The organism is Mucilaginibacter gotjawali, assembly GCF_002355435.1.
Lineage (GTDB): Bacteria > Bacteroidota > Bacteroidia > Sphingobacteriales > Sphingobacteriaceae > Mucilaginibacter > Mucilaginibacter gotjawali.
Window position 1 is genome coordinate 1,148,258 of sequence record NZ_AP017313.1, and the last position, 922,746, is coordinate 2,071,003.

General features: G+C 43.0%; 830 protein-coding genes, 7 tRNA genes and 13 pseudogenes (2 of these 850 only partly in view). 477 read left to right on the forward strand and 373 right to left on the reverse strand.

The features are described 5' to 3' along the window. Positions 1-1,783, reverse strand: partial view of a glycoside hydrolase family 3 C-terminal domain-containing protein gene (locus MgSA37_RS05295; protein ID WP_221199444.1) — the 5' portion only. It extends 371 nt beyond the left edge of the window; 1,783 of the gene's 2,154 nt are visible here — the first part of the coding sequence; its start codon is at positions 1,781-1,783; its stop codon lies off the left edge, out of view. A 190-nt stretch (positions 1,784-1,973) separates the two neighbouring features. Between MgSA37_RS05295 and MgSA37_RS05300 the strand changes: the two genes are divergently transcribed. The 20 genes from MgSA37_RS05300 to MgSA37_RS05395 all read left to right on the forward strand — a co-directional run bounded on the left by MgSA37_RS05300 (position 1,974) and on the right by MgSA37_RS05395 (position 37,986). After that, the gene (locus MgSA37_RS05300; protein ID WP_157750445.1) at positions 1,974-2,120 is read left to right on the forward strand and encodes a hypothetical protein; all 147 of its coding nucleotides are present in this window, start codon (positions 1,974-1,976) and stop codon (positions 2,118-2,120) included. 12 nt (positions 2,121-2,132) lie between these two features. Beyond that, positions 2,133-3,545 carry an SGNH/GDSL hydrolase family protein gene (locus MgSA37_RS05305; protein ID WP_096350190.1) on the forward strand — a complete coding sequence of 471 codons (1,413 nt, stop codon included), beginning with the start codon at positions 2,133-2,135 and terminating at the stop codon, positions 3,543-3,545. Between the two features lie 2 nt (positions 3,546-3,547). After that, entirely contained in the window at positions 3,548-6,160 is a 2,613-nt protein-coding gene (locus MgSA37_RS05310) for a glycoside hydrolase family 38 C-terminal domain-containing protein (RefSeq protein ID WP_096350191.1), read from the forward strand. Between the two features lie 173 nt (positions 6,161-6,333). Continuing rightward, positions 6,334-8,646, forward strand: a complete 2,313-nt coding sequence (locus MgSA37_RS05315) for a GH92 family glycosyl hydrolase (protein ID WP_096350192.1) — start codon at positions 6,334-6,336, stop codon at positions 8,644-8,646. A gap of 4 nt (positions 8,647-8,650) precedes the next feature. Beyond that, positions 8,651-10,036 (forward strand): SGNH/GDSL hydrolase family protein, encoded by a 1,386-nt coding sequence (locus MgSA37_RS05320; protein WP_157750446.1) that lies wholly within the window; start codon positions 8,651-8,653, stop codon positions 10,034-10,036. A 20-nt stretch (positions 10,037-10,056) separates the two neighbouring features. Continuing rightward, entirely contained in the window at positions 10,057-10,887 is an 831-nt protein-coding gene (locus tag MgSA37_RS05325; RefSeq protein WP_096350194.1) for an alpha/beta hydrolase, read from the forward strand. Positions 10,888-11,134: 247 nt separating this feature from the next. After that, the gene (locus MgSA37_RS05330; protein WP_096350195.1) at positions 11,135-12,916 is read left to right on the forward strand and encodes a RagB/SusD family nutrient uptake outer membrane protein; all 1,782 of its coding nucleotides are present in this window, start codon (positions 11,135-11,137) and stop codon (positions 12,914-12,916) included. A gap of 31 nt (positions 12,917-12,947) precedes the next feature. Next, the gene (locus MgSA37_RS05335) at positions 12,948-13,397 is read left to right on the forward strand and encodes a DUF5004 domain-containing protein (protein WP_096350196.1); all 450 of its coding nucleotides are present in this window, start codon (positions 12,948-12,950) and stop codon (positions 13,395-13,397) included. A gap of 23 nt (positions 13,398-13,420) precedes the next feature. After that, the gene (locus tag MgSA37_RS05340; RefSeq protein WP_157750447.1) at positions 13,421-14,455 is read left to right on the forward strand and encodes a DUF4961 domain-containing protein; all 1,035 of its coding nucleotides are present in this window, start codon (positions 13,421-13,423) and stop codon (positions 14,453-14,455) included. A 131-nt stretch (positions 14,456-14,586) separates the two neighbouring features. Further along, positions 14,587-17,736, forward strand: coding sequence for a SusC/RagA family TonB-linked outer membrane protein (locus MgSA37_RS05345; RefSeq protein WP_096350198.1), 3,150 nt, complete (start codon positions 14,587-14,589; stop codon positions 17,734-17,736). A gap of 26 nt (positions 17,737-17,762) precedes the next feature. Further along, complete coding sequence (locus tag MgSA37_RS05350) at positions 17,763-19,511, forward strand: RagB/SusD family nutrient uptake outer membrane protein (protein WP_096350199.1); 1,749 nt, start codon at positions 17,763-17,765, stop codon at positions 19,509-19,511. Positions 19,512-19,546: 35 nt separating this feature from the next. After that, entirely contained in the window at positions 19,547-22,690 is a 3,144-nt protein-coding gene (locus tag MgSA37_RS05355; protein WP_096350200.1) for a SusC/RagA family TonB-linked outer membrane protein, read from the forward strand. 116 nt (positions 22,691-22,806) lie between these two features. Further along, complete coding sequence (locus MgSA37_RS05360) at positions 22,807-23,976, forward strand: prolipoprotein diacylglyceryl transferase (protein WP_096350201.1); 1,170 nt, start codon at positions 22,807-22,809, stop codon at positions 23,974-23,976. Between the two features lie 38 nt (positions 23,977-24,014). Further along, positions 24,015-25,214 (forward strand): DUF4185 domain-containing protein, encoded by a 1,200-nt coding sequence (locus tag MgSA37_RS05365; RefSeq protein WP_096350202.1) that lies wholly within the window; start codon positions 24,015-24,017, stop codon positions 25,212-25,214. Between the two features lie 174 nt (positions 25,215-25,388). After that, a complete protein-coding gene (locus tag MgSA37_RS05370; protein WP_317046627.1) occupies positions 25,389-27,725 on the forward strand; it encodes a GH92 family glycosyl hydrolase in 2,337 nt (778 codons plus the stop codon). Positions 27,726-28,051: 326 nt separating this feature from the next. Continuing rightward, the gene (locus tag MgSA37_RS05375; protein WP_096350203.1) at positions 28,052-30,232 is read left to right on the forward strand and encodes a glycoside hydrolase family 31 protein; all 2,181 of its coding nucleotides are present in this window, start codon (positions 28,052-28,054) and stop codon (positions 30,230-30,232) included. A 67-nt stretch (positions 30,233-30,299) separates the two neighbouring features. Continuing rightward, positions 30,300-32,513, forward strand: a complete 2,214-nt coding sequence (locus MgSA37_RS05380; RefSeq protein ID WP_096350204.1) for a GH92 family glycosyl hydrolase — start codon at positions 30,300-30,302, stop codon at positions 32,511-32,513. 13 nt (positions 32,514-32,526) lie between these two features. After that, the gene (locus MgSA37_RS05385) at positions 32,527-35,487 is read left to right on the forward strand and encodes a discoidin domain-containing protein (RefSeq protein WP_096350205.1); all 2,961 of its coding nucleotides are present in this window, start codon (positions 32,527-32,529) and stop codon (positions 35,485-35,487) included. Between the two features lie 124 nt (positions 35,488-35,611). Continuing rightward, complete coding sequence (fucP, locus tag MgSA37_RS05390) at positions 35,612-36,853, forward strand: L-fucose:H+ symporter permease (protein WP_096350206.1); 1,242 nt, start codon at positions 35,612-35,614, stop codon at positions 36,851-36,853. A gap of 89 nt (positions 36,854-36,942) precedes the next feature. Then, entirely contained in the window at positions 36,943-37,986 is a 1,044-nt protein-coding gene (locus MgSA37_RS05395; protein ID WP_096350207.1) for a LacI family DNA-binding transcriptional regulator, read from the forward strand. Between the two features lie 83 nt (positions 37,987-38,069). On the opposite strand, the gene MgSA37_RS05400 is transcribed toward MgSA37_RS05395, so the two are convergent. Next, positions 38,070-40,511 (reverse strand): alpha-L-rhamnosidase-related protein, encoded by a 2,442-nt coding sequence (locus MgSA37_RS05400; protein ID WP_096350208.1) that lies wholly within the window; start codon positions 40,509-40,511, stop codon positions 38,070-38,072. A gap of 298 nt (positions 40,512-40,809) precedes the next feature. Between MgSA37_RS05400 and MgSA37_RS05405 the strand changes: the two genes are divergently transcribed. Next, positions 40,810-42,621, forward strand: a complete 1,812-nt coding sequence (locus MgSA37_RS05405; protein ID WP_096350209.1) for a DNA topoisomerase 3 — start codon at positions 40,810-40,812, stop codon at positions 42,619-42,621. On the opposite strand, the gene MgSA37_RS05410 is transcribed toward MgSA37_RS05405, so the two are convergent. The 11 genes from MgSA37_RS05410 to MgSA37_RS05450 all read right to left on the reverse strand — a co-directional run bounded on the left by MgSA37_RS05410 (position 42,618) and on the right by MgSA37_RS05450 (position 57,927). Beyond that, entirely contained in the window at positions 42,618-44,612 is a 1,995-nt protein-coding gene (locus MgSA37_RS05410) for an HRDC domain-containing protein (RefSeq protein WP_096350210.1), read from the reverse strand. The genes MgSA37_RS05405 and MgSA37_RS05410 overlap by 4 nt on opposite strands. Before the next feature lie 100 nt (positions 44,613-44,712). Further along, entirely contained in the window at positions 44,713-44,868 is a 156-nt protein-coding gene (locus MgSA37_RS28105) for a hypothetical protein (RefSeq protein ID WP_157750448.1), read from the reverse strand. A 248-nt stretch (positions 44,869-45,116) separates the two neighbouring features. Beyond that, positions 45,117-46,157, reverse strand: a complete 1,041-nt coding sequence (locus MgSA37_RS05415; protein ID WP_232010871.1) for a sugar MFS transporter — start codon at positions 46,155-46,157, stop codon at positions 45,117-45,119. A gap of 28 nt (positions 46,158-46,185) precedes the next feature. Next, entirely contained in the window at positions 46,186-46,365 is a 180-nt protein-coding gene (locus MgSA37_RS28750) for a hypothetical protein (protein WP_197706092.1), read from the reverse strand. A 1-nt stretch (position 46,366) separates the two neighbouring features. Next, a complete protein-coding gene (locus tag MgSA37_RS05420) occupies positions 46,367-47,563 on the reverse strand; it encodes an AGE family epimerase/isomerase (RefSeq protein WP_096350211.1) in 1,197 nt (398 codons plus the stop codon). A gap of 41 nt (positions 47,564-47,604) precedes the next feature. Continuing rightward, positions 47,605-48,996 (reverse strand): DUF4434 domain-containing protein, encoded by a 1,392-nt coding sequence (locus MgSA37_RS05425; RefSeq protein WP_096350212.1) that lies wholly within the window; start codon positions 48,994-48,996, stop codon positions 47,605-47,607. A gap of 68 nt (positions 48,997-49,064) precedes the next feature. Beyond that, positions 49,065-50,660 (reverse strand): RagB/SusD family nutrient uptake outer membrane protein, encoded by a 1,596-nt coding sequence (locus MgSA37_RS05430; RefSeq protein WP_096357293.1) that lies wholly within the window; start codon positions 50,658-50,660, stop codon positions 49,065-49,067. Between the two features lie 10 nt (positions 50,661-50,670). After that, entirely contained in the window at positions 50,671-53,820 is a 3,150-nt protein-coding gene (locus tag MgSA37_RS05435) for a SusC/RagA family TonB-linked outer membrane protein (protein ID WP_096350213.1), read from the reverse strand. Between the two features lie 103 nt (positions 53,821-53,923). Then, on the reverse strand, positions 53,924-55,498 hold the full coding sequence (locus MgSA37_RS05440) for a discoidin domain-containing protein (protein ID WP_096350214.1): 1,575 nt from the start codon (positions 55,496-55,498) through the stop codon (positions 53,924-53,926). 67 nt (positions 55,499-55,565) lie between these two features. Next, positions 55,566-56,717: a hypothetical protein gene (locus tag MgSA37_RS05445; RefSeq protein WP_096350215.1), complete on the reverse strand. Its 1,152-nt coding sequence runs from the start codon at positions 56,715-56,717 to the stop codon at positions 55,566-55,568. 70 nt (positions 56,718-56,787) lie between these two features. Beyond that, entirely contained in the window at positions 56,788-57,927 is a 1,140-nt protein-coding gene (locus tag MgSA37_RS05450; protein WP_096350216.1) for a galactose-binding domain-containing protein, read from the reverse strand. Between the two features lie 326 nt (positions 57,928-58,253). Between MgSA37_RS05450 and MgSA37_RS05455 the strand changes: the two genes are divergently transcribed. After that, positions 58,254-59,486, forward strand: a complete 1,233-nt coding sequence (locus MgSA37_RS05455) for an ROK family protein (RefSeq protein WP_096350217.1) — start codon at positions 58,254-58,256, stop codon at positions 59,484-59,486. 98 nt (positions 59,487-59,584) lie between these two features. On the opposite strand, the gene MgSA37_RS28110 is transcribed toward MgSA37_RS05455, so the two are convergent. The 3 genes from MgSA37_RS28110 to MgSA37_RS05465 form a co-directional block, all read right to left on the reverse strand. Then, entirely contained in the window at positions 59,585-59,725 is a 141-nt protein-coding gene (locus MgSA37_RS28110) for a hypothetical protein (protein WP_157750449.1), read from the reverse strand. Between the two features lie 338 nt (positions 59,726-60,063). Beyond that, positions 60,064-60,136 (reverse strand) — tRNA-Lys (locus tag MgSA37_RS05460). A gap of 111 nt (positions 60,137-60,247) precedes the next feature. Further along, positions 60,248-61,279 (reverse strand): WD40/YVTN/BNR-like repeat-containing protein, encoded by a 1,032-nt coding sequence (locus MgSA37_RS05465; protein ID WP_096350218.1) that lies wholly within the window; start codon positions 61,277-61,279, stop codon positions 60,248-60,250. A gap of 185 nt (positions 61,280-61,464) precedes the next feature. Here MgSA37_RS05465 and MgSA37_RS05470 point away from each other — a divergent pair. Together MgSA37_RS05470 and MgSA37_RS05475 are read left to right on the forward strand one after the other, a co-directional pair. Continuing rightward, positions 61,465-61,548, forward strand: a tRNA-Leu gene (locus tag MgSA37_RS05470). A 97-nt stretch (positions 61,549-61,645) separates the two neighbouring features. Continuing rightward, positions 61,646-61,729, forward strand: a tRNA-Leu gene (locus MgSA37_RS05475). Between the two features lie 158 nt (positions 61,730-61,887). On the opposite strand, the gene MgSA37_RS05480 is transcribed toward MgSA37_RS05475, so the two are convergent. From MgSA37_RS05480 to MgSA37_RS05495, 4 genes are all read right to left on the reverse strand, one after another. Then, positions 61,888-62,340 (reverse strand): hypothetical protein, encoded by a 453-nt coding sequence (locus tag MgSA37_RS05480; RefSeq protein ID WP_096350219.1) that lies wholly within the window; start codon positions 62,338-62,340, stop codon positions 61,888-61,890. Positions 62,341-62,402: 62 nt separating this feature from the next. Continuing rightward, positions 62,403-62,723, reverse strand: a complete 321-nt coding sequence (locus MgSA37_RS05485; RefSeq protein WP_096350220.1) for a hypothetical protein — start codon at positions 62,721-62,723, stop codon at positions 62,403-62,405. Positions 62,724-62,734: 11 nt separating this feature from the next. Continuing rightward, positions 62,735-63,211: a lysozyme gene (locus MgSA37_RS05490; RefSeq protein ID WP_096350221.1), complete on the reverse strand. Its 477-nt coding sequence runs from the start codon at positions 63,209-63,211 to the stop codon at positions 62,735-62,737. A gap of 66 nt (positions 63,212-63,277) precedes the next feature. Then, the gene (locus MgSA37_RS05495) at positions 63,278-63,499 is read right to left on the reverse strand and encodes a hypothetical protein (RefSeq protein ID WP_096350222.1); all 222 of its coding nucleotides are present in this window, start codon (positions 63,497-63,499) and stop codon (positions 63,278-63,280) included. A gap of 83 nt (positions 63,500-63,582) precedes the next feature. Between MgSA37_RS05495 and MgSA37_RS05500 the strand changes: the two genes are divergently transcribed. Further along, positions 63,583-64,569, forward strand: coding sequence for an acyltransferase family protein (locus MgSA37_RS05500; protein WP_096350223.1), 987 nt, complete (start codon positions 63,583-63,585; stop codon positions 64,567-64,569). Here MgSA37_RS05500 and MgSA37_RS05505 read toward each other — a convergent pair. The 12 genes from MgSA37_RS05505 to MgSA37_RS05560 all read right to left on the reverse strand — a co-directional run bounded on the left by MgSA37_RS05505 (position 64,566) and on the right by MgSA37_RS05560 (position 79,420). After that, a complete protein-coding gene (locus MgSA37_RS05505) occupies positions 64,566-66,365 on the reverse strand; it encodes an autotransporter outer membrane beta-barrel domain-containing protein (RefSeq protein ID WP_157750450.1) in 1,800 nt (599 codons plus the stop codon). The genes MgSA37_RS05500 and MgSA37_RS05505 overlap by 4 nt on opposite strands. 77 nt (positions 66,366-66,442) lie before the next feature. Beyond that, on the reverse strand, positions 66,443-66,874 hold the full coding sequence (locus MgSA37_RS05510) for a hypothetical protein (RefSeq protein ID WP_096350225.1): 432 nt from the start codon (positions 66,872-66,874) through the stop codon (positions 66,443-66,445). Further along, positions 66,871-68,217, reverse strand: coding sequence for a hypothetical protein (locus tag MgSA37_RS05515; protein WP_096350226.1), 1,347 nt, complete (start codon positions 68,215-68,217; stop codon positions 66,871-66,873). The genes MgSA37_RS05510 and MgSA37_RS05515 overlap by 4 nt, the downstream gene beginning before the upstream one ends. A gap of 193 nt (positions 68,218-68,410) precedes the next feature. Next, positions 68,411-69,043, reverse strand: coding sequence for a DUF6712 family protein (locus tag MgSA37_RS05520; protein ID WP_096350227.1), 633 nt, complete (start codon positions 69,041-69,043; stop codon positions 68,411-68,413). A gap of 105 nt (positions 69,044-69,148) precedes the next feature. After that, entirely contained in the window at positions 69,149-70,432 is a 1,284-nt protein-coding gene (locus MgSA37_RS05525) for a hypothetical protein (protein ID WP_096350228.1), read from the reverse strand. Positions 70,433-70,473: 41 nt separating this feature from the next. After that, the gene (locus MgSA37_RS05530) at positions 70,474-70,734 is read right to left on the reverse strand and encodes a hypothetical protein (RefSeq protein ID WP_096350229.1); all 261 of its coding nucleotides are present in this window, start codon (positions 70,732-70,734) and stop codon (positions 70,474-70,476) included. Positions 70,735-70,856: 122 nt separating this feature from the next. Continuing rightward, positions 70,857-71,444: a hypothetical protein gene (locus tag MgSA37_RS05535; protein ID WP_096350230.1), complete on the reverse strand. Its 588-nt coding sequence runs from the start codon at positions 71,442-71,444 to the stop codon at positions 70,857-70,859. 127 nt (positions 71,445-71,571) lie between these two features. After that, positions 71,572-72,780: a hypothetical protein gene (locus MgSA37_RS05540; RefSeq protein ID WP_096350231.1), complete on the reverse strand. Its 1,209-nt coding sequence runs from the start codon at positions 72,778-72,780 to the stop codon at positions 71,572-71,574. Between the two features lie 144 nt (positions 72,781-72,924). After that, positions 72,925-74,130 (reverse strand): head maturation protease, ClpP-related, encoded by a 1,206-nt coding sequence (locus tag MgSA37_RS05545; protein WP_096350232.1) that lies wholly within the window; start codon positions 74,128-74,130, stop codon positions 72,925-72,927. 942 nt (positions 74,131-75,072) lie between these two features. Further along, positions 75,073-76,170 carry a signal peptidase I gene (lepB, locus tag MgSA37_RS05550; protein WP_096350233.1) on the reverse strand — a complete coding sequence of 366 codons (1,098 nt, stop codon included), beginning with the start codon at positions 76,168-76,170 and terminating at the stop codon, positions 75,073-75,075. Positions 76,171-76,333: 163 nt separating this feature from the next. Further along, positions 76,334-76,570, reverse strand: a complete 237-nt coding sequence (locus MgSA37_RS05555; protein WP_096350234.1) for a hypothetical protein — start codon at positions 76,568-76,570, stop codon at positions 76,334-76,336. Between the two features lie 84 nt (positions 76,571-76,654). After that, positions 76,655-79,420, reverse strand: coding sequence for a hypothetical protein (locus MgSA37_RS05560; RefSeq protein WP_157750451.1), 2,766 nt, complete (start codon positions 79,418-79,420; stop codon positions 76,655-76,657). Positions 79,421-79,791: 371 nt separating this feature from the next. Between MgSA37_RS05560 and MgSA37_RS05565 the strand changes: the two genes are divergently transcribed. Both MgSA37_RS05565 and MgSA37_RS05570 read left to right on the forward strand, forming a co-directional pair. Then, positions 79,792-80,454 (forward strand): tetratricopeptide repeat protein, encoded by a 663-nt coding sequence (locus tag MgSA37_RS05565; RefSeq protein WP_096350236.1) that lies wholly within the window; start codon positions 79,792-79,794, stop codon positions 80,452-80,454. Positions 80,455-80,506: 52 nt separating this feature from the next. Continuing rightward, positions 80,507-81,160 (forward strand): tetratricopeptide repeat protein, encoded by a 654-nt coding sequence (locus MgSA37_RS05570; protein WP_172885295.1) that lies wholly within the window; start codon positions 80,507-80,509, stop codon positions 81,158-81,160. A gap of 46 nt (positions 81,161-81,206) precedes the next feature. On the opposite strand, the gene MgSA37_RS05575 is transcribed toward MgSA37_RS05570, so the two are convergent. From MgSA37_RS05575 to MgSA37_RS05600, 6 genes are all read right to left on the reverse strand, one after another. After that, positions 81,207-83,267 (reverse strand): hypothetical protein, encoded by a 2,061-nt coding sequence (locus MgSA37_RS05575; RefSeq protein WP_096350238.1) that lies wholly within the window; start codon positions 83,265-83,267, stop codon positions 81,207-81,209. Positions 83,268-83,426: 159 nt separating this feature from the next. Continuing rightward, positions 83,427-85,547, reverse strand: coding sequence for a hypothetical protein (locus tag MgSA37_RS05580; RefSeq protein ID WP_096350239.1), 2,121 nt, complete (start codon positions 85,545-85,547; stop codon positions 83,427-83,429). Between the two features lie 72 nt (positions 85,548-85,619). Beyond that, positions 85,620-86,054: a hypothetical protein gene (locus MgSA37_RS05585; RefSeq protein ID WP_096350240.1), complete on the reverse strand. Its 435-nt coding sequence runs from the start codon at positions 86,052-86,054 to the stop codon at positions 85,620-85,622. A gap of 102 nt (positions 86,055-86,156) precedes the next feature. Then, positions 86,157-86,606: a hypothetical protein gene (locus MgSA37_RS05590; RefSeq protein WP_096350241.1), complete on the reverse strand. Its 450-nt coding sequence runs from the start codon at positions 86,604-86,606 to the stop codon at positions 86,157-86,159. A 471-nt stretch (positions 86,607-87,077) separates the two neighbouring features. Further along, positions 87,078-87,623, reverse strand: a complete 546-nt coding sequence (locus MgSA37_RS05595) for a hypothetical protein (protein WP_096350242.1) — start codon at positions 87,621-87,623, stop codon at positions 87,078-87,080. Between the two features lie 51 nt (positions 87,624-87,674). Further along, positions 87,675-88,895: a PBSX family phage terminase large subunit gene (locus MgSA37_RS05600; RefSeq protein ID WP_096350243.1), complete on the reverse strand. Its 1,221-nt coding sequence runs from the start codon at positions 88,893-88,895 to the stop codon at positions 87,675-87,677. A gap of 90 nt (positions 88,896-88,985) precedes the next feature. On the opposite strand from MgSA37_RS05600, the gene MgSA37_RS05605 reads away from it, so the two are divergent. Then, positions 88,986-89,435, forward strand: a complete 450-nt coding sequence (locus MgSA37_RS05605) for a hypothetical protein (RefSeq protein ID WP_157750453.1) — start codon at positions 88,986-88,988, stop codon at positions 89,433-89,435. 1 nt (position 89,436) lies between these two features. Here MgSA37_RS05605 and MgSA37_RS05610 read toward each other — a convergent pair. Then, positions 89,437-89,742, reverse strand: a pseudogene (locus MgSA37_RS05610) (terminase small subunit); the annotation flags it as partial. Positions 89,743-90,232: 490 nt separating this feature from the next. Between MgSA37_RS05610 and MgSA37_RS05615 the strand changes: the two are divergent. Next, positions 90,233-90,769 (forward strand): hypothetical protein, encoded by a 537-nt coding sequence (locus MgSA37_RS05615; RefSeq protein WP_096350246.1) that lies wholly within the window; start codon positions 90,233-90,235, stop codon positions 90,767-90,769. 252 nt (positions 90,770-91,021) lie between these two features. Here MgSA37_RS05615 and MgSA37_RS05620 read toward each other — a convergent pair whose 3' ends face one another. Further along, positions 91,022-91,864, reverse strand: a complete 843-nt coding sequence (locus tag MgSA37_RS05620) for an AraC family transcriptional regulator (RefSeq protein ID WP_096350247.1) — start codon at positions 91,862-91,864, stop codon at positions 91,022-91,024. Positions 91,865-92,110: 246 nt separating this feature from the next. On the opposite strand from MgSA37_RS05620, the gene MgSA37_RS05625 reads away from it, so the two are divergent. The 4 genes from MgSA37_RS05625 to MgSA37_RS28115 all read left to right on the forward strand — a co-directional run bounded on the left by MgSA37_RS05625 (position 92,111) and on the right by MgSA37_RS28115 (position 95,578). Then, the gene (locus MgSA37_RS05625) at positions 92,111-93,100 is read left to right on the forward strand and encodes a phytanoyl-CoA dioxygenase family protein (RefSeq protein WP_232010786.1); all 990 of its coding nucleotides are present in this window, start codon (positions 92,111-92,113) and stop codon (positions 93,098-93,100) included. Positions 93,101-93,663: 563 nt separating this feature from the next. After that, positions 93,664-93,957 carry an RNA recognition motif domain-containing protein gene (locus tag MgSA37_RS05630; RefSeq protein ID WP_096350248.1) on the forward strand — a complete coding sequence of 98 codons (294 nt, stop codon included), beginning with the start codon at positions 93,664-93,666 and terminating at the stop codon, positions 93,955-93,957. A 363-nt stretch (positions 93,958-94,320) separates the two neighbouring features. Next, a complete protein-coding gene (locus tag MgSA37_RS05635; protein WP_096350249.1) occupies positions 94,321-95,013 on the forward strand; it encodes a CPBP family intramembrane glutamic endopeptidase in 693 nt (230 codons plus the stop codon). A gap of 85 nt (positions 95,014-95,098) precedes the next feature. Further along, on the forward strand, positions 95,099-95,578 hold the full coding sequence (locus MgSA37_RS28115; protein WP_157750454.1) for a hypothetical protein: 480 nt from the start codon (positions 95,099-95,101) through the stop codon (positions 95,576-95,578). Positions 95,579-95,583: 5 nt separating this feature from the next. Here MgSA37_RS28115 and MgSA37_RS05645 read toward each other — a convergent pair whose 3' ends face one another. Continuing rightward, complete coding sequence (locus MgSA37_RS05645) at positions 95,584-96,336, reverse strand: L,D-transpeptidase family protein (protein ID WP_096350250.1); 753 nt, start codon at positions 96,334-96,336, stop codon at positions 95,584-95,586. A gap of 99 nt (positions 96,337-96,435) precedes the next feature. Next, complete coding sequence (locus MgSA37_RS28120; RefSeq protein ID WP_157750455.1) at positions 96,436-96,588, reverse strand: hypothetical protein; 153 nt, start codon at positions 96,586-96,588, stop codon at positions 96,436-96,438. 67 nt (positions 96,589-96,655) lie between these two features. Between MgSA37_RS28120 and MgSA37_RS05650 the strand changes: the two genes are divergently transcribed. Beyond that, complete coding sequence (locus MgSA37_RS05650) at positions 96,656-96,868, forward strand: hypothetical protein (RefSeq protein WP_096350251.1); 213 nt, start codon at positions 96,656-96,658, stop codon at positions 96,866-96,868. Positions 96,869-96,986: 118 nt separating this feature from the next. Here MgSA37_RS05650 and MgSA37_RS05655 read toward each other — a convergent pair whose 3' ends face one another. Both MgSA37_RS05655 and MgSA37_RS28125 read right to left on the reverse strand, forming a co-directional pair. Further along, positions 96,987-97,406: a hypothetical protein gene (locus MgSA37_RS05655; protein WP_096350252.1), complete on the reverse strand. Its 420-nt coding sequence runs from the start codon at positions 97,404-97,406 to the stop codon at positions 96,987-96,989. Positions 97,407-97,519: 113 nt separating this feature from the next. After that, complete coding sequence (locus tag MgSA37_RS28125) at positions 97,520-97,693, reverse strand: hypothetical protein (protein WP_157750456.1); 174 nt, start codon at positions 97,691-97,693, stop codon at positions 97,520-97,522. A 283-nt stretch (positions 97,694-97,976) separates the two neighbouring features. Here MgSA37_RS28125 and MgSA37_RS05660 point away from each other — a divergent pair, with 283 nt between their 5' ends. From MgSA37_RS05660 to MgSA37_RS05670, 4 genes are all read left to right on the forward strand, one after another. Further along, complete coding sequence (locus MgSA37_RS05660) at positions 97,977-98,678, forward strand: S24 family peptidase (RefSeq protein WP_096350253.1); 702 nt, start codon at positions 97,977-97,979, stop codon at positions 98,676-98,678. 826 nt (positions 98,679-99,504) lie between these two features. Beyond that, on the forward strand, positions 99,505-99,966 hold the full coding sequence (locus MgSA37_RS05665) for a hypothetical protein (protein ID WP_096350254.1): 462 nt from the start codon (positions 99,505-99,507) through the stop codon (positions 99,964-99,966). Between the two features lie 172 nt (positions 99,967-100,138). Continuing rightward, positions 100,139-100,291, forward strand: a complete 153-nt coding sequence (locus tag MgSA37_RS28130; protein ID WP_157750457.1) for a hypothetical protein — start codon at positions 100,139-100,141, stop codon at positions 100,289-100,291. 298 nt (positions 100,292-100,589) lie between these two features. Further along, positions 100,590-101,366, forward strand: a complete 777-nt coding sequence (locus MgSA37_RS05670) for a DUF5995 family protein (RefSeq protein ID WP_096350256.1) — start codon at positions 100,590-100,592, stop codon at positions 101,364-101,366. Between the two features lie 3 nt (positions 101,367-101,369). Here MgSA37_RS05670 and MgSA37_RS05675 read toward each other — a convergent pair whose 3' ends face one another. Together MgSA37_RS05675 and MgSA37_RS05680 are read right to left on the reverse strand one after the other, a co-directional pair. Beyond that, positions 101,370-101,894 (reverse strand): hypothetical protein, encoded by a 525-nt coding sequence (locus MgSA37_RS05675; RefSeq protein WP_096350257.1) that lies wholly within the window; start codon positions 101,892-101,894, stop codon positions 101,370-101,372. Between the two features lie 14 nt (positions 101,895-101,908). Continuing rightward, complete coding sequence (locus tag MgSA37_RS05680) at positions 101,909-102,241, reverse strand: carboxypeptidase-like regulatory domain-containing protein (RefSeq protein ID WP_096350259.1); 333 nt, start codon at positions 102,239-102,241, stop codon at positions 101,909-101,911. A gap of 186 nt (positions 102,242-102,427) precedes the next feature. Between MgSA37_RS05680 and MgSA37_RS05685 the strand changes: the two genes are divergently transcribed. The 3 genes from MgSA37_RS05685 (at position 102,428) to MgSA37_RS05695 (ending at position 104,365) form a co-directional block, all read left to right on the forward strand. Further along, on the forward strand, positions 102,428-102,928 hold the full coding sequence (locus tag MgSA37_RS05685) for a GNAT family N-acetyltransferase (protein WP_096350261.1): 501 nt from the start codon (positions 102,428-102,430) through the stop codon (positions 102,926-102,928). Between the two features lie 249 nt (positions 102,929-103,177). Beyond that, positions 103,178-103,576: a hypothetical protein gene (locus tag MgSA37_RS05690; protein WP_096350263.1), complete on the forward strand. Its 399-nt coding sequence runs from the start codon at positions 103,178-103,180 to the stop codon at positions 103,574-103,576. A 426-nt stretch (positions 103,577-104,002) separates the two neighbouring features. After that, complete coding sequence (locus MgSA37_RS05695) at positions 104,003-104,365, forward strand: helix-turn-helix domain-containing protein (protein ID WP_096350265.1); 363 nt, start codon at positions 104,003-104,005, stop codon at positions 104,363-104,365. Between the two features lie 128 nt (positions 104,366-104,493). Here the strand turns inward: MgSA37_RS05695 and MgSA37_RS05700 are convergent, their stop codons facing one another. Continuing rightward, positions 104,494-105,123 (reverse strand): DUF47 domain-containing protein, encoded by a 630-nt coding sequence (locus MgSA37_RS05700; RefSeq protein WP_157750458.1) that lies wholly within the window; start codon positions 105,121-105,123, stop codon positions 104,494-104,496. Positions 105,124-105,421: 298 nt separating this feature from the next. Between MgSA37_RS05700 and MgSA37_RS05705 the strand changes: the two genes are divergently transcribed. From MgSA37_RS05705 to phoU, 9 genes are all read left to right on the forward strand, one after another. Then, a complete protein-coding gene (locus MgSA37_RS05705) occupies positions 105,422-105,808 on the forward strand; it encodes a hypothetical protein (protein ID WP_096350269.1) in 387 nt (128 codons plus the stop codon). A 171-nt stretch (positions 105,809-105,979) separates the two neighbouring features. Continuing rightward, positions 105,980-106,957: a DUF6515 family protein gene (locus MgSA37_RS28135; protein ID WP_157750459.1), complete on the forward strand. Its 978-nt coding sequence runs from the start codon at positions 105,980-105,982 to the stop codon at positions 106,955-106,957. Between the two features lie 619 nt (positions 106,958-107,576). After that, positions 107,577-108,851, forward strand: coding sequence for a group II intron reverse transcriptase/maturase (gene ltrA / locus MgSA37_RS05715; RefSeq protein WP_197706093.1), 1,275 nt, complete (start codon positions 107,577-107,579; stop codon positions 108,849-108,851). Positions 108,852-109,444: 593 nt separating this feature from the next. Beyond that, entirely contained in the window at positions 109,445-110,893 is a 1,449-nt protein-coding gene (locus MgSA37_RS05720; RefSeq protein ID WP_096350271.1) for a hypothetical protein, read from the forward strand. Between the two features lie 43 nt (positions 110,894-110,936). Then, entirely contained in the window at positions 110,937-111,986 is a 1,050-nt protein-coding gene (gene pstS / locus MgSA37_RS05725; protein WP_096357297.1) for a phosphate ABC transporter substrate-binding protein PstS, read from the forward strand. A gap of 231 nt (positions 111,987-112,217) precedes the next feature. Next, positions 112,218-113,135 (forward strand): phosphate ABC transporter permease subunit PstC, encoded by a 918-nt coding sequence (gene pstC / locus MgSA37_RS05730; protein ID WP_096350273.1) that lies wholly within the window; start codon positions 112,218-112,220, stop codon positions 113,133-113,135. A 4-nt stretch (positions 113,136-113,139) separates the two neighbouring features. After that, positions 113,140-113,982, forward strand: a complete 843-nt coding sequence (gene pstA, locus MgSA37_RS05735; protein ID WP_096350275.1) for a phosphate ABC transporter permease PstA — start codon at positions 113,140-113,142, stop codon at positions 113,980-113,982. Beyond that, a complete protein-coding gene (pstB, locus tag MgSA37_RS05740) occupies positions 113,964-114,722 on the forward strand; it encodes a phosphate ABC transporter ATP-binding protein PstB (RefSeq protein ID WP_096350277.1) in 759 nt (252 codons plus the stop codon). The genes pstA and pstB overlap by 19 nt, the downstream gene beginning before the upstream one ends. A gap of 109 nt (positions 114,723-114,831) precedes the next feature. Further along, entirely contained in the window at positions 114,832-115,518 is a 687-nt protein-coding gene (gene phoU / locus MgSA37_RS05745; protein ID WP_096350279.1) for a phosphate signaling complex protein PhoU, read from the forward strand. A 173-nt stretch (positions 115,519-115,691) separates the two neighbouring features. Here the strand turns inward: phoU and MgSA37_RS05750 are convergent, their stop codons facing one another. Then, positions 115,692-116,987, reverse strand: coding sequence for a hypothetical protein (locus MgSA37_RS05750; protein WP_096350281.1), 1,296 nt, complete (start codon positions 116,985-116,987; stop codon positions 115,692-115,694). A gap of 97 nt (positions 116,988-117,084) precedes the next feature. Between MgSA37_RS05750 and MgSA37_RS05755 the strand changes: the two genes are divergently transcribed. The 5 genes from MgSA37_RS05755 to MgSA37_RS05775 all read left to right on the forward strand — a co-directional run bounded on the left by MgSA37_RS05755 (position 117,085) and on the right by MgSA37_RS05775 (position 119,937). Then, on the forward strand, positions 117,085-117,591 hold the full coding sequence (locus MgSA37_RS05755) for a hypothetical protein (protein WP_197706094.1): 507 nt from the start codon (positions 117,085-117,087) through the stop codon (positions 117,589-117,591). 283 nt (positions 117,592-117,874) lie between these two features. Beyond that, a complete protein-coding gene (locus MgSA37_RS05760; RefSeq protein WP_096350283.1) occupies positions 117,875-118,387 on the forward strand; it encodes a hypothetical protein in 513 nt (170 codons plus the stop codon). A 34-nt stretch (positions 118,388-118,421) separates the two neighbouring features. Beyond that, positions 118,422-118,940, forward strand: a complete 519-nt coding sequence (locus tag MgSA37_RS05765) for a hypothetical protein (protein WP_096350285.1) — start codon at positions 118,422-118,424, stop codon at positions 118,938-118,940. Positions 118,941-118,993: 53 nt separating this feature from the next. Further along, the gene (locus MgSA37_RS05770) at positions 118,994-119,464 is read left to right on the forward strand and encodes a hypothetical protein (RefSeq protein ID WP_096350287.1); all 471 of its coding nucleotides are present in this window, start codon (positions 118,994-118,996) and stop codon (positions 119,462-119,464) included. A gap of 62 nt (positions 119,465-119,526) precedes the next feature. Next, positions 119,527-119,937: a hypothetical protein gene (locus tag MgSA37_RS05775; RefSeq protein ID WP_096350289.1), complete on the forward strand. Its 411-nt coding sequence runs from the start codon at positions 119,527-119,529 to the stop codon at positions 119,935-119,937. A gap of 23 nt (positions 119,938-119,960) precedes the next feature. Here MgSA37_RS05775 and MgSA37_RS05780 read toward each other — a convergent pair whose 3' ends face one another. From MgSA37_RS05780 to MgSA37_RS05815, 8 genes are all read right to left on the reverse strand, one after another. Further along, positions 119,961-120,584 (reverse strand): tetratricopeptide repeat protein, encoded by a 624-nt coding sequence (locus MgSA37_RS05780; protein ID WP_157750460.1) that lies wholly within the window; start codon positions 120,582-120,584, stop codon positions 119,961-119,963. A 10-nt stretch (positions 120,585-120,594) separates the two neighbouring features. Continuing rightward, positions 120,595-120,924 carry a hypothetical protein gene (locus MgSA37_RS05785; protein ID WP_096350293.1) on the reverse strand — a complete coding sequence of 110 codons (330 nt, stop codon included), beginning with the start codon at positions 120,922-120,924 and terminating at the stop codon, positions 120,595-120,597. 344 nt (positions 120,925-121,268) lie between these two features. Continuing rightward, positions 121,269-121,688, reverse strand: a complete 420-nt coding sequence (locus MgSA37_RS05790) for an arsenate reductase ArsC (protein WP_096350295.1) — start codon at positions 121,686-121,688, stop codon at positions 121,269-121,271. Between the two features lies 1 nt (position 121,689). Then, positions 121,690-122,769, reverse strand: coding sequence for an ACR3 family arsenite efflux transporter (arsB, locus tag MgSA37_RS05795; RefSeq protein ID WP_096350297.1), 1,080 nt, complete (start codon positions 122,767-122,769; stop codon positions 121,690-121,692). Between the two features lie 27 nt (positions 122,770-122,796). Beyond that, on the reverse strand, positions 122,797-123,264 hold the full coding sequence (locus MgSA37_RS05800) for an arsenate reductase ArsC (protein ID WP_096350299.1): 468 nt from the start codon (positions 123,262-123,264) through the stop codon (positions 122,797-122,799). A 15-nt stretch (positions 123,265-123,279) separates the two neighbouring features. Continuing rightward, complete coding sequence (locus tag MgSA37_RS05805; RefSeq protein WP_096350301.1) at positions 123,280-123,768, reverse strand: GNAT family N-acetyltransferase; 489 nt, start codon at positions 123,766-123,768, stop codon at positions 123,280-123,282. Positions 123,769-123,777: 9 nt separating this feature from the next. Continuing rightward, positions 123,778-124,620, reverse strand: coding sequence for an arsenite methyltransferase (locus MgSA37_RS05810; RefSeq protein ID WP_096350303.1), 843 nt, complete (start codon positions 124,618-124,620; stop codon positions 123,778-123,780). Between the two features lie 253 nt (positions 124,621-124,873). Then, positions 124,874-125,203 (reverse strand): ArsR/SmtB family transcription factor, encoded by a 330-nt coding sequence (locus MgSA37_RS05815; protein WP_096350305.1) that lies wholly within the window; start codon positions 125,201-125,203, stop codon positions 124,874-124,876. Positions 125,204-125,447: 244 nt separating this feature from the next. On the opposite strand from MgSA37_RS05815, the gene MgSA37_RS05820 reads away from it, so the two are divergent. Then, positions 125,448-126,590: a hypothetical protein gene (locus tag MgSA37_RS05820; RefSeq protein ID WP_096350307.1), complete on the forward strand. Its 1,143-nt coding sequence runs from the start codon at positions 125,448-125,450 to the stop codon at positions 126,588-126,590. A 359-nt stretch (positions 126,591-126,949) separates the two neighbouring features. On the opposite strand, the gene MgSA37_RS05825 is transcribed toward MgSA37_RS05820, so the two are convergent. From MgSA37_RS05825 to MgSA37_RS29025, 6 genes are all read right to left on the reverse strand, one after another. Further along, positions 126,950-127,522 carry a dihydrofolate reductase family protein gene (locus MgSA37_RS05825; RefSeq protein WP_096350309.1) on the reverse strand — a complete coding sequence of 191 codons (573 nt, stop codon included), beginning with the start codon at positions 127,520-127,522 and terminating at the stop codon, positions 126,950-126,952. Between the two features lie 81 nt (positions 127,523-127,603). After that, positions 127,604-128,155 (reverse strand): dihydrofolate reductase family protein, encoded by a 552-nt coding sequence (locus tag MgSA37_RS05830; protein ID WP_096350311.1) that lies wholly within the window; start codon positions 128,153-128,155, stop codon positions 127,604-127,606. Positions 128,156-128,344: 189 nt separating this feature from the next. After that, on the reverse strand, positions 128,345-129,058 hold the full coding sequence (locus MgSA37_RS05835) for a DUF4241 domain-containing protein (protein WP_096350313.1): 714 nt from the start codon (positions 129,056-129,058) through the stop codon (positions 128,345-128,347). 103 nt (positions 129,059-129,161) lie between these two features. Further along, a complete protein-coding gene (locus MgSA37_RS05840; protein ID WP_096350315.1) occupies positions 129,162-129,890 on the reverse strand; it encodes a DUF6891 domain-containing protein in 729 nt (242 codons plus the stop codon). A 90-nt stretch (positions 129,891-129,980) separates the two neighbouring features. Continuing rightward, the gene (locus tag MgSA37_RS29020; protein ID WP_232010787.1) at positions 129,981-131,381 is read right to left on the reverse strand and encodes a hypothetical protein; all 1,401 of its coding nucleotides are present in this window, start codon (positions 131,379-131,381) and stop codon (positions 129,981-129,983) included. A gap of 59 nt (positions 131,382-131,440) precedes the next feature. Beyond that, the gene (locus MgSA37_RS29025; RefSeq protein ID WP_232010788.1) at positions 131,441-133,030 is read right to left on the reverse strand and encodes a glycosyltransferase family 117 protein; all 1,590 of its coding nucleotides are present in this window, start codon (positions 133,028-133,030) and stop codon (positions 131,441-131,443) included. 442 nt (positions 133,031-133,472) lie between these two features. On the opposite strand from MgSA37_RS29025, the gene MgSA37_RS29370 reads away from it, so the two are divergent. The 4 genes from MgSA37_RS29370 (at position 133,473) to MgSA37_RS05860 (ending at position 135,205) form a co-directional block, all read left to right on the forward strand. Continuing rightward, a complete protein-coding gene (locus MgSA37_RS29370; RefSeq protein WP_260146886.1) occupies positions 133,473-133,604 on the forward strand; it encodes a hypothetical protein in 132 nt (43 codons plus the stop codon). Positions 133,605-133,942: 338 nt separating this feature from the next. Further along, a complete protein-coding gene (locus tag MgSA37_RS05850; RefSeq protein ID WP_096350317.1) occupies positions 133,943-134,371 on the forward strand; it encodes a hypothetical protein in 429 nt (142 codons plus the stop codon). Between the two features lie 308 nt (positions 134,372-134,679). Next, complete coding sequence (locus tag MgSA37_RS05855; RefSeq protein WP_096350319.1) at positions 134,680-134,883, forward strand: hypothetical protein; 204 nt, start codon at positions 134,680-134,682, stop codon at positions 134,881-134,883. A gap of 40 nt (positions 134,884-134,923) precedes the next feature. Beyond that, positions 134,924-135,205: a hypothetical protein gene (locus MgSA37_RS05860; protein WP_157750461.1), complete on the forward strand. Its 282-nt coding sequence runs from the start codon at positions 134,924-134,926 to the stop codon at positions 135,203-135,205. 173 nt (positions 135,206-135,378) lie between these two features. Here MgSA37_RS05860 and MgSA37_RS05865 read toward each other — a convergent pair whose 3' ends face one another. Both MgSA37_RS05865 and MgSA37_RS05870 read right to left on the reverse strand, forming a co-directional pair. Continuing rightward, positions 135,379-135,939, reverse strand: a complete 561-nt coding sequence (locus MgSA37_RS05865) for an REP-associated tyrosine transposase (protein WP_096350323.1) — start codon at positions 135,937-135,939, stop codon at positions 135,379-135,381. A 121-nt stretch (positions 135,940-136,060) separates the two neighbouring features. After that, entirely contained in the window at positions 136,061-137,065 is a 1,005-nt protein-coding gene (locus MgSA37_RS05870) for an IS110 family RNA-guided transposase (protein WP_096350325.1), read from the reverse strand. A gap of 307 nt (positions 137,066-137,372) precedes the next feature. Between MgSA37_RS05870 and MgSA37_RS05875 the strand changes: the two genes are divergently transcribed. The 3 genes from MgSA37_RS05875 (at position 137,373) to MgSA37_RS05885 (ending at position 141,029) form a co-directional block, all read left to right on the forward strand. Further along, positions 137,373-138,806 carry an RHS repeat-associated core domain-containing protein gene (locus MgSA37_RS05875; RefSeq protein WP_157750462.1) on the forward strand — a complete coding sequence of 478 codons (1,434 nt, stop codon included), beginning with the start codon at positions 137,373-137,375 and terminating at the stop codon, positions 138,804-138,806. Between the two features lie 56 nt (positions 138,807-138,862). Next, positions 138,863-139,225 carry a hypothetical protein gene (locus tag MgSA37_RS05880; RefSeq protein ID WP_157750463.1) on the forward strand — a complete coding sequence of 121 codons (363 nt, stop codon included), beginning with the start codon at positions 138,863-138,865 and terminating at the stop codon, positions 139,223-139,225. 724 nt (positions 139,226-139,949) lie between these two features. Then, complete coding sequence (locus MgSA37_RS05885; protein ID WP_096350128.1) at positions 139,950-141,029, forward strand: IS110 family RNA-guided transposase; 1,080 nt, start codon at positions 139,950-139,952, stop codon at positions 141,027-141,029. Between the two features lie 583 nt (positions 141,030-141,612). Here the strand turns inward: MgSA37_RS05885 and MgSA37_RS05890 are convergent. Continuing rightward, positions 141,613-142,131 (reverse strand): GNAT family N-acetyltransferase, encoded by a 519-nt coding sequence (locus MgSA37_RS05890; protein WP_096350331.1) that lies wholly within the window; start codon positions 142,129-142,131, stop codon positions 141,613-141,615. 306 nt (positions 142,132-142,437) lie between these two features. Between MgSA37_RS05890 and MgSA37_RS05895 the strand changes: the two genes are divergently transcribed. The 9 genes from MgSA37_RS05895 to MgSA37_RS05930 all read left to right on the forward strand — a co-directional run bounded on the left by MgSA37_RS05895 (position 142,438) and on the right by MgSA37_RS05930 (position 148,929). After that, positions 142,438-144,075, forward strand: coding sequence for a gliding motility protein RemB (locus MgSA37_RS05895; RefSeq protein ID WP_232010789.1), 1,638 nt, complete (start codon positions 142,438-142,440; stop codon positions 144,073-144,075). Positions 144,076-144,425: 350 nt separating this feature from the next. Then, complete coding sequence (locus tag MgSA37_RS05900) at positions 144,426-144,785, forward strand: response regulator transcription factor (RefSeq protein ID WP_096350333.1); 360 nt, start codon at positions 144,426-144,428, stop codon at positions 144,783-144,785. A 137-nt stretch (positions 144,786-144,922) separates the two neighbouring features. Next, entirely contained in the window at positions 144,923-145,792 is an 870-nt protein-coding gene (locus MgSA37_RS05905) for a carbon-nitrogen hydrolase (protein WP_096350335.1), read from the forward strand. A gap of 138 nt (positions 145,793-145,930) precedes the next feature. Next, positions 145,931-146,284, forward strand: a complete 354-nt coding sequence (locus tag MgSA37_RS05910; protein WP_096350337.1) for a four helix bundle protein — start codon at positions 145,931-145,933, stop codon at positions 146,282-146,284. Positions 146,285-146,299: 15 nt separating this feature from the next. Then, a complete protein-coding gene (locus MgSA37_RS05915) occupies positions 146,300-147,352 on the forward strand; it encodes an agmatine deiminase family protein (protein ID WP_096350339.1) in 1,053 nt (350 codons plus the stop codon). A 125-nt stretch (positions 147,353-147,477) separates the two neighbouring features. After that, positions 147,478-147,786 (forward strand): type II toxin-antitoxin system HigB family toxin, encoded by a 309-nt coding sequence (locus MgSA37_RS05920; RefSeq protein ID WP_232010791.1) that lies wholly within the window; start codon positions 147,478-147,480, stop codon positions 147,784-147,786. Positions 147,787-147,796: 10 nt separating this feature from the next. Then, the gene (locus MgSA37_RS28140; protein WP_157750464.1) at positions 147,797-148,093 is read left to right on the forward strand and encodes a hypothetical protein; all 297 of its coding nucleotides are present in this window, start codon (positions 147,797-147,799) and stop codon (positions 148,091-148,093) included. Continuing rightward, entirely contained in the window at positions 148,057-148,356 is a 300-nt protein-coding gene (locus MgSA37_RS05925; protein WP_157750465.1) for a helix-turn-helix domain-containing protein, read from the forward strand. Before MgSA37_RS28140 ends, MgSA37_RS05925 begins: the two co-directional genes overlap by 37 nt. 201 nt (positions 148,357-148,557) lie before the next feature. Then, positions 148,558-148,929 (forward strand): LiaF transmembrane domain-containing protein, encoded by a 372-nt coding sequence (locus tag MgSA37_RS05930; protein ID WP_096350345.1) that lies wholly within the window; start codon positions 148,558-148,560, stop codon positions 148,927-148,929. A gap of 64 nt (positions 148,930-148,993) precedes the next feature. On the opposite strand, the gene MgSA37_RS05935 is transcribed toward MgSA37_RS05930, so the two are convergent. Further along, positions 148,994-150,154: a hypothetical protein gene (locus MgSA37_RS05935; RefSeq protein ID WP_096350347.1), complete on the reverse strand. Its 1,161-nt coding sequence runs from the start codon at positions 150,152-150,154 to the stop codon at positions 148,994-148,996. Between the two features lie 64 nt (positions 150,155-150,218). Between MgSA37_RS05935 and MgSA37_RS05940 the strand changes: the two genes are divergently transcribed. The 12 genes from MgSA37_RS05940 (at position 150,219) to MgSA37_RS05995 (ending at position 161,574) form a co-directional block, all read left to right on the forward strand. Beyond that, the gene (locus MgSA37_RS05940) at positions 150,219-151,124 is read left to right on the forward strand and encodes an SAM hydrolase/SAM-dependent halogenase family protein (protein WP_096350349.1); all 906 of its coding nucleotides are present in this window, start codon (positions 150,219-150,221) and stop codon (positions 151,122-151,124) included. A gap of 166 nt (positions 151,125-151,290) precedes the next feature. Continuing rightward, positions 151,291-152,100: a LiaF transmembrane domain-containing protein gene (locus MgSA37_RS05945; RefSeq protein WP_096350351.1), complete on the forward strand. Its 810-nt coding sequence runs from the start codon at positions 151,291-151,293 to the stop codon at positions 152,098-152,100. Positions 152,101-152,196: 96 nt separating this feature from the next. Further along, positions 152,197-152,610, forward strand: coding sequence for a four helix bundle protein (locus tag MgSA37_RS05950; protein WP_096350353.1), 414 nt, complete (start codon positions 152,197-152,199; stop codon positions 152,608-152,610). Between the two features lie 239 nt (positions 152,611-152,849). After that, complete coding sequence (locus tag MgSA37_RS05955) at positions 152,850-153,881, forward strand: sensor histidine kinase (RefSeq protein WP_096350355.1); 1,032 nt, start codon at positions 152,850-152,852, stop codon at positions 153,879-153,881. A 3-nt stretch (positions 153,882-153,884) separates the two neighbouring features. Continuing rightward, complete coding sequence (locus MgSA37_RS05960) at positions 153,885-154,625, forward strand: LytR/AlgR family response regulator transcription factor (protein WP_096350357.1); 741 nt, start codon at positions 153,885-153,887, stop codon at positions 154,623-154,625. 265 nt (positions 154,626-154,890) lie between these two features. Beyond that, positions 154,891-155,595: a L,D-transpeptidase family protein gene (locus tag MgSA37_RS05965; protein ID WP_096350359.1), complete on the forward strand. Its 705-nt coding sequence runs from the start codon at positions 154,891-154,893 to the stop codon at positions 155,593-155,595. 219 nt (positions 155,596-155,814) lie between these two features. Next, the gene (locus MgSA37_RS05970; protein WP_096350361.1) at positions 155,815-156,696 is read left to right on the forward strand and encodes a hypothetical protein; all 882 of its coding nucleotides are present in this window, start codon (positions 155,815-155,817) and stop codon (positions 156,694-156,696) included. A gap of 80 nt (positions 156,697-156,776) precedes the next feature. Continuing rightward, positions 156,777-157,667, forward strand: coding sequence for a hypothetical protein (locus tag MgSA37_RS05975; RefSeq protein ID WP_096350363.1), 891 nt, complete (start codon positions 156,777-156,779; stop codon positions 157,665-157,667). Positions 157,668-157,848: 181 nt separating this feature from the next. Next, the gene (locus tag MgSA37_RS05980) at positions 157,849-158,919 is read left to right on the forward strand and encodes an NADH:flavin oxidoreductase/NADH oxidase (RefSeq protein WP_096350365.1); all 1,071 of its coding nucleotides are present in this window, start codon (positions 157,849-157,851) and stop codon (positions 158,917-158,919) included. Between the two features lie 68 nt (positions 158,920-158,987). After that, complete coding sequence (locus MgSA37_RS05985) at positions 158,988-159,854, forward strand: UbiA-like polyprenyltransferase (RefSeq protein WP_096350367.1); 867 nt, start codon at positions 158,988-158,990, stop codon at positions 159,852-159,854. Positions 159,855-159,864: 10 nt separating this feature from the next. Beyond that, positions 159,865-160,467, forward strand: coding sequence for a Crp/Fnr family transcriptional regulator (locus MgSA37_RS05990; protein WP_096350369.1), 603 nt, complete (start codon positions 159,865-159,867; stop codon positions 160,465-160,467). 177 nt (positions 160,468-160,644) lie between these two features. Continuing rightward, the gene (locus MgSA37_RS05995; RefSeq protein ID WP_096350371.1) at positions 160,645-161,574 is read left to right on the forward strand and encodes an NAD-dependent epimerase/dehydratase family protein; all 930 of its coding nucleotides are present in this window, start codon (positions 160,645-160,647) and stop codon (positions 161,572-161,574) included. A 13-nt stretch (positions 161,575-161,587) separates the two neighbouring features. Here the strand turns inward: MgSA37_RS05995 and MgSA37_RS06000 are convergent, their stop codons facing one another. Both MgSA37_RS06000 and MgSA37_RS06005 read right to left on the reverse strand, forming a co-directional pair. Continuing rightward, entirely contained in the window at positions 161,588-162,040 is a 453-nt protein-coding gene (locus MgSA37_RS06000; RefSeq protein ID WP_096350373.1) for an RES family NAD+ phosphorylase, read from the reverse strand. A gap of 5 nt (positions 162,041-162,045) precedes the next feature. Then, positions 162,046-162,468 carry an antitoxin Xre/MbcA/ParS toxin-binding domain-containing protein gene (locus MgSA37_RS06005; protein ID WP_096350375.1) on the reverse strand — a complete coding sequence of 141 codons (423 nt, stop codon included), beginning with the start codon at positions 162,466-162,468 and terminating at the stop codon, positions 162,046-162,048. Between the two features lie 581 nt (positions 162,469-163,049). Here MgSA37_RS06005 and MgSA37_RS06010 point away from each other — a divergent pair. The 3 genes from MgSA37_RS06010 (at position 163,050) to MgSA37_RS06020 (ending at position 166,058) form a co-directional block, all read left to right on the forward strand. After that, on the forward strand, positions 163,050-164,750 hold the full coding sequence (locus tag MgSA37_RS06010) for a M3 family oligoendopeptidase (RefSeq protein ID WP_096350378.1): 1,701 nt from the start codon (positions 163,050-163,052) through the stop codon (positions 164,748-164,750). Between the two features lie 159 nt (positions 164,751-164,909). Continuing rightward, entirely contained in the window at positions 164,910-165,236 is a 327-nt protein-coding gene (locus MgSA37_RS06015; protein ID WP_197706095.1) for a putative quinol monooxygenase, read from the forward strand. Positions 165,237-165,395: 159 nt separating this feature from the next. Next, positions 165,396-166,058 (forward strand): hypothetical protein, encoded by a 663-nt coding sequence (locus MgSA37_RS06020; RefSeq protein ID WP_096350382.1) that lies wholly within the window; start codon positions 165,396-165,398, stop codon positions 166,056-166,058. A gap of 61 nt (positions 166,059-166,119) precedes the next feature. Here MgSA37_RS06020 and MgSA37_RS06025 read toward each other — a convergent pair whose 3' ends face one another. Next, positions 166,120-166,788, reverse strand: coding sequence for a phosphatase PAP2 family protein (locus MgSA37_RS06025; RefSeq protein WP_096350384.1), 669 nt, complete (start codon positions 166,786-166,788; stop codon positions 166,120-166,122). A gap of 76 nt (positions 166,789-166,864) precedes the next feature. Between MgSA37_RS06025 and MgSA37_RS06030 the strand changes: the two genes are divergently transcribed. Further along, positions 166,865-168,760: an amino acid permease gene (locus tag MgSA37_RS06030; RefSeq protein ID WP_096350386.1), complete on the forward strand. Its 1,896-nt coding sequence runs from the start codon at positions 166,865-166,867 to the stop codon at positions 168,758-168,760. Between the two features lie 97 nt (positions 168,761-168,857). Continuing rightward, the gene (locus MgSA37_RS06035; RefSeq protein ID WP_096350388.1) at positions 168,858-169,112 is read left to right on the forward strand and encodes a SemiSWEET transporter; all 255 of its coding nucleotides are present in this window, start codon (positions 168,858-168,860) and stop codon (positions 169,110-169,112) included. A 174-nt stretch (positions 169,113-169,286) separates the two neighbouring features. On the opposite strand, the gene MgSA37_RS06040 is transcribed toward MgSA37_RS06035, so the two are convergent. After that, on the reverse strand, positions 169,287-170,081 hold the full coding sequence (locus MgSA37_RS06040) for a phosphatase PAP2 family protein (RefSeq protein WP_157750467.1): 795 nt from the start codon (positions 170,079-170,081) through the stop codon (positions 169,287-169,289). A 109-nt stretch (positions 170,082-170,190) separates the two neighbouring features. Beyond that, positions 170,191-172,134, reverse strand: a complete 1,944-nt coding sequence (locus MgSA37_RS06045; RefSeq protein ID WP_096350392.1) for a KUP/HAK/KT family potassium transporter — start codon at positions 172,132-172,134, stop codon at positions 170,191-170,193. Positions 172,135-172,322: 188 nt separating this feature from the next. Here MgSA37_RS06045 and MgSA37_RS06050 point away from each other — a divergent pair, with 188 nt between their 5' ends. Further along, positions 172,323-172,811 (forward strand): T9SS type A sorting domain-containing protein, encoded by a 489-nt coding sequence (locus tag MgSA37_RS06050; protein WP_096350393.1) that lies wholly within the window; start codon positions 172,323-172,325, stop codon positions 172,809-172,811. Between the two features lie 99 nt (positions 172,812-172,910). Here the strand turns inward: MgSA37_RS06050 and MgSA37_RS06055 are convergent, their stop codons facing one another. Continuing rightward, positions 172,911-173,315 (reverse strand): GxxExxY protein, encoded by a 405-nt coding sequence (locus MgSA37_RS06055; protein WP_096350395.1) that lies wholly within the window; start codon positions 173,313-173,315, stop codon positions 172,911-172,913. 172 nt (positions 173,316-173,487) lie between these two features. Between MgSA37_RS06055 and MgSA37_RS06060 the strand changes: the two genes are divergently transcribed. The 9 genes from MgSA37_RS06060 (at position 173,488) to MgSA37_RS06100 (ending at position 183,361) form a co-directional block, all read left to right on the forward strand. Next, positions 173,488-174,099, forward strand: coding sequence for a fumarylacetoacetate hydrolase family protein (locus MgSA37_RS06060; protein ID WP_096350397.1), 612 nt, complete (start codon positions 173,488-173,490; stop codon positions 174,097-174,099). A gap of 2 nt (positions 174,100-174,101) precedes the next feature. Then, positions 174,102-175,817 carry a M23 family metallopeptidase gene (locus tag MgSA37_RS06065; RefSeq protein ID WP_096350399.1) on the forward strand — a complete coding sequence of 572 codons (1,716 nt, stop codon included), beginning with the start codon at positions 174,102-174,104 and terminating at the stop codon, positions 175,815-175,817. A gap of 3 nt (positions 175,818-175,820) precedes the next feature. After that, complete coding sequence (gene bcp, locus MgSA37_RS06070; RefSeq protein ID WP_096350401.1) at positions 175,821-176,282, forward strand: thioredoxin-dependent thiol peroxidase; 462 nt, start codon at positions 175,821-175,823, stop codon at positions 176,280-176,282. 57 nt (positions 176,283-176,339) lie between these two features. Then, entirely contained in the window at positions 176,340-176,894 is a 555-nt protein-coding gene (locus tag MgSA37_RS06075; protein WP_096350403.1) for an RNA polymerase sigma factor, read from the forward strand. A 64-nt stretch (positions 176,895-176,958) separates the two neighbouring features. Beyond that, positions 176,959-177,960 (forward strand): hypothetical protein, encoded by a 1,002-nt coding sequence (locus MgSA37_RS06080; protein WP_157750468.1) that lies wholly within the window; start codon positions 176,959-176,961, stop codon positions 177,958-177,960. Positions 177,961-177,969: 9 nt separating this feature from the next. Continuing rightward, on the forward strand, positions 177,970-178,482 hold the full coding sequence (locus MgSA37_RS06085) for a hypothetical protein (protein WP_096350407.1): 513 nt from the start codon (positions 177,970-177,972) through the stop codon (positions 178,480-178,482). A 165-nt stretch (positions 178,483-178,647) separates the two neighbouring features. Beyond that, complete coding sequence (locus tag MgSA37_RS06090; RefSeq protein WP_096350409.1) at positions 178,648-179,835, forward strand: aspartate aminotransferase family protein; 1,188 nt, start codon at positions 178,648-178,650, stop codon at positions 179,833-179,835. Positions 179,836-180,076: 241 nt separating this feature from the next. Then, positions 180,077-182,353: a glycosyltransferase family 4 protein gene (locus MgSA37_RS06095; protein ID WP_096350411.1), complete on the forward strand. Its 2,277-nt coding sequence runs from the start codon at positions 180,077-180,079 to the stop codon at positions 182,351-182,353. Further along, on the forward strand, positions 182,354-183,361 hold the full coding sequence (locus MgSA37_RS06100) for a glycosyltransferase family 4 protein (RefSeq protein WP_096350413.1): 1,008 nt from the start codon (positions 182,354-182,356) through the stop codon (positions 183,359-183,361). Positions 183,362-183,480: 119 nt separating this feature from the next. Here MgSA37_RS06100 and MgSA37_RS06105 read toward each other — a convergent pair whose 3' ends face one another. From MgSA37_RS06105 to trxA, 3 genes are all read right to left on the reverse strand, one after another. After that, positions 183,481-184,947, reverse strand: coding sequence for a glycoside hydrolase family 130 protein (locus MgSA37_RS06105; RefSeq protein ID WP_096350416.1), 1,467 nt, complete (start codon positions 184,945-184,947; stop codon positions 183,481-183,483). 159 nt (positions 184,948-185,106) lie between these two features. Beyond that, positions 185,107-186,024, reverse strand: coding sequence for a DUF58 domain-containing protein (locus MgSA37_RS06110; RefSeq protein ID WP_096357302.1), 918 nt, complete (start codon positions 186,022-186,024; stop codon positions 185,107-185,109). Positions 186,025-186,581: 557 nt separating this feature from the next. Further along, the gene (gene trxA, locus MgSA37_RS06115; protein ID WP_096350418.1) at positions 186,582-186,899 is read right to left on the reverse strand and encodes a thioredoxin; all 318 of its coding nucleotides are present in this window, start codon (positions 186,897-186,899) and stop codon (positions 186,582-186,584) included. Positions 186,900-187,127: 228 nt separating this feature from the next. Here trxA and MgSA37_RS06120 point away from each other — a divergent pair, with 228 nt between their 5' ends. The 9 genes from MgSA37_RS06120 to MgSA37_RS06160 all read left to right on the forward strand — a co-directional run bounded on the left by MgSA37_RS06120 (position 187,128) and on the right by MgSA37_RS06160 (position 195,137). Beyond that, the gene (locus MgSA37_RS06120; RefSeq protein ID WP_096350419.1) at positions 187,128-187,457 is read left to right on the forward strand and encodes a hypothetical protein; all 330 of its coding nucleotides are present in this window, start codon (positions 187,128-187,130) and stop codon (positions 187,455-187,457) included. A gap of 66 nt (positions 187,458-187,523) precedes the next feature. Continuing rightward, positions 187,524-188,243, forward strand: coding sequence for an ATP-binding cassette domain-containing protein (locus MgSA37_RS06125; protein ID WP_096350421.1), 720 nt, complete (start codon positions 187,524-187,526; stop codon positions 188,241-188,243). Positions 188,244-188,570: 327 nt separating this feature from the next. After that, positions 188,571-189,101 carry a hypothetical protein gene (locus tag MgSA37_RS06130; protein ID WP_096350423.1) on the forward strand — a complete coding sequence of 177 codons (531 nt, stop codon included), beginning with the start codon at positions 188,571-188,573 and terminating at the stop codon, positions 189,099-189,101. Positions 189,102-189,218: 117 nt separating this feature from the next. Next, positions 189,219-190,145 carry a gliding motility-associated ABC transporter permease subunit GldF gene (gene gldF, locus MgSA37_RS06135; RefSeq protein ID WP_096350425.1) on the forward strand — a complete coding sequence of 309 codons (927 nt, stop codon included), beginning with the start codon at positions 189,219-189,221 and terminating at the stop codon, positions 190,143-190,145. Then, positions 190,142-191,623, forward strand: a complete 1,482-nt coding sequence (gene gldG / locus MgSA37_RS06140) for a gliding motility-associated ABC transporter substrate-binding protein GldG (protein ID WP_096350427.1) — start codon at positions 190,142-190,144, stop codon at positions 191,621-191,623. The genes gldF and gldG overlap by 4 nt, the downstream gene beginning before the upstream one ends. A gap of 33 nt (positions 191,624-191,656) precedes the next feature. After that, entirely contained in the window at positions 191,657-192,781 is a 1,125-nt protein-coding gene (gene dnaN, locus MgSA37_RS06145; RefSeq protein ID WP_096350429.1) for a DNA polymerase III subunit beta, read from the forward strand. A gap of 171 nt (positions 192,782-192,952) precedes the next feature. After that, the gene (locus tag MgSA37_RS06150) at positions 192,953-193,633 is read left to right on the forward strand and encodes a DUF4397 domain-containing protein (RefSeq protein WP_096350431.1); all 681 of its coding nucleotides are present in this window, start codon (positions 192,953-192,955) and stop codon (positions 193,631-193,633) included. After that, entirely contained in the window at positions 193,630-194,355 is a 726-nt protein-coding gene (locus tag MgSA37_RS06155) for a DUF4397 domain-containing protein (RefSeq protein ID WP_096350433.1), read from the forward strand. Before MgSA37_RS06150 ends, MgSA37_RS06155 begins: the two co-directional genes overlap by 4 nt. A gap of 128 nt (positions 194,356-194,483) precedes the next feature. Continuing rightward, positions 194,484-195,137: a VTT domain-containing protein gene (locus MgSA37_RS06160; RefSeq protein ID WP_096350434.1), complete on the forward strand. Its 654-nt coding sequence runs from the start codon at positions 194,484-194,486 to the stop codon at positions 195,135-195,137. On the opposite strand, the gene MgSA37_RS06165 is transcribed toward MgSA37_RS06160, so the two are convergent. Both MgSA37_RS06165 and MgSA37_RS06170 read right to left on the reverse strand, forming a co-directional pair. Further along, positions 195,118-195,855, reverse strand: coding sequence for a TMEM175 family protein (locus MgSA37_RS06165; RefSeq protein WP_096350436.1), 738 nt, complete (start codon positions 195,853-195,855; stop codon positions 195,118-195,120). The genes MgSA37_RS06160 and MgSA37_RS06165 overlap by 20 nt on opposite strands. A 1-nt stretch (position 195,856) precedes the next feature. Further along, complete coding sequence (locus tag MgSA37_RS06170) at positions 195,857-196,816, reverse strand: zinc dependent phospholipase C family protein (protein WP_096350439.1); 960 nt, start codon at positions 196,814-196,816, stop codon at positions 195,857-195,859. Positions 196,817-197,014: 198 nt separating this feature from the next. On the opposite strand from MgSA37_RS06170, the gene rpsT reads away from it, so the two are divergent. Next, positions 197,015-197,269 carry a 30S ribosomal protein S20 gene (gene rpsT, locus MgSA37_RS06175; RefSeq protein WP_096350441.1) on the forward strand — a complete coding sequence of 85 codons (255 nt, stop codon included), beginning with the start codon at positions 197,015-197,017 and terminating at the stop codon, positions 197,267-197,269. A gap of 155 nt (positions 197,270-197,424) precedes the next feature. After that, on the forward strand, positions 197,425-199,635 hold the full coding sequence (locus MgSA37_RS06180) for a tetratricopeptide repeat-containing sensor histidine kinase (protein ID WP_172885296.1): 2,211 nt from the start codon (positions 197,425-197,427) through the stop codon (positions 199,633-199,635). 146 nt (positions 199,636-199,781) lie between these two features. Here MgSA37_RS06180 and MgSA37_RS06185 read toward each other — a convergent pair whose 3' ends face one another. Together MgSA37_RS06185 and yihA are read right to left on the reverse strand one after the other, a co-directional pair. Further along, entirely contained in the window at positions 199,782-200,201 is a 420-nt protein-coding gene (locus tag MgSA37_RS06185; RefSeq protein WP_096350445.1) for an OsmC family protein, read from the reverse strand. A 95-nt stretch (positions 200,202-200,296) separates the two neighbouring features. Further along, complete coding sequence (yihA, locus tag MgSA37_RS06190; protein ID WP_096350447.1) at positions 200,297-200,914, reverse strand: ribosome biogenesis GTP-binding protein YihA/YsxC; 618 nt, start codon at positions 200,912-200,914, stop codon at positions 200,297-200,299. 177 nt (positions 200,915-201,091) lie between these two features. Between yihA and MgSA37_RS06195 the strand changes: the two genes are divergently transcribed. Further along, positions 201,092-201,583 carry a VOC family protein gene (locus MgSA37_RS06195; protein ID WP_096350450.1) on the forward strand — a complete coding sequence of 164 codons (492 nt, stop codon included), beginning with the start codon at positions 201,092-201,094 and terminating at the stop codon, positions 201,581-201,583. A gap of 122 nt (positions 201,584-201,705) precedes the next feature. Here the strand turns inward: MgSA37_RS06195 and MgSA37_RS06200 are convergent, their stop codons facing one another. After that, positions 201,706-203,079 carry a Gfo/Idh/MocA family protein gene (locus MgSA37_RS06200; protein WP_096350453.1) on the reverse strand — a complete coding sequence of 458 codons (1,374 nt, stop codon included), beginning with the start codon at positions 203,077-203,079 and terminating at the stop codon, positions 201,706-201,708. A gap of 290 nt (positions 203,080-203,369) precedes the next feature. On the opposite strand from MgSA37_RS06200, the gene ubiE reads away from it, so the two are divergent. The 12 genes from ubiE (at position 203,370) to MgSA37_RS06260 (ending at position 219,522) form a co-directional block, all read left to right on the forward strand. After that, positions 203,370-204,101, forward strand: a complete 732-nt coding sequence (gene ubiE / locus MgSA37_RS06205; RefSeq protein ID WP_172885297.1) for a bifunctional demethylmenaquinone methyltransferase/2-methoxy-6-polyprenyl-1,4-benzoquinol methylase UbiE — start codon at positions 203,370-203,372, stop codon at positions 204,099-204,101. After that, the gene (porT, locus tag MgSA37_RS06210) at positions 204,098-204,829 is read left to right on the forward strand and encodes a type IX secretion/gliding motility protein PorT/SprT (RefSeq protein WP_096350456.1); all 732 of its coding nucleotides are present in this window, start codon (positions 204,098-204,100) and stop codon (positions 204,827-204,829) included. Before ubiE ends, porT begins: the two co-directional genes overlap by 4 nt. Positions 204,830-205,077: 248 nt before the next feature. Further along, entirely contained in the window at positions 205,078-205,836 is a 759-nt protein-coding gene (locus MgSA37_RS06215) for an SDR family oxidoreductase (protein ID WP_096350458.1), read from the forward strand. 309 nt (positions 205,837-206,145) lie between these two features. Continuing rightward, positions 206,146-206,595: a GatB/YqeY domain-containing protein gene (locus MgSA37_RS06220; protein WP_096350460.1), complete on the forward strand. Its 450-nt coding sequence runs from the start codon at positions 206,146-206,148 to the stop codon at positions 206,593-206,595. 218 nt (positions 206,596-206,813) lie between these two features. After that, a complete protein-coding gene (locus MgSA37_RS06225; RefSeq protein WP_096350462.1) occupies positions 206,814-207,581 on the forward strand; it encodes an alpha/beta fold hydrolase in 768 nt (255 codons plus the stop codon). Between the two features lie 2 nt (positions 207,582-207,583). Further along, positions 207,584-208,246 carry a CBS domain-containing protein gene (locus tag MgSA37_RS06230; RefSeq protein ID WP_096350464.1) on the forward strand — a complete coding sequence of 221 codons (663 nt, stop codon included), beginning with the start codon at positions 207,584-207,586 and terminating at the stop codon, positions 208,244-208,246. A gap of 148 nt (positions 208,247-208,394) precedes the next feature. Further along, the gene (locus tag MgSA37_RS06235; RefSeq protein ID WP_096350467.1) at positions 208,395-209,276 is read left to right on the forward strand and encodes an NAD kinase; all 882 of its coding nucleotides are present in this window, start codon (positions 208,395-208,397) and stop codon (positions 209,274-209,276) included. A gap of 9 nt (positions 209,277-209,285) precedes the next feature. Continuing rightward, complete coding sequence (gene porG / locus MgSA37_RS06240; RefSeq protein WP_096350470.1) at positions 209,286-210,068, forward strand: type IX secretion system protein PorG; 783 nt, start codon at positions 209,286-209,288, stop codon at positions 210,066-210,068. A gap of 325 nt (positions 210,069-210,393) precedes the next feature. After that, the gene (locus MgSA37_RS06245) at positions 210,394-210,912 is read left to right on the forward strand and encodes an ExbD/TolR family protein (RefSeq protein ID WP_096350472.1); all 519 of its coding nucleotides are present in this window, start codon (positions 210,394-210,396) and stop codon (positions 210,910-210,912) included. Between the two features lie 320 nt (positions 210,913-211,232). Then, complete coding sequence (locus MgSA37_RS06250; protein WP_096350474.1) at positions 211,233-215,210, forward strand: hypothetical protein; 3,978 nt, start codon at positions 211,233-211,235, stop codon at positions 215,208-215,210. A gap of 31 nt (positions 215,211-215,241) precedes the next feature. Next, on the forward strand, positions 215,242-218,604 hold the full coding sequence (locus MgSA37_RS06255) for a DUF6443 domain-containing protein (RefSeq protein WP_096350476.1): 3,363 nt from the start codon (positions 215,242-215,244) through the stop codon (positions 218,602-218,604). Between the two features lie 60 nt (positions 218,605-218,664). Then, the gene (locus tag MgSA37_RS06260; RefSeq protein ID WP_096350478.1) at positions 218,665-219,522 is read left to right on the forward strand and encodes a leucine-rich repeat domain-containing protein; all 858 of its coding nucleotides are present in this window, start codon (positions 218,665-218,667) and stop codon (positions 219,520-219,522) included. Here the strand turns inward: MgSA37_RS06260 and MgSA37_RS06265 are convergent. Next, positions 219,519-220,127 carry a hypothetical protein gene (locus MgSA37_RS06265; RefSeq protein WP_096350480.1) on the reverse strand — a complete coding sequence of 203 codons (609 nt, stop codon included), beginning with the start codon at positions 220,125-220,127 and terminating at the stop codon, positions 219,519-219,521. The genes MgSA37_RS06260 and MgSA37_RS06265 overlap by 4 nt on opposite strands. Before the next feature lie 221 nt (positions 220,128-220,348). On the opposite strand from MgSA37_RS06265, the gene MgSA37_RS06270 reads away from it, so the two are divergent. From MgSA37_RS06270 to MgSA37_RS06360, 19 genes are all read left to right on the forward strand, one after another. Beyond that, the gene (locus tag MgSA37_RS06270; RefSeq protein ID WP_096350483.1) at positions 220,349-221,692 is read left to right on the forward strand and encodes an RHS repeat-associated core domain-containing protein; all 1,344 of its coding nucleotides are present in this window, start codon (positions 220,349-220,351) and stop codon (positions 221,690-221,692) included. 23 nt (positions 221,693-221,715) lie between these two features. Continuing rightward, entirely contained in the window at positions 221,716-222,141 is a 426-nt protein-coding gene (locus tag MgSA37_RS06275) for a DUF4265 domain-containing protein (RefSeq protein WP_096350485.1), read from the forward strand. Between the two features lie 867 nt (positions 222,142-223,008). Further along, positions 223,009-223,749, forward strand: a complete 741-nt coding sequence (locus MgSA37_RS06280; RefSeq protein ID WP_096350487.1) for an isoprenyl transferase — start codon at positions 223,009-223,011, stop codon at positions 223,747-223,749. A 63-nt stretch (positions 223,750-223,812) separates the two neighbouring features. Beyond that, on the forward strand, positions 223,813-226,368 hold the full coding sequence (gene bamA, locus MgSA37_RS06285; RefSeq protein ID WP_096350489.1) for an outer membrane protein assembly factor BamA: 2,556 nt from the start codon (positions 223,813-223,815) through the stop codon (positions 226,366-226,368). 17 nt (positions 226,369-226,385) lie between these two features. After that, on the forward strand, positions 226,386-226,928 hold the full coding sequence (locus MgSA37_RS06290) for an OmpH family outer membrane protein (protein WP_096350491.1): 543 nt from the start codon (positions 226,386-226,388) through the stop codon (positions 226,926-226,928). Positions 226,929-226,981: 53 nt separating this feature from the next. After that, complete coding sequence (locus MgSA37_RS06295) at positions 226,982-227,497, forward strand: OmpH family outer membrane protein (RefSeq protein WP_096350493.1); 516 nt, start codon at positions 226,982-226,984, stop codon at positions 227,495-227,497. 67 nt (positions 227,498-227,564) lie between these two features. Beyond that, positions 227,565-228,398: a glutamate racemase gene (murI, locus tag MgSA37_RS06300; protein ID WP_096350494.1), complete on the forward strand. Its 834-nt coding sequence runs from the start codon at positions 227,565-227,567 to the stop codon at positions 228,396-228,398. A 181-nt stretch (positions 228,399-228,579) separates the two neighbouring features. Continuing rightward, the gene (gene nuoH, locus MgSA37_RS06305; protein ID WP_096350496.1) at positions 228,580-229,650 is read left to right on the forward strand and encodes an NADH-quinone oxidoreductase subunit NuoH; all 1,071 of its coding nucleotides are present in this window, start codon (positions 228,580-228,582) and stop codon (positions 229,648-229,650) included. A gap of 105 nt (positions 229,651-229,755) precedes the next feature. Beyond that, positions 229,756-230,343 carry a 4Fe-4S binding protein gene (locus MgSA37_RS06310; RefSeq protein ID WP_096350498.1) on the forward strand — a complete coding sequence of 196 codons (588 nt, stop codon included), beginning with the start codon at positions 229,756-229,758 and terminating at the stop codon, positions 230,341-230,343. After that, positions 230,340-230,888 carry an NADH-quinone oxidoreductase subunit J family protein gene (locus tag MgSA37_RS06315; protein ID WP_096350500.1) on the forward strand — a complete coding sequence of 183 codons (549 nt, stop codon included), beginning with the start codon at positions 230,340-230,342 and terminating at the stop codon, positions 230,886-230,888. The genes MgSA37_RS06310 and MgSA37_RS06315 overlap by 4 nt, the downstream gene beginning before the upstream one ends. Continuing rightward, entirely contained in the window at positions 230,885-231,190 is a 306-nt protein-coding gene (nuoK, locus tag MgSA37_RS06320) for an NADH-quinone oxidoreductase subunit NuoK (RefSeq protein WP_096350502.1), read from the forward strand. The genes MgSA37_RS06315 and nuoK overlap by 4 nt, the downstream gene beginning before the upstream one ends. Before the next feature lie 4 nt (positions 231,191-231,194). Continuing rightward, positions 231,195-231,590, forward strand: a complete 396-nt coding sequence (locus MgSA37_RS06325) for a TonB-dependent receptor plug domain-containing protein (RefSeq protein ID WP_096350504.1) — start codon at positions 231,195-231,197, stop codon at positions 231,588-231,590. Positions 231,591-231,754: 164 nt separating this feature from the next. Then, positions 231,755-233,875, forward strand: a complete 2,121-nt coding sequence (locus tag MgSA37_RS06330; protein ID WP_221199413.1) for an NADH-quinone oxidoreductase subunit 5 family protein — start codon at positions 231,755-231,757, stop codon at positions 233,873-233,875. Positions 233,876-233,996: 121 nt separating this feature from the next. Continuing rightward, positions 233,997-235,601, forward strand: coding sequence for a complex I subunit 4 family protein (locus tag MgSA37_RS06335; RefSeq protein WP_096350506.1), 1,605 nt, complete (start codon positions 233,997-233,999; stop codon positions 235,599-235,601). Between the two features lie 226 nt (positions 235,602-235,827). Then, positions 235,828-237,387, forward strand: coding sequence for a mucoidy inhibitor MuiA family protein (locus MgSA37_RS06340; protein ID WP_096350508.1), 1,560 nt, complete (start codon positions 235,828-235,830; stop codon positions 237,385-237,387). Then, positions 237,372-237,731 carry a DUF4139 domain-containing protein gene (locus MgSA37_RS06345; protein WP_157750469.1) on the forward strand — a complete coding sequence of 120 codons (360 nt, stop codon included), beginning with the start codon at positions 237,372-237,374 and terminating at the stop codon, positions 237,729-237,731. The genes MgSA37_RS06340 and MgSA37_RS06345 overlap by 16 nt, the downstream gene beginning before the upstream one ends. Positions 237,732-237,736: 5 nt before the next feature. Next, positions 237,737-238,036 (forward strand): hypothetical protein, encoded by a 300-nt coding sequence (locus tag MgSA37_RS06350; protein WP_096350512.1) that lies wholly within the window; start codon positions 237,737-237,739, stop codon positions 238,034-238,036. Continuing rightward, complete coding sequence (locus MgSA37_RS06355) at positions 237,994-239,247, forward strand: NADH-quinone oxidoreductase subunit N (RefSeq protein ID WP_096350514.1); 1,254 nt, start codon at positions 237,994-237,996, stop codon at positions 239,245-239,247. The genes MgSA37_RS06350 and MgSA37_RS06355 overlap by 43 nt, the downstream gene beginning before the upstream one ends. Before the next feature lie 95 nt (positions 239,248-239,342). Beyond that, positions 239,343-240,650, forward strand: coding sequence for an ammonium transporter (locus MgSA37_RS06360; protein ID WP_375782348.1), 1,308 nt, complete (start codon positions 239,343-239,345; stop codon positions 240,648-240,650). Positions 240,651-240,735: 85 nt separating this feature from the next. Here MgSA37_RS06360 and MgSA37_RS06365 read toward each other — a convergent pair whose 3' ends face one another. After that, positions 240,736-241,461: an endonuclease/exonuclease/phosphatase family protein gene (locus MgSA37_RS06365; protein ID WP_096350518.1), complete on the reverse strand. Its 726-nt coding sequence runs from the start codon at positions 241,459-241,461 to the stop codon at positions 240,736-240,738. A 225-nt stretch (positions 241,462-241,686) separates the two neighbouring features. On the opposite strand from MgSA37_RS06365, the gene MgSA37_RS29030 reads away from it, so the two are divergent. The 3 genes from MgSA37_RS29030 to MgSA37_RS06375 all read left to right on the forward strand — a co-directional run bounded on the left by MgSA37_RS29030 (position 241,687) and on the right by MgSA37_RS06375 (position 243,670). Further along, entirely contained in the window at positions 241,687-241,884 is a 198-nt protein-coding gene (locus MgSA37_RS29030; RefSeq protein WP_232010792.1) for a hypothetical protein, read from the forward strand. Then, positions 241,881-243,017: an L-lysine 6-transaminase gene (gene lat, locus MgSA37_RS06370; protein ID WP_232010793.1), complete on the forward strand. Its 1,137-nt coding sequence runs from the start codon at positions 241,881-241,883 to the stop codon at positions 243,015-243,017. Before MgSA37_RS29030 ends, lat begins: the two co-directional genes overlap by 4 nt. A 209-nt stretch (positions 243,018-243,226) precedes the next feature. After that, positions 243,227-243,670, forward strand: coding sequence for a hypothetical protein (locus tag MgSA37_RS06375; RefSeq protein ID WP_096350520.1), 444 nt, complete (start codon positions 243,227-243,229; stop codon positions 243,668-243,670). A gap of 70 nt (positions 243,671-243,740) precedes the next feature. Here the strand turns inward: MgSA37_RS06375 and bshB1 are convergent, their stop codons facing one another. Genes bshB1 through MgSA37_RS06390 form a run of 3 tightly spaced genes read right to left on the reverse strand, consistent with a single transcriptional unit; the run spans position 243,741 to position 245,603 of the window. After that, on the reverse strand, positions 243,741-244,463 hold the full coding sequence (gene bshB1, locus MgSA37_RS06380) for a bacillithiol biosynthesis deacetylase BshB1 (RefSeq protein WP_096350522.1): 723 nt from the start codon (positions 244,461-244,463) through the stop codon (positions 243,741-243,743). Between the two features lie 9 nt (positions 244,464-244,472). Beyond that, positions 244,473-244,973 carry a glutathione peroxidase gene (locus MgSA37_RS06385; protein ID WP_096350524.1) on the reverse strand — a complete coding sequence of 167 codons (501 nt, stop codon included), beginning with the start codon at positions 244,971-244,973 and terminating at the stop codon, positions 244,473-244,475. 3 nt (positions 244,974-244,976) lie between these two features. Then, positions 244,977-245,603 (reverse strand): DUF4294 domain-containing protein, encoded by a 627-nt coding sequence (locus MgSA37_RS06390; RefSeq protein ID WP_096357306.1) that lies wholly within the window; start codon positions 245,601-245,603, stop codon positions 244,977-244,979. A 105-nt stretch (positions 245,604-245,708) separates the two neighbouring features. Here MgSA37_RS06390 and MgSA37_RS06395 point away from each other — a divergent pair, with 105 nt between their 5' ends. The 5 genes from MgSA37_RS06395 to MgSA37_RS06415 all read left to right on the forward strand — a co-directional run bounded on the left by MgSA37_RS06395 (position 245,709) and on the right by MgSA37_RS06415 (position 251,638). Then, positions 245,709-247,931: a RelA/SpoT family protein gene (locus MgSA37_RS06395; protein WP_096350526.1), complete on the forward strand. Its 2,223-nt coding sequence runs from the start codon at positions 245,709-245,711 to the stop codon at positions 247,929-247,931. Between the two features lie 177 nt (positions 247,932-248,108). After that, positions 248,109-248,576 (forward strand): Fur family transcriptional regulator, encoded by a 468-nt coding sequence (locus MgSA37_RS06400; RefSeq protein WP_096350528.1) that lies wholly within the window; start codon positions 248,109-248,111, stop codon positions 248,574-248,576. A gap of 4 nt (positions 248,577-248,580) precedes the next feature. Beyond that, positions 248,581-248,910 (forward strand): DUF6922 domain-containing protein, encoded by a 330-nt coding sequence (locus MgSA37_RS06405; protein ID WP_096350530.1) that lies wholly within the window; start codon positions 248,581-248,583, stop codon positions 248,908-248,910. 104 nt (positions 248,911-249,014) lie between these two features. Continuing rightward, a complete protein-coding gene (locus MgSA37_RS06410) occupies positions 249,015-250,292 on the forward strand; it encodes an adenylosuccinate synthase (RefSeq protein ID WP_096350532.1) in 1,278 nt (425 codons plus the stop codon). Between the two features lie 62 nt (positions 250,293-250,354). Next, positions 250,355-251,638, forward strand: a complete 1,284-nt coding sequence (locus MgSA37_RS06415) for an anthranilate synthase component I family protein (RefSeq protein WP_232010794.1) — start codon at positions 250,355-250,357, stop codon at positions 251,636-251,638. On the opposite strand, the gene MgSA37_RS06420 is transcribed toward MgSA37_RS06415, so the two are convergent. The 4 genes from MgSA37_RS06420 to MgSA37_RS06435 all read right to left on the reverse strand — a co-directional run bounded on the left by MgSA37_RS06420 (position 251,580) and on the right by MgSA37_RS06435 (position 254,679). After that, positions 251,580-252,332: a YqjF family protein gene (locus MgSA37_RS06420; protein WP_096350534.1), complete on the reverse strand. Its 753-nt coding sequence runs from the start codon at positions 252,330-252,332 to the stop codon at positions 251,580-251,582. The two genes, MgSA37_RS06415 and MgSA37_RS06420, sit on opposite strands and share 59 nt — an antisense overlap. A gap of 27 nt (positions 252,333-252,359) precedes the next feature. Next, complete coding sequence (plsY, locus tag MgSA37_RS06425) at positions 252,360-253,019, reverse strand: glycerol-3-phosphate 1-O-acyltransferase PlsY (protein ID WP_096350536.1); 660 nt, start codon at positions 253,017-253,019, stop codon at positions 252,360-252,362. 202 nt (positions 253,020-253,221) lie between these two features. Then, a complete protein-coding gene (nadC, locus tag MgSA37_RS06430; RefSeq protein ID WP_096350538.1) occupies positions 253,222-254,067 on the reverse strand; it encodes a carboxylating nicotinate-nucleotide diphosphorylase in 846 nt (281 codons plus the stop codon). A gap of 174 nt (positions 254,068-254,241) precedes the next feature. Then, positions 254,242-254,679 carry a DUF4783 domain-containing protein gene (locus MgSA37_RS06435; RefSeq protein ID WP_096350540.1) on the reverse strand — a complete coding sequence of 146 codons (438 nt, stop codon included), beginning with the start codon at positions 254,677-254,679 and terminating at the stop codon, positions 254,242-254,244. Positions 254,680-254,827: 148 nt separating this feature from the next. On the opposite strand from MgSA37_RS06435, the gene gpmI reads away from it, so the two are divergent. Continuing rightward, a complete protein-coding gene (gpmI, locus tag MgSA37_RS06440) occupies positions 254,828-256,351 on the forward strand; it encodes a 2,3-bisphosphoglycerate-independent phosphoglycerate mutase (protein ID WP_096350542.1) in 1,524 nt (507 codons plus the stop codon). After that, on the forward strand, positions 256,338-256,883 hold the full coding sequence (locus tag MgSA37_RS06445; RefSeq protein WP_096350544.1) for a hypothetical protein: 546 nt from the start codon (positions 256,338-256,340) through the stop codon (positions 256,881-256,883). The genes gpmI and MgSA37_RS06445 overlap by 14 nt, the downstream gene beginning before the upstream one ends. Positions 256,884-256,888: 5 nt before the next feature. On the opposite strand, the gene MgSA37_RS06450 is transcribed toward MgSA37_RS06445, so the two are convergent. Further along, positions 256,889-257,521, reverse strand: a complete 633-nt coding sequence (locus tag MgSA37_RS06450) for a tetratricopeptide repeat protein (RefSeq protein ID WP_096350546.1) — start codon at positions 257,519-257,521, stop codon at positions 256,889-256,891. Between the two features lie 369 nt (positions 257,522-257,890). Between MgSA37_RS06450 and lon the strand changes: the two genes are divergently transcribed. From lon to MgSA37_RS06475, 5 genes are all read left to right on the forward strand, one after another. Next, positions 257,891-260,365: an endopeptidase La gene (gene lon / locus MgSA37_RS06455; protein ID WP_096350548.1), complete on the forward strand. Its 2,475-nt coding sequence runs from the start codon at positions 257,891-257,893 to the stop codon at positions 260,363-260,365. Between the two features lie 219 nt (positions 260,366-260,584). Beyond that, positions 260,585-261,136 (forward strand): hypothetical protein, encoded by a 552-nt coding sequence (locus MgSA37_RS06460; RefSeq protein WP_096350550.1) that lies wholly within the window; start codon positions 260,585-260,587, stop codon positions 261,134-261,136. A gap of 68 nt (positions 261,137-261,204) precedes the next feature. After that, a complete protein-coding gene (locus MgSA37_RS06465) occupies positions 261,205-261,756 on the forward strand; it encodes a hypothetical protein (protein WP_096350552.1) in 552 nt (183 codons plus the stop codon). A 67-nt stretch (positions 261,757-261,823) separates the two neighbouring features. After that, positions 261,824-262,354, forward strand: a complete 531-nt coding sequence (locus MgSA37_RS06470; RefSeq protein WP_096350554.1) for a hypothetical protein — start codon at positions 261,824-261,826, stop codon at positions 262,352-262,354. 71 nt (positions 262,355-262,425) lie between these two features. Continuing rightward, positions 262,426-263,391 carry a lipid A deacylase LpxR family protein gene (locus tag MgSA37_RS06475; RefSeq protein WP_157750471.1) on the forward strand — a complete coding sequence of 322 codons (966 nt, stop codon included), beginning with the start codon at positions 262,426-262,428 and terminating at the stop codon, positions 263,389-263,391. 58 nt (positions 263,392-263,449) lie between these two features. Here the strand turns inward: MgSA37_RS06475 and arfB are convergent, their stop codons facing one another. Next, positions 263,450-263,866: an alternative ribosome rescue aminoacyl-tRNA hydrolase ArfB gene (gene arfB, locus MgSA37_RS06480; protein ID WP_096350558.1), complete on the reverse strand. Its 417-nt coding sequence runs from the start codon at positions 263,864-263,866 to the stop codon at positions 263,450-263,452. A gap of 216 nt (positions 263,867-264,082) precedes the next feature. On the opposite strand from arfB, the gene cmk reads away from it, so the two are divergent. Further along, a complete protein-coding gene (cmk, locus tag MgSA37_RS06485) occupies positions 264,083-264,757 on the forward strand; it encodes a (d)CMP kinase (protein ID WP_096350560.1) in 675 nt (224 codons plus the stop codon). Between the two features lie 129 nt (positions 264,758-264,886). Here the strand turns inward: cmk and MgSA37_RS06490 are convergent, their stop codons facing one another. Together MgSA37_RS06490 and MgSA37_RS06495 are read right to left on the reverse strand one after the other, a co-directional pair. After that, positions 264,887-265,342 carry a deoxycytidylate deaminase gene (locus MgSA37_RS06490; protein WP_096350562.1) on the reverse strand — a complete coding sequence of 152 codons (456 nt, stop codon included), beginning with the start codon at positions 265,340-265,342 and terminating at the stop codon, positions 264,887-264,889. A 5-nt stretch (positions 265,343-265,347) separates the two neighbouring features. Then, complete coding sequence (locus tag MgSA37_RS06495) at positions 265,348-267,018, reverse strand: MFS transporter (protein WP_096350564.1); 1,671 nt, start codon at positions 267,016-267,018, stop codon at positions 265,348-265,350. Positions 267,019-267,191: 173 nt separating this feature from the next. Between MgSA37_RS06495 and MgSA37_RS06500 the strand changes: the two genes are divergently transcribed. After that, positions 267,192-267,845 (forward strand): LysE family translocator, encoded by a 654-nt coding sequence (locus tag MgSA37_RS06500; RefSeq protein WP_096350565.1) that lies wholly within the window; start codon positions 267,192-267,194, stop codon positions 267,843-267,845. 140 nt (positions 267,846-267,985) lie between these two features. Beyond that, positions 267,986-268,435: a DUF1569 domain-containing protein gene (locus tag MgSA37_RS06505; protein WP_096350567.1), complete on the forward strand. Its 450-nt coding sequence runs from the start codon at positions 267,986-267,988 to the stop codon at positions 268,433-268,435. A 69-nt stretch (positions 268,436-268,504) separates the two neighbouring features. Here MgSA37_RS06505 and MgSA37_RS06510 read toward each other — a convergent pair whose 3' ends face one another. Continuing rightward, positions 268,505-270,412 (reverse strand): class II glutamine amidotransferase, encoded by a 1,908-nt coding sequence (locus MgSA37_RS06510; RefSeq protein ID WP_096357310.1) that lies wholly within the window; start codon positions 270,410-270,412, stop codon positions 268,505-268,507. A gap of 205 nt (positions 270,413-270,617) precedes the next feature. Here MgSA37_RS06510 and MgSA37_RS06515 point away from each other — a divergent pair, with 205 nt between their 5' ends. From MgSA37_RS06515 to MgSA37_RS06545, 7 genes are all read left to right on the forward strand, one after another. Further along, the gene (locus tag MgSA37_RS06515) at positions 270,618-271,472 is read left to right on the forward strand and encodes a sugar phosphate isomerase/epimerase family protein (RefSeq protein WP_096350568.1); all 855 of its coding nucleotides are present in this window, start codon (positions 270,618-270,620) and stop codon (positions 271,470-271,472) included. Between the two features lie 160 nt (positions 271,473-271,632). Beyond that, positions 271,633-272,250 carry a TetR/AcrR family transcriptional regulator gene (locus tag MgSA37_RS06520; protein ID WP_096350570.1) on the forward strand — a complete coding sequence of 206 codons (618 nt, stop codon included), beginning with the start codon at positions 271,633-271,635 and terminating at the stop codon, positions 272,248-272,250. A 12-nt stretch (positions 272,251-272,262) separates the two neighbouring features. Next, positions 272,263-273,018 carry an outer membrane lipoprotein-sorting protein gene (locus tag MgSA37_RS06525; RefSeq protein WP_096350572.1) on the forward strand — a complete coding sequence of 252 codons (756 nt, stop codon included), beginning with the start codon at positions 272,263-272,265 and terminating at the stop codon, positions 273,016-273,018. Next, the gene (locus MgSA37_RS06530) at positions 273,018-274,235 is read left to right on the forward strand and encodes an ABC transporter permease (RefSeq protein WP_096350574.1); all 1,218 of its coding nucleotides are present in this window, start codon (positions 273,018-273,020) and stop codon (positions 274,233-274,235) included. Before MgSA37_RS06525 ends, MgSA37_RS06530 begins: the two co-directional genes overlap by 1 nt. Positions 274,236-274,237: 2 nt before the next feature. Then, positions 274,238-275,452, forward strand: a complete 1,215-nt coding sequence (locus MgSA37_RS06535) for an ABC transporter permease (protein WP_096350576.1) — start codon at positions 274,238-274,240, stop codon at positions 275,450-275,452. Positions 275,453-275,457: 5 nt separating this feature from the next. Further along, positions 275,458-276,144, forward strand: a complete 687-nt coding sequence (locus MgSA37_RS06540) for an ABC transporter ATP-binding protein (protein ID WP_096350578.1) — start codon at positions 275,458-275,460, stop codon at positions 276,142-276,144. Beyond that, positions 276,141-277,328 carry a hypothetical protein gene (locus tag MgSA37_RS06545; protein ID WP_096350580.1) on the forward strand — a complete coding sequence of 396 codons (1,188 nt, stop codon included), beginning with the start codon at positions 276,141-276,143 and terminating at the stop codon, positions 277,326-277,328. Before MgSA37_RS06540 ends, MgSA37_RS06545 begins: the two co-directional genes overlap by 4 nt. A gap of 377 nt (positions 277,329-277,705) precedes the next feature. Here MgSA37_RS06545 and MgSA37_RS06555 read toward each other — a convergent pair whose 3' ends face one another. Beyond that, a complete protein-coding gene (locus MgSA37_RS06555; protein WP_096350584.1) occupies positions 277,706-279,355 on the reverse strand; it encodes a hypothetical protein in 1,650 nt (549 codons plus the stop codon). Between the two features lie 271 nt (positions 279,356-279,626). Here MgSA37_RS06555 and MgSA37_RS06560 point away from each other — a divergent pair, with 271 nt between their 5' ends. Next, entirely contained in the window at positions 279,627-280,931 is a 1,305-nt protein-coding gene (locus MgSA37_RS06560) for a Gfo/Idh/MocA family protein (RefSeq protein WP_096350586.1), read from the forward strand. A gap of 240 nt (positions 280,932-281,171) precedes the next feature. On the opposite strand, the gene MgSA37_RS06565 is transcribed toward MgSA37_RS06560, so the two are convergent. The 3 genes from MgSA37_RS06565 to MgSA37_RS06575 form a co-directional block, all read right to left on the reverse strand. Then, positions 281,172-283,148: an amidohydrolase family protein gene (locus MgSA37_RS06565; protein ID WP_096350588.1), complete on the reverse strand. Its 1,977-nt coding sequence runs from the start codon at positions 283,146-283,148 to the stop codon at positions 281,172-281,174. Between the two features lie 314 nt (positions 283,149-283,462). Continuing rightward, entirely contained in the window at positions 283,463-284,362 is a 900-nt protein-coding gene (locus MgSA37_RS06570; RefSeq protein ID WP_096350590.1) for a 1-aminocyclopropane-1-carboxylate deaminase/D-cysteine desulfhydrase, read from the reverse strand. Between the two features lie 8 nt (positions 284,363-284,370). Continuing rightward, a complete protein-coding gene (locus MgSA37_RS06575) occupies positions 284,371-285,438 on the reverse strand; it encodes a DUF6588 family protein (RefSeq protein ID WP_096350592.1) in 1,068 nt (355 codons plus the stop codon). Between the two features lie 79 nt (positions 285,439-285,517). On the opposite strand from MgSA37_RS06575, the gene MgSA37_RS06580 reads away from it, so the two are divergent. Together MgSA37_RS06580 and MgSA37_RS06585 are read left to right on the forward strand one after the other, a co-directional pair. Beyond that, positions 285,518-286,555 (forward strand): RluA family pseudouridine synthase, encoded by a 1,038-nt coding sequence (locus MgSA37_RS06580; RefSeq protein ID WP_096350594.1) that lies wholly within the window; start codon positions 285,518-285,520, stop codon positions 286,553-286,555. Between the two features lie 74 nt (positions 286,556-286,629). Next, complete coding sequence (locus tag MgSA37_RS06585) at positions 286,630-287,460, forward strand: aminotransferase class IV (protein WP_096350596.1); 831 nt, start codon at positions 286,630-286,632, stop codon at positions 287,458-287,460. A 10-nt stretch (positions 287,461-287,470) separates the two neighbouring features. On the opposite strand, the gene MgSA37_RS06590 is transcribed toward MgSA37_RS06585, so the two are convergent. Further along, a complete protein-coding gene (locus MgSA37_RS06590; RefSeq protein WP_096350598.1) occupies positions 287,471-287,740 on the reverse strand; it encodes a helix-turn-helix domain-containing protein in 270 nt (89 codons plus the stop codon). Between the two features lie 458 nt (positions 287,741-288,198). Between MgSA37_RS06590 and MgSA37_RS06595 the strand changes: the two genes are divergently transcribed. From MgSA37_RS06595 to MgSA37_RS06640, 10 genes are all read left to right on the forward strand, one after another. Beyond that, positions 288,199-289,362 (forward strand): NHL repeat-containing protein, encoded by a 1,164-nt coding sequence (locus MgSA37_RS06595; RefSeq protein WP_157750472.1) that lies wholly within the window; start codon positions 288,199-288,201, stop codon positions 289,360-289,362. Positions 289,363-289,421: 59 nt separating this feature from the next. After that, positions 289,422-289,616 carry a hypothetical protein gene (locus MgSA37_RS06600; protein WP_096350601.1) on the forward strand — a complete coding sequence of 65 codons (195 nt, stop codon included), beginning with the start codon at positions 289,422-289,424 and terminating at the stop codon, positions 289,614-289,616. A 16-nt stretch (positions 289,617-289,632) separates the two neighbouring features. Beyond that, positions 289,633-290,304 carry a hypothetical protein gene (locus MgSA37_RS06605; RefSeq protein ID WP_157750473.1) on the forward strand — a complete coding sequence of 224 codons (672 nt, stop codon included), beginning with the start codon at positions 289,633-289,635 and terminating at the stop codon, positions 290,302-290,304. A 131-nt stretch (positions 290,305-290,435) separates the two neighbouring features. Beyond that, on the forward strand, positions 290,436-290,888 hold the full coding sequence (locus tag MgSA37_RS06610; RefSeq protein WP_096350604.1) for a hypothetical protein: 453 nt from the start codon (positions 290,436-290,438) through the stop codon (positions 290,886-290,888). A gap of 625 nt (positions 290,889-291,513) precedes the next feature. Beyond that, entirely contained in the window at positions 291,514-293,283 is a 1,770-nt protein-coding gene (locus MgSA37_RS06615) for an FAD-dependent oxidoreductase (RefSeq protein WP_096350606.1), read from the forward strand. A 3-nt stretch (positions 293,284-293,286) separates the two neighbouring features. Then, positions 293,287-295,113, forward strand: coding sequence for a 2-oxoacid:acceptor oxidoreductase subunit alpha (locus tag MgSA37_RS06620; protein WP_096350607.1), 1,827 nt, complete (start codon positions 293,287-293,289; stop codon positions 295,111-295,113). A gap of 9 nt (positions 295,114-295,122) precedes the next feature. Then, entirely contained in the window at positions 295,123-296,175 is a 1,053-nt protein-coding gene (locus MgSA37_RS06625; RefSeq protein WP_096350609.1) for a 2-oxoacid:ferredoxin oxidoreductase subunit beta, read from the forward strand. Between the two features lie 413 nt (positions 296,176-296,588). Then, positions 296,589-297,062, forward strand: coding sequence for a hypothetical protein (locus tag MgSA37_RS06630; RefSeq protein ID WP_096350610.1), 474 nt, complete (start codon positions 296,589-296,591; stop codon positions 297,060-297,062). Between the two features lie 138 nt (positions 297,063-297,200). After that, positions 297,201-297,404, forward strand: a complete 204-nt coding sequence (locus MgSA37_RS06635; protein WP_096350612.1) for a hypothetical protein — start codon at positions 297,201-297,203, stop codon at positions 297,402-297,404. After that, the gene (locus MgSA37_RS06640) at positions 297,404-297,694 is read left to right on the forward strand and encodes a type II toxin-antitoxin system RelE/ParE family toxin (RefSeq protein WP_096350613.1); all 291 of its coding nucleotides are present in this window, start codon (positions 297,404-297,406) and stop codon (positions 297,692-297,694) included. The genes MgSA37_RS06635 and MgSA37_RS06640 overlap by 1 nt, the downstream gene beginning before the upstream one ends. Positions 297,695-298,069: 375 nt before the next feature. On the opposite strand, the gene MgSA37_RS06645 is transcribed toward MgSA37_RS06640, so the two are convergent. Together MgSA37_RS06645 and MgSA37_RS06650 are read right to left on the reverse strand one after the other, a co-directional pair. Beyond that, positions 298,070-298,300, reverse strand: a complete 231-nt coding sequence (locus MgSA37_RS06645) for a hypothetical protein (protein WP_096350615.1) — start codon at positions 298,298-298,300, stop codon at positions 298,070-298,072. After that, positions 298,281-298,643, reverse strand: a complete 363-nt coding sequence (locus MgSA37_RS06650) for a transposase (protein WP_096350617.1) — start codon at positions 298,641-298,643, stop codon at positions 298,281-298,283. The genes MgSA37_RS06645 and MgSA37_RS06650 overlap by 20 nt, the downstream gene beginning before the upstream one ends. A gap of 322 nt (positions 298,644-298,965) precedes the next feature. Between MgSA37_RS06650 and MgSA37_RS28555 the strand changes: the two genes are divergently transcribed. The 3 genes from MgSA37_RS28555 (at position 298,966) to MgSA37_RS06665 (ending at position 300,344) form a co-directional block, all read left to right on the forward strand. Next, the gene (locus tag MgSA37_RS28555; protein ID WP_096350620.1) at positions 298,966-299,529 is read left to right on the forward strand and encodes a hypothetical protein; all 564 of its coding nucleotides are present in this window, start codon (positions 298,966-298,968) and stop codon (positions 299,527-299,529) included. 44 nt (positions 299,530-299,573) lie between these two features. Further along, positions 299,574-299,717 carry a hypothetical protein gene (locus MgSA37_RS28155; RefSeq protein ID WP_157750475.1) on the forward strand — a complete coding sequence of 48 codons (144 nt, stop codon included), beginning with the start codon at positions 299,574-299,576 and terminating at the stop codon, positions 299,715-299,717. A 249-nt stretch (positions 299,718-299,966) separates the two neighbouring features. Continuing rightward, the gene (locus tag MgSA37_RS06665) at positions 299,967-300,344 is read left to right on the forward strand and encodes a response regulator (protein WP_096350622.1); all 378 of its coding nucleotides are present in this window, start codon (positions 299,967-299,969) and stop codon (positions 300,342-300,344) included. A gap of 316 nt (positions 300,345-300,660) precedes the next feature. On the opposite strand, the gene MgSA37_RS06670 is transcribed toward MgSA37_RS06665, so the two are convergent. The 8 genes from MgSA37_RS06670 to MgSA37_RS06705 form a co-directional block, all read right to left on the reverse strand. Next, positions 300,661-303,060, reverse strand: coding sequence for a TonB-dependent receptor (locus MgSA37_RS06670; RefSeq protein WP_197706097.1), 2,400 nt, complete (start codon positions 303,058-303,060; stop codon positions 300,661-300,663). 226 nt (positions 303,061-303,286) lie between these two features. Continuing rightward, positions 303,287-303,949 (reverse strand): LbetaH domain-containing protein, encoded by a 663-nt coding sequence (locus MgSA37_RS06675; protein ID WP_197706098.1) that lies wholly within the window; start codon positions 303,947-303,949, stop codon positions 303,287-303,289. 25 nt (positions 303,950-303,974) lie between these two features. Beyond that, the gene (locus tag MgSA37_RS06680; protein WP_096350626.1) at positions 303,975-304,529 is read right to left on the reverse strand and encodes a DUF6886 family protein; all 555 of its coding nucleotides are present in this window, start codon (positions 304,527-304,529) and stop codon (positions 303,975-303,977) included. Between the two features lie 70 nt (positions 304,530-304,599). Next, complete coding sequence (locus MgSA37_RS06685; RefSeq protein ID WP_157750476.1) at positions 304,600-305,424, reverse strand: tyrosine-protein phosphatase; 825 nt, start codon at positions 305,422-305,424, stop codon at positions 304,600-304,602. 83 nt (positions 305,425-305,507) lie between these two features. Continuing rightward, on the reverse strand, positions 305,508-307,121 hold the full coding sequence (locus MgSA37_RS06690; protein WP_096350629.1) for a SusD/RagB family nutrient-binding outer membrane lipoprotein: 1,614 nt from the start codon (positions 307,119-307,121) through the stop codon (positions 305,508-305,510). 28 nt (positions 307,122-307,149) lie between these two features. Then, complete coding sequence (locus MgSA37_RS06695; RefSeq protein WP_096350630.1) at positions 307,150-310,401, reverse strand: SusC/RagA family TonB-linked outer membrane protein; 3,252 nt, start codon at positions 310,399-310,401, stop codon at positions 307,150-307,152. Positions 310,402-310,785: 384 nt separating this feature from the next. After that, entirely contained in the window at positions 310,786-311,172 is a 387-nt protein-coding gene (locus tag MgSA37_RS06700; RefSeq protein ID WP_096350632.1) for a hypothetical protein, read from the reverse strand. A 104-nt stretch (positions 311,173-311,276) separates the two neighbouring features. Further along, entirely contained in the window at positions 311,277-311,546 is a 270-nt protein-coding gene (locus MgSA37_RS06705) for a hypothetical protein (RefSeq protein ID WP_157750477.1), read from the reverse strand. Positions 311,547-311,863: 317 nt separating this feature from the next. On the opposite strand from MgSA37_RS06705, the gene MgSA37_RS06710 reads away from it, so the two are divergent. Beyond that, a complete protein-coding gene (locus MgSA37_RS06710) occupies positions 311,864-313,240 on the forward strand; it encodes an aspartate kinase (RefSeq protein ID WP_096350636.1) in 1,377 nt (458 codons plus the stop codon). 119 nt (positions 313,241-313,359) lie between these two features. Here MgSA37_RS06710 and araA read toward each other — a convergent pair whose 3' ends face one another. The 4 genes from araA to MgSA37_RS06730 all read right to left on the reverse strand — a co-directional run bounded on the left by araA (position 313,360) and on the right by MgSA37_RS06730 (position 318,139). Beyond that, positions 313,360-314,850, reverse strand: coding sequence for an L-arabinose isomerase (gene araA / locus MgSA37_RS06715; protein WP_096350637.1), 1,491 nt, complete (start codon positions 314,848-314,850; stop codon positions 313,360-313,362). 67 nt (positions 314,851-314,917) lie between these two features. Further along, positions 314,918-315,616: an L-ribulose-5-phosphate 4-epimerase gene (locus tag MgSA37_RS06720; RefSeq protein WP_096350639.1), complete on the reverse strand. Its 699-nt coding sequence runs from the start codon at positions 315,614-315,616 to the stop codon at positions 314,918-314,920. 2 nt (positions 315,617-315,618) lie between these two features. After that, positions 315,619-317,331, reverse strand: coding sequence for a ribulokinase (locus MgSA37_RS06725; RefSeq protein WP_096350640.1), 1,713 nt, complete (start codon positions 317,329-317,331; stop codon positions 315,619-315,621). A gap of 100 nt (positions 317,332-317,431) precedes the next feature. Beyond that, positions 317,432-318,139, reverse strand: a complete 708-nt coding sequence (locus tag MgSA37_RS06730) for an NUDIX hydrolase (protein WP_096350642.1) — start codon at positions 318,137-318,139, stop codon at positions 317,432-317,434. A gap of 322 nt (positions 318,140-318,461) precedes the next feature. On the opposite strand from MgSA37_RS06730, the gene MgSA37_RS06735 reads away from it, so the two are divergent. The 8 genes from MgSA37_RS06735 to MgSA37_RS06770 all read left to right on the forward strand — a co-directional run bounded on the left by MgSA37_RS06735 (position 318,462) and on the right by MgSA37_RS06770 (position 326,101). Then, positions 318,462-319,586: an ABC transporter permease gene (locus MgSA37_RS06735; protein ID WP_096357314.1), complete on the forward strand. Its 1,125-nt coding sequence runs from the start codon at positions 318,462-318,464 to the stop codon at positions 319,584-319,586. Between the two features lie 44 nt (positions 319,587-319,630). Beyond that, positions 319,631-320,866: a PP2C family protein-serine/threonine phosphatase gene (locus MgSA37_RS06740; protein ID WP_232010795.1), complete on the forward strand. Its 1,236-nt coding sequence runs from the start codon at positions 319,631-319,633 to the stop codon at positions 320,864-320,866. A gap of 57 nt (positions 320,867-320,923) precedes the next feature. Next, complete coding sequence (locus MgSA37_RS06745; protein ID WP_157750478.1) at positions 320,924-321,277, forward strand: hypothetical protein; 354 nt, start codon at positions 320,924-320,926, stop codon at positions 321,275-321,277. Positions 321,278-321,518: 241 nt separating this feature from the next. Beyond that, positions 321,519-321,947, forward strand: coding sequence for a hypothetical protein (locus MgSA37_RS06750; protein WP_096350647.1), 429 nt, complete (start codon positions 321,519-321,521; stop codon positions 321,945-321,947). 40 nt (positions 321,948-321,987) lie between these two features. Then, positions 321,988-322,590, forward strand: coding sequence for a ribonuclease HII (locus tag MgSA37_RS06755; RefSeq protein ID WP_096350649.1), 603 nt, complete (start codon positions 321,988-321,990; stop codon positions 322,588-322,590). Between the two features lie 312 nt (positions 322,591-322,902). Then, positions 322,903-324,102, forward strand: coding sequence for a glycosyltransferase family 4 protein (locus MgSA37_RS06760; RefSeq protein WP_172885299.1), 1,200 nt, complete (start codon positions 322,903-322,905; stop codon positions 324,100-324,102). A gap of 116 nt (positions 324,103-324,218) precedes the next feature. Beyond that, positions 324,219-325,298, forward strand: a complete 1,080-nt coding sequence (gene gcvT / locus MgSA37_RS06765; RefSeq protein ID WP_096350653.1) for a glycine cleavage system aminomethyltransferase GcvT — start codon at positions 324,219-324,221, stop codon at positions 325,296-325,298. An 89-nt stretch (positions 325,299-325,387) separates the two neighbouring features. Then, the gene (locus MgSA37_RS06770; RefSeq protein WP_096350655.1) at positions 325,388-326,101 is read left to right on the forward strand and encodes a 2-phosphosulfolactate phosphatase; all 714 of its coding nucleotides are present in this window, start codon (positions 325,388-325,390) and stop codon (positions 326,099-326,101) included. A gap of 69 nt (positions 326,102-326,170) precedes the next feature. Here the strand turns inward: MgSA37_RS06770 and MgSA37_RS06775 are convergent, their stop codons facing one another. Genes MgSA37_RS06775 through dtd form a run of 3 tightly spaced genes read right to left on the reverse strand, consistent with a single transcriptional unit; the run spans position 326,171 to position 327,840 of the window. Then, positions 326,171-327,028 carry a DUF4349 domain-containing protein gene (locus MgSA37_RS06775; protein ID WP_096350657.1) on the reverse strand — a complete coding sequence of 286 codons (858 nt, stop codon included), beginning with the start codon at positions 327,026-327,028 and terminating at the stop codon, positions 326,171-326,173. A gap of 4 nt (positions 327,029-327,032) precedes the next feature. Continuing rightward, the gene (locus tag MgSA37_RS06780) at positions 327,033-327,362 is read right to left on the reverse strand and encodes a nucleotide pyrophosphohydrolase (protein ID WP_096350659.1); all 330 of its coding nucleotides are present in this window, start codon (positions 327,360-327,362) and stop codon (positions 327,033-327,035) included. Between the two features lie 19 nt (positions 327,363-327,381). Then, positions 327,382-327,840, reverse strand: a complete 459-nt coding sequence (gene dtd / locus MgSA37_RS06785) for a D-aminoacyl-tRNA deacylase (protein ID WP_096350661.1) — start codon at positions 327,838-327,840, stop codon at positions 327,382-327,384. A 189-nt stretch (positions 327,841-328,029) separates the two neighbouring features. Here dtd and MgSA37_RS06790 point away from each other — a divergent pair, with 189 nt between their 5' ends. Together MgSA37_RS06790 and MgSA37_RS06795 are read left to right on the forward strand one after the other, a co-directional pair. Then, a complete protein-coding gene (locus tag MgSA37_RS06790; protein ID WP_096350663.1) occupies positions 328,030-329,265 on the forward strand; it encodes a cystathionine gamma-synthase family protein in 1,236 nt (411 codons plus the stop codon). Between the two features lie 313 nt (positions 329,266-329,578). After that, positions 329,579-329,797 (forward strand): hypothetical protein, encoded by a 219-nt coding sequence (locus tag MgSA37_RS06795; protein ID WP_197706099.1) that lies wholly within the window; start codon positions 329,579-329,581, stop codon positions 329,795-329,797. Positions 329,798-329,845: 48 nt separating this feature from the next. On the opposite strand, the gene rsgA is transcribed toward MgSA37_RS06795, so the two are convergent. Continuing rightward, positions 329,846-330,766, reverse strand: a complete 921-nt coding sequence (rsgA, locus tag MgSA37_RS06800; RefSeq protein ID WP_096350667.1) for a ribosome small subunit-dependent GTPase A — start codon at positions 330,764-330,766, stop codon at positions 329,846-329,848. Positions 330,767-330,985: 219 nt separating this feature from the next. On the opposite strand from rsgA, the gene MgSA37_RS06805 reads away from it, so the two are divergent. The 3 genes from MgSA37_RS06805 (at position 330,986) to MgSA37_RS06815 (ending at position 334,097) form a co-directional block, all read left to right on the forward strand. Next, positions 330,986-332,083, forward strand: a complete 1,098-nt coding sequence (locus MgSA37_RS06805) for a hypothetical protein (RefSeq protein WP_096350669.1) — start codon at positions 330,986-330,988, stop codon at positions 332,081-332,083. A 247-nt stretch (positions 332,084-332,330) separates the two neighbouring features. Further along, entirely contained in the window at positions 332,331-333,371 is a 1,041-nt protein-coding gene (locus MgSA37_RS06810; RefSeq protein WP_157750479.1) for a hypothetical protein, read from the forward strand. Between the two features lie 15 nt (positions 333,372-333,386). Then, positions 333,387-334,097 carry a hypothetical protein gene (locus MgSA37_RS06815; protein WP_096350672.1) on the forward strand — a complete coding sequence of 237 codons (711 nt, stop codon included), beginning with the start codon at positions 333,387-333,389 and terminating at the stop codon, positions 334,095-334,097. Positions 334,098-334,180: 83 nt separating this feature from the next. Here MgSA37_RS06815 and MgSA37_RS06820 read toward each other — a convergent pair whose 3' ends face one another. From MgSA37_RS06820 to MgSA37_RS06830, 3 genes are all read right to left on the reverse strand, one after another. Next, the gene (locus tag MgSA37_RS06820; protein WP_096350674.1) at positions 334,181-335,149 is read right to left on the reverse strand and encodes a transglutaminase family protein; all 969 of its coding nucleotides are present in this window, start codon (positions 335,147-335,149) and stop codon (positions 334,181-334,183) included. Between the two features lie 108 nt (positions 335,150-335,257). Further along, positions 335,258-336,193, reverse strand: coding sequence for an alpha-E domain-containing protein (locus MgSA37_RS06825; RefSeq protein WP_096350676.1), 936 nt, complete (start codon positions 336,191-336,193; stop codon positions 335,258-335,260). Positions 336,194-336,312: 119 nt separating this feature from the next. Then, the gene (locus MgSA37_RS06830; RefSeq protein ID WP_096350678.1) at positions 336,313-337,761 is read right to left on the reverse strand and encodes a circularly permuted type 2 ATP-grasp protein; all 1,449 of its coding nucleotides are present in this window, start codon (positions 337,759-337,761) and stop codon (positions 336,313-336,315) included. Positions 337,762-338,205: 444 nt separating this feature from the next. Between MgSA37_RS06830 and MgSA37_RS06835 the strand changes: the two genes are divergently transcribed. From MgSA37_RS06835 to MgSA37_RS06855, 3 genes are all read left to right on the forward strand, one after another. Beyond that, on the forward strand, positions 338,206-339,294 hold the full coding sequence (locus MgSA37_RS06835; protein ID WP_096350679.1) for an alkene reductase: 1,089 nt from the start codon (positions 338,206-338,208) through the stop codon (positions 339,292-339,294). Positions 339,295-340,074: 780 nt separating this feature from the next. After that, entirely contained in the window at positions 340,075-341,415 is a 1,341-nt protein-coding gene (locus MgSA37_RS06850) for an FAD-binding protein (RefSeq protein WP_096350684.1), read from the forward strand. A gap of 149 nt (positions 341,416-341,564) precedes the next feature. After that, positions 341,565-342,170, forward strand: a complete 606-nt coding sequence (locus tag MgSA37_RS06855) for an HAD family hydrolase (RefSeq protein ID WP_096350685.1) — start codon at positions 341,565-341,567, stop codon at positions 342,168-342,170. A gap of 66 nt (positions 342,171-342,236) precedes the next feature. Here MgSA37_RS06855 and MgSA37_RS06860 read toward each other — a convergent pair whose 3' ends face one another. Together MgSA37_RS06860 and MgSA37_RS06865 are read right to left on the reverse strand one after the other, a co-directional pair. Then, on the reverse strand, positions 342,237-343,127 hold the full coding sequence (locus tag MgSA37_RS06860) for a flavin reductase (protein ID WP_096350687.1): 891 nt from the start codon (positions 343,125-343,127) through the stop codon (positions 342,237-342,239). A gap of 167 nt (positions 343,128-343,294) precedes the next feature. Further along, positions 343,295-344,293 (reverse strand): fumarylacetoacetate hydrolase family protein, encoded by a 999-nt coding sequence (locus tag MgSA37_RS06865; protein WP_096350689.1) that lies wholly within the window; start codon positions 344,291-344,293, stop codon positions 343,295-343,297. A 588-nt stretch (positions 344,294-344,881) separates the two neighbouring features. Between MgSA37_RS06865 and MgSA37_RS06870 the strand changes: the two genes are divergently transcribed. From MgSA37_RS06870 to MgSA37_RS06900, 7 genes are all read left to right on the forward strand, one after another. Then, positions 344,882-346,036 (forward strand): homogentisate 1,2-dioxygenase, encoded by a 1,155-nt coding sequence (locus tag MgSA37_RS06870; RefSeq protein ID WP_096350691.1) that lies wholly within the window; start codon positions 344,882-344,884, stop codon positions 346,034-346,036. 111 nt (positions 346,037-346,147) lie between these two features. Further along, the gene (hppD, locus tag MgSA37_RS06875; RefSeq protein WP_096350693.1) at positions 346,148-347,272 is read left to right on the forward strand and encodes a 4-hydroxyphenylpyruvate dioxygenase; all 1,125 of its coding nucleotides are present in this window, start codon (positions 346,148-346,150) and stop codon (positions 347,270-347,272) included. A 340-nt stretch (positions 347,273-347,612) separates the two neighbouring features. Next, positions 347,613-348,278, forward strand: coding sequence for a ligase-associated DNA damage response endonuclease PdeM (pdeM, locus tag MgSA37_RS06880; RefSeq protein WP_096350695.1), 666 nt, complete (start codon positions 347,613-347,615; stop codon positions 348,276-348,278). A gap of 442 nt (positions 348,279-348,720) precedes the next feature. After that, positions 348,721-349,497, forward strand: coding sequence for a succinate dehydrogenase cytochrome b subunit (locus tag MgSA37_RS06885; protein WP_096350697.1), 777 nt, complete (start codon positions 348,721-348,723; stop codon positions 349,495-349,497). Between the two features lie 94 nt (positions 349,498-349,591). Next, positions 349,592-351,529, forward strand: coding sequence for a fumarate reductase/succinate dehydrogenase flavoprotein subunit (locus tag MgSA37_RS06890; protein WP_096350699.1), 1,938 nt, complete (start codon positions 349,592-349,594; stop codon positions 351,527-351,529). A gap of 150 nt (positions 351,530-351,679) precedes the next feature. Next, the gene (locus tag MgSA37_RS06895; RefSeq protein ID WP_096350701.1) at positions 351,680-352,039 is read left to right on the forward strand and encodes a four helix bundle protein; all 360 of its coding nucleotides are present in this window, start codon (positions 351,680-351,682) and stop codon (positions 352,037-352,039) included. 147 nt (positions 352,040-352,186) lie between these two features. Next, entirely contained in the window at positions 352,187-352,981 is a 795-nt protein-coding gene (locus tag MgSA37_RS06900) for a succinate dehydrogenase/fumarate reductase iron-sulfur subunit (RefSeq protein WP_096350702.1), read from the forward strand. A 106-nt stretch (positions 352,982-353,087) separates the two neighbouring features. Here the strand turns inward: MgSA37_RS06900 and MgSA37_RS06905 are convergent, their stop codons facing one another. The 17 genes and pseudogenes from MgSA37_RS06905 to MgSA37_RS07005 all read right to left on the reverse strand — a co-directional run bounded on the left by MgSA37_RS06905 (position 353,088) and on the right by MgSA37_RS07005 (position 371,691). Beyond that, positions 353,088-353,990 carry a PfkB family carbohydrate kinase gene (locus MgSA37_RS06905; RefSeq protein ID WP_096350704.1) on the reverse strand — a complete coding sequence of 301 codons (903 nt, stop codon included), beginning with the start codon at positions 353,988-353,990 and terminating at the stop codon, positions 353,088-353,090. A 92-nt stretch (positions 353,991-354,082) separates the two neighbouring features. After that, entirely contained in the window at positions 354,083-354,514 is a 432-nt protein-coding gene (locus MgSA37_RS06910) for a VOC family protein (protein ID WP_096350706.1), read from the reverse strand. Between the two features lie 767 nt (positions 354,515-355,281). Beyond that, a complete protein-coding gene (locus MgSA37_RS06925; protein WP_096350711.1) occupies positions 355,282-356,370 on the reverse strand; it encodes a COX15/CtaA family protein in 1,089 nt (362 codons plus the stop codon). 369 nt (positions 356,371-356,739) lie between these two features. Next, on the reverse strand, positions 356,740-357,222 hold the full coding sequence (locus MgSA37_RS06935; RefSeq protein ID WP_096350715.1) for a M15 family metallopeptidase: 483 nt from the start codon (positions 357,220-357,222) through the stop codon (positions 356,740-356,742). A gap of 217 nt (positions 357,223-357,439) precedes the next feature. Further along, positions 357,440-357,709 (reverse strand): annotated as a pseudogene (locus MgSA37_RS06940) (type II toxin-antitoxin system RelE/ParE family toxin); the annotation flags it as partial. A gap of 14 nt (positions 357,710-357,723) precedes the next feature. Next, on the reverse strand, positions 357,724-357,939 hold the full coding sequence (locus MgSA37_RS06945; RefSeq protein WP_096350718.1) for a hypothetical protein: 216 nt from the start codon (positions 357,937-357,939) through the stop codon (positions 357,724-357,726). A 161-nt stretch (positions 357,940-358,100) separates the two neighbouring features. Beyond that, positions 358,101-359,774 (reverse strand): hypothetical protein, encoded by a 1,674-nt coding sequence (locus MgSA37_RS06950; protein ID WP_096350720.1) that lies wholly within the window; start codon positions 359,772-359,774, stop codon positions 358,101-358,103. Positions 359,775-359,782: 8 nt separating this feature from the next. Then, on the reverse strand, positions 359,783-360,166 hold the full coding sequence (locus tag MgSA37_RS06955) for a hypothetical protein (RefSeq protein WP_096350722.1): 384 nt from the start codon (positions 360,164-360,166) through the stop codon (positions 359,783-359,785). A 7-nt stretch (positions 360,167-360,173) separates the two neighbouring features. Then, entirely contained in the window at positions 360,174-360,491 is a 318-nt protein-coding gene (locus MgSA37_RS06960; protein WP_183475902.1) for a hypothetical protein, read from the reverse strand. Between the two features lie 686 nt (positions 360,492-361,177). Then, positions 361,178-361,399, reverse strand: a complete 222-nt coding sequence (locus MgSA37_RS06970) for a hypothetical protein (protein WP_096350726.1) — start codon at positions 361,397-361,399, stop codon at positions 361,178-361,180. 32 nt (positions 361,400-361,431) lie between these two features. After that, positions 361,432-362,742, reverse strand: coding sequence for a threonine synthase (gene thrC, locus MgSA37_RS06975; RefSeq protein ID WP_096350728.1), 1,311 nt, complete (start codon positions 362,740-362,742; stop codon positions 361,432-361,434). Between the two features lie 164 nt (positions 362,743-362,906). Then, positions 362,907-363,911, reverse strand: a complete 1,005-nt coding sequence (locus tag MgSA37_RS06980) for a homoserine kinase (protein WP_096350730.1) — start codon at positions 363,909-363,911, stop codon at positions 362,907-362,909. A gap of 237 nt (positions 363,912-364,148) precedes the next feature. Further along, positions 364,149-366,595: pseudogene (gene thrA / locus MgSA37_RS06985) on the reverse strand (bifunctional aspartate kinase/homoserine dehydrogenase I). A gap of 209 nt (positions 366,596-366,804) precedes the next feature. Further along, the gene (locus MgSA37_RS06990; RefSeq protein WP_096350732.1) at positions 366,805-367,602 is read right to left on the reverse strand and encodes a carbon-nitrogen hydrolase family protein; all 798 of its coding nucleotides are present in this window, start codon (positions 367,600-367,602) and stop codon (positions 366,805-366,807) included. 25 nt (positions 367,603-367,627) lie between these two features. Continuing rightward, on the reverse strand, positions 367,628-368,116 hold the full coding sequence (locus MgSA37_RS06995) for a TlpA family protein disulfide reductase (RefSeq protein ID WP_157750480.1): 489 nt from the start codon (positions 368,114-368,116) through the stop codon (positions 367,628-367,630). Between the two features lie 43 nt (positions 368,117-368,159). Further along, positions 368,160-369,176 (reverse strand): Gfo/Idh/MocA family oxidoreductase, encoded by a 1,017-nt coding sequence (locus MgSA37_RS07000; protein ID WP_096350736.1) that lies wholly within the window; start codon positions 369,174-369,176, stop codon positions 368,160-368,162. An 88-nt stretch (positions 369,177-369,264) separates the two neighbouring features. After that, the gene (locus tag MgSA37_RS07005; protein ID WP_096357316.1) at positions 369,265-371,691 is read right to left on the reverse strand and encodes a zinc-dependent metalloprotease; all 2,427 of its coding nucleotides are present in this window, start codon (positions 371,689-371,691) and stop codon (positions 369,265-369,267) included. 183 nt (positions 371,692-371,874) lie between these two features. On the opposite strand from MgSA37_RS07005, the gene MgSA37_RS07010 reads away from it, so the two are divergent. Next, the gene (locus MgSA37_RS07010) at positions 371,875-372,297 is read left to right on the forward strand and encodes a response regulator (protein ID WP_232010797.1); all 423 of its coding nucleotides are present in this window, start codon (positions 371,875-371,877) and stop codon (positions 372,295-372,297) included. On the opposite strand, the gene MgSA37_RS07015 is transcribed toward MgSA37_RS07010, so the two are convergent. After that, complete coding sequence (locus MgSA37_RS07015) at positions 372,294-373,064, reverse strand: MBL fold metallo-hydrolase (RefSeq protein WP_096350738.1); 771 nt, start codon at positions 373,062-373,064, stop codon at positions 372,294-372,296. The genes MgSA37_RS07010 and MgSA37_RS07015 overlap by 4 nt on opposite strands. Before the next feature lie 231 nt (positions 373,065-373,295). On the opposite strand from MgSA37_RS07015, the gene recJ reads away from it, so the two are divergent. The 3 genes and pseudogenes from recJ to MgSA37_RS07030 all read left to right on the forward strand — a co-directional run bounded on the left by recJ (position 373,296) and on the right by MgSA37_RS07030 (position 377,357). After that, the gene (gene recJ, locus MgSA37_RS07020) at positions 373,296-374,999 is read left to right on the forward strand and encodes a single-stranded-DNA-specific exonuclease RecJ (protein ID WP_096350739.1); all 1,704 of its coding nucleotides are present in this window, start codon (positions 373,296-373,298) and stop codon (positions 374,997-374,999) included. An 88-nt stretch (positions 375,000-375,087) separates the two neighbouring features. Further along, positions 375,088-375,834, forward strand: a complete 747-nt coding sequence (lptB, locus tag MgSA37_RS07025) for an LPS export ABC transporter ATP-binding protein (RefSeq protein WP_096350741.1) — start codon at positions 375,088-375,090, stop codon at positions 375,832-375,834. A 3-nt stretch (positions 375,835-375,837) separates the two neighbouring features. Further along, positions 375,838-377,357: pseudogene (locus tag MgSA37_RS07030) on the forward strand (GH3 auxin-responsive promoter family protein). Between the two features lie 107 nt (positions 377,358-377,464). Here MgSA37_RS07030 and MgSA37_RS07035 read toward each other — a convergent pair. Then, complete coding sequence (locus MgSA37_RS07035) at positions 377,465-377,668, reverse strand: hypothetical protein (RefSeq protein WP_096350742.1); 204 nt, start codon at positions 377,666-377,668, stop codon at positions 377,465-377,467. Positions 377,669-377,875: 207 nt separating this feature from the next. Here MgSA37_RS07035 and MgSA37_RS07040 point away from each other — a divergent pair, with 207 nt between their 5' ends. Together MgSA37_RS07040 and MgSA37_RS07045 are read left to right on the forward strand one after the other, a co-directional pair. Further along, positions 377,876-378,286: a hypothetical protein gene (locus MgSA37_RS07040; RefSeq protein WP_096350744.1), complete on the forward strand. Its 411-nt coding sequence runs from the start codon at positions 377,876-377,878 to the stop codon at positions 378,284-378,286. A gap of 32 nt (positions 378,287-378,318) precedes the next feature. Next, positions 378,319-378,720, forward strand: a complete 402-nt coding sequence (locus tag MgSA37_RS07045) for a hypothetical protein (RefSeq protein WP_096350746.1) — start codon at positions 378,319-378,321, stop codon at positions 378,718-378,720. A 3-nt stretch (positions 378,721-378,723) separates the two neighbouring features. On the opposite strand, the gene folP is transcribed toward MgSA37_RS07045, so the two are convergent. After that, positions 378,724-379,578 (reverse strand): dihydropteroate synthase, encoded by an 855-nt coding sequence (folP, locus tag MgSA37_RS07050; protein WP_096350748.1) that lies wholly within the window; start codon positions 379,576-379,578, stop codon positions 378,724-378,726. Between the two features lie 149 nt (positions 379,579-379,727). Between folP and MgSA37_RS07055 the strand changes: the two genes are divergently transcribed. The 5 genes from MgSA37_RS07055 (at position 379,728) to MgSA37_RS07075 (ending at position 384,198) form a co-directional block, all read left to right on the forward strand. Beyond that, positions 379,728-380,891, forward strand: a complete 1,164-nt coding sequence (locus MgSA37_RS07055) for a BT_3928 family protein (RefSeq protein WP_096350750.1) — start codon at positions 379,728-379,730, stop codon at positions 380,889-380,891. 18 nt (positions 380,892-380,909) lie between these two features. Continuing rightward, on the forward strand, positions 380,910-381,152 hold the full coding sequence (locus MgSA37_RS07060) for an AAA family ATPase (protein WP_096350752.1): 243 nt from the start codon (positions 380,910-380,912) through the stop codon (positions 381,150-381,152). A 2-nt stretch (positions 381,153-381,154) separates the two neighbouring features. Beyond that, positions 381,155-382,540, forward strand: coding sequence for an AAA family ATPase (locus tag MgSA37_RS07065; RefSeq protein ID WP_157750481.1), 1,386 nt, complete (start codon positions 381,155-381,157; stop codon positions 382,538-382,540). Next, the gene (locus MgSA37_RS07070; protein ID WP_096350756.1) at positions 382,537-383,595 is read left to right on the forward strand and encodes an ABC transporter permease; all 1,059 of its coding nucleotides are present in this window, start codon (positions 382,537-382,539) and stop codon (positions 383,593-383,595) included. The genes MgSA37_RS07065 and MgSA37_RS07070 overlap by 4 nt, the downstream gene beginning before the upstream one ends. A gap of 63 nt (positions 383,596-383,658) precedes the next feature. Continuing rightward, positions 383,659-384,198, forward strand: coding sequence for a shikimate kinase (locus MgSA37_RS07075; RefSeq protein ID WP_232010798.1), 540 nt, complete (start codon positions 383,659-383,661; stop codon positions 384,196-384,198). Positions 384,199-384,482: 284 nt separating this feature from the next. On the opposite strand, the gene MgSA37_RS07085 is transcribed toward MgSA37_RS07075, so the two are convergent. The 10 genes from MgSA37_RS07085 to MgSA37_RS07135 form a co-directional block, all read right to left on the reverse strand. Beyond that, positions 384,483-384,719 (reverse strand): hypothetical protein, encoded by a 237-nt coding sequence (locus MgSA37_RS07085; RefSeq protein WP_096350760.1) that lies wholly within the window; start codon positions 384,717-384,719, stop codon positions 384,483-384,485. A gap of 32 nt (positions 384,720-384,751) precedes the next feature. Further along, the gene (locus MgSA37_RS07090; protein ID WP_096350762.1) at positions 384,752-385,261 is read right to left on the reverse strand and encodes a phosphoribosyltransferase family protein; all 510 of its coding nucleotides are present in this window, start codon (positions 385,259-385,261) and stop codon (positions 384,752-384,754) included. 139 nt (positions 385,262-385,400) lie between these two features. Then, on the reverse strand, positions 385,401-385,796 hold the full coding sequence (locus tag MgSA37_RS07095) for a hypothetical protein (protein ID WP_096350765.1): 396 nt from the start codon (positions 385,794-385,796) through the stop codon (positions 385,401-385,403). Positions 385,797-385,967: 171 nt separating this feature from the next. Next, positions 385,968-387,374 carry a 23S rRNA (uracil(1939)-C(5))-methyltransferase RlmD gene (gene rlmD, locus MgSA37_RS07100; protein WP_096350767.1) on the reverse strand — a complete coding sequence of 469 codons (1,407 nt, stop codon included), beginning with the start codon at positions 387,372-387,374 and terminating at the stop codon, positions 385,968-385,970. 251 nt (positions 387,375-387,625) lie between these two features. After that, entirely contained in the window at positions 387,626-387,910 is a 285-nt protein-coding gene (locus MgSA37_RS07105) for a hypothetical protein (RefSeq protein ID WP_096350769.1), read from the reverse strand. A gap of 407 nt (positions 387,911-388,317) precedes the next feature. Beyond that, positions 388,318-388,662: a hypothetical protein gene (locus MgSA37_RS07115; RefSeq protein WP_096350773.1), complete on the reverse strand. Its 345-nt coding sequence runs from the start codon at positions 388,660-388,662 to the stop codon at positions 388,318-388,320. Between the two features lie 108 nt (positions 388,663-388,770). Continuing rightward, positions 388,771-390,123 carry a cell envelope integrity protein CreD gene (creD, locus tag MgSA37_RS07120; RefSeq protein ID WP_096350775.1) on the reverse strand — a complete coding sequence of 451 codons (1,353 nt, stop codon included), beginning with the start codon at positions 390,121-390,123 and terminating at the stop codon, positions 388,771-388,773. A gap of 75 nt (positions 390,124-390,198) precedes the next feature. After that, a complete protein-coding gene (locus MgSA37_RS07125; RefSeq protein WP_096350777.1) occupies positions 390,199-390,399 on the reverse strand; it encodes a hypothetical protein in 201 nt (66 codons plus the stop codon). A 1-nt stretch (position 390,400) separates the two neighbouring features. Continuing rightward, a complete protein-coding gene (locus MgSA37_RS07130; RefSeq protein ID WP_096350779.1) occupies positions 390,401-390,706 on the reverse strand; it encodes a winged helix-turn-helix domain-containing protein in 306 nt (101 codons plus the stop codon). Next, positions 390,703-391,338, reverse strand: a complete 636-nt coding sequence (locus MgSA37_RS07135) for a hypothetical protein (protein ID WP_096350781.1) — start codon at positions 391,336-391,338, stop codon at positions 390,703-390,705. Before MgSA37_RS07135 ends, MgSA37_RS07130 begins: the two co-directional genes overlap by 4 nt. Before the next feature lie 161 nt (positions 391,339-391,499). On the opposite strand from MgSA37_RS07135, the gene MgSA37_RS07140 reads away from it, so the two are divergent. Further along, the gene (locus tag MgSA37_RS07140) at positions 391,500-391,790 is read left to right on the forward strand and encodes a hypothetical protein (protein ID WP_096350783.1); all 291 of its coding nucleotides are present in this window, start codon (positions 391,500-391,502) and stop codon (positions 391,788-391,790) included. A gap of 93 nt (positions 391,791-391,883) precedes the next feature. Further along, positions 391,884-392,606, forward strand: coding sequence for a hypothetical protein (locus MgSA37_RS07145; RefSeq protein WP_096350786.1), 723 nt, complete (start codon positions 391,884-391,886; stop codon positions 392,604-392,606). A gap of 84 nt (positions 392,607-392,690) precedes the next feature. Here MgSA37_RS07145 and MgSA37_RS07150 read toward each other — a convergent pair whose 3' ends face one another. The 6 genes from MgSA37_RS07150 to kbl form a co-directional block, all read right to left on the reverse strand. Continuing rightward, complete coding sequence (locus MgSA37_RS07150; RefSeq protein ID WP_096350788.1) at positions 392,691-393,272, reverse strand: TetR/AcrR family transcriptional regulator; 582 nt, start codon at positions 393,270-393,272, stop codon at positions 392,691-392,693. Between the two features lie 203 nt (positions 393,273-393,475). Further along, positions 393,476-393,889 (reverse strand): Rieske (2Fe-2S) protein, encoded by a 414-nt coding sequence (locus tag MgSA37_RS07155; RefSeq protein WP_096350790.1) that lies wholly within the window; start codon positions 393,887-393,889, stop codon positions 393,476-393,478. Continuing rightward, positions 393,886-394,920: a phenylalanine--tRNA ligase subunit alpha gene (gene pheS, locus MgSA37_RS07160; protein ID WP_096350791.1), complete on the reverse strand. Its 1,035-nt coding sequence runs from the start codon at positions 394,918-394,920 to the stop codon at positions 393,886-393,888. Before pheS ends, MgSA37_RS07155 begins: the two co-directional genes overlap by 4 nt. Then, complete coding sequence (locus MgSA37_RS07165; protein WP_096350793.1) at positions 394,921-395,337, reverse strand: PIN domain-containing protein; 417 nt, start codon at positions 395,335-395,337, stop codon at positions 394,921-394,923. It lies immediately after the preceding gene. Beyond that, on the reverse strand, positions 395,327-395,611 hold the full coding sequence (locus tag MgSA37_RS07170; RefSeq protein WP_096350795.1) for a DUF6364 family protein: 285 nt from the start codon (positions 395,609-395,611) through the stop codon (positions 395,327-395,329). The genes MgSA37_RS07165 and MgSA37_RS07170 overlap by 11 nt, the downstream gene beginning before the upstream one ends. 44 nt (positions 395,612-395,655) lie before the next feature. Next, entirely contained in the window at positions 395,656-396,846 is a 1,191-nt protein-coding gene (kbl, locus tag MgSA37_RS07175) for a glycine C-acetyltransferase (RefSeq protein ID WP_096350797.1), read from the reverse strand. A 127-nt stretch (positions 396,847-396,973) separates the two neighbouring features. On the opposite strand from kbl, the gene MgSA37_RS07180 reads away from it, so the two are divergent. The 15 genes from MgSA37_RS07180 (at position 396,974) to MgSA37_RS07250 (ending at position 419,754) form a co-directional block, all read left to right on the forward strand. Next, the gene (locus MgSA37_RS07180) at positions 396,974-397,447 is read left to right on the forward strand and encodes a carboxypeptidase-like regulatory domain-containing protein (RefSeq protein WP_096350798.1); all 474 of its coding nucleotides are present in this window, start codon (positions 396,974-396,976) and stop codon (positions 397,445-397,447) included. Next, positions 397,429-399,447 carry a DUF5686 family protein gene (locus tag MgSA37_RS07185; protein ID WP_157750483.1) on the forward strand — a complete coding sequence of 673 codons (2,019 nt, stop codon included), beginning with the start codon at positions 397,429-397,431 and terminating at the stop codon, positions 399,445-399,447. The genes MgSA37_RS07180 and MgSA37_RS07185 overlap by 19 nt, the downstream gene beginning before the upstream one ends. Positions 399,448-399,592: 145 nt before the next feature. Further along, the gene (gene trhO, locus MgSA37_RS07190) at positions 399,593-400,561 is read left to right on the forward strand and encodes an oxygen-dependent tRNA uridine(34) hydroxylase TrhO (RefSeq protein ID WP_096350802.1); all 969 of its coding nucleotides are present in this window, start codon (positions 399,593-399,595) and stop codon (positions 400,559-400,561) included. Then, positions 400,554-401,159, forward strand: coding sequence for a hypothetical protein (locus MgSA37_RS07195; RefSeq protein ID WP_096350803.1), 606 nt, complete (start codon positions 400,554-400,556; stop codon positions 401,157-401,159). Before trhO ends, MgSA37_RS07195 begins: the two co-directional genes overlap by 8 nt. A gap of 146 nt (positions 401,160-401,305) precedes the next feature. Continuing rightward, positions 401,306-404,155, forward strand: coding sequence for a triple tyrosine motif-containing protein (locus tag MgSA37_RS07200; RefSeq protein WP_232010799.1), 2,850 nt, complete (start codon positions 401,306-401,308; stop codon positions 404,153-404,155). A gap of 28 nt (positions 404,156-404,183) precedes the next feature. Beyond that, the gene (locus tag MgSA37_RS07205; protein WP_096350807.1) at positions 404,184-404,393 is read left to right on the forward strand and encodes a DUF2683 family protein; all 210 of its coding nucleotides are present in this window, start codon (positions 404,184-404,186) and stop codon (positions 404,391-404,393) included. Positions 404,394-404,486: 93 nt separating this feature from the next. Further along, positions 404,487-404,690: a type II toxin-antitoxin system YoeB family toxin gene (locus MgSA37_RS07210; RefSeq protein WP_221199410.1), complete on the forward strand. Its 204-nt coding sequence runs from the start codon at positions 404,487-404,489 to the stop codon at positions 404,688-404,690. 400 nt (positions 404,691-405,090) lie between these two features. Continuing rightward, complete coding sequence (locus tag MgSA37_RS07215; protein WP_096350812.1) at positions 405,091-408,126, forward strand: SusC/RagA family TonB-linked outer membrane protein; 3,036 nt, start codon at positions 405,091-405,093, stop codon at positions 408,124-408,126. A 19-nt stretch (positions 408,127-408,145) separates the two neighbouring features. Further along, positions 408,146-409,618: a RagB/SusD family nutrient uptake outer membrane protein gene (locus MgSA37_RS07220; RefSeq protein WP_232010801.1), complete on the forward strand. Its 1,473-nt coding sequence runs from the start codon at positions 408,146-408,148 to the stop codon at positions 409,616-409,618. Between the two features lie 20 nt (positions 409,619-409,638). Next, positions 409,639-410,502, forward strand: coding sequence for a LamG domain-containing protein (locus tag MgSA37_RS07225; RefSeq protein WP_232010802.1), 864 nt, complete (start codon positions 409,639-409,641; stop codon positions 410,500-410,502). 119 nt (positions 410,503-410,621) lie between these two features. Further along, positions 410,622-412,289 carry a glucoamylase family protein gene (locus tag MgSA37_RS07230; RefSeq protein WP_096357322.1) on the forward strand — a complete coding sequence of 556 codons (1,668 nt, stop codon included), beginning with the start codon at positions 410,622-410,624 and terminating at the stop codon, positions 412,287-412,289. 57 nt (positions 412,290-412,346) lie between these two features. Next, entirely contained in the window at positions 412,347-413,696 is a 1,350-nt protein-coding gene (locus tag MgSA37_RS07235) for a glucoamylase family protein (RefSeq protein WP_096350817.1), read from the forward strand. Positions 413,697-414,109: 413 nt separating this feature from the next. Beyond that, complete coding sequence (locus MgSA37_RS07240) at positions 414,110-415,864, forward strand: family 43 glycosylhydrolase (RefSeq protein WP_096350818.1); 1,755 nt, start codon at positions 414,110-414,112, stop codon at positions 415,862-415,864. 84 nt (positions 415,865-415,948) lie between these two features. Continuing rightward, entirely contained in the window at positions 415,949-418,849 is a 2,901-nt protein-coding gene (locus tag MgSA37_RS07245; RefSeq protein WP_096350820.1) for a gliding motility-associated C-terminal domain-containing protein, read from the forward strand. 107 nt (positions 418,850-418,956) lie between these two features. Beyond that, the gene (locus MgSA37_RS07250) at positions 418,957-419,754 is read left to right on the forward strand and encodes a carboxylesterase family protein (RefSeq protein WP_096350822.1); all 798 of its coding nucleotides are present in this window, start codon (positions 418,957-418,959) and stop codon (positions 419,752-419,754) included. 147 nt (positions 419,755-419,901) lie between these two features. Here the strand turns inward: MgSA37_RS07250 and MgSA37_RS07255 are convergent, their stop codons facing one another. The 4 genes from MgSA37_RS07255 to MgSA37_RS07270 all read right to left on the reverse strand — a co-directional run bounded on the left by MgSA37_RS07255 (position 419,902) and on the right by MgSA37_RS07270 (position 422,859). After that, positions 419,902-420,588 carry a hypothetical protein gene (locus MgSA37_RS07255; RefSeq protein WP_096350823.1) on the reverse strand — a complete coding sequence of 229 codons (687 nt, stop codon included), beginning with the start codon at positions 420,586-420,588 and terminating at the stop codon, positions 419,902-419,904. 113 nt (positions 420,589-420,701) lie between these two features. Then, entirely contained in the window at positions 420,702-420,917 is a 216-nt protein-coding gene (locus MgSA37_RS07260; RefSeq protein WP_096350825.1) for a DUF2442 domain-containing protein, read from the reverse strand. A gap of 91 nt (positions 420,918-421,008) precedes the next feature. Then, complete coding sequence (locus MgSA37_RS07265; protein WP_096350826.1) at positions 421,009-421,734, reverse strand: YebC/PmpR family DNA-binding transcriptional regulator; 726 nt, start codon at positions 421,732-421,734, stop codon at positions 421,009-421,011. Between the two features lie 171 nt (positions 421,735-421,905). Continuing rightward, positions 421,906-422,859, reverse strand: coding sequence for an NAD-dependent epimerase/dehydratase family protein (locus tag MgSA37_RS07270; RefSeq protein ID WP_096350828.1), 954 nt, complete (start codon positions 422,857-422,859; stop codon positions 421,906-421,908). Between the two features lie 275 nt (positions 422,860-423,134). Here MgSA37_RS07270 and MgSA37_RS07280 point away from each other — a divergent pair, with 275 nt between their 5' ends. The 6 genes from MgSA37_RS07280 (at position 423,135) to MgSA37_RS07305 (ending at position 427,546) form a co-directional block, all read left to right on the forward strand. Further along, positions 423,135-424,142: an aspartate-semialdehyde dehydrogenase gene (locus MgSA37_RS07280; RefSeq protein WP_096350831.1), complete on the forward strand. Its 1,008-nt coding sequence runs from the start codon at positions 423,135-423,137 to the stop codon at positions 424,140-424,142. A gap of 144 nt (positions 424,143-424,286) precedes the next feature. Then, positions 424,287-425,072, forward strand: a complete 786-nt coding sequence (locus tag MgSA37_RS07285) for a hypothetical protein (RefSeq protein WP_096350833.1) — start codon at positions 424,287-424,289, stop codon at positions 425,070-425,072. A 161-nt stretch (positions 425,073-425,233) separates the two neighbouring features. Beyond that, positions 425,234-426,151, forward strand: coding sequence for a LysR substrate-binding domain-containing protein (locus MgSA37_RS07290; protein ID WP_232010803.1), 918 nt, complete (start codon positions 425,234-425,236; stop codon positions 426,149-426,151). A gap of 66 nt (positions 426,152-426,217) precedes the next feature. Beyond that, the gene (locus MgSA37_RS07295; protein ID WP_096350836.1) at positions 426,218-426,574 is read left to right on the forward strand and encodes a type II toxin-antitoxin system RelE/ParE family toxin; all 357 of its coding nucleotides are present in this window, start codon (positions 426,218-426,220) and stop codon (positions 426,572-426,574) included. Then, entirely contained in the window at positions 426,546-426,842 is a 297-nt protein-coding gene (locus MgSA37_RS07300) for a helix-turn-helix domain-containing protein (protein WP_096350838.1), read from the forward strand. The genes MgSA37_RS07295 and MgSA37_RS07300 overlap by 29 nt, the downstream gene beginning before the upstream one ends. A 149-nt stretch (positions 426,843-426,991) precedes the next feature. Beyond that, entirely contained in the window at positions 426,992-427,546 is a 555-nt protein-coding gene (locus MgSA37_RS07305) for a type 1 glutamine amidotransferase domain-containing protein (RefSeq protein ID WP_096350839.1), read from the forward strand. An 88-nt stretch (positions 427,547-427,634) separates the two neighbouring features. On the opposite strand, the gene MgSA37_RS07310 is transcribed toward MgSA37_RS07305, so the two are convergent. The 10 genes from MgSA37_RS07310 to MgSA37_RS07355 form a co-directional block, all read right to left on the reverse strand. After that, the gene (locus MgSA37_RS07310; RefSeq protein ID WP_096350841.1) at positions 427,635-429,056 is read right to left on the reverse strand and encodes a serine hydrolase; all 1,422 of its coding nucleotides are present in this window, start codon (positions 429,054-429,056) and stop codon (positions 427,635-427,637) included. Between the two features lie 36 nt (positions 429,057-429,092). After that, positions 429,093-429,485 carry a hypothetical protein gene (locus MgSA37_RS07315; RefSeq protein ID WP_157750484.1) on the reverse strand — a complete coding sequence of 131 codons (393 nt, stop codon included), beginning with the start codon at positions 429,483-429,485 and terminating at the stop codon, positions 429,093-429,095. 135 nt (positions 429,486-429,620) lie between these two features. Further along, positions 429,621-430,547 (reverse strand): aspartate carbamoyltransferase catalytic subunit, encoded by a 927-nt coding sequence (locus MgSA37_RS07320; RefSeq protein ID WP_096350844.1) that lies wholly within the window; start codon positions 430,545-430,547, stop codon positions 429,621-429,623. A gap of 119 nt (positions 430,548-430,666) precedes the next feature. Further along, a complete protein-coding gene (locus tag MgSA37_RS07325) occupies positions 430,667-431,035 on the reverse strand; it encodes a four helix bundle protein (protein ID WP_096350846.1) in 369 nt (122 codons plus the stop codon). An 86-nt stretch (positions 431,036-431,121) separates the two neighbouring features. Beyond that, entirely contained in the window at positions 431,122-431,667 is a 546-nt protein-coding gene (pyrR, locus tag MgSA37_RS07330) for a bifunctional pyr operon transcriptional regulator/uracil phosphoribosyltransferase PyrR (RefSeq protein WP_096350847.1), read from the reverse strand. A 167-nt stretch (positions 431,668-431,834) separates the two neighbouring features. Then, the gene (locus tag MgSA37_RS07335; RefSeq protein ID WP_096350849.1) at positions 431,835-432,281 is read right to left on the reverse strand and encodes a type II toxin-antitoxin system VapC family toxin; all 447 of its coding nucleotides are present in this window, start codon (positions 432,279-432,281) and stop codon (positions 431,835-431,837) included. Beyond that, the gene (locus tag MgSA37_RS07340) at positions 432,278-432,508 is read right to left on the reverse strand and encodes a hypothetical protein (RefSeq protein WP_096350850.1); all 231 of its coding nucleotides are present in this window, start codon (positions 432,506-432,508) and stop codon (positions 432,278-432,280) included. The genes MgSA37_RS07335 and MgSA37_RS07340 overlap by 4 nt, the downstream gene beginning before the upstream one ends. Positions 432,509-432,590: 82 nt before the next feature. Then, positions 432,591-433,013, reverse strand: coding sequence for an ACT domain-containing protein (locus tag MgSA37_RS07345; RefSeq protein ID WP_197706100.1), 423 nt, complete (start codon positions 433,011-433,013; stop codon positions 432,591-432,593). Positions 433,014-433,178: 165 nt separating this feature from the next. Further along, entirely contained in the window at positions 433,179-435,143 is a 1,965-nt protein-coding gene (gene rpsA / locus MgSA37_RS07350; RefSeq protein WP_096350852.1) for a 30S ribosomal protein S1, read from the reverse strand. A 230-nt stretch (positions 435,144-435,373) separates the two neighbouring features. Then, positions 435,374-436,048: a hypothetical protein gene (locus tag MgSA37_RS07355; protein ID WP_096350853.1), complete on the reverse strand. Its 675-nt coding sequence runs from the start codon at positions 436,046-436,048 to the stop codon at positions 435,374-435,376. 341 nt (positions 436,049-436,389) lie between these two features. Between MgSA37_RS07355 and tyrS the strand changes: the two genes are divergently transcribed. The 3 genes from tyrS to MgSA37_RS07370 are packed head-to-tail and all read left to right on the forward strand — an operon-like array spanning position 436,390 to position 438,651. Then, positions 436,390-437,673, forward strand: coding sequence for a tyrosine--tRNA ligase (tyrS, locus tag MgSA37_RS07360; RefSeq protein ID WP_096350855.1), 1,284 nt, complete (start codon positions 436,390-436,392; stop codon positions 437,671-437,673). Between the two features lie 37 nt (positions 437,674-437,710). Continuing rightward, complete coding sequence (parS, locus tag MgSA37_RS07365; RefSeq protein ID WP_096350857.1) at positions 437,711-438,199, forward strand: type II RES/Xre toxin-antitoxin system antitoxin; 489 nt, start codon at positions 437,711-437,713, stop codon at positions 438,197-438,199. Then, the gene (locus MgSA37_RS07370) at positions 438,199-438,651 is read left to right on the forward strand and encodes an RES family NAD+ phosphorylase (protein ID WP_096350858.1); all 453 of its coding nucleotides are present in this window, start codon (positions 438,199-438,201) and stop codon (positions 438,649-438,651) included. The genes parS and MgSA37_RS07370 overlap by 1 nt, the downstream gene beginning before the upstream one ends. A 113-nt stretch (positions 438,652-438,764) precedes the next feature. On the opposite strand, the gene MgSA37_RS07375 is transcribed toward MgSA37_RS07370, so the two are convergent. Both MgSA37_RS07375 and MgSA37_RS07380 read right to left on the reverse strand, forming a co-directional pair. After that, on the reverse strand, positions 438,765-439,427 hold the full coding sequence (locus MgSA37_RS07375; RefSeq protein WP_096350860.1) for a PH domain-containing protein: 663 nt from the start codon (positions 439,425-439,427) through the stop codon (positions 438,765-438,767). A 59-nt stretch (positions 439,428-439,486) separates the two neighbouring features. Then, on the reverse strand, positions 439,487-440,464 hold the full coding sequence (locus MgSA37_RS07380) for a LuxE/PaaK family acyltransferase (protein ID WP_096350862.1): 978 nt from the start codon (positions 440,462-440,464) through the stop codon (positions 439,487-439,489). Between the two features lie 140 nt (positions 440,465-440,604). Between MgSA37_RS07380 and MgSA37_RS07385 the strand changes: the two genes are divergently transcribed. Then, positions 440,605-441,087, forward strand: a complete 483-nt coding sequence (locus MgSA37_RS07385) for a DUF1203 domain-containing protein (protein ID WP_096350863.1) — start codon at positions 440,605-440,607, stop codon at positions 441,085-441,087. Positions 441,088-441,183: 96 nt separating this feature from the next. Beyond that, positions 441,184-441,867, forward strand: coding sequence for a lipid-binding SYLF domain-containing protein (locus MgSA37_RS07390; RefSeq protein ID WP_096350865.1), 684 nt, complete (start codon positions 441,184-441,186; stop codon positions 441,865-441,867). Positions 441,868-441,882: 15 nt separating this feature from the next. On the opposite strand, the gene MgSA37_RS07395 is transcribed toward MgSA37_RS07390, so the two are convergent. The 3 genes from MgSA37_RS07395 to MgSA37_RS07405 form a co-directional block, all read right to left on the reverse strand. Next, positions 441,883-442,755, reverse strand: a complete 873-nt coding sequence (locus MgSA37_RS07395) for a DUF7003 family protein (RefSeq protein ID WP_096350867.1) — start codon at positions 442,753-442,755, stop codon at positions 441,883-441,885. A gap of 14 nt (positions 442,756-442,769) precedes the next feature. After that, positions 442,770-443,117 carry a hypothetical protein gene (locus MgSA37_RS07400; RefSeq protein ID WP_096350868.1) on the reverse strand — a complete coding sequence of 116 codons (348 nt, stop codon included), beginning with the start codon at positions 443,115-443,117 and terminating at the stop codon, positions 442,770-442,772. Positions 443,118-443,296: 179 nt separating this feature from the next. After that, positions 443,297-445,732, reverse strand: a complete 2,436-nt coding sequence (locus MgSA37_RS07405; RefSeq protein WP_096350870.1) for a penicillin acylase family protein — start codon at positions 445,730-445,732, stop codon at positions 443,297-443,299. Between the two features lie 377 nt (positions 445,733-446,109). Here MgSA37_RS07405 and MgSA37_RS07410 point away from each other — a divergent pair, with 377 nt between their 5' ends. The 5 genes from MgSA37_RS07410 to MgSA37_RS07430 all read left to right on the forward strand — a co-directional run bounded on the left by MgSA37_RS07410 (position 446,110) and on the right by MgSA37_RS07430 (position 450,328). Then, entirely contained in the window at positions 446,110-446,463 is a 354-nt protein-coding gene (locus tag MgSA37_RS07410) for a response regulator (protein ID WP_157750485.1), read from the forward strand. 172 nt (positions 446,464-446,635) lie between these two features. After that, the gene (locus tag MgSA37_RS07415) at positions 446,636-446,989 is read left to right on the forward strand and encodes a response regulator (RefSeq protein WP_096350873.1); all 354 of its coding nucleotides are present in this window, start codon (positions 446,636-446,638) and stop codon (positions 446,987-446,989) included. Positions 446,990-447,231: 242 nt separating this feature from the next. After that, entirely contained in the window at positions 447,232-448,131 is a 900-nt protein-coding gene (locus MgSA37_RS07420; protein WP_096350875.1) for an alkaline phosphatase family protein, read from the forward strand. 108 nt (positions 448,132-448,239) lie between these two features. Beyond that, positions 448,240-448,623: a response regulator transcription factor gene (locus MgSA37_RS07425; protein WP_096350877.1), complete on the forward strand. Its 384-nt coding sequence runs from the start codon at positions 448,240-448,242 to the stop codon at positions 448,621-448,623. Positions 448,624-448,717: 94 nt separating this feature from the next. Beyond that, the gene (locus tag MgSA37_RS07430; RefSeq protein ID WP_096350878.1) at positions 448,718-450,328 is read left to right on the forward strand and encodes a serine hydrolase domain-containing protein; all 1,611 of its coding nucleotides are present in this window, start codon (positions 448,718-448,720) and stop codon (positions 450,326-450,328) included. A gap of 15 nt (positions 450,329-450,343) precedes the next feature. On the opposite strand, the gene MgSA37_RS07435 is transcribed toward MgSA37_RS07430, so the two are convergent. From MgSA37_RS07435 to MgSA37_RS07455, 5 genes are all read right to left on the reverse strand, one after another. After that, positions 450,344-450,973, reverse strand: a complete 630-nt coding sequence (locus tag MgSA37_RS07435; protein ID WP_157750486.1) for a hypothetical protein — start codon at positions 450,971-450,973, stop codon at positions 450,344-450,346. 124 nt (positions 450,974-451,097) lie between these two features. Continuing rightward, positions 451,098-451,697, reverse strand: a complete 600-nt coding sequence (locus MgSA37_RS07440; protein WP_096350882.1) for a hypothetical protein — start codon at positions 451,695-451,697, stop codon at positions 451,098-451,100. A gap of 293 nt (positions 451,698-451,990) precedes the next feature. Then, positions 451,991-452,344, reverse strand: a complete 354-nt coding sequence (locus MgSA37_RS07445; protein WP_096350883.1) for a VOC family protein — start codon at positions 452,342-452,344, stop codon at positions 451,991-451,993. Beyond that, positions 452,331-452,663 (reverse strand): ArsR/SmtB family transcription factor, encoded by a 333-nt coding sequence (locus tag MgSA37_RS07450; protein ID WP_096350885.1) that lies wholly within the window; start codon positions 452,661-452,663, stop codon positions 452,331-452,333. Before MgSA37_RS07450 ends, MgSA37_RS07445 begins: the two co-directional genes overlap by 14 nt. Then, the gene (locus MgSA37_RS07455) at positions 452,660-453,097 is read right to left on the reverse strand and encodes an SRPBCC family protein (protein ID WP_096350887.1); all 438 of its coding nucleotides are present in this window, start codon (positions 453,095-453,097) and stop codon (positions 452,660-452,662) included. Before MgSA37_RS07455 ends, MgSA37_RS07450 begins: the two co-directional genes overlap by 4 nt. 144 nt (positions 453,098-453,241) lie before the next feature. Here MgSA37_RS07455 and MgSA37_RS07460 point away from each other — a divergent pair, with 144 nt between their 5' ends. The 16 genes and pseudogenes from MgSA37_RS07460 (at position 453,242) to MgSA37_RS07540 (ending at position 474,144) form a co-directional block, all read left to right on the forward strand. Then, positions 453,242-454,489, forward strand: coding sequence for a peptidase U32 family protein (locus MgSA37_RS07460; RefSeq protein ID WP_096350889.1), 1,248 nt, complete (start codon positions 453,242-453,244; stop codon positions 454,487-454,489). Continuing rightward, positions 454,482-454,703 carry a ferredoxin gene (locus MgSA37_RS07465; protein ID WP_096350891.1) on the forward strand — a complete coding sequence of 74 codons (222 nt, stop codon included), beginning with the start codon at positions 454,482-454,484 and terminating at the stop codon, positions 454,701-454,703. Before MgSA37_RS07460 ends, MgSA37_RS07465 begins: the two co-directional genes overlap by 8 nt. Continuing rightward, positions 454,700-455,146 carry a PNPOx family protein gene (locus MgSA37_RS07470; RefSeq protein ID WP_157750487.1) on the forward strand — a complete coding sequence of 149 codons (447 nt, stop codon included), beginning with the start codon at positions 454,700-454,702 and terminating at the stop codon, positions 455,144-455,146. Before MgSA37_RS07465 ends, MgSA37_RS07470 begins: the two co-directional genes overlap by 4 nt. A gap of 99 nt (positions 455,147-455,245) precedes the next feature. Further along, complete coding sequence (locus MgSA37_RS07475; protein ID WP_197706101.1) at positions 455,246-455,548, forward strand: hypothetical protein; 303 nt, start codon at positions 455,246-455,248, stop codon at positions 455,546-455,548. Further along, on the forward strand, positions 455,538-455,834 hold the full coding sequence (locus tag MgSA37_RS29690; RefSeq protein WP_096350895.1) for a type II toxin-antitoxin system RelE/ParE family toxin: 297 nt from the start codon (positions 455,538-455,540) through the stop codon (positions 455,832-455,834). Before MgSA37_RS07475 ends, MgSA37_RS29690 begins: the two co-directional genes overlap by 11 nt. Before the next feature lie 719 nt (positions 455,835-456,553). Then, positions 456,554-458,404: a glycoside hydrolase family 13 protein gene (locus MgSA37_RS07490; protein ID WP_096350898.1), complete on the forward strand. Its 1,851-nt coding sequence runs from the start codon at positions 456,554-456,556 to the stop codon at positions 458,402-458,404. A gap of 182 nt (positions 458,405-458,586) precedes the next feature. Further along, positions 458,587-459,237 (forward strand): beta-phosphoglucomutase, encoded by a 651-nt coding sequence (pgmB, locus tag MgSA37_RS07495; RefSeq protein ID WP_096350900.1) that lies wholly within the window; start codon positions 458,587-458,589, stop codon positions 459,235-459,237. Between the two features lie 134 nt (positions 459,238-459,371). Next, the gene (locus MgSA37_RS07500) at positions 459,372-461,681 is read left to right on the forward strand and encodes a glycoside hydrolase family 65 protein (RefSeq protein WP_096350901.1); all 2,310 of its coding nucleotides are present in this window, start codon (positions 459,372-459,374) and stop codon (positions 461,679-461,681) included. 50 nt (positions 461,682-461,731) lie between these two features. Beyond that, positions 461,732-463,516 (forward strand): alpha-amylase family glycosyl hydrolase, encoded by a 1,785-nt coding sequence (locus MgSA37_RS07505; RefSeq protein WP_096357326.1) that lies wholly within the window; start codon positions 461,732-461,734, stop codon positions 463,514-463,516. A gap of 135 nt (positions 463,517-463,651) precedes the next feature. Continuing rightward, positions 463,652-465,034: an MFS transporter gene (locus MgSA37_RS07510; RefSeq protein ID WP_197706102.1), complete on the forward strand. Its 1,383-nt coding sequence runs from the start codon at positions 463,652-463,654 to the stop codon at positions 465,032-465,034. A gap of 120 nt (positions 465,035-465,154) precedes the next feature. Beyond that, a pseudogene (locus MgSA37_RS07515) lies at positions 465,155-467,607 on the forward strand (glycoside hydrolase family 31 protein). Positions 467,608-467,844: 237 nt separating this feature from the next. Continuing rightward, on the forward strand, positions 467,845-469,791 hold the full coding sequence (locus MgSA37_RS07520) for an alpha-1,4-glucan--maltose-1-phosphate maltosyltransferase (RefSeq protein WP_096350902.1): 1,947 nt from the start codon (positions 467,845-467,847) through the stop codon (positions 469,789-469,791). A gap of 2 nt (positions 469,792-469,793) precedes the next feature. Beyond that, positions 469,794-471,398 carry a putative maltokinase gene (locus tag MgSA37_RS07525; RefSeq protein ID WP_096350904.1) on the forward strand — a complete coding sequence of 535 codons (1,605 nt, stop codon included), beginning with the start codon at positions 469,794-469,796 and terminating at the stop codon, positions 471,396-471,398. A 21-nt stretch (positions 471,399-471,419) separates the two neighbouring features. Next, positions 471,420-473,525, forward strand: a complete 2,106-nt coding sequence (gene glgB, locus MgSA37_RS07530; RefSeq protein WP_096350906.1) for a 1,4-alpha-glucan branching protein GlgB — start codon at positions 471,420-471,422, stop codon at positions 473,523-473,525. A gap of 94 nt (positions 473,526-473,619) precedes the next feature. Then, positions 473,620-473,811 (forward strand): hypothetical protein, encoded by a 192-nt coding sequence (locus tag MgSA37_RS07535; protein ID WP_096350907.1) that lies wholly within the window; start codon positions 473,620-473,622, stop codon positions 473,809-473,811. Between the two features lie 141 nt (positions 473,812-473,952). Continuing rightward, on the forward strand, positions 473,953-474,144 hold the full coding sequence (locus MgSA37_RS07540; RefSeq protein WP_096350909.1) for a hypothetical protein: 192 nt from the start codon (positions 473,953-473,955) through the stop codon (positions 474,142-474,144). 110 nt (positions 474,145-474,254) lie between these two features. Here the strand turns inward: MgSA37_RS07540 and MgSA37_RS07545 are convergent, their stop codons facing one another. The 6 genes from MgSA37_RS07545 to pfkA all read right to left on the reverse strand — a co-directional run bounded on the left by MgSA37_RS07545 (position 474,255) and on the right by pfkA (position 480,602). Next, on the reverse strand, positions 474,255-475,538 hold the full coding sequence (locus MgSA37_RS07545) for a glycoside hydrolase 5 family protein (protein WP_232010805.1): 1,284 nt from the start codon (positions 475,536-475,538) through the stop codon (positions 474,255-474,257). 307 nt (positions 475,539-475,845) lie between these two features. Beyond that, positions 475,846-476,532, reverse strand: coding sequence for a hypothetical protein (locus tag MgSA37_RS07550; RefSeq protein WP_096350912.1), 687 nt, complete (start codon positions 476,530-476,532; stop codon positions 475,846-475,848). After that, the gene (locus tag MgSA37_RS07555) at positions 476,532-477,647 is read right to left on the reverse strand and encodes an ATP-binding protein (protein WP_157750488.1); all 1,116 of its coding nucleotides are present in this window, start codon (positions 477,645-477,647) and stop codon (positions 476,532-476,534) included. The genes MgSA37_RS07550 and MgSA37_RS07555 overlap by 1 nt, the downstream gene beginning before the upstream one ends. A 112-nt stretch (positions 477,648-477,759) precedes the next feature. After that, the gene (gap, locus tag MgSA37_RS07560) at positions 477,760-478,755 is read right to left on the reverse strand and encodes a type I glyceraldehyde-3-phosphate dehydrogenase (RefSeq protein WP_096350915.1); all 996 of its coding nucleotides are present in this window, start codon (positions 478,753-478,755) and stop codon (positions 477,760-477,762) included. A gap of 6 nt (positions 478,756-478,761) precedes the next feature. Continuing rightward, complete coding sequence (locus tag MgSA37_RS07565; protein ID WP_096350917.1) at positions 478,762-479,610, reverse strand: hypothetical protein; 849 nt, start codon at positions 479,608-479,610, stop codon at positions 478,762-478,764. A 5-nt stretch (positions 479,611-479,615) separates the two neighbouring features. Next, positions 479,616-480,602, reverse strand: a complete 987-nt coding sequence (pfkA, locus tag MgSA37_RS07570; protein ID WP_096350922.1) for a 6-phosphofructokinase — start codon at positions 480,600-480,602, stop codon at positions 479,616-479,618. Positions 480,603-480,729: 127 nt separating this feature from the next. On the opposite strand from pfkA, the gene MgSA37_RS07575 reads away from it, so the two are divergent. Continuing rightward, the gene (locus MgSA37_RS07575) at positions 480,730-481,425 is read left to right on the forward strand and encodes an NUDIX hydrolase (RefSeq protein WP_096350924.1); all 696 of its coding nucleotides are present in this window, start codon (positions 480,730-480,732) and stop codon (positions 481,423-481,425) included. Between the two features lie 148 nt (positions 481,426-481,573). On the opposite strand, the gene MgSA37_RS07580 is transcribed toward MgSA37_RS07575, so the two are convergent. Next, positions 481,574-482,434 carry an N-acetylglucosamine kinase gene (locus MgSA37_RS07580; RefSeq protein ID WP_096350926.1) on the reverse strand — a complete coding sequence of 287 codons (861 nt, stop codon included), beginning with the start codon at positions 482,432-482,434 and terminating at the stop codon, positions 481,574-481,576. Positions 482,435-483,131: 697 nt separating this feature from the next. Here MgSA37_RS07580 and MgSA37_RS07590 point away from each other — a divergent pair. Beyond that, the gene (locus MgSA37_RS07590) at positions 483,132-483,677 is read left to right on the forward strand and encodes a hypothetical protein (RefSeq protein ID WP_096350929.1); all 546 of its coding nucleotides are present in this window, start codon (positions 483,132-483,134) and stop codon (positions 483,675-483,677) included. A 171-nt stretch (positions 483,678-483,848) separates the two neighbouring features. Further along, positions 483,849-483,922 (forward strand) — tRNA-Arg (locus MgSA37_RS07595). Between the two features lie 278 nt (positions 483,923-484,200). On the opposite strand, the gene MgSA37_RS07600 is transcribed toward MgSA37_RS07595, so the two are convergent. Both MgSA37_RS07600 and MgSA37_RS07605 read right to left on the reverse strand, forming a co-directional pair. Then, positions 484,201-484,656, reverse strand: coding sequence for a hypothetical protein (locus MgSA37_RS07600; protein WP_096350930.1), 456 nt, complete (start codon positions 484,654-484,656; stop codon positions 484,201-484,203). A gap of 244 nt (positions 484,657-484,900) precedes the next feature. After that, positions 484,901-486,178, reverse strand: coding sequence for a hypothetical protein (locus MgSA37_RS07605; RefSeq protein WP_096350931.1), 1,278 nt, complete (start codon positions 486,176-486,178; stop codon positions 484,901-484,903). Positions 486,179-486,357: 179 nt separating this feature from the next. Here MgSA37_RS07605 and MgSA37_RS07610 point away from each other — a divergent pair, with 179 nt between their 5' ends. Next, the gene (locus MgSA37_RS07610) at positions 486,358-487,617 is read left to right on the forward strand and encodes a phospholipase D family protein (protein WP_096350933.1); all 1,260 of its coding nucleotides are present in this window, start codon (positions 486,358-486,360) and stop codon (positions 487,615-487,617) included. 377 nt (positions 487,618-487,994) lie between these two features. Here MgSA37_RS07610 and MgSA37_RS07615 read toward each other — a convergent pair whose 3' ends face one another. From MgSA37_RS07615 to MgSA37_RS07635, 5 genes are all read right to left on the reverse strand, one after another. Continuing rightward, positions 487,995-488,648, reverse strand: a complete 654-nt coding sequence (locus MgSA37_RS07615; RefSeq protein WP_096350935.1) for a DUF4276 family protein — start codon at positions 488,646-488,648, stop codon at positions 487,995-487,997. Then, positions 488,645-489,715 carry an AAA family ATPase gene (locus MgSA37_RS07620; protein ID WP_096350936.1) on the reverse strand — a complete coding sequence of 357 codons (1,071 nt, stop codon included), beginning with the start codon at positions 489,713-489,715 and terminating at the stop codon, positions 488,645-488,647. Before MgSA37_RS07620 ends, MgSA37_RS07615 begins: the two co-directional genes overlap by 4 nt. Positions 489,716-490,054: 339 nt before the next feature. Next, positions 490,055-490,597 carry a toxin-antitoxin system YwqK family antitoxin gene (locus MgSA37_RS07625; protein ID WP_096350938.1) on the reverse strand — a complete coding sequence of 181 codons (543 nt, stop codon included), beginning with the start codon at positions 490,595-490,597 and terminating at the stop codon, positions 490,055-490,057. A 128-nt stretch (positions 490,598-490,725) separates the two neighbouring features. Then, positions 490,726-490,923 carry a KTSC domain-containing protein gene (locus tag MgSA37_RS07630; protein ID WP_096350939.1) on the reverse strand — a complete coding sequence of 66 codons (198 nt, stop codon included), beginning with the start codon at positions 490,921-490,923 and terminating at the stop codon, positions 490,726-490,728. 202 nt (positions 490,924-491,125) lie between these two features. Beyond that, positions 491,126-491,347, reverse strand: coding sequence for a hypothetical protein (locus MgSA37_RS07635; RefSeq protein ID WP_096350941.1), 222 nt, complete (start codon positions 491,345-491,347; stop codon positions 491,126-491,128). A 172-nt stretch (positions 491,348-491,519) separates the two neighbouring features. Between MgSA37_RS07635 and MgSA37_RS07640 the strand changes: the two genes are divergently transcribed. Both MgSA37_RS07640 and MgSA37_RS07645 read left to right on the forward strand, forming a co-directional pair. Beyond that, the gene (locus tag MgSA37_RS07640; RefSeq protein WP_096350943.1) at positions 491,520-492,869 is read left to right on the forward strand and encodes a Gfo/Idh/MocA family protein; all 1,350 of its coding nucleotides are present in this window, start codon (positions 491,520-491,522) and stop codon (positions 492,867-492,869) included. Between the two features lie 113 nt (positions 492,870-492,982). Next, on the forward strand, positions 492,983-493,282 hold the full coding sequence (locus MgSA37_RS07645) for a hypothetical protein (RefSeq protein WP_172885300.1): 300 nt from the start codon (positions 492,983-492,985) through the stop codon (positions 493,280-493,282). 11 nt (positions 493,283-493,293) lie between these two features. On the opposite strand, the gene MgSA37_RS07650 is transcribed toward MgSA37_RS07645, so the two are convergent. From MgSA37_RS07650 to MgSA37_RS07700, 12 genes are all read right to left on the reverse strand, one after another. Further along, entirely contained in the window at positions 493,294-494,043 is a 750-nt protein-coding gene (locus MgSA37_RS07650; protein ID WP_096350946.1) for an ABC transporter permease, read from the reverse strand. A 142-nt stretch (positions 494,044-494,185) separates the two neighbouring features. Then, the gene (locus tag MgSA37_RS07655; protein WP_096350948.1) at positions 494,186-494,965 is read right to left on the reverse strand and encodes an ABC transporter ATP-binding protein; all 780 of its coding nucleotides are present in this window, start codon (positions 494,963-494,965) and stop codon (positions 494,186-494,188) included. Positions 494,966-495,259: 294 nt separating this feature from the next. Further along, positions 495,260-496,444, reverse strand: coding sequence for an MFS transporter (locus MgSA37_RS07660; protein ID WP_096350950.1), 1,185 nt, complete (start codon positions 496,442-496,444; stop codon positions 495,260-495,262). 200 nt (positions 496,445-496,644) lie between these two features. Then, positions 496,645-497,259, reverse strand: a complete 615-nt coding sequence (locus tag MgSA37_RS07665) for a GyrI-like domain-containing protein (protein WP_096350951.1) — start codon at positions 497,257-497,259, stop codon at positions 496,645-496,647. A 12-nt stretch (positions 497,260-497,271) separates the two neighbouring features. After that, the gene (locus tag MgSA37_RS28560; protein WP_172885301.1) at positions 497,272-497,439 is read right to left on the reverse strand and encodes a hypothetical protein; all 168 of its coding nucleotides are present in this window, start codon (positions 497,437-497,439) and stop codon (positions 497,272-497,274) included. A 5-nt stretch (positions 497,440-497,444) separates the two neighbouring features. Continuing rightward, positions 497,445-498,056, reverse strand: a complete 612-nt coding sequence (locus tag MgSA37_RS07670; protein WP_096350953.1) for a hypothetical protein — start codon at positions 498,054-498,056, stop codon at positions 497,445-497,447. Next, positions 498,046-498,309, reverse strand: coding sequence for a DUF4342 domain-containing protein (locus MgSA37_RS07675; RefSeq protein WP_096350954.1), 264 nt, complete (start codon positions 498,307-498,309; stop codon positions 498,046-498,048). Before MgSA37_RS07675 ends, MgSA37_RS07670 begins: the two co-directional genes overlap by 11 nt. A gap of 98 nt (positions 498,310-498,407) precedes the next feature. Beyond that, positions 498,408-498,782, reverse strand: a complete 375-nt coding sequence (locus tag MgSA37_RS07680; protein WP_096350956.1) for a GerW family sporulation protein — start codon at positions 498,780-498,782, stop codon at positions 498,408-498,410. Then, the gene (locus tag MgSA37_RS07685) at positions 498,766-499,296 is read right to left on the reverse strand and encodes a hypothetical protein (RefSeq protein WP_096350957.1); all 531 of its coding nucleotides are present in this window, start codon (positions 499,294-499,296) and stop codon (positions 498,766-498,768) included. Before MgSA37_RS07685 ends, MgSA37_RS07680 begins: the two co-directional genes overlap by 17 nt. A 137-nt stretch (positions 499,297-499,433) precedes the next feature. Then, the gene (locus MgSA37_RS07690; protein WP_096350959.1) at positions 499,434-499,910 is read right to left on the reverse strand and encodes a DinB family protein; all 477 of its coding nucleotides are present in this window, start codon (positions 499,908-499,910) and stop codon (positions 499,434-499,436) included. Further along, positions 499,907-500,833 (reverse strand): methionyl-tRNA formyltransferase, encoded by a 927-nt coding sequence (fmt, locus tag MgSA37_RS07695; RefSeq protein WP_197706104.1) that lies wholly within the window; start codon positions 500,831-500,833, stop codon positions 499,907-499,909. Before fmt ends, MgSA37_RS07690 begins: the two co-directional genes overlap by 4 nt. 157 nt (positions 500,834-500,990) lie before the next feature. Next, positions 500,991-502,223, reverse strand: coding sequence for an exo-beta-N-acetylmuramidase NamZ family protein (locus tag MgSA37_RS07700; RefSeq protein WP_096350962.1), 1,233 nt, complete (start codon positions 502,221-502,223; stop codon positions 500,991-500,993). Between the two features lie 84 nt (positions 502,224-502,307). Here MgSA37_RS07700 and MgSA37_RS07705 point away from each other — a divergent pair, with 84 nt between their 5' ends. After that, complete coding sequence (locus MgSA37_RS07705) at positions 502,308-503,528, forward strand: ABC transporter permease (RefSeq protein ID WP_096350963.1); 1,221 nt, start codon at positions 502,308-502,310, stop codon at positions 503,526-503,528. A 200-nt stretch (positions 503,529-503,728) separates the two neighbouring features. Here the strand turns inward: MgSA37_RS07705 and MgSA37_RS07710 are convergent, their stop codons facing one another. The 5 genes from MgSA37_RS07710 to mazG form a co-directional block, all read right to left on the reverse strand. Then, positions 503,729-504,472, reverse strand: coding sequence for a hypothetical protein (locus tag MgSA37_RS07710; RefSeq protein WP_096350965.1), 744 nt, complete (start codon positions 504,470-504,472; stop codon positions 503,729-503,731). Continuing rightward, positions 504,469-505,962, reverse strand: a complete 1,494-nt coding sequence (locus tag MgSA37_RS07715; protein WP_096350966.1) for an outer membrane beta-barrel protein — start codon at positions 505,960-505,962, stop codon at positions 504,469-504,471. Before MgSA37_RS07715 ends, MgSA37_RS07710 begins: the two co-directional genes overlap by 4 nt. Next, positions 505,943-506,506, reverse strand: coding sequence for an RNA polymerase sigma factor (locus tag MgSA37_RS07720; RefSeq protein ID WP_096350968.1), 564 nt, complete (start codon positions 506,504-506,506; stop codon positions 505,943-505,945). The genes MgSA37_RS07715 and MgSA37_RS07720 overlap by 20 nt, the downstream gene beginning before the upstream one ends. A 180-nt stretch (positions 506,507-506,686) precedes the next feature. Then, complete coding sequence (locus MgSA37_RS07725) at positions 506,687-507,133, reverse strand: hypothetical protein (RefSeq protein ID WP_096350970.1); 447 nt, start codon at positions 507,131-507,133, stop codon at positions 506,687-506,689. 61 nt (positions 507,134-507,194) lie between these two features. Beyond that, entirely contained in the window at positions 507,195-507,998 is an 804-nt protein-coding gene (gene mazG, locus MgSA37_RS07730) for a nucleoside triphosphate pyrophosphohydrolase (RefSeq protein ID WP_096350973.1), read from the reverse strand. 324 nt (positions 507,999-508,322) lie between these two features. Between mazG and MgSA37_RS07740 the strand changes: the two genes are divergently transcribed. The 3 genes from MgSA37_RS07740 (at position 508,323) to MgSA37_RS07750 (ending at position 511,471) form a co-directional block, all read left to right on the forward strand. After that, positions 508,323-509,639, forward strand: coding sequence for an IS4 family transposase (locus MgSA37_RS07740; RefSeq protein ID WP_262497475.1), 1,317 nt, complete (start codon positions 508,323-508,325; stop codon positions 509,637-509,639). Between the two features lie 117 nt (positions 509,640-509,756). After that, positions 509,757-510,512 carry an ankyrin repeat domain-containing protein gene (locus MgSA37_RS07745; protein WP_096350976.1) on the forward strand — a complete coding sequence of 252 codons (756 nt, stop codon included), beginning with the start codon at positions 509,757-509,759 and terminating at the stop codon, positions 510,510-510,512. Positions 510,513-510,643: 131 nt separating this feature from the next. After that, a complete protein-coding gene (locus MgSA37_RS07750) occupies positions 510,644-511,471 on the forward strand; it encodes a hypothetical protein (protein ID WP_157750490.1) in 828 nt (275 codons plus the stop codon). On the opposite strand, the gene mnmD is transcribed toward MgSA37_RS07750, so the two are convergent. From mnmD to MgSA37_RS07765, 3 genes are all read right to left on the reverse strand, one after another. Continuing rightward, positions 511,466-512,149 carry a tRNA (5-methylaminomethyl-2-thiouridine)(34)-methyltransferase MnmD gene (mnmD, locus tag MgSA37_RS07755; RefSeq protein WP_096350980.1) on the reverse strand — a complete coding sequence of 228 codons (684 nt, stop codon included), beginning with the start codon at positions 512,147-512,149 and terminating at the stop codon, positions 511,466-511,468. The genes MgSA37_RS07750 and mnmD overlap by 6 nt on opposite strands. Before the next feature lie 61 nt (positions 512,150-512,210). Then, positions 512,211-513,563, reverse strand: a complete 1,353-nt coding sequence (locus MgSA37_RS07760) for a rhodanese-like domain-containing protein (protein WP_096350982.1) — start codon at positions 513,561-513,563, stop codon at positions 512,211-512,213. Between the two features lie 94 nt (positions 513,564-513,657). Beyond that, positions 513,658-514,017: a hypothetical protein gene (locus MgSA37_RS07765; RefSeq protein WP_096350984.1), complete on the reverse strand. Its 360-nt coding sequence runs from the start codon at positions 514,015-514,017 to the stop codon at positions 513,658-513,660. A gap of 146 nt (positions 514,018-514,163) precedes the next feature. Between MgSA37_RS07765 and MgSA37_RS07770 the strand changes: the two genes are divergently transcribed. Beyond that, on the forward strand, positions 514,164-514,502 hold the full coding sequence (locus MgSA37_RS07770) for a single-stranded DNA-binding protein (RefSeq protein ID WP_096350986.1): 339 nt from the start codon (positions 514,164-514,166) through the stop codon (positions 514,500-514,502). A gap of 130 nt (positions 514,503-514,632) precedes the next feature. Continuing rightward, positions 514,633-514,941, forward strand: coding sequence for a hypothetical protein (locus MgSA37_RS07775; protein WP_096350988.1), 309 nt, complete (start codon positions 514,633-514,635; stop codon positions 514,939-514,941). A gap of 653 nt (positions 514,942-515,594) precedes the next feature. Here MgSA37_RS07775 and MgSA37_RS07780 read toward each other — a convergent pair. The 5 genes from MgSA37_RS07780 to MgSA37_RS07800 form a co-directional block, all read right to left on the reverse strand. After that, positions 515,595-517,031: a PAS domain S-box protein gene (locus MgSA37_RS07780; protein ID WP_096350990.1), complete on the reverse strand. Its 1,437-nt coding sequence runs from the start codon at positions 517,029-517,031 to the stop codon at positions 515,595-515,597. Between the two features lie 74 nt (positions 517,032-517,105). After that, complete coding sequence (locus tag MgSA37_RS07785) at positions 517,106-517,810, reverse strand: SDR family NAD(P)-dependent oxidoreductase (RefSeq protein WP_096350992.1); 705 nt, start codon at positions 517,808-517,810, stop codon at positions 517,106-517,108. Between the two features lie 4 nt (positions 517,811-517,814). Further along, positions 517,815-519,593 (reverse strand): aromatic amino acid hydroxylase, encoded by a 1,779-nt coding sequence (locus MgSA37_RS07790; protein ID WP_096350993.1) that lies wholly within the window; start codon positions 519,591-519,593, stop codon positions 517,815-517,817. A gap of 48 nt (positions 519,594-519,641) precedes the next feature. After that, on the reverse strand, positions 519,642-520,592 hold the full coding sequence (locus tag MgSA37_RS07795; protein WP_157750491.1) for a lysylphosphatidylglycerol synthase transmembrane domain-containing protein: 951 nt from the start codon (positions 520,590-520,592) through the stop codon (positions 519,642-519,644). Positions 520,593-520,727: 135 nt separating this feature from the next. Beyond that, on the reverse strand, positions 520,728-521,141 hold the full coding sequence (locus MgSA37_RS07800; RefSeq protein WP_096350996.1) for a DUF1003 domain-containing protein: 414 nt from the start codon (positions 521,139-521,141) through the stop codon (positions 520,728-520,730). Positions 521,142-521,311: 170 nt separating this feature from the next. Here MgSA37_RS07800 and MgSA37_RS07805 point away from each other — a divergent pair, with 170 nt between their 5' ends. Next, positions 521,312-522,358 carry an ABC transporter ATP-binding protein gene (locus MgSA37_RS07805; protein WP_096350997.1) on the forward strand — a complete coding sequence of 349 codons (1,047 nt, stop codon included), beginning with the start codon at positions 521,312-521,314 and terminating at the stop codon, positions 522,356-522,358. A 42-nt stretch (positions 522,359-522,400) separates the two neighbouring features. Here the strand turns inward: MgSA37_RS07805 and MgSA37_RS07810 are convergent, their stop codons facing one another. The 5 genes from MgSA37_RS07810 to MgSA37_RS07830 form a co-directional block, all read right to left on the reverse strand. After that, on the reverse strand, positions 522,401-523,360 hold the full coding sequence (locus tag MgSA37_RS07810; protein ID WP_096350999.1) for an EamA family transporter: 960 nt from the start codon (positions 523,358-523,360) through the stop codon (positions 522,401-522,403). Positions 523,361-523,367: 7 nt separating this feature from the next. After that, entirely contained in the window at positions 523,368-523,847 is a 480-nt protein-coding gene (locus tag MgSA37_RS07815) for an Lrp/AsnC family transcriptional regulator (RefSeq protein WP_096351000.1), read from the reverse strand. A 209-nt stretch (positions 523,848-524,056) separates the two neighbouring features. After that, the gene (locus MgSA37_RS07820; protein WP_096351002.1) at positions 524,057-524,281 is read right to left on the reverse strand and encodes a hypothetical protein; all 225 of its coding nucleotides are present in this window, start codon (positions 524,279-524,281) and stop codon (positions 524,057-524,059) included. A 76-nt stretch (positions 524,282-524,357) separates the two neighbouring features. Then, positions 524,358-525,194 (reverse strand): hypothetical protein, encoded by an 837-nt coding sequence (locus tag MgSA37_RS07825; RefSeq protein ID WP_096351004.1) that lies wholly within the window; start codon positions 525,192-525,194, stop codon positions 524,358-524,360. Positions 525,195-525,258: 64 nt separating this feature from the next. After that, a complete protein-coding gene (locus MgSA37_RS07830) occupies positions 525,259-526,524 on the reverse strand; it encodes a metallophosphoesterase (protein WP_096351006.1) in 1,266 nt (421 codons plus the stop codon). A 188-nt stretch (positions 526,525-526,712) separates the two neighbouring features. Here MgSA37_RS07830 and MgSA37_RS07835 point away from each other — a divergent pair, with 188 nt between their 5' ends. The 3 genes and pseudogenes from MgSA37_RS07835 to MgSA37_RS07840 all read left to right on the forward strand — a co-directional run bounded on the left by MgSA37_RS07835 (position 526,713) and on the right by MgSA37_RS07840 (position 531,301). Next, positions 526,713-527,462, forward strand: coding sequence for an NHL repeat-containing protein (locus MgSA37_RS07835; RefSeq protein ID WP_096351008.1), 750 nt, complete (start codon positions 526,713-526,715; stop codon positions 527,460-527,462). A gap of 137 nt (positions 527,463-527,599) precedes the next feature. Continuing rightward, positions 527,600-527,707: pseudogene (locus tag MgSA37_RS29695) on the forward strand (hypothetical protein); the annotation flags it as partial. Then, a complete protein-coding gene (locus tag MgSA37_RS07840) occupies positions 527,708-531,301 on the forward strand; it encodes a T9SS type B sorting domain-containing protein (protein WP_096351010.1) in 3,594 nt (1,197 codons plus the stop codon). Between the two features lie 60 nt (positions 531,302-531,361). Here MgSA37_RS07840 and MgSA37_RS07845 read toward each other — a convergent pair whose 3' ends face one another. Continuing rightward, the gene (locus MgSA37_RS07845) at positions 531,362-532,093 is read right to left on the reverse strand and encodes an acyl-CoA desaturase (protein ID WP_096351012.1); all 732 of its coding nucleotides are present in this window, start codon (positions 532,091-532,093) and stop codon (positions 531,362-531,364) included. A gap of 334 nt (positions 532,094-532,427) precedes the next feature. On the opposite strand from MgSA37_RS07845, the gene MgSA37_RS07850 reads away from it, so the two are divergent. Both MgSA37_RS07850 and MgSA37_RS07855 read left to right on the forward strand, forming a co-directional pair. Further along, positions 532,428-533,891, forward strand: coding sequence for a rhomboid family intramembrane serine protease (locus tag MgSA37_RS07850; protein WP_096351014.1), 1,464 nt, complete (start codon positions 532,428-532,430; stop codon positions 533,889-533,891). A 108-nt stretch (positions 533,892-533,999) separates the two neighbouring features. Continuing rightward, positions 534,000-534,380, forward strand: coding sequence for a YciI family protein (locus tag MgSA37_RS07855; RefSeq protein ID WP_096351016.1), 381 nt, complete (start codon positions 534,000-534,002; stop codon positions 534,378-534,380). 94 nt (positions 534,381-534,474) lie between these two features. Here MgSA37_RS07855 and MgSA37_RS07860 read toward each other — a convergent pair whose 3' ends face one another. From MgSA37_RS07860 to MgSA37_RS07875, 4 genes are all read right to left on the reverse strand, one after another. Further along, entirely contained in the window at positions 534,475-534,750 is a 276-nt protein-coding gene (locus MgSA37_RS07860) for a c-type cytochrome (protein ID WP_096357330.1), read from the reverse strand. An 11-nt stretch (positions 534,751-534,761) separates the two neighbouring features. Continuing rightward, positions 534,762-535,985 (reverse strand): hypothetical protein, encoded by a 1,224-nt coding sequence (locus MgSA37_RS07865; RefSeq protein WP_096351018.1) that lies wholly within the window; start codon positions 535,983-535,985, stop codon positions 534,762-534,764. A 41-nt stretch (positions 535,986-536,026) separates the two neighbouring features. Further along, positions 536,027-536,449 carry a c-type cytochrome gene (locus MgSA37_RS07870; protein ID WP_096351020.1) on the reverse strand — a complete coding sequence of 141 codons (423 nt, stop codon included), beginning with the start codon at positions 536,447-536,449 and terminating at the stop codon, positions 536,027-536,029. Positions 536,450-536,761: 312 nt separating this feature from the next. Then, complete coding sequence (locus MgSA37_RS07875; RefSeq protein ID WP_096351022.1) at positions 536,762-537,745, reverse strand: GlxA family transcriptional regulator; 984 nt, start codon at positions 537,743-537,745, stop codon at positions 536,762-536,764. A gap of 259 nt (positions 537,746-538,004) precedes the next feature. Between MgSA37_RS07875 and MgSA37_RS07880 the strand changes: the two genes are divergently transcribed. Continuing rightward, positions 538,005-538,388 (forward strand): VOC family protein, encoded by a 384-nt coding sequence (locus MgSA37_RS07880; RefSeq protein WP_096351024.1) that lies wholly within the window; start codon positions 538,005-538,007, stop codon positions 538,386-538,388. Positions 538,389-538,632: 244 nt separating this feature from the next. On the opposite strand, the gene MgSA37_RS07885 is transcribed toward MgSA37_RS07880, so the two are convergent. Continuing rightward, positions 538,633-540,498, reverse strand: a complete 1,866-nt coding sequence (locus MgSA37_RS07885) for a M1 family metallopeptidase (protein ID WP_096357332.1) — start codon at positions 540,496-540,498, stop codon at positions 538,633-538,635. Positions 540,499-540,578: 80 nt separating this feature from the next. Continuing rightward, the gene (locus MgSA37_RS07890; RefSeq protein WP_096351025.1) at positions 540,579-541,340 is read right to left on the reverse strand and encodes an NUDIX hydrolase; all 762 of its coding nucleotides are present in this window, start codon (positions 541,338-541,340) and stop codon (positions 540,579-540,581) included. Between the two features lie 198 nt (positions 541,341-541,538). On the opposite strand from MgSA37_RS07890, the gene bglX reads away from it, so the two are divergent. The 6 genes from bglX (at position 541,539) to MgSA37_RS07920 (ending at position 556,474) form a co-directional block, all read left to right on the forward strand. After that, positions 541,539-543,839 (forward strand): beta-glucosidase BglX, encoded by a 2,301-nt coding sequence (bglX, locus tag MgSA37_RS07895; RefSeq protein WP_096351027.1) that lies wholly within the window; start codon positions 541,539-541,541, stop codon positions 543,837-543,839. Between the two features lie 825 nt (positions 543,840-544,664). Next, positions 544,665-547,910 (forward strand): SusC/RagA family TonB-linked outer membrane protein, encoded by a 3,246-nt coding sequence (locus MgSA37_RS07900; RefSeq protein ID WP_096351028.1) that lies wholly within the window; start codon positions 544,665-544,667, stop codon positions 547,908-547,910. A gap of 27 nt (positions 547,911-547,937) precedes the next feature. After that, positions 547,938-549,800 (forward strand): RagB/SusD family nutrient uptake outer membrane protein, encoded by a 1,863-nt coding sequence (locus MgSA37_RS07905; protein ID WP_096351030.1) that lies wholly within the window; start codon positions 547,938-547,940, stop codon positions 549,798-549,800. Positions 549,801-549,996: 196 nt separating this feature from the next. Next, positions 549,997-553,590 (forward strand): VCBS repeat-containing protein, encoded by a 3,594-nt coding sequence (locus MgSA37_RS07910; protein ID WP_096357334.1) that lies wholly within the window; start codon positions 549,997-549,999, stop codon positions 553,588-553,590. Further along, a complete protein-coding gene (locus tag MgSA37_RS07915; RefSeq protein ID WP_096351032.1) occupies positions 553,587-554,906 on the forward strand; it encodes a vanadium-dependent haloperoxidase in 1,320 nt (439 codons plus the stop codon). The genes MgSA37_RS07910 and MgSA37_RS07915 overlap by 4 nt, the downstream gene beginning before the upstream one ends. Positions 554,907-554,923: 17 nt before the next feature. Next, positions 554,924-556,474: an FG-GAP repeat domain-containing protein gene (locus tag MgSA37_RS07920; protein ID WP_096351033.1), complete on the forward strand. Its 1,551-nt coding sequence runs from the start codon at positions 554,924-554,926 to the stop codon at positions 556,472-556,474. Positions 556,475-556,575: 101 nt separating this feature from the next. On the opposite strand, the gene MgSA37_RS07925 is transcribed toward MgSA37_RS07920, so the two are convergent. After that, a complete protein-coding gene (locus tag MgSA37_RS07925; RefSeq protein ID WP_096351034.1) occupies positions 556,576-557,148 on the reverse strand; it encodes an HD domain-containing protein in 573 nt (190 codons plus the stop codon). A gap of 280 nt (positions 557,149-557,428) precedes the next feature. On the opposite strand from MgSA37_RS07925, the gene MgSA37_RS07930 reads away from it, so the two are divergent. Beyond that, positions 557,429-560,224, forward strand: a complete 2,796-nt coding sequence (locus tag MgSA37_RS07930) for a glycoside hydrolase family 2 protein (RefSeq protein ID WP_096351036.1) — start codon at positions 557,429-557,431, stop codon at positions 560,222-560,224. 61 nt (positions 560,225-560,285) lie between these two features. Here the strand turns inward: MgSA37_RS07930 and MgSA37_RS07935 are convergent, their stop codons facing one another. The 3 genes from MgSA37_RS07935 to MgSA37_RS07945 form a co-directional block, all read right to left on the reverse strand. Then, positions 560,286-561,182 (reverse strand): patatin-like phospholipase family protein, encoded by an 897-nt coding sequence (locus tag MgSA37_RS07935; RefSeq protein WP_096351037.1) that lies wholly within the window; start codon positions 561,180-561,182, stop codon positions 560,286-560,288. 453 nt (positions 561,183-561,635) lie between these two features. Further along, a complete protein-coding gene (locus MgSA37_RS07940) occupies positions 561,636-562,031 on the reverse strand; it encodes a DUF779 domain-containing protein (RefSeq protein WP_096351039.1) in 396 nt (131 codons plus the stop codon). Positions 562,032-562,092: 61 nt separating this feature from the next. Beyond that, positions 562,093-563,619, reverse strand: a complete 1,527-nt coding sequence (locus MgSA37_RS07945; RefSeq protein WP_096351040.1) for an aldehyde dehydrogenase family protein — start codon at positions 563,617-563,619, stop codon at positions 562,093-562,095. Between the two features lie 200 nt (positions 563,620-563,819). Here MgSA37_RS07945 and MgSA37_RS07950 point away from each other — a divergent pair, with 200 nt between their 5' ends. From MgSA37_RS07950 to MgSA37_RS07960, 3 genes are all read left to right on the forward strand, one after another. After that, on the forward strand, positions 563,820-564,740 hold the full coding sequence (locus MgSA37_RS07950) for an AraC family transcriptional regulator (protein ID WP_096351042.1): 921 nt from the start codon (positions 563,820-563,822) through the stop codon (positions 564,738-564,740). Positions 564,741-564,802: 62 nt separating this feature from the next. Then, the gene (locus MgSA37_RS07955) at positions 564,803-565,645 is read left to right on the forward strand and encodes an isocitrate lyase/PEP mutase family protein (protein ID WP_096351044.1); all 843 of its coding nucleotides are present in this window, start codon (positions 564,803-564,805) and stop codon (positions 565,643-565,645) included. Positions 565,646-565,686: 41 nt separating this feature from the next. Beyond that, on the forward strand, positions 565,687-566,988 hold the full coding sequence (locus MgSA37_RS07960; RefSeq protein WP_096351046.1) for a flavin monoamine oxidase family protein: 1,302 nt from the start codon (positions 565,687-565,689) through the stop codon (positions 566,986-566,988). A gap of 33 nt (positions 566,989-567,021) precedes the next feature. Here MgSA37_RS07960 and MgSA37_RS07965 read toward each other — a convergent pair whose 3' ends face one another. The 3 genes and pseudogenes from MgSA37_RS07965 to MgSA37_RS07975 form a co-directional block, all read right to left on the reverse strand. Beyond that, positions 567,022-568,245: a glycosyl hydrolase family 8 gene (locus tag MgSA37_RS07965; RefSeq protein ID WP_157750492.1), complete on the reverse strand. Its 1,224-nt coding sequence runs from the start codon at positions 568,243-568,245 to the stop codon at positions 567,022-567,024. Between the two features lie 62 nt (positions 568,246-568,307). Continuing rightward, positions 568,308-568,481 (reverse strand): annotated as a pseudogene (locus MgSA37_RS29700) (type II toxin-antitoxin system PemK/MazF family toxin); the annotation flags it as partial. Between the two features lie 146 nt (positions 568,482-568,627). Then, positions 568,628-568,852, reverse strand: coding sequence for a hypothetical protein (locus MgSA37_RS07975; RefSeq protein WP_096351049.1), 225 nt, complete (start codon positions 568,850-568,852; stop codon positions 568,628-568,630). A 366-nt stretch (positions 568,853-569,218) separates the two neighbouring features. Between MgSA37_RS07975 and MgSA37_RS07980 the strand changes: the two genes are divergently transcribed. Genes MgSA37_RS07980 through MgSA37_RS07990 form a run of 3 tightly spaced genes read left to right on the forward strand, consistent with a single transcriptional unit; the run spans position 569,219 to position 575,000 of the window. Continuing rightward, positions 569,219-570,622, forward strand: a complete 1,404-nt coding sequence (locus tag MgSA37_RS07980) for a TolC family protein (RefSeq protein ID WP_096351052.1) — start codon at positions 569,219-569,221, stop codon at positions 570,620-570,622. A 15-nt stretch (positions 570,623-570,637) separates the two neighbouring features. Next, positions 570,638-573,895, forward strand: a complete 3,258-nt coding sequence (locus MgSA37_RS07985) for an efflux RND transporter permease subunit (RefSeq protein ID WP_096351054.1) — start codon at positions 570,638-570,640, stop codon at positions 573,893-573,895. Further along, positions 573,876-575,000, forward strand: coding sequence for an efflux RND transporter periplasmic adaptor subunit (locus MgSA37_RS07990; protein ID WP_096351055.1), 1,125 nt, complete (start codon positions 573,876-573,878; stop codon positions 574,998-575,000). Before MgSA37_RS07985 ends, MgSA37_RS07990 begins: the two co-directional genes overlap by 20 nt. Before the next feature lie 121 nt (positions 575,001-575,121). Here the strand turns inward: MgSA37_RS07990 and MgSA37_RS07995 are convergent, their stop codons facing one another. The 3 genes from MgSA37_RS07995 to MgSA37_RS08005 all read right to left on the reverse strand — a co-directional run bounded on the left by MgSA37_RS07995 (position 575,122) and on the right by MgSA37_RS08005 (position 577,318). Then, positions 575,122-575,517, reverse strand: a complete 396-nt coding sequence (locus MgSA37_RS07995; protein WP_096351057.1) for an RNA recognition motif domain-containing protein — start codon at positions 575,515-575,517, stop codon at positions 575,122-575,124. 126 nt (positions 575,518-575,643) lie between these two features. Beyond that, positions 575,644-576,096, reverse strand: a complete 453-nt coding sequence (locus tag MgSA37_RS08000; RefSeq protein ID WP_096351058.1) for a 3-oxoacyl-ACP synthase — start codon at positions 576,094-576,096, stop codon at positions 575,644-575,646. 421 nt (positions 576,097-576,517) lie between these two features. After that, complete coding sequence (locus tag MgSA37_RS08005) at positions 576,518-577,318, reverse strand: alpha/beta hydrolase (RefSeq protein WP_096357336.1); 801 nt, start codon at positions 577,316-577,318, stop codon at positions 576,518-576,520. 519 nt (positions 577,319-577,837) lie between these two features. On the opposite strand from MgSA37_RS08005, the gene MgSA37_RS08010 reads away from it, so the two are divergent. Continuing rightward, the gene (locus MgSA37_RS08010) at positions 577,838-579,418 is read left to right on the forward strand and encodes an alpha-amylase family glycosyl hydrolase (protein WP_096351060.1); all 1,581 of its coding nucleotides are present in this window, start codon (positions 577,838-577,840) and stop codon (positions 579,416-579,418) included. A 302-nt stretch (positions 579,419-579,720) separates the two neighbouring features. Next, complete coding sequence (locus tag MgSA37_RS08015; protein WP_096351061.1) at positions 579,721-580,416, forward strand: CPBP family intramembrane glutamic endopeptidase; 696 nt, start codon at positions 579,721-579,723, stop codon at positions 580,414-580,416. Positions 580,417-580,466: 50 nt separating this feature from the next. Here MgSA37_RS08015 and MgSA37_RS08020 read toward each other — a convergent pair whose 3' ends face one another. Continuing rightward, positions 580,467-581,363: an AraC family transcriptional regulator gene (locus MgSA37_RS08020; RefSeq protein ID WP_096351063.1), complete on the reverse strand. Its 897-nt coding sequence runs from the start codon at positions 581,361-581,363 to the stop codon at positions 580,467-580,469. 124 nt (positions 581,364-581,487) lie between these two features. Here MgSA37_RS08020 and MgSA37_RS08025 point away from each other — a divergent pair, with 124 nt between their 5' ends. Further along, complete coding sequence (locus tag MgSA37_RS08025) at positions 581,488-582,309, forward strand: phytanoyl-CoA dioxygenase family protein (protein WP_096351064.1); 822 nt, start codon at positions 581,488-581,490, stop codon at positions 582,307-582,309. 18 nt (positions 582,310-582,327) lie between these two features. On the opposite strand, the gene MgSA37_RS08030 is transcribed toward MgSA37_RS08025, so the two are convergent. The 3 genes from MgSA37_RS08030 to MgSA37_RS08040 all read right to left on the reverse strand — a co-directional run bounded on the left by MgSA37_RS08030 (position 582,328) and on the right by MgSA37_RS08040 (position 587,474). Then, positions 582,328-583,944: a DUF3943 domain-containing protein gene (locus MgSA37_RS08030; RefSeq protein WP_096351066.1), complete on the reverse strand. Its 1,617-nt coding sequence runs from the start codon at positions 583,942-583,944 to the stop codon at positions 582,328-582,330. Positions 583,945-584,101: 157 nt separating this feature from the next. Beyond that, positions 584,102-584,878, reverse strand: coding sequence for an SDR family oxidoreductase (locus tag MgSA37_RS08035; protein ID WP_096351067.1), 777 nt, complete (start codon positions 584,876-584,878; stop codon positions 584,102-584,104). A gap of 280 nt (positions 584,879-585,158) precedes the next feature. After that, positions 585,159-587,474, reverse strand: a complete 2,316-nt coding sequence (locus MgSA37_RS08040) for an efflux RND transporter permease subunit (protein ID WP_096351069.1) — start codon at positions 587,472-587,474, stop codon at positions 585,159-585,161. 188 nt (positions 587,475-587,662) lie between these two features. Between MgSA37_RS08040 and MgSA37_RS08045 the strand changes: the two genes are divergently transcribed. The 4 genes from MgSA37_RS08045 (at position 587,663) to MgSA37_RS08060 (ending at position 592,638) form a co-directional block, all read left to right on the forward strand. Next, positions 587,663-588,022 (forward strand): diacylglycerol kinase family protein, encoded by a 360-nt coding sequence (locus MgSA37_RS08045; protein ID WP_096351070.1) that lies wholly within the window; start codon positions 587,663-587,665, stop codon positions 588,020-588,022. Next, positions 588,022-588,747 carry a DNA repair protein RecO gene (gene recO, locus MgSA37_RS08050; protein ID WP_096351072.1) on the forward strand — a complete coding sequence of 242 codons (726 nt, stop codon included), beginning with the start codon at positions 588,022-588,024 and terminating at the stop codon, positions 588,745-588,747. The genes MgSA37_RS08045 and recO overlap by 1 nt, the downstream gene beginning before the upstream one ends. A 97-nt stretch (positions 588,748-588,844) precedes the next feature. After that, positions 588,845-590,017 (forward strand): DUF5009 domain-containing protein, encoded by a 1,173-nt coding sequence (locus MgSA37_RS08055; protein ID WP_096351073.1) that lies wholly within the window; start codon positions 588,845-588,847, stop codon positions 590,015-590,017. A 458-nt stretch (positions 590,018-590,475) separates the two neighbouring features. Continuing rightward, a complete protein-coding gene (locus MgSA37_RS08060) occupies positions 590,476-592,638 on the forward strand; it encodes a DUF5916 domain-containing protein (protein ID WP_096351076.1) in 2,163 nt (720 codons plus the stop codon). A 52-nt stretch (positions 592,639-592,690) separates the two neighbouring features. On the opposite strand, the gene MgSA37_RS08065 is transcribed toward MgSA37_RS08060, so the two are convergent. The 3 genes from MgSA37_RS08065 to MgSA37_RS08075 all read right to left on the reverse strand — a co-directional run bounded on the left by MgSA37_RS08065 (position 592,691) and on the right by MgSA37_RS08075 (position 594,880). Next, entirely contained in the window at positions 592,691-593,170 is a 480-nt protein-coding gene (locus MgSA37_RS08065; protein ID WP_096351078.1) for a hypothetical protein, read from the reverse strand. A gap of 29 nt (positions 593,171-593,199) precedes the next feature. Then, a complete protein-coding gene (locus MgSA37_RS08070) occupies positions 593,200-594,072 on the reverse strand; it encodes a ThuA domain-containing protein (RefSeq protein ID WP_096351080.1) in 873 nt (290 codons plus the stop codon). A gap of 115 nt (positions 594,073-594,187) precedes the next feature. Next, a complete protein-coding gene (locus MgSA37_RS08075; protein ID WP_096351082.1) occupies positions 594,188-594,880 on the reverse strand; it encodes an OmpW/AlkL family protein in 693 nt (230 codons plus the stop codon). Between the two features lie 312 nt (positions 594,881-595,192). Between MgSA37_RS08075 and MgSA37_RS08080 the strand changes: the two genes are divergently transcribed. Next, positions 595,193-595,267 (forward strand) — tRNA-Val (locus MgSA37_RS08080). Between the two features lie 100 nt (positions 595,268-595,367). Here MgSA37_RS08080 and MgSA37_RS08085 read toward each other — a convergent pair. From MgSA37_RS08085 to MgSA37_RS08095, 3 genes are all read right to left on the reverse strand, one after another. Beyond that, positions 595,368-596,021: a DUF2461 domain-containing protein gene (locus MgSA37_RS08085; protein WP_096351083.1), complete on the reverse strand. Its 654-nt coding sequence runs from the start codon at positions 596,019-596,021 to the stop codon at positions 595,368-595,370. A gap of 259 nt (positions 596,022-596,280) precedes the next feature. Further along, positions 596,281-596,499: a hypothetical protein gene (locus tag MgSA37_RS28160; RefSeq protein ID WP_157750493.1), complete on the reverse strand. Its 219-nt coding sequence runs from the start codon at positions 596,497-596,499 to the stop codon at positions 596,281-596,283. A gap of 65 nt (positions 596,500-596,564) precedes the next feature. Next, entirely contained in the window at positions 596,565-596,786 is a 222-nt protein-coding gene (locus tag MgSA37_RS08095; RefSeq protein ID WP_096351086.1) for a hypothetical protein, read from the reverse strand. A 375-nt stretch (positions 596,787-597,161) separates the two neighbouring features. Between MgSA37_RS08095 and MgSA37_RS08100 the strand changes: the two genes are divergently transcribed. The 10 genes and pseudogenes from MgSA37_RS08100 (at position 597,162) to MgSA37_RS08145 (ending at position 604,651) form a co-directional block, all read left to right on the forward strand. Continuing rightward, positions 597,162-597,737 carry a TerD family protein gene (locus tag MgSA37_RS08100; protein ID WP_096351088.1) on the forward strand — a complete coding sequence of 192 codons (576 nt, stop codon included), beginning with the start codon at positions 597,162-597,164 and terminating at the stop codon, positions 597,735-597,737. A gap of 12 nt (positions 597,738-597,749) precedes the next feature. Next, complete coding sequence (locus MgSA37_RS08105) at positions 597,750-598,415, forward strand: TerD family protein (protein WP_096351089.1); 666 nt, start codon at positions 597,750-597,752, stop codon at positions 598,413-598,415. After that, on the forward strand, positions 598,387-599,145 hold the full coding sequence (locus tag MgSA37_RS08110) for an HAD family hydrolase (RefSeq protein ID WP_232010806.1): 759 nt from the start codon (positions 598,387-598,389) through the stop codon (positions 599,143-599,145). The genes MgSA37_RS08105 and MgSA37_RS08110 overlap by 29 nt, the downstream gene beginning before the upstream one ends. Then, a complete protein-coding gene (locus MgSA37_RS08115) occupies positions 599,117-599,953 on the forward strand; it encodes a phosphoribosyltransferase family protein (RefSeq protein WP_096351092.1) in 837 nt (278 codons plus the stop codon). The genes MgSA37_RS08110 and MgSA37_RS08115 overlap by 29 nt, the downstream gene beginning before the upstream one ends. A gap of 5 nt (positions 599,954-599,958) precedes the next feature. After that, a pseudogene (locus tag MgSA37_RS08120) lies at positions 599,959-600,512 on the forward strand (TerD family protein). Between the two features lies 1 nt (position 600,513). Then, a complete protein-coding gene (locus tag MgSA37_RS08125; protein WP_096351094.1) occupies positions 600,514-601,128 on the forward strand; it encodes a TerD family protein in 615 nt (204 codons plus the stop codon). A gap of 87 nt (positions 601,129-601,215) precedes the next feature. Continuing rightward, complete coding sequence (locus MgSA37_RS08130; RefSeq protein ID WP_172885302.1) at positions 601,216-602,361, forward strand: toxic anion resistance protein; 1,146 nt, start codon at positions 601,216-601,218, stop codon at positions 602,359-602,361. A 9-nt stretch (positions 602,362-602,370) separates the two neighbouring features. After that, positions 602,371-603,147 carry a hypothetical protein gene (locus MgSA37_RS08135; protein ID WP_232010808.1) on the forward strand — a complete coding sequence of 259 codons (777 nt, stop codon included), beginning with the start codon at positions 602,371-602,373 and terminating at the stop codon, positions 603,145-603,147. A 214-nt stretch (positions 603,148-603,361) separates the two neighbouring features. Then, positions 603,362-604,183, forward strand: coding sequence for a DUF475 domain-containing protein (locus MgSA37_RS08140; RefSeq protein ID WP_096351095.1), 822 nt, complete (start codon positions 603,362-603,364; stop codon positions 604,181-604,183). A gap of 21 nt (positions 604,184-604,204) precedes the next feature. Continuing rightward, complete coding sequence (locus MgSA37_RS08145; RefSeq protein ID WP_096351097.1) at positions 604,205-604,651, forward strand: phosphatidylglycerophosphatase A family protein; 447 nt, start codon at positions 604,205-604,207, stop codon at positions 604,649-604,651. Between the two features lie 419 nt (positions 604,652-605,070). Here the strand turns inward: MgSA37_RS08145 and MgSA37_RS08150 are convergent, their stop codons facing one another. The 3 genes from MgSA37_RS08150 to MgSA37_RS08160 form a co-directional block, all read right to left on the reverse strand. Beyond that, complete coding sequence (locus MgSA37_RS08150) at positions 605,071-605,328, reverse strand: HypC/HybG/HupF family hydrogenase formation chaperone (protein ID WP_096351099.1); 258 nt, start codon at positions 605,326-605,328, stop codon at positions 605,071-605,073. Between the two features lie 147 nt (positions 605,329-605,475). After that, positions 605,476-606,291 carry a hydrogenase nickel incorporation protein HypB gene (hypB, locus tag MgSA37_RS08155; protein WP_096351100.1) on the reverse strand — a complete coding sequence of 272 codons (816 nt, stop codon included), beginning with the start codon at positions 606,289-606,291 and terminating at the stop codon, positions 605,476-605,478. A 36-nt stretch (positions 606,292-606,327) separates the two neighbouring features. After that, complete coding sequence (locus tag MgSA37_RS08160; protein ID WP_096351102.1) at positions 606,328-606,669, reverse strand: hydrogenase maturation nickel metallochaperone HypA/HybF; 342 nt, start codon at positions 606,667-606,669, stop codon at positions 606,328-606,330. 197 nt (positions 606,670-606,866) lie between these two features. Here MgSA37_RS08160 and MgSA37_RS08165 point away from each other — a divergent pair, with 197 nt between their 5' ends. From MgSA37_RS08165 to MgSA37_RS08200, 8 genes are all read left to right on the forward strand, one after another. Then, complete coding sequence (locus MgSA37_RS08165) at positions 606,867-607,994, forward strand: hydrogenase small subunit (protein ID WP_096351103.1); 1,128 nt, start codon at positions 606,867-606,869, stop codon at positions 607,992-607,994. A gap of 28 nt (positions 607,995-608,022) precedes the next feature. Continuing rightward, positions 608,023-609,747: a nickel-dependent hydrogenase large subunit gene (locus tag MgSA37_RS08170; RefSeq protein ID WP_096351105.1), complete on the forward strand. Its 1,725-nt coding sequence runs from the start codon at positions 608,023-608,025 to the stop codon at positions 609,745-609,747. A gap of 15 nt (positions 609,748-609,762) precedes the next feature. Next, positions 609,763-610,509: a Ni/Fe-hydrogenase, b-type cytochrome subunit gene (gene cybH / locus MgSA37_RS08175; RefSeq protein WP_096351106.1), complete on the forward strand. Its 747-nt coding sequence runs from the start codon at positions 609,763-609,765 to the stop codon at positions 610,507-610,509. Continuing rightward, on the forward strand, positions 610,506-611,015 hold the full coding sequence (locus tag MgSA37_RS08180; RefSeq protein ID WP_096351108.1) for a hydrogenase maturation protease: 510 nt from the start codon (positions 610,506-610,508) through the stop codon (positions 611,013-611,015). The genes cybH and MgSA37_RS08180 overlap by 4 nt, the downstream gene beginning before the upstream one ends. A 1-nt stretch (position 611,016) precedes the next feature. Continuing rightward, positions 611,017-613,383, forward strand: coding sequence for a carbamoyltransferase HypF (gene hypF / locus MgSA37_RS08185; RefSeq protein ID WP_157750494.1), 2,367 nt, complete (start codon positions 611,017-611,019; stop codon positions 613,381-613,383). Continuing rightward, entirely contained in the window at positions 613,380-614,480 is a 1,101-nt protein-coding gene (gene hypD, locus MgSA37_RS08190; protein WP_096351111.1) for a hydrogenase formation protein HypD, read from the forward strand. The genes hypF and hypD overlap by 4 nt, the downstream gene beginning before the upstream one ends. Before the next feature lie 61 nt (positions 614,481-614,541). Beyond that, on the forward strand, positions 614,542-615,579 hold the full coding sequence (gene hypE, locus MgSA37_RS08195) for a hydrogenase expression/formation protein HypE (RefSeq protein ID WP_096351112.1): 1,038 nt from the start codon (positions 614,542-614,544) through the stop codon (positions 615,577-615,579). A gap of 48 nt (positions 615,580-615,627) precedes the next feature. Next, positions 615,628-616,359 (forward strand): HoxN/HupN/NixA family nickel/cobalt transporter, encoded by a 732-nt coding sequence (locus MgSA37_RS08200; protein WP_183475978.1) that lies wholly within the window; start codon positions 615,628-615,630, stop codon positions 616,357-616,359. Between the two features lie 100 nt (positions 616,360-616,459). On the opposite strand, the gene MgSA37_RS08205 is transcribed toward MgSA37_RS08200, so the two are convergent. Then, a complete protein-coding gene (locus MgSA37_RS08205) occupies positions 616,460-618,208 on the reverse strand; it encodes an ABC transporter ATP-binding protein (protein WP_232010810.1) in 1,749 nt (582 codons plus the stop codon). Positions 618,209-618,564: 356 nt separating this feature from the next. Here MgSA37_RS08205 and MgSA37_RS08210 point away from each other — a divergent pair, with 356 nt between their 5' ends. Both MgSA37_RS08210 and MgSA37_RS08215 read left to right on the forward strand, forming a co-directional pair. Beyond that, complete coding sequence (locus tag MgSA37_RS08210; RefSeq protein WP_096351114.1) at positions 618,565-619,161, forward strand: outer membrane beta-barrel protein; 597 nt, start codon at positions 618,565-618,567, stop codon at positions 619,159-619,161. Between the two features lie 66 nt (positions 619,162-619,227). Continuing rightward, positions 619,228-619,899, forward strand: coding sequence for an START domain-containing protein (locus MgSA37_RS08215; RefSeq protein ID WP_096351115.1), 672 nt, complete (start codon positions 619,228-619,230; stop codon positions 619,897-619,899). On the opposite strand, the gene MgSA37_RS08220 is transcribed toward MgSA37_RS08215, so the two are convergent. Continuing rightward, entirely contained in the window at positions 619,896-623,441 is a 3,546-nt protein-coding gene (locus MgSA37_RS08220) for a chemotaxis protein CheB (protein WP_096351117.1), read from the reverse strand. The two genes, MgSA37_RS08215 and MgSA37_RS08220, sit on opposite strands and share 4 nt — an antisense overlap. A gap of 332 nt (positions 623,442-623,773) precedes the next feature. Between MgSA37_RS08220 and MgSA37_RS08225 the strand changes: the two genes are divergently transcribed. Continuing rightward, positions 623,774-625,510, forward strand: coding sequence for a phospho-sugar mutase (locus MgSA37_RS08225; RefSeq protein WP_096351118.1), 1,737 nt, complete (start codon positions 623,774-623,776; stop codon positions 625,508-625,510). Positions 625,511-625,590: 80 nt separating this feature from the next. On the opposite strand, the gene MgSA37_RS08230 is transcribed toward MgSA37_RS08225, so the two are convergent. Both MgSA37_RS08230 and MgSA37_RS08235 read right to left on the reverse strand, forming a co-directional pair. Further along, positions 625,591-626,796: a sensor histidine kinase gene (locus MgSA37_RS08230; protein ID WP_096351120.1), complete on the reverse strand. Its 1,206-nt coding sequence runs from the start codon at positions 626,794-626,796 to the stop codon at positions 625,591-625,593. Between the two features lie 145 nt (positions 626,797-626,941). Further along, a complete protein-coding gene (locus tag MgSA37_RS08235; RefSeq protein WP_096351121.1) occupies positions 626,942-627,313 on the reverse strand; it encodes a response regulator in 372 nt (123 codons plus the stop codon). A gap of 226 nt (positions 627,314-627,539) precedes the next feature. Here MgSA37_RS08235 and MgSA37_RS08240 point away from each other — a divergent pair, with 226 nt between their 5' ends. The 3 genes from MgSA37_RS08240 to MgSA37_RS08250 all read left to right on the forward strand — a co-directional run bounded on the left by MgSA37_RS08240 (position 627,540) and on the right by MgSA37_RS08250 (position 629,731). Beyond that, complete coding sequence (locus MgSA37_RS08240) at positions 627,540-628,490, forward strand: sugar phosphate isomerase/epimerase family protein (RefSeq protein WP_096357340.1); 951 nt, start codon at positions 627,540-627,542, stop codon at positions 628,488-628,490. A 38-nt stretch (positions 628,491-628,528) separates the two neighbouring features. Continuing rightward, positions 628,529-629,359: an SGNH/GDSL hydrolase family protein gene (locus MgSA37_RS08245; protein WP_096351123.1), complete on the forward strand. Its 831-nt coding sequence runs from the start codon at positions 628,529-628,531 to the stop codon at positions 629,357-629,359. Positions 629,360-629,533: 174 nt separating this feature from the next. Then, complete coding sequence (locus tag MgSA37_RS08250; RefSeq protein ID WP_096351124.1) at positions 629,534-629,731, forward strand: hypothetical protein; 198 nt, start codon at positions 629,534-629,536, stop codon at positions 629,729-629,731. Between the two features lie 16 nt (positions 629,732-629,747). Here MgSA37_RS08250 and MgSA37_RS29705 read toward each other — a convergent pair. From MgSA37_RS29705 to MgSA37_RS08275, 5 genes and pseudogenes are all read right to left on the reverse strand, one after another. Beyond that, positions 629,748-633,080: pseudogene (locus MgSA37_RS29705) on the reverse strand (efflux RND transporter permease subunit). A gap of 126 nt (positions 633,081-633,206) precedes the next feature. Continuing rightward, positions 633,207-636,458 carry an efflux RND transporter permease subunit gene (locus tag MgSA37_RS08260; protein ID WP_096351126.1) on the reverse strand — a complete coding sequence of 1,084 codons (3,252 nt, stop codon included), beginning with the start codon at positions 636,456-636,458 and terminating at the stop codon, positions 633,207-633,209. A gap of 100 nt (positions 636,459-636,558) precedes the next feature. After that, a complete protein-coding gene (locus MgSA37_RS08265; protein ID WP_096351127.1) occupies positions 636,559-637,755 on the reverse strand; it encodes an efflux RND transporter periplasmic adaptor subunit in 1,197 nt (398 codons plus the stop codon). A 25-nt stretch (positions 637,756-637,780) separates the two neighbouring features. Further along, positions 637,781-639,232, reverse strand: coding sequence for a TolC family protein (locus MgSA37_RS08270; RefSeq protein ID WP_096351129.1), 1,452 nt, complete (start codon positions 639,230-639,232; stop codon positions 637,781-637,783). Positions 639,233-639,540: 308 nt separating this feature from the next. Then, on the reverse strand, positions 639,541-639,852 hold the full coding sequence (locus tag MgSA37_RS08275) for a hypothetical protein (RefSeq protein ID WP_096351131.1): 312 nt from the start codon (positions 639,850-639,852) through the stop codon (positions 639,541-639,543). A 475-nt stretch (positions 639,853-640,327) separates the two neighbouring features. Between MgSA37_RS08275 and MgSA37_RS08280 the strand changes: the two genes are divergently transcribed. The 3 genes from MgSA37_RS08280 (at position 640,328) to MgSA37_RS08290 (ending at position 643,897) form a co-directional block, all read left to right on the forward strand. Beyond that, positions 640,328-641,290, forward strand: a complete 963-nt coding sequence (locus MgSA37_RS08280; protein WP_096351132.1) for an isopenicillin N synthase family dioxygenase — start codon at positions 640,328-640,330, stop codon at positions 641,288-641,290. A 123-nt stretch (positions 641,291-641,413) separates the two neighbouring features. After that, positions 641,414-642,877 (forward strand): cysteine--tRNA ligase, encoded by a 1,464-nt coding sequence (cysS, locus tag MgSA37_RS08285; protein WP_096351134.1) that lies wholly within the window; start codon positions 641,414-641,416, stop codon positions 642,875-642,877. 147 nt (positions 642,878-643,024) lie between these two features. After that, positions 643,025-643,897, forward strand: a complete 873-nt coding sequence (locus MgSA37_RS08290) for a DUF4440 domain-containing protein (protein WP_157750495.1) — start codon at positions 643,025-643,027, stop codon at positions 643,895-643,897. Between the two features lie 413 nt (positions 643,898-644,310). Here MgSA37_RS08290 and MgSA37_RS08295 read toward each other — a convergent pair whose 3' ends face one another. Then, positions 644,311-645,003: a TapB family protein gene (locus MgSA37_RS08295; protein WP_096351137.1), complete on the reverse strand. Its 693-nt coding sequence runs from the start codon at positions 645,001-645,003 to the stop codon at positions 644,311-644,313. Positions 645,004-645,329: 326 nt separating this feature from the next. On the opposite strand from MgSA37_RS08295, the gene MgSA37_RS08300 reads away from it, so the two are divergent. Next, a complete protein-coding gene (locus tag MgSA37_RS08300; RefSeq protein WP_096351138.1) occupies positions 645,330-648,365 on the forward strand; it encodes a DUF2723 domain-containing protein in 3,036 nt (1,011 codons plus the stop codon). Between the two features lie 206 nt (positions 648,366-648,571). On the opposite strand, the gene MgSA37_RS08305 is transcribed toward MgSA37_RS08300, so the two are convergent. Continuing rightward, positions 648,572-650,200, reverse strand: a complete 1,629-nt coding sequence (locus tag MgSA37_RS08305; RefSeq protein WP_096351140.1) for a hypothetical protein — start codon at positions 650,198-650,200, stop codon at positions 648,572-648,574. A 476-nt stretch (positions 650,201-650,676) separates the two neighbouring features. On the opposite strand from MgSA37_RS08305, the gene MgSA37_RS08310 reads away from it, so the two are divergent. Further along, a complete protein-coding gene (locus MgSA37_RS08310; protein WP_096351141.1) occupies positions 650,677-651,141 on the forward strand; it encodes a response regulator in 465 nt (154 codons plus the stop codon). A gap of 5 nt (positions 651,142-651,146) precedes the next feature. Here the strand turns inward: MgSA37_RS08310 and MgSA37_RS08315 are convergent, their stop codons facing one another. The 7 genes from MgSA37_RS08315 to MgSA37_RS08345 form a co-directional block, all read right to left on the reverse strand. After that, complete coding sequence (locus MgSA37_RS08315; RefSeq protein WP_096351143.1) at positions 651,147-651,572, reverse strand: response regulator; 426 nt, start codon at positions 651,570-651,572, stop codon at positions 651,147-651,149. Then, positions 651,572-652,657: a hybrid sensor histidine kinase/response regulator gene (locus tag MgSA37_RS08320; protein ID WP_096351144.1), complete on the reverse strand. Its 1,086-nt coding sequence runs from the start codon at positions 652,655-652,657 to the stop codon at positions 651,572-651,574. The genes MgSA37_RS08315 and MgSA37_RS08320 overlap by 1 nt, the downstream gene beginning before the upstream one ends. 242 nt (positions 652,658-652,899) lie before the next feature. Further along, positions 652,900-654,945 (reverse strand): sensor histidine kinase, encoded by a 2,046-nt coding sequence (locus tag MgSA37_RS08325; RefSeq protein ID WP_096351146.1) that lies wholly within the window; start codon positions 654,943-654,945, stop codon positions 652,900-652,902. A 131-nt stretch (positions 654,946-655,076) separates the two neighbouring features. Further along, positions 655,077-656,204 (reverse strand): Rv1355c family protein, encoded by a 1,128-nt coding sequence (locus tag MgSA37_RS08330; RefSeq protein ID WP_096351147.1) that lies wholly within the window; start codon positions 656,202-656,204, stop codon positions 655,077-655,079. 49 nt (positions 656,205-656,253) lie between these two features. Further along, positions 656,254-657,063: a hypothetical protein gene (locus MgSA37_RS08335; protein WP_096351149.1), complete on the reverse strand. Its 810-nt coding sequence runs from the start codon at positions 657,061-657,063 to the stop codon at positions 656,254-656,256. 268 nt (positions 657,064-657,331) lie between these two features. Then, positions 657,332-657,811: a hypothetical protein gene (locus tag MgSA37_RS08340; protein ID WP_157750496.1), complete on the reverse strand. Its 480-nt coding sequence runs from the start codon at positions 657,809-657,811 to the stop codon at positions 657,332-657,334. A gap of 59 nt (positions 657,812-657,870) precedes the next feature. Next, positions 657,871-658,227: a hypothetical protein gene (locus tag MgSA37_RS08345; RefSeq protein ID WP_096351152.1), complete on the reverse strand. Its 357-nt coding sequence runs from the start codon at positions 658,225-658,227 to the stop codon at positions 657,871-657,873. Between the two features lie 27 nt (positions 658,228-658,254). On the opposite strand from MgSA37_RS08345, the gene MgSA37_RS08350 reads away from it, so the two are divergent. Beyond that, positions 658,255-658,530: a hypothetical protein gene (locus MgSA37_RS08350; protein WP_096351153.1), complete on the forward strand. Its 276-nt coding sequence runs from the start codon at positions 658,255-658,257 to the stop codon at positions 658,528-658,530. 29 nt (positions 658,531-658,559) lie between these two features. Here MgSA37_RS08350 and MgSA37_RS08355 read toward each other — a convergent pair whose 3' ends face one another. The 3 genes from MgSA37_RS08355 to MgSA37_RS08370 all read right to left on the reverse strand — a co-directional run bounded on the left by MgSA37_RS08355 (position 658,560) and on the right by MgSA37_RS08370 (position 662,319). After that, entirely contained in the window at positions 658,560-658,793 is a 234-nt protein-coding gene (locus MgSA37_RS08355) for a hypothetical protein (protein ID WP_096351155.1), read from the reverse strand. A gap of 472 nt (positions 658,794-659,265) precedes the next feature. After that, positions 659,266-660,612, reverse strand: coding sequence for an aminotransferase class III-fold pyridoxal phosphate-dependent enzyme (locus MgSA37_RS08365; RefSeq protein ID WP_096351158.1), 1,347 nt, complete (start codon positions 660,610-660,612; stop codon positions 659,266-659,268). A gap of 249 nt (positions 660,613-660,861) precedes the next feature. Then, positions 660,862-662,319 carry a CoA-acylating methylmalonate-semialdehyde dehydrogenase gene (locus MgSA37_RS08370; protein WP_096351160.1) on the reverse strand — a complete coding sequence of 486 codons (1,458 nt, stop codon included), beginning with the start codon at positions 662,317-662,319 and terminating at the stop codon, positions 660,862-660,864. Positions 662,320-662,423: 104 nt separating this feature from the next. On the opposite strand from MgSA37_RS08370, the gene MgSA37_RS08375 reads away from it, so the two are divergent. The 4 genes from MgSA37_RS08375 to MgSA37_RS08390 all read left to right on the forward strand — a co-directional run bounded on the left by MgSA37_RS08375 (position 662,424) and on the right by MgSA37_RS08390 (position 665,932). Then, positions 662,424-662,918 (forward strand): Lrp/AsnC family transcriptional regulator, encoded by a 495-nt coding sequence (locus tag MgSA37_RS08375; protein ID WP_096351161.1) that lies wholly within the window; start codon positions 662,424-662,426, stop codon positions 662,916-662,918. Between the two features lie 142 nt (positions 662,919-663,060). Then, positions 663,061-664,134, forward strand: coding sequence for a HAMP domain-containing protein (locus MgSA37_RS08380; protein ID WP_096351163.1), 1,074 nt, complete (start codon positions 663,061-663,063; stop codon positions 664,132-664,134). Between the two features lie 126 nt (positions 664,135-664,260). Then, positions 664,261-665,328 carry a type III polyketide synthase gene (locus MgSA37_RS08385; protein WP_096351164.1) on the forward strand — a complete coding sequence of 356 codons (1,068 nt, stop codon included), beginning with the start codon at positions 664,261-664,263 and terminating at the stop codon, positions 665,326-665,328. A gap of 112 nt (positions 665,329-665,440) precedes the next feature. Beyond that, entirely contained in the window at positions 665,441-665,932 is a 492-nt protein-coding gene (locus tag MgSA37_RS08390; RefSeq protein ID WP_096351166.1) for an isoprenylcysteine carboxyl methyltransferase family protein, read from the forward strand. A 75-nt stretch (positions 665,933-666,007) separates the two neighbouring features. On the opposite strand, the gene MgSA37_RS08395 is transcribed toward MgSA37_RS08390, so the two are convergent. From MgSA37_RS08395 to MgSA37_RS08415, 5 genes are all read right to left on the reverse strand, one after another. Beyond that, complete coding sequence (locus MgSA37_RS08395) at positions 666,008-666,691, reverse strand: ATP-dependent Clp protease proteolytic subunit (RefSeq protein WP_096351169.1); 684 nt, start codon at positions 666,689-666,691, stop codon at positions 666,008-666,010. Between the two features lie 71 nt (positions 666,692-666,762). Further along, positions 666,763-667,029 carry a hypothetical protein gene (locus MgSA37_RS08400; RefSeq protein ID WP_157750497.1) on the reverse strand — a complete coding sequence of 89 codons (267 nt, stop codon included), beginning with the start codon at positions 667,027-667,029 and terminating at the stop codon, positions 666,763-666,765. Then, positions 667,010-667,555, reverse strand: coding sequence for an RNA polymerase sigma factor (locus MgSA37_RS08405; protein WP_096351174.1), 546 nt, complete (start codon positions 667,553-667,555; stop codon positions 667,010-667,012). Before MgSA37_RS08405 ends, MgSA37_RS08400 begins: the two co-directional genes overlap by 20 nt. Before the next feature lie 112 nt (positions 667,556-667,667). Then, positions 667,668-668,393: a hypothetical protein gene (locus tag MgSA37_RS08410; RefSeq protein ID WP_096351176.1), complete on the reverse strand. Its 726-nt coding sequence runs from the start codon at positions 668,391-668,393 to the stop codon at positions 667,668-667,670. A gap of 162 nt (positions 668,394-668,555) precedes the next feature. Beyond that, positions 668,556-669,962: an alpha-L-fucosidase gene (locus MgSA37_RS08415; protein WP_096351178.1), complete on the reverse strand. Its 1,407-nt coding sequence runs from the start codon at positions 669,960-669,962 to the stop codon at positions 668,556-668,558. A gap of 90 nt (positions 669,963-670,052) precedes the next feature. Between MgSA37_RS08415 and MgSA37_RS08420 the strand changes: the two genes are divergently transcribed. Next, positions 670,053-670,577 carry a hypothetical protein gene (locus tag MgSA37_RS08420; RefSeq protein WP_096351179.1) on the forward strand — a complete coding sequence of 175 codons (525 nt, stop codon included), beginning with the start codon at positions 670,053-670,055 and terminating at the stop codon, positions 670,575-670,577. Between the two features lie 74 nt (positions 670,578-670,651). Here MgSA37_RS08420 and MgSA37_RS08425 read toward each other — a convergent pair whose 3' ends face one another. Further along, positions 670,652-671,434, reverse strand: a complete 783-nt coding sequence (locus MgSA37_RS08425; protein ID WP_096351181.1) for a polysaccharide deacetylase family protein — start codon at positions 671,432-671,434, stop codon at positions 670,652-670,654. Between the two features lie 234 nt (positions 671,435-671,668). Between MgSA37_RS08425 and MgSA37_RS08430 the strand changes: the two genes are divergently transcribed. From MgSA37_RS08430 to MgSA37_RS08445, 4 genes are all read left to right on the forward strand, one after another. Then, positions 671,669-673,006: a sensor histidine kinase gene (locus MgSA37_RS08430; protein WP_096351183.1), complete on the forward strand. Its 1,338-nt coding sequence runs from the start codon at positions 671,669-671,671 to the stop codon at positions 673,004-673,006. 222 nt (positions 673,007-673,228) lie between these two features. Then, positions 673,229-673,414 carry a hypothetical protein gene (locus MgSA37_RS08435; protein WP_096351185.1) on the forward strand — a complete coding sequence of 62 codons (186 nt, stop codon included), beginning with the start codon at positions 673,229-673,231 and terminating at the stop codon, positions 673,412-673,414. Positions 673,415-673,618: 204 nt separating this feature from the next. After that, positions 673,619-674,887 carry a DUF3472 domain-containing protein gene (locus tag MgSA37_RS08440; protein WP_096351187.1) on the forward strand — a complete coding sequence of 423 codons (1,269 nt, stop codon included), beginning with the start codon at positions 673,619-673,621 and terminating at the stop codon, positions 674,885-674,887. A 131-nt stretch (positions 674,888-675,018) separates the two neighbouring features. Further along, the gene (locus MgSA37_RS08445; RefSeq protein WP_096351189.1) at positions 675,019-676,488 is read left to right on the forward strand and encodes a pyruvate kinase; all 1,470 of its coding nucleotides are present in this window, start codon (positions 675,019-675,021) and stop codon (positions 676,486-676,488) included. 89 nt (positions 676,489-676,577) lie between these two features. Here the strand turns inward: MgSA37_RS08445 and MgSA37_RS08450 are convergent, their stop codons facing one another. Continuing rightward, a complete protein-coding gene (locus tag MgSA37_RS08450) occupies positions 676,578-677,522 on the reverse strand; it encodes a Smr/MutS family protein (RefSeq protein WP_096351190.1) in 945 nt (314 codons plus the stop codon). Positions 677,523-677,917: 395 nt separating this feature from the next. Here MgSA37_RS08450 and MgSA37_RS08455 point away from each other — a divergent pair, with 395 nt between their 5' ends. Beyond that, on the forward strand, positions 677,918-679,795 hold the full coding sequence (locus tag MgSA37_RS08455) for a M1 family metallopeptidase (RefSeq protein ID WP_096351192.1): 1,878 nt from the start codon (positions 677,918-677,920) through the stop codon (positions 679,793-679,795). An 85-nt stretch (positions 679,796-679,880) separates the two neighbouring features. On the opposite strand, the gene MgSA37_RS08460 is transcribed toward MgSA37_RS08455, so the two are convergent. Beyond that, complete coding sequence (locus MgSA37_RS08460) at positions 679,881-680,267, reverse strand: YtxH domain-containing protein (RefSeq protein WP_096351193.1); 387 nt, start codon at positions 680,265-680,267, stop codon at positions 679,881-679,883. A gap of 239 nt (positions 680,268-680,506) precedes the next feature. Then, a complete protein-coding gene (locus MgSA37_RS08465; RefSeq protein WP_096357342.1) occupies positions 680,507-680,701 on the reverse strand; it encodes a cold-shock protein in 195 nt (64 codons plus the stop codon). A gap of 511 nt (positions 680,702-681,212) precedes the next feature. On the opposite strand from MgSA37_RS08465, the gene MgSA37_RS08470 reads away from it, so the two are divergent. Further along, positions 681,213-681,863, forward strand: a complete 651-nt coding sequence (locus MgSA37_RS08470; protein ID WP_096351195.1) for an HAD family hydrolase — start codon at positions 681,213-681,215, stop codon at positions 681,861-681,863. 255 nt (positions 681,864-682,118) lie between these two features. Here MgSA37_RS08470 and lysA read toward each other — a convergent pair whose 3' ends face one another. Beyond that, the gene (gene lysA, locus MgSA37_RS08475; RefSeq protein WP_096351196.1) at positions 682,119-683,297 is read right to left on the reverse strand and encodes a diaminopimelate decarboxylase; all 1,179 of its coding nucleotides are present in this window, start codon (positions 683,295-683,297) and stop codon (positions 682,119-682,121) included. A gap of 161 nt (positions 683,298-683,458) precedes the next feature. After that, positions 683,459-684,769, reverse strand: coding sequence for an aspartate kinase (locus MgSA37_RS08480; RefSeq protein ID WP_096351198.1), 1,311 nt, complete (start codon positions 684,767-684,769; stop codon positions 683,459-683,461). A 247-nt stretch (positions 684,770-685,016) separates the two neighbouring features. On the opposite strand from MgSA37_RS08480, the gene MgSA37_RS08485 reads away from it, so the two are divergent. The 5 genes from MgSA37_RS08485 (at position 685,017) to MgSA37_RS08505 (ending at position 691,164) form a co-directional block, all read left to right on the forward strand. Then, the gene (locus MgSA37_RS08485; RefSeq protein ID WP_096351199.1) at positions 685,017-685,532 is read left to right on the forward strand and encodes a protein-tyrosine phosphatase family protein; all 516 of its coding nucleotides are present in this window, start codon (positions 685,017-685,019) and stop codon (positions 685,530-685,532) included. A gap of 270 nt (positions 685,533-685,802) precedes the next feature. Continuing rightward, positions 685,803-686,873 carry an acyltransferase gene (locus MgSA37_RS08490; protein WP_096351201.1) on the forward strand — a complete coding sequence of 357 codons (1,071 nt, stop codon included), beginning with the start codon at positions 685,803-685,805 and terminating at the stop codon, positions 686,871-686,873. 83 nt (positions 686,874-686,956) lie between these two features. Next, a complete protein-coding gene (locus MgSA37_RS08495) occupies positions 686,957-688,576 on the forward strand; it encodes an ArnT family glycosyltransferase (protein WP_096351202.1) in 1,620 nt (539 codons plus the stop codon). Between the two features lie 264 nt (positions 688,577-688,840). Next, positions 688,841-690,634: a beta-N-acetylhexosaminidase gene (locus MgSA37_RS08500; protein WP_232010812.1), complete on the forward strand. Its 1,794-nt coding sequence runs from the start codon at positions 688,841-688,843 to the stop codon at positions 690,632-690,634. Positions 690,635-690,936: 302 nt separating this feature from the next. Then, entirely contained in the window at positions 690,937-691,164 is a 228-nt protein-coding gene (locus MgSA37_RS08505) for a hypothetical protein (protein WP_096351205.1), read from the forward strand. A 131-nt stretch (positions 691,165-691,295) separates the two neighbouring features. Here the strand turns inward: MgSA37_RS08505 and MgSA37_RS08510 are convergent, their stop codons facing one another. Continuing rightward, positions 691,296-691,847: a ferritin gene (locus tag MgSA37_RS08510; RefSeq protein ID WP_096351207.1), complete on the reverse strand. Its 552-nt coding sequence runs from the start codon at positions 691,845-691,847 to the stop codon at positions 691,296-691,298. Positions 691,848-692,147: 300 nt separating this feature from the next. Continuing rightward, positions 692,148-692,489: a hypothetical protein gene (locus MgSA37_RS08515; protein ID WP_096351209.1), complete on the reverse strand. Its 342-nt coding sequence runs from the start codon at positions 692,487-692,489 to the stop codon at positions 692,148-692,150. Positions 692,490-692,712: 223 nt separating this feature from the next. Here MgSA37_RS08515 and MgSA37_RS08520 point away from each other — a divergent pair, with 223 nt between their 5' ends. Both MgSA37_RS08520 and MgSA37_RS08525 read left to right on the forward strand, forming a co-directional pair. Beyond that, positions 692,713-693,015, forward strand: a complete 303-nt coding sequence (locus MgSA37_RS08520; RefSeq protein WP_096351210.1) for an RNA polymerase alpha subunit C-terminal domain-containing protein — start codon at positions 692,713-692,715, stop codon at positions 693,013-693,015. Between the two features lie 68 nt (positions 693,016-693,083). Continuing rightward, a complete protein-coding gene (locus tag MgSA37_RS08525) occupies positions 693,084-693,467 on the forward strand; it encodes a VOC family protein (protein ID WP_096351212.1) in 384 nt (127 codons plus the stop codon). 2 nt (positions 693,468-693,469) lie between these two features. On the opposite strand, the gene MgSA37_RS08530 is transcribed toward MgSA37_RS08525, so the two are convergent. The 3 genes from MgSA37_RS08530 to MgSA37_RS08540 all read right to left on the reverse strand — a co-directional run bounded on the left by MgSA37_RS08530 (position 693,470) and on the right by MgSA37_RS08540 (position 696,960). Beyond that, the gene (locus MgSA37_RS08530; RefSeq protein WP_096351213.1) at positions 693,470-693,823 is read right to left on the reverse strand and encodes a VOC family protein; all 354 of its coding nucleotides are present in this window, start codon (positions 693,821-693,823) and stop codon (positions 693,470-693,472) included. 501 nt (positions 693,824-694,324) lie between these two features. Next, positions 694,325-695,323: a hypothetical protein gene (locus MgSA37_RS08535; RefSeq protein WP_096351215.1), complete on the reverse strand. Its 999-nt coding sequence runs from the start codon at positions 695,321-695,323 to the stop codon at positions 694,325-694,327. Positions 695,324-695,562: 239 nt separating this feature from the next. After that, entirely contained in the window at positions 695,563-696,960 is a 1,398-nt protein-coding gene (locus tag MgSA37_RS08540; protein WP_096351217.1) for an alpha-amylase, read from the reverse strand. Between the two features lie 752 nt (positions 696,961-697,712). On the opposite strand from MgSA37_RS08540, the gene MgSA37_RS08545 reads away from it, so the two are divergent. From MgSA37_RS08545 to MgSA37_RS08555, 3 genes are read left to right on the forward strand one after another with little or no spacing between them, the layout of a single operon-like run. Continuing rightward, positions 697,713-698,525: a sugar phosphate isomerase/epimerase family protein gene (locus MgSA37_RS08545; RefSeq protein WP_096351218.1), complete on the forward strand. Its 813-nt coding sequence runs from the start codon at positions 697,713-697,715 to the stop codon at positions 698,523-698,525. A gap of 20 nt (positions 698,526-698,545) precedes the next feature. Then, positions 698,546-699,526 (forward strand): 2-dehydro-3-deoxygalactonokinase, encoded by a 981-nt coding sequence (locus tag MgSA37_RS08550; protein WP_096351220.1) that lies wholly within the window; start codon positions 698,546-698,548, stop codon positions 699,524-699,526. Then, positions 699,523-700,176, forward strand: coding sequence for a bifunctional 4-hydroxy-2-oxoglutarate aldolase/2-dehydro-3-deoxy-phosphogluconate aldolase (locus MgSA37_RS08555; RefSeq protein ID WP_096351222.1), 654 nt, complete (start codon positions 699,523-699,525; stop codon positions 700,174-700,176). Before MgSA37_RS08550 ends, MgSA37_RS08555 begins: the two co-directional genes overlap by 4 nt. 208 nt (positions 700,177-700,384) lie before the next feature. Here the strand turns inward: MgSA37_RS08555 and MgSA37_RS08560 are convergent, their stop codons facing one another. From MgSA37_RS08560 to MgSA37_RS08575, 4 genes are all read right to left on the reverse strand, one after another. Further along, positions 700,385-701,425, reverse strand: coding sequence for an IS110 family RNA-guided transposase (locus MgSA37_RS08560; RefSeq protein ID WP_232010813.1), 1,041 nt, complete (start codon positions 701,423-701,425; stop codon positions 700,385-700,387). A 426-nt stretch (positions 701,426-701,851) separates the two neighbouring features. Continuing rightward, the gene (locus MgSA37_RS08565) at positions 701,852-702,604 is read right to left on the reverse strand and encodes a copper homeostasis protein CutC (RefSeq protein ID WP_096351225.1); all 753 of its coding nucleotides are present in this window, start codon (positions 702,602-702,604) and stop codon (positions 701,852-701,854) included. A 119-nt stretch (positions 702,605-702,723) separates the two neighbouring features. Continuing rightward, positions 702,724-703,731, reverse strand: a complete 1,008-nt coding sequence (locus MgSA37_RS08570; RefSeq protein ID WP_096351227.1) for a N(4)-(beta-N-acetylglucosaminyl)-L-asparaginase — start codon at positions 703,729-703,731, stop codon at positions 702,724-702,726. 96 nt (positions 703,732-703,827) lie between these two features. Continuing rightward, positions 703,828-704,253, reverse strand: coding sequence for a putative signal transducing protein (locus tag MgSA37_RS08575; RefSeq protein ID WP_232010814.1), 426 nt, complete (start codon positions 704,251-704,253; stop codon positions 703,828-703,830). Between the two features lie 352 nt (positions 704,254-704,605). Here MgSA37_RS08575 and MgSA37_RS08580 point away from each other — a divergent pair, with 352 nt between their 5' ends. The 4 genes from MgSA37_RS08580 to MgSA37_RS08595 all read left to right on the forward strand — a co-directional run bounded on the left by MgSA37_RS08580 (position 704,606) and on the right by MgSA37_RS08595 (position 707,245). After that, positions 704,606-705,568: a helix-turn-helix transcriptional regulator gene (locus MgSA37_RS08580; protein WP_096351228.1), complete on the forward strand. Its 963-nt coding sequence runs from the start codon at positions 704,606-704,608 to the stop codon at positions 705,566-705,568. Positions 705,569-705,617: 49 nt separating this feature from the next. Then, complete coding sequence (locus MgSA37_RS08585; RefSeq protein WP_096351230.1) at positions 705,618-705,959, forward strand: DoxX family protein; 342 nt, start codon at positions 705,618-705,620, stop codon at positions 705,957-705,959. Positions 705,960-706,076: 117 nt separating this feature from the next. After that, the gene (locus MgSA37_RS08590; RefSeq protein ID WP_096351231.1) at positions 706,077-706,505 is read left to right on the forward strand and encodes an SRPBCC family protein; all 429 of its coding nucleotides are present in this window, start codon (positions 706,077-706,079) and stop codon (positions 706,503-706,505) included. A 278-nt stretch (positions 706,506-706,783) separates the two neighbouring features. Continuing rightward, positions 706,784-707,245 carry a GyrI-like domain-containing protein gene (locus MgSA37_RS08595; protein ID WP_096351233.1) on the forward strand — a complete coding sequence of 154 codons (462 nt, stop codon included), beginning with the start codon at positions 706,784-706,786 and terminating at the stop codon, positions 707,243-707,245. A 3-nt stretch (positions 707,246-707,248) separates the two neighbouring features. On the opposite strand, the gene MgSA37_RS08600 is transcribed toward MgSA37_RS08595, so the two are convergent. After that, positions 707,249-708,583 carry a dihydroorotase gene (locus MgSA37_RS08600; RefSeq protein WP_096351234.1) on the reverse strand — a complete coding sequence of 445 codons (1,335 nt, stop codon included), beginning with the start codon at positions 708,581-708,583 and terminating at the stop codon, positions 707,249-707,251. A 141-nt stretch (positions 708,584-708,724) separates the two neighbouring features. Here MgSA37_RS08600 and MgSA37_RS08605 point away from each other — a divergent pair, with 141 nt between their 5' ends. Beyond that, positions 708,725-710,107 (forward strand): sensor histidine kinase, encoded by a 1,383-nt coding sequence (locus MgSA37_RS08605; RefSeq protein ID WP_096351236.1) that lies wholly within the window; start codon positions 708,725-708,727, stop codon positions 710,105-710,107. Between the two features lie 425 nt (positions 710,108-710,532). Here MgSA37_RS08605 and MgSA37_RS08610 read toward each other — a convergent pair whose 3' ends face one another. Beyond that, positions 710,533-710,988, reverse strand: a complete 456-nt coding sequence (locus tag MgSA37_RS08610; RefSeq protein ID WP_096351237.1) for a hypothetical protein — start codon at positions 710,986-710,988, stop codon at positions 710,533-710,535. A 222-nt stretch (positions 710,989-711,210) separates the two neighbouring features. Between MgSA37_RS08610 and MgSA37_RS08615 the strand changes: the two genes are divergently transcribed. From MgSA37_RS08615 to MgSA37_RS08630, 4 genes are read left to right on the forward strand one after another with little or no spacing between them, the layout of a single operon-like run. Then, on the forward strand, positions 711,211-712,557 hold the full coding sequence (locus MgSA37_RS08615) for a DEAD/DEAH box helicase (protein WP_096351239.1): 1,347 nt from the start codon (positions 711,211-711,213) through the stop codon (positions 712,555-712,557). 6 nt (positions 712,558-712,563) lie between these two features. After that, positions 712,564-712,830, forward strand: a complete 267-nt coding sequence (locus tag MgSA37_RS08620; protein ID WP_096351241.1) for a hypothetical protein — start codon at positions 712,564-712,566, stop codon at positions 712,828-712,830. Positions 712,831-712,834: 4 nt separating this feature from the next. After that, positions 712,835-713,167, forward strand: coding sequence for a gliding motility protein GldC (gldC, locus tag MgSA37_RS08625; RefSeq protein ID WP_096357345.1), 333 nt, complete (start codon positions 712,835-712,837; stop codon positions 713,165-713,167). A 5-nt stretch (positions 713,168-713,172) separates the two neighbouring features. After that, positions 713,173-713,598, forward strand: a complete 426-nt coding sequence (locus MgSA37_RS08630) for a hypothetical protein (protein WP_096351242.1) — start codon at positions 713,173-713,175, stop codon at positions 713,596-713,598. A 7-nt stretch (positions 713,599-713,605) separates the two neighbouring features. Here the strand turns inward: MgSA37_RS08630 and MgSA37_RS08635 are convergent, their stop codons facing one another. Further along, on the reverse strand, positions 713,606-714,091 hold the full coding sequence (locus MgSA37_RS08635; protein WP_096351244.1) for a methylated-DNA--[protein]-cysteine S-methyltransferase: 486 nt from the start codon (positions 714,089-714,091) through the stop codon (positions 713,606-713,608). A gap of 94 nt (positions 714,092-714,185) precedes the next feature. Here MgSA37_RS08635 and MgSA37_RS08640 point away from each other — a divergent pair, with 94 nt between their 5' ends. From MgSA37_RS08640 to MgSA37_RS08680, 10 genes are all read left to right on the forward strand, one after another. Beyond that, positions 714,186-714,869 carry a heme exporter protein CcmB gene (locus MgSA37_RS08640; RefSeq protein WP_096351245.1) on the forward strand — a complete coding sequence of 228 codons (684 nt, stop codon included), beginning with the start codon at positions 714,186-714,188 and terminating at the stop codon, positions 714,867-714,869. Positions 714,870-715,005: 136 nt separating this feature from the next. Next, entirely contained in the window at positions 715,006-716,199 is a 1,194-nt protein-coding gene (locus MgSA37_RS08645; protein ID WP_096351247.1) for a carboxypeptidase-like regulatory domain-containing protein, read from the forward strand. Positions 716,200-716,479: 280 nt separating this feature from the next. After that, positions 716,480-717,361, forward strand: a complete 882-nt coding sequence (locus tag MgSA37_RS08650) for a sulfotransferase (RefSeq protein ID WP_157750498.1) — start codon at positions 716,480-716,482, stop codon at positions 717,359-717,361. 125 nt (positions 717,362-717,486) lie between these two features. Next, on the forward strand, positions 717,487-718,161 hold the full coding sequence (gene ccsA / locus MgSA37_RS08655; protein WP_221199423.1) for a cytochrome c biogenesis protein: 675 nt from the start codon (positions 717,487-717,489) through the stop codon (positions 718,159-718,161). Between the two features lies 1 nt (position 718,162). Further along, positions 718,163-718,372 carry a CcmD family protein gene (locus tag MgSA37_RS08660; RefSeq protein ID WP_096351250.1) on the forward strand — a complete coding sequence of 70 codons (210 nt, stop codon included), beginning with the start codon at positions 718,163-718,165 and terminating at the stop codon, positions 718,370-718,372. After that, positions 718,372-718,506, forward strand: a complete 135-nt coding sequence (locus MgSA37_RS29710; protein ID WP_394365400.1) for a hypothetical protein — start codon at positions 718,372-718,374, stop codon at positions 718,504-718,506. The genes MgSA37_RS08660 and MgSA37_RS29710 overlap by 1 nt, the downstream gene beginning before the upstream one ends. Positions 718,507-718,525: 19 nt before the next feature. Next, positions 718,526-719,962, forward strand: coding sequence for a Glu/Leu/Phe/Val family dehydrogenase (locus tag MgSA37_RS08665; protein WP_096351252.1), 1,437 nt, complete (start codon positions 718,526-718,528; stop codon positions 719,960-719,962). A gap of 236 nt (positions 719,963-720,198) precedes the next feature. Next, complete coding sequence (locus MgSA37_RS08670) at positions 720,199-720,609, forward strand: cytochrome c maturation protein CcmE domain-containing protein (RefSeq protein ID WP_096351254.1); 411 nt, start codon at positions 720,199-720,201, stop codon at positions 720,607-720,609. 13 nt (positions 720,610-720,622) lie between these two features. After that, the gene (gene ccsA / locus MgSA37_RS08675) at positions 720,623-723,091 is read left to right on the forward strand and encodes a cytochrome c biogenesis protein CcsA (protein ID WP_096351255.1); all 2,469 of its coding nucleotides are present in this window, start codon (positions 720,623-720,625) and stop codon (positions 723,089-723,091) included. A 10-nt stretch (positions 723,092-723,101) separates the two neighbouring features. After that, on the forward strand, positions 723,102-723,827 hold the full coding sequence (locus MgSA37_RS08680) for a phytanoyl-CoA dioxygenase family protein (RefSeq protein ID WP_096351257.1): 726 nt from the start codon (positions 723,102-723,104) through the stop codon (positions 723,825-723,827). Between the two features lie 274 nt (positions 723,828-724,101). On the opposite strand, the gene tnpA is transcribed toward MgSA37_RS08680, so the two are convergent. Then, positions 724,102-724,563 (reverse strand): IS200/IS605 family transposase, encoded by a 462-nt coding sequence (tnpA, locus tag MgSA37_RS08685; protein ID WP_096351258.1) that lies wholly within the window; start codon positions 724,561-724,563, stop codon positions 724,102-724,104. A gap of 12 nt (positions 724,564-724,575) precedes the next feature. Continuing rightward, positions 724,576-726,165, reverse strand: coding sequence for an alpha/beta fold hydrolase (locus MgSA37_RS08690; RefSeq protein ID WP_096351260.1), 1,590 nt, complete (start codon positions 726,163-726,165; stop codon positions 724,576-724,578). Positions 726,166-726,253: 88 nt separating this feature from the next. Here MgSA37_RS08690 and MgSA37_RS08695 point away from each other — a divergent pair, with 88 nt between their 5' ends. From MgSA37_RS08695 to MgSA37_RS08725, 7 genes are all read left to right on the forward strand, one after another. Further along, a complete protein-coding gene (locus MgSA37_RS08695; RefSeq protein ID WP_096351261.1) occupies positions 726,254-727,027 on the forward strand; it encodes a Rossmann-like and DUF2520 domain-containing protein in 774 nt (257 codons plus the stop codon). 29 nt (positions 727,028-727,056) lie between these two features. After that, positions 727,057-727,389: a 2Fe-2S iron-sulfur cluster-binding protein gene (locus MgSA37_RS08700; protein ID WP_096351263.1), complete on the forward strand. Its 333-nt coding sequence runs from the start codon at positions 727,057-727,059 to the stop codon at positions 727,387-727,389. 66 nt (positions 727,390-727,455) lie between these two features. Continuing rightward, positions 727,456-727,698, forward strand: coding sequence for a Fe-S cluster assembly protein IscX (gene iscX, locus MgSA37_RS08705; protein WP_096351264.1), 243 nt, complete (start codon positions 727,456-727,458; stop codon positions 727,696-727,698). 108 nt (positions 727,699-727,806) lie between these two features. Further along, positions 727,807-727,998 carry a hypothetical protein gene (locus tag MgSA37_RS08710; protein ID WP_096351266.1) on the forward strand — a complete coding sequence of 64 codons (192 nt, stop codon included), beginning with the start codon at positions 727,807-727,809 and terminating at the stop codon, positions 727,996-727,998. Positions 727,999-728,006: 8 nt separating this feature from the next. Further along, positions 728,007-728,300 (forward strand): hypothetical protein, encoded by a 294-nt coding sequence (locus MgSA37_RS08715; protein ID WP_096351267.1) that lies wholly within the window; start codon positions 728,007-728,009, stop codon positions 728,298-728,300. Between the two features lie 12 nt (positions 728,301-728,312). Then, the gene (locus tag MgSA37_RS08720) at positions 728,313-728,834 is read left to right on the forward strand and encodes a KdsC family phosphatase (RefSeq protein ID WP_096351269.1); all 522 of its coding nucleotides are present in this window, start codon (positions 728,313-728,315) and stop codon (positions 728,832-728,834) included. 161 nt (positions 728,835-728,995) lie between these two features. Then, positions 728,996-729,556: a Maf family nucleotide pyrophosphatase gene (locus MgSA37_RS08725; RefSeq protein WP_096351270.1), complete on the forward strand. Its 561-nt coding sequence runs from the start codon at positions 728,996-728,998 to the stop codon at positions 729,554-729,556. An 86-nt stretch (positions 729,557-729,642) separates the two neighbouring features. Here MgSA37_RS08725 and MgSA37_RS08730 read toward each other — a convergent pair whose 3' ends face one another. Continuing rightward, positions 729,643-731,640 carry a M1 family metallopeptidase gene (locus MgSA37_RS08730; protein WP_096351272.1) on the reverse strand — a complete coding sequence of 666 codons (1,998 nt, stop codon included), beginning with the start codon at positions 731,638-731,640 and terminating at the stop codon, positions 729,643-729,645. Between the two features lie 154 nt (positions 731,641-731,794). Here MgSA37_RS08730 and MgSA37_RS08735 point away from each other — a divergent pair, with 154 nt between their 5' ends. The 5 genes from MgSA37_RS08735 (at position 731,795) to MgSA37_RS08755 (ending at position 735,472) form a co-directional block, all read left to right on the forward strand. Next, complete coding sequence (locus MgSA37_RS08735) at positions 731,795-732,541, forward strand: carboxypeptidase-like regulatory domain-containing protein (RefSeq protein ID WP_096351273.1); 747 nt, start codon at positions 731,795-731,797, stop codon at positions 732,539-732,541. A 69-nt stretch (positions 732,542-732,610) separates the two neighbouring features. Beyond that, the gene (locus tag MgSA37_RS08740) at positions 732,611-733,390 is read left to right on the forward strand and encodes a prolipoprotein diacylglyceryl transferase (RefSeq protein ID WP_096351275.1); all 780 of its coding nucleotides are present in this window, start codon (positions 732,611-732,613) and stop codon (positions 733,388-733,390) included. After that, positions 733,383-734,780 carry a radical SAM protein gene (locus MgSA37_RS08745; protein WP_096351277.1) on the forward strand — a complete coding sequence of 466 codons (1,398 nt, stop codon included), beginning with the start codon at positions 733,383-733,385 and terminating at the stop codon, positions 734,778-734,780. Before MgSA37_RS08740 ends, MgSA37_RS08745 begins: the two co-directional genes overlap by 8 nt. Then, positions 734,777-735,115 carry a hypothetical protein gene (locus tag MgSA37_RS08750; protein WP_096351279.1) on the forward strand — a complete coding sequence of 113 codons (339 nt, stop codon included), beginning with the start codon at positions 734,777-734,779 and terminating at the stop codon, positions 735,113-735,115. Before MgSA37_RS08745 ends, MgSA37_RS08750 begins: the two co-directional genes overlap by 4 nt. Before the next feature lie 54 nt (positions 735,116-735,169). Beyond that, on the forward strand, positions 735,170-735,472 hold the full coding sequence (locus MgSA37_RS08755; protein WP_157750499.1) for a hypothetical protein: 303 nt from the start codon (positions 735,170-735,172) through the stop codon (positions 735,470-735,472). A gap of 269 nt (positions 735,473-735,741) precedes the next feature. Here MgSA37_RS08755 and MgSA37_RS08765 read toward each other — a convergent pair whose 3' ends face one another. The 3 genes from MgSA37_RS08765 to MgSA37_RS08775 form a co-directional block, all read right to left on the reverse strand. Beyond that, a complete protein-coding gene (locus MgSA37_RS08765; protein ID WP_096351284.1) occupies positions 735,742-736,668 on the reverse strand; it encodes a Ppx/GppA phosphatase family protein in 927 nt (308 codons plus the stop codon). Positions 736,669-736,762: 94 nt separating this feature from the next. Then, the gene (locus MgSA37_RS08770) at positions 736,763-738,013 is read right to left on the reverse strand and encodes an ABC transporter permease (protein ID WP_096351286.1); all 1,251 of its coding nucleotides are present in this window, start codon (positions 738,011-738,013) and stop codon (positions 736,763-736,765) included. Between the two features lie 3 nt (positions 738,014-738,016). Beyond that, a complete protein-coding gene (locus MgSA37_RS08775; protein WP_096351287.1) occupies positions 738,017-738,925 on the reverse strand; it encodes an ABC transporter ATP-binding protein in 909 nt (302 codons plus the stop codon). A gap of 201 nt (positions 738,926-739,126) precedes the next feature. Between MgSA37_RS08775 and MgSA37_RS08780 the strand changes: the two genes are divergently transcribed. Next, positions 739,127-740,134: a nucleoside hydrolase gene (locus MgSA37_RS08780; RefSeq protein ID WP_096351289.1), complete on the forward strand. Its 1,008-nt coding sequence runs from the start codon at positions 739,127-739,129 to the stop codon at positions 740,132-740,134. 60 nt (positions 740,135-740,194) lie between these two features. After that, positions 740,195-740,581, forward strand: coding sequence for a hypothetical protein (locus MgSA37_RS08785; RefSeq protein ID WP_096351290.1), 387 nt, complete (start codon positions 740,195-740,197; stop codon positions 740,579-740,581). Between the two features lie 110 nt (positions 740,582-740,691). Here the strand turns inward: MgSA37_RS08785 and dnaJ are convergent, their stop codons facing one another. The 5 genes and pseudogenes from dnaJ to sucC all read right to left on the reverse strand — a co-directional run. After that, positions 740,692-741,861: a molecular chaperone DnaJ gene (dnaJ, locus tag MgSA37_RS08790; RefSeq protein WP_096351292.1), complete on the reverse strand. Its 1,170-nt coding sequence runs from the start codon at positions 741,859-741,861 to the stop codon at positions 740,692-740,694. A 127-nt stretch (positions 741,862-741,988) separates the two neighbouring features. After that, a complete protein-coding gene (locus tag MgSA37_RS08795) occupies positions 741,989-742,552 on the reverse strand; it encodes a nucleotide exchange factor GrpE (RefSeq protein WP_096357349.1) in 564 nt (187 codons plus the stop codon). Between the two features lie 223 nt (positions 742,553-742,775). Beyond that, entirely contained in the window at positions 742,776-743,459 is a 684-nt protein-coding gene (locus tag MgSA37_RS08800; RefSeq protein WP_096351293.1) for a cell division ATP-binding protein FtsE, read from the reverse strand. A gap of 114 nt (positions 743,460-743,573) precedes the next feature. Next, positions 743,574-743,783 carry a fructose-6-phosphate aldolase gene (locus MgSA37_RS08805; protein WP_096351295.1) on the reverse strand — a complete coding sequence of 70 codons (210 nt, stop codon included), beginning with the start codon at positions 743,781-743,783 and terminating at the stop codon, positions 743,574-743,576. 138 nt (positions 743,784-743,921) lie between these two features. After that, positions 743,922-745,118 (reverse strand): annotated as a pseudogene (gene sucC / locus MgSA37_RS08810) (ADP-forming succinate--CoA ligase subunit beta); the annotation flags it as partial. Positions 745,119-745,291: 173 nt separating this feature from the next. Between sucC and MgSA37_RS08815 the strand changes: the two are divergent. From MgSA37_RS08815 to MgSA37_RS08840, 7 genes are all read left to right on the forward strand, one after another. Further along, complete coding sequence (locus tag MgSA37_RS08815; RefSeq protein WP_096351298.1) at positions 745,292-745,945, forward strand: ABC transporter ATP-binding protein; 654 nt, start codon at positions 745,292-745,294, stop codon at positions 745,943-745,945. A 91-nt stretch (positions 745,946-746,036) separates the two neighbouring features. Continuing rightward, complete coding sequence (locus MgSA37_RS08820; RefSeq protein ID WP_096351300.1) at positions 746,037-746,336, forward strand: hypothetical protein; 300 nt, start codon at positions 746,037-746,039, stop codon at positions 746,334-746,336. 92 nt (positions 746,337-746,428) lie between these two features. Further along, positions 746,429-747,268, forward strand: coding sequence for an MBL fold metallo-hydrolase (locus tag MgSA37_RS08825; RefSeq protein WP_096351301.1), 840 nt, complete (start codon positions 746,429-746,431; stop codon positions 747,266-747,268). 158 nt (positions 747,269-747,426) lie between these two features. Next, a complete protein-coding gene (locus MgSA37_RS08830; RefSeq protein ID WP_094570678.1) occupies positions 747,427-748,287 on the forward strand; it encodes a sigma-70 family RNA polymerase sigma factor in 861 nt (286 codons plus the stop codon). An 83-nt stretch (positions 748,288-748,370) separates the two neighbouring features. Then, complete coding sequence (locus MgSA37_RS28165) at positions 748,371-748,730, forward strand: hypothetical protein (RefSeq protein WP_157750500.1); 360 nt, start codon at positions 748,371-748,373, stop codon at positions 748,728-748,730. After that, a complete protein-coding gene (locus MgSA37_RS08835; RefSeq protein WP_157750501.1) occupies positions 748,705-749,370 on the forward strand; it encodes an ATP-binding cassette domain-containing protein in 666 nt (221 codons plus the stop codon). Before MgSA37_RS28165 ends, MgSA37_RS08835 begins: the two co-directional genes overlap by 26 nt. A gap of 4 nt (positions 749,371-749,374) precedes the next feature. Next, positions 749,375-750,160, forward strand: coding sequence for a PhzF family phenazine biosynthesis protein (locus tag MgSA37_RS08840; RefSeq protein WP_096351304.1), 786 nt, complete (start codon positions 749,375-749,377; stop codon positions 750,158-750,160). Positions 750,161-750,261: 101 nt separating this feature from the next. Here the strand turns inward: MgSA37_RS08840 and MgSA37_RS08845 are convergent, their stop codons facing one another. Beyond that, entirely contained in the window at positions 750,262-750,900 is a 639-nt protein-coding gene (locus tag MgSA37_RS08845; protein WP_096351306.1) for an NAD(P)-dependent oxidoreductase, read from the reverse strand. A 661-nt stretch (positions 750,901-751,561) separates the two neighbouring features. On the opposite strand from MgSA37_RS08845, the gene smc reads away from it, so the two are divergent. After that, a complete protein-coding gene (gene smc, locus MgSA37_RS08850; protein WP_096351307.1) occupies positions 751,562-755,158 on the forward strand; it encodes a chromosome segregation protein SMC in 3,597 nt (1,198 codons plus the stop codon). A 179-nt stretch (positions 755,159-755,337) separates the two neighbouring features. Here smc and MgSA37_RS08855 read toward each other — a convergent pair whose 3' ends face one another. Together MgSA37_RS08855 and MgSA37_RS08860 are read right to left on the reverse strand one after the other, a co-directional pair. Continuing rightward, a complete protein-coding gene (locus MgSA37_RS08855; protein ID WP_096351309.1) occupies positions 755,338-756,909 on the reverse strand; it encodes a S41 family peptidase in 1,572 nt (523 codons plus the stop codon). Between the two features lie 66 nt (positions 756,910-756,975). After that, positions 756,976-757,584, reverse strand: coding sequence for an HAD family hydrolase (locus tag MgSA37_RS08860; protein ID WP_096351310.1), 609 nt, complete (start codon positions 757,582-757,584; stop codon positions 756,976-756,978). Positions 757,585-757,743: 159 nt separating this feature from the next. Here MgSA37_RS08860 and MgSA37_RS08865 point away from each other — a divergent pair, with 159 nt between their 5' ends. From MgSA37_RS08865 to MgSA37_RS08885, 5 genes are all read left to right on the forward strand, one after another. Then, positions 757,744-758,403 (forward strand): YdeI/OmpD-associated family protein, encoded by a 660-nt coding sequence (locus MgSA37_RS08865; RefSeq protein ID WP_096351312.1) that lies wholly within the window; start codon positions 757,744-757,746, stop codon positions 758,401-758,403. A 177-nt stretch (positions 758,404-758,580) separates the two neighbouring features. After that, on the forward strand, positions 758,581-758,919 hold the full coding sequence (locus tag MgSA37_RS08870) for an ArsR/SmtB family transcription factor (protein ID WP_096351313.1): 339 nt from the start codon (positions 758,581-758,583) through the stop codon (positions 758,917-758,919). 5 nt (positions 758,920-758,924) lie between these two features. Next, positions 758,925-759,368 carry an SRPBCC family protein gene (locus MgSA37_RS08875; protein ID WP_096351315.1) on the forward strand — a complete coding sequence of 148 codons (444 nt, stop codon included), beginning with the start codon at positions 758,925-758,927 and terminating at the stop codon, positions 759,366-759,368. Between the two features lie 27 nt (positions 759,369-759,395). Then, positions 759,396-759,821 (forward strand): SRPBCC family protein, encoded by a 426-nt coding sequence (locus MgSA37_RS08880; RefSeq protein WP_096357351.1) that lies wholly within the window; start codon positions 759,396-759,398, stop codon positions 759,819-759,821. Positions 759,822-759,927: 106 nt separating this feature from the next. After that, positions 759,928-760,155 carry a VF530 family protein gene (locus MgSA37_RS08885; RefSeq protein ID WP_096351316.1) on the forward strand — a complete coding sequence of 76 codons (228 nt, stop codon included), beginning with the start codon at positions 759,928-759,930 and terminating at the stop codon, positions 760,153-760,155. 35 nt (positions 760,156-760,190) lie between these two features. Here the strand turns inward: MgSA37_RS08885 and MgSA37_RS08890 are convergent, their stop codons facing one another. The 3 genes from MgSA37_RS08890 to MgSA37_RS08900 form a co-directional block, all read right to left on the reverse strand. Beyond that, positions 760,191-761,504 (reverse strand): DEAD/DEAH box helicase, encoded by a 1,314-nt coding sequence (locus tag MgSA37_RS08890; protein WP_096351318.1) that lies wholly within the window; start codon positions 761,502-761,504, stop codon positions 760,191-760,193. Positions 761,505-761,586: 82 nt separating this feature from the next. After that, positions 761,587-762,429 (reverse strand): tRNA pseudouridine synthase A, encoded by an 843-nt coding sequence (locus tag MgSA37_RS08895; RefSeq protein ID WP_232010816.1) that lies wholly within the window; start codon positions 762,427-762,429, stop codon positions 761,587-761,589. Positions 762,430-762,700: 271 nt separating this feature from the next. Then, positions 762,701-763,078: an iron chaperone gene (locus MgSA37_RS08900; protein WP_096351321.1), complete on the reverse strand. Its 378-nt coding sequence runs from the start codon at positions 763,076-763,078 to the stop codon at positions 762,701-762,703. A 296-nt stretch (positions 763,079-763,374) separates the two neighbouring features. Between MgSA37_RS08900 and MgSA37_RS08905 the strand changes: the two genes are divergently transcribed. Continuing rightward, on the forward strand, positions 763,375-764,262 hold the full coding sequence (locus MgSA37_RS08905; protein WP_096351323.1) for a hypothetical protein: 888 nt from the start codon (positions 763,375-763,377) through the stop codon (positions 764,260-764,262). A 211-nt stretch (positions 764,263-764,473) separates the two neighbouring features. On the opposite strand, the gene MgSA37_RS08910 is transcribed toward MgSA37_RS08905, so the two are convergent. After that, entirely contained in the window at positions 764,474-765,517 is a 1,044-nt protein-coding gene (locus MgSA37_RS08910; RefSeq protein WP_096351324.1) for an NAD(P)-dependent alcohol dehydrogenase, read from the reverse strand. Positions 765,518-765,601: 84 nt separating this feature from the next. Between MgSA37_RS08910 and MgSA37_RS28170 the strand changes: the two genes are divergently transcribed. Further along, positions 765,602-765,754 (forward strand): hypothetical protein, encoded by a 153-nt coding sequence (locus MgSA37_RS28170; protein ID WP_157750502.1) that lies wholly within the window; start codon positions 765,602-765,604, stop codon positions 765,752-765,754. Positions 765,755-765,778: 24 nt separating this feature from the next. Here MgSA37_RS28170 and MgSA37_RS08915 read toward each other — a convergent pair whose 3' ends face one another. The 5 genes from MgSA37_RS08915 to gltB all read right to left on the reverse strand — a co-directional run bounded on the left by MgSA37_RS08915 (position 765,779) and on the right by gltB (position 776,403). Then, positions 765,779-766,372, reverse strand: coding sequence for a hypothetical protein (locus MgSA37_RS08915; protein ID WP_096351326.1), 594 nt, complete (start codon positions 766,370-766,372; stop codon positions 765,779-765,781). 320 nt (positions 766,373-766,692) lie between these two features. After that, the gene (locus tag MgSA37_RS08920) at positions 766,693-768,789 is read right to left on the reverse strand and encodes a right-handed parallel beta-helix repeat-containing protein (protein ID WP_157750503.1); all 2,097 of its coding nucleotides are present in this window, start codon (positions 768,787-768,789) and stop codon (positions 766,693-766,695) included. Between the two features lie 166 nt (positions 768,790-768,955). Continuing rightward, complete coding sequence (locus tag MgSA37_RS08925; protein WP_096351330.1) at positions 768,956-770,149, reverse strand: ATP-binding protein; 1,194 nt, start codon at positions 770,147-770,149, stop codon at positions 768,956-768,958. A gap of 255 nt (positions 770,150-770,404) precedes the next feature. Then, complete coding sequence (locus MgSA37_RS08930; RefSeq protein WP_096351331.1) at positions 770,405-771,883, reverse strand: glutamate synthase subunit beta; 1,479 nt, start codon at positions 771,881-771,883, stop codon at positions 770,405-770,407. Then, positions 771,883-776,403: a glutamate synthase large subunit gene (gene gltB / locus MgSA37_RS08935; protein WP_096351333.1), complete on the reverse strand. Its 4,521-nt coding sequence runs from the start codon at positions 776,401-776,403 to the stop codon at positions 771,883-771,885. Before gltB ends, MgSA37_RS08930 begins: the two co-directional genes overlap by 1 nt. A gap of 338 nt (positions 776,404-776,741) precedes the next feature. Here gltB and MgSA37_RS08940 point away from each other — a divergent pair, with 338 nt between their 5' ends. The 5 genes from MgSA37_RS08940 (at position 776,742) to MgSA37_RS08955 (ending at position 781,211) form a co-directional block, all read left to right on the forward strand. Next, on the forward strand, positions 776,742-777,278 hold the full coding sequence (locus MgSA37_RS08940) for a GNAT family N-acetyltransferase (RefSeq protein ID WP_096351334.1): 537 nt from the start codon (positions 776,742-776,744) through the stop codon (positions 777,276-777,278). A 36-nt stretch (positions 777,279-777,314) separates the two neighbouring features. Then, entirely contained in the window at positions 777,315-777,767 is a 453-nt protein-coding gene (locus tag MgSA37_RS28760; protein ID WP_197706105.1) for a glycoside hydrolase N-terminal domain-containing protein, read from the forward strand. Between the two features lie 80 nt (positions 777,768-777,847). Continuing rightward, positions 777,848-779,611 carry a glycosyl hydrolase family 95 catalytic domain-containing protein gene (locus tag MgSA37_RS08945; RefSeq protein WP_197706106.1) on the forward strand — a complete coding sequence of 588 codons (1,764 nt, stop codon included), beginning with the start codon at positions 777,848-777,850 and terminating at the stop codon, positions 779,609-779,611. Positions 779,612-779,703: 92 nt separating this feature from the next. Further along, complete coding sequence (locus MgSA37_RS08950; RefSeq protein ID WP_096351336.1) at positions 779,704-780,594, forward strand: hypothetical protein; 891 nt, start codon at positions 779,704-779,706, stop codon at positions 780,592-780,594. Positions 780,595-780,917: 323 nt separating this feature from the next. Beyond that, positions 780,918-781,211 (forward strand): DUF3892 domain-containing protein, encoded by a 294-nt coding sequence (locus tag MgSA37_RS08955; protein WP_096351337.1) that lies wholly within the window; start codon positions 780,918-780,920, stop codon positions 781,209-781,211. Between the two features lie 7 nt (positions 781,212-781,218). Here the strand turns inward: MgSA37_RS08955 and MgSA37_RS08960 are convergent, their stop codons facing one another. Then, entirely contained in the window at positions 781,219-781,692 is a 474-nt protein-coding gene (locus MgSA37_RS08960) for a CYTH domain-containing protein (protein ID WP_096351339.1), read from the reverse strand. 4 nt (positions 781,693-781,696) lie between these two features. Further along, positions 781,697-782,446, reverse strand: a complete 750-nt coding sequence (locus MgSA37_RS08965; RefSeq protein WP_096351341.1) for a CHAD domain-containing protein — start codon at positions 782,444-782,446, stop codon at positions 781,697-781,699. A 195-nt stretch (positions 782,447-782,641) separates the two neighbouring features. On the opposite strand from MgSA37_RS08965, the gene MgSA37_RS08970 reads away from it, so the two are divergent. From MgSA37_RS08970 to MgSA37_RS08985, 4 genes are all read left to right on the forward strand, one after another. Next, the gene (locus MgSA37_RS08970; RefSeq protein WP_096351342.1) at positions 782,642-783,046 is read left to right on the forward strand and encodes a DUF1761 domain-containing protein; all 405 of its coding nucleotides are present in this window, start codon (positions 782,642-782,644) and stop codon (positions 783,044-783,046) included. Between the two features lie 169 nt (positions 783,047-783,215). Next, positions 783,216-783,389, forward strand: a complete 174-nt coding sequence (locus MgSA37_RS28175) for a hypothetical protein (RefSeq protein WP_157750504.1) — start codon at positions 783,216-783,218, stop codon at positions 783,387-783,389. 17 nt (positions 783,390-783,406) lie between these two features. After that, the gene (locus MgSA37_RS08975) at positions 783,407-784,186 is read left to right on the forward strand and encodes a DUF6600 domain-containing protein (RefSeq protein WP_317046642.1); all 780 of its coding nucleotides are present in this window, start codon (positions 783,407-783,409) and stop codon (positions 784,184-784,186) included. A gap of 197 nt (positions 784,187-784,383) precedes the next feature. Next, positions 784,384-784,836 (forward strand): hypothetical protein, encoded by a 453-nt coding sequence (locus MgSA37_RS08985; RefSeq protein ID WP_096351348.1) that lies wholly within the window; start codon positions 784,384-784,386, stop codon positions 784,834-784,836. 61 nt (positions 784,837-784,897) lie between these two features. On the opposite strand, the gene MgSA37_RS08990 is transcribed toward MgSA37_RS08985, so the two are convergent. Next, positions 784,898-785,332, reverse strand: a complete 435-nt coding sequence (locus MgSA37_RS08990) for a DUF6526 family protein (protein WP_096351350.1) — start codon at positions 785,330-785,332, stop codon at positions 784,898-784,900. Positions 785,333-785,463: 131 nt separating this feature from the next. On the opposite strand from MgSA37_RS08990, the gene MgSA37_RS08995 reads away from it, so the two are divergent. Together MgSA37_RS08995 and MgSA37_RS09000 are read left to right on the forward strand one after the other, a co-directional pair. Further along, a complete protein-coding gene (locus MgSA37_RS08995; protein ID WP_096351351.1) occupies positions 785,464-786,327 on the forward strand; it encodes an aldo/keto reductase in 864 nt (287 codons plus the stop codon). Between the two features lie 89 nt (positions 786,328-786,416). Further along, positions 786,417-787,163 (forward strand): hypothetical protein, encoded by a 747-nt coding sequence (locus MgSA37_RS09000; protein WP_157750505.1) that lies wholly within the window; start codon positions 786,417-786,419, stop codon positions 787,161-787,163. Between the two features lie 67 nt (positions 787,164-787,230). Here MgSA37_RS09000 and MgSA37_RS09005 read toward each other — a convergent pair whose 3' ends face one another. Beyond that, positions 787,231-787,524 (reverse strand): YciI family protein, encoded by a 294-nt coding sequence (locus MgSA37_RS09005; RefSeq protein ID WP_232010818.1) that lies wholly within the window; start codon positions 787,522-787,524, stop codon positions 787,231-787,233. 171 nt (positions 787,525-787,695) lie between these two features. On the opposite strand from MgSA37_RS09005, the gene MgSA37_RS09010 reads away from it, so the two are divergent. Together MgSA37_RS09010 and MgSA37_RS09015 are read left to right on the forward strand one after the other, a co-directional pair. Continuing rightward, the gene (locus MgSA37_RS09010; RefSeq protein WP_096351356.1) at positions 787,696-788,868 is read left to right on the forward strand and encodes a galactokinase; all 1,173 of its coding nucleotides are present in this window, start codon (positions 787,696-787,698) and stop codon (positions 788,866-788,868) included. Between the two features lie 132 nt (positions 788,869-789,000). Then, on the forward strand, positions 789,001-789,528 hold the full coding sequence (locus MgSA37_RS09015; RefSeq protein ID WP_096351358.1) for an RNA methyltransferase: 528 nt from the start codon (positions 789,001-789,003) through the stop codon (positions 789,526-789,528). 86 nt (positions 789,529-789,614) lie between these two features. Here the strand turns inward: MgSA37_RS09015 and lpdA are convergent, their stop codons facing one another. Next, complete coding sequence (gene lpdA / locus MgSA37_RS09020) at positions 789,615-791,003, reverse strand: dihydrolipoyl dehydrogenase (RefSeq protein WP_096351359.1); 1,389 nt, start codon at positions 791,001-791,003, stop codon at positions 789,615-789,617. Between the two features lie 450 nt (positions 791,004-791,453). Here lpdA and MgSA37_RS09025 point away from each other — a divergent pair, with 450 nt between their 5' ends. The 4 genes from MgSA37_RS09025 to MgSA37_RS09035 all read left to right on the forward strand — a co-directional run bounded on the left by MgSA37_RS09025 (position 791,454) and on the right by MgSA37_RS09035 (position 798,115). Then, complete coding sequence (locus tag MgSA37_RS09025) at positions 791,454-794,198, forward strand: TonB-dependent receptor (protein ID WP_197706107.1); 2,745 nt, start codon at positions 791,454-791,456, stop codon at positions 794,196-794,198. Beyond that, the gene (locus MgSA37_RS28765; RefSeq protein ID WP_197706108.1) at positions 794,195-794,782 is read left to right on the forward strand and encodes an SRPBCC family protein; all 588 of its coding nucleotides are present in this window, start codon (positions 794,195-794,197) and stop codon (positions 794,780-794,782) included. Before MgSA37_RS09025 ends, MgSA37_RS28765 begins: the two co-directional genes overlap by 4 nt. A gap of 256 nt (positions 794,783-795,038) precedes the next feature. Then, a complete protein-coding gene (locus tag MgSA37_RS09030; RefSeq protein WP_157750506.1) occupies positions 795,039-797,900 on the forward strand; it encodes a TonB-dependent receptor in 2,862 nt (953 codons plus the stop codon). Positions 797,901-797,902: 2 nt separating this feature from the next. Next, positions 797,903-798,115 carry a hypothetical protein gene (locus MgSA37_RS09035; protein WP_096351362.1) on the forward strand — a complete coding sequence of 71 codons (213 nt, stop codon included), beginning with the start codon at positions 797,903-797,905 and terminating at the stop codon, positions 798,113-798,115. 11 nt (positions 798,116-798,126) lie between these two features. Here MgSA37_RS09035 and MgSA37_RS09040 read toward each other — a convergent pair whose 3' ends face one another. Further along, entirely contained in the window at positions 798,127-799,329 is a 1,203-nt protein-coding gene (locus tag MgSA37_RS09040; protein ID WP_232010819.1) for an AIR synthase related protein, read from the reverse strand. A 90-nt stretch (positions 799,330-799,419) separates the two neighbouring features. Here MgSA37_RS09040 and MgSA37_RS09045 point away from each other — a divergent pair, with 90 nt between their 5' ends. Continuing rightward, positions 799,420-800,844 carry a chloride channel protein gene (locus MgSA37_RS09045; RefSeq protein ID WP_096351364.1) on the forward strand — a complete coding sequence of 475 codons (1,425 nt, stop codon included), beginning with the start codon at positions 799,420-799,422 and terminating at the stop codon, positions 800,842-800,844. A gap of 41 nt (positions 800,845-800,885) precedes the next feature. Here the strand turns inward: MgSA37_RS09045 and MgSA37_RS09050 are convergent. Beyond that, positions 800,886-803,059 (reverse strand): annotated as a pseudogene (locus MgSA37_RS09050) (glutamine synthetase III family protein). Positions 803,060-803,613: 554 nt separating this feature from the next. Between MgSA37_RS09050 and MgSA37_RS09055 the strand changes: the two are divergent. The 8 genes from MgSA37_RS09055 to gloA2 all read left to right on the forward strand — a co-directional run bounded on the left by MgSA37_RS09055 (position 803,614) and on the right by gloA2 (position 811,495). Next, positions 803,614-805,236, forward strand: a complete 1,623-nt coding sequence (locus tag MgSA37_RS09055) for an ammonium transporter (protein ID WP_096351365.1) — start codon at positions 803,614-803,616, stop codon at positions 805,234-805,236. Between the two features lie 224 nt (positions 805,237-805,460). Next, on the forward strand, positions 805,461-806,549 hold the full coding sequence (locus MgSA37_RS09060) for a porin (RefSeq protein ID WP_096357355.1): 1,089 nt from the start codon (positions 805,461-805,463) through the stop codon (positions 806,547-806,549). 68 nt (positions 806,550-806,617) lie between these two features. After that, positions 806,618-807,196: a DUF4468 domain-containing protein gene (locus tag MgSA37_RS09065; protein ID WP_096351367.1), complete on the forward strand. Its 579-nt coding sequence runs from the start codon at positions 806,618-806,620 to the stop codon at positions 807,194-807,196. Between the two features lie 178 nt (positions 807,197-807,374). After that, positions 807,375-808,214 carry an energy transducer TonB gene (locus MgSA37_RS09070; protein ID WP_096351368.1) on the forward strand — a complete coding sequence of 280 codons (840 nt, stop codon included), beginning with the start codon at positions 807,375-807,377 and terminating at the stop codon, positions 808,212-808,214. A 128-nt stretch (positions 808,215-808,342) separates the two neighbouring features. Next, a complete protein-coding gene (gene purL, locus MgSA37_RS09075) occupies positions 808,343-810,595 on the forward strand; it encodes a phosphoribosylformylglycinamidine synthase subunit PurL (protein ID WP_232010820.1) in 2,253 nt (750 codons plus the stop codon). 10 nt (positions 810,596-810,605) lie between these two features. Next, on the forward strand, positions 810,606-810,791 hold the full coding sequence (locus MgSA37_RS09080; RefSeq protein WP_096351370.1) for a type II toxin-antitoxin system HicA family toxin: 186 nt from the start codon (positions 810,606-810,608) through the stop codon (positions 810,789-810,791). A 37-nt stretch (positions 810,792-810,828) separates the two neighbouring features. Further along, on the forward strand, positions 810,829-811,113 hold the full coding sequence (locus MgSA37_RS09085; protein ID WP_096351371.1) for a type II toxin-antitoxin system HicB family antitoxin: 285 nt from the start codon (positions 810,829-810,831) through the stop codon (positions 811,111-811,113). Next, entirely contained in the window at positions 811,106-811,495 is a 390-nt protein-coding gene (gene gloA2, locus MgSA37_RS09090) for an SMU1112c/YaeR family gloxylase I-like metalloprotein (RefSeq protein WP_096351373.1), read from the forward strand. Before MgSA37_RS09085 ends, gloA2 begins: the two co-directional genes overlap by 8 nt. Before the next feature lie 22 nt (positions 811,496-811,517). Here the strand turns inward: gloA2 and MgSA37_RS09095 are convergent, their stop codons facing one another. Further along, complete coding sequence (locus tag MgSA37_RS09095; protein WP_096351374.1) at positions 811,518-812,144, reverse strand: hypothetical protein; 627 nt, start codon at positions 812,142-812,144, stop codon at positions 811,518-811,520. Then, complete coding sequence (locus MgSA37_RS09100; RefSeq protein WP_096351375.1) at positions 812,131-812,640, reverse strand: RNA polymerase sigma factor; 510 nt, start codon at positions 812,638-812,640, stop codon at positions 812,131-812,133. The genes MgSA37_RS09095 and MgSA37_RS09100 overlap by 14 nt, the downstream gene beginning before the upstream one ends. Positions 812,641-812,743: 103 nt before the next feature. Here MgSA37_RS09100 and MgSA37_RS09105 point away from each other — a divergent pair, with 103 nt between their 5' ends. The 3 genes from MgSA37_RS09105 to fbp all read left to right on the forward strand — a co-directional run bounded on the left by MgSA37_RS09105 (position 812,744) and on the right by fbp (position 815,355). Further along, complete coding sequence (locus tag MgSA37_RS09105; protein WP_096351377.1) at positions 812,744-813,448, forward strand: tRNA1(Val) (adenine(37)-N6)-methyltransferase; 705 nt, start codon at positions 812,744-812,746, stop codon at positions 813,446-813,448. A gap of 340 nt (positions 813,449-813,788) precedes the next feature. After that, a complete protein-coding gene (locus tag MgSA37_RS09110) occupies positions 813,789-814,280 on the forward strand; it encodes a metallophosphoesterase family protein (protein ID WP_096351379.1) in 492 nt (163 codons plus the stop codon). Positions 814,281-814,305: 25 nt separating this feature from the next. After that, positions 814,306-815,355 (forward strand): class 1 fructose-bisphosphatase, encoded by a 1,050-nt coding sequence (gene fbp / locus MgSA37_RS09115; RefSeq protein WP_096351380.1) that lies wholly within the window; start codon positions 814,306-814,308, stop codon positions 815,353-815,355. Positions 815,356-815,439: 84 nt separating this feature from the next. Here the strand turns inward: fbp and rnhA are convergent, their stop codons facing one another. Both rnhA and MgSA37_RS09125 read right to left on the reverse strand, forming a co-directional pair. Next, complete coding sequence (rnhA, locus tag MgSA37_RS09120) at positions 815,440-815,910, reverse strand: ribonuclease HI (RefSeq protein WP_096351382.1); 471 nt, start codon at positions 815,908-815,910, stop codon at positions 815,440-815,442. 169 nt (positions 815,911-816,079) lie between these two features. Next, a complete protein-coding gene (locus MgSA37_RS09125; RefSeq protein WP_096351383.1) occupies positions 816,080-818,170 on the reverse strand; it encodes a heavy metal translocating P-type ATPase in 2,091 nt (696 codons plus the stop codon). Positions 818,171-818,447: 277 nt separating this feature from the next. Here MgSA37_RS09125 and MgSA37_RS09130 point away from each other — a divergent pair. Further along, positions 818,448-818,521, forward strand: a tRNA-His gene (locus MgSA37_RS09130). A gap of 200 nt (positions 818,522-818,721) precedes the next feature. Here MgSA37_RS09130 and MgSA37_RS29050 read toward each other — a convergent pair. From MgSA37_RS29050 to MgSA37_RS09155, 4 genes and pseudogenes are all read right to left on the reverse strand, one after another. Then, positions 818,722-819,243, reverse strand: a pseudogene (locus MgSA37_RS29050) (GNAT family N-acetyltransferase). Between the two features lie 16 nt (positions 819,244-819,259). Beyond that, positions 819,260-820,669, reverse strand: coding sequence for an alpha/beta fold hydrolase (locus MgSA37_RS09145; protein ID WP_096351388.1), 1,410 nt, complete (start codon positions 820,667-820,669; stop codon positions 819,260-819,262). Between the two features lie 8 nt (positions 820,670-820,677). Continuing rightward, positions 820,678-821,730, reverse strand: a complete 1,053-nt coding sequence (locus tag MgSA37_RS09150) for a serine hydrolase domain-containing protein (protein WP_096351389.1) — start codon at positions 821,728-821,730, stop codon at positions 820,678-820,680. Between the two features lie 232 nt (positions 821,731-821,962). After that, positions 821,963-822,871 (reverse strand): helix-turn-helix domain-containing protein, encoded by a 909-nt coding sequence (locus MgSA37_RS09155; protein WP_197706109.1) that lies wholly within the window; start codon positions 822,869-822,871, stop codon positions 821,963-821,965. A gap of 514 nt (positions 822,872-823,385) precedes the next feature. On the opposite strand from MgSA37_RS09155, the pseudogene MgSA37_RS09160 reads away from it, so the two are divergent. The 3 genes and pseudogenes from MgSA37_RS09160 to MgSA37_RS09170 all read left to right on the forward strand — a co-directional run. Continuing rightward, positions 823,386-823,685, forward strand: a pseudogene (locus tag MgSA37_RS09160) (DUF4267 domain-containing protein); the annotation flags it as partial. Between the two features lie 105 nt (positions 823,686-823,790). Continuing rightward, the gene (locus tag MgSA37_RS09165; RefSeq protein ID WP_096351392.1) at positions 823,791-824,096 is read left to right on the forward strand and encodes an NIPSNAP family protein; all 306 of its coding nucleotides are present in this window, start codon (positions 823,791-823,793) and stop codon (positions 824,094-824,096) included. Between the two features lie 115 nt (positions 824,097-824,211). Continuing rightward, positions 824,212-824,790 carry a Crp/Fnr family transcriptional regulator gene (locus tag MgSA37_RS09170; protein WP_096357361.1) on the forward strand — a complete coding sequence of 193 codons (579 nt, stop codon included), beginning with the start codon at positions 824,212-824,214 and terminating at the stop codon, positions 824,788-824,790. A gap of 141 nt (positions 824,791-824,931) precedes the next feature. Here MgSA37_RS09170 and MgSA37_RS09175 read toward each other — a convergent pair whose 3' ends face one another. Both MgSA37_RS09175 and MgSA37_RS09180 read right to left on the reverse strand, forming a co-directional pair. After that, a complete protein-coding gene (locus tag MgSA37_RS09175; protein WP_096351395.1) occupies positions 824,932-825,297 on the reverse strand; it encodes a DUF2200 domain-containing protein in 366 nt (121 codons plus the stop codon). 5 nt (positions 825,298-825,302) lie between these two features. After that, complete coding sequence (locus tag MgSA37_RS09180) at positions 825,303-825,803, reverse strand: VOC family protein (RefSeq protein WP_172885303.1); 501 nt, start codon at positions 825,801-825,803, stop codon at positions 825,303-825,305. Positions 825,804-826,002: 199 nt separating this feature from the next. On the opposite strand from MgSA37_RS09180, the gene MgSA37_RS09185 reads away from it, so the two are divergent. The 4 genes from MgSA37_RS09185 to MgSA37_RS09205 all read left to right on the forward strand — a co-directional run bounded on the left by MgSA37_RS09185 (position 826,003) and on the right by MgSA37_RS09205 (position 830,035). Further along, complete coding sequence (locus MgSA37_RS09185; RefSeq protein WP_157750507.1) at positions 826,003-826,782, forward strand: helix-turn-helix transcriptional regulator; 780 nt, start codon at positions 826,003-826,005, stop codon at positions 826,780-826,782. A 66-nt stretch (positions 826,783-826,848) separates the two neighbouring features. Beyond that, the gene (locus MgSA37_RS09190) at positions 826,849-828,309 is read left to right on the forward strand and encodes an alpha/beta hydrolase-fold protein (RefSeq protein WP_096351399.1); all 1,461 of its coding nucleotides are present in this window, start codon (positions 826,849-826,851) and stop codon (positions 828,307-828,309) included. A 492-nt stretch (positions 828,310-828,801) separates the two neighbouring features. Then, a complete protein-coding gene (locus MgSA37_RS09195) occupies positions 828,802-829,299 on the forward strand; it encodes a DUF3347 domain-containing protein (RefSeq protein ID WP_096351401.1) in 498 nt (165 codons plus the stop codon). 319 nt (positions 829,300-829,618) lie between these two features. After that, positions 829,619-830,035, forward strand: a complete 417-nt coding sequence (locus tag MgSA37_RS09205; RefSeq protein ID WP_157750508.1) for a DUF3347 domain-containing protein — start codon at positions 829,619-829,621, stop codon at positions 830,033-830,035. A 77-nt stretch (positions 830,036-830,112) separates the two neighbouring features. Here MgSA37_RS09205 and MgSA37_RS09210 read toward each other — a convergent pair whose 3' ends face one another. Together MgSA37_RS09210 and MgSA37_RS09215 are read right to left on the reverse strand one after the other, a co-directional pair. Next, positions 830,113-830,886 carry an HAD-IIA family hydrolase gene (locus tag MgSA37_RS09210; protein ID WP_096357365.1) on the reverse strand — a complete coding sequence of 258 codons (774 nt, stop codon included), beginning with the start codon at positions 830,884-830,886 and terminating at the stop codon, positions 830,113-830,115. 172 nt (positions 830,887-831,058) lie between these two features. Continuing rightward, complete coding sequence (locus MgSA37_RS09215; protein WP_096351405.1) at positions 831,059-832,474, reverse strand: FAD/NAD(P)-binding protein; 1,416 nt, start codon at positions 832,472-832,474, stop codon at positions 831,059-831,061. Between the two features lie 295 nt (positions 832,475-832,769). Here MgSA37_RS09215 and MgSA37_RS09220 point away from each other — a divergent pair, with 295 nt between their 5' ends. Next, a complete protein-coding gene (locus MgSA37_RS09220) occupies positions 832,770-833,354 on the forward strand; it encodes an LOG family protein (RefSeq protein ID WP_096351407.1) in 585 nt (194 codons plus the stop codon). Positions 833,355-833,412: 58 nt separating this feature from the next. On the opposite strand, the gene MgSA37_RS09225 is transcribed toward MgSA37_RS09220, so the two are convergent. Continuing rightward, complete coding sequence (locus MgSA37_RS09225) at positions 833,413-834,546, reverse strand: MFS transporter (RefSeq protein WP_232010821.1); 1,134 nt, start codon at positions 834,544-834,546, stop codon at positions 833,413-833,415. Positions 834,547-834,789: 243 nt separating this feature from the next. On the opposite strand from MgSA37_RS09225, the gene MgSA37_RS09230 reads away from it, so the two are divergent. Genes MgSA37_RS09230 through MgSA37_RS09290 form a run of 13 tightly spaced genes read left to right on the forward strand, consistent with a single transcriptional unit; the run spans position 834,790 to position 844,476 of the window. Beyond that, positions 834,790-836,310, forward strand: coding sequence for a phytoene desaturase family protein (locus MgSA37_RS09230; RefSeq protein ID WP_096351410.1), 1,521 nt, complete (start codon positions 834,790-834,792; stop codon positions 836,308-836,310). Next, the gene (locus MgSA37_RS09235) at positions 836,307-837,143 is read left to right on the forward strand and encodes a phytoene/squalene synthase family protein (RefSeq protein ID WP_096351412.1); all 837 of its coding nucleotides are present in this window, start codon (positions 836,307-836,309) and stop codon (positions 837,141-837,143) included. The genes MgSA37_RS09230 and MgSA37_RS09235 overlap by 4 nt, the downstream gene beginning before the upstream one ends. Beyond that, positions 837,140-837,625 carry a hypothetical protein gene (locus MgSA37_RS09240; RefSeq protein WP_096351413.1) on the forward strand — a complete coding sequence of 162 codons (486 nt, stop codon included), beginning with the start codon at positions 837,140-837,142 and terminating at the stop codon, positions 837,623-837,625. Before MgSA37_RS09235 ends, MgSA37_RS09240 begins: the two co-directional genes overlap by 4 nt. Before the next feature lie 5 nt (positions 837,626-837,630). Then, complete coding sequence (idi, locus tag MgSA37_RS09245; RefSeq protein ID WP_157750509.1) at positions 837,631-838,152, forward strand: isopentenyl-diphosphate Delta-isomerase; 522 nt, start codon at positions 837,631-837,633, stop codon at positions 838,150-838,152. A 3-nt stretch (positions 838,153-838,155) separates the two neighbouring features. Continuing rightward, positions 838,156-838,626 (forward strand): sterol desaturase family protein, encoded by a 471-nt coding sequence (locus MgSA37_RS09250; RefSeq protein ID WP_096351416.1) that lies wholly within the window; start codon positions 838,156-838,158, stop codon positions 838,624-838,626. After that, entirely contained in the window at positions 838,623-838,955 is a 333-nt protein-coding gene (locus MgSA37_RS09255) for a lycopene cyclase domain-containing protein (protein ID WP_096351418.1), read from the forward strand. The genes MgSA37_RS09250 and MgSA37_RS09255 overlap by 4 nt, the downstream gene beginning before the upstream one ends. Before the next feature lie 17 nt (positions 838,956-838,972). Further along, positions 838,973-839,383: a lycopene cyclase domain-containing protein gene (locus MgSA37_RS09260; protein WP_157750510.1), complete on the forward strand. Its 411-nt coding sequence runs from the start codon at positions 838,973-838,975 to the stop codon at positions 839,381-839,383. After that, positions 839,373-840,056, forward strand: coding sequence for a GTP cyclohydrolase I FolE (gene folE / locus MgSA37_RS09265; RefSeq protein WP_096351421.1), 684 nt, complete (start codon positions 839,373-839,375; stop codon positions 840,054-840,056). Before MgSA37_RS09260 ends, folE begins: the two co-directional genes overlap by 11 nt. Next, positions 840,053-840,769: an SDR family NAD(P)-dependent oxidoreductase gene (locus tag MgSA37_RS09270; protein ID WP_096351422.1), complete on the forward strand. Its 717-nt coding sequence runs from the start codon at positions 840,053-840,055 to the stop codon at positions 840,767-840,769. The genes folE and MgSA37_RS09270 overlap by 4 nt, the downstream gene beginning before the upstream one ends. A gap of 10 nt (positions 840,770-840,779) precedes the next feature. Further along, positions 840,780-841,427, forward strand: a complete 648-nt coding sequence (locus tag MgSA37_RS09275; protein WP_232010822.1) for a flavin reductase family protein — start codon at positions 840,780-840,782, stop codon at positions 841,425-841,427. Positions 841,428-841,430: 3 nt separating this feature from the next. Continuing rightward, entirely contained in the window at positions 841,431-842,678 is a 1,248-nt protein-coding gene (locus MgSA37_RS09280) for an NAD(P)/FAD-dependent oxidoreductase (protein WP_096351425.1), read from the forward strand. Further along, positions 842,678-843,754 (forward strand): oxygenase MpaB family protein, encoded by a 1,077-nt coding sequence (locus tag MgSA37_RS09285; RefSeq protein ID WP_096351426.1) that lies wholly within the window; start codon positions 842,678-842,680, stop codon positions 843,752-843,754. The genes MgSA37_RS09280 and MgSA37_RS09285 overlap by 1 nt, the downstream gene beginning before the upstream one ends. Positions 843,755-843,786: 32 nt before the next feature. Further along, the gene (locus tag MgSA37_RS09290) at positions 843,787-844,476 is read left to right on the forward strand and encodes a MarR family winged helix-turn-helix transcriptional regulator (RefSeq protein WP_096351428.1); all 690 of its coding nucleotides are present in this window, start codon (positions 843,787-843,789) and stop codon (positions 844,474-844,476) included. Between the two features lie 431 nt (positions 844,477-844,907). On the opposite strand, the gene MgSA37_RS09295 is transcribed toward MgSA37_RS09290, so the two are convergent. The 6 genes from MgSA37_RS09295 to MgSA37_RS29375 form a co-directional block, all read right to left on the reverse strand. Beyond that, positions 844,908-847,025, reverse strand: coding sequence for a tetratricopeptide repeat-containing sensor histidine kinase (locus tag MgSA37_RS09295; protein ID WP_096351429.1), 2,118 nt, complete (start codon positions 847,023-847,025; stop codon positions 844,908-844,910). A 52-nt stretch (positions 847,026-847,077) separates the two neighbouring features. Further along, a complete protein-coding gene (locus tag MgSA37_RS09300) occupies positions 847,078-847,794 on the reverse strand; it encodes a LytR/AlgR family response regulator transcription factor (protein ID WP_096351431.1) in 717 nt (238 codons plus the stop codon). A gap of 207 nt (positions 847,795-848,001) precedes the next feature. Continuing rightward, positions 848,002-850,011, reverse strand: a complete 2,010-nt coding sequence (locus MgSA37_RS09305) for a fibronectin type III domain-containing protein (protein ID WP_157750511.1) — start codon at positions 850,009-850,011, stop codon at positions 848,002-848,004. Positions 850,012-850,019: 8 nt separating this feature from the next. Next, positions 850,020-857,357, reverse strand: a complete 7,338-nt coding sequence (locus tag MgSA37_RS09310; protein WP_157750512.1) for a hypothetical protein — start codon at positions 857,355-857,357, stop codon at positions 850,020-850,022. Then, positions 857,317-858,999 (reverse strand): hypothetical protein, encoded by a 1,683-nt coding sequence (locus tag MgSA37_RS09315; RefSeq protein WP_096351435.1) that lies wholly within the window; start codon positions 858,997-858,999, stop codon positions 857,317-857,319. Before MgSA37_RS09315 ends, MgSA37_RS09310 begins: the two co-directional genes overlap by 41 nt. Positions 859,000-859,050: 51 nt before the next feature. Beyond that, the gene (locus MgSA37_RS29375; protein WP_172885304.1) at positions 859,051-860,895 is read right to left on the reverse strand and encodes a collagen-like domain-containing protein; all 1,845 of its coding nucleotides are present in this window, start codon (positions 860,893-860,895) and stop codon (positions 859,051-859,053) included. Positions 860,896-861,142: 247 nt separating this feature from the next. Here MgSA37_RS29375 and MgSA37_RS28185 point away from each other — a divergent pair, with 247 nt between their 5' ends. Beyond that, a complete protein-coding gene (locus tag MgSA37_RS28185) occupies positions 861,143-861,286 on the forward strand; it encodes a hypothetical protein (RefSeq protein ID WP_157750514.1) in 144 nt (47 codons plus the stop codon). Positions 861,287-861,572: 286 nt separating this feature from the next. On the opposite strand, the gene MgSA37_RS09335 is transcribed toward MgSA37_RS28185, so the two are convergent. The 3 genes from MgSA37_RS09335 to MgSA37_RS09345 form a co-directional block, all read right to left on the reverse strand. Beyond that, positions 861,573-862,487: a helix-turn-helix domain-containing protein gene (locus MgSA37_RS09335; RefSeq protein WP_096351441.1), complete on the reverse strand. Its 915-nt coding sequence runs from the start codon at positions 862,485-862,487 to the stop codon at positions 861,573-861,575. A gap of 57 nt (positions 862,488-862,544) precedes the next feature. After that, a complete protein-coding gene (locus MgSA37_RS09340) occupies positions 862,545-863,375 on the reverse strand; it encodes an SDR family NAD(P)-dependent oxidoreductase (protein ID WP_096351443.1) in 831 nt (276 codons plus the stop codon). A 242-nt stretch (positions 863,376-863,617) separates the two neighbouring features. Beyond that, positions 863,618-863,691 (reverse strand) — tRNA-Ile (locus MgSA37_RS09345). Positions 863,692-863,838: 147 nt separating this feature from the next. Between MgSA37_RS09345 and MgSA37_RS09350 the strand changes: the two genes are divergently transcribed. Next, positions 863,839-864,483: an HAD family hydrolase gene (locus MgSA37_RS09350; protein ID WP_232010823.1), complete on the forward strand. Its 645-nt coding sequence runs from the start codon at positions 863,839-863,841 to the stop codon at positions 864,481-864,483. Positions 864,484-864,516: 33 nt separating this feature from the next. Here MgSA37_RS09350 and MgSA37_RS09355 read toward each other — a convergent pair whose 3' ends face one another. Further along, positions 864,517-865,707, reverse strand: coding sequence for a proline dehydrogenase family protein (locus tag MgSA37_RS09355; RefSeq protein ID WP_096351445.1), 1,191 nt, complete (start codon positions 865,705-865,707; stop codon positions 864,517-864,519). A gap of 172 nt (positions 865,708-865,879) precedes the next feature. Between MgSA37_RS09355 and MgSA37_RS09360 the strand changes: the two genes are divergently transcribed. Both MgSA37_RS09360 and aroB read left to right on the forward strand, forming a co-directional pair. Beyond that, positions 865,880-866,086, forward strand: a complete 207-nt coding sequence (locus MgSA37_RS09360) for an RNA-binding S4 domain-containing protein (protein ID WP_096351446.1) — start codon at positions 865,880-865,882, stop codon at positions 866,084-866,086. 3 nt (positions 866,087-866,089) lie between these two features. Further along, positions 866,090-867,148: a 3-dehydroquinate synthase gene (gene aroB / locus MgSA37_RS09365; protein WP_096351448.1), complete on the forward strand. Its 1,059-nt coding sequence runs from the start codon at positions 866,090-866,092 to the stop codon at positions 867,146-867,148. Between the two features lie 194 nt (positions 867,149-867,342). Here the strand turns inward: aroB and MgSA37_RS09370 are convergent, their stop codons facing one another. The 9 genes from MgSA37_RS09370 to MgSA37_RS09410 all read right to left on the reverse strand — a co-directional run bounded on the left by MgSA37_RS09370 (position 867,343) and on the right by MgSA37_RS09410 (position 875,982). Then, positions 867,343-868,251, reverse strand: a complete 909-nt coding sequence (locus MgSA37_RS09370) for an IS3 family transposase (RefSeq protein WP_096351449.1) — start codon at positions 868,249-868,251, stop codon at positions 867,343-867,345. Then, positions 868,248-868,580 (reverse strand): hypothetical protein, encoded by a 333-nt coding sequence (locus MgSA37_RS09375; RefSeq protein WP_096351451.1) that lies wholly within the window; start codon positions 868,578-868,580, stop codon positions 868,248-868,250. The genes MgSA37_RS09370 and MgSA37_RS09375 overlap by 4 nt, the downstream gene beginning before the upstream one ends. Positions 868,581-868,781: 201 nt before the next feature. Continuing rightward, positions 868,782-870,740 carry a helix-hairpin-helix domain-containing protein gene (locus MgSA37_RS09380; protein WP_096351452.1) on the reverse strand — a complete coding sequence of 653 codons (1,959 nt, stop codon included), beginning with the start codon at positions 870,738-870,740 and terminating at the stop codon, positions 868,782-868,784. Then, positions 870,741-871,502: a PP2C family serine/threonine-protein phosphatase gene (locus MgSA37_RS09385; protein WP_096351454.1), complete on the reverse strand. Its 762-nt coding sequence runs from the start codon at positions 871,500-871,502 to the stop codon at positions 870,741-870,743. It abuts the gene before it with no gap. 74 nt (positions 871,503-871,576) lie between these two features. Continuing rightward, on the reverse strand, positions 871,577-872,251 hold the full coding sequence (locus MgSA37_RS09390) for a vWA domain-containing protein (RefSeq protein ID WP_096351456.1): 675 nt from the start codon (positions 872,249-872,251) through the stop codon (positions 871,577-871,579). Positions 872,252-872,399: 148 nt separating this feature from the next. After that, positions 872,400-873,149: a hypothetical protein gene (locus MgSA37_RS09395; protein ID WP_096351458.1), complete on the reverse strand. Its 750-nt coding sequence runs from the start codon at positions 873,147-873,149 to the stop codon at positions 872,400-872,402. A gap of 32 nt (positions 873,150-873,181) precedes the next feature. Continuing rightward, the gene (locus MgSA37_RS09400; RefSeq protein ID WP_232010824.1) at positions 873,182-873,817 is read right to left on the reverse strand and encodes a DUF1684 domain-containing protein; all 636 of its coding nucleotides are present in this window, start codon (positions 873,815-873,817) and stop codon (positions 873,182-873,184) included. A 148-nt stretch (positions 873,818-873,965) separates the two neighbouring features. Beyond that, entirely contained in the window at positions 873,966-874,724 is a 759-nt protein-coding gene (locus tag MgSA37_RS09405) for a TIGR03915 family putative DNA repair protein (RefSeq protein ID WP_096351459.1), read from the reverse strand. Position 874,725: 1 nt separating this feature from the next. Beyond that, positions 874,726-875,982, reverse strand: coding sequence for a putative DNA modification/repair radical SAM protein (locus MgSA37_RS09410; RefSeq protein WP_096351460.1), 1,257 nt, complete (start codon positions 875,980-875,982; stop codon positions 874,726-874,728). A 208-nt stretch (positions 875,983-876,190) separates the two neighbouring features. Between MgSA37_RS09410 and MgSA37_RS09415 the strand changes: the two genes are divergently transcribed. From MgSA37_RS09415 to aroC, 6 genes are all read left to right on the forward strand, one after another. Beyond that, positions 876,191-876,673 (forward strand): hypothetical protein, encoded by a 483-nt coding sequence (locus MgSA37_RS09415; RefSeq protein ID WP_096351461.1) that lies wholly within the window; start codon positions 876,191-876,193, stop codon positions 876,671-876,673. Between the two features lie 163 nt (positions 876,674-876,836). Beyond that, positions 876,837-877,346: an EXPERA domain-containing protein gene (locus tag MgSA37_RS09420; RefSeq protein ID WP_096351462.1), complete on the forward strand. Its 510-nt coding sequence runs from the start codon at positions 876,837-876,839 to the stop codon at positions 877,344-877,346. Between the two features lie 574 nt (positions 877,347-877,920). Further along, positions 877,921-878,829 (forward strand): prephenate dehydratase, encoded by a 909-nt coding sequence (locus tag MgSA37_RS09425; RefSeq protein WP_096351464.1) that lies wholly within the window; start codon positions 877,921-877,923, stop codon positions 878,827-878,829. Positions 878,830-879,054: 225 nt separating this feature from the next. Next, positions 879,055-880,182, forward strand: coding sequence for a chorismate mutase (locus tag MgSA37_RS09430; protein WP_096351465.1), 1,128 nt, complete (start codon positions 879,055-879,057; stop codon positions 880,180-880,182). A gap of 122 nt (positions 880,183-880,304) precedes the next feature. Next, on the forward strand, positions 880,305-881,594 hold the full coding sequence (gene aroA, locus MgSA37_RS09435) for a 3-phosphoshikimate 1-carboxyvinyltransferase (RefSeq protein WP_096351466.1): 1,290 nt from the start codon (positions 880,305-880,307) through the stop codon (positions 881,592-881,594). Between the two features lie 82 nt (positions 881,595-881,676). Beyond that, the gene (aroC, locus tag MgSA37_RS09440; RefSeq protein WP_096351468.1) at positions 881,677-882,774 is read left to right on the forward strand and encodes a chorismate synthase; all 1,098 of its coding nucleotides are present in this window, start codon (positions 881,677-881,679) and stop codon (positions 882,772-882,774) included. Positions 882,775-882,803: 29 nt separating this feature from the next. On the opposite strand, the gene MgSA37_RS09445 is transcribed toward aroC, so the two are convergent. From MgSA37_RS09445 to MgSA37_RS09465, 6 genes are all read right to left on the reverse strand, one after another. Further along, positions 882,804-884,081 carry a DUF3570 domain-containing protein gene (locus MgSA37_RS09445; RefSeq protein WP_096351470.1) on the reverse strand — a complete coding sequence of 426 codons (1,278 nt, stop codon included), beginning with the start codon at positions 884,079-884,081 and terminating at the stop codon, positions 882,804-882,806. Positions 884,082-884,319: 238 nt separating this feature from the next. After that, complete coding sequence (locus MgSA37_RS29065; RefSeq protein ID WP_232010825.1) at positions 884,320-884,580, reverse strand: thioredoxin family protein; 261 nt, start codon at positions 884,578-884,580, stop codon at positions 884,320-884,322. Positions 884,581-884,848: 268 nt separating this feature from the next. Continuing rightward, positions 884,849-885,952, reverse strand: a complete 1,104-nt coding sequence (locus MgSA37_RS29070; protein ID WP_232010826.1) for a helix-hairpin-helix domain-containing protein — start codon at positions 885,950-885,952, stop codon at positions 884,849-884,851. Continuing rightward, entirely contained in the window at positions 885,946-888,030 is a 2,085-nt protein-coding gene (locus MgSA37_RS09455) for a PHP domain-containing protein (RefSeq protein ID WP_232010827.1), read from the reverse strand. Before MgSA37_RS09455 ends, MgSA37_RS29070 begins: the two co-directional genes overlap by 7 nt. Positions 888,031-888,035: 5 nt before the next feature. Further along, positions 888,036-889,532: a Y-family DNA polymerase gene (locus MgSA37_RS09460; RefSeq protein ID WP_096351472.1), complete on the reverse strand. Its 1,497-nt coding sequence runs from the start codon at positions 889,530-889,532 to the stop codon at positions 888,036-888,038. A 3-nt stretch (positions 889,533-889,535) separates the two neighbouring features. Next, a complete protein-coding gene (locus MgSA37_RS09465) occupies positions 889,536-890,261 on the reverse strand; it encodes an ImuA family protein (RefSeq protein WP_096351473.1) in 726 nt (241 codons plus the stop codon). Between the two features lie 339 nt (positions 890,262-890,600). On the opposite strand from MgSA37_RS09465, the gene MgSA37_RS09470 reads away from it, so the two are divergent. The 6 genes from MgSA37_RS09470 (at position 890,601) to MgSA37_RS09495 (ending at position 907,961) form a co-directional block, all read left to right on the forward strand. After that, the gene (locus tag MgSA37_RS09470) at positions 890,601-894,761 is read left to right on the forward strand and encodes a hybrid sensor histidine kinase/response regulator transcription factor (protein WP_096351475.1); all 4,161 of its coding nucleotides are present in this window, start codon (positions 890,601-890,603) and stop codon (positions 894,759-894,761) included. A 439-nt stretch (positions 894,762-895,200) separates the two neighbouring features. Further along, positions 895,201-897,615, forward strand: coding sequence for a glycoside hydrolase family 31 protein (locus MgSA37_RS09475; RefSeq protein ID WP_096351477.1), 2,415 nt, complete (start codon positions 895,201-895,203; stop codon positions 897,613-897,615). Positions 897,616-897,684: 69 nt separating this feature from the next. Then, positions 897,685-898,578, forward strand: a complete 894-nt coding sequence (locus MgSA37_RS09480; protein ID WP_096351478.1) for an AraC family transcriptional regulator — start codon at positions 897,685-897,687, stop codon at positions 898,576-898,578. A 389-nt stretch (positions 898,579-898,967) separates the two neighbouring features. Beyond that, positions 898,968-902,168, forward strand: coding sequence for a SusC/RagA family TonB-linked outer membrane protein (locus MgSA37_RS09485; protein WP_096351480.1), 3,201 nt, complete (start codon positions 898,968-898,970; stop codon positions 902,166-902,168). A 31-nt stretch (positions 902,169-902,199) separates the two neighbouring features. Next, positions 902,200-903,918 carry a RagB/SusD family nutrient uptake outer membrane protein gene (locus MgSA37_RS09490; protein WP_172885305.1) on the forward strand — a complete coding sequence of 573 codons (1,719 nt, stop codon included), beginning with the start codon at positions 902,200-902,202 and terminating at the stop codon, positions 903,916-903,918. Between the two features lie 620 nt (positions 903,919-904,538). Then, the gene (locus MgSA37_RS09495; protein WP_232010828.1) at positions 904,539-907,961 is read left to right on the forward strand and encodes a VCBS repeat-containing protein; all 3,423 of its coding nucleotides are present in this window, start codon (positions 904,539-904,541) and stop codon (positions 907,959-907,961) included. Between the two features lie 79 nt (positions 907,962-908,040). On the opposite strand, the gene MgSA37_RS09500 is transcribed toward MgSA37_RS09495, so the two are convergent. Genes MgSA37_RS09500 through MgSA37_RS29380 form a run of 5 tightly spaced genes read right to left on the reverse strand, consistent with a single transcriptional unit; the run spans position 908,041 to position 915,882 of the window. Beyond that, positions 908,041-910,305, reverse strand: coding sequence for a GH92 family glycosyl hydrolase (locus MgSA37_RS09500; protein ID WP_096351485.1), 2,265 nt, complete (start codon positions 910,303-910,305; stop codon positions 908,041-908,043). A gap of 57 nt (positions 910,306-910,362) precedes the next feature. Beyond that, positions 910,363-911,682 carry a sugar MFS transporter gene (locus MgSA37_RS09505; protein WP_096351486.1) on the reverse strand — a complete coding sequence of 440 codons (1,320 nt, stop codon included), beginning with the start codon at positions 911,680-911,682 and terminating at the stop codon, positions 910,363-910,365. 60 nt (positions 911,683-911,742) lie between these two features. Beyond that, positions 911,743-914,412 (reverse strand): glycoside hydrolase family 2 protein, encoded by a 2,670-nt coding sequence (locus MgSA37_RS09510; protein ID WP_096351488.1) that lies wholly within the window; start codon positions 914,410-914,412, stop codon positions 911,743-911,745. A gap of 34 nt (positions 914,413-914,446) precedes the next feature. Then, positions 914,447-915,709, reverse strand: coding sequence for an alpha-L-fucosidase (locus tag MgSA37_RS09515; protein ID WP_262497469.1), 1,263 nt, complete (start codon positions 915,707-915,709; stop codon positions 914,447-914,449). Next, complete coding sequence (locus MgSA37_RS29380) at positions 915,697-915,882, reverse strand: alpha-L-fucosidase (protein ID WP_262497470.1); 186 nt, start codon at positions 915,880-915,882, stop codon at positions 915,697-915,699. Before MgSA37_RS29380 ends, MgSA37_RS09515 begins: the two co-directional genes overlap by 13 nt. A 384-nt stretch (positions 915,883-916,266) precedes the next feature. Between MgSA37_RS29380 and MgSA37_RS09520 the strand changes: the two genes are divergently transcribed. The 4 genes from MgSA37_RS09520 to MgSA37_RS09535 all read left to right on the forward strand — a co-directional run. Continuing rightward, entirely contained in the window at positions 916,267-916,923 is a 657-nt protein-coding gene (locus MgSA37_RS09520; RefSeq protein ID WP_157750515.1) for an RNA polymerase sigma-70 factor, read from the forward strand. 54 nt (positions 916,924-916,977) lie between these two features. Next, on the forward strand, positions 916,978-918,069 hold the full coding sequence (locus MgSA37_RS09525) for a FecR family protein (RefSeq protein ID WP_096351491.1): 1,092 nt from the start codon (positions 916,978-916,980) through the stop codon (positions 918,067-918,069). Positions 918,070-918,300: 231 nt separating this feature from the next. Next, positions 918,301-921,618, forward strand: a complete 3,318-nt coding sequence (locus MgSA37_RS09530; RefSeq protein WP_172885306.1) for a SusC/RagA family TonB-linked outer membrane protein — start codon at positions 918,301-918,303, stop codon at positions 921,616-921,618. A 4-nt stretch (positions 921,619-921,622) separates the two neighbouring features. After that, positions 921,623-922,746, forward strand: partial view of a SusD/RagB family nutrient-binding outer membrane lipoprotein gene (locus tag MgSA37_RS09535; protein WP_096351494.1) — the 5' portion only. Its footprint extends 475 nt past the window's final position; the window shows 1,124 of its 1,599 coding nt (coding positions 1-1,124); the start codon lies at positions 921,623-921,625; its stop codon lies beyond the right edge, outside the window.

A 922,746-nucleotide genomic window follows, 5' to 3' on the forward strand; every position in this document is an offset into this window, starting at 1 on the left:
CATAGCCGAAGCAATAAAGCGGCTCGATTTTCTTGGTATCAAACCAGCGGTAACCTACCAGGATACCTTCTTTATAGTCAACCTTCAGGTTTTCACCTGGGTAGGCATTCAAAGCATGTGCAGGAGAATCTTTTAGCGAAGCAGGGAAAGTAAAGGGCAATTTGCCTGACGGATTGATTTTACCGGTCAATACATCGGCCAGCGCGTTGCCATTTTCCGATCCGTTATACCAGCTCCAAACAATGGTGTGGTTATTTTCCTTGATCTTACCAATATCATATGGCGCACCGCCTACTACCACCACAATGGTATTGGGGTTGGCCGCGGTAACAGCATCTACCAAAGCCTGTTCCGCAAAGGGTAGCGACAAGTCTTTACGGTCCTGGCTTTCACTTTCGTAATCGCGGTTACCGCCAACAAATAAAATAGCCATATCGGTGCTTTTGGCGGTGGCAACGGCTTGTTGTATCAAAGCGGCGTCCGGTTTAAATTCGGTATGGCTACCGAATTTGTAAGCGCCGGAATATCCTTGTGCAAATTTAATGTCTATGGAATTACCCAGGCGGTTTTTTAATCCCGCCAGGGCAGTAATTTCATATTTAGCTTTAACACCTGCACCAAAGCCACCTAAATGGAAGGTATGGGTAGCGTTATCGCCAATAACTGCCAGGCTTTTAATGGCTGATGTATTTAAAGGCAATAAATGCTTATCATTTTTCAGCAGCACGATTGATTCCGCAGCAATATCGTACGCAGTTTTACTGTGTGCAGGCGTATTGATGCTTCCCTTCGGCAGGTTGGCGCTCATGTCGGTATGGTACAATACCCATAGCATACGATGTACTTTCTCATCTATCACTTTCACGCTTACTTTACCTGCTTTTACTGAATCAAGTAACTTATCGGCAAAATAATAGGTATTGTATGGGGGATTTGAACCCATCTCCAGGTCGAGCCCATTATTGGCGGCAGCAACAGTGCTGTGAGTGCCGCCCCAGTCGCTGATCACGATCCCCTTAAAGCCCCATTCGCCTTTTAAGATCTTTTTCAGCAGGTAATCATTCTCCGAGCAATAAACGCCGCGCAATTTATTGTAAGCCGACATAATGGTCCATGCTTTACCTTCAATAATGGATGCCTTAAAAGCGGGCAGGTATATTTCGCGTAAAGCGCGTTCATCAATATCAACACTAACGCGGCCGCGTTCAATCTCCTGGTTATTTACGGCATAATGTTTTACACAGGCGGCCACATGCTGGCTTTGTATGCCCTGCACCGATTGTACCGCCAAACGGCTGTTCAAAAATGGATCTTCCGAATAATATTCATAGGTACGGCCGCAAAGCGGGGTACGGCAAATGTTAAAGGCAGGGGCAAGCATTACATTTTTACCGCGTACGCGCGCTTCTTCACCCATATCATGCCCGTAACGGTAGGCCAGGTCAGGGTTCCAGGTAGCGGCAAGGGCCGATCCGTTAGGGAAAAATGTAGCCGAATCAGTAGTCAGATTGGCTGGTCCCCATCCTTCCAAAACATCTTCGCGAACGCCCAACGGCCCATCATCCGTCATTATATGCGGGATGCCCAAACGTTTGATACCGCCGGCAGAAAATATGCCGTTGGCGTGTAACAGAGAGATCTTTTCTTCGAGTGTTAATTTTTTGATGATCGAGCTGATCTTATCATCAGTTAACTTGTCGGTTTTCGATTGGGCATGAGTATAGTTTAAAGCAGACAGCAGGAGAATGCAGAACATTAAATACCCGGAAAATTTATTTTTCATGATCGTAACGGTGTTGATTTAAGTAAATCTGGTTTATTCAGGTTGGTGTAATTTAAACACAAAGTACAGTTAAAATATCAAATTGAAAAATAAAATTGAGCCATTAAAAACATTCGTTTAAATAGTATAAGCTTTTAATGCTGCAGGCAAATTGCTGCAAAAAAGAATACCCCTGATACCCCCGGAAATAATGATGATCCCGAAAATCAGCATGCGGATGGGCAGCCATTTGCTATTTAAAAATGCCGAACGGGCTAAAATGGAAGAAGTAATGGTGGAAAAGAAGAAAAACAAAATAGTATTTGCTAAATCGATTTATTTGATTTTTATTTGCTAAATCAATTTAGCCATGAAATTAATTTCATTTTTCTTCCGCCGTTTGTGCTTTGTTTCTATTATCCTGGTTGTCGTTTCCGGTTTAGCCGGCGGACAACAAGTATCGCCGTTTAAAAATGGCGACAAGATTATATTTATGGGCAACAGCATCACCGATGGGGGCCATTACCATTCGTATATCTGGTTGTACTATATGACACATTTTCCCAATATGCGGATCAGTGTCGTGAATGCAGGAATCGGTGGCGATGTTTGCAAACAAATGCTGGAGCGCCTTAACGATGAAGTGTTTGCAAAAAAACCTACCATAATGACGTTTACTTTTGGTATGAATGATACCGGGTACCAATATTATGCGCCCGAAAAAGCCGACTCGGCTTATAACGCAAAGGTGAATGAGTCGTTAAAATATTTTAAATTGGTTGAGGCTGAACTGAACAAACATCCGGAGGTAAAAAAAATAATGCTGGCATCTCCTCCGTATGACGAGACCTCTAAAATAAAATTTGCGCCTTTGGTAAAAAAGAACGCAGCCATATTACGAATTGTAGCCGAACAGCAAAAAGCCGCTAAACGCAATAACTGGGGCTTTATTGATTTTAATACCCCGATGCTCCGGATCAACCAGCGCGGGCAGCAAACCGACAGCACATTTACCATGGAATCGCCAGATCGCATCCACCCAGGCAACGACGGGCAAATGGTAATGGCCTATACTTTTTTGAATGCCCAGGGCCTTGCCGGCAGCAAAGTAGCAGCTATATCCATTAATGCTAAGGATAAAAAGGTGGGCAAAGCGGAAAATTGCAGTTTATTAAATTTAACCGCAGGCGGCAGTCATATTTCTTTTGATTACCTCGCAAAGTCCCTTCCATACCCGCTGGATTCTGTCCCGGGGGGATTTGGTAAGCCTGCACGGTCACAATCGGATGCATTAAAATTGATCCCTTTTACAAATGAATATAACCAGGAGATGTTAGCCATTAAGCAGCTTAACAGCGCAGCAACCTACCAGCTTAAAATTGATCATACAGTAATAGGTAACTGGACAGGCGCAGCGCTTGAAAAAGGCATTAACCTTGCCTTGATCTCCACGACGCCGGAATACCAGCAAGCGCTGGCCGTGATGCATTTGAACGAAGAAAGATGGTCGGTTGAGCGGCGATTGCGCGAATATTACTGGATCCAGTATTCCATTTTGAAACCTAAGGGATTATTGTTTAACGATAGCGAATCAACCGCAGACTCGCTTCAGAAATATGGAAAAAAAGATTTTTTTGTGGCCGTTACTTTTCCAACGTATCAAAAAGCGCGGTTTAAAATAGTGCGCGATGCCTGGCAAAAAGAAATGGACCTGCTTACCGCCGAGATTTACCTGGTTAATAAACCTAAGTTACACCATTTTGAAATTACCTTATCACAATAAAAATGTTACCCGATAGATCAAAAAAGTTTAGATATACCTGTTTTTGGTTTGTTTTGCTGGCTTTACTTCCCTTAAAAAAAGCCGGTGCACAAACCGCGTGGTATATTGACGGTTACCATGGGGGGATTTACGGAGGCTACCCCGAAAATTATACCCGATTCCTGGTAGATATGCTCAATAAGAACCCCGAATGGAGCATTAACCTGGAGGTAGAGCCCGAAACCTGGGATAAGGTGCAGAAGGACGATCCTGAGGCATATGCTCAATTTAAAGCACTCGCTGCCAACCAAAGTGCGGGAGGGCGAATTGAATTCATAAATCCTGCTTATGCACAAAGCTATTTATATAATATATCGGGCGAGAGTATTATCAGGCAATTCAGTTATGGTATGGCTAAGATAAAAGCACATTTCCCCAATGCATCGTTTACCACCTACTCCTCCGAAGAACCTTGTTTTACCAGTGCACTACCACAGATCTTAACTTCTTTTGGGTTTAAATTCGCGTCGCTTAAAAATCCCAATACCTGTTTTGGTGGTTATGCGGCCGCACACGGCGGCGAGTTGGTTACCTGGATTGGCCCTGATGGCACAGGAATTACCACCGCGCCCCGTTACGCCATGGAAAGCCTTTCAAACAAATCAACCTGGCAAACCATAGGCTGGGAAAATTCACCCAATTATGTAAATGCTGCTTACGCGGCCGGGATAAAGCACCCCATAGGCATGACCATACAGGATGCAGGATGGAAAGGCGGCCCCTTTATGGGTACCGGGCCCCGGTTCGGCGTAAAAACCGTTTATACCACCTGGCGCAATTATTTTGAGAATGTAAGCCCAAAAGACACTAAACCAGCCTGGAAAGCAACGCAGGAAGATTTGCTGGTGAACCTGGTTTGGGGATCGCAGGTAACGCAAAAAATAGCCCAGCAAGTTAGGGTCGCCGAAAATAAGATCATCATCGCCGAAAAAATGGCGTCGCTGGCAAGTATTTATGCCGGTGAGGTTTACCCCACAGCAGCGCTCGATTCAGCATGGCGCACACTTTTGTTGGCTCAGCACCACGATAGCTGGATAGTGCCTTATAACGGGAAACCCGGCGCAACCTGGGCCGATAAAGTGCGGGAGTGGACTAATTATACCAATAGGATATGCGACAGTTTGATAAGGGTTTCCTCAACAAGCGCACCTGGTGTAAAATATGATGGGGGCGCTTACGTAAGGGTTTATAATACGGTGGCTGTTAAACGAAATGAATTGGTATCGATGATCATTCCGGCAGCACTTGCCAATAAGCAAATCAATGTAACCGGCAGCAGGGGCGAGCTAATTGCAAGTCAAATATTGAATGCCCCCGGCCTTGCTGCAAAAAAAATAATATTTAATGCGTCGGTGCCATCTTTGGGTTATAATACCTACCATCTGCAGGCGGGCAACCATGTGGCCTTTAAAGGCGCAACAATAAAAAAAACGGGTAACGGGATGTATGATATTGAAACAGATACATACGCTATCTTATTAGATCCTGCTAGAGGCGGGGTAATAAAAAGCCTGGTTGCCAAAAAGTTGAATAATAAAGAGTTTGTAGATAAAGCTAATCCGAGAGGCTTTAACGAATTACGCGGCAATTTTTATAAGGCCGGGGGTTTTAAATCGAGCGAAGACCATCCGGCATCGGTTCAGGTGGTTGAAAACGGGCCCTTGCAGCTCGTGATCGCTATTAAAGGCACTATTGATAACTATCCTTTCACCCAATACCTTACCCTGGGCCAGGGCCAGCAAAGAATTGACCTGAAGGTGGAAATTGATTGGAAAGGTAACCCGGGAATCGGCGCTGATACCCCGCCGGGTACCTATAAATGGCAAAACCCGGTGAAAGCCTTTTATGATGACAGGTATAAATTGCTGACCCTGTTCCCTTTGAATCTAAAAGGGCAAAAGGTTTATAAAAACGCGCCTTTTGACGTAACCGAAAGCCACCTTACCAATACCTTTTATACAACCTGGGACAGTATAAAAAATAATGTGATACTGAATTGGGTAGATGTTACCGACCAGCAGGGAAAATACGGACTGGCTTTGTTTACCGATCATACAACCAGCTACACCCATGGCGGTAAATTCCCATTGGGGCTTGATGTTCAGTACTCGGGCATGGGTTTATGGGGCAGAGATTATACAATTGATGGCCCAACCACAATTAGTTACTCCATATTGCCGCATGCGGGCAAATGGGACAAAAGCCATGTATGGACAGCAGGAACCAAATGGGCAGCACCATTGACGGCAGCTTTTACCGGGCAAAATACCGGGCAAAAAAAACCTTCAGCATCATTCATCTCGATGGATAAACCCGGATTCGAGATCAGTTCGATGACTTGCAAAGGGGACACTCTTTTTGTGCGGTTATTCAACGCGGAGGGCGACGCATTACCCGGAAAAATTATAGTGGATGGTAAAATTGCAAAAGCGCAGTTGGTTAATTTGAACGGTGCGGTGTTGGGCGATCTTAAAACAGAACCGGCTGTAAGCAAAAAGACCGCCATAAACGTGGCTATGCCGAGGTTTGGCATCAGGACTTTAAAATTAACGGGCGTACACGCGTCAAAATATTAAACAGCACGAAAAATATAAATTTTCAATTAATTTAACACCAATTTGCTAAATCGTTTTTTTTATCTAATTTGGCCCATATTTTATAGCCTGATTACTTAGCCAATTGTATTCCTGGTCGTTTGAGCCACTGTGGCTGTCAAAACGACGCGCAACTTTAAAAAGTATTTAAATAAATGAACGTAAAGTTATTTGTTTCCGCCATGTATGTATTACTGACGGTGGGGGTCGCGAAAGCGCAAACGCCGGCGGATGAGGTAAACCCATTTATCGGCGCCAGCACCAGTACTGCCGATGCAGGCGTTTATCATGGCCTTGGCAAAACTTTCCCCGGGGCGGCAACGCCTTATGGCATGGTGCAGCTTAGTCCGAATACCATTACCGGCGGCGACAATGGCTCAGGTTATAGTTACGAGCATACAAGTATCGAGGGGTTTGCTTTTACGCAGATGAGCGGGATAGGCTGGTTTGGAGACCTTGGTAACTTTTTGGTGATGCCCACTACGGGAAAGTTAAAAACTTCTGCCGGAAGCCTGGATCATCCCGAAGAGGGCTACCGGTCTCGTTATACAAAAAGTAGCGAAACAGCAAAGGCAGGGTATTATGCTGCCTATTTGAGTGATTATAAAGTTAAAGCTGAGATGACTGCTGCACCACACAGTGGTATATTAAGGTTTACCTTCGCCCAAAATAAACAAGCCCGGATCCAGATCGACCTGGCCCGCAGGGTTGGCGGTACCTCAACGCTGCAATACGTAAAGGTAGTAAATGACCATACGATTGAAGGCTGGATGAAGTGTACGCCAGACGGGGGCGGATGGGGCGATGGCGCCGGTCACGCCGAATACACTGTATATTTTTATGCTGAATTCAGCAAACCCTTAAATAACTTTGGGGTATGGAGCGCCGATATACCTGACAGCTGGAGCCGGAAACGTGAAGATGTGGAAAGCGCAAAATATCAGCAGCAGATAGCAAATGCAGCCATCCTAAAGGGCGTGAAAGAAAAAGAAGGTAAGCACCTGGGATTTTATACGGAGTTTGCTGCTAACGATAACGAGCAGGTATTGGTAAAATCAGGCATCTCCTTCGTTAGCGTAAGCGGCGCTAAAAATAATCTTGAATCGGAAATACCGGGATGGGACTTTGATGCAGTGCACCGGCAGGCCCGCAATTTGTGGAACAAGGCCCTGTCCAAAGTAAACATACAAGGCGGCACGCCGGAAGAACGCATTGTTTTTTATACCGCCCTTTACCATACCATGATCGATCCGAGGATCATCAGCGATGTTGATGGCCATTATCCCGGTGGTGACGGTAAAGCACATTTTGCGGCCAACTTTAACAAACGCACCATATTTAGCGGATGGGATGTTTTCAGGAGCCAGATGCCTTTACAAACCATCATCAATCCATCATTGGTGAATGACCTCGTCAACTCCCTGGTAAGTCTCGCCCACGAAAAGAAAAAAGATTACCTGGAACGCTGGGAAATGATGAACGCCTACAGTGGTTGCATGATCGGTAACCCCGCCGTGTCGGTAATTGCCGATGCTTATGCCAAAGGCATCCGTAATTATGACGTAGGCCAGGCCTATCGCCTTTGTATCAACTCGGTCAATAAGTTTGGTAACGGCGACAAAGGGTATACACCGGAACCGCTAAGCATCTCGTACACGCTGGAGTATGCCTATGCTGACTGGTGCGCATCGCAGTTTGCAAAGTATCTTCATAAACCGTTGGATGAAAAGAAATATGCCGGTCGCAGTGAAGATTATAAAAATATTTTTGATAAAGACAAAGGCTGGTTCAGGCCGAAAGATAACGAGGGCAACTGGTTGCCATGGCCGGATTCCGGCAGGCTAAAACAATGGTACGGCACTATCGAAAGCAACCCATACCAGCAGGGGTGGTTTGTTCCGCAGGATGTGGATGGCATGGTAAAATTAATGGGCGGCAAAGAAAAAGTTATTGCCGACCTGGATAACATGTTTGAAAAGACACCCGATAACATGATGTGGAACGATTATTTTAACCAGGCCAACGAGCCGGTGCATCATGTTCCGTTTTTATATAACCGCATGGGCGCGCCATGGCTAACCCAAAAGTGGAGCCGGGCCATTTGCCGCAGGGCCTACAAAAACTCGGTAGAGGGGCTGGTGGGTAATGAAGATGTTGGCCAGATGTCGGCCTGGTATGTATTGGCTGCCAGTGGCCTGCACCCGGTTTGCCCCGGAGACCCAAGGCAGGAGATCACCAGCCCGGTATTTAATAAAATAACCCTTAAGCTTGATCCCAAATACGCTACAGGAAAATCATTTACTATCCTGGCGCACAACAACTCGGCCGCCAATATTTATATCCAAAGTGCCAAACTAAATGGCAAACCGTATAATAAATGCCATATCGACTACAAGGATATTGCCAGGGGCGGAATACTTGAATTAACTATGGGTGATACACCAAATAAAAACTGGGGAACAAAATAAAAAAATGAAAAAACTATTTATTATCCTGCTTGGCAGTTTATTTTTAACTAACACTTACGCCCAAAAAGCAGCGCCCTTTCGCGCGGGCGACCGGATTGCTTTCGTGGGTAACAGCATCACCGACGGTGGTCATTACCATTCCTATATCTGGCTGTATTATATGACGCATTTTCCGAATATGCGTATCACCTGTTTTAACGCAGGCATCGGCGGTGATGCCGTGAACCAGATATTTGACCGTTTTGACGATGATGTTTTCGGGAAAAAACCAAATGTTTTAACCCTTACCTGGGGAATGAATGACAGCGGTTACTTTGAATGGTACCGCCCGGATGGCCAGGTTATTATGGATAAGCGGATCGATGGCTCGTACAAGTATTACGGTATGCTGGAAGATAAATTAAAGAACCGCCCGGATATTAAAAAGATCATCATCCTGGGTTCGCCGTATGACGAAACTACCAAAAGCAATCCTAAAAATCTTTACCCTAAAAAAAGCATAGCATTTGGAAAGATCATTGATTTCCAGGCCGCGTCTGCAAAGAAAAACGGCTGGGATATGGTTGATTTCTTTCACCCGATGCTGGCGATTGAGCAACGTGAGCAAGCGAAAGATTCACTATTCAGCTTAACACCCAATGATCGTGTACACCCCGACAATGACGGGCACCTGGTGATGGCCTATTTGTTTTTAAGGGCACAGGGGCTTGATAATAAACCGGTGGCAGATATTAGCCTGGATGCGGCCCGGAAAACATTTTTAAAAGCTTCAAATTGCCGGGTATCAGCACTTTCCGTTACTGCCGATTCAGTAGCATTCAATTACCTGGCAAATTCGCTGCCCTATCCGCTGGATACCATTCCGCGTGGCTGGGGTAACCGCAAAAAGCAATCCGAAGCATTAAAACTGGTGCCGTTTACCAACGAATTTAACCAGGAAATGCTCACAGTAAAGCACCTTAAAAGCAGCAACTACAGCCTGCTGATCGATGGCGAACTGATGGGCAGCTGGAGCAGCCAGCAATTCGCTGACGGCATAAACCTGGCTGAGATCACCTCTACCCCGCAATACCAGCAGGCTATTCAAATAAGGGAGTTGAATGAAGAGCGCTGGGACATTGAGCGGCGGTTAAGGAATTATATGTGGATGGAATACGACTTCCTGAAAGGGAAAAATATGCTTTATAAAGATAATAACGCTGCGATGGACTCTGTAAAAAAATATGCACAGAAAGATCCTTTCGTAAACGGAAACAAGGATAACTACTCAAGGGCCCGGTATAAAAGCCTGCGTGATGCATGGCAAAAAGAAATGAACGCATTAACAGACGAAATTTATGCCATCAACAAGCCCCAAACACACCGTATTACTTTAATACAAGTGAAATAATACTGAAAAGAATAGAAACGATGATTACTTATAAGAGATTTCTTACGCTGTCGCTCATATTTTTGACAGCTGCTTTGCTAAAAGTGCATGCTGCCACGGTAGATACTGTACTTACGCATAGCGCTGCGATGAATAAAGATATTAAGGCAGTGGTTATCAGGCCGGATGATTATTCCACTGCCAAGAAATTCCCGGTGCTTTACCTGTTGCACGGCTTTAGCGGCAATTACTCCGATTGGATTTTAAAGGTTCCTTCCATCAAAAAGTTGTCGGATGTTTACAATATGGTAATTGTTTGCCCGGATGGCGGCTTTGCGAGCTGGTATTTTGATAGCCCTGTTAGCAGGGAATGGCAGTTTGAGACCTATATTTCAAAGGAATTGATCAGTTATATTGATAGTCACTATTCAACAATTACCGATCGTTCCGGGCGGGCCATCACGGGCCTGAGTATGGGTGGTCACGGGGCGTTTTACCTGGCATTTAAACACCTGGAGCTTTATGGCGCCGCAGGCAGCATGAGCGGGGGGGTAGATCTGCGACCATTTCCGGATAGCTTTGGGATTGAGCAGGTGTTGGGTAAATACAGCTTGTTTCCGCAACGCTGGGAGCAAAACAGCGTCATCAATATGGTTTATTTATTAAAACCCAACTCGCTGGCTATTATATTTGACTGTGGTTCATCTGATTTCCTGTTTGAGGCCAACAAAGCTTTGCATGAAAAGTTGCTGGAACGGAATATTCCGCATGATTTTACCGTAAGGCCCGGGGCACATAGCTGGGATTACTGGGGTAATTCAATCAACTACCAGGCGCTTTTTTTTAGCCGGTTTTTTAATAAGGAAAAATAACAGATAGTATGAAGTTATACCGTATTTTATATTGAAAAAATATTTTAAAAAAAATTTGCTAAATCGTTTTTATAATGTAATTTAGCACTCGGAATATTGATATTCTAAAAAACAAAACCAATTATACAGTAACCGCAAAATTTAGTAAAATTTAATTTTTGTGTTTTTTTTAAGATTTGCTAAAACGATTTTTCAATTGTTCGAGCAATAAATAAATAGATGATTAATTGTTTATAAACGCCTTGATATGAAGAAAATTTACTTTCAGTTTTTTGTTCTTTCAGCCTTTTTGAGCTTTATCTTGTTTGCACCATCGTGCAAAAAAAGCGGAAGTTTTCTTGCTCAAACGAACACCACCAATCTTACGCAAGCAAGCGTATTTACTGATAGTTCAAGAACCGAGGGCTTTCTCGCCAATATATATGCAAGCGCGGGAATTAGCAGCAGCCCATCACGGTTTTCTGCCAACAATTTTATTTGCGGCGGGTTGGATGCCGCAAGTGATGAATCTGAGCCCTCGCATACTTACGCTACTGATGCTGCGGGGTTTGCCACAGGTACCATAAACGCAGGTACGGTGAGCAACGAGCCCTATAATACCTGTTATACGCAGATACGGGCAGTAAATCAACTGCTGGCGAATATTCATAGCACTAAAATGATGGCCTCCAATAAGGCCGGAGTGCTGGCTGAAGCGCGCTTCCTGCGGGCATGGTATTACAGTATATTACTTGAACATTACGGCGGGGTGCCAATTGTTGGCGACAGCCTTTTTACTTACGCCACGCCAATTAATGTAAAACGCTCCACCTATGCGGCATGCGTTACGTATATAACTACGGAGTGCGATGCTGCTGCAACGGTGCTTCCGCTTACCCAAAACGGGCTTAACTGGGGCCGTGCATCCGGCGGTGCCTGCCTGGCTTTAAAGGCCCGTGTTTTACTTTATGCGGCAAGTCCTTTGTTTAATGGCACTACTTTGCCTGCCGATGCCGGAAAAAGTTCAAGCGGTACGGTAGATCCATCGCTGGTTGGCTACCCAACGGCAGACCCGGCGCGGTGGCAGCTTGCCGAAAATGCTGCCCAGGCAGTAATTGCGTCAGGGGCATATACTTTAAATACAGTAAATACCTATCAAACAGCTGCACCTGGCTATGGTTTCCAGGGTTTGTTTCCGCAACGCGTAAATACCGAATATATTTTTCAATTAATGCGGGGGCCGAATACCGATCTTGAAGACCTGTTCCTGCCACCATCACGAAGCGGCGGTAATGGTGCTTTCCCTTACCAGGGGCTTGTGGATGCTTTCCCGATGAACAATGGCAAACTCATTACCGACCCGGCTTCAGGATACGACCCTACGAACCCTTATAATAACCGCGACCCGCGTTTAAATTATAGTATTATTCACGACCAAACCATATTAAACGTAAGAACCGGTAACGGCCTGATCAGCGGGCAGGCGCCTGTAAATATTTATCTCGGAAATAATAATGGCCAGAATCCTGATGCTGTTCACCAGGGAACGGTTACCGGCTATTATTGCAATAAGATGCTGGATCCTGCGGCTATTGCGGCAACAATCGCCTTTAAATCAAACCGCTGCCTGCCTTTGATCAGGTACGCCGAAATATTACTGGACTATGCCGAAGCGGCCAATGAATTCGAGGGGCCAACGGCTAATGTATACAATGCCGTTCAGGCTATCAGGCAACGTGCGGGTTTAAACCCTTACCAGTTGCCTGCAGGATTGAGCCAGGCCGATATGCGCAGCTATATCCAAAATGAACGGAGGATAGAGCTTGCGTTTGAAGGGCACCGCTTTTTTGATGTACGACGCTGGAAAATTGCGCCGGTAACCGAAAATATACAGGCAAAAGGCATGGAGGTGGATGAAAATGGCAGTACAATAACCTATAATACATTTAACGCCACCAAGCACAATTTCAGGCCGGCGATGTATTTGTGGCCATTCCCGATAAGCGAAACGGGTAAATCGCCTACACTGATTCAAAACCCGGGCTATTAAAAATATTGATGAATTTAACCAGGAATTAAGTATGAATAATCATTTTATATTGAAAAAGCAGGCATATTTATTTATTGCGGCGATGGCTTTGCTCTGGACATCTTGTAAGATGGAAAGAATAGCCCCTGTTACCGAATCGAAAAAGGACCTCACCGGCACCTGGAAAGTTGTGCAGGCAACGCGCAACGGTACAAATTTGCTTCCTATTTATGATTTCACCCAGTTCAGTATCAAGTTTGATGCTACTACGGGCAATTATAATTTATTAAACCCGGTACCATTTATAGTTGGTGCAGATGGTAAGTTCTCATTGGATGATCCGCAATATCCTTATAAGTTAACATTTACAGCTACTGGCGGGGCGGCGGTTGCAACTGCTTTCAATTACCCCATCATCAACGGAACGCGGCAGATCATCATGACATTTAGCCCGGGATGCTCACAAAATACTTACGTATTTACATTATCAAAAACCAACTGATCCAGACAAAAAATACAAACTATATGAAAGTACGTTTACATATAAAAGGAAAAAATTTATGGCGGCTATGCACACTGATTGTATTGTGTATTGTGCTGAGCTGCTGTTACACGATTATTGATAGTGTAGACCAGCCGGGCAGCGCTGTTGTAGGGTCGACGGTGAAGATTACCGTTAATGTTAAAAACTCATGCAACAGCAGCGGTACCGCGCGTATTATTTTTGGATTTTTAACCCCAAAGGGATGGAAAACAGGAGACAATGCCAAGGTAACTTACTCCAGCAGCAAAGGCGACGGAAATATGGTGCTCCTTCCTGCCAATTCACCTATTATCGCTGCTCATAGCAATGGCGTTAACTGGCCAACTTACATGAAAAACTTTTTTGGCAATGCTGGAAATTTAATAGATGACGTTGAATGGGTTGCTTATCAAAGTGATGTGCCGGTTAATTACAACAACGGAGATAAGATCACCGGTACAATTAACATCACGATCAATAATATTGGCGCCGATGGCAATCCTACCCTGGTTAAACTGGCCTATGTTGTTGCAAACGACCAGAACGGTTTTACATTTGACGGCAACGACGGAGATTCGAGCCCTACCACAGAATATTATAATGAATTTGTGAACCCTAACTGTTTTGAACTTACCGGCGGAACCGGCGACCTTGTTGACTTCTGTAACCCCCAGTTAACTACAATTGATCCGCCGAAATCATTGGACAATGATATTGTTACGCTTACCTACAATAACAATGTGGTAACACCGGCGCTGTTAGCAAACAGTTCTGCGGTTTATTTATGCGCTACCGCTACCATGAGCGATGGTAAAACGGTTACCGTATGCGATCAATCCGCACAAACAATGCTCACGCAAACCTCGGCGACCAGCGGGATCTACCGGCTTACTTTTTGGCCGCGTAAGCTGTTCGGCGCGACGACGGGGCAAACGGTGGTAAGTATGACTTATTTTATTACCGATAAATCGGGATCGACGAAGATAGGTTACGGCGGTACAAGTTCACCATTTACCTATAAATTTAAGTGTACATAAAATACCTAGGTTAAAAGTAATAATCTAATTAACAGTATTTTACAATAATTGCAACAGCCTTTGTACTATAATAATGCAAGGTATGACGGCCCAAATTATGTTCAATAAATTAACAATTTAAATCTGATTCTATGCTTAATTGCTACTCACAGAAATACTTAACGGGAATCATTATGCTGATGCTGTTGGTGTTCAATATCAGTTTCGCCGTTGCACAGCAGGATACTACGGTTAAAGCCACTGTTCATCCTGGCTGGGCCAGCGGCATTGTATTAGATGAATATAGTCAGCCTTTAAAAGGTGTGAACATCCGCATCAAAGGCAACGCTGTTTTTACCACTTCCGATGCGGCCGGTCAGTTTCAAATTGACGCTGCACCCGGTACTACCCTGGTGTTTAGTTACACCGGCCACCTGGTGCGTGAACTGACTATTAAAGATAACAGTAAAATAACGGTAAAGCTTGATGATAACTATCTCAGGAACCCGCAAAATATTGATGTATTATACGGTACGCAAAAAAAAGAAAGTGAGCTGGGCGCAATTTCAACCGTATATACCAACCAACTGACAACAACGCCGGCTTCCCTGTTTGTGTATGCTTTTCCGGGGCAATTAGCCGGAGTATATACACAACAGCAGAGCGGATTTACTTCCTTTCATACGGCATCAATTTCATCACCTTCCGTTATCGGGCAAAACCTGGTGAATACGGCATCAAACAATAACAGCACTTCTGATAATTCCGAGATGATGGTGACCGTTCGTGGCCAAACCCCCATCACGGTGATAGATGGCGTTCAGCGCGAGATCTCGTCTATTGATCCGGAGTCAATCGAATCCATATCGGTATTGAAGGACGGTTTGTCAACTATCCTGATGGGTGTAAACAGCTCAAGGCCGATAGTGCTCGTGACCACCAAGCGTGGCGAGGTAGGCAAGCCGCGTATTACTTTTACCGCTGAGACTGGTTTGCAGAAATCATTGGGCCTGCCAACGCCTTTGCCCGCCTATCAGTATGCATACCTGATCAATGAAACGTTAACCAGCGACAGTAAATTGCCGCAGTATTCCGCAGCTGATTTTAACGCATACCGCGATCATACCGATCCGACGGGACATCCTGATGTAAATTGGTTTAAAACGATTTTAACCGATTACGCGCCGATGACGCAATATAAATTGAATGTAAACGGTGGCTCAAACATCGCCAAATACTCCATTTCGCTGGGTTATTTTGACCAGGCAGGCATCTTTAATACTGCAAGTGAAGTGCCGTATAATACCAATAACGATCTGAGCCGTTATATTATCAATTCGGATGTAGGCGTACAGGTAAATAAGAATTTGAATGTTGACCTGCAATTATTTGGCAGGGTACAAACAACTACCGAGCCTGGCGGAAATAATGGCGGGGGTTACACCAGTGTACTCAACTCACTTTATAATACACCAAATAACGCCTACCCCGTTCGTAACCCTGACGGTTCATTCGGCGGTTCAATTATTGGCGGTAATACAGGGCCATACAGCAATAACCTGCTCTCGCAAACCGAGTATTCCGGCTATATTCAAAACCTTACCGATGATATCCTGGCCAACCTCGACCTGAATTATAATTTAAACAGTGTATTAAAGGGTTTGACCGCAAAACTGAAAGGTAATTTAAGCTATCAATCAATTACGGCGCTTAACCGCAGTTTGCAAAATCCTTCATTTATCCTTAATAAAGATAGTACCTATTCGCAATATGGCGCTATTGTAGCCCAAAGCAATGTTTTTAATACGGTGTATACGTCACGGCAGTCATTTGGCCAGGCGGCTTTAAATTACGAGAGGCAATTTGGTAAAAACCAGGTGAATGCGATCGCGCTTTATGACAGCAAATCATTGGTTACCAATTATGACCTTCCGGAAGTGGTTACTGATATCGCCTTAAAAGGCACCTACAATTACGATGGTAAATATTTTGCAGAAGCAGCTGTAAATCGCAGCGGGAACAACCGGTATCCGCCGGGCCATCAGTTCGGCACCTTTTACGCTGCCGGCCTTGGATGGCAAATGGGCAAAGAAAGCTTTATTAAAGACAATTTCAGCTGGATCGATTCATGGAAATGGCGCGGCACCTATGCCCGTACCGGAAATGGCAATATCGCCCAGCAGGCTTCATTGTACTATGCTTATCAGCAAACTTACAGTAACAACAATTTTAATAAACAATACCAGATAGGCACGGGCTACGTAACCAACTATTACTGGTACGAAGATGCGCTGGCCAATCCTTATATCACCTGGGAAAGCGCTGATAAGATAGATTTCGGGATGGACATCTCTTTGTTTAAGGACAAATTCCTGATCACGGCCGATTATTACCACGACAAGTATTCCAATGTACTTGGCTTGCGCGGCAATTCAATAGCATTACTGGGCGCACCATATCCGCTGGAAAATATCGGCATCAACCTTTACCAGGGAGCGGAACTGAGCCTTACCTACCAGGATCACACCGGTAATTTTAATTACTTCGTTACCGGCAATATCAATTTGCAGGCTTCAAAAATTGTATACCAGGATGAGTTAAATTCACCCTATCCATGGACAAGGCAAACAGGGAACCCTGTTAACGGTGTTATTTATGGCTATACCGCCCAGGGGCTTTATCAAACCGCGCAGGATGCAGCCACAAGCCCGCATATTGCCGGATACGTACCGCAGGCAGGAGATATTAAATACAAAGACCTTAACGGAGACGGCGTAATTAACCAGTTTGACGAATCGGCAATAGGGGGTACAAAGCCAATTGTTTTCTACGGACTTAACCCGGGGTTCAGCTATAAAGGGTTTAGCCTGTCGGTTATTATCCAGGGTGTTACTAACCGCCAGATCTACGTGGGCTACAATAACATAGCTACCCAGTTCGGGCTCGACTATTCAACGATCAACCAGCAGGCTTACACAGGGGCAACCGGGCGCTGGACACCCGAAACGGCTTCAATAGCGACTTTACCGAGGCTGGCTGTTTCGGCCTACAATAATAACGGGTTAACCTCCTCCTTTTACGTACGGTCGGGCAACTATTTGCGAATAAAAAATGCTGAAGTCGGGTACACCTTTCCGGTTAGTGTAACACAAAAACTCAGGCTGGCAGGTTTAAGGGTATTTGTTAACGGCGAAAACCTGGCAACGCTGGCGGGCCTTAAAGGCATTGATCCGGAAGAAACATCAATGACCGCATACCCTGTTCAACGGGTGATTAATGCAGGTATTACAGTTAAACTTTAAGTGGTAATTATTAAATACTAGAGTAAATGAAAAATCATATAAATAAGATACTGCCAGCGATAATACTACTATGTGTTGTTTATGGGTGTAAAAAGTATGAACAATTTCCGGTTGATAAGATCACTGCAAACTATGTGTTCGATCCGCGCGATTCAGCCGGGGCCAATGCGCAGTCGTTCCTCTACGGGATATATGCGATAGTACCCAATGGCAATAACCGGGTAGGCAGTGATTACCTTGACGCAGCTTCGGATGATGCGGTGTCATCCCAAACGGGTACCGCACAGGTGACCTTAATGTCAACCAATGCGGCAACATCACAATCGTTCCCCTCTACCGAGAACCCATGGGAGGGAACAAACCCGACCGGTACGCCCAATTCATTTTGGGCCGGTATACGCTCGGCAAATGAATTTATCAATAATATTGGGGTTGTTCCGGTTAAAGGCACGTTGCCAAACGGCGTGGGTACCCGTTGGGTATGGCAAAGCGAAGCACGTTTTTTAAGGGCGTACTTTTATTTTGAGCTGGTGAAGCGCTATGGCGGGGTACCGCTGCTGGGGAATAAGGTTTATAATGTTAATGATGCGATAACCGTACCACGCAGCAGCTTTTCAGATTGTATCACCTATATAGTGAATGAATTGAACGCTGTAAAGGATAGCCTGATCACTGCCCCGTTGGCTATCTCCAGCGACAATTTCCGGATTACCAAAGGGGCTGCTTTGGCTTTAAAAGCCCGCGTTTTGTTATATGCCGCCAGCCCATTGTTCAATGGTGGAAACATTGATGCAGCCAACCCGCTCACCGGTTATACAAGTTACGATATAAACCGCTGGACACTGGCCGCTAACGCCGCGCGTGACGTAATTAGTTTAGGCACCTACCAGCTGGATACCAGCTACCGCGATATCTTTTTAACGCAGAATAATTTGGAAAGGATAATGATAAGGCCGGGTGGCAATAGCATCAGTGTCGAAACGTACAATGGTCCTGTAGGTTTCCAGGCGGCCTCGGCGGTGGGCAACACAAGCCCTACGCAGGAATTGGTTAATTCATTCCCGATGCAAAACGGACTGGCTATTACTGATCCGTCGTCAGGCTTTAACCCATCCGATCCTTACGCAGTAAATTCAACGCCAAAGCGCGATCCACGATTAGCATGGACTATTCTTTATAATGGGCACACCTGGCTCAATACCTCCGTGCAAACTTACGAAGGGGGCCAGAGCAAACCCGATGTGAATACCCAGCAAACGGTTACAGGTTACTATATGCGTAAATTTATGGGCCTTTTTGAAAATACCACCACTTATAGCAGCCATTCGTCAGACTGGGTTGTATTCAGGTATGCCGAAGTATTATTAACGCTTGCCGAAGCCGAAAACGAAGCTGCAGGTTCGCCGCCGGCTGATTGTTACGCCCAGCTTTATGCCTTACGAAAAAGAGCGGGGATTGACCCGGGGGCAGGGATCACTTACGGCGTGCCGCAAAACATGAGTACTGCCGAGATGCGGGCTTTTATACAAAATGAATGGCGCATTGAATTTGCTTTTGAAGAGCACCGCTACTTTGATATTAAAAGATGGAAACTGGCGCAAACGCTCATGAATCAACCAAGGACAGGGGTGTCTATTGTAAAAACAGGTTCAAACTTAACATTCAACCCGATTAACGTGTTGAGTACAACGTTTACCACCAAGCAATATTTTCACCCTATCCCATACAACGAAATACTAAAAGATCCGAATCTGAAACAAAACCCGGGTTGGTAATAAATCATAGTCATTTAACTATTAAATAAGCAGTTATGAGAAAATTAATACTTTTCTTTCTTGTCATCTTCAGTATCCTTCCGGCATTGCTATATGCGCAAAACAGAGTAGTTTCGGGGGTAGTGAGAGACGACGGAGGAGTTTTGCCCGGGGCGTCGGTTGTTGAAAAAGGTATGCCCGGCAACGGCGTTACCACCAATATAAAAGGCCGGTTTACATTAACCTTAAAAGGCAGTTCAAATATTATTGTAGTACAATTTATTGGCTATGCACGGCAGGAAGTAAATGTTGCCGGCAAAGTTGACAATATCGATATTACCTTAAAATCAAACAGCCAGGATCTTAACGAAGTGATTGTGGTGGGTTTTGGTAAAACAAAGCGTATTACAACCACCGGATCGGTTAGTACAATTTCGGCCCAGGATATCCGGACCGTTCCAACGGCAAACGTGCAAAACACGCTGTCAGGCAAAATACCGGGATTTTTTTCCCAGCAAAGCTCGGGGCAGCCTGGTAAAGATGCTTCTGACTTTTTTATCCGTGGCGTAAGCTCACTTAACCCGGCAGGAAATCAACCATTGATCATTGTTGATGACATTGAATATACCTATGATCAGCTGCAGCAGATCAATGTAAACGAAATAGAAAGTATCAGCGTTTTAAAAGATGCGGCTACTACTGCTATCTATGGTATAAAAGGAGCCAACGGTGTTTTAGTGGTAACCACCCGGCGCGGAAAAGCCGGTAAACCCCAGGTTAACTTCCGGAATGAAGCGGGGGTGCAGGCGCCTACAATTACGCCAAAATTCCTGAATGCCTACCAATCGGCGGTATTGATCAATCAAGCCGAAACAAACGACGGGACATTGCCTGATAAGCTCACTTTCAGCCCGAACGACCTGGTATTATACCAAAATCATTCCGATCCTTATGGGCACCCTGACGTAAACTGGTATGATAAGATCTTCAATAAATACAGCTACCAGGCCAATTCAAACCTGGACATATCCGGCGGTACCGATCAGTTAAAGTATTTTATTTCGGGCGGTATATTGCAGCAAAACGGATTGGTGAAACATTTTACCGATCCTGTGGCAAACATCAATAACAACTACGAATTCAGCCGGTATGATTTCAGGTCGAACCTGGATTTAAAGGCAAATAAAACACTTGATATCAGGCTGGATGTAACCACCCGTTTTTCGAGTACAAATTCGCCAAACGAATCTGCTTCAAGCACCCTTTCCGACGTTTATAATTTTGCACAGGAAACCCCGTTTACAGCGCCATTTTTAAACCCGAACGGCAGCTACGCTTATGCATATTCAAATTTCAACCCCAGCCATTTGCCCACCCTGAATGCGCGGCTGGCTACAGGCGGATATCAAAACGAAAAGCGAACTGATTATAACGTGTTGTTTAACATTAAGCAAAACCTTGATGCAATTACCAATGGCTTATCGGTAACCGGCCGGGTAGCCTATTCAAGCACGGAAGCTTTTACCCGTTCTACCGGAAATTATGGCCCTATTCCAACGTACCATTACGATCCTGCAACTGGTCAAACTATATTAAACCCTGCAGGCAGTTATGTATTTCCGCAGATCTATTATGCAGGTAACGTAAATATCTATACTACCAATGTAAACCTGCAGGCATTTGCCAACTACGACCGTACTTTTAACGGTAAAAACCATGTTACCGGGTTGGTATTGTTAAATCAATCGTCCCAAACCTATGATGCCAATGCGTTTCTTGATGCTACATCGGTAGGCGTTCCCGCTAAATTCAGGGGGATCTCGGCCAGGGGAACATATGATTATGCCGGGAAATATCTGTTCGATATCAATGCCGCGTATAATGGAACAGACCGTTTCGCCGCAAATCACCGGTATGGCTGGTTTCCGGCGGTGAGCGTAGGGTATAACATTACAAAAGAAGATTATTTCAAAAAAATAACCTCAGTTTTCAGTTTGCTCAAAATCAGGGGATCATATGGAATTGTGGGCTCGGATGTGGCCCCGGGTAATACCTACATCTATAGTCAATACTATAATCAAAATTCCAACCAGTATAATTTTGGCACATCGCCCAATTACTATAATCAATATTACGAAGGTGCGCTTTCAAACGCCAACGTAGTGTGGGAGCGGCAAAAAGAACTTGACCTTGGCCTGGATATGAACTTATTTAAAGATCATTTATCTTTTACGGCAGACTATTTCCATAACGTTCGTTACGACCAGTTGATCATACCCAATAATGTGCCGCTTGTTTTAGGCGTAGGTTTGCCGGCTATCAACCTTGGCCGTACCCAAAATAATGGGTTCGACGGGCAGATCGGCTACCATAATAGCATAAGGGACGTTCAGTATGGTGTTAATTTTGTGTTTTCGTATGCAAAGAACAAGATTCTTTTTGAAAGCGAAGCGCAAGCCGCATACCCATGGCTCGCACGCACCGGGCATTCTATTAACCAACCGTTTGGCTATCATTCACTGGGTTATTATACACCTGGCGATGTTGCTGCTATTAACGCGTATAAAGCAGGGCACAGTGGCAGTAATGCAGGTGACCCGATTGCTGTACCAGATAATGGCGAGACAATACAGGCAGGGGATCTGAAATACCAGGATTTGAATCATGATGGCTATATTAATGTTTTTGACCAAAAGGCCATCGGTCATCCTAATTTACCAAATACAACGCTGGGTTTAAATTTAACTGCCGGCTACAAGGGTTTTAGCGCCAGTGTATTGTTGCAGGGAGCGTTTAATTATAGCTTTATGATTACCGGTACCGGAATTGAGCCGTTTCAAAGCCAATTTCAGCCCATTCATTTGACAGCATGGACGCCGGAAAATGCATCAAGCGCGCAATTTCCGCGGTTGACTACCAACCCGCAAACCATCAATAGCCCAACCTACTATCCGTCAGACTATTGGCTTTTAAACGCCTATTATATCCGGCTGAAAACAGTGGATATCGGCTACCAGTTCCCGAGCAAGTCATTGCCGTTTCACCTGGATAACGCAAGGGTTTACCTGAGCGCCTATAACCTGTTTACCTGGGATAACTATAAACGCTACCAGCAGGATCCGGAAATACAGACCAATACTGCCGGCGACGCTTATATCAACCAGCGCGTGATCAACTTTGGTATACAATTAGGATTTTAATGCCGCATAGCGTATAAGAGATAAATAAAGTAAAATAACCTTTCACAGCTTTTTAAATTATGGGGGACTAACCATTCTCCTGATTTAAAAAGCTTTTTTTTGTATAATTTAGAGGTATGTTCCCAACTGTAGGCGATTTGCTGCGCTATCTTTTTCATGTCAACATTACTTTCCCGGTTCAAACCTTTGGTTTTTTTGTCGCCCTGTCTTTCTTTTTAACTTATTTCGTTTTTGTAGCTGAATTTAAAAGGAAAGAAGCAGACGGCCTTATCTCCGCCTACAAAGAAGAAGAAATTATTGGGTTGCCCGCTTCTTTTTTGGAGTTGCTGGTGAATGGTTTGCTGGGGTTTGTGCTGGGGTTCAAGATATCGGGGGCGGTTATTAATTATAAAGTAATTAAAATCGACCCTGTCGCGTACATTTTTTCGGTGCAGGGTAATTTATGGGGCGGGTTACTGTTTGCGGCGGCCTTTGTTTTATGGATTTATACCGACCGGAGAAAGCAGCTGTTGCCAAAGCCCAAAATAGTTGAAACGGTAGTTCACCCTTACCAGTTAATGGGTTACCTGGCGTTTGCTTTAGGTTTTTGGGGATTTATCGGCGCTAAATTATTTAATACCGCAGAAAACCTTCAGCTGTTTATGCGGCATCCTATAGACACCTTGTTTTCAGCCAATGGGTTCACCTATTATGGCGGGCTGATATTCGGCTCGGTTACTTACTTATATATCTGCCATAAAAAGGGGATGAAACTGGTACACCTTGCAGATATTGGTTCGCCGGGGATGATGCTGGCCTATGGTATCGGGCGGATTGGATGCCATTTGGCCGGCGACGGAGACTGGGGGATTGTAAACAACCACCCCAAACCCGCGTTGCTTGCCTGGCTGCCCGATTGGATGTGGTCGTTTAAATATCCGCACAATACCATCGACGCGGGTATAAAAATAGATGGCTGCTTTGGCGACCATTGCGAGCAATTGCGCGGCGGAGTTTACCCGACATCATTTTATGAGGTAGTGATTTGCATTGGTTTATTTGGATTGATGTGGCTGTTACGCAAACGCATCAAAATTCCGGGATTGATGTTTTATTCCTTCCTGGTGTTAAGCGGTATCGAAAGGATCCTGATCGAAATAATTCGCGTTAACGAGCGCTATGCTATTTTAGGCCTGCAGTTAACCCAGGCAGAAATGATCTCGATAGGGATGATCGCAGGCGGCATTGTCGGCATCTCCTCAATTATTTACCGGCAAATAAAAAATGGCGGGCGTCTGCATCTTTAAAAATAGTTAAATTTACAATGTCTCTTTTCCAATAATCAATGAAAAAGCTTTCTTTAATAATTCTTTCCGGGGTGTTTGTTTTCTGTTTTACCGGTGTAAAAGGCCAGGCTGTGAGCGATAAAAAGACGGCGGACCTGGAGCATATCAATTTTACCGTTGAACCTGCGCCGGAATGGTCCGGTCTTCTGAAACGGGATTCGGGTTGGTTTGGCGGTGATGGTATTTATACGATGCGGCTTAATGGTGTGCGTGGCCCTGCCGCGACTCCGAATGATAAAATACTCTTCCTTTTTAGTGACAGTATGATCGGCGAGATCAGGGATCACACCATGCTGCCTGGCTATAAAATGATCCATAATTCTGTAGCGGTGCTAAGCGGAGACAAGCCGGTTGCCCAAAAAATGCTTTTTTCATGGGCAAAGGATACAGCAGGACAGGCGGAATCAATTTTTGTTCCGCATACGCCAAAAACACAAAATGGCGACTATTACTGGCTTGGCGATGGCTTTGTTAACCAGGAGCTCGGTAACGCTATTTACATTTTTGGTTACCGGGTACGCAATGTGAGTGATGGGGCATTCGGATTTAAGGAAGTGGGCAATACGCTGATAAAAATACCGGCAGGCAGCGTGTCGCCCTACTTAAACCAGCAGCAGATGGATACCCCCTTTTTTCTCACGGACAGTGCAGGTGACAGTGGATCTTTTGGCGCGGGAATTTACGTGAACACAAAGAAAGCGGGTGCGCTACACCCCGATGGCTATATTTATGTATATGGCGTAAGAGGTATGGCAAAAAGACTGATGATTGCCAGGGTATTGCCAAAAGATTTTGAACATTTTGAAAAATGGACCTATTGGGATGGCGCCAAATGGGTGACTGAAATAAATAAAGTTGCCGATGTTACGAAAGATGTATCCAACGAGCTGAGCCTGACGGCGCTGCCCGATGGGCGCTATGCGCTGGTTTTCCAGTTGGATGGCATGACTACAACGGTAGGCATGAGGATAGGGGCTACACCGTACGGGCCTTTCGGGCCGGTTATAAAATTATGGGACTGCAAGCCTGATTTGCTTAAAAACACTTATTTAGTTTACAATGCCAAGGCGCACCCTTCCATATCTAATCCGGGTGAATTGCTTATCAGTTATAACATCAATTCCACAGAATTTATAAAAGACTTAACTACGGACCCCAATTTATACCGGCCGCGCTTTATAAGGGTTAGATTTAAATAGTTTTCACAAAAAAATTTGATAATTAAATCTTAAAACATATTTTTGCTAAAACAATTTAGCAAAGCTTATTGATCATTGCAAAGAAGTCGGCTGTGTTGAGTGTGTTTTAAAAAATAGCGTTAGTTGATTAAGAAAGGGGGTGGGAGCACCTCCTTTTTTTAAGGTTCCATTGATGTGAGACCCATTTCCGAAAAACCCGAATTGCATTACCGGCAGTATTATAAACACCCCATGAAGAAAGCCTTATTTTTAATTGTTTTTTTGAGTTGCGCAATCAGCATCTTAAACGCTCAGCAACGCGATCTTGTTAAATATGTAAATACCCGGCAGGGCACAAATTCAAAATATGAATTTTCGTACGGGAACACCTACCCGGCTACCGCGCTGCCATTCGGAATGAATACCTGGACGCCACAAACAGGTAAAAACGGCGACGGCTGGAAATACCAGTATTTCGTACACACTATCCGCGGTTTTCAGCAGTCGCATCAATGCAGCTCGTGGGTGAATGATTACGCCGTTTTTTCGCTGATGCCTGTATCGGGCAAACTGGTTGTAAATGAAGATGAGCGGGCGGCTTCTTTCAGCCATGATAACGAAATTGCGCAGCCAGGCTATTACAAGGTTAAGCTGGATAATAATATCACCACAGAAATAAGCCCTACTGAACGGGGCGCTCATTTGCGTTTTACATTCCCTCATTCAAAATCCACCTATATTGTTTTGGATGGCTATACCAAAATGAGCATGGTGAAGATCGATCCTGATCACAAAAAAATTACCGGTTATGTTAATAACTGCCGTTGGGCGCCATCCAATTTCAAAAACTATTTTGTAATTGTGTTTGATAAGCCATTCAAAGGCTATGGCACCTGGGAGAATAAGCATAATCAAATCACACCCGATAGCCTGTTTGCCGAAGGCGAGGGCAGGGGCGCATATATTAAGTTTAAAGATGGCGAAACCGTGCAAGCCAGAGTTGCCTCATCCTATATCAGCCCGGAACAGGCTGAGCTCACCCTGCAAACGGAGTTGGGCAAATATAAATCCTTTGATGAAACGCATGCGGCAGCCGATAAAGTTTGGAATACACTGCTTGGCAGGATGCTGGCTGAAGGCGGCACGGAAGAGCAGAAGGCGACATTTTACTCGTGCCTGTATCATGCCAACCTGTTTTCGCACCAGTTTTTTGAATATAACAAAGATGGTAAACCCTATTATTTTAGCCCCTACGATGGAAAAGTACATGATGGATACATGTATACTGACAATGGCTTTTGGGATACTTTCAGGGCGCAATTTCCGCTGAATACCATCATACACCCGGCCATGGAGGGCCGTTACGCGCAGGCATTGCTGGATGCGCAGCAACAATGCGGATGGCTGCCTGCATGGTCGTTCCCGGCCGAAACCGGGGGGATGCTGGGGAATCATTCCATCTCCATATTAGCGGATGCCTGGGTAAAAGGGATCCGGACATTTGACCCGAAAAAAGCGCTCGAAGCTTATTACCACGAAGCTACCAATAAGGGCCCCTGGGGCAGCGCTAACGGCAGGCCGGGCTGGAAAGAGTATTTTGCAGATGGCTATGTACCGTACAGCGCCAAAACCCAGGGCGCAACTGCCTGGACGCTGGAGTTTGCTTATGACGATTTTTGCGCTTACCAGTTAGCCAAACAGACCGGCAACAAGTTTTATGAAAATGTATTTGCCCGGCAGATGTACAACTATAAAAACCTGTTCGACCCGAAAACGCGGTTTATGCGTGCCAAAGATGAAGCCGGAAACTGGATTGAGCCGTTTGACCCGATGGACTGGGGCGGCCCTTATACAGAAGGCAACGCCTGGCACTGGACCTGGTCGGTTTTTCATGACACGCAGGGGCTGATAGATTTGATGGGCGGAAACAAAAATTTCACGGCAAAACTCGACTCGGTGTTTACTGAACCGGGAACGATCAAGGTAGGCGGATACGGTACGGTGATCCACGAAATGACAGAAATGGCCGCCTTTAATATGGGCCAGTATGCCCAGGGAAATGAGCCGATCCACCATATGATCTACCTGTACAATTATGCCGGCGAACCCTGGAAAGCACAGCAGCATATCCGGGAGGTGATGGACAAAATGTACAATGCTACGGAAAACGGTTATCCCGGCGATGAAGACGAGGGGCAAATGTCGTCCTGGTATGTTTTAAGCGCTGCCGGTATCTACAGCGTTTGCCCGGGAACGGACCAATACGTAATAGGCAGCCCGGCATTTAATAAAATAACCATCACCCTTGAAAACGGAAATAAGTTTACGATAGAAGCAAATAACAACAGCAAAACGAATGTTTATATCCAATCTGCTACTTTAAACGGGAAGCCATATACCCATCACTGGATAACGCAGGCCGATATTATGAATGGCGGTGTACTCCATTTTGAAATGGGTGACAAGCCCAATTTTCAACGCGGGCTAAATGCAGACGATAAACCATTTTCACTGTCGAAGCGGGTATTATAAAAATGGAACACGTTGATTATCAACCGCTCCATCGATTGCTGTTAAATATAGCATTTGTGTTGGCGTTGATTATCAATTGCTTACATAAATTCAGCTATTTATAAAAAAGTGGAACATGTTGATAATAAGCATGTTTCGCAATGTTCCGCAGTGTTCCGTGTAAAATGGAACGCTTGAAACCGAGAAAATCAATGAGCGTAATCGGAAGCTCATACGAATGATACAACCTCTTTTGATGATACTAAACGGGGCTGGTGCTAATTAAAAACATGAAGCAATTATTTACCAAACAATCTAACAGGCGGTAACGCTAAATTCCCCAAAAAATGAAAAATAAAAAAGTACAACTGATCTTAATGCTGATCGCAATAATACAGGCAGCCACCGTTTTTTTCGCCAATGCCCAAATTACTAAAATACCGCACGGCATATTGGTTAAAGCCGGGGGCAAGCAAATAGGGTTGACGACCGCCAACGACGCTGCATTTTGCTTAAGCTTAAACGACTCGATCGCGCTATCCGCTATTAAAAGCGTTTTTATAGATAACAGCAACAAGGCGGCAGCGCAATTCACCGTGATTTCTGCTGCTCCATCCTACGGGATTAAAACACCGTACGGAAAACTGATGATAAATACCGGGACCGGCACGTGGTCGTTGTATGACGCGGCCGGGCGGGTACTTATCCCGGATGGCGCTTATTCAACTAATGGCAATACCGTACAAATTACTTATTCAACGAAAGGAATGTTATATGGCTCGGGGAACAGAACGTCAAAAGAGCTGGAGAAAAACGAGTCGGCTTCAACGGTATGGAATGGTGCTGCTGATATTCCCTATTTTTGGAACAGTTTGGGCTACAGCGCGTTTGGCGTTTCGGCAAATGATGATAAACCCACAACATGGAACCGTGCAAAGGGAAAAACTGACCTGACCTGGAAATTTACCGGCAAAGAGGCAAATTTATACCTGTGGCCTGCTAAAACTATTTATGATGGCGCCAGTGGCTATGTTAAACTTACCGGGCGCCCCAAACTGCCCCCAAGGTGGGCATTTGGTTACCTGCAAAGCCAATGGGGCTGGGCGGACAGTACTTACGTAGCCAACGTTGCAACTAAATTCCGTACCCATACATTGCCCGTTGATGCTTTTATTTTCGATTTCGAGTGGTATACCACTACCCCGGATTATTCTTTAGGCAGGGATGGCAAAGTTGGATTTACCGATTTTACATTTAATCCCAAAGTGTTTCCGTCGCCAGCCAGGCAGATAGCTGACTTAAAAAGCCAGGGCATTAAATTTATTGGTATCCGTAAGCCAAGGCTGGGCAGCACAACACTGCTGGATACTGCCAGGAAAAACGGCTGGCTGATCAGCCCGAAAACAGATAACCGTGATTTAAATTACAGCAATTCCGGCTTGCGAAAATGGTATGATGAAAAAAACAGGCCTTTGATTAAAGCTGGAGTTGACGCCTGGTGGGATGATGAAGGCGAATCCTATTATACCTGTTATTATTGGTGGAATACCGCACAGTACGATTTGCTGGCATCCGCCAGGCCAAATTATCGTCATTTTACCTTAAACAGGGCTTTTAGCCCGGGTACCCAGCGTTTGGGCTATTGCACCTGGAGCGGTGACATCCCTTCAACCTGGCCATCATTGGCTGAAGTGCCGATGGATCTGCTTAACTTCAGCCTTGCCGGCATGTACTACGGCTCATGTGATATTGGTGGTTTCCAGGGTACGCCGACCAAAGAAATGCTGGTTCGCTGGTTCCAGGCAGGGGTATTTTTGCCGATCATGCGCTCACACTCCAATATTGGCACAACTGCCCGGTTCCCTTATTTATGGGGCACTGATGGGGAAGCCGCTATGCGTAAAGCGCTTGACCTGCGTTACCAATTGCTGCCCTACATTTATAGCCTTGGGCACGAAGCCTATACCACCGGCGCGCCTATTATGCGGCCACTGGTGATGGAGTTTCCGGCAGATACCACCGTGGCCAATATGCGGGATGAATGGCTGGTAGGAAAGGGCCTGTTAGCTGCACCGGTATTGAATGAAGGCGGCAAGCGTACCATATACTTACCAAACGATACCTGGTTTAACTACTATACAGGTGAGGTGATCAGGGGACCCAAAACCATTTCAGTTGATAAGGCGCTTGACGAAATACCTGTATATGTCCGTGCTGGAACCATCCTACCCATTGGCCCTGTTGTTCAATATTCAGAACAAACGTCAGCTACTCCGCTCGAAATCCATATTTATCCGGGTAAAAACGGCACTTTTAAAATGGTTGAAGATGATGGTGTGTCCTATAATTACACTAAAGGCAATACCCGTACAACAACGTATAGCTGGAACGATGCCACCAAAACCTTATCATGGAAAGTGAGTGGCGCCTACGCAGGTAAAAATGTTTATAAAAGTATAAAAGCGGTTTTAGGAAAAGCAGAAAAGACCGCGCTTGTTGGCAATACCGGGAGCCTGGTTTTTAAGTGATAAAATTATATTTCCTAACCACCCATATTTATCGCCGGCTAGGAACAGCTTACTTCTCCACAAAAAAATGAAAATTAAAAAAGGACTACCGATTTTATTACTAAGCGTAGTATTACTGCCGGCCACAATTTTTACCGCCGGTGCACAAACTAAAAACCCGGACCAGATCCGGGTCAATTATGCCGGGAAGGTAAACACGGTTATCGGCACAAAGGGCAAAGGAAAAGGCCCGGAAGAAATGTACCTGGAGGCAGGCTTTACTTTTCCGGGGGCTACTTATCCATTTGGTATGGTACAATTTACCACCACTTTTTTTGATGAAAATAAGGGATTTGTGGTTAACCAGTTAAGTGGTGCCGGTTGTCCGCATATGGGCAATTTTCCCACCCTGCCTTTAAACGGCGATCTGCTGGTCTCGCCAAATGACATGAAGGGATCCAATCCACAGTATCATATCGAAAAGGCGATGGCCGGTTACTATAAAGTGAATTTAGGCAACAGCAATATTGATTGCGGGTTGACTGTAACGAAAAGAACCGGTATGGCGCAATACCGGTTTTCAGATACCGCCAGCCGGGCTACCATCATTATCGGATCGGGTATAAATGCAACAAAAATAAATGATGCGCATATTACCATTACCGGCCCCGGTAAATGTGAAGGCTACGCTGACGGTGGTTCCTTTTGCGGGATCAACACCGCTTATAAAGTTTATTTTGCGGCAGAATTTGATGTTGTGCCAATTGTATCAGGCACATGGAAAGATAACAAGATCAATATTTCCTCCGTTGCTGACAGCGGCGCAAACTCGGGCGCCTACTTTACCTTTAAGGTTCCTTCGAACAAAATCATCCAGTATAAATTTGGATTGTCGTACGTTTCGATAAAAAATGCAAAGGAAAATTTAAAAGCGGAAAACTCCGGTTGGGACTTTGCAATGGTAAAAAATAACGCGGTACGCGCCTGGAACAACAAATTAGGAAAAATTGAAGCCATGGGTGGCAGCAATGACTTGACCACGCAGTTTTATACGCATTTGTACCATGCCTTTATCCATCCCAGCATTTCAAATGATGTAAATGGCGAATATATTGGCGCTGACAATAAGATTAAAAAAGCAAGCGGCTTTAATGACTATACGGAGTTTAGTAACTGGGATACATACCGTACACAAACGCCCCTGATCGCCATGCTGGCCCCAAAGGAGACCGGTGATATGATGGAATCGATCGTAAAATTTGCGCGTCAGTCTGGCGGAGGGTTTCCGCGATGGGTAATGGTAAATAAAGAAACAGGTATTATGCAAGGCGACCCAACCTCGATAGTAGTGGCCAACGCTTATACTTACGGTGCAAAAAACTTTGACACTAAGGCTGCACTTGAAATTATGCGCAGCGGGGCAGAAGTGCCGGGTACCGCATCGCAGGGCCAGCTGACGCGCCCGCAATTGGATCAGTACCTGACCAAGGGCTATGCGCAGGCATCCATGAGTCTTGAATATAATTCAGCAGATTTTGCGATAGGGCAATTTGCTTTGCAAGCCACAAAAAATAAATCAGTATACAGCAAATATTTACAAGGTGCCGGAAAATGGAAGAATATTTATAATCCTGAAAGAAAATGGCTGCAATCGCGCAACCCCGACGGCAGCTGGAAAAATGACAATGATGATATGCGCGAATCCAGCTATACCAACTATTTCTGGATGGTGCCCTTTGACCTGAAAACACTGATTGACACTATCGGCGGGAAGAAATTTGCTGAAGAAAGACTGGATCAGGATTTTTCTAAACTAAATGCAGATTATGGCCAGGACTGGTTTGCCGCAGGCAATGAGCCCGATTTTCAGATGCCATGGACATACAATTGGGCCGGAGCGCCCTATAAAAGCCAGGCGTTGATCCGCCGGATCATGGCGGAATCATACTCAAATCATGATAACGGATTGCCTGGTAACGACGACCTTGGGGCCATGGGCGCCTGGTATGTATTTGCCGGCATTGGCTTGTATCCCATGATACCCGGTTATGCAGGCTTTTCAGTCAACAGCCCGTCGTTCCCGCTCATTAAAATACACCTGGGAACTGGAAAAACGCTGGTGATAAAGGGCGGATCAGGAACCAGACCTTATATAACATCGCTCAAAATAAACGGCAAACTGTGGAACAGCACCTGGATACCTTATAGCGCGATAAAAAATGGGGGGACGCTTACTTACACCTTATCTGATCAGCCTGATTTAACCTGGGGGACAAAAATAGCGCCGCCATCATTTAACTAAACAATTATTCACGATGAAGACTTTGATCCGCCGTTATAACAAATCGTTTTTGTTTGCCATTGCAGGCATATTGCTTTATACATACAGTTCAGCACAACCCGGGGTTGTTTATCTCAACAATACCAATCCTGCCGTTACCTGGAAAGTGGAACCCGCGGATGATGTTAAAGATATCAACGCCATCAATAAAACTGGCTTTGCGGTAAATGCCTGGGTGAAAGCGACTGTACCCGGCACTGTGTTTTCATCTTACGTGGCCGCTGGGTTGGAAAAAGATCCCAATTTTGGCGACAATATTTACAAAGTAGACAAAAAGAAATACGACCGCGATTTTTGGTACCGGACTGAATTTGCAGTTCCGGCCAGTTTTACAAAAAAGACCACCTGGCTGAATTTTAAAGGGATAAACCGAAAAGCAGACATCTTTTTGAATGGTACCAAATTAGGGAGCCTTGACGGTTTTATGCAGCGCGGCCGATACGATATTACCGGTATAGTTAATAAAAGCGGGCCAAATGTACTGGCTGTATTGGTATACTGGCCGCATACGCCCCTTGTAAACTACGCCAGCCCCACTTATATCCCAAGCGCGAGCTGGGATTGGATGCCCTATGTGCCCGGCTTAAATATGGGCATAACCGACGATGTATATTTGACCAATACAGGCAGCCTTACTTTAGATGACCCATGGATCAGAACCGACCTGCCCACCAACGCGCGGGCCGATCTTTCGCTGGAAATGAAGATCAAAAACAGTTCAGGAAATTTTGAACAGGGCGTAATAAGCGGCGTTATCAACCCGGGTAACATTCAATTTTCCGAAAAGGTATTTGTGGGCGCTACTGGATCAGCAAATATCAGGATCGACAAAAAACGCTTTCCCGAACTTGCAATCAATAGCCCCAGGCTTTGGTGGCCCAATGGCTATGGCGACCCTAACCTGTATACCTGCAGGTTGAGTTTGAAAATCGGCGATGAAGTTTCGGATGAAAAGGAGATTAAATTCGGCATTAAAAAATACACTTATGATACTGCCGGGCATGTGCTTCATGTGTACGTAAATGGTACAAAGGTATTTTTAAAAGGCGGTAACTGGGGCATGAGCGAATATATGCTCCGCTGCCGCGGTAATGAGTATGATACCAAAGTGAGGTTTCATAAAGAAATGAACTTTAACATCATCCGTAACTGGATAGGCTCAACCACAGACGAGGAGTTTTACGATGCCTGCGATAAATACGGCATAATGGTTTGGGATGATTTTTGGCTCAATTCAATTCCTAACCTGCCCGATGATATCAATACTTTCAACACAAACGCCGTTGAAAAAATAAAAAAGTTCAGAAACCACCCCTCAATCGCCATCTGGTGCGGTGACAACGAAGGCACGCCTATGGAACCGCTTAATGGGTGGCTGAAAGAGGATATCAGTGCCTTTGACGGTAACGACAGGTATTACCAGCCCAACTCTCATGCCGGCAATTTAACCGGCAGCGGCCCATGGACAAACTCCGACCCGCGCTGGTATTTTAGCCGCTCACCGAACGGGTTTGGTGGTAACCCGGGCTGGGGATTACGAAGTGAGATAGGCACTGCCGTATTTACAAACTTCGACAGCTTTAAAAAATTTATGCCCCGGGATAAATGGTGGCCCCGAAATGAAATGTGGAACCTGCATTTTTTTGGCCCCTCTGCCGGAAATGCAGGGCCCGACCGTTACGACGATGCCATTGCAAAAAGATACGGCACAGCGGCAGGAATAGCAGATTACTGCCGGAAAGCGCAATTGCTGAACATCGAGACCAACAAGGCCATGTACGAGGGTTGGGAAGATAATATTTGGGAAGACGCATCAGGCATTATGACCTGGATGAGCCAGTCGGCGTATCCCTCATTGGTATGGCAAACGTATGATTATTATTACGACCTTACCGGGGCCTATTGGGGCGCAAAAAAAGCATGTGAACCCCTGCATATCCAATGGAACCCCGTTAACAATGCCATAAAAGTGATCAATACTACCAGGAATGATCTGGAGGGACTTACTGCAAAAGCAGAAATTTATAACAGTGATGGTAGCCTGGTTAGTCAATATAGCCAGTCGGAATTAGTAGATGCCCCGGCAAATACGGCAACAACTTGTTTTACGATTAATTTTGCGCAGGAACGCGAGAACCTTGCACTGAACAAACCTGCTTTTGCTTCTTCAACCGCAAGCGGCGAGCCAGCGCTGGTGACTGATGATAACCCGGGCAGCCGCTGGGCCAGCAATCAATCGGATAATGAATGGATCTATGTTGATTTAGGGGCGGAGCAGGTAGTGAACGGCGTAAAACTCAATTGGGAAGAGGCGTACGGGAAAGCCTTTAAAATCCAAGTGTCGGGGGATACTAAAAATTGGAAAGATGTTTATGAAACGGGAGATGGCCATACAGGTATACAGCAAATTACTTTTGACGAAGAGAAAGCAAGATATGTGCGCATGCTCGGGATTCAGCGTGGCTCGGGCTGGGGCTATTCGCTGTGGGATTTTGAAGTTTATGGCGGCCAGCCAAAAAGCAATGGCTTAAGCGAGGTGCATTTTATTAAACTAAAACTTACTGATAAAACCGGTAAACTGGTATCGGATAATTTTTACTGGCGTGGAAACAAAAGGACGGATTTTACCGCATTGAATGCCCTGCCAAAGGTTAATTTGAAAACAACCTATACCATAAAGCACCAGGGCGGTAAATACTTTGCCAGCGTGCGGGTTATTAATCCGGCTTCATCTGCCGCCGCAGCGTTTGCGATCAGGGTACAAGCTGTAAAAGCAAGTTCCGGTGAACAAATTCTACCGGCAATTATGAACGATAATTATTTTTCGCTGATGAGGGGCGAATCAAAGGAAATAAATATTGAGTTTGATGAAAAGGCTTCAGGCAATGATGAGATCAAGTTTTTGGTAGAACCGTATAACAATCCGGTAAAATAAAAGGGATAACCCTTTGATTGAAAGGGACGGCAGGATAAGATTGGAGCCTAATAAAATAATTAAACAGGAATTGTAAAAACTTTTCGATTAATTTACGCACCAATTAAACTGACATACCAAGAAGATGGATGCCAAACCCAATTTTACCGAACGTAAATATTTTGTGATCCTGCTATTTGTAACCTCGCTTTTTTTGCTTTGGGGGATAGCGATGTCATTAGGCGATACGTTGAACAAGCACTTTCAAAATGTATTGCATATAACAAAAGCAAGATCAGCATATGTGCAATTATCGCTGTTTGGCGCTTATGCGGTTATGGGGATTCCTGCCGGCTTGTTTATGAAAAAGTTTGGGTACAAGTGGGGCGTTTTACTGGGCCTGTGTTTGTATGCTGTTGGCGCTTTTCTTTTTGTACCTGCATCAAATGCTGAGTCATTTGGTTTTTTCAGGTTCGCATTATTTGTGCTGGCGTGCGGCCTGGCAACCCTTGAGACCGTAGCGCACCCATTTGTGGCCGCTCTCGGCGATCAGCGCACCAGCGACCAGCGGATTAACTTTTCCCAGTTTTTTAATGGGTTGGGAGGGATTATAGGGCCGGTTGTGGGCGGCTTTTTTATTTTAAAAGCCGACCAGGAACATTCAAATGACCTGGTTGCCGTACGGAATTTATATTTGATTATTGGAACAGTAATTGCCATGGTCGCCGTTTTATTTTCATTTGTAAAAGTACCGGCACTTTCAGATCCGCACGTGGTAGCGCTTGACTCCTATGCCGTTGGTGGGGGCGAACACGTCCCGAAGAAATTATTCCGTCAAAAACACTTTGTGTTTGCGGCCATAGCGCAATTGTTTAATGTGGCAGCGCAAGGGGGCACCTGGGCGTATTTTATTAATTATGGCCACGAAATTATGGGCTTATCGTCCGAAAAGGCAAGCTACTTTTTTAGTTTAAGTATGCTGATGATGGTTTTTGGGCGCTTAATAGGCACATTGCTGATGCGCTACATAATAGCGCCAAATAAGCTGCTTTGGATTTTTGCGGTTTGCAATATCGTGATGTGCCTTATTGTGGCTCAAAATTTAGGACCGGTATCCTTTATTGCATTGATCATGATCAATTTCTTTTTCAGTATCATGTTCCCCACTATTTTCAGCCTTGGTTTAAAAGATTTGGGGAAATCAACCGAGCAGGCATCCTCATTTATTGTTATGGGTGTAGTGGGCGGCGGCCTGTTCCCTTTTTTAATGGGATGGGTGGCCGACTATAATGTTGCTACGGCATATTATTTACCGATAATATGTTATATAGTGATATTTTTATTCGGGTTTTTGTACCCGCGTTTAAACCGCTCAGCAATTAGCTAAATTGATTTATAAATAAATCGGCCTAAAAAGTTTATTTTAAAAAAATATGAGTTATATTACCGCATATATTGGATAAGAACTATTAAAAAGTGAAGAAAAAGTTATCTATTGTTGATATTGCCAACAGCTTAAACGTATCTAAAACTACCATTTCTTTTATCCTGAATGGCAGGGCCCAGGAAAAGAGAATTGGAGCTGAATTAGTGGAACGGGTTTTGAAATTCGTTGAAGAAGTTGGTTATAAACCAAACCCGCTTGCAAAAAGCCTGCGTACGGGTAAATCAAACATCATCGGCCTGATGGTGGAAGATATTGCTAACCCCTTTTTCGCCAGTATTGCAAGGTTGATTGAAGATCGCGCTTATAATAATGGTTATAAAATAATTTATTGCAGTACGGATAATAATACCGAGAAAACCAAAGACCTGATTGAAATGTACCGCGACAGGCATGTTGACGGGTATATTATCGCGCCGCCTGAAGGCATCGAGGACGATATCAATTCATTAATAAAGGCAGGTTTCCCTGTAGTATTATTTGACCGTAACCTGGAGAATGTTAATGCAGATTATGTGGTGGTTGATAATCTTTTTAGTACCTATAATGCTACCCGGCATTTAATAAGCCAGGGGTATAAAAATATAGCCTATGTTTCTTTTTTATCATCGCAGGCGCAGTTAACCCAGCGTCTGCAGGGTTATAAGAATGCTTTAAAAGAGTATAATTTAAAACCAATTGTTAAAGAAGTATTGTTTAACCGGGACAATGATGTCATCATGGAACCGATAAGGACATTTTTGAAGAAACGCAAGGACGATATAGATGCTATATTATTTGGCACCAACCACATTGGTGTTTGTGGTCTCCGCCTGTTTAGTGAATTAGGCATAAAAGTGCCTGACGATATAGCCGTTGTGTCTTTTGACGATTATGAGGTTTTTCAATTGTTTACGCCCCCCATCTCAGCAATTGCACAGCCCATTGTTCAAATAGCCGATAATGTGATCACTACTTTATTGAGTAAGCTGAATTCGCCTGTTAAAGACAAATCTGTTAAAACCATTACACTTTCTACCGAGCTTAACATCCGGAGCTCATCTGCTCCGGCAAAAAGCAATGTTGTGCCTGTATAGAAAGCAGCAGCAGGACTTTAAGTAGCAGAAATGACGGATTTTTGGAATGCCATCATCTCCGCTGATCAAATTATTTTATCGGCTTAAATCAAAAATGAATTCGCACCGGCTTTGAGAACATATATTTTGTTTTTCCAAACCAGTATTCCGGACGTTTTTTCCGGCAAGCTGATGTTTATTTGCCATTTACCGTAATTCAACTCTTTTTTTGCCGAAGCGTTAGTTGCATCTGCTTTCGGACTTTCGGTCCCGGCAGCTATCGGGACTACTGACTTTCCGACTAATTTATAGCTCACAGATACTTTTCCGTTGGGGTGAGGTATGTCGCCGCTTACATTTGTTAAAGTGCCCAAATGCGGCGCTATTTTTACTTTGGCAAATCCTGGTGCATAGCTGTCTACACCCAATACCGTTCTGAAGAATTCAATGTTCGGGCTTGCGCCCCATGCGTGGCAGTCCGAACGGGTGTTTTGCAGGTCAGACACTTCGCCCCAGGTCGTCATCCCCATTTTAATATTGTTGCGCCAAACATCAAGCCAGTTCATGTAATCGTTTCCCTTGCCGGCTTTTACCAGGGCCTGGTGCAGGTAATATTTAAAATAGATTGTACATTGTGTTAAAGTGTTATCAGTCAATAACTTTTTGGCCATTGCTGGCATAGCTGCATTGGGTACCATGCCGGTAAGTATCGCCAGCGAATTAACATGCTGTGAGTACCCGTTTTTTTCTTTGGTATCAGCATAGAGTTGTTTAACCGGGTCCCAGTATTTGCGTTGTATAGTAGCCTTTAACTGTGCTGCTTTTTGATTATAAATGCGTGCGTAATCCTGCAGCCCGATTTTGCCTTCCATTTCAGCAGCCCATTGATATGCCCATAGCAACTGCAGGTCATAAATTGCCGCGCTGCCATCCGCACCTTTAACCTCTCCGGCCAAATTCCCGGCCCAGTCTACAAACGCCCAGTAAGGGGTATCTTTTAATGAGCCGTCCGGCTGCTGGTATTTGCTGAAGAAATCCAGCACCGCCCGTTCGCCGCCCAATTTATTTTTTATAAAATCATTGTCGTTACGGTACATCCAGTAATCATGCAGCATGCAAATGTACCACAACGAAAATGTTGAAATGATCTGTGTGCCTTTTGTAGGGTAGCAGCTCCTGGTAACGCCTTCTGCAATACGTGAATGGTCCATCAGGGTGAGCGCATTACGCGCCAGCCGGTCGTCGTCGGTATTATAGTAGGATATCAGTGCCTGTATGCGGGTATCACCGATGTATTGTAATTGCTCATAATAGGGGCAGTCGGTATAGGTTTCCCAGGCGTTAAGCCTGGCAGTGCGCCAGCCAATATCCAGTATTTGCTTTATTTCGGTATTGTCCGTATTAAATACCGCTGTGCGTTTAAAAGGGTAACCGGTAAAGGTGCCATAAAGATCGTCGATGGTCAGCGGCTCATTTTTGGTTTGAACAACCAGCCTGATGTAACGGAATGTGCGAAAGTTTAAGGTGGTAAACGATTGCCCATTACTGCCGTCGGCGATCAGGCTGTCAATCCGCCCAATAAAGTCCTTGCCATCAACATCATCGCGGTTGCTTTTACGGGTGCCATGGCTGCCTTTGTCAAAAAGCGCTTCGGCATAGCCTAATGAGATGCCCGCACCTTTGCCGCCGCTAAAATTTAAGGTTATATAAGCATTGGTTTCAAAGGTTTGATCCATCAGTAAAGTAGCTGTGGTATTTGCCGGAATTGTTACCTGTGCCTTCTCCCCCGGAAAGTTTTGCGGAACGCTCAGGCCAAAGGAATTGCGCAACTTGAGAATCCGCTGGTAGGTCATTTCCCTGGCCGGGAGTGCGGAGGGTACCAGGGCCCAGTCAATCCCCCAGCTCATGCCTTTAAGCGTCCCGTTCATTACCTTCGCCGCGTGGGGCCAGGTATTGTCATCATAATCAGCAGCGCGCCAATTGCCTTTTACAGCCTGGTTCATATCCACCATTTCTCCTTTACTGGCAGCAAAAAAGAAGCCCGGTACTGGCTGATGGCCTGCATCGCGATAGCATTTCCAGGTATTATTGGTGTTAAGTACTTCTTCGTTAGCCGAATTACCCTGTAGAATGAAGGCGGTGCGGACCGAGATCTGCGCCTCCGGGCGGTACTGGGCCTCATTCCAAACGAGGGCCGCTATCGTGTTTTTCCCAGCCGATAGATATGGCGCCAGGTCAACTGTTTCGTAGTTCCAGAAGTAGGTGTCACCGCGCGCGGGGCCGAGGGACACGAGGGTATTATTAACATATAATTTGTAGCGATTATCCGCAGATAAATGGATAATAAAAGACGCCGGTTTAATATGGAGCTCAATGTTTTTGCGAAAATAGTAAACGCCGTAGGTGTCGCCCGCCTCAAAGGGTGCTGCTATCCAATCGGCGTTCCATGGCCGGCCTTCAGTTGAGGCGGGTTTGGATTTTGCATTGCCGGCTGATGCATAAATAAAACTTGAAATTGCTAAAAGAAATACGAAAAGGTGTTTCATAAATGGTTTATATATTCTTGCTAAATCGATTTGGCAATTTAGTAAAAAAAGTCAAACAAATAAATTATAGACTGCATTTTAACCTGTAGAAATATAAACGGCAATTCGAACTGTAAACCTGTGCTCAAAAGATGGTGTTGCTGCTTTATTGGTGAACGGTATTGGCCCTGTAAAAGTTTATGTCAACAACGCCGTGCCAGGGTAGGTAAATATCAAAAATGCTATTTCTACTCCTTTTATCCATTTATCCACAGCCATTGCAGTGCCCTGGCTAATTGCCTACATTCGCTACCTGTTTATGAAAGTTATTATAGCTGAGAAACCATCCGTGGGGCGGGAAATTGCCAGGGTATTTGGCGCCACTACCAAAAAGGATGGTTATATGGAAGGGAATGGCTATACTTTTACCTGGGCTTTCGGGCATCTACTGCAACTGGCCGCACCGCAGGAATACGGCTATTATGGCTGGAGTGTGCAAAACCTGCCCATGTTACCGGCCAAATTTAAACTAGCTATCCGCAAGGTTAAAACAAAGGATGGCATGGTTGACGATCCGGGTGTAAAAAAGCAACTGGATATCATCAAAAAGCTGTTTGACGAAGCTACCGAGATTATTGTGGCGACGGATGCCGGGCGCGAGGGCGAATTGATCTTTCGCTATATTTACTACTACCTCAAATGTAAAAAGCCGTTCAAACGGCTCTGGATCTCGTCGCAAACTGATGAGGCCATTAAAGATGGTTTCCGGAATTTGAAGCCAGGATCAGAATATGATACCTTATTTAACTCTGCCCATTGCCGCTCCCAGTCTGATTGGCTGGTAGGCATGAATGCTACGCAGGCACTCAGCCTGGCGTCAGGTACACGGGGCGTGTTGTCGCTGGGGCGGGTGCAAACCCCCACGCTGGCCATGATCTGTGCCCGTTATCTCGAGAATAAAAACTTTGTACCGCAATTGTATTACCAGGTAGCCATTTACCCGGATAAAGACGGGCAGGTGTTCAAAGCCATATCCGAAAAAAATTTTAAAACACGTGAAGAGGCGCAGGCCATAATAGATCTGGTTACAGGTGAAGGCCATATTCAAAACGTGGAAGCTAAACCGCGAAAAGAACCGCCACCATTATTGCATGACCTGAGCAGTTTGCAGCAGGAAGCCAATAAACGCAAAGGTTTTACGGCCGACCAGACCCTGGGCCTTTTGCAAAACTTATACGAAGGTAAACTGGTAACCTATCCGCGAACCGGCAGCCGCTATATTGGCGATGATGTATTTGCCGGCGTACCGGACCTTATCGATAAGTTAAACAGTCACCCTGAGTTTGGTAAACAGGCGGCGGCGCTAACCGGCGCTAAACTGAACAAACGCTGTGTTAATGCCAAAAAGGTAACGGATCACCATGCCATCCTGCCAACAGGAGTGGTGCCGCAGCATTTGTCAGCCGATCACCAGGCAATCTATGACCTGGTTGCCGGGCGTATGCTGGAAGCCTTTCACCAGGATTGTATAAAAGAGGTCACCAGGATCACACTTTTATCCGGCTCAAAATTTATAGCCAGTGGTACCGTGATACAAACGGCAGGCTGGCGGGCGGTGTTCAATGACAAGGATGAAGAAAAGAAAGATGAAGAAAATGTCACGTTGCCAAAAGTGACACAGGGCGAAGATCTGCAGATAACCGAAAAGGTTTTGCTTGAAAAACAAACCAAACCCAAAGCGCTGTTTAATGAAGCCAGCTTACTGAAAGCACTGGAAACGGCAGGTAAGGAGATTGAAGACGAAGAGTTGAGGGAGGCTATGAAAGAAGGCGGCCTGGGCACACCGGCGACACGCGCGGCGATCATCGAAACCTTGCTGACCCGGAAATACATCCTGCGCGAAAAGAAAAACCTGGTACCGACCGAAACGGGGTTGGCTGTTTACGAAATAGTAAGGCACCAGCGCATAGCACATGCGGAACTGACTGGCACCTGGGAAAAACGTTTAGAGGAAATTCGCTCAGGAGGCTCGGTCGCAGCTTTCCAGGAAGAGATTAAAACCTATACCCGGGCCATTACGCAGGAATTGCTCCAGGCCGGTAAAAGTTTTAAAGCGCCCGTAGCAATTTAAAATAAACTGGCCTGCTCCGTGCCGGACCCATTGATCTCTTGCTGATAGCTGCGGATCAAGCCGATGAGGTCCGCGCCATATTGCGCTGCTTTGTGCGGGCCAATCCCTTTGATCGCACTTAGCGTTTTTAATGTTGCCGGTAGTTTTTCAGCAATCGCTGCAGCGGTTTTTTCAGAGAGTACCATCGCCGGCATTATCTTTTCTGCCGCCGCTGTTTTTTCACGCCAAAGCAGCAGGTCTTCATAAAGTTTTTCATTTGGCACGGCATTCAGTGCCTTTAAATAGGACCGTTCATGCACTGCGGGCCTGTTTTTAATCTCCGCCAGGTAGGCCCCGGTCGTAAAAGCGTGCAGCGAAAAATATTCCATCAGCCTGATGCGGTTCATTAGCCAATTGATCATTTGATCTGCCTTACCGGCCCTGTCCTTTGATTCACCAATTAACACGGGCAGTTGCAGATGTAATTTTTCAATGGCTGCACGCAGTTTCGCAAGGAAATAAGCTGCTGCTTGCCTGCTTCGTTCGGGATTTGGCTGTTTGATGAATTTTGCGGCGACAATTAATATGTCAGTTTCTAAATCAGGCAGCAGGCTTTTAAAATCTTTTAATTTTGCCTGCATCGGTGTAAAATTAAATAATTCTGTCAGCAGGAACAGCCGGTATTGTTCACGATCGCGTTCCAGGCTTTGTGCATCGGGCCTGGCGCCAGCCCTTTGCTCATTAAAACGGGCCACGGCCGGATCGCCAATAATATTATGCGCGGCAACGGGGTTACGTAATACCATCCCTGTTAAACTCCGGCAACGACTCAGCGCAACGTAAGCCTGTCCGTGGGCAAAAGATTCGGCAATGTCGATGATCGCCCGGTCGAACGTTAACCCCTGGCTTTTATGGATAGTAATGGCCCAGGCCAGTTTTAACGGAAGCTGCACGAAACTGCCTGCATTGGTTTCATTAATGGCTTCCCCGTCAAGCTGGTACTTTACATTGCTCCATTCCAATGGCTCTACCGCAATCTCCCGCTGCCCATCGCCGCATTGAACAAATACGGTCTGCCCTTCAATCCGTGACACTATACCTATCTTACCATTATAAAAAAGCTTTTCTGCCGAGCTGTCATTTTTTACAAACATCACTTGCGCGCCAATTTTCAGCTTCAGGTCGGTTTCGGTAGGGTAAGCATCTTTCGGAAATTCCCCGCGGATGGTTGCGGTAAATACCTGTTCCCCGCCTGTTAATGTATCCAGCCATTCGGTATTGATTTGCTGGGCAATGCTGTTATGAGTTGTAAGGGTGATGTAAGGGTCTTCGGCCGCAGGCTGGAAATTTGGAATATAGCGCGAATTGAGGATTTCCAGGCTGGAAGCGCTGAGGATTTGATGGCGCACTTCGTTCAGGATGTCTACAAAAGCCTGTTCCTTTTGCCGGTAAACATGCTCCAGTTCAATCCGCACATAAGGCGCTTTTTGAAGCACCTGGCTGCTGAAGAAATAAGGAGTGGCGTAATAGGGCCTTAAAATAGACCAGTCATCTTCACGGATAATCGGGCTGAGTTGTGAAAGGTCGCCGATCAGCAGCAGTTGTACGCCGCCGAAGGGATAGGCCGATCCTTTTTCGGTTCGCAGGATCAGGTCGATCTGGTCGAGCACATCCGGTCGTACCATGCTGATCTCATCAATGATCAATAATTCCAGGCTCGCCAGCAGATCTTTTTTCTCCGCACTATAAAAAACTTCAGACCGCTCGTTTCCCGAAGGGATCACCGGTGCAAAGGAAAGCTGGAAAAAAGAATGTATCGTCATGCCTCCGGCATTTATTGCCGCCACACCGGTAGGTGCAACTACTGCCAGCTTCTTTTTGGATGTCTGTCGCAGGTTTTGCAGAAATGTGGTTTTGCCGGTGCCTGCTTTTCCCGTAAGGAAAACCACCGTGTTGGTGCTTTCCAGGTAATCATATGCCAGCTGCATCACCGGATTACTGTGTTCTGCCATTACGATGCAATAATCACTAAAAATATTAGTATTTTATGCGCTGTGGAAAAAAACTTTTGACCTGACCCGTTTTAATCACCTTTAACCGCTGATAAGTAATTTAGCGGATGGCGTTTTGGCTGAAAATGTTGGGGATCGCCTGAAACGGATGTGCAGGCCCCCCTATTTTCGACCGGTAGAAATGGCGGGCATGCGATTTTAAAAAATCGAAAGAGGATGAGCCCGTTACCGAAAGTTTTACCTCCTGATTATGCATATTATTGATAGTCCGCGCCCCCCCGGGGCCTTTTTGAAAATAATAGTACCTTTTAAAATGCGACGAAAATACTATCCTATTGGCACTTTCACCAGGAAGTAAAGTCTTAACTCTGTCAGTATCAGGAGCAAGCCCGTATATAAAAAAGAGTCCCGCGCGGGGACTATTTTCAACTAACCAACTACAACTATATTCTCATGTATAATTGACTTTAAATATTGTCTGATTTGTTCAGACATGTTTTTTGTTTAAATACTATACCTGGATTTATACCCATTCACCGCATAAAACAAAATATACAAATAACATAACAGGGGTAAAATAAAGGCTATTTGCCAGGTAAAATGATCTTTAAGAAATCCCTGGGAAAAAGAAATAATAGCTCCGCCTGCAATAGCTGTTGATAACATACCAGATGCCTTTGTTGTATATTTACCTAACCCGTTAACTGATAATGAAAAGATGACGGCAAACATAACGGAGTTAAATAATCCCACTGATATCATACTCCAGACTGCAATTTGGCCACCCGAGCTAATGGAAACAAGTACAAGCGCCATTGATATTGCAGCGCAGAAACCGAGCACATAGGAGGGCTTGATTGCCTTAAGTGCAGCAGCGCCAATTAACCGCCCAACTACCATGCTTCCCCAGTAAAAGGCAACATAACTATTGGCGCTTTTAACTTCTATATGCAAGGTGTCACTTATATAGTTGGTAAGAAAAGTGCCTATAGACACCTCAGCGCCCACATAAAGAAAAATAGCTACCACCCCAAAATTTAAATTTCTGAAAGATAAAACACTTTTTTTCTCACCGGTAGCTGAAGATGTTGAGTCGGCCTGCGGTTTTATTACAGGCAATTTTAAACGAAAAACCACTAATGCGATAACGATAAGCAGGCCTGCAATACCCCAATAGGGATATCTTACAGCCGCACTTGACGCATGTGATTCGCTTAAACGGGACAAAATAAAATAAGCGCCCAATAACGGGGCTACTGTTGTTCCGACAGACCCGACACCTTGTATTAAAGCCAGGCGGGATGACGCGGTTTTGGCCGGCCCCAGTACCGTTACATAAGGATTGGCGGCAACCTGCAACAAAACAATTCCAACGGCTACAATGAATAATGCTGCCAGGAATAAACCATATTGATGAAATACAGAAGCGGGGAAGAACAACAAAGCGCCCAGGGCCGAGATGGAAAATCCCAGGACCATCCCATTCTTGTACCCTATTTTTCCGACAATGTTACCCGCAGGTATCGACATGATACCATAGGTCAGGAAAAAGTAAAATTGAACTAATGATGATTCAGAATAACTTAAGGTAAATCCTTTTTTTAAAAAACGGCACTAAGGTGTCATTTAAGCAGGTTATTAAACCCATCATAAAGTATAAAACGCCCAATGATACCAACGCCGGGGTATAACTTCTCTTTTCCTGGCCTATGGGTTCATCAAAAACCACGGCTTGTACGGGTGCTATTGCCATCTTATTTTTCTGTTGGGGTTAATACTTCATTTTTAGTTAGAATTGCATCAAGAGTTTTCCAGGCCTGGAACAAGCCGCGCGGTACATGAAAAAATCCTTTCCATTTACCGCCCTTTGCTTTCAGGAGTACTTTTCCGCGCCTGTCAAGATAGCCAAACCATTCGCCATTGGTACTATCACAAAAATGCTCAAATGTATAGGCATGCACTTTCTCAAACCAATGCCAGCACCTTTCGTCACCTGTAAGCTGATAGCCCTTTAATAAACTTACCAGCGATTCAACATGAACCCACCAAAGTTTTTGGTCCCATTCCAGTTGCTGCGGTGGATTGTGTTTGACATCCAGGAAGTAAAAAATACCTCCATATACCTTATCCCAGCCATATTCAAGGGTATTGATGGTTATATCAACAGCTTTTTTAATAAGTTCATTATCTCCAGTTCTTGTGGCCAGATCCATGATGAACCACATGGATTCGATGGCATGGCCCGGGTTGATTAAACGCCCTTCAAAAGAATCTACAAAACTTCCGTCGGGTGCAACGTTTTCAAGGATCAGGCCCAACTCCGGCTTGTAAAATACATCCATTACCGAATGTATGCCTTGCTGGATAATACTTTCAACGATTTCGGGATCCATAATATGCTCCATCTCTAAAACCAGGTTGCAAAGTATCATCGGCAGGGCAAAGCTTTGCAGGTTTCTTGTACCCGGATAGGCCTTGTTATAAATCCCTTTAGTGTTTTCCTTGCGTTTGATGATGTTGTTAAAGGTAGCTAACGCGATGACTTTGTAGTTTTCGTCGCCGCAGGCTTTAAATAGCTGCGCAAATGCCATTGCGGCAAAGCAATCGGAAAATATGTTGTAAGGCTGAACAAGGGGTTCTCCGCTTTGAGTAAGCGAAAAATACCAGTTCCCTTCACTATCCATTCCATGTTTTGTAAGAAACGCTGCCCCTCTAACCGCCATATCCAGCCATTCCTGGTTTTGCTCAACCTGGTTGTAAAGCATACTTAACGTCCATACCTGGCGGCATTGCAGCCAAATAAATTTGTCTGTATCATACACTTCCCCAACTTCATCAAGGCAGGTAAAAAAGCCGCCGTAAGCTTTGTCTTCGGAGTTTTTTACCCAAAAAGGTATCACATCGTCCAATAAATTCGTGCGGTATATTTCTTTATATTTATATAAATCCATAGTTATTTTTGTAAATATTCAGTTCGTACTATTAATTCCGGCTAGCGTTTGTTTGGTGTTGTACTTACTGAATCAAGGTATTTTTTGTAATCGAGGTAAAGTTTTACCGTGTTCTCGCCCCCGGGCTTAATTGACATATCCGGACTGTTAAGCAGGCCGGGATATTGATAACAGATGATCTTTTCGAAATTCGGAAAACGGTGCAGGTCGCTCAGTAAACCACTGATAGGCCTTGGCACCAATGCGTTGTCTTCGGCAAAATTAAAAACTTCCATATCCATCCATAAATGCGAGCCGGCCTGGTTACACAATGCCTGGAGTTTATCTGCGGCTTGCTCGCCGGTTAACTCTCCCTGCGGCATCCTGTGAAAGCCGAACGGGCATAAAATATCCAGGTTGGGTAACAGCTTCCGGTAGGTTTCCTCCGCACCAACCAAATGGTGCGAATTTGTGGCCAGCATAACGGGTTTATCAGGAGCCAGCTTGCGTACATACTTACTAAATTCAGCAAAAAAATGTACTATATCCTTCCTGGCCTGCGCATCGCTAAGTCCGCCATCCTGCTCTTCGCTTACGTACCAGCCATAAAATGACCGGTGATGTCCGTATTTATCCCACAACTCACGTGCAACTTTTTTATGCCATTCAAGCGACCCGTTGGTAAAATCAAACCAGGCGTATGAACCTACCCCTATAAAAACATTCATCCCATCTTTATCGGCTTGTGTCAAAACTGCTTCTACCGGGTCTTTGGCTGCAACAGGCACCCGGCCGGGGAATAAGCGTGAGGGGTAATAAGGTACTCCCTTGTAGCCATCCACCGGGATATTATGCTTACCCGCGTACATGGTTGGGTTACGATAAACCTCCTGTACAACAACAATATTCATGGCCAGGCGATGCTGGGCATGAATCATTTCTCCCCATTGTGCATCCGTTACTTTTTTCAGCTCGGGGTTCCAGTATTTTCCCTCCGCTTCGCTCCAGTGATAAAATCCGAGGAATGCGCCGTCAATCTGTTGGGTCGACCTGTTGGCAGAGGTTATCACCTGCATGGGCCGTTCGGTGGTCCAATGACCACCGGGAGAAGAAACCACAAGGATCACCTTATGAAAGCCTGCCTGATTACGGGTGGGCCAAAGGAACTTCACACAATTGGCTGACCGCGGGGACACTGTAATTTGTTGTTTATATAATACGTTCTGCGCCGATGCCTGATCAAGGTAAAAGGATACACTTAATTTTTTCGCTTTTGAAGTATGGTTCCAGAGACCGGCCCTGACATCCACTGTTATTTGATCAGTAACCGGTGATGGCGGTATCAGCGTAAGGCTGATTTGCGGTTGAACGGGGTCGTGTCGCTGTGCGTATAAACTGCCCGTTAATAGCGTTAAAATTACTGCCGCTGCTAATTTATACCTTGCCTTATCCATTGCACTCATTTTTTTAAGTAAAAGTTTGTTTAAAACCTGCAGCCGCCGGTGCTGCAGGTTAATTTAAATTAATATCCCGGATTTTGTTTGGTTGAGCCGCCTGAACGGTCTATTTCAACCTGTGGTATCGGGAATAACTCATTAACTCCCTTTTTAAAGTTTGCGCCACGGCCATTTGATTTTGGCGTTGTTGCGAAAATATTCATGGTTTCGATATAACTGTTCCAGCGCTGTAGGTCATATAAACGCTGATATTCCATGGCAAACTCCACACGCCGCTCATGCTTAATGGCCTTCACCAGGTCGTCAGAACTTTTTACATCAGCCAGGGGCGTATTTGGTATCACCAAAACCCTGCTTACAGCTTCAGCGTCCGTGCGGCTTGAGTTGCTGGCCCTGTACCTTACCAGGTTAATATTGTCAGCTACCACCTGTTTGTCGCCGCCGCTTTGCAATAATGCTTCCGCGTACATTAGCAAAACGTCTGCATAACGTATAACGTGGAATGTCCAGGCATCATCGCCCCAACCGGCACCGCGCCTTGCTTGTGTAAGGTATGATTTACGGTTATGATATCCTGTACTGGGATACGAGGAAAAATTCAGCACTTCTGTACCGGATGTTTTTGGAAATACATCCCCCGGTTGAATGACAGTGTATAATAGCCTCGGGTCGCCGGGTTCAAATTCGTCGACCAGGTTCTGGGTCGGCTGATCAAAACCATAGGCCCCGGTTGGTCCGCGTGGCGATGTATACAGCGGCGTGAAAGAACCGTATATTCCAAGGGAAGGATTATCACCGTGTATGATAGAGAATACTGGTTCCGGAGATGTATAACTCCCGGGGAGGTATAGTGTTTGAAATTCCGGATCTAACGAATAGGAGTGTGAATCTATTACTTTTTTAGCAGCATCCCTTGCCTTGGCAAAAAGGGTAGCATCGTCCTTAGCAAAATACAGGTACACCCGTGCCTCCAGGGCATATACGGCCTCTTTATTCACTCTCCCTATTTCGCCCGTTGGCATTGTTGCTTTGCCTGGTAAATTGGTTTCCGCGGCCGCGGCATCAAGATCCTGTATAATAAAAGTAAAAATATCCTTGGCCGTTGCCCGGCTAAGCTTGCTGCCATCGTTAACAGTAAGGGTTTTGTCTACCAGCGGTACGCCGCCAAAAACGCGCACCAATTCAAAATAAAGGAAAGCGCGCAGTACTTTAATTTCGGCCACATAACGGCTCTTGGTCGCATCACTTAGTTTATACCCCTGCGCGTCTATCAGGATATTTTTGGGGAAATTATCTAAAGCGTTGTTGCAATTACCTATGCCGAGATAATGGTTGGCCCAAAAATTCTCCAGGCTTACGTTGTTTGCCAGGGTTCTGCCCCAACCAAAATCAGCTACAAATGGGCGGTCGCCGGCATCCGAACCACCTTTTTCTGCATCGTCTGTTGCAATGTCACCTAACTCTGTTCTCGGCCACTCGTAACCATAGGCGTCGTTGAATACCTGGTAACATTTTACAACCGTTTTGAAGCCGGCATCAGGAGATGCGAAAAAATTATTTTCTGTTTGCACACCCAGCGGTGGTCGGTCTAAAAAGCTTTTCTTGCACGATATTGCTCCAAGCAAACACATGCACAATGTTAAATATAAGGTCTTTTTCATTTCTGTGTTATTAAAATTTTGCGTTAATGCCAACCATAAAAGTGCGTGCCTGGGGGTAATATCCCTGGTCGATACCTGTTAATTTTGGATCGGCCGAGCCGATTTCAGGATCAAGTCCCGAATAACCTGTTATTGTTAATAAATTCTCGGCACCCAGGTAAACACGCAAGTGGTTCATTTTTATATTTTTAAGCCATTGGCTTGAAAAACTATAGCCTAACTGCAAGTTTTTGATGCGCATATAGGAGCCATTCTCAACAAAATAATCGGATACGCTGTTATTCAAACCCTGATTTTGCGAAATTTTATGATAACGGTCGGTACTGCCCTCGCCACTCCATGATTTTTGGAGGAAGCCCTGCGGGGCGTTATAATAGCCCGTACCAGACTCTGTATCGTAACGTTCAATATTCATTACGTCATTGCCTTGTGAGCCCTGTATGAATATACTGAAGTCGAAATTTTTATAGGATGCGCCACCGGTTATCCCGTAAACAAATTTCGGCCATGGGTTGCCAATCATCGTACGGTCGTTTGCATCAATCACACCATCGCCGTTTATATCCTTAAATCGAATATCTCCCGGTGTTGATACATCTCTTTGCGGGCTTTGGGCTACCTGCTGGGCATTCTGAAAAATGCCATTGGTAAGGTACCCGTAATAATAACCTACGGGCATGCCAACTTCTGTTTTGGTAACAACTTCGCCTAAATGCGATGTAGCATAAATCGGTTCTCCATTGCCGAGTTTGGTAACCTTGTTCCGGTATGCTGAGATGTTGCCACCAATATTATAATTTAAATCGCCAATTTTGCTTTTGTACGTAAGGGAAAATTCCCAGCCTTTATTTTGCATACTTCCTGCATTGGAATAAGGCGAGTTAGGGAAGCCGAGCGCTGTTGGTAAGGGAACGATCAATAGCATGTTATCGATCTCTTTATCAAAATAATCGCCGGTGAATTCCAGTTTATTGTTAAAGAATGATAAGTCAAGCCCTATATCAAGCTGTTTGGATGTTTCCCATTTTAAAACAGGGTTACCTGTTGATATACGACCTGCTCCAATTTTCGCAGAATTATCAGTACCAAATTCATAGCGGTCATAAATTGAACTTCCATAGGTCGACAGGTATGCGCCGCCGCCAATGTTCTGATTTCCGATTAAACCATAGCTGGCCCTTAATTTGCCATCGGTCAGCAAGTTTCCAAGTGCCGACTTAACAGCATTTTCTTCAGTAAAACGCCATGCAGCAGATACGGAAGGGAAGGTGCCCCAGCGATAACCGTCGGCAAAGCGCGATGAACCATCGCGGCGGATATTGCCGGCAATAATATATTTACCGTCGTAGTCCAGGCCAACACGCCCGAAAAAGGATTCGATGGCATTTGAGTAAGGGTATCCTGAAACGATTGCGTTTGATGTGCCGGCGCTAAGTATCCGCATATCTGCATCATTATTTACCAAGCCTTGTATGGATGCGCTGAACTGTGAAACGTTGGTAACTTCGGAAGAAAGTCCCCCTAATGCACTTACATGATATTTGCCCCAGGTCTTGTCGAAGTTAAGTGTGTTTTCATATACAAAATAATTCGACGTGTAAGAGGAGTTACTTACCGTATTGGTGGTGGCATAATCGTAGGCGTTTAGTGTATATTGCGGTGAAAAGCCATTGGTTAAGGACCGGTTAAGATCCATACCCACGCGGCTTATAACCGTTAAAGGTTTAACAATATTTAGTTCCGCAGTTACGCCGCCTTTTATGGAAAGCGTTTCGTATTTGCTTTGTTCCATCCGGTCAATTTCTCCAACAGGATTGAGTTTGTTTGAATACAGGATGCCTGAATATTGTGAAAACGGGTTATTGGGCTCATATCCATTATAAATGTTTGATAAAAACGACGGCACATCAACAAGGTTGTTGCGATAAACCGGGGTAATAGGGTCAGCCGTCATAGCGCTGAATATGGTGCCGGTAAAGGGATTGTTTTCATCAACCACATGTCTTTTTTCATAAATCACCCCAAAGTTTGAGCTGACTTTCAGCCTTTTGTTTACCTGCGCGCTAATGTTATTGCGCCATGATATGCGTTGGTAATCGGAACCGTTAATTATGCCATCCTGGTTGAAATAACCCAGGCTCGAATTGAAGCTCACTGTTTTGTTGCCGCCGCTGATGCCGAGGTTATGGCTCTGTATGGGTGCATTATAATGTGATATTTGTTTCCACCAGTCAGTACCATTGGGGCCGGTATTGGCCGATACAAATCTTAATACCGAATCGATATTGGCCTGGCTCGAAAAATCAAGCAGTGGCGCCGCGCCTGCATTTTTTGCGGCAAGGTTCTTGTAAGTTATGAAATCTGCAGCGTTAAGCATTTCCGGGCGTTTTGCGGGCGACTGAAAACCAATATAGTTATCATAAGAAAGTGTTATTTTGTCATTTTTAGATCCGCTTTTAGTGGTTACAATAACAACACCGTTTGATGCCCTTGAACCGTAGATAGCTGCTACCGAAGCATCCTTATGAACAGCAATTGATTCAATATCGTTGGGGTTTAAATAATTGATGTCATTTTGCGGCAGGCCATCCACTATATACAATGGGTCGGTGCTGCCGTTGATGGAGCCTATACCACGAATGTGCACTACAGCTGCTGAACCCGGGCTGCCGCTGCTTTGCGAAACAGTAACGCCTGCAGCGTTACCCTGTAAAATGTCAGCGGCACTGCGAACCGGCAGGTCCCTGATCTGACTGGCATTAATTACAGATACGGCTCCTGTTATCTCTTTCCGGGTGGATGAACCATAGCCCACAACGATAACTTCCTTAAGCTGAGCATTTGATTCTTCGAGAGTTATTTTAAGCTCATCCCCTGATGTTACGTTAATTTGAACAGTCTTATAACCTATCATGGCCACAATCAGGGTGTTTTCGCTCAGCTTGCTTTCAATTACAAAATGCCCTTTTGCATCAGCAGCAACCGCAGTTTTTGCACCTTTAAGTGTTATGGTTGCACCTGGCAAAGGTGTTCCGGATGTATTAACTACATTACCGCTTATGTGCTGGCCCTGTGCCATTAAACATTGCCCGCTAAGTAACATCCATAATGTTAAAGCGAAGTACAACAGCGGTTTTCTTCGTGTAAAAGTTTCTTTCATTTCATATTGATTTAAATAGTTTGCATTAAAAAACTGTGGTATTTATAGTTAGTATTTTATAGGTATCTGCTGTGTTTATTTATCTTATTGTTTCGTATTTATGTTAGTAGACGCCGGCTTCCCAGAATGAAGAGCCCCATGCCGTGTTGACGCGGGTGTTACATACGATCCTGATATAGCGGGCATTTATTGGAGAAAATGCGATAGTATCATTGCCGCCGTCGGCTCCTGTTATTTGCGGAACGGCATCAAAAAAGTTAGTATTATCGTTTGAAGTTTGTATCCTGTAAGATGTTGCATAGGCGGCTTCCCAGTTAATAACAATCCTGCTTACCACCTTGCTGGCGCCCAGGTCAACTTCCCACCACTGGTTATCGGCCACATCGCCTGACCATCTCGTCGATAAGCTTCCGTCAACAGCAAGCGCCGGCGAAACCCCGTTTGTTGATGAAGTTGATGTATATGCCCCCCTGCCGGAAGCTAAATTTACAGTTGAAGGATTCATGGTGCTTATTAATTGGGCAGCCAGCATTGTAAACCCTGCTTCGGCAGTAAACCAATTGGCAGGATTGCCCGTGCCAAACGATTGGGTGTAATTCAGGTAGCTGTTTACCCGTGCACTGTCGGACATTTTGGCTGCGGCATAGCATACAAATACATTGGGATAATGAGTTACCGTATCATAAGTATGACCGGCTGACCATAGCGGGTAATAGGTATTAAATGAATTGTAAAGTGATATTGCCCTGGTTGATGCAGATGCGATAACATCATACATTACCGGGAATAATTGCCCGCCGGCATCCGGGCTAAACTTGCTCCACGAAGAATTTGGTGTGGTTGATGACGGATCATACCAGTTATACATTGTGCCATTCCATAGGTAACTCTCTATTGCACTGGTGTGTGCCGTAGTAACACCCTGGTAGTAAGTCGGGCTGCCTCCCGAAATAACATTACTTTCCAGCCAGGTAATGGCCTTAAATCCATCGTTAACTTCAGCATTGTCCATTAAGTACTTAGCGGGATAAACGTAAGATGCAATGGTTAGCCCATCGTTATTGTCAGCCCCGAAATTATTGGGAATAAGGTGTGACGAGTTATCAATGCAAGTAGTAAGCGCATTACCTATCAACGTTAGTTGGTACGAATAACCTGATAACCATGACCTATCGGCCGGAGACGCTTCGGCTAGCCGTTTGGCCAATACCAAAAATGTTGCCGCATAGGAATCGATCGAGTCATAGGTGCCATTGGTAGTTTGGGCGGCGCCAAAATAATCATAAACAGATCCCGGAATTTCAGCGCCGCTGGTCACGGGGTTAGTGGAGCCATTAAGGTGCGCCATATACCATGTCATCCATTTTTTAACTACGGTGATATTTGCTGAGGTGGGGTTTGCCAGCAGGCCCAGGCACGCTATATTTTCGAAATAAGGGCATATCCTATTGTTAGGTTCGGGCACATCCATAATTTCCCCGTCCGCCAGCTGGCATGAAGCTATGTAAGCAGCTTGTTTGATTAAAATAGGACTGTAATCAATCGGATTTAAGTTATTGTGCTTGCCCATTGAAAGAACTGCTTTTGGCGTCGCTTCAGTCTGGATTTGCTTTTTACATGAAAAAAGTAATAACGGGAGTACCCCAAAGAGCAGATACCTTTTTAATGATACATTCATGATTGTGGATTTATAGAATTGAAATTTATTTAAACTGTCAATATGTGTTTTATGCCTTTTGGCATTATTACTGGCTTTTGATTTTACTGGCAGCCATAATTACAAAAGCTGCTTCTGCGTTGTACCAATACGGTTTCTGGGTACCTGCCCGGTTGTATGACAAGATATGATTGATATATGCATCAACTCTCGTCTTGTCCTTAAAAACTGCAGCTGCATAACTTACCACTGCAAACGGGAATTGACCGGAATAAACCGTACCTGCCGACCAGGCCGGATAATTGGAATTAAAAGTATTATAGAGATCATCCGCCCGTGTTGACTGCGGATCGATTACACCTAACATCCCCGGAAATAACTGTCCAACCGCATCTGCATAAAAAGTGCTCCATTTTGAAATGGTTGCGCCTGTGGATCCATTTGCAAACCAATTGTACATGGTAGTCCGCCATAATTGGCTCTCTATCCCGGCTGAATTGGCAGCTAACAGTGTTTGGTAATGAGCCGCATCACCGTTTAAAACATTGCTTTCCAGGTAAACCATTGAACGCAATCCCTCATTTACTTCAGCGTTATCCATCAAATACTTAGCTCCGTGTACATAGGAATCAATTGATAAACCATCATTGTCATCCGCGCCAAAAGTTACCGGTATGGTGTTATTCGAATTATCCAGGCACCGTTCAAGTGCGCCGGCTACTGCATTTAGTTGTGTAGTATAGCCCGCCAGCCACCCTTTATCAGCAGGTGAAGTAACCACAAGGTCCATTGCAAGTGCTAAAAATGTTGCCGCATAGGAATCGACGGAATCATAGGTGCCATTGGTGGTTTCGGCAGCGCCCGCGTAGTCATAGATTGAGCCTGGCACTTCGGCACCGCCGGTTACAGGATTAGTAGCACCATTAAGGTGCTTCATGTACCATTCCATCCATTTTTTTACGGCGGCAATATTAGTTGCGCTGGGCTTTTTTAATAATGCCCGGGCAGAGATGTCGGCAAAATAGGGACTTATGCGGCTGCCGGGTACCGATGTGTCCATAATTGGGCCATCAGGCAACTGTGCTGCCAGGATAAAGTTTACCTGGTCGTCAATAACTTCATCATAAATTGATTTTTGGACTGGCGGCGTGGTGGTATTTACTTTAGCAGGTGTATTTGTTTTCTGGCACGAGCATATCATCAATACCCCAAACACCAAAATGTTATTTACAATTCTCATGATTTTAACAATAAAATTTAGCAACACTTGAAGTAAAGTGCCCGAATGCGGGCGCTTTACTTTTTATTTATTAATTTTTGTAAACCTCGAACTCGAAAATTGAGATAAAGTATGGCGACGAATCTTTATTAAGCAAAATTTTCACATATCGCGCGCTTACCGGTGTAAATACATTCGCATCGCTGCCGCCTGTTCCTGCGGTATTGGTATATACCGTGTTATAGGTTACATCATCGGTTGATACCTGTAATGTATAATCCGTTGCGTATGCGCCTGGATCCCAGAATACTTTTACGCTTCCTACGGTTTGAACACTGCCAAGGTCAACTTTGTACCATTGGTCGGTTAATCCGCCGGCCTGCCATAGTGAACCGTAATCACCGTCCAGCGCTCTGCCGGGGTCATTGATGCTTGCGAAAGCCGAACCTGTTTTATGAAGCGCCAGGTTTACCGGCGGCGGATCGTTATAGACTTCGAGCTCGTGGATGCCTACCGGATATAAACTGGAAACATCTTTATTTAGCAATACCTTAATATACCTGGCGGCAACTGTTTTGAAAGTGTAACCCGCATCTCCACCCGTAGCTGCGGTGTTAGCATATACTGTAGTATAGGTAACGTCGTCGCTTGATACCTGTATCGCAAAATCTGTAGCATAGGCGCCATCCCAGCTGATAAAAACACGGTTCACGTTTTTAACCGCCTGCAGGTCAACTTTAAACCATTGGTTACTTAGCCCTTTAGTTTGCCAGAAGCTACCTGTGTTCCCGTCAACCGCCAATGCCGGATCGTTGAAGTTTGCTGAACCCGAGGCTGGTTTATTAAGGGCCAGATTTGGATTGGCAACAACTACAACAGGTACAATAAACCTGAATCCGGCCAGCGAACGGGTTCCTTTGGCATTTGTTACACTTACGGTACCCGAAGTGCCGGTACCAACAACGGCTTTAATTGTGGTGTCAGATAATATTTTAAACGACGTAGCAGGCATAGAGCCAAATGACACGCCTGACGCGGTATTAAAGTTTATACCTTTTATCAGAATGGTGTCGCCAGTCTTGCCGGTATCCGGTAAAAACGATTTTATTTTCGGATTTACATCAAAAGTGATTTTGGTATTAGGGTCATAAGGTTTGGCCCCTTCTTGTTTTTTGCAGGCCACGGCCATTCCTATTAATATAGTGATGGTGACGAGTAAGTTTCTTTTCATAATTGCGCTATTTTAATTTATTTTAAAAATTTATTTCTGATTTTTAATTTTACTTAAATTGATTTTGGCAGACATTTTGGTTTGTTTATTTGACTTTTGCAATTATAAAGTTGCTTTAATCGCTTAGAAAGCCAATTTATATATAAAAATATGAACGGGACTAAGTAATAAAAAAAATTAATAACATCCAAGCAATTATTAAAATAAATTAATAATTATTAATGTCAATATGATTTTTATTAATTACAATTACTTTTATCAAATAAATTATATAATTTTACAAGCCAGGTAACCTAAACGCTGTGTAACTAAATAAACAAGAAAAAATGGGGAAGACATTTTTTGAAGAATTAAATAACGATAACGTAACAGGGGTCGCGTACAAAAACCTCAATTTAAAAAAGAGTGTACTTGCTTATTTTGCCAACGTGGGCAATGCTACGATTGCTGATCTCGGCAAGGAATTAAATTTAAGTGTACCCAAGATCACTTCGATCCTAAATGACCTGATGCTGGACGGGTTGGTGCAGGATTTCGGTAAGATCTCAGAAACCAAAGGAGGACGAAAGCCAAACACGTTCGGCCTGCTGCCGGAATCTGCGTTTTTCATAGGGGTAGATGTAAATCAAAATCATCTGAAAATTGCCTTGTCTGATCTCCAGAAAAATCTTGTCAGGATTTCCGATAATATCTCCTATCATTTGGAAAACAATATGGCGTCATTGGAAGATCTTTGCCGGCTTATAAATAATTTTATTAGCGACCTGACGATTCCTAAGGAAAAAATATTAGGCATAGGTATTAATTTGTCTGGCAGGGTTAATTATGCTACCGGGTATAGTTATAGCTTTTTTCATTTTAATGAAGAGCCGTTAAGCAAGTTAATCGAGTCGAAGGTGGGTATTCGGGTTTTCCTGGAAAACGATTCACGTTCGATGGCTTTTGGGGAGTTTAATTCCGGCGTGATCAAGGATGAAAAGGATGTTCTATTTGTCAATATGGATTATGGTATTGGCCTGGGAATAATGATAAACGGACAATTATATTATGGCAAGTCGGGCTATTCCGGGGAATTTGGCCACATGCCTTTGTTTGATAATGAACGATTATGCCGTTGCGGAAAAAAGGGGTGTCTTGAAACCGAAGCTGCCGGCTGGGCGCTTTCATGGATGTTGAAGGAAAAGTTCGAGGAAGGATCATCTTCAGTCCTTTTTGAAAATCGCAGTTCTGAAAAGGACATTACGATGGAAGACGTTATCAATGCAGCTAATAATGACGATGTTTTAGCCATAGAGTTAATAGGCAGGATCGGTGAGAATATCGGCCGTGGAATTGCACTGTTGATCAATATTTTTAACCCGGAGTTAGTTGTCCTGGGAGGTAGCCTTGCTCAAACTGGTGAATATATTACCCTGCCCATCAAAAGTGCCATACATAAATACTCACTTAGCCTTGTTAATAACGATACGCAATTGAAAGTATCTGCACTGGGGCATAGAGCAGGGATTATTGGGGCCTGTCTTCTGGTTAGGAAAAGAGTTTTATCATTGGCACAATGAACAACGATTTTTAGCGTAAATTAACTTCAGGCTTTGGTTTTAAAATATTCAAATACATTTAACTGCAACCGTCAGGCAAGATCGAGTGCGCTTAAAAGTCAATTTTTCCAGAAATCGTTGTGTTTGACCCAAAAGCAGCCATGCTGCTTTAAATCGCTCATGAGGTCGCCTTTGATAAGATCAAGCAATTTTTTTATCGCCTCCTTTGCAGATGTGCATTGGTTAAGAATCCTATTCATTCTTTGTGAGGCCTTAGTATGGTAACTTTAATTTCTGATGATTTCTCATTTCAATGAATTTTGGTGAACAATCTGTTTGGCGGGACTCCGAAAAACCTAATTGTTGCCATAAACCGTTGTTGCACAATATTTTAATTGTCAAACTGGTGCCCTAAAGATAAACAGACTGGTGTCCAATCGAATAGGGCACCAGTTAGCTTGATCTGAAATGATTAGAAATGATTTGTTTATTTTTTGGCAGAGTAGCCAAAAATGCGCTAAAAATGCATTTTAAACAGAAAAGGCGCATTTTCATGCGCCTTTTCTGTTTAAAACTTTCGACCTTTTTTCGGTCTCCGTGATCCCGCTGGGATTCGAACCCAGGACCCCAACATTAAAAGTGTTATGCTCTACCAGCTGAGCTACGGAATCTACTTTAACCGTTTCGTTTAAAGTGGTGCAAATATAGGACTATTCAACCGGGTATGCAAGCCTTATTTTAATTTATTTTTTTGCTTTATTAAGGGCTTAATATCCAGTTAACTACGGTTTAAAAATCCCTATTTTGCCTCCGTTTCCGGCTAAAAGCACCAATTTTCCATGTTTAGCCTTGCGGCAAACGTTAAAACTGGTATCATCAATTTTGGCCCATGTTTTACCACCGTCAGTAGTAATATTACTGCCTGGAGTACCGGTGGAAAGGAAAGTTCTTTCTGAAATATATTCCACACAAGATTGAAAACCTGAAGGTGGTTTGTTAGCCAGACTGTATGCCCCGGAATGTTCATCGATTGGATACCAATATTCAGCGACCGAGGTAGATAGTCCGTCTTTTTGATAGTCGCCGCCCACTATAACGGTACCATCTCCGTTCGCAACAGAAAATGCACCTTGACTTGCTTTGCCATGTAAAAGCTCTAGATCGATTTTTACCCATTTGCCTGGCGCTATTTTATCATCAATTAAAATTAAATGGCGACTTCGTTGCCCACCTGTTACTATATCTATTTCGTTAGTGGAATCTACCCTCAGGCATGTCCCGCTTGCTGCAAAGGCGGCTTCTCCGGGTAGCGCATCAGGCAAATATTTAAATGGACTCCATGTTTCACCACCATCTTTTGTTTCCATCAAAACAAACTTATTATTGATCGGGTCGCCTAAAACATAACCGTGCTTTTTATCTGCAAAATCCATCGCATCAAAAAAATAAGCAGTGTCCGCATTGCTGTATTTTACTTTCCAACTGGCGCCGCCATCTGTGGTTTTTAATATTAAGGCCGGGGTGCCTGAGCTCATGATCACGGCTTCCTTATCCGAAAACGCTTCGATATCCCTGAAGTCAGCTTTCTCAAAACTTTTTACCTGTTGCCAGTCCCATGTTTTGCCGCCGTCGGTTGTTTTGGCAACAGTACCTTTGCTGCCGCTTATCCAGGCAACGTGATCGTCCACAACAGATAAGCCACGGATACTGGTAGCATTACCCTGCTGCAGCAGGGTAATGCTTTGGGCGTTTACACCGAGGTTGAATAGTAGACACCCTGCCACTACCGCATATTTGAAAAAGTTTTTCATCATTTTAATACAATAACATTCACCCCAAGACCTACTTTGTACCTTATAACAGATAAATTTAGTTCCTAAATTACCTTATAAATCCCTTTCTGCAAATCGCCGGCGCATTTTTATATTTATTGACAAACAATTTGCCGGAAACGATTATATTTGCAACCTTGTTTACGGCGCAGGCCCGAACAAAAAATGCCCGGATGGCGAAATTGGTAAACGTTGCGGTCTCAGAAGCCGTTGAGAATTGTCTCTTGAGAGTTCGAGTCTCTCTTCGGGCACATCCTTTTTAGATGTTAGATATGAGAATTGAGATATGAGAAGCAGGCAACAGCTTTTGTCTCATATCTCAAATCTAACTTCTCAAATCTTGTAAAAGCCCAGGTGGCGAAATTGGTAGACGCACCACTTTGAGGGGGTGGCATTCGCAAGGATGTGGCAGTTCGAATCTGCTCCTGGGCACACTTCTTTTCAGTCAATAGCCTTAAGCCTAAAGTCCTGAGTCAGGAAAATTACAACAGTAAATTTATTGGCGGGTTGGACGGATAAAGATTAAATCTTATAACCTGTTAAGTATCTTTTGAGCGTTCGAGTCTCTATTTGGCAACGATCCGATCAGCTTAAGCAGCCGGTTTAAATTCATTCTGGTAAAACCATTCCAGGATTTCCACTCCGTCGCTCCAGGTAAGTTTGCCATTGGACGCAATCTGAGCTACGAAAACTGAGAGATTGTGGAGGAAAGCGCCTTTAATATCCCCCTCCAATCCCTGTAACACTTTTACAGCGCATGCTGTAATTTGCCCCGGATCGGTAAGGCCGGAGCAGCTGTCGGCAAGTTTTAATTCTGTTAATATACCCGGTAACTTGGCGCGAAGCCAGGTTTTAATTTCATCGTCGATGTCGCCGGGGATTATAGCCGTCAGAATGTCCGCGGTGGGCGAATCCACAAAGTTTTTAATGTTCTCGGTAACCTCAACGCCAATATGTATGGCGATCTGCATTTCTGCGGGGAAACTGTCGAAGAGGCTCTTGATCTCGCCCCAAATTTTTGTAATAAATGATTTTAAGCTCATTATGATTATTTTATTAAACTGATTATTTGGTGATTACACTGATTGATTTTGTTGAGACTTTTTTAGGGCTTGGTGGCACCAAAAAGCCCTGCACCGGGCGTTTTTATCGTTGAGACTGTTAGTGCAGGCCGGTTTTGACTTCCGGGAAGTTTTATTTCATCCACCTCTTTTTGCAATAAGTTAACCTGATCCTCCAGTACTTTTATGCGGATGTTATTGATCTTCGATTCTGTACTTTGCGAGCTTTTTATTTCCTGTATATCGCTTTTTAAACCGAAGTAGGTAGTCATTACAGAGGCCACAATACTGGCTGTGCTGAAAATGGTGAAAACGAGGTTTTTTATAGTTATGCCCTTTAACTCCTTATGCTCTATTGCTGTCATGATTATAAGTGTTAATGATGTGCATCTGGCTGCATAAACAATTGGCTCTCCTCACGGCGCCGTTGCACCAGTGTGTCGCATACTACTTTTTGGCCGGTTTTGGGATCGGTTATTTTATCCCAGGCTAAAAAATGAGCCGCAGCCTCAGCGTAGTTTTTTTCGTTTAGTTTTACCAGCAGAGTTGATTCTTTAAGTGCTCCGGTTCCCTCGTTATAGGTAAAAGATACCAGGGCATCAAACTGGTTTTGGCTTAATGGCACTTTCACGTAGCGGTTCACCGCATCTTCATATTGCCCCAGGGTGTTGGCAAAAAGGGCATCGGCCTGCAAGTCGTCGGCCAGTTTGTCGCCAGGCTTTACTGCCCTGCCGTCGTGGTAATGGGTTGACCCGTAACCAATAGTCCACATTCCTGCCACATCGCGGTATGCAGTTAAGCGGAGGCCTTCAAAGTTTTTGATAATCCTAAATCCGTTTTTACTTAGATTCATGTTTTTGTATTTTAGTGTTTTTTGTGAAGAAATACTGCAATCGGCAGCCGCTGGAATGACGGGAAATTATTGCGCGGAGGTAACCGTTTTTGCGGGTGTAAAAAAGTTTTTGCCCAGGTAAGCCAGGCCGGCAGCCAAAGCCACACTGCCGATTGATGGCCAGTTAATGGTTAATGAACCCGCTTTTATACTCGTTTCAATAGCGCCAATTACCGCGCCGCCTATGGCAACTAAAAGGCCTTTCCCCAGATCCTTCAGATCAAGGGAGAATAATGATGATGTTTGCATGTGTATTGTTTTTTATTTTTAAAAGTTTGCTGAAGTTTATCAGTCCGTTTTTTCGGCTGGTTTATTATTTGTTTATTTGAAAGATGGCTGATCAGGGTAAAATATTAAGTATTCAATATCTGCGCGGACTTGCAGCCCTGGGTGTTGTTTTATGCCATTATGGGTCCAATCTGGATCAATATCCTGCGTTATCGAGGATTTTTAATTTTGGCCAGGAAGGTGTACACGTATTTTTTTTAATCAGCGGCTTTATTATTGTTTATTCGCTGGATAAAGCGGGATATAAGCCAAAACAATTTTTTACTTTTTTACTCAAAAGGTCCATCCGGATAGATCCGGCCTACTTTGTGGTGATTTTACTGACGCTGGCCTTATTTAAAATTCTGTCATTTGTCCCTGACTTTCACGGACAGAGAACCCCTTTTATCCCTGGTCAATTCATTGCCCATATCTTCTACTTCATCCCATTTACAAAATATCCTTTCTACAATCACGTCTTCTGGACATTATCTGTAGAATTTCAATTTTATTTACTGATAGGGATTTTTTACTTTTTGGCAGAAAGCTATTCGTACAAACTTGTTTTTTTAATAATATTCAGTTTGACCTGCCTAATCCCTTTTGGCAACGCTGATTACCTGGTTTTAAGCTATGCGCCGATATTTGCTTTAGGTATTTCACTTTTTAACTTTTATAAAGATCGGAAATGGACGAATTTGATTTTGCCAGTGGCATTATTAGGGTTGATCGAATACAAGTTTGGTTTAGATGTTGCTGTGTTACTTTCATTTAGCTCTTTGATGATATTTTTAATAAAGTCGCTAATAAAGCCGCTGATTTTTTTTGGAAATATATCGTATTCGCTCTATCTTACTCACAGCCTTTGCTTAATTGTGTTCTTAGGTTTATCAAAAAAAACAAATCTTAGCCTTGGTCAAAATCAACTTTGGTGGCTTTTTATTGAAATTTTAATAGCTGTTTTAGTAGCGTATCTTTTTTATTTTTTAATTGAACGGCCTTCGATGATTTTATCAAAACATGTTTTTTATAAAAGAGCAAGGGATAATTAAGGATTTGTCAAAGCATACCCATTGGAATCAAGAATAGCAGGTGAGCTTAAAATATAAGAATCTAAAACACTGACATTTCCCAATAGTCTTTTTGAGCCATTGGTTGACAATGTTAAATTCAAATATGTTACTGGGTTTATGTCTTGATTTCCACTTCTTCCATATTCAAATGTATTTGATATAGAATTACATATGAGCGTGCCGATTTGCATTGGCTCTTGTTCATTTTCATATTTCGAGTAACATTCATTATTCCAAGTTGATCCAGAAATAGTGCCGTTTACCGTGTTTAGCAAGTCGAAATACCCACCCGACAGCGGCCCAGAAAAAACAACAGTTATAGCGCCAGATATCAGTATTGGGTTTGAAACTATGGTTTGCCCGCTTGTGTAAGCAAAATTTTGATTATTTGTAGTAAAACTGATTACACCTGTCCCTAGTGTATTGCCAGATGCTTTCTGATTAAGCGAAAATCCATTTCTGAACTCAATGTTGGGGTTGCCGGTGAAATCAAACCTTTTGCTATCTCCACCTAAACCAGTTACATTTCCTTCGAATAATAAATAACCACTATTTGAATTCTTAGAGAGTAAAGATGGTTGATTTGCAACAGTTACTCCAGTAACTGAAAGGGAGTATGAGGAACACTCTAAATTTCCCGAATTTTCTAAAGTTAAATTGTTGTTTACCGTTGTATTGGCGCCTAATGTCTTAACCCCAGTTCCTTGTATGTCTAAATTATAAAAAGTATTTAACGGGATTGTTAGATTCCCATTACAACAAAATCCAATGGTACTAGGCGTGGTGTTCATATAATTAAATACTCCACCAGTTGACATAGGTAGCGTATTGTTAAATAAATACAATTGCGAATTATTATTTAGCGTCGAAGAACTGTCTTCACCCGTAATTGTTCCAAAGCTGTTAATGCCATTTCCTGTAATAGTTAAGGTTATCCCCGATCCGATGAAAATATTTGCACCAAAATTGAAAGTGGATGTTCCATTTAAATTCTGGTTGTTTGTTGTGAAACTCATCAATCCAGTACCTAAATTGGATTGCTGACTGTTTTGATTTAAAGACAAGCCTCCTCTAAATTCCATATTAGGATTGCCACTTAAATTAAATCGTTTGTTATCACCTCCATTAGCAGATACAGCGCCGACAAATAAAGTGTTTCCAACGTTTGAGTTTTTGGATAGTAAAGATGGTTGATTAAAGGTTGAAGTTCCGTAAACAGTGAAACTACAATTAGATAATTCCAATATTCCGCCTGCCCCAGTATTGGGATTACCTGATAGTATAAGATTTCCATTGACAATTACATCTCCAATTAATTGAGATGTACCTGTTCCGGAAATGGTCAAATTTTGGTAAGTAGCCGGCATTACCGATTGATAAGCAGATGTGCTGACATAATTAACTGTGCCAGATGTTCCCGGAATAAAAAGAGCAATGTAATTAGAATATCCATATAGGAGCAGCTGATGGGCTGCGTTTGACATGTCTAATGAACCAACCATATTAAGTTCGCCGCTTATGTTGAGAGTCTTGGAAGACGTACCAAATATCAGATCCCCAGCCCCTGACAAGTTGTTGACGGTCAGGTTATTTACGTCTAAAATCACGCTGTTGTTTACGCAAACGTTATCGCCAGGCTGGGGGATACTGTATTTTCGTTTAGCATTACCTACCCAAATATTAGGGTTACTCCAGTTGCCATCGGCAATGGTGTACCATGTGTTTAGCTTACGCAGCATTGATAAATTAATAGGGGAAGTGGAAAGAGCGATCATTGTCGGATTATTATTTCAATAGTTAATTGGTGGGACAACCAGGCGTTTTTAGCAATTGCCGGTATTTTCGAATATTATCAGAAACTTCTCATTTTTACGGTTATGCAAACATCAGCTGTTAAGGCTGCTTTGTTGCGAACATAAATGGATATTCCACTTTCAAGGGTGATCACCCTGTTGCCTGCCAGGTCAAGATCGAATAGTTGAGGGGCAAGGGCTGCAAGTGATGCCAATTGTGTGCTGCCATTGTTACCCGCGCTGGCAGGTATTTGAATTTGTGTACGGTTGTTCGCTTCTGTTGAATTTGAGCCGGTAGCGCAAATTATTATATCAAAATTGATAGTGTTTGACTGGTAATTTCTAAACAGGACGTCTAATGCAATACTAGCATTACTTCCGCCAGTTGCTACCAGGGTATCGGTATTGATTGCCAGACCTGATGCCAATTGCGTTGCGGGGTAGGTGCCAGTCAACGTCGCAAATGAAGTAGTATTTGATGAACTTGTCATAATGTGGTTTGATAAAAGTTGTAAGAGAAATTAGAGGATCCGCCCCCGCTGGTTGGCGGGTTTATCCATTGGGTATCGTAGTTTGTATTTGATGTTTTGGCCAGTATTTGCCCGGTTGTGCCGCCCGACGGGAGTATTTTTCCGGAAATAGAGGTGACTTGCGCCTGCAGCTTTCCGATGGCGGCGAGGACGCTGTCGGTAGCCGTTACCGCCGAAACGGTGCCGAAGCTGATACCTGTAAGTACTACTGCCAATACCCGCGCGGCAGTGAAATAAAGGTGAGTGCTTCCTTCTGGGACAGCATCGGTACTCCCCGGCGAAGCTACTAACTGGATATAAGTTGATCCGCTCCACCGGTATTCGTAATTGGTATCGGTGGCAACGTAAATAATATTAGCTGCTCCCGTGGCCGGGAAGGCGGATAAGCTTGAGAACTCCTGCACTTCATCCACATAAGCCGGTAATTGCGCCGAAGGCACTTTGCCGGTACTGTCTAATGAAGCATATCCGTTTGGCTGGCCCTTAGTGGCAATGTTCTCGGGGGTATATCCCAGGGAGTTTTGTTTTGCAGCAAGGGCCGTTGCCATATTGGGATTGTCGCCGGGCTGACCGGAGAGGTTGGCAAATGAGTTATCCTCCCATGTGGTATTAAAATCTGTACCGTCTGCTTTTACCAATATTTGGCCCGCTGTTCCCCCGGTTTGTATGCCCGTACCAATCAGCGAAATGCCATCGCCCCAAACACCGGCCGTTTTGGGTCCATATAGTACATAGGTGCTGGTATTGATATAAAAATTGCCGTTAATGCCTGTGGTACTGTTCGACGGCACTGTGGTGCCAAATAAAATGGTGTTGCCGTTGGTTCCGTTGGTGCCGTTTGTCCCGGCTGTGCCTTGCGGCCCCTGCGGCCCGGTGGCCATTGAAAATACCTGGGCCCAGGTACCCGATGCTTTTTGATAAAAAATACCGGTTAAGGTATTGATGTAACTATCGGAGTTTTTGCCGGTGGCTGATCCCGGCACACCTGCACCGTAAAGTAAGGTGCCATCGGCGGCATTTGCTGCAGGAAGGGTGTAAACCACCGTCCAGGTGCCGGATACCTTTTGTGCAAAGGAACCCGCTGGCGTATTTACAAATACATCGCCATTATTGCCGCTGGTGTTTTGAGGCAGCACAGTGCCAAAGGAAATTTTAGCACCCGTACTCAGGTTTGCTTCTAAAAACTGAAGCAACAGGGTAAAGGTGTATTGGTAGTCGGTGCCGCCATCTACCAGTACCGAAACGTCGGCCGCGCTGATGGAGGAAGCTACAGGTAATTCGCTTATTTTTTTATCGGTTGGCATAGTATTTTTTATTTAGGATGAAAATGATTTCACCGATTAGATATTTTTATATCCTGTAAAATTCTTTCAATCGTGCACAGTGTTGTGTTATTGTTAAATTGAGAGGTAGTCTTGATTGTCAAGCCTTTATTCTAAAACGGAATGCGAGCAAAAGCTAACTTGGGACTTCCGACTCAAGACTATCGACTTAACTCTAGTTCATGAATGCTGTTATAGGCAGGTAGCTATCGGCGCCAGAAGGATCATATCCTGACGGGAAGTTGAAACTGGTGCGGTCGACACTGCGGATCCGCGGGCCCGACTGGCGGCTGCTTTTGTTTTTGCCATTGTACCGCCATAAAGGGAAATCGTCTTTATTATCCCACAAAAATTTCTCCACCTCGTTAGCATGGGCATTGGCTACACTACGCTGTTGTTGCACCAGTTTTACAATATCCTTCGGTGCAACCGGGTCGCCCATATCGTGGTGTTTTATAACCGGGCCTGTAGCCGTATAATGTACTGCATCAGCTTCAATAAACCTTGCGAAGGTGAAGTAAACCAATGTTGGCAGCAGGCCTTCGTACAAAACAATATGACCGTATTTATCCAGGTATTCGCTGCCGTTTAGCAGGTCTTTGTAAGGCTGTGGCGCAGTATCCTGCAGGGTGCCATCGCTGTTGAAATGCTGGAGGAAGTCGTAATACAAGGCATGACCCAAAAATGGTTTCAGGTCGAGGTCCTGTGCTTTTTTGATGAAAACGTTAAGGCGTTCAGGCTTTATATTGACAGAGATATCCTCGTAATTTTGAAATGTAGTTTGGTTGATGAGATAAATGGTATTCATGGGGATTGGTTGATTAAGTTGATTGAGAGAGTGGTTGATTGAGTTTTTAAAAAGCCGAATGATTAACTCAATCAACCTAATCCAACCCAATCAACTACTCACTAATTAAAGGCACATCGCCTCTGCCTCGGTTTGCTTAAAGCCATAAACATAAACCAGTGTGGCTATTTTGTTTTGGGCCGGTATATCGGCAAGCAGTAGTTGATTAATACTTGCGCCGGCTTTTATACCGGTAATATCATCGGCGACGTTGGCGGGTACCGGTAATATATTCCAATTATCAGCTGGGTTAATATCCAGGTAAAAGTGGCTGAATATTTCGGCAAAGGTTTCCGATAACTCCAGCCTGTCGGGGGCAGTATTGTCATTAAACTCGGTGATAGCCGCTTTCTTTTCGCCGCCGTTGCTTAAGCCTGAAGTGCCTTCGGAATTAATGAGTTCTTTTGGGATAGAAAAGCCTTTAATTATCCGGGCCTCTACCGATTTTTCCGTTGTTTCAAAAAGCTTATCGTTGTTTTGGATGGAGTAAGGTTTAAATTCCGGTTTGGAGGTTTCGTCTTCATACTCAATAACAATGATCTTTTGCGCACTTTTCGCCCCCTGGAACGATCCCAGGTCTTTTTCCAGCTGCGATGGCATGTTGGTGTACGGCAATTCCTCATTATCGGGGGCGCTGTTATCAGCTTCTTCCCTGCGGGCCTGCATAAAAAGCATGGTGCTGGGTAAAAAGCCGGTGGTTACTTCGCGGTTGTTAAAGATCTTTATGCCGGCTTCGGTCTCAAAATCTTCCCAAACAGAATCCGCTTCAATCAGCGGGTAATCGTCCACCTCCGGGTTATAGTAAAAAAGTTGCCCTTTGTATTTATCCCAGCCGCCTGCGGCCAATACCTGGTTTTTAATAGTTTGTTCGTCAGGATTGTATTTATCCAGGAAGGTGATCTTGCTGCGCATGATGTTCTTCCAGGTTTTGCGGCCCCAGTCAGAATATATGGCGTATTTATCTGCAGTGTCAGGAAAATCAGTATCACCCAGGCGGATATCCTCGAACTTAACATAATTTACCGAGGCTATTTTAAAATTGGCATTGTAATTTACATGGATGCCAAAGCCAGTGAACAAAGCCTTATCAGTAGCTACAGCCTTTAACAGTTTGGCCAGCGTCAAACCTTTTGGGTTGATGATCTGCTTGCCCAGGCCGGGTTCTTCAAAACCATTTCCGCCTATAAACTTGGCCCTTTTGGTCCAGCAATCTTTAGCGGTAGGGGAGGCGGCTACCAGTTCGAGCATGCGTTGCGGATAGGCATTATCCAGGTCGTAATTGAGTATGCCGAAGGTTTGATTCGGCCTTACAAATATCCTCCGCTCTATTTGTGGCAGGTATGTTTTCATAGTATGTTGTTGTAATGTTGGAAGGTTGAAAAGTTGGAATGTTATTTTTCCGGTTGATATTCTTGCTGATCGGCTTCGGATGGCGTTGTTTCTGTTTCCTTTTTAATGTTTTCCGAAGAAACGTTTTCAAGCATTTCAACCTTACAACTTTCCAACCTTTCAACAAACAACCCGGCTATGTGCGGATACTTTTCCAGGTACCATTCGGCCTCCTCATCACTCAGGTTATCGTTGTCGTGAATCGCAGGGGATCCAGATGCGAACTGGTGCTTTCCGGGTTTTAGTGTGTATTTCTTTGTCATTGGTTTTGGTTCATAGTTCATTAAGCCCCTCTAAATCTCCTCCGCCGGTTGGCGGAGAGACTTTTGGTTTGCGGTTTTTTTAAAGCCCTCCCAACCGGGGAGGGTTGGGAGGGGCACATTTACTATGCAGCTACCAAAGCTTCAATTGCAGCAAGCGTGCTGGCGTAAGTGGCCGTGCCACTGGGTGGCGCGATGGATACAGCGCGTGGCGGGTAGGGCTCCCTCAGTTTATCGGGATTGGTGAGTTTAAGCTTGTAGCCGCCATCTACGGTTTCGTCGGCCGCGCTGCGCTCTGCATCGGTGAGGATCAAACCATTTACCGCGCCGAACAATTCAATGGCCGAATCGCTGGAGTTGTAGTTGTTAATGACGATGGCGCGGGTACGACCATAGCCCATAGCCATCAGCTGTGTTTTTATGTCGACAGAAAAACCGGCAACGTTAAAGTCTATTTCCTCGGTATAACGTGGTCCTACGGAAGTTTTAGCCAGCTTGGACAGTGTGTTGAAACTGTTATTAGTGCCTTCGAATTTATAGATCTTGGCGGTGCCTACAGCGGTAATTCCGGTTACGATGAGCGGGTTGGTGGTATCATAGGTGAGTGTGAAATCATCCTGGTTAAAGATGTAGATCACATCCTCAATACCTGCAGTTACAGGCGATGCAGTTCCTAAACTGAACCCTGCATTTATTTTATTGTAGATTGACATGTGTTTTGTTGATTAAGTTGGATTGGGTTGATTAAGTTGATTGGGTTGAATAGGTTAATTAAGTTAGCAGGAGGTTGGGCGTCTTTAACTCAATCAACCACTCACTCAATCAACCTAATCAACTGCGCTACGCGCTCAAATAAAATATCTCGTTAGCAAATTTGAAGTTAACGGCCGCTTTCATGCGGGCTTTCATGCGTACCACGTTATCGTTGGTATAAGGCTTCATGTAAACGGTTGAAAGTTCTGAAGCATCGCCCAATAAATCGACCCCCAAAAACAGGTTGGATGAGCGTGCACCTAAAATGGTATTTGCCTGCCAGTGGTTCATGATCTGTAACGGGATACCCAGGTAATCCATCTTTTTCATGTCGGTAAAGGCATTGATAACGTTGAGCGCTTTGTTAGCCTGTGCCTGTGCAAAGGCATAACCAACATGCAAGGGAACCTGCAGGTTAAAATCGTCCTGGATACGGTCGGCCGGATCGAGTTGCGCATAAACGCCACCCAAAACAGATAGCACGTTGCTTACGTTGATGTAGCTGACAGTTGCGGCAGTTGATGTGCCGGTAAAAGTTGCTGCCAGGCGGCTGTTCACTTCGTTGTAGTTACGCACCAGTTTAAAAGTGGTGGCGCTTGCTATCTGGATGAAGTAGGATTGACCCTGGATTGAGATGCCCGGAGCGCCGTTGGTGGTATCTTTGCTCGAACCGGTTACAGCGGTGATGGTTACTACGTCGCCATCAGCTAAGGTTGATGTGTCCGAAACGGTTACCAAACCTGTCGCGTCAATTGATGTTGCGGCCATGGATGTAGCCGGTTTGCCTAAGCCAACTTTGTAAACGCCTGATGCAGCTGCAATAGACGGCAATAAACCCGGGAACGCCGCTGTAAAACTTGCCTCTTTGGTTGAGCCTTTACCCAGCCAGTACAAACGCTCGTTGGCTATTTGTATTTTGGTAAGGTAACGCTGTACCATAAAGTCCGACAGGTCCACAACGCCTTCATAATCTAAAAAGGCGCCAGGCTTAAGGCTTTGTGCTTCCCAGCTTTGTATCAGCTTATCCCATTGTTCCTGTTTCATAAATTCGTACACTACCGGGTCAAGGTAGCTTTCGTTTTGCAGGGCGGTGGTTCCCTGGTCGTGAAATATGCCCGATGGGTCCTGTAAAACCACGTTGTCGTCAACATCAAGTATCACCTTGCGGGCTTTAACGTCGTTAATAACGGTCAGCAATCCTCGCTTAACGGAATCCGCTTCCAAAAGCGTGCTGGCCATAAACCCGGCCAGCGCTTCGCCGGCATAGGTGTTGTTTGTAAATGTAAATTGAGCCATTTGTTTTTTGTTGTAATGTTGGAATGTTTTAAGGTTGTAATGTTTTTGTGGGTGAGTTTGGAATGCTGGAAGGTTGCAATGCTGATTGAGTGAATTTTAAAGATGTTGTTCTTTTAACATTACAACATTTCAACCTTGCAACAGCTATTTCGCTACCGCTTTCCTTACCGCATTTTGCGCCAATGCAGTTTGTGGAGCAAAGAAAGGCACGGGTTCGGTTTTGGCTTTGTTGCTGCGTTTGGAGCCTTCGGGACTGAAATCCGAGCGGATCTCGTTTTTTACCTCTTCGCGTGTTTTTTTAAGGCGAAGGTTTGCAGCTTCAAGCGCATCTTTGGCTTCGTTTAACAGTGCATTTTGCGCATGTAATTTTGCTTTGATGGATTGCAGTTTGTTTTGAACGTCCACCGGTTTTTTAGCAGCTTTAAACTTATCTGATGGTGCGCTGTCATCATCGTCATCCGCGTCAGGAACAGCATCAGGGTCAGCTGTTGGTGGGGTGATCTTTTGCACCTGGCCGCCCTGCACCGCTATTTTGCTGCCGCTTGCAGTGGTGTAACAATCGCTGGCTGCGGGGCTGCTCATGTCTTCGTCGTTGTAAACTTCGGTGCCTTCATCCAGTTCGCCGGCGTGGTGCAGTGTGCCTTTGTCCGTAATGGTTTGTTTGTTTACTACCTTCTTAAAGAAGTTCATAATCTTATCCAAAACCGACGTGGTTTTTTCGATAAGTTCTTTGTTTTCGATGTTCATGTTGCTTTTTTTGGTTAAGATTTTGTTGATATAGCGCTGGTAAAATACCGGTGCCGTGTTTACATAGTTTTTAATGAGTGCGCTGTTTGTAATGTCGGCGCTGTAGTCTTCTACCTGGTCAATAAAACCCAGGTCGAGCGCCTGGTCGGCAGATAACCAGGTGACGGCGTTGATTAAGCTATTGATAGTAACGCCGTCCAACCCGGTTTTGTCCATATAGATCTGCGCCAAACGCGCCTGCACTATATTCAACATCTGCACATCTTTTAAAAGTTCATCGGCATTGCCGCCGGTACCCACCATCGGCTTGTGGATCATCAGCAATGCATATTTGCTCATCACCACCTGTTGGCCGCCCATGGCCACAATAGAAGCCGCCGAAGCAGCCAACGCATCGATATAAGTGATCACATTGCCATTGTATTTTTTAAGCAGATCATAAATGGCGATGGCATCAAAAGCGCTGCCGCCAACCGAGCTGATATGCACTTCCACATCCTGACCGGCTGCCGCTTCCAATTGCGATTGCACGTAGGTTGATGATAAGGTACCGGAGCCGATGCAATCGGTATCTGTGTCGTATAGGTATATTTTGTAGGTCATGTGTTTTATTTTTAGTCGGGAAAGTCCGAAAAGTCGGGAAAGTCCGAAAGACAAAGTAGTTTCGTTTTTGGAGTCCAATGGAAACAATCAGGCTAAATGTTTAATATGCTGATTGGCATAATTTAAAGATCAGAACAATATTTGTCTGAACCTGGATTGAACTGATTTTTATGATGTAGTTGATGATTGATTGATATTATCAACTGATTAAAACAAAGGTCGGAACAATATTTCAAATAAGTGCTGACACTGTTTTGTCAGTACTTTTGTCTGGACATGACTTTTAAGATTTTAACAATTTACATGATTCTGATTTTGAACTGAAGCGTTATGAACCTATAATTGGCTAAATCCTGATAATCCATTCAATCATAAAAATCGTGTTCAGACAACGGATTAAAACAAAGGTCGGAACAATATTTCAAATAAGTGCTGACACTGTTTTGTCAGTACTTTTGTCTGAACATGATTTTTAGGATTTTAACGATTGATATGATTTTGAGTTGAAGCGTCCACTGGCTAAATCTTGATAATCCATTCACTCTTAAAAATCGTGTTCAGGCAACTGATTAAAACAAAGGTCGGAACAATATTTCAAATAAGTGCTGACACTGTTTTGTCAGTACTTTTGTCTGAACATGATTTTTAGGATTTTAACGATTGATATGATTTTGAGTTGAAGCGTCCACTGGCTAAATCTTGATAATCCATTCACTCTTAAAAATCGTGTTCAGACAACTGATTAAAACAAAGGTCAGAACAATATTTCAAATAAGTGCTGACACTGTTTTGTCAGTACTTATTTTGTTCGGAACCGGTAATGCTAAAGCCAGTGTTGCTTAGTTTACACTTCTTCTTAAATCCCTCCCCTGTTGGAGAAGGATCTGAAGAAGCTAACTAAACTAAACTAAAACTATTTTTATATACTATTTGGTTCTTTTGTTAATTGATCGGTTTAAAGATGCGGCTCCAGCGGATCTTGTGGAAGAAATCCTGGGTAGAGTCGATACTCATCACAGTAATGATGGCTTTGCCGATGATATGATCTTCGGGTACATAGCCCCAAAAACGTGAGTCTAAGGAATCGTGGCGGTTGTCGCCCATCATCCAGTAGTAATTCATTTTAAAGGTATAACTGCCGGCTTTTTTACCGTTGATCATAATAGTTTTGCCGGTGGTATCTACCTTATTGTGTTCGTACACTTCAATAGCGCGCCGATAAAGTGCAAGCGTCGAATCATTAAGGGTTACAGTCCAGCCTTTTTTTGGCAATTTCAACGGGCCGAAGTTGTCGATATTCCATTTAAAACGGGCATTATGCGGAAATACCTGCGGATCTGCCTGCCCTGCAGGTTGCAATTCTTTAACCACGCTCTTAACATTCGAAAAGCTTTTGATAGCTGCCACATTTTGCGTAGGAATCAACATTTCGTAAGTGTTAGCTACCAGGCCGTTATTTGCTGTAACACCAAGGTCCTGTAGTGTTTGTGGGTTTATATCGCGCCCGTCGGTAGTAACTGTATAATTGGTTTGTGCCATTGGTGCATTTGGTGCCGCTTTGCCATTGATGAATACTTGCGCATCTACTATGGAAAGGACGTCGCCGGGGGCCGCCTGGCAACGTTTAATCAAAGTTGTTCGTTGGTCTACAGGGATATTTTGATCTGCTTCCTCTGGCTTATTAAACACTACGATATCGCTCTTTTTCGGATCAGTAAAGCCCGGCAAACGCAAATAAGGCAGCTGGATAGCGTCCCAATAGGTTTTAATACCAAACATAATGGGTTCGGTAAAAGGGATGGATAAAAGGGTATTTGGCATACGTGCGCCATAACTGCATTTGCTTACAAAAAGGTAGTCGCCGGTTAATTCTGTACCCTCCATTGATCCGGACGGGATTGCATAGGCTGAAAACAATAAACCACGGATAATAGTAGCTGCTACCACTGCAAAAACAATAGCATCCAGCCATTCGCGGGCTTTGGTCTTTTTGGGTTTTGGCTTGGTTGAATCTTTTTTCTGCAGAAATTTCCAGTTCATGATAAACGGTGTTTATCATTTAGATAGCTGGTGGGTGGTATTTGTTACAGGAAAATAAGCTTTTTTGCCCTTTGTAGATTAAATGGAGCTCACAGTTAAACTGCTTAAAGCTCAATTTATCCTCTTTTTGAGCTTAAAAGTAAAGCTGTTGAGCTCAAATTAGTTATTCCCCCTCCTCAAAACTATTCAACGCCCGCCAGATGGTGCGCTCGTCTTTCCTGAATTTAATTTCAGCCTCCATTACCGCCTGGCGTTTGTTCAAGCCGCGGGTTTTTCGCTGTGCCTCAATCCAAAGGTAAATTTCGCGGTATATGAAAATTTTTGTGGTGATAAACCCAGCCTTGTACATAGCCGAGAATACCCCATCATCAAATAGTGTGTTGGCAATTTTGATGTTCATGTATAGTTGATTGCGTTGGATTAAGTTGATTGGGTGACTAGTTGTTTTTAGAAGATCCGTACCTTTCAGCTTTTGCCTTTCACCTTACAGATTCACCCTGTTAATGGTTTGTGCCAAAATGTTTTGTTGATTGTTGATATCCTTCACGTCTACATAAACAGGCGGGAAGTTGTTGATCATCTGGTAGGCAATGGAGTTGGCCAGGTTCTTCTGATCGTGCACGGGCTGGTTGTAATAACGGTTGGCATCGCCGCCATCGGTAAATATACCGCCTACGGCATAGCCGCGCCCCGGATTTGCCATGGAGAAATCCCTGCCGCCAAAGCCAACGTTTATAGCGCTTACCAAGTTGCGCGCCCAGGGTACCTGCATGGCCTCTGATACAACAATTCCCTCGCCCGACCGCAGATAGGCGTTGGTGTTATCAGTTCTGCTGTATCCTGGCAAAATCCCGCCGCGCCCGTCTGAAGTATAGTGTACGCCACCTGTTGCGTAAGCCGGTGGTTTTTGTGCTGCTATGGTGGCTACCTGTATGGCTGTCTCGGCTATGATGCCGGGTATTACAAACGCACCGAGTACGCCTGTTTGCGAGGTGACCTTTGTAATTGCCAATGCCCCGTTAATAACCGCCTGTGCAATTGATGCTTCCTGCTCTTCTTTAAATGCCTTAACTTTTACCTGGGCCTCTTTTTGTTTGTATTTCTGTTCAATAGCCAGTTTTTGGGTTGATGTTAAACTGGTATTACTCAATTCGGCGGCTTTGTCCTGTTCAAGGCCTGTAATTTTGGCTTCACTGGCGTGTTTTATGGTGCCTTTTATCAAGTTAAAAGCGGCATCGGCGGCTTCTTTTTCTACTTTCTCTTCAAAAGCCTTCAATTCTTCAGCCTGTTTTTTGGCCTTGTCCGCTTTTTCCTTTGCTGCTTTATCGTCTATTTCCTTTAGTGCTTTATTGCGCTCATTTTCTAACTCCTTTATTTTTTCATTGTTTCCTTGTGCCTGTTCAATCTCAAACTGGTATTTATCTGTTATTAGTTTTTTTTCGGCAGTTAGCTTTGCTTCCGGATCCACTGCACCGTCGGCCGATTCCTGATCGGCCTTTACCAGTTTATCCTGTGCTTCCTGGTCGGTAATTTTTTTAAGTGCATCCTTTGTTTGCTGTTCAATGCCTATTTTTTTCTTGCCATTTATCTCCACAAGTTCAGTAACGGCATCCAAGCGGCTTTTTAATACCGAAACATCTGCATAAGGGATTAAAAGTAAAGTATCAGCCAGTTCAGCCGCAAGTTTTTTCTGCTGATCGCTGAGCTCATCAGTGCTTTTTTTGAGCTGCTGCAGTTTTTCGGTCTGTTCAAGGTTCAACTCGGCAATTTGCTTTGCCGATCCTTCCCGCATCCCTTTTATCGTTAATTCGGCCAGTTCATTTTGGGCCTGCTGGGTTTTCTCTTTATCCAGCTCATTATATTTATTGATGATGGCAGCCATGTTGGCCTGGTGCTCGCCCTTTAGCTGTTTGCTTACATCGTCAAATTCCTTTTGTGTTATTTGTTTATTTTTTAAAAAGTTTTTTAGTTTGGTAAGTTCATCCTGGTAATGATTGTTTTCTACGGCAGCCTCACTTCCGTAAGCCTCGAATGTGGTTTGCATCTGGCGCATCAACGAAGCTTTACGCATTTCTTCGGCTTGGGTAAGCAGTGATAGCTGTTTTTTTACTGTTTCACCACTACCCTTAACAAGTTGTTTGTTAGTTGTTGACGCCACCCCCAAAACTTTCGCGCCATTCTGTTCGGTGTCGCCAATTACTTTTTTTGCCAACGCCTCATTTTGCCTGTTTAATAAATTTGAGTCGGTTTTTAAATCGCCAATTGATTTTTTAGTTGCCTTAACCATATCGCGGATCCCTGCGAGTTTTTCAGAAAGACTTGCCTCTTCGGAGTCGACCATTCCAAACCCTCCCGCGCCAATTGCCTGGTTTTTCATATAGTCGTCGTATTCTTTTTGAGCAGCTTTAAGTTGTTTGGTGTATTGAGTAAGGTCTCCGTTTAGTTTTTCAAGATTACTGTCGTTGCCTAACGATCTTACCTGATTTTTGGTAATTATTTCTTCCGCGGCCTTTGCCCGGGCTGTTGCTATAATAGCTTTCGTCAGGTCGTCATAGCTTTTGGTAGCTTTTCCGTTTAATATAGCTTCAGATGACATGTTTCCAAAATAGTCAGGATATTGGCTCTGCAATTCAGATACAATTTTCTTCCGTTCTTCTAATTTAACATTATGGTCCTGGCTTGCCTTGTAAAGCAGGTTTAAGTGTACCAGTTCCTGCTGTGCGTCATTGGTGCCCTGCGCCATTGTCTGATTTACGGCATCCTGTACAATTTTATTGTCTTTTAGTGTTTTATTCAACGCTGTTAATGTCGTATCAGCTTTAAACCACCCGCTAACCACATCTATAATTTCCGGTAAAAAAGTAGTAAGAATTGCCAGGCCGCCGGTTAACGCCGCCATTAGCCCCTCGGCAGCAGCTTCCGCACCCCAAATAGCTGTTTTTACAGTTTTAAGCACACCTTCCCAGTCGCCAAATGAACTGATCAGCTCGGTAACATTACTTTTTACTTTTCCCCAGCCCGAACTCTGCTCCTTGTTCTGGCTGTTTAGTTTGTTGATAGAAGCAGTAAGTTTAGATATGTCTTTATCAAGCGAGGAAATACTTGATGAAATTCCCTGCAGGGGATTTGAAAGTCCATTTACAGAACTCCGCAAGCTATCAAATGCTGCCTTATATTGATTGATTTGCTGCTGCCCATCGGTGTTTACTTCTACATCAATGGTGATTTTTTTGCTGATATCGTCGGCCATAATTTTGTTTGGATAATTTGAATGTGTTTTAAGGAATTTATTTGCGGAAACCGTTGTTGCCAAAGCAATCGAACCAAAAGTTGATGTGGTTTGACATTAGAAATGGCTATGTGATTTCAGCGGTAGTGCAGGCGCGAGGCGGCCCGAATACAAAGATAGGCAATTATGTTTTATATTCCAATTGGCATAATATTTTTTAATCATGCTTCAGCGAAAGTTAATTTCTGTAATAAGCCTGAAGTTTTACCAGTTGTAAACTACAGCAGGTATCCCCGGTAAAAATATTTGCTAATTTTTTTGGCATTTTAAAAATATATTTTCACCTTTAGCTCATTAAATCTTAACAAATGAATAATCCTTATCTAAACATCATGAAAAAATCTTTTACTGTCGTTTTAATCCTTTTCACGCTTTATTCGTGCAAAAACAAGGATGCAGTTAACTACTTTAATGCCGGCGTGGCCAAAGCGCGTGAAAAAACAGATGTTGGTGATAGCACCGCGAATGAAGCCGCACGACAGGCAAAATATAAAGCCGTTTTGCATGATTTTGACCAGGCTATTGAAGCAGATAATAATTATATATTAGCTTATGAAAACAGGGCGATCGTAAAAAGAATACTGGGCGATTACTCAGGATGTATTGCCGATGCGGAAAAAGTCGCTTCCCTTGAACCGGATTCAGCTAACGTTTTTATTTTTATTGCCCGAACCAAATTGGAACAACTTAAAGACATTAAAGGAGCAATAGCCGCATACACCCAGGCGATAAAAATTAACTCCAATAATCCTGAATATTATGCAATGCGCGCGATGGCAGAAGGGCAGTTAAATGATTATACCAGTGCAATAAACGATTATAGTCATGCTATAGCCATTTGCCCTCCGGGCAGTTCAAAAATCAAAAGTTTTTACCGCCGCCGGGGCGATGTAAAGCTTGATATGAATGATAAAACCGGTTGCCTGGATCTTGTAAAAGCATCATCCCTAGGTGACGCCGATGCACAGGAAATGATCAGCCTTCGGTGTAAATAAGGATCTGTATGCCTTTAAATCTTAGCAAATGAATATACCTAATCTAAACATCGTGAAAAAATCTTTAGCTATTCTTTTAATTCTTTTTACCCTTTACTCGTGCAAAAACCATTCTGCTGTTGACTATTGCAATGCCGGCGAGAAAAAAATGCACGAAAAATCTGATGTTGGCGACGACGCCCTAAACAAGGCGAAATATAAAGTTGCCGTGCTGGATTTTGATACGGCGATTAACCTGGACAATAAATACGTTAAAGCGTATGCACTCAGGGCACTTGCAAAAAGTGCACTTGGCGATCACGACGGCGCTATGGCTGATGCAGAAAAAATAACTTCGCTACATCCTGACTCTGCCTCGTCTTATATTTTTGTGGCGAACATCAGGCAAAATGACTTTAAAGATTTTGAAGGCGCCATAAAAGCCTATGACCAGGCTATTAAGCTTCAGTCTGACATTCCAAGCATTTATGCTTTGCGCGGCCATGCTGAAAAGCAAACGAAGGACTATGCTGCCGCAATAAAAGACTACGACCACGCTATATCCATTTGTCCAACTGGGAATTCTTTAATGCCTTATTTATATAGCGGCCGTGGCCAGGTGAAGGTTGATATGAACGACAAAAGTGGTGCTTGCCTTGATTTTTCCAAAGCGGTGTCACTTGGTTATACAGGTGCTCAACAACTTATTGATGACAATTGCAAGTAATATAAGGTGTAACGTTTAGCCTGATCGGAGCAATAGCAATTAGTGCTTACCCCAGTTTCACCAACTCCACCTTTACAGGCTGCCCCTTACGCCAGGCATCTATTTTATTGATATAGTAGTAAGCGCTGTCCTGCTGAATGTAAACCGGTATCAACAGGTCGAGTTCGAGGATGTCACGCGGGGTGAGTAAAATATAACGCACCACTTTTTTGGTTTGGGTCAGGATTTTTTCCAATTCGGGGTAATACTGTTTGCGCAGATCTTCAAACATCAGGCTGGCCTGCCCAAAACCAGGTCCGAGGTCGGGGGCGTCGGGTTTGTAGAAATACGGGGTACTAATAATGTCATTTATCACCCTGGCAGGGTTAATGCCGTCGGTAAATTTTACGGTTTTACCTATTTCGCCAATTTTTAACTTCTGATCTATCAGGATCCGTGGCACCACACTTATCGTGAAATCATTGCCACCGCTGTTTTGATCGATCATGGTTATTTGCGCAACGCTGCCGCCGTAGTAGGGCCTGTTAAAACTCGGCCCGAATGGACTTTGTACCAGGGTAGCGCTTGCCGGCAAAGTTTGGTCGGCAATGCGTATTTGCGACCAGCCGTATTTTAACGGTAAAAGGTTTTCGTCGGTTTGGTATTGCATGTAATTTACCTGCGCATAATTGCCCAACTGGAAAGTAACCTGTTTGCCCTGGTTAAGGCATTTGTTGCTCCAGTCCCTGGCAATTGGGATATTATTTACAATATCTTTAAATGAATTGAAAGAAACTGTTTTATTGGTGTTATCCGTTTGGCAGATGATGCCAAAACGCTGCAGGGTATCTTTTAAAAGGTCTTTTTGTGAGATATCCGGAAAAATACGCTCGCATTGAACGGTTTGGCCATATAATACAATTTGATTAGCTGATTTAATGACCAGTTCGGCCCCGGCTGCCATAGTAAAAATAGATTGCGAGTAACCATTGAACTGATATATTGCCTTTATCATTCCACCCGCCGGTAAATCTGCGGACGCAGAAACTATGGTTTTTGGTGTAACAGTATAACCGTGCCGATAAGGCCCCAGCCTGATGAGTGAAGGATTATTGGACAGGTAATAGTTAGTAGTAGCCAGTGTTACATCGCCATTCGCAGGATCAGTGTAAATAATTTTTATATCAATGTTAGCCGCATAGCTGCCGTTGTAGTTGCCATAAAAGTAAAACGAGGGAATGGTAAGCGTAATGTTTACGCTGTTGCGTATAGTGCTGGTATAAATACCTGTTGATGCATTATAAAACCCATTTGGATTGTAAGTAACCCCGGGAAATACAACCATGCCAACGTTTACACCCGCTTTGCTGTATTTAACTGTTAGCGCCGAAGGCAGGTTTACATCGCATCCACGGCTGTCAACCTGGTTTTGATAATCAGCACCATGCTCAAAACTCCCGTTTGAGAATTGAGCGATCATCAGAGGATAAAGCGGATCGCCCATTAATGACCCTGAAGCTTTATAGCCAGTTGATTTTAATAACAGATCGATGGCTGTTTTGATAAAAAAGCCTGGGCGCAGGTTATGCACGTCAATGGACGTCGTAAAATCATCGGTCATATAGCCGTAATCAATGATGGGATAGATCCAGCCATCGGTTTTGGTTTGCGAATCAGCCGCTGAATTGATATCCCATGTATGGTCATAGGGCTGCCAAACCAGATTTTGCCCGTAATTGCTCCAGATACTGGTGCTATCGCCCATATCATACAACTTGCCGCCAATGCTGTCAAAAAAGTCGGTATTGCCTGATAATATAGTAATGTTAGCCGTATCCTGCTCGATTCCGTTTAATTCGCCAATCCCGTAAGGCACTATTTCAAGGCCGTCCTGGATGATCTTAGCCTCATACTTTTGATAGGGCAAATTAGTGGCAAAAGCCATATCATCCGGAAAGCCCAGTATTTGCCGGTTACGCTGGGTTAAAGGCAGTTTAAACTGGTTGCTGGTATTACCCTGCTGGTTTTGTACTTCGGCCAGGTTATTGATCTGGAAAGTGAGCGCGATAGGGCTGTCATCGCTCAGGTCGACTAATTGGTCATTTATGTAAAGTTGGATTTGGTCCATGTGTTTTGTTGGAAAGTTGTAATGTTGAAAGGTTTTAATGTTGGAAGCCTGTAGCGTCGGAAAATTTTAATGTCGAGATGATTTTATAAAAAGTGCGGGAATTGCGAGAAACAAATGCACAACATTTCAACTTTAAAACCTTCCAACATTTCAACAATATTACTGGCTCTGGATATTAATTGAAGGCATATTAAACGTTACACTGAATGGCGCCTGCCCGTTAATGGTTTCGTACTCGCTGAAGGTGGCGGTGTTTAATACGATGGTTTGCCATTTAACCGGGTTTTTATTTACCAGCATTTGCACTTTGGGCGAATATTTGATGGACTGCAGGCCCTTGATATCGTTTATAGAAAGATCCTCGGCCATTACTTTCATTTTCTGCCCTGCACTTTTACCTATTACTTCTTCAATGCCATCCTGGTTGGCCCAGTCTGATACGTAGTTTTTGATGATCACCGCGTTTTGCACATCAAGCGAAACTTCCTGGTTGTAAACAAAACGATAATAGTTCCAGCATCCGCTTAAACCTATCCAGCGCAGGTAAACCGATTGTTCGTCAACCGCATCATCAACCCTTACGGTTTGGGTTTGGGTAACGACATGCGCAACACCATTGCTATCGTTATACATCAGCGTGAGCTCAAAATAATAAACATCGCTATCGAAAACGGCGTTAACCAGCAGCCGGTTTAAACCCAATTGCGCCGGTAAGTTTGTATTGCCCGATGTTTGCCGGGCAATCACCAGCTTGCCGCCATCCTGGTTCAACAGCCAGGTGCCGTCTTCGTTAAGCAGGTAGCTGTTTGTGGTACCGGACAATGGGTTGCGGTTAATATCAAGCGGAACAAGGTTGCAATACAATTGCAGGCCCAATAGTTCTTCACTATAAATAAAACCAATATCAAATGGGTAACCATTCGAAAAGGCAGGTTCGGCAAAATCTGTTACCCATTTTGCCAGCTGGCTGTTAGTAGTAACCGAAGGGAAAGGCACATAAGCGGCCAGGTTGCCGCCGTAATTATCGCCCAGTTGTTTTGCGGCGTATACAACGTAATAGGGTGTGCTTACGGGCACATAGGTTAAGCTTTGTGTGCCGGTTAGTTTGCCGTCCCAGTATTCGGCATAAGCCACCTGGTAACTTGCGCTTAAGTTGCTGTCGCGATAATTAATTTGGGTAAAGTTACTATCGTCCTTAGCGCGCAACAGGCTTTGCAAAAAGTTACTGATGTCAGCCTTAACCAGGCCGGTATTATCGGGCCTGTTGGTTGAAATAATGGTATTTTGCTGCCCGCTGACAGGGTCCTGGTAAGTAATTTTTGTACGCACCTGGTAAAACGGGCGATTGGTGTTGCTGTTGATGTAACCGGTTGCATTTGAAATGTAAGGCGTGTTGATCACCAGGCTGCCATCATCCTTTACTTCATTTACCTGGTAGGTGCCGGTATAAACGCCGGCATTTATATAAACCAAAACGGGGCTGTTGTTGGTGAGTACTATGTTTTGCTTAACAGCGTTCGCATTGGCATTGTTATAGGCTTTAACTGCAGCAATAAGGGCCGTTTTATCGCAATTGGCCATTATTGCGGCGTTTCCGCTCAGGGTATCCAATGAAACGGAGATCACGTCAAAATCTTTCCGCTGATAGGTAAAAACTACCGGGTTAAATGCCGCATTCCAGCGGGAAACATTGCCTCCTGTTAAACTAACGGACGGATCGCTGACGAGTAAGCCGCTCAATACGGGGATAGTGATGGCCGAAACATTGATGCATCCATTGGCATCGCTTACATAAACATTTTTTAGCCCACCGGTTAAACCCGCAAATATGGGAGATGACTGAAAGGTAATATTATCAAGGCTATAAGTAATTGGCCCGTAGCTTGAAGTTGCCTGCACCGTAATTTGCCCATCGGCGGTGCCGGGTGAAGATTCGGGTTTATCGACGATAATAGTATTGATCACCAGGTCGCAAACATTTACCGGCGGCGGGTTGGCCGGTTCGGTGCTGATGCTGTCGATAGTGAATTTGGTGTAATAGGGGGTAGTGGTACTTGAGTCGCTTAGCTCGCCGTGGTACACCGCATACGTTTGACCGGCGATAATTTGTGAACCCTGGTAAATTACCCCGTTTAAGTTTTGCGTAAAATAAACGGTAACATTGTTTCCGTTAGCCGGCTGGCCGGTGTCGGCGTCAAACAGCGAAATAAGGATTTCACCGTATATTTTGGTCCCTTCTGTACCCGTTGCGCCCGGGCCTATAGTTGCGAATAATGCCATGTTGGTTAAATTGGTTGATTGAGTTGGATTGAGTTAGAATGAGTTAAAACAGGTTGATTAAGGACAATGCCTTCAGACTATCAAATCTGTAATTTGCTTGCTGATCTCGGTGGCAATAGCTTCCAGTATGGGGTTTAGGTGGTTGTTGATATTATCATCCCCCAATGGTTCTGATAGTATGCCCGGTTTACCTTTAAACCCTTTTTTATCGATTGACTTTTTGATGGCCCAGGCCGCCTTATCCGGAATGCCTTTTTCGCGGCACCATTGCTGTATGCGCTGTATCATCGGCGGATCGCCCGGCACGGCATTTGGCCCCGTTGGCCCGCGGCCGGTTTCTAAAAGCCTCATATAGTTGGGCAAGTTCAATTGCACACTATTATCCTGCTGGGTAATAGTTAACTGTTTGGCCGTTTGCCCGGTGGCACTGCTCCCCGCTGCCTGCAGGGAGTTGATAATATCGGTTTTAAGCAGTTGGAGGAGTTGGAGGAGTTGGGTGTTGTTCATTGTTTTGGTCCATAGTCCATAGTCGATGGACCATGGACATTGTTTGTGAAGTGGTGATTACAGCAGAGGTTTTGCCATGGTCTATGGTCCATTGACCATGGTCTAGCTAAAGCTATCAAAATACATTGTAGCTAAAGTGATAGTCAAATTTACCCCGGTAGTATTCACATCAAACTTATTATACACGGGCAGGCATTTGGCTTTGTCGCCGGCTTTTATCCTGAAATAGCGGCCTTCGCCTTCACGGTATTTGGATGCTTTTACAATAAACTCATTGGCCAGCGAGAGCGCCTGTGTTACATAGGTCTCGTTATCCGCCGTGTATTGGTCGAAGTCTGTCTTAAAAAGGAACTCCAAATAAATGGAGAAGGTATTATCCACCGAGCCATTTACCTGAGGCGAAACGTCAATAGGCTGCAAGGGGTACATAAAAACGCAGGGGAAAGACGCATCGTCGGCCAGTTGGTTTAGTTCGTTAGCGGTGCCGTATACAAAGGTTGGGGTATTGGTTAGGGTTTGTACAACGGCTTCAATTTGATTACGGATGGGCATGTTTTAGAGATTAGAGATTAGTTAATTAGAGATTAGTTGTTTTTAAGTCCGGAAACCTGCCTGCCGGTAGGTATGGTCAGTAAAGACCGAAAGTCCTGAAGATGATTTATTGTTGTTTGATAGAAACTCTTTAACTGAAATTCTTTCTTTCGGACTTTCGGACTTTCCTGACTTTCGGACTACGAAGTCAGCAACTCCCCATACCGCTTCTGGTACTCAGCTTCTGTCTTATTTAACAAAAGCTTAGTGAGCACGCGTTCGTAGGGCATGTTTAATATTTCCGTCCATTTGGTAATGTCGCCGCCGGAAAGGGAATTTATGGTGTTGATGTATTTAAACTTTTCAAAAGCCTGGATCCCTGCCTTTTTTTCCAGAACTGACGGAGCCGAAGCGAGTAGCCTGTTTTCGGTTTCGATAAGGAGGGATAACAGGTAAAAAAATGTTTGGCTATGGGCAGCGCCTCCGTTACCCTTAGTTTTTTATTTCGGCACAAAATTCTTCAGCTTCATATTCATTATATTTCTTACCTGTTGCCCTGCAATAAAAATAATGGGCAAGCACCTGGCAACAGGCTTTTAATGATGGCTTAAAGTTTTGTTGCCAATCATCGGGGCCATATTTTTCGATATGTTGGGTTATTTCGTCGCCAATAATTTCGCGGGCGGCCATAAATGCCCCGGCAGGTTCAACCGATAAGTTTTGCATCACGTTTACAGTATGGGCGCCTTCCGTTAAATTAAAAGTTATTTTTTTGGGGATGTCGTCGCTGTTGTACAACCATGCGATCTGGGCAGATAACAGCAGTACCGTTTCGCCAAATTGCTGCAGATCATCAAAGTTTTTAATGTTTTGCAATTGGTCAAGTTCAATGCCCGAAAGGATACTGATGGCTTCCAGGTCGTTTAGCTCGGGCTTATCCTGCATTTCGATCAGTTGGCCGAGCGTGATTTCATTTACTACGGAGGGGATTTTAACGCTGATTTTCCCCGTAATGGTTTTTATGGTTTTTTCTATCATGTTTTAATGGATTTCACCGATTTGGTTTTGATTTCACCGATAACATACTTTTTACTTAAGCAGATGGGCTGCAGCAAAATCAAACCATGGTTGTGCAGATGCAGGCATCCGGCTTTTTATATTCCCTTTTTTACCCGCGCCTAATTTATTAAGGGCCACGTAGCGCAACGGATCTATCAGATGGTTCCATCGGTCAACAGGTTCGTTCAATGTGCGGCCAGAACGATCGGTTTTCCATTTATACCTGCTTAACTCATTGCGCAGGTTAACGCTTCGCCGCGTGATCTTCAATTCATATCTTTTCAAAATATCGATGGAAATTTTAACGCTATCGGGCCCTTTTTTGGCCGGGTTGATGTGCCAGCCCATGCGCCGCAGTTCTTCAATTGATTTGGGTTCCGCACTGTCGGCCACTATTTCATCTTTTTTACTGATGCCGCTTTCAATAAGTTTGCCGGCTATATCGGGGTTGGTTAAACCTGTTTCGTAAAACATTTCATCAACCCAAAGCGCACCGTCGTGTTTATAAACCATAATAAAACCCGTTTCATCATTGGTATAACCAAAATCAAGGCCGGCTGCCAATAATTGTCTGTTTTCGGGCAACTCGTCAACTATTTTCCAGTTGTTTAGTACCAGGCCGCTTATTTTGCCGGTAAGGCCGCGGGCATAAACGCGCCATAGTTCTTCATCCACAACCTTTAACGATTCTATTTTATCCCTTAACTGCTGCGATAAAAATGGGTTGTGCCGGTGGTCTGATATGATGAGCTGTACCCCCGGCCGCCCCAAAAGGTTATCATGTACCCAGAAGGCTATATTGGGGTTAAAATCGATAAAAATCTTTTGGCGCGTACGCAATGCCAGTTCGCAATAAACTTCCCAGGACACGCCGTTGGCCTCGTTTACAAAAAGGTAGTCGCGCTTCCCTGACTTTGCATCCTGGGCATTATCATAGCTTTTAAACTCAATTAAACTGCCGTTGTGGAACTCAAACAGCCTGTCGGTTTTGTTATAGTTTTTTATCGCTGCCCGCAACACTTCGGATGAGCCGTAAATATTTGCAGCATCGCGCAGCGCACCGGCTTTAAGGTTGGGAATGTCCTGCCCAACTACTGTAATTACCAGTTTTTCGGTACTGCCGGCAAGGCAAAACAGCACTTGTTCAATAGCGTAAGTCTTACCGCTGCTGGTGCCGCCCTGGTTAATAACTATATGGGCACTGCTATTATAATTCTGCCTGAAAAGGGCCGTAGCTGTCTGATCTGCCATAAAAAACTGTAATTAATTGATATTTAGCGGCCAAGCTGTTGCATTATTGATAAAACAAATGGTACATTTAACCTGAAAAAGGTTGTGGCCATGAAATTTAAGTGTTTGTTACTGAGTGTTGTTGTTTTAATGTGCTTGTGGTCATGCAAAAAAAACACCGCTACACCTGTACCCACCGTTAGCATTGTAGGTAAATGGCAGTTGGTTAAACAATACTCATTGCTGTTTAATAATGGTACGGTGATAGACAGCATCAAAAAATCGAAATTTACAAACAACGATTTTGTTCAATATTTAAGTGATGGTACCGGCTATTATTCAAAATCCACACCTACGGGGCCAAGCCTGAGCGAATTCACCTATACCATAAAGGGATCGATTATAACCGAATTTATAAGTATTGAAAACAAAGGTGTGCCCGAAACGGTAACCAGTTTAACTGCCAATAGTTTATCGGTGCATATTGAATCATTGGTTCCTGATCCTAATGATCCTTCTGTTTATGATACCGAAAAAGACGATCTGAGCTATACCAAATAGATCAGTTTAAAATTACCTCTTTTTCGTCCCCGGCTGGTTGAAAGCCGGTTTCAATAATCTTGATGGTAAATGTTTTCGGGGCAGCATCTTTCCCTGTTTTATTCTCGCTCCGTTCATCCCATCCAAAACTTTTAAGTGCAAACATGGCCCCTGTTGGCGATTGCTGCAACAGCCTCCGCTCGTAAATAGCCTGCAGGCGCAAACGGGCGCGTTGCAGGGCGGGGGCAAATTCGCCTTTTTGTTCGTAATCTTCAAATGCGGCAAGGCTGTTAAAGCCCAGGTAAAGCGCCAGGCCAGATAAGGTTGCCGGTTCAGCATCCCTGGCCGTTGCTTCACTTAGTTGGGCTGGCTCGGTTTTGCCTTTTGATTTTTTTCATTTTGGGGTGCTTCGTTTGATAAATTAAAGTAAGCATCAATCCGATTGGCTAGCTGTTTAAAGGTGGTAAAGGCAATGGAATCCATTTTTATGATTAAAATGCCATTTGGCATATTGTTAATGTAAAGATACGGCAAATAATTTTAAAATGCAAATATTTTTAGCAAAACGCTATTTTTTTTTACCCGGACCCGCAGATAAAAGATTGTTTCATTTTTTGTTTTAATTTTTGTTTAAACCCTTGTAAATCCTGTAAGTCCAAACCGCAGGGTTAAAAAATGTTAAAATGTTAGTTGTATTAATAATTAAGCAACTTTTTATCATTTATATTCGTAACTAAGTTTGTATATTTATACGTTGGATCTATTAATATGGGGAACAGAGGGTTTACTTATATTTTTCATTGTTTACAGTGTGTTTAATGGCAGCCGCCTCGTCGTGCCAAAAGGATGCTGCTGTGAACAACCCTGACCCAACAACGACCACCGTTAGTGCCGATAGTTCAGCAGTATCTTCACCAAATAATTTTCTGGCTGTTTCCGGTACGCTTAAAATTAAGTTTAACGATTCCACTTACACCTTTAATGCCGCTACTGATTCTATTGCTTTTATCAACGTGCGCAGTGATGATAATACCCGTTATTTTGGCATTACCGCAATAAATAAAGACCATAGTATGAGCTTTGGGATCAGCTCTGCCGGCTTCCCGTACAGCAATATTAACCGCGCCATTGCCGGCAGCCAGTTTATCATGAGCGCAGATGCAAAACAACCTGCGCTGCAGCTTTCACTGAGCCGGTACTCTGAGCCCAAGAGTTTGGGCAACATCAATGTGGTGCAATATAATTCAGCCAAAGAGTTAGCCAAAGGCACGTTCTATACTTTTATGGCCAGGGATGATAAAGCAAATTCACCATACTACAGGGTGGAAGGTACTTTTGATCTGCAGCTGAAGTAGGGGGGGGGCCGAAAGTCGGGAAAGTCAGTAAAGTCCGAAAGAGAAAATCAAGAATTTTATTTTTACCCTCTTTTTTGCCTGCAAAAGAGAGGGTCGGAGAGCCTGCCGGCCGGCAGGCGTAGCGAATCCGGGGTGAGTTAACCCGCCGCTATGCGTTTGCGCCAATGTCCGCAGGGTTGACTCACCCGGTCATCGCTACGCGTGACCAGCCCTCTCTTCCGCAAGCGGTAAAGAGGGCATTTTTTTTATAATTTACAAATGTCTCTTCTTAAACCCGGATGGGTTTTCTCCTGTTAATTTCTTAAACGTTTTATTAAAATAGCTCAATTGCTCAAAGCCTATGGCGTAGCAGGTTTCGGTAATGGTTTTATCCTGCAATAATAAATTTTTTGCCTGGCTTATACGGTATTGGTTTAAAAAATCGGTAAAGGTTTGTTTGGTTTGCTTTTTAAAATAGCGGCAAAAGGCGGGCGTGGTCATGTTTGCCATTTCGGCCAGCTGGTTAACATCGGGTTTTAAATGGTAATTTTCCTCCACGTACCTATAAATAAAGCTCATCCTTTTTTGCTGCTTTTCAAAGGCTTTGTTGCCTGCCGGGTTACTATTTAAAACCTGTACTTCGGTACTGGTTGCCAGTTGCTGAAAAATTTGCAGCAGGCTCAATAACTGATCGAACCGGTTAAGGCTTTGCAGCTTTTTTAGGGACTCTGCAACTTTGGCTTTTGTGTCACCATAAAATGATAACCCGTAGCAGGCGTTTTTAAACAGTTGCTTTATGGCGGCAATCTCGGGGTTATTAAAAAACACTTCGCCCAAAAAATTCTCTTTCATTTGTATCACTACCTGTTTACAGGCTGTATGTACGCCGTAATCAAAATTAAGATGCGGGATGTTGGGGCCGATAAATACCAGGTCGCTGCCTTCGTAGCGCGAGATATGGTCGCCTACATGCCTGGGGCCGCCGGCAGATTCTACATAAACAATTTCATATTCCGGATGCAGGTGCCATAAAAAGGTAGTGCTTAAGCTGGGGTTAAGTATTTTAAAGGAGCTGCCCATATCGGGCTGTACTTCTTCCAGTTGTAGTTTACGCATTTTATTTATCTCCTTTAAACAATTCTCTCTGTCCTTCATGCCTCTCTCCGTTTTCTTAGTGGTATAAATTAACCACAAAGGGCGCTAAGAAGGCACAAAGAGCACAAAGGGATAACTTGATTTACCCTAAATTTATTGAAAAGGTACATAAAATATCAATACAGTGCAAATATTGGTCATTTAAGGATTGGTTTTAAAATCAACCTAAACCTAATTTTGGTATAACCAATTGAAAAAAATTAAACCATGAATACTAAAGAAAACGCAACCATGACTACCATGGCCACCATGGCGCCTGCCAACGCCCATAAAGAGATCCCGGGGAACCCATCAACCGCCAAAAGCAGTTTTATGAAACTGAACGACCGTAGTAACGGCAAGCCGCTAAAGGTTTTAAGCGAAGACGACTGGAAGTTTTGGATAGAGAACGGCTATATCGTCATCAAAAATGCGGTACCGCGCGAACAGGCCGAACGCACTGCCAACTTTTTGTGGGAATTTGAAGAAAAGGACCCCAACAACCCCGAAACCTGGTATGCCCCGCCACGTGCCGAGATCCAGATGAAAGAACTGACTAACACCGGCATGGTAGAGGTATACAACCACCAATACCTGTGGGATAACCGCCAAACCCAGCGCGTGTACGATGCCTTTACCGACATTTGGGGCACCGAAAAACTTTGGGTAACCATTGACCGTGCCAACCTTAACTTTCCGATACGGCCGGGGTTTGAATATAAGGGCTTTATCCATTGGGACTATGACCCGGAAACACGCCCGCAAAATGTACAGGGTGTGCTAGCCCTTGCCGACCAAACCGACGAAAACATGGGGGGCTTTCAATGCATTCCATGGCTGTATCGTAACTACGATACCTGGAAACTAAGCCAGCCGGCCGACCGTGATTATTTTAAACCTGATGTTACAGGGCTGGAGCATGTGAAGGTAAAAATGGAGGCCGGCGACCTGCTGATCTTTAATAGCCTTGAGCCGCATGGCATAAGGGCCAATAACAGCGGTAACAAAGTGCGCATAGCCCAATACATTGCCATGATGCCCGCCCAGGAAGATGACGAAACGCTTCGCCAGTGGCGCATCAACTCGTGGAAAGACCGGATTGCCCCCGAAGGCTACGCCTTTCCCGGCGACCCGCGCAACTGGGAGCGAACCAAATACCCAACCGCCCAGCTAAGCGAACTCGGCGAGAAGCTGCTTGGGTTGAAAGATTGGGAGTAGGGGGAAGTCCGAAAGTCAGTAAAGTCCGAAAGTCCGAAAGTCCGAAAGTCCGAAAGTCCGAAAGCCTGCCTGCCGGCAGGCAGGTCCGGAAGAACAAAGTATTAATTTTTTCACCCTCTTTATCGCTTGCGATAGATAGGGTCGACCAGCGTAGCGCAGTCGGGGTGAGTAAACTCGCCGCCATGCATGGGCGGTAGTGTCCGCAGGGTTGACTCACCCGGTCATCGCTGCGCTCGACCTGCCCTCTCTTCCGCAAGCGGTAAAGAGGGCTTGAAAATTTTAAATATTTTTTGGTTCGATGAAGATGCGTCTGTTGTTTTTATTGGTAATCAGTTGCTTAACAAATAATGAAAAATAAATTTCATTATTTGTTAATTACAAATGTGTATCAATTGATAAAAAGTACTATTGCCACATTTTCGTTAATTCCGACATTGAAAATCCGACATCCCAAATCAAAAAGTAATCCTTAAGCAATAAATGCTTTTACCATTCACCTTTTAGCTTTCATCTCAAAAAAACCGCTATATTATCCGTATCTTTGCATAAATTTAAAAACATTGATGAAAGTATTTATTGCCGGGCTCCCATTAGAAGTGGACGAGAACGAATTAAGTGCCGTTTTTGGTGATTTTGGGCCGGTAAAGTCCCTCAGGATCATTAAAGACCGCGAAACAAAAGAGAGTAAAGGTTTTGGTTTTGTTGAGATGGTGAATGACGCGGAAGCTAAAGAAGCGATCAGGTGCATGAATGGCGCAAGCTATTACGGCCGCCGTATTACGGTAAACATTGCCGAAGATAAGGGCCCCGGTTTTAATGCCGGTGGTGGTGCCAAAGGTGGCTTCAGACGCAACTAATAACAAATAACATTATTCTTTTTTGAAATTGAAAGCTTTCCGGTTTCCCGGGAAGCTTTTTTTGTGCCTACTAAATGGTTGTATCAAAAGTAAAACAATGAAGGATTGTATTAGATATATTTTGCACTGTAAAAACGCGGTGCCTCTCTGTGCCATCTTCGCGCACTTTGTGGCAACATTTAACCACAGAGGCCACGGAGATGAGAACGCAAAGATCACAGAGGCAAATATTATTTTGTGAGCTTTTTATAAACAGACTTTTGAGGCAGCCTCAGCATAAGGCTGGGTATTTATCTGGTAGATATGGTTTAAATGTTTTTTTGGATTACTTTAGCCTGATCAAAAACCCCATCGCCCTGATTAATGGATACCCTTACCGATAACCGCCGGAACATAATTTTAATAGTTGGGATCCTGTTTGCGTTTTTGTATTACCCGTTGCTGGGGCATTTTGTTTTTTACGGCCAAAGCCACACGCTGCAAATGGTGCTTTATTCGCGGTTATTTATCTGGCTGGAGGTAGCGCTGCTATTTTGTTACGCCCGCTGGGGCGAGAAAAGCAGGCTTTTGCTTTGGGCCGAAAAATCCAATGGCTTTTGGTTTTATCCTGCTTCATTCGCTGCACTTTACCTGCTGGCCATAGGGGCCGGTATTGTATCAAAAATTCCCCTGGCATTTGGCCTGCATGATAACCAGCAGGTAGTGCGCGAGATGGCCGTCATTGTTAATAAAAACGTGCCGCTGATGGTGTTTTTTTGCCTTACAGCCGGCTTTACCGAAGAGTTGATCTTCCGTGGCTACCTGGTGCCGCGGCTTGAGGCGTTGTTTAAAAATAAAACCGCTGCTGTTGTGGTTTCTGCGGTGATGTTCTCATTGGCGCATTACCATTATTTCAGCATCAGCGAAACCATATTTACCTTTTGTTTAGGTGTTGTTTTTGCCATTTATTACCAATGGTACCGCAATATTAAAGTGTTGATATTTACCCATGCTTTTATTGATTTTGTATCCTTCGTAATTTTTGGCTACCTGCAGGCGCATCATTTGCAAAGGTAGTGCGCTTTATTGTTATATGTGTTTTTTATAATTAAGGTATTTAATATAGTACCTTGGAATTTGTACTGTAGTTATTATTAAAAACATGAACGAACCTTTTAAGCTTGAAAAAATGCTATGGACTGATGTCGACTTTGATACGATGAGTTGGCACGATAATCCTATTCATGGCTTTTGTTTCGATAAAGATTTTAAATTTTATCTCGACATCGATTATATTTTTAGATGGGTGAAAACAAAGAATGGCAAGCATTTTAAGTTTTGGATTTCTCCATGTACACTTGTTTTTGAAAATGTTTATGATTTTAAAATGGAAGAAGACAATCCTTCAGATTTGGTCATTTTAGCAGTTGAAAGAGACAATGCGAAAGTGCCAAGAAATGTAGAATTTATTAAAAAGGATACAGAATATGATTGGTTGATCGAAACACTTCATGGAGAAATGACTTTTACATCGGTCGGATTTAAACAATATGTCAGGTCGCAACCGGTTTTAATCGGCAATCAAATAATAGAATTATCCAAGCGTGGAGGTGTCTCCTTTGACACTACGATAAGTAAATGAAATGTCTATAACTTCACCGCAGGCAACCCATAAGCTTTTCTTAATTTCTTATAGTCAGCTATCGGGAACTGTACCAGCAATGGATTGTTTTTGGCGTTGATCCAATGCAGTACGCGCAGCATGTTGGCCTCGGTCATGGCGGTGCAGCCGTCGGTGCCTTCGGCGGCATTGCCCCAGATGTGCATAAAGATGCAGGAGCCATCGCCCGGAACTACTTTGCCTGAGTTGTGATTGATGAAAAGGCCCCATTTGTAGTAGTCTTTTTTAAGGTGCATTTCCTCAAAACTGTTATAGGCGGTTTTTGCGGTATCCTTCCGTACCAGGGTATTGTAATAGGCCGATTTTGAATCATCAACACAGATGAGCGTATCACTTGCGCATACATAATGGTCCTTTATCCAGGTGGCATCCTTTTTATTACCATAACCAAAGGCCGTGCCGATGGTAAAAACACCGGCAGGCGAGCGTTTATCACCTTCGCGCTTTACGGGGGCGCCAGGCAGGTTAAACGGAATAATGCCATCGCCAACGGCAAGCCCTGCAGTGCCTACCACAATAGCATTGCTGAATTTTAGCACCCAGTGGTGGTTAACACGGTTAAATACAAATATTTTACCCTGCAGGTTGTTCCAGCCGTCGGTAACTACCACCATTAGCTGCTTTGATTTTGGCAGGCGTGCTGTTATTTCCCGGGCGCTTGCTGTTGCCGCCATGCAAAAACATACAAAAGGCAGCAATAAACGTGTTAACTTTTTCATATATCGAACTAAAATAAAAGTAAACCCCAATAAATTATAATTTACTTTCACTGTTAAAAGTAAACTTAGCAATTTTTAAGTTTACTTAGATAAAGTATCTCACAACGTATCCACAATCTCCGAATGATTATCAATTCTCTGCTGGTAATAAGCATCCGAATGGTAATGATGGAAGATGATCAGCATCACGCTAAAAATTACTGCTAACAGCAGCAGGATGAACCAGGCTTTTGGGTTTTTGGTAATTGTCATAATTGTTAATTTTAATTGTTGGTTAATGGATGGTTGTTGTTAATTTTACAGTGAAAAACACTGCACCATGGAAAAGAAGTTTGTTTTAGGCGACGTAGTTATTTTAATAACCGACGGGCCGCAGATGATAGTTGAAGGCTACCTTGTTACCGAAGATACCCCGGGTAAATTTACCGAAAGCGACGAACTGGTTAACGTAGTTTACTTTGCCGGCGACAGCTTTAAACGCGACACTTTTCACCAGGATATCCTTCTTTTTGCTGACGAAGCGGAAGGGTAGAGGCAAGGGTGAAAGTTCGAAAGATTTAATATCAATCATGCATAATATGCTAAATGGCATATTTTAAGACAAGAAATCGATTTCTTGTCTTTTTAACCTCGCCAGTTTTGTGCTTCTATCAAATCCACTCTTCAATTCCATGCGCTTCTGTTTCTATTAATTGTGTCAGCAATTGTTTTAGTACTGCTTCCCTTGCCCAGCCTTGTTCCGCTATTGTGGCATCGTTGTTATACCAGGCCAGCGCTTCATTGATTTCTATGCGAGCCCGGTAAACGTATTTTTTTGAGGGGTGCATTTTACTTCCGATGAAACTGTTCAAATTATCTTCCTTTATTATTTTGGCAAACTGCTTTGCCGGGATCTCCAGCTGAAGGCAGTCGTCCAGCGAGTTTTTAAAATCCTGCTTGTCCTCCAGCCATAGGGTAAGCGTTTCGCCGTTCATGTCGTGGTCTGCAATGCAGATGCGGCTATAGTCGTAATCAACCGAGATCACGAGCCACCATAGTTTGTCTTTTAGTTTTTGATTGATGCGTATCATAATTTGGGGAGTCCATGGACGATGGTCCATAGACCATGGTTTTAGTTTGTTAATTATTTTTATTTGCGAGATGGCTATGGACCATGGTCCATCGACTATGGTCCATCAGCCCCTTACCTAAACTCAGGCGCCCAGCCGGGCAGGTATTTTTGTATGGCCGCAATTTCGCGGCGGAATTTTTGGCAGGTTACCAGGTAGGCCAGGTAGCGGATCTGTCGCTCGTTCTGGTTGTTTTCCTGGTGCTGCTGTTGTATCGTTGTGTTTATAGATGAATAGGCCAGGTGCATGGGGTTAGTGTTTTATAGTCCGAAAGTCCGGAAACCTGCCTGCCGGCAGGCAGGGTCAGTAAAGACCGGAAGTCCGGAAGAATATTTAACGTTTGTTTTCAGTTTTTGAGCGTTAAGGGCCTCTTTTATGTAGGCACAAAGCTCTCCCCTAAAAAATCTTTAAATTCTTTATCAATCATATTTGTATTTCTAAAAATTTGTTTACTTTAGTGAAATATTACAGAACAAATATAAAGAAAAATCTGTAAATTAATCAAGAAAAAAATTAAAATATTTTATCATTATGGATGAACCGCTGAAACCCAGTAAGATAAAAACCATCAGGCCCGAAACCCTGGAATTTATCATTCTTTATAATCAGCTTAGGGGGAAAGCTTTTTCTGGTAACGCGCAGCTTGCAGAGGCCCTTGGCTACAATTCGGCGAGCTCGATTACAGAAATTATAAAGAGCAGGCAGAATATAGATCCTGAAAAATTCAGAATTTTTAAAGAAAAGTACAGCGATTTCTTAAGTGGTAAAAAAAATACAAATAATTATGAAAACACGGCGGTGAGCCGGCTGTCGGCAGGTATACCTATGTTCGAGATTACGGCTACCGCTACCGGCGTTGAGGTTTATAGTGATATAAATGATAAAGAGCCCGTTGGGCATATGAATTTCCCCGGTATTGAGGATTGCGATTTCGCGCTGCCGGTTTGGGGGCACTCCATGTACCCTTACCTGGAGAACGGCTGCTGGGTAGCGCTAAAGGTGATCCACGATAAAAAGATCTTACCCGGCGAGGTATACTATATTGAGTGGGGCGACTACCGCATGTACAAACGCCTGCTGGCCGGCGACAGCCCCGACGAAGTAATAGCGCACTCAGACAACGTGACAGAACTGGTTGGCGACCGCCTTAAATACGCGCCCTTTGTGGTAAAAATAGCCGACATTAAAAAACTGTGCCTGGTGAAGGATATTCATAAGAAGCATAACCATTAGGAGGAGTCCGAAAGTCCGAAAGTCCGGAAGTAGCTGCGGTGGGAGGGTCTAAAAAGCGAAAGAAGTTTCGGTTGTAGGTTTTGGGGTTTGATTTTGCTGGAATTGTTTGTTTGCAAATAGCTTATTAATACATTTAAATCCTCATCTACCTTGCATTTTTATCTTAAACAAATGAATTTTCATGAAAAAAATTCACAATAAGTTATACCTGTATATCTGGCTTATTATCTCGGCTATTGCAACATATTTGTCTAGCACAAATAAAATAAGCGACATCGGTGTATTTGCAATGGTAGTTGTTGCTTTGCTTTTTTTATTATTGGCTTTTAAAAAGCCCAAAGAAAGTAGAGACGATTAGTTGTAAAGAGTATATTCGAACTATACTCCATACATTTAGCCTATAAAATGACTTTTTTCTATTTTAAACTAAACTTACTTTTATAAAAATATAATCCACATTAATTCCTAAAGCCATGTCAGAAAGTCTCCAGGCAAACGAAATAGCTCAACTAATTTGCATGATTGTAATATTTGTTTTTATAGGAGTCTTTGCCTATATTTTATGGTTGGTAATTCGTGCGTTGAGAAAATATTTAAAAGAATAATAAATTTTCGGTGAGTCCAGGGGCGACCACAAAGGATCGCCCCTACGTAAGACCGACATTTTTTGAAGGTCAAAATTTCATTAAAATCCACTGGTCGTTATCAAAAACTGCCGCAGGGGCCACTCGTGGTCGTCCTTGTACAGCGACTTTCCCGACTTCCCAACTCACCATAAACATTTTTACTTCCGGACTTTCGGACTTTCTTTCCTACATTTATCTCCATGTTCGAATCTACACAATATCAATACAGCTTTAAATTTAGCCTGGGCACGCTTGCGGTGATGGCGATACTGATGTTGCTTTTGCTGCGGAACGTGCTGGCAGTAAATTCGATGCTGATATGGGTGGTGTATGGTTTCTGTGGCACTGTTTTTATCGGGCTATCAGCCATTATCATCGGCAAAAGGCTGATCCCTGCTTTAAAGGGCGATGTTGCCCTGCAGCTGGATGACGAAGGCATCAGCGATTACATCCGCGATATAAGTATCAATTGGGCAGATATTAAAGAGATTACCCTGTTAAGGGGACGCAGCGCCTCGACAATGAAGATAGAACTGAAATTCGAGTCGGACTATGGCAGCGAAGTAGCCATTCCTTTACGGTGGATAAAAGGCAATGACGATGAAATTTACGAAACTACCCTGGCTTATTTCGAACAAATCACCCCGACCGATCCTTCTTGAATAATGGACCCAAAACCCATGTCAGGCATTGGTTTAACATTAAATGTGGTATTGTAAAAAAAATGTTACTTCGTTTTAATTATTTTAATATCAATAAAACTAATTGTGTCTTTGTTGTGTTTAAGTTTCATTCGAGATTGTAACCAATGACCTTTAGCCGAGATTGTAACCAATGACCTTTAGCCAGATTTTCCATTTTATTTTAAAGGAGTTAAGCGCCGGTAACCTGTTGCAAAATATTGGTGTTTATACCTTGTTGGTTTTGCTTGCCTGGATAGTTATCATTCAGTTTAAACAGCAGGATGCCAAATACCGTACCCGTTAATACCCTCCCAGGAGTTCCAGCAGCCGCTAATTGCCAATCTTCTATATTTTATTATAATTTTTAATAAAAATAGGTAGCTTTATCTCACAAATTAGTATTTATGACTTACCCCAATTGCCCTAAATGCGGAAATCCTTTTGTGCAAAAGGTTCACCGGAATTTCTTTTTTAAATTGTTCAGGCCATTTTCAAAAAAACGGCGGTACTATTGTAACAGTTGCGACAAAACGTATTATGTGCTAAAACACAGTAACGACGTGTAATTTGTAACCCATATACCTTAAAACCTAAACGTACCCATGCCCGCCCTTACTATTGATGATGTATTGCAGCAACTGGCAACTATAATTGCCGATAGCATCCGTACAAATAACCGGTTGGGTTATTTTGCCGCCTTATATTATAAGGTAACGGCAGGTGTAAAAGCGGGTATAGCAAAGGGGCAGTTTGAAAATGGCCCCCGGATGGAAAAACTGGATGTGATTTTTGCCAGCCGCTACCTTGATGCTTTAAACGCCTGGAAAACGGGGCAGCCGGTAACCGCTTCGTGGAAAATTGCCTTTGACGCCACCAAAAATTCATCACTATTGGTTTTGCAGCAATTGTTTTTGGGGATGAGCGCCCATATCAACCTCGACCTTGGCATCGCCGCCGTAGAGGTATCAAACGGGCAACTGGACGATATTCACAACGATTTTGATAACATCAATACCATCATCTCGGCTTTAACTTACGAGGTTTTAAACGAAATTGACCGGGTATCGCCGCTGCTTTCGCTTTTGGGCCTTCATGCGGGTAACCAGGCCAATATCCTGATCCAGTTTAGTATTGATAACGCCAGGGATGGCGCCTGGTGCTTTGCAGAAGACCTTGCCACAAAAAAAACGAAAGCTGACTATGATGCCTGCATTGCCGCCCGCGACGAAACTATTTTTAAGCTCGGCGGCAGCCTTATCAATAATAAAGGTTTCATCAGGTTTACCATCTGGCTTATCCATTTGTTTGAATGGAAAAACGCCGCGCTTATTATTAAAACGATGCATGAGGGAGCGAAGGCGAAGATTGTGGTGGAGTAGGTTTCAATCCCGCAGGCTCACATAAGCGCTCAGGTTGCCTTTTACGGTTTTCCATTTGTTCTGGCTGGCCATCCTGTAATAGTTGATGTGCGAAAATGAAATACCTGCAGGTATTAGTACGAGTGGGCTTTTTAGCATATCCTTATTGTAATCAACCCATTGCAGTGTGACGGCACAATCGGCATTAATAACAAAGGCATCAGTGGTAAGGTCTATGGGTGTCCAACCGGTTTTGTAGTTGTTCAAACTCACCAGTATTTCTTTATTAAACAGCAGGGTATCAGGCAAATTATTTTTGAGCGAGTAAATGTTCAGCCTGAATTTGATATACTTAAAATTATTGGCCGATACGTAAAAGTTTACATTGTCGAACATAGCAGGGTAGCTGGGTGCATGTAATTTAAAACCCGTTTCGGCCCCGATGGTTGGCGCGCTGTCGCCTTTGGGTATGATAGATGCCTGTATCATGGTGCCGGTGCTTTGTTTGCCTACAATTACAACATGGCTAAACTGGTTGCTTACTTTCACCTCGTTCAGCTGTGTTATTTTTTGGTTAGGCTGATTACGATGGTTTCGCCACTGTTCTCAAATTCCCTTACGGGCCGCATCAATGGCAAATATCCAACCATACTTATTTGCACGGTGTCAGCCATGTTTTCGGGGCTAAGGGTCAGGGCAAAATGCCCGGACGAATCGGCAATAGTACCCACAGGCTTGTTGAGCAATCCAACGCTGGCATAGGCTAATGATAGTTTGTCGCCGGCTGCAATAATAATTCCCTGTAGCTGAAATGGGCCGTGAGCCTTATTGTTTTGCGAAAAACTGGCAATGGGCACTGCGAAAAGCGCCAGTAGCAGGATAATAATAGGTTTCATACCCAAATGTAAATTATTGTTTTACGGTAATAAATTCATTAACAGTATTTAACCTGGTTTAACAAGTTTTAACACCATTGTTTGTGTTTTTAGAGAGCGGTTTAAAACCAGGGTTGTGAAACTAAATAACCATTTTCGTTTTTTTTCTCCTCCAAATAAAATACTTTCGTTTTTAAAGATCTAAAAATGCACATCCGCCTCGCTACGCTTACCGATATCCCCCCAATAATGCAGCTGATTACTGAAGTGGTGCCCTTAATGATAGCTGCCGGTAATTTTCAATGGGACGACAAGTACCCCAATGCGGAGGTTTTTGAAAAAGATATTGCCCTGCAACAATTATGGGTAGCTGATATTGATGGCGAAATAGGCGGCGTATCGGCTATTACTACTGATCAGGAGGCGGAATACGCCCACGTGGGCTGGGATTTGAACGAAACCGCCATTGTGACCCACCGGCTCGCAGTTAGCCCCAAACACCAGGGCAAGGGCATAGCGGCGGCACTGTTAATTCAAGCCGAAGAAGTAGCAAAAACAAAAGGCATAAAAGTACTCAGGGTTGATACCAATACCGCCAACCAGGCCACGCAACGCCTTTTCCCTAAACTGGGCTATGTTTTTGCCGGCGAAATAGGCCTTGGCTTCCGCGAAGGGCTACGCTTTTACTGCTACGAGAAGAGGGTTTGAATTGAGTCCATAGTCGATGGACGATGGTCCATGGCCGATTGTGGTAATTTTCCTTAAACCATACTAAGAAATGTTTTTTTTGTGGTCTGTGGGAGGTTATTTCCCATAAATTTTGCTTACTCAATTTCTTGCTATGGACCATTGACTATGGCCCCGAAAAAATATTCACAAAAAGCGTAACCATCAAGCAGTTAGTAACGTAAAAATATAACAGAATCAAAAAAATGATTTGATATAATTTTTGCAGCTATGGAATTCTTATTCTTCTTTTCGTTAACAGGTGTAGTAATAGTTACGTTGATATTAAAGTTTGATAAAAAACAAACAGTTAAGGTAAATACCGTATTGAAAGAAACGAGGAATGTGCCGCCGTTATTTATGTTGAAATCAACAGAGCAGAAGATCGGGGTTTTAAAAACAGCGCTTCGTTTTGACGATGTGCCGCAAAATATGGCCGATGCTGCATCTATGAGCAATATCTATAATACGCAGTCGGAAAATAGCAGGCTTTCAAAAGTACAGGAGCTTAAATTGTTATCGTCCAAATACAACAACGGGCAGATCTCTATCGAAGCCTATAATCAAAAGCTGGATGAATTGCTTGAGCAGGTGCAAAGCCAGGGCGGATCGTTTGAGCTGGCGTGTTAGTTGGAATAAGTTGTAGAGGTTGGAATAAGTTGTAAGGGTTTAAAAAAAGAGATTTAGTTTAGTTAATATAGTTTAGGTTTAATAGTTTTAGTTGAAGGGGGTTGTAATATCGGCAGGTATTACAACTTTTTTTTTGGGAAGTCATTGGGTCATTAGGTCATTGTTTGATAGGGAAAGTTAATAGGATCGGATTAATGATCATCTTTACTTGCTTCGTGCGGAATCCCCGGTTAATTTTAACCACGGAGATTAGCGGAGGGATCCACAAAATAACGCAGGATAAATATCCTTCACCCATAAAATCCGCCAAACGTCCCCGTTAACCAATGACTTGATGACTTGATGACCCAATGACTTTCCCGCCCCTTCCAACTTATTACAACTTTTATAACCTAATACAACAAATTGTTTTATTATTGCAGCCAAATGTCTGACGAAGCACTGGTAAAACGGATAAAGGTAATTGTAAAGGAGCATGGCGGCCAGCTTGCTCTTGCCAATGCCATTGGCGTCGACCAGGGTTTTATCAGCAAAGTGATCAATAAAAAGCAGGATGTTAGTTATTACCTCATCCGAAAGCTTTGTTTCCAGTTAAAATACTCGCCGGAGTGGCTGATCCTGGGCACCGGCGAAAAAAAGATCAATAAACCCGAATCGGCCAAGCTGATTACCGAAATTCAGATGATGCGTACGGAACTGGATATTTTACATGCCCGTATGCGCGCTTACGAGCTAGAAATGAACGAACTTAAAAGCCAGTTGCAACCGCAACAGCAAAAAGCAGGCTGAAGGGATTTACGATTTACGAATTCAGAATTACGATTTGTATGATTTGCAAATTTGTGAGCGGTAAGCTATTCTATCGCCTCTTTCCCCCAAAAAATCTAAAATCGTAAACCGTAATTCGTAAATCCGCCTCACCCGTTTATCATAATCGTATTAAGCACATCGGTTACGCCTTTGCATTTATTTACGGATGTTTCAAGCGACAACAGGATTTCGCGGTATTTGATGAGTTTGATGGCATTTTTTTCATCAGCAAACAAATTGGCTACCGCATGGTAGTAAACCTGGTCGGCCATGTTTACATAGTTTTTAATATGGCGGCAAATCATAGGCAGTTCGCCGGTTTTTTTTGTTTTCCTTAGTATTTTTACTGCTTTCTCCACCTCCAGGCTAGCCTTTAATATAATAATAGCTATCTGTTTTATGGCCGGCGAAAATTCATCTATCGCATAAAGGTACATACGGCCCCCGGCTTCGTGTATCGCATCAGCCACATCATCAAGCGCAGATGCCAGCGCGTGGATATTGGGCCGGGTTAACGGCGGGAAAATTATCTTATTGAGGTAAAGGTTAATCTTGTGTGTAATATCGTCGCCCAGGTTTTCTTTTTTATTTATCTTTTCATACATAGCCTCCAGGTCCGAACGGTCGTCCGTTTCTACCACCGTTTGCAGCAGCCTGGCCATTTCAACTACATTATTGGCGGCGAGGTCAAACTGATCAAAAAATAAGGCCCTGTTGGTTAAAAAATTACTTAGCATATTGCCCATTGTTGCGTTTCCACTTCAAATCAAAATTAACTTTGCAATGTTAAGCAGGCATTAAGTTTACCTTTAATATTAAATAAAATTCAGCCGTGATATTGATGGGCCGGGCAATTGCAGGCAATCATGTAATCCTTAATTCATTTTTCGGCTTTTAAATGCTGATGCAAGGTGTAATGCGGTTTATGGCGCAATAAGCAGCCCGTTAAAATCGTTAAAATAAGCAAAGCAGCATAAATGGTTTATTAAACTTTTTTTGCTTTACAGGGTTATAATAATAGTAACTTTAAAGGTAGTGAAACAGGCAGAAGTTAAAATAAAAAAACGTTTGGCTTTATCATTAATGATGATATACCTGGCTGTTTCATTAGCTAACCTGTTCTTGCTGCCTAAATATAACAAGCACCAAACAGGCCGTCAAAACCACCTCAAAGCAGCTACCTACTGGCTGTATAACGGGGCCAATAATTCGGCTATCCTTTTTCACCGAGCCAGTAAAACCATTATCGAAAAAAGGCAAAATCTTACAGCCTTTTTTAAGGCCGCTGCAACTGTTTTTCTGTTGATCCTGTTCAGCAGCGTTGGCCGGTCGGCTTTTACCCAAAGTGATGCCCGCGCCGGCTTGTTATATTTAAGCAGACAGCAGTACACTTACCTCAATTTTTGTTCATTAAGAATTTGATGCTATACAGCAGGCTGCCATTCAATTACACACACCTTATATATAAGGTATATGTAATTGAATTGGCCTGATGGACTCAGGTGTGTTTATTCCTGCATTAAGTATGGTTTTTATTGTGGGGGTTTTAGTTTGATATTTAATAACAATTACGATATTTTAATTTCACGGAAAATGAAAAGCATTGGTAAATATTTGGCGCTAACCTGTATGGGTATGGGTTTGTGCTTATTGATGGCCGGGCCGGCAATGGCCCAGCGCGGAGCAGGTGGCGGTGGCCATTCAGGCGGCGGCGGTGGCTTTTCGGGCGGCGGCCATGCAGGTGGCGGTTTTTCGGGTGGTGGCGCCCGTATGGGCGGCGGCTTTTCGGGGCGGCCGGCAGGCGGCGCTTCGTTTAATACACCGCGCGCAAGTTATGCCCCACGGGCAGGTGTTCAGGCCAGGGGCGTTGCTGGCCAGCGTGGTGGAACAGTAAACGGGCAGCGCGCAGGATTCCGCTCGGGTTATAATGGCACCAGGGTGGGGGTAAACGGCACCCGTTACAGTGTAAACGCCTATCATGGCGGCGGCCTGTACGGGCATGGCGGCGATGAAGGCAGGTACGGATGGGGACGGCATAATGGTTATTTTTATAACCGCGGCTATTATGGCAGCTTGTATTATCCTTACCTGGGGCTTTGGTACTGGAGTTTGCCCTATGGTTGTTATCCATTTTGGTGGGGTAATGCTGAGTACTATTACGGCGACGGGTATTTTTATCAATACAATAATGAGCAGTATACCGTTGTTGAGCCGCCTGTTGGCGCCGAGGTTACCAGTTTACCAAAAGGGGCACAATCAATCGTTATTAATGGCGAGCAGTACTATGAGCTGAACGGCGTTTACTATTTGCCGGTTACCAAAGATGATGGCAGCCTGGTTTACCAGGTAACCGGTAAAGACGGCGAACTTAATACCGGGAACACCGGCGCAGATGCCATAGTGCCAAAAGTGGGCGACGTTGTTACCAAGTTGCCGCCTGATTGCCGCAAGGTGCACCTTAACGGCGCAACCTTTTTTGTTTCGGCAGATGGTATTTACTACCAGGAAACAAAAGATAGTAACAACAATACGGCATACAGGATAGTGGGCCTTGATGACGACGGGCAATAATAGCTGTTGCCTTTATAATACTATAGCGCAGCTAACCGGCTAAGGTTAGCTGCTTTTTTTGTGCGCCAGGCACGTGTGTCATCTATAGGGTGCAAGTCCCGAAGACGCATTACAGTGGGAAGTCTTAGCTTAAGGCAAGGAGCATGTGTGTGAGCACAAATCTGAAGGAAGCCAACGGCAAAAGTTCGAGCCTACGAACAGAAACTGCATATCAGGCGTGATAGTATGGGTGATGCTGCAAAAGAAGCAAAAGCCCGACACTGTACAGGATACTATAACGTAAATGCAGAGGCTACATGAACGGAAAGCGGACACACTTACCCTGGGAGGTCTGCGCAACGACGAGTTCGTATAGCGCAGAAGTCAGCAAAGGTCATATTAGTCCCGAAACGAGCTCCGCAAAAGCGGAGAGGCCTCACAAAGGGATGAAGGACTGCATGTTAGAATAGGCCAAGACGCTGATGGCTCTGTGTTGTCACCGTTAACAACGGAACCCCATAAGCGAACTGCCTGCAGGAGGATAGGCCGGAAGCCGAAAGTAAAATGCAGGAGGAGTTGAGGTGCGACATGCGAACAAGGCGGCCGGAAGCCGGAAACAAATGTTTTTTTTTAAGGAAGTATGCTCGAAGAAATACTTGATTACAGGAACATCAGCAAAGCGCTGAAACAGGTAATGAGCAATAAAGGCGCTGGTGGGGTCGACGGTATGCAGACCGATGAACTTCGCGACTACCTGAACGAACACTGGCGTCCGCTCAAAACAAGTATTTTAGAAGGCAGTTACCAACCAAGCCCGGTACGGAAAGTAGAAATCCCCAAGCCCACAGGCGGTCTCCGGATGTTAGGCATCCCAACGGTAATCGACCGGCTACTGCAACAAGCCATCAGTCAATGGCTAAGTCCACAATACGAGCCGGAGTTTTCCAAGACAAGTTATGGTTTCAGGCCGGGTAGGAACGCCCGTCAGGCGGTCATGCAGGCACAGGAGTACCTCAATGAAGGTAAAATAAGGATAGTAGAGTTGGACTTGGAAAAGTTCTTCGACCGTGTGAACCACGACAAACTCATGGGATCGCTGTCACGAAAGGTAAAAGATAAACGCATCCTTGCGTTGATCGGCAGCTATCTGCGCAGCGGTATTATGGAAGGCGGGGTTTCAAGCGTCCGAATGGAAGGCACTCCACAGGGTTCACCGCTTAGCCCTCTGCTTTCCAACATCATGTTAGATGAACTGGACAAGGAACTGATACGGCGCGGGCACAGCTTTGTGAGGTATGCCGACGATTGCAGTATTTACCTTAAGAACTGGAAATCAGCATATAGGGTAGAATGCAGCATTATCCGGTACATAGAAAAGGAGCTTAAGCTAAAAGTGAACAGGACAAAGACGAAAGTCAGCGCCCCGGCGAAAAGCACGCTTTTAGGCTTCTGTTTCTATCGCAGCAAAGGAAAATGGGAGGTACGGCTATCGAATCTGACGGTAAAACGGATTCAGGATAAGATTCGGCAGCATACGCAGCGGAACCAGCCGAACCCAATAACCGAAAAGATAAGGGAATTGGAGACGGTGATCACGGGCTGGATAAACTATTTTTGGATAGCCACGGCAAAATCGCATATGCGAATGTTGGATGAATTGGTACGAACCCGTTTACGGATATGCCAATGGAAACAATGGAAGCTACCAAAAGCAAGGGTGAAGCGGCTAATAAAGCTTGGCGTTAAGAAATGGAAAGCTTATGAGTGGGGAAACAGCAGTAAGGGATACTGCCGGGTAGCCCATAGCCCCATACTACAAACGACACTTAACAATCTGTACTTTACCAAATTAGGCTACACAGGGTTCGAGAACAGATACTTCTGGAAAACGAAACATCAGTTATCTTTATTCTGACAAACCGCCGTATACCAGACCGGTACGTACGGTGGTGTGAGAGGATGGTAAGGGAGAATTTCGCTCCCTTACTTCCTACTCGATTGATGTTTTTCGGGCCTCTCCAAGGGGCCGTATGGCGCAAGTGTTTTTGTTTGTGAGCTCATTTTACGCGTTTTTAGGCCATTTGGCATCTTTTCCGCCAGCTTTATTTATTAACGCTACCAGTTAAAAGGAGCAAAGCCAGCTTGTTTTCGGACATTTTCAGTATAAAAAGCGCTGCGGGCACATGTTTTGGGAATCGCTATCAGCATCACGAAATCGCACTCAATATTAACAAAAAACACTGCCTGTTAACTTAACCATCCCCAAAATCAGCCCAATGTTAACTTAGTGTTACCAAAATCATTGAGTTTAACTTTTGGTTTAACTTATTGCTATTTAGATATTTATAAAAATAAATTACGCCTGAAACGCCATTTTGTTGCTTTTTTAAGGATTTGGTGTGTGTAGTTAACATTTACATAATATCATCAAAGGGTAATCATTCCTTAACATTAAGATAATGCAGCGTACGCACCTTTGGGGCATAAATTATTTAATCCTCAATCAAAATGAAAAAAACGTTTACAAAACTTTTTAGTGCAGCCTTACTAACAGGTTTAACGATAATAGGCTTTTCGGCTAAAGCCCAGTCTACTTCGTTAGCCGATAATGGCAACACACCAGCTACTGTTGTTAAAAGCACAACTACTGCTTCACATGCTGATTACAAACCCGAAACTATCCCTGCTGCAACAGCTGCTACTACTGAAGTAAAAGCAAAAGCAGCCGATCCTGACACCGCATGGAAACCACAAAGAAGAGTTTGGGGTTATACCTTTGGTGATTTTTATTACACCGCCCACGCAGATAACGATTTCGTTAGTGCTACAGGCGTACCTGAAGGTGGCGCTGGTGCATTGAGCAAAAGAGGTGGAGAAACCAATTATTCAGGCGTACCTACTTACAGGAATGCATTCCAGTTCCGTCGTGTTTATTTAGGATACGATTATGAGATCACCAAGAAATTCAAAGCTGAATTCTTGTTGGCTTCAGAGCCTGGTGCAAATACAAACGCTGCAACAGGTACTACTATCCAAAATGGCGACAACCTGGTTGACGGTAAAATGGCATTGTGGATAAAAAATGCAAACTTAAGGGTAAGAGACCTTTGGACAGGAACTGACTTTGTGATTGGTATGCAAAGCACGCCTGGTTTCGCGTTAAATGAAGCAGGTACCAACGGCCCAACCAGCTTATCAGAAGCAACCTGGGGTTACCGTTCAATCGAAAAAACCATCACCGATTTCCACAAAAACAACTCTTACGATTTAGGTGCATCATTACAGGGAACATTTGACCCGGCCACTAAAAACTTTGGTTACGTGGTAATGTTAGGCAACAACAGCCAGGCCAGCTTATTATCAGCTGCCAATGCAAACACAGGTTTCTATAAAATAGTTTATGGCGATTTGTGGGCAAAATTCTTCGACAAGAAATTGTTTTTAGATATTTATGCTGATGCTGCTAAAACTGCTCCTGCAACTGCTGCAATTGGCGGTCAGCAACACAATATGTTTAAAATATTTGCTGCCTACAACACAAAACCTATTACAATTGGTGTTGAAGCTTACACACAAAGCTTTACCAATGGTGTTACCAATTCAACAACCAAAACTGTTGAGGATGCAACTGCACAAGGCCTGTCAATTTGGGTAAAAGGCGGTTTGGCTAAAAACCTTAACTACTTTGCACGTTACGATACTTACAATCCTGATACTAAGTTTACTGCTGCTGATTCATACGCAGCAAACACCAACTATAGTTCATACACCCCAACCGTTAAAGAACAGTTTTATACTGCCGGTTTAGATTATACACCATACAAAAACGTACACTTCGAACCAAACGTTTGGTTAGTTGATTACAAAGATCAAAGAACTTCTACAACAACAGGTTATGTTGCCCCTGACCATACCTTAGTGTTTAGGTTTACCTTCTTCTTTACTTTTGGTAAATAATATCAAGGGACAAAAAATTATAATTAAAAATAGAAACAAAACCATGAAAGTAGTTAAAAGTTTACAGTTAGCAGTTGTGGCCATAGCCAGCATTTGCTTATCACAGTCAGCTTCAGCACAGGATAATACCCTGTTAGGCGCGGGCAGTACATTTGTTTATCCCCTGTTTTCGAAAATATTTGCCGAGTATGATGCTGCAAAGCATGTAAAGGTTAATTACCAGGCAATCGGTTCAGGCGGCGGCATATTGCAGCTCACCAACAAAACCGTTGATTTCGGTGGTTCTGATGCTCCCTTAAATGATGAGCAGGACAAAAAGATCGGTGTACCGGTTTTACACATCCCTATGGCCTCAGGCGCTGTTGTAGTTTCTTATAACGTTCCTGGTGTTGCAACAGGTTTAAAGTTAAGCGGTAAAGACCTTGCCGATATTTATCTTGGTAAAATAACCAACTGGAACAGCCCGCTTATTGCTGATGCTAATCCTGGCGTTAAATTGCCTGACCTGGGTATCGTAGTTGTTCACCGTTCAGACGGTAGCGGTACTTCGTTCATCTTTACTGACTTTTTAACTAAAGTTAATGAAGACTGGGCTAAAAAAGTAGGTAAAGCAAGTGCGGTTAACTGGCCAGCCGGTTTAGGCGGTAAAGGTAACGCTGGTGTTGAAGGTTTGGTTAAACAAACGCCGGGCGCTATTGGTTATGTTGAATTAGCTTACGCTATCCAAAACCACATGCCTTATGCATCTGTTCAAAATAAATCGGGTAAATATATTACCCCAACTTTGGAAACCACTACTTTATCAAGCAACGTAACTTTACCTGCTGATTCAAAAGTATCGTTAACAAACACTGATAACCCTAAAGGTTACCCTATCACCAGCTTTACCTGGGCTTTGATCTATAAAGAGCAAAACTATGGCGGCCGTTCAGCTGAAAGGGCTAAACAATTGTTAGAATTGTTGTGGTATAACATCCACGATGGACAAAAAGACTGCGCACCTTTAAATTACGCACCGCTTTCAAAATCAGCTGTAAAAGTTGCCGAAAAGATTTTAAAATCTGCAACTTATAACGGTAAAGCAATATTATAATTATTAAACGATCGGATTACCGGGTTGTTGATCCTTAAAAATCCATAGCCGTAAATGATCAAAATAAACACAATTACCAGTACCCTTAAAATAGGGGCTGGTAATTCTGTTGAATAGCCTTTCGGCAAAAAAACAGGCAACCGGCTATTTAACAGGAGATACTTTTAAAAATTAACAGTATAAAAAGCGACATTTACGCTGGAATTGATTACCCGTAAATACTGAAAAATTATGGATAAAAATAAAAGACTGGATCTATCCTACAGCCAGATGAAATGGGAAACCGTTTTTAAGCGTTTATTGATTGTGATGAGCGCTATCATCCTGCTGCTGGTAGTAGGTGTTTTTATAACCTTGATCGTCGAGTCGTGGCCATCTATCAAATCATTGGGGATCGGCTATTTATGGGGTAAAGTTTGGGATCCGGTGAATAACATCTACGGCGCCTATCCTTTTTTGATCGGCACCTTATTAACCTCTTTTACTGCGCTTATCATCTCGATACCGTTTTCGTATGCGATAGCCATTTACCTGGGAGAATATAACCCAAAAGGCTGGTTATCTGATCTGCTGAAAAACACTATTGAACTTATCGCCGCTGTCCCTTCCATCATCTACGGCTTTTGGGCACTGTTTGTTTTGGTGCCGGTTGTGCGCCAGTTAGAAACAAAAATCCATGTTGCGCCTTATGGCGTAGGTGTTTTTACCGCATCACTTGTGCTGGCGGTAATGATTATCCCTTACGCAGCAGCATTAGGAACCTCACTGATCCGCATGGTGCCATCACCACTAAAAGAAGGCGCTTATGCGCTTGGCGCCACCCGTTTCGAGGTGATCCGCAGTGTTATTTTGCCTTATACCCGTTCGGGCTTGTTTGCCGGCATCCTGTTATCCTTAGGGCGCGCCCTGGGCGAAACTATGGCCGTAACCGTACTGATAGGTAACACCAGTGCTATTGCCCATACTTTTAAAGATATTTTCTTTGGGCCGGGTAATACCATGGCCAGCGTAATAGCCAATGAGTTTGCCGAAGCTGACCACGCCTTGTATTTATCGGCCCTTATTGAACTTGGTTTAGTATTATTCTTTGTAACGGTTATCATCAACCTTATAGGCAAACGGATAATTACCAAATACACTAACAACTAACCACATGGATGCACGAATAGGAATAAGAAATACCAAGAGTATTTTATTTAAATCATTCATTATATTTTTAGCCTTTGTTGTAACCCTGCCCTTAATTATAGTATTGCTATACATTATTAAACAGGGGGTTATGCAGGTTAACTGGCATTTTTTAACCCATGTGCCTGCGCCTGAAGGCGAAAAAGGCGGAGGTATTGCCAATGCGCTGGTGGGCAGTTTGCTTATAGTGGGCATGTCATCACTGGTGGCTATCCCTGTGGGTATATTGGCAGGCATTTACCTGAGCGAAAACCCCGGCACCAAACTGGCCTACTACAGTGGTTTATGTGTTGATATCTTACAAGGTGTGCCTTCCATTGTTATGGGTATTGTGGTTTATTTCTGGATAGTTAAGCCTTTCGGGTTTTCGGCTATATCAGGTAGTATCGCATTGGCTATTATGATGTTGCCCATCGTTATCCGTTCAACCGAGCAAACGCTGCTGCTGTTACCGCCGTCGCTTAAGGAAGCGGCGCTTTCATTAGGTGTACCTTATCACCGGGTAATTTTAAAAGTGATTGTTCCCTGCGGTTTTGCGGGGATCTTATCGGGGATCATTTTATCTATTGCCCGTATCATTGGCGAAACTGCCCCTTTGTTATTTACGGCATTAGGCAGCAACTACTTAACCACCAATGTAACCGGCGCCATGGAGAGTTTGCCCCACCTGATATTTACGTATGCTACCAGCCCCTATGACGACCAGCACGACCTGGCCTGGGGCGCATCATTTATATTATTAATGTTTGTATTAATTTTAAACATAGTTACAAAACTGATCACAAGAAAATGGAAAATACAGTTGTAAGCGCTTCAAATTTTAATGCCTGGTTTGGCGATAATCACGTGGTGAAAGATGTGACGATCAACATTGAGAAAAACCAGTGTGTTGCGGTAATGGGGCCATCAGGTTGCGGTAAAACAACTTTTTTACGTTGTATTAACCGCATGCACGAACTGATACCGGGCGCTACGGCAAAGGGATCGTTAAAATTATATTCGGATGAAATTTATACCATGAACCCTATTTATGTAAGGTATAAAATAGGCATGGTGTTTCAACGTCCAAATCCCTTCCCCAACCTCAGTATTTATGATAACGTTATTGCGGGCTATAAGCTAAACGGCCTAAAAGTACCTAAGGCTGATCTGGATAATATCGTGCAAAAATCATTAACCTCGGCAGCTTTGTGGAATGAGGTTAAAGATTCCCTCCATAAAAAAGGAACTTTCCTTTCGGGCGGGCAGCAGCAGCGTTTATGTATAGCGCGCGCCATTGCCATGGAGCCTGAAGTAATTTTGTTTGACGAACCTACATCGGCCCTCGACCCTATATCTACCTCGAGCGTTGAACAATTATTTCACGAACTGAAAGAAAAATATACGCTGATCATCGTTACACATAATATGCAGCAGGCTGCGCGTGTAAGCGATAAAACCGCGTTTTTTTATGTGGGCGAACTGGTTGAATTTGACGATACCAAACAAATGTTTACCGCGCCAAGCGATGTACGTACACAAAATTATATAACAGGAAGGTTTAGTTAGCCCCCCGGCCCCCTAAAGGGGGAGAAAAAACGGGTGACTGAAGAGATTATCTTAAAAAATAAATTTAACAAACTTAAAATTCCCCCTTTAGGGGGTTAGGGGGCCAATTATGACACCATTAGAAACCGAAATTACCGCGTTAAAAAAAGAGTTGGTTAGCATGTGGATGCTGGTTCAATCGCAAATGAACAAGGCCAAAGAAGCTTTGATTACGTTTGATAAGGACCTTGCGCGCGAGGTTTTAATTAAAGAAAAACGCGTAAACTCTTTTGAACTTAAGATTGACAGGGACTGCGAAAATATTTTTGCGTTGTACTGCCCGGTAGCTGTTGACCTGCGGTTTTTGCTGGCCGCGCTTAAAATAAATACCAATTTGGAGCGGATAGGTGATATTGCGGCCGGCATAGCACTGTATGTGGTTGAAGCTAAGGAGAATTTTGATGCCAAAAAATTAGAAAGCACCCAGTTGCTGCGTATGTACGATGAATCGGTAAATATATTAATTGATACAAGGATGGCCTTTGAAAAAGAGGATACCGCCCTTGCGCGCAGCATATTTAAGCGCGATGATGTTTTGGATGAAATTAACGAGAAGGCGCCGGTTGCTATTGCCGAGTTGATCCGGGCGGATTTGAATTCGTTACCCGAGGCGCTTTATATTCTTTCCATCATCCGCAAGCTTGAACGTGTGGGCGATCAGGCAAAAAATATTGCCGAAGAGATTATATTTTACGTAGAAGCCAAAATATTAAAACACCAGGAAAGCGGCAAACGCAAGCTGGAAGGAGAGGAGTAATTTACGAATTACGAATTACGATTTTGGATTCAGAATTGTATGGTAAGTTACGTTTAAAAGAGAATCAGGTAGGTTTACATTGATTATTAAAAATGAGGGCAAGGCGGATAGGTTTATCCGCCTTTGTTGTTTTAAAACATTACCAATTTTTAAATCTTGAATCGTAAATCAAATCATCTGTTTAACGGGTATTCGTTCACCCAATGGAAGCCGCGTTTCAACAGGAGGAAATCATTTTCGTTATACCGGCGCAGCCTGATGTGCAGCGAATCCTGTTTCCATTTGCCTGCCAGTACCAAAACGCCGGGTTTTTGAATGGTATAGGTAAACTTGAATTTATGCAGGGTATCTGTATAAGTATTAAAAACGACCTGATGTTTTACGGTATCAGGTTTTATCGCTACATTTTTAAGGCTATCATTCATGTAACTGATCTGCGCATACCCATCATACAGGCTTACAATGAACTTGCTCCAGCGCAGCGTATCGGTGGTTAAAGGGGGCAGGGTATCTTTGTTTTTTACAAAATAATCTACTTTGTAAAGGCCATACAGCGGGGGGCGTTTGGCCTTGTCGCCATATTGTTTGCCGGCGCTATAGGCGCTGTAAAGGTTGCCGATTACTACGTAAATAACCGCTGCATATTTAATTACGCACAGCGTTATATTTTTCCACCGTGTTTTAAACCGGTGCGGCGACAGGTTAGCAGGCAGTGCCTCCCGGTTGCGGAAAAAGAAGTTGATGAGCCGTATATGGTCCTTTACCAGTAAAAATATACACATCAGCACCAGGAAGGTTGAAAGTATTTTTACCGGTACATCAAAACAATAATTAATGGCCATAATGTTGCCGGCTACTACCAGGCCAATGATAGCCCCCAGTGTTGTGGTTTTGCGGAAAAAAAGCAGCATGCCGCAGGCTAACTCGGCGCAGCCGGCAAAATAATTAAAACCGGTTGACAGGCCCAGATAGCTCCACGCAAGGCCCATGGGCGACATATTACCCATCGGCTCAACCAGTTTACTTAATGATGGCACAGGGAATTGCAGCTTGATGACCTTAATGCTGCCATAGGTAACCATTGTTATGGCCACATAGTAGCGTATAACAACAGTAAGCCAATACAGCAATTTGTTATAATGGGACGTATTGCGGCCTGTGATGGACCAAACCATGGTTGCAAGCCCCGAAACAAAAGTCAAAAACAGTATGGTTACATAATCATACGTGGTATCGCCGCTGCCATTGGTAAAAATGGTAATAGGTTTTGCCAGGTGCAGGATGTGTTTTGCCAGCCAGGGGATGAGCGAATGAAATGGCCGGATATAATAGTTGAAAAGGTCATCGGTAAACGGAATTACACCGTTGGGGTCAAAAAATATAAACAATAAAAAAAACAGCAGGAAAAAACGAAAGGCCACTTTTTGGGTGGTGGACCACTGCAGCGGTTCGGCGGTGATGTTAGCCATAAGGATTTGAATTGTGATGATTTAAAAACCAAGATAGTGAAATTGAGGGGAATAAAATAGGTTGCCATAAATTACAAACATTATTTAACTTTAAAACATGAAACGAAATACCCCTGTGTTTTTTTTAATATCGGCATTTACATGTGCCTTAACCCTGCTTTCGGCTTGTGGCGGCGGCGATAACAGCGCGCAGTTGCGGGCACAGGCTGACAGCCTGAACAAAAAGCTGGCGCAAACCTACCGACCGGGCCTTGGCGAATTTATGATGGGCATACAGATCCATCACGCCAAAATATGGTATGCAGGCAAAAACCAGAACTGGGCGCTGGCAAACTTTGAAGTAGGGGAGATAAAAGAGACGCTTGAGGATGTAAAACAATATTGCAACGACAGGCCCGAGGTAAAATCGTTGCCAATAATTTACCCCGCGCTTGATAGTTTAAGCAGCGCCATAAAGGCAAAAAATCTGCAAGCTTTTCAAAAAGGCTTTATCCTGTTAACTAAAAGTTGTAACGATTGCCACCAAACCACGCACCACGAATTTAACGTGATAAAAACGCCTGAGACACCACCGTTTACCAACCAGGAGTTTAAGGGGAAGTAATAGGGTCATTGAGTCATCAGGTCATTAAGTCATTAAGTCATTGGCTGTCGGGAAAGGTTGGTGATTTAGTGGCTGAAAGATATAGACAGCTTAATTATCCTTTGCGTTACTTTGCGCATCTTTTTGTGGTCTCTGCGGTAAAAATTCAAATACTGAGGGCACAAAGCAGGCACTGAGAACACAGAGGTGAGGTTTTGTTATGATCACGAGTTAAATTATTGATACAAGATGTATCACTTTGGTAAACGTGTTCGTATTGGTAAATATTAAACGCTAAGCCAATATGAAAACTAAACTTTTACTTATCCTGATTGCCGGTTTGCAGCTTTGTTTATTTTCCTGCAAAAAGGATTTCTCCGCAAGTAATTCAGGTTCAATTATTGGAAAATGGTATGTAAACAAAGAAGAGGTTACTGCTGAGTATGGCGGTTTAAACCAAAAACTTGATACCATTTATAACAACGTTTCGTTTAATTCAAACGATTTTTTTCAATTCAGCAGCAGGGATTCGGCATTGGTTTCTTCATCGGGCGATTTTGAAGTTAACGGGAAAGCCGTATTTACCGATGGCGCAGGTACAGTTATTAATGGTATAAATAAGTTTACTTATAACGTGTCCGGAACGGTATTAACCCTTAGCTCAACCTTTTTGCACCCTGCCACCAATTCAACAAACCCCGGCCCGGTTACCGAAACGATTGAATTGCTTGATACCAAAAATATGGTTTTGTTTTATACCTTACAGGGTGCAGGTGCTACTTTTACTTATAGAACGTATTATACAAAAGGCAATTAAAGGTGTTGCCCTTTTAACAAGTAAACCGCAAAAGATGAAAATAAAGTATTTATTCATTATGGCTGCCCTGGCGCTTTGCCTGTATGCCTGCAAAAAGGGCAGTTCAAATAAAAGCTCAGCTTCTATAGTTGGCAGGTGGTACCAAAATAAGCTGACCATCAACCAGCAAACCATTAGCACGGGCGCAACGGCCAGCGCAACTTATCCGGCTATGGATTTTGATACCACTTATTACTGGCAGTTTAATAATGATAATACTGCGTTTGTATCGTCGGGGGCTACTATTTTTACGGTAACCGGTAAAAGCAGCCCGCTAAATGGTAATGGACAGCCACTGGGCGGCAAGGCGTACTACCGTTGGTATAAAGTAAGCGGCTCATTACTGATTTTGCAGCTTGGTTTTATACCCACTTGTTATAATTGTTCGCAACCCGGGCCCGATACAGTTAAAATAATTCAGCTGGATGCCAACACCCTGGTGCTGCACGAAAACGTAGATACCAGCAGCGTATATAAAGTTACTGCCGATAGTTATTATACAAGGGCACGGTAGCTTTTGAAATAATTGGTCCTTAAAAAAAAGAAGTTAAAATAAGCACCTGCGATATGAAAACAAGGGTATCAATAGCTATGGGGGCCATTATAGCGCTTGGCTTTAATGCCTGTACTAAGATGCAGGCTATACAACCGCATATCAAACAAATAACATCGGCGATGGATTCAACTTTAAAAACCCAGGCGTTACTTTTGGGTAAGTGGAACGTTGTGAGCGATACTACTTATGCAGGGGTAAATACCGGAACCAACCCTGCAGTTTATATTGGGCAGGCCGGAGATTATTTTGATTTTGTTGCCGACGGCCACATTTACATAAAAGAAGGCGCTATTTTGGATACTTTAAGTTTTAAGCTGGCCTCGGGCAGGCAAATTGATATCAATTCATTTATGCCGATATTAAATAATCAGTCTGCAACCTGCCAGATCGGGGGCATTAACGCTAAAAGCTTATCCATCGCGTCGCCAATGTTAACGCCCCCTGCAGGGCCGCAGCAGCGAATAGTTAGTTTAAGCAGGTAAACAAAAGAGCATTGTAACACATTAAAACATAAAAAAATATAAAATCAACTTATTCCCGATGTATGAAAAATAAATACTCAATACTTATTGCCGCATGTTTCTTATTTTGTTTATCGGCCTGCAAAAAGGGCGGAAGCGCAAATCCATCTTCGATCACCGGGAAATGGAACATCGATAAAACAGTGTATAACCGGGCCGTTGATACAACAATTACCGGGCTTACAACGGACTATTATGATTTTGGTGCAAACGGAGCGCTGACCATCCAGGATCACCAGGATTATATGACCGGCATTTATAGCCTGAACGGGGTAAAATCTGTCGGTATTAACATTTATACTGTTGACGGACACGGAATGGGGGTTATTACGCCACCGGCGGTTTTTACCATTTCAAACTTAACCAGCAATAGTGTTATGTTGACTTCGCCGCCTTATCCTTCGGGGCAGTATTTTGTTTATTTGAAGAGGTGAAACCAACAAAGTATAAAACGACTTTATTTCGTCTCAACTGTCAATCCATAGATATAGGCATGTCTATCAAAATCTTTATAAAATGCATATTCATAGGATAGTTTGGATGATAGGCTTCGGTGCATTTTAAGTTGTGCGTTTAATTCTTTGATAGCTGCATCTTTGCCTTCCGTTAGGGCTATCACCAGGACGAAACCACTTACTAAATTTGCATCATCAGGATGATTTGAAAGACTATCGCCAAAGCTTTGTCGCGCAAATTGGTAATCTCTTTTTGCAGAGTCTAACATGCTCATTTTCTCAAATACTTCCGCTTTTTCTGTAATAATCGACGGATCATTATTGGATAGAGTTAACGCTTTATTATAAGCAGAAAGTTCTTTTTTATAGTCTTGATTACGGCCATAGGCATGTGCCAAATTTTCATACGCGAGTAAAAATGAAGGTTCACAATCTATTGCCTGGTTAAAAAAGTCGATGGCTTTTAACAATCCGTCTTTCCCATTCATCGGATAATTCATCATGTATTCGGTTCCTTTGTTATTTAGCTCAATACACGCTTTGGAAGGTATTTTCATCTTTTGGCCATTACACGCGCAAATTGAAATGGTTAGGTATATCAAACAAAGGGCAAATGTGGTTTTCATATTTATTGTGTTATTGTTTAAGGGATTCAATTGCTTCCTTCCCCGAAAGTACTTTTGGACAAACGCTTAGTTTGTCTATTTCTTTTAGGACTTTCCCGTATTTTACAAAGGAAACACCTTTGGGAATAGTAACCTCTATAGTCTTATTTTCAACTGAACCGGAAACGGAAATTGTTAAAAATAATGTGTCTGCTTTAACCCTACTTTTTATTTTAGATATGCCATTGTAAGAATCCAAATAGTCGAGCTTAATTTTATTTTCAATTCTGCAGATCGAAATTGAACTATCAATTGCTATTTTAGATTGTATGATAAGTAAAAATATAAATAAGGTTTTCATATCCGAATGTTTTATTTAGCTGTTTTGTTACGCCTTTTCAGGGCTGGTTGTTCTCGCTGTATGTCGATGGGCTGCACCCATCGTTGGTGTGTTACGCCCTTTCAGGGCTGGTTTATCGATGGGCTGCACCCATCGTTGGTATGTTACGCCCTTTCAGGGCTTGGTTTGTTCTACCGCAGCCCTGAAAGGGCGTAATACGTCAACGTCGGGTGTAGCCCGACGGGTTTAGTGCCCAAAGTGCAAGCCCTGAAAGGGCGTAATACCCTGCCGCCCTGCAATGTTCGGTGGATCGGCGATATAACGGGTGTAAATATAATCAAGCGTACTGAAATAGGAATGCTATCCTAATCCTTTAAATGCTCCGCCACAAAACTCGCTGACCACTCTTTTATCATATCCCTTACCCTCCTGAATTCATTCATTACTTCATCCGGACTGCCCTGGGCCCTTGCCGGGTCGGGGAAGTTATGGTGAAATTTTTCGGCATTTGTAGGGAAATAGGGGCAATTCTCTTTGGCGTTATCACATACCGTAATCACATAATCAAAAGGGATACCGACGTATTCGTCCACATTGTTGGAGGTATGTTTGCTGATGTCGATACCGTCTTCGGCCATTACCTGTATGGCTTTGGGGTTAACGCCGTGGGTTTCTATGCCGGCGCTGTAAATCGTCGCTTTATCGCCTGCAAAATGCCTTAAATAGCCCTCGGCTATCTGGCTGCGGCAACTGTTGCCTGTGCAAAGCACCAGGATATTCTTCATATTAAATGGTATTGATTTTTGTTGAATAATATTTTTTACGAAAAAAGAAAGCCAGGTTTACCAATGCGATTAAAGCAGGTACTTCCACCAGCGGACCGATCACCCCGGCAAATGCCTCACCCGAATTGATGCCGAATACGCCGATGGCCACCGCAATGGCCAACTCAAAATTATTGCCTGTTGCCGTAAAGGCAATTGAGGTGCTCCTGGAATAATCGGCGCCAAATGATTTGCCGATAAAGAAACTTAACACAAACATAATGGCAAAATAGATAACCAAAGGGATGGCGATGCGCACCACATCCATAGGGATCTGAACGATCAGGTTTCCTTTAAGGCTGAACATCACCACGATGGTAAATAATAAAGCAACGAGGGTGATGGGCGAAATAACCGGTACGTATTTTTTTTGGAACCATTCTTCGCCTTTGATGGCAATCAAACTATAACGGCTGATGATGCCGGCAGCAAACGGGATACCCAGGTAGATGCCTACGCTTTTGGCTATTTCGGCAATGGTAATGTTTACCGCTAAGCCTTTTAAACCAAATAGCGGAGGTAAAATAGTGATAAATACATAGGCATAAACGCTGTAAAGCAATACCTGGAAGATGCTGTTTAAAGCAATTAATCCGGCTGCGTATTCGCGGTTGCCTTCGGCCAGTTCGTTCCAAACCACCACCATGGCGATGCAACGTGCAAGGCCAATCAATATCAAGCCTGTCATATAAGCCGGATGGTCGCGAAGCAGGGTAATAGCCAATACAAACATCAGGATGGGGCCAATGATCCAATTGAGTATTAAGGATGCGCTTAATACTTTGGTGTCTTTAAACACCTCGCCCATTTTTTCATATTTCACCTTTGCCAGGGGCGGGTACATCATTAAGATTAGCCCGACGGCAAGCGGAATATTAGTTGTTCCGCTCGAAAACGAATTGATAAACCCGGCGGACGACGGGATAAAATAACCGACAGCAACGCCAATGCCCATCGCCAGGAAGATCCAAAGGGTAAGGTATTGGTCTAAAAAGGATAGTTTTTTTCGTTCAGATGCAGGTGCGCAATTGTTAACGCTCATAAGTTTTTGTTTGAGTGGGATTTAAAATTATGAAGTAACTGCCTCGCTCTTCGTCCAGTATTCCAGGTGTTTAGCCTCTTCAATAAAAGCCTTAACGGTATCTTTTATTTCGTCTCTTACTTTGCGGGTTTGTTCCAGTATTTCTTCAGGAGTTCCTGTAAAGGACGAAGGGTCAGCAAACGACCAACCAAGCCTTCTAACCATTCCCGGAAAAATAGGGCAAGCCTCAGCACTGGCAGCATCGCATACGGTAACAACCGCCTGGTAAACCTTTCCCTGCCTGAAAAGATCAAATACATCTTTTGTAGGATTTTGGCTGATATCGATACCAATTTCCTGCATTACTTTAACCACATTGGGGTTAAGTTTTCCGGGCTCAAGGCCGGCGCTTTCGGCAATTAACGCTTCGCCGCCCAGTTGATTTAAAAACGCCTCGGCCATCTGGCTGCGTGCAGAGTTATGGATGCACACAAATAAGATTTTACGCTGTATCATAATTGTTTTTTTTGATCATATTCCTGTTTCGGTACTTCTCCGCTCCAGCAGCAATACATCGCGCCAAACTCCGTTTAATTTTCCTATTCGTTCCCGTAGCCCCACTATCCTGAAGCCGTTTTGCTGATGGATATGGATACTGGCAGTGTTTTCAGCAAAGATCCTTGCCTCCAGTGTCCAGAAGTTGTTTTGTTCGCTTTGCTTTACCAGTTCGGCCAGCAGTTTTTTGCCAATTCCTTTGCCGCGGGCTTTTTCGGCGATGTAAATGCTTACTTCGGCCACGCCGGCAAATACACAGCGGTCGGATATGGCGGTTAGCGCCGCCCATCCTAACACCTCACCGTTATCGATAGCCACCAGGCGGCAATTTTTAACATGCTCATGGTCCCACTCGTCCCATTCGGGTACGTCGAGTGAAAAATGGGCATTACCGGTGGCAATGCCGCCCTGGTAAATGGCCCTTACTTCGGGCCACTGCTTTTGGGTAAGTTCTGCTATTTCCATGGTATAAATTTAGTTACAGCAATCGGGTCCGCAGCAAGTTTTAGCTACAGGTTTTTGGGCAAATACGGTAATGCTGAAGATGCCGGTATCACCCTTTTTTAATTGGGCCATTTCAGCTTCGTCAAGGTATTGGGCCAAAATATCATCCGGGATGATGATGGCTTTTTCTTTTTGTACGGTAATATCCGTAAAGCCATTGGCTTTGATAAGGCCGAGGTAATCATCCTTTTGGATGGCGCCCGCAACGCAGCCCGCGTACATTTCGGCTTTGTTTTTAAGGTTTTCGGGCAAATTGCCCACCAATACCACATCCGATATGCTAAAGTGGCCGCCCGGTTTTAATACCCGGAAGATGTCTTTTATAACGGCATCCTTATTGGGTACCAGATTGAGTACGCAGTTGCTTACCACTACATCGGCAACGCTGGCGGTAACCGGCATATGCTCAATATCGCCAAACCTAAATTCGACATTATGGTAGCCCAGTTTTTCGGCATTTTGGCGGGCTTTATTGATCATCGCTTCGGTAAAGTCGATGCCGATCACTTTACCGGTTTCGCCTGTTTCGGCACGTGCCACAAAGCAATCGTTACCTGCGCCGGATCCAAGATCGATCACCACATCGCCCTTTTTTATTTTGGCGAATTGAGTAGGCAGGCCGCAGCCCAGGCCGAGGTCGGCATCGGGGTTATAGCCTTCCAGCGTGCTGTAATCGTCGTTCATGATGTTATACACCTCGGTGGTGCAGCACCCCGATCCGCAGCATGAGGCCTGGTTGGTCTCTTTATCCTGTAAAGCAATCTCGCTGTATTTTTGCCTTACCAGTTCTTTCATTTCAGTTTCTGTATTCATGGTATTTTTTATTTTATTTAGTCATTTGCTTCGCGTCATTGAGTCATTTGCTTCGCGTCATTGAGTCATTAGGTAATTAGCTTTCACCTTTCACTTTCACCATTCACCATTCACCTTTCACTTTCACCATTCACCATTCACCATTCACCATTCACCATTCACCATTCACCATTCACCTTTCACCTTTCACCTTTCACCTTTCACCTTTCACCTGATAATATTGCAATATTACGATGGATAGGAGCAAATTTTTTTAGCAGCAGGTATTGCCTGGCCCTGCGGTGTTTAAAAAGCCGCTAAGCTCGTCTTTTAATATCGCCCATGTTGTTGGGTTGATGCAATAACATACACTTACGCCTTCAATGGTGCCTTGAATCAGCCCTGCATTTTTTAATTCTTTTAAATGCTGGGAAATGGTAGCCTGGGCTAAACCAAGCTCGGCCGACAAATCGCCGCAAATGCAGGCATTGGCATTGATGATCTGCTGCAAAATGGCAATACGTGCAGGGTGTGCCAGTGCCTTCAGCAGGATGGCCAGCCTGTTTTGCTCTTCGGTAAATATTTCAGTTTTGGTTAATCCCATTGTTATATCGCAATATTACGATTAATAATTGAGATTCTGAAATTTATTTTATATTTTTTTGTAGTGACGATACTTAATGTTTGCGGTCACAATTTGTGACCGCAAAATACCTTTGTTGCTAAATTGGTTCTACTGATTTTATTCTGTTGATTTGTATATATTCGTATCAGCGGTAATTCCAGGGCAAGCACGCAACCCCAAACTGGCTGTACCGCGGGCAAACTTTAAACCTATATTATCTCTAATGAAATTCCAAGAAAAGACACTTGAAAGTAATATTACTCATGAACTACTCAACCTTGCTGACAGTTGGTATTGGTTTCTCACAGACATTCCATTATGGCGTTATTGGCGACCACGATACAGATTGCCATTTATTAAACATCCAAAATCCACCTCGGCTGGTTTTCATATAACTACCGAGGGAAAAGATGACCCAACAGGGAACGCAGGTGGTGGGTTTGACATGAGAATTAAAGCAGGCTTTGGTAAACACTTACTTTTCATTCAATTCAAAAAAGGTGAATTGACGAGTTTAAGCCCAGATCCATCAAGTGAATTTGCTAAGCCACCACACGATCATTATACTTTTGAAATTAACGGCACGACAACCAACCAACATTTTGTTTTAAGAAATCTAGCAAACGGCATTGGGAAGGGAAAAAACAATGCGGTTGTATATGCACTACCGCTCATTAATGACATGGCCGACTTAGAGGCAAACGCTGGTAAACTCGTTCGAAAAACAAAGTTTATCTCCATTGCTGATGTGGATTTTGAAGCCGCAAAAGCCAACGTTACTTTTACGAAAGGGCAAGTACACAATTTTAGGGTAAGCACCCTTGACATGAATCGTTGTGAAGTCAATTACTTTTACTTTTTCTTCGATAAGCCAGACAGAGCCCCTGAAATTATTTCTGACATTATCACAACACGATTTCAAAAGACTTTGGCTTATTTCTTGAAAGAAATTAAAAAGGGTTACGAATCTTTTGGATTATTTGAAGACTACATTCCCTTCGGTATTCAGCAGTCATTTATTCAATTCACAAGGTATCTTCTTCATTACTTTGAAGTTTCCCCAAATAAGATGGACATCCCATTTTTTGATGGTTATAGCAATTACTTTCATCAAGATGAATTTGAACAGTATAAAAATATAGAAAGAGATGTTCAAATTTTAAATTCAACTTTCAAGGCATTAGCCCCTTTCGCGGAATTTATTTTTAAACTTAACGAGAATCCTGAACAACTATTCAGTGAAGAAATTCCATCGTATGCCCCCCAAATTTTAATCCCTTCAAATGGAGATAATGGAATCAACATTGAATTTGATGCTGAAGATTCAAAAGAAGTAATAGAAAGTGTAAATTATTTGATTTTTTGACAATTTGGCTGTGTTAAACACCCAAAAACAACATGAATGTTAGTAAGGATATTTTGTTCCGTTAAACAATTTACTGTCTCCGCAGATTCTTTGGTACAGGCCCCGGCGTTGACGGAAGATCCCCGCATGGGCCTCTACGAGAGCAATTTTTGGGACGAAGATTCGAGAGACTTTAAGGTCACATTTTGTGATCTTAAAGCTTAGAAAGGCCCGCTCCACCTAGAAAACGTATCGGTTATAAACCTGATTGAACTTATAAATTACATCTTCTCAAAACGTTAACATATAATACAGATTTAAAACCGATTGGTGTACCGCCAGCCCGGTTTTTGCAAATTTTTTTTGTTGTCCGTTCGTTGTTATTGTTTGTCCACTATGTAATCCAGGGCGGTTACCCCACAAGTGAATTGCCTGGTAGCCAATAGATTTAGTTTTATTTTGTCTTTGATGTCTGCAAATAATGGAATGCCGTGTCCCAGTATAATTGGATTAACAAATAGCCAGTAGCCGTCAATTAAGTTCAGTTGAATAAGTGAATGTGTTGCTGAGGGGCTACCAAAAAGCAATATTTCTCCATCAGCCTGTTGTTTTATTTCGTTTATTCTGTCTGCAAGGTTGTCGCTTATAATTGTTGTGCCAGGCAAATCCGCGTTCGCCATTGTTTTTGATAAAACAATTTTGTGAGCTTGCTTATACCATTTTGAATGTTCAATGTCGTGCTTGCTCGCGTCCGGCCCGTCGCCCGCAGTGGGCCAGTAGTTTTCCATCATCTGGTAAGTTACCCGCCCATATAATGCCGTATCGCTTTCGCTGATGCGCCTGCCGACGTGATCGAAAATTTCTTCATTAACTTTGATCCAGTTCATTTCCCCGTTTGGTCCTGCTACAAAACCGTCAAGCGATAGGTGCATAAATGAAATTATTTTTCTCATATAGTTTTATTTTTATAGTTGTATGGTTTGCTATAGTTTATTTAAAACAACCACTGACTTGCGCATTGTTGCCCCATTCCACTAACTTTTCACATACTTTAGGGCTACACAGCCCGATTTGAAAACCTTCGATTCAACCAATTTTAATGATAACCGCTCTGCCAGGGCGCCGTCTTCTACCAGGCGCGTGCCCTGCCCAACAATTACCGGATGAACAACAAGGTGATATTCATCGATCACGCCGGCCCGGGCTAATTGCGGAAGCATGCTTACTGTACCAACATAAATGTTTTTGCCCGGCTGGTGCTTCAGTTTTAGCAGTTCTTCAACGGGGTCGGTACTAACAACACGCGTATTGTATTCAGCGTTGGCTAAAGTTCGTGAAAAAACAACTTTGTCGAAGGCGATGAGCCTTTGACCAAATTCAGTATCTGATTCGTCAGCCCAATTGGCCTCGTCGGCCCAATAGGGAAACATGATCTCATACATTTTGCGCCCGTAGGCAATAAGGTCAACGTCCTGCTGCATCAGATCGTTAAAATACCCACCAACTTCCTCATCGGGGCCGGGAAGACTCATGTGGCCGACGCAACCGTCGATACTCATGTTGATGGCTATGATTACTTTTCTCATTTCATCAATTTTATTAATTCCACTAATCTGAATAAGTTTTGCTGGTTTTCAGCTTTCACCTTTCCGCTTTTAGCTTTAAATGGTAGTTCGCCCAACTTTTGCATGCCCGGGATCATTCCATCCCTCAAGCCTTAAGCTATCTTTTCGAGGCGCACAATGCATTCATTATAAATACTTCATCACTTAGCATCATTCTTCTTCTTCTTCATTACCCAGCAAAACGATAAAGTCGATCACCAACGAAACCAACTGATTGTCTTTGTCAAAACCCCAGTAAGCCGGGTAACGCCCATCGCCCCAACCGGAAGAGAACATGGTTACGTTCAGTTGGGTCCCAGGTATGGTGTAGGTTGCCCAACTACCAATATCACCGGGGTAATTCGCACTTTTTTTGAATTCGTTTTCAAGGTAAAGGTTATACACGCCTTCGCCATTGGTTTCGTATAACTTACTGTCAAATTTCATAAATGCGTCACGGGTCTTTTCATCCCAAAAACACCCTATACCGGCATCCACGGGGAAACCAAAATAATCGGCTTCATCTTTCAGGGTGGTTACGTCTTCGCCATCGCGCACGGCCAATACCCAGCGTGCGGCCCGGCCGGGTGCAATTGCAAGATGAGCAAGCGTTACCCTTAAATGCCCATTCCCAAAATCGGCTAAATAAATTTTTACGGGATATTTGCCTTTGGGTATTTTTCGGTTTAGTGGCGGCCAATCAGGCATCGTCAAAGGGTCGCAAACTACAATTGAGCCGGTGGGCACATTAAGCAGACCCATATCCACCATTTTTACGGGTTTGCCTTCAACAATCTCATTTTCAAGGATAATATTATAGTCAACACAAGCAGGGAACTCAGGTTGCTGTTTTGATGCGTTAAAAAGATTACTGAATAGAGCCATATGCAGCTATTTATTTATGATGCTGTTTTTTATAACCGCCAGATTTTGCCTGATCTACCTCAAAAATATTAATCTTCATTATATTTCTATGTTAAACTCAAACTTATTTGCCGCTTAATATCTTCACTGCCCTGTCGTAACTGCAATTGCCATTGCCAAACCGTTTGCGCCAGGTAAGGTTTTCGATCTCGATACGGCTGTCCATACTGTTGTTCCAGTTTACTTTAAAGCCCTGTTCTTTTAATACTTTTACAATGGCTTTACCAATGGCAACACCTTTCCGGTCGTTGTCGTCAAAATCGCCGAAAGCCAGGTAAAGGTTTTTATCTTCAATAACGCGGTCGAGGTCCTGCCCGTGGTAAAAGCAATAACCACGGGTGCGTATGCCTTTCTTTTTCAATTTATTGTGCAGTTCGGTGCAATCATCTACGCCGTCTTCTTTTGTCATGCCCTGGTTATGCAGCGCAATGATGTGGTTTTGGTTAAGTTTATCAAAAGCTTTTGCAAGGCGGTCAAAAGCGGTAACCGTGGGCCACTGTACCTGGGCGTTAAAAGCCTGGGCATAGGTTCTGTTGATCTTGCTGACGATCCATTGCTCGTCAAGCGAATCACCGTCAAACACTTCCTTTACTCTATCCAGGGTTTCTTCGGCAGAAAAGAACCCGCTTTTAACATCCAGTTTTATTTCGTGGACGATATTGTTTTTCAAACTGTCGGGCATCTTATGCACGGCAGTATCCGCCTTACTGGCGGCCGCGGCCGACTGTTTTTGAGCTGACCTATTGCACGAAAAAAGGCAAAAGCCCAATAAAATAATAATGTATAAACGCATAACCGAACAGATAAAAAATACTAAAACGAAAAAAGCGGCATTAAATTGATAATGCCGCTTTGAATATTATAAAAAAACCAGTTCGTTTTACTATTGTCTTTGCAAAACGGCGGCAAATTTGGTTTCGTAATCTTTTAACTGCTGTTGCAGCTTTTTGTTTAGATCCATGCGGTGATTGTCAGCAGTAACACCGGCAAGGCCGTTGATAAACGATACGCCGTACTGAACATCGCGCAAGCTCATGTCGCCATTTTTATTCTGCAGCAGGTAATAGTTATAATCAAGCTGGTCGGTTAAATAATCATCAACACTTTTTACAAACTTATCGCCCAAAATTACATCATGCAGGGCGTAGGCTGTTTGCGCCAGGAATATTTTACGATCGGCAACGTCAAGGCCCGGATTAATATTTGGCATTACCTCGTCAAATTTGTGCAACGCTTTAAGCGCCAGGTCAGGATGTCCATCTTTTATTAAACCCTGGGTAAGGTCAAGGAAAGTGGTAACCATCACCGGGTAAAACATGGTGGTCGATTCATGATCAAGATAGGTTGCCGTTTTAAAGTTGCCAAATTTAAACTTGTTCATAACGTTATCATACATCACCAGGCTGTTAGTCTTACCCAACTGATCTTTGGTTGTGGTATCCGGTTGAAGCGGCATCAAATGATAGGTAAAGCCTTCTTTGTAAAGGTAAGGCTGCAGGCCTATCAGGTTTTCGTTGCCAATGGTGGTAGTAAAACAAATCGGGCGTTTCCAGTTATTATGCGCCAGGATATCCATCATGGCCAGGTTCTCTTTGGTTACATAGTTGGAGGTGTATTTCCATGTCATTTCCTTTGCCAGTTTATCTTTTTGTGCAGGCGAAATCACGTGGTTATTTAAAACATCATCAGGGTTAATGGTGATCTTAAAGTTTTTTGTTGGCAAATAGTTACCCCATACGCCGTTTTGATATTGCTCCATTACATTTTTATTGTCGGATGTGATAAAATCAAAAACCTCTTTTACATCGGTATAGCCGGCAACTTTTTTGTCGTCAAAATAAATAACATCACGCACGCCTTCCTTATATTTATCATAAGGCATGGTAATAGGCAGCGGCGCCGAATTATTCATCGGTTTCTGCATTTGCCGGATATACCAGTCGCCGGTAAACAAGCTCAGGTTAACAATACGCACGTCTGAGCGGATACCTTCTACTTCCTGGTCGTACCATAACGAATAGGTATCATTATCGCCATAAGTAAACAGGATAGCATTTGGCGGGCATGAGATGAGGTAATTATAGGCCATATCATGCGGCGTCATTTTGGTTGAGCGGTCATGATCTTTCCACTCCTTGCTGGCCATTAATACCGGCACTGCCAGTAAGCTAACACCGGTTGCTACTAAAGCGGCGGTTTTGGCGTTGGCTTTGATCTGGATAAATTCTGCAAGGGCAATTACGCCGAGGCCAATCCAAATGGCAAAGGCATAAAAGGAACCCACGTAGGAGTAATCACGCTCACGCGGTTGGATGCTGGGCTGGTTTACATAAAATACAATAGCTATACCTGTAAAAAGAAGAGCAGCAATACAATTAGCGCATCGCGTTTTTTACGTTGAAAATGGTAAACGCAGCCAAATAAACCCAATATTAACGGTAAAGCGTATAGTGGGGTGTAGGTATTGCCCAACTGGATGCCCTGGCCCGGTATTTTTGGACCGCCGACAACAGATTTTGGCAGGTGTTTTGTACCGTCCAGGATGCCGCTGGTCCAGTTACCATCAACAGCAGTCATACTTTGCTGACCGTCGGCATCGTTATACCGCCCAACAAAATTCCATAAAAAGTAACGCACATACATCTGGTAGATCTGCCAGCTAAACATCCATTTCATGTTGTCAGCAAAGGTTGGCGCCTGTCCGTCCGGAATTTGCAGCCATTCGTGGTAAAACTGCGGGTCCTGTCCGTCACCGCTGTACATACGCGGTAAAAAGGTGGTATGGTCGTAAACGTAGTTTTGCTTTTTGCCCGAAACCTCGTATTTGGTTTCGCCTTTGCGGTAAAGGGTATTGCCTTCGGTTTGGTCAACCACTTTTGCATCAAAATACTGGCCGTACAGCAGTGGGTTTTCACCGTACTGGATGCGGTTTAAATAGCCGTATAGGGTAAATGCGTTATCGGGGTGCGAGTTATCAAGGTTGGTGCCTGCACTTGCGCGGATAGGGATATAGGCGAAAGAGCTGTACCCGAAATATACAAAGGCCACGCATAAAAATGCAAGGGTCATTAACGGTTTCTGATACTTGTTGCCATACCAGATACCGCCTACCAGGATAGCGGCAATGATGAAGAAAAAGAAGAACGCGCCACTCCAGAAACCTAAGCCAAGGGTGTTAACAAAGAAAAGGTCGAAATTGGCAGCAATGGCGATGGTATATCCCCTGATAAAATATTGTACAAACACCAGGATGAGCACCCCGATGAGGAAGGTGCCGATGGCGCCGCCCGCGTTAACATTTTTGCCGCGGCGGAAATAATATACCATGGCAAGGGCAGGGATAGTTAATAAGTTTAGCAGGTGGATACCTATAGAAAGGCCGATAACATAGGCGATAAATATGATCCAGCGATCAGCGCCGGGCTCGTCTGCATGGGCGTCCCACTTGAGGATTGCCCAGAAAACGATGGCCGTACAGAGGGCCGAAATGGCAAATACAATGGTTTCGACAGCCGAGAACCAAAACGTATCGCTGAAGGTAAAAGCAAGTGCGCCAACCAAACCGGCGCCCATAATCAGGTACATACGGCCCTGATCTACGGCTTCGCCACCTTTATTAAGCATCTTTTTGGCAAGCATGGTAATGGTCCAGAACAGGAACATAATGGTTGCGCCACTGGCCAGGCCGGCCATCATATTGGTATAAAAAGGCACCCTGGCATTATTGCCCATTGATAACAGCGAAAATACCTTGCCCAGCATGGCAAACATAGGGTAACCCGGCTGGTGGGCAACCTGCAAACGGAAGGCGCAGGAGATAAACTCGCCGCAATCCCAAAAGCTTACTGAAGGTTCTAATGTTAAAATGTAGGTAACTGAGGCGATAACAAAACAAAGCCAGCCTAAAAGGTTATTAATTTTTTTGTATTCCATGGATCAATGTAATGGATTTTTGCAGGGTAAATATGCGGATTTTTATAGGTTATTTAAAAAAACAATTCAGGCTTAACAACTTTTAACATATCAACTAAGCATAATTCGTTCAAAGAGCGCAAATATGGGAAAAATTTGGGAAGTGCGAAAGGGTGGCGGGAAGTCCATGGGCGATAGTCCATAGTCCATGGTAGCTGCGTATTTGTTTTTTGCTATGGACTATGGACTAAAAGAGTTCCACTGTCCATGGCAGATGCGTATTTATTTTTTTGCTATGGTCCATCCACTATGGACTAAAAGAGAAATACCTGAATCATCTGACACGGATGAATGAACCTGGTACACCTGGTACACTAATTTTTTCTGTAATTTACTTGGATTTATAAAGAAAAATCATTATTAAATCAACAAAGAAGGGACTGATGATGCAAAGATTTGCATAATGGCCCGATTGGCACGATTGGCCCGATGGGCTGCACCCATCGCCGGCAGCTTGCGCCCTTTCAGGGCTATTGGCGACAAAGACGTGAGTTTTTACAGCCCGGAACAGCCCTCAAAGGGCGCTAAACGTTAGCATGGGCCGAAAGGCCTATGCCATAAAGCAATTATTTTACAGCCCTGAAAGGGCGCTAAACGTTAGCATAGGCCTTTCGGCCTGTGCTATAAAGCAATTATTTTACAGCCCCGAAAGGGCGTAATATCGGTTTGCCATGCGCCGGGTTTTTGTTGTAATTTGCTTTCAGATTTGTTTTGCTATATTTAAACACAACACAGCAAAAGGCATCCCGTGTGGATGGGCAAAGAAATGTTGGGCCGACCAGATCGTTAGGTAAATCATCTAAACCTGCTGATACATTAACGGCCGATGATGGAAAGAGTTACATTAGCACAATGGATACCGGAGAATACTAAATGAACCTGAAGTTTAAAACGCATAAATTAATAGATTCAGATCAGCAAGGTACAATTGAAAAGACTGTCCTATTCCTGCAAAAATCCAATTATAACATTGTCGGCACAACGGCCACCTCAATTTTATTCAATGATGATGGTAATAATAAAGCATATTCAGATCGGTTTATGGGTAACAGAATTAACAAAGGCATGTTTGAATTTGCCGGGAAAAACGGCCTTTTAGAAATTAGTTTAACCTACCGGTTCTCCATATTTCCCAGCTTAATTCAGTTGTCTATAATAGGAGCAATTGCCTTTATTCGTACTGGCTTCACCGTCCTACCCTTTTTTATTATTATAGTTTTGGTTAATGTTTTGATTTTCCTTTTTAAAGTTCAACTTGTCAGGAATAATTTCATTGGAGATATTTTTCGGGAGCAGGAATAGCGTTAGGGTTTTGTTGCTCTTGATTTTTTATTGGTTAATACTGTGATACAATGAACAGACAAAGTTTGTTACCTGTCAGCGGGGCACGAGTACACAGTCGCAGAGGCCAACGCTGCATACTCGCAGAATGGGGAACTAATAGCAATACCGACAGCTGCGGTAGTTGTTACTGCCGCCCTTGTCTGGGCTGGAGTAACCTGGATATCGGATAAGGCAATATCTCATAATAGTAACACCAAAGAACCTGAACCAGGCCCAGATCAACAATCTGATGAGAAAAAAGTAATGTTACAAATGGGAACAAAAATATGCCTCATGCCAATCAAAAAGCAAAACAGTCTGCGCAGGAGAAGTACAAGGAGGCAAAGGCAAAATATCAAGAATTAAAATCTAAACCTAATAAAACTAAAGAGGGTAAGGCAGATGAAGCAAAAGCAAAAAAGGAAATGGAACACCAGCAGAAAAAAGCAAATGAAAAAGGTGAAAATCACAGTCAAAAAGCAAAAACGTAGTAACTACTACATCTGTTTATAATTTATAATTCGATATAAAATGACACATTTATTTACATTTTTAATGGACTATTTAGGGGGTACTTATATTTCCCAAGTGGAATGTGAAAATAAGGAACAGGCCATGAAACTTTGGATACAAAGCTTACAAATAGACCAAATAGAGGGATTTTCTGAGCGTGATAAAGAAAATATAATTAGCGTTGGATTTTTAGAGGATGATCCAACCAAACTTGATGGTTTATGCAATGTTTGGCATTTTATAATAGAAACTAAAGAGGGTGATGGATTTGTGAATTTCGTAAAAACGATCAAAAATTAACCCCCTGCTGTGCGTAGTTTGCACGTACCGCTGCCCCCGCTGTCCCGCTGTGCGTAGTTTACACCGACCGCTGTGCGAATGTCTGTGACTTCCCGAATTCAGGCGCGAGTGTCGGCGGGAGGCTGTGCGGCTGTAGCACTCGTGCCCCGCTGACAGGTAATAAACTGTGCCTGTCATTGTATCAAGGGATCAACCAAAATTATGTCAATTAACCCCGGTAAACCGCAATAATCCCTGGCGCTGCTGTATAAATAATCTTCCGGTCTCTCAACAATCCGGGCCACTACTGGGTTATAATGTATATAATCCAGCTTTTGATGCAATATTTTCAAGTCATACAATTCGATGGGATGGTTATCCTGTTGCCACAACTGGAAACCGACATTTTGACTATTCTTTTTTCCTGCCCTTTTCATCATCCATAGCATCCATTCCCTACGGCTTTCGGCCGGGTGCTGTTCAATAGCTTCCCTCAACGCGATGGACGTATGTTTCTTCATATCCCGGATAATGTTTTCCAGCTTTTCGCCATGAGTGCCGATGATCATATGGATATGGCTGCTCATGATGCACCAGCCATATATTTCGAGCCCTTTCTTCTGCTGACAATGCTTCCAGCTGGCGATCATTATCTCACTATATTCACTTCGAATGAAAAGGTCGATCCAATTTACAACAGCAAAGCTTACAAAGTAAAGTTTATCCTGATCGTGGAATTTGTATTTGCGGCTCATTGAGGTTTAAAAATACGATAGTTAAATCAACAATGCAAAATTGTTATGGTTGGTTACCTGTCAGCGGGGCACGAGTGCCCCACCTCTTTGGCCTGCGCCACACACTCGCGATTTCTATGATTTAAGCAAGAGCTATTTGATAATTTTTTTGATACGGACAATCATTTCTAACACATGCAAATACCCGCCATATCAATTTGTTTCTTACGGCGTTTATCACTAGCATTTTATTTTTTTTCTGGTCAACTTTTCTTTGGTAATAGGCCTTCATATCTGCGTTATAATTTATAGCGACCAATGCCGCCATGTGTAATAAGCTTTTCATATGCTTATTAGCTTTATGGGAAACTCTGGGTTTGCCTTTTATACTTGATCCTGAAGAATATTCGAATGGCGCCACGCCGGAATAACAGGCAAACTTTGCCGGATCGGTAATATCTTTAAACTCATTGGTAGTAATAATCATTTCTGTTGCGGTTACTTTACCTATGCCTTCAACGGATGTTACGATTGAAAAAAGTCTTTTTAATTCCAGATCACTGGCTATAACCCGATCCATTTTTAACTCAATACGTTTAATGTCTTCGTCCATAGCTTTAAGAGAGGCTTTGCATAATTTTTTGCACTCACGGGCTGCATTTTTATCGAAACCACTAGTTTCATTAAGGGCAACTGTCAATTGTTTGCGAGCATTGATCACCCTATTTCGAAGGCCAGATAAGTGTTTAAGCTGCTGTATAACCTGTCTTTTTGGCTGCCAAAGCCGTAGTTCCATGCTGTTTTTATAGGCATATTGTGCAATCCGGACAGCATCTATCTGATCGCTTTTGCCTCGTTGTAATCCGGACGAGAGTTTAATGTGGACAGCTGCTTCCAGGCATACAAATGCCTTTTTCGAATACAAAAAACTCAGTAAATGCTGGTTGTAAATGCCCGTATGCTCCATACAAAATATGGCCTCATTTACGCAAAACCCTTGCTGTAACTTTAACTGCGCCCAAAACTTCCGGATGCCAGACTCGTCATTCTCACTCACCCATTTAAAAAGTAATTCTTTGCCTTTTAAGACGGCAAAATCAAGTGTCTTTTTGGATACATCAATACCAATAAAAAAGTTGTAATTCATAACTTTGCATTAATTGTTAATAAAATCGGTTAACCGTTTAAACACAATCAATACCTTACTAATGAGCCTTGGAACTCTAATTTCTATTTGATGCTTGTTTAAACAACTGACAGAGGATTGAATCGCGAGATAAGCCTTTATGCTTTGCCAGAATGATAATTTCCCTCTGTCAGTGTTAACCTTTCCACAAAAATCACAGTTATTAACAAAAGAAAAAGAAGCAAAAAGAAAACTTCACAACAATAATAATAACAGGTTATTTGTTTCCTGCTAATCTAAAGGTTTCCTGCTAATCTAAAGGCCTGAATTGGGGGGCCACACACTCGCGCCTGAATTGGGGTACACCTATATTACCGGTACCAATCAGTTGCAAACGGTAGTTGATGGCAACAGCAGTAACAGCGGGCTGGCAAGCGGCACCACCACCTACAGCTGGGACGGAAACGGCAATATGCTCAGCAGCACCAATACGGTAAACACCCAGCAAAACAAAAGTTTTACCTATAACCTGCTCAACTTACCAATAGTAGCCACCATACCCGCCGGTACAGCTACCTATACCTACGATGCTACGGGAAACAAGCTACGGAAAGTAACCGTACTTAACGGCATAACCAAAACAACCGATTACATTAACGGGATAGAATACGATAACAGCACTACCACCATCGGCTTTATACAAACCGAAGAAGGCAAAGCTGTGCCAATAAGCGCCGGTTATGATTACACCTATTATCTGGGCGACAACCTGGGCGATACCCGCATAACCTTTGATACCAAAACTGGATCGGCAACAACACAGCAAAAAGACGACTATTATCCTTTTGGGTTGGAAATATCAAGAGATACGATACCCAATCCGAAAAATGAATATCTTTACAATAAAAAAGAACTTCAGGAGGAGTTTACCGAATACGATTACGGGGCAAGGTATTATGATCCGGTGATTGCAAGGTGGAATACGATTGATCCGTTGGCGGAAGTTTCAAGAAGGTGGAGCCCTTATGTCTATGCGGAAAATAACCCGATAAGGTTTATTGATCCAGATGGAATGACTACTGAGGATCCTACTATTACAACTTTAACAAAAAACGGAAATGTGCAAACAGTCAGCGAAACTTCATCTAAAACAACTAACGGAAAAGCTAAGGACGGCATTAGAACTGTAACGACGAAATCAACGTCAGCATCTTTAAATGTAGTTCAAACAGATGAAAAAGGATCAATGACTGTCACAGGTGCTTCGACGACAACGCAAACAACTACCAATACACAGCATTATGATAAGGAAAACGGTACTTGGGTAAATAACAATGATTCAAAAACGACTTCAACGACTACTACTGGCATTGATGGTAATAAATTTAAAAATGTGGGTGAGGTAGCCAACGTTGTTGCAAATTTCGGTGTGCAGAATGGTAAAGATTTATATAGTACATATAGGGATGAGGGAGCAAAAGGAATGAAAGTAATAAATGCAGGATTTGCTGCACCTGGCGCAGCTGCTGGCGGTTTAAATATACCTGGCTCAAGTGCATTAAAGAGACTTGGATTAAGTGTGAGTCCGGAAAATATTATGAAAGCTTTTAACGTCGGCCCTTCAAATACAATTATTATGGCAGTAGGTAGTTATGATGACAAAATTAAAAACTTTAATGAAACACACCCACCTTCTGTTAGGGCAGATCAGCATTTTCTTTATAACATTACTTTTGGTTGGTTGGAGAAAATATTCAAATAATGAGATACTTGATTATATTTTTAGTGATACTGACAATAGTTTGTTCTGTAATCTATATGAGATATAGCAGTTACGGCTTTTCCTATAATAAAGTTCGAGTAGAATTTGGGATACCCGTTGTTGGAGAAAAATGGGTAAAAGATGTTTCATATGATCTTCAGGAAGTAAATTACGTTAATCCAAACCCGGTTAGTGATGGCCATTTCAAAAAAAGAATACTGGTAACAGAGCTGGGGTCAATAAAAAGTGAAGCAGATTTGTTTATTGTTAAAGCACAACATATCACAATTGACGTCGTGTACACATATAATGAGAGTAATCCCTGGAGTATCAGCTATTTTAATACGAATTCTAATTATAAAACATCCTTATTGAGAAGCCAACTTAAGGATACGCTAAAAAAATACAATATAAGATAGTGTTTGACTTACCGGCTGTTAGACTGTGGTCTCGAATTGGCTAAGCCAGTTTGTAACTACAGTAATCGAAAGCAAGATAGATAGACTAAGTCAGGCCTATTAACGCCGGGTTTTGTCTTTCTACCCCCCGCTGTGCGTAGTTTACACCGACCGCTGTGCGAATGTCTGTGACTTCGCACGGCTATGCTTGCAGTTTGCAACTGCTTAACGAAATGTAAGATAAAAAAGATAGAGCCTGGCAGTGTGGCGCGCCGGGCTTTGTTTATATAAAAGTTTACTACAAAATTGTTTATTTAAGCAAATACCGCCAAAAAGTGCTGACACGATCCTGTCACTGACAAAATTTTGTCAGTGCTTAAATAACTGGCAATCAAATTTTTATCGCTTTGTTGCAGGGTGTTGCACGTGTTGCGCAACGCAACAAAATTGTATGGATGACATTTATTAAATACCACCGCTAATGCCCCTTATCCGGGCAGGCCAAAAGCGCTGAGTTCTCATATCTTTGTAAAGATAATCAAACAGGGCTAACGGCAGTACTTTGACTGGGCGTTAAAAATACCAATAATGGATATTGAGCACGAGGATAACCTGCCATTAGTTTTCTTTTTACCAAGCCTGGACAGTACTTAAGGATAGTACATTGCGTATTAATCCTGTATGAAACATGAGTAAAGGCAGTATAAAAAGATCCTGTATTTGTACACCTTAATTGTAAAATCTTATGTTAAAGTATTCACTTGGCATGGATGCATCTATGAAAGATATTCATGTCTGCCTTTCGGTAATCGACTCAAGGCAACAGGTAAAAGTAAAAGCCAGCAGTAAATTTGCTAACGACATGCAGGGGTTTAAAGACCTGCTTGTATGGCTATCCCGTCACAAAAAGGAATCAGACATTCCTTTAGTTAACGTGATTGAAGCTACCGGTGTATATTACGAAGCATGTGCCTTGTTTTTGTTTAAGGCCGGATTTGACGTTGCCGTTGTATTACCAAACAAAGCCAAAAAGTATTTACAGGCACTGGGGCTTAGATCGAAGAATGATAAAATAGATGCAGCAGGACTTGCCCGTATGGGTGCTGAGCAATGCCTGGAATTGTGGCAGCCCATGGATGAGTTCTTTTATACACTTAGGGCAATGACCCGTCATCATCAAAGTCTTCAGGAACTCAAAACCAATATCAATAATCAGCTTCATGCCGATGAGCATAGTATTTACAGCACTAAAGCCGTAATCAAACAGCTTAAAAAACTGATTGCTACAATTGAAAAGCAGCTTAAAGAAACCGATCAGAGCATCCATGACCATCTTTACAGCAACGATGAGGTAGGCCAAAGAGTGGATCATATTATTGACATAAAAGGGTTAAGTTATATGACAGTGGCAGTAGTGCTTGCGGAAACAAACGGTTTTGCCTTGTTTAAATCTGCATCGCAACTGGTCAGGTATTCGGGGTATGATATAATTGAAAACCAATCCGGCGGTCATCGAGGAAAAACCAAAATATCCAAAAAAGGCAACAGCCACATCAGGCGCGCCATGTATATGCCGGCATTTAATGTGGTCCGATACGAAAAAGGAAATTTTAAAACCTTCTTTGAGCGGATACTTGCACGGCATCATCAAAAAATGAAAGCCTATGTAGCCGTACAAAGAAAATTACTGGTAATGATCTATACGTTATGGAAAAAGAATGAAGCGTTTAACCGCGATGCCAAGATCAATAAATTCGGAAATGAGGAGACGGCGCCTTCTTTCGCTTTGACCGAAGGTCAACTTAATGAAGTAGCCCCGGCATAACCAGGGCTACACAAGATAGTCATCCGTCAACGTATCAACGTATGCCTTCTTTCGCTATACAAATTTAATAGAAAAAATATCATGGAAAAAACTTGCTTTTTAAGACAGTACCTCGTGCCCCGCTGACAGGTAACCCGCTTGCCAGTACGAAATATTAAAGTTTACCGGCGTTCTGCGTTAGCGGGCGTCGCGGATACCGGTCTTGTGATTAAGGCCCGTGTAGTATGAGCAAAGCACGCGACCCGCTTCTATCAGCGGGGAACGCCCTTATTCTGAGTCTCAAGTAGTGAGCCTTGAGTCAAAAGTCGGTTCCAACCTCAACAACTTTCCAACCCATTCCAACTCCTTTCAACCTTACAACATTCCAACATTTCAACATTCCAACATTCCAACATTTCAACAACATCCCCGAATTCAGGCGCGAGTGTCGGCGGGAGGCTGTGCGGCTGTAGCACTCGTGCCCCGCTGACAGGTAATAAACTGTGCCGGTCATTGTATCAAGGGATCAACCAAAATTATGTCAATTAACCCCGGTAAACCGCAATAATCCCTGGCGCTGCTGTATAAATAATCTTCCGGTCTCTCAACAATCCGGGCCACTCAATGTATAAATATTTTCCTCACCATCATTTTTCACAAAGCCATGCTTTTCCAGTATCCGGATGGATCGCAAATTTCCGGGGACTGTATCGGCCATAATGGCCTGCAAACCTAACCTGCCAAAACCATAAGCCAGTACATGGGTTATTGCTTCGTGCATGAAGCCCTTACCCTGCTGGTCGGGGTGCAATTCATAGCCTATTTCGGCCTGGTATTGTTCCGGGCTAAAATTCCGCAAGTTGATAACACCCAATAGCTTATCTTCGTTTTTGCGGGTAATTACCCAATAAAGCCCCTCGTTATCAAGTGTAATTTGGTTTACTATTGTTATAAACTCCCGGACATCATTCAATGACCGCGGCACGGGCCGGTATAAAAAACGATTCACAAGCTCGTTTGTACGCAGGGCAAAAAGTTCATGTACATCATCATCCTGCAATTGCCTTAACACCAGGCGTTGGGTTGTTATTGTTGGGAATGGCGTAAAATTGAGGTTAAGCATATCAGTTAAAAATTGATGCCTGTTTAATTCATGATCAACCTGATCCCCCTGGTTTATTCAAATTGAGGCTCATGAATCTCGACAATCAAAAGTACCTTATTTTTATAATTGATTGAAACGGGCATTTCTGAGTCTCAAATCATAAGTCTTTAGCCCGCCAGCCGGCTGGCAGTCAAAAGTCGGTTCCAGCCTATTCCAGCTATTGCAACCACTTGCAACTTCTTCCAACCGCAAACCAACAATCCCCAAAACATTACCGCCATTATTTGGTTAGCCTAATGAATAAATTAATGAAATTTTTATTTGATGATAAATAATACTTATTTTGTTGCGATGCAAAATATCTACCATTTCCCTATTAAAAAAATCACATTAATTGCCGCAATTATTGTGTTTACGGCGCAATTTGGTAAAGCACAATCTGTGTACCTGCCTTACTCGTACCAGCTCGATCAAAAATTTAATTCGAGCATATACTCCATCAACAGTTCGTTCCACACTTCGCTGAAGCCGTTTTTAATCGACAGCAATATTGCACCAAGGTATAAGGAACTGATGAACGTGGGGGTTGACAGCACCCGCCATGGCTGGATCGTACGGAAACTGCTTAACGAGCATTTGTTTGATGTAAAAACAAAAGACTATACGTTTTACGGCGATTACCTGCCCGACCTGCAACTGGGCCGCGACTTTAGCGACCATATTAATACCTACATTAATACCCGCGCCTACCAGTTTGGCGGCACGGTGGGTACCAAGTTTTTCTTTTACACCAGCGGGTACGAGAACCAGGCCAAATTCCCTACCTACTATAACAATATTATAAAAACGGTGAATATAGTTCCCGGCCAGGCCTATGACCGCCACCCGGGGCTGACCTATGCAGATTGGAGCTATGTTACGGCCATCATGTCGTATACACCTATCAAACAGCTGAATATTACGCTGGGCCAGGATAAAACCTTTATCGGCGATGGTTACCGGTCGTTATTGTTGTCTGACTTTTCGCCCAGTTACCCTTTGCTGCGCTTAACGGCCAATTTGGGTAAGGTGCAGTACATGATCCAATGGGCCTATATGCAGGACCAGGGCGCCGCCCGGTTTGATTCATTCGGCAATAACCGCCGCAAATGGGGCGCTTTCCACTACCTGGACTGGAATATCACCAACCGCCTGTCCTTCGGTTATTTTGATGCCATTATCATGAGCGAAGCCAATGACCAGGGCAGTTACCATGGTTTCGACCCCAATTTTATCAACCCTATTGTTTATACCAACTCTATCAACTCAACCCCTTCGCAGCCTGATAATGCTTTGATGGGTTTTACGGCCAAGTATAAAATATTTGATAAATCGGCCATATACGGGCAATTACTGTTAGACAGGGTTAGCGGCAGTGGTTTCTTTTCGGGCGGCAACAACAGCAATACCAATGGTGTACAGCTGGGTATAAGGGGTGCCGACCTGTTTAAGGTGAAGGATTTAAACTACCTGTTTGAATTTAATACCGTAAAACCATATACCTACGCCAGCGCGCAACCTATAACCAGTTACACCAACTTTGAGGAGCCGCTGGGTGATCCATTGGGTGCAAATTTCAGGGAGTTTATAGGCATATTAAATTATTCCATAGGTCGTTTTGATTTTATGGGCCAGGTTAATTATGCCAAATTTGGTACCGACCCAGCTAACCAGAACTTTGGCGGCGATGTTAACAAGCCTTATGTGCCATCGAGCAGCCCGACCACGGTAGGGCAGGGCGTACCCGCCAGCGTATATTTTGGCGAAGGCACTATTTCATACCTGATTAACCCCAAATATAATTTAAGACTGGAGGGCGGCGCTCTTTTAAGGGCCGAAAAAACTTCGGCAACGGATCATAAAACAGTGTTGATCACTTTCGGGCTGCGCAGTACCTTCAGAGATCTGTATCACGATTTTTGAGGAATGCTGTGGTAGGGTGGGACGAATGTTGTAATGTTAAAAGTTGAAATGTTTTATCCTGTGATGGTTATACCACAGCTATTTAAAAATTGAAGGCCAACGTATCTGCAATGCCTGAGGTGATCAGCTTTGTGCCGGTGTGCCAGCCAACCTGCATTATCATACCGCAAGCAAAGGGTTAACTAACCTTACAACCTTACAACAAATTCAACAAATATTTCAAATAAAATTAAACCATCTGCGTTTTAATCTATCAAAGGCATAGGTCTGATTATTTTTTACCTGTTTTTTAATATCCGGCATTATCGAAAAAACCTGTACACAACCCCTATTAAACAATTATTTACACTATGTTAAAGCGGATATTAGTGCTTGACGATAACCAGGATATTCTGGATATTGTAAAAGAAGCCTTATTGTACGATAATTTCGAAGTGAAGATCAGCTCAGACAGCAGGAATTTTATGGCGATGATAGATAATTACCGCCCTGACCTGGTAATTCTTGATTACAAGCTTAACGGCCCAAAAGGCGATGACATTTGCAGGCAGATAAAAACACATCACCTTTTTAATAATATCCCCGTAATTATTTGTTCGGCTTATTTAAATAGCGATGAATTTGCGGATTGCGGCTGCGATGCTACCATTGCCAAACCCTTTGGTCTTGCGGAGTTGCTGGATAAGGTGAACGGGTTGGTGTGTTTGTGAGTCGGAGAGTCGGGAAAGTCCGAAAGAAGCTTCGTTTTTTAAATTTTACAATAGCTCAATATTATTTTTTCTTCCGGACTTCCGGACTTTCCCGACTTTCGGACTAAAACACCTACTTTTGCCCAAATTTTTTAGGGATGGCAAAAGTAAAAGTCGGGCTGGTACAAATGACCTGTACCGCCAATAAACAGGAGAATTTAGAAAAGGCGATTGCAAAAGTGCGCGAAGCTGCAAAAGGCGGAGCACAGATCATTTGCCTGCAGGAACTTTTTACCTCGCTTTACTTTTGCGATGTAGAGGATTACGACAACTTTAAGCTGGCAGAGGCTATCCCCGGCCCGTCAACTGATGTTTTATCAGCTGTGGCTAAGGAACTAAATGTGGTGATTATCGCGTCGTTGTTTGAGAAACGTGCGCAGGGACTTTACCACAATACTACCGCGGTACTGGATGCCGATGGTGCTTACCTGGGCAAATACCGCAAAATGCACATCCCGGACGACCCGGGTTTTTACGAGAAATTTTACTTTACCCCCGGCGATCTGGGCTATAAGGTTTTTAAAACCAAATATGCCACTATAGGTGTATTGATCTGTTGGGATCAATGGTACCCCGAAGCGGCCCGCATTACCGCCTTAATGGGCGCCGAGATTTTATTTTATCCAACAGCCATAGGCTGGGCTACTACGCAGGATGAGGCCACCAATGTTGAACAATATAACGCGTGGCAAACCATCCAACGCTCACATGCGGTGGCAAACGGCGTACACGTAGTAAGCGTTAACCGCGCCGGCGAAGAAGCAGGGCTTAAGTTTTGGGGAGGGTCTTTTTTCTCCAACCCTTTCGGTACCGTTATTTACCAGGCATCGCACCATGATGAGGAAGTTGTAGTGCAGGAACTTGACCTGGATAAATCCGACTATTACCGCAGCCACTGGCCCTTTATGAGGGATAGAAGGATTGATTCTTATCAGCCGATTACAAAGAGGTTTATAGACGAGGAATAATTGCAGTCCATGGTCGATGGTCCATGGACCATGGCAGAAAAGGGGAGTTTAGTCCATGGATGGTCAATATACCATAGCAGAAAAGAAGCAATTTAGCTAATCGTCAATCGAATTAGTCAGAAAATACTTAAACAGGAAATGGCATTTAAATTTGAAAATCTGCAGGTTTGGCAAAAGGCGCTGGATTTAACTGATGAAATAAATATTTTGACAAAAAACAACTTCCCTAAAGATGAATTGTTCATTTTAACTTCCCAAATAAAAAGAGCGGATGATTCAGTTGTACTCAATATTGCAGAGGGTTGTACCGGTCAAACTAATGCAGTTTTTAGCAATTTTCTGGGTTACTCGCTAAGATCAGGTATAGAGGTAGTCGCATGCCTATTTATTGCAAAGAGAAGAAAAATTATAGGTGAAGATGATTTTCAAAGATTGTATGACGAATACCAATCCTTGATAAAAATGATTACCTCTTTAAGAAATACACTATAATAACCAAAATTTACCATGGACTATGGACCATCGACTATGGACTCAATAAAAAATTTCCACTTTCCTGCCGAATGGCACCCACATACCGCAACCTGGCTTAGCTGGCCGCATAAGGAGGCCTCATGGCCGGGTAAGATCGGGATGATCTATCCGAAATACTGTGAGTTTATCAAGGTATTAACCGAAGGCGAACTGGTGCGCATTAACATAGGGGATGAGCAAATGAAAGCTTTTGCCAAACAGCAGTTGATAGCCGCCGGGGTGGATTTAACCAGGGTTGAGTTTTTTGATTTTGCCACCAACGACGCCTGGTGCCGCGACCATGGTCCGGCGTTTTTGATTAACGAAACAACCAAACAAAAAGCCATCATCGATTGGGGTTATAATGCCTGGGGCGGCAAATACCCTCCGTTTGATTTGGATGATGTGATCCCTACAAAAATTGCGGAGCACTTTGGTCTGCCGGTGTATCACCCGGGTATTGTTATGGAAGGCGGCTCGGTTGATTTTAACGGGAAAGGAACTGTTTTAACTACTACGGCCTGTTTGCTCAATAAAAACCGCAACCCGCATTTAAATCAGCAGCAAATTGAAAGCTACCTGCAAAACTATTATGGTGTTGAACAGGTGCTTTGGCTGGGCGATGGCATTGTAGGCGATGATACCGACGGGCATATTGATGATATTACCCGCTTTGTAAATGAAGATACCGTTGTTACGGTGGTTGAGGAGGATAAGAACGACGAAAACTACCATCTCCTGCAGGAAAACCTCGCCATACTTAAAACCATGCGACTGCTTAACGGCAAACAATTAAATATAGTAGAACTTCCTATGCCGGACGCAGTGGTTTATGACGACCAGCGCCTGCCTGCATCATACGCTAACTTTTATATCGGTAACGCCGCGGTGGTGGTACCAACCTACCGCTCAAAAAATGATGACAAAGCCCTGGATATTTTACAACAGTGCTTCCCTGATAGAAAAGTGGTGGGTATTGATTCAACCGATATCATCTGGGGGCTGGGCAGCTTTCATTGCTTAAGCCAGCAGGAACCGGCGGTTTAAAATCAGCCTTTTAAATAAATCTAATCGGTAAATAATTTAATAAATAAAGTTCGGATATTAACCGAACTTTATTTATATTTTTGTATATTTGAATGAGACTGGCCAATAAACCAATATTGTTGAAAATGAAACACAAAAATAAAGGCAATACTTTATTATGTGGTGCAATTGATGATTTAATAGAAATAATTGAAAGTAAAAACTGGAGCTCAAAAGAAGAAATTTTAAGAGACAGGCCGGATGCGGACCAGGTTCACAGCGATGGGTTTTATTTTTTTGATATCAATATTCATCGTACTTTAATATTGATTGAATTTGAGGCGAACGGAGATGCTTCCATTGTATGGGCCGGGAATCATCAGGAATATGAAGCTGTTTTCAAGAACAATAAAGTGGTTATTAAAAAATGGTTGACGAAACAGGGGTGGATATAAATTTAAGTGTATGGACTTACAGGTTAATTTAAAGAAGATATTAAAAAAAGGCGCAATAAGCAGCGAACAGGAATTTCAAAAAGCATCAATTATAGATCGCCGTATGAGATTATTAGTTAAGGAGTTTCCCGAATTATCCAGCGACAGAGAACAATTACGCGCGTTGCTTAAAGCTTACGAAGATAAGCATTGGGTTGGGCAGGAAATTACTGATAAAAAGTCCTGGAAAGTGATTTGGCTGAGCATCTTGCAGAGCAGGAACGCGTTTTTTTGGATAAAAGAAAAAACGCCATCAAATCAAAATTAAAAGAAGTTGGAATAACACAAAAGCAACTGGGCGACATCCTCGGCCACACGAGTGCGACTTATATGTCGGAATTAATGAATGGTATAAATCCTTTTACCTTAAATGATCTGATCGTCATTCACCAACTGTTGAATATCGAACTTGAAAGTTTGATCCCGACCACTTTAAGTCAGAGGGTGCGCTCCAGGGTTTTGGGAACAATTTCAAAATTAAAAAACCCAAAACTGAAGCTGATTGGGGCCAACATCGGTGTTTTAGCCTGATTACAGCTTTAATGTTTACAACAAGTTTACTCCCGGTATTATTTGAATTTTGTATTGTTAAAAACCAAAGGTAAGTCTGCTATCCGTTTTTTTCACCGACATTTTCTCCCTTCATACCGACAAGCATCGCCTCCCCGCCAATATTCCGTTGCCCAACGTTCCATATCGCTATACTTTTGGGTATAATTAAAATTCAAAGCAATGGAAACTAACAGTATCACCCCAAATACAGCTATCAACGGAAAAACAATAGCCGGTATCGTCATATTAATAGTTGGCAGTATTTTACTGATCGACCAGTTTAACTTATTTGTTATCCCTGACTGGGTGTTAAGCTGGCCAATGCTGCTGATCGCTTACGGCCTGTACCTGGGCGGTAAGTACAATTTCAGGAAACCGATTTGGATCTACCTTACTGTTTTGGGTGTAGGATTTTTATTGACAGATAATATCCCCGATGCAGATCGTTTTATCTGGCCGGTAGCCATTATTGGTGTTGGCGCATGGATGGTTGCCAAACACAATAACAAGGCAAGGGAAGATAAAACCTATACAGCATACAAGCAGGTTTAACAAAATAGTTTTAGTTTAGTTTACAAGTGGTTAATGCCGGGCAGGGAAACTTGCACGGCTTTTTTTAATAATCATCGGGCAGGTAATACCATGGTATATTTAAAAGCCCCTTTTTTAACTCAACCTCAATATGATCGCCTGTATTGTACTTATCATAGGTGCCTGCTGATACTTCTGTTTCTTTTTGTTCCTGACCCGGCGAAAATGGATTCAGGGTGAGGTAATAATGTTCCCTTTTATTAAAATTTTTGTGTTTATCGTAAACCGAGGTGTGTACCGCCTGTGGCGATGAATGATCAAACAGGCAATTCACCTGCACCACGCAGCCGAAGCCATATATGGCCGAAATGAGCAGCATGCCAATTGCCTGGCCCGCTTTTGGCATATCTTTATTGAAACCGGTGATATAGATGAGTACGGCAGTTGCCAGGCATATCACGATCGCCGGTAATAAAGCGTTATGGAAATCATAGATATTATAACCTAATGAACCGGTTAAACATAAAACAAAAGCTGGTGTAAACAATCCCAATGCTGTAAATGAATACACGCTGCGCCTTGTGCTGGAAATGAATTTAATTAATCCCTTATTCATCGCCATGATCAAAATACCTAACAATGGATAAACGATGAGGAAAATAACAACGCCTGGCTTCCTGTCAAACGGAATGCACATCAACCCAACAAACATGCCTGTCGCCATATAACTCCAGCCTATCCATTTGGATTGGGTAATGCTGGCTTCGCGTTCCGCTCTGGTTGCGCCAAGCCGGCCATCATTTAAAAGCCGGTACTGCTCTTCTGCCAGGTCGCTGGCGTCAAGGTCTTTAAAGTTTTGCTGGAACCACTTTTTTAAATCTGCTCCATCAATAAAATCTGAATAATTATTGATAGTGATTTTAGGCCCCGTTGGCGAAACAGATTCAATTACGATGGTTTTAGGACCTATGCGGCAACCTTTAATATCGGCGGTAGCCAATTCTTTAGTTTGCAGTACGTTTGTTGCTATTACACTTTCTGTGGATATAGTTACCTTTTTCCTGAGTTGGCCACCAAGCAATACTGCGAGAAAAACAAAGCAGGCAGCTACCGGTAAAACTATGGGTGCGTCGCTGCGATGCCGAAAGCATAATGATAAAAAGATGATGGCTATGATGGTTAAAATTGCAGCGAAAATGACGTAAACTGTTTGCTTTCCACTGGATAAGGTGTATTCTACTTCCATTATAAATAATTGTGACGCTTAAAAATATACATTAAATCCCTTATTTTGCAGCTTTTAAATTAGTATGATGAAAACGTTACGTTCAATTACCTGCCTGTTTATATTAGTTTTAGCCGCTAACCTTTCTTTCGGGCAAAATAAAATGGTTGTTTATCAAACGGATTTTGGCTTGAAGGATGGCGCCGTATCCGAAATGAAGGGTGTAGCGATGGAAGTTTCGCCGGATTTGAAATTATTCGACCTTACCCATGAAATTCCCGCATTCAATGACTGGGAGGCTGCTTACCGCCTTGAACAAACCGTGAAATATTGGCCGTCAGGTACTGTATTTGTATCGGTGGTTGATCCCGGCGTGGGTACGTCCCGTAAATCGGTGGTTTTAAAAACCAAATCAGGTCATTTTATTGTTACCCCTGATAATGGCACCCTAACCCTTATCGCTAAATCATTAGGTATCGCTGAACTAAGGGAAATAGATGAATCGGTAAACCGCAGAAAAGGCTCTGAAAAATCAAATACCTTTCACGGCCGCGACGTTTATAGTTATACCGGCGCCCGCCTGGCAGCCGGGGTAATTACTTTTGAGCAGGTGGGCCCGGTACTTCCGCCAACTGTAGTAAGCATTCCATTCCAGGAAGCGGCGCTTGAAGGTAAAACAATTAAAGGTAATATCCCCGCGCTGGATGTGCAGTACGGCAACATATGGACCAATATCCCCGATACCCTTTTTAATCAGTTAAAACCCAAATATGGCGATATGGTACATGTGGTGGTATCTTATAAGGGCCAGGAAAAATATACCGGCGATATGCCATATACCAATACTTTTGGCGCCGTTGCCCAAGGCAAACCATTGGCGTATATCAACAGCCTTTTTCAGGTTTCGTTCGCCTTAAACATGGGCGATTTTGCCAAAGCTTATCACCTGGCCAGCGGCGCCGACTGGAGCGTAGCCGTAAGTTTACGTTAACGTACCCCATTATTTTTTTAACTTGAGGATATTAGTTTTTGAGCCGTCAACTTTTTCACCGACACTTTGTTGCCACTTACCGACATGTTTAAATATGCCGCCAGTTTTTGTTTGGGATACATATAATGTTACCTTAGTTTTGGATAAGATTTAATATAGGATAATAATGGATAACGATATAAAATATACCAACAATCCCCGCAATGGCAAAGCCCTGGTGGGGGTTATTCTGCTTATGGTTGGGGCTATTCTGCTGCTTCAGCAATACATCATACCAGGCTGGGTTAAACTTTGGCCCCTGTGGTTAATTGGCTGGGGTGTTTTTACAGGCGCCAAAAGCAATTTTCAAAAAAATTCATTTTTTGTGTTAGTGGGTTTGGGTGTTGTGTTTTTATTTACCGAAAACATCCATAACGCCGGAGGTTTTATCTGGCCGCTGGGGATCATCTCGTTTGGGTTATGGATGATATTAAGGCGCCGTAATACCTATGATAAAGATTACTGGAAAAAACACTATAGCTATAAATGGGACCCTTCCGCTTCGGCAAGTGCCGTGGGCGGCACGCCTCCTGTTGAAGAAGTGAACTATACCGAGGTTCCTCCAAAAGAGACCTATTCGGGCTATGCACACGCCGGTGATGATTACCTGGATGCGGTATCCGTTTTTGGCGGGGTTAAAAAAACCATTCTTTCAAAGGATTTTAAGGGCGGCGAGATCGTTAATATTTTTGGCGGGGCCGAGCTGGATTTTACCCAGGCGGATATCAACGGCCGGGTGATCATTGATATCACCCAGATCTTTGGCGGAACGAAGATCATCGTCCCTTCGCATTGGCAGGTAGTGTCAGACCTTGCCGCGGTTTTTGCTTCGGTAGATGATAAAAGGATGAAAACTACTGCGTCGCCCAATAGCGAAAAAGTACTGGTACTTAAAGGTGTTTCCATATTTGCGGGAGTAGATGTAAGGAGTTTCTGAGGGGAGTCCGAAAGTCGGGAAAGTCGGAAAAGTCCGAAAGAAAAAATCAGGGAGTTAAGAAGTTAAACAGTCTAATTCATTTTCAAGATCCCACAAATGAGTTTTAAGTTTGAAAAACTAATTGTTTGGCAAAAGGCAGTAGAACTTGCAGCTGATGTACATGACCTGACACGGGCGTTTCCTAAAGAGGAGCTGTTTATTTTAACAGCGCAAATAAAAAGGGCAGCAGATTCAGTTTCATTAAATATTGCAGAGGGTTCAACGGGTCAGTCGAATGCTGAATTTAATAAGTTCCTAGGGTATGCATTACGTTCGAATATTGAAGTTGTAGGTTGTTTATTTCTGGCACAAAAGCGAAACATGATCGAGCCAGATGATTTTACAAAATTATATCATCAATGCGAAGAGATTTTAGCGATGTTAAATGCTCTGCGCAAAACGCTTAAAGAAAAAATTAAACCGTTTTTCCTGTCTTTCGGACTTTTCCGACTTTCCGGACTTTCGGACTAAAAAAAACACTTAAAGAGAAAAATTAAACCGTTTTTCCTGTCTTTCGGACTTTTCCGACTTTCCGGACTTTCGGACAAAAAAAAACACTCAAAGAGAAAAATTAAACCGTTTTTCCTGTCTTTCGGACTTTTCCGACTTTCCGGACTTTCGGACTAAAAAAAACACTTAAAGAGAAAAATTAAACCGTTTTTCCTGTCTTTCGGACTTTTCCGACTTTCCGGACTTTCGGACTAAAAACCATGACAATAACATACAGTAATACAAAGCTATACGGGACGTTTGCAGCGTGCGGGCTCATTTGGGCCCTGGGGCAAACATACTATATCCATAGTTTTGGGTTTTTATGGTTTATTGCCGTTACCGATGGTTTAGTGAATACCATACTGCTTTCCGCCGCTTGCTGGCTCATCAACAATAACCTGCGTTATTACCAGCCGGGCAAAGGCAGTTACATCAATATTTTAATTTGGTGTGCCGCGTTGGCTACAGTTTGCACCCTGGGTTGCCGCTGGCTGCTGCCCTTGTTAACCACCGGCGATGCCTTTATCCAGTTTTTAATCAATTCTGTTTACATGCGCGGTTTTATCGACTTTTTGGCGATAGGCTGGATGGCCATGATCAGTATTATTTATTACTCGCAGATCGATCAGAAAGAAAACGAAAAGCGCAAGGCCGAAGCTGAAAAGCTGGCCCGTGATGCCGAACTATATAATTTAAGGCAGCAGTTGCAGCCCCACTTCCTGTTTAATAGTTTAAATTCTATCAACGCGCTTATTGGTTTTAAACCCGATGAAGCCCGTCGCATGATCCACCAGCTTTCGGATTTTTTACGCGGTACTTTAAAAAAGGACGATCAACTGCAGGTGCCCCTGGCTGATGAACTGACGCATTTAAACCTGTATCTTGATATTGAAAAAGTACGTTTTGGCCACCGCCTGCAAACGGAGATCAGTTGTGACGAAAGCAGCAGCGCCGCCCTGTTACCTTCGCTGCTATTACAGCCTATTGTTGAAAACGCCATCAAATTCGGCTTGTACGATACAACCGGCGATGTAGTGGTAAGCATCAGGGCCGAAATGGAGGGCAACTTTTTGATCCTGATGGTGCAAAATCCTTATGATCCGCAAACCTCCAGGCCCAAACAAGGTACGGGTTTTGGCTTAAGAGGGGTACAGCGCAGGTTATATTTGTTATTTGCACGAAATGATTTGATTGAAACTCACGCAAATGATAATATATTTACAACCATTATTAAAGTACCGCAGTTGTAATATATGAAACGCGCATTAATTATTGACGATGAGCCTTTGGCCAGGATGGTGGTTAGGGAGTATTTGCAGGATTTTAGCCAGATAGAAGTGATCCAGGAATGTGGCGATGGCTTTGAGGGCCTTAAGGCTATTCAACAGTACCAGCCCGACCTGATCTTCCTTGACGTGCAGATGCCCAAGATCAACGGCTTTGAAATGCTGGAACTGGTAGAGCAGCAGCCAGCCGTAATTTTTACCACTGCCTTTGATGAATATGCCATCAAAGCCTTCGAGGCCCACGCGGTTGATTATCTTTTAAAACCTTTTAATAAAGACCGCTTTAACAAAGCGATTGAAAAATACCTGGCCCAGGCGCCAAATGCCCCTTCGCCTAAAAAGACAGAGGAGATACTGGAAGCCGCCAATTCGCCGGCACAGCATGAGCGGATTGTGGTAAAAACAGGCACCAAGGTGAAGATCATCCCCGTTCAGGACGTACAATACCTTGCGGCTGATGACGACTACGTTAGCGTTTACACCGCCGAGGGTTCTTTCCTGAAAAATAAAACCATGAACTTTTTTGAGCAAACGCTCGACCCACGGTATTTTGTACGCGTACATCGTTCGTACATGATCGCTATCCAGCAGATCACCCGGATCGATCCTTACGAAAAAGACGCCCACCTGGCCATCCTTAAATCAGGCGCCAAAATACCGGTGAGCAAAACCGGCTATGTGAAACTGAAGCAGGTGCTGGGTATATAGTTTGATTTCGCCTGCCTGCCGCAGGCAGGGAATTCGGAATTTCGGTTTCGGAATTAAAATTGGAGGATTAAAAATTAGATTTTCCATGGGTGTCATCCTGAGGCTCTCGAAGGATGTGCACAAAGGCCTTGCCGACCAATGCTTCGACAAGCTCAGCATGACAGCCGTGTTTTTACCCTGGGAAAAACTTGCCTTTTCTTTTAATGCAATAAAGTTGCATTAAATAAGTTTAGACAAATAATACTAACCTAAAATTATTTGTCGTATGTCTAAACTTATCCTCGGGGTGCTGCTGTCGCTATTTTTATTTAACCCCAAAAATAACCTGCCGGATAGTAAACTGGCCAAAGATGTTCGCATAAAAATATGGCCCAAACTGCAAAGCGAATTAGGCGATAAAGGCCTCGATATCAAGTCGGATTTATACCTCAGGATCTTTAAAGATGAAACTGTAATGGAGATCTGGATAAAGTCGGGCCGCGAATACCAGTTTTTTAAAAGCTACAACATTTGCTATTTCTCGGGCGGCCTGGGCACCAAAACCCGATCGGGAGACGGAAAGAGCCCGGAAGGGTTTTATGCCATTACGCCCGGTCAGTTGTACCCGTTGAGTACTTATTACCTGGCCATCAATATCGGTTACCCCAACAAGCTCGAAAAATTAAAAGGCTATACCGGCGATGCCATTATGATACACGGGCACTGTGCCTCCATCGGCTGTTACGCCATGACGAACGATGGCATAGAAGAAATTTACACGCTGGTTTATAAAAACTTTGAAGCCGGCCGGCAAAAAATACAGCTGGATATATTCCCCTTCAGGATGAACCCTGAGCATTTAAAAAAATATGCTGCCAGTTCATATTTGCCCTTTTGGAAAAGCATGAAACCGGGGTACGACCTGTTTGAGAAAAATCATATTCCGGCGGTTGCTGCAATTAAAAATCAGCACTACATCTTTAACCATTAATACATTGAATACATTATTGTCCGGATTGTACAATCAAGTATCCGGTATAAGCCAAAAAATGTACAGAAAAATAGTCACCGTGTATGGTTGTCTTTTATTCCTATTAAATTAAGCTAATATTAGCGCTGCTGGCATATACTTTGCAAAAGTTGCTGTATAGCATCACTCCTTAGTTGATGATGAATGCAACAAATTGTTTAATTTAATTTACCCTACATCATGAAAAACCTATTTAAAACTTTAGCCTTTTCCGCTGCATTATTCACGGCAAAAGCAAGTACGGCGCAACTGATAAATGTGGGCGCTCAAACAGCTACAAAAATTGTAACTCATGCGGTAATACCAACGGTAACATCCGCCGCAACTACTCAAAATATAGTAAACAAAGCTGTTAACGTCGCCGGGAATGTGACCAGTCAGGTAAGTAATCAAACACAAACTGCTGTGCAGGCTGCGCAAAACCAGGCGGCTAACATAAGCGGCTCGGTTAGCAACCAAACCCAGGCGGCGGTACAGGCCAGCCAGAGCCAGGCAGCAGCTATTAGTACAAATACCACGGCTGCCAATGGCAATGCGGACAATGCAGCTATAAGCGGTTCATCCTCAACCAAAGGAACTTTAACCGCCGGCAAAAGCAATATAAGTGTTACCGGTTCAAAAGCAACATCAGGGGCTTTAACAGTAAACTCAAATGTTAAAAAGAGCACTGCAAGCACAGCCGCTAATGTAACAGCACACGAAAAGAGCGCTATCAGCATAAGTGCAAAAAAAGCGAATGCTGCAGCAAGCAAATCGGTTTCGGCAACAATAACTAATTCTGAAAAAGCCTCGGCCGCTGTAACCGCCACCAGCAAGAAAACTGCTCTTAAAGCAGGTTCGGCTATAAGCAGCACTAAAAAGAGTGTTACCCGCAAAAAAATCAATATAAGCAGCAATGCCTCTGTAAGCAGCGTTGCAAAAGCCACGGCTTCAAAAGGTAAAATAACTGAAAACTCCAAAACTTCTGCTTCTTCGGCGACCATTGTTAGTACCGGCAAAAAGCAAGTTGGTGTAAAAACAGCAACTTCTGGTACCGAAAGCGGTTCTGCTTCAAAAATGTAATAGCTTAAAAATATAACGAGAATCAGAAGGGCCGTTCGGGGCCTTTCTGATTTTTTAACCTTATACTAAAAAAACTGAACATGTACCGCCCCAGGCTAATTGCCATACCATTAATCTTATTGTTTTTATCATTTAGGGCCTACGGGCAGCAGGTGAAAGCTGATACCAGCGTGAATAAGCAGGCCCCTAAAACCCTGTTTGTGAATGCAGGTTTGCAATACCTCTCGCAATTAACGTATGCCGGCCGTAGGGCTGCTTCGAGTGTTCCGGTTTTGCTGCCAACTTTTACATTGATATCCACCAAAGGCTTTTTTGTTGCAGGGATAGGCTATTTCGACCTAAATGGTTCCAAAAGCGCGGCCGAGGGCTTAAGTATTACGCCTGGTTATGTTTTTTCGTTTGATAAAAAGAAGGAGTTTGGCGGCGTAATTTCGGCAACCAAGTATTTCATCACCAATAACAGCCCGATTATTCTTTCATCATTTGATGCCACTATTGACGGGCAATTACATTATAACCCCGATAATATTGTTAAGCTAACCGTTGATGGCAGTTATCGTTTCAGCAAAAGCGGCCCCAATGATGTTATTAACGATGCTGAATTATCCAAAGAGATCCAGGTTACTAAAAATGGCAATAATAAAGACGGCTTAAAAGTTACCCCCACTGTAACCCTTTACAGCGGGACGCAATCGTTTTACAAAACTGTAGATAGCACCCTGAGCAATTCATCGGTATTAAAAAATATCCTTTCGCCTGGACAAACCACTACCACGCAAAGCAAACAGGTAACGCAATATACGATATTGGCATTAAGCGGTTCGCTACAGTTGGCCTATGTGATTAAAAGCTGGCAGATCAATTTTACACCTTATTTAATTCAACCCTATCACCAGGTTAATTATGCCAATAATACGCCGCAAAACGGCAGCTATTTTTTATTTACAACGGGCGTAAGTGTGACGTTTTAGGGTTGGGGGGAGTCCGAAAGTCGGGAAAGACCGAAAGTCCGGAAGAAAAAGCGACCTGGGAAAAACATTCCAACCTTTCAACATTACAACTTTACAACAACTCCCTATCATCCTGTCGTAAAAATCCGTTTAAACAATTAAAGCTATCCGCTTACTTTACATCTTTGCAGAAAAAAACATCATGTCACATCTGTTTTCTCCTATAAAAATAAAAAATATAGAATTTAAAAACCGCATTGTGGTTTCGCCCATGTGCGAATACTCCAGCGAAGATGGTTTCGCTAACGACTGGCACCTGGTACATTTAGGAAGCCGGGCAGTAGGTGGGGCTGCTTTGGTGCTCACAGAAGCAATTGCTGTTTCTCCTGAAGCGCGGATCTCGTATGGCGATCTGGGTATTTATAAAGATGAACACATCGCCAAATTAAAACAGATCACGGAGTTTATCCACCAGCAGGGCGCTTATGCGGGTACGCAGCTGGCCCATGCCGGCCGCAAAGCTAGTCATGATTTGCCATGGAATGGTGGTAAACAGATCCCTTCAGACGAGCCAAACGGCTGGAAATCGGCAGCACCAAGCGCTGTGCCCTTTATTGCCGGAGAGGAAGCGCCAATTGCGCTGGATAAAGCCGGTATTGAAAAAGTAAAAGCTGATTTTAAAGCAGCTGCTTTGCGTACACTGCAAGCCGGTTTTGATGTGATCGAGATCCATGCGGCGCACGGTTATTTGATCAACGAGTTTTTGTCGCCGCTTACCAACCATCGTACAGATGAATATGGCGGCTCCTTTGAAAACCGCATCCGGTTGCTGCTCGAGATTATCGAAAGCATCAGGGAAGTTTGGCCCGCTGAAAACCCACTATTTGTCCGCATTTCGTCAACCGACTGGACCGAAGGCGGCTGGACAGCTGATGATTCGGCAGCTTTGGCCAGCATATTGATCGGTAAAGGGATCGACCTGGTCGATTGCTCATCAGGCGGTAACGTTGCTACCGCAAAGATTCCATTGAAACCAGGTTACCAGGTTGAATTTGCCGAAAAAGTAAAAAAAGAAAGCGGGATCTTAACCGGGGCGGTGGGTTTGATCACCGAAGCGGCGCAGGCGGATGCCATCATCAGCGAAGGACAGGCCGATATGGTTTTCCTTGCCCGCGAATTATTGCGCGACCCTTATTTCCCGTTGCGCGCCGCGCATTTGCTGGGCCAGGAAGTAAAATGGCCTGATCAGTATTTAAGAGCGAAATGGCATTGAAAAATTTGTAATTTTGGACGTTGTAGAGACGCGATGCATTGCGTCTCTACGTTTGCTTACCCTTGTACATGAAAAAATATCTCTCGTTAGTTACTTTCTCCCATACCATTTTCGCCATGCCGTTTGCTTTTATTGGCTTTTTTTTGGCGGTAACCACTACCAACGCCCATTTTGAGTGGTTAAAACTGGTGATGATGGTTATGTGTATGATTTTTGCACGTAACTCGGCCATGGCCTTTAATCGCTACCTCGATAGGGATATCGATTCAAAAAACCCGCGTACCAAACAACGGGATATCCCCGCGGGGCGTATAAGTGCCGTTGCTGCACTAACTTTTACCATTATTAATTGCCTGATGTTTGTTGTAGTAACGGCATTCATCAACAGGTTATGTTTATATTTATCGCCGGTAGCGCTGCTGGTAGTATTGGGCTATAGCGCTACCAAACGGTTTACCGCACTTTGCCATTTGGTATTAGGTTTGGGTTTATCCCTGGCGCCCATTGGGGCCTACCTGGTGGTAACCGGTGCATTCGCTTTAACACCGCTGTTTTTTTCCTTCGCGGTATTATGCTGGGTAAGCGGTTTTGATATTATTTATGCCCTGCAGGATGAAGATTTCGATCGCACCGAAAACCTGCATTCCATCCCTGCGTATCTGGGTAAAGTAAATGCTTTGAGGTTATCTACCTTTTTGCATATCCTTTCAGCATTTTTTGTGGCGATGCCTGTATTTTACACCCATGTAGGTGTGTTGTATTATGCAGGGATCATGTTTTTCTGCGCCATGCTTATTTATCAGCATATGCTGGTAAAACCCAATGATTTGAGCCGTGTTAATTTCGCCTTCATGACCACCAATGGCATAGCCAGCGTTGTTTTTGCCAGTATGTTTTTGCTTGACAGGATTTTAATTACGCACGGAATTCTTTAATTTCGTTCATATGGAAACCGGCGAAGCGTTAGTTGTTTTTAGAAAAGGCATCAGTAAATTCATTGAATTTAACGAGGCGGAATGGGATATGGTGAGCCGGCATCTCGATTTTAAAAAGTTAAAGAAAAAGGGATATTTTGCGGAGCCGGGGATAGTATGCAGCGAGATTGGCTTTGTGTTAACCGGGTCTGTACGCTATTTTAATATCAAGGATGGTGAAGAGATCACCGGGTATTTTAGTTTCGAAAACGAACTCGTTAGCTCGTACCGGAGTTTTTTAACACGCCAGCCCAGTTTAAATTACGTACAGGCGCTTGAAGATACCGAATTGGTGATCATTACCTATAAAAGCATGCAAGCTATGCTGGCAAACCCCGCGCTGGCTTACAAAATGGAACGCTTTGGCCGGCTGGTGGCTGAATATTACCTCATTTGCTACGAGGAACGCATGTCATCCTTTATTACCAAAACCCCCGAAGAGCGCTACCTCGATTTGCTCAATACCGGCCGCGATATCATACAGCGGATGCCCCAACACTATATTGCCCATTTTTTAGGCATTACGCCTGTTTCGCTTTCGCGGATACGGAGAAGGATAATGAAAGCAGCGTAGTCTGAATCAGAATTTTCAGAATTTGAAAATTTTCAGAATCGTGATTTGTTATTTAACTTACTCATTCTGCTAATTCTATAATTCTGAAAATTCTGATTCAGACAAATTCTTATCTTTTGTTAACGTTTTGAGCGAGAGGCCTGATATACCTTTGACTAAATCAAAAACGATAAAACAATGCATACTATATTAGGGGCCGGCGGGGCAGTAGCAAACGCACTCACCCGCGAATTAAGCAACAACAACGAAACCATCCGGCTGGTAAGCCGCAAACCAATGGCCAATACCGCCAAAAACATTACCTGGCAAAAAGCCGACCTGCTAAACTATGCCGAAGTGCTGGACGCTGCGAAAGGGTCGACAGTAATTTACATAACAGCCGGTTTGGTTTATGATAAAGACATCTGGCAGGCGCAGTGGCCCATCGTTATGCAAAACGCTATTAACGCAGCCAAAGAAACAGGGGCGACGCTGATATTTTTTGATAACGTTTACATGTATGGCCTGGTTGATGGCCCCATGACCGAAGATACACCCTATAACCCCTGCAGCTTAAAAGGCGAGGTACGCGCAAAAATAGCCACCCAATTAATGGATGAGGCTAAAGCCGGCAATATTAAAGCAAGCATTGCCCGTGCCGCTGATTTTTATGGCACCGATAATAAGAACAGCTTTTTAGATATGATGGTGCTTGATAATTATGCCAAAGGGGCAAAAGCACAATGGCTGGGCAAACTGGATAAACTGCACAACTTTAGTTACATCCCCGATATGGGAAAAGGCGTTTACCTGCTTGGGCAAAAGCCGGAAAGTGATAACCAGATCTGGCACATGCCCACCGCCAAACCTTTAACCGGCAAACAATTTATTGATATGGCAGCTAAAATTTACGGGGTTGAACCAAAGGTATTTGCCATCAATAAGTTTTTCCTTTGGAGCTACGGCTTGTTTAATAAGGTGGTAGCCGGCACCGTTGAAATGTATTACCAGTACAACCACGATTATATTTTCGATTCATCCAAATTCGAAACGACATTTAATATTAAGCCAACAAGTTATGAGGATGGGATTAAGTTGATGTCGGAGACGGTGTATAAGAAGGTTTAGCCTGGGACCTGAATTATAACAGCCGGTCATCCCAAAAATAATCTTCCGTTCGTACAAGGGAAACTTTATCTTTAAAATCAGGGTGAAATGCGTTAATGACGTAATTGTATTCTTTGGGAATAACTGCTGAAGGAACCTTTAAAATAAGTGACTTTTTACTCATATACCATTCGCTTCCAATTTGTTGAAGTTTTGGATAAGAAGCCATTGTTCGCCAGGAGTGAGGTAATTCTGATTGCAAAATATGAGTAAATAAACTTTCTTCATCTGCGATAGAAATTATCATTACTTTATATTTGAAAGCCGGAGAAATTGAATTTTCATTAACAATAAGTTCCAGTGAAGAAAGAGATCTGGAGCTTCCGGTATAAATTGCAAATTGATCATCAATGTTCCACCTGTGTGCCCTGCCGGAAGCTATTAGTTCATTAGAGAAAGCTGCTTTAGTAATTTTAAATACTTCCATTTTTACTAAGCATTATCACCATACTCTATACCGGTTAATCTATCGTCAATAAATTTTATCCCGCTATGGGTATCCATAAACTCGATAGGCGCCTTTTTGTCGAAAAAAAAGTTTTCTTTTTCGAGCCAGTTTACAAAGCTTTCCTGGGAGCCAAATACTTCGATACCATGTTTTATTAAAGATAATGCCATTACGGCATGTTCCTTTATGCGGGCTTTTATAATGCTATTTGGTTTTTTATATGACCGGAAAGTTTTTACGCTGATATCTAACCAATCGGATATTTTTTCATCGTTAAATAAAGTCAGGTCCTTTAGCGCTTGCAAATGCTGGGGGCCAACTTTTCCGGTTTTTATCATACCCAGCGTAATGTTGGTATCAACACGCGAGGGGATATTTTTTAAAAGTGTAGCTTGTGCAACTGTCATAAAACAAATTTAGGTAAAATTGCCGTAATAAACAAGGTATTTTTACCTTTTTTATTTGTTGTTTTTGTAAAAAAACCAAGGTGAGTTTATTGGTATTATTATAAAACGTTTAACTTTAACCAATTACTTCTCCCGCCATTGGAGAGTAGATTATACATTAGTAAACACGCCATTAATATTTGCTTTAATGTGCATAGATAGAAATGAGTACTATTGGTCAATAACTATGGCCGACTATAGTCCATATGATAAAGAGATTTTGGAATTTAGTCGGCTAACTCAAATGCAGCGCATTCTTCCTGGACTTGACTTTACATGCCATGGAAAAATTATTACTTGTTCAAACAGTGGAAATACTTGTCAGTTTTGGGTATATCAGATGCATGACGAGTATTATTACATTAATTGCTGTATAGGTTATTATAGATGTGACCAACTTGACGGATTAACGGAATTTCTAAAAAATGAAATCCTGCCTCGTTGGTGACGTTATTAAATAAATTCTTCAATTTATTTAACAAATATTCTTTGCTTATTCATCTGCACATCCGCACATTTGCACATACGCACATCAAAACACCATGATCCACAAAAAAACAAGAACATATATCCCGGCAACCCTTGAGATTAAATGGGAAAACCTGGAACCATTGTATAAAGAATTAACCGAACGCCCGATAAATTCTGTTGCAGAACTTGAAAAATGGCTGCACGACCGTAGTGAACTGGAGGCTGCCCTGGAAGAAGACTTTGCATGGCGCTATATCCGCATGACCTGTGATACCACCAATGAAGAATTGCTGCAAAACTTCCAATACTTTGCTACCGAGATTGAGCCGAAAATAGCGCCTTATGGCAACGAGCTGAATAAAAAGCTGGTAGGCAGCAAATGGGTAGATAAGCTGGATAATAAAAAATATTTTATCTACCTGCGGGGCGTAAAAAAAGCGCTGGAGCTATTCAGGGAAGAAAATATTCCGCTACAAACTGAAATACAGGTTGAACAACAAAAATACCAGGGCATAACAGGTTCAATGTCGGTACACATTGACGATAAAGAGTATACACTGGAGCAGGCATCGGTATTTTTAAAAGGTACCGACCGCAGTAAAAGGCAGGAGGTTTGGGAGAAGATAACCGCCCGCCGCCTGCAGGATAAAGACCAGCTGGACGAGCTGTTTGATCATTTGCGCGCCCTGCGTCATAAAGTTGCTGTAAATGCGGAGTTTGAAAATTTCAGGGATTATATGTTCCAGGCATTGGGGCGTTTTGATTATACCCCGCAGGATTGCTACGCTTTTCATGAAGCGATAGAAAAAGAGATAGTGCCTATACTGCGCGAACAAGCTAAAAAGCGCAAAGCAGCGCTTGACCTGGGTACCCTTAAGCCATGGGATATGGATGTGGATGTATCCGGAAAACCTGCTTTAAAGCCGTTTAATAATGGCAATGAGCTGATCGAAAAATCTATCCAGTGTTTCAGTAATATCAATCGCTATCTGGGCGAAAGGCTGGAGATAATGAAGGATAATAACCTGTTTGATGTAGAGAGCCGCAAAGGCAAAGCACCGGGCGGTTATAACTATCCGCTGTCGGAAACCGGTGCGCCCTTTATCTTTATGAACTCGGCCAATACCTTCCGCGACCTCACTACGATGGTGCATGAAGGCGGCCACGCGGTGCATACCTTTTTAACCGCGGACCTGGAGCTGAATGATTTTAAACACTGTCCGAGCGAGGTGGCCGAACTGGCTTCGATGTCGATGGAGTTGATCTCGATGGATAACTGGGATGTTTATTTTGATAATGAAGAAGATTTAAAACGCGCCAAACGCGACCAATTGTTTGATGTACTGAAGACATTACCCTGGGTGGCCGTGGTTGACCAGTTTCAGCACTGGATCTATACCAACCCGAATCATACCGATGAAGACCGCAGAACGGCCTGGATAGAGATCTATGAGCCCTTTGGCGCCGGCTTTGTGGATTGGAGCGACTATCCCGATGCCGAAGCCAACCTATGGCAAAAACAGCTGCATATTTTTGAAGTGCCATTTTACTATATCGAATACGGCATGGCCCAGTTGGGCGCCATAGCAGTTTGGAAAAACTATAAAGAAAACCCCGAAAAAGGCCTGCACCAGTACCTGGAAGCTTTAAAACTGGGCTACACTAAAACTATTAAAGAGATTTACGAAACAGCGGGGATCAAATTTGATTTCAGCGCGGCTTATGTGAAGGAACTGGCGGAGTTTGTGAAGGGGGAAATGGATAAATTGTAAAAAATAAAGACTTACGATGATTTCAAAACTTCATAAGTCTGACAGAATTATCATATGAAAACTTTTCATACAAGTTTAATAAAGAAAATAAGCCGGATTAACCGGCTTATTCTCTTTGCTATTATGGGGATATTTACCCTTTGTTTTAGTAATAATGCTATGGCACAACATAAAAATCAAATGGTGAGGTTGGCAAAAATCCAGGTTGATCCGGCCCAACTGGATAGCTATAATTCTGCCCTGAAGCAGCAAATGGAAACAGCAATAAGGCTGGAGCCCGGCGTTTTAACCTATTATGCCGTTGCCGATAAAAAGGATCCTGCACACATCACTATTCTTGAAATATATGCCGATACGGCAGCTTATAAAGCGCATATCGAAACCATACATTTTAAAAAGTATAAGCAAACGGTTGAGCATATGGTTAAGTCATTGGAGCTTGTTGATGTTGATCTAATTGCAGCAGCGCGTCAGCCGGGAACTTAACTTTTTTACGCTATGGTTGCAAAAAGTAAAATAATCCACATTTTTAAAGTGGTTTGTAATCCATTGAAATAAAGCTAAATAAGTCACAATAGTATCATATCATACGCATAATAAACTCAAAGATTCAAACCAAATGGATTTTAAAGAGTTTAATATAGTATGAAAAAGATAATTTTAAGTATTACCCTGTTGATGTCTGCCATGGCAGGGTATTGCCAGCTTATCAAACCGGTTAAGCTGGATAGCCTGGTGACTATTTCATTACCTCCCGGATATCAAACAAAAGATACCTTAAATGAGCACATCTTTACCGCTAACGGGATGTACGGTTATATGATCGCCTTTCGCGAAGCGAACGCTAAAAACAATACGCCTCTGAAAACCCAAGGCGACCTTAATAAAGTGATGAAAACTTATATTAAGGGGATACAGGCGCAGCAGCCTGGCAGCAGTGCCCAATATGTGCGGGATACCACTATTGGTACTTTAAAAGCCAAAACGTTTACGTTAAAAAGTGATGACGGCAACGGCGTGATTACCTGCAGGAACTTTGTTTTAATATACACCAAAGACGTTACTTATACCATTGAATATGTGTACCCGGGTGAACGTACCGATGTTGTAAAACCAGAGTATAAAGCATTTATAGCCTCCATAAAGCTATCGCCCGAACTGCAGCGTAACGACCAATACCTGTCAAACGCAACGGGGATGTCATCCACCACAAAAATTGAAGTTTTTGGCGGTGCGGGTCTTGTTGTGCTGATAATATTAGTGCTGATTGCTGTTAAAAACAAAAAGAAAGAACCTGCTTTAGGGTAGTTTTTTTAAGTCTGAAGTCTTGAGTCATGGGTCTGAAGTCATGTAGTAGTGACTTTAGACTTCAGACTTCAGACTTCGGACTCAACAATCCCCTGTTCCAGGCGGGGGAGTTGATAAATTTACGGCTATCGATCCACCTGATCCAGCATATGGCCAGGAATACCCCCATGACAGATCCGGCCATCACGTCTTCAAAAAAATGTTCGCTCAGGTACATGCGCGAGAAACCCACCATTACCCCATAAAACACCAGCAGGTAAGCCCAGTTTTTATTTTTTGCCAGGTAGGTAACCAATACGCCGGTAGCAAACGCGGTTAGGGTATGGCCCGACGGAAAACTGTTATGGCTTAATATATCAACGCCTTTTACAAAATGCAGCTTACTTAGCTGGTCCTTAAAATACAATTTGGGGCGTGGCGCATCAAAACAAAATTTTGCGATCTGCACGGCTAATGAGGTGAGCAAAAAAGTAGTCAGCATTAAAAAAGCGATCCGGTAATTGTATAATGCCAGCACGCCGGCTATAATAACAATGGTCCAGCCGTTGCCCAGGTTGGTTATATAGGGTTCAATGGTATCAAGAAAATCGGTGTGCCGGGTATTTACCGCAAAATAGATATCATCTTTGCTATAAAGCAATTTGACAACAAAACAGCCGCATAACAGGACCAGGTAGAGGACAAAAAACGGCTTGATTCGTTGTAAAACATCTTTTATGCTTATATTCATCGTGCAAAATAAGCATATCCTTATTCACTGCAAAAAAATGGTTATGTTTACCCTTGCTGATTAAATTATCAAATTAATGTCGAAAAGTATTTTCCGTAAAAAATCCATTACCAAAATATTAGCTGATTGTGCCAGTGGTTTCAGCGATGCCGAACATTCAGGCGGTTCGTCCCTCAAAAAAGAACTTAACGTAAAAGACCTTACCCTGATGGGTATAGCAGCTGTAGTTGGTGCGGGAATTTTCTCGACAATCGGGTTAGCCTCTTTTAACGGCGGCCCGGGCGTAACCATACTATTTGTTTTAACAGCCATTACCTGCGGGTTTTCGGCGCTTTGTTATGCTGAGTTTGCATCGCGGATCCCGGTTGCGGGCAGCGCTTATACCTATGCCTATGCTTCTTTTGGTGAATTGATCGCGTGGATCATTGGGTGGGATTTGTTAATGGAATATGCCATCGGTAACATCGCGGTAGCGGTATCATGGAGTACTTATTTTGTTAACCTGCTGGAAGGGTTTCATATCCACGTACCGCTATATCTCACGATGGATTATTATTCCGCGTTTACCGCGCATGAGCAGGTGCTGGAGTTTACCAAAAACCATAACCTGGCAGCAATTACGGATACGATAAAAGAAGCCAATATCGCCTGGAACACGGCCCCGGGCTTTGGCGGGTTAAAGCTAATCGCCAATATTCCGGCGCTCGCTATCGTGGTCGGCATTACTTACCTGGTTTACATCGGCATCCGCGAAACAAAAAAGGCCACTAATGCCATGGTGATTTTGAAGATCGCCATTGTAATAGCCGTTATCGCCATAGGCTTTTTTTACGTTACCCCGGCCAACTGGCACCCTTTTATGCCAAACGGTTTTGGCGGTGTGATGAAAGGCGTTTCGGGCGTGTTCTTTGCTTATATCGGTTTTGATGCCATATCAACCACAGCCGAAGAATGCCGCGACCCGCAGCGCGATTTGCCAAGGGGAATGATCTATTCTTTGATTATCTGTACCGTACTTTATATCCTGATAGCATTGGTGTTAACCGGGATGGTGAGCTATAAAAATCTTGCTGTAGGCGATCCGCTTGCTTATGTATTTAACCAGGTGCATTTAACCAAGATCAGCGGTATCATTTCATTTAGCGCGGTTATTGCTACCGCCAGCGTGTTACTCATCTTTCAATTAGGGCAGCCGCGGATCTGGATGAGCATGAGCCGCGATGGGTTATTGCCAAAGATATTTTCAAAAATTCACCCCAAATTTCATACACCATCCTTTGCTACAATTGTAACGGGTTTTGTGGTAGGCGTACCCGCATTATTTTTAAACCTGACCATAGTTACCGACCTAACCAGTATAGGCACCCTGTTTGCTTTTGTTTTGGTTTGCGGCGGCGTATTGTTGTTGCCGCGCGAAGCGGCAAAGGCGGGGCGTTTTCATTTACCCTATATCAATTCCAAATGGATAGTGCCGGCGCTATTTATTCTATGCGCCTATTTTTTCAGGAACGGGATCATAGGGCTTTTTGACGGAACTCATAACAAAGATGATCTTCCGTTTTTTCTGTTCATCGGGCTTTCGGCGGTTTTAACGGTGCTTGCGTTTGTTAAAAATCTTTCCTTAATACCTGTACTGGGTTTATTAAGCTGTTTTTATTTGATGACTGAGCTGGGATATACCAACTGGGTGCGCTTTTTGGTATGGCTGGTTATCGGGCTGGATATTTACATCAGCTACGGGTACGAACATAGCTTATTGGGAGAGAAAATTGCGCCATGGCACAAGCAGGCGAAAAAGATAAGTATGATAGGCGCCATTCTGGCTATTTTTGTGGTGGTGGTTTTTGACCCCCAGGAGAGCGTAACCATGGATGTTATTTATGGCTTGCTGGGCTTCGCACTTGGTTACCTCGTTGTTTATTCGGGTGCCGCTTTGTTGTTTTCGGTTTTTCAAAAAGAAAAAGCTGAATAAAAAAAGGATTTGACATTTTAACTGTTTTTTAGGCGCTTGAGAAGCTAACTACCTTAAACGGTATTGTTCTGTTTAAATTTTTAAGACATAAACGCTTATGAAATTAACTGATATCATCGGCTATTTGGCTGCATTTGGAACCACTATATCGTTTTTGCCACAGGCTGTCAAAACTATTCAGACAAAAAATACAGAAGGTATTTCTTTAGCTATGTATGCCATATTTACTTTGGGTACGCTTCTTTGGCTTATCTATGGGATAATGTCTGCCAGCTGGCCTGTAGCCGCGGCAAACGCCGTCACATTTATTTTTGCGAGCACTATTTTGATTTATAAGGTGAGGTATAAGTGATGCTGGAATGTTTGAATGTTGAAAGGTTGTAATGTTGTGGTGCACTTTTAAGGAATGTTTCCTTAAAGCTAAAAACGCCGGACAACACAATTAATATGATAATATACAAAAGGTAATGTGAAAATGTACAAAAACCTTGCAACTTTCCAACGTTACAACTTTTCAACAACCCTCCTACAGCTGCATGGCAAATGAAATGCCCGGCGCACCATCCTGGTAGGTTGGCATAACCATGGCTTTTCTTCCCTGTTTATCAGTATGGGTGAGGGCATTACGAATGTAAGGGTAGATAAGGTAAGCTGCTTTGGTTGATAAAATACCGAAACCCGCGCCTGCTACTACATCGCTAAACCAATGGTCGCGGTTGGCCATCCTGAAGACCCCGGTAGTAACCGCGAAAGTATAACCGACGATGGAGTAAACGACTGACTTATCGGAGTATTCCTGTGCCAGGAACTCGGCGCCAAGAAAGGCCGCCCCTGTATGACCCGATGGAAACGAATAGTAATCTGTTTTATTAGGACGCAAACGGTGTGTGGCATGTTTTAAACTGAACTCAGTAAGGCCCAAAATCCCGCCCGATAATCCAAGTAAGGCTGTACGATCCACAAATCTGTTTTTGCCTTCAACCCCAACCAGGTTTAAGCCATAAACCATTACGATCGGTGCAAACAGGAAATAGCTTTCGGCTTTGGTGTTAAAATTTGGAGCCGTCCTTTGGATGTCGCCATGAATGTAATAGTCGAAATTGCGTACCGGGGTAACATAAAATGATAAAGCTCCGTATGCAATCAGCCCTATGGGTGGCAGTAAATACAAGGGATGTATCTGTAAGCGTTTTACTGTATCAGGCGCCGTAAATAAGTCTTTTTTAAGTGTATCGGCGAGTTTCTTTTTAGTAGTATCAACAGATTGCGCATTTACACCCAGTGTTAATACACAAAATATGGCTAGTAGAACGTTTTTCAAAGGATATGATTTTTTCAAGTCAACAACATTTTGCCCGTATTGTTTATGCTAAGTGAGCAAACTTTAACAATAACGTAATATTACTATAACAATCTGTTGCAATTCTGAATTAATTTGCCCGATGGATCTCAACCATATCCGGCGATGATAACATCAGCGGCACTTTTTCAACGGTAACAAAACTCAAATCGAGGCCAAAACCACGTTCTTCTGACAGGCTTACCTTTTTCAGATAAACATAAAAACCCATAATAAATCTTTCGAAGAGCGAAAGGTTATGCGACCGAGAAAGTACTTTTTCAATTACAACGAACCTGAAATCGCCAACAATTTTATGTTTATTTAACGACTTGTACCTGCTGGTTATATCCACTTCGCCTTTTTTAACAAGATCTTCTACCACACGCCTGAACAACAGGTTAATCTGCTGCTCAACCCTGAAGCCAAGTTTAAAATCAACCCTGATCAGTTTGTTAGGTACAAGAAATTGTACTTCGTATTCTTTTTTGTAAGGTTCGTCCACCACATCAACATGCACCAGCCAATAAACATCGGCGCGTTTGGGCTGCTTTTGCAGTATGGAATAAATGATCTTGGCCTCAATCTCCGAATCAAAATTCGCACTGGTTAAATATACCAGCTGCGACGCGTATTTCGGTACCGTTTCATCATCACTTAATTCCTTTAAAATACCGTAATAGTCCTCAATATTAATAAATTTAACATAACGGTTCCTTATTCTCCGGGCGGTATGCCACGACCACATGATGGTAAACAAAATAAAGCCAACAGACAGGGTAAACCAGCCACCATGTATAAATTTAACCAGGTTACCGGCTAAAAACGCGCCCTCAATAAACAGGTATACCGCTAAAAATACACTAACAATATACCGGGGTAATTTTTTTCGTCTCAGGAAGTTCGATACCAGGATAGTGGTCATCAGCATGGCTACGGTAATACTTAAACCGTAGGCTGCTTCCATATTGTCTGAATGTTTAAACAGCAGCACAACGCCTACACAGCCGGCGCACAGTAACCAGTTAACGCTGGGTACATAAAGCTGCCCTTTTTGCATGGTTGGGTAATTGATGCGCACTTTTGGCCATAAATTTAAACGAACAGCTTCTGCTATCAGCGTAAACGATCCCGTAATTAAGGCCTGGCTGGCAATAATAGTGGCTACGGTGGCTATACCGATACCATAAAGGAGGAACCAGGTGGGCATAATTTCATAAAACGGATTATGCAAATTAAGGTTCATCACTTTTCCGTTATGTTGTAACAGCCAAACCGCCTGGCCCAGGTAGTTAAGGATAAGGCTGCTTTTAACGTAGATCCAGCTGGTTTGGATGTTTTTGCGGCCGCAATGCCCAAGGTCCGAATATAAGGCCTCGGCACCTGTAGTACATAAAAAAACCGCTCCTAAAATAATAAAGGCATTGGGATTTGTACTCAATATTAAATAGGCATAATAAGGATTTAAGGCTCTTATTATTGATGGCATTTGTGCAATAAAAACAATACCCAATACCGCCATCATGGTAAACCAGATAAACATCATCGGGCCAAATGCTTTGCCTACCAATGAGGTGCCAAATTTCTGGATGACGAAAAGCCCCAGTAAAATACCGATTACGATGGGTACGGTACGTAAATGGGGATAATAGGCCTGTAAGCCTTCAATAGCTGCCGAAACCGAAATAGGCGGGGTAATAATACCATCGGCCAGTAATGCGCAGCCACCAATTACAGCAGGGATGATGAGCCACTTTGCGCGGCGGCGCACAAGGGAAAATAATGAGAATATGCCGCCTTCGCCTTTGTTATCGGCCCTTAGGGTGATAACAACATATTTTAACGTGGTTTGAAGGGTAAGTGTCCAGAAAATACAGGATACACCGCCAAGTATAAGGGTTTCATTTATTCGCTGGCTGCCTACTATAGCTTTGAAAACATATAACGGGGAGGTGCCGATGTCACCGTAGATTATTCCCAGGCTGATTAACAAGCCCGCGGCTGTTAATTTTTGAAGATCTTTATGATTAGACACTTTTTATTTAAAAATTCAAAAGTATTAAAAATGTGCCTAAATATCTTTAAAAAATAATTTTTGCGAATTTCATAAATTCATGTGTGCTAAAACCTTATTTTGTTAAAATTTGTTAAAATGATTTATATGTGCCCGTTTATTTAGATTGATGGTTTGTTTATTTATACTTTTGTAAATAATAATAAAATATGAGGCGAAAGTTTACTTTAAAAAATTCATGGATTGCAATATTTGCTGCGGCGATATTCATGAATTTTGCCTTTGCCGATAATGTTGCCTACTCGCAATCAGACACCACTTATGTGCATTTACTAAAACCAAAACAAACCAAAAGTGCGCTCCATTTGGTATTGCCCCCGCTAAAGCCGGCGATCATCTCTACACAAAAGGTAAATGTTTATAAATCAGACGATAAGCTTTTAAATAATGTACAGGTGTACCCCAACCCGGTAACAGACCAGATCAACCTCAAATACGATCTTTCCCGCTATTCTATCGTTACCATAAAAATTATGGATGTCTTGGGAAACGATATCATCACCATATTTAACCAAAGGCTTGAACCCGGCGAAAAAACATATTCCTATATGTTAAATAATAAGCTGAACAGGGGCTTTTATTTTGTAAGGATTTACGCCGGGACAGAATCTGTAATCAAGAGGATATCGGTGCTTTAGTCTGAACTAAGATTTTTCGTTAGTGATTTGTTTTAACGGAACTCAAGATGGCTTCGCCGTTCGTAGGATTTAAAGATTATAGGATTAAAAATTGAAGGATTAGAACCGGCGTTTTTGATAACCTGCATTTTCCGGATGCTTATAATTGTAAATTCTTTTGTGTTCCAGGCTTCTTCCCCCAAAGTTTATCAATAATCCAATAGGTAAATTGTATGCCTCCAAATAGTTCATCGCTTGCGCGAGGTGTAAATCATCTAAAGTTGAAACGGCCTTTAACTCAACCATTATTTTCTCGTCAACAAAAAAGTCGACTCTTCGTGTTCCAATGTTAATGCTGTCATAAAAAATGGACATTTCTATTTCATGGCCAAAACACAAACCCCGCTTTTCCATTTCAATTGCGAGCGCACGCTGATAAATAACCTCCTGAAAGCCATTGCCAAGTGTGGAGTGAACTTTCATTGCAGAGCCAATAATTTTGTGCGTTATGTCTTCGTATTGCATTGTCTAAACTGAGGTTCGTGGAATTAAAGGATTTTAAGATGCCTGAATGGGGGATAAATATATTCAAAAACAGATAGCGGTATCAAATAAATCTCAACCTTTCATAAAAAAATCCTACAATCATTTAATCCTACGAATCTTAGTTCAGACATAAAAATCATAGTTTTGCACTATGAAAATAATTGCTATTGGCCGTAACTATGCCGAACATGCCAAAGAGCTGAATAACCCGGTGCCTGGTGTGCCGGTGATATTTATGAAACCGGATACTGCCCTGTTGCGGGAGAATAAACCCTTTTATCATCCTGATTTTTCGGAAGATATTCATCACGAGATAGAGGTGGTGCTGAAGATCAGCAAAGAAGGTAAAAACATCAGCGAAAAATTTGCTCCCAATTATTTTGAGGAAATTGCATTAGGAGTTGATTTTACAGCCCGCGATATCCAGGCCCGCCATAAAGAAAAAGGTTTACCCTGGGAACTGGCCAAAAGTTTTGATAACTCGGCGCCCGTAAGCGTGTTTGTACCCAAATCAAAATTTGCTGATCTTAAAAACCTGAATTTCAGGCTCGATGTAAACGGGCAAACGCGGCAGCAGGGCAATACATCGTACATGCTTTTTTCATTTGAATATATCATCGCTTTCGTATCCAAATATTTCACCCTGAAAAAAGGCGACCTGATATTTACCGGTACGCCTGCCGGTGTTGCCAAAGTGAATATAGGCGACCGGCTGGAAGGTTACCTGGAAGATGAAAAAATGCTTGATTTTTACGTTAAGTAAGCATGGTAAAAAAAATCACAGCTGCATTTTTTCTCGTTTTTTGTTTAACTGCAGGTCTTTTTGCGCAAAATATTATCCAAAGCAGGCCCTATCCGCAAAGGTTTTTCCGTTACCCGCTTGACCTGCCCCCGGTAACGGCCGGCTCATTCGGCGAATTAAGGCCGAACCATTTTCATTCAGGGCTTGATTTTAAAACCAATCAAACTACGGGTTTCCCGGTACACGCCGCGGCTGATGGATATGTATCCCGTTTAAGGGTGGAAGTTGCCGGCTTCGGTAACGCTATATACATTACCCACCCTAATGGCTACACCACCGTTTACGGGCATATTGAACGCTTTGGCCCCGAAATGGAAAAACAAGTGCGGGCAATGCAATACCAGCAGCAAAGTTTTGAGGTTGATTTTAAACTGCAGCCCTTGCAGATCCAGGTTTGCCAGGGTGATGTGATCGCATTATCAGGCAATGCCGGGGCCTCGGAAGGGCCGCACCTGCATTTCGAGATCAGGGATACCAAAACAGAAGAGACGATTAACCCTCAGTTATTTGGCTTGACCATAGCTGACAGGGTGCCGCCTACTATTTATGGCATCAGCATATACCACCTGGACGGCAGCCCCTTCAGTGAGAAAACACCGCGCCAGTTTTTCCCGGTAACCGGTGGCAGCGGCAGCTACAGGTTAGCTAAACCTGTCGTGATCAATGTGGGCGGTGCAACAGGGTTTGGTATTACCACCAACGATGTTACCAGCGCTTCACCAAATCATAACGGCATTTATTCCGCAGTGTTAAATGTTGACGGCAAAACGGTGTATACTTTTGCCGTAGAACGCTTTGCCTTTGACCAAACCCGTGCCATTAATGCCTATATTGATTACCCGGAATTTTTAAAAACCCATCGCTGGGTTCAAAAGTGCTTTATCTTGCCGGGTAGTAAAATATCACTCTACCCGCAATCGGTAAACAGGGGCGTAATTAATTTTAATGATGACGCGGTACACCATGTACAGTATATTATTAAAGATGTTGCGGGCAATACCTCCACTTTAAACGTGGATGTAAAATCAAGCAGCGCACAGCTAACCGCCGCAATTAACCCGCCGGGCATCCGGTTTCATTATGATAAACCCAATGAATACAGCAACGATAAGCTAAAAGTGATGATAGCGCCCGGTATTTTATATGATGACCTGGATTTTACCTATGCAACCTTGCCAAAAAGGGCGGGCGCCTATTCCATCATCCATGTTATCCATAATAAATTTACCCCGCTGCACGATAGCTACGACCTTTGGATAAAACCTGATAGTACCATCGGGAAATATGCTAATAAAGCGGTAATTGTAAACACCGGCGGTGCTTGCGAAAACAGCACCTGCGAAGATGGGTATGTAAAGGCAAAAGCCCGTACCTTTGGCGAATATTTTATAAAGGTTGATACCGAGCCCCCGTTTATCATCCCCATTAATATAAAAAAGGGCCTGACGAAGAAACTTAACAAGGGTATATATTTAAAAATTGGTGACCGGTTATCGGGTATTAAAACCTATATTGGTAAAGTTGACGGTAAATGGGTGTTAATGGAATGGGATTATAAAACCCATATATTACGCTATACTTTTACCGGGGATGTTACACCCGGCAAACATAGTTTTGATTTAACGGTTATTGATAATAAGGATAATACTTCGCACTTTACTGCTGATTTTTATAAATAACATATGACAACATTAAAAGAAGGCGACAAAGCCCCTGAATTTACAGCAAAGGACCAAAATGGCAATACAGTTTCACTGGCGGATTATAGCGGCAAAAATGTGATCCTATATTTTTACCCGAAAGATGATACCCCCGGTTGTACTGCCGAGGCCTGCAGTTTCAGGGATAATTACCAATCTATGCTTGGCAAAGGGTTTGAAGTAATCGGCGTGAGCACGGATGATGAAAAATCGCACAAAAAATTCGTCAACAAATACAGCCTGCCGTTTACACTGATTGCCGATGCTGATAAAAGCATAGTTGAAGCCTATGGCGTTTGGGTTGAAAAAAATATGTATGGCCGTAAATACATGGGCACTGCCCGCACAACTTTTATTATTGGCGGGGACGGGAACATTAAAAAAGTAATTGATAAAGTGGATACCAAAAACGCTTCACAGCAGGTTACCGACCTTTTGCTGTAAAGCTTGTATTAAAAATTTATATTTGCATTTAATAAATACAAAAGAGATCAGAAAAATATGCCAATAGAGGTTGATGACGCGGAGATATTAAGCAAGTTCCAGGACGAAAAAACCCGGAATTCAGCATTTAACATGCTGCTTAAAAAATATCAGCAAAAAATATACTGGCATATACGCCGAATGGTTATTGACCATGATGATGCCGATGACCTGACACAGGACGTGTTTATTAAGGTTTGGAAAAACCTTGCCGGGTTTAGAAACGATGCCCAGCTATACACCTGGATGTACCGGATTGCCACCAATGAATGCATTACTTTTTTGAATAAGAAAAAACAAAAGAATAATGTGTCCATAGATGATGTAGCTTATGAGCTGGCAGATACTTTGGCAGATTCAACCTATTTTAACGGCGACGCGGCGCAAAGGAAACTGCAGGAAGCTTTATTGACCCTGCCCGAAAAGCAAAGGCTGGTATTTAATATGAAATACTATGATGATTTAAAGTACGAGGAGATCTCGCAGATAGTAGGCACAAGTGTTGGCGCCCTGAAGGCTTCGTTTCATTTGGCGGTAAAAAAAATTGAAGCACATTTATTATCGAAAGATTAATTTACAACATGTTAAACCTTTTGGCATTTGTTCTATCTATACCAGTTAAGAGATGAAAAGTGATATGGAAAACAAAGATTGGCTGAACAATTATATGTCACTTAAACAGATTAACCCCGTTAATCCGTTTACAGTGCCTGCCGGTTATTTTGATGACCTGGAGGCTCGTGTTTTGTCGCGTAAAAACTTAGAAGAACTAAAAAACAATGCCCCCGAAGGTGGTTTCACAGTACCCGGAAACTATTTTGAAGAACTAACCGGTAATATCCAAAGCAGGATAGCAATTGATGCTGCCCTGGATGAGGAGATGGGTTTTAACGTGCCTGAAGGCTATTTTGATGATTTAGCAAATAACATACAAAGCCGGATAGCATTAGAAGAAGCGATAGGCAAAGATGAGGCGGGTTTAACAATACCTGCGGGGTATTTTGATGAGTTAACCGGCAACATACAAAGCCGGATTGCGATTGAGGAAGTACTTTCAAATGCAGATACCGGATTAACAGTTCCTGAAGGTTATTTTAATGAGCTAACCCACAATATACAAAGCCGGATAGCGATTGAAGAAGCGATTGGTAAGGAAGATGCCGGCTATGGCGTTCCTGAAGGTTATTTTGATGTGCTAACCAGCAACATACAAAGCCGGATTGCCATCGAGGAAGCTGCTGGAGAAACATCGGCACAATTTGCTGTTCCTGAAGGTTATTTTGAAAAATTAAACCAAAACATTTTAAATAAAACCGTTAACCAGGAAACTGTTAAACGCAGGGGAGTGGTGCGGAAAATGTTCCAGTCAACTGCCTTTAAATATGCTACCGCGGCTTGTTTTGCCGTAGCAATAGGCGGCGGAATACTTTTAACCGAAATTTCGAATCCTGCTGGTGATCATAAAAGCTCGTTTTTGCACAAACAATTATCAAGTGTGCCGATAGATGACATTAAAAGCTATTTGCAGGTGAATGTTGACCCCGGTGATACCCAGCAAACAGTTACCACAGAAGGGTCACAAGTTAATGACGCCGACCTGAAAAAAGCCTTACAAAATTATGTGGATAGTGTTCAATAATATACTGAAATGATAAAGTTGGTTAAACATGTCTTAGGTATATTATTTATACTGGCCTTTAGCTTTGATTGCTTTAGCCAGCAGCCTGTACCTGTTCCGTTGCGGCGTTACAGGCCTGTTTACGTAAATCCGAGGCAGCCCGGCGCCAGAATAGGGCCGGTTGCAACGCCGGGCAGAAGGCTTGAAAGTGTTAAAGAGTCTTATATCGGCAGGCAGCTTAATTTAACCCGCCCGCAGGCAAGGGCTTTTTGGCCCTTGTATCGCCAGTACGTTCAGGATATGACCGCTGTTCGAATAATGCGGAGGCAAAACAACTCGCCTAATGCGCCGAATGGATCTGTTCAATTACAAAAAGACCTGGAATACGAAACAGAACTGGTAAATATAAGGAAACATTACCTTGATGAATTTTTAAGGATCCTTCCCCCTGAAAAGATCAGCCAGCTTTATAAAGCCGAGAAAGAGTTTAACGACGAAATGGTTCGCCAGTTAAGCGAGCGCAGTATAAGGGCAGGAAATTAGTTTTTGAGTCCGAAAGTCAGTAAAGTCCGAAAGTCCGAAAGATGCATTGTGTAATTACCCGTTACCTTGCCCGATTTACGGGCTTTTGCCAATAAATAATTAGACGATAATTTCTTTCGGACTTTCCGGACTTTCGGACTTCCCGACTTTTCAATACTTTTGCACATGCCCACCCTCCGACAGTTATTTTTAGCCAATAACGCCCAAACAACAGATTTTCCGCTTTTGCTTGAATTTGAGCGTGCCGAAGGTGTTTATATGTTCGATAAACAGGGGAAGGCGTTTATCGACCTGATTTCGGGTATCGGCGTAAGTAATCTGGGTCATAGCCATCCTTATGTGATCAATGCGATAAAGGAGCAACTGGACAAATACATGCATCTGATGGTGTATGGCGAGTACGTGCAAACCCCGCAGGTACGTTATGCCGAAAAACTGATCTCCGTATTACCCGCTAATTTGCAATCGGTTTATTTTACAAATTCAGGTTCGGAGGCAGTTGAAGGGGCGTTAAAACTAGCCAAAAGGTTTACGGGCAGGCAGCAGATCATCGCTTTTCATCATTCTTACCATGGCAGCACCCATGGTGCATTAAGCGTAATGGGTAACGAGGAATTTAAGCAGGCCTACCGGCCCTTATTGCCCGGAGTGAATTTTATCCGGTTTAATGAGATAGCTGACCTGGACCAGATCAATAACGAAACCGCATGCGTAATTATTGAAACGGTGCAGGGCGAAGCGGGCATACAGGTGCCCGATACAGCTTACCTGCAGGCTTTGCGCAAACGTTGTGATAAAACGGGAACACTTTTAATTTTAGATGAGATCCAGGCCGCCTTTGGCCGTACCGGCAAACTATTCGCGTTTGAGCATTTTGGTGTAGTGCCGGATATACTTTTACTTGCCAAGGCAATGGGCGGGGGGATGCCCCTGGGCGCTTTCATCGCGCCGCATCACATCATGTCGGCCCTAAAAGAAAAGCCGATACTGGGCCATATTACCACGTTTGGTGGCCACCCGGTATGCTGCTCGGCAGGCCTTGCCGCACTGGAGGTGCTGATCGATAAAAATTTGATCGCCACCGTTGCCGAAAAAGAAGCGCTGTTCAAAAAGCTGCTGGTTCATCCTCAAATAAAAGGCATCCGCGGAAAAGGGCTGATGCTGGCGGTTGAATTTGAAAGTTTTGATCTTAATAAAAAAATAATCGACCATTGTATTGCAAACGGCGTAATAACCGATTGGTTTTTACATTGCAGCAATGCCATGCGGATTGCGCCACCGCTTATTATTACCGCGGCACAAATTGAGGAAGCGTGCAGGGTTATTCTGGACGCTATGGACCAGTGCAGTTAATATCCTGTTTTTAGGATACTTTTTATAATGCCGCTCCCGCCGGCAGATGAATTCCCGGGTTTTTCTTCCGGTAATTTTACTTCTAATTAAATTGGTATGATTAATGTTTACTATACGTAGCGCAGCAAAATAACGCTTTTTGACCTTGTTACTGCCTTTATTTGCCGATAACTGGATATTTTTCGGGTCAGGTAATTAAACAATAAATTAAGAGTGCTTATAATACAACTATCTATATCATATGAAAATAGCATATATATCAACCTATCCTCCCCGCGAATGCGGGATAGCTACGTTTAACAACAATTTAATGCGTGCTGTAAACGCAAACTTCCCCGGGAGAGAAGCTTTACATAATGGCGGTTTTGTGGTGGCTTTAAACGATTCGGAGAATATGCAGGAATACGATTACCCTGCGGAAGTTAAATATGTCATCAGGCAAAATCACCAGAAAGATTATATCCGCGCGGCAAATTATATCAATACCAGTGATGCCGACACTTGTATCCTGGAGCATGAGTTTGGCATTTATGGCGGCGAAAGCGGCATTTACATTTTGCCCTTACTCAACCGCCTGGAGAAGCCGCTGATCTCCATTTTACACACGGTATTAAAAGATCCGAGTTATGTGCAGCGGATTATCATCAGGGAAATAGCCGAGCAATCGTCAAAAATAATTGTTATGAGCAATCGTGCGGTTGAATTTTTAACCAGTATTTATGATATCCCGGCCGAAAAAATTCAGATCATTGAACACGGTGTGCCGGATGTGGAAGCCAGCGCAGATAATCCTGTAAAAAATTTAAGCCAGTTTAAAAACCACCGCGTTTTGCTGACGTTTGGCCTTATAAGCCGTAATAAGGGATTGGAAACGGTGATAAGGGCATTGCCTAAAATTGTGGCCAACCATCCCGACGTTATGTATGTTGTGCTGGGCAACACCCATCCGGGCGTAATTAAAAATTCAGGCGAAGAGTACCGCGACCATTTAAAAACGCTTGCCGCCCAGCTTGGCGTATCCAAACACCTCAGTTTTATCAATAAATTTGTATCAGAGGAAGAATTGGTAAATTATTTAACTGCTGCCGAAGTATATGTAACCCCGTACCTTAACGAGGCGCAAATTACCAGCGGCACGTTGTCATATGCCGTAGGGGCGGGGGCCGCAGTAGTTTCAACACCGTACTGGCATGCTACCGAATTATTGGCTGACAACAGGGGGCGTTTGTTTGATTTTAAAAACGCAGAAGCATTAGGGGAGATTGTGAACGAACTGCTTGACCAGGAGCGGTTATTGAACGAACTTAAAAAAAATGCGTACGCCTACGGGCTGCATTTACGCTGGCCGGTAATAGGCGCCGAATTTATAAGGGTAGCCCAGGAGGCCTGCGTTAATCACGATTTCAGGGATAAAATTTTGAAAAACAGTATTGTTGATCCTGAAATTATGCCGAAATTCAGTTTAACGCATGTGCTGCGCTTAACAGATGATACCGGTATTGTTCAGCATGCCAAATATGGAATCCCTAATTTAAAGGAAGGGTATTGCCTTGATGATAATTCCCGGGCGTTGATTATGGCCCTGATGGCCTATCAGCGTAACAAAAGCAAGGAAGCGTTTGAGCTTTTGCCTATTTATTTAAGTTTTATCCACTACATGCAAACGGATGGTGGAAACTTCCGTAACTTTTTGAGTTTTAACCGCCAATACCTTGATGAGGTGGGTTCTGAAGATTCCTTCGGGCGTACCATATGGGCATTAGGTTATTTAATAGGTTGCGCAGCCAGTAATTCCTACCGGGAGTTTGCAATGGAGCTTTTCCTGCGGTCATTTCCGCACTTTAAGGCATTAACGCATTTAAGGGGGATGGCAAATACCATTATCGGCATCAGTTTATATCTTCAGGTTACACCCGGGGATGAGGGAATGATAAATGAACTTAACAGGTTAACCCAGCCCTTGCTGGATGCTTACGAAAATAACCAATCGGAAGAATGGCAGTGGTTTGAAGAAAAAATGACCTATGACAATGGTATACTGCCATTGGCGCTTTTGCACTCGTGTGAAATAACCGGGAATGAAAAAGCCAAAGAAGTTGCCTTAAAAACAATGGCTTTTTTAGATAAATTAACGCTGTCAAACGGGTATTTAAGCCCTGTTGGTAACGATGGCTGGTACTATCGTGGCGGCACCTTCCCTACGTTTGACCAGCAGGCTATTGAAACCATGGCGATGGTGATGATGCATTTTCAGGCGTATAAAATATTCCGCACACCAAAATATATTGAAAAAATGTTTTTGAGTTATAAATGGTTCCTGGGCGAAAATACGCTGCGGGCGCCTTTATACGATCACGAAACAAAAGGTTGCTGCGATGGGTTATTACCTACCGGTATCAACCGCAACCAGGGCGCCGAAAGTACCCTGGCTTACCTGGTGTCGCATTTAACCGTATTAAAAGCATTTGAGCTGGAATATGAATACAACAAAACCGGTAAGTTATTTGAAACCTGTTAAATGAAAGTAGCTGTATTAGCGCCCGTTGCCTGGCGCACACCGCCCAGGCATTACGGGCCCTGGGAGCAGGTAGCATCAAATATTACCGAGGGGCTGGTAAAACTGGGTATTGATGTTACCCTTTTTGCTACTGGCGACTCGGTAACTGCCGGCAAGCTTTACAGCGTTTGTGATACAGGTTATGAGGAGGACCGTACACAGGACGCTAAAGTTTTGGAGTGTATGCACATTAGCAACCTGGTTGAAAGGGCCGGGGATTTTGACATCATCCACAACAACTTTGATTTTTTACCGCTTACCTATTCTGCACTCGTTAAAACGCCGTTCATTACTACTATACATGGCTTTTCATCACCCAGGATCATCCCGGTGTATAAAAAATACAACCCGGTGGGGCACTATGTTTCCATCAGTAATGCCGACAGAAGCCCGGAGCTGCAGTACCTGGCCACAGTATATAACGGGTTAAATATTAAGCATTTTGAGTTTAATAACGAACCGAAAGATTACCTGTTATATTTTGGCAGGATACATCCTGATAAAGGCACAGCCGAAGCCATCGCAATTGCTAAAAAAAGCAAACGAAGACTTCTTATTGCCGGCCTGGTACAGGATGATGCCTACTTTAGAGAGCGGATAGAGCCGGAGCTGAGCCCGGCAATTGTATATATGGGCAACGCCGGATCGAACCAACGAAATGAGCTTTTAAAAAATGCTTTTGCTTTGCTCCATCCTATCAATTTTGATGAGCCGTTTGGTATGAGCGTTGCTGAAGCGATGCTTTGCGGTACGCCGGTGATCGCTTTTAACCGGGGTTCGATGCCCGAATTGATCCGGCATGAAAAAACAGGATTTCTGGTGAATAATATTGAAGAAGCGGTTGAAGCAGTTGAAAACCTTAAGTATATTCAACGTAAAGCTTGCCAAACCTGGGCGTCCACCATGTTTTCAGCTGAAAAAATGGTGGACGGTTATTTAAAGCTTTATAAAAAGATTTTAGCTAAATAGTTGGCAGGTACAATCTTTGTGTTTTCAATTAAATATTTTACACTTTGCCTTGCATCAAAACCAGCAGATGCTGAGGCGGTAAGCGTAAAGCAGCTTGCGGCTAAAGAATTTGGCTTACCCTAATCTTTGTCTGAAATCAATTTGCTGATCAGATCGGCCAGGTCAACCTCTGCAAAAGCAGTTGATGAATCAGAAACACCGTAGGGAATGATCAGTTTTCCATTATGAATAATGGAGCCGCAGGAATAGAGTACATTGGGTACATAACCTTCGCGTTCGTCGCTGTTGGGTACCAGCAGCGGCTCCTTTAAACGGCCAATTTCAACAGCCGGGTCGTCAAGTTTTAACAAGCTCGCCCCAAGCACATACCTGCGCATCGGGCCAACACCGTGGGTAATTACTATCCATCCATGTTCGGTTTCAATGGGCGAACCGCAATTACCTATTTGTATAAATTCCCAGGTATATTTTGGCTCCTGCAAAAGGATCGGCGTTTCCCAAACATTGATATTATCAGAATACATGATAAAATTATTGCAGCCATCGATGCGGGAGATCATAGCATATTTGCCGTTTATTTTACGGGGAAACAGGGCCAGGTTTTTATTTTGCGCTCCATCCCCATATAAAGGCTTCATTTTAAAGGTAATAAAATCAGTAGTCTGTAATAATTTCGGCATTATCAGCGATCCATCGTATGCCGTATAGGTGGCATAATAAATGATGCTGCCATCCTCGTTCCTGAAACTTACAAAACGTGCGTCTTCAATTCCTTTACGTTCAAATTCGGAAATCGGGAATATAACCCTGTCGGAAATATCGGTATCTAACGAAAAAACAATTTCGTAGTAGGAATCTGCCAGCCATAATATCTTATCATATTCAAATTTCTTTATATCGCTTCCCAGCAATTTTTGCGAATCAATGATGATCCGCCGAAGGCTTGAATATTCAAAATGCTGGTCCAGTTTCGACTCCAGTTCTTTCAATATAGAAACGTTTGTTTGTGTGATGGCCGCCTTATCAAAAAATAATTTTTTATTATAAATCTCATTCCTGATAATTTCAGCCTCATCAATATAATTGCCTGCCGGCAGTACCGTAATCTCATTGTTCTGGTCAATTAAGGCGCGCCTGAAGGTTATGGATGAGATATGGCCCTCGCCAACAGCTCTGAAACTGATGATCACCCTCTTATGTCCTTCCTGTAATTCTGTCTGGTCGGGGTCTTCAACTATCGAAGGATTAAAAAAGGCAGCAGATTCAACCGAATATTCATGGGTAAAATAGGAGCCCACCAGCAGTCTCCGGTAATCAGTTAGTTTTTTATAATCTATTTTGAGTTCCTTGAAAAGGGGCTTCAATTTACTGCAATTGCGGTCTAAAACGCGGGTTATATTCCGGTGCCGCTTTGAATATTCCTGTAATAATGGCGAGACGATGCCAAATACGGTATCGTCATCCAGGGTCATTACTCTTTTAATCAGTTCCCTGGAACGTTCGTTTCCGATAAAAAAAAATCTTGCGATAACCCGTTTCGGATCAGGGTTTATTCTTATTGGTTTACGCTCAACAAAAAGTCTCATATTTTTTATACTTATATAGTTAACGGAAACTTTCCGGAAATGATTGCGGTAATTTAATTTTAGTTGATCAGGTTAGATTAGGTTGATTAAGTGAGTGGTTATATTTCAAGTTTTAACAACTTAATCAACTCAATCTAACCTAATCAACCATTCACAACCTCACACCATCTTATTTCTTTTGATCAGGTATTCTTTTAAAACGTGTTGGTAGCCGTCTTCAATAAAGGCGTCAATAATATCTATATGGTATTGAGCGCATTTCAGCTCCAGTTCGTGGTGGTATTTTTGCAGTGCCGACTGGTAGGATTCTCTTATTTTACCGGGGTGTACTTTTACCTGCTCGCCGCTTTCGATATCAATGAAATGGTGCGGCCGGTTATCGAAGTTAAAATCATGCTCTTTTTGCTTATCGCACACATTAAAAATAATCACTTCGTGTTTACTGTATTTTAAGTGCTGTATCGCAGCAAATAGTGCCTGCAATTTTTCGGGATTGAGGCTATTTTCGAGCATATCGCTGAAAATAATCACCATTGAACGCTGGTGAATCTGCCCGGCAACCTGGTGCAGCACTTTGGTAATATTGGTAGCGGTATTTACTTTAGGTTGGTTGTACGCTTTTTCAAGTTCGGCATACAGGTAAAACAAGTGTGTATTGGTTGATTTTACCTGGCTGATCCCATCCAGTTTATCTGAAAATGTGCATAACCCAAAAGCGTCGCGCTGTTTTTTAAACAGGTACATCAGTGATGCAATGGCGTAAATGGAAAATTGAAGTTTATTGATCCCTTTTTCCGGAAAATTCATGGACGAAGAAGTGTCCAGCAGCAAATAACAGCGGAGATTGGTTTCCTCTTCAAACTGTTTAACAAAAAGTTTATCAGTACGGGCGAGTAGTTTCCAGTCGATATTTTTTACCGATTCGCCGCTGTTATACAAACGGTGTTCAGCAAACTCAACAGAAAAACCATGAAACGGACTTTGGTGCAGTCCGGTAATAAAACCCTCAACAACCTGGCGTGCAAGCAGCTCAAGGTTGGCCAATTGCCGTATTTCCTGATCTTCCTTTAATTGCATATTACTTTTTTTGATTGCATCGATTACGTCAGGGTTTTCATTAAATAACGTGAGTTCGAGATAAAAGAACGTTTGCTCCGCCACGTGGCGGACTACCGCTTTGTAGCACGACGTTCAAACGTTATTTTTGCCGCGTCAGCGGCTACCCAATTCGCGAAGGGTAGCCACTAACGTGGCAATTATCCCTGGTATTTGGTTTCTCCAAAGCGGTAGCCCGCCCATTGGCGGGGCAATGTCATTAAGTTAAACGGGCAATGGCGCTCATAAACGCGCTCCGTTGACTCACCCGGACGTTGCTACGCCTGCCGGCAGGCAGGCTAGTCCGCCCTCTCTTTCGCTACGCGATAAAGAGGGCAAAAAAAAACTCTCTTAACTTAATGACATTGCCCTATGGGGCATACTACAATCTTATTTCGAACTTACGTTAAATAATGTTTCTGATCGCAATATAAACGAAAACACCGATGTTATTTATATTTTAACATCGGTGTTTTTGTTTATTTGTTTTGTAATGACTTTACCTAATCGGTGAAATCATCCACCAATCGGTGAAATCCTTACAATTGTGCGGTCAATTTTCCTGCAAGAACAGATTTTGGAACTGCGCCGATTTGTTTGTCAACAATTTCGCCATTTTTAAAGAATAAAAGTGCTGGTATATTACGGATACCAAATTTCATTGATATACCAGGGTTGTTATCTACATTAACTTTTCCTACAACCGCCTTGCCTTCATATTCTTTTGCAATTTCTTCTACAACCGGTCCAACCATTCTACATGGTCCGCACCATTCTGCCCAAAAATCAACAAGAACGGGTTTATCAGATTTAAGGACGAGTTCGTCAAAGTTTGCATCAGTTATTTCTAAAGCCATGATTTTAATTTTTTAATTTTTAGTGTTACAAATATATACTATTCAAATAGCTTGCCGCAATTGTTCACCTGACAATATGACAATTAAATTATCCCCATTCTGCCGTTATTAACACTGTGATACTCTGTTGACAATGTGAGCCATATTTTTTGTGGATAATCATTTTGGGATAAGCTGGTTAAGGGTTACCTTTTTGGATTATCGGGATTAAATGTTACAATAAAAAACATGTTAAGATTTCTGTTTTTTGGTTTAATCCCATTGATGTTAATATTTGCTGCGCCGGTATTTCAACTGATTTTATCTATCAAAGCGCTTAAAGGCAAGACTAAACTTAACTTGCTTTGGGTGAGTTTTATTGCCTTGATCCTGGGAGTTTTGCTGCCCGTTGGTGCAACTTTCATATCGATTTACGGATTGCCGCCAGGAACGAAATGCGCAACTGGCAGTGTAGGCCTTGTTCTGGGGGGGTGGATGATTACGGCGATGACAGTACCGATTATCGGAATTGTGATGTCTGCATTGTATCACTTTAAACATAAATCGGGCTTAAGCTGACAGACGAAATCCAAATTTCTCACCTCTCGCCTCTCACATCTCACATCTATCCCTTACTTTTACGCCATGAGTATCCTTGTTGAATCATTAACAAAAGTTTACGGTACACAAAAGGCTGTAGATGATATTAGTTTTAGCGCAAATCAAGGCGTTTTGGGTTTTTTGGGACCGAACGGGGCAGGCAAATCAACCACCATGAAAATCATCACCACCTTTATCCCGCAAACCGCAGGTAAGGTATCGGTTTGTGGTTATGATGTTAATCTGCAGCAGCAGGAGGTAAAACGCAATATTGGTTACCTGCCCGAAAGTAACCCGCTTTACCTGGATATGTATGTAAAAGAATCGATGGCTTTTATTGCTTCCGTTCACCGGATGAAGTCGCCGGGGAAGCGGATAGATGAAATTATTGAACAAACAGGGCTCGGCCCGGAGCAGCATAAAAAGATCGGCCAGCTGTCAAAAGGTTACCGGCAGCGGGTAGGGCTCGCGCAGGCCATGATCCATGATCCGCAGGTGCTGATCATGGATGAGCCTACTTCGGGCCTCGACCCAAACCAGTTAATAGGCATCCGTCAACTCATCCTCGATCTGGGTAAAACAAAAACAGTGATCCTGTCAACCCATATCATGCAGGAGGTGGAAGCCGTTTGCGATCATGTAATCATCATCAATAAAGGTAAAATTGTGGCTGACGATACCTTAAGCGGCTTAAGGGATAAGAACCAGGGCAAAACATTGGAGAATATTTTTATCGGGTTGACGAATGGGTTGGTTAGGTTATAGTGAGTTGTAAAGGTTGCAATGAGTTGTAATAGTTTTAAAGGGAATGTAAATCTATGTGATCACAATTCGTGACCACATATGAAAAAAATATAAGATGCGGTCACAAATTGTGACTGCATCCTGAATAGGCCGAAATGATTTTTTATTTTACACAATTAATACGATTAGCTGATAGCATGTTATCACAATTTGTGATGACATATTTTAATGCGGATCTATGATCACAATTTGTGATGATAGCACGAGATGTCTCTAAATTACCTTTAATCGTTATCAATAAATGCAATAATATTTAATTATGTTTGGTGGGTTTAAACCTTATTTAGGATGAATAAATTTTTACTTTTTATAGTTTTTTTATCGGGAATTACATTCGGTACATCGGCACAAACAAAACCGTCAACACAATTAAGCATTGGCGGGGAGTTTGGCTTTCCGGTGGGCCAGGCGGCCTCGGTTTATGGTTCGGTTGTTGGCGCATCGGTTAAACTTGAATTGCCGGTTTCGCAGGCGCCATTTTATTTTACAGTAACGGCAGGTATAACAGATTACCTGGTAAAACTCACTTACGCAGGTAGTTTAAACCCGGCAACGTATGTGCCTGTTGAAGCGGGCGGTAAATACTACTTTAGTAAAATAAGTTATGTTGAGGGCGATCTGGGCTGGTCATCAAACATCAACAACAACTACACAGCTGCAAAGGGCGCTTTTATTTTTGCGCCGGTAATTGGTTTTTCTGCACCGGTATATAAAAAGAAAACCAAAATTGATATCGGTTTAAGATATGAAGGCAGGGTTGAAAAGGGTGGTACTGTTGGACAGATCGCCGGAAGGCTGGCTTATCGTTTTGGCCTTTAAATTATTTATCGTTCTATTGATAGCAGTTTCATAGTTTTGCCAAACAATAAAAGTCGGCGTTTGCGTTTTGCTTGAGATTTTATCATTGTACATTTACGAATTAGCATTTTACCACCTGTGTTCTCCATCCTCAAAAAAGAAATCACTTCCTACCTCAGCTCACTGGTAGCCTATGTCACCATTGGTGTATTTTTATTGGTTTTAGGATTGTTTTTATGGGTATTCCCGGCGTCCAGTATCCTGGATTACGGTTATGCCGGTTTGGATAGCCTTTTCAGCACGGCGCCTTACCTTTTTATGTTCCTGATCCCGGCCATTACCATGCGCTCGCTTGCCGAAGAACGCAGGGAAGGCACTTTTGAACTGCTTTTAACCCGCCCCTTAACCGACTGGCAGATAGTTTTAGGTAAGTATTTTGCCAGCCTTACTATCGTGCTTTTTGCACTTTTACCTACCCTGGTTTATTATTATTCTGTTTATACGTTGGGTTCGCCGCAGGGAAACATCGATACCGGCGGGGTGATAGGCTCTTACATCGGCCTGTTTTTACTGGGCGCCGGGTTTTGTGCCATTGGCATGTTTGCATCCGCTATCAGCAAAAACCAGGTGATTGCTTTCACCGTGGCGGTATTCCTTTGCTTCTTTTTTTACAGCGGGTTCGATTCGCTTAGCCAGCTTTTATCGCTGCAAGGCCTTAATCTCGAGAATTTAGGGATCACAACCCATTACGACTCGGTGAGCCGGGGGGTATTGGATACCCGCGACCTGTGTTATTTTATTGTTTTAGCGGGTATTTTTATTTGTTTGACTTTAATGATGCTGCTTTTACAAAGACAAAAAAGCATGCGCAACCCTGTACTGATAAAGACTTTTGGTTTTCTGCTGTTGATAAGCGTTTTGTCTTCAGCAACTTTTACGCGCTTTGATTTTACCAAAGAAAAACGTTTTACGGTTTCAAAAATAAGCCGGGGGATTATGGATAGCCTGAAGGCGCCAGTTAGGGTGATTGTTTATTTGCAGGGCGATAACTTCCCCCGAATATGAAAAGGCTGCAGCGCGCCACCCGCGATCTGCTGAGCGACCTGCAGGCCTACAGTAACCGCAAGCTGGAGTTTTACTTTGTTGACCCTATAGCGGCCATTAAAAAAATGCCTGAAAACCTGCAGAAGGCCGAATATGATTCATTACAGGTTAGGGGTATTGTGGGACAGCCCTACAGCACCAAAACTGATAACGGCGTAACGCAGATGCTCATTTTCCCGGAAGCCCTGATACAGTTTGAGGGTAAAGATATCGCGGTGAATTTATTACAGTCGCGCATTGGGTTGCCGGAAGAGGAGGTTTATAATAACTCTATCCAAAACCTGGAATATGCTTTTTCATCAGCTATTAAAAAAATAACCGGCGGGGGCCGGCCCATTATCGCTTTTACCGAAGGCGACCATGAACTGAACGACCTGCAAATGGAGGACGCCATGAAATCATTGTCAGATGGTTTCAATATCGGGCGTATCAACCTTAAAACGGTACCCTTCAGTATGCTGATGAAAGTAAGGTTATTGGTGATCCCGAAACCTGATACGGCATTTACAGAACTTGAAAAATATAAGATCGACCAATATATTATGCGCGGCGGCAAGGTATTTTGGGCCATTGACCAGGTAAATGCCGAGCTGGACACCATGCGCGTGCATGGCGGCGACCAGATGTCGTTCGCCAAGCAGCTTAACCTCGACGACCAGTTGTTTACCTATGGCATCCGGATTAATTATGACCTGATTGCCGACCTTAACTGTGCGCAAATACCTATTGTTACCGGCAATACAGGCGGCCAGCCGCAAATACAAATGATACCCTGGTTGTATTACCCGATATTTATGCCGCTATCCAAAAATCCAATTGTAAAAAACCTCGACGGGATAAAAGGCGAGTTTGTAAGCTCCATTGATACCATTGCTGTAAAAAATGTCAGGAAGACCATCTTACTGGCTTCTTCTCCTTACAATAAAAAATTAGGGGCGCCGCATATCATCTCGCTGCAGGCCATTGAGCAGGAGCCAAACCCTAAAGAGTTCCAGAACCCCGAGAAGACGGTTGCTGTATTGCTTGAAGGGAAGTTTAAATCGGATTTTCTCGATCGCCCGGTACCTGAAGGGCTGAAGGAACCCATTGAGCGCCTTTACGAAAGCAAGCAAACCAAAATGCTGGTGATAAGCGATGGCGATATGCTGAAAAATGATATCGACAAGGACGGTACCCCGCAATCCCTTGGATACGACCATTATATGCGTCAAAACTTTGGCAATAAAAACCTGTTGCTAAACATTGCCGATTATATGACGGATGATTCAGGACTGATAGGCTTGCGGACGAAAGAAGTGCAGATCCGTCTGCTTAGCCGCGCCCGTATCCGCAGCGAAAAGATCTACTGGCAGGTATTGAATAATATTGTGCCGTTGGCTTTATTGTTAACATTTGCTATTTTTCAACATTATATCCGCAAGCGAAAGTATGCTCATTAAATTTTATACTTTTGATTGATTAATTCTAACTATATGAGATTTATTGTTTCTACCTCAACATTACTCAAGCAACTGCAGTCTGTAAGCGGCGCATTGAGCAATAGCACGGTATTGCCTATACTGGAGAACTTTTTGTTCGAGATAAAAGATGGAAACTTAACCATTTCGGCTACTGACCTGCAAACCAGCATGACCACTTCCTTAACAGTGGAAGCCAAGGAAAACGGCCGCATTGCTATCCCGTCGAAAATTTTGTTAGAGACGCTGAAATCATTGCCTGAGCAACCCATCGCTTTCTCGGTTGATGACAAAACTTTTGCAATTGAAATAAATGCCGGCGACGGTAAATATAAACTGAGCGGCGAAAACGGCGAAGATTTCCCGAAAATACCGGTGGTTGAAAATGCTTCATCGGTTAATTTGCCCGCATCGGTTTTAGCTGAAGCTATCAATAAAACCATTTTTGCGGTAAGTAATGATGAATTGCGCCCGGCCATGACAGGCGTTTACTGCCAGCTATCAACCCAGTACCTTACTTTTGTGGCTACTGATGCTCACAAGCTGGTACGTTACCGCCGCAAAGATGCCAAGGCAGCAAGTACTACCTCGTTCATCCTGCCAAAAAAGGCATTAACTTTATTAAAATCATCGTTACCATCTGATGATGTAAATGTATCGGTAGAGTATAACAGCACCAGCGCGTTTTTTAAATTTGGGAATATTAACCTGGTTTGCCGCCTGATTGATGAACGCTACCCGGATTATGAAGCGGTGATCCCGTTAAATAACCCGAATAAACTAAGCATTGACCGACTGTCGTTCCTGGGGTCATTAAGCCGCGTGGCTATTTATGCCAACAAAACTACCCACCAGGTAAGGCTGAAAATAAACGGAAGCGAACTGAATATCTCCTCGGAAGATATTGATTTTGCCAACGAGGCGCATGAGCGTTTAACCTGCCAGTACGAAGGCGAGGATATGGAAATAGGATTTAACGCCCGTTTTTTAATTGAAATGCTGAAGAACCTGAGCTGCGAAGAAGTGTCGCTGGAAATGTCGACCCCTAACCGTGCGGGCTTATTGTTACCGCAGGGTGGCGATGAAAACGAAGATGTACTGATGCTGGTAATGCCGGTTATGCTGAACAGCTACGCGTGATAATTAGTGAATAGTTGAATTAGTGAGTGGTGAGCAGTAAATAGCTTGAACGAACCACTGACCTGATGACATAATGACCCAATGACATAATAATGAAGGTCCGGTACAACGCCGGACTTTTTTATTCATCGTTATAACAAAACGTATTATAAGCAGTTATAATAAACGTATATGATCAAACGCCTTTATATAGTCTATTTTTTTGCTGCATTGTTAGCCTTTGAATCATGCAAGAACAACGATTCGGTTATTAAAACGGTGCTATATGCAGGTGTGAACGTAGTAAATGCATCGGCAGATACGCTGAACTTTTATTTAAACGGTACCCGCCAGAACAACACTTCGAGTTTGTATCCGGGAAGCCAGAGTTATTATTTACCTGTACCCCAGGGAGCCGAAAATTTTCAGTTTAAAAAGGCCGGAACGTTTAATGTATTATTTAGTGTGCCGTTGACATTGAAAGACAGCACAAACTATTCGATATACCTGGCCGGCGAAACTGCTGATAATTCATTCAGCACTGTTGATGTTCTTTACCCGGATACAACACCAAACAAAACCCAGATCAGGTTTGTCAACGCATCGCCGGATGCCGGAAACCTTGATGCATATGTTGGTGATACGCTGAATTATAAAACAAGCGCATATAAAACAAGTTCAGCATTTTTTGTTACCGGCAGCGGGATAAAAAACGTAAAGGTATATCAAACAGGTTCTGCAACACCACTTATTGATACGCCTATTACGTTTCAGCCCAAGTATATTTACTCTTTGGTTTCAAGGGGCAAGTTAACAGGGACAGGTAGCGCCAAATTTAGCATAGGCATAGTTATAAATTATAATGGACAATGAGTTCGATAACCAATAGCAACAAAAATGGTATTACAATAACACTGGTTATTTTTGCCTGTGTTGCATTTTTAGTATTTGTGATCTCCTCCTGTGGTAAATCCGGCAATGCAAGCCCGAAGGGGCTAAATATCCAGTATGAGATTTTAAATTTAAGCCCGGATATGATGCCTGTTAGTTTGTTTATTGATAATAAGCAGGTAAATTCAGCGCCCTATATTTTTGGCGTGCGCCAGGGGTATTTTTATGTGCCCTCAACGGATGTGCCGTACCAGATCCGGTCCGTTCAGTATTCAGGAACTACCTATCTTACGCGAACAGATTCATTGAAAGCTGGGGCAAAATATTCTTTGTTTATAGTTGGTTCGCGGGGAGACGGGTCAGACACCACCATATTCACTGTCGATACATCGGGTACGCCCACACCCGGCCGCGGTAAGATCAGGTTTGTTGACGCCTCGCCATCGGGGACCGGTGGCCTGGATGTTTTAGCCAATGACACTCCTTTGTTTTCTGGGGTCGCTTATCAAAAGATTAGTAAATACATCGAACTGCCCGTGGGTAATTACGACCTGAAGATCCAGCCAACCGGCACCACCACGGTTATAAAGGAACTTACCCCGGTTACCATACAGGACGGGCGCTTATATACTTTATACGCCTATGGGTACACTTCCCGGGCAGATACGGCAGCATTTAATGCGGCCACGATAGTTAATAAGTAATTGTTTGAGTTGATTGGCTGAGTGGTTGTTTTTTTTGGGGGCATCGAAAGAATAGCTTTACTGATACTGTTAAACGGTAGAACTATTAACTGATTAAAATTTATATTTTTGGCAAAAAATAAATAGCCTTGGAAATTTTAAAGAGCCTCATCGACTTTATCGTACATATTGACAAACACTTGTCGGCAATTATCAGCCAGTATCATGCGCTTACTTACCTCATATTATTCGCCATTATTTTTGCTGAAACAGGCTTTGTAGTTACCCCATTTTTGCCCGGCGACTCGCTGCTGTTTGCCGCAGGCGCTTTAATAGCCGGAGGTGGTACAGGCTTAAATATTTTTATGCTGACCATTATATTGATAGCGGCGGCCTTTACGGGTAATACCATCAATTATTTGCTGGGCGGATATTTTGGACATAAGGTGTTTAAGCCCGATAACAAGATATTAAAGCTGGAATATTACAATCAAACGCATGCTTTTTTTGAAAAACATGGGGCGCTTGCAGTGATCTTCAGCCGTTTTATGCCGATCATCCGTACCATTGCGCCATTTGTTGCAGGGGTTAGCCAAATGCCGTTCCTGAAGTACAGTTTATACAATATCGTCGGCGGGGCATCTTGGATCATTGTTTTCCTTTTTTCTGGCTATTTCTTAGGTAATGTGCCATTCTTTAAAGCGCATTTTTCTATGGTAGGCATCGTGATCATCTTACTATCCATTATCCCACCCATTTACGCAGCTATAAAAAGCAGGATGACTAAGAAGCAGGTTCAGTAGCCGGGCCAAATTTTTTCCTGGCCTTTTTGCCGCGATAGCTATACCAAAACCAGTAAGCAAACCCTATCAAACTATAAAAAAATCCCGAAAATCCGGCATATTCAACAGGCAAAAGCCAGGCTAAAAGCATGGCAGATACGCCTATTAAGGTAAGAATTAAATAAAGATAAGTTACGGTTTGGGTTTCAAACACCTCAACTGGTTTTAGCTTTAAAACTTCTGAATGTTTTTTAGCTGTAGCATACATTAAAAAGAAAAGCAAATTAATAGCGGTGTACCCTGCGCCATAAATTAACATTAAAGCAGGCGTTTGCGGGGTGCTGATCATTTCGTGAGTGTGACCGTTAACGGTATAAGCATTGTCAAAAAACAGCAGGCCGAACAAAAACTTTAGCGGATAGGCATAAACCAGCACTACAAATAATAACATGCCGTTAAGAGCCACTGTTAAGCCATCATTTAAACCATAGCGCCTGAAGAAAATATTTTGCTGGTTCCAGATCTGAAACAGCGCGGCGAAACAGGCAGCGAAACTAACGGTGCCTTTCATGGTTTCAAAAAGTTCGGTAAATGTTTTGGGCACTTCCAGTGAAACGATAATGAGCGTAACCGCAAAGGCAAAAACGGCATCGCTGAATGTTTCAAGCCGCGAGGGCTCATGGCTTCGCCACTCTATCCGGTTTTTCTTATTATACAGGACTGCTGCTTTTTTTCTCATATCAATGAGTTAAAGCTAATGATTTTCCGGCTTTGAACCAAGTTTCTTCCTTTGCGACCTTCTTATTATCGGCATCGCTGAGCGGTTGTTTGATGAGTTTATCCAGGTCGGGCTGCCCGGCATCCACCCATGCAGAAAACCAATAACTGCCAACAGCCAGAATAGCCGACCGCATCCGGCGTTCTACCATCCGGTTCAGTATTTTTTGATAGGCTTTTGAATAAGCAACGGAATAATCCCTTACCTGTTTGTTGCCGCGCTTTACTGTAACGTATTTTTTTGATGAAGGGAATGTTCTGTTCAGGATCCGCTCAAAGCGCAAAACAGAGTCGGCTTCATTATAGGACGCCCGGCATATTTTAAAAGCTTCCTTCAGTGGCTCGTTAATATACCTGGCTTTGCCAATATAAATGTGATAATGGTCGCCAAAGAGCTCCGGCAGCCGGCTTTCCCACAGCGCATGGATGCCCGTTTGGCGGGTTAACTGCCCGTTATAGTTTTGGGTAAGGTGCAGCGGAACATGTGCATCAGCAATATAATGGCCAAGGTTTGCCGAGGTATTTAAAATGGCAGTGGTATCATGTGCCTTAAAGGCTTTTACCAGCCGGTAATAGTTGTTTTGAATGACCCAGGGTACCGTGCCATATTTGAGCAAAGTATCTGCGGTATATTTTATTGCCGCGTCATCCCAGTTCTGCGGGATCTTTGCAAAAGGGTTTTTACCGTAGTGGTCGGCATTCAGGTAGTGGCGTGGTGCTTCGGTTGAATCAACATAACGCCTTTTATCAGCGCTGACGGCATGCTGGGTAACGTAATCAATATTCGCTTTGTAAAATCCTTCCATCGCCGCAGGCAGCGTAAAAACAGCCAACCTGTTGATACGGTAATGGGCATAAAAACCCCAGGAGGAACAAATGGTAATTAATATTAAGGCGATGGTTAGCCTCAGGAAGGGTTTCATATTTCAAATATAGATGTTGAAAGGTTTTAAAGTTGAAAAGTTGTAATGTTGAACCTATAAGTTTTATCGCTAAAAACATTCCAACCTTCAAACATTTCAACCTTACAACAATAACAAAAAAAGTATTTGATTTTTAAAATAATCATCCTATATTTGCAGTCCTTAAAAATAAAAGAAAAAGAATAACAAAGCTATACAATGGCAAATCATAAATCATCATTAAAAAGGATCCGCTCTAACGCTGCGAAGCGCTTACGCAACAGGTACCAGGCTAAAACCACCAGGAACGCCATTAAAAAATTAAGAGGAACTACCAGCAAGGCTGATGCGGCACCTCTTTTAACAAAAGTAATTTCGATGCTTGACCGTTTGGCCAAAAAGAATGTTATTCATAAAAACAAAGCATCGAATAACAAATCAAAGCTTACTAAATTTGTAAACGCCTTAAAATAAGGTTGACAAAATATTAAAAAAGCCTGTTTCCTGACCAAGGAGACGGGCTTTTTATTTTTTTTAAAAAACCAAAACAAAATCGCACCGCTTTTTCGTATAAAGTGCTGATAGCAATGGTTGTATTGAACAACTATTTAACATTAAACACTTTAAAATTGAGGATTTATTTTACCCTGGCTTTATTATTGATCACGGTTACCTGTTTCGGTTTTGTAAACCGGGGCCGCGTTGATAGTTTGAAAACCCTCGTGACTTCTTCGCTCAAAAGTCAATCGGAACCTGATACATTAAGAATAAACAGGTTAAATTCCCTTGCCGGAAATTATTTCGACTCAAACCCTGACAGTACGCTATATTACGCACAAAAAGGGGTAGCGCTTTCGCGTAAAATTAATTACAAAGCCGGTATCGCGGATGGCCTGGTTCAAACCGCGCATGCCAATTATTTTAAAGGAAAATTTAAGCAGGCCATACTGGAGTTTGACGAAGCTATTTTAATATACAAGAAATTAAATGACAATACCGGCTTAAGCAATTGTTATATGCTTTATGGCCGCATGTATAATTTGCTTGCTAACTATAACGAGGCGCTAACTTATTTAAAACTAGCGCTCGACCTTAATAAAAAATATAAAAACGAGGCATATGAATCTGATTGCTATAAAAACATGGGCATTGTTTATTATAGCGAGGGCCAGTTATCAACCGCGCTTGATTATTACTATAAAGCGTTATTTATTGCGCTGAAGCTGCATAATAAAGCTTTTATGGCTGCGGATTATAATGATATTGGTGTGGTGCTGCAGAGCATGGAACTTTACCCGAAAGCGCTTGAATATTATAAAAAATCATTAAAACTATTTGCCGGAACAAAGGATTTGAATGGGGTGGGTACGATATATGAAAATATCGGCGAGGTGATGATGAATCAAAAGAATTATGACCGCGCGATTTTTTATTGCACCAAATCAATCAATATTGCCAAAAAGCAGGATGACAAGGATGGGATGATGTCTGATTATACCGACCTTGGTTTATGTTACGGCCATAAGGGGCAGTTTGAAAAAGCCATCAGTAACCTTGATACTTCATTGCAAATCTCGAGCAAATACAAAAATGTTTACAACGAAGCCTGCACCCTGATAGGGTTTGGAACCGTTTATAACATGCAGAAGGATTATAAAAATGCATACAAATACGCAATGGAGGGGCAAAGCCTGGCCGTTAAACTTGGTAATTTGTCGGTTCGGTCAAATGCGGCGCTGCAGCTAAATAAAACTTTGGCGGGTCTGGGGCGATTTGATGATGCCTATAAGTTATTAAGGCAATACATTGAATTGAAGGATAGCCTCAACAATAATGAAAGCATACAAAAGTTAACCTCCTATAACCTGGAACTTAATTTTGCCACCAAACAGAAGCAGTTGGCACAACAGCAGCTTGACCGGGATATCCTGTACCAGCAGCGCATTAAACAGCAGCGTTTAATAAACACTATTTTTTTAATTATCATTTTGGGGATGATTGCCATTTCGGTAGTTTATTACAGGCAAAAGCGCAAGCAGCAAAAAATTAACCTGATGCTTGAAGAAAAAAACCGCGAAGTGGTGGAACAAAAAACCAGTATTGACGACCAGGCCCAGAAACTTAACGACCTGAATACTTTAAAGGACAGGCTGATCTCGGTTTTAGCACATGACCTGAGGGCGCCGTTAAGCACTTTACGCGGCCTGTTCAGCCTGTTGCAGGACGATACAATATCGCATCAGCAGTTACTTGACATGATACCCGGTGTGTTGAAGAAATTGGAATATACCTCCGATTTTCTGGATACTTTGTTGTTTTGGATAAACAGCCAGATGGAGAACTTTGAAAACTCCGCAAAAAGTTTTTATGTAAAGGATATTGTGGCATTTGAAGCCGAGAGTTACCACGAGCAGGCAGGTTTAAAAGGCATTACATTAATTGACAGCGTGCCGGATGATATTGTTGCATCGGCTGATCCGAACTCGATCAGGATAGTGATCAGGAACTTGATTACCAATGCCATCAAATTCTCTCGGGAGAATGATACCATCGAAATATCAGCTAAACGCCAGGATAAGCAAAACTATGTTATTACAGTAAGGGATACCGGCACGGGCATGAGCGAAGAACAGCTGAATAAATTATTTAAAAGCAAAGTGAACAGTAAAACCGGGACGAATAATGAATCGGGTACAGGTATGGGGATGTTATTTTGTAAGGATTTGGTTGAAAAGTGCAGCGGCCGCATATGGGTAACCAGTACACCCGGCCAGGGAACCTCATTTTCATTCACTGTGCCGCTGGGCGTTATAAATGAAACAAGGCTGGAGGTGGCTTGAGGTTTTTAGTCCGAAAGTCCGGAAAGACCGAAAGTCCGGAAGAAATAGTTTGATATGGAATTTGAGATAAAATCGGAAAAAGTTCCAAGAGGCAAATTTGCTGATAAAAAAACTCTTACCTCACTTTGTCTTTCGGACTTTTCCGACTAAGAATACTGCACACTCAGCGTAATCGGAACGCTCAGGGCTTTTGATATAATACAGTTTGCTTTTGCGCCTTCGGCAACTTCTTTAAACTTTTCTTCGCTTACGCCATCAATTGCTGATGCTTTTAAATCAAGGTGGATGCCTGTGATGCTCAAAGAAGCCATGTCAAGGTCTAAAATAGCATCGGTGGTAAGGTCGTTGGGTTTAAAGCCGGCCTGGCTTAGCGCGGCGCCTACGGCCATAGTAAAGCAGCCGGCATGTGCGGCGGCTATCAGTTCCTCGGGGTTTGTGCCGATACCATCCGCAAAGCGGGTTTTAAATGAATACTGCGTGTTGTTTAAAACGGTGCTTTGTGTGGTAATTTCACCTTTACCCTCCTGAAGGGTGCCGTTCCAATGGGCATGTGCTGTACGTTTCATGGTTTATATGTTTTTTAGGTAAAGATATATTCTGGCGATATTGTTTTAAATAGCTGCAGTTAAGTTGATATTGCGATGACGTTTGACAGGTGTACCTACGATTTATAATCGGGGATCTCGAAATTCTGGTTAATGCTGCCGATAAAACCGAGGATCTCGTCCCTGCCTAATTGAGTTTCGGACGAAGTAATAAAATATTGGGGCATATCGTCGAAAGTGGCAAGCAAAGCCTTTTTAAACAGGGCAACGTTCTGGTCGGTTTTCAGGTTCGATTGTTTATCGGCCTTGGTAAACACCAATACGAAGGAAAGCCCCTTTTCGCCCAGCCAGTTGCAAAACTCAAGGTCTATCTTTTGGGGTTCAAGGCGGCTGTCAATCAGCACCAGCACACATTGCAGGCTTTCGCGCTTATCCAGGTAAGTATGGATGAATTTACTCCAGTCGGCTTTTTTGCTTTTTGATGCACGGGCATAACCGTAACCCGGCAAATCCACGATATACCAGTTGTCGTTAATTAAAAAATGGTTGATCAGCTGCGTTTTACCGGGTGTTTGCGAGGTTTTTGCCAGCCCTTTTTTGGAGGTGAGCATATTGATCAGCGATGACTTGCCCACATTGGACCGGCCGATAAAAGCATATTCGGCCTTGACAGGCGGCGGCAGTTTGGAGATTTGGGTATTGCTGCAAATAAATTCGGCTGATTTAATGATCATGTGGCAAAGATAGTGATTAGAGTTAGTCCGAAAGTCCGAAAAGTCAGTAAAGTCCGAAAGTTGCTTCATTCTCAGGGGTTAAACCAGGCAATCCCCGTTTGCTTTGATAAATTTACAATCAAAAAACATGGCAAATTCAAATATTCCATAAATTTGATGTTTAAACATGTAATTTAAATGGAAGATTATAAAATACCCGCTCAAACCCGCATTGGCCACGTGCATTTAAAGGTGAGCGACCTGCAAAAGTCGCTTGATTTTTACTGCGGTTTACTGGGCTTTGATAAAGTAATGCAATACGGCGGACAGGCGGCCTTTATTTCCGCCGGGGGCTATCATCATCATATCGGTTTAAATACATGGCAGAGCCTTGGCGCACCGCCTGCCCCCGAATATGCACCGGGTTTGTATCATACTGCTATATTATATCCTGAAAGAAAGGACCTGGCGGTAATTTTAAAGCGCCTGATAGATGCCAAATACCCTATAACAGGTGCGTCTGATCATGGCGTATCCGAGGCTATTTACCTGGATGACCCTGACAAAAACGGCGTTGAGTTGTACTGGGACAAGCCCCGTGAAGAATGGCCGCTTGATGAAAACGGCGATTTAACCATGTTTACCAAAAGGCTGGACATGCAGGGGCTGTTAAAATTGGCTGAAAAATAAGAATGTCATTTCGACGAGGAACGAGGAGAAATCTATACACACGGTATTCCGTCAATCAAGCGGGAGTGTATGGTGTATAGATTTCTCACTATCGTAAATGACAAAAAACAAATAGAAATAACCTATCCTTTTTTCACTACCACCATATTCACCGGATCCCAGTGCATGGCTTCGTTTTTAAAGTAACTGTCGTTACACAACAAGGCTGGCGCCGCGGCACGGTAGCCAAAAGTTGCATCTTCAACTACTTTTCCGCCGTTTCTTATGGCGTTAAAGAAGTTATTAAAGTGGTCGTAAGGGCCACCTAAGTAGCCTTTTTCAGCCGCGTAGGTAATTTCTTCGGGTGGCAGCATATGTTTTCTTTCCACAGCGCCGGGGCCCGCATTACGCATTTTTTCGGCATAAAAAGGATCGTCGTTTTGAAAAGTCTTGTTACGTTTCAATACCACATCGTCCCAGGTAATATCCATGGCGCCTTCGCTGCCTACCAGGCGCAAATAGGTGGTGCCGCTGGTGCCGTCCACAAAATTACAGCGCAGGCTAAGGTTAAACGCCGGATGAACGGTTGTTTCGCCATAATCAAAAGTGCCCAGCAAAACATCAGGTACTTCGCGGCCATCATGCCAGAACCGCAAACCGCCGGAGGCATATACCTTTTCGGGACCCAGGGAACCGGTTATAAAATGCAGGCTTGAGAAGAGGTGCACAAAAAGATCGCCTGCCATACCTGTGCCATAGTCCACATAATTGCGCCACCTGAAAAAGCGTTTTTCATCAAACGGCCGTTTTACGGTATTGCTTACGTAAGTTTCCCAATCAACCGTTTGGGGTGATGCATCGGCAGGGATAGGATATTCCCATACTTCAACCGCGCCACGCCTGGCCCAAAATCCTTCTGCATAGTTTAACTGGCCGATGGCACCCGCTTTTAGTAACTCTTTTGCCTTTTCGTTGCCGAGCGAAGATACGCCCTGGCTGCCTACCTGGTAAACTTTCCCGGTTTCCTTTTGTGCTTTGATGATGGCCGGGCCTTCGGTAATGGCATGCACCATCGGTTTTTCGCAATAAACATGTTTGCCGGCATGCATGGCGTCGACAGATATGGTTTGGTGCCAAAAATCGGGCGTGCCTATAATTACAGCGTCAACATCGGGCCGGGCCAAAATTTCTTTATAAACTTTGGTAGTAAAAATATCGGCGCCCCAGCGTTTTTTTGCATCGGCAAGGCGGCCATCATACAAATCGCAAACAGCCACCAGTTTGATCCCCGGAATCTGCAAAGCGGTTTCGGTATCAGACGAACCTTGTCCGCCAGCGCCAATTAAGGCGATATTGATGCGGTCATTTGCGCTAACACTATCGGTACGTTTAAGGTAAGTAAATAAGCCTGTTTTATTATCACGGGCAAATACATTTGATCCAATGGCTACCGCAGCAGAGGCGGCGCCCAATTTTTTAATGAAACCTCTGCGGGAGGACTCTGGTGTCTCTTTCATAAACAATAGTTTGGTCTGTTATAAATTTATTGGTATTGCTGGAAACAAGCGAACATAACCAGCAATAGTGAAAGGTAGAAGTTTATACTTAGATTTTAAATTTTTTTAAAAAGATAATTGTAATGAAAACAAAATACTTAATTCAATTGCTGCATCCTGCAATTCGCATTCCTTTATCTGAAATCCAGGAATTAAGAAATAATCCTACATAGTGTCATTTTTGTTGAGAAACTTAATCAACTCCATCTAACTTAATCAACCAATCAACCTTATCACTATCTTTGCGCCCAATGAGCAAAACTGTAGTACCGTACCAAGAGGACCAGGGCACCAAAAAAGAACAGGTGGCCGATATGTTTAATAACATCTCCAAAACCTACGATTTTTTAAATCATTTTTTATCACTGGGTATTGATATCATCTGGCGCAAAAAAGCCATTAACGAGCTGAAAAGCCTCCAGCCCAAATTGATCCTTGACGTTGCCACCGGCACCGGCGACTTTGCCTTTGAGGCACTCTCCATCCTGAAGCCTGATAAAATTATAGGTGTCGATATTTCGCGCGGGATGCTGGATATCGCGCAGCAAAAAATTGATAAGCGCCACGAAAGCGGCAGGTTTGAAGTGAAGCTGGGCGACTCGGAAAAGCTGCCTTTTGAAGCAAATATTTTTGATGCCGTAACCGTTGCTTACGGTGTACGTAATTTTGAGAACCTTGAAAAAGGGCTGGCCGATATACAGCGGGTATTAAAACCCGGCGGAAAAGCAGTGGTGCTTGAGTTCTCAAAACCCAAAGTTTTCCCGGTAAAACAGTTGTATAAATTTTATTTCAACTATATTACACCATCAATTGGTAAATTATTTTCAAAAGATGCAAGGGCCTATACTTATTTGCCGGAATCGGTAGCTGCCTTTCCTGACGGAGAAACGTTTGTAGCGCTGATGGATAAAACAGGCTTTAAAAATACCAAATGCCGCCCCTTAGCGTTTGGTATCTGTTCCATATATACTGGTATTAAATGATTAAAACCTGGTACCTAACCATTATTTTATTTTTTTTATGCAGTAATTTGTTGCTGGCACAGGCCCCTGCATGGGGTGGCGGCGCCGATCAGAACGACCTTAGCTTTGGCTTTTGTTTCAGCTACGTAAACAACTATTACAAAATTGTTAAAAAGCCCGATTGGCGCAACCCTTACTTTGACCCGGGCGTTAACCGTTATATTACCGATTCGGTGAACAGTATTTCTTCAAAATCCACCCCCGGTTTTGCCATCGGTTTTATTACCCGCTATCGCTTAACCGATCATATTGAAGCCCGTATAACCCCTTCCTTGATTTTTGCTGACCGCTCCCTGTATTACACCTATGATACCCCTTCGCAGAATGTAACCAAGTCTGTACAAACCACTACGGTTGACCTTCCCCTGGAATTTAAACTAAAGTCAGACAGGATCCAGGATTTCAGGGCCTATATGCTGGGTGGCATCAAATATTCGCAGGCGGTTGGCAGGGGGCAGGATCAATCCAATATCGACCCGCTTTCGCGAAATGTTAAAAATTTAAGCGGTTTCGGCTCCTGGGAAGCAGGCCTGGGCTGCGATATTTATTTTGAATTTTTTAAGCTATCGCCCGAAATAAAAATATCCAACTCATTTGGCAACGTGCTTGCGCCCGGCAATGAGCCGTTTTCGACCCCCATCAGCAAGCTATCGCTGCATACCATTATGTTTAGTTTGTATTTCGAGTAGGGGGAGAAGTCGATGGTCCATAGTCCATGGTCCATGGAAGGAAGTTGATGGCCGATAGACGCTAGTAGGATCGGATGGGCATATAAGAAATTATTCGCGTTCAACCAAGGTTCATTGTCGATGGCCGGAATAAGAGCGGCGCTACTTTTAATCTTTTTTACCATGGACTATGGACCATGGTCCATGGACTTTTACCCAAACAATCCGAATAAAAAAACATAATTTCGCTGCGTTAGTTAATCTTATATATGTCTAAAATTGCATTAATAACGGGAGCCACCTCAGGGATAGGCGAAGCTTGTGCACATTTATTTGCCCGCGAGCATTATAATTTAATATTAACAGGCCGGCGCGGCGACAGGCTGGATGCACTGGCCAAAAAACTGAATACCAAATACAATACCGAAATTGCAGTTTGTGCATTTGATGTGCGCGACAGGGAACAGGTGATCAGCAACCTGGAAGAGCTGCCGGCAAAATGGAAAAAAGTGAATGTGCTGATCAATAATGCCGGGCTGAGCCAGGGACTTGATCCCATCCAAAACGGAAGTTATGATGATTGGGACACGATGATAGATACCAATGTAAAAGGATTCCTTTACGTAAGTAAAGTGGTTTCAAACTGGATGGTTGAACATAAAACAGGGCATATCATCAATTTGGGATCAATAGCCGGCAAAGAAGTTTATCCTAACGGAAACGTATATTGTGCTACCAAAGCTGCCGTTGATGCTTTAAACCAGGCGATGCGGATAGACCTGGTGACACAAGGTATAAGGGTTACGGCGATTCACCCGGGGGCTGTGGAAACAGAGTTTTCGGAAGTGCGGTTTAAGGGGGATAAAGATCGGGCTAAAAAAGTTTATGCCGGATTTGAACCATTGGTTGCCGATGATATCGCCGAAACCATCTGGTTTGTGGTATCCCGCCCGCCCCATGTAAATATCAACGAATTAACCATTATGCCAACAGCCCAGGCTTCGGCTACGATAATTTCGAGGAAATAGGGGGAAGTCCGAAACTCGGAAAAGTCGGAAAAGTCGGAAAAGTCGGAAAAGTCCGAAAAGTCCGAAAAGTCCGAAAGTCGGAAAGTCCGGAAAGACCGAAAGTCGGAAAGTCCGGAAAGACGAAAAAGACAAAAAAAGTCGGAAAGTTGAATTAAGTCCCGAAATGGATTTTCGTAATATTGAGATAAAATAGCACCATAAATCTTCCGGACTTTCGGACTTTTCCGACTTTCGGACTAAACAAACAATAGCACCATAAATCTTCCGGACTTTCGGACTTTTCCGACTTCCGGACTAAACAAAAAGCACATGTCATTAATTAACCAGGTAGACCAGGATATCAAGCAAGCCATGCTGGCCAAACAACCCGACCGTTTAAGGGGCTTGCGCGCCATCAAATCGGCCCTGCTTTTAGCAAGGACTGAGAAAGGTGCGGCAGAAGAACTGACCGAAGAGGCCGAAATAAAAGTACTGCAAAAGCTGATCAAGCAGCGCAGGGAGTCGGCAGAAATTTATAAGACCCAAAACAGGGAAGACCTTTACGAGATTGAGATGCAGGAAATGCAGGTGATTGAGCCATATCTGCCCAAACAAATGAGCACAGAGGAAGTTGAATCTTTTTTGAAAGAACTGATCAGCAGGGTAGGGGCCACCTCGGTAAAAGATATGGGTAAAGTGATGGGCGCAGCCAATAAGGAACTTGCAGGCAAAGCCGATGGCAGGACAATATCTGAAGTGGTGAAGAAGCTTTTGGTGTGAAGCCCCACCTAAATCCTCCCCGGTGGGGAGGACTTTGAAAAGTAAACGAAAATTAAAGTCTCCCCAACCGGGGGAGATTTAGAGGGGGCTTATAAATAATTGCATTAATTGTTGTAACTCAAATGCAATAAGCTATTTTTATAGCGGCAAAATGTTCAGGATAATTTAACAGGCTTGAATTTGCCGGAAACTAAGGAATTTAAACTTTACTGATTTATATGGAGTTCGTGCTTAAAGAGGAAAACGGTTTTAGTTATATCGATGAGGGCGAAGGCGAAGTTTTACTACTATTACACGGCTTAATGGGTGCATTAAGCAACTGGGACAGAGTAATTGAAGAGTTCAGGTCGGAGTACAGGGTCATCATCCCGATATTGCCGATATATGATTTGCCATTGTTAACTACAGGTGTTAAAACCCTTGCAAAATTTGTACATAAATTTGTTAAGTATAAAAAATTAAAGGATGTTACGTTGCTGGGGAATTCGTTGGGAGGCCATGTAGCGTTAATATACGTGCTGGCACACCCCGAGGTAGTGAAAGCATTGGTTTTGACAGGGAGTTCGGGTTTATATGAAAATGCTTTTGGTGGAACTTTTCCGCGCCGGGGCAGTTATGATTTTGTAAAGGAGAAGGTTGAGTTTACCTTTTACGATCCGGAAGTTGCTTCAAAAGAATTAGTTGACGACGTTTTCAGGATAATAAATGACAGGCACAGCGTTATAAGGATACTGGCAATGGCCAAATCGGCTATTCGTCATAACATGAAAAACGACCTGCATAAGATAACGATCCCGGTTTCGCTGATATGGGGAAAAAATGATAAAATTACGCCCCCGGAAGTAGCGGTTGAATTTAGCCAGGAACTGCCGGATGCCGAGTTGCACTGGATCGACAAATGCGGTCACGCACCGATGATGGAACGGCCTGATGAGTTTAATACATTGTTAAAAGGTTTTTTGGAAAAAATAAAAATAAGGGTATAAAAATGACTGCAATTGAATTAGTTGCTGATGTGATTCCACCGGTTACTACTTCTGATACCATTCAGAAGGTGGTTGACCGGATGGTGGAATTTCGGATCAGGCACCTGCCAATTGTAAACGAAGAGCAGTTTTTAGGCCTTATCTCCGAAGATGACCTGATTGAGGAAACCGATTATGAGACCAACGTGGGCGCCTTGTCGCTGTCATTGGTAAACCCCTATGTGCTGGAAGGCCAGCACGTTTATGATGTGATCAGGGCGTTTTACGAACAGAAGCTTACCGTTTTGCCGGTGCTGGATGATAAAAATAATTATCTGGGCCTTATTTCCCTGGGTACGCTTACTGAATATTTTGCAAAGCTTACCTCTGTTGACCAGCCGGGAGGTATCATCGTACTGGAGATTGATAATAAAAACAATTCGCTGGCGCATATGGCCCAGATCGTAGAGTCAGACAATGCACAAATCCTGAGCAGTTATGTACGCACTTTCCCCGATTCAACGCGGATGGAAGTAACACTTAAAATAAATAAACAAGATATATCAGCCATTTTATCTACTTTTTTAAGATACGAGTACGTCATCAAAGCCACTTTTAATCACAGCGGCGATATTAATGATTCAAAGGAGAGGTACGATTCATTGATGAATTATCTTAATCTTTAGTTGGTTCATTTGTTCACTGGTTCATTAGTTCATTGGTAGGATAGCGGGTTAATTTTAAGTTTTTTAATTAATTCAATAAACCAGGCAGCAGCTATAATAATAAACCATTGCACCAATGAACTAATGAACTATTGAACCAATGAACTAAATGAAAATAGCAATATACGGCAGGCCATTTAATGATCCGGTAGTACTCCCGTTCATACAGCAGGTTTTTGATAACCTCAACCTTCATGGTGTTGACATTTACGTCCATCACCAGTTACACAATTACCTTAAGGACAACCTCAACACCATCACCTACAACGTACTTGACCCGGCAGATAATATCAAAGGCTTTATCGATATTTTTTTAACCCTGGGCGGCGATGGCACTTTGCTGGACATGGTTACCCTTATCCGCGATTCAGGGATCCCTGTTATCGGCATAAATTTTGGCCGGCTTGGTTTTTTAGCCAGCATTAATAAAAGTGATATTGAGAGCGCCATCCAGGCAGTGGTAAACAAGCAGTTTACTTTGGATAGCAGGGAACTGCTCAGTATTAACTCGTATCCGGAGGTTTTTGGCGTTGATAACTTTGCTCTCAATGATATCACTATCCATAAACGGGATGATTCGGCGATGATCACTACCCATGTTTTTTTGAATGGGGAATTTTTAAACTCCTATTGGGGCGATGGTATTATCATTTCAACTGCTACCGGCTCAACGGCCTATTCGTTAAGCTGCGGCGGGCCTATCATTTATCCCGAATCAAAAAGCCTGGTGCTTACGCCGGTTGCCCCCCACAATTTAAATGTGAGGCCCATTGTTTTGCCTGATAGCTGTACGCTGGCTTTTGATGTGGAGAGCCGCAGTTCCAATTATTTGGTTTCCTGCGATTCGCGTACAGCCACTATTGATAAAACCATCCGCTTCGAGGTAAAAAAGGCTGGTTTCCAGCTAAATCTTATCCGTTTAAATAATGAAAGTTACTTATCTACGTTAAGAAACAAACTTTTGTGGGGGCTGGATGCCCGTAATTATTAAATTTGACGGATGCCGAAATTTTTACCTTTTCTTTTCCTGGTCTTTTTATCACTCAGCGCGCAGGCCCAAACCTGGGAAATTGGCGGTGGTATTGGCGGGGCCGGCTATATGGGCGACCTTAATACCAGCAACCCGCTAAAGGTAAGTGGCATTGCTATAAATGGCTTTTTAAAACGAAATTTTGATGGCTATCTTTCAGCAAAATTGAACTATAACTACGGGGTCATCAGCGCTGATGACAGTAAATCGTCAAACGCGCAATTCAGGCAGCGGAATTTGAGCTTTACCACCACGCTAAGCGAGATCAGTGTGATCGGTGAGTTTAATTTTATGGAGTACATCCCTCAAATAGGTAAAAATAGTTTTACGCCATATGTTTTCCTTGGTGTTGCGGCGCTTAGCTTTTCACCAAGTACGGTTTACCAGGGTCAAAAGTATGATTTAAGCTCGATGGCTACCGAGGGCCAGAAAAAGGCCTATTCAACCAGTGCATTTTCCATTCCTTACGGGGCCGGTATGAAATACAATTTTACAGGCAAGTTTACCCTTGGTTTTGAGATTGGATACCGTAACCCGAATACCGATTACCTGGATGATGTAAGCGGCCAATACTATTATGCCGCCCATAACACCCTGGCCGAAAAGTTATCCGACCGCTCGGGCGAAAAAACAGGTGTTTACATCGGCTCTCCCGGCTCGCAGCGCGGTGACGGGCAGCCCAGGGATACCTATTTTTTTACACAGGTAACCATCTCCTATACATTTCTCACCCAAAAGTGCTATTTTCATTAATAGGCTCCCCCAACCCTTTTAATGCTATTAAAGTAAGGATAAAAAGGAGGAATTTAATATCGAATAATGAATTTTGAATGTCGAATTTTCTTACTTCATTATTCAGTATTCGATATTGAGTGTTCTATATTAAAACCCTAAGCGCACCAGCCTCACCCAAAAGCCGAATATTTTTTATTAAAAACGTTAATTGAGGCTGCGCCGTTTATTAAAATACTTTATTGCATCATTGTTGCAATAAAGTATTTCGATCTGCGTTTGAGGTTTAAACAGCAGGCATTTCAGGACTGCTGGTGACCAATTATTTAACCTTAAACTTATAATCATGGCTGAGCTAAATTCTACTCCCGGAAAATCTGGGGGCCGCCGGGCTACCAGGAGGATCCCTGCCCGTGTTGACCTTACCGCAATGGTCGACCTTGCGTTTTTACTCATTACTTTTTTTATACTGACGACCGTATTAACCAAACCCAGGGTAATGCCGCTGGCCATGCCTGTACCAGGCCCTTCAGGCAAGGTTCCTGAAACCGGAACGATGACGGTTTGCCTGGGCAAAAACAACCAGGCCATTTGGTATATGGGGATGGCGGCAAACCCCTTAACCACGCCAACGCAGGCAAAATATGGTAAAGAGCTGGATGCAGCCATAGCAGCAAAAGTTAGCGAGGTATTTAAAAGAACGGGTAAAGGCTTATTTGTGATCATCAAACCATCCGATCATTCCGTTTATAATAACCTGGTTGAAACGATAGACGAATTACATAATGAACGTGTACCTTCCTATGCTATTGCGAAGATAGCGCCGGAGGATATTGGGTTTTTGAAGAGCAAAGGGATTTATTGAAGGGGGCTCATCAATAGGTGACATTTTGAAGGAAGCATCAGCCTATGATAGCGGTTGTTGCTTTGGGTTATTAAATAGCTACTGATAATTAATATTTGTTAATAAGTTATTAATAAAATTGCCTTTTTGCGATTTGTTTTTAGTGAAACGAATATGTATCCTTGTTGCATCTAAACGTTCTTACAAAAAAAAGCATCCCTGATATTTATTGTCCTTTTTTGATTGAAATATATCGGGAAACCCTGATTTTTAATTAATTTATTATTTATAGCAATTCATCCGTATTGGAATGGATTGTACCTAAAACAGCCTTATTACAAATGAAAAAACCATTGAGCGTTTTGCTGCTTTTTGTTCTTGTTATTTGTTTTTTTTCTGAAGCTATTGCGCAAACCACGCCGGCACCGGCTCCGCAATTTGCATTCAGGACTGATTTGATACCCCCCTCGCCCAATGCAGCTTCTCTTGGCGTGTATGGAATAGTTCCGGTGAGCCTTCAAACGGGTATTCCTGACATTAGCATTCCAATTACCGTTGCCAAGGGACAGCAACTGAGCGTTCCTATTACGCTTAATTACCATGGTGGAGGATTTAAGCCGAGCCAGGAAGCAAGCTGGGTGGGGCTTAACTGGTCATTAGATGCGGGCGGAGTGATTACCCGCATTATACAGGATAAGATAGATGAGTTCATGCCGCCCGCGGGATCATACGACAATACTAACTGGCGCTACACCACCCGCGATTCCATTACGCAAAAGTTTATGGATAATGCCATGTATTATTTTACCAATGACACACAGCCAGACGTATATTCCTTCAACTTTGCGGGGCATTCAGGTAAATTCCTTATTTATAAGGGCAAGTTTTACCAGTTTCCATACCAGCAATTAACCATCACCGGCGACCCTACCAATGGGTTTACGATTGTTACGCCGGAAGGTAATCAATACCGTTTCGACATCCCGGAAACAACTATCGCTCCGCACAACCCCAGTTTCGACCCGAATAACCCGGTTTATGTATTGCCTACCAGTTATACTTCAAGCTGGTATTTAAATACCATCCACTCTGCAGATTGGAAAGATGTAATAACTTTTACCTACACGTCCGGGAATACGATTAGCCAAGATGGCCCCGGAACCCAAAATATGTCGCTACTGGTGCAGGGATACAATGTGCCTATATTAACACCAATTAGTTTCCCATTCCCCACCAGAATTGCAACCCTGCAGTTGTCAAGTATAATCACGTCAAAAATGACGATTAATTTTAATACGATTGGGGGCAGGCTGGATATCCCCACTTATTCGCTTGATAATATTCAAATATATAATTACCAGGGCCAACTGTTAGACCAGTTTAAATTTGATGTAGACTATTTTTCGAACGGTGGTAGTAATAACATCTATACCACCAGGCTAAAGTTAACCGGGCTTGAAGAAGGAATAAACCCCCTGCATTCAAAAAAGTATTATTTCTATTATAACAACGTGACCGGATGGCCTTCAAAAAAACTGCCCTCAGTTGATCATTGGGGATTCTGGAATGGGGCATACGACATTAGTGAAACAGGGACGCTAATGCCAAATACATTATACTCAATGGGTGTCAACAGGGAGCCTGTTTTCCAGTTTGCGCAGGCGGCTATGCTCAACAAAATTATTTATCCTACCGGCGGCACATCGGTATTTACTTATGAGCCTAATATCTACAACAATGGTTTAAATTACGTACGACTGAATAAATACAACTATGACTTTATTAACCGGCTCGATACAACAAGCACAGATTTGGTAGTAAATCCTGTTACCTATTTCACTATTAATTATGCACAGATGGTGCATGTCATAACTTCACGCATACCTAAGTTGGCAGTTACGTCAGGACAATTAGATCCCAATGGCCCCAATGCAGCAACAAAAGACATTGCCCCAGAAGTTGTGATTTCATTGGGTTCTCAAAGTTATCCTTTTAAGATCGCAACGAATAGTGATAATCCACAAAAGACAGACTCGGTATTTTTACAACCCGGTACTTATTCTATGACGGTACAATGCGATGCAAAGGAAAATGCTGTAACCGGAACGGTTACTTATTTGCAGCAAACCAACCAGGTTATCGAAGGGGCAGCTGGTCCCGGCATCCGTATAAAAAGTATTGTTGATTACACCGACCCTGAATGTTTGCATGTGGCCACCCGCAAGCAATATGTTTACAAAGACAGTGTAGGCGAATCAACCGGTTATTTGATCAATACTCCAAAATACGGTGGCAGAAATTATACTGACGAATTACATGGCGCATCACAAGGCCAGGGAGGGACTATACTTTATAAATACTACACAACATATTCCTCTGTGAATGGTTACGGACAATTCCTGTCGCAGGATATGTATTATAAGAAAGTGTATGAACAGCAGATTGGCAATACCGATACCCTGTTGAGCAAATCCGAATTTAGTTTGTTCGACCCCTTAAATTTTACCGGAACCAGTGTATTTATGACCAGGAAGACGGATTATAAAAGGGTAGGCAATATTTACAATATATTATCGCAGCATGATTATAACTACAGTATCGTTGAAGACAGCAGTTTCTCTGCAGTAAAAATGTACCTGGGCATCAGGCGGACTAATGTTTGCGGGTGCCTTCTTGGTATGGTGGTGGCAGATTCGTTAAGGCATTGGAATTATGAAGATTACAGCCTCAACCCTTCATGGCTTAAACTGGTGTCAGAAAAGCAGTATAATTATTATAATACCAGCGATACAGTAACTACTACGTCGGTCTATGCTTATGATGCTATGCCCCGCAACCGGATCTGGGCATCTGTAACCGATTCGAAAGGCGCGGTACATGTTGAAAAATACAAATACCCGGAAAGCTATGAGCCTGGGTTTGCATCCTCGTTAACTGACCACGCTATTTACAGCCCGGTACTGGAGAAACAAACCTGGTTGAAACGATCAGCAACCGATTCGGTTTTAACAAACGGCATCATTACGCAGTGGGACCCGGCACTGCTCAGGCCCACGGCTTTATACGGATTCGAAAGCGTAACCCCGGTAAGCTCGCTTAATGCCGAAGCTATGGATGCAAGCGGGCTATATGTTAATTACATGAGCGATAGCCGGTATAAACTAAGGCTAAGCAACGGTTACGACAGCGGTACAGGCAACCTGCTTTGGCAGGACATGACGGGCAATACCGGCATAAAACAAATCAACTACCTGTGGGGATACCACAATAACTACCCTATAGCCCAGGTTAAAAATGCCAACCCGGCTGCCATAGCCTATACCAGTTTTGAGGATGACGACAATAGCTTTACCTATACCGCAAGCGGGGTAACAAATGCAGATGCGCGCACCGGCGTAAAATGTTATTCGGGCACTATCAGTAAAACAGGTTTGCCTTCAGGTAATTATATCTTCAGTTTGTGGGGTAAGGGGAGCGGCACCATTACGGTAGGCGGTGTAGCCAAAACCATGACCAGCACCTGGGCTTTCTACCAGTGGCAGCTTACAGGCATAACCAGCATCAGCGTAAACAGCAATGGCAACCTGATCGACGAGGTGCGCCTGTTCCCGGTAAATGCGCTGATGACGAGCTATACCTACAACCCTGAAGTTGGCGTGACAAGTGTCGCCGATACCAGGGACATGCCGCAAACCTATGAGTATGACGATATGCAGCGGCTGCAAAACATCAAGGATAAAAATGGTAATATCGTAAAAAACTTCACTTATAACTATGCCACCCAAACGGCATACTGGCAGGATACCGGTACATTACAGTGCGTACAAAGTGGCGGGGTTAACACCGGCGAGCAGCAAATGCAGCAAAAAGACCTTAACCCGCTAAGCCCGACTTATAACCAGTATCAATGGCGCAGCCTGGGCATTAGCAGCAATTGCCCCGTACCTGTTACCGTATATGTGCAAATGACGGTAGCTTCGGCCTATACCGGCAGTCCGAACGGGCTAACGCAAACCTACAATACCTATGCCTTTAAAACCTTTTCGGACGCGGCCTGTACACTTCCGTTTAATGTAACGGCTGACCTGGTTGTTAATTACCAGATAAATTCAACCATCGTATTTAATGATACCACCAAGCCGAACTCGAATACCAGTTCGCCGGCTACGATAACTATTACGGCAGGTACCCACCAGGCAACAACAGCCGGTATTGACGTATCGGGATGTAGCGGGTCCGACATCAAGGGCAGTTGCACCACTTCAACAGTGGTATTGCAAACAGGCACCGGTTATGTACCGGAATATCCGCAGATATAGAAATGAATAAAGAACCTTACCAGCAATTGACATGTACCGTAACAAAATTGTTTATATAACCACCCTGCTGCTGACAGGGGCGCTGCTTCAAAGCCTTGGCGCCTTTGCGCAAACCACCACGCAGAACTATGTGCAAACGCGCAGCCCACGCACCAAAATCAGCAGCAATACGGTGCTTGACAGCTATACCAGCAATAAAGATTCAGTAAGCGTAACCATCCAGTATATGGACGGGCTGGGCCGCCCCCTGCAAACGATACAGCAGCAGGGCTCCCAAAGCGGAAAAGACATTGTACAGCCCTTTGCCATCGACCAGCTCGGTCGCGATTCGATCAGTTTTTTGCCCTATACGATAAGTTCTGCAACACCGGGCGCCTACCAGCCCACGGCGCTGGATGGCGGTACCGGCTATGCCAGCAGCGCCCAGTACCAGTTTTACCAGGTTGCAGGGCAGGGATATAAAACCACGCCGTACCCGTACTCGGTAACCGGCTTTGAACCCTCGCCCTTAAACCGGGCGGTGGAACAAGGGGCGCCAGGCGCCGCCTGGCAACTGAGCACCAGCGGGGTTGCCGGCAGCGGCCACACCGTAAAAATGGCCTATACTACCAATAACCAAACGGTATTTAACCCGGCAACACTTACCAAAAACCCGGGCAGCCAGCGGGTGGCCCTGTATACGGCATCGGTTAATGCAAATCAAACGCGGGTACTTACCCGCACCGGCAATACGGCGGTATACGCTACCGACCAATTGGATGTAACGGTAAGCAAGGACGAAAACTGGCTCTCAACTACTGATGGCTGCCTGGGTACCGTAGAAACCTATAAAGACAAGGAAGGCCATGTGGTACTGAAGCGCACCTATAACAAAAAGACCAGCACACTGGAAATGCTGAGCACCTATTACGTGTACGACGACCAGAATGAGCTGGCCTTTGTGCTGCCGCCCGCGGCTAAGCCGGACTCAGCCTGGGCCATCAGCCAGGTTACGCTGGATAACCTGTGCTACCAGTACCGTTATGATGAGCGGGGAAGGCTGAGCCAGAAGAAGCTGCCCGGCAGGGCATGGGAATATATGGTTTACAATACCCTTGACCAGCCGGTAGCCACGCAGGATAGTTTGCAGCGGGCCGCCAAACAATGGATCATTACCAAATACGACGGGGCGGGGAGGCCGGCACTCAGCGGCATCTGGACCAATGGCAATACGGCTATTACCAGGGACTCCCTGCAAAATATACTCAGCACCATCAAGACTAACCTGTGGGAAAGCCCGATTACAACCGGCACCGGGTATAGCAACGTTGCCTGGCCCACCACCGCTTTTACCCCATTAACCATCAACTATTACGATGGCTATACGGGGATACCGGGTTTGCCGGCAGGGTACAGCGCCCCGGCAGGCGCTACCACCCAAACACTCGGCCTGCTAACGGCAACAAAAACAGCCGTGTTAAATAATCCCGCTGATATGTTGTGGACCGTTAATTATTATGACGACCTGGGCCGCAGCATCAAAACCTATAAACAGCATTACCTGGGCGGTACGGTTAATGCGGGCAATTACGATGCTGTTACCACCACTTATAACTTTACCAACGTACCCACCACAGTCACCCGGCAGCACTGGAACACCACCAACGCCAGTTACCCGGTGGTTACCATTGCCAATACCTACCTGTATGACCATGCAGGAAGGAAGCTGAAAACATGGGAACAGATCACCAAAGGCAACAGCACGCCCACTACCAAAACCCTGCTGTCAAAAATAATCTATAACGAAATGGGGCAGGTAATGAACAAATACCTGCACAGTACCGACAGTGTACACTTTTACCAGGGGGTTGCCTATACCTATAACGAGCGGAGCTGGCTGCTTACCAGCACGGCAGCGTTGTTTGCCATGCAGCTTAAATACAATACCGGCACTTATAAGCAATACAATGGCAATATAGCCTATCAGTACTATGGTACGCCCGGCGCGCTGAATACCAGCTTCGCCTATACCTACGACCGGCTGAACCGGTTGACCTCGGGCATATCCAGCGACAACAATGCCGAGCGCAATATCGGATACGATATGATGGGTAATATCACTACCCTGTCAAGGCTGTATAACAATGTGCTGATTGACAGCCTGAACTATAATTACCTGGCCGGAGCCAATGCCACCAACCAGCTGAAAAGCGTAACGGATCTATCCGCCGATGCCAGCGGTACAGGGTACAACCCGGGTACGGGCACCTATGTGTATGATGCCAATGGCAACCTGAAGACGGATAACAGCAAAGGTTTAAATATTACCTACAACCTGCTTAACCTGCCTAATACTATTACCGGCAATAAAACCATTACCTATACCTATAATGCTGCAGGCGAAAAGCTGCGAAGGGTAAGCCCGGGTACGGGGATAACGGATTATATTGAAGGAATCCAATACGAGGATAACAATAGCGGAACTTCGGCGATAGCTTTTATACAAACCGAAGAGGGGAAGGCGGTACCGCTAACTACGGGCGGGTACGACTACCAATATTACCTGGGCGACAACCTGGGCAATACACGGGTAACTTTTAGCACCAAAACAAGCCCGGCAACGGCTGTACAAACGGATGATTACCTGCCCTTCGGGATGGAGATCGCCCGGAATGCAACCAATCCGAAAAATGAATATCTTTACAATAAAAAAGAGCTGCAGGAGGAGCTTGGTGAATACGATTATGGCGCACGTTTCTACGATCCGGTGATTGGGAGGTGGACGGCGGTTGATCCGTTGGCGGAAAAATCAAGACGGTTTAGTCCGTATAACTATGTTTTAGACAATCCTATTCGATTTATTGATCCTGATGGAATGGCAGCTGATAGTGCTAATAAGAACAAGCCCAATGTTGCGCCAAAAAAAGCTAGCGCCGCCACAGGTTCTTATACTGTTACATATGAAAATGGAATGAAGTATCACGGTAAAGGATCGTATAAAAGAGCACAGCAATCCGCTAAGGAACATGCTACTGAAGACAATCCGGTTGCAAAGGACGGTATAGACCATACACCAGCAGATAATGACAGACAGGCGTTTAAAGACGAAGATGATAGAATTAATACAGATGAGGGAGGACATAAAAGTTCCGATAATTACAATAAAAGAAGGTCGCCTGGTGCAAGATATAAGGAAGAAGATAAAAGGAAAGAAGCTGATCCAAACAAGGAGCCAGATCAAAGCCCAACACAATCTTTAAAACCTATGGGTGGATTAAGTCCGCAAGCTAAAGCTACAGGAACAGGAGTAGCTATACTCATCGGAGGTTATGAAGTTATTAAATGGGGGGCCGCTATATTTTTTGCTCCTGAAACATTGGGCGGATCAATTGGAGCTGCGTCAATGACGCCTTAATTGTTGGCTATTGATTTTGAAATATAAAAAGCCACTGCTGCTGAAAGAAAAATAATAATTATGGCAATAATTATAATTGAAGGATTTAAGGTTTATGATGGAATTCAAAAGAAATCCATAATTATTAATTCGGATCGTATAGAGGACTGCATGAGGATTTATGCAGAACATCATTTAGATGGAGTAGCTATTACTACATCTCATGATTATAGACTTCAAAATGTAGATTTTCTTTATAAATATCCGGAAATAAAACACCTTTCACTATCAGATGGAATTAATGACATTACTGCAGTTCAAGCCTTGCGAAATTTAGAATCCTTAATGCTATCAGGTAAAAATAGGAAGGTTGATTTCTCCTGTTTTTCTTTACTATCAGAATTTATAGGCGATTGGAGTCCTCATTTTTCAAATATGGATAAGTGTACTTATTTGAAGCGTCTATCACTTTACAACTATACACCGAAAACTAAAGACTGCTTAAATATATCTGATGTTCCCTGGGTCAAAAGATTGGAAATAACGCAATCCCCAATACATACTTTGAATGGATTGGAGGAATTTGATCAACTTGAAGAATTTGAACTCAATTATTGCAGCAAACTTGAGACCTTATGTTGTATAGAAAAAAGCAAAGAGACTTTGGTTTCTTTGCTTTTTGATCATTGCAAGTCAATAAAAAACCCTGAGTATGTAACTCAGTTTCATAATTTGAATACATTGGCCTATAATAATGGTTTGCTACAATCAATAAAATTCATAAAAAAGATGGCAGCGTTGAAGTCGTTTAGGTTTGTCGGGACCGATGTAATTGATGGAGATATGACGCCTTGTATAGGTCTTGATTATGCCGGATTCTCCAATAAGAAACACTTTTCACACACAATGGAACAAATAAAAGTTCTTCAAAACATTTAGGTGTTCATCTTGGATTTTTTCCACTGAATGTATCGAGGGAGTTTAGTAAATTCGATTAATTCCTCTTTTTCAAGGGTTGGGGGCATGCTTTTTACGTCGACGTAACCGATTTCCAGGGCAGTCGGTTTTTCACCTAAAATATTATCGAGTAATAAATAAACAGCAGTTAAAAAGTCTCGTTCCCGATTCGGGTTAAAGTTGTCTACATGAACCCTTAAGCCTATTTTTTGTGATGTGTTAACGCTTAGTGGGTCAAAAAGCATCGTTTCTGGGTCGAGTTTAATGCCATTATATTCAATAATGCCATTGCCTATAGGTGGCTTAAAAGCGATTGCATTCCAGTATTCTAATTGAGGTGCTTGACTTACAAGTGCTTCAACCCTGTCAAAAAAATCAGCATTGCCTTCGGCTGTAATGATCAAATCTTGCTTTTCATTGGGGTGACCGCCTATCTCAAAAAACAAGTGGTCACAATATATATGTAAATGCTCTAAGAATTCATCTAAAAGCCTTTCCCTTTCGTTATCATCATTAATCTGATTAAGGAAAAAATATTTGGCTTCATTCTCTTTAAACCAGGTCCAGAATTGTTGCTCCTTCAACATAATAAGTTATTTATAGGTTTCCTTGTGCAAAAATAGCTGCTATAAATGGCATCGTAAAGAAATTAATAAAATTATAATAGAGTGCGCTGCTGTTTGCCATACAGCTTGTATACAATACCGGTACGTACAAGCAATATAACGGCAATATAGCCTACCAGAATTATGGCACGCCCGGTGCGCTGAGCACCAGCTTCGCCTATACCTACGACCGGCTGAACCGGTTGACCTCAGGCATATCCAATGACAACAATGCCGAGCGCAATATTGGTTATGATATGATGGGGAATATCACCACCCTGTCAAGGCTGTATAACAATGTGCTGATTGACAGCCTGAACTATAATTACCTGGCCGGAACCAATGCCACCAACCAGTTGAAAAGTGTAACGGATCTATCCGCCGATGCCAGCGGTACAGGATACAAAACAGGTACCGGCACCTATGTGTATGATGCCAATGGCAATTTAACGGCCGATAACAGCAAAGGCTTGAATATCTCCTACAACCTGCTGAACCTGCCTAATGCGATTACCGGCAATAAAACGATTACCTATACCTATAGTGCCGCAGGCGAAAAGCTAAGAAGGATAAGCCCCAACACGGGGGTAACCGATTATGTGGCAGGGATCCAATACGAGGACAACAATACCGGAACCTCCACCATAGCTTTTATACAAACCGAAGAGGGTAAGGCGGTACCGCTTTCGACAGGAGGCTACGATTACCAGTATTACCTGGGCGACAACCTGGGCAATACGCGGGTAACCTTTAGCACCAAAACAAGCCCGGCAACGGCTGTACAAACGGATAACTACCTGCCCTTCGGGACGGAAATATCAAGGGGAACGATAACCAATCCGAAAAATGAATATCTTTATAACAAAAAAGAGCTGCAGGAGGAGCTCGGTGAATACGATTACGGCGCGAGGTTCTATGATCCGGTGATAGCACGGTGGACGACGATAGATGCCTATGCGGAACACCCGGATCAAATTGATTTTTCACCCTATCATTATGTTAAAGACAATCCTATCAGGTATAATGATCCTGATGGAAATTGCCCTATTTGCTTGGTGTGGGGCGCAGAATTGATTGAAGCAGGTCTCGTTGCTGTCGGAATAGTGGGAACAGCGGCAATTATAGTACATTCCCATATTCAACATGTAAATTCAAACGGTTCGCCCGTGATGCAACAAAGTACTATAGAGCGTACGCCTATTGTTCAAGCAAGAACACTCTCTCCGCCTGGAAGTAGGGCCGGTAAACCGCACACACCTGCGGGAAAAAAGAAAGTGATTGATGACAATAAAGCTGCCAATGATGGAAAAACTATTTGCCAGGGTTGCGGCGTCGAAACTACTAAGCCAGAAAAATCACAAAAAGGTGTAACGCCGCCTACTACGGATACACAGGTAGATCACATTGATCCTCAAGCTAATGGCGGGAGTGGCACAACTGACAACGGACAAGTGTTGTGTAGAGGGTGTAATATCGATAAAAGCGATAAAGTACCTGCACCTGCACCTCCGGCTCCCGCACCACCACCACCACCGCCGCATCAATAGTAATAATCATAAATACAATTAGGATGGAAAAAATAATATTTGAATATAATGACGCAAATGATGAGTACGCATTGGAAAGTGCCTGGGCGGAAAAAAAAGGTGAATTTTATAAGTTAAGTAATATACTTTTTTATGCGACCGGATACTCTTGGGGCGACATTGTAAGCGTGGAAGATAGAAACGGAGAACTTTATGTTACAGACCTTATTGAGGAATCTGGCCACAGTACAGTTAGGATTATATTTTACGACAAGGAAATTATTAATGCAACAATCGAGCATCTAAAAAATATGGGATGCGGTTATGAAGGAAGTAATATCCCAACTTTGATATCTTTTGATATTCCTCCAAATGTTGATTATAAGCCAATAAAAGAGTTTCTTGAAGAAGGCGAAATAAATGAGGTTTGGAGCTATGAGGAAGCTTGTTTGGCACATAAAGTTAACTAACCATCCCTCCCCGCCCGGCTAAGCGTGCCGCTTGGCCGCAATAACGAAAAGCAATATAGAAAGATGAAGCCTGGCCGAGCGCCGGGCTTTGTTTATATAAAAGTTCACTACAAGGTTGTTTATTTAAGTATTGATGACATTTATTAAATACTCTGCGAAACTATAATCTGGGGATGTTTGTATATCGTGCGGCGCTTGCGTTAAGGATTGAAGTGAAAAGCCCGCAGCCCCGATGGACAATGCCAATAGGGGCCTTAATCTCAGCATCGGGGCGAGGACTTGTAACGGAAAGCCTGACCGCGCTTCTACCAGCGCGGGAACGCCCATATTTTCAGTTTGCAGTTAGGAGTGTGCAGTTTTCTACGCCCATCTTATGTGGATACTGACGCCTGAATTAATTAAGCGATATATTTATAGTAATTTTTCTTTATAAATCCAAGTGAATTACTAAAAATATTAGTGTCCCAGGTGTCCCAGGCTTATTCATCCGTCCCAGGTGGTTCTCTTTTAGTCCATAGGCCATAGTCGATAGACCGTAGCAAAAAAACAAATACTCATCTGCCATGGACCATGGACTATCGACCTTTCGCACTTTCCGACTTTCGGACTTTCCGGACTTTTCCGACTTCCCCCACCACCCTCAAAATACTTTTCCGTCATCATACTAAAAAAAGAGCAATTAAGTTTTACCTTTGTCCCCTGAAAAATTTTGGCCCGATTGCATAAAACGAGGCGGAATTGGGCTGCTGCAGCTCATTTTACAGGTGAATACGTGCGGATTTACGGCACAATTAATACGTTTTAGCCATAGTTCATTCATAAAAACCAATGAACCAATGCGCTATTGCACTAATGAACGTTAGTATAATGGGATATAAGGACCAGATAGACTTGTCGAAATTACCACGCCATATTGCAATTATTATGGATGGCAACGGGCGTTGGGCTAAAGACAAGGGCAAATTAAGAGTATTCGGACATCATAGCGGTGTGGTTTCGGTGCGCGATATTGTTGAAGCATCTGTTGAGCTTGGAATTGAATACCTTACGCTATATACCTTCTCTGCCGAGAACTGGAACCGGCCCAAACTGGAAATAATGGCTATTATGGAATTGCTGGTAAGCACCATTGATAAAGAGATCAACACCTTTATGAAAAACAATGTGCGCCTGAATGCTATCGGCGACCTGGAAATGCTGCCTGAAAAGTGTCGTGTGGAGTTGACTAATGCCATTAAAAAAACATCTGTCAACACGGGCCTTGTACTCACGCTTGCGTTAAGTTACAGCTCGCGCCGCGAGATTTTACGCGCCGTAAGGAGCATTGCCGAGCAGGTTAAGGCCGGCGAATTGCGATCAGAAGACATTAATGAGGAAATATTTGAAAATAATTTATTTACAAAAGACATGCCCAATCCTGAATTACTGATCAGGACAAGCGGCGAATACCGCATAAGTAATTACCTGCTTTGGCAGATAGCTTATGCTGAATTGTACTTCACATCTAAATTATGGCCCGATTTCAGGAGGGAAGATTTGTTTGAAGCGATACTGGATTATCAGAAACGCGAACGGCGTTTTGGGATGACAAGTGAGCAGCTCAACTAAATTTTTCCTTTTAACACTTTTTAACAACTGTATAAATTATTTTTAGCCCACTAAAATATTCGAATGAATAAATTTCTTTTTGCTCTTATTTTCTCTATAATGAGTACCGCTGCACTGGCGCAGATATCGAGCCAGCCGAGGTATTCGCTGTCAAAATCAAGTTTACCGGCTGATAGTTTAAGTTACCTTGAACCGAAAGATTATATTATTGGGGGGGTTACCATTTCGGGAACCAAGAACCTTGATAAAGATGTATTGCTTACTATATCAAAGTTAAGTAAGGGCGACAAGATCAATTTGCCGGGTGAAGCGAATGCCAATGTGATTAAAAACCTTTACTCGCAGGGCTTGTTTGACGATGTGCAGTTAAACATCACCAAAGTAAACCTGGATACCATATACCTTGAAATTGTGGTGGTGGAGCGCCCCCGTTTATCGCGCATGCACCTCAGCGGTATCCGTAAAGGTGAAATTGAAGATGTTGAAAAACTTTTATCAGACAAAACCGGTAAAATTGTAAACCAGAACCTGCTAAGCACCACTTCGGCCATCATTAAAAAACACTTTAATGAAAAAGGTTTCCTGAATACAACGGTTACTATAAAACAAAAGAAGGATCCGGGAGACGCTAATAGCGTAATATTAAATATTGCTATTGATAAAAAGCAAAAAGTAATGATTACCGAAGTTTCCTTTGAGGGAAACAAGGCTTTTTCGGAAAGACAACTTCGCAAATACCTTAAAAAGACCCGTACCCGTAAGTTTTATAACCTTTTTGGCTCGCGCAAGTTCAAACAGGACAAATACGATGAGGATAAGAAAAGCCTGATCACCGAAATGCAGGATAAAGGCTACAGGGATGCCGAATTGATAAGTGATACTGTATTTAAAACCGGCGAAAATACTGTTGGTATAAAAATTAAATTGTTTGAGGGCCATAAATATTTCTTCGGTAATATCAAATGGTCGGGCAACGCCAAATATCCTTCTGAAATCCTGGGCAAGATCTTAAAGCTAAGAAAAGGCGATGTTTTTAGCGAGGATGAGTTAAATAAAAGGTTAACCGGGCCAACCCCGAACGACGATGATATTTCATCTTTCTATCTGAACGATGGTTACCTTACTTACCAGGCCGACCCGGTACAAACAAAAATTTATAATGATACTGTCGACCTTGACATCAGGGTTTACGAAGGGCCGCAGTATACCATTAACCGGGTAATGCTGAAAGGAAACGATGTAACCAACGATAAAGTGGTGATGCGTGAGATCAAGACTAAACCCGGGCAGAAATTCAATAAAGCATTATTGATCCGCAGTACCCGTGAAATTGGCCAGCTGGGAAATTTCGACGAGCAAAAAACTGAACCGAAGCCAACCAATATCAATCCGCAGGATGGTACTGTTGACATTGTATATAACGTAGTTGAAAAACCTTCGGACCAGATCGAACTTTCGGGCGGTTTTGGCGGTGGCCAGCTGGTAGGTACGCTGGGCTTAACGTTCAATAACTTTTCGTTAAAAAATATTTTCCACCTGAAAGATTACAAACCATTGCCAAAAGGCGATGGCCAGAAATTAAGTTTAAGAGGTCAGTCAAGCGGGCGTACCTATCAGAATTTCTCGTTCACCTTTACTGAACCATGGTTGGGCGGTAAAAAACCAATTTATTTTGCGTTGTCAGCCTATACCCAGTTAAGTTCAACCGGGCAATATTACGCGCTTACCAACCCTCTGTACAATAAATTAAGGATCAACGGTGTAGGTGTTACGCTGGGTAAACGTTTAAACTGGCCTGATAATTATTTCCAGCTGAACTACTCACTAAATTACGACCACTACAACCTGGATAATTATACCGGTTACCTGTTTTCAAACGGTACCTCAAATAACATTAAACTAACGCAGGAACTAAGCCGTAACTCGCTTGATGCACCTATTTATCCAACCAGTGGTTCAAACATTAAGTTAACATTACAGGGAACGCCTCCTTACTCCTTGTTTAATAATATCGACTATAAGATAGCTACGCAAGAACAGATTTATCACTTTGTTGAATATTACAAAGTTAAATACGATGCGCAATGGTTCCAGCGGATCACCGGTAAACTGGTATTAATGTCGCAGATCAGGTTTGGATTTTTGGGCGAGTATAACTCGGCTGTTCCTGCCTCTCCGTTCGAACGCTTTAAAGTGGGCGGCGATGGTATGGCAAGTTACCAGTTTTTGCAGGGTAGTGATATTGTGGGCTTAAGAGGTTACCAGAATTTTACCATTATCCCGGTCGGTACCAACTATACTGCTGACACTAACCCGGGCAGTACCATTTACAATAAATACACCTTTGAGCTGCGGCACCCGGTGATACAAAGTCAATCGGCCACTATTTTTGCTTTAGTTTTTGCTGAAGGCGGAAATGTTTGGAATTCTTTTGATAAATTTGATCCGTTTAACGTAAGGCGCTCAGCAGGTGTTGGAGTTAGGGTATTTTTACCTATTTTTGGCTTGCTTGGTTTGGATTATGGTTATGGTTTTGATGCAATACCGGGTATACCGAGCGCAAACAAAGGCCAGTTTAGCTTCTCCATCAGCCAAAGCTTAAACGGCGGGTTTAATTAATTGGCAAAATAATTGCAATGAAGAAAATACTCCTGGTGCTGTGTTTTACGTTAGTAGCTGTAACAACGGCGTGGGCCCAGCGTTTAGCTTATGTTGATTCGGACTATATTTTAAAACAAATGCCCGAATACGCATCGGCCCAAAGGCAGCTGGAAGCACTTTCGCAGCAATGGCAAAAAGAAGTTGACCAGCGCTACCAGGAAATTGACCGCTTGTACAAAGCCTACCAGGCAGATGAAGTGCTGATGACTGCGGATATGAAGAAAAGGCGCCAGGCCGAAATTGATGATAAAGAGAAAAGTGCAAAGGAATTTCAGCGGCAAAAGTTTGGACCCGATGGGGAATTAACGCAACGCAGCAACGCAGCAATTAAACCCATACAGGAAAAAATGACTAAAGCGATACAAGCAGTTGCCGAAACTGATAACATCGACATGATTTTTGACAAGAACAGCGAAATAATGATGCTGTATGCTAGCCCGAGGTATGATAAAAGTGATGATGTGATCAAAAAACTGGGTTTAAAGCCGGCTGCTGCCACCACCCAAAAGAAAAATTAAAATTTTATTAGTATTTATAATCCCACTATTTTTAAACACAGAAAAAACAAAAAATGAAAAGAGTATTTAAAGTTGCTTTAGTTGCAGTATGCATTTTATTTGTAGGCAACTTTGCCAAAGCACAAACCAAGATCGGTTATATTAATTTCGGTGAACTGGTTCGCAATATGCCCGAATTCAAAACCGTTCAAACCTCGATAGAAAGCTATCAGAAACAGTTTGTTGATCAACTCACTGTTATGAACAATGAATATCAGCAAAAAGGAAAAGAATACCAGGCTACTCAGGGCAGTATGACTGATGCCATCCGTTCAGCAAAACAAGCTGAATTAGCTGATATCCAAAAACGCATGCAGGATTACAATACTGATGCACAGCAAAAAGTTGACGCAAAAAGCAACGAGCTGATCAAACCGATCACTGATAAAGCTAAAGCGGCTGTTTCGCAGGTTGCAAAAGCTAAGGGTTATACTTATGTTTTGGACTCTTCACAAGGATCTCCAATATTGGTTTCGCCTGACGGTGACGATTTGATGCCTGCTGTAAAAGCCTCATTAGGTTTAAAATAATATAAAATATTGCTAACCACATAAAAAGCGCCCCCAAATTCGGGGCGCTTTTTTTATTTTTGTGCCGATGTTTGATAATAAACCTATTGGGATCTTTGATTCGGGATTTGGAGGACTTACCGTTTTCCGGTCCATTCTTCAGCAATTGCCCGACCATGATTATATCTACCTGGGCGACACCGCCCGGGCGCCTTATGGTAACCGTTCGTTTCAAACCATTCATCAATATACCTGGGAGTGCGTTAAATGGCTGTTTGAACAAGGCTGCCCGCTGGTGATCCTTGCCTGCAACACGGCCTCTGCGAAAGCGCTGCGCACCATACAACAAAAGGATCTTTTAAATGAAGATCCGGCAAAACGGGTGCTCGGTGTGATAAGGCCTACTGCTGAAGTTGTCGGGAATTATACAAAAACAAAAGAAATAGGTGTGCTGGGCACCAAAGGAACCATCCAGTCTGGCTCCTACCTTATTGAGATAGACCATTTTTTCCCCGATGTAAAAGTTTACCAGCAGGCCTGCCCGCTTTGGGTGCCGCTGATTGAGAACGGCGAGCACGACAAACCCGGCGCCGATTACTTCGTAAAAAAATACCTGGACCAGGTTTTGGCCCAATCCCCACATATTGATACCTTATTGCTGGCCTGTACGCATTATCCTTTGTTGCTGGAAAAGATTAAGGCCTATTTGCCCGACGGCATACAGGCGATAGCACAAGGTGATATTGTAGCCAAAAGCCTGGTTGATTACCTGCAACGGCATCCCGAAATGGAAAACAGCCTGTCTAACAACAGTACTCAAAGGTTTTTTACCACGACCGATGATACAGCTGATTTTGATCATTATGCCGAAATCTTCTTTGGAGAGCCGGTAAAATCGGCGTTTGCTGAGGTGAAATATTAAGTAGGTTGATTAAGTTGATTAGGAGAGTGGTTGATTAAGTTTTTTATTTTTTTACTACTTAATCAACCCAATCTAACCCAATCAACTGAAAATTCTTCTATTCCTACCAACTTAATCAACTATTCAAACAATCCAACCCAATCAACTCAAAATTTATTAAGTTTGCAGCAAAGCAAAAGGGTTGAACTTTTATCTCACATATTTTATTGTCGCGATAGGCTTATTTGGCTTTTCAGCAGTGTTTGCCCTGTTCGGTGTTTATGCCGAGCGTAAAGTTTCTGCTTTTATACAGGATCGGCTGGGCCCAACAGAAACGGGTAAGTTCGGCAGTTTGCAAACTGTTGCTGATATATTGAAAATGCTTCAAAAGGAGCTCATCACCCCGGCAGCCGCAGATAAGCTGCTGTTTATGATGGCGCCCGGAATTATTTTTATCGCAGTTTACCTCGGCTTTGCCGTGTTGCCCTGGGGGCCTGGCTTGGCCCCATCCAGCCTGAATTTAGGGCTGTATTATATATTCGCGGTACTCTCTATCGAAACCCTTGGCATTTTAATGGCCGGCTGGGGATCCAATAATAAATTTTCCATACTGGGGGCCATGCGCTCTGCCGCGCAGATCATTTCGTACGAGATCCCGGCAGGCTTTGCAATCATCTCCGTGGTGATGATCGCCCAAAGCCTTAACCTGCAGGTGATCTCGGCACAGCAGGGGATCATGGCATCCGAAAAAATCACTTTTGCAGGGTTTTGGGATGTATCCAACATCGGTGGCATTTTTGCCTGGAATGTTTTCAGGGCGCCCCACTTGCTCATCGCTTTTGTGATCTATTTTATCGCCTCGCTGGCCGAAAGTAACCGTGCGCCTTTTGATATCCCCGAAGCAGAATCGGAGTTGGTGGCAGGATTTCATACTGAATATACCGGCTTAAGATTCGCTTTTGTATTTTTGGCAGAATATTCCATGATGTTTTTGGTGTCGATGATAGCCGTGGTGCTTTTTTTAGGCGCATGGAACACGCCTCTGCCAAATATAGGCGCTGTACAATTGGCCAACTGGACTACCGGCGCCGCATGGGGCATATTATGGATAGCGATAAAAACACTGGCATTGGTAGGCGTACAAATGTGGATCAGGTGGACCCTGCCGCGTTTCAGGGTTGACCAGCTGATGAATTTTTGCTGGAAGGTATTAACCCCCACCGCATTTGTTTGTATGCTGATATCGGGGCTATGGAGGATATTTTTAATGTAGTTCATTGGTTCACCGGTTCATTTGTTCATTAGTAGATAGCGCAATTAGCTATCGAACAGATGAGTTGCCAAAACCCCACCAATGAACTAATGAGCTAATGAACTAATGAACAATATAATAAAAGGTTTTACTACGGCATTTAAGGGATTAAGCATCACCTTCAGGCATCTTTTTGCCTCGCATAAAAAGCGGGACATATTGCCGGCAAGTGATACCAACTACTTTAAAAACCTTGAAGGTGGAACCAACACCATTCAATACCCGCATCAAAAACTGCCGATCCCCGAAGTGGGGCGGTACCAGTTGGAGGTGGAGATGGATGATTGTATTGTATGCGATCTTTGCGCTAAAATTTGCCCGGTAAGCTGTATCGATATTGAATCCATTAAAGCGACGGAAGCGATCGGGCAAACCTCTGACGGTACCACCAAAAGATTATATGCGGCGAAGTTTGATATCGATATGGCCAAATGCATGTACTGCGGACTGTGTACCATTGTTTGCCCTACCGAATGTATTGTAATGACCAACCAGTATGACCGTACTGTATTTGAACAAAAAGACCTTACCTATCAATTCTCGGATATGACGCCTGAAATGGCGGCAGAAAAGCGCCTGGAATTGGAACAGCAGCAGGCCGAGCGGGCAGCTGCCAAATTGGCTGCCATGCAAAAAAAGGAGGGCGGCGTATGAGCATGGTGCAATTTCTATTTTACCTGATGAGCTTTATCGCGCTCGCATCGGCAGTGTTTGTAGCAGCGACTAAGAATTTGGTCCGCTCCATTTTTATGTTTTTTATTACCCTGCTGGCGCTGGCCGGGCTGTATGTATTAGCCATGGCCGATTTTGTGGCGATAACACAAGTGGTAATTTACGTAGGCGGCATCCTGGTACTGATCCTGTTTGCCTTTATGCTATCAGGAAAAGAGAATTTGAATTATATCGCGCAGCAACAAAATAAATTTATCAGCATCGGCAAACTGCCTGCGATATTATTGGCTGCTTTGTTTTTGATTGTTCTGGTGAATGTTGCCATCAACATTCATCCCGACAGCCTGCCCTGGATAAAAAAATCGATAGCTTATAAAAACTATATCCAGCCGGATGCTGCCATGACGGAAAACATCGGCGTAAACCTGATGACCCGGTATTTGCTGCCCTTTGAGGCGATCTCCATTTTATTGATGATCGCACTGGTGGGCGCGGCGCATTTATCGCGAAAGGAGGCTAAGCCATGATCAGTTTAACCGATTTTATGATAGTTAGCGCAGTATTGTTTTGCATCGGTTTGTATATGATCGTATCCAGGCACAATGCTATCCAGATCCTTATCGGGATCGAACTGATGCTGAATGCCGCCATTTTAAACCTGGTCGCTTTCGGCCGTTTTGATAGGATGGCCAACGGCGGGCAAATGTTCGCCCTATTTGCCATTGTTTTGGCAGCAGCAACCACAGCAGTGGCTTTGGCCATTATATTAAATGTGTACAAGCGGTACAAAACCATTGACCCGGGAAAGATTGATAATTTGAAGGATTGAAGAGATGAAAAATATTTCAATGTTGATCCTTTGTTTTTTTGTGTCGGCGAATGTTTTTGCCCAGGGGATTGACTCGGTTCAAAAAGATACCTCAAAGCGCACTTCAATAGTTGATGCTCGCCCTATTGATAAATCTGTCAAACCTTTGGTTGTCGTAGATGGGCAAATCTATACGCGAAGTTTAGAACGCATTAATCCTGAAGATATTCTTGAAGTATCCATTTTAAAAGGCACTGAAGCCGGGAAAATTTATGGGTCGAAAGGCATAAACGGGGTTGTTATTATTACAACTAAACGATATGCAACTATTCAATATGAAAAAAATTTAGTGCGTTTTCAAAAGAGTATAAGCATTATGTTGATTCACTTAAATCAGACGATCAGCAAGTTACTTATGTGATAAACGGAGAATTTGTAGCTGGTAAAAATCGAAATGACGAGACTTCTCAATTGTATAATATCCCGGAGGAAAAAATCGAAGGTGTTGTGTTTAAAGAAAATCCATGGTACAATGGGTTGCCGAGTAAAAAGTATTTGTTAATAATAGCATCAAAAAAATAACCATTGAGCCAATTTTTACAATCCATAGATGCCCTCACCATTAAATTTACCCTGATTGCGGTGTTATTGCCCTTGCTTGCTTTTGTGGTAAACACGGCGCTGCCGGCCAAATGGAGCAAAGCATCAGGTTGGGTTTCTGCGGTTTTTATATTGATCAGCGGCATATTATCTGCCTTTATATTTTCGAGGGTTTGGAACGGCCACCAGGTACACCGGCAATTGCTTTGGTTTACCATTGGCGATACCCCGGTTTACGCGGGCCTGTTGCTCAATAACCTTTCGGTTTTATTGCTGCTGCTGGTTAATTTAATTGCATTTCCGGTGCACTTGTATTCAACCGCTTACATGCGGCACGATGAAAAACACAGCCGTTATTTCGCTTACCTCAGTTTCTTTTGTTTCAGCATGCTGGCGCTGGTAGTGGTTGATAATTTGGTACTGTTTTATGTTTTCTGGGAGCTGGTAGGCTTTTCATCCTATTTGCTCATTGGATTTTGGTTTACAAGGGATAGTGCAGTTTTCGCCAATAAAAAAGCCTTTATCATGAACAGGATAGGGGATATAGGGCTGTTGACTGCTATCCTGGTGCTCTTTACCATGTATCACACCTTTGATTTGGACACCTTGTTCGGGCAGATCAACCTGGTAAAGAATTCTGCTATACAAAACGGCGTGTGGCATTTGAGTTCTAATTCGATTCCAAATTCAAACGGCGCGATCATCATTACGGGCGGATCAATTCAGCTGCCCGCTATCTGGCAATACATTGCCTTCGCGGGCATATTTTTGGCGGTGGCGGCAAAATCGGCACAGTTCCCGCTGCATACCTGGCTGCCTGACGCTATGGAGGGCCCAACATCTGTATCGGCACTTATCCACGCGGCAACGATGGTGGCTGCGGGCGTGTTTTTATTGGGCCGGGTTTACCCTTTGTTTAATGATGCAGAATTAACTTTTCTGGCGATCATCGGCTGCTTTACCGCTTTTATGGCGGCAACCATCGCCCTAACGCAAAACGACCTGAAACGCATCCTGGCCTACTCCACCATCTCTCAATTAGGCTATATGGTGATGGCGATGGGCATAGGCGCTTATGCCTCGTCCCTGTTTCACCTGGTAACACATGCCTTTTTTAAATGCCTGTTGTTTTTAGTCGCCGGGATAGTTATTCACCAAATGGGCCATATCCGCGATGATAATAACATCGATATCGACCCCCAAAACATTCAGCATATGGGTGGCCTGCGTAAAAAAATGCCACTCACCTTTATCGCCGCTTTAATTGGCGGCGTGGCATTGGTCGGTTTGCCGTTTACTTCGGGATTTTTATCCAAAGATGGCATCCTGGTGCAGACTTTTGAATGGAGCGCCGGGCGGAATGTTTTTTTTAGGATCATCCCTGTTTTAGCCTTGATCACCACCTGGCTCACTGCTTTTTATGTAGCAAGGCTGATTGTTAAAGTGTTTTTTGGTGAGTTAAGAGTCTTGCAACTCAAGCCGGAGCTGAAACTGCATATCAGCGATGGTGCCTGGCAATATAAATTGCCGCTTGTATTGCTTTCGGTTTGCTGTTTCTTTCCGTTTTTCTCTGCAAACCCATTTTCAGCCGATCACAGCTGGTTATTGGGTGGATTAACCATTGTAAACGGGCACGAAATTGCAAGTTTATACCAAACACTGGTGCCGGTTGTGGTGAATGTACTTAGCTTGTTGGTGATCTGGTATGGTTATTTAATTTATACCAATAAAAGAACAAACCCATTTGCCCAAACCGGCGTTATCTTCAACTTATCGTTCAATCAATGGTATGTTGACAGCATTTACCAAAATGCCATTGTAAAACCCATATTGAACACCAGCCTGGTTACTTTTTGGTTCGACAGGAGGGTAATTGACGGGTTTATTCTCCTTTTTGCAAAAATGAGTGTAGCATTATCCAAATTAGCTGCCTGGACAGACCGTAATATCGTTGATGGTTTTTTAAATTTGCTGGTTAAAGCGGTACGGATCATCGGCAATTTCGCCCGCAGGTTCCAGGGGGGTAAAGTACAATATTACCTGTTTAGCATGCTGGCCGTTATTTTGGCAATATTTATTTTGATTTTATTAGATGTGAGATTTTAGATATGAGATCTGAGACAAGGTTAAAGGCGAAAGGCGAAATGTTAAAGGTATCCGTGGATCTCACATCCCACTGTTTAATTCTCACATCTCACATCTCACATCTCATATCTCGTATCTAACCATGAACATCCTCACCCTCCTCATATTTATTCCTGTTTTGTTCGGTGTTGTCATCGCGGTGATGCCGTCGTCGTGGCGGGCCGGTTTTAAATACATTACCCTGCTGGCTACGCTTGTACAACTGGGGATGAGTATATTTATCTATTGCAATTTTAAAACGGGCGCAGCATTCGGCGGGATCAATCATGAGGCACAGTTCCAGTTTATGCAAAAACTGCCCTGGATCAATCTTAACCTGGGCCCTGCCGGCAGGATGCAGATAGATTATTTTGTAGGAATAGACGGCCTTTCCATTGCCCTGCTGGTGATGACCTCTTTTGTATTGGTTATTGCGGCGTTGGCGTCGTGGGAGATCAAAAGCAATTTAAAGGGCTATTTTATCCTGTTTTTGATCCTGGATATGGCCGTTACCGGTGTGTTCTGTTCGCTCGATTTCTTCCTGTTCTATATTTTTTACGAATTGATGCTGTTGCCCCTTTACTTCCTCATCGGCATGTGGGGCGGTGCAAGGCGCGAGTTTGCTGCGATAAAATTCTTCCTCTATACGCTGTTCGGTTCGGTATTTATGCTGCTGATCATGGTCGGTCTTTATTTATCGGTTAAGGACCCTGCCACCGGTAACCATACTTTTAATATGATCCAGATGATGAACCCGGGCAATTTTCAGCAGGGATCGGTATTCGGGATCTTCAGCCACCAAACCATTTTTGGTTTTTCGGCACGCGGGGTTGGCTTTTTGGTATTGTTTGTAGCATTCGCTATTAAAGTGCCGGTTGTACCCTTGCATACCTGGCTGCCCGATGCACACGTGGAGGCACCTACACCGGTTTCCATTATCCTTGCAGGTATCTTGTTGAAAGTTGGCGGGTATGGCATTATAAGGGTTTGTATCGGCATTTTCCCCGAAGTGGCCGCCGCCCATGCTTTCTGGCTGGGGCTTTTGGGTGTGGTCTCCATTATTTACGGTGCGCTGAATGCCCTTGCTCAAAAAGATTTGAAACGGATGATCGCTTATTCATCCGTGTCGCACATGGGTTTTGTGTTACTGGGCGTTGCCTCATTAACTGCCGAAGGTTTAAGCGGTGCGGTAATGCAAATGGTTAGTCACGGTTTTTTATCTACCATGCTGTTCTTCCTGGCCGGCGTAATCTACAACCGGGTACACGACAGGGGCATCAATCATTTCCGCGGACTGGCTTCTATTATGCCCCGGTATACCGCTTACGTAACCATTGCTTTTTTTGCTTCCCTGGGCTTGCCCGGCTTCTCAGCATTTATTGGCGAGGCGTTTTCGCTGGTCGGGGCCTTCAAATCAAACTCTGTTAACGGCGAACTGCCGTACTGGATGGCTGCCTGCGCTTCGTTGGGGATCTTGCTGGGTGCCTCCTACTTTTTATGGACACTCCAGCGCATGTTCTTCGGCAAAGTAAACCTCAAAGGCGGCGCTGTTTGGCAAACTGCATTAGTTGACCTTAATCTCCGTGAAAGAATAGCCTTGTTCCCGTTAACACTCATGGTACTGGCATTAGGCTTAATGCCTTCACTTGTTTTCGGGAAAATAAACGATTCGGTATTGGCTTTTGTACATTTTCTGCAGCTTAAATAGGCTTACCCCAACCCCTCTTTAATGGAGAGGGGCTTTACGAAGAGCGCAGTTCAAGTCCTTTCCTTTGGAGAGGATGAATGAGGGCTGCGCCGTTTAGGTGAGGCTTCTTCAGCTGAAATAAATATTTGCGTCCCTTATGGAATAACACAAAAACATGCATCCTGTAAATGATCGCGGCCGAACGGGCGGCTAAACCAACAGGAATTATTTATTTAACAAAAAGAGCATGTTTAAAAAATTACTAATGGCTGTATTGCTGGTGATAACCGGTATAGCCGCAAATGCTGAAGACGGACAAAAAGTTGTATCAAAAGTTCAAAAAGTTACCGTGTTTTTAAACGGTGCACAGGTAACACGTACGGCTATGGTAAATGTAAGCGCAGGTACATCCCATCTCATATTCGGCGAAATATCCCCGGGAATCGATGTACAAAGCATCCAGGTGCATGCAGGCGGCGCGTTTACCATCCTCTCCGTAAAACATGAACTCGATTTTTTAAATGAACAAGCCAAACAGCAGCATGTGGAGGAACTGAGGGCGGCGCAAAAAGCTATCAGGGATAAAATATCGCTGCAAAATAGCCTGATCTTGATTTACCAGGCCGAAGAAAATATGATTGCCAAAAACCAGGTGGTTAGCGGGGATAACACTGGCCTTGATGTGGCTAAACTAAAACAGGCGCTTGATTTTCAAACCGAACGCTTAACCACGTTGAAGGAGAAACAACAGGCTGTAAATAACAGCATAGAAGCCCTGAACCTTGAGCTGCAAAAATATGATAAACAGATAGCGGAGATCGGCAAAGGAACCACCACGGCAACCAGCAATATCACCGTAACCGTTTCATCAAAAACAGCGCTGCAATCCGAATTTACGCTCACCTATGTAGTGCATGATGCCAGCTGGTACCCCACTTATGATATCAGGGCGAAAGATGTAAACAGCCCGGTAAGCATATCCTACAAGGCAAATGTATCGCAGCATTGCGGCGAGGACTGGAAAAATATTAAGCTCACCCTATCAACAGGAAACCCAACCGTTAGCGGCAATAAACCCGATTTGACCCCATATTACCTTAACTTCGGCATGTATTATTCAGATGGCAGTGCGCCGATAACCCGAAGTACAGGCAGAGTTATAGGAAGCGATGATAAATCGCCAATACCAGGTGCATCCATCAGGGTAAAAGGCACATCGATAGGTGCGGTAAGCGATGTTAATGGCAATTTCTCCCTCCAAATGCCGCCGGGGCAGCAAACCATTGTGGTGTCCTTCCTGGGTTATCAAACCCAGGAGCTGCGCGTTACCGGAAATTTTACTAACGTAATGCTTGTTCCGTCTGCAAATTCTTTAAATGAAGTGGTGGTTGTGGGGTATGGCACTACAAGCGATGCGGATTATGATAGTACCAGAGGTCTTGAAGGCAGAGTCGCCGGCGTAACAGCATCCTCAGGCACAAGTAAAGAAATAAGGATCAGGGGGATATCCAGCTTGCCTATTGAAGTAAAACAAACCGAAAACCAAACCAATGTTGAGTTTAATATTGACAACCCTTTTTCCATACCAAGCGACGGTAAACAGTATCTGGCCCAGATCAGCGAGGTGGAGGTAAAAGCAGGGTTTCAGTATGCTGTTGCGCCAAAAGTTAGTACCGATGTGTTTTTAACAGCACAAATAACCGACTGGAACAAATATAATTTTTATCGGGCGAGGCTAACCTGTTTTTTGAAGGTACTTATATCGGCAAATCGCTCATCGATACCCATTCGGTGGCCGATACGTTGAAATTATCCATGGGCACGGATAAAAATATTGTCGTAACCCGCACGCTGGAAAAAGACCTGTCCGAAAAGCAAACTTTCGGTTCCAACAAAAAAGAAACAAAAAACTGGCTGATCGATATCAAAAACCGTAAAAACCAGCCGGTAAACCTTATTGTTGAAGACCAGGTGCCTGTTTCGCAAAATTCATCCATTGATGTGGAGGTGCAGGAAACCGGCGGTGTAAAACCAGATGCATTAACAGGCAGAATTGTATGGAATTTCCTGCTAAATTCGCAGGATGAAAAAAAGGTACAGTTAAAGTACCTGGTTAAATACCCCAAAAACCAATCAGTAATTGTTGAATAGATAAAATGCACGATTTGTTACCTACTTTACCGGGCGCACTTGATGATGTGATAGGCAGTTTCCCTTACTTTATGCCGGAGTTTTACCTGGCCTTATTGTTCATCCTGGTATTGGTAACAGATTTGATGTTTGGCAGAAATTCCGAAAAATTATGCAGGATCATTGCCTGTGCGGGCATTTTGCTGGTGATCCATAAAGATTACCAGCAAAATGAACTTTTGCTGGCGGTGGCACAGCCAAACGGGCATTTCTTTTTAGCAATATGCTCCTGCTTAATCATGCCGGTACCGGCTTTAAACTGGTGATAGATGTGCTGGCTTTAATCCTGCTGCTTTATTTTGCCTGGGATCATAAGCTCAATAAACATCCAAAGGGATTGTCGGATCTGTACTCCATTGTAGTCGGCGCTATATTTAGCCTCCACTTAATGGTGATGGCCGTAAACCTGTTGTCTGTTTATCTTTCCATCGAAATGGTTTCTATCGCTTCCTACCTGATGGTAGCCTACCGGGGCGAAAGCGTACTCAGTACGGAGTCGGGTTTAAAATATGTGCTTTTCGGCGCAGCTTCATCTGCTATCATGTTGTACGGCATATCGCTTTTATATGCAATGGGCGGTTCATTAAATTTATATACCGGCGGTTTAATTATAGGATTAGCCCAGGCGAATAGTGTTGCTGTAACGGTGGGCCTGGTATTTGTGCTGGCGGGCATAGGATTTAAGTTATCCTTTGTGCCGATGCATTTTTGGGTGCCTGATGTTTATGAAGGCGCATCTACCCCGGTAACTGCCTGGCTATCTACCTTGCCAAAAATTGCCGGCTTTGCTTTGCTGATCAATTTTTTAAGACCTTTTATTTATTTTCAGGGATGGCCCGGTTTAGATTTCCGGTTATACCTGGCAATAATAAGCATACTAACAATGATTGCGGGCAACTTTGCAGCCGTAATGCAAAGGAATGTAAAGCGAATGCTGGCCTATTCCAGCATCGGCCACACGGGTTTTGCGCTAATGGCCATTGTTGTTTATAATGATACCGCCTTTTCGGCTTTGATCTATTACCTGGCTGTTTACGGAATGGCCAATATTGGCGCCCTTGCCCTTGCCACGTATTTTGCCAACACCACCGGCGCCGAAAATAATGAAGGTTATAAAGGCCTCGGTCTTAAATTACCTGCAGCTTCTGTTTGCTTCGTAATTGTGCTGGTATCATTAACCGGCTTGCCTGTTTCCGCAGGGTTTAATGGTAAGCTGCTGGTGTTTTCGGCAGTGTATAATTTTTACCAGCTTAATCATAATCCCGTGTTGCTTGCATTGCTGATAACAGGCGCCATAACAACAGTGGTTGCATTATTTTACTACATAAAAATTCCGCGTAATTTATTCCTTAAAAGGACAGATAATATTGTGGATACAACAAAAACATCTGTTAATATCATTATATTGTCCATAATTATATGTTTTTTGGTTATTTTATTAGGTCTTAGGCCGGATTTTTTAATAAATCATATTTAAAATCATTCTTTATCTGCATTTATTTAACTTTTTATTCGTTTTTATATAATTTATATCCTAATTTGAGCCGCTTTTTATAGCTGATTTAAATTATGATTAAACGTTACTTCCCCTTTTTTCTGATCTTACAGATCTTAATCTTAACGTTCTTTTTTCCATCGATAGACATTCCAAAAACATCAAACCCAAATTTCAATTCAGGGGATATTGCATGGATGCTTACTTCTACCGCTTTGGTTTTGATCATGACGCCGGGGCTTGCCTTTTTTTATGGCGGTATGGTCAACAAAAAGAACGTGATCTCTACCATGTTGCAAAGCATTGTTTGTATGGTCATCATTACGGTAATGTGGGGCATATTTGGTTTCAGCCTGGCTTTTGGCGATAGTTTTCACGGGATTATCGGCAACCCATCTACTTATTTTATGATGAAAGGCATGCTGGGTAACGCTACCTGGAAACTGGCGCCAACCATTCCGATATTGCTTTTTGCGATGTACCAGTTAAAGTTCGCCATTATAACGCCCGCTTTAATTACCGGTGCATTTGCTGAGCGCATCCGTTTTAACTCTTACATCATCTTCCTCGTATTATTCTCCATCTTCATATTTTCGCCGCTGGCACATTGTACCTGGCACCCCGATGGTATTTTAAGTAAATTGGGTGTACTGGATTTTGCCGGAGGCACCGTAGTGCATATGTCGGCAGGATGGGCCGCACTGGCATCAGCCTTATATTTAAAGCGGCGGAATGAGCCTAATCATGCGCCCGCCCGCATTACCTATGTAATGATTGGTACCGGTTTGTTGTGGTTTGGGTGGTTTGGGTTTAACGCAGGCTCGGCGTTTGGCGCCAACCACCTTGCGGTAAACGCGCTGGCAACAAGCACAACGGCATCGGCGGCAGCGGGTTTAACCTGGATATTTTTTGATATGCTATTGGGTAAAAAACCTTCGGCAATGGGCACCTGTATCGGTGCGGTAGTGGGGCTTGTGGCCATAACACCGGCTGCAGGCTATGTATCTATACCACATTCGCTGGCGATAGGGATTATATCGGCTGTGGTAAGTAACCTGGTGGTTGAATGGCGTACACGCACCACAATTGATGATACCCTGGATGTATTCCCCTGCCACGGGGTTGGCGGTATGGTAGGGATGCTGCTTACCGGTGTTTTTGCCAACCAGAATGTTAATGCAGGCAACACCACCGGCAACGGGCTCTTCTTCGGACAAACCCATTTATTTTTTGTACAATGCATTGCGCTGGTAGCCGTTTCCATATTTTCATTTTTTGGCTCATTGCTTTTGTTGAAGATTACCGATATGATCTCGCCATTGCGCGTATCGCCTGAAGAGGAACTGATCGGGCTCGACATCAGCCAGCATGGTGAAAAATTATAATTAGCAACCAACCAAACTAACCTATATTGTGCAAAGCCTGCTTCCATCCCGGAAGCGGGTTTTGATTTTTTATAGCGATATTTCTTTACCTAAATAAACCAGTGTTAAATGTTACTATTACCGGAACATGATCGCTGTATTTGGTCCAATAGGCATGTTCGCCAACCTCAACCGATTGCAGCTCTTTTGCAATATCTGCAGAAACAAAACAGTAATCAATGTGGTAAGGCTTATTTTGATGTTTGTAAAGATGGAAGGTAGGATGTAGTTCCTTCCCCTGTATCTGACTGTGATGCAAATGATAAGCGCTGTAAATGCCTTTTTCTTCCAAATATTTTACAACATTGGTATGATTGCCCGGCCTGCGTTTCCTGTCCCAGATGGTATTGCTGTTAAAATCTCCGGCAAGCACCGTTCTTTTGGGAGTGAGCAGTTCATTGTAGTAATGAATAGCCTTCCAAACCTGTTCGATATACTGCCCGTCCTTATCGTTAGGGTTATTGGCCCAAACGGCAAACAGGTTAAAATCAACATCGCCGCCCGTTACCGAAATGGGCACGATCATTTGAAAAGCCGGGTTATGGTCATCCAGTAAAGTAAGTTTCAAATTATGATAGGCCAGGATAGCCAATCCCTTGTGCGGGTTATTACCGAACCACAAGATATCCGAAGGCTTTTGGGTATCCGTGCCGAATACAAGTTTTTCAATGCATTCACATTCCGGGACAATTAAAATATCCGGCTGGTGAGCAAGGATCATCGCAGCCTTTTTACGGAATGCCATATTACAGTTCCAGGTGATGATCTTCATGGATATTTTAAATTGTTATAAATTTAAGCGTTTTACGAAGAATTCGCTATTATTTTAGGGGCTCCCTATTCTCATTTTAAAACTAAAAATCCAAAACCAAAATTTATTTTAGTCCAAAAACCAACTTTAAACAATTTAAAGTTACTTTTTTGCCAATCGGTTCAAAAACTGCCTAAATTTTGTTTTTAAGCGGTTTTTAAGTAAATTTGAATAAATCAAACCGTTATGTATAACCTGCAAGTTTCTCCCACAGATGTTCAGGCTTCATTAAGGAAGCATGTTTTAGCCGATGGATTCGATCTTACTTTTGACATGGAAAAAAGCAAAGGCGTTTACATTTACGATTCAAAACATGATCGTACCCTGCTTGACTTTTTACATGCTTCGCCTCGGTGCCTTTGGGTTATAATCACCCTAAAATGATCAATGACGAGGTGTTTAAAAAGAACCTGATGCTTGCCGCGTTGACCAATCCTTCCAACTCCGACATTTATACAACGCAATACGCGGAATTTGTAGAGACATTTGACAGGATAGGTATCCCTGAATACCTTCCGCATGCTTTCTTTATTGCAGGCGGCTCGCTGGCCATTGAGAATGCCCTTAAAGTTGCTATGGACTGGAAAGTGCAAAAGAACTTTGCAAAAGGCTATACCAGGGAAATCGGATTTAAAGTTATCCATTTTGAAAACGCTTTTCATGGCCGCTCAGGCTATACTTTGAGCTTAACCAATACTCAGCCGGTAAAAACCAAGTGGTTTGCCAAATTCGACTGGCCGCGGGTATCGCTGCCGCAAATTAATTTTCCGTATAGTGATGCCAACCACGACGACTTGCTCAGGAGGGAAGAATTATCCATCGCCCAGATTAAAAAAGCATTTGACGAGAATAAGGACGATATTTGTGCGATCATCATCGAGCCCATACAGTCAGAGGGCGGCGATAACCATGTGAGACAGGAATTTTTAGAAGCGCTGAAGACACTGGCTGACGAAAACGAAGCCATGCTGATATATGATGAAGTGCAAACCGGGGTTGGCCTGAGCGGCAAATTCTGGTGCCACGAGCATTTTGGCGAAAAAGCCCGTCCGGATATCCTGGCCTTTGGTAAAAAAATGCAGGTGTGCGGTATACTGGCCGGCAAAAAGGTGGATGAGGTTGAACATAATGTGTTTCATGTTTCTTCACGCATAAATTCAACATGGGGCGGGAGTTTGGTTGATATGGTAAGGTCAGCTAAAATAATGGAAATTATTGAAGAGGATAATTTGTGTGATAACGCTGCCACGGCGGGCGAATATCTTCAGAGCCAATTGTCCGCTATTGCTGAAAGGCACCCTGTGATCAGTAATGTAAGGGGAAAGGGCTTACTCACTGCATTTGATTTTCCTGATAAAAATACCAGAGATACTTTTATTAAGCTGGGGTTTGAACAAAATGTAATGTTTTTAGGCTGCGGCGAACATACCATCCGTTTCAGGCCTGCGCTGATTATGGATGCCAAACATATTGATGAAGGACTCGCAATACTCGAAAATATTTCTTCTAAATTATAATAACTGTAAAACTTTTGCTACAAAACGTTGTTTTTTAAGCAATAAAGCATTTTTTTCCCCTAATTAGCCGTTTAAAAATATATTACGGGTTATTAATCTTTAATTATTAGTATTTGCTTTTTTTTAGACGAAAAAAAAGCAATATTTTTAACTATTATTCCCGTTAGGTTTGGGTTGGAAAAATATAAAATTATAAGTTATTATTTATCATGAGCAAGCACATCGAGAAATTAAAAAAACAACTGATGGAAATATCGGAAGTTGTAAACTCCTTCAAATCAGAAGCAGTACAGGTAAAGGTTGTTGACAGGCTATTGGATGCAATGCTTGAGTTAGAGAAGACGGACGGTGAGGCTGGCGAGGTATTTATAAAAAAAGGGTACAAGCCAAGAAACGGGGAAGACGGAAGCTACACTTTTGCCAGGGGGCCAAAAAAACCTGGCGCCACAAAAATTTTAAATCAGCTTTTATCAGGTGATTTTTTTGATACGCCAAGATCAATATCCTCTATAGCAAATTATTGCAAGGATAACTTCGATTCGGAATTCAAAACATCTGAATTATCAGGTATCCTTTTAAAGCTTGCAAACGAAAATAAACTGAGGAGAGAAAGAAGCAATGAAAACAACCGTTTCGAATACGTAAGGTTTTAAAGAATATTGAGGACGGAGGTCAGAGATTCATGTCCCTCTTTCCCAGCCTCAAGTCTTTGACCTCCAATCCCTACCTAAGCTGAAACAAACTGTCAACTCCTAAAATTTTCTTTGATGTAAAACCTTCAGCGTATTTAACGCCGATGCTTTTGCCATACTCGCGGGCCCTGGCTTCCACTATCTGGATAAAATCGGGCGACGAGATATAAGTTTCGGGTTCTTCCTCCCAGGCAGGGTTGAAAAATTGCGACCCGAAAGCCATTACGCTCTCAATTTTTTTGTCCCAATAAGGGGTTATGTCTATTACAAAATCAGGGTGAATGTAGCGATCCTGTATAAAATGGAAAATATGTTTCGGGCGCCATTCCTGTTGGGCCTGGCCATTAAAACTAGTTTCAACCTTACGCAGCCCGGCCAAAAATGCCGAGTGTTCAACAAGTTCATTGGCCCTGCCATGATCGGGGTGCCTGTCATGATAGGCGTTGGTGATAACGATCTCCGGTTGATACTTCCGGATCACCTCGATAACTTTTAACTGGTATTGCCGTGTATTCTCAAAAAAGCCATCCGGAAGCCCTAAGTTTTCGCGTACGGTTAAACCGAGGATCATTGCAGATGCGGCCGATTCCTGATCTCTGATTTCAGCAGAACCCCGGGTACCTAATTCGCCCCTGGTCAAATCAGCAATGCCAACTGTTTTGCCTTCAGCTATATGTTTTAAAATAGTACCTGCACAGCCTAATTCAGCATCGTCAGGGTGTACAGGTAGTACCAGTATATCCAGTTTTGTCATAAAATGTTGTTATTTGTCGTCGGCTAACAAACGGCTGATCCGTTTCCTTATTTTGGAAGAAGTAGGCTTTGTAAACGGGAAATAAAAATCGGAAATTACACCCGTTTTGCTGATTAAAAATTTGTGGAAGTTCCATCTCGGTACTGAGTTGAGCTTCCCGTTGGCTTTCTTATCCGAAAAAAATTTATAGAGAGGGTGTGCGTAAGGCCCGCGAACTCTTATCTTTTCAAAAACAGGATAGTTAACACGCTGTATCTCGCAAAAAGTAGCCAATTCCTTTCCGTCAAGCGGTTCCTGGCCGCCAAAATCATTACTTGGAAATGCAAGTATTTCAAAATCCTGGCCTCCAAACTTGTCTTTCAGATCTGCAAGTTCTTTTAGCTGGGGCGTAAAACCACATTGAGAAGCGGTATTTACGATTAAAAGAACTTTGTTTTTATATTCAGCCAGGCTGACTTCCTCACCATTTAACTTTTGAACGTTAAACTGGTAAATGCTGTTATCAATCATTAATTAATCGTTAGAAGAGCTATATCCTGCCTGCAGCAAAATAGCCTCAATGTCCCTTTGTTCGTCCGGGTTGTAGGTTTCTTTCAGGTCGTGCCCAAACAGCCTTGCTACCGATTGGTAAACAAAGGCCTTAAAGCCGCCTTTCATATCCTTTACCATAGCATAACTGGTGTTACCCGTTTCGCGGTCAATAAGTTTTATTAATATTTCACCCTGACTAATTGTCAGGTCTTTAATTTGTTTGTTAAACAAATCTTTGATTTCTTTTTCGCAGCCGTCAATTAATTTCTTTTGATCGCCTTTGTTAGCGGTAACGGCCAGGTCGCGCTGCAGTTTGCGGTATCGCTGCCCCGCAAAACGGGCATACGGAAGCACTTTCATTACATTATACCTTAATCGGCGGAAATTATCCAGGTCGGCCTGACTTCTAAAGATTCGGGTATCCACAATTTTCACATCTTCCAGTACAATCCATGGCAATAGCTTTCCGCTATCAACTGTCAGGTACGTTTTGATGGTATCATTTTTGCCTAAAATTAAAGGTGCAGGTTTATCTCCAGGCTTAGCAGGCTGGGCTCTTAAAGTTCCCAGCGCGCAACAAAACAAAAGCAAAAGACCAATAAATTTCATAATTTTACGTAATACAAAATTAAAGCAATTATTTTGGTATTTGATAATAACCTGCAATTATAATTTTTATTGCAAGTTAATGATATTTATTAGAACCACCCGGAAATGAAAGAATTGGTGATTGATTTGGAAGCCGAGAAGAATGAAATATTAAAAAGATATGGGGCTTTGCTGCGTGCTTGTAAATCTACTTTGCAAAAAGGTGATAAACGCATGATCCGCAAGGCATTTGATATGGCTCTTGAAAGCCACAAAGATATGCGTCGTAAATCAGGCGAGCCCTATATCTATCATCCTATTGCCGTTGCACAAATTGCCGCCGAAGAAATAGGCCTTGGCACAACATCAATTGTTTGTGCGCTGCTGCATGATGTGGTGGAAGATACCAATATGACCCTTGATGATATTGAAAGGGAGTTTGGTAAAAAGGTGGCCATGATCATTGACGGGCTGACCAAGATCTCCGGGGTGTTTGATACCAACAGTTCATTACAGGCCGAAAATTTCCGAAAAATGCTGCTCACCCTTGCTGACGACGTAAGGGTAATATTGATAAAGCTGGCCGATCGCCTGCACAACATGCGCACGATGGAGTTTATGCCGAGGGATAAGCAGCTTAAACTATCGTCAGAAACGGTTTATTTATATGCACCCCTGGCCCACCGCCTGGGCTTATATGCCATTAAATCGGAGTTGGAAGACCTTTCTATGAAATACATGGAACGGGAGACCTACCAGTTCATCAAAAATAAACTTAATGAAAAGAAAGCAGAGCGTGAGAAATTTATAAGGGATTTTATCGACCCGGTAAAAAAAGTGCTATCCGGCCAGGGCCTGGAGGCCGATATTTTCGGCAGGCCGAAATCTATCCATTCCATCTGGAATAAGATGAAAAAGAAGTCGATCCCTTTTGAAGAGGTTTATGATTTGTTTGCCATCAGGATTATATTGGATAGCACGCCCGAACATGAAAAGGCAGATTGCTGGAAAGCTTATTCCATCGTTACTGATTTGTACAGGCCGAACCCCGACAGGTTACGCGACTGGATCTCGTCGCCCAAAGCAAATGGGTACGAATCGTTGCACACCACCGTTATGGGCCCGCGCGGGCAATGGGTAGAGGTGCAGATCCGTACCAAAAGGATGAACGAGATTGCCGAAAAAGGTTTTGCCGCGCATTGGAAATATAAAGAGTCATCAACTGACAGCGGCCTTGACCAATGGGTGCAGAAAGTGAGGGAAATGCTCAAAAACCCTGATTCCAACGCCCTGGATTTCCTGGATGATTTCAAGATGAACCTTTTCTCAGACGAGATATTCATCTTTACGCCTAAGGGTGCGCTCATCCAGTTGCCCCTGAATGCTACGGCGCTGGATTTTGCTTTTGAGATCCATACCGATGTGGGCGCAAGCTGTATCGGGGCAAAAGTGAACCATAAACTTGTTCCGTTAAACCATAAACTCCAAAACGGCGACCAGGTAGAGATCATTACCTCAAGCAAACAAACGCCCAAAGAAGATTGGCTGAATATTGTCGTTACTGCCAAAGCAAAGGCCAAGATCAAATCGGCGCTCAAGGAAGAGAAACGCAAGATTGCCGAAGACGGCAAGGAGATACTGGAGCGGAAGATGAAATCGCTTAAGATCACCTACAATTCCGAGAATATTCATAAACTGAGCTATTATTTTAAGCTGCAATCTACCCAGGACCTTTTTTATAATGTTGCTACCGGGGTAATTGATATGAAGGACCTGAAGGAATACCAGGCCTCAGAAAAAGTAATAGAAAATAAACCGCAGGACAAAATTGAACAGGAACAGGTACAAAGCCTGATGCGCAATTTAAAAGCTAAAGACAGCGATATGCTGTTGATTGGCGAGGATATGCAGAAAATTGACTACAAACTGGCCAATTGCTGCAACCCGATTCCGGGCGATGACGTTTTTGGCTTCGTAACCGTAAGCGATGGTATAAAAATACACCGCACAAATTGCCCGAATGCCGCTAAGCTGATGGCAAACTATGGCTACCGCATTGTAAAAGCACGATGGACCAACCAGCAGGAGCTGGCGTTTTTAACCGGTTTGCGTATTACCGGCATTGATGATGTTGGTTTGATCAATAAAATCACTACTGTAATTTCGAATGATTTTAAGGTAAATATGCGTTCCATTACGGTGGATAGCGACAATGGAATTTTCGAAGGTTCGATTATGGTGTATGTAAACGATACCGAACACCTGGACAACCTGATCAAAAAATTAAAAACGGTAAAAGGCGTAACCGGTGTAAACCGCTTTGATTCGATGATTGAGAAGGTGTCGTGAGTTTAGAGATTAGTTAATTAGAGATTAGTGATTAGAAGTTATGGGGGCGGTAGTTCATGTTTAACGGGTAGGCTTCTATTCGTTGCACCTTTTCTCTCTTTCAAATCTCTAATTAACTGATTAACTAATCTCTAATCAATCAACTAAATTCATAACTTTGCCCTTTATAATAAGATCATGTCCCAACAGGAAACCATCGCTATGGTTAAAAAGATTTTTGAGGCCTACCTCGAAAATAAAAACCTCAGGAAAACCCCTGAGCGTTTTGCAATACTCGAAGAGATCTATTCACGGTCCGATCATTTCGATGTGGAATCATTATACATCCACATGAAAAATAAAAAATATCGCGTTAGCAGGGCCACCGTTTATAATACATTGGAGTTACTCGTTTCGTGTGACCTGGTTACCAAGCACCAGTTTGGTAAAAACATGGCCCAGTTCGAAAAATCATACGGCTACAAACAACACGACCATATTATTTGTATTGATTGCGGTAAGGTAGTTGAGTTTTGCGATCCGCGGATAGAACAGATCCAGAGCATGATGGGCGGCTTATTGAAATTCGAAATAAAACACCACTCTTTAAACCTGTACGGCAATTGCGAAAAATTGCGCGCTGGCTTTTGCGATAGAAAAGTTTAAAAACATGGATAAACCGATTTTAAGCAAACAGGCGTTCAAAGACCTTGATATGGATGAGGTCGATTATGATAATGGAATGCTTCGTGTATTCGAAAGAGTTATGTACAAGGGCAGCAATGATGATTTCATGGAGTTAAGACGATTTTACGGTGATGAAAGGATCCGTAAAGAAATAATTAATACCAAATGCTTCGGTCCCAAAGAAGTTAATTTCTGTTGTTTTATTTTCAATCTAAAACGCGAGGATTTTAAATATTATAAAGAAGGTTCGCTTAGAGCTTACCCTGAATTTAAAGACTGTCCGGATGACTTGGTATACGAACATTTTGCTTAGATAAATTCTCCAATAAGATAATAAATTTATGATATTTGGCGGGTCATAAAAACTCGGTATCCAGATCAAAAACAATCCTAATAAAATAGAAAATAAAAAAATTAATGGCTGTTGACGTATTATTAGGCCTCCAGTGGGGCGATGAAGGTAAAGGAAAAATTGTTGACGTACTGAGTGCAGGTTACGACCTGATCGCACGTTTCCAGGGTGGTCCGAACGCGGGGCATACGCTTGAGTTTGATGGTAAAAAGTTTGTATTAAATACGATCCCTTCAGGCATATTTTTTGAAAACACCATGAACCTGATTGGTAATGGTGTAGTGATCGACCCGATTACGCTGAAAAAAGAAATTGATAAATTGAAAGCAGCCGGGCATGACCTGCTTGCTAAAAAGAACCTGATGATAGCAAAACGGGCGCATTTAATATTGCCAACCCACCAATTGCTTGACGCAGCGTCTGAGAAAAAAATGGGCGAAGGCAAAATCGGTTCAACCTTAAAGGGCATTGGCCCCACTTATATGGATAAAACCGGGCGCAATGGTTTGCGTATCGGCGATATTACTTTGCCCGATTTTAAAGAACGTTACCAAAAGCTTACGGATAAGCACGTATCCATGTTAAAGGCATTATATGGCGAAGTGGATGATTTCTCTGAACGCGAAAAGGCTTTCTTTGAAGCAATAGAGCTGATTAACCAATTTGAATTGGTTGATTCGGAGCATGTGGTAAACAAATACCTGCGAAAGGGCAAAAAAGTATTGGCCGAAGGGGCACAGGGGACTATGCTGGATATTGATTTCGGATCATACCCTTTTGTAACATCGTCAAATACAACTACTGCCGGCGCTTGCACAGGCCTGGGTGTGGCGCCAAACAAAATAGGAGAGGTGATAGGTATTTTTAAAGCCTATTGTACACGTGTAGGCAGCGGCCCTTTTCCAACGGAACTGGATAACGAAACTGGTGAAGAATTGCGCCAAACCGGCCATGAGTTTGGGGCTACTACCGGCAGGCCGCGCCGCACCGGCTGGATAGACCTGCCGGCACTAAAATTTGCCATTATGCTGAACGGTGTTACCCAACTGGTAATGACCAAGGCTGATATATTAAGCGGTTTCGATAAAATATATGCTTGCACCCATTACAATTACCTGGGCGAAAAGATAGATTATATGCCTTATGATATTTGTTCTGCTGACGCTGTGCCTGTTTTAAAAGAGATAGACGGTTGGCATGAAGACTTAACCGGCATTACAGAAGTATCGCAGATACCTGCCAAATTAAAGGCCTATATTGAATACCTGGAAGCCGAATTGGGTGTTCCGGTAAAATATCTGTCTGTGGGACCGGATAGGGTGCAGACGTTGATATTACATTAATTTATTTTGATTATATCATGAGGGCGTTTCGGTTTTCCGGGACGTCTTTTTAATTTTATAAGGTGGTTAAACAAATAGCCGATCCTCATGCTTTTAAGCGGAAGGCGCTACAGTGGGCCTCTTCATTCGATGTATTCTGCTGTCTTGATTCCAATAATTTTACCGACCCCTATTCAAGGTTTGATGTACTTATTGCGGCCGGTGTTAAGGATGAACTAACTGCTGATGCTGGAACAGCATTTGATGAGTTAGCAGAATTCCGAAATAAACATCCCGGCTGGATGCCCGGCTTCCTGGGTTATGATCTTAAAAATGAGACCGAAAAATTAACTTCCGCAAATACAGAAAACCTGAATTTTCCTGATCTGTATTTTTTTGTTCCCCGTTATATAGTCTGCATTAAAGGTAACGAGGTTGAAATTACAGGTGCTGATGGCCCGGATATGTTTGAACGTATTGCACAAGTGCCGGCAACCCCGGAATTTAGTCTTCCAAATGTTGAAATAAAGGCGGCGTTTGGCAAAAAAGAATATTTGGCCGCGGTTATTAACATTCAGCAACACATCCTCCGCGGAGATATTTATGTAACCAATTTTTGCCAGGAGTTTTATGCCGAAAATGCCGATGTTGATCCATTAGCTGTTTATTTGAAGCTAAACGAGATTTCTCCAAATCCTTTTTCGGCATTTTTTAAATGGAAGACTAATTATATCCTGTGTGCTTCACCAGAACGTTTCCTGGCAAAAAGGGGCGGTAAGCTAATCTCTCAACCCATAAAAGGCACTGCAAAACGTGGCAAAAATGAAACCGAAGACGACGCAATTAAACAGGAACTGCGCAATCAAACCAAAGAACAACAGGAAAATGTGATGATTGTTGACCTGGTGCGCAACGATCTGACAAAATCTGCAAAACCCGGAACGGTAAAAACGGAAGAGCTTTTTGGTATTTACAGCTTTAACCAGGTACACCAGATGATCTCGACAGTAGTTTGTGAACTGCAGCCGGGCGTTGCTGATGTATCTGCCATCAAAAACGCTTTCCCGATGGGCAGTATGACGGGGGCGCCAAAGATCAGCGCGATGCAATTAATGGAGCAGTTTGAACACAGCAAACGAGGCGTTTACTCAGGTGCCATAGGTTATTTTGCGCCAGATGGCGACTTTGATTTTAATGTGGTGATTCGTACGATTTTATACAATCAAAAAAACAAATACCTCTCGTTCCATGCGGGTAGTGCGATTACTTTTCATGCTGATGCAGAAAAAGAATACGAGGAATGTTTGCTTAAAACGCAGGCGATATTGCAGGTGTTAGGGCAGTCGTTATCTTCTTCCCGATCCTGACATTAATTTCCGATCCCTTAGCAAAAAATGCCGAAAACGGAGGCTTTTTTAAAAACGGCGTGAATTTTTCGCCATACAATTTCGCTATATCGGCTTCAAAAACCGGGTCTTTAACCTGTGCAACCTGCCATGATACATGCTCCACCTGGTATTCCATTGTTTTTTTAGCGCCCAGGCTGTTATAGCCCCAGTAATGCTCAAAAATAAATTCTTCGCCGCTGTTAGGTTCTATATCTTCAAAACGGTTGCTTACCGTTCCGCCGAGTTTATTCCAGGCGCCATTTAATTTCCACTCGTATAAATAGGTTGTGTAGTCGCCGGCAGGTGCTATGGAGTGCCGCATAGGCATTGCACTATAGTGTTCTTTGTATAAATTGTTGGCCACCAGTACGATCAGGCTTTTGGGCACTATTTCGCTCACGAATACCGCGCCGCGCTTCCACGTGGTGCCGTCAAAATGTTTTACATAAAAACGCAGGTTCACCTCTTCAAAGTTTACGTGAAACGGCCATTTTACGCCTAATACGCTGGTCTCCTGGAATAGAAACCCTACCATGCTTACCAGTGCTTTTCCTTCATACAGATCAAGCACTGTTGCAAAAGGTAAGTAAGGCTTAAGTATTTCAGGGTCAACCTCATAATTCAGCATGAGCAGGTTGTTCCATTCGGCTTGTAAAAACTTGCGTTTTGCCATAAAAGATCAGTGTATAAAAAAGGCAAATTATGCCTGGTTGGTAACTTTTTTTCGCTTGAAGAGGTTTACTTTCGATTCTTTTCCTTTAAGCAGGCGTTCGATATTTTTTTGGTGTGTTACCAGGATCAGTAAACAAATACACATTCCGAAAATGACGATCAGGTCGTTTGTATATTTATTGTAGAAAAAAGTAACCCCGGTTAAGTAGGTAAAACCGCCCATTATTGAACTGAGTGAAACGTACCGGGTTATCATTAAAACGATAACAAATACAATGATACACAATAGTGCGGCAGATGTATTTACTGCCAAAACCATCCCAAACAGCGTGGCAATACCTTTGCCGCCCCGAAAACCTGCGAATACCGGGAACAGGTGGCCCATAACCGCGGCAATACCCAAAGCAAGCTGGTAGCTGATATAATTTGAATGCGGCCCCCCTGTTACCGAGGTGCCGATAAAGTAGGCCAGGTTGGTTGCCGTCCAGCCTTTTAAAATATCAATAAGCATTACCGGGATACCTGCTTTTTTACCCAGTACCCTGAATGTATTGGTAGCACCGGCATTACCGCTGCCATACTCCCTTACGTCTACTCCGTAAAATGCCATTCCTATCCAAACAGCAGTTGGTATCGATCCGCATAAATACGCCAGGATAAGTGCTGATATCGAATAGGGGGTTATCATGTTACCGCAATATTACTAAAATTGAATGTTTAATTAGGTAGTTTTTAGTCCGAAAGTCCGAAAAGTCCGAAAGTCCGAAAGAAAAAGCAAAATTTAATATTAAAGCGTGACTGAAAAGTTTAATAAATTGAGAAATCAGAAAGCTAAAACTCAACCATCTTAATGACTTACGGACTTTACTGACTTTCGGACTCCGCAATCTCTAATCAACAGCTTTCAAACTCAGATCTAAACTTTTAACCGAATGCGTAAGGGCGCCGACTGAAATATAATCAACCCCGCATGCCGCATATTCGCGGATGTTGTCAATGGTAATCCCGCCTGAGGCTTCAGTTATATACCGGCCCGAAATGAGTTCCACGGCTTTTTTTAAGTTATCAAAATTGAAGTTATCCAGTAATATACGGTTTATACCGCCTGTTTGCAAAACCTGTTCCAACTCGGCCAGGTTTCTAACCTCAATTTCTATTGCGAGGTCTTTGTTATGGGCTTTCAGGTATCGGTGCGTATTTTCGATAGCATTTTTAATGCCGCCTGCGTAATCAACATGATTGTCCTTTATCAAGATCATATCATACAAGCCAAAACGATGGTTAACACCGCCGCCTATGCGTACCGCCCACTTTTCAAGATACCTTAAACCCGGCGTAGTTTTACGGGTATCCAATACTTTGGTGTTTGTATCCCTTAAAATATCAACTATTTGTCGTGTTTTGGTGGCTATGCCGCTCATGCGCTGCATGCAATTAAGTACCAGGCGTTCGGCTTTTAATATGCTTTGTGCATCGCCTTCAACTTCCAGCACAATATCGCCCGGTTTTATTTTTACGCCATCATTTAAAAAAACAGAAGTTTTAAGGTCTGCATCCACCATGTGGAATATCTCGAGCGCGAGTTCAACGCCGGCAAGGATACCTTCATCTTTAACCAATAATTTTGCTTTGCCTTTTGTGCCCGCCGGAATGGTTGCCAGGGAGGTGTGGTCGCCGTCGCCGACGTCCTCGCTAAGGGAATTTAATATAAACTGATCAATAATTTCTTTATCCAAACCTGCTTAGTATTTAAAGCACCAAAAGTAAGAAGATTTGGTGGATTTTGTTTAAAATTGATTTGGGATTTGACCATAGTCCATAGACCATGGCCCATAGTTTTTAATTCACTATACAAAGAAACGACGAAAATTTGCCATGGGCTATGGATCATCGACTATGGACTTCCCCGCCTACTTCACCTTCTCTGTTTCAATCCGGAATTCAATAATTGCAAGAGTGCCCGCGTTTGCTTTAAGGGTTACCGCTATCCTGTAAACGCCGTTAGTGGTGGTTAGTAACAGTACGCAGAAACCGTAATTGGGATTTGAATTTACCTTATGAAGCAGTTTGATGGTTTTGGGCTTATTTTGATTGAAAAATTTATTTAAGATCTGTTCGGTTTGCAGCCTGGAATAAATACTTTCATCACCCGGTACCGATAGTTCAACATTATCCGCAAATAATTTTGATAGTTCCGGAATATTTCCCTGCCGCAAAAGATTTGCAATTTTGTCGATTGGGTCGGCGGAGGTTAGTGCCGGCGCTATCAGTAAAAAATAAGCAAAGGCATGTAGTACTTTTTCATCGTAATTATCAGACGCAAAAAATAAATGATTGTTGCAAAATATTACGCGGAGTTGATTGACTCCTGAGCCTGGGGTTTAACTCAAATCATCGTTTCTTAATTTACTTTTCTAACTCCGGATAAAGCGTGATTTACCAATTAAATAAATTATTAAATGCTCCATATTTAAACGTTGCGTTTATATTTGCATTGTGGAAAATAAGAAAAAAATTGCATTAATAATTCTTGATGGCTGGGGATATGGCCGTAATGATTATTCGAACGCCATATTTGCAGCAAATACTCCGTTTATTGACTCTTTACTTAAAAAATATCCAAACTCAAAACTCGAAGCTTCAGGCACTGCGGTAGGTTTGCCTGCCGGGCAGATGGGCAACTCAGAAGTTGGTCACATGAATTTAGGCGCAGGCCGGGTGGTTTACCAGGAGCTTGGCCGCATACACAAGGCCGTGGATGATAACGAATTACCCGACAACCCGGTATTAAAGGAGGCGTTTGAATATGCCAAACAAAACAACAAAAAAGTTCACTTTATCGGCTTGGTAAGCGATGGTGGCGTTCATTCGCACATCCGGCACATCATGGGCCTTTGTGATGCTGCAACGAGCTTTGGCCTTGACAGGGTTTTTGTGCACGCTTTTTTGGACGGGCGCGATACCGACCCGAAATCAGGCGCGGGCTTTATAACAGAACTTGAGGATCATATGGCAAATACCCCTGTTAAATTGGCTTCGGCTATCGGCAGGTATTACGCTATGGACAGGGATAACCGCTGGGAACGGGTTAAACTGGCCTATGACCTGATGGTAAACGGCGTAGGGGAAGCATCAACAAATATTGTTCAATCCATTAAGTCCTCGTATCTGCAGGATGTTACCGATGAATTTATAAAACCCATTGTAGGCGTTGATGAAAACGGTAAGCCGTTGGCGACGATAGAAGAAGGTGATGTAGTGCTCTGTTTTAATTTCAGGACCGACCGCGGGCGCGAAATAACCATCGCGTTAACCCAAAGGGATATTCCTGAGTTTAATATGCATGCCCTTAAACTCAATTATCTGACCATGACGCCTTATGACGAATCATTCAAGGGTGTTAAAGTGCTTTTTGATAAGGATGACCTGACACAAACGTTAGGCGAAATTTTGCAGGAAGCCGGTAAAAACCAGATCAGGATTGCAGAAACTGAAAAATACCCGCATGTGACATTTTTCTTTTCGGGCGGAAGGGAAAAGGAATTTAAAAATGAAAAAAGGTTACTGGTGCCATCGCCTAAGGTGGCCACATATGACTTGCAACCAGAAATGAGCGCCGAGGGTATCCGCGATGCTATTTTACCCGAATTGAAAAGCGGCTGGCCTGACGTGATCATTCTTAATTTTGCCAATACTGATATGGTAGGGCATACCGGGGTTTTTAGTGCTGTTGTAAAAGCCGCAGAAACTGTTGACGCTTGTGCCCGCGAGGTGATAGAAACCGGTATCGCAAACGGCTACTCTTTCATTATTATTGCCGACCATGGCAATGCCGACTATATGATCAACGATGATGGTACGCCAAATACGGCACATTCAACAAATTTGGTGCCCTGCATAGTTATTGATAAGGATGTTACGCATGTAAAAGACGGCAAACTGGGTGATATTGCACCCACTATGCTTAAAATAATCGGCGTTCCGATTCCTGAAAAAATGACGGGTAATGTTTTGGTATAAAACGAAGTTAAAAACCGCCATTGTTTTTATCGGGGGAATTGCGTTATCGGCTTTGGTGCCGGCATGCAGGCCCGGGATAAAAAATAATGGCGGTTTTGATTTAACAGGATATTTAAAAAAAGACGCTGCGATGCTTAATAAGCTAAACAGGCCTGTTGACAAAACGGTAACGCATAACGGTGTTACAGAAACAAAAACAGTACATATTGCTGATTGGAGCAGCGAACTTGGCCTTTTTATAGATGCTGACATTAATAAACCTGCCTTTAAAAACAGTTACCAGGTTATTGATGAAGATGGCCTGTTAGTTTATAAAGCAAAGGAAAAAGACCTTAAGGTGCGCGAGCTGATCATCAAACGGACAGGCGGGGGGATCAGGTACGTCCTTATTTATAATAAGGTGGAAAACCCGCTTTATAAAACTACCCAAAAACTCACCTATTTTCCCGATTCCGTTTATCGTATAGAAACTGTACAACACGTAAAACTGTTGGGCACTAATACCTATTTTATCCAGGGAATATTAAAGTAGTTTTTTTATTTGCGGGCAGCAAGTGCCTCGCCAAGCTTTTGCTTTGAAAGGTCGATAAGTGCGGCTATGTCTGTACGGCCCTGATTTTCAGCCAAAACCTTTTCCAGGTCGGCAACAGATGCCTTTAAAGAATTAATCCCCCTCATTTTATCATAATACCGCCCGGGTGCGGTTAGTTTGAATACGCCATATTCGCGATAGGCGATTCCCCTCGTCTGGAAAAACTTATTGTTAGCATCGTTTGGATCGATAGCAATAGCTTTTGTCAGATCGAATATAGCGCCCAATAAGTACTGTTCTTTTTCGGCTGCTGAAAGCTGAACATCTTTCCCCATATAACTTTTAGCCCTTGCTCGGTAATAATAGGCGCTGGCGTCAACAGGGTTTATCTGCAGTTCTTTGGTGTAAGCAGCAATTGATTTACGGTAATTTTCGCTGTGGTAATAGGAATAACCCAGCATCCAAAGGGCGTTGGCATTGGTTGAATCCACCAGGCAAGCTCTTTCCAGCTGTGTAACTGCCGCCTTAAAATCACCCTCCATTAAAGCCTGCTGGCCCAATTTTACATAGGAATTTTGAGCCGACGTGTTTTCGAATGAGGCAACAAGCAGAAACGAAATGATTACCGAAAATCTCATCGGGGCTTTAATGTATATCAAAACAGTATAGCAATAACTGATATTTTTAGAAATTATTATGCCGGTTAACCCGTTTTTTTATCAAATCTTTTGTTCTCGTAAAAATAAAAGAAGGCGATTATATGACTTTTTTTCATCTTTATCAATATTTTTTTTTCATTATGTATAATATAGAATTATTATAACCTTCATGTAATCAATATTTTATGGCTTTAAACCAAATGTTGTTCAATTATAACTTATATTGGCACATGTCTTGACCGATAACGCCAGAATGATAGTATGATGCTATTTGAACGGTTTTATTGCCTGCAGCACTTTACATGCTGACAATATGTCGTTTTTTATTTTTACAACGAGAGGTGTTTGATGAGTTTCGATCCATTTGATTTTAGAAGTGCTTTACCGGTAATAAACGAAGAGTCTGAATTTTTTCCTTTAATGTCGTCAGAAGACGAGGAAGAAATGAACAACGAACTCTTACCCGAAGTTTTGTCCATTTTGCCTTTGCGTAATACGGTATTATTTCCCGGAGTGGTAATCCCTATTACAGTCGGCCGCGATAAATCTATCAAACTTATCCGCGATGCCAATAAGGGCAACCGGATGATCGGCGTAGTGTCGCAACAGGATGTAGGTGTCGAAGATCCAACATTTTCCCAGTTAAATAAGGTAGGTACAATTGCCCTGATCATCAAAATGCTGCAAATGCCTGACGGTAATACAACGGTAATATTGCAGGGCAAAAAGCGATTCGTTCTGAAAGAAGAAGTTCAAAGTGTGCCTTACATAAAAGCTTCTATCGAGCCCTTTAAAGAGGTAAAACACAAAGACGATAAAGAGTTTAAAGCCATGGTATCCTCCATAAAGGATATGGCCATGAGTATTATACAGCTTTCGCCAAATATTCCGAGTGAGGCTGGTATTGCTATCCGCAACATTGAAAGTACTTCATTTTTGATCAATTTTATTTCGTCAAACATGAATGCCGACATGAACGCCAAACAGCGTTTGCTGGAAGAGCCAAACTTGCGTACCCGTGCCAACCTGGTGCTGGAACACCTTACGCTAGACCTGCAAATGCTGGAGTTGAAAAACCAGATCCAAAGTAAAGTAAGGGTTGACCTGGATAAACAGCAGCGTGATTATTTTTTGAACCAGCAACTGAAAACGATCCAGGAAGAATTGGGCGGCAATTCGCCCGACCTGGAGATTGAAAGCTTGAAATTGCGCGGCGCCAAAAAGAAATGGGGAAAGGAAGTTAATGACCATTTTAACAAGGAAATAGAAAAACTGGCGCGTACCAACCCTGCAGCAGCCGATTATTCGGTACAAATAAATTACCTTGAGTTGCTGCTTGATTTGCCCTGGAATGAATTTACCAAAGATAATTTCGACCTGAAACGTGCCCAAAAGATATTAGATAAAGACCATTTCGGGCTGGATAAAGTTAAACAGCGTATCATTGAATACCTGGCAGTGCTTAAGCTAAAACACAATATGAAGGCGCCTATCCTTTGCCTGGTGGGCCCTCCGGGGGTGGGCAAAACCTCTTTGGGCAAATCAATAGCAAGGGCGCTTGGGCGTAAATATGTGAGGATGGCGCTGGGCGGCATCCGGGATGAAGCAGAGATCAGGGGCCACCGTAAAACTTATATAGGCGCCATGCCAGGGCGTATTATACAATCTGTTAAAAAGGCAGGTGCCGCTAACCCGGTTTTTATTTTGGATGAAATTGATAAAGTGGGTAATGATTTCAGGGGTGATCCGTCTTCTGCTTTATTGGAAGTACTGGACCCTGAACAAAACAGTACCTTTTATGACCATTATGTGGAGATGGATTTCGATCTGTCGAACGTAATGTTCATCGCGACAGCAAATTCATTGAGCAGCATCCAGCCTGCCTTGCTTGACCGTATGGAGATCATCGAGGTAAATGGTTATACCATTGAAGAGAAGATTGAAATAGCAAAACAACACCTGATACCAAAACAGCGCGAGGCTCATGGCCTGAAGAATAAAGATATTACCTTAAAACCCGAAATAGTTGAAAAGCTGGTGGTTGATTATACCCGCGAGTCGGGCGTTCGGTCATTGGAGAAAAAGATAGGCTCGCTCATTCGGGGTGTAGCCAAGAGCATCGCTATGGAAGAGCCCTATAACGCGGTTGTTAGCAAAAGCGATGTTGAAAGGATATTAGGAGCCCCGATATTTGATAAGGACCTGTACGAAGGCAACGATGTAGCCGGAGTAGTTACCGGCCTGGCGTGGACATCAGTTGGCGGAGACATCCTGTTTATTGAAGTGAGTTTAAGCCCCGGAAAAGGAAAACTTGCCCTTACCGGCAGCCTTGGCGATGTAATGAAAGAATCGGTAAGTATTGCGCTTGCTTATTTAAGGGCCCATGCTGCTGAATTTAATATCGATGTAAGGTTGTTTGACCAATGGGATATCCACGTTCACGTTCCGGCTGGCGCAACCCCTAAGGATGGCCCATCAGCCGGTGTAACAATGTTAACGGCTTTGGTATCGGCATTTACACAGCGAAAAATAAAACCTCACCTGGCCATGACAGGAGAAATTACGCTGCGCGGCCGTGTATTACCTGTTGGCGGCATCAAAGAAAAAATACTTGCCGCCAAACGGGCGAACATCAAAGAGATTATTTTATGTGCATCAAATAAAAAGGACATCCTCGAAATCAAGGGTGATTATATCAAAGATCTTCAGTTTCATTATGTAACTGATATGCGCGAAGTAATTGACCTTGCACTTTTAGATGAAAAGGTTAAAAATTCTATCGATTTGACCATAAAAGAAGAAAAGACCACCGTTTTAAATTAATAACAGTTTGCATTAGCGCTATTTGTGAGGGCCCCCCATAACAAATAGCGCTATTTTTATTTGTAAGCGGCTGATAACTACCTTTGTTCAGCTTCAGATAATGCCCCCTACCACCATTCCTGAAACCTTTTATAGCGGAATATCGTAATACGCACTATCATAATTATAAATTAATTATGATAATAGTTAAAAAATTCAATCTAAAACAATCAAAAAAAAATGAAGAAGGCCTTTTTATTAAAAGCTGTTTTTTTATTCCTACTTGTTACATCACATTTTTGTTTGCAGGCTCAAAACCTTGAAGAGGATACTGTAAAAAGAGACACTACAGTTCCAAACTCAGCCAAACCCCGCACCGTTTTTCTTGAAGTTGGCGGACCAGGACTAGCACTTACAGCAAATTATGACACCCGTTTTGGTGAAGGCCGCGATAAATGGGGTTACAGAATTGGCGCGGGCTATTATAATACAGGTTCAAACTGGGTAGCAACCATTCCTTTCCAGGTAAATTATCTGTATGGCTTTAAAAAACCAGGAGCCAGCAGTTTTTTGGAACTTGGCGCCGGCACTACGTTTGTAAGGTCGCATGGAAGCACTACAGGTACGGTTTTTCAATTTGATAACATAACCGGTTTTATAGGTACAGCCACAATAGGTTACCGGTACCAGCAGGATAACGGCGGCATCAATTTCAGGATCGGTTTTGTGCCGATACTATATGATGAGGGCCTTATTGCCGCCGGCGGTTTTAGTGTAGGCTACACTTTTTAACAATGCCAATTTGAAGTTTAGTTTGCAATACTGATTTAAACAAATATCTTTATTGCAAACCAAACTTTATGAACCGTTATTGGCCTTTTAAGTTTATCTTCTGCCTTATAATTTATTTCCTGTTTTCTAACTCCCTGAAGGCGCAGTCTGTAAAACCTTTAGCAGCAGATTCAAGCCTGAAAACCAGGGCCCAAAATGTTTATGTGGAGTTTGCCGGACCCGGCCTTTATTTTTCTGCCAACTATGATACCCGCTTTTCAAAACGCAGGGATGGGATAGGGGGCAGGATAGGAGTGGGGTATCTTGATAACTACGGGTCTTCTTTTACCTCAGTACCTGTACAGCTAAATTATTTATTAGGAAAAAAAAGTAAATATTTCGAAGCCGGCCTCGGTGCCACCTGGGTGTATTTTAGGGCGCCCGGCAATGTTTATTCAGATATCATTTATTTTAACCGAACCAGGGGCGGCAATTCAACAGTTTTGGGTACAATGACATTCGGGTACCGTTACCAGCCTGTTGATGGAGGGTTTAGTTTCAGAGCAAGCTTTAATCCCCTTTTTAACAGTTCGAATTTCGAGCCTTACGTGGGAATAAGTTTAGGCTATACCTTCAAATAAGCAAATAAACATATGGTATTGTTGTAATAACCATTTAATCAAATATCTTTATTTAAAACTATTGCGAATGAAAAACCACCTTTTAAAACCTTTGTTTTTCCTGATACCCTTCTTTTTTTATCATTCTGCCAGGGCGCAGGCTGTTGTTCATTCAAAAGCTGATTCTACGCTAAATACGCGGGCTCAAAATGTTTACATAGAATTAGGCGGACCGGGCCTTTTGTTTTCTGCTAATTACGACACCCGTTTTTCGCAACATAGAGATGGTCTCGGCGGCAGGATTGGCCTTGGATTTATTGCAAGCGGCGGCGCTTCGGTAGTTACGGTACCTGTTCAATTAAATTACCTGTTAGGAAAGTCAGATAAATATTTTGAGATAGGCCTTGGCGCTACTTATGCCTCATTTAATTCAGGCTCTGATTTTTTATCATTAAACACCAACCCGGTAACCGCAAATACAGTTTTGGGGACGATGACCTTTGGTTACCGGTACCAGCCAGTAGATGGGGGATTTAATTTCAGGGCCAGCTTTAACCCGATTTTCGACAGCTCGAATTTTGTGCCTTACTTTGGGTTAAGCTTTGGTTATACTTTTTAATAGCCACTATTTGATAAAAAACCTTGTTTTACAAGGTTTTTTCTATTTTTACCGCGAATTTATATAACCTGATGAAATTTAAACTGTTTACTTGTTTTTGCTTTTTTCTTTGTTCAACAGGCGTTTTCGCTCAAACCCACAGTACTGAGATCGGCGCTGAAACTGATAATGATTCCTATCTGCTTCAGGGTTCTGACAAGTATTATACCGATGGGATTTTTATTTACTACCGTCATGCCCTTAATGTGAGTGAAAGCTCAAAGCTGCAGAACAAGGTTTTGGGTTTTGAATTCGGGCAAAAAATATTTAACCCGCAAAGCGGCAGTATCGCAAATGCCGAAGGCGTTGACCAACCGGGCCTTATCGACAGGCCTTTTGCTGCTTATATGTATGTAGGTGCATCATTAAACCTGTTGTATAAAGATGAAAGCAGTTTAAAGCTTACCGCAAGGGTTGGTATTATTGGCCCCGGTGCGGAGGGCAAACAGATACAGGATTTTGTGCATGATAATTTTGGTTTTTACCACCCCAGCGGCTGGGAATACCAGATCAATAATGAGGCTCAGCTAAACCTTTCAGCCGAGTATGATAAACTGCTTGCAAGAGGTTCATGGATTGACGTCACTTTATCAAGCTATATTAACCTTGGCAATGGGTTTACCGGGGCAGGTGTGGGTCCCCTGGTTAGGTTAGGGTCATTTAACCAGTTATTTAATTCAGTAAGTACGCAGAGTACAGCCATCAGGAAAGAAGTGGCCAATCCACTCAACCGACACGAAATATTCTTCTATTACAAACCGTTAGCCAATTACGTGGCCTATGATGCTACCATACAGGGCGGCTTGTTTGATAACCACAGCGGGCTTGAGATCACTAAAAATAAAGAACCTTTTATATTCAGCCAGCAGTTTGGCGTCGCTTTCAGCACCAGTCGTTTTGTTTTTGATATTGCAGCTATCTTTCATACCCTGGATGATAAGGAAATGGTGCAAACACATCAATGGGCGGCTATTACGGGCTTGTACAGGTTTAGGTAAGTGATTAGAGGTTAGAGGATGGAGATTAGAGATTAGTTGTTTAGTAGCTAACTAATCTCTAGTCTCCATCCTCTAATCTCTTCCTTCGATTCTCCTTCTTCACAGCGTTTAATCGTTTTTTATCCAGCCGGGCCATTTTGGCAGCTTTGCTAACTTTTGTTGCCTTGCGTATTTTGGGTTGATGCAGGGCGCGGGTAAGCAATAGTACCAGCCTTTCAACTGCCTTTTCTTTGTTCAGGTACTGGCTGCGTTCTTCGTCGCATATTACCTGTATCAATCCGTCTTTATTAAAGCGGGATTGTAATTTCAGGTTGATCAACTGTTTTTCCTCATCACTAAAGAGCAACGAGTTATCCACCGAAAAAAGTAGCTCTACTTTACTGGATACCTTGTTTACGTTTTGTCCGCCTTTACCGCCGCTTCTTGATGTTTTGTAGGTGATTTCCTTTTGCAAGTCGGCTTTTGTAAAATTCATGGGCCTAAATTAGTTGATTAAGTTGAATAAGTTAGAGTGAGTTGATCAGGTTTTTAAATTCGATAAAATATGTTGGCAGCAGAAGGTAAGTTTGATAACTTTAGCTTATAACCTTATGGTTATAAGCTGGTGATTTTTAACCCAATCAACTTTATCTAACTTAATCAACCACTCACTTTTTTAACTACTCACTAAAAATACCTACTTTAGTAAACCATGAGTGACCATATTATCGTTGCCATTGACGGCTATTCTTCCTGCGGAAAAAGTACTTTGGCAAAGGCATTGGCCAAAAAATTGCATTTTGTTTATGTGGACAGCGGTGCCATGTACCGTGCTGTGGCCCTTTATTTTTTAAGGAACAATATAGATTTGCAGGATAGCCGGCAAGTAGCTGATGCGCTTAAAAAGATCCATCTAAACTTTCACTCGCGCGATTATGAAACACATATCACTTTAAACGATGAAGAAGTATCGGGCGAAATAAGGCTGATGCCAGTCTCCGAAAGTGTGAGTGCTGTATCTGCCCTGCATGAGGTACGTACGGAGATGGTAAAGCAACAACAGCGCATGGGCCGCTCAAAAAATATAGTGATGGACGGGCGCGACATAGGCACAGCTGTTTTTCCGGACGCTACGGTTAAGATTTTTATGACCGCCGACCCGAAAGTCCGGGCCGAAAGGCGTTTTAAAGAACTGGCGCCCAAAAACCCGGATATTACCCTTGAAGAAGTTTTTGAAAACCTGGCACATCGCGATTACCAGGACACCACCCGCAAAGAGAGCCCGCTGAGACGCGCTGCAGATGCCATTATTTTAGATAATACTGACCTTACTCCTGCTGAACAGCTGATGTTTGCGCTGAGCAAGGTGGAGCCCTATTTAACGTGATTGCACCGATTGCTATAATGATTGCACCGATTTATGGTGACCATAGAAAAATCACTGTAATCCAAATTTAATCGGTGAAATCCAACAGTAATCGGTGAAATCAACCCACAATCGGTGAAATCAAAGAAATTAAACACTAAACCTTACGGCCGTTACCCCAAACTTATTTAAAAAGTCAACCCCTTCGTCACTGGCTATACCTTTATAGGCGGCGTATGACCTGTCGAAGAAAACTTTTTTTATACCCGCCGAATAAATCAGCCTTGAACATGGCAAACAGGGCGATAAAGTAGTATAAAGTGTAGCCCCTTCAAGGTTGGCGCCGTTTTTTACAGCGTACAGTATCGCATTCTCTTCAGCATGCAGGGCAAGCGAACAACTGCCTTTTGAATCACGCGGACAGCCCACACCCGGCCACTCCTCGTCGCAGTTGTGGGTATGCGCAGGAGGCCCGTTATAGCCGATAGAAATAATCCGCGTATCCTTGGTTAAAACGGCACCGACCTGGGCCTTAACGCAGTGTGAGCGTTTGGCCAGGTCGGTTGCCAGGTTCATGAAAATATGGTCAAAACTTAATTTAGTCATTCTGCTTAATGTCCGGCGCCTAATTCTACTTCGTGTTCTATTCCTTGTTTTTTGAGTATGCCAATAATCCTCCATCCATAAAATGCAAGGTAGGAGAAACATAAAACAGGGATGAAATAAGACTGATGAATTCCCATAATATCAGATAGTTTTCCTTGAAGAAGTGGAATAATGCCACCGCCAAGGATCATCATTACAAGGAAGGCGGAACCCTGTGAGGTATATTTGCCTAAGCCGGCAATTGCTAAAGCAAAGATAGACGGCCACAAAATACTGCAAAACAAACCACCACTCATAAACGCGTAGGTTGCTATGTTACCGGTAGTTAATAATCCTATTATCATAGCGGCCATTCCTAATAAGCCGAATATCATTAACGTACGGGCCGGACGATCCTGACCTAAGAAAAATCCTGCAATCTGGATAGCTACAACACCCGCATATGCATACAGTGGTGTAATATTTTGACCAGAAATAGAATTTACTGCTAATACAACACCAAATGCAACATATGGCACTACTATTAATAAAACTTTTCTTAACCCTTTGGAAGGATTAAAAACAGCGATGGCTCCTGCCCAACGCCCAATCATTAAACTGCCCCAGTACATGGAAATATAAGGTGCGATGGCCGAACCAGTGATGCCGCCAAAATCTTTAGTGCCTAATAACGCGCCAAGATTACTTTGAATAGTAACTTCAACGCCCACATAGGTAAAAATACCAATCATTCCTAACACCAGTTGAGGGTATTTCATTGCGCCCCAACCTTCCGGTTTTTTCTGAGCAGCCGTATTGGCAAATAGTAAACCAAATATTACAATCAACAAAGAAGTGATTGTTAAACCGAGGCCCAGAAAGTCTTTTTCTTTATTTGTTATAAAATGTAAGATGTAGTCAGGCTGTCCGTAACGTGCAAAAATGTAGCCAAAAATTACTACTAAAAAAGTAGTAATAACAATCAGCGTTGTCATTGCCTTTTTTGCGGGCTCAAAAGTTGGATCTCCTTTACCGGAAGGTACCTTTTTGGAAAAGAAGAAAAGCGCGGCGGATAACAAAAACAGTGCGCCAACAAACATATACAGTATTTCCATTTTATCCAACGAATTTGCTTTTTGGGCAAATTGTTTGATATACTCCTGGTTTACGTTAGCAATTACTCCAAACAATGCGAATGAAACCACAACAGGGCCGATAGTTGTTCCAAATGAATTAACTCCTCCGGCCAAATTTAAACGGTTTGATGCGGTATGCGGCTCACCTAACGATGCTGCAAACGGCTGTGCTGATGTTTGCTGCAATGAGAATCCTAAACCAACAATAAACAATGCGCCCAGGATAAGGATATAATGTCCGGAAGTAACAGCCCAGATCATCAAAGCCGCACCAAACGTACTGATCAAAAGGCCGTAGATAATACCTTTCTTAAACCCCCAGCCATTCAAAATATCTTTCCGGGCGATGCTGCTGAAAATAAAAAGTAGCAAAGCCCCGATATAATATGCTCCGTAAAATGCAAAATCTATGAGTTGGCTCTGAAATTGATCTAACCCAAATTTGGCTTTACAAAAAGGGATGAATACGCCATTTGACGCTCCGATGAACCCCCAAAAAAAGAATACGGTAATTAGGGTATAGAGTGCCGATTTAAGATTTGTTGACTTGTTTTGTTCCATTGTTTATTTCGGTTTATAAAAGAGGTGTATTTAAAACACTAAACTTAGTTATTTTTTGTAATTCTGCTATATTTTTTATTAATTAATAACAATTTTAAGTTTGGTTGTTTACCATATAAAGTTGCATATTCGTGCGGCATTTTTAAATTGAATAAGCATAGAAGCCTAAATTAATGATAGAAGCTGTTATTTCGGGTATTGGATTTGGATTAGTGCTAACGTTTTTAACCGGCCCGGTATTTTTTGCGTTAATAAAAACAAGTATTGAAAAAGGCTTTCACGCCGGCATTGCTTTGGCTTTGGGTGTTGTTTGCAGTGATATGTTTTTTGTTGGGGCCATTTTATTCGGCTCTCAATACTTTGATGTTTCCGCGCAAGACAAAATTTACGCCGGGATAGTGGGCAGCTGTGTTTTAGCAGGCATAGGGATTTACTACATCTTTAAAAAGGCTAAAGTGAACTACACCAATGTGGTGCCTACAAGGATGCATAGGGCCGGCTACTTTTTAAAGGGTTTTGCCATGTGTATTTTTAATCCGACTATACTGTTCCACTGGACGATAGTTATCGGCGCAGCCAGCACAGTTTATCACCAGGGCGTACCTAACAGGGCATTAAAAATAGGGATCATGTTTTTAACTATCCTGGTAGTGCAGTTTGGCATGGATACTACAAAGGCATTTTATGCCAATAAGCTTCGTGATAAAATTTCTGTGAAATTTATTCACCGCCTTAACCAGGTGGCCGGTATTGCGCTGATTATTGCCGCAATGGTAATACTGGATAAACTCGTTACCCATTTTATTTTCTCGCCGCCGGGAGCGTAGGTTGAGTCTTAAGTCTGGAGTCTTAAGTCTTAAGTCTTAAGTCTGGAGTCTTAAGTCTTAAGCGGGATGGCTATGGCTTACTCACCACTCACCGTTCACAATAATTTTCCCGGTATATTTATCTCTAAATAAACCAATTCATGAAAAGTATCTTCAATTTGAATGACAACAAGGAGTTTATTGCACGCATAAATAAACTTACTCCTTCAACAACCGCTTTATGGGGCAAAATGAATGTATCGCAAATGCTTGCGCATAGCCAGACGACGTTAATGTTAGCTTTGGGCGAAATGAAGATGAAACGCGCCTTTATCGGCCTGATATTCGGTAAACTGGCCTTGAAGAAAATTTTGAATGACAACGAGCTTGACAAACACCTCCCGACTTTTAAGGAAGCTAAAATTACTGATCAGCGAAATTTTGAAGAAGAGAAAGCCAAATTGATAGGCCTTTTAAAACGTTTCCGGAAAGCCGGACCTGATGGCCTGGCGAAAGACCCCCATCCATTTTTTGGCGCACTGACGCCAGATGAATATGATAGGATGAATGCCAAACACCTTGACCACCATTTAAGGCAGTTTGGTGTGTGAATTAGTTCATAGTTGATGGTTCATAGTTCATAGCAGTGTTTTAGCCATGAACCATGAACTATCAACTTCTTACATATACCCTCTCTGGTTTTTCCCTTCCATCCAGTTCACAAAGGCGCGGTTTACTACTTTGTTACCACCGGGGGTAGGATAATTTCCACTGAAATACCAGTCGCCTGCATGATCGGGGCATGCTTTGTGCAGGTTATCAAGGGTTTGGTAAAGTACTTTAACCTCGCATTTTATTTCTTTTGGGGTGATGATCTTTGCAATCCTGTCTGATATTTCCTGGTCAGTAAACGGCTCATAAATTGCCTGCACATAATTTACCACTTTTTCCTTTGGCAACCCGGCGCTGTCTTTACATTTCTGGTAAACACCCAGGATGATATCTTCCTTACCGGCATCTTTTAACAGGCTGATTGCGGCTTCAAAAGCAACAAACTCGCCCATGCGCGACATGTCGATCCCATAACAATCAGGATAACGGATCTGCGGGGCAGACGAAACCACCACGATTTTTTTAGGGCCAAGCCTGTCTAATATTTTAAGGATACTTTGTTTTAATGTCGTACCACGTACAATGGAGTCATCCAAAACCACTAATGTATCGGCGTCTTTTTTAATCAATCCATACGTGGTGTCGTAAACATGTGCCACCATTTCACTGCGATCGGCATCCTGCGTGATAAAAGTACGCAGTTTTACGTCTTTAATAGCTATTTTCTCTACGCGTGGCGCCATGCAAAGCACTTCGGTCAGTTCTTCTTCACTTATCTTGTCTTCGCGGTTTAGCAACCTGTCGCGCTGGTATTTTTTGATATATTTATGTACACCTTCTACCATGCCATAAAAAGCCACTTCGGCGGTGTTGGGGATATAACTGAAAACGGTATTTTTTACATCATGCTCAACCGTATTCAATATCTGTTCGCAAAGTAACCGGCCCAGCTGTTTACGCTCGCGGTAAATGGAGGCATCGCTTCCCCGCGAGAAATAAATGCGTTCAAACGAACACGCTTTTTTCTCCATCGGTTCGCTAAACATATCCTCAGTTACCTTTCCGTTCCTTTTAACGATAAGGGCATGGCCCGGCCTGATTTCCTTGATCTCTTCTATCGGGATATTGAACGCTGTTTGTATAGCAGGACGCTCGGAAGCGGCAACCACAATTTCATCGTTATAATAATAATAGGCTGGCCTTATGCCTACCGGGTCGCGCATAACAAAAGCGTCGCCATGGCCCAGTATGCCGGCGATGGTATAGCCACCATCCCAGTTTTTGGCTGATTTGCGCAGGATCTTGGCAACATCCATATCATTAGCGATCAGTTTGCTGATCTCGATATTATCGTCAAGACCTTCGCGTTTGTACTGATCAAACAAGCCCTGGTTTTCGGTATCAATAAAGTGGCCTATTTTTTCGAGTACGGTTACGGTGTCGGCTTTTTCTTTAGGATGCTGGCCCAGGTCGTACAACTGTTGTAACAGCTCGTCAACATTGGTCATGTTAAAGTTACCGGCTATCACCAGGTTACGGGTCATCCAGTTATTTTGGCGGAGAAATGGGTGGCAGTTTTCGATGCTGTTTTTACCATGGGTGCCATAACGCAGGTGCCCCAGTAAAACTTCGCCCATAAAACTTACATTTTCTTTCAACCACTCAGCGTCCTGCATTTTTTCGGGGGTTTCCTTCTGGATATCCGCGAATTTTTTCTGGATATACTCAAAGATGTCTGCCACCGCGTTCGATGCCATTGAACGGTGCCTGCTGATATAGCGTTTACCGGGCTCAATATCCAGTTTAATGGTTGCAACACCGGCGCCATCCTGGCCGCGGTTATGCTGTTTTTCCATTAAAAGGTAAAGTTTATTAAGACCGTACAGTGCAGTGCCGTACTTTTTCTGGTAATAAGAAAGTGGCTTTAAAAGGCGGATAAATGCCACACCGCATTCATGTTTAATCTGATCACTCATGATTGGTAATGAGCACGCAAAGGTATAATAATATTGCGAAAAATTTGAATTAACAATGTCATAAAATTGCATTAATGTTTGGGGGGAGTGATTAGTTATCAGAGACCAGAGATTAGGTGTGTTTTTTACACTTAGAGGCCGTTTAAAGCATAAAATTACTTGTTTAAATACCGTTTATTATTGAAAATATTTTTACTTTCATTGTATGAATAAATTATACGCCTCATTTTTTTTGTTATTTATTTTTTTGGGATCGGCTTGTTTCGCCCAAAATGGCAGCCCGCTTTTTACCAATGCGATAGGTGTACAGGCCTATACGTACCGTAATAGCTGGGCGGGCGGTATTGCAAAAGTACTGGACAGTGTGAAAGCGCTTGGCATAACCGAAATGGAGGGCCCTAACCCAAAAGGTATCGGCCCGGAGGAATTTAAAAAATTATTGCATGAGCGCGGTATTTTGATGCCGTCCATCGGCGCTGATTACGGGTTGATCAGCAAAGACCCTTACCAGGTGGTAACTTTAGCTAAAACATTCGGTGCAGCGTTTGTGATGGTGGCCTGGATACCGCATGGCAATACTTTTACTATTGAAGACGCCAAAAAAGCGGTTGACGAATTTAACCGCGAAGGGAAAATATTGAAAGATAATGGTATTACCCTTTGCTATCACGACCATGGCTATGAATTTGGGCCTTATGGCGATGGCACGCTGCTGGATTATATCATCCAAAACACCAATCCTGATTATGTTTCTTTTGAAATGGATATTATGTGGACCTTCCATGGCGGCGGCGATCCGGCTAAACTGCTTTATAAATACCCCACCCGCTGGAAAATGCTGCACCTGAAAGATATCCGCAAAGGCATAGCTAATGACCTTACCGGGGGCACCAGCACCCATAACGATGTGGCCTTAGGCACCGGCCAGCTGGACATCCCCGGTATATTAAGAGCCGCCAAAGCCGCAGGCATTCAACATTATTTTATTGAAGATGAAAGCCCGAACCATGCCACCCAGATACCAATTACCATAGGGTATATTAAAGGACTGAAAGAATAGATTAACAAGGAAATGCGTAGTTTTTAAACTACGCATTTCTGATTTAAATGCCGCCGCTTTTTTATTAAACAGGTTCATGAAAGTTTTTTTGCAGATATAAAAACTATATTATAATTTTACATACCGAACGGTCGGTTTTATATAAAAACGAATGTAGATTATGCCAAAGATTACCCAGGATACCCGCGCCAATATTCTGCTGACCACGCTTCAACTTTTTCTTGAAAAAGGCTACAAGAATGTTTCGTACCAGGATTTGGTTAAACATACCGGGTTATCAAAAGGTGCTATTTACCATTATTTCGAGTCGAAGGATGCTTTGCTGATCGCTGTATTTGAATTTTTGCTGGAGGCGACGAAGGAGCCTGAAAACGAAAAGCCCCATGAAATTGTAAAGGATCAGGAGTCATTTATGAAATTATTTATTGCAGGTAAGACGAAGCAGATTGACAGTTTTAAAAAATTAATGGGCAATAAACCATTGAAGTTAAACAGGCTGTTGTTTTTCTTTGAAGCGATAAGTGAAAATCAGCAATTAAAACAGATTCTGGTTGAGTTATCCAAACATGAATTAACAATACTTGAGGGTTATTTTGCCGGGCTAAACATGCACCATGCTATCCCGAAAGGAAAGGATATCCATTTACTGGCCGAAAGCCTTTACTGGATGTTGCAGGGCGGTGAAATGAGCGTGTTTTTTTTGCAGGAAGATGACTGGGAAGATGCGATCATTAAAATGTATCAAAAGACCATTACTGATTTTTTTAAAATAATTTAAGCTTTCATGCCTATGAAAACTATGCAACACATTTTAGTAACCGTCGGTTTGCTGCTTTTTGTTTCACCAGTCGTTAATGCGCAGGATGCTAAACAAATTGTAACTAAAGCCGAAGACAACATCAGGGGCCTGTCGTCCGTCACCGAAATGACGATCCAGATAAAACGGCCCACCTGGACACGTACCATGAGTATGAAGGGATGGTCGAAAGGGGAGCAATATTCCATGATTGTTGTTACAGCCCCTGCCAAAGATGCAGGCACGGTTTTTTTAAAGCGGGTTAAAGAAATATGGAACTGGCTGCCCAATATTGAAAGAGTAGTGAAACTACCGCCATCCATGATGGCCCAAAGCTGGATGGGTACCGATTTTACCAACGACGACCTAGTAAAGGCTTCATCACGTATTGATGACTATAACCATAAAATTGTTGGCGACAGCCTTATTGAGGGACGAAAATGCTGGAAAATTCAAATGATCCCCTTACCGGCTGCTGCGGTGGTTTGGAGCAAGGTAAACATGTGGATTGACCAGCGGGACTACCTTGAATTGCGGCTTGAGTTTTTTGATGAGGACAATAAACTGGTAAATGTAATGCAATGCTCGGACATCAGGACCATTGGCGGCAGGGTGATGCCTGTGAGACTGGAAATGATCCCGGTGGAGAAAAAGGGCCAGGAAACTATCATCACTTATAACAGCGCGGTTTTTAACCAGCCCATAAGCATTGATTTTTTTACTACCCAAAATATGAAAAAAGTTAAATAATGTATTTAAAACTGGCATGGCGGAATATGTGGCGCAGCAGGCGGAGAACGCTGATCACGGTGTCGTCCATTTTCTTTGCTGTTATATTTGCAATATTGATGCGGGTTGCCATTGTGGGCCTGTTTGATAAGCTAATTGCTGATACAGTTAGCATGTCAAGCGGTTTTTTACAGGTACACCATAGTGGCTATTGGGAAAATAAATCAGTTGACAGCACTTTTGAGGCAAACGCCAAACTTGAGTCGATATTGAACCATGAAAACGAAATTACCGCATGGACCCCCCGGCTGGAGTCTTTTGCGCTGGCCTCATCCGGCAACCTTACCAAAGGCATTATGGTAACCGGGATCAACCCGGCGAAAGAAAATAAAGTTTCCGGCCTTGCCAAAAAGGTCATTTCAGGGAACTATCCCGGCGAAAATGATAGCGGCATTTTACTTGCGGAAGGACTTGCCGGTTACCTGAAATTAAAAGTAAATGATACTGTAATATTGATAGGACAGGGCTACCAGGGCAATATGGCCTCGGGTAAGTATGTTATCAGGGGCATCGCCAAACTAGGCCTCCCTCAAATGAACAAGGGGATGGCCTGGCTGCCGATGGCGCCGGCGCAGGATTTTTTAAGCACAGGCGCGCGTTACACGTCGATGTCTTTATTAATAAAAGATAGGGACAAACTGGATGAACTGCAGCAACGCCTTATCAGCCAAACCAAAGGCAGCAGATACGAAGTGTTGACCTGGAAACAAATGATCCCTGAGCTTGACCAGCTTTTCCAGGCTAAAATGGCGCAGAACGTAATTATGTCGGGCGTGTTGTACATCGTTATTGCATTTGGCATATTCGGTACTATCCTGATGATGCTGAACGAACGTCTGCACGAATTCGGCATCCTCATCGCCATAGGTATGAAAAAAAAATTATTGGCTGGTGTAGTGGTTGTAGAGATGGTGCTAATGTCTGTGGCAGGTACAGTTTTGGGCGCAATTTGTGTTTATCCGGTCGTGCTCTACTACCATGTACATCCCATTAAATTGAGCGGCGATATGGCAAAAAACAGCGAACAATATAATATTGAGCCGGTAATACAAATGTCCACAAATCTGTCGCATTTCTTTATACAAGGGTATGTGGTGCTAATGATCGCCATTGTACTATCATTTTATGCCATTTTTAAGATCTACAAAATTAAAGTTATTGAAGCCATAAACAGTTGATTATGCTTTTTAAAATAGCCTGGAGAAATATTTGGAGAAACCGCACACGCAGCCTGGTGGTGATAGCTTCGGTTGCGGTTGGTTTGTTTGCGGGAATGTTTATGATGGCTTTTTTTGAAGGACTTGCCAAACAGGAGATTGACAGTACAGTTGAAACGCAACTTTCACATATCCAGCTGCACAATCCCCGTTTTAATGATGATAAGGAGGTGATTTATACCATTGCCAACGGTCAGGCGGTTGTTGCCAACATCAAAAAAAACAGAGACGTAAAGGCGGTATCCGGCCGGCTGATCACTACCGGGATGATCTCTTCTTCGTCGACGGCTTCGGGAGTGGAGATACACGGGATCATCCCGGCGGATGAAAAGGCAGTAAGCAGTATTTCAAAAGATCTTATTGAAGGGGCATATTTTTCAGGCCTTAAGAAAAACGAGATCGTTATAGGGAAAAAACTTGCCGAAAAACTGGAGGTAAGGCTGCACAACAAAATTGTGCTCACTTTCCAGTCAAAAACCGGTGAACTTACTGCAGGGTCATTCCGGATTGGTGGTATATACCGGTCACGTAACTCGAGTTTTGATGAAACGACTGTATTTACCACCTTAGATGACCTTGCCCCGCTTTTAGGAACCGGTGATGGTATCCATGAAATAGCGTTGATCCTTAAAGATGGACAAAGAGCTGCATCAGTGGTAATGGTTTTTAAAAAAGAATATCCAAACCTGCTGGTACAAACCTGGCAGGAACTTTCGCCTGAAATGGCCTTGCTAATGAACCTTGTCGACCAAAGTATGTACTACGTTATTGGCGTAATATTACTGGCCCTGATGTTCGGCATCATCAATACCATGCTGATGGCCGTACTGGAGCGGCAGCGGGAGTTCGGAATGCTGATGGCGATAGGCATGAACAAGCCGAGAGTGTTTTTTATGATCCTGTTCGAATCGGTAATGCTTACCTGTGGCGGCATCCCCGCCGGAATTTTGCTGACTGTAACCAGTGTAGGCTATCTTGCAAAACACGGTATCGATCTGTCTGCATTTTCACAGGCGTTGTCACAGTTTGGATTCAGTAATATCGTTTATCCCGAATTGGAACAGTCATCATTTGTACCGGTAATATTAATGACAGCTTTTACCGCCGTTTTATCGGCCATATATCCCGCCATAAAAGCATTAAGATTTAAACCCGCAGAAGCTATTCATAAAATTTAAGCGCCATGAGTAATATCATCGAATCACATAACCTTTTAAAAGTTTACAACCCCGATACTATTCCGGTCAATGCTGTAAATGGGGTTAACCTGCAGATTGAAGAAGGCGAGTTTACCGCCCTTGTTGGTCCTTCCGGCTCGGGTAAAACAACCTTGCTCAACCTCATTGGCGGACTGGATTATCCTACCGGCGGCGATGTGAAAATTGAAGGGGTGGACATCTCTAAAATGAGCGAAAACAAACTGATCGACTTCAGGCTTAAAAACATAGGGTTTGTTTTCCAGGCATATAACCTCATCCCGGTGCTTACTGCCAGTGAAAATGTGGAGTTTGTGATGCTGTTGCAAAAAACGCCGAAGCGGGAAAGGGAACAGCGTGCTGTTCAACTCCTTAACGAAGTGGGTTTGCAGGATAAACTGAACAAACGACCTTCCGAACTTTCAGGTGGGCAACAGCAGCGGGTGGCTGTGGCGCGCGCGCTGGCATCCAAACCAAGATTTATTTTGGCGGATGAGCCTACCGCAAACCTCGATTCAAAATCAACAGAAAACCTGCTGGAGATTATGGCTAAATTAAATGCAGAGGATAAAATGACCTTTATTTTCTCTACCCACGACCAACGCGTAATTGATAAGGCCCGCCGGGTGGTGACCCTGGTAGATGGCAAGATTGTTTCTGATGTAAAGCGATGAAAAAGCTACCGGGCATATTTACCTCAATGTTCTGTTTGCTTTGTTTGTGCAAAGCGGACGCGCAAAATGATACTTCAAAACAAGCCGTTACTGATACAGCCCAAGTACATACAGTTAAAGTTTCCGGCTACATCAAATACCTGGAGGAGGGCAGTTTTGTAAATAACCTTTCGGAGCTGAAATCCCTTGGCCTGATTCATAACCGGCTTAATTTCAAATATCAGCCGGATGACCATTTTACTTACCGGCTTGAAGTACGCAACCGGATTTATTATGGTGCATTGGTGAAGGATTACCCTGGTTTTGCCAAACTGGTGGCGGGGCAGGATGGAATCTTAAACCTTTCACGAAACTGGGTTAACAGCAATGGCGTATTATTCAACAGTACTATCGACCGTGCAAGCGCCGAGTATATCAAGGGGAAATGGGATATTACCCTGGGCAGGCAGCGCATCAATTGGGGGATCAGTACCGTTTGGACACCCAATGATATTTTTAACACTTTTAATTATTTTGATTTTGATTATGAGGAACGGCCAGGCAGCGACGCGGCGCGGGTTCAGTATAATATCAACACATCCTCTTCGCTTGATTTTGCAGTAAGCCCCGGCAGAACCACCCGCCAAAATATTGCGGCGATGATGTACCACTTTAATAAATGGGATTATGATTTTCAGGTATTTTCGGGCATCTACCAGCAAAACTTTACTGGCGGTGCCGGCTGGGCCGGTAACATCAAAGATGCGGGTTTCAAAGGCGAAGTATCGTACTTTGCATCTAACAGGGCAGACAGCGTAGCTGTAGTAGCTTCGCTTTCTGCTGATTATGCGTTTAAAAATGGCATATATGTAATGTTATCCGGTTTGTACAATAGCCTCGGTAACGACAATTTGATCAATGTTACCCAACTCACCGCGTCCACCTTATCAGCCAAAAATATTTTCCCGTTCAGGTATACTTTATTTGCCGAAACATCCTATTCCTTTTCGCCTATATTTAAAGCTTCGCTTGGGGAAATGTATTCCTTGTCGGGTAACGCATTAATCATATTGCCCACTTTTACGTATTCGATAGCGGATAATTGGGCGCTTGATTTGACAGGGCAATGTTTTTATTCACAGCAAAACGGGAGATATAAGCCATTGGGAAATAGTGTTTATTTGAGGGTGAAATGGGGATTTTAAGTAATCATTGTTGGTGATTTTGGTTTGTCAGCCAGGGTAGGAAATTTCGTCAATCCTATTCAGGAATTTTTAATTTCCATCTTTTATAAAGTACCGCCATAAGTACGATAAAACCATTTAAATAGCAGAATAACATTAACATGATCAAAAGCAGGTCGGCATGGCCGAATTCTATGTAAAATTGATGATCCCGTAAATAATGGTGCAGCTGACTCAAAAGGTCGAAATAAAAATAGATGCCGAAGAAGTAAATCAGACTAAGGACAAAAAAAACAGGCGTTTTTAATTTAATTGAACCTGCATAAAAGCCGTAAGAGAATAAAAGGAATAAAATATAGATTATACCGCAAGCCAAATACTCGTTCATTTCTTTCGTTTTATTCCACAATCACCTTATTCCCATTCTTTCTTCTCACCCATAAAACACCGCCGCCTTTTTCGAGCGCGGTCCATGCGTAGCCTTCGCCGTTAACAGTTTCTTTTAAAGGTTTATCATTCAGCAGCACTGCTGCCGGCCTGCTTTTTAGCCTGATCTCTTCGTTTCCGGTAGTGTCAAATGTCCGGTAAAACAGGCGCACCTTATTTGAATCTGCTTCGGTAAAATCAGTGCTGTAATATTTATGAAAATGGCCCTTGTAGTCAGCCTGCTGGATGACCGAGGTACTGGATAGAATGTGGTCCTCTGCCGGAGCCAGGCCGGGATAGGTGGCCATGGCACGCAAATAATGCCTCACATAATCACCATAACCGTCGGTAAGCCACGGTTCATCAAACGGGAAGCAGTTTTTTCCGTCAAAATCAACCGCATAGGTGGCCCAGTTCAGTTGGCGTAAAGCGTTATTATAATAAGACGTATCGCCCGTTAACGACCCGTATAACAACTCATCCGCACCCTGCCTTGACGTGTGGCTCTCGCCGGGAACAGGGTAGACGGATTGTTCGTTAGTGACGATCACCCCATATTTTTTCCATTTATCATTGTTAAAATTGGTATGCACCCAGCCGATGATGCTTTTTACCTCCGTTTTCCAATTCGGGAAGTACTGCGGATGTTCCATCATATAGCGCGCACAGGTCATGCCGTTGATCTGGGTTTGGCTCCAGGCGCCTACGTCTTCAAAAAACGGCCCCCAGCGGTTATTTTGGATAGGATATTTTTTGAGCCAGGCCAAAATTTTGTTCGCGCCGGTTTTATAAGCAGCAACATTGCCCCTTTTGAGTTGGATCAGGTCGAAAAATAGTTGCAGGGTTGGCGTAAGGTTGCTGGTATAACAGGCGGTATCTTTTGATTTAATGATCTCGTCATCCTGCAGTAGTGCCGTTTTTCCGGTAAAAACATTTACCTTAAAAGGAAGAGGAGAGTGTGTTGCTGTACCCGTTTTTACATTTGCCGCCAGTGTATTGGCAATCTTTATGGCAGCGTCCAGGAAAAGTGGCTCGTTTTTTATTTTGTAGGCATGCACCAGTTCCAGGCCGAACGATCCAGCTTTATCAGGCTGTGCCACCCCTTTGCCACTGCGCATATCTCCATCATATATCCCTGAATAAATAAGGGTATTATAAGGAAAAGGGATATCCGGCCATTTGCAATTTGACGGCGACATACCATGAGTTAAATAGTATTCGGCCAAAAAATAAAGGTTGTTTTTTACGTTTTCATCCCCGGTATAAGGGTAATATAGCCCCCAGGACGACATAGCCATCATAAACTGGTCGCCGCCAATGCCGCGCGGATCGTCCATATTGGGATTAAAAACCTGGTGATTCATATAGTAGGGCAGTCCGTTGGGATCCCGGCGCATATTGAACCAGAAATTCCAGATAATGTGCAAGTCATGGTCATAAGCGATGGCGGGGTCGGGATCATACCAGGGAACAATATTGCCGCTTTTATCGGTTTGGATGGGGTGGTAGATCAAAACCTCGCTTTGCTGGGCAAACAGTTCGCTTATAGTGAACGAAAAAAATAGCAATACCGGGATGATAGATTTTTTTTTTTCATTGAGCCTTGTTATGAAGATTTTCAATTGGTCCCGGTGTTTACCGGTGGGTTAAAGTTAATAATAATTTCAAAAGCCCCGGCCCATGCGATTCCCTCCCCGAGGGACAGGACAAATACGATGAGGATAAGAAAAGCCTGATCACCGAAATGCAGGATAAAGGCTATCCCGTTGGGAGGGAATCGCACAGGGCCACTGCTTTTAACGGAATCAAAAATAACAAATCAATTTTCTTTAGTTTGATGACATTCCTTTATATTTAGCCATCCCATCCCTTTAATTATTTATTAAACCAATTATGGACACTGAAAACAAACCTGCTGACGCCATCAACCGGCGTAAATTTCTCGAGAAAGCTTCGGTAATGTCTGCTTTTATGATCGTTCCGCGCTTTGTGCTCGGCGGAAAAGGCTATACGGCGCCTAGTGACCTTATCAATTTAGGCTTTATCGGCACGGGCAAACAAGCAGGGGGACTGCAGGGTTCGTTTTTTGACACGAATGAGGTAAAAATTACCGCAGCAGCGGACGTGTATGGCGCCAAACTACAGCAATTTGCTGCTCAGGTTAACCAGCGCTATGCCGCTAAAGCAGGACAAAGTAAATATGCCGGCTGCGCTACCTATGGTGATTTCCGCGATTTGCTGGCGCGAAAAGATATCGACGCAGTGGTGATCGCAGTTCCCGATCACTGGCACTCCGTTATCGCAATTTTGGCGGCCAGGGCAGGGAAAGATATTTATTGCGAAAAGCCTTTGTCCTTAACGATTAAAGAGGGACGTGCAATGGTGACAGAAACCCGGAAAAATAACCGTGTTTTTCAAACCGGCAGTATGCAGCGCTCGTGGCCCGAGTTCAGGCAGGCAGCAGAACTGGTGCGCAATGGGTATATCGGCGATATACAAACCGTAAAAGTAAATGTGGGACCGCCACCGGTACCCTATAATCTTCCGGCGGAACCAATGCCTGCCAGCCTGAACTGGGACTTTTGGCTGGGGCCGAACACTACTCAAAATTACAACCATTTTTTGGCGCCGGGCCTTACCGATGATTTCTGGGCCAAATGGCGCGACTATAAAGAGTTTGGCGGCGGGGGAATGACCGATTGGGGGGCCCACATGTTTGATATTGCCCAATGGGCCCTGGATATGGATGCAACCGGCCCAGTTTTAGTTACGCCGCCGGATAACGACCATCCATATTTAACCTACCAATATGCTAACGGTATTACCATGACCCACGAGCCGGTAAGCGGTGATAATGGTGTAACTTTTATTGGCTCAAAAGGCAATATTCATGTAGTGAGGGGGAAAATCGAAACGACACCCGAAACCCTGGCAACCAGGGTGATCAGTCCTCTTGAAAAACATGTGTATTTAAGCCTTGACCATTACAAGGATTTCCTGCAGGCCATGCGCAACCGTACTAAACCCGTAGCGGATGTGGAAATAGGCCACCGCACGGCCACTGTTTGTAATATAGGCAACCTGGCTTATGAATTAAAACGCCCGCTGCACTGGAACCCCGAAAAAGAGGAATTTATAAATGATGATGAAGCCAATTTACGTAGAGGAAGAGATATGCGGAAGGAATGGGTGGTATAAGCTGAACGAAAGCCGGGCCAAGTGCGATTCCCTCCCCGAGGGAGGGTCAATGTCATTAAGTTAAGAGAGTTTCTTTTTTTTGCCCTCTTTATCGCGTAGCGAAAGAGAGGGCGGACGAGCGTAGCAACGTCCGGGTGAGTCAACGGAGCGCGTTTATGAGCGCCATTGCCCGCTTAACTTAATGACATTGGCCCCTCCTGTTGGGAAGGAATTACTCAGGGCCACAGCTTTTGATCATCTTTATTTGCTAAACCCAACCAAACGGTGCAATTGCCCAGGGTCATAGATTTTACCTGCTTTAATCACCAGGGCAACCTTGCGGATCTCGCGGATATTGTTTAACGGATTGCCATCAATAATAGCCAGGTCGGCATGTTTTCCGGCTTCTATAGAGCCGGATACTTTATCCAATTTCATTACCCGTGCCGGGGTGATGGTTGCGGTTTGCAGGGCCTGCATAGGTGTAAGGCCGGCCTGCACATACAGTTCCAGTTCGCGGTCCACGCTATACCCGGGGAAACCCTGGTCGGTTCCGGCCACGATGGTTACACCCGCGTCAAACAGTAGCTTTGTGATTTTTACCATACTATCATATAATGGCTTAAACTTCGCGGCTCCGGTGGAATCCTGGCCGGTATCTTTAAATAAAGCCTGCAGAGGTAGGGGCAAGGTGTAAAATCCAGGTTCCATTATGGTAATATCGTCCTTTACATTACGGAAGCTCATTTCAAAAACACCAATAGTCGGGTCTATCACCACATGGTGATCTTTGATGAACTGAATGGCTGCTTTACTGGTTGAATCATCAAAATTAATGCTCCTGTCTTTGTTCCTTTTCATAATGGAATACACATATTGCACGTGGTTTACCATATCCATACCTGAATCAACGCCCTGCTGCAGCGTCATCCCTATCGGGATATGCCCGGTAACGGTTAAACCCAGGCGGTGGGCCTCATCGCAAATAGCTTTAACTATTGCCGGTTTAACCGAGCTGTAAATTTTTATCTGGACGAATCCGTTATCATAATAACGATCCACCGCTTTAACTGCTTCTTCTTTGGTATCGGCCTGGATAATGCCCAAAGCATATTGCCCTTTACCATCAATTATGCCCGCCTTTAAAATTTCGGGCCCGATGCCTTTACCGCCATCTATGGCTTTTTTTATAGAATTGATATAATCAAATTCGTTGCCGCAATCGCGTACGGTGGTTGCGCCAACTGCCAGGTAAGCAGGCCCCCATTCGGCCTGTTCAAAATGGGCGTGCATATCCCACAGGCCCGGTATAACTGTTTTGCCTTTTGCATCAATTATTTTCGCGTTCGATGGGATTTTTACCCCGCCAGCTTTTCCAACCTTTTTAATGACGCCATTTTCTATCAGCACAACTGAATTGGTTATAGTGGTTGAATTCACCACATCAACCAGGGTGCCTCCAACCACAGCAATTACTTTACTGTCCGTTTTGGCTTTCGGCATGGCTTTTTCAAAAAGCGCCATGCTATAGGTTGCTGCTTTGCTGATAAATGTGGCCAATAAATCCTCGTAAGGCGCGCGCACCATCTCCAATTTGTCAGCTTCGGCATCGTTAGTGATGAGGCACATCAGCTGCCCGTTTTTATCGGCCCATAATAATTCATTGCCCCATATCAGGCCTGCAATACTAAACCTATCCAGTACAAGTTTTTTGTTGTTAAAGGTGATCGTGTCCTCGCCCTCTTTTTTTATTTTGACTGATCCGTTGGGCAGCGTATTTATAATTGCCGGTTCGTGGTGGGTTTTCCAGTATTGCAGCAATACCTGTTGCACCGTGCCTGGGGCATAGCCCGCAACAGGGAAGGTTAAGGGTGCCAGTTGGTGTTTGTGTACGGAATCATCAACCTTTACAATCGCCTCACCGTTTACAATGCTGATGCTGTCGTTTATTGTGGCACTTCTGGCCACTCTCCCTTTAATCCATAACCTTACCGGCTCAAGTTTTGGCGTAACGGCAAGCTCTGCGTTTAATGGCACCGGCGAACCCCGGTCAACAAACTTAAAGTCGATGTTATAGGTAACCACGTTGCCCGAACGTGTGGTCCGGTAAGTCTCCTGGCCGATATGCTGTTGAAATTTGTGCAGAAAAAATGTCCCGGTATCAGCGGGTGCTTTTTCCTGGGCTTTAACTGATAGAACGGTTATTGCAAGGCATACTAAAACTAAAGTCTTTTTCATAATGATGAGCCGTAGGTGTAAGAAGCTAAGATATTGTTTTTTTTCATGCGTTCGATGTGCGGAATGTGGGGAGTTCAGCTAAATTGTATTAAAGTTGAATGTTTTTTGCGGTGATGTATTCGTAACAACAGGCCAAAGTCATCAGGTTATCAACACACCTGAACCACCCGGTGCGGATGAATAGACCTGGGACACCTGGTGCAGTAATAAATTCGGTAATTTGCTTGGATTTGTAAAGAATTTTGTCTATTATTCTGCTGGTCGGGACGGAAAATTGCATGCCGGTGTTTTAAACGTGTTTTTTTCGGGGTAACTTATAAAATTTTACCAAACTTCTCTTTCATCCCTAATAAACCCCAAATGCCCCCGCTATGTATCGCCAGTATGTTTTCTCCCGGCTTAAAATAGCCCTTTGCTGCAAGGTCATAAACGGCATAAAGCATTTTTCCGGTGTAAACAGGCTCAATCAATATCCCGGTTTCGGCTACAAATTGTTTGATAAAATCGATAAGCTCATCATTGGTTTTGCCGTATCCGCCGAAATGATATTCGGTATGCAATTCAAAATTTACCGGCGGCGCCAGCAGTTTGTTGATCTCAACCTTCATAAAATCCCCATTTTTTAATACAGGTACCGCATGAAATTGCGTAGGTAAGTTATGCTGATGAATACCATTGATAATGCCTGCCGCAGTGGTTCCTGTTCCGCAGGCGCAAAAAATATGATGATAAGTTTGCGGCAGTTCATTTACAAGCTCGCTGCAGCCTTTGGCTCCCTCGGGCGAGGCGCCGCCTTCATCAATAAATATAGCTTCCGGGTCGCCCGCAAAATATTTGTCAAAAAGCGCGGGTTTATCGCGATAGCTTTCCCTGTCGGTAAATAGCAGTTGCATGCCATGAAGGCGGCAAAGAAAAAGAGTATCATTATTAACGGCTTCACCCCGGACTATCCCGGTTGATTTAAAACCAAATTGTGCTGCGGCCGCAGCTGTAGCCAGCAAGTGGTTTGAATAAGCGCCCCCGAAAGTTACCAGGTGGCTTTTATTTTCGGCCCGTGCCTTTTTTAAAAGGTATTTGAGTTTGCGCCATTTATTGCCTGAGATGATAGGGTGGATCAGGTCATCGCGTTTGATGAAAACGTTAATGCCCTGTTCATCAAACAATTTGTTTTTAATTTGATGAACAGGGCTGTAAAATTCAAGATCAATTTCCATTAAGCAATTTAAAAGCCGAAGCCTATACCTGCGTTAACAGATTTATATTGTGCCAGGCTGCCGGATACATAGATACGGAAAAATCCCGGAGTTAGCTGGAAACCAAGATCGGCACGGAAACCATCAATGCTGGTTTCGTTGATATTGATCGGGTTGTTGTACGTGGTGTAAGTGGATGTACCTGCAAGTGTTTGCCCGGTAGTTACCGGAAAGTTGCCAATAGTGCCAAATTGGGTATGGGTATTGTTGTAGCCCACCGCCAAAAATGGGGTAAAAAACAATAGTTTTTTAGAGATAATGGCCTGGATCATGAAGTTGTTAAATGTGGCCCCCACATGCTGGTTGCTGAAATCGGTGCTCTGTTGCCCGTCTTTTGGTATTGCACCGTTATCCGGGTTTACAGTTAAGGGGATATTCATGCTTAAATGGCTGTACGCTAAAGCAATGGCAAGATCGAAGGGGATTAGTTTATCTGCCGTTTTGCCAACAAAATCCTGCATAATATCATGCCTGATGCCAAAACCAATGGATGATATGTTGCCGCTGCTCCCCAAATTGATGTTGGGTATGGCGCGTATGGTCAGGTCGGTGTTGCCTACAAGACCAACTGTCAATTGGAGCTGCGGGGCCGGGATAACAGATGACTTTCCGGAGGGCATAGTGTACGAACCCACTTTGCGGCCGTTATCATCATAAATATCCAGCAGCGGGCCGTTAGCGCTTTTGCTGCCGCCAAAGGTTGGCGCCATGGTTTGGCTTGCATTATCGGGCCTTACATTATTCGACAAACCAATTTTGGTAACGTCAAACGTTTGATCGCTGGTAGGAACAAATGCTGCCGAAGCGGTAATGCGAAGATCGAAATGGAGTAGTTTTTTCGCCCTGGCGCTGCTGTACCAACCACTGTTTAAGCCTAAGCCGATCCCCTTAAATAAGGGTTCGCCATAAGCATTTACCAGTTTGGTGGCATCCGCCGGTCCTGATTTTATCAGTGCAGAAAAGCCGTCCTGGGCTTTTGCTGCCGATGTAATAAAAATAAGTATTGCAGCTGTTAATAGGGGGTAAAGCTTTTTCATATGAGTAATATATATTAATACTTAAAGGTAGAGATATTTTAAAAGTATCCAAATCTATAAAAACCATTACTTTTGCCCGATGATTGAAGACTTAGCCAATATTGACCAGGATGAACAGGACCTTTTTGAGCACCTGCGCATAGTAGTTGATAAGGGCCAGTCGCTGTTGCGGATTGATAAATTTTTGATGCACCGCATTGAAAACGCCTCGCGCAGCCGCATACAGAATGCCATTGACCTGGGGAATGTGCTGGTTAATGATAAGCCCTGCAAGCCCAGTTACAAAGTTAAACCCCAGGATGTGATTTCGGTGGTATTGCCGCATCCGCCGCGGGATACCGAAGTGTATCCTGAAAACATTCCGCTTGATATTGTTTATGAGGATGATGATGTGCTGGTGGTAAACAAACCCGCAGGGCTGGTGGTGCATCCCGGTTATAATAATTATACGGGCACGCTGGTGAATGGCCTGGTATACCACTTTCAGCAATTGCCTACCTTGCCGGGCAACGATGGCCGGCCCGGCCTGGTACACCGCATTGATAAAGACACCTCGGGTTTGTTATTGATCAGTAAAAACGAGCGGTCCATGACCTGGCTCGCCAAACAGTTTTTTGATCATACCATCGCCCGTAAATATATCGCTTTGGTTTGGGGCGACCTGGAAACCGATGGCACGGTTACCGGCTATATAGGCCGGAGCATCGGCGACAGACGGGTGATGTCAATTTATGACGACCCGGAGAAAGGTAAATGGTCGGTAACGCATTACCGGGTTTTGGAGCGGATGAATTATGTTACGCTGATTGAATGCCAGCTGGAAACCGGCCGTACGCACCAGATCAGGGCGCATATGAAACATATTGGCCATCCGTTGTTTAGTGATATGATGTATGGCGGCGATAAAATATTAAAGGGGACAGTTTTTAGCAAATACAAACAATTTGTGGAGAATTGCTTTGAAATATTGCCCCGGCAGGCCCTGCATGCACAATCGCTCGGGTTTTTGCACCCGACATTAAAAAAGCAATTGTATTTTGAAGCACCCTTGCCGCAGGATTTTAAAATGGCTTTGGACAAGTGGCGGGGATATTCAGATGTGAGATATGAGACTTGAGATGTGAGACGTGAAATAAAGTAGTATTAAAGATAAAATCTCATGTCTCATATCTCACATCTAAAATCTAAACAATGGTTTTTATAAACTTCAACGGCGAAATTCTTCCATCAGATACCAAACTGCTTTCGGTGCATAACCGTGGCTTCAGGTACGGGGATGGCTTATTCGAAAGTATGCGCCTGATGAAAGGCCAGCTTAAATTTGCCGACCTGCATGCCGACAGGCTGCAAAGGGGAATGAAAGCACTTAAAATTGATGGCTATTCGCAAATGGACCCCTGGTTTTTGAAGGAAAAATGTGAAGATATTGCGCGGCGCAACAGGGCTAAACATGGTCGTTTGCGTTTAACCGTTTATCGTGATGCGGAGGGATTATACCTGCCCACGCAAAATAAGATGGGCTGGTGCCTGGAGGTAACACCAACAGAGGAACCGCGGTATTTTTTAAATACCAAAGGGTTGATTATGGATATGTTTACGGAGCTGCAAAAGCCAACCAATTACCTGTCTAATATTAAGACCTGTAATTCGCTTGTTTATGTAATGGCCGGTATTTACAAAAGCCAAAACAAGCTGGATGATGTTTTTTTGCTGAACCAGAATGGCTTTTTATGTGAAGCAGGCAGTTCAAACGTGTTTGTCTGGTATCAAAACCATTTATATACGCCCGCCTTAAGCGAGGGCTGTGTTGAAGGGGTAATGCGGCAGGTTATTATTAAACTTGCCAGGCAACTAAATATTCCTATCACAGAAGCGCAGATAAACCCCGAGATTTTATACGAGGCCGATGAGGTGTTTTTAACTAACGCCGCCCGCGGCATCCAAAGCGTAATGGGATTTGGTGTAAGGCGTTATTTTAACGAAGTAAGCAAAGTATTAATAGAAGAATTGAATAAGCTTTAATATAAAATAATTACTCGGCCTGCTTCAATTGCAGTTTAAGCCGGATGATTTCTTCGATGTCGGTACTTATAATGTCCGCAAGTTCAATTTCCAGTAATTCGGCTATTTTTACCAGGCGGTTTAAGGTAATGCTGCTGTATCCAAGTTCAATTTTACTGTATGCATTTTGTGATATCTGCAATTTAGCCGCGAGGTAATCCTGTGTATAGTTTCTGAATTCCCTGATCTTACGGATGTTTGACACTATTGTTTTGGTTTTAAAATCGCCTATTGTCCCCATATCAATTGTTTAATTTAAATAAACGAAAAAATATTCTGTCCGGTTTTGGCTTTCTTCGATTTATTGGTTTTTTATAGTGTTGAATTACCCGCAGCTGGCAAAATGAGCTGCAGCGGCAGCAGGGAAATCGCGTTTAAAACTTGTCGCTCAAAATTTGGCTAAAGGCTTTATCTTTTTGTTTACTTTTTCCGTTCCTTAAAAGGAACGGCAATGAATTTTGGAAGCATGGCTTTTCATTCATTGCCGTTGGCTTTAGCCAACGGGTAAATTGAAGCAATAAAAATGGCTTTAGCCTCAATTAAATATACCTGTTTTTATAAACGCGATTTTCCTGGCAACGGAAGAAATAGTTAAACAGATTATTTTATGATGATTAAATTTGATACTATTGTGTTAGATTATTTTATATACCCCCATTGAAGCCGGAAACCATAAAATTATTACTGTACCCAGCCTTAATGCTGCTCCTGATAGCCTGCTTCACAACAGCGTGTAAAAAAGATTTTTTGCGGCAAAATCACTTCAATACCAACCCTGACACGACGAAAACGGATAGCCTGGCAGCCTTAGATTCATTACCATCTTTTAATAACCCCTCAGGGGTTGCTATTGATGCTTCCGGAAATATTTATGTAGCCGATTATGGCAATAACCTGATCCGTAAAATAGCGCCGGGAGGTATTGTTACCACCCTTGCCGGCAGCGGAAATGCGGGTTATATTGACGGAGCAGGTACCCTTGCCTCCTTTACACAGCCAACAGGCTTAACCGTTGATGCATCGGGAAATTTATTTGTGGCTGATGCTGGTGATAATCTTATCCGCGAAATAAGCCCGGCCGGAGTTGTTACCACTATCGCCGGCAGTGATACAACAGGCTCAGGTAACGGGATTGGTACTGCCTCCTCATTTTTTGGTCCGCTGGGTGTAGCGGTTGATGCTCATGACAATATTTATGTGGCCGATGCCGGCAATAATTTAATCCGTTTGATAGGGCAGGGCGGGCAGGTAAGCACCTTTGCGGGAACGTTGAATACGGGAACATCAACTAACTTATCTCCTTTTAATAATCCTTCGGGTGTTGCTTTAGACGGATCCGGAAATGTTTTTGTAGCCAATTATCTGAATAGTACTATTATGAAAATAACCCCATCGGGGGTGGTAAGTACCTACGCCGGCGTTGATACACTTAAAGGGGCAAACAACGGGCCCGCAGCTTTAGCTACCTTTTATTACCCTAATAGTGTAGCTGCTGATGCAGCCGGCAATATTTATGTTTCCGACGGCGTAAATAACCTCATCCGTAAAATTACTCCTGATGGAACAGTAAGTACATTAGCCGGCAGCGGGCTTGCAGGTTCGGCCGATAGTACCGGAACCAAAGCCTCCTTTAATTACCCTGCCGGCCTTGCGGTTGATGCCGCCGGCAATGTATATGTAGCTGACTCAAATAATAACCTCATCCGTAAAATTACGCCTGCGGGTGTGGTAAGTACAGTTGCAGGCAGTGGGTTACAGGGTGCTACCAATGGGACAGCTGTTGCGCGTAAAAATCGTAAGCTTTTGGTAAAGAAACCTATGCAACCACGATTAAATGTGTTTTACAGGGGTGGGACGAAGTGAAACGAAGCGTTTATTATAAACTTTATCATTATTCCTGAGCATTTTCACCTAAAAAAATCATGAAAATTACTTTTTTACTCGCCCTCATGGGTATTACGTTTAGCCTTAAAGCCCAAAACATATTTCCTTATAAACTTGATAATTGTATTACCAATGTGTTTTGCCTTGATTGCGGGGATGAAAAGGCTGATGTAAAGCCTGAAGCGTTTAAAGTCCTGATCGATAACCTCAATAAAAACGAACGACTATCATAAGATAACAGGAAGAGTTTTGTTCCAGGTGCTGGTTGACTCAGCCGGGAATGGATGTGTTTTGAGCCATACTGATGTGTCTAATAATCCTATCACACAAAACATCGTAGCCAATTTAAATAGCTTTAAGGGCTGGATTCCAGCTAAAACAAATGAAAAACCGGAAAGCAGGACCTCTTTTAATTTATCTATCCAAATAAAAAGTGGTATTTTAACAGGTAAGATTGAAAGGGTTGATCAAAAAGCGTTTATGAAGTCTTTCGACAGACCAACAAGCCCGGAAATCTATAATAAAGACTACGTTTATAAGAATGAAAGTTTAAAAAACTATGATATCCAGGTTTGGAATTCAGGTAATTCAAATTTGCCCAATAATTTTGATGATGATATTATGGTGGACAGAGATAATATTATTTGGCTAACTGTAGATGAAGGCTTAGTGAAATTTGATGGAAAAAAGTTTACCCGGGCAGAACAAAATATTACTGATAAGGGAAAGCATTTTGGGTACTATGCAATAGCATGCGATAATGAGAACCGTAAATGGGTATGTGGGGGAGCAATATCTACAGTAATAATGATCATAAATGGACCATTTACGATTCAACTAAAATCGGAATTAATAGCGCCTATAAAATTGTTAACAACGTTAAGTCGGGTGAAGTTTTCTTTTGTTCAGATGAGGGATTAACGATCTATAAGGCAGGCCAGTGGAGCAACCTTAATAAAAATAAAATTAAGGAACTGCCATCAAATAGAGTTGCATTTGCCAAAAGAGATTCAAAAAACAGGCTTTGGATAGGGACCTTTAGCGGCTCTGTCATGATTGATGAAAATGGAATAGCTACAAGTTTTAATGAAACACCTACTGTACTGAAAGGCAAATGTATTATGTCAATGGACGAGGACGAAAATGGGAATGTCTATTTTGCCCTTTATGAATTTGACAGAAAGGACAAATCATTAGTAAATAATGACGAAGGTATAGCGATTTGTTATGCCAATGGTGATATTAAACAATTTACTACTTCAAATTCGGGTATGCCATTTAACCATGTAACCAAGGTGCTGTATGATAAAAGTGAAAAAATTCTTTGGATCGCAACAGATCGCGCAGGGCTGGTTAGATTTGACTTGAAAAGTAGCTGGGAAAATTATCACAATGAAAATTCACAGATGCCAACTTCTTATATCAGCGATATGGCTTTTGATAATAATGGGATACTTTACCTTGCCACAAGACAAGGCCTGGTAAAAGTTGAGAGGAGAAAATAAAATCGCTTCCAATCCAAACACGTAAAAAAGATTTACTAACTCAATTTATTACTTCACAGCCCCGGTCAAGTGTTAATTGTCTTAAAATAACTTCAGATCAGGTATCTCAAGTCATCAAATTATATTTTTTAAAAATTCCTTCTAAATATTAATTCACAGTAAAAAATGCGCTGACGCGATTTTATCATCCCGAAAAAAAGTGATAAAGATCATTCTATTTATGTGCGCCCGGCACTTAATCTCCCTGCAGAGACGGTATCTTCCTGTCCTACAGTATTCTTTGGCTGAATATTCTTTAGTGAAAATATGTGATTTTCGTCATTTGTTCAATACTTTGTATAGGTTAACTTAAAGTTTGTAATAAATATTTAATTTATTGAAATAGAGGATAGTTAAAAAATTTAAAAGGATGATATTTTTTCCGGGAACCGACATAAAGCTTTTGAGGGAAATCCGGAGAAGTGCAGCCCTCAGGTTGATATTTTTGATCTGTATTAAAAAAGGAAATAAATTGTTAAATCCCTGTTAATATGTTAGCCATTTTAGCAGCCTAAATGATTAAATTATTTTAATTTTACAATTTAATGAGTCCTCTCATTACTATTTGCCAATTAATAAACTATAGTTGAAACCAACAGACGACAAAAACCCGGAATACTTCCACAAAGTAGTGGATTGTCAGTACGCTTGTCCCGCACACACTCCCGTACCCGAATACATCAGGTTAATAGCAGAAGGAAAATATACCGAAGCTTATATGATCAACTGGGAATCAAATGTATTCCCGGGCATACTTGGCCGCACCTGCGACCGTCCCTGCGAACCCGCATGCCGGCGCGGCAGGGTTGAAGAAGAGCCCGTTGCTATTTGCCGGCTAAAGCGTGTGGCGGCCGACCACAAAGATGATGTAAAGCAATTTATGCCGAAAGTGCCTTTTGAAAAAAACGGCAAACGGATAGCTTTGATAGGCGGTGGGCCGGCATCATTAACCGTTGCCCGGGACCTTGCCCCGCTTGGCTACGAGATTCATTTATACGATGAACAGGATGCGGGCGGCGGCATGATGCGCAGCCAGATCCCCTCGTTCAGGCTGCCAATTGACGTGCTGAATGAAGAGGTAGATTATATCCTGGAAATGGGCATCCATACCCAATTTAAAACCTATGTATCCAGCCTGCAGGAAATATTGGATATGGGCTACGATGCTGTTTTTGTTGGGACAGGTGCCCCAAGGGGCCGCGACCTGGTCATCCCCGGCCGTAAAGAAGCTGATAAGAATATCCATATAGGGGTTGACTGGCTGGCCAGTGTGGCCTTTGAACATACCCATCAAATAGGCAAAAAAGTAATTGTACTGGGTGGCGGCAACACGGCCATGGATTGCTGCCGCACCTCGCGCCGCCTGGGTGGCGAAGAGGTAAAAGTAGTGGTTCGCAGCCCCTATGCCGAAATGAAAGCTTCGCCATGGGAAAAAGAAGATGCCTTGCACGAAGATATCCAGATCCTGGATAACCATGTGCCCAAAATATTTGTAGTTGAAGATGGCAAACTAAAAGGCATGACTTTTGAGAAAGTACACGCTGTATTTAATGAAAAAGGCAAACGCACCTTAGTGCCCACCGGCGAGCCGGAAGTTTTTATTGAAGCGGATGACGTGCTGGTGGCTATCGGTCTTGAAAATACTTTCCCCTGGGTTGAAAAATCAACCGGTGTTGAATTTGGCGAATGGGGGATGCCGGTAGTTGACCCGGTTACTTTTCAGTCTACCAATAAAAGCGTATTCTTCGGCGGCGACTCGGCTTTCGGTCCTAAAAATGTGATCACTGCGGTGGCACACGGGCACCAGGCGGCTATCTCTATTAATCTTTATCTGAAAGAAAAGCCGCTTACCGAAAGACCCTCGCCATTTGTGAACCTGGTAAGCCAGAAAATGGGCATCCACGAGTGGAGTTATGAGAACGAAGTTGAAAACGACCTGAGGTATGCTGTACCGCATGCAGCCAAAACGGTAACGTTAAAAGACCGAAAGATGGAAGTGGAACTGGGTTTTGATCTCCAGACAGCCCTTAAAGAGGCCCGGCGCTGCCTCAATTGCGATGTGCAAACCGTGTTTGTAAAAGACAGATGTATAGAGTGCGATGCTTGTATGGATATATGCCCAACGTCATGCATCACCTTTACAGCAAATGGCGAGGAAGAAGAGTTGCGGACGCGATTGAAGGCGCCATCATTAAATTTAAGCCAGGATTTGTATGTATCAGATACCCTGCCTACCAGCCGGGTAATGGTAAAAGACGAAGATGTTTGCCTGCACTGCGGGTTATGTGCCGAGCGCTGCCCAACTTCGGCCTGGGATATGCAACAATTTTTATATAAGGTTACCAAAGCATGTTAAGTGATGCATCAAGATAAAGTGAACGATTTTGTGGTACGGTTTGCTAATGTGAACGGTACAGGATCAGCAAGCGCCAATTACCTGTTTGCAAAAGCGATTTTCAGGATGGGGATACCGGTTACCCCTAAAAATATTTTTCCCTCAAACATACAGGGATTACCAACCTGGTACGATGTACGGATCAGCGAAAAAGGTTATTTAGGCAGGCGCGAAGGCGTAGATTTTATGGTTTGCGTTAACCCGCAAAGCATGCCGGACGATGTGCGTTCTGTTAAAGCCGGAGGTTACTTTTTGTACGACAGTACCAGGAAGCTGCACCCGGAATTGATCCGCGAGGATGTAAATTACATCGGGATCCCATTAATGGAGATCTGTAACCGCGAATTTACCGATCCGCGGCAGCGCCAACTGTTTAAAAATATCGTTTATGTGGGCGCGCTGGCGCAAATGCTGGGCATAGAATTTAGTGTACTGGAGGTCTTACTGGCCGAACAGTTTAATGGCAAGGAAAAACTGATCGCCCCAAACATCAAAGCCTTAAAATTGGGCGCGCAGTATGTCCTCGACAATTACAATTACCCCATCGACTTAAAACTTGAACGCCGTGACCTGGTGGGCGATAAGATCATGATTGACGGCAATGCCGCCTGCGGGCTTGGCGCCGTTTATGGCGGGGCAACTGTTGTGGCCTGGTACCCGATAACGCCATCCACTTCAGTTGTGGAAGCATTTGAAGGGTACGCTAAAAAAATGCGGATTGACCCGGTTACCGGTAAACATAACTATGCCATAGTACAGGCCGAAGATGAACTGGCCGCCATTGGGATGGTGATCGGCGCCAACTGGAACGGTGCACGTTCGTTTACCGCTACCAGTGGCCCGGGTTTATCATTAATGAATGAGTTTTTAGGCCTGGCTTATTTTGCCGAAATTCCCACTGTTTTGATTGATGTGCAGCGCACGGGCCCGTCAACCGGGATGCCTACACGCACGCAGCAGTCGGATATTTTGTTAGCGGCTTATGCATCGCATGGGGATACCAAACAGGTATTGCTGTTCCCATCCGATCCGAAGGAATGTTTTGAGATGACCGCCGGCGCATTCGACCTGGCGGAACTTTTACAAACGCCCATCATTATGATGACGGACCTTGACCTGGGCATGAATGACCACATGTCGGACCCATTTGTTTGGGACGATCAACGTAAATACAACCGTGGCAAAGTGCTTAACGCGCAGCAACTGGAAGAACTGCCCCAGTTTGGCCGTTACCTTGATGTGGATGGCGATGGCATTACCTACCGCACCATCCCCGGCACACACCCTACCAAGGGCTCATTTTTTACCCGCGGAACATCGCGCGACGAATTTGCCGCCTATACCGAAGATGGCGACATATACGCCCGCAATATGGACAGGCTGCTGAAGAAATGGGATACCGCCAAGGACATTGTACCGGCGCCTTACCTCTATCAAAAAGAAAATAAAAGCCCTTACGGCGTGCTGTTTTTTGGCACATCCACCTACTCGGCTGAGGAAGCGATGGACCTGATGAGCCAGGGCAACGTATCTTTTGACGCGATGCGGGTAAAGGCTTTCCCTTTTAACAAAACCGTGGGGGATTTTATCAACTCGCACGAAAAGGTATTCGTGATCGAACAAAACAGGGATGCGCAGTTGCGCAGCCTGCTGATCAATGAACTGGACGCCAGCCCGCAGAAGCTAATTTCCGTGTTAAATTACAATGGCATGCCTATAACCGCGGATAACATCATCACGCAGATCAGTAAAAGTTTATTACCCGCCAAAAAATTGATTTACCACCAGTAAAATATTGTCATGACTTATATCCGTTCACAATTCCGCCACCCCGGCTTGCCAAAAAATGATTTGGGCTATACCACCAAAGAATATGAAGGCGCTATATCTACCCTGTGCGCAGGCTGCGGGCACGATTCTATCAGCGGAAGTATCATACAGGCATGTTTCGAAATGTCAATAGCGCCGCACCGTATTGCCAAGCTATCGGGTATCGGCTGCTCATCAAAAACGCCTACCTACTTTTTAGGGCACTCCCATGGCTTTAACTCCGTACACGGCAGGATGCCATCGGTAGCCACCGGCGCCAATATGGCCAATCGAGACCTGCTTTATATGGGCGTATCCGGCGATGGCGATAGTGCTTCTATTGGCATGGGACAGTTTGTGCATGTTATCCGCCGTAACCTCAATATGGTGTACATCGTGATGAACAACGGCTGCTACGGCCTCACCAAGGGGCAGGACTCTGCCACTGCGGATGCAGGTTCCAAAAGCAAAAAAGGCGTAGCTAACCCCTTCCAGCCGATTGATATGGCCGGCCTGGCGCTTGAGCTTGGTGCGAGCTTTGTGGCGCAAAGCTTTTCGGGCGATAAGGAACAACTGATCCCCCTGATCAAAGCGGCGATTGACCATCCGGGTTTTGCGTTTATCAATGTGATCTCGCCTTGCGTTACCTTTAACAATAACCCCGGCTCCACCAAATCATACGATTACGTGCGCGAACACATGGAAGCCACCGCTACCGTAGATTTTGTGCCCTTAAAAAAAGAAATTACCACCAGCTACCAGAAAGGTACCGGAACCGACATCAAAATGCACGACGGCTCCTACATCCACCTGGAAAAACTGGCCGACGATCTTGATCCTTACGACAGGCTCTCGGCCATGAATGCCCTGCAAAATGCCCGCAACAAGGATGAGATCCTCACCGGCTTACTCTACATCAACCCCGAATCAACCGACCTGCACCATACTATCCAAACCTCCGACAGGGCGCTGAATAGTTTGGGCCAGGAGGAATTGTGCCCGGGGAGTAGCGTTTTAGAAGGGATTAATGGGGAGTTGAGGTAAGTAATTAGAAAGTCTTTAGTCTAAAGTCTTGAGTCGATATTCAGCCCCGCGGAAAGTCTCCGGCAGGTTTAAATTTACCCACGAAATTTGATCAGGTGACTATCGGCGTCAATTTCACCAAACGTTCCTACGGAACGCGGCTATTGGTAATTATATTTTCTACCAACCAGACGTCCGCCAGGGGCGGACGAAAAAACAAAAAATGCGCCCGCCAATAGGCGGACGCCTGGTCGGTCGAAATCAATCAAAAAACGCATTTTCGTTCCGTAGGAACGTTTGGTGGTAGCCGAATTAATAGTGGAGTCGAAAGTCTCGAGTCGATTTATGCCGGCCCGCTAAAAACAATACTTTTGATCTGGATCCGGATTTTTAACAGTTGCCCCATGACCGTGTCCTGATTTTTTTAATATTAAATGAAAATTCGCCTTACATACCTGACCTTTCTTTCGGTTTTGCTGTTAAGCATGACCAATTTAAGACCACATCCATTTTTTAAACAATATCCCGCTTATTTGTTTAAAGGGCATAAAGCAAAACCAATTTTGAAAAGTAATCCCCTTGGCGGGATGTTCAGAACGATGATCACGGATACCTATTATTCTAAAGATAACATGAAGCATTGGCGGGAATCGACAGGTTTAAACTTTGGGGGGCACTATTGTTTTGCTTATTGGGGTTGCGGCTCTAACTGCCAGTCAGCAGCAGTTGTTGATGTGAAAACCGGACTGATTTACGATGGTCCGACGGCTGCGGGTGGGTATGAGTTCAGATCGACCAGCAGGCTGGTAATAGTTAATCCCGGCGAATCCGCTTCGGATTGCGCAATGTGCGCTACTGAATATTGGGTCTGGAACGAGTCAGGCAAAAAGTTTATACAGGTGCATTAGTATGCTTTCATTCCTTGTCAACAGCCTTTTACGGTGGACTGAGCCGCGCATCGTTTGATGAATATTGCCTCTATCATAACAGCCGCTTGTATATAAAGGCAATTTAAATTAACTTTGTTTTTAAGCAGACTAATAGTTATGACACAGGTGGTTTTAAATATCAACAGCAAAAAGGAATGGGATGCGCTAAAACCCATTTTGGAGGTGATGAATATTGAATATATAACCCAGGATGCCAAAATGAGTGAAAGAGAACTTGAGTTAATGCGACATGCCGAAGATGATAAAGAAAATGGCAGAGTGCATGCTTATACCAGCCATCGCGGCATTCTAGGCCGGTAATGATTGTGGACGTTGTCTATACCGAAACTTATAAAATTACGCTAAGCGCCATTGTAGAGAATGTTGAAAAGGCGTATGGTACACTGTCGGCAGAAAAACTATTGGACAGAATTGATCTGATTGTCGGGAAAATAATAGTTAACCCATATCTGTACCAAGCTATTCCTGTAGATACTCCATTTCGAAGAGCCGTCATTTCCCGTCAATCATCATTAGTTTATGAAGTAACGGATACAAAGATCATTCTTCTATATATTTTTGATAACCGCCAGGAGCCTTTTTGGATTTAAATTAATCATCCACCACTCAAATTCATTTCAATGCATATGCCGTTTCGTGCTTTCCCGTCCCCGCAGGGTCTCTCGCAGAGGACCCTGCGCTGAGTGTTTTGACGTTGAGGATATTGCCGGAGGTCTATCATTTGAATAGTGGTTATAGAGAACCGCCCTTCCGCCGCCGCAGGGTCTCTCGCAGAGGACCCTGCGCTGGAAGTTTTGAGGGTGGGTATTTCTGAAAGGCTATAATTTGGATGGAGGGTATAGGAAACTGCCTATGTCGGCACCCAATCCAACGCTGGGTCATTTTTAAGTGATCCTATTGAGACGAGACCGGTCTCTTAAGCTTGCCCTATTCCAGTCCACGCTGAGGGCCGGCGCTGAATATTTTCAGAACCAATAGTCCCGATAATCTGTAATAAGTGCAAACGGATGTGGCTGGTTCAACTCGTAAAAGGCAGCACTGCTATGCGGGTAGTCCGTAAACTCATTTGCTAATTTCCATTTTCCGCTAACCGGGTTGTGATGGATGTAATCCAATTTCTGGTATAAAAAATCGAGCGTATAAACCGGCTTTGCATCGAATGACGGTTCAAAAGCCTTATGCAATTGTCCTTTCATTCGCTCTTTCTCGGGTACAGTCGGACGACAACATATTTAGTAACTGGTAATTTTGCCGTTGGTTAAGCCGTTTTATCACTTCATAAGCCATAAATCGTTTGGCATTGCTCATGATGGTATTCAAATTAACATTCAGGTGGGTTAAGTGCAGCAGTAGATGAACGTGATTGGGCATGATGACAAAAGCCAATGTTTTGATCTGGTGTTTGTCGTCGATTAGTTTTAGCCATTTGTAAATCAGGTCGTGTGAGTTGGTCTCGTCAAAAAGGGGTAGCCAATTGTAACAGGTAAAGGTGATGAACCAGGTGTTTTCGGTTACTTCGTGCCGGGTACGTATTGCCATGGAGTAAATATAAATAATCCCTGTGAAAAGATGGGAAACCTGGCACGCGGCGCAGGGTCCTCTGCGAGAGACCCTGCGGGGACGGAATAATCCCTGTGAAAAGATGGGAACCCTGGCACGCGGCGCAGGGTCCTCTGCGAGAGACCCTGCGGGGACGGAAAATCCCTGTGAAAAGATGGGAAACCTGGCATGCGGCGCAGGGTCCTCTGCGAGAGACCCTGCGGGGACGGAAAAAAATGCGTTAACCGGGCCTGTTTTACTGGCTATCTATTGGCTATTTTACATAAATTTACTGTTCTAATATTTAAACTCCCCAGCAGCATTGTTATTTGTACGGATAAAAAATAAGATCAAGTTTTTACTAAAGCAAATCCTTGCTTTTTTTATAGTTTCTTTTTATAAGCCTGAGAAATGGTACCTTGTCGCCTATAAATCAACGCGGTTCATAGCGATGCTGGAAACACAATTTATTCCATCCAGGCGCCCGCTGTTTGGATTAAACCATGCAACTTTATTAAACACCATTTTAAGTTTAATGACCCGCAGGAAAATCCCTTTCCCGATACCGGTAAGGGCACACGGACTTGAGATTTTCGAAAGAGCCCGGCCTAACGGCGTTATTTTGTGTTCACTGCATATTCCATTGTGTAAGGTTGCCTTACGCCGGCTGATTGAAAACGGTTTTCATCCTGATTTGGCAATTACTCATCATCGCAATAAAAATACCTCGATAGCGGTATGGGGAATAACTGATGTTATACCGGCAATAAAAGCAGGTCCGGTGGTTTTTTTTAAAGCAAAAACTATTTTAAACCAGGGCAAATGTTTGTTGGCCCTGGCCGACCCGGTATTTGGCGCGGATATTTCACCCAACTTATTTTTTTAGCACATAGGCTAAAGTCGCAAATCATTTATTTTTTAGCCGAATTGATGCCTGAAGGTGATATTGAGGTGTCATTTTTTGAATCGACAATAAAAGATGCGAATGCGGAAAAAGCCGTTGGCGCCCAGGTGAGCGAATTGCGCGGATATTCAGATCGTATTATTAACAGGTATCAAAACCTTAAATTTTAGATTTTGTTGTCGGGCGCCATCCCCTGCTGCTTCATCTGCAGGTTGGTGAAGTTTTGAGCGTCGCGCAACAACTATTCCTCCCGGGGTACCGCTCGGGAACGGAAAATGTCTGCAATCTTTTGAGAAAGCAACGGTATTTATCTGGATAAATATGCCGGGAGTCATTTTTTAACTAATTAAACCTGAATATCTTTATAATCCCTATTGAGTAATCGCCTAATTATCAAGCGCTTTAACTTTTGATTATTTATGAAAAAGGTCCTTATAATAGAAGATGATGCTGATACCGCCCAATGCATTAATTATCTGATTAATGACTTAGGTTTTAAATATGAAAGGTCTGACTCTATACTATCAACGATAGATATCATCAAAAGTAATCCCGACATCATCATATTAGATTATTATTTACCGAATGGGCATGGCAGCCAGCTTTGTTTAGAATTAAAATCAAATTTACTCACAAAAGAAATTCCGGTAATTTTAATGTCGACCCACCCAAACCTTGGAGACATTTCAAAAGACTGTGGTGCGGATGCTTACCTGGAAAAACCTTTTGATTTGAATACCTTGATACAAATGGTTACTAAATTTACAATTCCTCCATTGTTAATTATCGCTCACTAAGCCAATTTGAATATCGCAGTGCATTACTGAAAAATTGCAGTAGTATCAACATTTAGGTTTTAAATTTTTGTTCAAATAATCAACGCTAAATTTAGCTGACGGAGCAGGTTAATAATGAATCAGAGAAGTGAAAGGCATACAAACAATAGATTCAACGCGATTTATTACAATTCAACATTCTCATATCAGCTTTTATTATCCGAAGCAGCTTAAAGCAGGTCGGTTGATGCCGGCCGGAATCAGTATTTTGGTTATAAAAAAGCGCAGCTATTTCTAAAAGAATAGCTGCGCTGAATGAATTCAAAAGTATTTATCGCTAAAACTTATAAGCCAAAGTAGTGACAAATTGCCTCGGTGCAATGGGCGTAATACTATAGTTATCATGAATTAAATAATTCATGGTATTGGTAATATTGGTTACACTGGCCAGCAATGAGATTTTTTTATAGGTATACCCGGCGGTGAGGTCGAGCGTAGTGAAACCGCCCACAGGCACTAATCTGCTGTAGGCCTGAGTTTGGCCTACTGTGTTGTTGTAACCTGCCATCCGGCTGCCGGTGTAAAATGCGGTTGCACCTACTTTAAATCCTTTAAGGGCAGGGGTGTCAAATGTATAAAACAGCGTAGCATTGGCGGTACTTACCGGGCTGATCACCAGCCGCTCGCCTGATACAGGCGATCCTTTTAAGCCCGAGGTTTTAGTATAACGCGCATTGTTGTACGAATAACCGGTAATAAAATAAAAATTCTTCGAGATATGGCCGGTTACGTCGATATCAAAACCATCGCTGGTGGTTTCACCGCTAAGTACTTTAACCGTGTTGTCGCTGTTAACGGTGCCATCTGCTTTATAAGGCGCAACTACTGCCAGGTTACTATTGATGATACGGTATATACTTACGTTTGCCACGATTTTGCCGTTGAAAAATTCGTTTTTAGAACCCAGCTCGTATTGGTTAACCAGCGATGGCTTCAGGCCCTGGCCTGTGTTTACATCTGTACCGGTATTTACAATAAAATTGTTGCTGTAACTGATGTATACCGAAGTGGTACTTACGGGTTGGTAAATGAAAGCGAATTTTGGTGAAAAGGCGCGGTCGTACCTTGTGATGGCAGTTCCGTTGCCGGTAGTGCCTTTCTGCAAGTAATTAATGCTGGTTTGATCTGTTTCCTGCCACGACCAGCGGATGCCTGCCAGTACTTTAAATTTATTGGTAAGGCTTACCAGGTCCTGTGCATATGTACCCACACGGTAAACCGGGGCAGTTGTACGCGAGGTGTCCGCAGCGGTGGGGATATCCGTGCGCTGGGAATATTTTGTAAGATCGATGGTGTTGATTTTATCATAAATATAAGTGCTGATGTTTTGGCCGTTAATACTGTAGCCATTGGTAACATTTACCACTTTCGTAAGGTCGGTACCGATCAGCACCTGGTGGGTGATTGGCCCGGTTTTAAACTTGCCGGTTAAATTTACCTGGCCGACGTAATCATTTTCAATGGTATTGGCACGTGCGAGGCCCCTGTTCCACTCTCCCGTGGCGCTTACCGTATTGGGCAGGCTGGCCTGGTATGAATCGATGTCGGTTCCCTGCCCTGAAATGATGGCATTTAAACGCCAGTTATCGTTGAATTGGTGGTTAAGGGTTGCCATGCCCGAAAACTGGTTCATATGGCTGTATGCCCAGGCGGTATTGATATACTGCGAACGCGGCACCATGGTAGGGATTGCCCTACCGTTATTGAGAGATCCAATGCCAAAATCGGGGGTTAAGCTTTCACGCAGGTAATCGCCCTCAACCAGCAGGGTTGTTTTTTTACCAAGATTAAACAGCACCGACGGGTTTACATATTTGCGGATAGTGTACACATGGTTGCGGTAGCTGCCATCGTTCTCGTAAACGCCAATCAGCCTGAAGGCTACGTTTTCGCTGACCGGCCCATAGATATCTACCGAAGGTTTAAACATATTATAGCTTCCATACCGCATGGAAACCTCGCCGCCACTTTCAAACCGCGGCTTTTTTGTAACCATATTGATAATTAAACCACTGGAAACATTGCCATAAAGCAGGGCGGCACTGCCTTTTAATACTTCTACAGATTCAAGTGTGCTTGCCTCCGGAAAGCCTGCTGTATTAGTTAGTATGCCATCCTTAAAAATACTGCTTGCGCCGCCCCCTATACCAATGCTATAGCCGCGGGCAGAAAACGTTTCGCCCACACCGCCGCGCGTTTGGGTTAGTGATACGCCGCTCACATTTTTAATGGCATCGCCAAGGTGGTTAATCTGCTGGTCCTCAATAACGCGGGCGCTAACTGTCCCGGTGCTTTGCGGAAGGTCAAGGGCACGCAGCCCGGCCTTATCCAGTGTTACGGCTTTGGGCGTTTTGTTTGCGTTGATGATTACCTCGTTCAACTGCGATGCATTTTCCGCAAGGATAAAATCTACCGTTATTGTTTTTAATGCCGAAACGGTAACGGCTTTTTCCTGGTTTTGCATCCCGATAAGGGAAACTGATAGTGTGTAATTGCCGGGATTGATATTTGTGATGAGGTACGAGCCGTCTTCTTTTGTGCTGGTTGCCCTGTTCAATTCTATAATTGTAACAGTAACATAAGCGGCGGGTTTACCGTCAGACGTTTTAACTGTTCCCGAGATTTTGCCGGTAGTGAGGTCATCGGCCCTAACGACATTGCAGATAGTAAACAGCAAAAAAAGAGTTTTGTAATTGTTTGGTATGTTATTTTCATGTCTTATTTAGATTAATTCTAATTAAGCGCAAAGATAGTAGCGCGAATTGAATTACCAAGCATTATTTATAATTAATCTAAATAAAAATAAATAACAAAGGCCACGCTGTTTGTTAGCATGGCCTTTATTCCTAAAGCGCATAAATGCGCCCGGAGTTTAAATTTAACGCGAATGGGGGAGGTATTTGTTAAAGTGCATCATATTTGGCAGTAAAAGCAGGTGCATCTAATTTCCTGAAATCGGGTAGAGCAGCTATCAGTTGCTCACGGTTCCAGTTCCACCAGGCAATGCGTTTAAAAGCGGCTTCAACTTCTTGTGTAACCCTTCGCCTGATTACCTTTGCCGGGTTACCGGCGACAATGGCATAATCTTCCACATTTTTTGTTACAATTGAGCCGGAGCCTATAATTGCACCCGTCCCTACAGAAACTCCGGGCATTAAAATGGCCCCATGGCCTATCCAAACATCAGGTCCTATCGTTACACGGTATTGTTTGCGCCATTCAAGCACTTCGTCGTCGTCATCATCAGCCATAAAATGTGATTTGGAGCGGTAGGTGAAATGATGAAGCGTGGCGCGCCACATAGGGTGGTTCGTCGGATTAATACGTACGCTTGATGCTATATTTGCAAATTTGCCAACCTCGGCGTTAAACACTTCAACATCTTTAACCAGGTATGCGTAATCCAGCAGGTCGCTCGAAAATACCTCGCAGCGCTCGCCAACCGCCGTCCACGCACCCATCCGGCTATCTTTTACAATAGCAGTTTCATGTATCCACGGAGCTTCGGTCATTGGTTTTGCCCCGCGCCATGGATCTGTAAATTCTCCGTGATTAATTTCTGTCATATGATTAAAAGATCTATATCAAATATTATTTCAGCGCCGCATTCCGCATCCTGATATTTGAAAAATTAAGGGTTGATTTACTTACATCTTCTGCCAGCCGAACAAGTGATGGCATAAAACGAAGTTCAATATTTCTGCTTAATAACGCGGACAAAATATCGCTGACAGGAATGACCGATTGAGGGACAGCAGGCTGGTAAGAAACATAATAACCGGCACTTTCATCTATCAGTTCAAAATTATCGCTTAAAAATTCGTAGCAGTAGAGCCTGGTTTCCATTACCCGCTGGTACCAACCTGATTCGATACACACAAAAAATTCAGCGGCAGATGACCCGATAAATTTTTCTTTGTCTGCTTTGGCGGTTTTTGTACCGGCATAATAAGTTACCCGCGGGCAATCACGTGGCAACAGGTAATTGTGCAGCAAATTACCTGCGATAGCAAAAACTACATCTCCCTTAATGTCAGCGAACGGGGAGGGTGACGGCCTGGGTTTAAAGATCCGTATACGGGGCTCTTCGCTCACATGGAAAAGCCGTTTTGAAGCGTTTAACAAATCGGGTTGACCTGGTAACATAACCAAATGTATATGAAATTCTTATGCAGCCACAACTTACCCTGTTTTTTTGATACCGGGTAATTATAAGCTATTCCAGGAATTTCTTTTTAAGCATGGCAATCTTAGTATCATCTAAACCGATTTCGGTCCTCAAATAATTATCAACGGAGCCATATTTTAGGGTAATCGCATTAAATGTGGCATCAAGATCCTCTTTATTAACGCCGGCCATATCCGACGCAACCTGTTGGTCTATATGCATAAAATTCACCATCTGGTTAATCATTTTGGTATTCGCATCTTTACGGTAATAATTTGACGCCAGGTAATCGCTCATGATCGTTTCGTACGGTACACCCAGGCTGTATAAAAGTAAAGCGGCGCCAATACCGGTACGGTCTTTACCTGCAGTGCAATGGAAAACCAGGCTTTGCCCAACAGGTAACCCCAGTAATTTATCAAAAAACGGTTTGTAACGGGCCGCCAGCGAATCTGTTTTGCTGTAATAAACTACCATTAATGAATCTCCGGCAGTGCCTTTTGCATGCGCGATGCTCTTCATCCAGTCATTCAGGCTATTATTGCTTCCTGCCGGGCATAAAATATAATCCATGCCGGGGTTAAGTTTATCAGGCGCCTGTGCCGATTCCTGCCGGCCGCGCAGGTCCACATCATAATTGATATTCTTTTGCTTCAGGATGGCCAGGTCGGCATCGGTTAATTTGCTGATGTCCGCGCTGCGGTAAACTTCGCCCCATTTAACATGGTGACCATCAGCAGTTGCATAACCACCCAGATCGCGAAAATTGGCGGCGCCCTGTAAAACTACATGCCTTTTGGCGCTGTCAGCTACCTGTGCGTTTGAAATTGAATAAAAACAAATGGCGCTAAATAATAAAAGATACTTTTTCATAATTAATGGAATTAAAATTTGCATTAAACTAAAAAAGCAGGGGTCCCGGCTAAGTCCCCTGCTCAAAATATAAATTATTTATCCTATTTAGTAAGCCAGGTATCTTTAGTCGGGTCGTCCGTACCGCCAAATTGCGATTGGATAGCCGACTGGTAATTTGCTGTGTTATAGGATGCTTCGTTAGCCGGATATAACCAACGACGCGGGATCAGGTTATTCGCAGTTCCGATACCAGGGCCGCCCTGGCTAAATGCCGGGATACCGTTTGGATTGGTCGTGCTAACAGATCTTCTCCATTGAAAAAACGATTCGAAGCCTGAGTTAAGGTGCATCGCCACATAACGCTGGGTAAATATTTGCGCTAAACCAGTTGCGTTGTCGCCGGCGTAGGCTACGTTGCCTATAAAAGCGCCAAGGTTTACGGTCGCGGTGCCTAAAGCAGCGCCTGTATAGTCGGCAATTTGCAGGGTTTCGCCGTCAGTAATTTTGTACAATGCTAAAGAAGCATTTATACCATTGGTATACCATGCCGCTGAGCTTGGTCCCGATACCCAGCCTCTGTTTATTGCTTCAGCTATATTAAAACACATTTCGGGGTAGCCGATAAAAACAAATGGCTCGGCATTTGCGCCGTTATAAGCGCCGGGCAGTGCAAAGTAACGGTTGTAATTGGAATGCGAATAGTTGTTAAATGAAATTGCCTGTAATGAACTCACCGATTGATTATCATCCACCCCAACGAATGAGGCAAAGCTACCGGGCGCATTACCGGCTTGTACCTGGCTGATAGCTGGTGTTGCAACTACCAAAAGGCGCGGATCCTGGTTAGGCGCTGTTGCGTTTAAATAAGGCAAGCCTATACCGTCATATGAGTTATAAGGTTGTAAACCAAGGTTAAGTGTTGCATAAGGATTAAACGCCTGGTTGTACACATAAACCAAATTGTCTGCATTGCCTGTCATAATAGGGTAAGTGCTTGAGGCACCGTTTACAATAGCAGCAAATTTTTGCGGTATCTGAAGATCGGCATTGTCACCTGCTCTTTTGCTTAAGCTGATTAATACCCTTAATGTATAAGTATTGATCAATTTTTGCCATTGCAAATTGGTTAAACCAAATATATCACCTTTGTCTAAAACAGTGTTAGGACTAGCAGCAGCGATGGGCGCTAAAATAGCATTTGCGTTATCAAGCATTGCCAAGGCAGCTTTATAAACGTCATGCTGGGTATCGTATTTAGGCGTCAGGATAGAAGCACTGCCCGCCTGTGAAAAAGGGATGTCACCTACGCGCTGTGATAACCAGATGCCGGCATAAGCCTTAAAAAACTGGCTTAAAGCGTAATATTTATTGGTTGTATTTCCAAGCTGGGTAGTGGATTGTGTTTGTAGGGCGATAGCATACTTTAATATATCGTAGCTGTCTTCGGTATTACCAAAGTTATAATTGTTGTTGCCAAAGTAATACACATACGTAGATAATACGTCCTGAGACGACTTTGAACCGGTAGAAAATGGTTGCTCATCGTTGCGGATAAGCTTGGCGGTGATGTGGTTCAAAATAAGTGTTGCCGGAACAACGCCATTTGACGATGCCACGTTAGGATTATCAACCAGGTCGCCTTTCTGGCACCCGGTTATTGCAGCCATGCCTGCTGTTAACAGCAGTGCTAATGGTAAAAATGATTTTATTTTCATAAATTTCTTTTTTGATCAATTAAACAATTTAGAATGTTAAATGGATGTTAAGACCGTAGCGACGCGCTGTCGGACTCGCTAAATCTGAGCCGCCGCTGCCACCCACCAAAGTTCTTGAGCTTGCATCGTAACCCGATGCGTATTGATCAAGATCGATATCTTTGCGTGCTGCGAAATACAATAAGTTTCTGCCTACAATTGAAAAGGATGCTTTTTTAATGAATGTACCCTGTAATAATTTTGAAGGAAGCGAGTAACCGATAGTTGCTTCGCGCAATTTTGCATATGAACGGCTGATCATATAGTACTCGTCAAAGTTACCACCCAAACCGCTGGAGATATAACCCTGAACGGTTACTGCGGTAGTATTAGGTGCAAAGGTTAACTGGCTTAGGTTAGTTATTACGCCGCCCGGGCCATAAGTTGGTGTCCCCGAAACCAGTGTAACACCTGGGCCAACATAGGCCGGGGTTGCACTTTTAGTGCCCTCTGCAGTGCTGTTCCATTCAGCCAAACGCGCAGCGCCGTAAGCGCCGGAAGCACTTTCAACGGCGGTGCCGCCGTTCATTGCATGGTAATAAGTATAATCGTAGGTTTTACCGCCGATACGTCCGTCAAACTGGAAGCTAAGGCTCCAGTTTTGGTAGGTAAAATGGTTGGTAATGCCAAACGCGAAACTTGGATCGGCGTAGCCTAATAAGCCCAATTGCGCGTTATTGCTCTGTCCTGGCGCCTGTATGGGGGCTCCACCGCTGTTGATGATGTTTCCGCTGCCATCGCGTACAAATTTTGTACCGTAGATAGCGTCCAAACGGTCGCCAATATGGTACAGGTGGTTATTTTGATACAAACCTGTTTCACCTCCGTAAATAGAAGCAAGGGTTTCTTTATAATTTGAATAGTTGATGTTTACATCCCAGTTTAAACCATCTTTGCTTCTTAATGGGGAGCCTACCAGTTCCAATTCAACACCTTTCTTTTTGGTAGTAACACCGTTTACAATCTGCGAGCTGAATGTAGTTGAAGATGCAACCGGTAACGAGAAAATGTTTGGACCGTTGGTTGTTGTAAAATAGGTAGCATTTAAGCCCAGCCTGTTGCCGATAAATTTAAGGTCGGCGCCAAACTCGTATGATTTTACGTCATAAGGTTTGATGCTGGCATTGGCAATAGTGTTTGAAAGATTTACAGACGGCGAACCATTGTAATAAGTAGTTGGTGACACCGAGCTTGAGTTTACATAATTGGGGCCATTATAAGGTGTAAAGTGCTCGGTACTATAACCCAATAAACTACCTATACTATTGCCGGTTACAGCGGCGTATGCCGATGGGATATAAGGATTGGTTAATGCGCCCTTAACATCAGCGAATGACCCCCTTACCTTAAAGAATGAAATGAATTCAGGCAATTTAACATAATCGTTTACCACCGAGCTTACCGATACCGAAGGGTAGAAATAGGTGTTGTTGCTGGATGGCAGGGTAGAGATATTATCAACACGACCTGTTGTATTGATATTAATGTAATTTTTGTAGCCAAGATCGACAGAGTAGTAAGCACTGTTAACCTGCATTTTTGAATTGAAGTTATAGCTCAGGATAGGATTCGTTGAGTTATCCAGGTTATAAACGTTTGGTAATGAAAGGTCTTTTGTGGTTGCCCAGTTGGACAGGTACCTGAAAGAACGCTCGTTTGCACCTGCTAAAGCACTGATATTAAAATTCCTGATCTTTTTGTTATAATTTACGGTAACGTCGGTATTGTTTTCCAACAGGTTACGCTGATCCTGCCTGTAATCACCATACCATCCGAAATAATACCATGGCAGGTACTGGTTTAAGTTGGTAGACGAAGGCACATCTTCTGTATTCAGTTCGTTATAAGTATCCAATGAGCTGCGCAAGGCTACACTCAGGTCGTTATTGAATTTGTAAGTTAACCGTAATGACCCGTTAACTACCTGGTTATCCCTGCCTTTAAGCCATTTTTTTGCCTGGAACCAGGGGTTGTTTTCGCGGCCGTATTCCTGGGCATATTGTACCAGGTTAGGCACACCCTGCGGGCCCTGGTAAATGTTCTTTAATGCGTTTATATCGTAATCTGATGATCCGTAAACAAAAAACTCGTAAGCGTAGCTATTCGGGCCATAGCTCACGTCGGGAATGTTTGGCGAGTATTGTAAGTTTAAGTTTAAATCACCATCCAAACGTAACTTTGGCGTGATGTCATATCCCGCTGAAATTTTGAAGTTATCGATATTCAGTTTGGTATTCGGGAAATCGCCCTGCTGATACGTATGCCCGTAAGACAAACGCATATCATAATTCGATCCGCTGGCGGACAATGACACTGAATTTGTGCTGGTATAACCGGTTTGTACGAAGTTATTAAAGTTATTAATTCCGCGTGCAGCCCACGGAGTAGGTGTTCTTACACCGGTAACCGTATTGTAGGGGCTATCAAACTGAGTTGTTTGAAAAACGCCGTCAAAACGCGGCCCCCATTCGGGTAAGCGCTGGTTATTGTCATACAACTGGTTGCCGTATGCGTAGGCAAATTTGGTTCCACGGCCGTATTCATACTGATCCTTTGGTAACACCAGGAAGCCTTTTTCTGCTTCAAGGGTGCTGTTTATATCAATTTGCCAGCCTTTTTTGTCTTTAGTTCCATGTTTAGTCGTGATAATAATAGCGCCATTAATACCCCTCGATCCATAAAGTGCCGCAGCGTTGGGGCCTTTTAAAACGGTATAAGTATCAACGTCATCCTGGTTAAAGTCATAAGTATTCGATTCTACCGGCTCGCCGTCTATCACATACAATATGTCTTTGCTGCCGCGCAAAACAACTGTCGGTGCGCCAAAAAACTCTGAGCTGGCACCTATAGTCAAACCGGCAACTTTACCGGCCATCGAGTTGAGCGGATTGGCATCGCGCGCTGTGGTTAATTCATCACCGCTGATTTGTGATTGCGAATAGCCAAGTTTCTGAAACTCTTTCTTTACGCCGAGGGCGGTAATTACTACTTCATTTAATGCTTTATTATCCTGAAATAATTGTACCGACAAATTTGTCTCGTTTACAACAATTTCCTGGGTAATAAAACCAATTGATTTGAAAACCAGTGTCTGTCCTTTGTCAACGGACAAGGTAAACCTGCCTTCTACACCTGTCAGGGTTCCTCTATCGGTACCCTTTATAAATATGCTTACTCCGGGCAATGGCTGGTTATTGTTATCCAAAACAATACCCCTTACCGGGAGGTTTTGCGCATGCATCTTGCCGCAAAACGAAAACACAATTACCAGTGTTAATAGTAATCGCGAAAATCTTAGTAAACTTTTTTCATGTGGGTTTTTATTTATCTGCGACAAAACTACCCGGGGTGTATTATGAAATCATGCCTGGAACAATAACAAAAAGTTAACAAATACTAAACAAACAGGTAAAAAATCCACCTTTGTTAACAAGATTTTTCCCAAATGCCAATTAATTGACCGGAGGAAAATTTATTAACCAATAATAAATATTGCTAATTTCGAAATAGATGAACTTTCTGCTTGTCAGCAACCCTGATGATTGCAGTTATCGTTGAAGAAAATGTAAAAATATCCGGCTTAAATTGAAATCAGCTTTTGCCGGATATTTGTCACGGAAATCTTTTAAAGAGAGTATTTGATTTTCCGGCTGAATGGATGTTTTCTGATCTTTGCATATTTGGCAAGCATTGACAGATTGTGGCTTACGCTTTTATGCAGCCTTTGTAGTTCAAGTTCAGGTTCAAATTGATGTATCGCCTCCGCAATCTCATCCACCAGCATGGGTTTGCCTTCCCGGTGAAGGATGAACAGGATCTTGCTCCCATAAGTTAAGTTCGGGGTATACGATTTTGGTACCGTGTCATCAAAATTCACAGTATTGCCGGTTAAATTTCCGAATGGCATGCTTTTATCAATAAAAGCGTTCAACGCCAACTGTACCTTTTTAAGTTCGTATATCAATTGTGCCTCTTTATTTTTTAATTGTTGAATGATCAAATCGTCTGTCATCTTTTTAATATTAACATAATTGAACTGAAACCAAATAAATAACCATTACTGCGGCTATCAATCATTTTGCATTACACTAATTAGTGGCTAAAAAGTTCAAAAAATCAAATGCGCCAATTATTAAAAAAAACAATCCCCGGGTAGGGATCCGGCAGGGAAAAAATCGGTAAGAATAATAAATTTTGTTTGGGAAAGGAGAAGAAGACCGTAAAGAGCAACAGGAATAAAAAAGCAACAGCTGAAAAATCAGGAGCGGCCATTTTTTGAGTAATTACTCTTGGCCTGGATAAGAATTTTGATCTGACAGGGCCTTTTTTTGAAGCGATCGCATCAACCGGAGCGGCAGGTTTACCGCCCTGTTTCGCAAAAATCAACTTAATGGTTTGCGCCAGGTTTATTTCTGCAGTATCCCGGCTGCAAAGCACTACATAGCAACATGCAAATAGCGTGTACACCACAGCAATCAATAGTGCTATTTTTTTTTTGAGCGGAGAAATCATGGAAAAGCCTGATAAATACTTAACACATTGCTAACATAAGCAACTCTTTTATAGGATATGTTTACTTAATATTATCAAATAATTAATTTAATACCAGATAAATACATGCTGCCCGCCAAATTTTTCATTCCATTATATCATTAAGCCAAAAATTAATAGCTTAGGCGAAAAAAAGAGATCGGGATTTAAGCATGCTAACTGTTGAAAAAATAGGCGGGACGTCCATGAGCGCCCTGGGTGAAGTAATTGATAATATTGTTTTGTTTGAACGCTCTGCGGAGCGGTTGTATAACCGGGTACTGGTAGTATCGGCTTTTTCGGGGGTTACCAATATATTGCTTGAAGATAAAAAAACCGGTGCTCCCGGCGTTTACCACCAACTGGCCAAATACCAGGATTTTCACGGGCCGTTAAAAGAACTTGTATTAAAATTAAAGGCCATTAACCAGCGCTACACAGGGCTGGGGCTCGACCTTGATGTTGCCGACCGCTTTATTGAAAATCATGTGGCCCGCGCACAGGTGTACCTCGAAAATTTATCCAATATACTGGCGTCGGGTTATGTGAGCCAGGAAGGTATTTTGCTGGCGGCGAGAGAAATACTGGCCTCCATAGGCGAAACACATTCGGCATTTAACCTCACGCATATCTTACAGAACAAAGGCATCCGTGCAAAACTGATCGACCTGAGCGGCTTTGACGATCCCCGGCCGCTCACCATAGACCAGCGCATTAAAGAAGCATTTTCCACTGTGAACCTGGAAGACTGCCTTTGCATTGCCACCGGTTATGCCAAAGGCACCGAAGGTATTATGCGGGAATTTGACCGCGGTTATTCGGAAGTGACTTTCAGTAAGATTGCTGAGATCCTGAAACCGAAGGAGGCCATCATCCATAAGGAATACCACCTTTCCACCGCCGACCCTGCGCTTGTTGGGATTGAAAACTGCAAACCGGTGGGCTTTACCAATTATGATATAGCCGATCAACTGGCAGATGTGGGCATGGAAGCCATCCACCCAAAAGCATCAAAACCGCTCGAGATCAACGGGATCCACCTGCGGATCAAAAATACTTTTGAACCATCTCACCCGGGCACATTGATCACCCGGGAATATATCTCGGAACAGAAGAGGGTAGAGGTGATCACCGGGATGGATAAACTGGTAATGATAGATGCGTATGACCCCTTAATGGTTGGCAATGTAGGCAGTGACTTACAGATTATGAAATTGTTTCATAAACACGGCGTCAGCTATACATTTAAAGCCACCAGCGCCAACAGCATTTCGATAGTGATATGGGAAAGTGACTTTAATGATGCGTTGATAGGCGACCTGGAAGCAGTAGTGGAAAAGGTTACCGTTGAGCAAGTGGCCATGGTGTGCCTGCTGGGTACCAATATGGATCAGCCCGGTTTATTGGCGAAAAGCGCTGATGCACTCGCCAGCCATGATATTAACATAAAAAGCGTCGGAATGGCGTTAAGGAAAGTGAATATTCAGTTCCTGATCGCGCGGGAGGATTTTAAAACGGCCATTATTGCTTTAAATAAAGCAGTCGGTTAAGGCTGCCCGGTAATATAGCTAAGCCGAACAGACATGTTTTTGCTTCTTATTGAAATAGAGCGCGTAATAAAGAACAGGCATACAGGTTTTTACCCGGTATGCCTGTTTTGTTAAAGGGCTTATTTAAAGGCGGCCTCGTTCCACCGGATTTCATTGCGGAACTGATCAAGCCTGGTGTCTTTGCCAATGCGTAAAAATTCCAGCCCTGCCATATCTGCAAAATCCTGTAAATGTTCAGCCGTGAGGTTTTGGCTGTAGGCGGTATGATGGGCGCCCCCGGCATAGATCCACGCAGCGCATCCTGTTTTCATATCAGGAAGGGGTTTCCATAATACACGGGCAACTGGCAGGTTAGGCAGCTCATTTTGCGGCTCAACAGCTTCAACTTCGTTGATGAGCAGCCTGAAACGGTTGCCCATATCAATGATGGATGCATTTAATGCAGGCCCTCCGGCCACGTTAAACACCAGGCGGGCAGGATCGGCTTTGCCGCCAATACCCAGTGGGTGCACTTCAAGTGCTATTTTGCCGTTGGCTAACGAGCTGTCTATTTCGAGCATGTGCGAACCCAGCACCAGGTTATTATCCGGGTCAAAATGGTAGGTATAATCTTCCATAAAAGCATTGCCGCCTTTAAGCCCGCTGCCCATTACTTTAAATGCGCGAACGAGGGCGGCAGTCTTCCAGTCGCCTTCACCTGCAAAACCATAACCAGCCTCCATTAAGCGCTGGGCGGCAATACCCGGAAGCTGCACCATACCATGCAGGTCTTCAAAAGTATCCGTAAAACCTTTAAAGCCGCCAGTTTCTAAAAACGTGCGCAGGCCTATCTCAATCCTGGCAGCCTCGTAAACCGATGAGTGTTTTTCTCCGCCCTTACGCAGTGCCGCATCCATGCTATAAGTTGCTTCGTATTCGGTAACCAGCGCATCAATCGCTTCGTCGCTTACGGCATTGATTACGGCCACCAGGTCGCCTACGCCGTAGGTATTAACAGCGTAGCCAAATTTAAGTTCAGCTTCCACCTTATCACCCTCGGTAACCGCTACAAAGCGCATATTGTCGCCAAAGCGGGCAAATTTTGCACCCTGCCAGTCGTACCAGCCGGCTGCCGCCCTTGTCCAGGCATCAATTTGTGCCAATACTTCATTGTCTTGCCAATGGCCAACCACCACTTTCCGGTTTTTGCGCATGCGCGAAACAATGAATCCAAACTCACGGTCGCCATGGGCGCTTTGGTTTAAATTCATAAAGTCCATATCAATCGAACTCCAGGGGATATCGCGGTTAAATTGGGTATGCAGGTGGAGCATTGGTTTTTGCAGGATACTTAATCCGCGGATCCACATTTTTGCAGGCGAGAAGGTATGCATCCATGTAATAATACCAATACAGTTTTCGGCCCTGTTAGCCTCCATAAGGGTTTCATAAATTTCTTCCGTGCTCTTTACAATAGGTTTGTAAACAATACGAACGGGTATTTTTCCGGAAGCATCCATACCTGTGGCAATTTGCTGCGAATGTTCGGCAACAAGTTTAAGCGTTTCTTCGCCATAGAGATGCTGGCTGCCGGTGATAAACCAGACTTCAAATTTTTTCAGATCGATCATTACTCTTAGTTTATTTATTTATAATTTCAGTTTGACGGAGACGGCTGCGGTGATGGCGCTCCCTGTTTTATTGGCCGTAATACGAACGCGGGCCATGTTTTCGTTCAAAATGTTTTTTTATCAATGATGCCTTAAGCCGCTGTACTTCGGGGTTTATTTGTTCGGTTAAGAGGGCCATTTGGGCTACCGATTCCAATACAGCGCTGTTATAAACCGCTTTATCAGCCGTTTTCCCCCAGGTAAAAGGCGCGTGGTTGCCCACCAGGATCATTTCAATTTCCCGGTAATGCAGCCCGCGCTCATTCAGGCAATTGATGATCTGGTGGCCGGTTTCATGTTCATAATCACCCCGTATCATTTCATCATCCATCGGTGCCGCACATGGGATATCAACCGTAAGATGATCAGCATGGGTAGTACCATATATCGGGATATCCCGTTGCGACTGCGCCCAGGCAGTGGCGTAGGTAGAATGGGTATGTACAATTCCGTTTACACTTTCCCAATTTTTATAGAGAACGGCATGCGTTTTGGTATCGGATGAGGGCCTTAAACTGCCTTCGATCACCTTCCCTTCAAAATCCACGATCACCATTTTTTCCGGCGAAAGTTCCTTGTAGGGGACACCGCTTGGTTTAATTGCAAAAACGCCCAAACTTCTGTCGGCAGCGCTTACATTGCCAAAGGTAAACAGTACGAGGCCCAGCGCAGGCAATTGCATGTTTGCTTCAAAAGCTTCCTGCTTGATATGTTGATAAATGCCCATGATTACGCCTGGTATATTTTGTGTTCATTATTGGATGCTTTAACCGCTACCTGCCATTCCACAAATTTACCAAGGTCAGCATATTGCCGGTAGCGTTTGGTATATACTTCATTGAGTTGCTTATCCGGATAGTATTCCACATCAAAACCGCTGCCCATTGCTGCCATGGCATCTTCAACGGTAGGATAAATATCGGCAACAACTGCTGCAAACATGGCTGCACCCAAAGCGCAGGTATGTTCAAATTGATGGATGCGGATTGGCATTCCCAAAACATCTGCCATCATTTGCATTACAAATGGCGACTTTTTCGCTACGCCGCCAATGCCGATGATCCCTTTAACAGGTATGCCTTCCTGTATAAAACGGTCAACTATGCTTTTAGCGCCAAAACAAGTTGCTTCGGCTAGCGCACGAAAGATCTTTGGCGCATCGCTGCCCAGGTTTAACCCGGTAATGGCACTTTTAAGCGTTTGATCAGCATCAGGTGTCCGGCGGCCGTTAAGCCAATCTATCGCCAGTTCATTACTCGTGTCTATAGGTAACAATTGGGCCTGCCTGCTCAGCTCAGGTATAATACGGGCGCTGATTTCGTTTCGTAAAGCCTCTGCAGTTTTAGTATCTATAATTGCCGAATCTTTCAGCAAATTATTCAATGGCCATGAAATCACATTTTTAAACCAGGCATAGGTGTCGCCAAATGCTGATTGGCCGGCTTCCAGGCCGGTCATTCCGGGGATAACTGAGCCATTCACCTGTCCGCAGATCCCTTTTACCAATTTACCCTGCATTTCGGCAGTGGGGGCCACTAAAATATCACAGGTGGAAGTACCCATTACCTTACTGAGGTGATACGGTTCTATTTGTCCGCCTACGGCGCCCATGTGCGCGTCAAACGCCCCAACGCCCACAGCAACGTCCGTGGAGAGACCAAGCCGGTCGGCCCATTCTTTTGATAAATAGCCGGCTTTCTGATCAGACGTGAACGTATCGGTGAATAATCTTGAAGTAAAGCCTGTTAGCAATGGATCAAGAGACGAGAAAAATTCATCAGGAGGTAATCCTCCGAATTCTTCGGCCCAAAGGGCTTTATGCCCTGCGGAGCACCTGCCCCGCTTTATGTTACCTGCTCCGCTACCGCCGGTTAACAGGAAGGGGATCCAGTCGCAATGTTCCACCCAGGAATGGCATGCCTTGCGCACTTGTTCATCGGCTCTTAATATATGGAGTAATTTTGCCCAAAACCATTCGGACGAATAAATGCCGCCAACATATTTAAGGTAATTGATATCAAATTTGGTTGCATGTTCATTGATTTGTGCTGCTTCGTTAACCGAAGTATGGTCCTTCCAAAGAACGAACATCGCATTGGGATTATTTTCAAATCCCGGGGTAAGCGCCAATGGCACACCATTGCTGTCAACAGCCACCGGTGTCGACCCGGTGGTATCCACAGAGATGCCTTTAACCGCCCCGGCAACAGAGCCACCGGCTTTAGCAAGGCAATCTTTAATGGTGGTTTCCAAGCCCTCTATATAGTCAATGGGATGCTGCCTGAATTGGTTATCAGCAGCGTTGCAGTACAAACCATCCCGCCACCGGGGGTAATTAAATACCGAGGAAGCTATTTCGTTGCCATTTGTGGCATTGATCAGTACGGAGCGAACGGAGTCGGTGCCGTAGTCCACTCCAATCACAAATTGGTCCTTATTCATAATCGGTTGTATAATTCGTGTCAAAACAACACTTAATTATTTAAATAAACAAGTAATTGGTAAAAACATTTAAAGTGTTTCCGGGGAAACTATAAAGTTACTAAAGATGAAGCGTGTCCGGATTTGGGATGAAATTCAGAAACGCCTGAAATTTAGCATAATAATGCTGCATATTCAGCTGGTAATAGTACGCGCCCCGTTTTGACCCTGCTTTATCCTTATCGTTTAGCTTAATCAGCAGGCCGGTAGCCAATACCCGCTTGCTAAAGTTTCTTTTATCAATTGTGGTATTAAAAACGCTTTCGTAAAGTATTTGCAGCTGTGGAAGCGTGAATTTTTTGGGCAAAAGTTCAAATAATATAGGGTGTAAAGCAGCTTTATAACGAATCCGCCTTTTGGCGGCCTCTACCATTTCCTGGTGATCAAAAACCAACTTTGGAATACGTTTAAGCGGAAACCATTCGGCATGGTAATCGTTGCTCAGCTGTGTTTCGTATTGATGGATGTCAATGAGCGCAAAATAAGCCACAGACGCTGTTCTTTCAATAGGATCGCGGCCGGTGTCGCCGAAAGTATGCAATTGTTCCAGATAAACCCCATCTAAACCTGTTAGTTGTTTTAATATCCTGCTGGCGGCCTGGTCAATACTTTCACTTGGTTGTACAAAGCCTCCCATCAGGCTCCAGTTACCTTTTTCGGGTTGAAAGCCCCTTTTTATTAACAGAATCTTAAGCGTCTCACCGTCAAAACCAAAAATAATACAATCAACTGCTAATAATAGTCGGATCTGTTTTGAATACTTATGCATTTTTTAAAGACTGGGACAATAATCGGTAAGCAAATATAAATTTTTTTCGGCGCGGAGTAATTTATCAGGCGGTCACTTTTGTTAAAGGCGTGCCTTGTTTACCTTGCTATATCGTATATAAATGATTTCCACATCAATAATAGTAAGAATTATTTAAGTGTCCCTAATACAATAAAATATATGGCTTTGTTTTAGTGATATTTTAATAAGCGGATAGGGCTTATTTATAGTGATAGAATTTGCACCGGAGAAAAAACAAAGATCAAATTATCCGGGTCAATCAAGCACTCACAAAAATCCGTATCTTTATCCCAAAACAAGTTTGACTGATCTTAGCCCCTCGCAACGTACCTGGAAAGTGTTCAAGCGCAATAAAATTGCTGTTGCGGGGATGTTTTTTATCATCATGATTACCCTTACCGCCATATTGGGCTATTTGATAATGCCCGATTCGACCCCCATGGCCAACAACATGACGATACAGTTAAGTGTTAAAAAACCGGGGTCTGCATTTATGATGCTGCGCCTGCGAAAAACTGAACCGGTAGATACGGCGAACATCTTCGCTAAAATGCTCTTCGGGCAGCCATCTTTTTACCGGGATATCCCTATCACAGGTTACCGGTATGTGAAAGATTCAATTATAGTTAATGAATACATTGGTGCTGAAGATAAACCTGAACGGAAGGCATATTTTGCCCCGGCGGGCGGCGCCTACGGTTTAAAAACTCCCCTTTTAGGGGGCTGGGGGGCTTATCATCGAACTTTTTGGTTAGGTACAGATGTTTACGGACGCGATATGCTGAGCCGCCTGATATTGGGGAGCCGCATCTCATTAGCCGTTGGCTTAATGTCAGTTATCATCAGCCTGTTGCTTGGGGTTACTATAGGGGCGGTTGCCGGTTATTTTGGGGGGTGGATTGACGCTGCGCTAAGCTGGCTGATGAATATTTTATGGGCATTACCCGCATTGCTGCTGGTGATCGCCATTTCATTTGCCCTGGGGAAAGGCTTATGGCAAATATTTATTGCCGTAGGGTTATCCATGTGGGTTGAAGTGGCCCGTTTGGTGCGCGGGCAGGTAATGAGCCTTAAGCAGGTGGAGTTTGTAGAAGCTGCACGATCATTGGGTTTTAATAATACACGCATCATTTCGCGCCATATTTTGCCAAATATCGTTGGCCCGATATTGGTATTGGCGTCATCAAATTTTGCTTCGGCCATATTATTGGAGGCCGGGTTAAGCTTTTTGGGGTTTGGGGCGCAACCCCCTATGCCAACATGGGGAAGCATGATAAAAGAGCATTATGGCTACATTGTAATGGATTCGGCGTACCTGGCAATTATGCCCGGACTGGCGATCATGCTTTTGGTATACGCTTTTAATTTGGTTACGGTTGGATTGCGGGATGCATTCGATATAAAATCACAAAGTACCCGCATTTAAAAAAAAATGTTTTATTTTAGGCAGACCTTTTTAATTAACTGATATTGGATATTGACGAAATTTCAGCCGAGGACGAACTTATTCGCTTGTTGCTCAAAAGGCAGACAGAGTTAAACGCGTTACTTGAAGTTACCCAGGCTATTAACAAAGATACCCGTACACCGGTGCTGATACAAATGCTGCAGGTTATTTTAAAAAGTTACCTGCAGGTGGGCAAACTCCGTTTTTTAATTGAACGGGAGGGCAACTTTGTTTTGCTGTCAAAATATGGCGGGGACATTGAGCCTGTCGGCTCGCTGCATGTTGCCTGCCAAAAATTAAGCAAAGTAAAATGGCCGGAACCATTGGCCAACCACGAGGATTCCTTGCTTTGTACCTACGATTATTTCATCCCTATTTATCATAAAAAGAAGGCATTAGCCTATGCGCTGATCGGTGATTTTAACACCTCAAGCGAGTTGCTGAACAATGACCTGAACTTTATACAAACCGTGATCAACGTTATTGTGGTTGCGCTTGAAAATAAAAAATTGTTTAAGGAAAGGCTTGAATCTGAGCGTTTTCACCGGGAAATGGAATTGGCGGCCGAGGTGCAGAATATGCTGATTCCTTTGAAAACCTATAAAGACAGCAGTGTTGAGGTAAGTGCAAGATACATCCCCCACCAAAATATCGGGGGCGATTATTTTGATTTTATCCGGCTGAACAAGCATGAATTTTTATGGTGTATTGCTGATGTATCGGGTAAGGGAATTTCAGCCGCTTTGCTGATGGCAAATTTCCAGGCAAGTTTACGGGCATGGTCGGCTGTGGAAGATGATCTGACCAATGTTGTTGACCGGCTGAATAAGATTGTGATCAATAATACCAAAGGTGAACGTTTTATCACACTGTTTCTGGCTAAATACAACGAAAAAACAAGGAAACTCAATTATATCAACGCCGGGCACAACGCCACCATTTTATTGTCGCAGGGCGAAGCTATAACCCTGAAACTGGGCACTACCATGATTGGTGTTTTTGATGAGTTGCCGTTTATTAACCAGGGTGAAATAGATATTGAACCCGGCACGCTGATCGTAAATTATACAGATGGTTTGCTGGATCATGAATACTCCGCCGATAAAACCTGGGGCGAAGAAAGCCTGATCGATTTTGTAGATACTCATGGAACATCAGACCCTGACACCCTGAACGAACTGCTGATGGATCATATCAAGAAAGTGATCAAAGGCAAGCCAATTGATGATGTTACATTGCTGACGATGCGGATTTTTTAGGGGAGTTGTGGGAAGGTTATAATGTTGAAAAGTTGTAATGTTAAAAGGTTGGACGATATGCTATTTGCAAATATTTACATAAAATATGGCGGTTCGCTTGATGATTTAGCTATTTACGTAAAAAGTAAATTTAATATTGGAGATGTGAACCCATCGGGGAAGGAACAACATAGGGATGGTTTGAATGTCGGTGCAGGTGAATATTATTGCTTTGAATTACTTGGACTTGAACTAAATTTGGTTGTAAACCAGGGAGAAGTCTTAGAAGAAGAATATTCTGAATATCAATATTACTTGTATATAAAGCAGTTGACGGAGATTGAAGATGAAATATTTTCCGGTGTTATTCAGCTAATGGCTGAGGTTTTAAAAAGCAATGGTATATTACTGGCTATTGAATTATGTAAATAGCTAATTGCAATAATATAAAGCAGAAAATGTATTGTTTTCATTGCCGTTGGCTTCAGCCAACGGGTTAAAAAGAAGCATTCAAGGGCTTTAGCCCAATTATTATTTAGGCTAAAGCCATATTTCTTCCTCATTTGTTCCGTCCGCTAAAGCAGACGGCAATGGATGAAAAGCACTTTAATCCTTTCAACTATTACGACCTTTTTAGCTCTATAACAACTTCTCAAGGTGTCGATACGTAAAGATGATAAAAACGATTTTCAACAATAAATGGTTCCAATATTACCTGCCGGTTAGTCTTTCTTTATTTATGCTGTTTACTGAAAAACGGGCGGTTGCAGGCACCGATGGCGGTTATGACCGGCTGTTTGGTTTTCCGTTTCCGTATATTTCAAATAATTTTGGCTGTACCGGTTGTTTTGATGTTTACACCGGCGCTCTTATCCTCGATTTCTCTATTTACCTGCTTTTGATTTTATTAATTTTTAAGGGGACTGAAAAGTTGGGATTTAAATTGAAGATTCATTGGGCCCCGACAATAACTGGCTTGCTGATCAGCGGTTTTTGGATATTCTTTTTTTGCATGATTACGCAGGATAGCAAATTCAAATTAATCAACGACATCGATTACAAAACGACGCACATAGAGTTCGTTTTTAACCAATTTCCATAAACAGCACCATCCTAAGTATTCCAACTATTATATTTGCCAAATGTTGTTAAACAGGTATCAATTTGAATTACTGGAGGCCGGATGTGATGAAGCAGGGCGTGGCTGCCTGGCGGGGCCGGTATTTGCAGCTGCCGTTATACTCCCGGATGATTTCGAACATGATTTACTTAACGATTCCAAACAGTTAAACGAGCAAACCAGGTATCAATTGCGCGTTGAAATTGAACAAAAGGCTATTGCCTGGGCGGTTGCATCGGTTGATAATTTGGAGATCGACTCCATAAATATTCTTAACGCCTCTTTCCTGGCTATGCACAGGGCTATTGACCGGCTTAAACTTGCTCCGGAGTTTTTGATCATTGATGGCAATCGCTTTAATAAATATAAAACTACCCCTCACCAATGTATTGTGGAGGGGGATGCCAAATACCTGAGTATCGCGGCAGCATCTATTTTAGCTAAAACTTACCGGGATGATTATATGAAACAAATTGCCGCCGAACATCCCGAATATGACTGGCATAAAAATAAAGGCTATGCAACCGCAAAACACCGCGAAACAGTATTGGCGATCGGTTTTACACCCTATCACCGGCGTACCTTTAGGGTAACCGACCCTCAGCTGGATCTTTTTGATGAATAGTTTTTGGGGGAAAGAGTCAAGAATCAAGAGCCAAGAACCAAGAGGCAGGAAAGACCGATTAACCACACAAATATGTAAAAAGAATTTGCAGAGTCAGGTTTGCCCCAATATTTTATTGCCGCCCAATTTTGTTTTTTATCTTGATTCCTGGCTCTTGACTCCCGGTTCTTTCCCCCAGTAACTAACAAGTGTTAAAAGTAAACAGTTCCTTTGCTTTTTTAATGTAATTATTTTGCACAAAACGGGGCAACGGGTGTTGTTAAATAGGGTGATTGCCTCAAATTATTATTTTTGCTCAAAACCTTACAGGCATTGAAGATACTTTTTTTAACCCATCGTGTACCTTTTCCGCAAAACGGCGGTTACCCCATTGTAGTTTGCAATACCATCAGGGGCCTGGTTAGCCTTGGGCACGAAGTTTCGCTGGTGGCGTTGAACGCGAAAAAGACCCACCATCAGCATAACGACGATGACAAGGACCTGTTATCCAAAATAAAATACAGGGCTTTTGATATCAATATTAACGTATCGGTATTTGATGTTGCGGTAAATTTGTTCAGCAAAACGTCGTTTAATATCGACCGATATTATGATGTAGGCTTTGAAAGGCTGTTAATAGCCGAGCTAAAAAAAACCAATTACGATATTATACAGTTTGAAGGCTTGCTGGTTTCGCTTTATATGACGGCGGTACGCAAAAATTCAAAAGCAAAACTAATTTACCGTTTGCATAACGTTGAAAGCCAGATCTGGCACCGGCTTGCGCAGCAAAAGAGCGATCCCTTTAAAAAATCGTACCTTAAAATGCATGCCAAGCGGATAAAAAACTACGAGCTGCAGCAATTAAATAATTTTGACGCGATAGCGGTTTTTACCGCCCAGGATAAAAGTACTTTGCTTGAATATGGTACAAAGATCCCGATACAGGTATTGCATTTGGGGATAAACCTTGATCATTATAAACCTGATTTTAGTAAAACCGAATTCCCGAGCCTGTTTTTTTTAGGATCGCTGGACTGGCTGCCCAACCGCGAGGGGATTGAATGGTTCCTGGAAAACTTTAAGCAGGAACTTACCGAAGGCGACCTGCGCGTAAAGTTTTATGTGGCTGGTAACGATATCCCCGAGCGTTTTGATGACTACGAGGTGATGGGCAAAATATTTATACAAGGTGAGGTAGATGACGCCCTTGAGTTTGTGAACAGCAAATCGATCATGATTGTGCCGTTGTTATCGGGCGGCGGTATGCGGGTGAAGATTGTTGAAGGGATGGCCATGCAAAAATGCATTATCTCTACATCATTGGGGGCCGAAGGGATCAACTTCAGGAACGGTGAAGATATATTGATAGCCAACGACCAGGATGAGTTTTATGAAGCAATAAAACGCTGCATCGCTGATGAAGAATACTGCAAAAGTGTAGGATTGAAAGCCCGCAAGCTGATTGAAGCAGAACACGACGTGAACAAGGTTACCCAAAAACTTGTTGAGTTTTATCAGAAAATGATTTGAACCTTTTGAGGTATTGAATCGGATTTTCCGGATAAATCAAAAACTCAAAAATTAAAAAATCCTTCAAATCTGTTAAATCGATAAATCGTGTTAATTTTGCGGCCTAATATTTTGCAATGAAGAATACCGCGTTAACAGATGTCCACATAAAAGCAGGCGCCAAAATGGTGCCCTTTGCAGGTTATAATATGCCCGTGCAATACGCAGGCATTAACGTTGAACATGAAACCGTCCGTAAAGGCGTGGGTGTGTTTGATGTGAGCCATATGGGCGAATTTATTTTAAAGGGCGATCATGCGCTTGATCTGATCCAGCAGGTGACCAGTAACGATGCCGCTAAATTATACGATGGCAAAGTACAATACTCCTGCCTGCCAAATAAAGATGGCGGTATAGTTGACGACCTTTTGGTTTACCGCATCGACCCAAAAACATATATGCTGGTGGTTAACGCATCCAACATTGATAAAGATTGGGACTGGATCAGCAGTTTTAATACTTACGGCGTGGATATGAAAAACATATCTGACCGTACTTCCTTATTAGCCATCCAGGGCCCGAAAGCTGCCGAAGCTTTGCAAAGCCTTACCGATATCGACCTGGCCTCAATGGAATATTATACCTTTAAAAAAGGCAAATTTGCCGGGGTTGATAATGTGCTGGTTTCCGCAACCGGTTATACAGGTGCGGGTGGCTTCGAGATCTATTTTGAAAACCAATACGCGGAAGCCATCTGGGACGCCATTTTTAAAGCAGGCGAACCATTCGGTATAAAACCTATCGGCCTGGGCGCACGTGATACGCTGCGTCTTGAAATGGGCTTTTGCCTTTATGGTAATGATATCGACGATACCACTTCGCCATTGGAGGCCGGTTTGGGCTGGGTAACCAAATTTACCAAGGAATTTACCAACTCCGCAGCATTGCAGAAGCAAAAAGAAGAGGGCGTAAAACGCAAACTGGTAGGTTTTGAAATGATTGATAGAGGGATCGCCCGCCATGATTACCCAATTGTTGATGCCGAAGGTAACGTGATAGGTAAAGTAACTTCAGGTACGCAATCGCCCAGCCTGCAAAAAGCGATCGGCATGGGCTATGTAAAAACGGAGTTTGCCAAAGAAGGTACTGAGATTTTTATCAGCATCAGGGATAATAAAATAAAAGCCAAGGTGGTAAAACCGCCGTTCAACAAGTAGTTTATTGGTTCACTTGTTCATTAGTTCATTGGTATTTAAAAGCGGACTGGTGATGAAGCGAACCAATGAACTAATGAGCCAATGAACTAATGAACCAATTAAACGTCTGCCTTTCCCCGGCGCTGATCCCGCTTTATAATGTTGAGGATCATATTGTAGTGATCATTGATATTTTCAGGGCCACATCATCTATCTGTTATGGTATTGAAAATGGTGCTGAAGCAATCATCCCGGTATCATTGGTGGAAGAATGTGCCGCCTATCGCGAAAAAGGCCTGGATTATTTGCTCGCTGCCGAACGTGACGGCAAGGTAGTTGAAGGGTTCGATTTTGGCAATTCGCCATTCTCCTACACCAAAGAAAAAGTGGCCGGCAAAACGGTTGTGTTAACTACTACCAACGGTACGCATGCTTTGCATCTTAGCCGCGCTGCCAAAAAAATCGTGATCGGTTCATTTTTGAACCTGACATCCATGTGCGACTGGTTGAAACTGCAAAACGACAATATTTTACTGGTATGTGCCGGCTGGAAAAATAATTTCAACCTGGAAGATACCCTGTTTGCAGGCGCCGTTGTGGAGCAATTAAAAACAGGCGATTTTAAACCGGATGATGCCGCCATTGCCGCCAACGACCTTTACCAGTTAGGCAAACACGACCTGAATGAATACCTCAAAAAAACCTCTCACAGTGAACGCCTTAAAAAACTAGGCATCGAAAAGGATATTGAATTTTGTTTGCAGGTTGATTTGATTACGGCGATTCCGGTTTTGGATGGCGAAATGTTAGTTAAGTTGCAGTAGCATTAATTGGCGACAGTTATAAAGCCGCCGTTCAACTGCCACTTTCAACTGCTACCGCCACTCATTTAATCACTTAACTACTGCGGCAGTTTTTTTTAGCGGGTGTTTTTTAAGCCAGGCTTTGCTGATAAAATAAAATATAACCCCAATTAACCATAACGGCCAAACAGCTAAACAGCCAAAAAAGAACGCGCCCAAATCGGCCCAGCCGCTTGAAATTGCGTTGATGAACTTTGAACCGAAAGTGCGGTCATCATTTTTTACGATTTGTTTGGTATAAAAGGTGATATCCAGTGAACTGTATTCCACCTGTTTTGTTAAATAATTAAGCTGTGCCTGGGTTGAATCGATAGAGGTTTCTATCTCCGAAATTTTATTTTCAATTTGCAGCAGGTCAGACATTTTATTACCCTTTTTTAACAGATCGACATAGCGGTCTTCCAGTTTCTTTTTATTGACGAGGTGGGTGGTGATGTCAATATATTCGCTGGTGACATCCCTTGCACGGATATTTTTCGAATCAATTCTCGTTGCCTTTGAAGAAACATTGTTTAAAAACAGATCGAAATTCTTCTCAGGGATCCGGATCTTCAAAAGGCATTCATTCCGGGTATTGACGCTGTCGTTCGATTCAACTTCTCCGGCGATATATCCGTCCAATTTTTGTACCGAATTATAAATGGCTTTGCGTGTCCCGGCAATATTTTTCGTTTCAAAACTGATTTCCCCCTCTTTTATGATCTTGCGGCTAACTGTCTCCTGAACTGGTCCCTGTGCAACTGCTTTATCCTGATTAACGTCGTAATTCCTTTCAGCCGGGGCCCTTAAGGCCATATTCATTACTTTTACCTTTTCTTTTCCCTCGTTCGCATTGTTGCAACCTGCAACGGTTATCATGAGGGCAGCAGCATAGACCAGCTTTTTCATATTTTTATGGTTTGAGTTTCTCGTTATTCCGATGCCGGTCTGCGTCACGGATACTTTTTTTCTCCATGTTCTTTACCAGCGCATCGGTCAGATCCACACCGGTTTGGTTGGCCAGGCAAATCAGTACAAACAGCACATCGGCCATTTCATCCGCCAGGTTAACTTCCGTATCCGATTTTTTGAATGATTGCTCGCCATATTGCCTTGCCATAATGCGGGCCACCTCGCCAACTTCTTCCATTAAAATGGCAGTGTTGGTCAGTTCATTAAAATACCGGATACCCATCGTGTTTATCCATTTATCTACAAGATGCTGCGCTTCGCTGATTTCCATAAGGTTGTTTAAAATAAATTTAGTGATTGTCTTTATCGCGGGTATCCATGATGATGGTTACCGGCCCATCATTTACCAAACTGATCTTCATATCGGCCCCAAAAATGCCCGTAGCTATTTTTTTGCCGGTTAGTTCTTCCAAAACCTGAATCATCTTTTCATAAAGCGGGATAGCTTTATCTGGCCTGGCGGCCCTGATGAACGATGGCCGGTTTCCCTTTTTGGTTTGGGCGAAGAGGGTGAACTGTGAGATCAAAAGGATACCGCCATCAATATCTGCCAGTGCTTTATTCATCAGCCCGTTCTCGTCGCCAAAAACGCGGAGGTTGGAGGTTTTTTGTGCCAGCCATTGCAGGTCCTCTTCAGTATCGGCATCTTCAATGCCCAGTAACACTAAAAACCCGGTAGCTATGGCGCCTGTTATTTTGTTTTCAACTGTGCAACTGGCTTCTGAAACACGCTGTATTACTGCTCGCATAAGGGGTAGTTGATTATGTTGATTAAGTGGGTGGTTGATTGAGTTGATTATCGCGTTAAGCCCCAAACTTAATCAACTTTATTCAACCTGATCATCAAATCAGGTAACGAATTTTAAATTTTATCAAGATTTCCTGCCTATTTCAGTAAGTTCGCACTTTGAATTGTTTTCCGATATAAATAGTACAAGATGGCTCATAAAAAGGGTTTCACTACCACGATATTACATTCCGACCGTTTGGGCAAACCCGAACACGGTGCGCTGCACAAACCGATCCATACCTCCGTTACCTTCGGTTATGATGATGTGCAGGACCTGGTGGATATTTTCCAGAATAAGAAAAAAGGATACGCTTACAGCCGCCAGGGCAGCCCTACAGCTTCCGCGCTGGAAACAAAAATAACCGCCATGGAAAATGGCATGGCTACCATCACCTTTTCTACAGGGATGGCAGCTATTACGTCGACCATCCTGGCGCTGATCAAAAAAGGGGATCATATTGTGGCCAGTTCATACTTATTTGGCAATACCCGCAGTGTGTTCCAGTCGTTTATTGATTTGGGGCTCGATTTTACATTTGTAGATGCTACCTCAATTGAAGAGGTGAAAAAAGCGGTACAACCCAATACGCGCCTGCTTTTTGTTGAAACCATAGCTAACCCGGCCACGCAAATTGCCGATCTGGAAAAAATAGGCGATCTGTGCGCCGAAAAAGGCATCATTTACATGGTGGATAATACCATGACCTCGCCGTACCTGTTCAATCCCAAAAAAGTAAAGGCAAGCCTGGTAATGAACTCGTTGACCAAATACATCGGCGGCCACGGCAATGCCCTTGGTGGCAGTGTAACTGATACCGGCCTGTTTAACTGGGAGAACTACCCGAATATATTCCCCGGTTTTAAAACGCAGGTAAAACCCGAGGTGTTTGGCATCACCCAGATCCGGAAAAAGGGGTTAAGGGATGCCGGTGGTACACTTTCTCCTGAAGCGGCACATTCTATCTCTGTAGGGTCCGAAACGCTGGCATTACGCTTGGAAAGGGCCTGTAATAACGCTTTTGCGCTGGCAACCTTTTTTGAAGGGCACCCGATGATCAAAAAAGTATTTTACCCGGGGCTTCAATCGCACCCGCAGCATAAATTGGCCAGCCGCCTGTTTTTAAAATACGGCGGCCTGATGAGCATCGAGCTGGATGAAAGTATTGATTGCTTCGAATTTTTAAATAAACTGAAACTGGTTGTAAAGTCAAGTAACCTTGGCGACACCCGCACCCTCGCCATACCCGTAGCACATACCATATTTAATGAACTTGGCCGCGAAAAACGCGCCGAAATGGGCATATCCGAATCGATGATCAGGTTATCTATCGGCATTGAAGACCTGGATGATCTGCTGCACGATTTTAAAGTGGCGTTGGGGTAGAGGACCGGTAAATTGCGTTTAAAAGAGAATGTCCCGTTAGGGACTACCTATTTGTAGTATACGATTATTCAACAGGCACTTGCCCCGTCAGGGGTTACCCCTTTGCGAATAGGTAACCCCTGACGGGGTAATATTTTGTTGTGATTTCTTTTTCTACAAATAGGTAGTCCGCCAATTGGCGGAGCATAAATAGTGTATTAATTTCCTATCGCATAGGTTGATTTAAGCTTTGAATATTTAAAAGTGATTCTCTGGTGGGAAGGGCGGCGTTTAGTTTTAGAATGACAATTATGTATTTTCGTGGTACAAAAGGGTGAAAAGTATGGTAACTATCGGCTCAACATTGGAGGACATTATGAAACTGGATGATGCATCCAGAGAAATGTTGCTGGAGATATTACAAAAAAGACAAATTGAAGCCCGCAGGGATGACATCGCCCGCAACGCAAAAATATCATTCAAAGAATATCATTCTGGGAAAACTACTCCTGTCACTGCGGACGAAGCAATAAAAAAGCTGGAGGCGCTTTAAACACGAATGCTGTATAATCCGAAATCGAACATCCGACTTCCGAAATCCTCACGCCCTGGTATCATTTCCATGATAAATGCTCAGATAACTTTCATAGCGCGATAGTTCTATTTCTCCGTTTTCCAAAGCTTTTAGTACAGCGCAGCCGGGTTCGTTAATGTGGCGGCAGTTGTGGAAGCGGCACTGGTGCATGCGGTCGCGCATTTCGGGGAAGAAGTGGCTTAGTTCCTGTTTTTCAATGTCGATGACACCCAGTTCGCGGATGCCGGGAGTATCAATAATAAAGCCGCCTTCGGGCAGTTCAAACATTTCGGCAAAGGTGGTAGTGTGCATGCCCTTGTCGCTCCAGTCGGATACCTGGTGTGTGCGCAGGTCGAGGTCGGGGAGGAGGGCATTGATCAAACTTGATTTACCCACACCCGAATGGCCCGAAAATAGCGTCACCTTACCTTTTAACAGTTCTTTTACCTGGTTGATATTGGTGCCTTCCAGCGCCGAAACTTCGTAACAGGGGTAGCCGATATTTTCGTAAATGGATTTATAATCTGCCAATACCTCAAGTCCCTCATCGCTGAACAGGTCGAGTTTATTAAATACCAGTTTGGCGGGGATGCTGTATGCTTCGGCAGTAACCAAAAAACGGTCGATAAAGCCCAATGAAGTGCGAGGCGAGGCGAGGGTAACTACCAGCAGGGCCTGGTCCAGGTTGGCGGCGATGATCTGCCCCTGTTTGCTCAAATTGATTGATTTGCGGATGATATAATTTTTGCGGGGGTGCAGGTTAACTATCACGCCGGTATCCTGATCGGGTTCCATTTCAAAATCCACCACATCACCCACGGCCAGCGGGTTGGTGGTGGTAATGCCTTTGGTACGGAAGATCCCCTTGATCCGGCATTCCGTCCGTTGGCCATCGTTTGTAAGCACACTGTACCAGCTTCCGGTTGATTTAATGATAAGTCCCTGCATAGTGGCGGTAAAGGTATTAAATTTAGTAAAGTGTACTGTTATCCGCTGATAGTAAACCCGCGGGAACGTGTCCCCGTTATATTATAATAATTCTATTACATTTGTTTACCATTTGACCTGATTTGTGCTAAATATTTGATTTTCAGTTTTTTTTTATCACGTGTAGCATTGTGATGTTTCCAAGCGTAATGCTTTTTAATAAACTTAAATTCACCAATAATGAAAGCTAAATCCTTAATCCTTATCATGGGCTGCATGATTATATGCTTAGCCGCCTGTAAAAAAACGCAGCTTGTGCATCCTGCTGTTAAAACAGCAACCGTTACTGACACCACTACCGATGTGTATGTTGCCGGTTACGTGGTGGCCCAAAACGGAAACAGCGTGGCGGCGTATTGGAAAAATGGTGTGCTAACGCGGTTAACAACAGATAGCGTAAATATTTCAGTGGCTTACGGTATTGCGGTACAGGGCAGCGATGTTTATGTAGCGGGCCTGGCCCCGGGAGATTCTTCAGGTACCCGTGGGGTATTATGGAAAAATGGTGTGCCTCAAATGCTTTATTACGGAACAGATTATTCGCAGGCCAGTTGCGTTACTGTGCAGGGGAGCGATGTATACGTTGGTGGTTTAGTTGCCGGCTCAGGTAGTAACCTGGATTCGGCCATATACTGGAAAAATGGGGTAGGGCATTTATTGCCTTCGCCTATGAGGGGCTCCTACCTTACTGCCATCACCTTAAATGGCTCGGATGTTTATATGGCCGGGGAAACCAACGCTGGTGATTATGCCCACATCCGGGGCACCTATTGGAAAAACGGCGCGTCGCCGGTAACCGTTCAGCCTGCCGATACCTCTTTATCCTCTTTTGCATTTGCCATCGCCTCATCCGGGTCGGAAGTTGACGTGGCCGGAAGCGCCAAAGGCTATATGGCAACCTACTGGAAAAACGGCACGCCTACGCAGTTGGGCAATGCGGCAATAAATGGGAGTTATAATTATGGCATTGCCACCAGCGGTTCGGATGTGTATGTAGTTGGTGCCACTACCCATAACAATTTAAATGTGGCCACTTTATGGAAAAATAATGTGCCAACTTACCTTACGTCCGTAGCTCCCTTACACAGTATGGCAAAGGCCATTGCTTTGAATGGCCCCGATGTGTACATAGCCGGCTCCACATTCGACAATATTTTTAACAATAATACCAACGCTTATTACTGGAAAAACGGTACTGCTGTTAAACTCAGCGCTGCGGGTTCAAAAGGCGGTTGGGCCAACGCAATTGTCGTGGTATCTAACATCAGGGTTCTATAGCCGGGCTGCAATGCCCTGTACCGGAAGAATGGGCATGTTGCACGGGCTTTAATAAACTCATGGGTGATAGATTAAAAAAGAGGTCAGGACATTTAAGGTGAGCCCGATCTTTTTGCTTATCTGTCCGTCAATATTTTTTAATTTTAATCGCTATAAAAATAAAACCCATTATAACGTCGTATTTAAATATCTTTATAAACCAACAATAAACCAGGCGGCTTTCGCCCGATCAATAAATTTAAATGCGTTGAAAATTTCTCAAATACCCCTGCTTGTTATATTTTGCCTGTTATTAACAGCCTGCAAAAAAAGCATACCTGTTAAACCAACTGTCTTTGACAGCTCAAACGCCGATATTTATGTGGTTGGGGAAACCCAGTTGCCAAATGGCAAAGTTATGGGTACCCTATGGAAAAACGGTGTAGCCAGGCTGCTCACTGACACTTCAGTTCAGTCTTTCGCCAATGATATTGCCGTTAACGGTAGTGATGTTTACGTAACGGGAGCAATTCTCCATGCTAATCATTACGTTCAGGCCGTTTATTGGAAAAATGGTATGCCTAACTTACTTTCGGACACCACAGGTGATTATGATGCAAATTCAATTTCCATCAACGGAACAAACGTTTATATAACGATAAACGAGCATTTTGTAAACGGTACTTATATAGCGCGGCATTGGGTCAATAAAGCCCCGGGCCTGGTAGTTGACAGCAGCCAGTTTTATTATGAAACTGCAATGATGGCAAACAATGCTGATGTCTATTTGGTCGGTTTCAATTTAAAAAAAATGGGTGATACCAGCGCTTTTAATATTTCGTACTCAAAAAATGGCATTATAACGAAACTTCAGCAGGGATCATTCCCTTCGGACGCGGTGGTGAACGGCGACGATCTTTATATAGCAGGAACAATTTATGCTGCCAGCGCTTATTATAGTACGGCGGCGTATTGGAAAAACGGGGTTAAAGTTAACCTTACTGATGGTAAAAGTACCGCTTACGCCTTTGCTATTGCAGTAAGCGGAGCGGATGTTTATACTGCCGGTGGTATCAATGCTAATCCCGGGCCGTCAACTATCCCGGTGGCCGTTTATTGGAAAAATACAACGGTTGTGCCGCTTCGGGGCAGTTCGGACCCTAACGGAGCAGGAGGTATTGCTGTATCCGGCACAGATGTTTATGTCACCGGCGCCATTAGCGGATGCCCCGGCTATTGGAAAAATGGCGTCCCGGTAATATTGGGTAGCGAAGGCTATGCTTCGCGCATTGTGGTGGTGCCGCATTAATTAATATGTTATTATATGAAAACTATTTTTATAGCTTTTTTGACAGTTTCTGTTTTTCTAAGCCTTACAAGTTCAAGTCAGCCTAAAAAAGGAGATGTAATCCAGTTTGATATTTCCCCTGTTTTGAACGCAAGCCCTATAACTACATTTTTAGACAACAGTTTAGTCGGCTGGACGATCGGCATTGATGGCGGGGGGCAGGCTGATGGTTATTGCACAAAATCAGCTGCGCTGTTTAACAAACAGGATACCGCCCATGCGCTCCCGGATGACGCGCTGTTCCCCGCAAATCATTTCCATCCCGCAATACAACTTCATTATTCAAGCGAATATAGCACTGACAACCAGGCGTGCAGTATGGCGGGAATTAGTACCGCCCAATTTTCGGTTCCAAAGGCAAAATACAAAGCTATTTTCCTGGCGCTGACCAGTGCCGAAGGTTCCTCGGCGCTTAAAATTACTTTAATTTATACCGATGGCAGCATAGTTAAGAATGTCCTGTTGCCCGATTATTACCAGGACATCCCGTTAAACGATAAAAACTTTTGTTACCTGGCGCATAACTTGGCTAAATGGGGTCCCGACAACCAAATGACTGAGAAAGATCACCATAATATCGACCTGCTTAAATTGATTCCCGACCCCAAAAGAAAACTCAAAGGGATAAAGATCAGCAAAGGGAAAAAAGGATACCTGGTTTTTTGGGCAGCGGCAGGCTTGAAGTGAGCCGATAGACCATACTCCATGGTCCATGGATGTTTTTCAATCCGATCAACTTAATCCAACTCAATCCAACTCAATCAACTTACTCACTGCTGTTGTTGTTGTTGCATGATCTCCATATAACGCTGATAGCTGTTTTTAGGCGTTTCGGAAATGATGTTGGTGATATGCGCTTCGTTGATCTGGATGTCGGAATTGCTTAATACATTTTCATCGTCTACCGATACCGCAACCTCCAGTTTATGGTTTGATGACCCTTTGTATACGCCTTTAACAGGCGAACAATCTGAAAAATTACGGCCAACGGCCAGGCGCACATGAGTTTCGTTAGCGATGCAGTTATTGGTAGGGTCGATACCGAGCCAGCCATAGTCCGGGATATACGCTTCGGCCCAGGCATGGGTAGCGCCAATACCCCGTAAACCTGTACTCTTGCTGGTGCAGATATAGCCACTTACATAACGGGCAGGGATATGCACCATGCGCAGCATTTCCATCAGGATGTGCGCAAAATCCTGGCACACGCCGGCTTTTAACTTCCAAATTTCGTCCAGCGTGGTATCAACAGTAGTTACGCCCTTTATATATTCAAAGTTTTGATAAACATACTCGCAAAAGCGTAATACTACCTGGTAGGGTGCGTATTCGTTTAGTTTCTCATGGTTAACAATTGCGCGCAATTCATCCAGCCCGACAAAATATTCCTGTTTTAAAAAATCAATATACGGTACTACAAACTGCAACCGTTTCAGGTCCTCCCATTGCTGGTCGGGGAAAATATCGTTAACCGGCAGTTCGCGGTGTTTGGTTGCCACCCATATTTTTGAATTGATGATGAGTGCCATATGCGGTTCACTATAGGTAAAACTGCCTACTTCGTTGCCATAATAATCAATATGGGTATCCACATGCGGGTTTCCGGTGATGGTAAGTTCCTGTTTGATTACTTCCTGGTATGCGTCCTTAATCGGAAACAGGATGATCTGGTTGGCACTGTCGCGTACGGGGCTTTCGTAAATATATCGGGTGATGTGTTGGATCTCAAATTCGGGCATTTCTTTAGATGTGAATTAGTGAGTTAGTGAATTATTGATTTTTGATCGGGGATTTCACCGATTAATTCCTCTTTCGGACTTTTCCGACTTTCCGGACTTTCGGACTTCCTATGAATTTGCAAAATAATGTTCATTAAGCGAATTACCTATTCCATAAAGTTCTTTCCTTATCTGCGTTAAAAACAGGTGCAGGCCTTCTTCTTCGATGGTGCGTACCGAACTGTATTTGATGCGGCTTTGCAGGCGGCCTATCTGGAACGACATTTCGCGGTAATCCTCAAGGTTGCTGTCGTCTTTCAGCCTGTCAAAATAACGCTGGATATTATTTACCGAATAGATCACCGACCGCGGGAAATCATTATTTAAAACCACTTGTTCCAATATGTTTGACGATTCAAAACCTTCGCGGTAAGTTTTAAGGTACAGCTCATAACCACCCAGTGATTGCAGCAGGTGTTTCCAGTAACTGGTATCGGTCAACAGGTCGGGATTGTCATCAATGGAGCCGAATTTAGTATCGAGGATATCCACTGATTGAATCGCCCGCTCCAAATATTTGCCAATATTCATAAAGCTGCGGCCTTCACCCCGCTCCATGGTAATCTCCGCGGTACCGTAGTAAAGCATTACCTGTTTAATCAATACATCCAGCGTGCCTATAGGGTCCTCGCGCTGCAAGGCCCGCTCCAGCCGGGGTTCTTTCACCGTGTGGTAATACTCGTTTAAGCATTGCCAGAGATCTTTCGGGATATGCTCTTGTACACCTCTTGCATTTTCGCGGGCAAGGGTGATGATATTTACAATAGAATTCGGATTATCCTTACCGATCACCATATATTTTAATACGGCACGGCTGTTGTTTTCCAGTTTCTCTGTCTCTTCCTCGCCTGATCCGGCAAAGATCCTGATCACCGGCTCCCAGGTAAATTCCTGCATTGCATCCTGCGATGAGGCATAATTAATTTTGAGCATACGCAACATGCCGTCGCTACGCTCAATGTAACGGCTTAACCAATAAAAACTTGCGGCTACTCTACTTAACATTAGTTGAATTACGATTTATGAATTACGATTTACGATTTTTTATTTCGGATTTCGGAATTTCGATTTCGGATTTTATGTTTTATTTTGGATTTTGTTTACTGCAAACTGCACACTGCACACTAAGCTAATACCCACGTATCCTTACTGCCGCCACCCTGCGAGCTGTTTACCACAAGGGAGCCTTCTTTCAGCGCTACGCGCGTTAATCCGCCCGGCACGATCTCGATCCCCGAAGGGCCATACAAGGCATAGGGCCTAAGGTCGACACGGCGCGGTTTTAGTTCGCCCTGCATGTAGCAGGGCGCGGCCGACAGGCTGATAGTTGGCTGCGCAATAAAGTTGCGCGGGTCTTTTAATACCTCCAGTTTATAATCTTCAATCTCCTTTTCGGTGGCCGCATGGCCCATCAGCATCCCATACCCGCCGCTGCCATTGGTTTTTTTGATCACCATGTTATTGATGTTTTTAAACACCAACGCCCTTTCGTCCGGGTTGCCCAGCTGGTGGGTGGGTACGTTTTTCAGAATCGGTTCTTCGTTCAGGTAATAGCGGATCATATCCGGTACGTATACATAAACTGCTTTATCATCGGCTACGCCGGTACCTATCGCATTAACAATGGCCACATTCCCTTTACGGTAAGCGCCCATCAGGCCGGCTACACCCAGCATACTGCCGGGGTTAAATACCAGCGGATCAAGATATTCATCGTCCACCCGGCGATAGATCACATCCACCTGTTGCAGGCCGGTGGTTGTTTTCATATAAACCTTATGGTTGTTCACCACCAGGTCGCGGCCCTCCACCAATTCAACGCCCATCAGGCGGGCAAGGGTAGTGTGCTCAAAATAGGCTGAATTATAAATACCCGGCGTTAACAGTACAATGGTAGGGTTATTGATCTGCCGCGGCGACAAAGCCAGCAGGTTTTTATATAAAATGGTTGGATACCCGGTTACGCTGCGAACGTTGCATTTAGGCAGCAGATCGGGGAAGAGGCGTTTGGTGATCTCCCGGTTCTCCAGCATATAACTTACACCCGAAGGAGTGCGCAGGTTATCCTCCAAAACATAAAAAGTACCATCATGATCGCGGATCAGGTCGATGCCCGAAATGTGTACATAAATATCATAGGGCACCTGCAGCTGGTACATTTCGCGCAGGAAATGCGGGCAGGAGTAAATAATGTCTATCGGTACAATGCCATCCTTAATAATGAACTGGTTGTTGTAAACATCCTTTAAAAAAAGGTTAAGCGCGGTAAGGCGTTGTTTAATGCCTTTCTCTACAAATGCCCATTCATCGCCGGTAATGATACGGGGGATGATGTCAAAAGGAAAGATCTTTTCGATTCCCTCGCCGCTGTTATAAACGGTGAAGGTAATGCCCTGGCTCATAAACAGCCGCTTGGCCAATTCTTCCTTTTTGTTAAGGTCATCCGCCGATTCTCCGGAAATATACTCAATTACCTTGCGGTAATGGTCGCGAACGAGCGCATTTTGCCCGTACATTTCGTCCCAAACCCCGCTAATAGGGCTGTATTTATCAAAATAAGCTGATTCCTGCATAAATAATTGTATAAAATAAACCAGTTACTTTTAAAAATCGTAATTTATGAAGTGTTTTTGTATAAAAACGAATAAATCACTAAAAAAATTAATAAAATTTTAATTTTAATTGCAAATTAAGATAAATATTATAAATATTTCGATAAAAGATAATTGATTGATGGCGATCTGTGGTTGTAAACTGAAAATTTTATAAAAAAAATATTAAATAACCCCTGGAAATTATGTTAGCTGTTTTTTGAGCCAGTAATGTGGTTGTTGAATCAGACAGGTAAGGCTTATATTCAAAAAAAGCGCCTTATAGTCTTTTCAAAAACAAGCCATTTATTTATAATGTTTTTGAATATCTTTCATACGTCTGTCATATTTAAAAGTCAACCGGGTTTACTAAATTATTTGTTATACTTTTACTACCGCAAACACTAAAATTACAAACAGAAAAATATGGAAGCCTACAAATTATTCACCCCAACAAAAGTGGGGAGTATAGCAGTAAAAAACCGCATCGTTATGTCGCCGATGACCCGTTGCCGCGCCATCGGCAATGTGCCAAACGACCTGATGGCCGAATACTATGGCCAGCGCGCCGGCGCCGGATTGATCATTACCGAAGGTACATCCCCTTCGCCAAACGGTTTGGGTTATGCCCGCATCCCCGGTATTTTTAGCCAGGAACAAGTGGAAGGATGGAAAAAAGTAACCTCGGCCGTGCATGCTAAAGGCGGCAAGATCGTTATCCAGTTTATGCACTCAGGCCGTATCGGTCACCCCGCAAATTTGCCCGAAGGAGCAGTACTGCTTGGTCCCTCAGCTGTAAAAGCAGCCGGCCAGATGTGGACCGACAGCCAGCAAATGCAGGACATGGGTACGCCAAAAGCGATGACCGCCGAAGAAATAGTATCCACCAAAGCTGAGTTTGTTGCCGCCGCCAAAAACGCTATCGAAGCTGGTTTCGACGGTGTTGAACTGCATGGCGCGAACGGTTACTTGTTAGAGCAATTCCTGTCGCCATTCAGCAATGTGCGTGAAGATAATTATGGTGGCAGTATCGAAAACCGCGCCCGGTTTGTAGTTGAAGTAGCAACCGAAGTAGCCGCAGCCATCGGCGCGGATAAAACAGGCATCCGTTTGTCGCCTTACGGTGTGGCCAGCGATATGCCGCATTACCCCGAGATCGACGCTACTTACCAGTACCTGGCAAGGCAGCTCAATAATATCGGCATCGCTTATATCCACGTGGTAGATCATTCAGCAATGGGTGCGCCTGCAGTGCCTTTGGCTATTAAACAAACTATCCGCCATACTTTCACCAATACCATTATCCTGGCCGGTGGCTATGACCTTGCGCACGCTGAAGCCGACTTGCAAAGCGGGTTGGGTGATATGATAGGGTTTGGTCGTCCGTTTATTAATAATCCCGATTTGGTTGAACGTTTTGAAGCCGAAAAACCATTATCTGCTGATTTAAAAATGGATTTGTTTTATTCGGCTGATGAAAAAGGGTATACCGATTACCCGGTATACAGTGATTAATTAGTTTTAAGTGACTAAAATAGGGAAAAGGGTTAGCCGGATGGCTGGCCCTTTTTTATTCGCTCGATTGCCGCAGGGGGGGCTTTGTGCGCATGGCCCTTGTTCCTCAACTTAGCAGGATCTTTCCCTCTTAGCCGCTGCCCGCTCATGGCCGCGGGGGCCTAGTTACTTTTGTCTTGGCAAAAGTAACCAAAACCGTGTCAGCAGATAGGCTTCTTTGCCGCCAAGGCCTTTGGCGCGCAAAGCCGGAAAAACTGCCGGGGCTGCAATCTTTTTGCGGGGCTACCCTGTCGCTTTATTACCCTGTAATGCAAAAATTTGCTATGCCCCAACCCACTTCACAGGCCGGCAGTTTTTCCGGCTTTCTCCCGAAGCTTATCTGCTGACCTGGGACACAATCCTGTGATTTTTTCATTTCAGGATAAAGGAAGTGTTTAGAATTTAACCAAAATCAAAAGCGGGCAAAGGCCTGACAGAAAAGCGGGCCGGGGAGTCTGGCCTGCAGCGCTGAAGCTTTTTTCTGTCTTGATCTTTTGGTTACTTTTGGATCAAGCCAAAAGTAACAGCCCCCGCGGCAATTGAGCGGGCAGCGGTTAAGAGTGAATAAAAAAATGCTCATAGTAAAATAAACAGCCCCCCTGCGGCGAGCGGTCAGCGGTTCAGAAAAAACCAAAAATGCTCAAAGTACTATTAACCCTGCTAACCACCCCGCAGCAGTAAGAAAATTGCTTCGAAATTTCCCCCAAAATATCCCTACCTTGTTACAACCAATAACAACCCATGAAGAGAAAAACATTTATCAAATTAAGCGGCACCTTTATGGCAGCACCTTTAATATCCCCCTACTACTCCTTCGCGCAGCAGGACAGGCTAAAAAACTGGGCCGGCAACCTTACCTACAGCACCGGTAACGTATTTTACCCCACTACCGTGGCCGAAGTACAGCAACTGGTAAAAGCGCATACCAAAATAAAGGCTCTCGGCACCCGGCATTGCTTCAACACCATTGCCGACAGCCGCGACAACCTGCTCTCTACCAGTAAAATGAACCAGGTGGTGTCCCTTAACACTGCCGAAAATACAGTAACCGTTGAGGCCGGTATTAAATATGGCGAACTGGCCCCTTACCTGCACCAAAAGGGCTATGCCCTGCACAACCTGGCCTCGCTGCCGCATATTTCGGTGGGGGGCTCCATTACTACGGCTACGCATGGGTCGGGGATCAGGAACGGGAATTTGAGCAGCGCAGTAACCGGGCTGGAACTGGTGATCGCCGATGGCAGCATCGTACACTTCAGCAAAGCCGCCGATCGCGAAAAGCTGAACGCCGCCGTGGTGGGCCTGGGCGCCTTGGGCATTATTACCAAGGTTACTTTGGCCATACAACCCACCTTTATGGTGAGCCAGCGCGTATTTACCGGCCTGCCCATGGCACAGGTGAAGGAGAATTTTGAAAAGATCATGTCCGCCGGGTATAGCGTGAGTTTGTTTTACGACTGGCAAACCGACCTCATTAACGAAGTCTGGATAAAGAGCCGCATCGGTACCGACACCCTGCCCGATCAGCCCGAATTCTACGGCGCCAAAGCCGCCACCAAAAACCTGCACCCCATTATCGCTCTCGGCGCCGAAAACTGTACCGAACAGATGGGCGTGCCCGGCCCCTGGTTTGAGCGGCTGCCGCACTTTAAAATGGGCTTTACCCCCAGCAGCGGTAAAGAACTGCAGGCCGAATATTTTGTGCCCCTGCACCACGCCGTAGCAGCTATTGAAGCCGTTGCCAAACTGGGCAAACAAATAGGCCCTCATTTATTTATCACCGAGATCCGCACCATTGCGGCCGACGACCTGTGGATGAGCCCCTGCCGCCACCAAACCTCGGTAACCATCCATTTTACCTGGAAGCAGGAAACCGAAGCCGTACTGGCACTGCTGCCGCAGATTGAACAGGCCCTGGCCCCTTTTAATCCCCGACCGCACTGGGGCAAAGTTTTTACCCTGGCGCCCAAAATTCTGGAGGCCCGCTACCCCAAATTGCACGACTTTAAAAAGCTGGTAGCCGCTTTTGATCCGCACGGCAAGTTCAGGAACGGGTTTTTGGAGAGGAATATTTATGGGTAAGGTAATTACCAGGGGGATGGGATAACGGGTTGTTTGTTTGCCGTTCGTTCTGTTATGGATAGTAGGTGCAATTGGATCAACACGAAGTAATCTTCCCGTTGGGGTACCGGCAGGTTCCCGCTTTCCTCTTTTTACTATATTTGCCCCCTATGATCAACACCATCATCTTCGACCTTGGCGCGGTACTAATTGACTGGAACCCGGATTACCTTTACCGTAAGATTTTTGCAGATGAGGAAGAAATGAAAAACTTCCTGACCAACGTGACAAGTTCTGATTGGAACGAGGAACAGGATGCAGGCCGCCCCTTGCAGGAAGGAACTGATATACTGGTAAAACAGTTTCCGGAGCATGAGGGTAATATCCGGGCGTTTTATTCCCGCTGGGATGAAATGCTGGGCGATCCCTTACATGGCACCGTGGAGATCTTTAAACAGCTTAAACAAAGCAACCGCTATAAAATATACGCCCTTACCAACTGGTCGGCAGAGACGTTTCCGGTGGCGCAGGCGCGGTATGACTTTTTAAACTGGTTTGATGGCATCGTGGTATCAGGTACCGAGAAGATGCGTAAGCCCACGCCTGCATTTTACCAAATACTAATCGACCGTTACCAGGTAAAACCAGAAGAAGCTTTATTTATTGACGACAATTACCGCAATATTTTAGCGGCCGAAAAGATGGGCATCAAATCGATCCACTTTACATCGGCAGAAGAGTTGAAACACAACCTGCAGGAATTAGAATTGTTGTAATGTTGTAAGGTTGTAAAGTTGAAATGTTTTATCAGCTTAATCAAAAAAATCAACTCAATCAATGGTTCAGACAATCAATAACACTTTCCAGGCCTCCGCTACCCTGCCGGCATCCAGTAACTCTTTGGCCTTAAAATGCAGCTGCACTTCGCGGGTTTGGCTATCGCCGATGGTAGCATCCAGCAGTTCCTTAATTTCGGGCGATTGGGCATAAGCGTCAATCTCTTCATCATTTGGCAATACTTCCACATTACCCAACTGGCCGAGGTTATTGCCGGATAATATTTTTGAATTGCGGACAGCAAATGGAATAGCATCAACCCCAATACCTATGTTTTTATTGGGTTTGGCTACTATAAATAGATTATCGGGGGTTACGCGGCAATACCAGTCGCCACCCAGGCGGGCCACATGCTGCATTTTTAGCTGGTCGATATTGTTATTGGAATCCAGCACGGCTTCGTTAATGTGCATCAGCTTAATTTCGGCAATTACCAGGTTACCTGCGCCTGCGCCATCGCCCAAACTAATAATATCCTTCACCACACACTCCAGTTGCACCGGCGATTCAGCAACCCTGGGCGGTTTTACCAGCTCAGACGGCAGCATGGTAAAGCCTGCTTTAATAAACTCATTCACCCCTTTTTCGTACTCAACACTTGCTAATGATACCTGCTGAACCATATCATAATTTACGATGTTGATGGTACATTCAGGCACTTCGCGCAGATTTTCCAGCGTATGCTTGGTGGTATTATCCCGCACCCTGCGCGATGGCGAAAACACACAAACGGGCGGGTTTACACTAAACAAATTAAAATAACTGAACGGGCTCAGGTTGATATTGCCTTCTCTATCCACAGTTGACGCAAAACATATCGGCCTCGGGCCAATGGCGGTGTTCAGGTAGCTTTGAATTTGAACCGGCGAAAGATCGGATAGTTTTATAGTTAACATGATATTATCCCTACGCGCTGTTGCGAGGAACGAAGCAATCTCTACACAGGACATTCAACTACACAAATGCGCAGTAATTTACGGCATGCGGTTGATAGGCTACGATTAACTCCATCTATTGATCAGCATGTGTAGAGATTGCTTCGTTCCTCGCAATGAGCGACTTTTTATTTTTTCTTCAAACCTAAAATTGAAAAATCGCTTTTAGCTTTTTTAATGATATTGCCCAGCATACCCAAACCGGTTACTTCCATCTCTACCAGGTCGCCGTCTTTTAGCCATTGGGGTTGATAATTGGGGTCGCTGAGCAGGCCGGTGCCGTTAAGCTCGAGGAAGCAGCCGGTACCTACTGTTCCGGAGCCTATTACGTCACCTGGCAGTACATCGCAGCCGTAAGCCGCGCGTTCAATAATTTCGGCAAAGGTCCAGTCCATATCAGCCATATTGCCTTTTGATACGTCTATACCGTTTACTGCACACTTCATTTCCAGATTATAGGCATTACCGGTATGCCCGGCTTTTGGCGCTGTTTTGTATTTTTCCAACTCGTCCGGTGTTACCAGCCATGGGCCTATCACGGTACTAAAATCCTTGCCTTTTGCCGGGCCCAGGTTCAGCAGCATTTCTTCCATTTGCAGGGTGCGGGCGCTCATATCATTCATGATCATATAGCCTGCAATAAGGCTATCGGCATCCACCGCCTTAATGTTACGGGCCTTTTTATTCAATACCACAGCTACTTCCAGCTCAAAATCAAGTTTTTCGAAATGATCAGGCATACACTCAATTTCGCCGATGCCCTGTATGGCGTTATGGTTGGTGAAATAAAAAATAGGGTATTGGTCGAACTCCGGGATCATTGGCGCTTTGCGGTTTCGGCGGGCCGATTCCACATGCTGCCTGAAAGCGTAGCCGTCACGGCACGAGGTGGGGTGCGGCACGGGCGCCAGCATCTCAAAAAACAATTCTTCCTTAGCCTCCAGCTTGCCCGAAGCGATGGCCTCATTAATACGGTGCGCGCGTTCCATCAGCTCATCCCCTCCCCATAAAAACTCATTCATATTATCGGGGAGCAGCTTATCGCAGGAGTTAAGGTTATAAATATGGCCTTTTACGTAAACACCCAAATGCTCACGGTCTTCGGTTTTGTAGGATACTAATTTCATGGGTTTGTATTATTGGTTTTTCAAACTTATGTTTTTTTTAGTTGATTTATTGTTGAAAGGTTGTAATGTTGGAAAGTTGTAACGTTATTTTTGGGTTAGTTGTTGAAAAGTTGTAATGTTGGAAAGTTGTAATGTTGTTTTTATGGCTCCAGCCGACTGAAGCTACTTTCGGACTTCCTGACTTTCCCGACTTTCGGACTCCCCAACCCAATCAACCACTCACTCAATTAACCTAATCAACTCAATCAACCTCCCCTTGCAATTAACATATAATACAACTACCTTTGCTTATCCAATTTATGAGCATACAAAAGCATTTTCTATTTTCCCTGGGCCTCACTTCCATGAGTGATGCTTCTTCTTTCAGGGATGCTGTGCTCGCTAAGATCGTTTTGGCGCAATACTAATTTGTTGAAGACAGTTGAAAGGTTGTAATGTTGGAAGGTTGTAATGTTAATACAATATCTGGCTTAAAACTATTCAACCTTTCTGCTTGTTAAATATTTTGTACTGAATTGTTTGGGTTGATGACTTCTTCAACATTCCAACTTTACAACATTAAAACATTCCAACAAAAACATAAACCACATGCCTGTTTATCATACTTTAGGAGCTATCCCGCCAAAGCGGCATACGCAGTTCCGTAAGCCCGATGGTAGTTTATATGCCGAGGAGCTGGTATCAACTGAAGGTTTCTCCAGCCTGTACTCGCTGGTGTACCATGTTTACCCGCCAACGCTGGTAAAAGAACTGGGTGAACCTTATTCGGTAGAACCGAAGATAGCCCGCGAAAAACACCTGAAACATACCAGCCTGATCGGTTTTAAAATTGAACCGGAAGACGATTACTTAAAAAGCAGAAAACCAGTACTGGTTAACAGCGACCTGCAGATCTCACTGGCTGCCCCGCGTAAATCCATGACGGATTATTTCTACAAAAACAGCCAGGCGGACGAGGTGGTATTTATCCATGTCGGCTCGGGCACGCTGAAAACCGGCTATGGCCATATTAAATTTGCTTATGGCGATTACCTGGTGATCCCACGTGGCACCATCTACCAGGTGGAATTTGACACACCCGATAACCGCCTGTTTATTGTGGAAAGCTTTAGCCCGATCCGCGTGCCCAAACGCTATACCAATGCTTACGGACAGCTTACGGAGCAATCGCCATATTGCGAGCGCGATATTAAACGCCCGACCAACCTGGAAACCCATGACGAGAAAGGCGATTTTAAAGTGCTGATCAAAAAACAAGGTTTAATCTATCCCTACATCTACGGCACTCATCCTTTTGATTTTATTGGCTGGGACGGCTTTCATTATCCCTGGGCATTTTCGATCCATGATTTCGAGCCGATAACAGGCCGCCTGCACCAGCCGCCGCCGGTACACCAGACTTTTGAGGGGCATAACTTTGTCATCTGCTCCTTTGTACCGCGCAAGTACGATTACCATCCGCTCTCTATCCCCGCCCCATACAACCACAGCAATGTGGATAGCGACGAGGTGCTTTATTATGTTGATGGCGACTTTATGAGCCGAAAAAGCGTGGTAAAAGGACAGATCACCCTGCACCCAGGAGGTATTCCGCACGGGCCGCACCCGGGAACAGTGGAGAAGTCGATAGGCAAAGAATCAACCGACGAACTGGCCGTAATGATAGACCCTTTCCGTCCGCTGATGCTGACTGAAGACGCGGTAAAAATTGAAGACGGGGATTATTATAAGAGCTGGATGTGAGAATCTGTTGTAAGGTTGGAATGTTGAAAAGTTAGCCTGTCAACTATAAAAATCCAACCACGCAATAACATTACAACATTCCAACTTTAAAACACTTCAACAAAGAAACAAATGGAAACATTAACCATAGAAAAACCAACCAATACAGCTGATTTTTTACCGTTGAACGGTACCGATCATGTTGAATTTTATGTGGGCAATGCCAAGCAGGCTGCTTACTACTATAAAACCGCCTTTGGCTTTAGCGATTTGGCTTATGCAGGGCCTGAAACAGGGGTGCGCGACAGATCATCGTATGTATTACAACAGGGGAAGATCCGGCTGGTATTAACTACCCCCATGCATTCTGACCATCCTATCGCGGAGCATATCAAAAAGCATGGCGACGGGGTAAAGGTTTTGGCATTATCTGTTGACGACGCTTATGATGCTTTTGAGCAAACCACCAGTCGCGGCGCCAAACCTTACATGCAGCCGCAAACTTTAAAGGATGAAAACGGCGAAGTGAGGATGAGCGGCATTAAGCTTTATGGCGAAACCGTTCACCTTTTTGTGGAGCGTAAAAACTATAAAGGTATTTTCCTGCCGGGATATCAAAAACATGAATCGACCTATAATCCAACCTCAACCGGGTTAGAATATATCGACCATTGTGTTGGCAATGTAGGCTGGCATAAAATGAACGAATGGGTGAATTTTTACGAGGAGGTAATGGGCTTTAAAAACATTTTAACCTTTGATGATAAAATGATCAGTACCGAATACTCGGCCCTGATGAGCAAGGTAATGAGCAATGGCAACGGCTTTGTGAAGTTTCCGATAAATGAACCGGCAGAAGGCAAAAAGAAAAGCCAGATAGAAGAATACCTGGAGTTTTATGAAGATGAAGGTGTGCAGCACCTTGCCCTGGCCACCCATAATATTGTTGAAACGGTAACCGAGCTGCAAAACCGCGGCATTGAGTTTTTAACCGTGCCTACCAGCTATTACGATGAACTGCTTGACCGTGTTGGCCATATTGATGAGGACCTGGAGCCTTTAAAACGCCTCGGTATTCTGGTGGACAGGGATGATGAAGGCTACCTGCTGCAGATCTTTACCAAACCGGTAGAAGACAGGCCAACCTTATTTTTTGAGATCATCCAGCGCAAAGGCGCCAAATCATTCGGCGCAGGTAATTTTAAAGCTTTGTTTGAGGCGATTGAAAGGGAACAGGAAGTAAGGGGAAATCTTTGATTTCGGATGTTCGTCCCGATAGCTATCGGGATCGGAATTAGTTAATTTAATTAAAGTTTTTGTCTAAAAGAGCACTTGCCCCATCGGGGCTACCGCTTTGTAGCCCTTAATTCAACCCCCATCTATTGCCGCGTCAGCGGCTACCCAATTCGCGAAGGGTAGCCACTGACGTGGCAATTTTCATTTATTATTTATATGTCTACAAAGCGGTAGCCCGCCCATTGGCGGGGCATATTTAAAGGGGGAATATCTAAACTAATTCTATGCCCACTTCAACTGTAGTTTAAATTAACTAAATCACCTCAATCGAACTTCCGATTGGCTTCATTACTTTTGCAGGATGATATTGGGTACGACTGTGCATTTCGAACTAAAAAATCAGGATCTTTATTTATTACCCCAAAAAGCCATTTACTGGCAACAGGAAAAGGCATTGATTGCTGCCGATGTGCATCTGGGGAAGGTGGGGCATTTCCGCAAAGCGGGTATAGCCGTGCCGCTTGACCTGGAACAAAACGAGCTCGCTGTGTTATCGGACCTTATTTTTGAACATAAAGCCGAAAAACTGATCCTGCTGGGCGATTTTTTCCATAGCGATATGAATGCCGACTGGGACTGGTTTGTTTTATGGCGGAGCCAGTTCCCCAAGCTGGAGATCATCCTCGTCAAAGGCAACCATGATATTATTGATGAGGCGCATTACCATCACCTCAACATTATTCTGCATGATGAGCTCTTAATCGGCCCCTTCCTGATGCTGCACCATCCGCTTGGCGAAAAAGAATTACAAAGCGCTGCCGGCTATGTGTTTTGCGGGCATATCCATCCGGGCATCAGCCTGGCAGGTAAGGCGCGGCAGCACATTACGCTGCCCTGCTTCGCATTTGGGGCCAGCCAGGCCATTTTACCTTCTTTTGGAAAGTTTACCGGCAGGGTTGCCATCCGCAGTGTTAAAGCAGATAAGATCTTCGCGATAGCTAAAGATAAGGTACTGGCAATTGATTGATGTAAAGAATCATGAACCAAGAGTCAAGATAAAGCAAAATCAGACATTTTTACTAAAAGGCTGGTCAGTGCCAGAAAAATCGCTTTTAAAATAAAACGAACGGTAGGAGGCTCCCCTGGAGCCATAATTTTCAATTTTATTTTTCTATAAACACGGGACTCCTCCGGAGTCTGACACGCCCATTATTATTAGTTCCGGAGGAGTGGCCTGTTTATAGAAAAAATGGAATCGTTTTTAAGGCTCCACAGGAGCCTCCTCTTTAAAAGCGATTTCCCTGTGGTCCGTGCTTTTTGTACTAACGGTAAAACCCCTTCCCGGCACTTGGCTTTTAACACTACTTTTTTAGATTGTTTCTAAATAACCATTTGGCGTTTATTACACCAAATCCATTAATATCTTTTGCTATTTAATAAATACTTTTGCCAAATAAATCTGAATTATAATGAGCGAATTCAAACAAACCTTTAACTCATCGTTGGGGAAGAAGCTGATCATGGCTTTAACGGGCTTGTTTTTGTGTACTTTTTTAATTGTGCACCTTGGAGGTAACCTGCTGTTATTTAAAAACGACAACGGTTTTGGCTTTAACGTATATGCCAACTTCCTTACCCATTTCCCACCCATCGAAGTTATTGCTTATCTGCTTTACCTGAGCATACTGGTACATGCCATTTATGCACTGGTTTTAACCATTAAAAACCGCAAAGCCAGGCCGGTACGTTATGCCGAAGTGAGCAGTGCAAATGCCAGCTGGTCGTCAAAAAACATGGGGCTGCTGGGTTCCATCCTGTTTTTGTTCATCGTGATCCACATGAGCGATTTTTGGTACAACTATAAGTACAGCGGCAAAGTTGGCTTTATTGAGTACAAAACCAACCTGGCAACTGATGAAACAACTGCAGTTCCTTACATCCCTACATCACCAACCTTCGAAAAATCGGTTACTACCGAAAATAATTTCGAGGTTGTACGCGTAAAAGACCTGCATGCTCGTGTGGCAAGCAGTTTCAGCAACTTGATCTACGTGATATTTTATGTGATAGCGATGGGCACCCTGTCGTTTCACCTGAAACATGGATTTCAAAGTGCGTTCCGTACCCTGGGATGGGTACACCGCAAGTATACGCCCATTGTTTCCTTTATCGGGACATGGCTGTTTGCTGTGATTATACCGTTAGGGTTTGCGGCGATGCCGGTTTATTATTATTTCACAAGATAACAAGATATTTTATTTACGAAGGGCGGTTTCGGGATGATGAATTCAGCAATCCAAAATCGTAACTCGTAATTCTAAAATCGTAAATACTGAAAAAATGAGTTTATTAAATGCTAAAATTCCTGAAGGTCCATTAGCCGAAAAATGGAGCAAGCATAAATTCAACTTAAAACTGGTTAACCCGGCCAATAAACGCAAGTACGATGTAATTGTGGTAGGTACCGGGCTTGCCGGTGGCGCAGCAGCTGCATCGCTGGCCGAACTGGGCTATAATGTTAAAGCATTTTGTTTCCAGGATAGCCCGCGCCGTGCACACTCTATTGCTGCGCAGGGGGGTATCAATGCCGCCAAAAATTACCAGAACGATGGCGACAGCGTTTACCGTTTGTTTTATGATACCATAAAGGGCGGTGATTACCGTGCCCGCGAAGGCAACGTTTACCGTTTAGCCGAGGTATCTGTAAATATCATCGACCAGTGCGTGGCCCAGGGCGTACCATTTGCACGCGAATACGGCGGCTTGCTGGATAACCGCTCATTTGGTGGTTCGCAGGTATCCCGTACATTTTATGCAAGGGGACAAACCGGGCAGCAGTTATTGCTGGGCGCCTATTCCGCTTTAAACCGCCAGATCCATTTGGGCAAGGTAAAAATGTATACCCGCACCGAAATGCTGGATGTTGTTTTGGTTGACGGGCAGGCAAAAGGTATTGTTACGCGTAATTTAATCAACGGAAGTATCGATACCCATTCTGCACATGCGGTGTTGTTATGTACCGGCGGATACGGTAACGTATTTTATTTGTCGACCAATGCTATTGGTTCAAACGTTACTGCAGCCTGGAGGGCTCATAAACGCGGTGCTTTTTTCGCTAACCCATGCTTTACACAGATCCACCCCACCTGTATCCCGGTAACCGGCGATCACCAGTCGAAACTGACGCTGATGTCGGAATCATTGCGCAACGACGGCCGTGTTTGGGCGCCTAAAAGCGTTGAAACTGCCGAAAAATTGCGTAAAGGCATTATCAAAGCCAACGAGGTAAAAGAAGAAGACAGGGATTACTTCCTGGAAAGAAAATATCCATCATTTGGTAACCTGGTTCCGCGCGACGTTGCATCACGCAACGCCAAAGAAATGGTTGACGAAAACCGCGGTGTAGGCGGATCGGGCATAGCTGTATTTTTGGACTTTGCTGACGCGATACATCGTTTGGGCAAGGATGCTGTGTCCGCAAAATACGGCAACCTGTTCGATATGTATTACCAGATCACTAACGAAGATCCATACACACAACCTATGCGTATTTACCCGGCCGTTCACTATACTATGGGTGGCTTATGGGTTGATTATAACCTGAGCACCAACGTGCCGGGCTTATATGCATTAGGCGAATGTAATTTCAGTGATCACGGTGCTAACCGCCTGGGCGCCTCTGCATTGATGCAGGGCTTAGCCGACGGTTATTTTGTGATCCCGTATACTTTAGGCGATTACCTGGCTACCATCGGCCCAAAACCAGTGGATACCAAACACCCTGCCTTCGAAAAAACGAAGCAGGAAGTTATCGAGCGGGTTAACAAGCTGCTGGCATTAAAAGGCACCAAAACCGTTAACGAATACCACCGCGATTTGGGCCACATTATGTGGGAATATTGCGGCATGGCCCGTACCGAAGAAGGTTTAACCAAAGCAAAAGGCCTGATCAGCGCTTTACGTGCCGATTTCTGGAAAAACGCCATTGTAGTGGGTGAAAACGATGAGGTTAACCCTGCGTTGGAGAAAGCCGGTCGTGTTGCTGACTTTTTGGAGCTGGGCGAACTGATGGTTGACGATGCTTTAATGCGCCGTGAATCGTGCGGCGGCCACTTCCGCCTTGAATCGCAAACACCGGAGGGTGAAGCCCTTCGCGACGATGATAATTTTGCATTCGTAGCCGCATGGGAATACACGGGCGATAACCAACCTGAAGTATTAAATAAAGAAATACTGGACTTTGAATTCGTCCATTTAACACAGAGAAGCTATAAATAAGATGTGAGATATGAGACGTGAGATATGAGATTTTAATGCGTTTTCGATCCAGGCATTTTATCAGAAATATTAAAAGAATCGATTTTAGATACTCAGGTTTGTTTGACTTCAGTCTCAAATCTCATATCTAACGTCTCAAATCTAAAAAACATGCATAACCTGAAGGAATTAAAAATCTGGAATAAAGCTATTGATTTATCTGTAGACGTTTACAAGGCTACAGCAAGTTTTCCAGCGGACGAACGGTTTGGGTTGACAAGTCAATCAAGAAGATCGGCAGTTTCAATACCTTCAAATATTGCAGAAGGCGCTGGTAGAAATTCAAATAAAGAGTTTTGTAATTTTTTAGGGATTGCGAATGGATCGTCTTTTGAGTTACAAACTCAATTGGTAATATCAAACAAATTGAGTTTACTAAATGACGAGCTGTTAAGCGATCTTTTACAACAGATTGATGAATTGCAAAAAATGAATTACGCTTTTCAGAACATGCTGAAAAATAAGATGTGAGATATGAGACTTGAGATTTGAGATATAACAATGCGAATATCTGAATCTAATGTCTCCATTAAAAATAATATAAGTCGATGTTGGATTATGAATTTTGAGTTGCTTTTGTCTCAAATCTCATATCTCACATCTCAAATCTAAAAAAATATGAGTACAGGAAATATGAATCTAACGCTGAAGATCTGGAGGCAAAAAAATGCTGATGCCAAAGGTGCGTTTGTAACTTATAAGGCTGAAGGTATTTCGCCGGATATGTCATTCCTTGAAATGCTGGACGTGGTGAATGAAGGCCTGATCCACAAGGGAGAAGAACCTATCCATTTCGATCATGATTGCCGCGAAGGAATCTGCGGGATGTGCTCGCTATACATCAACGGCCGCCCGCATGGGCCTAAGGGTGCTATTACCACCTGCCAGCTGCACATGCGCAGTTTCCACGATGGCGAGATCATCGTGATTGAACCATGGCGCGCTGCTGCTTTCCCGGTAATTAAGGACCTGGCGGTTGACCGTTCATCCTTCGACAGGATCCAACAGGCAGGCGGCTTTGTTTCGGTTAATACCGGCGTTACTATCGACGCCAATGCAACACCGATCCCTAAGGTAATTGCCGACGAAGCGTTCAACTCAGCTACCTGCATTGGTTGCGGCGCTTGTGTTGCAGCCTGTAAAAATGCATCGGCGATGTTGTTTGTTTCGGCTAAGGTTACCCAACTGGCCATGTTGCCGCAGGGTCAACCTGAGCGCTGGAGCCGCGTCCAGGCGATGGTTGCCCAGATGGATGCCGAAGGTTTTGGCAATTGCACCAATACCGGCGCATGCGAAGCTGAATGCCCTAAAGAGATCAAGATGACCAACATCAGCAAAATGAACAACGACTACTTCAGCGCGAAACTTTTCCGCGAAGAAGGAGTTCATGAGCACGCTACGTCAGGCGAATAGATATTACATTGTTTAATCTGTGAAAGGCATGGGGAGTAATTCTCAGGCCTTTTTTTATGCCTCACCCAACCCTCTCCAAGGGAGAGGGCTATAACTTCACTCTTTTTCAACCCTCTCCTTTGGTGAGGGCAGGGTGAGGCTTAAAGCTTTTCCAAAATTCCACCACATCTTCCTCAGTACCCACAAAAGCACCGGCTGCGGCAGTCTTTAACCCGGCCATCGCGGCAGCAAATTCGCCGGCCTGCTGTATCCCTGTCCCCTTATTCCTTTGGTACAAATAACCGGCCATATAGGTATCACCGCAGCCTGTGGCATCAATAACGCTTTCTGGGTGATAGGCAGGAATATTATAAAACACCCCGTCGCTATAAATTACCGAACCGTTGCTGCCATTGGTAATGATCACTTCTTTTACGCAGCATCCGGCTACCAATTTAGCACCTTCCTCTACAGATTCGCAGCCCGTTAATGCTTTCAATTCGGCTACATCGGCTTTTAAAATATCGACATATTGCAGTGCTTCCATCTTTTGAGGCCAGCCGGTTGCGTTTACCTTAAAATCAACAACATCGCGCAGGTAGCCCTGCACGTCGACGCTGATCTTCCCTTTTTTGGCTAATTCCCCGATCAGCTCCACCGAAATATCGTCGGCGAGCAATGGTCCAAGGTGGAATATTTTGGCGTCAACATCGGCCAGTTGCGCCATGGTAAACGCATCAGCTTTTTGGGTTACCCGCTGACTGCGCGCATCCTGGTTTTCGGCATAGATGTTTTCAAACTCCACCGTATGGGTACTGGGCTGCACTTTTACTTCAATGCCTTTCTCCCGTAAATCCTCCACATAGCTTATTTCGGTATCTGCCAGCGCCGTAACCAACAGGTAGTTTACAGCAAACTTACTTACCGCGCACGAGAAATAATACGCCGTACCACCTGGCATAAATAGCACCGACCGGCTGTTAACTACCTTATCCGAAGTAATATGCCCTACACAACAAATATCGTACATACGTCTATTAGAATTCGGCAAGATAGGAATAAGTCAGGAAGTCCGAAAGTAGGGAAAGTCCGAAAGGAAAAAATGGATCAATAGGTTTGGCCCTATCGCCTTTTCACCCAGCCGGAGTATGTCGTTTCCTCCGGCACATCTGTCGGGCTTTCAAAATCAAGCTTGTAGCCGTCGGGGTCGGCAAAGCAAACCACCCACATGTTATTGCCTACAAACGGTTCTTCTATTTCAACGCCTTTTGCAGTAAACTCATGGTACAGGGAAAGCGCGTCTTCGCACTGGAAGCAAATAGAAATGCCTTTCCCCTTTGGCCCTTCAGCGTCAAACTTCCCCTTGTTGCGCGGCTCCTGCAGCATCAGTGACACTGCCTCCCGCGTTAGCCAGCACCATTCAATTTTGCCCCTCGGGGTCCATTGGTTGGTGAGGGTGAAGCCCAGTTGGTCCACATAAAAATGCAGGGAGGTTTGCATATCTTTTACCATAAAGAAAGGGACAGCGAGGCGGAGGTTGGGGGGAGTTTCCATATCAGCGGTTGTTTTGATATACTAATTTAGGGATTTAACTAAAATTTCAAAAGGCAGGAATGGTTTGGTTAACATGCGCGTTAGGCCTATGCACACATGGCTCTATTGTCTCAACCTTTTATTGGTCTTTTAACTCATAACCGCTGCCGCTCAATTGCCGCGGGGGCTGTTACTTTTTGTCTTGATACAAAAAGTAACCAAAAAAATCAAGACAGAAAAAAGCTTCAGCGCTGCAGGCCATACACCCGGCCCGCTTTTCTGTCAGGCTTTTGCCCGCTTTTCATCTTTCTTTAATTCTAAAAAAGCTCCTCAAAAGGGCATTTTTTTTCCGTCAGCAGATAAGCTTCGGAAGAAAGCCGGAATATCTGCGGATGTGCAGATGTGTAAATAGGCAGATAATTTAATTTACAATGGAGCCCCGTCAGCAGATAAGCTTCGGGAAAAAGCGGGAAAAACTGCAGGCCTGTGAGGTAGCCTGGGCATAGCAAACTGCGAAGCATTCTTGAGGGCCCATAAAAATAAATTACTGCCGAAAAATTTTTGCATGCAAGTTAGCCCGCTGACAGGGTAGCCCGGCAAAAAGATTGCAGCCCCGGCAGTTTTTCCGGCTTTGTGCGGCAAAGGCCCTCGGCGGCAAAGAACCCTATCTGATGACTTGATTTTTTGGTTACTCTTGGATCAAGCCAAAAGTAACAGCCCCGCGGCAATTGAGCGGCAGCGGCTCAGAGTGAAACCAAAATCTTTATAGCAGAACCCCGCAACCAACCCTACGCAGCAATTCCCCTCACCCCGCTCTTCCCGCACAAATACACCGTCACCAAAAACGAAACCAGCAGCAGCATGCCCACAAACTGGTGTGCCACCGCAAACCCTATCGCCCCTGTAAACGGACTATTTACTACTGCCAGCACTCCAAGCGTTATCTGCATAAACACCAATAGCAACGGCACCCTGCTGAATTTCTTCAGCCAGCCCCTGCTTACCGTTCTCCCTGCCAGGTAAAACCATAATAACGTACCCAACCCAATCAGGTATGCCAGCGTACGGTGCACCACCTGGATCACCAGCGGATCAGTATACAGCTTCCGCACCCAATCAGCACCGCCAAACAGGTTGCCGGGCATAAATGCCCCGTTAATATCCGGCCAGGTAGGTGCACTCAAAGCAGCGTGGCTGCCGGCCATCAGCGCGCCGTAAATCAGCTGCACCAACAGCAATACCAGCAGCCCCCTGTTCAGGCCCTGCAATACCGGGCGGTAAACCACCTGCTGCGCGGGTACGGCCAATTGCAGCAGCATCCACACTAACCAGCTGAGCAGGCACAGGGCGCAAATAAAATGGACCGCCAGCGCCACCGGGTTCACGGCGGTATCGGTGTCGTTAAGGCCGGTTTGAACCATTATCCAGCCGATGGCTCCCTGCAGCCCGCCCAGCACGAAGAGGACGGCCAGCGGTTTCACCATGCCCCGGCTGATCCGCTTTTGCAGCACGAATACCACAAAAGGAATCAAAAATACCAGCCCCATCAGTCGCGCCCATTCCCGGTGCAGCCATTCCCAAAAAAATATCGACTGGTAATCAGCCAGTGTAAACTGGCTGTTGAGTTTCTTAAACTGGGCAATCTGCCGGTAATGCGCAAAACTTTGCTCCCAGGCATGCGTATTCAGCGGGGGCAGGACGCCCATCAGCGGGTCCCATTGGGTAATGCTCAGGCCGCTGCCCGTAAGGCGCGTAATGCCGCCCAGCAGAATCTGCACCATCAGCATCACAACGCCCACGCCCAGCCAGGCGCTCACCATACGGTTGTTTTTTCGGGTTTGGGTATCGCTGATGGTTGGGTAAATGGCTGTTTGCATGGGTCTTATATTCTTTTGTTAAACTGAATGTTAAAAATACCGAACACCGTATATCCAATGCAGAATATTGAAGTTTTCTTTCAATATTCGACATTCAACATCATTATCCGATATTTAAATTCCTGTTTTCGACGGGGCACGGAAATCCCTGCAAGTTCCCCTATTAAACCGGTGCAGAAAATGATCAGCATCACATTTCTGCCTGCGCTAAACCGGTTGCCTGAACAATATGAACCAGGTGAATAAAGATGAATAAGGGTGAATACACCTGGGACACCCCACAATATGCCCCGCCGGGCTGCAAAAGCCATTTTCGCGAAAATTTAATTGCAGCAATTCATCACAAATCCTGAATTGACAGACTACTCACTACTCGCCATACGGGTTATAATCATCTGCGGGGTACCAGGTGCCGGCAAACAATCGCGACTGCATGGCCACGGTGCAGCGCTGCACATGGTCCCAGTCGTAAAAGGAATGGGGCACTTCCGGGTGGCCCCAGTCGCCGCCCCAGATCAGCTGGTGGCTGTGCGCCAGCTGGCCCAGCACCGCGAAACTCCCGTCCCACGATGGCTCGCCGCCCACATTTTTTACAATATCGCAGGCCAGGCCGTAGTTATGCACCCCAACGGTGCGCAGCTGGGTTACCCCCTGGTCAAACAACTGCTGCTGGCGGGCCTGGCTGCGGAAAGTTTCAAAAACCATCAGCGCGAGGCCCTGCGCCGCCGCGGCGGCAATAATTTGCTGCACCAGCCCCCGGGTAACCGGCTCCAGTAAATTGATATCATTGATACATTCGGTCGAATTAAAACGGGGATCGTTTTTAATTACCTCTTCATAAAAGTTTGCCATTGTTTTTAAGATTTAGGGGCCTGCAGATCAATCGCCGGAAACCTCTCCGGCAATTAAAATCTAAATTTCCGATTTATTTTGATGAAAAGAAAGCGTGTTTTTACGGTATTTCCCGCGGTAAATCCCGCGAAAATGGGGTGGGGGAAGCAGTAAAATGAGGCTGGTTTTTGGCTAAAATATTCTCCCTTCAAACGCCCGGGGAAGAATATAAAGAAAATTAAAATTTAAGCGGCGATCTGCTGGTATGCCGTAAACGGACGATGCGGATTTCGTTTGGCATAATCCGGTACGAGACACGGTAATGGTGTTTTTCAAAAGCGCGCCAGGTACCGTCGTTATCTTTTTTAAATTTATCGGGAGGGTATTTCGTAGGATAATTACATAATTCTATGGTCAAATCAATCAGCTCATCCCTCAGCATTTCTGCATTTTGCACCGAATCCAATTTGATATATAAATAAGCTTTCGGCAACTCAATTCTTGCCCTTTTGCTCCAAACTGTTACCCTTTGCCGGCTTCAATTCTCAAATCGGCGGCGGTTTTATAGTCGCCGCGCTCAATTTCAGCATCCCCGGCCAAAAGGTCTTCGTTGTACTGTTCCAGTGTCTGGGCTTTTTCAAGTTCCTGGTAATCAATTCCCATTAGCTTTAAAGTACTCAACAACCACGCTTTCTTGCCGGCATCTTTAATATTGTCAAAATCTATGATCAGGTCCATACTTACCGGTTTTATATCTATCTACACAAAGTTATTTAAATATCGCAAATTTTACAATGGGCGTTGATCACCTGGCACAGCCGAACTTTCACTGAAAAAAACCGGGAGTCGGAGACTCCGGGCATAGTTAATCCGAAGTGGAACACTTCGGACAGCGGGGACTAATTTTGTTCTTCAATAGTAAGCCCTGAAACTTGAATGTGCTGATTATTTTCAACAACAAAGCCTGTGTAATTGCCTTCTTTTTCGAAATTGTCAATGCTGTTAACTAACGTATCATTAATATAAAATTGGCAAACTTGATTCCCCTGGTACCATATTCTCAATTTGTTTATTTGACCATTTGTTTTTAGAATTTTGTCGCTCGCCGTCCAAGGCAATATTGTATAAAATTGGCTATCCAAAAATCGACAAACACGATAGTAACCTTCGGCTGAAATTTCGAAAAGATATAAGTTACCACTGTCCTTATATGAAAACGTTAGACCATAGCCGTTATTTGCAACTCCCGAAAAATGACTTATTAAGGCCGTTATCCGATAATCGCCATCTGAATTAATACTGGTGGGTATAACGGGTTCAAACATCCCTTGGCCCAAACTCTCCATTTCGTATTTATTATTTCTAAAATAAAAATTGTAGTTATAGCCTCTCTGAACCGGCCATCGGCTGGCGTTATCCACAAAGCTATCCGAGAAAGAGACTTTAAAAGTTTTATTGTCAGCAGTAGTATTGGCGGGGGGATTATTGTCTTTATCGTTTGCTTGAGGTTCGTTAGGCGTTGTTTGAAAAAACCTTGCAAACATGGGATAATAGGTATTATATGCCGCTTGTGTTTTGTATTTAAAGCCTTTGACATGATGAATGTTTTCTTTTTGGCTTTGTACCTCTAAATAAGCACGTTCATAAGAATTATCTTTTGCCTTAATATCGTACCGCACTATTTCACCACCCCTCCCTACATTAGTAGATACAAGTGTTTCAGTTTTTGCATCAATGGCAATATCACTCGCTACATTTCCCCAAGGCGAAAGGAATATATAAAACTCCGCATCGCCATCAGGAGAAGTAAAAAAGAAACTTTGAGCAGCTTTGGTTGTAATTGATCTTATCGAAGGTCGAGCGATAAAATTGGATGGAAGTGTCACAGTGAAACCGTTGCCTACAAAATGCCCATCAGTGAACGGTAAAACAAACGTGTTAGTAGTTAAATTTGGTTTTAGAATGGGGTTACTGTTATCGGCCTGATTTGGCGCTTTTCCATTTTGACATCCAGCATCATAAAAGCCAATTGAGAAAGCCTCAATTCTATCCTTCCTTGCTGGGTATATCCCTTTACTATAAGAAGGACACTCTGTTATATACAATTGTTTAGCATCTTCCAACTTAAGACCAAGCTTGCATATTACACTTCCTGCAAACTTGTCGGCATCTAATTCGTCAATTGTTCTTTTGGAATCCTTTGTAAACAGATTATTATTTAAATGGTGTGCTATTTCATGGGCCAATATGGCGATTTTATATGTTTCATTATTTAAAGACCCAAAAAAATCCTGATTATAATAAATTATGCGATTATTATCAGCATCAATAACCGCGCATGCTGTAGCTGTGAGACTGGAACGCTGAATAGTAAAGTTTTTACTTATTCCAGACACGTCGCAAATTCTTTTCACATACTCAAGCGCTTGGTTATCAGCGTCCCATGCGTATCCTTCCGATGTTGTATCTTGCTTACTAAACCCGCAGCTTCTATTTATAGAAGCTTTATATTGAGCAAATCCACATAGTTGAAACAACAATAGTATCATCGTCATAAAAAAGACCTTCTTCATTTCTTATATCAATTAATTATAACATTCTGAATTATTATTTTCTGACTTCGAGCTTTAAATGTGGAATCAATCTGGGTTTCAGAAAAACCTCTTATCTTTTTTACATCTAATAATGAATAATTTTGCAATAAATACTCTTCAATCTGATCTATTTGATTGTTTAATTTAGCTAAACAATCAGTATTTTCATTTGATTTCAGTCTCTGAAGATTGGTATACTTAAATATTATTAAATATTTATAGGCAAGTATGTAATTTTTGTCATTAACAGCTTGCCTTGCCATGTTTAAGCCCCCATAATCAATATACGGCTTATTTTGACTATACCCATTGTTATAATTGAGCAGTAGAATTAATGCAAAAAAGAATAGGCGTAAAGGAAACTTTTTCATGATTTTCCTATTTTAATGTTATTGAATCATCAAGTTTTGGTGAGGGTAAGTTATATTTTGGAATTGTTGTACGCAGAGGAAAACCGTGAATGTTTTCGTCAGAACTTAGTCCCTTTATAATTGTGCAACAAATAATAATCGTACCCAAAACCACAAAATAAGTTCCAGGCAGGGCTTTTTTTATTATTAGCTTATTATTTTTAAAAGTCGCCTCCAGATCACCACTTTGAATAAAAACTCCTTTTACAAAAAGCTTGTATCCTAGAAATATTATAGCGAGGCCTACTAATAAACAGGTTATTTTATAATAAAATACAAATTCCATATGGGGGGCGTTAAGACTCGGTTTAGAAAGCAATAATGATTTAGAATAATAATAAAGTTAAATATTATAAAATTAAAAATCAACTCCTTATATAATATTTTCTATACCGTAGTTTGCCCTCGCCCGGTGAAGCGTGTCGCTTCTCCCAACCTGGCGGGTATGCCGGGCAAATGCCATGAGGGCTGCGTGCCCCGCTGACAGGTAAACACTTTAACCGGTTGGAGGTATTCTGAGCGATATCATCGGGCACCTATTTTTAACCCATGAATAGGCAATGGTTGATTACCTGGCAGCGGCACACGAGTAGGCCACATCTTTGGGCTCGCGTTCCCATATCGTCATGAAATATGAATAAATTGATTATCAGCAAATTACATGGGTATTGTCAAAAAAACAAATTTGCTATTAATTGATTATCAGCTACTTAGAGAAATTCCGAATTTTATGGAAAAAGCAAAATCGCTGATAATGAGCGTGTTTCACGATGTTCCGCGTGTTCCGTGCGCAAAAATGGAACGCTGGAACGCACTGTATCGTCCTGAAAAAAGTTTATACTTGGTCTTCGAGCTATTCGTTTACTCTTTTTTTAAAATTTGTAATTTCCTTTTCGGTCCAATGTATGTTTAAGTATTCTATTCTTTTTTCGAAACTCACTAATGATTTGGGTGACCATATGATAGAATAGCTCATAAACCAAGCCTTTTCACTGCCTCCTCGTGTGGTATGCCCTCACCTCTGTCTAATTGCTCAATAGCAGTAAACACATCTTGCTGCTGTTCCCCAGTTAAATCATCAAACCAGTCATGGTCAGCTTTTTTAAGTATTTTTTTTACTTTTTTGATAAGGCTGATGTCCTCAATATCCAATATGGCCTGTACCAAATTTAATTTTTCTGCCTGTAAATCCATGATGCCTTGTTTAATAACACTAAGTTACGATGTTAATCATTCTTCAACAAATAATCCTTAAACCCTGCAAAGTCTTTACCCAAGGCAGTAGCATGTTTTTGTTTTTTGCTGAGGCCGGCAACCTGTTCGGGCACATCCACCTTGCCGCCAATACTCTCCGGAAAAACATCCGGGAATTTGCAGGGGTGCGCGGTGGATAAAAATATGCCGGCGGTATCCCTTTTGTAGTTGTCCTGCTGCCAGTCGCGCAGGGCTTGCCAGGCGATGGCGGTATGCGGGCAGGCCACGTAGTTATAGTTATCAAAAATAAACTTAATGGCTTCCAGCGTTTGTTCATCGGTATAGCTATAGCCGGTCACCTGTGTTTTTAGCGCTTCGGCATCTTCCTTAAACAGATCGGCGATACGTACCCAGTTGCTCGGGTCGCCTACATCCATGGCATTGCTCAGGGTAGCTACGGATGGTTTGGGTTGGTATACGCCTGTCTTTAAAAACTCCGGGACGGTATCATTCACATTGGTAGCCGCAATAAAATGCGAAACGGGCAGGCCCATCTTCCAGGCCAGTAAACCTGCGCCAATATTGCCAAAGTTACCGCTCGGTACCGAAAATACTACTTTGTTAATGTCGCGTTTCAGCAACTGCGCGTAGGCATTAAAATAATAAAACGTTTGCGGGATGAGGCGGGAAATATTGATGGAGTTAGCCGATGTCAGCCTGAATTTTTCATTCAGTTCCTTGTCGGTAAAGGCCTGTTTCACTAATGCCTGGCAATCATCAAACGTGCCGTCAACCTCCACGGCCCGGATATTTTGCCCGTTGGTGGTGAGTTGCAGTTCCTGGATATCGCTCACCTTGCCTTTAGGGTACAGGATGGTAACGCGGGTATTGGGTACGCCTAAAAAGCCCAGCGCCACGGCGCCGCCGGTATCGCCGGAGGTGGCTACCAAAACATCCAGTTGTTTTTCGCCTTTCTCTAAAAAGTAGCTCATCACCCGGCTCATAAACCTTGCGCCGAAGTCCTTAAACGCCAGCGACGGCCCGTGCCAAAGCTCCAATACAAAAACATTTTCTTCCAGCTTAACGGCAGGCGCCAAAAAGCTGATGGCATCGGCAATGATCTCCTTCAGGTCGTCCGCGGGGATATCATCACCAATAAGCTTTTGCGCCACGTGGAAAGCGATCTCCGGCAGGGTATACTCATCCAGGTGATTTAAAAAATTATCCTCCAGCCGCGGTATATTCACCGGCATGTACAGGCCCTTGTCCTGCGGCATGCTGTTAAAAACGGCTTCTTTAAAGCTTACCCGTGTGGCTGGGTTTTTGGTACTGTATAGTTTCAATTTGATTTACGAATTACGATTTACGATTTCGGATTTATTTTTTTTTATTTTTTCTGTCGGAACTCGAATTTTTAGAATTAATGAATTTTTAGAATTGATTTCAAATCCATTTTCAATTTAAAATTCCATTAATTCGCTAATTCCAAAAATTCGAGTTCAGACAATCATCCAATCACCCTCGGCCCTTTATCATTAATGGTGGATACATAAATGTTCGAACCTATCTTAATGCCTGTTAAATGCTGCTGCAGTTTTTGGGTGATGCGGTGAGCGGTGTCTTCATCCCTGGTAAAGGCAAAAACGGACGGCCCGGAGCCGGAAATGCCAAAGCTTACCGCGCCCATTTCCATGGCCATTTCCCGCATTTTATAAAAATCAGGGATCAGCATGGAGCGTACGGGCTCCACCAAAATATCTTTCATGCTGCGGCCAATCAGGTCGATGTCATTTAAAAACAAACCGCTTACCAGGCCGGCAATATTGCCCCACTGGGTAACAGCATCTTTCATCTGGATATTTTTGCGGATGATTTGCCGGGCCTCCCTTGTGGGTACGTCCACATCCGGGAAAATGATAGCGCAGTACAAACCCTCCGGATGCGGCAACCGAACCACATCCAGCGGCTCGTAACTCCGTATCAATACAAAACCACCCATCAAAGCGGGCGCCACGTTATCAGCATGACCATGACCACAAGCCATTTCCTCACCTTTCATGGCAAAGGGCAACAGGCCGGCCACATCGCTTTCATCACCCAATAAAGTCTTGATGGCGTATAGCCCGGCCACGGTACTTGCAGAGCTCGAGCCCAGGCCGCTGCCTATCGGCATTTTTTTGTGCAGCTCGATATCCAAACCAATATCGGTACGCCCGATACTTTTTAAATAATGCTGCACGCTAACGCTTACCGTATTTTTAGCAGGATCCATCGGCAGGCGGCCATTGTCGCCGGTGATTTTGCTGATGGTGATACCCGGTTTACCGGTCATGCGCATTACCACCTCGTCGCCGGGCTCATTCACTGCAAAACCCAAAACATCAAAGCCACAAACCACATTGGCGACAGTTGCAGGGGCAAAAACCTGAATGTCCGCTCCTACAGCCCCCCGACCCCCTAAAGGGGGAGGAATAGCGGCGGTTTTATTTAAATCTTGTATTTTATCTTCCATTGTTTTAAAAACCGGCCATACGGCTGGTTATATTTTTAAAGTTTTTTTCCTGGCCCTCTTTACCGCTTGCGGAAGAGAGGGCTGACGAGCGTAGCGATGTCTGGGTGAGTAGACTCGCAGCAATGCACTTGTGGTAATGTCGCTCGTATAGTTTACTCACCCGGTCGTTGCTACGCTCGACCACCCTCTCTTTTGCAGGCAAAAAAGAGGGATAAAGCTATTTATTATTTTTTTTCTTTATGCTCCCACATTTATTAAATCAGCAAATACACCGGCTGCGGTTACTTCAGCGCCTGCACCGGGGCCTTTCACCACCAGCGGGCGTTCCCTGTATCGGTCGGTAGTAAAAGATATAATGTTATCACTACCGGACAGGGTATAAAACGGGTGACTTTCGTCCACCATTTGCAGGGTGATCTCTGCTTTGCCTTCATCCAGTTTGCCGATATAACGCAATACCTTATTCTCTGCAGCGGCTTTTGCCTTCAGGTTGCTGAAGAAAGCATCTTCTGCTTTAAGGGCAGCGTAAAATTCTTCCACGCTTTGAGCCTCCAGGCATGCTTTTGGTAATACGCTTTCAATCTTCACATCCGCTTCCTCCATGGCATAGCCGGCATCACGGGCAAGAATCAGGATCTTGCGCATGAAATCCTTACCGCTCAGGTCGTCGCGCGGGTCAGGTTCGGTATAGCCTTTATCCTGCGCCTCTTTTACCACGTCATGGAAATTGGCATCGCCCTTAAAGTTATTAAAGATAAAAGATATGGTGCCCGACAGGATCGCTTCTATCTTGGCCACCCTGTCGCCGCTGTTCATCAGGTCCTTTAAGGTGCGGATGATCGGCAGGCCTGCGCCTACGTTAGTTTCGTAAAAGAAATCAACGCCGTGGCTGTGCGCGGCATCATGGAAGGTTTTATATTGTTTATATGAAGCCGAATTACCAATCTTGTTGCAGGTAATCACCGAGATATTGGCTTTAAATACTTCTTCGTAATATTCTACAGGTTTTGGGCTGGCGGTATTGTCAATAAACACACAGTTGGGCAGGTTCATGCTTTTCATTTTGGCAACAAACTCAGCCAGGTCGGCCGGGTGCATGGACGCCTCCAGTTCAGCCTGCCAGTTATCCAGTGAAACCCCATCGCTGTTAAACACCATTTTACGGGTATTGCTGATGCCGGCAATTTTAACCTGTATGCCATTATGTTCCTGCAAATAAGCACTGTGCGCATTCAATTGCTTAAACAGGGTTTGGCCGATATTGCCGGTACCCAGGCAAAAGGCATGCAGGGTTTTGGTGAGCTGGGTAAAAAAGCCGTCGTGCACTGCATTCAGGGCTTTTGCCAGGTCGTTTGCGGAGATAATTACCGAGATATTGTATTCTGATGATCCCTGCGCAATCGCCCTAACATTGATACCGTTACGGCCAAGGGCATGGAACAATTTGCCGGATACCCCCGGGGTTTGCTTCATGTTTTCGCCAACGATGGCTATGATGGCCAGGTTTTGTTCAATAACCACATGCTCCAGCTTTTTGGCTACCAGTTCCAGTTCAAATTCCTGCTCTATTAAATGGCGTGCGCGTTCAGTATCGCCCGGCTGCACGGCGAAGGTAATGCTATGTTCGGAGGAGGATTGGGTGATGAGGATGACATTAATCTGCTCCCTCGCCAGTAAAGAAAATAACCTGCCGCTAAAGCCCGATTTACCCACCATGCCGCTGCCTTCCAAATTCAGGATGCTGATATTGTTGATAGAGGAAATACCTTTTATAGGCAGGTTGGAAGGTTTGCAATCATGGCGGATAACGGTCCCTTCAAAGTCAACATCAAAAGTATTTTTGATCACGATTGGAATTTTTTCATAAAGGCCGGGATCATGGTAGGGGGGTAGATCACCTTGGCCCCGAAGTAGGAAAGTTCCATCGCTTCGGTGTAAGTCAGTTCCGGTAAGGAGAAAGCTTTGGTTACCATACGCGGATCAGCGGTCATCATGCCGTTCACGTCTGTCCAGATCTGGATCTCTTCCGCATTTAACGCTGCGCCGAGTATGGCTGCGGTATAATCGCTGCCGCCACGGCCCAGGGTAGTGATTTGCCCGGCGTCGTTGGCAGATATGAACCCGGTAACAAATATCAGTTTGCTGCTGTTCTCCTGGTAAAAGCCACGAACCAGCAGGTCGGTTAACTCCATATTTACTTTTGCCTGCCCGAAGGAGCTGTCGGTTTTGATGAACTCCGTAGCCTCAACGCTGATAGCGCCGGGGAAACGTTGTGCGGCGATCTTGCCGATCATAAAGGTGGAACAGCGCTCGCCGAAGCTGAGCACCATATCGCGGGTTTTAGGGGTAAGCTCCCGTAAGGTGAGGATGCCCTGCAGCAGGTCTTCCAGCTGGTTAAATAATATTTTAAGACGGGTAAATGCCGGGTTTTGGTTTTGGATGTCGAGCAAGCTCTTTATTACGTCAAAATGGCGTTTTTCCAGTTCGGCTAATTGGGCCGTAAAATCTTTTCCTTCAGCAGCGCCTTCGGCCATAGCTACCAGCAGGTTGGTTACTCCGCTCATGGCGGATAAAACCACTACCGGTTTTTGTTTATTTTTAATCTCACCCTCCAGGATATTTAACAGGGTTTGGATACTTTGCACTGAGCCTACGGAAGTACCGCCGAATTTTAAAATCTTCATTATTACGTAAATATTAAACAAAAACGCCTTCCTCTTTTGGAGGAAGGCGCTCATTTGGTTTTTTATGTTTTTACACCATACGACTATCTTCCTCCGTGTTTTACCCCGGTGGTTGTGATTGTTGTTATAATGGTGTTGTTACTGGTCATATTATCGGCTGTAAAGTAAGCGGAATATTTTTGATTATGCAAATGGTATTTTTTTATTTTTTAATACCCGCCATACAATTCCGGTTTAAACCTCCTGGCCAGGAGCCCCGTCGCCAGTTCTGGATTTATCTCCTCAACAAAAACACCCGGCTCACCATAAGGCTGATAAGCGATGCATGTTCCGTCCGGGCCTATCAGGGAACTTGCTGATTCAGGGTAACGCATCCCATAGTTGGAGCTGGCAAAATAGATGGTGTTTTCCAAAGCCCGCATCATCATTGCTTTTTCATAGTAGGGGTTGTTTTTGTTGCCCCATTCAGTCAGTTCTTCATCAACATTGCTATCGCTTCCCGAACAATGCGGGTGAAATACGATTTTGGCGTCGTTCCGGGCCGCCCATCTTACCGATTCGGGGTACCTGAACCCTTCGTGGCAAATGGTAATGCCGAATTTTACGCCATCTATTTCAAAAATGCTGCGTTCTGTACCGGGTACCCATATCTTGTCTTCAGAAGGGTCCAGTTGGTTTTTGGTTTGATAGCCCAGTATTTCACCCGATTTGGAGATTACATGCGCTAAGTTGAACTTGCCCTTTGATGAGTGCCAATCCATGGGCAATATAATGGCGATATTATTTTCAGATGCTATTCTGCCGGCTTTATCCAATGCTGCCTGCATATTTTCGGGCGAAGCAACTTCAATGTCAAATTCTTCTAACGGATAACCGGGAATATATGATTCAGGGAAACAAATGATATCCGCCTGCTGTGCAGCTGCTTTTTTTACCAGTTGCTCCAAATTGGTTAATCCATCTTCAATGGACTTTGGAAATGGGGGCGATGCTACTGCTACTTTCATAGTGTTGGCTTGACGGGGCGGTCTGTCAGAGTTTTTTTACTTCACCTGTTAAATCATCCACTGTTGGCGCCTTTTCCCACGATTTTACCAGTTTTTTATTTTTATCGTAAAGGGCAGTAAACGGTGTGGTGTGCACATCGTAAAAACGTTGTACCACCATCGAGTAACCTTCAGTGCCGACAGTAAAATTCGGATATTTTTTCAGGTCAAAATCCCTCACAAAATTACGGATGGCCTGGATCTGCTGCACAAAAGTGATCATGATGACCTGCGTGTTTTTAAAGTCCTTCATTTTGGGCTTCAATTCGTACATCAAATGCTGGCAATGGCTGCAATCCGGCGAAAAATAGATGATCAATACCGGCTTATCCTTTTTTAAATTGGTGGGCGTTACATATACGCTGTCGGTAGTTAATATATGGTAAGATGGAATGTTGGTTGGGATAGCTTTGTTTTGCGCTGAGCTGCAACCCGCAGCTATGATCATTCCAAAAAATAAAAGTAATTTTTTCATAAAATTCATTTGCAGGTCATTGTGCCACATAGTTACGATTTTTTTACGCTTCGAGCAATTCTAATTGCCAGGCTATATGTTCTTCAGTTATGGGATATAACGCATTTTGACGGATGGTATGGTGCACCGCGTCAAATAAACCATTGTAGTGTCCTTTTGGTGCTTTTAGCCATTCAACGTTTGGTTTATTATTTAAATCCATCAGCACCAGCTTTCCTTCGCTGCCTTCCGGCTCAATGCCGTAGGCAGGGTCGGTTGGCAGCATCCCGCCATCCAGTTGGGCTTCCTGTACATCGCACCTGTCTTTTACAAAGCTACCCAATGTGCCGTGCACGGCAAAGCCGGGCAATACTTCGGCGATCAGCAGTCCCGCGGTGATAAATACATTCAGTTGGTTGGGATAGGTAAAATGATAGGTAAAATAATCGGGTACTTCCGAGCCTTCCCGGTATATGCCTGTCGTTTTAGTGAAACTTAGCGGCTTGCCAAACAGGCAGATCACGTTATCGATCAGGTGCGGCCCAAGGTCGTAAACCAGCCCCGCGCCTGGTGTAGAGGCCGTTTCTTTAAATATTTTAGGGCTAAGGGCGCGTTTGTACCGGTCCATCCTGAAATAAACCTCTATCAGCTGGCCAAGCCGCCCGCTTTCAATCACCTCTTTTGCCTGTAAAAATCCACTGTCCCACCTGCGGTTCTGGTAAACCAATAAATGCAGGTTCAGCTTTTTAGCCAGGTCGAACATGGTTTTTACATCGGCGCCATTTGTAGCAGCCGGTTTTTCGAGCAATACATGTTTGCCGGCATTCAGGGCTTTTATGGTGAGCTCAAAATGGGTATTGCCCGGCGTATTCACAATCACCAGCTCAATTTCCTCATCGGCCAGCAATTCATCAACGGAATTATAGCTGATCACGTCCGGGTACCTTAAGCCGGCTTTTTTCTCGTGCCGCTCCACCACCGCTTTAAATTTAAAGCCGGGGTTAGTGGTTAAAAATGGCGCCTGGAATATTCTGCCCGACATTCCGTAGGCCATCAGGCCGGTAACAATTGGTGTTGACATCGTTTATTTTTATTGCGGCGTAAATATGCACATTGCCCTTTAATAATTTACACTTATGCTTATTTTCTAATTCCAGGTACCGGCGCGCTTAATCGCCTATCGGGCTTCCGTCAGGCATAATTAACACAGGTGCCGGTTTAAATTGGTCAGGGTTTTTATTAAAGGCTTCAATTTGCGACAGGCCAAATAATAGGCTTGCCTTCTCTTCGCCCGGGGCAATGTTTAGCCTTACCTGCATCCATTTTTTCAGGCCGTCTATCTCCATTAATGCAATTCCCCGCACGCTTTCGGCTGCCTGCGGGTCCGCAGTAAGGGTAAGCAACTGTTTCAATACCAGCCCGTTTACCAGCCTTTGCAGTTCACCTTTGTAGCCCGCCTGCTGCGGCGCTTTCCATGTTTGGGCAACCAGTTTGTCAATAACGGGTATCAGGCCAGGTTGCGTATTGTCTCTTGATTTATATTCAACCAGGCGTTCGGCCCGCTGGGGGTTAAGCATAAATTCAATGGTGGTGCCCGCCGCCGATTCAGCCGCCGCCATAGGGTCGAAGGTAAGCCCTGTACGCGATTTGAATAATTCACGTGTACGCGGATAACCATCTGGCCTTGGCGGAATTTTTTCAATAAGCTTTTCAGGCAAGGCCAAAGCATCAGGACTCAGGGTCGACATCAACGCCCCAAAGGCCTTCCATTGCTCAGCAGGCGCAATCAGTTTGGTTACTGTTTGTCCGTCATTTTTAATAGCATAGGTGTAATACAAACCTCCCAGCATTTTTGACGCGGCTTCCACCTGGTAGCGGTGCAAAAGATATACCGGTACCAAAACTTCTTCCAGCATAGCCATTGGCGCGCCGGGCCTTATCGCCTTTTCCGAGAAATTATCCAGCAAATGTTTGCGGATCAGCATTAGCCTGTTCAGCTCATCGGCGGCATTAACGCCGTTATCCCACAGGTGAGCTTGTGGGTGTGCACCATCGGCCGGGCGGGCGTCTTCATCGGTAATGTACAAATAACCTTGTTTCAGTGTTTCGCTGATGATGTCTTTCAACGCTTTATCCTCGTTCGTTCCAGGCGCAAAATCCTGGTATCCGTACAGGATAACACGCTTATCCCAGCCGCCAATCCCCGTGGCATATGCTTTTGAAAGGTCGACGGTTCCGTCAGCTTTTAAACTGAATAATGGTGATGGATAGTCCATAACCGACGACCTGTTATTTACGCTTGCCGCAAAATTGTGCTGCAGACCCAGGGTGTGGCCAACCTCATGTGCGGCAAGCTGGCGCAGGCGTGCAAATACGATATGCATTAAGGTAGTGTCAATCGGTTTTCCGTCTTCATAGGGTTGTAATAAACCTTCCGCAATTAAAAAGTCCTGCCTGTCGCGTAGCGAACCCAATGATACCTGGCCTTTAATGATCTCGCCGGTGCGGGGATCCGTTATGGATTCGCCGTATGACCATCCCCGTGTGGAGCGGTGGATCCATTGGATAATATTATACCGGATATCCATCGGGTCAACGGTATCCGGTAAAATTTCTACGCGAAAAGCGTTTTTATACCCTGCGGCTTCAAAAGCCTGGTTCCACCATGAGGCTCCCTGCCTTAGCGCATCTTTCACCAATGGCGGTGCTCCCGGGTCAATATAATATACAATGGGTTTTTTGGGCTCACTCATTTCGGCCGCCGGGTCTTTTTTTTCCAGCCGGTGGCGGGTAGCCAGGTGTTTTACGATAGGTTCATCAATCGGTGTTGCAAAATCCATGTAGCTTACATCATAAAGCCCGGAACGAGGGTCGAACCTGCGCGGTTTGTAATTGCTGTCAGGCAGCTGTATAAATGAATGGTGCATCCTTACCGTTATAGCGTCCGCGTCGGGGGTAACCGACCGGATCTCCCTGGCATTGGGTTTGGCTTTCCCGGTGAGCGTGATGATGGCTTCAAATTCCGAATTCAGCGGGAAGTTTTTTGTATCCGGCAGGTAGATAGCCGACCTTGAGTCCTCAACTTTATAATCTCCCTGATCGGCGCCGGCCAGTTTATCCGCAAGGTGATGCCCATCTCTCAACAAAAATGGGGTAAAATTAACCAAAACTTTGTCGTTTTCTTCAGCTTCTATTTTAAATCCCCATAAAACTGATTGCGCAAACGCTTCCTCAACTGATTTTCGTTCGTTTGTATTTTGGCTTATTGCCCTATAGTCGTAATTGGGCTGGATCAGGAGCACCTTATGCCCGCTTTTTATAAATTTAACAACCCGGTTTCCACCAATCTGGCCGCGGTCTAAACCCAGGTCATTTGAGCCGACACCGGCCGGTAAAGAGTTTATATATAAAAATTCCGTGTTAAATTTATCTACCTCTAATAAGATCCTGCCATTTTTTTCGTCCCAGTAAAAATTAAAATACCCCCTGTAGGGTTTAAGATTTTGCGTTGCCGAGTCTATTTTGCCCGGTTTTTGCCCTTTGACATATAAAATAGTGCTAAAAATGAACAATAGGACCAGTGGTATTTTTTTCACGATTAAGGTTTTGAAATAAGAAACTAAAATATTACTTTTATTTATATTAACCAATATTTAATAGGATGGTAACAAATCCACAAACCCGCCTCCAGTTAAAATGCCCCTGGAAGATTTTAATTATTTTTAAAAAGATTTAAACTTTTTAATTTCCCGTTGCGTATAAAGCAACATAAATACTGTATGATGAACTATAATAGCAGACCCGTTAGCGTGTTACTGGTTGATGATGACGAAATAAACAACTTCATCTCCATTAAATTAATAAAAAAGGCTTTATTAAACACTGAGATAATGGCTTGCCTTAACGGTAAATTCGCTATTGATCAGTTGGTTGAGATCCAGCGGAATGATCCGGCTAAATTGCCCGATTATATCCTGCTGGATATAAACATGCCCATTATGAACGGGTGGGAGTTTTTGGACGAATATAAACGGCTGAATATCGATCCGCTGGGTAAAACCAAAATATTTATCATTTCATCTTCTGTATTCAGCAACGATATCAACAAAGCAAGGTCATACCCGCTGGTAAAGGATTTTATCTCAAAACCGCTTAATGTTGATAAAATAGTTGAACTTTTTAAAGTTGAGGACCCGGCTTAAGCAGGATCAACCTTAAAATGATCATCAAAATAGCTTACTTTTCCAACCGGCAACGATTTGGCGTGATAAAACAGGCAGGTCCAGCCTTCTTCAGCGGCAATTTTTCCGTATTCTTCGCGTAATTGCATTGCCTTGCGGCCATCGTAGTCATATTTTGCAATAAATTTCCTGATCAGCTGCTCCGGTTCTGGTAGTTCATCGCCCCCAAAAAAGCATTTCTCGCCTTCGCTCTCCAGCCAGAAAACCTGGTGAAAAGGGGAGTGCCCGCCAGATAATTCATACCGGATGCCCGGCTGCAACATACCCGTACCTTCAACAAATTCAAGTTCAACCTTACCATTCAGCGCTTCAAAAATTTCTTTATGGTAGGATGATGATTTACCAGCCATAGCTGTTTCCCATTCCTGTTTTTGTATGACATGCCTGGCCTTCGGAAAACTGGGCTGCAGTTTGCCATTACGCTCAACCACAAGCCCGCCAGAGTGATCATAATGCAGGTGCGTCATCAGCACCAGCGTAACCTCATCAGGGTTATATCCCGCGTTCATAATATGCTGGTGGATGTTTAATTCATCCCGGGTATCTTTATAACCAAGGCCGGTATCCAATACAATCAGTTCATCCGCTGTTTCAACCAGGAAAGGGTTTACATGGATAAAAAGAGAGGCTGGCCGGTCGCGGTAATTATCAATTTCGGGGTTAAAAGGGATAAACTTTTTGGTAGCATCTACTGAATAAGAGCCTTCGCATAGCGCATGTATTTTCATTGATATTTGTATCCTTAAATAAAATAATGGTTGATTTTGAATGTCGAATATCGAACTCCGGATGTAGAATGTCGAAATGGAAAGAAATTTAGATCACTTCAAAAATCGTTATTCAACATTCGGTGTTCGATATTGTAATGCAGTTCTTCATCATTTTGCGAAAAACCACTCACTGTTCACCACTCACTATTCACTAATTTTCCTCTATATTTACTGTTTTTTAGCAAAGATATGAATAAACGCTGGGCATTACGGGATATCGCGGATCATGAGGAAGTAAAATCCTTAGCCGGCGCCCTCAATATCGACCCGGTGTTAAGCGCCCTGCTCATCAGCAGGGGCATAAAAACGTTTGAAGATGCCCGGCTTTTCTTCAGGCCCGACCTGCGGCTCCTGCACGATCCGTTCCTGATGGAGGATATGGAAAAAGCGGTTTTACGGATAGAAGAAGCAATTTCACGCGGAGAAAAGATCCTGGTTTTTGGCGATTATGATGTTGACGGAACAACGGCCGTGTCGGTTGTTTACAGTTTCTTCAAAAAACGCTATAACAACCTCGAATATTATATCCCCGACCGATACCTGGAAGGCTATGGCATTTCGTTTAAAGGGATAGATTACGCCGCCGAAAATGGTTTTACATTGATTGTAGCGCTTGATTGCGGTATAAAATCTGTTGATAAGATCGCCTATGCAAATGAAAGAAGTATTGATTTTATCATCTGCGACCATCACCTGCCGGGAGATCAGCTGCCTGAAGCCGTTGCCATACTCGATCCCAAACGGCCCGATTGCGCATATCCTTATAAGGAACTCTCCGGATGCGGCATTGGCTTTAAACTGGTACAGGCTTATGCCGAAAAAAATGAAATCCCTTTAGAGGAGGTTACGTGTTATCTCGACCTGGTTGCCATCAGCATTGCCTGCGATATTGTACATATTACCGGCGAGAACCGGATTCTGGCCCACCTGGGTCTTCAAAAAATCAATACTGACCCATCCATTGGCGTTAAAACTTTAATGGAAGTTGCCGGAAGGGGCACTTACTATACTATTTCGGATGTGGTTTTCCTGCTGGGGCCGCGCATTAATGCCGCAGGACGGATTGACGATGCCAAACACGCTGTCGAACTGCTGATTACTACTGATGTGGAAGTGGCTAAAGAAAAAAGCCTGCTTATCAATGTAAAAAATACCGAACGCAAGGGGCACGACCTTTCTATTACCGATGAGGCGTTGAGCATTATTGATAGCAATGAGGAATTGATCAACCGCAACTCAACCGTAGTTTTTAACGAACATTGGCACAAAGGCGTTATCGGTATCGTCGCCTCGCGCTTAACCGAAAAGTATTACCGGCCCACCATCGTGTTAACCCGTTCAAACGGTCATGTGGCAGGCTCTGCACGTTCGGTAATAGGCTTTGACCTGTATGAGGCGCTTTGCGGCTGCAGCGACCTGCTGATCCAGTTTGGCGGGCACAAATTTGCCGCCGGCCTTACCATGCATCCCGAAAATGTAGAAGCTTTTGCCGCCCGTTTTGAAGAGGTAGTAAGCGCCACCATAAAACCTGAACAATTGATCCAGCAGATCTCTATAGATGCAGAATTGCATTTGAGCCAGATAGAACCGAAATTCTTCAGATTATTAAATATGTTTGCACCTTTCGGGCCCGAAAATATGGCGCCGGTTTTCCTGAGCAAAAATGTGTATGTTAGCGGGGTAGCCGGCCTGGTGGGCGAAAGTCATGTAAAGATGACCGTGATCCAGAAAGGCTCGCCGGGCTTTGAAAGTATAGCCTTCGGACAGGGCGAACACCTGCCCAAATTGAAAAAAGATGTCCCTTTTGATATTTGTTATACCATTGAGGAAAATATCTGGCGGGAAAAACGTTCTATACAATTAAATATAAAAGGGATTCGATTTACGAGTTAAGATTTTAGATTTACGATTTCTTCAAACCGGAGGAATTTTAATCATCAATCAAATCGTAATTCGTACTTCGTAAATCGTAAATAAAAAAATGATTCTTCGGGCAGATAATTTATTAAAGAAATACAAACAGCGTACGGTTGTTAACGATGTATCGTTTGATGTGGCGCAGGGCGAGATCGTAGGTTTACTTGGGCCAAATGGGGCGGGTAAAACAACATCCTTTTATATGATCGTAGGTTTGATAAAGCCAAACGAGGGCCAGATATTTTTGGATGATGAAAATATCACCAATGATCCGATGTACCGCCGCGCCCAAAAAGGCATCGGGTACCTGGCGCAGGAAGCATCCGTTTTCCGGAAACTTTCTGTGGAGGATAATATAAAAGCGGTATTGGAAATGGGCGACATGAGCAAAGAGCGCCAAAAGGAAAAGCTGGAAGAGCTGATCGATGAATTCAGTTTGCACAAAGTGCGCCGCAACCGTGGCGACCTGCTGTCAGGCGGGGAACGCCGCCGTACCGAAATTGCGAGGGCGCTGGCAGCCGAGCCGAATTTTATTTTGCTCGACGAACCCTTTGCCGGCGTTGATCCGATTGCGGTGGAGGAGATCCAATATATGGTTGCTAAATTAAAAACCCGTAATATCGGGATCCTGATCACCGATCACAATGTGCAGGAAACCCTTTCAATAACCGACAGGGCCTACTTGCTTTTTGAAGGAAAAATACTGGAATCAGGGGTGCCCGAAGTGCTGGCAGCAAACGAAATGGTGCGCAAGGTTTACCTGGGCGCCAACTTTGTGCTGAAAAGAAAAACGTTCGATCACGTAAAATAACCTATGGAAATTTTTAACTCCGTATTTACCTGGTTCATGAAAAAGCGTATTCACCAGATAGAGCTTTTTATGAAATATCCCAATGAAGTACAGGAGGAATGGTTTGAGCAATTGATCTGCGGCGCCGAAAATACCGAATGGGGTAAAAAGTACGGCTATAAAAGTATCCTCACCCTGCATGATTTTAAAGAGCGCGTACCTATACAAACCTACGATACGCTGAAACCCTACATTGAACGGATGCTGAAGGGGGAACAAAATGTTTTATGGCCTTCAGAGATCAGGTGGTTTGCCAAATCATCAGGCACCACCAGCGACAGGAGCAAGTTCATCCCGGTAAGCGAAGAAGCGCTGGAGGAATGCCATTTTAAAGGCGGTAAAGACCTGCTGACCATCTATTTCAATAACCAACCCAATTCAAGAATGTTTACCGGCAAGATCCTTACCCTTGGAGGAAGCTTCCAGGTAAGCGAGCTGAATGCTGATACTTCTTTTGGTGATCTGAGCGCCGTGCTGATGAAAAATCTCCCGCTCTGGGCCGAACTTCACCGGACACCCGATATGGATATAGCATTGCTGGAGGATTTTGAGGAAAAGATTGAGAAAATGGCACATGCAACTATCGGGGTGAATGTAACAAGCCTGAGCGGCGTACCTACCTGGAATATTTTGCTGTTTAAAAGAATATTGGAAATAACCGGCAAAAAAACCTGTTGGAAGTATGGCCCAACCTTGAAATGTATTTCCATGGCGCGGTAAATTTTACCCCATACCGCGAGCAGTTTAAAAAGCTGATCCCGAACGATGACATGTATTACCTGGAGAACTACAATGCTTCCGAAGGGTTTTTTGGCATCCAGGATACCCGCGAGCCCGGTGAAATGCTGCTGATGCTGGATTACGGTATTTTTTACGAGTTTTTGCCTTTGGAGGATCTCCATAAAGAAAATCCAAACACGCTGACGCTGGATGAAGTAGAGCTGGATAAGAATTACGCCCTCATCATCAGCACCAATGCCGGCCTTTGGCGGTATATGATCGGCGATACGGTCAGGTTTACCTCGAAGTTTCCGTTCCGGATCCAGGTTACCGGGCGTACCAAACATTTTATCAATGCCTTTGGTGAAGAATTAATTGTCGATAATGCCGAGCGGGCGTTGGACGAAGCCTGCCAGCAAACCGGCGCTGTCATTCGTGAATATACTGCCGCCCCGGTTTATTTTAACGGCGACGAAAGCGGCGCCCACGAGTGGATCATCGAATTTGAAAAAAAGCCGGCTGAGTTTGAGCGATTTGTAGATCTGCTGGACGAAACCCTTCGCCGGATAAATTCAGACTATGATGCCAAACGCTTTAAAGATATGGCCCTGCGCCGACCCATTGTGCGTAAAGCGCCTGAAGGTACCTTCTTTAACTGGATGAAAGAACGGGGTAAAATTGGCGGACAGCATAAAGTTCCGCGCCTGGCCAATAACCGTGAATATGTGGATGCTATTTTCAAGATGATGGAGTTGGTGGGGTAAGATTAGTCCGGAAGTCAGTAAAGTCCGGAAGTCCGAAAAAGCTGCAACTGACGTTTCGGCAAAAATAGCTTAAGTTATATAGATCATCGCGCTAGATTGCTCAGGTACTAAGCCCCCTTTTTCAATTCCATAGCTTTTTTACTTATTTGGTTGATATCCATGTTCTCAAATAAATTTCTTTGCCACGTTGTGTAATCAAAGGGGTCCCTGTTGAGCAAAGTAATAAAACGTTCGGCATCTACCTCCCCCAGCGCATCCAATAAAGCGCCTAATCCTTTCTGCTTTACCTCGGTATCTGTTATGGTTGTCATAATTCAGCAATTGTCAAGATATATCCGCATAAATCAAAAATAATAAAAATACAACCGACTTTATAAGAAACGGTAATCGAAAACTTTTGATAAGGGTGTAACCGGATAAATTTATCTGACAATAATCTCAATTTAAGCGATCTGAATTTTTATCCTTACTTGTCGCATTTTCCATTTTTCCATCGTAATCAATAAAAAAACCTGGTTATGAAAGCTTCTATTTTTGTTGCGGTTGTTGTCCTGTTCCTGTTTTCCTGTAAAAAAAAGAACAGCCCCGTACCCCTTAGCAGCGGCTTGTTTGGCAGCTGGGAAGTACGCCGTGTTTACAATGGAAATATCCTACCTGCAGATTCGATCTATAAGCCGGGTAACGGAAATATCGTGCGACTGAACGCCGACAGTACGTATGTTAAATACATCCAGCACAAATATTCTTCAAAAGGCGTTTACCACACACGGATAAATCTGATGTCGATGCTTGCAATGAACAACGAGCGGTTATATTTTGATAACGATACCTCCTTCAACTACATGGTATTGGTAAACGGAGACCTGATGACGCTGAAACCATTATTCCCGGATATACCGACGACAGATTATCAAAAGATACCGAACTAAATTATAAGCCATAAACTTAAATTAAGGAAGAGATGAAAATATTTACACTTGTTGCTGTAATTGCCAGTTGCTTGCTGGCCTGCACAAAGCCCCAGCCACTATCGCCCTATTTATTTGGTAAATGGGAGGTGCGGAAAACTTACGGCGGGTTTATTATTCCCCCGGATTCTACCTATAAACCGGGTAACGGCAATGTTATGCAGTTTAACGGAGATAGTACATACAGCCATTTTAATCAAAATGTGCTGGTTTCAAAAGGAGTTTTCCATATCCGTACAGGCGCATTTAAAAACGGGACGACCGTTTACGACGAAATTTATTTTGGCAGCGATTCTTCTGCACGGTCGCTGATCATTTTAAGCGGCGATATCCTTACCCTAAAACCTTTGATCCCTGATATCAGTACAACCGATTATCAGAAAATAGGGGATTGAGGTTTATCGCTCGCACGCTGTGAAAATCTTTACGGCCTCTACCGCTTCCTTTACATCATGAACGCGAAGGATATTTGCGCCTTTGGTAAGGGCAATGGTATTCAACGCAGTTGTACCGTTAAGTGATTCTTCAGGAGTAATGCCTAACAGGTGATGGATCATTCTTTTACGGGATACTCCTGCCAGTATAGGGAGTTGCAGCCGGCTAAATTCCTCCAGCCGGCTCATCAGGGCATAGCTTTGGTGCTGTTTTTTGGCAAAGCCAAAGCCGGGATCGATGATTACGTCATGCACCCCCATTTGTTTTAATTGATAATATTTTGATGCAAAATAATCGTAAACTTCGGCGAAAACATCTTCGTAATCCGTTTTTTGAGCCATATTTTGGGGTGTGCCTTTCATGTGCATCAAAATATAGGGGACCTGCAGGCGTGCTACGGTAGCAAACATATCTTCATCCAACTGCCCGCCGGAGATATCATTGATGATGTGCCCGCCTGCATTTATTGCAGCCTCAGCAACTTTGGATCGAAAGGTATCTATGGATAATATGGCTTCGGGGTATTCACTCCTTATGGCTTCTACAACAGGCAGCAACCTGTCCGTTTCTTCCTGGATAGAAATGTCCACAGCGCCGGGGCGTGAGGAATAGGCCCCCAGGTCTAAAAAAGTGGCGCCTTCCGCCAGCATTTTGCCTGCCTGCCATACAGCCTCTTCTACGCCGGGTTTCCGGCTGCCCGCAAAAAAAGAGTCGGGCGTAAGGTTAATGATGCCCATAACCTTCGGGCTGCTCAAATCAATTAAATAGCCCCCGGCATTCAGCGTCTCCTTTTTCCGAAAAAATGTATCTTTAGCCATTCGCAATTGTTAAAAAGGTTGTAATGTTGTAAAGTTGCAATGTTATTTTTAATCAAAAGGTTTTTAATTGAGATTTTACATTTTTTGCAATCTGAAAAAATCCAAACCTTACAACTTTCCAACCTTGCAACTTTACAACGCTTAACAAAATGACTAATACTAAAACAACACCATGGTGGATATGGGCATGCAGAATATTTGTTGGCGTGCTGTTTATTTTCTCGGGCCTGGTAAAAATTAATGATCCGCTGGGCTTCTCGTATAAACTGGAAGAATATTTCGACGTACTGCACCTCACCTTTTTTACGCCTTTTTCGCTTTATATTGCCATTATCCTGTGCTCGCTGGAGATTATATTAGGTTTTGGGCTGCTTATTGGCGCACGTTCGGCAAATGTTGCCTGGGGATTGCTGCTGCTGACGATTTTCTTTGGCTTTTTAACTTTTTATTCGGCCTATTTTAAAGTGGTGCAAACCTGCGGTTGTTTTGGGGATGCTATCCCGTTAACGCCGTGGCAGTCTTTCAGTAAGGATATGTTTTTGCTGCTGCTGGTGATTGTCCTTTTTAAAAACCGTAAAAAGATAAAACCGTTTGCTTCAAAAAAAGCAGGGGATCAATTATTAATAGGCGCAACTGTAATAGCTGTAGGGTTGGGTGTGTATACCTATAACTTTTTGCCGGTGATCGATTTCCTGGCGTATAAAGTTGGCGCCAATATTCCGGATGAAATGAAAACTCCTCCTGGCGCCAAGCCTGATGAGTATGAGCAAACTTATACCCTGAAAAATAAAAAAACAGGTGCAACTAAGGTGATGAACAACACCGAATACATGAGCAGCAATATCTGGAAAGATAACGACTGGTCGGTTGTGGGTACGCCGGAAAGCCGGTTGGTAAAAAAAGGTTTTAGCCCAAAAATCCAGGACCTTACCATCAGCGATGCCCAGGGAACTGATTACACCAAAGAACTGTTAACCAATCCTTACCTCAATATGGTAATTGTAGCCTATGATCTGCGCCATACGGATGCTGATGCACTGGCTCGGTTAAATGCGACTGCCATCAACCTGCAAAACGATTACCATACGCGTACCGTGATGCTTACCTCAAACTCCGCGCAATATTCGGAGGCATTCAGCAAACAGCACCACCTGGCTTTTGAAATTTTTTATGCTGATGAGGTGCCCCTAAAAACGATGGTGAGGGCTAACCCGGGCATATTTTTATTAAAAAATGGAACCATCATCAACAAATGGCACTACCATTCCATGCCTAATTATGATGTGCTGGTAAAAGACTATTTTCAGCAATAATTTAACTACTTTTATTTTATGAAGATTACGAAGCTGGAATTAAAGAATTTTAAACGTTTTGATGATTTGACCATTGATTTAACATCTTTAGCTGAACCCGCCAAACTTGTTTTATTGATTGGTACAAATGGTTCAGGTAAATCTTCTGTGTTTGATGCTTTTGAATATGTCAACAAGCTAGTTAGAAGTGATATTAAAATTAATGATGATTTGTCAAAATCTTCCTATTATAATAAGAATACAAAAAAAAGTATGAAATAGATGTGACTTTTAATGATGATAGATCATTTCACAGTAATTTCTTTTTAGTAAATAATAACGAAATTCCGGATAATGCTTTTTATGGTAGAACTAGTTTCCGACAGGTTCCCAAATTAACAAGAACAGCTTCCGGTCAGGTTAGTGTGTCTTTTGAAAAAGATTCTGATCGTCCAAAGACATTTATTGATTACGACAATCGTTTTGAAAATGATATTGAGAAGATTTCTTCATCAATATTAACAGATTTATTTGGACAGAATTCAACGCAACAAATACTCGAAAGCTATATAAATCCGATTAATCGAGCCTTTGAAAATATTTTTGGCGCAGAGGACGGTTTAAGGATCAGACTGCTTTCAATTAAACCACCATTAGATGGAAAAATAGCAGAGATACTATTCCAGAAAGGTAATTCTAATATTCAATACGATTACTTAAGCAGTGGCGAAAAAGAGATTTTCAATATTCTCCTTGATTTACTTGTTCGCAAAGAGTATTTCCAGGATGCCGTTTACTTTTTAGATGAAATAGATCTCCATTTAAATACTGCGTTGCAAAAAAATCTATTAAAAGAAATCACAGAAAACTGGGTTCCCAATATTTGTCAGTTATGGACAGCCAGCCATTCTTTGGGGTTTATAGAATATGCAAATGCCACAGAAAATGCAGCAATCATTGACTTTGACAACCTGAATTTTGACGTGCCGCAGGTTATCCTTCCATCAACAAAGAATAATGCTGATATTTTTGAAATCGCAGTAAGCAAAGAGTTTTTAGCTAATATATTCGAAGGAAAAACGCTGGTGTTTTCAGAAAATACCGATACTTCGTTATATAATAATCTCAAAATAAAAGACACCATATTTCTCGTAGGTAGGAATAAAGCAGACGTTTTTTTCAAAACAAAAAACAACGCTAATTACAACGGTTTAATTGATCGTGATTATTTAACTGACGAAGAAAGAAATAGCGTACTAACTGCGTATAAGAAACTATATATTCTTGATTATTACTCGATTGAGAATTATTTATACCATCCCGATAACCTTGAAGAGTTCTATCATTCTAAAGGAAACGAATTCGACAAGACAGGCTATATGGCGTCAATTAAAAATGAACGAAAATTAGTCAGAGATAAAATTCTGCTTGGCATTCTCCGTGCAAGGGAAAGTTATTCATTCTTCAGAGAAGAAAAGCCTAAAGTTATTAGGACAGACGAGGAAATGATATTGCAAATGTTAGATGCTGATGATTTCGAAACATTCTACAAGGTATTTCCGGCCAAGGACTATGGAACAGGAATTAAAGAGCGTCAAAATTTAAATCCAGCTGATCTCGCAAAAACTAAATGGTTTAAAGCTAAGATTGAAGAAGTTCTTAAAAAATGATCCGCTACCTCATCCGCAAGTTTTTTTATGGCTCGGCAGTAATGCTGGGCATTGTGGTAGTGGTTTTTTTTCTGTTCAATATTTTACCGGTTGACCCGGCGCGCATGACGCAGGGGCAACGGGCGGATGTACAGTCGCTTCAGGCTATCCGCAAAGAATTTGGTTTGGATAAACCTATCCCGGTGCAATTTCTATACTACCTGAACGATCTTTCACCTATCGGCTTTCACCTTAACAACCAGCAAGAACAGCAGCAATATCATTATGTAAAATTGTTCCCGGTTTCATCCGTAAGGGTGCTGGCGCTCAAATGGCCCTACCTGAGGCGTTCTTATCAAACCCATAAGGAAGTAGCCCAATTATTGATAGAAGTAATACCCAACACGCTGGTGCTGGCTACAACGGCCATGATATTTGCCATAATTATCGGTGTTTTCTTTGGCGTATTGAGTGCGGTGCATCAGCATACCTGGATCGATAAACTGGCCATCGGGATTTCTACGCTGGGTATTTCCGCGCCTTCTTTTTTCGCGGGCATTATTATCGCCTGGATCTTCGGCTTCGAGTTATCCAAATACACCGGCCTAAATATGTCAGGCAGTTTATATACTTACGATCCGTTTAAAGGTGAAGTGATCACCTGGCGCAACCTGGTTTTGCCTATGGTTACCCTCGGCTTAAGGCCTTTGGCTATCATTGTGCAACTTACCCGAAACGCCATGCTGGACGAACTGGGAAAGGATTATATCCGTACCGCCAGGGCCAAAGGTTTAAGTGAAAACGCGATAGTTTATCGCCATGCCTTGAAAAACGCCCTGAACCCTGTTATTACCGCTATCGCCAACTGGTTTGCTTCATTGCTGGCCGGTTCCTTTTTTGTAGAATATGTTTTTGGCTATAACGGGTTGGGGAAAACAACGGTCGATGCCCTGGAAATGTCGGATTTCCCGGTAGTAATGGGCTCCATTTTATTTATTGCCTTTATTTTTGTGGTGATTAATATTTTGGTGGATATTATTTATGTTTGGATTGACCCGCGGGTGAAGCTGTCTTAGTCCATGGTCGATGGTCCATGGACCATGGTAGGAATATAGTTTAGTAATTTGATTTAATTTGACGTGTCTGAAAAAAAAATAAAAGATGGGCCGGGCATCATTTTCCTGGTTGGTTTTATGGGATGTGGCAAAACCACTTTAGGGCGTAAACTGGCAAACAGGCTGGGTTATGCGTTTATGGATCTCGACCATATCCTTGAAGCACAGGAAGGAATGACCATTGCCGAGTACTTTGCCAAACATGGCGAGGATGCTTTCCGCAAGCTGGAATCAGAAGTTTTAAAGCAAACCCAATATCCCGAACATGCCGTTGTTTCCACAGGCGGCGGCTTGCCCTGCTTTTTTGACCATATGGATTGGATGAATGCGCACGGTAAAACTATCTACATCAAATTATCCCCCAAAACTTTGGCCAGTCGCCTTGAAAACGAAAAAGAAGAACGGCCGCTGTTGCGCCAGCACCACGGCGAAGCGCTGGTTACTTTTATTGCTGATAAGTTAACGGAAAGAGAACCTTTTTATAGCCGGGCAACAGTTATTGCTGATGGATTGAGTTTGACGGCGGAGAAGGTGGAGGAGTTATTAAGAATCAAGGCCATTTAGAAGGATCCATGCGGTTATCCAAAATGGAGTTAATGGAAATTCGGCTTTTTGAAACCCGGTAAAATACAGACAATTGTTTGCTTAAAACAGCTCGCCGAATTTTCCTGCTCTTGTTAACCAGGGGATAGAGTTCCGGGAAGGGCTTTGTCGCGCGCTCGAACGTTTCCAATAAATGATAAAAGTGGTCAACTTCTTTATGCGTGAAATTATATAACAGGTAGTTTTTTATAACAATAGCATCAGCATTAGCTCTTTTGGTGTAGTGAATTGCAAATGATGAATTTTCATCCATTTTTTAAGTTTTTCCAAAATTCTTCTGATGAAATAACACGACCATTTTCCTCATCTTCTATCCCTTCATTTATGTGCTGTTTTTGCCACTCGGGCAAATTATCCCACCAATCGCCATCTTGTTCTGAGTTTCTTAAGCTATCCAAAACAGTGAGCATGTTGGAATCGGAAAGCTGTTCAATCCAGGCAATAAGATTTGATTTGGTTTCTTTTATTTCTGCTATTGACATAAAACGAAGTTTTATAACAAATTTAAATAATTTTACCTCAAATAAGCGCCATCCTCTTCACCCTCTTCATCCAAAACTACTTCTACATGTTCTTTTAATACAGTAGACAGGGCTATCCCGGCAAAATCAGTGGTGATGGGGAAGTTTTTATGGTTACGATCGACCAAAACAGCCGTGCGGAATTTTTTTAGAGGGACATCCCGGAAAACACCAAATCCATAAGCCAGCGCTTTGCCGCTGTTTAAAACATCGTCTACTAAAATAATTACTTTGTTGCTGCAGTCCTGCACATCAAAATTGATCTCTGCCTTTAAAAAAGGGCTGAATTTGTCTAATTTAATGGCAAGCAGCCTGATCCTAAATGGAGCGATCTTTTCAAGGATAGTCTTTAATCTTTCCGCAATTTTATTGCCGCCAGGTAATATGCCGGCGATCAGAATTTCATCTTCATCAAAATTATCTTCCAGTATCTGGTAAGCTATCCGGTCAATCTTTTGCTGGATCTGCTGGCTGTTTAATATCAGGAGTTGTTTATCTGGCATTTTTGTTAGAATGTTGTTGATTTTGTTGAAATGTTACAAGGTTGGAATGTTGTAAAGTTCCTGTCACTTTGTAAAGGTAAAATTAACCTTTCAACCTTACAACTTTACAACATTCCAACAAAAAAACATTACAACAAATTTATTTCGGATATGGGTAATAGATAAAGTTTGCACCCTCAGGCACCACTACAAAAACGCACATAAAATCATTCGGGTTTTTGTAGGATTGAATAAAACGTTCCTTTAGTACCTGTTTGATCACTCCTTTTTCCACAAACTCTTCCAGCGTGGAAGCATGGATACTCCATTCTGTATTCAAATCGTGGCGGTCGAGGATCAGTTCGCCTAAACTCAATTCGTGCTGGTGAGCAATAAATATGGGGTAATTGGATAATCCCTCAACCATGATCTCTATAGCTACCTCGCGTACGGACTCATGAAAAAATTTAAGGTCTCGCTCCAGGCTCAATAACGGACTATCCTTTTTGGGGTCTTCGCTATTCCTGTTTTCGTTTAAAAGTTCTTCCGGTTCCATGTTTTTGTGATTATTCACACTTGTTTGTTTTTTTAATGGCGTTCATGAGTTCGCTACGCTCAGTTACACCGATTATATTTTGTGATTGCACCGATTATATTTTGTGATTACACTGATATATTTTGTGATTGCACCGATTTTTATTTTTTTTCTGCCATGGACTAAATTCCATCAACTCCTTAACACCAGCAAAATAACATTCTCCACGTGTTGTGTATGTGGGAACATATCAACCGGCTGAATTTTAACCGTATCGTATTTCTCCTTCAATACCAGCAGATCGCGGGCCTGGGTGGCGGCATTGCAGCTTACGTATACTATTTTTTCGGCCTCAATTTCCATCAACCGGGTTACTACATCCGGGTGCATGCCTGCACGAGGCGGATCGGTAATGATGACATCCGGTTTACCATGTTCGGCTACAAAATCAGCCGCCAGTACATCTTTCATGTCGCCGGCAAAAAATTTGGTATTGCTGATGTTATTGATGGCCGAATTGATCTTGGCGTCTTCTATCGCCGAAGGCACATATTCAATACCCACCACTTCCTTTACGCTGCGGGCAATAAAGTTGGCGATGGTACCTGCGCCGGTGTACAAGTCATAAACCAGTTCATCGCCTTTAAAGCCTGCAAAATCGCGGGTAATTTCGTATAGTTTTAGTGCCTGGATGGAGTTGGTTTGATAAAATGACTTTGGCCCGATCCGGAATTTAATACCTTCCATCTCCTCGTAAATAAACTCCGGCCCTTTATAGGCAATCACGTCCTGGTCAAAAATGGTATCATTCTTTTTTTGATTGATGATATACAGCAGGGAAGTTATTTCAGGGAATTCCCCGTTGATAAAGCCCATCAGTTGTTTGATTTCCTGTTCATCAGCAAAAGCAAAAACTACGATAACCATTGTTTCGCCCGTTGATGACGTACGGATGATCAGGTTGCGTAAGGTGCCGCTGTGTGCCTTCAGGTCGTAAAACCTGTAGTCATGCGCTATTACAAAATCCCGTATCCTGTTTCGCAGGCTATTGGAAGGCTCGGCCTGCAGCCAGCAATGGTTAATATCAAGGATCTTATCAAAGCGGCCCGGTATATGGAATCCCAGGGCATTCATATTTAATGCCTCATCGGTGCGGTTTTCGCCGTCAGTCAGCCAGCGTTTGTTGCTAAAAGTGTATTCCAGTTTGTTGCGGTAGTATTTATCAGCAGGGGAGGGCACAATGGGCGTCATCCTATCTACCTCAATTTTCGCAATCCTGGTTAATGCATCAGCAACTGATTTTTGCTTGAATTTTAATTGTGCGGCATAGGTCATATGCTGCCATTTGCAGCCGCCGCAGGTGCCAAAATGTTCGCAGAATGCTTCGGTGCGGTATTCGGACGGTTTTTTGAGCTCGGTAATTTTGCCTTCGCCAAAGTTTTTTTTGCGGCGGTAAACTTCCACATCGGCAATATCCCCGGGCACTCCCTTATCTACGAATATGACGAAATCGTCTGATTTGGCTACGCCCTTGCCTTCTTCGGCGATGTCGATGATCGTGATGTCTTCAAAAAAACGCTGTTTTGCTAGCTGGTTCATAAGCGCGCAAAGTTAGTTATTTGTTGGAATGTTGTAAGATGGAATTGTTGTAAGGTTGAAAAGTTGAAAGGTTGTAAGGTTGCATTGTTGGAGAGGTTTTAGAGGTTCCCTCCCCGAAGTATGTGTCGTCATCCCCGCAGTATGTGTCCTCACATACTGCTAAGTTTAGAACGTTGAATTTTTGAGCGCGCAAAATCACTGCGGTTGATCATGTTGTGCGATCAACGCGGCAGAACGTTTAAAATATAGTGCTAAATGAACATATTCACAACGGATGTCCAAAAATCATCCGGTTCAATTTCTTCAATTTCGCCAATATCAAACTGCTCCTCTATCATGTCTGAAAACTCAATTAATTCACGGCTCATGAGGTAAATGCTTTTATATATACAAATAACGATAAAAATATACCAAAAACCAAAATGGTATTGTGAAATTTTTGTTAAATAATTTCGAAGTTTTGAGGTGGAGGATTTGGCTGCAGTAGTTTCAACTTGTAAAACCAAACGCCAAAACCAACGCAGGCGCAATTGCATGCCATTAATGTATAGGCCAAACCTGAATCTTCATTGTTAAAATCAAGTAATATTATTACCGCAACGAAAGGTCCCGCGGTTAACAAAAGGCCAGTTACGAAAATAATTATAGTCTTAGTGATTCCCGTAGTGGGAATTCTTATTACAGCCAGGATCACCCCGGTAAAAATTATCCATATTAAAAGCGAAAACACCAATTGAGCGAACACCATCCCAATATAAATTAAAAACGCCCATGGGAATAAAGCCACTGCATTTGATCGATAGGTGCTCACCCAGCAAATCAGGGAAATATAAAATAGTATTGGCGCCGCAAAAACGCTGGTTAACCATATCTTCAAGCTGTATTTGATAACGTGTGTAAGCATTTAATTGGATTTTATAAAAAGTTGAATTGCCCTGAATGATCAATTATAATTTCGCCGCCTTATTAAGTCATTCAGGTTGTAAATTTTTCTTTCAATTATTTCAGGGGTATTTGCATCATTCAACTTCTTTTCGACGGTGATCCGATCGCCACTAAGTTTGCATTGGATGGATGCCTTTTTGCTGTTGTAAGTTCCCAGGAACACCCTGAAGTTTGCAGAATCGGTCAGGTATTCCGAGGCCATATTCCCGGTTAAACCCGACCTGTAAACTTCTATATAGAGGTTGCGGTCTTCGCTTAAAGCATATTTATAATTCCCGGTGCTTCTCAGTTTCAGGCAGGTGATGATCGCAAGGATCAGCAGTATAGTGATGTAGTTTTTCATGTAATTTAAAATTGTTTAAAGGCCTCACCTGAATCCTCTCCAAAGGAGAGGACTAAAAAATATTTAATGAAGCCCCTCTCCTTTGGAGAGGGGTTGGGGTGAGGCCTCTTAGTGTTTATACCAGTTGATTTTTCGGGAGAAATACATCAGTGTTGCGATGATAATGAACAGGGCAACACTTCCAAACAGCAGGGAAAGCTCCTCCAATTGTATGATAATAAATATGAAGCCATAAAACACGGTAAGTATAAAAGCAAATAGCAGCGCCACCTTCCTGTTCTTTAGCAGCGATGAGGTGAAAATTGCTATCAGCCCGATGGTAGAGAGCGACGACAACAGATAGGCGTAATTATACCCGATCTGTTCGGCAAACGACAACAGCAGGGTATAATACACCACCATAGCCGCGCCGATTAAAGTATAGTTGAATAAGTGAATGCGCTCCTTTTTGATCATTTCGGCAAGAAACAGTGAAACAAAGGTGAGCAGGATGATAAGCGTTGAGTATTTAGTGGTGCGCAAAATTTTGCGGTACTGGTCAATAGGCAGCTGGAGCTTAACGCCTATAACGGCATCAGCCAGGGCTTTTTTATTGGTTAATACCGAGTCGCCATCGGTCCACTGTTGCGGGAACGGGCGGTTGTAGTAAAGCATCTGCCATTTTGCATTTAGCCCTTTATCGTTAACGGTGCGGGTATCCGGCAGGTAACGCCCGTTAAAATCCGGGTGCTTCCAGGTGCTGTAAACTTCCACACCGGTTGTTTTACCAATATCGAGGAAGTTAAGCGTATTGCTGCCTTTAAGGTCGAGCTGGTAACTGAAATTAAAACCGTGTTCCTTTTGCAGCGGAAAATTTACCTGCAGGCCGTTAGTAATGGGCATATTTTCGTTTTCAGATGGTTCGGGCGTATAGTTCTGCCCCTGGATGCTTACCACCGGGTTATTCTTTAACCCTTTCAGGTCCGAAATACTGAATATCAGTTTGGCTTTATCGTATTGAACAGTAGCAGGGTCGATACTTAATTCACTTAAATCGGGTTGATTAAAACTGCCTGTTACGTTTACATTTGAGTTGTAAACAATAGCGTCATAAATCCCGCTGCTGTATTGCTCTGTTTGAATACCTGCTTTCATGTTAAGCGTTTGCGGCAAAATATATAAGGTTTTGGTTACTTCGTGCGTAACCGGTTTGCCCGCGCTATTGTTTTCGGTAACCAATTTTCGGTAGGGCAGCGCCATAACAGGGCCCTGCACCAGTTGGCTGCCGGCCCATTTGTCGGCAACATTCTTCAGGTTTTCCTGCTGGTAGCCTTCGCGGTCGGTTACCAGGCTTTGGATCCAGGCCGATGGGATCAGCAAAAGCAGGATAATTATGGTAATAACGCCTAACTTAATTAAAATGGAATCCTGGGCCCAGGTACTTTGTTTTGGTTGTAGTGCTGGTTCTGATTGTTCTATCATGATTTTGATTTATTAAAAGTACTTTGTATTTCAAAGTATATGGATAAAAAAATAAGTTGATCGGTGATTAATTTTTTAATTGTTTTGGGTCGATTTTTTGAGCAAGAGGAGACTGTTTACGGCTAATAGCCCAATCAGCCCGATGGCGGATAGTTTCTCCGGCAGGGTGCCCCGGAAGCCTTCGTCCATGGCGTTGAACAAGATCCATAATACGAATACGATATTACCGCAAACAGCGGCGTACCTTAAAAGGGTAATAAGTGGTTTGGTTTCCATATCAATTTGATTTTTGTTGTTTAATTAATTTCTCCAACGCATCCAGGTGCTGTTTAAAGGCCGTTTTTCCTTTTTCGGTAGCGGCGTAAGTGGTGTTAGGCTTCCGGCCCAGGAATGTTTTATGCACCAGGATATATTCCTCTTTCTCCAGCCCTTTCAGGTGCGATGCCAGGTTACCGTCGGTGGTATCCAGCAGTTCCTTTAACGAGTTAAAGTCGTACCGGTCGTTTACCATCAGCACGCTCATGATCTGCAGCCTTAAGCGGTTCTCAAAAGCTTTATCTAATTTTTCAAAGGGGACTTTCACCTGTCGTATTTAAAGTACATCATGCTGCCGTATATAATATGCAGCACACCAAAACCAATCGCCCAAAATAACAAACCGTAGCCGGGTAAACAAGCGGCAATTAAACCCAAAGCTATTTCACAAATACCCAGGTAACGCACATCTTTGTAAGTAAAGTTGCTCGCCCCAACCAAAGCCAGCCCGTAAAAAATCAACGATGCCGGAGAAACGATGCCATAATAGTTGCGGAATAGCAAAATCAGGATCAGCAAGCCTCCGCTTACCAATGGTAATGCCATGTTAAAGATCAAAGCCCTGCTGGTATTGCCCCAGATTGGCTGACCTTTCTTTTTGGCCTTGCGGGCGGTTAAAATAAAGCCGGTTAAAAGAGAGGCCAATAAAACTGCAAGTGCAATTAGCAATAAAGTAAACAATAGGAACGAATCTTCTATATTCTCAACAATCCGAAAATGCGGGTTAAAATGGTGCCTTCCTATCCCGATGTATAATTCATAATACGCTACCCCTGCACCAATTAATGCATAAATCCCTGCCAGTATCCCCGACAACCCGCTAAGGGATATAAATTTTGAGGATCGCTCCATCAGGCTGCGGATGGAGGCCAGATCGTCCTGTATTTGTTTTTCTTCCACTTAAAAGTACTTTGTTTGTCAAAGTAAATTATTATATCTTTGATTTCAAAATAATTAGTGAAAAATAACACGATTTATTTGATTTAAACAGGATTTACATGATTTAGAACGGAAACAACGATGAAAAAACTACTTGCAGGCTTTGGGGGATACTTACGGGTTTGGCTACTTTTTATTTGATATATGGCTGGTATAATGTATTTCCCTGGGCTATCGTCGCGTTGATTATTGGTTATACCGGCAAAAACCGCAGGGACGGTATCATCAACGGAGCCATATTCGGGTACTTTTTATTCCTGGTATATATTTATGCAGGTTATAAAGGGAGAACGGATACGAGTGCAATGGCCAAATTTATTTTGTTCGACGCATTATTTAGTTTGGTTGGAGCGTTTGCAGGGGCGATAGGGGCATTTATTGGGAATTGGCTGAAAGGGAAAATTAGAAAATAAGGAACCTGAATTGTCCGGTTTTGATTCCTGATTTTCAGTGCGTCGATCTCTGATTTAATAATTTTCTAAGTAACTTAGCCTAACTATATTCCAATGAAATCAGACCTGGACTCACTTATCGAACTACTTGAAGCGGAAAAGCAATTTCTGAAGACATGTATCAAAGACAATACACAGGAGTGGGAATATTTGCACGCGCATTATCATTCAAAAGCTCTATTTAAATTAAACGGCGAACTACGAATCCTCAAAAAACTAAAGGATCCATTTTATGATGAAAAACTTGAATTGGAAAGAAGTATTGAAATCTTTAAAAAAAGAGATAAAATGGAACTCTATTTACCAGCCGATTCTTACTATGAAAAATTGATTAAAGAGTACATCGACAAATTGGAAAAACTAAATGAGCGGAAAAGTGAGCCTTTTTATGATGACCAGAAAATAGATGATGCGCTGTTCAATCTTTTGGAAAAAACAAACGTGGGCTTCGTCCTATATCTTGGCGCGAAAGATAATTTGAGTTTTACATTTGAATTATCAGCCGACAATATACTCGAGATTTCTCTTAGTGTGAAAAATGTACTCAACGTCGATTATTTTTTTGGTGATGATGCTGACGATGACGAGATAGGGCCGTTAAATAAATTTAAAGGTTTAGGATTTTCATTAAATCATACAGGCAATAAGTTGATTTACAAATATGATATGAGCGGTTTTAAAGAAGCCTCGGCGATTAAGATACTGCTTTCGAGGGCTATATATGATATTTTTACTTATGCTGAATTGGATAAACCAGCAACATTGGTTTACTATTAATATAGCCGAAACGGCCGGGCGTTTTTGATCTCATTGAAAATAAACAAATCCGAAATCGAAATTCCGAAATCCGAAATAAAGAAATCATATCGTTATCGCAGCCTTCACCAAATAAGGCAAGATGTCTTTCTGAAAAGAAACAAAGTTTTTGCGCACATCCGAATCACTCACCGAGGTAAATGCAAAGCTGAACACGATACTTTTGCTGCATTTAATTAAAAAGTGCAGCCGCTTTAAATAATTTTCCTGTTTGCGCAGTCCGCTTAACTGGCTGAACGCATTTACCAGCATTTCCTCCAGTTCGTTGGATAAGTTTTTAAGAAAAGCCTGCGAATTGGCCGATTCGCGGATGAAATCCCAGCCGATAAACTCATTGCACACGGTGTAACTGAGGCGGCAGGTTTTCATGATCAGGGTATTTAAATGCGCCTCCTCATCATCCTCGTGGGTATTGCTGTGGATCAGGTCGTTAACACTTACCTTAATGTAGTCCATCAGGAGGGAGTGCAAAACATCCTCTTTACTCTCGAAATACTTATAAATAGTGGCTTTAGCAATTTTTGCTTTCCTGGCAATTTCGTTAACACTGGTTTTATGATAACCAAATTTGCGAAACAGTTCCTGCGCGGCCCGCTTTATACTTTCTTTTATTTTGTCAGCTTCCATGTATCAATTGGATACAAATATCTAAAATTTAATGAGAATAGTAAGGGGTGAGCGGTGAGTTGTGAATGGTGCGTTGTGAATGGTGAGTAGTGAGGGGTGAGTTTGCGAGTTGTGAATGGTGAGGGCTGGGGTAAGTTGTGAACAATGCGTGGCAAATAACCAACTACTCACCACTCACTACTCACCACTCACTATTCATCAATTCAATTCGAAACAAATATCTCAAAGTTACTTACCTCAATGCTGTAGGCTTTGAGCGAGGTTACCGCCGGCGCTTTAACCGGGTTTCCGCTGGATAGGGCCCATTTGCCGCCGCTACAGGGGTCGGTAACGGTAAAGTTTCCGGCATCAAGGGTAACGGCGCAAAGTTTTGAAGGATCTACGGTGCTGCAGCGATCGTAAGCGGCGTAACTGCCATCTGCTTCGCGGTACAAAATCAGCCCGGCCACGCCATAGCCATTTACCAGCACCGCGCCGCCGGGAACATTCAGCGCGCTGAAGCGCGGGTCGGTGGTTGCCGCCTGGAAATTTACGGCAACGTTTGGTATAACGCCCCCGCTTTTTACACACGAAAGGCAGCTTATTGCGATAGCGGACAGCAGGATCCATTTCCTCATATGATCTCAGTTTTAAATTGCTTCAGAAAGCGAACATCGTTCTCAGAGAATAAACGCAGATCGCGTATCACATATTTTAAGTTGGCAATTCTTTCTATCCCCATACCGAAAGCGAAGCCGGTGTATTTTTTGCTGTCGATATTGCAGTTCTCCAAAACGTTGGGGTCAACCATACCACAACCCAATATCTCCACCCAGCCGGTGTATTTGCACATGTTGCAACCTGCGCCCTTACAAATAGTGCAGGAGATATCCATTTCGGCCGATGGCTCAGTAAAAGGGAAATAAGATGGCCTGAAGCGTACTTTAAAATCAGCCCCGTAAAGTTCCTGCACAAAATGATAAAGGGTTTGTTTCAAATCTGCGAACGATACGTTTTCATCAATATACAAACCTTCCACCTGGTGAAAAAAGCAATGCGCCCGGGCCGAAATGGCCTCGTTGCGGTAAACCCTGCCCGGCATAATAGCCCGGAACGGCGGTTTGCCGTTTTCCATCATCCGTACCTGTACCGATGAAGTATGGGTGCGCAGCGCGATATCATCCTTGCCGCTGTTCTTTTTAATAAAGAAAGTATCCTGCATATCTCTTGCCGGATGTTCTTCAGGGAAGTTTAAGGCAGAGAAATTATGCCAGTCGTCTTCAATTTCGGGCCCTTCGGCCACTACGAAGCCTAACCTTTTAAAAATATCAATGATCTCAATTCTTACCAGGGATAAGGGATGACGGGAGCCGGTGTTAAATCCATCTCCGGGAAGCGTAAGGTCAAGTCCTAAGTCTTCAGTCTTCAGTCCTGAGTCAAAAGTTTCCTTAACTTCATTGTATTTTGCTTCAGCCAGCTGTTTAAACTGGTTTAAAACTTTCCCGAACGTACGTTTTTCTTCAGTGCCGACAGTTTTAAACTGTTCAAAAAGATCTTTTATAACGCCTTTGGTCCCTAAAAATTTAATGCGGAAGGTTTCCAGTTCTTCGGCATTAGCTGCTAAAAAAGCGTTGATCTCTTTGGTATATTGGTCTATTTTATCTTGCATTTATAATTTTCTTAAAAATTGTTCGGCTGTTAAAACCGGTATGGTTGAATGTTTGTAGTCTTTAATATTACGAGTGATGATGGCGTCACAATGATAGCGCTCGGCGATGAAAAATTGCATTGCGTCTTCAAAATCCGGGAAATCGCTTGCTAATGCTATATCCACGATGTCACCTTCAAGGGGCAGAATTTTTACTGCCTTTATTAAGTCAGCTATTTTTTTTCTGCTGGCCTTTGCACCGATCTGCCTGGATAACAAATAATAAATGTTTGCAATGATCAATGCCGACGTGTTAAGCACAATATCATTTTTGAAACATTCCATGATCAAGATCTCCGAATAAAAATGAAAAGGATCTCGATTTAAAAGTAAGTCCAATAGAACATCGCTATCGGCAAATAAACGCTTAAAGACCATACTTTTCCTTTAAGTATTCATATTTCAAGTCTTTATAATCCACGTTTGCTGGCAAATCAATTTTTGTTTTTATTGAAAGATCTTTTATCCATCCAGGTATTTCTACATTCTTGTATTTTTCCAATATGGGATCGGTTGGATTTTCCTTTTTTGGAAATTCATTGATAAGCCTTTTAAATAGCCTGGATACACTGGTGTTATTTTCAGACGCCAGATGCTTTGCTAAATTTATGGTATCTTCATCTACACTTAGGGTGAGTTTTGTCGTTGCCATATCACATTAATTTATACGTGCAAATATAAATAATTTATACGTAACTATTTAATCACCCCCAGTTCTTTTCCCACCTTGGTAAACGCTGCGATAGCTTTATCCAAATGCTCCGTATTATGCGCTGCCGAAATCTGCACCCTGATCCGTGCTTTCCCTTGCGGAACTACCGGGTAGTAAAAACCGATTACATAAATGCCTTCTTCCAGCATTTTGGCCGCAAATTCCTGGGCAAGTTTTGCATCGTACAACATCACCGGTACAATAGGATGTACGCCCGGTTTAATATCAAAACCGGCCTCGGTTATCTTTTTGCGGAAATACTGCGTATTGGTTTCTAGTTTATCGCGCAGGTCGGTAGTTTCGCTCAGCATGTTCAACACCGCTATCGAAGCCCCGGTGATGGAGGGCGCAAGGGTGTTTGAAAATAAGTACGGGCGCGAACGCTGGCGCAGCATATCAATGATCTCTTTACGGCCGGATGTAAAACCGCCGGATGCGCCACCCAGGGCTTTGCCCAAAGTACCGGTAATAATATCAATTTTCCCCATCACATTATGGTGCTCATGCGTGCCACGGCCAGTTTTGCCCATAAAGCCGGAACAATGGCTCTCGTCAATCATTACCAGTGCATTATATTGTTCGGCTAAAGCGCAAATTTTGTCCAGTTGGGCAACGGTGCCGTCCATACTAAAAGCGCCGTCGGTAACAATAATGCGGTGGCGGCAGCTAACTGTTGCTTTCAGTTTTTCTTCCAGGTCGGCCATGTCATCATGTTTATAACGCTGGCGTTGTGCTTTGCACAGGCGCACACCGTCAATAATAGACGCGTGATTTAGCTCGTCCGAAATAATGGCGTCCTGCTCGTTAAACAAGGGCTCAAAAACACCGCCGTTGGCATCAAAGGCAGCGGCGTACAGTATTGTATCTTCTGTCCCTAAAAATTCAGCGATCTTTTTTTCAAGTTCTTTATGAATATCCTGTGTGCCGCAAATAAAACGAACTGATGATAAACCATAGCCATGGGTGTCCAATGCTTCTTTTGCTGCCGCGATAACCTTTGGATGGCTGGACAGGCCAAGGTAATTGTTTGCACAAAAGTTGATGACATGCTGGCCGCCCTGTACAGTAATGTCGGCGCCCTGTGGCGATGTAATTATTCTTTCCCGTTTATATAAACCTGCGGTTTCAATATCAGCAAGCTCCTGCTGCAAAACCGGCTTTAGTGTGTTATACATATTGTAGATTTTAGAGGGGCAAAATTAATAATTAAAGATTATCCGGCCGGAGTAAATAAAATTAAAGATCATATAAATCGCATTCTATCAAACATTTTACCGCCAATATTTATTTAATGTTAACACTATGAAAAAAACCATACTCTTCGCTGTTTTAGCCCTCTCCACTTTTAATTGCTTTGCACAACAATTTGCATTGTCGGGTCATATAACCGGTGGTCGGAATCTACCCATTCCGTTTGCCTCTGTTTATATCAAAAATTCAACTTATGGTACCACCGCCAATGAAAATGGCGATTATATGTTTAAGCTCAGGCCAGGCACTTATGATATTGTTTACCGGGTTGTTGGCTTTAAAGAGGATGTTGAAAGGATTAGTATTTCTGCCGGGCACGTTGAACATAATGTGCAACTGACCGCTGAACCATTTGAATTAAAACCGGTTATATCGAAGGAAACAAATAAAAACGACCCGGCGTATGATATTATGCACCATGTGGTCGATAAACGAAAATTTTATCTTAATGAAGTTAAGTCATACCAATGCGCCATATACGTTAAAGGCGTAAAAAAATCATTACTGTGCCAAAAACGCTTTTAGATAAGGGGATGGCAAAGCTGCTTGGCCTCGATACCAGCGGAAAAGGAATAGCTTACCAGTCGGAATCACTATCAACCTATAGTTTTAAACAGAAGGATGAAGTAAAAGAGATCTTCGCCGCTTCAAAGGTATCGGGTTCAAACCCGCCTTTTGGCTATAATAAAGCGTCGGACCTGCAGGTAAATTTTTATAAAAACCTGTTTTACATCAATGGCCTTAGCACCCATGGTTTTGTTTCACCGGTAAGTACCTACGCTTTTAAATATTATAAGTTTAAATTATTAGGCACGATATCGGAAGACGGAAAACAGATAGATAAAATCCAGGTGCAAACCCGCATTGGCAAAGCCTTGTCATTTACCGGAAGTATTTATATTATTGAGGGTGACTGGAGGATTTATGGGGTTGATCTGTATTTAACCAAAGCACTAAATAACCTCAATTTTGTTGATACCTTAAGGGTTACCCAGCAATACATCCCTGTTGGAAACACCTGGGAGCCCTTGTCGTTTCAATACAGTTACAACGGGAATGTTAACGGCTTAAGGTTTAGCGGTTATTACCTGGGCATAAACAATAATTACAAAATAGATACCGTATTTAAGGAAAACTATTTTAACGGTGAAATTTTGCACGTGGATACCGAAGCAAACAAAAGAAGTGCAGCATTTTGGGCGGATAAACGCCCGGTACCTTTAACATCCCCTGAAGTAAAAAATTATAAAACACGCGATAGTATTGCCAAATTGCAGGAGTCAAAAACCTACCAGGATTCAATTCAGCGTGATGAGAATAAGTTTGCCTTATTACCTTACCTGGTAGATGGCTACCTGGCCACCTATAAAAATCATAAGGATTCGCTTTTCGTTTTCCCGTTATTGCAAACAGTTTATTACAACACGGTTGAGGGGTGGGGGATTAATTTGAAAGGCAGTTTTACAAAAACATTTGAGGATAACCGGTCGTTCAGTGTGTCGCCAGCCCTTCGATACGGAACTGCTGACAAAATGTTCAGCGCAAATATTCATTCAAGTTATACATATGACCCTGATAATGTCGGCAAGTTTTTTGTAGATTTTGGCAGTGATGTGCCCGACCTGAACACTTTGGGCACCCGTTCACTTTATTTTAATACGTTAAGTACCCTTATCAGCGAACAGAACTTTGTAAAGTATTATCGTTCGGTATTTGCAAATTTCGGATACCAGCGCGAACTCACAAACGGTATTTTGTGGACGGCCAATTTATCGTATGCCGACCGGACACAGCTATACAATACCTCCTTCAACCATATTTTTACGTATTCGCATCTGCGGTATACTTCAAACAATCCTTTAGCGCCGGATGCCCCGCAGGACGACCATTCCATATTATTTCCCGAAAACCAGGCGCTTACTTTTAATACGTCATTAAGGTTTACTTTCGATCAGCAATATATTACCCGGCCAACCGGTAAGGTTTATTTGCCATCGGATTACCCGGTAATTACCGTTAATTACCGGAAAGGAATAAATAACGTACTGGGTTCGGATGTTAATTACGATTTTGTTGCCATTGATATCACTGATGAACGCCTTGCGGTTGGTTTGCTGGGGCATTCGGCATTTAAAATTAAAGCCGGTGCGTTTTTTAACAACCGGAATCTATACTTTATGGATTACAACCATTTTATAGGCAATGAGGGAACATCGTCAGATCCAACTTATGTAGGGAGCTTCCATTTTTTGCCGTTTTATACGTTCAGCACCAAAGATCCTTTTCTTGAGTTTCATTTCCAGCATAATTTCGGCGGCGCGATATTTGACAATGTGCCTTTTTTACGAAGACTTAAATTAGAAGAAATTGTCGGCGCTAATTATCTTACCGAAAAGAACAATCCTTATTATTCAGAATTCTATTTTGGCATCAAACGCTTACAATTTGGCGCCGACTATGGCGTAGCTTACCAGGGTAATAAAAAATACCTGCAGGGTTTCAGGATATTTTATGGCTTGAAGTAGATGTTTAGTGAGTGGTGGATTAAGTTAATTGAGTGGGTAATTGAACAACCAACCCAATCAACTTCATCTAACTATTCAACTTAATCAACCAAATCACTATATTTGCGCCTCATTTAACACTGTTTGAAGCAGTATCAATGATTTTATGGCAAAGTATAATACACTACTGTACTATTGTTACTCAACAATAGCAGATGCGGAGCAGTATGCGACCGATCATTTAAAATTCTGTAAAAATTTAGGTTTAACCGGCCGCATTATCGTTGCCGAAGAAGGTTTGAACGGTACTGTTTCAGGTTCTGCTGAATCCTGCAAAACTTACATGGATACGCTGCATGCCGACCCGCGCTTTGCAGGTATTGATTTTAAGGTTGATGAAGTGGAGGAGCCTTCGTTCATCAAAATGCATGTGCGTTATAAATCGGAGATCGTTCACTCCGGCCTCCGCGATCCTAATATCATCAATCCCCAATTACAAACAGGCAAACACCTTGATCCGAAAGATTTTTTGGCGATGAAAGATGATGAAGATGTGGTGATCCTGGATGTGCGCTCCAATTACGAGCACAATTTAGGCCGGTTTAAAAATGCCATTACGCTTGATATTGACAATTTCAGGGATTTTCCGGAAAAAATAAATGAACTGGCCCAATACAAGGACAAAAAAATATTAACCTATTGCACCGGCGGCATCAAATGCGAAAAAGCTTCGGCATTGCTGTTGCACGAAGGTTTTAAAGATGTTTACCAGTTGCATGGCGGCATCATCAAATATGGTAAGGAAGCCGGCGGCGAGGATTTTGAGGGGAAGTGCTATGTTTTTGATAACCGGCTTTCGGTGGATGTGAACCACGTTAACCCGGTAGTGATATCCACCTGTTTTAATTGCGGCAAAATCACCCATAAAATGATCAACTGCGCTAACCCCGAGTGCAACGAACACTTTACCCAATGCGATGAATGCGGCGACAAAATGGAAGGCTGCTGCAGCGATGCCTGCAAGGCACACCCGCGCAAAAGGGAATATGACGGTACAGGGTATTATGTAAAGGTGCCGCAGCCGGTAAATGTTGATAAAAAAAGGAAAATTGTTACTCAGATGCTTAATGAGTAGTTTGGCCCAAAAACTTATTATGAGAACGCTATTAGCCGCCGCTTTCTGTTTTCTATTGGGAGGTAGCCTGTTTGCGCAAACAAGCGACCAAAAGCTAAAGCAACTATTATCCTATTCAACCAAAACGCAAATTGACTCAGCCCAATTTTTTGCGGCTCTTAAAATTTTCGAGGAGTGCGAGGCAAATCATGAACTTGACATTTCAATGAGGGGCGAAAGTGACGATAATACATTCCATGATTCTGTGTTAAAAATATTTGGAATTATTTGCCTAAAAAGTGATGGCACTTATGCGGTAGATCAATACATTAAATTTGTCAGGCGTAATCTGGGGTCGGCAAACGAAGAGATTTCTTACGTATTTGAAAGAATCTTTGAAAAGTATCCCGGTTATACGCTCAAGAAAATCTCCGTAGATAAAGCATTGCTCGACAGTGTTGAATGGGGCTTTGTCAATAATCATTACCACGATTTAGCCTCAAAAAATTGCAAGGCCGTACTATTTAAAGCAGTCCCATCAATAAAAGCACTTTACCCGCTTTACAAAAAGCAAATCGACTACATATTAGCCAGCGCTAAGAGCGATATAAAAGAGTAATTTATTTCTTGCGTTTCAAAACCATCTTAATTATTACTTTTAACAACGTATTTTCGCAGAGATGCAATAATTTGCATCGCATTTTTGTTTTTCAGCCAATGTTTAACCGCTCCGTCTTACTTTTGATTTTTTTATCGTGTTGCCTTGTGCAGGCCAACGCAGCCGACATCAAAAACATTGGCGTTCCTTACGTGCAAAATTATACTAAGGCACAATACCAGAGCGGTAATCAAAACTGGTCGGTAACGCGGGATGAGCATGGTATCATGTATTTCGGCAATGCCGAAGGTTTACTGGCATTTGATGGTAAATACTGGCAGCTTTACCGTATGCCCAACGGGCTTATTGTCCGCTCGGCTGCTGCAGACGGAAAGGGGAAAGTTTATGTTGGTGGTTTTGGCGAATTTGGCTTTTGGGAAAATAATAAACAGGGCTTTTTAAAATACCATTCGCTAATTAGCCTTGCTCAGAAGTCGAATATCCCAAACGAAGAGATCTGGAAAATTTATGTAGATGGAGATAAGGTGATATTTCAGTCGTTTGGTTCTATTTACATTTATTCAAAAGGGAAAATCACGATTGTAAGGGCCCACAAACCTTTTCTGTTTCTGTTTAAGATCGGCAGCCGTTATTTTGTTGAACAGGTTGATGCCGGCCTTTTCGAACTTCAAAACAACCAGTTGGTATACGTAAACGGGAGCAATGTGCTGGGTAATACCGGGATCCTTACTATTCTGCCTTTTCGTGGTAATAAATATCTCATCGGCACGGCAAAAAATGGGTTGTTTGTTTATGACGGTAATAAAATTACTTCGTGGAACAACCAGGCGAATGATTTCCTGAAGACCTACCAGTTAAATAACGGCGCGGTTATCCCCGGCAAATATTTTGCGTTCGGCACGATATTGAACGGAATTGTAATTATTGACACCGCAGGCAACGTGGTGCAGCATGTCAATAAATCCAGCGGGTTGCAAAACAATACTGTTTTAAGTTTATATACCGATAACGAGCAGAACCTTTGGGCCGGTTTGGATAATGGTATCGACCGTATCGAAGTAAATTCACCCCTGTATTTTTATTTTGATAAAACCGGTCGTTTCGGAACAGTGTACTCCAGCATTATTTTTAACAATAAAATATACCTGGGTACAAACCAGGGGCTGTTTTATAGCGACTGGCTCCCCGGCGGGAATAATCAACTGCTGCAATCTTTTGATTTTAAATTGATCCCCGGTTCCCAGGGCCAGGTTTGGGACCTCTCACTGCAGGATGGTCGCCTGCTTTGCGGCCATAATGATGGCACCTACCAGGTAAATGGCGGCAGTATCTCCAAAATATCAGCGGTGAACGGTGGCTGGACCATCAAAAAGTTAAATGATCACTTGCTGATCCAGGGTACTTATACCGGGTTGGCTATTTACAAAAAGGACAATAGCGGCAACTGGGTATTTGATCACAGGGTAGAGGGATTTATCGAACCGTCAAGGTACGTTGAAACAGATAGTAAAGGGCAGATATGGGTAGGCCATGCCTATAAGGGGATCTATAAAATTGTACTCAGTAACGACCTGAAAAAAGTTGTTTCCCAGAAATATTACGACAGGCGCTCAGGCCTCCCCGATAGTTACAATGTAAATGTATTTAACCTGGATAACCAGATCGTGTTTTCGTCAGATTCGGGCTTTTGCAGGTATGATGACATCAGCGACAAGTTTTATAAATACCAGCAGCTCAATAAAATGCTGGGTACTTTTGCGTCTTCTAACAAAATAATTTCGGCAATAGGTAAAAAATATTGGTTTATTAACCATGGCCGTGTAGCGCTGGCCGATTTATCCATCCCGGGGAAACTCACCATCGATTCAAACCGCTTCAGCTCCTTAAACGGGCAAATGGTGCAGCATTACGAAAACATCAACCTTATCAATAACTCCATTTACCTTATTAGTATTGACGATGGCTTTGTTATTTTAAATGACGATGATGCATTACTGGCTGATAAAATAAAACTGCCCCTGGTATTGATCAGGAAAGTTGAAAATATAACCGATAAAATTTCGGTGATCAGCGAAAATACAAATACCAACAGTCCTGCCGACATTGAGATCCCTTTTGCTCAGAATAATATCCGCATATCCTACGCATTACCCTATTATCGCCAGGCTAAAATTAAATACCAATATTTTCTGGATGGTTATTCGAGGCAATGGAGCGATTGGACAACGCAAAGTCAGAAAGAATTTACCAACCTTGGTCACGGCGTTTACAAATTCAGTGTTCGCGCTAAAATAAACGACGAGAATGTTTCGCCGGAAACCGTTTACACCTTTACTATATTGCCGCCCTGGTACGAAACAAATATTGCCATGTTTATTTACGTGCTTTTATTGATCGTCGCGTTTTATGTATTCCGGTATTATTATCATTTAAATTTAAAAAAACACCAGGACGAGATCCACGAAAAACTTCACCGCGAAAAGGAAGAGTTTGTAAAGCAGGAAGCTATTGCTAATGAGCAGCAGATCGTAAAGATCAAAAATGAAAAATTACAGGCCGACCTGGCCAGCAAAAGCAGGGAGCTGGCAAATTCTGCGATGAACCTGGTGTATAAAAATGAGCTTTTGCAAAAAATAAGCGAGGAAATGGCTCATTTAAAAGATAGTTCGGGCAAACCCTTATCCGAAGAACAGTTAAAGCGCATACAGAAAGTAATTAACGAGGGGATGAATGATGAGCGCGACTGGAACGTGTTTGAAAGCAGCTTTAACGAAGCCCACGAAAATTTCTTTAAGAAACTTAAATCCGACCATCCTGACCTTGTGCCTAACGACCTTAAACTTTGTGCTTATCTACGTATGAATATGAGCAGTAAAGAAATGGCTTCCCTGTTAAATATTTCATTGCGCGGGGTTGAAATCAGGCGTTACAGGTTGCGTAAAAAGCTAAACCTGGAGCATGATAAAAACCTCACGGAGTTTTTGATAGAGTTATAATGATAAATTTATTGGTTAAATTTGTTTTATGGAAACAGTGATTATGCACCCGAAAAATAAGGAGCAATTGTCAGCTTTAAAGGCTGTTGCTAAGGCTTTGAAAGTTGACTTCGAGACAGAGAAAAGTCCGTATAATCCAGCGTTTGTTGCCAGGATTAAAGAAAGCTATGAACAGGCAAAACGAGGAGATGTAGTTGCTATCGAAGATCCTAAAAATATATGGCCAAGTATTCTGTAGTTGTTCAAAAAAAACGCCTAAAAGCACTTGCAAACTTATTACTAGTCTGGGGATAAGGCATCAATTAAAAGAATAAATCAAATATTTGAAGAATTGTCAGAACATCCGGAAATAGGTATTGGGCAACCCGAGCAGTTGAAATTTGATTTGGCTGGATTTTGGTCAAGGCATATTAATAGGAAAGATAGACTGGTTTATAGAATTGAAAATAATATTGTAACCGTCACCGTAGTTTCTGCCAAAGGACACTACAGCGATAAAAGAATTCACCAGCAGGTATTCCTCCTAATACGGTAGTCGCCGCCTATAGTATTTTGTATTCTCCTCCCTCGGATTTTTCCTGCGCAATTCTTAAAATGACCAGTTACAGGTTGCGTAAAAAGCTAAACCGGGAGCATGATAAAAACCTCACCGAGTTTCTCATCGGGCTTTAACGCTACATCATTACCTCTCATAGGTAGTCCGGCGTGTAGTATAACCGTATATGGCGGTGTAGTACATACGTTAGTTAATATTTTGCAATAAATAATTGATATTCAATATATTAAAAATATATAAACTTTGGTTTGAGAAAGTGTTTTTTTAATGATGTAATAATGTAGAGGAACATTATTTGTTAAAATTGTATTATCTCCCCAACTTCGGACTATTAAAAAACCAATTTAATAAACAACTTCTTAAATTTTAATTAACCACTATGAAGAGAATTTTTACGATCTCAGGGTTGGTGTTATTTTGTTTCTTATTTATTAATGCTGCATTTGCACAGAACACTACCATTAAAGGTACCGTTTCTGATGCCACTACAGGCGAAAGCCTGATTGGTGTAAGCGTTATTGTTAAAGGAACAACAAACGGCACACAAACCGACGTTAGCGGAGCGTTCACCATTACGGCTCCCTTAAACGCAACATTAACAGTTTCTTATCTCGGATATACAAGCCAGGATATTGCCCTGAAGGGGCAAACAACCATCGCCATTAAACTATTGCCTGCTTCAAGGCTGCTTGAACAAGTTGTAGTGATTGGTTACGGTACACAACGTAAAGTTGACAATACCGGTTCGGTAGTGTCGGTAAAAGGTGCGGATATTGCCAAGGAAGCCTCGCAAAACGCGCTTTCATCTTTACAGGGTAAAGTTGCCGGTGTAAATATCATCAACAGCGGCTCGCCGGGTGCTTCGCCACAGGTTACTATTCGTGGTTTAGGCACCATCGGTGGCAGTTCAAGCCCGCTATATGTGGTTGACGGTAACTGGTATGATGATATCAGCTTCCTTAATACTGCCGATATCGATAATGTTTCGGTATTAAAGGATGCATCAAGCACCGCTATTTATGGTATCCGCGGCGCCAATGGCGTTTTGGTTATTACTACCAAGCGCGGCGCCAAAGGTAAACCGGTTATCAGCTATACAGGTTATGCCGGTTGGCAAAAAGCTACCAACCTGGTAAAAATGGCCAATGGTACCGAATACGCTACCGCCATAAATGAACTCTATCAATATAATGGCATTACGCCGCCGCTGTTTTCCAATCCGGCAAGTTTTGGAACCGGCACCAACTGGTACGACCAGATCCTACGCAATGCCTTTGTTACCAATCATGAACTTTCAATAGGCGGAGGTTCGCAAAGCAACGTTTACAATGTATCGTTTGGTTACCTTGACCAGGACGGCCTGGTGAAAACGAACAAATACCAGCGCTACACCTTTCACGTTTCGGATGACTGGACCATTGTGAAACCATTGAAAATTGGGTTTACGCTAAGTGGCCTTTCAAGCGAGTCCAATGATATCAACGGTGGTATATTTCATGAGTTATTTGGCGCCGCACCTACTTTGCCGGTATATTATGCTGACGGCAAGTACGGCGACCCGGGTGATTACCACACAGGCGATGGTAACAATTACAATCCACAAGCTACTATCGACTTTTTTAATCAGAAATCGAGGAACAAGCGTGTAACCGGTAACGTATACGCCGAGCTGTCTATTTTAAAAGATCTGAAATTTAAGACCAGCTATGGCGTGGATATTGCCCAGGCAGAAGTAAGAAGCTATAGCCCGGTTTACTATGCAACTGTGGCCCAGCAAAGCACTTCGAGCAGCCTGGATGTACAACATACCGAAACGCGCAACTGGATCTGGGAAAATACCCTCACCTATAACAAAACCATCGGCAACCATAAAATCACCGGCCTGGTGGGTATGACAGCACAGGATTATACCACCTATTATGCACACGGATACGCCAAGAATGTACCTTATGTGGCTAATGGCAGCCTGACCGGATCATTCCCTGATACAGCTAAAAACGTATTGCAAACAGTGGTGCCATCACAGCAGCCACATATCCGCGACCTTTCCTATTTCGCGCGTGTTAACTACTCGTTTAACGACCGTTACCTGTTGAATGCTTCGATACGCCAGGATGGCTCTTCGCCGTACTATGGCACAAACGGCGCGAATGTGTTCGGCTATTTTCCATCGGTAGGCGGTGGCTGGGTGATCAGCAACGAAGAATTTATGAAAGACCAGCATATTTTTGACGATTTAAAACTAAGAGGCAGCTGGGGTAAAGTTGGTAACAGGAATGTACCTATCAACCTTTCAAACCTGGTGGTCACCAGCGATCCGTCGTACCTGACAGCGGTTTTCGGCAATCCGCAGGCGCCTGCTTTAGGGGCCAGCATCAATACGGTTGTACCGCCAATTACTGTTTGGGAAAATGCACAATCAACCGACGTCGGTCTCGAAGCATCGTTTCTTCATAACAGGTTATCATTTGAAGCCGACTACTATAACAGGACCACCGATAACGCAATTTTCGCTATCCCTATCCCGTCATCTGTTGGTACCTCAGGCAGTAACATTGAAGGCAACCAGGCTAAGATCCAGAACCGCGGAGCGGAATTTGTGTTGAGCTGGAAAGATCAGCCTTCAAAAAGTTTTTCTTATAGCGTTAGCGCAAATCTTGGCATCAATACAAACAAAGTGCTGAGTGTACAGTCGGGTAAAAATCCTATTTATTCAGGCGGCAATGGTATTGCCAATGGGGCCCTGGCAACCCGTACCGTGGTTGGCGAGCCTATCGGCGAATTCTATGGCTACAAAGTGGCAGGCATATTTCAGCAAGACCAAACCTCAGGCGCGCAGCCAACAGCGAAGGCCGGTGATTTTCAATATGCTGATGTAAACCATGACGGCGTGATAGATACCCGCGACCGCGTAGTTTTAGGCAATCCGAATCCGAAATACAGCTATGGCATCAATTCAAGTTTTACCTACAAGCAATTTGACTTTGAACTTGATATGCAGGGTGTTGCTGATGTGAGTATTTATAATGCAAATATTGCTTACCGTTATGGTAATGAGAACTTTACCCAGGATTTTTATGATCATCGCTGGCACGGAGCCGGTACTTCCAATACTTATCCTTCAGTAAACGTAGGCTCGAATGCCAATGCGGCCCCAAATTCATTTTATGTTGAAAGCGGTGCGTATTTCAGGGTGCGTAATGCACAATTGGGCTATACCTTCCCGGCTGCCGGCCTGAAAGCATTGGGGATACAAAAACTAAGAGTATTTGCCAACGCGCAAAACGCCTTGAATATATTTGGCTATAAAGGATTTAATCCTGAAGTTGGCGGCGATGTGTTGGGCCGTGGAATAGACGCCAACGTTTACCCGCTTTATGCTACCTATAACTTTGGCGTTAACTTAACATTTTAACATATAAATGATGACAAATATGAAAAAGTATTTAAAAGGCGCCGCGGGTATTATTTTACTCCTTGCCCTTATATCAGTTCAAAGCTGTAAAAAAAGCTTTTTGGATGTAACCGCCAAAGGAACGGTTGCTTCAACCCAATTTTGGCAATCGCAGGCTGATGCTACTTCCGCCGTGGATGCGATGTACGCTAACCTGCATACATGGAACAACATTGCTTTCGCCCCTATTGCTGTTGAAAGCATGGGGTCGGACGATGCTGAAAAGGGCAGCAGCCCCACGGATGCATCGTTTATGAACGATTTCCATTTTTTCACTGCCAATTCAGGCGAGGGTCAGATAGCCGATTTTTGGGCCGGTGAGTACCAAACCATCAATTTCGCCAACCAGATACTGGACAATGTACCGGGCATTAATATGGATGCCTCTTTAAAGGCAAGATATCTGGCAGAAGCTAAAGTTATCAGGGCCTATGCGTATTTCAGGCTGGTTAGGGCATTCGGCGACGTACCTTTGCGTTTGCATGTGCCTAAAACCGCAAGTGAATTTAATATTCCGCGTACTGCAAAGGCGCAGGTTTGGGCAGCGATTGAAGCTGACCTGACAGATGCTGCATCTGTATTGCCTCAGTCATACGGTGCCGCAGATATCGGCCACGTAACAAAAGGCGCTGCGTTGGCACTCCATGCAAAAGCGGCTTTATACCAGAAAAAATGGGCCGATGTAGTTACCTTAACAAATGCAGTTACTGCGCTGGGTTATACATTGTTTCCGAACTATGAACAAATGTTCAGGACCAACAACAAAAACAATTCTGAATCAATTTTCGAGATCCAGTGTATGCTGATCCCCAATAATCCCGGTGCGTCAAATTCACAATACTCACAGGTACAAGGCGTGCGCGGTTCAACTGGTGGCGGCTGGGGCTTTAATGTGCCAAGCGCCGATTTAGCGGCTGCTTATGAAACCGGCGACCCACGTCGTGATGCAACCATCATCTTCAGGGGCGAAACAACACCAGAAGGCGATGTGATCCCGGCATCAGGTGATAACCCGATGTATAACCAAAAATCATACGTGCCGTTCAGCCTGTATGTGTCTGGCTTTAACGAAGGTTGTCAGCAGGATAAGATCGTTTTGCGTTATGCAGATGTGCTGTTAATGAATGCAGAAGCAAATAACGAACTGGGTAACGCCGGGCCGGCCTTAATTTCTTTGGAAATGGTTAGGGCACGCGCAAGGGCTGGTAACGCTGCTATTTTGCCAAAAATTACGACAACAGACCAGGGTGCATTGCGCACCGCAATTTACAACGAGCGCCGTGTTGAGCTGGCTATGGAATTTGACCGTTATTTTGACGTGATCCGCCAGGGCCGTGGAACAGCTGTTTTCGGTTCACGCGGATGGAAAGCCGGTAAAAATGAAGTTTGGCCGATCCCTCAAAATGAAATTGATCTGAGCGCGGGTACTTTAACCCAAAATGCTGGTTATTAATTTATTTAATAAAGAAAGAAATGATGAAATCAATTAAAAAAACACTTATGGCGGGCCTGGCTGGCTTTGCTATAATTTTAACCATATCGGCGTGCCAGAAAAGCTTCGATCCAAAGACGTATGCGCCCACAAAACCGCTGCCTACGTTTGGAGGCTACAGCAGTTCCAAGGATATCGAAGCCAGCAGTTTAGTAGCTTACTGGCCGTTCAACGGCAGCCTGGCAGACAGTTTATCAGCTACTACAGGGGTTGCAACAGGAACAAGTTTTGGTACAGGTGTTATCGGCAAAGGATTACAAGGTGCTGATAACGGTTATGTAGTATCAAATACTCCTGCTGCCGTAAAAGCTTTACATAGCTTTACCATTAGTTTATGGGTTAAAATGCCTCAAAACACCAGCGCGCTCGGGCTTATAAGTATCGCCCATAGTCAGAATTTTTGGGGTAACCTTGATATATTCTTTGATAACGGCGGCACTGCAACAACAGGGGTATTAAAAGTACATGCGTTTAATAACAGTACAAGTACTTCTGGTTCAGATGCATGGGAAGGTGGCTATACAGTTGCCAATCCATGGAATACCTGGGTAAATATCGAAGTAACTTACGATGACAGTTCATCTACGGTTATTGTTTATTACAACGGAGCCCAGGCGGGTACAAATACAGCTACAGGATTTGCACCGCTTAACTGGTCAGCTGCTGACAAAATAGCTTTCGGGACTTTACAGTTCCAAACTACGCCGTCTCTTACATCGGCTACCGGTGCACAGGGATGGGCCGGTTATTTAACAGGAGTATTAGACCAGGTAAGGGTATACAATAAAGTCTTATCGTCGTCAGAAGCATCTGCTTTATACAACCTGGAAAAATTAGGAAGATAATATTTGATTGATTGAGTTTGGTTACAAGGTTGTTTGTCCGTCCGTCTGCCTCCACAGGCAGGCGGCGGATCAGGCAGCCTTTTTTGTGAATGATGTACAATTTGTTTAATTTAAAAGTGATGGGGATAAAAAACTTAAAGATCTGTTTAATTGCAGCAATATTTTTTGTTTTGTGGGGATGCAGTAAAAGTAAACAGCCAACGCCTGTTACGCCTGTTCCGGCGTCACTCAGCTTTAGCGCATTAAAGGTTAATGGCGCCTACAACGGCTTTAACTACCAGGGGGTAAACAATACGCCGGTAATAAAAGTGTCGTTCTCTGCGCCGCTCAGCCATGCGTCGGTCGCCGGCGCCATTTCATTTAACAATAAAGCAGGCTCAGGGGTAACCTTTAGTACCTCTTATCTAAATAACGACAGTACCGTTGTCATCACACCAACGGCATTGCAATCAATTACGCAGTACACTCTAAACATCTCAACCGCTTTAAAATCTGCCGCCGGTGGTGCCTTGCAATCGGCAATAGCCATCAATTTAACAACAGCAGTTGATACCACCAATAAATTCCCGTTGTTAACTGATAACCAGTTACTGGATTTGGTACAAAAACAAACACTAAAGTATTTCTATGATTTTGGCCACCCGGTAAGCGGCCTCGCCCGCGAACGCAATACTTCCGGCGACATTGTCACAACGGGAGGATCAGGCTTTGGCATTATGGCCCTGGTTGCAGGCGCTAACCGCCAGTTTATTACCCATGCACAGGCTTTGGCAAGGTTGCAAACCATTGTAGCCTTTTTATTAAAAGCACAAACATTTCATGGCGCATTTCCGCATTGGATGAATGGCGCCACAGGCGCAGTGGTGCCTTTCAGTACCCAGGATGATGGCGCCGACCTGGTAGAAACCGCCTATTTAATGGAAGGACTGCTAACCGCCCGTCAATATTTTAATGGCGCCGCCGCAGCCGAAACACAGCTGCGTACAGACATAAACACGCTTTATAATAATGTTGACTGGAACTGGTTTACCAACGGAGGTCAGAATGTCCTTTTCTGGCATTGGAGCCCCAATTATGGCTGGTCTTCCAATATGCAGATCAATGGATGGGACGAGGCCCTTATTACTTACGTTATGGCAGCTTCCTCAACCACTCATCCCATAACGAAAGGGGTTTATGATAATGGTTGGGCAGGCAATGGCAGCATGAAAAATGGTAACACCTATTTCAATACCGTTTTACCTTTGGGCCCTGCAGAAGGTGGTCCATTGTTCTTCGCACACTATTCGTTTTTGGGTATAAACCCTAATGGATTATCAGACACCTATGCCAGTTACGATGTGCAGAATAAAGCGCATGCCACCATAAACTATAACTATTGTGTTGCTAATCCGGCCGGTCATTACGGCTATGGCGCCAATTGCTGGGGTTTAACAGCAAGTGATATTGAAAGCGGTTATACGGCGAGTTCACCAACAAATGATGTGGGCACCATCGCGCCAACTGCTGCCATCGCTTCATTACCTTATACGCCGGCGCAATCCATGCAGGCTTTAAGGTATTTTTATTACAAACTGGGCGATAAAACATGGGGACCCTACGGTTTTTATGACGCGTTCGACCTGGATAATACCTGGTTTGCCAGTTCAGACCTGGCGATTGACGAAGGGCCAATTATTGACATGATTGAGAATTACCGGAGCGGTTTGCTCTGGAATTTATTTATGAGCTGCCCCGAAGTAAAAACCGGCATGAAAACCCTGGGCTTTCAAAGCCCTAATTTATAACGAACAGCCAACCCGGCCAGATTTTGCGGCGGCTGAATTAAACATACGAACAAGCTAATGAAAAAACTGATACTACTATCCCTTGTAATCACACTCACCTATAGCTGCCAGGCCCAAAACGCCGCAAAAACGGAAGCAATAGAAGGTATAAAACCCGTGGGAGTAATAAAAAATTTGACCGACAGTGCGCTGCTTGACGTAGTGCAGCGCCAAACATTCCGTTACTTTTGGGATTTTGGCCACCCGGTAAGCGGCCTTGCGCGCGAACGGAATAATGTTGCCTATGATTACGGCAACGAAGTAGTAACCATTGGTGGCTCCGGCTTTGGGGTGATGAGCTTAATAGTCGCCGATCACAGGAAATGGATCACCCACCAGCAGGCGGTTGACAGGTTACTGAAAATGGTGAATTTTTTATACCGGGCTGATGCCTACCACGGCGTATTTCCGCATTGGTTAAATGGTGAAACCGGGAAGGTCATTCCGTTTGGACGTAAGGATGACGGCGCCGACCTGGTAGAAACCTCCTATCTTTTCCAGGGATTGTTATGTGCAAGGCAATATTTTAATGGGGATAACCAAAAGGAACGCGAGATAAGGGACCGGATAAATGCCATGTGGGGTGATGTTGAGTGGAGCTGGTTTACCAGGGACGGCAGGGATAACCTGTACTGGCATTGGTCGCCTAACAATGGCTGGGCCATGAATTTTGCGATCCGTGGTTTTAACGAATGCCTGATCACCTATATTTTGGCCGAATCAGCCGACAGGTATCCTGTTGGCGCGAACGTATATCATGGCGGCTGGGCGCAGAGTAACTTTTTTACCAATGGTAAAACCTTTTACGGCCATAAATTACCATTGGGCTTTGATTACGGCGGCCCGCTGTTCTTTTCACAATATTCATTCCTTGGACTTGATCCGAAAGGCTTAAAAGATGAGTATGCCGACTATTGGGAGCAAAATACCAATCATACCCTGATCAACCACGATTATTGCGTTGATAACCCTAAAAAATACAAAGGCTATGGCGAAAATTGCTGGGGCCTGACCGCCAGCGATAATTTTGAAGGATATAATGCACACTCCCCAACCAACGACCTGGGGGTTATCACGCCAACGGCTGCATTGTCAGCATTTCCGTATACGCCTGAGTATTCGATGAAAGCCCTGCGCCATTTTTATTATGACCTGGGTGATAAGATCTGGGGTGACTATGGTTTTGTTGACGCTTTCAGCGAATCGCGTAACTGGTATGCAAAATCGTACCTGGCTATTGACCAGGGCCCGATTGTAGTGATGATAGAAAACTACCGCAGCGGTTTGCTTTGGAAACTATTTATGAGCTGCCCGGAAGTACAGCACGGCCTTAAAAAACTTGATTTTGAAAGCCCGATGATCAAGTAAAAACAATGCTGGTTTATATTAGTATGCATCACGTCACTAATAAATCGGCGTTCAGGCTTTGTCTCAACAACCTAAAAATGCCGGGGCTGGTGCAGTAAAAAAGTGTAAACCCCATTTTAATGCGAAACTGTATAAGTGGCTTATTATAAGATATTTACAAAATATTAATTTGTAAATGTGTAAACCTTTTGTAAACCCTTTTTTGTGCTTTTTGCGTCAATAAACTTGTAGATTGACGATTGGTCAATTTAAGGTTGACACCACACTGGTTTAAGTTGTTTGAACTTTGGCGAATGGTAAACGCGCCTGGTCGTTTTTTTGAAGGCTTCCTGTTATCTTTGAATGAATTTATAAACCGCGGTCATTTTGAATAAAAATCCAATAATATCAATTGATCGATACAGAAATTTGAAATGAAAAAAGCTTTTCTTTTTATAACGATTACCTGCTGTATGTTGCTGCTTGCAAACTGCTCTATCGCGCAGCAAAAACAATTAACCTATTGCAACCCGATCAATATTGATTACGGTTATACGCCGATCCCTAATTTTGCTACCGAAGGCAAGCACCGGGCCACCGCCGATCCGGTGATCACCATGTACAAAGGAGATTACTACCTGTTTTCAACTAACCAGTGGGGGTATTGGTGGAGCCATGATATGTACCACTGGAATTTTGTTTCCCGGTCGTTTTTAAGGCCCGAACATCATGTATATGATGATCTATGCGCTCCCGCAGTTTGGGTGCAGGGAGATACTTTAATGGTATTTGGTTCAACCTATTCATCCAACTTCCCGATATGGATGAGCACCAACCCAAAGGCAAACGAATGGAAAGAAGCTATCCATGAATTTGAACCCGGCGGCTGGGATCCGGATTTTTTTAGGGATGATGATGGCAAATTATACATGTATAATGGCAGCAGCAATACCTATCCATTATACGGCGCGGAGATCGACCCCAAAACTTTTCATTTAAAAGCCTACCGTAAAGAGATGTATTTTTTGCAGCCCTTCCGTTACGGCTGGCAGCGCTTCGGCGAGAATATGGACGACACCTTTTTGGATCCGTTTATCGAAGGTTCGTGGATGACTAAACATAATGGTAAATACTACCTCCAATACGGCGCACCCGGAACAGAATTCAGCGGGTACAGTGATGGGGTAGTAGTGGGCGACAATCCGCTCGGGCCGTTTACGCCGCAATCAATGCCCTTTAGTTATAAACCGGGAGGCTTCGCAAGGGGCGCTGGTCATGGCAGCACCTATACGGATGCGTGGGGGAATTACTGGCATATCTCCACGATCACTATCGCCGTAAAAAATAGTTTTGAACGCCGCCTCGGCATCTGGCCCACTGGTTTTGATAAGGATGGCGTTTTGTATTGCAACACCGCATTCGGCGATTATCCTACCTATTTGCCTGACGGAAAAGAAGATCACCTGCAAAGCCGCTTTACCGGCTGGATGCTGCTGAATTATAACAAACCGGTGCAGGTATCCTCAACCCTGGGAGGCTATATGGCCAATAATGCTGTGGATGAAAATATTAAAACCTACTGGAGCGCGGAAAGCGGTAATCCCGGCGAGTGGATCCAAAGCGATTTGGGTAAGGAAAGTACGGTAAATGCTGTTCAGATTAATTACGCAGACCAGGACGCTACGATATTAGGGAAATCAACCACTACTTTTACTCAGTATAAATTATATTATTCATCCGATGCCAGGAAGTGGCACATCCTGACCGATAAAAGCCGGAATAAAACCGATGTGCCGCATGATTATATCGAATTATCAACACCGGTAAGGGCCCGGTATATCAAACTGGAAAACGTACATATGCCCACCGGCAAATTCGCCATCAGCGGCTTGCGGGTTTTTGGTAACGGCGGCGGCAGCAAACCTGATACTGTACAGAACTTTGTGGTTTTACGCACCGAAAAGGATAAACGCAGCGCCTGGATAAAATGGCAAACGGTTGATAACGCTTTCGCTTACAACATTTATACCGGAACGGCTGCTGACAAGCTATATAACTGTATCATGGTTTACTCGGCCAACGAGTATTATTTAAAAACGATGGATAAAGAGAAACCGTATTACTTCAGGATTGAAGCTATAAATGAGAACGGCATATCCGCAGCCACAAAAGTTATCAAGGTGGAATAGACAGTGTTAATAAAATCCGGCCTCCTAATTTACCGGGCTAAGTAATTTTCTTGTACTTTAGAATCGTTTTGCCGGGGTGCCACTATGATTATCCGTAAATTACTTCTGTTTTTACTGTTATTTTTTATTGGTGGTAATTTATTTGCGGCAACTTTTACCGTTACCAGTAATGCTGATGCAGGCGCCGGAACCCTGAGGCAAGCCTTGTTAGACGCCATCGGCAATGGCACCGCCGCCACCGACTATATCTATTTTAATTTACCCGGGAACACCCTGGCCGCGCTAACAATAACCCTGCAATCTGAATTGCCTGATATTTCGGCAAATGTTGTTATTGACGGTACCACGCAACCGGGTTCATCACTTGGCGTAAGTAATGCCAAGGTGATCATTACGCCAGCAGTGCCTGCTGCAAACTTTAACGCCTTTAAAGTCTCAACCCTGGTTGGTGTTAATGACGCTGTTGAAATTTACGGTTTGTATATCGACGGCTTTTCGCCAAATCAAGCCGGCTTAGGCAGCGCAATCCTGTCAGGCGCCAATTGCAAGCTGGTTATTGGTGCGCCGGGCAAAGGAAATGTGATCAGCGGCAATGATTACGCCTTTAACGGCTTGTTTCAAAATGCGATAATTCAAAGTAATTTTATCGGTATACAACCTGATGGCATTACTGCCTTTAACAACTCATCTGTTTTTTATTCAGGGCAGGATTATCAGGGTATAATGATCGGTGGTGTAAACCCCCTGGATGGCAATGTAATATTGAGCGGTACCATCAGCGGGATCAATTTTGGCGGCGTTGCGGGTGGCGCCAATAAATTAGCAACCGTTGAGAATAATTTTTTTAATACCGACTACACCGGGACTAAATCAATAGGGGCGGCAACTAATTCATGCATCCTGGTTAATGATCCGAATACCCTGCTATTTGTAACCGCCAACGTTTTTAGCGCTACCGAAATTGCAGTAGTAGGGCTAAATAAATCGGCGATGATCGTCAAAGGGAATTTTTTCGGGACCGACAGGTCGCAGGCATTTCCCCTGGGGGCGGGTACCAATGCTATAGAAAACAGCGATGTAAACTCGGTTATAGGCGGCACCTCCGCCGCAGATCAGAATGTTTTTACCAATTACCAAAACCCGATTGATGCGTACAACAATTCCTATACAAACGTGGTACAGAATTCATTTTATTGCAATACCAATGTGCAGTTAAATGACCCCACGGGACAAAATTTTATCAGGATAACTAAGCTTACCAATAACACAGTTGGCGGCGATGCACCTGTAGGTGCAATTGTGCAATTGTACTTTACCCAAACCAAGTGTACAAGTTGTAATCCTAATTCATGCTTTGCGACAGTTACTGCTGATGCGGCCGGGCAGTGGTCATACACTGGCAGCATAACCCAAAATGTGTTAGCCTCCTCAACCGTTTTGAATAATACCATTGGTTTTCAGTTTGACGCCATCTCGCAGACCGATGTCACCATCACCAATTTTGATTGCCATCATGCCGGGTCAATCGCGCTGACCGAAAATAGGGTAGGGAATTTTCAATTTACGTGGATGGACAGTAATAATGTTCCGGTAAGTACAAGTCAGAATGCTACCGGCCTCGCACCCGGCAATTATACCCTGCAAATAAGCGAAAACGGAGGCTGCCCTTCGGTAACATCCGAAGTTTTTACGGTGATTGATTTAACCCCAAAAGTTTTTCCGTCGACTTTTACTACGGATTGCACCAACCCTACAGGTCATTTTACTACTTTCCCCAGTACCGGCCCCGGCATTACGGTAGCCAATTATTACTGGGAAGACGCCAGCGGCAACATTATTCCAAACGGAAATTCAAATACCATCAGCAATCTGGCGCCCGGAATTTACTACTTGTACATTACCGATAGCAATGGGTGTAATTCAAATAAGGCAACCTTCACCGTGAACCCTCCAACTGCGACACCGGTGATAGATGAAAGCGCTGCGGTTCCGACGGATGCCACCTGCGGCCGTTCAAATGGTTCGGTTACCGGAATAACGCTCACCAATGCAGGGAACGCTAATTATGGATGGAAAAGGGCGAACGGGACGTTGTATTCATCCGGTCAAATGGATTTGCTGAATGCAGCTGCAGGACAATACTACTTTTTCGTTCAATATAACTTTAATTGCCCCCCTGTAAAAAGCGCAATTTATACCATTAATGCTATACCCGTTATTCAGATTGCCGCAGGCACCGAACAAATTACCAGCGACCAGTGTGCCGAGGGTGTTGGTAGTATTCAAAATATCACGGTTACCGGCGGGGTGCAACCCTATACTTACAATTGGATCAATTCATCACAGCAAAGTGTCAGCACCTCGCTGGATTTGACAGGCGTAGTTAACGGAACCTATACCTTGCAGGTAAAAGATGCCACGGCATGTGGTTTGGCAACAAAAGATTATACCATCGGTAATCAAACTATTACAGTAGCAGCGCCGGAGGCAGACAATGTGCAGTTATGTTATGCAGGCGATGTGATGATTATGGTGAAAAATCCGCAGCCAGGTTACGGATATCGTTTATATCCCTCGGCAACCGGCCCGGGCTTAACCGATCAGCAAGGCAGCGGCATTTTTAAGATCCCTGTAGCCAGTTCGCAAAGTGTTTATATCAGCCAATACATCGGCGGATGCGAAAGTGCCCGTACAGAAGTGAAAATAACTGTAGGTCTCTCAGCATTAAATATACCCAACACCTTTACGCCTAATAATGACGGGGTGAATGATTTTTGGTTGCTAAAAGGCATTGAAAATTATCCCGATGCTATGGTAAGGATTTTTAACAGGTATGGCCAAAAAGTATTTGAATCAAAAGGATACACGCAGCCCTTCAACGGCAAACTTGGGAGCTCGTTACTGCAGCCGGGGGTTTACTATTATATTATCAACTTAAACTCAAACTGCAACCTGCTTTCGGGGAGTATTACGCTGGTGCGGTAAGTTTCTGCGCCATTTTGGAAACAAATATTTATTCTTCGTAGTTATTACGCCAGGGATACATTATTTAAAAAATAGCCGTTTAAAATAATCAACAACAAATTAACTTTATGATCAGGCAAAAAATTTACTTATTCATATTATTTGTATGCTTTGTTTTACCGGCAGTTACCCATGCGCAAAGCACTCAACCATTTGATAGCGGCTCATATATCGCCAAAAACGATACCATGCCTTACCGCATATTGTTCCCGCTTAATTTCGATCCTGCTAAAAAATACCCGTTAATATTTATACTGCACGGCGCCGGCGAGCGCGGGAACGACAATGAAGCACAGCTTAAATACGGGCCGAAACTATTTTTAAATGATACCATCAGGTCGAAATATGCTGCGATAATAGTTTACCCGCAATGTCCGCCAGGCGGCTTTTGGTCCAACGTGAAAATGGAGGATGATTCGGCAACAAGAAAGACCAAATTTATATTCCAGGTTAATGCGCCGCCAACCCGGTCAATGCAAACATTGATGGCTTTGGTTGACGAGTTTTTAGATAAGCCTTATGTAGACAAGCACAAAGTTTATGTAGGTGGATTGTCGATGGGAGGGATGGGCACATTTGAGATCATCGGCCGAAGGCCAAACATCTTTGCAGCCGCATTTGCCATGTGCGGCGGCGACAATACGCTGAATGCAAAAAAATATGCCAAAAAAGTCCCGCTTTGGGTGTTTCATGGCGAAAAGGATAGTGTTGTGCCCTATTCCCACTCAGAATCAATAGTTGCCGCAATAAAACAGGAAGGCGGCAGCCCCCGTTATACCCTTTATACGAACGACGACCATAACTGCTGGGACGACGCCTTTGCCGAGCCTGACTTTATGCCCTGGTTGTTTTCGCATAGTAAGTAATTTAAAAATAACAAATTTGTCCTTGCGAGGCACGGAGCAACCTCGTCGCTGACAGGTCGTCAATATGCACTGGCGTTCATGCAATGGCGACGAGGTTGCTTCTTCGCTTTGCTCATCGCAACGACAAGGTGTTTATGGCTTGACTAATTATTCTTCCGCTTTTGGAGGTATATTCTTCATGTTAAACCGGGGCTTGTAAGCCGGTTTGGGTGTAGTAGCTTCAACCGGTTTTTCTTCTGGAGCAAGTTCTTCCTCAGTCGGCTTTTCTTCAGTTTTGTCTTCGGCGACTATCGGCTTTGGCATGTTGGCAGCCTTAAATCGTGGCGTAAATCCTGGTTTTGCAGGTTGGGGTTGTGGAGGAGCTTCCGTCTCCGGTGTTTTTTCCCCGGTTTTATCTTCAGTAACTACCGGCCCGGGCATGTTAGCCGCCTTAAACCTTGGTGTAAAACCAGGTTTCACCGGTGTCGGTGCGGGTGCAGGTGCAGCTTCAACAGGTTTGTCATCAGCAACTGCGGGCTTCGCTATATTGCCAGCTTTAAATCGCGGTACGAACCCTGTTTTTGCGGCCTGGGGCGCAGCTGCGGGGTTGGGTAAGCTTTCGCCGATGGCTGGCTGAGCAAGAGGTGGAGTAACAACAGGCTTTTCAATTTTAACTTCAGGCGCCAGGTGAAATTGGTGCCGCAATTTATTGAACCAGTATTTTTTGGTATGATCGAAACTTTTTTCGCCCATCTCAAAAAAATGGATTTTAAATTCAGAAAATAATCCCGGTTCGGCTTTTTCCAAAGCCGGCAGGTCAATTCTTTTCTTTATAAAAAACTCTTCGAAGGTCATATGGAGATATTAGATATGAGATGTGAGATATGAGAAAACGCCCCATTCTAAACCTCTCATTTTTTCATATTATTTAATTCCTCATCTCAAATCTCATGTCTCAAATCTCATACCTACAATGAAACATCCAGGTTAAGCTTATTAAAATGTAAGCCTTTATCCGTTTGTGTCCAGTCTTCCCGCTCTTCATCCGTAGCCTTTTGCAATTCAGGGAACCATTCCAGGGGGAAGGCCTGCTGCTTGCCATTTTCTTTTTCAACAAAAAGCAAGCCATTGCCAAACGTTACCTTGACTTTCTTATCGTTTTTGCGTGTGCTCAGTAATGGCATAAATCAGCCCCCTCTAAATCTCCCCCGGTAGGGGAGACTTTTTGTAAATGTTTTTTTAAAGCCCTCCCTACCGGGGAGGGTTGGGAGGCGCTTACTCCTGCATATTATGATAAACCGCCTGCACGTCATCATCTTCTTCCAACCTGTCGATCAGTTTCATAATATCAGTGACCTGCTCTTCTGAAACTTCGTGGAATGATTGTGCAACCCGTTCCAGCTTTGCCGATTTAACTTCAAGGCCAGCCTCTTCCATCGCCTTTTGCATTTTGCCGAAATCTTCAAATGCTGCATGTACAACAGCAATATCGTTGCCATTTTCGTCGGCCTCAACAAATAAGTCCTCCAAACCAGCATCTATCAGTTCAAACTCCAGCTCTTCCAGGTCGCGGTCACCGGGTTCGAAAGTAAATACGGACTTCCGGCTGAAAATAAAATCAAGGGAGCCGGTTTTACCCAACGAGCCACCATATTTGGTAAAATAACTGCGGACGTTAGCCACTGTACGGTTAATGTTATCGGTAGCAGTTTCTACCAATATGGCCACGCCATGCGGCGCATAGCCTTCGTATACTATTTCTTCGTAATCTTTTTCGTCGCGGCTGATGGCGCGTTTAATGGCCGCTTCCACACGGTCTTTCGGCATGTTTACTGCCTTCGAGTTCTGTATAGCTGTTCTTAAACGTGAGTTGGTGTTCGGGTCACCGCCTCCGGCTTTTACCGCCATTACAATTTCCTTACCCAAACGGGTAAATTGCACTGCCATTTTACTCCAGCGCTTTAGTTTTCTTTCCTTACGAAATTCAAATGCTCTTCCCATATGTTTTTAGTCCATGGTCCATGGACTATGGACCATGGACTTTGCGATAAATATAATACTTCTTTTTATTTCGGACGCCGGATTTTCGATTTCGGATTTAGTCGGGGTAAATTTACTTAATAACCCCGGACCAAACACCTTTCACCTTTATCCTTTGACCTTTCACCTTTTTTAAACAAGCTCCCTTAAATTCAGCAGCATATCTGCCACTATTTTGGGCAGGTTGTACTCCAGTTGCCAGCCCCATTCATTTTGGGCATAGCTGTCATCAATTGATTTCGGCCAGCTGTCGGCAATTTGCTGGCGCGGATCGTTATCACTATAACTGATCTCAAAACCAGGGATGTGCTTTTTTATTTCTTCGGCCAGTTGTGTTGGCGTAAAGCTGATGCCCGCCAGGTTGTATGACGAGCGGATCTCCACCTTATCAGCAGGGGCATCCATCAGCATGATGGTGGCGCGTATGGCATCATCCATATACATCATAGGTAATGCAGTGTTTGCCGAAAGAAAGCATTCATAATGACCACTTTTAAGCGCCTCGTGAAAAATATGCACCGCGTAATCTGTTGTGCCGCCACCCGGGTTTGCCCGCCAGCCGATCAGCCCCGGATAACGCAGGCTCCGCACATCCAGGTTGTATTTGTTAAAATAATATTCGCACCAGCGTTCACCCGCCAGTTTGCTGAAACCGTAAACCGTATTGGGGTCCATTACGCAATATTGCGGCGTATCCCATTGCGGTGAATGCGGTCCGAAAACGGCTATAGAACTTGGCCAGAAAACCTTTTTTACGTTAAATTCCACCGAAAAATCGAGTACATGCAGCAGGCCAGTCATATTTAAGTCCCAGGCAATTTTTGGTTTTTGTTCGCCTACGGCAGATAGTATGGCTGCAAGATGGTAAACCTGGGTGGGGCGGTGTTTTTCAAATATATGGTGCAGGTTATCCTTATCCAAAACGTTGACGATCTCGTAAGGGCCGCTGTTTTTTCGTAAGTTATAGATAGGGCTTTTCAGGTCTGAAGCAATTACAGCGTCTGCCCCGTGTATTCCCCTTAATATAGCAACCAGTTCGGTGCCTATTTGTCCGTTAGCGCCAATTACCAATATTTTTTCGCTCATGCAAAGCCGGTTTGAGGCTGCAAAGGTAGGAAATTGGTTGTAAATGTTGTAAGGAGTTGAAATGTTGTAACGTTTGAAAGTTGTAATGTTGAAAAATATTTTTAGCGTCAAAATCCATGGATTTTACAGACTTTTCGGTATCATTTAACATTCCAACCTTACAACATTCCAACTTTTCAACAAAAATCCGCATATTTGCATTTAAAATAATTAAAATCAGGATGAAACTGCCGTGAGGTAGCTTCATTATTATCAAAAAACAATTTAAAAACAAAATGAAAGTCGCAGTAGTAGGTGCTACAGGATTAGTAGGCACCAAAATGTTGCAGGTTCTTGAAGAACGCAACTTCCCCGTTACAGAATTAATTCCGGTAGCTTCAGAGAAAAGTGTAGGTAAGGAAATCACTTTTAAGGGTAAGCAGTACAAGGTAGTTTCTGTTGAGGATGCGATAAAACAGAAGCCCGATGTTGCCTTATTTTCGGCAGGGGGCAGCACTTCATTGAGCCAGGCGCCGCTTTTTGCAGCAGCAGGTACAACAGTTATCGATAATTCTTCCGCATGGCGCATGGACCCTGCCAAAAAACTGGTAGTGCCCGAAGTTAATGCCAATGTATTAACCGCCGAAGACAAAATTATCGCTAACCCCAATTGCTCAACCATACAAATGGTAGTGGCTTTAAAACCATTGCACGATAAATATAAAATTAAAAGGGTAGTAGTATCAACCTATCAATCAGTAACCGGTACAGGCGTTAAAGCGGTTGACCAGTTGTTTAACGAACGTAAAGGTATTGATGGCCCTAAAGCTTACCCGTACCAGATCGACCTGAATGTATTGCCGCATATCGACGTTTTTACCGAAAACGGCTATACCAAGGAAGAAATGAAAATGGTGAATGAAACCAACAAGATCATGGGCGACGACAGCATTAAAGTAACTGCTACCACAGTGCGAATCCCGGTAATGGGTGGTCACTCCGAATCGGTAAACATTGAGTTTTTAAACGATTTTGATGTGGCTGAAGTACGCGAATTGCTTGCAAAATCGCCTGGCATTATTGTAGTGGATGATCCTGCTAACTTAAAATATCCAATGCCGCTTGACGCGCATGATAAGGACGAAGTATTTGTAGGCCGCATCCGCCGCGACGAAAGCCAGCCGAATACGCTGAACTGCTGGATCGTATCAGATAACCTGCGTAAAGGCGCTGCTACCAATGCCGTGCAGATTGCAGAGTATTTGTATGCCAATCACCTGATAGGGCAGGCGGTAGAAGTTTAGTTGATTGGGTTGAATAAGTTGGATTGGGTTGATTGAGTTAACCTTTTCTTAACCTAATCAACCACTCACTAAATAAACATATTCAACTTATAAAATAGGGATGATCGGGAGATTATCCCTATTTTTATTTAAAAATTATTTTTGATGAAAGCATTTAAGCTTCTTTGTTTACTACTTTTTATTCCCTTTATCACATTTGCCCAAACGCCAAAAACCATCGAAACAGATCTTGTTAGCGCTTTTAACAGGATTGATTATTGGTACGGGAAGCAAGGAGATACAACATCGGATATTTTAGCTGTTTCTGATTCGCTTGCAAAAGCCAATGATATTTTTGGACGAAAATTGCAGTATTATACAAGTAAATACCCATTTACAATTAGTCAGAAGTTTTCAAGCTTTGCAGACATTGGATTGGCAACCATTGAATCTGCCGATGGGCAATTCAGAATATACTCCTGGGATACATATATGGGAGGAACCATGCATGATTTCGCCAATGTAATTCAATATAAAGCCGGGCAAAAAACAAATTCCATTTTGGATACGGCGTCTGCAGAAAACGAAAAATATATTTATGCCTATGCTGATTTATATAATATGAGTGCCAATAATCATGTCTATTATCTCGCCGTCTATTATGGCGTGTTTTCCGGGAAAGACAAGGGAAAAGGGATAAGGATTTTTTCAATTGAAAACGGAAAGTTGGTTGATGCAAAGCTGATTAAAACCAACAGCGGATTTCATGACAAGCTTTATTATGCATATAACCCATTATCAGTCACCAATAATATAAAAGACGCAGATATTCATTATGATGCGACCCAAAAGACAATTTCACTTCCAATAATTACGGGCGAAGGCTATGTAACCAACAATCGTATTATTTATAAATTTACAGGACAGTACTTTGAGAGGGTTAAAAAATGAATTTCAATCCCGTAGAGCCGCAATACTTTGCGGCTCTGAACCAACATACCAATATAAGGCGTTTGTCCAAGGTGACTTGCAAGCGGGAGACGCAAAATATTACGCCTCTACAAAAATCAAAACCATCATTATAACTTTTAATTATACCGTTTTCCTTACCTTTGAAAACAGTATACGCTATGATCTCTTTCTCTCACCGTGTTTTTATGCAGGTTGCTGCCAATTTGAGTTTCAGCAAGGCGGCGCAAACACTTTTTGTTACGCAGCCGGCGGTAAGCAAGCATATCAAAGCGCTGGAAGATCAGTATAAAGTGCCATTATTTGAGCGGAAGGGAAATAGTATTTTGCTGACCGAAGCCGGGAAAAAATTAAACGAATACCTGTTGCAGGCTACCGAAATTGAACGTAAAGCGGAGTATGACCTGTCGGTTTTGAGCAGCCTTTCGCATGCTGCCGGGCATTTACGGCTGGGGGCCAGTACTACTATCGCGCTGTATATTTTGCCCTCTATATTATCAGGCTTTCAGCGGGAATATGCCAATGTGGATGTTCAGCTGGTGAACCGGAATTCTGAGTATATTTTAAATGCCTTGTTGAATCATGAGGTGGATATTGGCATTATCGAAGCCGATAATAAACTGACGACTGTATCCTACAAACCCTTTATGAGCGATGAGGTAATCCCGGTATGCTCCGCCAAAAGCCCGCTGGCCGGGAGGTCATTAACACTGAAACAGTTTGTAAAAACGCCGCTTGCTTTAAGGGAAAGAGGTTCAGGCACCCTGGATGCTTTGCTGCGCTCCTTATCGGCCTTGCACATTAAACCGGCTGACCTTTCGGTAAAAATAAGATTAGGCGGTACCGAAGCATTAAAGAATTTCCTTTTGGCCGATCAGTGCCTTGGCTTTATGCCCAGGCCGTCTATCGTGCGCCAGCTGGCCGAGGGCGATTTGGTGGAGGTACCGATTGATGGCTTAAAAATAACCCGCGATTTCTTTTTCATCCGCCGCAAAGGTACCGAGGATTATGGGTTGACCAGTAATTTTATTGAGTATGCATTGAAACATATTCTGGATTGACAGACAAATCATAAATTTTCAAATAAAAAGTAGTCCAAATAGACTACTTTTGTTATCTTTGTTTCAGTGAATAAAAAACGTGAACTCTTTTTTTATAAAGATTATTTCCGGGAATTTTACAAGGCTCAAACGTTAAAGGTTCAAAAAAAAATTCTTTGGACACTAGGAGTTGTAGAAAGCCTCGACCGGATTCCGGAAATTTATTTCAAACATCTTGAAAATTCAGATGGCATTTATGAAATCAGGGTTCAAGTTGGCAGTAACATCTTTCGTGTTTTTTGTTTTTTTGACGATGACAACTTAGTTGTTGTTGGACATGGTTTCCAAAAGAAAACACAGAAAACTCCAGCCGGAGAAATTGTAAAAGCAGAGGGGATTAAAAAGGAATATTATAATGGAAAAAAATCTGACAAGTTTAAGTGATTTTATCGACCAGGAAATTGGTGTTAAAGGCACAAAGAAAAGGGCAAAGTTTGATGAGGGCTTTGAAGCTTTTAAATTAGGCGTATTGATCCAGCAGGCGCGGCAGGAACGAGGATTGACACAAGAGCAAGTCGCTGACCTGTCAGGGACAAATAAATCTTATATTTCAAAATTAGAGAAAGATTTAAAAGACGTTCGCTTTTCCACATTGCAGCGAATTATAACTGAGGGATTAGGCGGGCATCTTGAAATCTCTATTAAATTTTAATAGGGTAATATGCTATCGGTCTATAGCGTTTTGCTCAAATGTAATAGTACACCTGTCAAAAATTTAGTGGTTTTAAAATCCTAAAACTATCCTCTCTCTCCGGTGTTTATACCATAGATTAGTTTTTATAATAAAAAATAAATAAAGCTATGGCAACTTTAAGTGATCGTAAAGTAGCAATCCTTACCGAAGAAGGATTTGAACAAATAGAACTCACCAGCCCTAAAGCGGCCCTGGAGGCAGCAGGAGCTACGGTGCATGTTATATCACCCCAAAAAGGTAAAATTAAAGCCTGGGATAAAACTAACTGGGGTATTGAAATTGATGTCGACAGGCAATTAGTTGATGTAAGCCCGGATGACTATGATGCGCTGGTTTTACCGGGCGGTGTATTGAATCCCGATAAATTACGCCAAAATGCGGACGCTATTGCATTTGTTGCCGCATTTTTAGAAGAAGGCAAACCCATAGCCGCTATTTGCCACGGCCCGCAGATGCTGATTGAGACTGATATGATCTACGGTCGCAAATTAACCTCCTATCCCTCTATAAAAACCGACCTGAAAAACGCAGGCGCGGAATGGATCGATGAGGAAGTAGTGGTTGACAATGGCCTGGTTACCAGTCGCCGGCCAGCCGATCTCGGGGCCTTCAACAAAAAAATGATAGAGGAATTTGCAGAGGGGATACACGAGGAGTATTAGTTTTTAGTTGATTAGGTTGATTGAGTTGATTTAGTGAGTGGTTGATTTTTTAATACTTTAACTTAATCAACTCAATCAACCACCCAACTCAATCCACCAACTTCTTCAAAATCCCTGTCCCCAATTCATCAGTGCTTTCCACCGCATTTGACAATACTATCACAGCAATGTTTTTTGCAGTATTAAAAGCCATAAAGCTGCTGCTGCCATTGGTGCCGCCGTTATGAAAAATATAGTCGACCCCATTTACGGTGATGATATGCCAGGCCAGGCCGATCTTTACGTCTTTCGTAAAGGTGATATGATGGCTTAACTCAATTCCCTTTCCAAGCTTGTCATTCCCCGGGTGCATATTGGCTTTGGCATATAACAACATATCGTTTAAGGTTGATCTTAATGCGCCGCAGGGTGCCAGTACATCAAAATCCCAGGGTGGGGTTGGCATGCCGCCGGCATTATATACCTGTACAAAGCGCGGCATAGCCAAAGGGTTTAAAAATTGCCCGGTGCTGTACATTCCCAGTGGTTTGCAAATAATCTCCTTCACCATTTCTTCGTAAGGTTTTTGACTGATAGTTTCTAAAATACTGCCCAGCAAACCCGCGCCTAGGTTTGAATAGGCGTATTGTGTTCCGGGTTGGGTTTTTACTTTGCAGGTTTTAAGGTAGTCGTAAAGTAGTTCCTTTGTATAATCCTTGTATGGGTTTAAAGGATCGGTTGCATGCGGGATCAGGTTATCCGGCAACCGTTCAAGCCCGGAAGTATGGTTGCATAATTCCTGTAAGGTTATGGATGCCAGTTGCGGATTAGCGGCAACTGAATCCGGAAGGTATTTGCGGATAGGGTCCCGTAAACTCACTTTTCCTTCATTCACGTAATACGCCAGCAATATTGCCGTAAACGTTTTGGTGATGGAACCCAGCTCAAAAAAAACATCTCCATTGGGGATTTTGCTATTGCCTTTTATCGTTTCGCCATAGCCATAGGTGCTGATGGCACCATTATCAATCACGCCGATACATAAGCCAACGGTATTTGCTTTTTGAATATACTTGCGGGCTACTGAATCTACCTTCCTGTCAGTACTGGTTTTTAAAGGATTGTTTGAAGGTACCAAAGCGGTTTTATCGCTAACGGGTTCCTGGTATTGCTGAAACAGGAAGAGCTCCAGTTTACCTTTTTTATCCAGGCTCATCAGCAATTGAAGCGTAATGGCGTCGAACTTAAGTTTGTAAGTGGCAACATTATTATTAACAAAGCTGATCAGCGTTGCTTCTTTTATTTCGCCCAAAGGGAACAGTTGGTTAGTGGCTACCCCGTTAAATGCATCTATGCTCAATTCTTTTTGAAACGCATCCCCGGCCATATTATAAATGGCATCGGCATTTTTTTGGTTGAAATACTTCTTTACCTGCTGAAAAACTGAATCCACCTTTTGTTGCTGGCGGCTTTGGGCTTTGGCCATAGTTAAAAGAATAAATAAGAAGAAGAAACTAAGTGATGACTTCATAACAAGATTTCAAAGGATAACGAAATAAGGGTAAAATTAATGCAATGGATCGGTAAGGCGAACGAATTTTTGCTCGTTGCGAGCCCATAATATCCTGTAAATAATAATTCCCACCAAAGCGCCTGATAAATAGGTGTAGCCTATAAAGTTAAACATGTTGGATGGATCTGCTGAAATATAGGCCATGAGATCATGTTTTACAAACGCAATAATAATACTTATGAGGAAGCATATAGCAAATCCAAAAAATATACCACCGTCAATCAACGAATATTTTATCGGACCCTTTTTTCGAATATGATCCCAGTCTTTAACAAATTTTATGTTTCCGATATCCGTTGTGGTTAAGCCTTTCCGTTTTAACTTCTTCTCGTATTCCAGTTGGTCTTTGTAACGGTAGTAGCCGGGTATAAATCCGATAATATCCATAAAGACAAACCAATAAATTATTTCTTTGTCTTTAACAATCCAAAAAATTACTAAAGGGAATATCAAAGAAAGCAGGAAACCTTTGAGGCTATTTCTTAAATACGATTTAAAAACAGGGCCCATCAGGTTTACTTATTATGGATTTTGCCCTGCCAGCAAAAACAACGCAGCCATGCGTATGGCTACCCCATTTTCTACCTGGTCAAGGATGATGGATTGTTTGCTATCGGCTACGTCGCTGGTGATCTCCACGCCGCGGTTGATAGGGCCCGGGTGCATTACAATGATCTCTTTGTCCAGCGAGTCAAGGATCTGTTTGTTCAATCCGTACAGCATGGTGTACTCGCGCAGGGATGGAAAGTACTTAATATCCTGGCGTTCCAGTTGTATACGCAGCATATTGGCTACATCGCACCAGTTAAGGGCCTTTACCAGGTTATGTTCAACCTTCACACCCAATGAGCCGATATATTTAGGGATCAGCGTAGTGGGGCCGCAAACCATCACCTCGGCGCCCAGCTGTTTAAGGCATAATATATTAGAAAGCGCCACCCGTGAATGCAGGATATCGCCCACGATCACTACTTTTTTGCCCGCCACATCGCCTAATTTTTCGCGGATGGAAAATGCATCCAGCAATGCCTGGGTTGGGTGCTCGTGCGCGCCGTCTCCGGCGTTAACGATCTGAGCCTTCACGTGTTTTGAAAGGAAGATGCCGGCGCCCGCATACGGGTGGCGCATTACCACCATGTCCACTTTCATGGCAAGGATATTGTTTACAGTGTCTATCAAAGTCTCACCTTTGCTTACCGACGAAGATGAAGCGGCAAAATTGATGGTATCTGCAGATAACCGCCGCTCGGCCAGTTCAAACGACAGGCGGGTACGGGTTGAGTTTTCAAAAAATATATTGGCTATCGTGACATCTCGCAGCGACGGGACTTTCTTAATGGGCCTGTTTAAAACCGTTTTAAAATTGTCGGCTGTTTCAAATATCAGTTGAATATCTGCCGCGTTTAAGTCTTTGATGCCTAAGAGATGTCGTGTTGAGAGTCCTGCCATTGGGTTTATTAATATCGAATATCGAATGCCGAATATCGAATGTAGAAGTGATTGAAGTTTGAATGGCGAAGGCCAGTTGCATACTTCTTTATTCTACATTCGATATTCATTGTTCGATATTATTTGGTGTTATTCTTTTTTGCTGTTTCAATGCTTTTAACAAAGATAGCAATCAGCTGATTGCATTCATTTTTTGCTGTCGCCGTTTGACTTAAATCATACATGGCTCTTTTTTCAATAATTTTTAATGAGATCATTGATTCTCGTAATTCCTTTAAAATGACTTTCATCTTGTGAATAAAATCATTTCTTGATTCGGCGGCTTGAGCTTCCCCGTAATTTAAGGACGGTGAGCAACCCGAGCGTACTAATTGACCTGCTATGTAGTTTCCCATCCTTGTATTTGGTAAGGCTTCAGTTATATCCGCTATGATAAACGCAAAATCAATTAGTCTTTCTTCTAAGTCGTATTTGATGTCTTTTGTCATGTATTAAAGTTTATATTGATTTTTTATTAACGGCACTTCAATATTCGACATTCAAAATTCATTATTCGTTATTCCTTTCCTTCCGGTTATTTTACATCAGATAAAAGTGTAATCTTGTCCTCCCCATCCGTCTCTTTCCAGCTCACTACCACTTTTTGCGATGCAATGGAATCTACTTCAATACCCACGTAATCTGCTGAAACCGGGATATGCCTTGAATAACGCCGGTCAACCAGCGTAAGTAACTCTATTTTTTCAGGTCGGCCAAACGCCTGCAGGGCATCCATGGCGGCGCGGATAGTGCGGCCGGTCCAAAGCACATCATCCATCATGATCACTTTTTTGCCTTCGATAATAAAATCTATTTTGGTTTGATTAGGCACCAGCTGCGATTCGCGGCGGCGGAAATCATCCCGGTAAAAGGTAATATCAAGGTCGCCCTGGAGGATAGTTTTACCATGCAGTATTTTGCGTAGTTCTTCGGCTATGCGTTTGGCCAGGTAAATACCTCTCGGCTGTATGCCAATAAGCACAGATTCTGAAAAATCGTTATGATTTTCAATTAACTGACGACATAAACGCTGTAATGTAATTTGAAATTTGGGACCGTCGAGCAGTGTTGGGTTTTGCATCGTATGGGTGGATTTGGGCAAAGGTAATTATTTTATTTAAGTCAGGAAAGTCCGAAAGTCCGAAAGTCCGGAAGAAAAATTTACCGAGTTGGCAAATATGTTCTTTGTGAGCCTTATTTATTTGGCTGCCGTTATCGCGGACGCGTTTTAGCTGATTGCGAAAGGGGTTATAAGAATTCAGGCTTGATATGTTGAACTTCAATGAATATTTGGTGCAGATGATTAAAATCAGCATCTGTAGTTACGAGTTTCAGACCGAGCAATGCAGCAGTTGACGCGATCCAGAGATCGTTCTTGCCCATATTTCTTGGCTTATCAAAGGAATAATTTGCATATGACGGGTTTCTGCGTTGAGAAAAAGCATCGATCTCGGCATAAGTGTCGGTCAATCCTTCGTTTATTTCTATAATTACGGCCTCGTCCAATATTGCATTAACAACGTTCCATTTTCTTATGCCCCATTTATTTTGTACGGCGATGGATTTCAATTCTGAAATTGATACAACGGAGATGAAAATTTTTTGATTGTCAGGATTGATAACGGTTGTTAACAGTCTGCGGCTTGTATCTTTGGCCAGATGAATTAGAATATTGGTGTCAAACAATAGATTCATTTGCTTTCATTCAGCGTCTCTATTGCGTCTGCAGCTTCGTCTTTAGTTAAAAAAGCATCTTTAGGCAATTTCTTTAACCGGTCTTCAATCGACTCCGGAGTTTTGCCCATTTTACTGGCAAAAGCAGTTGCACCACCAGCGGCTAATATTTCGGCTATGGAATATGATTTACGGCCAGGAAATGATGCCTGGATTTCATCTGATATTTTGGTGTTTCTGTTATTCATTTACCAATATGCTTCCGTTTAAACAAATTTACTGAAAATTTATTTAATAGTTCTAAGAGTAAAAATCATTCAAAAGCGAACATTAACTATTGAACTCTTCAAGCACCTGCATCGCCTTTTCAGCATCCTGTTTCGCCACAAAAATATGATCATGATAATAAGCAGCTATCACATTACAACCTATGCCGGCTTTGGCAAGTGCATTGGAGAATGCTGCCGTAAATCCAACGCCTTCCAGGGACGAATGGACGGTTAGTGTTATCCACGCAGCGATATAGGTATAGTTTAAGTTTAAGTTATCTGCGACGTTTTTATCAAGGATAACGGTCAGGCCTTCTTTTTCCTTAAATGAGCCTATGATTTGGGAAGGATCAATAGTTTGTGAAGCCGGTATTGTGCAAAAAATATAGTCGCCATCATTCAGGGTGGGGCGCATGGTTTTTAGTAATTCGTTGAGGTTAGTTTCGCCGGGCATCGTTCTTTTTATAAAGGATCTTCTATGCATTTAGCCTCACCTAAATCCTCTCCAAAAGAGAGGACTTTTGACTAGCATATTTAGTTATTTATTGGGGCATTTCAAAACCCTCTCCTTTGGAGAGGGCAGGGTGAGGCACAAAAAAGCCCTTCCGAAATAGTTCCGGAAGGGCTTAAAGGGAAATTTATTTAAAGCTTATTGAGCTTCTTCTTCAGATGCTGGTTTTTTTACAGCCTTGCGGGCTTTATTTTCAGCGCCTTCCATTTGCTCTTTTAACTGTGCCAATACGCTCAGATCGCCTAAAGTTGATTTTTCAACCGAATCTTTAACCTTCTTCACTGCATTGCTGGCAGATTTTGCTTCCTTTTTACGGGTTTCAAATTCCTGTACCCTTGCTTCTGCACGGGCTTCTTCCCAGATGCGTGAATGAGAGATAACGATACGTTTGTTTTCCTTGTTAAATTCAATGATCTTGAACTCAGCAGCTTCTTCAGCTTTTAAGCTCTTGCCATCTTCTTTAACCAGGTGTTTGGTTGGGCAGAAGCCTTCAACACCATAAGGTAAAGCAACAATAGCGCCTTTGTCAGTTACTTTGATAACGGTACCTTCATGTATCGAATCGATAGTGAAGATGGTTTCAAAAGTATCCCAGGGATTTTCTTCCAGTTGTTTGTGACCTAAGCTTAATTTGCGGTTGTCAACATCAAGATCCAATACGGACACATCCAGTTTTTCACCAACTTTAGTGAATTCGTTTGGATGGTTGATCTTTTTAGACCATGAAAGGTCGCTGATGTGGATCAGGCCGTCAATGCCGTCTTCCAATTCAACAAACACACCAAAGTTGGTCATGTTTTTAACAGTAGCGATGTGCTGGGTGCCTACGGCATATTTTTCAGCAGCATGTTGCCATGGATCAGGCGTTAATTGTTTAATGCCTAATGACATTTTGCGTTCGTCGCGATCTAATGTCAATACCTGTGCTTCAACTTCGTCGCCAACTTTCAGGAATTCCTGAGGGTTGCGCAGATTCTGAGACCATGACATTTCAGATACGTGGATCAAACCTTCAACACCAGGGATGATTTCAAGGAATGCACCGTAATCGGCAACAGTAACGATCTTACCTTTAACATGTGATCCCACCTGAATTTCTTCAGAAAGGCTTTGCCAAGGATGAGGAGTTAATTGTTTTAAGCCTAAAGCGATACGTTTTTTCTCATCATCAAAATCAAGCACAACAACGTTGATCTTTTGATCCAATGATAAAATTTCGCGCGGATGCTCAATACGGCCCCATGAAATATCAGTGATGTGTAATAAACCGTCAACACCGCCAAGGTCGATGAATACACCAAAGTCGGTAATGTTTTTAACGGTACCTTCCAGAATCTGGCCTTTTTCAAGTTTGGCAACAATTTCTGTTTTTTGGTTTTCCAAATCGTCTTCAATCAGCACTTTGTGCGATACCACTACGTTTTTAAACTCGTGGTTGATCTTAACAACTTTGAATTCCATTGTTTTGCCCACATAAACGTCATAATCCCTGATAGGTTTAATGTCGATTTGTGAACCTGGTAAAAAGGCTTCAACGCCCATTATGTCTACGATCAGACCACCTTTAGTCCTGCTCTTAACAAAACCAGTGATGATCTCATCATTGTCGAGTGCAGAATTAATACGTTCCCATGATTTTTGAGTTTTAGCGCGTTTGCGTGATAATACTAACTGACCGTTAGCATCTTCCTGCGATTCAACGTAAACCTCAACAGTGTCACCGATCTTCAGATCAGGTGTATCACGGAACTCAGATACAGATACCAAACCGTCAGATTTAAATCCGATGTTCAATACCACATCTTTGTTATTTACATTTACAACAGTACCGGTGATGATCTCGCCTTTTGTGATAGAACTGAAAGTTCCGTCGTACATTTTTTCAAGTTTCTCGCGGTCTGAGTCGCTGTAATTGCCGAATTTTTTTTCATCGGCGTCCCAATCAAAGTCAACATTTGAAGATGTAACATTTGATTTGATCTCTTCGATCGAAATTGAATCAGCCTCTGATTCAATAGTTTCCTTTTCCTGAGTAGCTGTAACTACGTCGAGTTCAGCTTCCTTAGCTTTAAGTTCTTTTTCTGCTTCCTGTTTTTTTGCCATTAAATAAATTTTCTCCTTTTCCCAATTTTCTAATTGGGACTGCAAAGGTAGAGATATAATTTTGTTTGATAAAAATTTATTTGAAGTTAAAAAGGGATATTTGGTTGATTTTGACCGTTTTTTCAGCTTTTTTTGCTATTTTTCAGGAGAGAAACAGCGATGAGCATCGAAATTGTACCAATCGAAGTGGATTTCAATTCATTTACCTTATTGTAAATAACACCAGGCAGCTAATAGGAAAAACTCATTTTGTTTTCTATTTCTTCAAAAATCGACATGAAATCTTCAGCAAGGCAAGCCCGGTAAGCCATTAAAATGCCGTTCATCGCCGCCTCATTTTCAGCCGTAAACGGGTCTTTCCATACCCGCATGCAAATTCTTTTCAAGGCATAGGCAATTTGTTTTGTGTCGGCATAATTGTACAGGTATTTGCTCTTTTTAAAATCATCGTAGAATTTAAAAAATAAACCTGTGTTTTTTAATCCTGACGATGTTAAAAATTCATCAACAACAGGTGTCTTGCAGCCGTCAAGGTGATCATAAAAGCCATCTGCTGTTACTTTTCCGGTGGTTAGCAGCAGGTTGTCCAGGATAAGCTCGAGCGCAATATGGCCTAAAAAGAATGGCTTTACCGGCGAACCAACCATAGCGGGAAGCAGTTTTATTTTTAACTGGTGCGAGTGGGTTAAAAAAAAATCTGAAGAATGAAAATAGCGGTCCACCAGCAAATGTTTGTTCCATCCGTTGATGATGGAATTTACGTTGTGATCGTTGTGGCTAAGCTTTTCGGGATGAATGATCACTGTTTTGTCGGCATTTTTTAACAGATCGGGCATAACGGTACCTAAAACCATATAGCAGTTGGCAGTATCCCGGTCGAAATAAAAGTGCGACAAAAAATTCATAGGCCTTTTTTGCAAAATAGTAAATATTTAGGATTTCACCGATTATTTAAAAATGATTTCACTGATTTGATTTGGAGATTACACTGATTTGATGTCGGGATTACACCGATTGTTTTTTGGGATCTCACCGATTTTTAAAATTGATTACACCGATTATGATTTTTGGATTATACTGATCATGCGTTTTCTGCAGATTTTAAATTCGTTATGGGCAGTTCTATTTTTTAAATATTGATGAGACTGGAATCGGTGAAATCATTTTTCCAATCGGTGAAATCCTATATCAATATTCTTTTATCTTTGGCGTCCCGGTAATTACCGGCTCAGGAAAAGATATTGATATGAACTTTGTTGAAGAATTACGCTGGAGGGGCATATTGCATGATATTATGCCCGGTACTGAAGAACTGCTGAATAAGGGTATGGTTTCGGGCTATATCGGCTTCGATCCCACTGCCGATTCGCTGCATGTAGGCAGCCTGGCACAGATCATGACGCTGATCCACTTTCAGCTGGCGGGGCATAAACCATTTGCCCTGGTTGGCGGGGCTACCGGTATGGTAGGTGATCCTTCGGGAAAATCAGCTGAGCGTAACTTATTATCTGAGGAAGCTTTACAGCATAACCTGGCGGGGATTAAAGGCCAGCTGGAGAAGTTTTTAAACTTCGACTGTGGTGCCAACAGTGCCCAAATGGTAAATAATTACGATTGGTTTAAAGAATTTACCTTCCTGAATTTTATACGTGATGTCGGCAAGCATATTACCGTTAATTATATGATGGCCAAAGATTCGGTGAAGAACCGCATCAATGGCGATACCGGTATGTCGTTTACGGAGTTTACTTACCAGTTGGTTCAGGGGTATGACTTCTACTATTTATGGAAAAACCATAACTGCGCTCTCCAAATGGGCGGCAGCGACCAATGGGGTAATATTGTTACCGGTACCGAACTGATCCGCCGTAAAGATGCCGGCGAAGCTTTTGCGTTAACTACCCAATTGATCAAAAAATCAGACGGCAGCAAGTTTGGCAAAACCGAAGGCGGCAATATCTGGCTTGATGCTGAAAAAACTTCACCCTACAAATTTTACCAGTTTTGGTTGAATACCAGTGATGTTGATGCTAAAACCTATATCAGGATCTTTACCCTGTTCAATAAAGAAACTATAGAAGGCCTTGAAGCAGAACAGGACGCAGCACCGCATTTGCGTACATTGCAAAAAGCTTTGGCAAAAGATATCACCATCCGCGTACATGGCGAAGCTGAATATGAAAAAGCTATTAAATCTTCCGAGTTTTTATTTGGCAATACAGGTATTGAGTTTTTAAATGAATTGAGCGATGCAGAAGTGCTTGCCTTATTTGACGGGGTACCTAATCACACTGTTAAATTAGCTAACCTGGAAGAAGGTATTAACATAGCGGATCTTTTAGCAGTGCATACCACGGTATTTGCTTCAAAAGGGGAGGCCAAAAAGATGATACAGGCTGGCGGCGCATCTATCAATAAGGCTAAAATTGCTACGGTTGACGATATTTATACTACAGATACATTGATAAACGGCAAGTACCTGGTAGCCCAAAAAGGAAAGAAAAACTACTTTTTAATTATTGCTGAATAATTTGCAAATACGACAAATGGTACTTATATTTGTACTAATGTCGTATAAAAAAGCAAATATCAAAAATATTGCAAGTGAACCAATGGTAGCTTATGTTACTGCTGGTTCTTCAAATCCGTTTTATAATTTATTGGGCGGCAATAGCGTAAGCCTCTCTAATGATCTGGATATCATTAAGCTTGCGCGGCAGGGTTTTTCCAAACGGGTATTAATGTCGCTTGCTAAAAAAATATCCTTAAACCTGCAGGAGTTAGCTTATATCCTTCATATTTCTGAGCGCACTTTACAGCGTTATGATGACAACGAAATTATAAAAACTGAGTACGCCGAAAAGGCTGTTGAGCTTGCCCGCCTGTATACCCGCGGCGAAGAAGTATTCGGCTCCATTGATAAGTTTAAGCTATGGATAAAAGCACCCAGCCTTGTTTTTAACGGCGAAGCACCAGTTGCCATGCTGGATACCTCTGCCGGTTTTGATATGGTTTTCAAGGAGCTTGGCCGTATTGAGCACGGTATTTTTGCCTGATGGTACTTTACCGCATCACCAAATGTAATTATGCCAATGACCTTAGCGGTACCGGCGCACGTTTATATGGCGGCCGCTGGAACAGCGAAGGTAAAGATGCCATCTACCTCGCATCATCCCGCTCCCTGGCTGTATTGGAAGTTTTGGTTCATCTGCCACCCCTTATGATCCCCGACGGCTATTGCCTGGTAGAAATAGAAGTGCCCGACAATAGCATAAAACAAATCTATATTGAAGCCATGCCCGCTAACTGGAAAGACGTAGCAGGCCCCGTCGCCTTAAAACGCATTGGCGACGAGTTTTTGAAAGATCAGCAATATTTATTAATGAAAATGCCTTCGTCCATTGTGCCTATGGAGCATAATTACCTGCTTAACCCGCAGCATCCGGCGATGAAAAAAGTGAGGATATTAAAATCGGAATCGTTTGACTTTGACGAAAGGCTGGTTTAATTGGTTCATTAGTTCAATGGTTCATTAGTTCAATGGTTCATTAGTTTATTGGTTGCATGTCAGCCATAACGTTTTACCAATGAACTAATGAACCATTGAACTAATAAACTTTCCTACAAGTCGCTCAATAAATCCAGTTTCTTATGGTTATATTCTTCCTGCGAGATGAGGCCGTTATCAAACAGCATCTTTAATTTTTTCAATTTTTCGGTTAACTCATCTGGTTTTGGTGCTTCCTGTACAACGGGTGCAGGAATATGTACAGGTTCCGGTTCTGGTATCGGAGCAACGGGAGCTATTGGTTGCTGCGCGATGGCACGGGCGGCATTATCAAACTGAACAGCGCCCGATTCTGCACGTTTCTCTTCCAGGTCGCGCAAGCGGCGGGCCTCACGCTCGGCTTCTTTGCGTTCCTGTGCGTATTGGTATAGTTTGCGGGCTTGTACTTTTGGCAGGTAATCAACCCCCATTTCGGCGCCGTTTGTTGTACGCACACTGAAGATAGCGCCTATGATCTCTTCCTTAGTGAAAACATCAATAATATCTTTCCAAACAAAATCAACAAATTTTAATGTAAGCCCCAAATTGCCCGGGGTGAATATCAGGATGCGCTTGTTGGTTAGCGCCACGCAATCCGGAAATAAATTAACGATGGGCTTTTTTTGAACTGCTATGTATATGATCTCTTCGCCTGTAGTTAGCAGGTCGTTAAGGCGCGAATAAACTTTTTCAACTGCTTTGGGGTCCTGTTCTTCTGTCAAAAATTTATCTATCATGGTTTTATTTTAATGCTTTGGGCAAAAATAAGAATATTATGTTAGTTGCAAGTTAAGTTTTAGGCGATCAGTAAATTACATCCCCTGATGTCGGAATTATCAAACCGCCCTAATACTTCAAATGAGTTATCAGCATAAACCCTGCCAAGGTCCTGCGTGGCGATAAAGGCGCATGAATTGATGTTTGCCAGGTCGATAACATTGATGCCGCCAGCCTTGCCACCTGTGACGATACTCATCGGGTCGTTGGTATCGCGGGTAATAATGCGCATCCATGGCGGGCAATTGAATATGCCTTCTCCTTTTGAATAGGCCTGTGATAATAATTCCGTCATGCCGTACTCCGAGTGTATGGCATTAACACCAAAGCCCCGGCACAATTGTTCGTGCAGTTCCTCGCGGATCATTTCTTTTCTGCGGCCTTTCATGCCGCCTGTTTCCATCACGATCAGTTCAGGAAAATCAACTTTATAGGCTTCAATAAAATCAAGCAGGGCAAAGGTTACGCCAATAAGCAGGGTTGGTTTATGGGCATCCTGCTGCTTTTTTAATTGCTGAAACAGTTGATCATGATCGTACAAAAAGAAACCGCTATCCGGGTTATTTGATTGTTTGATGAGGTCATCGGCCATGTAAATTAACGACGATCCTTCGCGCTCCAGGTAGGAGGGCAGCAGTGCCAGGATGGTGTATTGCTCAATGTCGCCATAAAACAACTTAAAAGCGGCCCTGAAGCTGTCGGTATACCAGTTTACATCGCTTACATAATGGCTGCTGGTAATCATTCCGGTAGTGCCAGAGCTGGTAAATATAACGTCAACCGGCTCGGCGGAACTTAAAACAGCATGCGATTTAAAAAACTCAATCGGCAAAAAGGGAATATCGTTTACAGCATTAACTGCTTTTGGATCAATATTCAAGCCCTTAATAAAACTCCGGTAAACAGGACAGGCTTTTGCCTGGTATTGAAACATTTGTAAGGCGGCATCATTAAATTGTTGCTCATTACTGATAGAAAATACCTGCTGCCTGTTCATTGGGACAAAGATAGGGAGGTTTTGATTTGAAAATTGATGAATTTGAAGATTTGAAAATTAGGTGAAGAAAAGGTTAGCAAGTTCCGGGTTTTTGGGGGTGTTTTTTATGTTGAATTTTGATCCATCAAACAGTAAAAAACATGAATAAATTTAAAATTGTACCATTATCCCAAGCTTATGCACAAAGGATAAGGCAGACGATGAAAGATGATTTCGGACACCAGGTAACTGAAAAGGTGGCTTCAGGAGCGGGGCCCTGCAGGGTGTCATTAAAACCATTTGTTAAAGGAGTTGATAAACGTATGGTGTTTACCCACAGCCCTTTCGCTATTGATAATACCTACAACCAGCCCGGCCCGGTTTTTATCAACAGCGAAAATGTAGAGGAATATAGCGATATCCACCGCTTCCCGCCCGAAATTAAGGCCAACAAGAAAAGCTTCCCTTTAACGCTTATTGGTTATAATAAAAACCAGCAAATGGCTTTTACGCAATTGGTTGGCGATGCTGACGTGGATGAGCTGATTGTAGCTATTTTTGACACCCATCCGGAAGTGGAATACCTGCATGCCCGTAACGCCGAGGCCTGTTGTTATATATGCCAAATTGAAAGATTTAATTAAAATGGAGGCCAATAAATGCAAACATCTGTTCGTTTACAGGGTTATTACATCGATATAAAAATTATTTTTGCACCCGAATTTTAATAAAAATAACCCATGAAAACGATTAGATTTTTGCTGATGCCAGCCTTGCTGACACTGTTATTTGTAACAGTATCTGCCACAACAGACCAAAGTAAGGAGGTTGAAAAGATACACAGCGCAACCAATGTTTTAAAAGATTTTGACCAGATGAAAGAAAGCATCCCGCACGACCTGATACAAGATTGCGAAGGGATCGTTATCGTACCCGAACTGTTAAACGCCGGCTTTGTGGTTGGCGGTAAACGTGGCCGTGGTATTGCCATGGTTAAACTTGGCAATGGCAAATGGAGCGACCCTGTTTTCATCACGCTTACAGGTGGCAGTTTCGGCTTCCAGATTGGTGTTCAGTCGGTTGACCTGGTGATGATCTTCCGTCATAAAGGCGTACTCACCAAAGTGAAAAATGGCGACTTTACCATCGGTGGCGATGCTTCGGCGGCAGCCGGCCCGGTCGGTCGCAGTACATCGGCCAATACCGACTATGCTATGAAAGCCGAAGTGTATTCCTACTCGCGCAGCCGCGGCCTGTTTGCCGGTATCACTATCAATGGCTCAAATTTGGGTATCGATAAAAAAGCCAATGCCAATTTTTACGGATCAGACATTAGTTCCGAAGATATTTTTGGAATGGAGAAGAATGATTCAGACGCGGTTAGGGAGTTGAAAAAAACCCTAAGAGGGATGGAACAAGACTAATCAGCCTGTAAAGTTTTACAGCGATCCCGAATCGGGCCAATTAGTCCAGTGTGTATTTGGTGCTAACGTTGGCTTGTAATGAGAGGTATCCCCCGTAGCAATAACTTTTGCCAGCATAGGCCAGGTTTCGTAGGAGCCTGGCCTGTTTTCTTCCCACTGTTGTATGTTGTAATCTGTTTTACTATTCTCCTGCTGACGGGTCATAAAAGTCAATGTTTCCAATGTCATCCCCATGATCTCATAGTTTTTGCGGTTGAGTTCCCAAATTAATTTTAGTTGCTCATCAGTCATAGCCGGTTCGTCTATCTCGTTAAAATCCTTATGGTGCCATTCATCCAGCACCAATATTTTTTTTAGATCTGCCGGAATAGAGGTGTAGAGTTCTTCGTCAGTCGCCCTAAAAGTAACCCGATGGCTAATTATTACCAACCTGCCTGCTTCTTCAATATTAATCTCCCCTGGTTCGTATTCTTTTAACTCAATATCTTTATCCAGGTAATCCTGCTTATTAGTGCTTAAGGGTACTTTTAAGCCTCGTACCAGCCAGTGTGTTGCATCGGGTTTAATGCAGGGTTCCTCAATGCTATCAAAATAGCTATCATCGTCAATAGGGTAAAACCTGTGCGTGTTTGTCAGTTGCCCGTTATCTTCCTCCTGGTTTACCAGGCAATTTCCAAAATAATCTATTTCGAGGTCAATCCTTGCGCCGCGTGGGTTGTAACCCAATCGTTCAATAGCAATAGCCCACCGGTCGTTATCTCCCTTAAAAACATTGAGCCGGCAATCTATTAAATAGGAGTATGGATGACCAAGCGAAGTAAAATGTGAATAGTAACCGCTTGAGTTGGAATAGTCGAGTGTTGTAATGATTTCTTCTTCAGATAGCATAGGGAACAGGAGTTTTATTGATCACTTTTCGACACTGCCTTTTTTAATAATACCCCCGATAAAGCTGACATCCCACCAACCAAACCACCTATCACAGCTGTTATTATTAGCAACCAGATCCAGTTATGGGGTAAAGGGAACAACAGCACTACCCGGCTGGCCAGGATATGGTCATTGGGGATGCTTTTAAACAGGGCAAGCACCGTCCACCCGATAAATACGGCCGCAAAACCCGACCAGAAAGACCGTGCAGGGGTTTTACCGATAAAAAAGGCTGCGCCAAAGGCCGCTATGGCCACTATCCACCAGGGTAAAAAATAACCGCCGGCAAATGATAATATCAGGATGATCAAAAAAAGCATAGAATCAAATTTTATTGGGTATTGTAAATCACGTTATACAACTATCATTTTTTAATTTTAACGCAGCGATACGGCGGAGGCACAAAGAGCGCTGAGTTTTAATAATTTTATCGCTCTGTGCTCTTTGCGTCTTCTTAGCGCCCTCTGCGTTTAAACATTATTTTGCTAATTATTAATTGTTACCGAAGCGTTAAAGTCGTTTTTATCCGTTTAGATTTTTCCTCAGCCGAATTTAAAAATAACAATTCATTCAGCTTGCCATCCCGCCAGGTGGTAAACATATCGTTATAAAAAAAGCTGCCGGGATTGCCCGATTCACCACCGGGGAATACACCATAGCCCTTTACCGTTGGCCCCATTTGTACCACCATGCGCCATGATGGGCCGTTGTTATTCCTCAATGCGTTAATAACACCGCCCGTACCGCCGGTAAAAAACTGCCCGGTGCCAAAGCCTGGTAAGCTGGCCAAATGGTCAATAAAGGTGTCTTTGACGTTGCCCCATTGCCATTTTGCGCCGGGGCTGCCATATTTGTGCAGCATTTCGTCGATGGTGGCGGTAAATGCCAGGTTAACAATATCGGCACAGGTTTCTTTTTGCGGCGTAGCCGGATTATCAAACCATTTGGAGATGGGCTCAGTGAGCAGTAGTTGCTCGGTACGATCGTACGACGGCATTTTTAAATAAACCTTGTTATCGTCAAAATTAACGGCCCAGGTGGTATCGTAAAATTTGTTCCACCATTTGTTAAATATGCTTGCTCCTATGGCATTGGCGGCATAGTGTTTATCCCATACCTTAATTATGTTATAGGCCTTTAGCTGGTCGGCATGCAGTTTTGTTGGGTCGATGTATTTCAGCATCGCAGGCAATACATCCTGTGCTAAAATGCTGTAATTATCCATCTGCATCAGGCGCATACTGTCAACTGTGGCATGCTGCATGGCGCTTAGCTTATCGCTGATGCGCTTGCCCCGGTAATATTGCTCGTAGCGCCAGTTGATATAGTATGGGTAGGATGGGTCGGTAGGCGACTCATTCGCCGAGCGTACAAAACCCTGTGCCGGATTTTTAACCGTTGGGTTCTGGTCGTAGGGGATCCAGCCGTGCCAGTCGTCGGCAGGGTCGCTGCCATCCAGCACAAACTTGCCCTGGTCCTTATATTTTAAGGGAAACTTGCCGTTTGGTGTTATGGCGATGTCCTTATCGCTGCTTGCAAAAATAAAGTTTTGTGTGGGCGCGGTAAAATAGGTGAGGGCCTTGCGATAGTCGTTATAATCCTTACCCCGGTTAAGCAGGTAAAAACACATAAACTCGTCCGATTCATCGTGCGCTATCCACCTTAACGCATCGCCTACAGGGATATTTTCATGATGACCCGCAGTTTTTTCGGTCGAACTATCATAAACTACCGGGCCGTGTACCGTGTACAGCACGGTATCAATTACTGTCTTTTCGCCCAATACTTTTATCGTTTCAATACGCTTGTTAACCTTGTTCCATTGGTTGTTGTACCAATATTCTTTTTTGGTGTTGTCCTTAAATTTGATCTGGTACCAATCCAGCACATCGGCATCCACATTGGTAACGCCCCAGCTGATCTTCTGGTTAAAACCGATCACCACCCCCGGCGCACCCGGTAAGGATACCCCGCAAACATTAACCGTTGGCGACGACATTTGCACCTGGTACCAAATAGAAGGGAAAGTTAAATTGAGGTGTGGATCATTGGCTAAAATAGGGTAGCCGGTAGCGGTTTTGCTACCACTAATGGCCCAGTTATTACTGCCTATGCCCGGCACAATTTCTTTTGTTTTGATACCTTCGGTCATCTGGGCCGTAAAGCCTTTGGATGGCTGCGGAATAGGCAGCGGTTTAAAGTTCCATTTGGTGCCTGCCGGGATGATCGGGTCCTCGTGGAAGGGATAATCCGGGAATAGGTCATTCACATCTTTGGCCCCAAAGCGTTTCAGGTCGTTGGTCAATCCAAACTGGTCCGAGCCGCCAGCCAGCGTTTCCGACATCAGTTTAAGCAGGAAAACGCAATTAATGGGTTGCCATTCCTCGGGTTCGTAATTCAGCAGTTTAAACTCCAGCGGGTAATCTTTTGGCGCAAGCGAATGGATATAACTATTCACCCCTTCGGTATAGGCCAGCACTACCATTTTTGATACCGGGTTCTTCATGATGCCTTTCAGGCTGTTTTCGGCGCCGTAAACCATGCCCATACGGCGGTGGTAGCGGTCGATGTCCAAAGCTTTTGGCCCCACAATTTCGGCAAGGCGGCCTGATGCACTGCGGGTTTGGATGTCCATTTCCCAAAGACGGTCGCGGGCGGTGATAAAGCCTTGCGCCAGGTAAAGGTCGTGGTCGTTTTTGGCGAAGATATGCGGGATACGGTGATCATCGTACTGAACGGTAACCTCATCCAGCAAACCGGTGATCTTTAAGTTTTCGGCAGGCAGGATGTTTTTGCTTTCGGCATTTTGCCAGAAACCGGTTGAAGGGTTAAGGAACGCGCCGAAGGGCGGACCGCCGAGAACTCTGACAGCCGAAAGGAACCAAATTAAAGCTATGGTTACAATTAACGAAGAAAAAGCCCAGAAAAACTTCATTGCAGGAATTTTATTGAGCCAAGATAAGGAAAAATGGAGATGGTTTTTTGATGAAGAGGAAGATTTTAATTTGATGGGTTAAATAGAGAGATAGGTTTACGAAAGTTTTTTTCCGAGCTATCCCGCTTGTTCCATCCCATTTTTGAGTGGCTGCTATACCGCAATTAATGATGATACTGATAAATAATCTGTTAGTCGATCTTGCATCAAATAGTTCTTAATTTATGTAGTAAAAGAATAAAAATTTTGCTAAAAGTTAACTTATTTAGGTGATACAGTATATTGATCAATTATCTGAATAATTATTAAACAATACTATTTGCCTTTTGTTGAAGAAACTTAATTTAGTTGTAATTAAAAGCATAGATACACTGAAAGTGAAGACGTTACTAATTTTTGAGAACGATACAGACACGGTTGACATTATAACATCATTGTATGAATACTCGACCTTTAACGTGGTGAAATCAGCAAGAAAATTAAGTATTGACGAAATAGCCCATATAAACCCTAATATTATTATTTTGGATCATTTACTGGATGACGGATTCGGCGGCGACTTGTGCCTCGAGATCAAGATGAACAGTTCAACAAAACACATTCCCATAATTCTCTATTCGGCAAGTAATCATGTCGAACAGCTGGCTACGACAAACTTTGCTAATGCCTTTATTTCCAAGCCATTTGATCTTTATTATTTTATTGACATGGTTAATTTGCTGGCCTTGTAAAATAAATTATTGTAATGCCGCGGCTTGCTTTCTTATTAAAATTATTTATAAAGACAGGTGATAAATAAAAAAAATCAATAAGTGACCATTGTCATATAAGCTAATACATATTTATTGATAAATTTCGCCGATATTTCACCACCAATTTAAAAACCCTTAATACCCTGATCAGTTGAAAAAATTACTCCTTGTAAAAAATGATGAAGACACGATCGAGATCATCGAAATCATGTATCAAAATTCAGGATATGAAGTAATTAAGGCACCGGAGCAGGTGAATGCCGGAATGATCACCGAAATTAATCCTGACATCATTGTACTGGATCATTATTATAATGACGGTTACGGTACAGAACTTTACGCCGAAATAAGGGCCAACGAACAAATAAAGCATATCCCGGTTTTGATATGTTCGGGCCATTATGATCTTGATAGCCTCGAAAAAGTTAGCTCGGCAAACGGTTTTATTACTAAACCTTTTGACACCTATAGTTTTTTGAAGCTGGTTGACAACCTGGCGCTTTGAGTTTGGCCGCTGATGCATACATGGAAATTCAGTCTGGCACCCGTTGTTCCGGGTGTTTCCAACTGTTTTTACCTTTAGGGCAAAAACAGTTGAAATAAAAAAGTGCACTAACACTTTTTAGGCAGCCAGAGGGTTACGAAACAGGCTTTTATTCCATTTATCCCGCGCAAAAATGGGATGGGAAAAGTGGGACCAGCGTGACAAAAACAAAATGCTATCCTTATTCCTTGTTAAGGTTACAAATGAATTTTATAAAAACCAATACAGCCATTTTGGCGGCAATCTTTTCGCTGTTTGCGCCCCAGCCTCAGAATGATATCCCCCAGTACGATCATGTGGTTGTGGTGATTGAAGAGAACCATGCCTATCACGAGTTGATTGGTTCGGCCAACGCCCCGTATATTAATCAGCTGGCTAAAGGCGGCGTGCTATTTACCAATTCGCATGGTATAGGGCATCCCAGCCAGCCTAATTACCTGGCACTGTTTTCGGGCAGTACGCAGGGTGTTACCGGCGATGAATGCCTGGAGGGAAAGACACCTTTTAAAACCCCCAATCTGGGCGAAGCTTTAATAGATAAGCACCTTACTTTTAAAGGATACGCCCAAACCATGCCAAAGGCGGGCTACCTGGGCTGCACTTTTCTGAGCAGCAGTGTTACTATTGGCCATTTGTATGCCCGTAAACATACGCCATGGGTAAATTGGCTGGGAACTGGTGTTAACTGTATCCCCCTGTCATGCAGTGTGCCGGTGACTGATTTTCCGAAAGATTTTACGAGGCTGCCCACGGTTGCTTTTGTGGTGCCCGATATGGATTATGACATGCATAATATTGGCCTGTCGGGCGATGCCAATGCCATACGCCGCGGCGATACCTGGCTAAAGGAACACCTGGATGAGTATGCCCAGTGGGCCAAAAAGCATAACAGTTTACTGATAGTTACTTTTGATGAGGACGACTATGTAAGCAAAAATGAAAACAGGATCCCCACCCTGTTTTATGGAGCGAAGCTTATACAGGGTGAGTACAAGGGCCAGGTGAATCATTACAATATATTGCACACGCTGGAGTCGATGTACGGTTTAACAATTACGGATAATGTAGTTGCACCGCCGGTTGGGGGGATTTGGGGGAAATAATTTTTATTGTTTGATATGTCTTTTGACTTTTGTTAATAGATCTAATATTTAGTAATAAATAAAATATTTAACATAAAATAAATATTGTAGGTTTGACTTTTAACATAAATGAAAAAACTATTGATTCTTGAAGACGACCCTGCCCTGGTAGAGTTGGTGGAAACCATGTTTTCGGAGTCGGATTTTACCGTCTTAAAATCATACAAAAGAATACCTTTTGACGAAATAGCAAGGATAACTCCCGACATTATTATACTTGACTATTTTTTGGGCGGTGACCTTGGTAGCGAAATATGCCTTGAACTTAAGGCGTCACCTTTAACGCAAAACATCCCGGTGATACTTTATTCGGCATTTAAAAACCTCAAGGAACTGGCTATAGAAAGCTGTGCCGATGGCTATATCATAAAGCCCTTTGAGATTGACGAATTTATGAGCATGGTATACAGCTTAGCGCTAAAGCCTTCAACAATACGCTTTAACCCGTCTTAACAGCCGTTTGCCGTCCACAATAATTTTAAACGATTTAAAATAATTCGGTAAAGTTGTTAAATTCACCTCAATTATAAGCAATAAAATTATCGCCATGTTTTCATTAAATCGCCGGGTTTTAAAACGACATTTTTTATCTTGTCTTAAATTAAGCAAAACATATTTCAACTGGTTTGCGCTGTTATTATTGCTGGGCGGCAGCTCGGCCTACGCGCAAAAGACCACTTTTTTCCCGCATAGCCTGCCCGAAACCGAAGGTGTATCCGCCGGCGGTATAGATAGTTTTTTAACTGCGGTGAGTCGAAGCACGCATGAATTTCACAGTATCATGATATTGCGCCATGGCAAAGTGCTGGCAGAGGGCTGGTGGAACCCGTACCGGCCTGATCTGCGGCATAGCCTTTACAGCTGCAGTAAAAGTTTTACTTCAACCGCAGTAGGTTTTGCCATCAACGAAAAGCTGCTTTCAATTCATGATAAGATAACCTCCTTTTTTCCTGAAAGCCTGCCTGATACGGTGAAACCATACCTGGCGAAGCTCACTATCAAAGACCTGCTGACGATGAGTGTCGGCCAGGATCCTGACCCTACTTCCATAATTCCGTTCACCAGCGCAAATTGGGTAAAATCTTTCCTGGCTACGCCCATTAAAAATGAGCCGGGCACCAAATTCCTGTACAACACCATGGCTACTTATACGCTATCGGCCATTATTCAAAAAGTTACCGGGCAAAAAGTGGTAGATTATCTGAAACCGAGATTGTTCGACCCGCTGGGTATTACCGGTATGGATTGGGAGGCAGACAAACAAGGCATTAATACCGGAGGATGGGGCCTGCGTGTAAAAACAGAGGACCTGGCAAAAATGGGCCAGCTTTACCTGCAAAAAGGCATCTGGAACGGTAAACAAGTGTTGCCAAAAGGATGGGTTGAGGAAGCAACTACTTTTAAGATAGACCAGGCGCCGGGCGCAGCACAAAGTAAAAAAGACTCAAGCGACTGGATGCAGGGGTACTGTTACCAGTTTTGGCGCTGCCGGCACAATGCTTTCAGGGCGGATGGGGCCTTTGGCCAGTACATTATTGTAATGCCCGACCAGGATGCGGTGATAGCCATCACATCAGAATCAGCCGATATGCAAGGAGAGTTGAACCTGGTATGGAGATATTTACTGCCTGCTATGCATAAACAACCATTAACAATTAATAAAAAGGCTGACGAAGATTTGAGCAACCATCTGGCAAACTTAAGCCTGCCCCCGGCGGGAAAAACTGATCCAAAGATTCCAGTTCATGAAGGTACATTTGCGCTCAAGCCCAATAGCCTGCATATCAAATCTATATCGTTTCACTATGATGGTACGGTTTACAAGCTGGGCCTGAAAATTGATTCAACTACGTATGACCTTGATTTTGGTAACGGAAAATGGCTGCCCGGCGAAACCAGCATGAACGGGCCAAGCCTGCTTAACGGTGCAAAGGAAGATTTTTCGCTATTGCTGCCTTATAAAGTTGATGGCAGCTGCACTGCGGTGGGCCTTGACAGCGCATTACAGTTTAAACTTCGTTATATCGAAAGTCCGCATACCGAAACCATAACCTGCCATTTTAACGGGCAAGCGCTTAACGCAACCATTGAATATAGTTTTAACTATGGCAAAAGTAAAATGGAATTACAGGGTGATGCTGTAAACGATGGTAAATGACCAGTGTACCGGGTGTTATTTGTCGCTTAAAATAGCTTCCTTTTTACGCTGTTTGTTAACGCTATGCGGTTTCAGAAAGTTGTAGGTTAAATTGATGCCGATATATTGGCCGTTGCGGTTGCTGTTGGTGCCATCAAAAAATACGTAGCCCTGCACTATAGCAATGGCAAACGTGGTACTTACGTTAAAATTAATACCATTACAAATTTCGGACATTAACGCTTGTTTGGCGCTTAGTACATACCCGGCACCAAGGCAAAGAGATTCAGCAAACCGGCCTTTGGAAAATACGTTTATTGTCGGTCTTAACTCAATATACCGCGCTGAATCATTACCCCTTAATTCGTTTAATTTTCCTGTTGCCAGGCCTATATCAAAAATACCATAAGTTCGGCCGAACTCTACAGCCGGCGCAAACCTTTTGGCGGCACCACCTTTTGTGTTTACAAAAACATTTGTAAAGGCCGAAAGATAAAAATATTGTGGCTCTTTGTTCTCTTTTGAAGTGTCAGATTCAATGGTGGTGTCCCTTTTACCCAGGTTGCTAAAAGCATAGCTCAATTTTGCCGGCTGAACAGTCAATGGCTTTTGGGCAAACCCTGAGATCCAGATCATAGAAAGTAGAGATGTAACAATAGTTTTCATTTTGCTTTACGGTTTCGGACAAACCCTGCTTTCAGACAGATAATGAATTAAATTGTTTTAAATAAAAACAGGATCACCCTTTGTTAAGGCAATCCTGTTGTTATTTTAATTTTATGGAGGGATCCTAGTGGTGCAGGCGGGTAACCAGGGTAAACCGGTTGCTTCCGTATGAATTGGTATCTGTGGTCATGTTAAACAAATAAGAAGGATAGTGGCGAAAATCCAGTGAATCCTTTTTAAATTTGTCTATCAGCCATATATCATAATTTGCCGGAATTGCCTGTATTTTGGTGATGGATAATTTATACTCTCCTTTTTTAGTGGCGTTTACCACCAATTTTACACTTGTTCCGTGGCTTGCCATGGGTAATGTATTAATAGATAAAGGTACATTATCGCTTGACAGGCTTGAAAAACTTACTATCCCGAATCCCTGCATAAAACGGGCGTCTTCCGCGCCGGAATAAGCTGCTGTTGATTTTGGATTAAAGGAAATCATCAATCCATCGGTATTGATAGAATCTTTCGCTAATTTAACGCAAATGTATCCCTTGGTACTATCGGCTTTTTTGCCTGAAGTGTCCTGGTTCAGCACAATGGTTGTTGACGGTAACTGTTGTGTGCCCTGGGTAGTTGCTATAAACGGGTTTACAGAAGCTTCTTTATGGCATGACGAAAAATAAAGTGCTGCAATGATGATAATTGCTGATATCCTGGTTTTCATTTTATTGATTGTTGTAAAAGCCTCATTGGCTTCAATTTATCTTTGTAATGCTTGCTTTTACGACAGCAGCGAATAAAATGTTCAGGTATTAATAATATTTTTTATTTATGATGGGATATTATATCATGAAGAACTGGTTTGATAAATATATATTAGGCCGGGCCGCGGGCGAGCGGATGCAGGAATCAGTATGCAGAAGCGCAATGCATCATAATGAAAAAAATTTGAGGGATTTGAAGGGTACCCTATAATAAGTGCATAGCGTATCAGGTCTTCAAATCCCAAAAACCGCCTCAGGACTGGTGGAAACTCAGCACGTTCCCGTCAGGGTCTTTAACCGCCATAAATTTGCCCCACGGGGTCTCGTCGATTCGTCCCACATGGATGCCTTTTGCAGTAAATTCTTCAACATCCTGCTCAAGGCTATCGGTTTTAATAACAAAGCCATGTATACTTCCTGGTGGCATTTGCGGAAACCAGGTGACCAGGGTGACGGAGGTATCGTGCCCGTTAAAACCCAGTTGTACCCAGGTTTGGCCATCGCCGGTGGGTGTTTCGGCTAAAATAGTGAAGCCAAGTTTTACATAAAATTCCTTTGACCGTTGCTGGTCGGTAACGGGGATAGAGATAATTTCAATCGATTTCATTATTAGGGTTTATTTGGTTTAATAAATGCTCGAGGTTATGCAGTTTGTCTTTCCAGAAATTGTCGAAAAAGATAAGCCAGTTTTTTATTTCGTCAAAGCCTTCGGGCTTTAATTCGCAATAACGTTCTCGTCCCTGGTCGTTGATCAGGATCAGGCCTGCTTCATAAAGCACTTTTACATGTTTGGATACTGCCGGGCGGCTCATTTCAAAATTGCCGGCAAGTGCATTAATGGATAATTTATCTTTTGTCAGCAGCATCAGTATCCCGCGTCTGCTCGGGTCGGCAATCGCCTGGAAAGTGTCCATGGTTGCTCTCATGTCATGTCATTTAAAATACTTAAAAAACGCCGGGTAATATGCTTCTTCCATCCTGTCCCCATAAATATACTGGTAAGGTAATTTTTCCAGCCTTTAAACCCGGTGTGCTCAAGCACCAGGCGGGTGCCGCCGGCATCAGGGGTCAATGTCCACGTTAGTAATGTATCCAGGCTGATGACACCCGGCTGCGGACCGCCTTTCCATGTGTAAACCAGTTTTTGGTTTGGGATGATCTCCATTACCTCGCAATAAACAATACCATCAAAGCCCATTTTAGGGATAGGTTTGGTATAGAAGTTAAAGCGATGGCCCACCGATGGCTTAAAATCATTTTTCATTAACCACCGGCTCAAAAGTTCAGGATTGGTAATGCACTCCCATACCTTTTCGGGCGGGTGAGGCAGGTACCATTTAATAACAAGGTCGCGTTGCATAACGTGTAACTTTAAGGTTACGTAAATGTATGCGTAACTTTTGGGTTACGCAAATTTTATTAAAGTTTTATCCCGACTTGTGATGCCGGTCATATTTCCGGCGCTAAACATTGCATAATTTCGCCGCGTTAAAAATAACTGGTATTGAAAAAGAACAATATTGAACTGCTGTCGCCCGCTGGCTCATTTGATAGCTTACAAGCTGCGATAAATGCCGGAGCTGATGCAGTTTACTTCGGGGTAGAACAGCTGAATATGCGGGCCAAATCCGTTAATTCCTTTGGCGTAGATGATATTGCAAGGGTGGCAGATATTGCCAGGGTAAATAATATAAAAGCTTATTTAACACTAAACACTATCATTTACGGGCACGACCTGCAATTACTGCGCAGTATTTTAACGGAAGTAAAAAAACACGGCATAGATGCTGTTATCGCATCTGATTTCGCGGTAATTGAACAGTGCAGCCAGATGGGGATACCCCTTCACATCTCAACCCAGGCCAATGTGAGCAATATCGAAGCCGTACAGTTTTTTTCGCGCTTTGCCGATGTTATTGTGCTGGCACGTGAACTTACCCTTAAACAGGTACATGATATTTGTAACGAGGTAAGGCGAAAGGGCATTAAAGGAGTGTCCGGCGACCTGGTCAAAATAGAAGTATTTATTCACGGCGCTTTATGTATGGCCGTTTCCGGCAAGTGTTATATGAGCCTGCATACGCAAAATGCTTCGGCCAACCGGGGTGCCTGCACGCAAAATTGCCGTCGCCCTTATTTGGTGAAAGATGCCGAAACGCAGGAAGAACTGCTGATAGATAATGAATATATTATGTCGCCGAAAGATCTGTGTACGATTGGTGTACTTGATCAGATCATCAGATGTGGTGTAGATGTATTGAAAATTGAAGGCAGGAGCAAAGGCGCCGACTATGTGCATGTAACCACCCAATGCTACCGGGAAGCATTGGATGCCCTTGAAAGCGGGAACTATACTGCCGATAAAATTGAGGCCTGGCTGAGGCGACTATCCACTGTTTACAACCGGGGGTTTTGGGAGGGCTATTATTTAGGCCACAAACTGGGCGAATGGACAAGCCAGCCGGGTTCGGCGGCTACCGAAAAGAAGATATACGTTGGCAAAGGCAGTAATTACTATCCTAAAACAGGTATTGCCGAATTTACTGTTGAAACGGGTAGTATAAAACCCGGCGATACCCTGATGATTACCGGTCCGCTTTGCGGAATGGTTAAAGAAAAAGCCCAAAAACTGGTTATAAACGGTAGGGTAGGTACTGAAGCGGTTAAAGGCGACAAGATCACCATTCCATTCGGCATAAAAGTAGGCCGGCAGGATAAACTGTATAAGATAGTGGAGGCTGCAAATGGCTAAAATTATTCATTACCGCAATAAATGTATTGGCTGCAATATCTGCTTTGAACTGCAGCCCGAGTTATGGCGCATGTCCATGAAGGACGGGAAAGCCACCTTATTGCGGTCGCAGGAAAAGAGAGATACCTATATAATTTCGGTAAGTGAATGTCACCTGCAGCAAAGCCGCGACGTAGCGAAAGCCTGCCCGGTAAACATTATAAAAGTATTATGAACGAAGATATTATCAAATTTGCCCGCAGGCAAACCTGCGCCACCATCAGCTGCATCAACGGGAACAACAAACCTTATTGCTTTAACTGCTTTTATGCCTTTAACAGCGAGCTGGGCCTGCTTTATTTTAAATCATCGGCGGACACCCGGCATTCAAAACTGATTAAGCAAAACCCGTTTGTCGCCGGAACGATATTGCCCGATAAATTAAAAACCCTATTGGTGCAGGGCATACAATTTGAAGGCGAACTTTTAGCAGGCGATCATCCTTTAGCTGCCCATGCCTCGGCTAACTATCATAAAGAACATCCGATGGCATTAGCAATGCAGGGCGAGATCTGGACCATTCAGATCAACCATATCAAAATGACCGACAGCAGCAAAGGTTTCGGGAAAAAGATTGCCTGGGACAGGGAGGGAAAGTTCGAAGTTGTTGAAATTTGAAGTCGCAATTAAAGTGAAATTTCTTTCTGTTGTTTCAAACCTCGTCACCAAACTGGGAATTTCGGCTGTCGTGTATACTTTTTAATAATCAAGATAATAATGCTTAAATTTGATATTTATAAACTAAGCACAGGGCGTTTTAAAAAACAACTAAATAAAAATATAATGTACACGACATATCATTTAACATCTGCTCAAGAGCTAAATTCTGATATTTTAGATTCGATTAAAGCTACATTTAAATCAAAACCAATTACTATTATAGTGGAAGAAGATGAAGACGATTTTGAGCTTACAACAGAAATGAAAGGCGTTTTGGATGAACGGTTAAAGGAAGACGAGAAAACTTATCTTACTGCCGGGGAATCTATAAACCTGCTCAATAAAAAATATGGCTTATAGCATTATTGTTTCGCCCAGGGCTCAAAAAGAAATAGAAAATGCGATTGAATACTATGCGCTGTACAGCATAGATGCACCACTAAACTTCATAACCATATTAAAGATCACTTATGGTGTTTTAGAAAATGACCCATTTTTAAGAATACGATACAAAAATATCAGGGCTATAAAAATTAAAAAATTCCCGTATTTGCTCTATTTTGTAATCAACGAAACAAATAACACTGTCAGAGTACTTTCTTGCTTCCACAGTAAAAGAAATCCCCAAAAGCGGCCAAACTTATAAAAAAAATGCCTGCGGTTTAAAAGTGACCTGCTACGTTGTGACACGAAATATCCGACTTATTGCTAAATCCGTTTATTTGATTTACCTTGGTATGCCTGATCAATTGTCGCTGTTAAATAAAAATGGAAGAAACCAAGCCTTTAGAAACAATTACTAAAGCCAGCATATTAAAAAGGATAATCTTTTACTTAAATGTTAGCTGCTTTAGGATTTTGATGTCGAAATCTGATCCCGGTAACAGTATTCGTGACCGATCAACCAGGAGCTTATGTGCAGTAATAAATGTGATGACCGAATACATCATTATTAATTATTTTTTTCCTCATTTGGCATGGGCCTGGTTAAGAGTAATATTAGGAACTGTCACGGTATTTCACGGGATTATTGCATTCGCTTGCGAAAAGGAAGTACTGAAAATGGCGACGAATTATAACTCCAATTATAACAAGTTCCTTTTTTATTTGTACGTTCCTTTTTTTGCAACAGCGATTATCGGTGTTTTGGTGATGTTGAATGACAGTATCGGTCATATACCGAAATAAGTTGCACATTGATAACACTGAATTTTCTTCCGGACTTTCCCGACTTTCGGACTTCCCCAACTCCAACCTACAAACATTTTAATTTTTTCCTTTATCCTATCAATTTTATTTTAAATTTGACACGCGGTTGATAAGGAGAATTGAAGCCGCCCAATTATTTTTCAGAGAGAACCTGATATGAAAAAAACCTTACTTTTTACAGCCTGCTGCCTGTTGCTGGCGATGGGCACATTCGCGCAAATTCCTGCCCTGGAACGCGTAGAGCCCATGTTTTGGTGGGTAGGTATGCATAATCCCAACCTGCAGCTGATCGTCCACGGCGACCATATTGCCTCCCGCAAAGTGGAGCTCAGCTACCCCGGAGTAAAGGTGGTTGCAGTGCATAAAGTTGAAAATCCTGATTACTTATTCATCGATTTACGCATTTTTTCAGGTACAGTACCGGGAACGTTCCCGATAAAATTTAAAAAAGCAGGCGAAAAGGTTATAACATACAACTACGACCTGAAAAAACGCGATGCATCTTCGGGCCGTGCCCAGGGTGTGACCGATAAAGACCTGATCTACCTGATCATGCCTGATCGCTTTTCAAATGGCGATACCTCCAACGATTCATTCGCTAATATGCGCGAACAAGGGATCCACCGCGACGCCATGTTCGGCCGCCACGGCGGAGATATACAAGGGGTGATGGATCACCTTGATTACCTGAAGGACCTGGGGGTAACGGCCATCTGGCTAACGCCGGCCGTTGAAAATGACGAACCTCACGCCTCTTATCATGGGTACGCTGTTACCGATCATTACAAAATAGATCCTCGTTACGGCACCAATGCGCTTTATAAACAGTTTGTCGAAAAGTGCCACGCCATGGGTATGAAAGTGGTAATGGACCTTGTGCATAACCATGCGGGAACCGAAGGCTATACCATCAGCGATATGCCGATGAAAAGCTGGGTACACCAGTGGCCAAAATACACCAAATCGAATTTCAGGGACGCTGCGGTGATGGACCCGCACGCATCACCTGCCGACCGCAAGCAAATGCTCGACGGTTGGTTTGACCAGCGTATGGCCGATATGAACGAAAATAATCCGTATGTGCAGAATTTTTTAACGCAAAACCATATCTGGTGGGTTGAATATGCCGGGGTTGACGGCTTCAGGCTTGACACTTACCCTTATAACGACCCGGTTTATATGTCAAAATGGGCGGTGGATGTAAAGAATGAGTTTCCGCATTTTTCCATATTTGGCGAAACGCTGGTATGGTCAGCGGCAAACCAGGCTTTTTTTACCGAAGGTAATACGGTTAACCGCGGATTTGATACGCACTTGCCCGGTGTAACTGACGGTGTGTGGAAAGAGGCCGTTTACGATGCGTTGAATGCCAATGAAGGATGGACCGAAGGTGTAAACCGCCTTTATGCTGTTATGGCACAGGATTTCCTGTACAAGGATGCTACAAAAAATACCATCTTCCTTGATAACCACGACATGAGCCGTTTTCTTTCGGTGGTGGGTGAGGATATGAATAAATACAGATCGGGCATGGCAATGCTGATGACGATGCGCGGAGTACCGCAAATGTATTATGGTGATGAAATACTGATGAAGAATTTTTCAAATCCGGATGGCCTGGTTCGTTCGGACTTTCCGGGTGGATGGAAAGGGGATAAGTTAAATAAGTTTACCGCCGCCGGCCGTAATAATGCTGAAAATGAAGCATTTAACTATGTGCGTAAACTGGCCAACTATCGTAAAAATACCACCGCATTACAAACAGGCAAGCTGATGCAATATATTCCGGAGAACGGCATCTATGTGTATTTCAGGTACGATGACAAAAAAACAGTGATGATAGTTTACAATAGCAGGGACAAAGAGCAGGCGACAACAACTACAAGATATGCCGAACGGATAAACGGCGCTAAAACGGCAAAAAACGTTATTACGGATGAGGTGGTAAATGTGGCGAACTTAACAATCCCGGGGAAGTCAACCCTGGTATTGGAGTTGATCAAATAAGCGGATAAAGTCTAAAAATCAGGCGTATAAGTGAAATTATTATTTACATAGACCCCTGATTTTAAGGAATTATCAATGATAAAGGTGTTTTGGATTGATTATTTATGGAATTGATAAAAATAAGTAGTAGTGCGCGGCACGTAATCAACTAATACCTAATTAATTAAATTTGCGAATCATATATGAGTATAATTAAGGCCTGTATTTTTGACCTGGATGGAGTGATTGTTGATACTGCGGTTTATCATTATAAAGCCTGGAAGCGACTGGCAAATGAACTGGGTTTTGATTTTTCGGAAGAAGCTAACGAAAAGCTGAAAGGCGTCAGCCGTGTGCGGTCGCTTGAACTGATCCTGCAATGGGGTGGCATTGCCAAAACAAAAGCCGAACAGGAGGAGCTGGCGACGAAAAAGAATGCATGGTATGTGGATATGATCAGCCACATGACACCGGCCGAAATTTTGCCCGGGGCAAAAGAGTTTGTAGAGGCCTGCAGGGAAGCCGGTTTAAAGATTGCCCTGGGTTCCGCAAGCAAAAACAGCGGCATGATACTGGAGAAAGTGGGGATAACCAACCTGTTTGACGCGGTTATTGACGGCAACAAAGTGAGTAAAGCCAAGCCTGACCCTGAAGTCTTTTTAAAGGGCGCCGAAGCATTAAACGTTCCCCCTGCAGAATGTGTGGTATTTGAAGATGCCATAGCAGGTATCGAAGCCGCCATAAACGGAGGCATGAAGTCGGTTGGGATCGGTTCGCCGGATGTGCTCGGAAAAGCCGACCTGGTGATTAGCGGTTTAAATGAAATGAGTTTAGAAAAGCTAAATACGCTTTAAGCCTCACCTACCCCTTTCCCAAGGATAGGATTTTAGCAAAAAGCGAAATTAAAGTCCTCTCCATGGGAGAGGATAAGTGAAGGCTTCGCCGTTTAGGTGAGGCTAAAAAAATTGAAAATATTATTACAATTATAATGAAGGAATACATCGAAGTTGATGAGTGGAAAATCATAGAACGTGGCTTTAATCCGCAACATAATAAAATATCCGAAAGTATTTTCAGCCTGGGTAACGGCCGTATGGGCCAGCGGGCGAATTTTGAAGAAGCCTACAGCGGCGATACGTTGCAGGGAAACTATGTAGCGGGAGTATATTATCCCGATAAAACCCGGGTAGGGTGGTGGAAAAACGGCTATCCTGAATATTTTGCCAAGGTATTAAATGCCGCTAACTGGATCGGGATTGACGTACTTATTGACGGCGAACAGTTGGATTTGGCAAAGTGCCAGGTAAGCAGTTTTAGCCGCGAATTGAATATGAAGGAGGGTTACCTTAAAAGAACTTTCACGGCAAAAACAACTGCCGGTAAAATGGTTGATGTTGAAACTGTCCGTTTTTGCAGCATGGCAGACGATGAAACGGGCGCCATTAAATACACCATCTCCCCGGTTAATTTTAGCGGCAAAATAACCCTTACTCCCTTTATTGACGGAGATATCGCAAATAAAGATTCCAATTACGACGAGAAATTTTGGGATGAAGTAAAAAAAGAAATATGGGGCGATGGGGGTTATATCCAGCTTCGCACTAAAAAGACTGGGTTTGAAGTTGCCACAGGCATGCTTTTTACAATCCTGCAAAATACAGTACCGGTACATCTTTTTTCCACCACTTTTGAAAAGGAAAAATATGTCGCAGCGAAGGTCGAATTAACTGTAAAACAGGGAGAAAGTGCCTCAGTAATCAAGTATGCAGCAAATCTTTCTTCACAGAACTACCCCGCCGCTGAGCTTTCAGTTAATTTGAAACAGACATTAACCCGCATCCGTAAAAAAGGGTTTGAAACCATGCTGGCCGAACAGGCGGAAGCCTGGAGCGGGAAATGGAAGCATAACGATATCATTATTGAAGGGGATGCCGCAGCGCAGCAGGCTATCCGTTTTAATATTTTTCAGCTTAATCAAACGTATACCGGCGAGGATGATCGCTTAAATATCGGCCCTAAAGGTTTTACCGGCGAAAAATATGGCGGTTCAACCTATTGGGACACCGAGGCGTATTGTGTGCCTTTCTATCTCTCTACTGCCGATCAGAAAGTAACTAAAAACCTGCTGCTTTACCGTTATAAACAATTGGGTAAAGCTATTGACAATGCAAAACTGCTTGGTTTTAAAAATGGAGCAGCGCTTTACCCGATGGTAACCATGGACGGTACGGAATGTCATAACGAATGGGAGATCACTTTCGAAGAAATACACCGTAATGGAGCCATTGCCTATGCCATATTCAATTATGTAAGATACACCGCTGATGAGGCTTATCTCGCTGATTATGGCCTTGAAGTATTGATAGCGATTGCACGTTTTTGGTCGCAGCGGGTTAATTGGTCGGCTGATAAACAGCAATATGTGATGCTGGGTGTAACCGGGCCGAACGAATATGAAAACAATGTAAATAATAACTGGTATACCAATAAACAGGCTACCTGGTGCATGCAGTATGCAATGGACGCTGTTGAAAAGGTAAAGCAGGCAGCGCCGGCAAAATATGCGGCCCTGGTAAGTAAAATCAACTTTAACGAAGCGGAAGAAACCGCTAAATTTAAGGATATCGTCGCCAAAATGTATTTTCCTTATGACGAAAAGGAGCGGGTATTTTTACAGCAGGATGGCTACCTTGATAAGGAACAGATTTTAGTAAAGGACCTGCCGGCAACTGAAAGGCCTATTAACCAGAAATGGAGCTGGGACAGGATCCTGCGTTCGTGCTACATAAAACAGGCCGACGTTTTGCAGGGTATTTACTTTTTTGAGGATCAGTACGACCTGGATACTATCCGCAGGAACTTTGATTTTTACGAGCCGCGAACCGTACACGAATCTTCGCTTTCACCTTGTGTGCACGCTATATTGGCTGCCAAACTGGGCGATGAAGCGAGGGCCTATGAATTTTACCTGCGTACCTCAAGGCTTGACCTTGATGATTATAACAACGACACCGAAGATGGCTGCCACATTACCTCGATGGCGGGTACGTGGATGTCGGTGATTGAAGGTTTTGGCGGGATGAGGGTTAAGGATGGTAAATTATCATTCCAGCCGTTCCTGCCGGGCAAATGGCGTTCATTCTCGTTCCATATCGGCTTCCGCGGCGCTTTGCTCAATATAAAAGTGAGCAAAGACGGTGTGCAGATCAAAAATCTATCCGGCAGCGAAACTACCGTTTGGGTTTATGATAAAGAGCAACTGGTAAAGCCGGATGACGAATTATTGGTTGAGGCGTAATTGATCGTAAAATGTTGCATGGAAAAATCTCCGGTATTTTTTGTATCATCATGGCATTATTGATGCCTGACTATTTATTTTCCCAGGCACCGCAATCAGCACAAAAAAGAGCAATGGAACAATCGTCCCAAAACCATAAATTAGTTATCTATCAACTGCTTCCCCGGTATTTTGGCAATACAAAAACCCTGAATAAATATTATGGGTCCATTAACGAGAACGGTTCCGGGAAGTTTAACGATATCACTGATAAGGCCCTGCTTGAAATAAAAAAAATGGGCTTTACCCATGTTTGGTTTACCGGGGTAATTGAACATGCCACCATGACGGATTATTCGTCCTATGGTATAAAGGCAGATGATCCGGATATTGTAAAGGGGAGGGCAGGCTCGCCTTATGCGATTAAAGACTATTATGATGTTGACCCCGACCTGGCGGTTGACGTTAAAAGCAGGATGACAGAATACCAGGCCCTGATAGATCGCACTCACAAAAATGGCCTTAAGGTAATCATGGACCTGGTGCCCAACCATGTGGCACGCACTTATGCCTCGGATGTAAAACCGGCCGGTGTGCATGATTTTGGCCAGGATGATGATAAGTCAAAAGCTTTTGATGCTAAAAACGATTTCTATTATATGCCGGGGCATCCTTTTGTTGTTCCTCCCGGGTATAACCCCGGTGGCGACGAATTCAAAAGCCCGCTAAAGGACGGTCATTTTGATGAAAATCCCGCAAAGGCTACCGGGAATGATGTTTTTACCGCTGCACCAGGCATAAACGATTGGTTTGAAACCATGAAACTGAACTACGGCGTGGATTACCGGAACGGCCGCACGCCGCATTTTGATCCTATCCCGCCGCTTTGGAATAAGATTTATGATATCCTGAAATTCTGGAGCGCAAAAGGGGTGGATGGTTTCAGGTGCGATATGGTGGAGATGGTGCCTTTTGAGTTTTGGGGCTGGGTAATACCAAAACTGAAAGCGGAACATCCTGACGTGATCTTTATTGGCGAAGCATATAATGTCGATCTCTATTCGAAATACATCAACACCGGGAAATTTGATTACCTGTACGATAAGGTAGGTTTATACGACGCCATCAGGCGGCTAACCTGCAATGATCCGCACGCAACAACCTGGGACATAAACCAGGTTTGGAACCGGGATTCCAAAGGTATTGATCAACACATGCTGCGCTTTATGGAAAACCATGATGAGCAGCGCATTGCATCTGCACAATTTGCAGGCAACCCATGGCTGGCCGTGCCGGGGATGATCGTTACAGCGACGCTTTCAACAGGGCCGGTGATGATTTATAACGGACAGGAGGTAGGCGAACCGGCCAGGGGTAGTGAAGGTTTCAGCGGTGATGACGGCAGAACAAGCATTTTTGATTATTGGGGTGTGCCCGAACAGCAAAAATGGATGAACAGCGGTAAGTTTGACGGTGGCCAACTGTCTGAAGATCAAAAAAAACTGCGCGGCTTTTATAGTTCGCTGCTAAATATTGTTCGTACTAGCGACGCGTTAAGTTCGGGGGATTTTTGGGAGTTGATGATCGCTAACGAAAAACAACCGGGCTTTGATCAGCATTTATATATCTTCCTTCGATATACCGATAAACAACGTATATTAGTGATTACCAATTTTAACCGGAGCGAAAGCCAGATACAAGTTAAACTGCCCGATGACCTGCTTCAGCAATTAAACCTGAGCGGCAAAAAGGATTTTGTCGACCTGTTAAGCGGCAATAAATTCAGTACGGATAATATTGCGGAAGGTGTTAAGGTATCATTGCCGGCGTCAAGCGGGATGTTACTTAGCTTTTAGTTGTCTGAATCAGAATTTACAGGATTTTGGAATTAACAGAATTCTGAAAATTCTTTAATTCTGCAAATTCTGATTCAGACAAAGTGAACAATTGAACTAATGAACCAATTTAAACTATTGAACCAAATATAAATTATGGCAACCAGCGGCGTCGTTCAAAAACCGAGAATGAGTTTTTGGCAGATCTTTAACATGAGCTTCGGCTTTTTGGGTATTCAGTTCGGCTTCGCCCTGCAAACGGGGAATGCCAGCCGGATCCTGCAAACCTTTGGCGCTGACGTCGAGAATTTGTCGCTGTTTTGGTTGGCTGCGCCGATAACCGGGATGATTATTCAACCCATTATCGGTCATTACAGCGATCGTACCTGGACAAGGCTGGGCCGCAGGCGCCCCTTCTTCCTAACCGGCGCGCTTTTATCAGGCCTGGCATTACTTTTTATGCCCAACTCATCTATGCTGGCCGCTATTATACCGCCGATTGTTGTTGGCGCGGGTATGCTGATGATCATGGACGCTTCCTTTAATGTCGCGATGGAACCCTTCAGGGCCCTGGTTGCTGATAACTTGCCCGACAGCCAGCACAACGATGGCTTTTCGATGCAAACCTGCCTCATCGGCGTGGGCGCGGTAGTAGGCTCATGGCTTCCCTATGTTTTTGCCAACTGGCTGGGCGTGTCAGATACGGCGCCAAAAGGCCATGTGCCAAATAACCTGTTATTTTCATTTTACATTGGTGCTTTAACGCTCATCGGCTCTATATTATGGACCGTAATTAAAACAAAGGAATATCCGCCGGAAGAATATGCCAAATTTCATGAGCCGGAGATGGAAGAAAAGGAAAAAAAGAGCGGACTGGTTCAAATATTTTCCGATTTGTTTAGTATGCCAAAAACCATGTGGCAATTGGGCATCGTGCAGTTTTTTTCGTGGTTTGCTCTTTTCTCAATGTGGGTATATACTACGCCGGCCATTGCTGAACACGTTTATCACATAAAAGCCGGCGACACTTCTTCGCATGCCTACAACACAGCGGGCAACTGGGTTGGCGTTCTTTTTGGTGTTTATAACATTGTTTCTGCGGCATATGCATTGTTGCTTCCACGTATTGTGCGCAGGTCGAGCAGGAAAAAAACGCATGCATTTTCTTTAATAATGGGTGGTCTGAGCTTGATATCGATATTTTTTATTAAAAATGATTACGTACTCATACTGCCAATGATAGGGATAGGATTAGCCTGGGGTAGTATCCTGGCTATGCCTTACGCCATTTTATCAAGCGCAATACCCGCAAAAAAAATAGGCGTTTATATGGGTATTTTCAACCTTTTTATCACTATGCCTCAAATTGTTAGCGGGATAAGCGGAAAGTTTTTGATGAAATATGTTTTTTCGGACCATGCCGTTTATGGCTTAATAATGGCCGGCGGGTTCATGGTGTTAGGCGCAGTTTCGGTGTTATTTGTGCAGGACGGAAAAAAGATTCAAATAATAGATACACCACTAATACAGGCCCCCTGATTGAAATTGTTGAATAAACGGTTTTAAGCTGCACGATTATGGTTTTTAATAAAGCGGAATGTTGTATATTGCGTTATAGATACACAATGTATAATTTGGGGGTTAGACTTATAATTTTTAATGGAAGACAATATATTAAATCAGGAGCTGATAGCGAATAAATTAATTGATGAAGAGGAGGAGTTCCATCACCTTAATAACCCTGCCGACGGGATAAAGCCGATCATTAAAAAATATCTTGGCGTGCCTAAAAGCGCGGATCAATCGGGTAATAAATTCTACTTTTCTGACGGAGATGCCAAAGTTGAAGTGGTTGTTATTACGAATGAGATCATCAGGGTAAGGCTTGCGCCTCATAGTGTTTTTTTAGACGAATTTTCGTATGCGGTACCAAAGCTTGAACAAAGAGCGATTGATTTTACCCTCACAGAAGATGAAAACGAATTCAAAGTTTCAACCAGCGCCGTAAATTGCCATATCCGTAAAACTGATTTTTTATATCATTTTCAGATAGCAACGACTTTGTAACCAGCTCAGATGCTGTACCCATGCATTGGGAAGAGAATGTGAAGTTTGGCGGCTACTATGTTTTTTGCACAAAAACCTGCCATGCCGAAGAAAGTTTTTTTGGCCTCGGTGATAAACCTACAGAATTAAACCTTCGTGGTAAAAGGCTGAAAAACTGGAACACTGACGCCTATTCTTTCGCATGGAACCAGGATCCGCTGTACCGCAGCATTCCTTTTTATATTAGCGTAAATGAAGGAATTGCCCATGGCATTTTCTTCGACAACACGTTTAAGGCACATTTTGATTTTGGCGCGGAAGATCCCACCAAAACAAGTTTTTGGGCTGACGGCGGCGAGCTGCAATATTATTATATCCACGGTCCGCATATGATGGATGTGGTAAAAAGTTACCATATTTTAACAGGTACACACCCAATGCCTCCGCTTTGGGCTTTGGGTTATCACCAATGCCGCTGGAGTTATTATCCCGAAGCAAAAGTTAAAAAGATAACCAACGGTTTTCGCGAAAATAAGATCCCCTGCGACGGGATCTATCTTGATATTGACTATATGGATGGCTACAGGTGCTTTACCTGGAACCGCAAATATTTTAGCGATCCGAAACGGATGATCAAAGAGTTAGCCGCCGATGGTTTTAAAACGGTAGTGATTATTGACCCGGGAATCAGGGTTGACGATAACTATGCGGTATTTAAGGAAGGGAAAGAAAAACGTCATTTTTGCCGTCGCAGCGATGACTATTTTATGGAGGGCCATGTATGGCCGGGCCGTTGCCAGTTCCCTGATTTTACAAACCCCGAAGTAAGGGAGTGGTGGGGCGGTTTGTTTGACGAACTGGTTCAAATGGGCGTAGCAGGTGTTTGGAATGACATGAACGAGCCTGCTGTATTTGGCGCAGGAACTTTTCCGGACGATGTAAGGCATCAATATGATGGTTACCGGGGCTCGCACCGTAAGGCACATAATGTTTACGGTATGCAAATGGTTAGGGCCACCTACGATGGTTTGCGTAAACTAATGAAAAATAAACGCCCTTTTACGATTACCCGGGCAGGTTATTCAGGCGTTCAGCGTTTTTCATCCGTTTGGACGGGTGACAATGTGGCTTCATGGGAGCATCTGAAGCTGGGGAACATCCAGTGCCAGCGTTTATCGGTATCGGGGATTTCTTTTTGCGGAACTGATATCGGTGGTTTTAGCGGCGAGCCTGACGGCGAACTATTTACACGCTGGATCCAGATGGGTACTTTCTCGCCGTTTATGCGTGCGCATTCAGCCGGCGATACCAAAGAGCGTGAGCCATGGAGCTTTGGCGAACCATTTACATCAATCAATAGAAAATTTATCGAATTAAGATACCGTTTATTGCCCTACCTGTATTCTATCTTCTGGGAACATCATCGCTACGGTTTTCCAATATTAAGGCCTGTAGTAATGCAGGAGCAGGAAGAGATCACCAACCACTTCAGGCAGGACGAGTTTACCTACGGCGATAAAATATTGATCTGCCCGGTGCTTGAACCAGGCGCCACAAGCCGGAAGGTTTACCTTCCAAAAGGGAAATGGTACGATTTCTGGAGTAACCTGGTGATTGAAGGGGGTAAGGAAATTGATGTGCAAACCCCGCTGGAAACCATGCCGATATTTATTAAGGCAGGGTCAGTAATACCTGAATACCCGGTGATGCAGTATGTAGGAGAAAAGGAGATTGAAGAAGTGAAGCTGAATGTTTATTTCAGCGATTATGAAGTAAACTCATTCCTGTTTGAAGACTATGGCGAGACGTTCGCCTATGAACAGGATATTTATCTGGAAAAGAAATTTGTAGTGAACGGCAGCCGCGCTAAATTAACCATCCAGCAAAGTATGGAAGGTTTATATACGCCGAGATATGAGAATTATGAATTTAATATTATCGGCCTGCCGTTTAAACCAACGAGAATTATAGCCGATAATAAGGAGTTTAAGGATTTTACCTTTGATAAGGATAAAATTTTAAAATTAAAACTAAGGAAAAATTTTACGCAAATAGTTATTGATTAGTCCGGAAGTCAGTAAAGTCCGGAAGTCCGAAAGAAACTACGACTGACGCTTCGGCAAAATAGACCAAGGCACATGAAATAGTTTTTCGCCAGGAACCGGGAATTAAGATAAAAGAGCCAGGAAATAAAAAAAAAGAATCTTGATTCCCGGCTCTTGATTCTTGGTTCTTCACACAAACATTGTATTTTTATAATATTATTTTACCAATATAAACCGGGGCATCCCCTTACTAACGAAATGACCGAACAAGGCTTGCAGAGAGTTATTGTTGAACATGTTACGCCTGAAATTGACGCCGGGCGCTTCTATATAAAAAAAGTTGCCGGCGAAAGTATTGAGGTAGAAGCAGACATATTTACAGATGGACATGATCATATAGGAGCAAGATTATTATACAGGCACGAAAACGATAAAACCTGGTTATATGTGCCAATGCACATGGTGAATAACGACAGGTGGCGGGCATCGTTCGATCTTGAAAAAGCCGGATTTTATTATTATACAGTTACCGGCTGGGTTGATCATGCAGATACCTGGCATCATGGTTTTTTAAAAAAATACGAAGATGCCCAACATCTGAATGTCGAGTTGCTTATCGGCGCTGAATTACTGGAAGCCATGCTTCCGGCAGCCACTAAAGCCGATCAAAAAAGGATCGGTAAACTGATAACCCTGATGCGTGATGAAAAAAATTACGAACAGGCAGTAGCTGAAGTTTTAGGTAAAGAGATCCACCATTATATCAGCACTTACCCAAATCTTGACAACGCCACGATTTACACGCCGCATTTAAAGGTTTTGGTTGAACGCGATAAAGCGCTCTTTAGCAGTTGGTATTGTTTTTTTCCCCGTTCAGCATCGCGGATTGAAGGAAAGCACGGAACCTTTAAAGACTGCGAAGCTTTATTGCCGCGCGTTGCTGAAATGGGTTTTGATGTACTGTATTTCCCGCCAATCCATCCCATCGGCCATAACTTTCGTAAAGGGAAAAACAATGCGGTAAATGCCATGCCCGGCGATGATGGTGTACCTTACGCGATAGGTTCGACTGAGGGAGGGCATAAGGATGTATTAAAAGACCTTGGGACATTACAGGATTTTAAACATTTGATCAAAGAAGCCGCAAGTCACGGGCTTGAAATTGCCATGGATTTTGCCATTCAATGTTCGCCTGATCACCCTTACGTTAAAAAACATCCCAAATGGTTTAAATGGCGGCCTGACGGAACAGTGCAGTACGCTGAAAACCCTCCCAAAAAATACCAGGATATTTTACCCATCAATTTCGAGAATGACGACTGGCAAAACCTGTGGACTGAACTAAAAAGCATTCTTGATTACTGGTGCGAACAAGGCATCCGGATTTTCAGGGTAGATAACCCCCATACCAAATCCTTTCATTTTTGGGAATGGTGCATTGCCGAAGTACAAAAAAAATACCCCGGCACCTTGTTCCTGTCCGAAGCTTTTACCAAGCCTAAGGTGATGAAACAACTGGCCAAACTTGGCTATACACAATCCTACACATACTATGTTTGGCGCAATACAAAGCATGAACTTATTGAGTACATGAATGAGCTGACGCAAACAGAAATGAAGGACTATTTTCGACCTAATTTCTGGCCGAATACGCACGATATTAACCCTTATTCGCTCCAAAACGGGAACGAACCCGGTTTCATCACCCGGTTTTTTATGGCGGCCACTTTATCCTCCAATTACGGCATCTTCGGGCCGGTTTATGAACTGATGTATCATGCGCCCTATCCCGGAAAAGAAGAATACCTGAACTCCGAAAAATACGAAGTACGCTATTGGGACTGGGAAAAACGGAATAAACTGATAGATGTAATTACCCGTGTTAACGCCGCCCGTAAAGTAAACCCCGCTTTGCAGCACACCAATAACATTACATTTTGCGAGATACATAACGACCAGTTGCTGGCTTATTACAAAAAAAGCGGCGATAACCATATTTTATGCGTGGTAAACCTCGATCCAAATAACAGGCAATGGGGCCTGGTACAAACCCCGCTGCATGCACTGGGCCTGTACCCCGGCCAGGATTTTATTGCTTTTGATATATTAACGGGCAGGAGTTATAACTGGAACCAGGAGTGGAATTATGTTGAACTGGATCCGCATGATATGCCAGTGCATTTATTTAAGATTGAACTACTATAATCATGAACTTAGGGAATATGGATATCGCCGGGCAAACCGCTTCATTAGTGTTGAAAAGGCCGTGGGTTGAATTTCCCTATGATAAAGACGCACTTACCTGGCTGGAGGAAAACGTTTTTTATAATTATATGCGTAAATGCCGGTGGTTTGCAGGCAAGGCGCGCATGATCAAGTTTTTGAAGATCCAGCAATTGCTTTGTATGCCTGTGGAGGACGGGCTTTCCTATCTCATTATACTGCATTTGGGCTATACTTATGGCGACGAGGAAAAATATGCCATGCCGGTTTCATTTATGCCGGATGATTTTGAATTGATAGGTCACGTTAATCACAAAGCATTTATTACCCGCATAACCGTTGAAGGCAAAGCAGGCTGGTTGATTGACGCTATTTATGATTTTCGTTTCCAGGTGCAACTGTTTGAGAATATATTTACCAATACCAAAACGCCGCAGGAAAAAGGCTACCTGGTTTACCATAAAGGAAAAGGCCTTGCATCTACAGACGAAAACATGAGCTATTTGTGCGTGGTGCCCGACCTCGAACAAAGTAATTCGTCTTTGGTGTACGGCAATAAGTATTTCTTTAAACTTTACCGTAAACTCTTTCGCGAAGTGAATCCGGAAGTGGAAATGCTTCAGTTTTTAACAGAAGAAGGCGGATTTAAAAATATACCTGCCTATTGCGGCAGCATGGTGCTGGAGCGCCCGGGAATACCGCCGGTAACGCTCGGGTTAATGATGCAGAAAGTTGTCAGCAAGTCCGATAGTTGGGTGTCAACCGGCGATGATCTGAATAACTTTCTTTTCATGATCGTTGATAAAGTATTCGGAATAAACGAAGACGTTTTTGAAAAGGTTGAATTGCTGGGCAAACGCACGGCCGAGATGCACCTGGCATTGCTTTCAGATAAAAAAAGCAAGGAATTTAAGCCCGAACCTTACGATGATACTTATATCAACCATTTGCAAAATCACCTGAATAACCTGCTGGATAAGCGTATCAAGCTCTTAAAAGAAAACTATTCGCGGCTGGATAAAAATGCAAAATCGCTGGCGGATGATTTTATAAACTGCGAAAACAACATCAGGCATTTTTTCGAAAAAATTGGCAGCAGCCATCTTAAATCGCAACGCATCCGCATACACGGAGATTATCATTTAGGCCAGGTGCTGTTTACAGGTACCGATTACCTGATCATTGATTTTGAAGGCGAACCAGAGAGCTCCATAACAGACCGGAAAATAAAACATTCGCCATTAAAAGATGTTGCAGGTATGATCCGCTCGTTCCATTACGCAGTATGCGCCAAACTTTACTTCAGCAGTGAGACCAGGGAAATAAATCCACTGAAACTGCAAAAATCAGCCGATAGGTGGTATAAATTGATAACAGACGCATATTTAGATGCTTATATGCAAACCATGGGTGATATATCGGCTATATTTGGGAGCCGTACCGAACTTAATTTTTTATTGCAACTTCACCTGCTCGAAAAATCGGTATATGAATTGGGATATGAATTAAACGGGAGACCCGATTGGATAAGAATCCCTTTAAAAGGAATACAGCAAGTACTATTTGAATTAGATAAATTTAACAGTTAACGGGCCCGCGGGCTAAAACATATGGCGAAAAAGAAAATTGACACCGCAAAAGATGCACCTGTTGAAATTGCAGATGTGAAAAAAGCTAAACCAGCAGCAAAAACAGCCGCTGCGGATAAAGCAGAGAAGCCTGCTGCATCAAAAAAAGCTTCGAAAGCAAAAGAAGCTGAGCCAGGGATCCCGCAGCTTAAAAACGTTGAGCCTTATAGCCGTTTTACTGATTTTGATATCGCATTGTTCAGGTCGGGCAAGCATTATAAACTATACGAAAAATTAGGTTCGCACGTAATTGAATTTAATGGTATTACCGGAACTTACTTTGCTGTTTGGGCGCCTAATGCTCAATTTATTTCCGTTATCGGTAATTTTAATGGGTGGAACCGCAATTCGCACGCGCTATACGTCCGCTGGGATGGATCAGGCATTTGGGAAGGTTTTATTCCTAACGTAGGCAACGGCGAAACCTATAAATATTACATCAAATCCTCCACCGGTACTGACCTGGAAAAGGCAGACCCGTTTGCGCTGCGCTGGGAAGTAGCGCCCCGTACAGCATCCATAGTGGCGGACACGTACTATGAATGGAGCGATGGCGAGTGGATGAAGGAGCGTTATAAGCACAATGCCCTTGATAAACCTTATTCGGTTTACGAGATGCATGTTGGCTCGTGGGCGCGCAGTCCAGAGAGCCCTGACGAATTTTTAACGTATACCCAACTGGCAGATAAGCTGGTGCCTTACATTAAAGAAATGGGCTTTACCCACGTAGAGTTTATGCCGATAATGGAGCATCCCTATTATCCGAGCTGGGGTTACCAGATCACTGGTTTTTTTGCAGCCTCAAGCAGGTATGGCTCGCCACAGGAGTTAATGGGCCTTGTTGAAAAACTGCATGAAGCCGGGATTGGCGTTATACTGGATTGGGTGCCTTCTCACTTTCCGGGAGATGCGCACGGGCTTTATAATTTTGACGGCACACACTTATACGAGCATGAGGATTTACGCAAGGGCTTTCACCCGGATTGGAAGTCGTATATTTTTAATTATGGGCGCAATGAAGTTCGTGCTTTTTTAATCAGCAATGCCTTATTCTGGCTGGACAGGTACCACGCGGATGGTTTGCGTGTAGATGCTGTGGCATCCATGCTTTACCTTGATTACTCGCGTAACCATGGCGAATGGGAGCCGAATATTTACGGTGGCAATGAGAATTTGGAAGCCATATCGTTTTTAAAAGAATTTAATGAAGCAGTTTACAGCCATTTCCCTGATACGCAAACTATTGCTGAAGAATCAACTTCATTTACAGGCGTAAGCCGCCCGGTTTATACCGGCGGACTTGGGTTTGGGATGAAATGGATGATGGGATGGATGCACGACTCTATAAAATATTTTTCGGCAGATCCAATCTATCGAAAATACCACCACAACCAGATCACTTTTAGCCTGATATACGCTTTTACCGAAAACTTTATGCTTCCGTTTTCGCATGATGAGGTGGTTTATGGCAAAGGCTCGATGCTGCGTAAAATGCCCGGTGACGAATGGCAGCAATTTGCCAACCTGCGCCTGCTTTACAGCTATATGTTTACGCATCCCGGTTCTAAATTGCTTTTCATGGGCGCTGAGTTTGGCCAGGGCACTGAGTGGAACTTCCAGAACTCATTAGATTGGCATGTGCTTGAATATCCAAACCACCAGGGTATAAAAGAAGTTGTGAAGGCATTGAACCAGCTTTATAAGGACGAACCAGCTTTATATGAAAAGGCCTTTGATTACAATGGTTTTGAGTGGGTTGACGGCGGTAACTCAAACGACTCGATATTGATATATAACCGAAAAGGTGTTGACGAAGCCAACGAACTGGTAATTGTTTTGAACATGACGCCAATGGTGCATCACGACTTTAGGGTTGGAGTACACGCAACCGGTAAATGGGTTGAAATATTTAACTCGGATGCTAAAAAATTCTGGGGCAGCGGTATTGATAATCCCAAACCTGTAAATACCGAAACAGTAAACTGGCACGGAAGAGACCAATCTATAAAAATTACCATCCCGCCATTGGCTGCTATTGTATTTAAAAGAGAAAAAACGGTACCACCAAAATATGAATTGAAAAAGTAATTGGATGATATTAAAAAGAAAGGTTATATAGTTCATAACCTTTCTTTTAGCATCGCCGTAAAAGGTAGTATTATTTATATTAATCGTTTACGTCATGAATCCAAAATACCGTTTAATTTATTTAGTGCTGGGCTTTGCCGGGCTGATTGTGCTCATCTATCATCTGGCTACTAACCTGTTTGAATATCCGGGCGAAATTTTAATGATAGCCATCCCCGATATGATCGTTTTTTTCTGTGCTTATAAAACTTATCCTGCTGAAGCCAGGATGGAAGTGGAAAGATAATTTTATTACCGGTTAATTTGCCTTAACTTTGATAAAGATCCAAAGTTTAAAGTAAACGCCGGAAAATGTTACCCCGTTTTTAAATTATTAAATCGGGGTGCCGGGGATGGATGATTATTAATAAACTAATAAATCCTTTATATGAACCCCAAATTTCTGATCCTTTACCTTATTGCGGGAACGCTTGCACTTATCCTGATTGTTTTTCAAATCGTTTTTGAATATCCTGTGCTTAACTTCACCGGGATAGGATTGAATTTGATTATGTGCCTGTTTTTTTACTACCTGGCGTACAAAACCTACCACGAGAAAAAGGATAGGGAGTTGATGTGATTTTAGGTGAAAGCTGAAAGACCAAAGCTAAAAGCTTTTTATTTTCCGATTTTGGGTTAAAGCTTTCTGCGTTTCGCTTTCATCTTTCTGCGTTTCGCTTTCATCTTATGCTATTTCAATTGCCGGGTGTATTTTTCGATCACCTTCCACGTACTTTCATCCGAATCAAATACCGAATTCAGGCCTTGTTCTTCACCGCCGGGGTCGCCCATAAATTCATCGCCATCCTTCCAGAATGTCTGACCGGGTATTGGTCTTGCTATGCCAGCGAAGGCCCAGAAATTGCAGCCGGCAATGCCCGGGTTATTTAATACCTTGCTGAAAATAAAGTTGTAAAAATGATCACGGTTATGGGTTGAAGTACCTGGGGTGTAAACATGCAGATCGCGTGGTAAGCCAAATTCCTCTATCACCATTGGCTTATTCATTTGCTTTGCAACCTGTAAGTGCTTTTGTATATCCTTACCGGCGCTGTCTAAAATAACCTTGTAACTGGCGTTGATGGCAGTATCCTTAAACCAGCTCCAGTTTTTTGGCCAGATGTGGATGGTGAGGTAATCTATGTTTTTATCCGCGTGGATCTTTTGGTAAACCGACAGATCAAAATCTGAGGCAATATCCCCCTCGCTGCCTGTGGTAAGCAAATGGTTTTTATCGATTGATTTTACCAATGCGGAAACGTGACTCATCCATGCTTCAAAAGCGGGTACTGCTAATTTTTCCATTGGGCGCGGCTCATTGATAATTTCCCAAGCCATAATTGCGGGGTCATCGGTGTATTTTTTCCCATTGAGCTTGTTGGTCCGGTGCAAAACATATTTTATATAAGTATCCAGTTCATCCATACAAGGCTTACAGATATAAAACTGGCTGATGTATTGCCTCAGCTTATCCCAGCTGTAATAGCCCCCCAGGCTTTTTGGATAGGGTTGCTCGCCATAGCCGTTCCACTTTAAATACTGGGCTATGCCGCCGCTCCATTCCCAGGTATTGGTAAAATGCAGTACGGCTTTCATGTTGCGTTTAGCCAGCTCATTCAGCAGGTAATCCAGGCCGGTCATAATGTCCTCATTAAACTTTCCAGCTTCAGGCTCCAGCACTTTCTCGTTTGGCGTGCGGTATTTGTAATCGGTGAGTCCCTCGGCGCCCACCATCACCCTAAGGTTAGTCACCCCATGCTGCTTTAAAAAGTTGAGTTCGGTTTTTAGTCGCTCTTTGCCTTGTTCGCCGTTTGTAGCCAGCAGGCCGCCGTACCAATAGTTGGTGCCGATATAGCGGTAAGGTTTTCCATCAATGGTAAATCGGGTTCCTTCAACTTTAACAAAACCTTGTTGGGCAAATGCCGGCAGCGCCATTACGAGGCTTAATAGGAGTAACTTAAATATTTTGTTCACTATGGTGTTTTTGATCCCTAAAAATAGGAAACAGTGTAACCGGTGGTTAATATTGTTTTAACAATTGATTGCTAAAATGAGGTACTTATTTAGCAAAGACTGGGGACAGGCAAAAAATGGAAATAAAAAAAGCCGACCCCATAGAGGTCGGCTTTTTTGCAATTTAGGATATTGGGATTTAAAATTTGCCGATTTCCTGTACCAGGTCGATCAACTTGTTGGAGTATCCCCACTCGTTATCGTACCATGACACTACTTTTACAAAATGGTTATTAAAGTCGGTTAATTTATTTTCAATATTAAATAATTAGTTTGAATTAACCTTTATTTCATTACAAAGCGACAAAAATGAATTTAAAGATGTTAAGTGGTTAGTGCCGTTTATTCTACTTATGAGTTCTGACAGATAGTGCTTTTCTCCAACATCGCCGGGATTTTTTTTAGTGTATGATACATTTCTTTCACTTAGATTTTCTTTCAAATACGAGTGGTGGAATTGCGAAATAGTCAAAAAATTTGAATACCCAGGCATAAGTTCGGGGTCTGAACTTCTAACATCATAATAATTCACATATGAGATTAACGGTTGTTTGGATGGATTTCTTTTAAACGTTTTCCTATTTCCCAAAAACCAAGTTTCTATGCATCGATTTTGAACCACAATGGCTAACTTGCATTTGGGATTAAGCTCGAGATTTTCTTTGGCCATAAAGTCTAATACCTCGCCAGTCCTTGACTCAACTGTGGACTCATCTGCATCCAAACAAACTATTAAATAATCAAATAGCATTGTGCCATTTATCTCTTCTATAGAATTTCTCAAATGGTTATTAAGTAAAGATGGGAATCCCTCACCACTAAATAAATAATAACATTTTTCCGTAACGCCGCTAATAGTCCTCACTTGAGTTAACTCCGGCAAAAGTACTTGCAACCACTTTGGGTAAACTTTTCGTTCTGTATGACGGCCTTCTACTAAAAAATATAGATTCATCACTCTTGACCAGTTTGAAATTCCTCTAGTTGAAGTAATTGCATAAAGGCTTCGTGTTTGGAATCCCCAATATTATAGTCTTGTGCGTTTTTGGTTTTTACGATTCCCGCTTTTCTTGTGACTAGTTTCCAATTGGAAAAATGTATATTATTAATTATGTAGGGATGGTGGCTGGTGATTATAAATTGCAATTGTTTGGAGGATTCAAGAATGTCCGTGGTTAGTTCATCTATACAATTAATTCCAAGGCTGTTTTCAAATTCGTCAATTAGAAATATTGTTCCTTCTGGACTCAAATACAACTCACTAATGTGTATTAGAGTTCTAAACATACCAGATGAAATTTTCGTTTGCTGAATCCACTTGTCAACGCCAACTTCCTTTATTTGAATAAAAGGTGAATCTTTCAGAAAGGAAAAAAAACGATCCCCCATAAGGTCTTCCTCAAGGGGTTCGACTTTTATATCTTCAACATTTGGAAAGATATCAATGAATCTGTCTTTTATTTGGAAAAAAACTTTGTCCTTAATTTGATAACAAAAAAATAATTTGTCGATTATTTGCTCATCTGATTTTTTAATTTCCTCAATCGTTTCATATTTATTCAATTTAGTTAGATTGGGCATTCTAAAAACTAGATTTACAGATTGAGAATCCGATTGGTCGCTAAAGATTATCTTGTTGAATGCGTTGTAAGCTGCGCCTATTACCTCTTCTTCTTTTAATAAATATATTATACTTTTTTGCTGGGGTAATTTTAAGGTCTTTTCACCTTTAAAGAATAATTCCGATTCGGATCTATTCACAATTTCAATATCGTTTCTAAAAATCTTTTCGCGGATAATACTTGGTGGGTTCTTCTGAGATTCCTTTGAATCAAAATCGGGGAAAATAAATCGTCCCCTATTTTCGAATTCCCCCGTCCATTTATAATGGATGCCTTCTATTGTCATGAACTCGACTTCCCATTCAATACCATTGTTAGATTTGCCCAAAGCAACGTCTTTAAGATTATTGATTGCTTTAAGAATTAAAGTTTTTCCAACGCCTGACGCTCCTACTAAAAGGGTTAACTCATTGAAATATGATTTTTCAAGTTCCCAGTTAAACGACACATCCTTATATGATAGGCTCAACAATCTCATAAGATTAAATACAATTAACTGCTACTAAAATAAAAGAATATAAATTAGACCTTGATTGAAGGTCTAATTTATGATAATTAATCTAAAGTTTTCCTATTTCCTGTACCAGGTCGATCAACTTGTTGGAGTATCCCCACTCATTATCGTACCATGACACTACTTTTACAAAGTTATCATTTAAAGCAATGCCTGCTTTAGCATCAAAAATTGATGTGCGTGCATCACCTTTAAAATCTTCAGATACAACTTCGTCTTCAGTGTAGCCCAAAATGCCTTTCATATCGCCTTCAGATGCTGCTTTCATAGCTGCTTTAATATCAGCATAAGTAGCCGGTTTTTTCAGACGAACGGTTAAGTCAACTACTGATACGTCAGGAACCGGAACGCGGAATGACATACCTGTTAATTTACCTTTAAGCGCGGGTATAACCAGCGCTACCGCTTTAGCTGCACCTGTTGATGAAGGGATGATGTTCTGGTAAGCACCACGGCCGCCTCTCCAGTCTTTGTGCGACGGGCCATCAACTGTTTTTTGAGTAGCAGTCACGGCGTGTATAGTACTCATTAAACCTTCTTCGATACCGAAATTATCATTTAATACTTTCGCGATAGGAGCAAGGCAGTTGGTAGTACATGAAGCGTTTGAAACAATAGTTTGGTCAGCCTTCAGATCTTTATGGTTAACACCCATAACAAAAGTAGGGGTGTCATCCTTTGCAGGTGCACTCATTACTACTTTTTTAGCGCCGGCGTCAATATGTTTTTGAGCGGTTTCCTGGGTTAAAAATAAACCGGTTGATTCAATTACAACTTCTGCGCCTACTTCACCCCATTTAAGGTTTGCAGGGTCTTTTTCAGCAGTAACACGGATGGTTTTTCCGTTTACCACCAAATGACCGCCTTCAACAGCAATAGTGCCTTTGAAAGGACCGTGGGTCGAGTCGTATTTCAACATGTAAGCCATGTAATCAGGCTCAACAAGGTCATTAATGCCAACGATCTCAATGTCGGGTCTTTCAATTGCGGCCCTGAAAGCCAGGCGGCCGATACGGCCGAAGCCGTTTATTCCTATTTTCATGATTCTTTAATTTTTACTTGAATAATATGTTAATAAATTGTTTATGGGCTCTTTAATAACGTTCGCGATTTTAAGATTTACCTCGTCAGCCGCCTCGTATAAGTAGTCCTGAAAGCCTGCTGCAACTAACCCTGCAAAGTACAAAAAAGCTTCGGGATGTTCATCATGTAATGGTAATAAATAAACGTTAAACAGCTGATTAAAACCATTCTTAATTATACTTTTTATATAATTATCTTCTTTATTTTCTATATAAAAGTCCGTGAATGAACTTAAAAAAAGTGCAGGTTGTTTTTGGCGGTAAACTTTTTCAAGGAGGGTTTTCCGGTCGAGGTCATACCGTTGAACAAATTTTTTATGAATATTGGCAGGCAGGGTTTCACTCATATAACCTTTTATCAATTGCCGGCCCAGCCAGTTGCCAGAACCCTCGTCCGCCAAAATATAGCCCAAGCCATAATTGTTGGGTTTTATTTTTTTGCCGTCGTACCAGGCGGCGTTTGAGCCGCTGCCGAGAATACAAACTATCCCTGGTGTGTTTTTACAACAGGCTATAGCCGCCGCCACCAAATCGTGTTCAACACTTACTTTGCCATATTTAAAAAATGCCGAGAATGCTTTGTGCACAACATCTTTTAATTCGGGAGACGATGCGCCGGCGCCAAAAAAATAAATCTTTTTAATTTCCTCGGCGTGATGAATCAGGTTGATGTTTTTGCTTAATAGCTGCACGATACTTTTTTCGTCGTTTAAATACGGATTTATCCCACTGGTTCTGAAAGATGCTATTACCCTTTCTTTATCGGCAAGCCTCCAATCAGCATAGTGTGATCCGCTATAAACAACTGCAATCATTTTTTTTAGATTGAGAGTATTTCGGCCATTTTCATCAAATCTTCTTCCAGTTTAAATTCGTGTTGCGTAAGCGCTTCTTCAAGGCTGGTTATTTTAATATAATTTGCTTCAAGGCCAACCATCATTTGGGTTTTGCCGGCAATTAAGGCGTTTACAGCAGCGAAACCCAGGCGGCTGCCTAAAACCCTGTCAAATGCCGAAGGGCTTCCGCCGCGCTGCAGGTGGCCTAATATGGTTACTTTTATATCGTAGTTTTTAACCTGTTTTTCAACCAATTTTGCAATATCGTAAGCGCCGCCATGTTTATCGCCCTCGGCAACTATCACAATGCTCGACGATTTTTTCTTGCTTTGCCCGCTCTTAAGGTTTTCAATCAGATCATCTATGGCAGTCTCTTTTTCGGGCAATAATATAGCCTCGGCCCCGCAGGAAATTCCTGCACGCAATGCTATGGCTCCCGAATCGCGCCCCATTACTTCAATAAAGAACAAACGGTCGTGTGCATCTGCGGTATCCCGTATTTTATCAATAGCTTCAATTACGGTATTAGTAGCCGTATCAAAACCAAGGGTATAGGTTGATCCATAGAGGTCGTTGTCGATAGTCCCCGGTACGCCCATTACGGCTACATCAGGATAGCTTTTCGAAAAACGCAGTGCTCCGGTAAATGTTCCGTCGCCGCCAATGACTACTAAAGCGTCAATACCGCGTTTCTTTAAATTTTGATAGGCGATTTCCTGGCCTTCGTCAGTGCGGAAGGGTAAGCAACGCGCCGTTTTCAGGATTGTACCGCCTAAATTTAATATGTTACTAACAGATCGTGTACCCATCGGGAACATGTCATCTTCAATAAGTCCCTGGTACCCGCGCCTGATACCTACCACTTCTAACCCGTTATATATTGCTGTCCTTACAATTGAGCGAATACACGGGTTCATTCCCGGTGCATCCCCGCCCGATGTGAGCACTGCTAGTTTCGAAATTTTATGCATTTTTATACTGCTTATTTACAGCCACGAATATAGTGTGTGAAAATTACACCATTAAATTTAATTTATTTTTTTTTACATTAGCGGTTAACCATTAAATTTAATTTATTTACCTAAAATTATCAAGGTTTTGGAAGTAAAATTACCTTCGTTTGATTCAGTCTTTTCAGTTGACTGCGTAATATTCGGTTTTGAAGCAGGAGAACTGAAAATATTGCTCATTGAACGAAATGAAGAGCCATATAAAGATTGGCTTGCTTTGCCTGGCTATATAGTAGAGCAGGACGAAAGCATTGACGACGCCGCTGAACGTATTTTATACGAGCTAACAGGCCTTCGCGACTTACACATGCAGCAGTTTCACACTTTCGGCGAGGTGAACAGGCACCCGCAGGGAAGGGTGATTACGGTGGCTTATTACGCGCTGATACGCATTAACGGGCAAAAGGAATTGCGCCCCATAACGCAATATGCGCGTAAAGCTTTCTGGCACCCGGTGAATGAGCTGCCTAAATTGGCGTTTGACCACACCGAGATTTTTAAAACTGCATTTAATAAAATACGCAGGCGGTTAAATTATCAGCCCATCGCTTTTGAACTGTTGCCCGAGAAATTTACCCTTACCCAGTTGCAATCGCTTTATGAGGCGGTAGAGAACAGGAAGCTGGACAAAAGAAATTTCCGTAAAAAGATGCTGAGCTATGGATTTTTAAAAGAACTTGACGAAAAACAAAAGGGGGTATCCTATCGCGCAGCCAAGTTGTATAAATTCGACCGCCGGAAGTATGCGAAGATATTTCATAATGATATGAACCTGGACAAATAGTTTGCAGTTTGTAGTGGGCAGTTTGCAGCAGAACTACGAAAAGGATAGCTATATAGAAACGAAGAGAGCTGCGATGATTTTTACCGCAGCTCTCTTCGTTTATTGATTATTAGACTTTATTGCAGACTGCAAACTAAAAACTGCCAACTCAAATTTGCAGATGCGATAATTCCAAATGGAACTTAACAAGGTTATCTATCGGTGAGCGGATAATATTGCCCACAGCCATGCCATTTTCAACTACCAGTTCTTCAAGCACATTCCTGAAGTTATAACCTACCGAACCTATGCAATTGAAAGTGTATTTCTGGTAATCCGGGTAATGAGTAACCAGGTTACGGAAAAAATCCTCGAATGAACTTCTTACAATGTTGCGGGAATATTCCAGGTTCACGGGGCTGTCATAAACAAATTTGCTGAAACTGGCACAAAAACGGTTGGCCCGGGGTTGAGTGTACACTATCTCGTTGATGTCATCAGGCGTCAACTTATAAGTATTCCAGAAGTTTTCGCGAACAGCCTCCGGCATATAGCCCCGTAAATAATCAACTAAAAGCTTTTTGCCAATATAGCACCCGCTGCCTTCGTCACCCAGGATATAAGCGCCTGAATCGATGTTATGAGTAACTTCGCGGCCATTATACAAACAAGTATTTGTGCCGGTACCCAATATGGCTGCAAAACCTTCAGTGTTTCCCAACAGGGCCCTGGCAGCCGCCAGCAGGTCGTGCCCGATAAAAACTTTCGCCTTTTTAAAAACTACCTGCATCGCCTCCTTAACTAAGTTTCGCATTTCGTCGGTAGAGCAACCTGCGCCGTAGTAATTTACTTCGGTGATCTCATCTCTTTCAAGATCGGTTGGCAAAGTTTCATCAAGGGATTTAATAATATAGTCCTTTGGCGCAAAATAAGGGTTGTAACCTTCGGTGTTAAAGTACACCTTTTTACCTTCTTCGGTAACCAGGCACCAATTGGTTTTAGTTGAGCCACCGTCAGCAATAATGATCATAAATTAGTTTATTTTAGAAAAATCGGATAAAAGTATGATTAACTTATTGTAAAAAAAACACTTTATGGTTTTAAAAAGTAAAATTCTGCTTTTTGATGAAAAAATGTTGTTTTTTTTGGACAAATTAATGATTTATACCCGCCGGTTTTCGTGGTTTATAAGTATGTCAATAGTATTAATTAACCTGTTTAAATATAAAGTTACCCCCTTTAAAGCGAGTGGTTTATATTTGATTGCAATTATATGTATTATTTGGCAAATAATTGTGTAACAAAAAATGTTTGCGCGGGATAGTTTTTTTTTAAAATAATGATTTCTGAAAAATGATGTTGCCTGCAGCCTGAAAAATTCTTTTAAAAAGATTTGATAAATTATTACCGCGTTTGCCAGGTTCAAAAAATTTAATTTCCGAAAGCAAATTCTCTTTTGTTTTTTATTAAATCGGAAAATTGCGCGCCAAAACCAACATTATTCGCCCATAAGCCTTTATTACAAGATATTCAAAAAATATTTATCTTCACGGCACAGTTTTAATGCTTTAATATAAGCTGTTTGATTTGAATAAATTAGTTTCAATTGTCTTTTTGATAATTATTTCAGGGCAATTAAGGGCGCAGAACAGTGCCCCGCAAATTACTTTTGGTGCGGGCGGCGGAATTGCCACAACGTTTAGCGGTACCGTACTGCAAAAAACACCGTGGCTTTTTACGGCGATGCTGCTTATTACCCGTGGTCTTTCTTAAACGTATATTTAGAGGTTCAGGCCGGGACGCTATCCGGTGCGTCATCCGGTAAAAGAAACCCTAAAAGTTTTAACAATAATTTCAATGCTGAAACCATCAATGGAGAATTGAATTTGGGTGTAATTGTAAAACCTGATATCAATGTTTTTTTTGATGTTGTAAGGAATATTTATGGAGGGGCCGGTTACGGTGTAATTAATGGCGACATCACTAACGTTAATCTATTTAAGCCTGCAATAGTTGATCATATAAAAAATACCATTCACATCGTCCCGATAAAGCTGGGTTACGAACTCACCATCGTTCGAAATATATACGACGAACCTCTGTTGCGGTTGAACGGATGCCTGAACCTGAATTACGTTAAAGGCAAGGGGGTGGACGGCTATTACGATAAAAATGCAGCATCACATAGCTTTTATACCTATGCTTCCCTTGGTTTAAGATACGCCATCAGCTTAAGGCATGGCAAGGCAAGAGATTATAACAAGTTTGACTAACAGCATCTTTGGCGGTCGCCAATTAATAATTTTGCAGGGGACCTGTAAAAAACCTTAAAGTATGGGTTGCCAATTTTAACAGATTTTTGCATCTTTGCAGCGCTTTTTGTTAAAGTCAGCAGCCGTAAGTCTTAAGTCGAAAGTGGGTTTTGACTTTGAACTCAAAAAAAAGGTCCCATAGCTCAGCTGGATAGAGCAACAGATTTCTAATCTGTAGGTCTTAGGTTCGAATCCTAATGGGATCACAAAAACAAGTCAGAAGTCTTTAGCCGAAAATCTAAAGACTTTTTTCGTCTACTGCAAATTAAATGAATAAAAAAGCCCCGTTGATCCGCTGGGTTTTGCTCCAGAGAGGCTGCATGCGTTCCATTTTTGCACGCGCGGAACACCCCGGAACAGTGTGAAACACGTTCATTATCAGCGTGTTTCATCTTTTAATAAATTATCCAATTTAGCTAAGTGGTTGATAATCAACTAATATTAAATTTGCTTTTTTGTCAATATCGATTCAATTTGCTGATAATCAATTATTTCCTGTTTCAGGACTGCGCCCAGGTCCTGAAATGGGTTTACACTTGGGATACGTCAGCGGGACGCTGACAGGGGTTTGGGTTGAAGTGGGACACTTGAACCGGCGGGGCAATACCCGGTTTGGTAACATAAACGGCTCCAATAATGCCGGGACGAAATGCAGCCAATCTTTCCGGCTGAACTGGTATTCCGGCCGGGTTAATTTCAGTACATAAAAATAGATAAGCGGGCCAGGCGCCAACGAAAACTGCAGCGGCAACGTTGTATCGATGCGCAGGATACGGACTATCCACAAAACCATCACCGCCAACGCCACGGCCAAAAACCTGTTTGCCGGCCGGTTTAGCTTTTTGGTAAACCCCAACAACAAAGCAAAATTCAGCCCGGTAAACACGATGCCCAGCGCGGCTACGTCGTAAAAGCTAATATGGGAGGTATATATATTCACGTGGATAAATATCGGGAAGATTTTAGGATAATTGGTTTTATGGGTGGTTTTTGTGGGGGTGGGCTGGTTGTCCGGGATTTACGAAATTCGGACGATTATGATCATAGTCTCCGTCTATGGTAAAAGCAAAAAAACCTTCAACATTTCGCTGGTCGTTTTCAGTAGCCCGTAGAGGAAGCTTTTCGAACCCCTTTTTGAGGTTGATAACGGAATTGAGCCAATGCTGGACAATTCTCGAACTGTTTTATAATTGACTTATTGTTTTCTTATCAAGCTCGTACTTTCGCAAAGAGGCAGTCATTAAACATTTTTCCTTTTTCTTCCACTGTTCATCTAAACACTCGCAAGACATTTCAAATTTTTGTATTACATCATCATTGTACAACAGGCTGGAACATTTCTCATACAACGGACATTTTCGATTTTTCGAAGTAAATCGGTTAATTACTAATTCTAATGCTCTTAAATTAGCTATATCCAAATAATCCCTATCATCAGGATTAGGACTCCTTGGCATTAACGTAAGATTGTTCGCTTCTATTAATGGAAGTCCATAATAATTAGTTAAAGCAATGATAGATTCTTTTGAGTTTATTTCAGTTTCGTAAAGTAAATTCAATAAAAGGCATTCATTATTTCGAATTTCAGATTTACAATTCTCAAATACCTTTGAAAAATAAGTTAATTCACTACAAATTGCAGCTTCTATGTTAGTTTGATATTCATCAATTAAATAACAGAAAAGTTCACTTAAAGTGCTACAATATTCGTGTTTAATCTTTGAAAGTAATAAGTGCTTATATAATTTGATCCCATTGTAACTGGGGTTAACTTCCAAAACATTAAGTACATCAAAAAATCCTACAGCGGGATTGCTAAACATTAATGAACATAAACAAATACTAAAAATTAGTTTTTTATCAGTAATGGGGTTTGGAAGGTTATTCAATATGATTTCAACGTTGTGATATGGAACAATGGGATGTCCCGGTAGGTTCTCATCAAAAAATGACTGAAAAATTAAAGCCATGTTTTCAATAATACTTAAATAGCCAAATTGGAAGTAATGTGATTCTCCATTTTCTGAATTTATACCTTTTACCTTAATAGAAGTAAATTCTGACTTTGCTAAATCAATATCACTAGGCTCTATTGCGATTTTGTCTATTTCAATTGAACATGTTTCACTACCCTTTAATTTTAGATATTTGTTAATGAGACTATCAAGTGTAGGTTCTTTAGAACGAATGTTTAGCGGTATTTCTATTCTTTCGTTCTTTGAAAAATGGTCACCGCAATAGGAAAAATAATTACTATAAATCGTTCCATACGAAACCCCAAACACAGTATTTACGAATTGAATATAATGTAAATATTCATGCATGAAAGTTCCTTTTAAAGAATCTTCATATTCAAAAAACTCAGAATTAGGCAAATCTTTGTAAACATAAATGTGAAAAAAATTCGTTTCGCATCTACCTAAAACACTTCCATTCTCTAAAAGATCCCAAAATCCCATCATTATTTTAAATTGCCCTCATAATTATACCAACAGTTCGTATTATTGGGCGTGCCAACTACTTTTAGAAAAGTAGTCACTTCCAGACTTTTGATCAACCCTTTTTACAGTTTCAATGGACAAATTTAAGAATTGTTCATCCGCTTTACTATCTTTAAAATTCACAAACAAACCTCTTTCACGTGTACCAGCAGTTACAACCCCAGTTAGCGCAATATTTACCGGAGGCTAGGAATGTTTACATTGCTACGGCCCTCATTAAAAACTATGGTTACCGATTTATTGAGCAGCGGCTACCTGCGGCAGCTAAGCGCTATTACCTGATTGGCTTGAACCTGCCCTCTGACGTCGGTGTATTTGAACAAATGCTCCAGGTTCCTGAAAGCCGAGGCTACACTCGAATCTTCACTGGAAGACAAACTTTTCACCCAAAAGTTTACCTGATCGAACGCCTATCCGGAAAATGGATCGCTTTTATCGGTTCAGCGAATACGACCAATGGCGGCCTACAAGCCAATGTTGAAATGTCTATTGCATTGGAAGATCAGACTATCTGCCTAGCGTTGTACGATTGGTTCATGAGTTTCTTACCCAACACCGGCGTATTAACGGCTGAATTTGTGAAGGCCTGGCAGCGTTCGGTTTTACGTATTAAAAGCCGGCAGGCTACGAATAACGCCGACTTGGCCGAAGCCCGTTCCTTATTAAAACAGGAAATGATCATTCCTTCTGTGATTACGCCGAGCGCGCTACAGTTTTTTTCAGGCAGTGATTATGTTGCTTTCAGCGATATCTATTGGACGGATGAATCCGGCGCAGCTGACGCGCTACGGCGTAAAGTTTGGTTTAGGATGGCGGACCTGGACGCTAGAATCTATACCCAGTTTCCCCAATATGCGTTGACGGAACTGGGCAGTCACTACTGGAAAGCTAGCCGCATATCCCACTATCAGCACCGAAAAGGCTTTAATAATACTTACCTTAAATCTATCTGGCTGCATTATGGCTATCCAAACCGATTCGTTCAAAAAGATTTTACAAAACATCCTCGGATGCAGGTTATCCTTCATCAGCATGATGTGGGGATATGGTTGGTAATTGGTGTGGAAAATTCCAGCCTTGAGGAACGCCGACGTTTTAAAGAGAACTTGCGCAACAATCCAATTTTCGCCGATTTGGTGTACCGAGTCATGATGGATCTCGGCGGTGCTTATTGGTTAGGCATCAACGGGAAGTCGCCGGTTCATTTGGACCATTTCGATATGGAAGAAAAACTGACTAAGGCATTGCTTTCGGAGGAAGTCCATGATTATATGATCATCGGGCGCAATTACCAGCCGGACGATCCAAGCCTGAGCGATATAAATATCGCTGAAACGGTGTTGCTGGAATTTCAACGCTTATACCCGTTATATTTACTTTTTAAGAACGGGAAATTATAAAAGCCACTTAACTTTAAACAAAAAACACGGATGACTTTACGTCGTCGCAGGGTCTCCAACGTGACCCTGCGCTGTATTTTCGCTTGCCCCCGGCAGCCTAGGCCCGGGCGGAAAGCCAAACTGCACGGATAGAGACGCCTCTCACCCAAGCACGCGGCGCAGGGTCCTTTCGGAGACCCTGCGTGGACAACAAAGTCGAAAGTCTTGAGGCTTTTGTATTTCTGTTCCAATATCGAAAGATTTCGCCGTAGCGATCTGGAGTAAAATTAGCATAACTAGAGGTGGCTTTTTTGGGATTTCCATTTTAAACTCGTGGTGAATTTATGGATGGTTGGATCTCGGTTTGGCTATAAATTATCTTGATGGCTTAACTAAATCTATAGTTTTTCTATAGCATTCAACCAATTATTAAACCTGGGACTCTTATTTCGTATCTTATCCAAACCAATGGCTTCTGCGAAGTAGTGCCCATATAATATTTTATTATAACCTTCGATTATTCGCTTCAATCTATGAGATGGCGAAGTGTTTTTGTTGTTATTTATCATTTCTGGATTATCATAATCTTGAAACGTTTTAATCAATTCACTTTTACCTACTAATTCATTTTTTGGGACTTGCTCGTAGAATATTTGAATATCGTTGAATAGTAAACCTTCAAATTCGTGTAGTTGTAAATACGGCAAAAATCTATGTTGAACGGCATCTCTCAGATCTTGTTTCATTGCAGCTTCTAAAAAATCCATTCGTGTATTTTTATCGACTATTTTTTCGCCGTCTTCCCAACTTGGGAAAGCATATTTATTGTATAATCCATAATAATCAATTAACATTGTCACAAGAACATCGTCCTCTTGGAGATAAGTGTGTATTTCTTTTTTTAGGGTATTCCATTTTACAATTCCACCCATCGACCTTTTAATTAGAGGTGATTGAATAAAAATTTCTTTTTTAGCAAAATATGGCGCAAGAATATGTTTACAAAATTCTCTTTCAGTTTCGCCCTCACAGATTATTATGACCCTTTTCATTCACTAAAATTTGGCTGGCCGCCCATAATAATATTCCTTTTCCATAGGTCATCAATTGTATAATCCTCTAACCATTTATTAAGCGTTGTACTATTTAGCCTTTCAAATTTGCTTTCTCCATCAACTTGGTCAACGGTAATTATATCTTCAGGCATAAAATGGCTTAACAGATCAGTAGATTGTGTAGCAACAATAACCTGGCATTTTCTATCGGCTACGGACTTGATCATAGCAGCCAATTTAGCAATAGATGCCGGATGTAGTCCTAATTCGGGTTCGTCAATAATTATTGTATCCGGTAATTTAGGTTGTAAAAATAGGACAGACAAAGCAATAAAACGTAATGTTCCATCAGAGAAATCATTCGCACCATATATGACATCACTATACTTATCTGTCCATTGCAGCCTCACTAAGTCTTCCTTATTCGGTGTCAAGTAAAAATCAGAAAAGTACGGCGCTATAGACTGGATGTTCTTTATGATTCTATTATAAACGATTTTATTGGTTTGATGTATATCATAAAGGAACGCAGCCAAGTTCATTCCGTTTTCGTAAAGGTAGTATATGTCATTTTCAATATGGCTCAATTGCGTAAAAGGCGAATTGGTGCTTGTATCATGAAAATGGTATTTACGAAACCCATTAAGATATTTAATTACATATTTTGCTCGAAAATTATCTGTTAATTTTATATAAGCTTCGGCCGATGATCTGCTTATATCCGTCCCTTGATCGCTTCTATAAATAAGCCTCTCATCTGTAAAAACAAAGCCTTCAGTCCCTGATTCTAAAATTGCGGAATAGCCATTCTGTCCATTGCCAAATTCAAGTCGGAAAGAAATTGTATCGGTAGATTTTTTGCCCTTGTGAAGAATTTTATTATCTCCTCCGTTTAATGCAATGTAATCGTTTAATTTTCTGTTATAAAGCCGATTCAAAAAATCAAAAAATGAAATAAAATTACTTTTACCACTACCATTCGCACCAATTAGGATATTGATTGGCGCAAAATCCACTCTTACGGATTTTATTGACTTGTAGCCTTCTATTTCGATGTAATCCATTTTTTTATTTACTCTCTCAAAGATAGTTCGACAAACCTATCTACAGTGCTTTTTTGGGGAAATTACATCAATAATCGTAAATTTTCTAATATTCTGTTTAAGACTCGTACTTTTGTGTTAATATTCTAAGTCAAAAACCTAATGTTGAAAAGAATTTCCTAAACACTTTTTACATTATGCGCAGCTTCGGCCAAACTTTTTAATCTCCTTCGGCTCTTTAATTAATAAATCGGTTCGAACAAAATCCAATAGAGATCACGGAAAAAGTCAAAAGCCTCAAGTCGAAAGTCTTGAGGCTTTTATATTTATAAATAATTATCTGAATTTCCGTCGAATCAATTAATTCCCATCCCCGGTCTTGCTGGTTTGTTGCTGCTGATCTTTCTTATTAACAAAAGGTAATTTTTTCCAGAAGGGTTGCTGGCTGTCAGGCACTGCAATGCCTTCGTTCCAGGTGGTAACCGAGGTGAGGTCGCCTTTGGCGTTCCATGTTTTCCACTCGCCGTCTTTAAGGCCCCTTTTAAAATAGCCTTCTTCTTTCAAATTTTTATCGGGGTAAAAAGCGATATAATGCCCGTTCAGTAACTGTCCGTTATACCCGCCCTGGGTTGAATGGATCCTGTTATTAAAATACCAGAAATAATAACGGTCGTTTTTTAATTTTGGTTCGGTTTTAAATGGCAATATATCAGCGCGGATTTCCTGTGTTGTATCAATGATCCTGATCTGGCTGTAATCGCCATCGTCCGTAACTTTGTTGTTGTCAATAACCGCCCGTTTGTCATTGTACTTTGCGGGGCTGCTGTTGGTATAATCGCCGGTGCGCTGGGCGTAGGCTTTACCAAGAGAAAATAATAAAATAAACAAGGCAATTTTTTTCATGCGGATAATTGTTGCAGGTTTGACAACATTTGCCCGTAAAGGTTTAATATGAGCGATGATTTTAAATAGCTGTAGCGTAGGCGGGTCATTAACGCCAAACTATTAATTCTGTTAAATGGCCCGACACCTCATTTTATCTTTTTAAAGCGAAACCTGGTTTTAACCTCGCGGTTTAAAAATGCTCCTTTTGAGGCCGCAGCCACCATTTGCCGGTACACATCTTCGGGCACGTTTTTGTAGTCATAAACGCTACCCGAAACAAAAATAACCTGCAGCGTTTGCCTGCCGGGATTATATTTAAAGGATGTTATCACAGAAGATGGCATATTGATCTGCAATCAATATTTATGCCGCAGGAGTGCCGCTTGATGATGCGCCGAAAGAAAGCGGGAAAAACAGTCGTTCTTTTTATTTGACCATTTATAGCACGTTATAAATGGCGTTCACTATAGCCCGCAAAACTTACTAACAGGAGGAGCCGCCGGAAATTTGATTTTAACAGTGGCCGGGAGGATTATGCCTGAGAATTTAGTCGATCTTTTTTCCGTATTTACTGATGTAGAAAAATACACCGCCCACAAATACCATGATGATGCCCACAAATATAGGCCATTTAGCTACCATATCACCGCTTGGGCTAATCGTCATTGAATCGGAATCAACTACATTAACTACCGATTTGTAATAGATAATTAAACCGATGGTTACGATTACGCCTAGTATAAAAAGAAGTATGCTGAATTTTTTCATTGTATTATGATTAACCGCAAGGATGTTGATTATGGCGGTAAAGGTATAAAAATTTCAAATTTTAATTTATCAATCGCATAAATTCTTTAAAATTTTATGGCTTATTTTGAGATACCATTGTTATTTTCAAAACAGTATAGCTTCAAATCAACAAATTGTCAAAGTAAAAATTATGGAAAGAAGAACGTTTATTAAGCAAAGTTCAATTGCTGCGGCAGGTTTAACATTATTGCCGGCTGGTAGCCTTTTTGCATCCAATAAGGATAAAGTGCGGCTGGGTTATATTGGTGTGGGCCTTCGTGGCCGCAGCCATATCGGTGAAGGTTTGCTGCGGGACGATGTGGATATCGTAGCGATCTGCGATACCCAGGAAAGTTCATTGAAATATTGCCGCGAACAATTTACAAAAGCCGGAAAACCTTTACCGCAGGAGTATATCGGCAGCCTTGACGCTTATAAACGATTGCTGGACCGTAAGGACATTGACGCCGTTATCATTGCCACGCCGTGGCAGTTTCACCATCCCCAGGCTATCGATGCCATGAAGGCCGGTAAATATGTTGGCTGCGAGGTAATAGCCGGTTTAAGCATGGAAGACCACTGGGAGCTGGTGCATACCTCCGAAAGTACAGGGATGCCTTACATGACTTTGGAGAACGTTTGCTATCGCCGGGATGTGATGGCTGTTTTAAATATGGTGCGGCAGGGCCTGTTTGGCGAAATGATCCATTACGAAGGTGGCTACCAGCACAACCTGCGCGAGGTGCTGTTTAATGATGGTAAGCATTTTGCGGGTCACGGGGTTGAATTCGGGCCGGATGCTTTAAGTGAGGCACAATGGCGCACACAATTCAATATTGACCGCAATGCAGATATTTACCCAACGCATGGCGTAGGCCCGCTGATGCATTATGCGGATATTAATGCAGGCAACCGCTTTACCAACCTGGTATCTTTCAGCTCGAAGGCCCGCGGTTTGGCCGCCTATGTGGAAGAATTGGCGCCTGGCAACAAAAATGCCAAGATCAATTACAAAAATGGGGATGTGATTACTACGATGATTAACTGCGCCAATGGCGAAACCGTTTTGCTTTCGCATGATACCCATTTACCAAGGCCGTATTCGCTCGGTTTCAGGGTGCAAGGCACCAAAGGGCTTTGGATGGATGTTGCCAAAAGTGTTTATATTGAACACCACAGCAAGGAAGAAGACGAATGGGACGGAGAAGATGATTGGTTTAAAAAGTACGATCACCCGCTTTGGAAAAAATACGAAACCAATGCCGAGGGCGCAGGTCATGGCGGTATGGACTGGTTTGTATTTAACGCTTTTGTGCAGGCCGTAAAACAGGGCAGGCAAACACCAATTGATGTTTATGATTCGGTTACCATGAGCGCTATTACACCTTTATCAGAAAAGTCAATAGCCGAGGGCAATATGCCGCAGGCTTTCCCCGACTTTACCAGGGGTAAATGGCAAACCCGTAAAAATTCTTTTGCGCTGGACGACAGCGGGTTTTGATTTTTTTATGAAACGGGCTGCGGAATACGAAACCAATGTGCCCCTGTAAACGTATAAAGGCAAAGATTAAATTTTTGCCTTTTTTTATGCATCCGGAGATAGAAGAAATTATTATGAACTTCGACTTTGAGAATCCGCTTCCCAAAGCCTTTGTGCTGCAAAATGTGGAGCGCATCCTCAATTATATGGATGATATTAATATTGAAAGAAAATCAAAATTTGAGTACACTCCGGCAGAAAGCTTCTACATCTTGTGGGAGGTTGAAGGCCTTGAATTTCACATCGAGAGCCTCAAAAATGGCCTCATACTTTATACTTTTCGCAATAAGGCGTTTGGAAATGTTTTTGGTACAGAGACCATCAGCAAGTTTATTCCCCGGCTGGAAAGTTATTTGCTGGCCGGCATGTGCTGATCGTAAAAATCTTACTTAGTATTCCATTTAAACCATTTTATCCCCAAAGTTGTAAATATAGTAATGTATGCTATGGTTACTAATAGCGCCATGGAGGCATGGTTGTTCCACTTGTCTGGTTCCATGCTCATGGACAGAATGGTTTTAACCGCACCATAGGGCGACCATTGCACAGCTTCATCCATTGTTTCGCCCAATTTATTTAACTCACCAAACATTCCAACCATTATAAATGCCAGGTAGATCAGCCTGGTGGTAGAGTTAATGGTTTCAGGATTTTTTATCCATCCTACAACCATTTGGCCCAGGCTTAATGACACAGCCCCGCCGATTATCGCAGTAAAATAAGTAAATACATAAGCCGCCGGGCTTAGTGTTATTCCGTCATATTCCTTGCCGATTACAAATACAGCAGTGGTAATGATAAGGATCATGGCCAGCTGGACAAGGAGGCGACTTGCCATAATGGCCCAGGATGGTACCGGCGCAACGCGTAATCTTTGAAATATTCCTTTGTCGCGGTCGCGGGCAGTGGCATTGGCATAGCCCATTAAACCCGAAGCGAAAAGGCCGATAGTAATGCTATTAGCCAATACAAAAGGGCCTCCAACTATACTGATTAACCCTTTCCATGATGTTAATATAATGAGCGGAACAACCAGCGTTAACACCACCGCCCGCCGGTTACGCCATTGCGTAGTAAAGTCAGCGCGCAAAAGCGAAGTAAGTACTGTGGATGTTTTGGGTATTAGGGTAGCCATTTATTAATTATTAAATTATTGATCTATTTTTTGTGAGTAGTGAGATGTCAGGAGTGAGTTTTTTACCCTCGCTCACCATTCACTAATCACCATTCACTACTCACTACTCACTATTCACCACTCACCACTCACTACTTCCCACTCACTGACGCACTGCTTTCCCGGTAAGTGCTATAAAAACGTCTTCTAAGGTAATTTTGCCCCTGCGGGACACGCTGATTACCTCCGGGTCATCGCGGTGTTTATCAATGATCTCTTGCGGCGTATCAATGGCGATGATCTTACCATGATCAATGATCGCTATCCTGTCGCAAACAGACTCCGCTTCCTCCATCGAATGCGTAGTGAGCAATACAGCATGCCCTTTTTCGCGGATCGCTTCAATGCGTTCCCAAAGCTGCCGGCGCGATTGCGGATCGAGGCCGGTTGTGGGTTCGTCAAGCAATACCAGTTTGGGATTGTGGATGGTTGATATCACCAGCGAAACCCTTTGCTGCTGCCCGCCTGAAAGCTGGCCGAATTTTTTAAACGCCTGGTCTTCCAGGTTGATGTCCCTTAACAGGGCCAGGATATCATCTTTGCTTAGCGATAAGCCATAAACGCCGGCGTAAAGCTGCAATACCTCTATCACAAACAACTCCGGCTGGAAACTGGTTGACTGCAATTGAACCCCGAGGGAGGCCCTGGCATGTAATGGTTTTTCGATGGAGTTGTACCCATCAACAGTTACCGCGCCCGAATCTGGTTTCAGGAGGCCCTCAATCGCGCTAAGGGTGCTGGTTTTTCCCGCGCCATTTGGTCCAAGCAGTCCAAAGATCTCGCCCTTACGCACATCGAAGGAAATATTTTGTACTGCCTGAAAATTGCCATAACTAACACTTAACCCGTCTACCGTTAATATATTTGCTTCCTGCTGGTTCATTCAGTATTTTGATTTAAGATGACCGGTAACAAGTGGTGTTACACGTTTCGGCCCAAATTTCTAAATAAAAATCACAATAAACCCTAGTTTGTTGTATTTCCCCAAAAAGGCAAATTGATATTGCAATAGCGTTCAGGCTATTTAATTCTTTCGCGGATCAGATTGGCTTTATCACCGATAGCTTTATCAGTTTACTGAGCACATGGCAATGATTCCCTGAAGAAAAATCAAAGTTTAAAATTCTGAATAAACAGCGTTTTTTGCATGGTTATGGTTTATTAAAACTTAATAGGATTAGTCAACCTTGTTTAATTTATAACCCGGTTTCAATAATAAAAGGTAGGGGATGATCAAAAAAACGCCCCCGGCGGTTATCAGCAATGCCGTTTTTCCGCCATAGGCATACCACACCAGCCCGGTTATTGAACTGGCCAGCAGCGTACATATACTTTGAAAAGATGTGTACATGCCAATCGCGGTGGCCGTGTCTTTTTCTTTGCAGATATTAGTGATCCAGGCTTTTGTTATCCCTTCGGTCGCAGCAGCATAAATGCCGTATAAAAAGAATAGAACAAAATAAAATAATTCACTTTTGTTTATTGCCATGCCGGCATAAACAGCAACAAAAAACAGCAGCCCGGCAATTAAAACGCTTTTCATCCCTGTTTTATCGGCAAGTTTGCCCAAAGGGTAGGAGAATGCTGCGTATACAAAATTGTAAAAAACATAAATACCGATAACCGTGGTATCGCTAAACCCGTTTTCTTTGATCTTTAAAAGCAGGAATACATCCGAACTGTTTAGCAATGCAAAAAATAATAAGGCGATAAGCAACTGCCGATAAACGGCATGACTGACTTTCCAGTATTTAATAAAATCTAAAAAGCCAGGTTTCTTAACCAATGAAGGAACGGTTTTTTTCTTTTCACGGATTAAAAAAGTAATACCGATTGATAGTATGCCCGGAATAAATGCAATGAAGAATAAAGCTTTGTAATTCCCCGGATGAAAGACAAGGTACAAAAGGGCGATTAATGGGCCAAACACCGCTCCCAAAGTATCCATGCTCCTGTGAAAACCAAAAACACGTCCCTTGTATCTCGATGTTGTTTCGTCCGAAAGTAAGGCGTCCCTGGCGCCCGTCCTTATCCCTTTGCCAAGTCGGTCTGTGGTGCGCGAAAAGAACACCCATAATGGATATTTAAAGAGGGCCATCATCGGTTTTGATATAGCGCTAAGTGCGTATCCAATCCGAATAAAGGGCGACCGCTTGCCGGTGGCATCGCTTAAATTGCCGAAATAACCTTTGCTTAAGCCCGCTGTTGCTTCTGCAACGCCCTCCAGGATGCCTATCAAAATGACAGAAAAGCCAATGGCACGCAAATATACCGGCATCACCGGGTACAACATTTCACTGGCAATATCTGTAAAAAGACTCACCATTGACAGGATTAGCACATTCCTGGTGATTATTTTCATTGCAGAATTTATAAATTATCTGTCAGTTATAGCTACCGCAAGCGGTTTTTTTTAACGGGTCCCCTGGCATGTGAATTTTTTTGCCTGATTTTTGCAGGCATGTCAAAAAGAGTTTAATGCTGCAACAATACTTAATCCCCCAATAATATTTGAAAGTACGTAGCGGATAAGGTATTGCTTTGGCCGCTATAATTATATTTTTATTTGGTTACGGGCTGCCTGATGATAGTTTTCAATTTTTCGGGTGCGGTTCTGCGCATATCGTTCAGGTATATTTCCCGGTGTTTGCCGTGCAGTTTATAACCATTTTCTTTGATGAAAGCATGCAGTTTTAAAATATTTGGCCCTTCGGCGCTATATGGCCCTATATGCAGTAATTGTGCGCATACCCCTTCTTCCATGCTCTCAAGCCTTAAATTATTGAGCATAGGAAGGGCTTTTCTCCCGGCGGCCAGCTCTTTGGCCTGTTCAATAATGGGGCTGGTTATAAAATCGGGCTGCATAATCATTATAGTCCATTTCCAGGCGGCCTTATTCTCCATCGAAAAGCTGTTCATGTCATCGGTCCACCACAGGCCTTCCAATGGCATTACACCATAGTCAATTTGCTGCTCGCTTTTTTTTAACATAAATTTAAGCGTGTATGAAACGCTGAACAGCGCATTAACAGCTTCCTGGAATTGTACGGAATTATTGGGGTCGCCATGCCCGTCAATCATCAGGTAATTGAGTTTGGGTACGGTTACCAGGCTGATTTTATTGGCGGACACTTTATAAAGCGCTGCAAAGTCTTTTTTTAAATCTATCCTTTTCATTGTATTTTAGCCTTAGGTAGTTACCGGAGCTTTAACATTCAACTTCTTTATTTCTTCCATCAAGTTTTCAGGAATTTCGCGGCAATGGCAATGTTTAACGTGCTCCAGGTGCCAGGCTATTCGTTCTTCTTTGTTTGCGTTTTTTGGCATGGGATGTGCCAGGTGCCATTCTGTGTTCATTTTGTTTAAGTTTTAACTGTTTGTGAATTATTATGAAATAATCTGGCTGCATAAATCATGGAAAGCGAAAAAGTTACTATCCACACTGAGCCTATGAAATAAAAGAAGGGGTTAAAATAGGCAGCTATAAAAATCAGGATCAGTAATCCGTTGATCAGCATCCAGGTATATAAGTTTTTGTATTTTTTGCGAAACGCAAACGCAGCAAACAGGGAGGAGAGGCTCATAAAAAAATAACCCAGGCAGTCAATTGCAAACATGAAACTACCATGTTTAAAAGCAAGCGGGTAGGTTTCATTTATTTCGCGTCTTATCAACGCCGGCACAATTACAGTGAGCTGGGTAAAGTAGTTCATGGTTGCAAATGCGCAGTAAATAACTCCAAAACTGATTGCTATCGCTGTCCAAATTTTTTCATGCCCGTTTGCTGCGTAATGCAGGCAGGCTATCAGCACCATGAAAGCCGGTGCCAAAAATAGCGATGGCAAAAAAAGCCAGAACAATTCGTGCGGGTGCTGCAGAATATTAAGCCATGATAATAATTGTGCAACAGCATAACCCATTGCAAAAATCAGCGACAGTATAGCCGACCAAAAGCCGAGCCGGTTAATGTTCATTTTCTTCTTTTTTAACTTCTTCCCTTTCAACATTGATGGTGCACTCACCAATTAAGGCTGCCATTGCGCCAACTGCAGCCAGTACCGGTGCAAGCAATGCGCCAACCACGCCGACGGTTAAAGGGAGTGAAACCAATTCTTTGCCCGACTTATCAATAATGGTAATCTTTCTGACATTGCCTTCGGCTATCAGCTCTTTTATTTTCTTAAGCAGGATTTCTCCATTAATGGAGAATGATTCTTTGGTTGTCATGGTCGTATTTGTTTAATATTGATTGTTTTTTTTGATCCTCAAAAGGAGTTTTGGCAGCCAATCAATTAAAGATTAGCTGCCTTTAATCTCCATGCTAATCAGGCATGCACAGGTTCTTTTTCTTTATTAAAATACCTTTCAAAAATGTCCGGCACTTTTTCCACCAATGCGCCAAGTCCTTTTGACGTACGGGTCGGGATGAACTGGATTTCGCCGCCGTTGGTTACTAAAAATCCAACCGGCCCCATACCGATGCCTGCCCCGCCACCTGCGCCAACGCCTTCACCTTCGCCTGTTTTTTTTGAGTTGCCTTTGCCTTCGCCGCCGCCGGTGCCAAGGCCAAGCCCTACATTTATAACAGGCACACAGGTAAATTCGCCTAATTGAAATTGCTGACCGATAATCGTTTCGGTCTTTACTTCTGATTTCAAAAACTCAGTTAGTTTTTCCAGTACTTCATTTAAGTTTTCCATGATGTTTTGTTTTTATAGATGAATAGATATAAGCGCGAATCAGCCTAGCCATATTGTTTTCTATTTCCAGGTCAATCTCGTTGTGGTGCAAAAAATTTATGGTGATGGGTTTGGCGGTGTAATCACCCAACCAATAGGCCATAGGATACAGTATCCCGTTTAACCGGACGTCTCCTGTGTCTATATTGAGATAGCACTTTTTTATTTTAAAAGTTTTTAATAATGCTTTTACCAGCGCTAAAGAGAACCGCGACTTTTTTTTCTTTTTTGATGAAACAGGTTTAGTTTCTGCTTTTTTGTTTTTTGCAAACGGGTCTATTAACCGGTGCCAGCCAACCGCTTTTATGTTAATTTTTAAACGATTATCAACTAAAACCAGGTTCGCGCTTGCCAGGTAATGAAACTTGATGCCATAAAAACCACTGGTGCTGTTTATCTCAAGATAAAATGGCGCAAAAAGCAAATAGCTGAAAACGGCAATTAATATTAGTCCAAAAATCAGCAGCCCTGTCATTTTTAAACTGTTTACAGGGTAAAGCTAAATGTGTTGATGCGTGAATGAAATGATGGCTGTCAATTCATTTAATGATAGTTATCAGATCAAAAAAAAATTAACATAACGACCATTAAGTGTGAATACAAGGGGCATTTTTAAAACCTGATTGCATCAGTATCCGGGGGAACATGCCCCAGCAACCGGCACATCGTCATGATCTGCCCTTTATGATGGAATTCATGCGTGGTAACATGGGTGAAAAGCTGAAGGGGAGTAACGCTTACCAACCCGGCACGGTTATGATGGCCTTCAAGGAGTACTTCCATATTTTCTTTGAAACTTTCAAAGAAAATGGCGACAGTATCATCAGCCCGGGTGTATAATTGGCGGATCAGGTCCATATTGTTGAAATCTTCATTATTGATCAGTTTGGCAGGCTGTTTCAATGCAAAATAAGCGAGCCAATGCAGGTAACAATCGGCATTATGCACCAGGAAATACCGGATAGGCTGGTTGTTAAAAGCCGGTACCGGTGTATTCAGATCATTACCAACCTGTTTGTCAATAAAGCTCAAAACTACTTCCCTTGAGCCTTGAACCAGTGCGTATTGTTTTTGAAGAATATCTGTCATAGCTTTTCCAACTTCACCCCCCTCAAAAACTCCTCAATTCCCATTTGTTTTTTACCTTCCAGCTGTACTTCTGTTAAGCAGATGAACCCATCGGTGGTGGCAAATTTTAAAAAGGTTTTGTTATCGGTCAAAAAATGGCCTGGTACAAAATCATGCTGCTCAATTTCATAAACTGATTTGTACACTTTAAGGATCTTGCCATTTAAATGGGTGTAGGCGGTAGGGATGGGACTCAATCCGCGTATTTTGTTGTAAATAGTAACAGTAGGCTGGTTCCAGTTAATCAGGCAATCTTCCTTAAAAATTTTAGGTGCGTGCCTTAGTTCAACCCCTTCAGTTAACTGCGACTGCGGGTGCTCATTATACCTGCCGCTTTCAACGCCTTTAACGGTTTTTACCAGCAGTCCGGCGCCTTTGTACATCAGGCGGTCATGCAGTTCGCCGGCCGTTTCGTGGCCGGTAAGGGTCACTTTTTCTGTAAATAATATATCGCCGGTATCAATTTCATGCTTCAGGAAAAAGGTAGTTACGCCGCTTTCATGCTCGCCATTAATCAGTACCCAGTTAATTGGGGCCGCACCGCGGTATTGCGGCAGTAGCGAAGCATGCAGGTTGATGGTTCCCCTTGCGGGCATATTCCAAACCACTTCGGGCAACATCCTGAAGGCTACTACTACCTGCAGATCGGCATTAAATGACTTCAGTTCTTCTAAAAATGCAGGGTCTTTTAATTTTTCGGGCTGTAATACCGGTATACCATTTTCGACGGCGTATTGCTTCACTGCCGATTCATGGAGTTTTTGCCCACGCCCGGCGGGTTTATCAGGCGCGGTTACAACCGCCACAATATTACAACCAGCGGTAATTAATGCATCTAATGATGTAACAGCGAACTGGGGCGTACCCATAAATATTATCCTCATAGCAGCTAGTAGTTCTAAAAAATTAATATATCAACCGGTCCCCACTGAACCTCCTCCGTGGATCGGCGGAGACACTTTCGGATTCCCGCCAAAATCCAAACCCGATAGCTATCGGGTCGAACATCCCTGCCTGCCGCAGGCGATATCCGACATTCACTCACGGGTACAATAAATACTTTTTCCGTATCATTTTATAGTGGCTTAAAGCAGGCTCCCAGGTTTTTCGGATCTCTTTTTCGCTCTCGCCGGCCGCTATTTGTTGTTGTAATTTTTCTGTACCCGCAAGTTTTGTAAAATAGGCATTAAAAAAATGCTGCTTGTCCGGGAAGGCTTTATATAGTTCGATCAGCCAGGTTAAATTAAGCGCTTTGCCGGCACGGATAAAATCAGTATTGTAAGCCTTCAGATCGATGCCATAGCAAATTTTACCCTTTTGTGGCGGGTCTTCACTCATGCCGGGGATGCTTACCGGTTTAAAGGAGTAAGTATATTTCCCCACTAAAGTTGGGTGCCCGATTTGCAAAAAAGGGTACATGGTACCCCGGCCAAGGCTTAAAGTTGTCCCTTCAAATAAACAAACGGACGGGTAAAGAATAACCGATTTATCTGTATTTAAATTTGGAGAAGGGTTAACAGGAAGCTTATAGGCGTTGCTGTGCTTATAGTTTGCTACTTTAATAATACGCAGTTTGCATTGAACATGGTTTTTAAGCCAGCCTTCACCATTAATCATTTGCGCGTATTCGCCAATAGTCAGGCCATGGGCTATGGGTATAGGATTTAACCCTACGAAGGAGCGATAAGCTGTATCCAGCACGGGCCCGTCAGTATAAAAACCATTGGGGTTTGGCCTGTCAAAAATCATCAGCTCAACATTGTTTTCGGCACAGGCCTCCATTACATATTGCAGTGTTGATAGGTAAGTATAAAACCTGGCGCCAACATCCTGTATGTCAAATATAACCAGGTCTATTCCCTCCAGGTCGTCCGGTGTAGGTTTATAGTGTTTATTGCCATACAGCGATATTACCGGGATGTGCGTCGCTTCGTCAATGGTGCTGTTAATTTCAGCCCCGTTACTTGCGTTGCCCCTGAAGCCATGTTCGGGGCCAAATATTTTTTTTACAGAAATACCCAGTGCTACCAGGCTGTCAACGCTAAGGGTGAAGGTCTTACCGATGACGGAAGTTTGGTTAATCACCATCCCGATATTTTTTCCCTTAAGATAGTCAATATAAAGGTAGGTTTGGTCAGCTCCCGGAATTATTTCTTTGTTTTTTGCCCAAAAGGCTGTTTTATAAGGCTTATAATGAGTTTTTTGCGCGGTTGCCGGACTTACAATGAGGTAATTCACCAGTGCGAAAAGTAAACAAAACTTTATCCTTATCATAAATGTAAATACGGTACAATATAAAAGTACCAGTTTTAACGTTAAAACCGCATCTTTGCGAAGATACAAAAAATCTCTGTTGCATTGAATTTCGCCTGGTTCGTAGCTAATCGCATAACATTTAAGTCAAAGCGTACATTTTCAAAACTGATTGTACGGATAGCCATTATTGGCATTATGCTCGGCCTGGGCGTAATGATACTGTCGTTGGGAATAGTGCGCGGTTTTAAAAGTGCGATCAGGGAAAAAGTGCGGGGCTTTTCAGGTGACATGGTGATTGTAAAAAACGATCTGAACGGTTCATTGGAAAACTCACCTTTTAAAGCAAATCCTGACCTGGAAAAAAAGGTGAGTGCGAGCCCATTAATAACCAGGATGATGCCCTATGCCACCAAACCGGGTATCATAAAGGCAAAGGGCGATATTGAAGGGATCGTATTAAAAGGGGTTGATAAGACCTACGATTGGTCGGTATTTAAAAAAAACCTGGTATCCGGGCATATCCCTGATCTTGCTGATACAGCCACGGGGAAAAAGCAACTTTTGATCTCAAAATTTGTTGCTAACCGTTTGCAGTTGAAGCCAGGTGATAAAGTATTGATCTATTTTGTGCAGGAGCCGCTTCGTGTAAGGCCATTTGTAATTAGTGGCGTTTTTAGTTTTGGTATTGATGAGGTGGACAAAACCTACGTGGTAGGTGACATCTCCCTCATAAACAGGTTAAATAATTGGGCGCCTGATGAAATTGGCGGCTACGAGTTGAAAGTGGCTGATTTTAACCGGTTGAATGCTGCCGAAGATGCGGTAAACGACCTTTTGCCTGCCCGATTAAAAGCTTATACCATAATGGATAATTACCCTGCAATATTTGCATGGCTCGACCTTCTTGACGGGAACACCAGCGTGGTTTTGTCATTGATGATCATCGTGGCGGTTATCAATATGATATCTGCCTTATTGATCATGATATTGGAGCGAACAAACATGATCGGCATATTGAAAGCCATGGGGGCCGCTAACTGGACGATCCAAAAGGTATTCTTATTCAACGCGCTTTATCTTATTTGCCTGGGTATGCTGCTTGGGAATGCTTTTGGTTTAGGAATAGAGATAATACAATATAACACCCATATTTTCCAGCTCGATCCGGCATCCTATTATATGAATTTTGTTCCGATACAATTTAAATGGACAGATTTACTGTTGCTTAACGCAGGAACTTTTTTGGTATGCCTGCTGGTAATGATTGGCCCATCGATGTTGGTAACCAAAATTACCCCCGTTAAAGCAATAAGATTTAAATAGATGAGGTAAAGGGTAGGAAACAGGTCATATTTTCTTTAGCGACGCTTGTTACTTTTTCTTCGTGATATCGTTTTTATGTAATTTATTTAATTTCCTGATCTGTCGGTTTTAGCTAAAGCCATCGTTTGTTTATATAATTGATTACCCGTTGGCTGAAGCCAAACGGCAATGAGTTTAGCGCCGAAAGGCGCTTTCTCCTTTCACCTTATACGATAGGCCAAACCCAAACTGATCAATTGGCTGTGCGTATAGTAGGCGGTAGGTGAATCGTTAAACAGATGGTTGCTGAAATTGGTTAAGCCCTGTATAAAACCGGCGGTAATGCTAAACTTGTTGCAGCTTACCGTTGCACGGAAGCTGAACCTGAAATCGGCCGGGAATTTCCCTCTGTCCTGGTCAGTTTTGTAAAAATTCCCACCCATATCTGTTGCTTTGCCATATTCGTGAGTATTTAAATTAAAAGCAACATCGAAACCAGGCGTCAAATCAAGTTTTACTTTTTTCATCTTCAAACGATAACCGATGTAGGGGTTAACGTTAATATCCTGGCTTTGTAAATAGGTTTGCCCGGTAACCGGGGTAGGGGCGGGGATGGTGAAGTCGATACCTGATTGATTAAGATCGCTTCGATAAACACCGTTTAGATCAACCTTGCTTCTTAAGATTTGATAGCCGCCCTGCAGGCCAAAAATAAAACCTGAACGGCCAACGTGCTGTACCTGCACCCCGCCGCCATAACTAAAACCAAATTTATTTCCATAAGGATTGTTGGTGTAGCCCGTTTTAGAATTTGCCGCTCCGCCATTAATAAATGAAGTAGAGGTGGTGTAATTCCCGGTATACCGAAATAAGCCGGTATTACCCAGTAGCGATAACTCTATATTTTGGGCATGAAGCTGTATAAATGCCAGGAAGGCAAATAAGGTTAAAAAGGTTTTCTTCATTTTTTATGGGTTGTGAAATTGAATTTAAGGTTTACGCCACCCGCGCCAAATTTAATATCCTGCGAACCCAGGCCCTGGAGCGGGTATTTCAGGAAAGGCTCAAGCACAATACGGTTTTTGCCAAGGGGGTATCCCACGCCCACTGCAAAGTTGAGCATTTTGCCAACATAAAAACCGTTAAAACTACTATGCGTGCTCTCATTCTTTAGTTGTTGCAACCCGGGCGAAGCCAGAGCAGGGTAGTTATATTGATAAGTATAAGTTTCGTTGATAAAAGTGCCGGAACTAAAGCCTGCCAGCATATATAAATCGGTTTTCTTCGGATTAAATTCATATTTCAGGTTCAGCGGGATATCTAAACCAACCAGGTTTGCATTATAGTTTTTAAAACTTGGCACAGAAGCGGTGTTGATCATCCCCGTTGAAAATAATGCCATCTGGTTTAAATTAGATGAAGGGGCGCTACCTGCCGCGATGCCGGCTGCATTAGGCGAAAATTGCAAACCGGAAACAGGGGCACTGTTATTAAAAGCCAGCGAATTTTGAGCAATGGTCATGCCTGTAACCAGTTTTAAGTTTTTCGTTATGGTTATTTCAGCGGTAACACCCGCGCCCAGGTTTGCCTGGTTGCCGCTGCCTTTGGCATAGTTAAAATAGGTGGCTGCGTAAATACCAAAAAGTATCTTTTTTTGCCCGGCAGTGTTTTTATCTAAAGGCTGATGGTCTTCAGCAAACATAGCTGAAATTGATTTTGATGGAGGGGCAGGTTTGTTCACAGGCGTAATGTTTTTACCTCCATCCATTGTGCCCGGCTTATTTACGCTGGTAACCGGGTTGTTCGTATTCGTTTGCGCAGTGGCAGCAAACTGGTCCGGCTGAGATAGTATTTTGTTGTGCAAAATACTATCCCTGGTTTTTACTGCATGAGCCGTTTTGTTGCTTGTATCAGTAATAGCAGGTAAAAAATCGGGGTTGTTAGCGGCAGCAACGGGTTTGCTTTGTACAGGCCTTAAATCTGCAGCAAGAGCCGTTTTGTTGCCCGCATCACTAACGCCGGGAATAAACTTAGGGACAGCAGGACTATTAACAGGTTGGCTATGTGCAGGCATTGCATGGTTTACACTGCTTTTTGCAATACTTTGGGCAATGCTTTTATGCTCACTTTTTATAACGGGGGATGGTGTGCCGTTTGTTGTTTTTTGGTTGCTTTTCTGTGCTACAGCATTTCGATGTGCGGCAGGGCTGTATTTTTTAATGCCGGTGAGTTCTACCGGCGAATTATTCTTTTCAATTTCAAATAATCCAATACTTAAAAATAAAAGTAGCAGGGCGGCTGCGCTCCACCATAGCCATGCGATAGCACGGCGCTTTTTTTGTTCGGGAAATTTTTCCCTCAGCAGCAACCAGCCTTCATCAGCAGACGGGTCTTCGTAATTATCGAACACCTCGCTAATGCGGTTCTTAATGTCCTTATCTAACTGATCGTCCATGTTTTAATGCTTCAGTTCTTATTGCACTTCTTAATTTTTCTTTGGCCCTGCTCAGGTAAACTCTTGATGAACTTACCGGAATGGCCAGCAGTATAGCTATTTCGTCATGGCTATACCCGTCTATTTCATATAAATTGAAAATGGTAAGCTGTATTGGCGGCAATACGCTCATCATTTTTATAATATCCTGCGCATGCAGGTCGTCTAATGCGCTGGCGTGTATGGGCGGGTTAGTAGTGTCAATATCAACATTCAGTTGAAGTTTCAAGTCCTTGCGCCGCCGGTCGATACTTGTATTCACAATAATGGTACGCAACCAGGCTTTAAAAGGTCTGTCGCTGTTGAAATTGCTTATTGAGTTAAATACTTTTATAAATGCGTCATTTACAACTTCTAAGGCATCATCCCGGGTCAAACAATAGCGCAAACCAATACCCATAGCGTAGCTATAGAATTGTTTATACAGCAATTCCTGGTACTTTAAGCTGCCTGTTTTGCATTGACTGATAATTTCTTCTTCAGCAATACGCCGGGGTTGATGCATTAAGTGTGTTTAATTCAGCCTGAATTTAGTTAATTTATTAACAATACGGAAAGGCGCCGGTTAACGCTACATACAGTTTGAATTTAATTAGTGAGCGGTCAGTTGTGAGTAGTGAGTTGTGAGGCAATGTCGGGTCATCTTTTTACCACTCACCATTCACCATTCACCATTCACCACTCACTAATTAACCTTCTTTAAATTATATTTCAGAACGAGCGTGTCCAGGTATGAATGATAACCAATCTGAAGCGTTGTTCCGTCATAGGAATAGCTATATAAACCGTTTAAATGGACTTTTGCAGCTGCACCTGCTGCCAGGTAGGTATCGTGGTCCTGGAAATAAATGGTATTATTTGCCTGGTAAACAATAAAACCTCCATAGCTCCCTTCGTGTACGGTTGCAGTATCGCCGGTAATTTTATAGCCGGTAGCGGCCTGCATCTCCAGCGTAATATTTGCTGAAGCTGAATCAATGGAAACTGACCTATGGTGGATCACTTCAAAATGCCCGTTAAAGGTTCCAACAGGGGCAAGTGCTGTCGGGTTGGGGTTGTTACTTTTGTTGCCTGAGCAGCCGTACACAAGCAGCAGGAGGAATAGCAAAAAATATACTAAAGGATTTTTCATGAAATATTTATTTATCAACCGTACGAAGATTTTTATATAAACGATACATCATGTGTATCTATTAATTTCTTTTTGCCTCTTCCCAAAAAATATCCATTTCGGCAAGGCTCATATCATGCAGCTGTTTGCCGCTTTCTTTTGCCTTGCTTTCAAGATACTGGAACCGCTTTATAAATTTACGATTTGTTTTTTCCAAAGCATCTTCGGGGTTAATATTTATAAAACGCGCGTAATTGATGAGCGAAAACAGCAGGTCGCCAAATTCGCCTTCCGCTTTTTCCAGGTCAATGGCGGTATTATCCTCGGCATTAAATTCATTTCTGAATTCCTGCATTTCTTCTTCCACTTTTGCCCATACCTGGCTTTTCTCTTCCCAGTCGAAGCCAACACCCCGCGCCTTCTCCTGTATGCGCGAAGCTTTTACCAAAGCAGGCAGAGATGCCGGTACGCCTGCCAATACCGAACGGTTTCCCTCTTTTAGTTTGATCTGCTCCCAGTTGCGTTTTACGTCGGTTTCATCCTTTACCTCTACATCTCCATAAATATGCGGGTGCCGGTTTACCAGCTTATCGCAAATGCTGTTTAACACATCGGTTATATTAAAATCATCGGTTTCCGATGCAATACGGGCATAAAAAACCAGGTGCAGCATAATATCACCAAGTTCCTTTTTAATTTCGGGCATATCCGCGCTTAATATCGCATCCGATAGTTCGTATGTTTCTTCAATAGTCAGATGGCGAAGGCTTTCAAGTGTTTGCTTTTTATCCCATGGGCAGTTGAGGCGCAAATCATCCATGATAGTTAACAGCCGGCTAAAGGCAGTTTCGGGAGTAGCGGCGGTGGAAGGAGGTATTAATGGCATGGTGTTTATTTGCTGTAAAAATAGGGTTTAAGTCCGAAAGTCCGAAACCTGCCTGTCGGCCATAGCCGTTAACCTAAGAATTTTTTTTTGATAATGTTGTAAGGCGGGGCTTCGCCGCCGGGCAAAACCACTTAGATTTTCCCATATTTGTATAGATTTTATTTTATAAAAAAGGCGGTTGTTTTCCAGACATTTTACCGCCTTTTTCTTATATAAAGATAAGGTTTTTTTTGAAGCAAACACCCTTTTCTTAGGGGAAAAGCGCCATTTATTTTCAAAAAAAGCACATTTATTGCAAATTGTGCTTCCAAATTACAAACCGGTATCACCGCTGCCTTTGACGCGGGTAAACTTTCTGCATTGGCACGGCAAAGTGGTTTTTTGCAGCGTAAGTCCAAGCTTAAACCAGAGGAATTTGTTGATACACTGATGTTCAGCGGGTTTAATCACAACCAACTCAGTTTACAGGAATGCTGCAATGATCTGGCACAACAGCATGGGAAATCTTTGAGCAAAGTTGCCTTGCATAAGCGGTTCAATTCAAGAAGCCAAGATTTCCTGAAGTCGGTTTTGGCAGCGCAGATAGCTTCAAAATTAAACCTTGACCAGGCAAACTGTTGGCAGTCGTTTGGCCGGGTATTAATCGCTGATTCGAGCAAGTTCTCCCTGCCCGAACAATATATGGAGGATTATCCGGGCTTTGGAGGTTGTCGTGGTGGATCAGCCCTGATGAATATACAGTATGCTTTTGACCTTAAGCACGGCGACTGGGAGAACCTGGAGTTCACAAAAGCTACCCAAAATGACCAGAGCCATTCAAAAAAGACATTACAGCATATCTGCAAGGGCGACCTGCTGATCCGGGATCAAGGCTATATTACGCAGCAGTATCTGTCGAAGGTGGTCCAGGAACATGCTTTTTTTCTCAACAGAATGCCTCCCAAATGGAAGCCGGTAGAGATCAATACTAATAAGGTAATTGATTGGGCAGCGCTCTATCTGCAAATGGAACGTGGTAAGGATAGTCATTTTGAAACTATGGTTACCATTGGAGCTGGTAAGGATGCCTTTTGCTGTCGGCTGATCGCTATTGTCATACCTGAACAGATATGGACTGAACGGATACGCAAGGCACAGAAACAAGCTAAAAGCTACGGTTTTGCCCTTTCCGATGACTACAAGGAACGCTGTCGGTTCAGTGTATTCATTACCAACGTGGGCGCAGAAAAACTCAAGGCTATAGATGTTGTCCAATTATACCGCCTGCGATGGCAGATCGAACTGGTGTTCAAAACATGGAAGTCGCTCCTGGGCATCCATCAGGTTAAGGCCGTTAAAAAGGAAAGGCTCGAATGTCAATTGATTGCCAGATTCATTTGGATATTAATCAACTGGAAGATATTTCAGTGCATCGACAGTTTTATCAAAAGCAATTCCCCAGGCTATGCATGTTCCATCTGGAAGTTCTTTAAACAAGCCAGGCAATACAGCTATGCTCTACGAAAAGTACTGGCAGGCAATATGAATTTAAGCGACTGGTGTGAATTGTTCGTTTACCCCATTATAAAAAACCTGCTTGTCGAACACAAAAAAGGAAAAAAACCTGCTTATGCTATCGTTCATGACATCTTTAATCCTTAGGTTAACGGCTATGGCCTGTCGGCAGGCAGGGACCGAAAGTCCGAAAGAAAAAAGTTTTGAGGTCAGGATTTATGGATTTTTATTTAATTTTATTTGAAAGTCATATTCACTTAAACAATGCCCGATCAAACCAAACTCCTTTACGCCATCGAAGTACATTCCGTTGAAGGGATCCGGCAATACTTTGCCGAAGGCGGCAGCCCGAACGATTTGTTGCCTGACGGCATGCCGGTGTTCACGATGATGATAGAAATGTACACCCGCACACCCAGGTTTAAGGATTGTGTTAAGGCTTTTATAAATGCCGGTTTGTTGTTTGAAGATAAGGCCCTGCTGGCAGTTTTAATTGATGATGCCGAACAATTAGAAGAAATTCTTAAAAGTGACCAGTCAATCATAACCAAAACATATTTTCAATACAAAAATACATACACTCCGTTAACCGGGGGAACGCTGCTCCATTTTTGTGCTGAGTATAATTGCATTGCCTGTGCTGTTGTACTGGTTAAATATGGTGCCGACGTAAACGCAAAAGCCGCTTATGACGAATACGGTTTCGGCGGGCACACGCCCATTTTTCATACAGTAAACCAAAATAGCAATAATTCTATTGATCTACTGCATTTCCTGCTTGAACAGGGGGCTGATCTAAGTATAATGGTTAAAGGCTTGATATGGGGCCGGGGCTACGGGTGGGAAACTTTTATCCCTGCTGTAAACCCCATAAGTTACGCCATGATGGGCCTGTTGCCGATGATGCACCGCAGGCAGCAAACGGTAGCAGAAGTTGTATCGCTGCTCATTAAACACGCCTATGGCATTGATTACAAACCTTCAAATGTGCCAAATGCTTATTTGAAGGGTTCGGGTTGAAAATTATTGAAGGATAAAAAGCGGCTGCTGCCTCCTGATGTTTTAATTATTAAAAATTTAATAATAACATTCCTTTCTGTTAATGCAAAAGTGATCTTAATTTATTTTTTTGTTACTAAACTTATTACTTTATGGTCAGGAAAATCTACTTCAGTTTATTCTTATTTCTATCAATAAGCTATATTGCAAAAGCACAGTCCTTGGATGACAGTGCAGGCGGCGGCTCCATTGCACAACCACAGCCATTTTTGTACACCATAAATTCGCTTAACCCCGCTGCGAGGCATTGGAGCCTGAATTATTCGGGCGGTTATGGGCAGTACACTGTTACCCCGCTTGGTTTCGACGGCGTAAATCAGAATGTTGCGGTGAAAGGCTATTTAGGCAACCGTTTTTCTATGTTGGCGACTATGGGTATTGGTTTTGGTAACGGCGGAAATACAAAAACATCGCAGCAGGCTGAGCTGTTTAAAGATTTTATCGGCGGGAGAACGCCATCGGGCTTCAGATTAGGCACAAGTTTAGGTTTAATAAGGGAGTTTAGCAGTGATATTGTCGCGCTTAGCAGGCTTAATGCTGCCTATGAAAACTTCTCCTGGAAACTGGCTGCAAATGTAAGAGTGGAAAAGGCATTTTCTGCTAACAGGGATCAATTTGACATGATCTCGAGTTTTGGCATATTAAGAAGAATTAACGGACAGTTTTTTGGAGGAGTTGAAGCCGTAGGGCAAGATTTGGAGGGATTATGGGAAAGTGAAACTGAAGGTGGTGCCAAAGTATTGGTTGGCCCTACTTTAAATTATGTTCCTGTTGGTTCAAGGTTGTCATTTTCGCTTTGTGCAGGCCCGATCTATTATGTTACCCATAGTCCGGTAACTATGTTTGATTCAGCAGTAAGGGAGTTGCCTTCAAATACCGGTTTTACCATAAAATTTAATGTAGGATTTAATTTTCTATAAGATTTTTATGGCCCTCAGCATTTCCCGTTTTCCGGGCGCTCCGGGCGCTTTCTCTACTTTACATCCCAGGGATTTTAGGGCCCGCTTTAAATTTCCTGTAATAGCATAGGTAACAAACACTCCGCCTGGTTTTAAAAATCCTATCGTATGGGCAATCGCTGCCTCGTCCCACATTTCGGGCTGGTACGCGGCGGCAAAGGCGTCAAAATAAATAATGTCGTAATGTTTTGCAGATGCAAAATCGTGTAGTTTGCAGTGGGCTATTTGCAATTTACACTGTGTACCTATGCTTATCCCAGCCTTTAAGCTATCGGGGTATTTTTCAATAAAACTGTTCCATGTTTCCGGCTTTAAATATTGCGAATACCCGGTTTGACTGATCATTTGAGCGCTTAAGGGATAAGCCTCAATGCCGGTATAATTTAGTTCGATGCCTTTTTCGGCGCAAAGTTCGGCGCTTAGTAAAAAGTTCAGGCCGGTGCCGAAACCGACTTCCAGGATAGAGATACAAGCCCCCTCTAAATCTCCCCCGGTAGGGGAGAGAAAATACTTCAGTCCCGAATTTACAAACACATGCTGGCTTTCCTGCAGGGCGCCGTGTTTTGAATGGTAATTCTCACCAACTTCGGCATTATAAATGGTGTTCGAGCCGTCCGCTGTTTTTATTATTTCGAGCATCTTAATGGGTTCCGGCTTTAATGACTGATAATAGCGGTTGTTTTAAAAAAAAGTGACGGTTTCAATGCCCGACATGTTTGCCGCCGATCACCAGCACAGCTTCGCTCAGGTCCAAAACAGGTACTGCTGCTATTTTTGCAGCAATAATACTGGCCGCTGCCGCCGACCGGTATCCGGCAGCGCAGTGCACCACGATGGGTTTATCTTCCGGTATCTCGTTTATCCGCTCCCGCAATTCAGGTAAAGGAATCAAAAGTGCACCTTCAAATATCAAGCCGCCCTCAGTTTCATTTGGGTTGCGTACGTCTACAATAGTATATTTTTCCGGATGGGTGGCAAAACGGGGAAGATCAAATTCCCGTTCCGGCAGTTCAGGGTACCGGGGGGCCAAAATACCAGCAACCAGGTTTCTTTCATAGCCAATCTTCGCGGCTTTTACAATAACTTCTTCTAAAGCTCCGGCGGTATCAGCAACCAGGTAATAGCGCTCCTTCGGGCCTACAATGGACCCCAGCCATGTTTCAAATTTCCCGCCGTTCTGTAAATTGATTGCACCTTTTTCATGCCCTTTTTTAAATTCAGCATTCGGGCGGGTGTCAATAACTACCGCATTTTTTTCAAGCGTCACATTGCCGGTTAAGCGCGTAATGTGCGCAACGCTGGCTGAAAAAGCAGGCGCTCCTTTTTTATTCAACTCAACATCACTGCCAAAATACTTCGGAATAAATGGTTGGTCGGCTATGAGTGTTTTTACAAAATCAGCTTCCGCCATCAACTGCAATGCATAATTCTCGCGCAATTCGCGGCCTATAGTGCTTTCCAGATCCGGGCTCATGTTTTTTCCGCAGAGCGAGCCGGGGCCATGGGCGGGATACACCTTCACGTTATGCGGCAGTTTCATTAATTTATCCCGGGTTGAGTGATACATCTGCCTGGCTAGCTCCTCTTTTTTAGCAGTTATATTCCCCACGTTTTCGCGCAGATCCGGACGGCCAACATCCCCTACAAACAAAGTATCCCCGGTAAATAATGCCTGTTCTTTACCATCTTCATCTTCTGCCAAAACACATATCGAGTCAGGCGAATGCCCGGGGGTATTGATGGCTTTAAGTTTAATGTCATTTAATTTAATAAAATCTCCGTCATCAAAACTTTCATGGGGGTATTCAGCGCCTGTTAATTTGCTTGCATAGATGATAGCACCGGTAGTCTGATGGATCTCCAGGTGCGAGCTTATAAAGTCAGCGTGAGGGTGTGTTTCAATTACGCCAATAATATCAGCATCGTGCTGTGCCGCAAAATCATAGTAAGGTTTTGGGTCGCGGGCCGGATCGATCACGACCATTTTTCCCGTTCTTATTACTGCGTAAGAAGCGTGTGCTAAACCCTTGTCGTAAAATTGTTGTATGATCATTGTATGCAAAGATAGTGGTTTGGTTGATTTAGTGAATGGTTGATTAAGTTAAGTAAGTTTGATTACGTTAAAATGAACATTCAACTAATAACGACTATTCATTCTCCCTTTTTACCAGCAGAAACTCATCGCCCTCCAATGGTAAATAACCGTATTCATAACAAAAATGGTAGGTTTTGCCGTTTTGGGTTTGATAGCTGCGGGTGTGATATTCAAAGTCAAAACCTTTTGACACTAATTTTTTACGCGTTGTTTTTGTTTTTCCACCGGGGTTTAACTCTTCCAATATCCGCCGGTTACGCTTCAGGATATTATTGATATTGCGCACCAGGTTATAACTGCTGCTGTTGAGCTGGTTGTTATAATTATTGCGGCATAGGTCGTTACAAAACTTTTTGTCGGCACGTCCATGTAAGGGCTCTCCGCAGTCAAGGCAGGTCCTTTCTTCAATCATTTGATAAAGATAAATATTATTTTATCCGTTTGCAAACGTTTACAAACGGAAATTGTCGACTATAAACGGTTATTAACCGGGTAATATTTACATCGCGCTACAACTTTGGATCGTCAATAAAAACAGAAAATTAAAATTTAAAAAGCATGAACTCATTAAGAAACAGCGTACGCCTGGTAGGTAACCTGGGTATGGACCCCGAAGTAAAAAGTTTTGACAACAACAAAAAACTGGCCCGTTTATCGTTAGCAACCAGCGAGAGCTACAAAAACGATAAGGGCGAGAAGGTAACAGAAACCCAATGGCATAATTTAACGTTATGGGGTAACCTGGCCAAATTTGCCGAGGACGACCTGAAAAAGGGCGATACTATAGCAATAGAAGGCCGTTTAAAAAACAGTAACTATGTGGATAAAGACGGTAACAAACGCTATTTCTGCGAAGTGGTAGTTAACGAATTTATTAAAGTTGGGGGTAGGGGTTAGGAGTTGGTGATTAGTGAATGGAGATCAGAGATTAGTTTTTGTCGGAAATTTATGCCGTTTTCGAGTGTGCTTCCTTAAAAAACTAATCTCCAACCTCTAATCACTCTTAACTTTTTAAACTATATTTGTTATGTACTTAGAAGCAAAAGAAACAGCCCGGCTTTACAAACTGCTTAGTGAAAAATTAGGCAGCGATACCACCGAGGCCATGTTTAAATATATCGACAACAAAACAGAGCGTTCCGTGGAAGCAACTATCAAAACATTGGCTACGAAGGATGATATTGCAAGTCTTCGCAGTGAAATGAAAGACGATATCGTAAACGTTCGGAAGGAAATAGCCGAAAATAAAACTGAAACGATTAAATGGATGTTTATTTTTTGGGTCGGCAATATCGGCGCAACATTGGCTATGATGTTGTTGCTTGTAAAAAAATAACCTCTCGGCCCTCTAAACCGCTTAGCGAAAAATCAGGCGCGACACCGCCTGTACGATGTTTAAATATATCGACAACCAAACCGAATGATCAGTGGGCGCAACTATTAAAACATTAGTTACGAAGGAGGACCTCGCGAAGGTTAAAGATGATCTTACCAAAGAAATAAATACGTCTGTTAAGTGGATGTTTGTTTTTTGGGTTGGTCAATTTGGCGTGACTATTTCAATATTGCTGTTGATACTCAAAAAATAAATACGGCTCCGTGCAAGCAGCTAAAAAACATTGACTACGAAGGATGATATTTCTAATGTCAAAGACGAAACTTGCAAAGGTTAATCTGGACTTGAGCGATAGAATGGGTGAGATAGTGAACTGGATGTTCGTTTTTGGATTGGGCAAGTCGGCGCCACCCTGGCTATAGTGTTTTTGTTCCTTAAAAAGTAAACTTTGGTCCCATTAGGATGAGTTGCCAAAAAGTTACGCAGTAATACCACAGAGGCTATGTTTAAATACATCGATAATAAAACTGAATGTTTAGTGGAATTACACCCGGCTAAAATATAACGCATTTGAAATAATATAATATCGCCTCACTTAATAAACCTAAACTAACCCAATCAACCTAATCTAACCCAATCAACCAACTCCCCACCTACAACTCATCCTTCAAGTGAATAGTTTTTTCAACAATCGTATGGATTACGCTGTCTAATTCCTGGGCTGTTAAATCAATATGGCCGATAATTTCCCTATTCATCGGGGTGTCCATATTTTTTTTATCAAACAGGTTTACCAGCCCTAAAATAGTGGCCACCGGGCGCCTGATTTCGTGAGAACTTATTGATGCTATTTCCTGCAATCTTTTATTCTGGTCCTTTATATTATCCTGGTTCCGTTTATTTTCCATTAAAACACGCAGTATATTTACTGTACGTTCAATCATATTTAACTCATCGCCTTTAGGTTCCCGTGCCGTTGTATAATAAACCGCGAATGTGGCCAATACATGCGCCCCCTGCGAACTGATCACCGGTGTAGACCAACATGCTTTAAGCCCGTACGGGCGGGCTATGTCTCTGTAATCATCCCATAAAGGGTCTTTTTCAATATCACTTACAATAACCTGGCTGCGGTGATAAACGGAAGTACCACACGAGCCCACTTTTGGGCCAATTGCCGTTCCGTTTATTGAATTGCAATATTCAACGGCTAACCTCGGTGCGGCAAGGTGGTAAACTCTTTCCTGCGCCTCATCAACTTCAAGCACCGAGCAGATCATATCCGGAAATATTTCTTCAATGCCCTTTAACAGTTCGTTGATGGTTTGCTGCAATGACTGCGAAGATGAGGCATTTAACTCGAGGATGTTTTTTTCAAGGGCGAGTATGAGTTGCTGAATCTTAACGGCGTTAATATCCCTGATAAAAACCATTACCTCGTGTTTAAACGGGTAAATATTTATTCTAAGCCATCTTTTAAAATACTTGTTGAAATATTGTGCCTGGTCGGTAGTGTTACCGCTAAAAGCAGCTTCAAACTTGGTAATTACTTCATCCGTTATTCCAAGGCTATGCAATTTTTTTAAGCTGATGTTTTTAAGCTGTTTGTTGTTTAAACCGGTAATAGCCAGGAAGGCAGGGTTGTAAGCTGTTATTTGCCATTTGTTATTGATAATAAAAAAACCTTCGCTAAAGCTTTGTAAGATATGCTGGATGTTATCCGTAAGGTTATTTTGGTTGGGACCGTTTAATTTATTGGTTAAGTTTGTTCCGGACGCATAGATCAGGTCATCGTGGCTGTTAAAAAACAGCGACCACTTGATATTGTAATAACGGCCGTCTATCCCTTTAATGCGTGTTTCATGTCCCGATATTTCCTTTTTACGCAACAATAGCGTGGCGAGCTCTTCTCTCCTGCGCACATCGGCCGGATGCGAAAGGGTATTAATCTTAACATTGTAGAGTTCGGCTTCTGAATAGCCCAGGGTTTTCCGGAGTGCTGAATTTGTATGTTTTATGATGCCGTTTTTGTCGAATACACAAAAAAAATCGTTTGATTTATCAAATAGAAAGGAGAGTCTGGCATCCATATTTGTATCGGCAAGTACTTATAATATCATATAATAAAATTAAAGATATTGTTTGCACAACACCAAATATTATTTTAGGGGGTGCTTGCAGCTACCGGCAATACCTTTCCGTTGTAAAAACGGTGCCCTGTGATAGCGAAATCTGCAATGTATTTACCCATCTCAAATGCCATAACCGGCGATTCATATCCAGGGAACGCTTTTTCGAGCATTTCTGTTTGCGCCGAACCGATAGCAAGGCAATTCACTTTTATCTGTTGGCCGGCCAATTCCACCGCTAAGCACTCTGTTAGTGTATGTAATGCAGCTTTACTTGCCGAGTAAGCTGAAAGGCCTGCAAATTTTGCGCTTCCCTGGAAGCCACCCATGCTGCCAATATTTACAATATGAGATCCTTCGGGCATAAGGTCAACCAATGCTTGTATGATACGGACATGGCCTATAAAATTACTTTGCAGCATTTCAATAAAGTCCATTTCTTCCAACGCCTTAAATGGCTTATTGATTAATACGCCGGCATTATTAATGAGGATGTCCACGTGGTTATCAAAATTGCTTTTGATAAAACTTTTCAGGTCAGCGTAATCGTCATGCACAATATCAAAAGCAAGCGCGTAGATCTCGGCGTCGGGATTTAGCCCATGTGCAATTTCAAGCAAACGCTCCAGCTTTTCCTGCGAGCGGGCCAGGGCGATTACCTTATGTTTCCCTGATAGTATTAATTCCAGCGCGGCTTCAAAGCCAACGCCGCTACTGGCTCCTGTAATAATGATATTCATGCCACTAAACTACCAATTTTTGCTCAACAGGGTGTTTTATCAGATAAAATCCATCATTGATCAGTTTTTTATATTCAGGCTCAGCAGCAGCTTTTTGCTCCAAAAAACTCCTGATCTCGTTTGCCAATTCAGGTTCAACTTCTTCATGCTCCAATATCTCCAGTATTTCTAAAGCGCAAAGCCAGTCGTCATGATGGTTTTTTTGCAGACGCAGCCAAACATTCCCTAAAAAGCCATATTCGCCGCCATTGTGCCTGCGATCCCGCACCTGCTGGTAGAGTTTGTGCAGCTCTAATGTACGGACATCGTAAGCCGGGTGGTAAGTGCCCGAAGTTGATTTATAAGTAATATCTTCAAATGCATCCTTATCTGCGGCACCGCAAAAAACCGAAACGATCTTTTCGCCCACTGCCATATCATAAACACCCCATGATGGGTCGAAAAGTATTTTACCTTTTTTATCTTTTACCGTGCAACCGGTAAAGGTAATCAGTTGCGTTTTTTCATTGTCCGTAAGGATGTTATTTACCAGGCCGCTAACGGTTATACCACTCTCAAAAGTTAATGTGGTTTCTTTCCCATTTTCAATTCCAAGATGACAAAGCTCACCATGGCCCAGGTTCTCAAGCGGCTCAGCGTGGCCTTTTAGCCTTCCAACGGGCGAACTATAGCCGCTTTTATGGTGGTCTTTCCCATGGCCGTTTATCTGTTTGTTGTTTATCGCTAAAGCCGACGGCCCGGTTGTCCGTACATAAATCGGATCACCATTTTCATCATTTTCAAAACTTTTAAAAGTACCTGCCAGTTGCAGTCCCGAACTGTAAACCGCAGTGCAGGTGTTTTTACTTTCAATCGCTTTTTGCAGCCCATAAGCGCCGCCACGCCTGAAGGCCATGGTATCTGCAAATGTTTCCAGTACATCAATCAGGTTTTGGAAAGTTGGGGTTACAAATAGTTGGGGCTGGGTTTTGGTGATATCGTAAGTGTAATTTACCGCATCAATGGTATACGGTAATTTTTTGATATCGGCTTTCATGCAACTTACACTCTCACCTATTGACGATAACAAGCCGGCACCATATATTTTTGGATTTTCCAGCGTACCGATCAACCCGTATTCAACCGTCCACCAGTGTAAACGGCTTAAAAGTGACATTTCGGAAGGCTCGCCCATGCTTTCCTGCCTGTGGGCCAAAAGCGCTTCTGCCTTTTTTATTTCGGCTTCATCCGCATCAGGCATTTCTTTTAAAATAGATAGGGCTCTGATGGCCTCGTACAATTCAAAGTCCTGGGCCGAAAACATGGCTTTTGCGCCAATTGAACCGAAATAACTCAGGTATTCGTGATAATCTTTATCTGCGATAATAGGGGCATGGCCCGCTGACTCATGGATAATATCAGGTGCGGGTGTGTATTCAATATGCTTTAACTGGCGGATATCGGCGGCAATTACTAAAACCCGGTAAGCCTGGTATTCCATAAAAGCTGCCGGCGGGATAAAGCCGTCAACAGTAACTGCACCCCAGCCAATTTTACCCAGCGCGTCGTTCATTTCCTGCAGGCTCGGGATCTTTTCGATAGTTAAGCCGGCTTTTAACAAGCCGGGAATGTAAGGATAGTAGGCGACATCCTTAAGGTAACTATAGTTTTGACGCATTACATAGCGCCACACAGCATGGTCAACCGGTGTATAGTGTTCATAATGCTGATCGACTATAAATTGCTTTAAATGGCCGGGCAACGCAGCTACCTGCGGATTATTAAAATTATTAAAATGGCTCATTGCGTTCAATAGGTATATAAGAGAACGCAAATTTAGAAAATAAGATTGCTATTCCTTAATTTCTTCAGCCGTTGGTAAGCCTTCCTGCAGCCGCTCCGGGCGTAGCAGGTAGTAAATTCCGGTTAATGCTACCAGCAGTGATATTAAATAGAAGGAGATACTGATGTAAATGCCAAGCCCTGCATCGATGTGGAAAAAATCGGCTGATTTTTGGAATACCAGTTCGCGGGCGCCCGCACCACCAATGGTTACCGGTACTACGGCGGCGATAGCCGACACAAGGAACGCCAGTAAGTATGGCGCAAATTTCCCGCTAAAATCCTGGCCCAACAGCACCATGATAATGGTTAAAACCTGGAAAGTTTGCACTAAAACGGCTTTTGCATGACCTTTAAAAAAATGCTTTGCAAACTCCTTGAAAAATTTTTTAACAACAAAATAGTAAATAATTGTGCCGGCAAAAAAAATACCCGCCGGTATAGCTATATGGATAGGTATTTGAGGGATAAACACTTTTAAACACACGATGATTAAACCTATGGCCCATAGCCCGCTCAGCCTGTCAAACAATATGGCAGTAAAAACCTTTTTAGCGGGTAGTTTATAAGTTTTATTTAGCAAGTATATTTTGTAGCCATCTCCGCCTATACCTCCGGGGAGTAAAAAGTTATAAAATATGCCCAGCAGGTATAACCTGAAGTTGAAACGAGGATCGAGCCGGAGATTTATTGATTTAAAAAAACTCAGCAACCGCCATGAGGAGGCGATCATCGACGCGAAATAAAAACATACCCCAGCCGCCATCCACCAGTAGTTGGCATGTACCAGCCGTGATTTTACGTCGCTGAAATGTACTTTGCTAAATACATAATAGAGCAACGCAGAGGTAATGACTAATTTTAACACCAACTTGGTGACGTTCCACAGCCGCTGTTTCCAGGTTTTGGGTTTAACATCGTCCTCAACTTCGTGTACTATAGCGTCTTCAATTTTTGTCATTTCGGGCGCAAATGTAATAAAAACCACATAGTTGTTGTGTCACCAAAAGTTAAATAGCGTTAAGTTGACCTAAAAATTACCGGCGTCCGCCAACGGGCAACTAATTTTCTGATCAAACAGTTTCTCATCTCTAACCTACTTGCAGTCCATTTTTTGCAGGATAGCCAGGATCTTATCCAGTTTATCAATTTCAATGGAATTAAGCCTTTCCATTAATTCTTCAATTTCCTTTTTTGCTTCCACGTTGGTTTTAAAGTCAGCTTCGGCATGAGCGCGGTCGCGTTCATTCTGGCGGTTTTGGGCCATCATAATGATCGGCGCCGCATAAGCTGCCTGGGTTGAGAATAAAAGGTTCAGCAAAATATACGGGTAGGGGTCCCAATGTTGTATAAATGCAATAACATTCAGCATCATCCAACAGGCAACGATAAGCGTTTGAATAATAATAAACCGCCATGAACCCATTCCATTGGCTACCGAATCAGCCAGCTTTTGTCCAAATGAAAATGATTTTTTGTGTGTTGTATGCCAGTTTTCGCCGTGTTCCATTTTAAGTTTTTTTGGGTTTGATTAAGTGCTAAATATAAATTTTTTGTCCGAAATGAATAATTCTTTTTTACTACAAACTTTTATAGTTTAAGTTTGGGGCTACATCCGAAAGCAGCGTAACTGTTATTGTTTGCCGGATTCAACAACGACTTTTATCAAAATTAAGCCATATGCAAAATGAGATGATCCTGGAGACTATATCTGTGACCAAAAACTATTTTGGCGACAAGTCTACAGGCATAAATAATGTAACTATATTAATCCCCAAAGGGAAAATAACGGCTATCGTTGGTGAAAGCGGCAGCGGAAAAACCACGTTGCTCAACTTGCTCTACGGACTGATCCGGCCGGACGCGGGAGAAGTGTTTTTCAAGGAAGAAAGGGTGCTGATGCGCGAGGAGAAATTACAGCCCGCTCATGAAGCCATGCGCCTGGTGACCCAAAGTAACCAGGATATGGACCTTAATGCAACGGTTTGGGAGAGTGTGCGGTCGGGTTTAAGGAATGCAGAACTTGGTTTAGCTACCGAACACAAAAAGATCACCGATTCGCTGAATATGCTGGATGTTTTACCACTGAAAGATATGCCCTTTGGTAAACTGAGCGGCGGCGAAAAGCAAAGGGTAACCATAGCAAAAGCGCTCATCAGCAAACCCGAGGTGCTTTTACTGGATGAACCCTTTAACCAGGTGGATGCCACTTACCGCGAAGGATTGCAGCATGATATCCGTTACATTGTTAAGGAATGGGGCGTAACGGTAGTGCTGGTTTCGCACGATCCTGCAGAAATCCTCTCCATGGCCGATGAACTCATAGTTTTAAAAGAAGGGGAAATTGTAGAGAACGGTAGTCCCGAGGAACTCTACAATTCGCCCAAACTGTTGTATACAGCGCAAATATTGGCCAGCAGCAGCCAGCTTAACCTTGAAGATGCCAAAAAAGTGGGTGTTAAAACAACCCGGGGGACGGTGGTGATTTACGCCGAACACGTTAAGATCACTAAAGGCTTCGGCGCTAAATGGACAGTTAAACAGGTTTTATTTAAAGGCTTTTATGAAGAACTGATTATTGAGCGGGATAAGGTTTACCTGAGGGTAACCAACCATTCAAAAGGGAAATACCCCAAAGGCAGTAAGATCACCGTCAGCATTGAGCATTTTTACGAATTCGGCCGCTGGCAGGCGCCTGTGCGCAATTTGCCAAAAGAGATGGATTAGTGTTGGTTGATTAAGTTGATTGGTTATTTTCAATCAAATCAATCAACCATTCACCAATTCCACCGCCTTCTTCTCCTTCCTGTACTTTGATAAATTGATCAACAGCACACTCAATAAAATAACCGCCAGGCCGCCGATTTGGGTGAGCGAAATATGCTCGCCACCAAAAAATATACCCAATATTACGGCGATAACAGGGTTAACATAAGCATAAGTGCTCACCTGCGTAGCCGGGCGCACCTGCAACAGCCATACATAGGCGCTAAAGCCGGCGATAGATCCAAAAATGATTAAATAGATCAGTCCCATCCATCCGTGGGGTTGGATGTTTTGTAAGTGCAACCCCTTGTATTCGCCGTGCAAAAAACTAACCGGTACGTAAACAAGGCCCGCTGCAAGCATCTGCCAGGCTGAACTTACAGTTGTTGAGGATGTTGATTTCCTGTTTTTTGAATAAATAGATCCGCCCGACCATGAAATAGTGCCCACAACCAATAACAACATCCAGGGCAGTTTTGCCTGCGCATCCGCACTTTTAAAGATGTTGCCAATTTGTTCGCTGAAGAGCAGGATCACCCCGCCAAAACCGATGATCAAACCAATGATGGTAGCCGTGCTTCTGAAATTAACCGACCAATGAGGCTTATCCAGCACAACAAACCAGATAGGGGCCGAGGACACAAGGATCGCCACCATAGCGCTCGGCAATGTTTGCTCCGACCAGATCACGATCCCATTGGCTACAAACAGTAACAAAATACCTGTGATCGAGGCGGTGATGATATCTTTTTTGTTGAATATTTTTTCCTTTTTAATCACACACCAGGTCATCATGATCAGGCCGGCAATAATAAAACGGACGGCGCCTAAAAAAAATGGCGGAAAACCACCCTGCATGGCAAACCGGATGAAAAAATAGGTAGAGCCCCACACCAGGTACACCGTGGCGAAGGCGATGATCACCCATAAAGGGGAAGCTGTTTTAGTAGAGGTTGAAGGCATATCAGGTTTATTTTTCGGGTATTACCAATTGTTGCTGTTCCTTTACAGTTTCCAGTACGATGGTTGTACGGGTACTTAAAAGGTTGGGGATTTTACTGAATTTGCCCCGCATCAGGGCCATCAGCGTGGCTGAATCGTAGGTGCGTACTTTTACCAGGTAGCAGTCTTCGCCGGCTATATGGTGTACTTCCTGTACTTCGGGTATTTTGGCCAGCTCGCGGGCGGTATCATTACAGCCGGGGCTGTCGGCGGCTTTCATGAAAATAAAGGCCAGCATTTTTTGCTGTAATGCATCCGGATTTATGCGGGCAGTGTATTGCAGGATAACACCCTTTTGTTCCAGTTTTTTCACCCGCTCCAAAACGCCTGATGGCGCCATGCCCAGCTCCCTTGCCAGGTCGGCATTGCTGATGCGGGCGTTGTCCTGCATCAGGTTTAAAATGTGCAGATCTGTTTTATCCAGTATGATCTCTGTTTCGTTAATCATACGGTAAATATAAATAAATGTCGAATTAAATTCAAATATGTATTCAAATAAATGAATTTAATTCGACAAAAGTAGGAGGGAAGTCCGAAAGTCGGAAAAGTCCGGAAAGTCCGAAAGTGGATGCAAGATGGTTAGTATAATTCGAAATCGAACAAAGGCGTAGCTTTATTGAATGCCCTTGAAAATAGGAAATGGGAAAAAAGCCGGAATCAAATTTTGATCACTTTATCTTTTTTTGTTTTGGGTTCATGTTCTTCCGGCTTAGGGATATGCTTTACAATAAATATTAGGGTTTTGGCAACAACCTTGAGCGCTTTTACTGAAAAGTGTACAAAAGGCTTCATCACCCGCCAGGTATCATGCAGGGTATCCGTAAGTGAAACCTGTTCTTTTTCGGGGCGTTTGCCTATTTTGTTTTGATTTGATGGTGCCATGGCAGATGATTTAGGTATAATTAGCCTAAATCGTGCCAGAAGTAAAAATGGAGTGGCGAATTTCGGGAGGGGACGACTACTGTTTATAATTGTAATAATCTTTGTCTATCAAAAGGAGTGAAAAATAGAGATCATTATTTTGCTCTTCTTCGCTTCTTTTATCGTCTAAGACGCTAAAAGCATAAAAAACCGGATTCTCAGATTTGACATAATTATCCCAAGCTTTTTCTCTAAAAGCGCGTAAGTCAGCAAGAATTGAGCTTATTTCTTCTTTATTGTGATCGAAATGTTCACCTTGCCCTTTCAGGAAGTCAACGACGGATTTCGTAATATCATCCATTTCCTTTTTAAACTCCGAAAATTGAGGAAACATTGCTTCATTTGTGTGCTTTAGCAGTCGTCTTTTTAGGGTATTGGGTTGAAAACCACGTCTATGCCTAAAATGATTGGCGATGATCGTTCGATGTTTTTCATCCAGATAACTCTTATATTCTGCTTTCAAAAAATCATATTTTGTATTTTGCGGATCCCTAACCGATAAATGGTTGTTAAATTTCATTAAAATGGCCGGAAGAAAATTGTATTCAAGATATTTGATTTCTTCCTCATCCCTTTCAATTTCTTTTAAGGTGCTGTTTAAATTATCATCGTCAATTAGAGATTGCTCGTATTCATTTATCTTTTTATCCCGTTCATAAACATATAGGGCCAATTGGTCGGGGTTTAATATGCTGCCGAATATATAAAATTCGTAATCCCACCTTTCCCAATAAGATAGGTTGCTGCTAAGTACGCCGGCGCGCTGTTCCCTGTCAAAATAAGCTATTTTTTGAGCTTGTTCCAGCATAAGATTAAGGTGAGACCATCGGGTGAAAATCCAATTGACCCTGTGTCTTTTGTTTTGATCGTCCATCTTTTAAAGATAACGAACTTTATAATGAAAAATAAATCCGACATCGAACATTCGAAATCCGAAATCAAGCCATCCTCTTCTTCAACGTTATTACCGTCACTTCCGGCCAGATTCCCAACCGTCCCGAAAAGGCTAAAAAGCCAAACCCTCTGTTCACATACAGGTAGCGGTTTTTTTCGTTGATGAGGCCGGCCCAATCCAGGTAGCGGTATTGCACCGGACTCCAGCGCAGGCCGGCCGTTTCAACCCCGAACTGTGCGCCATGCGTATGGCCCGCCAATGTTAAATAGATAGTAGTTGGATGATAGCGCACTTTTTCTTCCCAATGGGTAGGGTCGTGCGAGAGGAGGATTTTAAAGGCATCTTTATCAACGCCACGCAGCGCTTTGTCCAGGTCGCCGATCTGTATAAAACCGCGGCCCCAGTTTTGCACGCCGATGAGCGATAGTTTTTGGCCGTTTTTTTCTATTTCCACATTTTCGTCCAGCAGCAGGCGGTAACCAAGTTCTTTGTGCCGTTCTTTTAATTTAACCAGGTTTTCCGCTTTTTCCGCTTCGCTGTCCCAGTGGATATAATCGCCATAATCATGGTTGCCCAGGATGGAGAACTGCCCATAGGGCGCGCGTAGCTGGCTGAAATGGCCGATATAAGGGCCGATCTCCCATTCCGCATTGTTCACCAGGTCGCCTGTAAAAACAAACAGGTCGCTTTTTTGTGCTTTGGCCAGGTCGATGCCGCGCTGAACTGCTGCCGTATTATCAAAACTGCCTGAATGGATGTCGGAGATCTGGGTAATGGTAAAACCGTCAAACGCTTCAGGAAGGTCGTCAAAATAAAGGGTTTGTTTGTGCAGCTTGTAATCATATTTACCCTTCAGCATCGCATAAACGAAACCCGAAAAAGGTACCGCCGCTACCAGCAGGGCCACCTCGCTGATGAACTTCCGCCTCGCAGGGAAAAATGGTTTGGCTGTTGCGCCTTTGGGTTTTACAAAATAGTTAACAATGCTATAAAAAAAGCGGCCGATATCACCCAAAAATATGATCAATACAAAAAATAGTTTGGTGAATAATAAGGTGAGGAAGATACTGAGCACCCATTCATGCAAGGGCGTCATCCCTTTTGCTGTGCTGAATGTTTTAAAATCCAAAAACAAGGCTAAGGTCGACCCAATGGAAATAATCAGATATCCAAAAGTTACCAGATATCTTTTTTTAGTAGAATCCCATTTTTTGGTTAATGTTTTCAGCCCGGCAAAAACATACCAGTCAAACAGGAGGCTGATCGCCGCAATGATCAAAAAAATCGTAAAAAAACCGCCTCCGTGCATATTTTGTAGATAACACCGCAATATATAAAAGGATTGGTAATTAGCGGGTAAAATTTAGAAGGGAAGATTGATAACTACTATCATACCGTGCAACCGGCAAATTCCTGCGCGTACATGCGGAATATAAAAATGATTAAAAAAAGTGTATTTTTGATCAGTATAATATGTGACGTTAAGGGCTTTTAGGAATGAGATTAATTCCATTGGCCGAACTAAACCTCTCATTTCCCCTGATCATGTTTAATTATTGCACTATTTTACAAATACGCCGGCATTTTAGCGATATTAAACTTGTACGTACTTTTTTAATTTGGGCTTTATTTATTATAAAATCCATGGCTGTTTTCGGGCAGTCGCCGGTAATATCGTACGCCGGCCCCAAAAGCTACGCGACAAATACACCTATTGCTACATTAATTCCTACAAATTCCGGCGGGGCTGTGCCGGCAACTGTTTATGGTTCGATATCCACATTTGCAGGAAACGCCTTAGGTTTACATATTGATGGCCAGGGTACAGCGGCATCGTTTTCATCTCCATTCGGCATCGTCACTGACATTGCAGGCAATGCATATGTTGCAGACGCTGGGGAAATCAGGAAGATTACCCCGGCTGGTTATGTTTCAACTTTTTCCGTCGGTTTATCAAATTTAGGCAACCAAAGTATTGCAATAGATATTAAAGGTAACTTGTATATCACAGATTCATATAATTACACAGTCGACAAAATAAGCCAGGCTGGAGTTGTAACTATTTTAGCTGGTAACGGGAAACAAGGTTATGCCGATGGCCAAGGTACAAATGCCAGCTTTTCCGCTTTGGGTGGAATAGCGGTCGACGCTTCAGGAAATATATACGTCGGCGACGGCGGCAGCAATCAAATGATAAGAAAAATTTCACCTGCAGGGTATGTTTCCACGTTGGCTCGTGGGGGGTAGGTATATCGGTAAACTTTAATAATCCTGTCGGCCTTGCCACGGATGCTGCTGGGAACGTATACGTTTGTAATGCTAATAATAACCTGGTTAGTAAAGTTACCCCGTCAGGAGGTGTAAGCATCTTTGCCGGGACTGGAATAGAAGGATCAGTTAATGGTCCGGCGTTATCGTCCAGTTTTTTTTATCCGACCGGTCTGACTTTTGATGCTCTGGGCAATATATATGTTGCTGATACTGGAAATGGGTTGATTAGGGAAATAAGCGCCGCAGAAACCGTTAGTACTGTTGCAGGTAGCCTGATTAACCCTTCATTTGCAGCAGCGGAAGGCGTTGCGTTGGACCATAAAGGTTATCTTTATGTGACAGACGTTGAGGCGCGGGAGATCAAAAGAGTTTGTTTGATGGGCTATACTATAGACAAAACTTTGCCTGCTGGTTTGAATTTTGACAATACAACCGGAATTATTAGCGGTACACCCACAGTTGTAACACCCGCTACAAATTACACAATTACTGCTTATAATGGAAGTGGGAACAGTTCAACAATAGTAAGTATTGCCACGATTGGCTTGATTCCGCAAACTATTACTTTCGTCCCGTTTGAGCAGAGATATCTGGGTGATGCGGATTTTGACCCGATGGCTATCAGTACTAATAGTAATATTCCTGTTGTGTTAGCAAGCAGTAACAACGCAGTCGCAACGATTGTAAACGGCAAAATTCATATTACAGGAATCGGAAATACAATTATAACGGCCTCACAAACTGGTGATGGTACCTATAGTGCAGCGGCATCAGTAGCACAGATACTTGATGTGCTACCCAAAGCAGATGCAACCAGTTCCGTTATAATTACGCCCAAAAATGGGCCGATTATCTTACCGCTGGATAATACCGGTAATATAAATGTAACCATAGATAAAGTTGCAACTGTGACAGGAAAGGCCAACACTCCGATAAAAACAACGTTTAGCCCCGCCTCTTTTAATTGCTCATCCGTGGGGCAGCAAAACGTAACAGTAACCGCCAGCCAGCCGTCACCGGTTGAGTTCAACGGCCCGACAGGTATAGTTGCTGATGCTTCCGGTGATATCTACATTGCCGATCAGGGGAATTACTGTATTAAAAGAATAGCGCCCAACGGCGAAGTAACAACTTTGGCAGGAAGCGGATCACCTGGTAACACTGATGGAAAGGGGACTGCCGCAAGTTTTGGGAAATTAGGCAGTATGGCGATTGATTCATTTGGTGACTTGTTTGTGACGGATTATGACCAGCACAGTATCAGGAAAATTGCCCCCGATGGCACTGTGACAACTTTTGCTTCAGGGATAAACGTAGGCGGCATTGTACTGGACCGTTACAATAATGTTTACGTATCTACACAAGTGTCTATAAAAAAAATAACACCGGATGGTGCCACCTCTTATTTCGCCGGCATTAACGCGAGTGGAGATTATGATGCTACCGGGTTAGACGCGAGGTTTTCATTCATCAATGGATTAGCAATTGATGAAAAAGGCGATATTTATGCATTGGATTATGGGAATGCGAAGATCAGGAAGATCTCTCCTGCCGCAGTAGTTACTACGATATATAGTTTTACGCAATTTGAACCTTTTGGTTCAATAAATGTAGATGCAAGTGGAAACGTATTTGTTGCTTATGAAGACCAGGTATGGGAACTTCCCTTAGGTGGGAATGCAATAAACTTTGTTGGTGGTTACTTTTTGGATCAGGGATTTAAAGATGGTGTAGGAGCGGCTGCTGAATTTAATGACCTCACAGGGATGACAATTGATCCTTCGGGTAATTTGTATGTTAGCGATTTCAACAACAATGCCATAAGGAAAATTACCCCGGGCGGTGTTGTAACAACAATTGCAGGTGGGATACAAGGGAATGTAAATGGTAATATAAATTCGGGTACTCCTACAACCGCCCAAATCCCCGTCACCGTGCAAAGCTCCCTTGCTATTACATCAACTTACCCTGATGTTGTCATTCCTGCTAATAGCTCATGCCCGATAACTTTGCCCGATTATACAAAAACAGCCTCCGCAACTGATAACTGCAGCAATAATATAAAATTTACCCAGTCGCCGCTGGCTGGTACCGTTTTATCATCTAACACGCCCGTAACGGTAACAATTACCGCGACAGATGACCTTAACGCTAAATCTTCGGTAAATTTTAAAGTGACCGCAGATAACAATGCCCCGACGCCGTCTTTGAGTATTAGTGGTCCTGCTGTGGCCTGTGCAGGCACTGCGTTAACATTCACGGCTGTACCTGCGAATGTTATTGCATCGACGTATCAATGGCAGGTGAACGGAACTAATGCAGGTGATAATAGCCCATCATTCACAACTTCCACCTTAAACAATAACGATGTGGTCAGCTGCAATATCTTAACAGGACAAAGCTGTTTAACCCCGGTTACGTCAAACCCACTCAGTATAACAATTAACCCCTTAATTACTCCTATAGTTAACATACAGGCCGATAATTTAGCGCCCTGCGCAGGTATGCCCGTTACTTTTACAGCAACGCTAAATAATGGCATTGTAAATCCGGCTTATCAATGGATGGTTAACGGGATAAATACTGGTACCAACAGCGCAACCTTTGTTACAACCACTTTAATAAAAACGGATATCGTACAATGCAAAGTAACAAATAACAGTTCGTGCCCTACAAGTGCTATATCAAACCAGGTAGCTGGTATCGATCAGGTTGCTTATGTAACACCTTCTATTAAAATTCAGTCATCTTCTACAGGCGCCATTTGCAGCGGTACCTTAATTACGTTTACAGCAACGGCAATCAACGGGGGCAATAACTCAACCTATCAATGGCGGGTCAATGGGGTAAATGCCGGTACAAATAGTCCTGCATTTAGTAGCAACAGCTTTGCGGATGGCGACATAGTTAATTGTGTGCTTACCAATAACGGCGGCCAATGCATTACTGCTTCACAGGCAACGTCTAATAATGTTGAGATTAGCATAACCCCACCGTCAATCCTTGTACCAACGGTTACCATTACGCCTGATAACTATGATGGATGCAATGGTATGTCGTTAACTTATACAGCAACGACTACAAACGCTGGTAGTAGCCCGACTTACCAATGGCAGGTGAACGGCCAGGATGCGGGCACCAATACCGCTACCTTTATCAGTTCGACGTTGAACACAGGTGACAAAATTACCTGTAAAATAACCAGCAGTGTTGCCTGTTCCGTTGCTACGGCCACCTCTAATACCGCGTCGTTAACGGCCGACGCGTATACCACAAATTCAGTAAGTATAACCTCAACAGCTGTTAACAATATTATATCCCCAGATCAACCGGTAACTTTTACAGCTACAACAGCTTATACCACATCCGGTACAATAACAGTTGCTTATCAATGGCAGGTTAACAACATAAATGTGGGTGACAACAGCCCGGTTTTTACCACCAGCAGTTTAATAAACCACGATGTAGTGGCCTGTATCATCATAACAACAGGCAAATGCGTCGCGTCGCCGGTGATTTCATCAAATCCTATTGAAATGATAGTATTCACCCCTGTAATTATTGTTAACACCTTTACGCCTAATGGCGATGGAGTAAACGATACCTGGGACATCCCGTCACTTGCTGCTTATACCGGCTGTACCATTAATATTTTTAACAGGTATGGCATATTGGTTTATAACTCCGTTGGCTACGCTAAATCATGGGATGGAACAGTTGAAGGGAAACCTTTACCTTCAGGCACTTATTATTATGTTATCGACCTCAAAAACGGTAAAAAGCCATTGTCGGGTCCTGTTACAATTCTTAGGTAGGAGGCTTTAAATACCGGGAATCAGGCCACTTTTAGAAGTTGCTGGATTTGTTTGACCCTCTCAATATACCTTCCTCAACTTTATGATCCTCATCCAGTGCATTAACTTCATTACCGGGTAAACCGGGTCGAACTCAAACCATTTTACACCAAAGTTGGCGCTGTTGGGGTGTCTGTGGTGGTTGTTCTGGAACAATTCGCCCAGCAGCAGGAAATCAAAGGGCGTGGTGTTTTTTGATTTATCCTTGTTATCAAAATTGGTATAGCCGTATTTATGCCCGCACCAGTTCACAATGGCGCCGTGTATCGGGCCCATCATAAAATGTATTGGCAGCAGCAAAAATAGCCACCAGTGGGTGGCAAAAATAATGTAAAAGCAGGTATAAGCGGCGCCAAACAATAACCGGGATAACAGGGATGAACCCATACGGTCAATCAATGGCCACTCCGGGTAGTTGCCTTTCAAGCGTTCTTCGGTATCACTGCCTTTTTGGATGTAGTTTTTAAATGTTTTAACTGTGTAACTCATCATTTGAAATACATCAGGAAAAAAATGCGGCGAATGCGGGTCCTTTGCGGTGTCGCTGTAGGCATGGTGCTCCCTGTGCATAAGGGCGTAGGCGCGGGGATTTAAAAATGAAGCGCCCTCGCACAGATAGGCCATTAAATAGAATACGCGCTCCCAAAATTTACTGGTAGTAAACATGCGGTGAGAAGCGTAACGGTGCTGAAAAAATGTTTGAAAAAACAAAGAGAGGAACCAATGTGCGATAAAGAAAATAAGTATGATCATGTCGAAAAAATTAATGTAATTAAATAACAGGCATGATCATCTTCTTTGCGATAAGGCATGAATGTTTGTTGGGTTAGTAACAGGGATAGTTTTTTCCTTGTCGGCCTGAATCAGCCGGGTTGGTTGCGCGGATCCATTTCAATGCGCGTTGTCAAACAGGTAATATTTTACTGGTTAAAACCAATAAAATCAGGTGCTTTTGGTAATTATTAAAAACGTATACTTATCCAACGGGGAACTCAACTATTTGTTTTGCTGCCCGGATTATAATTGTTGCAATTGCTAAACTTATTAATAAATTTAAGCAGACTAATAAAAATAAACCAAACACAATATGGCCTTCGGATTTTCCCCTAAATACGTTCAAATACTTCCCATTGATCCATTAACACCACAGGAATTCCTGGTGCTTGCAATTGAAGCGGCAAAAATCCTCGACTGGAATATCGCTTTTGAGACCGAAACCGGGTTTATAGCCTACACTAAATTTTCAATGACGTCATGGAGCGAAGAAGTAAAAGTGACAATTGAGGGTGACCAGGCTACTTTAAAAAGCGAATGCACCGGGAATCAATTGATGGATTGGGGGAAAAATAAAGGGAATATTGAATCGCTTGTCGCCGAACTCGAGTTGTTAAAAAGTACTGTCACTCCGGAAGATATGGCCCGGCAATTTGAAGAACTTAAACCAACATTTGCTGCCAATGAAGAAGACAACCATCTCCCGCCGGCGACAAAGGGAAAGTTCACAGGCATATTGTCGCTTTTCTGGCCATCAAAAGGCTATTTTATTACGCCGATTATCGTCGACCTGAATATCCTCATCTATATCTTAATGGTAATATCCGGGGTTGATTTTATGTCCCCCAATACGAAAGATCTGCTCAATTGGGGAGCTAATTTCAGGCCTTCGACATTAAATGGCGAATGGTGGAGGTTGTTAACCAATGTTTTTCTTCATATAGGGTTGCTTCACCTTTTATTTAACATGTACGCCCTTGTTTATATAGGGTTGCTTTTGGAGCCCTATTTAGGTAAATTAAGATTTTTGGCGGCGTACATCCTTACCGGTATTGTTGCCAGCACAACAAGCTTGTACATGCACGACGCAACGGTAAGCGCAGGGGCATCAGGCGCGATATTTGGTATGTACGGCGTTTTCCTGGCCATGCTTACAACAAATTTCATCGAAAAATCAGCACGTAAAGCGATGTTGACCAGTATCCTGGTTTTTGTTGCTTATAATTTGATGAACGGAATGAAGGGCGGGATAGACAATGCCGCGCATGTTGGCGGTTTGTTAAGCGGGTTTATTATTGGTTATTTGTACTACCCCAGCCTTAAAGCACCGGATAGAATGGATCTGAAATTAGGCATCATATCAGCTGTTTTAATTGTTGTACTTCTTGCCTGCTTTACCGTGGGTAGACGAATCCCGAACAACCTGGGCCAATATGATGAAAAAATGAAAAATTTTGCCTCAATGGAAAGTATGGCGCTTGAAGTTTATCAAATGCCTAAAAATACGCCCAAAGACACACTGCTGAAGGAAATTAAGGACAGGGGCCTATATTACTGGAACCAGGATATTGAATTGATTAATAGTATCGATAAATTAGATTTGCCTGATGCACTTCATAAAAGAGATAAAATATTGGTAAACTACTGTAATCTCCGCATAAAGAGCTATAATTTAATCTATAAAGCGATTAACGAAAATTCAAATAGTTATAAAGATAGCATCGAATTTTATAATAAGGATATCGGGGAATTAATTGACAGCCTTAAAGGTAAATAAACAGGCAAATAATTGAATTTGCCGCTGATAAACATTAAGTGAACAGGTAAATGTGGCTTTTAATCTCATGAATTTACCTTGTAAAATATCCAATAAATACCAATTACCATGAAAGAATTTATGCTCCTTATCCGCAATGAAGCCGACAGCAAATCGACCTTTTCGGCCGATCAAGACAAAGCATTTTTGAATGCCTGCAAAGTTTATATCGAAAAACTACAGGCGAACGGGAAGCTGATCAGTGCGCAACCCCTGGTTCGTGAGGGTAAAGTGATCTCCGGTTCAAACGGTAGCTGGAGCGAAGCTCCATATAGCCTGGATAAAGAAGTTATTGTGGGGTATTATCACATCCGTGCAAATAACCTGGAAGAAGCCACCTCCATTGCAAAGGGTAATCCCGAATTTGAATTCACCACAACCGCCAGGGTTGAGGTGCGCCCTATTAAAATGAAAGAAGAATCAACCGCTTACGTTTATCCCAAAGGCTAACCTTTTTTGCAGGTATTGTAGTTTCTGAAAGATCTTTTAAAAACGAAAGCCCTGCATGTTTTTACACGCAGGGCTTACTCAATTAAACAGGGGATTATTGTTTTAAAAATTCCACTATTTTATCGCGTTCAGCTTTGGTAAGCAGCGCGCGGGTTTGCATGTGCATGCCAACTGTTTCCCATTGGTCCGGCGAAAAGGTGGCAGGAGATGGCATATTATGGCAGCGCTGGCAATTTTCGGCCCATAGCTGGGCGCCGCTTTTTGCGGCTACTTTTTCACTTACAAAGCAGCCGTTGATGGATAAAAATATCAGGATTCCAACAAGGATCACCACTATACCCATTAAATTCTTTTTATTTAAAGTTTTCATATAGCTGTTTTTTAAAGTTGAATGGAAAATTGTATGAACCATGAATTGGATCTTGAAATTCCGGCATCCGGAAAAATGGCTGTATTGACGGTACCATTGGTGTTGACGATTTCATGAGATACTTTTAATACAGTTCTCCAGTTGATCCAGTAAGCAAGGCCAATAGTTGATTGATCTGTTTTTGCTCCCCATGCCGACATTGCCGGCGAGGTGTAATTGGCGTAACGGTAAGCCAGTTCAAAATTCTTTAAACCGTTATCTAAAAAGGCGGGCCTTACGGAGATTTGCGCAAAACCTGATGTTGAATGGTTATTGTAGCCATAGGTTTGGGTTGAATCATTGGGGTTGATATAATTCTGCCTATCTACATTTACTACATTATACTGGGCTTTAATGTTCACCGAAAATGGCTTTATTGCCTGGATATAATTCAGGTCCAATGCGTACATATTGGTCTTAATATCAGCATTAGGTGCGCCTGTATCGCCAACTTTGCCGGTTAATGCGGAAACGCCCAGCTCAAGTGCAGAGTTGGACAGCGGAAGTATCGCTAACCTTCCGGAAAAAGTTTTATTGATATTGTTATCCGTAATACCTATGCCCTGTAATTCTCCATCGGGGAGTAACTGCATGCCATTGGTAACTGCCAGGTCGTAACTCCATTTCATATCGCCGAGCGGCAGCCCGCCTTCAACTTCAAATCCGTAATCGGTACCTGCGGGTATGTCTAAACCGATGGGGTCGGTAGCAAGCTTATCTATCCAGCCGGCGGCTAAACGCTTGTTATAAATACCGAAAGGGATGACCAGGTAACCGCCCCTGATGATAAGGCCCGGTGCGGCAAAATAGGATACGTCGGCCCAGTTTACACCCAGTCCGTCGTTGTTAAATGATGGTTCAAATTCCATTAAAAATTTGTCGCCATGGCGCCAAAGCAGCATTGGGCTAAATTCGTAAGTATCGGCATTGCCAAAGGTACTGGTACGGCTGGTTGTGCTTACGCCACCTATCGTTGTTTTTGTTTTGTTGGTAACAAGGCCAAAGGTTAACAAGCCCGCTACCATAAAATGGTCCTCACCACGTTTTTGCTGAAATACCTGCTGTTCAAGGGCTGTAATTCTGTCGTTCAGGGTGTCCTGAGGGGTTGGGGCCTGTTGGGCAAACAGCATGTCTGCCTGTGTTGTGAGCAACAAAGCGCCAAGCCCTATTGCAATTTTTTTAACTATTGATTTCATAATATCCTGTTTTTAAGTTTTTTGGATTAATCCATTAATAGTTATTTTGATTTGCTGAGACTGCGTATGTAATCGATCAGTTGCCATCTCTGTGTTTCGGTCAATATTTTTTTATATTGAGGCATCGGGGTTCTTCCTTCAGAAAGTTTCCAGAATAATGAGCCGTCCGGTTCATTACGCAGCGCAGCTGAAGTATGGTCAGCAGGGTGTGGCGTTAATGAAGCCGCAGCCGGGCCGTCTCCTTTACCTTTTTCGCCATGGCAAGGCGCGCAGTTAGTTATGTAAAGTGTTTTCGCGGCTTTCAGCACATCCGGTGTTGAAGCAACTGGATTTTTCATAGCTTGTGCAACGGCAGGCGCTATCCATGGTTTTGATTGCGCACACGCAACTGAACTGGTTAATGCAGTAATTGCTACTGCTACAAGTAAACCTAAAAAAATGCTTTTGGGGAATGGTGATTTCATAATTTTTTACTTTAGTAATTGTTTCGTTTGTCAAATTGGTTATCATAAAAATATCACGGTGATATTTTATGTTAAAGTTTCACTTTAAAACAACCACTTAGTATGAGGATAGTCACGTTGAAAAATGATATAAGTCATATTTGTGATAAAAAATATGCTTAAGCATGCGGTTTTAGATAAGCAGGTTACAGACGTAATGCCCCGATTACCAGAAGGCATCTATGTGTTTTGAGGCATTTTTATCGATTTAGTACAGCCCCCCTGAGAGAGAAGGTTGAAATGAAAACATAGCTTTCGGGATTTATCGCTAGTTTATTTTACTGCCATTTCCCTGTTATATTTATTTCGGTAACTAATAGGCGAAAGCCCGGTTATTTTTTTAAACATCGTGCGAAAGGCCTTGCTGTCTGAATAACCAACCGAATACATCACTTCATTAATGTTCTCGCGGCTTGATTCAAGGCTTTTTTTGGCGGCTTCAATTTTTACCCTTTGCAGGTATTCAACGGGGGTATTGGACGTGGCTTTTTTAAACCGGCGCTCAAAATTCCGGCGGCTGATGGAAAACATATCCGAAAGCTGGTCGACAGAAACTTTGCTGTTTACATTGTTTTCCATAAACAATTGTGCCTTTTTTATCGGCTCGTCTTCGTGTGTTTTTTGCCCGGTAAAAATGGCAAATGGCGACTGGCTTTTACGTTCAATCTCAATTTCCAGCATTTTTGAGCAATATACTGCCATTTCGCGGCCGCAATATTTTTCAACCAGGTAAATCATCAGGTTTAAAAAAGAATAAGCGCCCCCGCTTGAGTACATGCCCAGTTCGTCGGTTATAATTTTTTCGGGTTGTAATTTTACATCCGGGAAGGCTTGCCTGAAGGCGTCAGCCGCAACCCAGTGGGTCGAGCATTTTTTGCCTTTTAATAAACCCGTTGAGGCCAGTAAAAATGCCCCGGTACAAAGGCTGGCAACTTCAGCCCCCTGTTTGTACTGTTCAGTTATCCATGGAATATAATCCAGGTTCAGTTTTAGGCACGAAGAAATATCCCCGTTAAATGCGGGTATTACAATGAGGTCCGTTTTAGATACTTCGCCTATCAATGCCTCGGGCCGCACTACAAACAGCCCGTCATACAGCGATGTTTCTTTACTGAGCCCTACCAGCTTAATGTTAAAAAACGGCTTTTTTCCCTGCTTTTCAAGAGTCATATTTACGGTGTTAAATACCTTAAAGGCGCCAATTACGCTGCTTAATATGCAGGGGCTGTTTGGCACTAAAACCGATACGTGTTTCATGGGCCTGTGATTTATAGTATTTCGGGATGATGGCATTAATAATGACAGGTTTTAATCTTGTTTCGTATTAATATCAATCCAAACCTACAATAAACATTTGTCGCAATCAACCCCTAACGTTGTCGTATTTATACACTATTAATCTCTTAAATTGCCACTATGTTTGAATAATAAACAACCGGTCAAATTCCTAATCATTGTATAATGATAGCTTAATAATTAAATTTTAGCTTTATAAATAAATTAAAAACCGAAAACTATGGATGCAACAACAAATGCTTTAAACTGGTTCGAAATATCTGTTGGTGATATGGCCAGGGCGAAAAAATTTTATGAAGAAGTTTTTTCGATTGATTTACATGAAACCGAAATGATGGGTATGAAAATGGCATTTTTCCCGGGCGATGGCATGACCGGAAAAGTTGGCGGAGGCCTGGTTGAGGGCCCATTTCACAAACCATCTGCTGACGGTGCTAAAATATACCTGAATGCCAACCCCGATCTGGATATTGCCTTAGGCAAGGTTGAAGCTGCAGGCGGAAAAGTAACTATGCCAAAAACGAAGATAACCGATGAGATTGGTTACATGGCTTTTTTTATTGATTCTGAAGGTAATGGTATGGCCATGCATTCAAATAATTAAAAAATTAGTTAGCCTCACCCTGCCCCCGCCAATGCTATTAAGTTAAGGGAAAAGGAAGAAATTTAATATCGAATAATGAATGCCGAAGTTAATTACTTCATTATTAAAAATTGGGCTTCGGTGTTCGATATTAAAATCCTAAACTTAATAGCATTGCTGCGCTCGCTGTAGTACAGTGTGTTGCAATATTTAAAGATTTTGCGGCCTTCTCTCCAGGATCGGTTGGGTGGGCCTATAATGGCTCCTATTGCCGCCAAACGTTATTCGCTTTATTTACATCGGCGTCAAAATCTCCGCCAAGTACAAGTGTTTTTATTTTTTTATTGGCTGTAAAATTTAGCGTGAATGAAGTGTTGCCATCTTTCCAGCAGGCAATGCTTTGATGCATATGATAGGTGCTACCGTCGGTATAAATAGCAGTCAGGTCTACCGGTACAGGTTTTTTGCCGATATTATTGATAGTAACCGTACAATGGCTGTCGGCTATTTGAACATTACCTATGGCCAGGTCGGGTACGCCATTATCAAAAAACCAGCTTTTCCAAAACCAATTTAAATTTTCGCCTGCACCCTCATTCATACAATTAAAAAAGTCATAAGGCATGGGATGCCTTCCATGCCAAAGGCTGATATAATGATGCAATGCTTTGGTAAAAACCTCGTCTCCAAGCATATCCTTTACATAAAGATATCCAAGGCCGGGTTTAGGATACGAATTGGTTTCGTAAGCTACGCCCTCAAGTAAGGTACTTAAAGTGATTATGGGCGGATCGCTTTCAGTGCCCGCATTGTTCTCATATCCTTCAATAGCAAAGGTGTCCGTCACCTTCGGATCGATCATCGGACTGATCAGCCATTCGCCAATAGTTGCCCAGCCTTCATCCATCCAGGCATATTTAGTTTCATTTACACCCATATAAAAAGGGAACATGGTATGAAAGATCTCATGATCCGTTAGTTCAATACCGTCTTCGGCTTTTGTTTCAGGGTTATCATTAACCATCATCGGGTATTCCATCTGGTCAAGCCCGTCAAAAACGGTTTCGTGCGGGTAGGGGTAGGGCCATTTCGGGAACCGGTAACTCATGGACTCCACCGTTTTTCTTGCATAATTGATCACCTCAAAATAATCTTCATGATGCTGGTTAAAAACGGCGTCAACCCTGGTGCGCCTGCCTGTGGCAGGGTCAACCACCAGGCTGCTTGATTTCCATAAGTAATGGTTGCTTATTGCAAATGCAACATCGGTAACGCTGTCGGCCTCAAACTTCCATGTATTGGCTGTTTTATTGGCGGTAATGTTGCCCGCTCTCAGGTCGTCTTCAGTGAAAATATCAGTGACCTTATCTTCCTTCGCAGCTTCTGTTAATCTTTTTACAAATTTATCCTTCAAAACCTCATCAGCGTTTTTCAAATTACCGGTGGCCCAAACTTCATAGCTGCCGGGAACAGTGATCTCTGCATTAAAATGGCAAAAGTCATTATAAAACTCCTGAGTGCCCTGGTAATGCTGCTGGTTCCACCCGTCAATATCATCATAAACGGCAATCCTCGGAAAAAAATAGGCGATAAAGAAAGCGCCGCTATCTACCTGCCCGGTACGTATATGCGATGTTTTGTTAAGTGTGTAAGCATAGGCAATGTCGAAATGTATGGATTGCCCTGGTAAAACGGCAGGCGTTTTTACCGTCATATTTGTTCCGTCAATGATCCATTTTTTTTCATCCTGCTTTTGCTGATTGATACTCAATTGTTTTATCCGGACACCATCTCCTACATCCGCAGGTAATACCGGCATGTTACGAACAGATCCTTTTTTATATAAATTAGGATAAAGCTTAAAATCAACCTCTTTTAAAGTATCGGGGCTGTTATTCATATAATCAACAGATACGGTGCCATTCAGTAAACGGCTGTGCGGGTCGAAATTTATTTTAAGGGTATAATCGGCATGGTTTTGCCAGTAATTTTTACCGGGTTCGCCGTTAACGGATCTTGTGCCTTTTGAATACGAAGCCTGGATGTTTACCGGTACCGGCAAAGTAGTTTGTGCATAACAATTGATGCCTGCGAAAACGGCAACCAGTAATAATTTAATACGGGGTATCATCAATATAAATTTTTTGTTTAATAAAATATCAAATCCAGCATACTTCCGAAATCGAAAATCCGATATCCGGAATAAAAAAATTACCATCCACCCTTAAAACCTTCTCTCAATGCAGCTTCATAGTTTTCAAGGTCGAAAGAATAAAGGTAAGGGGCCTTATGCGCGCCGCCTTTTCGCGGTTCGTCTGACCGGGTTAAAATACCAAAGCCAAGCATACGCCGCTGAAAGTTTCTCCTGTCGAGTTTTTTGTCAAGGATAGCTTCATACAGTTTTTGTAATTCGGGCATGGTGAATTCTTTTGGCATCAGGTTATAACCTATCGGCTGGTAATTCAGCTGCAGCCTTAAAGTATCCAGCGCGGTTTTTAATATCAGCGCATGATCCAATTTAAAATCGGGCAGGTCGTCAAGCCCACGCCATTGGCACGACTCTGCAAACTGGTCGGGGTTAGGGCTTGTTTCAAAAAAATCAACCAATGCATAATAGCCGATAGTTAAAAACCTGTTTGCAAACCAATTTTCTTTAGCCGGAAGCATGTCCTTGTACATATCAAAATGCTCTTTTGAACGTTCCGGGTCGCCAAATACATGAAACTGCTGCAAAAAAATCTTATCAAGGGTGGTGCGCTCCTTCAATATCCGGTTAGCGGCCTTTTCTATAGGCTCATTTTTTAACATAAAACCGCCAGGCAGGTACCATTCGTCTTCGTTTTGAACTTTTAGTACCAGTACTTTCATAATGCCCTCATGAAAGCCAAATACCACACAATCAATAGATATGTGGGGTAAATAATTTTCGCGGGCATCAGCGCAAAACTCTTTAAGTCCTTTTTTGGTTAACATTTTGGCTATTCTACAAAAATACTTTGATTATTTAAATTATAATATTACAATTGTGTCATTAATACACTATGATTTTTTATAGTAAGGCCAATTATAATCATTATTATTCAATCGTATAATACCAATAAACTGCAATGGGTGCCTTCCTGTTTATTAATTTAATGCAATTTATTAGTGTTTATTAAACAATCACCAAAAATGAAAACACTATTTTCATCGGTTAAAGCGCTTCTGCTTTTTTTATTTACGCTGCCATTTTACAATGCATCGGCGCAAAAAAAGGGAGATGACCCTAAAATGAATGCCTTTGTCAGCAGCCTGATGAGCCGGATGACGTTGGACGAAAAGATCGGCCAGTTAAATTTAGTTACAGGCGGCGTACCTACAACGGGATCTGTAGTTAATAAAGGAATTGAGGAAAGTATAAAAAAAGGAAATATCGGCGGGATGTTTGGCATCTGGGGTGCTGATAAGGTAAAACAAGTTCAGGATATCGCCGTAAAAAACTCCAGGCTGCATATCCCCATGATATTCGGGCTCGATGTTATTCACGGGCATGAAACTGTTTTTCCTATACCCCTGGGTGTATCAGCTACCTGGGATATGGGGCTTATTGAACAATCGGCCCATATTGCAGCAAAAGAGGCTACCGCCGAAGGTTTAAACTGGGTTTTTTCGCCAATGGTTGACATCGCCCGCGACCCGCGCTGGGGAAGGATCTCTGAAGGCGCCGGTGAAGACCCCTGGCTTGGCTCGCAAATTGCAAAAGCAATGGTGAAAGGCTACCAGGGGAGCAGCATGATGAACGCTGACGCGGTGATGGCATGTGTAAAACACTTTGCTTTATATGGAGGCGCCGAAGCCGGACGCGAATACAATACTGTTGACATGAGCCTGATAAAAATGTACCAGGATTACCTGCCACCCTACAAGGCTGCAGTTGATGCCGGTGCAGGTAGCTTCATGAGCTCGTTTAATACCATAAACGGCGTACCCGCAACCGGCAACCGCTGGCTGCTTACCAAACTGCTGCGCGACCAATGGGGATTTAAAGGTTTTGTTGTTTCAGACTATACAGCGGTAAATGAATTAACCAATCATGGTTTGGGCGACTTGCAAACGGTATCGGCACTTGCGCTAAAAGCCGGCCTGGATATGGATATGGTTGGCGAAGGGTTTCTAACCACACTTAAACAGTCATTAAAAGAAGGCAAAGTTACGCAACAGGAAATTGACCTGGCATGCCGCCGGGTGCTGGAGGCGAAGTACAAACTTGGTTTGTTCAATAATCCTTATAAATCGATCGACCCGGCAAGAGAAGATAAAGATGTGCTTACCCCGGAGAACCGGGCATTTTCAAGAAAAATTGCTGAACACTCTTTCGTACTGTTAAAAAACAACAAGCAAACGCTGCCCCTGAAAAAATCAGGCACAATTGCACTGGTTGGGCCACTGGCTGATAATCACTCAGAAATGCTGGGTACCTGGGTTGTGGCAGGCGATCCCAAAAAATCAGTAAGTGTGCGTGAGGGGATAAAAAATGTTGCAGGCAATGATGTTAATGTTTTATACGCAAAGGGATCAAACATAACTGAGGACTCACTTTTAAATGCCCGTTCGTTTTTCTTTGGTATGAAACAGGAAAAGGACAGTCGCAGCCCCCAGCAAATGATAGATGAAGCAGTTGAAACAGCCAAAAAGGCCGACGTGGTAGTTGCGGTGGTTGGTGAGTCAGCAAATATGTCCGGCGAATCTTCCAGCAGATCGGATATTAATATCCCTGAAAGCCAACGCGATCTTTTAAGAGCACTGGTTCAAACCGGCAAACCATTGGTTATCGTGTTGTTTAATGGCCGCCCGCTTACCCTGGTTTGGGAAAATAAACATGCAGATGCCATTTTGGATGCCTGGGCGCCGGGTACCGAAGCTGGAAATGCTATTGCTGATGTGCTTTTTGGTAATTATAACCCTGCCGGAAAAATTACAGCAACATTCCCGCAAAGCGTTGGGCAAATACCTATATATTATAACCACAAAAACACCGGAAGACCTTATGACCCGGCAGCGCCCGCCAAATTCAAATCGGATTATATTGATATTTCAAACGATCCATTATTCCCATTCGGTTACGGGCTTAGTTATACTACTTTTAATTATGGCGATATAAAATTGAACAAAACCAACCTAAAGGGTAACGAAACCCTAAAGGCAACGGTAAAGGTAACCAATACCGGAAAATATGCAGGTGAGGAAGTAGTGCAGTTGTATATAAGCGATCCTGTGGCGAGTATTAGCCGCTCTGTAAAAGAATTAAAAGGCTATCAAAAAATATCCCTGCAACCGGGTGAAAGCCGGATGGTAACATTTGATATCAACACAGCTGCACTTAAATTTTATAATGACCAGCTGGTATATGATTGGGAACCTGGCCAGTTTATCATTCAAATAGGTACCAACTCGTCTGATATCCATTCAGCTTCGGTACAATGGCTTAAATAAACAAAGTTTCCATTGCCGTTTTTTAAGGCCGGCAGGTTTAAACCTGCCGGCCTTTTTTTATTTATTAAAAAAATATAACAGCGTAATTTTCCAGGCAAATTTTATAAAAAATTAAATATAACATAAAAAAGACCTAATAATCCCATAATAATTGTTATAATGACATTTTTTTTGAATTAATGATGAATTTTTTACATCCTGATTTTTTAGCCAGCCCGGTTTTACAGAGGTATATTATAATTAAAAAATCAGGGCACAAATGTCATCTTTAATGCAAATTAGCGCCTGGTAGCTTTTTTTGGCCGTTCATACGCTTATATAACAACAATATTACATTGCCTTTTTTTTAATATTATTATTATTTTGTTAATAATTTGATAACATTAAGGCTTCAATGCGTTGGTTTTGTTAGTCTAAAAGCCAAATAAATAATTAATTTATAATTCTTATAAAATTACTTGTGTAAACAGTACACACTATTTACATTAGTATCAACGCCAATAAGGATTTTTACGTTGGCCAACAATTATATAAAACCTAATATTTTTATAACATTTATTGATTTGGTGAAGCTCCTTTTTTAGGGTATAAGCCATAAAGTGAAGTAGTGATAAGTTTAAATTTATTATCGTTATTAGTGCATATTAAATGATAAAACGTTTACATTTTTTCTTTTTAAATCATTTAGCCATTGGAGGTCCTTCTCACCAGGACCATTATCAATTTCTATTGGCTAAAATCAATTTCCGACCGCCGGTATAAATAAATTCAGTTTTAATTCAAAGTCTTAAAATCAAATAAATTAATCAACTAAATCTCAATCTCATGTTTAAAAGTTTACTCCTAAAGGGAAGAACATTGTGCCTGCTGTTATGCTGCATGGTTTCTTCATTGGTAGTTACAGCCCAAACAAAACACACAGGTAAAGTTATCGGAGCCGATGACAAATTACCTGTTGTTGGTGCGTCCGTAAGGATAAAAGGCACCAACACTGGCGCAGTAACTGATGTTAACGGTGACTTTACCTTAAGCCTAAGTCCCGGCAATGTACTTGTGGTAAGTTACATTGGTTATGTTTCTCAGGAAGTAACTGTAAGAGGCAGCGAATTTGTTACTATTTCGCTTCAGCCTGCTTCAAGTTCACTAAATGAAGTGGTGGTAACAGGTTACACCACACAGCTTAAAAAGGACATCTCCGGATCAGTTTCCGTAGTAGATGTGGCGGATGCCAAAAAAATACCTACAACCAGTTCCGAGCAATTACTGCAAGGCCAGGCTGCAGGTGTTACCGTTGTAAATAACGGTGCTCCGGGCGCCCCAAGTAACGTTTACATCCGTGGTATTGGTAACTTCGGTAACACCAGCCCTCTGTATGTTGTTGACGGTGCCCAGGTTAGTGATATTTCATTGATCAACCCTAATGACATCGAAAGTATCAGCGTGTTGAAAGATGCGGGCGCAGCAGCCATTTATGGTGTTGCCGGTGGTAGCGGTGTTGTTGTTGTAACAACCAAAAAAGGTAAAGCAGGCAAAACTACTATCAGCTATGATGGCTGGTATGGTGACCAGGAGCCTTTGAAAGGAAACGTTTGGCACCTGATGAACCCTGAACAACAATCAGAACTGGCTTTCAGGGCTAATGACAATGCAACTGAAGGTTTGTATCCGGGTGGCCCGGGTGTTATCCCAACATATGGCTATCATGGTTCATCTGCCGCTGGTTCTTTCGGAACTGCCGGTGTAACCAACGATTCAGGCATTTTACAATACTACAAGTTTGATGCTTCTAACCCAGGCAACGACTTCCTGATCCAGAAATTTGCAACAGGTGCAGGTACCGACTGGTTCCACTCTGTATTTACTTCAGCTCCTGAAATGCAGCACAACATTACTGCAAGCGGCGGTGGCGATAAAAGCACATTCCTGTTTTCTTTAAATTATTTAAATCAAACAGGTACATTATTAAATACTTACGAAAAAAGGTACCAGGCCCGTATGAACTCTAACTTTAAAGTTAATGATCATATACGCTTTGGCGAAAGCGGTTTTGCTACTTACAGGGAAAATCAGGGTGGTTATCCAGGCTCGCAACAACAGGAAGGTGGCTCAATTGCCTATACTTACCGCGAAATGCCTATTATACCAGTATTTGACGTTGCCGGTAATTATGGCGGTGGTTATGACGGTCCGGGTGGTGAGCCACTGGGTAACGGTAGTAACCCATATGCTATTGCTGTTAGAAACGGTAGCAACCATGCAAGGTTTGTGTATGTAGAAGGTAACATGTTTGCTGAAGCTGACATTGCCAAATACTTTACTTTGCATACCAACTTCGGTGGTCGTTTGTACAACCAGTACTATAACGATGTTACTTACAACCCTTACGAAAACTATGAAAGCCACGCTAATCCAAACGGAATAGACGAAAATGAGCAATTCAATAGTAACTATAACTGGACAAACACTATCCAATACAAACAAACTATTGGTAAACACAACATCCAGGTGTTAGCCGGTTACGAGCAAAAATACAGCACCGGCCGTTATTTCGGTGCTTCTAACACCGGTTTGTTTTCACTTGATCCTGCATATGCGCAGTTAGGCGATGGTACTGTTAGTTCAGCGCCTTATAGCACATTGCAACAACCAGTTGGTATCGAATCTTTCTTTGGTAAGTTAGATTATGTATACGATGGTAAATATATCTTAGGCGCTTCTGTTCGTCGTGACGGTGTGTCCTTGTTTTACCCAGGCAAACAATGGGGTACTTTCCCATCAGTTTCACTGGCATGGCATCTTTCTCAGGAAGATTTCCTGAAAGGGGTTAGCTGGATCAATGATCTGAAACTTCGTGGTAGCTACGGTGAAGCCGGGTTCTATGGTAATACTCCGGGTGGTAACCCTTACAATGCATTTAGTTCAGGTGCAGGTTCATCTTATTATGGCATCGGCGGTGGTTTAAGTCAAACCCAGCAAGGTTTCTACAATAGCTATATCGGTAACCCTTCCACTACCTGGGAAAATGATAAGTTAACCAACATCGGTTTGGATGCGTCGTTATTTAATCATTTAGATCTGACCGTTGAATATTACAAAAAAGAAAGTTCCGGCCTGTTATTTCAGGCATCATTGCCCAACACTGTTGGTGGAGCTACTGCCCCTGTTGTTAACATTGGCGACGTTCAGAACAAAGGTATCGACATCTCTGCCACTTATCATGACAGGATCAATAAGGACCTTACCTTTAGTGTAGGCGCCAACATAACTACCTACAAAAACAACATCACCAAAGAAACCGGCTTGTCAAATTTCTTTGACTCTGGTAACAACCGTGATAACCCGATCGTAAGGAACCAGGTTGGCCACCCAATCGGCGAGTTCTTCGGTTACATCGTATCAGGTGTTTACCAAAATGCTTCACAGGTATCAAGCCTGCCTGGTTATGATGGTGCTGCTCCTGGTTCATTCATCTACAAGGATGTTGACGGCGATGGCAAGATCACTCCAAACGACCGTGCTTTTATGGGCAATCCAAACCCTAACTTTACTTACGGTTTAAACCTTAACCTGAGTTACAAAAGGTTTGACTTTACTGCAGTATTATACGGTTCACAAGGTAACAAGGATTATAACTACACAGAGTACTGGACAGATTTCTACAGCACATTCCAGGGTGGTAAAAGCCTTAACCTGTACAACAAAGCGGCAATCGTGTCAAATGGTGTAGTAACCAACCCTGGCGCAACCTTGTCAGCAGCTTCGTTCTCTCAGGCCTTAGGTTCAAGCACAACCAGTTCATACTACGTACAGGATGGTTCATTCCTGAAATGCCGTGTGCTTTCTATCGGTTATGCATTCGATCCTTTGTTACTTAAAAAGATCGGTTTTGATAAACTGCGCGTTTACGTTCAGGGTACCAACTTATTTACAATCACCAAATATACCGGCTTAGATCCTGAATTGGTTTCTTCATTAGCTAATAATGGTGGAGCTGCTCCCCTGGGTATAGATTATGGCGCTTATCCAGGCAACCAGAAACAATATATTTTGGGTGTTAACTTAACATTTTAATTAATTAAAAATAAAAAATTTAGAGTTATGAAAACTTCTTATGGTAAATTCATCGCCCTGGGTTCGCTGGTTGCGCTTACACTAACCTATTCGTGTAAGAAGCTCCTGAACCAGGCACCGGTAGGGTCGCTAAACGGCGCAGTACTGGCCAACAAGGCTGGTCTGGATGGCCTGCTGATCGGCGCCTACTCCATGCTGGATGGCTATGGCCAAACATCAACTGAATGGGAATCAGGTATTGATAACTGGGCATATGGCGGTATTGGCGCCGATGATGCTTTTAAAGGATCAAATACTACGGATCAGCCAACAGCTGTGCCGGTGGAGAATCACACTATCGACCCTTCAAACGAATATATTGCTGAAAAATGGTCGGTGTTTTATAATGCTGTTCAGCGTGCAAATGACGTGATCCGCGAAATTCCTTTAATAAAAGATGGTTCCGTATCAGCAGATTATGCAAAAGAAGTAACAGCCGAAGCGAAATTTTTGCGCGGCGTGTTCCACTTCGAACTGGCAAAAATGTTCAGGAATGTACCTTATGTAGACGAATCTATCACTTACAGTGCAGGTAACTTTAACGTGCCCAACCCCGGCCCGATATGGGATAAAATTGAAGCAGATTTTACTGCTGCAATGGCTGGTTTACCAAAAACACAGGGACAAATTGGCCGTGCCAACTATTACGCCGCCGAAGCATTTTTAGCAAAAGCATACCTGTGGGATCACCAGTATGCCAAAGCCAAAACAGCCCTGGATGACCTGATCACCAATGGCGAAACTGCCGGCGGTGCAAAATATGCATTGAGCGCTAGTTACGAAGATAATTACAATGCTGTTAAAAAGAACGGCCCTGAATCAGTATTCGCGGTTCAGATGACTATTAATGACGGTTCAAACGGATCAAATGACAATCCTGGTGAGGCCTTAAACTTCCCTGCCGGTACTTACACAGGTTGCTGCGGTTTTTACCAGCCATCATACACTTTGGCCAATGCCTTTAAAGTGGATGCAAACGGCTTGCCTTTGTTAGGCACCACCAGCATGACTGTTGCTGATTTTACCGGTGATAATAAAACCACTACCAACGTTACTGCAAACATTCCCAACTCAAGTGTTACTAACTTAGGTAACGACCATGGTTTAGGCGCTTCGGATGCATTCACACCTCCGACAGATGCCTTGGATCCCCGTATCGACTGGACCGTTGGCCGTCGCGGTATCCCATATCTTGACTGGGGCCTTTGCGGTGGTGAACAATGGTCACGTGGCGACCTTTGCCCATACAACCCGATCAAAAACGTTTTCTACCACTCTCAGCAAGCTTCAACCGCTGATAACAACGGCGGATGGGCCAGTAACCAGGGTACAGCTGATAACTACAACCTGATAACACTTGCCGACCTTTATTTATGGCGTGCAGAGTGCGAGGTTGAATCAAGCGACCTAGCCGGTGCAATGGCTGACGTAAACGTAGTTCGTGCCCGTATGCAGGATCCTGCTGGCTGGGTTCACACCTATGTTGACGACAGCAACCCATCTGCTGGTTTTACCACCACTCCTGCTGCCAACTATAAGATTGGTTTGTATACCACATTCCCTTCACAATCATATGCCCGCGAAGCAGTTCATATGGAAGAGCAGTTAGAATTTGGTATGGAAGGTCACCGTTTCTTCGACTTACAGCGCTGGGATCCTATTTATGGTGGCCCTGAGCCTGCAGGTTACATGGCTGGCGTAATTAACGGCCATATTGCCGCTGTTACCCGCATTGCTAACCCTGTGTTAGACGGTCACTCATTTACCGCAGGTAAAAATGAGCTTTATCCAATACCTCTTCAACAGGTTACACTGGAAAATGGTCAATTGAAACAAAATCCTAAATACTAAGGATAAATACTTTAAAAAAGAGGTGGTGATGTATATCACCGCCTCTTTTTTTTTAACTTAGCGTGCTGTTTTTGAGGTAAAGCAACCCATTTCAAAACTATTTTGGATAGCAGGTTTGCTGTACACTAAAGCAAAAATGATTGAGAAGAAATTTTGTCCCTTAAAGGATATCATATACCCCTAAATGTTTATGTTGATGAGAAATAGCCTTTATCTTTTGTTTGGTTTATTTTTTCTTTTAATAGTATCATGTAAAAAAAAGGATACACTTTTTGAAAGTATCCCATCATCATTTTCGGGCGTTAATTTTAATAATAAGATTGTTGAAAATGATTCGATCAATCCTTTAGATAAGCTCAATATTTACAATGGCGGCGGCGTAGGAATCGGCGATTTTAACAACGATGGCTTACAGGATATTTATTTGGTTGGTAACGCTGTGCCCAACAGGCTATATATCAATAAGGGTAATTTTAAGTTTCAGGACGTGACCGTGGCGGCTGGTGTGGGCGGCAGGGGAGGCTGGGGAAGAGGTGTGGCTGTTGTTGACATAAATAATGATGGTTTATTAGATATTTATGTGTGCAATACCTTACTAAGTGATTCCAATAAACGGACGAACCTGCTTTACATTAACCTGGGGCCCGATAAAAATGGGGTTCCCCATTTTAAGGAAATGGCTAAAGAATATGGCCTTGATATAAAGTTACATTCTACAATGGCCTCATTTTTCGATTATGATAATGATGGCGACCTCGACATGTACCTTACCGTAAATGATGCAGAATCATCAGATAATACAAGCACATTCAGGCCTATTATAAGGGATGGAACCGGAAAAAGCACCGGGCATCTTTACCGTAATGATTGGGATCCCGTTTTAAAACATCCTGTTTTTCATGATGTATCAAAACAGGCGGGAATCTTGATGGAAGGGTATGGTCACGCTACCACCACGGTTGATATCAACAGGGATGGCTGGAAGGACATCTATGTAACCAACGATTTTCTGCCCGAAAATATATTATACATCAATAATCACGATGGTACATTTACTGATCGGTCAAAGGAATATTTTAAACATACTTCAACCAGCTCGATGGGGCAGGATATTGAGGACCTGAATAATGATGGCCTTGCCGACGTTTTTGAGCTCGACATGTTCCCCGAGGATAATTACCGTAAAAAGATGTTCATGAGCTCAAACTCATACCAGGTTTTTAAGAATTATGATTATTACGGTTACCAGTACCAATATAACCGGAATACTTTACAAATTAACCAGGGGCCACGCCCCGGGCAGAATGACTCAATTGGTGAGCCTGCCTTCAGTGAAACCAGTTTTTTAAGCGGGGTATCGCAAACCGACTGGAGCTGGTGCCCTTTGATAACCGATTTTGACAACGATGGTTTTAGGGACATTGTTATTACTAATGGCTATCCGCGTGATGTAAATGACCATGATTTTACAACGTTCAGGGCTGAAGCTTATATGGTAGCTTCGAAAAAACAAATACTTGACCAAATACCAATTATTAAAATCCCAAATTATGCCTTTAAAAACGGCGGCAACCTTCAATTCGCTGATGTAACTAAAAGCTGGGGGCTTGATGTACCAACATTTTCAAATGGCGCGGCCTATGCAGATCTTGATAATGACGGTGATATGGACCTGGTGATCAATAATATTAATGATGAAGTGCTGATCTACAAAAATACAGCAAGAGAAAAAAGTAAAAGCGATAGCCATTACCTGAACATAAAATTTGCCGGTGGCAGCCAAAACAAGGACGGGATTGGCGCATGGGCCGATATTTATTATGGTAATAACAAGCACCAGGTGTATGAAAACACACCTTTTCGCGGTTATCTTTCTACCATACAAAATATAGCACATTTTGGCGTTGGCAGGGATAGCCTGCTTGATTCGGTGGTGATCAAATGGCAAAATGGTAAAAAACAATGCCTCACAAAAGTTAAGGCCGATCAGTTGCTGAAAGTGAAAATGGCAGATGCAAAAGATAATTTCACCTTCGATCTGCCTAAAATAAATACACAATCTTTATTTAAAGAAGTAACCCGCAATGTTGGAGTTACCTACAAACATCAGGAAGATGACCTGGTTGATTTTAATATCCAAAAGCTGATCCCTCATAAATTGTCGCAATATTCTCCGGCGATAGCTGTAGGGGATGTTGATGGCAACGGGTATGACGATATGGTGATTGGCGGTACCTCAAAATATCCCGCCCAGTTACTGTTGCAGCAACCCGATGGCAAATTTATCCAACGCGATCTGCTTGCTAAAGGGGCAGATAACCCTAAAGATCATTTTAAAGATGAAGGGTTGCTATTGTTTGACGCCAATGGAGATGGCCACCCCGACCTGTATATTGCAAGTGGTGGTTATGAAAATAAGCCGGGTTCGCCATATTACCAGGACAGGCTTTACATAAATGATGGTAAAGGGAATTTCAGCGCGGCTGTTGATGCACTACCTGAAAACTATACCAGTAAGTTATGTGTAAAAGCAATTGATTACAATAAGGACGGTAAGATGGATTTGTTTGTTTCAGGCCGCGTTGAGCCCTGGAATTACCCGAAACCAGTGTCAAGCATGATCCTTCGCAACGACAGCAAGGATGGGAAAATAAAGTTCACCGATGTTACGGCAACTGTAGCAAAAGACCTTCAAAACATTGGGCTGGTTTGTGATGCGACATTTTCTGACTTCGATAATGATGGCTGGCCCGATCTTATACTTACCGGTGAATGGATGCCGGTAACATTTTTAAAAAATGACCACGGTGTATTTAAGAATGTTACGGCCAATACCGGGATAAGTGATAAGTTGGGCTGGTGGAATACCATAGCAGCCGGCGATTTTAACCATGACGGGAAAACAGATTATATTGTTGGTAACACCGGGTTAAATACTTTTTATAAAGCTTCTGATAAATATCCGGTTTATATTACTGCCAAAGATTTTGATAATAATGGTAGTTATGATGCTTTTCCGTCGCTGTTTTTAAAAGATCAGAGTGGAGAGATGCGGGAGTTTCCGGTTAATACGCGCGATGACATTATCAAACAGATGATTAGTATGCGGGTGAAATTTCAGAATTACAAATCATATGCCGTAGCGACAATGGATTCGGTTATTACGCCCGAGATGCAGCAGGGAGCTGTGCGGCTAAAGGTTAACACGATGCAGTCATGTTATTTGCGTAATGACGGAGATGGCAAATTCACGATGACCCCTTTACCGCTTGAGGCCCAGGTTTCGCAGCTTAATGGGATAGTAGTTGATGATTTTGACGGGGATGGCAACCTTGATATTGCTTTAACCGGAAACGACTATGGAACGGAAGTCGGAACCGGCCGCTATGACGCCTTTAACGGACTGATGTTAAAGGGCGATGGGCGCGGAAATTTTATACCGGTTACACTTCAGAAGAGTGGCATTTATATTCCGGGGGATGGAAAGGCTCTCGTAAAATTAATGGGTGCAAAAGGCAACTATTTGCTGGCTGCAAGCCAGAACAGGGATGTACTTAAAATATTTGAACTAAAACGGCCGGTACATCCGGTTAAAATTGAACCCACAGACGCTTACGCCGTAATAAAATATAAAAATGGGAAAATAACCAAATTGGAATTTTATAATGGTACATCATTTTTGTCGCAGTCGGGCAGGTTTTTTAATGTTGATAATACCATGGAATCAGTAAAAATTACTGATAATATGGGTCGAGGTAGGAATGTTCCGTTAAACCAATATATGAAATGAGAAATGTTAAATTAACAGCAGTTTTGCTTTTAGCATTATTTGCCGTGGGTTGTGCCCACAAAAACAAATCAGCACTATTAAATGATGCTGATGTGCTGCATGAAAATGAGCACCAGTTAACACAGGTAATTATTTACGATGTGTTTACGCCGCCTGTTGCGTCACGTATTTATGGGTACACGGCACTTGCATCGTATGAGGCGATGCGTTATGCCGACCCGAAATATAATTCAATTATTACCCAGCTTAAAGGCTTTGGCAAACCGCCGGTACCCCAAAAGGGCAAAGACTACAATTTTGCCTTAGCTGCAACCAAGGCATTTTTTACGGTGGCACATAAGGTTACCTTTTCTATAGACTCTTTAAAAAAGTATGAAAATGGTGTTTACCAGATGTACAAAGATAATCTTGACGACTCCACCTATGCCCGTTCAGTTGATTTTGGTGAACAAATTGGCAAATTAATACTAAAAAGAGCCGCAGTTGACGATTACCCCCAAACCAGGGGGAAACCAAAATATTTAGGTGAAACCAGCCCGGCAAAATGGCGTCCAACGCCACCTGATTACATGGATGGCGTTGAGTTTTGCTGGGGTGATATGAAAGTTTTTGCGATTGATTCGTCAAAACAGTTTTTTCCGGGCCCGCCGCCGGCTTACAGTGAGGATAAAAACAGTGCATTTGTTAAACAATACATGGAGGTATATAATAAAAACAAAAGCTTAACTGATGAAGAAAAGCTAATTGCCGCCTATTGGGACGATAACCCGTTTGTAATTCAACATAGCGGCCATTTAATGTTTGCTGATAAAAAGATCACTCCCGGCGGCCATTGGATAGGTATTACTACCATTGCCTGTAAGCAAAGTCATGCTAACGCAGTTAAAACTGCACAGGCCTATGCGCTTACTTCAATAGGCCTGTATGATGCATTTATATGCTGCTGGGAAGTGAAATACAAATACAGTTATGCAAGGCCGGTTACTAACATTAACGAGAAAGTAGATCATTACTGGCTGCCTTTATTACAAACTCCCCCGTTCCCTGAATATACAGCCGGCCACTCTACCATCAGCGCTGCGGCAGCAGTTTTGTTAACGCATGAATTTGGCGATAATTTTGCCTTCCAGGATACAAGTGATCTCCATTATATAGGCAAACAAAGGCATTTTGATTCCTTTATTAAAGCATCTGACGAAACTGCCCTGAGCCGGTTTTATGGCGGTATCCACTATCTTAACAGTTCACTGGTAGGTGCAACGCAGGGGAAGCAAATAGGCAATTTTATCTGGAATAAATTAAAACTTACCAACTAATCGATTTATAATTTACAATGAACTTTAAAAAACCGTATTTATTTATATTCTACCTTCTTTTATTGGTTGGGTTATTCTCAGGAACTTTATTAATCAACGGTTGCTCTTCAAAAGAGCCTGAAACATATACAATTACAGGTGATACACTTGTTGACGGAAAAAAACTTGTGGAGATTAATTGTACCAAATGCCACGCGCTTGTTCCGGCAAATGCGCTTAATAAAAATGTTTGGAGCCACCATACGCTACCACATATGGCGCATTACCTTGGCCTGTCGTCTTATCTTGGCGGATATTATAAAAGTGAAAAAGATACAGGAGGCATGTCATTGGCCGAATGGCAAATCATTGCCGGTTATTACCAAAAGATGGCCCCTGATACGATACTATCTATCCCGAAGCCAACCCCTTTACTCAATGATTGGGCTGGATTTACGCTGAAAAAACCTGGCCAGGCAAAGTTTTCTACTTTTACTACCATGGCAATGGTGAATCCGTTTACCCATAAAATTTATACTTCAGATGCTTTGACGGACAGGTTGCTTGAGTGGGATGGCAATTTTAACCAGCGAAAAGTAACCACGCTGCCATCAACAACTGTAAACGCCCTATTTAAAAAGGACGACAAAGGAAATAACATCGGCATTTTTTCGAGTATTGGCCAGATCCAGGCTGTGGATTTTCCGAACGGCCGCGTATTAAATATTAACCTTGATTCAAAAACTGATACAACCGCGAACCTGGTTGCAGATGACCTGGCGAGGCCTGTTCAGACACTGGAAGGCGATTTTAATAAAGATGGCCTAACCGATGTGGTTATACTTGGACAGGGACATTATAAAGGTGGCGTTTATCTGTTTAAACAAAATCCTGACCACAGCTATGCCCAATCCAATATTTCAAATAAAGCCGGGGCCGTTCAGGCTGTTGCGGGGGATTTTAACAATGATGGCTGGCAGGACCTGATGATATTGTTTGGCAGCGGCGATGAGGGTTTATGGTTGTTTTTGAACGACCATAAGGGTGGTTTCACTGAGAAGAATTTATTGCGCTTTCCGCCTGTTTATGGATCAACCAGCTTTCAGCTGGCTGATATGGACCATGATGGCAAACCTGACCTGATTTATACCAGTGGTTATAACTTTAATGATTCGCGAATATTAAAGCCTTACCATGGTGTGTATATTTTTAAGAATATGGGTAACTGGGATTTTAAACAAAAATGGTTCTACCCGTTGGATGGGTGTACCAAAGCTATCGCAGCCGATTTCGACGCCGATGGCGACCTGGATATTGCTACCAGTTCTTTTTACACCGACCTGCAGCACAATCCCGGGGAAGGGTTTGTTTATTTTGAACAGGTAAGCCCATTTAACTTTAAAGCCCATGCCGTCCCGGTAAGTAATTACGGCCGCTGGTTTACCATGGACGTTGGCGATTTTAATAACGACGGCAAGCCTGATATTATTTTAGGCAACTATAGTACCGGCTTTATGATACAGGGGATTAAACCATTCTGGGATGCAAAAACTCCTTTTATAGTGCTGGAGAATAATTTCAAAAAGTAAACTTAAATGATAGCCGGTAAGTTGGATCAATAATTCAACTTACCAGCTATTGAACCGCTTTCAGGGCCCTTGGTGGATAACGAAGATGAATTGGCGCGCCCCTATTTTGATCTTAAGATCAAAAGGTGTGCTTGTTTTTTGTCCTGTCGTAAATTTATAGCTGCATTTGTAAAGTAATGGTGGCGCTCAAAAAACAAGACCTGCAATTTATTCCATTCACCGATGTTTTTTACTACGCCGGCATCAACAAATTCATTATAAAGGAGATCACTGATCTTGAAAAAATCGTCCCGGCCAAGGTAGTCAAGATCCGCATCGGCTAAAATCTGTTCTAAAAGGTTTTTCGGCGTTTGCGGTAGCCGGGTTGCCATAATCATACCGCAGATTTTTTCAATATCACAAGTGTTAAAGTCGAAGTTTGGTAAGTACAATTGTGCTATGCGGCATGAGCCTTCTTCATGATTAGTTGCTCCTTCAATAAATCCGGAATCGTGAAATAAAGCTGCAGTAAGCAATAATTGCATATCATCATCAGTAATATTTTCGAGTTTGCCTAAATTTTCAGCAGCCTGGTAAACATCCATTACATGATCATAGCTATGGTAGGTGAAGTGAGCCGGCAGCTCCCGTTTAAGTTTGTCTGATATAAATTTTTTAGCTGATTGAAATTGCATGTTATACCGGTCAAAGCTTTTATTTTACTTATGTATAATAATGACGCAGAACGTATGTTTTTTTCTGCTGCATCTGTATTTCTTTAACGTTATTCAGGTAATAAGGTTCGTCCAAAATAATACAATAAAACGGTAAATTAGTACAGTTTCTCCTTCGTTTTAGTTGAGTAGATTTACTGCCGTCAAATATGTGTAGATGAAACACTATGCATGGCAAGGTTTAAAAAAATTAAACCGGTTGATGGGTAATTTCATCTTCAATAAAAAATAAATTATATCAATGAAAAAAGCCTTTTATTCGGTTGCTTTTGCTTTAATAATCACCTCTTTTATACCTGCCTGTCTATTTGCGCAAAGCGTAAGTGTTAAGCAAGTCAAACTTACAAATTTTGATTTGCAATCGTCATCCCAGGTAAATGCTTCAGGAGAGGAGTTGTCCGGAAGCAATTATCAGTACAAGGGTTATTGGTTCCCTGTTAAAGTACCCTCAACAGTGCTTACCGGCCTGGTTGCCAATCATATTTATCCTGATCCTTACCAGGGCCTTAATAATATGTTGATTCCGGATGCTTCTGATCAGTTTAACAAAGAATATAACCTGGAGCAGTACAGCTATTTGCCCAATGAACCCAATCCATGGAAAAAGCCGTATTGGTACCGGACCACTTTTAAAGTACCTGCGGGTGATAAAGGCCGTCACTTCCAGCTAATTTTTAAAGGAATAAATTATCGCGCAGCGGTTTGGGTAAATGGAAAACAAATAGCCGACTCCACCCAAATGGCAGGCATGTTTGCTGAATATAACCTGGATGTAACCAATGCAATAATAACGGGGGGCGAAAATGCCCTTGCAGTAAAAATTTACCCGCTTGACTATGCAGGCTATCCGGCAAAAGAACAATTGCAAGCCCTGGGCCCATTCTTTGAAAACGGGGGGCCAAGTGGTGATATCGGCAAAAACGTAACCATGTTGTGTTCGGTAGGGTGGGACTGGATCCCGCCGGTTCGTGATCGGAATATGGGGATCTGGCAGCCTGTTTACCTGCGCACGACTGGTGCGGTAACAATTGGTCGCCCCAAATTAGTTACTGAATTGCCAAATCTGCCAGATACAAGTGTAGCCAGGTTATCATTAAACTTATCACTTTTAAACCATAGTTCGGCTTTACAAAAAGGAAAATTAACGATCAGCATAAAACCGGAAAATTTTGCAGGATTACCCGTGCAGTTTACCCAAGACGAAACAGTGGCGGCAAACGGTGTATCAATAGTGGATTTGAATGCTGATAAAATCAGCCAGTTACTTATCCATCAGCCGCACCTGTGGTGGCCCAATGGCTATGGAAAGGCTAATTTGTACCGTATCCGCCTTCAATTTGCTGATGGTAATGGTATCGCTGACGATACATCGTTCGTTTTTGGTATCCGCACAGCCAGTTCCACCGCTACAAATGTCAGGGGTTTTGTGAGGCGCGATTTTTATGTTAACGGCAAAAAAGTACACTTGAATGGTGGCGCCTGGGTGCCTGATATGATGGTGAACCGCGATTCGGCGCGTTATGATTATGAAATGCACCTGTGCCGTAATGCCAATGTTAACCTGGTACGGATTTGGGGCGGGGGCGTAACACCGCCGGACGCGTTTTGGAATGCTGCCGACAAATATGGTGAGATGGTTTGGTCGGACTTTTGGGTTACCGGCGATACCCAGGGTGAGTTTAAAGGCTCGCCAGACTGGCCGCTTGAAGGAAATGTCTTTATAAAAAATGTGGTAAGCACTATTTATAGGATCCGCAACCACCCCAGCTTATTGGTGTGGACAGGCGGCAACGAAGGCCACGCCCGTAAAGAATTATACGATGCTATGCGTGATAATATTATAGCCCTGGATGGTACACGGCCTTTTATACCCAGTTCATCGGGCTATGCCAAATTGCCCGCCGGATGGAAAGGTTCGTACCCGGATGATATGCCATCGGGTGTTTACAGCGGTGGGCCCTACCAATGGGAAGATCCCAAAGTATATTATAAAAAGGCGGATTTTGGCGGCGACTGGGTATTTAAGGATGAAACAGGTATCCCCTCGCAACCCCCTTATACCACGCTCGCAAAAACTATTCCCGACCTGGTTTGGGATACCAAATTGCCATACCCTTTAAATAATAGCTGGGGCTACCATGACGCCTGTACCGGCGCGGCCCAATACGACAAATATTATAACGAAATGGTAAAACGTTACGGGCAGCCATCAACATTGGTCAACTTTTCTGACAAGATGCAGTTAATGAACTGGGTGGGTTACCAGGGTATTTTTGAAGCTGCCGGGCATAAACTGAATGAGACGGGCGGGGTAATGTTATGGAAATTAAATTCGGCCCTGCCAAGTGTGGTATGGCAGATATATGATTGGTACCTGGAACCGAATGCGGGTTATTATGCTATGCAAAACGCAGTTGAACCCTTACACATCCAGTTTAACCAGGATGATTCAACCGCGGCTGTTATCAACCGTTTGCACCACGCTACAGGTTTGTTGACCGCAAAAGCTGATATTTATGATATCAACAGCAGGCTGGTAAAAACATTTACCGTAAACCATATCGGCCTTGCAGAAGCAGGCACGCAGGAGGTGATCCCGTTAAAAGGTATTTTAAAAACTGCTAAGGGTGTAAGTTTTGTTGTGTTGAATTTAACGAATGCCGCTGGTAAAACAGTGTCGCACAATGTTTACTGGATGGCGCCCGGTGATGATTTGACCGGCTTTAACAGCCTGCAACCTGCGCAGGTGCAGGTAAAAGTAATAAAAGCCGAAAAGGGTACCGGCGAAAGCAAATGGACACTGCAATTTACCAACAATACAGATAAAATAGCGTTTTTTGTACGCCCTCAGCTGATGGAAAACGGAGAAGAAGTTATGCCAAGCTACTGGACAGGGAGTTATTTCACGCTGGCGCCCAATGAAAGCATTACGGTATCAGTAAGTGCGCCGCTTGCAAAATTAGGAAAAACGCAGCCAACTGTTTTATTAGAAGGATGGAACCTTCCGAAGCAGGTGATCTCTCTAACTGTTAAATAGAAATCAATCAATCCAAATAATAAAGTCAGGCAAGGCCTCCCCGAAACGGGAGGCTTTTGTTTTACGCAGGGTTATAGGCTGCAAGGCATTTGATGGCAGCGTATCTTCCAAGTTCAACCATTTCTTCGGCCCTGTAAAAATCAAACGTACCACAGGAGTGCCGTGAAACATCTACCAAAATATCAGGTGAATAGTTTTCCAGCGTCATCTGTGTGATATGATAGGTCATGAAACTGAGTGTTTTATTGATCAGGTTGAAGTATCCTAATTTTTCTTCGCCATTGGATTTTTCTTCGTTGCCCGATGGATGCAAAATATGCAGCTGGTTGTAAAAATCCCGGAGTTTTTTTTGATAGGTGGATTGTGTGGCCGCCGTTTCGGTTTTTTCAACCGGAGGCTTTTCAACAGGGATATCGGCATTTACATTCACAGCAATCAATATATCGCCAGGCGTTCTTTTTATACGATTGATAGGCATATTATTAATGATGCCGCCATCGATAAGCAGGCCGTCATCAAACTTTACGGGCGTAAAAACAGTGGGTATAGCCATGGATGCCCGTATGGCCTCAAATAAACTGCCTGTGGTAAAAACAACTTCTTTTTTATGTATGATATCGGCCGCTACCGCTGCATAGGGAATTTTCAGGTCTTCAATATTTGCATCCGGGATAAATGTTTTTACAGTATTAAGCAGTTTGTCGCCTTTAACCAACCCCTGCGAACTAAGCGTAAAATCAACCAGGCTAAAGAGTTTTATTTTATCAAGGGTATAGAGCCAGTTTTTATATTCCTCCATTTTGCCGAGCGCATAAACCCCGCCAACTACCGCACCCATAGAGGTTCCTGCAATTGAGGTGATATCAAATCCCTTCTTTACCAATTCTTCAATAACGCCAATGTGGGCTATTCCCCGCGCGCCACCTCCTGATAATACTAATGCCGCTTTCTGTTTCATGTTATTTGTTACCGGTGCCTATTTGTTCCCGGTGGTTAAATGAAGCCCGGGTTTCCGCGCTTTATCGTTTCGTCATATAAATCCGGCGGTAATTTAATTTAAATTCATCATTAAAGATCAATCTTATTGTTTATTGCCGGTGGTTTTCATCCGGGCAGTAGCGCGCGTGTTTTAAACGTAATAAGTTGTAAAAAGTAAGTTGAATTATGCCATTAAACTGTCTAATGTTCCGTAGGAACATCTCGTCGGTAGAAAAAAAGGTGTATTATTTTCTCGTTCCATAGGAACGATTGGTGTTTTTCGCTAATTTGCAAAGAGCAGGAATAGCACGAAGCGTTCCGATGGAACGCAAATTCCCACATTTTAATTTCTACCCACCAGATGTTCCTACGGAACAAAAGAATGTTGCCTGAATAGTTTTTATCAGTAATCAGAAGTGAAAAAGGATTGGCATTATCGTCGTTCCAGATATGCCTCCCCCGAAATAACAGGCGACATATGTGCTGCCTCCTCATCACTAAAAAGCCTCGACCGGATCATAAACCGCAAACCGAGGGGGATTTCGAGCGAAAAACTTGAGCCCCGGCCCTTGGTAACATCAAGGGTGAGGTGGGTATGCTGCCAGTATTCAAACTGATCGCGGGCCATAAAAAAACCACAGCCGGCCACATCGCCCAAATAAACATCGCTTTCGCCAACCCTGAATTCGCCTTTTTCAAAACACATGGGTTGCGAGCCGTCGCAACAGCCGCCGCTTTGATGAAACATTAGCTCACCATATTCATTGCGTAAGCGCTCAATCAATTCAATTGCTTCCGGGCTTGCTGCTATTCTTGCTGTGTTGTCCATTGCTGCAAATAAAAAAGGGCATCACAGCCTCCGCTGTAATGCCCGGTAAATAAACCTTTTGTTAAAAAAATCCTAACTTTTTCTTGTCGTATGAAATAAGCATATTTTTATTCTGGCGGTAATGGTTCAGCATCATTTTATGAGTTTCGCGACCAAAACCTGATTTTTTATACCCGCCAAATGGTGCATGCGCAGGATAAGCATGGTAGCAATTTACCCAAACACGACCGGCCTGTATGGCACGTGGAATTTGATACAACTCGTGTGCATCCCTTGTCCACAAACCTGCTCCAAGCCCGTAAAGCGAATCATTAGCGATCTCAATAGCCTCTTCGGTAGTTTTAAAAGTTGTAACGCAAACAACCGGGCCAAAAATTTCTTCCTGGAAAACACGCATTTTGTTATGGCCTTTCAACAGCGTTGGCTGGATATAATAACCTTCGCTCAGGCCCGAGCCGTCAAGATATTTTGCACCGCCGCCTGTTAATACTTCCGCGCCTTCTTCTTTGCCTATTTCGATATAGGAAAGGATTTTTTCGTACTGATCCTGCGAGGCCTGTGCGCCCATCATGGTTTCAGGGTTAAGCGGATGCCCCATTTTGATCTTCTCCACACGCTCAATTACGCGTTCGATAAAACGATCATAGATAGATTCATGAATTAGCATGCGCGAAGGGCAGGTACATACTTCTCCCTGGTTAAGGGCAAACATAGCCGATCCTTCCAAACACTTGTCAAAAAACTCGTCATCCGCGTCCATAATACTCGGCATAAATATATTCGGCGATTTGCCGCCCAGTTCCATTGTAACCGGGTTAAGGTTTTCTGATGCATATTGCATAATCAGTCTGCCAGTGGTGGTTTCACCGGTGAAGGCAACTTTTGCTACCCTTGGAGAGCTTGCCAGGGGTTTGCCCGCTTCCAGGCCAAAGCCAGTAACAATATTTACAACGCCCGCAGGGATCACCTCTTTAATCAAATCCATCAGGATCAATATGCCAACCGGTGTTTGTTCGGCTGGTTTCATCACCACGGTACAACCTGCTGCAATGGCAGGAGCCATTTTCCAGGCCGCCATCAACAATGGAAAGTTCCAGGGGATAATCTGCCCGACGACGCCGAGTGGCTCGTTGATGTTAAGAGAGACGGTATTTGCGTCGAGTTCAGTAACGGTACTTTCCTCCGATCTTATCACTCCTGCGTAATACCTGAAGTGGTCAATAGCCAACGGCAGATCGGCTGCCATGGTTTCCCTTATTGGTTTACCATTATCAATGGTTTCTATTGCAGCCAGGTAGTTAAGATTATCCTCCATCACCTGTGCAATTTTCAATAATACGTTGCTCCTTTCTGTGGGCGATGAATTCGACCAGGTGGCAAATGCTTTATGTGCAGCATCCAGGGCAAGCTCAATATCTTCCTTGCCGGAACGGGGCACTTTAGTGAAAGCCTGCCCGTCGATAGGCGAAATGCTGTCAAAATACTCGCCTTTTACCGGCGATTTCCATTCGCCCCCAATAAAATTGTCATAATGATCTTTAAACGAAGGGCGCGCAACCAGCCTTTCGGTTTCCAAAAGTGTTTCCATAAAATAATTTAGTTTAGTTATAAATTGGTGATTATAAAAATAGGTGCACAAGCAGGTAACTGTTATGCACTATTGTATCAGGTTTATGCATTAAAATATTAATAATTTAGAAACGTTATTTATAAAATAACTCGCTATCTTTATTTTAACCAATTAGCTGCTTTAATTGCAGCAGCATTACAAATCCGCATCTACTTTTTATGCAGCAGAAGTTTAAACCTCAGCTAGTGCCCCTGCAGGCCGAAAAGGACCTGAAAACCCTTGTGGAGAACAGGTCTGTTTATACCATGCAGCATTGTGAGCTGAATGTGTTTGAGACCAGGCAGCAATCAGAAAAAGTAAAGCTTGTTTTTGATGACATGGTGCTCACTACCATGTTGCGCGGTAAAAAAGTGATGCACCTTTTTGGTTCCGAGCATTTTGATTATTTGCCGGGCGAATCGGTAATTGTACCGGATAAGGAGGAAATGATCATCGACTTCCCTGAAGCAGACCTGCTAAACCCTACGCAATGCATTGCCCTGGCTGTTGAGGCAACTATGCTGAAGGATACGCTGAACCTGCTCAACGAAAAATATCCCAAAACCGAAAAGCAGGAGAGCTGGAATATTGATATCTCCTGCTTCCACCTCCAGAATTCATTGGAAATTACTTCGGCAGTAAACAGGCTGATCAACATCAGTACCGAAAATATTGCGGGGAAAGACGTCTTGGTTGATTTTACGCTGAAAGAACTGCTCATCCGCCTGATGCAAACCCAGGCCCGTAAACTGATCCTCGACAGCTATAATAACTACACGGCCACCAACCGTTTTGCATCTGCGGTGCAATACATAAAGGCGCATATCAGTGAAGAAATTACCATAGATACGCTTAGCAACCTTTGCTGTATGAGCAAGCCAACGTTTTTCAGGTGTTTTAAACGTGAATTTGGGATAAGCCCGGTGGATTTTATTTTGCACGAGCGGATAAAAATTGCCTGCACTATGTTACGCGACCAGAATGTAACCATTAGTGAGGCCTGCTACGCAGTGGGGATAAACAATTTAAGCTACTTTTTTAAATTGTTTAAACGGATTGAAGGCAAAACGCCAAACGAATTCCGCAAGGGGTTGAATTAACAACCTTATTCTCTAATTTTGGACTTCTGTTAACTAATCAATTTTTCAGTAAACTATTTATCATGAATTTTCAGCCGGACAGTGCCCAGTTGACAAAAGCACAAGCTTTTAAAGATCTGCATGAGCGTGCAGGTATTTTTGTTGTTCCAAATCCATGGGACGCGGGTTCGGCAAAAATGCTGCAAAGTATCGGGTTTAAGGCCCTGGCTACAACAAGTGCAGGTCTTGCCTTTTCATTGGGGAAAGCTGACGGAGAAGGTTCCGTTACCCTTCAGGAGACGTTGGAAAATGCCAGGAGCATCGTTGCTGCAGTAAATGTCCCTGTTTCAGCTGATCTTGAAAATGGCTACGGTATTGATCCGGAAGTTTGTGCAGAAACTATTTTGCTTGCCGCCCGGGCGGGTCTGGCAGGTGGCTCAATTGAGGATACCACGGGTCGCCCGGAGTATCCGATCCTGCCTTTTGATCTTTCGGTAGAGCGGGTTAAAGCTGCTGTAAAAGCTGCAAAAAGCCTTCCCTTTCCGTTTATGTTAACCGCCAGGGCCGAAAATTTGATCTATGGCAGGCCGGATCTTAAAGACACTATAAAACGGCTGGAAGCATTTGCTGACGCGGGCGCGGATGTGCTTTTTGCACCGGGCATAAAAACGCCAGAAGAAATTGCTTTAGTGGTAAAAGCGGTGGCCCCGCGGCCTGTTAATGTTGTTATGGGGTTAAATAATTGCAATTTATCGCTGACGCAGTTGGAAGACCTTGGGGTTAAGCGCGTTAGTCTTGGTTCATCGCTTGCAAGGGCAGCCTATAGCGCCTTTATTAATGGTGCAAAAGAGATATTGCAGCATGGAACCTTTAATTTCGCCAGCGATACCATACCATATGACGAAATCAATAAGCTATTTAAATAGGTCAGGGCTAAAAATGTCAGTTTACTGTTTTTACCTGCATTATGAATAAGGTGGACGTTTTAATTGCCGGCGCGGGCGCCACGGGGCTTATGGCCGCCTGTAAGCTGACTAAAGCGGGCAGAAAGGTACTATTGCTGGAAGCCCGCGATCGTTGCGGGGGGCGTATTCACACTATTAACCCGGGCGGGTTTTTAAAGGATACAGAACTTGGCGCCGAATTTATCCATGGTGACCTGCCGGTAACGCTAAGTTTGTTGAAGGAGGCGGGAATAGCATACCATCCAGCCTATGGCGAAATGGTGCATTATAAAAACGGGAAATTTGATAATGATGGGGGTTTTGAAGGATGGGACATGTTGATGCAAAAACTCCAAACCATCGACGAAGATATTAGCATTAATCAATTTCTGGATAAAGAATTTGCCGGTGATGAGTTTAATGAACTAAAGCTGTCGGTACGCCAATTCGCGGCCGGGTATGATTCAGCAGACCCGGATAAGGCCAGCACTTTTGCATTGCGAAATGAATGGTTGAATGATGACGAAGAAGCACAGTACCGGGTTAATGGCGGTTATGTAAAAATGGTTGATTATTTGGAGGGCAAAATAAGAAATGCCGGAGGCAACATTGTTTTGAATTCGATTGTAAAGGAAGTTTATTGGGAACCCGGCAACGTAAAAGCAACTACGGATAATGGTACCGTTTACGAAGCAGGGCAACTAATTATCGCTTTGCCTTTAGGTGTTTTACAGGCTGATAAAGATCAATTTGGGGCGATAACTTTTAATCCATCCATCCCCGTACAAATGGACGTTATTAATCATATGGGCTTCGGCGCTATCATTAAAATTCTGCTTGAATTTGATGAGCCTTTTTGGACAGACAAACAAACGGAAGCGTTGGCAGGCAGGAGCCTGGAAAATATGAGTTTTTTATTATCCGATGAAGAGATCCCCACCTGGTGGACACAGACACCTCAACAAAGCCCGGTAATAACCGGCTGGTTAGGTGGCCCGCCAGCTGCGGCTAAGAAAGATGTTCCGGATAGGGAAATTTTACGACAATCGTTGCAATCGTTAAGCAATATATTTAAAAGGAACATCGAAGAACTAAAAGCAAAGCTGGTTGCATCCCGCATTGTAAACTGGACCCATGATCCGTTTACGATGGGGTCTTACGCCTATGATACCGTTAATGCTGCAGCTTTTCGCGAAATATTGAAGCAGCCTGTCGGTAATACGCTTTTTTTTGCAGGTGAATATCTATATGATGGCGCTGCAATGGGAACGGTGGAAGCGGCATTAACGAGCGGGGAGGAAGTGGCGAAAAAGATGATCACATGATGCTAAACTTACTCAACCACTCACTTAATCAACTCAATCAACCGCACGCCAATAATTCCCTGAAACGATGATCATATCCATCAGTTTGATCGTATTATCGTAATAGTCAAAATCCTTCATTTTAAAAGCGATCATATAATCCCAAACTTTGTTTAACCATAGCTGGTTTTTTGAGTCGACAGCAGCAGAAACGGCAAAAGGGGCTATAAAACTAAGCGCTTCAAAATTCCTTGTTTTGATATCAGTGCCGGCCAGCGTATAACCTGCTGCCAGGTTGTAGGTATCATTATTGGTTGTTTCCCTTATCCAGCGGTTTATTTTGGTCACCATTTTTTTTGAACGAACATCTCCCGATAAAAGATAATCCAAACCAATACGCCATGGATCACGGCAGGCATTATAATTATAGTAGCCATCGTACGGCGATTCGAGGAAGTGAGAAGATGCCGGCCTGGGGTTTTTATTGATCGCTACAATAAAATCGGGTAAAAGACCAGCCTCCGGGCTGTATTTGTTTTGAAGGTTTGAAAACAGACTGTAATTTTTATCAATCACTTTATTCCACCTGTTATCATGCGTAGCCCGTGCAAATGCTTTAAAGTGTGATGGCATAAAGTCAGACGATCTCGTATCAAAATAATCCCGGCTTTCTGATTCTATGCCATCACACAATAAGATCGACCAGGTTTGATGATTGATATCAAGCTTCATTATTTCAGCGATCATTTGTTTGGCTGACTGCAGGTAATTAATTGGCCCCTTGCTGCCCCATTGTTTATCGGCAAGCAACAATGAGTAGGCAATATCCATATCGCCGTCGGTGGCTGATGTTCCATCTGCACTTTTGCCATTGGTATATTGCGCCCATGCCATTAAATACTTACTCCTTTTATCCGGATACGACTTAAAGTACCGGTATAAGTTATCATAAGTGGTTTTTGCCGTAGGGTCAAAGCCTGCCATTAATGCCGTGATGACCATCCCGTATCCCTGCCCTTCCGATACGCATCGTTTGCCGTCCTTGCCCCCGAACCAAACATAACTTTCGGTATTGCCGGGAAGTGTTTTTATATAACGTTTCTTCCACTGCGTATAAAAACCTGTTACAGAATTATCCAATTGAGTTTGAGAGATGTGATCCGGTTTTATACTGCCAGTAAAATATTTGTTGTGCTGTGGGAACGGCCTTTGAAAGTTTTGTGCCTGCAGGTGATTAACAAATAAAAATAAGGTTGAAAATAATACGATCTTATTCATTTTCATCTCAAATCAATCTTTTTTTTCCGGAGTACCAACATCAAATATATTGGTCGATAACATTAAGGTATTTGAAAAATCATTTTCAGCTTTTGATTCAGGTCAGTGATCTGGCTGTTATCAATCAATCCAATTTTTCCTTTAACTAATATTTTATCAATCGTCGCTATTTTACTTAATCGGACCAGCGACGTTTTCTTAATACCATTTGATAAACTGGGTTGTAATAAAATATCAGTGGGTTCCTGCCATTGAAGTTAGGTAGTAATAAATGACACCGTTACGTCAAGCGGCATCTCCGCAAGAATTAGCGCGGGTCTTAATTTATTGCCGGCCAAATTGGTAAACGGGAATGGGATAAGTACAATGGTCCCCTTTGGCATTAGTGTTTTTCCTTTATGTCTTCAACGGAATAAAGATCTTCCTCGTCATTTAAAAATTGAAAGGCTTGTGATTGTTCAATCAAACTTTCAATCCCATTTTTTAACATATTTTCTTCGTGTTTTTTAAAAACGTATTCGGCGAAATCGGAAATCTCTTCTGCCTTTTCAGCAGGTAACGATTTTAACGTTCTTACTGTTTTTTGAATGATTACTTCTTTGGTCATAACTAACACGTTTATACAAATATAATTAAAATAAAAAACGGATTAATTAAATAGGCATTGCTTTTTCAATTAATCCCTGTTTTTAACATAATGTATTATTCATGGCAATCCCCAAATCTCATTTCTAAATCATTTTTTTCAATACGGTGCCAATATATAATTTTATAATTAATGTAGTATGTTTGTTTGTGGTTTCCTATAATTGATTGATACAGAGCTGTGTTTTAAGCCATTTTTTCTATTGAATAGCCATATTATTTATAAGCAGGCTTAATAGCTTTTTATTAAGTAACAGTTATAATACTTTTGATTGTGTCATTTATACACCTGCAAGTTTTAATTTTGCTCATCTCAGAACTACAACGTATGTTAAAAAAGAATGTTAAGTTTTTCATCATAGTTTTGTTAACCTCCACTTTTTTAGAAGCGCAAAGCCAGCAAAAGGTTTTGGGACTAAAAGAAGCTGAGCAAATAGCACTTGCAAATTATGGTTCTATTAAGGCAAAAACTAACCAGTTAAATGCCTCAAAAGCATACCTTACTGAAACCAAAACAGAACAGTTGCCGGATGTAAATATTTCTGCCCAGCAGGATTACGGAACTGTAAATTCTCAGTTTGGCCCTCTTTATGGGTATAAGGGGTTAAGTGTAGCGTCATCGGGCCCGATAACAAATACACAGAATTGGAATGCAGCTTTCGGCTCTCTTTACCTCAGTAACGTAAGCTGGGATTTTTTCTCCTTTGGAAAAGCGGTTGAAAAGGTTAAAGTACAAAAGTCGACAGTCAACCTGAATGAAACCGACCTGGTACAGGAGCAATTTCAGCACCAGGTTCGAGTTGCAAGTACCTATCTGAATTTACTGGCCGCCCAGCAATTGAGCAAAGCCCAGGAAGATAACCTTAACCGGGCGATCGACCTGCAAAAAGTGGTGGTTGCCCGTGTAAAGAATGGACTAAACCCCGGGGTAGATTCTTCACAGGCAAATGCCGAGGTATCAAACGCCAGGATAGCCCTTACCAATGCGAAAGAAACTGAAGCTGAACAAAGCAACCAACTGGCCCGGTACCTGGGCATAGCGCCGCAAAATTTTAACCTGGATAGCACTTTTGTTACTAAGGCGCCTTTAAACATTGATCTGCAGGCACAGGTTAACCTTGTCGATCACCCTACATTGCGTTATTATCAAAATCGTATTAATGTGAGCGATGAAGAGGCAAAGTATTTAAACACATTTAGTTACCCCACTTTTACCTTGTTTGGGGTTTACCAGGGGAGGGGATCAGGCTTTAATTCAGGTTACAGTAGTTCAAATTTGGGGTCTTACAGCAGTAGTTATGGTGCCGGGGCTGATCCAACCCGTTTTAATTACTTATTTGGCGTGGGCCTGGTTTGGAACATAACCAACCCGTTAAGGGTGCATTACCAGGTTAAATCGCAAAAATATACTTCGGCGCAATACCAGGAAGAATACAACCTGGTTAGCCAGCAACTTACTGACCAGCAGGCGTTGGCCGAAACAAGAATAAGCAACGCCATGAAAAATTTCCGCGAATCGCCTGAAGAAGTCAGGGCGGCGACAGATGCCTACAGGCAAAAATATGCTTTATACCAAAACGGGCTGGCTAATATTGTTGATTTTACGCAGGCGCTTTATGTGCTCAACCGGGCGGAAGTGGATAACTACATTGTTAAAAACAACGTGTGGCAGGCGTTGCTGTATAAAGCCGCTGCAACCGGCGATTTTGGGATATTTATTAATAACTTTTAACACAAATTATAAATAATGGGGCTGATTAAAGGTGCGCTGCAAAGGCCAATTACCATTTTGGTTATTGTGGCCGGGTTGTTTTTCTTTGGGATAAATGCCGTACGAAGTATTAAGATCGATATCTTCCCCGATCTTAACCTCCCGGTAATTTATGTTTCACACCCATATGGCGGGTATACTCCCGACCAGATGGAGGCTTATTTTGGAAAGAATTATGTTAACTTATTGTTATTTGTATCGGGTGTTAAAAGCATTGAAACCAGGAATATCAGTGGCTTAACCCTGATTAAACTTACTTTTTACGAAGGCGTTAATATGGCCCAGGCCGCAGCGGAGGTGACGGCCTATACCAACCGGGCCCAGGCTTCTTTTCCGCCTGGTTCACAACCGCCGTTTATTTTACGTTTTGATGCATCCACGCTCCCGGTAGGGCAGTTGGTACTGTCAAGCCCTACCCGAAGTAATAATGAGTTGCTTGATATGGCTAATATTTATATCAGGTCTTCATTTACGTCAATCCCCGGCCTGGTTGCACCGGCTCCTTTTGGTGGCAACGTTCGGACCGTTGTGATCAAAATTAACCCTGATTTGTTACGATCGCATAGTTTAACGGCCGACCAGGTAGTGGCGGCTTTGCGTGATAATAACCAGAATAATCCTGCCGGGAACGTGCGCATTGGCGATTATAACTACCTTGCCCCATCAAATACTACTATTAAAAATATAAAGGACTTTGGCGACATCCCTTTATATAAAAACGGGGTACAAACGGTGTTTATGAAGGATGTGGCAACCGTTGAGGATGGCGCAGATATCACCACCAGCTATGCCCTGGTAAACGGCAAACGTTCGGTTTACCTGCCAATCACCAAATCTGCAGATGCTTCAACCTGGGAGGTAGTACAAAATTTAAAAAAGGCTATCCCGCGGTTCCAGTCGCTATTGCCTGAAGATGTTAAGCTCTCCTATGTATTTGATCAATCAGTTTACGTGATCAACGCCGTGAAAAGCTTAGCCGAAGAAGGCGCGATAGGCGCAGTGCTGACCGGTTTAATGGTGTTATTGTTTCTTGGCGACAGGCGCGGAGCCATGATTGTGATACTGACCATTCCCACCTGTATCATATCAGGGATATTTTTCCTGTACCTTTTTCATCAAACCATCAATATCATGACACTCAGCGGGCTTTCCCTCGCTATTGGTATTTTGGTTGATGAATCCACCGTCACGATCGAAAATATTCACCAGCATTTTGATATGGGTAAGCCAAAAGCATTGGCTATCTGGGATGCCTGTAAGGAAATAGCGTTCCCTAAATTATTGATCCTGTTTTGTATCCTCGCGGTATTTGCGCCTGCGTTTACCATGACCGGGATACCGGGTGCATTATTCCTGCCATTATCACTGGCAATTGGTTTCTCCATGATCACTTCATACCTGCTTGCACAAACCTTTGTGCCGGTAATGGCTAACTGGGTAATGAAAAATGAGCATGAAGATAAAAGCCACGATGACGGTTTTGCCCTGGAGGATGAAGGCGCTCCCTGGGAGCAAAAGGAACTTGCCATAAAAAACGCCATGGGTGGCGAGGGTAAAAAACTCACCCGTTTTGATAAATTCAGGCTTCGCTACCTGCATTGGATGGATTGGATGATGCCCAACAGAAAATGGGTGGTTTCATTGTATATTGTGGTAGCTATTGGCCTTGCATTTTTACTTTTTAACATCATAGGGCGCGACGTATTGCCAAAAGTAAACTCAGGCACTTTCCAGGTAAGGTTACGTGCCCCGGACGGTACCCGTTTTGAGCGGACGGAATTGTATACTGTAGAGGCACGCAAGATATTAGCCGGCATAGTTGGTAAACAAAATATTGATGTTACCTCGGCGCTGGTTGGTATGCACCCCGGTTTGTTTTCAACCAGCCCCATCTATTTATTTATGGCCGGCCCGCAGGAGGCCGTTATGCAGGTAAACCTGAAGGAAGATTATAAAGTTAACCTGGACGACCTGAAAGAACGTTTCCGCATAGAAATGCGGAAAAAACTACCAAATGTGCAGCTTTCTTTTGAGCCCATCGAATTAACTGATAAAATATTAAGCCAGGGCTCGCCAACGCCTATCGAGGTGGTTATAGCCAGTAAAAATAAACCTCAAAACATCAAGATGGCATTTAAAGTGCTGGATAAACTAAAGAAAATAGATTATTTGCGGGATGTGCAGATAGGCCAGTCATTTAAATACCCCTCCATTAACATTAACATTGACAGGGTGCGTGCGGCTGAGCTTGGCGTTAGCGTAAACGATGTTTCCCGGTCGCTGGTGGCATCCACCTCATCATCCAGGTACACCGAAAAAAATGTATGGCTTGATACTAAAGCAGGCTTAAGCTACGCAGTACAGGTGGAGATTCCTGAATACCAGATGGCCAGCTTAAATGATGTGCGGGAAATCCCGGTAATGACGGGTAGCCCACGGCCGGTTTTAGGCGACGTGGCAGATATAAAGGTTGGTACCACAAATGGGGAAGATGATGACATCGGCGCCGTACCAATACTTACCGTTACCGCTAACTTGTACAAAAAAGACCTTGGAACGGCCGCAACCGACGTGCAGAAAGCCATTGCATCGCTGGGCAAAATGCCGCGCGGGCTTACCGTAGCGACGCGCGGACTGAGCCAAACCCTTACAGACACCCTGGATAGTTTGCAAACGGGTTTAATAGTGGCAATCATCGTTATCTTCCTGATGCTGGCTGCAAATTTTCAATCATTTAAAATGTCGCTGGTTGTTTTATCAACCGTGCCGGCTGTATTGTTTGGATCTTTGTTCCTGGTGAAAATAACCGGCGCCACCTTAAACCTGCAGTCATACATGGGTATGATCATGTCCGTGGGGGTATCCATTTCCAATGCGGTATTGTTGATAACCAATGCCGAAGAATTAAGAAAACACAACGGCGATGCCCTTAAATCTGCGCGTGAGGCGGCGGCATTGCGTTTAAGGCCGATATTGATGACAAGTTTGGCAATGATTGTTGGTATGATACCGATGGCCTCCGGGATTGGTGAGGGTGGCGACCAGACTTCGCCGCTTGGCCGCGCTGTAATAGGAGGGTTGTTTGCATCAACCTTTGCCGCTTTACTGATATTGCCGCTGGTTTTTGCCTGGGTACAAGGCAAAGCCTCAACTGATTCTGTTTCATTAGACCCTGAAGATAAAGAAAGTAAATTTTATGTCCCTTTGCACCATCATGAACATCACGAAAAATAAATTTTATTCCGCTTTAACTATTTTAGCGGTAAGCGCAGTTTTTATTAGCTCATGCGGGCCTGATAAAAAGGAAAAGGACGCGCAGGCGCAAACCATAAAACAGGAGGATGCCATAGACAGCCCTGCGGTTGAACTTGCAATGGTAAATAAAGGTAAACTGCAGGCAAATATTTCTGTGCCAGGTGAATTACTGCCTTACCAACAGGTCGACCTGTATGCCAAGGTGAATAGCTATGTGAAAAAACTTTGGGTCGATATCGGCTCTCAGGTGCACCAGGGGCAGTTGCTGGTAACGCTTGAAGCCCCTGAAATTAATTCGCAGCTGGCCCAGGCCGAGTCGCATGTTAAACAAATGGAAGCCATTTATTATGCCAGCAAAGCAACTTATGACAGGTTATACAATACAAGCAAGATCCCCGGTACAGTTTCGCAGAATGACCTGGAACAAGCTGATGCCAAAAAGAACTCCGACCTGGCAAACGTAGAGGCTGCCAAATCATCCTATAAAGAAATGGCTGCCAATTTAAATTACCTGGAAATACGGGCGCCGTTTGATGGGGTAATTTCCGCGCGTAATGTAAATACGGGCGCTTATGTTGGCCCAGGTGGCAAGGGAACTGATCCCCTGCTCGTTTTGCAGGATCAGTACAGGATGCGTTTAGTGGTTTCGGTGCCTGAGAATTATACAGGCGGGTTAAGTGATAAAAACAAAGTGAGTTTTACGGTGCAGGCATTGCCAAACCGCCAGTTTACAGCGCAGATTAAAAGGCTTGCCGGGGCGCTGGATGAGAAATTACGGTCGGAGAGACTTGAAATGGATGTTTACAATACCGATCATAAACTTTTACCCCACATGTATGCCGACGTAAATGTTCCCCTGCCGAGTCATGACAGCACGCTTTTTGTGCCAAAAACGGCGGTGGTAACTTCAACCGAAAAAGTTTTCGTTATAAAAGTAGTTAACCACAGGGCCCGGTGGGTTGAAGTTAAAAAAGGTGTTCAAACCGGTGATGTGATGGAAATTTACGGCAATTTGGAAAAAGGCGACCAGGTGGTTAAAAAAGCTTCGGACGAGATCAGGGACGGATCGGCTGTAAGTTATTGAGTAGCCCGATGCCACTTTAACAAAATAAAAAATCAGGGTGAATAGTGTTTCTACCCTGCAATTAAAATACTAAAAACAGGCCTTATCCTTTGATAAGGCCTGTTTTAAATATCTTTATGAATTAGTAACGGCTACCGCCGCCACGATTGTTGTCTCTTGAGTAGCCACCGCCACCACCGCTGCCACCACGATTTCCGCCGCCGCCATAGCCGCCGCCGCCACCACGGTTTCCACCACCGTAGCCGCCGCCACCGCCTCTGCGGTCACCGCCTGGCTTTTTTTCTTCAGCCTGGCTTACAGCAATTGTTCTGCCTTTAACGCTAAAGCCGTTTAGTTCAGTGATTGCTTTTTGAGCGCTTTCATCATCAGGCATCTCAACAAAGCCAAAGCCTTTGCTTCTCCCTGTTTCACGGTCATTAATTAATTTTACGGTGCTTACTTCACCATAAGCTTCGAAAAGCTCTCTTAAATCAGCTTCCTCTAATGAAAAGGGAAGGCTTCCTGCGAATATGTTCATTAAAATTTAATTTATAAGTGCAAGTCCTTTTTGCCTGCATGCTTTTATTATCATCAAATATAGTAATAGATATTTGATGATTAATGTTACAAAATGCAAATTACTGATAAATGTTTTAAAAAATGTTTAATAAACCTGTTTTACCAGGTAATTTTTTTCATTTAAATTAAATTTATCCCCTGCTTTTAACCCTTTAAGCTTTGTTCCGATGGGCGAAAACGGCGAAACCGCAACATATTCACTGTTGTTAACTTTAAGTGTACCTGCACTTATAGCGATGTAAAAATTGGCCATATCAGTGAGCACCAGGCTGCCTGTATCAACGGTGTCAGCAATATTGTTGGGGCTGATCCTGTTCAATGCAATTTTTAATTTATTGGCTTCTTTTAGCTGGCCCATATTGCGGTTGGCCTCCTGCTGTGCCATTTCCCTGCCGGTTTCATACTTATCGCCGGCGCTGCTTTTGGTGTCATTGTTCGACGCCGTTTGCGCCTCATTTATAGCTAATTGAGCAGCATCCAAACGGCTTTGCACATATTCAAGGCACTGGTTATACAATTGTTTTTTTAGTTCGATCATGGGAGGGGTAAAGATAGAGATTAGTGATTGGAGATTAGTGATGAGGTGTTGGAAAGTTAGAGAACAATGCAGTAAGAATTACTTCAGGGTGTTAGCATATCAATACTAGTCTCTAATCTCCAGTCTCTAAACTCCAGCCAAATAAAAGCCCCCTTACACTCGCTGCTTGGGGGCTTTCAACCTAAACCTTATCACAATTATAAATGCGGGACGCATTTATACAACTCATAACGCACGAAACCGCCGATAAGTTTTAACGAATGCAAAAAATTGACCATTTAATGATAAATTTTTTCATAGTTAATTTTTTTAACGCTGTTTTGTAACTCAATTGTTACTTTTCAGGATGGGGTAACTGCATCATAATGAGCCTGCAACACGTGTATTTTGCAATTGATCGCCGGCAAGCCACCCCTGGCACTTACATACAGGCAGCGAAAAATTTTAGTGAGGAAATGATATGCTTTGACCAGTATGCCCATTCATGACCACCCTTATGTTCTTCAAAATGATGGGGTATGCCTTCTTTTACCATCTTTTTGTGCAGTATGCGGTTATAGTTGATCAACAGGTCATCGGTTCCGCAATCAAAACGCAGTGGCGGGAGTTGCCCCCGGTAATGTAAAAATGTTTCAAATACATCTTCGTCAATGATGTCGTTCTGGGCATAGCTTTTTAAGGGCTCTTCGGCGAAGAACTTTATCTGGGGTAAACTTGTTATTGAAGAATGGCCCGATATGGCCCTGAATTGTGTGCCATATTTTGCGCCGATCCGCAATGCCCCAAAGCCGCCCATTGATAAGCCTGAGATGAAAAGCGGCGAACTTTTTTTTGCGCCGTTGATACATTCGCGTAAGGCCCCGGGTACATCTTCTGCTATCCATTTTTCAAAATTAAAACCATTTAACGGCAAAAACGCCGACCCATCACCCCAAAGCCCGTCTGACGGCATAGCAATGATCATCGGTGGCAATTCTCCGTTTTGGATCATCTCGTTCACCTTTAAATGTATTCCGGCGCCATAGGCCCAACTCCAGGCGCTGCCGTACATCCCATGCAGTAATATCACTATGGGTAATGTATCACCGGCACTTGTCCCGGGTGGAACATAAACGCAGATATCGCCGCGCCCTTTAAGATGGGGGGTTTTTACTGTTATAAAGCGTAAATTATTGTTTTCGAAGTTGGGGTTTGATATTTCTAAAGTTTTAAATGCTGGCATAATTAATTTTTCTAACACGGTATCTTTCTCGCTTTGCCCTGAAGAAATTCAACAAAGGTTTTCCTGGTGCTAATGATCCTGTATATATTTTATGATTTCTGTTTTTAGTTTGATGGTCAGGTTTGATTTGAATACTTTCAGCCGGCTGTCATTCCCAAAAAGAAAAGTGACAGGCATATCCGGTCGTTTGAACGTTTTGAGCATAAATACCCATGGATGACAGGGATAGGGCCAGGGGAATCATTAAAATAGCGTTCTTTCTTGTCGTCATGTGCTAAACTGTTTTGAAGCGTATAGGTGCAAAACAAAATCCTGCGAAGTAACAAATTCTTATCAGGTTTTATTACGATAATATTGGCAGAATATTGGCGTATATTAACTTCGCCAACCAGTTTGATTTTAATTTATATGATTTAAATCAGGTTTTACCGGAAGATAAAATGCGCCATAATTAAATTAAGATAGACATTTTTTTATCCTTTAATGATAGGTTACTTTGGTTTATAAACCAACCCTTTTATGAGGACTGCCATCCCCTTGCCCGTGATTTTGTTTTTGTCGCTTTGTTTTTCAACAACAATTGCCGGCACAATACCTAAGGCTAAAGCTGCTGATCAAGGCCGGGAGGAGATCATTTATCATATATTTCAGCGAAGTTTTTACGATAGTAATGGAGATCTGCAGGGCGATCTAACCGGCATCCGTCAGAAACTTGACTACCTGCAAAGCCTGGGAGTGACGGCTGTTTTGCTTACGCCATTGTATGAATCGGTATTTTATCATAATTATTTTGCGTCGGATTTCAAAAAGATCGACCCTGCCTATGGCACAATGCACGATTATTTATTACTGATAAAAGACCTGCACCGCCGCGGTATGAAGTTTTATATGGACATGGAAACCCAGTACGTTACCGAAGATCACATTTGGTGGAAAGATGGCGTAAATAATCTTAAATCGCCCTTCAGCGACTATATTTTGTACGATGATAAAGCGCATAGTACACCATCATCCATTGTATTCAATCTGAAGGGGCTATTAGGATATGACAGCGTTTACCGCAAAATAACCACCGTAAATTTATACAGCCCAAAAGTACTGGCATATAACTATCGCTTGTTTAGGTTTTGGGTGGACCCGAACGGCGACGGAAAGTTTGATGATGGTGTGGATGGTTTCAGGCTTGACCATATGATGGACAACCTTGACAATAAACTTCCCGGTTTGTTTGCCCGGTTTTGGCGGCCTTTATTAAGCAAACTGCGGATAGTTAACCCCAAATTGAAGATCATCGCTGAACAGGCCAACTGGGGATCTATAGGGACGGACTATTTTGCAAATGGCGGCGTCGACAGGGTATTTGCATTCAGGCTGGCCTTTGCCATCAGGACTTTTAAAAAAGACCAGATAGCCGCCGCCGCCGATTCAACTTTTATGCTTACCCCGGCAAATAAACAGCAGGTTGTATTTATTGAGAACCATGATACCCCGCGATTTAGTTATGGCGTAAATGGAGATACCGGGCATTTAAAGATCGGCGCTGCACTAAACCTGTTGCTTGGCGGCATCCCTTCCATTTATTACGGGCAGGAATTAGGGATGAGCGGCACCAATGCAGCACTTGGCGCCACAGATGCCAATGATATACCTAACCGCTCGGCTTTTGAGTGGTACAAAAGCGATAGGGGAACAGGAATGGCTGTTTGGTATAAAGAAAAGGGGCCATGGCGGAACAGATTTAATAACGAGGTGGCGGATGATGGCATTTCACTTGAAGAGCAACAAAACGACTCAAATTCCCTCTGGAACTGCTACCGTAAAATGATAGCCATACGGAAAGCGAACCCTGTAATATCTAATGGAGCTTATAAAACGCTAAAAAGCGATAAGGATGATGTGTTTACCTTTATGCGGTATGAAGGAAATAAAAAAGTTGTTGTGGCCGTAAATCTATCGGATAAACCTGAAACTGTAACTATTGCCGGAGAGGGCAAAACCGGCATGCTGAAAGTTTTATATGGCGCCGCTAAACCAGGCATGGTGAATAACAATATTACATTAACCTTACCTGTTTATGGAATTGAGGTGATAGGAATGTAAAAGATCCGGTAAAAACTACCTGCCATAGATAAATAAATAATGTCCGACTTAACTGAAATACGTCGATATTGTTCGTATTATTGGTTAATGGATCCAGCTAAATCACAAGAAATATCTGTACCGGAATCAATGGGTACAGAATCAACCCGGGAGATTTACTACCCTGACTTAAAATCTACCATTAAAATATTTTTGTTTATATTTTATATACGATTGTCATAAGTATCCCTGCTACTGTCTGCCTGATCGCACTTAGTTCAACATTCATCAGATGGCCAATTTTAAAATCAGTACTATTTTTATTGCAAAACATTGTTACGCATTTAACCGTAATTATATACACAATAAGAAAAAGTAAAAAACAAAATGGGCATTTCTCCAAAATTAGTTTTATTGGAACACCTGTATGGTTGGTACCGATACTTATAATTGGAGCATTAGCTTTGGTTATCCCGCTTGAGCACACCTCTTCGTGGATTCCGATGCCAAAATGGGCTCAGAAAGTCTTTGAGGAATCATTTACGAAGGAGATATTTTCTATTATAAATGTAGTTATTGCAGCTCCAATTCTGGAGGAGATTTTATGCCGTGGAATTATTCTCAGGGGCTTATTAAAAAATTACACGCCATATACAGCAATTCTGATTTCTGCTACTCTTTTTGGTGCGCTGCACTTAAATCCATGGCAAGCAATACCGGCTTTTTTAGCTGGATTGTTTATTGGCTGGGTTTATTACAAAACACAGTCAGTTATTCCTGGAATAATTATTCATACCACCATAAACAGTATCGCGATGTTGTTTTTGTTTCTGCCTGCAAATCGCCGGGATTTGCTGGGTTTATTTGGTACACACTATTACGTTGTAGCAGTATTTTTCTCTATAACAATATTTGTTGCAGTTTGCATTATTATTAATCGAAAGTTTTTAAATGTCGCTGGACCTTTATTTAAAACTGAAAACACTTATTCTTTTTCAAACAATGAATCCAGTAATTAACTTTAGGAAAGTCACCTGAAGTTTGAAAGAATTTAAACGGCGAATGAGTCTTACGCCACCCCAATTATGGCCTCGTCTTCCAAATCCCGCATAAATTTTTTGCGGTAGTTTAACGGGCTGATGTGCATTTTTTGTTTGAACATTTTGTAGAAATGCGATACATCACCAAAGCCGCTTTCGTAGGATATATCGGAGACCGGCTTATCGGTTTGTACCAGTTGCTGGGTGGCATAATTAAGGCGGTACTCAATAATGGTTTCCATAAAGGTTTTACGGGTAATTTTTTTGAAATATTTGCAGAACGCGTTGGTCGTCATATTGGCGATGCCTGCGGCGGCTTCCAGTGAAACCTGGCTTCTGAAATTCTCTACAAGGTAAGCGTAAACCGGGTTAATACGCTCCTGCTCGGCTGGCGTACGCTCTGCAACACTCCTGTTTTGATCAAGTAAGATATAATCATTGGATAAAGCCAGCTTTTGTAATATTTCCAATAACCCCATCAGCATCCTGAAGTTGTTCTTTTCTTTACTCAACGCCTCCAGGTTTTTATCAACCACTGCCTGCGTAGCCGATTTAAAACAAATACCACAGCCGCTTTTTTGAAACAGCTTTCTGATAAGCTGCATCTCGTTTTTATTAAAAAAATCGTCGCCTAAAAATGCACCGTCAAATTGTACTACTATGGCGCTGGCATTTGTTTGTGAATCTTTCTCCTGTTCAAGTTTCCAGCAATGCGGCAGGTTAGGGCCAAGCAATACCAGGTCGCCGGCAGAAAAATCGCCCATATGGCTTCCTGCATAGCGTTTGCCTGTACCCTCTATAATATAGGTAAGTTCGTATTCCGGATGAAAATGGTAAGGCGCTTCAAAGGCCGACCTGTCAAATTTTCTGAATAAAAATGACTGACCGTTGGCCGGTTGTATGATCTCGAAAGAAGCCTTGATCATGGTTTATTTTAACAATTTGAATTTATTATCGTAAATTTAAGGATAAAATAATCCACAATTACACCATTTTCCTCATTTTTTTTATTTGAAAGTGTAACTTACTTTGGGTGTAATAAAACACAAAATGAATAAACAATCCGCCTGTTTGCCATTATTGGATGATTTTAAAGAATTACCCGGAGAAAACGTCCGGGAGTTTCGGGAAAAAGGCCATACTTTAGTGACGCAAGTTTTAAATAAAGAAGAGATTGCAGCTTACCGGCCGGTAATAGTTGATGCTGCAGAAAAGTATAACACCGAAACCCGCAAACTTCAGGATCGGGATACCTACGGAAAGGCCTTTTTGCAGATCATGAATTTATGGCAAAACGATGAAGAGGTGAAGCAATTTGTGCTGGCAAAACGCATGGCAAAAATTGCTGCCGATTTAATGGGCGTTGAAAACGTGAGGTTGTATCATGACCAGGCCCTGTTTAAGGAAGCGGGTGGTGGCCCTACGCCATGGCACCAGGATCAATACTATTGGCCTATTGATACCAATAATACCATTACCATGTGGATGCCGCTGGTTGATATTGATGTGGATATGGGGATGCTTACTTTCGCTTCAGGCTCCTACAAAGAAGGTTCCATTTTTAATTACGAGATCTCGGATGAATCGGAAGGTGCATTTGACAATTACGTTAAAGAGCATCATTTCGCCATCAGCAGGGCAAACACAATGGATGCAGGTGATGCCACCTGGCACAGGGGATTTACCATACACCATGCCAACGGCAATAACTCAAACAAAATGCGCGAGGTAATGACCATTATTTATGTGGCCGATGGCGCAAGGATTACGCCTTATAAAAATAATTGGCAAAAAAACGATCACCATAAATGGTTGATGGGCAAGCCCATAGGCGGATTGATAGATTCGGAATTGAACCCCATATTGTTATAAAGGCAATATTCCTGCTCCCTATTGCTCATAGTCGCCTTTTCGCTGCGGGTCTTCCAGGTATAACGAGAGGAATATTTTCTGTTCTGTACGAACGGAATGTATTGCCGGAAATGTTTTGATATACCTGTTATCATAGTATATAAAATGCTCAAAACCCAAACTCAAGTTCTTAACTATATGGACGGTGATTTTTGGTTTTAAGATGCCGATATGGTTATTACTGGCAGGGCCATAAAAAGCATGAAGTAAATAGTAATAATATTCAACAGAAGTAGTTACGTAAGTTCCAAAATTAATTGTAGAAGCAAATTTAGCTTCAAATCCATTATTGTAAGTGTAATCTCTTACCTGCGATGTATCAGGGCCAAACCGGGTACTGTTGCCGGCCAAGGGAACTCCTGCCAGGTGGACGGTGGTAAAAGCTATAATATCATCGGTTATTGGTAATTTAGTTACTACCCCTCCGCCAAACCCAATCGTACCCAATTCAAAGGTCATATTATCCCAATAATCATAATATTGGAAAGCACCGTATAGCATCGATAGTTTTCCTAAATGCGTATTGCCGCCAAACAATACGCCGTACCCAAGCACATTATCCAAAACTTTTCTACCTGACCCGAAGCTAAACTCGGTGCGGAAGGTAAAATAATCAAAAGGTTTGCGTTTTCTGTCTTCTAATGGGTTGCCATAATCAATTTGAAGGCTGATGAGCGTATTTGTAGGGCCATTGCCCAAAATTGTATTATTGTCCACATTTATTTTGTGGATCCCCGCTGCCAATGTTATATTCAATGGCTCTTTTTGATATACGTCAGTGGTAGTTCTTCTGAATGTTTTTCCCTCCAGCAACCTGTTAAATCCACGTACCGGGTCAATCAACCCACCAAAAATTTCGCGAAATACCCTTTCACCGCCGCGTGTGCGGTCATCGTAAATATTTGAACTCAAGCGGTAAAATACTTCACCAAGGAATGCGCCATTAGCCGTGGTATTGATAATGTCGTTATATGAGGGACGTGTATTTTCGCCAAAATATTCCCACATCAGGCTTCCGGCTGCCGCAAAGGGGACGGATTGAAGATAATTATATCCCTGCGAACGTGCCTGGTTAAAATACATGGAGCCTGTATACGGATGCGCTATAAAATTAACGCCAAACCGGTCATCATCCCATTCCCAGCCTTTTCGTAAATTATATTTCCAGGTGGCAGGCCCGATATGTGAGAAACTTTCATTCAGCAAAAACCTGTCCATTGACCATGTAAACAGATTAACACCCAAAACACCAGCCAAAGGTTTCCAAAAAGGATATTTTGGGTTGTATTTTGGATCGTCGTTCAACAGATCGCCATACTTATTACGGATGGTTGTATCAATAAAAGGATTTTTTGCAGGCTGGTTACCAGTTGTATCCTTAATTGTTTTTTTGGCATTTTTTATTTGTTTCAGTTGTTCTTTAACGGGGCCATTGCCTGGTTTTATCGTATCAACCGGAGTAACCTGTGCAAATAAGCAGCTAGAGGAGAACAGTATCAATAAAAACAGCAAGGCTGTTTTTGAGTTTTTGATGGAATATATTACGAGCGCGAAACTGATTACAGCGGCCGGGACCATGAAGTACAAGTTTGTCATAACATCCGCTTAGTGCGTTTTAGATACAACCGTTAACTTGTTGGACTGTTTTAATTAAATATTAAATAAATATTTAATAATTATTAATCAGGGATTGCTAAAGAGCTCAACATATTGCATGTTCAAAATATTACTATTAAAAATTGACAGAAAAGGGTTAAAAAATACCCCTGTTTGCCCCGCCGTCAACCTGTATGGTGGTGCCGCTGATATAGGCTGCCTGCTCTGAGGCCAAAAAGGTGACGAGTGCAGCCAGTTCTTCGGGTTTACCTATGCGGCCGAGCGGGATATTTTTGGCCCTTTCTTTTAAAGCGAGTTCTGGATCAGTGTCTTTTGGCAGCGTATGTTTAAGCCGGTCAGTAAGAATCATGCCGGGGGCTACATTATTTACAGTAATATTATACGGCCCCAGTTCATCGGCCATTAATTTGGCCATCCCAACAACGCCCATGCGCATACTGGTTGAAAGAACTGAATTTGCCAGTACTGATTTTACCGAACCGCTGATGATATTGATGATGCGGCCGCTGCCTGTTTTTTGCATATGGGGTAAAACCAAGCGGCTTGTACGTGCAAAGCTTAACAGGCTAAGGTTGAATGCCTGCTGCCAGGCTTCATCATCAAAATGCTCAAATTTATTAAATGGCGGCCCGCCGCTGTTATTTACCAGGATGTCAATTTTGCCGTGCGCCGCCGCTGCTTTTTCAATAAAATCGGTAACGCGGGCAGCATCACCCACATCAACGGCTATGGCGGTTATTTCATTGCCGGTAATGGCGGTAATTTCTTTGGCGGTCCGCTCCAATTCTCCGGCGTCACGCGAACCGATGATCACTTTTACCCCTTCTGCAGACAATGCCGCAGCAATGGCTTTACCCAGCCCTTTGGATGCGGCTAATACAATGGCTACTTTATTGTTAAGATTTAAATCCATGTTTTTAAAAAATCAACCATTTACCAGTGTCATGTCATTTATAAATTTACGGTCGGGCTTTAGCGGAACAGCTTAAAAATATTTGAGGATGTTATGTAAAATAGTGTAAACCCTGTTTAAATGGATAAATATATAAATAACTTACTATTAGGTATTTATAAAAAGTAAATTCGTGAAAGTGTAAACCTTTTGTAAACCCTTTTTGTGCTTTTTGCCTTTATTTAACTTGTAGATTGAAGATAGGTCAATCTATGGTTGGCACAGCACCCAATCATCTGAATCAGCCTTTTTCTTTCGTCTTTTCCCGATGTTCCAAACTTAGCAGAAATGCCGGGAGGAGGGTAAGATTACTTATCATCGCAACGAGTAAAGTAACTGAGAGTAAAATACCCAGTGCACTTACACTGCCGAAAGTTGAAAAGGCGAAAATGCCAAACCCGAAAAATAGTACAATGGCCACATAGATCATGCTGATCCCGGTTTCGCGGATAGTATCGGAAACGATCTGCGATATACTTTTTTTAGTGTAGCGCAGTTCCTGGCGGTAGCGCGTAATAAAATAAATAGTTTGGTCGGACGAGATCCCCATAGCGATGCTAAAAATCAGTATAGTAGACGGTTTTAACGGGATGCCAAAGAAGCCCATGATGCCTGCCGTAATGATCAGTGGGATAAGGTTGGGCAGCAGTGATATGGCGATCATCTTTACCCCTCTGAACAAGATCCACATAACGCCGGCAATTAATAAAATAGCCAGCGCAAGGCTCTGGTAAAGGTTTTTGACCATATAATTAGCCCCCTTTATAAAAATGATGCTCGACCCGGTAAGTTCTACATGGTATTTTTTAGGGTTAAATATGGAATCGATACGGGGCTGCAAATTGGCGATCACTTTGTTCATCCGGTTTGAGCCCACGTCAACCATTTCAAAACTCGCCCGTGTAAACTGCTTATTGCTATCCAGGTAATTGCGTAAAACTGTATTGTTTTTGCCCGAATGGCTGGCATAACTTAATATAAAACCATCTTCAAAACCTTGCGGCAGGCGATAATAAGCCGGGTTGCCTCCATAAAAAGCCTGGGTTGAAAATTTAAGGCCCTGTATCAATGATAATGAACGGCTGAATTCAGGGTAGGAAGAGATCAGGTTCTCGAGCTTTTCAACCTTCCTGATGGTGGCATCATTCATTACCCCGTTTTTTCGTTTGGTGTCGATACTTACCTCAAGTGGTAAAACGCCTTTAAAGTTTGATTCAAAAAATTTAAGGTCGCTTAAGGTATTGCTTTTTTTGGGCAGGTCGTCAACCACATAGCTGTTTACGTTGATCCTGAGCATGCCATAAAAACAAATGGCCACCATTACCAGGGCGACTGCATAAATTGCTTTACGATGCGCATGCACCAGTTGATCAAGGCTTATTAATACGGTTTGCATCAGCCTTCGATCTTTGATCTTAGTAAGTTTTGGTTTGGGATCAGGCAAAAAGCTGAATATAATAGGCACCAAAACAATACACAGCGCAAAAGTGGACATGATACTTAATGCAGCCACCAGGCCAAACTGGGTTAACAATTCGCTGTTGGTAAAATATAATACACCGAAGCCTATCGCTGTGGTAACATTGGCAATAAAAGTAGTTATCCCTACTTTTTCAATTACAATATTTAGTGATTTTAACTTATCGCCATTGTGGGCGAATTCGTAATAGTATTTGTTAAGGATGATGATACTGTTGGGTACGCCGATAATTACCATTAAAGCGGGTATTAAACCGGTAAGGATGGTGATTTCGTAATGGGCCAGGACAAGTATCCCCAGCGCCCACGTTACCCCCAGCAATACCACAATTACAGGGAAAATAACAGGGTATCCTGAGCGGAAAATGAGGAACAAAATAATGGTAGTGATCAATAACGATAGCCCTAAAAATAACGTGAACTCATTCTTCATCAGGTCGCTTGAGATAGTACGGATAAGCGGCAGGCCTGAATAATGCATTTCGATCTGGTGCTTTTGCCCGAAGTTTTTGCCGATTTTAAGGATCGTATCGATGATTGGCACCCGCGCCGGCGTATTTAAAATTTTGCCCTCAAAAGTGATAGCCATCAACGTTGCCTGGTTGTTTTCGCTTAAAATAAGCCCTTTATAAAAAGGCAGGGAAAGCAGTTGATTTTTAACACTGTCAACCGCCTGGCTCGTGGTTAGTGAATGCGTAACCAGGGGTTTAATAGTAAAACGGTGGTTAAGGGTGTCTTTTTCAAGGTTGAATAAATTGGCCATCGAGATAACCGCTTTTATCCCTTTAATATGTTGTATGCGGTCACCCGCCTGGTACCAGTCGTTAAAGACATCTTTTTTGAATATATCAGCCGATTTAAAGCCGATCACCATGGTGCTGGCATCCTGGCCGAACAGTTTTTTAAACTCGGCGTACCTGATATATGCCGAATCCGTCACCGGTAAAACTTTGCCGCCGTTGAAAGTGATGCGGACTTTGCTGGCTTGGTAACCCATAAAAATGCTGGAAACTGCGATCAGGATCAGTATAAGCAGTCGGTTCTTTAATATAATATCAGCAATCTTCTTCCAAATCATTATTTAATACGGGTTGTTTCGGGTCGCTAAACTACGAAAATAGATTTATCATGGTATTTCCGGAAATGATATTGTGACATTGTTCAGCAAATGTGCAGATTTGTACCATGGAAATTTGAGATTGGAAGGCATGTTGCTTTGAAAATGGGTAGAATTTCCGGAAAATAGTCTAAATGATCGGCTGATTAATGAAAAAATTATTCCGCAGTTTTGGCTATGCTTTTAAGGGCATAGCGTATACTACAAAAACGCAGCTCAATTTCAGGATTCATCTTGGGGTAACCGCAGTTGCTGTTTTGTTGGGGATCTGGCTGCAAATTTCAGTGAGTGAATGGCAATGGATAGCGGTTTGTATCGCGCTGGTTTTAGTTACTGAGATCTTTAATACCATGATCGAGACCTTAGTCGACCTGGTTTCGCCGGGCTATAACGAAAAAGCCGGGCATATCAAAGATATGAGCGCAGGGGCGGTAGTTATTGCAGCGCTTTTTGCTTTAATAACCGGCATTATCATTTTTTTACCCAGGCTGCTATTACTGATCAGATAATGCTTCATAAAACCCGCGGCATCGTTTTTAAAACTACCGATTATGGCGACAGCAGCATTATTGTGCAGGTTTTTACAGAAAAGTTTGGCCTGCAATCGTACATTGTAAACGGGGCCAAAAAACCAAAGGCAAAAATATCCAGGAATATGTTCCAGCCGCTGCATTTGCTGGACATGGTTGTTTACTATAAAAATACCGGGAATGTGCAGCGCATTAAGGAACTCAAAAACTCGCCCCAGTTGCAAACTATTCCCTATGATGTGATCAAAAGCAGCCTGGCTATTTTTTTAAACGAAGTTTTATATAAGGCTATCAAACAACAAACCGCGGATGAAAATCTGTTTGAGTTTGTTTTCAATGCGATTGAATGGTTGGATCACCAAACCCAAGGGCTGTCAAACTTTCACCTGTTTTTTTTAACCAGGCTCACGCGCTACCTCGGCTTTTATCCTGATCGTTACCTTGCCGGGAATGCCGATTATTTCGACCTGAAGAATGGTGTTTTCAGCAACTATAAGCCTGATACTATTTTATACCTTTCGCCACCGCATACACAAAACTTTAGGGCGCTGCTTGAGGCTACATTTGAAAATATTTTGCAGCTGAAAATCACAAATGATGAACGCCGCTACCTGGTGCAAAAGCTATTGGATTACTACACGCTGCATATTGAGGGCTTCGGCAATATCCGGTCGCATGAGGTGTTAGAAGAAGTGCTGGGGTAGATGGTCCGGAGACGTATGAATCATATCAAAAACAATACAAATAATCCCAAAAATAGCTATTATATTTAAAGCTGTTACATCGAGTCAACACTTCATCATGATAAAAAATCCAAGTCGTTTACACTCCATAGATGTTTTACGGGCAGTAAACATGTTTTTTATGATCTTTGTGAACGACCTGAGTGGCGTTCGCAATGTGCCTGAATGGATAGATCATGTGAAGGGCAACGTTGACGGTATGCACTTTGCCGATACCATTTTTCCTTTGTTTTTATTTATTGCCGGCTTGTCGCTTCCGCTTGCGCTCAGTAAACGGTTAGGTAAAGGGGAATCTTTTTCCAGCATAGCTATTTATATCTTGTTGCGCTCATTTGCACTTATTGTAATGGGCTTTTTTCATGTAAATATGGAAGATTACAGCAAGGGTGCGTTGTTGCCGCTGGGCATTTGGGAGTTTTTATTAACGCTCTCGTTTTTCCTGATCTGGCTGGATTATCCGGAAACCTGGTCATCAGCTAAAAGATACATTTTGATGGGCACGGGTATTGTATTACTTGCCGTATTAGCTTTCCTTTATAAAGGCGGTACACCTGCTGAGCCAAAAGGATTAACACCAGAATGGTGGGGCATTTTAGGCATCATTGGCTGGGCGTACCTGGTTTGTGCCGGCGTATTTCTGATATTTAAAGGGAATTTTATTGCGATGTGCACGGCGCTGGCCATATTCCTGGCCATTAATATTTGCAGCCATGGCCATTTGATCCATTGGCACCTATTGGTTGTACAGGATGGTGATTCATGCTCGTTGATGATGTTTGGTGTTGTGTTTTCCTTGTTATGTTACAAATTTGTAACCAAAGGTAAATACAGCAGGATATGGGTTGTGTTTACATTAACAGGTTTAGCTGCCATAGCGCTGGGTTTTTTATTACGCCCTTATACCGAAGGAATTTCAAAGGTACATTCAACCCCGGCATGGGTTTTAATATGCAGTGGTATAGGTATCATTTTGTTTGAATTTTTTATCTGGCTGATAGATGTTAAAGGCAAGGCAAACTGGTTTAAAATTATCAAACCAGCCGGAACCAGTACCCTTACCTGTTACCTTATCCCGTATTTTATGGTGGCGATCTTCGCCATCGTTGATTTCAACTTCCCTGATTTTTTAAGCGAAGGAACAGGTGGAATTATCCGCTCATTTGCCATATGTTTTATTGTGATATTTATCACCGGTTTTCTTGAAAAGAAAAGGCTCCGGCTCAAGGTTTAAGTATGCTGGTGTTATCGGGTAGTTTAATAGCCGGGCGATAAGTACGAAGGTAAACGTTGTTTTAAAGAATTGAAAATACCCCTAAAACAAAAAAAGAGAAAGCTGGCGCTCACTCTTTTTGTAGTAACTGACCTCATTATCTATCATAAAGAACTAATTGGTTAGAACGATAATAATAATTATACAAATATATAACATGTGTATTTAATACACTAATATTTTAACAGAATTTTAACAGTTTTTTTCAACAAATGATCCAAAAAATGCCCAAAACTTACCAACAAAGGTTACTTACCAACAAATTATGCCGCTATTGGCATGTTTTTTACCCAAATGGATTGTTATGGGGATAAAAAAGCCAAATACCATCTAAAACGAGTAAAAATCGACTGTTTTTCCCTTTTTTCAAGCAAAAAAAATTAATTTGCAATAAATTTACTCCTAATTATTACCCTGATTTGAAATACCAAATTACCTTTGTTTTTTGCTTTTTCGCCCTTCAGCTTCTTGCCCAAAAGAAAAATAGCAGGTACGTTTACCACATCCGTGAAGCCACCTCGGCTATAAAAATTGACGGGATACCCGACGAAGATACCTGGCAACATGCCGACGTTGCCCAAAATTTTTATATGGTTTTGCCAATGGATACAGCAATGGCAAATGTTTGTACCGAAGTAAAAATGGCGTATGACCAGAAGAACCTTTATGTGTTGGCAATTTGTTATAAAGGCCCGCCCGGGCCTAACATGGTAGAATCATTAAAAAGGGATTTCAGCTTTCAAAAAAATGACAATTTCATTTTTTTTATGGACACATTTAACGACCAGACCAACGGTTACTCTTTCGGCGCCAATGCAGCAGGGGCAGAGTGGGATGGTACCATGTACAATGGCGGGAATGTTGACCTAAACTGGACAAATAAATGGGTTTCAACAGTAAAAGATTATCCTGATAAATATGTTTTTGAAGCATCCATTCCGTTTAAGTCCATCAGGTATAAAAAAGGGATCACCGAATGGGGCATTAACTTTAGCCGTAATGATTTAAAAGCTACCGAAAAATCAGCCTGGGCGCCTGTGCCACGCCAGTTCCCCACGGCTTCTTTGGCATATACCGGTACTTTGATATGGGATAAACCACCGCCGGATCCGGGTTCCAATGTTTCGATCATCCCATATGCACTAACGTCATTCAGCAAAGACTATGCGGAGAATAAAAACCTGGCAGCAAAAGTAACCGGGGGCGTTGATGCTAAAATTGCGGTTTCGTCGGCGCTCAACCTTGATCTTACCCTGAACCCCGATTTTTCGCAGGTTGATGCAGATAAACAGGTAGTGAATTTAAGCCGTTTTGAACTTTTTTACCCCGAAACACGGCAATTCTTTTTAGAAAACGGCGATCAATTCAATAATTTCGGCTATGCCAGCATAAGGCCTTTTTTTTCGCGCAGGATCGGCTTGCAGTCAAACATAATCGGCGGATTCAGGCTCAGTGGAAAGCTGGATAAAGACTGGCGTATCGGCGTAATGGACATGCAAACCAATAGTAACGATACGGTGCCGGCCCAAAACTTTACGGTAATAGCGTTGCAGCGTAAAATACTGGCACGGTCAAACATTGGTTTTATTTTTGTAAACAAGGAAGCTTTTAATTACCCGGTTGAGCCTTCCCGTCAGCCCAACAATTCGCGGTTCAATACCAACGCCGGCGTTGAATTTAACCTTGCTTCAGCAGCGAATTTGTGGACAGGAAAAGAGTTGATCCTAAAGTCGTTTACGCCGGGTAAAACGGGGCACGATTTTACTAACGCAGGCAATGTACAATACGCAGATAAATATTGGTTGATCGGAGCTCAATACGAAGACGTAGGCGCTAACTATAATGCCGAAACCGGCTATGTTCCGCGGCATGGTTATATAAAGCTAAACCCTTACATTGGTTACTTGTTTTTGCCTAACGGGGGATCGGTGTTAAGTCATGGGCCCACGATAAACCTAACCGGTTATTACAACGGGGCATTCAGCCCCACGGATAACAGGACTTATTTGTCGTACCAGGTGACTTTTCGGGACAGGAGTATTTTAACCGGCCTGGTGGAACATGATTTTGTTAAACTATTGGCGCCCTTTGACCCGACCAATTATATAGGCGCTGTGCTGCCGGCCGGCAACGTTAGTCATTGGAACAATGCCGAATTATCTTACTTCTCAAAACCACAACAACTTTTTACTTACGATTTTACCTTTGATGAGGGCGGGTATTATGACAGTGGCCAAAAAATAAGCCTTACCACCGATTTTGGCTACCGGTTTCAGCCTGTTGTTAATATTTTGTGGAGTACTACTGTCAGTTCGGTAAAATTGCCGCAACCGTGGGGCCTGAATACTTTTTGGCTTATTGGCCCAAAGGTTGATGTAACACTGACTAATAAATTTTTCATGACGGGGTATTTCCAGTATAACGAACAGGGGAAAAACTTTAACATCAATACGCGGATACAATACCGTTACCGGCCAGCATCAGATTTCTTTATTGTTTATACTGATAATTACCTGCCGGGTCCTTTCAGCGTTAAAACCCGGATGCTGGTGTTTAAGTTTACGTATTGGCTGAATAATTAGTTGATTGGTTGATTAAGTGATAGGTTGAATAAGTTAGCGATCCAAAGGAATATCAAATTCCCCAGTTTTTAATTTTATCCGGCACAAATTGTTTTTTGTCTGAATCAAATTTAAAGTAGACTGTTGTCCCCTCAGAAACGCTGAGGAAATAATGTCGATTGCCTTTTAATCGCCCTAAATACGGCGTAATTGTAATATATAGCATGCTGTCTTGAACGGCAACTGGAGACATTATTGTATGAATAAGCTTTCTGTTATGTTGTTTATATAATGTTTTTTGATTTTTGTTGCTAATTAAAACAATACCGTAGCCGTTGATCAAAGGTGGGATACTGTCAACATAATCAGATTTTTGTAAATAGATTACTTTCTCAACACCTATATTCGGATGGCTACCCGAGCCAAGTGCTAACGTATATTTATCTAAAGCCAACCAATAAATTTTGTCACTTGCTATTTTTTGACCTTTTACAAAAAAAGGAAAAAGGGCGATAGGGATACCTGAAAGGACATATTTTTTAAACGACAGCATTGAATTGTTTTTAGGAGTTGATTTGATAATTATTTGTCGATTGAATATTTCTTACCGCTGCCTAACCACAACAACGCGTCAATCACCAACTTTTCCTCCATATGGCTGCTGAAGGTGTGGGATAAAGTTTTGTCGGTATTGTCGTACTTGTGTTCGTAGTCCATATCGTTATGGCCCATGTTAAAGTAAATCATTTTGTATTTTTTGTTGGTCCAAACTACGGGGTAATAGCCGCTGTGCCATATTTCATTTAGCTTAGGCCCTGTACCGAGGGGAAAGCTGGCAGAATCAATGGAACACAGGATCTGAATGTCGGGGTTTTTACGCAGATCATGTTCCCAGCGGTACCATTCGTTCGGCGAAGTTTTAAAGGTATTTGGCATGTGTTTGGTTGCCGGGAAGTTCCTGTCCACATCCAGGATCGCAGCTGAGGGCCTCCAGATATTGCTCACATATTGCCCCGATCCTAAAAAAGTTTCGTGGTACCAATTCCAGTCCTGGTTAAAATCCGATGGCGTAAGGGCGAATGCCGAAAAATGAAAACCCATCCAGCCGCCGCCATTTTCCATATATTTTTGAAAAGCCTCCCGCTGTGCCGGTTTGTCGGGCCGGGTATCCAAAAAAACAACTACCTGGTAATGCGACAAAAACTCAGGGTTCATATCCTCCCAGTTTTTGGTGGAGTCATATTGAAAATGGTATTTAGCGGCCATCAGGGGAAACCAGGAATTAGCCTCATGCACAAAACTGATATGAGCCTTATCATCCTTTGCCGTATAAAAGGCAATTACTTTGAATTTTGTTTTGTCGTTTTGGGCATTCGCAGTAGAAAACCACGGCCAAAGCAGGTAAACAACAGATAGTACTATGATTTTTATTTTTAGCGCGAAGGGTGACGACATAATACCTTAGGGTTTAAAAATGTATAAAGTAAAAGTAATTAAATGGCCATAATATTCAACAAAAAAAGCTGTTCCAGTCCTGGAACAGCTTTTTTTGTTGAATTGGAATAAGCAATTATTTAAAGCGGTAGCCAAAGCCTACTCCCAATACCCATGGATTGATTTTTACAGCAGCAGGAATCGTCGCTAATACCGGCGACAATTGCGGTGATGATGCTGGCGTTAAATTGGAGGCGTTTACAACAACGTTAGACGATAACCATATTTTTTTAACGTCGATATTAAAAAACACTTTTTTGCTCAGGTCAAAATCTGAACCGATTTGTGTAGCAAAGCCAAAATGATTTTGGTAACTCACGCCGCTAACTACAGGGCCATTATCCACATTGTAAAAAATGGTGTAATTAACGCCCAAGCCAATATAGGGTTTAAAACCTGACCCTGTTGGTATATGGTATTGCAGTGTTAAAGTTGGCGGCAACAACGAAACTTTGCCCAGATTGACATTAGCGGAAGAACTGCCGCCGATAGCGGTAAGGTTTGATCCGACAGTGGTTACAGTGTGCCTGGTAGTCCCCAGGATCAGTTCGGCTGACCAATTATTAACAAAGAAATAGGTAAAGTCCAGTTCGGGGACTATCGCATGATCAATACTTACGTTACCGCCAATTACACCAATGGTAGCGCTTTCCTGAGGTACGACATCAATGCCGCGTAAGCGGATATCCCATTCGCCTTTTTGTTGAGCAAGGCAAGTTAATGATGTAAACGACAACAAAGTAAGTGTAGTGAGTAAAATCTTTTTCATAATGTTTTTTTAAATTATGATGCAAAGCTATTTGCGTAAAGCAGAGGCCAAATGATGAAAAGCAGGTTAGGATTTGATGGTTATCATTTGAAAAATGGAATTTCTTCCTTAAATTTCTCCTTTTTTGTCATATAATACTACACAGGGATGCTTTTCATAAATGCATAAATTATCTGTTCTTCAACGTTCAGATGAAAATTAATGCGCTGATTAATAGTTGATTTGGCAATGACTGGCGATTAGTATTAAAAAAATGTAAATTAATTTTTGACGGATAAGTCTAACTTTCTATATTTGCAATCCCAAAACGAAGGGAGTTTAGCTCAGCTGGTTCAGAGCATCTGCCTTACAAGCAGAGGGTCACTGGTTCGAACCCAGTAACTCCCACAAAATAAAGCCTCTTAGAGTAATCTAAGGGGTTTTTTGTTGCCCCTAAATTCCTGTCCTTTCAAAGTGCGTGCAAATTGTTAGCAAATGCGGGCAAATTTCAATCAAGCAGGGATAATCCATTTGCGTCCGTTGTAAGTATTTCGCTCATGAAATCCAGGAAAGGGCGCATCTTTTTAAATGCCTCGTCCGCTACAAATACAAAACCGGGACTTAATACTTCTTCATCACTGAACTCATGTTTAAGCATATATTGCTTATAACGCAGCAGGTCGATGGCCGGGTGGTCTTTTTCGTAACCCCGCGGCACCGTGCCCAATTGCTGGCCATAGAGTTTGCCAAAGGTTTGTACTAATGTTTGCTCGCCGAGCAAATCTCTCCAGGCCGTGTAGTTGCCGTCGATGTCCTGTCTTATACGTTTCATATCATCGGGTACCGGCCCCCAAAAGCCGCCTACCAGGCCCGAATTGCCCGGCTCAATACGGAAGTAGTAGCCGCCTCGTCTCGCCCTGCCTGCACGTTTAAAACTCCCGCTCCAATGGTTATTATAGGGTGTTTTCTCTTTGGCGAAACGGACATCTTTATAGATCCTGAACAAGCTTTTCTTACCCGATGGCGTCTCAATCCTGTCATGTTTATTCATTTCAGCAAGCAGTGCACCGGCAAAATCTGTGATATTTTGCAGGGCCTCCTGGTAGCGGTCCCTATGCAGGTTGAACCATTCCCGGTTATTGTTCGTTGTAAGGTCAGTCAAAAATCAAGGGAATCCTTTTTGATGATAGCGGCGGCCATGGTAATGCTTTTTTTGCTTGTTTAGTACTTTGATTTGCGGGTCTCAAATAAACGAATTTTTAATGGCAGGTGAAGGCGTTTTTTTTGCTGAATGCCTATTTGAAATCTGCTTTAAACTAATTAACTTAGTACTACCAATTAAAATCAGGGAGGTTGTTATGAAGAAGAAAGCTACTATTGTTAGTCAGCCGGAAAAAACTGTTGCTAACAAATCAGAAACGTCAGCACACCAGGTTCATATTCACAAACCGCATCTGGATCATTCTTTTTGCGACCATTCGCACGGCAGGGTAAACAGGTTTCCTTTCGGCAGCAATAACGGGCCTTTCGCCTTTTAATGTGGCAGCAGCTAACCTGCAATACAAGGTGTTCTGCGCCCGGGTATTACGAACAATTGTGAGCGCCCAGGGATGATCTGGAATACCCTTGAATGCTTTCATTTATCCGCTGGGTTTACGAATTAACAACGCTAACCAAACTTTTAAGCTATACAGCAGCGCCTGTTTCATGCTTCTGTGCGCCGCACGCCAACCGGTTGATATTCCAGCAGCAAGGCCGAATTTGCCCTTTCGTTATCCAGTTTGCGGCTCGAAAGGATAAAAAATATACCTAAATACGAAAAGAAAATGCCATAAAACGCGCCATTAATACCCCCTATAACGCGTTTTGCCCCCAGTTTGGCGCATAACCTCACATAAAAAAGCCAAACGATAAAACCGGCGAGCATATTGGATAAGTTTGCCTAAAGATAATGGGTTGGTACCACATCTGCAAAGTAAAAGCTGATGGCTGCCCGGACGGGTTGGGTTTGTAAGACTTTAACTTTAGCCTTCGCCTTTATTTTTTGCATTTATCGGCATCCTGTTATTTGGTATGTAAAACAGCATTATTTGTTTGACTACCGGAATTACTTAAAACCTAATTGCCGGAAACGATTTGCAACCGCAAATATTTAAATGTTTACTATCGGATACAAAATAATTCCCGGTTGCCTATAACAGGAATATATACTAAATTACGCCCCATCGAACGTTATCATTTTTTATAAATCTTGTAATATATCTAAGTCAATTAACTCTAATATCACAGACGGTAATAAATTATGGCTATAAATCTTCAAAAGGGACAAAGAATTGATATCGGCTTATCAAAAATAAGCCTTGGTTTGGGCTGGAACCCACACGAGGGAACCGGGTATGATTTCGACCTGGATGCCTCGGCATTTATGATTGATCAGAACCGGCTGATCCCGGCGGAAGAGTATTTCGTTTTTTACGGCAATACAGATTCGCCTGATAAGGCATTACACCATTCGGGTGACGACCCGACGGGCGGTAACAGCGATGGCGGTGATGATGAAACTATTTCGGTAGACCTGACAAAAGTTGACGCACGCATTGTGGAAATACTTTTTGTGGTTACCATACATGAAGCTGTCGCCAGGAAACAAAACTATGGCCAGGTCCGCGATTCCTACATTCGAATTGTTGACAACGTGACAGGGCAGGAGATTGCCAAATATGAACTTGGCGAGGATTTCTCCATTGAAACAGCAGTAGAGTTTGGCCGTTTGTATAAACGCGACAACCAATGGAAGTTTGAAGCATCGGGCCTGGGCTACCGGGAGGACCTTGCATTTTTTGTTTCAAAATATTTTAAAGGTCAGATCATTAAATAAAACATTTAAATTATGGCAATTAACCTGGTAAAAGGTCAAACTATTGATCTTCGGAAAAATGATAAAGGCGAATCTTTCGACCTTTCATCTGTTACTATCGGCTTAGGCTGGGACGTTAAGCAAAAAAACGGCGGGTTCCTGGGTAAGTTATTTGGAAGCGGTGAGGAAGAGGAGTATGATTTAGACGCAATTGCATTCCTGCTAAATGCAGAAGGTAAAATAGCTAACATGGGCCGCACTGTACAAAAAGGGAATCATAATATCAGCATGTTTGAGGGCGATGTTGTTTACTTTAATTCTATGCAGCATCCCTCCGGCAATATCTGGTTAACCGGCGACAACCGCACAGGCGCCGGCGATGGAGACGACGAGCAAATCATCGTTAAATTAAATAACCTTAGCCCGGCGTATGACCGTATTCTTTTTGTGGTGGCTATTTACCAGGGCAAGAAAAATCACCAGCATTTTGGCATGGTTGAAAATGCCTTTATTCGTGCGGTTGACCGCACCGGTAAAGAAATTGCACGTTACAGCCTTTCAGGTGATGCTACTTTTAACGGTATCTGCTCCATGACGTTTGCAGAAGTTTACCGCAAAGACGGCTCATGGAAATTCAGAGCTATTGGCGAGCCTCATTCAACTGATAGCTTTGTTGACATCCTTCAAAATTACAGGTAAGGTAACGCGGGCGATGGAAATATACCGGCACTATTCTTTTGATCTGTGGCTTACGCTCATTAAATCAAACCCTTTGTTTAAGAAGCAACGCTGCCGTATTTTTCATCAGCAGTACAATGCCCTAAACAAACCGCTTGATGAAGTAGAGTTTATTTTCAGGCAGGTAGACCTGATGTGCAACAACATCAATGAAGCTACCGGCAAAAATATCGATGCCGAAGAAATGTACCTGATGGTGATCAGCCAGCTAAATGATAACAAAGCAGGGTTGCATGACATTGATATCCATGCCTTATACCTGCAAATGGAAACCTTGCTGTTTGAATTTATGCCCCTGATCTATTCGCCCGATACGCCCGAAATATTGGCGCATATCAAAGAAAACCCGGATTGCACCACGAACATATTAAGTAATACCGGCTTTATTAAAGGTGTAACGCTTCGAAAAGTATTAAAAACGTTAAATATCGAACCGTATTTCGATTTTCAGCTCTATTCGGATGAAGCAGGTTTATCAAAACCCAACACAGCGTTTTTCCGGTTGTTACTTGATCAGGTTGCAGCGTTCAGATCTATACCGGCAAATCAAATCGTCCATATCGGCGATAATATAAGGGCCGATATTTGGGGCGCCGAAATGGCAGGTATTCAAGGCTTCCAGGTTAATTCAAATAATATACCACTTGTAAAACTAATTCCTGATGCAACACAACACTTATTCTTTGCATAAAATATGCACCAGCACGGGGTTTGCCTTTGATGCCGGCGGTTATAGCCGGTTTAAATTTGGCGATGGGCAGCAGGCCAGCTTATTTGGCACCGCTTTAGCTGAGGGATTTATTAAGAAAGTTTTGGAAAACCAGGTTATCCAACAACAAATAGTGGTTATATCCAGCCCTTATTCGTTTATACCGACCGCCACTTTTGCGATGAAAAACCATTTTGTTTACCGGTTGAATCGCTGGTTGGCTGAAAACCGTTTACCGGTTGTACAGGAAACAAAGGTACACCGCACGATCACGTATAAGGATGACTATGGCGAATTGAATGCGGAGCAAAGGATGAAATTGATAGGCAATGATTCCTTCCATATTGATGCTGCCTTTTTAAGAGGGAAAACGCTGATTTTTTTGGATGATATAAAGATTACCGGGAGCCATGAAAGAATGATCACAAAAATGATCAGCGAATATGCCCTGGATAATGAGATCCATATGTTGTATTTTGCCGAGCTCACTAATCCGGATATTCATCCCAATATCGAAAATTACCTCAATTATCATGATGTAAAATCGATTTTTGACCTGGATAGTATCATTAACGGTGGTAGTTTTTGTATCAATACCCGTATAGTTAAGTTTATATTAAACTATGAGCACCATAGTTTTTGCGTATTTTTGCAGAATAAATCCAAAAAGTTCCTTAACGAGTTATACGATATGGCTTTAGGAAACAGCTATCACACCATGGATAGCTATGCCTTAAATCTTAATTACATAAAAAACCACTTATTTAAAAACCATCAAGTTTTAGCATAATTATTATGGCAATTAATCTTCAAAAAGGCCAGAGAGAGGCAATTAACGCACCAAAGTTTACCATTGGATTGGGCTGGGATACCAACTCGTCATCTACCGGTTCGGCTTTCGACCTGGATGCCTCGGTGTTTATTCTTGGCGAAAACAAAAAATATTAACAGACGCTCACTTTGTGTTTTACAATAACCTGGTGTCGCCAGATGGAAGCGTGGAGCATACAGGCGATAATTTAACCGGCGACGGTGACGGTGATGACGAACAGATTAAGATTGACCTGTCGAAGGTTGATCCTCGCACTACTGAAATATGCGTAGTGGTAACCATACATGACGCCGAGAACCGCCGGCAAAACTTCGGGCAGGTTCGCAATTCGTTTATCCGGATTTTTGATGCAGCTACCAATAGCGATATCCTGAAATATGAATTGGAGGAAGATTTTTCTATCGAGACAGCGATTGAGTTCGGCCGGATTTACAAAAAGGATGATAAGTGGAAGTTTGAAGCCATTGGCGCCGGCATGAAAGGCGGCCTGGCTGATTATTTAAAAAAATACAACTAATATGGCAATCAATTTAGAAAAAGGCCAGCGGATCAACCTTGAAAAAGGCAATGGCACCAAACTGCAAAACATCTGCGTTGGAATAAATTGGGGCGCAATTGTTAAAAAGGGCCTGTTTGGCTTTGGCACAATAAAGGAAGCTGTTGACCTTGATGCCAGCTGCGCTTTATATAATGATCAGAAACAACTGGAAGAGGTAATTTACTTTGGCAACCTGAGGTCTAAAAACGGCGCGGTAAGGCACAGCGGTGATGATTTAACCGGCGATATGGATGGCGATGACGGTTTGGATAACGAAATTATTACGCTTGAACTGCCCGCCCTGCCAGCCAGCACAACCTATGTGGCTTTTATGCTGAACAGTTTCAGGGGACAGGATTTTGGCGCAATCCCGTTTGCATCTATCCGCATTTACGAGGGAACGCCCACCCGGGTGAACGAGGTGTTTGCCAAATATGATATCGCTCATGGCGCCGGGTTTGCTGGGCACGTATCAATGGTGATGGGCGTGTTTTATAAACGTAACGGCGAATGGAAGTTTAACGCCATAGGCGAGCCAACGAACGACAAAGATTTGCAAAATACCGTTCAAACAGTTACAGCGAGATATCTATAATAAATTATTAACTTTAAAACAATCAAGCAATAAAGTGGCGGGTTTGCACAGCCGTTATTTTATTACAAAGTCATAAAAACTTGTCATATGGAAGATGTAACACCCACAGGCGCAACCGAAAGCCCTAACCCGATTAACGAAATACCGGCGGTTAAAACAGAAATGTCCTCGACGATGAAAGTTGACAAAGAGGGGAATGTTAACCTTGAACTGATAAAACCCGAAGAAGAAAAGAAATATGCTGAAGTAGCTAAAGACCTTAACCCTTCGGATATGAACTCCGTGTTGAATTATGGCGCCGACGTGCAGGGTTCGATGGAGAAATACAGTAACCAATTCCTGGTTTCTGTACGTACTTACAACTCCGGCGAGGTTGGCGGTTTAATTACCGACCTGCTCACCGAATTGAACTATATTGACGTTGATGAGCTGAACCAGGGCGCGTTTAAAAGTTTCCTGCTGCATGTTCCCTTCGTCAAAAACCTCATCTTCGATGCAAAAAAGCTTTTTGCAAAGTATGATACTGTTGTTGATAATATCGATAAGATCACCAATAAAATAAAAGCAGGCCGCTTAAACTCCATTAAAGATAATAGCTCGCTGCAAACTATGTTTGACAGTAATGTGGAATATATTAAGCAAATGGAGGACCTGATTATAGCGGGCCAGCTTAAACTTAATGAACTAAACGTTAAGCTTGCGCAAATGGACCAGCGCCCGGCAGATTACAATGATTACGAAATTGCCGACCTGCGCGACTTTGTAAACCGCCTGGATAAACGCATGGCCGACTTAAAAGTGGTGCGTTTCATCATGCTGCAATCGCTTGCACAGATCAGGGTAGTTCAAAATAATAATACTTCTATCGCCGAAAAAGCCCAGTCTATCATCTCAACCACCATTCCGGTTTGGAAAAATCAGCTCACTATCGCTGTCGCCCTGCAAAGGCAAAAAGCCAATGTTGAAATGCAGAAAAAGATAGCCGATACCACCAATACCATTTTATTAAAGAACGCCGAACTGCTTAAAACAAACAGCATTGACGTTGCCCGCGAAAATGAAAAAACAGTGGTTTCTATTGATACCCTGAAGAAAACTACCCAATCGTTGATTGAAACGCTGAACGAAGTAAAACGCATCCATGAGGAAGGCGCACAAAACCGGAAAAATTTAAACACAGAGTTACAAAGTTTAGAAACCGAACTGAAGAAAAATGTGACGAATGTTGGCTAAATTTGAAAAATGGATGATGCCGGCAAAGCGATACTAAATGAGTCGAACAGGATAATCAGCAAATTGCAGTTGCTGTCCGTTTTTTTCGGGGATGACATCATCTACAAGATTTATTTGCGGAGCCAGGTGATACACCAGTTATTTGCGGATAATCCGGAATTGGACATCAATAAACTCCAGCTGTTTCATTTGCAGTACAGCCAGTCGTTAATTGATTTACTGGTCAAAATAAAAAAGAACAACGAAAAGAGTATCCTGATTTTGCTTGACGAAATCCAGTTGAATAAGGATTTAATCGCAAAGATCAGGGAGTCTGTGCTTACGTTCGAACAGTATCGGCTCGACCAGCAAAGGCAGGCGTTAAAGATAAATACTTCATTAAGGAAGTTATTCCAGGTGTTGTCCGATGATACTACTGAATATCCTTTTGCAAAAAATGTCAACGCTTTTAGTGAACGTTACTCACCTGATTTTTATGCCGAAGTTTCGCCCGGTCTGATCACCGAACTGGAACAATATACGCCTGCCGACGTTTACAAAAATGCCTACGCGGTTATCCAGCGAAAATTAATGGGTGTGCTTTGTAAATACGATTTCAGAAGCAGCTTTGTTTGCGGTTTAAAAGCAGGGGATAGGATTGCCGAAGTTTACCGGTTGAATGATACCGACAGGTACTTCGTTTACTTTCCGGCAAAGGGATTGTTCCTGTTTTGCGATATTACAAAAATAGATCAGCGCGGGGTGCCTGTGGAATTGTCAAAAAAGAAACATTTATCAGGGAATTAACGGATAAAAACGACCAGTTAAACAGTAGTATCAACATTATAAAAACGACGATCCCGGCTGATATTAAAAACTTATTAGCTGATAATTACAAAAAACTAAACGACATTAACTTTTTACAAAATATAAGCGACGTAGACGTGCAGGCTAACATTTTAAAAAGTATGCTGAACACGGATATGATGTAAATAATCCATTTTTAATTTCCTTTTAACTTATGAATATACTGCACGAGGTGCTTGGCGCCGATATAAAGGCTGGAATCCTGATCATTTTAAACCTTATTTTAATAGAGAGTCTGCTCTCTGTGGACAATGCAGCGGTTTTGGCAACCATGGTACTCGACTTGCCTAAACACCAGCGCAACAAAGCCTTACGATACGGAATCATCGGGGCATATGTAATGCGGGGCATTTGCCTGTTTTTAGCGGCCTGGCTGGTAAAAATATGGTGGCTTAAACCACTTGGCGGCCTTTACCTGCTTTACCTGGCCTTTACCTATTTTAGAGGAAAACTAAGTGAAGCTGAAAATGGCGGCGGCGACAGCGAGGTAGACAAGAACAAAAATTGGGCTTACCGCTCAACTGTTGGATTGATCGGCACGCTGTGGGCCACTGTTATTTTAGTAGAAATTATGGATCTTGCCTTCTCTATTGATAACGTTTTTGCTGCCGTGGCGTTCACCAATCATGTTGTTCTCATTTACATTGGTGTGTTTATCGGCATTCTGGCCATGCGGTTTGTGGCCCAGGCTTTTGTAAAATTAATGGAAAAGTTCACTTTCCTGGAGACCGTAGCTTTTATAGTTATCGGTTTGCTGGGCATTAAGCTTACTGCGTCTTTATTTACTCATTTTTACCCCGAATCAGGCTTTTCTAAATTTATGACCGGCGAAAGCGCCGATATATTTACATCAGTATTTACAGTAGCTATTTTTATCCTGCCGGTTTTAAGTTCCTTGTTTTTCAATTACCCTAAAAAACATACGATAGAACCCGAAGTTGCTGAACGCGCAGAGGATGTGCTGAATAAAAGTTAATATTTAAACAGAATTTGACAGATGATTAAACTAATTGCAAGCTGGTTTGGTATTGGATATATCAAAGGTGGCGGCACTATTGCTGCCGCCGTTACCTGCGGGCTGATCTGGCTTTTATGGTCAACACCTGCAGGTCAGCATGAATGGATATTATTGTTGATTACAATATTAATCACTTTACTGGGAATTTACCTTGGCGATAAGGTTGAACCCTCCTGGGGAAAAGATAGCTCCAAAGTAGTTATTGACGAAGTATCGGGAATGCTGGTAACCATGTTATTTGTACCACACAATAACTGGTACCTGCTGGCCGGGTTTATATTATTCCGGTTTTTTGACATTGTAAAACCTTTATTTATCCGCAGGCTGGAGGATTTGCCAGGCGGTACCGGTGTTATGCTGGACGATGTTTTGGCCGGGGTATATGGCAATATCCTGATCCAGCTATTTATATGGCTAAAACTTTAGTCAATTCATATGCGGGTTTTGATGCGTCAGGCACGTACCCATGGGATGCTTAAATAGGGGATCATCACTCCCCATATCGTTTACTAAATCGGCCTGGGATTTGGTCATACCATATCATAATGCCTGCAAAACTGCTGACAGAATTTTGTCACTGACAAAATCTTGTCAACAGTTAAATTATTGATATTCAGTTTTTTAGCGCTTTTTAGCGTTTGTAGCATTTGTAGCGCACGCTACAAAACTATTGCAAAGGAGCCCTGCGGATGTGCAGTGAAATAACGATTGGATAAAAGTGTATCCGTCTTAATTAAGCCACATGGGATTATCTCTTGTAAGGATAGCTATTTTGCCTTCATCGCCGAAGTGAAAAAATAGACATTTTTCGGAATTTATTAAATAAAAAGCTGTTCCGGTTATGGTCAGGTACCTTTCTCCTCCAACTCTTCCACTTCACCCATAGCTTTTAAATAGTCGAACACTTTAAGCGCCTCGTCTTCATTTATTTTGCTGATAGCTACGCCCACATGTACCAGCACATAATCACCCACTTGCGCCTCGGGGACCATGCACAGGTTGATGGTTTTGTGAATACCACCGAAGGATACTTTGGCGGTACGGAACAGGTCGTCCAGTGTGGCGTCTATTTCTAATATTTTACCGGGTATTGCGAGGCACATAGCGTTGTTGTTTTAATTGTCGCCTCACCCCAAACCCCTCTCCAAAGAGAGGGACTTAAAAGCGAGGAATTATTGAGTTCATAATCAAGCCTCTCCTTCTTAAAAAGTACTCTCCTTTGGAGAGGATTTAGGTGAGGCTTTAGTTCTTTAAACCGCTTCCGGCTGCAGTACTTTTGATTTTAGCCAGTTATACCATAGCGGCAAACCTTCGCCGGTGGTGCAGCTCAGTTCAATGATCTCCAAATGGTGATTCACTTTTTTGGCATTGGCCTTTGCCTTTTCAATATCAAAAGGCACATAGGGCAGCAGGTCGGTTTTATTGATGATGCATAGGGTTGAGGAATGGAACATATCCGGGTATTTAAGCGGTTTGTCATCGCCTTCGGTTACACTGATGATTACTACCCTTTCTTTCTCACCCAGGTCAAACATTGCCGGGCATACCAGGTTGCCAACATTTTCAATAAATAAAACTGAATTGTCCTTTGGCTTCAGTCCCTGCATGGCATGCAATATCATGTGTGCGTCAAGGTGGCATCCTTTGCCGGTGTTGATCTGGGTGACCCTGGTGCCGGTGGCGAAAATACGGTCGGCATCGTTATTGGTTTGCTGGTCGCCTTCAATTACAGCAAATTCAAGTTCCCCTTTCAAATCTTTCAATGTCCTTTCCAGTAAGGAGGTTTTTCCCGAGCCGGGCGAGCTTACCAGGTTAAGCGCCAGTATATTTTTCGCATCAAAATAGCCGCGGTTACGCTCGGCAAGCAGGTTGTTTTGGTACAATACATCCTGTTCCACATCAATGATCTTTTTTTCGTTGGCATGCGGATGGGCGTGTGTATGCCCATGATCATGCGGGTGAACATGATCATGCGGGTGGCTATGGTCATGGGTATGCGGTTGATCTTTATCAACCAGGTAAAAAGTAGTTTTGCCGTCGGAGCCGCAGCCGCATGTAGCGCACATAATTTTAGTTTTTAATAGTTCAATACAATATTTATTTCACGAAACCAGCAGGGACCGTACCTTAAGTTCTTTCCCCTGTAATATCTCAATCAAATGCTCACCGCAAACCGGGCAGGCATCATAGTAATTTTTTATTTCGAATTCTGTATCACAGTCAAGGCATTTAGCTTTTGCGGTAATACTATTTATCTTCCTCACCGTATCTTTCAGCATGGTACCTTGGATGGCCTGTGTCCAGGCAAATTCCATACTGTCCATGTCAATTCCGCTCATGGTGCCAATGTCCAGCTCAATCTCATCAATCGCAGCAGCTTCAGCAGCCCTGGCATGATCTTCAGCGATCTTTATGATACCCATCACAATGGAAAGTTCATGCATTGTTTTAATTTGATTTTTGATACAACCGCATCAATGTTTTTAACTCAAAATTATCGGGATGTATCGGATATGTATGTGACAACGATCACTTTTTAAAATGATATTGCTTATAAGTCTCTTAAAATCACCTAAGTAAATTTGGTAATTATTTAGCCATTCAGCCTGAATATTGCCAACCCATTTAAATCATTGCTATCATGAATAATGAGATTATACCAAAGCAACCAACTTATTACGAGGAGGTGCAGCGAAAAGGGTATTCCCGCCGCGATTTTGTAAAATTTGTAAGTTTAATGACCGCATTTATCGGCCTGGAGCAGTCAGCCATAGGTAAGGTTGCCAAAGCGCTGGAGACCAAACCGAGGATGCCGGTGATCTGGCTGCATTTCCAGGAGTGTACCTGTTGCAGCGAAAGCTTTATCCGTTCATCTCACCCCATCGTTGCGGATATCCTGCTTGATAAGATCTCGCTGGATTACAGCGAAACACTGATGGCTGCATCCGGTACCCAGGCTGAAGCTGCGTTGAAAAACACCATGACCAAATACAAGGGCCAGTATATTTTGTGCGTTGAGGGTAGTGTACCGCTTGGTGCGGACGGAGTTTACTGTATGATAGGAGGTAAAACATCTCTTCAGATCTTACATGAAGTAGCAGAAGGCGCTGCGGCCATTATTGCATGGGGCAGTTGCGCCAGCAATGGCTGTGTGCAATCGGCCAAACCAAATCCAACACAAGCAACACCAATTCATAAAATCATTACCAATAAACCCATTATTAAGGTGCCCGGCTGCCCGCCAATCGGCGAAGTGATGGCAGGGGTTATCGTTCATTATTTAACTTTTGGCGTAATACCCGAGTTAGACAGGCTCGGCCGGCCAAAAGCATTTTACAACAAACGGGTACACGACACCTGTTACCGCCGTCCGTTTTATGATGCCGGTTTATTTGTGGAAAGCTTTGACGACGAGAATGCCAAAAAAGGCTATTGTTTATACAAAATGGGTTGTAAAGGGCCAACAACCTATAATGCCTGCGCGGTTACCAAATGGAACGGCGGCACCAGCTTCCCTATCCAGGCGGGGCACCCTTGTATTGGCTGCAGCGAAGCGAATTTTTGGGATAATGGCAGGTTATATGAAAGGGGATCTTCATTCGCCGGTTTTGGCATTGAAGCGGATGCCGATACTTTAGGTAAAGTTGCCCTGGGCGTAACCCTGGGTGCCGTGGCGGTTCATGCGGTAGCTACCAATTTTGGGAAGAGCAAAACTATCCACGAGCACCAGGCCGAAGGCAATGAAAGTGAACACGAATTGGAATCTTAATCAACGCACATCATAACAATAAAGAATCATGAGTAAGAGAATTGTTGTTGACCCGATCACCAGGATTGAAGGTCACTTACGGATAGAAGCTGATATTGAAAACGGGAAAATAAAAGACGCTTACAGCAGCGGTACCATGGTGCGCCTGCTGGAAGAAATATTACAGGGCCGCGACCCGCGCGATGCCTGGGCCTTTGTAGGCAGGGTGTGCGGGGTATGTACCTCTATCCACTCCTTAACATCGGTACGGTGTGTGGAAGATGCACTGGATATTACCATTCCGCCAAATGCCGAACTGGTGCGAAATATCATGTTTTGCACCCAATATATCCATGACCACGTGGTACATTTTTACCACCTGCATGCCATGGATTGGGTTGATGTGGTAAATGCACTAAAAGCTGATCCGAAAAAAACTTCGGAACTGGCACAAAGCATTTCGCACTGGCCAAAAAGCTCGCCTGGCTATTTCAGCGACATCCAAACCCGTATTAAAAAATTTGTAGCCAGTGGGCAGCTGGGTATTTTCTCCAATGGCTATTGGGGCCACAAAGCCTACAAACTGCCGGCCGAAGTAAACCTCATCGGCCTGGCACATTACCTTGAAGCGCTTGAGTGGCAAAAGGAAATCGTAAAAGTACATGCCATTTTCGGCGGTAAAAACCCGCACCCTAACTATTTGGTAGGCGGTATGGCCTGCGCCATCAACCTTGATGATGTGAGCATGATCAATGCAGAGCGTTTGGCTTATGTGGGCCAGTTATTACAGGATGGAAAAGATTTTGTTGAGCAGGTTTATATTCCTGATTTGATGGCCATTGCTTCGTTCTATAAGGATTGGGGCGCCATTGGCGGCGGGTTGGGTAATTATTTGGTGTATGGCGATTTGCCAACCAATGGCTACCGCGATCCATCCGCCTATAAATTTCCGGGCGGCGCTATACTCAATAAGGATGTAAGCAAAATTTATGATGTTGACTTGAGGAAAGATGACGAAGTGCAGGAATTTATTACCCACTCCTGGTATGAATACGCCGGGGGTGATGATAAAGGTTTGCACCCATGGAAAGGCGAAAGCAAGGTGAAATACAGCGGCCCGAAACCACCGTTTGACCACCTGGAAACTGATAAAAAATACAGTTATCTTAAAACACCAAGATGGAAAGGTCACGCCATGGAAGTGGGGCCTTTAGCCAGGGTGCTGGTTGGTTATGGACGCGGCAGACCTGAATTTAAAGAAGTGGTTGACAAAGCGCTGAAAGATCTGAATGTTCCGATCACAGCACTGTTCTCCACGCTCGGCAGAACTGCCGCCCGCGGCCTTGAAAGCAGTTTGACCGCGCAATGGGGCCTCGACTTTTATAACCAGTTACTGGCCAATATCAAGGCAGGTGATACCCGCATGGCCGAAATGAGCAAGTTCGATCCGGCTACCTGGCCAAAATCAGCTTTCGGCGTTGCGCATACCGAAGCACCACGCGGCGCACTGGGCCACTGGATCAATATCCAGGACGAGAAGATCGCCAACTACCAGCTGGTGGTTCCAACAACATGGAATGCGTCTCCACGGGACAGCAAAGGCGGCATGTCAGCTTATGAAGCAGCGCTGATAGATACCCCCGTTGCTGATGAAACGCAACCGCTTGAAATATTAAGGACCATCCACAGTTTTGACCCGTGTATGGCCTGCAGCGTGCATTTGTACGACGAAGAAGGCAAAACAATCAATAGGGTAAGTGTATTGGGCGATTAATAAAAAAACAATATTATGGCAAACAAATATTTACATATCGCCCGCTTACGGAGGGTATATGTGTGGGAAATGCCGGTAAGGTTTTACCACTGGTTAAATGCGCTCGTTATTGTTGTTTTAATCATCACAGGCTTTTATATCTCCAACCCGCTTGGTCTGTTAAGCCATAACGATGCCTCGCACCAATATACAATGGGCTGGTTCAGGTACCTGCATTTTGCGGCTGCTTATATTTTCTTTTTTAACTTTTTATTCCGGCTGTACTGGGGCTTTGTGGGCAATAAATTTGCCAACTGGAAACAATTTATCCCTACATCAAGGCGATTTTTTAAGGAAATGTGGGCCGTATTTAAAATTGATATCCTGATGCTGAAAAAGAACGGCAAAGAGCAGGACCATTTAAGCATCGGCCACAATGCGATGGCCGGGTTTATCTATTTCTTAACCTTCATTGCCTTTTTGGTACAGTGCTTAACCGGTTTTGGTTTATATGCCGGGATGTCATCCTGGTGGCTGCCAAAATTATTTGCCTGGGTTCCGGCCATGTTTGGCGGCGATATCCTTACGCGGCAAATCCACCACTGGTCTATGTGGTTCTTCATCCTCTTCGCGGTGATCCATGTTTACCTCGTCTTCTACCATGATTATGTCGAAGGCCGCGGCGAGATCAGCAGCATGGGCGGCGGCTTTAAATTTATTGAAGAAGAAATGTTTGAAAAGAATGCACACCAAACACCAAACCCCGAAAAGAAAGCAAAATGAAAAGATATAATGGTACATTGATACTCGGTATAGGGAATTACCTGATGGGTGATGAAGGCATTGGCGTGCATGTTGCCCGGGTGCTTGAGGAGGAGGAATTACCCGATGGAGTTGATGTGCTGGATGGCGGCACCGGCGGGTTTTACCTGCTGGAGTATTTCGAGTTATACAAACACGTTATTTTAGTTGATGCCACGCTGGATGGCAATGCCCCCGGCACCATCCGTTTAATAAAGCCCAGGTTTGCTGCCGATTTTCCGCCTGCCATGAGCACGCACGATATTGGTTTAAAAGACCTGGTAAGCGCCTTGCAGGTTTTGGGTAAAATGCCCGAAATTGACCTTTTTGTGGTAAGCATCGAGTCCGTACAGCAACAGGGCATCGAGCTTACCGCAAAAATTGCAAGCGTAGTGCCCGATATTATTAAAGAGATCAAATGCCTGCTCCATCTGAATGATGAGATCCTGGCAGAACCTCCATTTGGCAACCTGGTAAATATGCCCTAACGTGGAAACCTATCATATCCATATCAACGGCATAGTGCAGGGGGTTGGCTTCAGGCCGATGATTTATCATTTGGCAAAAAAACTGAACCTGAACGGATATGTGAAAAATGACAGTGATGGGGTAAATGTTATTTTTAATGCTTCGTATGATGAAGCGGATGCATTTTTTAAAAAAATAAAACTGGCTGCGCCTGAGAAATCAAAGATTATCTCGGCTAAACTTTTTAGCGTACCTGACCAAAATTATATTGATTTTACCATACTGGTTGAAGACAATAATGCCTGCGAAAAACAGGTGTTATTATCACCGGATATGGCCCTTTGCCCTGAATGCAGGGCTGAATTATACGATACCGGCAACCGCCGGTACCGTTATCCTTTTATTACCTGTACCCAATGCGGCCCGCGATATTCTATTTTAAAGGGCTTGCCTTATGAACGGCATACTACGTCAATGCAAAGTTTTACCATGTGCAATAACTGTAGTAATGAATACCATGATATCAGCGATCGGAGATTTTTTTCACAAACCAATTCATGCGCAGATTGCGGGATAAGTCTTAGTATTTACCGTGATATCTCCACGATCATTTCAAGCGATACAGAAGTTGTTTTGTCTCATATAAAAAAGGGGCTTCAACAGGGAAAAATTCTTGCTGTGAAGGGCATAGGCGGGTATTTACTACTTTGCGATGCCAATAATTCCAAAGCCATCTGTATCCTTCGAACCCGGAAATACAGGCCATCCAAGCCATTTGCTATACTCTATCCGGGTATTAAAAGTGTTCAAAATAGTTTTGAATTAGATGAACAGGAAAAGGCTTTACTGGAAAGCCCGGCGGCGCCTATAGTTTTACTGGTTCCCAAACGCGGGGCATTTTATGAGATGGCTGTAAAAGACATTGCTCCGGGTTTAAAGCGCCTGGGGGTGATGATCCCCTATAATCCCCTGCTGGAGTTAATCTCAGCTGATTTTGGTGGACCATTGATCGCCACCAGCGCGAATATATCCGGCTCGCCGATTATTTATAAAGATGACGACGCCCTTAACTATTTGTTTGATATTGCCGATTACGTGGTTAGCAACAACCGGGAGATCATCATCCCGCAGGATGACAGTGTGGTGCAGGTTTCCAAATATACGCACCAGCAAATCATTTTCAGGCGCTCAAGGGGGTACGCGCCATCTTTTTTGGATTATCAACCCAAAACCAAACAGTGCATCATGTCAACCGGTGCGTTTTTAAAAAGCTGTTTTGCCCTTGCCGTAAACGGGAATGTTTTTGTTAGCCAGTTTTTGGGCAGTGGCGAAAGTTTTGAATCGCAGCTGATGTACCGGCAAACCCTTGAACATTGGCTCGGTTTGTACGGGGTGAAACCGGAGGTTATTGTTGCCGATAGGCACCCTGGATATTTTTCTACTGAATACGCGATTGAGCTGGCCGAAAAGTTTGATGCAGAAGTAAAACTGGTGCAGCACCACGAGGCTCATTTTGCGGCTGTACTCGCCGAAAATAAGCTCATTAAAAAAGAGGAACCAATTTTAGGGGTGATATGGGATGGCACAGGTTTGGGTACGGATAGAAATATATGGGGCGGCGAGTTTTTTAAATACGAACATAACCAGATGGAGCGCGTTAACCATTTTGATTATTTCCCTACTGTTGCTGGTGACAAAACCGCGATGGAACCACGCATTGCAGCGCTATGTGCCATCAGCGAATCGGGCCATCAACCCTCCATCCTAAAAGAAAAATTCACCAATGCCGAATGGAATAATTACCATGCGCTGATCAGGCACGCTAACCTCTATACCTCATCGGCCGGCAGGATCTTCGATGCGGTCGCCTCCCTGGTGGGGATTTGCGACAAGCAGAGTTATGAAGGTGAAGCGGCGATGTACCTGCAAAGGGCGGCTGCAGTATATGTCATCGAAAATGGTTTCCACATGGACGAAACTTATATTAAAGAGTGGAAAGCAGCTGGACCCGTACCCACCACTACAATGATCCGCAATATTTTAGCGGATATTGCCAGCGGAAAGTCTGCGAGCTATGTTGCTGCCAAGTTTCATTATACGCTTGTTTGTTTGATAGGAGTTTTAGCTGACAGGGCAAACACAAAACATATTTGTTTTAGCGGCGGCGTGTTTCAGAATGCGCTGCTGGTCGATTGGATAAAAACCGAATATGAAAATAAATATCAGCTGTATTTTCACATCAACCTGTCGCCCAATGATGAAAATATTTCTTTCGGGCAAATGGTGTATCATGACAATGGGATAAAAAGCAAACCCATCGACGGTACAGTTTCTAAAAGAAAAATAAATAAAGAAGATATTAACGATTTGTACGATTTAGCGTTATGAAGTATTTATCAGAATTCCGCTCACCGGAAATTGTGGAGGCCTTGCTGAAAGAGATAAGGGAGACCGTAAAAGGAAACTGGAATATTATGGAAGTATGCGGCGGCCAAACGCATTCGCTGGTAAAAAACGGCATCCTGAATATGCTGCCGTCCAATATCCAAATGGTGCATGGGCCGGGCTGCCCGGTTTGTGTTACGCCGGTCAACCTGATCGATAAGGCGGTTCACCTGGCGGTAGCGCATAAGGTGATCCTGTGTTCGTATGGCGATATGATCCGCGTTCCCGGGAGCGGAATGAGCCTGCTGGAAGCAAAATCTAAGGGCGCTGATGTCCGCATTTTATATTCACCGCTCGAAGCCGTTAACATCGCTAAAGAAAATCCTGAACGCGAAGTTGTTTTTTTTGCTGTTGGATTTGAAACTACCGCGCCTGCCAATGCCCTCTCGGTTATCCAGGCGTACCAATCCGGGGTAAAAAATTATTCTATCCTTACTTCGCACGTGTTGGTGCCACCCGCAATTGAAGCCATTATGAGCGACAAGGAGTGTGAAGTTGATGCCTTTTTAGGGGCCGGCCACGTATGTGCCATTATGGGTACGAGCGAATACTACCCGATAGTTGAAAAATATAAGATTCCTATCGTTATTACAGGTTTTGAGCCTGTAGATTTATTAGAAGGTATTTTGGCTGCCGTAAAGCAACTGGAAAAAGGCGAATATAAACTGGAAAATCAATATACCCGCATCGTTGAGGCAGCCGGAAATACCAGCGCCATTAAAGCCATTGACCAGGTATTTGAAGTTACCAACCGCGAATGGCGCGGTATCGGTGAAATAGCGGCCAGCGGCTACGGCGTAAAAGATGCCTTTAATGCTTATGATGCCATTAAAAAGTTTAAGTTTGATATGGCTGAATCGCATGAAGATCCAACTTGTATGTCAGGCGACATCATGAAAGGAAAGATCAAGCCGAACCAATGCCCCAACTTTGGCATAAAGTGTACCCCGGTGCAGCCCCTGGGTGCGCCGATGGTAAGCAGCGAGGGAGCCTGCGCGGCTTATTATTATTTTAACATGGCGGTAGAGGAGGTCATTTAGTCATTGGGTCATTAAGTCATTTAAAGTTTTTAATTTTATTCACTATTCACAACTCACCAATATGATCCTCTCCTGTCCCTTACCAAAACTCGATTTTGATACCATTAACCTGGGGCATGGCAGCGGCGGTACTTTAACCAGCCAGTTGCTGGATGCAGGCGTATTCAAATTGCTTGAAAACGAACTGCTCAACAAAAAACATGATGGTGCTATTTTTAACCTTGATGGCAAAGTAGCCATGAGTACCGATACCTATGTGGTTTCCCCCATATTTTTTGAGGGCGGAAATATCGGCGATTTGGCCATCAACGGCACGATAAACGACCTGGCCATGTGCGGCGCTGCCGCAAAATACCTTACACTGGGGTTTGTGCTGGAAGAAGGTTTAAAAATGACCGAATTTTGGGAGATATTGCTTAGTATAAAAGCAGCTTGCGACGCTGCCGGGGTAAATATTGTTACCGGCGATACAAAAGTGGTTGAACGGGGAAAAGGCGATAAGATCTTTATCAATACCACCGGCATCGGCACAGTGCACCCAAAAGCAAATATCGATGCCGAAAACATTAAAGCCGGCGATAAAATTATTTTAAGCGGCCCCTTGGCCAGGCATGGCATCACTATCATGAGCCACCGGCAGGGCTTGCAGTTTGAAAGCACTATCAGCAGTGATACCCGGCCGCTCAATAAAATTATCCTGTCGCTGCTGGATGAATTTGGCGAGAACATCCACTTCCTGCGCGACCCGACACGCGGGGGCCTTGCAACTGTTTTGAATGAAATTGCCGCAGGTGCCAAATTAGGAATCGACATCGCGCAAAAAAACATGAGCGTAGAAGAAGAGGTAGCCGGCGCCTGCGAAATGCTGGGGCTCGACCCTATGTATGTTGCCAACGAGGGCTTGTTTGTCGCCGTTGTTGATGCCACGGTGGCCGAAAATATATTAAGCAGGCTGAACGAATGGGAACACGGCGAAATGGCACGCATCATAGGCGAAACGACAACCGATCATCCCCGCCAGGTGATTATGAAGAGTTTGATTGGCGGCCGCAGGGTAGTAAATATGCTGCCAGGCGAGCAACTGCCAAGAATCTGCTGATAAAATCGATATTAAAACAATTAACGACAACCAAAACCACCTGAAAATATGTTCACTTTTCCACTTTTGCTTACCATATACGCCGGCTTCACCCACGCTTTTGAAGCCGACCATTTGCTGGCTGTCACCAATATTGTGTCCAGGCGTAATCATATCTGGCTCTCTGTTAAAGATGGTATTTTCTGGGGGCTGGGCCATTCGTCAACCATTCTGTTGATCGGTGTGCTGATGATCATGTTTAAAGTGGGGATATCTGAACATAGTTTCCATTATTTTGAAGCTACCGTGGGATTGATGCTTATCGCGCTGGCAGTGTACAGGCTGCAAAAATTCTTTCGCGGCAAAAAACTCATTATCCATACCCACGGGCATTTACACAGCCACTCACATAGTCATAGCGCAGACGAACACAAACACCTGCATGTACATTTTGCACCGAAACAAAATTTTAAGCATACCCAATTGCATGTGCACACGCATGATCATTCGCATAAACTGGCCTATGGAGTAGGGTTGGTGCATGGCCTGGCAGGCAGCGGCGCACTGGTAGTACTGGTTATGGCACAGATCAAAAGCCCGTTTGACGGATTGGTTTATTTGGTGATCTTCAGTGCGGGCTGTATAGGAGGGATGCTGGTTGCAGCAGGGCTTTTCAGTGTGCCTTTCTCAAAAAAACTGATCCAGGCGCCCGTTTTGCAAACGCTGCTTATTGTAGCCACATCGGTACTTTGCCTGGTTTACGGCGGCAAAGTAATTTATGATAACATCATGTTGTTGTGATCTTTTAGGCTGGTTCTTTATTGATAGCCCATCGCTTGTAATTGAAACAATTCGGCATAGCGCCCGTTTTTTGCGAGCAATTCTGCGTGAGTACCCATTTCTATGATCTCACCTTTTCTAGCACGATAATCCGGTCTGCTAATCTTGCTGTTGAAAAACGATGCGAGATCAATACGGCTGATTTCCCTTTGGTCATTTGTGCGAAACGCTGGAACACCTCGTATTCGGCCCGTGCATCCAAAGCTGCGGTGGGTTCGTCCAGTATAAGTAGCTGGGCATCTTTCATATAGGCCCGGGCCAGCGCTACTTTTTGCCATTCTCCGCCGGATAATTCAACCCCGTCGTTAAATCTCCGGCCAAGCCATTGTTCATATTTATGCGGTAATTTTTCGGCAAGCATATCGGCCAAACTTTCCCGGGCTGCCTTTTTAATCAGTTCCTCATTTTCCAGCTCTCCTATGTTTCCCACCGCTATATTTTGCGATAACGTCATCTGGTAGCGCAAATAGTCCTGGAAAATAACCCCGATATGAAAGCGCAGATCTTCAATAGCATAATCTCTTATATCAGCGCCATCCAGCAAAATTCTGCCCTCGGTAGGGTCGTACAAGCGCGCCAGTAACTTAACCAGCGTAGTTTTGCCCGCCCCGTTTTCGCCCACCAGCGCCAGCTTTTCGCCGGGATGCAGGGTGAAACTTAAGTGACGGTTGGCCCAGTTTTCTGAGTTCCGGTACCTGAAACCTACATCCTCAAACGTAAAACCCTGTTTAATGGGGTATGGAAAGGGCAATGGTTTTTCGGCGACTTTTATTTTAGGTTTGATCTCAAAAAACTCTAAAAAATCATTCAGGTAGATGGCTCCCTGTGATACCGTGGTAAAGCGTGATAGCATACCCTCCATCAAACTGCGTAACTGCCTGAAAGAGCCGGCAAGGAAGGTAAGATCGCCCACGGATGTTTTACCGTTAATGGTTTGAAAGATGATAAATACATAAGCAGCATAATAACCGGCACTCCCCAGTACGGAAAAAAAAGTTCCCCAGGCAGAACGCCTTACAGCAAGTTTACGGTTATCAGTATAAAACTTATCCGAAAGTGTTTGAAAGCGGTTAATAACAAATTCAGCCAGGTTGAAAATTTTGATCTCCTTGGCGGTTTCGTCGCTTGCGCCCAGGTAGCGGGTATAGTCCAGTTCGCGGCGTTCAGGCGTCTGGCTGCGGGTTAAAGCATAGTTTTGATTATTAAAATAAGATTCTCCCAAAAAAGAAGGAATGATAGAAATCAGCAGCAGTAAAATAAGCCATGGGTTAAAGGCCAGCAGACCCGCCACCAGGAAACCCATCGAGATCATATCCTGTACCTGGCTCATCACCTGCGACAGCAATATAGTTCGGCCCACGGTTTGCTGCCTTGCCCGCTCCAGTTTATCGTAAAAAACCGAATCTTCAAACTGGTCCAGGTCGAGCGTTGCAGCATGCCGCATAATACGCATGGAAGTATAGTTTGAAAACAGGTCTCCCAATAAACTATCCAGTAAGTTAATCATGCGGTTTAATCCGTCGGTAAGGATCGCTAAAGCAAACTCAATGGCCACCAACTTCCATAAATAGTGATGATCAGTATCCCCGGTATGCCGGTTAAGTGCAACCACCTGGTCAACAATCAGCTTGCCAACATACAGCAAAGCTACCGGCATAGCCGAACGGATAATACGCAGAATAAAACTTAAGGCCGTTTTACCCGGGCTGCTTAGCCAAACCAGTTTAAAAAAATGCGGCAGGTTGCTTAATGCCGAAAGCCGTTGTTTAAAGGTGAGTTTTGAATTGTCGATCGTATTTCTTTTCGCCATGCTGTTTAAATGCCCGGATAATATAGCAAAGCTATAATTAATATAATAACCGGTAAGGCACATCTTTGCTTTTGACAATCCGGTGCAGGAATAAAATACATTACACTTTAGTTGTAATTAAGCCCAAATCAGTTGCCAAACATTACAACTCATTTTTATGTAAAATCTTCATTTGAACGAATTTTGAGCTGTTTTTTTACAGGAAACTGACTTATGTACTTAATTGGTCAAAAAATAAAACACTGTTAATCAAACGATTGAATGAATGTGACATTCAGATGAAACGGTAAGTGTGTTTTGTGATGTTACTTTGCTCCGTGTTTAAAAAACACCTATACAAAATAACATATACGAACATGAAAAGTACATTAAAAATTTCAGCCTTAGTAGTAGCTTTTGCCGGATTGACATTGGGCGCAAAAGCACAAACCACCACATCAACTTCAACCAAATCTGCCGGTTCAAACGGTGTGGTTTTAAGCGTCGGCGTTGACGCTGGTCTTCCTTCAGGGAATTTATCAAACGGATATAACTGGAATATTGGTGGTTCATTACAAGCCGATATCCCTGTTGCGGAGCAATTATTTGTAACCATTAACGCCGGCTATAACAGTCTGCAGGGTAAAACCGACGCATACGGAACCGGCCTTACAGCTACCAACATTCAGCTGCTACCGGTAAAAGCGGGTTTAAAATTCTTCCCTGCAAATCATTTCTATGTACAGGGCGAAGCAGGCGCAGCCTTTGCTTTAAACAAATCTGATGTAGGTTTTGACAAGAGCGCCGCGTTCATCTATGCGCCGCAGGTTGGTTACCAGTTTCCCGTTGGTGGCAAAAGCTTTATTGACGCAGGTGTACGGTACGAAGGCTCAACTGACTTTGTTAGCAAGAACAGCAATAGCCAGGTTAACTTTTTTGCCCTGCGCTTAGCTTATGCTTTTGGTACCAGGTAATTTTTTACAAACTATTAAAAACAATGAAAAGGGCCATGCGCCCTTTTCATTATAACACAAAAAGCCATGTATGCAGATAAATTTACCTATCCTGTTTTAAAAGTGATCATAGCATCACTGTTGCTGATTTTTAATATCAACCCCCTTTTTGCTCAGGGTGACTGGCAATTACGCAGCGACAAGGAGGGCATCCGGATCTATACCAGCGCAGTGCCCGATTCAAAAGTTAAAGCTATTAAAGTTGATGCCGAATTTAATGCTGACGCTTCGCAATTGGTGGCGCTTATAATGGATGTAAATTCTTCCCCTGCCTGGGTTTACCATACCAAATCAGCTGCCATAATCAAACAGGTATCGCCCTCTGAGCTTTATTACTACTCGGAAGTTAACCTGCCATGGCCGGCAACCAACCGCGATTTTGTTGCGCATTTAACCGTCAATCAAAATCCTGATACCAGGGTGATCACTATTGATGGCCCGGCAGTATCCGGAATGGTTCCCGTAAAGCAAGGCATTGTCAGAATTGAACATTCTGTTGGCAAATGGGTTATCACACCCGCAGGGCCCGATAAAATTAAGGTAGAATACACCATACACGTAGATCCTGCAGGCTCGCTGCCATCGTGGCTGGTAAATATGTTTGCCACCGAAGGGCCAATAAAAATATTTAAAGGTATCAGGTCGCAATTACAAAAAACAGTTTACCGCAATACCCAACTGGCATTTGTGGTAAACTAATCGGCCTTTGCGTATGCCAGTGGCAGGCTAAAGTAAAAAGCTGCCCCCTTGCCAATTTCACTCTCTACCCAAACCTCGCCGTTATGGCGGCGGATAATTTCGGCCGATAAATAAAGGCCAAGGCCAAAACCCGATATTTGCTGGGTTTGCTCATTTTCAACCCTGAAGTACCGGCCAAATAGTTTTTCCTGGTCATAAATGTTTACACCAATGCCTTCATCCTTAACACACACCTTCGCCATGCCGTCAGATTCGGTACATATCAGTTTGATTTTTTTGCCGCTGGGCGAGTATTTTACAGCGTTATTAATAAAATTGTAGATCACCTGGCCTATCTTATCGCGGTCGGCATAAACGCTCAGCACAGGGCCGGGCATTATCGAAATCTCATGACTCGTTGTTGTCAACAGGAAATCTTCTGCAATTTCGTTGATCAGGTCATTTATCTCAAAAGTTTGTTCATTCAGGTAGATTTTTCCCGCTTTAAAAGTTGATGCATTCAAAAAACCATTAATTAGGGTAATCATTTTTTTTACCTGCGTGCTGGCTTTTGCCAGGGCGTTAACTGCAAATGTATCTTCAGCTTTTTTTGCCCTTGCAGCAAGCATTTGTATATATGCCTGCAATGAGGTAAGGGGCGTTTTAAGTTCATGGCTCGCCATGCCAATAAAATCATTTTTTCGGAGTTCATCCTGTTTATGGATAGTAATATCATGCAAAACGCCCGTAAAATAACCCGGTTTGCCGTCGATATCATAGGAAATGTTTCCTACGCCCTTTATCCAGCGCAATTTTTTGTCGTGAAACCCCCTGATCGGGAATTCAACATCACATTTGGCGCCATGTTGAAGGCTATCCTCAATCGCGCCCTTTACCAGCGACTGGTATTCAGGGTCGATTTGTTTGATGACGGCTTCATAAGTCATTTGGTCGTCTGCGTTAAAGCTAAACATCTCTTTAAAGCGTTGCGACGGCGCAAATTCCCTGGTTTGGATATTGATGGAGCCTATTCCCATTGCCGCTGCGTCTATCGCAAGGTTCAGCATTTTGTTGCTGGTGTCTAATTCCTGCTGTATTTTTTTTAATTCAGTAATGTCATTAAAGGTAACGATGGCGCCGTTCCTTTTCTGGTCGGCCTGCTGTATATACGGCATCGTCATGATCTGGTACCACTTGCCATTGTTTGTTTCAATTTCTTTCGTCACAACACAACCTTCAGTAAGTACCCTTTTGATATCATCAATAATGGTTTCAAATTTGATATTTGTTGAAATATTGCTCAATGGCCTGCCAATATCTGATTCAAGCAGGTTGATCTGCTTTACCGTACCGGGCGAAAATTTCATCAGCAGCAAATCATTGTCAATAAATAACTGGCCGTTGATGTTACTCCTGAAATAATTATTCAAATCATCATTTATTTCAACCAGCTCCTTGTTTTTTAATTGATAGTCTGAATTGATAGTATGCAGTTCTTCGTTAACCGATTGCATCTCCTCGTTGGTGCTTTGCATCTCTTCATTTGCAGAGATCAGCTCTTCATTAAAGGATTGCACGTTTTCATTATAGGCATCGAGTTTTTCATTGGAAGAGCTGAGTTTTTCTTTAAGTTCTTTTACCTCTTCTTCAAGGTCGATGACATATTGATTAAGGTAGATCTTTTCATCAAGCGGGCCGTCGTTTTGCAGTGTTACTATTGATTTATCCCGGGTAAAGGTTACTAACAATAGTTTCCCCTCTCCCTTTACTGCCAAAGGGCTAACCGATAGGTTTAAGCGGGTAATCAACTGGCCCTGTTTAATTTTTATCCCTTTGCGGCTGGCTTTTTGGTTGGTTTGTATAGCTTTTTTACCCAGGGTGCTGAAAGCAACAGCAAGGGGTTTGGGTAATAACTCAGTAAGGTTTGATACGAAATGTTTTTGAATTAAATATTTTGTAGCATCACCATATGATTTAACAACATGATTGTTTTCATCAACACAAACAGCAAAATAATCCAGGGCGTCCGCCAGGCTTTCGTGCATTGCTTCTATGACCGGATTAGTGTTTTTAGGTGTTGTTTCCGGCGAAAACCGGGGCGGGGGGTGCTTGGTATCCAGCAGGTCGGGCATTGAAAATGCGTCGAAATTAATGCCTTTTTTTGTTTCCAGGTTTTTATATATTTTCCATTTTTTACTAACCACTTCCAGGTTTTTAATAATGGGCATAGGGTTTTCGCTGGAGCCTAAAAACAGGTAGCCGTCTCTTTTTAGCCCAAACAGCAGCATTGCAAATATCTTTTTTTGCAAAACCGGCGCCATGTAGATCAGCAGGTTTCGGCAACTGATCAAATGCATATTGCAATAAGGCGGGTTTTTCACCAGGTCGTGCTGCGCGAAGATCAGCATCTTGCGAATGGCCGGGCTTACCCGGTAATTGTCTCCTTCTTTTAAAAAATATTTTTCAAGCCGCTCAGGCGATACGCTTTTTAAAATACGCGCATTATAAACGCCCTTGCCGGCGCGAACCAGTGCAACGCTATCTATATCCGTAGCGAAAATTTTTACGATCGTATCTTCCAGCCTGCCGGCCAATTGTTCCGCTAATAGTATAGCCATTGAATATGCTTCCTCGCCGGTGGCACAACCCGCAATCCACATTTTCAACTCTTCATCCGGTGATAAACTTTTGATGATGTCAGGCAGTACCCGGGTTTGCAAAAACTCGAATGCGTCTTTGTCACGGAAAAAAGAAGTAACGCTTATCAGGAATTCCTTGGCAAGGGCGTTTACTTCTTCCGGTGTCACTTTCAGGTAATTAAGGTAACTTTCAAGTGTTGTGAAATTACCGTAGGAGGCCCTGCGCCTGGTTCTTCTTAATATAGTTGCTTGTTTATAATCTGAAAAATCATGTGGCGATTTTTCTTTGATCAGCTCGATGATCGCTTCTAAATTCTTTTCATCATTCCGGTGATCGGTAACCAGTTCTCCTTCGTGTTTTACATATTCTTCAATGGCGTCGGGCATTAATGCGGGCTCTAAAATAAAATCTACCAGGCCGGTAGCAATGGCATGCGAAGGCATGCTGCCAAACTCCGAAGTTTCGGGGTCACGTGCAATTGCCATGCCGCCTGCTTTTTTAATCGCTTTAATTCCTTCAGTCCCGTCAGAACCCAGGCCGGATAAAACTACGCCAATGGCTTTTTTGCCGAAATCTATGGCAAGTGAATTAAAAAATTTATTGATCGTCAGGTGAGGGCCCTTAATATTTACTTTATCGGTTAAAAAAAGGGTTCCTTTGCGTATTGTCATAAACTTATCGCTGGGGATGAGATAAACCTGGTTTGACTTTACGGCCATGCCATTTTCGGCTTGTTCTACAATAAGTTTACTGTGCCTGGCCAATAACTCAACCATCCGGCTTTTAAAATCGGGCGAAAGATGCTGGATAATGACGTAAGATACCCCATCTAAAGGCGTGTGATCAAAAAATGAAATAATCTCTTCCATTCCTCCGGCGGATGCGCCAATTGCAATAATATGATGGGGGGTAATAATTGGCATACAAAGTTTTAAAAAGTCAGGCAGTGGATTCAGAAAAAAATTCTGAAAGGGTAGGAACTATTATCAAATATATAACAATTTTTTTCAGGAAAAGCAAACCGATACGTATTACCGCCTGTATTTTATAGCGATAGGTTGTAGAAGTGCATAAATAACACGTTAACAATAAAAAAGTTTCAATTATATGTTAATATTCCCGCGCTGTATAAAACCTATAAAAGCTTTTTAAAATTTACAAATTGGTATTCATAAAACTTTATTTTAAACAGTTTTTATTACCATATTTGAAAATCTGATCCACGTCAGTTAATTAAAAATAAAAACCAATTTTTATGCAAGAATTAGATCCTGCCGTACTAAATAAGGTAAATTCATGGCTGCAAGGTAGCTATGACGCTGATGTTAAACAACAAATCCAAAAAATGCTCGATGAAGGCGCGTATACAGAATTAACCGATTCATTTTACCGCGACCTGGAGTTTGGAACCGGCGGCCTGCGCGGTACGATGGGCCCTGGCAGTAACCGGATCAATAAGTATACCATTGGCGCGGCCACACAGGGCCTGGCCAATTTCCTTAAAAAAACATATCCCGGCGAAAAGATCAAAGTGGCCATCGCACATGATAGCCGCAATAATGCAGATCTGTTTTCGCGTATCACTGCCGAAGTTTTCTCAGCAAATGATATTCATGTTTATTTCTTCAAGGCACTGCGCCCTACACCTGAACTTTCCTTCGCCGTCAGGCTGTTTGGCTGCAAAAGCGGTGTAATGTTAACTGCCTCACATAACCCCAAAGAATATAACGGCTATAAGGCATACGGCGACGACGGCGGCCAGTTTGTTTTTCCGGCAGATAAAGCGGTAATGGACGAAGTTGCTAAGATCAGCAGCATTGACGAGATTAAATTCACGCCCATTGAATCTAACATCGAAGAAATAGGGGAGGAAGTGGATCAGCTTTACCTGGATAAGATCACCGCCCTGTCGGTATCTCCTGAAGCAATTAAACGCCAAAAAGATCTGAAGATCGTTTACTCACCTATTCACGGTACCGGGATTACCCTGGTACCCCGGGCCCTGAAGCAATTCGGCTTTGAAAATGTGATCCTGGTGGAAGAACAGATCACTCCTGACGGCAATTTTCCGACGGTGGTTTATCCTAACCCGGAAGAAAAAGAAGCATTAACCCTGGCGCTAAAAAAAGCGCAGGAAGTGGATGCCGACCTGGTGCTGGCCACCGACCCGGACGCCGACCGTGTAGGTATCGCGGTAAAGAATACCAATAACGAATTCATATTGCTGAACGGCAACCAAACCGGCGCCATGCTGATCAATTACCTGCTGACCGCCTGGCAGGAAAAAGGTAAACTAACCGGAAAAGAATATATTGTTAAAACGATTGTTACCACCAACCTGATTGAGGCTATCGCTAAAGCTAAAAACGTTAAATACTATAACACCTTAACCGGCTTTAAATATATTGGCGAGCTGATGACCAAATTTGAAGGCAAACAAACCTTTATAGGCGGCGGCGAAGAAAGCTACGGTTATTTAATAGGAGAGCTGGTGAGGGATAAGGATGCCGTAGTTTCCAGCGCCTTTATTGCCGAAATGACTGCTTATTATAAAGACAAAGGCAGCAGCTTGTTTGGAGCGCTGATTGATACTTATATCGAATACGGTTTTTATAAAGAGAAACTGATCTCGATCACCAAAAAAGGAAAGACCGGCGCCGAAGAGATCAAAGAAATGATGGAGAAATTCCGTACCAACCCGCCAAAAACATTGGGTGGTTCAGCCGTCATTACGTTAAAGGATTACGAAAAAGGCATTGAAACTGATTTGGCGGCAGGAACTACCAGTAAGCTGCAGCTACCGGTTTCTGACGTATTACAGTTTATTACTGCCGATGGCAGCATCATTTCGGCGCGTCCTTCAGGAACGGAACCCAAAATCAAATTCTATTGCAGTGTGAACGGCAAACTGGCCAGCGCGGCAGCTTATGCTGAAACCGATAAACAACTGGATGCCAAGATAGACGGGATTATTAAAGACCTGGGGGTTTAAACAGCTTTTGTTGAAAATTAACAAATCCCGGGCATATTGTCAGGGATTTGTTGTTTATGGGCAATAAATTTGGGCGCCTGTTATAACTTATTTAAACTGATATAAAAAGTAGTGCCCCTGCCCGGCTCAGATTTTAAAGTAATAGTGCCGTTAAGCGCCTTTACCAGCTCTTTAACCGTTGATAAGCCAATGCCCGAACCTTTTTTGTTATACCGGTCGCTAAGCTTTAAGGTGAAATTATTGTTGAATATCTTTTCGTGGTATTCCATGGCTACACCAATGCCGTTATCCTCGATTTCAAAAAGGTAGTTATTTTTATCTTCACTAAACCTGATATTGATAACGCCTTGTTCCTTATCGTTATAGCGGATGGCATTTGTAAGTAAATTGATAAATATCTGGTCAATTGCGATGGATGAAATGTTCAGTTGCCGGTTTTCTGCAGGTACCTGTATCGTGAAATTGTCCGGAACGTTAATCATGCCAATCACTTTCCGCATCATTTCCGGCAGGTTTACTGTTTGTTTTTGGGTTAAAAGCAGCGAGGGCGATTTGGAATAAGCAATCATGTCATCCAGTAAAGCCATTAAGCATTTTGTTGAAGTAATGTTGAGGTCGATCAGCCTTTCGCAACTTTTGTCATCTATTTTCTTCAGGCGCATTTGTAATGCCTGTGCCGTAAGTAAAATACTGGTCATTGGGTTTTTAATATCATGAGCAGCCATGGCGGCAAATTTTTGGATAAACAGGTTCGAATCGATCAGCTCCTGGTGGATTTTTTCCAGCGCTATCACTTTTTTTCTCAATTCCAGTTTATCAACTATTTGTTTGGCAATTATTTTTAAAGCGGTAGTTTGGTCATTGGTCAGTTGTTTCTGATGCTGGTCTATCACGCAGAGTGATCCCAATGCAAACCCGTCTTCGTTTACTAAAGGTACTCCTGCATAAAAAGTCATTTGGGTATCACCGGTAACCAATGGGTTTTTCGCAAAACGTTCATCGTGGCGTGCATCCTCTACAATCAAAATATCAAGGTCAGACACAATAGTGGTTGCGCAAATAGAAAGTTCAATAGGCGTTTCTGTTTGTGTTATCCCCTTGCGTGATTTAAACCATTGTCTTTTATCATCAATTAAACTTATAAAAGCAATGGGCGTTTGGCAAATGGCTGAGGCCAGTACCGTTAAATCGTCAAAGTCTTTTTCTTCGGCAGTGTCTAAAATATTGTATGATTTAACTGCCGCTAGCCTGCCTTCTTCGTATGTAGTGGTTGAGGATGATAACATTAAATTTGATTGAAAGAGCAGTAGTAGTGAGAAATTAAAGATAATGTTTAAATAAGCGTATTGATTTTATATTATTTATTAATAATGATTATTATTTGACAGATACTCATCTAAAAAAATAAATCAATTGTTGACTATCTTGTGTTTAAATCGCTTTGTCCAGCTGCTGTTTAATTTTTGTAAGTAAAACGTCCAGGTCAAATGGTTTAGCCAAAAAATCATTCGGGGCGCCTTGATGTGATAATGCTCTTTCAAGATCATAATGGCCTGAAATTAATATAACCGGAAGATCACGCATCCCGTCATGATTTTTTATAGTCCTGCAGATCGTCAGGCCGTCAAGGCCGGCCAGCATCACATCCATTAAAACCAGCCCGGGATTGAATTCATTGATCGATTCAATTACTTTTTCACCGCTTGACAGGGCTTTAACTTCATAGCCATTGTCCTCAAGCAGTATGGCAAGCGTTTCAAGTAAACTGGTATCGTCATCAAGAATCAATATTTTTTGGCACATAATCAGACTATAGACTGGCAGAATAGCTTAACGCGGTGCCAAATTCAAATATTCGGTAGGAATTGTGGTAAGGTACGTAATAATAGACCCTGCCCGTGCATATATGCTTTTATATATTTAAAAAAATGGATAATGGAATGTTGGAAATTGCTTTTGCCGTATTTAATAAGTAATTATGTTTTTAAAATGTGGATTTTGTATCGCGCACCGAATAAAAATCAAACAAATGCCAACGCCTAAAATAACCCGCCGTTCGGCCCTTCAATTAATAGGCGCCTCCGCAGGTGCAGCCGCAGCCGAAAAAGCAATACCCAGTCCCGTTAAGGCCGTATTGCCTGTCACGCACTCTTATGTTTTATGTTTGAACATGGCCACCATCCGGGGCCATAAACTGGGTTTTGTAAAAGAACTGGAAACAGCCGCTGCAGCGGGATTTCGGTCGGTGGAGATCTGGGCCGATTCGCTGCAGGAGTATTTAATCCATGGCGGTACTATCGGCGAAGCCAAAAAAAGGCTGGATGATCTGGGCTTGAAAGTGGAGGACCTGATCAGTTTTAACAAGTGGGTGGCAGATGATGCTGCCACGCGTAAAGACGGGCTGGAACAGATGAAACGGGATATGGAACAAATGGCCATCCTTGGCTGTAAACGCATCGCCGCTACAGGTATGGGAAGCTCCAATGCCCCGGTACCCGGCCTGGATGTGATTGCCCAACGTTACCGCACCGTTTTAGAAATGGGCGACCAAACCGGCGTAGTACCCCAGCTGGAAATGTGGGGCTTCCAAAAAAACATGAGCAATGTTGCCGAAGTAATATACATCGCGATGAAAAGCGGCCACCCGTCTGCACGGGTTTTGCTGGATATATTTCATTTATATAAAGGCGGTACTTCTATAAATACCTTGCCGCTGATGGACGCTAATGCCGCGGAGATCCTGCACATGAACGACTACCCGGCAACGCTGTCATCAGCTATAATTGAAGATAAAGACAGGATCTACCCAGGCGATGGCGTTGCGCCTATAGAACAAATCCTGCAAATTCTTCTTAAAAACAGGAAAAAACCGTTGGTGCTCTCCACCGAAGTATTTAACGCAGCCTATTATACGCAAGACGCCTTAACCGTGGCAAAGACGGCGATGGAGAAGATGAAAAGGGTAGTTGATAATCGTTAATTAAAGCACTTCTCGGTAATATTTAATAATTTTAACTTATGAAAAAATCAATTGTGCTGCTCTTCATTATTTTGCTATTTACTTCCTTTACCACCCACAAAGAACTTACCTGGATGGCTATCGGCGACTCAATTACCTATATGAACGGGAGGCCGGAGCTAAGTAAAAATCGTATTTCAAAGGGTTATATGGACGATGTTGTTGAGCAGTTACCCTATGTGCATTTTGTAAACAACGGGCACTCCGGCTGGACGGCAAAAGCCATTGCCGATAACATCAATAACCTCAATTTGGTAAAATCTGACATCTATTCGGTATTCCTTGGAACAAACGACTGGTGGACCTGTTTACCCATCGGTACTTTCAGCGACTATGAGAATAACACAGGCAACCAAACCGTTTATGGGGCATACCGAACTATCATTGATAAGATCCGCAGCCTGAACGCGGAGGCCGTAATTATATTGATAACTCCTTTACACCGGACGGATTATGTGGACCTGAATAACCCGTCTGTTTTCATACATGGGGATTATAATCCAAATAAAGATGGCTTATACCTGTCGCAATACGCCGACGCTATAAAAACTATAGCTAGTGCCGGGCATTTGCAAATAGCTAATCTTTATAATAAAAGTGGTATAACTACCAAAAACGCTGTTAATTTTCGCCGCCTGCGCAATCCCGCAACCAACACGTATAAAAATTATACCTATCCTGCTTATATTTCTATTCCATATAATCCCGCAACCGACGATTATCCTTATCCACCCGAAGCGATGAACTGGGTTTATGACGGGCTCCACCCTTCAGACAAAGGTCACCAACGCATCGCCGATATGCTGGTTAAGATCATGAAAAAATATTAGCTTAACGCTGCAGGTCAACAGGCCTGGGTTAATGCCCGAATCGGAGGGGGGAATAATTATGGATGATCTGTCCCGCTTACCTGTTTTAAGTTATCAACTACCTGTTAATAACTTAAAATATAAAGCATATATTAATAGCTCTATTTTTAAGAAATTAAACACCCTTGCGCCTGAATGAAATCGTTGGAAGCTTTAAATTTGGAATTAAGTGAGCTTAATCTCGAGATCAGGAAATTGCTCCTGAACAAAAATAGCTTCCGTGAGGGACTTTCTGATAAGATAGCAGTTGTTACTACTATTTCCACACTTCGGGAACGAATTGTAACAATCCAGCGCGAAATAAGGCAAATTACCGACGGGGACAAATATTGAGTTATTATTAAATAAATCAAACATCTGCTTGCCCCGTTGGCCCGTGACCCAATCTGGCCCTGTCTGCTTTATTTTCTGCATGTGCCTGCGCTATATCGTATTCCAGTTCCGGATCAATATTTGATTCTTCCACTTTCCGGGCCTTTTCCATTAGTTCTTCGTGATGATCTACCAGCCATTTAAGTTGCTTTTTACCGTACGAGAAACGGGTGAATAGTACAAATAATACAGGAACAATAAATATTGAAATGGTAGATGAGGCGATCATACCACCCAAAACAGCAATACCAATAGTATTCCTTGACTCTGCGCCGGCGCCCGTAGCAAAAACCAGCGGCAATACACCAAAAATGAAGGACATGGACGTCATAATGATCGGCCTGAAACGCAACCGCACCGCTTCGATGGTCGACTGTAGCAGCGGCTCCCCGCGGTCAACGCGCAACTTGGCGAATTCAACGATGAGGATAGCGTTTTTAGCCGATAGGCCAATTAATGTTAAAAGTCCGATCTGGGCGTAAACATTGTTGGTGATTTCCTTACCCGTTATCAAGGGGAAAATGGTGAGGAAGACGATGGCGCCAAAAGCACTTATAGGCACGGCCAGCAACACTGAAAATGGTACCGACCAGCTTTCGTATAATGCTGCCAGGAAAAGGAAAACAAAAATGATGGAGAACAGGAAAATATAGATGGTGATATTTCCCGCCTTGATCTCTTCATAGCTAAGGCCCGAAAACTCATAGGTGTAACCGCGCGGCAAAGCTTTGGCCGCAATTGCCTTAAGGGCATCCAATGACTGGCCGCTGCTGTATCCCGGTGGAATAGATCCATCTACTTCGGCCGACCGGAATATGTTAAAGTGCGATATGGACGTTGCCGTCGCATCAGCCTTGTACGTTACCAAAGTGCTTAATGGCAGCATATGGCCGGCCTTATTCCGTACATAATACCTGTTTATATTGGTAATTAAAGCACGGTAGGCAGTATCGGCTTCAATAACGGCGTGGTAAGTACGGTTGTATAAAGTGAAGTTATTGACAAATAAACTGCCCATGAATGCCTGCATAGTGGAAAACACATCCGAAATGTTTACGCCAAGTTTTTCGCATTTTTCGCGGTCAACGGTAACCGTAAAGCTTGGTGTGTGCGCCGTAAATGAAGAAAATGCAGTTGAAGTAGCAGGCGTTTTTTCGCAATGGCCACAAATTTTTGCACATTTTTTTCGAATGCATGGATGTCATCTGTTGAGTTTCCCTGTTCAATTTGCATGGCGAAACCTGCTGCAATCCCGATGCCCCTTATCGGTGGCGGCTGGATGGCTACTACGGTTGCATTTTTTATCCCTGCTTTTGCTACCCTCTTCCTGATATTATCCATTATACCCTGAACCTTTTTATCAGGAGTGGTCCTATCGTCCCAGGGGGTTAACATACAAAACATGGTGCCGCTGTTGTTACCGCCGCCGCCAAGTATATTAAATCCTGATGCGCCAACAAAATGCAGGACGCCCGGGGTTGAGCCGACGATCTTCATCAGCTTTTCCAGAACCTTAACGGATTGGGTAGTGGATGAGGCATCGGCCATTTGATAGGTAACAAACAAGCGTCCACCATCCTCCGAAGGCACAAAGCCCGAAGGCTTGGCTTTGAAGAGCAGGAAGGTGCCTGCACAAATGCACACCAGCAGGATGACGATATACCTCGCATTTTTTATACTACGCTTAACGCCATTAGCGTATTTGCCGTTAATCCTGTCAAACATGCGGTTAAACCGCTCAAAGAAAATCCGGTCGAACCAGCCAAAAAACCTGTCGAGCCAGTTTGTGCTCTGTGCAGCGTGGTGCGATGGTTTTAGTAATAATGTACAAAGTGCCGGGGTTAACGACAGTGCAATAAATGCCGAAAAAATTACAGATATAGCGATGGTAATAGCAAATTGCTGGTAAAGCCGGCCAACAATGCCGGGGATAAACCCAACCGGGACGAACACCGAAGCCAAAATAAGCGCGATGGCGATTACCGGCGCCGATATTTCCTTCATGGCGTGGTAAGTTGCTTCTTTAGGCGACATGTGCTGTTCATCAATATAATGCTGTACGGCCTCTACCACAATGATGGCATCGTCAACAACTATCCCGATCGCCAGCACGAACCCAAACATGGTAAGGGTATTAATCGTAAATCCTAAGGGGATGAAAAAACAAAAAGTAGACAAATGGATACCGGAATGGCCAATATGGGTATGATGGTGGCGCGCCAGCTTTGCAGGAAAAGAAACACAACTAAAGCAACCAATAACAGCGCCTTCATTAGCGTACCGATCACCTCCTGCATCGACACCCGGATAATAGTAATCGATTCAAAGGGTACAACGTATTGAACGTCAGGAGGGAATGATTTTTTTAGTTCTGCGAGTTTTGCGTAAACATTATCAGCGGTTTGCAGGGCATTGCTTCCCGGCGATTGGAAGATCATTAACAGCGAACAACGGTGACCATCCACAAAGGTACCACCCGAATACGTGAACTTGGCAAGTTCAACACGGCCAATGTCTTTCAAATAGATCATCTTATCTGTTCCGGGCACGTTTCTTACGATCAGCTTTTCATACTGTTCGGGTTTACTGAGCATGCTGTTCACTATAATTCCGGTTTCAAAGGCCTGGTTCGGGTTCTGGGGCGGTGCACCTACCGAGCCGGCCGCAACGTAAACGTTTTGGCCGCTGAGCGCTGCCGTTACATCCGATGGCATTAAATTATAGGAGGCCATTTTATCCGGATTAAGCCAGATCCGCATAGCAAACTGATCCGTACGCGCCTGCACATCTCCCACACCTGGCACCCTTAATATGGCATCCTGAACAAAAGTATTGGTATAGTTATCAAGGAAGGTAATATTATGTGTCTTTTTGGGGAGTAGATAGCTACGAGCATTAATTGGTCGGGGTTGCTGGCGCGCACGGTGGCACCCAGTTTACTTACTACGGATGGCAAAAGCGGTGCTGCAATCCCAACACGGTTTTGCACATTAAGTGCGGCAATTTGCGGATTGGTTCCAACATTAAAAGTTACCCGCAAGTTCATGCCTCCGCTATTGCTGCTGGAGCTTTGCATATATTCCATGCCTGGGGTACCGTTTACCTGCTCCTCGATAGGGATAGCAGTAGTTTGCTCAACTGTTTGTGCATCTGCGCCCGTATAACTGGCATTTACGCTCACGCTTGGGGGAGAAATATTGGGATACTGGTCAACAGCAAGGTTAAAAATGCATATTACCCCGGATATCATCAAAACAAGGGAAATGACGATGGCGGTTACCGGCCGTTTTATAAAAGTATTGGCAATCATTTTTTTAAGTCTAAAGTCCTGAGTCTAAAGTCCTGAGTCTGAAGTCTTGAGTCTAAAGTCAAAATGTTAAGTGAGCAACTTTAATTATTCTACTCTACTCTTGACTCAAGACTTTCGACTTAAGACTCACGACTTACTCAAGTCACGTGATTTCTGCAATTCAAACTCCAGTTCCGGGTCGATATTCTGCGCCTCAACTTTTTTCGCTTTTTCCATCAGTTCTTTGTGATTTGCCTTAAGGTAATCCAATTTCTCCTTACCGTAGGCCCAGCGGGTGATCAAAACAAACAGTACCGGCACAACAAAAATAGCTATGGTAGAAGCTGCAGTCATGCCCCCCAGTACGGTAAGGCCTATTGTACGCCGGGCCACAGCACCCGCGCCTGTTGCAAAAACCAACGGCAGCACACCCAGTATGAAGGCCAGCGATGTCATGATGATGGGTCGCAGACGAAGGCTCACAGCCTCCAGCGTAGATGCAAGAAGATCCTCGCCCCGATCTACCCGGACCTTGGCAAATTCAACGATAAGGATAGCGTTTTTTGCTGCTAAGCCTATCAAGGTGATCAAACCGATCTGAGCATATACGTTGTCAGTGAGGGAGGGGACAAGTTCCAATGCTAAAATAGCACCGAAGGCGCCAATCGGGACCGCAAGCAATACCGAAAACGGAACTGACCAGCTTTCATAAAGCGCGGCCAGGAACAGGAATACGAACGTAATAGAGAACGCAAAAATATACATAGTCACTGATCCTGCTTTCAATTCTTCATAGCTTAAACCTGAAAACTCATAAGTGTAACCTTGTGGCAGTTGTATGCTGGCCAGTTTCTGCAAGGCAGCGATTGCATCGGTCGAGCTTACGCCTGGTGGCGAAGACCCGTCTATCTCCGCCGAACGGAAAATATTAAAGTGCGAAATCAGCGGGGCCGCTTCTACAGGCTTAAAACTGATAACCGAGCCCAATGGCACCATTTTGCCGCCGGAGTTTCGCACGTAGTACTTCTCCATATCCGTAATAAGCGCCCTGTAAACTGTATCCGCCTGCACCACCACGTGGAAAGTACGGTTATAGGTAGTAAAATCGTTGATATACAAACTGCCCGTAAATGCCTCAATAGTGGTAAAAACATCCGATATGCTTACCCCCAGTTTTTCGCATTTTTCCCGGTCAACGGTAAGGCTCATGTTGGGTGTATGCGCAGTGTAAAAGGTAAATGCCTTGGTTATAGCCGGGTTTTTATTAGCTGAATCAACAAAACGATTAACTACGTGCTCAAATTCCTGCAGGTTATCGTTCGTGCTCCGCTGTTCTATCTGCATGCTGAAACCTACAGTTGAACCAACACCGGGAAGCGGCGATGGTTGTATTACTTCAACCGAAGCATTTGTAACGCCGGCATCGGCTATCCGTTTTTGCATTACCTTGATAATGCCCGGTACCTGCTGGTCATCACCTGATCTTTCGTCCCAGGGTTTCAGTTGAACGTAAATAGTGCCGTTGTTGGAATTGGTAGCATTAGTTACAACGTTAAGGCCTGATAGCGCAGCATAATGCCCTACACCAGGCGTGCTTGCAACTACTTTCATCAATTTGGACATTATATTTACCGACTGTGCCGTAGAGGATGCCGGGGGCAGCTGGTAAGTTACATACAAATTGCCGTCGTCTTCCGATGGAATAAATCCTGTGGGTTTGGACTGAAACAGAAAGTAAGCGCCCACGCATACACAAATCAACAGGATAACAATATACCTGGCCCCCTTAATACTGCGGCGTACCCCTTCAGTGTACTTTGCGGTTACCCTGTCAAACCATTCATTGAATTTTGTAAACCATTTGGTGAGGCCTTTATTCTTTTTGGCCGGATCTGTAGGTTTTAGCAGCAGAGTACAAAGCGCCGGTGTTAGCGAAAGCGCGATAAAAGCTGATATAATTACTGAAATAGCAATGGTGATGGCAAATTGCTGGTACAAGCGGCCTACAATGCCTGGTATAAAACCCACGGGTACAAATACCGCCGCCAGGATAAGTGCGATAGCCACTACCGGGGCCGAAATGTCTTTCATCGCCTGGTAAGTAGCCTCTTTGGGTGACATCTTTTCATGGTCGATATAATGCTGCACTGCTTCAACCACGATGATGGCATCATCCACAACTATCCCAATAGCCAGCACAAAGCCAAACATGGTTAAGGTGTTGATAGTGAATCCTAGCGGTATAAAAAAGCAAAATGTGCCGAAAATTGATACAGGTATGGCAAGGATGGGGATGAGGGTAGATCTTAATGTTTGAAGAAAAAGGAACACGACGATGGCTACCAGTCCAAGGGTCATCAATAAAGTCCTGACCACATCCGTCATCGAAACTTTTACAACAGTTACCGCTTCAAACGGAACACTGTAGGCCACATCCGTCGGGAAAGTTTGTTTCAACTTGGCAAGTTCGGCGTAAACGCCGTTGGCTGTTTGCAGCGCATTACTGCCGGGCGCCTGGTAGATCTGCAGGTACGATGCGCGGTGCCCGTCAACAAATGAGTTGCTCGAAAAAGTAAATTTCCCCAACTCCACACGGGCAACATCCTTCAGGTAAACAAGTTTGCCTGATTGGGGGTTGTTTTTGATAATGATGTTTTGAAACTCCGGAACTGTACTTAAACGTCCGTTTACCAATATACCCAATTCATAAGTTTGTGTTGGCGCCTGCGGCGGCACGCCTGCCGTTCCTGCAGCTACCTGCACATTTTGAGCGGTAAGTGCCGTAATGATGTCCTGCGGCTCAATGCTGTAAGCAGCCATCTTTTGCGGGTTCATCCAAACACGCATACTAAAGTCGTCAGTAAAACGGCTTATCGTGCCTACTCCGGGTACCCTCAGCAACGCATCCTGGATAAAAATATTAGTATAGTTATCCAGGAACGTGATGTTATGTGTGTCTTTTGGCGCGTAAATAGCTACCATCATCAGCATGCTGGGGTTAACCGCCCGTACGGTAAGGCCTAACCTGCTGGCCGCTGCAGGCAATAGCGGCGTTGCAATACTCACCCGGTTTTGCACATCGAGTGCCGCAACGTCAATCGGCGTACCTATTTTAAAAGTTACATTTAGCTGCATCGCCCCATTATTGGTGCTGTTGCTCTGCATGTACTCCATACCTGGCGTGCCATTTACCTGTTCTTCAATAGGCGTCGCCATAGTTTGTTCCACGGTTTGGGCATCCGCGCCGATAAACTGCCCATTCACTTGTACCACCGGTGGGGTGATATCAGGATATTGGTCAATCGGCAGCAGTAAAATGCTAACGGTACCGGTAATTACCAGCACAATAGAAATTACTATTGCAGTTACGGGCCGCTTTATAAAGGTATTAGCAATCATATTTTTTAAGTCTTGAGTCTGAAGTCTTGAGTCTGAAGTCCAAAGTGCTCTTTCCGCCTGTTTATTGACTCAAGACTTCGGACTTAATACTTTCGACTTGTTAGTGTCCCCCTTTGCCGCCGCCGGGGCCTACCTTGTTTGCGGTTGTAATGCGCACACCGTCATGCAGTGATTGCAAACCGTCCACTATTATTTTGTCGCCGGCTTTAATGCCGCTTTTAATAATGATATCCGCCCCTATTACCTGCCCCGTTTGCACCTTTTTTTGCATGGCAATCAGTTTTGGTTTGTTGGCGCCGGCGGCTTCTTTTTTATCCATTTTTTTAAGGCTGTCCGGGCTCACTTTTATCAAAGTATCTTTTGCTATATATACAAAGTACTCGCCCATCTGCTCCACCACGGCCTTGTTTGGTACTACCAGTTGCGGCCCGGCCTCTTGATTATGGACCCGTACTACGCAACTCATGCCTGCCCTTAAATAAAAATCAGGGTTGTCAAAAACAAGCCTTACGCGAATGGTACCGGTTTGCGGGTCAACGGCCCGGTCAATAATTGAAAGTTTACCCAGATGGCCGTATAGCGAATTATCGGGCATTAACAGGGTAAAAAGAGAATCAACTTTTGTTTTTTCATGCTGTAGTTTCTCGAAAAAAGGCAGATTTTTCTCGTTGATAATGAAATCAACCGCCATGGGGTTATCTTGCGAAAGCGTGTCAAGTGTAGTTACTGATGGGGTTACCACTTCGCCCAGCCTAACCTGGCTGATACCAATGGTCCCTGTAAAGGGCGCAAAAACCGTTGCATAGGTTAAATTCGTTTTGGCTGTTTTTACCTGCTGTTCCGAAGCTTTCACGGTGCTTTTTGCTTGTTCAAGGGTAACTACGGCATGGTCATACAGCTGTTTGGCCACAGCATTATATTTATTCAGGTAAGTATAACGGTCAGCATCTTGCTGGGCCTGTACCAAGCTGCTTTTTGTTACTTCTAAATTAGCTACAGCCTGGTCATAAGCCGCCTTGTACAGGCGCTCATCAATCTCATATAATTTTTGCCCTTTGTTTACCTTTGTGCCTTCGGTGAAAAAGATACCGGTAACGGCGCCCGATACCTGGGGTAGTAAATTTACCTGGTTAAGCGCGCGGGTAGTTGCCGGTATTTTCTCGTAATACAATACTGTCCTTGGTTTTATTATTTGTAAATTAACCGGTACCTCCGGGTTAGGCGGCGCCTGCTTTTTAGTGCACGCCGCAATTACAAGGCAACTTGCAAAAACGCTATTTAATAATACTCTGTTCATATAGAGGCTGTGTGATTTTGTGCAATTAATAAGAGATATTCCCCATGGCTTTTTCCAGGTCAATTTTGTTTGATAATACCTGGAACAGGGCGTTTAAATAATTTATTTCCGAATTTATTAAGTTAGTTTCAGCGGTAATCACATTCAGATAAGGCACAACGCCCTGCCTGTATTGAAGTGAAACAACAAAGTAAACCCGCCTTGACAGTGCAACGTTTTTTTGTAATATCTGTAAGTTGTAATAATTGCCTTTATAGTTGGCTAATGCGGTGGTATACTGTACGTTTATCTGCGATTTCAGGTCTGTTTGCTGCCAGTCAAGTACTTGTTCCTGCAGCCTGGATTTGTGTAAATTATTAAGCCGGTTAAAGCCTGTAAAAATCGGGATGCTTAACGAAATACCCACCAAAGAACTTGGGTACGAAGTAGAAAAAAGATCGGAAAAGTGATTGTTTTCGTAAGCCAGGTTATAATTATAAAAAGCTGAAACAGTTGGCAGGAATGAATAACGGTAATAATTTACCTGCTGATCCAACAGACTTTTATTGGTACCCAATAATTGAAATTCAATACGTTTCTCAAACTGAAGCTGTTCAGTAGTATCAACGTGAATGTTTTTCATCATTTCAAGCGTGTCAAACACAACGTTAAATTGTTTATCAGTTGGATACCCTATCAACTGTTTTAAAGTGGCGTATTGTGGTACTACGTTTTCATTGGCCTGTTTTAATTGTGCCCTGGTATTATTCAGGGTGATCTCGGCCTGTTCGTAATCTGTTTCATCAACAATTCCGCCCTTATATTGCAGGTAGGCATCTCTGAAACTTTTGCCAAACTGTGCAGTATCTTCCTTTAAAACATTTATTTGCTCAAGGGTAAGCAGTAAAGTGTAAAAAGACTTACTTACCGCCGAGACAAGGAAAATTTTGGTACTATCGCTTTGTTGCTGTGCCTGTTTGACGTATAAAGGCGCACTTTTAAAGGCATACAGAAGGCTAGGGTTAAATACCGATTGCGTAACCGCTATCCCCGGCACAAAACTGTAGTTGTGGCCTGAAGAGGATGTTGTCCCTGTTGTAGCAGAACCCGTTGTGCTTGTACCTGCCTGTGATTGCTGCAAATAATGAATCAGATCGCCTGAGGCACTTATTTGCGGCAACGCGGTTGATAAATTAATCAGGTTGTTTGTTTGGGCAATGTTGATATTGATTTTTGAAATGTTTACAGCAGGCTGGTGTTGTTTGGCATATTCAATACATTGCTGCAGTGTCAAATAATCTCCTGATTTGCTGGTACCCGTATCTTTAACAGTCACCGGCATCAGCAAGCTCACCTTGCCGGTATCCGGCACAATTTCGGGCGCCGTTACGCTTTTTGTTTTTGAATTTTGTGCAGCGGCAATAAAAGTTGAGCAAACCAAAAAGGTATTAAGCCATAAAATACGGGCTTTTGCCGGGCTAAAAAATATATTCTGCATTTTTAAACTCTATGATTTGCATTTTTATTATTGGATATGTCATAATTATCGTCCTGGAAATAAATAATATACGGGCGATTTTATTAATAAGGATAAACGCCAATATGTTTTGTAAAAATGTGAAAAACATATGGGCCTTAGGGTAACAATTTTGTTAATTAATTGCTTATGAATGATTAACAGTAAAATTGTTACGCAGTCTTAACGATTGCCATTTTGATATTTATTGTTTTGATTAGAATTTTAAAACCAGGATAGTATTTTTCAATATATGAAAATAAATCGTCAAATATTAAAGGTCGAAAAATTTAAACGGCAATGTGGTTCCCCTGGCGGGGATCATCAGGCAATATTTCCATTTGGGGAAAATCTATGTATTCAGCATACCACTGGATGGCGCTTACTACGTCCAATGCATCTTCGGCCATAATGCCAATAGTTTCAAATGCATATAGCTTTTTGCCAGCATATCCGTAAAGCTGGATTTCGTTGCTATCCGGGTCGAATTGTTCACTGTCGAGGCAAAATACCCTGATCTTTAAATGGGTATCCCTTGAGTGAATTATATCTCTGCAGCTATTATTCGGATCGGTTGCCAATAAATAAACATTGAAATCCATAAGCCTATAACAACATTATTGCTGGATAGTTTACACTATTATTGGTTTAGCTAATGCAATTTAAAAAAAACAGTAAAAATACCCATTATAGCCCGGTGGGTGCAGTTTTTAATCAAAATGCGCTGTTTTGCAGTAACCCTTTCTGCCATCTGTGTAAATTTTGCCAGTTATTTGAGAAACGATTTCCACAATTCACACCCCCCCGTAAACAGCGAAACGAATCTAATAAAGCTAACACCGTTTTATTTTTTGTTGGCATCTTCTTTGAACCGTCAATTGCGCCCACCCAACGGGTTGTTTTTCATAGGTAGATGTAGGGCCAAAAAACTGCGAGAGTATTTTTGGCCCTTACTTTTATTGGCAAGCATTAATTTAAGACCAGGCGTTTTAATCATAAAGGTGTAATATCCTTGTAAAGTAAAAATATAACATCGCCGGAGTTCTAAAATTAAATAGTTTTGCAAAAAAGGATCATATGGGAACTGTAAATATTCCGAGGCTTGATTTAAACGATTTTGTAAAGGGCAGCGATACCCTGCGTAAACAATTTTCGGACGCGATAGGCAAAGCATTTAACGAAACGGGTTTTGTTACAATCACCAATCATGGCTTAGATAAAAACCTGATCGGGAAATTATATGCGGATGTGAAAATGTTGTTTGCCCTTCCCGATTCAATTAAGGCGAAATATGAGATAGCTGGTTTGGCCGGGCAACGTGGCTACACCGGTAAACAAAAAGAAACAGCCAAAGGGTTTACTGCACCCGATCTGAAAGAGTTTTGGCAGATCGGGCAAACAGTTACCGATGATGATGCCATGAAGAGCGAATACCCCGAAAATATTAGGGTTGATGAAGTGCCGGATTTCAATGATACAACACTCAAAGTTTATAAAAAACTGGAATGGGCAGGCATTTATTTATTAAGGGCCATATCCGTTTACCTGGGATTGCCCGAAAATTACTTCGATAAACAAGTTCATAACGGAAACTCCATCCTGCGTACGCTTCATTATTTCCCGATCACTGATCCGGATAGGTTGCCCGCCGACGCGGTTAGGGCAGGCGCCCATGAAGATATTAACCTGATTACCCTGTTGATTGGTGCCAGTGCCGACGGCCTTGAACTGCTAACCCGCGAAAATAAATGGTTCCCGGTTAAAGCCCATGGTGAAGATATTGTGGTTAATGTAGGCGACATGCTGCAGCGCCTAACGAATAATAAATTAAAATCAACCACCCACCGCGTGGTTAATCCCCCGGGGGAGTTAATGAAATTTTCCCGTTTTTCGGTGCCGTTTTTTCTTCACCCAAAAGCGGGAATGGACCTCAGTTGTTTACCATCATGTATTGATGCATCTCACCCTAAGCAATATGATGATATTACGGCAGGCGCATACCTGGATGAACGCCTGAGAGAAATTGGATTGAAGAAATAATTAAAGTCCGAGAGTCGGGGAAGTCCGGAAGCAGGGAAGAAGCGGCAGGACTGCTGTTTTTTCTTTTTCTTTCGGACTTTCGGACTTTCCCGACTTTCGGACTAAAAACGTAAGTTTGCGCACATGAATCAAGACTTGTTTGTTTACAACACTTTAACACGCAAAAAAGAAAAATTTATACCGCTTAACCCGCCTCATGTGGGCATCTACGTTTGCGGCCCTACAGTTTACAGCGATGCGCACCTGGGTAACAGCCGTACCTATATATCATTCGATCTGATTTTTAGATACCTTACCCATTTAGGGTATAAGGTGCGTTACGTGCGCAATATTACCGATGCTGGCCACCTTGAGGGTGATGCCGGTGATGAAGGAGAAGACAAAATATCAAAAAAAGCAAAGTTGGCTCAGTTGGAGCCCATGGAGATTGTACAAAAGTATACTGTTGGGTTTCATGATGTAATGAAAGCTTTTAATATATTACCTCCAAGTATCGAACCAACTGCTACCGGGCATATTATTGAACAGATTGAATTGGTAAAAGTTATCCTTGCAAAAGGTTATGCCTACGAGGTGGATGGTTCTGTTTATTTCGATGTTGAGAAATATAACCAGACCAAAGATTACGGTGTTTTGAGTGGCAGAAACCTGGAAGATATGATGAACAATACCCGCACCTTAGGCGGCCAGGACGAAAAACGGGGCAAACTTGATTTTGCCCTGTGGATAAAAGCAAAACCTGAGCACCTGATGAAGTGGCCTTCGCCATGGGGTGTTGGCTTTCCCGGGTGGCATTTGGAATGTTCGGCGATGAGTAATAAGTACCTGGGCGAACATTTTGATATTCACGGCGGAGGCATCGACCTTGTGCCAACCCATCATACCAATGAGATAGCCCAGAATATGGCCGCCTGCGGCAAGAACCCTGCAACCTACTGGATCCACACCAATATGCTGACAGTAAATGGCCAGAAAATGTCAAAATCATTGGGTAACAGTTTTTTACCCTATGAGCTTTTTAGCGGCGACAACGCCATACTAAATAAAGGGTACAGCCCCATGACAGTTCGGTTTTTTATGCTCCAGGCCAATTACCGTAGTACACTTGATTTTGGTAACGAAGCGATGGAAGCCTCAGAAAAGGGCTTTAAAAGGCTCATGAATGCATTGACTTTATTAGATGGCCTTAAGGCATCAGCTACCACAGGTATTGAAATTCAGCCCTTAACTGATCGTTGTTATGCTGCCATGAACGATGACTTTAACAGCCCGGTGCTGATTGCCGAACTTTTTGAGGCAAGCCGGATAATTAATTCCGTGCACGATGGTAAAATGAAAATCGATGCATTAAATCTGGAGCTTTTGAAAAACACGATGACCAGTTTTGTGTTTGATATCCTGGGGTTAAAAAATGAACAGGCCGCCAATGACGACTTGCCGAAAGTTTTAGATTTTATTGTAAATTTAAGAAATGAAGCAAAAGTCAGCCATGATTATGCAGCTTCAGATAAAATAAGAAATGGCCTGCAGGAAATTGGTTTTAAGTTGAAAGATAACAAAGATGGTACAACCTGGAGTAAAATTTAATTGACATCCTTACGTTAGGTAGTTGATTATATAGAGCTAAGCCGGATTGTTTTCTGAATGTTAAAAAACGATAAATTATTGCAATGACCACTGTTCGTCGAGGCTTCGTCCATTAAATGTTTTAAATTAGCACACTTCTGTAAAAAAATGATGAAAAAAATACTATTCTCCACCTTTATATTGTTTAGTACGATTGGTTGGGCGGCTGCCCAGGGCCCTGCTGCCGATGTAAACAAAGTTGTAAACGCAGATAAAGATTTTGACAAATTAATTGAAAGAAAAGGAATTAAAGACGGGTTTTTAGCTGTGGCTGATCCTGAAGGTATTGTTTTTAAACCCAATGTAGTTAACATTATTGAGTTTTATAATAATATTGATAAACAGGCTGGTAATTTAAAACAGCACGCCAACTTCGGACGCATTTCTGCCAATGGCGACCTGGCGTTTACAGCCGGGCCGTACGTTTATCAAAACGGGACGGATGATACCGATAAGGTGTTTGGCGATTATGTTTCTATATGGAGGGCTGAGGGTGAAAATGGTTTAAAGTTACTGATCAACCTGGGTATACAGCATCCCGAGCCTGAGCAGGATCCTATTTCTGATTTCAAAAACCCCGACTCGGTAAGGCAGGTAGCCGTAAGCAAAGATCCTTTTGCCGGGAAAAAGATCATCCTTGCTACTGACAATGTATTTAATCATTCATTGTCAATTTCAACAATGGCCAGTTATAAGGAGTTTTTGAGCCCCGAGGGCCGGTATTATTTCCCCGGTTTTGAACCAATGACCGGGCAGGATAAGGTAATGAAGTTTATTGATAATGAAGCCATCTCCATAACGGCGCAAACTACAAACGGCGGACGCTCTACCAGCAACGATTTGGCCTATACTTATGGTAAAGCACGTATAAAAAAGGGCGACATCGTCAGTAACTACAACTATGTACGTATCTGGGAACAGGATGCCGGCCATAAATGGGATATTGTACTTGAAATATTTTCAGCAGTTGAAAATGAATAAAAGTTAAGCGAAGAATATCAGCATAAATACAAAAGGCAGCATTTTATATAATTGCTGCTTTTTTTTTGACCTTAAATATTAAATCGTCCCCTGTTTTCAGGGTAATTGTGTTTTTTTTATAGCCTGTTTGTTAATAACTTTAAATTTTGTTTATAAACAACCCGAACCCTATTGGATCTTAACCGTACAAAGTATTAACCAAGCCGATATAATATGGGAGATTTAAATCAGTTCAAAAGGTCGAAAGAAAGGATCACAGAAGTCCTGTCACATCTGATGCATAAAAACATCAAAGATGAGAAGACCAGTATGTTTATTGCTGACCTACAGAATTCGATCAATAAACTGGAAAGTAAAATAGAGGAATTTAAACGGCAAAAGGCCAGTTAAAAACCCCAATAATTATTGCCCGCTTAATTTATTGCCACAAGCGCAGTTGTCCCCATCAGCTTGCCATTTTTATTATAAGTTTCGGATTTTATAAAACGGCCAAGCGCCGGCGAAAACCATTCAGTTGATTGCATATTCACCGGTATGCCAATCCCCATCATTTTGGTTTCCATACGGATGTCGTAAGTGATCTTAAAACATTCAAAATCTCCGGCTGGTGTACTGATGGTTTCTTTTAATACCACGTTTCGGTTGGTAATATCCATGTGGGTTTCGCCAAACTTTTGGCCGTTATTTAATATGGTGATCACCATTGAGCCATCATCAAGTTTTTGGCCCGCACTAAGGTTAAGCGGGTAGCTTAAATACTTGCCATCGGCCTGCATTTGCATATTGCTCATTTGCTTGTTGCCGTTTGCCGGCATAAACGACCGCATATCAATGTTGACGGATGAGCCGTTGCAGGTAATGTCAAAATCGCTGTTTCCAATAACTTTACCGTTTTTGTCAGTTATTTCGCTGTGAGTGCTAATTGTTGCAGCATCTTTTTTTACCGAACTGTAAGTGATTTTCCCGGTTTGATTGCCTTTGGCATCCGAATTACTGTAAACCAACTTTTTGCCGTTGGTGGCGTTCAAAAACTGTTCGCAACTCTGCGCATAGCCGAAGCGAACCAGCACCAACAACGATAGCGCTGTGATAATGATCTTTTTCATGGTAATTAAGTTTAAAGTATTTGCTTTTAGTGTTTTATGTATAAAAATACTTATAAAACAATTAGTTGCATATTTTTTTTCCCGTTAAAATCAGAGTGGTGTTACGCAGGAATCGTCGCATGAAACGCTAATTGTTAAAATTATTCAGTTTTTAGTTAAATATTGTTAAGGGGTGTTAAATGATTTAGCTATTTGAAAAATTAGGCAGAAATTGGTATGTATTAGTTGATTAAGTGAATGGTTGACGAGGTGAGTAGGTTTCGCCGATCTGCGCAACTCAATCAACTTAATCCAACTCAATCAACCATTTAACTAATTCACAACTTATGCAACACAATTACAAAAAGATCAACAATTTTTTAGGCTGGCTTTGTTTTGTAATAGCCACCACTACCTACGTTTTAACGCTCGAACCATCGGTGAGCTTTTGGGACTGCGGGGAGTTTATCTCCTGTGCTTACCGTTTGCAGGTATCGCACCAGCCTGGCTATCCTTTGTTTGCAATGCTGGGCAAGGCGTTTTCATTATTGTCATTTGGCGACCGTACAAAAGTAGCCTATTGTACCAATTTAATGTCGGCGCTGGCCAGCGGAGCTACTATTATGTTCCTTTTCTGGACAATCACTGCCCTGGCACGAAAGCTGGTTAAACCAGGTGAAGAAAATAGCCGCCAACACCAACTGCTAACCTTCGGCGCCGGTTTGGTAGGCGCACTTGCCTTTACCTTTACCGATACTTTTTGGTTTTCGGCGGTTGAGACTATCGTATTTGCCATTTCTTCCTTGTGCACTGCTATTGTTTTTTGGGCGATATTAAAATGGGATGCTAAAGCTGATACGCCCGGGGCTGATAAATGGATCCTGCTTATCGCTTACCTCATCGGCCTTTCTATGGGGATACACCTGCTTAATTTATTGACCATACCTGCAATTGCTATGGTTTATTATTTCCGCAGGTTTAAAAAAATCAGCCTTAAAAATGGCATAATGGCTTTTCTTATCAGTATCCTTATACTCGCTATAGTCCAGTTCGGTATCAGGGGCTACACTGTATATTTTGCCGCCTGGTTTGATTTTTACTTTGTTAATTCGCTGGGAATGGCATTTGGCAGCGGGGCATTTGTATTTATGGCGTTACTTTTCGCCGTGCTCATTTTTGGGATCTGGTACAGTATCAAACATAAAAAGCCATTGTTGAACCTGGCGCTCTTGTGTACCATCTTTATTTATTTCGGCTATAGCTCATTTGTTTATATCCCTATCCGTGCTGCTGCCAATACCGATCTCAACAACTCGCACCCTGATAATGCTTTCACTTTATATGGCTATTTAAACCGGGTGCAGTATGGCGAAACCCCTTTGTTATCCGGCCCGTATTTCGATGCTAAAATTATTGATGAAAAAGAAGGCCCTGCTATTTACCGTAAAGGGAAAACCCAATATGAGAATGCCGGAAAAAGCATGGAATATGTGTACGACCACAACACGTTTTTACCCCGCATGTGGAGCACCGAATCGGACCCGTATTATGCACAGAATGTGCAGTTCTACAAGCAATGGCTGCAATTGGGCGATGGCCAGGCGCCAACATTTTCGGACAACCTGAAATGGCTGTTCAGCTGGCAGGTTTACCAAATGTATGCCCGCTACTTTTTATGGAACTTTGTGGGGCGTTATAATGATGCTGACGGGCAACAAAGCACCGTGGGCGTAAACGGGAACTGGACAAGCGGCTTGTTCGATGGGGGCAAACACCTGCCGAAAGCAGTGATAGATGATGTAACCTACACGCCGCTGTATGCGCTTCCGCTCGTGCTGGGTTTGTTAGGTGCATATTATCATTTTAAGCGTAAAAAAAGGGATGCGCTGGTGATTGCGCTTTTATTCTTTTTTACAGGCGTCGCCATCGTGCTGTATGTTAACCAAAACTCGCTTCAGCCCCGCGAACGCGATTATTCGTATGTGGGCTCTTTTTATGCTTTCGCGATATGGATAGGGTTGGGCGTAATTGCCCTTGCCGAAATTGTACGCTTAAAGCTGAATGCCAGGCTTGCAGCTTATGGTTCCTTTGGCGTGTGTATGATGGCTGTGCCGGTATTGCTGGCCTGTAAAGAGTGGCGGGCGCATGATCGTTCAACGAAACTTACGCCGCATGATATGGCTTACAACTTTCTTATCTCCTGTCCAAAAAATGCCATTTTGTTTACTTATGGCGATAATGATACTTACTCGCTTTGGTATGACCAGGAAGTTGAAGGCATAAGGCCGGATGTGCGTATTGTTTGTATGAGCCTGTTTAGTGGCGACTGGTATATCCACCAGATGCAGGGAAAGATGAACCAGTCGGCGCCATTGCCGGTTACCATGCCTTTTGATAAGTATAAAGAGGGGGTGAGGGATGTTGTTTATTACAACGATGCCAAAATTGCCGGGAATGTTGAACTGAAGGACGTTTTTGATTTTGTTACCTCGGACGACAGCCGCGCAAAGATGACCTTGCAGGATGGCTCCCTGGCCAATTTTATGCCAACCAAAAACTTTAAATTAACGGTTAACCCGGACGAAGTGATAAAAAATGGTGTGATTACTGCTGATCAGAAAGAAAAATTGGCACCAGAAATGGACTGGAAAATATCATCCAATTATTTAACCAAAGATAACCTGGCCATGATGGATATCATCGCACATAATAACTGGAAAAGGCCCATTTGCTTTACTACTACCATGAGCGAGAGTAGTATGTTCGGCCTGTTGCCATATCTTTATAAAGAGGGATTTGTTTATCACCTCATCCCTTTTAAAACTGAAGTAAGTAAAGATGCGCAATCATCTAAAACCAACAGCCTGGTAATGTATGGCAATGTAGTGAACAAGTTTAAATACGGCAATTTTAAAACCGCCAGGTACCTGGATAATGTATCTAAAACGCAGTTCTATTTAAATATGCAGATCACATTTAACGACCTTGCCCACGGCCTTATACAGGATGGTCGTCCTGACCTGGCCCTTAAATCACTGCATAAATTTGATGATGAAATGCCGGATATTACACCCGATATTGATACTGCGGCACAAAAGTTCTTTATGTCGCAAACGGCCTATAAGCTGGATGATATCAAATTGGGTAATCAATTGGTAAAAAGCGTTGATAACTATATCACCGGTCAGCTGGATTACAATTATGAATTACTGAAACAAAACAATAACCAGGCGATTGACGGACGCACCGTGCAGCTCGGGATGCAATTGCTGAATGGTATGACAGACACTGCCAAAACAAGCCACCAAACGGAATTAAGTAACCAGTTACAGGCACAACTGAAGGATTATGAGAATAAGTTTGCCGTATTGGAAAACAGGTAGTATTCCGGCGTCCATATTTCATGGATTTCAGCGTAAAGCTCTTTTTCTTTTACTATAATCCCGGACTATCGGCTATGGTAAGAAAAGGTGTTCGTTCGTTTTTTACTAAAGCAGGTGGTAAAACAAACAGACACATTAAAATGCAAAAAGGAGGCTGTCTCAAAAAGGCAGCCTCCTAACATTCACAGGTATAAAAAATGCCGGTATTATTTACCTTTCACCACTAACGCTTCCAGGAAACTAACAATCCGTGAAGGCTGTTTTCCGTTTCGTGGATAATGAGCGTTTACCTGTACAAGGTAGATCTCGCCGGGTTTTGCATTTCCGGGTACGGTGCCCGAAATTTTAAATTCAGTCTCGGCAGGGTTTTCAAATTGTACAATATGCCTGCCGTACTCCTTATGCTGTTCAATTCTCCCTTTTGAAACAGGGATTATCTCGTGCTTAAGTTCAGTTACCGGTAGCTCTTCGTGCAGAGACGGGATAAGGTATGGCGGTGTTTTGCAGTAAATAGCCCGGTTTGCCCTAACAACCTCCAAAACTTTGTCGTTTTTAGCAAAGTCAGCTGCAACGTGCCGCACGTTAACCGCAATACTGATCTCCGCTACCGGATCAAAGTGATGAACGCGCCCCAGACCCAGGATGATATGCCATGGGGCGCCCGGCGATACAAACAGCGTATCGGTGTTCCTCCAGGCCGAGCAGCTATGGGCGACATTAATGTCGGGCCGTGGTATGTCAGTTGCGCTGCTCAGGCTGTTGGCATTAAAACTGCAGGCGGTGCCGGGGGTAAACAAACTAACGGCGGCGCAAGTGTGGCTATCAATGCCGCCAGCGTTTACAAACGGCACAGATGAGTATACGATAGTACTGCCACCGGCCGGAACTGTTGCAACCTGGGTATCCAGGTATTGGCCAATGGTGGCCACACCTTCGGGTATTGTCCAAAAAGTAACCTTTGTGCTTACCTCAAATTCCGAGTCGTTGTGGATCCTCGCAGCAAATCCGTAAGATACACCAGGCAGTACTTTTGTGTCGCCACCAATTACAGGTACAACTGTACCTATGGATGTAGTGCTGAACGGGGTGAACAGGATGATATCCGGGCTTTCGTATCCGCCGGTAATATAAACCGATTCGGGCTGCTGGTAAAATGCAAATGCCACCAGGTTTGATGGTGTATTTCCGGTTACAATTAAATTTTGCCCGCTAACCTGGGGGTTGCTGCCGGCGCCTTCCAATATGTCCCACTTATCAAAATTCGCATTGCTGTTAATAACTGCGGGTGTGGGCATAGGGTTCGCCGCGGCGGTTACGGTTTCAGTTGCAGGTACTACGCCCAGTGAGCCATACACGTTCACATTGTGCGTTAGTCCGTTATCGGGTGCAATACCGGTTACAAAAAAATTATCTAAAAATTCACCCGTTGTTTCGTCAAAAGCATCAAGGTAAATGCCGGGGCCACCTCCTCCCGGGCCCGAAATGCCGCTGGCAAGGTAAACGGCCAGTATGTTGATGGTTTGCGAACCCACTAAAAGCGGGTTGTCAGGATCCGAACCAGGCAGGTTAGCAAGGTTTGTTGAGGTTTGCCCCGCCCCGCATCCGGATACATTGATAAAACCGAATGTATAGGTTGTTGTACCCTGGGTGTGGCTCGCCGGTGGCATATCGGGGTGAAACTGGCTGCCGGGCGCCAAATCGTTTGTTGGCGGGACAATGATACCCGGTACAGGAACGTAGGTTGACGATGAGGCAGGGATCCTGTTTTGTCTGGTTACAGGGCCGCCAACTGCTAGCGGCTCATAGTAAACATAATTATAAATTGCGTTAGGCATGACGATGTTTTTTTAATGTTTTTACCTACTCTGTTTCCCGTTTTCGGCTCACCGGGTGCTTACTCTTTTGTTTGTTTTTGCTGCAGACAATAGCAAAGGGATTTTCGGCTTCTTGCTCCGTATTAATTTAGATGATGAGTCATAAGTTTCGAATCTGAAGTAAAATATGGCAAGGGGGTTATTCGAACCTGAGATTCAAGGCTTAGGGCTTAATTGGTTAATCAATAGTCAAAGTTATCTTGCATAAAGGCTGGATAGCTGCGTATCAGCACTGAATTTGCGGGAGGGTTTTTACGTAATGTTTTCAGGTGGTACAACGGTAAGCCATTAAACGGCACAATAAAAAAAAATACCGGGCGTATGTTTATTTATTACTATCTGCTGAATTTACAGGCTATTACAAATGTGAGTGAAATGATAAGAAATAGAATGATTATATTTACTTTGGTAAATGAATTTAAAGCAGATCCATAAAAATGTCAGATAATAAAATTGCCGTGCTTTATGTAGATGATGAAGAACATAACTTGTTTTCATTCAAAGCCACTTTTCGCATTAAATATAAAGTGTTAACCGCGCTCAGCGGCGCTGAGGCGCTGGATATTCTTGCTAAAAACCAGGTACATATTATTATAACTGACCAGCGCATGCCGGAAATGACAGGTATAGAGTTTTTGGAGAAAGTGCTGGATAAATTTCCGGACCCGATGAGGCTGCTGTTAACAGGCTACGCAGATATGAATGCAGTTATTGACGCCGTAAATAAAGGGAAGATCTTTCATTACCTGGCTAAGCCCTGGAATGAAGAAGAATTGGATTTAACCATAAACAGGGCTTATGAAAAATACCTGGAACGCGTGCAACTAAAAGAAATGAACGAAAAGCTGGAACAATCCAATGATCAACTGGAGTTTCTGTTACGACAAAAGCTACTGTCGTGACTGTTTTATTTATTACCTGCAGGCGGTACGTGCTTCAGCAATGAGGCTAGTTTTTCAAGGGTAAGGGGCTTTTCTACAAGGCTTTTTACTGTTTTAAAGGTTAATATTTTATAGATGTCCTTCGGATCGTTGGAAGATGATAATACGGTTAAAACGATGATGACATATTTTTTTTGTATTTCCGCAGGTATTTTTTCGAATTCCTCAACAAATTTAAAGCCGCTCATTACCGGCATTTGCAGATCAAGTAAAATTATTGTAGGAGGAACTACGTCGAAGTTGTTATTTTCCCTGATCAGTTCCAAGGCCTCCTGTGCATCATTAAAGGTTTTAATGATGAGATTTTGATTGGCCCGCTGCAAAAACTTTTGGGTTACATAGCAATCCAGCTCGCTGTCGTCAATAATAATAAATGAAAGTTCTCTATTCATCAGATGGATGGAATTGTTACTTTAAAAGTTGTTCCCTGGTGCAAAACAGAGCTCACCTCAATTTGCCCGTTTAACTTTAGCAGTGCACTTTTTACATTATATAACCCAAATCCCGACCCCACTTCCGCGGAATTTGAGCGAAAGAAAAGGTTGAATATTTCGCCGAGATGGCTTTCCAAAATGCCAATGCCTGTGTCAGACACATGAATTACGGCTTTGCCATCGGCTACAACAATTTTTACTTCAACAGATTTTATTTCAGCGTTCGTGTCCTGGTATTTAAAAGCATTTGATAAAAGGTTGTTGATAATAAGCCGCAACGGGGCCTCATCACATAAAAATACTTCATCCTGCCTGATATCTACCTTAAACAACACATTGTTTATTTTTGAATTCACGATATAAATCGCCTTTAATTCATCAATAATGGTATTAAAATCAATTTCTGTTATTTTCAGCTCGCCTCTTTGCATGCTGTAATAATCGTGCATGCTTAAAACATAAGTATTTAATTTTTTTACTGATTTTTCCATCAGGAATAGCATTTCTTTTATTTCGGAGGTGTCGTCAATCTCCCTTGCCAGGTTGATCGCCCCTAATATTCCGGTTAATGGCCCCCGTATATCATGGCTTACGCTGTAAGCAAATTTATTGAGCTCGTTATAAGCTTTCTGTAATTCTTCATTTTTGACAAAAAGCATGGAATTGGCCATGTAAAATTTATTAGCCTCTTCTATTGCCCATATAATATCTGCCTCTATCCAGGGTTTTTTTACAAACCTGAATATGTTCCCCTTATTGATGGCATCGATAATCGATTCCACATCGGTGTAGGCTGTTAACATAATGCGCACCGGCAGGGGGTGCGTTACCCTTATCTCTTCAAAAAAATCGACGCCTGTTTTACCGGGCATCCTTTGGTCACAAAATATGACCCTTATATCGGGGTTATTATCCAGGCAGGAAATAGCATCTGGTATGTTTACGGCAGTAAATATTTGATAATCAAGTCGTAATGATGCCTTAAAGCCAACCAGGTTTTCCGGTTCGTCATCGATATACAAAACTTTTATTTTTTCAGGCACGGCATTTTAGGTAAGGTAACTTTCAGGCTGGTATTTTGTTTCATTTTCAATTTAATGGTTTCTGTTTTAAACAAATATAGGTAAGTTGTGAATAGTAATAAATGACTACTATTAAACAATTAAGTGTTTACAATCATATCAATAGGTGATGACGATCATCTATTGATATTTTTTTTCAGATATGCCACCTTTCAGCATAAAACATAACATCAGCGAATTTAAAATTACCTTATTTATTCCCTTTATGCCAGCGTTATGGGAAGTTGCAGTTTAAATTCAGTGCCTTCGTTTAAGGTGCTGTTTATCATAATTTGGCCGTTATGCTTTTTAATGGTGTTATAGGCAATGGACATGCCCAACCCAGTGCCTTCCCCTACATCTTTTGTAGTAAAAAATGGATCAAATACCTTTTTCTGTGTTTGGGCATCCATCCCCGTACCATTGTCTTTTATCTTTATATATACATTGCTTTCATCGTAACTTGTTGCTATAACGATCTCGCCACCCGTATTATCGCCAAATTTTTTCTGAACCGCATAAATAGCGTTTGAAATTATATTTAAAAATACCTGGTTTAGTTTTCCGGGGTAACACTCAATAAGCGGTAACACGGCATACTGTTTTACTATTTTTATTTTGTTTTGCAGCTGGTTGTTTATGATGATGAGGGTTGAATCCAGCCCCTCATTCATATCGGCCATCTTCAGGTCGTCTTCATCCAAACGCGAAAATATTCTCAATCCTTTAACTATTTCGGCCGTGCGGTTTGCGCCATCATTTATTCCTTTTATCAAATGTTTAATCTCCATTGCCAGGTAATCAAAATCCAGCTCTTCTTTATAGGCCTTTATCTTTTTTTGCTTTTCGGCAGCCGAAGCATCCGACAGGCCCACATTCTCTATCACCTCAAAAGCCTCAAGGATCATTTTAATATCCCGGTTTAACGGGTTGATATTCGATGTTACAAAGTTTATCGGGTTATTGATTTCGTGCGCAATGCCTGCAGTGAGCTGGCCCAGCGATGCCATTTTTTCAGCTTCTACCAATTGGCCCTGGGCCTGCTTTAAATCGTCGAGGGTTTTATTCAGTTCGTGGTTTGATTCGCTTAGTTCAACGGTTCGTTCATTAACCTTTAACTCCAAAACAACATTTTGTTCGCGTATAATCTTTTCGTTTTCCTGTAATACCCTTAAGGTTTCTTCCTGCGATTTTTCTTTCTCCGCCTTGAAAATATTAAGTCTGTCGGCAAGAGCGAGGGATAGCAAAATAACTTCAAAAGCGATACCCACCGGCATGGTATAATTGGTGTAATTATTATAAGGCAATACACCTAAATTACGTAATGCAAATAATACTATCCCGGTAAAGAACATGGCCCAGGCCAGCAGAAAAAACTTTGCCGAGCGGTAACCCTTTATTGATAGCGTTATTAAAGTGATAAAGCCGATAACGGTTACCAGTAATGCACCAACATCCGTCATTCTGTAACTGATGAGCGCATATCCGCAAAGGCGTACAATAATCGTCAGCGAATATAATACGATAAGAAACTTAAATGCTTTGCCCATTATTGGCATCCGTTCTTTAATTTCCAGGAAGGATTGCGCAAACAATGAAAACGCGATTCCGGCCACGGCATTGAATATGATTATACCCATATCAAACAACACAGGATGATTTGGAAACAGAAAACGATAGGTATACCCCGACAATGAGGTTTGGGTAAGCGCTATAAATAACGTGTACAACACGTAATATAAATAGCTGATATCCTTTGTAGAGATAAATACAAAAGAATTATATAGTATCATCACCAATAGTATGCCCACAAGAATACCCCATAGCATATCCCGCGTTAGTTCTTTTTCGGCAATTTTTTGCGGCGTACCCAATATTAGCGGCAATACCATTGCCTCATTACTTTGCACCTGGAGATAAAATGTGGCTGTACTGTCTTTAGGGATTTTAACATCGAAAATAAAGTCCTGGTGCTTGTATTTTCTTTTATAAAAAGAGTTGTTATCGCTTAATTTTTCTGCATTGTATACACCGTTGACGGGAAAATAAAACTCACATACGTCCAGCGTAGGGTATTCAAGACTAAGCAGCAGCTGTTTTTCCGGACTCTCATTCTTAATTGTAAATCGTAACCAAAAGGCAGATGTACTGAGTTGCAGGTTTGGAACCTGGGTTTGCGACTGCACAAATCCGGTAGCTTTAAGCACCGTGTTAATATCAATTCGTTTACTGCGATCTTCAAGAACAGCTACATTTTTGCCAATAACCATATTGGCCCCCTGAAAATGATGGTTTTTTGCGCAATTACCGCGGGTAAAAAAAAGGCTTGAAAGAATAAAAGGCTTAAATAAATCTTTTTCATAATGAAAGGAGAAAATTACGCTTAAAACTGATTAAATTTTCAGGTAAATGCATTTTGCGTTTTATCAGCAATAATTTCATCCGGATCAACGTAATATCGCCCGGAATCGTGAAAATGATCCAGCAAAATACGACGGCAAACATCTGTTGTAACGCCCCCGCCTAAAGTAACGGAAGAGGCCAGTTGCGGCCAGGTATTAATAGATTTTTTTATTTCGAGCATTGATGCTTTTAGCCTTGCTGACATAGTATCTGCGCCCACTATTCTTAGAATATAGGGAATTTTTTCTTCGTTGGTCAGGTGCTCAATGCTTTCGGGATCAAGCCCATCTGCAAGCCCGTGTAAAACAGGCCTTAAAGGTTCAAGGTCAAACCGCTCCACATCCAGCATGCCCCTGTCGTTGGTATCCATTACAACAGGTATTTGAAATTCGCGGGCCTTGTAACGGCTCTTTATTTTAACGTTCAAGCCATCACAAACTTCAATAAATAAATCTAACTTGCCTCCGCCCAAAAAAAACTCATCCGTATTGCCATCATTCAGGCCGCCGCTAAATAGCTTAACTTTTAAAAATGGATCAATCTCATATATTTCCCGTGCCGCTATAATCGTTTTTTTAAGCCCAAGGTTATGCACGCCTGTCCGGATCCGGTTTAAGTTACTTAACTCAGCTGTATCAAAATCAGCTAATCTCAGCTCTCCGCAAACACGCTCCATCACAATGGTTAATGCGATAGATTGCCCTACTGATAGGCCCACAATACCAATTTTCTTCGTCCTTAGTTTTTCCTGTTCCTCCTTAGTTATTTTATTCCGGTTTCTGTTTGTTCGTACCTCAATAAATTCTTCTTCATCCAGCAGGTGTACTAACCTTTGGTTCCAGGGATAATAAACCCATACGCCATATTCCTGGATATCCCGTCCGCCCAAATGCTTAGCGATGAGTTCCGGATATTGGTCCTGGGTTAAATTTACGGAAGGGTTTTGCACCTTAATCAGTTCTTCCAGCTGACCGTATATTTCATCACACACGAATTTAATCCTGTCCGCTTCCAGTAATTCATGGAAAGTCTGTTTATCCCCGGGATTGGAGAGCCGGAGGATAATGGGTTCGTGAACTTCTTTAGCGTTATTGAAATCTTCGCGGAAGCGGGATATATTGTTCATAGCGTTTTTTTTGATGCTTGTTTATAGTAAGGTATCCTGGCCCGGTTGCTTAAAAAAAAGCGGGTGCATTTTCCCCGATTTTATTGCCAAGGAAAGTTAGCGAGGCCGCCGTTATCGTTTCAGCCAGGTTCCATTGATCAAGATTAGGAATAGTTAGCTGGAAATCAATGGTGATTTCCTTATTTTTTAGTTCGTTTATCTTAAAAGTATCAGGTTTGGCCCGCATTTCAAATATGGCCAGCCTGTCGTCTTCCCGGGCCTTGCTTAAGGCCGAAACATCGTGTAAAATCATAGCCGTGGCAACCAGGTCAAGTTTGGGGTAATAAAAAGTGCCGTTATTGCCAATACTGTCAACCAGTACCATGCCGCAATTTACTACTGGTTTTACGGTATAGGGGGCGCACAAAGCGAAAAGGGATTTTAAACCTATTTGCGATGAAATGGCAATAAGGGTACGGATGAGCAGGGGAGTGCCGATGCCGTAACCGGCAAGCTCGTTTGAGTTCCATAAGCCGCAGATCTCGCCGGTGCCCTGCTGTGCCCGGGCCCACACCAGTTGGTATACTCCCGGATCCATTTTGCCGGTTGCCTGTTCAATGGGTAAGGGTTCTGATCCGCCTGAGACATGTACCCTGGCGCCGCCGTATACTTTTTTGCCGTCAAGCGATTCAACAATAATAACAAATACAGCGGGGTTATCTGCCCACCCGTTTTTTGACGAGGTAACCTTGGTAACGCCAATGCTGGTTAAAACCTCGGTATGGCCTTTAATAAATAATTCGCAGGTTTCGGGCTCATCAATTGCCCTGAACGCCCGCATCCTTACCTCGGGTTTTTGTCGTTTTAAAACATCCTCCATCTAATAGTCCTGTTCCGGCAAGTGATTTTTTAAGCATATCGCGAAGTTTTTAGCTGTAACTTAACGTATGTATTTGATTTTTAATCCGTTAAATCAATGGCGTTAAACCTCGTCACCTTTATACGTAAAACAGGGGGTAATTGTTGTTGCTTTTTGATTTTTTTTGAACGAAATTCAGCTCCCGGGTTTGTTTGCCGCCCGGCTTTACTGCGGTAGTGTCCGTTCGTTTTTGGGTGAAACAAACGGACGGATGCGGAGTTGCTGCGGGCTATTTTTGCAGTGTTACCAGGTTTGGCCCGTTAGCGCTGGTGAACACAACATTGCCATTGTACGAAATTGAATTGAGCATAAGGAAAGAGCAGCAACCACCTGTATTTGAAGTGTTGAATAAAATAATGTCCTGCGGTAAATTGGCTATCTGCATGGTTACCGTATCAACATTGTGCACCGTGTTGATGTACATATAAAAGCTATTGAACGTACTGTCCGGTCTTAGCACAACGCTATCGGGTTTGCCATTAACCAAATGGTGCATTACCAGCTGGCTGTATTTATAGGGTGCGCCGGCTCCATAAAACAGGTTGTCGCCCGTGGTTTTATCCACCACTTTAAATAGCATGTGCGGCAATTGAACAGCGATTAAAGGGCACGGGCCGCATTTATTACGGCTGTGGCCGGTACTGGTACAGCCGGCAGCCAGGATAAAACATCCGGTTGCAGCCATCAGCATAAGTATATATGATCTCATGATGTACATTTAATACTATTACGACGGCGATAGGCCAAATGTAACAAAGCAGCAGCCATTTATACTGATTGGCAAACCACCGCCGCATGATCTGCAAATATGGCGCCGGTATACAGGCTTGAGCACACCGGGATCGTTTTTACATAGTAAGTAGTATTTAAATAACAGGTAAAAAAGTATTTCACCGCCTGTTGTAACAAGCTGGCATCAACAGCCACTGCAGGGTTTACCGCTTCAAAAATATAATCGCAAACCTGCTCAAAGCCCGATGCCTCGCGGTAAAGGGTTGCTATGATGATTGCGCCCTTATCTCCAGGGCTTAACAGCCTGTTTTTTTCGACTCTTATTATAAATCCTGCTGTTTCATTGGTGATGTATACCGCGCCGTTATCTGTTTTTACAATGAAATTATCCATGTTATTCTCCTTTGCAAAAACAAATATATGCTAAAAATATTAGCATTTTATAAATTTATGTTTAAATTTGTTTACATGGATAATGATCAATGCTCGGTAGCTTTTGAGATAAAGTATTCGGGCAGCCTGTTTTTTTGTGAAGCGCTGCTGCAGGCTTACAGCTATAGAGTCTATTTTAATAACCGCTATATGGCCGATATGGAATATGATGCCGGTGCAGGGTGGATACAAACCAACGGAACGCTGCTGCCTGCTGCCACTATTGAAGAAATTGGCGCACATATTGACGGGCAGCTCGACTGAAATAATGCAGACGGGATATGAAAGCGGATTTACATCCGCATGCGTAAGGAAACTGAACGTCCCAACGCCTGGATCAACTCGGGATCGATGGTTTTGCTATCGTCTTTTTGTACCCAAACCCTTTTTTCGTTTTTTATCAAACCAACCTTTTCGCCGTTCAGCAATAGATTTAATTCAGTACTGTGCTGATCGATCAGCTTACTGTCAATAATCTGGTATACGTAATCTTTATCGTTAAATGTAATGCGCAGCGGTAACCCCATAGCTCAAATCCTCCTCTGTAAAGGTAACTTTTAATCTTGAATTAAAAAACAGTGTGTTTAAACAGGGAGGAAAGCCGGGTGGGCTCATAGTCAATGGTCCATGGCAAAACCGTTTATATCTTGCATGGCCATCATCTATGGACTGTTGACCCAAAAGGGTGTTCGTCCGTTTTCCCCACAAACATCCCATAAAACAAAAAAACACCCCTGCGTTATCCTTCCCCCAACCACTCCCCAACCCATCTATCCCCCATATCCGCACCATTGGTGCGTTCTGCATCCGTTGCTGTTTTTTCCATTTTGGTCCCAGCAGGGTCTCCGGCACGGGACCCTGCGTTGTGGGTGATCTCCAGAAACGCAGGGTCCTCTGCGAGAGACCCCGCTGAGACTTTAAAGGTGAGTAGTGGGTAGCAAGTGATTTTGTCTGCGATAATCCCCCGCTGACAACAGACCACTCACCACTCACCATTCACTACTCACCAATTGACTCATCCGCAATCTTTATCGCTTCGCTGATGATGGCCAGGCCTTCATCAATCTGCTCTTTGGTGACGCATAGGGGCGGTGCTATAAATATAAAGTTCCAGCGTACAAAAGTGTACATGCCCAGTTCCTTTATTTTGGCGGCAACCTTGTTCATTACTTTCATTTCATCAGGTTTGGCGTTGAAGGGAGCCATAGGCTCTTTGGTATCGCGGTTCTTCACCAGTTCGATACAGCCCAGCAGGCCGGTATTGCGCCAGTCGCCTATGGAGGGGTGTTTTTGTTTAAGCAGTTCTACTTGTTCATCCACATATTTACCCATGGCGATGGTGTTTTCAATCAGCTTGTCATCTTCGTAGATCTGCAAAGTTTCCAAAGCAGCGGCACAGCAAACCGGGTGGGCCGAGTAGGTGAGGCCAAGCGGCAGCATGGCGTCGTCATATTTGGCAGCGATCTTATCCGTCACCATTAAACAGCCAAAGGGCAGGTAACCGCAGGTAAGGCCTTTGGCCATAGCCACCATATCAGGCACAATGCTATGGTTCTGGAAGCCGAACCATTGCCCCGTACGGCCAAAACCGCTCATTACTTCGTCAATGATGAGCAGGATGCCGTTTTTATCGCAGATCTCCCTAACCGCTTTCATATAACCCTCGGGATATTTAAAGCAGCCGGAGGTGCCTGATTCGCCCTCAAAAAGCATCGCAGCAATATTACCCGGACCTTCATAAGCAATCAGTCTTTCCAGCTGGGCAACGGAGTCGCTCAGCAAAGTTTCTTTGCCATAAGGCCAGCGGTAAGCGTAGGGAATATCAATATGTACAAAATTAGGCGCCTGCTGTGCATCCGCGGGTATTTTGCGCGGGTCGCCACCGGCTGACATTACCCCATAGGTTGAGCCATGATAGGATTGATAGCGGCTGATGATCTTGTGCCTGCCGGTATACAAGCGGGCCAGTTTAATAGCATTCTCGATAGAAGTAGCACCGCAGAGGGTGAAAAATGCTTTGTTAAGATCGCCGGGGCAGATCTCTGCCAGCTTTTTACCCAGGTCGCCACGGGCTTTGGTAACGCAGCTGGGGGTAACGTAGGCTACTTCCTGCATTTGCCTTACCACCGCATCGGTAATGCGCTGGTTGCCATGGCCAATGTTGACGTTCATCAGTCCGGATGAAAAGTCGATATAACGCTTGCCGTCATAATCGTACAGGTAAACGCCTTCCGCCCGTTTAACGGCAATCGGGTCGATGCCTTTTTGTTTACTCCAGGAGAATAGGGTATGATCCTGGTTATCCCGGATAATTTCCTGTGCTGCGGTGATTTCGGTGTCTATCATAAGCCCCCTCTAAATCCCCCTGAAGGGCAATGTCATTAAGTTAAGGAAAAAGTGAAGGGAATTAATATCGAATAATGAATGTCGAATTTCGAAGTTTCTTACTTCATTATTCAATATTCGGCATTGGGTGTTCGATATTAAAATTCCTTAACTTAATGACATTGCCCTGAAGGGGGAGACTTTTTATTATATTGTTATTTAATTAATTAATTATCTTTTTTATGCTCCCCCTTTAGGGGGCTGGGGGGCTCAACTCATCCAGTTAACCCCTGCCTCTGCGTTCCACTTGGTGGTGCTCTTTTTTAGCTTGGTCCAAAACTCAATGGAGCTTTTGCCCGTAATGTCGCCTACGCCAAACTTGCTTTCGTTCCATCCGCCAAAGGAAAATGGTTCACGTGGTACCGGCACGCCAATATTTACGCCTACCATGCCTGCGCTTGCTTTTTCTATTACATAACGTGCCGCACCACCGTTTTGGGTGAACACGCTGGCCGCATTACCGTAAGGGTTGGCATTTTCAATGGCCAGGGCCTCATCCAGCGTATTGGTGCGGATGATAGATATCACCGGGCCAAATACCTCTTCGCGGGCGATGGCCATATCAGGGGTAACATAATCGATAACGGTTGGGCCAACATAGGTGCCGTTTTCCTTGCCGGGTACCTTTACATTGCGGCCATCAACCAGTATTTTGGCCCCCTGTGCTTCAGCTTCAGTAATGTACCTTTCAATGCGCTCCTGCGAGGCTTTGTTAATCACGGCGCCCAGCGTATCACCTGCTACCAGTTTCCGGGCTTCAATACAAATTTTATCTATAATATGATCAACCGGGCCTACACCCAGCATAGCCGAAGCCGCCATGCAGCGTTGCCCGGCACAGCCGCTCATGGAAGCGGTTACGTTTTGGGCGGTCATATCGGGCGTGGCATCGGGCAGCACCAATAAATGGTTTTTTGCACCGCCAAGCGCCAGGCATCGTTTTAAATTTTGCGTAGCACGGCGGTAAACATGCTGGGCTATTTTGGTCGACCCAACAAAGGATACGGCTTCAATGCCCGGGTGGTCGCAAATGGCGTTTACAATTTCGGCATCGCCATGTACTATATTAAACACACCATCGGGCAAACCGGCTTCTTTAAGTAGTTGGGCTATGCGGCCAATACTCAGGGGCACTTTTTCCGATGGTTTAATGATCATGCAGTTGCCCAGGGCGATAGCGTTGGGGATGGTCCAGTTGGGTACCATTGTGGGGAAATTAAACGGAACGATGGAGGCCACCACGCCCAAAGGCGCTTTTTCGGTGCGGCATTCAACGCCTTTGCTTACTTCCAGTATTTCGCCGGTGATCAGCTGGGGCAGTGAGCAGGCAAATTCAGTCAGTTCGATACATTTCTCAATCTCTGCAATGGACTCGACGATCGTTTTACCATTTTCTTCACTCCCCATGGCTGCCAATTCATGCAAATGCTTTTCCAGCAAAGCCTTGTACCGGAAAAAAACCTGTACACGTTCTTTTATACGCGTTTTGCTCCAGGTGGTAAAAGCTTTTTGGGCGGATAGAACGGCTATATCAAGGTCCACGGCTGATGAACAGGGGAGTTCGGTCAGCAAGGTGCCATCGACAGGCGAGGTAATATCCAGGATCCGCTGGGATTCAATGGTAATAAACTCACCATTTATAAAATTTTTTATCGGCTCGTATTTCATTTAAAATCAAAATTACTGCATAATTTTTATATTTCAATATAAATATCTGCAAATTATTTATTTTTGATATGTTAATACTAAAAATTATTCACTATCTTCATTAAATGGAAAAGAATAGCCCAACGGTTAATGCCGGCAATTCGTTAGACGAGATAGATTTTGCCATCATCAGTTTTATGCAGAACGACGGCAGGACCTCCTTTACTGTGATTGCAGAAAAACTGAATGTATCTATCGGTACTATCCGTACCCGGTTTAACCGCCTGCTGGAGGAAAATGTGATCACCATTATCGGCAGGGTTGATCCCGGTAAGGTTGGTTTCCGCTCCTATGCGCATGTTGCCGTGTACGTAAGGCCGGCTCATTTAAAAGAGCAGGTGGCACAAACCATTGCCCTGATGCCAGAAGTGAGTTTCCTTGCCGGAACCTTTGGCGAATACGACCTTGAGGTGGATGTGATGTGCCGCGATAACGATCACCTGGTTGATTTTGTAAATAAGATCTCGACCATTGAAGGTGTTTTTCAAACCAAAACCACTATTTATTTTAAAGTGTACAAATACGCTCAACCCGACCTGGCTTTGCTTGAAACCAAATAAACAGGTTTTTTTTATGTAATTTTTTTATGGTTTAGCCAAACAATTGCCACATGAGTTATTGTTTACATAAATAATGAATTATATTTACTACACTAAATTCTTCCACTAAGGAACCTGTTGTAAACTGTTAATTTATTTTTGTATGAAGATCAGGAAAAAACTGTTTGTTGGCTTTGGGATACTATTTGTAGTGGTGATGTTTTTTGGAGCCGCCTCTATCTATTATATTGAGAAGATCTCTGAAACCGCAAAAGTAACACTGAAGAACAATTATAATACCCTCACTTTTACCAGGGATATGCGCTCGGTGCTTGATGAAAATGACCTGCCCTTATCGGCAAAAGCCTCCGATGCCTTTAACAGCGCACTAAAAAAACAGGAAAACAACATTACCGAAAATGGCGAAAATGAAGCAACAGCCGGCGTACGGAGAGACTTTGACCAGTTGATCAATCCATCCGGAAGCCTGGCGCAAAAGCAGGCATTGGTGAGACATGTGCGATTGTTATTAAAAACTATTGACGGCCTTAATATGAAGGCAATTACAGATAAAAACAACGCCACGCACGAAACGGTAAATAACGCCACCGTTTACCTTGGGGCGGGCGGCTTTATTACCTTCCTGATCATCTTTGTTTTGATATCTAATTTCCCCGGCTTTATTGTTAACCCGCTTCACCAGCTTGCGGATGGATTTATGGAAGTGAGCCATGAAAACTATGAAACCAGGCTTGATCTGCAAACCAGCGAGGAGTTTGCCGAGTTATCAAATGCATTTAACGCTATGGCCGAGCGGTTGGGTAAAAATGAAAATATCAACCTAACAAAAAGGCTCTCGGCCGAAAGCCAGGTTAAAATTATGGCAGAAGCTATGCCCGACGCTGTGATTGCTGTAAATGAGAAGCAGGAAGTATTATTTATTAACATGGTTGGGCGCAAAATGCTGAAAATTGGTGAAAAACCGGTAGCGGGGCAAACCCTGCATGCTGTCATAAAACACAAGGATTTGCTGAAATCAATCGCTGGAAAGAATAATGATAAAAATGCTGTGGCAATTGATATTAATTCAGATCAGTTTGAACTGCATAGTTTTGAAATTGTAGTGCCGAATTTAAAGCCCGACCCCATAGGTACGCTCCAGTTTTCGGGATTTCCCGCCGGAATGATCTACATATTAAAAAATAGCAGCGAAAAGGAAAAGGTTAAAAGTGTTTAAATAAGGTTTAACTATTAGCTTAGTGTAATGTTGTATATGCTCATGCAACTTACCTGGTAGTGTTTTTATTTTTAGATTTTAAGCAACTGGCACGTTAATAGATACGTAGGTATAAATAAACATTATATGCCATTTATAGCTGCAGTATCAAAAATAGACCTTCCCTTTAAAATTAAACAAACAGAAGCCAAAAAACATGCCCTGGAGATGTTTTCGGCCAATTTCCCGGAAGCCAACCGGCTCATTTTTGCCTTTGATAACACCGAAATTATCGACCGGAATTTATCCGGGCCACTTGATTACTATACACAACCCAATACTTTTGAAGAACGGAACAATACATATATCCGGTTGTCACTTGAATGGTCAGTTAAGGCAATTGAGGATTGTATAAAAAAAGCTGACATCGATAAAGAGGATATTACCGATATTTTATTCGTTTCAACTACCGGGCTGGCAACGCCCAGCATGGATGCACAAATCATTAATAAAATGAGGCTGAACCAGCACATTAACCGCATCCCGGTATGGGGCCTGGGTTGTGGCGGCGGAGTTTCAGGTATGGCCAAAGCAAACACGCTGGCCAAAGCAAACCCTGATGCGGTGGTACTGCTGGTGGCAGTTGAATTGTGCTCTTTAACACTCATTAAAAGTGATTACAGTAAAAGTAATTTTATTGGCTCCAGCCTGTTTTCCGACGGGATCGCTGCGTGCATCATTAAAGGCAATAACCACCAAAATACCACGGGCGTAAATTATGTGGCTGCAAGCAGTAAATTGTATTACGATTCGCTGGAGGTGATGGGCTGGGATTTTCAGGACACGGGTTTTAAAGTGTTGTTTTCAAAGGACATACCGGCCTTTATTACGCAGTATATTAACACAGATATTGTTAATTTTTTAGAAAAACAAGGCCTTAAATTGAGCGATATCAAAAACTTTATTTTTCACCCGGGTGGAAAGAAAGTACTGGATGCTTACCAGAATGCTTTAGGTGTTGAGGGCGGTTTTTTAGGAAATACCCGAAAGGTGATGAACGATTACGGCAATATGAGCAGCGCGACGGTTTTGTATGTGCTGGAAAAGTTTATGACCGACGGCTTTGAACCCGGCTATGGATTAATGCTGGCCATGGGGCCGGGTTTTTCAAGCGAGATGGTTTTATTGAAGTCCGAAAGTCCGGAAAGTCAGTAAAGTCCGGAAGAAAAAGCCTGGCGATGTATCTTGGTTCCCTAAAGTTAAATGAGTTATTTACCTTATAAATCTTTCCGACTTTCGGTCTTTCCGGACTTTCGGACTCAAAAAAATGTACTTTACAATCTTCATCATCCTCTTCATCATCCAACGCCTTTCCGAGCTATTCATCGCGCGGCGAAATGAAAAATGGCTCCTGTCACAGGGCGCCATTGAATACGGGCAAAGCCATTATCCGTTTATGATCGCGCTGCATACGTTGTTTATTGTCTCGATCATCGCGGAATACATTTTAAAAGGGCAGCCTCCCATTTCGTGGGTCTTCCTGGTGCTGTTTATTGCTGTGCTATCGTTCAAATACTGGGCGCTATCATCTTTAGGCAAATACTGGAACACCAAAATATACCGCATCCCCGGTGTTTACCCGGTAAAAAAAGGCCCTTATAGATTTTTAAAACACCCCAATTATATGGAGGTGGTTTGCGAGATCGCCATCATACCCCTGGTTTTTCATTTGTACGATACGGCCATCATTTTTACGCTATTAAACGCTGTGATGCTTTGGGTGAGGGTAGGAGTGGAGAATAAGGTTTGGGCGGAGTAAAAGAGACTTCCGAAGTTTTCAAAACTTCGGAAGTCTGGCCCGGATTTTTTCTTTCGGACTTTCCCGACTTTCGGACTAACTCCCCAAAATCTCATCAATTATCCCAAATTCCTTTGCCTCTGCTGATTTCATCCAAAAATCGCGGTCGCATACATCATGAACCCTTTGGTATTCCTGGTGGCAGTGTTTTACATAAATTTCGTAAAGTTCCTTTTTTACTTTAAGTATTTCCCTGGCGGTAATTTCAATATCCGATGCCGGGCCCTGTACACCGCCTAATGGCTGGTGCAGCATTACCCTTGAATGATTGAGGCAGGCGCGTTTACCTTCGGCGCCGGCACACAAGATGATGGAAGCAAATGAAGCGGCCATACCTGTGCAAATAGTAGCAACATCCGGTGTGATCAGCTGCATGGTATCGTAGATCCCGAAGCCAGCATATACCGATCCTCCGGGTGAGTTAATGTAAATTTGGATATCGCGCTTCGGATCGGCGGATTGCAGGAAAAGCAACTGGGCCTGGATGATATTGGCTACATTATCGTCAATGGCGGTCCCGAGGAAGATGATCCTGTCCATCATCAGCCTCGAAAATACGTCCAGTTGGGATATGTTTAGTTGGCGTTCCTCGATAATATAGGGCGTCATCCCCATCCTGAAGGCGTTTTTGCCTGTTTGTGAGGTATAGTTGTCTACCAAAGTAGCGTCAATACGAAGGTGGCTCACAGCATAGCTGCGAAATTCATTTTTGTAATTCATTTTTTAAGTTGATTAAGTTGACCGGGTTAGATTAGGTTGATTGAGTTGAGGAACCTTTCAACGTAAATACCCTACCTGAAAATATTCAAAATCCTTTGCCTGAAACTTTTGTGCTCAGGTTCATTAAATAATATTTGATGAGCAGCTTCGATTTCCGCCTTGAGCTTTTTACGGCTATATTGTTGCACAAACGAATGCGTCTTTTTTTGCCACATGACCTGGTCAGGCAGATCGGGGTTAAGGATCAGCAGTGCATCAAATAACAGGGCATCTTCGGTTTGATTGCTGTTAAAGATGTGGCCATCAATCAATTTAATATCATTCAACGAAGTCCTCATAAGCCAATGATCTTTCTTTAATGGTTTCTCTGACTTTTTCCATGCATTTGTATTTCTGCACCGTCGCTGACCGAACCCCCGAATAGCCAAACAGTTCAGTGATCTTAGTTACAGGCAGATTATCGTAGTAAAACGCCTTTAAAATCTCCATGCATTTTTGCCCGGCAGTTTCAAGGTAATGCATCAATTTGTTTGCAGCGGGTTGCAACTCATCCTCCTCCATAAAATCCATTTCACTATCATCAAGCGTAGTCTGATTGATGTTTTCCCTGAACTTTTTGGCCCATAGATGTTTGCTGATCCCCCAAATATATGCCTGCTCGCTTGAGTGAAGTTCAATCGCTCCGATTGCCGTTTTCTCATAATAAATAACCAGCGCATCCTGGAAGATATCCTTCGCCTCATCAAAAGTGCCCCCCATTTTGCTTACATATTTCGCCACCGTGGGGAATGCTCTTTTATAAAGGGACATAAAGGCCATTTCCCTGTCTGCATATGTACTTCCAAAATTTCCTTGCTGTGCCATAAGCCTGCTTTTTAATAACAAGTGTATTAAATTAACAAAATATCACCCGGAAAATTGTTTTTTATTTTTGGCGCCAATTAAACAGGTGGTTAGCCCTCAGATTTACTCCACATCATATTCCTTTTTTCAGGTAAGCAATAAGGTGGGTGGTGTATTTCAGATGTTCCTTCAGCATATGCTCATACCCATCTATCGCCAGAAGCGCATACCAGCAACTGTTGTAGTAATTATAGATTTTTACTTTATCATTTGTTATTAAAAGAGGGGTTGAGGTTGGGTGAAATTTAAAAACGTGCCCTGCATGTAGATCAAATATAAAATTCGCATTGTCGCGGGCCTTTTCAAGCGACCTGACTACGCCATTAAACTCGTCATCAATATCTTTAATTCTCGATTCATATTCGGCAATGCTGTCCAATACATTATTATCCTTTATCAGCCTGTATCCGCCTGCGTTTCGTAGCTGGGTTAAAGTAATGTCGTCGTTTTTAAAATCATTGGCATAAAAAATATATCTGGAGGTCATCAGATAAAGAGAGTCTTGTACAGGTATTTCTACCAGTTTATTTTTCGAAACATTTATTAAGCTATCGAAACCCTTTATCTGGACATCGGTTTCCTTTATAACTTCTTTCAACCGAATGGTATCCACCCCCAGGTTCTTAATCATCCCGGTAATATATTCGCTTTCTTTGGCATTGTCGGAAAGGTGCTCCCTGATATTCTCGGCAATAAACCCCATGGTTACCGCCAGGAAGATCATTAAAAACTCAAGAACGTATTCCTTAAAACGCTTTTTCTCGCCATGCGGCAATTCAGGATGATGGTGGACTTCCATGTGTTTGGTTAATTAAGTTGATTTTATTGAATAAGTTGATTAAGTATCTTTAGTCCGAAAGTCGGAAAAGTCCGGAAGTCCGAAAGAGAAAATTTTAGTTTGAAGATATAACACCATTTATCCTTTTTCGATAACTAATCTCCAGTCTCTAACCTCTTATCACTATCTCCGCTCATCATAAACCCCAAACTCCGCTATAGAAGCCTGATGGTCCGATTTATCTATCCATATCCTCACTTTGCTGCCCCACACCCTGCCAAAACGGTGCACTTTTACTTTTTTATTGTTTTCGCCATTGAAAATGGGTATCCATTCGCCGTTTGAAAAATATTCAAGGCGATATTTGCTGATATTCGGTTTCTCTTCGGCTACGCTGATGGCGTTGAAGGCTTTGTCCCTGTCGAAATCAATTTCATACCATGGATGTTCGACGGTCAGATTTGAGATCCATGAGGTGGTAAAATCATCATCATTCGCAAAGTCCATAATGTTATCGTCTTCACTCCAGCTGGAAGAAGAGGCCTGTTTTTTGGCAATATTGGTTGATATGATCGGTGCATCAATCGGCGGCAGTTTTGCTTCAGGGCCTTCATTATGCCAGATTTTGCCGATCTGCTTTAATGCGGCAAGTGCGTTATCGTCAAACAAGCCATCGCGGTTTGGCGAAACGTTTAAAATAAAATTACAATCTACTTTATTCAACGGAATCAACGTTTCATTTACCAGCTTTACAGGGTCTTTAACTGGCTGAGTGGGGAACGAGGTTTTCCAGAACCAGCTTTGCTGTAGGGGCAAACAGGCTAAAGAAGGCATCAGGTTACTATCTTTTGACATGCGCTGACCAGCACCCATTTCATAGGTCTTAATGTCTGAATAAAATAAGCCCTGTGATGGGTATTTGGCGCCATTAAGGTCCATTAATACACAGTTTGGCTGCAGCTTTTTTACAAGGAGGTATATATCTTCAAAAGGAATATCGTCGTACGAGATACGTGACCATGGTGCATCCCATCCGTCAATAATCAGCGCTGATATTTCGCCATAATTGCTCAGCAGCTCGGTGATCTGAGCCTTCACCATATCAATATGTTTACGGGTGATAGAATTTGGGCGTAAACGGTGATGGGTATCCAGTATCGAATAATACAACATCACTTTTAAACCATTTGCCCTGAAAGCATCGGTAAACTCTTTTACTACGTCACGTTTTAACGGGCTGTTCATTACGTTATAATCAGTGGTTTTAGTATCCCATATGCAAAAGCCGCTATGGTGTTTGGTAGTTAAACAGCCATAACTCATATTGGCAGACTTTGCCGCTTTGGCCCATTGGCCGCAGTTCAATTTTGTCGGATTAAATAGCGAGGGGGATGCATCCGGATCTGGCCAATCCTGGTTCATATAGGTGGGAACGTTAAAATGGATGAACATTCCAAACCTCAGATCGGCAAATTGCTGCTGAAGGCTTGCAAGCGGCTGATTGTTATTGGGATTTGATTGAGCTGCGGTATTAATAGCATATAAGCCAAGCAGAATAAACAGGGGAAATAACAGTTGTTTTTTATCCATATCCCAAAGCTATAAAAATTAAGAAAATATTATTTTCGAACACTAAAATCGTATCAAAATCTTTATAATTGCAGTTCACCTAAAATTGTTATGAGAAGTTTGTTGTCAAATTTAAATGCCAGGTTAATTGTCATCAACCTGGTTGCTTTCTGGCTGTTTTTTTATGCTTTTCAAACGCTTGCTTTTTTGCACGATTATAACTTTTTATACCTTCAGTCTGAAAGGATGGCCAGGCTTAATTTACCGGCAAGACGAGCCAGTGATATGAATTTTATCAAGCAGGCCGGTAATTTTGGCCTGGTAGCTGCTTATGTCATCTCGTGGTTTGTTGCCTATAAAAAAGACTGGCACTGGCTGAATGGGGTGATCAGTTTTATTATCACCTTTACTTTATGCTTTTTTGGATGGTTTGGCTGGAGTTTTCTGCACGGTATTTTCCAGGTGCCTGAAAAATTATTTGCACCAAACAGCATTTGGGGTTATTTAATCAGCGGCCTTATTATGATAGGTTTGGGCTTATTGGTGTTGCTTTCAAAACGGGTGATCAGCTTTATTGAAAAACCGAAACTGAAAGAGGATGCCCGGGGCAAAAAGAAGCCCAAAAGAACGCGGTAGCAGATAGATATATTTAAACAGCAAAGGCCTGCATTTTGTGATCTGCAGGCCTTTTCCGTTTCAGGTTTTTCATTTCATTTTTCATTTACAGCTTTTGAAATATATTCCATTACTTGCTGAAAAGTAGCCACCCAAATATCTTTTTTGTTTTTTGCCAGGTAATTAATCAGTTTTTTATGCGAAAGCGCAGGCGTGGTAATATAATCACCGCCAATGCCGTGAAACATCAAAATGCCCATGCCTCCTTTTTTTTGGACGGTTTTAACGTAGGTGATCAATTGGTCGGCCGTTGTGTTGTCCTCCAACCCATACGACGGTACCAGCAGAGGATCCAGATTTTTAAAATCGGTTATAATGGCGTCTTTGTCGCCTCCAACCCGGGCGTATTTGATTAAGCCGGATCTCCTGAGCGAATCAACATAGTTTTTACCGCCAACAGTTGTTTCGGTACACGGATAAGCATAGGTATGCGATGATTTACCGTCAACCGCAAATAAAAAATTATTCATAACCCCGATCTCTTCCAAAATCATAGCCGGGGTATAATGGTCTGAGGCAACAGGGTTGTCGTTTGCGCTCATACATGGATGGTAGATGGAATGGTTTCCCAGTTCGTGGCCCTTTCTGCTGGCTTTACGCCATCGGGGTATTGTTTCATAATTCAGATCGCCAGACAAAAAGAAAGTGCCTTTAAGGTGCGCTGAATCAAGCTGCGGGATAGCAATGTTTAACTGCGAATAAAGCCCGTCATCGTAGGTTAATATGATCACTGCCTTTTTATGGTCCGGCCATTTAATTTGCGGCTGGGCCTGCGCCAAACCGGTAAACGTTAAAAAAATGATGATTAGTTTTTTCATCAGAATTTGAAGTAAAACGGATTATAAAGCATGAATTATCTGACAGGGGATTTTGCCAACTAATATAACTATTAATTGATATTTTACCTATGCGGGGTGAATATTGAACTGATTTTATCTGTTTAAAACAGGTAAAGGTAAATAAAAAATTTCCGGATGGCTTACATATGATATATATTTTATAGCTTTAGTTAATATACTTCAAAATAAAAAAAATCCGAATAATACATAAAAATGAAGCAGTCATTTTGGTCGAAAATTATTGGGACACCTGTTGATTTCTCATTGGAGGCAAGGATATTTAATGCGATAACTTTCGTTTCAACCGTCACTCTTATTCTTACCCTTGCATTGAATTATATCCTGGGGATAGAACAATTAGCGGTGTTAATGCTGTTTGTTTTTTTTATTGCCGGAGTTTGTTACTACTACTCGAGGGTTAAGTTGAAGCTGAACGCCAGTGTTATCGTTTACATGACGGTGATCAATATACTGTTGATCGTTAACTTTAAATATAATTCAGGCATCAACGGACCCACGCTGTTAATTTTCATGCTTTCTTTTTTTCTGACGATCTCCATTGTTCCCCGCAAACAGTATTGGTTTTGGATAACCTTGAATGTAGTTATAGTTGGCATGCTTTTATTGATTGAATATTTGCAGCCACAATTAATAAGTTATACTTATGCCGATAAACAAAGCCGGTTTATTGATTTTTCATATACTTATGTATCTATCGTGCTTTTTATGTTTTTTGTAACCACAACCGTGAGGAAAAGCTATTTCGCGGAAAAGAAGCTGGTGGAAGAAAAAGCTGCTGAGCTTGCAGCAGCCAACGATACCAAAGATAAATTATTCTCAATTCTTGCACATGATCTTCGCTCGCCATTATCGTCGATCCAAAATTACCTCGAGATACTTTCGGAGTTTAAACTTGAAGAAAGTGAAAAAGAATCAATAAAAAAAGATCTGCTGAAGTCAACAATATATACCCAACAAATGCTGTCGAATTTGCTTTCGTGGAGCAAAACGCAAATGCACGGCGTAAAAGTAAACGGCGTAAAGGTGAACGTTAAAGATGTTTTGAAATCTACTTTCCAGATCCATCAAACAATAGCAGCTGAAAAAGGGATTCACCTTGCCAATCAATTAAAACCAGATGTATACATTATTGCCGATACAGATATGCTTCAATTGGTTGTCAGGAATTTGATAAGTAATGCCATTAAGTTTACGTCCCCGGGTGGTGAGATTATTATATTAAGCGATGTTGTTGATGACGAATGCCGTATCATGGTAAAGGATAATGGAATAGGCATCCCGTTTGAGGAACAGGCCAATATATTTTCGCTCAAGGTAAACTCGGTTTACGGAACTAAAAACGAAAAAGGAATTGGATTGGGCCTGGTACTATGTAAAGAATTTACTGAACTGCAAAACGGTAAAATAGGGTTTGAAAGCGACCCGGGCGTAGGGTCAGTATTTTATATAAGTTTTAAACTTTACCGCGATAATAATGGGAATGATATTCAGGGTGATGGCCGATTAATTAAGAAAGAAGTTGGGTCATGATTATACGCCGTGTGCAACATGCAGCCCGTACTGTATTTCGTTTTACATCCTTAAAAATAAACAGCCGTTGTTTATTGATAGAATAATATGGTCCGCCGGTCTTTTTTTTTAAATTCTTCGCATTTTTTTGATTTTTCCCGTGCTTCGCCCTAAATTCACCGCTGTTACGGGCCGGGGCTGGCGTCTTGTGGATGTGTACCTGTAAACATCAAATTGAACATCATGGCACAAAAAGTAATTACGGTAAATATTAATGTTTATGAGCAAACGGTTACCAACCGGCATTCAGCTTATGAAATAAGTTATGTAAACAAATACCTGGATGATGGTTGGGTAATTAAGGAGATCATCCACAGCGCCACCGCTGCTGCCAACTGGACAAATATCACGTTTGTGCTGGAGAAGTAGCGCTTTTTTTAGAAATCAGTAGAAATGCTGCCTGCGTTATCCGGGTTCGCGGTGCCGGGTTCGACCTGTTGATTCCAGGTGGGATTGCTTTTTCTATCTGCAGGGTTGTCTTGGGTTTTTAATAGGACATTTGGAAAAACGGGTAAAATGAACATAAACGGGAAGGTAATTGCACTCTCAGTAGTATTGTGTGTGTGTTTGATAATGAAACAACTGCCGTGCAGGGCGAAATATGTATCAAATAATGATCAGGATACTTCGGTTAATGTGCCTATAGGGGGCAATGCCTGGCGCTTGGATAAAGATACTATTGGGGGCAATATCAGCAATGCTGGCATAGTTAACTGGACTAACAAAAATGCCGTTTTTGTTACCTATGTAAGGTTTGCTAAAGCAGGGCGTTTTAAATTGTTCCTCAACCTTAAAGTCGCCGATGGAATGACGGCTTTAACGATATCAGCTTTAAACAAAACCCGGAACATCAGGGTAGAGGGTAGCTCCCTTACCGCTCATTATGCAGGAGAATGGATTGTAAATGATACAGGGTATGTGGCTATTAAAATAGCCGGGCGCAGTAAAACCGGCAGCATTTACGCTGACATAAGCAGCCTGGCGCTGACAGGGCCAAACATCAAAGAAAACACATCCTTTGTACGGGATAATGAAGGTGATTTTTTTTACTGGGGAAGGAGGGGTCCCTCCGTTCACCTTGGTTATGTAATTCCGGATAATAAGAATGCGGAATGGTTTTATAATGAAGTAACGGTACCGAAAAACAATGACGTTTTAGGATCTTATTTTATGGCCTGCGGCTTTGGTGAAGGGTATTTTGGGATGCAGGTAAATTCGCCGGCCGAAAGACATATTCTCTTTTCGGTATGGAGCCCTTTTAATACGGACGACCCTAAAAAAATACCGGATGATCAAAAAATTGTGATGGTAAAAAAGGGAGCCAATGTGCACACCGGTGAGTTTGGCAGTGAAGGTTCAGGTGGGCAAAGCTATATGCTATACAACTGGAAAGCGGGTAATACCTATAAGTTTTTAGTGAAGGCGAAACCCGACGGTAACGATCATACGGTTTATACCGCCTGGTTTTTTGCCCCTGAAGCGAATGAATGGCATTTGATCGCCAGCTTCAGCCGGCCGCAAACCAATACTTACTTAAAGCACCTGCATTCCTTTTTAGAAAATTTTGACCCTGAACAGGGAACTATCACCCGTAAAGTTTATTTTAACAATGAGTGGATAGCCGATGAAAACGGTAAATGGACGGAACTGAATAAGGCCCGGTTTACCGCTGATAATACGGGCGCCAAGGGGTACCGTATGGATTACTCTGGCGGGGTGGATGGGGGTGCTTTTTATCTTCAAAATTGTGGCTTCTTTAATAATTACACCACCAGGAATATTATTTTTGACAGGCTTTTATCCCGTAAAATGCCTGATGTAGCGCTGGATAAGCTACCCTGATATAGTCGTTTACCCCCAGATCGGACACTAAATGCAATTTGGCTGTCATCATTTTTAATTGTGACCACCATCATAGTTAAAGCGCCCGCTACCAGTAACTTTGTTTGTATTTACAAGCTATTTTATTGGATATGAAAACTGACTCGCTGCAAAAGGTACGGACACATTTAAGGGAGCTTGAAAAAAACATGCTGCTTGAAAGTGAAAAACGGGTATTGAAGTTAAAAGATATTGATCCGCAACAGCAACATTCTTTGCGAAACCTGATCCATTATTTAACCCTGAGAAGCGAAGATATCCGCGAATTGCAGGATGCGCTTCATATACACGGCCTTTCCTCCCTCGCCAGTTCCGAGAGCCATATCCACAGGCAATTACAATCCATATTGCAATGGCTGAAACAAGACTACCCGCCTGATGAACTGGACGAATGCAATTATGAATTTGGGACCCGTCAAATCGAAGAAAGAAGCAAGATCCTTTTTGGCGAAAAAAACGAAAATAGCACGCCATTCATTATGGTCACTTTTGATATTTCGTTTACCGAAGATTATGCCCTTATAAAAGCACTCCTGCAAAATGGGATGAATGTAGCCAGGATAAATTGTGCCCATGACGATGAAGCTACCTGGTCTGCCATGATTCATCAGCTTGAAAAGGCATGCCACGAAACCGGTTTGAATTGTAAGATATACATGGATATAGCCGGACCGAAGATCAGGACGCTGCTAATTAATAAGGGACATAAAAAGGGGAAGGTGAAAATCAAAGAAAACGAGTTGATCTGGCTTGCAGACCACCCCAAACACTTTGCTAAGGATGACATTGTAATCAACCCCAATATACCCGGAATCGTTTCGATGATAAAAAAGGGTGAACGGGTGTTTATTGATGACGGTATGATTGAAGGGGTAGTTGAGGCTATTGAAAAAAGAGGCGCTGCAGTTAGGATAGTGCGTATTTCTTCAGGTAAGTCGCAAATAAAGTCACACAAAGGCATTAATTTTCCTGACTCCGAAATTTCTGTTTCCCCGATCACCGATTTTGATAAAGCATGCCTGCCATTTATTTGCAAGTACGCTGATCTTGTGGGCTATTCATTTATCAGGAACGCAACTGACCTTGAAAATTTACAGTCTGCCTTAAATGAATTAGCTGCAAAGCCGCCGTACATCATCATGAAAATAGAAACGCCTGAATCTGTTAAAAATTTGCCTGCCTTGCTGATAGAAGGGATGCGGCAAAAAGCCTTTGGTGTAATGATAGCACGCGGCGACCTTGCCGTTGAAATAGGTTTTGAAAGAACCGGGGAGATCCAGGATGAAATATTATGGATCTGTGAGGCAGCACACGTCCCGGTAGTATGGGCAACCCAGGTGCTGGAAACGCTTAACAAAACAGGCATAGCCACCCGGTCAGAGATCACCGACGCGGCCCACGCCGTAATGGCAGAATGCGTGATGATCAATAAAGGAGAACATACTATAAAAGTAATAGAAACTTTGCGGAACGTATTGCACCGTATCGGCGGGCACCACATTAAAAAGCGTTTTACCTTTCGCCCTTTAGGTATCGCGCAAAAATTCATCAATGAAAAGTGACCGGTTTTAATCCGTAAGATGTCTTAGCTGGCCGCTCTTGCGCAATATGGGGCATTCATGGCGCCATCAGGCACGCATTTGCGCGCCCGCTACTTTAAAATGACCCTGGTAGCCCCATACCCGAACTTTTCTTTTTGCGCATCCATAAAGGTCTGAACTTTTGGATGCTTACCTAATATCCGGTGTATTTCGTTCCTTAACGTTCCGTTGCCGGCGCCGTGGATAAAAATAATTTCGTGCAATTGATGCACAATAGCCGCGTCGAGGGATTTATGAAAATGATCGAGTTGGATTTTCAATATTTCTGTACTGTTGATAAACTGGTAATCATTCCGCAGCTTTTCTATATGGAGGTCAACTTCCTTGCCCGGCTTGTCTAATACAGTATTTTCGTCCGACGATTTGAAAAAGCTTTCTTTCAGCTTTTGTGCATCAATAATTATTTCGGGTTCATCCAGTTGGATTAACCACCCCTGCTGTTTTAGCACAGGTAGCTGTTTTTTTGAGCCGGCGAAGTCTTTAGCCTTAAATTTTTCGTGAATTGCAAGCGGGGCAGGCGGTTCCACGTTTTGGGTAGTAAAAAAAGTGATGTTTAACGTAAACTTCGGCCATAGCTGCAGATCAGCCATTTGTGCCGAATAAATTTTTGCCGCAGTTTTTGGAGCGATGATACCGGCAAACTCGCCTTTAAATTTATTTTGTCCCGAGGAAGTTAAGGCAGCCAGCAATTGAAAAGAGGTATCATTCACCAATTGAAAATGCACCACTGAATTTGCTTTTGGATCATTCACAAAGCCTAAATACACTCCTTTGGCGCTAAATTCGCCGGTAAATTCCGGCTCATCAACTTTTGTCTCTTTAACCGACCCTGGCGGAACATAGCCATGTACCGTGGTTACTTTACTCGCCAGTACAGGAATTTCGAAATCATCCTCCCCGGTAACACCAATCATCTGTTCGTCAATGATCCGGGTAACAAAGCCCTCCATCTTCTCATCAACAAAACGCACAAAATCACCTAACTTATACTTCATGATCACAGATTTAACTGATTATTTGATTTCACTGATAAGTACGTCAGTGCCCGGAGATTCGAATTTATAAATAAAACATTTAAACTGTACTAAAATCAGTGAAATCGTAGCATCAGTAAAAATCAGTGATAAAAAAACCACCCGCCCAAAGGCAGGTGGCTACAAATTAGTTATTTAATACCCCTATTAAAATAACTGTTGCAAAGTAAAAAAATATTTATGGGAGTGCAAATAGTAAAATGATTTTTTTTGCAAACTTGTTGCAATTACTTTTTTGTAACCTAAAACCATTGAAAATAAAGGGGAAAGCATTTAAAAACCATGGACAATTACAGGTTGATGGGTGGTTTTTGAATAAATTATCTTTATTTTGTCCATAAATAACATCTTTAAAAATGCGAAAATCAATCATTCTATCCGCTTTTATGTGCCTTGTATTATGGCAGGTGCAGGCCCAGGAACTTTATATGCCACGCGATATAAAACGTGCTTATGAAAAGGGGACCCATGCTATGGATGGTAAGCCCGGTAAAAACTACTGGGAAAATCATGGGCACTATCATATTTCCATCACAGCCATGCCGCCCGACAGGACGGTGAAAGGGCATGAAGTGATCACTTATTTTAATAATAGCCCGGATACTTTAAAAAGGCTGAACATGAAGCTGATATTAAATATTCACAGGCCCGGTGTTGCACGCTTCAGCCCTGCCGGGGATGATTATTTAACGCCCGGCGTGCAAATTGATAATTTCCTGATCAACGGCACAAAAAAGGATTGGAACAATAAAACTATGGCGTCAACTAACCAAATGGTGGGCTTATTAAAACCACTGATGCCGCATGATTCCGTCAATCTTGATATTACATGGCATTTTGAAGTGTCAAAACAAAGCGGGCGCGAGGGTATGATAGATTCTACTACCTATTACCTGGCCTATTTTTACCCCAGGGTGTCGGTTTATGATGATTATAATGGATGGGACACCCTGCCATTTTTAGATGCACAGGAATTTTATAACGATTTTAACGACTATACCTTAAACGTAACCGTACCTAAAAATTATCTGGTTTGGGCAACCGGTACGCTGCAAAATCCTTCACAGGTATTGCAGCCCGAATATGAAAAAAGATTGCAGGAATCTTTTACCAGCGACTCCACAATTCACGTTGCCACAAAAGAAGACCTTGCAAAAAAGAATATAACCGCGCAAAATGAACAAAATACCTGGACGTGGAAAGCAACCAACGTTAGCGATATGGCTGTAGGCATAAGTGATCATTATGATTGGGATGCAGCAAGTACCGTTGTTGATGATGCCACAGGAAGGCGCGCAAGCATGCAATCGGCGTTTAATGACAGGTCTGCAGATTTTCATCACGCGGTGCAAGCCGGGCGCAACTCGTTGAGTTGGCTTTCGCACAACTGGCCGGGGGTTCCCTATCCTTTTCCTAAAATGACGTCGTTTGAAGGATTTGCGGATATGGAGTACCCGATGATGGTGAACGATAGTCATACCGATGATATACGGTTTGCGCAGTTCGTTCAGGATCATGAGATAGCTCACACCTTCTTCCCTTTTTATATGGGTATTAACGAAAGCCGTTATGCTTTTATGGATGAAGGCTGGGCAACTACCTTTGAAAGGCTGATCGGCGCTTCGGAGGTCGGCCAGGATAAGGCAGATAACCTGTATAAGCAATTTCGGATCAACCGCTGGATCCATGACCCGGCGACCGCTGAGGACCTGCCCATTATTACGCCATCAAGTGAGTTAAGGGGCGGTTATGGCAATAACTCTTACGGGAAACCGTCATTAAGCTATTTTGCCCTAAAAGATATGCTGGGCGACGAGCTTTTCAAAAAAGCGCTGCATACTTATATGGACAATTGGAACGGCAAACATCCAATACCCTGGGATTATTTTAACTCGATGAACAGCGGGTCGGGCCAGGATTTGAACTGGTTTTTTAATAACTGGTTTTTTAGCAATGATTACATCGACCTTGATTTGCAAAATGTTACAAAAACCCAGGCAGGCTATAACTTTGCTATAAAGAATATAGGTGGCTTTGCGGTTCCGTTTGACATTAAAGTAACTTATACTGATGGCACTACCGCCATTTTCCACCAAACGCCTGTGGTTTGGAAAAAGGATCAAAAGCAATTAAATCTGCTTGTTAAAACAAAGAAAGATATTAAATCGGCCATATTGGATGGTGGTATATTTATGGATGCTGACGAAAGCAATAATAAATGGACAGCTAAATAGAACGCCGTACAGGCCTGTTAGCAGCCAAAATTAAAACAAAAAACCCGGTCAAAAACCGGGTTTTTTGTTTTATTGGAATGAGCAATTACGAATTCTGGATGGCGCTATTTACCTCGTCCGAACCATTTTTTACCCTCGTTTTACCTTCATTAAATTTGCTTTGAGCTTGTTCTTTCAACTCGTCGGCTTTAGTGCGCGCGGTGTCCATTGCAAGATCTCTATATTCGTTCAAATCATTCACGGCATTGTTTAATTTTGTTTTAGCTTTATCATAAACACTACCGCTGTATTGTTTAATGTCCTTTGAGGCCGCCTGTGCTTTGTCTTTAGCTGCACCAACCAAATCATTAATATAATCGGCTATTCCATCGCGGATGTCTTCGCCTTTTTCGGGGGCCAGCAATAATCCTAATGCAGCACCCGCCGCTGCGCCAATTAAAAGCGCGGCTATAACCCTGGTTTGATCTTTCATCTTTTTTCTTTTTTTGATTTTAGTAGATATGTTAATGGTTACAAGAACAGTGCCAAGCACTCACTAATTTGCCATCGTATGCCGGCAGATTTTTTTTTTACTAATTTATAAATAAAATAAGCTGCGTTTCGGTACTAAAACATTTTCCCGGCAGTCACCGGCATATGAAGGATTGGGCATAAAAAAAGGCACCTGCTTTGAAGCAGGTGCCTGGTACGTTTAATGATTTAATTATATAATTAAATTACTTTTACATTTACCGCGTTTAAGCCTTTTCTGCCGTTTTCAACTTCAAATTCAACTTTGTCGTTTTCACGGATTTCATCGATAAGACCTGATGAATGAACAAATACGTCCTGGCCACCATTGCTTGGTGTAATAAAACCAAAACCTTTTGTTTCATTAAAAAATTTAACTGTTCCTTCTTTTTGCATTATTTTATTTATTAAAGGCCGCAAGGTAGGCATAATATTCGGGTTGGCAAGTATTTTTTTGGGAAGTCCGAAAGACCGGAAGTCGGAAAGTCCGAAAGAAGAAGAATGTACTTGCCCGAAATCCAGGGAAGCCATAACGTGTCGCCACTTGTTATATTACGTTTTGTTGGATAATCGCCATTGTTTGAACATCGCTAGTCATCTTTCGGACTTCCGGACTTTCCCGACTTTCGGACTCCCCCAAACAAAAAAGCCCTTCAGCTGATGCTAAACGGGCTTTTGCTAAAAACAAATTAATCGCACAGATCACTCCATCGCGTCTTCCTTAATTATTTAGCCACCTTTTTAATATTTTTCATGGGTTTTGCAGGGCCGCATTGTATAAAAGCAATACGATAGATTTACGATATGCGATACATTTCAGTTTTATTAAAAGTATTTTTATTTAAATGTACTTTTGCCCGGAATTGGAAATAGTATAATATTAATTGACGTAACAGTTTGTAATAAAATGAAGGCCTTTATATTCGACCTTAACGGTACCATGATCAATGATATGCCTTATCACACCAAAGCTTGGCAAAACCTGCTGAATTTTGAATTGGGTGGCAATTTTACATGGGAAGAGGTAAAGCCGCAGATGTATGGTAAAAACCCCGAGGTGCTGGTGAGGATGTTCGGCCCGGATCGTTTTACGATGGAAGAAATGAACAGGCTTTCGCTTGAAAAGGAAAAAAAATACCAGCAGGAATTTTTACCGCATCTTGAACTTTTGCCTGGCCTGCATGATTTTTTGGAGAGGGCCTACCAAAAAGGCATCCCGATGGCCATAGGGTCTGCTGCCATCCCTTTTAATATTGATTTTGTGCTGGATAATTTAAAGATCCGTCATTATTTTACAGCGATAGTAAGCGCCGATGACGTGGAGCTAAGCAAACCCCATCCCGAAACGTTTTTAAAGGCAGCAAATTTGCTGGATGTTGCACCGGAGGATTGCCTTGTATTTGAGGATGTTCCGAAAGGAGCCGAAGCCGCGGCCAATGCTGGTATGAAAGCTGTCATTATTACGACAACACACCTGCCACGTGAGTTTAAATACCTGCCAAATGTGCTGCATTTTGCAGAGGATTTTAACAATCAATTCATCAAAGGCTTGTTTTGATAGTGTTGTGTCAACCCTAAATTGATCTATCGCCAATCTACAAGTTTATTGGACGCAAAAAGCCCAAAAAAGGTTTACAAAAGGTTTACACATTTAAAGGTTCTGAATTTTTAAAGGTCTAATAATAAGCTATTTATGTGTTGGGATATTAAAATGGGGTTTACACTATTTTGCGTAATCACGACCCCGGTATTTCTAAGCTGTTCTGATAAAGCCTGAACGTTAATTTATAAGTGACGTGACAGTAGATGCAAATTACAACACAGGGTTTGAATAAACGCTCCCCACGCGGTCCCGTAAATTATATCCTGAGGCCATCACTTCACCATAAGCGCCTGCGGTACGTACGGCTATTAAATCACCCCTAAAGGATTGTTGTAGTTCAACATCCTTTTGGAAGCAATCTGTGCTTTCGCATATAGGCCCAACGATATCGTAGTGTACTGCCGGCTTCTCCGGTTCATTGCTTCCGGACTCCCGACTTAAATTTTCTATCTGGTGATATGCCTGGTAAAGCATCGGGCGGATCAATTCAGTCATACCCGCATCTAAGATCAGGAAATTCTTTTTCAACCCGTTTTTTACGTAAAGCACCCTTGAAATCAATGCCGAACATTGCGCAACCAAAGCGCGCCCGAGTTCAAAATGCACTTCCTGCCCGGGTTTTACATTTAAAAAGTTGCTGAAAACTTTAAAATAACTCTCAAAATCGCTGATGCTGTTGGTATCAGGGTTATGATAATCAACGCCCAGGCCACCGCCCGTATTTAATATCTTTACTTCGAAGCCATGGTCAACAAACCAATCCTGCATTTCGTTGATACGGGTGCACAGGCTTTTATATACTTCCATATCCGTGATCTGTGATCCGATATGAAAATGAATGCCTAAAAACTGCAGGTTAGGGCACTTGCGCAAGGCTTCGGCTACATCCGGCAATTGCCAGCTGTTAATGCCGAATTTATTTTCCTCGAGGCCGGTTGTTATAAAATGGTGCGTATGCGCGTCAACGTTCGGGTTGATGCGGATAGCGATACCAGCTTTTTTGTTTTTGGCTTTTGCCAGGTCGTTGATGATAAAAAGTTCCTGTACCGATTCAGCGTTGAAACAAAAAATGTCTGCATCCAAAGCGGCATTAATCTCTTTATCAGATTTGCCTACGCCTGCAAAAACGATCTTTTCTTTACCAAAGCCGTGTTCAACAGCAGCTTTAACTTCGTTCCCGCTCACGCAATCAGCTCCAAAACCATAGGATTGGATGGTGTCCAACACCTTAGGATTAAAATTAGCCTTCATGGCATAATGTACATGAAAGCCGTATTTGGACGACGCAGTGCGGCAGGCCTCTAATGTTTTACTCAAAACATTAAGGTCGTAGTAATAAAACGGTGTTTCTAATTGTTCGAAACGGGTTATGGTATTTTTGTTGAACATCTGGCCCCCTCTAAATCTCCCCCTGTAGGGGAGACTTTAAAATTTTTATTGTAATGAACTTGAATCTGTCTTTTGCTTGTTCCCCCTTGCTAAAAAAGTTTTGCAACTGAAAAGTTCCAAAAGTCTCCCCCTCCGGGGGGAGATTTAGAGGGGGCTCGTTGCTAAAACAGCCTGTTATGTAAACTCCTTAATACTTCAGTTTTATCAGCGGTATGGATCAGTAACGACATATTGTGATCGCTGCCGCCATAGGAGATCATCCTGATGGGGATATGTTTTACAGCTTCCAGTACCCGCGCTGCATAACCGTGTTTTTCTGCGCCGAAATCGCCTACCACACAAATTATCGTCTGGTCCTTATCTGTTTCCACCGTGCCGAAAGCTTGTAATTCATTAATGATATCTTCCAGGTTTGTGGTATCGTCGATGGTTAAAGATACTGCTACTTCCGAAGTAGTGATCATATCAATAGCTGTCTTATACCGCTCAAAAACCTCGAATACCTTGCGTAAAAAACCATGGGCCAGCAGCATGCGGCTTGATTGTATTTTGATAGCCGTAATGCCGTCTTTCGCTGCGATTGATTTGATCCTGTCTTTTTCGCTGGTATTGGTGATCAGTGTTCCCGGTGCTTTCGGATCCATCGTATTCAGCAAACGTACCGGGATCTTATACTTTTGAGCCGGGAACACGCTTTGCGGGTGCAATATTTTCGCGCCGAAATAAGCTAATTCCGCCGCTTCATCAAATGACAGTTGAGCAATTGGTTTGGTGCCTTTTACAATCCGCGGGTCGTTATTGTGCATGCCGTCAATATCGGTCCAGATCTGCACTTCTTCGCTGCGGATGCCTGCGCCAATTAACGATGCGGTGTAGTCGCTGCCGCCACGGCGCAGGTTATCAATCTCGCCAAAACTATTGCGGCAAATATATCCCTGGGTGATAAACAAATTATTATCAGGGTGTTGGTTAAGCAATGGGGTTAGATGTTCGGAGATATAATCCACAATGGGTTCATTATCCTCGTCTATCTTCATAAAATCAAGCGCAGGTAATAATACCGATGGCACGCCGGTCTCTTTCAGGTAAACATGGTATAAAGTGGTTGAAAGTAATTCTCCCTGTGCCAGGATGATCTTATCTTCAACAGTAGTAAACAGGTCGTTAGCCAGGTTACTTAATAACAAAAAGTGATAATCAATAACTTCCTTGCCTTGTTCCAAATATTCAGGTGTGGCAAATAATTCCTTTATAAAAACTTCGTACTTATCTTTCAAAACCTTTATCAGGTTGATAGCCTTTGTCTTATCGCCGGCAAGGTACGCTTGTCCAATTTCAACCAAACTATTTGTCGTGCCCGATACGGCCGATAATACTACGATCTGCCTTTGGGCGGGGTCAATAATATCCAGCAGTTTTTTCATCCTTTCGGGGCTTCCTACGGATGTTCCGCCAAATTTTAAAACTTTCATTATTCCTTTCTTTATACCATAAATGATTGATATTCTTGTATCAATTTTGAGGGGCTAAAAATAGGGTTTTATACTGCTTTTAGCTAATAATGGGCGAAATTTAATTTGGAAAGGCGCACTTAAAGGTGGTTTTTGCCAAATATTATTAGACTGGATATAAAAGCGTTGCCTAAAAACAGCACTTAATGCTTAAAAAAACCTTTCAAAATGGAAAAAGCTTCCATTTTGAAGTAAATTGAGACGATATATGAATATTTTCACCAGGACAGGCCTTGTTTTTGACTATATGCATGATAATATCCATAGGGTAGTAAAAGGTATTCCGCGTTTAAAGCGTTCTCAAATCAACCCCCACCTGATGCTGGGCAGCCAGTATAATTTATGGGGACTAAAAAAATTGAAGGCCCTTGGTGTAACAGCAATAGTGAATATGCGCATGCATAACGATTATAGCGATGCCGACCATGAAGGGATAAAATACCTGCACCTGCCAACTGTTGATAATACCCCGCCGCCCCTGAGTGTTTTGATAAAAGGAGCAGAATTTATTGATGCCGAAATAAAAAGTGGTGGTTTGGTTTATGTGCACTGCAGGCAGGGGTTGGGTAGGGGGCCTACCATGGCCATGGCTTACCTGATAAAAACAGGTTTGACTTATGAAGAAGCCTATGAAACCATCAGAAAAGTAAGGATATTTATCAACCCGCAGCGCAGCCAGGTGAAAATACTGAAAGAGCTGGAAGAGTATTATAAGGAAAAATAGCAATAATCTCCGTAGCGATAGGTTTTAAACCTTGAGTGTTCGAAACAAAAAACAATTGCAGTTATCCTCTTTTCTGCCTGCAAAAGAGAGGCTCGTCGACCAGCGAAGCGTAGTCGGGGTGAGTTAACCCAGGCGGACATTACCGCCAATGCATGGCGGCGAGTTTACTCACCCCGGATTCGCTTCGCTCTCCGACCCTCTCTACGGCAAGCCGTAAAGAGGGTGAAAAAAAGTATTTCGAACACTCAAGGTTTCAAACCCATCGCTACTATGGGAACAATCATAGTAGCAACAATGCCATCAACCAAACCCGAAACCATCGACTGGATCAGCAATTTAAGGCTCATTGCTTTATATGCAGTGATCATATTGCATTGTTCATCGCCCTTGCTGATGCAGTATGGGAAAGTTCCGGCGGCAGACTGGTGGGCAGCTGATTTTTTAAATGCGCTTACCCGTTTTGGAGTGCCTGCATTTGTGATGATCACCGGCGCTTTGTTACTTCCGCGTGAATATGAGATCGGCAGTTTTTTAAAGAAAAGATTAAGCAGGGTAGTGGTGCCCTTTTTGTTCTGGAGCCTGGTTTACGTTTGGTATTCCTGGTATAACGAGGAAATTACTTTCGGGGCAGATGCCTGGGCCAATATCAGGCAAGTGCTGCATTTGCTTAAAACCGGCAGCTCCTACCATTTATGGTATGTGTATATGCTCATAGGGCTGTATTTTTTTATCCCGGTTATCGGCAAGTTTGTACGCAATGCTTCCGAAAAGGAAATTATTTATTTCCTGGTAGTTTGGTTTGGTGTGATGCTTATCACGCAGCCTTATTTTATGCGTTACAATCCTTCGGTTGATATGCATTACTTTGCAGGCTTTGCCGGATACCTGGTGTTGGGTTATTACCTTGCCAATAAGGATTTTAATATAAAATACCTGCGCTTTTGGATGTTCCTGTTGTTTTTATTCAGTGTTGGGTTGATCGCTATTGGAAGCAGGCTGCTGATTGCCTACCCAATATACCCCGGAACAATGCTTTATGAACCCGTTAACCCGGCTGTTTTATTGCTGGCCATCAGCGCTTTTATGTTGGCAAAACTGACAGTTCCAAAAGTATCTCCCGCTATTACCCGGGCCCGCGATTTTGCCGGTAAGTTTAATTATGGCATCTACCTGGCCCACGCGCTGGTTTTGTACTTCCTGGATGATCTTTTTGGTATCGGTTACAAGCTGGGCATACCCATTCTAAGTATCCCATTAACGGCCCTGATCTGTTTTATGATATCCCTGCTATTGGTGTGGATCATCAATAAAATACCGTTCGGGAAATGGGTTTCCGGATAGTGATTTCATCGGCAATAAAAACCTATCATAATTCATGATTTTTTTTAGAGATTTGTCCTCCTGCAAACAAGGTATTTGTCCTGATGAAAAAACTCACTGAAAAAAACGCCGCATCCTTTACCATCGTCCTCATCATCGTCACCTTTGTGCTGCGCTGCTTTATTGCAGCCTACACAGGTTTGGGTAATGGCGAATCCTATTATTTCAGGGGGGCGCTTCAATTAAACATGAGTTATTTTGATCAGCCGCCCTTGTTTTTTTGGTTAGGCGCATTAAGCATTAAACTTTTTGGGTTAACAAACTTCGGCATCAGGTTCGCATCCGTATTGCTTTTTGCAGGTACAAGCTGGCTCATGTTTTTAATCACCAGGAAACTGTTCAACGCCAAATCTGGCTTTTGGGCCGTGGTGGTAATGAATTTAAGCGCCTTGTTTACTATCGCAATCGCTTCCTGGTACCAGCCTGACGCGCCGCTGATGTTTTTCTGGCTGCTGGCTACCTATTTTATTGTGCAGCTAATGGTGGGCCGCGGATCTGAAAATTCCGAAGCCACGCGCAACAGCCGCCGTACCTGGCTGCTATGGTTAGCTGTTGGCATTAGCATGGGCCTGGCAACACTCAGCAAATATCACGTGCTGTTTTTATTTGCAGGGGTTTTTATGTACATCGCCACCAATAAAAATCAACGTCACTGGTTGCGGCATCCCGGCCCGTATGTGGCAATAATAATAACACTGTTAATGGCGTCGCCTATTATTTGGTGGAATTATAACAATAACTGGGTTTCATTTGTGTTTCAGGGTTCGAGGGCAGGCGCAAGCGGAAAATTCCAATTGCATCCCGATTGGTTTGGCCGCAGTATTTTAGGGCAATGTGCGTTTTTGCTGCCCTGGATCTGGTTCCCCACCATCAGGCAACTTTTTATCTCTTATAAACTCCGCAAGCAGTTGCAGGTTTATAGTTTTACCTTTTGGATGGCAATATTGCCCATTGTTTTTTTTACGGTGGTTACTTTGTGGTCCGATCTTCAATTCCACTTTCACTGGCAGGCGCCTGGTTATATGATGTTGTTTATTCCGCTCGGCTTTGCCATCGATAAAAGCCTGAATATACCCGCAAAACGATTATTAACGCGCCGCTGGCTTAACTTTTCTATTTATTTTACGGTAATTACTATTGGCGTTTTGGGCACCCATTGGGTGACAGGTTTTTGGTCGGCCTACGGGCCGAAGGCCGTAGTTCATTTTTTCCACGGCGACAATCTTGACCCCACCATCCAGGGCGTTGATTATACTGATATCCAAACCCGTTTTGAAAAGGAAGGCTGGCTAAATAACCCTAATATATTTACCGGCAGTACCCGCTGGTGGTTAACCGGTAAAATCGACTGGGCGCTTAAAGGCAAAAAGGATATCATCGTGTTTGATCCGGATCCCCGTAACCTGGCTTTTTTGGTCGACCCAAAGACCCTCGTTGGCAAAGATTGCATCATCATTGGCGATCATCATGAACCTTTTATCAATATGAACGTGAAGCCATTTTTTGATAGTGTGACCCAATTGCCTGATGTACAGATTATCCGTAACGGACCCGAATACACACTGCAGGTTTACTATTGCAAAAACTTTCACAAATCTGCCGAACCAAGGATGGACCTGCCTTTATACCGGCAATTGATTGGGTTGCCGCCATTTGGTAAATAAAGTTGACACGAATGTGCACGAATGGATTCGAATATTCGCGAATGTAAATAGCACGAATTACACGAATGGGTTCGAATTATTACGAATAGGGAAATGTCTTATTCGGGTTTGAAAGCAGTGTTATCATTAATGTGGCATGAATTCGTGCAATTCGAACCCAATCGTGAAATTCGTGTCAATAATTCGTGTCAATAATTCGTGAACATTCGTGTTGAAATCTCATTTTAATTCGATTAATTCGTGATGATTTTTTACCCGACTTAATTGAACTCAAACGATCCGAATATACTTGCGCGAACGAAGCGGTTCCTGGTGCTTCCAGGTTCGTGTAATGCGTCGCCATTTGTGACATTAGTGCGCATTCTTTTTCTTTCCTTCCAATTTGCATCCGCCCAAACGGTCAATATTATTCCTCTTCCAAAATCATTTATTAAGCTTAGCGGCGCGTTTCAGTTAAACAGCAACATCGTTATCGGTATGAACGATAACTCAATGCTGCCGCAGGCCAATTATCTTCAAATGGAATTAAAAAGAGCGGACGGGATCCTTATCGCGGTCGATCCTGATGAACAGAAGGCACAAATCGATTTAAAGTTAGTTGATAAACCGGGCGTAAACGGTGCTTATGATTTGAAAATTGAGGCTAACAAGATATCCATCACTGCATCTGGGAATGATGGAATTTTTTATGGGTTGGTTTCATTAATGCAGTTGATCAGGATGCAACCGGCTGGTAATTCTGTTAGCCTGGCGGCATGCGAAATAGCCGATGCGCCCAGATTCCAATGGCGGGGTTTTATGCTGGATGAATCGAGGCATTTTTTTGGCAGGGAAAAGGTGGAGCAGCTTTTAAACTGGATGGCCTTTTATAAACTAAATAAGTTCCACTGGCACCTTACTGATGACGACGGCTGGCGGCTTGAAATAAAAAAGTATCCCCGCTTAGCGCAGGTTGGCGGCATTGGCAACCATACCGATTCCCTTGCGCCGGCAAAATATTATACACAGGAGGATATTAAAGAAATTGTTGCTTACGCACAGGACCGTTTTATTACCGTCATCCCCGAAATTGATATGCCCGGCCATGCTACCGCTGCAAATAAGGCGTACCCTGAATACAGCGGGGGCAGTATCCGCAATTATGAAAATTACACTTTTGATCCTGGCAACGAGAAGACCTACAGCTACCTTACGGCTATTTTAAAGGAGGCGAACGGGCTTTTTCCTTCGCATATGATCCATTTGGGCGGGGATGAAGTGGCATTAGGTAACCAGGCCTGGGCCGGCCGGCCGGGTATAAAAGATATGATGGCAAAAAATAATTTTACCGCGCTTGAAGACCTGGAGCATTACTTTTTTAACCGTATGGCCGATTCGGTGATGAAAATGAACGTTAATGTTTTATGCTGGGATGAGGCGGCAAGCACTAATTTGAACCCTGCTAAAACTATTGTTTTTTGGTGGCGGCAAAACTTCCCCTCGCAACTGGAACTATCCTTACAAAAAAAGTACGATGTTGTGCTTTGCCCGCGACTGCCTTTGTATTTTGATTTTGTACAGGATAAGAACAATGTTTCAGGCAGGCGATGGAATGGCGCCTATTTTAACAGTTTAAGTAATATTTATAATTTCCCAGACAGACAACTGCCGTCAGCGGAATTGAATTCCAATCTTATACTGGGTATCCAGGCCAATATTTGGACAGAAACCGTAGGCTCGGAAAAACGCCTTGATTATATGACCTATCCGCGGATAGCTGCTTTGGCCGAATCCGCATGGACAGACCGGGTACTGAAAAATGAATCTTCATTTAATGAACGCTTAAAGGCTGATCTCACCTTATATGACAGGGATGGCATTTACTATTACAACCCTTTTGACCCAGGCGCACACCCGGAAGCCATTGACTTTATTCGCCACACTCCAAAGCGTGAGAAAGCAGGCAGACATCGCAAACATGCGCACGAGAAGGCCGCCCGCGGTGCTAAAACTAGTAAGACAGATAGAAATGGTGCTAAACATCATCACATAAAAAAAGGGAATCACCGTGCCGGATAGCAGCAATCGCTTTTAAAAAGGAGGCTCCCCCGGAGCCTTCAAAACGAATCAAATTTTTCTATAAACAGGCCGCTCCTCCGGAGCCTATAATAACGTGTTTGTCGGACTCCAGAGGAGTCCTGTGTCTATAGAAAAATAAAATTGAAAATTAAGGCTGCAGGCGAGCCTCCTCCTGGTTGTTTTATTTTAAACGCAATTTTCCTGTGCCGGATAGCAATCATGTGGCGGGCAAAGTTTAAAATTCCGGCCACGATTACCTTACTTTAATTAGCCAGTAAAAGTTTTTTACATACTTTTAGGCCATGAAAAACGACCCGCTAAGCGTCGCGCTTTTTGAAATGCGCCTGGAAGAAATTCATCGCGGCGACCCCTGGCTCCGTTATGAAATTTCCATCCGCGATTTCGTCGCGCTATTCCCTGTGAGGTATAAAAATGGGAGGCCGGTAAGGCCCGATCACCCCGCCACGTATGGTGTCGACCGGGAAGTGTTTTTGAAGGTATTGGTGGCGTTTAGCCAATGCTTTAATTAAACATGCCTTGTTGCGTTGCGCAACACATGCAATACCCTGCAATAAAGTGCAATGCTGTTGATAATTAATTACTTAACTGCTGACAAGATGTTGTCACTGACAAAATCCTGTCAGCAGTTTTCAGGTCTTTTTTACGGTTTATCAACCGTAACATCCTGTGCTAACGTGGCGTCATCCGGGGTGGTTGCCAGGTTGTTATCCAAAAAATAAAGTGCATCGTCCTTGGCGGCCGGGCCTCCGGCTATTTTTATTTTGTCGAGCAGCTCCATAGCCAGCGTTTCTTCTTCTGTTTGTTCCTTTACAAACCATTGCATAAAATTCCAGGTAGCCCAGTCTTTTTCGGCAAGGCTCAGGTTAACCAGGTTGTAAATAGACGTTGTATTATCTACCTCCGACTTAAATATTTTCTCGAAACAATCATTCACGCTTGATGGATCGGGCCCCGGGCCGGGGATTTCAGTTACAACCACCTTGCCGCCGCGTTTTAAAATATATTCCAATATTTTCATCATGTGGTTGCGTTCTTCATTGGCATGCCTGAATAAAAAGTTCGAGATGCCCCCGTATCCTTTTTCATCCGCCCACGCGCCATACGAAAGGTAGATCTGTGCGTTATGCGCCTCATTTGTCATCTGCTGGTTCAATGCTTTTGCAATTGTACCCGAAAGCCTGTTAGTATCCATAAAATAGTGTTTCAAAACTAAACTAACTGTGCTTGAAAATGTTTTGGATTATTTGACAGACAGGGAATAAAATCATGCTTCCAAAATTTATTGCTGTTGGTTTTAAGGAACGAAAAACTAAGCAAAAAGATAAATTCTTTAGCAACATTTTAAGCGGGAAGCTTTAAATGCGATTTCCCTGATTTGACAAAAGGGCGGAGAAAAAATCAAAAAGATGTTGAGGTTTAATTTGTAGCATGATAATGCAACCCTGCCAAACTACAGGACTGTATATGTTACTAAAAAGGAGCTGTTTGGCGGCTATTTATAGGCCGAAATGTGGCTGGTTTTTATGCTGAGCATAAAAGATTTCCCCACAGTAATCTTAACGCTTTTATCCTGCAGCATCGCTTTGATGGCCTCATCGGATTTCAGCGCTTCGTACAGATCGCGGGCTACGGGAGAGCCGCTGATATTGGTGATCACCCTGCCATTCTCCATGGTTATACTGAAAGAATAACCGGACTTGCCACGGTCGCCCGCTGATTCAAAATCCTGGATGTTCAATTTAAACTGTTGTTCTGAAACGAGGCTCTTTTTTAAGTGCAGCCGGATTACGGGCAGGTACCTTTTCCAGGTTGTTAAATATTGTCTTTCTTCCATGTGAGTGGATAAAGGTATGGATAATATTATCAGGATTCTATTAATTAGATCACTTTTGTATTTAATCGACTTAAAACAAGGACAATATACTGTTACAGGCAGAATGTAATTAAATTTAACGCTATTTATGAGTTGGCTATTTGGCACTTTAGGGGTACTTATATGGCATAAGTACACATGGTAAGCGCAATAATGGTAGCTTAATTTTGAAGAAATAAACTTTATGGCCACAGGTGATAAAAATTTACGGGTTTGCAATGCAGGCCATAGGTATAAAAAGAGTTCTGATTGCCAGGTGTGCCCTGTTTGTGAACAGGAAAGAAAGCCGGAAAATGGTTTTCTTTCCACGATCTCAGCACCCGCCAGGCGCGCGTTGGAACGGGAGGGGATCATCACCTTAAAGCAGTTGTCGATGTTCAGCAAAAAGAATTTGCTGAAACTCCATGGTTTTGGCCCCGGCTCGATCCCTAAATTAGAAAATGCGCTAAAGGTGGAAGGGCTTAATTTTAAAATAGACGAAAATTAAAACTTCTATATGGATAGGTAGTTGCTAATGAAAGCTAATTATGAATTTGCACTCAAAAAATCAGAACTATGTTTAAAGACACAAAAGCATTCAGCGGTTTTTCAGTAAACGACATGCAAAAAGCGATGGAATTTTATCAAGGCAAACTTGGCATCGAAATTTCGGAAAGTGAAATGGGCATCCTGACGCTTCACATTAGCGGCGGCAGCAAAATAATTATTTACCCCAGGCCAAATCACGAACCGGCCGCATTTACCATCCTCAACTTCCCGGTTAATGATGTGGAGAAAACGGTAGACGAACTTATTGCCGCCGGCATCACATTTGAGCAATATGGCGAACCCATTAAAACAGATGCTAAAGGTATTTTACGAGGCAATGGCAGGGGGCCGGATATCGCCTGGTTTAAAGATCCCGCAGGAAATATTTTGTCGGTGCTGAAAGAAGGATAGGCTCACTTTTTAATTTCCTGTCCCACAAACATCAGCGTTTTGGTGTGCGGCACAATGACGTGAAATTCCCTCATGCCATATTCCCGGTCAAAGGGCGGTTTGATTTTAACATCGCCCACTTTATCCTTTATAGCATCCCAAAGGCTGTCAATTTCGTCCACTTCCAGGTAAAACTCCATTTCGCCAATGTCGGCTCCGGCGTTTAAAATATGGATCAGGTGATTGTCCTTATAAACGATTGCATAATTGCCGGTGTCCATCACTGCTTTAAAACCGAATAGATCGACAAAAAAGTTAAGGGTCGATTTTATATCATACGACGGCACCATCGGGCTTAAATACAATGCTTTATACATAAAAATCCTTCCGTTAATTATTTACTGATCAACATCAATTGCAATATCAATTTCCGGATAAATATAAAGCATTTTTGAAAAACAGGCGCCGTTTTACTGGGGTGAATTTCAAATTGTGGCATAACCACCATGTGTTCCGATGGAACACAAATCGCCTTTATTTTAAACTACCAACCAGACGTCCCTATGGGCCGAACGAATAAAATGTCCCAGCGGGCTATGTCATTAAGTTAAGCGAGTTCCTTTTTTTTGCCCTCTTTATCGCGTAGCGAAAGAGAGGGCGGACGAGCCTGCCTGCCGGCAGGCAGGCGCAGCAAGGTCCGGGTGAGTCAACGGAGCGCGTTTACAAACGCCATTGTCCGCTTAACTTAATGACATTGCCCTATGAGACGAACGAATAAAATGTGCCGGCGGCACAGCCCGTGGGTAGAAAAAACACACACCATGCTGTATGTTCCGTAGGAACATTTCGTGCCTTGCGACAATTTGGATTGCAACCCTTTACCGCAAATTCAACACGGGTTGCAATCTTAAGTCTTCATTAAACAAATCCTTTCTGCCCGAAAGAATAAAAGCACCCCGCAGGTGAAGTATCAGTGGATCCACCCCGGCAGCGGGTGTTTTTATGAACTTTTTAAAATGAATCAACACCCTGTCGCCTTTTTCCATCATATTGATATCGTTCTGCGCACCGGAGATCTTTTCAATTTTTACTATAGCTTTCTCCTCATTATCAGTTTCATTATTCAGCATAACATTTAGTGAGTCCGTTATAACTTTAACTGGAAAATCGGCATGGTTAACAATAAAGAATTCAGCATGTACCGTATCCGGTTCATTATAGGTTTTTAGCTTGAAGTTCAATCCCGAAACAGCAATTTCCTGCTCGCTCAGATAAACAAACGGCGATTTTACAGCAGGCATTATGGTTTCCAGATATTTCTTTTCGCGTTCATTAAACCCGGTTTTTGTATCAAATGAATAGCCGGTAACGGCATTTTTAGCTTCCTTACTATAGGTATTGAACTCCGTTTTTTCTGTAGTGGAATTTAATGCCATGGACACTAAATTGTCACTCCCGGTTTTATAGCTGACAGATACCTTGTAACTGGCTTTAAAATTGCCGCTCATTCCTGTTACCTGGTATAATTTAAGATTATTAACAGGCTTGAACCTCACATAAAGCGTAGTATCTTTTCCCGGGGGGAGTGAAAATGGTTCAAAACCAGCAACCGGTCCTGATCTTATTCCCCCGGGTGTTGCAATCTCCATTTCCTGGAAATCAATCGGAGCCGAACCCGAATTGGAAAGCCTGATCTGTGCCGCTAATTGTGCGGCTTTTATTTTTCCGGTAAGATTCAGGCTGACTGATAAATCGCCGGCAGTAGTATCAGCGGTATTATAAATTAGTTCATTAGCATTGCTTTTTAGTTTTTTATGGGAAGAGTTGCAGCTGTATAAAATGAAAAAGGTAAGAATTGCGGTAACAGATAGCTTCATATTTTAAGCGGATTGAACTGTAATTGTTTTATAAATGGATGAGGCTGTCGCAAAAGTACTTAAGTTTAAATTGCCATAGTGTTCTTTGTGAAACCTTCGTGTCCCTGGTGGTTGTTTTTTTACCACAATGAGCACTAAGATTTCACAAAGGGCACGAAGATTTGAATAAGTCAAAACATTATTTGGTTTTGACCATTATTTCTGACTTTTGAGACAGCCTCAACCGATGAGAATAATAATCAATAACCTGTAACTGACCAGATAGAATAAGAATTTGGCGGTGCCTGGATTAAAACCCTGCCATCGGCGGCAACAGTTTGTACCCAGCCGGAGGCGCCGGTGTATTCTTTAATTTGCCTGTTGGCCCAGTTACTGGTTACCCATTGCTGTTGCCAGTAGCCTGTTCCGTTAAAATATACGATTACGCCTGGCGCCGCACCGTAACCGTTGCGCCGGTCGATATACTGGTCACTTGCTGAATATAAGTTGGTTGTTGTTCCGCCTGCCAGCGTCCGGTGGATCCAGATCAGGTTATTCATTCTGCCTTTATCAAGCCATTGTTCATAATCGCTGTAAAATACACAAGGATAACCTTCATGCGTCATAATATAGGCATAGGCCGAATATTTATTCCCGATAATGTCAGTATCATGATTGGAAACGAAAGTAACGGATTTGGCGCCGTTTCTTTTCCAAAGCATGTCATCGTTTAAATGGGTGAGGTCGTTGCTGTCAAAAGCAGAGTGCATGGCATAAAAGCAGGCAAAGTCAAAAGCCGACGAGGTGCCGCCGGTAGCATTTACCCAGCTTTGTAAATTGGCTGCGTTGCCATCCCAGTCTTCGCCAACTGCAAAGCCGCCCACGCTGTTTACATAGTTTTGCACCACCCATGCCCCAAAACCCTTTACGTAATCAAAGCGCCATCCGTCATAGTGCATGGTGTTTTTGTAGTATCTTGACATACTGTATGATGCATTATAGATCCAATTGGAAACATTAGCCTGTGCGTGGCAAAGGTCAGGAAAGCCTCCGAATGAGCCTTCATCAGATGCATGGATATTGTTGGGGTGGAAATCGCTGTAGCTCCTGTTGAATTGCCCCGACAGCGGCGTAAATTTGGTGTAAGTATTGGTGCCGGTATAAGGGTTGGCTTCCAGTGTACCCCCGCTGCAGTGGTTTAACACCATATCCGCATATACCTGAATGTTATGGGTGTGCGCATTGGAGATCAGGGTATTAAGGTCTGCCAGGTTGCCGAAGCGTGTAGTCGTAGATCCCATTTGGTTATACGTGCCAAAGTCAAAATAATCATAGGGATCGTAACCCATACTTGAACCGCCGCTTTGCCCTTTGGTAGCAGGCGGAAGCCAGATGGCCGAGATGCCTGCCGCATCCCATGCTGCTATTTTGCTGTTTACATTTTGCCACCAGGAGGAGGTGTTGGGCGTGTTCCAGTAAAAGGCCTGCATTAACACGCCGCCGCCAGGGCCTGGCGTTGCATCGTTAACAAATGTTTTGGAGATTTTTGCAGCAGCAGGTGCGTTTTCGGTCACCGCCGACTTTTTGCATTGCGAAAAAGTTAATAATAATGCCAGGAAGATTGATGCCCGGCCCAAACGGTAGAATTGTCTTTTCATAATTTTTGGTTTTAAGTAAATAGGTATTTAGTTTATTGGTTTAAATGCATTTTAATCAATCCCGGTAACGTTCCCGGAATATTTTTTTACGTTTCATCCCGGCATACATATTTCATTTAGCTTTAAAAATTATTTTTCCTATCCGGCAAAAAAGCAAGGTGGCCGCCATCGCAAAAAGCAATACTTATCCCTCGCGGTCGCCAATAGCGGCCACGGGCTTTTTTCATTTAAATAGAATAGGGCTACAGTTTAAAGTTTAGTTTACAAATTGGTTAGTGATACACACTGAAACTAAGGTACGGTTATAGTTAATATTTGCAAATTAATTTATATGAAATTTTAAATTAATCAGGAAACACAAAATATGATATAATTTAACCAAATGGAAATTTTTATTCCCATTGTTTTCATTATGATTAAATTAACTTTTTCGGCCAAATTTTAGTGCAGGGCGATATTTCGGAGTCGTTTGTATGTATTTATTACACTAAGATGCTTTTTCGTAAAAATTAAACTCCGTACCGGTAACGTTCCCGGTAAATCACATCCGCATTAAGCACCAGCAAAAAATAAGGCGCGTATTTTCTGCGTGTTTTACACTTCAGTTGCCAATTTTTTTAAAAATCCTGGCAAATATTTGTCAAAAACACCAGGCGGGTTTGATGTTGCCGGTCAATCGGGCAATAATTGATTTGATGGAAAATAAACATGCTATATTTGGGCTTTGTTGAACCGGTTAATTAGTTAATTTTATGAAGATCTTATTTTTTTGCCCGCGCTGGGGACAGGAGGATGTTGAATGGGATGTGTTTTTGCGGAAGGTAAAACAGGCAGGTTACGATGGTGTTGAAGCCAGTTTGCCTCAGGATGAAAAGCAAAAATTCCTGATATTGAATGGCCTTGAAAAACAGGGCCTTCAATTTATAGCACAGCATTACGAGACAACCGAAAAAAAGTTTGACATTCATTGTCAGCAATTTGAGCAACGCTTGCTCAATCTTGCATCTGGCAACCCACTGTTTATCAACACCCAAACAGGGAAGGACTATTATACTTTCGAACAAAACAAACAGTTGATTGACCTGGCAAGAAAGATCTCCGGGAACACAGGCGTAAAGATTTTGCACGAAACCCATCGCGGCAAGTTTAGTTTTGCTGCGCATATAGCCGGCACTTACCTGGCAGAAATTGATGACTTGCGCATTACGCTTGATATATCGCACTGGTGCAATACTGCCGAGTCTTTTTTACATGATCAGCAGGAAGCCGTTGCCCTGGCTATATCGCGTACGGACCATATCCATTCGCGTGTCGGCTATCCCGAAGGGCCTCAGGTATCAGACCCCCGGGCCCCGGAATGGAAGGAGGCCCTGGATTTTCATCTCAGCTGCTGGGACAAGGTTGTCGCAAAAAAACAAGCAGAAGACGCGCCTTTGCTAACCATAACGTCGGAGTTTGGTGCGCCGCCTTATTTGCCTTTACTGCCTTATACCAAACAGCCGGTGGTAAGCCAGTGGGATGTTAACGTATTTATGATGGAGCTACTGAGGGAGCGGTATAAGTAAATCTATTTTACAACACCGGGATGAAATACTTTTTAAGCTGCGATTGGGGCACCACGTCATTCAGGATAAAACTTGCCCGGACAAATGACGGCAGGGTAGTTGCCGAAGAAAGTTCGGCCGATGGCATTGCCCGGATCTTTGAACGTTGGCAGCAAACCGGGCAGCCGGAAGAGAAAAGAAGTGATTTTTACCTTGGCCTGGTCAATTTGCATGCAAAAAGGATGGAAGAAAAGGCAAATCAATCTTTATCGGGTGTACCGCTGCTTATTTCTGGCATGGCATCGTCCTCTGTTGGTTTTATCGATATCCCATACAATTCCGTGCCTTTTTCAGTTGATGGAGCGGGTATTCAAACGGCATTTATCGCGGCAACAAAAGCTTTTGACCATAATATATGGGTAGTTTCGGGCCTCAAAACCACGGACGATGTAATGAGGGGCGAAGAAACTCAATTGATCGGCTGTATTGAACCGGGGCAGATCGTCGTGAACGAAATGTTTATTTTCCCCGGCACACATTCAAAACATATCCTCGTAAAAAATAACCGGGTGGTTGATTTTAAAACTTATATGACCGGCGAAGTATTTGCCTTATTATGCCAAAACAGCATTCTGAAAAATGGTGTTGAACGGGGCCATACTCCCGAGGGCAACACTGAGCTTGAAAGTTTTAAAGCAGGTGTTAAGGAAGCAGTTTCGTCAAACCTGCTGCATTCCATTTTTAAGGCGAGGACGAACCAATTGTTTGAGGTATATCAAAAATCAGAAAATTATAATTATTTAAGCGGCTTACTGATAGGAGCTGAGTTAAGGGACCTGGTGGATTGCGAAGCAGAAACGATTAATCTTGTTTGCGGACAGGAATCAGGAATATATTATCAATCGGCGCTGTTGGCGTTATTTCCCTCAAAAAAGATAAAAATAATTTCACATCAGCTGGCTAATGGAGCTACAGTGATGGGCCATTTAAAGATCGCCAAACAATTAAAAATATTTGCATGAACAAAGCATTTTCATTTGACCTGTTTAACAAAATGCCGGTAGTTGGCATTATGAGAAATATCCCGGATGCGCATATTGACACTATCGCCGGCGTGTATTGCCGCTCGGGATTAACCAATCTTGAAATTACGATGAACTCGCCAAATGCCGAACAAAATATTTCGTTATTGGCAGATTTGTATGGGGATGAATTGAATATCGGCGCGGGCACTGTTTGCAGCATGGGCGACCTCGAAAAAGCATTAAAAGCTAACGCTCAATTTATTGTAACTCCGGTTATAAATGAAGAAGTGATAAAAACCTGCGTTGCCGAAAAGGTGCCCATTTTTCCGGGGGCTTATACGCCATCCGAAATTTATAAAGCATGGTCCCTGGGTGCCTCTATGATCAAGCTTTTTCCGGCCGGGGATTTAAAGCCCGGTTACATTAAAGAGATTTTGGCCCCTTTGAGTTTTGTAAGCCTGATGCCCACAGGGGGAGTCAATTTAGAGAATTTTATCAATTACTTTCAGCAGGGGGCAAAAGGAGTAGGAGTGGGCAGCCAGCTTTTTCCAAAAGATGTCATCAACCGGCAGGACTGGCAGGCCTTAGCCGGAGTTTATGTCTCCTTTGTTAGCAAATACAGAGATTTTATTGCTGACAAAAAGTAAACGAACCAGTGTCAGGACAGACGCATTAAAAATTCATTTGGAATAAAAATGCCTGATAGAACATCTAAACCAGGATGCTTTATATGCATGTTGCTTAGTTTTTACCACGAAGATTCTGTGTTGAATTCCAAATATTTTTTAATTTTGTTTTATTCAAGGCGGCTTTAAGCCAGCCTCATTAGGGCAGTGCATTTTCGTAATGGCTGCTCTAACTATTTTGTACTTCTGCTGTTTGCTTTTTTACGTAGTCTTTATCAAAGGCTTTGTCCGTTTTGTAAATTACGTAAATCAGTTCTAATATTTTTCTTTGCACAGCTACAGCCGCTTTCATTTTTATTCCATGCTTTGATACCAGCCGGACAAATACTGTTTTATGATGCTCATTAAATCGCATCGCTGCTAAAGCTGGCATATACATAGCTTTTCGCAGGTGTCTGTTTCCCTTTTTAGATATCCTGGGTTTTCCCTTTACCGATGTGCCTGAGTCTTTCAGTCTGATATCCATGCCGCTGTAACTAACTAACTGTTTTTTACTTTTAATCAGTTCAAATCCATTTGTCTCCGCCAATACAATAACTGCCGTTAGCTTGCCTACGCCAGGAATTGTGGTAATGGTATCTATCTTTTTAACCAATTCAGTGTCCTGTTTTACAATTGCAGCTAACTCTGCTCTGATTTCAAGTTCCTGCTTGTCAATCAGTTGGATACGTTTAGTTACCCTTTTGATACTGCTTTCATTTGGAAATGCCTCTGCCTTTTCTGCATGCAACTGGTTTTTCAAAACCACTCTGTCAGCAATCAGCTGATCCCTTTCACGGGTTAGTTGTTTAAGGTCTTTGAATATTTTCTTTGGCTTTTGCCATATTTCCAGTTTTCTTTCCAAACCAAACCTGCATATGGCTTGTGAGGCAGTCTTGTCAGTAATGGTTTTGACATCCAATGTCCTGAAGTAATTACTGATTTTGTTTGGCAACACAATGCTTACCTCTTGCCCTTGATCTGAAAGATAATAAGCTAGTTTTTCATGGTATACACCTGTAGCTTCCATCACATATCTTACCCTGATTTCTTTTGCCGCCAATTTGTTTACCCAAGCCAAAAGATCCTTAAAGCCTATTGCGTTATTAGCAAATGTTTTAAATGCGAAAATGTCTATACCTGTATCATGGTTCATTCGACCAAGTGACACTACTAATTCAGTTTGAGCTATATCAATGCCCACCACTTGTTTTACAATGTTTGTCATCATTCTATTAAGTTAAATTAACTCAAGTGAATACCTTTCTCCGTCTTGTCTCCTGGTTGGATATTCTGGCTATACAGGCCTGCTGTATTCCTTACATTCTGTTCAGACTCTAAAAGGCGAAAAAGAGTGAGGCAATATCTTTGTGAGAACATACCTTATAGGTTGTTTGGACACGAATCGGCTCTCACTCTTCTTCACTTAAGTATTCTAATTTATTCCCTTTATATTTGATTTCAAACATAGGAGTACACGAAGAAAAGGCACAAAGGTCGCAAAGTCCATTTCTTAGTGGTCTTTGTGAAATCTTTGTGCTCATAGTGGTTAAAAATAGGATATTTAAATGATGTTGATTCTGCCTGGTTCTGCTAAACTTAAAATCATTTTAATGCATCTGCCCTGGAACCAGACTTAAGACTAACGACTCAAGACTTAAGAATTTGCTAATTGAATGATAGCCTTTACCCTGCCAACATCGGTTTGGTCGCAGGCAAATTCATCGCCATAATTATCGCCCATAACAATATGGTCGTTTTTATATTCCATTTTGCTTTGAACGCGAACCCTTGCCGACGAATGTATTTCTTTGGCCCCGGTAAACTCCACCAGATCAGCAGCGTTTTTTTCGCTTACACCGCTGCCCGGCATAATGGTTATTCTGCCGTCCGCTTTTTTTATTAAATGGGCTAATATATTTGCACCTTCCATAGCGGTACTTTTGCCGCCTGATGTTAAAATTCGTTCGCAGCCCAATGCAATAATATCTTCAAGCGCCTGCTCCATATCGGCACACATATCAAATGCCCGGTGAAAGGTTACGCCAAGGCCGTTCGTTTTTGCCAGGTCGATCAATTTTTGGCAGCGGTCTTTGTCAATGGTACCGTCCGCATTTAATATGCCTATAACAATGCCATCACAACCAGCCTCTACACAATAATTCACATCGGCAGTCATAATATCATATTCAATATCAGAATATAAAAAATCACCCCCACGCGGCCTTATTAAAACATATAATTTAATTTGGAGAAGTTCCCTGGCTACTTGGATCTCTCCATAGGAGGGGGTTGTTCCGCCTTCGTACAGGTTTTCGCATAGCTCTACCCTATATGCACCCCCATCCTGGGCAGCCAGGGCTGAGGCAACGGAATTGGCACAAACTTCGAGCAGGACGGGACTTTTCATAGATGAAGGTGAATGTTAGATAGCCTGGCAAAATTAGGACATACCAGCCCGATGCTTATACGGGAGTTTTTTAAAATAGTTTCCAATTTATTCCTGCCTGGTGCAGTTGATGCTGCAAATCAATAAAAACTTTTACCCGGTACCAAAAGATCTTGTTTTTCGGCATTGCAAACCGCGAACGAAAAGCCCTGCTGGATAGCATAAGCGCCATATTCGCCCTTTTTGTTTATCGCCAGGAAACCTACCTGGATATTTTTTGCTGTTTCAGGTTTCTTTTTGATAATGCGTTTAACAGCCTCTTTGCAGGCATCCTCGGGCGCATATCCCTGCCGCATCAATTCAACCACCAGGAAACTGCCCACATTGCGGATCACTTCTTCGCCGACACCTGTGGAGGTAGCGCCGCCAACTTCGTTATCTACATATAAACCTGCGCCGATAATAGGGCTGTCGCCAACCCGGCCACGCAGCTTGAATGCCATGCCACTTGTAGTACATGCACCTGATATATTTCCTTTTGCATCAATTGCCAGCATCCCGATGGTATCATGGTTGTATTTGTTGCCGGGAGCGTGCTGTTTATTTTCAATATTCATAACCGGAGAATATTTGGCTGTTTTCAACCATTCTTTCCACGCTTTTTCTGATTCCGGCGTTAGCAGTTTTTCTCTTTTAAAACCCTGTTCGACGGCAAATTGTGTGGCCCCTTCGCCAACAAGCATTACATGCGGTGTTTTTTCCATCACCAAACGGGCTACTGATATGGGGTGGGCAATGTCTTCAATTGCTGCCACCGAACCACAGTTGCCAAATTCGTCCATAATACAGGCATCAAGGCTTACATGGCCGTCGCGGTCCGGGTAACCGGCACGGCCAACGGTGTGGTTATTCATGTCCGCTTCCGGTATTCTTACACCCGCCTCAACAGCATCTAATGCACGGCCGCCTTTTTCAAGCGTTTTCCAGGCTTCTTTATTGGCGACGATACCAAAATCCCAGGTGGAAATAACAATTGGGAAACCAGCGGGAGGGTTAAAAACGGTTGATTTTGCGATGGATGAAGTGGAGAGTGCTGCAAGTGATGCCCCTGCAGCCGATACTTTTAGAAACTTACGGCGATTGTACATAAGCGCTAATATAGAGATTAGCTTTAAAAGATCGCCTTTTTGTATCTTTATTGATACAAAAACATCATCATGAAACCGATGTATAATTAATTTTTGCTACTCAAAATCCTGCTGGCAATTATTACAGTGCCAGTTTTTGGCGGTATGGAATGGATTAACAAGATTGGCCAGCGAATCGAGCAGATCCGGCCACTGGTCTTTTTCTTTGGAGGCTGAAATATTGCTCACATTTGTTGATGCGCAATAGGGGCAAACCACGTAGGTGTTCTCACCATCGATCTCAATATGGTCCTGTTCGTGCAAATCGCCTTCGGTTGCCAGTATTTCGCGGCATTTTTCTAAGTCGCGCTCAAATACTTTTAGTTTTACGCCACCAACAGCCTGGTTATAAAGCGGGTTGGCGCCAATGGTGTTTTCGTCGGCAATAAAGCAGGGGACTCCGTTTGCCTCGAGCCGGGTACGCACAATATGCGCCAGCATAGGGTCGTAATAAGATTGGAATGTTACTATTTTATCGTCCATATTCAGATACAGCAAATTACGGCATTATTATGTTTAATTTTCCCCGTTTTATGTAATTTGAATGTTATGAACGGTGCTATTTTATCCATATTATTCAATACGGAAATCTCTTTTGAGATAAAACGACCGGGAGGAGGCTCCCCTGGAGCCATAATTTTCAATTTTATTTTTCTATAAACACGGGACTCCTACGGAGTCTGACAGGTATATTATTATCGGCTCCGGAGGAGCGGCCTGTTTATAGAAAAAATGGATTCGTTTTTAAGGCTCCACAGGAGCCTCCTCTTAAAAGCGATTGCTATTGTTCAATAAATTTTAGCAGCTATCTCCTTTTTTGCCTAATTTGGTAGGCATGAATCGCATCGACAGGGTTTCGGCTATTTTAATCCAGCTCCAATCACGCAGGGTGGTTAAGGCAATAGATATTGCAGATCGTTTCGGCATCAGCCTGCGCACCGTTTACCGGGATGTGAAAACGCTTGAGGAGGCCGGGATCCCTATCATAGGCGAAGCGGGAGTTGGCTATTCCATTATGGATGGTTACCGTTTGCCCCCCGTAATGTTTACCCGCGAAGAAGCCACCGCTTTTTTAACAGCCGAAAAGTTTGTTGAAAAGATGACTGATGCATCAACCGCCGGGCATCACAAATCGGCCATGTATAAGATCAGGGCGATTTTAAAAACATCCGAAAAAAACCTGCTGGAGGATATTGATAATAAGATAGCCGTTTTAAAAAATCAACACCAGATGCGGGTGGATAATAAAGATCACATCCAGACACTTTTAAATAGTATCGCCCAAAAGAAGGTCATCAGCATCGATTATTTTGCCAACCACAGCCAGGAGCATACGAAAAGAGATATTGAGCCAATTGGGATTTTTTATAAGGATAGCTACTGGCACCTTATTGCTTACTGCCGAATGCGAAGCGATTACCGCGATTTCAGGGTCGACAGGATCAACGAGGTTAAGATCACCGAAAAATATTTTGACAGCAAGCACCCTACTTTAAAAGACTATATCGCCCAGACTGCAAAAGATCAGGACCTTGACCTGGTGATCATCCGCGTTGACAAATCCGTATATACACACCTGGAGTATCAGAAATATTACAGCGGCTTTGTCTCGGAGAAAAAAACAGGCAATCAAATTGAAATGACCTTCCTGACGATGTCCCTGGAAGGTTTTGCCCGCTGGTTTATGATGTTTGGCGACCAGGCAGAGATTATTAGCCCGGATAGTTTAAAAGAGCGGGTAAGCCATATTGCCACTGCTATAGCCCAAAAAAATCTCCTGCTCACCAACGTCTACTGACATAGGGTTGTCATTTGCCGGTGTTTTATTTGTATAAAAAATTAAAACTATGGCAATTCAAATCATCTTTTGGGTATTGATAGCAGCTTATGTCATACCGGGCCTCATTTTTGGATTTAAGAAACTAACCGGCAACAAACAAAGTGTTGCATATTTTAAAAAATGGGGTTACCCGCTCTGGTTTATGCACATACTCGGATTCACCGAAATTACAGGCAGTATCCTGATGCTTTTTAACACCACACGGATATATGGTATCGCTATATTTCCGGTCATACTTGCAGGCGCCCTTTACACGCATGTAAAAAACAAAGAATCCGCGGAGGCAAAGAAGCCGGTTTTTGTTGGCTTGCTCTTACTGGCTATATTTTTGTTTACCTTTTTTATTTAACGGCGATGCGATATTGGATAGTGGAAAAGTCATTGGGTCATTAAGTCATTATGTCATTGTCCGGTGGAAAAAATAACCTTCCAGCATTTCAATTTTACAACATTTCAACAACTAACAATGGAAACACTCACATTAAAAACAACCATCACCTTTAACGAACCTATCGAAAAGGTTTGGCAAGGCTTAACAGACCCCGGAATTGTAAAACAGTATTTTTTTGGAACGGATTTGAAATCGGATTTTAAAAAAGGAAGCCGGATAACCTTTAGCGGCGAGTGGGGAGGCAAAACATATGAAGACGGTGGCGTGATCGTGGAAATTGATGCCCCGAAGTTATTGAAGTATACCTATTGGAGCAGCATGTCCGGCACGGAGGATAAGCCCGAAAATTACAATAATATTACCTACGAGTTGCATGAGTTGGATGGGGTAACGGCGTTGGTGATTATACAGGAGGGTGTTAAGAATCAGCAGGCGCTTGAACACTCGGAACAAAACTGGAAAACTGTATTTGATGGGTTGAAAGAGATATTAAAAAAAGATTGACACGAATTTCACGAATGGGTTCGAATGTTCACGAATTAAAATAAATTAGCACGAATTGACACGAATAGGTTCGAATGATCACGAATTAAAAAAAAGATAGGCACGAATTTTCACGAATAGGCTCGAATAAACACGAATTAAAAAGACAGACACGAATTGAAGCGAATTAGTGAGAATTCGAACTCATTCGTGAACATTCGTGTAAATAATAATGTCGAATTAAAGCAAATTAGTGAATATTCGAACCCATTCATGAATATTCGTGTAAATTATATCATATGAAAACGGAAATTATCGAAATATCGCAATTTTATCTGGCGGGAATAACTGTACGTACAACCAATCAAAACGGGCAATCGCAAATTGATATTGGCGAACTGTGGGGCAGGATCATGCAGGGAAATTTGCTGGCGAAAGTTGAAAATAAGCTTTCGGATGATACCTATTGCGTTTATACCGATTATGAGTCGGACTATTTAGGCGCCTACACCTGTTTAATTGGATGCAAGGTAGCCTCGCCTGATCGTATCCCGGATGGATTTGCAGGAATCACCATAGCAGCGGGCAAATACCAGGTATATGATCCGGAGGGTAAATTTCCGGAGAAAGTGCATGCCACGTGGCAGGAGATCTGGAAAAGTGATATTAAAAGGGCCTATACTGCTGATTTCGACGTGTACGGCGCCAATGCCAAAAGCTTTGAAGATACGGAAGTAAAGATCTACCTGGCGATAGCGTAAATGCTACCGTTCAAAGGAGAGCCTTTTTCCGGCTCCTCTTTCCTGCAATTCTCCTTTATCCCAAACCACATTCCCCGAAACAATGGTGGTGATAATTTTTGACTGAAATGTGGTGCCATCAAACGGGCTCCATTTACATTTATAAAGGATGTTATCCTTGTTGACTGTCCATGGCGAATTCAGGTCCACCAGCACCAGATCCGCCCAATAACCTTCGCGGATATAGCCGCGCTTTTCTATCTGAAAGCAGTCTGCCACATTGTGTGCCATTTTTTCAGCAATCTGTTCAAGGCTGATTTTCCCCTGGTGATAAAGCTCCAGCATAGCAGGGAGTGCATGTTGTACAAGCGGGCCGCCGGATGGCGCCTGCAAATAGGGAAGCGCTTTCTCCTCAATGGTGTGCGGTGCATGATCCGTTGCAATTACATCTATCCGGCCATCTAAAACCGCTTTCATAATGCCGGCCCTGTCGTTCGCTGTTTTTACGGCAGGGTTCCATTTAATCAGGTTGCCTTTGGTTTCATAATCTCCGTCGCTAAACCAAAGGTGGTGGATACAGGCTTCAGCAGTAATTCTTTTTTCCTTTAATGGGATGGTATTATCAAAAAGATGGGTTTCTTTTTCTGTTGAAATATGCAGGATATGCAGCCGGGTATTGTGTTTTTTGGCTAACGCTACTGCCATGGATGATGACAGGTAACAGGCCTCTTCACTCCGTATTTTAGGGTGTAACCTCACCGGAATATTTTCGCCAAGCAACTGTTTAAAATGAGCGAGGTTGCTTTGGATAGTAGCCTCATCTTCGCAATGGGTGGCTACCAGCATTGGCGATTGCGCGAAAATGTTTTCGAGTGTTTTAGGGTTGTCCACCAGCATGTTCCCGGTTGATGAGCCCATAAAAACCTTTATGCCGCAAACATTTCTGATGTCGGTTTGGAGAACCTCGTCAATATTGTCATTCGAAGCACCCATAAAAAAGGAGTAGTTAGCCAAAGCGCTTTGTGCAGCAATTTGGTATTTGTCCGCAAGCAATGTTTGCGTTAGGGTGTTCGGAACCGTATTGGGCATTTCCATAAAGGAAGTAATACCGCCTGCAACGGCCGCTCTCGATTCGGTATAGATGTTCGCCTTATGTGTTAAACCCGGTTCGCGAAAATGCACCTGGTCATCAATACAACCCGGAAAAAGAAATAGGCCTTCCGCATTTAACTCCAGGTCGGCTTTTACATCTATTTGTTTATCAATGCGATCAATAAAACCGTCTTTTACCAGGATATCGGCAACGGACAGATTGTTTTCATTAACTATAGTGGCGGATTTGATTAGAACAGAGGACATAACGCAAAGGTAATATGATGTGTCCGGATAATTGATGGATTTTTGTCAATAAAATTTTTAAAACTTTAAGGAATAAAACAACCTAACCCCGGCATCATCCGTAAAAGGGAACTTCATCATTTATCAAATATCAGGGCCAGGATGAGAACAAGCATTCGTCAAAAACTTTTTTTATTCTCATTGATAGTTCTGGCGGGCAATGGTGTAACCGGGTATGCAGTTTATCAAAGTAACCAGAGACTCTTTAAATCGGAGCAAATGGTTCGCCATACCGAACAGGTTATTTACCAGTCAGGCAATGTGCTCTCTATTGCCAAAGATATTGAAACAGCGGCAGAAGGATATGTGATTACGAATGACAGCACCTTTCTCAAGCCATTTTATCTTGCGAAAAAATCCGCATTCAACAGCATTAGCGATTTAAAAGAACTAACCCGTGATAACCCCGGGCAACAAATCCGCATCGATTCACTTAATGGTTACTTGCATAAATTGTTGGATTTTGCGACTAAAACAATTAAGATAAGGCAGGAACAAGGGCTGATGCCTGCTGTTACGTTCACCTCAAATAAACAGGGTAAATACTTAGGCGACCAGATCCGCAAGATAACATCAGCGGTTCAGCAAACTGAAAATGTTTTGCTGCGCATTCGTAAACAAACAAACGGGCGTTCGCAAATCGCTTTCAAACAGCTTTCAAGGGTTATATTTATTTCGATGGTGGCATTCACTATTCTGCTTTTGATTTTGATAGACAGATATTTTCTGCAGAATAAAGAAAAGGAAAAACGAACCATTGAGCTGGCGCTGGCTAACGAGGAACGTACGAAAATGGTTGGCGACCTGATGCTGCGGAATATGGACCTGGAGCAATTTGCCTACATTATTTCGCATAACCTTAGGGCACCGGTTGCCAATATTATCGGAGCCTCGAGTGTTTTGAACGATAATGACTTAAGTTTGACTGATAAGGAGACCATTTTCAAAGGCATTAACGTATCTGTTACGCGTCTTGATGAAGTGGTAAAAGACCTCAATCATATTTTGCAGGTAAAAGGCGATATCAACGAGACTAAAGAAATTGTCCATTTTTCAACCCTTGTTGAAGAGATAAAGTCCAGTATTCAGAATCTGATTGATAAATATAACATTGAAATAACGTATGACTTTTCGGCTATCGACGGTTTTTTAACGTTGAGGGGTTATTTATACAGTATTTTTTATAACCTTATCTCAAATAGTATTAAATACCGCCGAAAAGAGATTCACAGTATTATTGAAGTTAAAAGCAGGCTGGAAAACAATAAACTGGAGTTACTTTTTTCAGACAACGGAATGGGCATTAATCTAAAAAAAAACGGAGACCAGGTTTTTGGATTGTACAAAAGGTTCCATTCGACGGCTGAAGGGAAAGGGTTGGGCTTGTTTATGGTTAAAACGCAAGTAGTGGCGCTTGGGGGTAAAATTACCGTGCAGAGTTTGGAAAACGAGGGTACTGAATTTAAAATTGAATTTCAGTTATAACCAACAGGCACTGCCAGGGTGCCTTAACTATTAAACCTAAGCCCGTGAAATGTATAATTGACTATACATTTTCATGCCCGGCTCCTCAAAAACGATTTGTAAACTTTTAGCAACAAGTGTGAATTAATTAATTAAATATATATAAATTTAATTATAAATAAATTTTTGTCGTGTTTTTGCTAAGATTGGCACTAATTGTGGTTGGTGATGCATATGGAAACGACACACAAGCACAAGCCGGAAACTATTCATGACGATAATTTTTCGGATACAAGGCTAAAAAGCTTTCTTTATTGGATAATTGTATTTCTTGCGCTGCTATCTACAGTATGCATAGGGGTTATTTTCATTCAATGGAGTGTCAACACGCAAAGAGTATAAACGAATGCCTGGGGTGATTGCGGTTTTATGATTGCCAACTGGCTTTAGGGGTTAAATATCCACTGGTAATTATCAATTATTGCGTTGATCAGCATCGGGTCGGTATCCTTTTTTTTCAGGAGCCGGATCATTTTTTTGAAATAATCGGTAGCGCTTACATCCGGTAAGTAATAATATTTTCCGTCTTTAATCACCTTAAATGTGCCGAACTCAAGCCTCCCGGGCCTGCTGCTCAAATGGAAATGGGCATCGTGGATATAATCAGCTAATATATTAAATGATTTTTCGTCAGTTACGTAAGATATAACCTGGAGGGTGTCATTAATGATTTCGACAGAGTCCCGCGGAACTTCGCCGGTTCCGGTGCTTATATTGAGGGTGTGCACAGGCAGGATGCGTTCGCCTACATGCAAAAATTTAATGTAATGCTGATCGGTTGTTTGCCCATGGACGTTTAATGTTAAAAAAACAAGGGTAATTAATAACAGTTGTTTAATCATATGAATAGCCGCCCTGACCGATGGGGCAATTTATAAGTCCTGGTCATAGTTAAGGCAAAATACCCCCGTCCCAGTTTTTACAAAGAAAGTAATTATTTAATAATCGTGCCAAACTTTCCGGATTTACAAAAAAATCCCCCGTGTTTGTCTTTCCGGCATGTTAAAAACCTTTCACATTTATGCTTTCGCGCTCACCTCACCAGAAAAAACTATCTTTGCGCCATGGCTGTAACTTTTGAGGAATTTAAATTTAACCGGCAGATATTGAACGCTATTGCCGATGCCGGTTATACCGAAGCAACGCCAATACAACAAAAAGCTATCCCGCCCATACTTAACGGACAGGACGTGATGGGTATTGCGCAAACCGGTACCGGAAAAACTGCGGCCTATGTTTTACCTATACTGATGAAGCTGAAATATGCCCAGGGCGATCATGCGCGTGCACTGATTATTGCCCCTACGCGTGAGTTGGCTATGCAGATTGAGGAAAATATTAAAGCGTTTGCCGCCAATACCGATTTGCGGGTGGTTGTACTATATGGTGGCCTTGGCCCCAAAACCCAGATAGAACAGATAAATAAGGGTATGGATATTATTGTGGCCACTCCGGGCCGCTTTATGGATCTTTACCTGGCCGGGCATATCGTTACAAAAACATTGCAGACTTTAGTGCTTGATGAAGCAGATAAAATGATGGACATGGGCTTTATGCCGCAGATCAACCGGATATTGGAAGTAGTACCGGTAAAAAGGCAAAACCTGCTCTTCTCGGCAACCATGTCGGATAAGATTCATGAACTGTCCAATAATTTTCTCGAATTTCCGACCGTTATTGAAGTAACGCCGCAGGCAACACCTGCACAAACGGTTAACCAGCATTTGTACTTTGTGCCCAATGTAAAAACCAAAATCAACCTGCTGAAAAAACTGCTTGACCAGGAAGACGACATCAAAAAACTCATTATTTTTTGCAAAACCCGTACTGCTGCCGAAGATGTGTACAAGTTTTTACTGCGGAAGTTTGGCGAAAAAGAGGTGAAAGTATTACATGCCAATAAGGGGCAAAATACCCGCATCAATGCCATCAATGCGTTTAAAAATGATGAAGTTAAAATCCTTGTGGCTACTGATGTGGCTTCCCGCGGGATTGATGTGAGTGATGTAAGCCATGTAATCAACTTTGACGTTCCGGTGGTAATTGAGGATTATGTGCACCGGATCGGGCGGACCGGGCGGGCCTATCAATCAGGCGAAGCAATCACTTTTTGTAACCCGGCCGAATTATATTATATCCGCAAGGTGGAAAAACTGATCAGGCAAACCATCCCGGTAACAGATATCCCCGCAGAAGTATTCATAGAGGCTACGCCCTATGACGAAAAACAAGAACAGGACAGGGAGATAGATATGCAGAAACGCCGTGATGACCCTGATTTTAAAGGGGCCTTTCACGAAAAGAAGACTTTGAACCAGCGTAAAAAGTTTGATGCTGCAAAATCAAAAACCACGCACAATCCAAAGGAAAAAAGAACGAAATCGCCAAAATCATACAGGAAAAAACATTAAGGTACTATGAAGTTAAGGATCACCCCCCTCAATTTTGCAAGCGCATTCTTTTTATTCGCGGCGGGCTACAGCTGGATCTATGGGATTAAAGTAACAGGTTCTAAATTGATTAATTTGGGCAATGCTATTGGCTGGATCTTTATTCTGTTTGCTTTTGTAGTGTCATTTATGGACATAATGTTCCGTAATTTCTTCCCTGAGAACAAAAAATTATGGATTGTAGAGTTAAGCTTTATAACTTTGGCCGCTATTATATTTTTAATTGTTAAATAACGAAATGAAGAAAGCGGAGATAAAGCTGACTATTGAACTCGACGATAATAATGTACCGGAAACCATTATGTGGGAATCTACTGACGCGCAAACCAAAGAGGCTTTGCCGGTAAAATCCATGATGCTGGCCCTGTGGGACCAGAATTATAAAAATACACTGCGGATAGACCTGTGGACGAAAGATATGCCGGTTGATGAAATGAAACGTTTTTTTTATGAGACCCTGCAAACAATGGGCGATAGCTTTTTACGCGCAACCGGCGAAACAAATATTGTGGAAGACCTGCGCGACTATTGTGCCCACTTTGCCGAAAAAATGGAAATAACCCAAAAATAGCCGCCATGCGCCTCAATAATTTGCTTTCCTTTGCCGGCTTTGTGATCTTGATTGCCGGTACCTATAGCCCTATTTTGAAACCTATAGTGGGTCATTGGGATGTATACGACGGCAACAAACCATACGGCATAGTTATTTTATTGGTGGCGATAGTGGGTATGCTGGGCACAGTTTTAAGCCAGCCTAACATTATTCGCCTTTCGGCCTGGCTGTCCCTTGGTTTGGTCATCCTGTTTTATATCCTGGCTATTTTAAAAGTTCGTATGTCCTTTGATTTTATACCCTTGCATTTTCTCGCAAAATACCTTACCTCAAAAATAAAATTTACATGGGGCTGGTATTTATTGTTCGGTGGGGCTGTGCTGGCAGTTTTAGGGGTAGTATTTGGTAAAAAGCCATGGATGAATAACAAAATCCAGTCGCTGGATTAGTTGCAGTTTAAAGGTTGAGTACGGTTTGTCCGCTGCCGGTAACCCGCGCTTCATGTTCAAGCAGCCATTTTTTACGCCACACCCCGCAGCCAAAACCGGTTAAACTGCCATCCGATCCTATTACCCGGTGACAGGGTACCACAATGACGAGGTGGTTTTTGCCGTTGGCTGAGGCAATCGCCCGGATACCCAACGGGTTATTCATAAATTTTGACTGTTGGGCATAACTGATGGTTTTACCATACGCTATTTTTGTTAACTGCTCCCATACCTGCTGCTGAAAATCAGTCCCTTTTTGTTTTAAGGGCAAAGCGAATGTTGTTCTCTTCCCCTCAAAATACTCGTCTAATTGCTGAACAGTAGTTTTTAATAGCGGTGTTTCGGCAGCAGTTTCCTCAAACTCGCCATCAAGCAGGTATATCGAAGTGATAAAGCCTTCCTCTTCGGTGATCCTGGCAAAACCTATAGGCGTTTTATGGTAGGTTGATGGCATAAGATTGTTGAATCAGTTGCACAATTATAACACTTTTTCAGCCTAATCAACAACTCAGCAATTAACCCAATCAACAATTCACTACATTTGCCCTATGCAACTGGTAAACCAAACCTGGTTTTTGTTAAAAAAGGAAATTATACTGGAGTGGCGTTCAAAATATGCCTTTAATGGGGTATTGCTATACGTAGTATCAACCGTTTTTATTTGCTACATCGCTTTTAATTTAAACCCGGGACTGTCAGGAAGCAGCGGCTATCCTATTATCTGGAATGTTTTATTCTGGATAATTATGTTATTTGCGGCCGTAAATGCCATTGCCAAAAGTTTTATGCAGGAAAGCAAGGGCAGGCTGTTGTATTATTATTCAATTGCGAGCCCTCAGGCCATTATTCTTTCAAAAACCATTTATAATGTTTTGTTAATGGCGCTGCTGAGTGCGCTGGCCTTACCTACGTATTTGCTTTTTTTTAACAACACCATTGGCGATCCTTTATTTTACTGCCTGGCTGTATTATTGGGGAGCTTCAGTTTCTCAACCGTTTTTACCATGATATCGGCTATTGCTTCTAAAGCAGGGAATAACGGAACCCTGATGGCAATTTTAAGTTTCCCCGTTGTTATCCCTGTGATATTATTACTTATCCGTTTAAGTAAGAATGCGATGGATGGCATTGGCCGCAATTTTAGTTATAGCGGCATCGGTGTCCTTTGTGCCATCAATCTTATTGTTATTACCACAGCGCTGCTATTATTCCCGTTTTTATGGCGTGATTAATATTTTATTTTAAACAGAATGCATCACCCGGAAAACCTATTTTAACAGACATAGCAAATAAGTTACCGGCAATTTCATCTTTTATTCATTTTTTATGTGTTTTTTCGCACCAAATTTTTTTTCATAATTTTACACGATGCGATTCCCCTGGCTCATCTTAATGTATCTTGTTTTTCCTTTTGTTGCATTTGCACAAAATGGTACAATAACCGGCGTGGTTACAACTGTTGAGGGTAAAAAACCACTTGCACGCGCAAGTGTGTTTTTGAGCAATTCTTCTGCCGGAACAGCAACTGCGGATAACGGCACATTTGCGTTGTACAACGTGAGGCCGGGTCAATATACTTTGGTTGTGCGTATTTTAGGGTACGAAACCTACTCCAAAACGGTGTTGGTTGGTGCAGAGACAATAAAACTGGATATACAATTGGCCCAAAAGCCGCTAATGTTGCGTGAGGTTGATATTTCATCAGCATCAGACTGGAAAAAGAATTTCGAGGCGTTTAAAAAGGAATTTATAGGGAAGGATGATAATGCCAAGTACTGTGAGATTATGAACCCGCACATCCTCAACCTGGCGTATAACCAAACCAAAAAGATCTTAACCGCCAATACCGACCAGTTTTTGGTGATTGAAAATAAAGCATTGGGCTACAGGGTTAAGTTTTTAGTAGATAGTTTTTCTATTGATCATATCAATGAAGTAGTATCAACTTCAGGATCACAGGTTTTTGAGGAACTTCCGGGCAGCGATGCACAGAAAAAGAAATGGCATGAACGCAGGGAAGCCGCCTATCATGGCTCGGCGATGCATTTTTATCGCAGTTTAATTACAGATAAAGTGATGCAGGAGGGTTTTATCATGTATCATTTCTTACGTTACGTCAATCCGCTCAGACCTCCTGACGAGGTAATACGACATAAAGTAAAGGTATTTGTTGATCACCATATGATCGATTCGGCAAGATATTATGTTGATGTCGTGTCAAAACTATCTAAATACTATAATGAGAAAATTCTTAAACCACAGTTATTTACGTTTGAAGTAATGTCCAATGGCAGCCAGCCCGGTTTATATGCCATTCATTTTCCAAAGTATTTATATGTAGTGTATACCAAAAAGAGTGACGATACTCCTGATATTAATTTATACCGCGCTTTGGACCAGCCGAACTATGCCGTAAGTATCATTACCTTAAATACAGATTATGCTGAGTTTGACCATAATGGTATTTTGATTGGCGGGTCAACCTTATATGAAGGCGAATGGGCAACACACCGGCTATCTGATATGCTTCCGGTTGATTACGTGCCTGATGACAATAAGTAGCTCAAATCAGCACCCGCTTCCTTGTTAACCATGCCTGTTTATTGCTTCTCATTTTGTAAAAACTACATTACAATATGCTTATTTGTCGGTAAATAAGCACTCTTCGTCGATACCGCAAAAATTTCCCGCAATTTAATAAATATCATTGCGTTGTTTTCAAAAGCAACTTAATTGCTCGTTAGTTAGGTGATTTTCTAAATCAGTTTGTTAAAAAATGCTATTGTGCCAAACTGGTGTTTTGACTTGTTTTTTATTGCTAATAAATACAATGCCACCCCCTATGGAAAATAAAACCCTGATCATTTTAGGTATGCACCGCTCCGGTACTTCATTAATTACAAACTGGCTTCATAAATGCGGCCTGCAAGTTGGCGAAACCTTAATGGAAGCCGGCGTGGGTAATAAAGAAGGGCATTTTGAGGACACCGAATTTTATAAAATGCATATGGAAATATTGAGAGATAATAACCTGAACGAATCAGGCATTATCAATCAAAAAGTAAATTATCTTTCCAGCTATCATAAAGAGAAAATTAAAGGAATTATCAGGGTTAAAAACAAGCTCTTTGGTCAATGGGGTTGGAAAGATCCGCGTACCTGCCTGTTCCTGAAGCATTACAGGGAATTGCTGCCGCAGGCATATTACCTGGTGGTGGTCAGGGATTACCATTCAGTCGTCGTTTCACTATTAAAACGCACTATGGCTGAACTTGATTTACATTATGATACACAAAAAGGCCCGTTATCCAGGCTGGCCTGGTATAAAGTGAGGCGGAAGCTTTTTTACCATCGGTTTTGCCGCAAACATGCCTCGTATTTTTTAAATTCATGGATTTTTTACAACGAGAATATTCTTGAAAATATCAAAAATATGTCAGATAAAAGATTCCTGATCGTCGACTACGATATGCTCAAAACCAAGGATAAGGATGTGCTGACATTTTTAAACACCAATTGGCATTTTTCGTTAAATTATTCCAAATTTTCGGGGGTCTATAAAGATAGTTTGCTCAGCAAATCATTTGATGTGGAAGATTACATTGACGACAAGCTGCTGATCGGCAAGGCAAATGGTGTAATGAAAAAATTGATGAACTATGCCCCCGACATCCGGCATGAGTGTAATGCCCCGTCGTTTAATGCGGAAGTGTTACTTTCCTGAGCAACGGAATATGCTTGTTTAGCAATTGGCAGCATTATTAGTGCAATCAAACAATTTTATTTTCAACCTTACCACTAATTCCTATAATCCGCCAAAAACAGCTACCTTTGCCATCATAAATCTATATGAAATTTATATATCAAACCTGGTGGAAAGTATTAGCCGTTGTGATGATACTTTATACCCTTATTGCAGGCTTTTTATTTGGTGTGCCCACCCTGCCTATATTGCACGAAACCATCAGGAATACTTATTTCCATGTCCCGATGTGGATAGCGATGTTCACGGTTTTTACCATATCCGTTATTTACAGTATCAAATACCTGAACACAGGTAAGGAAGAATATGACCTGATTGCGGTTGAATGCGTAAATACAGGCACTTTTTTTTATGTTTTAGGTTTAATAACCGGAATGCTATGGGCGAAGTATACCTGGGGTGCGTATTGGAGTAATGACCCTAAGCAAAACAGCGCCGCGATTGCTTTTTTATTATACTGTGCATACGCAGTACTCCGTAATTCGATTGATGAAGAACAGAAGAGGGCAAAGATATCAGCCATTTATAACATTTTCGCCTTTCCGATAATGGTGGTGCTGATTATGGTGCTGCCAAGGATGACTGATTCATTACACCCGGGCAATGGTGGCAACCCCGCTTTTGGTAAGCTTGATATGGATAACCGCATGCGTATGGTTCTTTATCCGGCATTTATCGCATGGGGATTGATTGCCGTTTGGATTGCCACACTGCGTTATCGCATTCGATTGATCGAGTACAAAAAGAACGAAATAAATTAACATGAAGAAAATATTGTTTTCAGCACTTTTGCTCCCGGCTTATGTTAGTGCTTTTGCCCAGCAAAACCAGCAGGTTGAAATGGCCGATGCCATGCGCAGTTCAGGTAAAATTTATGTGGTAATAGCCATCGTAGTAATCATTTTTACCGGTTTAGCCATATATTTATTCTCGATCGACCGGAGATTGAAAAAAATCGAAAAGGAAAAATAATTCAAAAGGTTGGCCTATTCAATTTAAACTGGCATCTTAATGTAAGAATTGCGGTAGGGCAGGGGTTTAGTGATAATATATTTGCGATATTGATAAAAAATGTGTCAAATTTGCACCGTTTTTTAACAAATTAATAATTATTCAAAACAATTTATGGCTACTTATAATCCGGCCGCTGATCACAGTACAAACTTTTTTGGTGACGTTTGTAACAACTTTGATTACGCAGCCCAATTTACCACACACGACGCTGGTTTATTAGACCAGATAAAATCATGCAATAGTGTTTACCGTTTCCGTTTCCCGATCCGCAGGGGAAATGGCTTTGAGGTAATAGATGCCTGGCGTGTGGAGCATTCCCAGCACCAGTCGCCAACAAAAGGCGGTATCCGGTATAGCGAAATGGTTAACGAAGATGAAGTAATGGCGCTTGCAGCTTTAATGACCTATAAATGTGCGATTGTTAATGTGCCTTTCGGCGGTGCCAAAGGCGGTATAAAAATCAATCCCAAGAACTACACCTTACAGGAACTTGAAAATATTACCCGCCGTTATACGGTTGAACTTGCCAAGAAAAACTTTATTGGCCCAAGCATTGACGTGCCTGCGCCTGATTATGGATCAGGTGAGCGCGAAATGAGCTGGATAGCGGATACGTACGCCACCATGAATCCCGGCCAGCTGGATGCCATGGGTTGTGTAACCGGTAAGCCAATTGCTTTACAGGGAATTGCAGGCCGTAAGGAGGCAACCGGCAGGGGAGTAGCTATTGCTGTTCGTGAGTGTGTGAGCGTGGGCGAGGATATGCAGAAGATTGGTTTGCTGCCAGGTATTTCGGGTAAAAAAGTTATTGTACAAGGTTTGGGTAACGTAGGTTACCACTCTGCGAAGTTTTTGGCTGAATTTGGTGCATTGATCGTAGGGCTTTGCGAATTCGAAGGGGCTATTTATAATGCCGATGGACTCGACATTGATGCCGTATTCCAGCATCGCAAAGCTACCGGTTCCATTTTGGGTTACCCGGGCGCCAAACAGGAATTTAAACACTCGTTGGAAGGCCTTGAACAGCCCTGCGATATCCTGGTACCGGCTGCCCTGGAGAACCAGATCACTATTGCCAATGTAAAAAATATAAAGGCGAAAATAATTGCCGAAGGTGCCAACGGCCCTACTTCGCCTGAAGCTGAAGCCATTTTTTATGCTAATGGCGGCATGATCATCCCGGATATGTATTGCAACGCAGGTGGTGTTACGGTATCTTATTTCGAGTGGCTTAAAAACCTGTCGCATGTGGCATTCGGCCGTATGAACCGCCGTTTCGAAGAAAATATGAACCTTAATATGGTAAACATGGTTGAAGGCATTACCGGTGTTGCTTTAACCCCGATGCAGCGTTCAACCATCATCAAAGGTGCGTCAGAGCTGGAGCTGGTCAATTCAGGCCTGGAGGACACCATGATCCGGTCGTACCACGAGATCAGGGAAACCTACAAAAACAACGAAAAAATTGACACCTTGCGGACGGCCGCTTTTGTATGTGCGATAAACAAGGTGGCAGTATCTTACCAGAATTTGGGTGTATGGCCGTAAATTGAAGAAGTCCGAAAGTCCGAAAGTCGGGAAAGTCCGAAAGCAATAGAATTAAATGCGTCAAATGATTCTGGCGTTGCTTTTAAACTTTTCTGAAGCTTCTCTCGGACTTTCGGACTTGCCCGACTTTCGGACTTGCAAAGAACGATTCTAAATAATATTATCTGGTTGTAATAAACATTATTAACTTAACGTTTTGTATTTTTGTAAACCGAAATACTATTTTAAAACCGCAGATGAAAAAGAGTTCGATTTTTGGTTTAGTGATTATTGCTGTTGCAATAGCGGTAATCATCAGCATTTACTCCAGTTCCAGTTCATATGGCTCTTTTAGCGATGCCAAAAAAACCGAAAGCCAATTGAGTGTAGTAGGCTTTTTAGATAAGCAGAAGGAATTGCATTATGATGCCGCCAAAGACGCAAATTATTTTTCTTTTTATGTAAAAGATAAAAAGGGCGGCGAATGCAAAGTTATTTTCAGGGGTACCGAACCGCAGGATTTTGAAAAATCCGAACAAATTGTGCTTACCGGGCAAATGGTGGGTGATGAATTTCACGCATCACATATCCTGATGAAATGTCCTTCAAAATATACCCAGGATAAAGTTAACGTCACAGAGGCTCAGGCAAAATCAGCCAGTTTATAATTAAATCATTTTAATGGATAAAGTTTTCAAGGGCGAACACCTGTTACCCGGTCATTTGGGCCAGTTTTTTGTCGTCCTATCCTTCAGCGCCGCGCTGTTATCAGCAATCAGTTATTATTTCGCTACAACCAATACCAATAAACTGGATAATTCCTGGCTTAAAATGGGCCGCTGGGGCTTTTTTCTCAATACCATTTCTTTACTTGGCGTAGGCGTTTGCCTTTTTTATCTTATCTATAATCACTACTTCGAATATCATTACGCATGGTCATACACCTCGCGGTCGTTGCCTGTTTACTATATTGTTTCAGGTTTCTGGAACGGGCAGGAGGGCGGCTTTTTGCTGTGGACCTTCTGGCAGGCCGTTTTAGGTAATATCCTGATCTGGAAGGCAAAATCGTGGGAGAAACCAGTAATGACGGTGATTGCCTTTTCGCAGGTATGGCTGGCGACAATGCTTTTAGGTTATTATGTGTTTGGCGCAAGGATAGGCAGTTCGCCTTTCCTGCTGTTAAGAGATGCCATCCAGGCACCGATATTTTCACGACCTGACTACCTTTCATTTATAAAAGACGGACAGGGCATGAACCCCCTGCTGCAAAACTACTGGATGGTGATCCATCCGCCAACCCTATTCCTGGGGCTGGCTTCCATTGTAGTGCCGTTTGCTTACGCGATTGCCGGTTTATGGCAGAAACGATATAAAGAGTGGATCACACCAGCAATACCTTACACATTGTTCGGCGGAATGATTTTAGGAACCGGTGTTATTATGGGGTCATTGTGGGCCTATGAATCACTCAACTTCGGGGGCTTTTGGGCCTGGGACCCGGTGGAGAATGCCTCAATATTCCCATGGTTGCTTATTGTTGGCGGTTTGCATGTAATGATCGTTTTTAAAAATACAGGTCATTCTTTCTTTACTGCAACTTTCCTGGTGCTGATGAGTTTCATCATGGTGCTTTACTCGTCATTTTTGGCAAGAAGCGGCGTATTGGGCGAAACGTCGGTACACTCCTTTGTAGATAACGGGATGTTCTGGCACCTGCTTTCTTATGTGCTGGTATTTTTAGCGTTATCTGTTATTCTGCTCGTGGTTCGGCGTAAGGAATTGCCTTTCACCAAAAAAGATGAGGAGACTTACTCCCGTGAATTCTGGATGTTTGTAGGCTCGGTTTTCCTCGCTTTATCCTGCTTCCACCTCATTTTGGTAACCTCTATTCCCGTTTGGAACCGGATGTTTAATTCAAAAGTAGCGCCCCCAAACGACCTGGTTGCGCATTACAACGTTATCCAGGCTTCATTCGCTATGGTGATTACGATATTAACCGGCTTTACCCAGTTTTTAAAATATAAAAAGACCGATGTTACACGCTTCTTTATTGTAACAGGGGTTTACATGCTTGTTGCGATTTTGATTACCGTGCCGGTTGTTTATTTTACAGGTTTGTACAAATTGCAATTTGTATTCCTGCTGGTAATGGTTGGCTCCATTTACTCAATACTGGCCAATGGTAAAATATTTATTGACGCAGTTAAAGGTAAGTTTAAACTTGCCGGATCGGCCGTTGCGCATATTGGTTTCGCGCTAATGCTGGTTGGGGCGTTGATAGCAGCGGGCACACGTAGTGTTGTTTCCGTAAATGATACCGGATCTGTCGCTGTTTCAGGTTTTGATAAAGCTGCCGGTGATGCCCGCGAAAACATCATGATCTATAAGAATGAGCCTATAAAAATGGGCCCTTATACAGTGACATATGTTGGTGATTCAACGTCGGAACCAAATCATTATTATAAAGTCGATTATAAAAGATACGACGCCGCAGGGAAAATAACAGAGGAATTTATGCTGAAGCCACACGCACAACTTAATGGCGGAACAAGCTTAACCTCATCGCCGGATACACGGCACTATTTATTCCACGACCTTTATACACACGTTACGGCACTGCCAATGCCAAAAACAACGGCCACCGGTGATGCGCAAACTGACGCGGCCCATGGAGATGCCGAGAATGACGATAAAAATTATGATCCGCCGGTGGCTCATGAAATTGCTGTAGGTGATACCATCCGCTACCGTGAGGGGTATATTGTGCTGAAAGCCATGAAAAAGGAATCATCTATCCAAAATATTCCATTAACCGACAGCGATATCGCTATAGGTGCTCAATTACAGATCTTTTCTAATAACCAGCATTACACAGCCGAACCTATTTACCTGATAAAAGGAAAAGGCGCTTATTATTTTGACAGGAAAGCAGAAGACGCGGGGTTAAAACTTCGGTTGTCGAAGATCATTCCTGAGAGAAACAGGGTGGAGATCACTGTTTACCAGCAGCCCGAAAATAAAAAGCCATGGATAGTGATGCGCGCGCTTGATTTCCCTTATATCAATTTCCTATGGTCGGGCACGCTGATCATGATCCTGGGATTTTTGTTGTCGATTTTCAGACGTCAAAAGGAAGTGAAGGCGGTTTGATAGGTTGCAGATGGAGGTATCAATAAATCAAAGGCAACAAATAGCTGATAGCGGCTTTTCGGTTTTTGAGGATATTTATACCATCGACGAAATTAATAGTATAGGAGCCATACTCAATAAGGCAGACCGATCTGAAAAAACTTTCCGTCAAACTGCCGATCTGTTCGCTATCCGGCAATTTTTAAAAGTACTTCCTGAAGTTAAACCATTGGTGTTTAATCAAAACTTAAGGTCGGTTATTGATGCCCTTTTTGGTAATGACTATTTCGTGGTAAAGTCAATTTATTTTGATAAACCTGAAAAATCTAACTGGTTTGTTGCATGGCATCAGGATTTGACGATTTCGGTTGATAAGAAGGCCGATGTGCCGGGATATAGCGCCTGGACAGTCAAACATGATCAGTTTTCTGTTCAACCAGCGGTTGAAATATTAAAAGATATATTCACTATTCGGATCCACCTGGATGATACAGACGGAAATAATGGAGCGCTAAAGGTTATCCCGGGTTCTCATCTTAAAGGAATTTACAGAGCAGAAGAAATAGTCTGGAATTCAGAAGCCCCAATAACCTGCAACGTAAAGAGCGGGGGAATTATGATCATGCGCCCTCTTTTAATGCATGCTTCTGACCGGACTACGTCAAACAAAACCCGGAGGGTGATACATATCGAATTCAGCAGGGACAAGCTCCCCCTGGGACTAAACTGGGCAGAGAAGGAAACAACCACTCCTTAAAGATAAACTGTAAAAGGAGGCACCTATGGTGCCCGTTGATTTACTTAGATTTTTCTATAAACAGGTGACTCCTACGGAGTTTTTAGCACGAGTTTTTGCATTTATTGTCATTTTTTCAAATGATAATAATGCCGGAATAGGTATGTTGATTTATATCTGCTTATCCATTAAATCATACAACGACAACTCCATAGGAGTTGCGTGTTTATAGAAAAAAGGAGATCAAACTAATCGGCTCCATAGGAGCTTCCTTCGCCGACAATTCTAAACGGATTTAGTCAAAAAATTCAAACAGATATCGTTCATCAAAAGGGATCTCGAATTTGTTTAATAAACTTAAATATTCCTGTTTAAAAGTGCTCTTTTGATGGTGAATTTCCTGGTTATGCACATATTTTATAACCGTATCGATATGTGAGTGTGAATATGAAAATACGCCATACCCTTCCTGCCAATTAAATTTGCCCCGGATCCAATTTTTATTGTTAGTAAATTCATTGCTTTCAACTTTTATTTCCTTCACAAAATCAGAAATTAAAATGTTTGGTTTAAAGCCTACAAATAAATGGGTATGATCAGGCATCGAGTTAATAGCAAGCATTTTTGCTTTCCTGTTTTGCACAAGGGCGGTAATGTATTTATGTAATTCTTCTTTGTTCTCTTTCGCGATTAAACTTTGCCGGTTTTGAACCGCAAAAACAAATTGCAGGTAGATTTGCGAAAAGGTGTTGGCCATCGGTTATATATTTTATTTTTTTATAGTTCCGTAATCAATGCCTGTATCAATAAAGAATTGTCGCAAGAGATCGTATTTCTGATTGCAATATGTACCGATTGAAAACTTATCTGACAGTGTTCGATAATGCATGCATTCAAAGCAAACCTCCAAATAATCATAGACTTTCCCATTTTTATCAAAAAACACTATCGCATTTCGTGGCGAATAGCACGTATACCCCGGATCGGCATAGTCTGTCTGTTTTCGCACCGTTGTGTTGTAAATAAGATTCGTAAATTTTTCGATCTGTTTACCGCTTAAATTTTGGATTTCAATTAGCGATGAGTAATTTAATTTTTGATTTTTAACATGCAGGCCGGATTCATATTGAATATCAAATGGATTTTTGTGCAACAGACTGTCGGGAACTTTTGCATGAATACCGTCATCATAAATCTTCACGGAATCATTTGTTAAGTATTCCCGGCGGCGATCCATGTATCTGAATGAAACAGCAACTATTTTAAGTGCTTTTGAAAAAGGATATTTCTTAAGTCGTTCGGCAACGCTATAGTGGTTTGTGAAAACACAATCATCATCGGTTGGATGAGGGTTGCGTATACCTATTTTAAAGTCGGCCGAAATAGTCCTTTTCTGAATTGATATTTTTGGTTTTAAACTATCCGATTTTACAAAATCTACATTTCTCAAAAACTCCAAAATCTTTGCATTCACCTTATCTGCCTGTTCAATGTGTGGCAAATGCGCCGCATCGTCTACCGGGAAAAAATCAACTTTTAACACGCTTCGTACTGAATCGCTGAATTGAAAAGGCACGGTATGGTCGTCTTTTCCCCAGATCAGCAGTACATGTTTATGTGTATTATTCAGGCTGGTATAACTCTGCCTGCCGTTGTATTTATAGTCATACCTTGTAGAAACGATGGCATTCCTAAAGCCTTTGTACTGCATCTGGAACCTATACTTTTGCACCCAATCCGTGTGCTTCTCCGGGTGTTTAAAATCAGTCAGCTGGCCGTTTGCCCTGTCATCCCCGTGCGTAGCTTCATCAAACAAAGTATAAAACTCAGGCGCCGACGATGGCCCGAAATGATATACCGGGTCAACCAATATTACCTTGTTAACCAGATTGGGATATTTGCAGGTGAAATTAGTAACGATGGCGCCACCAAATGACACGCCGGCCAGGCTAACAGGCGTTTTAAGGTGCAATTGTTTAATCAGATCTAGCAACTGTGTTTGGTAAAGTTCCTGGTTATAAATAACATCCGGGCGGTCGGAGTATCCTCTTCCATACATATCGTAACGCAAAACTCTGAAACCTTGCTTTACCAAATATTGGTAAGTGCCGTCCCATATGTAATAAGGTACGCTAAAACCGTGTACCAGTATTACGACGTTCCCGGTATCGGGACCGCCCAATTCATAATGTGTAATTCCCCGGCTTAATTTAATGTACTGGCCGGGAGTTCCTTTTCTGTCATTATCGGTCAGCTCTTTTTTTTCCATATTTCCCTTAAAATACAATACAGTGGCGTAAATGCCGGTAACAAGGGTCAAAAACAAAATGGTACTGAAAATGAGTCTGAGTATTTTCATAATGCGATATAAATTGAACCAAAAGAATTCTGTTGACTAATTTAGCGGAAATATTCAGGTTATATTTCAGTAAGTTTTAATTGATGATATGCGCATAACCATTATCGGTTCCGGAAATGTGGCCACCCACCTGGCAGCAGCTTTTAAAAATGGAGGGCATCGTATTGTGCAGGTTTACAGCAGGGAGATACAAAATGCTGCATTGCTGGCCTACCATGTAAAGGCGGAAGCTATTGACCGGCTGCAGGACATAGACCCTGAAACTGATTTGTTTGTGATTGCTGTAAAGGATGACGCCATCTTTTCTTTGGGGCTGTCATTGGCGCCGTATAAAAAACTAACGGTTCACACCTCTGGCGCTACAGCTTTAACTGTATTGTCATCCATCATGCCAAATTCGGGTGTATTGTACCCGCTGCAAACTTTGAGCAAAAATAAGGAGGTTGATTTTTTAAATGTACCCTTATGCATTGAGGGGCCCGATGAACAAACAACACGTATATTGGAGCAACTTGCCCAAACCATCAGCAATAAAGTTTACCGGATCAACTCCGCACAACGCAAAGTATTGCACCTGGCAGCCGTTTTTGCCTGTAATTTTCCGAATTATTTATACGAAGTGGCAAGGCGGCTGCTGGACAAACAAAATATTGATTTTGAATTGATCAGGCCGCTGATCCTGGAGACCGCTCAAAAAGTCCAGGAAAATTTACCTGTTGAGGTGCAAACCGGCCCGGCTGTACGTAACGACGAAAATACCATGAAGATGCATTTACAAATGCTTCAGGATGAACCCGGCCTGCAAATGATTTATGAGCTGTTAAGTCAGGGGATTATCAAAAACACTAAAGATGGGCACTGAGCGTAAGTAATTTTATTACTTTTGCTGAAATGAACATTTTTAAAGTAAAGATTAATTTTGAAGCAAAAGGGTTGGAAAGTGTGGAAATCCCGATTGCTGAAGGTGAGTCGGTATTAGACGTCTGCCTGGAGAATGGCATCGAATTACAACATAACTGCGGCGGCGTATGCGGGTGCAGCACCTGCCAGGTGTATGTGAACAGGGGTATGGACAATATCCAGGAAATTTCAGATAAAGAAGAGGATTTTATTGACAGGGCTGTTAATCCGCGTATTAATTCGCGTTTGGGTTGCCAGTGCATTATCCTTGATGGCGATATAGAAGTAACGTTGCCTGACCAATCGCAGTTTTTAGGCCATTAACTATTAAAGGATTACACTGATTTTTGGGTGATTACACCGATTGATATAAGATTACACCGATTTGAAATGACAGAAAATAAATTCAGCTTACCTATACACTGGAACGATCATGAAGATATTGCCATTGAACTTTATGAAAAGTTTGGCGATGATTTTGATGAATCGAAAATATACCGTATCCGTTTTACCGACCTTTTGGAATGGGTGTTGTCGCTCCCTAATTTTGCGGGAACCCGTGAAGAATCTAACGAAGGGCACCTGGAGCAGATCCAGTCGGCCTGGGTTTACGAATGGCGGGATAACCAATAGGTTTAGTTGACAGCCTGCCTGCCGCAGGCAGGTTTTGAGTTGGCAGCTCGCAGCAAGAACAGTGCAAATAACCGGTAAAATCATAAAATAGTTACTTAAATTTGTGATATGGAAAGCATAGTTATCAACCCTAAAACAAAAGACGAAGCTAAACTTATTACCGACTTACTGGCTAAAATGAATATCGCCTCAAAAATTATTACGGAGGAAGAAAAAGAGGATATGGGTTTACTTGCCATGATGAAGGAAGTCGACAGGAGTGATAAAGTGTCTTACGAAGAAGTAATAAAAAAAACTTAGTTCGTAAAATGATAATTGAGTTTAACAGGCGATTTTTAAGAGACCTGGATAAAATTACAAGGGCTTCAGTAAAAAAAGATGTTTTGGACATCATTGACGAAGTTAAAATAGCAAATACCCTCTCTGAAATAAAAAATCTCAAAAACTTAAAGGGCATTCAGCCGCGTATCGGATTAGAAGTGGCGATTATAGAATCGGGCTTTTTATTGAAAATAATACTGTCGAATTTGCCCGGGTTGCTGACCGGAAGGATATTTATAAAGTATTTCCGTAATATCAACATGGTTCAATATAAAATTTAATCGACCTGGAAAATGGAATCATTCTTACATAAATTAAAAGATATAACGACCTTTATTTTTGACGTTGATGGCGTGTTAACCGATGGCTCTGTTTTTATTTCAGAAGATGGTATCCAAAGCCGGGCCTTCAACATCAAAGATGGTTATGCGCTGCAGCTTGCAGTAAAATGCGGCTATAATGTTTGTACCGTTTCGGGCAGCCGATCAAAAAGCGCTGTTTACCGGCTGAACAGCCTTGGTATTAAGGATGTTTATATGGGAATCCATACCAAAGTTGAAAAAATAAAGCTTTACCTGGAGGAAAAACATCTGAGTGCCGAAAAGGTAATTTATATGGGCGATGACATCCCCGACCTGGAAGCGATGAAACTTGCAGGACTACCGGTTTGTCCCGCAGATGCTGCCGAAGAGATAAAAGCGATCAGCAAATATATTTCGCCACTACCAGGTGGCAGGGGCTGCGCCCGTGATATTATTGAAAAGGTATTGAAGATCCAGGGCAAATGGATGACCGAAGAGGCGTATAGCTGGTAATTGGTTCATTTGTTCACTGGTTCATTAGTTTATTTGTAATTGCGTTTGGCGTATTTAACGGTAAAATGGTGTTCGGATTTCTTTTTCAAATAAAAGACACTTCAATAATAGCACGTAGGGTATCAAACTAGCTACCAATGAACTAATGAACGATTGAACTAATGAACCATAAAATAATTCTCGCATCAAAATCCCCCCGCAGGCAGGAACTTTTAAAGCTGATGGATATTAATTTCCACGTAGTGTTGAAGGAAGTGGATGAATCCTATCCTGAACAACTAAGTCCGGAAGAAATTGCCGTTTATATCGCTGAAAAAAAGGCAAAAGCCTTTGACGAAACGGTTACCGACGAGATTGTTTTAACAGCCGATACCATTGTTTGTGTAAATAACCAAATATTGGGCAAGCCCGAAAATGAAGCGCATGCAATTGAAATGCTGCAAACGTTATCCGGCAGGATGCACCAGGTAATAACAGGTGTTTGCTTGCTTTACCAGCACCGGTATCATAGTTTTTATGACGTTTCGGAAGTGTTCTTTGCAGAACTTTCAGACGAGGAGATCGTTAGCTATGTTAACGAATACAAGCCCTTTGATAAGGCCGGTTCCTACGGCATCCAGGAACGTATAGGGCTGATTGGCATTGAAAGAATAAATGGTTCCTATACCAATGTGGTTGGTTTGCCAACAGAAAAACTGTATAGGGAATTGATGAAACTGTAGAGGCGCAAAATGCAGGGGTGCAAAATGTGGGGGTGCAAAATGTGGGGGCGCAAAATGTGGGGGCGCAAAATTTTGCGCCCCTACATTTACATTTTTATCGTATTATTCTTCCTGTTGATATCCGGCAACGCGGCGTCCGGATCAACCGTCACACTTTCAGCTGCTGTTGTTGTTGGGATCACAAAAGTTATCGCTTTATCCTGCTGCCAGGTTTCCACCGGTAGTTGCATACGCTTTTTGCTGCCATCCTTTAATTTTACTTCTATAGCAAACGGCATAGCCATGGCGTCTTTATTGGCCACCGTCACCCTTATACCTTGTGTCGGATCGTTATTTACATATTTGGCGTCAACCAGGGCCAGATCAAGCGAGTAGTTATTGTAAAACCATCCTTTCCAAAACCAGCCCAGGTCTTCACCTGCGCCATTTTCTATCGACCTGAAAAAGTCATCCGGCTGCGGATGTTTGAAGGCCCAGTTACTGATGTAATTTTTGAATGCATAATCAAAACGATCTTTTCCCAGGATCTGCTCGCGAAGCAAAACCAGGCCAAAGGCCGGCTTAAAGTAGGCAATAGGGTGACGGTATTTTTCGGAGATAGCATCGGCAGCAGTCATAATTGAAGGTGCGTTTGGATCGGCAATGATCGGTACAATCTCATCTGCCGGGTTGCCCTTACCCGGTGCATATTCGCCGTCCCGTTTTGGCGCATATTCGCCATGATTAAATTCGTCGGCTGCATAAATATCAATAAAAGTATTAAATCCTTCATCCATCCAGGCAAAACGGCGCTCGTTACTGCCAACGATCATCGGGAACCAGTTATGGCCGATCTCGTGCGCGGTAACCCAATACAGCTCGCCGCCTTTATCGCCGATACCGTCAAATACAATTCCGGGATACTCCATGCCGCCCGCTATCCCGGCTTCATTAACGGCAACGGGGTAAGGGTAAACGAACCATTTTTCGGAGAAATACTCAATAGATTTTTTAAGATATTCGGTTGCTCTTCCCCAGGCATCGTTGCCTGCACTTTCAACCGGGTAAACCGACATGGCAAGGGATTTTTTGCCGCCGGGTAAATTTACTTTTGCCGCATCCCACATATAAGCTTTTGAAGCGCCAAAAGCAACGTCGCGGGTGTTGGTCATTTTAAAGTGCCAGGTTAATGTGCCATTATTTTTTGGTCGTGATGCCGGGCTGGTTACTTCTTCCGCGCTGCGGATCATGATCGTTTTATCGCTGTTTTGTGCTTCATTAAGCCTTGCCATTTGTTTGGCTGTAAGCACTTCTTTTGGATTGAGCAATTCTCCTGAGCCCGCTACGATCATATCAGATGGAACGGTAATGCTATAATCAATATCACCATATTCAAGATAAAATTCACCGGCGCCTAAAAAAGGCAGGGTATCCCAGCCCCGGCTGTCGTCATAAACACACATCCTCGGGAACCATTGCGCAATTTCATAGATCTTGCCATTTTTGGTGTCAAAGAAGTCGTTTCTGCCGCCAAAATTACCCGGAATGGTATATTTATAATGAATGATCAGATCGATGGCGCCGCCATTAGGTAATATTGGTTTGGCAAGGCGCAATTGCATCCGGGTGTCATTGATGATAAATGGAACAGTCTTCTGCACATCCCCATTATTGATTACCACCGACTCTATATCATATCCACCTGTGTGCTGGTTTGGCGCGGGGGAGAATGCAGTCGCAAAGTTTGAACGGGCATCTTTTTTATAGGTGTTCTGGTCCAGCTGAACCCATAAATATTGCAGGGCATCCGGGCTGTTATTGGTATAATGGATTTTTTCGGTGGCGGTTAAAGTTTTAGCAGTAGTGTCAATCGCGGCGCTTATGGTGTAATACACCCGGTTTTGCCAGTATTTTGGACCCGGAGCGCCATTGGCTGAATGAAACTCGTTTCCTTTTTCAGCATAGAATTGAGGAGAAAACAGCGCCGAAGGCTCATAGTTTGATGAAATGGTATCGTTGGGGTTTGCGGCGCGCTTTCTTCGCTGCGCATTGGCAGAAATTACAACAAGTAAAATCATTCCAAGGCTTATAAATTTCAATTTCATAAGGTAAATATATAATAAGAGATCATACAATCCGCAGTATCGGTTTTCATTTTTGCTATATAAAGCAATTGTATTGTTTTTTTTACTAAAAAAAATACCTGTGCTTTATGGAAACGGACTGATAAAAGCATCATTATGCCAAAACCTGTAAATTATGATAGCTATTACGAACATCAGTATCCCGGAGCCCTGCCAGCAATCATGGCAGCAAATGGAAGACCGCGATGCCGGACGCCACTGCACACACTGCAGCAAAACCGTAGTTGATTTTACAAAAATGAGCGGCGACGAAATTTTAGCCTACCTGTCGGCAACCAAAAATGTGTGCGGTCGTTTTAATGAACCCCAGTTAGTTGCAGTAAACCAACAAACCTGTCAGGAAGAATTGCCGGTTAATTATGGCTGGAAGAAATGGATACTTGCCATAGGAATGTTAGGTTCTGCTGCGTTTTTTAAAGCCGCAGCGCAAACAAAACCACCGGTTGGGCAAACCACCGAACAGGGTGAATATAGCAAGCCACCGCAAAATCGCATCATCGGGAAGGTTTATATGCCTGATTCAGCGAGAGGCCAGGTTATCAAAGGCCGGATATTGGATGAAACCAATATGCCGCTTCCCGGCGCTTCCGTAAGAATTTTGCCCGGTAATACCGTGGCGGTTACTGATGTTAATGGCGATTTTACTTTAAGAACTTCGCCGGGTGTGACAAAACTTTCGGTAAGTTACATAGGATATGTTAGCAAAGAGCTGGTAGTTGATAATAGTGTAAATGCGGTTTGCGAGGTTAAACTTCAGCTCAGCCCGGCAATTATGGGCGACATTGTTATCGTGAAGACGCCGTTTTTTAAAAGAATGTATTACAAATTTGTCAGGAGGCCGGTACGTAAATTATTCAGGTAAAAGCGTATCCATGCATGGCTATTAAATTTTATTTGGTTTAATATGCCTGTTGGTTGTTTGGTGTGGATAATGCTTGCTATATTTCTGAAAAATTTAGCATTGCATTTCCCTGTAAACATTCCTGTTGGTAAATCTTATATCCCTGTCCACTTTGTGTGCGAAACACTGGCTTATTTTATAGGTTACAGGTACTATGTTTATTTAAGAAAGCATACACAGGACCCGATCAGTGCTGAACATCGCCTCATCATATTTATTGGCGCCGCCTTTGGCGCGTTGATAGGGTCGCACCTGGTAGGTGTGTTGGAAAATCCGCGATTGTTGCCCCGTTTTAACCTGGTTTACCTGATGGGTAATAAAACCATCGTTGGCGGGATGCTGGGCGGTTTGATTGGCGTTGAACTGACGAAGAAAAAGATTGGGGTAAAGGTTTCTTCGGGCGATATGATGGTTTATCCGCTGATTCTGGCTATGATCATAGGGCGTACCGGCTGTTTTTTGGCGGGACTGGAAGACGGCACTTTTGGTGTGCCATCAAACCTGCCATGGGCCATTAACTTTGGCGACGGGATCCGCAGGCATCCCACTAATTTGTACGAGATCTTATTCTGGATAGTATTGTGGCTTTCGCTTAACATCATCGAAAAGTATAAGCATTTTACCGATGGCTCAAGGTTTAAAATTTTTTTATCCAGCTACCTCATTTTTCGCTTTTTGGTTGAATTTATTAAACCCGACTACTTTTTTAGTTTCGGTCTTTCGGTAATTCAATTAGTTTGTATTGCCGGTATTGTGTATTATTATAAAGTTTTTCTTTATCCTTCAAAACTGATAAAACCAGATGCCTGAACGCCCGTATATTTATTATGATTTCACCCTAAGTATTTGTTCAACCTGTTTAAGAAGGGTTGACGCAAAAATTGTTTTTGAGGACGATAAGGTGTTTATGCTGAAAACCTGCCGGCATCACGGCTTCGAAAAAGTTTTGATAGCTACCGATATCGAATACTATAAAAACTGCCGCAATTATGCCAAGCGCAGCGAGATGCCTTTGAAATTCAACTCAAAAACGCATTATGGCTGCCCTTACGATTGTGGTTTATGCCAGGATCATGAGCAGCATTCGTGCCTTACCGTTTTGGAAGTTACCGACCGCTGTAATTTAAGCTGCCCGACCTGTTATGCCATGTCGTCGCCTACTTATGGCAGGCACCGTAGCCTTGCCGAAATTGAGCAGATGCTGGACGTTATTGTTGAAAATGAGGGGCAACCGGATGTGGTGCAGATCAGCGGGGGAGAGCCTACCGTGCATCCGCAGTTTTTTGAGATCCTGGACATCGCCAAAACAAAACCTATCAGGCATTTAATGCTCAATACCAATGGCATCAGGATTGCCAAAGACGAAAATTTTGTAAAACGGCTGGCCACCTATATGCCCGATTTTGAGATCTACCTGCAATTTGATTCTTTTAAAAAGGAAGCGCTTGAACTGTTAAGGGGCGAGGACCTGCGTGAAGTAAGGATAAAAGCGCTGGAAAACCTGAATAAGTATAATTTATCTACCACGCTGGTGGTTACCCTGCAAAAAGGGTTGAATACCGATGAAATAGGCAAGATCATTGAATATGCCCTAAAGCAGCCCTGTGTACGCGGCGTAACTTTTCAGCCAACCCAACAGGCCGGGCGACTGGAAAACTTTAACCCGGCGACGGATAGGTACACGCTGACGGAGGTGCGATCGGCAATATTGGCGCAAACCGATATTTTTAATGAACACGACCTGATCCCGGTACCCTGTAACCCGGATGCGCTGGTGATGGGTTATGCCTTAAAGCTTGGTGGGCAGGTGTTCCCCTTAACCCGGATGATCAACCCGGACGACCTGCTGGATAACTCAAAAAATACCATTGTTTATGAGCAGGATGAGCAACTGAAAATGCATTTGCTGAATATGTTCAGCACCGGCAATTCCGTAGAGACGGCAAAAGAACATTTGAAGTCTATTATGTGCTGCCTGCCGGAGATTGACGCCCCAAATTTGGGATATGATAACCTTTTCAGGGTGATTATTATGCAGTTTATTGATGCGCAGAATTTTGACGTAAGGGCGATCAAGAAATCGTGCGTGCATATTGTGAATAAGGACATGCAGATCATCCCGTTTGAAACCATGAACATTTTTTACCGGGATGATAAAGTGGAGTACTTAAACCAATTGCGAAACGAGATTGTGGTATGATGGAAAACAAAGATGAGCGTGATCCAAAAAAATCTTCGAAACTTGACCTGTTTGAAAAAAGGAAGCAATCGTCACGTAACCTGGCTATTGTTGGTTTTAATATCCTGGGTTTAGCTTTTTACACGGTCATTTACAAATTGTCAGCTAACGAAGCAAATTTGGTTATCGATGCATTTTTAATAGTTTTCCATGTGCTTTTTTGCCTGGGAATGGCCCTGGTGAGTAAAAGGGCCGGAATGTGGGTATTGAGTGCGGTCCTGGTGCTGATAATTGGTTTTTCAACATGCTCGTACATAAGTAACAGTATTACTTTACCAGTCCATCGGCACCAGTGAAAATTGATTTTATATTTGGCAACTTTAAGAATCAGGCTTTTAAAAATTTTAATAATGGCAGATCAAAACATATGGGATCCCAATCCTCGGCCTGAAGAAAAACAACCGGGCAATAAGCCAATGGGCAATATGGCCATAGTAGCCTATAACCTGCTTGCCCTGGCTTTTTATACTATTGTATTTAAGCTGCTTGCCAGCCAGGGCGGATTTCTTTTTGATGCATTTGTGTTATTGGGGCATTTTATTGTTTGTTTTGTGATGGCCATCAGCAGTAAAAGCTGGATGTGGGTTTTAAGCGGTGTTTTAGTAGTTGCCATCGGGTTTTCAACCTGTGTTATGGTTATAGGCATGGGGTAAATAAAAAGCAAGTTTATGGAGGAAAAGAAAAAGAAGGATAACACTATGTTGATCGTATTAATAAATATAGTAGTATTGATCATCTACACGATAGTTTTAAAATCCTTAATGAAGGGTGATTATGATATTTTAGCCCTCTTTGCAGTCATTGGCACTCATTTTGTAATTTGCATTATCACTTCAATATTCTATAAAACCAAGGCTTTTCTGTTAAGTGCTGCAATTATTTTCCTTGTTGGCTTCTCAACCTGTGTATACGTATTTAACCGTTAACCCATCATCGCTGCCAGCACCCCTTCTTTCAAGGAATGGGTAGTCATCATTACTTTGCTGATCTTTAATTTCTCTAAAATAAATCGCGCCAATATAGACGCGGTTACAATCATGTCCTTCCGGACAGGGATGATGCCTGGGTTTTCTATTCTTTCCTGGTGAGTGGAAAGTACAACCTGCTCAATCAACGCTAAAAGCTCATCCATATTAAATTCATAGGATTTAATTGTTTTCAGATCAAAGGCATGCCCTTTTGCTGTTTCGATTAAACCGGTATAACTCTCAAAGGAGCCGGAGGAGCCAACAAGCGTATGTACAGGGAATTTCTTCACCGCTTCAAAAAGGCTTTGCAATTGATCCTGCAGATACAGGTTTAATGCGGTTATGGATTCGGGTGGTATCGGATCAGTCCGGTGAAATTTATCCATCAGGCGGGCAGCACCTATTTCAAAGCTTTGTTTCCAATAGACGGTACTATCATCACAAATAATAAACTCCACGCTGCCACCGCCGATATCAACTATAATGCTGCGTTGTTTGGTTAAACACCCGCTGGCTTTAACGCCTTTGTAAATAAAGGCCGCTTCCTGGTCGCCATTAATAATTTCGATACCTATGCCTGTTTTTTCTTTTACCTGCCGGATAAAATCCCCGCCGTTGGCCGCGCTGCGTAATGCCGAGGTGGCAATTGCCCTTACCTGCTGAACGTTGTTGTTTTTAATCAGTCCGCCAAACCGCTCCATAGTTTTTATGCCACGCTCAAATGCAGCAGGTACGATGGACCCTTTATTAATGCCGCCTTCGCCCAGTTTTACCGCTTCTTCTTCATGCACAATTTCATTAAACCCCAAAGTACCAGCCTCTGCTATCAACAAGTGAAAAGTATTTGTGCCGAGATCCATCACGGCGTAGCGGTTATTCATACAGCTAAAATAAACAATCCCCTAAATTGTTTAGAATTTAGGGGATAATAGTTCATTTGTCTTTTTTCTTTTCCCCCTTTAGGGGGCCAGGGGGTTATTCTTTGTAAAAAAACCATTTTACAAGTTCTTTATAGCTTGCCTTTTTACCGTACATTAAAATGCCGACACGATAGATCCGCGCGGCCACATAGGTGGTAAAAATAAAGGTTACCACCATTAACGACATGGATATGGCCAGTTGCCAGCCCGGCACGCCAAACGGGATCCTCACCATCATGGCTACCGGGGCTGTAAAAGGGATCATTGACAGCCATACCGCTAAGGGGCTATCGGGCGCCCGGAACAATATCGATACCGATAAAATATAGGTAAATAATAAAGGCAGGGTAACCGGGAACATAAATTGCTGCGTTTCGGTCTCACTGTCCACTGCCGAACCAACCGCTGCAAACAAAGCGCTATACAGAAGGTATCCGGTAAGAAAATAAAACAGGAAATAAAATAACAGGCTGCCAAAATGAATGGTTTGCAATGCAGCTAACGCCTGCATCATTCCACCTTGCGGCGATGATAACGCATGCCCAACGATTTTGGTCGAAACTATCGACAATACTATCCAGGCTGCAAATTGGGTTAATCCAACCAAACCAACACCGATAATTTTGCCCAGCATAAGCTGAAACGGCTTTACGGAGGATATGACCACTTCGATGATGCGACTTGTTTTTTCTTCAATAACACCCCGCATTACCTGGGCGCCGTATATAAACAAGCATAAATAAATTAATACCGCGCAAGCAATACCAACGGCAATATCGGCGCCCTGGCTGGTTTTATTAGTGCCACTATTGGTTATTTCCATCGGATTAAGCGAGATGTCGCTTTTGATGGAATGCAGCAGGGATGTGTCGATATGGTTTTTAAGCATGCCATTGTTTATCGCAATGGCATTCATTTCCTCTTCAATTTTCGAAGTGAGGGTAATGCCGGGCTTTTTTTGAGAATATATTTTAACCGCGTCTTTTGTGGTATAGTCAGTTGGTATTACCAACGCTGAAAGGTGTTCGTCTTTGTTGAGCGCTGGTTTCAAATCATCAACAGACTGTTCAGTCATCTCAAATCTCAGGTTTTTTTGGTTTTTAAATTTTCCGCTGAATTGCCCTGTTTTGTCCAGTACTTTAACAATTTGTGGCGCACTCAGGTTGTCACTGTCCTTCGCGATCAGGGTGATTATGGCGCCCATTGCTAAAATGAGTAATGGCACCACAAATATCATGATGATAAATGCCTTTTTCCGTACGCGGGTAACATATTCCCTTTGAATGATTAATAATACTTTATCCATGGCTCAGGCGATTTTGTTTACGTTTTCAATAAATATTTCGTTCATACTCGGTACCAACTCCTGCAGCATATTGACGCGTGCCCTGGGAATAATATATTGCAACACATCGTTGGAGGAGTTAGCGCCGGCAAGTTTAATTTTAAGCGTGTGGGTGTCATCATCTGAGGCCATTTCTTCAACGAGGTCAAATGGCTGTTTTCCGTCAAAAATTATCCTTTCGCCGCTATATTCAACCAGGTAGGTGCCGTTACGATAGGAGTTGCGGATCCCCTTAACGGAGCCATCTAATATTTTACGCGATTTATGAATGAGTGCTATGGAATCACAAAGTTCTTCTACAGATTCCATCCGGTGTGTGGAAAACAGGATGGTTGCACCCTTGCGGTTTAGTTCCAGGATCTCATCCTTGATGATTTCCGCGTTTACCGGGTCGAAACCGCTGAAGGGCTCATCCAGGATGATCAGGTCCGGCTCATGCAATACGGTAGCCACAAACTGTGCCTTTTGCTGCATTCCTTTGGAGAGCTCCTCTATCTTCATTTTCCACCAGGTTTCCATGCCCAGTTTTTGAAACCATACTTTTAATCTTTTGATAGCTTCATCGCGGCTCAGTCCCTTTAGCCGCGCCAGGTAGATCATTTGCTCGCCGATCTCCATTTTTTTATAAAGCCCGCGTTCTTCGGGCAAATAACCCATGCGGTCGATATGGGATTGATCGAGTTTTTCGCCGTTAAAATAAATTTCGCCTGAATCCGGCGCGGTAATTTGGGTGATGATGCGGATAAGCGAAGTTTTACCGGCGCCGTTTGGCCCAAGCAGGCCAAAGATCTGCCCGCTTTTAACTTCTAAACTTACATCGCTTAAAGCCGTATGCCCGGCGTATTGTTTTACAATATTGCGAATGCTTAACATAAGTGGTGTTGGTTGCTTTAACAGGTTTTGATTTAGATGATCAGGGTGGCTTAAAGTTACGAAATTAGTTGAATTGGTTGAATGGTTGATTAGGTTGGATTGAGTTGATTAGGTTGAATGAGTTGGATTAAGTTAGATTGGGTTGATTAAGTTGATTTATATGCAATTTTCGTTGTACCTTGATGAACCAATCAAAAAACCATGTTTTACAAATACCTTGTTTTTCTTTTTGCCTTTTTTATTGCTACGAATGTATCCGCACAGAAAGAGGTCAAACCCGTCAATATTATTTTAGACAGCGATATGGGTCCCGACTATGATGACGTGGGCGCCATCACCATTTTGCATGCCCTGGCGGATAAGGGCGAGGCAAAAATACTGGCAACTATGGCCAGCACCAAATATGATGGCGTGGCCGGGGTGTTAGACGCGTTCAATACTTATTTTAAACGGCCGGGCATACCGGTTGGTGTACCTAAAGGCTATGCTTTAACCCTGCGCGACGGGCAGCACTGGACAGATACTGTACTGGCGAAGTATCCGCACAAAATAAAAACCAATGACGATGCCAGGGATGCCGTAAAGCTTTACCGCAAAATATTGGCCGCCCAGCCTGACCATAGCGTTACCATTGTAACCATAGGTTTTTTAACCAACCTGTCGAATTTATTAAATACAAAGCCTGACGGATATTCAAAATTATCCGGAAGCGAACTGGTAAAAAAGAAAGTAAAATTACTGGTATGCATGGCAGGCAAATATCCTTCGGGTTATGAGTTTAATGTGATGCAGGATGCCAAAGCATCTCAAAATGTTTATACCCATTGGGATACCCCAATCATCCTGAGCGGTTTTGAGATAGGAGAGAAGATAAAGGTGGGGTTACCCCTTATCCACAATTCAGCTATTAAAAACGACCCGGTAAAAGATGTATTCCGCATTTCCATCCCTTTGGCTAAAGAAGATTCCGTTGGCCGCATGAGCTGGGATGAAACCGCTGTACTGGTAGCGATTAAAGGCTATTCAAAATGGTACACTTTACACAAAGGAAGGATAATCGTTGCTGATGACGGCAAAAATACCTGGGATGATAACGGAGCGGGGCAAGCTTATTTGGTGGAAAAAGTTGATTATCATGTGGTGCAGGGTTTGATTAATCAATTGATACAGCATGTGCCGGGGGGAACTAGTAATTCATTCGGTCGTTAGCAACTTTAATTGCACAAGATATTGAGAAAATAGAAGACGAAGAATGTTGTATCAAATGTTATGAAAAAAATTACCTATGGAGTAACGATTTACGGAATATTATCGGAAAGTTCAAAAAAGATAGTTTACAAGGGGCTTGAAAGAAATGCTAATGAAAGCCTATCGCTTAATTTATTTTGTTCATATTCGGAATTTCAAATCCCAATAGGGGCAACATTTAATTATTTCGAAAAAGGAGATTTGAAGCTTTATTTAAATCCTGAGGCGATCTTAGTCGATGTTACACAGCAATTTGGTAAACCATTTCCCGCCATACCAACGGGTTGGAAAACAATCTCAAAGTTTACGTTCTCTGAAAAGGACATAATTATTTTAAAAAACGAACTGCCAGTTATAGATTCATGGGAACTTTCCGATTGTAAAGCGAATTTATCGAAGTTTGAATGATTAAATAACTTAAAAAGCCCGAAATCCTAAAATTCCGGGCTTTAAATATTCTAATATTCAATTTTTCGTCTTTCGGACTTTACTGACTTTCCCGACTTTCGGACTTCAATCTACTCAAAATATTCCTTCATCCGCTCAAAAAATGATTTCTCATTTTTACCGGGGTTGGGTTTAAAGTTGGGCGAGTTTTGCAGTTTCTCCAATACCTCGCGCTCTTCGCGGCTTACTGCTTTTGGCGTCCAGATGTTGATATGAACCAGCTGGTCGCCGCGATGGTAGGAGTTAACTTCGGGCACGCCTTTGCTTTTCAGGCGCAGTATTTTACCGCCCTGGGTGCCGGGGTCTATTTTTATTTTTACTTTTCCGTCGATGGTCGGCACTTCAACGCTGGTGCCTAAGGTAGCATCCACAAAGTTGATGTGCAGGTCATAGATCACATTGTTCCCATCGCGTTTCAAGGTTTCATGAGGGATCTCTTCAATCAGGATGATCAAATCGCCAGGCATGCCGCCACGGGGTGCTGCGTTGCCTTTGCCGCTCATGCTCAATTGCATGCCTTCGCTTACACCGGCCGGGATATTGATGCTGATCGTTTCTTCGCCGCGAACCACGCCGTCACCATGACACACCGTACATTTTGACAGTATAGTTGAACCTTCGCCGTTACAGGTAGGGCAGGTGCTGGTAGTTTGCATCTGGCCCAATATGGTATTGGTTACCCTGCGTACCGCGCCTGAGCCACCGCAGGTTTTACAGGTTTGGAAAGATGATTTATCCTTTGCTCCGGTACCTTCGCATGTTTTACAAACTATCTGCTTGTTAACTTTTATCTTCTTTTCGGCGCCGTTGGCAATTTCTTCCAGTGTTAGCCTTACTTTAATACGCAGGTTGCTGCCGCGGGCCACCCTGCGGCCTCCCTGGCTGCCGCCTTGCCGGCCACCGCCAAAAAATCCTTCGAACGGGCTGCCGCCGCCGAATATATCGCCAAACTGGCTGAATATGTCATCCATATTCATGCCTGCACCGCCGCCATATCCGCCACCATTGGCCGAATGTGCGTTAGCCGCATGACCAAACTGGTCGTACCGCTGGCGTTTTTCGGGATTACTTAATACTTCGTATGCTTCAGCAGCTTCCTTAAACTTTTCTTCAGCGGCTTTATCGCCCTGGTTTTTATCAGGGTGAAATTTAATGGCCATCTTCCGGTAAGCTTTCTTTATCTCGTCAGCATCTGCCCCCTTCGCTACACCCAGCACATCGTAGTAATCTCTTTTAGACATATTTTAATTATTGATTTATTGAATTAGTGATTTAGTGAATTTTATAAAGGTGAATTACCGGGTTATTGAATCGCATTTTTTGAAAATTAAGGCCATTCAATAATTCAGTAATTCTCTAAATCACTAATTAATTTCCTACTATTACTTTTGCGAAACGAACCACCTTATCATTCAGGTAATAACCCTTTTCCATCTCGTCAATCACTTTGCCTTTCCATTCTTCGGTAGGGGCAGGGATATTGGTGATGGCTTCGTGCAATTCAGGGTCGAAAGGATTTCCGATGGATTCCATGGGTTTTAACCCTTTCTGCGTAAGCGTGTTCTTTAATTTATTCTGTATCAGGTTAACCCCTTCCTTAACAGGGGCAACATCTGCCGCGTTTTCCATTGATCGCAAAGCACGGTCGAAATCATCCAGTACAGGCAGAAGCGATACGATCACATCTTTGCCTTCCATTTTCCTGGCCTCTTCGCGTTCTTTGATGGTACGCCTCCTGAAATTATCAAATTCAGCATATAAACGCAAATACCTGTCATTTGCTGTTGCCAGTTCTTCTTTTAAAACATCTGCCGCTGTTGGCATATTTTCAATTTCTTCTGTCTCGGGAATGACAGCCTGACCGTTTTCGTTATTTGCATCATTCAACCCTTCCGGATTTTCTATATCTTCTTTCTTTTTTTTCTTCAGCATATCATTAATATTCATAGCTCATAGTGCCAATCAAGTATCCTGCCATTCACCTAAAGGCGACATCGTGTCAGTACAATTGATTTTCAAGGGTAAATAATGACACTTTTTGAGGTCATTTGGTCATTGAGTCATTGTGTCATTAGGGAGTGGTACAACGGCGATTGCACCTTAATAAATCCGAAATGGAAAATTCCTGCCTGCGGCGGGCAGGCGAATTCCGAAATCAAACTATCTTGGCGTCTTCCAGCACTTTCCCGTTTTCGCATTTAATAATTCGCGAAGGGAAGGTGCGGATGATGTGGTAATCGTGTGTAGCAACAATAACGGCAGTGCCTGACTGGCTGATCTGTTTCAGCAGCAGCACAATTTCTTCAGAAGTATCAGGGTCAAGGTTACCTGTTGGTTCATCAGCAAGGATGATCTCGGGGTCATTAAGCAGGGCGCGGGCAATTACCACCCGCTGCTGCTCGCCGCCTGAAAGCTCATGCGGCATTTTTTTTAATTTGGAACGGAGGCCTACTTTTTCAAGCACATCAAGGGCCTTATCCGCAATTAGTTTTTTATCGGTCCAGCCTGTGGCACGCATCACAAATTGAAGGTTATCCTCAACAGAGCGGTCCGTTAATAACTGGAAATCCTGGAAAACGATACCCAGTTTGCGGCGAAGGAAAGGGATATCTTTTGATTTGATATGATTAAGATCGTACCCGCAGGCGATGCCGTCGCCAGTGGATATCGCAAGGTCGCCATAAATAACTTTCAATAAACTACTTTTCCCGGAACCTGTTTGCCCGATCAGCCAAACAAAATCACCTTTGTCTATGTGAAGATTAACATTATTTAGCACCAGGTTCTTTTGCTGGTAAATGTCTATACCTCTAAGGTTTATAATAGTGTTTGTGGTCATACTGAAGTTCATTAGTTCATTTGTTCAATGGTTCATTGGTCTTGTCTGGTTGGCTTAGCGAAGAATAGCCGCTACCTACCAATGAACAAATGAACCAGTGAACCAATGATAAGTTCAAAGTTCTAATTTAAGGATCTGCCCGAAAGGCAGGTCCTTAATAATATTCATTATATATTCTGTTTTATCATGCAGGCCCACTTTATCAAGTGATTTATCCGGCCTGTCGACCCTGAAATACGCCAGCAGCGTAAATTTATCATCCCGCAGCTGTACATAATCGGGTATCTTGGCAACGCCTTTTACTTTTATGATATGATAGTTCATTTGTTCATTAGTTCAATGGTTCATTGGTGAACAGTTTATTACCTGTCTTTCGGCTCACTATGTTATCAGTTTGATTATTGTGCCAGCGCATAGGTATCAAAACAGACCAATAAACTAATGAACCAGTGAACCAATGAACTATAAAGCCAAAACTTCCTTCACCCGTTCCGCTGCTTCTTTAAGCAATATGGCCGAGTAAACTTTTAAGCCTGAATTATCAATCAGTTGTTTTGCTTCAACAGCATTTGTTCCCTGTAAACGAACGATGATGGGTACCGGGATATTGCCTATTTCGTGGTAAGCATCAATAACACCCTGTGCCACACGGTCGCAACGTACAATACCACCGAAGATATTGATCAGGATGGCTTTTACGTGCGGGTCCTTTAAAATGATATTGAAGGCAGCCTTTACGGTTTGTGCATTGGCGGTTCCGCCTACGTCCAAAAAGTTGGCGGGCTCGCCGCCGGCAAGTTTTATAATATCCATGGTAGCCATGGCTAAACCTGCACCGTTAACCATACAGCCAACGTTACCGTCAAGCTTCACATAGTTAAGGTTTGATTTTCCGGCCTCAACTTCCATCGGGTCTTCTTCATCGGTATCGCGCATTGCGGCATAATCCGGGTGGCGGAACAAGGCATTTTCATCCAGGTTCACTTTGGCGTCAACCGCCAGTATTTTATTGTCGGATGTTTTTAAAACCGGGTTGATTTCAAATTGTGATGAATCAGTAGCGTCATAAGCCTTATATAAGGCAGTGATGAATTTCACCATTTCCTTAAACGCATCGCCCGAAAGACCAAGATTAAAAGCAATTTTACGTGCCTGGAAGCCTTGCAGGCCAACTTTAGGATCAATTTCTTCCTTATGGATCAGCTCGGGGGTTGAGTGTGCAACCTCTTCAATATCCATTCCGCCTTCGGTTGAATACATGATAATGTTGCGGCCTTTTGCCCTGTCGAGCAATACGCTGATATAAAATTCTTTGGTGGCACTTTCACCGGGGTAATAAACATCCTGGGCAACCAATACTTTTCTTACTAACTTACCTTCGGGCCCGGTTTGGGGAGTAACCAGCTGCATGCCCAAAATGGCGCCTGCTTTTTCTTTAACTTCCTCTAAATTTTTGGCTAATTTAACGCCACCGCCTTTACCGCGGCCACCGGCATGGATCTGGGCTTTTACAACTACCCAGTCTGAACCGTAATCTTCTTTCATTTTTTTTGCAGCTTCAGTAGCCTGTTCAACAGTATCGGCAACAATGCCTTCCTGAACCCTAACGCCAAAGCTTTTTAATATGGCTTTACCCTGATATTCGTGAATGTTCATGTCTTTTGAAGAATTTGCCGTAAAGCTACATTTTTGTTTTTAGAGATTAGAGGTTTGAGATTAGATGAATTTGAAAATTTGGCAATTTGATGATTTGAAAATGAAAAAAGTTTACTTTATCAAGCTAAAAAATCAACTAATCTCCAATCTCTGATCACTAATCTCTACATTTGCCCATGCTCAAAGCCAAAAATATCCATAAAGCATACGGACAGCTCGAAATATTGAAAGGTGTTGACCTTGAGGTGAAAAAAGGCGAGATTGTTACAATAGTAGGCGCCTCAGGCGCGGGGAAGAGCACCTTGCTCAATATATTAGGTACTTTAGACAGGCCCGATATGGGCAAGCTTTTTATTGATGGCATTGAAGTAAGCGGGTTGAATAACAAAAATTTAAGCGCGTTCCGCAACCAGCGGATCGGGTTTATATTTCAGTTTCATCATTTGCTGGATGAGTTTGATGCAATCGAGAATGTGTGTATCCCGGCTTTTATTGCGGGAACGTCGAAGCCGGATGCAGAAAAAAGAGCGGTTGAGTTGCTGAAACTGCTTGGCCTTGGCGAAAGATTAAATCATAAACCCAATGAACTATCGGGCGGCGAGCAGCAAAGGGTAGCTGTTGCCCGGGCACTGATCAATAATCCGGCTATAATTTTTGCCGACGAACCGTCAGGTAACCTTGACTCGACCAACGCGCTGGAGTTACACCAGTTGTTTATAAAGTTACGTACTGATTTTAACCAGACGTTTGTAATTGTTACCCACAACCAGGACCTGGCCGATTTGTCGGACCGTACGGTGATGATGAAGGACGGATTGATCGTAAGTTAATGAGCCTCATCCCGGCCCTCTCCAAAGGAGAGGGAGGCAAAAAGGAGATTGCCAACAAATGAAATATTTCTACAATGATTGACTTTCAGAAATGTATACTTTAATTACTGCGGCAACATCGGCACAGGCCTATAAACTTAAAAACAGTTTAAATTCTGAAAATGTCATTTTGGGCGATTATCTGGAGTTGCCAGCGCTTATGCTGAAGAATGCTAATATGATTAAACTGCCCAACCCGGCATCTGACTCGTATGCACATGAAATGTTAACTTTATGCCTGGATAAAAACATAAGTACACTGTATGTATTAACTGAAATTGAGAAAGTGAATTTGAAGCCGTCGGAAACTTTGTTTAATGAATATGGGATCGCTATAGTCGATGGACCATAGTCCATGGTCCATAGCTGGAAAGGTAAAATTAAGGCAAAATACTAAAACTAAAATAACCATGGACCATGGTCTATGGACTATCGACCAAATAAATGAAGCTACACACCATAGATACCGGTTTTTTTAAATTAGACGGCGGCGCCATGTTTGGCGTGGTGCCAAAAACAATATGGAACCGCACTAACCCGGCTGACGAAAACAACCTTTGTACCTGGGCCATGCGCTGTTTGCTGGTGGAGGACGAAGGCAGGCTGATCCTGATAGATACGGGTATCGGCAATAAACAGGATGAACGGTTTTTTAGTCATTATTATTTGCATGGTGACGCCAGCCTGGATAGTTCACTTGCGAAATCGGGCTTTCACCGCGATGATATAACGGATGTTTTTTTAACCCATTTGCATTTTGACCATGTTGGCGGGGCTGTTGTGCGGGAGGGCGACAAACTGGCACCGGCTTTTAAAAATGCCACCTATTGGAGCAATGAACAACACTGGGAATGGGCCGTTAACCCAAATGAAAGGGAAAAAGCATCGTTTTTGAAAGAAAATATTTTACCTATACAGGAGAGCGGGCAATTGAAGTTTATCCCTGCAGAAGACGGGTTTAAATTTACGGACAATATCAGCATAAAATTTGCTTACGGGCACACCGATGCGATGATGCTGCCTTTGATCAACTACAAAGGGCATTCCGTATTATACATGGCAGACCTGCTGCCATCAGTGGGGCATATTCCGTTGCCATACGTAATGGCTTATGATATGTTCCCCCTGAAAACTTTGCGCGAAAAAAAACTTTTTTTAACGGAGGCTATTGAAAAACGATATATTTTGTATCTTGAACACGACCCCGTAAACGAATGTTGTACATTACATCAAACCGAAAAAGGCATTAGGCTAAAGGAAACTTTTAACCTGAAAGAAATTTAAACAGGGGTTAATTTTTACCACAAAAACCGTGCAATAACACACATAAAATCAGCAAAATGTAAATATTTTTTTATGTAAAGATTAGTTAAAAAATCTTGCAACAATTTCCTACCTTTGCACGTTCATTTCTAAAATAAAAATCGAGGCTAATAAAATAAATGAGACAACTCAAAATAACCCAATCAATTACCAATCGTGAGTCGCAATCTCTTGATAAGTATTTACACGAAATTGGTAAAGTTGACCTGATCACAGCCGAAGAAGAAGTAATATTAGCTCAAAAAATCAGGGAAGGTGATCAGGCAGCGTTAGAGCGTTTGACCAAAACCAACCTTCGTTTCGTGGTTTCAGTAGCTAAACAATATCAAAACCAGGGCTTAACCCTTGGCGACTTAATAAACGAGGGTAACCTTGGCCTGATAAAAGCTGCAAAGCGTTTTGACGAAACAAAAGGCTTTAAATTCATTTCATACGCCGTATGGTGGATCCGCCAGTCAATATTGCAGGCTATTGCCGAGCAATCGCGCATAGTGCGTTTACCATTGAACCAGGTAGGCTCATTAAGCAAGATCAGCAAAGCATTTTCGAAATTGGAGCAGGAATATGAGCGCGAACCTTCACCTGAAGAGTTGGCGGATATGCTGGAAACTACGGTTGATAAAATCTCCGACACGTTAAGCAATTCAGGGCGCCATGTATCTATGGATGCGCCGTTTGTGCAGGGCGAAGAAAATACGCTGCTGGATGTATTGGAAAACCAGGAACCCAATACCGATTCGATACTGATTAATGAATCATTGTCTGAAGAGATCAAACGTTCCCTTTCAACCCTTACCGAACGCGAGCGCGAAATTATCGTATTGTTCTTCGGTTTAGGCACCAATCATCCGCTTTCCCTGGAAGAGATCGGCGAGAAATTTAATCTTACCCGCGAGCGTGTAAGGCAGATAAAAGATAAGGCATTGCAAAGGCTTCGCCATACTTCAAGAAGCAAGATCCTGAAATCATATTTAGGATAATAAAAATGGAATTAATAAAAGCCATCAGTGTAAACTGGTGGCTTTTTTAGTTTATACGGGTTTCATACAATAATCAGGGGGAAATGCTGTTTGATAGGTTGTCGCAATTATTATTGAAAACTTTATCCTTCATTACTTTCCAGTTTTACAAAATACTGCTGCTGTTTAATATCGCCTGCACATTGCTGGCTATTGCGGTTGTTTGGTACGGCTTTGGGCATATAGATGCCTTCATTCTTTTTATAGCAAAAATATTTGGATTCGCCGGCGCGGTTATGCTGCACCAGTACAGTGCAAAAGAGACTTACTACTATTTCCGCAACGCTGGCTATCGAATGAGATCGGTGGTTCTTATGGCTCTCCTGGCGGATGCACTGCTTTATTCCCTTTCAGTTTTCCTGTTTAACCTCATTACTTATGCAGCCGGACATTTTAAAAGTTGATAGTGTGCAGCTATCATTTAATGACAGGAAAATTTTGCAGGATGTGTTTCTTCAATGCAGGCGGGGCGAAATTGTGGGGCTGCTGGGTCGCAATGGCTCGGGTAAATCATCATTACTAAAGATAATTTTTGGTTCGCTCATCCCTTCCTATAAATACGTAAGTATCAACGACGAATACATTTATAGCGGTTACGCCGATGGGCGGATCGCTTATTTGCCCCAGCATAATTACCTGCCCCATGGCATTAAGATCAGCGCGTTAGCCAGAACGATGATCGACAAACTGTTTTGGGAAGAATTTGCCGATCAGCAAATCTATCAAAAACATCACCATAAAACAGTGGGGCAACTATCAGGCGGAGAGTTAAGAATGCTGGAAACCTTAATGATCATCTACAATAAAGCAGATTTTATATTGCTCGACGAACCATTTACCCATATTTCGCCGGTACAAACTGAATACTTTAAGCCGGTAATAAAGGCCTGCGCCAAAAGAAAAGGCATCATCATCACCGACCATCAATATTACAATGTGCTGGACGTAAGTGACAAACTTATTGTTTTGGAAAATGGCTGTACCAAACCAATTAATCATGTTGATGAATTAATTACTTACCATTATATTAGCGGTATAAAATAAGATAATGACGATTCCGATATACCAGGCTGATGCCTTTACCGATCAACTTTTTGGCGGCAACCCTGCGGCTATTTGTCCGCTGGATAATTGGCTGCCGGATGAAATCATGCAAAAAATTGCGATAGAAAATAACCTTGCTGAGACCGCTTTTTTTGTAAAAAATGAGACAGGGTACAAACTGAGGTGGTTTACGCCGGAATATGAGATTGATTTGTGCGGCCATGCCACCTTAGCTTCGGCCCATATTTTATTTAGCGAATTGGGTTTTGCAGGTGATGAAATTCATTTTGAAACGGTAAAGGCGGGCGTATTGACGGTGAAAAAGGACGGTGATAAATATTCGATGGATTTTCCTTCCAGGCCGCCGATCCACATTGAACCGCCTATAGGGCTGGTAGAGGCCCTGGGAGAAAAGCAACCGCTGGAAGTTTTACGGTCGAGGGATTATTTTTTGGTTTACGAATCGGAAGATGATATTAAGGATATATCGCCTGATTTTTATGCGCTGTCAAAAATGGATACGGTTGGCGTAATTGTAACGGCAAAAGGTGATAAAGCAGACTTTGTATCGCGTTTTTTTGCGCCGGGCGCGGGTATTCCTGAAGATCCGGTAACCGGTTCGGCACATTGCAACCTGATACCTTACTGGGCCGATAAACTGGGTAAGGATAAGTTGCATGCCTACCAGCTTTCTGCCCGTAAAGGCGAGCTATGGTGCGAACTGCATGGCGACAGGGTCCTGATCAGCGGCAAGGCGGTGACGTATTTGAGGGGGGAGATTGGTTTTTGAGGTGAAAGGTTAAAGGCGAAAGCTGAAAGGTTTTTAATTTATGGGGAGTTGCTTAGAACTCGTTTTACCTTTCGCCTTTTACCTTTCACCCTTAACCTCCATTAATACCCTACTGTAAACCTCTCCCTGGCATGCAGCGGGGTTTCCAGCTCATCAATAGCCGCCACTGCATAATCTTCCATCGAGATCCAGCTATGGCCGTCGGCGCCGGTGATCAGTTGATCTTTTCCTGTGCGGAATTTTCCGGTTCGCTCACCCGGAACGATTTCAGCAGCCGGGCTAAAATAGGTCCATTCTATATCCTTTTCCTGCTGGTATATTTTTAATGCTTCCCGGTGCGCTAATGCCGCGGCTTTATATGCAGGCGGAAAATCCGGCGTATCAACCAGTTGAACACCTGGTGACACTTCCAGGCTCCCTGCGCCGCCCACTATCAATAATCGTTTTACGCCGGCCTGTTTCAGCCCGTTCAATAATGGTGTTGTGATTTCCGAAAAAGTAGACGGCTGCGCGCCACGGGTAAAATTATAGGCGCATACCACAGCGTCATGGTCAAATACCGCAGCTTCTACATCCTGCGTATCAAACAGGTTGCCCCGGGCAACCCGCAGGTGTGGATGCTCAAATGTGTAATTTTCAGGATGGCGGGCTATGGCCGTAACCGCATGCCCGCGGTTGAGTGCTTCGTTTACAATCCGGCTGCCAATGCGGCCGCTTGCTCCAAATATTGCTATCTTCATGTTTTAAAAGGTGGATGGTTAAAGGTAAAAGGTTAAAGGTTTGGAGTTTATTTTAATAAACTTTTTACACGAACACCGGCTTTTACCTTTCGCCTTTTACCATTAACCTCAATCCGAAAATATTGTTTAAAAAATGAAAATTTTACCAGGTATTTCGGCCCTGCAACCTCTTGTACAGGACCAGGTGTAAACTTAAACCGGGATTAATCAGTAGAAAGCAGCAATGCTGATTTGTGAAATAGTTGATATTCAGATAATTATAGCTTATTTATTAAATAGAAAAGAAATAAAATCACTGATTACCAGCTAATTAGATGAATTTTGGATTTTTAAAAATATGAAATATGCTGATAATGAGCGTGTTTCATAGCGTTCCACCTGTTTCGCGTGGAAAAGTGGAACGCTTTAGATCGAAATAACCATAGAAAACATTTGAATGCCCATACTATCCGTTGCAGAACCGGCATTTCGGTAAAAACTCATCTCTGCCGTATAACTTAGGTTATTTTTGCCGAAACGTTAGTTGCAGCTTCTTTCGGACTTCCGTACTTTTCGGACTTCCGTACTAATCTCCAATCACTAACCGCTAAAAAAATCCTTAAAAATGATTTTTTTTTGATTACTTTGAAGGTTCGAAATTTTTAAGATCAGTAAAGAATAAATGCAGCTTACCCGGTTAGAAATCAAAGGTTTCAAGAGCTTTGGCGATAAAATTACCATCAACTTTAACGAAGGTATTACTGCTATTGTGGGGCCAAATGGTTGCGGCAAATCAAATGTAGTGGATGCTATCCGCTGGGTGCTGGGCGAGCAGAGTACGCGGATGCTCCGCTCCGAGAAAATGGACAACGTGATATTTAACGGCACCAAAAGCCGTAAAGCCGCTAACCTGGCCGAAGTATCGCTCACCTTCGATAATACCAAAAATATTTTACCCACTGATTTCACCACGGTAACACTCACCCGAAGGCTTTATCGTACAGGTGAAAGTGAGTACCGGTTAAATGATGTACAGTGCAGGTTGAAGGACATAACCGATCTGTTCCTGGATACGGGTATCGGCGCCGATTCGTATTCGATCATCGAACTAAAAATGATCGATGAGATCATCACCAATAAAGAAGGATCCCGCCGGAATTTGTTCGAAGAGGCATCGGGAATCTCCAAGTATAAACTTCGCAAAAAGCAAACTTTTAATAAGTTAAAAGACACTGAGGCCGACCTTGAAAGGGTAGAGGACCTGCTTTTTGAAATAGAGAAGAACCTGAAGACGCTGGAGAACCAGGCAAAAAAAACCGAGAGGTATTACCGGCTTAAGGAACAATATAAATCGTTGAGCGTAATGCTGGCTTCGTTCAGGATCGCTTCGTTTAGCGAGTCTCTGGGCCGGATTGAGGAGCAGGAACAAAAACACCGGGTGGGTAAATCGGGCATAGTGACCCGGATTGATAGCCTGGAGGCGGTTTTACAGCAGGAAAAACTGGATAGCCTCACCAAAGAAAAAAACCTGTCTACCCAACAAAAGGCCACCAACGAATATGTTAGTAGAATAAGGGCATACGAAAGCGAAAAGAAGATAAAAAACGAACAGCTAAAATATCAGCAGGATAAAGAAGCCCGTTTGGCAGATGAGTTGGAAAAAGATAAAAGCCAGCTGAACCACGTTTTGTATAATATAAAACGCCTGTCAGAAGAAAAAGCACAGGAGGACGAAAATCTGGAAAATATCCGGCTCCGTGTTGCGGACCTGAAAGCAGCTGTTGATGAGTTGCGGGAGAAACAGGCGGCTGGCCGGAATGAATTGAACGAACTGACCGGCATCAATACAAGGCTGCAAAACCAGGTTTATAAAACCGAAAAAGATCTTGATATCTTACAAATTCAGCAGCAGGCGCTTGAACAGGAGAGCCAGCGGAATATGGAGGATACCACCAATAAGGAGGCCGAACTTTCGCATTTTAATGAAGTGGTAGCAGGGCTGGAAGTTAGGGTTGAAACCGCCGAACTGGATTACCGCCAGGCAGTCGACTTTGAAAATAATTTACAGGGACAGATCCGGGGTATTGAGGACGAGATTAAGACGCTGCAGGAAAATATCATCAGGGAAGGCCGGAAGCTGGATGCCCGGCAGAATGAATATAACCTTACCAAAAGTATGGTGGATAACCTGGAAGGTTTCCCTGAGTCCATCCGCTTTTTAAAGAAAAATACAGACTGGTCGAAAAACGCGCCCTTATTCAGTGATATTTTATTTTGCCGTGAAGAGTACCGGGTAGCCATTGAAAACTACCTGGAACCTTTGATGAACCATTATGTGGTAGAGACCTATAATGATGCCATCAGGGGGATAAATTTATTGAGCAGCGCAACGCAAGGGCGGGCTCAGTTTTTTGTGCTGAGCAGCTACGAGGCCCAGGCCCCCTCTAAATCTCCCCCGGTAGGGGAGACTTTAGAAAATGAAGTTATTAAAGCCCTCCCTGCCGGGGAGGGTTTGGGTGGGGCTGCCATTCCAGCTTTAAATGTTATTGAGGTAGATAAACATTACCAGCCGCTATGCGATCACCTATTAAAGAATGTTTACCTTATAGATGACCATAACGAGCAGGCGCTTAATAATGCTGAATTGCAGCCGGGCGTGGTGCTCATCGGTAAAAGCGGCAAGTTTAATAAATCAAGATACGCCATGGCAGGCGGCTCTGTTGGTTTGTTTGAAGGTAAGCGTATCGGCAGGGCAAAAAACCTGGATGCGCTTTTGAAAGTAATAAAACTGATTGATATTGAGTTGACAGGCTTTAAAAGCAGGTTTGAAGAATTGGAAAGCAACTTATCAGTTCTGAAGAAATCGGGCAAAGCCGCGGAGATCAAACAAAAGGAGCATGAGCTGAACCTGCTGAATACCGAATTGGTAACCGTAAAAACCCGGCAGGAACAATACCAGACCTTTATTGAAAACAGCCTTAACCGAAAGGAAGATATCGCCCGGAAAATAGAAAGCATTAAGGCCGAAAAACTTGTTCTTCAACCACAACTGGAAGAATTGAAGGAACAAAAGCAAAATCAAAATGAGTTGCTGGTTGAAAAGCAGGGTGAATTTAATGAGCTGAACGAGTACGTTTCGGTACAATCAAATACCTATAACCAGGAAAATATCCGCTTCCATCAGCAGCAAAATAAAGTATCAGGGTTAATAAAGGACCTTGATTACCGCGAAACACAGCAGGAGAGCCTTGATGTGCGCATCAAGCAAAATAGTGCTGAACTGGAGAAAGTAAAAATTGCGATCCAGGAGAATTTGCAGATGGCGGATAATTCCGACGACGACCTGATCGAAATGTATTCGCAAAAGGAGGAGCTTGAAAAAGCCACCCGGCAGGCCGAGCAGGAATATTATGAATGGCGCGGTAAAATAACCGAGACAGAAAATGAAATAACTGCCCTCCGGCGGCAAAAAGACAACGCGGAAGTTATTGAAAATGAACTAAAGGACGAACGCAATAACCTTAAGCTGGAGCTGAATGCTTTAAAAGAAAGGTTGTCGGTTGAGTTTAACGTGGATATACATGAATTGCCGGAAACTGAAATGGGCGGGGGGGAAGACGAGCAGGAGATCCGCGACAAAACAGAAAAGCTAAAGAAACAGCTGGATGATTTTGGGGCCATCAACCCGATGGCGGTTGAAGCCTATAACGAAATGAACGAACGTTATACCTTTATCCAGGCGCAGAAAAAAGATTTGAGTGATGCCAAGGCGTCGTTACTGGCTACGATACAGGAAATTGATGATACAGCGAAGGAAAAGTTCATGTCTTCATTTGTCCTGGTACGCGAGAACTTTATAAAAGTTTTCCGTTCGCTGTTTAATGAGGAAGATTCCTGCGACCTGATCCTTACCGACCCTCAACACCCCCTTGAATCAGATATTGACATTGTTGCCAAGCCGAAGGGGAAAAGGCCTTTATCCATTAATCAATTATCGGGCGGGGAGAAAACACTGACGGCTACCGCTATCCTGTTTTCGCTCTACCTGTTAAAACCTGCTCCGTTCTGTATTTTTGATGAGGTTGATGCCCCGCTGGATGATACCAATATCGATAAGTTTAATAACATCATAAGGAAATTTTCTAGCGAATCGCAATTCATCGTTATATCTCATAACAAACGGACTATTGCCAGTACCGATATTATTTACGGCGTAACCATGGTTGAACAGGGGATATCAAGGGTAGTGCCTGTTGACCTGAGGGAGCTGGTGGATTAAAGGAGTTGAAAGGTGAAAGGTGAAAGGTGAAAGGTGAAAGGTGAAAGGTGAAAGGTGAAAGGTGAAAGGTGAAAGGTGAAAGATCGTGCCCGAGTTATCAGTAAAAGCGAAAGGCAAAAGGCTTATTCGGGGTAATCCCAATAAACCTTTTGCCTTTCACCTTTATCTCTTAACCTCTTTTACTTGTTTCTCTTCAAAATATTTAGCAGCGAAGTTTTCTTTCCGATCATACCAATAAATTTATGTTTGTTTAGCAGGTTTCTTTTGGGAGCCGCTGCTGCAAATGAAACCTGGCTTAAGCCACGGTTTTTAACAGCACCAGCGGGTTTTATGTAAGTGCTTTTATAGGTATACCTGAGGGCGTCGGCCAATAAACCTTCCGTTGGGTCGCCCCAGTCTTTGGTAAGGTCATCGTAATCGTTTACACCTGCGTAACCACCGGTGCCTGGGGTAAATCCCTGGTAATAGCCACCCTGGCCTGCAGAGTTTTGAACCGAGAATTCCGGCGTGAACATAATATATTTGTTTATATCAATGTCAAAAAAGCCCACAGGTTTGCCGTAGCTCTGTTCGCCAATAAGCTGCACGTCCATTTCGGGGCGTAAATTATTAATGGTCAACTCGCTTGCAGAGGCCGTTTGCCCTGTTATGATAAAAAAGACGCGGTTGATATTAAGTGAACCCACTTTTGCAAAGTTTACCGCATTGTCAGCTACTGTATAGCTAAACTGGGCATAATTGTAGTCGGGTGTACCTGATCTCCATTGGTTGTGGAGTAAAGGATCATTCCCGGCCACCAGGTTGCTGTTATAATAGGTATTGTACATCAATGATCCTGTCTTAGCTGAAGGTACTAGCAAATTGTCAATATGTTCAGCTGTTGAAACGTAACCGCCACCGTTGTAGCGTAAGTCAACAACAAGGTCGCTGATGCCTGCAGTTGCAAAGTCAGCAAATGCTGCATTCAACAATGGGTCAGCCACCGCGTCAGATACAAAACTGTTAAAAACAATATAGCCTACTTTATGGCCGGCAGAATCTGTTACCACAGTGTCTTTTAAAATGGGGTTTACATTGTAATTGCCTGTGTTTAAACTTGCTGTATAAGTAGTGCCGTTGGTCCGGGTTAACCCTAATGTAATGGTTTTGCTGTTGTATATGGCATTGCTTACAAAATTAAGATTGGTACCGCTGCCATCGCCGTAGGTGCCTGAGTCGTAGGTTATTTTGGTACTGCCATTTATGCTGGTGATCATGTCGCCCCGGTGGATCCCGGCTATACCTGCCGGCGAGCCTGCGTAGGCAAACTCAACGCGCAGATCGTTCCACTGGTTATATTGAACGTCAAAACCAAAATCGCCTTTTACACCGTTTAAAGCGGCAGATTCTGAACCGTCATCAATAAAGGAATATTTGGCGGTTCCTGCACTATAAAGAGATTTTTCGTAGGCTGCACCGGTTGCCGGGTTAATGGCATACTGCGACAAGGCATCTAATTCTTTAGTAAGCGCTGTAAGTGCATCCGGGTCGGTAAAGGTCCTTGGGCCAAAATTAGCATAGCTTGGCAGCTGGTCAAACCATAAATAATCTTCTTTGGCGTATAGCCATACCGAATCCTGTACCAATTGCAGGGTAGTACCTATTTTTGATGGTTCAGTTGGGTTAGTATTGGTTTTGCTATTCGAGCTCTTTTTGCAAGCTGCAATTAAAGAGACCGAAATGATGAGGGCTGCGTAAAATATTTTTTTCATATGATGAATTATTTGTGTCTCAAACAGTTTGTTAACGGAAATAAGCTTTATATGGTATTTATTATTTTATAAAAAGTCGTTGGCGTTTATGTAATCAATCCCGCAAACATCTGCACAAAGTCTGTCAGTTTCGGAGTTTTCAATCATCAATATTTCCCGTCGTTGCAGGTTGTGATCACGCAATAACTGATCGATCACATCAGGTTCAGGTTTAGGCATCGTCTCTTCAGCAAAATAGGCTATTAAATATTGTTCCAGCCCGTGCCACTCTGTTTGCTTTATTTTATTTAATTGTTGCTCAGTATTCCCGTTCGTCACAATAAACACTTTTTTTCTGTCAATAACAATTTCCTGGAGTAAATTTAACATATTTTTATAAAGCAACAGCTTTAAAGGCAACTTGGCTGTTACCAATAAGTGGTTTAAATTTTCCCGGTATTTTTCATCAACATTCAGCTTTTCTTTCAACCTGTCAAAAACAAACGCAGCCCCTTCTTCATTATACGTATTTATCATCAGGTCGGTTGTCTCTTTGGCCTCCATCAGTTCCGCGTATTCAAGCAGGCTTGCAAAAAGATAATAAACCTGGAATAAATAGTCTTTCTCGGGATAAAGCACATTGTCCAGCTCAAAAATAAATGCTTTTTTACGTTTGTCTATGTCGGTATAAGTCATTACGTTAAATTCAGAAAACTGATACAATTAAATTTCTGCGCTGCAATTTATCCTTTTTTAGCCTACATTAATCCTTTATTTTTGTTCATACCCTGTGGATAAGTGCTAATTTGCGGCTGATTGTAAACTTTTAATCCAATTAATAAATACGCCACTGTTATGAGCCCCGTTTCAAAAAAACTGCATATTAAACCCCATACAAACTGGCTGTTTTATAATGCGCCGGATAATTATCTTTCTGTACTGGAACCATTGCCCGAAGGCGTTATCCCTGTTTTTGAAGCCGAGGGTAGTTTTAATGGTATCCAGCTGTTTGTAAAAAATAGCGGAGAGCTTAAAGCCGGTTTAACGATTGTTTCACCTTTGCTAAAAGCCGATACTGTTTTCTGGGTCACTTATCCCAAAAAAAGCTCGGGCATTTCATCAGACCTGGAGATGATGGGTAGCTGGGACGAACCCGCCAAATATGGGCTAAGAACCGTAGCCGCTGCAAGTATTGATGAAACCTGGACGGCTATCCGTTTAAAGCAGGAAGGATTGGCGAAAGTGTCAGAATTCCGGAACGAAGCTGTTAAAAAGAACGAATATTCGGAATTTATCGATCTTGAAAAAAGAAACATCATCATGCCGCCTGATATGCACCAGGTGGTGTCAGAATCACCGGCAGCCATGGCATTTTATGAAAGCCTTTCTTTTAGCAATAGAAAAGAGTATGTCGTTTGGGTACTCTCTGCCAAACAGGAAAAAACACGTAATGAACGCCTGGGAAAGCTAAACGGAAAGCTTTTGGCCGGGAAGAAGAATCCTTCAGAGAAGTAGGTGGTTTTGTTGTTTTGGTGAATGGTTTATTGAGTTGGATTAAGTTGATTGGTTGATTAAGGTGAATTGGCGAAAGTTTAACTTACATTATTTTTTAAAAAAACTTAGTCAACTTAATCCAACTCAATAAACCATTCACTAAATTTGTAACCAAATGGTTACCGGTATTTGATTTTTATGAGACGAGACGTTTTTCAGGCGATTGCCGACCCGACGCGGAGAGAGATTATTGACCTGCTGGCCAACAATCCTTTAAATTTGAATGCTATCGCCGATAATTTCTCCATCAGCCGCCCCGCCATTTCAAAACAGATAAAAATTCTTACCCAGTGCGGTTTGGTTACCATTAGCCGGCAGGGGAGGGAGCATTACTGTACGGCCAACCTGCAAAAATTTGGAGAAGTATCTGCCTGGATTGAAAAATATAAGGTGTTTTGGAATTTGAAACTGGACGCTTTGGGCGATTTTCTTGAAAAGGAGGCTGAAATAAATAAGAACTTCACCAATAAAACCTGATAAAAATGAAAAATGAACCGGTTGTAGTTGAGCGCACTTATAACGCGCCTGTTAAGGCAGTATGGGAAGCCATTACCGATGTTGAAAAAATGCAGCAATGGTATTTTCCGATGCTGGAGGAATTTGAACCCGAAGTTGGCTTTGAAACCAGGTTTGATGTGGCAACGCCCGGCAATGTGTATGCGCATATCTGGAAAATTAAGGAAGTTATCCCTTTTAAAAAGATAAGCTATGAGTGGAAGTTTGGCGGATACCCCGGCGATTCGGTTGTTAGCTGGGAATTGTTCCCGGATGGTGACGGAACCAGGCTTGTTTTAACTCATACCGGCATCGAAACTTTTCGCGGCGACCTCTATCCTGACCTGTCAAGGGATAACTTCATTAAAGGGTGGACAGATTTTGTGGGCACTAAGCTTAGAGAATATGTTGAAGAACAAACTGAAGAATAGACAGGTTTCAATTTAAAATGTATGATTATGGAAACAGCACCTTTTGTAATCGAAAGAATCTTTAATGCCCCGGCAGAAAAAGTATGGCAGGCCATTACCGACAGGGATAAAATGGAACAATGGTATTTTAAGCTTGAGGCATTTAAACCCGAAGTTGGTTTCGAGTTCCGTTTCAGCGGCGGACCCGAGGACCGGAGCTATTTGCACATTTGCGTGGTGACCGAAGTAGTGCCCGGCGAAAAGCTTACGCATAGCTGGCGTTACGATGGTTATGCAGGACAATCTTATGTTACCTGGGAGTTATTTCCTGAAGGCGATAAAACCAAAGTAAGGCTAACGCATACAGGTTTGGAAACTTTTCCGGAAGATCCGGATTTTGCGAGAACAAACTTTGCCATGGGTTGGACGCATATTGTGGGCACATCGTTGGCGGAATACCTGGAAAAGGAGTGATTTTTAATTGAACAGGTGGAGACGAAATATTTTGCGTCTCCATAAAATGCCACTTAGAGACGCAAAGTGTTGCGTCTCTACCTGATTCTTTGCTATTTTTGCAGTGATGGCTGAGCAACCCAATAACCCGCTGCATGGTAAAACCCTGGAAATGGTACTGAATGCCCTGGTGGCGCATTACGGCTGGCCCGAATTGGGCGAACGCATCCGCATCAATTGTTTTATCAGCGATCCCAGCATAAAATCGAGCCTGAAATTTCTCCGCAAAACTGAGTGGGCCCGAAAAAAGGTAGAAGAGTTATACGTATCTACTCCCTATTTATTAAACAATTAGATTTCTACTAATCTCTAATCTCCAGTCTCTAATAACTATCCATGCTTCCTTTTATTATTCATCTTGGCTTTTTGGCCCGAGCTGTAATTATAGGTTTTAGCGTTCTCTGGTTTTTTCTGGTGAAAGGCTTCGCCGGCAACCGGTGCGGTTACTTTGGGTTTTACGGGTTGTTTTTCTTCTGCTGCTGAAGTTTTTTTCTCCTGCTCGATCACCAGGTCTGCAGGTAATTCGCCCAAAGGTATTTTTTTGCCGGTGGCCTGCTCAATTCTTTTTACCAGGGTTAGTTCAAGGTCGGTGGCAAATGTTAAAGCCAGGGTTTCTTCTTCATCATTCATGGGGGCCTTGGGGGTGACGCGCTGAATGAAAATCTCTTTTTCGGCCGGTAGCTCAAAGTGGATCAAAAACGGAATGTCTGTCAGATCCTGCGGTTGTGTTTTGTCGTCCGCGATGATCAGGATCCTTGCCTGTTCCGATTCTTTAAATTCTTCTATATGCGCTATCCCCTTAAATTCTATCGACCATGAGTTATATATTGCTACTGTAGTGCTTTGCCTGTTTTGCAGCGTTTTATAGATCTTTTCAGCCGTTTGGCGCGTATTTACAAATACAATGGTTTTAGTAAACAATTCATCATCCTGCATAAATAGGTTCAGCAGGTTGAGCTTAGTGATGAAATTGGGTACATGATACAATACCTGCGGCAGGGTTTCTATTTTACTTTCCGCAATTTCTTCAATCTCGACAAGTGCCGCGTTTTCCATAAATGGACTGATCATTTTTTGCAGCTTATCGTGCATTACCTCGGTAAAAACCAGGTGCTGCGCTTTGGTAATGCTATTAGCCAGTTCGGCTACAGGTAGTTGTAGTCCCTGTTTTACAATCTGGTCGGCATCGTCAATGATCAACAATTCGATCTTATTGAGATTGAGGCCGAGTTTAAGGTAGATGGAACGTGCCCTGTCAGGCGTGGCAACTACAATGTCGGCCCCATCAGCCAGGGCGTTCATCTGGCTTTCGGTGCCGGGGGCGGCATACAGGCCTACTAATTGCAGGTACTTGTTTTTATTCAGTTCTTCAAAACGGGTAATTACATCCAGCACATGCTCTTTGGTTGGCACCAGTATCAGCACCCTTGGTACACCTTCCGGCGAATACCCTAAGCGATTTGAAACCGACAAAACGTAAGTAGTGGTTTTGCCGCAGCCTTCAGGGCCTATCGCAATAAGGTCCTGCCCGCCATAAATGCGCGCCAATGTTTTTTGCTGAATTTCTTTAGGGGACTCATATCCCAATCCGTTTACTTTACTGAGCAAACTTTTATTCAGCTTTAATTTTTCTGACCACGCCATACCATTCGTTTTTTAAGGAGGGCAAATTTACCCTTTTTATAGTGATTTTCTGTATCCCCGATAAATAGCTTATAATCAGCAGCTAAACAGCCAGCCAGTCTGCATTAGCAACGTTACGAAGTCCGCCGGAATAGGAGGTTATGGCAGGAAGATCCAGGTAGGGGTAAGTAACCTTCGACAGGTAAAGCCCCTGTGGGTAAGCCGGGATAATTACTTGCGGCGTTTCACCGTTTGCCAGGTAATGTTCAAATTCATCTACGCTCATTTCACCACGGCCAATATCAACCAGGCGCCCGACGATGATCCTGATCATTTTACTTAGAAAACGGTTGGCGGAGATATTAAACCTCAGTCTGCTTCCGTCAGCGCTGGCATACAAACCGGCTGATGAAATATAGCAAAGCGTATGATCAATCTTGTCAGGGCATTTGCAAAAGGCCCTGTAATCAGTATAAAGCGGCAGCAGGGCCACTGCGGCCTTCATTTTATCAAGACCGGGATCTTTTTCAGGATAAAACGAACTGAACTGGCTTAAAAAAGGGTCTTTATAAGTATGTATGTAATAGTCGTATGACCGTTGGATAGCATCAAACCTGGCATGCGGCAGTCCTTGCATGGGGATAATATCGAAAATGGCAATGTCATCCGGCAGGATCTTGTTCAGCCTGAAAAACAGGTCGAAATCCCAATCGTCATCTAAATCAGTATGAAAAAAAAACTGGCCGGCATGTACTTTTGCATCCGTTCGTCCGCAGCCTATAATTGCCACCTGCTTCTTCAATATCCGGCTGAGTGCGCTTTCCAGTACTTCCTGCACGCTGTGCATCCCCGGGTGTTTTTGCCATCCGTTATAATGCGTGCCATGATAGGCGATGTGGAAGAAGTACCTCAAGTGTCTTTTTTGATTGAAGTGCAAATTTACCATTTCTGGGTGGTATTTTGGCAATTGCACCCTAACTACATGGAGCTCGGGTTAAAAATAACGGGTTGGGATTTTTCGCCAGACGAGGAGAATTATAGATAAATTTCTTGATAAATCCAAATAAATTGCCGAATTTATTAGTGTACCAGGTGTCCCAGTTGTATTTATCTGTATCGGGTGGTTCAGATGGCCCCGGGGGCTGATGACTTCAGCCTGGTCTTATCAATACATCGCCCTAAAAACAAGTGGCAATTTTAAACACGGTTTCCCCGTCCTAAAACTTTTTCTTCCCGGCTTTTTCCGAATCCTGCTGCACCCTGAACTTTACCATCCGGCGGATCAGGTCGACAGGCAGCGGGTGGTCAATCGGGAACTGAATAGCGCCTTTTGAAAATTTGTAGGCTGTGAGTTCTTGCTTAAACACCTCGATAGGGGTTGAAGTTGGATAAAAACCAACATGCCCCTGGTACGCAGCATAATAAACCAATACGCCATTCGCTTTAAACGCGGGCATATTATAGCTGATCACTTCCTGTGCGTTTGGTGCTTCCTGTTTGATGGTACTACGCATTACCTCTAAAATTTCCCTTGTACTTTCAGGGAAAGACGAAAAATATTCGTTTACTGTTTTAAATTTTACGCCTGCTTCCATTTTGCTGATTTTAATTCAATGTATGAAGTGGATTTGACAATTCAAACATAACTATTGCATCAAATAATATTGATGTGCATTAATGCCATTTTGAAGGGTGTTTTATGACACTCAAAAGCAACCCTGAATAATTTTTCGGATTCCCGGGGCAAATTTGCCTCTAACCTTTCCTTCCGATCAATTCACCTGCACAATTTTCCGTTTCACCATAATATCGGCCTTCTTACACAACGATAAGCGCCAGTTTTACATCATACTTAAGAAACAGAAAATCACGATCAACACAAAATTTAAACATGAAAACGAAAAAAACAATTATGACCCTGATGTTTACAGCATCAGTTATGGCCCTGAGCTTAAACGCCTGTAAAAAGTCCGGTGACGCTACCTCCGGCACATCCGACACTGCCGCAATAAGCGCGTCTTCATCAGCTACCGCATCCGAAATGGTATTTGATGATTCCTTCGATGTGGTTACCCAAAGCAGCGAGCAAAGTAACCTGAGTGTTAATTCAACGGGTGGTACCATCACCACCAATTCGCTTACCGCCCAAAATGCCAGCTTTACCACTACTGCCGGTGCCACTATCACCGTTGTTCCGGCCGATCCTTCTGTTTTTCCAAAAACCATGACCATTGATTATCGTACAGGTGTAACATCGCCAAATGGGGTGGTGCGCAAAGGACAGATTATTGTAAATCTTACCGGAGAGATCCGCGTTGCAGGCAGTGTTATTTCTGTTACCTATAATAACTATTCGGTAAACGGATATCAAATTAACGGCACTTATGCTATGACACCGAAACTGGTTGCCGGAGCTGGTGTAAATTATAATATAACCGTAAGCAACGGCAGTATTACACAACCTGATGGAACCACAGCAACCTACAGCGGAACAGAAACCTTTACCCAGGTAGCTGGGATCGGTACATCAACCATTACGGATGATACTTACCAGGTGACCGGGAACTTCAGCTATCACAATACCAGCACAGGTACTATCACCGCCAATATTACCAACCCCCTGGTTAAATCAACCGATTGCAAGGATATTACCAGCGGCACTATTGCATTTACGGATAACAAGTTAAAAGGAACGCTTGATTTTGGGCCAGGTACCTGCGATAACCTGGCGACCATAACATTCGGCGTAACTACGCAAACCATTACCTTAGCCAGGTAATTAAACATTGGCAAAATGGGTGGCCCGTTAGCTATAAATAATACCCCTATAAGAAAAGTAATCTTGTTTGTATTAGCAGCGATGGTTTCCATTGCTGCTTTGCACAATAAATAACCACTGCTATGCCGGGTTAAGTTAAAAGGTTAGCAGAGCTAACGACTTAACCTAATAATCCCCGGAGAAAATAATCCTCCCTCCGGGGATATCAATATTATAAGGTAGCCATGTCGATGACAAAGCGGTAACGCACGTCGCCTTTTACCATACGGTCATAAGCGGTTTGGATATCTTTGATATCAATCATTTCAATATCCGATACGATATTGTTTTCGGCGCAGAAATCCAGCATTTCCTGGGTTTCCTTAATGCCGCCAATGCCTGAGCCGGCAAGGCTTTTGCGGCCGCCAAGCAAACTAAACGCGGCTATTTCGGCCGGTTTTGGCGGTACGCCAACGCAAATATGCACACCGTCAGTTCTCAGTAATCCCAGGTACATGTTAAAATCATGTTCAGCGGATACTGTATCCAGGATAAAGTCGAAGGTGCCCCGTGCAGCTTTTACCTGCGCCTCGTCTGTAGTAACTACAAAATGGTGAGCGCCAAGCTTTTTGGCGTCGGCCTCTTTTTTAGGCGATGTGCTTAATACGGTTACATCAGCGCCGAAAGCGACGCCAAATTTAACCGCCATATGGCCCAGTCCACCAAGGCCAAGCACGGCCAGTTTATGCCCCTTGCCCACTTTCCAGTGCCTCAATGGCGAATAAGTGGTGATACCGGCACACAACAAAGGCGCCACTGCGGCAAGGTTTAGCCCTTCCGAAATGTGGAGTACAAAATCTTCGTTAACCACAATGGTGTTCGAGTAACCGCCATAGGTAGGTGTTTTGCCATCCTGCTCTAAACCGTTATAAGTTTGCGAGCTGCCGTTGAGGCAATATTGTTCCAGGTCACGCTTGCAGTTTTCGCAAACGCGGCACGAGTCTACCATGCAACCGGTACCGGCCAGTTGGCCTACTTTAAATTTTTTCACGTGGTCGCCAACTTTTACAATGCGGCCCACAATTTCGTGACCGGGTACCATTGGGAAAATACCGGGAAACCAGTCGTTTTTGATCTGGTGAAGATCGGAGTGGCAAACGCCGCAGTATAAAATATCGAACTGAACATCATGCGGGCCTACTTCGCGGCGTTCAAATGTCCAGGGTGCCAGCGGAGTTTTTTCATCCTGCGCAGCATAAGCTTTGGTTGTTATCATAGTAAGTTAGTGTTTGTTGGAGTTGCGAATATACTAACAGCAAAATGGGCTGGGTTGTTTAGTTTAATAAGTTACATTTTGCTGATGAAATACATGTTTTTATATTGCCTGTTTTTCATAGGTGCGGCCCGTGGAAACAACTGGGCCAATATCTGGCCGGGCGCCGGGCTGGATATTACGCTGGAGAATGCCCCGGTGACTAATGAAACGGCGTATTTGGTGGAGGAGCCGCGGTAGTGGTGTTGCAGGTGAGGTAATCGTTTAATAATGCCTGAGCCTCCCCGGCATTAATAGTTCCGGCGGAGTTACTTCAACCAATATCTCTGTTAGTTTTTCCTTTAAAAGCGCATCAAAATAGTCAAATATGACATATGCTGTTATGGTTTTATCCCGCAGCTCAAATACCCTGTAATTAAAGTTCTCAGAAATCCTGATAAATCTTAAAGGATTATCTGTTTTTCGAATTTTTAATTCATTTATCTTAAATACCAAGGTAGAGGGCTGCTTCTTATTCCAAAACCGCAGGTTAAAGGCAAAAGTTGTAATGGCAATTTCTTCATTTGTAATAGATACCTGCCTGCCAATCGTTAAAACGATAAGCCTGATCCTGTTGACCAGGCTATAAGAAACAAAAACCGTAACTGCCGTTAAGATCATTTCCGCCATAAAATAAAGTAGGTTTATTGTATTTCCGCATGCCCTAAAAAGGTTTGACGACCAAATCAAATAGATACCCCATAAGGGAACCATAGTTCCCAGCAGCCGCCCTTTAAAAAAGGCTATCACATTCATGAGCGCATTCGATGCTTCGAAATTCAGGCTGTCATGTTGGTGTATAACAGGTTTTAATTCCATATTTGTGAGATCCGGTTATACAAATATGCACCTTTATCAGTTGCTATTGATAATCGATTGACGAAAATTAATTTAAAGCGGGGTAGCCCGGCAAATGCCGTTCACATATAATTGATTTTTTTAAGTCCGAAAGTCCGGAAAGCCGAAAGATGGTTTTTCTGTTCAATTAAAAACTATCTTTCATTCTTAGCACCCGTTTACCCCTTCCTTCCCTCCCCTCGGGGAAGGAATCGCACGGGCCACGGCTTTTTTACCATGGACTATGGTCCATCGACCATGGACCTCCCCCTAAACCACTTGCTCAAACTGGTGAGCCGCCTTTAATGGTAAACCGGCTGAATAATAAAATTTAACATGCCATAGTCGCCGTATTGTGCCTGTTCAATACGTATCGTATGCTTCCCCTTTAACGGGGTAATAACATCCCGGTGGTAGTCGGCATCGTAGATGAGTTTGGCGGGGTCCCAGTTTTGTAAAATTAATTGATCATCAACATAAACCTTCGCCATTTCCGAGGCGCTGATACCGATGCGGTATAAACCATCCGGCACATCAATTTCGGCTTCAGAAACGGTGACTACTTTTTCCCGGGCTATATTTTTACCAAAGCCAAGACCAAAAACCTTGCTTAGCACCGGGCCATTGGTTAGTTTAACAGGTGTGCCATTGATTATTTTATTAAACTGAGCAGGGTGTTTCAGCGGGTCGCTGGTGGTATCAAACACAAACCATTTCATTTGCCATTTAAAAGGGATCTCAAATTTCCGGTAATGAAAAGTATAAGGGTCTCCCTTCGCATACCTTATCCCGAAAGGCGAAATTACCTGGTCTCCCTTGAATTCCATTTCGATATCAATATTGGTTAACGCGCTGCTATCTTTCTGCCCGATAAGCTTTCCGGGAAATTCCCCGTTTAAGGGGGAAGGGTTGGATAAGCCTTTAATATGGATGATTTTCCATTTCCCGGGTGGGCCTATCATATCCAGGTAGATTTTACCGGTACTATCCGTTTTTTCTTCCCATGCTATGGGGTAACTAAAGCTGTAAGGCCCCCAGTCGGTCATCATGATATACTTTTTCCCTTTTGGACGCGTTGGGCTCAACATTGCATTTTGCCCGGCTATCTTAAAGGTCAACTTAGGGAAAAAGCTACTGTCGGTATGTGGTTTCACTTGATCCCCGGTATGATCAAACTCCATATTTTTCACTGTTGAGTCGAGCTTTTGCTGCAATATGCCGCCTGATACAAGGTTATTGCTGATGCGGATATCGGTGGTGTTGTTGATATTGAAAATGTTTTTTTCATTCTTAAAACTGTTATTACTGATGCTGTAATTCATACTCCGGGTGTCTCTTTTTTGCAGGTATCCAATATCTTTTGGCCTTTTTGGGTTCGACCATAACTCAATGCCAGCCTTGTCATCGCTAAAGCTATTTTGCTCAATAACGTTGTCTTTCCCATGCTCAATGGCGATAGCAGATAAATTGCCCGAAAAGTCATTGTTGGCGATGATGGTATTATAACTAAAGCCACCCCATACACCATGCCAGCTATCGTGCAATATATTGTTAATGATCTTGTTGCGGCTAAAAGTAATTTCAACGGCATTTGTGGGCGCATAGGAGAAATCGTTCCCAAATACCAGGTTGTCGTTGCAGCCTCCATCACCGGTCTCCATCGAGGTTTGCCCGGCCCACAAAAAGAAGCCATCTCCTGAATGGGTTGCCGAATTCCAGGCGAAGGTGTTATCGCTTGATTGTTCAAATATCAAGATCCCTGCCGAATCCTGCCCACGGTAATAAACACCGTAGCTATATCCGCGCACGTTCCAGTCGAGTTTATTGTATAAAATATTGTTTCGGTTGCAGCGGTACATCCCGATCCCGATGCCTGAATTAAAAGAGAAGTTATTGTTATAAATAAGGCCATTGTTGCAATTGGTCATCATCAAGCCGCATTGCCCTTCAGTCACGGTGTTACCGTGAATGTCAGCGCTGTCACAATCCCGCAAATAAATTCCCGCGCCAAAGCGAAGCCACTCATCCTTCTCATTGTGGTGGTAGCTCTGCCAGTCTGCCAGGTCTTCGGTTTGGCGCGAACTGTTCAGGTGCTGCCTGAAATTGTTGCTAAAATCACCGTTAATGATCTTTAACGCAGTTACCCCGCGGGCCATAACCCCCACCCTAAATCCTTTTACAACAAGGTTTTTTAAGGTGATATTTCTTCCGGCTTTAATAACAATACCTGTTCCTTTAAATTTATCGGGGTTTTCATCATCGGTATTCCCGTTAACAACAGCCCCGTTAAAATCCACAGTTATATTATCGCCTTCAATTACTACCGGAGCTTCCGATAAGGAATCGGTACCCTCAAAATGGTAGATCTTATTTTTGATGGTGGCGGAATGTTTGATCACTATTCCTTTATATAAAGTAATTGCCCTGCTTTGCGCCCGTAAAAATTTAACGGAAAATAGGCAGCACACTAGAAAGATAATCAGCCCGATGTTTTTTAACTTATTCATTAAAAACAAATTTGAACTAATTTATTTAAACAGCAACAAAAAAACCGGGCAACGTTAGTCACCCGATTATACCTTTAATTGATTTCTCTCCATCCGAAACATTCTTCCAACTCAGTACATCATATTTGGTCCTTTTTTCGTTTTCGGCTCCGCCGTAGATCAGGGTTTTACTTACTTCGGCGGGGGCGGCTATTTCTTCAAAACGGTCCATTTTTTTAAATAAACTGCTGCTGATGGTTTGGGTCGCCTTTATTTCAAAAATGGAAAAACCGTTGCTCTTTTTCATCAGCAGGTCAACTTCATGGGCATTGCTGTCCTGCCAGAAATAATAATCCTGGTGCAGGTATAAGTGATGCTTCTTTTTCTGGTATTCAGCAAGGATCATATTTTCAAAAACCTGCCCTTTCAGCCGGTTTTCTTCCAGTTCGCCGACAGTTCTTATCCCCAATAGATAACTCAGCAAGCCTGTATCGTAAAAATACAATTTAGGGCTTTTTACCAGCCGCTTGTTGAAATTTTGATGATAAGGCTGCAAAAGGAAAATGATATAACTGCTTTCCAGTATGGATAACCAGGCTTTAGCGGTGCTATGTGAAATGTCGCACTCATTGGCCAAAGCGCTATAATTTAACAACTGGCCGGCACGACCGGCACATAGCCCCAAAAACGTCCGGAAAACCTTTAGATCGCGGATGTTCATTAATTCAGTTACGTCTTTTTCAATATAGGTTTGAATATAGTTGGAATAGAAAACAACAGGATCAATATCCCTGTCGAAAATAGCCGGGTAGAAACCCTTTATACTGGCTTTAGTATAGGAATCCTCCAATAAACTTTGTGATTTCAACTCTGTAAAATCCAAAGGAAGTAACTTAAATAAAGCGACTCTGCCTGCCAGGGTTTGGGTGATGCTATTTAGCAAATGAAAGTTTTGCGAACCTGACAGTATAAATTGCCCCATCTGTCCAGATTCATCCACCCTGCCCTGGATATAGGAAAATAGGGCAGGCGCGCGCTGCACTTCATCAAAAATAATTTTTTGATCGTACGTGTTCAAAAAACCGATGGGATCTTCCAATGCAAAAGAGCGTGTGTCCGGGTTTTCAAGCGAAACATAGCGGTAATCGCTAAAAAGGGCTTTCAATAAGGTTGTTTTACCGCTTTGCCTCGGCCCTGTAACCGCAAGTACCGGGAATTTGGATTGCTGCGCTTTGATAATGGGCGCTATCTGACGGGCGATAAATGAGCTCATTTTACTTTGATCTTTATACAAACTTACAATTTACATAAGATATATTTACAATATACATAATATAAATTTTCAATTTACATAGCTTAAACTTACAATTTACATAAGTTTTATTTGCAAAATACATAGAAAAATTGGTGTAACATGAATCCATTTAAATAAAAAAACCGGGCAACTTTCGCCACCCGGTCAATTTATATTGAATAATTATATCCTTTTTTTGCCATGGACTATGGTCCATCGACTATGGACTTCCCCCTAAAACACCTGCTCAAACTGGTTCACCGCGTCTTTGCTTTCCAGTATAGAATGGCCCATCAGGAATTCATCTACTTTGCGGGCAGCTTCGCGGCCTTCTGAGATGGCCCAAACTACAAGTGACTGCCCGCGGCGCATATCGCCGGCGGCAAATACTTTGCTAACGTTGGTGCGGTAAACGCCTTCTTTGGCTTTTACGTTTTTACGTTCGTCAAGGTCAACGCCCAGGTTTTCAATCATCCCGGTATGCTGCGGGAACAGGAAGCCCATTGCCAGGAAGATCCTCTGGCAGGGTATTTCGCGTTCGGAGCCTTCAACTTTTACAAATTTTATCGGCCTGTTCATCACATCCAGTTCCCAGCTGATATCGCAAACCCTGATGGCGCGTAAATTGCCCTCTTCATCACCCAAAAACTCTTCGGTATTAATTCCCCAAAAACGGTCGCAACCTTCTTCGTGGCTGCTGGTTGTTTTCAGCACCATAGGGTAGGTGGGCCATGGCATATGTGTGGTACGGCTTGCCGGTGGCTGGCTCATTACCTCAAACTGCTTGATAGAACGTGCGCCCTGGCGGTTGGATGTGCCTACGCAATCCGAACCGGTATCACCGCCGCCGATCACGATCACGTCTTTATTTGTCGCCAGGATGTCTTCCTGGTCGAATTTAATACCGCTTACACGTTTGTTTTGTTGTTTCAAAAAGTCCATCGCAAAATGGATGCCTTTTAGTTCCCTGCCGGGGATATTCAGGTTACGGGGAATGGTTGATCCGCCTGCCAGTACAACGGCGTCGTTGGTACGTACCAGTTCATCGGCGGCAATATCTTTACCAATTTCGGTATTACATTTAAATACAACGCCGTCCTTTTCCATCATTTCCACGCGGCGCTCCACAACCCATTTTTCCAATTTGAAATCAGGGATGCCGTAACGCAGCAAGCCACCCGGGCGGTCGTCGCGCTCGTAAACGGTAACCAAATGACCCGCTTTGCTTAATTGCGCAGCAGCAGCCAATCCTGCCGGGCCAGAACCCACCACAGCGATCTTTTTGCCTGTTTTGATAAGTGGCGCAACCGGTTTTACCAGTTTCTTTTCGAAAGCGATCTCGATGATGTGCTTTTCAATTTCCTCGATAGCTACCGCAGGTTTGTTGATCCCCAGCACGCATGCTGATTCGCACGGAGCGGGGCAAATCCTGCCGGTAAACTCAGGGAAGTTATTGGTTGACGATAAAATGTTATAAGCTTCTTCCCAGTTTTTACGGTAAACCGCATCGTTAAACTCAGGAATGATATTGCCCAGCGGGCAACCCGAATGACAAAAAGGGATACCGCAATTCATGCAACGTGCCGATTGCTGGTTTAATTTTTCGTCGGTATATAAATGAACAAACTCGTTGTAGTTCTTTACGCGTTCCGCAGCGGGTACCTTTTCAGGAAGTTCACGATTAAACTCCTGGAATCCTGTTGCTTTTCCCATTAGCCGATAGTTTGATATTGTAATTTCTCTAATACTTTTTTATACTCTCTTGGATACACTTTCACAAATTGCAGCGATGCTTCTTTCCAGTTGGCAAGCAGCTGTTTGGCCACTTCGCTTCCGGTTAAATGAATGTGTTTGTGCAGTAAGGCGATGATCTGCTCTTCGTCTTTCGGCGATAGCGGGTCAAGATCAACCATTTCCTGGTTGCAATTTTCAGCAAAGGTATTGTTCGGGTTATATACCCAGGCAATACCGCCGCTCATGCCTGCTGCAAAGTTGCGACCGGTTTCACCAAGGATCAGGGCCAAACCGCCGGTCATGTATTCGCAGCCGTGGTCGCCAATGCCTTCCACCACCGTGGTGGCGCCGGAATTACGTACCGCAAAACGTTCGCCCGCCATACCGCGGATAAATACCTCGCCGCTGGTAGCGCCGTAAAGCGCCACATTGCCGATGATGATATTGTCCTCTGGCGTAAAGGTTGCCTTTGCCGATGGATAAATTGCCAGTTGCGCGCCGGATAAACCTTTGCCCACATAGTCATTCGCTTCGCCTTCCAATTCAAAAGAGATCCCTTTTGTGGCAAACGCACCAAAGCTTTGCCCGGCTGAACCTTTGAATTTGTAGTTGATGGTATTATCAGGCAAACCAACAGAACCGTATATTTTAGAGATCTCGTTAGATAATAAAGTGCCGATGGTACGGTCAACGTTCTTTACGTCAAATTCCGCAAATACAGGTGTCTTGTCTTCCAGGGCCAGTTTAGCTGCTTCTAATAGCTGCCAGTCAAGGATGGCATCCATGCCATGGTCCTGTTTTTCGCTGTTGTAAAGCGTCATTTCCTTTGGATGATTTACCGGTTGCAAGATGCCAGAAAGATCGATCTTTTTAGCTTTCCAGTTGGTCAGCCCGTCTTTCACTTTCAGGAACTGAACGCGGCCCACCATTTCGTTAATGGTGCGGAAGCCTAATTCAGCCATAATTTCGCGCAGCTCTTCAGCCAAAAAGCGGAAAAGGTTAACGATGTGCTCCGGCTTACCCGAAAATAATTTTCGTAATTCAGGATCCTGTGTAGCCACACCTACAGGGCAGGTGTTCAGATGGCATTTGCGCATCATGATACAGCCGCCGGCAACCAAAGCAGCAGTAGCAACACCCCATTCTTCGGCGCCCATTAAGCAGGCAATCGCTAAATCGCGGCCTGTTTTTAGCTGACCATCCGTCTGCAATACCACGCGGCTGCGCAGTTTGTTGCGAACCAGGGTCTGGTGCGCTTCGGTCAAGCCAAGTTCCCATGGTAAGCCGGCATGTTTAATGGAGCTGATAGGGGAGGCGCCTGTACCGCCATCGTACCCTGCAATCAAAATTACATCAGCATGTGCTTTTGCAACACCTGCAGCGATGGTACCTACGCCGGCTTTTGATACCAGCTTCACGTTGATCCGGGCAGCACGATTTGCATTTTTAAGGTCGAAGATCAGTTGTGCCAGATCTTCGATTGAATAAATATCATGGTGCGGCGGCGGCGAGATCAAACCAACACCCGGTGTGGAGTGCCTTGTTTTTGCGATCCAGTCGTCAACCTTATGGCCGGGCAATTGCCCGCCTTCGCCGGGTTTCGCACCCTGCGCCATTTTTATCTGTAGTTCGTCTGCATTGGTCAGGTAGTTGGAGGTTACCCCAAAACGTGCCGATGCAACCTGCTTGATAGCCGAACGCATCGAGTCGCCATTTGGCAAACGCTCATACCTTATCTCATCTTCGCCGCCTTCGCCGGTATTGCTTTTGCCGCCGATGCGGTTCATGGCAATTGCCATGGTGCTGTGTGCCTCGTGAGAGATGGAGCCGAATGACATGGCGCCTGTTGCAAAGCGTTTCATGATGTTTTCAGCCGGTTCAACCTCCTCTAAGCTGATCGGTTCGCGGTGATGGGCAAAATCAAGCAATCCCCTGATGGTGAAATGCTTTTCGCTTTGCTCATTGATGGCTTTCGCGTAATTTTTATAAATCGAATAATCGTTGGTCCTTGTAGCGTGCTGTAACAGGTGAACAGTGGTCGGGTTAAACAAATGCGATTCGCCGCGACGTTTCCACTGATAGATACCACCTTCAGGCAATAAATGGGTACCTGATTTTGAACCGCCAAAACCTAAACGGTGTTTGCAAAGCGATTCGCGGGCAATTTCATCCAACCCTAAACCACCGATCCGGGTTACCGCGCCGGTAAAATATTTGTCAACAACCTGTTGGTTGATGCCCAATATTTCAAACACCTGCGAACCATGGTAGGATTGCAGCGTGGAGATCCCCATTTTGGAGAAGATCTTCAGCAAGCCATCATTTATTGATTTAACATAGTTCTTTTGCAGTGTTTTTAAATCGAGGTTGGTCTCCATGCTGCCATTGTTTTTCAATGTTTCAATGGTAGATAGCGCCAGGTATGGGTTAATGGCTGTTGCACCAAATGCCAGCAAACAGGCAAAGTGGTGAACTTCCCAGGTATCGCCTGTTTCCACAACGATACCCACAGCGCCCCTGCGGCCACTCCTGATCAGGTGGTGGTGCACAGCAGATACCGCCAGCAATGATGGGATAGGCGCATGTTCAGAATCAATAGCCCGGTCAGACAGGATCAATACCTCAAAGCCGTCATCAACTGAATCCTCCGCATAGCGGCAGAGCCTGGCAATCCCTCTTTCCATAGAGCCCGGCATGCCGTCGGCATTATAATAAGTTTGCAGCGTTTTAGCGTGGAACATTCCGGTATCAATACTCCTCAGCTTCTCGAGCTGGTGATTTTTTAATATCGGGTGCTTTAATACCACGCAATGGCAATGCATTTTATCTTCATCCAGCAAATTGCCGTTATTACCTATAAAGGTTGAAAGGCTCATTACCAAACGCTCGCGGATCGGGTCGATCGGCGGGTTGGTAACCTGTGCAAAAAACTGTTTAAAATAACTTGAAAGGTGCTGAGGTTTATCAGAAAGTATCGCCAAAGGCACATCAGTACCCATGGAACCGATAGGTTCTTTACCATCCAGCGCCATCGGTTTAATAATAGTATCGATGTCTTCGCGGCTGTACCCGAATACCTGCTGATAGCGGTAAACCGAATCTTCCGATAAACTGGCGAAAGCCAAACGTGGTTCGCCCAGTTCGCCCAGTTGTATTTTATAATTTTCCAGCCAGCGGCCATAAGGCTGCAGTGATGCTATCTGGTGTTTGATCTCGTCATCAGTAATAATTTTGCCTTTTTCGGTGTCTATCAGCAACATTTTGCCCGGTTGCAAACGACCTTTTTGAAGTACTAAGCTTTCATCCAGATTTAATACACCTGCTTCTGAGGCTGCTATAACGCGGCCATCATTTGTTACCACAAAGCGCAATGGGCGAAGTCCGTTACGGTCAAGCAAAGCACCAACCAATTTACCATCGGTAAAAGTAATGGCGGCAGGGCCGTCCCATGGCTCCATTAGAGCGGCGTGGAACTCGTAAAATGCTTTTTTAAGCGGATCCATCTGCTCGTTGCCATCCCATGCTTCGGGGATCAGCATCATCATTACATGCGGCAATGAACGGCCGCTATGCAGTAATATTTCGATGATATTATCCAAACAAGCAGAGTCAGACTGGTTATTGTCAATTACCGGCAATAACATTTCCATTTCATCCTGTGTAAAGTAGGAGGATGCGTAGGATTTTAAACCAGAGTAAAACCAGTTTAAGTTACCTGTAAGCGTATTGATCTCGCCGTTATGCGCGATCAAACGGAAAGGCTGAGCCAGTTTCCACGATGGGAAGGTATTGGTGGAGAAACGCGAATGGATCATGGCAAAGCCTGATGCGATCCGCGGATCGGTTAAATCAGTAAAATATTGGCGCAGCTGGTAAGTGGTAACCTGCCCTTTGTAAACAATTGTTTTACAGGATAGCGAGGTGAAATAAAAATGCTCGGCTGCAGCCGGAATGGTTTCAGTAATGGTTTTGTTGATGTAACGCCTTAATACATAAAGCTTACGCTCAAAATCCTCAGGATTGTTAATATGGTGTGGCCTTTGTATAAACAATTGTTCCACATCTGGTTCGGCCTTACGCGCTGTTTCGCCAATAACGGTTGAATTAACAATCAGCTTCCGGTAACCCAATTTATGTAAACCCAGTTTTTCAATGGCATTGCCGATCTGTATACGGCAGGCCTTTTTTAAAGCGGATTCTTTTGGGAAAAATATCATCCCCACTCCATACTCCCCCGGTTCAGGCAAGCTGATCTCCAGGTTCGAGCATTCTTCCATTAATAACTCATGAGGTAATTGAATTAAAATACCCGCGCCGTCGCCCGATTCCGGGTCACAGCCGCAAGCGCCGCGGTGTTCCATGTTTTCGAGCATGGTGAGCGCGTCATCAATTATCTGGTTAGATTTGTGTCCGTTTATGTTTGTAATAAACCCTGTTCCGCACGAGTCGTGTTCAAATTCTGGCCTGTACAGGCCCTGTCGGCTTTCGTCTTGTTGCATTTTAAATTATAACGTTTATAAAATGGTGCAACGACGAAGTTACTGATTGAAAATCTTAATTAAAAATATCCTAAAATTTTTGTATTTTTCTAAATAAGATCATATTTATTAAGTTTTAAATTATTAAATTGTTAATATATTATTACGAAAATTATAAAAATGTAAATAATTTATTTGAAAAGGTATGGTTTTAGGCAATCTTTAATTCTTTCAAATCGCTGCGCATAAATTAAAATTTGGTTATTATCTGCTTTGTAAGAATTTATTTTTGATTTTTTTTACAAAAAATGTTATCCTGACAGGTCTAACTTCTCCCGGAAATTAACGTAGTTTAAAATATGGAACCCCAAATTTTTATTGAAACACCCCGCCTTATCTTAAGGGAATGGTTAACTACTGATGTGCCGCCGTTTATTCTTTTAAACAATGATACAGAGGTGATGGAATTCTTTCCGTCCATCAAAACTGCTAATGAAACGATCGAACAGATTGGCCGGATCAGCAGCCATATCAAAAAGCATGGTTATGGCTTTTTTGCTGTAGAACGGAAAGATAACCGGCAATTTATTGGTTTCACAGGTCTTGCGCACCCTGGTTTCGACGCCGGATTTACACCTTGTATTGAGATCGGCTGGCGGTTGAGCCGCGAAAACTGGGGTTATGGTTTTGCAACAGAAGCAGCAAAGGCCTGCCTCAAGTTTGGTTTTAATAATTTAGAGGTTGATGAAATATATTCTTTTACTTCGGTACATAATATCCGATCGGAAGAGGTGATGAAAAGGATAGGCATGATAAAAAAAGGGTATTTTGAACACCCGCTGATTGAAAACGGACATTTTTTAAAGAAGCATGTGTTGTATAAGATTATTCGATAGCTTCGTATCGTGGAGGTAAATACTCCGGCATGAAAAATGAAAAAAGTAATCCTCGGTTTCGTATTATTTTTATGGTTTAACGCGGGCTATGGCCAGTCGTCTGTACACGATCTTCAATTTGATACCCTGGCAAAACGCTGGGACGAGGCCATACCATTAGGCAATGGGATGCTTGGTGCTTTGGTTTGGCAAAAAGACGATAAACTTCGCTTTTCATTAGACAGGGCCGACCTTTGGGATTTGCGCCCCATGAAAGACCTGCACCGCAAAGAGTTTAGCTACCAGTGGGTGATTGGGCAGGTCAATAAAAAGACTATACCCCAGTACAGCAATACCTTGACGCACCCTATGATAAAGAGCCTGCGCCATCACGCATCCCCGGCGGGGCGCTTGAGTTTGACGTTAGCGGCTGGGGTAAGGTGCAATCGGTCCATTTGTTTATTAACAAGGCCATTTGCGAGGTTAAATGGGCGAATGGGACAACTTTAAAAACTTTTGTACATGCAACGAAACCTGTTGGCTGGTTTCGGTTCGAAAACATAAAGGCGGGTTTTAAACCGCAATTAATAATGCCCAAATTTCAGGGTGTAGTTAAGATATCTGGTGATCCTGTGGGCGGCGATGACCTTTCAAGACTTGGATACGCCCAGGGCACAACTAAACAACGGGGTAACAGTATCACCTACGTGCAGCAAGGCTGGGGCGGTTTCAGGTACGAAATTAATGTGCGCTGGCGGCAAATAAACCAAAGCACGATTGAAGGGGTGTGGAGCATCTCGTCGCAATACCCGGATAAAAAAATAGCCCCAATGGCATCTGCAATAACGCAACGGGCCTTGCAGTCGCAATATTCTAATGCTTATGCGTCCCATGCTTTGTGGTGGCGTAATTTTTGGGATAGATCTGCCATTCACATACCCGACACTTTGCTGGAAAAGCAATGGTACATGGAGCAGTATAAATTTGGCTCCGCATCAAGGCAGGGAGCGCCGCCAATTTCGCTGCAGGCCGTTTGGACAGCCGATAACGGGCGCATCCCGCCCTGGAAAGGGGATTACCACCACGACCTGAATACGCAACTCAGTTACTGGCCCTGTTACAGCGCAAATCACCTGGAGGATGGGATGGCCTATCTTGATCATCTGGATGCAAACAAGGCTAATTATAAACGCTATACAAAAATGTATTTCGGAAAAGGTGGCTTAGCCGTCCCCGGCGTAACCACGCTGGATGGAACGGAAATGGGCGGATGGATTCAATATTCACTTTCGCCAACTGTATCTTCATGGCTGGCGCAGCATTACTACCTTCAATGGCGTTATAGTATGGATAGGAAATTCCTTAAAAACAGGGCTTATCCGTGGATTAAGGATGTAGCTGTTTTTCTGGAAAATATAACGATTAAAGATGAAAATGGCTTTCGTAAATTACCGATCAGCTCGAGTCCTGAAATAAATGACAATGATTTAAGCGCCTGGTTTTTTCAGGATACAAATTATGACCAGGCATTAATGAAATCGACATTTAAAATGGCGTCAGAGTTAGCCGCTGAGCTCGGTTTAAAGAATGAAGCTGCACATTGGAAAAAAATATCAGGTGAATTTGATGGTTTTGCGTTGACACCAAACGACGAATTGATGTTTTCGCCAACTTTGGCTTATAACCAATCGCACCGGCATTTCTCGCATATGATGGCTATTCACCCTCTTGGATTGATAAGGTGGGAGGATGGACCAAAATCACAACGCATCATCAAAAACAGCATCCATTTATTGGATAGTATTGGCCCGGATTACTGGTGTGGTTATTCATATGCATGGCTGGCAAATATGAAGGCAAGGGCAAAGGACGGAGAGGGCGCGGCAAAAGCCTTGCAGATCTTCGCAAAGGCGTTTTGCTCGGTCAATAGTTTTCATTTAAATGGCGATCAAACAAAATCAGGTTATTCAAAATTTCAATATCGCCCGTTTACGCTCGAAGGTAATTTTGCATTCGCAGCAGGTTTACAGGAAATGCTGATCCAAAGCTATGCCGGTTTTATTGCAATAATGCCAGCTTTACCGGCAACCTGGAATAATGTGTCTTTTGAAAACCTCCGGACGGACGGCGCTTTCCTGGTAAGTGCGAAGAAGGAAAATGGTATTACTTCATTCATCAAAATAAAAAGCGAAAAAGGCGGACATTGTGTCGTTCAAACAGATATTCCGGTTAATCAGGTTAAAATCCTTTGCAGGTCGCTGCCAAAAATAACCAGGGGTAAAGATGGAAAAACGTATATTGAGGTTGAAACAATTTCAGGCGAGGTTGTTAGTATTTCAAACAGCGCAGGTTAAATTGTAAATTGTATTGCCAACTAATTTTACATCCCCGTAAATCAAAAATACCTGCCATGTTGTATATTTGATCACCTCACTAGGAACCAACCATGTTAAAACCTTTATTATTTTCGGCGGTTATTGTTTTGCTTTTGATTGCAAACTGCCCGGTACTGCAGGCTCAGCAAACAAATGGCGTTGTAATTTTCCATATTTATTCGTCGCATACCTCATTTCCTGATTCAGGACGCAATAAAGGGCACCTTTACGATAGCGTGTTATATACATCAAAGGAGCATTACAATGATAGTACCGTATTGATCATCGCCCCGAAAAATCTGGATGCCAAAAAGAAAGTCGACCTGATCTTTTGGTTCCACGGCTGGCGCAACAATGTTGACCATGCCGCGGTAGAATACGAATTAACCAAGCAATTTATTGAAAGTAAAAGAAACGCCGTATTGGTGCTGGCCGAAACGGCCCGCGATTCTCCCGATAGCTATGGCGGCAAACTGGAAAAGCCGGGTGATTTTAAAGCATTGGTAAGCGATGTGTTGCAGGGACTAAAAGATAAACACCTGGTATCGGAAAATTGCACGTCGGGCCATATCCTGCTGGGTGGGCATAGTGGCGCGTACGAAGTAATGGCCATGATCATTAAAAACGGTGGTATGCCTATTGACGAAGCGATGCTGTTTGATTCCCTTTACGGCAAAACTGAAATTTTTATGGATTGGATAAAGGCCGATAAAGGGCATCGTTTTATCCATTTATATACCGATGTTGGTTATGGCCCCAAAGAAGAGAGTGAAAGGATGAATAAACTGCTGGATACTGCAAAGATCAGCTATTTTAAGGTTGAGGAAAAAGATTTAAAGCCTGGTATGTATGATAAATACCCGCTGATCTATATCCACAGCCTTAAACAGCACAATGATATTGTAAATCCCGATAATTTCCGGCTGATGCTGGAGCATACACCATTTTTGAAAACTTTGTAAAACCTCCAAGGGGGCTTGTCATTTCTACCGTAGGGAGAAATCTTAAACGCTTTACATCCGGACTTTGCAGGGTGGTAATGCCCGGTATATAAGATTTCTCGCTCGCGCTCGAAATGACAAATTGGAATTGATCGCTCAAAATTTCACCCTTGCTGCAATCCGTTGGATAAGCTTCAAATAGATTTTCAATACTAACTGTGTTATTAATAATTTAAGCTTCTCCGAATACGTAGTTTTACGTAAAAAATACCGTGTTTATACTATGGTTTGATTTCAGGCATTGCCCTAATTTAGCGGCACCTGGTTAATTAAACTTTTATAAAATGGCGGTACGAATAATATGCATCAAACGGGATCAGGGTAAATATAAAAATCCATATGTAGCAATTGATTACCTGGAGTGGATAAACGAAAGGATCAATGTAAAAGGCATTACGGACAGGACCGCTATACACGACTGGCTAAAAGAAGAAAAAGGGGAGGCCTATATCATCAATAAAAATGGCGAAAAAATTTACCTGATACCTGCTACCTGCCCTGAAGGGAATAAGTATGTAAAAACGGTGGTAGACGAGACTGTACCGGATGATCTGTTAGCGTTGCCGGATTGCGTGTAGAAGCCGGTTAATTGCCCCAATCTTTAAAAGGGTTTTTAGCGAGGTATGAATTGTAATAACGTTTATCGTCGCTCACTTCCCGGGTTATCCAATCAGGTTTTTCAAATGCCTCGTCTTCGTGCTTCAGTTCTATTTCAGCCATGATCAAACCCTGGTTATCGCCCCAAAATTCATCCACCTCCCATAATTTACCCATAAAGGTGATCCGGTACCTGATTTTTTCAACCTCAGATCCCGCAAAGCCATCAATTAATTGAAGTGCCTCTTCAACAGGTATTTCATATTCAAATTCCTTACGGGTAATCCCGGTAGTAGATCCTTTTATCGTGATAAAGCCCTTTTTGCCGGCCGCTCTTACCCTTATCGTTTTACTGGCCTCATCAACAAGGTAACCCTGCCGGTAGTGGGTGCCTTCGGGTTTGTCGACTTTCTTCCATTTATCATGATCAACCAAAAATTTACGTTCTATTTCAAGGCCCATATCTTCAGGCGTTCAATGGCTGTTCAACGGTAGTTGCCTTTTTCAAAAAGTCATCAGCCAGGTTGGTTATGCTTCGCTTTACATTCGAATTTACTTTTTTTATTTTCGCCACTATCGGTTTGTCGTTTAGCTCAGGGGTCGAAAATAGTTCCTCAGCCACCAGGTTATCGTGCCATTTTCCGATAGCCTCCTGTAATTTATCCAGGTAAGCGGTATTAAAAGGCACGGAGCCATTAAGGGCTTTTTCGGCCAGCTTATGGTTATAAACTAAAATTTTGATCAACTTTCGATTGGTGTGCATATCCTCTGTAAAGCCCGATACCGCAAGGTTGGTGGCAATATTGCTGAGCTGTTGCTTGTAGTAATCGGCTATCATGCTATCGTCAACCTTTTGCAGCTGCTTTTTGAGCCTTTTATGTGCAGTTTTTATGTTTTTAAAAAATTGAGGTCCATTTGAGCGAAATTCAATTGTGCCTTCATCAATTATTTTTTGCTGACCTTCTTCAAATTGTTTATTTTTCAGGTGGTAGCGTTCACTTAACTGCAGGTTGGTATATGCATCGCGGATCTTGCCCGCATGTTTAAATATTTTCCGAACCGGTTTAAAGCACTTCAGCAGCCCGCTTTCTTTGGAGGTATTGTCGAATAAAAAAGCATCGCCCTCAGCTTTTTTATCTGCACCCTGAATTTGTGCAGTTCTTCCTGGTTTCCTGTTTCTAAGAAAGCGTTTAAATGGATGTTCATTTCTTCCCATCCCTTGTCCAGGTATTTTGCTTCTTCCTTTTTTTCATAACCGAAATAACTCCTGTTCTTTTTATTGAAATCGGGCTATCAAATATAAATATAGGGTTTATTTTTCACCTGCGTAAAATTAACACTAAGTAAACATCTTATTAATTTGAAATTACTCAAATATGTTTTAGTTTTAATAAACTTAAATTAACAACCAATGGACTTTGTACACATTAACTGGCTGGCCGTCATCGTGGCCGCCTTATCAGCTTTTATAGTTGGCGGTATCTGGTATTCGCGGCCGCTTTTCGGGGCCGCCTGGATGGCCGACAGTAATTTGACTGAAGAACAGATCAAATCCGGTAACAAAGGGAAAATATTTGGGTTTACCTTTCTTTTTTCACTCATTATGGCTGCTAATCTTGCCCTTTTTCTTTCAGGCCCGCAAACGGATTTTCACAGAGGTTTGGCAATTGGTTTTCACACCGGTTTATTTGCTTTTAGTGCAATTGCCATCCACAGTCTGTTCGAACTAAAAAGCTGGCGGCACATATTTATCAATGGTTTATATAGTGTTATTTCCTTAACCTTAATGGGGGTAATAATTGGCTGCTGGCGTTAAATTAACGTGGCAATCAGCGCTTTTTTGTAAAGTTATTCCGGCGGTATATTATAAATACAGGCTAATGCCTGCGTTATAATATTCCCCTATATCTATTTTTGAATTATTATTAAACTAAACTACTTTGTATTTGTCATATGATTACATTTCAATCTACGCATATAATACCATGAAAAAAATATTTTACTTTGTGTTGCCGCTGTCAGCTATATTAGCAGGGTGCTCACCTATTGTCTATACAAGTACACAGCCTGTTGCTAACCAGCAGCCCCGGCAACCTCAGCCGCCTCAGCAGACTTATGCTGATCAGCCCCAAACCGACCAGGTTTTTACGATGAATTAAGCCCATACGGAAATTGGATTAATTACCCTGATTATGGCTACGTATGGCAGCCTAATACTGATGCCGATTTTAAACCTTATGCTACCAATGGTAATTGGGTTTACAGTGATTATGGCTGGACCTGGTCCTCAGACTATAGTTGGGGATGGGCGCCGTTTCATTACGGGAGATGGTTTTATGACAATAGTTATGGCTGGTTGTGGATGCCGGGTCATGATTGGGCGCCTGCCTGGGTAACATGGAGCCAATCCGGCGATTATTATGGATGGGCGCCTGTTCCGCCGCGCGTTGAGTTAAATAATAATTGGAGGCCACGTAATGAAGACTGGAATTTTGTTCAGGCTAATAATATTACCTACAACAATGTGAACCGGTATGTGGTTAAAAATAATGTTACTGTTATTAACAGGATTACCATTATTAATAATGTAACCAATAATAATGTAACCAACAATTACACTGTCAATAACAATAATACTGTAATTTATAACCGGGGGCCAAGGGTAAATGACGTGGAGAATGTTGGGCACAACAAAATCCAGCAGGTTAAAATAAATGAAGGCGCCCGGCCGGGGCAGTCATTTAAAAATAACCAGCTAATTATTTATCGCCCGCTAATTAAACAAAATGTGCAACAGGCAAATGATAAGCCTGCACCCCGGAAAGTAATGAATTATAACAATGACGGGCGGCAAAACCAAAGACCCGGTAATATGCAGGGGGGGATCAAAACAACAGACCCGGGCAGGGCAACCAACCCGGCCAGCAAGACCGAAAACAGGGAAATCAGCAGCTAAATGATCAGAATAATAATGGCCGCCCACGCGATCCACAGAATAAGCCTGATCAAAGGCCTGTAATTGCCCAGCCTGGAGTTCAGCAGAATAACCCTGATCAAAGGCCGGTAAATGTACAGCCTGGTGTTCAGCAGAACAAGCCTGATCAAAGGCCTGTAAATGCACAACCCGGTGTTCAGCAGAACAAGCCTGATCAAATGCCTGTAAACGCACAGCCCGGAGTTCAGCAGAACAAGCCTGATCAAAGGCCTGCGAATGCACAGCCTGGTGTTCAGCAGAACAAGCCCGATCAAAGGCCGGCAAATGTACAGCCTGGTGTTCAGCAGAATAAGCCCGATCAACGGCCGGTAAATGCACAGCCCGGTGTTCAGCAAAACAAGCCCGATCAAAGGCCTGTAAATGCTCAGCCGGGCGGGCAGCAGCAGAATCCTCAAAAACCGGTAATGCAACCAAACCCCAATAAACAGTTTATCAGCAGGCCGGTAATTGTTCCCCCGGCTACTAATAATCCTAATCCGCCAAAACAAAACCCAGGTAACGGGCAGGGTAATAAGCCGATCGCGCCGGGCAGACCCAATCCCAAAAAGGCGGATACATTAAAACATCAGCCCAAAAAAATTATCAGGGATACAACAAGACGTCAAAATTAAAATAGGTTGTTAAAAAGAAAGCGCTCCTGAATGAACAGGGGCGCTTTTCTGTTTTAATGAATTAAGCCCGGTGATGATCGGCTTTCCAATTTTTTATCGACTTTTTAATTTCATCAGCAGTAAGGTTTTCTCTCACCGCCCTATCTGCCAGCACCAAAAATTCATCATCGTTGGCAAAACGCAGGGCAACAATCTGGCCCATGGTTAGCTTGCTATCGATCGCTTTATGAGTTAATATGTAGTACCTGATGCTCTCTTCAGCCCTGATCGCCCTGTCCTGTACGGTAACGGCAAACCGCCTTGTGTACCAGAAGAGTAATATGCCGCATATAAATAAGGTGGTAATTAAAATCGATCCGATAACGGAATCATTTGCTTTAACCTGCAAATAAAGATTGATAATGGAGGTAATGGTGCCTATTACTAATAATGATGCTAATAAGAAATGAAAGCCCTTTACATAACGTGCGTGACTGGCATAATTTTGTACTGTCATAATGGTTTATTTTTTACGCCAAGATAAATATTAATTGATCAACAGGCTTTAAAAATGGATATTTTGTTGATACGGTGAAGAACAAATATTTAAATTTTGCGTTAATGTTTTTAATCAAAAATTAACTATTTATGAATAACACAACCATTTCAGTCGAAAAAACATTTGCTATTGGCGGTGAACTTACCGTTAACAGGATGGGTTACGGTGCCATGCGCATTACCGGAAAAGGAATTTGGGGCCCGCCGAAAGATGAAGATGAAGCCGTAAGAGTGTTAAAAAAGGCGGTAGAACTGGGCGTGAATTTTATTGATACTGCCGATAGTTACGGCCCTTTTATTTCAGAAGAATTGATTGCTGAAGCATTGTTTCCCTATCCTGATGACCTTGTAATTGCAACTAAAGGCGGATTGCTCCGGACCGGGCCTGATGAATGGCCGGTAAATGCGCATCCCGCTCATCTGCAAAAGGCACTCGACGGCAGCCTTAAACGTTTAAAGCTCGACCAGATACCCTTGTACCAGCTTCACCGTATTGACCCGATTGTGCCGGCAGAAGACAGCTTCGAGTTTTTGCAGAAGGCACAGGATGAGGGTAAGATCAGGCATATCGGTCTTTCGGAAGTAGACGTTGAAACCATAAAAAAAGCTCAGGATTTTTTTGAGGTAGTATCGGTTCAAAACATGTACAGTGTCGACAATCGTAAATGGGAGCAGGTATTGCAATATTGTAAAGCGCATAATATTGCATTTATCCCATGGTTTCCGCTTAATGCAGGTAATGTGTCAAGCCAGTCAGTTTTAAAACAAATTGCCGAAAAACATAGTGTAACGGTTCACCAGGTTGCCCTGAACTGGTTGCTTAACCATGCGGATAATATTCTGCTCATCCCCGGCACCTCGAAAGTTGACCACCTGGAAGAAAATTTGCAGTCGGTGTCCCTTGAGCTTTCAGGCGAAGATGTCACCCTTTTAAACAGTATTTCACCACAGTAATATAAAAATACTTTGCGGGAGTGATTTTATTTAAACCATTTCAATTAACGGGTGTCAAATTGCAAGTCCCCTATTAAACCATGTTAATTATGAAAAAAGTTCAATTAATTTTTACAGCCATGTTATTGCTGAGCGCAGTAGCTTGCAAAAAAAACAGCAGTACATCGCCTGCTATTAACGGCAATGTTTCCAACGCCGAAGCTGCCAGTATGGTTGCCGGTTCGGTTTCGCTTAACTCCAACGGTGTGGCAAGCCTTGCCGGCGATGCCACCATTGATGCCATTGCTATTGGCCGCCTGCCTGATGCCTGCGGTACTATTAAATCAGACAGCATATCAAGGCAAAGCAGCGCCGGATCTGCGGTTACCTATAATTATAAGTTGAAATATAGTTATACGGTAAATTGTAACAGCAACAGCCAACCCGACAGTCTTTCTAGCACGCTTACTTACAGCGGCTCATTTAACGGGCCAAAGCTATCTTCAAGCAACTCCGGAAGTTCAATTTTTACGGTAAATGGTTTATTACCAACAGCAGCAGATTTTGTGATCAACGGGGAATTTAAACGTGCTGGTTCATTCAGCTCAAAAGTTGATACCACTCATCATGGCAATAGCAATGTCGATATTGTGATCAACTCATTAACGATCCTGAAACATTCCCGAACTATAGTAAGCGGCAATGCGGCAATTTCTGTTACCGGCGATGTGCCCAATAAAGGGAGTTTTAGCTATACCGGGACGCTTGTGTTTAATGGCAATGGCACCGCGACTTTAACGCTTAACGGAACAGTATATATGATTAAACTGGATTCGGGCGATTGCGCAAGGGTATAAGTTATTAATTTAAAAATGACAGGAAGCCCCCGGAATTTAAAAACGGGGGCTTTTTGCTAAGCAAGTATCATACATCCGCTAGCTTAAACGGTTTTATTTCATATGTTTCCCATATTTTTTGAGTGATATAAGGCTCAGTTTGCTTCCATTTTTCCAGTTGTTCCTCTGTTTCAAACTGCATCACCATTACCGACCCGATCATTTTGCCATCATCATTTAATATAGCGCCCCCGAAAATAAAATTACTGGCCTTTTTAAGCTCCTTTGCACCTTCAAAATGATCAGGCCGTACTTTCATACGGCGGTCAAGGGCGCCGGCATCAGTATAATCATAAGCAGTTATCACATATTGTTTCATCATTAAATGATTTTATTGTCATCAAATCAAATACAAATTTCATTAATTATTTAAAAATGATGTTATTTTGGGAAAGATATTTAGGTTTGGCGCCAGGAAAAATAAAAAATAAAATAAATGTGTAATTTACATTTATTTCTCTAATATTTGCCTTGCCAATCAATATAAACAACAATGAAGAGCCACTTGTACAAGGAATTTAATAAACTATTTAACAAAGAAGCCGAAAATGCCTATTTCTCTCCGGGCCGGGTAAATCTTATAGGCGAGCATATCGACTATAACGGTGGCTTGGTAATGCCTTGTGCAATTACTTTTGGGACTTATTTGCTGGTATCACCAAATAATGAGGGTGTTCTTCGTTTCAGAAGTTTAAATTTTGAAGATAAGCCCGATATCGCTTTACAAAATAATTACACTAAAACAGGCGAGAAATGGTTCAATTACCCCCTGGGTATTTTTGAATATTTTTTAAAAGACGGGCATGATTTACAAGGATTGGATATGCTTTTTTATGGCGATATACCCATCAGCTCGGGCCTGTCCTCCTCGGCCTCGATTGAAGTGGTTACCGCATTCGCTTTAAATGACTTGTTCGACGCAGGGTATTCCAAACTGGACCTGGTGAAACTGGCCAAATCAGTTGAAAATAATTTTATAGGGGTAAACTGCGGTATTATGGATCAGTTTGCTGTTGCCTTCGGCGAAAAGAACAAGGCGCTGATGCTGAACTGTGATACCCTTGATTACCAGGCGGTAGATAGCAACCTTGGCGATCATATCCTGGCCATTATCAACACCAACAAACCCCGCAAGCTGGCCGAGTCAAAATATAACGAACGCGTACAGGAATGCCAGGCGGCTTTAACTGCCCTGAAACAGGAACTCGATATTAATAACCTGTGTGATATTGATACAGCTACTTTTAACCAGCATAGTTATTTAATTACCGACGGCGTTATATTAAAACGGGCGCAGCACGTGATTGAAGAAAACGATCGCGTAAAGCTGGCCGCCGTGGCGTTAAGCAATAATAACCTGGCAGAATTTGGCCGGTTGATGTACGCTTCACACGATTCGCTGCGCGATTTGTATGAAGTTAGCGGGCAGGAGCTTGATGCCATTGTTGCATACAGTAAAAACGATGTTAATGTTGCCGGCGCCCGGATGACGGGAGCTGGTTTTGGTGGTTGCGCTATTGCATTGGTAAAAGAAAGCGCCTTTGACGATTTCAGTACAAACGTTATTGAATATTACACCAGCAAAATAGGATATGCGCCCTCTGTTTATCGCTCGCTTATTGGCGATGGGGTAGGAGAACTGGAACCATCAGTTATCAGGGGTTAATATCAGTAATATCGAAGAAAGTATATTGAATAACGAATTTCAAAGTTTATTCAGATATTGCAATTGATTTTTTGTTTCGGACTTTCGAACTAAAAAACTAATCTCTAATCTCCAGCCTCTGATCTCTAACGCATGCGTAAACTAAAACTCGACGAACTTAACCGCGCCACTATAGCTGAATTTAAAGCCGGAGAAAAACTTCCGGTGGTGGTAGTGCTGGATAATGTGCGCAGTATGCATAACATCGGCTCGATCTTCCGCACAGCCGATGGCTTTGCTGTCGAAAAAATGTGTTTATGTGGTATAACCGCCAGGCCGCCTCACCGCGAAATAGAAAAAACGGCGCTCGGTGCCACACAATCTATCATTTGGGAATATTTTGACAGCCCGGTGCAGGCCGTTGATCAATTGCGTGCAGAAGGTTACACGATAGTTGCTGTTGAACAGGCGGAGAAAAGCACCATGCTGCAGGATTTTGAAGTTGTAAAGGGAGAAAAATACGCCCTGGTATTCGGTAATGAAGTAAATGGGGTAAGCGACGAAGTAATGGCAAAAATTGATGCCTGTATCGAGATCCCCCAGTTTGGCACCAAACACTCTTTTAACATTGTCGTATCCGCCGGGATCGTTTTGTGGGATTTGTTTTCGAAGATGGTGTAAAAGTCGATGGACCATGGACCATAGTCCATAGCTATTTTACGCAAACAGCTATGGACCATCGACCATGGTCCATGGACTAAAAAGAACTACAAATGTATCACCTCGCCATATGCGTCCGCAGCAGCTTCCATAACCGCTTCGCTCATGGTTGGGTGCGGATGGATCGATTTAATGATCTCGTGCCCGGTTGCTTCCAGTTTGCGCGCTGTAACTACCTCAGCGATCAATTCGGTAACGTTATGCCCCACCATGTGAGCGCCTAAAAATTCGCCGTATTTAGCGTCAAATATCAGTTTTACAAAACCGTCTTTAGCGCCTGCCGCACTCGCCTTGCCCGAAGCAGAGTAAGGGAACTTTCCAACTTTTATTTCGTAGCCGGCTTCTTTTGCTGCTTTTTCGGTATAACCAACCGAAGCAATCTCCGGTGAGCAATAAGTACAGCCCGGGATGTTGTTATAGTTGATCGGTTCAGGGTTCAGTCCTGCTATTTTCTCAACACAGGTAATGCCTTCTGCCGATGCTACGTGCGCAAGGGCCTGTCCTTTAACAATATCGCCGATGGCGTAAACGCCTTCAATATTGGTGCGGTAATAATCGTCAACCAATACTTTTCCTTTATCAGTTTTTACGCCGGCCTCTTCAAGACCAATACCTTCCAGGTTGGTTGAAATACCTACCGCTGACAATACGATCTCTGCTTCCAGTACTTCGGTACCGGTTGCACTTTTAACCTGTACTTTGCAAAGGTCGCCGCTGCTGTCAACCGATTCAACATTCGAGCTGGTCATGATGTTGATGCCTTGTTTTTTAAGGATCCGGGCCATTTGTTTGGACACCTCTTCATCCTCTAAAGGCACAATATTATCTAAATACTCAACAACTGTTACTTTGGTTCCGATGCTGTTGTAAAAATAAGCAAACTCAATACCTATGGCGCCCGATCCAACCACAACCATTGATGCAGGTTTTGCCGGAAGAACCATTGCCTGGCGGTAACCAATTACTTTTTTCCCATCCTGTTTAAGGTTTGGCAATTCGCGTGATCGCCCACCTGTAGCCAGGATAATGTGTTTTGCGGTATATTCCTTTTTTTCGCCATTTGCTGCTGTAACTTCAATAGCACCTTTGCCTTTCAGTTTCCCAAAGCCCATGATGACATCGATCTTGTTTTTGCGCATTAAAAACTGAACGCCTTTGCTCATGCCTTCGGCTACGTTACGGCTCCTTTTGATCACCGATTCAAAATCAATTTCGCTGCTGCCAACTTTTATACCGTAATCAGCAGCGTGATTGATATATTCAAAAACCTCGGCGCTTTTTAACAATGCTTTAGTTGGAATACAGCCCCAGTTAAGGCAAATCCCACCGAGTGATTCTTTTTCAACTATAGCGGTTTTTAAGCCCAACTGCGAAGCGCGGATAGCAGCTACATAACCGCCCGGACCGGAACCTATAACAATTAAATCGTAGTTCATATTTATGGTGATATTATTTTTATTTACTGATATGCTGAATTTTAATGCGATAACGCTTAAATGCTTTCTAATAGTTAAGCCCGGTTATCAATATTTAACAGGGTACTTTAACGTTGATCAAAAATTTTTGTTCACCAGTTACGATAAATTAAGATTTGAACACGGCCCCAAAGCTAAGTAAAAGGTACCAAATCAGAAAATTAACAAGTTGCCGGCGATGATACTTATTGTGTCTGTTATTTTCTCAGGAAGATATAAAATTAATCAGGGATAAATTTACGAATTTCAAATAAATTATTAACATTAGTTCGTAATAGCAGTGTAATTATTGCTAAGTGTTGAAAAAATGATAATAATTATTAACAATAACTTAACACGGGTAATAAGAGGCTTCCATATCTTTGTGCCAAATTTACATATGTATTAAACGTTTTACTTAAAAAGCATTCTATGAGGAAGTATTTACTTTTATTATTAATCACCACCCTAACGTTTTTTGTAAATAAGAACGTTTCGGCGCAGGGTGTAACGACGGCCAGCATTAACGGCATCGTTACCGACAGCAAAGGCCCGATACCCGGCGCAACAGTGTCGTTAACGCACCTGCCGACAGGGACCGTGTATTCGACCATTACACGTGCCGATGGTCGTTACAATTTACCCAACTTAAGAGTTGGAGGGCCTTACACCTTTAAAGTAACCTTTATTGGCTATAAGGATTTTATCCAGGAGGATATCACGCTGAACATTGGCCAGGACCAAAGGACGGATGCCAAACTGGAGGATAATACCACCGCTCTTAAAGAGGTTGTGATTACAGGCGCCGGCGGTAAAGTGATCAACTCATCTCGCACCGGTGCGCGTGAAACCATTAACCGCCAGCAGATTGATGCATTGCCAACCATCAACCGTTCGTTAAGCGATTTTACAAAGCTTACCCCATCAGCCAATGGTTTAAGCTTTGGCGGCCGCAGCAGTCTGTACAATAACTTAACCGTTGACGGTGCATTGTTTAATAACTCTTTCGGCCTTTCAGGTACATTGGGCGGGCAAACCAACTCGCAGCCAATATCACTGGATGCCATTGACCAGATCCAGGTAGATATAGCGCCCTATGACGTTCGCCAGGGTAATTTTACAGGTGCAGGTATCAACACAGTAGTGAAATCAGGTACTAATACCTTAAAAGGTACCATTTATGATTTTAAACGCAGTACCTGGTTAACAGGCTACAGCGCCGGCCCTACAACCGTACCTATTACACCATTTGATTACAGGCAAACAGGTTTCAGCCTGGGTGGCCCTATCGTTAAAAATAAATTATTCTTCTTTGTGTCAGGCGAGCAGGAACGCATCAGTCAGCCGGCAACTACTTATATAGCGTCTGCTCCCGGTGTAAGTGGTGCCAACGTTTCGCAGGCGGATGCAGCCACGCTTAATTCAATTGCCGCCTTCCTGAAAAACCCACCTTATAATTATAATGCAGGCCCGTACCAGGGTTATAATTATGAAACCCACAGCGATAAAGCAACGGTAAAAATTGACTGGAATATCGACAAAAACAACACTTTGAGCGCTAAATACTTTTACCTGAAATCATACGGAGATCACCCTGCAAGTAACTCGGGTATAGTTAATAGTGGCGTTGGCTATGGTTCAACCCGTGCGCCAGGGCTTACAACTTTACCATTTTACGGTTCAGGTTACCGTATTAATAACAACTTTAACATCGGCATCATCGAATTAGATACCCGTATCAGCAGTACCATGTCAAACAGGCTAACCGCAGGCTATTCAGCTTTACGTGACTATCGGGCATTCCTTGGCGGCGGTAGCCTGCCAATGGTTGATATCGGTAACGGAACTTCTGATCCTACTACCGGGGCTGTGATAACCGCGGCAAGCGCGACCATGACTTCTTTCGGGTCGGAATTGTACACGGCTAATAACCTTTTGTATACCAATATTGCCCAGTTTTCTGATGATTTCAGCATCTTTTCCGGCAAACACGAGTTTACATTCGGTACAAATGACCAGATTCAAAGCTATAAAAATGGTTTCGCACCTGATTATAACGGTTTATACACCTATAACTCAGCATCTGATTTCCTGAATGGTTTACCCGCTGCGGCTTACACTGTTCGTTATTCGGCTTTGCCGGACGGATCTTTCCCTTATGCAAAAATAAAAGCATCAATATTCAGCCTGTATGCACAGGATAAATACCATGCAACAGATAATTTAACCTTAACCTATGGCGTCAGGGCTGATTATGATGTTTTCCCTACAACACTTGCCCAAAATTCTGTAGCAAGTTCTTTAACTTTCCAACAGGGTATCCATGTTGATCCTTCAAAATTACCGAAGAACAGGGTGCAGATTTCTCCGCGTTTTGGTTTTAACTGGGACGTAAGCGGTGATAAACAAACCCAGGTACGCGGTGGTACAGGATTATTTGCCGGTACCGTTCCTTTTGTTTGGATCTCAAACCAGGCTTCAAACAATGGCTTGTTGTTTGGGTCGACAACAATAGTAAAAGGAGCTGCAACAAATACCGCCGCCCAGAATGCCGAGTTAATATTTAACCCCAATGTTAGCGCTAATCACCCGGTTGGTGCAGCGGCGAATAGTTCTTATGAACTGGACGTAGCCAATCCAAACCTGAAATATCCAAAGATCTGGAGAACAAACCTGGCGGTTGACCAGCGTTTGCCAGGGGGCGTTATCGCAACTCTTGAGGGCGCTTACACAAAAGATATCAACGCTATTTATCATGAAAACCTGGTGCTTTCTGACGGATACACAACTTTGGCCGGCCCTGAAGGACAGATCAGATACACTTCAAAAAATATAACTCCTGAAAATGGCTCCACAGCAACTGCTACAAATCCTGCTATAACAGGGCTTTATTATATGACCAACACAAACAAGGGCTATTCCTATTTTGTAACTGGTCAGTTACAGAAAAGTTTCACAAACGGGTTTTACTTTAACGTGGCTTATACACACAGCGGAGCGCAGGATGTGAACGATGGTGGTTCAACAGCAAGTACAATCTGGAGTTCGCGCCAGGTTGCAGGTAATCCAAATGGTGATAACCTGTCAAATAGTTCTTATGTGCAGCCAAACCGGATCATAGCGTCTGCATCTTATAAAAAGAATACTTCAAAAATACAACCACAACTATCGGTATGATTTATGAAATGGCCAATAACGGTGCTATCTCTTACATCACCAGCGGCGACCCGAACGGCGATGGTGCAACCAATGACCTGATGTGGATACCAAGAACACAGACCGATATTGAACTGGTGCCTGATTTTGCAACTGATACCCGTACACCTGCTCAAATATGGGCCCAATTAAATAATTTTATCAACCAGGATGCGTATTTGAATTCTCACAGGGGACAATACGCTAAACGTAACGGCGTAATATTGCCTTATTTCCACAGGCTCGACCTGCACCTGGCGCAAGACTTTTACGTAAAATCGGGCAATGTAAAAAACACCATAGAGATTTCAGTTGATATCATCAACTTTGCTAACCTGATCAACAGAAGCTGGGGATTATACCAGGATTCTTACAATGGATTTAACAGCGGCAGTACAACGGTGTTGAAATACCAGGGTATTGACTCTTCCACAGGCCAGGCGAAATACTCTTTCCCTTACCTTGATAAAAATAACCTGATACCGGTTACAAAATCATTTATTTATGATACCAGCCAATTGTCACGCTACCAGGCGCAGGTTGGTATAAGGTATATATTTAACTAATAATAAGCTTTTTAATAAAAAAACCTGGCACAATAGCCGGGTTTTTTTGTTTGATCGGAAATAATAATTTGTATATTTAGTTCCGGAGAAAGGTTTCTTCCTTTTTGCACAATTGACCATGGAAATTACCTGCACATTTTAATAATAAATTTTGTTTAAACCCGCATATGCTGTTATATATTAAATGAGTAATTATTAACGCAGTATATTTTATTACAAAAGGTTAATGGTTTGGCTACATGAAAAAAAAATATTTATGCTGTATTTTTTACTGTTTGCCGTTAGTAATGCATTGCCGCAGGGTATAGCCGGTACAATAAACGGTACCATCAGAAATTCAAAAGGTGAATTATTGGCCGGGGCTTTAATAAAAGTAACTTGTATCCCAACGGGTTTTGTGTATACCGCAGTATCACGATCAGACGGAACCTATTCGCTGGCCAATTTAAAAAATAGCGGCCCGTATCGCATGGTAGTTACTTTAAAAAGATACCAGGCCTTTTCGGCCAGCAACATTCAAGTTGATTTTAAAAGGCCTTTAAAAAAGAATGTCATATTAAAGGCAAACGCTGATGTATTGCATAAAGCCGCATCCGGCCTGTGGCGCATTCCGGCCTCAACTAATACTTACCAGGATATGGCTTTTTTTACGCCCCAGGCTACCCCTTTGCTGGGGGCAACTGGCAGCAATCCGCTTGATTTAAGCTTTGCCGGCCAAAGTAATAAATATAACCTGTTTACCATTGATGGGGCAAAGGCGGTAAATACCTATGGCTTGTTTTTAAACTCCACCAATATCAATCCATTACCCTCTGCATCCATGAGGTCGCTAAAGGTGCTGCTTTCACCCTATGATGTAAGTTATGGCAGGTTTTTAGGAGCAGATATCAATGCCGTTTCAAATAGGGGTGGCAACGAGTTACGCGGTACCGCATATGTTTTTATACAGGAACAAAAAGCTACCGGAAGCGGTAGCGGCAACACAGTAAAATATCCGGACTTTATAAATAAAGTGTTCGGGATAAGCATTGGAGGTCCTGTCATCAGGAACAAACTGTTCTTTTTTGTAAATGTTGATAAGAGGCAGGCGATTACACCGCTACAGTATGACCCTACCCAGGCCAATTCGGGTTCGAAATTTGATCCGGGTGTGCTGCAGGGCCTGCAAAATTATGTTAAAAATAAATATGGCTTCGATATTGGCGGCTATGCCGGTATAGAAAGGACCAATAGCACTACCTCCGCTTTCGGGCGCATCGACTGGGATATCAACACTAAAAACAAGCTGACTTTTCGCACCAGTTATTTTGGTGGCGATAATTTCAATATTACACGGTCGCCTACAAATATCGTTTTTGATAACAGCGCTTATACGATAAAAACGAGAACATATTCAACCGTGCTGGAATTAAACAGTTTGCTGTCAATTCATTCTTCAAACCTTTTCAGGGTATATTATAATTATGTAAACAATGAACGGAATACGCCTGCTTTTCCTTCAGTAATTATTCCGCAGGGCAGTTTGACATACAACCTGGGCGGAGATGGTTTTTCGGACGCCAACAGTTTGGCCCAAAAGGATTTCAATATGGTTGACTATTTTACCTTAAATAAAGGGGGGCATATTATTACGTTAGGGACCGATAATGACTTTTATGTATTGCGCAACGTGTTCCTGCAAAATTTTTACGGTTATTATTTGTATCGGAGTGTTGAGGCGTTTGAGTCGAATGCTACCCCAGCCACTTATAGTGTAGGATATTCAACAAAAGGGGGTGCCGACCTGGCGCCCGACGTGATGCGTGTAGCACAACTTGCTGTTTTTGGCCAGGACGTGTGGCAACTCACGGCCAGGTTAAAGGTAACCTATGGTTTAAGAGTTGATAAACCATTGATTTTAAATAATCCTGAAAATAACCCGGGTTTTAATAGTTCAATATTTGCTTCTTTGTATGGCGTTGCAACCAACAAAAATCCGCAGTTGGCCCCTGTAATTTCGCCGCGGATAGGGTTTAACTATGACGTTTTTGGCGATAATCCAAGCCGGTTAAGAGGCGGTGCCGGCCTTTTTATCGCAGATATGCCTTACATCTTGCTGTCAAACCAGTATGCCAACAACGGCGTTAACTCAATTATTTTTACAGGCGTGCCTGCCGGTTTAACACTTCGATATAACCCCAGCCAGCCGCATTTGGGTGCGTACATACCGCCTGCCGCCGCCGCCGCACCCACAGAAATAGATGTAACTGATCCCAACTTTAAGCTGCCGAAGGAGTTGCACGCTAATTTGGCGCTTGATCGTACCCTGCCGTGGGATATGATTGGAACGTTTGAAGTTTTATATTCAAAAAAGATAACAGGCATTTTATACCGCAATTTGAACCTGGCAGCAGCTGACAGCGCAGTCGCCATCGGGAATACGACGCGGCCTTTCTATAATTCCACTTATCTCAACAAAAATTATACAGATGTTATTGAATTAACAAATACAAACAAAGGGTACTCATTTGACCTCACTGTGCAATTAAAAAAACAAATAACCGGGGGCTGGTCGGGAATGGTGGCTTACACGTTTGGCCATTCCTATTCAGTAAATGATGTGGTTGGTACGTCGTCTTTATCTAACTGGCGTACTGCTTATGCTGTAAACGGTTTGAATAACCCGGCAGAATCAAATTCGGCTTATGATCCGGGTTCGCGTATTATCGCCTATTTCTTAAAAACACTTACCTCTAAACGCTTTGCAACAAATATACTGTTGATATATTCCGGCCAAACCGGCCAGCGTTATTCCTATTTGTATAATTATAATATTACCGGCGATGGCACCAGTACCAGATACCTTCCTTCCAACGTGGTGTATATACCAACCGATGCCAGCCAGTTCGTTCCTTTTAGTCGCAGTGTTAACGGCATTTCGTCAACAGTTAGCCCTGTGCAGCAGCTTGCCGACTTGCAGGCCTATATCGGTCAAAATCCGGCTCTGCAAAAGTTTGAGGGTAAAAACACTGCCCGAAACTCATTTACCATGCCTTGGGAAAATCACTTTGATTTAAAGGTGAACGAGAGAATCGCCACCATAAAAATCAGCATTTGCTCTTGGGTGTCAATCTTATAAATGTGAGCAACCTTTTATCGAAAAAATGGGGACAAGCCTATTACATGGCAAACCAGGAATATAATCTTTTTAATGTGGTGGCAATTGGCGCCAGCCCGAAATTTACGTTTGATAATTCAAAATTAAATTCAGTAAACGGGCGTTTGCGGCCTTATACCATTTATGAGTATTATACAAAATGGCGTGCGCTGCTTAATATAAGCTATAACTTTTAGCGCGCAAATGATTAATTGTACACAAAGTCACCTTCCTCTGATCGTATTGTTACCTGCTTTTTTTCTGCTTTTTCAACATGCCCGATTACCTGCGCCTCAACCCCGAAACTTTCAGAGATCCTGATGATTTCGCCCGCAATTTCTTCAGGCACATATAATTCCATCCGGTGGCCCATATTAAATACCTTGTACATCTCCTGCCAGCTGGTTTTGGATTCTTCCTGTATCAGCCTGAATAATGGCGGAATAGGGAACATGTTGTTTTTGATGATATGCACGTCATCAACAAAGTGAAGCACCTTGGTTTGAGCGCCCCCGCTGCAGTGCACCATGCCGTGTATCTGTTGCCGATGGGTATCCAATATCGATTTTATAATGGGCGCATAGGTACGTGTAGGCGATAATACTAACTTACCGGCGCTAACAAACTGGCCATTACCAATAGCTATTGGATCAGTGAGGTTTTTTGAGCCAGAGAATATCAGGTCGTAGGGGATGGCCTGGTCGTAGCTTTCCGGGTACTTTTCGGCGATGGTTTTGTTAAATACATCATGCCTGGCCGAAGTTAAACCATTTGAGCCCATACCGCCATTATATTCTTTTTCATACGTGGCCTGTCCGTAGGATGCCATGCCGACAATAACGTCGCCCGGTTGTATCCGGTGATTGGATATTACATCCTCACGTTTCATCCGGCAGGTAACCGTCGAGTCAACAATGATGGTCCGCACCAGGTCGCCAACATCAGCAGTTTCGCCGCCGGTTGAGTAAATGCCGATCCCGGCATCTCTCAATTCCGCCAAAATCTCTTCCGTGCCGTTAATGATTGCAGAGATTACTTCGCCCGGAATCAAACTTTTATTGCGGCCGATAGTTGAAGATAAAAGGATATTGTCAACAGCGCCAACGCAAAGCAAATCGTCAACATTCATAATAATGGCGTCCTGGGCAATGCCCCGCCATACGGAGATGTCGCCGGTTTCTTTCCAGTAGGTGTATGCCAGCGATGATTTTGTTCCCGCGCCATCAGCATGCATAATATTGCAGTAAAGCGGGTCGTTTGTTAAAATATCGGGTACTATTTTGCAGAAAGCTTTTGGAAAAATCCCTTTATCGATGTTTTTTATGGCATTATGTACATCATCTTTTGATGCAGATACACCTCTCAGATCATATCTTTGCGAAGAAATCATGCTGCAAATATAGGAGTTCATGGTTCATGGTTGATAGTTCACGGTAAAATCTATCAATTAAACGGCTTTTTTCTGCTATGAACCATCAACTATGAACCATTAACTTTTTCAATGAACATTATTATTCAGAAAATAAGGCTTCAATTAAAACGGTCATTTGACAGGATCCGAAACGAAAACTTAAAAAAGAACGCGCTCCAGGCCATCCCTTTCTGGATAGCATCTGTAATAACGGGTCTTTTTGCAGTACTATACACTAAACTTTTTGTAGGCGCCGAAGATATAACGGCAATAGTGATCAGGCACCATATGTGGATGCTGTTTATCCTGTCTCCGGTTTGTTTCTTGCTGGCCTGGTGGCTGGTGCAGCGCTTTTCTCCATTTGCGAGGGGGAGTGGTATCCCTCAGGTTATGGCTGCCATACAAGTTACCTCGCCCCGTACAAGTCATTTGGTTGATAAACTTCTTGGGTTCCGTATCATAGTAATCAAGGTATTGTCAAGCCTGGTAATGGCGATAGGCGGAGGGGCAATAGGAAGGGAAGGACCTACAATTCATATAGCCGCATCTGTTTATAAAATAGTTTACCAGTTATTGCCGAAATGGTGGCCAAAAATTGCCAAACGCAATATGATGGTTACCGGAGCCGCCGCTGGCCTTGCCGCCGCCTTTAATACACCTTTAGGTGGAATTGTATTTGCCATTGAGGAATTGACAAAAACGCATTTCAGCTATTATAAAACGGCCATATTTTCATCAGTAATCATCGCCGGTTTATCGGCGCAGGCTTTATTAGGGCCCTATCTATATCTTGGTTACCCTAAATTGGATGGTCTTTCCGCCTCAATATTTTTTGGTGTGGCGCTTGTAGCACTGCTTGCCGGGTTATTAGGTGCAGGCATGTCTAAACTGATCCTTTTTATTTTTGCCTGGAAGGCCAGGTTTAAAACTAAGGCCCATCACGTTTTCTTTGTTGCCGGATGCTCCTTGATGATGGTACTGCTTGCTTTTTATGTCAATAAAGAAGTGTTAGGTTCCGGAAAGGATATTATGGAAACAACTTTATTTACGGCTAATAAGTATGTTCACTGGTACACACCGCTGTTGCGAATTTGCGGCCCGCTGTTTTCATTTACAACAGGTGCAGCGGGTGGTATATTTGCACCGGCGCTTGCTGCGGGCGCAAGTGTTGGTTCATTGGTTGCAAGCTGGTTTAATGTATCGGATATTGATACCAATATGCTGATCTTATCAGGGATGGTGGGCTTTTTAACCGGAGTTACCCGGTCGCCCTTTACTTCGGTGATTTTAGTATTGGAAATGACGGACAGGCATAATGTGATATTTCACCTGATTTTGGCAGGTATGATAGCCAGCCTGGTGTCTGTTTTAGTAGATAAGCACTCTCTTTATGATCATTTGAAAGTTCAATACGTAAAAGATCTGAGTACACCGGAAGAAACAGCCTTAACTGAGCAGGTGGATGAGCAAAAAACTATTAAACCCATTACAAACGATAGGGAACAAATTTCATAAATCTGATTCGTGAAATTTGTTCCCATTCGTGAAATTCGCGTCTATTTAATAAACAACAACTCCCTGAATTTTGGCAGCGGCCATTCAGAATCATCTACCAATTGTTCCAGTTTGTCTACATGATAGCGGATCGCCTGGAAAAATGGTTTTACCTTTTCATCATAAACAATGGCTTTTTCGCGCAGGTCTTCAATATTGTTCGCTTTTTTACGCTCAGCTACCATTCTGTCAATATCGCCTTTAATAAAGCTAACATGTTCGGATATTTTAACAATGATTTCTAATTGCGCCTTATAGGTTTCTTCACCCAGGCCCAGCGCTTTCAGTCCCTGTACATTTTGTACCAGTTTGCTTTGGTAGGTTACGGCTGTGGGGATAATAATATTAACACCCAGCTCGCCGATAACGCGGGCTTCGATCTGAAGCTTTTTATAAAATGCCTCCAACAGGATCTCGTGGCGTGCGTGTGCTTCTCTTTTGGTAAATACCGCTGTTTCGGAAAATAGCAGATCGGTTTTATCCGATAATAAAGCATCAAGTGCCTTTGGAGTTGTCTTTATATTCGGAAGGCCCCGTAAAGCGGCTTCTTTTTCCCAATCTTCGCTATAGCCATTTCCTTCAAAACGGATATTCTTTGATTCCTTAATATACCGTTTGATCACTATTAATAAGGCTACATCTTTCTTTTCGCCTTTTTTATCAGTTTATCAACGTCGTATTTGAATTTCTTAAGTTGGTCAGCAACAATAACGTTTAAAACGGTCATCGGGCTGGCCGAGTTGGCTGATGACCCAACGGCGCGCAATTCAAATTTATTGCCGGTAAAGGCAAATGGCGAAGTGCGGTTCCGGTCGGTATTGTCCTTTAATATCTGTGGTATTTTTGGGATGCCCTGCCACAGTAAGGCGTCATCCTTTATTTTTTTGCTGATACGCGAGGTCTCAATTTCATCCAGCAGGTCGCTTAACTGGCTGCCGAGGAAAATTGAAATAATGGCAGGCGGCGCTTCGTTGGCGCCAAGGCGGTGATCATTATTTACCGAAGCGATGGATGCCCTTAACAGGTCAGCGTGCTCGTAAACCGCCCTGATAGTATTTACAAAGAATGCCAGGAACATCAGGTTGTTTTTTGGCGTTTTGCCGGGTGAAAGTAAATTTTTCCCGGTATTGGTAATCATTGACCAGTTATTGTGTTTCCCCGAACCGTTGATACCAGCATAAGGTTTTTCGTGCAGTAGTACTTTAAAATTGTGGCGTTTGGCAACCCTGTCCATCAGGTCCATCAATAGCTGGTTGTGGTCTATCGCCAGGTTAATCTCTTCATAAATGGGCGCACATTCAAATTGTGAAGGAGCAACTTCGTTGTGCCTTGTTTTAAGCGGGATGCCTAATAATAAGGCTTCGGTTTCCATATCCTGCATAAACGTGTAAACCCGCTCAGGGATAGAACCGAAGTAATGATCCTCCAGTTGCTGGTTTTTTGCAGACATATGGCCAAAAAGGGTGCGGCCTGTTAAGTATAAATCGGGGCGAGCATTAAATAAGGCAATATCCACCAAAAAATATTCCTGTTCAATACCCAGTGAGGCGTTAACCTTTTCAATGCTTTTATCAAAATAATGGCAAACGTCTACGGCAGCTTTATCTAAGGCATTTAGTGCCTTTAATAACGGTACTTTATAGTCCAGTGCTTCACCGGTGTAAGAAACAAAAACGGTAGGGATACATAAAGTGCGTGCCATAATAAAGGCAGGCGACGACGGATCCCACGCGGTATATCCCCTTGCCTCGAACGTATTCCGGATCCCGCCGCTCGGAAAACTCGAAGCGTCAGGCTCCTGTTGTGCCAGCGCGTCGCCTGAAAATCTTTCCAAAGCATTGCCGTCGGGCGTTGGTTCAAAAAAAGCATCGTGCTTTTCGGCAGTTGACCCCGTTAAGGGCTGAAACCAGTGTGTGTAATGTGTGGCGCCTTTACTGATAGCCCATGATTTCATTGCCGAAGCAACTTGCTCTGCAAGGTCCCTGGGGATTGGTTCACCTTTTTCAATTGAATTAATGATGCCCTGGTATGCTTCTGTTGAAAGAAACTCTTTCATTTTCTTTTTATCGAAAACGTTTGCAGCATAATAATCAGAAATTTTCGGGGACGGTGTTTTGATCTCGGGAATTACCCTTGTTAATACGGACTGCAACGCCTGGAATCGGATGTTAGCCATGAAATGGAATTTTAAAATTGGGTTTACGTTCAAAAATAGAATTATACTTTATATAAATGTATAATTTTTAACAGAAATAAAAATTGGGCTTAAATAGACTCATTTTGTTAAAATAAAGACTTAATTTAGTTATTTTGGTGGTTGTTTTAATAAAAAAAGACATTTTGAAGTGGATATTGATTGTTTTTCAACATAAATTTCGCCTAAATCATTAATTATAAAGAAAAATCAGCATAAAATCAAAAAAATAACCATCAAAAAAAAGAGCTTATGTTTTTTATTATAAAAAATTCAAAAAATGAGCTATAAAAACGCTGAATTTTATAAATTTCATAAAAATTGTGAATTTATTGTTAAATAATTGTTTGAAAATTTGTTTTTATTAAAAAACATCCATATTTTCATGGAAATATTTATAAAATAGTTGCAATTATTAAATTATTCATAAAAAAACTCACAAAAATCCATAAAAATTATTTCCTTAATATAATAAAAACTATTTACGTATTAAATAACTGAATCAATCAAACTAAATTAAACTAAACAAACAAACAATGAAAGTAAACGTTACAAAATTCAATTTGCTCAGTTCAGTCCGACAACTGACGCGCGAGAAATGGGCCCTTGGCGGAACCATTTTGGCGGGAAAAATGATAGGCCTTGGGCTTGTTGTATTGGCCATTTTTACCTTGCCCGGATTTTTTGGTACTGCTGCTCATGCCGCGGTTACTGCCAAGGCTGATACGTCAGCGCTTGAGCATTCAATTATCAATACAGCCAAGAGTTCAATGGACTCCATTAATACTGTATGGACATTGGTTGCAGCGTTTCTGGTGTTTGCAATGCAGTCGGGTTTTACCATGCTTGAAATTGGATTTGCACGTAAACGCGAAACTGTTAACATTTTGATGGAATGTATTTTTGATACCTGTCTTTGCGGTATCTTATTCTATGCAATTGGTTATGCTTTTATGTTTAGTTATGGTAATGGTTTTATAGGCCAGCATTGGTTTTTCCTGCAGGGTACTACAGTTGGTAATCCGTCGGATACTTATTTAGGTACAGGTGTTCCTATCATTGCCCACTGGATCTTCCAATATGCATTCGCTGATACTTGCTCTACTATCGTTTCTGGTGCGATGATCGGTCGTACCGGTTTCCGTGGGGATATCCTTTACAGCATCGGTATTACCGGTTTCATTTATCCTATCATCGGTCACTGGGCCTGGGGTCCTGACGGATGGTTAGCTTTAATGGGTACAAAAGGTAATTTCTTCGTTAGCCTGGGTCAGGGATTCCGCGATTTTGCCGGTTCAACAGTTGTACATACTATCGGTGGTATGGCGTCACTTGCGGGTGCCATGGTTTTAGGGCCACGTATCGGGCGTGTATTTGCTCGTGACGGCGGTGGTATGCCTGCAGGCCATAACCTGCCAATGGCAGCTGTAGGTGGTTTTATCTTATGGTTCGGCTGGTACGGTTTTAACCCTGGTAGTACATTGTCAGCTATGGATGCTATCGGTATTGGCCGGGTTGCAACAAATACAACGCTTGCTGCTTGCGCCGGTGGTTTTACCGCTATGGCTGCTGCTTTATGGTGGGGTTCAACCAAAGGTAAATTCGATCTTGGTTTTACTGTAAATGGGTTCCTTGCCGGCCTTGTTGCTATCACTTGTCCTTGTTACTGGGTTAGCCCGCTGGGTGCAACCTTGTTAGGTGGTGTTGCAGGTTTCGTAGTGTTCGGTGGTGTTAAACTGTTAGAGCACTTACGTATCGACGATCCGATTGGTGCCGTTCCGGTACACGGTTTCTGTGGTATCTGGGGTACATTATCATTAGGTTTGTTCGCTTCCGGTCAGTTCGGCGCTACCGGCCCTTATGGCGCTGATAACTCAGCTCCTGTAAAAGGCCTGTTTTACGGTGGTGATTTCAGTGTGTTGAAAGCTCAGGCTATCGGCACGTTTACCATAGCGATCGCTGTATTTGTAATTGCCTGGGTAATGATGAAACTGATCATGATGCTGCCACATCCATGGAAACTGCGCGTTGAAGCACACGGTGAAACAGGTCCTGGTGGCTTGGATATGTTCGACCACGGCGCTTCAGCTTACGACTACGAAGACGGTGATGTTAGCTTAACCGGTCTTTTTGAAAAAGACGGAAAAGTAACCGCTTGAGTTTAAAATATAATGCCCTTGTATGGCTGGTTGATCAATTCAATGATGAACATCCTGCAATCAGCTATACAAGGGTTCTTTAAAATGCTAATGTAATTTATTTAATACATCTGCTGAATTCTAATCAAATAGGTCAGTAAGGGATGTTTTATGCTATAACTTCGCAATTCAATCAAACCAAACTATTAATAATTCAACAAAACTTATCAATCAATTTAATTATCATGAAAAAAAGATTTCTACTTTTAATACTTGCTGCATCATCCTTCGGTCTTGCTGCCAACGCGCAGGACACGATCAAGACAACCGGGGATGCGCCCTTAGTGCTGAGCGGTTCGGTAGATACCTATTTTAAAACCGACTTTTCGGGCAAACCAAATATCCCGACCAGCTTTGCAAACGAATTGAATTCGATCTCGATCGGTATGGTCGACCTGGGATTAAAAAAATCAGTAGGCAAAGCCTCATTTGTGGGTGAACTTTCTTTCGGCCCCCGCGGACAGCAGGAATCCATCCCTAATGCCGATCCGGGTTTAGCTTATGTGGGTAATTCAACCGGTGTAGCTTATTCCAGCTACCACATCCAAAACTTGTATGTATCGTATGCATTTACTGATAAATTCAGCATGACAGCCGGTTACATGTCAACCTTTATCGGTTATGAAGTGATCAGCCCTGCTGCAAACTTCAACTATTCAACTTCTTACTTGTTCACCAATGGCCCGTTCCAGAATGCAGGTTTAAAAGCCACTTATGCGTTTTCGGATAAAGTAAGCTTAATGGCGGGTATATTTAATGACTACTGGAATGTTTACCAGTCGGGCGGAAAGGTTAATACATTTGGCGCTCAGTTAACCGTAACCCCTGTAAAAAACTGGACAGCCTACCTGAACGTGGTAACCGGTTCATCCTACGGAACAGAATTTGACCTTACAACTGCCTATCAAATTACAAGTGCTTTCAAACTGGGTTTAAATGCTGCTGATTTCTCTGCATCAAACGGGGTAACCGGTGGATTTTCAGGCGTAGCCCTGTATCCACAATTAGCGGTATCAAAAGCGGTAACCCTGGGTTTAAGAGGAGAGTATTTTACAACCAAAACCGGAACTTATTCAACCGGTGGCTTAGGCCCAGCAGCCGGCGAATCGGTAACTGGCATTACATTTACAGCCAATGTTAAAGCAGGCCCGTTAACGCTGATCCCTGAAGTAAGATTTGACAATACATCAAAAAGCGACATGTTTGTTGATGGTAATAACAACTTCACAACCGGTGCTTCACAATTTGTTTTGGCTGCTGTGTATGCATTCTAAAACTTATTGTTAATAAATTATTTAAAAGCCGTTCCCGATTTATTGGGAGCGGCTTTTATCTTTATGGCATGAAAACATTATTAATTGGTTTGGTTGGTTTCCTGTTCGCCAGAAATGCTTTTGCGCAGCAGGCTTTGCTGTCATTTGATGAACATAATAAATATATCTATTACCAGGTGGTTAATATGCCCGCCCTGCCCGCAGATAGCCTGCGCGAACGAGGAGAATATTTTTTGAAAATGGCATATCCCAAAACTGTGGTAAAACCTGCCGGGGCTGAAAGCCTGAAGGGCGAAGGTAAATTTTTAACCTATGGCGGGATATCAGTAATGCGCCATGAAAAGGGCGAGGTAACATACGAAGTAAACATTGAATTTAAAGATCAGAAATATCGCTTTTGGTTAACCAATTTTGTATTTACACCTTACCAGCGCGACAGGTACGGAAACTTTGTGCCACAGCAAGGCGTTGATATCCCTTTAGAAACCGCTTCTTCCAGGCTTGATAAAAAGGAATTGGCCGCTTACCTGGATGAAACCGGCGCTTTTTGTAAACAGTGGGGTGACAAGCTAAAAAGCTATATGTTAAAGGTTCCTGCGCAGAAAAAGGAAGAGCCGGTTAAAAAAGTGGTTACGGATAAGTGGTAGGTAAAATCCACCTTGTTGCATTTGTTTAAGAATTTCATAATTTTGAGGTTGTTATAATGATAAACTCATAAATTTTTCGGGTACGGTTGAAATGTTGCTAAATGTTACAATGTTGCAATAAATAAACAATATTTAATATTTTGATTGCGTTAAATACTAAAATTTAATTTCAATCAAAATGCTTATCTCAAAATTTGATTTGTACAAGACCGAGTGGCTCGATCTTGTATTCGACAACCGCAACAAAGCGTATGGCGCTTATGATCTGAGGCAAAACTATGCTTCCAACATGCTCAGGTCCATGGGGATTACTTTTTTAGGCGTGGGTTTATTAATTGGTGTGGCTATTGTGTTTAATTCGGCGCAGCCGCTGGTACATCACACCATTATAGATATTACGCCGCCAATTACACCTGTTTTACCTCCGCCGGTAAAAGCAATCAAAAGGGTAGATCCGCCAGCCCCTGCAAAACCTGCAAAACCGTTGCCCCCTTCACCGCAGGTAGCTACAACGAAATTGGTTACAATGGTTGTGCAATCCGATGATAAGATAAAGGAACAGCCGGCAAAGAATGTGGATATCACCGGTGCGGTTGGACAAACAAACAGTACTGGCGTTAAAGGAACGAACGAGGGGCCGCCAGTATCAACAACCGCCGGGACAGGTACTCCAGATGTGGATAACTCCGTACATCCGAATTTTGGATTAGATGTAATGCCCGAACCCGTAGGTGGCGATAAGGCCTGGGCGAAATTTCTGAGTAAGAATTTAAGATACCCCGGCCAGGCACAGGAAGAAGGGATAAACGGAAAAGTGGTTGTGAGTTTTATTATTGAGAAAGATGGCACGCTGTCAAATATTACGGTGATTAAACCTGCAGGGAACGGATTTGATGAAGAAGCTATGCGGGTGCTTAAATTAGCAAAAGCCTGGAAACCCGGTATGCAAAACGGGCAGGCGGTGAGAGTGAAATATATGCTTCCCGTTAATTTTCAGCTGAATACTGACGAAAGGTGAAATCTTAATGGCGAAAGGTAAAAGGTGTTTTGTAAAGGCACTTTTTACCTTTCATCAATTAGGTCGAACCGTTTTTTATCCTAAACCTTTCACCTTTATCCTTTTACCTTTCAGCTTTTTTCCTAATTTTGTGCATCCTTTCAGAAAACGATATTACATTGGAGCACCTGCAATTAACAACCGTTGAAACAGCCAAAGACCTTGGTTTACTACCCGAAGAATTTGACAGAATTATAGAAATATTGGGACGCGTGCCCAACTTTACCGAGTTATCTATATTCTCGGTAATGTGGAGTGAACATTGTTCCTATAAAAATTCTATCACCTGGCTAAAAACATTACCTAAAGATGGCCCGCGCATGCTGGCCAAGGCCGGCGAAGAAAATGCCGGTCTGGTTGATCTGGGCGGAGGCGTAGGCTGCGCATTCAAAATAGAATCACATAATCACCCGTCGGCATTGGAGCCTTACCAGGGTGCTGCAACCGGCGTGGGAGGTATCAATCGTGATATTTTTACAATGGGAGCAAGGCCAATCGCCCAATTAAATTCCCTGCGCTTCGGCGATCTTTCGCTCGACCGTACCAAATGGCTAATAAAAGGAGTTGTTAAAGGTATCAGCCATTATGGCAATGCTTTTGGCATCCCAACTGTTGGCGGCGAATTGTTTTTTGACGAATGTTATAATGTTAACCCGCTGGTTAACGCATTTTCGGCTGGTATAGTTAAAGCCGGCGAAACAGTTTCGGCAACATCTTATGGTGTTGGCAACCCGGTTTATATAGTAGGCTCGGCTACAGGTAAAGATGGGATCCACGGTGCTGCCTTCGCCTCTAAGGATATTACCGAAGATTCTGTAAACGACCTTCCGGCCGTTCAGGTAGGCGACCCTTTCCAGGAAAAGCTGTTGCTTGAAGCAACTTTGGAAGTCATCAAAACCGGTGCTGTTGTAGGCATGCAGGATATGGGTGCGGCCGGGATCATTTGCTCCAACTCCGAAATGTCGGCAAAAGGTGAACATGGTATGAAAATATACCTGGATAAGGTACCCATGCGCCAGGAACACATGAAACCCTACGAAATATTGCTGTCCGAATCCCAGGAACGGATGCTGATCGTGGTATATAAGGGTAGAGAAAAAGAAGTTGAAGCTGTTTTTGATAAATGGGATCTGAACTGCGCTATTATTGGCGAAGTAACCGATACCAAACGCCTGGAATACTATATGAATGGCGAATTGGTGGCGGATGTACCAGCCGATGATTTGGTATTAGGCGGAGGAGCGCCAATTTACGAGCGCGAATACCGCGAACCTGCTTATTTTCAAAAAAATCAGCAATTTAATATAAATGATGTGGAGGAACCTGCTGATCTTTTAGCAGTTGCAGAACATTTGATCAGTCACCCTAATATTGCATCAAAAAGATGGGTTACGGATCAATATGATTCGATGATCGGCACCTCAACCATGACTACCAATCGCCCGAGTGATGCGGCGGTTATAGCGGTTAAAGATACCGACAAAGCGATTGTGATCACTGTTGATTGCCAATCACGCTATGTATATGCCGACCCTCAAAAAGGTACTGCCATTGCAGTTGCCGAGGCAGCGCGAAACATTACCTGCGCCGGCGGCGAACCTGTAGCCATCACCAATTGCCTTAACTTTGGCAATCCATACAAACCTGAAGTTTACTGGCAATTTGTAGGTGCCATAAAAGGCATGGGAGAAGCTTGCCGTAAATTTGAAACACCGGTTACAGGTGGTAACGTGAGCTTTTATAACCAATCTTCGGATGAAGGCCCCGTTTTCCCGACACCAACTATTGGGATGCTTGGGGTGATGGACGATCTTTCTGATTTAATGACCTCGGATTTTAAAAAACCTGGCGACCTGATCTACCTGATTGGTGAGTCGGTTAACGATATTGCTTCCTCACAATACCTGGCATCCTATCACAAAATACTGGCAGCACCTGCTCCGTATTTCGACCTGGATAAAGAATATGATATGCACCAGGTGATCAAACAACTCATCAAGCATAGAATGATCCAATCAGCTCATGACGTTGCCGACGGTGGCTTATATGTTACGTTAGTTGAATCATCTCTGCCAAATGGCTTTGGATTTGAAATAGCATCAGACAGTTCTATCCGCAAGGATGCTTTCCTTTTCGGCGAAGCGCAGGGCAGGGTAGCAGTAAGCGTTAGCCCGGCCGATCACGAACGTTTTATTGAAATGATGGCCACCAGCGAGGTTGATTTTAGCTTGCTGGGTAGTGTTACAAACGGGGCCTTAACTATTGATGACGAATCATTTGGTCATATAACCGATATCAAAATGGTTTATGATAATGTGCTGCATGAAATTTTAGGCGCGTAATGCTTAAAAAGTGAAAGTAAAAGAAATTATCAAAATAATTGAGGCTGACGGTTGGTTGTTTTCACGACAAACAGGAAGTCACCGTCAATTTAAGCACCCTGACAAAAAAGGCACCGTAACGGTTGCCGGGAAATTAAGTGACGACCTAGATAAAGGAACGCAAAAGAGTATTTTAAAACAAGCAGGGCTTAATTAAATTTTTACCGGATTTTATTTATCGTTAAATTTGTGTAATGGAAAAATATCTTGTGGTGATAGAAAAAGCAAAGAGCAATTATTCGGCATACTCGCCGGATGTATGGGGATGTGTGGCTACAGGTAAAACGGTTGAGGAAACAGTTTCGCAAATAAAAGAAGCGTTGCAGTTACATCTTGAAGCCATGGTAAATGATGGTGAAGATATCCCTAAAGCAAAAGGTATTAGTCAGCATATTTCTGATGGTGTATTCAAGGAGGGCGAAATTGCAGAAGAATATTTCATAACAGAGGTGGAGGTCGCTGTTCCGCAGCATGCTTAAACTTAAGCGGGTACACCACATCGCCATCGTTTGTTCCGATTACGAAAAGTCGAAACATTTTTATAGCGACATACTCGGTTTAAAAATTATCAGCGAAGTTTACCGCGAAGCAAGAAACTCTTACAAGCTCGACCTGGAAGTGGGAAACCAATACCAGATCGAGCTTTTTTCATTTCCTGATCCTCCGGCCCGCCCTTCCCGGCCCGAGGCTGCAGGCTTGCGCCACCTGGCTTTTGAAGTGGATAATATAGGTGAAGCAATAAGCCACATGCATGCGGCCGGTATAACCGTTGAGCCTATCAGGGTTGATGAATTTACGGGCAAACGTTTTACCTTTTTTGCTGATCCGGACGGCTTGCCTATTGAGTTTTATGAGAAATAGGTAGTTATTCAGGCATTTATAATTACTCATTCTCCAAATCATCCATCATTTGCTTGAGCTCAGTAATGTATTTACCGTATTGGGTTCGTATGTGGTGATTAATGCAAACATATGTTACCCCAAATGAAATTAATATTGCTACAAAAGCAATCAGCACGTTCCACGGTGATGTATAAATATCAGCGGCAAAAATATGACCTATAAATTTCAACCCATTGTTGCCGCACAACAAGGTAAACGTTACCAAAACGGCTAAGGGTGTTACACAAAGGTTGTAGGTTTTATAGATTTCGGTATTTAACTCAAGTTCGTAGGCTAATTTGGAGATGCTTTTTTTAATGCTGAAATCGTAATGGTTTATGGATTTATAAAAAACATAAAACCGGAAAAAGTAAATGCAATTCAGTACGAGTATGATAAAAACAAAAATGCTCGTAATATTAAAGAAAAGTGCCGACTTCATCCCGTAAAACAAGTAGGCGATTAAAAATCCATACGAAATCAGCACCCCCATAAATTCATTTTTCATGTTTCTCCGGATTTGGGCAAGAGGCGAAGCAGATTTCTTACAAAATGTAGTATTTGCAGGCAGTTCAGCGCCCTTCATATCATCATTTTTCCAGGCACCCTTTAAATCATCTATATTCATAATTCATGTTATTAATTATCTCTCTTAATTTAGTTTTAAGGCGGTTTATTCTTACCCGCACGTTTATTGGTGTAATGCCAAGGCTGGCGGCAATATCATCATAAGGTACATCTTCCATATACAGGTACACCAGTGCTTTTTCTACCTTATTTAATTGTTGCACAGCTTTATAGAAGATGGTCAGTTGTTCTTCTTTTTCGCCGGCTAAGGTATTTTCTTCAGCCCGATCAAACCCTGCGGGTATTTTTTCGCTATCCGGCCGGCGCTTTTGTTTCTTAAAAAATACGATAGCTGTATTAAGCGCCACGCGATACATCCAGGTACTGAATTTGCTTTCACCCCGGTACGAATCGAATGCCAGCCAAAGTTGCAATGTCATTTCCTGTAGCAGATCGTCGCGGTCCTCCGGATCATCCTGATATATTTTGCATATTTTAAACAGGATACCCTTGTTCTCTTCAATCAGTTGCAGAAAGCGAGTTTGTTTAGTATCCACGTTTAAATTTGCGACTTAATTTTATTGCTTTTATACCAAATAGGTATCTTCTTTTAATATTTGTTACAGTGGTATTGCAATTTCTTTATTTTTACATTAATACATGTTTCATTTCAAACAATTCAGTGTCGACCAAAGCGGCTGCGCCATGAAGATCAATACTGATGGGGTTTTACTTGGTGCAATAACCCAGGCTGATGATCCTAAAACAATATTGGATATTGGCACCGGAACAGGGGTAATTGCATTGATGCTTGCCCAAAAATTCGCCAATGCAAAAATTGATGCGGTTGAGATTGACGAGCCGGCCGCTAAAACTGCGGGGCGAAATTTTCAAAATTCTATTTTTTACAACAGGCTTAATATTCACTTTTCAAGCATCCGCGACTTTTTGGACGAGCATACTGAAAATAAGTATGACCTGATCATATCCAACCCCCCGTTTTACATCAATTCACTGGAATCGCCCAAAGAAAAAAAGTCGCTCGCAAAACATAGTGAAGTAAATTTTTTTGACGAATTGGCAAAAGATGTATCCTTTTATTTGGCAGACAAGGGGTTTTGCTGGCTGGTGTTACCGTTAGATACAGCGGCTCTTGTGACAACATTAATGGCAAAAAATGATATGCATCTGCAAAGGGAAATCAGCATTCATTCCTACCCGCATTCAGCGGCACACAGGGTTGTTTTATGTTTTGGTTTTAAGGATGTTGCGCCGGAAATGAGTAAATTAACCATTTATAAGGCAGTCGGGATTTATTCGGAAGAATATCAAAGGCTGCTACAGCCATACTTTTTAGCATTTTGATATGAAAACGACATCTTTGATATTGACATTGTCACTGTTATTGCCAGTTACCTTTTCCCTTTTATATTTTTTTACTTTTTTCTCGGTAGCTATTCAAAGAGACTATGGTCATGTTGACGGAGACTTGTTAATGGCTTGGTCAAATCCATTTATAATCGAAGGATTATTTATGTCAGCAACTATCGTAATTCACCGCAATAAAAAGTATTTGATAAACTGTTTTTTATGTTCCACCCGGCTTGTCTTATTCGTCGTTAGCGCACTGTTTCATTTTTGGTCAACAGGCTATTTTCTCGCTAAATAATTAGTTGATAGTTTTTAAGCATAAGAAAGCAATAAAATGATAAAAATAGGCCTCATTTCAGATACCCACAGCTACCTCGACGACGCGGTGTATAAGCATTTTGAAAACTGCGATGAGATTTGGCATGCCGGCGATTTCGGCAGTATGGAGGTTGCCGAAAGGCTGGCTGCCTTTAAACCGCTTAAAGGTGTGTACGGAAATATTGATGGGCCCGACATCAGGCAGCACTTCCCCGAAAACCTGCGGTTTAATTGCGAAAAAGTGGATGTTTGGATGACGCATATCGGCGGTTATCCTGATCATTACAGTCCGTCGGTAAGGGGTGAAATATACACTAAGCCGCCAAATTTATTTATCTGCGGGCATTCGCATATTTTAAAGGTTATATACGATAAAAAGATCAATTGTTTGCATATAAACCCCGGCGCAGCCGGGAAACAGGGCTGGCATAAAGTACGAACTTTAGTTAGATTTTGCATTTCTGAAGAAAAAATCCATACCTTCGACCTTGTTGAAATGCAAAGATAATACGTATTAAATACACTAAGTACCTATGAAGATCGTAAAAACCTTAGGCCAGTTTATCATTGAAAAGCAGGCGGACTTCCCCTATGCCAAAGGAGAGCTATCCCGACTATTACGCGATATCGGCATTGCCGCCAAGATCGTTAACCGCGAAGTGAACAAAGCAGGCCTCGCCGACATTTTGGGCGAAGCCGGTACCACCAATATCCAGGGCGAGGGCCAAAAGAAACTGGACGTATATGCCAACGAACAATTTATATCAGCCTTAAAGCATGGTGGCGAATGCTGCATAGTCGCCTCCGAAGAAAACGATGAATATATCCCCATTGAATCTGATGTTTCAATTGACGCTAAATATATTGTAGCCATGGATCCCCTGGATGGCTCGTCAAATATTGATGTAAATGTGGCGGTCGGTACTATTTTTTCTATCTACCGCCGTAAATCAACCAATGGAAAAGCTACTATTGATGATGTATTGCAGAATGGTAACGAGCAGGTAGCAGCGGGCTATGTGATCTATGGTTCATCAACTATGCTGGTTTATACAACCGGTAAAGGGGTAAACGGCTTTACGCTCGACCCATCCATTGGCGAATTTTGCCTTTCGCACCCGGATATGAAAATTCCGAAAGATGGCACCATCTACTCCATCAATGAAGGTTATTATAGCCACTTTCCGGATGGGGTAAAAAAATACATCAAGTATTGCCAGGTGGAGGACAAAAAGACAAACCGCCCCTATACTTCAAGATATATTGGCTCAATGGTGGCCGATATTCACCGCAACTTAATAAAAGGCGGCATTTTTATCTACCCGGTAACAGCAGGTGCAGCAAACGGCAAACTGCGCCTTGTGTACGAATGTAATCCCATGGCATTTATCATTGAGCAGGCAGGCGGCCTGGCCAGCAACGGCTATCAGCGAATTTTGGAACTCGATGTAAAAGAATTGCACCAGCGCTCTGCCATATTCATAGGTTCCGAAAATATGGTTAAAAAAGCCGAGGAAATGATGGCATGCTTCTCGCCACAGGTAACTAAAAAAAGCTATGAAGGGGTGGTGGAGCTGCAGTAGTTTGGTTTTTGTAATGTTGCAAGGTTGGAAAGTTGAAATGTTTTAAACTTCACGTCGCCAAGCCAACATTACAACTTTTCAACTTTACAACAAATTCACCTTAGCCGCCTCCATTTCGAAAACGGAATCGATCAGCAGCGGTTTTTGCTTCCCTGCCGCAACTGCCAATTCATCGCAGCGCTCGTTCTCCGGGTGGCCCGCATGGCCGCGCACCCAAACGAATTTTATTTTGTGTAATTTGCTGATATCAAGATAGCGCAACCACAGGTCTTTATTTTTTTTACCTGCAAAGCCTTTTTGAAGCCAGCCGTAAACCCATCGTTTCTCAATGGCATCTATTACATATTTCGAGTCGGAGAAAATTGTCACTTCCTGGTTGGGTGTTTTTAAAGCTTCCAGTCCCTTAATCACCGCCAGCAGTTCCATGCGGTTGTTGGTAGTTTTTCTGAAACCTTCTGAAAGTTCTTTATAATGTTTACCTGAACGCAGGATTACTCCATATCCCCCTGGTCCCGGGTTGCCGCTTGATGCACCGTCTGTAAAAATTTCGATCATTTGTTTTAGTTCATGGTTGATGGTTCATAGTTCGTAGTAGCTTCGCGGCAGGGGTAAAATTACAATGTTTTAGCTAATCTGGTTTAAACATTTAGCTACAAACTATTCACAGTCATCGAATATGAGCCGTAACCTTCTGTCTATGAACCATGAACTATCAACTATGAACTCAGGAAAGTTTCTTCTTTTTCAATCGCAACGAATTTCCTATCACTACCACATCTGAAAACGCCATGGCGAAAGCGCCTACCATAGGGTTTAAAAAACCCAACGCTGCAATTGGTATGGCTACAATATTGTATGCAAACGCCCAGAAAAGGTTTTGTTTGATGGTAAGCAGCGTGTGCCTGCTGATCTGTAAAAACTTAACAACCGAATTCAGATCGGTGTTTAGCAACACCACCCGCGCTGACTGTATGGCCACCTGGCTCGAATCGTTCATAGAAACCCCGACATCAGCTTTTGTAAGAGCCGGGGCATCGTTAATCCCATCACCTATCATAATGGTTTTGCCCTTTTGACGGTAAATTTCAATTACCACCAATTTTTCATCAGGCAATTTTTCCGAATGCACTTCGTCGATACCTATTTGTTGTGCAACTTTTAAGCAACGGCTATGTTTATCGCCGCTCAGCAAAACCGGGATGATATTCATTTTTTTTAGCTGCGCGATCAGGTTGGCAGCTTCAGGTTTAATCTCGTCATCAACCGCGATCAATGCCAGTTGCTTCTGATTCTTATACAGCGTTAAATTAAATTCTCCTTCAACAGATGATTTGCCGGTTCCCAAAAAATAATGGTTCCCTTCAATATCCTCGGCCCGCATGCCCAGGCCTTTTTCTTCTTTAACTGATTTTAATATCAATTTGGTTTTGGGAAGTGTTTCAAGCCCTTTTACCAGCGATTTGGCAATAGGGTGGTTTGATCTTTCTTCAATGGCCGTAATTATCCCCCTTATTTGTTCAATATCGGCGCCGCCTTCAGCTTTAATATTGTTGATGCTGAATTTACCTGTAGTCAATGTGCCGGTTTTATCGAATACGACATATTTGGCATGCGATACCGCTTCAATAGTATCACCGCCCTTTATCAGGATGCCGTTTTTTGCTGCCCTGCCAAGGCCCACCATTACCGCGGTAGGGGTAGCCAGGCCCATTGCGCAAGGGCAGGAGATCACCAGTACAGCAATCGCATTCATTAAAGAAATACGCATGCCTTCGTGGCCGGCATAGAAGGTCAGGATAAAAGTAATAATTGCGATAAGGATAACTGCGGGTACAAATATAGCCGCAACTTTATCGCCCAGCTTTTGCACGGGCGGTTTGGCGGCCTGGGCTTTTTTCATCAGTTCGATAATTTGCGCCAAAACGGTATTTGAGCCCACTTTTGTTGCGATCATCCGGATATTGCCGTGCTCCACGATGGTGCCGCCGATCACTTTGTCATATTTTTCCTTTTCAACGGGGATACTTTCACCCGTTAGCATCGACTCGTTTATTGACGCGTTGCCTGATAATACTTCGCCATCCACCGGAACTTTATCGCCCTCATTAACCAAAAGCGTATCACCAGGCCGTACATCCCTGGCGCTGATCACTTCAATCCCGCCGTTAACTACCAGGTTGGCGTTTACCTGCTGTATTTTCACCAGGTCCTTGACGGCCGAAGTGGTTTGGGAAACAGACCTTTTTTCAAAAACGTTACCCAGCAAAACCAATGTGATAATGGTAGCGCAGGTTTCGTAAAATTGGTAACGCTCGCCCAAGTTTTCGATGGTCCCTACGAGGCTGTAAATAAAAGCTGCCGATGAGCCCACAAATATCAATACATCCATATTGGGCACACCGCCTTTAACCGAGTTAAATGCACTTTTGCCAAAATGCAGGCAGCCAAGGATAAAAACGGGTAAACATATGATCAATTGCACCACCGGATTGTGAAGAAAATGCCATGGCAATACCATATGCAGCAAAAGCGGAGCAGTTAATATCGCGCTGAACAGGAATTTGTTTTCTATCTTATCATAAAATGGCGTAATCTGCAAGGCCGGGTCGTCCACAACTTTAAAACCTAAGCCCTCAATATCCTTTATAATAACCGGCAGGTCATCCGGGCTACCGCCGGAGAACTTAACTTCCTCGCCGGCAAAATCCACCATAATATCTTTAAGTCCTTTTTTCTCCAATAGTTTATGGATGGACATGGCGCAGTTATTACAGTGCATCCCCGTTACATTTAATTCAACCAATTGCTCTGCCATAGTAATACAAATTTACGGTTTAATTGAGTGTTTGAACAGGAATTGGGTAAGCGGAGTGTAATTTTAGTGGTTAGTTTAAGGGGTTGTAATTGTTGTAAAGGTTGTAATGGTTATAGGTAAAGCTAAAGCCTTATTTTCAACCTATTACAACCAAAACACCCCTTCCGGCTTATTCCAACCTTTACAACATATTCCAACCTTTACAACATATTCCAACCAAAAACAAAAAAGACTTTGCAAATAGCGCGAAGATTTCTATTTTTGCAGACCCAACACGGTAGATGTAGCTCAGTTGGTTAGAGCATCGGTTTGTGGTACCGAGGGTCGTGGGTTCGAGCCCCATCATTTACCCAAGTGTAGCTGGCTACAAAGTAGCCAGCTACACTTTACTTAATTACAATTGTTGTTGGTGATGAATCTATGTCCCAGTATTTTGAAGGGGGGATAAGATAACGGAAGTCAAGGTGAGGCTGATGTATCCGTCGGCATTGGTGCTGCTGCATTCAGGAAAGCTGCCAACAAGAGCAATCTGGTTATTTGAATGAAATTTTCTATCGTTTTCTGATCCTGAAAATATTTACCCGGTTTCCATGATAAGTGGTTACTCGCTCAAATTGCAATCCATTTTTTAAAGCAACCCTTTCGGACTGCAGGTTGCTGGCAGCGATAATGGAGATCAGGGAGTCTGCCAGGTTTCTTTGGAACGCGGTTTTTATACATACCCTCACTGCCTCGGTGGCGTAGCCTTTACCCTAAAATTCCGGCAGCAAACCGTAACCGATCTCCAGTTCCTGGATTCCATCTACCTGTTGTATTAAAAGGCCGCAATGACCGATCAATTTTCCGCTTCCTTTTTCCAGTATTGCGTTCATGCCACCCTGGTCCCGATTACTTCTTGCGAATTGAGAAAGATACCAATCTTCGCAGGCAAGCTCGGGGATTTTCCTTTCAAAGAACCAATGTTCAGCCGTTTTTGGGTCACTGAAATATTCCAGCCAGGTATCATAGTCATAGGATTTCATTTCCCGGAAGAATAACCTGGGACTTTCCAGACCATAAAGTAAATAGTTCATGCCATCCTGCTCTTGATTAATAAACGACAATCTCTTTGTTGTCGCTGCTTAGTTTCCCGAACGGATGATCCAGGAAATGACCGATAAATTCATCCCCGTCCCGGGAGTTCAGCAATGGGCCGTGCTGGCGCTGGCTAAACAAGATGCGCTGGCTGTTGGGCATATAGTGGTGGATCAAGTCATTGTAGATCGGCCGGCAGGAATCATCCATCCCTCCAGCGCCTAAGAGTGCCGGAATATTGGAATAGAACGGTTTCTTGGTCGAGGCTTTGATCGGCTTCACCTGCCAAACCTTGCTGATACTCAGGTAAACATCGTTAACATGAAAACCGGCAAGCCAGGGTTGAATTTCATCCTGCTGTTTGATGATGGCAGGACTGGCATAGGCCAGCTTATCGGAGCAATAAACGGAAAAGCGCATGCCTGAAGCGCCGCCGTTTCCGCTAAACACATCATCAAAATAAGTTTTGATATAAGGTTCCTGGTGACCGCTGATTACATCCTCAAGGAATTTGGGGATTTCTTTGATCTTGTCGTAATCTTCCGCATAACTGTGCAGGATGGCTAACAGCTCACTGCGGCCGTAATACAACCTTTCCGTTGCCATTTTACCCTTTTCGAGATAGTCGATGGTGAATTTCTTACCATCCATCGCTGTAAAATATCGGTGGAAGCGTTCCTTCAGATCCGGGCTGATTACCTGGTCAATCACTTCATTGAAGTTCGTCAATTCCTCTTCATCGATGTTCACGAATTCAGGTAAAGGGGAATCCAGGATCAGTGAACGAATATGTTTAGGATAACGATTCAATACCGTCATCATTAAACCGCCGCTGTAAGAAATGCCCATCAGGTTGAGGGAGTCGATTTTTAAAGCGATGCGTAGATCTTCGATGTCAGCTGCGCTTTCGTCGGTGTTATAAGCAGAAAGGTCAATTCCTTGCTTAACCAGTTTTTCCCTCCCTTTTTTAATCGCGTCCAGCGCCATGCTGTCGGTGGACAAGTGTTCCCGGTAACCCTTTTGTGCGGCTGCCCCTATATCAGCAATATTTAAATTAGGGATGGCGTAATCAGTGCCCCGCTGTTCAAAAGCGATATAATCCCGGTTCTTTAACAAGGAGCGGCGGGTGATCGACTTGGCATAATGTAAAGTACTTAATCCGGGGCCACCTGCAGAAAATAAAACCGGGTCTTTCTTTTTATCCGGGTTCTTACTTTCCACAATGATAAAAGGCAGTTTTATCTTCCGTCCTTGCGGTTTCGAGCGGTTTTCCGGAACAATCAAATAAGCGCATTGCGTATGATAAGCCGTATCGGCTTTAAAGGCACAAGCGCAGGGTTCTGTTTTAGGCGTGTACCCTTTGTTTTGGGCAAACGAACTGATGGTAATAGACAACAGTAATGAGGTAATATAAACGTATTTCATGGTCTTTTTTAATTATAGGATTGAGCTGCATAAGTCAGCAATTTAAGGGTTGCATTAAAATTGGTATTTCTTTCGCAGTCTGATTTGGTTTTGTAAACGATGACCATATCCACAGCAGGAAAAACGGTGATGCTTTGACCCATGGAGCCCATAGCAGAATAGCCGCCTTCCAGGCGTTTATCGCTGACGTTTTGCCAAAGCCACCACAGGTAGCCATAACCAAACTGGTGCGGGTCTTTGCGGAAAATGGGGACATTCCTATTGATCTCGGCTGCGTTAGTTTTTTGGCTGACCATATCAGCAACCCATTTTGAGTCAATCAGTTGCTGGCTGCCCCATTTTCCCTTGTTGAGCATCAGCAGCCCGATCCGGGCCATATCGCGGGTAGAGAACCACATCGGGTAAGCAGGGTAAACTGACCGGGTGCTATCGCCTTCCTTTTGCTGGAGGGAGCGTTTCCAGTCCTGCATTTGTAAGGGGATGGCCAGTTGCCGTTCCACTTCGTCATAAATATTTTTGCCGGTTTCCTTCTCAAAAATATATCCGGCCACATTAAAATCCCAATTGCTGTAGAGCCAATAGGTGCCATGTTTTACGGAGCCCCGCTTGGGAGCCAACGACAAGAAATCTCCCGGATAACTAGCCAGATGATAGATGCCGGAACGTGCAGAAATAATATCCCGTATAGACGCTTCCTTTTCAACCGCAAGCAGGCCGCCGACATCATCTAAACCAAGTTCCTTTACGGTTTTATCCAGCTTGATCTCCCCGGACCGCACATGCGCGCCATAGATCATAGCCAATACACTTTTGCGGCAGGAGGCGATATAACTGTTTTCCACTACATCGCCGAACTGGAACACGACTTTGCCGCGCTGGATGATCATATAACCCGTAACCGGTGTGCTATCCACCAAAAATGAATGCAATGTATCCAGGCGCTTCATGTTCCAGCCAGTTTTATCCTTCAGTTCCTCCCAGTCCTTCTGCGGATTTCCCTGGGCACTCACCTTCAGAGAAAACGCCAGAAAAAAAACATATAAGTAAAAAGATAATTTCATAATTGATTTTTTTGCCAAAGAAACGGCTTTAAGTGGTTCAAGGATAGTAAATATCGGACTATTTGCAGGTAATATCAGAAATACAAACTACCGCAAAAAGACCATACAAGGGCGATGAACACGATAGTGACAATAATACTAAAAAGCATGATCAGGACAACGAAAATGGGGAAAGCATACTTCATGGGGCAAATGAAGCCTTTCAAGGGAACAAAAGATAGTAAACTTCGGACTATATCAACCGTTTACTAACGGTCAGTTTTTGACCGGTAAAGGCAATCACTTCTTTGTAGAAATGGCTCATGTCGTAATAGCCGAACGCTGTTGGCGTAAATAGCGGGTCACGTAACACGTAAGCGGATAGGGCTGTTCTTGCCCGGATAACGGAGAAATAATTTTTAGGCGAAGTACCAACTACCCGGTGAAAATTGCGGTTGAAAGTTTTGGAGGAAACAAATTGCTTTTCAGCCAGTTCATTGATGCCCGGCAAAAGGTCGCCTTGCAGGTAATTGCCGATCGCTTCCCGGATAAAGTGTAAACGGTTATTGCTTTTGTTTTGGTGCTGGTTTAGTAACCAGGCCTCCAGGAGGGATACGCGCTCTTCAAAAGAGCGGGCTTCTTTCACGGATTGCAACAGCCCACGCGGCAATAGCGCAGACAGGTCAGTCACCCGGTCGATCAGGCCGCTTTGGTTGATGTTCAGGATCGTTTCCAGGCTTCCCGGATAAAACTTAACGGTAAAAATATGATCGGTTGGCGCATTATGCCTTTCGACAATGCTGTTTCTTAAAATAGCAATATCCTGGTCCTTACTGACAGCGTAAGTACGATTGCCGACGGTAATGTGGTAGCTTGCACCCAGGTTAATATAGAAGGTAGGTGTCCAGCTGGGGAACATTTTGATGGAAAAATTTTCTTCTGAGATATATTGTCTGGTTGCATCAGGTGAGGATTCCGAAAAAAATTCAATATGATTTGCAAGGTCCTGGCAAGGTGTCTTGAATTCATATATTTTCCGGATGTTTTCAAAAATTTCTACCAAAATCTTCTTTTTGTATGGACGCACTACAAGCGAAAACGTGACAAAGTAAAGGATTGGTAGCTTTTTTTTGATCGCAAACTTTTTATTTTTAGGGTGCATGATTTGCACGTTGATTAGGAATAATCTTTCACCAACCATCCTTTGGCTTGGTTCGAAACCTGTACCATAAACGTCTTCAAATCCGTGCTATTTTCTGTAAATCCGCTATAAACTGGTTCGTAATTAGACCCATAACCGACCCAAATGTAGCTGGCTATAAAGTTGCCAGCTACATTTATCCTCAAACAATTGATTTAAGGTATTTTCGCAATCAGGCTTTGCCTGGAAAGGTCGATCTTGTTTGACCTTCAAACAATCAGCTCAAGGAATTGATGTTTTTAAAAAGACACGCTGAGCTGCCACAAAGTACTTCCCAATACCATATCGCCTCCTTTGTTGGGGTGAATACGCAATAATAAGCCGTATCCGTCCAAAAATTTCTACCAATTTTGATTTGTTAACCCAGGTGCATGAATGCCCGCTGCGGCAGGGATAATTTTGTGTCATTATTTAAAAACAAATCATTATGACAACAAAAACCGCTTATGCAATCGCATTTTTATTGGGCCTGGGAATGGTTTTCCTGGGAGCCCGCTTTTTTTTCTCTCCTGAAGTAGCAACAGCCGCATTCGGCATCCGATTTAATGCCAACGGGGATTACTCCTTTCATCACATAAAAGGTATCAGAGATATATTTTCCGGAATCTTATTGTGTGCATTGGTCTTAATGAAAGAGCGCAGGGCACTGGGCGTAATGCTATTCGTAGCGACAATCATTCCGGTTTCCGATATGATCACTGTCCTTAGCAAAAGTTACACCAGTGTGCAGCAAGCCATACCACATATCGTAGCGACTATCATTTGTTCGGTAGTCGGCATACTGCTGCTGGCAGCTAAACCTCAAATAAAAGTGCCATTAAAACAGCGGGAATCATTAAGCTGATCAGTCAGAATATTGTTGACAACAAAGATACACATCATGGAACAATTAAGAATTTACACCCTTGCTGATAAAGAAACAGCAGAACATTATTTTACAGAACGTTGGGACAAACATATTAGGAGCCTTCCAAAATTTGGTTTCGAAATCAAAGGGGTTTATATCGGTAATACACCCGAAATAGCGAACCAGGTAATCGTAATCATTTCCTTTCCGGACAATGCTGATCCTGATGAGATGACTGAACAATATTTCAAAAGTCCTGAGTTTGCTGATAACATGGCAGGATTTGAACGAAGCAAATTCACTAACGTAGAAACCAAAATATTGAGGTCTGCAAACTGATTTACGTTCTACCTAAGGGTTAATACACAACATGTGCGCATGTTGTGTATTTTTGGCTTTAATCCGGTTCAAAATAAATACAAACGTTGTCGGCAACATTAAAAGGATACCCAAAATGATAAATAGGTTATTTAACAGCATACAAAGGGTTATTCCGCTAAGCCCTGCGGAGATAGATACCGTGACCGCTTTGTTTAAGGAGAAGACTTATAAAAAGGGCGACTTTTTTTTAGAAGAAGGACGAATTTGCAAACAAGTAGGATTTGTGGCAAAGGGGTTGATGCGCTTCTATATTAATCAGGATGGGGAGGAAAAAATATATGACTTTTCCCAGGAAAATGAATTTGTATGCAACTATGAAAGTTTTCTTCCACAGGTTCCTTCTTCGAAAAACATCCAGGCTTTAGAAGACAGTGTCGTTTTTGTCATTTCACATGCTGACCTGCAACTATTTTATGCGAACGTTCGCGGAGGTGAACGTTTTGGCAGGATAGCTATTGAGGCTGTCTTTGTAAAATTACTACAGGACATCAGTTCGTTATATGCTGAAACACCAGAACTTCGTTACGAGCGGTTTTTAAAAAACCACGCCGATCTGCAGCAAAGGATCTCCCAGTACCATATAGCGTCATTTGTTGGGGTAAAACCGCAATCTCTAAGCCGCATCCGTAAAAGAATTTTTACTCAGTTCTGATTTGTTAACCAAGGTGCATTAATCGGGGGCTATTTCATGGAATTTTGCTTTATAAGCTTAACAAAAAAAGCAAAAAAATGATTTTAGTAGGAGTGTGCCAAGGAACCGCCTGGCCTAACCGAGAGACAGTTTCCTGATTCCTTACGAGCCCCGCAATATCTTCTCCATTTTCCTTCCCTTCGCTAACTCATCCACCAACTTGTCCAAATATCGAACCTGCTGCGTCAGGGGATTCTCAATTTCCTCTACGCGATACCCGCAGATTACCCCGGTGATGAGGTATGTGTTTGGATTTAGCGAAGCTAGTTGAAAGAATGTTTCAAAAGTTGCTTTTTTGTCAATCAGGTCTTTTAGTTTCTCGTTATTGAAACCGGTTAACCATTCTATCACCTGGTTCAACTCTTCTATTGTTCTACCTTTCTTCTCTACCTTTGCGAGATACAGAGGATAGACCGAGGCAAAGGTCATTTTTGCAATACGCTCGTTGTGTATGTCGGTGTTATTCATATTGTTTATTTGGTGGTGGTGCTCCCCATTTTGGCATATTCCACATCATTGGGTTCCCACAATTCTATCTTATTGCCCTCCGGATCCATTAAGTGTACAAAATTACCATAGCTCGTTTTTTCCACGCTATCAACCGGCAGGATGCCTGCCGTTTTCATTTGGGCTAAAAGCTGATTTAAACCTTCTACGCGGTAATTGATCATGAATTGCTTTTCGGAGGGTTGAAAGTATTTGGTGGTTTCTTTAAATGGCGCCCATGCCGTAAAACCCTTTTTTGTGCTGTCCATGCCCTGGTGCCATTCAAAAGTTGCACCGTAATCACTCATACGAATGCCCAGGTTCTTGCTGTACCATGCTTTAAGCGCAGCCGGGTCTTTGGCCTTAAAAAATATACCGCCGATACCCGTAACACGCGGGCCGCTATTAACCGGGTTGGTTAAACGGCTGAAACCATAGCCCAACAAGAAGGCTGTGCAGAACATGGCTATTAACGTAAACTTTTTCATGATGTGGGTTTTAAGCTAAAGATATGTCTTTTTTGTTTCACGATGCCTTTTGTCCACGCAAAAAAATATCATAAACGCACAGCAAGCGTACGATTTTGTAACAACTTTATTTTTATTAAAATAAACTATGAGTCTAATAATCAATTGCATATGGTTTTGGTATGGATATTACGAATACTTTCGTATTAAGTATATTATAATGAGGCCCTCATTTATTAAAGAAGTAGCGAAAATTACTGATAGCCTGGATATCCGGATTTCTACCCGGTTTGGCGCGGGGAATGGCGCGGGCAAACATGAGCATGAGCATGCTAACCTGGTTTTCATATTGGATGGGGGCTGCGTTGAAAGGAGACAATACTCAACTTATGAACGGGAAGCAGCAGATATAACATTCTTGCATGCCGGCGAAGCGCATGAAACCAACTTTGCCGAAATACCCACCCGTTATATTTCCCTTGATATTAAACCCAAGGCATTTGCTGAAAATAACCTCGCCGAAAAGGATATTTTAAACGCCATAAAAAAATCCCCTGACGCTAAATTCCTGATGTTAAAAATGTACCGTGAATTACTTTACAACGATGATTTTACAACTGACTCTGTAAAAATGTTATTTTCGGAATTTGCTTCGCTTTCGCAGGCAATTGCCCTAAAAAAGTCCCTGCCCACCTGGGTTGGTATTGTTTATCAATTGTTGAATGATAAATGGAATGAAACTATAACCCTGAAAGAGTTGTCGCAGGCATCCGGAGTAAATCCTATTACCATATCTAAACACTTTTCAACTTATTTCGCTTGTACGCTTGGTAGTTACCTGCGTAAACTAAGGGTAGAGCGTTCATTATCCCTGATAAAGAATGAGGGCGCTTCTTTAACGCATACGGCTTATGTCTGCAACTTTTCAGATCAAAGCCATTTTATCAGGAATTTCAGGACATATACTTCACTATCACCGAAACAGTATCAAAAACTTTGAAGGGCAAATTTCATTCTATTTTTTAGTTTGTTCACCTGATACATTTGCTCATAAGAAAATTAAATTATGAAGAATTACATCCTTATCATTTGTTCATTTTTTATGGTGATACCCCATGCTGATGCACAGAAATTTTATGTCAGCTACAAGCCGTCCGTTTATAAAGGCCCGTTTACAGGAAATGTGATCCTATATCTTTCCACTAAAAACGAAAATCCCAAAAACGAGACCGGCTGGCCCTGTTACCGGATGAAGGTGAAAAATATCATGCCCGATCAGCAGATCGTTTTTAACGATTCGTGTTTGTCATATCCCACGCTCCTTTCACGTATACCGCGTGGCAATTATTATGTGCAGGTTGTATGGGATTTGAATATTGGTGGGCGTATTATAGGATTGAGCACCGGCAATATGTACAATGTCAGCCGGAAGGTCACCTTGAACGATCCGAAAGACGGTTTTGCGTTGGTTTGCGACCAGGCAGTTAAAGCACCGCTTTTTGTTGATAGTCATTTTGTTAAGGAAATTAAAGTCAGTTCTAAACTGCTGACTCGCTTTAATCATAAGCCGGAGTACATGCGGGCTGCGGTGATCTTGCCCAGGCAGTATTATACTGAAACTAAAAGACGTTTCCCGGTCTATTTTATGGTAGCCGGATTCGGTGGCGGCTATATGCATTATTCCAGGTCCGAGAGTAGTGATACGCTGGCCTCGGTCCCCCTGGACACCGTTGCCTGTATAAAGGTTTATCTAGATGGTGATTGTTCGCTGGGGCATAGTACCTACGCCAACAGTGATAATAATGGCCTGGTAGGCGATGCGTTGGCTTACGAGTTTATCCCGCAACTGGATAAACAGTACCGGACGAACGGCGCAAGGCTGATCCGTGGGCACAGCAGCGGCGGCTGGACGGTGGTATATTTGCTTTCGCATTATCCCAGGCTTTTTGTTGCCGGGAACGCCAGCGCGCCGGATCCGGTGGACTTTCGCCGGTTTTCATCCACCAACCTGTACCAGGATAAAAAACTGAACCGATATGTCGATGGCCTGACCATGGACAGGCCGTCGATACTCGATAGCGTGGTCTATGATACCCCGAATATTACGCATAGCATTGAAGGTGTTTTTTACCGGGGGCAGCAAAATATTTCTTTTGACGCCGTTTTTGGCCCCAAAGGCACCGGCGGGCTTCCGGAACGCATGTTTGACCCGGAAACGCTGCTCATCAACTCGGCTGTGGTTAACTATTGGAAACGGTACGACCTCACGCAATATGTCATCGCGCACTGGCCGGACTTAAAAAAAGACTTGCAGGGGAAATTACGGATCTCCGTGGGCACAGAGGATATTGAGCAGTGCCCTGCCGTGCGGTTAATGGAAGAAGAAATGAAAAAGCTCGGGGCCGGTATCACGTTTGTCTATTACCCAGGTGACCATTTTAGTGTGGTAACAGGGGAATATAAGAAAGCATGGGATGATTTTTTGCTCAAAAGGTATGTGGAATGGCTGAAGTTACATGAAAAGTAAAATGCGTTAAATTTTTGATTAGGCGTGCAGGTCGTCAGGGAAATCGCGTTTAAAAAAACCGGCATATTTAATTGAGGCTAAAGCCATTTTTATTGCTTCAATTTACCCGTTGGCTAAAGCCAACGGCAATGAATGAAAAGCCATGCTTCCAAAATTCATTGCCGTTCCTTTTAAGGAACGGAAAAAGTAAACAAAAAGATAAAGGCTTTAGCCAAATTTTGAGCGACAAGTTTTAAACGCGATTTCCCTGTGCAGGTCGTTAAGCAGGATTTGTTGCATCAGTAATTTCATAAATTCGCAATTTCCCCTAAAGCAGTTGTGAGCTCGTTCGGTATTTGTGCCATAACCGACACCTAACGCTCCTAAGGAAACCATGGGCGTTTTTTAGTTTAATAAAAGACCGGCCATCCCTATTTACTATTTTAATTATTTGCTTCCTTTGGAAAGACAAATTGTAATAAATTTACATCTTAATCTAAAAATATACCGATCATGAAAACTATAAAAACACTTTCAATTGCGCTTGTTTTGGCGCTTTCCTTTTCATTCGCCCGGGCGCAAAATAACATTAATGGTATTACCAGCGCTTATTTTACGGTAAAGAACGCCCTGGTTGCGGGTAAGCCAAATGACGCAAGTAATGGCGCTAAAGGTCTTTTGGCTGCGTTGTCGGCCCCTGAAACCGGCTTGAAGCCTGACCAGGCAAAGTTGTTTAACAGTTATGCCGAAAAATTAAAATATGATAGCCGCCATATCCTCGAATCAACTGACGTGGCGCACCAGCGCGAGCATTTTGCCAGCTTATCAAAAAACCTGTATGAAGTGTTGAAAGGCCTTAAATTAAACACCTCGACCGTTTATATGGATTATTGCCCCATGAAAAAAGCTTATTGGCTGAGTGAAAGCGCCCCGATTAAAAATCCATATTACAGCGACAAAGCGATGGCAACATGCGGAAAAACCACCGCCACTTTAGCTGCTGTTAAGTAGTTAATTAAAAAATAATAATATTAAAAAATAGCCGGGCAATTTATTTTGCCCGGCTATTTTTGTTTTAATAATATTTATCTTTAATTTTAAGCTTATAATAAGTATTTGATAATAAATTGATTGTGTTTGTTTTAATGCCCCCTTCATTAAAGCTAAATAATATAGATTTTTAAACCCCGGGGATAAACAGCCTGCCCTTATTAACGCGAAACCCATAGTTATGAAAGCATTTAAAACTTGCCCCTTAATAATTGTATTTACATTAATAACCTGTTCTTTGTTCGCTCAGAAAGGGAACCCTGGTAATAATATTAACCAGATGATGAGCTTATATTTCGATATGAAAAATGCGCTTGTAAATAACGACGGGACAACGGTAAAAATAAAAGCGAATAAGTTATTTCACCTGTTAGCCACCGACCCGGGAAGGGGGCTGGATCGCGATCAAATGCTTTTTCTGGCTGATCACCTGGAAGATTTGATGAATAACTGCCAGGAAATGTGTTATACCATTGATAGAAGTGAACAGCGGCCATATTTTGCCAGGCTTACAAAAACCCTGTACGACCTGGTAAAAGGGCTTAAAATTAATACCACTACCATTTATATGCAGTATAGTCCGGCAAATAATGCCTATTGGATGAGCGAAACCCTGGCTATTAAAAACCCTTATTATACCTATAAAGATTGGGCAACTGATGGTAAAACTACTGAGATCCTGGCTGCTAATAAATAGGCGCAGGGAATTATTTTTATAAATATAATTCCGGATAATAAACCCATAATCTTACCCCAATCTCTAATCTCTAACCCCTACCACCATTTCAGCGGAAACTGGATCTCCTCAACGGATCCAACGATCATGTCCGGTTTAAAAGCATAATGGCTGAGATGCTCCTTTTGGGCAATACCCGAAAGCACCAGGATTGTTTTATAACCCATTTGTACGCCACCCTGGATATCGGTTTCCATCGTATCGCCCACCACGGTAGTCTCGGCTGTTTCCAGCCCCAGGAATTTGCGTGCCGAACGCATCATTACGGGGCTTGGTTTGCCGGTAACAAATGCTTTGCGTCCGGATGCTTCTTCAATCATCGCGGTAGTTGCCGCTATGCCCAAATTATTCCAGCCGGGCTTCTTTGGGGATGGGTCGCGGTTGGTCGTAATAAATTTGGCGCCGCCTAATATCATATCCACTGCGCGTTGCACCATTTCTAATGTAAAGTTCCTTCCCTCGCCCAAAACCACAAATTCCGGGTCAGTATCAACTAAGGTGATCCCATTTTCATGCAAGCTGGATAATAAACCGCCTTCGCCCAAAACATAAGCTGTTCCGCCGGGACCCTGGTCTCCCAGGAATTTACCGGTAGCCATTGCGCTGGTGTAAATATGATCTTCGGTAACCTCCATCCCAAGCCCTTTTAATTTGCGCGTAACCTCCAAAGGGGTACGCTGGCTGTTATTGGTCATAAAGGTAAATGGTATATCGTTTTCAAGCAGGTGGGCTATAAATTTATCAGCGCCATGTATCAGGGTATCGCCGCTGTAAATTACGCCATCCATGTCTATTAAGAGTCCTTGTTTCATCGCAAAATTGTTTTTAAATATAGAAAAATAGCTCAAATAGTAAGCCTTTTTTCCTGCGCAAAGATACGTATGAAATTTAAAAAATATTAATATTTTAACGTAAATGATAATATATTGATATTTTAATAAAAAATTATCATTAATATTAAATTATTGTTAATTGCACATATTGCTACATTTGTTGCGGATGCAGTTCCATACGGCAGTTTTCAATCAGGTGCGTTGCCAGTTTTCTTGCCTGTAGTCTTAATTCGGGCACGGCGGTAGTTTCCATTAGTATCCCTTTTAAATTACTACCTGTTACAAATAAATTGGGGATATGATCTCCGCCTGCGCCGATAACCATCCCGTTTTCAGGGTCAGCATTAATACCCATCCCTAAAGCGTCGGCACAAACAAGGCCATTTACTGCAAGATTTTGTAATAGCTCATTCTGCGAAAATTTAAGGTCGCCGGCGGGGCCGGTGCAGTTGATCGACCGTTGTACACTAATGGTTTTAATTTCGCCGCCGCAGTTTAGGGTAACAAGCAGCTTATTATTGGTTTCAGTAATGGCTTTGATTTTCCCTTTTATGTTAAGCAGTTTGCCGTTTGCCCGCAGTGTTTCCATCAAATCAAACATAGGTACCGGGAGCCGGTGCCGCGTGGTATTCCACATATTAGCAAAGTGCTTGATGAAACTCTTCTTTTCCCCCGTGGTGAATGACCGCCATATTTGTTGGTTATAAGGCCTTAAGTCATCCAGCACCTTAAAAAATGACTGATCTTTTAGTTTAGCTGCCTTGCGGTGCCTGTTGATATATTTCACTATTGTCAGCAACGAGGGGCTATTCTTCATCAACTCCTTTGGATCTGCATCCCCGTAAATTGGTTTTGTCTCCGCTGATGGCTTAAGCTGGTAACCATTTGGCGAAATGGTGTAAATTTTTCCTTTAAAGTCTTTTTCAACCAGGCCAATCACCGTGTCTACCATTGTCAACCCGTTTCCTATGATCAAAAGATCAGCCTTCGGATCTAAATTTTCCAGGCAATCTTTTTTCCATGGATTGCCGGCATATCGTTTGCTGTTGCCAAATGCGGCAGGGACGCCGCCAGGCAAACGCGGAACTTCGTTCCCCGTAGCGAGCACCACAACATCAGCCGTAATCATTGGATGATGCCTCAAAAAAAGGTGAAAACGCCCGTCCTCTTTTTGCAGATCGTAAGCTTCATCTTCGTAGGTAGTTATGGTTACAGTGCCGGGTCTGTTTTTCAATGCCTCATTCCACAGGCAGGTGAGGTATCGCCCGTATTGCTGGCGGGTGGCAAACATGCATTCCAGGTTGGCTATGCCGGCAAGTTGTGGCTGGTCGTTTATAAGCCAGTTCAAAAAATGTGAGGGTTCGTTTTCCAACGCGCTGATCTTTCCGTTCGGCACGTTTAAAAGCAGGCTGGCCGTGTGGGGATTATACGCAACGCCCCTGGCCAACGGGTTATCTTTATTGATTAAATGGATATCAAGCGCGATGTCATGATTTTGCATAAGGTGAATTGCCGTCATGATGCCACAGAAGCCGCCACCTATAATAGTAATTTGTGTTGCGTGCATAATTACAAGTTATTTAATATCATATTAATCCGATAGGATTTAAGCCGCTAAAGTAACACAATATTTTCTTTTTGTAATATTATTTTAATAAATAAGAGTAAAATTTAACCTATAAAATATATAAGGTCTATTATTTAGGTAGAATATATCGTATAGTGCGTAATGGAAAAGACGGGATTTATAACGAAATACATTGATTTGTTTATACAACTTTAAGAAGGATCTTTTTAAAGATTTCGTAATTTTCCGGCGGGAGTAATCAATAATGATTTACTAACTAATTCAATACTTAATCATGAGATCCATCTGCGTTTTTTGCGGCGCTAATTTTAACGGCGACCCTTTATTAAAACATGCTGTTGAGGAGTTAGCTGAAGTTTTGGTGAACCGTAACATTACCCTGGTATTTGGCGGTGGCAAGGTTGGCGTAATGGGTATTTTGGCTGATGCAATTTTAAACAACGGCGGTAAAGCAATAGGAGTAATCCCGCAGTTTTTAATGGATAAAGAAGTTGGTCATCCCGGCCTTACCGAACTTCATATTGTAGATAACATGCACCAGCGGAAACAAATGATGAACGACCTTTGCGAGGGCATTATCATGCTGCCCGGTGGTTTTGGCACTTTGGAAGAATTTTTTGAGGTGCTTACCTGGCTGCAATTAGGTTTGCATAATCACCCGGTCGGGATATTAAATATTAACGGGTTTTACGACCTTTTGCTGCAGCAAATGGACCTAATGGTTGAACAAAGATTTTTGAAGCCGGCTAACCGCCAGTTGGTAATCACGGCAGGTGACGCTATTGAGTTGGTTAACCTGATGGAAAATTGTAAAGTTAACCCGGATGAAGTTTGGTTCAGGGATAGAAATTTGACGTAAAGGCCGCAGCCCATGCAACGTGACCTGCCGCGTTAAACATTATCAACGTATTGCTTATCTACAAATTTGCCCTGGCAATCGACCTGTACATAAAGAAATACCCCGTGCCCGATATAAAACTTAACCCGGCGAAGATCCACCATAATAAACTGAACCCGCCAAGGGCGATGATCAATCCGCCCAAAGTAGGGGCGATGATCATTGCCGCAGACCACGCCATACTGTATAGCCCTGCGTACTGTCCCCTGTTATGATCTGTTGAACGCAGGATCCAAAAGGAGTTCATAAAGGGCATACTGAGCATTTCGCTTAAAGTAATCAACACAACGATTAGGGTAGCAGCAATAGCCGATGGTGGAACAATATTGATTAAAACAAAACCCAGCCCGCCCATAAAAACACCGGTATAAATATAAACAAGCCCCGGCCGGCGCCCTTCCAGGTTATGGATCAGCACCATTTCAACAATGGCTATCAGGATGCCGTTTAAAGCCATCAGGAAGCCAATAAAAGGCAGGCTAAAATGCCATGCGATTTTATAGAAGGCAGGTTCAATGATCATGAATTCATAAAAACAAGTAAAAAACAGCAGCCCAAAACCAATAAACAACAAATAGGTTTTGTCGCGGTAAGCTGAGGCCCTGATTTCAGGAACGCCGGCCTTTTTATAGCTTTTCACGATGCCGGACTTCGGCATCAGGATCACCAGGAATATTGCCGCAAGGATATTAGTGCCCCCATCAACCCAAAAAAGCAAATGGTAATTTATTGCCGCTAAAAAGCCCCCCAGGCCACCGCCCAGCGCCCAGCCGATGTTTATAGCAAGCCGGTTAAGTGAAATGGACCTGGTTTTGTTTTCGGGGCTGCTGTAATGGGCTATAGCGCTCGAATTTGCCGGCCGTACCGACTCATTGCAAAGGCTGAGCACAAAAGCGCCAATACACATACTTAAAAAAGTATGCTGGTAGCCTAAAACAATAAAGAGGATGCCCCCGCTCATCATGGCGCCAACCTGGAGGTCGTAAAACCCGATTTTATCGGTTATTTTACCGCCGAAAAATCCGCCGCAGATGGAGCCTGCACCAAATATGGTCATTACAATACCGGCCTGCTCAATGGTAAAATGCAATTGTTTAACGCAGTAAACGCTCATAAACGCCACCACCATGGTGCCGCTCCGGTTAATGAGCATCACTATACTTAAAAACCAACTGTTTCGGGAAAGGCCTTTAAACGCCTGACGGTATAATTGGAAAAAGGAGGCCAACATCACACAAATATAGGTGAATGTGAAATGTAAAAGTGTTCCACCTATCCTGTTTATACAATAAATTCATTTTAATGCAATAATATACTAATTATATAATTATAATACAATATTGTATTATAATTGCAATTCAATTTAACAGGGTAGCAACCCAATTCAAATCTATCAATGTCAAAACGCCTAGTCAGTAATCCCGGGTTACCTGTTGTCGAAAAGCCCTCAGTAGCAGTAATCGGTTCGGGCTTTTCAGGTTTAAGTGCGGCAGCGTATTTAGCCAAAGCTGGCTGCAGCGTAAATATTTACGAAAAGAACGCGGAAACAGGAGGCCGTGCCCGTCAATTAATAAGCAACGGCTATACTTTTGATATGGGACCCAGCTGGTATTGGATGCCGGAAGTATTTGAAAATTTCTTTAATGAATTCGGGTATTCAGCTGCTGATTATTACGAACTTGAACAACTTGATCCCGGTTTTACTATTGTTTTTGGAGACCAGGATGTTTTACGTATCCCGGCAAACTACCAGGCCTTAGAGGAATTATTCGAATCCATTGAACCGGGCAGCGCAAAGCAGTTGGCCCTTTTTTTAGACGAAGCAGCCTATAAATACCATACAGGAATGAATAAACTGGTTCAACAACCAGGGCTGTCGTTACTTGAATTTGCTGACTGGGACTTGGTCCGCGGTGTGTTTAAGCTGCAGGTATTTACCTCATTCAGTAAACACGTCAGGCGTTTTTTTAAAGACCAGCGCCTGATCACGTTGATGGAATTCCCGGTATTATTCCTGGGAGCGATGCCTGAAGAAACCCCTGCATTGTATAGCCTGATGAATTATGCCGGCCTGAAACTTGGTACCTGGTATCCCAAAGGCGGCTTTGGTAAAGTGATAGAGGGAATGCAGAAAGTTTGCGAAGCGCAGGGTGTTATTTTTAACCACGATTCAGCCGTTACCCGTCTTAATGTCGTTAATGGTAAGGTAACAGCGCTTAACACTAAAGGCAGTACAACTAATTACGAAGGTGTTATCGCTGCTGCAGACTATCACCATGTGGAGGAAAAACTTATTGACCGGGGCCTTAGGAATTATGGCGAAGCTTATTGGAATAAAAGGGTGATGGCCCCTTCCAGCCTGATTTTTTACCTTGGTGTTACCCGAAAAATTGAAAAGCTGGGACACCATACCTTATTTTTCGATGCTGACTTAAAGGTACACGCCAGGGAGATCTATAAAGAACCGCAGTGGCCCACTAAACCACTTTTTTACGTTTGTTGCCCATCGGCGTCAGACGATAGCGTTGCACCGGCAGGGCATGAAAATTTATTTATACTGATGCCGCTGGCGCCCGGTATTGAAGATACTGAAGCCTTGCGGGAAGAATATTTCGAAATGATCATGCAACGCCTGGAAAACTATACCGGCGTAGCGATCAGAACCGTGCTGGATTACAAAAAGAGTTATTGCGTAAACGATTTCAAATCTGATTACAATTCTTTTAAAGGAAACGCGTACGGCCTCGCAAATACGCTGATGCAGACTGCACATTTAAAGCCTTCTATCAAAAACAACAAGATCAGGAATCTTTTTTATGCCGGGCAACTCACTGTTCCTGGTCCCGGGGTTCCGCCTTCAATTATTTCAGGCAAGGTTTCGGCTCAATTGCTCATAAAATACCTCAATACTAAATGAAAGAAAGATTTGATACTTTATCTGCCATATGCAGCAGGGAAACCACCCGGCATTATAGCACCAGTTTTTCCCTGGGGATACTTTTTTTAAAGAAGGAAGTTCGTGACCCTATACATGCCATATATGGTTTTGTGAGGCTGGCCGACGAAATAGTAGATAGCTTCCATGGTTATCCGAAGTCATTAATGCTGGCTGAATTAAAACGGGATTGTTTTATGGCTATTGAACGGGGCATCAGTATAAACCCGGTGATCAATTCGTTTCAGCAGGTGGTTAATAAATTCGGCATCCGGCACGACCTAATCAACCAGTTCCTCAACAGCATGGAAATGGACCTGCACGATCAGTCGTATACCGCCGAAAAATATGAGGAATATATTATGGGTTCTGCTCAGGTTGTCGGCCTGATGTGCCTGCATGTGTTTATTAACGGCAAGGACGAAGAATTTGAAAGGTTACGAATACCTGCAATGAAATTGGGCTCAGCTTTTCAAAAAGTGAATTTCCTGCGGGACATCAACGCTGATTACCAGGAATTAAACCGCACGTATTTCCCGGGGGTTAATTTATCTGCCTTCTCAGAAGAAAATAAAAGAGCTATTGAAGCCGATATTTTAAGGGAATTAAACGAGGCCTTAAACGGGATCAGGCTGTTGCCGTGTTCATGCCGTAAAGGGGTTTACCTGGCTTATGTGTATTACAGGCAGCTTTTCCGCAAGATCACAAAGATCCCCGCAGAGAAAGTGATGTCGCAACGGATCAGGGTTTCAAACGGCCACAAGTTTTTGCTGATGTTTGATTCATTGGTGAGGTATAAATTAAATGTGTTATGACGGTTATATTATGGCTTACCCTGTTGCAGATAAAAATACCGGGTGTACAAACGATTGATCTCAGTACGGTCAGGCATCTTTATCAACGTGCTCCGGTAGTTAAACAGGACGCCGGGCAACTAAACCGGCTCATGCTGCAGGTTGACAGTGATACGGATGCGCCGGTATTGTTATGCTATAAAGGCGCCAATGAAATGATACAGGCAAAATATACATTGAACCCAATAATAAAGCTTCAAAAATTTAACAAGGGTAAAAAACTGATAATAAACGCGGTAAACCGCGATTCCCTCAGCCTGGAAATACGTTTTATTCGTTATTCTATACAGAGCAATCTGCCGGATTTTTTAGGTTTTCATGATGAACTGTACACTGACAAACGTTTTATAGACGATAACATCAATAACAGCAAAGACGCGCAATTAAAAGAAATGATCTTTAACTATTTATCGGCGGCTAAGCCGGACAAATTCAAATTATAGAAAAATTGAAAGAAAGTGTAATGCTCGTAAACGCCAAAGGCCAGGCGATTGGGACAATGGATAAAATGGCTGCTCATACTTCAGGAACGCTGCACCGAGCGTTCTCTGTATTTATTTTTAACAGCAATGGTCAGCTATTGCTGCAGCAAAGGGCCTTTGATAAATATCATTCCGGAGGCTTGTGGACAAATACCTGCTGCAGTCACCCGCGGTTGGGTGAAATGACCATTGATGCTGCCCGCCGGCGATTAAAAGAAGAAATGGGAATTGAAAGCGAATTAACAGAGTTATTTCAGTTTACCTATCGGCACGAATTTGATAACGGGTTAATTGAGCACGAATATGATCACGTATTTATCGGCATATGTGATCAAACGCCTGAACCGAACCCTACTGAAGTTGCTGGTTTTAAATATGTAGAAGCAGATAATTTGATTTTATCATTGATAGAACATCCCGGTGAATTTACTGCCTGGTTTAAGATTTGTTTCGAAAAGGTGTTAGAAAATTATTATCAAATATATTAAGCTATGAATCTGCTAATTTATATCGGCATTGTTTTAACCACATTTATTGGAATGGAAGGTGTTGCGTGGTTAACACATAAATACATTATGCATGGTGTTTTTTGGTTCCTGCATCGTGACCATCATCATAAAGACCATTACGGCTTTCTTGAACGGAATGATTTTTTCTTCCTGATTTTTGCCCTGCCCGGCATTGCATGCCTGGCAACAGGTACCATCTATCATTTACCGGCCTGCACCTGTATTGGCATTGGCATTACCCTTTATGGCGCATGCTACTTTTTTGTCCACGATCTTTTTATTCATCAACGGGTAAAGGTACTGCGTAATTCGGAAAACTGGTATTTGAAGGCGATCAGAAGGGCGCACAAGATGCACCACAAACATACTGGGAAATATGATGGCGAAAGCTTTGGTATGCTCTGGGTCTCCCGGAAATACTTCCGTAACAACCAAAAAAACACACAGGAATGAAATTTACGTATCTCCTGGTCGACTTTTTTACGGTACTCATTCCCTTTGTCTTTTCATTTCATCCGCAGATAAAGTTTTACAAGCACTGGCCTGCGCTGTTTCCGGCTATGATTGTGACCGGGATAATCTTTATAGCCTGGGATATGTATTTCACCCAATTAAAAATATGGGGTTTTAACCCCGACTATTTAACAGGAGTTTATATGGGTAGCCTGCCTGTTGAAGAGGTGCTTTTCTTTTTTTGCATTCCCTATTCATGCATATTTACCTATGCTTGTTTCAACGTGCTGTTTAAAAAAGACTATCTGAACGTGCAACACTTTTCATAAGCACCGTATTGATTGTTTTGTCGGCATTTATGGTAATTCTTTTCAGTGCTCATTTTTATACGGTTTATACATTTGCGTCTTTAGCTATCTTGTTATTTACAGCGCAGTACATCTTAAAAGTAACCTGGCTTTCCGTATTTTATATTACGTACCTGGCGCTTTTATTGCCTTTTTTTATTGTAAACGGGTTACTAACGGGTACCGGGCTGCAGGCTCCTGTTGTTTGGTATAACCCGGCACAAATCATCAATCTCCGGATGTTAACCATACCCTTTGAAGATATATTTTATGGCATGGATCTGATCCTGCTTAATATGATTATTTACACTTTCTTAATCAAAAAAAATTGCCAACCACAAAATACAGCGCAGGCATCGGTGCAACTACCTCAAATAATGCTAATTCCAACAAAAATCCATGATAAATAACGAAACATTGAATGACCGTACTATTGAACAGGTTGTAAGTGATCTTGAACAGGAACATCATAGTTCAGCGTTTAACACCCCCCTGCGGCCTGATGCATTTGAAATGGACGATGAAACTAAAATCGATCATATTGCCAGGCATTTCAGATCCATTATGGAGGTGCTGGGGATGGATCTGGATGATGATAGTTTAAAAGACACTCCTAAAAGGGTCGCCAAAATGTATGTAAAGGAAATATTCAGCGGCCTTAATCCGGCAAATAAACCCCAACCTACACTATTTAGCAATCCTTTTAAGTACAAACAGATGCTGGTGGAAAGAAATATTGCCGTATTCAGCAATTGTGAGCATCACTTTGTCCCCATTGTTGGTAAGGCCCATGTTGCTTATATCAGCAACGGGCAGGTGATCGGTTTGTCAAAATTGAACCGGATCGTTCAATATTGTTCTCAACGGCCGCAGGTACAGGAAAGGCTCACCATTCAAATAGCCAATATGCTGAAAGAGGCACTGGGCACCGGGGACGTTGCGGTTATAATAGATGCGCATCACCATTGTGTTTCAAGCCGGGGTATCAGGGATGCCGGGAGTACAACGGTAACAGCCGAATATGGCGGCCAATTCTTAAATGCCGAAACAAAAAATGAATTTCTAAAATATATAGGATCATGAATTTTGAGGGGAAAAACATACTTGTAGTCGGCGGAAGTTCAGGTATTGGCCTGTCATTGGTTAAAATGTTAAATGCTAATTATGCCACGGTATATGTCATTTCAAGGTCTGAGCCGGATAATTTGCCGGTAGGGGTTAAGCATCTGCAAACCGATATTACAGCAACACTTGATGCAATTACAGGGTTTCTGCCCGATGCATTACACGGACTAGTGTACTCAGTCGGCAGTATTAATCTTAAGCCATTCAACAGGCTTACAGAAGCCGATTTTTTAAACGACTACCGGATCAATGTTTTGGGTGCAGCACGTATTATCCAGCAATCGCTTAAACAATTAAAAAATGCAGGCAGCGCATCTGTCGTTTTGATCAGCTCAGTTGCAGCGCAAACAGGGATGCCATACCATGCAAGTATAGCTGCTGCAAAAGGCGCAGTTGAAGGCATTGCGTTGTCACTGGCTGCTGAGCTGTCCGTTAGCCAGATACGGGTAAATGTGGTAGCGCCTTCGCTTACCAACACCCCGTTGGCGCAAAACCTGCTGAACACCCCTGAAAAAAGAGAAGCGTCGGCAAAAAGGCATCCATTGGCGAAATATGGTCAGCCTGAAGATATCAGTAATGCTATAAGCTTCTTATTGTCAGACGATAGCAACTGGATCACCGGGCAGGTGATCGGCATTGACGGCGGCCTGGGTAAATTAAAAACAATTTAATATGGTAAGTATGAAGAGTGATCGGATTGGTGAACTCGATAAACAATATCGGATCAACCTGATCAATAGCTTGGTGGGTTATAAATCTTTACACCTGCTGGGCACCGCAGGCACTGATGGCATTACTAATTTATGCATGGTTAGTTCTGTGTTTCACCTTGGTTCAAACCCGCCGTTGCTGGGCCTTGTGATGCGCCCGGAACGCGACCATAATGATACGCTTCGGAATATCAGCGAAACGGGGCAATACACTTTGAATAATGTGTTACCCGAATGGTATATGCAGGCGCATCAAACCAGTGCCAGTTACCCATCACGCGTATCTGAATTCGATACTTGTGGTTTTACAAAACAATATGTTAGTGGCTTTAAAGCGCCTTTTGTAGGGCAATCCACTGTTCGTGTTGCCCTTGAACCACGTGAGTTTATCGATATGGAAATTAACGGTACTACTATTATTGTCGGGGAGATCGTCCATCTGTTAATTGAAGACAAATTGATTTGCAGTGATGGTACGGTTGATCACTGTAAAGCAAAAACAATGACAGTAGCCGGATTGGATAACTATTGCCTTCCGCAGCCGGTAGGGCGACTGGCCTATGCAAAGCCGGGAATTGAACCTCATTTGTATACAAATAACAATAAATACGTGATATAAGTGATGAAAAAGGATGCGGACGTAATTATTATTGGTGCAGGTTTAGCAGGTTTAACAGCAGCTAAAGTATTAAAGGCAGCCGGCAAATCGGTCCTGGTAATTGAAGCTTCGGATGCTGTGGGTGGCAGGGTAAGAACAGATGAAGTTGATGGCTTCCTGCTTGACCGGGGGTTCCAGGTTTTCCTGACCGCTTATCCTGAAGCGAAACGTTTTTTAGATTACGAAGCGCTGGACCTCTGCCGGTTCGACCCCGGCGCGATGATCTTAGCCAGAAAAGGTATTAGCCGGATAGGCGATCCCATGAGGAAGCCGGGTACCCTGTTGAGTACTTTGTTTTCATCAGCCGCGACATTTACGGATAAACTGCGAATGCTGCGACTGAAGTTAAAGCTTTCCCGTAAAACGATCGATGCTATTTTTGCAGAACCAGAGATCACAACCTTAGCCTACCTCAAAAAAGAAGGATTTAGCGAAACAATCATGAGCCGGTTCTTTAAGCCCTTCATGACCGGCATTTTTCTGGAGGACCAATTAAGCACATCAAGCAGGATGTTTGAATTCGTGTTTAAAATGTTTAGTGAAGGAGATGCAGCCATTCCCGCTAAAGGAATGGGGGCGATCCCATTACAATTGGCCAAGTGTTTGTCAGCAGACGAGATCTTGTTTAATCAGCGCGTATGGGCAATGGAAGACAATAACGTAACAACTACTAAGGGGGCAATTTTTCAAGGTGATTTTATACTTATTGCTACTGACCGCCTCTGTTTACCCATGCCGCTTCAACAATCTGTAAACGCCTATCATTCCGTTACCAATATTTATTTTACGGCCGATAAAAAGCCTTTTGAATTACCGTTGATCACTTTGAATAGCCTCCCTGGAAAGCTGGTAAATAATATTGCAGTAATGAACAATGTATCATCCCGCTATTCATCAAATGGGGATGCTTTAATATCGTTATCGCTCATTGGCGATCACTCGTTGACCGGCGAAAAAGAACTTTGCGCAAGTGTTATAGATGAATTGAAATACTGGTACCCCGAAGCAATTAACTGGAAGCATTTAAAAACTTATCACATTCCATATGCGTTACCAAATGACGATCATGTGCTTAATGAGCCGGTATATAAAAATATGCGTTTGAATGCCAATTGTTTTGTTTGCGGTGATTATTTGATGAATGGCTCGATAAATGCGGCCATGAAAAGCGGAAGATTGGCTGCAGAAGCCGTTATAAATACCATGGGCTAATGATGACCGGACAAAGAAATTACGGCGATAAGTTTTTAAACGTCAAAAGAAGGACCGGAGACCCGCCGGCAGATGATTTTGTGAAATATATATTTGCTGACCCTGTAAAGAAGCAGGAATTGCAGCAATTGCTGAGCGGAAATCCAGGCGCAGGCCAATTAAATTGTTTAAAAGAAGCTTATCCCGATTTTGCATTTATACGTGACGCCGCCGAATTACCCTCATGGGCTCAACCCCGGTTGATGAAAGCCGGGTCAGTTTTTTTTGTAAGGCATTCCGTAAATATCATGAGTTTACTTGGCCTGCTATCTTTACCGTACTGTTATACGGCTGCAAATGGCGCTATGGTTTTATATCTATCCGAACTTATCCGGAAACAAACTACCAAAAGGCTTTATGACACTGCCGTTTTTGTTTGGGAAGTAATGGGCCCGGATGCATTTGAAAAACAGGGCAATGCGTTTAATGAGATCCTGAAAATACGCATTATGCACGCTGCAGTTCGTTATTACACGCTTAAAAGTGATAAATGGGATGATAGCTGGGGCTTTCCAATTAACCAGGAAGATATGGCAGGAACCAATCTTTCTTTCTCTTTGATCGTGATCCGTGGGCTCCGGTTGCTTGGTATACCGGTTAGTCAGCCGGAACAGGAAGCATTTATGCATATTTGGGCTGTGATTGGTTATTTGACGGGCTTAAATGAAGATTTAATTCCTGAAAACGCCAGGCAGGCCCGGCAACTTGACGAGATGATCAAACAGCGCCAGTTCTGTGTTTCTGCGCAAGGCAAGGAACTCTCTAAATCGCTTGTTGAACACATCCTGGCGGTTAATAAAAGTAAAGCGTCGGCAAATGATATATTGGGTTTAATGCGTTACCTGCTTGGAAATGAAATTGCAGATATGCTTTCGATTAATGCCCCTGAGTTGCCCGGTTACAAACTTACGCTGATTAGAACATTGAATTTTTTGAAGACTTTTAATCCAATATTTGACAGCAGTGAAAGTTACCGAAGGGCATATGCCGGGTTTAAAATGCAGAACCCTGAACTGGCAAAAACGGGACATGTTTGAATAGTTAACCATTACTGATAACTTTACGCACCATGAAATCATACCAACTTATTCATCAGTTAATAGATCTTGTAGCCCAACTGGAAGAAGAGAACCAGGGGCAGGAAGTGTCTATTCAGGATTTTACAGGTTTTTTGTTGAATAAAGTTGGAGATCCTTCCGGGGATTTGGTGAATAGCGAAGTGAGGTTTGGAAGTAATGATACAGCCGCACTGGAGATCGCTTACCAGCTGGATAATAACATCGGCAGGTTATTTGTGTTTATGAGCCGTTACGCAAAGTATTATATCAAAAAGGCTTTAGAAGGAACTTCTTTACAAACAGGGGAGGATTTTACGGCACTGGCTATTTTACTTACCCACAATCATTTATCAAAAAGCGAGTTGATCAGCCATAATTTGCAGGAAAAAACATCAGGCACTGAAGTCATCCGGCGACTGATAGCCGCAGGATTGGTAAGGCAATGGGATGATGTAAAAGATAAAAGAAGCAAGCATATTGCGATCACAAACGAAGGCAGGGAATTGCTTTACCGGGTATTTGTGGATATGAACCGCGTTAGTAAAATGATTACAGGGAAGTTGTCGATTGCCGAAAAATTTACGCTGCAATATCTTTTACAAAAGCTGGAAAATTTTCATCTGGAACACTATGAAAAGAAAACCATAACAACCAAGGCAGACCTTATAAGCTTTATGGGAGATAACAGCGCTGGAAAATAAGCGAAACCTTACTTTGCGGTTTACCGGCACTGCCCGCATAATGGAAACAGCTTTACAAGAGCCCGCACTTAGCGGGGGGTTTTATTTTTAATACGTTTTTTAACGATTAGTCAGTTTGGTTCGTTAGTGCGTCGAAAGTGTGAAGTAAAAAAAACAGGTTGGATTTGGTAAAGCGTATGTAACATAAGCGGCTGTTGCCGTTTGATGTGGATTTTGTGCACCCGGGTGGGTGCTTCCCGAACTACTTTTTGAAAGACTTGAAGAGTCTGGCGTCTTTGAAAGATTGACGTTGGTTTCGAGCCCATTCTCCGGACAACGATATTGCCGGTATTTTTAACAAAAAAATCTTCCCCGGAATGACCGGGGTGTACAGAAAAAGGCCCTGGGAATTTAACAATTATCTAAAAACCCAGAAACAACAGGTTTTTGAATCAGGAAACAACATTTTGCCTAATCGGAACTAAAACCGTAAATGTGCTGCCGTTTTGCAGCGAGGAATCTATTTTTATGGCTCCATTAAGGCGAATGGTAAACTCTTTCGCGAGTTTTAAACCCAGACCCGACGAATCACTTCGGATACTGTTCCATTCAAACAGATTTTCAATTTGCTCATGTGTTAGTCCCGGTCCGTCGTCGGTTATACTAAATCGTACAAAATCATCATCAGGCAAAGCCGTGATTTTGATATGTCCGCCGGCGGGCGTAAATTTTATAGCATTGCTCAAAATATTCCTCAAAACGATCTTCAAAAAATTGACATCCGTTGTCAAAATCACATCTGTTTCACAATTAATGTCAATGGTGAGTTTTCGTTCTTCGGCAAAATCCCTGTACATAGTTGCCGTCAAAGTGATCAGGTCAAGTGCCGAAATAGGGCTTAAATTCAGGGAGAAGGAATTCATCTGGCTTTTGCTCCAAATTAATAAGTCCTCCATTGATTCCATTAAGTTTTCGGCAGAATTGATGATGCGCTGATTGTGCTTTTGCGCTTGAATTTCGGTTAATTTACCTGCATGATTCTTTTGAATATTCAAAAATTGAAACAAGCTATTCACCGGCGCCCTGAGATCATGACTTAAAATGCTGAAAAGCTTGGTTTTTGAGCTATTTGCTTCATTTAGTTTTTCATTTAATAGGTTGAGCGCCTCATTTTTTTCCTCAAGCAATTTGTGCGAAGTCTTTTTTTCCGTATAACTGCGGTAGAGCAAAAACGCAATTACAGATAAAAAGCCAATGATCGCTAACAAAAACCACCATTTACGTTTTTCATCTGTTAATTCAACATCCTTTAATTTACCGGCCTCCTTTAGAAGCGCTATTCTATGTTCTTTCTGGTCACTTTGATATTTTATTTCAAGGTCAGTAATGGTTTTTGCAGTAGTGGTTTGCGCCATTGAGTACTTTAAACTATCGTACTTTAACTCATATATATAGGCTTTTTGATAATTCCCGGCCTTTCCGGCAGCATCGGCCAAATAGTAGTAAATATTGGCTTCGCTATCTAAATGACCACTTTTTAAGGCCAATTCCAGTGCCTGCTGATAATAATTGATCGCCGCGCCAAATTGTTGATTGGCGGATTTTAAACTTCCAAGCTGTACAAGTGTATTATAAAAGCCCACCTCATTCTTTTTCTTCCCATAATAATCAAATGCCGCTGTTAAATAATCCCCGGCCTTTTTATATTCTTTTAACACTATCAACGTCGAGCTAACAGAAATATAGATCGCCTGCAAATTCGCAGTATCCTTAAATTGTCTGGCCAGCGAAATCCCTTTTTCAAATGCCCCCAACGATTGATCGTACTGCTTCGAAGAATAATAGTAGCCCCCCAGGTTTCTGTAATTCACTATCGAATTATTCCAGTTGCTTTTAACATACTGCGTTGCTTTGACAGCGTATTCAACGGCTTTATCAAACTTCGACAATTGATTATACATCATCGCAATTTCCATCATCTCCAAGCCCATACCAAGTGTATCCTTTTTTTCCTGGTAATATCTTAAGGTCTGAAAATATGCGTTAAGGGCTTTTTCAGGCTGATTTGTTGTAGCAAAAACATCTCCCAACTTAGCAATAAGCTGATTTTTTAAGGCGATATTTTTCATAGTATCTGCCTCGATAGTCATTTTATCTTTATAAATATTTACGGAATCGGGCTTACCTGAATCGTAATACAGCCCTGCTAACTTGATTTGGTTTGACACCAAACCAGCTTCGTTTTTTGTTTCAAACGCAAGCATTTCAGCTTTTCTGCAATAATAAATGGCACTGTCAATTTGCTGCCTTAATTGAAATCCGACGCCAACCCAACTGCTGAAATATAACATCGCCTTTTTTTTATGCTGCCGGGATGCTGCCGCCAGTTCATTTTTGGATACTATGATCAGGCTGTCAGGTTTATTTTGCTGGTACAGCCGACCTTCGAACGCAACTGTTGCAGCCGAAATACCGGATTGGTTTTTCACGGCGATCCCGGTGCCCGGCTTATTGCATTTTATTAACGACGCAACTATCAGCAAAAGGCACAAATACCACGTATATCTCATTAAACAAACTTAAATAGGTGATTTAAAAAATGGCTGCCAGTCATCGGATATCTTAATATTCCATACTTAAAAGAACCTTACTGATTTCGTTTTTAAAGGTTTTTCCAACAGGGAGCCTTAGCGAATCCAGCAATAATTCGTTTTGCTCCAGTTTCCTGATCTGGCTGATGGCCACTGCAAAGCTCCTGTGGATACGTAAAAAGCGATTTTCAGGTAGTTTTTCAAAAAAGTTTTTAAGGTTTGACAGTGTAAGGTATGTTTTAGTAGGAGTAATTACTTTGGTGTAATCTTTTAAAGCCTCCAGGTAAATGATGTCGCTTACCTTGATTTTTATCAGGTCATAACTCTCTTTGATGATTAAAAAATCTTCAGCGAAATGAATATCATAAAGCTTGGCCTTGTTTTTTATCTGCAGAAATTCGGTTGCTCGCGCCATCGATCTTGCAAAGCGTTCGGGCTTCAGCGGTTTCAACAAAAAATCAAGTGCCCGTGTTTCAAAACCTTCAATGGCATATTCAGGATATGAAGTAATAAAAATGCACAGCGGCGGATTTTTAAATGAGTTTAAAAAATCGATGCCATTGATATAAGGCATATCAATATCCAGAAATAGTAAATCTAAATTGTTTGTGTGTGTGATTTCGAGGCACTCGACCGGGTTTGAAAAACTTCCAAGTAACTTGACAAGGGGGTATTGCTCAAGGTAAGTTTCAACAGCTAATCTGTCGAGTTCATCATCATCGATAACCACACAATTGATCAATTCCATAGGCTCAGATAACGTCACAAAAGTGTTACCTAAAATATATAAAATCTTCAATCCAACCAAACTAAATATTATTTGGCGCTGTGCAGGGTGTAAAATAGCTCAGATTTGCCCAAAAAACTATAAAATAGCTTTATTTGGGCCGCGCTATGCACTTTAAAATGCAACGTTTTTGGTCAAAAACCCGGCCTTAACGCACATGATTTTGTTTTACCGCATATGTACGCCTATAAAATCCGTTCCAGGACTCAGTTTTCCGTTTTTACTTTTTGTAATAAAAGTGTAGTAGTAGGTATTGCCCTGCGAAACAGTTTTATCGGTATAGGCCTGAATGCCCGGATCGAGCGTAGCAATTACTTGCGGCGATTGCCCCTCTATGGCGCGCGAAATTTGAATTGCTGCGATATCTACTCCCAGCGGGTTGTTCCAGCTGATCTCAACGGCCCCCTGCAATGGTATCAGTTTAATATTCGAAACAGCTGCAAGTGTTTCTTCCGATAGGGTATACCCGGCTTCAGGGCTGGCGCTCCCTAATTTTCGTCCATCCATGGATACAGTCTTTACAGTATAGTGGTAAACGCCGGGTGCGCTGGCTGTTGTATCCGTAAACGTATTCATATTTATTCGGATCAATTGCTGGCTTATCCTTTGCGGTACCGAAGTTTTCCCTCCTGCAGTAACACTTCTGAAAACTGCATAGCCCAGGAATGTTTTTGATTCTGAACGCATATCCGGCCAAAACAATTGTACCTGATTGTGATCGGTTTTCCTGGCCGATAATTTATATGGGATAGGTAATGCGATGACCGACAATGTGGAGGTAAACAAAGTGTCGGATTTGGGGCTGATCGCGTAAGATGTATTTTCATCGGCTATTGCATAGGCATAGGTTACGGCAGCCCCGCTTACCGGCAATACGTCAGTAAAACTTACCCTGGCACTATCGGTTACTATGGGTGGCCCAAGTTGCTTAAGTTCGCCCGTGCGCCTATTAGCACGGTACACAAAATAGGCTCTTGTATCCGGCTCATTTTTCTCCCACGAAAGGATCACCTTATCGTTGTCCTGCCGCAATTGAACATTAAGCGGCGGGTAAAGGTTTTTATCGCTCGCCTTTAATATCCCCGGCACGCGTGGCGATGCAGTTGATGTTTCATAATTGCCGTTAAGTTTAACGGTATAATAGTATGTGGTAATAGGCTTAACATTATAGTCATAATACGAAGTATCCGTAGCGCTAACGCTGCCCAACTTTGTATAGGTACCATTAAAAGTTGCACTCTTATAAATATCGATCGAGGTGATATTTTTAGTATCGGCTAATTTCCAACCAAGCCTTACCGCCCGTCTTTTCTCGTCAGAATATGTCCTGAACTGGTGTACCGATGGTACAATACTTTTTTCGGCAACATCAAATGCTTTTAATTCAGGCGAGGCAAAGCCTTTATTTCCGGCCGCATCAATTGGTTGCACTACATACGTATAAGGCACCTTCGGCATGGCCGAATTATCATTAAACCCAATTAATAGCTGCCCGCCACGGCTTATAAATAAAGGTGTTACGTTTATTTCTTCAAACCCGCCCCGCAAATAATAACTTCTTAAAATTTTGCAGCGGGTCATCTGCCCTTTGTCAAGCACCCTGAATTCACCGTATATGCCGCCCATTGCAGGCTTAATAAGGGATGGCTTAATGTCAGTGATAAACTTTTTTACCGGGAACCTGATGATATTGGTGGCGTTCTCCGGATTGCCCTCGGCGCCGTTTACCTGTACCCTATACCGGTATGTTGTTGCGCTGTCTGCCTCCGCATCATACCAGGCTGTTCCTGTAGCTGCTCTCAATGGCAGGTCATTCTGCATCTCGGGTGGCGAATTGTTAATGATATTAGCTGAAACCCTGTCCCAAACCGCCTGTAATCTTTCCTGGCCAAGGGGTTGAATATCTAAACCTGCTGCTTTTTCATTATAAAGCAAATCGGCCTGGATCTGTTCTTTCGAGGCGGGCATCTTAACGGTAGCCACTTTTATCCATTCACCGCCATTTTTTTGCCTGGCGATGATGTAATTAAAATTCTTAGGCAATTTATCACCACAGATCACCCAGATGCCATGCGGACCTGCGATAGCGTCAAGACTCGTTTTTTGACCCATACACAACGTTACCGCCCCGCAAACTAATACTAAAACTAAACCCGATATTTGTTTAAATATTTTCATGTCTATTCCTATTCAACGTTAGCGTTTTTTGTACATATCACGGCGTTTCCATCATCAACAATGGCAAAATGAAGGTACGAGTCATTGTGTTTCAGCTGGAAATTTACCTTAGCTCCTTTTTGGGCCGAAATTGATTGGGTCCCGATGATCGGGATATACTGGCTCACCGTAAATTTCACCGTTACCCCCGCATCGCCATTTACGGCAAAGCCTGTTTGGGTATACGAAGCAACCGCCGTCAGATGCGCGCTTAATCCGCCCGATACCGAGGTGCCGGTTATGGAGGTAAGGCCTGCGTTTACAGAACCATGAGCGCCCAGCAGGGCCATATAGTCTTTGTTGTTAAAGTTGGCGCCAACAGATGCTTCCACGCCCAGGTCGGCGTTAAAATAAACCGCCGCTATGCCTATGTCAACACCATCGTGTTCATTGATGACGTCAACCCCGCCCGTCAAAAAGAAACCTTTAAAGCCTGTACGGTTGGCATCCAGCCAGCAGAGGCTGTTTTTTGCATGGCTGAATTGGGTTACCGTAGTAACATTATCCTCAGTTAGGTCGGTGTTGCCCAAAAGCAAACCAATGTTAATTAAGCCGAAGCCATCTTTAAAAATAGTGCCTGTATTCAACTGGCCTGAACCCAGCAGTAACATGCCATTTGGCCCCATTGCAGCCTGGATATCGCCGGTAAAATAATACTGCCCGAACTGAATATTGTCCATGTGCAGGCTGCCCCGTAATTCATGTGAAGGGAAATCATAGATCAGTGCCAGGTTGCCCAGTGGTGTGTTAATATTATTCATTTGTACGCTGCTGGTTGTTACCTGCAGGTCGCCCAGTACATTAAATGTCATAATGGTTGGATCCTTTTGCATCTTATCAGCCGTGCCACCATTTTCGCTGTTTGATTTAGGGTCACTCATCGGGCCCGAAAAGGTTAATGTACCCCAATCATTTGTAGCAGGGTCAACTTTCATTTGATTGTTTTTGGTGCCGGTGATCACCAGTGCCAGGTCATTTGGTCCCGCTTCGCCATCCCCATCCATCCGCAGGTTATACCCCTGTTTCAACGCAATCGTACCATTATCATTCAACGGATCATTAGCATCAGCCCCTATTTTTGATCCAAAGCTTAGGGTACATGGTATAGGATTAAATTTACCAGGTTCAACAACCTTGCCTGTAATGGTGGTGATATAGTCTTTTGATTTAAATAAGGCACCCTTGTCCGATGTAAATTGAACGTAGCCCTTTCCCTCAAAGTTTATCGGCTTAAAGTTACCGGCATCGGCATCAATCGTATTGCCTGTTTTTATATATTGTAAACTTAGTGCGCTGCTTCCTACACGCGGCACATCAATAACCGCCGTTCCATTAATGGAAAATGCGCCGATGTCACTCGTGAGTGATGCCGGATAAAAGGTAAATTTGTTATTTTTGTACATTTTTATGCCAGCCTGTGTTTGCGCCAGGTTAATTAAATTCTCGTTATTATAACTAACCAGTTGAAAGTAATCGACGTTAATATTTGTCGCACTAAATTTTCCCGGAATTTCAGGTAAGGGGATTATGGCTGCAGGTGTCTGCTCATCTTTGGCAGAGGCAGATAAGCGCCAGTGGCCTTTATGATCGCTGCCACAGGCATCATCAAATAAAAAATGCGTGCGGGACGTGTCAATACCGGTAAGGTTAACAAGGCCACCACCCAGCGAAATGTTCTGCACCTTAAAATTATCCAGTTCAAAAAGATCGCTCCTGAGTTTAAAATTCCCAACAGGCACATCTACTATTTTAGTACTCACATAGCTGTTATTTGATGAAATACCGCCAAATTTTGGGTCAATTGTCCAATCTTTTACTATTAACTGCCAGGTTTGCAGGTTTACTACTATCGCATCCTCGCCTTTGGTCGGCTTAACGGAGTATCCGTCGAGTGTCATGTTTTTTATATGGATAGCGGCATAGCCCAAATCGCTGTGCGGTATATTGGCTTTAAAGTTAATGTCCAGGTGAAAAAGTTTGTCGCCAGGGTCGATATAGGAATTAGCCGGGTCGGCAGTCGTATTAAATCCAAGAAACTTAAATTTTAACGGATTGCCTTTTTCATCAGCAAGGTGATAACTACTATTTTGCGCTGGTGTATTGTAAATAGCCGGGATGATCATTGGTTTGGCATCAGGGCCACGTGCCTGAACGTTCAGCAAATGGAACGAAATAGGCTGCTGCGTAACTGAGTCCTGGAAACTTAAATAACTTGACGGGTAGTTAAAAGAATTGTCGACAATACTCACGTAAGCATTGACTTCGCCACCGGTCGCACTTTTTTCAATTGATAAAGGAAGTGGTAAATATTTAAAGTTATTCGGGCTTTCCAGTTTTACGTTGTACTGATCAAGGTATTTCATCTTTAACACAGTAGTGGCTTCCAAAGGTACTGCAGCCAAAGTTGGCTCATAGGGTTTTCCATTATTACTGGCAAATGCCACCTCGTCAACTCTTATTTTTTCAGTTCCTCCAAGGAGCTTAAACTCCGAATTGTTTTTGCTGATGTCAACCAGACCAGTTACCTTATAGGTATTGTTAACCGATTTTTCGATATGTTCAACGGTTAAAGGAAAGCCGTAAACAGATTTAATTACGGGTCCATCGAATGTAAGAAGGTCAAAATTCAGGGTAGTTGATTTGTTGTCGCCGCCATAGCGCAACTCGGCGGGTTTAACCTGTCCGTTTACTGTAACATTGGTATCAAGCGTTGCATGAATTTGCACCTGCTGATGATCATAGCTAATCGGGATCCCGCGGATGTGATAATAGCCATTCTTGTCAGTACGGGCCTCAAGTAATGAAACAGCATTTGCGCCGCCTTCCGTTTTTGGGTTATAACTAACATCGGTTTGTCCGCTATAATCCAGGTAAACCCTGGCGTTGGCAACATTTTTATTGTTGTAGGATACCGTACCGCCGATGGATGCCCCCTGAGACAGTGTAACAGTATAATGCTGCTGATCGCGGCTCTCTTCATTTTTCAAATTGAATACTTGCGGAATATACCCTTCGGCACCAGTGTTGATTACCTGTATGGTAAAATTATTGACCGATACGTTTTCAAAATCAAAGCTGATGGTTGATTTGTCGTCGTCATATACCGGCTTATAATTGTCATAAAGCGCTTTCTGGTTTTTCATTTCAGCCAAACCAAGCCCCGAATAGTTATTACTTATATGAATATTGTTAATAACGATCTGAAAATCGCTGACTTTTATTTTGGTATGATATTGATCATTTAAATGAAACACCATCCGGTGATGACGCTTGTATAAAAGAATCTGCGAAGGAATCGGTTGCGCTGATTTAACCGCTATTTTTTCTTCAAAATAGGCTAGGTCCGTCGGGTAAATATGGATCGTGTCGGTAGCTACACTTGATATTTTAAATTTATACTGCCCCAGGTTATCGCTTTGGTATGTGGTGCTGTCTTTGGTCATTGATACGCCCGTCACCCTGGTCTTAGTATCAGCATCAAACGTAGTAAAGTTTACTTCGCGGCCGGGCATCAGCCTGCTGATATTAAAATAATTCTGGCCAAACGCATTCATGGGTGGGTTGGCTTTATAATAGGGCATGAAGTTATACCCCAATTGAATTACAGATATCCATAATGCCGTATTGTCAGCCCATTTAAAATGCTTTTTGGGGTCGTTATTTACTTCATAGTATCCATTTTCATCCGCAATAACTGTGGTGTCGCAATGCGCAAACAAAAACGGTCCTGCCCTCAAAAGCACCAGTCCACCCGGAATCGGTTTATTGGTATTGTCGTTGATGATCCTGCCTGCAATACGGCTGTAAACAGGTTCTACCTTAATGGTCATTGTATTATTTTCCCTATAGTATAATTGCTGGCTTACCACTTTGAATTTACCTGATGCGGAACTGTTTCCGGGTGAAACCTGTACCATATACTGCGAATATGCGTTGTAGTAATCGTAAGTAGGGGGTATCAGCCTTAAATTTCCAAGTTCCACGATATGCCCTTTAGCCGGATCGACGGTTAGTTGAAATGAATGATCAATAACCCATTCCTCGGGCTTTGTATTTTGGTCAGCACCGCTGAAACCCGCACTCGGCAGGGGGTCAAACCTGTGTTTAAACGACCCTTCGCCATCAGGAATAAATTCGCCTGCAGTGAGCGGATGCCGATAAACAGTTACCAACGCGCCATTTAATAAATTTGAAGAATCAGGTGAATTGTTGGTGACCTTTATCGTATATTTTTCCAGCTCCTTAACTTGCGTTACAATAACACCAAGGTCAAGCGTTTGAAACGGCTGAACTACAAAGTAGTTCGCCGAATTTGCCGGATAATTGGCCTGGGTAATTACTGCAGGGATGCTATCAATGGTAAAATAGCGGCGTAAGCTCCCCGAACCCCCTATGTCCTGCCCCTGTTCGAATGGCTCTTCTGCCGGCGATGGGCCATTAATTGCTTTAACCGCTGGCACATCCGTGGCAATACCCGCGTTGGAAGGATCTGTATTTTTCAGATCATTGATAGTGTTATTTATGTACAAGCCTTTAATGCCCCCCATACCTTTTGAAAAATCCAGTCCATCAACAGCGCCATTACCTATATTATTTCCGCCGTCGCCAGCATCCTTACCCGCCTGTGTATGCAAATTGTTGATCTTGCCATTTCCCAAATCTCCATTCAACCCGCCACAAGGGTTCCCTGACACAGTGGCTTGTACCCCAGGCACAGTGCCCGCCTGGTTCATCGTCAAAACGGTAATATCAAAATTCCCCTGCGCATCAGTAATGCCCTGTCCGACGGTGATATTTCTATACTGATCACTGATGTCATAATCCGTTATTACAGGTAAACCGTTTGCCCCTTTACTTATTTGCTTATAGGTTACCGTCTGGCAATTGTCGGGACTGATGCCGTTGTCCGAAATTGGCGATAATCGGTAGGTGACAAATACTTTATGATTTGCATAGGGATGCAAAACACCCGGTAGGCTTGGCCACTGGTACATAACTTTGCCCTTAACATGGGCGATGGGTGGTTTCTGCGAAATAATATGGTAATCCGCCTTTGTTTTAAAATACGTGCCTGCTTCTCCTGATGGGTTAAAAGAGAACAATTGTTCGGGGCCTGATAATTCGCTTTGATGGTTGATACCGGTATCAGGCAAAATAGCTTTTATATAATACCCGTCATCTTTCTCAAAATTGCACAGCAAATGGTCAAACACGACTGTAGATGCGCCGGTAACGCTGCTATGGGTTTGGCCTTCAGCAACCAGTAAAAAATGACCGTTGAGGCCATAGGCGCTTAATTTTCCAATATCCTGGTTATAATACGGTGTGCCCGGTGCACCAACTGTAGTACCGGCTTCATAAAACGGTATATCAATGGCTTTCGCTTTACGATAAATAATAACACGCGTTCCATCAGGCACCCTGGCGATGGTGTCAACCGTCATAGTATCCACAGGCAGATCTGTATAATATCCGGAATTCTGTTCACCGAAAAGATCTTTATAATCCTGTTCGTTTATTTTAGGCGGAAAGCCCTTTTTTACATTTACGGTGAGCGTATTGCTGTAGGCCAGTGTTTTTATATCACCTAATTTCAGCGTATCCTGAATTGCCTGTACCACCTGGTTGTTTGCCGCATATTTTATTGGTGGAATTTTTAATATAACGACGTTGCTTCCTGGCTGACGGTAATAGGGGTTGTTGATCCGAACCAGCAAGTATTTTTTTCCTGTGTCAGACGTTCCTTGTGTTAATTGCACGCTGAAATTACCGTTGCCGTCTGTAGTTGCCGATGAATAATCTTTATCATTGGCTATGCGCCCGGGTTTGGGGTTATCAGAAAGCTGAACGGTAATACTGGCATTATTTGCCCCGTGCACGGTCCCTATGCTATCCAACGCGTATACTAACCGGCCGCGGATGTTTAGTTTTGGCGCAGCGGCATCCTGTTCGTCTTTCAACAACCAGGGGCACGATGTAGCTTTTTCAATTACATGTCCGTTTATATCAAACGAGGTTACGGCTACTATATATTGTTTACCAATTACAAAGCCATCATTTAATGCCGTCCCTTTGGTTATCGAAAAATTTTGGAGCGGGGCATCTACTGTATATGTTTTTACTTTGGTTTTATCCGCTAAACTAAAATCAAGTTGGTATTTACCCAGTTTTACAGGCCCGCTGGCAGTAGCTATCTGGTCGTAGTGCTTGATCAGCATGGTATCAAGCGTACCAAATTTCTGAATAGATGCAACCTGGTTTTGCCATAGCCAGGCCATTTGCAGGTTAACATTTGGCCCCAATAAAACAGTGGGGGTAGGGGTGTCACAAGATGGCGTGGTTACAAAAAGGTTGGCTTGTTGTGCGAGCCGAACCGGTGGCCCGCCATCATTATTTACATAAGTGAATGACGAAGCCGGACTGATCCCATTATGTTTAAAAACTATTTTTCCGCTGGGGTCACTGGCCGAAACACGCCAGGCATATTTTCTCCCCGGTATTAATTGCAGATTTAATGCACCATATAAGTATGAATAGCTGCTTACGGTTTGCGATAACATTGGGAAACTGGTAGCATCCAGTACATGATTCGGGTCTGCATTAACATCAGGCATTTCGGCAAGCTCGATATGATATTGCGTACCCAAAGGCACCGCGGCAGGGTTGAACCAGCTAAATATTAATGATTGCGGAAATGTGGCCTGAACGACCTTGCCGGGTGAGGATAATACAGGTGCATCCGGATAGGTTATGGGAAGGAATGAGCACCCTGTTCCGGGTGCGGAAAGGACGGTATGATTATCATTATAATCTATCGCGTTTATGCAAAAAGAGTAGTTGCCTTCCGGTATACGGGAGGTGAGCGCCAGCGTGTTGATATCAATACCTTTAACGCTCAGGTTATTAATGTCAAATATATCTTTTAGCCGGTTACCGTTTAATTGTACAATCTCATGCGGACCAAGTATCAATGGCTGTAGCGGTACAAAGTTATCCCTCGTGTGGATATCTACGCTCCTGCTTTCAAGCCGACCGCTCAATTTTATTTTTAAAGTGTTCTGGGTTAAATTTTGAACAATCACCAGCACTTTTGACGCATTTACCCCCGAATAGTCTGCATAGTAAGGCGAATATGGCGGGAACAAGTTGGTAGAAATGTTTACCTGCTGGGCAGATACTTTGAGTATGCTTACAACTAACAAGAGCGTAAGCAACCAGTTTTTGGTTTTTATCACTTTTAACAATTTCTGTTTTATTTTCATAGCGTTAAAAGGCATGGGTAAGGTTAAAAATTGTACGTTCTTCATTAAATGAAGGCAGGGTGATGTCTTTTGAATTGCTTCTCAGGTACATAAACGAGAGGTTCAATGCGTCGCGTTTTGATAGGCGGTAGGAACCATTTAACACGCTGTTAACCACGGTTCCAGCGTTGAGATTATTATTTTGCTGCTGCTGGTAACTTAGGTTTGCACTAATATTAAGCTTGCCATTGTCTATCAATTTATTTACGCCCAATGAAGGGCCCGTCAGCACCGTGTGCATTAAAGGCATGTCGGCGATCGTATAACTATAACTTGCGTTGATGCTAAATCCTGTTTTCAAAAATCCAAGCTGGTACGATAAATTCGCCGTTTTACTATTCGTTTCATTCTGCGGGGAAGTAAAATGGTTAAGATCGACCAGTGACTGAATATTGCCTAATAATATGATGCTATGCGAAAGGCTGTCGGCGTTTATGGTATATCTCAGGATCCCGTTAACATTATAATTTGTACGAGCCACCCTGAAGGTATCCACCAGGGGATTTAGGCCCCTGTCCTGGGTAATGCCATAATTGGAATAATTGATGCTGGCCCCGTAATTCGGAACATTATATGACAGCATCAGGGAGCTGATGCTGCGATGAGATGTAAATTCGCGATCGTGCATCAGGTTATCCTGCTGAAATCCAATGCTGCCTGAAACCTGCACTTTGTTACTCAGCAGGCTGATACCACCGTCGACTGTATAATTGGCGACATCGGTTTCAAAATAATAAGCGCCCATTGATTTATAATCCGGATCAACGCGGCGGTATTGTAACCCCAGGCTATAATTTTTATTTTGATAACTGAGCTGTGTTTGGGCCGCTGTAAGTAATTGAGATGAGGAATTAATGGTGATAAGCTTTTTTATAAACTCCGCTTTTTGCAGTTGCAGATTGGCTAGCGTATCTGAAAGTAAGTTCCGGGTATATAAACTTCCAGCGACATCAAAGGTCCATACAAAGTGTTGCAAAAACGACCATTTTGAAGAAATGCCCAGTACAATATTTGCTGCCGGAGTTAACCCGGGCGCCGTTAATATTTGATGGAGCGAACCGGCATCATCCCTGGCGCTCAGGTAAGTAAAATCCAAATGGTTCCGTTCGGTTCCGTAGCCGATTCTAGCGGCATAACCCGTGCGTTTGTACGCCGGCGTTTGAAACAACGAATGGTTTGTTGTATCCAGGGCTATCGCTTTATTAAATCGTCCGGCGACAAAACCTAGTCGGAATTTCCCTGGATTTGCTTCTATACCACCGCCCAAGAAGTTGTAGCCCGCAAGTGTAAAAGGCGACCAGGAAATACTTTGCCAGCCGGCGTGCATGGTTATCCACTTATATGTCGGGCTGATGCCATATTGGTTAAATGGCTGACGGAAGCCCCGTTGCTGATCGCTAACGACTATATTAAACGGAAATTGGATACCATAAACGGATAATACAGGAGCCCCGGTAAAAAGATAGGAAAAGCTTCGTTCACGAGGGCTTACGTTATTTGAAAAATATGTTCCCAGGCCCACCCCGAAAACGCCGCTTATGGTTACAGGTTTTTGCTGCGTCAAATTCGCAATGTCCTGTGCGCAAGCCAGCATAGCAAGCATGCTTAATTGGAAAAATAGCAGCAAACTAATTGTTATCGGTTTCATTTACAAGGTGTAATGGCCAAATGGTGTGTGAATGTTAATCGGCAGCGTATTTTATTGGAGCGAAGTGGTATGAGTTCCTCCGGTTTGCACTTGTCGGGATGTTCGTAAAAGCGGCGGCGCATATCTCGAAAGCCCTAAAACGCCTGTCGCTGTTTGCGGACTAACCACAATACGTACCTTGTCAACATTCAGGAGTGTAGCAAATGACCCGGCATCACAAGTGATTTTCACACTAACACCATTTAAGGCGTTAACATAAGCGGTATAATTATAGTATTGGGTGGAAAATGAAGTAGGGTTTGTGGTGTAAGCCAACTGCACCCATACGCTGTAAGTGGCATTTACAACATGCAAATAAACCAGCACAATGCCGTTATTTACCATGTTTGCTACCGAATCGGGCAGTGTAAATACAGATGTTGTATCTCCGTTTGCTTTGGTGTGCCTTAAATAATAATTAACAGATGGCGCTGTATTAGAGCTTCCTCCGCCAATTACCCAATTGAGGACTGAAGTAGGAGAAGACTCAAAAACGGTTACATTGCCACCGCCGGCGCTTGCTGCTTTTAATGAAGTACCTGAACCCCACACACCACCGGTTTTGGGCCCGTAAAGCAAATAGGTTTGTATATCAAGGTAAAAATCACCGTCGTTACCAAGTGTTGGTACGGGTACGCCAACCCCGTTCAATATTGTATTTCCATTGGCCCCTGCCGCACCTGTGGCCCCGGTAGAACCTGTGGCGCCGGTAGAACCTGTGGCGCCGGTAGAACCTGTGGCGCCCACAAGTGATACCGCGTTGCCCCAGGTTCTTCCTTTAGGGCCATACAGGGATCTTGCTGTATTATCAAAATAATAATCACCGGTCTTACCAAGGGCTATATCAGGCGCGCCACTACCACTGTAAATAATACTGCCATCCGCACCTGCAGGGCCGACAGGGCCTTGCGGCCCCTGGGCACCCCTTAACAATACAGCTGCGCCCCATATTGTAGTTTTAGGGCCATAAAATTGATAAGTTTGTACGTCAAGGTAAAAATCACCTGTGCTGCCTATTGTCACTGAAGGTGCCCCTGTGCCGCTCAATATTGTATTGCCATTGGCACCCGTAGCGCCAGTTGCCCCGGTGGCGCCAGTTGAACCGGTTGCCCCGGTAGCTCCTGTTGCTCCGATAAGTGATATCGCCGTACCCCATGTTCTGCCTTTAGGGCCGTATAATGACCTTGCTGTATTGTCAAAGTAGTAATCACCTGTTTTACCAAGCGCAGCATCAGGTGCGCCGCTGCCACTATATATAATACTCCCATCTGCGCCTGCAGGGCCAATAGGCCCTTGAGGGCCTTGTGCACCTCTGAGTAAAACCGGGGTTCCCCAGAATGTGCTTTTGGGCCCGTAAAGCAGTAAATTTGTTTTATCAAGGTAATAGTCACCGGCGATACCCAGGGTTGCCGCGGGACTTCCGTTGCCACTATATACCTGGCTACCTGCTGCACCGGTCGCGCCCGTATTTCCAATGGGGCCGGCTGGGCCTGTAGCACCAGTGGATCCTGCCGCTCCGGTTGCGCCTGTTGCGCCAGTGGCTCCGGTAGCCCCCTGAGCTCCTGTTGCACCTTTTAACCCAAGCGGACCACCCCAACCACTGTTCGTTTTTGGACCATACAAATTTCCGGATGACCTGTCCAGGTAATAATCGCCCTTAACCCCGACGTTTGCGGCGGGTGTACCTGTGCCGCTGTATATGATTGATCCGTCAGCACCAGAAGGACCAACAGGCCCGGCGGGGCCCGCATCACCTTTTGGGCCGGTAGCGCCGTCTGGGCCTTGTGCTCCTTCTTTAGTACATGAAGCAATGGCAGTAATAACAAACAATAGAAGAATGGTAATTTTTATTTTCATAGCTTTTAGTATTAATCGCAGACAATGGATCTGCGATAAATCCATAAATCACATCTGAAAATTAACCATACGCTAAACGGGAGGGATTAAATGATATACGAACGGTATTAAATAATATACCAAGGAATTAAATGGCGGTAATACGCGATTGAAATAGCAGTTTTTCTCATAGTTTTTTTGTGCATATTTTTTCTAAAGAACTTCGGCCAAACTTTAGCATAGTGACGTTTGATATTTCAAACAGTGAATGGCAAATAACAATATTGCATGGGCAACAAACCCCGTAAACAGTATCCAGGTAGCGAAGAATGATGTGACCATTAACAGCGGCAATAACCTGAGCAGGACTTCGGTGCACCATGGATATTATGCCGCCAGCAACTGGCCGTAACTGTAAAAATGGACGAAAACTGGACAAGCACTAACGGGAGATTCGGAACAACTGAAAAAAGTAGACAAAAAAACCCGCTCTACGTATGTAAAAAGCGGGTTTTATCGATGTGCGCCCTAATGGGTGCTTATAGAACCATTTCATGGATGATTTAAGAAATTTGGCCGCATTGTCTTCTCTTTGAGGTTGATTACAAAAGTGTCCAATTAAATATATCCGGTTCGATACCGGTGTCCGGCTTTTTGTAGTTATAAGCGCCCCAGATCAAACTAGGAGCCACTTAAAGTTAATTAAAGCGCTGCCTGAATTCAAGTGGAGATTCATCGACTCTGGCCCGAAAGAGTTTATGAAGTGATTGCGGATGCTCAAATCCCAACCGGTAGGCGATTTCGGCAACTGATAAAGAAGTGGTTGATAGAAAGTCTTTGGCTTTTTCGATCAGTTTGTCATGAATATGTTGTTGGGTGTTCCGGCCCGTAACAGCTTTAAGCATATCGCTTAAATATTTGGGCGACAGGTTAAGTTCTCCGGCCAGGTATTGTACGGTAGGTAAACCTTTTTCGCCGGTTTCTGTGAAGTGCTCATTAAGCAATTCTTCCAATCTGCTCAACACATCATTACCGGCTTGTTTCCGCGTTATAAATTGCCGGTTATAAAAACGGTTACAGTAATTCAGAAACAGCTCCAGGTAAGATATGATGACATCCTGACTAAACCGATCCGCTGGAGAAGCAGATTCAATTGCAATTTTTTTAATGATATCTTCCAGCATCACCTCCTCGTCTTCTGCCAGGTGCAGTGCTTCATATACTGCATAAGAAAAAAAACCATACCCTGCTATTTTTTTGGCAAGAGATGTATGCTGGATAAAATCAGGATGAACTACTAGCCACCAGCCGGATAAAATTTTATCATAATTGATATCCGTAGTCACTACCTGGCCGGGGGCAAAAAAAGTCATCAACCCTTCATCAAAATCATAATAATTTTGTCCATATTTCATTTTGCCTTCAAATTTTTTTTTGATAGCGATACAGTAGAAGTTATACGAAACACTTCGAAGCTTTTCTTCAGAATAGCACTTTATCTTTTCAAAATCTATAACGCTTATCAAAGGATGTTTTGGTTTGGGCAATTCCAGTACACGATGAAGTTCAGATATAGATTGAAACCTATATGGCGGATTTGTTTGTCTATTCATTGTCTTTCTTTATCAAAGCGGAAAACCCTAAAGCTAATCTAAGTTTTCCCGGAAGTTTTATTGATCAAAATCTGTTGACAAGGTTATATCTTTCCAATCCGCAAATTCCTGCATTTCTTTTTCACGGCGTTCAGTAACCAGTTGATAGGTATCCGGCCCTGCCAGCAGATGAAGGGGAGGATTTGGATGGTTAGCCAGATCCATCAACACCTGTGCTAATTTCGCTGGGTCGCCTCTTTGCGTGCCGCTATATTCCCGCCACATTTTTTCCGCCTCGACCAATTTGTAAACAGCAATTTTATTTTCAGCAAAAGCCAGCGAATCCATAAAACTGGTTCTGAACTGCCCCGGAGCAACAACGGTTACCTTAATCCCAAATGCTTTGCTTTCTTCCGCCAGCGCTTCGGAAATTCCTACCACGGCAAACTTTGCAGCATTATAACTACCGGCGTTAGCAAAGCCGATATAGCCGGCATTAGAGGATATATTAATAAAATGCCCTGAACCCTGCTTCCTGAAATGCGGCATGGCCGCTCTAATCGTGTTAACAGTTCCAAATAAATTTACATCAATTGTTTCCCTAAATTCCTGATCACTCAATTCTTCTATGCTGCCTACCAGGGAATAGCCTGCATTATTTACAACTACATCCAGCTTACCAAAATTACCAATTGTTTGGCTAATGCTTTGTTTTACGCTTTCATCCCGGGTAATATCTACTGCCAAGGGCAATAAATTATCCGGGTATGCTGCCACAAGTTTATCAAAAGCACTACTATTCCTTGAGGTGGCTGCTACTTTATTGCCGTTAGATAAAAGTAATTTTACCAGGTTAAGGCCTAATCCTTTAGACGCACCGGTTACGTACCATACTTTTTGATTCTTCATTTTTTTTATGATTAATGAAGGCAAATTTCCTGATTAACTGCTGGCGTAGAGTAACCATATTCCGTTTTATAGTATCCAAAAAGGACTCTGATATTTCTAATTCACCGGATCAATATAAATGTATTATTCAAAAAACCCCTACCGTGCTCGAACCAAAAAGTGCCTCTATTCACTTTAAACACAGATTACAAAAATGGACAGAAAATAAAAACGGCCTTTACGATAGCGTAAAGGCCGTTTTGTGCGCCCACCTGGGCTCGAACCAGGGACCAAAAGATTATGAGTCTTCTACTCTAACCGACTGAGCTATAGGCGCCGGTCTTTTCTGAACAAATTCAACACGATGGGCCGAAATCGGTGATCAGGCTGCAAATGTAGAAATTTTATAATTATCCCGAAACGAAATTTTTTGTTTTTTGACAATGCTATTGGTTGACGTCCCGATTTTCAGATATTTGCGATCATGATTTTATCTATGCAAAACATCAAAAACATCATATTTGATTATGGAAATGTGATTTTTGGCCTCGATTTCGCCAAAAGCCAGGAGGCCTGGAAAGAATTAGGCATTGACAATGCGCATGATTTCTACAGCCATAAAGTACAGGACCCTGTTTTTACCGCTTTTGAAAGAGGGGATATCGATGCCATTGGCTTCAGGGAACGCATTAAAGCGATCACCGGCAAGCCAAATTTGACTGATCAGCAGATCGACCATGCCTGGAATAGCCTGCTTGTTGGCATTCCGCAGGGTAACCACGAATTACTTTTAAATCTTAAATCGAAATACCGTACCTTTTTATTGAGCAATATCAACGAAATTCACTTCGATCATATCATGAAATACCTGAAAGATGATTTCGGGTTTGAAGGTAATGACCATCTTTTTGAAAAAATATATTATTCACACCTGCTGGGGAAACGCAAACCGGAAGCGGAGATCTTTGAGCAGGTATTAATGGAAAATAAACTTGACCCGGCTGAAACCCTGTTTATTGACGACAGTCCCCAACATATTGAAGGCGCCAAAAAGCTGGGCATCAACACCTATTTAATGACAGCGCCAGACACTATCCAGGCGCTTTTTAAAAATGACGTGAAAGGTTAAAGGCAAAGGGCGAAAGGTTAACCCAACAAGCCTTTAACCTTTCGCCTTTAACCTTCTTCTTTTCACTTCCTTTACAATTAAACCCAGTTCACGGCTCATTTGGCCGGCTATGGCCGTGTTTTCCTGCGCGCGCCTGAACAGGTAAGGCAACACGGCTTTAATGGGCCCGTAGGGTACATATTTGGCGACGTTATAACGCACATACGCCAGGTTAAAACTTAAGTTATCGCTCATCCCCAAAAGCTGTGAGAAATAAACATGGGGGTGATTATGATCGATCCCTTTTTTATTTAACATATCTGCCAAACCCCGGCAACTTTCTTCGTTATGCGTCCCGGCAACAAAAGCTATTTCACCAATATGGTCCGTACAGTATTCCAAAGCGGCGTCATAATCCCGGTCAGTTGATTTTTTGTCGGGCTGAATGGGCGAGGGGTACCCTTTTTCTCCGGCACGTTCGCGTTCTTTTTCCATATAAGCGCCGCGTACTAACTTTGCCCCCAATATGCAGCCATGTTTTTGGGCCTTTAAATGGTCGTCTTTTAATGATTGCAGTTTATCATGCCGGTACAACTGGTACGTATTGTAAACAATGGCTTTTTCCCTATTAAACCGCAGCATCATATCCATGGCCAGCGCGTCGATTGTTTTTTGGATCCAGGTTTCTTCGGCATCGATCATTACCGGGATGCCAACCGAATAGGCTTTCTCACAGATCGACAGTACCCTGTCCTGCGCCTTTTGCCATTCTTCTTTTTCCGCGGTGCTTAACGCTGCTCCGGCATCCAGTTTTTCCAGCAGGGTATGTCGTATGGTCCCGGTTACTTTAAATACCGTAAGCGGTATTGACTTATCTTTAACCGCCCGTTTAATCGTCCTGATGATCTCGTCGCGGGTGTTGTCAAAAGCCATTTCATCGTCCTGCCCTTCTATCGAGTAATCCAATATGGTGCCCACATTTCCCTCCTGCAGGCTTCGTATCGTTCCTTCGCACTCCCTGATGGTTTCGCCGCCGCAAAAATGTTTAAAAATGGTGGCCTTTATTAGTCCATTAACAGGCAAACCCAGTTTCATGGCGAAATTGGTAATTGGCGGGCCTATTTTTACTAAAAAATTAACATTGATAACCCTGAACAGCCAATAGGCGCGTTTAAGGTCCGCATCGGAAGAATGGCGGAAAGCGATCTCCGTGTTTTCGAAGGAAAGTTGGTCAGTTATGTTCATAGTTCATGGTTCATGGTTGATAGTTCATAGTCAAAAGTCTATAGCTGAAACTGCTTACCATCAACTATGAACCATGAACTATGATCTATAAACCCGCTGAACGCGCAACAAAATTATAAATTACCGGCTAACATATATCATTATTCAGCGAATAGTTTATTTTTGCGCCCGCATGATAGAGTTTAAAGTTAACGGCGATTATATCCCCCTCATTCAATTGTTGAAAGCAGCCAACCTGGTACAAACAGGTGGCGAAGCGCAAATAGTTGTAACAGAGGGAGAAGTGATGTATAATGGCATGGTTGACTACCGCAAACGCCTGAAAGTAAAGCCCGGGGATACCGTGGAATTCAGGGGAGAAACTATCCGTGCAGTTTAAATTATGAAGACGATTCAAAGCGACAATTACCCCATATTTTTTGAAAACAGCATTGCTGAACTGGTTAATTTTATAAAAAACGGAAATTATTCGAGATTTTTTATTCTGACTGATGAAAACACCGGGGCGCATTGCCTTCCGGCAATAAAAGCTGAATTGGGCGATGATGACAATTACGACCTGATCGAGATCCCCGCCGGGGAAGAAAATAAAGACATTGACTACTGTATAGGTATCTGGCGGACACTGATAGATTTTGCTGCTGACCGGAAAAGCTTAGTGGTAAACCTGGGTGGCGGTGTGATCAGCGATATGGGTGGTTTTGCCGCATCAACCTATAAAAGGGGCATCGATTTTGTACATGTACCCACCACCTTGCTTTCGCAGGTAGATGCTTCAGTTGGGGGGAAAACCGGTATTGATATTAACAGTATAAAAAATATTATCGGCACCTTTACCCAGCCAAAGGCGGTGTTCATCAATTATAATTTCTTAAAAACACTGCCTGCACGGCAGATACTTTCGGGCACTGCCGAAATGCTGAAACACGGACTGATAGTGGATGCGGCCTATTGGGAGCGGTTAAAGGCGAGTGATTTGAGTTTGCCGGATGAAGAATTGATCTACTGGTCGGTTGAGATCAAAAACAAAGTGGTTGTTGAGGACCCTACTGAAAAAGGCATCCGCAAGGCCCTTAACTTTGGGCATACCGTTGGGCATGCGGTGGAAACTAACTCATTGATCAATGACAGCGACCCGCTTACCCACGGCGAAGCGATCGCCATCGGTATGATTTGTGAAGCTTATTTGTCATACAAAAAAACAGGGCTAAAAAAGGAAGAACTGGATGAAATTGTAGCAGTGATCGGCGGCCTGTATCCAAAATACCCGCTGGCAACCGCAAATTTTGTTACACTTTGCGAGATCATGCTTAAAGACAAAAAGAACCAGAACGGTAAGATCAACTGCACTTTGCTGGAAAGCATAGGCAAGTGTACACTTGATCATATTTGTACCGATGCCGAGCTTTGCGAGAGTTTGGCATTCTATGCGTCGTTATAAAAAAACAGGCTCATTTGTAGCGTTGACGCGTCCTAAAAAAAGTTGACAGTTTTTTTATAAAGATAAAATATATTATTGTTGTTTGTTTGTCGTGTTAATATGTGGGGAACGCGAAGCGTTCTCCACATATTAACACGTTTTTCTTTTTTTGCTTCTTTTTTTCTTTTTAAAAGTCAGCCCATTTTTGTTGATAACTAGCCGACCGGTATCCCCTCCCTTCTTGATTTCCATTTTTGAGGATTCCTCCAATGGCGTTTAAGCTTTAGTACCCTTCCGTGTACCAGGGCCGGTGTAAGCATCGATATACTGCTATGGGGCCTTAAAAAATTATAAGTGTTTACCGCCTGTGTTACTGCTGCTCTGGCGGCCTCCAGGTTGACGAATACTGGTTCCAGCAGTTCCATTTTCAGGATACCATTCACCCTTTCAGCAATGGCATTATCCCTCGGATCGCCGCTTTCGGTCATACTGATATTTATTTCAGCCCCCTTAAGCAAATCAACATAATCACCACAGCAGTATTGGACACCCCGGTCTGAATGATGGATCAGTTCATTGCTGTTACTGCGGCCTGCAATAGCCATTTGCAGTGCCTGGATACAACCTTCGGCTTTGAGGCTTTTACTCACATGAAAGCCAACGATCTTCCTGCTGTAAGCATCCGTTACCAGGCTCAGAAAAGCATCCGAATTGCATAAGGCCAGGTAGGTTATGTCGCTCACCCACAGTTGTTCTAACTCCATAGGAATCAGCTTCTTGATCAGGTTAGGATGTTTCTTCATCCAGTGATTTGAATCAGTAGTACGCGGTTTACCGCGATGTCTTTTGTTCAAAAGTCCATAGCGTCGCAGCACTGTAAAAAAAGCGTCCCTGCCCATTTTCAGCTCATGCTGCTTCATAAAAGGGCTAACCATCCTATGCAGCTTTTTGCCACCTATCCGGGGCTGTAACCGGCGATAACCGATCACCTGCTGAATGATCAGCTCCTCTCTTAATGGCGTCTCCTCTGTTTTGAGACATCGTTTATAATAGGATTGACGGGATTTACCAGACAGTAAGCAAAGCCTGGACAAATTGCCCCCCTGGCTTTGCTCTACCTTCATGACGGCCTGGTGCCAGCTTTTTTTCGGATATCTGTACCAAATTGCTCATCAGATATTTCTATCATCGCTTCCAATAAGCAGATCGTAAGCCGGGAATCGCGCAATGCTTTCTGTAACTCCTTCACCTCTGTGGGCATTGCCTCTTGTGCTTGCACCGCAAGCTTCGAGGCTTGAAGTAACTGTAGTTTATCTTGTTCCTTTTTTCCTGCCATTACCCATCTCCCCACGGTCGTAAAGCTGTATCCGTATTTCAGCCCTAATTTACGCAGAGTTGTCCCCCCAGCCAAATATTCTTTGATTGCTTGTTCCTTTTCTTCTGAATTGTCCATTTTTTCGCTTTTTTTTGTCAACCCAGGTTAGGACAAGTCACGTGCGCTACAACTGCTACAAAGCGCTAAAAATCTGAATAGCAACACTTTAAGTGCTGACACTATTTTGTCAGTGACAAAAACTTGTCAGTACTTTTTGTGCATTTCAGGGGATAGAATGGATGAGCTGCGCGAGAATTGGAAGTACCGGCGATATCCGGCTCACCATTTAAAGATACGCCAATGTACCAGGTTTTCAAAAGCATCAAGGTCCAGCTGAGCCTGGGCTACTTTTGGCAACAGTTGTTGATACTGATGTTCAAGCAACTGCAGGGATACTCGGATCCCCGAATGGATATTTGTTAAAGTCGTGTATTCTTTCCTTATTTCGTTTTCCAGCTTTTTACGTTGCAGTCCGAGGCTCTCTGCAGCTAAATGTGTTTCGTGCTTAATTTTATCTAATTCGGGCGCATAGGTAAAACCTGTTCCCATTTGTCGCTGCCATTCAAATAAAAGTTGTTGATTTTTAGGGCCGATACCGGCTACTTTAACCTGTTTTAATTTTGATATATCGGCAGCAGTACGGATTCCCTGGTTGCAGATCAATTTTTTTTTGGCTGGCCCAAACCCGGCGATCGTGTGATCATTCACATCAAACTGTTGTAAATACTGTTTGTATTTTGCCTGGTAATGTTTGTCTTCAATTTCCTTTTTTAAATGGACGAATAAAGACGGAAGCTTACGTAATGCCGCTATATTGTTTTTTAACTTGTTAGTCGTCTCGTTGTACTGTTTAAGTGCCGGTGGATAATTATACTGCTTTAACACCTGGTTAAACGGGCCGCTTACCCTGTTAAGCGCCTGCTGCCGGATGGCAAGCTCAGCTTTTAATTTACCACCCCCGCGCAATACCAGCCTTATCAATGCTATTCCGACGGGAATGATAGCGCCATAGAAAGACATACTTGCAGCAAGCACAATTAATAATGCCAAAACAACAATAACTGCCGCCAGGTTAGTATATCTGTACCTGTAAAACCGCGCAGGTATTTTTTGTGCCTGTAAACCCGGGTACGTATAGGAGCCGCTAAGCCGGGGAAGGTTAAGCTGTTCCAGCCGGAAACCATTTATAAAATGTTCTATATTGGTAAGCTGTGATGGTGTGTTTATATTGACATCGTCAAGGAAATAATAGATATTAGCTTCGTGCTTAAATGCGCACCAGGGGCAGCGCTTCAAATTGCCGGGGTAAAAATGCAGCTTTGAAACTGTGCACGTGGAAAGATCTTTTATAAAATCACCCATTTTAGTTGCCCATTGCAAAGGTGTCGGGCGCTCGCTGTCCGATTCAAAAGCTAAATGGAACGCATCAGCGACAGGCGCAGGCATGGCGCTAAGTTCAAGACTGTTTTTTGCCGGGAAGAGGCGCTTGTTGCGATTACGTAGCGAGTAGGCGAACTCGTGGTTTTTTATCGCCGTTTCTTCATCTATCTCCTGCTTGCCCGGATTTACCCCTGTAAATGGAGCCCGCCCCAAAAATAAGAGTTGAAAAATAAGTGTGGCCAATGAAAAAGCATCGGTATTGGTAGTTCTAACCACGCTTTCGAACGAGCCGCGCCGAAGTAATTCCGGCGGCGTGTAGCGCAGCATCCCAACTTCACAAAAATGGTGGCGCTTGCCGTTTTTCACCTGGAATGAGTCGCAATCGATGAGGGCAACCATACCTGTAGCGCTAACCAGCAAATTAGCTTCGTTTACATCGCCCACTACGATACCCGCCTGGTGGATCTTGTGAAACGCCACCGCCAGGTTGCGTGCTACGTGAGCCAGAAAGTTATAACCTTTGTCGGGGAAGAGCTTCTTGCGATCCATAGGGGTGAAGAGCATATGCAGGGGCAGGTAGCCTTGCAATTTGCGCATTGTAAAGCCGCGCAGTTTTCCGCTGCCGTCGCGCACAATATCCACTGGCCAGGCTGCAAAACGCTGCAGTTCGTCGCTTGCCAGCGTGGTCATGTGGCGCAGCTTTTCCGCTTTATCGGCGTTCGGTGCTTCTTTGTATACCTTCAACACCAGGCTGCTGTCTTCGTTCACCGCGTATACGTCACCTTCGCCGCCGCCGCCAATGCGGTTGGCCAGTGTGTAAGTAGTGCCTGCTGCGCCTTTAAAGATTGTCCCGGTCATTTATTCCCTTGTTGCCAGCAATAAAGTTTTGTCGTCGTCAGTACGGTTGTTAATGATGTTGCCCGACAGGTAATCAGCCAGCCTCGAATTTAGTATCGAAAGGTGTTCTTCATTTTCGGCCCGCCGCAGTGCCGGGAACAAACCGGCAAAAAAAGGCTGGTGTACCGCCATGCTCACATGGTTTAGCGCCAGTTGCTGCAGCCCGTCTGTAAAAATAGCTATTTCCGTTACCTGCTCATCGATCACTTTGTATTGTAAAAGCGCCAGGCTGGGGTCGTCAATGATAAAAGCGGTGGAGTTTTGGTACTCCCCATTGTGTGGCCACCAAATCTGTGTAAAATGCCCGCTGCCATCATTGCGCACGATCGCACCATCGCCGATCTGTATAAACCCTGATTTTCTTGGGGTAATTATACAACCCAATAAGGTGCAGGAGAATTCGTTTTTGGGAACTTCCTTAGCAGCAGCCAGCTCCACCAGCATGTCATAAATGTATTCGCCCAGGGCCACCAGGTGTGCATCTGTAAGTTCCCGGCCGTCGTGCAGCAGGGCTTCAGTAAATTCATGGGCTGCTGATACTGCTGCGGACGATGCTTCAGCGGCATACACCGCACTCCCCGCGCCATCACTGGCAAAACAAACCAATGCATCCTCGCCGTTTGTTAGCCTATGGATCCGGCTTGCACCGGCATCTTCACAGTTTTTGCCATTTTGCAGGTGCGAAGTGCCGATGACGCTTTGGCCTATGGTTTTCCAGGTCATTAGATAATCACTTTACGATATACCAAACTTAATTGCACAGCTTCTTTCGGACTTTACTGACTTTCGGACCTTAATTATAAGTCGGCCCAGCCGGTTGGGGGAAGCAATTTATTGTTTTCGCCAGGGTTTTTGCTTGATACTGTTTTCAATGAGCCGGATAACCACAGGAAAAACTCACGGAATGCCAGGCCACGCAATTTTAAAGGTGCACGTACGGATAATTGCCTTAGTACATCAAAATTGGCGCCTTCTACCCCTATTGCAAAAAAAGCAAAACGGTTTTCGCTCTCGCCCTCCCGCACAAGTTGAGCCGCAAGGCTCCATGCGTCGGTAGGGGCGCCGTCGGTTATTAATATGATCCAGGGTTTGTAATAGCCCACGCCACGTTCCTTATATAGCTTTTTGCGTTTGTTTACCAGGTCTATACCTAACCTGATGGCTGCGCCGATAGGGGTATCTCCGCTGGCGACCAGCTGTTTCGGGTAAAAATTATCTACGGTTTGAAAATCCGATTCATAAGACACCGGCCCAAAGGTAACCATGGCCACTTCCACGCGTTTAGCAGCAAGGGGGTCAAGTTCCAGTTCCATTTTCAGGGTATTGATCCCTTCATTCAGCTGGCGGATCGGCTCGCCGCCCATCGAGCCTGAAGTATCCAGTAAAAGCATACAGGGGCATCGGGATTCGGGATTGTCAGCAAAGTCGTCGGCGCCAAAAGGCAATTGTTCAAAAGAAATATACTCGTCCATCTGATTTCAGTTCCACACAGTTTAAGGACGTAAATTTAAGGATTTTGAGTGATATGGGAAAAGGTCGTTAAGAGAAAAGCGAGATGTGGACAACCGTATCACGACACAGCATATCGGTCGTGGAATATGTGGTTTTTATTATTGAAAATCAATAAGTTACAAATACTTTACTTTTTACTGCTCTTACTTTTTTTAAATCTGCTGCATCTATATAAACCACATTAACGTCATTGGCTCCTTCATGCTCATTAACTAAAGCTTGCGAGATCAGCCAATAAAATTTTTTCGTTTTCTTATTATATTCAAAAGTTACTCTGTCAATTGAGTCAAGATTCTTTTGTGCCTTCCTTGCAATTTGAATCAATTTACAATAGGTGAAAGATTTATCTATCGGTTTATAAAAACGTTTTGACGGAAAAATAAACGGAGTGATAATCTTCCCGAATCTATCAACTGCTACTATGATATTATAGCCGGTTAATGAGTCTGGCTCAAACGTGTACGAATAAGTATATTTAGTTTTATAGTGTTTAAGACTGACTTGAGCGCCACTATCAATAAATAGTTTCAACCTTTCCGGATAGCATACACTTACATCGTTAAATTTTAAGTTTTGATAAAATTTATTCCCTGCAAATTCTTTAATTGCCTTATCAACCTTAATTTTAAACTTTAACGCGTTTGCGGGAGCTTGACGAATATCGATCGCTTCGAATTGAGTATTCCATTTTTTGGATGTATCACCTTTGAAAGCGAAAGAATACGAAGGAGTGAGATAACCGTAGTCGAAAAATAAGCCATCTTCGCTCCAAGCTATCTTCCCGCGATCTAAACACTGTGAAAACGTAGTTAACGCCGAAAAAATCAGTAGAGAAACGAATAATAAATATCTAAACATATCTATAGATTGATAAAAAATTATCGGCCGCGCTAATGATTTACCGTTTTGGCAAACAATTTTTCGCCGGCCTCAATAGCCACCGCGAGGTAATTTTCAGCAGGCGGTTTAGGGCATGAATATTTACCGGAGAACGCGCAATAGGGGTTGTATGCCTTATTAAAATCTAACATCATAGTGGCGCCTTTAAAGTCGGCGGTATTCAGGTCGATATACCGGCCGCCGCCATAAGTGGTATTGCCATTGGTATTGTCAGTAAAGGGCAAAAATAAATAGTCCTTATAAGCGGTTACGTTTGCCAGGGCGATGCTGCGGTATACGGTAAGCTGCAATTCCTTTCCATTCAGCCTGAAGTTGAGCAACGCATAGCGCACATATTGCTGGCTTGCGCCGTTAAAAGTAGGCATCATAAAAATGGACTCGCCGGTAAGGTATTTCACATCGGCGGTAACGCGATAACTGCTGTCGGCATCATAAAAACGCAGGAATTGCAGGTCATCTTTTTTGAGTGGCGAGCTCGCATCCGTCAAAAAGTCGTTCTCATAACCTTTCCTGAAGGCATTTATCCGCGCCTTGTAATCCTGGCCGAAGCTTTGCAAAGCGTTGCCTAAAAGTATTACCAGGATCAAAGGCTTTAACAGTTTATTGATAGTGTGATAAAAGTTCATGGCTAAAGGTAAAATGTTTTGCTGAAATAGTAATTCACAGCGCTATTATTTTTCCAGACCGCCCGCAGCCTGAAAGCCCGCGTATAACATAAAGGGTATGATTTTAAATCCGTTGCATCAAAATTTACATTCGGTTGGATTGTCGCCTTCAAAATTTTTCGGTCAAATGCTTCCAATACCTTTTAGGGATATGCCTCAAATGCAGCGGTGTATTTTTGCGGGCGGGGATGTTAGCGCTGTGGTAATAGTTTTGCCATAACCGCTGGTAAAGGTCTTCGCCGGCATTAAAAGACGAGACTACATTGGCCGGGTTGTGTGCTTCAGAAAAATCAATGGTTACAAATTGCGTGTCGTGCAGGTCGTAATACAGACCGTATTTTCGTTTGCTGTCAAATATCATCCATTTCTGATCGGCATACCGGTTTTTAAAGTGCCTGTTCAGCAAGGGTAACACATTAAAATCAGGTTCAATACCAGCGTAATATATATCATCCTTTAATCTTTGAAAACGCACAAATGCTTCCATCCGGTGCTTTTCGCGGCGCATCATCCCTACAATTTCAGATACGCGCTGTACGTATTTATTACCAAAGTTCTTCTCAATATTAACCGGCGAATCGAAAGCGTATTTGATAAAACCGGCGAGGGTATTTTCATCGCCGGCTATTTCCGCAAGGTGAGCAATGTACAAACGTCCGATGCCTGATGGCGATAATTTTTTTTGTAATCCCTTTAACACCCGGCCCGCACGTACCTCATCGGTTTTCACGATAATCACATTTTCAAACATCGCGCTGGTGTTATTTTCACCGCGTTGCAAACTTACCCGCGTTAATTTGTGAGCATAAATTTCGAAAATCGCGGTCAACAACCCTTCAAAAGTGCCGTCGTATATCAACCTGGTCATTTCAAAAAATGCTTAACTGCCCGGGTTTATTTCTTAAGTATTTGCTGTGCGAACCGGCCAGTATAAACTGTTTGATCCTGGTGCCTGTTAAGTCACGCCGTTCAAAATCATTGCTGTTGCAGGTAATAAAATACCGGGCCCGGTTGGTGGCAACGCCAATGATTTTCAGCTGCTCCCAATTCAGCCGGGCAAATTTGCGTGCGCCGACAATTTTTTGTGCCGATAAACGCCCTATACCGGGCACCCGCAAAATCATCTGCAGGGGCGCGGTATTAATGTCGACTGGAAAAGCGTGCAAATTCCGGATCGCCCAACTGAGTTTTGGATCGATGTCCAGGTCGAGCATCGGGTTTTGCTGGTCTACAATCTCGTTCACATTAAACCCATAAAAGCGCAGCAGCCAATCGGCCTGGTAAAGCCGGTTCTCGCGCACCATGGGTACGGCAGTATTTAAGTCCGGCAGGCGTTTATCGGCCAGTACAGGCACATAACCCGAATAATAAACCCGCTTTAGGTTATAGTTTTTGTAAAAATGATCGGCGGTATGCAAAATCTGCACATCATTTTCGCGCGTGGCGCCAATAATTACCTGGGTACTTTGACCGGCAGGGGCAAAAAGCGGGGTGCTTTTAAATAACTTTTTTTCTTCGGCATACTGTATCAGCTCGTTTTTTAAAAACCGCATCGGGTTGATCATGTCCTGCCGGCTTTTATCCGGGGCTAAAAGTTTCAATCCGGCCTCCGTTGGCATTTCCAGGTTTACGCTCAGCCGGTCGGCATAGAGGCCGGCCAGGCGCATCAAATCGTCGCTGGCCCCGGGGATGGTTTTCAAATGGATATAACCGTTAAAATTTTGTTCCGTCCGCAGCTTTTTGGCCACCAGTACCAGGCGCTCCATCGTATAATCGGCATTTTTAAAAATACCCGAACTTAAAAACAGTCCCTCGATATAGTTCCGCCGGTAAAAGTTGATCGTAAGATCAACCACTTCCTGTACAGAAAATGCCGCGCGTTTAATATCATTGCTTTTGCGTGATACGCAGTAAGCGCAGTCGAAAATACAGTGATTGGTTAGTAAAATTTTTAACAGCGAAACGCAGCGCCCGTCCTCGGTATAGCTATGGCAGATCCCGTTGCTGGCGTCGCCCAGCCCTTTGTTGCTGTTTTTACGGTTACTACCGCTCGAAGCACATGATACGTCGTACTTGGCCGCATCAGCCAAAATGTTCAGCTTCTCCTTTATCCTGTCTGCATCCATAAATCAAAATTACTAATATTTTTAGTATTTAATGCAGCTATGGAATACTTATCCGGTTTTATTCCGTGTAGTTTTAAACTAATAAGCTAATCCAATAAATGGCGATATTATATTAACATTATTATTAAAACCTTATCCGGTATTCGTGGTTCCATCAGAGACGACATTGCATTCAGCATTTAATCCCGTCTTAAAATCAATAAATATCATGAAAACTTTTACCTACCTGCTGTGCACCGGGCTGTTGCTTATGTCCTGCAGTTCAGTATTTGCGCAAAAATATAAAGCGCCCGCCGACACGATCAAATTAAACGTGGAATACATAAACGTTAAAAATGATATCGTTGACTTAAACAGCCAGTTAACCATCGCACAAAACAACCTGCCCGGTATTCAAAACAAGGCAAACGCAGCCGGGGTAAACGCCCAAAGCGCGGCAACGTCAAGTAAGTCCGATGCTGCGCAGGCAACCAATGGAAATATCAGGGACGCGAAAGACGCAAAAAACAGTGCTAATGAAGCTTATGACAAGGCAAAAGATGCACGGTCGGCCAATAATAATGTTGGGAAACAGGACAAAAAAATAAAAAATCTTATAGAGAAATTGAGGAAAAAAAATCTAAGGCTAAAGGAGCTGGACGAAATGCGCGTAAACATTTATGCGCAACTACCGGCAAATTTACACCAATAATTGCAAAGCCATATCAGCCGCAGGCGCTAACATTCCTGCGGCATTTTTATGATTACCTGGTATACCAGGGTCGGTGCATGTCTTTTCCAAATCAATGACTGATAGATAATTGGCTATTGAGTTATTGGTTTTTTGGTTATCTTCACTGCTGTAAACCCAAAATATGCAGCCTTTACCCCTGTCAAAACGCCCGGTGGATATTACACTGATCGTTTTCTTTTGCGTCAACCTGTTTTTTATTACCTATATCGTTGACCTGGAGCAACTGGTGATTACTGATCCCAACCATTTTCAATATCCCATATGGCCGCCGGCAAAAATGGTGGACCTGGTGCACTGGTACGGCCGCAATTTCGACCCGGTATTGATGGCCCGGCCGGCCTGGTGGCGCGCAACGATCTGGATCGATTCGATCTTCTTCGGCCCGTTTTATGCCTTCGCCATTTATGCTTACTGGAAAGGCAAAAACTGGATCCGTTTTGTGAGTATTGTATGGGCATCGGTAATGCTGACCAATGTAAGCATCATCTTATTTGAAGAAGTGAACGGCGAACACGCCACACCGCAATTGGCGCGCGTACTATTATCAAATGCGGCATGGGTTATTTTCCCGGTAATTGTAATGTACCGGATGTGGCGCTCGGTGTACCCGTTTTCGGCGAAAACGGGATAAAGTATAAGTTAGAGCCGGGAAAAGAGCCAGGAACCAAGAGAATAAATCTTAAGACGGCAGTTTGAGTGTAATTGATTTCAAAGATTTAAACTCAAATGCGTCAGGGATTGAAGCGGATACCGGCCAATGCGCTTAAGGCCTGAAGCCGTATGAGCGGAAAGCCCGCCCGGACGCCCAAAAATCAGAGATCAGTGAAACTGGAGAATAACCACCTGTCTTTTTTGCGACAAAAAACATCGATATTCATTCAACTCTTTATAACCATATCAACAATGTACGTTTGCCAACCACCAGTAAAATCATCAACACCAAACCAACAAATACCACCCCCTGCCAAATAAAATTCTGTTCACCCTATTTATTTCAAGAAAAATAAAATTTTCTATTGACAAATTGATTTTTACTTGTACATTTACGCCGCAAACAAAAAAACAATGAAGTTTAACAATGCATATTTTTATGGTTACTACTTTTACTTTACCAGTAAGAGCCGGGACTAATATGCATCAACAACATATAAAGAAACTGAAAAGTCCCGGCCAACAACCGGGACTTTTTGCTTTAATGCTTTTTTATGAAACACGATAAACCAAGAGTTGCCATCCAGGGGATCCGCGCTTCCTTCCACGAAGAAGCGGCGCTAAAGTATTTTGGTGAAAATATTCATACTATTGAGTGTAACTCTTTTAAGCAAACCTTTGAGGCTTTGCAAAATAAGGAGGCTGATTATGTAGTGATGGCTATTGAAAACAGCATCGCCGGCAGCATATTGCCAAACTACTCGTTGTTGCTAAGCTATGCTTTTCCGGTAGTGGGCGAAATTTACCTGCCCATCCAGTTGCACCTGATGGCTTTGCCGGGCGTAAAGTTTGAGGATATCAAATATGTAACTTCTCACCCTATCGCTATCCGCCAGTGTGTTGATTTTTTTGACGAATACCCGCATTTAAATATTGTGGAAAGCAATGATACCGCGGCTTGCGCCAAACGTATCCGCGACGAACAGTTAACAGATACCGTTGCCATCGCCAATACTTTAGCCGCAAGGCTTTACGGGCTTGACGTGCTGGAGCGCCGCATTGAATCGAACAAAAAGAATTTTACCCGCTTTTTGATCCTCACCCATCATGAAAATGTGACCAAAAAGCAGCCTAATAAAGCTTCACTCTGTTTCCAGGTGAGTAATAAGGTGGGTTCATTGGCCAAAGTGCTCAATATTTTTGCCGAAGAAGGTGTTAATATGAGTAAAATACAGTCGATGCCGATTTTAGGAAAACGCAACGAGTATAATTTTTATGTGGATATTGAATGGGAAGAACAAAGAAATTATGACACCGCCATACGGCAGATTTTAAAGTATACGCACAACTTCAATATACTGGGTGAGTACCAGCGGCATGAAGAGGAGGGACCGGCAGTGCCAAAACCGGTTAGAAGTGAAAAAGTTCCGAGGACTTATATTAATATGAAGAAGATGAGTTGAGGGGAAAGTCCGGAAGCCTGCCGGCAGGCAGGTCCGAAAGTCGGAAAGTCCGAAAGAAGCTGCATCTCAAAAGAATTCTTTGTAAGAGTTGAGAGATCAAAAGAAGCCTGATATAATTTAAAATATAATAAAGATTAGTTAACCACAGACAAATAAATCTTCCGGACTTTCGGTCCCGATAGCTATCGGGATCACCGACTTTCGGACTCAAAAAACAAAAAAACGATGAAACTGGATTTAAACATACAACCGCTAAGTTCCTGGATAAAAACAAGCAGCGAACCATTATTAATTGCAGGCCCCTGCAGTGCCGAAACAGAAGACCAATTGGTAGCAACAGCACACTTATTGGCAAAAACGGGCAAGGTTTCGGCATTACGTGCCGGCATCTGGAAACCACGTACCCGTCCGGGTGAATTTGAAGGTATTGGCAGCATTGGCCTTAAATGGCTGCAGCGCGCCAAAGCAGAAACCGGCTTGCCAACTGCTATTGAAGTGGCTAACGCCAAACACGTTGAAGAAGCATTGGAAGCAGGTGTTGATATTTTATGGGTGGGCGCACGTTCAACAGTTAACCCTTTTACCGTGCAGGAAATTGCTGACGCGTTAAGAGGTGTTGATGTACCGGTAATGGTAAAAAACCCTGTAAATCCTGATCTTTCTTTATGGATCGGTGCTTTAGAGCGGATCAACCAGGCGGGTATTACCAAGCTGGCTGCAATCCATCGCGGGTTCTCTTCACACGAAAAAAGCGCGTTCCGTAACGAACCTATGTGGGACCTGGCCATCAGCCTGAAAACACACGCGCCTGAATTGCCGATCATCAATGATCCGAGCCATATCACCGGCAACCGCGACCTGATCGGATACATCGCGCAAAAAGCGCTTGATTTGGATATGCAGGGATTGATGATCGAATCGCACATCGACCCAACTGTAGCCTGGACGGATGCCAAACAACAGGTAACGCCTTCGGCTTTGGTGGATATTATTATGAACCTGACTTTGCGCAAGCCTGAGATCCGCAATGCTGAGTTAAAGGATAAACTGGCCGTATTGCGTACCCAGATAGATAAAATTGACGACCTCGTGATCCAGAAAATGGCGGAGCGTATGCAGATCGTTGAGCAGATCGGCAACTACAAAAAGGATAATAACATCACTATTTTACAGGTTAACCGCTGGGATGAGATCCTGAGAAAAGGCGTTGACTACGGAAAAGCTTTAAAACTGCATGAAGATTTCACTGAAAAATTATTGGAATTGATCCACAGTGAATCTATCCGCAAACAAACTGAGATAATGAATAAAGATAAAGCCGGCCAGGAAGCGGATAAATTAACACACGCGTAAAGCATAAGGCCTCACCCTGCCCTCTCCAAAGGAGAGGGTAAAAAAAGGTTAAAAAAGAGCGAAGTTCAAGTCCTCTCCTTTGGAGAGGATTTAGGTGAGGCCACAGGGCAAAGTACAAAATAATGAAACATAACATCATCCTTACCAAAAAAAGCAAATCGGTAATAGGCACGGTACATCTCACGGGTTCAAAAAGTGAGTGTAATCGCGCGCTGATCATCGAAGCGTTAAGCGGCGGTAAGGTAAAAGTTGAGAATATTTCGGATGCGGCAGACACAGTGACGTTGTTGCAAGTCTTGAGTCATAAGTCGAAAGTCGAAAGTCAGGAAAAAAACGACTCAGGACTTGAGACTCAAGACTTAAGACTTGTAAACATTGGTCCCGCCGGTACGGCAATGCGCTTTTTAACCGCGTATTTCACGTTGCAGGATGAAGAAGTGATATTAACCGGCAGTGCGCGGATGAAGCAGCGCCCGATAGGGATTTTAGTGGATGCTTTACGTGAGTTGGGGGCCGGGATCGACTATGTTGAAAACGAGGGTTTTCCACCCATCAAACTGAAAGGTAGCTTAGTGCAGCTTTCCAATAAGGTCAGTATAAAAGGAAATGTAAGCAGCCAGTACATCACGGCGCTTTTGCTTATAGCTGCCCGGCTGCCTTTCGGTTTGGAACTTCATATTGAAGGAGAACTAACCTCCCGCCCTTATGTAGAAATGACGCTGACTATGCTGCAATCGGCAGGCATTCAACATAGCTGGACAGGTAATGTGATCAGCATCCCCAACCAGGACTTTGCCGAAACAAGTTTGCATGTTGAACCGGATTGGAGCGCGGCATCCTACTGGTATGCCATAGCAGCTTTAGCAGATGATGCCGAACTATTTTTGCCGGGCCTAACACCGTACAGCTTACAGGGCGATAGTGTGATCACCGAGATCATGGCTAACTTTGGTATTACCTCGCAGTTTAAGGATGGCGGCGTATATCTCACTAAAGAAGTAAAACCGCTTGCCCGTAAAATATTCGACCTGAAAAGCTGCCCCGACCTGGCACAGACCATTATTGTAGTATGTGCTGCGCTGGGCCACGAAGCGAGTTTTACAGGACTTGAAACCCTTAAAATAAAAGAAACCGACCGCATAAAAGCTTTACAGAACGAACTGGCAAAAATTGGCGTTAAGCTGATTGAAAAAGGCCAGGTTTATAAACTGGACTGCAGCAAAAAACAGATCCCCGAACGTATATTTGTCGACACTTACGAAGATCACCGTATGGCAATGGCCTTTGCGCCCCTGGCCCTATTGATCCACGAAGTTGAGATAGAAGATGCTGATGTGGTAGAGAAATCGTACCCGGCATTTTGGAAGGATTTGGAGAAGGTGGGGATCGCCCCTCCCAACCCTCCCCGGTAGGGAGGGCTTTTAGAAGTATAATTTGTTAAATAAATAAAAAAATTAAAAGTCTCCCCTACAGGGGGAGATTTAGAGGGGGCTTATGGCAGGCAATTCATTCGGGCAAATATTCAGGATCACAACTTTTGGGGAATCGCATGGCGAAGCTATCGGCGTAATTATCGACGGCTGCCCTTCGCAACTGGAAGTGGACCTGGATTACATACAGGGCGAACTGGATAAACGCAAGCCCGGCCAATCAAAGATCACCACACAGCGCAAGGAAAGCGATACCGTTAAGATACTTTCAGGTGTTTTTGAAGGAAAAACTACGGGTACCCCCATAGCGATGATCATTCCTAACGAGGACCAGCGCTCAAAGGATTACACCCACAATGTGGACGTTTTCCGCCCATCCCATGCGGATTATACCTATCAAACCAAATATGGCATCCGCGATCATCGCGGCGGCGGCCGTTCGTCAGCGCGGGAGACAGCTGCACGTGTTGCGGCTGGTGCTTTGGCTAAGCTATTGCTAAAAACACAGGGCATCGAAATTGTTGCCCATGTGAGCAGCGTAGGCAAGATCAATGCGCCGGAAGTTGAAGTTAAAAATACGGACCAGTTTGTTGAAGAACGCGAAAAAAACATCGTGCGCTGTGCCCATCAGGTAGTTGCGGCCGAAATGATAGAATATATTGACGGTATCCGCAAACAGGGCGACACTGTTGGCGGTAAAATAAGCTGCCATATCATCAACTGCCCTGTTGGTTTAGGCGATCCGGTATTTGACAAACTGCATGCCGATTTGGGTAAAGCGATGTTAAGCATCAACGCGGTGCATGGCTTTGAATATGGTTCGGGATTTGCCGGCAGCGAAATGCGCGGATCGGAGCATAACGATATCTTTTCAAAAAACGATTCGGGCGATATCGGAACCCTTACCAATTTTTCCGGCGGTATCCAGGGCGGCATCAGCAATGGCATGCCCATCGAGTTTAAAGTTGCCTTTAAACCGGTAGCTACCATTATGCACAACCAGGCGACCATTGACAGTGAAGGCAATGCTGCCGAAATATCCGGCAAAGGCAGGCATGACCCTTGTGTAGTTCCACGCGCGGTGCCAATTGTTGAGGCAATGGCAGCGCTTGTTTTGGCGGATCATTGGTTGAGGAACAGGCTTACAAAGCTTAACGATTAATGCTGAAATGGGGTCATATATTATTTATTTTATTTGAACCCCAGGCTAAGCGATACAACATCCGATACCAGGTCAGTTGTTTGTGTATAATGCCCGTACCGTACTTCTAACTCGTGCAGGCCCTTCACTCCAAAAACACCGCCAGGTGGCGCTACCCGGAAGCCTACGCCATAAAATTGGCTTTTAAATGCGGCATATTCATAATTGCTGGTATAATAGGGGCTAGCCTGGCTTTGCATTTCATAGGGTGCAAAATACCTGGCCGCGGTTTGCGTATAATACCGGTAAAACGGAGAAATAGAAAAGAAAGGAGAGATTTTGTATGCCACTTCGAGGTTTGCCGTATTTGACCTTGTTCCCCAGCTGTCAGCATAATACCGGTAATATGACCGGAGGATAATATTATCTCCAACAAAATAGTTGGCCCTGAAGCCTAATGGCAGCTTAAAGCGTGTGGAAGGTAATTTTTCTATCGCTTCGTTACCGTTTGAAAAGTATACCCTGTGAAACGGAAGGCTTAAAAAGCCATTCTGGCCAACCACATCCGCTAAAAAGGCAATCTGTAAACGGGAATTGATAATTTGGGAATATTCAAAAGCAGCCGAATATGTTTTGCGCGGGCTGGTCCCGAAATTATCCCGGTGTCCCTCGCCGTCCCCGTGTTTACCCGTGACCGGTATAACGGTACTGACCGGAGCCAGTTCAGAAGGGTAGATCAGTGTTACATTGTCAAAATAGCCCTGTAGTTTTGCACTGAATTCACCAGCTTTATTATCCGTTTTTACAGAATAATGCACATCGGCGCCAATCGACTTATAATTGTATTCATTCGAATAATAAGCTCCCACGCCAAAGGTGTTGCCGGTTTTAGTGTTTTCAACCGTCCAGTCTAATGACGGATAAACCCTTGTGCCGCTCGGTCTTGATGCGCCGGTTTTTGAAACATAGGCCTGGGACGCAGAGGTGTGCACATCAAATCCAAGTCCTGCGGTAAGCGTATTTTTATGATTATTGCCGTAGGTATTAACGAAGTTCAAAGTGATACCGTTGGCAAAATCAGTTACTTTTTCGGTCCCTATACCGCCGGTAACAGCAGAGTGATTGCCATTTTGCGAGTAGTAGCTGGATACAAAATTAACTTCATCAAGCCTTAATTTCCGTGGATTGAATTGTGTTGAATCCTTTTTTGGGGCAGGAGACTGGCTATACGCAGGTTTATAGGCAGCAGAATCCGGCTTGATTTGTGCATAAGCACCAACCCGGCAGATGAATGAAAATCCGATGACGGACAGAAAAATTTTTCTCATTAAACGTTAGCTTGGAATATTAGATAGGGCGGCAATTAAGTTGTTTAAAACCATCTTTACTTCGTGGTAGCCGAGAATGAAGCGATTTGTCCAACAAAACTTTCAGCTGATTCATTTGGGAAACCATCCCAGTCTTTTAGCACTTTCCCGTTTTCGTCCATTAAAATTGTATAAGGGAATTTGCCATCGGGGTTATATTTATCCGCCAGTGCTTCATTCTTTTGGGTTTGCTCCTTGCTTAACTGATTTTTTTCTGTCTTGGAAAATCTGCTCTTACCAATACTAAGTTATCAGCGGCGTATTTTTCAAAAGCTTCATTTTCAAGGATTTCTTTTCGCTCCCGGATACAAGGGCCGCACCAGTCTGAGCCGGAAAAGTTGATCAGGATAAGCTTATGCGTTTGTGCAGCAGTGGCTTTAGCTTCATTAAAGTCGCCCAGCCAGGTAACATTTGAAGTAAATAATACTCCTGTAAGAATGGAAAGAATCAATAGCCTCATTGTTTTGAAAATATTTTAGTTGTTATTAATAAGTACAATGTTATCCTGACATTCTGTACCCAACATGAAAATAGCCTTATTTAACCTTTTTTAACATTTGTGCAATACCATATGTAAAAGATGATAACATTTTAAAAATTTTACAATGGGCTTTATATTGCATACTTCAATCGAAAATAAAATCGCAAAGAGGGATTGTCGGGACCAGCATATAACGACGTTTGATTAAAATACGACGGATAGAAGGGTAGTTAGCCGTTCAGTTTGCTTACCTGAAATTTCTTCCTTTATGAAAAACCTCCCGGCTGTCGGTGGGCGGAGCGGTGGTTTCATCTGCGCGGGCCAGGGTTAAAAGTGGTAGATTGTCTTCGTTCGCCACTGTTAAACCACGCAGCAGGCTGTTCAAATTAAAACAGCGTTTGGCAACCACATGGATCACTTCGCCTTCGATCTGTAATTTCCCTTCTACCATAAACAAACGCGACTGGATGATCTCTTTTCGGTACTGGTCAAAAAGTTTTTCCCATACCACAATATTTCCGGCGCCGGTTTCATCTTCCAGCGTCATAAACAAAACGCCTTTGGCCGTGCCGGGACGCTGGCGGACGGTAATTAAGCCGGCCACTTTCACCGGGTCGCCATCTTTCATTTGTTTAAGTTTACCAATTTGGGTGGTTCGCAGCAGATCCAGCTTTTCACGTACCAGCGCCACCGGGTGGTTCTTGAGCGATAAGCCCGTTGCCGAATAATCCTGTACCACGTGCTCGCCTTCCGTCATCAACGGTAATTGTACCTGTACCTCTTTAACGCTTTCCGACTGCTGGCCCCCAAACAGCGCTATTGGCCTGTCGCCTAACGCGGCTACCTCCCATAAAGCTTGGCGGCGATCTGCACCCAGTGAGCGGAAAGCATCTGCGTCCGTCAGCTTTTCCAAAGCGGCTTCAGGAACGCCCGCCTCCCGCAATTGATCAACATGGTTGAAAATGAGGAGACGGTTGTTTATCAGTAATAACATGTCTTCCTCACGCAATCCCTTTACCTGCCTGAAACCCAGGCGAACGGCAAAGTACTTGTCCTCTATTTTTTCCAGTGTATTATCCCAAAAAGAATGGTTCACATCTACGGGCAGTACCTTAACCTGGTGGTCCCGTGCATCCCTTACAATTTGGGCCGGCTGGTAAAAGCCCATCGGCTGGCTGTTCAAAAGCGCCGCACAGAACACATCCGGGTAATAATACTTCAGCCAGGACGATATATAAACCAGTAGTGCAAAGGATGCCGCGTGGCTTTCCGGGAAACCATAGCCTTCAAAGCCCTGTAACTGCTTAAATACCCGCCTCGAAAAATCTTCTTCATAACCCTTTTTTACCATGCCATCCACCAGTTTTTTTCATAAAGATGTAATTTGCCATTGGCTTTAAATGAGGCCATACTGCGCCGTAACTGGTCTGCCTCGGCAGGTGTAAAACCTGCTGCCACTATCGCGATCTCCATCGCTTGTTCCTGGAATAATGGTACCCCGAGTGTGCGCCCTAATATATTCTCCAATTCTTTTGATGGAAAAATAACAGGCTCCTCGCCGTTACGGCGGCGCAGGTAGGGGTGTACCATATCCCCCTGGATGGGTCCGGGGCGCACAATCGCTACTTCGATCACCAGGTCATAAAAACAGGTGGGTTTTAGGCGCGGCAGCATAGACATTTGGGCCCGGCTCTCAATCTGGAACACGCCGATGGTATCTGCATGGCAGATCATTTCGTAAACTTTCGGGTCATCCTGCGGTACATTCGCCAGCGTTAATTTCTTCCCGTAATGCTGTAACACCAGGTCAAATGCTTTACGGATCATGGTCAGCATTCCCAGGCCCAATACATCTACTTTCAATATTCCCAAAGCTTCCAGGTCATCCTTGTTCCATTCCAGCTGGGTGCGGTTCTCCATCCGGGCATTCAGTACGGGGCATAGGTCGGATAATTTGCCATCTGTAATCACAAAGCCGCCGGTATGCTGCCCCAACTGCCGCGGAAAACCCATCAGCAGTGTGGTTAATTCAAGTACTTTAAAAATGAGTGGATCATGCGGGTTCAGGCCCTGTTCGAGCAAACGCTTTTGATCAAAACCCTCTTCCCTGAAATCCCAAATGGTGGCGCCAATACGTTTAATGGTATCTTCCGAAAGCCCCATCGCTTTACCCACATCCCGGATGGCGCCTTTGTGCCGTTCCTGTGTCACCGTTGCAACAATGGCGGCATGCTCGCGCCCGTAGTCTTCATAAATATACTGAATGATCTCCTCGCGGCGTTCATGTTCGAAATCAACGTCGATATCGGGCCATTCCTCCCGGGCATCCGACATAAAACGCGAAAATAGCAACCTTGATTTCATCGGATCAACTGCGGTAATAGAGAGGCAGTAACAAACTGTAGAATTAGCCGCCGAGCCGCGGCCCTGGTGCAGGATGCCAAGTTCTTCGGCTTTTTGCGTGTACTTGTATACCCGCAAAAAATAAGGGGCAAGTTTGCGGCGCTCAATAAATGCTAATTCGAATTTTATTTGTTTGCGAACCTTTTTAGGCACCCGCCCCTTATAGCGCCCGTGTGCTCCCATCCACGTATATTTTCGCAAGCGTTCCGGCGGGGTCATGCCATCAATGATCGCTTCTTCAGGTTCAATATACTTTAAAGTATCTAATGAAAAAGTGCAGGCATCGGCAATTTCCAGCGCATTACCGATTGCTTCGGGATATTGCCTGAAGAGGCGGTGTATTTCATCTATAGGTTTGAGAAACCGTTCGGCATTGGCATGAAGCCTGAAACCAGCCGTATAGATATTGCATTTTTCGCGGATGCAGGTTAATACATCCTGCAATTCGCGGCGTGCTGCCTCATGGTAATGCACATCCCCAACAGCAACCAGTGGAATGTTCAATTGCCCCAGCCTGAAAAGCCGCTTGGCATCATTTCCGTTGTAGGAACGGGTAGCCGCTATGTATAATTCACTGCCGAAAGCCTTGCGATATTCTGCTACAGCGCTTTTGAAGTCATCATCGTAATCAAATTGTGTATTTAACTCATCAGGCGGAACGATGATAAATTTGATGCCCTTTTGATGCCCGTAAACATCTGCTTTATATAAATGACATTCCCCTTTTTCGGCCCGCAGGTTTCCAATGGTTAAAAGCGCCGAAAGCCTGGCATAAGCAGCCTGGTCGGTTGGATAAGCCAGCAAGCCAGGTCCGTCGAGCAGATCAAGGTGACAAGCAGGGATAAAACGGATCCCGGCTTGCTTTGCGACCAAGTGGGCCCGCACAATACCCGCAAGGCTGTTGCGGTCGGTAATGGCGATAGCTGAATAACCCAAAGCCGCAGCCTGCTCCACCAGTTCATCCGGGTGTGAGCCGCCCCGAAGGAAGCTGAAATTGCTGGTAACCTGTAATTCCGCGTATTCCATTATATTCAGGCAAAAAATCCATGTAAATACCATTCCGGTTCCGCATCGTAATGCCCCAGCCTAAACAGCCAGTAACGTTGCCCCTCCGAATCTTCCACTGCATAATAATCCCGGTGTTCACCCTTCTCCAGCCACCATTCGCGCTCAATACGCTCAGGCCCGTCGGCTTTTTCAACTATATGCCGCCTGCCTTTATAGGTAAATATTTTTGGCGGATAATCAGGCAATAGCGCCATTACTTCAACCTGCTCGGGGCGGCGAAGCAGCCGCAGTGGACGCGGCCTGTCAGTCCGCCATTGGGTTGCCGGCGTTTCTGACAGGGAAACCGCTGGCCTGATCGAGCGTTCGGGCCAGTAATGCTCGGCAGGCAGGTACCGGTGAATGGTATGTGCGCCAACTTTACCGGCTACCCTGTCTAATAATTCAGCAAGGCTGTTATCCTGTAAGCCGGGCTTTCCGGTCCATATTTTTTCCTGCAGCACCTCAATATCCTCCACCTTTGATGCTTCCAGCAGGAATAATTCTATGCCTAAAGCTGGTTCGATTTTACTGATTTGTAATTCAAACAGTTTAAATAAATGGGAAACGCTGTGCGAACCGCGGTTTGTGCTGATACCTGCCTGCACCATTTTACCATCTATCCGGTAACATTTAAGCACCGCTTTTCGCACTCCTTTGCCTTCAGCCTGTAATCTTGTACATAAACCTTCTAATAATTGCGTTATGGCGATCTCAATCCCTTTTGCGGTTTTAATCGGCTCTAAACAAGGTAAGCGTTCAGCATAAGGAACGGGCGGGATCAAAGGCGTAATCACCTCATCTTCCATGCCTAAGGCTTGTGACAGTTTTAATAAAAGCCCTTCTCCAAACCGCCTGCGCAATACAGTGCGGGGGATTTGCATAAAACTTTTGATGGTGCTGAAGCCTAATTTTTGCAGCTTTTCCAACACCAGGGGTTCTAACCGGAGCGCCGCAGGAGGCAAGGGGAGCAGGGCCTCCGCCTGCATGCCGGTTTTAATAATGGGCGTTATTTTTCCGAAACGGGCAACCGCCCATGCTGCGCCAATAGTATCAGCTATGGCTGCCCGTGCATCATAGCCCTGCGTGCGCAATTTCAAAACTATTTCTTTCAAATATTCCCGCTCACTGCCCCATAAGTGTGTGCAGCCCGAAATGTCAAGGATCAGCCCATCGGGCAAATCAACAGCCACAATAGGCGTGTAACGGATGCACCACAAACCTAATAGCCGTAATAGCTTTGCTTCTTTGCCTGGTAAATGATTCAGTATCTGTAAGTTGTTGGTGATGGCTTTGGCATCTGCCGCCGCCATGCCGCGATAAACGCCCTGGGCTTCGGCCAGGGGATTAGCGGCAGTGATGATGATACGGTTACGTTCGGGCGCTGCAAAAACAAAAGGTATATCCTTTAGTTCCGGCCTTCTAAGGGTCAGCCAGTCTGTCGTCAGGTGACGAAACCATATGACCATGAAACGTTTTTGCATTGCTTACCCTGCCATTAATTCTTGTTGTTTAATAACCGGTTCACTTACAGGCGCAAATTTACCGTCAGACCATTCGATGATCCATTTACCTTGTTGCCCGTTGCGCACCCGCAGCAGCTCTACCTGCCAGCGCGGGAAACCCAGGCCCGGCAAACCGTCAACCGGCTCACTTGGCAACGGTTTTATTTTCCACCTGGCGACACAAGCGGTTGAGCCGATTTTATCAGACTGATTACGTAAGATAAAACCCGTTACCCGGCTCTGCTCAACCGCCAGTTGCAAGCGGCGCGATTGTTTAAAATCAATTTCCCGCAGTTCGCCAATAACCGCCGCCAGGCCGCCACATTTCAGCGATTCTTCCATCGCCCATAACACATCCTTATCTTTTAAAAGATTAATGAAGATCACCTTATCCGGATCAACACCAAAAGCTTTTAAGGCCGAAGGGTATAAATTCCCCGAAAGGCCGATCCATACACAAACGCCGCCATTTTGCATCAGTACCGAAAGTAAACCGGTTATAAAACCGCCGCTGGCTGTGGCCTGTTCGGTATTGCCGCATACCAGTTCATGAATAGCCCCTAAAGGAAAGACACCATTTGGAAAAGTCGCTTCTACCGGGCCCAGGCCCATTAAATCCCTTGTGCCGTCAGGCGGAGGCCTGTAGCCTTCCCATTGCAAAATGTCCTTTTGCAACCGGCTTACAATGTCTCTTTTAGTATCAGGCATAAACTTTAAATTTGGGACTATAAAGTTATGCTAAAAATATTAGTATTTTATATATAAAATTAAAAATAATTTCGCCTTTATTGGCTTATTTGCTGAACTGTGCCGGGTGATCTGTAATGTAAAATCAGGGGGTAGGGGTTGGATTACAGCACCTGTTTTTATTTTCTTTTTTACCGGTAATTTTTATGCTAAATAGTGTAATTTTAGCTATAGAAAGACGAAAAGGCTGAACCTGATTATTTTTATCGTTTAGTAATGTAATTGTTACATTTATTCCTACATTAGTACGATGGCATTCTGCCTGCTAAAAAACTAATTATAACCAATTATTTGCCTGTTATGCGTTTTAAAATTTACGCCGTACTTATACTGTATATTTTAATCCAACAAAAGGTGTCGGCCCAAAATCCGGTATACCAGTTTTCTCATCTGGATATTACTGACGGGCTTTCAATTAACCAGGTAAGCAGCATTTATAAAGACTCCAAAGGGTTTATGTGGTTTGGTACCATTGCGGGCCTTAACAGGTACGATGGGTATAAATTTAAAGTATTTAAACACTCGGCGGGCGACCCCAGCTCTCTTTCCGATAATTCTGTAGGAGCAATTTTTGAGGGCCCTGAAAGAAAACTATGGATTAAAACCAATAGCGGCTTATGTGTTTATAACCCCGTAACCGAAAAGTTTTCAAATGTGATTGTTTATGAACTCACAAAGTATAATGTTTTAACTGACCAGGTTACCACTATCAGGAAAGATAAAGAAGGCAATTTCTGGTTTTTAACAAACGACAGGGGTTTGTATTGCTATCATCCCAAAAACAACTCAACTGCTTTTTTTAGCAGTGCAGCCAATTCCAGTGTGAAACTGCATTCAAATATAGTAACGGATGTTGTTGAAGACAGCCACGGCTTATTTTGGCTTATTTACAGTGATGGCGTAATTGATCAGTTTGACATTCATAAAAATAAAATTATTTCAAGCTCAGGTATCCTGGCGAAGGCCAACAATAAAAGGTATGAGGTTTATTCCGGAACATTTGATAACAACAGTAATTTGTGGATCTGTGCGGCAGGCAGCCCTATAGGCGTTTACCGTTATCATACAAACACAGGCACACTTGATCATTTTAATACGGAGTCAGCAGATATAAAGCTTAATTATAATGTAATTAACAATATTATACTGAGTGACGATAATAAAATATGGATAGGTACCGATCATGGCGGCATTAACCTGTACGACCCGGTCAGCAATAGTATTCAATATCTTTTAAACAGGGAAGACGATGCAAAATCCCTGAAAGGGAACACTGTTGAGCTTTATAAAGATAATACCGGCATCATTTGGGCCGGTACATTTAAACAGGGGGTTAGTTATTATCATAAAAGCATCATCCAGTTCCCGCTTGTGCGTAAGTTTCTGTCAGACAATAAAAGTTTGCCATTTGAGGATGTAGATTGCTTTGCCGATGATGCCAATGGGAATTTATGGATCGGGACAAATGGGGGAGGGTTGATCAATTATAATTCCGTCACTAAAAAATATACCCAGTTCAAACATAACCCCAATGATGCAAACAGTTTAACCAATGATGTGGTGATCCGTTTATGCATTGACCATGAACATAAGCTTTGGATAGGCACCTATTTTGGAGGACTGGATTGTTTTGACGGAAATAAGTTTACCCATTACCGGCATAATGACAATATACCGTCAAGTATTTCGGATGACAGGGTTTATACCATCATAGAAGATTCATCAAATAAATTGTGGGTAGGCACTTTTGCAGGCAGTATTAATATTTTTAACAGAGAGACCAATAGCTTTTTACATCCAAATTATCAAATGCTGTCTAATTATACAGCAGTTATTTATGAGGACAAACAAAAAAATATTTGGATAGGGCGCGACAAAGGGTTAGACTTTATTGAAAAAGGGAAAAATAAGGCGAAACACTATTTTAATCAGCCTAAAAACCCCAATAGTTTAGTAGCCAATGATGTAAACTGCATTATACAAGACAAGGAAGGATTATTCTGGATAGGTACTAAAGGCGGTTTAAGTGTTTTTAATACGCAGACCAATGAATTTCATAACCTGGATGAAACAAAAGGGCTGCCTGGAAACAACGTGTTAAACGTGTTGGAGGATAAAGATGGATCAATATGGATCAGCACAAAAAATGGGCTGGCCCGGATAAATTATGTGCAAACCGGCAATAGTTATAAGTTTCAGATCAATAAGTTTGATGAATTTGACGGCTTGCAGGGAAAAGAATTTAATGCATGCGCTGCCTTTAAAACAAAAAAGGGCCTGATGATATTTGGCGGAGCACATGGCTTTAATATTTTCGATCCAAAAAGTATCAATATTGTAAAAAGTAAGCCCCAATTATTGTTTACCGATTTTCAGTTATTTAATAAAAGTGTTGCCGCAGGGGATACCGTTAATGGTAACATTGTATTGAAGAGTTCAATAGCCGATACAAAAGAGCTGACGTTAACTCATAACGAAAATGATTTTAGCATTGAATTTGCCGATTGTGATTATTTTAATCCGGATAAGATTGTTTATCAATATAAATTGGATGGATTTGATAAGCAATGGCTTTCGGCTCCAAATGATATACGCAAGGCAACTTATACGAATTTGGATGCCGGCGACTATGTATTTAAAGTAAGAGCCAGTAATATTAACGATCCTAAAAACAGCAGCACTATTGCACTTAATATTAAAGTATTGCCGCCATTCTGGAAGTCGCCGATTGCCTACGCCATTTATTTCCTCTCTGTTATATGCCTGTTGTTTTACATCAGGCACAAAGGCATATTGAAATTAAAACGCGAATTTAAGATCAGGCAGGATAAACTGGAATCTGAGCGTAAAATTGCCCAGGAACGTGAAGAAGCCAGGCGGATGCATGAACTCGACCTGATGAAGATAAAGTTCTTTACCAATGTGAGTCACGAATTCAGGACACCTTTATCATTAATTATATCGCCAATTGATAATTTAATTAAAGGAATCGATGATCCCGGGCAAAAGCATCATTTAACAATGATCAAAAGAAACGGCAGGCGCCTGTTAAACCTGGTTAATCAGTTGCTGGATTTCAGGAAGATGGAGTTTAAGGAATTGAAGTTAAATTTGAGCAAGGGAGATATCATCCAATTTATAAAGGAGGTATCTGCTTCCTTTACCGATATTGCTGACCAAAACCATGTGGATTACTTAATTGAGAGCGACATAGAATCGGTGATCATTAAGTTTGACAGGGACAAAATTGAACGGGTGCTATTTAATCTGCTTTCAAACGCCTTTAAATTCACGGCTTCAGGTGGTAATGTAAGCGTTTTTATTAGCCTTGTTAAAGACAACGCAGTTGATGATGAGCAACAGCTTTTAGAAATAAAAGTAATTGATACAGGCATAGGTATACCGAAAGAAATACATGATAAAGTTTTTGAGCGCTTTTTTCAGGACAATATGCCCGAAAGTTTGTTGAACCAGGGCAGCGGGATCGGCTTGTCAATCACGAGGGAATTTGTTAAAATGCACGGCGGAGAAATCAGCATTGAAAGTGAACCCGGAAACGGCACTTGTTTTACCGTTCAATTGCCGGTAGATGTAGAATATGAAAAGAGCACTCCGGTAGCTGAACAGCCCGCGATAGCTAAACCCGAGGAAAGTTCGCGTATCACATCCAAGAAGCCTGTTATTTTGTTGATTGAAGATAATGACGACCTTAGGTTTTATTTAAAGGATAACCTGAAACATAACTTCACTATTGTTGAGGCTGTAAACGGTAAAGATGGCTGGCAAAAAGCGCTTGCCTTGCACCCCAACCTGATAGTGAGCGATGTAAGTATGCCGGAGATGAATGGGATCGATCTGTGCAAAAAAATAAAAGGTGATAAACGTACGGAGCATATTCCTATTATTTTACTGACCGCATTAACTGATGAAGAAAACCAGCTTGCGGGCCTTACCAATGGTGCTAATGATTATATCAGCAAGCCCTTTAACTTCCAAATATTGCTTTCAAAAATCAACGGCATTTTGCTGATGCAAAAGACTTTGAAAAAAACCTACCAGAAGCAGGTTGAAGTTAATGCACCGGATATAGCGGTTGTATCGGAAGATGAAAGGTTTTTGAAGAATGTTTTTTCGTGTATCGAGAAGAATATCACCAACCCGAATTTCTCTGTCGAGGAGTTGAGCCGCCAGTTGTCAACGAGCCGGATCTCACTTTATAAACGGATGTTATCCCTTACCGGTAAAACGCCGGTTGATTGTATCCGGACCATTCGCTTAAAAAGAGCGGTTCAGTTACTTGAAAAGAGTAAACTTAATATCGCCGGCGTTGCCTATGAGTCAGGCTTTAATAACCCTAATTATTTTTCGAAGGTGTTTAAAGATGAATACGGCATGCTGCCTTCAGAATACGTTACCCAAATGCGTAATAAGGAAAAAGAGATATTTGAAGAAGTTGATTGATACGTAATTGCATTTCTACCGTATCGGCGTAAAAAAAATCAACCATTTCTTATTAGCCTGCAACGCCTACTGGTAACACACAAAAACACCAGGATAACTGGTTTGTGTGTGTGTGTTAATGTGTTAAAAATGCATCGCGCAAATTTCTTCGGCTTGCAGATAAGCGTTAGTTTCTATTTAAATCCGTAAACAATAATTTCTATTTGCCTGTTAAGTTCTGACGGCCTGTTAACCCTGGTATGCTTATTTTATTACTCGTCATAATTTTTGCTGTTTTTGAAATAAGTGCGTAAATCCCTCCTAAATGCCCCTTATAGCGCCTTTGGTTAACATTTTTATCTTAAATAGAAACTTTTGTAGCATTAAAAAAAATGATTAACCAATAGCTTTACAAGCATGATCGGTAACCCCGGTTGCAATTATAACACCTTCTAAAATTATGCTTAACAAGAACTTTAAGTCTGCCAGGCAAAAAGCCTGCAGTTTTTTGATTGTACTCATTTATGCAGCGTCAGCATATAATGCCAAAGCGGCTGTTAAATCGTACAAGAAAGAAGCTGACGGTATAACCATAAAACTCAATACCGGGCTCATCAAAATAAAGATTTGTGCCGACGATATTGTTGAGGTTAAGTACACCATCTTGAATGCCTTCCCCCCCAAAACATCGCTTGTTGTTAATAATACCTGGGCAAAAAATACGCCCTTTAAAGTAAGTGAACAAAAAGGCGGGATCGTTATTACTACGCTTAAACTGAGAATTGTTATCGATAAGGTAACTAACGCTATTACTTATAAAGATATTAACGGGAAGATAATAACCGGCGAGGCCGCGGCCGGTAATAAGTCTCTTACTGAAGCCACCGTTGCAGGGATAAAAACCTATAGCATAAGTACACAGTTCAATTCGCCGAAGGATGAAGCACTGTTTGGTTTGGGCTGCCATCCTGAAGATACGCTTTCCATCAATTACAAAGGACGTAACCAGCAAATGCTGATCAAATACATGACCGGCGCTATCCCTGTTTTACTCTCAACAAAAGGTTACGGCCTTTTATGGGATAACTATTCGGCCTCAGATTTTTATGGCGCCGAAGCTGGTAACACCCAATTTAAATATGTATCGGAAAGCGGCAAGGAAGTAGATTATTATTTTTTTTACGGCCCCGATTTTGATCATATCATTGATTCGTACCGCACGGCAACAGGTGCCGCTCCTATGTATCCAAAATGGGCTTTCGGGCTTTTTCAATCGCAGGACAGGTATAAAACACAGGCCGAGGTTTTAGGTGTGAAGGATGGTTACCGTAATAACCATATCCCGGTAGATGCTATTGTACAGGATTGGTTCTGGTGGTCACCCGCTCCGATCGGTTCTCACATCATGAACCATGACCGGTACCCCGATCCGAAAGCAATGGTCAACGAACTGCACAAGGCAAATTTCCATGCGATGATCTCCGTCTGGCCGTTGTTTGGCGATGGTAGCGCGAATTACGAAGCGCAAAAGAAAAACGGCTTTTTAACCAGCATAAAATGGGATAATTTTTTCGCCCATACTTTTGATACCTATTATGATGCCCATAACCCCAAAGCCAGGGACCTTTATTGGGCACAGGCCCGTGATAGCGTAGTAAAGCGGTTTGACTGGGATGCCTGGTGGGTTGACCAATGCGAGCCTGACAATGGGTCATTGCTTGATGAGCGCCGCAAAGCCGATTTTTCAGTTGGAAAAGGTATTGACTATTTTAATACCTATGCCCTGGAGCATGCCAAAGGTCTTTATAAGGGTTGGAGAAGCGATATGACCGGCAAACGTGCTTTCTTTTTGGTACGGCAGGCGTTTGCAGGATCACAACGGAGTGCAACAACGCTTTGGTCATCAGATATTACTACAACTTTTAAAGCCTTTAAAAGCCAGGTACCACAGGGTATAAATGCCTGTGCCTCCGGTATTCCATACTGGACATCGGACATTGGCGGTTATTTATCAAGGGTAGATCCGGACGGCATCCCTGCCTGGTCTGAGCCTAAAAACAGGGAGTTGTTTACCCGCTGGTTCCAGTTTGGCGCATTCTCACCCATCTTCCGCATTCACGGTAAAGGCGAAAGGGCGCTGTTCTCAAATAACTGGGACCAACCTACCAAAGATATTTTGCTGAAATTCGATAACCTGCGTTACCGCTTGTTGCCTTACATATATTCCCTTTCAGCCAGGGTAACGATGCATAACTATACCATAATGCGTTCGCTGGCCTTTGATTTCAGGAATGATGCAAATGTTTACAGTATACCTGATCAATTTATGTTTGGCCCGGCATTTATGGTAAACCCGGTTACTGATCAATTATATACAGGCGCCGGTGAAGCAAAAGCAAAAATCCGCAAAGTATACCTGCCAAAGGCCACATGGTTTGATTTCTGGACGGGTAAAACCCTCGCCGGCGGAAGAACAATTGAGGCCGAATCGCCCATCAGTATTTTGCCGCTATATGTAAAAGCAGGCTCTGTTATACCAATGGCGCCTGAAGTGGAATATGCAACCCAAAAAACAGCAAAACCTTTTGAATTACGCATTTACCCCGGCGCAAATGGCAAGTTTACCATTTATGAAGATGAAAACGACAACTACAATTACGAGAAAGGTAAATACGCCCTTTTTACTATTAACTGGAATGATAAACTGCGCCAGGTTAGTATAACTGATACAAAAGGTACTTACAAAGGGTTAAAAAAGTACCGGACTTTCAATATAGTATTGGTTGGCCCTGCACATGGGACAGGGGAAGCTGTTACCGAAAATGCGGATAAGACAATTGTATACAACGGGAAATCATTAACAGTAAAAATATAAGATTAAGCGCCGGTAGTTTAAAAAAAACGAATAAGGCAACCAGTTACAACCGGTCAAACTATTTTTATCATGTATAATACAACAAACACACAAAAAGTAATGCGCGAAACAACATCCTTAAACGCGGGTGATTGTTTTACCATTTCTTCGAGGGTGAAAAAGGATTTTGATTTTCCCCTGCATTATCATGATGAATATGAACTTAACCTTATTATAAATGCCAAAGGTGCAAAGCGCATTGTTGGCGGTAGTATAGGGGTTATTGATGATATGGAGCTTGTTTTTATCGGCCCCAATATTTACCATGCCTGGTTTTTACACCAATGTACATCAACCGAAATACAGGAAGTAACCATTCAGTTTCATAAAGACCTTTTCGACGAAAATTTTTTAAACAGAAACCAGGCCAGTATACTTAAAAATATGTTTAACAATGCCCAATTGGGAATTCTCTTTTCGCGGGAGACCACGAAGGGGCTTGTAAACAGGATTTTGGATCTGAACCAAAAAAGCAGGTTTGATGCAGTTTTGGAATTGCTATCTATACTTCACTCTTTATCGGTTTCCTCAAATATTAAATTACTGTCAGATACGGGCTTTTCGGATCAGAACTTCTGCTTTAAAAGCAGGCGGATCGAAAAAGTATTTGAATATATGCACAACAACTACGATAAGCAAATAACGCTTGCCGATGTTGCCCGCGTAGCCAATATGCCCCAGGTGTCCTTCAGCCGGTTTATTAAAAAAAGAACCGGTAAAACTTTTATCGAAAGCCTTAATGAGATCAGACTGGGTCACGCATCAAGGATGTTGATTGATACCGAGGCACATATAGCCGGCATAGCCTACAAATGCGGCTTTAATAACATATCCAATTTTAACCGGATTTTTAAACGTAAAAAACAATGTATCCCGCGTGAATTCAGGGAGGCATATAGTAATGGAAGGAGTTTTTATATATAAGGATAAATAGCAGCAGTAAATACATTATAATCTATAATATGTTGTTATATATAACATAATACGTATTTTATTGCATAAAAAATATTTAATAATGCATTAAAATGTATAAATATAGAATTAATAAATGTAAAAATAGTATTACATATCAGCGGTGTGTATAGGTTAAATTTGTATAATAAGTTTTGCGGTTTTATAAGTTGCATGATGCTGTAAAACCTTAAGTTGTTATAACCTGAACACCAGTTGCCAGGGAATGATAAATTTTATACAATCCAATTATACAGCCGGTTGCTGTTTGTAAATACTAAATAATTTGAGGTTAACGGAGCCATATTTCCATTTATCTCAACAATGTTCAGCAAATCAATTAATCAACTAAATCAATAAAAATGAAGAAAGATGTACTGTTTTACAAATTCAATAGTTGCAAAAAAACGTTACTCGTTATTTTGCTAACTATTTTTGGTTATGCTACCACATTTGCCCAAACCAGGCAAATAACCGGTAAAGTGACCTCGGCCGACGACGGTGGTGGCTTGCCAGGGGTTAGCGTTAGAATTAAAGGCACAACAACAGGTGTTCAAACTGATGTTAATGGCGCTTTTAAAATTTCAGCCAGCACAGGTACGGTGTTAACCTTTAGCTACGTGGGCTATTTGCCGCAGCAAATAATTGTAGGCGATGCCAGTGTATATAACATTAAATTATCCCCGGATGCACAGACACTTACTGAAGTAAACGTGGTTTCTATCGGTTATGGTACCGCAAAACGTAAGGACCTGACAGGTTCCATCAGTTCGATTTCCGCAAAGCAGATTGAAGAATTGCCTGTAACTTCACTTGACCAGGCCTTGCAGGGGCGTGCAGCAGGTGTGCAGGTAACCAGTAACGATGGTTCTCCCGGTGGTAACATTACCGTACTGATCCGTGGTACAGGTAGTTTGGCTACGGGCGGTAACGTGCCATTATATGTTATTGACGGATACCCGCTTGAAGCCGGTGGTATCAACAATATTAACCCTAATGACATTGCATCAATTGACGTGTTGAAAGATGCATCTGCCACAGCAATTTATGGTATCCGGGCTGCAAATGGTGTGGTTTTGGTAACCACTAAAAAGGGTAAAACAAATGGTGTAACCGTGTCATTAGACGGATACGAAGCTTTCCAGGGTAAACCCAAAGAATACGACGTATTAAACGCTCAACAATTTGCTACGCTGGCAAACCAGGTTGCAGCGGGTTCAAACGGAAATTTTCAGTCTTTTTCTGGCTGGGCAACTCCATCATCCTTAACAAACGTTGATTGGCAGAACGCAGTATACCGCGCGGGCCTGACTCAAAACTATAGCCTGGCCATACGTGGCGGTAACGATAAAATTAATACGTCAACTTCACTTGGTTATTACGATCAAAAAGGTATTGTACTGGGTTCTTATTTCAAAAGGGTAACCGTTGGAAGCAACCTTGAATATAAACCTCAGAAATGGTTGAAGTCAAATTCATTTGTTAAGTATACTTACCAGGATCAAAACAATCCATACGGAACAGGTTCCTTGATAGGATTAAGTGAATTGCCGCCAACTTTAGATGGTGGTAACCAGCTAACCAACCAGATTAAAGACCGCAATGGTAATTATGGGTTTTTCAATCCAATTTATGTATATGTTGCGAAATATAACAATCCGGTTTATACTATCGAAAATAACAGGTATGCAAACATTGGTAATTTCTTTGTAGCCAATACTAATTTAGAAGCAACCATAATAGATGGCTTAAAGGTTAAATCAAACGCCGGTATCACCTATAATGGATACAGCGGTTCGTATTTTTCGCCTGAAGATGATCGTATTGTAAATCAATACGGCGCCCAGGCAGGTGCAACGCAAAATGCTACCTATAGCCAAAACATTAACAGCAGTTTTGACTGGTTGTTTGAAAATACCATATCATACGACAAAACATTTGGAAAACATACCATTAATTTTGTTGGTGGCGTATCTGAGCAGGAACTTACCTACAACTCCATGGCCGGCAGTGGTATCCCGCCAAACAGTGTGATCAGGGATTTATCTCAAAGCAAAACACCGGTGTTTACTGCAGGTCAAAACGGGCAGGTGATCCAATCGCTGGCTTCACAATTTGTAAGGTTGGGATATAATTATGCTGACAGGTATTTCATTACCGGAACAGTTAGGAGGGACGGATCGTCTAAATTCGCGCCGGGTCATCAATATGGTACATTCCCGTCAGGAGCTGTATCGTGGAAAGCCAAGCAGGAATCGTTTTTGAAAAATGTGGATTGGCTTTCAGATCTTAAGTTCAGGGGAAGTTATGGTGAGGTAGGAAACGAGATCACTATTAATCCATTCCAATACCAGGCCCTTTATGCAGCTGGTTCGGCTGCCAATACTGCGCCTAACTATGGTTACACTTTTAATAAAACATTCCAGGGAGGTATTTATTCTACCCAGCCTGCAAATGACAACCTGCGTTGGGAAACTGATACGCAAGCAGATTTAGGTACAGATATCTCGTTTTTGCATGGTGATTTGACTTTAACTGTTGATTTGTTCGACAGAAAATCAAAAGATTTCTTGTTAAACCTGGCTGCATCGCCACAAACCGGTTATTCTTTTATTACCCATAATATCGGTAGTATGGAAAATAAGGGTATTGAAATTGCATTAAATTACAGCCATGCAGTTAATAAGGACTTCCACTACGGGGCAAATCTTACTATTACATCAATTGCCAACAAATTAACCAGCATAACTTCGGGTATTAAAGAAGTTTCGAACTTTGGCGGCCTATCTATTCCGGCCGATGGATGGGGTACTTTTACTGAAACCAATGTTGGGCAACCTGTTGGAGAATTTTATGGCTACAAGTCATTGGGTATTTTCCAATCGCAGGCACAGATTGATGCTTTAAATGCAAACGCAGTTTCGCATGGTTTTTCAGCCTATCAAAAAACCATCACCCAGCCAGGCGACCGTTACTTTGCTGACGTAAATGGCGATGGTACAGTAAACGCCAGTGACCAGGTTAGTTTAGGCAGCCCAATCCCCAAGTTTTACGGTGGTTTAAACCTGGATGCCACTTACAAATCGTGGGACGTTGGCCTTTATTTCTACGGAGTTTACGGTAACAAAATATTTAACTTTGCTGAAAGCGCATTGGAAAGTTTCCAGAACCGCAGCTTTGTTGGTGTGGAGAATATCAGCAAAACCTATTTGCAAAACGCCTGGACGACCTCAAACCCATCTAATACCTACGCAAGGATCACTTCAAATGACGACGCGATCGGCAGTAACGTGGCTTCAAGCGCTTATATCGAAAATGGCAGTTTCCTTAAGTTAAAAACGCTTACTATTGGTTATTCCATAGCTCCTGATTTTCTTAAAAAAATAGCAATAACAAAATTACGGTTTTATGCTTCAACCCAAAACCTGTTTACGATCACCAGCTATAAAGGCCTTGATCCGGAAATTGGTATCCAGGGAGCGAATCCAACTCAAAATGGTGTAGATAATGGTACCTATCCATCATCTAAATATTATACAGTAGGTATAAACGTAACTTTTTAATTAAGAAAGATAAAATATTAACGATATGAAAATGACGAAGAAAAATTATATCCTGGTGAGTCTATTCGCTTTGCTGATGATTCCACTAGGTTGTAAAAAAGGGTTTTTAACCCAAACCAACACATTTGCCGCGACCGAAGGTGCTACGTTTCAGAAACCCCAGGATGTTATCGCCATGGTAAATTCAATTTACGATACCTACCAGAGCAGCGATTTGTTAAAGAAATCTATCTGGTATTATGCCAATTTTGAAACACACGACTGGTTTAACAACGGTAACGATATTGTGTGGAATTATTACGGAATAGGCGCTGACTTTTATGCATTGCCGGTTTTTTGGGATAATGCCTATATCGGTATTGGCAGGGCAAACGCTGCATTGGATGTAATTGCAGATACCAAAGCAAAGGGTATTATTACTGCCGACCTGGCTAACCGGTTAACCGGTGAGGCTTTATTTTTACGCGGCATGACCTATTATTACCTTGGTGGTACTTTCGGTGGCGTGCCATTGGAATTAAAATCAGGTGGTGTTGGCTTAACCCCAAGGGCCACCCAGGACCAGGTATTTGCACAGGTAGTTGCGGATATGAAACAGGCAGAAGGTTTGTTGCTGTCAAAAACTGCCCTTGCAACAGCTGACCTTGGCCGGGCCACTAAAGGCGCTGCTTACGGGTATGAAGGCGCTGCACAAATGTGGTTGAAAAACTATTCAGGGGCTTTGGCTGCTTTTAACAACACGGAGTTAACCAGCAACTATCATCTATTATCAAATTTTGTTGACGTTGGTGAATTTGATCACCAAAATAGCGATGAGTCACTTTTTGAAGTTCAATTTAACATTACCGGCTCACAAAGCTGGGATGGCGGCTGGCAGAATGGCGGCGAAGAAGCGTGGATTGATGACTTTAGCTGGCCACAGGAAATCAGCGGCTTTGGTTATGATTACGGAAACCCCGGCCTTTGGTATTCATACCAGGCAGGTGACCTGCGCAGGGCGGCTACGATCATTGGCCCTGGCGACCAGAATGTGAGCCCTGGCATTATTGCCAAATGGGGCGGTATAAAAGGTTATGCAGTAGTGCAGGCCAATTACCAAAGTAACCCAACTGTATATTCAGACGGTAGTGGAAACCCCATCAATACTTGTGGTACGCTTTTGCACCCATGGTATGGAACCGACGGTACTCCGCGTTCAGGATATTATAATTCAAAAAAATGGCGTGATCCAACCCTTACAGGTGCAAACGGCACATCTGCTATTTTTGGCGGGCAAAACCAAATTCTGTTACGTTACGCAGAAATTCTGCTTGACAGGGCTGAATGCAAGATCAGAACCGGCGACGTAGCAGGCGGATTGGCTGATGTAAAAGCTGTAAGGAACCGCGCTTTCGGCGGATCGGCACCAGCAGTGATGCAGGATGGCCTTACCTGGGATGGTAAAGCAACTTCGCCGATAACCGATCCGTTGCAAATGGTATACAGCGAATACAGGCACGAACTTACTGCTGAATATTCATTGTTTTATGATCTGCGCAGGGCCGGTCCGGGTGTAGCTTCAGCATTCATTCAAAATGCATATGGTACTACATCAAGCACCAGTCAAATCGTTTATCCATACGGCCCAACAGCTGATGGAAAAACGCACGGTGTTTGGATGACTACCCTTCCTGCTAACAAGGATATATTACCGATCCCGGTTAGCGCGATAGGGCTCAACCCAAATCTGACTCAAAACCCTAGTTACTAAAATATAAGTATTATTATTGATGGTAAAGGCTGCTCCCTATGGAGTGGCCTTTATTTGTAAAACAATCGTTGTCTTTGCCTATAATATGTACAACTATCCGGACAGCAAAAGTTATACTTTTTTTGACTGGATTATTTACTATACTTGTTATATATCACCAATAAATATAGAGGGATTTTTACCGGATAACTTGTTTATAGCGTGTGAGTTGTAAGATGAGTATGCCCTGATAATAAGTAAATCCGACGTTTGGCTTACAGAAAATGCAGGTTATGTAATAAAGATAATGGCCGGGGAAAGTGAATTTGAGTTTTTATATTAACGTATTTGTAAATACATTTTTATTGCGTTTGATGTTTTGCACGTGCTTGATGTAAATTGGAAGAAAAATAAAATTAAACAGATTGAATTTCAGATTTAAAAATATGTTAAAAATAACCGGGGGAATTACAGTTTTCGGACGATTAGTCACAAAAAACAAGGCAATCGGATTAATTTTTGCCGTGTGCACCTTAAGTTTTTTTTCATGTAGAAAACCAACTTTATTTGAACAGATACCTTCTTCGTATTCCGGCATTAACTTTAATAATAAAATAACCGAAAACGACTCTATTAATCCGTTGGATATTGTAAATATCTATAACGGCGGCGGGGTAGGCGTGGGCGATTTTAACAATGACGGACTGCCCGACCTATATTTTACCGGGAACCGGGTGCCTAACCGGCTGTATATCAATAAGGGCAATTTTAAGTTTGAGGATGTAACCGATAAGGCGGGGGTTGGAGGTATGGGCCGCTGGGGCCGCGGTGTTGCCATACTTGATATCAATAATGACGGCCTGATGGATATCTACGTCTGTAATACAATATACAAGGATTCGTTACGGCGCCGTAACCTGTTGTACATCAACCAGGGCGTTGGTAAGGACGGCATCCCCCATTTTAGGGAAATGGCCAAAGAGTATGGCCTTGATATACACGTGCAGTCAACCATGGCCAGTTTTTTTGATTATGACAATGACGGAAATTTGGATATGTACCTTACCGTTAACGAAGCAAGTGAAAGCTATTACCCTAACATGTTTGGGCCTGTTGCTGCACGGACAGGGCATGAAAGCCTGGGCCGGTTATATCACAACGAATGGGACGCCAAATTAAAACACCCTGTTTTTCATGATGTTTCGGCAAAAGCTGGTATCAACTTACCGGGTTTAGGTCATGCAGCAACTATTGTTGACATCAACCGCGACGGATGGAAAGACATATATGTTTCCAATGATTTTTTATCGCAAAATATATTATATATAAATAACCATGACGGTACTTTCACTGATAGGTCGAAAGAGTATTTTAAGCATACATCTTTCAATTCGATGGGGCAGGATATCGTTGATATTAACAATGACGGCCTGGCAGATGTGTTTGAGCTGGATATGAATCCGGAGGATAATTACCGGAAAAAAATGATGATGGGGCCAAATAATTATCAAACCACGCAAAAATTCGACCTTTATAACTTTCAGTACCAATATGTACGGAACACGCTGCAGCTTAACCAGGGACCCAGGCTTTTGCAAAATGACAGCATTGGGAGCCCTGCCTTCAGCGAAATTGCGTTTATGTGCGGCGTGGCCCAGACTGACTGGAGCTGGACCCCGGTGATCACCGATTTTAATAATGACGGTTTCAGGGATATTATTATTACCAACGGCTTCCCGAAAGATTTAACCGACCATGATTTTATGACCTACCGCAAAAATGCTTTTGCGATAGGTTCAAAAGAGCAGGTATTGAGCCAGATTCCTTCGGTTAAGATTCATAACTATGCTTACCGCAATAAAGGCGACCTGACATTTGAGGATGAAACGAGCGACTGGGGGCTAAGCATCCCGGCATTCTCAAACGGAGCCGTTTATGCCGATTTAAATAACGATGGCGCGATGGACCTGGTGATCAATAATATCGATGATGAGGCGCTGGTTTATAAAAACACGGCGAGGGAAAAGGATACATTAAATACCCATTACATTCAAATAAAGTTTAAAGGGGATAGCCATAACCTGAACGGACTTGGCGCATGGGCCGATATCTATTATGACCACAATAAGCACCAGGTGGCCGAAAATAATCCTTACAGGGGATATTTGTCGTCTGATCAAAACATAGCGCACTTTGGTTTGGGTACAACCAGCAAGCTTGATTCCTTAGTTATCCGGTGGCCAAACGGTAAAAAACAGGTTTTGCAACAGGTTAAAACCAACCAGGTGATCACGGTTAATATTAAAGACGCAAGCGCGCCCTACACATGGGTTCAGCCAAAAGTTGCCGATAACGCCTTATTTACGGAAGTAACAAAGGCGAAAAACATCCATTATGTGCATAATGAATATGATTTTGTAGACTTTAACATTCAGAAGTTGCTGCCTCACAAACTGTCGGAATACGATCCTGCGCTGGCCGTTGGCGATGTTGACGGCAACGGGCTGGATGATATTATTGTAGGCGGTAATTCATTTGTTTCAGCGCAGGTATTATTACAGCAGGCAAACGGTACATTTATTCAGCGCCAGCTTTTGCCCGATCAAAATGCCAATCCTAATACCAAGGACGAGGGCTTATTGCTGTTTGACGCCAACGGCGACGGTAAACCTGACCTTTATATAACGAGGGGCGGCTTTAAAAATGCGCCCAATGATACCACATACCAGGATAAATTATACATAAACGATGGGAAGGGCAATTTTAAATTAGCGCCAGATGCATTGCCGATAAACCACACCAGCAAACTGTGCGTAAGGGCCATTGATTATAACAAAGATGGCAAGCCTGACCTTTTTGTATCCGGCCGGGTAGACCCATGGCATTATCCCAAACCAGTGTCAAGCTTTATTTTAAGAAACGACAGCAAAAATGGCGTTGCTAAATTTACAGATGTTACCAGCGAAGTTGCTCCTTCACTTAATAATATAGGTTTGGTATGCGATGCGATATTTACAGATTATGACAATGATGGCTGGCCCGACCTGGTTTTAGCGGGTGAATGGATGCCGGTTACCTTTTTAAAAAATGATCATGGTATATTTAAGAATACTACGCCGGCATCGGGCCTGGCAAATAGCCTGGGCTGGTGGAACAGTATCGTTGCGGGTGATTTCAGGCATACCGGCAGAATGGATTATATCGTTGGCAACGTTGGTTCAAACACCTTATACAAAGCCAGTGAGCAATACCCTGTTTTTATTACAGCAAAAGATTTTGATAAGAATGGCAGCTTTAATGCGATCACTTCCATTTTTCTGCCCGACCAGGAGGGTAAGAAAAAGGAGTTTCCGGCGGTAGGCAGGGATGATCTGTTGAAAGAAATGATCAGCATGAAAAAAAAATACACCAACTACAAATCATTTGCCACAGCTACCATGGATGATATTTTAACACCCGAACAGCGTAAAGGTGCATTAAGGCTAATGGCAAATACTTCCCAATCCTGTTATTTAAGAAATGATGGCAATGGTAAGTTCACCATGATCCCACTACCGAATGCGGCGCAGATTTCAACCATAAACGGGATGGTTGTGGATGATTTTGATGGGGACGGCAACCTGGATGTAATGATGAACGGCAATGATTTTGGCACAGAAGTGGGTACCGGGCGATACGATGCCTTTAATGGATTAATGCTTAAAGGCGATGGGAAGGGGGGCTTTAGTCCGCAGAGCATCGTTCAAAGCGGCATCTATATTCCGGGTAACGGGAAGGCGCTTGTCAAGTTGCAGGGCAATTCAGGTAATTATTTGCTGGCGGCAAGTCAAAACCGTGGCGCCTTAAAAGTATTTGAACTGAAAAGAAAAGTAAATAATATTAAGCTGCTTCCCGCTGATGAAAGCGCCGTTATTTTTTATAAAGATGGATCAAAACAAAAGCAGGAATTCTATTACGGTTCGTCGTTTTTATCCCAATCCGGAAGGTTTTTAACCATAAATAGTAACGTGAAACAGGTTCAGATAACAGATACCAAGGGCCACGTTAGAAATATATCATTTTAGCAAATTTAAGGCCAAAACCATTACACCAATCCTTTAATTGAGGGTAGGTGTAATGTTTTTTATAGTTTTGGTTCCGGCTTTAAAAAACAGAATGAGGCCTGTCGGCAGGCAGTGTGCCGAAATTGCCGGGTTTATCAGTCATATAAATCGTTAATGCTCCCCCGTTCATTAAATCGCTGTACCGGATAAAATCATGTGTGTACGGTTTGCCATTAAGGCTGATGGCCCCGATATAGATATGTCTGGTGCTGTTGTTTTTCACTACGATATGAAATTGTTTGCCTTTAGGCAGGCGTATAGTGGCTCTATTAATAGCCGGGCTGCCAAATACAAAAGTACCGTTGGCCGGGTTCACCTCGTAAATCCCAACCGAAGATAAAACATACCATGCGGACATTTGCCCCACGTCTTCGTTGCCGATAACACCATCGGGTTTGGTGGTATAAAAATTATCCATAATGTAACGCACTTTTTCGGCAGTCTTCCAGGGCTGGCCCGCGTAAGTATACAAGTATGCGATATGGTGGCTCGGCTCATTGCCATGCGCATACTGGCCTATCAATCCTGAAATATCAGGCGATGCCTCGCTTCCCAAATCGCCTTTGGCAATAAACAGCGAATCGAGCTTTTGGATAAATGGCTGATCGCCTCCCTGCAGGGCGATCAATCCTTCCACATCCTGCGGCACCAGCCAGGTATATTGCCAGGCATTGCCCTCGGTAAAATCGTCCTTCATATGCCGTGACACAAACGGACTGAAGGGGGTGCGCCACTCGGTTGCCGATAGTTTGCCGCGCATAAAGCCCGTTTGTTTGTCGAAGTAGTTGCGGTAATTCTGCCCCCGCTTGCTAAAATAATCATAGTCAGCGTTGTTGCCCATCTTTAGGGCCATTTGTGCAATGCACCAGTCGTTTATGGAATACTCAAGCCCCATCGCTACCGATTCAACGGTACTGTCGGCAGGGATATAGCCCAGCGCTTTCACATACTTAAGGCCCCTCATATCCTGCATCTGGGTATTCTTTACTGCCTCGTAGGCCAGCGTTGCATCAAAGCCCTTAAAGCCTTTTAAATAAGCATCCACAATAACAGGTACCGCACTGTTGCCCACCATGGTATTGGTTTCGTTGGCCATTAAATGCCAAACAGGTAACCTGCCCTGCTGTTTGTAAATGGCCAGCATGGTGTTTACAATATCATTTACACGCTCAGGCTGAATAATGGTGTACAATGGATTAGCCGCCCTGTAAGTGTCCCATAATGAAAAGGTAGTTAAATTGGCGAAAGAATGATCGTTGTGCACTTTTTTATCAGTACCCCAATATTCGCCATTAACGTCGTTAAAAACTGAGGGCGCAATCATGGTATGGTATAGCGCGGTATAGAATTTTTTAAGCTGAGATAAAGAGTCCGCTTTAATCTCAATTTTCTGTAGCTCTTTATTCCACGTATTATGGGCATCGGCAGCAACTTTATTAAAATCCCAGCCGGGTATTTCGCTGTTGATATTCAGCAATGCATTGGCTGAACTCACCGGCGACAAGCCAACCTTTATCAGTACTTTTTCGCCATTTTTCGTTGCAAAAGAAATCACCCCCTTAACTTTTTGCCCCTTAAGCATAATGCCCTGCTGTAAAGCAGTTGTATCGTACACGGCAAAATGTGCAATTGGTTTTGATAAAACGGCGGTAAAATAAATCCGCTGGTCATGCGCCCAGCCCCTCGAAAAGCGATAGCCTTCAATAGTGGTTTTATTGACTAATTTGATGAAAGTTTCTGTAGGTATATCTGCCACGCCTTCTTCAAGGTCGATAACGATGTGCGACTGATCGGATTGCGGGAAAGTATATTGGTGAAAGCCTGCCCGTTTGGTGGCCGTTAGTTTAACGCCGATATGATATCTTTTTAACTTTACACTATAGTATCCAGGTTTTACTATTTCGTCTTTACGACTGAATAGCGAAAAGTAGCCATTCCCGGGATCTGCTAAAGTTCCTTTGATTGTTTTAATTGGCCCTGTTGTTGGCATAAACGAAATATCGCCAAGATCGCCGATCCCGGTGCCGCTTAAATGAGTATGCTGAAAGCCTACAATGGTAGAATCGGATATATGATACCCCGAGCACCAGTCCCAGCCCTTTGACAAGTTGGTTGGCCCTAATTGTACAGCACCAAACGGAACATTGGCTCCCACAAAAACGTGACCGTGAAAGCCGGTACCAATATAAGGATCAACGTATTGGGTTAGATCAGTCGTTTTGTTTTTTTTATGATGGCTTGCCTGGCCAAATGCAAAACCGGTAAATGCCACAAATAAGACAGTGGCGGTAAATTTATTTATCATCTTTAGTTAATAGTCTATTGGTGCTTCTGTCGCGTTTGATGCGGTAATTTAACTCGTTTATTCGGCCACAGGGTATAATTTTCCAGCAGGCTCAACAGGTGCCCGGCCGGCTTTGTACCCCTTTACACTGTAATAAAGAATAAAAATATAGATCGGCACCAAGATCCAATAAGCTTGCTGCAGGCTTGTTTTATCAGCAATCCGCCCGTAGGCAAGGGGGATTAAGGCCCCTCCGGCAATAGCCATGATCATTAATGAAGAGCCGATTTTGGTGAATTTTCCCAACCCGATAATGGCCATTGGCCATATGGCGGGCCACATGAGTGAATTGGCAAGGCCGAGCAAAGCAATGAAAAATACCGAAAAATATCCTTTGGCAAAAAGTGCCCCCAAAGTAAAAATTACCCCTAATATGGCCGATACTTTTAAAGCAAATTGCTGTGTAAAATATTTTGGTATACAAAAAATACCAACCAGGTAGCCGGCAATCATTCCGATGAGGGTGCAGGTAGTAAAAAACTTGGCCGTAGAGAGTGGGATGCCCTGGCCGGCGCCGTAGTTGATAATTGAGTCGCCTGCAAGCACTTCCGCACCAACGTATAAAAACAAAGTTAATACCCCCAGTACCAGGTATGGAAATTGAAAAACGCTGGTTTTATGGGTATTGGCAATGGCAACAGTCTCGTCTTCATGATCGGTATCAATTTCGGGTAAACCAGAAAAGAAAATAAATACGGTAAGGAGTAACAGGATGACAACAATTACGATATAAGGGGGGATTACCCTGGAGGCAAGTTCATTAAGCTGCTGTGTTTTTTCGGCAATGGGCATGGTTTTGAGGCGTAGTTTGAGGTTATCGGCATCACCAAGCACAATGGAGCCAAGCACAATCGGCGCAATTGCCCCGGCTACTTTATTACAGATGCCCATAATGCTGATTCGCTTTGCTGCACTTTCAGGCGGGCCTAAAATAACGATGTAAGGGTTTGAGGCAGTTTGTAAAATAGCTAAACCGGTTCCCATCACAAATAAACCTAATAAAAACAATAAATAGGTGCGCTCAAGTGCCGCAGGAATAAAAATTAAAGCGCCCAGTGCCATGACAGCAAGCCCGATAGCCATGCCTTTTTTAAAACCAGTAACCTTTAATACCATGGCCGATGGTATGGCCATTACGAAGTAGGAGATATAGAACGCAAATGTTACAAAATAAGCCTGAAAATTATTGAGTTCGCAAGCTAATTTTAAATAGGGTATCAGCACAGAGTTCATCCAGGTTGCAAAACCAAAAATGAAAAACAGGATACCAATAATCACAATAGCTTTGGAGCTTTTATTTTGAGCCGTGGGTGGTTTTGGGGATGCGATAGTTGTCATTTAAATAGGGTTAATTTGTTTTAGTTTAATTGTTTAAAGATAGATGTTTTGTAAAATTGATCAGTTGTTATCGATCGGTAGGTATCTCTTGCTTACATTCCATCCGCTGACCTCTACCTGCAGGTCCTTTTGTGCAATACCTGGCTGGTAGTCAATAATTACCTTTTTTCGTTCACCGGGCAAAACGCTCACATAGTTATCGCTGTAAAAGGCAGGCAATAACCTTGTTTTGGTATCCGCATTTACCAGTGACAACCGGTTGAAAAATGCCAACGAATGGTTTTGGGTATTATCCAGCGTAACTTCAACCTGCCCCGGTTTAAAGTATTTGGCTTTAATCGCCAGATCGTTAAGCTTCATTTTTTGCAGTCCGGAGAAGTTTCCTTTTTGGTCGGGTATCCAGTACAGGTTTTCGGTGATCAGCTTTTTATCGGCATCAAGCAACTGCAGCGAAAGAAAAACGCCCTCTTTGGCGGCCATTTCATCAATGGTTTTTTTTATGGAGAAATATCTTTTGGTGGTGGTAGCCCCAATGTCAGCAAAAACCTGGGTGATGAGGCTATCTTTACCCGTCATATCGAAGGTTTTTACAACCAGCATCATGCTCCTTCGGGCTTTAAAGGTATTATTGGCTGCCATCACCATGCCATTAACCGGGTTGTACATAATGTGCAAAGGTGCACTGCCGTTATGCAGACCATAAAGGCAGGCGTTGGGGTCTAAATAGTAGTCATACATCTGGCCGCGCATGGCCGTCCATGGGTTTTGAGTCTTCCAGATGATGAAGCCGGTGTACCAGTCCCACATATGCGAAGTAAAACCTTCGGCCAGGCCGCGGTACTGGTCGTAGTTAACTAGTTGGGCCTTATTGCTAAAGTCTTCGGCGTTTTTTACTTTACCATACCGTGCAATGCTGGTATCATAACCAATGTACTTATGGTAATCCCAAACTTCGTCTGTTTTTGTTTTATGGGTATCCTCATCATAAACCGGTGGTGATAAATGACTGGTCGGAATAAACCGTTTAAGCGATTCATAATCACTTAAACCGACTGATCCAACCTCGGAGTTAAAAGGAAAAGTCCGGTGTTCCCAAAACACTGATAGTGGCTGGATACCATAAGGCCCGTCGCCATTATCACCAAGTGTATTATGCGACATGGCATCAGAATTGGAGTAATCTACAAACCAGCGGGTATTATCCAAACGGGGTAAAATACTATCGCGCAGCGGTACCAAAATATCTTCAGGCGGGGTAATCTCGTTGCCTCCGCACCAGATAGCCAGGGAAGCATGATTGCGAACCATTTTGATCTGATCCTCTGCCGAGCGCAGGAACAGGCCATGGTCATCGGGATATTTTCTCCGGGTCCATTGATCGTCCAGCTTCATGGGGTCCATCCAGCGTCCGTTGCAATCGCCTGATCCCCAAAGATCCTGGAAAACCAGGATGCCATATTTATCGCAGGCGTCGAAAAACTCAGGGCGTTCAATCATGGCGCCACCCCAAACCCTGATCAGGTTCAGGTTCATATCCCGGTGAAAGCGTACTTCAGCGTCGTAACGGGCGTCCGAAAGGCGCATCATCTCGTCAGAGATGATCCAGTTACCGCCTTTAATAAATATTTTTTGCCCGTTTACTTCTATCTGCCTGCTGCCCGTATGCTCGTTATATTCCGATTGCAGTTGCCTTACGCCAACTTTCAATGATTGCTGATTAGATAATTTATTGCCATTGGCGACGAAACTCACCTTTAAGTTGTAAAGGTTTTGAGGCCCGTAACCATTCGGCCACCAAAGCTTTGGGTTTTGGAGGGTAAAGTCGTTAAAGTTAACTTGTTGTGTGGATGAAGGTTTTAAAGTGACAGTTTTTGAAATGGTTTTTCCGTCCAGCTCGAACCTTAAAGTGCCCGATACCGGTGCGGTTGCTGCATTGTTCAACGTTGCAGAAACCTGTATGTTGGCCGGACTTTGGGGGCCATCAGGAAACCTTTGTCCCGGTACCAGGGTAATTACATGCGTGTCGCTGATGCGCACCGCGCCGGTTTTTTGTATGGTCACTTTGTCCCAGATCCCGGTGTTTCTGTCGCGTACGGGCTGGATCCAGTCCCAGCCGGCGGTATATTGCAAACCTACATTGCGGGCAATTGTGCCATCGCCGCCCTGGCCGCCGTTAGCATTGCCTAAAACGTCGGGCGGGTATACCAATATGGCCAGGCGATTGGCGCCATTTTTGGCTAAAAAAGAGGTGATATTATAGCTAAAGCGTAAAAACATGCCTTTTTGCAGGGTTTTATTCAGCTTATTGCCGTTAAGGAAAATGTCGCAGCTGTAATTTACCCCACGCAGGTTAAGATAAACCTGGCTGCCCTTTGTTGTTGGTGATTCGGTAAAATCCTTGATAAACCAATAGGTATAATAGGCTGCACCGGTTTTGTAGATATCAGGAATCTGTTCATTATTCATCCCGAAAAATGGGTCAGGGACTTTTTTGTTATTTAAAAGCGTAGTTAAAACAGTGCCGGGTACGGTAGCGGGCATCCAGTTTTTAGCATTAAAGTCAGGCTTGGAAAGTTCGTACCCTGATATTTTTACACTGCCTATATCAGCGCATTTCCAGCCTGAATTTAATTCATAGCTGCTTTGCGCGTAAAGGTTGCCGTTCAGGCAGATGGTAAATAAAAGAAGATAAAGTAAAAATTGCGGCTTGATCAGTTTAGTTGGCGACATTATATCAAATAGTAATGTGTCTGTTGTTTGTTAATTAATATTGAATTTTAAAAACTGCGGCTTGACTTAGCCCGTTATTGGTCTGCAAAGATGCAGGGATGTTTATGCTGATGCCATCTGCTGACGCAGTCCATTTCAGCTTTTTATCACTGCCTAAAAGACTTACCTTTTTAATTTTTGCGATGCCTTTCAAATGCAGCGCTATGTTTTGGGGGAGTTCAACCTTATCCTTTTCTGATAAAACGAATGCATAAATTGTATTGGCTTTTTTTGATTTGGTATAATAGATATTGGACTCGGAGTAGGGGGCTATTGAGGTGCTGTTATAGATACCCTCACCGTTTACTTTTATCCAATCGCCAATTTGTTTTAACCTGTCATACGCTACCGGATCCCAATCACCGTCAGGGCCGGGGCCGATATTCATCAATAAATTACCGCCGCGCGAAACGATTTTAACCAGTAATGTAACGATCTGGTTAGCCGATTTGTATTGATCACCGGGTACATAACTCCATGAATTTCCCATGGTAATGCAGCTTTCCCATGGATGGTCCAAAGGCTCATTTGGAACTTGTTGCTCAGGGGTAGTATAATTCTCATATTGACCTGTAACGGTTCGGTCAACGACAATCAATCCGGGTTGTTTGCTGCGCCCCATGGATGCGATGCGCGGCATATCAATATCCTGGTTAAAGGTAATGGTTCGCTGCCAGTCAACTGAACTGTCAATTGTGCTTTTTGGCCTAACCCAGCCGCCATCCAGCCACAGGATATCAACTTTTCCATAACCTGTCATTAGTTCCTGTATTTGGTTATAGGTATAATCCTTAAATTTCTGCCAGCGTTCGGGGTATTTTGCAGGGTCATAATTTACATTCCGGTCTTTTGGCGGGAAGTAGGGCCACCAGTAATTTTCTGAATGCCAGTCGGGCTTTGAAAAATAAGCGCCGATCATAAAATTTTCTTTCCTGAAAGCATTAAATATCTCGCTGGTAATATTACTTCGCGGATCTGATGAAAAAGGCGTTTTTGTGCTGGTTATTTTATAGTCGGTTTGTTTGGTATCAAACATGCAAAAACCGTCGTGGTGCTTGGTAGTAAAAACAACATACTTCATACCCGCGGCTTTAGCAGCCGCTACCCATTTTTCGGGGTGAAAGTTTTGCGGGTTAAAAGTAGTTTGCAGGTTTTCGTAGGCTTTTTTATACCCGTAATAATCGGCGGCATAGGGGCCTGTGCGTTGCGTCCATCCTTCGTCCTCCGGGCATATACTCCAGCTTTCTACCACCCCCATTGGCTGTACGTGCCCCAATGCATAAATAAACCAAATTTAAGGTCCTGCCATTTACCCAGCTTTTGCTGTACAAGCGTATCATCGGGAACTACATAGCTTTTTGACATTTGGTGCTGTTGCGCTACCACTATATGTAAGGGTAGTAGTAAAATAGAGAAAAGTAGTTTTTTCATGAACTAAAATTGCTGATTTTATAAATATGGGAATAAATATTTAATTATTGCAAGGGGCTTAGTGTATTGAGAACACGTAAGTGTGGATTTGCTGGCAGTGTTGAAGATATACATTACACGTAATTTTTTATAGAAAACATTTATTCAAGATAGATTATCGTCCTGTTCGCCTGGAAATAGCCCGTTAATAGGAAGAAAAGGCATTTTTAATACTGTAGGGACAATTTTTTTATTCGTTTTGCCTACACACAAAGTAATTTAATTTTGAATAACAGGGGTATATGTTTAATTTATTAAAGAATTTAAAATAAATATGAATTTTTGTTGCAAAGTTGTTACATTGCAACGGAATTATTGTTATTTTAACACTAAACTAATATTCTATTGAAAGTTATAAATAAACCGGATATTTTTAGCTTGTGGAAACAAATATGCTTTGACGACGACCTGAAATCGTTTGAATTGCTGTTCCATGCTTTGAATGCCAGGCTTATAAAGTTTTGCGTATTTTATATCAGGCAGAAAGAAGCGGCAGAAGAGATAGTGTCTGATGTGTTTGTAAAGTGCTGGGAGTCGCGAAAGAATCTGACTGGTATTGTCAATCCAGAAACCTACCTGTTTGTAGCTGTTAAAAACCAATCTTTCAATTACCTCAAAAAATATTCCAATATACATGTTGTCCAGATAGAGGAATCAAACGAGGTTGAATTTATAAATACTTTCGATCCTGCAAAGGAGCTTGAACGAAAGGAACTACATTTTTTGCTTGATCAGGCTATCGCTTCGCTACCACAACAGGCGTGTATTGTTTTCAGGTTGATTAAGGAAGACGGTATGAAATATAAAGAAGTGGCTGAAATATTAAATATTTCTCCCCGAACAGTTCAAACCCAACTTTTTAGGGCGATGAAAAAGCTAAGCGTTATTTTAGCTGCCCACCAGGTTTCTTCAAAATCAGCGGTAAATTCTTCCGTTCCCTCTCCATTGTTGGGCCTTTCCGTGTTTTTTATATTATTAAAAATATTTTTTATCGGCTTGTAGGCAATTTAGTGTTATTTATTGTCCTTGTGTTAAACGGGGATTCCAAATAACTAAATGATAAACGAAAGATTTATTGAGTTACTCACCAAAAAGCTTTCTGATGAAATTAACGAAAGCGAAGCAGATGAGTTAAAATATATACTGGTTAACGACGAGGAATGCCGGAATCAATACAATATTTTTAAGACTTACTGGGCTGAAGATCAGGAACAATATTCCAATAATGATTTGATGTTCCGCCGGATCAAAAGGAAGATTGGTGTAGTTGACGGCGATGAACCGGTAGCTGAAAAGAGTTTCAAAAAGACGTCCTGGTTTTGGAGAGGTATAGCTGCTGCATTACTTGCAGGAATATGTTTTGCTGCTTATTTCTATTCAAATTATTACCAATTTGTTACGCAGCCAAACCCGGTTGCAAAACTTGAAGTCGCAAAAACATCAAGCAGGGTAAAATCAAAAATCACCCTTAGCGATGGTACAGTAATTACCCTGAATTCTGAGACCACTTTAAGGTATCCGCCTGTTTTTAATGGTCAAACCCGCGAAGTTTATTTGAACGGCGAAGCGTTTTTTGACGTTTTTAAAGATCACAAACATCCCTTTATCGTGCATGCGGGCAAAATGAATGTAAGGGTACTTGGGACGGCGTTTAACATAAAATCCTATGCTAACGACACCCGTACCGAAACAACGCTGATCAGGGGGGCCATAGAAGTTACCATGGCCGACCGCCCGTCTGACAGGATCATTCTAAAGCCCAACGAAAAGTTGATTTTAAATAATACGAAAAACACAGTTATTGCAAAACGCGGGCCGGATAACAATTTAATTACCAGGCATACAGATACCGTATATACCAATTACGCATTAACCAACCTTACCCACCTCAAATCAAATGACACCACCGTGGTTGAAACGTCGTGGGTAAATAATAAACTTATTTTTAAAGATCAGGCATTTAACGAGATAGCCAACCAGATGGAACGCTGGTATGGTGTTAAAATAAAATTCAGAAATGAGAGTGTTAAAGATTACCGCTTTACTGGTGTTTTTGAAAATGAAAACGTTTTGCAGGCCCTTGATGCGCTTAAATTAATTGAAAGTTTTAATTACAAATATAAAGATGAAACAGTTTATATCTATTAACCCAATTAAATGTGTAAGCCTATGAAATAGAAGAAATTATACAAAAAAAAGCGGGAATTACCAATGGTAACCCCCGCAAAAGATGAACATCCGTTAGTTAATCACGCCAAATTCTCTGGAACAGAAAATGGCTATTTAATCAGTCACCTTTAATTAAGTAAAAGTATGAAATATTTTAAACACCTAAAGGGTGTTAAGGATAAATATTGGCTATATAAGTCCATATTAATAATGAAATTAACACTTATTTTAATAGTAGCATTTAGCCTGCAATCAGTAGCAAATGTTTATTCTCAACAAAAAGTCACTATCAATTTAAAATCTGCCGATTTTATGAAAGTGATTTCTGTTATTCAAAAACAAACCAACTATCATTTTGTATTAAGCGAACGCAAAATACCTGTAACAAAGAATTTATCGATCAACGTTGAAAATGAGAATGTAACTGAAGTGCTTAACCGTTTATTGGCTAATACAGGGTTTACTTATGTACAGCTTGATAACAACTTAATTGTTATTACTACTAAAAATGAGGTGGTAAGCAACAAAGTTGTAAGTGGTAAAGTAACCGATGAAAAGGGAGAGCCTTTGCCGGGAGTAACAATCAAACTGAAAGGGACCACCTTCGGCACCACTTCTGACATCAACGGTGCTTTTTCCATCAATGTACCTGATAATGCCATCCTGGTGTTTTCATTTATAGGGTACCAGGCACAGGAAGTAGCAGTAGGCGGAAAAACGTCTGTTACCGTTTCGCTTGTTCCTTCAAGCAAAGGCTTAAGTGAAGTTGTAGTTACGGCTCTTGGTATCAAAAAGGACGAAAAGAAACTGGGTTACTCAGTTACCACTGTTGGCGGCGACCTGTTAGATAAAGCCAAAGAAAGTAACGTTGCTTATTCATTAGAAGGCCGCGTTGCCGGTTTAAGCATCAGCGGAACCAACGGTGGCGCAGGGTCATCAGCGCGAATCTTATTGCGCGGTGTAACCAGCCTTACTGCTGGCCCTCCACTTTTTGTAATCAACGGCGTTCCGATGGATAACACGCAAAGAGGTCAGTCAGGCGAATGGGGCGGTGCTGATTATGGCGATGGTATTGCCAATATCAACCCCGACGACATTGAAACAATGACTGTTCTAAAGGGGCAATCAGCCTCGGCGCTTTATGGTACGAGAGCGGTTAATGGTGTTATTTTAATAACAACTAAATCGGGTAAGAAAAACTCAGGTTTTGGTGTTGAATATAATACCAACTATCAGTTTGATAAAGTAGTTGATAATACAGATTTTCAGACCACTTATGGCCAGGGCGAAAATGGTACAAAGCCTTCAAGTGTTGCTGAAGCCCTTAGTACCGGTAGTTTAGCATGGGGTGCAAAACTCGATGGCTCATCAGTAATACAATTTGATGGTAAAAGCTATGCCTACTCAAAAACCAGTGATGACTACACTAAGTTTTACAAAGTTGGTGGCACATTCACCAATACTGTTGCATTTACAGGTGGTAATGAGACAGGTGCTTTCAGGTTATCATTGTCAGATCTGAACAATAACGCTATTACACCAAACAGTGGACTTGACAGGAAGACATTTAACTTTAACGGATCGCAAACCGTTATAAAAAACCTGGATGTAAACCTTATTGCCAATTACATCATCGATAACGAAAAGAACCGTTCAGGCTTGAGTGATGGACCAGGTAATCCTAACAACGTACAGTTTTTAGCGCCTAACGAAGCCCAGAGTATCTTAAAGCCCGGATATGATTCAAATGGTAATGAAACATCGTTTACCAATGATATTTATGTAACTAACCCTTATTTTGCTGCCTATAAGTTTGTCACCAATACACAACGTGAACGTTTAATATCTTCATTATCAGCAAAATATAGCTTTACTCCCTGGGCATATCTTCAGGGTAGGGTGGGATATGATGATATTCATGATAACCGCTTATCAATTACACCTACAGGTACCGCTTACAACTCGGGGAACAATGGTAATATGCAGGTGCAAAATACCATCATTACTGAGTTTAATGCGGATGTATTAGCCGGTATAAAACACGATCTGGTTAAGAATTTCCTGAACCTTGATTTTTCTGCAGGTGGGAACATTCGTAAAAGCGATTATGAAGGCACTTATATCAATGCAAATAATTTTATTATACCGTATTTTTATGACTTGTCCAATGGTCAAACCAGAAGCGCCGGAAATGTTCAGCCAACAAAACAACAAGTCAATTCGGCTTATTATACTGCTGATTTTTCTATAAAAGACTTTTTGGTTATTGGTACTACCGGTCGTTATGATTATTACAGCAGTATCAGAAGCAGTGTAGGCCCCGGTATATTTACGCCATCGGTTTCCGCAAGCTTTATTTTTTCTGATTTGTTGCACATCAATGGCCTTGATTTTGGTAAGATCCGCGCTTCATATGCTAAAACCAGCGCAGGTGCACCACCATTCCAAAACCAGGTGTACTATAGCGTAGCCAATTCAATTAATGGCACAAATTCTGGCAGCATGAGCACTCAGTTGCCAAATTTGTTTTTAAAACCATATACACTTGGTGAATTTGAAATTGGTACCGAAATGAAGTTTTGGAATGACCGTTTTGGATTTGACGTAGCATACTTTGCTAAAAAATCCAAAAACGAGATCCTGGACGGAAATATTGATATCTCAACCGGATACTGGAATGCTTATGTGCCAACAGCATCAACCCAAAACAGAGGTATAGAAATTGAAGTACATGGTACCCCATTCAAATCAAAGGATTTTAGCTGGACACCTTCATTCAACTTTACGTACGTTAAAAATAAAATATTATCAACCGACCAATCGAATACCAATGTTGGCCTGGGAACCTATCGTCCGTTAAATGCGACAACTGCTTTCGTGGTAGGCTTGCCCGGTCCGCAAATTATGGCGAATGACTATAAACGGGACGCAAGTGGTAATATTATATTTGATGCAACAGGTAACGCAGAATCGACTGGCCGTATACCAATGGGAAGTGTAATACCGAAAATTTATGGTGGTTTAAATAACGAATTTAACTACAAGCGTCTTAGTTTATCGTTCCTGGCTGATTACCGTTTCGGTAATAAGGTATTATCTGCCACTAACTATTACGCAATTTATCGTGGTTTAGATAAAATGACCCTTGTTGGTCGTGAATCAGGTGTTGTGGGTGTTGGCGTAACCGAATCGGGCTCTCCAAATACTGTAAACGTACCTGCAGAAACTTATTATCAGAATTTAGCACGTAATATCTCTGCATTGAATGTTCTGGATGGTAGTTTCATCAAACTTCGCCAGGTAAGTTTCGGATATACTTTCCCGCACGAATTACTGAACGGAACACCATTTAATTCTATAACATTCTCGTTAGTAGGCCGGAATTTATGGACTATTATGAAACACACAAACAACATTGATCCTGAGTCAAATTTTGCTCCCGGTATAAATTATGCTGGTATCGAAGGTACAAGTGTACCTGCCGTAAGGACATATGGGTTTAATGTAAACTTCAAATTTAAAAAATAACGCAATGAAAAAACGACTTATATATAGTTTTCTGCTTTTTGGTGCGACATTTATAACAGGTTGTACTAAAAACTTCGATCAAATAAATACCGACCCAACTAAAGTAAGTGCGGAATTGTTTAACCCTAACTTTTTGATGGCCCAGGCACAAATTCAATTTTCTAATACAGGGTATGATCAATTGTTATATCAGAGCATGTGGTCTCAATCATTAGCATCCACTTACGATTATTATGGAAACGGTGATAAATACGTATACCGCGGCAGTGCACAGGATTATAAATCGCGTACCTGGAATACCAGCTACGGCGCCGCTACCCTGGTATATGAAATGAAAAACCTTGTTAAAGGCAATGCAGCATATAGCAACCTTGATAATTGCGGAAGTATTTTATTGGTGATGATGTTGCAGCGTGTTACCGATGCTTACGGTGATATTCCCTACTCACAGGCATTGCAGGCTAAAAGTGGCATAACTCAGCCGGTTTTTGACACACAGCAAAGTATTTATACATCTATGCTAAGCACTTTGGCCACTGCTACAGCGGCTTTGGATGCTTCTAAACCAGGCCCAACGTCCGATCTTTTCTATAAAGGTAATATTACACAATGGAAGAAACTTGGATATTCACTAATGCTTAAAGTTGCAATGCGTTTAACAAAAGTTGATCCTACTACTGCTCAAAAATATGCTGAAATGGCATATTCCGGAGGTGCAATGGCTTCAATAGCCGACGATGCCAAAGTTCAGGCAGACAATGGAAATGGTAACGGTAACAGCAATGCTGCTGCTTTATTGGTAACCGATGATTTCAGGGAAGTTCGCTGGTCTAATTCTTTGATTAGCTATATGCAATCAACAAATGACCCACGCATCAGCGCTGTAGCTGAAATTTCAGCAGGTACAGGAAAAACAGCCAATCAAACTGAAGCGCCGGGCATCAGCACTGCTTCACTGCAAATAGGCATGCCAAACGGATACGATTTGAATGGCGGAGCGACTGATATTTCCAAAGCGCCAAACTATCCGGGCGTGAGCCCTGCTGATCCATCGGTTTCAGGCGATGCTCCTGCTCCTGATGGAAAATATTCCCGCCCTCGTTTTGCCGTTTATGGTGATCGTAACGG

What these genes read in the sequence shown, in the direction of transcription:
- MgSA37_RS08355 (WP_096351155.1), bottom strand. Translation starts at nt 658,793, where the DNA reads ATGGGGTTACCGCTGCGCATTACATTTAACGATAAAGATTACGTATAC.
- MgSA37_RS05955 (WP_096350355.1), top strand. Translation starts at nt 152,850, where the DNA reads ATGACAATAACATACAGTAATACAAAGCTATACGGGACGTTTGCAGCG.
- MgSA37_RS08870 (WP_096351313.1), top strand. Translation starts at nt 758,581, where the DNA reads ATGAGACGAGACGTTTTTCAGGCGATTGCCGACCCGACGCGGAGAGAG.
- MgSA37_RS05890 (WP_096350331.1), bottom strand. Translation starts at nt 142,131, where the DNA reads ATGCTTAACCTCAATTTTACGCCATTCCCAACAATAACAACCCAACGC.
- MgSA37_RS05380 (WP_096350204.1), top strand. Translation starts at nt 30,300, where the DNA reads ATGAAAATTAAAAAAGGACTACCGATTTTATTACTAAGCGTAGTATTA.
- smc (WP_096351307.1), top strand. Translation starts at nt 751,562, where the DNA reads ATGCAGCTTACCCGGTTAGAAATCAAAGGTTTCAAGAGCTTTGGCGAT.
- MgSA37_RS29065 (WP_232010825.1), bottom strand. Translation starts at nt 884,580, where the DNA reads ATGAGGCTATTGATTCTTTCCATTCTTACAGGAGTATTATTTACTTCA.
- MgSA37_RS05835 (WP_096350313.1), bottom strand. Translation starts at nt 129,058, where the DNA reads ATGGCTCTATTCAGTAATCTTTTTAACGCATCAAAACAGCAACCTGAG.
- MgSA37_RS08820 (WP_096351300.1), top strand. Translation starts at nt 746,037, where the DNA reads ATGTATACTTTAATTACTGCGGCAACATCGGCACAGGCCTATAAACTT.
- MgSA37_RS08290 (WP_157750495.1), top strand. Translation starts at nt 643,025, where the DNA reads ATGATGAAAAAAATACTATTCTCCACCTTTATATTGTTTAGTACGATT.
- MgSA37_RS09180 (WP_172885303.1), bottom strand. Translation starts at nt 825,803, where the DNA reads ATGAAAAAGTTTACGTTAATAGCCATGTTCTGCACAGCCTTCTTGTTG.
- MgSA37_RS06255 (WP_096350476.1), top strand. Translation starts at nt 215,242, where the DNA reads ATGTACCGTAACAAAATTGTTTATATAACCACCCTGCTGCTGACAGGG.
- MgSA37_RS08145 (WP_096351097.1), top strand. Translation starts at nt 604,205, where the DNA reads ATGATTAAACTAATTGCAAGCTGGTTTGGTATTGGATATATCAAAGGT.
- MgSA37_RS06050 (WP_096350393.1), top strand. Translation starts at nt 172,323, where the DNA reads ATGAGGCGAAAGTTTACTTTAAAAAATTCATGGATTGCAATATTTGCT.
- MgSA37_RS08295 (WP_096351137.1), bottom strand. Translation starts at nt 645,003, where the DNA reads ATGAAAAAGATCATTATCACAGCGCTATCGTTGTTGGTGCTGGTTCGC.
- MgSA37_RS06865 (WP_096350689.1), bottom strand. Translation starts at nt 344,293, where the DNA reads ATGAAATTAGTATCCTACAAAACCGAAGACCGTGAGCATTTGGGTGTT.
- nuoK (WP_096350502.1), top strand. Translation starts at nt 230,885, where the DNA reads ATGATCAGTTTAACCGATTTTATGATAGTTAGCGCAGTATTGTTTTGC.
- MgSA37_RS05420 (WP_096350211.1), bottom strand. Translation starts at nt 47,563, where the DNA reads ATGGATTTATATAAATATAAAGAAATATACCGCACGAATTTATTGGAC.
- MgSA37_RS08615 (WP_096351239.1), top strand. Translation starts at nt 711,211, where the DNA reads ATGGCTGTAACTTTTGAGGAATTTAAATTTAACCGGCAGATATTGAAC.
- MgSA37_RS05375 (WP_096350203.1), top strand. Translation starts at nt 28,052, where the DNA reads ATGAAAAATAAAAAAGTACAACTGATCTTAATGCTGATCGCAATAATA.
- MgSA37_RS06820 (WP_096350674.1), bottom strand. Translation starts at nt 335,149, where the DNA reads ATGCCCGAATTTGAGATCCAACACATCACCCGATATATTTACGAAAGC.
- bamA (WP_096350489.1), top strand. Translation starts at nt 223,813, where the DNA reads ATGAATAAATTTCTTTTTGCTCTTATTTTCTCTATAATGAGTACCGCT.
- MgSA37_RS05720 (WP_096350271.1), top strand. Translation starts at nt 109,445, where the DNA reads ATGAAAAAAACGTTTACAAAACTTTTTAGTGCAGCCTTACTAACAGGT.
- MgSA37_RS05965 (WP_096350359.1), top strand. Translation starts at nt 154,891, where the DNA reads ATGTCTAAACTTATCCTCGGGGTGCTGCTGTCGCTATTTTTATTTAAC.
- MgSA37_RS06470 (WP_096350554.1), top strand. Translation starts at nt 261,824, where the DNA reads ATGAAAAACCACCTTTTAAAACCTTTGTTTTTCCTGATACCCTTCTTT.
- MgSA37_RS08160 (WP_096351102.1), bottom strand. Translation starts at nt 606,669, where the DNA reads ATGCATGAACTTTCCATTGTGATGGGTATCATAAAGATCGCTGAAGAT.
- MgSA37_RS07885 (WP_096357332.1), bottom strand. Translation starts at nt 540,498, where the DNA reads ATGATACCCCGTATTAAATTATTACTGGTTGCCGTTTTCGCAGGCATC.
- MgSA37_RS07760 (WP_096350982.1), bottom strand. Translation starts at nt 513,563, where the DNA reads ATGATCATACAACAATTTTACGACAAGGGTTTAGCACACGCTTCTTAC.
- MgSA37_RS07675 (WP_096350954.1), bottom strand. Translation starts at nt 498,309, where the DNA reads ATGACAACCAAAGAATCATTCTCCATTAATGGAGAAATCCTGCTTAAG.
- MgSA37_RS06710 (WP_096350636.1), top strand. Translation starts at nt 311,864, where the DNA reads ATGCTAACTGTTGAAAAAATAGGCGGGACGTCCATGAGCGCCCTGGGT.
- MgSA37_RS08865 (WP_096351312.1), top strand. Translation starts at nt 757,744, where the DNA reads ATGAGCCCCGTTTCAAAAAAACTGCATATTAAACCCCATACAAACTGG.
- MgSA37_RS09070 (WP_096351368.1), top strand. Translation starts at nt 807,375, where the DNA reads ATGCTTATCTCAAAATTTGATTTGTACAAGACCGAGTGGCTCGATCTT.
- MgSA37_RS06015 (WP_197706095.1), top strand. Translation starts at nt 164,910, where the DNA reads ATGGCACAACATAAAAATCAAATGGTGAGGTTGGCAAAAATCCAGGTT.
- MgSA37_RS07245 (WP_096350820.1), top strand. Translation starts at nt 415,949, where the DNA reads ATGATTATCCGTAAATTACTTCTGTTTTTACTGTTATTTTTTATTGGT.
- phoU (WP_096350279.1), top strand. Translation starts at nt 114,832, where the DNA reads ATGACACCATTAGAAACCGAAATTACCGCGTTAAAAAAAGAGTTGGTT.
- MgSA37_RS07650 (WP_096350946.1), bottom strand. Translation starts at nt 494,043, where the DNA reads ATGGCTACCCTAATACCCAAAACATCCACAGTACTTACTTCGCTTTTG.
- MgSA37_RS08480 (WP_096351198.1), bottom strand. Translation starts at nt 684,769, where the DNA reads ATGAAAGTTTTAAAATTTGGCGGAACATCCGTAGGAAGCCCCGAAAGG.
- MgSA37_RS07395 (WP_096350867.1), bottom strand. Translation starts at nt 442,755, where the DNA reads ATGCTATCTGAAGAAGAAATCATTACAACACTCGACTATTCCAACTCA.
- MgSA37_RS09015 (WP_096351358.1), top strand. Translation starts at nt 789,001, where the DNA reads ATGCGTAAACTAAAACTCGACGAACTTAACCGCGCCACTATAGCTGAA.
- MgSA37_RS09065 (WP_096351367.1), top strand. Translation starts at nt 806,618, where the DNA reads ATGAAAACATTATTAATTGGTTTGGTTGGTTTCCTGTTCGCCAGAAAT.
- MgSA37_RS06280 (WP_096350487.1), top strand. Translation starts at nt 223,009, where the DNA reads ATGGGATATAAGGACCAGATAGACTTGTCGAAATTACCACGCCATATT.
- MgSA37_RS07720 (WP_096350968.1), bottom strand. Translation starts at nt 506,506, where the DNA reads ATGCATCAACCCCGGCGTATTGCTGAAGAAGAAATTATCAGTCAATGC.
- MgSA37_RS08690 (WP_096351260.1), bottom strand. Translation starts at nt 726,165, where the DNA reads ATGAAAATACTCAGACTCATTTTCAGTACCATTTTGTTTTTGACCCTT.
- MgSA37_RS06165 (WP_096350436.1), bottom strand. Translation starts at nt 195,855, where the DNA reads ATGAGAAAAAAAGCAGCAGTCCTGTATAATAAGAAAAACCGGATAGAG.
- MgSA37_RS05895 (WP_232010789.1), top strand. Translation starts at nt 142,438, where the DNA reads ATGATAAATAATACTTATTTTGTTGCGATGCAAAATATCTACCATTTC.
- MgSA37_RS09430 (WP_096351465.1), top strand. Translation starts at nt 879,055, where the DNA reads ATGAAACTGGATTTAAACATACAACCGCTAAGTTCCTGGATAAAAACA.
- glgB (WP_096350906.1), top strand. Translation starts at nt 471,420, where the DNA reads ATGGCGAAAAAGAAAATTGACACCGCAAAAGATGCACCTGTTGAAATT.
- MgSA37_RS09275 (WP_232010822.1), top strand. Translation starts at nt 840,780, where the DNA reads ATGAAGAGTGATCGGATTGGTGAACTCGATAAACAATATCGGATCAAC.
- MgSA37_RS08205 (WP_232010810.1), bottom strand. Translation starts at nt 618,208, where the DNA reads ATGGCGAAAAGAAATACGATCGACAATTCAAAACTCACCTTTAAACAA.
- MgSA37_RS06310 (WP_096350498.1), top strand. Translation starts at nt 229,756, where the DNA reads ATGAACAATATAATAAAAGGTTTTACTACGGCATTTAAGGGATTAAGC.
- MgSA37_RS05840 (WP_096350315.1), bottom strand. Translation starts at nt 129,890, where the DNA reads ATGCGTTTATACATTATTATTTTATTGGGCTTTTGCCTTTTTTCGTGC.
- MgSA37_RS08545 (WP_096351218.1), top strand. Translation starts at nt 697,713, where the DNA reads ATGAAGATCTTATTTTTTTGCCCGCGCTGGGGACAGGAGGATGTTGAA.
- MgSA37_RS05330 (WP_096350195.1), top strand. Translation starts at nt 11,135, where the DNA reads ATGAAGAAAATTTACTTTCAGTTTTTTGTTCTTTCAGCCTTTTTGAGC.
- MgSA37_RS06265 (WP_096350480.1), bottom strand. Translation starts at nt 220,127, where the DNA reads ATGTTGAAGGAGCAACAATTCTGGACCTGGTTTAAAGAGAATGAAGCC.
- MgSA37_RS29375 (WP_172885304.1), bottom strand. Translation starts at nt 860,895, where the DNA reads ATGAAAATAAAAATTACCATTCTTCTATTGTTTGTTATTACTGCCATT.
- MgSA37_RS05980 (WP_096350365.1), top strand. Translation starts at nt 157,849, where the DNA reads ATGTCACATCTGTTTTCTCCTATAAAAATAAAAAATATAGAATTTAAA.
- MgSA37_RS08520 (WP_096351210.1), top strand. Translation starts at nt 692,713, where the DNA reads ATGGCCACAGGTGATAAAAATTTACGGGTTTGCAATGCAGGCCATAGG.
- MgSA37_RS06125 (WP_096350421.1), top strand. Translation starts at nt 187,524, where the DNA reads ATGAGTATCCTTGTTGAATCATTAACAAAAGTTTACGGTACACAAAAG.
- MgSA37_RS08390 (WP_096351166.1), top strand. Translation starts at nt 665,441, where the DNA reads ATGTACTTTACAATCTTCATCATCCTCTTCATCATCCAACGCCTTTCC.
- MgSA37_RS09170 (WP_096357361.1), top strand. Translation starts at nt 824,212, where the DNA reads ATGATAAATAGGTTATTTAACAGCATACAAAGGGTTATTCCGCTAAGC.
- MgSA37_RS07320 (WP_096350844.1), bottom strand. Translation starts at nt 430,547, where the DNA reads ATGGCAGGACTCTCAACACGACATCTCTTAGGCATCAAAGACTTAAAC.
- MgSA37_RS08140 (WP_096351095.1), top strand. Translation starts at nt 603,362, where the DNA reads ATGAATATACTGCACGAGGTGCTTGGCGCCGATATAAAGGCTGGAATC.
- MgSA37_RS06505 (WP_096350567.1), top strand. Translation starts at nt 267,986, where the DNA reads ATGAAAAGTATCTTCAATTTGAATGACAACAAGGAGTTTATTGCACGC.
- MgSA37_RS07035 (WP_096350742.1), bottom strand. Translation starts at nt 377,668, where the DNA reads ATGACAACCATAACAGATACCGAGGTAAAGCAGAAAGGATTAGGCGCT.
- MgSA37_RS08200 (WP_183475978.1), top strand. Translation starts at nt 615,628, where the DNA reads ATGTTCACTTTTCCACTTTTGCTTACCATATACGCCGGCTTCACCCAC.
- MgSA37_RS08240 (WP_096357340.1), top strand. Translation starts at nt 627,540, where the DNA reads ATGCCAACGCCTAAAATAACCCGCCGTTCGGCCCTTCAATTAATAGGC.
- MgSA37_RS08325 (WP_096351146.1), bottom strand. Translation starts at nt 654,945, where the DNA reads ATGGTTATTGGCAAAAATGTAGCTGTTCTTGAAGATCGCAGTAAACGA.
- MgSA37_RS05530 (WP_096350229.1), bottom strand. Translation starts at nt 70,734, where the DNA reads ATGACAAAGAAATACACACTAAAACCCGGAAAGCACCAGTTCGCATCT.
- MgSA37_RS06745 (WP_157750478.1), top strand. Translation starts at nt 320,924, where the DNA reads ATGCTATTTGCAAATATTTACATAAAATATGGCGGTTCGCTTGATGAT.
- MgSA37_RS08855 (WP_096351309.1), bottom strand. Translation starts at nt 756,909, where the DNA reads ATGAAAAAAATATTTTACGCAGCCCTCATCATTTCGGTCTCTTTAATT.
- MgSA37_RS05765 (WP_096350285.1), top strand. Translation starts at nt 118,422, where the DNA reads ATGAAAATAAAGTATTTATTCATTATGGCTGCCCTGGCGCTTTGCCTG.
- gltB (WP_096351333.1), bottom strand. Translation starts at nt 776,403, where the DNA reads ATGCAACAAGACGAAAGCCGACAGGGCCTGTACAGGCCAGAATTTGAA.
- MgSA37_RS06155 (WP_096350433.1), top strand. Translation starts at nt 193,630, where the DNA reads ATGAGTTCGATAACCAATAGCAACAAAAATGGTATTACAATAACACTG.
- pyrR (WP_096350847.1), bottom strand. Translation starts at nt 431,667, where the DNA reads ATGCAAAACCCAACACTGCTCGACGGTCCCAAATTTCAAATTACATTA.
- rnhA (WP_096351382.1), bottom strand. Translation starts at nt 815,910, where the DNA reads ATGATCGAAATTTTTACAGACGGTGCATCAAGCGGCAACCCGGGACCA.
- MgSA37_RS09355 (WP_096351445.1), bottom strand. Translation starts at nt 865,707, where the DNA reads ATGAACATAACTGACCAACTTTCCTTCGAAAACACGGAGATCGCTTTC.
- MgSA37_RS06895 (WP_096350701.1), top strand. Translation starts at nt 351,680, where the DNA reads ATGCATAACCTGAAGGAATTAAAAATCTGGAATAAAGCTATTGATTTA.
- MgSA37_RS09145 (WP_096351388.1), bottom strand. Translation starts at nt 820,669, where the DNA reads ATGAAATACGTTTATATTACCTCATTACTGTTGTCTATTACCATCAGT.
- MgSA37_RS07825 (WP_096351004.1), bottom strand. Translation starts at nt 525,194, where the DNA reads ATGGACGATCAAAACAAAAGACACAGGGTCAATTGGATTTTCACCCGA.
- MgSA37_RS08595 (WP_096351233.1), top strand. Translation starts at nt 706,784, where the DNA reads ATGAAAACGGAAATTATCGAAATATCGCAATTTTATCTGGCGGGAATA.
- MgSA37_RS28160 (WP_157750493.1), bottom strand. Translation starts at nt 596,499, where the DNA reads ATGAAAGCATTCAAGGGTATTCCAGATCATCCCTGGGCGCTCACAATT.
- MgSA37_RS09380 (WP_096351452.1), bottom strand. Translation starts at nt 870,740, where the DNA reads ATGACCGGGACAATCTTTAAAGGCGCAGCAGGCACTACTTACACACTG.
- MgSA37_RS09485 (WP_096351480.1), top strand. Translation starts at nt 898,968, where the DNA reads ATGAAGAAAGATGTACTGTTTTACAAATTCAATAGTTGCAAAAAAACG.
- MgSA37_RS28170 (WP_157750502.1), top strand. Translation starts at nt 765,602, where the DNA reads ATGAAATACATGTTTTTATATTGCCTGTTTTTCATAGGTGCGGCCCGT.
- MgSA37_RS07420 (WP_096350875.1), top strand. Translation starts at nt 447,232, where the DNA reads ATGAATTTTATAAAAACCAATACAGCCATTTTGGCGGCAATCTTTTCG.
- MgSA37_RS05585 (WP_096350240.1), bottom strand. Translation starts at nt 86,054, where the DNA reads ATGAACAACACCCAACTCCTCCAACTCCTCCAACTGCTTAAAACCGAT.
- MgSA37_RS05645 (WP_096350250.1), bottom strand. Translation starts at nt 96,336, where the DNA reads ATGAAAAAGTTAACACGTTTATTGCTGCCTTTTGTATGTTTTTGCATG.
- MgSA37_RS07930 (WP_096351036.1), top strand. Translation starts at nt 557,429, where the DNA reads ATGAAAAAAGCCTTTTATTCGGTTGCTTTTGCTTTAATAATCACCTCT.
- MgSA37_RS06335 (WP_096350506.1), top strand. Translation starts at nt 233,997, where the DNA reads ATGAACATCCTCACCCTCCTCATATTTATTCCTGTTTTGTTCGGTGTT.
- MgSA37_RS06200 (WP_096350453.1), bottom strand. Translation starts at nt 203,079, where the DNA reads ATGAAAGAGACACCAGAGTCCTCCCGCAGAGGTTTCATTAAAAAATTG.
- MgSA37_RS07980 (WP_096351052.1), top strand. Translation starts at nt 569,219, where the DNA reads ATGTTAAAAAAGAATGTTAAGTTTTTCATCATAGTTTTGTTAACCTCC.
- MgSA37_RS07640 (WP_096350943.1), top strand. Translation starts at nt 491,520, where the DNA reads ATGGAAAGAAGAACGTTTATTAAGCAAAGTTCAATTGCTGCGGCAGGT.
- MgSA37_RS07465 (WP_096350891.1), top strand. Translation starts at nt 454,482, where the DNA reads ATGGCTAAAATTATTCATTACCGCAATAAATGTATTGGCTGCAATATC.
- ccsA (WP_221199423.1), top strand. Translation starts at nt 717,487, where the DNA reads ATGAAATTTATATATCAAACCTGGTGGAAAGTATTAGCCGTTGTGATG.
- MgSA37_RS07780 (WP_096350990.1), bottom strand. Translation starts at nt 517,031, where the DNA reads ATGGATGCCAGACTCTCCTTTCTATTTGATAAATCAAACGATTTTTTT.
- MgSA37_RS07905 (WP_096351030.1), top strand. Translation starts at nt 547,938, where the DNA reads ATGAAAACTTCTTATGGTAAATTCATCGCCCTGGGTTCGCTGGTTGCG.
- MgSA37_RS07115 (WP_096350773.1), bottom strand. Translation starts at nt 388,662, where the DNA reads ATGAAAAACTACATCACTATACTGCTGATCCTTGCGATCATCACCTGC.
- MgSA37_RS05630 (WP_096350248.1), top strand. Translation starts at nt 93,664, where the DNA reads ATGAAAGTATTTATTGCCGGGCTCCCATTAGAAGTGGACGAGAACGAA.
- MgSA37_RS06950 (WP_096350720.1), bottom strand. Translation starts at nt 359,774, where the DNA reads ATGAAGAAGGTCTTTTTTATGACGATGATACTATTGTTGTTTCAACTA.
- fmt (WP_197706104.1), bottom strand. Translation starts at nt 500,833, where the DNA reads ATGAGGATAATATTTATGGGTACGCCCCAGTTCGCTGTTACATCATTA.
- MgSA37_RS08265 (WP_096351127.1), bottom strand. Translation starts at nt 637,755, where the DNA reads ATGAACAGAGTATTATTAAATAGCGTTTTTGCAAGTTGCCTTGTAATT.
- MgSA37_RS08470 (WP_096351195.1), top strand. Translation starts at nt 681,213, where the DNA reads ATGAAGGCCTTTATATTCGACCTTAACGGTACCATGATCAATGATATG.
- MgSA37_RS06955 (WP_096350722.1), bottom strand. Translation starts at nt 360,166, where the DNA reads ATGAAAAAGTTTCCTTTACGCCTATTCTTTTTTGCATTAATTCTACTG.
- MgSA37_RS05685 (WP_096350261.1), top strand. Translation starts at nt 102,428, where the DNA reads ATGCACATCCGCCTCGCTACGCTTACCGATATCCCCCCAATAATGCAG.
- aroA (WP_096351466.1), top strand. Translation starts at nt 880,305, where the DNA reads ATGAAACATAACATCATCCTTACCAAAAAAAGCAAATCGGTAATAGGC.
- MgSA37_RS07645 (WP_172885300.1), top strand. Translation starts at nt 492,983, where the DNA reads ATGAACTTCGACTTTGAGAATCCGCTTCCCAAAGCCTTTGTGCTGCAA.
- MgSA37_RS05695 (WP_096350265.1), top strand. Translation starts at nt 104,003, where the DNA reads ATGTCTGACGAAGCACTGGTAAAACGGATAAAGGTAATTGTAAAGGAG.
- MgSA37_RS08720 (WP_096351269.1), top strand. Translation starts at nt 728,313, where the DNA reads ATGGAATCATTCTTACATAAATTAAAAGATATAACGACCTTTATTTTT.
- MgSA37_RS08565 (WP_096351225.1), bottom strand. Translation starts at nt 702,604, where the DNA reads ATGAAAAGTCCCGTCCTGCTCGAAGTTTGTGCCAATTCCGTTGCCTCA.
- MgSA37_RS08970 (WP_096351342.1), top strand. Translation starts at nt 782,642, where the DNA reads ATGGACTTTGTACACATTAACTGGCTGGCCGTCATCGTGGCCGCCTTA.
- MgSA37_RS05815 (WP_096350305.1), bottom strand. Translation starts at nt 125,203, where the DNA reads ATGGGATTAACCAAAACTGAAATATTTACCGAAGAGCAAAACAGGCTG.
- MgSA37_RS06195 (WP_096350450.1), top strand. Translation starts at nt 201,092, where the DNA reads ATGGAAGATTATAAAATACCCGCTCAAACCCGCATTGGCCACGTGCAT.
- MgSA37_RS07380 (WP_096350862.1), bottom strand. Translation starts at nt 440,464, where the DNA reads ATGAACAGGCAGCAGGTATTTTCTATCAGTAATGAGCAACAATTTAAT.
- MgSA37_RS06225 (WP_096350462.1), top strand. Translation starts at nt 206,814, where the DNA reads ATGGAGTTCGTGCTTAAAGAGGAAAACGGTTTTAGTTATATCGATGAG.
- MgSA37_RS07915 (WP_096351032.1), top strand. Translation starts at nt 553,587, where the DNA reads ATGAGAAATGTTAAATTAACAGCAGTTTTGCTTTTAGCATTATTTGCC.
- MgSA37_RS06405 (WP_096350530.1), top strand. Translation starts at nt 248,581, where the DNA reads ATGGATAAACCGATTTTAAGCAAACAGGCGTTCAAAGACCTTGATATG.
- MgSA37_RS08125 (WP_096351094.1), top strand. Translation starts at nt 600,514, where the DNA reads ATGGCAATCAATTTAGAAAAAGGCCAGCGGATCAACCTTGAAAAAGGC.
- MgSA37_RS08280 (WP_096351132.1), top strand. Translation starts at nt 640,328, where the DNA reads ATGGGAACTGTAAATATTCCGAGGCTTGATTTAAACGATTTTGTAAAG.
- MgSA37_RS08375 (WP_096351161.1), top strand. Translation starts at nt 662,424, where the DNA reads ATGGAAAAGAATAGCCCAACGGTTAATGCCGGCAATTCGTTAGACGAG.
- MgSA37_RS09155 (WP_197706109.1), bottom strand. Translation starts at nt 822,871, where the DNA reads ATGCACCCTAAAAATAAAAAGTTTGCGATCAAAAAAAAGCTACCAATC.
- MgSA37_RS09000 (WP_157750505.1), top strand. Translation starts at nt 786,417, where the DNA reads ATGAAAAAAGTTCAATTAATTTTTACAGCCATGTTATTGCTGAGCGCA.
- MgSA37_RS08895 (WP_232010816.1), bottom strand. Translation starts at nt 762,429, where the DNA reads ATGGTAAATTTGCACTTCAATCAAAAAAGACACTTGAGGTACTTCTTC.
- MgSA37_RS08385 (WP_096351164.1), top strand. Translation starts at nt 664,261, where the DNA reads ATGCCATTTATAGCTGCAGTATCAAAAATAGACCTTCCCTTTAAAATT.
- MgSA37_RS06450 (WP_096350546.1), bottom strand. Translation starts at nt 257,521, where the DNA reads ATGAGATTTTCGGTAATCATTTCGTTTCTGCTTGTTGCCTCATTCGAA.
- MgSA37_RS07775 (WP_096350988.1), top strand. Translation starts at nt 514,633, where the DNA reads ATGTACTTAGAAGCAAAAGAAACAGCCCGGCTTTACAAACTGCTTAGT.
- MgSA37_RS09040 (WP_232010819.1), bottom strand. Translation starts at nt 799,329, where the DNA reads ATGAACTCCTATATTTGCAGCATGATTTCTTCGCAAAGATATGATCTG.
- MgSA37_RS09045 (WP_096351364.1), top strand. Translation starts at nt 799,420, where the DNA reads ATGAACATTATTATTCAGAAAATAAGGCTTCAATTAAAACGGTCATTT.
- MgSA37_RS06420 (WP_096350534.1), bottom strand. Translation starts at nt 252,332, where the DNA reads ATGGCAAAACGCAAGTTTTTACAAGCCGAATGGAACAACCTGCTCATG.
- MgSA37_RS06995 (WP_157750480.1), bottom strand. Translation starts at nt 368,116, where the DNA reads ATGAAAAAATTACTTTTATTTTTTGGAATGATCATAGCTGCGGGTTGC.
- MgSA37_RS06120 (WP_096350419.1), top strand. Translation starts at nt 187,128, where the DNA reads ATGTTAAGATTTCTGTTTTTTGGTTTAATCCCATTGATGTTAATATTT.
- MgSA37_RS08780 (WP_096351289.1), top strand. Translation starts at nt 739,127, where the DNA reads ATGTTTTACAAATACCTTGTTTTTCTTTTTGCCTTTTTTATTGCTACG.
- MgSA37_RS06235 (WP_096350467.1), top strand. Translation starts at nt 208,395, where the DNA reads ATGAAAATAGCAATATACGGCAGGCCATTTAATGATCCGGTAGTACTC.
- MgSA37_RS06970 (WP_096350726.1), bottom strand. Translation starts at nt 361,399, where the DNA reads ATGGATTTACAGGCAGAAAAATTAAATTTGGTACAGGCCATATTGGAT.
- MgSA37_RS07865 (WP_096351018.1), bottom strand. Translation starts at nt 535,985, where the DNA reads ATGAAATCAATAGTTAAAAAAATTGCAATAGGGCTTGGCGCTTTGTTG.
- MgSA37_RS06980 (WP_096350730.1), bottom strand. Translation starts at nt 363,911, where the DNA reads ATGGAAGATAAAATACAAGATTTAAATAAAACCGCCGCTATTCCTCCC.
- MgSA37_RS08415 (WP_096351178.1), bottom strand. Translation starts at nt 669,962, where the DNA reads ATGGATAAAAAACAACTGTTATTTCCCCTGTTTATTCTGCTTGGCTTA.
- aroB (WP_096351448.1), top strand. Translation starts at nt 866,090, where the DNA reads ATGAAGACGATTCAAAGCGACAATTACCCCATATTTTTTGAAAACAGC.
- MgSA37_RS05490 (WP_096350221.1), bottom strand. Translation starts at nt 63,211, where the DNA reads ATGAATCTAAGTAAAAACGGATTTAGGATTATCAAAAACTTTGAAGGC.
- MgSA37_RS07795 (WP_157750491.1), bottom strand. Translation starts at nt 520,592, where the DNA reads ATGACAAAAATTGAAGACGCTATAGTACACGAAGTTGAGGACGATGTT.
- MgSA37_RS07900 (WP_096351028.1), top strand. Translation starts at nt 544,665, where the DNA reads ATGTTTAAAAGTTTACTCCTAAAGGGAAGAACATTGTGCCTGCTGTTA.
- MgSA37_RS06700 (WP_096350632.1), bottom strand. Translation starts at nt 311,172, where the DNA reads ATGACAGACGATTTGATCATTCAACAATTAAAAAATAAAGAGGCACAA.
- MgSA37_RS07950 (WP_096351042.1), top strand. Translation starts at nt 563,820, where the DNA reads ATGCAGCAGAAGTTTAAACCTCAGCTAGTGCCCCTGCAGGCCGAAAAG.
- trxA (WP_096350418.1), bottom strand. Translation starts at nt 186,899, where the DNA reads ATGGCTTTAGAAATAACTGATGCAAACTTTGACGAACTCGTCCTTAAA.
- MgSA37_RS08610 (WP_096351237.1), bottom strand. Translation starts at nt 710,988, where the DNA reads ATGATTAAACAACTGTTATTAATTACCCTTGTTTTTTTAACATTAAAC.
- MgSA37_RS05810 (WP_096350303.1), bottom strand. Translation starts at nt 124,620, where the DNA reads ATGAATACAGAAACTGAAATGAAAGAACTGGTAAGGCAAAAATACAGC.
- MgSA37_RS09340 (WP_096351443.1), bottom strand. Translation starts at nt 863,375, where the DNA reads ATGAAGAATCAAAAAGTATGGTACGTAACCGGTGCGTCTAAAGGATTA.
- MgSA37_RS08755 (WP_157750499.1), top strand. Translation starts at nt 735,170, where the DNA reads ATGGCAGATCAAAACATATGGGATCCCAATCCTCGGCCTGAAGAAAAA.
- MgSA37_RS08515 (WP_096351209.1), bottom strand. Translation starts at nt 692,489, where the DNA reads ATGGAAGAAAGACAATATTTAACAACCTGGAAAAGGTACCTGCCCGTA.
- MgSA37_RS08910 (WP_096351324.1), bottom strand. Translation starts at nt 765,517, where the DNA reads ATGATAACAACCAAAGCTTATGCTGCGCAGGATGAAAAAACTCCGCTG.
- murI (WP_096350494.1), top strand. Translation starts at nt 227,565, where the DNA reads ATGTTTGATAATAAACCTATTGGGATCTTTGATTCGGGATTTGGAGGA.
- MgSA37_RS08930 (WP_096351331.1), bottom strand. Translation starts at nt 771,883, where the DNA reads ATGGGAAAAGCAACAGGATTCCAGGAGTTTAATCGTGAACTTCCTGAA.
- MgSA37_RS08505 (WP_096351205.1), top strand. Translation starts at nt 690,937, where the DNA reads ATGAAAAACGACCCGCTAAGCGTCGCGCTTTTTGAAATGCGCCTGGAA.
- MgSA37_RS08990 (WP_096351350.1), bottom strand. Translation starts at nt 785,332, where the DNA reads ATGACAGTACAAAATTATGCCAGTCACGCACGTTATGTAAAGGGCTTT.
- MgSA37_RS07870 (WP_096351020.1), bottom strand. Translation starts at nt 536,449, where the DNA reads ATGAAATCACCATTCCCCAAAAGCATTTTTTTAGGTTTACTTGTAGCA.
- MgSA37_RS08130 (WP_172885302.1), top strand. Translation starts at nt 601,216, where the DNA reads ATGGAAGATGTAACACCCACAGGCGCAACCGAAAGCCCTAACCCGATT.
- MgSA37_RS07920 (WP_096351033.1), top strand. Translation starts at nt 554,924, where the DNA reads ATGAACTTTAAAAAACCGTATTTATTTATATTCTACCTTCTTTTATTG.
- MgSA37_RS08775 (WP_096351287.1), bottom strand. Translation starts at nt 738,925, where the DNA reads ATGTTAAGCATTCGCAATATTGTAAAACAATACGCCGGGCATACGGCT.
- MgSA37_RS29025 (WP_232010788.1), bottom strand. Translation starts at nt 133,030, where the DNA reads ATGGAATACAAAAAAATTAATAACCTTTTAGGCTGGCTTTGTTTTGTT.
- MgSA37_RS07810 (WP_096350999.1), bottom strand. Translation starts at nt 523,360, where the DNA reads ATGCCTTCAACCTCTACTAAAACAGCTTCCCCTTTATGGGTGATCATC.
- pgmB (WP_096350900.1), top strand. Translation starts at nt 458,587, where the DNA reads ATGAGTATAATTAAGGCCTGTATTTTTGACCTGGATGGAGTGATTGTT.
- MgSA37_RS05520 (WP_096350227.1), bottom strand. Translation starts at nt 69,043, where the DNA reads ATGAATACCATTTATCTCATCAACCAAACTACATTTCAAAATTACGAG.
- MgSA37_RS08860 (WP_096351310.1), bottom strand. Translation starts at nt 757,584, where the DNA reads ATGACTTATACCGACATAGACAAACGTAAAAAAGCATTTATTTTTGAG.
- MgSA37_RS08590 (WP_096351231.1), top strand. Translation starts at nt 706,077, where the DNA reads ATGGAAACACTCACATTAAAAACAACCATCACCTTTAACGAACCTATC.
- MgSA37_RS08730 (WP_096351272.1), bottom strand. Translation starts at nt 731,640, where the DNA reads ATGAAATTGAAATTTATAAGCCTTGGAATGATTTTACTTGTTGTAATT.
- MgSA37_RS07940 (WP_096351039.1), bottom strand. Translation starts at nt 562,031, where the DNA reads ATGGACAACACAGCAAGAATAGCAGCAAGCCCGGAAGCAATTGAATTG.
- MgSA37_RS07510 (WP_197706102.1), top strand. Translation starts at nt 463,652, where the DNA reads ATGGCAACCAGCGGCGTCGTTCAAAAACCGAGAATGAGTTTTTGGCAG.
- bshB1 (WP_096350522.1), bottom strand. Translation starts at nt 244,463, where the DNA reads ATGACAAAACTGGATATACTGGTACTACCTGTACACCCTGACGATGCT.
- MgSA37_RS07925 (WP_096351034.1), bottom strand. Translation starts at nt 557,148, where the DNA reads ATGCAATTTCAATCAGCTAAAAAATTTATATCAGACAAACTTAAACGG.
- MgSA37_RS09210 (WP_096357365.1), bottom strand. Translation starts at nt 830,886, where the DNA reads ATGAAACAAGGACTCTTAATAGACATGGATGGCGTAATTTACAGCGGC.
- MgSA37_RS07745 (WP_096350976.1), top strand. Translation starts at nt 509,757, where the DNA reads ATGCCCGATCAAACCAAACTCCTTTACGCCATCGAAGTACATTCCGTT.
- MgSA37_RS06315 (WP_096350500.1), top strand. Translation starts at nt 230,340, where the DNA reads ATGAGCATGGTGCAATTTCTATTTTACCTGATGAGCTTTATCGCGCTC.
- MgSA37_RS09215 (WP_096351405.1), bottom strand. Translation starts at nt 832,474, where the DNA reads ATGCACGCAACACAAATTACTATTATAGGTGGCGGCTTCTGTGGCATC.
- MgSA37_RS29690 (WP_096350895.1), top strand. Translation starts at nt 455,538, where the DNA reads ATGGCTTATAGCATTATTGTTTCGCCCAGGGCTCAAAAAGAAATAGAA.
- hypD (WP_096351111.1), top strand. Translation starts at nt 613,380, where the DNA reads ATGAAGTATTTATCAGAATTCCGCTCACCGGAAATTGTGGAGGCCTTG.
- MgSA37_RS28760 (WP_197706105.1), top strand. Translation starts at nt 777,315, where the DNA reads ATGAAAAAAGTAATCCTCGGTTTCGTATTATTTTTATGGTTTAACGCG.
- MgSA37_RS08030 (WP_096351066.1), bottom strand. Translation starts at nt 583,944, where the DNA reads ATGACAAACTTGTACTTCATGGTCCCGGCCGCTGTAATCAGTTTCGCG.
- MgSA37_RS06325 (WP_096350504.1), top strand. Translation starts at nt 231,195, where the DNA reads ATGAAAAATATTTCAATGTTGATCCTTTGTTTTTTTGTGTCGGCGAAT.
- MgSA37_RS07325 (WP_096350846.1), bottom strand. Translation starts at nt 431,035, where the DNA reads ATGACAAAAGACATCAAATACGACTTAGAAGAAAGACTAATTGATTTT.
- MgSA37_RS05985 (WP_096350367.1), top strand. Translation starts at nt 158,988, where the DNA reads ATGAAAAAATATCTCTCGTTAGTTACTTTCTCCCATACCATTTTCGCC.
- MgSA37_RS05870 (WP_096350325.1), bottom strand. Translation starts at nt 137,065, where the DNA reads ATGAATTACAACTTTTTTATTGGTATTGATGTATCCAAAAAGACACTT.
- MgSA37_RS07015 (WP_096350738.1), bottom strand. Translation starts at nt 373,064, where the DNA reads ATGAAAATACATGCGCTATGCGAAGGCTCTTATTCAGTAGATGCTACC.
- MgSA37_RS07690 (WP_096350959.1), bottom strand. Translation starts at nt 499,910, where the DNA reads ATGACAGATATTCTTCAAAAACAATACGCACTGGTTCAAGGCTCAAGG.
- MgSA37_RS05665 (WP_096350254.1), top strand. Translation starts at nt 99,505, where the DNA reads ATGTTCGAATCTACACAATATCAATACAGCTTTAAATTTAGCCTGGGC.
- MgSA37_RS05430 (WP_096357293.1), bottom strand. Translation starts at nt 50,660, where the DNA reads ATGAAAAAGACCTTATATTTAACATTGTGCATGTGTTTGCTTGGAGCA.
- MgSA37_RS08550 (WP_096351220.1), top strand. Translation starts at nt 698,546, where the DNA reads ATGAAATACTTTTTAAGCTGCGATTGGGGCACCACGTCATTCAGGATA.
- MgSA37_RS09055 (WP_096351365.1), top strand. Translation starts at nt 803,614, where the DNA reads ATGAAAGTAAACGTTACAAAATTCAATTTGCTCAGTTCAGTCCGACAA.
- MgSA37_RS06625 (WP_096350609.1), top strand. Translation starts at nt 295,123, where the DNA reads ATGACTTATATCCGTTCACAATTCCGCCACCCCGGCTTGCCAAAAAAT.
- MgSA37_RS06495 (WP_096350564.1), bottom strand. Translation starts at nt 267,018, where the DNA reads ATGGAACAAAACAAGTCAACAAATCTTAAATCGGCACTCTATACCCTA.
- MgSA37_RS07300 (WP_096350838.1), top strand. Translation starts at nt 426,546, where the DNA reads ATGGAAAAAAATCTGACAAGTTTAAGTGATTTTATCGACCAGGAAATT.
- MgSA37_RS05850 (WP_096350317.1), top strand. Translation starts at nt 133,943, where the DNA reads ATGAACCTGAAGTTTAAAACGCATAAATTAATAGATTCAGATCAGCAA.
- MgSA37_RS07205 (WP_096350807.1), top strand. Translation starts at nt 404,184, where the DNA reads ATGGAAACAGTGATTATGCACCCGAAAAATAAGGAGCAATTGTCAGCT.
- MgSA37_RS07340 (WP_096350850.1), bottom strand. Translation starts at nt 432,508, where the DNA reads ATGAATAACAGAAACACCAAAATATCAGATGAAATCCAGGCATCATTT.
- bcp (WP_096350401.1), top strand. Translation starts at nt 175,821, where the DNA reads ATGACAACATTAAAAGAAGGCGACAAAGCCCCTGAATTTACAGCAAAG.
- MgSA37_RS06095 (WP_096350411.1), top strand. Translation starts at nt 180,077, where the DNA reads ATGAAAATAGCATATATATCAACCTATCCTCCCCGCGAATGCGGGATA.
- MgSA37_RS07455 (WP_096350887.1), bottom strand. Translation starts at nt 453,097, where the DNA reads ATGCAACGCGACCTTGTTATTAAATGGTACCTGCCTCACCCGCCCGAA.
- MgSA37_RS05385 (WP_096350205.1), top strand. Translation starts at nt 32,527, where the DNA reads ATGAAGACTTTGATCCGCCGTTATAACAAATCGTTTTTGTTTGCCATT.
- MgSA37_RS06490 (WP_096350562.1), bottom strand. Translation starts at nt 265,342, where the DNA reads ATGACTAAATTAAGTTTTGACCATATTTTCATGAACCTGGCAACCGAC.
- MgSA37_RS07145 (WP_096350786.1), top strand. Translation starts at nt 391,884, where the DNA reads ATGAAATCAGACCTGGACTCACTTATCGAACTACTTGAAGCGGAAAAG.
- MgSA37_RS08005 (WP_096357336.1), bottom strand. Translation starts at nt 577,318, where the DNA reads ATGCCAGCATTTAAAACTTTAGAAATATCAAACCCCAACTTCGAAAAC.
- MgSA37_RS08055 (WP_096351073.1), top strand. Translation starts at nt 588,845, where the DNA reads ATGATAAAAAATCCAAGTCGTTTACACTCCATAGATGTTTTACGGGCA.
- gldG (WP_096350427.1), top strand. Translation starts at nt 190,142, where the DNA reads ATGAAAAGGCTGCAGCGCGCCACCCGCGATCTGCTGAGCGACCTGCAG.
- MgSA37_RS05320 (WP_157750446.1), top strand. Translation starts at nt 8,651, where the DNA reads ATGAAAAAACTATTTATTATCCTGCTTGGCAGTTTATTTTTAACTAAC.
- MgSA37_RS09165 (WP_096351392.1), top strand. Translation starts at nt 823,791, where the DNA reads ATGGAACAATTAAGAATTTACACCCTTGCTGATAAAGAAACAGCAGAA.
- MgSA37_RS09125 (WP_096351383.1), bottom strand. Translation starts at nt 818,170, where the DNA reads ATGGCAGAGCAATTGGTTGAATTAAATGTAACGGGGATGCACTGTAAT.
- MgSA37_RS05970 (WP_096350361.1), top strand. Translation starts at nt 155,815, where the DNA reads ATGAAAAACCTATTTAAAACTTTAGCCTTTTCCGCTGCATTATTCACG.
- MgSA37_RS09240 (WP_096351413.1), top strand. Translation starts at nt 837,140, where the DNA reads ATGACGGTTATATTATGGCTTACCCTGTTGCAGATAAAAATACCGGGT.
- MgSA37_RS07155 (WP_096350790.1), bottom strand. Translation starts at nt 393,889, where the DNA reads ATGAGGAAATGGATCCTGCTGTCCGCTATCGCAATAAGCTGCCTTTCG.
- MgSA37_RS29370 (WP_260146886.1), top strand. Translation starts at nt 133,473, where the DNA reads ATGGCCCGATTGGCACGATTGGCCCGATGGGCTGCACCCATCGCCGGC.
- MgSA37_RS28185 (WP_157750514.1), top strand. Translation starts at nt 861,143, where the DNA reads ATGGCAAATAACAATATTGCATGGGCAACAAACCCCGTAAACAGTATC.
- MgSA37_RS06890 (WP_096350699.1), top strand. Translation starts at nt 349,592, where the DNA reads ATGAGTTTATTAAATGCTAAAATTCCTGAAGGTCCATTAGCCGAAAAA.
- MgSA37_RS05595 (WP_096350242.1), bottom strand. Translation starts at nt 87,623, where the DNA reads ATGATAGAAAAAACCATAAAAACCATTACGGGGAAAATCAGCGTTAAA.
- MgSA37_RS07535 (WP_096350907.1), top strand. Translation starts at nt 473,620, where the DNA reads ATGAATCCAAAATACCGTTTAATTTATTTAGTGCTGGGCTTTGCCGGG.
- MgSA37_RS09290 (WP_096351428.1), top strand. Translation starts at nt 843,787, where the DNA reads ATGAAATCATACCAACTTATTCATCAGTTAATAGATCTTGTAGCCCAA.
- MgSA37_RS05405 (WP_096350209.1), top strand. Translation starts at nt 40,810, where the DNA reads ATGAAAGTTATTATAGCTGAGAAACCATCCGTGGGGCGGGAAATTGCC.
- MgSA37_RS06535 (WP_096350576.1), top strand. Translation starts at nt 274,238, where the DNA reads ATGCTTTTTAAAATAGCCTGGAGAAATATTTGGAGAAACCGCACACGC.
- MgSA37_RS08365 (WP_096351158.1), bottom strand. Translation starts at nt 660,612, where the DNA reads ATGATAGACACCGAAATCACCGCAGCACAGGAAATTATCCGGGATAAC.
- MgSA37_RS06530 (WP_096350574.1), top strand. Translation starts at nt 273,018, where the DNA reads ATGTATTTAAAACTGGCATGGCGGAATATGTGGCGCAGCAGGCGGAGA.
- MgSA37_RS28130 (WP_157750457.1), top strand. Translation starts at nt 100,139, where the DNA reads ATGACCTTTAGCCAGATTTTCCATTTTATTTTAAAGGAGTTAAGCGCC.
- MgSA37_RS09235 (WP_096351412.1), top strand. Translation starts at nt 836,307, where the DNA reads ATGAAAGAAAGATTTGATACTTTATCTGCCATATGCAGCAGGGAAACC.
- MgSA37_RS08745 (WP_096351277.1), top strand. Translation starts at nt 733,383, where the DNA reads ATGCCTGAACGCCCGTATATTTATTATGATTTCACCCTAAGTATTTGT.
- MgSA37_RS05855 (WP_096350319.1), top strand. Translation starts at nt 134,680, where the DNA reads ATGCCTCATGCCAATCAAAAAGCAAAACAGTCTGCGCAGGAGAAGTAC.
- MgSA37_RS07660 (WP_096350950.1), bottom strand. Translation starts at nt 496,444, where the DNA reads ATGAAAATAATCACCAGGAATGTGCTAATCCTGTCAATGGTGAGTCTT.
- MgSA37_RS05560 (WP_157750451.1), bottom strand. Translation starts at nt 79,420, where the DNA reads ATGGCCGACGATATCAGCAAAAAAATCACCATTGATGTAGAAGTAAAC.
- MgSA37_RS06445 (WP_096350544.1), top strand. Translation starts at nt 256,338, where the DNA reads ATGTTTTGGTATAAAACGAAGTTAAAAACCGCCATTGTTTTTATCGGG.
- MgSA37_RS06410 (WP_096350532.1), top strand. Translation starts at nt 249,015, where the DNA reads ATGGCTGTTGACGTATTATTAGGCCTCCAGTGGGGCGATGAAGGTAAA.
- pdeM (WP_096350695.1), top strand. Translation starts at nt 347,613, where the DNA reads ATGATATTGGGTACGACTGTGCATTTCGAACTAAAAAATCAGGATCTT.
- MgSA37_RS05670 (WP_096350256.1), top strand. Translation starts at nt 100,590, where the DNA reads ATGCCCGCCCTTACTATTGATGATGTATTGCAGCAACTGGCAACTATA.
- MgSA37_RS08040 (WP_096351069.1), bottom strand. Translation starts at nt 587,474, where the DNA reads ATGATTTGGAAGAAGATTGCTGATATTATATTAAAGAACCGACTGCTT.
- MgSA37_RS06945 (WP_096350718.1), bottom strand. Translation starts at nt 357,939, where the DNA reads ATGGACCTGATCATAGATTTTGACAATATTAAAGATGCCGGCAAGAAA.
- MgSA37_RS05345 (WP_096350198.1), top strand. Translation starts at nt 14,587, where the DNA reads ATGCTTAATTGCTACTCACAGAAATACTTAACGGGAATCATTATGCTG.
- MgSA37_RS06250 (WP_096350474.1), top strand. Translation starts at nt 211,233, where the DNA reads ATGAAAAAACCATTGAGCGTTTTGCTGCTTTTTGTTCTTGTTATTTGT.
- pfkA (WP_096350922.1), bottom strand. Translation starts at nt 480,602, where the DNA reads ATGCATAAAATTTCGAAACTAGCAGTGCTCACATCGGGCGGGGATGCA.
- MgSA37_RS06350 (WP_096350512.1), top strand. Translation starts at nt 237,737, where the DNA reads ATGCACGATTTGTTACCTACTTTACCGGGCGCACTTGATGATGTGATA.
- MgSA37_RS07215 (WP_096350812.1), top strand. Translation starts at nt 405,091, where the DNA reads ATGAAGAGAATTTTTACGATCTCAGGGTTGGTGTTATTTTGTTTCTTA.
- MgSA37_RS05770 (WP_096350287.1), top strand. Translation starts at nt 118,994, where the DNA reads ATGAAAACAAGGGTATCAATAGCTATGGGGGCCATTATAGCGCTTGGC.
- MgSA37_RS08965 (WP_096351341.1), bottom strand. Translation starts at nt 782,446, where the DNA reads ATGGGAAGAAATGAACATCCATTTAAACGCTTTCTTAGAAACAGGAAA.
- MgSA37_RS07945 (WP_096351040.1), bottom strand. Translation starts at nt 563,619, where the DNA reads ATGGAAACACTTTTGGAAACCGAAAGGCTGGTTGCGCGCCCTTCGTTT.
- MgSA37_RS06805 (WP_096350669.1), top strand. Translation starts at nt 330,986, where the DNA reads ATGAAAGCTAAATCCTTAATCCTTATCATGGGCTGCATGATTATATGC.
- MgSA37_RS07520 (WP_096350902.1), top strand. Translation starts at nt 467,845, where the DNA reads ATGACCGAACAAGGCTTGCAGAGAGTTATTGTTGAACATGTTACGCCT.
- MgSA37_RS07425 (WP_096350877.1), top strand. Translation starts at nt 448,240, where the DNA reads ATGAAAAAACTATTGATTCTTGAAGACGACCCTGCCCTGGTAGAGTTG.
- MgSA37_RS08440 (WP_096351187.1), top strand. Translation starts at nt 673,619, where the DNA reads ATGAAACAACTGCCGTGCAGGGCGAAATATGTATCAAATAATGATCAG.
- MgSA37_RS07680 (WP_096350956.1), bottom strand. Translation starts at nt 498,782, where the DNA reads ATGGAAAACTTAAATGAAGTACTGGAAAAACTAACTGAGTTTTTGAAA.
- MgSA37_RS28560 (WP_172885301.1), bottom strand. Translation starts at nt 497,439, where the DNA reads ATGAACACAGAATGGCACCTGGCACATCCCATGCCAAAAAACGCAAAC.
- MgSA37_RS07685 (WP_096350957.1), bottom strand. Translation starts at nt 499,296, where the DNA reads ATGACAGGGCTGCTGATTTTTGGACTAATATTAATTGCCGTTTTCAGC.
- MgSA37_RS06825 (WP_096350676.1), bottom strand. Translation starts at nt 336,193, where the DNA reads ATGTTAAGTAGAGTAGCCGCAAGTTTTTATTGGTTAAGCCGTTACATT.
- rlmD (WP_096350767.1), bottom strand. Translation starts at nt 387,374, where the DNA reads ATGAACCAGCTAGCAAAACAGCGTTTTTTTGAAGACATCACGATCATC.
- MgSA37_RS09295 (WP_096351429.1), bottom strand. Translation starts at nt 847,025, where the DNA reads ATGAGATATACGTGGTATTTGTGCCTTTTGCTGATAGTTGCGTCGTTA.
- MgSA37_RS07060 (WP_096350752.1), top strand. Translation starts at nt 380,910, where the DNA reads ATGAAGATTACGAAGCTGGAATTAAAGAATTTTAAACGTTTTGATGAT.
- ubiE (WP_172885297.1), top strand. Translation starts at nt 203,370, where the DNA reads ATGAGCAAAACTGTAGTACCGTACCAAGAGGACCAGGGCACCAAAAAA.
- MgSA37_RS07370 (WP_096350858.1), top strand. Translation starts at nt 438,199, where the DNA reads ATGGTACTTTACCGCATCACCAAATGTAATTATGCCAATGACCTTAGC.
- MgSA37_RS07985 (WP_096351054.1), top strand. Translation starts at nt 570,638, where the DNA reads ATGGGGCTGATTAAAGGTGCGCTGCAAAGGCCAATTACCATTTTGGTT.
- MgSA37_RS06290 (WP_096350491.1), top strand. Translation starts at nt 226,386, where the DNA reads ATGAAGAAAATACTCCTGGTGCTGTGTTTTACGTTAGTAGCTGTAACA.
- rpsA (WP_096350852.1), bottom strand. Translation starts at nt 435,143, where the DNA reads ATGGCAAAAAAACAGGAAGCAGAAAAAGAACTTAAAGCTAAGGAAGCT.
- MgSA37_RS07805 (WP_096350997.1), top strand. Translation starts at nt 521,312, where the DNA reads ATGCAAAATGAGATGATCCTGGAGACTATATCTGTGACCAAAAACTAT.
- MgSA37_RS08020 (WP_096351063.1), bottom strand. Translation starts at nt 581,363, where the DNA reads ATGATCAAGGCTTCTTTCGAGATCATACAACCGGCCAACGGTCAGTCA.
- MgSA37_RS05465 (WP_096350218.1), bottom strand. Translation starts at nt 61,279, where the DNA reads ATGATGAAAAACTTTTTCAAATATGCGGTAGTGGCAGGGTGTCTACTA.
- iscX (WP_096351264.1), top strand. Translation starts at nt 727,456, where the DNA reads ATGACAGAAAATAAATTCAGCTTACCTATACACTGGAACGATCATGAA.
- MgSA37_RS06010 (WP_096350378.1), top strand. Translation starts at nt 163,050, where the DNA reads ATGATCCACAAAAAAACAAGAACATATATCCCGGCAACCCTTGAGATT.
- MgSA37_RS06170 (WP_096350439.1), bottom strand. Translation starts at nt 196,816, where the DNA reads ATGAAACCCTTCCTGAGGCTAACCATCGCCTTAATATTAATTACCATT.
- MgSA37_RS06340 (WP_096350508.1), top strand. Translation starts at nt 235,828, where the DNA reads ATGTTTAAAAAATTACTAATGGCTGTATTGCTGGTGATAACCGGTATA.
- plsY (WP_096350536.1), bottom strand. Translation starts at nt 253,019, where the DNA reads ATGATAACCCCCTATTCGATATCAGCACTTATCCTGGCGTATTTATGC.
- cmk (WP_096350560.1), top strand. Translation starts at nt 264,083, where the DNA reads ATGAGTGACCATATTATCGTTGCCATTGACGGCTATTCTTCCTGCGGA.
- MgSA37_RS08065 (WP_096351078.1), bottom strand. Translation starts at nt 593,170, where the DNA reads ATGCTGTCGTTTAAAAAATATGTCCTTTCAGGTATCCCTATCGCCCTT.
- MgSA37_RS08725 (WP_096351270.1), top strand. Translation starts at nt 728,996, where the DNA reads ATGAACCATAAAATAATTCTCGCATCAAAATCCCCCCGCAGGCAGGAA.
- MgSA37_RS05625 (WP_232010786.1), top strand. Translation starts at nt 92,111, where the DNA reads ATGAATACTAAAGAAAACGCAACCATGACTACCATGGCCACCATGGCG.
- MgSA37_RS07615 (WP_096350935.1), bottom strand. Translation starts at nt 488,648, where the DNA reads ATGAAAAGGGTCATAATAATCTGTGAGGGCGAAACTGAAAGAGAATTT.
- MgSA37_RS06105 (WP_096350416.1), bottom strand. Translation starts at nt 184,947, where the DNA reads ATGAGACTTTTTGTTGAGCGTAAACCAATAAGAATAAACCCTGATCCG.
- MgSA37_RS09085 (WP_096351371.1), top strand. Translation starts at nt 810,829, where the DNA reads ATGGAAAAATATCTTGTGGTGATAGAAAAAGCAAAGAGCAATTATTCG.
- MgSA37_RS09510 (WP_096351488.1), bottom strand. Translation starts at nt 914,412, where the DNA reads ATGTCGCCAACTAAACTGATCAAGCCGCAATTTTTACTTTATCTTCTT.
- hppD (WP_096350693.1), top strand. Translation starts at nt 346,148, where the DNA reads ATGGAAACATTAACCATAGAAAAACCAACCAATACAGCTGATTTTTTA.
- MgSA37_RS08430 (WP_096351183.1), top strand. Translation starts at nt 671,669, where the DNA reads ATGAAGCAGTCATTTTGGTCGAAAATTATTGGGACACCTGTTGATTTC.
- MgSA37_RS05750 (WP_096350281.1), bottom strand. Translation starts at nt 116,987, where the DNA reads ATGGCTAACATCACCGCCGAACCGCTGCAGTGGTCCACCACCCAAAAA.
- MgSA37_RS05325 (WP_096350194.1), top strand. Translation starts at nt 10,057, where the DNA reads ATGATTACTTATAAGAGATTTCTTACGCTGTCGCTCATATTTTTGACA.
- MgSA37_RS07710 (WP_096350965.1), bottom strand. Translation starts at nt 504,472, where the DNA reads ATGAAGAAAACCTTTTTAACCTTATTTGCCTTCCTGGCATTTATACAG.
- MgSA37_RS09360 (WP_096351446.1), top strand. Translation starts at nt 865,880, where the DNA reads ATGATAGAGTTTAAAGTTAACGGCGATTATATCCCCCTCATTCAATTG.
- MgSA37_RS28135 (WP_157750459.1), top strand. Translation starts at nt 105,980, where the DNA reads ATGAAAAGCATTGGTAAATATTTGGCGCTAACCTGTATGGGTATGGGT.
- MgSA37_RS06245 (WP_096350472.1), top strand. Translation starts at nt 210,394, where the DNA reads ATGGCTGAGCTAAATTCTACTCCCGGAAAATCTGGGGGCCGCCGGGCT.
- MgSA37_RS06520 (WP_096350570.1), top strand. Translation starts at nt 271,633, where the DNA reads ATGCCAAAGATTACCCAGGATACCCGCGCCAATATTCTGCTGACCACG.
- MgSA37_RS28115 (WP_157750454.1), top strand. Translation starts at nt 95,099, where the DNA reads ATGAACGAACCTTTTAAGCTTGAAAAAATGCTATGGACTGATGTCGAC.
- MgSA37_RS06780 (WP_096350659.1), bottom strand. Translation starts at nt 327,362, where the DNA reads ATGGAAATCAGCGAAGCGCAGCATCTTGTAGATAAATGGATAAACACG.
- lptB (WP_096350741.1), top strand. Translation starts at nt 375,088, where the DNA reads ATGATTCTTCGGGCAGATAATTTATTAAAGAAATACAAACAGCGTACG.
- MgSA37_RS07095 (WP_096350765.1), bottom strand. Translation starts at nt 385,796, where the DNA reads ATGGAACCGGAAGAACTTTTAAACGAAAACAGGAATAGCGAAGACCCC.
- MgSA37_RS06510 (WP_096357310.1), bottom strand. Translation starts at nt 270,412, where the DNA reads ATGAGTGATCAGATTAAACATGAATGCGGTGTGGCATTTATCCGCCTT.
- MgSA37_RS28175 (WP_157750504.1), top strand. Translation starts at nt 783,216, where the DNA reads ATGAAAAAAATATTTTACTTTGTGTTGCCGCTGTCAGCTATATTAGCA.
- MgSA37_RS06465 (WP_096350552.1), top strand. Translation starts at nt 261,205, where the DNA reads ATGAACCGTTATTGGCCTTTTAAGTTTATCTTCTGCCTTATAATTTAT.
- MgSA37_RS05555 (WP_096350234.1), bottom strand. Translation starts at nt 76,570, where the DNA reads ATGAACATCAAAATTGCCAACACACTATTTGATGATGGGGTATTCTCG.
- MgSA37_RS08410 (WP_096351176.1), bottom strand. Translation starts at nt 668,393, where the DNA reads ATGGAAGTCCACCATCATCCTGAATTGCCGCATGGCGAGAAAAAGCGT.
- MgSA37_RS07750 (WP_157750490.1), top strand. Translation starts at nt 510,644, where the DNA reads ATGGTCAGGAAAATCTACTTCAGTTTATTCTTATTTCTATCAATAAGC.
- MgSA37_RS05485 (WP_096350220.1), bottom strand. Translation starts at nt 62,723, where the DNA reads ATGACAGCAATAGAGCATAAGGAGTTAAAGGGCATAACTATAAAAAAC.
- MgSA37_RS07000 (WP_096350736.1), bottom strand. Translation starts at nt 369,176, where the DNA reads ATGTCAACACCAATTGTTACCGGCCTGATGGCCTACGGAATGTCGGGC.
- MgSA37_RS06565 (WP_096350588.1), bottom strand. Translation starts at nt 283,148, where the DNA reads ATGAAAAAGACTTTAGTTTTAGTATGCCTTGCAATAACCGTTCTATCA.
- MgSA37_RS06400 (WP_096350528.1), top strand. Translation starts at nt 248,109, where the DNA reads ATGTCCCAACAGGAAACCATCGCTATGGTTAAAAAGATTTTTGAGGCC.
- dtd (WP_096350661.1), bottom strand. Translation starts at nt 327,840, where the DNA reads ATGCGAGCAGTAATACAGCGTGTTTCAGAAGCCAGTTGCACAGTTGAA.
- kbl (WP_096350797.1), bottom strand. Translation starts at nt 396,846, where the DNA reads ATGTATAACACACTAAAGCCGGTTTTGCAGCAGGAGCTTGCTGATATT.
- MgSA37_RS08660 (WP_096351250.1), top strand. Translation starts at nt 718,163, where the DNA reads ATGAAGAAAATATTGTTTTCAGCACTTTTGCTCCCGGCTTATGTTAGT.
- gldC (WP_096357345.1), top strand. Translation starts at nt 712,835, where the DNA reads ATGAAGAAAGCGGAGATAAAGCTGACTATTGAACTCGACGATAATAAT.
- MgSA37_RS05905 (WP_096350335.1), top strand. Translation starts at nt 144,923, where the DNA reads ATGGCAAAAGTAAAAGTCGGGCTGGTACAAATGACCTGTACCGCCAAT.
- MgSA37_RS05620 (WP_096350247.1), bottom strand. Translation starts at nt 91,864, where the DNA reads ATGCGTAAACTACAACTGGAAGAAGTACAGCCCGATATGGGCAGCTCC.
- MgSA37_RS09425 (WP_096351464.1), top strand. Translation starts at nt 877,921, where the DNA reads ATGAAACACGATAAACCAAGAGTTGCCATCCAGGGGATCCGCGCTTCC.
- MgSA37_RS07785 (WP_096350992.1), bottom strand. Translation starts at nt 517,810, where the DNA reads ATGAATATCATTATTACAGGAGCCAGTAGCGGCGTTGGCTTTGAAGCC.
- MgSA37_RS08045 (WP_096351070.1), top strand. Translation starts at nt 587,663, where the DNA reads ATGAAAAAATTATTCCGCAGTTTTGGCTATGCTTTTAAGGGCATAGCG.
- MgSA37_RS08330 (WP_096351147.1), bottom strand. Translation starts at nt 656,204, where the DNA reads ATGAACAATATATCCCGCTTCCGCGAAGATTTCAATAACGCTAAAGAA.
- MgSA37_RS08885 (WP_096351316.1), top strand. Translation starts at nt 759,928, where the DNA reads ATGGCTGAGCAACCCAATAACCCGCTGCATGGTAAAACCCTGGAAATG.
- MgSA37_RS06055 (WP_096350395.1), bottom strand. Translation starts at nt 173,315, where the DNA reads ATGCAATACGAAGACATAACGCACAAAATTATTGGCTCTGCAATGAAA.
- ccsA (WP_096351255.1), top strand. Translation starts at nt 720,623, where the DNA reads ATGGATAAAGTTTTCAAGGGCGAACACCTGTTACCCGGTCATTTGGGC.
- MgSA37_RS06545 (WP_096350580.1), top strand. Translation starts at nt 276,141, where the DNA reads ATGAAAAAGCTACCGGGCATATTTACCTCAATGTTCTGTTTGCTTTGT.
- MgSA37_RS08715 (WP_096351267.1), top strand. Translation starts at nt 728,007, where the DNA reads ATGATAATTGAGTTTAACAGGCGATTTTTAAGAGACCTGGATAAAATT.
- MgSA37_RS09375 (WP_096351451.1), bottom strand. Translation starts at nt 868,580, where the DNA reads ATGGACAATTCAGAAGAAAAGGAACAAGCAATCAAAGAATATTTGGCT.
- MgSA37_RS06960 (WP_183475902.1), bottom strand. Translation starts at nt 360,491, where the DNA reads ATGGAATTTGTATTTTATTATAAAATAACCTGTTTATTAGTAGGCCTC.
- parS (WP_096350857.1), top strand. Translation starts at nt 437,711, where the DNA reads ATGTCGTATAAAAAAGCAAATATCAAAAATATTGCAAGTGAACCAATG.
- dnaJ (WP_096351292.1), bottom strand. Translation starts at nt 741,861, where the DNA reads ATGTCTAAAAGAGATTACTACGATGTGCTGGGTGTAGCGAAGGGGGCA.
- MgSA37_RS06580 (WP_096350594.1), top strand. Translation starts at nt 285,518, where the DNA reads ATGATTGAAGACTTAGCCAATATTGACCAGGATGAACAGGACCTTTTT.
- MgSA37_RS08250 (WP_096351124.1), top strand. Translation starts at nt 629,534, where the DNA reads ATGAAATCGTTGGAAGCTTTAAATTTGGAATTAAGTGAGCTTAATCTC.
- MgSA37_RS07375 (WP_096350860.1), bottom strand. Translation starts at nt 439,427, where the DNA reads ATGATAGATAAATTTTTGACAGAAGAACAGGACCCCAAAGCAGTTGAA.
- MgSA37_RS07725 (WP_096350970.1), bottom strand. Translation starts at nt 507,133, where the DNA reads ATGAAAAATCCTTTAGTATATTTTTTGCTATTCCTCCTGCTGCTTGTG.
- MgSA37_RS05400 (WP_096350208.1), bottom strand. Translation starts at nt 40,511, where the DNA reads ATGAAACACCTTTTCGTATTTCTTTTAGCAATTTCAAGTTTTATTTAT.
- MgSA37_RS09175 (WP_096351395.1), bottom strand. Translation starts at nt 825,297, where the DNA reads ATGAATAACACCGACATACACAACGAGCGTATTGCAAAAATGACCTTT.
- MgSA37_RS05755 (WP_197706094.1), top strand. Translation starts at nt 117,085, where the DNA reads ATGAAACGAAATACCCCTGTGTTTTTTTTAATATCGGCATTTACATGT.
- MgSA37_RS06755 (WP_096350649.1), top strand. Translation starts at nt 321,988, where the DNA reads ATGTTGTTAAACAGGTATCAATTTGAATTACTGGAGGCCGGATGTGAT.
- MgSA37_RS05300 (WP_157750445.1), top strand. Translation starts at nt 1,974, where the DNA reads ATGATGATCCCGAAAATCAGCATGCGGATGGGCAGCCATTTGCTATTT.
- MgSA37_RS08815 (WP_096351298.1), top strand. Translation starts at nt 745,292, where the DNA reads ATGCTCAAAGCCAAAAATATCCATAAAGCATACGGACAGCTCGAAATA.
- MgSA37_RS05540 (WP_096350231.1), bottom strand. Translation starts at nt 72,780, where the DNA reads ATGGCTCAATTTACATTTACAAACAACACCTATGCCGGCGAAGCGCTG.
- MgSA37_RS06575 (WP_096350592.1), bottom strand. Translation starts at nt 285,438, where the DNA reads ATGAAAAAGCTTTACCCCCTATTAACAGCTGCAATACTTATTTTTATT.
- MgSA37_RS07700 (WP_096350962.1), bottom strand. Translation starts at nt 502,223, where the DNA reads ATGATAAGGATAAAGTTTTGTTTACTTTTCGCACTGGTGAATTACCTC.
- MgSA37_RS06650 (WP_096350617.1), bottom strand. Translation starts at nt 298,643, where the DNA reads ATGGCAATACGTACCCGGCACGAAGTAACCGAAAACACCTGGTTCATC.
- lpdA (WP_096351359.1), bottom strand. Translation starts at nt 791,003, where the DNA reads ATGAACTACGATTTAATTGTTATAGGTTCCGGTCCGGGCGGTTATGTA.
- MgSA37_RS06900 (WP_096350702.1), top strand. Translation starts at nt 352,187, where the DNA reads ATGAGTACAGGAAATATGAATCTAACGCTGAAGATCTGGAGGCAAAAA.
- MgSA37_RS08600 (WP_096351234.1), bottom strand. Translation starts at nt 708,583, where the DNA reads ATGTCCTCTGTTCTAATCAAATCCGCCACTATAGTTAATGAAAACAAT.
- MgSA37_RS29070 (WP_232010826.1), bottom strand. Translation starts at nt 885,952, where the DNA reads ATGGTAAAAAAGGGTTATGAAGAAGATTTTTCGAGGCGGGTATTTAAG.
- MgSA37_RS06870 (WP_096350691.1), top strand. Translation starts at nt 344,882, where the DNA reads ATGCCTGTTTATCATACTTTAGGAGCTATCCCGCCAAAGCGGCATACG.
- MgSA37_RS07280 (WP_096350831.1), top strand. Translation starts at nt 423,135, where the DNA reads ATGAAAGTCGCAGTAGTAGGTGCTACAGGATTAGTAGGCACCAAAATG.
- MgSA37_RS08035 (WP_096351067.1), bottom strand. Translation starts at nt 584,878, where the DNA reads ATGGATTTAAATCTTAACAATAAAGTAGCCATTGTATTAGCCGCATCC.
- MgSA37_RS05825 (WP_096350309.1), bottom strand. Translation starts at nt 127,522, where the DNA reads ATGAGAAAAATAATTTCATTTATGCACCTATCGCTTGACGGTTTTGTA.
- MgSA37_RS07250 (WP_096350822.1), top strand. Translation starts at nt 418,957, where the DNA reads ATGATCAGGCAAAAAATTTACTTATTCATATTATTTGTATGCTTTGTT.
- MgSA37_RS06060 (WP_096350397.1), top strand. Translation starts at nt 173,488, where the DNA reads ATGAAAATAATTGCTATTGGCCGTAACTATGCCGAACATGCCAAAGAG.
- MgSA37_RS08485 (WP_096351199.1), top strand. Translation starts at nt 685,017, where the DNA reads ATGAATATTTTCACCAGGACAGGCCTTGTTTTTGACTATATGCATGAT.
- MgSA37_RS07435 (WP_157750486.1), bottom strand. Translation starts at nt 450,973, where the DNA reads ATGAAAACTATTGTTACATCTCTACTTTCTATGATCTGGATCTCAGGG.
- MgSA37_RS06065 (WP_096350399.1), top strand. Translation starts at nt 174,102, where the DNA reads ATGGTAAAAAAAATCACAGCTGCATTTTTTCTCGTTTTTTGTTTAACT.
- MgSA37_RS05450 (WP_096350216.1), bottom strand. Translation starts at nt 57,927, where the DNA reads ATGAAAAGAAACTTACTCGTCACCATCACTATATTAATAGGAATGGCC.
- MgSA37_RS08740 (WP_096351275.1), top strand. Translation starts at nt 732,611, where the DNA reads ATGCTTGCTATATTTCTGAAAAATTTAGCATTGCATTTCCCTGTAAAC.
- MgSA37_RS08180 (WP_096351108.1), top strand. Translation starts at nt 610,506, where the DNA reads ATGAAAAGATATAATGGTACATTGATACTCGGTATAGGGAATTACCTG.
- MgSA37_RS05425 (WP_096350212.1), bottom strand. Translation starts at nt 48,996, where the DNA reads ATGGATAAGGCAAGGTATAAATTAGCAGCGGCAGTAATTTTAACGCTA.
- MgSA37_RS07385 (WP_096350863.1), top strand. Translation starts at nt 440,605, where the DNA reads ATGAATAAATTTAAAATTGTACCATTATCCCAAGCTTATGCACAAAGG.
- MgSA37_RS08525 (WP_096351212.1), top strand. Translation starts at nt 693,084, where the DNA reads ATGTTTAAAGACACAAAAGCATTCAGCGGTTTTTCAGTAAACGACATG.
- araA (WP_096350637.1), bottom strand. Translation starts at nt 314,850, where the DNA reads ATGATCGATCTGAAAAAATTTGAAGTCTGGTTTATCACCGGCAGCCAG.
- MgSA37_RS08945 (WP_197706106.1), top strand. Translation starts at nt 777,848, where the DNA reads ATGCCCAAATTTCAGGGTGTAGTTAAGATATCTGGTGATCCTGTGGGC.
- MgSA37_RS08270 (WP_096351129.1), bottom strand. Translation starts at nt 639,232, where the DNA reads ATGCAGAATATATTTTTTAGCCCGGCAAAAGCCCGTATTTTATGGCTT.
- MgSA37_RS07255 (WP_096350823.1), bottom strand. Translation starts at nt 420,588, where the DNA reads ATGACCTTCGAAGAGTTTTTTATAAAGAAAAGAATTGACCTGCCGGCT.
- pstA (WP_096350275.1), top strand. Translation starts at nt 113,140, where the DNA reads ATGGATGCACGAATAGGAATAAGAAATACCAAGAGTATTTTATTTAAA.
- MgSA37_RS08105 (WP_096351089.1), top strand. Translation starts at nt 597,750, where the DNA reads ATGGCAATTAACCTGGTAAAAGGTCAAACTATTGATCTTCGGAAAAAT.
- gap (WP_096350915.1), bottom strand. Translation starts at nt 478,755, where the DNA reads ATGAAAATAGGAATAAACGGCTTCGGCCGTATCGGCCGCCTGGCTTTC.
- MgSA37_RS28765 (WP_197706108.1), top strand. Translation starts at nt 794,195, where the DNA reads ATGATTTATGAAATGGCCAATAACGGTGCTATCTCTTACATCACCAGC.
- MgSA37_RS09445 (WP_096351470.1), bottom strand. Translation starts at nt 884,081, where the DNA reads ATGAGAAAAATTTTTCTGTCCGTCATCGGATTTTCATTCATCTGCCGG.
- MgSA37_RS08540 (WP_096351217.1), bottom strand. Translation starts at nt 696,960, where the DNA reads ATGAAAAGACAATTCTACCGTTTGGGCCGGGCATCAATCTTCCTGGCA.
- recO (WP_096351072.1), top strand. Translation starts at nt 588,022, where the DNA reads ATGCTTCATAAAACCCGCGGCATCGTTTTTAAAACTACCGATTATGGC.
- MgSA37_RS05990 (WP_096350369.1), top strand. Translation starts at nt 159,865, where the DNA reads ATGGAAACCGGCGAAGCGTTAGTTGTTTTTAGAAAAGGCATCAGTAAA.
- MgSA37_RS06600 (WP_096350601.1), top strand. Translation starts at nt 289,422, where the DNA reads ATGAAAATTACTTTTTTACTCGCCCTCATGGGTATTACGTTTAGCCTT.
- MgSA37_RS09025 (WP_197706107.1), top strand. Translation starts at nt 791,454, where the DNA reads ATGAGGAAGTATTTACTTTTATTATTAATCACCACCCTAACGTTTTTT.
- MgSA37_RS06085 (WP_096350407.1), top strand. Translation starts at nt 177,970, where the DNA reads ATGATAAAGTTGGTTAAACATGTCTTAGGTATATTATTTATACTGGCC.
- MgSA37_RS07445 (WP_096350883.1), bottom strand. Translation starts at nt 452,344, where the DNA reads ATGAAATCGATTGAAATTATCTCTATCCCCGTTACCGACCAGCAACGG.
- MgSA37_RS29030 (WP_232010792.1), top strand. Translation starts at nt 241,687, where the DNA reads ATGTATAACCTGCAAGTTTCTCCCACAGATGTTCAGGCTTCATTAAGG.
- MgSA37_RS09225 (WP_232010821.1), bottom strand. Translation starts at nt 834,546, where the DNA reads ATGCTCATTAACCGGAGCGGCACCATGGTGGTGGCGTTTATGAGCGTT.
- MgSA37_RS09400 (WP_232010824.1), bottom strand. Translation starts at nt 873,817, where the DNA reads ATGAACTTTTATCACACTATCAATAAACTGTTAAAGCCTTTGATCCTG.
- bglX (WP_096351027.1), top strand. Translation starts at nt 541,539, where the DNA reads ATGAAAACACTATTTTCATCGGTTAAAGCGCTTCTGCTTTTTTTATTT.
- MgSA37_RS07890 (WP_096351025.1), bottom strand. Translation starts at nt 541,340, where the DNA reads ATGTTAACCAAAAAAGGACTTAAAGAGTTTTGCGCTGATGCCCGCGAA.
- MgSA37_RS09405 (WP_096351459.1), bottom strand. Translation starts at nt 874,724, where the DNA reads ATGACCAGGTTGATATACGACGGCACTTTTGAAGGGTTGTTGACCGCG.
- MgSA37_RS07055 (WP_096350750.1), top strand. Translation starts at nt 379,728, where the DNA reads ATGACTAATACTAAAACAACACCATGGTGGATATGGGCATGCAGAATA.
- MgSA37_RS06695 (WP_096350630.1), bottom strand. Translation starts at nt 310,401, where the DNA reads ATGCATGCGCAAAACCTCCCGGTAAGGGGTATTGTTTTGGATAACAAT.
- MgSA37_RS28125 (WP_157750456.1), bottom strand. Translation starts at nt 97,693, where the DNA reads ATGCACCTGGCCTATTCATCTATAAACACAACGATACAACAGCAGCAC.
- creD (WP_096350775.1), bottom strand. Translation starts at nt 390,123, where the DNA reads ATGATAGAACAATCAGAACCAGCACTACAACCAAAACAAAGTACCTGG.
- MgSA37_RS07430 (WP_096350878.1), top strand. Translation starts at nt 448,718, where the DNA reads ATGTTTTCATTAAATCGCCGGGTTTTAAAACGACATTTTTTATCTTGT.
- MgSA37_RS07565 (WP_096350917.1), bottom strand. Translation starts at nt 479,610, where the DNA reads ATGATTGCAGTTGTTTATAGCGGATCACACTATGCTGATTGGAGGCTT.
- MgSA37_RS09205 (WP_157750508.1), top strand. Translation starts at nt 829,619, where the DNA reads ATGATGAGCTTATATTTCGATATGAAAAATGCGCTTGTAAATAACGAC.
- MgSA37_RS07070 (WP_096350756.1), top strand. Translation starts at nt 382,537, where the DNA reads ATGATCCGCTACCTCATCCGCAAGTTTTTTTATGGCTCGGCAGTAATG.
- MgSA37_RS08700 (WP_096351263.1), top strand. Translation starts at nt 727,057, where the DNA reads ATGAACATTTTTAAAGTAAAGATTAATTTTGAAGCAAAAGGGTTGGAA.
- MgSA37_RS05440 (WP_096350214.1), bottom strand. Translation starts at nt 55,498, where the DNA reads ATGAATGTATCATTAAAAAGGTATCTGCTCTTTGGGGTACTCCCGTTA.
- yihA (WP_096350447.1), bottom strand. Translation starts at nt 200,914, where the DNA reads ATGATCATTAAATCAGCCGAATTTATTTGCAGCAATACCCAAATCTCC.
- MgSA37_RS06720 (WP_096350639.1), bottom strand. Translation starts at nt 315,616, where the DNA reads ATGGGCATTTATCAACATATCAAGCAGGAAGCTTTTGAAGCAAACATG.
- MgSA37_RS06460 (WP_096350550.1), top strand. Translation starts at nt 260,585, where the DNA reads ATGAAGAAGGCCTTTTTATTAAAAGCTGTTTTTTTATTCCTACTTGTT.
- MgSA37_RS06030 (WP_096350386.1), top strand. Translation starts at nt 166,865, where the DNA reads ATGTCGAAAAGTATTTTCCGTAAAAAATCCATTACCAAAATATTAGCT.
- MgSA37_RS08215 (WP_096351115.1), top strand. Translation starts at nt 619,228, where the DNA reads ATGTATGCAGATAAATTTACCTATCCTGTTTTAAAAGTGATCATAGCA.
- MgSA37_RS05860 (WP_157750461.1), top strand. Translation starts at nt 134,924, where the DNA reads ATGACACATTTATTTACATTTTTAATGGACTATTTAGGGGGTACTTAT.
- MgSA37_RS07335 (WP_096350849.1), bottom strand. Translation starts at nt 432,281, where the DNA reads ATGAATCTATTGTTTGACACCAATATTCTAATTCATCTGGCCAAAGAT.
- MgSA37_RS09270 (WP_096351422.1), top strand. Translation starts at nt 840,053, where the DNA reads ATGAATTTTGAGGGGAAAAACATACTTGTAGTCGGCGGAAGTTCAGGT.
- aroC (WP_096351468.1), top strand. Translation starts at nt 881,677, where the DNA reads ATGGCAGGCAATTCATTCGGGCAAATATTCAGGATCACAACTTTTGGG.
- MgSA37_RS07625 (WP_096350938.1), bottom strand. Translation starts at nt 490,597, where the DNA reads ATGAAAAAAATTGCCTTGTTTATTTTATTATTTTCTCTTGGTAAAGCC.
- MgSA37_RS07550 (WP_096350912.1), bottom strand. Translation starts at nt 476,532, where the DNA reads ATGAATCTATATTTTTTAGTAGAAGGCCGTCATACAGAACGAAAAGTT.
- MgSA37_RS08915 (WP_096351326.1), bottom strand. Translation starts at nt 766,372, where the DNA reads ATGGAATTAAAACCTGTTATACACCAACATGACAGCCTGAATTTCGAA.
- MgSA37_RS07995 (WP_096351057.1), bottom strand. Translation starts at nt 575,517, where the DNA reads ATGAACATATTCGCAGGAAGCCTTCCCTTTTCATTAGAGGAAGCTGAT.
- MgSA37_RS07085 (WP_096350760.1), bottom strand. Translation starts at nt 384,719, where the DNA reads ATGTCAATAGCAGAAATAAAAGAAACCAAATCAAATCTTATTGCCTGG.
- MgSA37_RS28120 (WP_157750455.1), bottom strand. Translation starts at nt 96,588, where the DNA reads ATGACAATTACCAAAAACCCAAAAGCCTGGTTCATCCTGCTGCTGTTA.
- MgSA37_RS06595 (WP_157750472.1), top strand. Translation starts at nt 288,199, where the DNA reads ATGCTGCTCCTGATAGCCTGCTTCACAACAGCGTGTAAAAAAGATTTT.
- MgSA37_RS09415 (WP_096351461.1), top strand. Translation starts at nt 876,191, where the DNA reads ATGAAAACTTTTACCTACCTGCTGTGCACCGGGCTGTTGCTTATGTCC.
- MgSA37_RS05865 (WP_096350323.1), bottom strand. Translation starts at nt 135,939, where the DNA reads ATGAGCCGCAAATACAAATTCCACGATCAGGATAAACTTTACTTTGTA.
- MgSA37_RS07400 (WP_096350868.1), bottom strand. Translation starts at nt 443,117, where the DNA reads ATGCTTTTTTTGATCATCCTGATATTATCATTTGCCGGCGGTTATTTT.
- MgSA37_RS09220 (WP_096351407.1), top strand. Translation starts at nt 832,770, where the DNA reads ATGAGATCCATCTGCGTTTTTTGCGGCGCTAATTTTAACGGCGACCCT.
- MgSA37_RS05365 (WP_096350202.1), top strand. Translation starts at nt 24,015, where the DNA reads ATGAAAAAGCTTTCTTTAATAATTCTTTCCGGGGTGTTTGTTTTCTGT.
- MgSA37_RS09190 (WP_096351399.1), top strand. Translation starts at nt 826,849, where the DNA reads ATGAAGAATTACATCCTTATCATTTGTTCATTTTTTATGGTGATACCC.
- gloA2 (WP_096351373.1), top strand. Translation starts at nt 811,106, where the DNA reads ATGCTTAAACTTAAGCGGGTACACCACATCGCCATCGTTTGTTCCGAT.
- rpsT (WP_096350441.1), top strand. Translation starts at nt 197,015, where the DNA reads ATGGCAAATCATAAATCATCATTAAAAAGGATCCGCTCTAACGCTGCG.
- dnaN (WP_096350429.1), top strand. Translation starts at nt 191,657, where the DNA reads ATGAGATTTATTGTTTCTACCTCAACATTACTCAAGCAACTGCAGTCT.
- MgSA37_RS08845 (WP_096351306.1), bottom strand. Translation starts at nt 750,900, where the DNA reads ATGAAGATAGCAATATTTGGAGCAAGCGGCCGCATTGGCAGCCGGATT.
- MgSA37_RS08555 (WP_096351222.1), top strand. Translation starts at nt 699,523, where the DNA reads ATGAACAAAGCATTTTCATTTGACCTGTTTAACAAAATGCCGGTAGTT.
- hypE (WP_096351112.1), top strand. Translation starts at nt 614,542, where the DNA reads ATGATCCTCTCCTGTCCCTTACCAAAACTCGATTTTGATACCATTAAC.
- MgSA37_RS08165 (WP_096351103.1), top strand. Translation starts at nt 606,867, where the DNA reads ATGAATAATGAGATTATACCAAAGCAACCAACTTATTACGAGGAGGTG.
- MgSA37_RS05535 (WP_096350230.1), bottom strand. Translation starts at nt 71,444, where the DNA reads ATGTCAATCTACAATAAAATAAATGCAGGGTTCAGTTTAGGAACTGCA.
- MgSA37_RS08025 (WP_096351064.1), top strand. Translation starts at nt 581,488, where the DNA reads ATGAATAAACAATCCGCCTGTTTGCCATTATTGGATGATTTTAAAGAA.
- MgSA37_RS05495 (WP_096350222.1), bottom strand. Translation starts at nt 63,499, where the DNA reads ATGCAAACATCATCATTATTCTCCCTTGATCTGAAGGATCTGGGGAAA.
- MgSA37_RS06025 (WP_096350384.1), bottom strand. Translation starts at nt 166,788, where the DNA reads ATGAATATAAGCATAAAAGATGTTTTACAACGAATCAAGCCGTTTTTT.
- MgSA37_RS07405 (WP_096350870.1), bottom strand. Translation starts at nt 445,732, where the DNA reads ATGAAGTTTTTCTGGGCTTTTTCTTCGTTAATTGTAACCATAGCTTTA.
- MgSA37_RS09060 (WP_096357355.1), top strand. Translation starts at nt 805,461, where the DNA reads ATGAAAAAAAGATTTCTACTTTTAATACTTGCTGCATCATCCTTCGGT.
- MgSA37_RS08695 (WP_096351261.1), top strand. Translation starts at nt 726,254, where the DNA reads ATGCGCATAACCATTATCGGTTCCGGAAATGTGGCCACCCACCTGGCA.
- MgSA37_RS05940 (WP_096350349.1), top strand. Translation starts at nt 150,219, where the DNA reads ATGATGAAAACGTTACGTTCAATTACCTGCCTGTTTATATTAGTTTTA.
- MgSA37_RS09305 (WP_157750511.1), bottom strand. Translation starts at nt 850,011, where the DNA reads ATGAAAATATTTAAACAAATATCGGGTTTAGTTTTAGTATTAGTTTGC.
- MgSA37_RS05690 (WP_096350263.1), top strand. Translation starts at nt 103,178, where the DNA reads ATGGAATTCTTATTCTTCTTTTCGTTAACAGGTGTAGTAATAGTTACG.
- MgSA37_RS05360 (WP_096350201.1), top strand. Translation starts at nt 22,807, where the DNA reads ATGTTCCCAACTGTAGGCGATTTGCTGCGCTATCTTTTTCATGTCAAC.
- MgSA37_RS08210 (WP_096351114.1), top strand. Translation starts at nt 618,565, where the DNA reads ATGAAAAGTACATTAAAAATTTCAGCCTTAGTAGTAGCTTTTGCCGGA.
- MgSA37_RS09185 (WP_157750507.1), top strand. Translation starts at nt 826,003, where the DNA reads ATGAGGCCCTCATTTATTAAAGAAGTAGCGAAAATTACTGATAGCCTG.
- MgSA37_RS07310 (WP_096350841.1), bottom strand. Translation starts at nt 429,056, where the DNA reads ATGAAGTCATCACTTAGTTTCTTCTTCTTATTTATTCTTTTAACTATG.
- MgSA37_RS05635 (WP_096350249.1), top strand. Translation starts at nt 94,321, where the DNA reads ATGGATACCCTTACCGATAACCGCCGGAACATAATTTTAATAGTTGGG.
- MgSA37_RS08435 (WP_096351185.1), top strand. Translation starts at nt 673,229, where the DNA reads ATGGCACAAAAAGTAATTACGGTAAATATTAATGTTTATGAGCAAACG.
- MgSA37_RS09230 (WP_096351410.1), top strand. Translation starts at nt 834,790, where the DNA reads ATGTCAAAACGCCTAGTCAGTAATCCCGGGTTACCTGTTGTCGAAAAG.
- MgSA37_RS07525 (WP_096350904.1), top strand. Translation starts at nt 469,794, where the DNA reads ATGAACTTAGGGAATATGGATATCGCCGGGCAAACCGCTTCATTAGTG.
- rsgA (WP_096350667.1), bottom strand. Translation starts at nt 330,766, where the DNA reads ATGCAGGGACTTATCATTAAATCAACCGGAAGCTGGTACAGTGTGCTT.
- MgSA37_RS05500 (WP_096350223.1), top strand. Translation starts at nt 63,583, where the DNA reads ATGGCTGATCAGGGTAAAATATTAAGTATTCAATATCTGCGCGGACTT.
- MgSA37_RS09010 (WP_096351356.1), top strand. Translation starts at nt 787,696, where the DNA reads ATGAAGAGCCACTTGTACAAGGAATTTAATAAACTATTTAACAAAGAA.
- MgSA37_RS28140 (WP_157750464.1), top strand. Translation starts at nt 147,797, where the DNA reads ATGGACTTACAGGTTAATTTAAAGAAGATATTAAAAAAAGGCGCAATA.
- MgSA37_RS09250 (WP_096351416.1), top strand. Translation starts at nt 838,156, where the DNA reads ATGAATCTGCTAATTTATATCGGCATTGTTTTAACCACATTTATTGGA.
- lat (WP_232010793.1), top strand. Translation starts at nt 241,881, where the DNA reads ATGATCAATGACGAGGTGTTTAAAAAGAACCTGATGCTTGCCGCGTTG.
- pstB (WP_096350277.1), top strand. Translation starts at nt 113,964, where the DNA reads ATGGAAAATACAGTTGTAAGCGCTTCAAATTTTAATGCCTGGTTTGGC.
- MgSA37_RS07630 (WP_096350939.1), bottom strand. Translation starts at nt 490,923, where the DNA reads ATGCCATCTTCTGTGATAACATCCTTTAAATATAATCCCGGCAGGCAA.
- MgSA37_RS07500 (WP_096350901.1), top strand. Translation starts at nt 459,372, where the DNA reads ATGAAGGAATACATCGAAGTTGATGAGTGGAAAATCATAGAACGTGGC.
- MgSA37_RS28110 (WP_157750449.1), bottom strand. Translation starts at nt 59,725, where the DNA reads ATGAATAGGATTCTTAACCAATGCACATCTGCAAAGGAGGCGATAAAA.
- MgSA37_RS05760 (WP_096350283.1), top strand. Translation starts at nt 117,875, where the DNA reads ATGAAAACTAAACTTTTACTTATCCTGATTGCCGGTTTGCAGCTTTGT.
- MgSA37_RS06215 (WP_096350458.1), top strand. Translation starts at nt 205,078, where the DNA reads ATGTCTAAAATTGCATTAATAACGGGAGCCACCTCAGGGATAGGCGAA.
- MgSA37_RS06690 (WP_096350629.1), bottom strand. Translation starts at nt 307,121, where the DNA reads ATGAAAATAAAATCATTTTTACCATTAGCACTGCTGTTAACAGCAGGC.
- MgSA37_RS07390 (WP_096350865.1), top strand. Translation starts at nt 441,184, where the DNA reads ATGAAAACGATTAGATTTTTGCTGATGCCAGCCTTGCTGACACTGTTA.
- MgSA37_RS28105 (WP_157750448.1), bottom strand. Translation starts at nt 44,868, where the DNA reads ATGCATAATCAGGAGGTAAAACTTTCGGTAACGGGCTCATCCTCTTTC.
- MgSA37_RS08400 (WP_157750497.1), bottom strand. Translation starts at nt 667,029, where the DNA reads ATGAGGACTTCGTTGAATGATATTAAATTGATTGATGGCCACATCTTT.
- MgSA37_RS07305 (WP_096350839.1), top strand. Translation starts at nt 426,992, where the DNA reads ATGGCAACTTTAAGTGATCGTAAAGTAGCAATCCTTACCGAAGAAGGA.
- MgSA37_RS06185 (WP_096350445.1), bottom strand. Translation starts at nt 200,201, where the DNA reads ATGAAACGTACAGCACATGCCCATTGGAACGGCACCCTTCAGGAGGGT.
- MgSA37_RS08640 (WP_096351245.1), top strand. Translation starts at nt 714,186, where the DNA reads ATGCAACTGGTAAACCAAACCTGGTTTTTGTTAAAAAAGGAAATTATA.
- MgSA37_RS05780 (WP_157750460.1), bottom strand. Translation starts at nt 120,584, where the DNA reads ATGAAAACCACATTTGCCCTTTGTTTGATATACCTAACCATTTCAATT.
- MgSA37_RS09005 (WP_232010818.1), bottom strand. Translation starts at nt 787,524, where the DNA reads ATGATGAAACAATATGTGATAACTGCTTATGATTATACTGATGCCGGC.
- MgSA37_RS07935 (WP_096351037.1), bottom strand. Translation starts at nt 561,182, where the DNA reads ATGAAACAGAAAGCGGCATTAGTATTATCAGGAGGTGGCGCGCGGGGA.
- MgSA37_RS07240 (WP_096350818.1), top strand. Translation starts at nt 414,110, where the DNA reads ATGAAAAAAGCTTTTCTTTTTATAACGATTACCTGCTGTATGTTGCTG.
- MgSA37_RS07860 (WP_096357330.1), bottom strand. Translation starts at nt 534,750, where the DNA reads ATGAAAACTTTAAATAAAAAGAATTTAATGGGTATAGTGGTGATCCTT.
- cysS (WP_096351134.1), top strand. Translation starts at nt 641,414, where the DNA reads ATGAATCAAGACTTGTTTGTTTACAACACTTTAACACGCAAAAAAGAA.
- MgSA37_RS05480 (WP_096350219.1), bottom strand. Translation starts at nt 62,340, where the DNA reads ATGAGCTTAAAATCATTTATTACAAAAATTTGGGGCGAGATCAAGAGC.
- MgSA37_RS06515 (WP_096350568.1), top strand. Translation starts at nt 270,618, where the DNA reads ATGAATAAATTATACGCCTCATTTTTTTTGTTATTTATTTTTTTGGGA.
- MgSA37_RS07505 (WP_096357326.1), top strand. Translation starts at nt 461,732, where the DNA reads ATGGCATTATTGATGCCTGACTATTTATTTTCCCAGGCACCGCAATCA.
- MgSA37_RS06365 (WP_096350518.1), bottom strand. Translation starts at nt 241,461, where the DNA reads ATGAAGATCATCACCTGGAACTGTAATATGGCATTCCGTAAAAAGGCT.
- MgSA37_RS07715 (WP_096350966.1), bottom strand. Translation starts at nt 505,962, where the DNA reads ATGGACGATCAGTTAGATAAGGACATTAAGAACCGCATTAGCGAGGTG.
- MgSA37_RS08995 (WP_096351351.1), top strand. Translation starts at nt 785,464, where the DNA reads ATGAATAACACAACCATTTCAGTCGAAAAAACATTTGCTATTGGCGGT.
- MgSA37_RS07230 (WP_096357322.1), top strand. Translation starts at nt 410,622, where the DNA reads ATGGGGATAAAAAACTTAAAGATCTGTTTAATTGCAGCAATATTTTTT.
- MgSA37_RS08170 (WP_096351105.1), top strand. Translation starts at nt 608,023, where the DNA reads ATGAGTAAGAGAATTGTTGTTGACCCGATCACCAGGATTGAAGGTCAC.
- gcvT (WP_096350653.1), top strand. Translation starts at nt 324,219, where the DNA reads ATGAAGAATACCGCGTTAACAGATGTCCACATAAAAGCAGGCGCCAAA.
- MgSA37_RS06090 (WP_096350409.1), top strand. Translation starts at nt 178,648, where the DNA reads ATGCCCACCCTCCGACAGTTATTTTTAGCCAATAACGCCCAAACAACA.
- MgSA37_RS07800 (WP_096350996.1), bottom strand. Translation starts at nt 521,141, where the DNA reads ATGGAACACGGCGAAAACTGGCATACAACACACAAAAAATCATTTTCA.
- MgSA37_RS07955 (WP_096351044.1), top strand. Translation starts at nt 564,803, where the DNA reads ATGAATTTTCAGCCGGACAGTGCCCAGTTGACAAAAGCACAAGCTTTT.
- MgSA37_RS07875 (WP_096351022.1), bottom strand. Translation starts at nt 537,745, where the DNA reads ATGAAACACGTATCGGTTTTAGTGCCAAACAGCCCCTGCATATTAAGC.
- MgSA37_RS07265 (WP_096350826.1), bottom strand. Translation starts at nt 421,734, where the DNA reads ATGGGAAGAGCATTTGAATTTCGTAAGGAAAGAAAACTAAAGCGCTGG.
- MgSA37_RS05515 (WP_096350226.1), bottom strand. Translation starts at nt 68,217, where the DNA reads ATGCCAACCGATAAAAAAATAAGCGAATTACCTGTAGCTTCCTCCATC.
- MgSA37_RS06630 (WP_096350610.1), top strand. Translation starts at nt 296,589, where the DNA reads ATGAAAATTCGCCTTACATACCTGACCTTTCTTTCGGTTTTGCTGTTA.
- MgSA37_RS09285 (WP_096351426.1), top strand. Translation starts at nt 842,678, where the DNA reads ATGATGACCGGACAAAGAAATTACGGCGATAAGTTTTTAAACGTCAAA.
- MgSA37_RS06685 (WP_157750476.1), bottom strand. Translation starts at nt 305,424, where the DNA reads ATGAAAAAGTATCTTTTATTATTTAGCGCCATTTGTTTTTATTCAATT.
- MgSA37_RS07235 (WP_096350817.1), top strand. Translation starts at nt 412,347, where the DNA reads ATGAAAAAACTGATACTACTATCCCTTGTAATCACACTCACCTATAGC.
- MgSA37_RS28165 (WP_157750500.1), top strand. Translation starts at nt 748,371, where the DNA reads ATGCTGTTTGATAGGTTGTCGCAATTATTATTGAAAACTTTATCCTTC.
- MgSA37_RS08220 (WP_096351117.1), bottom strand. Translation starts at nt 623,441, where the DNA reads ATGCCAATTATTACCCCCCATCATATTATTGCAATTGGCGCATCCGCC.
- MgSA37_RS09110 (WP_096351379.1), top strand. Translation starts at nt 813,789, where the DNA reads ATGATAAAAATAGGCCTCATTTCAGATACCCACAGCTACCTCGACGAC.
- MgSA37_RS06220 (WP_096350460.1), top strand. Translation starts at nt 206,146, where the DNA reads ATGTCATTAATTAACCAGGTAGACCAGGATATCAAGCAAGCCATGCTG.
- MgSA37_RS07040 (WP_096350744.1), top strand. Translation starts at nt 377,876, where the DNA reads ATGAAAGCTTCTATTTTTGTTGCGGTTGTTGTCCTGTTCCTGTTTTCC.
- MgSA37_RS08770 (WP_096351286.1), bottom strand. Translation starts at nt 738,013, where the DNA reads ATGGATAAAGTATTATTAATCATTCAAAGGGAATATGTTACCCGCGTA.
- MgSA37_RS08670 (WP_096351254.1), top strand. Translation starts at nt 720,199, where the DNA reads ATGAAAAAGAGTTCGATTTTTGGTTTAGTGATTATTGCTGTTGCAATA.
- MgSA37_RS06730 (WP_096350642.1), bottom strand. Translation starts at nt 318,139, where the DNA reads ATGCATAAGTATTCAAAACAGATCCGACTATTATTAGCAGTTGATTGT.
- MgSA37_RS07820 (WP_096351002.1), bottom strand. Translation starts at nt 524,281, where the DNA reads ATGGCACCATCAAATCAAAACAAAATAGGCAAACGCCCCGAAAAAGAA.
- MgSA37_RS07855 (WP_096351016.1), top strand. Translation starts at nt 534,000, where the DNA reads ATGAAAGAATTTATGCTCCTTATCCGCAATGAAGCCGACAGCAAATCG.
- MgSA37_RS05830 (WP_096350311.1), bottom strand. Translation starts at nt 128,155, where the DNA reads ATGAGAAAAGTAATCATAGCCATCAACATGAGTATCGACGGTTGCGTC.
- MgSA37_RS07635 (WP_096350941.1), bottom strand. Translation starts at nt 491,347, where the DNA reads ATGAAAAAATTCAGCATACTTCTTTTTATACTAGGCGTAATCGTAACC.
- MgSA37_RS06075 (WP_096350403.1), top strand. Translation starts at nt 176,340, where the DNA reads ATGCCAATAGAGGTTGATGACGCGGAGATATTAAGCAAGTTCCAGGAC.
- MgSA37_RS08905 (WP_096351323.1), top strand. Translation starts at nt 763,375, where the DNA reads ATGAAAACGAAAAAAACAATTATGACCCTGATGTTTACAGCATCAGTT.
- MgSA37_RS07105 (WP_096350769.1), bottom strand. Translation starts at nt 387,910, where the DNA reads ATGCAATTGCGCCTGCGTTGGTTTTGGCGTTTGGTTTTACAAGTTGAA.
- MgSA37_RS06100 (WP_096350413.1), top strand. Translation starts at nt 182,354, where the DNA reads ATGAAAGTAGCTGTATTAGCGCCCGTTGCCTGGCGCACACCGCCCAGG.
- folE (WP_096351421.1), top strand. Translation starts at nt 839,373, where the DNA reads ATGATAAATAACGAAACATTGAATGACCGTACTATTGAACAGGTTGTA.
- MgSA37_RS07475 (WP_197706101.1), top strand. Translation starts at nt 455,246, where the DNA reads ATGCTTAAATTTGATATTTATAAACTAAGCACAGGGCGTTTTAAAAAA.
- MgSA37_RS05335 (WP_096350196.1), top strand. Translation starts at nt 12,948, where the DNA reads ATGAATAATCATTTTATATTGAAAAAGCAGGCATATTTATTTATTGCG.
- MgSA37_RS05960 (WP_096350357.1), top strand. Translation starts at nt 153,885, where the DNA reads ATGAAACGCGCATTAATTATTGACGATGAGCCTTTGGCCAGGATGGTG.
- fucP (WP_096350206.1), top strand. Translation starts at nt 35,612, where the DNA reads ATGGATGCCAAACCCAATTTTACCGAACGTAAATATTTTGTGATCCTG.
- MgSA37_RS08665 (WP_096351252.1), top strand. Translation starts at nt 718,526, where the DNA reads ATGGCTACTTATAATCCGGCCGCTGATCACAGTACAAACTTTTTTGGT.
- MgSA37_RS06790 (WP_096350663.1), top strand. Translation starts at nt 328,030, where the DNA reads ATGGCTCATAAAAAGGGTTTCACTACCACGATATTACATTCCGACCGT.
- MgSA37_RS06860 (WP_096350687.1), bottom strand. Translation starts at nt 343,127, where the DNA reads ATGTTAACTATAAAACTATCCGATCTTTCGCCGGTTCAAATTCAAAGC.
- MgSA37_RS05305 (WP_096350190.1), top strand. Translation starts at nt 2,133, where the DNA reads ATGAAATTAATTTCATTTTTCTTCCGCCGTTTGTGCTTTGTTTCTATT.
- MgSA37_RS06385 (WP_096350524.1), bottom strand. Translation starts at nt 244,973, where the DNA reads ATGATTGATAACAGCATTTACCAGTTTAACGTTCAAAAGTTAAATGGT.
- MgSA37_RS05510 (WP_096350225.1), bottom strand. Translation starts at nt 66,874, where the DNA reads ATGACAAGTTCATCAAATACTACTTCATTTGCGACGTTGACTGGCACC.
- MgSA37_RS09525 (WP_096351491.1), top strand. Translation starts at nt 916,978, where the DNA reads ATGATAAACGAAAGATTTATTGAGTTACTCACCAAAAAGCTTTCTGAT.
- MgSA37_RS05920 (WP_232010791.1), top strand. Translation starts at nt 147,478, where the DNA reads ATGAAACACAAAAATAAAGGCAATACTTTATTATGTGGTGCAATTGAT.
- MgSA37_RS09470 (WP_096351475.1), top strand. Translation starts at nt 890,601, where the DNA reads ATGCGTTTTAAAATTTACGCCGTACTTATACTGTATATTTTAATCCAA.
- recJ (WP_096350739.1), top strand. Translation starts at nt 373,296, where the DNA reads ATGAATAAACGCTGGGCATTACGGGATATCGCGGATCATGAGGAAGTA.
- MgSA37_RS08985 (WP_096351348.1), top strand. Translation starts at nt 784,384, where the DNA reads ATGCCTGTAAACGCACAGCCCGGAGTTCAGCAGAACAAGCCTGATCAA.
- MgSA37_RS06375 (WP_096350520.1), top strand. Translation starts at nt 243,227, where the DNA reads ATGAGCAAGCACATCGAGAAATTAAAAAAACAACTGATGGAAATATCG.
- MgSA37_RS07910 (WP_096357334.1), top strand. Translation starts at nt 549,997, where the DNA reads ATGAGAAATAGCCTTTATCTTTTGTTTGGTTTATTTTTTCTTTTAATA.
- MgSA37_RS05945 (WP_096350351.1), top strand. Translation starts at nt 151,291, where the DNA reads ATGGATAACGATATAAAATATACCAACAATCCCCGCAATGGCAAAGCC.
- MgSA37_RS05785 (WP_096350293.1), bottom strand. Translation starts at nt 120,924, where the DNA reads ATGAAAACCTTATTTATATTTTTACTTATCATACAATCTAAAATAGCA.
- MgSA37_RS05935 (WP_096350347.1), bottom strand. Translation starts at nt 150,154, where the DNA reads ATGGAAGTAGAATACACCTTATCCAGTGGAAAGCAAACAGTTTACGTC.
- MgSA37_RS08585 (WP_096351230.1), top strand. Translation starts at nt 705,618, where the DNA reads ATGGCAATTCAAATCATCTTTTGGGTATTGATAGCAGCTTATGTCATA.
- MgSA37_RS08115 (WP_096351092.1), top strand. Translation starts at nt 599,117, where the DNA reads ATGCAACACAACACTTATTCTTTGCATAAAATATGCACCAGCACGGGG.
- MgSA37_RS09490 (WP_172885305.1), top strand. Translation starts at nt 902,200, where the DNA reads ATGACGAAGAAAAATTATATCCTGGTGAGTCTATTCGCTTTGCTGATG.
- pstS (WP_096357297.1), top strand. Translation starts at nt 110,937, where the DNA reads ATGAAAGTAGTTAAAAGTTTACAGTTAGCAGTTGTGGCCATAGCCAGC.
- MgSA37_RS07580 (WP_096350926.1), bottom strand. Translation starts at nt 482,434, where the DNA reads ATGATCATTATTGCTGACGGTGGCTCAACTAAAACCAATTGGTGCCTG.
- MgSA37_RS08445 (WP_096351189.1), top strand. Translation starts at nt 675,019, where the DNA reads ATGAAAACTGACTCGCTGCAAAAGGTACGGACACATTTAAGGGAGCTT.
- MgSA37_RS06560 (WP_096350586.1), top strand. Translation starts at nt 279,627, where the DNA reads ATGGACACTGAAAACAAACCTGCTGACGCCATCAACCGGCGTAAATTT.
- MgSA37_RS07090 (WP_096350762.1), bottom strand. Translation starts at nt 385,261, where the DNA reads ATGCCAGATAAACAACTCCTGATATTAAACAGCCAGCAGATCCAGCAA.
- MgSA37_RS08460 (WP_096351193.1), bottom strand. Translation starts at nt 680,267, where the DNA reads ATGAAAGATCAAACCAGGGTTATAGCCGCGCTTTTAATTGGCGCAGCG.
- MgSA37_RS08735 (WP_096351273.1), top strand. Translation starts at nt 731,795, where the DNA reads ATGATAGCTATTACGAACATCAGTATCCCGGAGCCCTGCCAGCAATCA.
- MgSA37_RS08940 (WP_096351334.1), top strand. Translation starts at nt 776,742, where the DNA reads ATGGAACCCCAAATTTTTATTGAAACACCCCGCCTTATCTTAAGGGAA.
- MgSA37_RS09390 (WP_096351456.1), bottom strand. Translation starts at nt 872,251, where the DNA reads ATGGACGAGTATATTTCTTTTGAACAATTGCCTTTTGGCGCCGACGAC.
- MgSA37_RS08650 (WP_157750498.1), top strand. Translation starts at nt 716,480, where the DNA reads ATGGAAAATAAAACCCTGATCATTTTAGGTATGCACCGCTCCGGTACT.
- MgSA37_RS08335 (WP_096351149.1), bottom strand. Translation starts at nt 657,063, where the DNA reads ATGGAGGATGTTTTAAAACGACAAAAACCCGAGGTAAGGATGCGGGCG.
- lepB (WP_096350233.1), bottom strand. Translation starts at nt 76,170, where the DNA reads ATGAACTGGAAATTTCTGCAGAAAAAAGATTCAACCAAGCCAAAACCC.
- MgSA37_RS08960 (WP_096351339.1), bottom strand. Translation starts at nt 781,692, where the DNA reads ATGGGCCTTGAAATAGAACGTAAATTTTTGGTTGATCATGATAAATGG.
- MgSA37_RS08150 (WP_096351099.1), bottom strand. Translation starts at nt 605,328, where the DNA reads ATGTGCCTCGCAATACCCGGTAAAATATTAGAAATAGACGCCACACTG.
- arsB (WP_096350297.1), bottom strand. Translation starts at nt 122,769, where the DNA reads ATGAGCGTTAACAATTGCGCACCTGCATCTGAACGAAAAAAACTATCC.
- MgSA37_RS09350 (WP_232010823.1), top strand. Translation starts at nt 863,839, where the DNA reads ATGATTTTATCTATGCAAAACATCAAAAACATCATATTTGATTATGGA.
- MgSA37_RS08135 (WP_232010808.1), top strand. Translation starts at nt 602,371, where the DNA reads ATGGATGATGCCGGCAAAGCGATACTAAATGAGTCGAACAGGATAATC.
- MgSA37_RS08225 (WP_096351118.1), top strand. Translation starts at nt 623,774, where the DNA reads ATGCAAGAATTAGATCCTGCCGTACTAAATAAGGTAAATTCATGGCTG.
- MgSA37_RS07605 (WP_096350931.1), bottom strand. Translation starts at nt 486,178, where the DNA reads ATGATGGGATTTTGGGATCTTTTAGAGAATGGAAGTGTTTTAGGTAGA.
- MgSA37_RS09030 (WP_157750506.1), top strand. Translation starts at nt 795,039, where the DNA reads ATGCTGTATTTTTTACTGTTTGCCGTTAGTAATGCATTGCCGCAGGGT.
- MgSA37_RS07220 (WP_232010801.1), top strand. Translation starts at nt 408,146, where the DNA reads ATGAAAAAGTATTTAAAAGGCGCCGCGGGTATTATTTTACTCCTTGCC.
- MgSA37_RS05565 (WP_096350236.1), top strand. Translation starts at nt 79,792, where the DNA reads ATGAAAAAATCTTTTACTGTCGTTTTAATCCTTTTCACGCTTTATTCG.
- MgSA37_RS09095 (WP_096351374.1), bottom strand. Translation starts at nt 812,144, where the DNA reads ATGAATATAGATGATTTAAAGGGTGCCTGGAAAAATGATGATATGAAG.
- pstC (WP_096350273.1), top strand. Translation starts at nt 112,218, where the DNA reads ATGGATAAAAATAAAAGACTGGATCTATCCTACAGCCAGATGAAATGG.
- MgSA37_RS06855 (WP_096350685.1), top strand. Translation starts at nt 341,565, where the DNA reads ATGATCAACACCATCATCTTCGACCTTGGCGCGGTACTAATTGACTGG.
- MgSA37_RS08420 (WP_096351179.1), top strand. Translation starts at nt 670,053, where the DNA reads ATGAGAAGTTTGTTGTCAAATTTAAATGCCAGGTTAATTGTCATCAAC.
- MgSA37_RS08955 (WP_096351337.1), top strand. Translation starts at nt 780,918, where the DNA reads ATGGCGGTACGAATAATATGCATCAAACGGGATCAGGGTAAATATAAA.
- MgSA37_RS08680 (WP_096351257.1), top strand. Translation starts at nt 723,102, where the DNA reads ATGGAGGTATCAATAAATCAAAGGCAACAAATAGCTGATAGCGGCTTT.
- MgSA37_RS05805 (WP_096350301.1), bottom strand. Translation starts at nt 123,768, where the DNA reads ATGGAAATAGCAGAACTTACCCAAAAGCAGTGGCCCGAAGTAAGGGCC.
- MgSA37_RS05590 (WP_096350241.1), bottom strand. Translation starts at nt 86,606, where the DNA reads ATGCCCATCCGTAATCAAATTGAAGCCGTTGTACAAACCCTAACCAAT.
- MgSA37_RS06570 (WP_096350590.1), bottom strand. Translation starts at nt 284,362, where the DNA reads ATGGAAATTGATCTTGAATTTTACAGCCCTGTTCATCAAATTAAAAAC.
- MgSA37_RS06150 (WP_096350431.1), top strand. Translation starts at nt 192,953, where the DNA reads ATGATCAAACGCCTTTATATAGTCTATTTTTTTGCTGCATTGTTAGCC.
- MgSA37_RS07355 (WP_096350853.1), bottom strand. Translation starts at nt 436,048, where the DNA reads ATGAATTTTTTGTCGCACTTTTATTTCGACCGGGATACTGCCAACTGC.
- MgSA37_RS07180 (WP_096350798.1), top strand. Translation starts at nt 396,974, where the DNA reads ATGAAAAAAACCATACTCTTCGCTGTTTTAGCCCTCTCCACTTTTAAT.
- MgSA37_RS08840 (WP_096351304.1), top strand. Translation starts at nt 749,375, where the DNA reads ATGACGATTCCGATATACCAGGCTGATGCCTTTACCGATCAACTTTTT.
- MgSA37_RS06620 (WP_096350607.1), top strand. Translation starts at nt 293,287, where the DNA reads ATGCATCAAGATAAAGTGAACGATTTTGTGGTACGGTTTGCTAATGTG.
- MgSA37_RS08010 (WP_096351060.1), top strand. Translation starts at nt 577,838, where the DNA reads ATGAGGACTGCCATCCCCTTGCCCGTGATTTTGTTTTTGTCGCTTTGT.
- MgSA37_RS06080 (WP_157750468.1), top strand. Translation starts at nt 176,959, where the DNA reads ATGGAAAACAAAGATTGGCTGAACAATTATATGTCACTTAAACAGATT.
- MgSA37_RS07170 (WP_096350795.1), bottom strand. Translation starts at nt 395,611, where the DNA reads ATGGCAACGACAAAACTCACCCTAAGTGTAGATGAAGATACCATAAAT.
- MgSA37_RS08350 (WP_096351153.1), top strand. Translation starts at nt 658,255, where the DNA reads ATGCTAAAAATATTAGCATTTTATAAATTTATGTTTAAATTTGTTTAC.
- MgSA37_RS05340 (WP_157750447.1), top strand. Translation starts at nt 13,421, where the DNA reads ATGAAAGTACGTTTACATATAAAAGGAAAAAATTTATGGCGGCTATGC.
- MgSA37_RS07655 (WP_096350948.1), bottom strand. Translation starts at nt 494,965, where the DNA reads ATGAACCAGCAGGAAGCAAATATATTAACGGTAGACGGGTTAAGTGTT.
- MgSA37_RS08530 (WP_096351213.1), bottom strand. Translation starts at nt 693,823, where the DNA reads ATGTATAAAGCATTGTATTTAAGCCCGATGGTGCCGTCGTATGATATA.
- MgSA37_RS08425 (WP_096351181.1), bottom strand. Translation starts at nt 671,434, where the DNA reads ATGAAAAAACTAATCATCATTTTTTTAACGTTTACCGGTTTGGCGCAG.
- MgSA37_RS06635 (WP_096350612.1), top strand. Translation starts at nt 297,201, where the DNA reads ATGACACAGGTGGTTTTAAATATCAACAGCAAAAAGGAATGGGATGCG.
- MgSA37_RS07665 (WP_096350951.1), bottom strand. Translation starts at nt 497,259, where the DNA reads ATGAAAAGGATAGATTTAAAAAAAGACTTTGCAGCGCTTTATAAAGTG.
- MgSA37_RS07285 (WP_096350833.1), top strand. Translation starts at nt 424,287, where the DNA reads ATGAAAGCATTTAAGCTTCTTTGTTTACTACTTTTTATTCCCTTTATC.
- MgSA37_RS06590 (WP_096350598.1), bottom strand. Translation starts at nt 287,740, where the DNA reads ATGGGGACAATAGGCGATTTTAAAACCAAAACAATAGTGTCAAACATC.
- MgSA37_RS28155 (WP_157750475.1), top strand. Translation starts at nt 299,574, where the DNA reads ATGCCTGAAGGTGATATTGAGGTGTCATTTTTTGAATCGACAATAAAA.
- MgSA37_RS07010 (WP_232010797.1), top strand. Translation starts at nt 371,875, where the DNA reads ATGATGAACTATAATAGCAGACCCGTTAGCGTGTTACTGGTTGATGAT.
- MgSA37_RS08950 (WP_096351336.1), top strand. Translation starts at nt 779,704, where the DNA reads ATGTTAAAACCTTTATTATTTTCGGCGGTTATTGTTTTGCTTTTGATT.
- MgSA37_RS08710 (WP_096351266.1), top strand. Translation starts at nt 727,807, where the DNA reads ATGGAAAGCATAGTTATCAACCCTAAAACAAAAGACGAAGCTAAACTT.
- MgSA37_RS07790 (WP_096350993.1), bottom strand. Translation starts at nt 519,593, where the DNA reads ATGAGCCATTTTAATAATTTTAATAATCCGCAGGTAGCTGCGTTGCCC.
- MgSA37_RS05445 (WP_096350215.1), bottom strand. Translation starts at nt 56,717, where the DNA reads ATGAGAATTGTAAATAACATTTTGGTGTTTGGGGTATTGATGATATGC.
- MgSA37_RS06665 (WP_096350622.1), top strand. Translation starts at nt 299,967, where the DNA reads ATGAAAAAGGTCCTTATAATAGAAGATGATGCTGATACCGCCCAATGC.
- MgSA37_RS08455 (WP_096351192.1), top strand. Translation starts at nt 677,918, where the DNA reads ATGCGAAAATCAATCATTCTATCCGCTTTTATGTGCCTTGTATTATGG.
- MgSA37_RS08890 (WP_096351318.1), bottom strand. Translation starts at nt 761,504, where the DNA reads ATGGCGTGGTCAGAAAAATTAAAGCTGAATAAAAGTTTGCTCAGTAAA.
- MgSA37_RS06525 (WP_096350572.1), top strand. Translation starts at nt 272,263, where the DNA reads ATGAAAACTATGCAACACATTTTAGTAACCGTCGGTTTGCTGCTTTTT.
- folP (WP_096350748.1), bottom strand. Translation starts at nt 379,578, where the DNA reads ATGGCTAAAGATACATTTTTTCGGAAAAAGGAGACGCTGAATGCCGGG.
- MgSA37_RS06230 (WP_096350464.1), top strand. Translation starts at nt 207,584, where the DNA reads ATGACTGCAATTGAATTAGTTGCTGATGTGATTCCACCGGTTACTACT.
- MgSA37_RS07540 (WP_096350909.1), top strand. Translation starts at nt 473,953, where the DNA reads ATGAACCCCAAATTTCTGATCCTTTACCTTATTGCGGGAACGCTTGCA.
- MgSA37_RS09195 (WP_096351401.1), top strand. Translation starts at nt 828,802, where the DNA reads ATGAAAACTATAAAAACACTTTCAATTGCGCTTGTTTTGGCGCTTTCC.
- MgSA37_RS06295 (WP_096350493.1), top strand. Translation starts at nt 226,982, where the DNA reads ATGAAAAGAGTATTTAAAGTTGCTTTAGTTGCAGTATGCATTTTATTT.
- MgSA37_RS07470 (WP_157750487.1), top strand. Translation starts at nt 454,700, where the DNA reads ATGAACGAAGATATTATCAAATTTGCCCGCAGGCAAACCTGCGCCACC.
- MgSA37_RS09395 (WP_096351458.1), bottom strand. Translation starts at nt 873,149, where the DNA reads ATGTTTAGATATTTATTATTCGTTTCTCTACTGATTTTTTCGGCGTTA.
- MgSA37_RS07835 (WP_096351008.1), top strand. Translation starts at nt 526,713, where the DNA reads ATGAGATTAATTCCATTGGCCGAACTAAACCTCTCATTTCCCCTGATC.
- MgSA37_RS05575 (WP_096350238.1), bottom strand. Translation starts at nt 83,267, where the DNA reads ATGGACCAAATCCAACTTTACATAAATGACCAATTAGTCGACCTGAGC.
- MgSA37_RS08560 (WP_232010813.1), bottom strand. Translation starts at nt 701,425, where the DNA reads ATGATGACAAACATTGTAAAACAAGTGGTGGGCATTGATATAGCTCAA.
- MgSA37_RS08405 (WP_096351174.1), bottom strand. Translation starts at nt 667,555, where the DNA reads ATGGCACAGCAAGGAAATTTTGGAAGTACATATGCAGACAGGGAAATG.
- MgSA37_RS07165 (WP_096350793.1), bottom strand. Translation starts at nt 395,337, where the DNA reads ATGGTCTTTAAGCGTTTATTTGCCGATAGCGATGTTCTATTGGACTTA.
- trhO (WP_096350802.1), top strand. Translation starts at nt 399,593, where the DNA reads ATGGCAAAGTATAATACACTACTGTACTATTGTTACTCAACAATAGCA.
- MgSA37_RS05910 (WP_096350337.1), top strand. Translation starts at nt 145,931, where the DNA reads ATGGCATTTAAATTTGAAAATCTGCAGGTTTGGCAAAAGGCGCTGGAT.
- MgSA37_RS07990 (WP_096351055.1), top strand. Translation starts at nt 573,876, where the DNA reads ATGAACATCACGAAAAATAAATTTTATTCCGCTTTAACTATTTTAGCG.
- MgSA37_RS09280 (WP_096351425.1), top strand. Translation starts at nt 841,431, where the DNA reads ATGAAAAAGGATGCGGACGTAATTATTATTGGTGCAGGTTTAGCAGGT.
- MgSA37_RS09315 (WP_096351435.1), bottom strand. Translation starts at nt 858,999, where the DNA reads ATGAAACCGATAACAATTAGTTTGCTGCTATTTTTCCAATTAAGCATG.
- MgSA37_RS07440 (WP_096350882.1), bottom strand. Translation starts at nt 451,697, where the DNA reads ATGAAAACCAGGATATCAGCAATTATCATCATTGCAGCACTTTATTTT.
- MgSA37_RS06830 (WP_096350678.1), bottom strand. Translation starts at nt 337,761, where the DNA reads ATGCAGGAATCAGCTTATTTTGATAAATACAGCCCTATTAGCGGGGTT.
- MgSA37_RS08275 (WP_096351131.1), bottom strand. Translation starts at nt 639,852, where the DNA reads ATGGATTTCAATGTTTATTTATTGGCAACCGATCCGAATAATAGCTGC.
- MgSA37_RS08310 (WP_096351141.1), top strand. Translation starts at nt 650,677, where the DNA reads ATGTCAGATAATAAAATTGCCGTGCTTTATGTAGATGATGAAGAACAT.
- MgSA37_RS06475 (WP_157750471.1), top strand. Translation starts at nt 262,426, where the DNA reads ATGAAATTTAAACTGTTTACTTGTTTTTGCTTTTTTCTTTGTTCAACA.
- MgSA37_RS08830 (WP_094570678.1), top strand. Translation starts at nt 747,427, where the DNA reads ATGAGACAACTCAAAATAACCCAATCAATTACCAATCGTGAGTCGCAA.
- tnpA (WP_096351258.1), bottom strand. Translation starts at nt 724,563, where the DNA reads ATGGCCAACACCTTTTCGCAAATCTACCTGCAATTTGTTTTTGCGGTT.
- MgSA37_RS06645 (WP_096350615.1), bottom strand. Translation starts at nt 298,300, where the DNA reads ATGAAAGGACAATTGCATAAGGCTTTTGAACCGTCATTCGATGCAAAG.
- MgSA37_RS05600 (WP_096350243.1), bottom strand. Translation starts at nt 88,895, where the DNA reads ATGGCAGATCAGACAGCTACGGCCCTTTTCAGGCAGAATTATAATAGC.
- MgSA37_RS09420 (WP_096351462.1), top strand. Translation starts at nt 876,837, where the DNA reads ATGCAGCCTTTACCCCTGTCAAAACGCCCGGTGGATATTACACTGATC.
- MgSA37_RS05505 (WP_157750450.1), bottom strand. Translation starts at nt 66,365, where the DNA reads ATGATCGCTCTTTCCACTTCCCCTATTAATTTATCAATGCTGCGTAAG.
- MgSA37_RS09500 (WP_096351485.1), bottom strand. Translation starts at nt 910,305, where the DNA reads ATGATAAATAAATTTACCGCCACTGTCTTATTTGTGGCATTTACCGGT.
- MgSA37_RS05435 (WP_096350213.1), bottom strand. Translation starts at nt 53,820, where the DNA reads ATGAAAGAAACTTTTACACGAAGAAAACCGCTGTTGTACTTCGCTTTA.
- MgSA37_RS07270 (WP_096350828.1), bottom strand. Translation starts at nt 422,859, where the DNA reads ATGAGCGAAAAAATATTGGTAATTGGCGCTAACGGACAAATAGGCACC.
- MgSA37_RS06885 (WP_096350697.1), top strand. Translation starts at nt 348,721, where the DNA reads ATGAGCGAATTCAAACAAACCTTTAACTCATCGTTGGGGAAGAAGCTG.
- MgSA37_RS08095 (WP_096351086.1), bottom strand. Translation starts at nt 596,786, where the DNA reads ATGCTCGCCGGTTTTATCGTTTGGCTTTTTTATGTGAGGTTATGCGCC.
- MgSA37_RS08580 (WP_096351228.1), top strand. Translation starts at nt 704,606, where the DNA reads ATGAATCGCATCGACAGGGTTTCGGCTATTTTAATCCAGCTCCAATCA.
- MgSA37_RS05995 (WP_096350371.1), top strand. Translation starts at nt 160,645, where the DNA reads ATGCATACTATATTAGGGGCCGGCGGGGCAGTAGCAAACGCACTCACC.
- MgSA37_RS06260 (WP_096350478.1), top strand. Translation starts at nt 218,665, where the DNA reads ATGGCAATAATTATAATTGAAGGATTTAAGGTTTATGATGGAATTCAA.
- MgSA37_RS09460 (WP_096351472.1), bottom strand. Translation starts at nt 889,532, where the DNA reads ATGCAAAAACGTTTCATGGTCATATGGTTTCGTCACCTGACGACAGAC.
- MgSA37_RS07345 (WP_197706100.1), bottom strand. Translation starts at nt 433,013, where the DNA reads ATGCATAGAAGATCCTTTATAAAAAGAACGATGCCCGGCGAAACTAAC.
- MgSA37_RS05700 (WP_157750458.1), bottom strand. Translation starts at nt 105,123, where the DNA reads ATGCTAAGTAATTTTTTAACCAACAGGGCCTTATTTTTTGATCAGTTT.
- MgSA37_RS08075 (WP_096351082.1), bottom strand. Translation starts at nt 594,880, where the DNA reads ATGAAAAAGATTTTACTCACTACACTTACTTTGTTGTCGTTTACATCA.
- MgSA37_RS07125 (WP_096350777.1), bottom strand. Translation starts at nt 390,399, where the DNA reads ATGGAAACCAAACCACTTATTACCCTTTTAAGGTACGCCGCTGTTTGC.
- MgSA37_RS09335 (WP_096351441.1), bottom strand. Translation starts at nt 862,487, where the DNA reads ATGAATAGACAAACAAATCCGCCATATAGGTTTCAATCTATATCTGAA.
- MgSA37_RS08880 (WP_096357351.1), top strand. Translation starts at nt 759,396, where the DNA reads ATGGAAACAGCACCTTTTGTAATCGAAAGAATCTTTAATGCCCCGGCA.
- MgSA37_RS05605 (WP_157750453.1), top strand. Translation starts at nt 88,986, where the DNA reads ATGAAATTTAAGTGTTTGTTACTGAGTGTTGTTGTTTTAATGTGCTTG.
- MgSA37_RS07450 (WP_096350885.1), bottom strand. Translation starts at nt 452,663, where the DNA reads ATGAGAGCAACCATGGACACTTTCCAGGCGATTGCCGACCCGAGCAGA.
- MgSA37_RS06835 (WP_096350679.1), top strand. Translation starts at nt 338,206, where the DNA reads ATGGAAGCCTACAAATTATTCACCCCAACAAAAGTGGGGAGTATAGCA.
- tyrS (WP_096350855.1), top strand. Translation starts at nt 436,390, where the DNA reads ATGAACTTTGTTGAAGAATTACGCTGGAGGGGCATATTGCATGATATT.
- MgSA37_RS06750 (WP_096350647.1), top strand. Translation starts at nt 321,519, where the DNA reads ATGATAAAAACGATTTTCAACAATAAATGGTTCCAATATTACCTGCCG.
- hypB (WP_096351100.1), bottom strand. Translation starts at nt 606,291, where the DNA reads ATGTGCGCTACATGCGGCTGCGGCTCCGACGGCAAAACTACTTTTTAC.
- MgSA37_RS08800 (WP_096351293.1), bottom strand. Translation starts at nt 743,459, where the DNA reads ATGACCACAAACACTATTATAAACCTTAGAGGTATAGACATTTACCAG.
- MgSA37_RS06640 (WP_096350613.1), top strand. Translation starts at nt 297,404, where the DNA reads ATGATTGTGGACGTTGTCTATACCGAAACTTATAAAATTACGCTAAGC.
- MgSA37_RS08785 (WP_096351290.1), top strand. Translation starts at nt 740,195, where the DNA reads ATGAAAAAAATTACCTATGGAGTAACGATTTACGGAATATTATCGGAA.
- MgSA37_RS29380 (WP_262497470.1), bottom strand. Translation starts at nt 915,882, where the DNA reads ATGAAAAAACTACTTTTCTCTATTTTACTACTACCCTTACATATAGTG.
- MgSA37_RS08260 (WP_096351126.1), bottom strand. Translation starts at nt 636,458, where the DNA reads ATGATTGCTAATACCTTTATAAAGCGGCCCGTAACTGCAATAGTAATT.
- MgSA37_RS08100 (WP_096351088.1), top strand. Translation starts at nt 597,162, where the DNA reads ATGGCTATAAATCTTCAAAAGGGACAAAGAATTGATATCGGCTTATCA.
- MgSA37_RS09105 (WP_096351377.1), top strand. Translation starts at nt 812,744, where the DNA reads ATGTTTCATTTCAAACAATTCAGTGTCGACCAAAGCGGCTGCGCCATG.
- MgSA37_RS09515 (WP_262497469.1), bottom strand. Translation starts at nt 915,709, where the DNA reads ATGGGGGTGGTAGAAAGCTGGAGTATATGCCCGGAGGACGAAGGATGG.
- porT (WP_096350456.1), top strand. Translation starts at nt 204,098, where the DNA reads ATGATTAAAACCTGGTACCTAACCATTATTTTATTTTTTTTATGCAGT.
- MgSA37_RS09300 (WP_096351431.1), bottom strand. Translation starts at nt 847,794, where the DNA reads ATGGAATTGATCAATTGTGTGGTTATCGATGATGATGAACTCGACAGA.
- MgSA37_RS05455 (WP_096350217.1), top strand. Translation starts at nt 58,254, where the DNA reads ATGGGGAAGACATTTTTTGAAGAATTAAATAACGATAACGTAACAGGG.
- MgSA37_RS08230 (WP_096351120.1), bottom strand. Translation starts at nt 626,796, where the DNA reads ATGTTATCATCCTCAACCACTACATACGAAGAAGGCAGGCTAGCGGCA.
- MgSA37_RS06000 (WP_096350373.1), bottom strand. Translation starts at nt 162,040, where the DNA reads ATGGAAGTATTTAAAATTACTAAAGCAGCTTTCTCTAATGAACTAATA.
- MgSA37_RS08305 (WP_096351140.1), bottom strand. Translation starts at nt 650,200, where the DNA reads ATGCCTAACGCAATTTATAATTATGTTTACTATGAGCCGCTAGCAGTT.
- MgSA37_RS07150 (WP_096350788.1), bottom strand. Translation starts at nt 393,272, where the DNA reads ATGGAAGCTGACAAAATAAAAGAAAGTATAAAGCGGGCCGCGCAGGAA.
- MgSA37_RS05350 (WP_096350199.1), top strand. Translation starts at nt 17,763, where the DNA reads ATGAAAAATCATATAAATAAGATACTGCCAGCGATAATACTACTATGT.
- MgSA37_RS09455 (WP_232010827.1), bottom strand. Translation starts at nt 888,030, where the DNA reads ATGGAATACGCGGAATTACAGGTTACCAGCAATTTCAGCTTCCTTCGG.
- MgSA37_RS08000 (WP_096351058.1), bottom strand. Translation starts at nt 576,096, where the DNA reads ATGATCGAACTAAAAAAACAATTGTATAACCAGTGCCTTGAATATGTG.
- MgSA37_RS08805 (WP_096351295.1), bottom strand. Translation starts at nt 743,783, where the DNA reads ATGAACTATCATATCATAAAAGTAAAAGGCGTTGCCAAGATACCCGAT.
- cybH (WP_096351106.1), top strand. Translation starts at nt 609,763, where the DNA reads ATGGCAAACAAATATTTACATATCGCCCGCTTACGGAGGGTATATGTG.
- MgSA37_RS05900 (WP_096350333.1), top strand. Translation starts at nt 144,426, where the DNA reads ATGTTAAAGCGGATATTAGTGCTTGACGATAACCAGGATATTCTGGAT.
- MgSA37_RS07960 (WP_096351046.1), top strand. Translation starts at nt 565,687, where the DNA reads ATGAATAAGGTGGACGTTTTAATTGCCGGCGCGGGCGCCACGGGGCTT.
- MgSA37_RS05885 (WP_096350128.1), top strand. Translation starts at nt 139,950, where the DNA reads ATGTTAAAGTATTCACTTGGCATGGATGCATCTATGAAAGATATTCAT.
- MgSA37_RS05800 (WP_096350299.1), bottom strand. Translation starts at nt 123,264, where the DNA reads ATGATACAGCGTAAAATCTTATTTGTGTGCATCCATAACTCTGCACGC.
- MgSA37_RS09255 (WP_096351418.1), top strand. Translation starts at nt 838,623, where the DNA reads ATGAAATTTACGTATCTCCTGGTCGACTTTTTTACGGTACTCATTCCC.
- MgSA37_RS07965 (WP_157750492.1), bottom strand. Translation starts at nt 568,245, where the DNA reads ATGAATAAGATCGTATTATTTTCAACCTTATTTTTATTTGTTAATCAC.
- MgSA37_RS05820 (WP_096350307.1), top strand. Translation starts at nt 125,448, where the DNA reads ATGAAATTCCAAGAAAAGACACTTGAAAGTAATATTACTCATGAACTA.
- MgSA37_RS05915 (WP_096350339.1), top strand. Translation starts at nt 146,300, where the DNA reads ATGGACTATGGACCATCGACTATGGACTCAATAAAAAATTTCCACTTT.
- MgSA37_RS07195 (WP_096350803.1), top strand. Translation starts at nt 400,554, where the DNA reads ATGAGTAGTTTGGCCCAAAAACTTATTATGAGAACGCTATTAGCCGCC.
- MgSA37_RS06680 (WP_096350626.1), bottom strand. Translation starts at nt 304,529, where the DNA reads ATGTTACCAGGTCAACCCGATTTGTTAAACGCTTCAAAACGGCTTTTC.
- MgSA37_RS06610 (WP_096350604.1), top strand. Translation starts at nt 290,436, where the DNA reads ATGATTGATGAAAATGGAATAGCTACAAGTTTTAATGAAACACCTACT.
- MgSA37_RS09310 (WP_157750512.1), bottom strand. Translation starts at nt 857,357, where the DNA reads ATGAAGAACGTACAATTTTTAACCTTACCCATGCCTTTTAACGCTATG.
- MgSA37_RS06395 (WP_096350526.1), top strand. Translation starts at nt 245,709, where the DNA reads ATGAAAGAATTGGTGATTGATTTGGAAGCCGAGAAGAATGAAATATTA.
- MgSA37_RS06850 (WP_096350684.1), top strand. Translation starts at nt 340,075, where the DNA reads ATGAAGAGAAAAACATTTATCAAATTAAGCGGCACCTTTATGGCAGCA.
- MgSA37_RS05615 (WP_096350246.1), top strand. Translation starts at nt 90,233, where the DNA reads ATGGCAGCCGCCTCGTCGTGCCAAAAGGATGCTGCTGTGAACAACCCT.
- MgSA37_RS05660 (WP_096350253.1), top strand. Translation starts at nt 97,977, where the DNA reads ATGGATGAACCGCTGAAACCCAGTAAGATAAAAACCATCAGGCCCGAA.
- porG (WP_096350470.1), top strand. Translation starts at nt 209,286, where the DNA reads ATGCCGAAATTTTTACCTTTTCTTTTCCTGGTCTTTTTATCACTCAGC.
- MgSA37_RS06130 (WP_096350423.1), top strand. Translation starts at nt 188,571, where the DNA reads ATGAATAAATTTTTACTTTTTATAGTTTTTTTATCGGGAATTACATTC.
- MgSA37_RS07975 (WP_096351049.1), bottom strand. Translation starts at nt 568,852, where the DNA reads ATGACCAAAGAAGTAATCATTCAAAAAACAGTAAGAACGTTAAAATCG.
- MgSA37_RS07765 (WP_096350984.1), bottom strand. Translation starts at nt 514,017, where the DNA reads ATGATTGAAGAAAGGACCTGCCTTGACTGCGGAGAGCCCTTACATGGA.
- MgSA37_RS06275 (WP_096350485.1), top strand. Translation starts at nt 221,716, where the DNA reads ATGGAAAAAATAATATTTGAATATAATGACGCAAATGATGAGTACGCA.
- MgSA37_RS08605 (WP_096351236.1), top strand. Translation starts at nt 708,725, where the DNA reads ATGAGAACAAGCATTCGTCAAAAACTTTTTTTATTCTCATTGATAGTT.
- MgSA37_RS07260 (WP_096350825.1), bottom strand. Translation starts at nt 420,917, where the DNA reads ATGCCATTACTGAGCACACGCAAAAACGATAAGAAAGTCAAGGTAACG.
- MgSA37_RS08465 (WP_096357342.1), bottom strand. Translation starts at nt 680,701, where the DNA reads ATGCAAAAAGAAGGAACAGTTAAATTTTTTAATGAAACAAAAGGTTTT.
- MgSA37_RS05650 (WP_096350251.1), top strand. Translation starts at nt 96,656, where the DNA reads ATGGAAAAGAAGTTTGTTTTAGGCGACGTAGTTATTTTAATAACCGAC.
- MgSA37_RS08340 (WP_157750496.1), bottom strand. Translation starts at nt 657,811, where the DNA reads ATGAGATCATATATACTTATGCTGATGGCTGCAACCGGATGTTTTATC.
- MgSA37_RS05310 (WP_096350191.1), top strand. Translation starts at nt 3,548, where the DNA reads ATGTTACCCGATAGATCAAAAAAGTTTAGATATACCTGTTTTTGGTTT.
- MgSA37_RS06935 (WP_096350715.1), bottom strand. Translation starts at nt 357,222, where the DNA reads ATGGCAAACTTTTATGAAGAGGTAATTAAAAACGATCCCCGTTTTAAT.
- MgSA37_RS09480 (WP_096351478.1), top strand. Translation starts at nt 897,685, where the DNA reads ATGTATAATACAACAAACACACAAAAAGTAATGCGCGAAACAACATCC.
- ltrA (WP_197706093.1), top strand. Translation starts at nt 107,577, where the DNA reads ATGCTCGAAGAAATACTTGATTACAGGAACATCAGCAAAGCGCTGAAA.
- MgSA37_RS05775 (WP_096350289.1), top strand. Translation starts at nt 119,527, where the DNA reads ATGAAAAATAAATACTCAATACTTATTGCCGCATGTTTCTTATTTTGT.
- MgSA37_RS05950 (WP_096350353.1), top strand. Translation starts at nt 152,197, where the DNA reads ATGAGTTTTAAGTTTGAAAAACTAATTGTTTGGCAAAAGGCAGTAGAA.
- MgSA37_RS08835 (WP_157750501.1), top strand. Translation starts at nt 748,705, where the DNA reads ATGCAGCCGGACATTTTAAAAGTTGATAGTGTGCAGCTATCATTTAAT.
- MgSA37_RS07850 (WP_096351014.1), top strand. Translation starts at nt 532,428, where the DNA reads ATGGCCTTCGGATTTTCCCCTAAATACGTTCAAATACTTCCCATTGAT.
- MgSA37_RS07670 (WP_096350953.1), bottom strand. Translation starts at nt 498,056, where the DNA reads ATGAACATTAACCGGCTCGGCTTTTGGTCGGCTATACTGTCGCTGATT.
- MgSA37_RS08510 (WP_096351207.1), bottom strand. Translation starts at nt 691,847, where the DNA reads ATGGATACTAACAGGCTTTCGGGTACAATTGCAAAAGCATTGAACCAG.
- MgSA37_RS09150 (WP_096351389.1), bottom strand. Translation starts at nt 821,730, where the DNA reads ATGAAATTATCTTTTTACTTATATGTTTTTTTTCTGGCGTTTTCTCTG.
- MgSA37_RS06815 (WP_096350672.1), top strand. Translation starts at nt 333,387, where the DNA reads ATGAAAACTATTTTTATAGCTTTTTTGACAGTTTCTGTTTTTCTAAGC.
- MgSA37_RS05315 (WP_096350192.1), top strand. Translation starts at nt 6,334, where the DNA reads ATGAACGTAAAGTTATTTGTTTCCGCCATGTATGTATTACTGACGGTG.
- MgSA37_RS05790 (WP_096350295.1), bottom strand. Translation starts at nt 121,688, where the DNA reads ATGAAGAATATCCTGGTGCTTTGCACAGGCAACAGTTGCCGCAGCCAG.
- MgSA37_RS28750 (WP_197706092.1), bottom strand. Translation starts at nt 46,365, where the DNA reads ATGGCAATAGCACCCGTACAAGCCGTGGTTTTTGATGAACCCATAGGC.
- MgSA37_RS06110 (WP_096357302.1), bottom strand. Translation starts at nt 186,024, where the DNA reads ATGCAATTAAAGGAAGATCAGGAAATACGGCAATTGGCCAACCTTGAG.
- MgSA37_RS08450 (WP_096351190.1), bottom strand. Translation starts at nt 677,522, where the DNA reads ATGAAGTATAAGTTAGGTGATTTTGTGCGTTTTGTTGATGAGAAGATG.
- MgSA37_RS05545 (WP_096350232.1), bottom strand. Translation starts at nt 74,130, where the DNA reads ATGACCTACAAAATATACCTATACGACACAGATACCGATTGCATCGGC.
- MgSA37_RS05975 (WP_096350363.1), top strand. Translation starts at nt 156,777, where the DNA reads ATGTACCGCCCCAGGCTAATTGCCATACCATTAATCTTATTGTTTTTA.
- MgSA37_RS08620 (WP_096351241.1), top strand. Translation starts at nt 712,564, where the DNA reads ATGAAGTTAAGGATCACCCCCCTCAATTTTGCAAGCGCATTCTTTTTA.
- MgSA37_RS06540 (WP_096350578.1), top strand. Translation starts at nt 275,458, where the DNA reads ATGAGTAATATCATCGAATCACATAACCTTTTAAAAGTTTACAACCCC.
- lysA (WP_096351196.1), bottom strand. Translation starts at nt 683,297, where the DNA reads ATGTTCAACAAAAATACCATAACCCGTTTCGAACAATTAGAAACACCG.
- MgSA37_RS08765 (WP_096351284.1), bottom strand. Translation starts at nt 736,668, where the DNA reads ATGAATAACCGCTACGCCGTGATGGATCTCGGCACAAATACTTTTCAC.
- mnmD (WP_096350980.1), bottom strand. Translation starts at nt 512,149, where the DNA reads ATGCTCGAAATAATAAAAACAGCGGACGGCTCGAACACCATTTATAAT.
- MgSA37_RS08070 (WP_096351080.1), bottom strand. Translation starts at nt 594,072, where the DNA reads ATGTCGTCACCCTTCGCGCTAAAAATAAAAATCATAGTACTATCTGTT.
- MgSA37_RS07315 (WP_157750484.1), bottom strand. Translation starts at nt 429,485, where the DNA reads ATGGATATTATCGGATTTATACCCGGCTACTACCGTTACAAAGACCAA.
- MgSA37_RS08925 (WP_096351330.1), bottom strand. Translation starts at nt 770,149, where the DNA reads ATGAGCTCATTTATCGCCCGTCAGATAGCGCCCATTATCAAAGCGCAG.
- MgSA37_RS07830 (WP_096351006.1), bottom strand. Translation starts at nt 526,524, where the DNA reads ATGCACGGAGGCGGTTTTTTTACGATTTTTTTGATCATTGCGGCGATC.
- MgSA37_RS07880 (WP_096351024.1), top strand. Translation starts at nt 538,005, where the DNA reads ATGGATGCAACAACAAATGCTTTAAACTGGTTCGAAATATCTGTTGGT.
- MgSA37_RS06020 (WP_096350382.1), top strand. Translation starts at nt 165,396, where the DNA reads ATGAAAAAGATAATTTTAAGTATTACCCTGTTGATGTCTGCCATGGCA.
- MgSA37_RS06355 (WP_096350514.1), top strand. Translation starts at nt 237,994, where the DNA reads ATGCTCCTGCTTAATCATGCCGGTACCGGCTTTAAACTGGTGATAGAT.
- MgSA37_RS06725 (WP_096350640.1), bottom strand. Translation starts at nt 317,331, where the DNA reads ATGAATAAGGACCAATTTGTGATTGGAGTGGACTACGGCACCGACTCC.
- MgSA37_RS07620 (WP_096350936.1), bottom strand. Translation starts at nt 489,715, where the DNA reads ATGGATTACATCGAAATAGAAGGCTACAAGTCAATAAAATCCGTAAGA.
- mazG (WP_096350973.1), bottom strand. Translation starts at nt 507,998, where the DNA reads ATGCCATTAATACCTCCTTCCACCGCCGCTACTCCCGAAACTGCCTTT.
- MgSA37_RS09530 (WP_172885306.1), top strand. Translation starts at nt 918,301, where the DNA reads ATGAAATTAACACTTATTTTAATAGTAGCATTTAGCCTGCAATCAGTA.
- MgSA37_RS07045 (WP_096350746.1), top strand. Translation starts at nt 378,319, where the DNA reads ATGAAAATATTTACACTTGTTGCTGTAATTGCCAGTTGCTTGCTGGCC.
- MgSA37_RS05410 (WP_096350210.1), bottom strand. Translation starts at nt 44,612, where the DNA reads ATGGCAGAACACAGTAATCCGGTGATGCAGCTGGCATATGATTACCTG.
- MgSA37_RS08495 (WP_096351202.1), top strand. Translation starts at nt 686,957, where the DNA reads ATGAAAAAACTCACTGAAAAAAACGCCGCATCCTTTACCATCGTCCTC.
- MgSA37_RS08570 (WP_096351227.1), bottom strand. Translation starts at nt 703,731, where the DNA reads ATGTACAATCGCCGTAAGTTTCTAAAAGTATCGGCTGCAGGGGCATCA.
- MgSA37_RS08380 (WP_096351163.1), top strand. Translation starts at nt 663,061, where the DNA reads ATGAAGATCAGGAAAAAACTGTTTGTTGGCTTTGGGATACTATTTGTA.
- MgSA37_RS06905 (WP_096350704.1), bottom strand. Translation starts at nt 353,990, where the DNA reads ATGTACGATATTTGTTGTGTAGGGCATATTACTTCGGATAAGGTAGTT.
- MgSA37_RS08300 (WP_096351138.1), top strand. Translation starts at nt 645,330, where the DNA reads ATGCAACACAATTACAAAAAGATCAACAATTTTTTAGGCTGGCTTTGT.
- MgSA37_RS08245 (WP_096351123.1), top strand. Translation starts at nt 628,529, where the DNA reads ATGAAAAAATCAATTGTGCTGCTCTTCATTATTTTGCTATTTACTTCC.
- pheS (WP_096350791.1), bottom strand. Translation starts at nt 394,920, where the DNA reads ATGCAAGATAAAATAGACCAATATACCAAAGAGATCAACGCTTTTTTA.
- MgSA37_RS07225 (WP_232010802.1), top strand. Translation starts at nt 409,639, where the DNA reads ATGATGAAATCAATTAAAAAAACACTTATGGCGGGCCTGGCTGGCTTT.
- MgSA37_RS07845 (WP_096351012.1), bottom strand. Translation starts at nt 532,093, where the DNA reads ATGATCATACTTATTTTCTTTATCGCACATTGGTTCCTCTCTTTGTTT.
- MgSA37_RS08395 (WP_096351169.1), bottom strand. Translation starts at nt 666,691, where the DNA reads ATGAATTACAAAAATGAATTTCGCAGCTATGCTGTGAGCCACCTTCGT.
- MgSA37_RS05655 (WP_096350252.1), bottom strand. Translation starts at nt 97,406, where the DNA reads ATGATACGCATCAATCAAAAACTAAAAGACAAACTATGGTGGCTCGTG.
- MgSA37_RS07815 (WP_096351000.1), bottom strand. Translation starts at nt 523,847, where the DNA reads ATGATTAACGAAACAGAGATCATACTGGATAAAACAGATCTGCACATT.
- MgSA37_RS06990 (WP_096350732.1), bottom strand. Translation starts at nt 367,602, where the DNA reads ATGAAAGTAGCAGTAGCATCGCCCCCATTTCCAAAGTCCATTGAAGAT.
- MgSA37_RS08750 (WP_096351279.1), top strand. Translation starts at nt 734,777, where the DNA reads ATGATGGAAAACAAAGATGAGCGTGATCCAAAAAAATCTTCGAAACTT.
- MgSA37_RS08370 (WP_096351160.1), bottom strand. Translation starts at nt 662,319, where the DNA reads ATGAAATACGAGCCGATAAAAAATTTTATAAATGGTGAGTTTATTACC.
- MgSA37_RS06500 (WP_096350565.1), top strand. Translation starts at nt 267,192, where the DNA reads ATGATAGAAGCTGTTATTTCGGGTATTGGATTTGGATTAGTGCTAACG.
- MgSA37_RS05880 (WP_157750463.1), top strand. Translation starts at nt 138,863, where the DNA reads ATGAGATATAGCAGTTACGGCTTTTCCTATAATAAAGTTCGAGTAGAA.
- MgSA37_RS08635 (WP_096351244.1), bottom strand. Translation starts at nt 714,091, where the DNA reads ATGCCATCAACCTACCATAAAACGCCTATAGGTTTTGCCAGGATCACC.
- MgSA37_RS05355 (WP_096350200.1), top strand. Translation starts at nt 19,547, where the DNA reads ATGAGAAAATTAATACTTTTCTTTCTTGTCATCTTCAGTATCCTTCCG.
- MgSA37_RS06585 (WP_096350596.1), top strand. Translation starts at nt 286,630, where the DNA reads ATGGTTTTTATAAACTTCAACGGCGAAATTCTTCCATCAGATACCAAA.
- MgSA37_RS08345 (WP_096351152.1), bottom strand. Translation starts at nt 658,227, where the DNA reads ATGGATAATTTCATTGTAAAAACAGATAACGGCGCGGTATACATCACC.
- MgSA37_RS08490 (WP_096351201.1), top strand. Translation starts at nt 685,803, where the DNA reads ATGGGAACAATCATAGTAGCAACAATGCCATCAACCAAACCCGAAACC.
- MgSA37_RS08630 (WP_096351242.1), top strand. Translation starts at nt 713,173, where the DNA reads ATGCGCCTCAATAATTTGCTTTCCTTTGCCGGCTTTGTGATCTTGATT.
- MgSA37_RS08825 (WP_096351301.1), top strand. Translation starts at nt 746,429, where the DNA reads ATGAAGCTACACACCATAGATACCGGTTTTTTTAAATTAGACGGCGGC.
- MgSA37_RS09505 (WP_096351486.1), bottom strand. Translation starts at nt 911,682, where the DNA reads ATGACAACTATCGCATCCCCAAAACCACCCACGGCTCAAAATAAAAGC.
- fbp (WP_096351380.1), top strand. Translation starts at nt 814,306, where the DNA reads ATGAAGATCGTAAAAACCTTAGGCCAGTTTATCATTGAAAAGCAGGCG.
- MgSA37_RS09410 (WP_096351460.1), bottom strand. Translation starts at nt 875,982, where the DNA reads ATGGATGCAGACAGGATAAAGGAGAAGCTGAACATTTTGGCTGATGCG.
- arfB (WP_096350558.1), bottom strand. Translation starts at nt 263,866, where the DNA reads ATGAATTTTACAAAAGCCGACTTGCAAAAGGAAATCACCTACAAAACA.
- MgSA37_RS09370 (WP_096351449.1), bottom strand. Translation starts at nt 868,251, where the DNA reads ATGAAGGTAGAGCAAAGCCAGGGGGGCAATTTGTCCAGGCTTTGCTTA.
- MgSA37_RS06675 (WP_197706098.1), bottom strand. Translation starts at nt 303,949, where the DNA reads ATGACAGAAATTAATCACGGAGAATTTACAGATCCATGGCGCGGGGCA.
- MgSA37_RS08315 (WP_096351143.1), bottom strand. Translation starts at nt 651,572, where the DNA reads ATGAATAGAGAACTTTCATTTATTATTATTGACGACAGCGAGCTGGAT.
- MgSA37_RS07490 (WP_096350898.1), top strand. Translation starts at nt 456,554, where the DNA reads ATGAAAAAAACCTTACTTTTTACAGCCTGCTGCCTGTTGCTGGCGATG.
- MgSA37_RS09385 (WP_096351454.1), bottom strand. Translation starts at nt 871,502, where the DNA reads ATGACCTGGAAAACCATAGGCCAAAGCGTCATCGGCACTTCGCACCTG.
- MgSA37_RS08535 (WP_096351215.1), bottom strand. Translation starts at nt 695,323, where the DNA reads ATGAAGCTATCTGTTACCGCAATTCTTACCTTTTTCATTTTATACAGC.
- MgSA37_RS05930 (WP_096350345.1), top strand. Translation starts at nt 148,558, where the DNA reads ATGGAAACTAACAGTATCACCCCAAATACAGCTATCAACGGAAAAACA.
- MgSA37_RS06035 (WP_096350388.1), top strand. Translation starts at nt 168,858, where the DNA reads ATGAAATTAACTGATATCATCGGCTATTTGGCTGCATTTGGAACCACT.
- MgSA37_RS08645 (WP_096351247.1), top strand. Translation starts at nt 715,006, where the DNA reads ATGCGATTCCCCTGGCTCATCTTAATGTATCTTGTTTTTCCTTTTGTT.
- MgSA37_RS06910 (WP_096350706.1), bottom strand. Translation starts at nt 354,514, where the DNA reads ATGGAAACTCCCCCCAACCTCCGCCTCGCTGTCCCTTTCTTTATGGTA.
- MgSA37_RS08875 (WP_096351315.1), top strand. Translation starts at nt 758,925, where the DNA reads ATGAAAAATGAACCGGTTGTAGTTGAGCGCACTTATAACGCGCCTGTT.
- MgSA37_RS08900 (WP_096351321.1), bottom strand. Translation starts at nt 763,078, where the DNA reads ATGGAAGCAGGCGTAAAATTTAAAACAGTAAACGAATATTTTTCGTCT.
- MgSA37_RS06390 (WP_096357306.1), bottom strand. Translation starts at nt 245,603, where the DNA reads ATGAAATTTATTGGTCTTTTGCTTTTGTTTTGTTGCGCGCTGGGAACT.
- MgSA37_RS09475 (WP_096351477.1), top strand. Translation starts at nt 895,201, where the DNA reads ATGCTTAACAAGAACTTTAAGTCTGCCAGGCAAAAAGCCTGCAGTTTT.
- lon (WP_096350548.1), top strand. Translation starts at nt 257,891, where the DNA reads ATGAGTTTCGATCCATTTGATTTTAGAAGTGCTTTACCGGTAATAAAC.
- MgSA37_RS08795 (WP_096357349.1), bottom strand. Translation starts at nt 742,552, where the DNA reads ATGCTGAAGAAAAAAAAGAAAGAAGATATAGAAAATCCGGAAGGGTTG.
- MgSA37_RS05680 (WP_096350259.1), bottom strand. Translation starts at nt 102,241, where the DNA reads ATGAAACCTATTATTATCCTGCTACTGGCGCTTTTCGCAGTGCCCATT.
- MgSA37_RS08235 (WP_096351121.1), bottom strand. Translation starts at nt 627,313, where the DNA reads ATGTGCCAAAAAATATTGATTCTTGATGACGATACCAGTTTACTTGAA.
- MgSA37_RS06005 (WP_096350375.1), bottom strand. Translation starts at nt 162,468, where the DNA reads ATGACAGTTGCACAAGCTACACTTTTAAAAAATATCCCCTCGCGTGTT.
- MgSA37_RS05525 (WP_096350228.1), bottom strand. Translation starts at nt 70,432, where the DNA reads ATGAAAACATACCTGCCACAAATAGAGCGGAGGATATTTGTAAGGCCG.
- MgSA37_RS07770 (WP_096350986.1), top strand. Translation starts at nt 514,164, where the DNA reads ATGAACTCATTAAGAAACAGCGTACGCCTGGTAGGTAACCTGGGTATG.
- MgSA37_RS05580 (WP_096350239.1), bottom strand. Translation starts at nt 85,547, where the DNA reads ATGGCATTATTCGCAACTATAGGCCCGGGCGCAACGGGTACAGAAGGG.
- MgSA37_RS09465 (WP_096351473.1), bottom strand. Translation starts at nt 890,261, where the DNA reads ATGCCTGATACTAAAAGAGACATTGTAAGCCGGTTGCAAAAGGACATT.
- MgSA37_RS06770 (WP_096350655.1), top strand. Translation starts at nt 325,388, where the DNA reads ATGAACCAATTAAACGTCTGCCTTTCCCCGGCGCTGATCCCGCTTTAT.
- MgSA37_RS06925 (WP_096350711.1), bottom strand. Translation starts at nt 356,370, where the DNA reads ATGCAAACAGCCATTTACCCAACCATCAGCGATACCCAAACCCGAAAA.
- MgSA37_RS06775 (WP_096350657.1), bottom strand. Translation starts at nt 327,028, where the DNA reads ATGAAAAAGCTGGTCTATGCTGCTGCCCTCATGATAACCGTTGCAGGT.
- MgSA37_RS08575 (WP_232010814.1), bottom strand. Translation starts at nt 704,253, where the DNA reads ATGGACGATAAAATAGTAACATTCCAATCTTATTACGACCCTATGCTG.